At 73.2% G+C, this 915,542-nt stretch carries 769 protein-coding genes, 8 tRNA genes, 1 other RNA gene, 7 pseudogenes, 2 riboswitches and 1 other annotated feature (2 of these 788 running past the window's edge); of the genes and pseudogenes, 351 read left to right on the plus strand and 434 right to left on the minus strand.

All coding sequences use genetic code 11. The features are described 5' to 3' along the window. The 3 genes in view from DWV08_RS10385 to DWV08_RS10395 are tightly spaced (each overlapping or abutting the next) and all read right to left on the minus strand, a layout consistent with a single transcriptional unit that may run on beyond the window. Positions 1–349, minus strand: the 5' end (the start) of a protein-coding gene (locus DWV08_RS10385; protein ID WP_115413712.1) for a Na+/H+ antiporter subunit D. Its footprint begins 1,232 nt before the window's first position; 349 of the gene's 1,581 nt are visible here — the first part of the coding sequence; its start codon is at positions 347–349; its stop codon lies beyond the left edge, outside the window. Further along, entirely contained in the window at positions 346–888 is a 543-nt protein-coding gene (locus DWV08_RS10390) for a Na(+)/H(+) antiporter subunit C (RefSeq protein ID WP_115413713.1), read from the minus strand. The genes DWV08_RS10385 and DWV08_RS10390 overlap by 4 nt, the downstream gene beginning before the upstream one ends. Beyond that, positions 878–3,802: a Na+/H+ antiporter subunit A gene (locus tag DWV08_RS10395; RefSeq protein WP_115414989.1), complete on the minus strand. Its 2,925-nt coding sequence runs from the start codon at positions 3,800–3,802 to the stop codon at positions 878–880. Before DWV08_RS10395 ends, DWV08_RS10390 begins: the two co-directional genes overlap by 11 nt. Positions 3,803–4,033: 231 nt before the next feature. On the opposite strand from DWV08_RS10395, the gene DWV08_RS10400 reads away from it, so the two are divergent. Continuing rightward, entirely contained in the window at positions 4,034–5,383 is a 1,350-nt protein-coding gene (locus tag DWV08_RS10400; RefSeq protein WP_115413714.1) for an MFS transporter, read from the plus strand. A gap of 105 nt (positions 5,384–5,488) precedes the next feature. Here DWV08_RS10400 and DWV08_RS10405 read toward each other — a convergent pair whose 3' ends face one another. Next, positions 5,489–6,319 (minus strand): hypothetical protein, encoded by an 831-nt coding sequence (locus tag DWV08_RS10405; RefSeq protein WP_115413715.1) that lies wholly within the window; start codon positions 6,317–6,319, stop codon positions 5,489–5,491. Beyond that, a complete protein-coding gene (dcd, locus tag DWV08_RS10410; protein WP_162801548.1) occupies positions 6,316–6,909 on the minus strand; it encodes a dCTP deaminase in 594 nt (197 codons plus the stop codon). The genes DWV08_RS10405 and dcd overlap by 4 nt, the downstream gene beginning before the upstream one ends. 192 nt (positions 6,910–7,101) lie before the next feature. On the opposite strand from dcd, the gene DWV08_RS10415 reads away from it, so the two are divergent. Both DWV08_RS10415 and DWV08_RS10420 read left to right on the plus strand, forming a co-directional pair. Then, a tRNA-Gly gene (locus DWV08_RS10415) sits at positions 7,102–7,172 on the plus strand. A 110-nt stretch (positions 7,173–7,282) separates the two neighbouring features. Beyond that, a complete protein-coding gene (locus DWV08_RS10420; protein WP_115413717.1) occupies positions 7,283–7,897 on the plus strand; it encodes a TetR/AcrR family transcriptional regulator in 615 nt (204 codons plus the stop codon). A gap of 99 nt (positions 7,898–7,996) precedes the next feature. On the opposite strand, the gene DWV08_RS10425 is transcribed toward DWV08_RS10420, so the two are convergent. The 7 genes from DWV08_RS10425 to DWV08_RS10455 all read right to left on the minus strand — a co-directional run bounded on the left by DWV08_RS10425 (position 7,997) and on the right by DWV08_RS10455 (position 18,440). Then, complete coding sequence (locus tag DWV08_RS10425; RefSeq protein WP_115413718.1) at positions 7,997–10,489, minus strand: sodium/proton-translocating pyrophosphatase; 2,493 nt, start codon at positions 10,487–10,489, stop codon at positions 7,997–7,999. Positions 10,490–10,597: 108 nt separating this feature from the next. After that, a complete protein-coding gene (locus tag DWV08_RS10430) occupies positions 10,598–12,613 on the minus strand; it encodes a thioredoxin-like domain-containing protein (protein ID WP_115413719.1) in 2,016 nt (671 codons plus the stop codon). 91 nt (positions 12,614–12,704) lie between these two features. Next, positions 12,705–13,418 (minus strand): HAD family hydrolase, encoded by a 714-nt coding sequence (locus tag DWV08_RS10435; RefSeq protein ID WP_115413720.1) that lies wholly within the window; start codon positions 13,416–13,418, stop codon positions 12,705–12,707. Then, the gene (locus DWV08_RS10440; protein WP_115413721.1) at positions 13,415–14,119 is read right to left on the minus strand and encodes an HAD family hydrolase; all 705 of its coding nucleotides are present in this window, start codon (positions 14,117–14,119) and stop codon (positions 13,415–13,417) included. Before DWV08_RS10440 ends, DWV08_RS10435 begins: the two co-directional genes overlap by 4 nt. Positions 14,120–14,240: 121 nt before the next feature. Then, positions 14,241–15,530, minus strand: a complete 1,290-nt coding sequence (locus tag DWV08_RS10445; protein ID WP_115413722.1) for an O-acetylhomoserine aminocarboxypropyltransferase/cysteine synthase family protein — start codon at positions 15,528–15,530, stop codon at positions 14,241–14,243. A 113-nt stretch (positions 15,531–15,643) separates the two neighbouring features. Further along, positions 15,644–17,353, minus strand: coding sequence for an ABC-F family ATP-binding cassette domain-containing protein (locus DWV08_RS10450; protein WP_115413723.1), 1,710 nt, complete (start codon positions 17,351–17,353; stop codon positions 15,644–15,646). A 112-nt stretch (positions 17,354–17,465) separates the two neighbouring features. After that, entirely contained in the window at positions 17,466–18,440 is a 975-nt protein-coding gene (locus DWV08_RS10455) for an N-acetylmuramic acid 6-phosphate etherase (protein ID WP_115413724.1), read from the minus strand. Between the two features lie 222 nt (positions 18,441–18,662). On the opposite strand from DWV08_RS10455, the gene DWV08_RS10460 reads away from it, so the two are divergent. Together DWV08_RS10460 and DWV08_RS10465 are read left to right on the plus strand one after the other, a co-directional pair. Next, complete coding sequence (locus tag DWV08_RS10460) at positions 18,663–19,709, plus strand: N-acetylglucosamine kinase (RefSeq protein ID WP_115413725.1); 1,047 nt, start codon at positions 18,663–18,665, stop codon at positions 19,707–19,709. A gap of 88 nt (positions 19,710–19,797) precedes the next feature. Further along, positions 19,798–21,225 carry a flavin-containing monooxygenase gene (locus DWV08_RS10465; protein WP_115413726.1) on the plus strand — a complete coding sequence of 476 codons (1,428 nt, stop codon included), beginning with the start codon at positions 19,798–19,800 and terminating at the stop codon, positions 21,223–21,225. An 88-nt stretch (positions 21,226–21,313) separates the two neighbouring features. Here DWV08_RS10465 and DWV08_RS10470 read toward each other — a convergent pair whose 3' ends face one another. The 13 genes from DWV08_RS10470 to DWV08_RS10530 all read right to left on the minus strand — a co-directional run bounded on the left by DWV08_RS10470 (position 21,314) and on the right by DWV08_RS10530 (position 36,613). After that, positions 21,314–23,107: a cytochrome c oxidase assembly protein gene (locus DWV08_RS10470; protein ID WP_115413727.1), complete on the minus strand. Its 1,794-nt coding sequence runs from the start codon at positions 23,105–23,107 to the stop codon at positions 21,314–21,316. Next, a complete protein-coding gene (locus tag DWV08_RS10475) occupies positions 23,104–23,514 on the minus strand; it encodes a fluoride efflux transporter FluC (protein WP_115413728.1) in 411 nt (136 codons plus the stop codon). Before DWV08_RS10475 ends, DWV08_RS10470 begins: the two co-directional genes overlap by 4 nt. Beyond that, complete coding sequence (locus DWV08_RS10480) at positions 23,511–24,086, minus strand: fluoride efflux transporter FluC (RefSeq protein WP_241237216.1); 576 nt, start codon at positions 24,084–24,086, stop codon at positions 23,511–23,513. Before DWV08_RS10480 ends, DWV08_RS10475 begins: the two co-directional genes overlap by 4 nt. A 68-nt stretch (positions 24,087–24,154) precedes the next feature. Next, positions 24,155–25,666: a dihydrolipoamide acetyltransferase family protein gene (locus DWV08_RS10485; protein WP_115413729.1), complete on the minus strand. Its 1,512-nt coding sequence runs from the start codon at positions 25,664–25,666 to the stop codon at positions 24,155–24,157. A gap of 34 nt (positions 25,667–25,700) precedes the next feature. Further along, entirely contained in the window at positions 25,701–26,687 is a 987-nt protein-coding gene (locus DWV08_RS10490; RefSeq protein ID WP_115413730.1) for an alpha-ketoacid dehydrogenase subunit beta, read from the minus strand. Then, positions 26,684–27,799 carry a thiamine pyrophosphate-dependent enzyme gene (locus tag DWV08_RS10495; RefSeq protein WP_115413731.1) on the minus strand — a complete coding sequence of 372 codons (1,116 nt, stop codon included), beginning with the start codon at positions 27,797–27,799 and terminating at the stop codon, positions 26,684–26,686. Before DWV08_RS10495 ends, DWV08_RS10490 begins: the two co-directional genes overlap by 4 nt. 103 nt (positions 27,800–27,902) lie before the next feature. Beyond that, on the minus strand, positions 27,903–29,105 hold the full coding sequence (locus DWV08_RS10500; RefSeq protein ID WP_115413732.1) for an anhydro-N-acetylmuramic acid kinase: 1,203 nt from the start codon (positions 29,103–29,105) through the stop codon (positions 27,903–27,905). Next, positions 29,105–30,565 (minus strand): glycoside hydrolase family 3 N-terminal domain-containing protein, encoded by a 1,461-nt coding sequence (locus tag DWV08_RS10505; RefSeq protein ID WP_115413733.1) that lies wholly within the window; start codon positions 30,563–30,565, stop codon positions 29,105–29,107. The genes DWV08_RS10500 and DWV08_RS10505 overlap by 1 nt, the downstream gene beginning before the upstream one ends. Positions 30,566–30,568: 3 nt before the next feature. Further along, positions 30,569–31,396 (minus strand): carbohydrate ABC transporter permease, encoded by an 828-nt coding sequence (locus tag DWV08_RS10510; protein ID WP_115413734.1) that lies wholly within the window; start codon positions 31,394–31,396, stop codon positions 30,569–30,571. Continuing rightward, a complete protein-coding gene (locus DWV08_RS10515) occupies positions 31,393–32,364 on the minus strand; it encodes a carbohydrate ABC transporter permease (RefSeq protein ID WP_115413735.1) in 972 nt (323 codons plus the stop codon). Before DWV08_RS10515 ends, DWV08_RS10510 begins: the two co-directional genes overlap by 4 nt. Continuing rightward, positions 32,361–33,656, minus strand: a complete 1,296-nt coding sequence (locus DWV08_RS10520) for a sugar ABC transporter substrate-binding protein (protein ID WP_115413736.1) — start codon at positions 33,654–33,656, stop codon at positions 32,361–32,363. The genes DWV08_RS10515 and DWV08_RS10520 overlap by 4 nt, the downstream gene beginning before the upstream one ends. A gap of 300 nt (positions 33,657–33,956) precedes the next feature. Next, entirely contained in the window at positions 33,957–35,222 is a 1,266-nt protein-coding gene (locus tag DWV08_RS10525) for a Gfo/Idh/MocA family protein (protein WP_115413737.1), read from the minus strand. Positions 35,223–35,284: 62 nt separating this feature from the next. After that, the gene (locus tag DWV08_RS10530) at positions 35,285–36,613 is read right to left on the minus strand and encodes an MFS transporter (protein WP_115413738.1); all 1,329 of its coding nucleotides are present in this window, start codon (positions 36,611–36,613) and stop codon (positions 35,285–35,287) included. Between the two features lie 212 nt (positions 36,614–36,825). On the opposite strand from DWV08_RS10530, the gene DWV08_RS10535 reads away from it, so the two are divergent. After that, positions 36,826–37,344 carry an RDD family protein gene (locus tag DWV08_RS10535; protein WP_115413739.1) on the plus strand — a complete coding sequence of 173 codons (519 nt, stop codon included), beginning with the start codon at positions 36,826–36,828 and terminating at the stop codon, positions 37,342–37,344. A 60-nt stretch (positions 37,345–37,404) separates the two neighbouring features. Here DWV08_RS10535 and DWV08_RS10540 read toward each other — a convergent pair whose 3' ends face one another. Further along, positions 37,405–38,514 (minus strand): histidinol-phosphate transaminase, encoded by a 1,110-nt coding sequence (locus DWV08_RS10540; RefSeq protein WP_115413740.1) that lies wholly within the window; start codon positions 38,512–38,514, stop codon positions 37,405–37,407. 157 nt (positions 38,515–38,671) lie between these two features. Between DWV08_RS10540 and DWV08_RS10545 the strand changes: the two genes are divergently transcribed. Continuing rightward, positions 38,672–39,070 carry a phage holin family protein gene (locus DWV08_RS10545; protein WP_115413741.1) on the plus strand — a complete coding sequence of 133 codons (399 nt, stop codon included), beginning with the start codon at positions 38,672–38,674 and terminating at the stop codon, positions 39,068–39,070. A gap of 154 nt (positions 39,071–39,224) precedes the next feature. Then, entirely contained in the window at positions 39,225–40,640 is a 1,416-nt protein-coding gene (purB, locus tag DWV08_RS10550) for an adenylosuccinate lyase (RefSeq protein WP_115413742.1), read from the plus strand. Between the two features lie 97 nt (positions 40,641–40,737). On the opposite strand, the gene DWV08_RS10555 is transcribed toward purB, so the two are convergent. Then, a complete protein-coding gene (locus DWV08_RS10555) occupies positions 40,738–41,490 on the minus strand; it encodes an SDR family oxidoreductase (protein ID WP_115413743.1) in 753 nt (250 codons plus the stop codon). A 50-nt stretch (positions 41,491–41,540) separates the two neighbouring features. On the opposite strand from DWV08_RS10555, the gene DWV08_RS10560 reads away from it, so the two are divergent. Then, complete coding sequence (locus DWV08_RS10560) at positions 41,541–42,302, plus strand: CPBP family intramembrane glutamic endopeptidase (RefSeq protein WP_115413744.1); 762 nt, start codon at positions 41,541–41,543, stop codon at positions 42,300–42,302. A gap of 61 nt (positions 42,303–42,363) precedes the next feature. Here DWV08_RS10560 and DWV08_RS10565 read toward each other — a convergent pair whose 3' ends face one another. The 10 genes from DWV08_RS10565 to mshD form a co-directional block, all read right to left on the minus strand. Beyond that, positions 42,364–42,690 carry a rhodanese-like domain-containing protein gene (locus DWV08_RS10565; protein ID WP_115413745.1) on the minus strand — a complete coding sequence of 109 codons (327 nt, stop codon included), beginning with the start codon at positions 42,688–42,690 and terminating at the stop codon, positions 42,364–42,366. Positions 42,691–42,755: 65 nt separating this feature from the next. Then, the gene (locus DWV08_RS10570) at positions 42,756–44,117 is read right to left on the minus strand and encodes an FtsX-like permease family protein (protein ID WP_115413746.1); all 1,362 of its coding nucleotides are present in this window, start codon (positions 44,115–44,117) and stop codon (positions 42,756–42,758) included. Further along, a complete protein-coding gene (locus tag DWV08_RS10575) occupies positions 44,114–44,929 on the minus strand; it encodes an ABC transporter ATP-binding protein (protein WP_115413747.1) in 816 nt (271 codons plus the stop codon). The genes DWV08_RS10570 and DWV08_RS10575 overlap by 4 nt, the downstream gene beginning before the upstream one ends. A 191-nt stretch (positions 44,930–45,120) precedes the next feature. Beyond that, positions 45,121–45,906, minus strand: coding sequence for a phosphate ABC transporter ATP-binding protein PstB (gene pstB / locus DWV08_RS10580; protein ID WP_115413748.1), 786 nt, complete (start codon positions 45,904–45,906; stop codon positions 45,121–45,123). 28 nt (positions 45,907–45,934) lie between these two features. Further along, positions 45,935–47,101, minus strand: a complete 1,167-nt coding sequence (gene pstA / locus DWV08_RS10585; protein WP_115413749.1) for a phosphate ABC transporter permease PstA — start codon at positions 47,099–47,101, stop codon at positions 45,935–45,937. Between the two features lie 9 nt (positions 47,102–47,110). Continuing rightward, a complete protein-coding gene (pstC, locus tag DWV08_RS10590) occupies positions 47,111–48,073 on the minus strand; it encodes a phosphate ABC transporter permease subunit PstC (RefSeq protein WP_115413750.1) in 963 nt (320 codons plus the stop codon). Positions 48,074–48,185: 112 nt separating this feature from the next. Continuing rightward, entirely contained in the window at positions 48,186–49,322 is a 1,137-nt protein-coding gene (pstS, locus tag DWV08_RS10595) for a phosphate ABC transporter substrate-binding protein PstS (RefSeq protein ID WP_115413751.1), read from the minus strand. A gap of 254 nt (positions 49,323–49,576) precedes the next feature. Continuing rightward, entirely contained in the window at positions 49,577–50,137 is a 561-nt protein-coding gene (locus tag DWV08_RS10600) for a DUF4190 domain-containing protein (RefSeq protein WP_115413752.1), read from the minus strand. Positions 50,138–50,234: 97 nt separating this feature from the next. After that, on the minus strand, positions 50,235–51,179 hold the full coding sequence (locus DWV08_RS10605; protein ID WP_115413753.1) for an NUDIX hydrolase: 945 nt from the start codon (positions 51,177–51,179) through the stop codon (positions 50,235–50,237). Between the two features lie 3 nt (positions 51,180–51,182). Next, positions 51,183–52,076, minus strand: a complete 894-nt coding sequence (gene mshD, locus DWV08_RS10610) for a mycothiol synthase (protein ID WP_115413754.1) — start codon at positions 52,074–52,076, stop codon at positions 51,183–51,185. A 180-nt stretch (positions 52,077–52,256) separates the two neighbouring features. On the opposite strand from mshD, the gene DWV08_RS10615 reads away from it, so the two are divergent. From DWV08_RS10615 to DWV08_RS10645, 6 genes are all read left to right on the plus strand, one after another. Then, positions 52,257–53,003 carry a hypothetical protein gene (locus DWV08_RS10615; protein ID WP_115413755.1) on the plus strand — a complete coding sequence of 249 codons (747 nt, stop codon included), beginning with the start codon at positions 52,257–52,259 and terminating at the stop codon, positions 53,001–53,003. Between the two features lie 224 nt (positions 53,004–53,227). Continuing rightward, complete coding sequence (locus DWV08_RS10625) at positions 53,228–53,857, plus strand: heme-binding beta-barrel domain-containing protein (RefSeq protein ID WP_115413757.1); 630 nt, start codon at positions 53,228–53,230, stop codon at positions 53,855–53,857. Then, a complete protein-coding gene (ygfZ, locus tag DWV08_RS10630) occupies positions 53,850–54,968 on the plus strand; it encodes a CAF17-like 4Fe-4S cluster assembly/insertion protein YgfZ (RefSeq protein ID WP_115413758.1) in 1,119 nt (372 codons plus the stop codon). The genes DWV08_RS10625 and ygfZ overlap by 8 nt, the downstream gene beginning before the upstream one ends. Positions 54,969–55,071: 103 nt before the next feature. Beyond that, positions 55,072–55,506 (plus strand): hypothetical protein, encoded by a 435-nt coding sequence (locus tag DWV08_RS10635; RefSeq protein WP_115413759.1) that lies wholly within the window; start codon positions 55,072–55,074, stop codon positions 55,504–55,506. Positions 55,507–55,552: 46 nt separating this feature from the next. Further along, complete coding sequence (locus DWV08_RS10640; RefSeq protein ID WP_115413760.1) at positions 55,553–56,866, plus strand: FUSC family protein; 1,314 nt, start codon at positions 55,553–55,555, stop codon at positions 56,864–56,866. 69 nt (positions 56,867–56,935) lie between these two features. Then, entirely contained in the window at positions 56,936–57,253 is a 318-nt protein-coding gene (locus DWV08_RS10645) for a DUF2516 family protein (protein WP_115413761.1), read from the plus strand. A 144-nt stretch (positions 57,254–57,397) separates the two neighbouring features. On the opposite strand, the gene fbaA is transcribed toward DWV08_RS10645, so the two are convergent. The 4 genes from fbaA to DWV08_RS10665 form a co-directional block, all read right to left on the minus strand. Beyond that, positions 57,398–58,423, minus strand: coding sequence for a class II fructose-bisphosphate aldolase (gene fbaA / locus DWV08_RS10650; protein ID WP_115413762.1), 1,026 nt, complete (start codon positions 58,421–58,423; stop codon positions 57,398–57,400). Positions 58,424–58,634: 211 nt separating this feature from the next. Continuing rightward, on the minus strand, positions 58,635–59,336 hold the full coding sequence (locus DWV08_RS10655) for a TrmH family RNA methyltransferase (RefSeq protein WP_115413763.1): 702 nt from the start codon (positions 59,334–59,336) through the stop codon (positions 58,635–58,637). Positions 59,337–59,651: 315 nt separating this feature from the next. Next, positions 59,652–60,251: an orotate phosphoribosyltransferase gene (locus DWV08_RS10660; protein ID WP_115413764.1), complete on the minus strand. Its 600-nt coding sequence runs from the start codon at positions 60,249–60,251 to the stop codon at positions 59,652–59,654. Positions 60,252–60,338: 87 nt separating this feature from the next. After that, a complete protein-coding gene (locus DWV08_RS10665) occupies positions 60,339–61,187 on the minus strand; it encodes an SDR family NAD(P)-dependent oxidoreductase (protein WP_115413765.1) in 849 nt (282 codons plus the stop codon). A 137-nt stretch (positions 61,188–61,324) separates the two neighbouring features. Here DWV08_RS10665 and DWV08_RS10670 point away from each other — a divergent pair, with 137 nt between their 5' ends. Continuing rightward, complete coding sequence (locus DWV08_RS10670; RefSeq protein ID WP_115413766.1) at positions 61,325–62,125, plus strand: exodeoxyribonuclease III; 801 nt, start codon at positions 61,325–61,327, stop codon at positions 62,123–62,125. A gap of 429 nt (positions 62,126–62,554) precedes the next feature. On the opposite strand, the gene DWV08_RS10675 is transcribed toward DWV08_RS10670, so the two are convergent. Next, on the minus strand, positions 62,555–68,797 hold the full coding sequence (locus tag DWV08_RS10675) for an Ig-like domain-containing protein (protein WP_241237217.1): 6,243 nt from the start codon (positions 68,795–68,797) through the stop codon (positions 62,555–62,557). A 285-nt stretch (positions 68,798–69,082) separates the two neighbouring features. Between DWV08_RS10675 and DWV08_RS10680 the strand changes: the two genes are divergently transcribed. From DWV08_RS10680 to DWV08_RS10705, 6 genes are all read left to right on the plus strand, one after another. Continuing rightward, entirely contained in the window at positions 69,083–70,270 is a 1,188-nt protein-coding gene (locus DWV08_RS10680; protein WP_115413767.1) for a CpaE-like family protein, read from the plus strand. Continuing rightward, positions 70,267–71,550, plus strand: coding sequence for a TadA family conjugal transfer-associated ATPase (locus DWV08_RS10685; RefSeq protein WP_115413768.1), 1,284 nt, complete (start codon positions 70,267–70,269; stop codon positions 71,548–71,550). The genes DWV08_RS10680 and DWV08_RS10685 overlap by 4 nt, the downstream gene beginning before the upstream one ends. Then, positions 71,547–72,641: a type II secretion system F family protein gene (locus tag DWV08_RS10690; RefSeq protein ID WP_115413769.1), complete on the plus strand. Its 1,095-nt coding sequence runs from the start codon at positions 71,547–71,549 to the stop codon at positions 72,639–72,641. Before DWV08_RS10685 ends, DWV08_RS10690 begins: the two co-directional genes overlap by 4 nt. A gap of 153 nt (positions 72,642–72,794) precedes the next feature. After that, complete coding sequence (locus tag DWV08_RS10695; protein ID WP_115413770.1) at positions 72,795–72,995, plus strand: DUF4244 domain-containing protein; 201 nt, start codon at positions 72,795–72,797, stop codon at positions 72,993–72,995. Then, on the plus strand, positions 72,995–73,399 hold the full coding sequence (locus DWV08_RS10700; protein WP_115413771.1) for a TadE family type IV pilus minor pilin: 405 nt from the start codon (positions 72,995–72,997) through the stop codon (positions 73,397–73,399). The genes DWV08_RS10695 and DWV08_RS10700 overlap by 1 nt, the downstream gene beginning before the upstream one ends. Further along, positions 73,396–73,728, plus strand: a complete 333-nt coding sequence (locus DWV08_RS10705; RefSeq protein WP_115413772.1) for an Rv3654c family TadE-like protein — start codon at positions 73,396–73,398, stop codon at positions 73,726–73,728. The genes DWV08_RS10700 and DWV08_RS10705 overlap by 4 nt, the downstream gene beginning before the upstream one ends. Before the next feature lie 9 nt (positions 73,729–73,737). Here DWV08_RS10705 and DWV08_RS10710 read toward each other — a convergent pair whose 3' ends face one another. After that, positions 73,738–76,218: a DEAD/DEAH box helicase gene (locus DWV08_RS10710; RefSeq protein WP_115413773.1), complete on the minus strand. Its 2,481-nt coding sequence runs from the start codon at positions 76,216–76,218 to the stop codon at positions 73,738–73,740. 93 nt (positions 76,219–76,311) lie between these two features. Here DWV08_RS10710 and DWV08_RS10715 point away from each other — a divergent pair, with 93 nt between their 5' ends. From DWV08_RS10715 to DWV08_RS10755, 9 genes are all read left to right on the plus strand, one after another. Further along, complete coding sequence (locus DWV08_RS10715) at positions 76,312–77,868, plus strand: DUF7059 domain-containing protein (RefSeq protein ID WP_115413774.1); 1,557 nt, start codon at positions 76,312–76,314, stop codon at positions 77,866–77,868. Then, the gene (locus tag DWV08_RS10720; RefSeq protein ID WP_115413775.1) at positions 77,865–78,860 is read left to right on the plus strand and encodes a phosphatase PAP2 family protein; all 996 of its coding nucleotides are present in this window, start codon (positions 77,865–77,867) and stop codon (positions 78,858–78,860) included. The genes DWV08_RS10715 and DWV08_RS10720 overlap by 4 nt, the downstream gene beginning before the upstream one ends. A gap of 103 nt (positions 78,861–78,963) precedes the next feature. Then, positions 78,964–81,693: a type I DNA topoisomerase gene (gene topA, locus DWV08_RS10725; RefSeq protein ID WP_115413776.1), complete on the plus strand. Its 2,730-nt coding sequence runs from the start codon at positions 78,964–78,966 to the stop codon at positions 81,691–81,693. A gap of 202 nt (positions 81,694–81,895) precedes the next feature. Then, on the plus strand, positions 81,896–83,230 hold the full coding sequence (locus DWV08_RS10730) for an ABC transporter substrate-binding protein (protein ID WP_115413777.1): 1,335 nt from the start codon (positions 81,896–81,898) through the stop codon (positions 83,228–83,230). Beyond that, complete coding sequence (locus DWV08_RS10735) at positions 83,227–84,387, plus strand: carbohydrate ABC transporter permease (protein ID WP_241237218.1); 1,161 nt, start codon at positions 83,227–83,229, stop codon at positions 84,385–84,387. The genes DWV08_RS10730 and DWV08_RS10735 overlap by 4 nt, the downstream gene beginning before the upstream one ends. Beyond that, positions 84,384–85,238 carry a carbohydrate ABC transporter permease gene (locus DWV08_RS10740; RefSeq protein WP_115413778.1) on the plus strand — a complete coding sequence of 285 codons (855 nt, stop codon included), beginning with the start codon at positions 84,384–84,386 and terminating at the stop codon, positions 85,236–85,238. The genes DWV08_RS10735 and DWV08_RS10740 overlap by 4 nt, the downstream gene beginning before the upstream one ends. 117 nt (positions 85,239–85,355) lie before the next feature. After that, a complete protein-coding gene (locus DWV08_RS10745) occupies positions 85,356–86,426 on the plus strand; it encodes a Gfo/Idh/MocA family protein (protein ID WP_115413779.1) in 1,071 nt (356 codons plus the stop codon). Further along, positions 86,423–87,151 carry a dTMP kinase gene (tmk, locus tag DWV08_RS10750; RefSeq protein WP_115413780.1) on the plus strand — a complete coding sequence of 243 codons (729 nt, stop codon included), beginning with the start codon at positions 86,423–86,425 and terminating at the stop codon, positions 87,149–87,151. Before DWV08_RS10745 ends, tmk begins: the two co-directional genes overlap by 4 nt. Beyond that, complete coding sequence (locus tag DWV08_RS10755) at positions 87,148–88,326, plus strand: DNA polymerase III subunit delta' (protein ID WP_115413781.1); 1,179 nt, start codon at positions 87,148–87,150, stop codon at positions 88,324–88,326. Before tmk ends, DWV08_RS10755 begins: the two co-directional genes overlap by 4 nt. A gap of 129 nt (positions 88,327–88,455) precedes the next feature. Here the strand turns inward: DWV08_RS10755 and DWV08_RS10760 are convergent, their stop codons facing one another. The 4 genes from DWV08_RS10760 to DWV08_RS10775 all read right to left on the minus strand — a co-directional run bounded on the left by DWV08_RS10760 (position 88,456) and on the right by DWV08_RS10775 (position 91,508). Further along, entirely contained in the window at positions 88,456–89,484 is a 1,029-nt protein-coding gene (locus DWV08_RS10760; RefSeq protein WP_115413782.1) for a DUF3027 domain-containing protein, read from the minus strand. A 4-nt stretch (positions 89,485–89,488) separates the two neighbouring features. After that, positions 89,489–89,875: a cold-shock protein gene (locus tag DWV08_RS10765; protein WP_115413783.1), complete on the minus strand. Its 387-nt coding sequence runs from the start codon at positions 89,873–89,875 to the stop codon at positions 89,489–89,491. A gap of 233 nt (positions 89,876–90,108) precedes the next feature. Next, the gene (locus DWV08_RS10770) at positions 90,109–90,813 is read right to left on the minus strand and encodes an NUDIX hydrolase (RefSeq protein ID WP_115413784.1); all 705 of its coding nucleotides are present in this window, start codon (positions 90,811–90,813) and stop codon (positions 90,109–90,111) included. Then, positions 90,810–91,508: an endonuclease III domain-containing protein gene (locus DWV08_RS10775; RefSeq protein ID WP_115414993.1), complete on the minus strand. Its 699-nt coding sequence runs from the start codon at positions 91,506–91,508 to the stop codon at positions 90,810–90,812. The genes DWV08_RS10770 and DWV08_RS10775 overlap by 4 nt, the downstream gene beginning before the upstream one ends. 157 nt (positions 91,509–91,665) lie before the next feature. Here DWV08_RS10775 and DWV08_RS10780 point away from each other — a divergent pair, with 157 nt between their 5' ends. Continuing rightward, positions 91,666–92,343 carry a Crp/Fnr family transcriptional regulator gene (locus DWV08_RS10780; RefSeq protein WP_115413785.1) on the plus strand — a complete coding sequence of 226 codons (678 nt, stop codon included), beginning with the start codon at positions 91,666–91,668 and terminating at the stop codon, positions 92,341–92,343. A gap of 171 nt (positions 92,344–92,514) precedes the next feature. Here the strand turns inward: DWV08_RS10780 and DWV08_RS10785 are convergent, their stop codons facing one another. From DWV08_RS10785 to DWV08_RS10805, 5 genes are all read right to left on the minus strand, one after another. Further along, positions 92,515–93,336: an MBL fold metallo-hydrolase gene (locus DWV08_RS10785; RefSeq protein WP_115413786.1), complete on the minus strand. Its 822-nt coding sequence runs from the start codon at positions 93,334–93,336 to the stop codon at positions 92,515–92,517. A 7-nt stretch (positions 93,337–93,343) separates the two neighbouring features. Next, positions 93,344–93,847, minus strand: coding sequence for a RidA family protein (locus DWV08_RS10790; protein WP_115413787.1), 504 nt, complete (start codon positions 93,845–93,847; stop codon positions 93,344–93,346). Between the two features lie 4 nt (positions 93,848–93,851). Beyond that, positions 93,852–94,016: a Sp36 family protein gene (gene sp36 / locus DWV08_RS10795; protein ID WP_115413788.1), complete on the minus strand. Its 165-nt coding sequence runs from the start codon at positions 94,014–94,016 to the stop codon at positions 93,852–93,854. Positions 94,017–94,084: 68 nt separating this feature from the next. Further along, positions 94,085–94,387, minus strand: coding sequence for a WhiB family transcriptional regulator (locus DWV08_RS10800; RefSeq protein WP_115414994.1), 303 nt, complete (start codon positions 94,385–94,387; stop codon positions 94,085–94,087). Positions 94,388–94,558: 171 nt separating this feature from the next. After that, positions 94,559–95,854, minus strand: coding sequence for a helix-turn-helix domain-containing protein (locus DWV08_RS10805; RefSeq protein ID WP_127097470.1), 1,296 nt, complete (start codon positions 95,852–95,854; stop codon positions 94,559–94,561). 410 nt (positions 95,855–96,264) lie between these two features. On the opposite strand from DWV08_RS10805, the gene fepB reads away from it, so the two are divergent. From fepB to DWV08_RS10865, 12 genes are all read left to right on the plus strand, one after another. Beyond that, a complete protein-coding gene (gene fepB / locus DWV08_RS10810) occupies positions 96,265–97,257 on the plus strand; it encodes a Fe2+-enterobactin ABC transporter substrate-binding protein (protein ID WP_115413790.1) in 993 nt (330 codons plus the stop codon). Positions 97,258–97,309: 52 nt separating this feature from the next. Continuing rightward, on the plus strand, positions 97,310–98,383 hold the full coding sequence (locus DWV08_RS10815; RefSeq protein ID WP_115413791.1) for a FecCD family ABC transporter permease: 1,074 nt from the start codon (positions 97,310–97,312) through the stop codon (positions 98,381–98,383). A gap of 38 nt (positions 98,384–98,421) precedes the next feature. Beyond that, a complete protein-coding gene (locus tag DWV08_RS10820; protein ID WP_115413792.1) occupies positions 98,422–99,459 on the plus strand; it encodes a FecCD family ABC transporter permease in 1,038 nt (345 codons plus the stop codon). Next, positions 99,459–100,268 (plus strand): ABC transporter ATP-binding protein, encoded by an 810-nt coding sequence (locus DWV08_RS10825; protein WP_115413794.1) that lies wholly within the window; start codon positions 99,459–99,461, stop codon positions 100,266–100,268. Before DWV08_RS10820 ends, DWV08_RS10825 begins: the two co-directional genes overlap by 1 nt. Then, on the plus strand, positions 100,265–101,389 hold the full coding sequence (locus tag DWV08_RS10830) for an LLM class flavin-dependent oxidoreductase (protein ID WP_115413796.1): 1,125 nt from the start codon (positions 100,265–100,267) through the stop codon (positions 101,387–101,389). Before DWV08_RS10825 ends, DWV08_RS10830 begins: the two co-directional genes overlap by 4 nt. Next, the gene (locus DWV08_RS10835) at positions 101,386–102,267 is read left to right on the plus strand and encodes a siderophore-interacting protein (protein WP_115413797.1); all 882 of its coding nucleotides are present in this window, start codon (positions 101,386–101,388) and stop codon (positions 102,265–102,267) included. The genes DWV08_RS10830 and DWV08_RS10835 overlap by 4 nt, the downstream gene beginning before the upstream one ends. A gap of 232 nt (positions 102,268–102,499) precedes the next feature. Beyond that, positions 102,500–104,899, plus strand: coding sequence for a penicillin-binding protein (locus DWV08_RS10840; RefSeq protein ID WP_162801549.1), 2,400 nt, complete (start codon positions 102,500–102,502; stop codon positions 104,897–104,899). Position 104,900: 1 nt separating this feature from the next. Beyond that, positions 104,901–105,833 carry a metallophosphoesterase gene (locus DWV08_RS10845; RefSeq protein WP_115413800.1) on the plus strand — a complete coding sequence of 311 codons (933 nt, stop codon included), beginning with the start codon at positions 104,901–104,903 and terminating at the stop codon, positions 105,831–105,833. A gap of 56 nt (positions 105,834–105,889) precedes the next feature. Next, positions 105,890–105,963 (plus strand) — tRNA-Pro (locus tag DWV08_RS10850). A 544-nt stretch (positions 105,964–106,507) separates the two neighbouring features. Continuing rightward, on the plus strand, positions 106,508–107,863 hold the full coding sequence (locus DWV08_RS10855) for a C40 family peptidase (RefSeq protein ID WP_115413802.1): 1,356 nt from the start codon (positions 106,508–106,510) through the stop codon (positions 107,861–107,863). 241 nt (positions 107,864–108,104) lie between these two features. After that, on the plus strand, positions 108,105–109,514 hold the full coding sequence (locus tag DWV08_RS10860) for a beta-N-acetylhexosaminidase (RefSeq protein WP_115413804.1): 1,410 nt from the start codon (positions 108,105–108,107) through the stop codon (positions 109,512–109,514). A gap of 1 nt (position 109,515) precedes the next feature. Then, positions 109,516–110,121 carry a LytR C-terminal domain-containing protein gene (locus DWV08_RS10865; protein WP_115413805.1) on the plus strand — a complete coding sequence of 202 codons (606 nt, stop codon included), beginning with the start codon at positions 109,516–109,518 and terminating at the stop codon, positions 110,119–110,121. Positions 110,122–110,209: 88 nt separating this feature from the next. On the opposite strand, the gene DWV08_RS10870 is transcribed toward DWV08_RS10865, so the two are convergent. Further along, on the minus strand, positions 110,210–112,171 hold the full coding sequence (locus DWV08_RS10870; RefSeq protein ID WP_115413807.1) for an Ig-like domain-containing protein: 1,962 nt from the start codon (positions 112,169–112,171) through the stop codon (positions 110,210–110,212). A 78-nt stretch (positions 112,172–112,249) separates the two neighbouring features. Between DWV08_RS10870 and DWV08_RS10875 the strand changes: the two genes are divergently transcribed. Further along, complete coding sequence (locus DWV08_RS10875) at positions 112,250–113,785, plus strand: maltokinase N-terminal cap-like domain-containing protein (RefSeq protein ID WP_162801550.1); 1,536 nt, start codon at positions 112,250–112,252, stop codon at positions 113,783–113,785. Here the strand turns inward: DWV08_RS10875 and DWV08_RS10880 are convergent. The 7 genes from DWV08_RS10880 to DWV08_RS10910 form a co-directional block, all read right to left on the minus strand. Then, positions 113,748–114,260, minus strand: coding sequence for a hypothetical protein (locus tag DWV08_RS10880; protein WP_115413808.1), 513 nt, complete (start codon positions 114,258–114,260; stop codon positions 113,748–113,750). The genes DWV08_RS10875 and DWV08_RS10880 overlap by 38 nt on opposite strands. 275 nt (positions 114,261–114,535) lie before the next feature. Beyond that, positions 114,536–117,925 carry an ATP-binding protein gene (locus DWV08_RS10885; protein WP_115413809.1) on the minus strand — a complete coding sequence of 1,130 codons (3,390 nt, stop codon included), beginning with the start codon at positions 117,923–117,925 and terminating at the stop codon, positions 114,536–114,538. A 34-nt stretch (positions 117,926–117,959) separates the two neighbouring features. Next, positions 117,960–119,852 carry an SIP domain-containing protein gene (locus DWV08_RS10890; RefSeq protein WP_115413810.1) on the minus strand — a complete coding sequence of 631 codons (1,893 nt, stop codon included), beginning with the start codon at positions 119,850–119,852 and terminating at the stop codon, positions 117,960–117,962. A 4-nt stretch (positions 119,853–119,856) separates the two neighbouring features. Next, on the minus strand, positions 119,857–120,882 hold the full coding sequence (locus DWV08_RS10895; protein WP_338142892.1) for a FecCD family ABC transporter permease: 1,026 nt from the start codon (positions 120,880–120,882) through the stop codon (positions 119,857–119,859). After that, entirely contained in the window at positions 120,879–121,874 is a 996-nt protein-coding gene (locus DWV08_RS10900) for a FecCD family ABC transporter permease (RefSeq protein ID WP_115413811.1), read from the minus strand. The genes DWV08_RS10895 and DWV08_RS10900 overlap by 4 nt, the downstream gene beginning before the upstream one ends. Positions 121,875–121,883: 9 nt before the next feature. After that, complete coding sequence (locus DWV08_RS10905; protein ID WP_115413813.1) at positions 121,884–122,930, minus strand: ABC transporter substrate-binding protein; 1,047 nt, start codon at positions 122,928–122,930, stop codon at positions 121,884–121,886. Between the two features lie 230 nt (positions 122,931–123,160). Further along, positions 123,161–123,853 carry a DUF4194 domain-containing protein gene (locus tag DWV08_RS10910; protein ID WP_115413814.1) on the minus strand — a complete coding sequence of 231 codons (693 nt, stop codon included), beginning with the start codon at positions 123,851–123,853 and terminating at the stop codon, positions 123,161–123,163. A gap of 164 nt (positions 123,854–124,017) precedes the next feature. On the opposite strand from DWV08_RS10910, the gene DWV08_RS10915 reads away from it, so the two are divergent. Next, positions 124,018–124,941 carry a hypothetical protein gene (locus tag DWV08_RS10915; protein ID WP_115413815.1) on the plus strand — a complete coding sequence of 308 codons (924 nt, stop codon included), beginning with the start codon at positions 124,018–124,020 and terminating at the stop codon, positions 124,939–124,941. Between the two features lie 98 nt (positions 124,942–125,039). Beyond that, positions 125,040–125,411 (plus strand): MGMT family protein, encoded by a 372-nt coding sequence (locus DWV08_RS10920; RefSeq protein ID WP_115413816.1) that lies wholly within the window; start codon positions 125,040–125,042, stop codon positions 125,409–125,411. 19 nt (positions 125,412–125,430) lie between these two features. Here the strand turns inward: DWV08_RS10920 and DWV08_RS10925 are convergent, their stop codons facing one another. After that, positions 125,431–126,996, minus strand: coding sequence for a DUF3375 domain-containing protein (locus tag DWV08_RS10925; RefSeq protein WP_115413817.1), 1,566 nt, complete (start codon positions 126,994–126,996; stop codon positions 125,431–125,433). A gap of 254 nt (positions 126,997–127,250) precedes the next feature. Here DWV08_RS10925 and DWV08_RS10930 point away from each other — a divergent pair, with 254 nt between their 5' ends. From DWV08_RS10930 to DWV08_RS10945, 4 genes are all read left to right on the plus strand, one after another. Then, the gene (locus tag DWV08_RS10930) at positions 127,251–128,531 is read left to right on the plus strand and encodes an ABC transporter substrate-binding protein (RefSeq protein WP_115413819.1); all 1,281 of its coding nucleotides are present in this window, start codon (positions 127,251–127,253) and stop codon (positions 128,529–128,531) included. Positions 128,532–128,679: 148 nt separating this feature from the next. Then, complete coding sequence (locus DWV08_RS10935; RefSeq protein ID WP_420897506.1) at positions 128,680–129,543, plus strand: carbohydrate ABC transporter permease; 864 nt, start codon at positions 128,680–128,682, stop codon at positions 129,541–129,543. After that, positions 129,540–130,433 carry a carbohydrate ABC transporter permease gene (locus tag DWV08_RS10940; RefSeq protein WP_115413821.1) on the plus strand — a complete coding sequence of 298 codons (894 nt, stop codon included), beginning with the start codon at positions 129,540–129,542 and terminating at the stop codon, positions 130,431–130,433. The genes DWV08_RS10935 and DWV08_RS10940 overlap by 4 nt, the downstream gene beginning before the upstream one ends. Positions 130,434–130,559: 126 nt before the next feature. After that, a complete protein-coding gene (locus DWV08_RS10945; RefSeq protein ID WP_115413822.1) occupies positions 130,560–133,568 on the plus strand; it encodes a glycoside hydrolase family 2 TIM barrel-domain containing protein in 3,009 nt (1,002 codons plus the stop codon). A gap of 66 nt (positions 133,569–133,634) precedes the next feature. Here the strand turns inward: DWV08_RS10945 and DWV08_RS10950 are convergent, their stop codons facing one another. Together DWV08_RS10950 and tgt are read right to left on the minus strand one after the other, a co-directional pair. Then, positions 133,635–135,188 (minus strand): outer membrane protein assembly factor BamB family protein, encoded by a 1,554-nt coding sequence (locus tag DWV08_RS10950; protein ID WP_115413824.1) that lies wholly within the window; start codon positions 135,186–135,188, stop codon positions 133,635–133,637. Between the two features lie 19 nt (positions 135,189–135,207). After that, entirely contained in the window at positions 135,208–136,488 is a 1,281-nt protein-coding gene (gene tgt / locus DWV08_RS10955) for a tRNA guanosine(34) transglycosylase Tgt (RefSeq protein WP_115414997.1), read from the minus strand. A 242-nt stretch (positions 136,489–136,730) separates the two neighbouring features. Here tgt and DWV08_RS10960 point away from each other — a divergent pair, with 242 nt between their 5' ends. Next, a complete protein-coding gene (locus tag DWV08_RS10960) occupies positions 136,731–138,776 on the plus strand; it encodes a DUF6541 family protein (protein WP_115413825.1) in 2,046 nt (681 codons plus the stop codon). Positions 138,777–138,795: 19 nt separating this feature from the next. Here DWV08_RS10960 and DWV08_RS10965 read toward each other — a convergent pair whose 3' ends face one another. The 5 genes from DWV08_RS10965 to DWV08_RS10985 form a co-directional block, all read right to left on the minus strand. Continuing rightward, positions 138,796–139,935: a glycosyltransferase family 2 protein gene (locus DWV08_RS10965; protein ID WP_115413826.1), complete on the minus strand. Its 1,140-nt coding sequence runs from the start codon at positions 139,933–139,935 to the stop codon at positions 138,796–138,798. Positions 139,936–140,176: 241 nt separating this feature from the next. Beyond that, on the minus strand, positions 140,177–141,982 hold the full coding sequence (locus tag DWV08_RS10970; RefSeq protein ID WP_127097471.1) for a DUF2029 domain-containing protein: 1,806 nt from the start codon (positions 141,980–141,982) through the stop codon (positions 140,177–140,179). A 97-nt stretch (positions 141,983–142,079) separates the two neighbouring features. Continuing rightward, positions 142,080–143,327, minus strand: a complete 1,248-nt coding sequence (locus DWV08_RS10975; RefSeq protein ID WP_115413828.1) for a polysaccharide pyruvyl transferase family protein — start codon at positions 143,325–143,327, stop codon at positions 142,080–142,082. Further along, complete coding sequence (locus tag DWV08_RS10980) at positions 143,324–144,328, minus strand: lysylphosphatidylglycerol synthase domain-containing protein (RefSeq protein WP_115413829.1); 1,005 nt, start codon at positions 144,326–144,328, stop codon at positions 143,324–143,326. Before DWV08_RS10980 ends, DWV08_RS10975 begins: the two co-directional genes overlap by 4 nt. Before the next feature lies 1 nt (position 144,329). After that, on the minus strand, positions 144,330–145,406 hold the full coding sequence (locus DWV08_RS10985) for a nitroreductase family protein (protein ID WP_115413830.1): 1,077 nt from the start codon (positions 145,404–145,406) through the stop codon (positions 144,330–144,332). Between the two features lie 201 nt (positions 145,407–145,607). Between DWV08_RS10985 and DWV08_RS10990 the strand changes: the two genes are divergently transcribed. From DWV08_RS10990 to DWV08_RS11010, 5 genes are all read left to right on the plus strand, one after another. Beyond that, positions 145,608–147,473, plus strand: coding sequence for a DUF2029 domain-containing protein (locus DWV08_RS10990; RefSeq protein ID WP_115413832.1), 1,866 nt, complete (start codon positions 145,608–145,610; stop codon positions 147,471–147,473). Positions 147,474–147,550: 77 nt separating this feature from the next. After that, the gene (locus tag DWV08_RS10995) at positions 147,551–149,449 is read left to right on the plus strand and encodes a hypothetical protein (RefSeq protein WP_115413833.1); all 1,899 of its coding nucleotides are present in this window, start codon (positions 147,551–147,553) and stop codon (positions 149,447–149,449) included. Between the two features lie 61 nt (positions 149,450–149,510). Further along, the gene (locus DWV08_RS11000) at positions 149,511–150,827 is read left to right on the plus strand and encodes a UDP-glucose dehydrogenase family protein (RefSeq protein WP_115413834.1); all 1,317 of its coding nucleotides are present in this window, start codon (positions 149,511–149,513) and stop codon (positions 150,825–150,827) included. A 12-nt stretch (positions 150,828–150,839) separates the two neighbouring features. Next, positions 150,840–153,272, plus strand: coding sequence for an acyltransferase family protein (locus tag DWV08_RS11005; RefSeq protein ID WP_115413836.1), 2,433 nt, complete (start codon positions 150,840–150,842; stop codon positions 153,270–153,272). A 43-nt stretch (positions 153,273–153,315) separates the two neighbouring features. After that, positions 153,316–154,632: a M18 family aminopeptidase gene (locus DWV08_RS11010; protein WP_162801551.1), complete on the plus strand. Its 1,317-nt coding sequence runs from the start codon at positions 153,316–153,318 to the stop codon at positions 154,630–154,632. Positions 154,633–154,698: 66 nt separating this feature from the next. Here DWV08_RS11010 and DWV08_RS11015 read toward each other — a convergent pair whose 3' ends face one another. Further along, positions 154,699–155,052 (minus strand): hypothetical protein, encoded by a 354-nt coding sequence (locus tag DWV08_RS11015; protein ID WP_241237219.1) that lies wholly within the window; start codon positions 155,050–155,052, stop codon positions 154,699–154,701. An 80-nt stretch (positions 155,053–155,132) separates the two neighbouring features. Here DWV08_RS11015 and DWV08_RS11020 point away from each other — a divergent pair, with 80 nt between their 5' ends. After that, on the plus strand, positions 155,133–155,585 hold the full coding sequence (locus DWV08_RS11020) for a hypothetical protein (RefSeq protein ID WP_115413838.1): 453 nt from the start codon (positions 155,133–155,135) through the stop codon (positions 155,583–155,585). 142 nt (positions 155,586–155,727) lie between these two features. Here DWV08_RS11020 and DWV08_RS11025 read toward each other — a convergent pair whose 3' ends face one another. After that, a complete protein-coding gene (locus DWV08_RS11025) occupies positions 155,728–157,284 on the minus strand; it encodes a glutamyl-tRNA reductase (protein ID WP_115413839.1) in 1,557 nt (518 codons plus the stop codon). A 276-nt stretch (positions 157,285–157,560) separates the two neighbouring features. On the opposite strand from DWV08_RS11025, the gene hemE reads away from it, so the two are divergent. The 8 genes from hemE (at position 157,561) to hemL (ending at position 166,564) form a co-directional block, all read left to right on the plus strand. Continuing rightward, complete coding sequence (gene hemE, locus DWV08_RS11030; protein WP_115413840.1) at positions 157,561–158,601, plus strand: uroporphyrinogen decarboxylase; 1,041 nt, start codon at positions 157,561–157,563, stop codon at positions 158,599–158,601. Then, positions 158,598–160,112: a protoporphyrinogen/coproporphyrinogen oxidase gene (locus DWV08_RS11035; RefSeq protein ID WP_115413841.1), complete on the plus strand. Its 1,515-nt coding sequence runs from the start codon at positions 158,598–158,600 to the stop codon at positions 160,110–160,112. Before hemE ends, DWV08_RS11035 begins: the two co-directional genes overlap by 4 nt. Beyond that, complete coding sequence (gene hemQ / locus DWV08_RS11040) at positions 160,109–160,849, plus strand: hydrogen peroxide-dependent heme synthase (RefSeq protein ID WP_115413842.1); 741 nt, start codon at positions 160,109–160,111, stop codon at positions 160,847–160,849. The genes DWV08_RS11035 and hemQ overlap by 4 nt, the downstream gene beginning before the upstream one ends. Positions 160,850–160,952: 103 nt before the next feature. Further along, positions 160,953–162,242, plus strand: coding sequence for a ferrochelatase (locus DWV08_RS11045; protein ID WP_115413843.1), 1,290 nt, complete (start codon positions 160,953–160,955; stop codon positions 162,240–162,242). Then, positions 162,239–163,216 (plus strand): hydroxymethylbilane synthase, encoded by a 978-nt coding sequence (gene hemC / locus DWV08_RS11050; RefSeq protein ID WP_115413844.1) that lies wholly within the window; start codon positions 162,239–162,241, stop codon positions 163,214–163,216. Before DWV08_RS11045 ends, hemC begins: the two co-directional genes overlap by 4 nt. After that, positions 163,213–163,974 (plus strand): uroporphyrinogen-III synthase, encoded by a 762-nt coding sequence (locus DWV08_RS11055; RefSeq protein WP_115413845.1) that lies wholly within the window; start codon positions 163,213–163,215, stop codon positions 163,972–163,974. The genes hemC and DWV08_RS11055 overlap by 4 nt, the downstream gene beginning before the upstream one ends. Before the next feature lie 129 nt (positions 163,975–164,103). Further along, a complete protein-coding gene (hemB, locus tag DWV08_RS11060; protein WP_115413846.1) occupies positions 164,104–165,126 on the plus strand; it encodes a porphobilinogen synthase in 1,023 nt (340 codons plus the stop codon). A gap of 118 nt (positions 165,127–165,244) precedes the next feature. Continuing rightward, positions 165,245–166,564, plus strand: coding sequence for a glutamate-1-semialdehyde 2,1-aminomutase (gene hemL, locus DWV08_RS11065; protein WP_115413847.1), 1,320 nt, complete (start codon positions 165,245–165,247; stop codon positions 166,562–166,564). Here the strand turns inward: hemL and DWV08_RS16780 are convergent. Both DWV08_RS16780 and DWV08_RS11070 read right to left on the minus strand, forming a co-directional pair. Further along, positions 166,447–167,082, minus strand: a complete 636-nt coding sequence (locus DWV08_RS16780; protein ID WP_127097472.1) for a hypothetical protein — start codon at positions 167,080–167,082, stop codon at positions 166,447–166,449. The two genes, hemL and DWV08_RS16780, sit on opposite strands and share 118 nt — an antisense overlap. Before the next feature lie 52 nt (positions 167,083–167,134). Next, positions 167,135–168,742: an HNH endonuclease signature motif containing protein gene (locus tag DWV08_RS11070; protein WP_162801552.1), complete on the minus strand. Its 1,608-nt coding sequence runs from the start codon at positions 168,740–168,742 to the stop codon at positions 167,135–167,137. Positions 168,743–169,098: 356 nt separating this feature from the next. On the opposite strand from DWV08_RS11070, the gene DWV08_RS11075 reads away from it, so the two are divergent. Both DWV08_RS11075 and DWV08_RS11080 read left to right on the plus strand, forming a co-directional pair. Beyond that, positions 169,099–169,172: transfer RNA gene (locus DWV08_RS11075), tRNA-Met, on the plus strand. A gap of 117 nt (positions 169,173–169,289) precedes the next feature. Next, positions 169,290–169,967 carry a pentapeptide repeat-containing protein gene (locus DWV08_RS11080; RefSeq protein WP_241237221.1) on the plus strand — a complete coding sequence of 226 codons (678 nt, stop codon included), beginning with the start codon at positions 169,290–169,292 and terminating at the stop codon, positions 169,965–169,967. A 123-nt stretch (positions 169,968–170,090) separates the two neighbouring features. On the opposite strand, the gene DWV08_RS11085 is transcribed toward DWV08_RS11080, so the two are convergent. From DWV08_RS11085 to DWV08_RS11115, 7 genes are read right to left on the minus strand one after another with little or no spacing between them, the layout of a single operon-like run. Continuing rightward, entirely contained in the window at positions 170,091–170,597 is a 507-nt protein-coding gene (locus tag DWV08_RS11085; protein WP_115413848.1) for a CoA-binding protein, read from the minus strand. Further along, positions 170,594–171,994: an O-acetylhomoserine aminocarboxypropyltransferase/cysteine synthase family protein gene (locus DWV08_RS11090; protein ID WP_241237222.1), complete on the minus strand. Its 1,401-nt coding sequence runs from the start codon at positions 171,992–171,994 to the stop codon at positions 170,594–170,596. Before DWV08_RS11090 ends, DWV08_RS11085 begins: the two co-directional genes overlap by 4 nt. Before the next feature lie 23 nt (positions 171,995–172,017). Next, positions 172,018–173,256 (minus strand): dimethylsulfone monooxygenase SfnG, encoded by a 1,239-nt coding sequence (gene sfnG / locus DWV08_RS11095; RefSeq protein WP_115413849.1) that lies wholly within the window; start codon positions 173,254–173,256, stop codon positions 172,018–172,020. Beyond that, complete coding sequence (acs, locus tag DWV08_RS11100) at positions 173,253–175,421, minus strand: acetate--CoA ligase (protein WP_115413850.1); 2,169 nt, start codon at positions 175,419–175,421, stop codon at positions 173,253–173,255. The genes sfnG and acs overlap by 4 nt, the downstream gene beginning before the upstream one ends. Next, on the minus strand, positions 175,418–176,284 hold the full coding sequence (locus DWV08_RS11105) for an ABC transporter permease (RefSeq protein ID WP_206516707.1): 867 nt from the start codon (positions 176,282–176,284) through the stop codon (positions 175,418–175,420). The genes acs and DWV08_RS11105 overlap by 4 nt, the downstream gene beginning before the upstream one ends. Further along, positions 176,281–177,324, minus strand: coding sequence for an aliphatic sulfonate ABC transporter substrate-binding protein (locus tag DWV08_RS11110; RefSeq protein ID WP_115413851.1), 1,044 nt, complete (start codon positions 177,322–177,324; stop codon positions 176,281–176,283). Before DWV08_RS11110 ends, DWV08_RS11105 begins: the two co-directional genes overlap by 4 nt. Continuing rightward, positions 177,321–178,202: an ABC transporter ATP-binding protein gene (locus DWV08_RS11115; RefSeq protein ID WP_115413852.1), complete on the minus strand. Its 882-nt coding sequence runs from the start codon at positions 178,200–178,202 to the stop codon at positions 177,321–177,323. The genes DWV08_RS11110 and DWV08_RS11115 overlap by 4 nt, the downstream gene beginning before the upstream one ends. A 396-nt stretch (positions 178,203–178,598) precedes the next feature. Here DWV08_RS11115 and DWV08_RS11120 point away from each other — a divergent pair, with 396 nt between their 5' ends. From DWV08_RS11120 to DWV08_RS11135, 4 genes are all read left to right on the plus strand, one after another. Continuing rightward, positions 178,599–179,048 carry a hypothetical protein gene (locus DWV08_RS11120; protein ID WP_115413853.1) on the plus strand — a complete coding sequence of 150 codons (450 nt, stop codon included), beginning with the start codon at positions 178,599–178,601 and terminating at the stop codon, positions 179,046–179,048. Positions 179,049–179,134: 86 nt separating this feature from the next. Further along, positions 179,135–179,857, plus strand: a complete 723-nt coding sequence (locus tag DWV08_RS11125; RefSeq protein WP_115413854.1) for a WD40 repeat domain-containing protein — start codon at positions 179,135–179,137, stop codon at positions 179,855–179,857. 39 nt (positions 179,858–179,896) lie between these two features. Further along, a complete protein-coding gene (locus DWV08_RS11130; protein ID WP_115413855.1) occupies positions 179,897–180,298 on the plus strand; it encodes a WD40 repeat domain-containing protein in 402 nt (133 codons plus the stop codon). Between the two features lie 50 nt (positions 180,299–180,348). Beyond that, positions 180,349–180,849 carry a hypothetical protein gene (locus DWV08_RS11135; RefSeq protein ID WP_115413856.1) on the plus strand — a complete coding sequence of 167 codons (501 nt, stop codon included), beginning with the start codon at positions 180,349–180,351 and terminating at the stop codon, positions 180,847–180,849. Positions 180,850–180,880: 31 nt separating this feature from the next. Here the strand turns inward: DWV08_RS11135 and DWV08_RS16935 are convergent, their stop codons facing one another. The 4 genes from DWV08_RS16935 to DWV08_RS11155 are packed head-to-tail and all read right to left on the minus strand — an operon-like array spanning position 180,881 to position 184,047. Beyond that, a complete protein-coding gene (locus DWV08_RS16935) occupies positions 180,881–181,114 on the minus strand; it encodes a hypothetical protein (protein WP_206516708.1) in 234 nt (77 codons plus the stop codon). Positions 181,115–181,156: 42 nt separating this feature from the next. Further along, positions 181,157–181,765: a GNAT family N-acetyltransferase gene (locus tag DWV08_RS11145; RefSeq protein WP_115413857.1), complete on the minus strand. Its 609-nt coding sequence runs from the start codon at positions 181,763–181,765 to the stop codon at positions 181,157–181,159. Next, complete coding sequence (locus tag DWV08_RS11150; protein WP_115413858.1) at positions 181,758–182,888, minus strand: glycosyltransferase family 4 protein; 1,131 nt, start codon at positions 182,886–182,888, stop codon at positions 181,758–181,760. The genes DWV08_RS11145 and DWV08_RS11150 overlap by 8 nt, the downstream gene beginning before the upstream one ends. A 10-nt stretch (positions 182,889–182,898) precedes the next feature. After that, entirely contained in the window at positions 182,899–184,047 is a 1,149-nt protein-coding gene (locus DWV08_RS11155) for an NAD-dependent epimerase/dehydratase family protein (protein WP_115413859.1), read from the minus strand. Positions 184,048–184,193: 146 nt separating this feature from the next. On the opposite strand from DWV08_RS11155, the gene folP reads away from it, so the two are divergent. Then, the gene (gene folP, locus DWV08_RS11160) at positions 184,194–185,171 is read left to right on the plus strand and encodes a dihydropteroate synthase (protein ID WP_115413860.1); all 978 of its coding nucleotides are present in this window, start codon (positions 184,194–184,196) and stop codon (positions 185,169–185,171) included. 98 nt (positions 185,172–185,269) lie between these two features. On the opposite strand, the gene DWV08_RS11165 is transcribed toward folP, so the two are convergent. After that, positions 185,270–186,076 carry a serine hydrolase domain-containing protein gene (locus DWV08_RS11165; RefSeq protein WP_115413861.1) on the minus strand — a complete coding sequence of 269 codons (807 nt, stop codon included), beginning with the start codon at positions 186,074–186,076 and terminating at the stop codon, positions 185,270–185,272. Continuing rightward, positions 186,073–186,891: a serine hydrolase domain-containing protein gene (locus DWV08_RS11170; RefSeq protein ID WP_115413862.1), complete on the minus strand. Its 819-nt coding sequence runs from the start codon at positions 186,889–186,891 to the stop codon at positions 186,073–186,075. The genes DWV08_RS11165 and DWV08_RS11170 overlap by 4 nt, the downstream gene beginning before the upstream one ends. A 193-nt stretch (positions 186,892–187,084) precedes the next feature. Here DWV08_RS11170 and DWV08_RS11175 point away from each other — a divergent pair, with 193 nt between their 5' ends. From DWV08_RS11175 to DWV08_RS11210, 8 genes are read left to right on the plus strand one after another with little or no spacing between them, the layout of a single operon-like run. Further along, positions 187,085–187,798 (plus strand): FHA domain-containing protein, encoded by a 714-nt coding sequence (locus tag DWV08_RS11175; protein ID WP_115413863.1) that lies wholly within the window; start codon positions 187,085–187,087, stop codon positions 187,796–187,798. 7 nt (positions 187,799–187,805) lie between these two features. After that, positions 187,806–188,333 carry an FHA domain-containing protein FhaB/FipA gene (locus DWV08_RS11180; protein WP_115413864.1) on the plus strand — a complete coding sequence of 176 codons (528 nt, stop codon included), beginning with the start codon at positions 187,806–187,808 and terminating at the stop codon, positions 188,331–188,333. Further along, on the plus strand, positions 188,330–189,637 hold the full coding sequence (locus DWV08_RS11185) for a PP2C family protein-serine/threonine phosphatase (RefSeq protein WP_115413865.1): 1,308 nt from the start codon (positions 188,330–188,332) through the stop codon (positions 189,635–189,637). The genes DWV08_RS11180 and DWV08_RS11185 overlap by 4 nt, the downstream gene beginning before the upstream one ends. Continuing rightward, positions 189,637–191,022 (plus strand): FtsW/RodA/SpoVE family cell cycle protein, encoded by a 1,386-nt coding sequence (locus DWV08_RS11190; protein ID WP_115413866.1) that lies wholly within the window; start codon positions 189,637–189,639, stop codon positions 191,020–191,022. The genes DWV08_RS11185 and DWV08_RS11190 overlap by 1 nt, the downstream gene beginning before the upstream one ends. Continuing rightward, entirely contained in the window at positions 191,019–192,464 is a 1,446-nt protein-coding gene (locus DWV08_RS11195; RefSeq protein WP_115413867.1) for a peptidoglycan D,D-transpeptidase FtsI family protein, read from the plus strand. The genes DWV08_RS11190 and DWV08_RS11195 overlap by 4 nt, the downstream gene beginning before the upstream one ends. Then, positions 192,461–194,038 carry a serine/threonine-protein kinase gene (locus DWV08_RS11200; RefSeq protein WP_164740362.1) on the plus strand — a complete coding sequence of 526 codons (1,578 nt, stop codon included), beginning with the start codon at positions 192,461–192,463 and terminating at the stop codon, positions 194,036–194,038. Before DWV08_RS11195 ends, DWV08_RS11200 begins: the two co-directional genes overlap by 4 nt. Positions 194,039–194,051: 13 nt before the next feature. Next, the gene (gene pknB / locus DWV08_RS11205; RefSeq protein ID WP_115413868.1) at positions 194,052–196,190 is read left to right on the plus strand and encodes a Stk1 family PASTA domain-containing Ser/Thr kinase; all 2,139 of its coding nucleotides are present in this window, start codon (positions 194,052–194,054) and stop codon (positions 196,188–196,190) included. Next, positions 196,183–196,854, plus strand: coding sequence for an anthranilate synthase component II (locus tag DWV08_RS11210; RefSeq protein WP_115413869.1), 672 nt, complete (start codon positions 196,183–196,185; stop codon positions 196,852–196,854). Before pknB ends, DWV08_RS11210 begins: the two co-directional genes overlap by 8 nt. A gap of 113 nt (positions 196,855–196,967) precedes the next feature. Here DWV08_RS11210 and DWV08_RS11215 read toward each other — a convergent pair whose 3' ends face one another. From DWV08_RS11215 to DWV08_RS11225, 3 genes are read right to left on the minus strand one after another with little or no spacing between them, the layout of a single operon-like run. Continuing rightward, positions 196,968–197,162 carry a hypothetical protein gene (locus DWV08_RS11215; protein WP_115413870.1) on the minus strand — a complete coding sequence of 65 codons (195 nt, stop codon included), beginning with the start codon at positions 197,160–197,162 and terminating at the stop codon, positions 196,968–196,970. Beyond that, positions 197,162–197,989 carry a class E sortase gene (locus DWV08_RS11220; protein ID WP_115413871.1) on the minus strand — a complete coding sequence of 276 codons (828 nt, stop codon included), beginning with the start codon at positions 197,987–197,989 and terminating at the stop codon, positions 197,162–197,164. The genes DWV08_RS11215 and DWV08_RS11220 overlap by 1 nt, the downstream gene beginning before the upstream one ends. Then, positions 197,986–198,705 carry a DUF881 domain-containing protein gene (locus DWV08_RS11225; RefSeq protein ID WP_115413872.1) on the minus strand — a complete coding sequence of 240 codons (720 nt, stop codon included), beginning with the start codon at positions 198,703–198,705 and terminating at the stop codon, positions 197,986–197,988. Before DWV08_RS11225 ends, DWV08_RS11220 begins: the two co-directional genes overlap by 4 nt. Positions 198,706–198,819: 114 nt before the next feature. Here DWV08_RS11225 and DWV08_RS16785 point away from each other — a divergent pair, with 114 nt between their 5' ends. The 3 genes from DWV08_RS16785 (at position 198,820) to DWV08_RS11240 (ending at position 200,649) form a co-directional block, all read left to right on the plus strand. Then, positions 198,820–199,398: a cell division protein CrgA gene (locus DWV08_RS16785; protein WP_162801554.1), complete on the plus strand. Its 579-nt coding sequence runs from the start codon at positions 198,820–198,822 to the stop codon at positions 199,396–199,398. Positions 199,399–199,567: 169 nt separating this feature from the next. Next, positions 199,568–200,467 (plus strand): LppM family (lipo)protein, encoded by a 900-nt coding sequence (locus DWV08_RS11235; RefSeq protein WP_115413873.1) that lies wholly within the window; start codon positions 199,568–199,570, stop codon positions 200,465–200,467. A gap of 109 nt (positions 200,468–200,576) precedes the next feature. Further along, positions 200,577–200,649: transfer RNA gene (locus tag DWV08_RS11240), tRNA-Arg, on the plus strand. 149 nt (positions 200,650–200,798) lie between these two features. Here the strand turns inward: DWV08_RS11240 and DWV08_RS11245 are convergent. Continuing rightward, the gene (locus tag DWV08_RS11245) at positions 200,799–201,146 is read right to left on the minus strand and encodes an ArsR/SmtB family transcription factor (RefSeq protein ID WP_115413874.1); all 348 of its coding nucleotides are present in this window, start codon (positions 201,144–201,146) and stop codon (positions 200,799–200,801) included. Between the two features lie 56 nt (positions 201,147–201,202). Here DWV08_RS11245 and DWV08_RS11250 point away from each other — a divergent pair, with 56 nt between their 5' ends. Then, positions 201,203–202,279 (plus strand): cation diffusion facilitator family transporter, encoded by a 1,077-nt coding sequence (locus tag DWV08_RS11250; protein WP_115413875.1) that lies wholly within the window; start codon positions 201,203–201,205, stop codon positions 202,277–202,279. Between the two features lie 45 nt (positions 202,280–202,324). Here the strand turns inward: DWV08_RS11250 and DWV08_RS11255 are convergent, their stop codons facing one another. The 6 genes from DWV08_RS11255 to DWV08_RS11280 all read right to left on the minus strand — a co-directional run bounded on the left by DWV08_RS11255 (position 202,325) and on the right by DWV08_RS11280 (position 208,619). Beyond that, complete coding sequence (locus DWV08_RS11255; protein WP_241237223.1) at positions 202,325–203,584, minus strand: Gfo/Idh/MocA family protein; 1,260 nt, start codon at positions 203,582–203,584, stop codon at positions 202,325–202,327. After that, positions 203,574–204,338: a ThuA domain-containing protein gene (locus DWV08_RS11260; protein WP_115413876.1), complete on the minus strand. Its 765-nt coding sequence runs from the start codon at positions 204,336–204,338 to the stop codon at positions 203,574–203,576. The genes DWV08_RS11255 and DWV08_RS11260 overlap by 11 nt, the downstream gene beginning before the upstream one ends. Before the next feature lie 206 nt (positions 204,339–204,544). Next, positions 204,545–205,177 carry a histidine phosphatase family protein gene (locus DWV08_RS11265; RefSeq protein ID WP_115413877.1) on the minus strand — a complete coding sequence of 211 codons (633 nt, stop codon included), beginning with the start codon at positions 205,175–205,177 and terminating at the stop codon, positions 204,545–204,547. A 13-nt stretch (positions 205,178–205,190) separates the two neighbouring features. After that, positions 205,191–206,897, minus strand: a complete 1,707-nt coding sequence (locus DWV08_RS11270) for an FAD-binding oxidoreductase (RefSeq protein ID WP_115413878.1) — start codon at positions 206,895–206,897, stop codon at positions 205,191–205,193. Next, positions 206,894–207,838: a lysophospholipid acyltransferase family protein gene (locus DWV08_RS11275; RefSeq protein ID WP_115413879.1), complete on the minus strand. Its 945-nt coding sequence runs from the start codon at positions 207,836–207,838 to the stop codon at positions 206,894–206,896. Before DWV08_RS11275 ends, DWV08_RS11270 begins: the two co-directional genes overlap by 4 nt. A 4-nt stretch (positions 207,839–207,842) precedes the next feature. Further along, positions 207,843–208,619 (minus strand): SDR family NAD(P)-dependent oxidoreductase, encoded by a 777-nt coding sequence (locus tag DWV08_RS11280; protein WP_115413880.1) that lies wholly within the window; start codon positions 208,617–208,619, stop codon positions 207,843–207,845. A 131-nt stretch (positions 208,620–208,750) separates the two neighbouring features. Here DWV08_RS11280 and DWV08_RS11285 point away from each other — a divergent pair, with 131 nt between their 5' ends. The 8 genes from DWV08_RS11285 (at position 208,751) to DWV08_RS11320 (ending at position 219,897) form a co-directional block, all read left to right on the plus strand. Beyond that, positions 208,751–211,048: an HAD-IB family hydrolase gene (locus tag DWV08_RS11285; RefSeq protein ID WP_115413881.1), complete on the plus strand. Its 2,298-nt coding sequence runs from the start codon at positions 208,751–208,753 to the stop codon at positions 211,046–211,048. A gap of 133 nt (positions 211,049–211,181) precedes the next feature. Next, positions 211,182–211,862, plus strand: coding sequence for a hypothetical protein (locus DWV08_RS11290; protein WP_115413882.1), 681 nt, complete (start codon positions 211,182–211,184; stop codon positions 211,860–211,862). Positions 211,863–212,002: 140 nt separating this feature from the next. Then, complete coding sequence (locus DWV08_RS11295) at positions 212,003–213,826, plus strand: ABC transporter ATP-binding protein/permease (protein WP_115413883.1); 1,824 nt, start codon at positions 212,003–212,005, stop codon at positions 213,824–213,826. Beyond that, positions 213,823–215,730, plus strand: coding sequence for an ABC transporter ATP-binding protein (locus DWV08_RS11300; protein ID WP_115413884.1), 1,908 nt, complete (start codon positions 213,823–213,825; stop codon positions 215,728–215,730). Before DWV08_RS11295 ends, DWV08_RS11300 begins: the two co-directional genes overlap by 4 nt. Further along, positions 215,727–216,866: a FecCD family ABC transporter permease gene (locus DWV08_RS11305; RefSeq protein WP_115413885.1), complete on the plus strand. Its 1,140-nt coding sequence runs from the start codon at positions 215,727–215,729 to the stop codon at positions 216,864–216,866. Before DWV08_RS11300 ends, DWV08_RS11305 begins: the two co-directional genes overlap by 4 nt. Then, a complete protein-coding gene (locus DWV08_RS11310) occupies positions 216,863–217,771 on the plus strand; it encodes an ABC transporter ATP-binding protein (protein ID WP_115413886.1) in 909 nt (302 codons plus the stop codon). Before DWV08_RS11305 ends, DWV08_RS11310 begins: the two co-directional genes overlap by 4 nt. Further along, the gene (locus tag DWV08_RS11315; RefSeq protein WP_115413887.1) at positions 217,768–218,811 is read left to right on the plus strand and encodes an ABC transporter substrate-binding protein; all 1,044 of its coding nucleotides are present in this window, start codon (positions 217,768–217,770) and stop codon (positions 218,809–218,811) included. Before DWV08_RS11310 ends, DWV08_RS11315 begins: the two co-directional genes overlap by 4 nt. Before the next feature lie 45 nt (positions 218,812–218,856). Then, positions 218,857–219,897 (plus strand): CobW family GTP-binding protein, encoded by a 1,041-nt coding sequence (locus tag DWV08_RS11320; RefSeq protein ID WP_115413888.1) that lies wholly within the window; start codon positions 218,857–218,859, stop codon positions 219,895–219,897. A 9-nt stretch (positions 219,898–219,906) separates the two neighbouring features. Here the strand turns inward: DWV08_RS11320 and DWV08_RS11325 are convergent, their stop codons facing one another. From DWV08_RS11325 to DWV08_RS11345, 5 genes are all read right to left on the minus strand, one after another. Next, entirely contained in the window at positions 219,907–220,794 is an 888-nt protein-coding gene (locus DWV08_RS11325) for an amino acid ABC transporter ATP-binding protein (RefSeq protein ID WP_277601763.1), read from the minus strand. Beyond that, entirely contained in the window at positions 220,794–221,774 is a 981-nt protein-coding gene (locus DWV08_RS11330; protein WP_115413889.1) for an amino acid ABC transporter permease, read from the minus strand. Before DWV08_RS11330 ends, DWV08_RS11325 begins: the two co-directional genes overlap by 1 nt. Beyond that, positions 221,771–222,703 (minus strand): ABC transporter substrate-binding protein, encoded by a 933-nt coding sequence (locus tag DWV08_RS11335; protein WP_115413890.1) that lies wholly within the window; start codon positions 222,701–222,703, stop codon positions 221,771–221,773. The genes DWV08_RS11330 and DWV08_RS11335 overlap by 4 nt, the downstream gene beginning before the upstream one ends. A gap of 75 nt (positions 222,704–222,778) precedes the next feature. Further along, complete coding sequence (locus DWV08_RS11340) at positions 222,779–224,836, minus strand: ABC transporter ATP-binding protein (RefSeq protein ID WP_115413891.1); 2,058 nt, start codon at positions 224,834–224,836, stop codon at positions 222,779–222,781. Then, positions 224,836–226,572 carry an ABC transporter ATP-binding protein gene (locus DWV08_RS11345; protein ID WP_115413892.1) on the minus strand — a complete coding sequence of 579 codons (1,737 nt, stop codon included), beginning with the start codon at positions 226,570–226,572 and terminating at the stop codon, positions 224,836–224,838. Before DWV08_RS11345 ends, DWV08_RS11340 begins: the two co-directional genes overlap by 1 nt. A 174-nt stretch (positions 226,573–226,746) precedes the next feature. Between DWV08_RS11345 and DWV08_RS11350 the strand changes: the two genes are divergently transcribed. Further along, positions 226,747–227,397 carry a DUF6318 family protein gene (locus DWV08_RS11350; protein WP_164740363.1) on the plus strand — a complete coding sequence of 217 codons (651 nt, stop codon included), beginning with the start codon at positions 226,747–226,749 and terminating at the stop codon, positions 227,395–227,397. 56 nt (positions 227,398–227,453) lie between these two features. Here DWV08_RS11350 and DWV08_RS16940 read toward each other — a convergent pair whose 3' ends face one another. From DWV08_RS16940 to DWV08_RS11390, 8 genes are all read right to left on the minus strand, one after another. Next, positions 227,454–228,149, minus strand: coding sequence for a hypothetical protein (locus DWV08_RS16940; RefSeq protein WP_115413894.1), 696 nt, complete (start codon positions 228,147–228,149; stop codon positions 227,454–227,456). After that, positions 228,146–229,018, minus strand: a complete 873-nt coding sequence (locus tag DWV08_RS11360; RefSeq protein ID WP_115413895.1) for a hypothetical protein — start codon at positions 229,016–229,018, stop codon at positions 228,146–228,148. The genes DWV08_RS16940 and DWV08_RS11360 overlap by 4 nt, the downstream gene beginning before the upstream one ends. A gap of 31 nt (positions 229,019–229,049) precedes the next feature. Then, positions 229,050–229,985 carry a WXG100 family type VII secretion target gene (locus DWV08_RS16795; protein ID WP_162801555.1) on the minus strand — a complete coding sequence of 312 codons (936 nt, stop codon included), beginning with the start codon at positions 229,983–229,985 and terminating at the stop codon, positions 229,050–229,052. A 106-nt stretch (positions 229,986–230,091) separates the two neighbouring features. Next, positions 230,092–230,958 (minus strand): class I SAM-dependent methyltransferase, encoded by an 867-nt coding sequence (locus tag DWV08_RS11370; protein ID WP_115413896.1) that lies wholly within the window; start codon positions 230,956–230,958, stop codon positions 230,092–230,094. A gap of 13 nt (positions 230,959–230,971) precedes the next feature. Beyond that, entirely contained in the window at positions 230,972–232,849 is a 1,878-nt protein-coding gene (locus DWV08_RS11375) for an ABC transporter ATP-binding protein (RefSeq protein ID WP_115413897.1), read from the minus strand. Beyond that, positions 232,846–235,062 (minus strand): ABC transporter ATP-binding protein, encoded by a 2,217-nt coding sequence (locus DWV08_RS11380; protein ID WP_115413898.1) that lies wholly within the window; start codon positions 235,060–235,062, stop codon positions 232,846–232,848. The genes DWV08_RS11375 and DWV08_RS11380 overlap by 4 nt, the downstream gene beginning before the upstream one ends. Further along, positions 235,059–235,571 carry a DUF456 domain-containing protein gene (locus tag DWV08_RS11385; protein WP_115413899.1) on the minus strand — a complete coding sequence of 171 codons (513 nt, stop codon included), beginning with the start codon at positions 235,569–235,571 and terminating at the stop codon, positions 235,059–235,061. The genes DWV08_RS11380 and DWV08_RS11385 overlap by 4 nt, the downstream gene beginning before the upstream one ends. Before the next feature lie 108 nt (positions 235,572–235,679). Next, positions 235,680–236,660: a beta-ketoacyl-ACP synthase III gene (locus tag DWV08_RS11390; RefSeq protein WP_115413900.1), complete on the minus strand. Its 981-nt coding sequence runs from the start codon at positions 236,658–236,660 to the stop codon at positions 235,680–235,682. 69 nt (positions 236,661–236,729) lie between these two features. Between DWV08_RS11390 and DWV08_RS11395 the strand changes: the two genes are divergently transcribed. Further along, positions 236,730–237,341, plus strand: coding sequence for a VanZ family protein (locus DWV08_RS11395; protein ID WP_115413901.1), 612 nt, complete (start codon positions 236,730–236,732; stop codon positions 237,339–237,341). 10 nt (positions 237,342–237,351) lie between these two features. Here the strand turns inward: DWV08_RS11395 and DWV08_RS11400 are convergent, their stop codons facing one another. Further along, positions 237,352–238,356 carry an SDR family NAD(P)-dependent oxidoreductase gene (locus DWV08_RS11400; RefSeq protein ID WP_115413902.1) on the minus strand — a complete coding sequence of 335 codons (1,005 nt, stop codon included), beginning with the start codon at positions 238,354–238,356 and terminating at the stop codon, positions 237,352–237,354. 117 nt (positions 238,357–238,473) lie between these two features. On the opposite strand from DWV08_RS11400, the gene DWV08_RS11405 reads away from it, so the two are divergent. Further along, a complete protein-coding gene (locus tag DWV08_RS11405; protein ID WP_162801556.1) occupies positions 238,474–239,067 on the plus strand; it encodes a TetR/AcrR family transcriptional regulator in 594 nt (197 codons plus the stop codon). 42 nt (positions 239,068–239,109) lie between these two features. On the opposite strand, the gene DWV08_RS17300 is transcribed toward DWV08_RS11405, so the two are convergent. The 3 genes from DWV08_RS17300 to DWV08_RS11420 all read right to left on the minus strand — a co-directional run bounded on the left by DWV08_RS17300 (position 239,110) and on the right by DWV08_RS11420 (position 245,197). Continuing rightward, a complete protein-coding gene (locus tag DWV08_RS17300; protein WP_115413904.1) occupies positions 239,110–242,184 on the minus strand; it encodes an AAA family ATPase in 3,075 nt (1,024 codons plus the stop codon). Further along, positions 242,181–243,359 carry an exonuclease SbcCD subunit D gene (locus DWV08_RS11415; protein ID WP_115413905.1) on the minus strand — a complete coding sequence of 393 codons (1,179 nt, stop codon included), beginning with the start codon at positions 243,357–243,359 and terminating at the stop codon, positions 242,181–242,183. The genes DWV08_RS17300 and DWV08_RS11415 overlap by 4 nt, the downstream gene beginning before the upstream one ends. 125 nt (positions 243,360–243,484) lie before the next feature. Beyond that, positions 243,485–245,197 (minus strand): HNH endonuclease signature motif containing protein, encoded by a 1,713-nt coding sequence (locus DWV08_RS11420; RefSeq protein ID WP_115413906.1) that lies wholly within the window; start codon positions 245,195–245,197, stop codon positions 243,485–243,487. 335 nt (positions 245,198–245,532) lie between these two features. Next, positions 245,533–245,625: riboswitch (TPP riboswitch) on the plus strand. Here DWV08_RS11420 and DWV08_RS11425 point away from each other — a divergent pair. From DWV08_RS11425 to DWV08_RS11440, 4 genes are all read left to right on the plus strand, one after another. Next, a complete protein-coding gene (locus DWV08_RS11425; protein ID WP_115413907.1) occupies positions 245,616–247,412 on the plus strand; it encodes a bifunctional hydroxymethylpyrimidine kinase/phosphomethylpyrimidine kinase in 1,797 nt (598 codons plus the stop codon). (Overlaps the previous riboswitch by 10 nt.) Next, positions 247,409–248,857 (plus strand): MFS transporter, encoded by a 1,449-nt coding sequence (locus tag DWV08_RS11430; RefSeq protein ID WP_115413908.1) that lies wholly within the window; start codon positions 247,409–247,411, stop codon positions 248,855–248,857. Before DWV08_RS11425 ends, DWV08_RS11430 begins: the two co-directional genes overlap by 4 nt. Next, on the plus strand, positions 248,854–249,666 hold the full coding sequence (gene thiM, locus DWV08_RS11435; RefSeq protein ID WP_115413909.1) for a hydroxyethylthiazole kinase: 813 nt from the start codon (positions 248,854–248,856) through the stop codon (positions 249,664–249,666). Before DWV08_RS11430 ends, thiM begins: the two co-directional genes overlap by 4 nt. Then, positions 249,663–250,322, plus strand: a complete 660-nt coding sequence (locus tag DWV08_RS11440; RefSeq protein WP_115413910.1) for a thiamine phosphate synthase — start codon at positions 249,663–249,665, stop codon at positions 250,320–250,322. The genes thiM and DWV08_RS11440 overlap by 4 nt, the downstream gene beginning before the upstream one ends. Positions 250,323–250,334: 12 nt before the next feature. Here DWV08_RS11440 and DWV08_RS11445 read toward each other — a convergent pair whose 3' ends face one another. From DWV08_RS11445 to DWV08_RS11475, 7 genes are all read right to left on the minus strand, one after another. Then, the gene (locus DWV08_RS11445) at positions 250,335–251,093 is read right to left on the minus strand and encodes an alpha/beta hydrolase (RefSeq protein WP_115413911.1); all 759 of its coding nucleotides are present in this window, start codon (positions 251,091–251,093) and stop codon (positions 250,335–250,337) included. A 262-nt stretch (positions 251,094–251,355) separates the two neighbouring features. After that, positions 251,356–252,171: an HpcH/HpaI aldolase family protein gene (locus DWV08_RS11450; RefSeq protein WP_115413912.1), complete on the minus strand. Its 816-nt coding sequence runs from the start codon at positions 252,169–252,171 to the stop codon at positions 251,356–251,358. After that, complete coding sequence (gene hpaH, locus DWV08_RS11455) at positions 252,156–252,944, minus strand: 2-oxo-hept-4-ene-1,7-dioate hydratase (protein ID WP_115413913.1); 789 nt, start codon at positions 252,942–252,944, stop codon at positions 252,156–252,158. The genes DWV08_RS11450 and hpaH overlap by 16 nt, the downstream gene beginning before the upstream one ends. A gap of 14 nt (positions 252,945–252,958) precedes the next feature. Further along, positions 252,959–254,116 carry a 3,4-dihydroxyphenylacetate 2,3-dioxygenase gene (gene hpaD, locus DWV08_RS11460; RefSeq protein WP_115413914.1) on the minus strand — a complete coding sequence of 386 codons (1,158 nt, stop codon included), beginning with the start codon at positions 254,114–254,116 and terminating at the stop codon, positions 252,959–252,961. A gap of 43 nt (positions 254,117–254,159) precedes the next feature. Next, a complete protein-coding gene (gene hpaE / locus DWV08_RS11465) occupies positions 254,160–255,668 on the minus strand; it encodes a 5-carboxymethyl-2-hydroxymuconate semialdehyde dehydrogenase (RefSeq protein ID WP_115413915.1) in 1,509 nt (502 codons plus the stop codon). A 163-nt stretch (positions 255,669–255,831) separates the two neighbouring features. Then, entirely contained in the window at positions 255,832–256,575 is a 744-nt protein-coding gene (locus tag DWV08_RS11470) for a GntR family transcriptional regulator (RefSeq protein ID WP_115413916.1), read from the minus strand. Further along, positions 256,557–258,134, minus strand: a complete 1,578-nt coding sequence (locus DWV08_RS11475) for a fumarylacetoacetate hydrolase family protein (RefSeq protein ID WP_115413917.1) — start codon at positions 258,132–258,134, stop codon at positions 256,557–256,559. The genes DWV08_RS11470 and DWV08_RS11475 overlap by 19 nt, the downstream gene beginning before the upstream one ends. Before the next feature lie 192 nt (positions 258,135–258,326). On the opposite strand from DWV08_RS11475, the gene DWV08_RS11480 reads away from it, so the two are divergent. The 5 genes from DWV08_RS11480 to DWV08_RS11500 all read left to right on the plus strand — a co-directional run bounded on the left by DWV08_RS11480 (position 258,327) and on the right by DWV08_RS11500 (position 265,510). Beyond that, positions 258,327–260,267, plus strand: a complete 1,941-nt coding sequence (locus DWV08_RS11480) for an FAD-binding monooxygenase (RefSeq protein ID WP_115413918.1) — start codon at positions 258,327–258,329, stop codon at positions 260,265–260,267. A gap of 51 nt (positions 260,268–260,318) precedes the next feature. After that, on the plus strand, positions 260,319–261,782 hold the full coding sequence (locus DWV08_RS11485; protein WP_115413919.1) for an NAD-dependent succinate-semialdehyde dehydrogenase: 1,464 nt from the start codon (positions 260,319–260,321) through the stop codon (positions 261,780–261,782). 461 nt (positions 261,783–262,243) lie between these two features. Next, positions 262,244–263,833, plus strand: a complete 1,590-nt coding sequence (locus DWV08_RS11490; RefSeq protein WP_115413920.1) for an FAD-dependent oxidoreductase — start codon at positions 262,244–262,246, stop codon at positions 263,831–263,833. A gap of 128 nt (positions 263,834–263,961) precedes the next feature. Then, the gene (locus DWV08_RS11495) at positions 263,962–264,654 is read left to right on the plus strand and encodes a hypothetical protein (protein WP_115413921.1); all 693 of its coding nucleotides are present in this window, start codon (positions 263,962–263,964) and stop codon (positions 264,652–264,654) included. Positions 264,655–264,751: 97 nt separating this feature from the next. After that, positions 264,752–265,510: a class I SAM-dependent methyltransferase gene (locus DWV08_RS11500; protein WP_115413922.1), complete on the plus strand. Its 759-nt coding sequence runs from the start codon at positions 264,752–264,754 to the stop codon at positions 265,508–265,510. Between the two features lie 39 nt (positions 265,511–265,549). On the opposite strand, the gene DWV08_RS11505 is transcribed toward DWV08_RS11500, so the two are convergent. The 5 genes from DWV08_RS11505 to DWV08_RS11525 form a co-directional block, all read right to left on the minus strand. Further along, on the minus strand, positions 265,550–266,215 hold the full coding sequence (locus tag DWV08_RS11505) for an SRPBCC domain-containing protein (protein WP_115413923.1): 666 nt from the start codon (positions 266,213–266,215) through the stop codon (positions 265,550–265,552). A 1-nt stretch (position 266,216) separates the two neighbouring features. Next, positions 266,217–266,720 (minus strand): ArsR/SmtB family transcription factor, encoded by a 504-nt coding sequence (locus DWV08_RS11510; RefSeq protein WP_115413924.1) that lies wholly within the window; start codon positions 266,718–266,720, stop codon positions 266,217–266,219. Between the two features lie 336 nt (positions 266,721–267,056). After that, positions 267,057–268,490, minus strand: coding sequence for an APC family permease (locus DWV08_RS11515; RefSeq protein ID WP_115413925.1), 1,434 nt, complete (start codon positions 268,488–268,490; stop codon positions 267,057–267,059). A 79-nt stretch (positions 268,491–268,569) separates the two neighbouring features. Then, complete coding sequence (locus tag DWV08_RS11520) at positions 268,570–271,275, minus strand: ExeM/NucH family extracellular endonuclease (RefSeq protein WP_115413926.1); 2,706 nt, start codon at positions 271,273–271,275, stop codon at positions 268,570–268,572. A gap of 116 nt (positions 271,276–271,391) precedes the next feature. After that, complete coding sequence (locus DWV08_RS11525) at positions 271,392–273,845, minus strand: bifunctional metallophosphatase/5'-nucleotidase (RefSeq protein WP_115413927.1); 2,454 nt, start codon at positions 273,843–273,845, stop codon at positions 271,392–271,394. A gap of 528 nt (positions 273,846–274,373) precedes the next feature. Here DWV08_RS11525 and DWV08_RS11530 point away from each other — a divergent pair. Next, entirely contained in the window at positions 274,374–275,786 is a 1,413-nt protein-coding gene (locus DWV08_RS11530) for an NAD(P)/FAD-dependent oxidoreductase (protein ID WP_162801659.1), read from the plus strand. 17 nt (positions 275,787–275,803) lie between these two features. Here DWV08_RS11530 and DWV08_RS11535 read toward each other — a convergent pair whose 3' ends face one another. The 3 genes from DWV08_RS11535 to DWV08_RS11545 are packed head-to-tail and all read right to left on the minus strand — an operon-like array spanning position 275,804 to position 280,856. Then, on the minus strand, positions 275,804–278,410 hold the full coding sequence (locus DWV08_RS11535; RefSeq protein WP_115413929.1) for a transglutaminase-like domain-containing protein: 2,607 nt from the start codon (positions 278,408–278,410) through the stop codon (positions 275,804–275,806). Continuing rightward, the gene (locus DWV08_RS11540; protein ID WP_115413930.1) at positions 278,407–279,765 is read right to left on the minus strand and encodes a DUF58 domain-containing protein; all 1,359 of its coding nucleotides are present in this window, start codon (positions 279,763–279,765) and stop codon (positions 278,407–278,409) included. The genes DWV08_RS11535 and DWV08_RS11540 overlap by 4 nt, the downstream gene beginning before the upstream one ends. After that, a complete protein-coding gene (locus DWV08_RS11545; RefSeq protein WP_115413931.1) occupies positions 279,762–280,856 on the minus strand; it encodes an AAA family ATPase in 1,095 nt (364 codons plus the stop codon). Before DWV08_RS11545 ends, DWV08_RS11540 begins: the two co-directional genes overlap by 4 nt. 136 nt (positions 280,857–280,992) lie before the next feature. Here DWV08_RS11545 and DWV08_RS16945 point away from each other — a divergent pair, with 136 nt between their 5' ends. Further along, on the plus strand, positions 280,993–282,240 hold the full coding sequence (locus tag DWV08_RS16945; protein ID WP_206516709.1) for a hypothetical protein: 1,248 nt from the start codon (positions 280,993–280,995) through the stop codon (positions 282,238–282,240). A gap of 97 nt (positions 282,241–282,337) precedes the next feature. On the opposite strand, the gene DWV08_RS11555 is transcribed toward DWV08_RS16945, so the two are convergent. The 5 genes from DWV08_RS11555 to DWV08_RS11575 all read right to left on the minus strand — a co-directional run bounded on the left by DWV08_RS11555 (position 282,338) and on the right by DWV08_RS11575 (position 289,024). After that, entirely contained in the window at positions 282,338–283,579 is a 1,242-nt protein-coding gene (locus DWV08_RS11555; protein ID WP_162801660.1) for an MFS transporter, read from the minus strand. Positions 283,580–283,856: 277 nt separating this feature from the next. Next, complete coding sequence (locus DWV08_RS11560) at positions 283,857–284,804, minus strand: L-lactate dehydrogenase (protein WP_115413933.1); 948 nt, start codon at positions 284,802–284,804, stop codon at positions 283,857–283,859. Between the two features lie 293 nt (positions 284,805–285,097). After that, positions 285,098–286,096 (minus strand): formylglycine-generating enzyme family protein, encoded by a 999-nt coding sequence (locus tag DWV08_RS11565; protein ID WP_206516710.1) that lies wholly within the window; start codon positions 286,094–286,096, stop codon positions 285,098–285,100. A 370-nt stretch (positions 286,097–286,466) separates the two neighbouring features. After that, entirely contained in the window at positions 286,467–288,266 is a 1,800-nt protein-coding gene (locus DWV08_RS11570) for a sulfatase (protein WP_115413934.1), read from the minus strand. Positions 288,267–288,412: 146 nt separating this feature from the next. Beyond that, positions 288,413–289,024: a PadR family transcriptional regulator gene (locus DWV08_RS11575; protein WP_115413935.1), complete on the minus strand. Its 612-nt coding sequence runs from the start codon at positions 289,022–289,024 to the stop codon at positions 288,413–288,415. A 223-nt stretch (positions 289,025–289,247) separates the two neighbouring features. Between DWV08_RS11575 and DWV08_RS11580 the strand changes: the two genes are divergently transcribed. After that, the gene (locus tag DWV08_RS11580; protein ID WP_241237225.1) at positions 289,248–290,606 is read left to right on the plus strand and encodes an MFS transporter; all 1,359 of its coding nucleotides are present in this window, start codon (positions 289,248–289,250) and stop codon (positions 290,604–290,606) included. A gap of 177 nt (positions 290,607–290,783) precedes the next feature. On the opposite strand, the gene DWV08_RS11585 is transcribed toward DWV08_RS11580, so the two are convergent. Continuing rightward, complete coding sequence (locus DWV08_RS11585; RefSeq protein ID WP_115413936.1) at positions 290,784–291,440, minus strand: TetR/AcrR family transcriptional regulator; 657 nt, start codon at positions 291,438–291,440, stop codon at positions 290,784–290,786. A gap of 169 nt (positions 291,441–291,609) precedes the next feature. On the opposite strand from DWV08_RS11585, the gene DWV08_RS11590 reads away from it, so the two are divergent. The 5 genes from DWV08_RS11590 (at position 291,610) to DWV08_RS11610 (ending at position 298,721) form a co-directional block, all read left to right on the plus strand. Next, positions 291,610–292,434, plus strand: a complete 825-nt coding sequence (locus tag DWV08_RS11590) for a sugar phosphate isomerase/epimerase family protein (protein ID WP_115413937.1) — start codon at positions 291,610–291,612, stop codon at positions 292,432–292,434. Beyond that, complete coding sequence (locus DWV08_RS11595) at positions 292,431–293,573, plus strand: Gfo/Idh/MocA family protein (protein WP_115413938.1); 1,143 nt, start codon at positions 292,431–292,433, stop codon at positions 293,571–293,573. Before DWV08_RS11590 ends, DWV08_RS11595 begins: the two co-directional genes overlap by 4 nt. A gap of 254 nt (positions 293,574–293,827) precedes the next feature. Then, complete coding sequence (locus tag DWV08_RS11600) at positions 293,828–294,967, plus strand: patatin-like phospholipase family protein (protein WP_115413939.1); 1,140 nt, start codon at positions 293,828–293,830, stop codon at positions 294,965–294,967. Next, positions 294,964–296,658: a sensor histidine kinase gene (locus tag DWV08_RS17305; RefSeq protein ID WP_115415008.1), complete on the plus strand. Its 1,695-nt coding sequence runs from the start codon at positions 294,964–294,966 to the stop codon at positions 296,656–296,658. Before DWV08_RS11600 ends, DWV08_RS17305 begins: the two co-directional genes overlap by 4 nt. Positions 296,659–296,831: 173 nt before the next feature. Beyond that, positions 296,832–298,721: an XrtP-associated glycosyltransferase gene (locus DWV08_RS11610; RefSeq protein WP_115413940.1), complete on the plus strand. Its 1,890-nt coding sequence runs from the start codon at positions 296,832–296,834 to the stop codon at positions 298,719–298,721. Here the strand turns inward: DWV08_RS11610 and DWV08_RS11615 are convergent. After that, positions 298,702–299,079, minus strand: coding sequence for a response regulator transcription factor (locus tag DWV08_RS11615; protein ID WP_115413941.1), 378 nt, complete (start codon positions 299,077–299,079; stop codon positions 298,702–298,704). The two genes, DWV08_RS11610 and DWV08_RS11615, sit on opposite strands and share 20 nt — an antisense overlap. A gap of 249 nt (positions 299,080–299,328) precedes the next feature. Here DWV08_RS11615 and DWV08_RS11620 point away from each other — a divergent pair, with 249 nt between their 5' ends. Next, positions 299,329–299,781 carry a hypothetical protein gene (locus DWV08_RS11620; RefSeq protein ID WP_115413942.1) on the plus strand — a complete coding sequence of 151 codons (453 nt, stop codon included), beginning with the start codon at positions 299,329–299,331 and terminating at the stop codon, positions 299,779–299,781. A gap of 71 nt (positions 299,782–299,852) precedes the next feature. Here DWV08_RS11620 and DWV08_RS11625 read toward each other — a convergent pair whose 3' ends face one another. Next, on the minus strand, positions 299,853–300,911 hold the full coding sequence (locus DWV08_RS11625; RefSeq protein ID WP_115413943.1) for a hypothetical protein: 1,059 nt from the start codon (positions 300,909–300,911) through the stop codon (positions 299,853–299,855). 114 nt (positions 300,912–301,025) lie between these two features. On the opposite strand from DWV08_RS11625, the gene DWV08_RS11630 reads away from it, so the two are divergent. The 4 genes from DWV08_RS11630 to DWV08_RS11645 all read left to right on the plus strand — a co-directional run bounded on the left by DWV08_RS11630 (position 301,026) and on the right by DWV08_RS11645 (position 307,380). After that, on the plus strand, positions 301,026–302,498 hold the full coding sequence (locus tag DWV08_RS11630; protein WP_115413944.1) for a glycosyltransferase: 1,473 nt from the start codon (positions 301,026–301,028) through the stop codon (positions 302,496–302,498). Continuing rightward, positions 302,495–304,198, plus strand: a complete 1,704-nt coding sequence (locus DWV08_RS11635; protein WP_115413945.1) for a heparinase II/III domain-containing protein — start codon at positions 302,495–302,497, stop codon at positions 304,196–304,198. The genes DWV08_RS11630 and DWV08_RS11635 overlap by 4 nt, the downstream gene beginning before the upstream one ends. Before the next feature lie 216 nt (positions 304,199–304,414). After that, entirely contained in the window at positions 304,415–305,668 is a 1,254-nt protein-coding gene (gene wecC, locus DWV08_RS11640; protein ID WP_115413946.1) for a UDP-N-acetyl-D-mannosamine dehydrogenase, read from the plus strand. A 17-nt stretch (positions 305,669–305,685) separates the two neighbouring features. Continuing rightward, positions 305,686–307,380 (plus strand): hypothetical protein, encoded by a 1,695-nt coding sequence (locus DWV08_RS11645; protein ID WP_115413947.1) that lies wholly within the window; start codon positions 305,686–305,688, stop codon positions 307,378–307,380. A gap of 66 nt (positions 307,381–307,446) precedes the next feature. On the opposite strand, the gene DWV08_RS11650 is transcribed toward DWV08_RS11645, so the two are convergent. The 14 genes from DWV08_RS11650 to DWV08_RS11715 all read right to left on the minus strand — a co-directional run bounded on the left by DWV08_RS11650 (position 307,447) and on the right by DWV08_RS11715 (position 323,501). Further along, positions 307,447–308,439, minus strand: a complete 993-nt coding sequence (locus tag DWV08_RS11650) for a polysaccharide pyruvyl transferase family protein (protein WP_115413948.1) — start codon at positions 308,437–308,439, stop codon at positions 307,447–307,449. Between the two features lie 27 nt (positions 308,440–308,466). Beyond that, on the minus strand, positions 308,467–311,568 hold the full coding sequence (locus tag DWV08_RS11655; RefSeq protein ID WP_115413949.1) for a glycosyltransferase: 3,102 nt from the start codon (positions 311,566–311,568) through the stop codon (positions 308,467–308,469). A gap of 38 nt (positions 311,569–311,606) precedes the next feature. Beyond that, positions 311,607–312,011, minus strand: a complete 405-nt coding sequence (locus DWV08_RS11660; protein ID WP_127097473.1) for a hypothetical protein — start codon at positions 312,009–312,011, stop codon at positions 311,607–311,609. A 28-nt stretch (positions 312,012–312,039) separates the two neighbouring features. Beyond that, positions 312,040–313,203, minus strand: coding sequence for a non-hydrolyzing UDP-N-acetylglucosamine 2-epimerase (wecB, locus tag DWV08_RS11665; RefSeq protein ID WP_115413951.1), 1,164 nt, complete (start codon positions 313,201–313,203; stop codon positions 312,040–312,042). Between the two features lie 31 nt (positions 313,204–313,234). Beyond that, positions 313,235–314,266 (minus strand): ABC transporter ATP-binding protein, encoded by a 1,032-nt coding sequence (locus DWV08_RS11670; RefSeq protein WP_115413952.1) that lies wholly within the window; start codon positions 314,264–314,266, stop codon positions 313,235–313,237. Then, positions 314,247–315,113 (minus strand): ABC transporter permease, encoded by an 867-nt coding sequence (locus tag DWV08_RS11675; protein ID WP_162801557.1) that lies wholly within the window; start codon positions 315,111–315,113, stop codon positions 314,247–314,249. The genes DWV08_RS11670 and DWV08_RS11675 overlap by 20 nt, the downstream gene beginning before the upstream one ends. Positions 315,114–315,132: 19 nt before the next feature. After that, a complete protein-coding gene (locus tag DWV08_RS11680) occupies positions 315,133–316,935 on the minus strand; it encodes a glycosyltransferase (protein WP_162801558.1) in 1,803 nt (600 codons plus the stop codon). A 187-nt stretch (positions 316,936–317,122) separates the two neighbouring features. Beyond that, entirely contained in the window at positions 317,123–317,914 is a 792-nt protein-coding gene (locus tag DWV08_RS11685; RefSeq protein ID WP_241237226.1) for an ABC transporter ATP-binding protein, read from the minus strand. After that, positions 317,911–318,999 carry a taurine ABC transporter substrate-binding protein gene (locus DWV08_RS11690; protein ID WP_115413954.1) on the minus strand — a complete coding sequence of 363 codons (1,089 nt, stop codon included), beginning with the start codon at positions 318,997–318,999 and terminating at the stop codon, positions 317,911–317,913. The genes DWV08_RS11685 and DWV08_RS11690 overlap by 4 nt, the downstream gene beginning before the upstream one ends. A gap of 5 nt (positions 319,000–319,004) precedes the next feature. Further along, entirely contained in the window at positions 319,005–319,790 is a 786-nt protein-coding gene (locus tag DWV08_RS11695) for an ABC transporter permease (RefSeq protein WP_115413955.1), read from the minus strand. Positions 319,791–320,195: 405 nt separating this feature from the next. Continuing rightward, positions 320,196–320,492, minus strand: a complete 297-nt coding sequence (locus tag DWV08_RS11700) for a hypothetical protein (protein WP_162801559.1) — start codon at positions 320,490–320,492, stop codon at positions 320,196–320,198. A gap of 284 nt (positions 320,493–320,776) precedes the next feature. After that, on the minus strand, positions 320,777–321,055 hold the full coding sequence (locus tag DWV08_RS11705; RefSeq protein WP_115413956.1) for an NAD(+)--rifampin ADP-ribosyltransferase: 279 nt from the start codon (positions 321,053–321,055) through the stop codon (positions 320,777–320,779). A gap of 31 nt (positions 321,056–321,086) precedes the next feature. Continuing rightward, entirely contained in the window at positions 321,087–321,932 is an 846-nt protein-coding gene (locus DWV08_RS11710) for a polysaccharide lyase family protein (protein WP_115413957.1), read from the minus strand. An 18-nt stretch (positions 321,933–321,950) separates the two neighbouring features. After that, positions 321,951–323,501 (minus strand): alkaline phosphatase D family protein, encoded by a 1,551-nt coding sequence (locus DWV08_RS11715; RefSeq protein ID WP_115413958.1) that lies wholly within the window; start codon positions 323,499–323,501, stop codon positions 321,951–321,953. A 263-nt stretch (positions 323,502–323,764) separates the two neighbouring features. Here DWV08_RS11715 and DWV08_RS11720 point away from each other — a divergent pair, with 263 nt between their 5' ends. Then, positions 323,765–324,484, plus strand: coding sequence for a GAP family protein (locus tag DWV08_RS11720; RefSeq protein WP_115413959.1), 720 nt, complete (start codon positions 323,765–323,767; stop codon positions 324,482–324,484). 72 nt (positions 324,485–324,556) lie between these two features. Here DWV08_RS11720 and DWV08_RS11725 read toward each other — a convergent pair whose 3' ends face one another. After that, positions 324,557–324,814 (minus strand): metal-sensitive transcriptional regulator, encoded by a 258-nt coding sequence (locus tag DWV08_RS11725; protein WP_115413960.1) that lies wholly within the window; start codon positions 324,812–324,814, stop codon positions 324,557–324,559. A 246-nt stretch (positions 324,815–325,060) separates the two neighbouring features. On the opposite strand from DWV08_RS11725, the gene DWV08_RS11730 reads away from it, so the two are divergent. From DWV08_RS11730 to DWV08_RS16900, 3 genes are read left to right on the plus strand one after another with little or no spacing between them, the layout of a single operon-like run. After that, entirely contained in the window at positions 325,061–326,503 is a 1,443-nt protein-coding gene (locus DWV08_RS11730) for an MBL fold metallo-hydrolase (RefSeq protein ID WP_115413961.1), read from the plus strand. After that, a complete protein-coding gene (locus DWV08_RS11735) occupies positions 326,500–327,090 on the plus strand; it encodes a rhodanese-like domain-containing protein (RefSeq protein ID WP_115413962.1) in 591 nt (196 codons plus the stop codon). Before DWV08_RS11730 ends, DWV08_RS11735 begins: the two co-directional genes overlap by 4 nt. 49 nt (positions 327,091–327,139) lie before the next feature. Next, positions 327,140–327,304: a hypothetical protein gene (locus tag DWV08_RS16900; RefSeq protein WP_164740364.1), complete on the plus strand. Its 165-nt coding sequence runs from the start codon at positions 327,140–327,142 to the stop codon at positions 327,302–327,304. A gap of 128 nt (positions 327,305–327,432) precedes the next feature. Here the strand turns inward: DWV08_RS16900 and DWV08_RS11740 are convergent, their stop codons facing one another. The 7 genes from DWV08_RS11740 to DWV08_RS11770 form a co-directional block, all read right to left on the minus strand. After that, entirely contained in the window at positions 327,433–333,198 is a 5,766-nt protein-coding gene (locus DWV08_RS11740; RefSeq protein WP_162801560.1) for an SdrD B-like domain-containing protein, read from the minus strand. 265 nt (positions 333,199–333,463) lie between these two features. Continuing rightward, a complete protein-coding gene (locus tag DWV08_RS11745) occupies positions 333,464–335,869 on the minus strand; it encodes a helix-turn-helix transcriptional regulator (protein ID WP_127097475.1) in 2,406 nt (801 codons plus the stop codon). Between the two features lie 300 nt (positions 335,870–336,169). Then, positions 336,170–337,447 (minus strand): GHMP family kinase ATP-binding protein, encoded by a 1,278-nt coding sequence (locus DWV08_RS11750; protein WP_162801561.1) that lies wholly within the window; start codon positions 337,445–337,447, stop codon positions 336,170–336,172. Beyond that, positions 337,444–338,238: a sugar phosphate nucleotidyltransferase gene (locus DWV08_RS11755; RefSeq protein ID WP_241237227.1), complete on the minus strand. Its 795-nt coding sequence runs from the start codon at positions 338,236–338,238 to the stop codon at positions 337,444–337,446. The genes DWV08_RS11750 and DWV08_RS11755 overlap by 4 nt, the downstream gene beginning before the upstream one ends. After that, positions 338,235–339,653, minus strand: a complete 1,419-nt coding sequence (locus DWV08_RS11760) for a phosphoglucomutase/phosphomannomutase family protein (RefSeq protein ID WP_115413966.1) — start codon at positions 339,651–339,653, stop codon at positions 338,235–338,237. Before DWV08_RS11760 ends, DWV08_RS11755 begins: the two co-directional genes overlap by 4 nt. 237 nt (positions 339,654–339,890) lie before the next feature. Further along, the gene (locus DWV08_RS11765; RefSeq protein WP_115413967.1) at positions 339,891–341,174 is read right to left on the minus strand and encodes an ROK family transcriptional regulator; all 1,284 of its coding nucleotides are present in this window, start codon (positions 341,172–341,174) and stop codon (positions 339,891–339,893) included. Positions 341,175–341,214: 40 nt separating this feature from the next. Next, a complete protein-coding gene (locus DWV08_RS11770; protein ID WP_115413968.1) occupies positions 341,215–342,588 on the minus strand; it encodes a glycosyltransferase family 4 protein in 1,374 nt (457 codons plus the stop codon). Between the two features lie 380 nt (positions 342,589–342,968). Between DWV08_RS11770 and DWV08_RS11780 the strand changes: the two genes are divergently transcribed. The 3 genes from DWV08_RS11780 to DWV08_RS11790 all read left to right on the plus strand — a co-directional run bounded on the left by DWV08_RS11780 (position 342,969) and on the right by DWV08_RS11790 (position 344,929). Continuing rightward, positions 342,969–343,697, plus strand: a complete 729-nt coding sequence (locus tag DWV08_RS11780) for a CoA transferase subunit A (RefSeq protein ID WP_115413970.1) — start codon at positions 342,969–342,971, stop codon at positions 343,695–343,697. 1 nt (position 343,698) lies between these two features. Beyond that, complete coding sequence (locus DWV08_RS11785) at positions 343,699–344,340, plus strand: CoA transferase subunit B (protein ID WP_115413971.1); 642 nt, start codon at positions 343,699–343,701, stop codon at positions 344,338–344,340. 70 nt (positions 344,341–344,410) lie between these two features. Next, on the plus strand, positions 344,411–344,929 hold the full coding sequence (locus DWV08_RS11790; protein WP_115413972.1) for a gamma carbonic anhydrase family protein: 519 nt from the start codon (positions 344,411–344,413) through the stop codon (positions 344,927–344,929). Between the two features lie 85 nt (positions 344,930–345,014). Here DWV08_RS11790 and DWV08_RS11795 read toward each other — a convergent pair whose 3' ends face one another. After that, positions 345,015–347,294 carry a sigma-70 family RNA polymerase sigma factor gene (locus DWV08_RS11795; RefSeq protein WP_115413973.1) on the minus strand — a complete coding sequence of 760 codons (2,280 nt, stop codon included), beginning with the start codon at positions 347,292–347,294 and terminating at the stop codon, positions 345,015–345,017. Positions 347,295–347,552: 258 nt separating this feature from the next. Between DWV08_RS11795 and DWV08_RS11800 the strand changes: the two genes are divergently transcribed. Then, a complete protein-coding gene (locus DWV08_RS11800; protein ID WP_115413974.1) occupies positions 347,553–348,068 on the plus strand; it encodes a hypothetical protein in 516 nt (171 codons plus the stop codon). Positions 348,069–348,114: 46 nt separating this feature from the next. After that, positions 348,115–349,422, plus strand: a complete 1,308-nt coding sequence (locus DWV08_RS11805; RefSeq protein WP_115413975.1) for an adenosine deaminase family protein — start codon at positions 348,115–348,117, stop codon at positions 349,420–349,422. A gap of 120 nt (positions 349,423–349,542) precedes the next feature. Here DWV08_RS11805 and DWV08_RS11810 read toward each other — a convergent pair whose 3' ends face one another. From DWV08_RS11810 to DWV08_RS11825, 4 genes are all read right to left on the minus strand, one after another. Then, on the minus strand, positions 349,543–350,010 hold the full coding sequence (locus DWV08_RS11810) for a hypothetical protein (protein WP_162801562.1): 468 nt from the start codon (positions 350,008–350,010) through the stop codon (positions 349,543–349,545). A 191-nt stretch (positions 350,011–350,201) separates the two neighbouring features. After that, complete coding sequence (locus tag DWV08_RS11815; RefSeq protein ID WP_115413976.1) at positions 350,202–351,041, minus strand: TetR/AcrR family transcriptional regulator; 840 nt, start codon at positions 351,039–351,041, stop codon at positions 350,202–350,204. A 19-nt stretch (positions 351,042–351,060) separates the two neighbouring features. Next, positions 351,061–352,131, minus strand: coding sequence for an aspartate-semialdehyde dehydrogenase (locus tag DWV08_RS11820; RefSeq protein ID WP_162801661.1), 1,071 nt, complete (start codon positions 352,129–352,131; stop codon positions 351,061–351,063). A gap of 86 nt (positions 352,132–352,217) precedes the next feature. Further along, positions 352,218–353,585 (minus strand): aspartate kinase, encoded by a 1,368-nt coding sequence (locus DWV08_RS11825; RefSeq protein WP_115413978.1) that lies wholly within the window; start codon positions 353,583–353,585, stop codon positions 352,218–352,220. A 919-nt stretch (positions 353,586–354,504) separates the two neighbouring features. On the opposite strand from DWV08_RS11825, the gene DWV08_RS11830 reads away from it, so the two are divergent. Continuing rightward, positions 354,505–355,668, plus strand: coding sequence for an endonuclease domain-containing protein (locus DWV08_RS11830; protein WP_115413979.1), 1,164 nt, complete (start codon positions 354,505–354,507; stop codon positions 355,666–355,668). 343 nt (positions 355,669–356,011) lie between these two features. Here DWV08_RS11830 and DWV08_RS11835 read toward each other — a convergent pair whose 3' ends face one another. Next, complete coding sequence (locus DWV08_RS11835) at positions 356,012–357,550, minus strand: mannitol dehydrogenase family protein (protein ID WP_115413980.1); 1,539 nt, start codon at positions 357,548–357,550, stop codon at positions 356,012–356,014. 190 nt (positions 357,551–357,740) lie between these two features. Continuing rightward, positions 357,741–358,721, minus strand: coding sequence for a sugar-binding transcriptional regulator (locus DWV08_RS11840; RefSeq protein WP_115413981.1), 981 nt, complete (start codon positions 358,719–358,721; stop codon positions 357,741–357,743). A gap of 299 nt (positions 358,722–359,020) precedes the next feature. Here DWV08_RS11840 and DWV08_RS11845 point away from each other — a divergent pair, with 299 nt between their 5' ends. The 3 genes from DWV08_RS11845 to DWV08_RS11855 are packed head-to-tail and all read left to right on the plus strand — an operon-like array spanning position 359,021 to position 362,267. Further along, positions 359,021–360,391 carry an ABC transporter substrate-binding protein gene (locus tag DWV08_RS11845; protein ID WP_115413982.1) on the plus strand — a complete coding sequence of 457 codons (1,371 nt, stop codon included), beginning with the start codon at positions 359,021–359,023 and terminating at the stop codon, positions 360,389–360,391. 3 nt (positions 360,392–360,394) lie between these two features. Next, on the plus strand, positions 360,395–361,333 hold the full coding sequence (locus tag DWV08_RS11850) for a carbohydrate ABC transporter permease (RefSeq protein ID WP_115413983.1): 939 nt from the start codon (positions 360,395–360,397) through the stop codon (positions 361,331–361,333). Between the two features lie 49 nt (positions 361,334–361,382). Continuing rightward, positions 361,383–362,267 carry a carbohydrate ABC transporter permease gene (locus DWV08_RS11855; RefSeq protein WP_206516711.1) on the plus strand — a complete coding sequence of 295 codons (885 nt, stop codon included), beginning with the start codon at positions 361,383–361,385 and terminating at the stop codon, positions 362,265–362,267. A gap of 74 nt (positions 362,268–362,341) precedes the next feature. Here DWV08_RS11855 and DWV08_RS11860 read toward each other — a convergent pair whose 3' ends face one another. Beyond that, on the minus strand, positions 362,342–364,480 hold the full coding sequence (locus DWV08_RS11860) for an NAD(+) synthase (protein ID WP_115413984.1): 2,139 nt from the start codon (positions 364,478–364,480) through the stop codon (positions 362,342–362,344). Positions 364,481–364,651: 171 nt separating this feature from the next. Between DWV08_RS11860 and DWV08_RS11865 the strand changes: the two genes are divergently transcribed. The 5 genes from DWV08_RS11865 to DWV08_RS11885 all read left to right on the plus strand — a co-directional run bounded on the left by DWV08_RS11865 (position 364,652) and on the right by DWV08_RS11885 (position 370,268). Then, the gene (locus DWV08_RS11865) at positions 364,652–365,515 is read left to right on the plus strand and encodes a carbohydrate ABC transporter permease (RefSeq protein WP_115413985.1); all 864 of its coding nucleotides are present in this window, start codon (positions 364,652–364,654) and stop codon (positions 365,513–365,515) included. A gap of 14 nt (positions 365,516–365,529) precedes the next feature. Continuing rightward, positions 365,530–366,429: a carbohydrate ABC transporter permease gene (locus DWV08_RS11870; RefSeq protein WP_115413986.1), complete on the plus strand. Its 900-nt coding sequence runs from the start codon at positions 365,530–365,532 to the stop codon at positions 366,427–366,429. 125 nt (positions 366,430–366,554) lie between these two features. Beyond that, positions 366,555–367,916, plus strand: coding sequence for an extracellular solute-binding protein (locus DWV08_RS11875; RefSeq protein ID WP_115413987.1), 1,362 nt, complete (start codon positions 366,555–366,557; stop codon positions 367,914–367,916). Positions 367,917–368,157: 241 nt separating this feature from the next. After that, positions 368,158–369,141: an ABC transporter ATP-binding protein gene (locus DWV08_RS11880; protein ID WP_115413988.1), complete on the plus strand. Its 984-nt coding sequence runs from the start codon at positions 368,158–368,160 to the stop codon at positions 369,139–369,141. Further along, the gene (locus DWV08_RS11885; RefSeq protein WP_115413989.1) at positions 369,141–370,268 is read left to right on the plus strand and encodes an ABC transporter permease; all 1,128 of its coding nucleotides are present in this window, start codon (positions 369,141–369,143) and stop codon (positions 370,266–370,268) included. Before DWV08_RS11880 ends, DWV08_RS11885 begins: the two co-directional genes overlap by 1 nt. 43 nt (positions 370,269–370,311) lie before the next feature. Here the strand turns inward: DWV08_RS11885 and DWV08_RS11890 are convergent, their stop codons facing one another. Further along, entirely contained in the window at positions 370,312–372,024 is a 1,713-nt protein-coding gene (locus DWV08_RS11890) for a hypothetical protein (protein ID WP_115413990.1), read from the minus strand. 16 nt (positions 372,025–372,040) lie between these two features. After that, positions 372,041–372,634 (minus strand): recombination mediator RecR, encoded by a 594-nt coding sequence (gene recR, locus DWV08_RS11895; RefSeq protein WP_115413991.1) that lies wholly within the window; start codon positions 372,632–372,634, stop codon positions 372,041–372,043. Between the two features lie 196 nt (positions 372,635–372,830). Here recR and DWV08_RS11900 point away from each other — a divergent pair, with 196 nt between their 5' ends. After that, complete coding sequence (locus tag DWV08_RS11900) at positions 372,831–374,252, plus strand: glycoside hydrolase family 125 protein (RefSeq protein WP_115413992.1); 1,422 nt, start codon at positions 372,831–372,833, stop codon at positions 374,250–374,252. A 103-nt stretch (positions 374,253–374,355) separates the two neighbouring features. Then, a complete protein-coding gene (locus DWV08_RS11905) occupies positions 374,356–374,886 on the plus strand; it encodes a GyrI-like domain-containing protein (RefSeq protein WP_115413993.1) in 531 nt (176 codons plus the stop codon). A gap of 48 nt (positions 374,887–374,934) precedes the next feature. On the opposite strand, the gene DWV08_RS11910 is transcribed toward DWV08_RS11905, so the two are convergent. Then, positions 374,935–378,192 (minus strand): DNA polymerase III subunit gamma and tau, encoded by a 3,258-nt coding sequence (locus DWV08_RS11910; RefSeq protein ID WP_115413994.1) that lies wholly within the window; start codon positions 378,190–378,192, stop codon positions 374,935–374,937. Positions 378,193–378,323: 131 nt separating this feature from the next. Between DWV08_RS11910 and DWV08_RS11915 the strand changes: the two genes are divergently transcribed. Next, positions 378,324–379,757 carry a hypothetical protein gene (locus DWV08_RS11915; protein WP_115413995.1) on the plus strand — a complete coding sequence of 478 codons (1,434 nt, stop codon included), beginning with the start codon at positions 378,324–378,326 and terminating at the stop codon, positions 379,755–379,757. 120 nt (positions 379,758–379,877) lie between these two features. Here DWV08_RS11915 and DWV08_RS16805 read toward each other — a convergent pair whose 3' ends face one another. Beyond that, positions 379,878–381,053 (minus strand): hypothetical protein, encoded by a 1,176-nt coding sequence (locus DWV08_RS16805; RefSeq protein WP_127097476.1) that lies wholly within the window; start codon positions 381,051–381,053, stop codon positions 379,878–379,880. A 223-nt stretch (positions 381,054–381,276) separates the two neighbouring features. On the opposite strand from DWV08_RS16805, the gene DWV08_RS11935 reads away from it, so the two are divergent. Both DWV08_RS11935 and DWV08_RS11940 read left to right on the plus strand, forming a co-directional pair. After that, entirely contained in the window at positions 381,277–382,770 is a 1,494-nt protein-coding gene (locus DWV08_RS11935) for a dicarboxylate/amino acid:cation symporter (protein ID WP_115413998.1), read from the plus strand. A gap of 308 nt (positions 382,771–383,078) precedes the next feature. Then, the gene (locus tag DWV08_RS11940) at positions 383,079–384,419 is read left to right on the plus strand and encodes an MFS transporter (protein ID WP_115413999.1); all 1,341 of its coding nucleotides are present in this window, start codon (positions 383,079–383,081) and stop codon (positions 384,417–384,419) included. Between the two features lie 77 nt (positions 384,420–384,496). Here DWV08_RS11940 and DWV08_RS11945 read toward each other — a convergent pair whose 3' ends face one another. Both DWV08_RS11945 and ffs read right to left on the minus strand, forming a co-directional pair. Next, positions 384,497–385,870, minus strand: a complete 1,374-nt coding sequence (locus tag DWV08_RS11945; protein ID WP_115414000.1) for a TIGR01777 family oxidoreductase — start codon at positions 385,868–385,870, stop codon at positions 384,497–384,499. Positions 385,871–386,104: 234 nt separating this feature from the next. Next, an RNA gene (gene ffs / locus DWV08_RS11950) (signal recognition particle sRNA small type) lies at positions 386,105–386,201 on the minus strand. A gap of 251 nt (positions 386,202–386,452) precedes the next feature. Between ffs and DWV08_RS11955 the strand changes: the two genes are divergently transcribed. Next, positions 386,453–388,030 (plus strand): alanine/glycine:cation symporter family protein, encoded by a 1,578-nt coding sequence (locus DWV08_RS11955; RefSeq protein ID WP_115414001.1) that lies wholly within the window; start codon positions 386,453–386,455, stop codon positions 388,028–388,030. 171 nt (positions 388,031–388,201) lie between these two features. Here the strand turns inward: DWV08_RS11955 and DWV08_RS11960 are convergent, their stop codons facing one another. Beyond that, positions 388,202–389,206 carry an aldo/keto reductase family protein gene (locus DWV08_RS11960; protein WP_115414002.1) on the minus strand — a complete coding sequence of 335 codons (1,005 nt, stop codon included), beginning with the start codon at positions 389,204–389,206 and terminating at the stop codon, positions 388,202–388,204. A gap of 290 nt (positions 389,207–389,496) precedes the next feature. Between DWV08_RS11960 and DWV08_RS11965 the strand changes: the two genes are divergently transcribed. After that, a complete protein-coding gene (locus DWV08_RS11965; protein ID WP_115414003.1) occupies positions 389,497–389,880 on the plus strand; it encodes a DUF779 domain-containing protein in 384 nt (127 codons plus the stop codon). A gap of 4 nt (positions 389,881–389,884) precedes the next feature. On the opposite strand, the gene DWV08_RS11970 is transcribed toward DWV08_RS11965, so the two are convergent. Together DWV08_RS11970 and DWV08_RS11975 are read right to left on the minus strand one after the other, a co-directional pair. Then, positions 389,885–390,562 (minus strand): hypothetical protein, encoded by a 678-nt coding sequence (locus DWV08_RS11970; protein WP_115414004.1) that lies wholly within the window; start codon positions 390,560–390,562, stop codon positions 389,885–389,887. A 464-nt stretch (positions 390,563–391,026) separates the two neighbouring features. Further along, positions 391,027–391,704, minus strand: coding sequence for a MerR family transcriptional regulator (locus tag DWV08_RS11975; protein ID WP_115414005.1), 678 nt, complete (start codon positions 391,702–391,704; stop codon positions 391,027–391,029). Positions 391,705–391,865: 161 nt separating this feature from the next. Between DWV08_RS11975 and DWV08_RS11980 the strand changes: the two genes are divergently transcribed. Then, on the plus strand, positions 391,866–392,366 hold the full coding sequence (locus DWV08_RS11980) for a DUF4188 domain-containing protein (RefSeq protein WP_115414006.1): 501 nt from the start codon (positions 391,866–391,868) through the stop codon (positions 392,364–392,366). 70 nt (positions 392,367–392,436) lie between these two features. Here the strand turns inward: DWV08_RS11980 and DWV08_RS11985 are convergent, their stop codons facing one another. The 5 genes from DWV08_RS11985 to DWV08_RS12005 all read right to left on the minus strand — a co-directional run bounded on the left by DWV08_RS11985 (position 392,437) and on the right by DWV08_RS12005 (position 399,824). After that, positions 392,437–393,600: an FAD-dependent oxidoreductase gene (locus tag DWV08_RS11985; RefSeq protein WP_115414007.1), complete on the minus strand. Its 1,164-nt coding sequence runs from the start codon at positions 393,598–393,600 to the stop codon at positions 392,437–392,439. Between the two features lie 42 nt (positions 393,601–393,642). After that, positions 393,643–395,712, minus strand: coding sequence for an ABC transporter ATP-binding protein (locus DWV08_RS11990; RefSeq protein WP_115414008.1), 2,070 nt, complete (start codon positions 395,710–395,712; stop codon positions 393,643–393,645). Continuing rightward, positions 395,709–397,472, minus strand: a complete 1,764-nt coding sequence (locus DWV08_RS11995) for an ABC transporter ATP-binding protein (protein ID WP_115414009.1) — start codon at positions 397,470–397,472, stop codon at positions 395,709–395,711. Before DWV08_RS11995 ends, DWV08_RS11990 begins: the two co-directional genes overlap by 4 nt. Before the next feature lie 278 nt (positions 397,473–397,750). Next, positions 397,751–398,461 (minus strand): potassium channel family protein, encoded by a 711-nt coding sequence (locus DWV08_RS12000; protein ID WP_206516712.1) that lies wholly within the window; start codon positions 398,459–398,461, stop codon positions 397,751–397,753. After that, positions 398,454–399,824, minus strand: a complete 1,371-nt coding sequence (locus DWV08_RS12005; protein ID WP_115414011.1) for a TrkH family potassium uptake protein — start codon at positions 399,822–399,824, stop codon at positions 398,454–398,456. Before DWV08_RS12005 ends, DWV08_RS12000 begins: the two co-directional genes overlap by 8 nt. A 103-nt stretch (positions 399,825–399,927) precedes the next feature. On the opposite strand from DWV08_RS12005, the gene DWV08_RS12010 reads away from it, so the two are divergent. Continuing rightward, entirely contained in the window at positions 399,928–400,746 is an 819-nt protein-coding gene (locus DWV08_RS12010; protein WP_115414012.1) for a Rossmann-fold NAD(P)-binding domain-containing protein, read from the plus strand. Here DWV08_RS12010 and DWV08_RS12015 read toward each other — a convergent pair. Together DWV08_RS12015 and DWV08_RS12020 are read right to left on the minus strand one after the other, a co-directional pair. Continuing rightward, positions 400,736–401,434: an LrgB family protein gene (locus tag DWV08_RS12015; protein ID WP_115414013.1), complete on the minus strand. Its 699-nt coding sequence runs from the start codon at positions 401,432–401,434 to the stop codon at positions 400,736–400,738. The genes DWV08_RS12010 and DWV08_RS12015 overlap by 11 nt on opposite strands. Then, positions 401,431–401,937: a CidA/LrgA family protein gene (locus DWV08_RS12020; RefSeq protein WP_115414014.1), complete on the minus strand. Its 507-nt coding sequence runs from the start codon at positions 401,935–401,937 to the stop codon at positions 401,431–401,433. Before DWV08_RS12020 ends, DWV08_RS12015 begins: the two co-directional genes overlap by 4 nt. A 268-nt stretch (positions 401,938–402,205) precedes the next feature. On the opposite strand from DWV08_RS12020, the gene DWV08_RS12025 reads away from it, so the two are divergent. Further along, a complete protein-coding gene (locus DWV08_RS12025; protein ID WP_115414015.1) occupies positions 402,206–402,709 on the plus strand; it encodes a GNAT family N-acetyltransferase in 504 nt (167 codons plus the stop codon). Between the two features lie 80 nt (positions 402,710–402,789). On the opposite strand, the gene DWV08_RS12030 is transcribed toward DWV08_RS12025, so the two are convergent. The 3 genes from DWV08_RS12030 to DWV08_RS12040 form a co-directional block, all read right to left on the minus strand. Beyond that, the gene (locus DWV08_RS12030; protein ID WP_115414016.1) at positions 402,790–403,353 is read right to left on the minus strand and encodes a pyridoxine/pyridoxamine 5'-phosphate oxidase; all 564 of its coding nucleotides are present in this window, start codon (positions 403,351–403,353) and stop codon (positions 402,790–402,792) included. Between the two features lie 182 nt (positions 403,354–403,535). Beyond that, positions 403,536–405,122 carry an AbgT family transporter gene (locus DWV08_RS12035; protein ID WP_115414017.1) on the minus strand — a complete coding sequence of 529 codons (1,587 nt, stop codon included), beginning with the start codon at positions 405,120–405,122 and terminating at the stop codon, positions 403,536–403,538. 65 nt (positions 405,123–405,187) lie between these two features. Further along, positions 405,188–406,558: a M20 family metallopeptidase gene (locus DWV08_RS12040; protein ID WP_115414018.1), complete on the minus strand. Its 1,371-nt coding sequence runs from the start codon at positions 406,556–406,558 to the stop codon at positions 405,188–405,190. Positions 406,559–406,880: 322 nt separating this feature from the next. Here DWV08_RS12040 and DWV08_RS12045 point away from each other — a divergent pair, with 322 nt between their 5' ends. Together DWV08_RS12045 and DWV08_RS12050 are read left to right on the plus strand one after the other, a co-directional pair. Beyond that, positions 406,881–408,521 (plus strand): sodium-dependent transporter, encoded by a 1,641-nt coding sequence (locus DWV08_RS12045; RefSeq protein WP_115414019.1) that lies wholly within the window; start codon positions 406,881–406,883, stop codon positions 408,519–408,521. 87 nt (positions 408,522–408,608) lie between these two features. Then, positions 408,609–408,719, plus strand: coding sequence for a methionine/alanine import family NSS transporter small subunit (locus DWV08_RS12050; protein WP_115414020.1), 111 nt, complete (start codon positions 408,609–408,611; stop codon positions 408,717–408,719). Positions 408,720–408,764: 45 nt separating this feature from the next. Here DWV08_RS12050 and DWV08_RS12055 read toward each other — a convergent pair whose 3' ends face one another. Then, positions 408,765–409,121 (minus strand): ArsR/SmtB family transcription factor, encoded by a 357-nt coding sequence (locus tag DWV08_RS12055; RefSeq protein ID WP_115414021.1) that lies wholly within the window; start codon positions 409,119–409,121, stop codon positions 408,765–408,767. Positions 409,122–409,202: 81 nt separating this feature from the next. Between DWV08_RS12055 and arsB the strand changes: the two genes are divergently transcribed. From arsB to DWV08_RS12070, 3 genes and pseudogenes are all read left to right on the plus strand, one after another. Further along, on the plus strand, positions 409,203–410,354 hold the full coding sequence (gene arsB / locus DWV08_RS12060; RefSeq protein ID WP_115414022.1) for an ACR3 family arsenite efflux transporter: 1,152 nt from the start codon (positions 409,203–409,205) through the stop codon (positions 410,352–410,354). A gap of 93 nt (positions 410,355–410,447) precedes the next feature. After that, a pseudogene (locus DWV08_RS17125) lies at positions 410,448–410,828 on the plus strand (arsenate-mycothiol transferase ArsC); the annotation flags it as partial. Positions 410,829–411,026: 198 nt separating this feature from the next. Beyond that, positions 411,027–411,416 (plus strand): arsenate reductase ArsC, encoded by a 390-nt coding sequence (locus DWV08_RS12070; RefSeq protein WP_115415014.1) that lies wholly within the window; start codon positions 411,027–411,029, stop codon positions 411,414–411,416. 96 nt (positions 411,417–411,512) lie between these two features. Here the strand turns inward: DWV08_RS12070 and DWV08_RS12075 are convergent, their stop codons facing one another. The 4 genes from DWV08_RS12075 to DWV08_RS12090 form a co-directional block, all read right to left on the minus strand. After that, on the minus strand, positions 411,513–412,337 hold the full coding sequence (locus tag DWV08_RS12075) for an energy-coupling factor transporter transmembrane component T family protein (RefSeq protein ID WP_115414023.1): 825 nt from the start codon (positions 412,335–412,337) through the stop codon (positions 411,513–411,515). After that, positions 412,337–414,304 (minus strand): ABC transporter ATP-binding protein, encoded by a 1,968-nt coding sequence (locus DWV08_RS12080; protein ID WP_115414024.1) that lies wholly within the window; start codon positions 414,302–414,304, stop codon positions 412,337–412,339. The genes DWV08_RS12075 and DWV08_RS12080 overlap by 1 nt, the downstream gene beginning before the upstream one ends. Positions 414,305–414,337: 33 nt before the next feature. Next, positions 414,338–415,273, minus strand: coding sequence for a DUF8171 family membrane protein (locus tag DWV08_RS12085; protein WP_115414025.1), 936 nt, complete (start codon positions 415,271–415,273; stop codon positions 414,338–414,340). Positions 415,274–415,400: 127 nt separating this feature from the next. Then, positions 415,401–417,185, minus strand: coding sequence for an HAD family hydrolase (locus DWV08_RS12090; RefSeq protein ID WP_115414026.1), 1,785 nt, complete (start codon positions 417,183–417,185; stop codon positions 415,401–415,403). Between the two features lie 184 nt (positions 417,186–417,369). Here DWV08_RS12090 and DWV08_RS12095 point away from each other — a divergent pair, with 184 nt between their 5' ends. From DWV08_RS12095 to DWV08_RS12110, 4 genes are all read left to right on the plus strand, one after another. Beyond that, the gene (locus tag DWV08_RS12095) at positions 417,370–418,398 is read left to right on the plus strand and encodes a LacI family DNA-binding transcriptional regulator (RefSeq protein ID WP_115414027.1); all 1,029 of its coding nucleotides are present in this window, start codon (positions 417,370–417,372) and stop codon (positions 418,396–418,398) included. A 67-nt stretch (positions 418,399–418,465) separates the two neighbouring features. After that, positions 418,466–418,550: transfer RNA gene (locus tag DWV08_RS12100), tRNA-Ser, on the plus strand. A 384-nt stretch (positions 418,551–418,934) separates the two neighbouring features. Then, positions 418,935–420,260: a hypothetical protein gene (locus DWV08_RS12105; protein WP_241237228.1), complete on the plus strand. Its 1,326-nt coding sequence runs from the start codon at positions 418,935–418,937 to the stop codon at positions 420,258–420,260. After that, a complete protein-coding gene (locus DWV08_RS12110) occupies positions 420,257–421,333 on the plus strand; it encodes a hypothetical protein (protein ID WP_164740365.1) in 1,077 nt (358 codons plus the stop codon). The genes DWV08_RS12105 and DWV08_RS12110 overlap by 4 nt, the downstream gene beginning before the upstream one ends. Before the next feature lie 205 nt (positions 421,334–421,538). Here the strand turns inward: DWV08_RS12110 and DWV08_RS12115 are convergent, their stop codons facing one another. Continuing rightward, positions 421,539–423,608, minus strand: a complete 2,070-nt coding sequence (locus DWV08_RS12115) for a S9 family peptidase (protein ID WP_115414029.1) — start codon at positions 423,606–423,608, stop codon at positions 421,539–421,541. 312 nt (positions 423,609–423,920) lie between these two features. On the opposite strand from DWV08_RS12115, the gene DWV08_RS12120 reads away from it, so the two are divergent. Together DWV08_RS12120 and DWV08_RS12125 are read left to right on the plus strand one after the other, a co-directional pair. After that, the gene (locus tag DWV08_RS12120) at positions 423,921–425,084 is read left to right on the plus strand and encodes an LLM class flavin-dependent oxidoreductase (protein WP_115414030.1); all 1,164 of its coding nucleotides are present in this window, start codon (positions 423,921–423,923) and stop codon (positions 425,082–425,084) included. Continuing rightward, positions 425,081–425,869, plus strand: a complete 789-nt coding sequence (locus tag DWV08_RS12125) for a CE1759 family FMN reductase (protein ID WP_115414031.1) — start codon at positions 425,081–425,083, stop codon at positions 425,867–425,869. Before DWV08_RS12120 ends, DWV08_RS12125 begins: the two co-directional genes overlap by 4 nt. A 96-nt stretch (positions 425,870–425,965) precedes the next feature. On the opposite strand, the gene DWV08_RS12130 is transcribed toward DWV08_RS12125, so the two are convergent. Continuing rightward, positions 425,966–426,586 (minus strand): hypothetical protein, encoded by a 621-nt coding sequence (locus DWV08_RS12130; RefSeq protein ID WP_115414032.1) that lies wholly within the window; start codon positions 426,584–426,586, stop codon positions 425,966–425,968. A gap of 120 nt (positions 426,587–426,706) precedes the next feature. Continuing rightward, a complete protein-coding gene (locus DWV08_RS12135) occupies positions 426,707–428,179 on the minus strand; it encodes a sulfatase-like hydrolase/transferase (RefSeq protein ID WP_115414033.1) in 1,473 nt (490 codons plus the stop codon). Positions 428,180–428,546: 367 nt separating this feature from the next. On the opposite strand from DWV08_RS12135, the gene DWV08_RS12140 reads away from it, so the two are divergent. The 3 genes from DWV08_RS12140 to DWV08_RS12150 all read left to right on the plus strand — a co-directional run bounded on the left by DWV08_RS12140 (position 428,547) and on the right by DWV08_RS12150 (position 431,772). Further along, positions 428,547–429,332 (plus strand): sugar phosphate isomerase/epimerase family protein, encoded by a 786-nt coding sequence (locus DWV08_RS12140; protein WP_115414034.1) that lies wholly within the window; start codon positions 428,547–428,549, stop codon positions 429,330–429,332. Further along, positions 429,329–430,318: a hydroxyacid dehydrogenase gene (locus tag DWV08_RS12145; RefSeq protein ID WP_115414035.1), complete on the plus strand. Its 990-nt coding sequence runs from the start codon at positions 429,329–429,331 to the stop codon at positions 430,316–430,318. The genes DWV08_RS12140 and DWV08_RS12145 overlap by 4 nt, the downstream gene beginning before the upstream one ends. A 230-nt stretch (positions 430,319–430,548) precedes the next feature. After that, positions 430,549–431,772: a LacI family DNA-binding transcriptional regulator gene (locus tag DWV08_RS12150; RefSeq protein ID WP_115414036.1), complete on the plus strand. Its 1,224-nt coding sequence runs from the start codon at positions 430,549–430,551 to the stop codon at positions 431,770–431,772. Between the two features lie 117 nt (positions 431,773–431,889). Here the strand turns inward: DWV08_RS12150 and DWV08_RS17310 are convergent, their stop codons facing one another. The 5 genes from DWV08_RS17310 to DWV08_RS12175 are packed head-to-tail and all read right to left on the minus strand — an operon-like array spanning position 431,890 to position 440,051. Further along, positions 431,890–433,650: an acyltransferase gene (locus DWV08_RS17310; protein WP_115414037.1), complete on the minus strand. Its 1,761-nt coding sequence runs from the start codon at positions 433,648–433,650 to the stop codon at positions 431,890–431,892. Next, the gene (locus DWV08_RS12160) at positions 433,647–435,917 is read right to left on the minus strand and encodes an ABC transporter ATP-binding protein (RefSeq protein WP_115414038.1); all 2,271 of its coding nucleotides are present in this window, start codon (positions 435,915–435,917) and stop codon (positions 433,647–433,649) included. Before DWV08_RS12160 ends, DWV08_RS17310 begins: the two co-directional genes overlap by 4 nt. Beyond that, complete coding sequence (locus DWV08_RS12165) at positions 435,880–437,049, minus strand: ABC transporter permease (RefSeq protein ID WP_115414039.1); 1,170 nt, start codon at positions 437,047–437,049, stop codon at positions 435,880–435,882. The genes DWV08_RS12160 and DWV08_RS12165 overlap by 38 nt, the downstream gene beginning before the upstream one ends. A 15-nt stretch (positions 437,050–437,064) precedes the next feature. Beyond that, positions 437,065–438,057, minus strand: coding sequence for an ABC transporter permease (locus DWV08_RS12170; RefSeq protein WP_115414040.1), 993 nt, complete (start codon positions 438,055–438,057; stop codon positions 437,065–437,067). Beyond that, positions 438,057–440,051 carry an ABC transporter substrate-binding protein gene (locus DWV08_RS12175; protein WP_162801563.1) on the minus strand — a complete coding sequence of 665 codons (1,995 nt, stop codon included), beginning with the start codon at positions 440,049–440,051 and terminating at the stop codon, positions 438,057–438,059. Before DWV08_RS12175 ends, DWV08_RS12170 begins: the two co-directional genes overlap by 1 nt. Before the next feature lie 458 nt (positions 440,052–440,509). Here DWV08_RS12175 and DWV08_RS12180 point away from each other — a divergent pair, with 458 nt between their 5' ends. Next, complete coding sequence (locus DWV08_RS12180; RefSeq protein WP_162801564.1) at positions 440,510–441,679, plus strand: substrate-binding domain-containing protein; 1,170 nt, start codon at positions 440,510–440,512, stop codon at positions 441,677–441,679. Between the two features lie 12 nt (positions 441,680–441,691). On the opposite strand, the gene DWV08_RS12185 is transcribed toward DWV08_RS12180, so the two are convergent. From DWV08_RS12185 to DWV08_RS12200, 4 genes are read right to left on the minus strand one after another with little or no spacing between them, the layout of a single operon-like run. Continuing rightward, positions 441,692–443,731 carry a heparinase II/III family protein gene (locus DWV08_RS12185; RefSeq protein WP_115414043.1) on the minus strand — a complete coding sequence of 680 codons (2,040 nt, stop codon included), beginning with the start codon at positions 443,729–443,731 and terminating at the stop codon, positions 441,692–441,694. Positions 443,732–443,762: 31 nt separating this feature from the next. Beyond that, on the minus strand, positions 443,763–444,629 hold the full coding sequence (locus DWV08_RS12190; RefSeq protein WP_115414044.1) for a sugar phosphate isomerase/epimerase family protein: 867 nt from the start codon (positions 444,627–444,629) through the stop codon (positions 443,763–443,765). Then, a complete protein-coding gene (locus DWV08_RS12195) occupies positions 444,626–445,987 on the minus strand; it encodes a DUF993 family protein (protein WP_115414045.1) in 1,362 nt (453 codons plus the stop codon). Before DWV08_RS12195 ends, DWV08_RS12190 begins: the two co-directional genes overlap by 4 nt. A 5-nt stretch (positions 445,988–445,992) precedes the next feature. After that, complete coding sequence (locus DWV08_RS12200; RefSeq protein ID WP_115414046.1) at positions 445,993–447,168, minus strand: Gfo/Idh/MocA family protein; 1,176 nt, start codon at positions 447,166–447,168, stop codon at positions 445,993–445,995. Between the two features lie 430 nt (positions 447,169–447,598). On the opposite strand from DWV08_RS12200, the gene DWV08_RS12205 reads away from it, so the two are divergent. The 3 genes from DWV08_RS12205 to DWV08_RS17140 all read left to right on the plus strand — a co-directional run bounded on the left by DWV08_RS12205 (position 447,599) and on the right by DWV08_RS17140 (position 452,224). Beyond that, positions 447,599–450,055, plus strand: coding sequence for a glycosyl hydrolase family 95 catalytic domain-containing protein (locus DWV08_RS12205; RefSeq protein ID WP_162801565.1), 2,457 nt, complete (start codon positions 447,599–447,601; stop codon positions 450,053–450,055). Between the two features lie 73 nt (positions 450,056–450,128). Further along, on the plus strand, positions 450,129–451,643 hold the full coding sequence (locus tag DWV08_RS12210) for a hypothetical protein (RefSeq protein WP_162801566.1): 1,515 nt from the start codon (positions 450,129–450,131) through the stop codon (positions 451,641–451,643). A 113-nt stretch (positions 451,644–451,756) separates the two neighbouring features. Then, on the plus strand, positions 451,757–452,224 hold the full coding sequence (locus DWV08_RS17140) for a glutaredoxin family protein (RefSeq protein ID WP_115414048.1): 468 nt from the start codon (positions 451,757–451,759) through the stop codon (positions 452,222–452,224). 153 nt (positions 452,225–452,377) lie between these two features. Here the strand turns inward: DWV08_RS17140 and DWV08_RS12220 are convergent, their stop codons facing one another. Next, positions 452,378–453,241 (minus strand): phytanoyl-CoA dioxygenase family protein, encoded by an 864-nt coding sequence (locus tag DWV08_RS12220; protein ID WP_115414049.1) that lies wholly within the window; start codon positions 453,239–453,241, stop codon positions 452,378–452,380. Between the two features lie 73 nt (positions 453,242–453,314). On the opposite strand from DWV08_RS12220, the gene DWV08_RS12225 reads away from it, so the two are divergent. Further along, on the plus strand, positions 453,315–454,154 hold the full coding sequence (locus DWV08_RS12225; protein ID WP_162801567.1) for a helix-turn-helix domain-containing protein: 840 nt from the start codon (positions 453,315–453,317) through the stop codon (positions 454,152–454,154). Beyond that, a complete protein-coding gene (locus DWV08_RS12230; RefSeq protein ID WP_115414051.1) occupies positions 454,151–454,681 on the plus strand; it encodes an AAA family ATPase in 531 nt (176 codons plus the stop codon). Before DWV08_RS12225 ends, DWV08_RS12230 begins: the two co-directional genes overlap by 4 nt. 83 nt (positions 454,682–454,764) lie before the next feature. On the opposite strand, the gene DWV08_RS12235 is transcribed toward DWV08_RS12230, so the two are convergent. From DWV08_RS12235 to arfA, 8 genes are all read right to left on the minus strand, one after another. Beyond that, complete coding sequence (locus DWV08_RS12235) at positions 454,765–455,289, minus strand: hypothetical protein (RefSeq protein WP_115414052.1); 525 nt, start codon at positions 455,287–455,289, stop codon at positions 454,765–454,767. A gap of 216 nt (positions 455,290–455,505) precedes the next feature. Continuing rightward, positions 455,506–457,191 (minus strand): ribonuclease J, encoded by a 1,686-nt coding sequence (locus tag DWV08_RS12240; RefSeq protein WP_115414053.1) that lies wholly within the window; start codon positions 457,189–457,191, stop codon positions 455,506–455,508. A 280-nt stretch (positions 457,192–457,471) separates the two neighbouring features. Continuing rightward, complete coding sequence (locus DWV08_RS12245) at positions 457,472–458,002, minus strand: SRPBCC family protein (RefSeq protein ID WP_115414054.1); 531 nt, start codon at positions 458,000–458,002, stop codon at positions 457,472–457,474. Next, the gene (locus DWV08_RS12250) at positions 457,999–458,373 is read right to left on the minus strand and encodes an ArsR/SmtB family transcription factor (protein WP_115414055.1); all 375 of its coding nucleotides are present in this window, start codon (positions 458,371–458,373) and stop codon (positions 457,999–458,001) included. Before DWV08_RS12250 ends, DWV08_RS12245 begins: the two co-directional genes overlap by 4 nt. 165 nt (positions 458,374–458,538) lie before the next feature. Further along, complete coding sequence (locus DWV08_RS12255; protein WP_115414056.1) at positions 458,539–459,471, minus strand: dienelactone hydrolase family protein; 933 nt, start codon at positions 459,469–459,471, stop codon at positions 458,539–458,541. 55 nt (positions 459,472–459,526) lie between these two features. Next, complete coding sequence (locus DWV08_RS12260) at positions 459,527–460,375, minus strand: sugar phosphate isomerase/epimerase family protein (RefSeq protein ID WP_115414057.1); 849 nt, start codon at positions 460,373–460,375, stop codon at positions 459,527–459,529. Positions 460,376–460,464: 89 nt separating this feature from the next. Then, positions 460,465–462,105: an alpha-N-arabinofuranosidase gene (locus DWV08_RS12265; protein ID WP_115414058.1), complete on the minus strand. Its 1,641-nt coding sequence runs from the start codon at positions 462,103–462,105 to the stop codon at positions 460,465–460,467. Positions 462,106–462,185: 80 nt separating this feature from the next. Further along, positions 462,186–463,706, minus strand: a complete 1,521-nt coding sequence (gene arfA, locus DWV08_RS12270; RefSeq protein ID WP_115414059.1) for an arabinosylfuranosidase ArfA — start codon at positions 463,704–463,706, stop codon at positions 462,186–462,188. Between the two features lie 298 nt (positions 463,707–464,004). Here arfA and DWV08_RS12275 point away from each other — a divergent pair, with 298 nt between their 5' ends. The 3 genes from DWV08_RS12275 to DWV08_RS12285 all read left to right on the plus strand — a co-directional run bounded on the left by DWV08_RS12275 (position 464,005) and on the right by DWV08_RS12285 (position 466,525). Further along, a complete protein-coding gene (locus tag DWV08_RS12275) occupies positions 464,005–465,144 on the plus strand; it encodes a LacI family DNA-binding transcriptional regulator (RefSeq protein WP_241237229.1) in 1,140 nt (379 codons plus the stop codon). Continuing rightward, positions 465,141–465,944: a thymidylate synthase gene (locus tag DWV08_RS12280; RefSeq protein ID WP_115414060.1), complete on the plus strand. Its 804-nt coding sequence runs from the start codon at positions 465,141–465,143 to the stop codon at positions 465,942–465,944. Before DWV08_RS12275 ends, DWV08_RS12280 begins: the two co-directional genes overlap by 4 nt. 86 nt (positions 465,945–466,030) lie before the next feature. Then, positions 466,031–466,525 (plus strand): dihydrofolate reductase, encoded by a 495-nt coding sequence (locus DWV08_RS12285; protein ID WP_115414061.1) that lies wholly within the window; start codon positions 466,031–466,033, stop codon positions 466,523–466,525. A gap of 54 nt (positions 466,526–466,579) precedes the next feature. On the opposite strand, the gene DWV08_RS16810 is transcribed toward DWV08_RS12285, so the two are convergent. The 5 genes from DWV08_RS16810 to DWV08_RS12310 all read right to left on the minus strand — a co-directional run bounded on the left by DWV08_RS16810 (position 466,580) and on the right by DWV08_RS12310 (position 471,553). Then, positions 466,580–466,720, minus strand: a complete 141-nt coding sequence (locus DWV08_RS16810) for a hypothetical protein (RefSeq protein WP_162801568.1) — start codon at positions 466,718–466,720, stop codon at positions 466,580–466,582. 71 nt (positions 466,721–466,791) lie between these two features. After that, positions 466,792–468,090, minus strand: a complete 1,299-nt coding sequence (locus DWV08_RS12295; protein ID WP_115414063.1) for an FAD-dependent monooxygenase family protein — start codon at positions 468,088–468,090, stop codon at positions 466,792–466,794. A gap of 121 nt (positions 468,091–468,211) precedes the next feature. Next, on the minus strand, positions 468,212–469,120 hold the full coding sequence (locus DWV08_RS12300; RefSeq protein ID WP_115414064.1) for a carbohydrate ABC transporter permease: 909 nt from the start codon (positions 469,118–469,120) through the stop codon (positions 468,212–468,214). Then, positions 469,117–470,067 carry a carbohydrate ABC transporter permease gene (locus DWV08_RS12305; protein WP_115414065.1) on the minus strand — a complete coding sequence of 317 codons (951 nt, stop codon included), beginning with the start codon at positions 470,065–470,067 and terminating at the stop codon, positions 469,117–469,119. Before DWV08_RS12305 ends, DWV08_RS12300 begins: the two co-directional genes overlap by 4 nt. A 121-nt stretch (positions 470,068–470,188) precedes the next feature. Continuing rightward, positions 470,189–471,553: an extracellular solute-binding protein gene (locus tag DWV08_RS12310; protein ID WP_115414066.1), complete on the minus strand. Its 1,365-nt coding sequence runs from the start codon at positions 471,551–471,553 to the stop codon at positions 470,189–470,191. A 383-nt stretch (positions 471,554–471,936) separates the two neighbouring features. On the opposite strand from DWV08_RS12310, the gene DWV08_RS12315 reads away from it, so the two are divergent. From DWV08_RS12315 to DWV08_RS12340, 6 genes are all read left to right on the plus strand, one after another. Then, complete coding sequence (locus DWV08_RS12315) at positions 471,937–472,959, plus strand: LacI family DNA-binding transcriptional regulator (RefSeq protein WP_115414067.1); 1,023 nt, start codon at positions 471,937–471,939, stop codon at positions 472,957–472,959. Positions 472,960–473,089: 130 nt separating this feature from the next. After that, the gene (locus DWV08_RS12320) at positions 473,090–474,763 is read left to right on the plus strand and encodes a xylulokinase (RefSeq protein ID WP_115414068.1); all 1,674 of its coding nucleotides are present in this window, start codon (positions 473,090–473,092) and stop codon (positions 474,761–474,763) included. 148 nt (positions 474,764–474,911) lie between these two features. Then, positions 474,912–475,631, plus strand: coding sequence for an L-ribulose-5-phosphate 4-epimerase (locus DWV08_RS12325; RefSeq protein ID WP_115414069.1), 720 nt, complete (start codon positions 474,912–474,914; stop codon positions 475,629–475,631). A gap of 87 nt (positions 475,632–475,718) precedes the next feature. Then, entirely contained in the window at positions 475,719–477,227 is a 1,509-nt protein-coding gene (araA, locus tag DWV08_RS12330) for an L-arabinose isomerase (RefSeq protein ID WP_115414070.1), read from the plus strand. Between the two features lies 1 nt (position 477,228). Then, positions 477,229–478,494 carry a D-arabinono-1,4-lactone oxidase gene (locus DWV08_RS12335; protein ID WP_115414071.1) on the plus strand — a complete coding sequence of 422 codons (1,266 nt, stop codon included), beginning with the start codon at positions 477,229–477,231 and terminating at the stop codon, positions 478,492–478,494. A 4-nt stretch (positions 478,495–478,498) separates the two neighbouring features. Then, entirely contained in the window at positions 478,499–479,866 is a 1,368-nt protein-coding gene (locus tag DWV08_RS12340) for a glycoside hydrolase family 27 protein (protein WP_115414072.1), read from the plus strand. Positions 479,867–480,205: 339 nt separating this feature from the next. Here DWV08_RS12340 and DWV08_RS12350 read toward each other — a convergent pair whose 3' ends face one another. Beyond that, a complete protein-coding gene (locus tag DWV08_RS12350; RefSeq protein ID WP_115414074.1) occupies positions 480,206–482,512 on the minus strand; it encodes a glycoside hydrolase in 2,307 nt (768 codons plus the stop codon). A 250-nt stretch (positions 482,513–482,762) separates the two neighbouring features. On the opposite strand from DWV08_RS12350, the gene DWV08_RS12355 reads away from it, so the two are divergent. Next, on the plus strand, positions 482,763–484,697 hold the full coding sequence (locus DWV08_RS12355) for a glycoside hydrolase family 43 protein (protein ID WP_241237264.1): 1,935 nt from the start codon (positions 482,763–482,765) through the stop codon (positions 484,695–484,697). A 24-nt stretch (positions 484,698–484,721) separates the two neighbouring features. Here DWV08_RS12355 and DWV08_RS12360 read toward each other — a convergent pair whose 3' ends face one another. The 5 genes from DWV08_RS12360 to DWV08_RS12380 all read right to left on the minus strand — a co-directional run bounded on the left by DWV08_RS12360 (position 484,722) and on the right by DWV08_RS12380 (position 492,054). Further along, complete coding sequence (locus DWV08_RS12360; RefSeq protein WP_115414076.1) at positions 484,722–486,020, minus strand: ROK family protein; 1,299 nt, start codon at positions 486,018–486,020, stop codon at positions 484,722–484,724. 77 nt (positions 486,021–486,097) lie between these two features. Then, positions 486,098–488,812 carry a beta-galactosidase gene (locus DWV08_RS12365; RefSeq protein ID WP_115414077.1) on the minus strand — a complete coding sequence of 905 codons (2,715 nt, stop codon included), beginning with the start codon at positions 488,810–488,812 and terminating at the stop codon, positions 486,098–486,100. Further along, positions 488,812–489,738, minus strand: a complete 927-nt coding sequence (locus DWV08_RS12370) for a carbohydrate ABC transporter permease (protein WP_115414078.1) — start codon at positions 489,736–489,738, stop codon at positions 488,812–488,814. The genes DWV08_RS12365 and DWV08_RS12370 overlap by 1 nt, the downstream gene beginning before the upstream one ends. Further along, positions 489,735–490,703, minus strand: a complete 969-nt coding sequence (locus tag DWV08_RS12375; protein WP_115414079.1) for a carbohydrate ABC transporter permease — start codon at positions 490,701–490,703, stop codon at positions 489,735–489,737. Before DWV08_RS12375 ends, DWV08_RS12370 begins: the two co-directional genes overlap by 4 nt. Before the next feature lie 7 nt (positions 490,704–490,710). After that, positions 490,711–492,054 (minus strand): ABC transporter substrate-binding protein, encoded by a 1,344-nt coding sequence (locus tag DWV08_RS12380; protein WP_244923642.1) that lies wholly within the window; start codon positions 492,052–492,054, stop codon positions 490,711–490,713. Between the two features lie 541 nt (positions 492,055–492,595). Here DWV08_RS12380 and DWV08_RS12385 point away from each other — a divergent pair. From DWV08_RS12385 to DWV08_RS12400, 4 genes are read left to right on the plus strand one after another with little or no spacing between them, the layout of a single operon-like run. After that, the gene (locus tag DWV08_RS12385) at positions 492,596–493,891 is read left to right on the plus strand and encodes an extracellular solute-binding protein (RefSeq protein ID WP_162801570.1); all 1,296 of its coding nucleotides are present in this window, start codon (positions 492,596–492,598) and stop codon (positions 493,889–493,891) included. 4 nt (positions 493,892–493,895) lie between these two features. Next, positions 493,896–494,837, plus strand: a complete 942-nt coding sequence (locus tag DWV08_RS12390) for a carbohydrate ABC transporter permease (RefSeq protein ID WP_115414081.1) — start codon at positions 493,896–493,898, stop codon at positions 494,835–494,837. Then, positions 494,827–495,795, plus strand: coding sequence for a carbohydrate ABC transporter permease (locus DWV08_RS12395; protein WP_115415018.1), 969 nt, complete (start codon positions 494,827–494,829; stop codon positions 495,793–495,795). Before DWV08_RS12390 ends, DWV08_RS12395 begins: the two co-directional genes overlap by 11 nt. Beyond that, positions 495,792–496,538: a hypothetical protein gene (locus DWV08_RS12400; protein ID WP_115414082.1), complete on the plus strand. Its 747-nt coding sequence runs from the start codon at positions 495,792–495,794 to the stop codon at positions 496,536–496,538. The genes DWV08_RS12395 and DWV08_RS12400 overlap by 4 nt, the downstream gene beginning before the upstream one ends. Here DWV08_RS12400 and DWV08_RS12405 read toward each other — a convergent pair. The 4 genes from DWV08_RS12405 to DWV08_RS12420 form a co-directional block, all read right to left on the minus strand. Beyond that, entirely contained in the window at positions 496,502–497,356 is an 855-nt protein-coding gene (locus DWV08_RS12405; RefSeq protein ID WP_115415019.1) for a DUF1206 domain-containing protein, read from the minus strand. The two genes, DWV08_RS12400 and DWV08_RS12405, sit on opposite strands and share 37 nt — an antisense overlap. Before the next feature lie 144 nt (positions 497,357–497,500). Beyond that, positions 497,501–499,696, minus strand: coding sequence for a sugar phosphate isomerase/epimerase family protein (locus tag DWV08_RS12410; protein ID WP_115414083.1), 2,196 nt, complete (start codon positions 499,694–499,696; stop codon positions 497,501–497,503). A gap of 5 nt (positions 499,697–499,701) precedes the next feature. Continuing rightward, positions 499,702–500,706: an alpha/beta hydrolase gene (locus tag DWV08_RS12415; RefSeq protein WP_115415020.1), complete on the minus strand. Its 1,005-nt coding sequence runs from the start codon at positions 500,704–500,706 to the stop codon at positions 499,702–499,704. 209 nt (positions 500,707–500,915) lie between these two features. Further along, positions 500,916–501,272, minus strand: a complete 357-nt coding sequence (locus DWV08_RS12420; protein WP_115414084.1) for an L-rhamnose mutarotase — start codon at positions 501,270–501,272, stop codon at positions 500,916–500,918. A 186-nt stretch (positions 501,273–501,458) separates the two neighbouring features. Here DWV08_RS12420 and rhaI point away from each other — a divergent pair, with 186 nt between their 5' ends. From rhaI to DWV08_RS12440, 4 genes are all read left to right on the plus strand, one after another. Next, positions 501,459–502,637 carry an L-rhamnose isomerase gene (gene rhaI, locus DWV08_RS12425; RefSeq protein ID WP_115414085.1) on the plus strand — a complete coding sequence of 393 codons (1,179 nt, stop codon included), beginning with the start codon at positions 501,459–501,461 and terminating at the stop codon, positions 502,635–502,637. Between the two features lie 2 nt (positions 502,638–502,639). Continuing rightward, the gene (locus DWV08_RS12430) at positions 502,640–504,718 is read left to right on the plus strand and encodes a bifunctional aldolase/short-chain dehydrogenase (RefSeq protein ID WP_115414086.1); all 2,079 of its coding nucleotides are present in this window, start codon (positions 502,640–502,642) and stop codon (positions 504,716–504,718) included. Next, complete coding sequence (locus DWV08_RS12435; protein WP_115414087.1) at positions 504,715–506,337, plus strand: rhamnulokinase; 1,623 nt, start codon at positions 504,715–504,717, stop codon at positions 506,335–506,337. Before DWV08_RS12430 ends, DWV08_RS12435 begins: the two co-directional genes overlap by 4 nt. Before the next feature lie 160 nt (positions 506,338–506,497). Then, on the plus strand, positions 506,498–507,724 hold the full coding sequence (locus tag DWV08_RS12440; protein WP_244923643.1) for an ATP-binding protein: 1,227 nt from the start codon (positions 506,498–506,500) through the stop codon (positions 507,722–507,724). Positions 507,725–507,742: 18 nt separating this feature from the next. Here the strand turns inward: DWV08_RS12440 and DWV08_RS12445 are convergent, their stop codons facing one another. Beyond that, positions 507,743–509,056: an ABC transporter substrate-binding protein gene (locus DWV08_RS12445; protein ID WP_115414089.1), complete on the minus strand. Its 1,314-nt coding sequence runs from the start codon at positions 509,054–509,056 to the stop codon at positions 507,743–507,745. Positions 509,057–509,253: 197 nt separating this feature from the next. On the opposite strand from DWV08_RS12445, the gene DWV08_RS12450 reads away from it, so the two are divergent. Next, a complete protein-coding gene (locus tag DWV08_RS12450) occupies positions 509,254–511,545 on the plus strand; it encodes a family 78 glycoside hydrolase catalytic domain (RefSeq protein ID WP_115414090.1) in 2,292 nt (763 codons plus the stop codon). A 42-nt stretch (positions 511,546–511,587) separates the two neighbouring features. Here the strand turns inward: DWV08_RS12450 and DWV08_RS12455 are convergent, their stop codons facing one another. The 7 genes from DWV08_RS12455 to DWV08_RS12485 form a co-directional block, all read right to left on the minus strand. Next, entirely contained in the window at positions 511,588–512,598 is a 1,011-nt protein-coding gene (locus DWV08_RS12455; protein ID WP_115414091.1) for a LacI family DNA-binding transcriptional regulator, read from the minus strand. A 167-nt stretch (positions 512,599–512,765) separates the two neighbouring features. Beyond that, positions 512,766–514,577, minus strand: a complete 1,812-nt coding sequence (locus DWV08_RS12460; RefSeq protein WP_115414092.1) for an ABC transporter substrate-binding protein — start codon at positions 514,575–514,577, stop codon at positions 512,766–512,768. After that, on the minus strand, positions 514,574–514,837 hold the full coding sequence (locus DWV08_RS12465) for a hypothetical protein (RefSeq protein WP_115414093.1): 264 nt from the start codon (positions 514,835–514,837) through the stop codon (positions 514,574–514,576). The genes DWV08_RS12460 and DWV08_RS12465 overlap by 4 nt, the downstream gene beginning before the upstream one ends. Further along, positions 514,834–515,949, minus strand: coding sequence for an ABC transporter ATP-binding protein (locus DWV08_RS12470; protein ID WP_206516713.1), 1,116 nt, complete (start codon positions 515,947–515,949; stop codon positions 514,834–514,836). Before DWV08_RS12470 ends, DWV08_RS12465 begins: the two co-directional genes overlap by 4 nt. Continuing rightward, positions 515,942–517,066, minus strand: a complete 1,125-nt coding sequence (locus DWV08_RS12475) for an ABC transporter ATP-binding protein (RefSeq protein ID WP_115414094.1) — start codon at positions 517,064–517,066, stop codon at positions 515,942–515,944. The genes DWV08_RS12470 and DWV08_RS12475 overlap by 8 nt, the downstream gene beginning before the upstream one ends. After that, entirely contained in the window at positions 517,066–517,986 is a 921-nt protein-coding gene (locus DWV08_RS12480) for an ABC transporter permease (protein ID WP_115414095.1), read from the minus strand. The genes DWV08_RS12475 and DWV08_RS12480 overlap by 1 nt, the downstream gene beginning before the upstream one ends. Continuing rightward, a complete protein-coding gene (locus DWV08_RS12485; protein ID WP_115414096.1) occupies positions 517,983–519,140 on the minus strand; it encodes an ABC transporter permease in 1,158 nt (385 codons plus the stop codon). The genes DWV08_RS12480 and DWV08_RS12485 overlap by 4 nt, the downstream gene beginning before the upstream one ends. A 278-nt stretch (positions 519,141–519,418) precedes the next feature. Here DWV08_RS12485 and DWV08_RS12490 point away from each other — a divergent pair, with 278 nt between their 5' ends. Next, entirely contained in the window at positions 519,419–520,729 is a 1,311-nt protein-coding gene (locus tag DWV08_RS12490; protein ID WP_115414097.1) for an ABC transporter substrate-binding protein, read from the plus strand. A 9-nt stretch (positions 520,730–520,738) separates the two neighbouring features. On the opposite strand, the gene DWV08_RS12495 is transcribed toward DWV08_RS12490, so the two are convergent. The 6 genes from DWV08_RS12495 to DWV08_RS12520 form a co-directional block, all read right to left on the minus strand. After that, positions 520,739–523,534 (minus strand): glycosyl hydrolase, encoded by a 2,796-nt coding sequence (locus tag DWV08_RS12495; protein WP_162801571.1) that lies wholly within the window; start codon positions 523,532–523,534, stop codon positions 520,739–520,741. Between the two features lie 80 nt (positions 523,535–523,614). Then, positions 523,615–524,865 carry a Gfo/Idh/MocA family protein gene (locus DWV08_RS12500; RefSeq protein ID WP_115414098.1) on the minus strand — a complete coding sequence of 417 codons (1,251 nt, stop codon included), beginning with the start codon at positions 524,863–524,865 and terminating at the stop codon, positions 523,615–523,617. Next, a complete protein-coding gene (locus DWV08_RS12505; protein ID WP_115414099.1) occupies positions 524,862–526,223 on the minus strand; it encodes a Gfo/Idh/MocA family protein in 1,362 nt (453 codons plus the stop codon). The genes DWV08_RS12500 and DWV08_RS12505 overlap by 4 nt, the downstream gene beginning before the upstream one ends. Before the next feature lie 79 nt (positions 526,224–526,302). Beyond that, on the minus strand, positions 526,303–527,220 hold the full coding sequence (locus DWV08_RS12510; protein ID WP_115414100.1) for a carbohydrate ABC transporter permease: 918 nt from the start codon (positions 527,218–527,220) through the stop codon (positions 526,303–526,305). Next, positions 527,213–528,151, minus strand: coding sequence for a carbohydrate ABC transporter permease (locus DWV08_RS12515; protein WP_115414101.1), 939 nt, complete (start codon positions 528,149–528,151; stop codon positions 527,213–527,215). Before DWV08_RS12515 ends, DWV08_RS12510 begins: the two co-directional genes overlap by 8 nt. Positions 528,152–528,236: 85 nt before the next feature. After that, positions 528,237–529,547, minus strand: a complete 1,311-nt coding sequence (locus DWV08_RS12520; RefSeq protein ID WP_115414102.1) for an ABC transporter substrate-binding protein — start codon at positions 529,545–529,547, stop codon at positions 528,237–528,239. 603 nt (positions 529,548–530,150) lie between these two features. Between DWV08_RS12520 and DWV08_RS12525 the strand changes: the two genes are divergently transcribed. The 5 genes from DWV08_RS12525 to DWV08_RS12545 all read left to right on the plus strand — a co-directional run bounded on the left by DWV08_RS12525 (position 530,151) and on the right by DWV08_RS12545 (position 536,954). After that, entirely contained in the window at positions 530,151–531,461 is a 1,311-nt protein-coding gene (locus DWV08_RS12525) for an ABC transporter substrate-binding protein (protein ID WP_241237230.1), read from the plus strand. Positions 531,462–531,615: 154 nt separating this feature from the next. Next, positions 531,616–532,977, plus strand: coding sequence for an ABC transporter substrate-binding protein (locus tag DWV08_RS12530; RefSeq protein ID WP_115414104.1), 1,362 nt, complete (start codon positions 531,616–531,618; stop codon positions 532,975–532,977). Then, complete coding sequence (locus DWV08_RS12535) at positions 532,974–535,070, plus strand: hypothetical protein (RefSeq protein ID WP_115414105.1); 2,097 nt, start codon at positions 532,974–532,976, stop codon at positions 535,068–535,070. The genes DWV08_RS12530 and DWV08_RS12535 overlap by 4 nt, the downstream gene beginning before the upstream one ends. Positions 535,071–535,188: 118 nt before the next feature. Further along, the gene (locus tag DWV08_RS12540; protein WP_115414106.1) at positions 535,189–535,923 is read left to right on the plus strand and encodes a DedA family protein; all 735 of its coding nucleotides are present in this window, start codon (positions 535,189–535,191) and stop codon (positions 535,921–535,923) included. Then, positions 535,920–536,954 carry an NAD-dependent protein deacetylase gene (locus DWV08_RS12545; RefSeq protein ID WP_115414107.1) on the plus strand — a complete coding sequence of 345 codons (1,035 nt, stop codon included), beginning with the start codon at positions 535,920–535,922 and terminating at the stop codon, positions 536,952–536,954. The genes DWV08_RS12540 and DWV08_RS12545 overlap by 4 nt, the downstream gene beginning before the upstream one ends. Here the strand turns inward: DWV08_RS12545 and DWV08_RS12550 are convergent. Genes DWV08_RS12550 through DWV08_RS12575 form a run of 6 tightly spaced genes read right to left on the minus strand, consistent with a single transcriptional unit; the run spans position 536,939 to position 544,622 of the window. Next, positions 536,939–537,856 carry a hypothetical protein gene (locus tag DWV08_RS12550; RefSeq protein ID WP_115414108.1) on the minus strand — a complete coding sequence of 306 codons (918 nt, stop codon included), beginning with the start codon at positions 537,854–537,856 and terminating at the stop codon, positions 536,939–536,941. The two genes, DWV08_RS12545 and DWV08_RS12550, sit on opposite strands and share 16 nt — an antisense overlap. 32 nt (positions 537,857–537,888) lie before the next feature. Next, positions 537,889–539,208, minus strand: a complete 1,320-nt coding sequence (locus tag DWV08_RS12555; RefSeq protein ID WP_115414109.1) for an acyl-CoA dehydrogenase family protein — start codon at positions 539,206–539,208, stop codon at positions 537,889–537,891. Further along, positions 539,205–541,007: a dipeptide ABC transporter ATP-binding protein gene (locus tag DWV08_RS12560; protein ID WP_115414110.1), complete on the minus strand. Its 1,803-nt coding sequence runs from the start codon at positions 541,005–541,007 to the stop codon at positions 539,205–539,207. Before DWV08_RS12560 ends, DWV08_RS12555 begins: the two co-directional genes overlap by 4 nt. Next, entirely contained in the window at positions 541,004–541,900 is an 897-nt protein-coding gene (locus tag DWV08_RS12565) for an ABC transporter permease (RefSeq protein ID WP_115414111.1), read from the minus strand. The genes DWV08_RS12560 and DWV08_RS12565 overlap by 4 nt, the downstream gene beginning before the upstream one ends. Further along, complete coding sequence (locus DWV08_RS12570; RefSeq protein WP_241237231.1) at positions 541,897–542,964, minus strand: ABC transporter permease; 1,068 nt, start codon at positions 542,962–542,964, stop codon at positions 541,897–541,899. The genes DWV08_RS12565 and DWV08_RS12570 overlap by 4 nt, the downstream gene beginning before the upstream one ends. Further along, positions 542,961–544,622: an ABC transporter substrate-binding protein gene (locus tag DWV08_RS12575; RefSeq protein WP_241237232.1), complete on the minus strand. Its 1,662-nt coding sequence runs from the start codon at positions 544,620–544,622 to the stop codon at positions 542,961–542,963. Before DWV08_RS12575 ends, DWV08_RS12570 begins: the two co-directional genes overlap by 4 nt. Positions 544,623–544,908: 286 nt before the next feature. Between DWV08_RS12575 and DWV08_RS12580 the strand changes: the two genes are divergently transcribed. The 5 genes from DWV08_RS12580 to DWV08_RS12600 all read left to right on the plus strand — a co-directional run bounded on the left by DWV08_RS12580 (position 544,909) and on the right by DWV08_RS12600 (position 551,708). Beyond that, entirely contained in the window at positions 544,909–546,339 is a 1,431-nt protein-coding gene (locus DWV08_RS12580; protein ID WP_115414113.1) for an NtaA/DmoA family FMN-dependent monooxygenase, read from the plus strand. 242 nt (positions 546,340–546,581) lie between these two features. Continuing rightward, on the plus strand, positions 546,582–547,358 hold the full coding sequence (locus DWV08_RS12585; RefSeq protein WP_115414114.1) for a LamB/YcsF family protein: 777 nt from the start codon (positions 546,582–546,584) through the stop codon (positions 547,356–547,358). Beyond that, on the plus strand, positions 547,355–549,673 hold the full coding sequence (locus DWV08_RS12590) for a 5-oxoprolinase subunit B/C family protein (RefSeq protein WP_241237233.1): 2,319 nt from the start codon (positions 547,355–547,357) through the stop codon (positions 549,671–549,673). The genes DWV08_RS12585 and DWV08_RS12590 overlap by 4 nt, the downstream gene beginning before the upstream one ends. Positions 549,674–549,685: 12 nt before the next feature. Further along, positions 549,686–550,177 (plus strand): NUDIX domain-containing protein, encoded by a 492-nt coding sequence (locus DWV08_RS12595; RefSeq protein WP_115414116.1) that lies wholly within the window; start codon positions 549,686–549,688, stop codon positions 550,175–550,177. A 118-nt stretch (positions 550,178–550,295) separates the two neighbouring features. Further along, positions 550,296–551,708 carry an MFS transporter gene (locus DWV08_RS12600; RefSeq protein ID WP_115414117.1) on the plus strand — a complete coding sequence of 471 codons (1,413 nt, stop codon included), beginning with the start codon at positions 550,296–550,298 and terminating at the stop codon, positions 551,706–551,708. 95 nt (positions 551,709–551,803) lie between these two features. Here DWV08_RS12600 and DWV08_RS12605 read toward each other — a convergent pair whose 3' ends face one another. The 10 genes from DWV08_RS12605 to DWV08_RS17150 all read right to left on the minus strand — a co-directional run bounded on the left by DWV08_RS12605 (position 551,804) and on the right by DWV08_RS17150 (position 563,157). Then, a complete protein-coding gene (locus DWV08_RS12605) occupies positions 551,804–552,271 on the minus strand; it encodes a ribose-5-phosphate isomerase (RefSeq protein ID WP_115414118.1) in 468 nt (155 codons plus the stop codon). Positions 552,272–552,387: 116 nt separating this feature from the next. Then, the gene (locus DWV08_RS12610; protein ID WP_115414119.1) at positions 552,388–554,121 is read right to left on the minus strand and encodes a dihydroxyacetone kinase family protein; all 1,734 of its coding nucleotides are present in this window, start codon (positions 554,119–554,121) and stop codon (positions 552,388–552,390) included. A 118-nt stretch (positions 554,122–554,239) separates the two neighbouring features. Continuing rightward, positions 554,240–555,586 (minus strand): RbtT/DalT/CsbX family MFS transporter, encoded by a 1,347-nt coding sequence (locus DWV08_RS12615; protein WP_115414120.1) that lies wholly within the window; start codon positions 555,584–555,586, stop codon positions 554,240–554,242. Between the two features lie 193 nt (positions 555,587–555,779). Then, positions 555,780–556,772, minus strand: a complete 993-nt coding sequence (locus DWV08_RS12620) for a D-ribose ABC transporter substrate-binding protein (RefSeq protein ID WP_115414121.1) — start codon at positions 556,770–556,772, stop codon at positions 555,780–555,782. Between the two features lie 153 nt (positions 556,773–556,925). After that, positions 556,926–558,170 (minus strand): ABC transporter permease, encoded by a 1,245-nt coding sequence (locus tag DWV08_RS12625; protein WP_115414122.1) that lies wholly within the window; start codon positions 558,168–558,170, stop codon positions 556,926–556,928. A gap of 24 nt (positions 558,171–558,194) precedes the next feature. Next, positions 558,195–559,715, minus strand: a complete 1,521-nt coding sequence (locus tag DWV08_RS12630) for a sugar ABC transporter ATP-binding protein (RefSeq protein WP_115414123.1) — start codon at positions 559,713–559,715, stop codon at positions 558,195–558,197. Beyond that, a complete protein-coding gene (locus tag DWV08_RS12635; RefSeq protein ID WP_115414124.1) occupies positions 559,712–560,419 on the minus strand; it encodes a DUF2291 family protein in 708 nt (235 codons plus the stop codon). The genes DWV08_RS12630 and DWV08_RS12635 overlap by 4 nt, the downstream gene beginning before the upstream one ends. A 542-nt stretch (positions 560,420–560,961) precedes the next feature. Continuing rightward, positions 560,962–562,050, minus strand: a complete 1,089-nt coding sequence (locus DWV08_RS12640; protein WP_115414125.1) for a zinc-binding dehydrogenase — start codon at positions 562,048–562,050, stop codon at positions 560,962–560,964. A 171-nt stretch (positions 562,051–562,221) separates the two neighbouring features. After that, positions 562,222–562,821, minus strand: a complete 600-nt coding sequence (locus DWV08_RS17145) for a sugar-binding domain-containing protein (RefSeq protein WP_244923644.1) — start codon at positions 562,819–562,821, stop codon at positions 562,222–562,224. Between the two features lie 9 nt (positions 562,822–562,830). Next, positions 562,831–563,157: a sugar-binding transcriptional regulator gene (locus tag DWV08_RS17150; RefSeq protein WP_244923645.1), complete on the minus strand. Its 327-nt coding sequence runs from the start codon at positions 563,155–563,157 to the stop codon at positions 562,831–562,833. A gap of 159 nt (positions 563,158–563,316) precedes the next feature. On the opposite strand from DWV08_RS17150, the gene DWV08_RS12650 reads away from it, so the two are divergent. Continuing rightward, positions 563,317–564,813 carry an FGGY-family carbohydrate kinase gene (locus tag DWV08_RS12650; protein ID WP_241237234.1) on the plus strand — a complete coding sequence of 499 codons (1,497 nt, stop codon included), beginning with the start codon at positions 563,317–563,319 and terminating at the stop codon, positions 564,811–564,813. Positions 564,814–565,041: 228 nt separating this feature from the next. After that, on the plus strand, positions 565,042–565,932 hold the full coding sequence (locus DWV08_RS12655) for an SMP-30/gluconolactonase/LRE family protein (protein ID WP_115414126.1): 891 nt from the start codon (positions 565,042–565,044) through the stop codon (positions 565,930–565,932). Positions 565,933–566,073: 141 nt separating this feature from the next. On the opposite strand, the gene putP is transcribed toward DWV08_RS12655, so the two are convergent. The 4 genes from putP to DWV08_RS12675 all read right to left on the minus strand — a co-directional run bounded on the left by putP (position 566,074) and on the right by DWV08_RS12675 (position 572,455). Continuing rightward, complete coding sequence (putP, locus tag DWV08_RS12660) at positions 566,074–567,642, minus strand: sodium/proline symporter PutP (protein WP_115414127.1); 1,569 nt, start codon at positions 567,640–567,642, stop codon at positions 566,074–566,076. A gap of 493 nt (positions 567,643–568,135) precedes the next feature. Then, positions 568,136–569,680 carry a glycerol kinase GlpK gene (glpK, locus tag DWV08_RS12665; protein WP_115414128.1) on the minus strand — a complete coding sequence of 515 codons (1,545 nt, stop codon included), beginning with the start codon at positions 569,678–569,680 and terminating at the stop codon, positions 568,136–568,138. Between the two features lie 162 nt (positions 569,681–569,842). After that, on the minus strand, positions 569,843–570,562 hold the full coding sequence (locus tag DWV08_RS12670) for an MIP/aquaporin family protein (protein ID WP_115414129.1): 720 nt from the start codon (positions 570,560–570,562) through the stop codon (positions 569,843–569,845). 150 nt (positions 570,563–570,712) lie between these two features. Next, complete coding sequence (locus tag DWV08_RS12675) at positions 570,713–572,455, minus strand: glycerol-3-phosphate dehydrogenase/oxidase (protein ID WP_115414130.1); 1,743 nt, start codon at positions 572,453–572,455, stop codon at positions 570,713–570,715. A 155-nt stretch (positions 572,456–572,610) separates the two neighbouring features. Between DWV08_RS12675 and DWV08_RS12680 the strand changes: the two genes are divergently transcribed. Next, a complete protein-coding gene (locus tag DWV08_RS12680) occupies positions 572,611–573,570 on the plus strand; it encodes a sugar-binding transcriptional regulator (RefSeq protein WP_115415025.1) in 960 nt (319 codons plus the stop codon). A gap of 197 nt (positions 573,571–573,767) precedes the next feature. Here the strand turns inward: DWV08_RS12680 and DWV08_RS12685 are convergent, their stop codons facing one another. The 10 genes from DWV08_RS12685 to DWV08_RS12730 form a co-directional block, all read right to left on the minus strand. Further along, entirely contained in the window at positions 573,768–574,850 is a 1,083-nt protein-coding gene (locus DWV08_RS12685; protein WP_127097480.1) for a hypothetical protein, read from the minus strand. Positions 574,851–575,087: 237 nt separating this feature from the next. After that, positions 575,088–575,960: a formate dehydrogenase accessory sulfurtransferase FdhD gene (gene fdhD / locus DWV08_RS12690; RefSeq protein ID WP_115414132.1), complete on the minus strand. Its 873-nt coding sequence runs from the start codon at positions 575,958–575,960 to the stop codon at positions 575,088–575,090. A 44-nt stretch (positions 575,961–576,004) separates the two neighbouring features. Continuing rightward, positions 576,005–576,403: an ArsR/SmtB family transcription factor gene (locus tag DWV08_RS12695; protein ID WP_241237235.1), complete on the minus strand. Its 399-nt coding sequence runs from the start codon at positions 576,401–576,403 to the stop codon at positions 576,005–576,007. Then, positions 576,400–576,870 carry an SRPBCC domain-containing protein gene (locus DWV08_RS12700; protein ID WP_115414133.1) on the minus strand — a complete coding sequence of 157 codons (471 nt, stop codon included), beginning with the start codon at positions 576,868–576,870 and terminating at the stop codon, positions 576,400–576,402. Before DWV08_RS12700 ends, DWV08_RS12695 begins: the two co-directional genes overlap by 4 nt. Before the next feature lie 165 nt (positions 576,871–577,035). Next, positions 577,036–577,569: an SRPBCC family protein gene (locus DWV08_RS12705; protein WP_115414134.1), complete on the minus strand. Its 534-nt coding sequence runs from the start codon at positions 577,567–577,569 to the stop codon at positions 577,036–577,038. A gap of 166 nt (positions 577,570–577,735) precedes the next feature. Then, complete coding sequence (locus DWV08_RS12710; protein ID WP_115414135.1) at positions 577,736–578,221, minus strand: SRPBCC family protein; 486 nt, start codon at positions 578,219–578,221, stop codon at positions 577,736–577,738. Positions 578,222–578,363: 142 nt separating this feature from the next. Beyond that, a complete protein-coding gene (locus DWV08_RS12715) occupies positions 578,364–578,963 on the minus strand; it encodes a sarcosine oxidase subunit gamma (protein WP_420897507.1) in 600 nt (199 codons plus the stop codon). A 70-nt stretch (positions 578,964–579,033) separates the two neighbouring features. After that, positions 579,034–581,970, minus strand: a complete 2,937-nt coding sequence (locus tag DWV08_RS12720; RefSeq protein ID WP_115414137.1) for an FAD-dependent oxidoreductase — start codon at positions 581,968–581,970, stop codon at positions 579,034–579,036. Beyond that, entirely contained in the window at positions 581,963–582,379 is a 417-nt protein-coding gene (locus tag DWV08_RS12725; protein WP_115414138.1) for a sarcosine oxidase subunit delta, read from the minus strand. The genes DWV08_RS12720 and DWV08_RS12725 overlap by 8 nt, the downstream gene beginning before the upstream one ends. Positions 582,380–582,417: 38 nt before the next feature. Beyond that, positions 582,418–583,635, minus strand: coding sequence for a sarcosine oxidase subunit beta family protein (locus DWV08_RS12730; RefSeq protein ID WP_115414139.1), 1,218 nt, complete (start codon positions 583,633–583,635; stop codon positions 582,418–582,420). Positions 583,636–583,825: 190 nt separating this feature from the next. On the opposite strand from DWV08_RS12730, the gene DWV08_RS12735 reads away from it, so the two are divergent. Beyond that, positions 583,826–584,479: a GntR family transcriptional regulator gene (locus DWV08_RS12735; protein ID WP_115414140.1), complete on the plus strand. Its 654-nt coding sequence runs from the start codon at positions 583,826–583,828 to the stop codon at positions 584,477–584,479. A gap of 27 nt (positions 584,480–584,506) precedes the next feature. Here the strand turns inward: DWV08_RS12735 and DWV08_RS12740 are convergent, their stop codons facing one another. From DWV08_RS12740 to DWV08_RS12790, 11 genes are all read right to left on the minus strand, one after another. Then, entirely contained in the window at positions 584,507–585,346 is an 840-nt protein-coding gene (locus DWV08_RS12740; protein WP_115414141.1) for an SDR family oxidoreductase, read from the minus strand. Further along, positions 585,346–586,293, minus strand: coding sequence for an ABC transporter substrate-binding protein (locus tag DWV08_RS12745; protein WP_115414142.1), 948 nt, complete (start codon positions 586,291–586,293; stop codon positions 585,346–585,348). The genes DWV08_RS12740 and DWV08_RS12745 overlap by 1 nt, the downstream gene beginning before the upstream one ends. A 187-nt stretch (positions 586,294–586,480) precedes the next feature. Next, complete coding sequence (locus tag DWV08_RS12750) at positions 586,481–587,164, minus strand: ABC transporter permease (RefSeq protein ID WP_115414143.1); 684 nt, start codon at positions 587,162–587,164, stop codon at positions 586,481–586,483. Then, entirely contained in the window at positions 587,161–587,811 is a 651-nt protein-coding gene (locus DWV08_RS12755; RefSeq protein ID WP_115414144.1) for an ABC transporter permease, read from the minus strand. The genes DWV08_RS12750 and DWV08_RS12755 overlap by 4 nt, the downstream gene beginning before the upstream one ends. Then, complete coding sequence (locus DWV08_RS12760) at positions 587,808–588,641, minus strand: ABC transporter ATP-binding protein (protein ID WP_115414145.1); 834 nt, start codon at positions 588,639–588,641, stop codon at positions 587,808–587,810. The genes DWV08_RS12755 and DWV08_RS12760 overlap by 4 nt, the downstream gene beginning before the upstream one ends. A 148-nt stretch (positions 588,642–588,789) precedes the next feature. Beyond that, a complete protein-coding gene (locus tag DWV08_RS12765) occupies positions 588,790–589,617 on the minus strand; it encodes a class II glutamine amidotransferase (RefSeq protein WP_115414146.1) in 828 nt (275 codons plus the stop codon). 31 nt (positions 589,618–589,648) lie between these two features. Beyond that, the gene (locus DWV08_RS12770; protein WP_115414147.1) at positions 589,649–590,479 is read right to left on the minus strand and encodes an amino acid ABC transporter permease; all 831 of its coding nucleotides are present in this window, start codon (positions 590,477–590,479) and stop codon (positions 589,649–589,651) included. A gap of 49 nt (positions 590,480–590,528) precedes the next feature. Then, positions 590,529–591,227 carry an amino acid ABC transporter permease gene (locus DWV08_RS12775; RefSeq protein WP_115414148.1) on the minus strand — a complete coding sequence of 233 codons (699 nt, stop codon included), beginning with the start codon at positions 591,225–591,227 and terminating at the stop codon, positions 590,529–590,531. Positions 591,228–591,302: 75 nt separating this feature from the next. Beyond that, on the minus strand, positions 591,303–592,283 hold the full coding sequence (locus DWV08_RS12780; RefSeq protein ID WP_115414149.1) for a glutamate ABC transporter substrate-binding protein: 981 nt from the start codon (positions 592,281–592,283) through the stop codon (positions 591,303–591,305). A 142-nt stretch (positions 592,284–592,425) separates the two neighbouring features. Then, positions 592,426–593,184, minus strand: coding sequence for an amino acid ABC transporter ATP-binding protein (locus tag DWV08_RS12785; protein WP_115414150.1), 759 nt, complete (start codon positions 593,182–593,184; stop codon positions 592,426–592,428). Positions 593,185–593,481: 297 nt separating this feature from the next. After that, positions 593,482–594,282 carry a hydroxymethylpyrimidine/phosphomethylpyrimidine kinase gene (locus tag DWV08_RS12790; RefSeq protein WP_115414151.1) on the minus strand — a complete coding sequence of 267 codons (801 nt, stop codon included), beginning with the start codon at positions 594,280–594,282 and terminating at the stop codon, positions 593,482–593,484. A gap of 232 nt (positions 594,283–594,514) precedes the next feature. Here DWV08_RS12790 and DWV08_RS12795 point away from each other — a divergent pair, with 232 nt between their 5' ends. Further along, positions 594,515–595,036 (plus strand): GtrA family protein, encoded by a 522-nt coding sequence (locus DWV08_RS12795; RefSeq protein WP_241237236.1) that lies wholly within the window; start codon positions 594,515–594,517, stop codon positions 595,034–595,036. Between the two features lie 65 nt (positions 595,037–595,101). Here the strand turns inward: DWV08_RS12795 and DWV08_RS12800 are convergent, their stop codons facing one another. Then, a complete protein-coding gene (locus tag DWV08_RS12800; RefSeq protein WP_115414153.1) occupies positions 595,102–595,626 on the minus strand; it encodes an O-acetyl-ADP-ribose deacetylase in 525 nt (174 codons plus the stop codon). 202 nt (positions 595,627–595,828) lie between these two features. Between DWV08_RS12800 and DWV08_RS12805 the strand changes: the two genes are divergently transcribed. After that, a complete protein-coding gene (locus DWV08_RS12805) occupies positions 595,829–597,109 on the plus strand; it encodes an aminotransferase class I/II-fold pyridoxal phosphate-dependent enzyme (RefSeq protein WP_115414154.1) in 1,281 nt (426 codons plus the stop codon). A 97-nt stretch (positions 597,110–597,206) separates the two neighbouring features. Here DWV08_RS12805 and DWV08_RS12810 read toward each other — a convergent pair whose 3' ends face one another. From DWV08_RS12810 to DWV08_RS12820, 3 genes are all read right to left on the minus strand, one after another. Continuing rightward, positions 597,207–598,379 (minus strand): hypothetical protein, encoded by a 1,173-nt coding sequence (locus DWV08_RS12810; protein WP_162801572.1) that lies wholly within the window; start codon positions 598,377–598,379, stop codon positions 597,207–597,209. A gap of 134 nt (positions 598,380–598,513) precedes the next feature. Beyond that, positions 598,514–600,721, minus strand: coding sequence for a 3-hydroxyacyl-CoA dehydrogenase NAD-binding domain-containing protein (locus tag DWV08_RS12815; RefSeq protein WP_115414155.1), 2,208 nt, complete (start codon positions 600,719–600,721; stop codon positions 598,514–598,516). A 153-nt stretch (positions 600,722–600,874) separates the two neighbouring features. Continuing rightward, positions 600,875–601,927: a hypothetical protein gene (locus DWV08_RS12820; RefSeq protein WP_115414156.1), complete on the minus strand. Its 1,053-nt coding sequence runs from the start codon at positions 601,925–601,927 to the stop codon at positions 600,875–600,877. A gap of 81 nt (positions 601,928–602,008) precedes the next feature. Between DWV08_RS12820 and DWV08_RS12825 the strand changes: the two genes are divergently transcribed. Together DWV08_RS12825 and DWV08_RS12830 are read left to right on the plus strand one after the other, a co-directional pair. Beyond that, complete coding sequence (locus tag DWV08_RS12825) at positions 602,009–602,410, plus strand: ArsR/SmtB family transcription factor (RefSeq protein WP_115414157.1); 402 nt, start codon at positions 602,009–602,011, stop codon at positions 602,408–602,410. Positions 602,411–602,442: 32 nt separating this feature from the next. Further along, positions 602,443–602,925: an SRPBCC family protein gene (locus DWV08_RS12830; protein ID WP_115414158.1), complete on the plus strand. Its 483-nt coding sequence runs from the start codon at positions 602,443–602,445 to the stop codon at positions 602,923–602,925. Between the two features lie 25 nt (positions 602,926–602,950). Here DWV08_RS12830 and DWV08_RS16815 read toward each other — a convergent pair whose 3' ends face one another. After that, positions 602,951–603,100: a hypothetical protein gene (locus tag DWV08_RS16815; RefSeq protein ID WP_162801573.1), complete on the minus strand. Its 150-nt coding sequence runs from the start codon at positions 603,098–603,100 to the stop codon at positions 602,951–602,953. A gap of 81 nt (positions 603,101–603,181) precedes the next feature. After that, a complete protein-coding gene (locus DWV08_RS12835; RefSeq protein WP_115414159.1) occupies positions 603,182–603,697 on the minus strand; it encodes a MarR family winged helix-turn-helix transcriptional regulator in 516 nt (171 codons plus the stop codon). A gap of 126 nt (positions 603,698–603,823) precedes the next feature. Between DWV08_RS12835 and DWV08_RS12840 the strand changes: the two genes are divergently transcribed. Further along, positions 603,824–604,789 (plus strand): aldo/keto reductase, encoded by a 966-nt coding sequence (locus DWV08_RS12840; protein WP_115414160.1) that lies wholly within the window; start codon positions 603,824–603,826, stop codon positions 604,787–604,789. Between the two features lie 96 nt (positions 604,790–604,885). Here the strand turns inward: DWV08_RS12840 and DWV08_RS12845 are convergent, their stop codons facing one another. Beyond that, positions 604,886–605,464, minus strand: a complete 579-nt coding sequence (locus tag DWV08_RS12845; RefSeq protein ID WP_115414161.1) for an NADPH-dependent F420 reductase — start codon at positions 605,462–605,464, stop codon at positions 604,886–604,888. Between the two features lie 220 nt (positions 605,465–605,684). Here DWV08_RS12845 and DWV08_RS12850 point away from each other — a divergent pair, with 220 nt between their 5' ends. Further along, positions 605,685–606,470, plus strand: coding sequence for a GNAT family N-acetyltransferase (locus DWV08_RS12850; RefSeq protein ID WP_115414162.1), 786 nt, complete (start codon positions 605,685–605,687; stop codon positions 606,468–606,470). A gap of 25 nt (positions 606,471–606,495) precedes the next feature. Here DWV08_RS12850 and DWV08_RS12855 read toward each other — a convergent pair whose 3' ends face one another. After that, positions 606,496–606,876: a hypothetical protein gene (locus DWV08_RS12855; RefSeq protein ID WP_162801574.1), complete on the minus strand. Its 381-nt coding sequence runs from the start codon at positions 606,874–606,876 to the stop codon at positions 606,496–606,498. A 169-nt stretch (positions 606,877–607,045) separates the two neighbouring features. Here DWV08_RS12855 and DWV08_RS12860 point away from each other — a divergent pair, with 169 nt between their 5' ends. The 6 genes and pseudogenes from DWV08_RS12860 to DWV08_RS12885 all read left to right on the plus strand — a co-directional run bounded on the left by DWV08_RS12860 (position 607,046) and on the right by DWV08_RS12885 (position 610,848). Beyond that, positions 607,046–608,161, plus strand: coding sequence for a PLP-dependent cysteine synthase family protein (locus tag DWV08_RS12860; protein WP_115414164.1), 1,116 nt, complete (start codon positions 607,046–607,048; stop codon positions 608,159–608,161). A 153-nt stretch (positions 608,162–608,314) separates the two neighbouring features. After that, entirely contained in the window at positions 608,315–608,707 is a 393-nt protein-coding gene (locus DWV08_RS12865) for an SIP domain-containing protein (RefSeq protein WP_115414165.1), read from the plus strand. Positions 608,708–608,731: 24 nt separating this feature from the next. Next, positions 608,732–608,977: pseudogene (locus DWV08_RS12870) on the plus strand (antibiotic biosynthesis monooxygenase family protein); the annotation flags it as partial. Between the two features lie 104 nt (positions 608,978–609,081). Beyond that, positions 609,082–609,831, plus strand: a complete 750-nt coding sequence (locus tag DWV08_RS12875) for a CDP-alcohol phosphatidyltransferase family protein (protein ID WP_115414166.1) — start codon at positions 609,082–609,084, stop codon at positions 609,829–609,831. A gap of 68 nt (positions 609,832–609,899) precedes the next feature. After that, complete coding sequence (locus DWV08_RS12880) at positions 609,900–610,244, plus strand: hypothetical protein (RefSeq protein ID WP_115414167.1); 345 nt, start codon at positions 609,900–609,902, stop codon at positions 610,242–610,244. Between the two features lie 136 nt (positions 610,245–610,380). Then, positions 610,381–610,848 carry an SRPBCC family protein gene (locus DWV08_RS12885; protein WP_115414168.1) on the plus strand — a complete coding sequence of 156 codons (468 nt, stop codon included), beginning with the start codon at positions 610,381–610,383 and terminating at the stop codon, positions 610,846–610,848. Between the two features lie 58 nt (positions 610,849–610,906). Here the strand turns inward: DWV08_RS12885 and DWV08_RS12890 are convergent, their stop codons facing one another. From DWV08_RS12890 to DWV08_RS12910, 5 genes are all read right to left on the minus strand, one after another. Beyond that, positions 610,907–612,268, minus strand: coding sequence for an acyl-CoA dehydrogenase family protein (locus tag DWV08_RS12890; protein ID WP_115414169.1), 1,362 nt, complete (start codon positions 612,266–612,268; stop codon positions 610,907–610,909). Next, entirely contained in the window at positions 612,268–613,485 is a 1,218-nt protein-coding gene (locus tag DWV08_RS12895) for an acetyl-CoA C-acetyltransferase (protein WP_115414170.1), read from the minus strand. The genes DWV08_RS12890 and DWV08_RS12895 overlap by 1 nt, the downstream gene beginning before the upstream one ends. A 192-nt stretch (positions 613,486–613,677) precedes the next feature. After that, positions 613,678–618,138 carry a lamin tail domain-containing protein gene (locus DWV08_RS12900; RefSeq protein WP_277601766.1) on the minus strand — a complete coding sequence of 1,487 codons (4,461 nt, stop codon included), beginning with the start codon at positions 618,136–618,138 and terminating at the stop codon, positions 613,678–613,680. Positions 618,139–618,279: 141 nt separating this feature from the next. After that, positions 618,280–619,182 (minus strand): PRD domain-containing protein, encoded by a 903-nt coding sequence (locus DWV08_RS12905; RefSeq protein WP_115414171.1) that lies wholly within the window; start codon positions 619,180–619,182, stop codon positions 618,280–618,282. A 117-nt stretch (positions 619,183–619,299) separates the two neighbouring features. Next, on the minus strand, positions 619,300–621,546 hold the full coding sequence (locus tag DWV08_RS12910; RefSeq protein ID WP_115414172.1) for a glucose PTS transporter subunit IIA: 2,247 nt from the start codon (positions 621,544–621,546) through the stop codon (positions 619,300–619,302). Between the two features lie 291 nt (positions 621,547–621,837). On the opposite strand from DWV08_RS12910, the gene DWV08_RS12915 reads away from it, so the two are divergent. The 5 genes from DWV08_RS12915 to DWV08_RS12935 all read left to right on the plus strand — a co-directional run bounded on the left by DWV08_RS12915 (position 621,838) and on the right by DWV08_RS12935 (position 625,026). Then, positions 621,838–622,371 (plus strand): GNAT family N-acetyltransferase, encoded by a 534-nt coding sequence (locus tag DWV08_RS12915; RefSeq protein ID WP_115414173.1) that lies wholly within the window; start codon positions 621,838–621,840, stop codon positions 622,369–622,371. 161 nt (positions 622,372–622,532) lie between these two features. Then, the gene (locus DWV08_RS12920) at positions 622,533–622,730 is read left to right on the plus strand and encodes a hypothetical protein (protein WP_115414174.1); all 198 of its coding nucleotides are present in this window, start codon (positions 622,533–622,535) and stop codon (positions 622,728–622,730) included. A 74-nt stretch (positions 622,731–622,804) separates the two neighbouring features. Continuing rightward, entirely contained in the window at positions 622,805–623,488 is a 684-nt protein-coding gene (gene pdxH, locus DWV08_RS12925) for a pyridoxamine 5'-phosphate oxidase (RefSeq protein ID WP_115414175.1), read from the plus strand. A 100-nt stretch (positions 623,489–623,588) separates the two neighbouring features. After that, positions 623,589–624,362, plus strand: a complete 774-nt coding sequence (locus tag DWV08_RS12930) for a DsbA family protein (RefSeq protein WP_115414176.1) — start codon at positions 623,589–623,591, stop codon at positions 624,360–624,362. Positions 624,363–624,603: 241 nt separating this feature from the next. Next, the gene (locus tag DWV08_RS12935; RefSeq protein WP_115414177.1) at positions 624,604–625,026 is read left to right on the plus strand and encodes an SRPBCC domain-containing protein; all 423 of its coding nucleotides are present in this window, start codon (positions 624,604–624,606) and stop codon (positions 625,024–625,026) included. A gap of 88 nt (positions 625,027–625,114) precedes the next feature. Here DWV08_RS12935 and DWV08_RS12940 read toward each other — a convergent pair whose 3' ends face one another. Both DWV08_RS12940 and DWV08_RS12945 read right to left on the minus strand, forming a co-directional pair. Further along, entirely contained in the window at positions 625,115–625,999 is an 885-nt protein-coding gene (locus DWV08_RS12940; RefSeq protein WP_115414178.1) for a GH25 family lysozyme, read from the minus strand. Positions 626,000–626,129: 130 nt separating this feature from the next. Then, a complete protein-coding gene (locus DWV08_RS12945) occupies positions 626,130–626,867 on the minus strand; it encodes a glutamine amidotransferase (RefSeq protein WP_115414179.1) in 738 nt (245 codons plus the stop codon). Between the two features lie 100 nt (positions 626,868–626,967). On the opposite strand from DWV08_RS12945, the gene DWV08_RS12950 reads away from it, so the two are divergent. After that, positions 626,968–628,005 (plus strand): aminoglycoside phosphotransferase family protein, encoded by a 1,038-nt coding sequence (locus DWV08_RS12950; RefSeq protein ID WP_115414180.1) that lies wholly within the window; start codon positions 626,968–626,970, stop codon positions 628,003–628,005. A gap of 124 nt (positions 628,006–628,129) precedes the next feature. Here the strand turns inward: DWV08_RS12950 and DWV08_RS12955 are convergent. Continuing rightward, positions 628,130–629,461: pseudogene (locus DWV08_RS12955) on the minus strand (HNH endonuclease); the annotation flags it as partial. Positions 629,462–629,623: 162 nt separating this feature from the next. Between DWV08_RS12955 and DWV08_RS12960 the strand changes: the two are divergent. Then, positions 629,624–630,160, plus strand: coding sequence for a glutathione peroxidase (locus tag DWV08_RS12960; protein WP_115414181.1), 537 nt, complete (start codon positions 629,624–629,626; stop codon positions 630,158–630,160). A 68-nt stretch (positions 630,161–630,228) separates the two neighbouring features. Here DWV08_RS12960 and DWV08_RS12965 read toward each other — a convergent pair whose 3' ends face one another. From DWV08_RS12965 to DWV08_RS13035, 15 genes are all read right to left on the minus strand, one after another. Further along, positions 630,229–632,073 carry a serine hydrolase domain-containing protein gene (locus DWV08_RS12965; protein WP_115414182.1) on the minus strand — a complete coding sequence of 615 codons (1,845 nt, stop codon included), beginning with the start codon at positions 632,071–632,073 and terminating at the stop codon, positions 630,229–630,231. Between the two features lie 84 nt (positions 632,074–632,157). Further along, complete coding sequence (locus tag DWV08_RS12970; RefSeq protein ID WP_115414183.1) at positions 632,158–632,649, minus strand: hypothetical protein; 492 nt, start codon at positions 632,647–632,649, stop codon at positions 632,158–632,160. Between the two features lie 227 nt (positions 632,650–632,876). Beyond that, positions 632,877–634,976, minus strand: a complete 2,100-nt coding sequence (locus DWV08_RS12975; RefSeq protein ID WP_115414184.1) for a prolyl oligopeptidase family serine peptidase — start codon at positions 634,974–634,976, stop codon at positions 632,877–632,879. 116 nt (positions 634,977–635,092) lie between these two features. Continuing rightward, complete coding sequence (locus DWV08_RS12980) at positions 635,093–635,440, minus strand: GntR family transcriptional regulator (RefSeq protein ID WP_115414185.1); 348 nt, start codon at positions 635,438–635,440, stop codon at positions 635,093–635,095. Further along, the gene (locus DWV08_RS16820) at positions 635,437–636,357 is read right to left on the minus strand and encodes a hypothetical protein (RefSeq protein WP_162801575.1); all 921 of its coding nucleotides are present in this window, start codon (positions 636,355–636,357) and stop codon (positions 635,437–635,439) included. The genes DWV08_RS12980 and DWV08_RS16820 overlap by 4 nt, the downstream gene beginning before the upstream one ends. A gap of 101 nt (positions 636,358–636,458) precedes the next feature. Beyond that, a complete protein-coding gene (locus DWV08_RS12990; RefSeq protein WP_115414186.1) occupies positions 636,459–636,854 on the minus strand; it encodes a cation:proton antiporter in 396 nt (131 codons plus the stop codon). After that, on the minus strand, positions 636,851–637,111 hold the full coding sequence (locus DWV08_RS12995; protein ID WP_115414187.1) for a monovalent cation/H+ antiporter complex subunit F: 261 nt from the start codon (positions 637,109–637,111) through the stop codon (positions 636,851–636,853). Before DWV08_RS12995 ends, DWV08_RS12990 begins: the two co-directional genes overlap by 4 nt. Beyond that, positions 637,108–637,644: a Na+/H+ antiporter subunit E gene (locus DWV08_RS13000; RefSeq protein WP_115414188.1), complete on the minus strand. Its 537-nt coding sequence runs from the start codon at positions 637,642–637,644 to the stop codon at positions 637,108–637,110. The genes DWV08_RS12995 and DWV08_RS13000 overlap by 4 nt, the downstream gene beginning before the upstream one ends. Beyond that, positions 637,644–639,182: a proton-conducting transporter transmembrane domain-containing protein gene (locus DWV08_RS13005; RefSeq protein ID WP_115414189.1), complete on the minus strand. Its 1,539-nt coding sequence runs from the start codon at positions 639,180–639,182 to the stop codon at positions 637,644–637,646. Before DWV08_RS13005 ends, DWV08_RS13000 begins: the two co-directional genes overlap by 1 nt. Further along, positions 639,182–639,511: a sodium:proton antiporter gene (locus DWV08_RS13010; RefSeq protein WP_087486044.1), complete on the minus strand. Its 330-nt coding sequence runs from the start codon at positions 639,509–639,511 to the stop codon at positions 639,182–639,184. Before DWV08_RS13010 ends, DWV08_RS13005 begins: the two co-directional genes overlap by 1 nt. Continuing rightward, a complete protein-coding gene (locus DWV08_RS13015) occupies positions 639,508–642,570 on the minus strand; it encodes a DUF4040 family protein (RefSeq protein ID WP_115414190.1) in 3,063 nt (1,020 codons plus the stop codon). The genes DWV08_RS13010 and DWV08_RS13015 overlap by 4 nt, the downstream gene beginning before the upstream one ends. Before the next feature lie 414 nt (positions 642,571–642,984). Then, a complete protein-coding gene (locus tag DWV08_RS13020; protein WP_115414191.1) occupies positions 642,985–645,039 on the minus strand; it encodes a PhoX family protein in 2,055 nt (684 codons plus the stop codon). Between the two features lie 293 nt (positions 645,040–645,332). Continuing rightward, complete coding sequence (locus DWV08_RS13025) at positions 645,333–645,746, minus strand: universal stress protein (protein WP_115414192.1); 414 nt, start codon at positions 645,744–645,746, stop codon at positions 645,333–645,335. 34 nt (positions 645,747–645,780) lie between these two features. Next, positions 645,781–647,283 (minus strand): APC family permease, encoded by a 1,503-nt coding sequence (locus DWV08_RS13030; RefSeq protein ID WP_115414193.1) that lies wholly within the window; start codon positions 647,281–647,283, stop codon positions 645,781–645,783. A 98-nt stretch (positions 647,284–647,381) separates the two neighbouring features. Continuing rightward, positions 647,382–648,986 carry an LssY C-terminal domain-containing protein gene (locus tag DWV08_RS13035; protein WP_115414194.1) on the minus strand — a complete coding sequence of 535 codons (1,605 nt, stop codon included), beginning with the start codon at positions 648,984–648,986 and terminating at the stop codon, positions 647,382–647,384. Between the two features lie 208 nt (positions 648,987–649,194). Here DWV08_RS13035 and DWV08_RS13040 point away from each other — a divergent pair, with 208 nt between their 5' ends. After that, entirely contained in the window at positions 649,195–650,037 is an 843-nt protein-coding gene (locus tag DWV08_RS13040; protein ID WP_115414195.1) for an aldo/keto reductase, read from the plus strand. A gap of 31 nt (positions 650,038–650,068) precedes the next feature. Here the strand turns inward: DWV08_RS13040 and DWV08_RS13045 are convergent, their stop codons facing one another. The 4 genes from DWV08_RS13045 to DWV08_RS13060 form a co-directional block, all read right to left on the minus strand. Continuing rightward, entirely contained in the window at positions 650,069–650,833 is a 765-nt protein-coding gene (locus DWV08_RS13045) for an iron ABC transporter ATP-binding protein (RefSeq protein ID WP_115414196.1), read from the minus strand. Then, on the minus strand, positions 650,830–651,918 hold the full coding sequence (locus tag DWV08_RS13050) for an iron chelate uptake ABC transporter family permease subunit (protein ID WP_115414197.1): 1,089 nt from the start codon (positions 651,916–651,918) through the stop codon (positions 650,830–650,832). The genes DWV08_RS13045 and DWV08_RS13050 overlap by 4 nt, the downstream gene beginning before the upstream one ends. Then, on the minus strand, positions 651,911–652,909 hold the full coding sequence (locus tag DWV08_RS13055; RefSeq protein ID WP_115414198.1) for an ABC transporter permease: 999 nt from the start codon (positions 652,907–652,909) through the stop codon (positions 651,911–651,913). Before DWV08_RS13055 ends, DWV08_RS13050 begins: the two co-directional genes overlap by 8 nt. A gap of 107 nt (positions 652,910–653,016) precedes the next feature. Continuing rightward, positions 653,017–654,018 carry a siderophore ABC transporter substrate-binding protein gene (locus DWV08_RS13060; protein ID WP_115414199.1) on the minus strand — a complete coding sequence of 334 codons (1,002 nt, stop codon included), beginning with the start codon at positions 654,016–654,018 and terminating at the stop codon, positions 653,017–653,019. Positions 654,019–654,287: 269 nt separating this feature from the next. Between DWV08_RS13060 and DWV08_RS13065 the strand changes: the two genes are divergently transcribed. Both DWV08_RS13065 and DWV08_RS13070 read left to right on the plus strand, forming a co-directional pair. Continuing rightward, a complete protein-coding gene (locus DWV08_RS13065) occupies positions 654,288–654,638 on the plus strand; it encodes a YciI family protein (protein WP_115414200.1) in 351 nt (116 codons plus the stop codon). 3 nt (positions 654,639–654,641) lie between these two features. Next, positions 654,642–655,922, plus strand: coding sequence for an RNA polymerase sigma factor (locus DWV08_RS13070; protein WP_115414201.1), 1,281 nt, complete (start codon positions 654,642–654,644; stop codon positions 655,920–655,922). A 111-nt stretch (positions 655,923–656,033) separates the two neighbouring features. Here the strand turns inward: DWV08_RS13070 and DWV08_RS13075 are convergent, their stop codons facing one another. From DWV08_RS13075 to DWV08_RS13085, 3 genes are all read right to left on the minus strand, one after another. Continuing rightward, complete coding sequence (locus DWV08_RS13075) at positions 656,034–656,450, minus strand: DoxX family membrane protein (protein WP_115414202.1); 417 nt, start codon at positions 656,448–656,450, stop codon at positions 656,034–656,036. Between the two features lie 44 nt (positions 656,451–656,494). Then, positions 656,495–657,343 carry a methyltransferase domain-containing protein gene (locus DWV08_RS13080; protein WP_115414203.1) on the minus strand — a complete coding sequence of 283 codons (849 nt, stop codon included), beginning with the start codon at positions 657,341–657,343 and terminating at the stop codon, positions 656,495–656,497. Between the two features lie 67 nt (positions 657,344–657,410). Then, positions 657,411–658,556 carry an FUSC family protein gene (locus DWV08_RS13085; protein ID WP_241237238.1) on the minus strand — a complete coding sequence of 382 codons (1,146 nt, stop codon included), beginning with the start codon at positions 658,554–658,556 and terminating at the stop codon, positions 657,411–657,413. A gap of 141 nt (positions 658,557–658,697) precedes the next feature. On the opposite strand from DWV08_RS13085, the gene DWV08_RS13090 reads away from it, so the two are divergent. From DWV08_RS13090 to DWV08_RS13105, 4 genes are read left to right on the plus strand one after another with little or no spacing between them, the layout of a single operon-like run. Then, on the plus strand, positions 658,698–660,185 hold the full coding sequence (locus tag DWV08_RS13090; RefSeq protein WP_115414204.1) for a purine-cytosine permease family protein: 1,488 nt from the start codon (positions 658,698–658,700) through the stop codon (positions 660,183–660,185). A gap of 31 nt (positions 660,186–660,216) precedes the next feature. Next, positions 660,217–660,798, plus strand: a complete 582-nt coding sequence (locus tag DWV08_RS13095; protein ID WP_115414205.1) for a cysteine hydrolase family protein — start codon at positions 660,217–660,219, stop codon at positions 660,796–660,798. Then, positions 660,795–661,031 carry a hypothetical protein gene (locus DWV08_RS13100; protein WP_127097481.1) on the plus strand — a complete coding sequence of 79 codons (237 nt, stop codon included), beginning with the start codon at positions 660,795–660,797 and terminating at the stop codon, positions 661,029–661,031. The genes DWV08_RS13095 and DWV08_RS13100 overlap by 4 nt, the downstream gene beginning before the upstream one ends. A gap of 59 nt (positions 661,032–661,090) precedes the next feature. Then, complete coding sequence (locus DWV08_RS13105; RefSeq protein WP_115414207.1) at positions 661,091–661,888, plus strand: SDR family oxidoreductase; 798 nt, start codon at positions 661,091–661,093, stop codon at positions 661,886–661,888. 18 nt (positions 661,889–661,906) lie between these two features. Here the strand turns inward: DWV08_RS13105 and DWV08_RS13110 are convergent, their stop codons facing one another. The 7 genes from DWV08_RS13110 to DWV08_RS13140 form a co-directional block, all read right to left on the minus strand. Beyond that, positions 661,907–662,893 (minus strand): TerC family protein, encoded by a 987-nt coding sequence (locus DWV08_RS13110; protein WP_115414208.1) that lies wholly within the window; start codon positions 662,891–662,893, stop codon positions 661,907–661,909. 129 nt (positions 662,894–663,022) lie between these two features. Continuing rightward, positions 663,023–664,285, minus strand: a complete 1,263-nt coding sequence (locus tag DWV08_RS13115) for a M4 family metallopeptidase (protein WP_115414209.1) — start codon at positions 664,283–664,285, stop codon at positions 663,023–663,025. Between the two features lie 56 nt (positions 664,286–664,341). Then, the gene (hutH, locus tag DWV08_RS13120) at positions 664,342–665,898 is read right to left on the minus strand and encodes a histidine ammonia-lyase (protein WP_115414210.1); all 1,557 of its coding nucleotides are present in this window, start codon (positions 665,896–665,898) and stop codon (positions 664,342–664,344) included. Positions 665,899–666,017: 119 nt separating this feature from the next. Further along, positions 666,018–667,394, minus strand: a complete 1,377-nt coding sequence (locus DWV08_RS13125) for a YjiH family protein (RefSeq protein WP_115414211.1) — start codon at positions 667,392–667,394, stop codon at positions 666,018–666,020. A gap of 36 nt (positions 667,395–667,430) precedes the next feature. Further along, complete coding sequence (gene hutI / locus DWV08_RS13130) at positions 667,431–668,738, minus strand: imidazolonepropionase (protein WP_115414212.1); 1,308 nt, start codon at positions 668,736–668,738, stop codon at positions 667,431–667,433. A gap of 146 nt (positions 668,739–668,884) precedes the next feature. Further along, positions 668,885–669,925, minus strand: a complete 1,041-nt coding sequence (locus DWV08_RS13135; protein ID WP_115414213.1) for a C2 family cysteine protease — start codon at positions 669,923–669,925, stop codon at positions 668,885–668,887. Continuing rightward, entirely contained in the window at positions 669,922–670,227 is a 306-nt protein-coding gene (locus DWV08_RS13140; RefSeq protein WP_115414214.1) for a hypothetical protein, read from the minus strand. Before DWV08_RS13140 ends, DWV08_RS13135 begins: the two co-directional genes overlap by 4 nt. A gap of 158 nt (positions 670,228–670,385) precedes the next feature. Here DWV08_RS13140 and DWV08_RS13145 point away from each other — a divergent pair, with 158 nt between their 5' ends. Continuing rightward, positions 670,386–670,922 carry a hypothetical protein gene (locus tag DWV08_RS13145; RefSeq protein ID WP_115414215.1) on the plus strand — a complete coding sequence of 179 codons (537 nt, stop codon included), beginning with the start codon at positions 670,386–670,388 and terminating at the stop codon, positions 670,920–670,922. A gap of 106 nt (positions 670,923–671,028) precedes the next feature. On the opposite strand, the gene hutU is transcribed toward DWV08_RS13145, so the two are convergent. The 3 genes from hutU to DWV08_RS13160 all read right to left on the minus strand — a co-directional run bounded on the left by hutU (position 671,029) and on the right by DWV08_RS13160 (position 674,645). Further along, complete coding sequence (gene hutU, locus DWV08_RS13150) at positions 671,029–672,711, minus strand: urocanate hydratase (RefSeq protein ID WP_115414216.1); 1,683 nt, start codon at positions 672,709–672,711, stop codon at positions 671,029–671,031. 230 nt (positions 672,712–672,941) lie between these two features. Beyond that, the gene (locus DWV08_RS13155; protein WP_115415028.1) at positions 672,942–673,727 is read right to left on the minus strand and encodes an IclR family transcriptional regulator; all 786 of its coding nucleotides are present in this window, start codon (positions 673,725–673,727) and stop codon (positions 672,942–672,944) included. Positions 673,728–673,772: 45 nt separating this feature from the next. Further along, positions 673,773–674,645 (minus strand): formate/nitrite transporter family protein, encoded by an 873-nt coding sequence (locus DWV08_RS13160; RefSeq protein ID WP_420897503.1) that lies wholly within the window; start codon positions 674,643–674,645, stop codon positions 673,773–673,775. A 108-nt stretch (positions 674,646–674,753) separates the two neighbouring features. Here DWV08_RS13160 and hutG point away from each other — a divergent pair, with 108 nt between their 5' ends. Then, complete coding sequence (hutG, locus tag DWV08_RS13165; protein WP_115414217.1) at positions 674,754–675,752, plus strand: formimidoylglutamase; 999 nt, start codon at positions 674,754–674,756, stop codon at positions 675,750–675,752. 47 nt (positions 675,753–675,799) lie between these two features. Here hutG and DWV08_RS13170 read toward each other — a convergent pair whose 3' ends face one another. The 3 genes from DWV08_RS13170 to DWV08_RS13180 form a co-directional block, all read right to left on the minus strand. After that, entirely contained in the window at positions 675,800–676,228 is a 429-nt protein-coding gene (locus tag DWV08_RS13170) for a GNAT family N-acetyltransferase (protein WP_115414218.1), read from the minus strand. Beyond that, complete coding sequence (locus tag DWV08_RS13175; RefSeq protein ID WP_115414219.1) at positions 676,225–676,824, minus strand: DinB family protein; 600 nt, start codon at positions 676,822–676,824, stop codon at positions 676,225–676,227. The genes DWV08_RS13170 and DWV08_RS13175 overlap by 4 nt, the downstream gene beginning before the upstream one ends. A 70-nt stretch (positions 676,825–676,894) precedes the next feature. Beyond that, positions 676,895–677,815, minus strand: a complete 921-nt coding sequence (locus DWV08_RS13180) for a sulfite exporter TauE/SafE family protein (protein WP_115414220.1) — start codon at positions 677,813–677,815, stop codon at positions 676,895–676,897. A gap of 151 nt (positions 677,816–677,966) precedes the next feature. Between DWV08_RS13180 and DWV08_RS13185 the strand changes: the two genes are divergently transcribed. Continuing rightward, positions 677,967–679,115 carry a phosphotransferase family protein gene (locus tag DWV08_RS13185; RefSeq protein ID WP_115414221.1) on the plus strand — a complete coding sequence of 383 codons (1,149 nt, stop codon included), beginning with the start codon at positions 677,967–677,969 and terminating at the stop codon, positions 679,113–679,115. A 55-nt stretch (positions 679,116–679,170) separates the two neighbouring features. Then, positions 679,171–680,004: a fructosamine kinase family protein gene (locus DWV08_RS13190; RefSeq protein WP_338142896.1), complete on the plus strand. Its 834-nt coding sequence runs from the start codon at positions 679,171–679,173 to the stop codon at positions 680,002–680,004. Between the two features lie 103 nt (positions 680,005–680,107). Here the strand turns inward: DWV08_RS13190 and DWV08_RS13195 are convergent, their stop codons facing one another. The 7 genes from DWV08_RS13195 to DWV08_RS13225 all read right to left on the minus strand — a co-directional run bounded on the left by DWV08_RS13195 (position 680,108) and on the right by DWV08_RS13225 (position 688,639). Then, positions 680,108–681,541, minus strand: coding sequence for a hypothetical protein (locus DWV08_RS13195; RefSeq protein ID WP_241237239.1), 1,434 nt, complete (start codon positions 681,539–681,541; stop codon positions 680,108–680,110). Between the two features lie 230 nt (positions 681,542–681,771). Further along, the gene (gdhA, locus tag DWV08_RS13200; RefSeq protein WP_115414224.1) at positions 681,772–683,112 is read right to left on the minus strand and encodes an NADP-specific glutamate dehydrogenase; all 1,341 of its coding nucleotides are present in this window, start codon (positions 683,110–683,112) and stop codon (positions 681,772–681,774) included. A gap of 201 nt (positions 683,113–683,313) precedes the next feature. Beyond that, on the minus strand, positions 683,314–684,054 hold the full coding sequence (locus DWV08_RS13205) for a glycerophosphodiester phosphodiesterase (protein ID WP_115414225.1): 741 nt from the start codon (positions 684,052–684,054) through the stop codon (positions 683,314–683,316). Between the two features lie 172 nt (positions 684,055–684,226). Beyond that, positions 684,227–684,982 carry a glycerophosphodiester phosphodiesterase gene (locus tag DWV08_RS13210; protein ID WP_115414226.1) on the minus strand — a complete coding sequence of 252 codons (756 nt, stop codon included), beginning with the start codon at positions 684,980–684,982 and terminating at the stop codon, positions 684,227–684,229. Between the two features lie 153 nt (positions 684,983–685,135). Next, complete coding sequence (locus tag DWV08_RS13215; protein WP_115414227.1) at positions 685,136–686,530, minus strand: ABC transporter substrate-binding protein; 1,395 nt, start codon at positions 686,528–686,530, stop codon at positions 685,136–685,138. A gap of 181 nt (positions 686,531–686,711) precedes the next feature. Continuing rightward, positions 686,712–687,617: a carbohydrate ABC transporter permease gene (locus DWV08_RS13220; protein WP_241237240.1), complete on the minus strand. Its 906-nt coding sequence runs from the start codon at positions 687,615–687,617 to the stop codon at positions 686,712–686,714. Beyond that, a complete protein-coding gene (locus DWV08_RS13225) occupies positions 687,614–688,639 on the minus strand; it encodes a carbohydrate ABC transporter permease (protein WP_115414228.1) in 1,026 nt (341 codons plus the stop codon). Before DWV08_RS13225 ends, DWV08_RS13220 begins: the two co-directional genes overlap by 4 nt. A gap of 526 nt (positions 688,640–689,165) precedes the next feature. Between DWV08_RS13225 and DWV08_RS13230 the strand changes: the two genes are divergently transcribed. Both DWV08_RS13230 and DWV08_RS13235 read left to right on the plus strand, forming a co-directional pair. After that, on the plus strand, positions 689,166–690,239 hold the full coding sequence (locus DWV08_RS13230) for a LacI family DNA-binding transcriptional regulator (protein ID WP_115414229.1): 1,074 nt from the start codon (positions 689,166–689,168) through the stop codon (positions 690,237–690,239). Positions 690,240–690,375: 136 nt separating this feature from the next. Beyond that, complete coding sequence (locus DWV08_RS13235) at positions 690,376–690,897, plus strand: ferritin (protein ID WP_115414230.1); 522 nt, start codon at positions 690,376–690,378, stop codon at positions 690,895–690,897. Positions 690,898–691,028: 131 nt separating this feature from the next. Here the strand turns inward: DWV08_RS13235 and DWV08_RS13240 are convergent, their stop codons facing one another. Next, complete coding sequence (locus tag DWV08_RS13240) at positions 691,029–691,958, minus strand: endonuclease domain-containing protein (RefSeq protein ID WP_162801576.1); 930 nt, start codon at positions 691,956–691,958, stop codon at positions 691,029–691,031. A 329-nt stretch (positions 691,959–692,287) separates the two neighbouring features. Here DWV08_RS13240 and DWV08_RS13245 point away from each other — a divergent pair, with 329 nt between their 5' ends. The 5 genes from DWV08_RS13245 to DWV08_RS13265 all read left to right on the plus strand — a co-directional run bounded on the left by DWV08_RS13245 (position 692,288) and on the right by DWV08_RS13265 (position 700,326). Continuing rightward, on the plus strand, positions 692,288–693,358 hold the full coding sequence (locus DWV08_RS13245) for an LLM class flavin-dependent oxidoreductase (protein WP_115415031.1): 1,071 nt from the start codon (positions 692,288–692,290) through the stop codon (positions 693,356–693,358). A gap of 249 nt (positions 693,359–693,607) precedes the next feature. Further along, positions 693,608–694,525, plus strand: a complete 918-nt coding sequence (locus DWV08_RS13250; RefSeq protein WP_115414232.1) for an exodeoxyribonuclease III — start codon at positions 693,608–693,610, stop codon at positions 694,523–694,525. A gap of 128 nt (positions 694,526–694,653) precedes the next feature. Further along, on the plus strand, positions 694,654–695,652 hold the full coding sequence (locus DWV08_RS13255) for a hypothetical protein (RefSeq protein ID WP_241237241.1): 999 nt from the start codon (positions 694,654–694,656) through the stop codon (positions 695,650–695,652). A gap of 302 nt (positions 695,653–695,954) precedes the next feature. After that, positions 695,955–696,638, plus strand: a complete 684-nt coding sequence (locus DWV08_RS13260; RefSeq protein ID WP_127097483.1) for a hypothetical protein — start codon at positions 695,955–695,957, stop codon at positions 696,636–696,638. Between the two features lie 148 nt (positions 696,639–696,786). Next, complete coding sequence (locus DWV08_RS13265; protein WP_115414235.1) at positions 696,787–700,326, plus strand: S41 family peptidase; 3,540 nt, start codon at positions 696,787–696,789, stop codon at positions 700,324–700,326. 138 nt (positions 700,327–700,464) lie between these two features. Here DWV08_RS13265 and DWV08_RS13270 read toward each other — a convergent pair whose 3' ends face one another. Then, a complete protein-coding gene (locus tag DWV08_RS13270; RefSeq protein WP_115414236.1) occupies positions 700,465–700,785 on the minus strand; it encodes a hypothetical protein in 321 nt (106 codons plus the stop codon). An 89-nt stretch (positions 700,786–700,874) separates the two neighbouring features. Between DWV08_RS13270 and DWV08_RS13275 the strand changes: the two genes are divergently transcribed. Next, entirely contained in the window at positions 700,875–701,864 is a 990-nt protein-coding gene (locus DWV08_RS13275) for a LysR family transcriptional regulator (RefSeq protein WP_115414237.1), read from the plus strand. 88 nt (positions 701,865–701,952) lie between these two features. Here the strand turns inward: DWV08_RS13275 and DWV08_RS13280 are convergent, their stop codons facing one another. Then, positions 701,953–702,243: a DUF1905 domain-containing protein gene (locus tag DWV08_RS13280; protein ID WP_115415032.1), complete on the minus strand. Its 291-nt coding sequence runs from the start codon at positions 702,241–702,243 to the stop codon at positions 701,953–701,955. Positions 702,244–702,300: 57 nt separating this feature from the next. Further along, positions 702,301–703,446 carry a glycerol dehydrogenase gene (locus DWV08_RS13285; RefSeq protein ID WP_115414238.1) on the minus strand — a complete coding sequence of 382 codons (1,146 nt, stop codon included), beginning with the start codon at positions 703,444–703,446 and terminating at the stop codon, positions 702,301–702,303. A gap of 384 nt (positions 703,447–703,830) precedes the next feature. Between DWV08_RS13285 and DWV08_RS13290 the strand changes: the two genes are divergently transcribed. Then, entirely contained in the window at positions 703,831–704,808 is a 978-nt protein-coding gene (locus DWV08_RS13290) for a universal stress protein (RefSeq protein ID WP_241237242.1), read from the plus strand. Here DWV08_RS13290 and DWV08_RS13295 read toward each other — a convergent pair. The 4 genes from DWV08_RS13295 to DWV08_RS13310 all read right to left on the minus strand — a co-directional run bounded on the left by DWV08_RS13295 (position 704,787) and on the right by DWV08_RS13310 (position 708,635). Then, positions 704,787–705,728 (minus strand): TolB-like translocation protein, encoded by a 942-nt coding sequence (locus DWV08_RS13295; RefSeq protein WP_115414240.1) that lies wholly within the window; start codon positions 705,726–705,728, stop codon positions 704,787–704,789. The genes DWV08_RS13290 and DWV08_RS13295 overlap by 22 nt on opposite strands. Further along, positions 705,725–706,204: a heme-degrading domain-containing protein gene (locus tag DWV08_RS13300; RefSeq protein ID WP_115414241.1), complete on the minus strand. Its 480-nt coding sequence runs from the start codon at positions 706,202–706,204 to the stop codon at positions 705,725–705,727. Before DWV08_RS13300 ends, DWV08_RS13295 begins: the two co-directional genes overlap by 4 nt. Further along, a complete protein-coding gene (locus DWV08_RS13305) occupies positions 706,201–707,313 on the minus strand; it encodes a Gfo/Idh/MocA family protein (RefSeq protein WP_115414242.1) in 1,113 nt (370 codons plus the stop codon). The genes DWV08_RS13300 and DWV08_RS13305 overlap by 4 nt, the downstream gene beginning before the upstream one ends. A gap of 164 nt (positions 707,314–707,477) precedes the next feature. Next, on the minus strand, positions 707,478–708,635 hold the full coding sequence (locus DWV08_RS13310; RefSeq protein WP_206516714.1) for a LacI family DNA-binding transcriptional regulator: 1,158 nt from the start codon (positions 708,633–708,635) through the stop codon (positions 707,478–707,480). Positions 708,636–708,712: 77 nt separating this feature from the next. On the opposite strand from DWV08_RS13310, the gene DWV08_RS13315 reads away from it, so the two are divergent. The 6 genes from DWV08_RS13315 (at position 708,713) to DWV08_RS13345 (ending at position 715,749) form a co-directional block, all read left to right on the plus strand. Further along, entirely contained in the window at positions 708,713–709,387 is a 675-nt protein-coding gene (locus tag DWV08_RS13315; protein WP_115414243.1) for a hypothetical protein, read from the plus strand. 441 nt (positions 709,388–709,828) lie between these two features. Beyond that, positions 709,829–710,515, plus strand: a complete 687-nt coding sequence (locus tag DWV08_RS13320; RefSeq protein ID WP_115414244.1) for a copper chaperone PCu(A)C — start codon at positions 709,829–709,831, stop codon at positions 710,513–710,515. After that, on the plus strand, positions 710,512–711,765 hold the full coding sequence (locus DWV08_RS13325; protein ID WP_115414245.1) for a Dyp-type peroxidase: 1,254 nt from the start codon (positions 710,512–710,514) through the stop codon (positions 711,763–711,765). Before DWV08_RS13320 ends, DWV08_RS13325 begins: the two co-directional genes overlap by 4 nt. 272 nt (positions 711,766–712,037) lie before the next feature. Next, positions 712,038–713,528 (plus strand): gluconokinase, encoded by a 1,491-nt coding sequence (locus DWV08_RS13330; RefSeq protein ID WP_115414246.1) that lies wholly within the window; start codon positions 712,038–712,040, stop codon positions 713,526–713,528. A gap of 198 nt (positions 713,529–713,726) precedes the next feature. Further along, entirely contained in the window at positions 713,727–714,656 is a 930-nt protein-coding gene (locus tag DWV08_RS13340) for a methyltransferase family protein (RefSeq protein WP_244923647.1), read from the plus strand. Positions 714,657–714,840: 184 nt separating this feature from the next. Next, positions 714,841–715,749, plus strand: coding sequence for a DUF559 domain-containing protein (locus DWV08_RS13345; protein WP_241237244.1), 909 nt, complete (start codon positions 714,841–714,843; stop codon positions 715,747–715,749). A gap of 237 nt (positions 715,750–715,986) precedes the next feature. Here DWV08_RS13345 and DWV08_RS13350 read toward each other — a convergent pair whose 3' ends face one another. From DWV08_RS13350 to DWV08_RS13405, 12 genes are all read right to left on the minus strand, one after another. Beyond that, entirely contained in the window at positions 715,987–717,258 is a 1,272-nt protein-coding gene (locus DWV08_RS13350) for a mannitol dehydrogenase family protein (protein ID WP_115414248.1), read from the minus strand. 14 nt (positions 717,259–717,272) lie between these two features. Next, positions 717,273–718,700, minus strand: coding sequence for a glucuronate isomerase (uxaC, locus tag DWV08_RS13355; protein ID WP_115414249.1), 1,428 nt, complete (start codon positions 718,698–718,700; stop codon positions 717,273–717,275). A 243-nt stretch (positions 718,701–718,943) separates the two neighbouring features. Then, positions 718,944–719,948 (minus strand): LacI family DNA-binding transcriptional regulator, encoded by a 1,005-nt coding sequence (locus DWV08_RS13360; protein ID WP_115414250.1) that lies wholly within the window; start codon positions 719,946–719,948, stop codon positions 718,944–718,946. Positions 719,949–720,154: 206 nt separating this feature from the next. Continuing rightward, positions 720,155–721,486 (minus strand): hypothetical protein, encoded by a 1,332-nt coding sequence (locus tag DWV08_RS13365; RefSeq protein WP_115414251.1) that lies wholly within the window; start codon positions 721,484–721,486, stop codon positions 720,155–720,157. Further along, positions 721,483–722,415 (minus strand): cytochrome c biogenesis protein CcdA, encoded by a 933-nt coding sequence (locus tag DWV08_RS13370; protein WP_115414252.1) that lies wholly within the window; start codon positions 722,413–722,415, stop codon positions 721,483–721,485. The genes DWV08_RS13365 and DWV08_RS13370 overlap by 4 nt, the downstream gene beginning before the upstream one ends. Before the next feature lies 1 nt (position 722,416). Continuing rightward, positions 722,417–723,235, minus strand: coding sequence for a DsbA family protein (locus tag DWV08_RS13375; protein WP_115414253.1), 819 nt, complete (start codon positions 723,233–723,235; stop codon positions 722,417–722,419). 35 nt (positions 723,236–723,270) lie between these two features. Then, positions 723,271–723,591, minus strand: a complete 321-nt coding sequence (locus DWV08_RS13380; protein WP_115414254.1) for a DMT family transporter — start codon at positions 723,589–723,591, stop codon at positions 723,271–723,273. Next, positions 723,588–723,998 (minus strand): DMT family transporter, encoded by a 411-nt coding sequence (locus tag DWV08_RS13385; RefSeq protein WP_115414255.1) that lies wholly within the window; start codon positions 723,996–723,998, stop codon positions 723,588–723,590. Before DWV08_RS13385 ends, DWV08_RS13380 begins: the two co-directional genes overlap by 4 nt. Next, on the minus strand, positions 723,995–724,603 hold the full coding sequence (locus DWV08_RS13390) for a TetR/AcrR family transcriptional regulator (RefSeq protein WP_115414256.1): 609 nt from the start codon (positions 724,601–724,603) through the stop codon (positions 723,995–723,997). Before DWV08_RS13390 ends, DWV08_RS13385 begins: the two co-directional genes overlap by 4 nt. Positions 724,604–724,706: 103 nt before the next feature. Beyond that, complete coding sequence (gene larB, locus DWV08_RS13395) at positions 724,707–725,468, minus strand: nickel pincer cofactor biosynthesis protein LarB (RefSeq protein WP_115414257.1); 762 nt, start codon at positions 725,466–725,468, stop codon at positions 724,707–724,709. After that, on the minus strand, positions 725,461–726,417 hold the full coding sequence (gene larE / locus DWV08_RS13400; protein WP_115414258.1) for an ATP-dependent sacrificial sulfur transferase LarE: 957 nt from the start codon (positions 726,415–726,417) through the stop codon (positions 725,461–725,463). The genes larB and larE overlap by 8 nt, the downstream gene beginning before the upstream one ends. Next, positions 726,414–727,766, minus strand: a complete 1,353-nt coding sequence (locus DWV08_RS13405) for a lactate racemase domain-containing protein (RefSeq protein WP_115414259.1) — start codon at positions 727,764–727,766, stop codon at positions 726,414–726,416. Before DWV08_RS13405 ends, larE begins: the two co-directional genes overlap by 4 nt. A 130-nt stretch (positions 727,767–727,896) precedes the next feature. Between DWV08_RS13405 and DWV08_RS13410 the strand changes: the two genes are divergently transcribed. Continuing rightward, entirely contained in the window at positions 727,897–728,376 is a 480-nt protein-coding gene (locus DWV08_RS13410) for a GNAT family N-acetyltransferase (RefSeq protein WP_115414260.1), read from the plus strand. A 5-nt stretch (positions 728,377–728,381) separates the two neighbouring features. Here the strand turns inward: DWV08_RS13410 and DWV08_RS13415 are convergent, their stop codons facing one another. Together DWV08_RS13415 and DWV08_RS13420 are read right to left on the minus strand one after the other, a co-directional pair. After that, a complete protein-coding gene (locus tag DWV08_RS13415; RefSeq protein WP_115414261.1) occupies positions 728,382–728,834 on the minus strand; it encodes a VOC family protein in 453 nt (150 codons plus the stop codon). A gap of 52 nt (positions 728,835–728,886) precedes the next feature. Continuing rightward, positions 728,887–729,660, minus strand: coding sequence for an SDR family NAD(P)-dependent oxidoreductase (locus tag DWV08_RS13420; RefSeq protein ID WP_115414262.1), 774 nt, complete (start codon positions 729,658–729,660; stop codon positions 728,887–728,889). Here DWV08_RS13420 and DWV08_RS13425 point away from each other — a divergent pair. Then, a complete protein-coding gene (locus tag DWV08_RS13425; RefSeq protein WP_206516715.1) occupies positions 729,628–729,981 on the plus strand; it encodes a VOC family protein in 354 nt (117 codons plus the stop codon). The genes DWV08_RS13420 and DWV08_RS13425 overlap by 33 nt on opposite strands. A gap of 51 nt (positions 729,982–730,032) precedes the next feature. After that, positions 730,033–730,632, plus strand: a pseudogene (locus DWV08_RS13430) (metal-dependent transcriptional regulator); the annotation flags it as partial. Here DWV08_RS13430 and DWV08_RS17160 read toward each other — a convergent pair. Genes DWV08_RS17160 through DWV08_RS13445 form a run of 3 tightly spaced genes read right to left on the minus strand, consistent with a single transcriptional unit; the run spans position 730,563 to position 733,197 of the window. Continuing rightward, the gene (locus tag DWV08_RS17160) at positions 730,563–731,579 is read right to left on the minus strand and encodes a metal ABC transporter permease (protein ID WP_115414264.1); all 1,017 of its coding nucleotides are present in this window, start codon (positions 731,577–731,579) and stop codon (positions 730,563–730,565) included. The pseudogene DWV08_RS13430 and the gene DWV08_RS17160 overlap by 70 nt on opposite strands. Then, a complete protein-coding gene (locus DWV08_RS13440; RefSeq protein ID WP_115414265.1) occupies positions 731,576–732,313 on the minus strand; it encodes a metal ABC transporter ATP-binding protein in 738 nt (245 codons plus the stop codon). The genes DWV08_RS17160 and DWV08_RS13440 overlap by 4 nt, the downstream gene beginning before the upstream one ends. Then, positions 732,310–733,197, minus strand: coding sequence for a metal ABC transporter substrate-binding protein (locus DWV08_RS13445; RefSeq protein ID WP_162801577.1), 888 nt, complete (start codon positions 733,195–733,197; stop codon positions 732,310–732,312). Before DWV08_RS13445 ends, DWV08_RS13440 begins: the two co-directional genes overlap by 4 nt. 192 nt (positions 733,198–733,389) lie before the next feature. Between DWV08_RS13445 and DWV08_RS13450 the strand changes: the two genes are divergently transcribed. From DWV08_RS13450 to DWV08_RS13460, 3 genes are all read left to right on the plus strand, one after another. Continuing rightward, the gene (locus DWV08_RS13450; RefSeq protein WP_115414267.1) at positions 733,390–734,139 is read left to right on the plus strand and encodes a phosphotransferase enzyme family protein; all 750 of its coding nucleotides are present in this window, start codon (positions 733,390–733,392) and stop codon (positions 734,137–734,139) included. Positions 734,140–734,405: 266 nt separating this feature from the next. Then, complete coding sequence (locus tag DWV08_RS13455; protein WP_115414268.1) at positions 734,406–734,981, plus strand: dihydrofolate reductase family protein; 576 nt, start codon at positions 734,406–734,408, stop codon at positions 734,979–734,981. An 83-nt stretch (positions 734,982–735,064) separates the two neighbouring features. Further along, positions 735,065–735,487 carry a hypothetical protein gene (locus tag DWV08_RS13460; RefSeq protein WP_115414269.1) on the plus strand — a complete coding sequence of 141 codons (423 nt, stop codon included), beginning with the start codon at positions 735,065–735,067 and terminating at the stop codon, positions 735,485–735,487. Positions 735,488–735,575: 88 nt separating this feature from the next. Here DWV08_RS13460 and DWV08_RS13465 read toward each other — a convergent pair whose 3' ends face one another. From DWV08_RS13465 to DWV08_RS13485, 5 genes are all read right to left on the minus strand, one after another. Further along, positions 735,576–736,109 (minus strand): P-loop nucleotide/nucleoside kinase family protein, encoded by a 534-nt coding sequence (locus DWV08_RS13465; RefSeq protein WP_115414270.1) that lies wholly within the window; start codon positions 736,107–736,109, stop codon positions 735,576–735,578. Positions 736,110–736,171: 62 nt separating this feature from the next. Then, positions 736,172–736,897 carry a class I SAM-dependent methyltransferase gene (locus DWV08_RS13470; RefSeq protein ID WP_115414271.1) on the minus strand — a complete coding sequence of 242 codons (726 nt, stop codon included), beginning with the start codon at positions 736,895–736,897 and terminating at the stop codon, positions 736,172–736,174. A 43-nt stretch (positions 736,898–736,940) separates the two neighbouring features. After that, a complete protein-coding gene (locus DWV08_RS13475; RefSeq protein ID WP_162801578.1) occupies positions 736,941–738,878 on the minus strand; it encodes an FtsX-like permease family protein in 1,938 nt (645 codons plus the stop codon). Between the two features lies 1 nt (position 738,879). Continuing rightward, positions 738,880–739,596: an ABC transporter ATP-binding protein gene (locus DWV08_RS13480; protein ID WP_115414273.1), complete on the minus strand. Its 717-nt coding sequence runs from the start codon at positions 739,594–739,596 to the stop codon at positions 738,880–738,882. After that, positions 739,593–740,135, minus strand: a complete 543-nt coding sequence (locus DWV08_RS13485) for a PadR family transcriptional regulator (RefSeq protein WP_115414274.1) — start codon at positions 740,133–740,135, stop codon at positions 739,593–739,595. The genes DWV08_RS13480 and DWV08_RS13485 overlap by 4 nt, the downstream gene beginning before the upstream one ends. Before the next feature lie 124 nt (positions 740,136–740,259). Here DWV08_RS13485 and DWV08_RS13490 point away from each other — a divergent pair, with 124 nt between their 5' ends. Both DWV08_RS13490 and DWV08_RS13495 read left to right on the plus strand, forming a co-directional pair. Next, positions 740,260–740,934: a GntR family transcriptional regulator gene (locus DWV08_RS13490; RefSeq protein WP_115414275.1), complete on the plus strand. Its 675-nt coding sequence runs from the start codon at positions 740,260–740,262 to the stop codon at positions 740,932–740,934. After that, positions 740,931–742,208, plus strand: coding sequence for an MFS transporter (locus DWV08_RS13495; RefSeq protein ID WP_115414276.1), 1,278 nt, complete (start codon positions 740,931–740,933; stop codon positions 742,206–742,208). The genes DWV08_RS13490 and DWV08_RS13495 overlap by 4 nt, the downstream gene beginning before the upstream one ends. A gap of 10 nt (positions 742,209–742,218) precedes the next feature. Here DWV08_RS13495 and DWV08_RS13500 read toward each other — a convergent pair whose 3' ends face one another. After that, the gene (locus DWV08_RS13500) at positions 742,219–742,794 is read right to left on the minus strand and encodes a GNAT family N-acetyltransferase (RefSeq protein ID WP_241237245.1); all 576 of its coding nucleotides are present in this window, start codon (positions 742,792–742,794) and stop codon (positions 742,219–742,221) included. 91 nt (positions 742,795–742,885) lie between these two features. Between DWV08_RS13500 and DWV08_RS13505 the strand changes: the two genes are divergently transcribed. The 4 genes from DWV08_RS13505 (at position 742,886) to DWV08_RS13520 (ending at position 747,385) form a co-directional block, all read left to right on the plus strand. Beyond that, the gene (locus DWV08_RS13505) at positions 742,886–743,848 is read left to right on the plus strand and encodes a phosphotransferase (RefSeq protein WP_115414278.1); all 963 of its coding nucleotides are present in this window, start codon (positions 742,886–742,888) and stop codon (positions 743,846–743,848) included. Positions 743,849–743,900: 52 nt separating this feature from the next. Beyond that, positions 743,901–744,305 carry a MerR family transcriptional regulator gene (locus DWV08_RS13510; RefSeq protein WP_115414279.1) on the plus strand — a complete coding sequence of 135 codons (405 nt, stop codon included), beginning with the start codon at positions 743,901–743,903 and terminating at the stop codon, positions 744,303–744,305. 135 nt (positions 744,306–744,440) lie between these two features. Next, the gene (locus DWV08_RS13515; protein ID WP_115414280.1) at positions 744,441–745,991 is read left to right on the plus strand and encodes a SulP family inorganic anion transporter; all 1,551 of its coding nucleotides are present in this window, start codon (positions 744,441–744,443) and stop codon (positions 745,989–745,991) included. Between the two features lie 2 nt (positions 745,992–745,993). Next, positions 745,994–747,385, plus strand: a complete 1,392-nt coding sequence (locus DWV08_RS13520; RefSeq protein WP_115414281.1) for an amino acid permease — start codon at positions 745,994–745,996, stop codon at positions 747,383–747,385. Positions 747,386–747,477: 92 nt separating this feature from the next. Here the strand turns inward: DWV08_RS13520 and DWV08_RS13525 are convergent, their stop codons facing one another. Then, on the minus strand, positions 747,478–748,569 hold the full coding sequence (locus DWV08_RS13525) for an LCP family protein (protein WP_241237246.1): 1,092 nt from the start codon (positions 748,567–748,569) through the stop codon (positions 747,478–747,480). Between the two features lie 229 nt (positions 748,570–748,798). Next, positions 748,799–749,695, minus strand: coding sequence for a LysR family transcriptional regulator (locus DWV08_RS13530; RefSeq protein ID WP_162801579.1), 897 nt, complete (start codon positions 749,693–749,695; stop codon positions 748,799–748,801). Between the two features lie 304 nt (positions 749,696–749,999). On the opposite strand from DWV08_RS13530, the gene DWV08_RS13535 reads away from it, so the two are divergent. From DWV08_RS13535 to DWV08_RS13575, 10 genes are all read left to right on the plus strand, one after another. Then, on the plus strand, positions 750,000–750,509 hold the full coding sequence (locus DWV08_RS13535) for an Asp23/Gls24 family envelope stress response protein (RefSeq protein ID WP_115414283.1): 510 nt from the start codon (positions 750,000–750,002) through the stop codon (positions 750,507–750,509). 64 nt (positions 750,510–750,573) lie between these two features. Continuing rightward, entirely contained in the window at positions 750,574–750,750 is a 177-nt protein-coding gene (locus DWV08_RS16905) for a hypothetical protein (protein ID WP_164740367.1), read from the plus strand. 1 nt (position 750,751) lies between these two features. Continuing rightward, positions 750,752–751,168 (plus strand): Asp23/Gls24 family envelope stress response protein, encoded by a 417-nt coding sequence (locus tag DWV08_RS13540; protein WP_115414284.1) that lies wholly within the window; start codon positions 750,752–750,754, stop codon positions 751,166–751,168. After that, complete coding sequence (locus DWV08_RS13545) at positions 751,165–751,719, plus strand: DUF6286 domain-containing protein (RefSeq protein ID WP_115414285.1); 555 nt, start codon at positions 751,165–751,167, stop codon at positions 751,717–751,719. The genes DWV08_RS13540 and DWV08_RS13545 overlap by 4 nt, the downstream gene beginning before the upstream one ends. 3 nt (positions 751,720–751,722) lie before the next feature. Continuing rightward, the gene (locus tag DWV08_RS13550; protein WP_206516716.1) at positions 751,723–752,385 is read left to right on the plus strand and encodes a hypothetical protein; all 663 of its coding nucleotides are present in this window, start codon (positions 751,723–751,725) and stop codon (positions 752,383–752,385) included. Further along, the gene (locus tag DWV08_RS13555) at positions 752,382–752,975 is read left to right on the plus strand and encodes an RNA polymerase sigma factor (protein ID WP_115414286.1); all 594 of its coding nucleotides are present in this window, start codon (positions 752,382–752,384) and stop codon (positions 752,973–752,975) included. Before DWV08_RS13550 ends, DWV08_RS13555 begins: the two co-directional genes overlap by 4 nt. Then, positions 752,972–753,490, plus strand: coding sequence for an Asp23/Gls24 family envelope stress response protein (locus DWV08_RS13560; protein ID WP_206516717.1), 519 nt, complete (start codon positions 752,972–752,974; stop codon positions 753,488–753,490). Before DWV08_RS13555 ends, DWV08_RS13560 begins: the two co-directional genes overlap by 4 nt. After that, entirely contained in the window at positions 753,480–753,827 is a 348-nt protein-coding gene (locus DWV08_RS13565; RefSeq protein WP_115414288.1) for a hypothetical protein, read from the plus strand. The genes DWV08_RS13560 and DWV08_RS13565 overlap by 11 nt, the downstream gene beginning before the upstream one ends. A gap of 76 nt (positions 753,828–753,903) precedes the next feature. Further along, entirely contained in the window at positions 753,904–755,073 is a 1,170-nt protein-coding gene (locus tag DWV08_RS13570) for an acetyl-CoA C-acetyltransferase (protein ID WP_115414289.1), read from the plus strand. An 8-nt stretch (positions 755,074–755,081) separates the two neighbouring features. Beyond that, entirely contained in the window at positions 755,082–755,987 is a 906-nt protein-coding gene (locus DWV08_RS13575) for a phosphotransferase (RefSeq protein WP_115414290.1), read from the plus strand. On the opposite strand, the gene DWV08_RS13580 is transcribed toward DWV08_RS13575, so the two are convergent. Then, a complete protein-coding gene (locus tag DWV08_RS13580; protein ID WP_115414291.1) occupies positions 755,945–756,478 on the minus strand; it encodes a GNAT family N-acetyltransferase in 534 nt (177 codons plus the stop codon). The two genes, DWV08_RS13575 and DWV08_RS13580, sit on opposite strands and share 43 nt — an antisense overlap. A 174-nt stretch (positions 756,479–756,652) precedes the next feature. On the opposite strand from DWV08_RS13580, the gene DWV08_RS13585 reads away from it, so the two are divergent. Next, the gene (locus tag DWV08_RS13585) at positions 756,653–757,225 is read left to right on the plus strand and encodes a CueP family metal-binding protein (protein WP_115414292.1); all 573 of its coding nucleotides are present in this window, start codon (positions 756,653–756,655) and stop codon (positions 757,223–757,225) included. A 13-nt stretch (positions 757,226–757,238) separates the two neighbouring features. Here the strand turns inward: DWV08_RS13585 and DWV08_RS13590 are convergent, their stop codons facing one another. Beyond that, the gene (locus tag DWV08_RS13590; protein WP_115414293.1) at positions 757,239–759,389 is read right to left on the minus strand and encodes a heavy metal translocating P-type ATPase; all 2,151 of its coding nucleotides are present in this window, start codon (positions 759,387–759,389) and stop codon (positions 757,239–757,241) included. 108 nt (positions 759,390–759,497) lie between these two features. On the opposite strand from DWV08_RS13590, the gene DWV08_RS13595 reads away from it, so the two are divergent. Together DWV08_RS13595 and DWV08_RS13600 are read left to right on the plus strand one after the other, a co-directional pair. Further along, positions 759,498–759,926, plus strand: a complete 429-nt coding sequence (locus tag DWV08_RS13595) for an ArsR/SmtB family transcription factor (RefSeq protein WP_115414294.1) — start codon at positions 759,498–759,500, stop codon at positions 759,924–759,926. Next, positions 759,923–760,861, plus strand: a complete 939-nt coding sequence (locus tag DWV08_RS13600) for a cation diffusion facilitator family transporter (RefSeq protein WP_115414295.1) — start codon at positions 759,923–759,925, stop codon at positions 760,859–760,861. The genes DWV08_RS13595 and DWV08_RS13600 overlap by 4 nt, the downstream gene beginning before the upstream one ends. A gap of 29 nt (positions 760,862–760,890) precedes the next feature. Here the strand turns inward: DWV08_RS13600 and DWV08_RS13605 are convergent, their stop codons facing one another. Both DWV08_RS13605 and DWV08_RS13610 read right to left on the minus strand, forming a co-directional pair. Then, positions 760,891–761,715, minus strand: a complete 825-nt coding sequence (locus DWV08_RS13605; RefSeq protein WP_115414296.1) for a sugar phosphate isomerase/epimerase family protein — start codon at positions 761,713–761,715, stop codon at positions 760,891–760,893. A 53-nt stretch (positions 761,716–761,768) separates the two neighbouring features. Next, positions 761,769–762,503: a DeoR/GlpR family DNA-binding transcription regulator gene (locus tag DWV08_RS13610; protein ID WP_206516718.1), complete on the minus strand. Its 735-nt coding sequence runs from the start codon at positions 762,501–762,503 to the stop codon at positions 761,769–761,771. 93 nt (positions 762,504–762,596) lie between these two features. On the opposite strand from DWV08_RS13610, the gene DWV08_RS13615 reads away from it, so the two are divergent. The 5 genes from DWV08_RS13615 to DWV08_RS13640 all read left to right on the plus strand — a co-directional run bounded on the left by DWV08_RS13615 (position 762,597) and on the right by DWV08_RS13640 (position 768,315). Next, positions 762,597–763,844 carry an MFS transporter gene (locus tag DWV08_RS13615; RefSeq protein ID WP_115414298.1) on the plus strand — a complete coding sequence of 416 codons (1,248 nt, stop codon included), beginning with the start codon at positions 762,597–762,599 and terminating at the stop codon, positions 763,842–763,844. 57 nt (positions 763,845–763,901) lie between these two features. Then, positions 763,902–764,918, plus strand: coding sequence for a hypothetical protein (locus DWV08_RS13620; protein ID WP_127097485.1), 1,017 nt, complete (start codon positions 763,902–763,904; stop codon positions 764,916–764,918). Positions 764,919–765,220: 302 nt separating this feature from the next. Beyond that, positions 765,221–765,751, plus strand: coding sequence for a GNAT family N-acetyltransferase (locus DWV08_RS13625; RefSeq protein WP_241237248.1), 531 nt, complete (start codon positions 765,221–765,223; stop codon positions 765,749–765,751). 106 nt (positions 765,752–765,857) lie between these two features. Further along, a complete protein-coding gene (locus DWV08_RS17370) occupies positions 765,858–767,234 on the plus strand; it encodes an isocitrate lyase/phosphoenolpyruvate mutase family protein (protein ID WP_338142894.1) in 1,377 nt (458 codons plus the stop codon). 118 nt (positions 767,235–767,352) lie between these two features. Continuing rightward, positions 767,353–768,315: an aldo/keto reductase gene (locus DWV08_RS13640; protein ID WP_115414300.1), complete on the plus strand. Its 963-nt coding sequence runs from the start codon at positions 767,353–767,355 to the stop codon at positions 768,313–768,315. A gap of 7 nt (positions 768,316–768,322) precedes the next feature. Here DWV08_RS13640 and DWV08_RS13645 read toward each other — a convergent pair whose 3' ends face one another. Beyond that, a complete protein-coding gene (locus tag DWV08_RS13645; RefSeq protein WP_115415038.1) occupies positions 768,323–768,733 on the minus strand; it encodes a VOC family protein in 411 nt (136 codons plus the stop codon). Between the two features lie 185 nt (positions 768,734–768,918). Beyond that, positions 768,919–769,779, minus strand: coding sequence for an NAD(P)H-binding protein (locus tag DWV08_RS13650; protein ID WP_115414301.1), 861 nt, complete (start codon positions 769,777–769,779; stop codon positions 768,919–768,921). 146 nt (positions 769,780–769,925) lie between these two features. On the opposite strand from DWV08_RS13650, the gene DWV08_RS13655 reads away from it, so the two are divergent. After that, positions 769,926–770,516 (plus strand): TetR/AcrR family transcriptional regulator, encoded by a 591-nt coding sequence (locus DWV08_RS13655; RefSeq protein WP_115414302.1) that lies wholly within the window; start codon positions 769,926–769,928, stop codon positions 770,514–770,516. Between the two features lie 12 nt (positions 770,517–770,528). On the opposite strand, the gene DWV08_RS13660 is transcribed toward DWV08_RS13655, so the two are convergent. Further along, the gene (locus DWV08_RS13660; RefSeq protein WP_115414303.1) at positions 770,529–771,200 is read right to left on the minus strand and encodes a TetR/AcrR family transcriptional regulator; all 672 of its coding nucleotides are present in this window, start codon (positions 771,198–771,200) and stop codon (positions 770,529–770,531) included. Positions 771,201–771,285: 85 nt separating this feature from the next. Here DWV08_RS13660 and DWV08_RS13665 point away from each other — a divergent pair, with 85 nt between their 5' ends. Then, entirely contained in the window at positions 771,286–772,695 is a 1,410-nt protein-coding gene (locus DWV08_RS13665; protein WP_115414304.1) for an MFS transporter, read from the plus strand. Here DWV08_RS13665 and DWV08_RS17315 read toward each other — a convergent pair. After that, complete coding sequence (locus DWV08_RS17315; RefSeq protein WP_277601767.1) at positions 772,692–774,098, minus strand: amidohydrolase family protein; 1,407 nt, start codon at positions 774,096–774,098, stop codon at positions 772,692–772,694. The two genes, DWV08_RS13665 and DWV08_RS17315, sit on opposite strands and share 4 nt — an antisense overlap. Here DWV08_RS17315 and DWV08_RS13675 point away from each other — a divergent pair. After that, positions 774,006–774,518 carry a GNAT family N-acetyltransferase gene (locus DWV08_RS13675; protein ID WP_206516721.1) on the plus strand — a complete coding sequence of 171 codons (513 nt, stop codon included), beginning with the start codon at positions 774,006–774,008 and terminating at the stop codon, positions 774,516–774,518. The genes DWV08_RS17315 and DWV08_RS13675 overlap by 93 nt on opposite strands. Continuing rightward, entirely contained in the window at positions 774,515–775,201 is a 687-nt protein-coding gene (locus DWV08_RS13680) for an aminoglycoside phosphotransferase family protein (RefSeq protein WP_115414305.1), read from the plus strand. The genes DWV08_RS13675 and DWV08_RS13680 overlap by 4 nt, the downstream gene beginning before the upstream one ends. 223 nt (positions 775,202–775,424) lie before the next feature. Here the strand turns inward: DWV08_RS13680 and DWV08_RS13685 are convergent, their stop codons facing one another. Then, positions 775,425–776,654, minus strand: a complete 1,230-nt coding sequence (locus DWV08_RS13685) for an MFS transporter (RefSeq protein ID WP_115414306.1) — start codon at positions 776,652–776,654, stop codon at positions 775,425–775,427. Between the two features lie 156 nt (positions 776,655–776,810). Here DWV08_RS13685 and DWV08_RS13690 point away from each other — a divergent pair, with 156 nt between their 5' ends. From DWV08_RS13690 to DWV08_RS13710, 5 genes are all read left to right on the plus strand, one after another. Further along, positions 776,811–777,233: a VOC family protein gene (locus DWV08_RS13690; RefSeq protein ID WP_115414307.1), complete on the plus strand. Its 423-nt coding sequence runs from the start codon at positions 776,811–776,813 to the stop codon at positions 777,231–777,233. Positions 777,234–777,324: 91 nt separating this feature from the next. After that, positions 777,325–778,266, plus strand: coding sequence for a ribokinase (locus tag DWV08_RS13695; protein WP_115414308.1), 942 nt, complete (start codon positions 777,325–777,327; stop codon positions 778,264–778,266). A gap of 176 nt (positions 778,267–778,442) precedes the next feature. Further along, a complete protein-coding gene (locus DWV08_RS13700; protein WP_115414309.1) occupies positions 778,443–779,105 on the plus strand; it encodes a carbonic anhydrase in 663 nt (220 codons plus the stop codon). 51 nt (positions 779,106–779,156) lie between these two features. Beyond that, the gene (locus DWV08_RS13705; RefSeq protein ID WP_115414310.1) at positions 779,157–779,492 is read left to right on the plus strand and encodes an ArsR/SmtB family transcription factor; all 336 of its coding nucleotides are present in this window, start codon (positions 779,157–779,159) and stop codon (positions 779,490–779,492) included. Further along, entirely contained in the window at positions 779,489–780,166 is a 678-nt protein-coding gene (locus DWV08_RS13710) for a cation efflux transmembrane domain-containing protein (RefSeq protein WP_115414311.1), read from the plus strand. The genes DWV08_RS13705 and DWV08_RS13710 overlap by 4 nt, the downstream gene beginning before the upstream one ends. Before the next feature lie 66 nt (positions 780,167–780,232). Here the strand turns inward: DWV08_RS13710 and pabB are convergent, their stop codons facing one another. Continuing rightward, on the minus strand, positions 780,233–781,990 hold the full coding sequence (gene pabB / locus DWV08_RS13715; protein ID WP_115414312.1) for an aminodeoxychorismate synthase component I: 1,758 nt from the start codon (positions 781,988–781,990) through the stop codon (positions 780,233–780,235). A gap of 29 nt (positions 781,991–782,019) precedes the next feature. Between pabB and larC the strand changes: the two genes are divergently transcribed. Further along, the gene (gene larC / locus DWV08_RS13720) at positions 782,020–783,585 is read left to right on the plus strand and encodes a nickel pincer cofactor biosynthesis protein LarC (RefSeq protein ID WP_115414313.1); all 1,566 of its coding nucleotides are present in this window, start codon (positions 782,020–782,022) and stop codon (positions 783,583–783,585) included. Between the two features lie 88 nt (positions 783,586–783,673). Here larC and DWV08_RS13725 read toward each other — a convergent pair whose 3' ends face one another. After that, positions 783,674–784,315, minus strand: a complete 642-nt coding sequence (locus DWV08_RS13725; RefSeq protein WP_127097486.1) for a helix-turn-helix domain-containing protein — start codon at positions 784,313–784,315, stop codon at positions 783,674–783,676. A 166-nt stretch (positions 784,316–784,481) separates the two neighbouring features. On the opposite strand from DWV08_RS13725, the gene DWV08_RS13730 reads away from it, so the two are divergent. Both DWV08_RS13730 and DWV08_RS13735 read left to right on the plus strand, forming a co-directional pair. Then, complete coding sequence (locus DWV08_RS13730; protein ID WP_115414315.1) at positions 784,482–784,865, plus strand: cupin domain-containing protein; 384 nt, start codon at positions 784,482–784,484, stop codon at positions 784,863–784,865. A gap of 65 nt (positions 784,866–784,930) precedes the next feature. Then, complete coding sequence (locus DWV08_RS13735) at positions 784,931–786,121, plus strand: amidohydrolase (protein WP_115414316.1); 1,191 nt, start codon at positions 784,931–784,933, stop codon at positions 786,119–786,121. 19 nt (positions 786,122–786,140) lie between these two features. On the opposite strand, the gene ppsA is transcribed toward DWV08_RS13735, so the two are convergent. From ppsA to DWV08_RS13760, 5 genes are all read right to left on the minus strand, one after another. Next, positions 786,141–788,507, minus strand: coding sequence for a phosphoenolpyruvate synthase (gene ppsA, locus DWV08_RS13740; RefSeq protein ID WP_115414317.1), 2,367 nt, complete (start codon positions 788,505–788,507; stop codon positions 786,141–786,143). A gap of 25 nt (positions 788,508–788,532) precedes the next feature. Next, positions 788,533–789,459: a pyruvate, water dikinase regulatory protein gene (locus DWV08_RS13745; RefSeq protein WP_115414318.1), complete on the minus strand. Its 927-nt coding sequence runs from the start codon at positions 789,457–789,459 to the stop codon at positions 788,533–788,535. A gap of 264 nt (positions 789,460–789,723) precedes the next feature. After that, positions 789,724–790,764 carry a hemolysin family protein gene (locus tag DWV08_RS13750; protein ID WP_115414319.1) on the minus strand — a complete coding sequence of 347 codons (1,041 nt, stop codon included), beginning with the start codon at positions 790,762–790,764 and terminating at the stop codon, positions 789,724–789,726. Further along, complete coding sequence (locus DWV08_RS13755) at positions 790,761–792,137, minus strand: hemolysin family protein (RefSeq protein WP_115414320.1); 1,377 nt, start codon at positions 792,135–792,137, stop codon at positions 790,761–790,763. The genes DWV08_RS13750 and DWV08_RS13755 overlap by 4 nt, the downstream gene beginning before the upstream one ends. Positions 792,138–792,319: 182 nt before the next feature. Next, positions 792,320–792,994, minus strand: coding sequence for an alpha/beta hydrolase (locus DWV08_RS13760; protein WP_115414321.1), 675 nt, complete (start codon positions 792,992–792,994; stop codon positions 792,320–792,322). A 389-nt stretch (positions 792,995–793,383) separates the two neighbouring features. Between DWV08_RS13760 and DWV08_RS13765 the strand changes: the two genes are divergently transcribed. After that, entirely contained in the window at positions 793,384–795,024 is a 1,641-nt protein-coding gene (locus DWV08_RS13765; RefSeq protein ID WP_115414322.1) for a glycoside hydrolase domain-containing protein, read from the plus strand. A gap of 124 nt (positions 795,025–795,148) precedes the next feature. Here DWV08_RS13765 and DWV08_RS13770 read toward each other — a convergent pair whose 3' ends face one another. From DWV08_RS13770 to DWV08_RS13785, 4 genes are all read right to left on the minus strand, one after another. Further along, complete coding sequence (locus DWV08_RS13770) at positions 795,149–796,432, minus strand: mechanosensitive ion channel (protein WP_115414323.1); 1,284 nt, start codon at positions 796,430–796,432, stop codon at positions 795,149–795,151. Between the two features lie 120 nt (positions 796,433–796,552). After that, a complete protein-coding gene (locus tag DWV08_RS13775) occupies positions 796,553–796,828 on the minus strand; it encodes a hypothetical protein (protein ID WP_115414324.1) in 276 nt (91 codons plus the stop codon). Continuing rightward, entirely contained in the window at positions 796,825–797,403 is a 579-nt protein-coding gene (locus DWV08_RS13780) for a type 1 glutamine amidotransferase domain-containing protein (RefSeq protein ID WP_115414325.1), read from the minus strand. Before DWV08_RS13780 ends, DWV08_RS13775 begins: the two co-directional genes overlap by 4 nt. A gap of 79 nt (positions 797,404–797,482) precedes the next feature. Next, positions 797,483–798,901, minus strand: a complete 1,419-nt coding sequence (locus DWV08_RS13785; protein ID WP_115414326.1) for a protein adenylyltransferase SelO family protein — start codon at positions 798,899–798,901, stop codon at positions 797,483–797,485. Between the two features lie 183 nt (positions 798,902–799,084). Here DWV08_RS13785 and DWV08_RS13790 point away from each other — a divergent pair, with 183 nt between their 5' ends. The 8 genes from DWV08_RS13790 (at position 799,085) to DWV08_RS13825 (ending at position 809,381) form a co-directional block, all read left to right on the plus strand. Then, the gene (locus DWV08_RS13790) at positions 799,085–801,406 is read left to right on the plus strand and encodes an arylsulfatase (protein ID WP_115414327.1); all 2,322 of its coding nucleotides are present in this window, start codon (positions 799,085–799,087) and stop codon (positions 801,404–801,406) included. Positions 801,407–801,551: 145 nt separating this feature from the next. After that, a complete protein-coding gene (locus DWV08_RS13795; protein WP_206516722.1) occupies positions 801,552–802,550 on the plus strand; it encodes a DUF389 domain-containing protein in 999 nt (332 codons plus the stop codon). Positions 802,551–802,682: 132 nt separating this feature from the next. Beyond that, positions 802,683–803,834 carry an ROK family transcriptional regulator gene (locus tag DWV08_RS13800; RefSeq protein WP_241237249.1) on the plus strand — a complete coding sequence of 384 codons (1,152 nt, stop codon included), beginning with the start codon at positions 802,683–802,685 and terminating at the stop codon, positions 803,832–803,834. After that, positions 803,831–804,712, plus strand: a complete 882-nt coding sequence (locus DWV08_RS13805; protein WP_115414329.1) for a sugar phosphate isomerase/epimerase family protein — start codon at positions 803,831–803,833, stop codon at positions 804,710–804,712. Before DWV08_RS13800 ends, DWV08_RS13805 begins: the two co-directional genes overlap by 4 nt. A gap of 52 nt (positions 804,713–804,764) precedes the next feature. Continuing rightward, positions 804,765–805,826 (plus strand): Gfo/Idh/MocA family protein, encoded by a 1,062-nt coding sequence (locus tag DWV08_RS13810; protein WP_115414330.1) that lies wholly within the window; start codon positions 804,765–804,767, stop codon positions 805,824–805,826. A gap of 158 nt (positions 805,827–805,984) precedes the next feature. Then, entirely contained in the window at positions 805,985–807,211 is a 1,227-nt protein-coding gene (gene fdhA / locus DWV08_RS13815; protein WP_115414331.1) for a formaldehyde dehydrogenase, glutathione-independent, read from the plus strand. Positions 807,212–807,327: 116 nt separating this feature from the next. Next, a complete protein-coding gene (locus tag DWV08_RS13820) occupies positions 807,328–807,876 on the plus strand; it encodes an NYN domain-containing protein (RefSeq protein WP_115414332.1) in 549 nt (182 codons plus the stop codon). A gap of 122 nt (positions 807,877–807,998) precedes the next feature. Next, entirely contained in the window at positions 807,999–809,381 is a 1,383-nt protein-coding gene (locus DWV08_RS13825; protein ID WP_115414333.1) for an NAD-dependent succinate-semialdehyde dehydrogenase, read from the plus strand. Positions 809,382–809,488: 107 nt separating this feature from the next. On the opposite strand, the gene DWV08_RS13830 is transcribed toward DWV08_RS13825, so the two are convergent. The 9 genes from DWV08_RS13830 to DWV08_RS13870 form a co-directional block, all read right to left on the minus strand. Further along, positions 809,489–809,572 (minus strand) — tRNA-Leu (locus DWV08_RS13830). 120 nt (positions 809,573–809,692) lie between these two features. Next, on the minus strand, positions 809,693–811,123 hold the full coding sequence (locus tag DWV08_RS13835; protein WP_115414334.1) for an amino acid permease: 1,431 nt from the start codon (positions 811,121–811,123) through the stop codon (positions 809,693–809,695). Between the two features lie 29 nt (positions 811,124–811,152). Beyond that, the gene (locus DWV08_RS13840) at positions 811,153–811,440 is read right to left on the minus strand and encodes a hypothetical protein (RefSeq protein WP_115414335.1); all 288 of its coding nucleotides are present in this window, start codon (positions 811,438–811,440) and stop codon (positions 811,153–811,155) included. A 136-nt stretch (positions 811,441–811,576) separates the two neighbouring features. After that, positions 811,577–812,047 carry a 50S ribosomal protein L9 gene (rplI, locus tag DWV08_RS13845; RefSeq protein ID WP_115414336.1) on the minus strand — a complete coding sequence of 157 codons (471 nt, stop codon included), beginning with the start codon at positions 812,045–812,047 and terminating at the stop codon, positions 811,577–811,579. Between the two features lie 17 nt (positions 812,048–812,064). After that, positions 812,065–812,301: a 30S ribosomal protein S18 gene (gene rpsR, locus DWV08_RS13850; protein WP_010533203.1), complete on the minus strand. Its 237-nt coding sequence runs from the start codon at positions 812,299–812,301 to the stop codon at positions 812,065–812,067. Positions 812,302–812,385: 84 nt separating this feature from the next. Beyond that, positions 812,386–812,925, minus strand: coding sequence for a single-stranded DNA-binding protein (locus tag DWV08_RS13855; protein WP_115414337.1), 540 nt, complete (start codon positions 812,923–812,925; stop codon positions 812,386–812,388). Positions 812,926–812,982: 57 nt separating this feature from the next. Then, on the minus strand, positions 812,983–813,273 hold the full coding sequence (gene rpsF / locus DWV08_RS13860; RefSeq protein ID WP_115414338.1) for a 30S ribosomal protein S6: 291 nt from the start codon (positions 813,271–813,273) through the stop codon (positions 812,983–812,985). A 207-nt stretch (positions 813,274–813,480) separates the two neighbouring features. Continuing rightward, positions 813,481–816,108, minus strand: coding sequence for a transglycosylase domain-containing protein (locus DWV08_RS13865; protein ID WP_115414339.1), 2,628 nt, complete (start codon positions 816,106–816,108; stop codon positions 813,481–813,483). A gap of 214 nt (positions 816,109–816,322) precedes the next feature. Then, a complete protein-coding gene (locus DWV08_RS13870) occupies positions 816,323–817,786 on the minus strand; it encodes a CCA tRNA nucleotidyltransferase (protein WP_420897504.1) in 1,464 nt (487 codons plus the stop codon). Between the two features lie 99 nt (positions 817,787–817,885). Here DWV08_RS13870 and DWV08_RS16825 point away from each other — a divergent pair, with 99 nt between their 5' ends. The 6 genes from DWV08_RS16825 (at position 817,886) to DWV08_RS13895 (ending at position 826,878) form a co-directional block, all read left to right on the plus strand. Then, entirely contained in the window at positions 817,886–820,195 is a 2,310-nt protein-coding gene (locus tag DWV08_RS16825; protein ID WP_162801580.1) for a DUF6049 family protein, read from the plus strand. Then, positions 820,192–821,931 carry a murein biosynthesis integral membrane protein MurJ gene (gene murJ / locus DWV08_RS13875; protein WP_115414340.1) on the plus strand — a complete coding sequence of 580 codons (1,740 nt, stop codon included), beginning with the start codon at positions 820,192–820,194 and terminating at the stop codon, positions 821,929–821,931. The genes DWV08_RS16825 and murJ overlap by 4 nt, the downstream gene beginning before the upstream one ends. Before the next feature lie 55 nt (positions 821,932–821,986). Beyond that, a complete protein-coding gene (locus DWV08_RS13880; protein ID WP_115414341.1) occupies positions 821,987–824,500 on the plus strand; it encodes a protein kinase family protein in 2,514 nt (837 codons plus the stop codon). Continuing rightward, positions 824,497–825,063, plus strand: a complete 567-nt coding sequence (locus DWV08_RS13885) for a hypothetical protein (protein WP_115414342.1) — start codon at positions 824,497–824,499, stop codon at positions 825,061–825,063. The genes DWV08_RS13880 and DWV08_RS13885 overlap by 4 nt, the downstream gene beginning before the upstream one ends. 91 nt (positions 825,064–825,154) lie before the next feature. Next, positions 825,155–826,228 (plus strand): thioredoxin-disulfide reductase, encoded by a 1,074-nt coding sequence (gene trxB / locus DWV08_RS13890; RefSeq protein ID WP_115414343.1) that lies wholly within the window; start codon positions 825,155–825,157, stop codon positions 826,226–826,228. Then, a complete protein-coding gene (locus DWV08_RS13895; protein ID WP_115414344.1) occupies positions 826,225–826,878 on the plus strand; it encodes a hypothetical protein in 654 nt (217 codons plus the stop codon). Before trxB ends, DWV08_RS13895 begins: the two co-directional genes overlap by 4 nt. Positions 826,879–829,913: 3,035 nt before the next feature. Here the strand turns inward: DWV08_RS13895 and DWV08_RS17165 are convergent. After that, positions 829,914–831,167 carry a ParB/RepB/Spo0J family partition protein gene (locus DWV08_RS17165; protein ID WP_241237250.1) on the minus strand — a complete coding sequence of 418 codons (1,254 nt, stop codon included), beginning with the start codon at positions 831,165–831,167 and terminating at the stop codon, positions 829,914–829,916. Here DWV08_RS17165 and DWV08_RS17170 point away from each other — a divergent pair. Continuing rightward, complete coding sequence (locus DWV08_RS17170) at positions 831,148–832,131, plus strand: hypothetical protein (protein ID WP_241237251.1); 984 nt, start codon at positions 831,148–831,150, stop codon at positions 832,129–832,131. The genes DWV08_RS17165 and DWV08_RS17170 overlap by 20 nt on opposite strands. Here the strand turns inward: DWV08_RS17170 and DWV08_RS13905 are convergent. The 7 genes from DWV08_RS13905 to rpmH all read right to left on the minus strand — a co-directional run bounded on the left by DWV08_RS13905 (position 832,120) and on the right by rpmH (position 836,502). After that, complete coding sequence (locus DWV08_RS13905; protein WP_115415041.1) at positions 832,120–833,001, minus strand: ParA family protein; 882 nt, start codon at positions 832,999–833,001, stop codon at positions 832,120–832,122. The genes DWV08_RS17170 and DWV08_RS13905 overlap by 12 nt on opposite strands. Positions 833,002–833,035: 34 nt before the next feature. Further along, on the minus strand, positions 833,036–833,701 hold the full coding sequence (gene rsmG / locus DWV08_RS13910; protein ID WP_115414346.1) for a 16S rRNA (guanine(527)-N(7))-methyltransferase RsmG: 666 nt from the start codon (positions 833,699–833,701) through the stop codon (positions 833,036–833,038). An 8-nt stretch (positions 833,702–833,709) separates the two neighbouring features. Continuing rightward, positions 833,710–834,396 carry a Jag family protein gene (locus DWV08_RS13915; RefSeq protein ID WP_115414347.1) on the minus strand — a complete coding sequence of 229 codons (687 nt, stop codon included), beginning with the start codon at positions 834,394–834,396 and terminating at the stop codon, positions 833,710–833,712. Positions 834,397–834,466: 70 nt separating this feature from the next. After that, a complete protein-coding gene (yidC, locus tag DWV08_RS13920) occupies positions 834,467–835,573 on the minus strand; it encodes a membrane protein insertase YidC (RefSeq protein ID WP_115414348.1) in 1,107 nt (368 codons plus the stop codon). An 85-nt stretch (positions 835,574–835,658) separates the two neighbouring features. Then, a complete protein-coding gene (gene yidD, locus DWV08_RS13925; protein WP_115414349.1) occupies positions 835,659–835,958 on the minus strand; it encodes a membrane protein insertion efficiency factor YidD in 300 nt (99 codons plus the stop codon). Then, on the minus strand, positions 835,955–836,320 hold the full coding sequence (rnpA, locus tag DWV08_RS13930; protein ID WP_115414350.1) for a ribonuclease P protein component: 366 nt from the start codon (positions 836,318–836,320) through the stop codon (positions 835,955–835,957). Before rnpA ends, yidD begins: the two co-directional genes overlap by 4 nt. 44 nt (positions 836,321–836,364) lie before the next feature. After that, the gene (rpmH, locus tag DWV08_RS13935) at positions 836,365–836,502 is read right to left on the minus strand and encodes a 50S ribosomal protein L34 (protein ID WP_102235578.1); all 138 of its coding nucleotides are present in this window, start codon (positions 836,500–836,502) and stop codon (positions 836,365–836,367) included. Positions 836,503–836,953: 451 nt separating this feature from the next. On the opposite strand from rpmH, the gene dnaA reads away from it, so the two are divergent. The 11 genes from dnaA (at position 836,954) to DWV08_RS13990 (ending at position 852,378) form a co-directional block, all read left to right on the plus strand. Further along, positions 836,954–838,651 (plus strand): chromosomal replication initiator protein DnaA, encoded by a 1,698-nt coding sequence (gene dnaA, locus DWV08_RS13940; RefSeq protein WP_115414351.1) that lies wholly within the window; start codon positions 836,954–836,956, stop codon positions 838,649–838,651. A 558-nt stretch (positions 838,652–839,209) separates the two neighbouring features. Further along, entirely contained in the window at positions 839,210–840,334 is a 1,125-nt protein-coding gene (gene dnaN, locus DWV08_RS13945; protein WP_115414352.1) for a DNA polymerase III subunit beta, read from the plus strand. 19 nt (positions 840,335–840,353) lie between these two features. Beyond that, positions 840,354–841,610 carry a DNA replication/repair protein RecF gene (gene recF, locus DWV08_RS13950; protein WP_115414353.1) on the plus strand — a complete coding sequence of 419 codons (1,257 nt, stop codon included), beginning with the start codon at positions 840,354–840,356 and terminating at the stop codon, positions 841,608–841,610. Then, positions 841,607–842,467 (plus strand): DciA family protein, encoded by an 861-nt coding sequence (locus DWV08_RS13955; protein WP_115414354.1) that lies wholly within the window; start codon positions 841,607–841,609, stop codon positions 842,465–842,467. The genes recF and DWV08_RS13955 overlap by 4 nt, the downstream gene beginning before the upstream one ends. Positions 842,468–842,566: 99 nt before the next feature. Then, positions 842,567–842,696, plus strand: a riboswitch (FMN riboswitch). A 126-nt stretch (positions 842,697–842,822) separates the two neighbouring features. Continuing rightward, complete coding sequence (gene ribD / locus DWV08_RS13960; protein WP_115414355.1) at positions 842,823–843,872, plus strand: bifunctional diaminohydroxyphosphoribosylaminopyrimidine deaminase/5-amino-6-(5-phosphoribosylamino)uracil reductase RibD; 1,050 nt, start codon at positions 842,823–842,825, stop codon at positions 843,870–843,872. Between the two features lie 15 nt (positions 843,873–843,887). Further along, positions 843,888–844,502 (plus strand): riboflavin synthase, encoded by a 615-nt coding sequence (locus DWV08_RS13965; protein WP_115414356.1) that lies wholly within the window; start codon positions 843,888–843,890, stop codon positions 844,500–844,502. Next, positions 844,499–845,800, plus strand: coding sequence for a 3,4-dihydroxy-2-butanone-4-phosphate synthase (ribB, locus tag DWV08_RS13970; RefSeq protein ID WP_115414357.1), 1,302 nt, complete (start codon positions 844,499–844,501; stop codon positions 845,798–845,800). The genes DWV08_RS13965 and ribB overlap by 4 nt, the downstream gene beginning before the upstream one ends. After that, on the plus strand, positions 845,797–846,297 hold the full coding sequence (gene ribH, locus DWV08_RS13975) for a 6,7-dimethyl-8-ribityllumazine synthase (RefSeq protein WP_115414358.1): 501 nt from the start codon (positions 845,797–845,799) through the stop codon (positions 846,295–846,297). Before ribB ends, ribH begins: the two co-directional genes overlap by 4 nt. Positions 846,298–846,713: 416 nt before the next feature. Continuing rightward, entirely contained in the window at positions 846,714–848,843 is a 2,130-nt protein-coding gene (gene gyrB, locus DWV08_RS13980; protein ID WP_115414359.1) for a DNA topoisomerase (ATP-hydrolyzing) subunit B, read from the plus strand. Positions 848,844–848,931: 88 nt separating this feature from the next. Continuing rightward, positions 848,932–851,784 carry a DNA gyrase subunit A gene (gyrA, locus tag DWV08_RS13985; RefSeq protein WP_115414360.1) on the plus strand — a complete coding sequence of 951 codons (2,853 nt, stop codon included), beginning with the start codon at positions 848,932–848,934 and terminating at the stop codon, positions 851,782–851,784. Positions 851,785–851,787: 3 nt separating this feature from the next. Then, positions 851,788–852,378 (plus strand): DUF3566 domain-containing protein, encoded by a 591-nt coding sequence (locus DWV08_RS13990; protein ID WP_115414361.1) that lies wholly within the window; start codon positions 851,788–851,790, stop codon positions 852,376–852,378. Between the two features lie 174 nt (positions 852,379–852,552). Here DWV08_RS13990 and DWV08_RS13995 read toward each other — a convergent pair whose 3' ends face one another. Next, complete coding sequence (locus DWV08_RS13995; RefSeq protein WP_115414362.1) at positions 852,553–853,032, minus strand: aminoacyl-tRNA deacylase; 480 nt, start codon at positions 853,030–853,032, stop codon at positions 852,553–852,555. Between the two features lie 100 nt (positions 853,033–853,132). On the opposite strand from DWV08_RS13995, the gene DWV08_RS14000 reads away from it, so the two are divergent. After that, entirely contained in the window at positions 853,133–853,954 is an 822-nt protein-coding gene (locus DWV08_RS14000; RefSeq protein WP_241237252.1) for a hypothetical protein, read from the plus strand. Positions 853,955–854,048: 94 nt separating this feature from the next. Beyond that, positions 854,049–855,440 carry a cryptochrome/photolyase family protein gene (locus DWV08_RS14005; RefSeq protein ID WP_115414363.1) on the plus strand — a complete coding sequence of 464 codons (1,392 nt, stop codon included), beginning with the start codon at positions 854,049–854,051 and terminating at the stop codon, positions 855,438–855,440. Between the two features lie 12 nt (positions 855,441–855,452). Here the strand turns inward: DWV08_RS14005 and DWV08_RS14010 are convergent, their stop codons facing one another. From DWV08_RS14010 to DWV08_RS14025, 4 genes are all read right to left on the minus strand, one after another. Continuing rightward, positions 855,453–857,102, minus strand: coding sequence for a molybdopterin-dependent oxidoreductase (locus DWV08_RS14010; protein WP_115414364.1), 1,650 nt, complete (start codon positions 857,100–857,102; stop codon positions 855,453–855,455). Further along, positions 857,102–858,079: an anti-sigma factor domain-containing protein gene (locus DWV08_RS14015; protein ID WP_115414365.1), complete on the minus strand. Its 978-nt coding sequence runs from the start codon at positions 858,077–858,079 to the stop codon at positions 857,102–857,104. The genes DWV08_RS14010 and DWV08_RS14015 overlap by 1 nt, the downstream gene beginning before the upstream one ends. After that, positions 858,076–858,765: an ECF RNA polymerase sigma factor SigK gene (gene sigK / locus DWV08_RS14020; RefSeq protein ID WP_115414366.1), complete on the minus strand. Its 690-nt coding sequence runs from the start codon at positions 858,763–858,765 to the stop codon at positions 858,076–858,078. Before sigK ends, DWV08_RS14015 begins: the two co-directional genes overlap by 4 nt. Positions 858,766–858,857: 92 nt before the next feature. Continuing rightward, positions 858,858–859,574 carry a fasciclin domain-containing protein gene (locus DWV08_RS14025; protein ID WP_115414367.1) on the minus strand — a complete coding sequence of 239 codons (717 nt, stop codon included), beginning with the start codon at positions 859,572–859,574 and terminating at the stop codon, positions 858,858–858,860. 235 nt (positions 859,575–859,809) lie between these two features. Between DWV08_RS14025 and DWV08_RS14030 the strand changes: the two genes are divergently transcribed. The 5 genes from DWV08_RS14030 (at position 859,810) to DWV08_RS14055 (ending at position 862,039) form a co-directional block, all read left to right on the plus strand. Beyond that, positions 859,810–859,883: transfer RNA gene (locus DWV08_RS14030), tRNA-Ile, on the plus strand. Positions 859,884–859,904: 21 nt separating this feature from the next. Next, positions 859,905–860,075, plus strand: coding sequence for a DLW-39 family protein (locus DWV08_RS16910; RefSeq protein WP_115414368.1), 171 nt, complete (start codon positions 859,905–859,907; stop codon positions 860,073–860,075). 11 nt (positions 860,076–860,086) lie between these two features. After that, positions 860,087–860,159, plus strand: a tRNA-Ala gene (locus tag DWV08_RS14040). A gap of 599 nt (positions 860,160–860,758) precedes the next feature. Continuing rightward, entirely contained in the window at positions 860,759–861,103 is a 345-nt protein-coding gene (locus DWV08_RS14050; protein ID WP_115414369.1) for a hypothetical protein, read from the plus strand. Between the two features lie 60 nt (positions 861,104–861,163). Beyond that, a complete protein-coding gene (locus tag DWV08_RS14055) occupies positions 861,164–862,039 on the plus strand; it encodes a hypothetical protein (protein WP_115414370.1) in 876 nt (291 codons plus the stop codon). 92 nt (positions 862,040–862,131) lie between these two features. On the opposite strand, the gene DWV08_RS14060 is transcribed toward DWV08_RS14055, so the two are convergent. From DWV08_RS14060 to DWV08_RS14065, 3 genes are all read right to left on the minus strand, one after another. After that, positions 862,132–863,378 (minus strand): IS3 family transposase gene (locus DWV08_RS14060; protein ID WP_244923648.1). Its coding sequence is split into 2 segments (ribosomal slippage): positions 862,132–863,093 and positions 863,093–863,378, totalling 1,248 coding nucleotides; the frame shifts between segments, so codons are not numbered across the junction. After that, positions 862,972–863,100 (minus strand) — a sequence feature (AL1L pseudoknot). It overlaps the preceding gene by 129 nt. Positions 863,379–863,427: 49 nt before the next feature. Then, on the minus strand, positions 863,428–863,559 hold the full coding sequence (locus tag DWV08_RS17320; protein WP_277601793.1) for a hypothetical protein: 132 nt from the start codon (positions 863,557–863,559) through the stop codon (positions 863,428–863,430). Between the two features lie 58 nt (positions 863,560–863,617). Beyond that, positions 863,618–864,199: a TetR/AcrR family transcriptional regulator gene (locus tag DWV08_RS14065; RefSeq protein WP_115414371.1), complete on the minus strand. Its 582-nt coding sequence runs from the start codon at positions 864,197–864,199 to the stop codon at positions 863,618–863,620. Positions 864,200–864,268: 69 nt separating this feature from the next. On the opposite strand from DWV08_RS14065, the gene DWV08_RS14070 reads away from it, so the two are divergent. Then, a complete protein-coding gene (locus DWV08_RS14070; protein WP_115414372.1) occupies positions 864,269–865,264 on the plus strand; it encodes an NAD(P)-dependent alcohol dehydrogenase in 996 nt (331 codons plus the stop codon). Between the two features lie 107 nt (positions 865,265–865,371). Here DWV08_RS14070 and DWV08_RS14075 read toward each other — a convergent pair whose 3' ends face one another. Beyond that, a complete protein-coding gene (locus tag DWV08_RS14075; RefSeq protein ID WP_115414373.1) occupies positions 865,372–865,791 on the minus strand; it encodes a VOC family protein in 420 nt (139 codons plus the stop codon). 99 nt (positions 865,792–865,890) lie between these two features. On the opposite strand from DWV08_RS14075, the gene DWV08_RS14080 reads away from it, so the two are divergent. The 6 genes from DWV08_RS14080 (at position 865,891) to DWV08_RS14105 (ending at position 872,307) form a co-directional block, all read left to right on the plus strand. After that, positions 865,891–867,056 (plus strand): IS3 family transposase gene (locus tag DWV08_RS14080; protein WP_115414374.1). Its coding sequence is split into 2 segments (ribosomal slippage): positions 865,891–866,175 and positions 866,178–867,056, totalling 1,164 coding nucleotides; the frame shifts between segments, so codons are not numbered across the junction. A gap of 36 nt (positions 867,057–867,092) precedes the next feature. Then, complete coding sequence (locus DWV08_RS14085; RefSeq protein ID WP_127097513.1) at positions 867,093–867,272, plus strand: hypothetical protein; 180 nt, start codon at positions 867,093–867,095, stop codon at positions 867,270–867,272. Between the two features lie 258 nt (positions 867,273–867,530). Next, positions 867,531–868,439 carry a MurR/RpiR family transcriptional regulator gene (locus DWV08_RS14090; RefSeq protein ID WP_162801581.1) on the plus strand — a complete coding sequence of 303 codons (909 nt, stop codon included), beginning with the start codon at positions 867,531–867,533 and terminating at the stop codon, positions 868,437–868,439. A gap of 198 nt (positions 868,440–868,637) precedes the next feature. Then, complete coding sequence (nagE, locus tag DWV08_RS14095; protein ID WP_115414377.1) at positions 868,638–870,578, plus strand: N-acetylglucosamine-specific PTS transporter subunit IIBC; 1,941 nt, start codon at positions 868,638–868,640, stop codon at positions 870,576–870,578. 159 nt (positions 870,579–870,737) lie between these two features. Continuing rightward, positions 870,738–871,517, plus strand: a complete 780-nt coding sequence (locus tag DWV08_RS14100; protein WP_115414378.1) for a CHRD domain-containing protein — start codon at positions 870,738–870,740, stop codon at positions 871,515–871,517. Between the two features lies 1 nt (position 871,518). Then, complete coding sequence (locus tag DWV08_RS14105; RefSeq protein ID WP_115414379.1) at positions 871,519–872,307, plus strand: class F sortase; 789 nt, start codon at positions 871,519–871,521, stop codon at positions 872,305–872,307. A 10-nt stretch (positions 872,308–872,317) separates the two neighbouring features. On the opposite strand, the gene DWV08_RS14110 is transcribed toward DWV08_RS14105, so the two are convergent. Next, complete coding sequence (locus DWV08_RS14110; RefSeq protein ID WP_115415042.1) at positions 872,318–872,746, minus strand: Lrp/AsnC family transcriptional regulator; 429 nt, start codon at positions 872,744–872,746, stop codon at positions 872,318–872,320. Positions 872,747–872,906: 160 nt separating this feature from the next. On the opposite strand from DWV08_RS14110, the gene DWV08_RS14115 reads away from it, so the two are divergent. Further along, positions 872,907–873,536 carry a LysE family translocator gene (locus tag DWV08_RS14115; RefSeq protein ID WP_115414380.1) on the plus strand — a complete coding sequence of 210 codons (630 nt, stop codon included), beginning with the start codon at positions 872,907–872,909 and terminating at the stop codon, positions 873,534–873,536. A 46-nt stretch (positions 873,537–873,582) separates the two neighbouring features. Here the strand turns inward: DWV08_RS14115 and DWV08_RS14120 are convergent, their stop codons facing one another. Next, positions 873,583–875,220 carry a helix-turn-helix domain-containing protein gene (locus tag DWV08_RS14120; protein WP_241237452.1) on the minus strand — a complete coding sequence of 546 codons (1,638 nt, stop codon included), beginning with the start codon at positions 875,218–875,220 and terminating at the stop codon, positions 873,583–873,585. A 217-nt stretch (positions 875,221–875,437) separates the two neighbouring features. Between DWV08_RS14120 and aceA the strand changes: the two genes are divergently transcribed. The 3 genes from aceA (at position 875,438) to DWV08_RS14135 (ending at position 880,163) form a co-directional block, all read left to right on the plus strand. Further along, complete coding sequence (gene aceA, locus DWV08_RS14125) at positions 875,438–876,775, plus strand: isocitrate lyase (RefSeq protein WP_206516773.1); 1,338 nt, start codon at positions 875,438–875,440, stop codon at positions 876,773–876,775. An 87-nt stretch (positions 876,776–876,862) separates the two neighbouring features. Then, positions 876,863–878,563, plus strand: a complete 1,701-nt coding sequence (aceB, locus tag DWV08_RS14130; protein WP_115414381.1) for a malate synthase A — start codon at positions 876,863–876,865, stop codon at positions 878,561–878,563. Positions 878,564–878,669: 106 nt separating this feature from the next. Next, entirely contained in the window at positions 878,670–880,163 is a 1,494-nt protein-coding gene (locus DWV08_RS14135; protein ID WP_115414382.1) for an Hsp70 family protein, read from the plus strand. 43 nt (positions 880,164–880,206) lie between these two features. Here DWV08_RS14135 and DWV08_RS14140 read toward each other — a convergent pair whose 3' ends face one another. From DWV08_RS14140 to fdxA, 3 genes are all read right to left on the minus strand, one after another. Then, entirely contained in the window at positions 880,207–880,629 is a 423-nt protein-coding gene (locus tag DWV08_RS14140; RefSeq protein WP_241237453.1) for a MerR family transcriptional regulator, read from the minus strand. A 98-nt stretch (positions 880,630–880,727) separates the two neighbouring features. Beyond that, positions 880,728–882,509 (minus strand): HNH endonuclease signature motif containing protein, encoded by a 1,782-nt coding sequence (locus DWV08_RS14145; protein WP_115414383.1) that lies wholly within the window; start codon positions 882,507–882,509, stop codon positions 880,728–880,730. A gap of 481 nt (positions 882,510–882,990) precedes the next feature. Then, a complete protein-coding gene (gene fdxA / locus DWV08_RS14150; protein ID WP_115414384.1) occupies positions 882,991–883,320 on the minus strand; it encodes a ferredoxin in 330 nt (109 codons plus the stop codon). A gap of 134 nt (positions 883,321–883,454) precedes the next feature. Here fdxA and soxR point away from each other — a divergent pair. The 4 genes and pseudogenes from soxR to DWV08_RS14170 form a co-directional block, all read left to right on the plus strand. Further along, positions 883,455–883,871 (plus strand): annotated as a pseudogene (gene soxR, locus DWV08_RS14155) (redox-sensitive transcriptional activator SoxR); the annotation flags it as partial. 235 nt (positions 883,872–884,106) lie between these two features. Next, entirely contained in the window at positions 884,107–884,736 is a 630-nt protein-coding gene (locus tag DWV08_RS14160; protein ID WP_115414385.1) for a superoxide dismutase, read from the plus strand. A gap of 133 nt (positions 884,737–884,869) precedes the next feature. Next, positions 884,870–885,271 (plus strand): ArsR/SmtB family transcription factor, encoded by a 402-nt coding sequence (locus DWV08_RS14165; protein WP_115414386.1) that lies wholly within the window; start codon positions 884,870–884,872, stop codon positions 885,269–885,271. Then, positions 885,268–886,152, plus strand: a complete 885-nt coding sequence (locus DWV08_RS14170) for an SRPBCC family protein (protein WP_115414387.1) — start codon at positions 885,268–885,270, stop codon at positions 886,150–886,152. The genes DWV08_RS14165 and DWV08_RS14170 overlap by 4 nt, the downstream gene beginning before the upstream one ends. A gap of 36 nt (positions 886,153–886,188) precedes the next feature. On the opposite strand, the gene DWV08_RS14175 is transcribed toward DWV08_RS14170, so the two are convergent. Beyond that, on the minus strand, positions 886,189–886,932 hold the full coding sequence (locus DWV08_RS14175; RefSeq protein ID WP_115414388.1) for an ABC transporter ATP-binding protein: 744 nt from the start codon (positions 886,930–886,932) through the stop codon (positions 886,189–886,191). A gap of 5 nt (positions 886,933–886,937) precedes the next feature. Next, on the minus strand, positions 886,938–888,071 hold the full coding sequence (locus DWV08_RS14180; protein ID WP_115414389.1) for an ABC transporter permease: 1,134 nt from the start codon (positions 888,069–888,071) through the stop codon (positions 886,938–886,940). Positions 888,072–888,201: 130 nt separating this feature from the next. Here DWV08_RS14180 and DWV08_RS14185 point away from each other — a divergent pair, with 130 nt between their 5' ends. After that, the gene (locus tag DWV08_RS14185; protein WP_241237324.1) at positions 888,202–889,518 is read left to right on the plus strand and encodes a sensor histidine kinase; all 1,317 of its coding nucleotides are present in this window, start codon (positions 888,202–888,204) and stop codon (positions 889,516–889,518) included. Next, on the plus strand, positions 889,515–890,156 hold the full coding sequence (locus tag DWV08_RS14190; RefSeq protein WP_115414391.1) for a response regulator: 642 nt from the start codon (positions 889,515–889,517) through the stop codon (positions 890,154–890,156). The genes DWV08_RS14185 and DWV08_RS14190 overlap by 4 nt, the downstream gene beginning before the upstream one ends. Positions 890,157–890,272: 116 nt before the next feature. Here the strand turns inward: DWV08_RS14190 and DWV08_RS14195 are convergent, their stop codons facing one another. Then, complete coding sequence (locus DWV08_RS14195; RefSeq protein WP_115414392.1) at positions 890,273–890,821, minus strand: AMIN-like domain-containing (lipo)protein; 549 nt, start codon at positions 890,819–890,821, stop codon at positions 890,273–890,275. 251 nt (positions 890,822–891,072) lie between these two features. Between DWV08_RS14195 and DWV08_RS14200 the strand changes: the two genes are divergently transcribed. The 3 genes from DWV08_RS14200 (at position 891,073) to DWV08_RS14210 (ending at position 892,329) form a co-directional block, all read left to right on the plus strand. Further along, a complete protein-coding gene (locus DWV08_RS14200) occupies positions 891,073–891,567 on the plus strand; it encodes a flavodoxin domain-containing protein (protein ID WP_115414393.1) in 495 nt (164 codons plus the stop codon). 79 nt (positions 891,568–891,646) lie between these two features. Further along, positions 891,647–891,925, plus strand: coding sequence for a type II toxin-antitoxin system Phd/YefM family antitoxin (locus DWV08_RS14205; protein WP_115414394.1), 279 nt, complete (start codon positions 891,647–891,649; stop codon positions 891,923–891,925). 2 nt (positions 891,926–891,927) lie between these two features. Beyond that, positions 891,928–892,329 carry a type II toxin-antitoxin system VapC family toxin gene (locus tag DWV08_RS14210; RefSeq protein ID WP_115414395.1) on the plus strand — a complete coding sequence of 134 codons (402 nt, stop codon included), beginning with the start codon at positions 891,928–891,930 and terminating at the stop codon, positions 892,327–892,329. 31 nt (positions 892,330–892,360) lie between these two features. Here DWV08_RS14210 and pdxT read toward each other — a convergent pair whose 3' ends face one another. Then, positions 892,361–892,957: a pyridoxal 5'-phosphate synthase glutaminase subunit PdxT gene (gene pdxT, locus DWV08_RS14215; protein WP_115415046.1), complete on the minus strand. Its 597-nt coding sequence runs from the start codon at positions 892,955–892,957 to the stop codon at positions 892,361–892,363. 113 nt (positions 892,958–893,070) lie between these two features. Further along, positions 893,071–893,979: a pyridoxal 5'-phosphate synthase lyase subunit PdxS gene (gene pdxS / locus DWV08_RS14220; RefSeq protein ID WP_115414396.1), complete on the minus strand. Its 909-nt coding sequence runs from the start codon at positions 893,977–893,979 to the stop codon at positions 893,071–893,073. A gap of 204 nt (positions 893,980–894,183) precedes the next feature. On the opposite strand from pdxS, the gene DWV08_RS14225 reads away from it, so the two are divergent. The 7 genes and pseudogenes from DWV08_RS14225 to DWV08_RS16830 all read left to right on the plus strand — a co-directional run bounded on the left by DWV08_RS14225 (position 894,184) and on the right by DWV08_RS16830 (position 902,721). Then, entirely contained in the window at positions 894,184–895,584 is a 1,401-nt protein-coding gene (locus tag DWV08_RS14225; protein ID WP_115414397.1) for an aminotransferase class I/II-fold pyridoxal phosphate-dependent enzyme, read from the plus strand. Between the two features lie 323 nt (positions 895,585–895,907). Continuing rightward, positions 895,908–897,596, plus strand: coding sequence for an ABC transporter substrate-binding protein (locus DWV08_RS14230; protein ID WP_162801582.1), 1,689 nt, complete (start codon positions 895,908–895,910; stop codon positions 897,594–897,596). Positions 897,597–897,661: 65 nt separating this feature from the next. Further along, positions 897,662–898,648 carry an ABC transporter permease gene (locus tag DWV08_RS14235; RefSeq protein ID WP_115414399.1) on the plus strand — a complete coding sequence of 329 codons (987 nt, stop codon included), beginning with the start codon at positions 897,662–897,664 and terminating at the stop codon, positions 898,646–898,648. A gap of 1 nt (position 898,649) precedes the next feature. Beyond that, positions 898,650–899,600, plus strand: coding sequence for an ABC transporter permease (locus DWV08_RS14240; protein WP_115414400.1), 951 nt, complete (start codon positions 898,650–898,652; stop codon positions 899,598–899,600). A 1-nt stretch (position 899,601) separates the two neighbouring features. Beyond that, entirely contained in the window at positions 899,602–901,635 is a 2,034-nt protein-coding gene (locus DWV08_RS14245) for an ABC transporter ATP-binding protein (RefSeq protein ID WP_115414401.1), read from the plus strand. A 110-nt stretch (positions 901,636–901,745) separates the two neighbouring features. Beyond that, a pseudogene (locus tag DWV08_RS14250) lies at positions 901,746–902,257 on the plus strand (integrase core domain-containing protein). Between the two features lie 188 nt (positions 902,258–902,445). Continuing rightward, positions 902,446–902,721 (plus strand): hypothetical protein, encoded by a 276-nt coding sequence (locus DWV08_RS16830; protein WP_127097497.1) that lies wholly within the window; start codon positions 902,446–902,448, stop codon positions 902,719–902,721. Between the two features lie 133 nt (positions 902,722–902,854). Here the strand turns inward: DWV08_RS16830 and DWV08_RS14255 are convergent. Continuing rightward, positions 902,855–903,155, minus strand: a pseudogene (locus DWV08_RS14255) (transposase); the annotation flags it as partial. 982 nt (positions 903,156–904,137) lie between these two features. On the opposite strand from DWV08_RS14255, the gene DWV08_RS14260 reads away from it, so the two are divergent. After that, a complete protein-coding gene (locus DWV08_RS14260; RefSeq protein WP_115414402.1) occupies positions 904,138–904,431 on the plus strand; it encodes a hypothetical protein in 294 nt (97 codons plus the stop codon). A gap of 420 nt (positions 904,432–904,851) precedes the next feature. Here DWV08_RS14260 and DWV08_RS14265 read toward each other — a convergent pair whose 3' ends face one another. After that, positions 904,852–907,248 carry a beta-galactosidase gene (locus tag DWV08_RS14265; protein WP_162801583.1) on the minus strand — a complete coding sequence of 799 codons (2,397 nt, stop codon included), beginning with the start codon at positions 907,246–907,248 and terminating at the stop codon, positions 904,852–904,854. A gap of 205 nt (positions 907,249–907,453) precedes the next feature. Here DWV08_RS14265 and DWV08_RS14270 point away from each other — a divergent pair, with 205 nt between their 5' ends. Together DWV08_RS14270 and DWV08_RS14275 are read left to right on the plus strand one after the other, a co-directional pair. Beyond that, the gene (locus tag DWV08_RS14270) at positions 907,454–908,527 is read left to right on the plus strand and encodes a LacI family DNA-binding transcriptional regulator (protein WP_115414404.1); all 1,074 of its coding nucleotides are present in this window, start codon (positions 907,454–907,456) and stop codon (positions 908,525–908,527) included. Then, positions 908,524–912,015: a cellobiose phosphorylase gene (locus DWV08_RS14275; protein ID WP_115414405.1), complete on the plus strand. Its 3,492-nt coding sequence runs from the start codon at positions 908,524–908,526 to the stop codon at positions 912,013–912,015. The genes DWV08_RS14270 and DWV08_RS14275 overlap by 4 nt, the downstream gene beginning before the upstream one ends. A 157-nt stretch (positions 912,016–912,172) precedes the next feature. Here the strand turns inward: DWV08_RS14275 and DWV08_RS14280 are convergent, their stop codons facing one another. From DWV08_RS14280 to DWV08_RS14300, 5 genes are all read right to left on the minus strand, one after another. Beyond that, the gene (locus DWV08_RS14280; protein WP_164740391.1) at positions 912,173–912,589 is read right to left on the minus strand and encodes a hypothetical protein; all 417 of its coding nucleotides are present in this window, start codon (positions 912,587–912,589) and stop codon (positions 912,173–912,175) included. Between the two features lie 99 nt (positions 912,590–912,688). Continuing rightward, entirely contained in the window at positions 912,689–913,267 is a 579-nt protein-coding gene (locus DWV08_RS14285; protein WP_115414406.1) for a sugar O-acetyltransferase, read from the minus strand. A 164-nt stretch (positions 913,268–913,431) separates the two neighbouring features. Beyond that, positions 913,432–914,703: a TRAP transporter large permease gene (locus tag DWV08_RS14290; RefSeq protein WP_115414407.1), complete on the minus strand. Its 1,272-nt coding sequence runs from the start codon at positions 914,701–914,703 to the stop codon at positions 913,432–913,434. Next, on the minus strand, positions 914,696–915,382 hold the full coding sequence (locus DWV08_RS14295; RefSeq protein ID WP_115414408.1) for a TRAP transporter small permease: 687 nt from the start codon (positions 915,380–915,382) through the stop codon (positions 914,696–914,698). Before DWV08_RS14295 ends, DWV08_RS14290 begins: the two co-directional genes overlap by 8 nt. Next, positions 915,379–915,542, minus strand: the final stretch of a protein-coding gene (locus DWV08_RS14300; protein WP_115414409.1) for a TRAP transporter substrate-binding protein. The gene runs 886 nt beyond the window's last position; the window shows 164 of its 1,050 coding nt (coding positions 887–1,050); the start codon falls outside the window, past its right edge; the stop codon is at positions 915,379–915,381. Before DWV08_RS14300 ends, DWV08_RS14295 begins: the two co-directional genes overlap by 4 nt.

Below are 915,542 nucleotides of genomic sequence, written 5' to 3' on the forward strand. Positions count from 1 at the left end.
GGTGGTAGATCGCCACCGGGGTGCGCTCCACGTTCTCGCTCACGGTCTGCGCGCTCGAGTACACCAGCACCGCGAGGGTGACGAAGCTGGAGACCAGCAGCATCAGCGCGGTGAGCCGGTCCGCCACCAGCACGATCCCCAGCTGCGGGGTCCAGTTCCCGATCTGCAGGGCCAGCACCCCGTTCTGGATCACGTGGTAGCCCAGCACCAGGGAGACGGTGAAGATCGCGACCAGGGTGAGGATCGCGACCCAGAGCTGGATCCGGGTGTAGTGGCGCAGCAGCAGGGTGAACGCGGCGCCCGCCAGGGGCAGCATCACCGGCAGCGCCAGCAGCAGCTCGATGCTCATGCCTCCCCCTCGTCGGCCTCGGTGGCGTCCTGCGGGACGTCCTCCGCACTGGTCAGGTCGGCGCTCAGCGGGTCCTCCTCCTCGGCGGGGACCATCCCCTGGGACTGGGCGAGGGCGCCGCGGCGCGACTCCTCGGAGAGCGCCTGCGACCAGGGCAGCGCTTCGGCGTCCTCGGTGCGGCGGCGACGCCGGCGCAGCACGCGGCGGTCCTCGACGTCGTCCGGGACCTCGTCGTGGCCGAACAGCTGCCAGGCGCGGTAGGACAGCGCCATGCCGAAGGCGGTGATGCCCAGCGAGATCACGATCGCGGTGAGCACCATCGCGAAGGGCAGCGGATCGGTCATCTCCTCGGGGTCCCCGCTGCCCTCGAACGGCGGCAGGCCGGGGGTGCCCGCGGCGATGATGAACAGCAGGTTCACCCCGTTGCCCAGCAGCACGAAGCCCAGCACGATGCGGGAGAGGGTGCGTTCGAGCACGAGGTAGACGCCGCACGCGACGAGCACGCCGGCGGTGAGCAGCAGGGCGAGGCTAACGGGCATCGGACTCCGCCTCCTGCTGCTGATCGATCTGGGCGCCCAGCGAGCGCAGGAAGTCAAGCATCACGCCCACCACCACCAGGTACACGCCCACGTCGAAGATGAGGGCGCTGGGGAGGTGCAGCTCCCCCAGCAGCGGCACGTGCACCACCGGGGTGGCGGTGGCGAACACGGTGCCGCCCACCAGCAGCGGCAGCACCCCGGCGAGCACGGCGATCGCCATGCCGCCGCCGAGGATCAGCCCGGCCTGCACCGGGGCCGCCTCGCTGAGCTCGTACCGGCCGCCAGCCAGGTAGCGCAGCGCCAGGGCGAGGCCCGCCACGAGACCGCCGGCGAAGCCGCCGCCGGGCAGGTTGTGCCCGGCCATGAGGAGGTAGACCGAGAACATCATCATCATCGGGAAGGCGATGCGGGTGATCACCTCCAGCAGCACCATCCGCCGCTCCGGGGCGAGCGTGAGCCCCGCCGAGAGCCAGGTGCGCCAGCGGTTGCCGCCGGCGACGTCGTCCGGGCGGGCGTCGAAGTCCAGCGCGTTCTGCGGCAGCGCCGGGTCCACCCGCCGCCGCCAGATGGAGGTGGTGGACTGCAGGTCCCGCACCCGGGCGATCGGCCGCTCCCGCCGGGTGACGAAGATCAGCGAGGCCACGCCGGTGGCGACCACCAGCAGCACCGAGATCTCCCCCATCGTGTCCCACACGCGGGCGTCGACCAGGGTCACGTTGACCACGTTGTGCCCGCCGCCCACGGTGTAGGCGGTCTCGATGAGGCCGGGCCCCAGGGCGCCGCGGTTGCGGGCGTCGGCCGCGTAGAGCGTGCCGCCGCACAGCACCACCGCGGTGCCGATCGCGATCGCCCACCGCCCCCAGGCGCCGATCCGCAGCGGCCGGCGCGAGAAGTGGATCGGCAGCCGCCGCAGCACCAGCACCAGCACCACCGTCATCGCGGTCTCCACCAGCGCCTGCGTGATCGCGACGTCCGGCGAACCGGCCACCAGGAACAGCAGCGCCACGCAGTAGCCGGTCACGGTGATCAGGAAGACGGCGCGCAGGCGCCGACGGGAACGGGCGGCGCCCACGGCGGCGAGCGCCGCCACCGGCAGCAGCACCAGCTCCAGCGGGTGCTGGAACAGCACCAGGTTGTCCGGCGGGGTGGAGTGGGTGAGCGCCACCGGGGTCACCAGGGCGATCAGCACCACCAGCATCGTGCCCAGGGTGTAGGGCAGGGAGCCTCGCTGGAACAGCGTGGTCACCACGATCGAGGCCGCATCGGTGAGGCGCAGCATCCGGCGGAAGCCGCGCTCGGCGTCGAGCGCCTCCAGCACGGGCCCGTCGGCCCAGCACTGCGGCGACAGCCGCTTCTGGAGCGCGGCGACGGGCCGGGCGCCCACGCACAGCACGGCGCCCAGGGCGAGGGTCAGCGCGGAGGCCAGCAGCGGCACCCCGAGGTGCGGGACCACGGCGAGATGCACCGTCTGCTCGCCCTCGGGCAGCACCGCGGCGGCGGCGCGCAGCACCTCCTCGAGCGGCCCGGCGGCCGCGGCGAGCCCGAGCGAGAACAGGGCGAGCAGCGCGGCCGGCAGCCAGAACAGCACCGGGATCCGGGGGGTGCGCACGCGCGGGGCACCGGGCGCGGCGCCGAACGCGCCGCGCACGAACCGCCACGAGTACGCGACGGTGAGCACGGACCCGGCGACCAGCGCGGCCAGCAGCAGCCGCTGCCAGCCGCCGGCGATCCACAGGGCGGTGTAGAGCGACTCCTTGGCCACGAATCCGTACAGCGGCGGCACCGCCGCCATCGACGCCGCCGAGAGCACGCCCACGGCGGCGACCACCGGGGCCGCACGGCCCACTCCCGAGAGCATCCGCAGGTCACGGGTGCCGAACTTCTTGTCGATGATGCCCACCACCATGAACAGCGGCGCCTTGAACACGGCGTGGGCGAGGAGCATCGCGAGCCCGGCGAGCACCGCGTCGTGCGTGGCGGGGGCGGCCACCGCGGCGAGGAAGCCCAGCTGGGAGACGGTGCCGTAGGCCAGCAGCAGCTTGATGTCCGTCTGCCGCAGCGCCCGCCAGCCGCCCACCAGCATCGTCGCCGCCCCCACCGCGGCCAGCACCATGGAGACGAGCTCGAGGTGCGTGAGCGCCGGCGCCAGGCGCAGGATCAGGTACACGCCCGCCTTCACCATCGCGGCCGCGTGCAGGTAGGCGGAGACGGGGGTGGGGGCCGCCATCGCCCCCGGCAGCCAGAAGTGGGTGGGCACCAGCGCGGACTTGCTGGTGGCGCCCACCAGGATCAGCAGCACCGCGGTGATGAGGTACGGCCCGGCGTCCTGCCACATCGGATCCGTCACGATCGCCGACAGCCGCAGCGAGCGGGCGGGCGCGGCGACCATCAGCAGGCCCACCAGCATCGCCAGGCCGCCGGCGGTGGTGGAGAGCAGGGCGTTCAGCGCGGCACGGCGCGAGGCCTGCTTGTCCTGGTAGTGCCCCACCAGGAGGTAGGAGAAGACGGTGGTGAGCTCCCAGAAGGTGTAGAGCATCATCACGTCGTCGGCGAGCACCAGGCCCACCATGGCGCCGGCGAAGGCGGTGAGCACCCCGGCGAAGCGGCCCAGCCCGGGCTCGGTGTCCTTGAAGTACTGCGCGCAGTACACCAGCACCACCGCGCCGATCCCGGTCGCGATGAGGGTGAGCACCCAGCTGAGGGTGTCCAGGCGGAAGGCCAGGTCGATGCCGAGGGCCGGGATCCAGGGCACCGACTGCTCCCGGGGCGACTCGGTGAGCGAGCCGGGGTCCAGGCCGGCGAGCCAGAGCGCGGAGCCGGCCGGCACGGCGGCGAGCAGGTAGAAGGCGCTGCGGCCGATCCAACGCACCAGGAGAGGGGCCACGAGCGCCGCCGCCAGATGGGCGAGCAGCATCGTGAACACGAGGTCTCCCTCCTGGCGGGGGTTCTGGGGGCCTCGGCCATCTTACGGGAGCCGGTCACGCCGGCCTGTGCCGGCGCTGGAGGCGCGCTGGGCCCGTCCTGGGCACCCGGCGCCCGCCCGGGGCCGCCGCACCCGCCCCCGGGGCCGCACAGCGCCCGCCCGGGGCCGCGGAGGGCGCGGGACGCCGCTCCACGTCCCTGCCGCGCTCCGTAGAGTGTGCGCATGGCCAGCCTCCAGGAGCCGGGGACCCGTGCGTCCACCCCGCGTCCGCGCCCGCCCGTCGTGCCCTTCGCGCTCTGGGACGGGGGGATGTCCGCCTTCAGCTCCGTGATCCTCACCTTCGTGTTCGCGACCTACGTGGCCAGCGCCGTCGCCGCCGAGGGGGCGGTGGGCGAGGACGCGATCAAGGCGGCGCAGGATCACGGCTCGCAGGTGCTCACCACCTGGCAGTCGCTCGGTGCGGTGGCGATCGCGCTGCTCGCCCCGCTGCTGGGCAATCTCGCCGACCACGGCGGCGCCCGGAACCTGCTGCTGCGGATCACCACGCTCGCGACCGTGGGGATCGTGGCGCTGATGCCGCTGGTGGCGCTCGATGCCGACTACCTGACCCTGGGGGCGGTGCTGATCGCCCTGGCGGTGGTGACCAGCGAGCTCGCCGGGGTGTTCGTCAACTCGGTGCTGCCGGAGATCTCCACCCCGGAGAACCGCGGGCGCGTCTCGGGCACCGCCTGGGCGGTGGGCTACTGGGGCTCGATCGTGTGCCTCGGGATGGTGCTGGTGCTGTTCGTGATGCCGGGCACCGGGCTGTTGGGGATCACCGGCGAGGGCGGCGGGAACTATCGCGCGATCCCCCTGTTCGTGGCGCTGTGGATCCTGGTGGGCACGATGCCGCTGATGCTGCGGGCGCCGCGGCACGCCGCGACCGCGCCCGGGCAGCGGTGGACCCCGTGGCAGGGCTACGCGAGCATCGGCCGGCGCGTGGTGCGCGCCTTCCGCGAGGAGCCCGTGATGCTGCAGTACCTGGTGGCCTCCGCGATCTACCGCGACGGGCTGGGCGCGGTGTTCTCCATCGCCGGGGTGCTGGCCGCGAACGCGTACGGCTTCTCCACCGTGGAGATCATCGTGTTCGGGATCGCCGCGAACCTGGTGGCGGGGGTGGGGGTGTTCCTCGGCGGGAAGGTCGACGACCGGGTGGGCCCGCGCCCGGTGATCATCGCCGGCTGCACGGGGATCATCGTGCTGGGGCTGGTGGTGCTGGCCCTGGGCTCCGCGGCGGTGTTCTGGGTGGCGGGGCTCGCGATCTGCCTGTTCGTCGGCCCCGTGCAGTCCGCGTCGCGGAACCTGCTGACCCGGCTGTCGCAGCCGGGCCGCGAGACGGAGAACTTCGGCCTCTACGCCACCACCGGGCGGGCGCTGGGCTTCCTGGGCACGGCGGCGTTCGCCGCGACCGTCGCGCTGTTCGACGACACCCGCACCGGGATCCTGGGGATCGTGCTGGTGATGGCGGTGGGCCTGGTCGCGTTCCTGCCGATCCGGCTCGGCGCCGCGGGCCGCGCCCCGGTCGCTGACTGAGCAGCGACCCGGCGGGCTCCCGCGCACGCCGACGGGCCGGGAGCGGACGCGAGGGGCCGCGGCGCGGCGCTCCGGGGCGGGGGCCGGGAGCGCCCCGGCGCGGGGTCAGGCGAGATCGGCGGGATCCACCAGGAATCCCTCCCGGTCCACCACGTAGCCGCCGACGCTCTCCACGAGCAGCCCGGCGAGCCGCCCGATGCGCTGGTACGCCTGCTGCCAGCGGGCGGCGAGCGCGGGCTCGGGCAGCTCGGTCGCCTCGGACTCCGGATCGGCCGGCAGGTGCACCAGCTCGTAGTCCACCGCGCTGGCCAGCCAGCCCACCGCCCCCAGCGCGACCGGACGCGCGCTGCGACCCACCCGCAGCGAGATCTCGTCCCCGTCGGGCAGCGGGATGGTGACGCTGTACCCGGCGCGCGGCGCCTCCTCGGGCACCTGGTCGAGCTCCGCCTCGGGCTCGAGCGGGGCGAGCAGCTCCGCGAGAGACTCCGGCGCCAGGGCGTGGGGGCTGGTGACCACCAGGTCCCGTTCGTGGAAGGGGTGGGGCTCCAGGCGCTGCCCGCCGTCGGTGACCACCGCGCCGTGGAGCCGCCGCCCCAGCGACCAGGCGAGGTCGAGGGCCCGCCGCTCCACCCCGAAGGGCACCCCGTCCGGGAAGGCCCGGCCGTAGCCGTGGCTGTCGTCCATCCCCTCGGGCTGCGGGTCCTCCCGCTCCCGGGGCGTCTCGAGCGTCCAGCGCCCGGCGCCGCGCGGAGACCGGTCCGGCACCAGGCGCACCTCGTGCTCGAGGTGGAGCACACCGTCGGCGTCCTCGGTGGCCTCCGGCCGCACGTTGCGCACCATCGCGAGCACGTCCGCGGGGTCGGTGCGGCGGGGCAGCTGCAACCGGTGGCCGGTGCGGGCGGGCGGGACGGCCGACGGGGAGACCGGGGTGGTCACTTCTCCTCCTCCACGGGGATGCGGGTGCGATGGAAGTTCTGGGCGGAGCGGGACGGGGTGGGGCCGCGCTGTCCGAGGTAGCGGTTGAGGTTTCCGGCGCTGCCGTACGGGTTCTCGGCGGCGCTGGAGAGCCGGAAGAAGCACAGCTGGCCGATCTTCATGCCGGGCCACAGCGCCACCGGCAGGGTGGCCATGTTGGACAGCTCCAGGGTGATGTGGCCGCGGAACCCGGGATCGATGAACCCGGCGGTGGAATGGGTGAGCAGGCCCAGCCGCCCCAGCGAGCTCTTGCCCTCGAGCCGGGCGGCGACGTCCTCGGGGAGGGTGATCTGCTCGTAGGTGGAGGCGAGCACGAACTCGCCCGGGTGCAGCATGTACGGCTCGTCCGGCCCCACCGCGACCTCGCGGGTGAGGTCGGGCTGTTCGACCGAGGGGTCGATCATGGCGTGCTTGTGGTTGTCGAAGAGGCGGAAGAACCTGTCGATGCGCACGTCCACGGAGGCGGGCTGGATCATCGCCTCGTCGAAGGGCTCCAGCCGGACACGCCCGGACTCGATCTCGGCACGGATGTCATGATCGCTCAGCAGCACGGCGCCCAGACTAGTCGGACGGCGACCCCCGCGGCACGCCGTCGCCGACACGCGGGCGCCCGGCGCCGCGCGAGGCACGCCACAGCGCCCGCGCCGGCCCCGGTTCGCACTGCACCGCCGCGACGGGGTATGCTGTTCCGCGTTGCCCCGGCAGCGACGATCACCTGGTCGTCCCCTGGCGGAGCATCGCACGCGGGTGTAGTTCAATGGTAGAACTTCAGCTTCCCAAGCTGACAGCGCGGGTTCGATTCCCGTCACCCGCTCCCCCGGACGCCGGCCCCTGCAGGGGCCGGCGTTCCTCGTTCCGGGGCCGCCGCGCGCGGCGGGCGGGGCCAGGGTGCTGACGGATCCGCGCGAAGTGCAACAATGCGGCATGCCCAAGATCATCGGAGGATCCCTCGAGGAGCACCGGGAGCGCACGCGGGAGAAGATCTTCGCCGCGCTCGCCGAGCTGCTGGAGTCCCAGGAGTTCGAGTCGGTGACGTTCTCGCGGATCGCCGCGGCGGCCGGCGTGGGGCGCACCGCGATGTACAACCACTTCCCCGATCGCGAGACCCTCCTGGTCGAGTACGCGATCCACGAGACCACCGACTACATCGCGCAGCTGCGCGCCGGGGTGAGCAGCTCCGCCACGCCGCGCGAGGCCGTGATCGCCTATGTGCGCACCCAGCTGGAGCTGAACGTCTCCTTCCACGTGCCGCAGCCCTCCGGCACCGTCTCCCTCTCCCCCGAGACCGCGGCGCGGATGCGCGAGCACGTGGTGCTCATCGAGGACGTGCTGCGCACGATCGTGGCCGACGGGGTGGCCGCCGGGGACTTCGCCGACGATCTCGACGTGGACTCGACGGTGCGGATCATCAACGGGCTGCTGGTCGGCTCCTCCGCGAAGCGCTACCCGCAGCCCGCCCTCGAGGCCTTCGTGCTGCGCGGGCTGGGCGCCGAGGCCTCCACCACCGACGCCGCGCACCCCGCCGACCTCGCCCGCTGAGCCGAGGCCCTCCTCCCACGGAGCGGCCGCCGACGCGCCGCCTCGTGCCGCACCGCGCCTGCGCTGGATTGCTCCCGCCCGGCACTGCGGCCGCGGCGGTCACCCCTTCCCGGAGGCGCGGCTCCCGCGCTTCGTGCCCTTGCCGCGCTTCGCGCCCTTCGCGGTGGGCACGGTCACGGTGGTGACCTGGTCGGAGTCCTCGGCGTCCCAGTCCATCGCCTCCAGCGGATCGGTCTGCTCCTCCGCGACGGACCGCGCGAACAGCGGCCGGGAGATCCCCTCCTCGCCGTCCTCGAGGTCCACCTCGGGGGCGGTCGCGGTGATCAGCCAGGAGGTGAGCGCGATCGCGAGCGCCACCAGGGCGATGCCCCAGCGCAGGAAGGCGCTGGTGCCGTCGGTGGTCATCCCCACCACGGCGCTCACCGACAGTGCGGTGAGCAGGCTGGTGAGCAGGAGAAGCGGCAGCGCGACCGCGCCGATCGCGGAGCGGAGCACCCCGGTGAGCACGGCGCCGCCGAGCGCCCCGGAGTGCCCCCAGGAGCCGCGGCCGCCGTAGCGGCCGGAGCCGATCACCGCCGCGGCGCCCTCGAGGGTCGCACCGGCGCCGAGCATCCACACGCCCAGGGCGGCGGCGGTGAGCACCGCCCCCACGAGCATCCCGGGCAGCGCCGCCGGGCCCAGGCCGAAGCCGGCCACCAGCGGCATCAGCACGGCCACCACCACGGGCGTCACCGCCGCGCGGCGCACCAGCTCCGGCAGGTCCGTCATCTCCACCCGGTCGCGGCCCTCGAGCATCGAGGCGCGGGTCTCCACCACGGCGCTCGCGCCGAGGCGACGCGAGCCGTCCAGCAGCGAGGCGCTCACCATCAGCACGGTGGCCACCCCCAGTCCCAGCCCGCCCAGCAGGGTGAGCGAGGTGGGCCCTGCGGCGTGCAGGGCGCGGTCCTCCCACACGGTGGCGGCACGGGGCGCGAGCTGCAGCGCGCTGGTGACCGGGCCCAGGGCGCCCAGCGCCGTGAGCACCGCGGCCAGCAGCATCGCGGCGCGCGGCCCGGTGGCCGCACCGGCAGCCGCGGTGCGCAGCACCGGATCGGTGTCCGCGCGATCGGTGAGCGAGGTGGCCAGCAGGGACCCGGCGTGGGCCGCCACCACGATGAGGGCGCCGAGCGCGGCGTGGACCAGCAGCGCCAGGGCCAGTCCCGCCACTCCCGCGGAGAGCACCGAGATCACCATCGTCACCAGCACTGCCAGCGCCAGGGCGCCGGCCGCGGTGAGCGCCGTGGAGCCCAGGCCCGCGGTGAGTCCCAGCGCGCCGCCGGTGCGGCTGGTGCGCGCGGCGCGCAGCACCGAGCCGCCCATCCGGTGCCCGGCGCCGGAGAGCAGCAGCACCGCGGCGAGCGCCGTGAGCACTCCCAGCCCCAGCGCCACGGCGACCACCACGTTCGGGGTGATCGAGTACAGGGTGAGGGTGTCGAGGAAGGTGGTGGCGTACTGGGACTCGTCGGTCTGGGAGACCCACTGGCCCATGTCGGCCAGCGCCTCCTCGATCTGCGGCTCGAGCTGTTCACGGGGCGTGGCGGTGCCGCCGGTGATCGCCGGGTCGGTGAAGTTCTCCAGGCCCACGTCCTCGAAGCGGAGGTCCTTGTAGAGCGAGGGGATCCACAGCGCCGAGGCGGCGACCGCCCCGGCCCCGCCCAGCACCGAGGGGATCAGGCCGCCCAGCCGCAGCGCACCGCGCTCGTGGCCGGCCCGCCCGGTGTGCGGCATGATCGCCGCCACGGCGGCGGCGAGCAGCGCCACCCCCAGTCCCAGCAGCACCGCGATCAGGCCCTCCGCGGCGAGCACCGGCACGCCCAGCAGCACGCCGAGGCCCGCGAGCGCGGTGGTGAGCGCCACCAGGTCCGCGCTCAGGGCGCCGCCGCGGGAGACCATGCGGGCGGTGCGCCGGAGCGGACCGCCGAGGTTCTCCGGATCGTCCAGCTCGAGCTCGTGCTCGTCGGCGCCCACCAGCACCGCCGCGGCGGAGGCCGCGGCCTCCGCGGGGGCGGCGCTCACGCGGATCGCGAGGGCGGAGAGCGCCGCGCCCGCGGCGAGGGCCAGCAGGGCGGGGCCGGCGGCGGTCTGGAGGAACCACAGCACGATCACGATGGGCAGCAGCGCGAGCGCGAGCGCCCCGGTGACGGTGAGCGCACCGAGCCGCGGGATCATCGCCGCACGGCGCTCGGGCGCCACGGCCCCGGCGGCGAGCTGCACGGCCATCCCGCGCCATGCGGCGAGGGGGCCGAGCGCGACGCCGGCGAGCAGCAGCCCCGCGCGCAGCATCCGGTCATCGGTGCTGCCGGGGGCGAGGTAGGCGAGCACCGCGAGGGGCAGCCCTACCCACAGCATGAGGGAGCCGGCCGAGAGCAGCTGGCCGCCCAGCCGGCGGCCCAGCGCCTCGTCGACCGCGGCGTCGGTCCCCTCGTCCGCCGCGCGCCGCAGCCGGACGGGAACGATCGCGCCCGCCGCGAGCGCGACGAGGGCGAGGGCGCCCAGGGCGAGCAGGGTCCAGGCGAGATCGTCGCCGAGGGGGAATTGCGTGATCAGATCCACGGGAGAGCTTCCGTCGACGGGGCTCGGCGCACCGAGCGGGTGGACACACCGGAGCGGGGCTCCGGCGGCCGAGGATAGCCCAGGCGGATGGTCGCCCCGTTCAGGGGCTCACGCGAGGAGGGAGAGGTCCAGTTCGGTGGGGCCGCCCTCGACCACGCGGATCGGCACGCCCCAGTCCTGCTGGTGCATGTGGCAGGCGGGGAACTCGACGGTCGGATCCGCGTCGCAGGAGGCGGCGCGGGCGCTGACGTGCAGCACGCCCTCGGTGTACGCCGGATCGAGCTCCAGGGTGCGCTCCAGCTCCGTGCTCACCCCACCGCCCGCGGCGAGCAGGGCGCTGGGGGTGGTCGAGACGGTCACCTGGGTGGAGGGGCCCAGCGAGTCGTCGAGCTTGTGCCCGGGCGGCGGCGTGAACAGCACCCGCACGGTGAGCGGGCCGGGGCCCACCTCCGTGACGGGGCGCTCGGAGCGCTGCGCGCCCTTGTCGATCATGCGCTCGGCCGCCTTCGCGACCGGCACCCAGGTGATGCGGTGCCCGCCGGACTCGACCACGATCAGCTGGCCCACGCCGTCGATCGGGGCGCCGACGAGCGCGTCGGAGGGCTCCTTGAGGTCGGTGGCGACGGTGACCACGTGCGCCTCCGGCGTCGGGGGCTCCGGGGCCGCTCCCCCGCCGCCAGGGTGGTCCGCCACCTGCACCACGCCGGGAAGCGCGGCGATGGAGCCGGTGGGGGTGCGGTCCTCGCCGGGCGCGGCCTCCTCGACGATGCGGATCGCGCCGTTGTAGGTGTCGCTCACGGCGATGCGGCCGTCCGGCAGCGCGGTGACCGCCAGCGGATGCTGCAGCCGGGCGGCGCCGGCGGGGCCGTCCACATGGCCGAAGTCGAACAGGCCCTGCCCCACCAGGGTGCTCACCTGCATGGTGCGCGGGTCCAGCACGCGCACGGCGGAGGTCTCGGAGTCCGCGATCACGATCCGCCCGTCGGGCAGCTCGTCCAGGCCGGAGGGCTGCGCGAACCAGGAGGTGACGGCCGGGCCGTCCACCAGGCCCTCCTGGGAGGTGCCGGCGAGCACCATCAGCGCGCCGGTGACCGGGTCGAAGGTCCACAGCTGGTGCACCCCGGCCATCGCGATCACGGCACGGTTCAGCGCGTGCGACCAGGTGAGGTCCCACGGGGTGGACAGCGCGAAGCCGAGCGCGTCGCCCTCCCCGCGCGGCAGCGGGTCGCCCTGCATCCACTGGGCGCCGCTGCCGGCGACGGTGCGCACCTCGGTGGCGGTGCGGGAGCGCAGCAGGCGGTCCTGGCCCACCTTCACGCCGCGCAGACGGTGGCCCACGGTGTCCGCGACCAGCAGGTCGTAGCCCACCTCGTGCGCGATCTCCTCGGGCAGGGCCAGCACGCCGTTGGGCTCGGAGAACTGGGCGACGGTCTCGTCGCCGTCGGCGTGGCCGCGGCGGCCGGTGCCGATGGTGGCGTCCACCGTGACGCCGTCGTTCTGGAAGACCACCAGGCGGTGCTGGCCGGCGTCGGAGACCACGAGCCTGCCGTCCGGCAGCACGCTGAGCTTCGAGGGGAAGCGGAGGGTCTGCGCGGTGCGCTCGGAGAGCACGGTGGGGGCGGGGCCCCGGCGCAGCGAGCCGTCCGCCTCCCCCTCGGCGACGAGCTGGGCGACCAGCTGGTCGAGATTCGCGGCATGCCCCTCGCCGGAGAGGTTCCCCGCGATGCGGCCGTGGGTGTCCAGCACCATCAGGGTGGGCCAGGCGCGCGCCCCGTACTCGCTCCAGGTCTCCAGCTCCGGATCGTCGATGACCGGGTGGGCGACCTCGTAGCGCTCGATGTTCGCCGCCAGCGCGTCGGGGTCCTTCTCGAACTCGAACTTCGGGGAGTGCACCCCGATGACCACCAGCTCCTGGGCCCACTTCTCCTCCAACGGCCGCAGCTCGTCGAGCACGTGCAGGCAGTTCACGCAGCAGAAGGTCCAGAAGTCCAGCAGCACGATCTTGCCGCGCAGCGTCTCCAGGTCGAGGTCCGCGCCGCCGGTGTTCAGCCAGCCGCGGCCCTTCAGGGCGGAGCCGTGGGCGCGGGCTGTCAGGGGCGTGGACGGATCCGGCGTAGAGCTCATGGGGTCCAGTGAACACCGGATCGCCGCCGCGGGGCCAACTTCTCGCCGTGCGCGGACATCCGATGCGGCGCGCGCCACGCCGCGGGCGGGATCACCAGGTGGCGATCCAGGCGGCGAGGTCCGGGTCGGTGAGGGAGGTCAGGGCGAGATCCGCGGGCGGGACGGGGTGACCCGGCGCCGGCACCGCGAGCAGGCGCAGCCCGGCGTCCCGGGCCGCCCGCGCCCCGGTGCGGGAGTCCTCCAGGGCGAGCACCTGGGAGGGCTCGGCGCCCAGCTCCTGCGCCGCCTCGAGGTACATGTCCGGGGCGGGCTTGGGGCGCGCCACCGTGTCCGACGCCTTCAGCGCCGTGAAGTACTCGCGCAGCCCACCCAGGGAGAGCTTGCTCTCCAGCGACTCCAGCCAGGCGTTCGAGGCGCAGCCCAGCGGCACCTTCGCGCCGGCGAGCGCGAGGATCTGCGCGGCCCCGGGCAGGGTGCGGATGCCGGCGGAGAGCCCGCGCTCGAACTCGCGGTGCAGCGCGGCGAGCACCTCGTCCTCGTCGCGGCCGCTGCGGCGGGCGATCAGCTCGCCGGCCACCTCGATGGTGGAGCCGTGCAGCACCTCGGCGTCGCCGTCCTGCAGCACGGCGCCGACCTCCACCACCACGCGGTCCTCCGTCTGCTGCCACACCGATTCGGTGTCCAGCAGCAGTCCGTCGCAGTCGAAGACCACCGCCTGCGGGGTCCAGTCGCCGAAGGCCGCGGCGAAGCGGGCGGGGATCCCCTCGCGACGGGGGGCGTCCGGGTGCGGGGCGTCGGCGCTCATCGCCGCACCTCCCAGCCGGCGATCCACTCGGCGAGCACCGGGTCCGCGAGCGAGCCGAGGCGGCGCGGCGCCCGCGGCTCCTGGCCGGGCAGGGAGGGCACCGCGATCAGCTGCAGGCCCGCCGCGCGGGCGGCGTCAGCGCCGGTCTCCGAGTCCTCGAAGCCGAGGCACTCGGCGGGCTCCGCGCCGAGCACGCGGGCGGCGGCGAGGTACATGTCCGGGGCGGGCTTGGGGGCGGCGACGTCCTCGATCGCGATCGACGCGTCCACCACGTCGGCGATCCCGAGGCCGGCCAGCTTGACGTCCAGCATCTCCCGCGGGGAGTTGGAGGCGACGGCGACCGGGCGCACCGCCGCGATCGCGCGCAGGGTCTCGAGAGCGCCCGGCAGCGGCACGAGTCGCTCCCCGATGTGCTCGCGGTGCGCGTCCAGCAGCTCCTGGCCCACGCGGTGCGGGTCCTTGCCCACCGCCTCGGCGAGGGTCACGATCACCACCTCCGCGGCGCGGCCGGTGATCTCCCGGCGGGTGGTCGGGGAGAGCGAGGTGCCGTGGCGGGCGAGGTAGTCGTCCTGCAGCGCGATCCACTGCCCCTCGGTGTCCACCAGCAGCCCGTCGCAGTCGAAGACCACCGCGGCGGGCGTCCAGCGCGGGGGCCAGTGGTCCAGCGGGGAGGCGAGCACGGCGGCGGGGTCGGAGGTCATGCCCTCCAGCGTATCGGCCCCGACTGCATGACCGCTGGCCCGCCCCGCGGCGTGCGGCGACCGGGCCCGCCACGCCCCGAGGACGTCCCTCGCGGCGCGGCGGTCGGGGCCTGCCCGGGCCTCATGCGGAGGCGGCAACCAGACCCTGCTCGATGTCGGCGAGGATGTCGTCGATGTGCTCGAGGCCCACGCTGAGACGCACGAAACCCGGCTCGACGCCCGCGGCACGCTGCTCCTCGGCCGAGAGCTGCGAGTGGGTGGTGGAGGCAGGATGGATCACCAGGGAGCGGACGTCCCCGATGTTCGCGACGTGGCTGTGCAGCGTGAGCGCGTCCACGAACCGCTTGCCGGCCTCGAGCCCGCCCGGCAGCACGAAGCCGAGCACGCTGCCGGCGCCGCGCGGGAGGTACTTCTGCGCCGTCTCCCGGTACGGGGAGCTGGGCAGGGACGCCCAGGTCACGGTGCCCACGCGGTCGTCGGCCTCGAGGAACTCCGCGACGGAGCGGGCGTTGTCGAGGTGGCGCTCCATGCGCAACGGCAGGGTCTCCAGGCCCTGCCCGATGAGGAAGGCGTTGAACGGGGAGACCGCCGGGCCCAGGTCGCGCAGCAGGTTGGTGCGGGCGCGGGTGGCGAAGGCGGCGGGCAGGCCCGCGAAGACGAGCCCGTTGTAGGACTCGTCCGGCTCGGTGAACTGCGGGTACTTCGCGGGGTGGGCGGCGAAGTCGAAGCTGTCGCCGTCCACGATCACCCCGGCGATCGAGGTGCCGTGGCCGCCGAGGAACTTGGTGGCCGAGTGGACCACCACGTCCGCGCCGTGCTCGAGGGGGCGCAGCAGGAACGGGGTGGCGACGGTGTTGTCGACGATCAGCGGGACGCCCGCCTCATGGGCGACGTCCGCCACGGCCCGCAGGTCGGGGATGTCCTGCTTGGGGTTCGGGATCGACTCGACGAAGAACGCGCGGGTGGTCTCGTCGGCCGCGGCGCGCCAGGAGGCGGGGTCGGTGGGATCGGCCACCCACTGCGGGGTGATCCCCAGCCGGGACAGGGTGTGCTTGAAGAGGTTGTACGAGCCGCCGTAGAGGCTCGGGGACACCACCACGGAGTCGCCCGCCCCGGCGAGGTTCAGGATCGACAGCGTGATCGCGCTCTGCCCGGAGGCGAGCAGCAGACCGGCCGCCCCGCCCTCGAGCGCGGCGATGCGATCCTCCACCGCGGCCTGGGTGGGATTGGTGATGCGGGTGTAGATCGGGGCGGCCTCGGCGAGCGCGAAGCGATCCGCCGCCGACTCCGCGGAGGGGAACACGAAGCTGGTGGTCTGGTGGATCGGCAGGGCCCGCGATCCGGCGTCGGAATCGGGCGCCTGGCCGGCGTGGATGGCAAGGGTCTCGAACTGCTGGGGCTGCGCGGTCATCGTGGGCTCCTCCTGGGACGGGTGACACGCCCCAGCATTCCCGGGCCGCGCCGGGGCACGAAGGTTCGTGAACGCGTATGACGCGACGGCCCGCCGCCCGCGGCGGGCACGGCTCAGCCGAGCTCCAGCACCTCGCCGTCCCAGCGGCGGCGCAGCCAGCGGTCGTGGGAGGCGAGCAGCACGGTCCCGTCCCACTCCTGCAGCGCCGCCTCCAGGCGGGTGGCGGTGACCAGGGCGAGGTGGTTGGTGGGCTCGTCGAGCACGAGCAGCTCGGGCGGGTCCAGCAGCACGGCGGCGAGCATGACGCGGCGCAGCTGCCCGCGGGACAGCGCGGTGAGCTCGCGGCCCAGGTCGCGGGGGTGGACCAGGCCGAACAGCTCGGGCACGGCGTCGTCGGACGGAGCGAGCCCGGCCGCCGCGCGCAGGTGCGCGCCGACGCTGCGGCCCGGCACCGCGGTGTCGTCCTGGCCCAGGTGGCCGATGCGCAGGCCGCGGGGCCGGTCCACGGTGCCGGAGGTGGGGGCCAGGCGCCCGGCGATCACGTCCAGGAGGGTCGACTTGCCGGTGCCGTTGGCGCCGGTGATCAGCAGGCGCTCCCCGGCGGAGAGGCGGAAGGAGGTGGGGGCGAGGCGCCCCGCCACGGCGACCTCGCTGACGGCCAGCTGGACGCCCTGCTCCCTGCGCCCGGCGGCGGGGAGGTGGGTGAGATGCAGCTCGGCGGGCGGCTTGCGCACCTGCTCGCGCTCGAGCCTGTCCAGCCGCTCCCGGGCCTCGCGCAGCCGGCGGGAGACCACGGCGGCGTTGCGGTCGGCGTAGAACTTCTTCGCCGCACGGGCCTCGGTGCGCGGGGCGGCGCCCGGATGGCCGACGGTCGCGGCGTCCTTCACGGCGCGGCGCAGCGCCGCGAGCTCCTCCTGCTCGGCGCGGAACCGGTGCTCCCAGCGGTCGCGGGCCTCGAAGCGGGCCAGCAGATGGTCGCTGAACCCGCCGGTGAAGACGGTCGCGCCGCCGGGCTCCGCACCGGCCGGGGACTCGGCGGGGTCGAGGTCGATCTGGGCGGCGGTGGCGTCGTCGAGGAAGGCGCGGTCATGGCTGGCGATCAGGACCGGCCCGGGATGGGCGGCGACCGCCGCGGCGAGGAAGGCGGCGCCGGCGTCGTCGAGGTGGTTGGTGGGTTCGTCGAGGAGCCAGGTGGTGGGGCGGGCGATGAGGAGATGGGCGAGGGCGAGCCGCTCCCGCTGCCCGCCGCTGAGCAGTCCCAGCGCGGTGGCGGGGTCGACCGCGGCCAGGCCCAGCCCGGCGAGGACCTCCTCGGCGCGCCACTCGGCGTTCCACACGTCGGCGAGCGTGGCCTCGGCCAGCAGGGCGTCGTAACGCTGCGCCGCCTGCGCGGGCGGCGCGGCACCCGCCTCGGCCAGCGCCTCCCCCGCCGCCTCCAGAGCGCGCTCGAGGCGGCGGGAGCGCTCGAGCGCGTCCGCGACCACCTCGGTGAGCGATGCCTCCGCACCGAAGCGCAGCTCTTGGTGGAGCACGCCCACGGGCCCGGGCGCGGCACAGCCGCCCGCCTCGGGGGCGAGCTCCCCGGCGAGCACCCGCAGCAGCGTGGACTTGCCGCTGCCGTTCTCGCCCAGCAGCCCGGTGGGCCGGCCGGCGGGGACGACGAGGCTCACGTCGGTGAGCACACGGCGGTCCGGATAGGAGAAGGAGAGGCCGTCGGCCCGCAGGTGCAGGGACGGCTCCCCGGAGGCGCCGCCCGGCGACGGGACGGGGGCGGGGTGCGCGGGCACGGGGGCGTGCCGGGACGCGGTGGGGTGCGCGGGCATGGATCAGCTCCTCGACGCGGAGGGGGCGGGGACGCGGAGGCTGATCAGCGGAGCATGCGGCCACGGTAGGCGCCGCCGGGCGCGGGGTCCAGGGAATATCCCCGCCGGCCGCTCACTCCCCGGTGCGCAGCGCCTCCACGGCGGAGCGGATCCCGGCCGGATCGCCGAGCCGCCGCGCATCGCGGGGGAAGCGCTCGAGGGCCTGCGCCGCGGCGTCGACCTCCGCGCCGGCCAGCAGCGCCACCAGGGCGGTGCGCACACTGCCGCCGGCGGCCTGGAGCACCTCGGCGGCCTGCTGCGGGGCGGCGCCGCTGGCCTGCACCAGCATCCGCACCGTGCGGGCCACGAGCTTCGCGTTGGTGGGCCGCACGTCGATCATGAGGTTCCCGAAGGTGGTGCCCAGGCGCACCATCGTCGCGGTGGAGAGCGCGTTCAGGGTGAGCTTCTGGGCGGTGCCGGCCTTCATGCGGGTGGACCCGGTGACCACCTCGGGGCCCACGTCCAGCAGGATCGCGTGATCGGCGAGCGCGGCCAGCGGCGCCTGCGGGTTCGCGGAGATCAGGGCGGTGGGCAGGCCCGCCTCCCGCGCCGCCTCCAGCGCCCCGCCCACGAAGGGGGTACGGCCGCTGGCGGCCAGGCCGATCACCACGTCCCCGGCGCGACAGTGCTCCGCCACCACGGCGGCGCCCTGCTCGGGGGAGTCCTCGGCGCCCTCCACCGCGGTGAGGAAGGCGCCGGGACCGCCCGCGAGGTGCGCGGCGACCATCGACTCGTCGGCGTCGAAGGTGGGGGCGAGCTCCACGGCGTCCAGCACCGCCAGGCGCCCGGAGGTGCCGGCGCCCAGGTAGTGCACGGTCCCGCCCGCCGAGATCGCGCGCACGCACTCCTCCACCAGCGCGGCGATCTGCGCGGCCCGGGCCTGGACGGCGGCGGCGACCGTGGCGTCCTCGCCGAGGATCACGTCGACCATGCCGCGGGCGTCGAGGGTGTCCAGCTCGGCGCTGGCGGCGTTGCGCTCCTCCGTGGGGGAGGCGAGATCGACGAGCACGACATCGAGGGTCGTCTCGTCCCGCGGGGTGGTGCTCACGTCGGGCTCCTGAGGGGTCGGGGGCGGGCCGGGCACGGCCGCCGAGGAGGCGCCGGCCGCGGCGCCGGGTGGGGTCGGGGCACGCACGGCGCGCCCTGCGGGACCAGGGTACCGATGCGGCGGCGGCGCACCGCCGGAACGCGTCGGCGCGACTCCGCGACCCGCGCCCCTGCCCGCCGGCGCCGCCTACGATGAGGCCCCCGAGCGAGAACGAGGAGCGACATGGACGAGGACGTCCCCGGCAGCCCCGCCCCGGCACCCCCCGACTCCCCCGGCGCCGCGACGCCGTGGCTGCTCGCGGGGGACGTCGGCGGCACCAGCTCCCGGCTGGTCCTCGCCGCGCCCGACGGGACCGTGCGGGCCGAGGTGACCGGTCCCGGCGCGAACCTGCGCTCCTCCGGCACCGACGCCCTCGACCACGTCCGGGACGCCGCCCGCACGCTGCTGGCCCGCGGCGAAGCGCTGTGCAGCGCCCGCGCCCCGGTGGCCGCGGCCGTGCTGGGGGTCTCCGGCGCGGGGCCGGCCCGCGCGGCCGAGGTGCGCGCCGCGGTGACCGAGCGCCTGGGCGCCCTCGGCATCGATCCCGCGCGGGTGCGTGTCACCGACGATCTGCTCACCGCCTTCCTCTCCGGCGGGGTGGGGGACGACGGCCTGCTGCTGCTCGCCGGCACCGGCGCCGTGGGCGTGCGCTTCGAGGGCCGGGAGGCCGTGGCCCGGCGCGACGGCATGGGCTGGCTGCTGGGGGACGTCGGCTCCGCGGTGTGGCTGGGACGCCGCACCCTCGAGGCGGTCGCCGCGGACCTCGACGGGCGCGGCCCCCGCACCGGGCTCACCGAGGCGCTCGGCGCCGTGCTCGAGCTGGACCTGCGCGACGGGGCCCGCCCGCCCTCGACCACGGGAGACCCCCGGCAGGACCTGATCCGTGCGCTCGACGACCTGCTCCCCGCCGGGGCGCCCGCCGCGCTGGGCCGCTTCGCCCCGCTGCCGGGCACCCTCCCGGAAGACGAGGTGGCCGGCGCGATCCTCGCCGCTGTCGTCGCGCACGTGCGCGACGGCGTGCGGGCGCTGGATCCGCGGGCGACGCTGCCGGTGGTGCTGGCCGGCTCCGTGCACACCGCCCCCGGGCCGCTGCGCACCGGGATCGAGGCGGCGCTGCGGGAGGAGGGGCGCCTGGTGCGGTCCGCCGTCACCGGCCTGCCCGGCGCGCTGCTGCTGGCGAGCGAGCTCGCCGCCCGCCGGGCGGCGGAACCGGACGGGCGCGACCACTAGGATGGCGGGCGACCCCACCGCCGAGCCGGGTGCCCGCCGCACGCACCGGGCGCCGCGCGCCGCACGACCCGGAAGAAGGCTCCCCTCGATGCCCGCTCCCCACGACACGATCCCCACCCGCGAGAAGGTGCTGATCATCGGGGCCGGCCCCGCCGGCCTCGCCGCCGCCGCGGCCCTGACGGCGCTCGAGGTCCCCTTCGACATGGTGGACCGCGCCCCGCACGTGGGCGGGATCTGGGACCCGGAGCGCGCCGACTCCCCGGTGTGGCCCACGCTGGAGATGATCTCCTCGCGCGAGTTCACGCAGTACGAGGACCTGCTCCAGCCGGTCTCCTTCCCCGAGTACCTCTCCCCCGCGCAGATGGGGAAGTATCTGCGCGCCTACGCCGCCCGGCACGATCTCACCGAGCACTTCCGGCCCCGCACCGCGGTGCGGACGGCGCGCCCCTTCGACGAGGGGGTGTGGGAGGTGGAGCTCTCCACCGGCGAGGTGGGGATCTACCGCGCCGTGATCTCCGCGCACGGCATCTCCCAGCGACCCCACCGCCCGGCCTGGGCCTCGGAGGTCCCCTCCTCGGTGCGCGTGATCCACTCCTCCGAGTGGACCGGGGCCGACGGCCTCGAGGGGCAGCGCGTGCTGGTGGTGGGCTCCGGGCAGTCCGCCGCGGACATCTCCGTGGACGCCGCACGGCGCGCCCTGGAGGTGCGCTGGTCGATGCGCACGGGCCACTGGGTGGTGCCGCGCCGGATCGCCGGGATGCCCGGCGACGTCGCCGCCTCCCGCGAGCCCTCCCTGCTGGGCGGCCTGAACGCGCGGATCGCCGAGGCCGTGGTGCGCCGCACCGTGGGCGACCCGGTCGAGGCCGGCCTGCCCGCCCCCGCCGCGCCGCTGCTCGAGGACGCCGTGATCGTCTCCGACGACGTGCTGGACCGGGTGCGGGAGGGCCGGATCACCCCGGCCGGTGAGGTGACCGGCGTCGACGCGGACGGCCGCATCACCCACCGCGCCACGGGCGCGCACGCCGGCCACCAGGGCTTCTCCCCCGATCTGATCGTGCTGGCCACCGGGTACGAGACCGGCGCCGACCACCTCCCGGCCGGCGTGGTGCCCCGCACGGCCGGCGGCGAGCTCGACCTCTTCCTGGGCGCCTTCGCCCGCGGCCGCGACGACCTGGTGATCCTGGGCCAGCAGCGGGTCTCCGGCGGCGTGCTGCCGATCCTCGTGGAGCAGGCGGACATCGCCGCGTACATGCTGGCCGCCTCCCGCGAGGGCTCCTCCCCCGCGCTGGAGCGGTTCCGCCGGCTGCGCGCCGGCGCCGAGACGGCGATCCCCGCGGCGCCCGCTCCCGCGCCCTCCGGCGTGCGCGGACGGGTGGAGGGCCTGCTCGGCGCGCAGAAGGTCACCGCACGCCGCGCCGCGGCCACCTCCCGCGACGGCGAGGAGCAGCTGGTACCGCAGGTGGACCGGGACACGCTGCTGGCGCGGCTGCGCTCGGTGCGGGAGCTGTTCGCCTGAGGCACCGCCCCGCCCCGGAGGACCGCCCGCCCGAGGGAGCCCCTCCGGCGGGCGGATGCCCCTCCGGGGCGGGGCCGGCGCCGGCGCGTCAGTCGTGCCGGGACGCCCGCCGCCGTGCCCGCAGGCCCGTGAGCGCCACCACCGCGGCGGTCACCGCCACCACCAGCAGCACGGCGGCGCCCGCGCGCTGCTGATCGGCGAGCGCGTCCGCCCACCAGGTGCGCCCGGTGGCCCCGAACCAGCTCGCGGCGAGCAGCCGCTCGGTGCGCAGCAGCACGGCGCCCGCGACGAGGCCCAGCAGAATCGGCGCGCCCGGCACCAGCGCCTGCTGCCACCGGGGCGCGGTCCCGGGGACGGCGCGGACCGCCAGCGCGGTGAGCACTCCCCCGGCCAGCGCCGCCACCTGCAGCAGCAGGTGCATGGCGTGGCCGTCGAGGGCGAGGCGCAGGAACGGGCTCGCGTAGGCGACCACCAGTGCCACCGGCCCCACCAGGGCCGCCACGGCGGCGCGCCACCAGCGGCCCGCCAGCAGGGCGTCCAGCCACCGGGGTGCCGTGGCGGCGAGGCCCAGCAGCACGCCGGCCGGCACCATCAGCAGCAGATGCTGGAGCACGTGGGCGGAGACCAGCACCTTGCCGTACACGTTCAGCGGCCCGCTGGTGAGCAGCACCAGCGCGGCGGCACCGCCGAGCAGGGCCAGGCTGCGGCCGCGCGGCCGATGCGGCGCCCGGGGCCGCCACCACGCCAGCACCAGCGCGCAGGCGAGCGCCATGCCGAAGGGGGCCGGCCGCCACGCCGTCAGCACGGACACCGCCCCCGGCGCGTCCGGCAGCGGGTAGCCGGTGAGCACCCCGGCCACCCCGGCCGGGGGCGTGCCCGCATCGGCGGGCGGCGGGGAGGAGCTCATCGCGGCCGCGAGCGCGACCGCGAGCCCCATCAGGGCGAGCTCGAGGACGGCGAGGCGCCGGTAGGCGCCGCGGGCGTGCACGCCCGCGGCGTCGGCCCCGAACCCGGCGGCGAGCTGCCGGCGCTGCAGCGCGCCGAGGCCGCCCAGGAGCAGCAGCAGCACGGCCTTCGCGAGGCCCACCTGCACGTAGGCGCTGGTGAGGAGGTCCCCGGGACCGTTCATGCGCACGGCCAGCGCCCACACCCCGCTCAGCGCGAGCGCCACCCAGCACAGCAGCGCCAGGTGCGAGTAGCCGCGCACCACCTGCGCGTGGTCCCGGCCCCGGTCCGGGAGCGTCTGGAGCACGGCGAGGCCGCCCAGCCAGATGCCTACGGCCACCAGGTGCACCAGCATCGTGGAGGTGCCCACCTCGTGGGTCTCGTCCCCGGCGGCGTGGCCGGTCATCGCGGCGGCGAAGGTGGTGAGGGCGGCCCCCACCAGCACGGCGCGCGCGATGCCCACCGAGGTGCCCAGCACGGCGACCGTGGTGGTGGCGGCGGCGACCACCAGCGCGAACAGCAGCCAGGCGCCCAGATCGGTGGCCAGGTACACGCTGAGATCGGAGCCGAAGCGCGGCGAGGAGACCGGCTGCCCGGTCGCGACCGCGTAGGAGAAGGCCAGCGCCACGCCGCGGGCGAGGGTGGTGATCCCGGCCGCGATCCCCACCACCAGCAGCACGCGGGCGCGGTCCTCGGGATCGCGCAGCAGCCAGCCGGCCACCACCGCGCCGCCGAAGGTGACGGCGCCGGCGAGATCCGCGAGGGTGGCGGCCACGGGCGCGCCGTACCGGGCCACCGGGCCCGCGTCCAGCAGCACGGCGTTCTCCCCGCCGGCCACGTGCGCGGCCAGCACCGCCACCGCCGCGAGCACGGCCACGGCACCCAGCAGCGCCAGGAGCACCGCCGGGCGAGGGCGGGCCCCGGTCACCGCGGTCACGAGGCGATCACCAGGCCGAGCCACAGCACGGCCATGCCGCCGCCGATGCTCAGCAGCAGGTACGCCAGCGCCAGGGAGAAGGAGCGGCGGCGCACCAGGGAGACGATGTCGAAGGCGGCGCTGGACAGGGTGGACAGGCCGCCGCAGAAGCCCACGGAGAGCATCAGGTACCCGTACTCGCCGGCCCCGCCGGCGGAGCCGATCCGCGCCACGATCACCCCCAGCAGGAAGCAGGCGAGGAAGTTCGCGACCACGGTGGCGCCGGGGCGCACCAGCTCGGACACCGGGGGCCTCCAGGAGGCGCCCGCACGCTCGGCGAGCTGCGTGATCCCCCAGCGGGTCGCGGCGCCGAGGCCGCCGCCGATCCCCACCAGGAGCGCGGCCAGGAGGTAGGCGCCCGCGCTCATGCCGTCCCCTCCTCGGTCCCCGTGCTCGCCGGGGAGCGGCGCTCGGCGAGGCGGCGCCCGCCCACCAGGCCCACCACCAGGGCGCCCAGACCGGCCACCACGGTGACCACGGCGTAGGTGAGCGCGAGCACCGGGAAGTCCGCGCCGATGATCGCGGAGCCCTCCAGCACCACGGAGGAGAAGGTGGTGAACCCGCCGCACACGCCCACGCCCAGCAGCGGCGCCATCCACGGCCTGCCGGCCCGCACCTCGAGCGCGCCGTAGAGCGCTCCCAGGCCCAGGCTGCCCAGCACGTTCGCCCAGAGGGTGGCCCACGGCATCTCCACCAGGGTGGGGGTGGTGACGGTGGGGACCAGCACCGCGAGCGAGAAGCGCAGCACGGTGCCGATCATGCCGCCCAGCGCCACCAGCAGCGCCGTCTTCCACGCCGGCAGCCCGGGCTGCACGGCGCCGGAGCCGAGCACGTCCGAGTCGGTGACGTCCTCGAAGCGCAGGGCCTCCATCTCGACGGTGTGCATGCGCGGGTCGTCGCGGCGCCGGGGGTCCGGGGCGGGCGGGGGGCTCGAGGTCACCTCCCCAGCCTAGCGAGGAGCCCCGGGAGCGGGCCGTTCAGGGGCGCCGCCGGGGCGAAGCCCACATCTCAGCCCCAGACCAGACCCAGCGAGGGCTGCTCGAGCACGGCGCTGACGTCCCGCAGCAGCTCCGCGCCCAGCGCCCCGTCGATCAGGCGGTGGTCGAAGCTCAGCGAGAGCGTCGCGACCTGGCGCGGCACCACCTGGCCGTCCACCACCCACGGCTTCTCCTTGATCGCGCCCACGCCGAGGATCGCGGACTCCCCCGGGTTGAGGATCGGGGTGCCGGAGTCGATGTCGAACACGCCGTAGTTGGTGATCGTGATGGTGCCGTCGCGGGTGTCGCGCAGGGAGGTGCGGCCGGCCCGTGCGGTGCGGGCGAGGTCGCCGATGCCCTCGGCGAGCTCGCGCAGGGTCATCAGGTGGGCGTCCTTCAGGTTCGGCACGATGAGGCCGCGCGGGGTCGCGGCCGCGATGCCCAGGTTCACGTAGTGCTTGTAGACGATCTCCTGGGCGGCCTCGTCCCAGGAGGCGTTGACCTCGGGGTTGCGGCGGATCGCCACCAGCAGCGCCTTCGCGATCACGGCGAGGGGGCTGATCTTGACGTCCGCCCATTCCCGGGAGGTGCGCAGCTGGGCGATGATCTCCACCGCCGCGGTCATGTCGATCTCGTTGAACACGGTGACGTGCGGGGCGGTGAAGGCGGAGGCCACCATCGCCTCCGCCGTGCGGCGGCGCACGGAGCGGATCGGCACCCGGGTGGTGCGCTCGTCGCTGGTGACGCCGGAGAAGGCCTGGTCGCGGGTGGTCTTCATGGCGCCGCCCAGGCCCTCGGGCGCCTGCGGGGACTCCTCGGGGAAGTAGGCGGCGTCCGTGTCGCCGCCGATGGCGCGCTGCTGGGCGGCGAGCACGTCCTCGCGGGTGACGGTCCCCTCCGGCCCGGTGGCGAGCACCTCGTGCAGCGCGATCCCGAGATCGCGGGCGAGCTTGCGCACCGGCGGCTTGGCGAGGATCCGGTCGATGGGGACCTGCTGGGCGGCGTCGGCCTGCGCGGGCTCCGCGCGGCGACGACGGCGCCGCTGCGCGCTGGGGCGCTCCCCGTAGCCGACGAGGTTCGCGGGGCCCCGGGTCGTCTCCGCCGCGGCGGCGGGCGCAGGCTCCTGGGGCGCGGGCTCCTGGCCCGCGGCGGCCTCGGCGGCCACGGGCACCTGGTCGGCGAGCTCCTGCGCCGAGGGGTCCGGCGCGCCGTCGCTCGCGCCGGCGGCCGACGGGGCCGGGGCCGACGGGGCGGGGGCAGGCCCCCCGGCGGTGTCCACCTGCACCAGCGGCGTGCCGACGGGGACCTCGTCCCCCACGGCCACGAGGATCGCCACCACGGTGCCGGCGACGTGGCTGGGCAGCTCCACGGCGCTCTTGGCGGTCTCCACCTCCACCACCGGGGCGTTGATCTCGATCCGGTCGCCCACGGCGACCTTGATCTCCAGGATCTCGGCCTCGGTGAGGCCCTCGCCGGGATCGGTGAGGTCGATGGTGACGAGGGAGGGCGCCGGGGACCCGGCGGTGCCTGCTGCGGCGTTCATGGTGGTGATCCTTTCACGCGCGGTGCGCGGTCCGTCAGTGCTCGAGCAGGCGGTCCACGCCGTCGAGCACCCGGTCGAGGTCGGGCAGGTAGGCGTGCTCCATGCGCGCCGGCGGGTACGGGAGGTGGTAGCCGCCCACGCGGAGCACGGGCGCCTCGAGGTGGTAGAAGCACTCCTCGGAGATCCGGGCGGCGATCTCGCCGCCCAGGCCGCCGAGCACGGGCGCCTCGTGGACGATCAGCAGGCGGCCGGTGCGGCGCACGGAGTCCGCGATGGTGGGGACGTCCACCGGGGACAGCGAGCGGGCGTCGATCACCTCGAGGTCGAGGCCGTCGGCCTCCGCGGCCTGCGCGCTCTCCAGCGCGAGCGGCATCGACGGGCCCCAGGCCAGCAGCGTCGCATCGGTGCCGGGCCGCACCACCTGCGCCTGCCAGGGCGAGAGCGCGGGGCGACGGTCCGGGTCGACGTCGCCCTTGACCCAGTAGCGGCGCTTGGGCTCGAGCATGATCACCGGGTCCTCGGATTCGATGGCCTGGCGGGTCATCCAGTACGCGTCCTGCGCGGTGGCGGGGGCGAGGATGCGCAGCCCGGCGGTGTGCGCGAACAGCGCCTCGGGGCTCTCGGAGTGGTGCTCGACGGCGCCGATCCCGCCGCCGTGCGGGATCCGGATCACCATCGGCAGGTTCACCGCGCCGGAGGTGCGGTTGTGCATCTTCGCCACCTGGGTGGTGATCTGGTTGTAGGCGGGGAATACGAAGCCGTCGAACTGGATCTCCACCACGGGACGGTAGCCGCGCACGGCCAGGCCCACGGCGGTGCCCACGATCCCGGCCTCGGCCAGGGGGGTGTCCACCACCCGCTGGGCGCCGAACTCGGCCAGCAGGCCGTCGGTGACGCGGAAGACCCCGCCCAGGGTGGCGATGTCCTCGCCCATCAGCAGCACGCGGTCGTCGGCCGCCATCGCGTCGCGCAGGCCGGCGGTGATGGCCTTGGCGATCGGGAGGGTCGAAGAGGTGCTCATCGGGTCGTCTCCTCGGTGTCCTCGTCCTCGAACTGCGCGACGTACTCGAGGTACTGCGCCCGCTCGGCGTCGACGATCGGATGGGGCTCGGCGTAGGGGTGGTCGAACATGCGCACCGGGTCCGGGTCCTCCATGCCGTGGATGTGGTGATGGAGCTGCATGGCGAGGTCGTGGGCCTCCTCGTCGCAGCGGGAGGTGAACTGCTCGTCGATCTCGCCGAGCTGCTCGAGGTGGCGGCGCAGGCGCAGGATCGGATCCTTCGCGGCCCACTCCTCCTCCTCCGCGGCGGGGCGGTAGCGGGAGGCGTCGTCGCTGGTGGTGTGGGCGGCCATGCGGTAGGTCATCGCCTCGACGAACACGGGGCCGTTCCCGCCCCGGGCGGAGTCCAGGGCGGTGCGCACCGCGCCGAGCACGGCGAGCACGTCGTTGCCGTCCACCCGCACCGAGGGGATGCCCCAGCCGCGGGAGCGCTGGGCGAGTGGCACCCGGGACTGCACCTGCGTGGGCACGGAGATCGCCCACTGGTTGTTCTGGGTGTAGAACACCACCGGCGCCTGGAAGGAGGCGGCGAAGGTGAAGGACTCCGCCACCTCGCCCTCGGAGGAGGCGCCGTCGCCGAACAGCGCCAGCACGGCGGTGTCCGTCTCGGCGTCGCCGGTGCCCACCACCCCGTCGCGCTGCAGGCCCATCGCATAGCCCACGGCGTGCGGGGCCTGGGAGCCCAGCACGATCATGTACGGGTGGGTGCGCAGGGCGTTGGGGTCCCAGCCGCCGTGGCTGATGCCGCGGAACAGCTCCAGCAGCCGCCAGGGCTCGATACCGCGCGCCCAGGCCACGCCGTGCTCGCGGTAGGTGGGGACGAGGTAGTCCTGAGTCCTGGACGCGTGGCCGGCGCCGATCTGCGCGGCCTCCTGCCCCAGGGCGCTCGCCCACAGGCCCAGCTGGCCCTGGCGCTGCAGGCTGGTGGCCTCGAGGTCCGCCGCGCGGATCATCACCATGTCGCGGTAGTAGCCGCGCAGGCGCTCGGGCGCGGCGAGGCCGCTCTCCTCGAGCACGGCGTCCAGCTGCTCGTGCGGGGTGCGGGTGCCGTGGGGCGCGAGGAGCTGGACCATCGGCTCCTCGGCCGCGACATCAGGGATCGTGGACCGGAAGATGCTCACCCGGGTAGCGTAACTTACGGGACCGTAGGGTCAAGGAGATGGTCCGCGAGACGGGTCACGACGCGGGGTGCAGCACGAGGCGCGTCACCGGGGTGCCGTCGGCGGCGGTGCGCGGCAGATCGCGCAGGGCATGGGGCGGGGTCAGCGCGCCCAGCACCACCGGACGGCGGGCCCCGGTGTGGGCGGTGCCGTCGGCGAGGGCGAGGGTGCCGGGCAGGCCGTGCGCACCCAGGTGGCCCAGCAGTGCCATGAGCAGCGCCTCCTTGCCGTCGGCGGGGATGCCCAGCTCGTCGGCGTCCCGCAGCGGCAGCGGGGCGAGGTGGGCGGCCAGCCGCTCCCTCAGCAGCGGGTTGCGGATCCCGCCGCCGGAGGCGACCACCCGGGTCGCGCCCAGGGAGGCGATGCCCTCGGCGATGGTCACGGCGGTGAGCTCCACCAGGGTGGCCAGCAGGTCCGGCAGGGCGAGGGCGGCCAGCGCCCGCTCCCCCAGCATCCGCCGCACGTACTCGGCGTCGAAGTGCTCACGGCCGGTGGAGCGCGGCAGGGGCCGGGCGTAGAAGGGTTCGGCCAGCAGGGCCTCGAGCGCCGCGGCGTCCACGGTGCCGGTGCGGGCCAGGGCCGCATCGTGATCGGCGCTCCGCCCGGTGGCCGCGTGCACGGCGGCGTCCAGCAGGGCGTTGCCGGGGCCGAGGTCCCCGGCCAGCAGCGGCGCCGCACCCACTCGGGTGACGTTGGAGATCCCGCCGATGTTCAGCACCGCGGTGACCTCGCCCGCGTCCCCTCCCAGCAGCAGCTGATCGAGGATCGGGACCAGCGGGGCGCCCTGGCCGCCGGCGGCGACGTCGGCCGCGCGCAGGTCGGACAGCACCGGGACACCGGCGGCCGCGGCGATCCGGGACGCGTCGCCGATCTGCAGCGTGCCGGCGACGGTGCCGTCCGCGCGGACGTCGTGGTGGAGGGTCTGCCCGTGGGCCGCGATCAGATCCGCGCCGCCGTGGCGGGCCAGCACCCGGGCGGCGGCGGCCCCGAAGGCCTCCCCCACCTGGGCATGCAGCCGGTTCCAGGTGGCGACGTCCGCCGGGGCGGGCGGCAGCACCGCGCGCAGCGCCCGACGGGTGGCCTCCGGCCACGGCTCCTCGCCCACGTGGAGCAGGCGGGCGCGCAGGGTGGAGGGCTCCGAGGGGTCGCGGTCGAGGTCGGCGAGCACCACGTCGATCCCGTCCAGGCTGGTGCCGGACATCATGCCCAGCACGCGCATCAGCGCCCACCGTCCACGAGCAGGGCGGCGACGGCGCGCATCAGGGGGCGGCCGCCGCCGTGGGCCAGCACCAGGCGGCGGTGGTCCGGGGCGGCGTCCGGCACGCCGGTGTGGACCACGATCGTCTCGGGCCGACGGGCCAGCAGCTCGGCCAGGTGCCGCCCCTCCTCGGGGTCGCTGCGGGGCAGGCGGGTCACGGCGACCAGCTGGGCATGCCGGGCGGCCTGATCAGGGGGCGCGAGCTCCTCGGCCTCGAGGCCGTGCTCGCGCAGCGCGTCCGCGAGCTGCTGGCGACGGGCGCCGGAGGCGTGCTGGGCACGGCGGCGCAGATCCACCACCGCCGTGGCCACCGGGTCGAGGTGGGCGTGGCGGGCGCGCACGGCGCGGGCCGCCGCCTCGGCGCCCAGCTCCTCGAGGCGCCGCATCGCCGCCTCCACGGTGGGCGCCGGCACGAAGCGGCGCCGGGTGCGCAGGCTGCGCAGCGTCTCCCGGGTGTGCGCGGCCCGGGCCCGCAGCATCTCGCGGTCCAGACGCCCCGACGCCACGGCACCGGCCAGCGCATCGTGGGCCTCGCGGAGCATCTGCTCGTCGTCGCGGCGCAGCGAGGTGCCCAGGCACAGCAGGTCGGCGCCGGATTCGACGGCTCTCACCGCGGCCTCGGCGTACCCCGGATCCGCGGCGACCGCGGCCATGTCCAGCGCATCGGTGATCACCAGGCCGTGGAAGGTGCCGGCCACGGCGCGGTCCAGCAGCGGCCGGGACCAGGGCGAGATCGAGGCGGGCCCCTCGCCGAGCGCGGGCACCAGCACGTGCGCGGTCATCACCGAGTCCAGCCAGGGGGCGATCCGCCAGGGGGCGAGGTGCTCGCGCTCGAACTCCCTCGCCGGGAGGTCGATGCGGGGCAGCGCGGTGTGGGAGTCGGCGGCGGTGGCGCCGTGGCCGGGGAAGTGCTTGGCGCAGGTGCCCAGCCCCGCCTCGGTGAGCCCGGTGGCGAAGGCCCGCGCATGCGCGGCCACCCGATCGGGATCGTCACTGTAGGCACGGGTGCCGATCACGGGATTGGCCGGGTCGGTGGAGACGTCCAGCACGGGGGCGAGATCGAGGTCCAGGTCGCAGGCGGCCAGCAGGTCCCCCAGGGCGCGGCCGGCCGCGCGGGTCAGCTCGACGTCGTCGATCTCCCCCAGCGCCCAGGCCGTGGGCAGGGAGGAGCCGGTCGCCGCCTGGAGACGGGTCACGTCCCCGCCCTCCTCGTCGATCGCGACCGCGCAGTCCTCCGCGCGGGCGTGGATCGCGCGGGCGAGCCGGGCGGTGGTCGCCGCGTCCGGGGTGTTGTGACCGAAGAGGATCACCGAGGCCAGTCCGGCCTCAAGGGCCTCCCCCGTCCAGTCGGGCAGCTCGGTGCCGGTGAACGGTGCCATCAGCAGTCCGAGCACGTCCCGATCCCAGGTGCGGCGCTCCATCGCTCAGCCCTTCACCGCTCCGGCGGTCACGCCCTTGGCGAGATTCCTCTGGACCAGCACGAAGAAGATCACCACGGGAAGGGTGATGATCGTCGAGGCGGCCATCACCGCCCCCCAGTCCGCCGTGTTCTGGGTGAAGAAGGTCCGCAGGCCCACGCCCACAGTGTACTTCGCGCTGTCCTGCATGAACGTCAGGGCGAAGATGAACTCGTTCCACGCGGTGATGAACGAGAACACCGAGGTCGCCACCAGTCCGGGGGCGACCAGCGGCAGCAGCACCGAGCGGAACATCCGGAACCAGGTCGCCCCGTCGATGTACGCCGCCTCTTCGAGCTCGCGCGGGACCGCGGCCACGAAACCGCGGAGGTTCCAGATCGCGAAGGCGAGGGAGAAGCCGACGTACACGATGATCAGTCCCAGCAGGGAGTTGAGCATGTTCAGGGTCCGGGCCTGGAGGAACAGCGGGATGACCAGCGCCTCCAGCGGCACCATCTGCACCATCAGCACCATGATGAGCACCTGGGTGCGCAGGCGGAAGCGGAAGCGGGCCACGGCCACGGCCGCCAGCAGCGCGATCACGCCCGAGAGCAGCACGGTGCCGAGCGCGACGATCACCGAGACGCGCACGTAGCGCAGGAAGCCCGCATCGACCAGGACGTAGCGGAAGTGCTCGAGGGTGAACCCGCTGGGCAGCAGGCTCGCGCCCCGGGAGAGCGGGCTGGTGTCCACCGCGGTCGAGAGCATCCAGTAGAAGGGGAACAGGCTCAGCGAGAGCAGCACGATCGTGCCGATCACCCGTCCCGCCGTGGACGCCGGGGTCCGTCGATTCACAGCTCCTCCTCCTTCATGAGTACGCGGATGTAGATCACCGAGATCACCAGCAGCAGGACGGTCAGCAGCACCGCGATGGTCGAGCCCATCCCGTACTCGCCCTGGGCGAACGACTGGGTGTAGGACCACACGCCGAGGTTCATCACCTCGCGCGTGGAGCCGTCGCCGCCCGGCATCAGGTAGATCTGCACGAACACCTTGAAGTCCCAGATCGTCGAGAGGATCACGCAGACGGCGATGATCGGGCGCAGGGTCGGCACCGTGACGTTCCAGAAGCGTCCCCAGGCGTTGGCCCCGTCGATCGCCGCGGCCTCGTAGTGCTCCTGGGGGACGGTCATCAGTCCCGCGAGCATGGTGACGGCGATGAAGGGGAAGCCGTGGTAGACCACGTTGAGGGTGGCGATGCCGTAGAAGGTCCAGCGGTTGGTGAACCAGTTGTAGCTTCCCGCCTCCATCAGGCCCAGACCGTCCAGGGTCGAGCTCACCAGCCCGGACTGCGGATCGAACAGCCACACGAAGATGTACGTCCCGGTGAGGGCGGGCACCGCCCAGGCGACCATGATGGCGGTGGTGCAGATCGAGCGCCACAGGGTGCCGAGCGAGTTCAGGAACAGCGCGACGGAGGTACCCACGATCATCGTCAGCACCACGCACACGGCGGCGAAGCCGACAGTGTTCGGCAGCACGGTCGTCCACAGGAACGGGTCGCTGAGCACCTGGACGTAGTTGTCCAGGCCCACGTAGTTGCTCTCGCCTCGCAGGAGGTTGCGCAGCTGGTAGTCCTGCAGGGACAGGTTCAGCACCCGCAGCATGGGCCACAGCAGCAGCACCCCGAGCACGATCAGGCCGGGGGCGAGCAGCAGCCAGGGCGCGGCGCCGCGACGTGCGCGACGCCCCAGCGGGACGGTGCGGCGGGTCAGGCCCGTCGCACCGTCCTGCCGGCGGTCTTCGATCAGGGTCTGGCTCATCCGGAGAAGAAGCCGTCCATCTCGGCGGCCGCGGTGTCCGCCGCCTCCTGCACCGGGGTGCCGCCGAGGATGTCCCCCAGGAGGGTGTTGATCGTCTTGGCACCCTCGATCTTGCCCCAGGCCGGAGTGACCGGCACGGACCGGCCGCCCTCGACCATCTGGGTGGCGAAGACCTCGGTGAGCTCGTCGCCGCCGGCGACCACCGCGTCCATCGCCTCCGTGGTGCCGGGGAAGTAGTTGGTCTCCTCCGCCCAGCGGGTGGCGAAGTCGCCGGTGGTGATCAGCTTGATCAGCTCGAAGGCGAGCTCCGGCTCCTGCGTCTCGGTGAAGCGGCACACGAGCGAGCCGCCCAGGAAGGAGGGCGCGACGGCGCCGTCCTTCGCGGGGATGGTGAACGCCACGAGCTTCTCCCCCAGCTCGGGATTGTCCTGACGGATGGTCGCGGGCGTCCAGGAGCCGGAGATGAACATCGGCACCTTCTCCTGGAGGAAGGCGGCCAGGGCGTCCACCTCCATCCAGGTCGCGGCGGCGGCCGTGGAGGAGTTGTGCTTCAGGGCCAGATCCGCGTACCAGGACAGCCCCTCGACGGCCTCGGGGGAGTTGATGGTCGCCTTCCAGGCGCCGTCCTGCTCCTCGGCGATCATGCCGCCGCTGCCCCAGACGAAGGAGACCGCGGGGAAGATGCTCGCCCCCAGCACGGGGAAGGAGATCCAGTCCGGGTTGTGGTCCTCGAGGGTGGTGATCATCGTCAGCAGCTCGTCCCAGTTCTGGGGCTGCGTGTTCACCCCGGCCTCCTCGAGCATCTCCCGGTTGGCGAGGATCGAGCGGACGCCGGCGTACCAGGGCATCCCGTACATCGAGCCGTCGAGGGTGCCGGCCTCCACCAGCCCGTCCACGAGCCCGTCGACCAGGCCGGCCGCCTCGATGTCCGCGGTGAGGTCGTCGATGCCGCCCGCATCCGCGAACTCCGGGACCCAGGTGGTGCCCACCTCGGCGACGTCCGGACCGGTGCCTCCCGCCATGGCGGTGACGAACTTGTCGTGCGCGCCGTCCCAGGGCTGCACCTGGACGTCGAGGGTGGCGCCCGTGGCCTCGGTGAACGCTGCCTTGAGCTCCTCGATGTAGGCGTCGGCGCTGGCGTTGGTGCCCTCCATCAGCCAGAAGGTGAGGGTCTTGCCCTTGCCGTCCACCGCGCCGCCGCCGGAGCCTTCGGAGTCACCCCCGCAGGCGGCGAGGGCGAGGGCGGCCGATCCGGCGGCGCCGGCGGCCAGGGCGTGTCGTCGGGTGATCATGAGTGACTCCTTCGTCGGGCCCCGCACGAGCGCCCGACCGGCGGCCGGGCATGCGGGTGTGGCTCAGTTCTGCATCGAACGGCGGCGATCCTGTCGCGCCGGAGGCCGGCAGCAGCGCTGGCATCGGCCTCCCACGGATATTACACAACCTCATTGCAAAATAGAACTCGGCCCCCGCGCACACCTCGACGAACGGCCCGTGCGGAGCCGGCGCACCCCGCACAGAGACCGGCGGGCCCGGAGCGCGTTCGCTCCGGACCCGCCGGGGATGTCCCGCCGCCCGAGGGCGGCGGCGTCGACTCACTGGTCGCCGAGCAGCGCCTCGAGGTCGATCGGCTCCTGGTCCGCGTCCAGATCGACGACCGGCAGCGGGCTCTCGCCCAGGTCGCGGATCTCCAGGCGCTCGCCGCCCCGCGTCATGGACTCGTGCGCGATCACGCCGGGGAGGGTGTAGCGGGCGGCCTGCCAGGCGTTGACCACGGGCTGGTGGCCGTCGGCGACGGCACGGGCGAAGTCGTCCACCAGGAAGTGGTGCGCCCCCTCGTGCCCGTTGGGCAGGCCCTGGAACTCGCGGGGCAGGCGCGCCTGGTGGTGGACGGCGGCGGCGCCCGCCACGAAGGCGTCGCGCAGGGCGGGCGAGACGTCCGCCAGGCGCGGGTCGTCCAGGCTCATGGTGGAGCCCGTGGCGATCAGCTCCGTCACGTCCAGCACCCGCGACTTGTCGTGCCAGTAGGTGGTGGCGACGGTTTCCTCGAAGCTCGACTCCTCGCCGAAGAAGCGGAAGCGGGACTCGCGCTTGTGGCTCGGGTAGCCCACGCGGCGCAGCTCGTTGGTGCGCACGGCGCCGCCGTTGTCCATCCCGAACAGGGCGAAGGCGTTGGAGACGTCGTTGCCGAACATCGAGACCTCGGTGTCGAACACGCCGTCGCCGCGGGTGTCCGGCCGGCCGAGGGCGGAGACGGAGGTGGCGTGCCGCTCGCCGAGCACGCCGAACACCCCGCCCAGGGAGTGGGTGGGGTACAGCAGCGGCGGGTAGGACGCGGTGGCCTTCCACTGCTCGCCGCCGGAGTACCTGTAGGCGTCGTAGAAGCCGAGGTCCATGTCGTGCACGTAGTCGCCCTCGGCGTAGAACACCTCGCCGAAGGCGCCGGTGCGGTGGATCCGGCGGGCCAGCACCACGGCGGCGTTGTACTGGCTGGTCTCGCCCATCATGTAGACCAGGCCCGTGCGCCGCACCTCCTCGGTGATCGCGCGGATCTCCTCCTCCTCGATGGCCATCGGCACCGCCGAGTACACGTGCTTGCCGGCGCGCAGCGCGGCCAGGGCGTGCTCGCCGTGGGTCCAGCGCTGGGTGAAGATCGCGACGGCGTCGACGTCCGAGGCGAGCAGCTCCTCGAGGGTGGCGAAGCGGCCGGCGAAGTGCACGCCGCGCGCCTCGACGGCGTCGATCCGCTCGGGGACGGCGTCACAGGCGTAGAGCGCCTCGATCTCGGGGTGAGCGGCGAAGAGCTCCGCGAAGTGGGAGCCGAACTGTCCGATCCCGACGATCCCCAGGGTGAACGACATATTTCCTCCTCGAAATTAAGTGGTGGGGAAACGCTACCCAGATCGCGGCGGCGCGGCAAGCCTCAGAGCCGGCGCCAGCGCCCCGAGCGCCACACGTCCCGCCACGGCGGCACCCCGCGGCCCTGCGCGGCCATCCGCCGCCGCAGCCGGCGGCGGGAGAGCAGCATGCCCGCCACGCCGAGGCCCAGCAGCGGGAGCTGGACCGCGAAGGCCACCCGGAAGGCGTGGAGGTCGTAGGCGCCGTCCGGCCGCAGCAGGTCCAGCACCAGGCCGATCAGCAGGATCGAGAGCAGTCCGCCGATGAACCCGCCCATGATCACCACGCCGGTCGCGGTGCCCAGCCGGTGCCGGGCCAGGTCCGTGCGGGGGAAGTCGAAGCCCACGCTGCTGGCGGGCCCGCCGATCGAGAAGCCCGCCACCAGCAGCACCAGCAGCCAGATGGGCGCCGGCCCGGGCCACAGCACCAGGGCCAGCAGGGGCACGCCGATGCAGGCCACGATCAGCAGCACCAGGGTGGAGCGCCGCAGCGGATGGCGCTCGGTGAGCGCACCGATCAGCGGCCCTCCCACCACGGCCACCACCACCAGCACGGTCATCACCGCCGAGGCCGCGGGCCGGCTCAGCCCCTCCCCCGCGGTGAGGTACGGGTAGCCCCACATCATGGAGAAGGCGATGCCGGTGAAGCCGGCCGTGAAGTGGGTGAAGAACCCCAGCTGGGTGGAGGGATGGCGGACGATCCGGGCGAGCACCAGCGGGATCCTGGCGAGATCCTGCCGCACTCGCGGGCGCGGCATCCCCGGCGGGGTCGCGCGCACCACCAGCAGCGCGAGCAGCGCCGCGAGCGCGCTGACGGAGGCGGCCCCGCCGAAGGCGGGCGTCCAGCCCAGCACCGTCAGCGCCGCCACGAAGGGCACCGCGGAGGCGATCTGCCCCACCTGGCCCAGGATCCCGGTGAGCTGGGTGAGGATCGGCACCCGCGCCGCCGGGAACCAGGCGGGGACCAGCCGGATCGCGCTGGAGAAGGTGAGGGCGTCCCCGGCCCCCAGCACGATCCGCGCGATCATCGCCACGCCCACGGTCTCCGTCTGGGACATGAGCACCTGGCCCAGCGCCATGAGCACGGCGCCGGCGGTGAGGGTCGCGCGGGAGCCGAAGCGGTCCAGCAGCACGCCGGCGGGGATCTGGCAGAGCGCGTAGACGGCCAGCTGCAGCACCACGAAGGTGGAGACGATCGTGGCGGAGGCGCCGAACCGCTCGGTGGCCTCGAGCCCGGCCACGCCCATCGTGGTGCGCTGCAGCACCGCGATCGCGTACGCCGTCACGGCCGCGACCCACACCCCGTACGCGCGGGGGCCTCCGAGGGCGGGGGCGGGCGCGGCGGGGGTGCTCATGGAGGTCCTTCGGGGAGGTCGGGGCGGGGGCAGTCGGGCCGAACGCTGCGGGCGCCCTCCTGCTCCGGCAGGGACCCGACCGGCTCCGAGGGTAGCCGCCCGGGCCGCTGCCCGGCGCGGATGTCCGGCGGTTGCCGCGGGGCGCGGTGCGACCGGCGGGTAACGGCGGATGTTCGGTGGTGGGCGGTGGGCGCGGATGCTTGGCTGGGGCCATGGATCCTCTGGCGTCGCGGCGCGTGCGCGCCCACCTCACGGACTGCGTCGGCTACCTGGGCCTCGCCGCGGCGACGGCGCCCGTCGGGGTGCTGCTGGTGAGCACCACCTCTCTCGGGGAGAGCCGACTGTTCGCGCAGCTGGTCAGCGCGGTGCCGCCGGTGGCCGCGACCCTGCTGGCGGCGCGGGCCGAGTCCGGGCCGCACCGGGCCACCTGGGGCAAGCGCCGGCAGGGCCTCGAGGTGGCGGGCGCCGGCGGGGCGGCGCTGCCGTTCTCCCGAGCGCTGGGACGGAACACGGTGAAGATCCTGGTGCCCTGGCAGCTGGGGCACCTCACCGCGATCGGCGCCGTCGGGGGCGGCTTCGAGGAGGGCGATGCGCTCACCTACGGCTCCGCCGTCGCCGTCTACGCGGCGCTCGGGGTGGTCGCCGCGACCGTGCTGCGCCGCCCCGGGCGCGGGGTCCACGACCGGCTCGTCGGCGGCCGCGTGCTCCTCGCCGCCGCGCCCCGCGGCTGAGGCGCGCGCCCGGGATCTGTCCGAGGCCCGAGTCCGTGCCCGGGCCCGGGCCCGGAGCGTTCAGCGGGAGCGCCAGGCGGCGGCGATCTCGATCAGCAGGTCGTTGGCCTCCTGGCCGGCGATCGTGGCGCGCACCCCCTCGGTGCCGTAGGCGCGCATCACCAGGCCGCGGGCGTCGGCGAACTCGGCGAAGGCCGGGGTGTCCTCCCCCAACGGGAAGTACACGAAGTTGCCGTGGCTCGCGGGCAGCTCCCAGCCCTGCGCGGCGAGCGCCTGCTGCACGCGGGACCGCTCCGTGCGCACCCACTCGGCGCGGCGCTCGAGCTCCTCGGCGACCGTGGGCTCCAGGCAGGCCAGCGCGGCGGCCTGGGCGGGGCGGCTGGCGGAGAAGGGGATCGCCACCTGGCCCAGCGCGGCGGCGAGCCGCGGATGCGCGACCGCGTAGCCGAGCCGGAGCCCTGCCAGGCCCTGCAGCTTGGAGAAGGTGCGCAGCTGCACCACGTTGGCGTGGCGGCGGAAGATCCCGGCCGTGCCCAGCACGGTGGCGGGGTCGTGGAACTCGCGGTACGCCTCGTCGATCGCGACCACCACGTGCTCCGGGACCTGCGCGAGGAACGCCTCGACCTGGGCGGTGCTCAGCGAGGGCCCGGTGGGGTTGTTCGGGGTGCACAGCAGCACCAGGCGGGTGCGCTCGGTGATCGCCGCCGCCATCGCGTCGAGATCGTGCTCGGCGTCCGCCGTGAGCGGGACCTGCACGGAGGTGCCGCCCTGAGCGCCCACCAGCAGCGGGTACGCCTCGAAGGAGCGCCAGGCGTAGACCACCTCGTCCCCCTCGCCCACCAGGGCCCGCACCAGATCGGCGGTGACCGAGACCGAGCCGTTGGACAGCGCGATCTGGGCCGGCTCCACGCCGTGGCTCTCCCCCAGCGCCTCGCGCAGCGCGATCCCGGCGGCATCGGGGTAGAGGTGCATCTCGTCGAGCGTCGCGATCACGGCCTCGCGGACCGCCGGGACGGGCGGGAAGGAGGACTCGTTGGAGGAGACCTTCAGGCGGCGGATGCCGTCATCGGCCGGCGGCTTCCCGGGCACGTAGACCGGCAGGTCCTCGAGGGCGGGGCGCAGGCGGATGGTCTCGACGGGGGCGTCGGGGCGGGGGGACGTCTCAGACATGTCGCCAGGATAGGCGGCGCCGGGCAGGCGGCGGCGGCCTTGCGGTGAACGCACCCGCCGCGACCGGCGCACGGCGCCGCTCCGCTCCGCCCACGGCCCGCGCGATCCGGGGGCTCTCCCCCGTGCGTCGAGCGGGCACGGGCAGGACAATGGCGCCATGAGATTCCTCGGCCACATCATCGTCACCGGCCTCGCGCTGTGGGTCACGGCGCTGATCCTGCCCGGCATGCACCTGGGCGAGAACAGCGCGAGCGTGCTCACGCAGGTGCTCACCATCGGCGCGATCGCGCTGATCCTCGCGCTGATCGACACGATCGTGAAACCGATCCTGGAGCTGCTCGCCCTGCCCATCACCTGCCTCACCCTGGGGCTGTTCCAGCTGGTCATCAACACGCTGATGCTGCTGCTGGCCGGCTGGGTGTCCGGCCTGCTGGGGCTCACGCTCACGTTCGACAGCTTCTGGTGGGCGCTCGGCGCCGGCATCATCATCGGCATCCTCTCCGCGATCGTGGAGGCCGTGACCGGGCTCGGCGAACGCGGCCGCGAGCGCGCCTGAGCGGCGACCGACGCGGCGTGGTCGGGCCCCTCCGGATCCTCCACGGCCTGCGACAGGCCCGGCGCGCCCGTGCGGGGGCCGCCTCCCTCGGCCCCCGCGACCGCCCGTCGGCCCCGCTCGCCCCCGCGCGCGCGGGTCTGGGAGAATGCTCCCCATGGCTCACTCCTTCGCGGACATCACCCCGCAGATCGCCCTGACCCCGCTCGACGGCCGCTACCGCGCGCAGACCGCACCGCTGGTGGACCACCTCTCCGAGGCGGCGCTGAACCGCTCCCGCCTGGTGGTGGAGACCGAGTGGATGATCCACCTGCTGGATCAGCAGGTCATCCCCGGACTGCGCACCCTCACCGACGAGGAGCGGGCGCTGCTGCGCGCGATCCCGGAGGACTTCGGCGCCGACGGCATCGCCGAGCACGCCGAGATCGAGCGGGAGACCGTCCACGACGTCAAGGCGATCGAGTACTACATCAAGCGCCGCCTCGCCGGCACCACCCTCGAGCCGCTCGCCGAGGTGGTGCACATCTACTGCACCAGCGAGGACGTCAACAACCTCTCCTACGCGCTGATGGTCAAGGGTGCGGTGGAGCAGGTGTGGCTGCCCGCACTGCAGGGCGTCATCGCCGATCTCACCGCCCTGGCCCGCGAGGCCGCGGAGGTGCCGATGCTCTCGCGCACCCACGGCCAGCCCGCCACCCCCACCACGCTGGGCAAGGAGATCGCGGTGTTCGCGCACCGACTGCGCCGTCAGGAGCGACGGATCGCCGCGGACGAGTACCTGGGCAAGATCAACGGCGCGACCGGCACCTACGCCGCGCACGCCGTCTCCGTCCCGGGCGCGGACTGGCAGCAGGTCTCCCGCTCCTTCGTGGAGCACCTGGGCCTGACCTGGAACCCGCTGACCACGCAGATCGAGTCCCACGACTGGCAGGCCGAGGTCTACGCGGACATCGCCCGCGCCGGGAGGATCCTGCACAACCTCGCCACCGACGTGTGGACCTACATCTCGCTGGGCTACTTCCGCCAGCGCCTCTCCGCGCAGGGCGGCACCGGCTCCTCGACGATGCCGCACAAGGTCAACCCGATCCGCTTCGAGAACGCGGAGGCGAACCTCGAGATCTCCGGCGCGCTGCTGGACTCGCTCGCCTCGACCCTGGTCACCTCGCGCCTGCAGCGCGACCTCACCGACTCCACCACCCAACGCAACATCGGCCCCGCGATCGGGCACTCGCTGCTCGCGATCGCGAACCTCCGCAAGGGCCTGGCGGGCCTGGACGTGGACGCCGAGGCGATGGCCGCGGACCTCGAGGGGAACTGGGAGGTGCTCGGCGAGGCGGTGCAGTCCGTGATGCGCACCCTGGGCGTGCAGGGCCACGAGGGCCTGGACAACCCCTACGAGCGGCTGAAGGACCTCACCCGCGGCCACCGCGTGGACGGGGCGGGGATGCGGGAGTTCATCACCTCGCTGGGCCTGCCGGAGGCGGAGCAGGAGCGGCTGCTCGCGCTGAGCCCCGCCACCTACGTGGGCGAGGCCGCGCGCCTGGTGGCGCACCTGGAGGACGAGCGGGCCTGAGCCCGCCTCCCGTCGGCCGCCGCACGGGGGCCGACGGGGCCTCCCCCGGCCCGGGGCCGACCACGCCGCGGCCCGCTCGGCGGGGCGGCCGACGGGCTCAGCCGATCGCGCGCGGCCGGATCTCGAGGCTGGAGATCACGGCCTCGGCCGGGGCGTGCAGCGCGTAGGCGATCGCCGCGGCGACGCTGGCGGGGCGCAGGTACTTCTCGGCCTCGTACTGGCCCTGCTCCGCGGCGCGCAGCTCGTGCTGCATGTCGGTGTCCACCCGTCCCGGGTGCACCGAGCTGACCCGCACCCCGTGCCCGGCCTCCTCCTGGCGCAGGGCGTCGGTCCAGGCGCGCAGCGCGAACTTCGAGGCGGAGTACGCGCCCCGCTCCCCCGTGGAGGTGTAGCCGGAGCCCGAGTTCACCGCCACCACGGTGCCGCGCGCGGTGCGCAGCGCGGGAAGCAGCAGCCGTGTCAGCTCGGAGACCGCCGTGACGTTCACGGCGAAGTTCCGCTCCCAGTCCGCCACAGAGAGCTCCTCGACGCCGCCGTTCACGAGGATCCCGGCGGCGTGCACCAGCCCGGCCAGCCCGTGCGGGAGCTCGAGGCCCTCGACCGCGGCGGCGAGCGCCTCGTGGTCGGTAAGATCGGCGACGACGGGGCGGGCCGACGGCAGCGCCGCGGCGAGGGCGTCCAGCGCGGCCTCGTCCCGCCCGGCCAGCAGCAGGTGGTGGTCCTCGGCGAGCAGCTCGGCGGTGGCGCGGCCGATGCCGCGGTTCGCGCCGGTGACGAGCACGGCGGGGCGGGAGGCGGCGGAGGACGGTGCGGCGGTGGAGGTCGCGGTCTCGGCGGAGGGGGAGGTCATGGCCTCGAGTCTGCCAGAGTCCCGCCGGGCGCCGGTGAGAGCATGGGCCGATGGAGACCATGACCCCGAGCCGGCGCTGGCTGCGCGCCGAGGTGCTGATCGTGCTCGCGCTCTCGCTGGGGCGCAGCGCCGTCTACTCGCTGCTCGCGCTGGCGCAGGCGCTCGCGGCCGGTCCGCTCTCGGGGCAGACCACGGCGCTGAACTCCTCCCTGCGGGAGAACCCCTGGCTGGACCTGCTCCACCAGCTGCTCTCGATCGCCTTCACCCTGGCGCCGGTGGCCCTGGTGCTGCTCCTGCTGGCCCTCACCGCCGGGTCGCTGCGCCAGGCGCTGGCGGATCTGGGACTGGACCTCGCCCGGCCCGGCCGGGACCTGCTGCACGGCGTGCTGCTGGCGGCCGGGATCGGGCTGCCGGGCCTGGCGGTGTACTACCTGGGCCGGGTTCTGGGGATGACGGTGGAGGTGGTCCCCGCGGCGCTGGACACCCACTGGTGGACGGTGCCCGTGCTGGTGCTGCACGCGCTGAAGAACGCGGTGCTCGAGGAGGTGATCGTGGTGGGGTACCTCTACCAGCGGCTCGAGCGCCTGGGCTGGTCGCCGCGGCGGATCCTGCTCGCCTCGGCGCTGCTGCGCGGCGCGTACCACACCTATCAGGGGGTGGGGCCGGGGCTCGCGAACCTCGTGATGGGGCTGGTGTTCGGCGAGTGGTACCGCCGCACCCGGCGCACGATGCCGCTGGTCATCGCGCACACCCTGCTGGACGTGGTGGCGTTCGTGGGCTACGCGCTGCTGCGGGACGTGCTCGGGCTGTGAGCGGCGCGCGGGCCGGGCGCGACGCGCACGCCGTGAACGGTCCGCGGAGGCTGAGCGGGCCTCAGAGGATGAACGCCTCGCCGTCCCCGTCGGCCTCGATCGGCAGCCCGGACTCGAACCACTGATCCATCCCGCCGCCCACGTTGATGGCCTCGAAGCCGTTGGCGTTCAGCCACTGGGAGACCTGGAAGGAGCGGCCCCCGGTGCGGCAGACGATGTACAGCGCGGCATCGTCCTCCGGGAGCTGCTCGAGGTTCTCGAGCAGGGAGCTGGCGGGCAGGTGCTGCGCCGCGGGGGCATGGCCCGCGTCCCACTCGCTCTGCTCGCGCACGTCGATGAGATGGGCGCCCTCGGGCACCTCCTGCGGGGAGACGGTCTCGACATCCATGCCGCCAGCGTACCGGCCGTCCCGTCGCGCAGCACTCCCGCTCCCCCGCCGCGCGGCGCCCCGGCTCATGCGCCGCGCAGCGCATAGCGGCGCACCAACGGGGAGCCGACGAGCACCGCCGCGATCACCAGCAGGTAGGCACCGAGCACGCTGGCGAGGTACTGGACGGCGACCTGCGGGTCGTCCGGGGCGCCGCCGAGCACGGCCACCACCACCAGCAGGGCGGTGAACGTGGCGAGCACGGAGCTGAGCAGCACGGGCAGCACGATCTCGACGATCCGTGCCCGGTGCAGCTGGCCCACCTGCGCACCGGCGACGTGCTGGGCGCGCAGCAGCGGCGCCTGGTCGATGACGCGGGCGGTCTGGGTCACGCCCGTGCTCACCGCGGCGAGCACGGCGGCGATCCCGAGGGTGAGCAGCCCGCCGGTGGACAGGGCGGTGGCCATCATGAGGTCCTCCTCGCCGCGGAACCCGTCTCCGCGGGTGAGCAGGGCGAGGACCGTGAGGAAGCCCGCGATCACGAGCGCGAAGGTGATCCCGGAGACGGCACGCCACCCGGCCTTCGGAGCAGCGGCGAGCCGCCTGGCCCCGACCAGCAGCGAGGGCACGGGCGCCACGCGCGCGGCGAGCAGGGCGAGGGCCCACACCAGGTACGGGCCGACGAGGTTCACGGCGGCGACGACCGCGCCGATGAAGAGGATCATCACGGCGATGAACACCATCCCGTCGGCGATCGGCCCCAGCAGCACCGAGCCGAGCTGCGCGACGAGGAGGAAGGCGACGACCAGCACCGCCCAGCTCACCACGCGCATCACGGACATCCGCACGGTGCGGGAGCTGCGGGCGACGCCCAGCGGGCTGAGGACCACGCCGAGGAGCGAGACGGCCGCGGAGCCCGCGGCGAGCAGCACCATCCCGAGGACCAGCAGCGGGTAGGCCCACCAGGGCATGAGCAGGTCCGCGGTGGTGAACGGGGTGATCCCGAAGTCCAGCGCGGTCAGCGGCGGGGTCACCAACAGGTGCAGCACCACGCCGAGGAGACCGCCGAGGAGGGCCTGCGCGGCGACGTCGAGCACTGCGACGGCGCCGACCTGCCCGGCGGTGCCGCCCACCAGACGGATCGTGGCGAGGTCCTGCTCGCGCCGGGCCAGCGAGAGCCTCGCCGCGGAGCCGCCGAGGCCGACGGCGCTCGGGATCAGCAGCACGGAGGCGACCATCGCGCACGAGACCAGGAACGGGATCAGCGAGGCCTCGCCGGTGGCCACGGACCCGCTCCCGTCGGGGAGGCGGCCGACGAAGGCGGCGGCACCGCCGATGACGGTGCCGGTGATCGCGGTCGCGGCGGCGAAGGCGAGGACGGGCAGCACGTCGGCGAGGGCGCCGCGGCGGCGCAGCAGCAGCGGGGCGGAGGCGAGCAGGGCGTTCATCGGGCGGCCCCGCTCGCCCGGGTCGCGGCCTGCGGGGTGCCGGGATGCTGCGCCTCGGGGCGCACGTACTCACGGGCGATGAGACCGTCGCGCATCGCGACGGTGCGCCGGCAGACGGCGGCGACCTTCGCATCGTGCGTGACCATCACCAGGCTCGCCCCGGTCTCCAGGCACGAGTCCACGAGGGTGCTCAGCACGGCCTGGCCGGTCTCCTGGTCCAGGGCGCCGGTGGGCTCGTCGGCGAAGACGACCGAGGGCCGTCCGGCGAGGGCGCGGGCGACGGCGACGCGCTGCGCCTGCCCGCCGGAGAGCTGGCCGGGGCGACGCTCGTGCATGCCCGCCAGACCCAGCCGGTCCAGCCGGCTGCGCGCCTCGGAGGTCGCGGCGCGGCGCGAGGTGCCGCCGAGCATCCGCGGCAGGATGACGTTCTCCAGCGCCGTGAGCTCCGGCAGCAGCTGGCCGTCCTGGAAGACGAAGCCGAAGTCGCTGCGGCGCAGCAGGGTGCGGCGCTTCTCGCCGAGGGCGGCGAGGTCGCGGCCGTCCAGGTGCACGGTCCCGGAGGTCGGTGCGAGGATCCCGGCGAGCACGTGCAGCAAGGTGGTCTTCCCGCAGCCGGAGGGACCCATCACGGCGAGCGAGTCACCGCGATGCAGATCGAGGTCGACGCCGTCGAGCGCGCGCGTCGCGGTCTCGGAGGTGCCGTAGGTGCGGGTGAGGGCGCGAGCGCTGAGCAGCGGGGGTCTCGGCGCGGGGTGCGCGGCGGGTCGGGGGTGCGGTGCGGCGGATGCTGCGGCGGCGGGTGCGAATGTCATGCCCCCACGATCCGTCGCCCTCCGTGGGCGGCGCGTCCCCCTCGGGAGCGGTCCTGCTTCGGCGCCGTCCGCCCTGGGGTGGACGTGCCCGTCGGCCCCCGTCCCCCTCCCGGACGACGCGGCGCCGGGCCCGGGAGCAGGTCCCGGGCCCGGCGCAGCGTGGGCCGGCGGCGGCGGTGCGCCCGCGACGCTCAGCCGAAGCGGCCGGAGATGTAGTCCTCGGTCTGCTTGTTGGAGGGGTTGGTGAAGATCGTGTCGGTGTCGTCGATCTCGATGAGGTGGCCGGGCTTGCCGGTGCCGGCGATGTTGAAGAAGCCGGTGCGATCCGAGACGCGGGAGGCCTGCTGCATGTTGTGCGTGACGATCACGATCGTGTACTCCTCCTTCAGCTCGTGGATGAGGTCCTCGATCGCGAGGGTGGAGATCGGGTCCAGCGCGGAGCACGGCTCGTCCATGAGGACCACCTCGGGCTTCACCGCGATGGTGCGGGCGATGCACAGGCGCTGCTGCTGCCCGCCGGAGAGACCCATGCCGGGCTTGTCCAGGCGGTCCTTGACCTCGTTCCACAGGTTCGCGCCCCTGAGCGCGCTCTCCACCAGCTCGTCCGCACTGGACTTCGAGATGCGGCGGTTGTTGAGCTTCACGCCGGCGAGCACGTTGTCTCGGATCGACATGGTGGGGAACGGGTTCGCCTTCTGGAACACCATGCCCACGCGGCGACGCACGTTGACCGGATCGACCTTCGGGTCGTAGATGTCCTCGCCGTCGATCTCCACCTTGCCCGTCGCGTACGCGCCGGGGATCACCTCGTGCATCCGGTTCAGGGTGCGCAGGAAGGTGGACTTGCCGCAGCCGGAGGGGCCGATCAGCGCGGTCACGGAGCGGGGCCGGATCTGGACGTCGACGCCCTCCACGGCGAGGAAGTCGCCGTAGTAGATGTTGAGGCCTTCGACGGTGATGGGCTGGGGCGCTGCCATCAGGAGTCCTTTCGCGAGGGGATCCGGCTCAGCGGCTGAGCTTCGGGGAGAAGTAGTGGCTGACCATGCGGGCGACGATGTTCAGGATCATCACGATGACGATCAGGGTGAAGGCGGCGGCCCAGGCGCGATCGATGTTCGTGGAGATCGAGCAGGCGTACACCTCCTGGTTGATCGGATTGGTGACCGTCTCCGACATGCAGTTCGCGTTGCCGTTGCGGTACTGCTGGTTGATGAACGTGGGCAGCGTGGCCATGCGGCCGTCGAACATGCTCCAGTTCACCGAGGTGACCATGCCGACCGTGAGCAGCAGCGGCGCGGTCTCGCCGATCACGCGCGCGATCGCGAGGGTGACGCCGGTGGTGAGGCCCGCGATCGCGGTGCGCAGCACCACCTTGACGATGGTGAGCCACTTGGGCACGCCGAGCGCGTACGCGGCCTCGCGCAGGTCCATCGGGACCAGGCGCAGCATCTCCTCGCTGTTGCGCACCACGGTGGGGATCATCAGCAGGCTCAGCGCGACCGCGCCCATGATGCCCATGCGCACGCTCTGATCGGGCATGAACGCGATGAACAGGGCGAGACCGAACAGGCCGGCGACGATCGAGGGGATGCCGGTCATGACGTCCACCAGGAAGGTGACGCCGCGGCCCAGGGTGCGCTTCCAGCCGGTGTGCGCGTACTCCACCAGGAAGATCGCGGTGAACAGGCCCACCGGGACCGAGATCAGCGAGGCCCACAGGGTGATCAGCAGGGTGCCCACGATCGCGTGGAACACGCCGCCGGCGTCCGCGCCGCCGATGATACCGGACATGTCGTTGGTCCAGAACGCGAACGGCGTGGGCTTGGCGGCGAACACGCGCACCATGCCGCGCGCCACCACCGACCACAGCAGCGACAGCAGCGGGAACATCGAGATCGCGAACGCGCCGATGACCAGCAGGGTCATGAGCCGATCGGTGGCCCAGCGCGGGCCCTCGCGCAGCAGCGAGTAGCCCCAGCCGAACAGCAGATGGAGGACGAAGCCCAGCAGGATGGCGCTCGGGATGGTGAGCGCGCCGGCGATGGACAGCACGGCGACGGCGACCAGCAGGCCGGCGAGGCCGGTGAAGACCAGGTGGTACCAGGGCAGGCGGCGCTCGCTGCGGGGGCGCTGCACCGAGGAGCGAGTCTGCTCGGGGGTGGTGGTGCTCATGGGGACCTCTCAGCTCTTGGGGCCGCTGCGGGCGACGATCCACCGGGCGATGGCGTTGATGATGAACGTGAGCACGAACAGCACCAGGCCGGTGAAGATGAGCAGGGACATGTCGACGCCGGAGGCCTCGGCCTGCCGGGAGGCGATGCTGGCGGCGATCGAGTTGTGCCGGCCCACCTCGAGGATGTGCAGGGAGAAGGTCGCGCCGGGCGCGAGGATCATCAGCACGGCCATGGTCTCGCCGAGCGCGCGGCCCAGGCCCAGCATCGACGCGGCGACCACGCCGCCGCGGCCGAAGGGCAGCACCACGGTGCGGATGGTCTCCCAGCGGGTGGCGCCCAGGGCGAGCGCCGCCTCCTCCTGCAGGCGCGGGGTCTGCAGGAACACCTCGCGGGAGACCGCCGTGATGATCGGCAGGACCATCACGGCGAGCACCACGGAGGCGGAGGCCAGGTTGCGCATCGGGGCGGTGGGGTCGCCGGCGAACAGCGGGATCCAGCCGAAGTAGGTGTTGAGGAAGACGTACAGCGGCTCGAGCTTGGGCACCAGCCACACCCCGCCCCACAGGCCGTAGACGACCGACGGCACCGCGGCCAGCAGGTCGATCATGTAGCCCAGCCCGGCGGCCATGCGGCGCGGGGCGTAGTGCGAGATGAACAGGGCGATGCCCACCGCGACCGGGATCGCGATGAGCAGCGCGATCGCGGCGGCCAGCACGGTGCCGTAGACGAGCGGCAGCGCGTACTCGACCAGGGAGAACTCGGCGGTGCCGGTGAACTCCTGGCTCGCCACGACGGCCGGCATCGACTCGGTGGTGAGGAAGATCGCCACAGCCGCGAGGGTAACGAAGATGAGGAGCCCGGAGCCGACGCTCAGGGCGGAGAACAGCGAGTCGCCGAATCGGCGGCCGCTCGACGACAGGCCGGCGGGCCGGGTCTGCGCCGCGTCCGTGTCGGCGTCAGTGGAGCTCATGGGGACCTTCCTCAGTGTTCACGGGTGCCGCAGGGGGTGGGGGCCGGGGGCCGCGACGGCGGCGTCGCCGGGCCGTCGGGGCCCGGCGACACCGCGCCGTGAGGGAATGGGATCAGCCGACGGTGATGCCGTCGATCGCGGCCTGCGCCTCGGTGCGCAGCTCCTCCGAGATCGGGGCGGAGCCCGCGGCCTCGGCGGCCGTGTTCTGGCCCTCCTCGGAGACGATGTAGGACGCGTACGCCTTGACCGCCTCGCCCTCGGCGGAGTCGGCGTAGGAGCCGCACAGCGCGAGGTAGGAGATCAGGACGATCGGGTAGACGCCCTCCTCGGTGGTGGTGCGGTCGAGCTCCACGACGATGTCGTTCTCCTCGCGGCCCTCCTCGCGCGGGGAGACGTCCACGGCCTTGGCGGCGGCCTCGGCGCTGTACTCGACGAACTCCTCGCCCACCTGGATGGAGGCGGTGCCGAGGTTGCCGGCCTGGGAGGCGTCGGCGTAGCCGATGGTGCCGTTGCCGCCCTCGACCGTGGAGATCAGGCCGGAGGTGCCGTCACCGGACTGGCCGCCGTCGATGGGCCAGGTCTCGATGGGGCCGTGGGTCCAGGCATCGGGAGCGGTCTCGGAGAGGTACTCGGTGAAGTTCTCGGTGGTGCCCGAGTCGTCCGAGCGGTGCACCGGGACGATGTCCAGATCGGGGAGGTCGACGTCCGGGTTGTGCTCGGCGATCGCCTCGTCGTTCCAGGTGGTGATGTCGCCGGCGAAGATGCCGCCGATGACCTCGGGGGTGAGGTTCAGCGAGTCGATGCCCTCGAGGTTGAACACCACGGCGATCGGGGAGATGTAGATCGGCAGGTCGAAGGCCTGGGTGTCGTTGCACTGCTCGGCGGAGGCGGCGAGCTCCTCCTCGTCCAGAGCGGCGTCGGTGCCGGCGAACTTCACCTGGCCGGAGAGGAACTGCTCACGGCCGGTGCCGGAGCCGGTGGGGTCGTAGGTGACCGTGAGGTCGCCGCCCTCGGCCTGCACGAGGCCCATGAAGGACTCGGTCCACGCGGTCTGGGCGTTCTGCGCGGAGGAGGCGCCGGAGCCGGCAAGGTTGCCGGAGAGCTCGGCGTAGCCGCCGGCGCTCATGCCGCCGCCGTCGGAGGAGCCGGAGCCGGTGGTGGTCTCGGAGCCGCCGCAGGCGGTGAGCGCGAGGCCGCCGACGAGTCCGAGCGCGGCGAGCGAGACGAGCTTGTTCTTGCGAACGTTCACTGCGTGTCCTTTCGGGGCCCTGGGCCCGGAAGCTGTGCTGCTGGGGAACTGACAGCGGGGACGCTAAGGAGGGCAGGTGACTGCGCACCCGCTCGGGCGTGAACAGCAGGTGAACTCCCCGCTCGCAGGGATGAACACGCAGGTGGGAGTGTGGATACGATCAGGTCACAGCGCGCTCCGGGTCACGCCCGAGTGGTCTGGGACACCGTGGCGGGGCCACAGGGGTGGTGCCGGGCGGGCGGCGACGGACGAGGTCACGCACCCGCGGCGGTGGCGATCGCCGCGATGATGATCACCGCCACGTAGGCGAGGATGAACAGCAGCGGGATCAGCCCGATCAGCGAGGTCACCAGCCCGGCGATCGCCAGCCCCCGGCCGGAGCGGGCCGTGGCCGCCTCCGGCCCGGTCTCCTTCATCCCCTTGGCCGAGAACCAGATCCCGAACGGCGCGGTGAGGCCGGCGCACATGGTCAGGGCCAGCACTCCCAGCACGAGACCGGCGGTGGCCGCGCCGGAGCTCGGGGGCACCGGCGCGAAGCCGCCGTACTGCGGACCGCCGGACGGCGGTGCACCGTACGGGGCGCTCCCGGCCTGGGCGGGCGCGGCGTACGGGCTCGGTGCGGTGCCGTGGCCCGAGGCGCCGCTCTGCGGCGCGCCGAACACGGGGCCGAACCCGTCGGCCTCCTGCGGGCGGGCGGCGTACGGATCCGCCGAGGCGGAGGAGCCCTGCTCCACCGCGTACGGGTCCTGCCCGTCGGCCCACCGCCCGGGCCCGTCCCGATGCTCCTGGAATCCTCCGCCGTATCCGCTGCTCATGCGTGCTGTCCCCTGTTCGTGCTCGTGTCGTCCCTCGGGCGCGGAGCCGTGCGCCCCGTCGCCTGCTGGCCTCTCCCCGCTCTCGGCGGGATGCTCCTCATCCGATGTTCGGCAGGTGCCGCTCCACCGCGACCACGGTGCCTCCGGCCGTGGTGTGCAGCAGCAGCGCCTCGCCCGCGGCGAGGAACGGATCCTCCCGCGGCAGCTCGAGCGCCGCCCCCTGCCGCGCGGCGTCCTTCACGGCGGCGATCACCGTGGGCAGCACCGGGCGGTGGGTGCACACCACCGTGGGCCGCGCCTCGGTGAGCACGCGCGCGATCACCGCGGCGGTCTTCGCAGGCTGCTCGGCGTGCCCGGCCTCGGTGAGCTCCTCCTTGGTGCGCACCTTGAGCCCCTCGCTGCGCGCGAGCGGCTCGACGGTGGCGCGGCACCGCTCCCACGGGCTGCTCAGCACGCTCGCCGGGTCGAAGGCGTCCAGCAGCGGCGGCAGCGCCCGCGCCTGCTTCTTCCCCTTGCCGTTCAGCGGGCGGGAGGCCTCGCCCTTGCGCCACTTGGCACGGGACAGCGCGGCGCCGTGGCGCTGGATGATGATCGGCACCGTCGCCAGCTCCCCCGCCTCCCGGAAGCGGCGCAGCGCGGCCAGCGGCACCTGGTCGGACTGCCGGGTCACGATCCGCTCGGCCTCCTCCAGCGGCACCCAGCGCACCTCGTCCACCTCGCCGTGGTCCTGGGGCCCGGGGGCGATCGTCGCCCGCACCGTCGCCGTCCAGTACTGCACGATCTTGGTGCGGCCGTCCGGGAGCAGGTACACCGAGGCCGGCAGCGGGCGCTGCAGCCGCACCCGGCAGCCGGTCTCCTCGGCCACCTCGCGCACCGCGGCGGCGGGGAACGTCTCGCCCTTGTCGAGCTTGCCCTTGGGGATCGACCAGTCGTCGTAGCGCGGGCGATGGATCAGCAGCACCTGCAGCTGCTCGCCCTTCTCGCGCCAGGTGAGGGCGCCGGCGGCGAGGACGGGCGGCGGCTTCCCGGGGGCGACGCGCACCGCTCAGCCCCGTCCCGCCGCGCGCATCTGCACGTCACGGCCCACGATCTCGAAGCCCCAGGTCTCGTACAGGCGCAGCGCCGCGGTGTTGTCCGATTCCACGTACAGCTCCGCGCCGGGCGCCCCGTCCTCGCGCAGGCGCGTGAGCGCGGTGGCCAGCAGCACGCCGGCCACGCCGTGCCCCTGCACCGACGGGTCGGTGCCCACCACGTACACCTCCGCCGCGGCGGACGTGTCCCCCGGGTGCTCGCGCTTGAGCCAGACGAAGCCCACCAGCTCCTCGTCCCGCAGCGCGACGTGCATGTCCGCCGGGTCGAACCAGGGCTGGGCGAGGCGCTGGTCGAGATCCGCGCGGGTGAGCGTGCCCTGCTCGGGGTGGGAGGCGAAGGCGCGCGCGTTCACCTCGACCCAGCGCGCGGCGTCACGTGCCGCGTCGAAGGTGTCCAGGCGCAGACCGGGAAGGTCCGAGGCGGGCACCGCCGGGAGCGCCGGCCCGGTACCGAGGGAGCGGTGCAGCGTGAGCAGGCGGCGGGTCTCCTCGAGCCCCGCGCTCGCGAGGAAGGCGAGGGAGCCCTCGAGCGCGCCGTGCGCCCACACGCCCGCATCGGGGCGCAGGGCGAGCACCTCGCGCAGCAGCGCGGTGCCGTGCCCTCGGCGGCGATGGTCGGGGTGGACCATGCCTTGCACGGTCCCGTCGGCGAGCACGCTCGCATAGCCGATCAGGTCCTGCTCCTCGGCGCCCGGCGCCCAGCGCAGCAGATGCCGGTCCGTCCCGCCCTCGAGGGCGAGCACGGCCGCCTCGTCCAGCGGGGAGACGCCGTCGTGCGCGGTCGCGGCGTCGAGCAGTGCGCGCACCGCGGCGCGGTGCGCGCCGGTCGGCGCGGCAGTGGAGTTCATGGGGTCCTTCCGGGGCTCTGGGGGCGCGATCCGTCCCGCCCGCCGCGGCGTCTGGACGGGCCGGTCGTGGGGAACGAGTATGCCGCCACCAGCGGGCACTCGTAGACTGCCACTGTAGCGCCCGGCGACCACGCCCCGTCGGCGCGGCCCGTCACCGGATTCGACAGCGAGGGAGGCCCAGTGACCGTCCCCGAGCGCGCCCCTCTCGGAGCAGCCCTCGCACTGCTGCTGGCCGTGGTCTCGCTCACCGGGACGCTCGCCCCCGTGCTCACCGCCGTCGTGGTGGGCGTGCTCGGGATCCTGATCGGCATCGCCTGGCCCAGCCTGCTGGAACTGCCCGCCGCGGGCGGCACCCGCGCCGTGGTGGCGGGCACCGGCGTGCTCGGGGCGATGGTCGCGGTGCTGGTGCCGGAACGGCTCACCCCGGTCGCTGCGGTGGTGATGGTGTGCGCGCTGGGGGTGTTCGCCTCGTTCGTGCAGCAGATGCTGCGCAGGGAGCGGCGCGAGCTCACCGAGTCCCTCACCGGCACCGTGGCGGGCGTGTTCGTCTCCGGGATCGCCGCGAGCTGGGTGATCGCACAGACCGCCGCGGCCGCGCAGAGCAGCGGAGCGCTCCCGGCCTCGATCGCGACGGGCCTGGCCGCGACCCTCCTGCTGGGCTCCACCCCGCTGCCCGCCCGGGCGCGGTTCGTCGTCTCCGTGCTCGGCGGCGCCGCCGTCACCGCGGTGCTCGCGGTGCTGCTGCTGGGCTGGTGGTGGCTGCCCGCGGCGACCGTCGGCCTGGTCACCGCGGTGGGTGCGAGCTGCGCCCACCTGCTCACCGGCTCCTCGCTGGTCTCGCGGGAGCCGCTCCCCTCGCTCGCGGTGGCGGCGGTGCCGGTGGCGACCGTCGGGGTGGTCGCGCACCTCGCCGTGCTGCTGTTCTGAGCGTCCCCGCCGCCGTCCCGAGGGCCCCTGCCGGGCCGGGTGAGGGCGCCCACGCCGGGCTCGACACCGCCCCTGCCCGTGCCGCCGGGACGATAGACTCGCGGCCATGACCGCCATGTCCCTGTTCTTCATCGCCCTCGTGATCCTGGTGGGCGTGGGCACGCTCGCCTTCGCCGTCCTGGTGCTGTCCCGCCTGTTCGACCGCTGAGCGTCCTGCGGCACCGATGCCCATCACGCTCGACACCTCCCTCCCGGAGTCGCTGTACCCCCTCGCCTGGCTGATCGGCAGCTGGGAGGGCAGCGGCGCCCTCAGCGGCGCCGGCGACGCCCCGGACGCCCGCCTCGAGCAGCAGCTGGTCTGCACCGCCCGCGAGGACGGCGCGCTCGACTGGCGGTCCACGATCCACCGCATCGACGCCCCCGCGCCGCTGCCGCCCACCAGCGCCTTCGCCCGGGACGTCGAGTCCCCGCCCGCGCCGTCGGGCACCGGCGAGCGCACCCTGCTGCACCGCGAGGACGGCGTGTGGACCGTGGGCGAGCTGCTGCCGGGCCAGGACCGCGCCGCCGCCGAGGCCGCCCGTCCCGGCGCCCCGGAGGGCTTCCTCTCCCACCGGCTCACCGCACAGCTCACCCGTCGCGGCGAGCAGGCCGAGCACTGGGCCGGCGAGGTGCGCGGCCCCCGCATCCAGCTCGCCCTGGCCGACGGCGCCGGCGAGGTGGTCGCCACCCGCATGCTGGGCTACATCAGCGGCCGGCTGATGTGGCTGTGGGAGCGCCGCGGCCCCGTCGCGGACGGCGCCCCCGGCGAGACCGCCCTGTCCCCCTACCTCTCTCTGGAGCTGCATCGTGTCTGATCCCGTCCGCACCGTCCGACCCCTCCGGCACGAGGGCGCGGTGCCGGGAGAGGGGCCCGACGCCGCGGTCCCCGCGCACTACGGCGCCCCGCTGCGCGAGCAGCGGCACCTGCTGGACGGCACCGCCGTGGTGGACCTGGGGCACCTGGAACTGCTGGAGGTGCGCGGCGCCGACGCCCGCAGCTGGATGACCACGGTGAGCACCCAGGTGCTGACCGGCACCCCCGTGGGCACCTCCTCCTCGCTCGCGGTGCTCTCCCCGCGGGGTCGGGTCGAGCATCTCGCCTCCGCCGTGGTGCTCGACGAGGACGCCCTGCTGCTGATCACCGATCCCGGCGCCCGGGCCGGGCTGCGCGGCTACCTGGAGATGATGCGCTTCGCGGCACGGGTGGAGCTCACCGATCGCGATGACCTGCGGGTGCTCGGGGGCCTCTCCCCCGCTGCCGCGGCGCTGCCGGACCTGGACCTGCCCACCCCCGTCGCCGTGTGGGACGAGCCCTGGCCGGAGGTCGCGCCGGGCGGTGTCGCCTACGGCCCCGCTCCCGAGGATCCCGTGCGCCCGGTGCTCACCGTGCTTGAGGCGGCGCCGCTGGCGCAGCGGCCCTGGCGGGCCGCGCACCTGGCCGGGATGAGCTCCTGGGAGGCGCTGCGGATCGCGAACCATCGCGCCCGCTTCGTGTGCGAGGTGGACGAGCGCAGCATCCCCCACGAGCTCGACCTGCTGCGCACCGCGGTGCACACCGAGAAGGGCTGCTACCGCGGGCAGGAGACGGTCGCGAAGGTGCTCAACCTGGGCCAGCCGCCGCGGCGCCTGGTGATGCTGCACCTGGACGGCTCGCAGGACATGCCGGTCCCCGCGGGGGGCGAGGTGCGCCTGGACGGGCCCGACGGCAAGGTGATCGGCGCCGTCACCTCCGCCGCGCTGCACGCGGACCTGGGCCCGATCGCCCTGGCCGTGGTGCGCCGCGCGGTGCCGCTGGACGCGGCGCTGTCGGTGCAGGTCCCCGTGGGCGAGGGCGAGGACGCGGGATCGCTGTGGATCGACGCCGCGCAGGAGCCGATCGTGCTGCCGCGCGAGCACGGGGAGCGCCCCGCCACCGCCAAGCTCTGACCCTCCCGGGCCCTGCCGCTCCACGCCCCGCACACAGCACCTGCACGCCGCCGCCGGGCCGTACGCCTCGTGCCGGCCCCGCGGAGCTGGAAGAATGGCGGCCATGACAGCGCAGGGCGAGCAGCAGGAGTGGATCCGGCACCGCCGGGAGGCGGTCGAGGCCAAGGAGAGGGCGCTGCGTGCGGCGCGCGAGGCCGAGCACGAGCAGGCCACCGCGATGATCCGGGAGGCGGTCGCGCGCTTCGAGGAGGCGGGGATCGCGCCCGTGCCGCTGCGGGCGCGCCCGTACCGGGGCGGCGGCACGCTGCGCACCTCCCTGATGGGCTGGTACCTCAAGCATGATCGCTCTCTCGCCGTGGACCGCGAGGCCCGCTTCTACGTGATGCGCGCCGAGGGCGGGCTGTTCGCCCGGATGCGCGGCGTCACCCCGGCGCCGGGGCATGCTCCGCTGATCGTGGGGCGCGGTGCGCGCGACGGGGACACCTTCCGGCTCGAGGAGCTGCTGGAGAGGCGGCTCCAGGACCCGGTGACGGCATGAGCGCCGCCGCGCCGCAGCGCGCCGCCCGGCCCGAGGGGGCACGGCCGTGAGCGGGGCGGGTCCGCGCCGGGCCCCGTCCACCGCGACCTCCGCCATCCCGCTCGTGGACAGGGCGCGCGGCGCGATCGGCGAGTGGTTCACCGAGGGTCTCTCCCGCGGCCGCGGGGATGCGCTCACGGTGGGGCGCGCCGCCCTCGCCGCCGCCCTGGCCTATCTGGTGAGCGGGCTCCTGTGGAACCACGAGTACCCGTTCTTCTCCTCCATCGTCGCGTTCATCATCATCGGCTTCGGCATCGAGAAGAAGATGCGCAAGATCGTGGAGATGTCCTGCGGGGTGATGCTCGGGGTGCTGCTGGGGGAGCTCGCCCGCGGCCTGCTGGGCGCCGGGACCTGGCAGATCCTGGTGATCGTGTTCTGTGCGGGGATGCTCGCGCGGCTGATCGACTCCAGCAACCTGTTCGGCTTCCAGGTGGCGATCCAGTCGCTGCTGGTGATGATCATGCCCGTCACCCCCACGATGACCCCGGGAGGGCGGGCGCTGGACGCGATCACCGGTGTGAGCGTCGCGATCGTGGTGCATCTGCTGCTCTCCGGCGATCCCCGCCGACTGCAGTCGCGGGCCGCCGCCTCGTTCTACCGCGAGCTCGAGGGCACGCTGGTGAACCTCGCCCTCGCCGCCCGCAGCGGGGACCGCGCGGTGGCGCAGGCGGCGCTGAAGAAGCTCCGCGACGTCTCCCAGAAGTACACCGACGAGTGGAAGCTCGCCAACGACGTCGCGAACGAGATCGCCACCTTCGCCCCCTCCGGGCTGCGGCACGCGGACGACGTGTCCCGCCTGCAGCACCTGCTGGTGGGCTCCGACCGGGCGATGCGCAACGCGCGCGTGATCGCCCGGCAGGAGACGGACTTCCTCGAGGCGGTGCGCGGGGACGCCCACTCCGCCCTGGCCGATGCGCTGCTCGCGGCGCGCGATGCCGTGCAGGAGCTCGCCACCGCCGTCTCGCACGAGGACGTGGACTTCACCGCGGCGCGCCGGCAGCTGCGACTGTTCAGCTCCTACCTCACGCCGGAGATGCTGCTGCGCAACGACGAGGGGAAGCGGCCCGGCCGCGCCGGACACTTCGAGGGCGTCACCCTCACCATCCAGCTGCGCTCCCTCGCGATCGACTTGCTGCAGGCCACCGGGCTCAGCGCCTCCGAGGCGAAGCGGTTCCTGCCCAGCCTGGTGGTGGCGGCCGACGGCGACGCGATCGGGCCCCGCCCGATGACGGTGGAGATGCGCACGCTGGAGCCGCAGGCCACCACCGAGGCGCTCGAGCTGCTGATCACCGACCGCTCGGATCCCGACCGCCGGCGGTGAGAGGGCGCGCCGGGGCGCCGGCGCGCGCCGCTGGGGGATCCGTCCAGGCGCGGCCCGTATCCTGTGCGGATGATCGCCCTCATCCAGATGTGGATCTTCCTCGTCCTCGCCGTGGCCCTGCTGGCCGTGGAGGTCTGGGCCCTGATCAACGCCCTGCGCTTCCGTGCCGACGCCTACACCGCCGCCGACAAGCGCTCGAAGGTGTTCTGGGGCGTGCTCACCGGGGTCGCGGTGCTGCTGGGTTTCCTGTCCCTCCCCTACCCGCTGGGCCGCGGGAGCAACATGCTGTTCATGCTCGCGGGCGTGATCATCGCCGGCATCTTCCTGGCGGACGTGCTGCCCGCGCTGAAGCGCGTGATGGGCCGCGCCGCCGGCAACCGCTGGTGACCTCCCGCTGACCGCCGTCGCGCGGACCCCGCGCGACCCTCGCGCGCCCGACGAACGGCCCCGACGACGACGGAACCCCGGAGCCGAGGCTCCGGGGTTCCGTCACGTGCGGGCGCTGCTCAGCGGCAGCTCACAGCCCGTCGCTCAGGCGTGGGTACCGGCCGAGCGGAGGTTCTGGCAGGCCTCGACGACGCGGGCGGCCATGCCGGCCTCGGCCTTCTTGCCCCAGGCGCGGGGGTCGTAGGCCTTCTTGTTGCCGACCTCGCCGTCGACCTTCAGCACGCCGTCGTAGTTCTCGAACATGTGCGAGACCACGGGGCGGGTGAAGGCGTACTGGGTGTCGGTGTCGATGTTCATCTTGATGGTGCCGTAGTCCAGCGCCTCGGAGATCTCCTGCTCGGTGGAGCCGGAGCCGCCGTGCATGACCAGGTCGAAGGGGCGCTCCTTGCCGTACTTCTCGCCGACGACCTTCTGGATGTCGTCGAGGACCTTCGGGCGCAGCTTCACGTTGCCCGGCTTGTACACGCCGTGCACGTTGCCGAAGGTGAGGGCGGTGAGGTAGCGGCCGCGCTCGCCCAGGCCGAGCTTGGCGGCCGTCTTCAGGCCGTCCTCGGGGGTGGAGAAGAGCTTGTCGTTGGAGACGTTCGCCTCGACGCCGTCCTCCTCGCCGCCCACGACGCCGACCTCGATCTCGAGGATCTTCTTGGCCGCGACGGACTTCTCGAGCAGACGCTCGGCGATCTCGAGGTTCTCGTCGACCGGCACGGCCGAGCCGTCCCACATGTGGGACTGGAACAGCGGGTCCAGGCCCTTCTTCACGCGGTTCTCGAGATCCCACTCGATCAGGGGCTCCACCCAGGTGGGCAGGACCTCCTTGGCGCAGTGGTCGGTGTGCAGCGCGACGTTGATGGGGTAGTTCTTGGCCACCGCGTGCACGAACTCGGCCAGCGCCAGCGAACCGGCGACGCGGTCCTTGACGGTGGAGCCGGAGAGGTACTCGGCACCGCCGAAGGACACCTGGATGATGCCGTCGGAGTTGGCCTCGGTGAAGCCCTGCAGCGCGGCGATCGCCGTCTGGGAGCTGGAGACGTTGACGGCGGGGTAGGCGAACTTGCCGGCCTTGGCCCGATCGATCATCTCTGAGTACTGATCCGGGGTGACGACTGCCATGGGGCATTCTCCTTCGCTGACGCAGTGGGCGACGGCCCGCGGTGCACCGCACCGCACGGGGCCGTCCGATCGTGCCCATTGTTCCACAGCGCCCCGCCCCGGCCGCGGCCGACGGTCCCTCGTGGACAGCGCCCCGCGCTGCCCTGCGCCGGGCCGGTCGGCGCCGGCGCCGCCGACCGGCTCGGCGACGGCGCGCCGCGGTGGAGCCCGGTCAGCGCAGGGGCCCGGTGGGGATCTCGGCGTGCTGCAGCACCCAGGCGTGCATCGCGATCGCCGCCGCCGCGGCCACGTTGAGCGAGCGGGTGGAGCCGAACTGGGTGATGCCCACGACGAGGTCCGCGGCGGCGAGGATCTCGGGGCTCACGCCGGGGCCCTCCTGCCCCACCACCAGCAGGGCGTCGTGCGGGAGTCGCACGTGCTCGAGGGGCTGGGCGCCCGGCACGAGGTCGATCGCGACGAGCGGGCGTCCCTCCTCGCGAGCCCAGGCGATGAGGTGGGCGGCGTCGGGGTGGTGGATCTCGTGCTGGTAGCGGTCGGTGACCATCGCGCCGCGGCGGTTCCAGCGGCGCCTGCCCACGATGTGGAAGGCGCCGACGGCGAAGGCGTTCGCGGTGCGCACCACGGAGCCGATGTTGGCGTCGTGCTCGAGGTTCTCGATCGCGACGTGCAGCGGGTGGCGGTGGCGGTCGAGCTCGGCCACGATCGCCTCGCGGCGCCAGTAGCGGAAGCGGTCCTCGACGTTGCGGCGGTCGCCGTGCGCGAGCAGCTCGGGGTCGAGATGCTCGCCCTCGGGCCACGGCGCCGGATGGGGGCCCACGCCCACCTCGCGGCGCGGGGCGCGCTCCTCGGCTCCGCCGTCCGGGGCGTCGCGGGTCCGGGGCGTGCCCGCCGGGGCCCGATCAGCGGCGTTCATGCGAGGCTCCTGAGGCGGTCGGGGCAGATGGAGAGGGCGGCCGGGCACCGGGTCCTCAGCGCCGCCCCATGCTACGCGGCGCCGCACCGGCGGGTGAGCGTCCAGTCACCTCCACGTCCCCGCAGGACGTATCGTTCTCCCTGTTCACAGCGCAGTCGGGGGCTGCTCTGTGCGCATGACGCCCACCCCTGGAGCGGGGCTCCGCTCCGATCCGCGCAGCGGCGGGCCTGGTTCCTCACCGGTTGCCGGCAGGGCACCGTCGGCTCCTGCGGCACCGTCGCCGTCCCGGAGGTGGGAGGGGAGGTCGACGGGCCGTCAGATCTCCAGCTCGGAGATGTCGTACGCGGCGAGGTAGCGGTGCCCGGCGGCCTCGACCGCGGCGCGGGAGGCGTCGGAGCGGTGCACGATCACCGCGACCGCAGCGATCTCCGCCCCGCCCTCGGTGAGCGCCTCGCAGGCGGTGAGCACGCTGCCGCCGGTGGTGGAGGTGTCCTCGACGGCGACCACGCGCCGCCCGGTCACGTCCGGACCCTCGATGCGTCGCTGCAGGCCGTGGGCCTTGTTCGCCTTGCGCACCACGAAGGCGTCCAGCGGGGCGGCGGCGGGGTCGGCCGCGGAGGCGTGCAGGATCGAGGTGGCCACCGGGTCCGCGCCGAGCGTCAGCCCGCCCACGGCCTCCACGCCGGGCACCAGGCCCTCGCGGCGCAGCAGGTCCAGCATCACCCGGCCCACCAGCGGGGCGGCCTCGTGGTGGAGGGTGATGCGGCGCAGATCGACGTAGTGATCGGCCTCGGCGCCGGAGGAGAGCACCACGTGCCCGCGCACCACGGCGAGGTCTCGGATCAAGACGCGAAGGCGCTCGCGGGCGTCCTCGATCGGCAGGTCACGGGCGGGGGCGGGAGAGGTGCCGGGCATGCGGTCAGGGTACTTCACGCCCGCCCGACGCTCGGCACCCGCTGCTCACCCGTCGGGGCGGGGCCGCCGCCCGTCGGGGCGGGGAGCTCAGCTCCCGTCCTCCCGCTGCCAGGGGGCGTGGAGGGTGCGGCGGGAGGCACGGCGCAGGGAGCGCTGCACGGACCTGGCCTGCAGGCGCCGGTACCAGTCCGGCGAGGTGAGGGCGCGCACCAGGGGGCGCGGCGCGATGCGGGAGAACTCCCCCGCGGTGCGGTACTTCACCGAGGGGATCGAGAGCACGGCCCCCTTGGCGGTGTCCTTCAGCGCCTGCTCGACCACGTACGGGGCCTTCAGCCAGGTGATGCGGGGCATCCCCTCCATGGACATGGAGGCGCGCTCGTGGAACTCCGTCTGCACGAAGCCGGGCAGCAGCGCGGTGGCGGTCACCCCGGTGCCCTGCAGCTCCATCGCCAGCGACTCGGTGAACACGGTGACCCAGCTCTTCGAGGCGGCGTAGGGGCCGGCGGTGGTGTACCCGGCCAGGGAGCTGACGTTGAGGATCGCGCCGCGGCGGCGCTGCACCATGGTGCGGGCGGCGGCGTGGGAGAGCACCAGCACGGCGCGCATCAGGGTGTCCATCTGCGCCTCGTGGTCCTCCACGCCGATCTCGAGGAAGCCGCCGCGCAGCCCGTAGCCGGCGTTGTTGACCAGCAGGTCGATGCGGTCCACCGGGTCGGTGAGCCGCAGCGCGACCTTCTCGAGCTGGGCGCGGTCGGCGAGATCGGCCGGGAGCACTTCGACCTGCACCCGGTGCACGTCCCGGATCTGCTCGGCGACGGCGCGCAGGCGGTCCTCGTCGCGGGAGACCAGCACCAGGTCGTGGCAGGTCCCGGCCAGCTGCCAGGCGAATTCGAGGCCCAGCCCAGAGGTCGATCCGGTGACGAGTGCGCGCGCCATCGTCCGAGTGTACGACGGCGCCGACGGCCCGGCGCGCAGGGGCGCCACCTGCGCGGGAGCCGGCCCGCAGACGGCACCGCGGCGAGGCCCCGCGGGGGCGGCACCGCGGCGGGCGGCGTCCCCGTAGGATCGGCCCCATGCGCATCGCGACCTGGAACATCAACTCGCTCCGCGCCCGGATGGATCGGGTGCTCGCCTTCCTGGAGCGGCACGACGTGGACGTGCTGGCCCTGCAGGAGATCAAGGCCAAGCCCCCGCAGCTGGACCTCGCGGCGCTGGAGCAGGCCGGCTACGAGGTGGCCGCCCACGGCCTGAACCAGTGGAACGGGGTGGCGCTGCTCTCCCGCGTGGGTCTGGCCGACGTGCGCACGGAGCTGCCGGGCGTGCCCACCTGGCCCCAGGACGAGACCGGCGTGGTCGAGGCACGGGCGCTGAGCGGCGTGGTGGGCGACGGCCTGCGGATCTGGTCGCTGTACGTCCCCAACGGCCGCGAGCTCGAGCACCCGCACTACGGGTACAAGCTGCGCTGGCTGGAGGCGCTGCGGGCGGAGGGGGCCCGGGAGCTGGCCGAGTCCGCGCAGTCCCGCACGGCGTTCGTGGGCGACTTCAACGTCGCCCCGTTCGACGAGGACGTGTGGGACATGGAGTTCTTCGCGGACAAGACCCACGTCACCCCGCCGGAGAGGGCCGCCTTCCAGGCCGTGGTCGAGGCGGGCTACGCCGACGTGGTGCGCCCGGACCATCCGGGACCCGGCGTGTACACCTACTGGGACTACCAGAAGCTCCGCTTCCCGAAGAAGGAGGGGATGCGGATCGATTTCGTGCTCGGCTCCCCCGCTGTGCAGTCCGCGGTGACCGGCTCGTTCATCGACCGCGAGGAGCGCAAGGGCAAGGGCGCCTCGGACCATGCGCCCGTGGTGGTGGATCTGGAGTTCTGAGGCTCGGGGCCCGGGGCCGCGGCGCCGGGCCCGGCAGGCGCCGGGCCGCGCCGTGGGGGCCTGGGTGCCGCACCGGGGGCCTGGGTGCCGCGCCGGCACCCGTCGGCGGCACCTGTCGACGGCGCGCACGGCGTCGATCGCAGATTGTCGCGCACAGAATGGAGCGGCGCTGCGATCTCTCGCCGCGCCGCTCCCGACGATCCCTCTGCATCGGGATCAGGCGTACACGTGGTGTGGCTGCGGTGGCGCTGTCAACGCCTCACAGCCGGTCCGTTGCGTGGACCAGTCGTACGTGGGTTCCGATGCCGGTATTCGTCGTTGTGCAGATCACACTACGCCCGCCCCGGGCTGTGCGCAAGCACGGGCGCGGCCCCGCCGCGGCGCGCGCTGCGCACCGGGCGGGGCCGCCCTGTCCCGTGCCCGGTACGGTCAGCCCGCGTGGATCTGGACGTGGTTCGACTCCGCAGACTTCCCATCCCGCTGGACCCAGATCCAGACGTCTTCGTAGGGGTGCCCCCAGTAGGGCTTGCGCTTGGGGCTCGCCAGCGTCCACTGCCCCTGGGAGTTCGTGGTGAGCGTGCCCTTCACGGGGGTGGACCCGTCGCTGGTGGGGTACCAGCAGTCGCCGCCGGTCGCCGAGGATTTCACGCAGTAGGAGTAGGTGGTGTTCGGCGCGAGGTCGGTGACCGTGAAGTTGATGTAGTAGCAGTAGCCGCTGGTGCACCCGTCCTCCCCCGCGGCGTTGCCGTACCCGTAGGCGTTGGTGATCCGGGGGGTGGGCGTCGGGATGTACGTCTCCGCGGTGGCCGTCCGCTTCACGGCGCCGGAGATCATCGTCGCGGTGGTGCCGTCGGCGTTGGTGGGCCTGGTGACCACGCGTGCCTCGATCGAGACCGCCTTCTCCGAGCTCCGGTTGATCGTCTTGGAGTACGAGGTGCCCGAGTCCTGCCAGGCGCCGCCGTCGATCTTGACCTGCAGGGTCTTGCCCCCGGCCCCTCCATCGCCGCCGCCAGCCGCGGCCTTGTAGGTGACCGGGCACTTGTTCGCCGCCGTGCACTTGCCCGTGGAGATCGAGATGCTCGTGGGCTTGGCCGGGCGCGTGTACGGGCGCACGACGTTGGACTCGCCCGAGCGCTCGCTCACGCCGCCGTCGTCCGCGAACCCGTTGCGGGCCTCCACGGTGAAGCGATAGCTCGTCCCGTTGCTGAGGTTCGTGAACGTGTGCTTCCGGGCGGAGGCGTCCACGGTGACCGGTGAGGGGCCGCCGTAGATCACGTACTTCGTGATGGTGGTGCCGTTCCCGTCGGCCCCGTCCCAGTGCACCGTGGCACGGCCGTTCGGGCCGTCCCCCGTGCCCTCGCTGGGCATGGTGGCCCGCACGCCCGTGGGCGCCGACGGCTTCGCCCACGGGGTGACCTTGTTGGAGGCGCCCGAAGCCTGTTCGCCGGTGCCCACCGAGTTCACCCCCTTGTAGGTGAAGGAGTAGGCGGTGTCCTGATCAAGGTCCCGGAACCTCGTCGAGGTCTTGCCGGCGTCCACCGTCTGCGAGGTGCCGTTCGAGGCCGTGACCACGTACTCGGTGATCGGCTCGCCGTTCGCCTCGGCGGTGGTCATCGTCGGCCAGCTCACCTCGATGCCGCCGCCGAGCGGATCGTTCACCCTCTGCGCGGTGGGCGTCCCGGAGGGCGCGGTGGGCTTGCCCGCGGGGTGCTCGGGGGCCGACCACGCCGACCAGTCCGAGGGCCTGTCCGCGAGGTTCGCCGCCTGCACCCGGAAGCGGTAGTCCCGCCCGTTCTGCAGCCCCTCGAACACGGTCTGGGTGGTGCCGGCGTCCACCTCCCGGGAGCTGATCTCCTGGGTGGCGGTGTCCTGGATCTGGATCGTGTACGTCTGGATCGCGGAGCCGCGGTTCTCCGGCGCCGACCACGCCACCGTGAGCTGCTCGTCGCCGCGCTCGGGCTGCGGCGCCGCCGGGCGCTCGGGGCGCACGTCGGGCCGCGCCACCGCCGAGGCGGCCGACGGGTCCGAGTCGCCCACGTCGTTGGTCGCGACCACCTCGAAGGTGTACTCGGTGTCGTTGGTGAGCCCCGTGATGGTGCACGAGGTGGAGGAGCACTCCTGGGTGGTGGCCGGGCCGCTCGCGGTGCTCACGGTGTAGCCGGTGATCGGGGCGCCGTTGTCCGCCCCCGCCACGAAGTTCAGCTCCACGAAGCCGTCGCCCACCTCGCCGATGCGCGGCGCCGAGGGCGGCTCCGGATAGCCGCGCACCGTGACCCGGATCTGCCCGGAGACCTCCCGGTCCGGATCCTCGGTGTCGTCCAGCACCCGGTACTGCGCGGTGAGCACGCCGTGGAAGTCCTCCGCCGGCGTGATCCGCACCTGGTCGCCGTCGATCGAGATATCGCCCTTCCCGGCGGTCACGGAGACGTCGGTGAGGGTGCGGTCCCCGGCCGGGAACGGGTTCGAGTCGTTGGCGAGCACGTCGACGTCCTGGGTCTCGCCCGCGTCGATCGCGGCCTCGTCCAGCAGGGCGGAGATGCGCGGGCGCTGCGAGCTGCCCACGGTGGCCTCCACCGTCGCCGAGACCTCCTCGTTCGTGCCGTCGGTGACGGTCACGGGGATCTGCAGCACGGTGCCCTTGGGCACCTTGGGGCCGGAGGAGACCGTGAGCCGGCTGCCGTCAAGGCCCACGTCCATGCCGTCGATGGGGCTGACGTCGCCGAGCGCGTAGGTGAGCTCGTCGCCCTCCGGGTCCTCCGCACCGGCGGCGAGGTCCACGCCGGTGGAGGGGCCGCCCTGCTCCACCTCGAGCGCGGCGCCCTGGAAGGTGGGAGGCAGATTCTCCTCCTCCACGGCGGTGACCTCGATCGGGATCGCGAGGGTGGCGGTGGCGGCGGAGGAGTCGCCCACCTCGCCGTCGGTCACCTCCACGCTCAGCGTGTCCTTGCCGGAGAAGCCCTCCTCCGGTCGGTAGCGCAGGGTGCTGGCGTCCTGGACGATCTCGCTGCCGTCGTCGTGCGAGGCGTCCACCAGGTCCGGATCCGTGATCTGCGCGGCCTGCGCGCCGGGGCGCACGCGCACGTTGTCCGGATCGGCGAGGTCCACGCTCACCTCGTCCCCGGACTGCACCTCGAGCGGCGGGCCCACCCACACGGGCGCCTGCTTCGCGGTGCCCGGCACCCAGACGTATCCGGCGGAGACCAGATCGTCCGGGTCGGTGATCGTGTAGCGGATCCGCTGCTGCTCCTCCTGGGGCACGATCCGCAGCGTGCCGTCCTCGCCCACCAGCTCGGCGCCCTCGTAGGTGCCGTCGAGGGCGACCTCGAGGTCGCGGGTGCTGCCGTCGGGGTCCGAGTCGTTGGCGAGCACGTCCACGTCCACGTACTCGACCTCGGGGTCCAGCGCGTCGGCGGCGTCGACGAAGTCGTCGCGCGCGATCGGCGAGCGCAGCGGCGCGTTCTCGGCCACCTTGATCGTCGCGGTCGCGGAGCTCTTGAGCTGGTCGTCGGAGGCGGCGTAAAGCACCGTGTGCGTGCCGGGCTCGGCGGGGGTGCGCACCGTGAGGTAGCCGTCCTCCTCCTCGGGCGCGATCTCCTCGATCTCGGTCATCGGCTCGACGTCGTCGCGCACGATCCCCAGCGGGTCCCCTTCGGGATCCGTGTCGTTCTCCAGCACGGGGATCTGCACCTCGCGGTCCGGACGCACCTCGACGGTGTCGTCCACCGCGTACGGCGCCTGGTTCGCCTCGCTCGGCGCGGAGACGCCCACCAGCACCTCCGCGGTGCCGATCGCGCCGTGCCGGTCCATCACCTGGTAGCGGAAGCGGTCCGTGCCGCGGGAGTCGTCGAAGGGCGTGTACTCGATCCACTCGCCGTTGGCCTGGGTGATCTCCCCGAGGGTGGGGGCGGGGCTCGCGATCCCGGTGAGCATCACGGAGTCGCCGTCGGGGTCGATGCCGGTGGTGGGCACCGGGATGCGCACCGGCGTGCCCGCCACGGTGCGCGCGGTGAGGTTCTCCGGCTTCGGCGCGGAGTTCTCCGCGTCCCGCGGCACGATCGTGAGGTAGGCGAGCGCGGAGCCGGTGCGGCCCGTCTCGTCCACCACCTCGTACTGCACCACGGCCTCGCCGGAGGCGTCGTCGTCGGCGCGGAAGCGGAGTCGGTCCTCGGCGGGCTCGGCGTGGCCCTTGTCGTCCGCGCGCGAGGTGTCCACCAGCTCCCCCAGGTGCAGCGCGGAGCCCGTCGGGGAGACGTCGTTGGCGATCACCGGGACGTTGACCATGTCCCCGGCGCGCACCACCGCACGGTCCGGCACCGCCTCCGGGTTCGCGAACTGCGTGTCGGTGCTCGCCACCATCACCCGCACCGTCCCGGTGCTGGAGCCGCTCGAGTTCGAGACCTCGTAGCGCAGCGCCACCGGCTCGTCGTCCACGGTCGCGCCCGGCTCCGCCTCCACCCGGATCAGGTGGTGGTTCACCACGGTGGCCTTCAGCCCGCTGCCCGCGGGCACCTCGACCGAGCCCACCACCAGCACCCCGCCGGTGGGGTCCACATCGTTCTCCAGCGGGTCGATGAGGGTGTCCGAGCCGGTGGTGACGGTACCCATGTCGTCCACCGCCACCGGTGCGAGGTCCTCCTCGTCCGGCTCCACGACGTCCACGCGCACCAGGCCCAGGGAGGCGGTGCTCGCCCCGGCGCCCGCGACCGTGTACTCGAAGTAGTAGGTGCCCGGCTCCGCGCCGGTGACGTCCACGGTGCCCGCCTCGAGCGCCGGGTCGATCTCGAGGCCCTCGGCCTCGCCCACGCTGAGCAGCTCCAGGCTGCCGCCGTTGGGGTTGAGATCGTTGGCCAGCGGCTTGAGGGTGGTGCTGCGCCCGGCGACCACGCTGATGTGATCGGCGGTGGTGATCGGGGCGAGGTCGCTCTCGGTGACCGACTCGATCTCCACGATCCCCTGCCCGGTGGCGCCGTTCTCGTCGCGGAAGGTGAGCTCCACCTGCTTGGTGCCTGGGGCGAGGCCGGCGTCGTTGAAGGTGACCATGCCGTCGGGACGGAAGGTGACCAGGTCCTCCGGGGGGACGGTGGCGTTGGCGAGATAGAACGCATCGCCGTCGGGGTCCTGCCAGTAGGGCAGGATGTTGAAGCTGACCTCCTCGCCGGACTTCACCTGCACCTTGGTGATCGCGTCCTCAGCGGGCTCGGGCGGCGAGTTCTCGCCCTCGGCCCGCACCTCGAGCGTCACGGTGGCGGTGTCGCTGCCGCCCCGGCCATCGTCGGCCCGGTACGTGAACGCGGAGCTGCCGCCGGCGTCCTCGTCCACCTCGATCTGGAGCTGGGTGCCGCCGCGGATGGGGGTGACCCGGCCGATGCCCGGCTGCTCGCCCTCGAGGGAGGTGGTGAGCACGTCGCCGTCCGGATCGGTGTCGTTGCGGACCACCGGGAGCACCACGCTCGCGCCCGGGCGCACCCCGAAGGTGTCGTCGTTCGCCGTGGGCGGCCGGTTCTCCTCGTCCCGCTCCGCGGCCACATTGGTGATCGTGGTGGTGAGGGTCTCCTCCTCCTCGTCCTCGGACTGCTCGGTCTGGAGGTCCTGGGAGATCACCCAGTCGTCCACGACCTGCATGTTGTCCATGATCTCCCAGGAGAGGCCGAACTTCTGGTCGTTGAGCACCACCAGGTCCTGGTTGACGCGCAGGCGCAGGTCCGCGGCGCTCTGCGCGTCCGGGATCGCCTCGGCGATCGGATCGTGCCCCTCGCAGGCGCGCACGTACATCCGCGAGCCCGCCCAGGCGCCGTAGGCGCAGCCACCCACCTGCGCCGGCCGCACCACCTCGGTGCCGGTGCCGCCGGCCGGCACCTGTCGCGGGTCGCCGCCGCCGAAGGGCACCGTGAACAGGGAGTCCAGGGTCGAGACCACGAAGGTCTCCGCCGCGGGCCCGGACTGCTGCAGCTGCGCCCCCTCGAGGCTCGACACGCCCTGATCGGCCAGGGAGATGTCCGTCATGGAGGTGCCGGCACGCAGCAACGCGTTCTCGCGGTCCAGGATCACCGGCTCCTCGCCCACGGCGGCGAGCTGCACCATCTCGCGCTTCTGGGAGACGCCGGGCACGTCGATCGGGTCCCCGGCGACGGTCTCCTGCGTGTTCGCGGAGCGCTCGAAGGTGAGCAGCGAGTCCCCGTCCAGCACGAACACGGTCCCGTCCTCGGAGACGGCCACTGGGCGCGGGGAGCTGGCGGCCTCCAGCACGGGCTCCACGTCCGCGGGCACGAAGGCGGCCGCCTCGTCCGGGGAGACGATCCACACCCGCCCGTCGCCGGCGGCGATCGCGATCCGATCCCCGCCGAGGGCGACCTCGGAGCCGACGGGCAGCTCCACCAGGCCGTTGCGCGTGGCGGAGGCGGTGTTGATCGGGGTCATGCCGCGCGGGCCGGTCTCGATCACGGTGTAGCCGGACTGCACCACGTCGAGGTCCTGCCCGGTGGAGGAGACGCGCGCGTCGAGCTCCCCGGCGTCCACGTTCAGCCGTCCCAGCAGGCCCCTCTGCTGGTTCGAGACCCACACGCCGCCGTTGGACACCTCGACGTCCGAGGAGGACAGCCCCGGGTAGCGCAGCGCGAACCCGGTGAGCACCAGAGCGGCCACGGCGATCACCGCCGTCGACACGGCGGTCACGCGCCTCCCCCGGCCGCGCCTCGATCCAACGGCGTCAGACGTCACCTGGTCCTCCAGCACCTCATGAGTGGTCCGCGCACGACCCGCCGACCGATCGCCGACCTCCGGTGAAGGAGCCCCCGCGGCGTCGGGCGCATCGCGCGCACAGCGTCGCCCAGGGTACCCGGCCGCCCGGCGGGGCACCACGGGGATGTGGCGCGTCCACCTCTCCTCCCCAACGCCGGGTCGTCCACCGCGGCGGGCCCCGTCCTGTCCCCGCGCTCCGCCCGCCGCCACGATGACTGCATGAACAGCACCCTCTCCCCTGCACCCACCGCCGCGGCCCCGGTGCCCGGGCTCGCCGGCGCGACCGTCCCCACCGATCCCGGGGCCGACGGGCCCTCGCTGCCGCGGCGCCGCCGGGCGCGCTTCCCCGGCGCGAGCGTCGAGGAGCCCACGGCGTCCGCTCGCCCGGCGATGCGCTGGGCGGGGGCCGACGGGACGCTGGCGGAGCTGGTGCGCGATCACGCCACCGCGGCCGGTCTGGAGCTGGTGGGCCGCGGCGACGGGCCGCGGGCGGCGGACGGGGCGGACGCCGCGGTCTGCACCCTCATCGACCCCACCGCCCTGGCCGAGGCGGCGGCCCGGGTCGGGGCGGGCGCCCTCGCCGGGCCCGGACCGCTGCTCGTGGTCACCACCGGGCAGGAGACCCCGCCGCGGGTGTGGAAGGAGGCTCTCGCCGCCGGCGCCGAGGCGGTGCTCTCCCTGCCGGAGGAGTCGGAGGACCTCCTCTCCCGCCTCGCCGAGCACGCCCGCCCGCGCACGGCCTCGCTGCTGCTCGGAGTGGTCGGCGGGTGCGGCGGGGCTGGGGCCTCGAGCTTCGCGGCGCGCCTGGCCGCGGCCGCACGACGGCACGGGCCGGTCACGCTGGTGGACGCCGACCCGCTCGGAGGCGGCGCGGACCTGCTGGTGGAGGCACCGCCGCGGGAAGGGCTGCGCTGGCAGGACGTGCAGGAGCTGGGCCCCGACGACGGGGACGCGCTGCGCGAGGGCCTGCCGGTGGTGGACGAGGTGCGGATGCTGGTGGCCGGGGACGGCCCCGGCCCGGGCCCCGACGCCCTCCGCCCGGTGCTCTCCGCGCTCGCCCCGCTGGGCGGCACGGTGGTGGTGGATCTGGGCCCCGAGGCCGTGCCCGCCGCCGCCGAGCACCTCCACCGCCTGCTCGCCGTGGTGCCCGCCACCGACCACGCCGTGCGCGCCGCCGCCCGGAGGCTGCGGTCCTGGCGGCTCCCCCACGGCCTCGCCCAAGTGGTGGTGCGGCGCGGCGGCCCGCTGGCACCTGTCGAGGTGTGCGAGGATCTCGCCCTGCCACTCGCGGCCGCGTTCCGCGACAGTCCGCGCGGCACGGTGCCGTTGCTGGACGTGCGGCGTCGCGGCGCGGACCGTGCCGCCCGGGCTCTGCTGGCCCGGCTGCCCGAGGAGGTGCGCCCGTGAGGGCGGCGACCGGCACCTCGGAGGAGCTGTCGGGGCTGCTCGAGCTGGTGCGGGAGGACCTGGCGCGCAGCCCCGGCGCGGTGGACGTGCCGCGCGTGGCCCGGGTGCTGCGGCGGCAGGGCCGGGTGCTCGGCGCGGCCGCGACGCTCGAACTCACCGCGCGGGTGCGCGATCACGTCGACGGGCTGGGGCCGCTGCAGTCGCTGGTCGCGCCGGATGTCACCGACCTGCTGGTCAACGATGACGGCACCGTGTGGGCGGAGGGCGCCGACGGGCTGCGGCGCACGGCCCTGCATCTGCGCCCCGCCCAGGCGCGGGACCTCGCGGTGCGCCTGGCGACCGCGGGCGGGCGCCGCCTGGACGACGCGATGCCGTGGGCGGACGCCCACCTGCCCTCCGGGATCCGGGTCCACGCCGTGCTCCCGCCCCTCTCCCCCGGCGGCACGATCCTGTCCCTGCGCCTGCCCTCCGCCCGCCGTCTCGACCTGCACGCCCTCGAGGAGCTCGGCGCCCTCACCGACACCGCCCGGCGCACCCTGCAGGCGATCGTCGCCGCGCGCCTGCCGTTCCTCGTCACCGGCGGCACCGGCACCGGGAAGTCCACGCTGCTCGCGGCCATGCTCGCCCAGGCGCCGCCCGGGGAGCGGATCGTGGTGGTCGAGGACGTGCTCGAGCTGGACGTGGACCACCCGCACGTGGTCCACCTGCAGGCCCGGCACGCGAACAGCGAGGGCGCCGGCGCCGTGGACCTCACCGCCCTGGTGCGGCAGAGCCTGCGGATGCGGCCGGACCGGATCGTGCTCGGCGAGTGTCGGGGCGGGGAGATCCGCGAGCTGCTGCAGGCGCTGAACACCGGCCACGAGGGCGGCTGCGGCACCGTGCACGCGAACACCGCCGCCGACGTCCCCGCCCGTCTCGAGGCCCTCGGCGCGCTCGGCGGCCTGGACCGGACGGCCCTCGCCTCCCAGGTCGCGAGCGCGCTCGAGGTGGTGGTGCACCTGGGGCGCCGCGGCGGCCACCGCGCCCTGGAGGAGATCGCCGTGCTGCACCGCGGGGAGGACGGCCTGCTCACCGCGCGCACCGCGCTGCGCACGGTCGCGGGGCGCCTGGTGGACGGGCCGGGCGCCGCCGCACTCGCGCGGCGGCTGGACGCCGGCCTCCCCCAGGGCCGCACCGCACCCCGCACACCCGCCGCGGGGACGGCCGGCGCGGACGGGCCGAGCGACGGCAGGGACCGCCTGCGCGAGGCCGTGCCCGCACATCGCCGGGAGCGCTCATGAGCGCCGTGGCCGCCGTGGTGGCGCTGGTGCTGCTGTGGGTGGTGGTCCCGCCGCCGGTCGCCGCGGCCGCCTCCGCCCCGGCGCGGCGTCGCCGACGGGGCCGGGCGGGGCCGCTCGAGACGGCGCACATGGTGGAGCAGCTGGCCACGGTGATCGGGGCCGGGTCCGGGCTGCGACAGGCCTGGGCGGCGCTGGCCCGGGCGCTGCCCGAGGGCGAGCTGCAGGAGATGGCGCGGGGCGCCGCCGCAGGCGCGGATCCGCGACGCGCCGCGCCGGAGCGCCTGCGAGGCAGCGAGCTGGTCGCCTCGCTCGGCACCGCCCTGGCCGTGTGCGAACGCACCGGCGCCCCCACCGCGGGGATCCTCCAGCAGCTGGCCGAGGCGCTGCGCGCCCTGCACGACGCCGCCCAGGCCCGGCGCAGCGCCTTCGCCGGGCCCCGCTCCACCGCCCGGATCCTGCTCGCGCTGCCCGTGGCCGGGCTCGGGCTGGGGATCGTGCTCGGAGGCGATCCGCTGCACCTGCTGCTCACCTCTCCCGCCGGGAACCTGCTCGGCGCGGCCGGGATCGCGCTCACCGCGCTGGGCTGGTGGTGGATGCGCCGGCTCCTCACCCGGGCGGATCCGCCGCGCCGCCATCGCGTGGACCCGTCCGTGCAGCTGGAGCTGATCGCCGGAGCGCTCGAGTCCGGCCTGCCGCTGCCCCGGGCCGTCGCCGCGGTCGCGGAGGCGCTCCCACCCGGGGAGGAGGCCGCGGCGCTGCAGCGTGTCGCCGCAGCCCTCGGGGCCGGGGTGCCCGCCGCCCTCGCCGGCGGTGCCCTGCCGGAGGAGCTCTCCGCCCTGGCGCGCTCCGCCGTGCTCGCCGAGGGCACCGGCGCGGATCTCGCCGGGGTGCTGCGCGCCGCCGCCCGGGACGCCCGCCGGGGCCGCGCCCGCGATGCCGAGGTGCTCGCGGCCCAGCTGGCCGTGCGGCTGGTGCTGCCCACCGGTCTCGCGCTGCTGCCCGCCTTCGTCGCCCTCGGGATCGTCCCCACCGTGATGTCCCTGCTCGGCGGCACCGTCGGCCTCTCCGTCCCCACGGGAGCAGGCCCCTGATCCCCGGGCACGACCCGGCGCCCCGTCCGTCCGGACGGGGCAGGGCGGCTCCGACCGCCCACCGCGACGGCGCACGCCGTCACGGCCCTCGCGGCTGCGGCCGCACCGGGCGGGACCACCGCCCACGAGAAGAGAAGGACGAAGGAGGACCCCATGTCCCACACGAAGGAACGGCTGCGTCGCGGCCTCGAGCGCGTGCTGCGCGAGGAGGACGGCGCCTCGACCGCCGAGTACGCCATCACCGTACTCGCCGCCTGCGGATTCGCGGCGGTGCTGGTGGCACTGCTCGCCTCGGACCAGGTGCGGGGGATGCTGCTGGGCATCATCACCTCGGCGCTGTCGATGGGCTCGTGATGAGGCGGCACCCCCGGCCGTCCCGGCGGTCCCCGCTGCGGGACGACCGGGGGTCCGCCACGGCGGAGACCGCGATCGTGCTGCCCGTGGTGGTGGTGATGGTGGCCATCCTGCTGCTGGCCGGCACCGGTCTGAGCGTGCAGCTGCGCCTGGAGAGCGCCGCCCGCGGGGCGGTGCGGGAGCTGGCGCGCGGCGAGGACGAGGCGGCCGCGCGGGCCGTGGCGCGGCGCACGGCGGGCGAGGAGGTGCAGGTGGAGATCTCGGCCGACGGCGCCTGGGTGCGCGTGCGCACGCGGCGCACCCTGCACGCACCGGACGGACCGCTCGCGGGCGCGCACTGGACCCTCGTCGCGGACGCGGAGGCGCGGCGCGAGCCGCAGCTGCTCGAGGGCGGTGGGCCATGAGCACCGGGGCCGCCGCCGTGATGGCCTGGACGGGTTCTGCCACCGCCGTGGTCGCAGGCCTCTCGCTGCTGGGCACGGGGCTGCTCGCCCAGTCCCGGGCGGCGACCGCCGCGGACCTCGCCTCCCTCGCCGCGGCCGATGCCGCGGCTCTCGCCCATCCGGCACCGTGCGACCGCGCCGCGGAGACCGCCCGTCGCAACGATGCCCGGCTGACGGCCTGCACGCTGCAGGGCCGGGACGTGCTGGTGGAGGTGGAGGTGGCAGCCTCCCCGCTGCCCGCGGCCACGGCCCGCTCCCGTGCTGGGCCCGGCCCCGCCGAGCTGCCGTGACCGCGCCGCTCAGGGGCGCAGCAGCTCCAGCAGGCGCGTCGCCTCGGGCTTCGACAGCGGCTCGTTGCCGTTGCCGCACTTCGGGGAGACCACGCAGGCGGGGCAGCCCGCCTCGCACGGACATTCGTCGATCATGTCGGCGGTGGCGCGCACCCAGGCGGCGGCGTCGTCGGCGCCCCGTTCGGCGAAGCCCGCCCCGCCCGGCGCCCCGTCGTAGACGAAGATCGTCGGCTCCTCGGTGTCCTCGTGGTGCGCGGCGGAGAGCCCGCCGATGTCCCAGCGGTCGCAGGTGGCCAGCAGCGGCAGCATCGAGATCGCCGCGTGCTCGGCGGCGTGCAGCGCCCCGGGCAGCTCCTCGCCGGGGATCCCGGCGGCGTCGGCGCGCTCGCGCGGGATCACCCACCACACCGCCTTGGTGGTGAGGGTGCGGGGCGGGAGGTCCAGCGGGTGCTGCGCGAGCACGGCCTGGGTGAACACGTCCCGCACCTGGTAGCCGGTGACCTGGTCGGTGACGTCCACCGTGCCGAAGCACAGCCGCACGCCGTCCTGCCACGGCACCTCGCGCTCCACCTGCCGGATCCGCAGCGTGGAGGCGGACTGCGGGTGGGTGGTGTGCAGCGGGTCCTCCCGCCGCACGAAGGCGACCGCCTGCTCCACGTCGAGGTGGTTCACCACGAAGTTCGTGCCCTGGTGGAGGTACACGGCGCCGTCGTGCACCTGGGTGTGGGCGCTGGCGGCGTCGACCGTGCCCAGCAGCGACCCGGTGGCCTGCTCCACGATCCGCACCGGTTCGCCGCCGCTGCCGCGCAGGTCGGTGAGCTCGTGCGCGGAGTCGCTCAACGTCCAGTACCAGCCGGTCGCGCGGGCGCGCAGCACCCCGCGGGCGGCGAGGGTGGTGAGCAGGTCGCGGGCGGTGGGGCCGAAGATCCCCTCCTCCCCGTCGCGGATCGCGAGCTCGGAGGCGGCGGCGCACAGGTGCGGGGTCATCACGTAGGGGTTCGCCGGGTCGAACACCGCGGCCTCCACCTCGGCGCCGAACACCGTCTCGGGATGGTGGACCACGTAGGTGTCCAGCGGGTCCTCCCGCGCCACGAACAGGGCGAGCGCGCCCCCGCCCGCGTCCTGGCGGCGCCCGGCCCGGCCGAACTGCTGCCACAGCGACGCCCGCGTGCCCGGCCATCCCGCGACCACCACGGCGTCCAGGCCGGCGATGTCGATGCCGAGCTCGAGGGCGTTGGTGGAGGCCAGCGCCCGCAGCTCCCCGGAGCGCAGCGCGTCCTCGAGGTGCCGTCGCTCCCGGGCCAGGTAGCCGCCGCGGTAGGCGGCGATCCGCGCCGCGCTCTCGGCGAGGCGCGGCGAGGCGGTCTGCTCCGCCTTCTGCTCCAGCAGGCGACGGGCCCCGCCGGAGACCAGCTCGGCGCCGCGCCGGGAGCGCGCGAACACGAGGGTCTGCACGTCCCGCTCCACGAGATCGGCCAGCAGCGCCCCGGCCTCGCTGGTGGCGGAGCGGCGCAGCGGGTCCTCGGACCGCCGGGCGCCGCCCCCGTCCCCGGGCGCGTGGCCGTCGTCGGCCCCCTCGGCCCCGTCGGCCCCGTCGGCCCCGTCGGCCCCGTCGGCCCCGTCGGCCCCGTGCCAGCGTGCCGGGTCCCCGCGACCGTCCACGGGGGTGCGGGTGCCCGGCTCCCACAGCCCGATGGTCAGCCCGGCCCTCGGCGAGCCGTCCTCCGTCACCGGGGTGACGTCCCGGCCGATCAGCCGCGAGGCGGAGAGCTCGGGATTCGCGGTGGTCGCCGAGGCCAGCACGAAGGTGGGCTCGGCGCGGTAGTGCGCCGCGATCCGGCGCAGGCGGCGCAGCACCATCGCCACGTGGCTGCCGAACACGCCCCGGTAGCTGTGGCACTCGTCGATCACCACGTAGCGCAGCGCGCGCAGGAAGTGCGCCCACTGCTCGTGCCCCGGCAGGATCCCGAAATGCAGCATGTCCGGGTTGGTGAGCACCACGGTGCCGTGGCGGCGCACCCAGCGGCGCTGCTCGGTGGGGGTGTCGCCGTCGTACACCGCCACCCGTGCATCGCGGATCCCGGCGCCGTCCGCCATCGCGGTGATGTTCGTGAGCTGGTCCGCCGCGAGCGCCTTGGTGGGCGAGAAGTACAGCGCGGTGGCCCGCGGCGCCTCGGGATCGTGCTCGCGCGCCCCGATCGCGGTGAGCACCGGCAGCAGGTAGGCGAGGGACTTGCCGGAGGCGGTCGCGGTGGCGAGCACCACGTCCTGCCCGGCGTGGGCGAGGGACGCCGCCTGCTCCTGGTGGATCCACGGGGCGGTGATGCCGCGCGCGGCCAGGTGCTGGACCAGGCGCGGATCGGTCCACTCCGGGAACGCGCCGGTGCGCCCCGCACGGGCGGGCCTGCGCTCCACGTGGGTGAGGCAGGTGCGGCGGGTCAGCGGCGCGGAGAGCTCGGCCAGGAGATCGGCCGCGCGCCCCTCGTGCATCCGCTCCCCCTCCTCGCCCCGCCCACAGGGCCTGCGCATCTCCTCCACCGCGTCCGCGAGTCCGGGCCGGTCTGCTGGGGCACAATCGTAGCCATGCCCAGCCACCGGCCCGTCGAGCCCCCGCGGGTCCTGCCTCAGGAAATCGCCGCCCTGCGCGCGGACCTCGAGGCAGGCTCCTACACCGCCGAGACCGTCGAGCAGCTGCTCGGACCGGTCGCGGCCGCCGCCCTGCAGCGCGAGAACGCCGCCCCCGCCCTGCGGGTGCTGGCCGAGCGGCCCGAGCCCGCCGCGGCGCTGCTGCGCCTGTTCACGCTCGGGGCCGCGCTGCCGCGCACCCGCGTGGACGCCGTGCTGCCCACCCTCGGCGCGGCGGGCGCGCAGCAGCTGGGACTGGTGGGCCCGGCCGACGGGCCCGACGGGCCGCTGCGCGCCCTGGTGGACCTCGCCCCGTACTCCGCGCAGGACGACGCCGGGCAGATCCGCTGGTGGATCGCCTCGGACCTCTCCGAGCTCGCCACCGGCCGGCCGCTGGGCCCCGAGCACGTGCTCGGGGTGGGCGGCGCCTCCCTCACGCTGGCCCGGATCACGCCGCGCCGGCCCGTGGGGACGGTGCTGGACCTGGGCTGCGGCGGCGGCATCCAGGCGCTGCACGCCGCCCGACACGCCGAGCACGTGGTCGCCACCGATCTCTCCGCGCGCGCCCTCGCCTTCGCCGCCTTCAACACCGCCCTGAACGGGGTGGAGGTCGAGCTGCGGCAGGGCTCGCTGCTGGAGCCCGTCGCCGGCGAGCGCTTCGACCTCATCGTCTCCAACCCGCCGTTCGTGATCACCCCGCGCGAGGGGGCGGAGGAGGCCACCACCTGGACCTACCGCGACGGCGGCCGCGCCGGCGACGCGCTGCTCGCCGAGCTGCTTCAGGGGCTCGGGCCGCACCTCTCCCCCGGCGGCGTGGTGGCGATGCTCGGGAACTGGGAGATCCCCGAGGGCGCGGACTGGGACGCGCATCCCCGCCGCTGGCTGCAGGAGGCCACCGCGCAGGGGATCGACGCCTGGGTGCTGCAGCGGGAGCAGGAGGATCCGGCGCAGTACGCCGAGACCTGGATCCGCGACGGCGGCGTCACCGACCGGGACCCCCGCTGGGAGGCGCTGATGGGCGCCTGGCTGGCGGACTTCGCCGGCCGCGACGTGGCCCGGATCGGCTTCGGCTACCTGCTGCTGCGCCGTCCCGACGGGGATGCCCCGCGCGCCGGCGTGCTGCGCGCCGAGCAGGTGCCCGGCACCGGCAGCGGCACCCTCGCCGAGCACCTCGCCGCCACGCTGCAGGCCCTGGATCAGCTCGCGGGGCTCGACGACGACGCCCTCGCCGCGGCCCGTCCGGTGCGGGCCGACGACGTGGTGGAGCGCCGCCACCTCACGCCCGGGCAGTGGGACCCGATGCTCATCGAGCTGGTGCAGGGCGCCGGCTTCGCGCGCGCCGTGCCCGCGGACCAGCTGCTGGCCGCGACCGTCGGCGCGCTGGACGGCACCCTCACCCTGGGCCAGGTCCTCGGCGCGGTGTGCGCGCTCACCGACGCGGACCCTGCGGAGGCGCGCGACCGGGTGCTGCCCGCGGTGCGGGAGCTGATCGTCACCGGGATGGTGACGCTGTGACCGCCGCCGGCGGCCCGCGACCGGGCGGCGCGGCACAGCCGGGCGGCGCGGCAGGACCGGGCGGCCTGACGCGGCCGCTGCTGTCCCTGCTGGCCGCGGCGGCCTGCACCGCGGCGCTGGTGGGCCTGGCCCGCGCGGCCGTGGGCACGGCCAGCGGGCAGCGGCTGGACCAGCTGATCCTCTCCGGTGCGGGGGCGCACCAGGGGCCCGTCTCCCGGTACGCCGAGCTGGCGGTGGAGACGGTGAGCGTCCCGGTGGTGGCGGTGCTGCTGGGCCTCGCGGTGCTGCTGGTGCTGCTGCGCCGCCGGGCGGACCTCCTCCTCCCGCTCGGCGTGCTGGTGCTGGGCGCGAACCTCACCACCCAGGTGATCAAGCATCTGCTGGTCACGCGGGAGGCACTCGCGCCGAACATCGACATCACCCCCAACTCCTTCCCCTCCGGCCACACCACCCTCGCCGCGACCGCGATGATCGCGCTGGTGCTGGCGGGCGGGCGGGCCCGAGTGATGCTCGCGCCGCTGGGCGCGCTGTGGACCCTCGCCGCGGGCATCGGCACGCTGGTGGTGGGCTGGCACCGGCCCAGCGACGTGGTCGGCGCGATCGTCGTCGCCGCGGCGTGGACGTTCCTGGTGCTCGGCGCCGACGGGCTGCGCGAGCGGTCCCGACGCGCCCGGGCCGCCGCGCGCCCCGGCCACGGACGACGCCGCCGGAGTGCGGAGCCGTCGGCCCCGACGACGTCGCGGGCACACAGGGCCGAGCTGGTGTGCGCGGCGCTTCTGGGACTGGGCGGTGCGGCCGGGCTCGCCTACGGCGCGCTGAGCCTGGCCTCCCTGGGCCTGCCGCTGGACCTGCGGGACACGGCCCAGCAGCTGGACGCGTTCATCGCGACCTCCGCCCTGATCGCGGGCGGCACCGGGAGCTGGCTGGCCCTGACCCTGCTGCTGCGCACGCCCACCTCCCGGCGGCCCCGCACGGCGGAGCGTGTACCGTGAGCAGTCGCCGAGCGCCTCACGGTGCCCGGCTCAACCCGGACCACGGCACACGGCCACGGCGGACGGGCCGCGCGAGACCGCGGCGAGGAAGGATGGAAGCAGCGTGAGTGGCGGACGTCATCTGGTGATCGTCGAGTCCCCGGCGAAGGCGCGGACCATCGGCCGGTATCTCGGCGATGAGTACGACGTCAAGGCGTCGGTGGGCCACATCCGCGACATCCCCGTCCCGCGCGATCTCCCCGCCGAGATGAAGAAGGGCCCCTACGGCCGGTTCGGCGTGGACGTGGAGGGCGGCTTCGACCCGTACTACATCGTCAGCCCCGACAAGAAGAAGACCGTCGCGGAGCTGAAGAAGGCGCTCAAGGAGGCGGACACCCTCTACCTCGCCACCGATGAGGACCGCGAGGGCGAGGCGATCGCCTGGCACCTGCTGGAGACCCTCAAGCCCAAGAAGTCCCTGCCGGTCAAGCGCATGGTGTTCCACGAGATCACCAAGGACGCGATCCGCGCCGCGCTGGACAACACCCGCGACATCGACGACAGCCTGGTCGACGCGCAGGAGACCCGCCGCATCCTGGACCGCCTGGTGGGCTTCGAGCTCTCCCCCGTGCTGTGGCGCAAGATCAAGCCGTCCCTCTCCGCCGGGCGGGTGCAGTCCGTCGCCACCCGGTTGGTGGTGGAGCGCGAGCGCGAGCGCATGGCCTTCGTGCCGGCCGACTACTGGGACATCACCGGCACCTTCGCCGCCGAGGACGAGGCCACCGCGTTCACCGCGAAGATCGCGACCGTGGACGGCGCCCGCGTCGCCACCGGCAGCGACTTCGCCGACGACGGCACCCTCAAGCCCCGCGCGAAGAGCGCCGCCGTGCTCACCGAGGAGTCCGCGCAGACCCTCGTGCAGGTGCTCGAGGGCGCCCCGGCCACCGTGGCCTCGCTCGAGTCGAAGCCGTACACCCGCCGGCCCGCCGCCCCGTTCACCACCTCCTCGCTGCAGCAGGAGGCCTCGCGCAAGCTGCGCCTGGGCGCCCGCCAGGCCATGCGCGTGGCGCAGTCGCTGTACGAGAACGGCTACATCACCTACATGCGCACCGACTCGGTGACCCTCTCCGGCGAGGCGATCCGGGCCTCGCGGGCCCAGGCCGCGGAGCTGTACGGCTCCCAGTTCGTGCCCGAGAAGCCGCGCTACTACCAGAACAAGTCGCAGGCCGCGCAGGAGGCGCACGAGGCGATCCGCCCCGCCGGCGATCACTTCCGCACCCCGGCCGAGGTGGCCGGGCAGCTCTCCGGGGACGAGTTCCGCCTCTACGAGCTGATCTGGAAGCGCACCATCGCCTCCCAGATGGCCGACGCGAAGGGCACCACCTCCACGGTGGAGCTGCGGCTCGAGGCCGAGGGCCGCACCGCGACCTTCCGCGCCGCCGGCACCGTGATCACCTTCCGCGGCTTCCTCGCCGCCTACGAGGAGGGCCGCGACGCCTCCCGCTACGGGGAGGACGCCGAGAAGGGCGGCGACAAGCGCCTGCCGCAGATGGAGGAGGGCCAGCAGCTCGCCACCCGGGAGCTGGCCCCCGACGGCCACACCACCACCCCGCCGCCGCGCTACACCGAGGCCTCGCTGGTGCGGGCGCTCGAGGACCGCGGCATCGGCCGCCCCTCCACCTACGCCTCCACCGTCGCGACCGTGCAGGATCGCGGCTACGTGCTGCGCCGCGGCACCGCGCTCGTGCCCAGCTGGACCGCGTTCGCGGTGGTGCGCCTGCTCGAGGAGCACTTCGGGCCGTTCATCGACTACGACTTCACCGCCCAGATGGAACAGCAGCTGGACCGCATGGCGCAGGGCGAGCTCGCCCGCGCCGACTACCTGCGCGCCTTCTACCTCTCCGACGGCACGGACGGCCCCATCGGCCTCAAGCCCATGGTGGACGACCTCGGCGAGATCGACGCCCGTGCCATCAACTCCATCGCGATCGGCGAGGACATCACCCTGCGGGTGGGCCGCTACGGCGCCTACCTGGAGCAGCCCGTGAGGGACGCCGACGGCGCCCTGGTGGAGGGCGCGGACCCGCGCCGCGCGAACGTCTCCGACGAGGTCGCGCCCGACGAGCTGACCGTCGCCACGGCGAAGGAGATGCTCGAGCGCGCAAAGGACGACGGCCGGGTGCTGGGCACCGACCCGGAGTCCGGGCACGAGATCATCGCCAAGGACGGCCGCTTCGGCCCGTACGTCACCGAGGTGCTGCCCGAGGACCCGGAGGACAAGACCCCGAAGTCGAAGCGGCCCAAGCCCCGCACCGGCTCGCTGATGAAGTCCATGGACCTCTCCACGGTGACCCTCGAGGACGCGCTGAAGCTGCTGAGCCTGCCGCGCGTGGTGGGCACCACCGAGGACGGCGTGGAGATCACCGCCCAGAACGGCCGCTACGGGCCGTACATGAAGAAGGGCACCGACTCCCGCTCCCTGGAGACCGAGGAGCAGATCTTCACCATCACGATGGAGGAGGCGGAGAAGATCTACGCCCAGCCCAAGACGCGGGGCCGGGCCGCCGCCAAGCCGCCGCTGAAGGAACTGGGCACCGATCCCACCAGCGAGAAGCCGATCGTGATCAAAGACGGCCGCTTCGGCCCGTACATCACCGACGGCACCACCAACGTCTCGCTGCGCGCCACCGAGAAGGTGGAGGAGATCACCGAGCAGGTCGCGATCGAGAAGCTCGCCGAGAAGCGCGCCAAGGCCCCGGCGAAGAAGAAGGCGCCCGCCAAGAAGGCGCCGGCCAAGAAGGCCCCCGCGAAGAAGGCGACGACCTCGCGGGCGAAGAGCTCGCCGGCGACGTAGGCGCCGCCCGGGGATCCACGGCCCGACCGGGCCACGGCGCTCGTGCGCGATCACGGAGCGATCGGCCCGGAAGCGGCCACGAACGCGCATCGCAGGTCACGGCGCGGCATCACCCGCGCTGCGACCCGCCCTGCTCCGTCACGACCGGTGAGATCGGCCTACAGTGGCCTCAGCAGCACTGCTGACTCACAAAGGAGTGACGATGAACAGACCTCTCCGTCGACGGACGGTCCTCTCGGGCGCGGCGGCCACCGCCGCGCTGGGGATGACCGGCTGCCTCCAGAATCCCGACCCCGGCGGAAGCGGCGGCACGACCGTCGAACGCTACTCCGAGGGGGACACCCCTGGCACCGGCACGGTCACCGTCCTCGGCGCCTTCGGCGGCCAGGAGCAGGAGGCCTTCCTCGCCTCGCTGGAGGACTTCCAGAGCGAGACCGGCATCAGCGTCCAGTACACGCCGGATTCCGATTTCACCACCACGGTGCAGCAGCGGGTGGGTGCCGGCGATGCCCCGGACATCGCCCTGTTCCCGCAGCCCGGCGGCCTGTTCAACCTCGCGGATCACATCGTCCCCATCGACGTGTACCTCGACTACGACGCCCTCGCCGGCACCCTGATCCCGGGCTTCCTGGACTCGGCGCGCCTGGGCGGGCGGGTCTACGGCGCCCCCATGCGCATGGCCTGCAAGTCGCTGATCTGGTACCCGAGAAAGGCGTACGAGGAGGGCGGATACTCAGCGGAGCCCGCCACCATGCAGGAGCTCTACGGGATCGCCGACGAGATCGCGGGCGACGGCATCACCCCGTGGTCCGACGCCTGGGGCGCGGAGCAGGCCACCGGCTGGGTGGGCACCGACTGGATCGAGGAGTTCATGCTCCGGGTCCACGGCCCCGAGATCTACGACGACTGGATCTACCACCGCATCCCGTTCAACTCCCCCGAGGTGGTCGAGGTGTTCGACATCGTGGGGGATCTGCTCAAGAGCGATGACGTGCTGGGCGGGGTGGACACCATCCTCTCTACCCCGTTCTCCGAGGCGCCGCTGCCGCTGTTCGAGGACCCGGCGCGTGCGATGTTCGTGCGCCAGGGGAACTTCGTCACCGGCTTCTTCCCCGAGGACGTGCAGGAGAACCTCGACGAGGAGGTGGGAGTGTTCGCCATGCCCACCTGGGAGGGCGGCTTCGACGGCCAGCCGATCCTGGGCGGCGGAGACCTCGCGGCCCTGTTCACGCTGAACGACGACACCGTGAAGCTGATGCAGTTCCTCTCCTCCCCCGAGTTCGGCGGCCCCTGGGCGGGGGCCGGCGGCTGGCTGAGCCCGCACAAGACCTTCGACGACTCCCAGTACGCGGACGAGACCACCCGCACGATCGCCCGGATCGCCGCCGAGGCACAGGTGTTCCGCTACGACGGCTCCGACGTCATGCCCGCCGCCGTGGGCGGCGGCTCCTTCTGGAGCGGCATGGTGCAGTGGCTGCGCGGCGACAAGGACTCGCAGACGGTGTGCGACGAGATCGAGGCCGGGTGGCCGGCGTGACCAGCACAGCAGCTCCCTCCTCGGGCACCGCTGCGGGGACCGTCGCGCCGCGGCAGCGGGCCGGGTCCCCGGCCCGCCCGGTGCGGCTGCTGAGCGGGGCCGTGGGGATGGTGGTGACGGCCTGGCTCACCGGCAATGCGTTCCTGGCCTTCGCCTACTTCCCCCACTGGTTCCTGAACTCGGCGATCCTCATCGGCCTCCTGGGTCTGGTGGTCGGCATCGGCGGCTCGATCCTGTTCTTCTACTTCCTGAACCTGTGCATCGAGGGCCTGCCCTCCCGCTTCTCCGAGGGCGTGATCCCCTACGCCTTCCTGCTGCCGGGCTTCGCGCTCATCGCGCTGCTGCTGCTCTACCCGGCGGTGCAGACGGTGGTGTACTCCTTCGCGAACGCGGACTCCACCGCCTGGGTGGGGTTGGACAACTACCGGGCGATCTTCGCCGATCCCGGGTTCTGGTCCGCCCTGCTGAACAACCTGCTGTGGATCCTCATCGTGCCGCTCGTGACGGTGAGCTTCGGCCTGCTGGTCGCGGTGCTCGCGGACAAGCTCTCCCCGGCCGGGGAGAAGGCCACGAAGTCGCTGGTGTTCCTGCCGATGGCGATCAGCTTCGTGGGCGCGGCGACGATCTGGGGCCTGGTGTACGCCTATAGCGCCCCGGGCAGCGCACAGACCGGTCTGCTCAACGCCGTCATCACCTCCCTCGGCGGCGAGCCGGTGAACTGGTACCTGCTGGACACCGCCCGGCTGAACTCGCTCTTCCTGATGGTCATCCTGATCTGGCTGCAGACAGGGTTCGCCATGGTGCTGCTCAGCTCGGCCATCAAGGGCGTCCCGGAGGACACCATCGAGGCCGGGCGCATGGACGGGGCGAGCGAGGCCCGCATCTTCTGGCGGATCATCTTCCCGCAGGTGCGGCCCACGCTGCTGGCGGTCTTCATCACCGTGCTGATCCTGGTGCTGAAGGTCTTCGACGTCATCTACGTGACGACCAACGGCGCGTACAGCACCGACGTGATCGCGAACCTGTTCTTCCGCAAGCTGTTCGTGGAGAGCCAGGCCGGGCAGGCCTCCGCCGTCGTGGTGGTGCTGCTGGTGCTGGTGCTCCCGATCCTCTGGTACCAGGTCCGGAGTTTCCGGCAGCAGGAGGCGAACCGATGAACGGCACGATGTCCGACGGCCGCAAGCGGTCCCCGCTGGCGATGCTCACGATGCCGCTGCTGGCCCTGCTGTGGACGATCCCCACCATCGGCCTGCTGGTCACCAGCTTCCGCGACCGCGTCTCCGCGGCCTCGAGCGGCTGGTGGTCGGCCTTCACCCAGGGCGGCTGGACGCTCGAGAACTACTCGCGCGTGTTCACCGAGACCGACATGGGCACCTCTCTGGTGAGCTCGATCGTGGTGGCGCTGCCCGCCACGGTGCTCCCGATCATGTTCGCGGCCTTCGCGGCCTATGCGTTCACGTTCCTGAGCTTCCGCGGCAAGGACATCCTGTTCATCGCCATCGTGGCCCTCATGGTGGTGCCGATCCAGGTGGCCTTCCAGCCGATGCTGGACCTGCTGGGCCCGCGCGGGCTGGGGATCAACGGCGAGTTCGTGGCCGTGTGGCTGCTGCACACGGGCTTCGGCATGCCGCTGGCCGTGTACACGCTGCGCAACTACATGGCGACCCTGCCGGGATCCGTCGTGGAGAGCGCGAAGATCGACGGCGCCTCGCACTTCCAGACCTTCTGGCGGCTGGTGGCCCCGATGTCCTCGCCGGCGATCGCGGCGTTCGCCACCCTGCAGTTCCTGTGGGTGTGGAACGATCTGCTCATCGCCAAGCTGTTCATCGGCGGCGGCGAGAACAAGACCATCATCGTGGATCTGCAGCAGCAGCTCGGCACGCAGGGCCAGGGCGCGGAGCTCCTCACTGCGGGCGCGTTCGTCTCGATGGTGGTGCCGATGATCGTGTTCTTCTCCCTGCAGCGCTTCCTGGTGCGCGGCATGACGGCGGGCTCCGTGAAGGGGTAGCCCGGTCCAGGGCAGCGCCCCGGTGGGGCGTTCCGTCCGATTGCGCCCTCGGCGTACCACCCTCCACAGCGTCCCCGACACCGCCGCGGTGTCGGGGACGCTCGGTAGATTGGACCCATGAGCGAGATCGACGAGACCCGCCGCGGAGGGACCGCGCTGTCCCTGCCCGCGTGCACCGTCCCCGACCCCTCGACCGCACCGGGGCTGCGTTGGGGCGTGATCTCCCCCGGTCACATCGCGGACCAGTTCACCGCCACCGCGCACCGCGCCACCGCCTCCCGCGTGGTCTCGGTGGTGTCCCGTTCGTCGCAGCGGGCCGAGGAGTTCGCCTCCCGCCACGGCATCACGCACTGGGGCGACTCCGTGGAGGAGATGCTCTCGCGCGGCGGCCTCGACGCCGTGTACATCGCCTCCCCGCACGCCCAGCACCGAGACCTGGCCCGCCCGGTGCTCGAGGCCGGGGTCCCGGTGCTGGTGGAGAAGGCGTTCACCCTCAACCTCGGACAGTCGCGCGAGCTGCTGGACCTCGCCCGGGCGCGCGGCGTGTTCGCGATGGAGGCGATGTGGGCGCGCTTCCTGCCGCAGTACGACGTGCTGCGGCAGGTCCTCGCCGGGGGCCTGCTGGGCGAGATCATCGAGGTCGCGGCCGATCACGGGCAGTCGTTCCCGCCGGATCCCGCGCACCGCATGTACGCGCCGGAGCTGGGCGGCGGCGCACTGCTGGACCTCGGCGTGTATCCCGTCTCCTTCGCGCAGATGGTGCTGGGCGATCTGGACGATCTCGCCGTGCGCGGGGACCTCACCGGGACGGGTGTCGATGCGTACGTGGCGCTGCTGGCCCGTGGGGCGCGCGGCGGCCGGGCCCGGCTGTCCTCCACGCTCAGCGCCCGCACCCCCACCGAGGCGGTTGTGAGCGGCACCCTGGGCTCCGCGCGCCTGGAGGGTGCCTTCTTCGCCCCGGGCACGCTGACGGTGTCCCTCCTCGACGGCCGCTCGGCGCAGTTCGCGCACCCGGGCGCTCCCGGGGACGGCATGGCCTACGAGATCGCCGAGGCAGCCCGGCGGATCACCGCCGGTCAGCTCGAGTCCCCGCTGATGAGCTGGGAGGACACCCTCAGCGTGATGCGCACGATGGACGCGATGCGCGCCGAGCTCGGCGTGGTCTACCCCGGGGAGGAGCGGGCATGAGCCTCCTGGAGTCCGTGCGCGGCCTGCGTGTCCCCACCCCGCACCCGCCCCGCCGCGGCGTGTTCATCTCCTTCGAGGGCGGGGACGGTGCCGGGAAGTCCACCCAGATGGCGATGCTGCGGGACCATCTGGTCACCGACCGGTCGGTCGCCGAGGATCTGATCCTCAGCACCCGCGAGCCGGGCGGCACCCCGCTCGGCACCAGCATCCGAGAGCTGCTGCTGCACGGCGAGGACGTGGATCCGCGGGCGGAGGCGCTGCTGTACGCCGCCGATCGCGCCCATCACGTCGCCACCGTGGTGAAGCCGCACCTGGCCCGGGGCGGTCTGGTGCTCGGGGATCGCTACCTCGACTCCTCGGTCGCCTATCAGGGGGCCGGCCGCGAGCTGGAGGGCGAGGAGATCGCCTCGCTGTCGCTGTGGGCGGTGCACGGCCTGCTCCCCCACCGCACGATCCTGCTGGACGTGCCGATCCAGACCCTCGACGAGCGCCGCGCGGAGGACCGCGACCGCCTCGAGCGGGCGGGGGACGAGTTCCACGCGGCCGTGCGGGAGGAGTTCCTGGACCTCGCCCGGGCGGAGCCGGAGCGCTTCGCGGTGATCGATGGGACCCTCCCCCGCGAGGAGGTGCACCGCCAGGTGCTCGCGGCCGTGGGCGAGGTGCTGAGCCTGTTCGACCCCACCTTCGAGCCGGCCCCGCCCCGCCGCCACCGGGACGAGCAGTGACCGCGCCGGGCACCGCTCCCGCCGCGGAGGTCGCCGAGGGGGTGTGGGCCGACGTCGCGGGGCAGGAGGCCGCGGTCGCGCAGTTCCGCCGCGCTGCCGCCCCGGGCGGCTCCCTCGCCCAGGCGTGGCTGATCACCGGCCCGCCCGGCTCAGGCCGCTCCACCGCGGCGCGCGCCTTCGCCGCCACCCTCCAGTGCGAGCAGGGCACGGGCTGCGGGCAGTGCCGGGCCTGCCGCACCACGCTGGCGGGCACCCACCCCGATGTCACCGTGGTCGCGACGGACAAGCTCTCGATCGCGAAGGAGGAGGTGCGGGCGCTGGTGATGACGGCGCAGCGCGCCCCCGCCACCGGCGCCCGACGGGTGCTGATCATCGAGGACGCGGATCGCATGAGCGCCGGCACGTTCAACGTGCTGCTGAAGTCCATCGAGGAGCCTCCCCCGGCGACGGTGTGGATGCTGTGCGCACCCTCGGCCGAGGATCTCGCGCCGACCATCAGGTCCCGCTGCCGCACCGTGTCGCTGTCGGTGCCGTCCGCGGAGGTGGTCGCCGAGCTGCTGCGCCGCCGCGACGGGGTGGACCCGGATCTCGCCGTGCGCGCCTCCCGGGCCGCGCAGGGCCACATCGGCCTCGCGCTGCGCTACGCCACCCAGGAGGGGGCGCTCGCGGCGCGGGAGGAGTCCGCGCGCTCGCTGCTGGCGCTGCGCGGCACGGGCGAGGCGGTGCTCGCGGCCCAGGCGATGGTGGATCGCGCCACCGCCGAGGCGAAGGAGCATGCGGACGTCGTCGCCGCGGAGGAGAAGGAGCGCTTCCTGCGCTCGGCCGGGATCGAGGACGGCAAGGTGCCGCCGTCGCTGCGCTCCCAGGTGCGGCAGCTCGAGGAGGACGCCAAGCGGCGCCAGACCCGCCTGGTGCGCGATGTGCTGGACCGCTACCTGCTCGACGTGCACTCGGTGCTGCGCGACGTGCTCAGCCGCCAGCTGGGCACCGGCTCGCAGCTGGTGAACGTGGAGGTGGCCGAGGAGATCGACCGGGCCGCCGCGCAGGGCTCCGGCACCCTCACGCTGGGCCTGCTGGAGGCGGTGGGGCAGGCGCGCGAGCGGATCGGCGGGAACGTGCCCCCGCTGCTCGCGATCGAGGCCCTGCTCGCCCGCGTGGCGGTCACCCTCCGCTGAGCGGCGCCCGGCCCGCCCCGGGGATCTGGGCACCCTGCCCGCCGCACGCTGTGCCGCGGGGTGCCCGAACTTCTGTGCGCTCCTGTTCCAGACCTGGAACAGGAGCGCACATCACCGGGCGATCATCGCTCAGGAACCGGCAGGGGCGTCGTCGTCCTCGGGCGAATCGGCCTCGGGCACCTCGGCGGTCGCGGCCTCCGCAGCGGTCACGGGCTGCTCGGTCTCCGCAGCGGCCTCGGGTGCCGGGACCGAGCTCTCCTCCGCGGGCTGCTCGGCGGCGGGGGTCTCCACGGCGGGCTGCTCCCCAGCGGGCTCCTCCGCGGCCTCGGCCGCCGGCGCCTCGGGCTCGGGGGTCGCGGGGGCGACCTTCTCGACCTCCACGTCCAGCTCGTCGACGATCACGCCGGTGCTGCGTGGGATCTCGCGGTCCTCGTCCTGCGGGCCGGTCTCCGAGTGCGCGCCGCAGCCGTAGTTCAGGTGCACCACGCGCCCGTCGGCCGGGGACCATTCGTTGGTGCACACCCCGAACTCGCCGCGCAGCGAGCCGGAGAGCTTCGCGAGGAAGCCGCAGCTGGTGCAGTTCGCCGCGACGGTGCCGCGGCGTCCGCGGCCGGAGGTCTGGCGCGGGCCGAACTCGCCCTCGAGCCAGCGCTCCGCGGCCTCGCTGCGTCCCTCCGGGGAGAGCACCCGGGCACGGCCCAGGCCCAGCTCCCACAGCGCGACGCGGTCGGCGTCCTCGTCGCCCGTGGCCTCGTAGCCCTGCTCGAGCCGTTCGTCCTGCTCCCGGTAGGGCAGAAGGTCGTCGGCGCCCACGTCCGAGGGCTTCAGCCGCTCCGACCAGGGCTCCCACTGCGGGGCGAGGATCGCGTCGTCCCCCGGCAGCAGGGCGGTCTCGGCGACGGTCGCGGTCTTGGCCCGCGAGGCGCGCGCCACCACCACCACCCAGGACCAGCCCCGGTAGCCGGGCATGGTGCACTCGAAGACGTGGCTGACCAGCCGCTCCCCGCTCACCTCGACCCGCAGGTGCTCACCCACCTGCCCGGGCTCGGTGACCTCGAGCAGCGCCTCGCGGGCGAGCTCGACGGCGTCGGCCGCGATCGTGTCCAGCTTGGGCCGGGCGGTGCGGGGGCGGCGGGGGGCGGTGGTCGAAGACGTCATGGAGTCAGGCCTCGAAGTTGTCGGCGACGGCACGGAGGACGGTGGCGATCTTCTGGGAGTGCCCGCGATCGGGGTAGCGGCCCTGGCGCAGGCCGTTGGAGGCGTCGTCGAGCAGGCGGATCAGGTCCTCGACCATGCCCGCCATCTCGTCGGGCTTCTGGCGCCGGGCACGGCTCACCGAGGGTGCCGCCTCGAGCATCTGCAGGGAGAGCACCTGGGGGCCGCGGCGGCCGTCCACCATGTCGAACTCCACGCGTGCCCCCGGGCGCAGGGTGGTGACCCCGTCGGGCAGGTTCGTGGCGTGCACGTAGACGCTCTGGCCGTCCTCCTCATCGAGGATGAAGCCGAAGCCCTTCTCGGCGTCGTAGAACTTCACCTTGCCGCGTGGCACCTGGATCCCATTCCTTGTCTGCTTCTCATCGGTCCGCGAGTAGTGGTCGCGGGGCGCCGTGGGAGCATCCGTGCCGGTCGCTCCGCGCTCACCCCGTGGGGCTGCCGGAGACCGTCCGGCAGCACTCGAGTCTATCGTGCGCGCCCGGCTGCAGGGCGAGCGGATTCCCCGGTCGTGACCACGGACACCGCGGCGGCCGCGGCACGGGGCGGCGACCCCTGCCGCGCACCGGGTCAGCGTCGGCGCTCGGCCGGGATCTCGCGCACCGGCGCGGTGGGCGCCACCGGGTCCAGGCCCAGGCCGGTGAGCACCTTCTCCAGGATCATCGCGGTGAACCCCCACACCAGGGCGTCCTGCGGGAGGTCGTACACGGGCCCCACGTCGACGCCGCGCAGCAGACCGCGCTGCTGGTGCGCCGGATCGGTGAGGGAGCCGGGCCCGTGCAGCGGGGCGAGCACCACCCTCTCCACCTCGATCGGGTCCTGCACGCCCAGCGGCGGCATCTGCGGGGACCAGCTCAGCACCGGGGTGACCAGCTGCCGCCGCCACGGCATGGGGATCGGCGCGAAGGCGCCCAGCACCTCGACGTCCCGCGGGTCCAGGCCCGTCTCCTCCTGCGCCTCCCGCAGCGCGGTGTGCACGTCGTCGCGGTCGCTCGCGTCCTGCTTGCCGCCGGGCAGGGAGAACTGGCCGGGCTGGGAGCGCAGGGCGTGACCGCGCTCCTCCAGCACCAGCGCGGCGCGGTCCAGCGCGGTGCCCGCCACGTGGATCAGCACGGCGCTGCGCCGCGGCGGCCCCTCCCCCGGGGCGCGCCGGGGGTCGCGCGGATCGGGCTCGCGGCGCAGCAGCACGTCGCCGCGGCGCGCCCGCGCGGCGAGCGGGGCGAGGAAGCGCGCCCCCTCGGGCAGCGGCCGGTGGGGACCGGGGTCGGCGCTCACCGTGCGTCCACCCCCTCCCGCGGGCACAGATCCGCCAGCACGCAGCCCTCGCAGCGGGGCGCCCGGGCGGTGCACACCCGCCGACCGTGGAGGATCAGGCGCAGCCCCAGCACGGTGAGATCCTCCGCGGCGGCACCGGTGCAGTCGGCCTCCACCCGCGCCACCACGTCCTCCTCCACGGCGCGCGGCGCGGTCGCGGCGCTCCAGCCGAGGCGCCGGGCGAGACGACCCACGTGGGTGTCGACGGCCAGCAGCGAGCGCCCGAACCAGGCTCCGCGCACCACGTGGGCGGTCTTGCGCCCCACGCCGGGCAGGGCCTCGAGCGCGTCCTGGTCGTCAGGGACCACGCCGCCGTGCTGCGCCAGCAGTCCCTGCGCGAGCGCCCTCAGCCGACGCGCCCGGGTGGGACCCATCCCCAGCGGCCGCACCACCTCCGCGACCGCGGCCTCCTCGGCGGCGGCGAGCGCGGCGGGATAGGGCCAGCGGGAGAACAGCTCGGGCGTGATCAGATTGACCCGCACGTCGGTGGTCTGGGCGGAGAGCACGGTCGCGACCAGGAGCTCGAAGGCGTCACGGTGATCGAGCTCGGTGCGCGCGTCGGCGTAGTGCTCGGCCAGCCGTGCGGCGACCTCGCCCGCCGGCGCCGGGCCCTCCGGGACGATCCCGGCACCGGCCCGGGAGGATCGCTCCGACATCTCCACACCTCCTCCTCCGCCGCGTCACGGGACCGCAGGCCCTCGGCACGGTAGTGTTTGACCATCATGTGACAGGTGCCACCGCTCTTCGTGGCGCCCGCCACAGGAGTAGCACAGCACGGTCCCGAGGTTCGGGGCCCCACACCCAGGAGGTTCCGTGGACGAGAACATCGTACGGTCATCACCGCTGTTCGCTGCGCTCGACGAGGACGGCAAGCAGGCCGTGCTGGCGTCGATGAAGCAGGAGGACTACCACCGCAGCGCCATCGTCTTCCGCGAGGGGGATCCCGGCGACAGGCTGTTCATCATCGGCTCGGGCAAGGTGAAGGTGGGCCACGCCTCGGGCGACGGCCGCGAGAACCTGCTCGCGGTGCTCGGCCCCGGCGAGACCCTGGGTGAGCTCTCGCTGTTCGATCCGGCGCCGCGCAACGCGACCGCCACCGTGGTCGCCGAGACCACTCTCTACTCCCTCTCGCAGCAGGACCTGTACCGGGTCCTCGCGCAGCGTCCCGAGGTGGGGCGCCACCTGCTCGCCTCGCTCGCCCGCCGCCTGCGCAAGACCAACGAGTCCCTCGCGGACCTGGTGTTCGCCGACGTGCCCGGCCGTGTGGCCAAGAACGTGCTCGACCTGGCCCAGCGCTTCGGTCGGCAGACGGACGACGGCGTGATGGTGGCCCACGGCCTCACCCAGGAGGAGCTCGCCCAGCTGGTGGGCGCCTCCCGCGAGACCGTGAACAAGGCCCTGGCGGACTTCGCCTCCCGCGGCTGGATTCGGCTGGAGGCCCGCGCGGTCCTCATCGCCGACGTGGAGCGTCTGCGCCGCCGCGCCCGCTGAGCACTGCGCCCGGCAGACGCCCGCCCGACGCACCGGAGCCCCGGCTCTCCGTCCACGGACGGGGGCCGGGGCTCTGTCGTCCCGCGGGATGATCGCGGCCGCGTCCGGCGGCACCGCGGAGTGGGGCCCGGTCGGGACCGGCGGGCGGCGGCGGACGCGACGCGGCGGCGCTCAGCCCTCGGCCGCGAGGTGGTCGAGCGCCGCGCGCAGGTTCCAGCGCGCGGGCTCCTCGAGCTCCGGGGACAGCTCGGTGCCGTAGACGGCGCGGAGCAGGCGATCCATCGTGAGCACGCCGGCGCGACGCGCGCGACGCACCTCCTCGATCCGTTCGCGGCGGTGGGCGATGCTCTGCTCGAGCGCGGCGAGCACGGCGGTGGGGGTGTCGAAGGGCTCGCCGTGGCCGGGATGCAGCGAGCCGATGCGGCCGTCGAGCGTCATCGCGCGCAGGATCGCCAGCGACTGCAGGTAGTCGGAGAGGGAGCCGTTGTGATGCGGCATGATCACCGTGGAGGAGCCGCCCAGCAGGGTGTCCCCGGCGAGCAGCCGCCCGCCGTCCACCAGCACGGCCACGGAGTCGGAGGTGTGGCCGGGCAGGTGGACGATGTGCCCCACGGTGCCGTGCGCACCCTCGAGGGTGGCCGGCAGCGGGCGGGAGCCGGGCACCGCCTCCTGGTCCGCGGCCCACAGCGGCACCTCGAGGCCGCTGCGCGCGGAGAGCTGCCGGGCGAGGGTGGCGGCACCGGCGGTGTGGTCGAGGTGGCGGTGCGTGACGAGCACGCCCTGGGGGTGGGCGTCGGGCCCGCAGCGCAGCAGCAGCTCGGCGAGGTGCTCCGGGTCCCGGGGGCCGGGGTCCACCACCCACACCCGGTCCCCGTCGCGCAGCACGTAGCTGTTGGTGCCGCTGAGCGTCATCGGCCCGGGGTTGTGGGCCCGCACCGCGATCAGCTCGACCGGGGGCGCCTCGGGGTCCCGCTGCGGGGCGTGCTCGTCCACCGCGGGCTCAGGCGGAGTGCGGGGCGGCGGGGCCGTCGAGCTCCACCAGCAGGTCCAGCTCCACCGGGGCGTCGAGGGGCAGCACCGCCACGCCCACGGCGGCGCGCGCATGGGTGCCCGCCTCGCCGAAGACCTCCCCGAGCAGGGTGCTGGCGCCGTTGATCACGGCCGGCTGGGCGGTGAAGGCGGGATCCGAGGCGACGTATCCGGTGAGCTTGACGACGCGGACGATCCGGTCGAGATCCCCCACCAGCGCCTCGATCGCCGCGAGGGCGTTGAGGCAGCAGGTCGCGGCGAGCTCGGCGGCCTGCTCCTGGGTGACCTCGGCACCCACCTTGCCGGTGCGCGGCAGGGCGCCGTCCACGAAGGGCAGCTGGCCGGAGGTGTGCACGTGCACACCGGTGGCCACCGCGGGCACGTAGGCGGCGACCGGTGCGGCCACGGTGGGCAGGGTGAGGCCGAGCGCGTCGAGACGAGCGCGCACGCGGGTGCTCCCAGGGGCGGCGGTCATCGGCTCAGGCCTCGCCGACGGGGCGCTTGAGGTAGGCGACCAGGTTCTCCGGGTTCGGGCCCGGCACCACCTGGACCAGCTCCCAGCCCTCCTCGCCGTAGTTGTCGAGGATCTGCTTGGTGGCGTGGATCAGCAGAGGCACGGTGAGGTATTCCCAGCGAGTCGTCATGGCAGGAGCCTACCGGTGCGCCGTGCGGGATGCGCGGTCGCCGGCACGGCCGGTCGCGCGCGCGGCGCTCAGCTGCCGACGGCCTGCTTCTCGGCGCGGCGCAGCGCGCTCCACCAGTCGCTGACATCGGGATGCTGGCGCAGCAGCCGACGGCGCTCCCGCTCGGTCATTCCGCCCCACACCCCGAAGTCGACGCGGTTGTCCAGTGCGTCGGCCAGACACTCGGTGCGCACCGGGCACGCCCCGCAGGCGACCTTCACGGCGTGCTGCTCGGCACCCTGCACGAAGAATCCGTCCGGCTCCATGGTCACGCAGGCACCGCGCGTCGCCCAGCTGGAGTCCGTGGTGGTGGGAGAAGTCCCGATGGTCATGTACATCCCCTTCCGAATCCCGGATCGACGTTGATCCGTTGACGCACACACTGTAAGGAGACTTCTGCCACAGTGCAAAGCGAGGCATCGGGGCACGAAAGCTGCCTTCAGACCGGTGTCACCTCCCCACCGGTTGCGGGACCGCTCGGCACCTCTTCGCACTGCGCCGCCTCAGGGCGGCACAGCGCTGGTCTCGACGGCGCGGAAGGCGGTCGGCGGCCGGCCGTGGACGCGCGTGAACGCACGGCTGAAGCCAGCGGCGTCCGCGTAGCCGAGTCCGCGAGCCACCTGCGAGGGCCGGGCGCCGTCGCGCAGCATCCTCCGCGCCCAGGCCATGCGGAGGCGTGTGCGCCACACCGGCAGGGGGCTGCCGGTGAGCACCTCGACGGCTCGGCGCAGTGCGGCAGGATCGATCTCGACCTCAGCGGCGAGGACGTCGACAGGGCGATGATCCCGGGGGTTGCGGGCGAGGCGCCGAAGGAGTGCATAGGTCGCATCGACCACAGCGGCGGGCACCTCGGCGAACTCTGCCAGCCCCAGCGCCCGCTGTAGCGCCCGGCGCGGATCATCGATGCCGGACGGCTCCACCCCGGCATACGTCCACGCGGACAGTCGGATCAACGCCTCGCGTGCCTCGGGCCCGAGGCGCGCGATCGCGCCTCCGGCCATGTCGATTCCCCCCGGAAGCCACCCGACGGGCAGCACCGACGATTCCGCGCCCGCACGCAGCGAGACGTCCCGACCCGCAGGAAGGCATGCGAGCTCGTCCGCCGCCACCGCCATCTCGCGGCCATCGACCGCGAGGGTCGCGGACCCGCCGACCACCCAGAGGACCACGTGGTACGGAGAGCACTGAAGATCGATGGTCGCAGCGCGGCGGCCGGGAGGCTTGCCCATGCCACCCTCCGGCAGGGCTCCGGTTGCCGCGGGAGTCGGCCACGCGTGAGCATCCGTCCGCGAGGCCGGCGGCCGCGGCGCAACCGGGGCACCAGACCGTGCGGCGTCACGGCCGAGCAGATGCCCGGGGGCGATCCCCCACTCGCGCCGAAACGCGCGAGCGAACGCCTGCGGACTGCTGTACACCGTCCTCGCAGCCCCCGCGGCGACGCTGCCCTCACGCACGATGCGCTCGGCTGCCCGCGAGAGCTCGTGACGCGCCCTCCATCGCTGGGGCGTCCATCCGGTCTCCGCCCGGAATCCGCGGGCGAGCATGCTCTCGCCGACACCGTGCATCGTGCAGACATCCTGCACTGGGCGCGAGGGGTCGGCCAGCAGCGTCTCGGCGATCCGTCGCAGGGCCTCCGAACGCGGCATGGAGGGCGGGTGGATCCGCGGGCCGCCCTGCCGGATCAGAGCGAGGATGGCGGCGGCGCGGACACCACCGCCGCTCAGCACGCCGAGACTGCGGGTGAAGGCCGCGAGCATCGCGTCGGACAGGGGCGGGGGCACGTGCGCGGTGAACGGCATCGAGGGGCCCGCCGCCCGGTCGGCGTCCCGCACCCTGATCGGGAGCACACAGGCCCCCCTCGCACCGCGCACCGAGGCGCCCTGGCCTCCTGGGATCCACAGTGCGTCACCCGCTCCGAGCTCCCGACGCCGCGAGCCGACGGTCGCCTCTGCGGTCCCTCCGGCAACCCAGAGCACCACCGGCGCCCCTGCGCGGAGACGGGTGTGCGTCGGCACCACGGGCAGTACCTGGTGGTCGAACTCGGGGAGCGATGACAACGATCAGCCGATCTGGGTGCACGGAATCAGGTTAGGCGATCCTAGCCTTACCTGATGAGCCCCCGGGCTCGGCGCCGACGATGCCGCAGACCACCCCGAGATCACTGACGACCGCTCGCCGGCCCTGCACCGGCGGGACGAAGGAAGGCCTCATGACCACCCATACACCGGTGCGCCGACGTACCCTCGCCGCGATCGGACTCGCCCTGACCGCCGCGTTCGCCTCCACGAGCTGCTCCGCCCCGGCGGGCGAGGCCACGGCTCCGGAGGACTCGACGACTGCGACCGGTCAGTGGCCCCGGACCGTCGAGAACGCCGACGGCACGAGCACCGAGATCCCGCGCCAGCCCCGTCGCATCGTCGCCACCTCGGTCTCGGTGACAGGCACGCTACTGGCGATGAACGCACCGGTCGTGGCGAGCGGCTCGCAGGTCGGCGGCGTCTGGTTCGACCAGTGGGCCGACATCGCTGAGGAGCGGGGCCTCACCAACCTGTGGAGCGTCGGCGAGTTCGACCTCGAAGCGGTCATGGCGAGCGACCCGGACCTGATCATCGTCGTCACGAGCGGTCGGGGCGCCCTCACCGATCAGGTCACGGACCTGCAGTCGGTCGCCCCCACGGTGGTCATCGACTACGGCGCGCAGACCTGGCAGGAGCTGGCACTCGAGCTGGGGCGCGCCACCGGGCTCGAGACCGAGGCGCAGCGGACGATCGACGAGTTCGACGCGCTGGTGACCGACGTGGCAGGAGCGATCTCCGTGCCGGAGGGCACCGCCAACATCATCTCGTTCAACGGACCCGGGCAGGACAACCCGATCGCCCGGGGCGGCGGCTCCCACGCCGACCTCCTGGAGTCCCTCGGCTTCACCCTCGAGGACCCCGACCCCTCCTGGCACACCCAGGCGCAGGAGCGTGCCGACTTCGTGTGGGCGACCTACGAGAACCTGCTGGAGCTGACCAGCGAGACGACGTTCATCCTCTCCGCCGATGACGAGACGGCGCAGGGCTTCGCGGAGGACCCGGTGCTGGCCAACGTCCCCGCGGTCGCCGCCGGCCAGGTGTACGGGTTGGGCCGCAACTCGTTCCGCATGGATCCCTACAGCTCGACCGAGGTCGTCGAGCACGTGCGAGCGCTGTTCTCCTGACCACGGCCGGCCGCCCGCTCCTCACGGAGCGGGCGGTCGCCGCGGGACCACCATGGCTGTCATCGTTCCGACCCCTCTCCGCCCCGCCGTCGACTCCGACGGCGTCACGCCGCGGACCCCGCTCACCGGCCGCCGCCGCTTCGCCATCGTGCTCGCCGTCACGGGCACGATCGTCACCGCGCTGGTGGTGCTGAGCTCGCTGGTGGGGGTCCGCATGCTCGCGCCCGACGACCTCTGGCGGGCACTGACGGCCTTCGACGCCCGCGACGACGCGCATCTGCTACTGGTGAACCGGCGCCTGCCGCGCGCCGCGCTCGCCGTGCTGGTGGGCGCCGCGCTCGGCGCGGCCGGCGTCGTCATGCAGTCGCTCACGCGCAATCCGATCGCCGAGCCCGGCCTCCTCGGCGTGAACGCGGGGGCTGCCGTCGCCGTCGCCGTGGCCGTCGCGCTGGCCGGGATCGTCACTCCCTTCGCATATTTCGGGGCAGCCCTCCTCGGGGCCGCCGCGGCCGGTGCGCTCGTCATCCTGCTCGGCGGCGTCCGGCGGGGTTCCGATCCGGTGCGCCTCGTCCTGGCCGGCGCGGCCCTCTCGGTGGTGCTCGGCGCCCTCGCCCAGATCGTCATCATCAACGGAGACGAGCAGATCTTCGACCGGTATCGCGCCTGGGCCGTGGGCTCGCTGGCGGGCCGCGATCTCGACGTCCTGCCGCCGGCGGCCGTCCTCCTCTCCCTCGGCCTCGTGCTCGCCTCGCTGCTGTGCCGTGCGCTCGACGCGACCGCGCTAGGGCCCGAGGCCTCCCGCGCCCTCGGGGCGCGTCCCGCCCTCGTCTGGCCGACGGCCGGGCTCGCCGTGGTGCTCCTGGCCGGCGGGGCGACCGCGAGTGCCGGACCGATCGCGTTCGTCGGCCTCACCGCCCCGCACGTCGCCCGCCTGCTCGTCGGCTCCGCGCACCACCGCATGCTGCCCGTGGCGATGGCGCTCGGCGCAACGCTCGTGCTCGTCGCGGACACCCTGGGCCGCGTCGTCGCACCTCCCGGGGAGGTCGGCGTCGGCATCATGGTCGCCCTCCTCGGCGGCCCCTTCTTCGTCGCCCTCGTGCGCCGTCGACGGGTGGCACCGCTGTGAGGGGCACGCTGGCGACCCGACCGCCGGACGGACGACGCGTGCTGCGCATCGGCGCGGTGTCCGTTCTCGTGCGACCCCGCACCGTGGTCATCACGATCGTGCTCATCGCACTCGCCCTGATCTCCGCGGCGGCCGCGATGACCGTCGGGAGTCTGCCGGTGCCGCTCGGGACCGTCCCGGGGGCCCTCCTCGGGGGTGCTGAGGATCCGACCGCCGTGCGTGCTGTGCGCGGGGTGCGCCTGCCGCGCGTGCTCAGCGCGCTGGGCGCGGGCGCCGCCCTCGGCGTCTCGGGTGCGCTGTTCCAGTCTCTCGCCCGCAACGCGCTCGGCTCGCCCGACGTCATCGGGTTCACCACCGGTGCGGCCACCGGTGCCCTGGTGCAGATCGTGCTCTTCGGCGGCCAGCCGACCCAGGTCGCGCTCGGCACCATCGCGGGCGGCACCGTCACCGCGGCGCTGGTGCTCCTGCTCGCCCGCAGCGGCGGGGGCATGTCCGGTCGTCAGATGATCCTCGTCGGCATCGGCATCGGCGCCATCGCCTCGGCCCTCAACGGCCTGCTGCTGGTCCGCGGGACGATCGACACCTCGGCCCAGGCGAACCTGTGGCTCTCGGGATCGCTCGACGCCCGTCGGTGGAGCCATGCCGCTCCCGTGCTGGTCGGCACGGCGCTCGTGCTCCCGCTCGCACTCGCGCTCTCGCGCCGAGCGAGCCTGATGGAGCTCGGCGACGACGTCGCCGAGCAGCTCGGCGTGCGGGTCGAGCGCACGCGACTGCTCCTGGTGGCGTGCGCCGTCGCACTCGCCGCGCTGGCGACCGCCGCCGTCGGGCCGATCGCGTTCATCGCGCTGGCCGCGCCGCAGCTGGTGCGGCGCCTGCTCCGTTCCGCCGCCCCGCCGTTGGTCGGCGGCGCGTCGATGGGTGCCGTGCTGCTGATGCTCGCCGATCTCGCGACCCAGCTGCTGCCGGTGACGTTCTCGGTCCCCGTCGGCCGCATGACGGGCGTCATCGGCGGGCTGTACCTGGTGTGGCTGTTGTTGCCGAGCCGTGGCTCGGCGGAAGGAAAGGGGTGGCAGTGATGCCCGATTCGCTCATGGCCAGGAGTCTCACGTTGCGCTACGACCAGCGCACGATCGTGGACGGCCTCGACCTGATGCTCCCCGAGGGGCGTATCACCGTCGTGCTGGGCGCGAATGCCTGCGGGAAGTCGACGCTGCTGCGCGGGCTGGCGCGGCTGCTCACCCCCGCCGCCGGTCGCGTGCTGCTCGGAGGCAGGGACGTGCGCGACATCGGCCCCAAGGCGCTCGCTCGCCGGATCGGCTTCCTGCCGCAGGCCGCGACCGCGCCCGGAGGGGTCACCGTCGCCGAGCTGGTCGCGCGGGGCCGATACCCCCATCAGCGGCTGCTGCAGCAGTGGTCGAAGGCGGATGCCGAGGCGGTGGCCGCCGCGATGCGGGCGACAGGTGTGGAAGTGCTGCGCGACCGCGTGCTCGATGAGCTCTCCGGCGGGCAGCGCCAGCGCGCCTGGATCGCCATGCTGCTGGCCCAGCAGACCCCGGTGATGCTGCTCGACGAGCCCACGACGTACCTCGACATCGCGCACCAGCTCGAGGTCCTCGAACTGTGCCGACGACTGAACCGCGAGGAGGCACGCACCGTGGTCCTCGTCCTCCATGACCTCGACCAGGCGTGCCGGTACGCGGATCACCTGGTCGTGATGCGCGAAGGACGGGTCCTCGCCAGCGGCGCTCCCGCCGAGATCATGACGACGGAGCTGGTCGCCGAGGCATTCGGCGTGGACGCACTGGTCCAACCGCATCCTGTGACGGGCACGCCGATGATCGTGCCGATCGCGCCCGTGACCGCCCCCGCGGAGGTGGATGCATGACGCTTCTGACAGGGTTCTCGAGCGCTCCCACCTGGATGCGGGGACCGGCGTGGCGACGGAGCGACTCACGCGTCGAGGAGCTCTTCTCGGGCGCGCCGATCCTCGAGGCGATCCAGCTGGCCGAGCATGCCGGGTTCGATGTCGCGTTCCGGCCGGACGCCCTGACGCTGCCGCTGGCGAGCGTCGGCGGCGACCCTGCTCAGCTCGGCCTCGATCCGATCGTGCAGACTGCCCGGCTCGCCCTCGCCACGGAGCGGATCACGCTCGTCCCGACAGTCTCCGCGACGTTCACCGAGCCGTACCCCCTCGCCCGGCAGCTGGTCTCGCTCGAGCACCTCGCGCCGGGGCGCATAGGCTGGAACGTCGTGACCTCCCGCTCCGGGGACGAACAGTTCTCGGTCTCCCGCCTGCCCGATTCCGCGTCACGGTGGCGGCGTGCCGAAGAGCTCGTCGACGCGGTGGAATCCCTTCGCGCCGGATTCCCTGCCTCGGCGATGGTCTGCGACCGCGACAGCGGCCGACTCGTCGCTCTCGACCGGGTCCGGCCCAGCGATCACGTCGGTGCGAACTTCCGGGTCGCCGGACCTCTTCCTCTGCCCGTCCCGACTGCGGGAGCGACGGCGGCCCCACACCGCCTGCCGCTGTTCGTCGCCGGCGGGGGTGCGCCAACGATCTCCTTCGCGGGGCGGCGTGCGGAGGCGATGTTCGCCGCCGCCGTCTCCGCCGAGACCGGCACCGCGCTGCGCAGCGCGCTCCATCGGGAGGCCGCCGCAGCGGCCCGTCCGGAACCTCCCCGGCTGCTGCCCGGTCTGAGCCTGCTGCTCGCCGACACACGAGCCCAGGCCGCGGAGATCGCGCACACGCTCGCGATCGGCGCCCCCGGACGCCCGCCGGGCGGACCTCACTGGTCCGTGATCGGAACGGCCGAAGACGCGGCGCGCGCGATCTCCGCTCGCGCGGCAGAGGGCACGATCGACGGCTTCATCGCCTTCCCGATCGGCTCCTGGCGCTCGGCAGAGCTCGTGTGCACCGCATTGATGCCCCTGCTTCGCGACCTCGGACTCCTCCCCGACCTCCCGGATCCCGCCCCCTTCCGCTCACGACAGGAGCCCCACCCATGACCCCGACGACCTCATCTGCGGACCGGAGCGAGCGCTCCGGGACGACGCGGATCGAACTCCTGCCCGTCCTCGGCCGACGTCTGCTCCACGTGGTGCGCGTGGAGACGATCACCCCGGCGTACCGCCGCATCGTGTTCACCGCAGCGAACCTCGGCACCGAGTTCCCGTTCCGGGACTTCGCCCCCACCGACCACGTGAAGCTGTTCTTCCCCGACCCGCGCACCGGAGAGCTCGTCCTTCCCGTCGTCACCGATCGCGGCTGGGAGTACCCCGACGGCTCCGGTGCGCCGATCTTCCGGGACTACACCGTCCGAGCCGTCGATCCGCTCCGCAGCGAGCTGATGATCGACTTCGTCCTGCACGATCACGGAACGGCCGGCAGGTGGGCCAGCAGGGCCCGCCCCGGCGACGTGCTGGGCCAGTTGGGCCCGCGAGGCCATGTGCTCCACCCGCTCGACTACCCGCGCTACGTCGTTGCTGGCGATGAGACGGCGCTCCCCGCTGTCGCCCGGTTCATCGAGGAAGCCCCTGCGGGATCGCACATGACCGCAGTGATCGAAGTGGCCGACGCCGCAGAAGAGCAGCCCCTCGACGCCGCGGACGGCCTCGACCTGGACCTGCGCTGGGTGCACCGCGACACCGCGCCGATCTCGCCAGCACACTCCTCGGCGCTGGAGACTGCCCTCCGCACTGTCGACATCTCCCCCGACGAGTACATCTTCGTGTTCGTCGCCGGGGAGGCGACCGCGCTGACGCCGATCCGCAGGTATCTCCGTCGCGAGCTCGGCCTCCCGAAGGAACAGGTCGACGTCGACGGGTACTGGAAGCGCGGAGTCTCGAACCTCGACCATCACAGCGAGGACTCCACCGGCGGCTGAACCGCCTGTCGACCATCGTGGACCACCCGCGCCTGCGCTCCCTGCCCCACGCGGTCACTGCGGCGCGCCCGGCGCTGCTCCGCGTCGGGGTGGACACGCCGTCGTTCCGAGGACTCGGCCGACGCCGCGTCCGCTCCCGACGGGTCACGGAGCGATCGCGAACCGGTGAAGATTCCGCGCCCTCGGCGATCCTGTGATGGTCCGTGATCGGGACTGGACGTACTGTGGGAGCATGGCCCGCACCACGTCCGCGCCCAGTTCCGGTCGCTCCCTGCCCGTCGCCCTGCTGCAGACCGTCTACCTGCTGCTGGGGATGCTCGCCGTCTCCGCGCTCGCCGGCGTGCTGCTGGCCGCGTTCTTCCTGCCGGTGGTCTCGGCGGGCTCCGCCGTGGCCGAGGACGGCGTGGAGCTGTTCGACTCCTACCCCAGCGAGCTGGAGGTGGAGCCGCTGAACGAGGCGAGCCGCATCGAGGCCGCGGACGGCTCCCTGCTGGCCACCTTCTACACCGAGAACCGCATCATGGTGCCGCTGGAGGAGATCTCCCCGCACATGCAGAATGCGGTGATCGCGGTCGAGGACCGCCGCTTCTACGAGCACGGCGGCGTGGATCCCAAGGGCATGCTGCGCGCCTTCGCCTCCAACGCCGCGGGGGGAGCCACCCAGGGCGGCTCCACCCTCACCCAGCAGTACGTGAAGAACGCCCTGCTGATGGACGCGGTGCAGCGCGGCGACCAGGAGGCCCAGGCCGAGGCGACGGAGCAGACCTACGGCCGCAAGCTCCGCGAGGCGAAGCTCGCCCTCTCGCTGGAGAAGCGGTGGAGCAAGGACGAGATCCTCAACGCCTACCTCAACGTGGCGCAGTTCGGCCCCTCGCAGTACGGGGTCGAGACCGGTGCCCGGCACTACTTCTCCAAGAGCGCGGTGGATCTCAATCCCGGCGAGGCCGCGCTGCTGGCCGGCATCACCAACGGCCCGAACCAGTACGACCCGGTGGCGCACCCCGAGGCGGGCCAGAAGCGGCGCAACGAGGTGCTCGCGGACATGCGCGGCCAGGGCTTCATCTCCGATGAGGAGTACCAGGAGTACACCGAGCAGCCGGTCGAGGACATGCTGACGATCCAGAACGTGCGGGCCGGCTGCGCCGACGCCGGCGCCAGCGGGTTCTTCTGCGACTACGTGACCCGCACGCTGCTGAACGACCCGGCCTTCGCCCCCACCTATGAGGAGCGGCGCAAGCTGCTCTACGGCGGCGGGCTCACGATCCGCACCACCCTCGACCCGGAGACCCAGGCCGCGGCCGTGGACATCCTGCAGCGGAAGGTCCCCGGGGACTCGCAGAGCGGGTTCGGGCACTCGATCGTCACCGTCGAGCCCGGCACCGGCAAGATCGTCACGATGGCGGAGAACCGTTCGTTCAACCCCCACGCCGAGGTGAGCCCCGGCGAGACCGCGATCAACTACAACGTGTCGCAGGCGCTCGGCGGCAGCTCCGGCTTCCCCGTGGGCTCCACGTTCAAGGTGTTCGTGCTGCAGGAGTGGCTGGAGAGCGGGAAGTCGATCTACGACAGGGTGAGCACGGAGCGCACCCCGATCTCCCAGGCCCCGGCCTCGTGCCTGTCCCGCGGCAGCTGGCGCTCCGCGGAGGCGTGGAACCCGGACAACGCGGTCTCGGTGCGGATCGCGCCGATGGAGACGGTGCTGAACTCCACCAAGTTCTCGATCAACACCAGCTACACGGACATGGCGCGCCAGCTCGACCTGTGCGACATCGCCTCCACGGCCCGCAACATCGGCGTGGTGCCGGCGACCTACAACCCGTACGACTCCTCCACCTGGGACATGCCGATCGAGGACATGTACGGCACGGAGCTGGCGCCGGCCGTGCTGGTGCTCGGCGAGCTGCGGATCTCGGCGCTGGACATGGCCGCCGCGTACGCCACCTACGCCGCGGGCGGCACCTACTGCTCGCCCCAGGCGATCACCGAGGTGGTGGACCGGAACGGGGACCCGATGGAGATCTCCGGGGCGGACTGCCACCAGGCGGTCGAGAAGGAGGTCGCCGACGACATCGCCTGGACGCTCCAGCAGGACCTCGAGGACCCGAGGGCGACCGGCAAGGGGCGGATCATCGAGGGCCACCCCGCCGGCGGCAAGACCGGCACCTCGGGCTCCCAGTTCCACACCTGGTACGTCGGGTTCACCCGCCAGATGTCCACGGCGGTGTGGTTCGGGCATCCGCAGGCCAACGTCCGCCCCGGCGGCTTCTCGGTGGACGGCCAGATGCTCCGCCGCGGCAGCGTGTGGGGCAACACCGTCTCGCTGCCCACCTGGCAGGAGTACATGAACCGCGTCCACCAGGGCCTGCCCAGCGAGGCGTTCCCCGCCGCCCCCGAGGTGCCGGCCTCCGTCTCCTCCGAGGTGGTGCAGCCCGGCGTGGTGCCGGACGTCTCGGGCATGGTGCTCAGTCAGGCGCAGGACGCGGTGAGCTCCGCCGGCTACCAGGTGGAGGTGCGCCGGGAGACCAGCACCGACGTGGGCCAGTGGTACGTGATCGGCACCGACCCGGCGCCCGGCACGCGCCTGCCCGAGGGCGAGACCGTGGTCATCCGCCAGTCCACCGGGGGCAGCTGAGGTGCGGCCCGCCCTCGCCGCCGCCGGCACCCTGGGCGCCCTGGGGCTGGGCGCCGCCGCGGCCGCCCACGTCTGGTCGCGTCACGTGGAGATCCACCGCTACACGCTGCGGGAGGTGGAGCTGAGGATCCTGCCGCCGGGATCGCGCGCGATCCGGGTGCTGCACCTCAGCGACGTCCACCTCCTGCCGGACCAGTCCCGCAAGCTCGCCTTCCTCGAGCACCTCACCCATCTGCGCCCGCACCTCGTGATCGACACCGGCGACAACATCGCCTCCGCCGCCGCGGTCCCCGTGCTCGCCGAGGCGATCGAGCCGCTGCTGCGGCGCCCGGGGGCGTTCGTGATGGGCTCGAACGACATGTTCGCGCCGATGCCGAAGAACCCCGCACGCTATCTGCTGCCCGATCCGCGGCCGGAGGGCATGACCGAGCCGAAGGAGCCCACGCTCCCCGTGCACGAGCTCGCCCGGCGCCTCTCCGCGCACGGCTGGAAGGACCTCACCAACGCCCGGGCGCGCATCGACCTGGGCGGCCTCGAGGTGCAGCTGGTGGGGGTGGACGATCCGCACCTGGAGCTCGACGAGATGCCGCCGCCGCAGGCCGCCCCGGCCCCGGCGCACGGCGCCGTGCTGCGCCTGGGCGTGGCGCACGCGCCGTACCGCCGGGTGCTGGACTCGTTCGTGGCCGATGGTGCCGATCTGCTCCTCGCCGGGCACACCCACGGCGGCCAGCTGCGCCTGCCGGGCGTGGGCGCCCTCGTGACCAACTGCGACCTCCCCCGCTCGCAGGCCCGAGGCCTGTCCACCTGGCAGGGCGTGCCCCTGCACGTGAGCGCCGGGATGGGGGCGAGCCCGTACTCGAACTACCGCCTGTTCACCCCTCCGGAGGCGACCTTGCTCACGTTGCGGGCTCCGAGGCCTCCCCGAGGGGAGTGAGCCGCCGCGGGCCTGCTAGAGTTTCTGCTCGGTGACCCGCTCCGGCGAGGCATCACCGGGGTGTGGCGCAGCTTGGTAGCGCGTGCCGTTCGGGACGGCAAGGTCGCAGGTTCAAATCCTGTCACCCCGACTCTCGAGAAGGGCCGTGGATCGCGAGGCGATCCGCGGCCCTTCCGCCATGCACGGCCCTGCGGCCCCGGCCCCCTCTCCCTGCCCCCGACGCCGCCCCCGGGGCCCGACACCTCCGCGCGGCCCGCGGCGCGTCCGGTCGACCGCCGGCCCGCGGCACGTCGGACCGACCGCCGGGGCACGGCCCGCAGCATGCCGGATCGACCGCCGGAGCGCGGCCCGCACCGCCCTGAATGACACCGGAGTAATTATCACAGCGGAATTCGAATGCCGCGGAGAACGCGGCCGGAAAACGCGAAAAAGCGCAAAATCTTGGCAAAGACGTCGGTGAGCGCGGGCAAACTCCCCTGTGGGCCCCACCCGCGGTGCACATACAGTGGCGGGCGGTGCTGCCCCAGCTCAGGCCGCACTCACCGGGCTGCCGCCTCCCCGTCACCGGCCCGGTCGCTTCCTCCGCTTCCCTGGGTGACGGGCGCAGGTCCCGCGCGCGCGACATCCGTGCCGTCCCGGGCCCGGCGAGGCGACGGAGAAAGTGAACGCCACCGATGTTCCGCACCGCTCCACGAGGCACGCACCGGGCACCCGGCCGTGCCGTCATCGACTACCGGGGGCTCACCGCCCCGGTGGGCCGGGGGGTGGGGGGCGCCGCCGTCATCGGCGCCGTCTCCGCCACCGCCGCGCTCACCGGCGCCGCCTCCGCGACCGCCCAGGCGCCCGCCGCCTCGGCGTTCGGGACCGTGCACGGGGCCGCCCCGAGCGCGGCCCCGGCGACCCAGGCCCAGTACACCGCGACCAAGCTCCGCCTCGGCGCACGCGGCGCCGCGGTCACGCACCTCCAGCAGCGCCTGAACGCCCACGGCGCCTCGCTGGCGGTCGACGGGGTCTTCGGCTCCTCCACCCTGCGGGCCGTGCGCGCGCAGCAGTCCGCCGCCGGCATCGGCGTGGACGGCGTGGTGGGTCCGCGCACCTGGAGCGCGCTCACGGGAGCGGCCTCCGCCCCCGCGGCTCCCTCCACGTCCACGAATCCCAAGCTCCGGCGCGGTGATCGCGGTGCGGCCGTGACCACCCTGCAGAAGCAGCTCAACGACTCCGGCGCCTCGATCGCCGTCGACGGCGTGTTCGGCTCCGGCACTGCCGGCGCGGTCCGCGCCCTGCAGTCCGCCGCCGGGATCGGCGTGGACGGCGTGGTCGGCCCCAAGACGTGGAGGGCCCTCGCCGGGGACGCCCGCATCGGCGGGAGCTCCGGTTCGTCGGCCCCGTCGACCTCGGGCCCCTCCACCACCGCGCTCCTGCGGCAGGGGGATCGCGGCAGCGCCGTGAGGTCCTTGCAGTCCGCGCTCAACGACTCCGGCGCCTCGATCGCCGTCGACGGCGTGTTCGGCCGCGGCACCGCCAGCGCGGTCCGCGCCCTGCAGTCCGCCGCCGGGATCGGCGTGGACGGCGTGGTGGGCTCCCGCACCTGGAACGCGCTGAACAGCGACGTGCGCATCGGCGACACCGGCGGCTCCCGCGGGAGCACCGGGGGCTCCACCAGCAGCGGCACCTCCGTGGACGGGAACGCGATCATCGCCGCGGCCCGCACGCAGATCGGTGCGCGCTACTCGTGGGGCGGGGAGTCCCCCTCCACCGGGTACGACTGCTCCGGCCTGGTGCACTACGCGTACAACCAGTCCGGCCACTCCCTCCCGCGCAAGACGGCCAAGGGCTACGTCTTCGGCGGGCGGATCATCTCCCAGTCCGAGGCGAAGCCCGGCGATCTCGTGGCCTTCACCGGCAACGACTACGGCCACATGGGCATCTACATCGGCAACGGGAAGATCATCGACGCCTCCGGCTCGCGCCAGCAGGTCGTCGAGCGCTCCATCTGGAACGCACCGCACGTGTTCGTCACCTACCGCTGACCCGTCACCGGGTCCGGCACCGACGGACGTCAGACCACGGCGGCCTGCTCGACGCGACAGCGTCACCGGGAAGGAGCAGGGCGACGTGAGGGAGCCCGGTCGGCCTCGCCGACCGGGCTCCCGTGCGTCCGCGGGGCGCTCCGGTGCCCCCGCGGGGTGCTTCCGCGCCTGCGCACGGCGGCGGGGCCCGTCGTGGCAGACTGGACGGGCACCGGTCGACGTCGTCCCTCCAGGAGAAGCAATGTCCGATCCTCTCGCCCTCGTCCCGCTGCCCCGCTCCGTCGTGTGGTCGGAGGGCGCCTGGGAGACGAGCGACCCCTGGGACGGTCTCTCCGTGGGCCTCAACGAGGATCTGCCCCCCACCGAGTACGCCCTGTCGATCTCCCCCACCGGCGCCGCGCTCACGGCCGGCAGCGAGGCCGCCCTGGCGGACGGCCGCAACACCTTCGCCCAGATCGTCACCGGGACCGACGGGTCGATCCCGTGCGTGACCATCTCCGACAGCCCCCGCTACGCGTGGCGCGGCATGCACGTGGACGTGGCGCGTCACTTCGTGCCCCTCGACCAGCTCGAGCTGCTGGTGGACGCGATGGCCCTGCACCGGCTGAACGTCCTGCACCTGCACCTCACCGACGACCAGGGCTGGCGCCTGGAGATCAAGGGCTACCCGCGGCTCACCGAGGTGGGCGCCTGGCGGGAGCAGACCCTCGTGGGCCACATGAGCGAGGACGAGCAGTCCTGGACCTTCGACGGCACCCCCCACGGCGGCTCCTACACCCAGGAGGAGATGGCCGGTCTCGTGGAGTACGCCCGCCGTCGCGGCGTGATGATCGTGCCGGAGATCGACCTGCCCGGCCACATGCAGGCAGCGATCGCCGCCTACCCCTCGCTGGGCAACTTCCCCGAGCAGCAGCTGGGCGTGCGCGAGGTGTGGGGCATCTCCGACCACGTCCTCGGCGTGACAGACGAGGTCTTCGACTTCCTGCGGGACGTGCTCACGCAGGTGGCGGATCTCTTCCCCGCCCCCTACGTGCACATCGGCGGGGACGAGTGCCCGCGCGCGGAGTGGGAGCGCTCCTCGGTGGCGCGCGCCCGCATGAACGAGTGGGGCCTCACCCGGGTCTCCGAGATCCAGGGACGGTTCACGCAGTTCGCCGCCGACGTCCTGGCGGAGAAGGGCAAGCAGGTGATCGCCTGGGACGAGGTCCTCGAGAGCCACGTGCCCGACGACATCGTGGTGATGAACTGGCGCCACGGCAACGGGCTGAAGGAGTCCGCCTCCCGCGGCTTCCGCACCGTCATCGCCAACAACGAGCACACCTACTTCGACCACTACCAGGCCGATCCCTCCCAGGAGCCGCTCGCGATCGGCGGGCACACCACCGTCGAGGACGTGTACACCGCCACGTTCTCCCCGAAGAAGCTCGGCACGGACGAGGAGCGGCTGCTGATCGGCCTCCAGGGGCAGCTCTGGACCGAGTACATGCCCACCCCCGAGCATCTGCAGTACATGGCCTTCCCGCGCATGTGCGCGCTGGCCGAGCGCGCCTGGGGATCCCCCGCGCAGAGCTGGGAGGAGTTCGAGGAGCGTCTGCGCGCGCACCTGCCGCGCCTGGACGCCTTCGGCATCCGCTACCGACCGCTGGACTGAGATGCCCACCTCCCACCACGACGCGCACCCGTACGGACGCTCGGCGGACGACGTCCGTCGCCGCGACCGTCGGCTGCGGCGCACGCGTCGACTCCGCGCCACGCAGCTGGCGATCTTCTCGCTGCTCGCGGTGGCGCTGATCGCCGTGGGCGTGTATGCCGTGGGAGAGCTGCGCCAGCCCGCGGCCGATCCCGGGCAGATCGCGCCCAAGACCTTCGGCGCCGCCCCGGTGGAGATGACCTGCCCCGCGCCGGACTCCCTCCCCCTCCCCCCGGAGGAGGTCACCGTGACGGTGCTCAACGGCACCACCCGCAGCGGCCTGGCCGGCCAGGTCACCGAGCAGCTCGCCGAGCGCGGGTACGGGACGGGCGATCCCGGCAACACCCGCCGGGACTCCGGTGCGGTGACGATCGTGCACGGGCCCGACGGCTACCTGGCCGCCCGGTCCCTGGCCGCCCAGTTCGAGGACCCGCAGCTGCGGTTCGAGGAGGACGTCGAGGGCAGCGCGGTGCAGCTGCTGCTCGGCGAGGGCTTCACCGGCCCGCGGGACGCCGAGGCCGCCGCCGAGACCCTGGAGGAGCCGGTCGCGCTGCCCGAGGGCTGCTGACCGCGGGGCCCGGGGCTATCCCGCCCGCGCCCGGCCGCCGCACGCCGCCGCCGCGCCACCACGACCCCGCCGCCGGGGCACCTGCCGGTCAGTCCTCCCAGGTGCGCCGATCGGTCTCCATCCGCAGCCCGATCCACAGCGAGATGCTGCCGCCGAACAGGAGCAGCAGCACCACGGTCGCGAACAGAACGGAGGTGCCCGGCGCCGAGGGCATCAGGCCCACCAGCAGGCTGTTGATGCCGCTCACCTCGGGGCCGGCCCCCTCGGCGGCGGTGACGTCCGGGTCCACATCGATCGTCAGGGAGGCGTGCACGGGCACGCCCTCGCTGTCGCTCACCTCGTAGGTGATCGAGGTGGTGCGGCCGGTGAAGCCCTCCTCCGGCTGGAACGTCACCGCCCCGTTCTCGCCCACGGTGTACTCGCCCTCGCCGGGGATCAGCAGGCGGGTGCCGCGGCCGTCCTCGAGCTCGGAGAGGTTCGTCGCCGAGAGCGAGCCGATCCTCACGCTCTCGGGCACCAGGGGCTGTGCGCCGCTGCCGGCGGTGTCGTTGCTCAGCGGATCCACGGTCACCGGCCGGCCCGGGGCGGTGCGGCCCTCGTCGTCGCGGGGGGTGGCGATGACGGAGGAGACGATCACCTGCAGGGTCGAGTCGACGGGGTTGTCGGCGTAGATGCCGCGTGCGGTCACCCCCACGGGGGTCGCGGCGCCGCGGAGGTCGTCCTCGGGTGTCATCACCACGGTGCTGGTGGCGAGGTCGATCCGCCAGGTGCCCTCGCCGGGCACCTCCAGGACGGTGCCGTCCTCGGAGAGGTCCGCGCCGTCGGGGGCGGCCTCGGGGTCGAAGCGCAGCGAGTCGGTGCTGACGTCGCGGATCCCCGCGCTCATGTCGATGCTGATCTCGCCGCCCGGCGCTCCGGCCTGCACCCGCGAGTGCAGCACCGGATAGGCGGTGCTGAGCAGAGCGGTCGCCGCGGTCCCGCCCTCGCCGTCGCCGCCGGTGATGCCCATCGGCGCGGTCTCGCGCACCTGGTCGTCCTCCGGGGTGAAGCGCACCGTGGCGGCCGAGCGGTCCAGCACCCAGGTGCCCTGCCCGTGGACCACCACCCGGGTGCCGTCGGTGGAGGCGTCGTAGGAGCTCGCGTCCCCCTGCGGCTGCAGGCGCAGGGTGGTGGGGTCCACGTACTGCTGGCCCTCCCCCACCACGAACAGGATGTCCTCGCCGTAGGGGGCGGACCAGTCGAGGTCCGAGATGATGGGGACGGTGAGCGTGACCCTGCCGGCGCTGATCACCGCCTCCTCCCCGTCCTCGACGACGTAGCGGACGGAGTCGAGCTGGCGGCCCAGCCCGGGGCCGGAGGGGCTGTGGGTGAGCGTGCCGCCGCCCTCGAGCTGCCACACGCCCTGGTCCGGGACCACGGCGCGGGTCCCGGCGGCATCGATCGTGGAGCCCGGGGGCAGGCCCGCGAGCTGCAGGCGCAAGGAACCGCCCTCCGGCACCACCGCGTCGAGGTCGAGGGTGGTGGGCTCCCCGGCGGAGCCGTGCGCGGTCGTCTCGTCCAGCGTGAGCATCCGGGGGGTGAGCACCACCGGCAGCGAGCGGCTGTCGTGGAACCCGCCCACGCTCAGCGCGATCGGCGTGACCGTCTCCTGGGCGCCGTACTCGGGGGTGAACACCAGATCCTCGCCCAGCAGGGACCAGGTGCCCTCCCCCGAGACGGCGAGGCTGCGGGAGTCCTCGCCCGGCTGCATCCGGGAGGCCACGGCGTCCTCGAGATCCTGCGGGACGGCGAGCCGGGCGGAGGCGAGGTCCACCTCGCCCTCGAGGTCGTCCTCGATCAGCGCGCGCAGCGGGATCCGGGTGACCGCCCCGGGCACCATCTCCAGGGTCTCGGTCTGGGACGGGAAGGCGAAGGGGCCGTCCTCCCCGAGCGCCGCCGCCGGCAGCGCCGTGGACAGGGCGAGCAGCGCCGCCGCGCACAGCGCCGCGACGCGCGCGATCGGCGTCCCGGCGCGCGCGCGAGGGAGGCGACGCGGCGACGGCTCGAGCACGCGGCCAGGGTAGCAATCCCCCCGGCGAGTTCCCGGCGAGCGCCTGTGCGGGAGGCGGCGCGACCGTACTCTGAGCAGATGGACGCCACCTCGGGGCCCGGGCCCCGCCCCCGCGACGACGCCCCGGCCGACGACGGCCGCGCCCGGCACGTCTCCGCCCCGCACGCGGACGCCCTCGACCTCTCGCTGCTGCCGGGGCCGGGCGAGGTGCTGGACGCGCTCACGGGCGCCCTCGCCCTCTGGCTGCCCGCGCAGCGCTGGTACGCGCACAAGGGTGCCGGGACGCCGCAGGTGGCGATCGCCGGCTGGGCGCCGCTGCGCCTGGCCGCCGCGCAGCTCACGCTCGAGGTGGTGCTCGCCGTGCGTCTCCCGGACGGCACCGAGACGCTCTACCAGGTGCCGCTCGCGCTGCGCCGCGCGGAGGCGGAGCGGAGCGCGGCCGAAATCGCCGACGAGGCCGAGCCGATCGGCGTGGTGGATGCACCGGGCGGGCCGCTGTGCGCCGTGGACGCGCTGCGCACGACGGAGGGCCGTGCGGCGCTGCTGGCCCCGCTGCTCGCCGGGGAGGGCGCGGCCGGCCCCGGCCTGGGACTGTCCTCGTACCTCCTGGCCGCCGCTCCCCCGTCGGCGCCCGCTCCCCCGTCGGCACCCGCGGGGATCCCGCGCACCCGCCTGCTGGACGGCGAGCAGTCCAACACCTCGATGATCCTCGAGGTCGAGGGCGGTGCCCCGCTGATCGTGAAGCTGTTCCGGGTGCTCCAGGACGGGGAGAACCCGGACGTCGTGCTGCAGGGCGCCCTCACCGCGGCCGGCAGCACGCGCGTGCCCGCGATGGTGGGCGCCGCTCGGCTGGCGGTGGCGGGGATCCGCACCCACGCGCTGTGCGCCCAGGAGTTCCTGCCGGGCGTCGAGGACGCCTGGCGGGTCTCGCTGCGGGAGGCCACGGCGGGCGAGGATCCCGCCGCGGCGATGGAGGCGCTGGGGGCGACGGTGGCCGAGGTGCACCGCGACCTCGCCGCCGCGCTCGGCACCGTCGCCGCCGGCTCGGAGGAGGTGGCCCACCGGGTGGCGGCGATGCGCACGCGCCTGGCGGAGACGGCCGCCCTGGTCCCGCAGGTCGCGGCGCAGCGCGACGCGCTCGAGGACCTGCTGGCGGCGGCGGGCGACGTGCCGTGGCCGGCGCTGCAGCGCATGCACGGCGACCTCCATCTCGGGCAGGTGCTGGCCTCGCCGCAACGGGGCTGGGTGCTGCTGGACTTCGAGGGGGAGCCGCTGCGCCCGCTGGCCGAGCGCTCCCTGCCCGACTGCCCGCTGCGGGACCTGGCCGGTCTGCTGCGCAGCCTCGACTACGTCGCGGGCGCGGTGCGCCTGCAGCACGGCGCCGACGCCGAGGCCTGGGCGGCCCGGGCCCGGGCCGCGCTGCACGCCGGGTACACCGCGGCGGCCGGCGGGGGCGGGAGGGAGCAGGAGGTGCTGCTCGCGGCCTTCGAGGCCGACAAGGCCGTCTACGAGGCGCTGTACGAGGCGCGGAACCGCCCGGACTGGCTGCCGATCCCGCTGGCCGCGCTCGCGAGGATCACCGCACCAGGCGCGGCGGCGGGGTCCGGGGGCTGAGCACCGCTGCGGGGCTGGTGCTCGGCACCGGGGCGAGGGAGCCGGGCAGGAACGGTGCGCTCACCATGCGCACGGCGACGCGCACCCCGAGGACCAGCTCCAGCAGGTCACCCTCCTCGCCGGCCCAGCTCACCACGGTCATCCCCCGCCCGGCGTTCTCCGCGCGGGGGTGCAGCCCGTGGGCGCTCGCGGCACGGTGCACGGCATCGATCACGCCCGCGGCCTCGGCGGGATCCGGGAGGCCGCGGCCCACCAGGAGCGCGCTGACGTGGCAGAGGGTCTGCAGGCCCTGCCAGGAATCGCCCGAGGAGCGGTCCCGTGCGGGCCGGTGGTCCTGGAACTCGCCCAGGCCGGGGTGCCGGGCGCGCAGCTCCTCGAGCACCGCGGTGAGCACCTGCCGCACGCGGTGATGGGTCTCGTCCTGCCCCGGCACGGAGTCGGCGGCGGAGGAGGGGTCGGACGGGAGAGCTGACATCGCTGTTCACCTTCCACCGTCGTGCCGCCCGGAGGGCCGTCCCGCATTCCACCGCCCGGCCAGAACGGTCGGTGCCCAGCGTATCGACCGCCGGGGGCGCGGCCGATGGGGAGAACTCCCCATGGGCCCGGGGAAGAGTACACGCGGCCCGGTCCCGGCGGCACGTCGGGGAGAACGGGACCACACCCGCGCCCGCGCCGCGCCCGTCGGGGCGGGCCCGGCGTCCCCGCGCCCGGCGGCGTCGCGCCCGGCCTCCCCGCGATTCGGCGCGCGGCTCACTCCTCGGTGCGCACGAACTCCACCGGGGAGACCGACGAGTAGCGGTCCTGCCGGATCGAGACGACGCCGACGCCGCCGATGAACGGGGCGAGGGCCTGCGGGTTCTTGCCGGGGTTGGCGAGCACCACCTGGAAGCCGAAGTGGCGGAAGGACTCCATGGCGGCGGTGATGAACTTGCCCGCGCCCTTGGAGAAGGCCTCGTCGATGATGATCGGGGCGTAGCGGGGCACCTCCTGGCCGGTGCCGGCCAGCTGGTAGCGCAGCGCGGCGGCGAGGCAGAACGTGGCCAGGCGCTCGTTCTGACCGCCGGAGAGCGGGCCGCCGGACTCATGGGCGTGCACCACGGTACCCTCGGCGTCGACCTCCTCGGCGTGGAAGTGCACGTGCCGGCGCACGTCGAGGATCACCCGGGAGACCTGGTCGTCGCGGGTGCGGGCCGCGCCGATCATGTCCATCAGGTGCCGCAGCGAGAGGAAGCGCTCCTCGGCCAGCTCCCGGTCGCGGGAGATGTCGTTCAGGGCGGTGTCCGCCACGGCCTCCTCGAGCGCCCGCTTGAAGTCGTCCAGCGCGGTGAGGTGCACCGGCCGCATCGACAGCTGCAGGAAGCGGCCGGAGTGGAACTCCACCTGGGCCAGCAGCGAGTTGATCCGCTGGAGGCGCTTGCGGATCTCCGCCGGCTCCCGGGCGATCGCGGTGGCGAGCGCCTGCACGTCCCCGAGGGTGTTGCCGGTGAAGAACTCGAAGAAGCGGTCCTCCACCTCCGGCAGCTTCTCCTCCTCGATGCGGGCCAGGATCGCGAGGTAGTCCTCCACCCCCTCGAGGGTGGGGGCGGTGTCCCCGGCCTGCGCGGGCCAGCGGCGGGAGAACTCCCGCATCGCGGTGCGCATGTCCTCCTCGGCGCGCGAGGTGCGGCGGGTGAGGTCCATCAGCTCGGCGTCCAGCGTGGCCGAGGCATCCTTGGTGACCTGGTCGATGGTGGACAGCACCAGGGTGGGGGCGATCGCGGCGAAGCGCGCGGCGAGCTCCTCCTCCACCTCCGGGTCCAGGGTGGACTCCGCGATCCGCTCGCGTGCCTCGGCCAGCCGCTCCTCGGCCCGCTCGGCCTGCTCCCCGAGCCGTCCGGCGCTGCGCACCACCTCGAGCAGCTCCTCGTCGCTCTCGGCGATCGACGTCTCGACCTCCTCGATCTGCCGGGCGAGCTCGGCGAGCGCGGCGGAGCCGTCCTCCGCGGCGCGCACCATGTCGCGCAGGTTCGCCACCCGGCGCGCCACGGAGGCGGCGTCGATGTCGTCCCACTCCACGGCGCTGATCATCTGCAGGGCGTAGAGCCGCTCCCGCCGGCGCTCCCGCTCGGTCTCCACGTCCTTGCGGCGGGCCTGCGCCTCGAACAGCGCCTGCTCGGCGCGGGTGCGCTCCGCCTCGAACACGGCGCGCTTGGCGCGGTTGTCGAAGCCCAGCACCCACTGGGAGCGGTCGTTGATCTGCCGATCGGCGTTCTTCTCGTGCCGGGTGGCGGAGTGCTTGATCTGGCCGGAGCGCAGCACGGCCCGGTTCAACCGGGTGAACTCCTCGAGGCTCTCCGCGCAGGTGTAGTCCATCCGGGCGGCGATCTCGTGGGACAGCCACACGTGGAACTCGCCGTCCTTGACGTCGAGCTTGGCCGCGAGCGAGCGGTCGTCGACGTTCTTCGCGGGGCGGCGCAGATCGGTGTTGACGCGGTTGTAGGAGATGCGGCGGCGCAGCTTCGTGCGGTCGATCACCTGCGCCACCTGGCGGTAGATGCGATCCGGAACCAGGATCGAGCGGGCCAGGCCCCGCAGCGCCTGCTCCGCGGCGGCGGTCCACTCCTCCTCCCCGGTGCGCACCTGCAGCAGCTCGGCCGCGAAGGGCAGCTCCGTGGGGGCGATGCCCACCTCGGCAGCGATGTGGTCGCGCAGGGCGACGTCCTCGGAGTGCAGGTTCGAGGCGCGGGTGGTGAGGGAGGCGAGCTCCTCGCGCGTGCGGGCGAGCTCCGCCCCGAGCTCGCGCACCCTCGCCTCCGCCTCCCAGCGGTCGGTGTCGGCGCCCTTCTCCTCCGCCTCCAGCTGCTCCCGCAGCGAGGCGACCTCGCGCTGCAGGGCGAGGAACATGTCCTCCCCCGCCGGGGTGCGCAGATCGACGGTGGCCAGCTGGGCGGCGAACTCGGTGCCGCGCTCCCGGCGCCGCTCCCGCTCCACCTCGAGGCCCGCGATCTGCTGCTTCCAGTCGTCGATCTCCCCGCCGCCGGCGCGGCGGCGCTGCTCCTTGAGCTGGGCGAGGTCGGCGCGCGCCTCGGAGACGTCCTGGCCGAGCCGGCGCTGCTGGGCCGCCATCCGGTCGCGCTCGAGCTGGATGCGCTCGGACTCGTCCCCCAGCAGCCGCACCAGGTGCTGGGCGGCGAACACGTCGATGTCGGCCCGGCGGTCCACCAGCGCGCCGCCGCGCTCGCGCATCGCGGCCCAGTCCTCGTGGCTGCCGCGCAGGCCGCGCAGCAGCTCGCGCTGCTCGCGCGCGGTGACCAGCGCCTCGTACACCTCGGAGAGGTTCTGGAAGTTCGCCAGCGCCTGATCGGCGAGGTCGAAGGTGCGGGGCGCGTCGAGCATGTAGTCGCGCAGCAGGGCGTTGACGTCGCCGAGCTCCTTCGCGGACTGGATCTTGTGCAGCAGCCCCAGCGCCTTCTCGTCCGGGATGCCCAGCAGCTGGCAGAACGCGGCGCGGTACTCGCGGAACTGGCGGAAGGTCTGGGTGCCCGGGTGCGCGGCCTCGAGCGCCTTGCCCTCGATCTGGCTGGAGACGAACTGGCGCAGATCGGTGACGTCCAGCGGGGTGCGGGCGATCACGTACAGGCTCTTGACGTCCGAATCGGCGGAGTGCCCGGCGTGCAGCAGCAGCAGGCGGGAGAGCTGCACGGTGCCGCCCTGGCCGTCGCTGTAGCGCAGGGTGAGCACCGACAGGGTGGTCTTCTCCCGCAGCACCTCCTGGCTGAACTCGCCGGTGGCCTGGTCGTAGTGCATCGCCCAGGCTCCGCGCACGTAGCTGGCCACCGTGCGGCGGTACTTCGAGCGCTGCGGGCCCGCATCGGAGGCGGCGGCGTTGAACTGCAGTGTGCGCGGCGGGGTGAGCAGCGCGCTGATCGCGTCCAGCAGCGTGGACTTGCCGGTGCCCGGGCCGCCGGTGAGGAAGAAGCCCTTGGAGGAGATCGCCAGGTCGTGGGTGCCGTGGAAGGTGCCCCAGTTGGAGATCTGCACGGCCACGAGCCGCCACTGCCCGGGGTGCGGGTGATCGGGGTCGGTCACCGTCGGGGCGACGTCGGCGGCCAGGCCGGGCAGGGCCGGCCCGTCCTGGGAGGTGTCGGTCGTGGTGGTCACCCGAGAGAGGGTACTAAGGAGCGGGCCGGCGCGCTCAGTGCTCGGGCCGTCCCGCGCGCCAGTACCCCATGAAGGAGACCTGCTTGCGGTCGATCCCGAGCTCGCTGACCAGGTGCCGGCGCAGCGTCTTGATCACCCCCGCCTCCCCCGCGAGCCAGGCGTAGAAGGCGCCGCGGCCGGTGGTGGTCTCCCACAGGATGGCCTCGTCCACGTCCACGTCTTCGAGCTCCCGGCGCAGCGCGGCGGGCGGGCACTCCACCGCGGCGTCCCGGAAGGCCTGGGCGTTCTCGCCCATCACCCGCCGCACCTCGGCGTCGAGCAGCTCCCCGTGCGCGCGGCCCTCCCGCGGCAGCCAGGTGACCTGCACCCCGGAGCGGGTGAGCAGCGTCTGCTCGTCCTCGGCGTGGGGCACCTCCAGCAGGGCGTGGCCGCTCACGGAATCCGGCAGCGCCTCGAGGATCGAGCCCACCGCGGGCACGGCGGTCTCGTCCCCCACCAGCAGCACGGTGCGGGCGGTGCCGGGACGGAACTCGATGCCCCCGTACTCGGGGCCCACGAGGTGCCGGTTCGGGCCCAGCAGCGTGACGGCGTCGCCCACCTGCGCGTCCCGGGCCCAGCGCGCGGCCACGCCCTGCCCGGGCACCTCCACCGGGTCCAGGTGCAGCACCATGTCGAGGTCGATCTCCGGATGGTCGGAGACGTTCCCGGGGTGCCCGGCGGCGCGCTGCTCGCGCACGGTGTAGGTGCGCATCCAGCCGCGGTCGGAGGGGTCGATCTGCAGCCAGGTCCGGTACCAGTCGGCCTGGGTGACGGGGTCGAGCATCCCGCCGGGTCGCACCGGCGCGAAGTGGTCGGCGCTGCGGTGCGGGCCGGGGATGATCAGCTTCACCCGCAGGTCCAGCGGGTGGGAGCCGGTGCCGAAGTGCGCGAGGTCGGGCCCGGCCAGGGTGAACCGCACCAGGGACGGGCCCAGGGGGCGCCGGGCGACCACGGCGAGGTCGAAGGCGAGCATGCTGGAGTGCTCCAGGGCGGGCACGGCCTCGGCCGCCTCGGCGGCAGCGGTCTGGGCGGTGGTGGTCTGGGCGGTGGTGGTCCGGGCGGTGGTGGCGGACACGGGGTCCTCCTGTCGATGGGGGGTGGCGGTGCGGTCCCGGCCCAGCGGCAGCACCATCGGCGTGCCGGTGACCGGATCGGGGGCGATGCGGGCGTCGAGGGCGAACACCTCGTGGGCCATCTGCTCGGTGATGACCTCGTGCGGGGTGCCTTGGGAGTGGATCTCCCCGCCGCGCACGGCCACCAGGTGGTCGGCGTAGCGGGCGGCGAGGTGGAGGTCGTGCAGCACGATGCCCACGGTGGTGCCGCGGGTGAGGTTGAGGTCGCGCACCACGTCGAGCACCTCCAGCTGGTGGGTGACGTCGAGGTAGGTGGTGGGCTCGTCCAGCAGCAGCACCTCCGTCTGCTGGGCGAGCGCCATCGCGATCCACACCCGTTGGCGCTGACCGCCGGAGAGCTCCTCCAGCAGCCGGTCCTGCAGGTCGTCGGTGCGGGTGGCGGCGAGCGCCTCGGCCACGGCCCGCTCGTCCTCGGCGCTCCACTGCGGGAACAGGCCCTGGTGCGGGAAGCGTCCGCGGGTGACGAGCTCGCGCACGGTGACGCCGTCGGGGGCGACGGGGCTCTGCGGCAGCAGGCCCAGCCGACGGGCGAGCTCCTTGCCGCGCAGGGAGTGCAGGTCTTGCCCGTCCAGCAGCACGCTGCCGCTGCGGGGCGCGAGCAGGCGGGACATGCCGCGCAGCAGGGTGGACTTCCCGCTGCCGTTGGCGCCCACGATGATCGTGATCCGCCCTTCGGGCAGGGTGAGGGTCAGGTCGCGCACGATCTCCCGGCGGTCGTACGCCAGGTGCAGGTGCTGGGCCTGGATCAATGCCATCGGTTCACCTTCCGGAGCCGGAGGTCGAGGAGCGGGTGAGCATCCACAGCAGGAACGGGGCGCCCAGCGCCCCGGTGACCACGCCGGCGGGCAGCTCGGTGGTGGGCAGCATGTTCTGGCCCACGATGTCCGCCAGCAGCACGATCACGGCACCCACCACGGCGGCCAGCGGGAAGCTGGGCCGGCCCGCGAGCAGGCGCGCGATCGGCCCGGCGAGGAAGGCCACGAAGGCGAGCGGGCCGGTCACCGCGACGGTGAGGGCGCTGAGGGTCACCGCCACCAGGATCAGCGCCACCCGGGTGCGGGGCACGGGAAGGCCCAGCCCGGTGGCGGTGTCGTCCCCCAGCTGGAGGATCCGCAGCCGCACCACCAGCAGCGCGAGGGCGGGCACCAGCCCGGCGAGGGCGATCGCGAGCACCGCGGCCCGTTCCCAGGTGGAGGTGGACAGCGAGCCGATCATCCAGTGCATCGCGTCCCCGGCGGACTGCAGCGACAGCCGGGTGAGCAGGTAGGAGATCAGCGCGCTCAGCGCCGCGGCGAGGCCGATGCCCACCAGCACGAAGCGGTTGTCCACGGCGCCGGCGGCGCCGGGCCGGCCCGCCCCGGAGACCAGCAGCAGCAGCGCGGCGGTGCCGAGCCCGCCCAGCAGCGCGCACCAGAACACGGCGCGGCCGTCGGCCGGGAGGAAGGTCATCGCCAGCACCGCCCCGGCGGAGGCGCCGAGCGTCACGCCGATCACGTCGGGGCTGGCCAGCGGATTGCGCAGCAGGGTCTGGAAGGTGGTGCCGGAGAGGCCGAAGGCGATGCCGGCCAGCACGGCGACCACCGCGACGGGCAGGCGGTGGTCCCACACGATGAAGGAGATGCCGGGGATCTGCTCCCCGCCGAGCACGCGCAGGGCGAGCACGGGGTCCACCATCGGGGTGCCCACCAGCACCCGCACCGCCACCATGGCCAGCAGGAGCGCACCGGCCCCCGCCGCGAGCAGGGCGGCTCGGCGACGGCGGGCGCGGCGCACGGCGGGGCTCACAGTCCCACCTGCCGGCGGGTGCGGATCAGCACGATGAACACGGGCACGCCGATCAGCGCGGTCATCACGCCCACCTGCACCTCGGCGGGCGGCGCGATCACCCGGCCCACGGTGTCGGCGAGCAGGATCAGCACCGGGCCGCCCAGCAGGCACAGCGGCACGATGCGGCGGTAGTCGCCGCCCACCAGCAGACGTGCGGCATGCGGGACCACCAGGCCCAGGAAGCCGATCGGGCCGGCGAGCGCGACGGCCGCGCCGCACAGCAGGATGATCGCCACGCCCAGGAGCATGCGCGCGCGGCCCACGTGCACGCCGAGCCCCACGGCGGCGTCGTCGCCGAGGGCGAGGGCGTTGAGCATCCCGGCGGACAGCACGATCACCAGCGCCCCCACGGCCATGAGCACGCCCACCTGAGCGATCTCGGCGAGCCCGCGGGCGCCGAGGGTGCCCACCTGCCAGAAGCGCAGCCGGTCCAGGGAGGCGTCGTCCACCATCACCAGGGCGTGCACCACGGAGCCGAGGCCCGCGGTGAGGGCGGCGCCGGCGAGGGCGAGCTTGACGGGGGTGGCGCCCTCCCGGCCCAGGGAGGCGACCGCGTACACGGCGATCGTGCCGAGCGCCGCACCGGCCAGGGCGAGCACCATGAACCAGGCCACCTCGGAGACGTCGGCGACGTACACCCCGATCACCACGGCGGTGGTGGCCCCGGCGTTGATCCCGAGGATCCCGGGATCGGCCAGCGGGTTGCGGGTCATGCCCTGCATCGCGGCGCCCGCGACGGCGAGCGCCGCGCCCACGGCGATCCCGGCGAGGGTGCGCAGCAGGCGGGAGCGGACCACCACGTGGTCCGCCAGGCTCGCGTCGGGCGCGCGCAGCGCCTCCCACACCATGCCGGGCGGGACGGTGCGCGCCCCCACCATCAGCGACAGGGTGCACGCGACCGCCAGGGCCAGCACGGCCCCGGCGATCACGAGCGGGAGGGAGCGGCGCACCGGCTGCGCTCAGCCGCGCACGGTCTGGGCGGTCTCGACCACGGTGGGCACGAAGTTCTCCAGCGCCCAGGGGAGGCTGAGCGCGCTGGCCGCGGAGATCGAGAGGGTGAGGTGGTCGTCGTCGGTGAGGACCACGCCGCCAGCGGCGACCGCGGGGATCTGGGCGAACAGCGGGTTGTCCCGGAAGTCCTCCACGGTGGTGCCGGCCTCGGCCCAGGTGTAGAAGAGATCCGAGTCCAGCTCGTCGGCCCGCTCGGCGGACCACTCGATGTAGAAGCTGTCCTCGCCCTCGGTGTTCTCGGTGACGACCTCCGCCTGGGTCATGCCCAGCGCGGTGAAGAACCGCGGGCGGGTGTCGCCGCCCGCGTACAGGGAGATGGAGTCGTCGGCGAGGCCCAGGGTACCGGCGATGAAGGTGGCGCCCGCGACGGCGGGGTTCTCCTCCCCCACGGCCGCGAGGTCGGCGGTGATCTGCTCGGCGAGCGCGGTCGCCTCCGCGGAGCGGCCGGTGGCGGTGCCGATCGCGGTCAGGGCGTCCTCCCAGGAGGTGGTGTAGTTCGCCGCGATCGGGCCGATGGTGGGGGCGATCCGGCTGAGCTGGTCGTACTCCTCCTGGGTCACGCCGGAGTAGGCGGCGATGATGAGGTCCGGGGTGAGCGCGGCCATCTCGTCGTAGTTCAGGCCGTCGGACTCGTCGTACTGGGTGGGGGCGTTCTCGCCGCCCCAGCCGGCGCCGAGCTCCTCGAGCTTCGCATCGATCCAGTCGGTGGAGGCATTGTCGTTGCCGCCCCAGGTCACCGCGGGCATGCCCACGGGCACCAGGTCGAGGGCGAGCACGGTGTCCGCATTGACCCAGGAGACGGTGACGATGCGCATCGGTTCGGCCTCGACCACGGTCTCGCCGTATAGGTGGGGGACGGTGGCGGGGAACGCACCCTCGGGGGCGTCTCCCCCGGTCTGCCCGGTCCCGGTCTCGTCGGCGCCGCCGGAGCAGGAGGCGAGGGCGGGGGCGGCGAGCAGGGACAGGGCGACGAGCGCACGACGGGAGAGCTGCACGGCGGTTCCTTCGGGGTCGGTGCCGCCGGGACTCGGCGGTTAGGCGAGCCTGACCTTATTCCGTAACGCCGATGGTGCGCAATTCCCTGTGGGGTGCGGGGTGGCCGAGGCGCCCCCGACAGGCACGGGCGGGCCGCCGAATGCGAGCGAGATCACGCGCCGGTGCCGCGGGGCATTCCGGGACGGGGCGGGACACGCCCGGGCCGACCGGCGGGTCGGTCGACGTCCTGTCAGGAGCGGGCGGGCGCCGGCTCCGCCGGGTCCTCGTCCGCGTCCTCCGCGGATTCCTCCGGGTCCTCGAGCCCGGTCACGCCCGCCTCGCGGTACAGCGCGATGAACTCGCGCGCGGTGTCCGGCCCGATCATCAGGCGCAGCACCGGGGAGACTTCGTAGTCGTCGCCCTGCTCGTCCAGCAGCCCGGCGCGCTGCACCTTCGCGATCGAGGCGCGCACCTCCTTGGCGAAGCCGGCCTCGTCGGTGGAGGTGGTACGGCGGTAGGCCGCCAGCGCCTGCTGCAGCTCGGCCTCGGAGACCACCGTGCGCTGCCCGCGCGAGGACTGGGTGAGGAGCATCTGGCGCAGGATCAGCATCAGCACCGAGTCCAGGCGGTTCATGCCCGTCAGGCGGCGCAGCAGCTTGGGGGCGTCGGGATCCTCCTCGCTCTGGCGCACGAAGGCGACCTGGGCGTCGTCGTCGACGATCAGCTCCAGGAAGAGATCGGCCAGCCGCGCCTCGATCGCGGCGCGGTCGCGCAGCAGCTGCGCGTAGCGGGCCCCGTCGCGCCGACCGTCGAGGAAGGGCCCCTGCAGCAGGTGCACCAGCACCCGCCGGGACTCGTCGACCAGGGCCGTGCCGGGCGCGGACGGCGGCTGCTGCGCGTCGGCGGTCTCGTCGGCGTCGGGGCGGGGCGCGGTGGTGCTCACGGGGCCCTACCCTACCGGCGCGCACCGGCGCGCACCGAAGGGGCGGATCGGGCGCGCTGCGACGAGCGTGCTTCCCCCACCCCCTGGTTTCTGGTGGAATCACGGTGCATGCAGGAAGCCCTTCGCACGCCCTGTGCGGAGGAGTCGACCGCGAGGAGCAGACCATGGAACTGTCCACCCCCGTCCTCATCGGGATCGTGCTGCTGGCCCTGATCGTGGTGATCGTCGTGATCGTGCTCGGGGTGAAGTCCTCGCAGCGGCGGCGGGCACGGCAGGAGGAGGAGAACCGTCGCCGCGCGGCCGCGATGCGCGAGGAGGCGCAGAAGCAGGAGGAGGCGGTGCGCGAGCGCGAGCTCTCCGCCCGTGAGACGGAGCTCGAGGCCGAGCGCGCCCGCCTCGAGGCCGAGCGGAAGGTGCAGGAGGCCGAGCAGCGCCGCACCGAGGCGGAGAAGCAGCGCACCGAGGTGGAGCAGGATCTCAGCGCCGTCGAGGCGCGGCGCGCGGAGGCCGATCGGCTCGATCCCGACGGCGGCGGCGCGGACCGCGCCGCGCATCGCACCGAGCACACGGACGGCCACCGCCCCGAGCACGCCGCACCCGAGGCCGAGCAGCGCACTCCCGAGGTCGAGCACGAGAGGGCCGACGCCGAGCGCGCCGCCGACCGCGAGGGACATGGCCGCCGCGCCGCGCGGCCCGCGCCGGAGGAGCCGCTCGCCGGTGGCGCCCCGCCCGCGGCGGGCGCCGGTGCCGCTGCAGGCGCTGGTGCCGACGCAGGCGCGGCATCGGAGCCGGCGCCGGAGCAGGAGTGGGCGTCGGGCCAGGAGCCGGCCGCCGCCCCGGAGGCGCACGCCGCGCAGACCCCGCCGGCCGAGGAGCAGTTCGGGGCGCCGACCACACGGGAGGGCCTGCAGACCCCGCCCGCGGAGCAGCAGTTCGGCCGCTCCGCGGCGGAGGACCTGCACGACCAGCACGGCTCGCTGGAGGATCCCGGCCCGGACGGCGAGACCTGGCGCCACCCGGAGCAGGAGCACGGGCACCACGGCGACACCCCCCGCGGTGACGCCGAGGACGGCACCCACCGCGGCTGACCCCACCGCCGACGCAGGACGGCCCGGGGAACTCGTCGGCACGAGGCCGACGACCCCGGGCCGTCCCCGTGCGTGGCGCGCGTGCCAGACTGACCGCCATGGTCACCGGTCCCGCCCGCACCCGCATGGACGACCTCACCGTGGAGCGGGTGCTGCGCGTGGTCGAGGCGATCCCGCCGGGCCGGGTCGCGGCCTACGGCGAGGTGGGATCGCTCGTGGGCGTGGGGCCGCGCCTGGTGGGGCGGATCCTGCGCACCTGGGGCGCGGGGGTGCCGTGGTGGCGGGTCACGAACGCCTCCGGCGACCATCCGCTGCTGGCCCGGGCCCTGCCGCACTGGGAGGCGGAGGGGATCGCCGTGAAGCCGAATGGCCGCGGCTGCCGGATGGGCGAGTTCGGCGCGGACCTCGAGGTGCTGCGCGAGCGCGCCCGCCCCGCCCTGGCGGAGCTGGAGCAGACGGAGGGCCCCTGACCGGCACGGGCCGCCGGGGTCACTCGACCGGCACGTCCTCGAGGAAGTAGTAGGCGGGCACCCGCGCGGCGTAGTCGTTGCCGTCCAGCTCGCGCCAGGTGACGATCTCAGTGGAGCCCTCGCGCGGCTGCGCATGGCTCGTGGCCAGGAACATCAGGCCGATCACGCTGGCCAGCCCCTGCTCCGCGGGGCGCGCCCGCAGCACGTCGCCGATGGAGGCCTGGCCACCGGCCCCGCGCACCTCGTTGACGTGCGCGGTGAGGCCCACGGTGTCGATGTCGTTGGTGCGCACCAGGTCCTGCAGCACCTCCACGCTGAGCGAGGTGGCGTCATGCACCTCCGCCTCGGCGGGGGCTCCCGGGTCCGTGGGGTCCTTCAGCCGGTGCTGGGAGACGGAGCCGAGCTGCACCCGCGAGAGATCGAGGTCCAGCCCGAACGGCGCCCGGGTGGACACCTCGTCCTTCTGCGCGAGGGCGACGCCCTGCGCCTCCTGCAGCGCCTCCAGCAGCACCCGGTGCTGGCGGAAGTCCTGGGAGCGCACGAACCGGGCCAGCGAGCGGTACAGCTCCGTCTTGACGTCCAGCACCTCCTGCGCCGGCTCGTACAGGTCGCTGAACACGTTGGCGAGCCGCTCGCGCTCGTCCCGACCCAGCGAGCGGGCGAAGTCCCGCTCCAGCAGCCGGTCCACCAGGTCCTGGGTGGTGCGGGTCTGCGCCGGGTCGTTGAGCATCCGGAAGAAGGCGGTGAAGGTGCGGCCCACGCTGGACTGGCCCAGCAGGTCGTCGCCGGCCAGCAGCTGCTCGAGGATCTCGCCGCGGGAGCCCTCCGGGGAGAGGATCTGCTCGCGCAGGTGCAGGTCCACGGCGCGGAGGTCCTCGCGGTACTGCAGGAAGTCGCCGGAGAGCTCCGCGGCCACCTGCAGGATGTCCCGCAGGCGGTCTGCGGAGGCCTCGGGGCTGGGGAGCATCAGCTCGCCCTCGGAGAGCTCGCGGATCTCCGCCTCGATCCGCTCGCGGCGGCGCTGGAGGTCCGCCAGGCGCACGTCCCGATCGGTCTCCGTCTCCTGCGCGAGCCGCTCGAACTGCTGCACCACCAGGGTGAGGCGGGACTCGGTGGTGGTGGGACGGTGCTCCTCGAGGGAGGCGATGAACTGGATCGCGTCGATCGTGGCCGGGGACGGCTCGAACGTGGTCTCGGTGTGCTGGGGGTCGTCGCGCCGGGTGAGGTAGCCCTCGCGCACCCAGCCGTCCACGTACTCGGCGGCGCTGCGGCCGCCGCGCGCCTCCCCCTCGGCCCCGTCGGCCGCCTCCGCGCCGTCGGCGGCGGCATCCGCGCCCGTGCCCTCGGCCGTGTCGTCGTGCAGCAGCGCCACGTGGGCGCCCACCCGGGCGATGAGCTCGCTGCGGGGCAGGCGGCGATCCCCCGCGGGGAACGTGGCCTGCAGGATCGCGAGCACGGCGGGGGCCTTGGTGGCGGCGAGCAGGCGCCAGGTGCTGGCCCGCCGCAGCTGCTCGTAGATCTCCTTGCGCGCGGCCACGGCGTCGCTGCGGCGGTCGGTCCACCGGTTCGGCTCGGTCGTGGTCACGGTGAGCGAGTCTAGCCCCCGCCGCGCGGGCGCGAGGCTCCCGGCCGGGACGCGCCCCGGGATGCCGGCACCGTCGGGAGCGGGCCGCGCCGCACCGCGCCGCGTCCGCGACCCTGCATCGTTGTCGAGATGTGTCTGCCCCGCCCCGCCACGAGGCCGGACCCTGCGATAACGTCGTCGTGACAGGGAGCCACGAGCCCCGGCGACGACGCCCGGGCACCACCCCTCTTCGTCAACGTTCGAAGGAGAACATCATGCGACGCAGGAACTTCCTCCTCCTCTCCGGCGGCGGCCTCGCGGCGGCCGGTCTCGCGGCCTGCGGCGGCTCCGGCGGCGGGGGCGGCGAGGGCGGCGGCTCCGAGGTGGAGGTCTTCACCTGGTGGGCCCAGGGATCGGAGAAGGCCGGCCTCGACGCGCTGGTCGCCCAGTTCGAGAAGGACTACCCGGATCTCACCTTCGTCAACGGCTCCGTCGCCGGCGGCGCCGGCAGCGCCGCGAAGGACATGCTGCAGTCCCGCCTGCAGGCCGGGGACCCGCCGGACACCTTCCAGGCGCACGCCGGCCTGGAGCTCGCCGACTACGTGGACGCCGGCCAGCTGGAGGACGTCTCGGACCTCTACGAGGAGTACGGGCTCACCGAGGCGTTCCCCTCGGACCTGGTGGAGCTGCTCACGCTCGACGACATGATCTACTCCGTCCCCTCCAACATCCACCGCTCCAACGTGGTGTGGACGAACACGGCCGTCCTCGAGGCCGCGGGCATCGACCCCACCGCCGTCCCGGCGGACGTCGAGGCCTTCATCGCGGACGTGGAGAAGGCCGCCGCCTCCGGCGTGGCGGGCCTGTCGATCGGCACCACCTGGACCCAGGTGAACCTGCTCGAGGCCGTGCTGATGGCGGATCTGGGCAGCGAGGCCTACAACGGCCTGTGGACGGGCGGGACCGACTGGTCCGGCGGCGAGGTGACCACGGCGCTGGAGCACTTCGAGGCGCTGATCGCCCTGACCAACACCGACCGCGACGGGCTGGACTGGACCGACGCCACCCAGATGCAGATCGACGGCAGCGCCGCCTACAGCGTGATGGGCGACTGGGCGGTGGCCTCCTTCCAGCAGGCGGAGATGACCGACGGCGAGGACTACGGCTACTTCCCGCTCAGCGGCGGCGAGCCGATCTTCGGCTTCCTCGCCGACTCCTTCACCCTGCCGGTGGGGGCCCCGAACCCCGACGGCGCGAAGGCCTGGCTGGACACGATCAGCTCCCAGGAGGGGCAGGTGGCGTTCTCCCTCGCCAAGGGCTCGATCCCGGCGCGCACCGACGTGGACACCGCCGAGTTCCCCGCCTACCAGCAGACGGCGATCGAGTCCTACGCCCAGGACGCGATCTCGCCCTCGCTCGCCCACGGCGCGGCCACCCCGGTGGCCTGGCTGAACGACATCTCGGACGCGACGAGCAAGTTCACCACCGGCGCGAGCGACGTCTCCGGGTACCAGGAGGAGCTGGCCACCATCGCCGAGTCCCACGCCTCGGCCTGACTCGCCGGACCCGCCTCACCCGCCTGATGCGACGGGAGCGCCCCGGGGCCCGTGCCCGGGGGTCGCTCCCGTCCCCGAGTCCCGGCCCGGCCGGGAGCGAGGAGACCTCGTGAGAGTCGCCGTGCGGCGCTACGGTGCGCCCCTGCTGATGATCCTGCCCTCGATCCTGCTGATCGGGATCTTCGTGTACGGCCTGCTGGGGGTGAACTTCTGGACGTCGATGACGGACAACCACTCCGCGGCCCAGGCCTCGGGCCGGGAGCCGGTCGCCTTCGTGGGCCTGACCAACTACCTCGACCTGCTGCTCACCGAGGACTTCCGGCACTCGCTGGCGAACCTGGTGCTGTTCACGGCCGCGTTCCTGGTGGGCGCGATGGCGATCGGCTTCGTGTGGGCGTGGCTGCTGGAGCGCCCGCTGCCCGGGGGCCGCCTGTTCCAGACGGTGTACCTGTTCCCGATGGCCGTCAGCTTCGTCGCCTCCGGCGTGGTGTGGCGGTGGCTGCTGAACTCGAACCAGGGCGAGAACGCCAGCGGCCTGAACCGGCTGTTCCAGATGGTGGGGCTGGACTTCCTGCAGAACCCCTGGTGGAACAACATCACCTTCGGCATCCTCGCGATCGCGCTCCCGGCGATCTGGCAGCTCTCGGGCTATGTGATGGCGCTGTTCCTGGCCGGGTTCCGCGGCGTGCCCGACGAGCTGCGGGAGGCGGCCCGCATGGACGGCGCCTCCGAGTGGCAGGTGTACCGCATGGTGATCTTCCCGCAGCTCACCCCGGTGCTGATGAGCGCGATCGTGATCATCGCCCACATGTCGCTGAAGAGCTTCGACCTGATCATGTCGATCTCCTCCGCCTCGGCGTACCAGACCAAGGTGCCGGCGGTGGACATGTTCCTGTTCAAGTCCGGGTTCGACTACGCGAACTCGGCGGCGGTGGGGGCCTTCCTCCTGATCATCATCGCGTTCCTGATCGTCCCGTACCTCGTCCAGCAGCATCGGAGCCGCACGCGATGAGCACCTCGACCGTCTCCGCCTCCGCCGCCCCGCTCCCCTCCCCGGCCGAGCCGTCGCCGCACCGGCGCGGCGGGGTCCCCTGGACGCTCGTGCTGCGCCTGGCCGCGATCCTCGCCGGCGTGGTGGTCGTGCTGATCCCCGTGTACGTGCTGCTGGTGACCAGCCTCAAGGGCCCCGGGGATGCGAGCGCGGCCCGCGCCTGGGCCCTGCCGCGGGAGTGGTCCTTCGAGAACTGGGCGCAGGCCTGGCAGGCCCTGTCGCCGTCGATCTGGCGCAGCGTGCAGATGGTGGTGCCGGCCACGGTGATCTCCGCCGTGCTGGGCTGCATGAACGGCTTCGTGCTCTCGCGGTGGCGCTTCCCTGGGGCGGACATCGTGTTCACGCTGATCCTGTTCGGGATGTTCCTGCCGTACCAGGCGGTGATGATCCCGCTGATGCAGATGCTGCTGGGCGCCGGCGTGCCCAACGGCATCCCCTCGCTGATCCTGCTGCACGTGGTGTTCGGCATCCCGATCACCACGCTGATCTTCCGCAACTACTTCGAGTCCGTGCCGCACGAGCTCATCGAGTCCGCGACGATGGACGGCGCGGGCATGCTGCGCACCTTCTGGTCCATCGCGCTGCCCCTGGCGATCCCGGGCTTCGTGGTGGTGCTGATCTGGCAGTTCACCAATGCCTGGAACGACTTCCTGTTCGCCGTGTTCTTCTCCTCCCCGGCGAACGGGCCGGTGACCCTGGCGCTGAACAACCTCGCCAACGGCGCGCTGCTGGCGAACTACGGGGTGTCGATGGCGGGGGCGCTGCTGGCCTCCCTGCCCACGCTGCTCGTGTACATCCTGCTCAGCAAGTACTTCCTCTCCGGCCTGATGCAGGGGTCGGTCAAGGGCTGAGCAGGCCGCCCGCAGCGAACGGCAGGATTCCACCGCGGGCCGGCCCGCTTCTGGGTACACTCCTTCGTGAACGTTCACGACCTTGTCTCGTGACCGCGCGATCCCGACCTCAGGAGAGCCTCGCCGATGAGCACCCCCGCACCCCAGGACGCCGCTGTGCCGCCCGCCGACCCCGCCGACCGCTGGTGGGAGGAGCTGCCCGCAGGAAGGAACCGCCTGCGCGGCCGCGCCCACCTGCACTCCGACGCCCCCGCACTGAGCCTCGACGGCACCTGGGAGTTCCGCTGCGGCACCCGCGCAGACGGCTCCGACCTGGGCGCACCCGGCGAGATCGAGGTGCCGGGGCTGTGGCAGCTGCAGGGCCACGGCGCCCCGCAGTACACCAACGTCGTCTACCCGATCCCGATGGACGTCCCCCACGTGCCGGACGAGAACCCCACCGGCCACTACTCCCGCGCGCTGGCCGTCCCCGCCGACTGGGCCGGGCAGCTCGCGGGCGGCGCCCGGGCGCTGCTGCGCTTCCAGGGCGTGGACTCCGCGGCGAAGGTCTGGATCGACGGGTCCGAGATCGGCGTGACCTCCGGCTCCCGCCTCACCCAGGAGTTCGACGTCACCGATGCGCTGAGCGCGCCGGGCGAGCACCGCCTGGACGTGCGCGTGGTGCAGTGGTCGGTGAACACCTACCTCGAGGACCAGGACATGTGGTGGGCCTCGGGGATCTTCCGCAGCGTGGACCTGCTGCTGCGCCCCGACGGCGGGATCCACGACCTGGTCACCGATGCGGACTTCGACCCGGCCACCGGGCGCGGCACCCTCACCGCGACCGCCTACGGGGCCGACGGCGGGATCCTCCCGGCGACCGTGCGGATCGACGAGCTCGGCCTCGAGGCCGCGGCCGACGGCACCGAGATCGCGGCCGGCGAGGTATCCCCGTGGAGCGCGGAGTCGCCGCGGCTGTACCGGGCGACCGTCTCCACCGGGACGGAGACGGTGTCGCTGAGGATCGGCTTCCGCCGGGTCGAGGTGGACGGGGAGATCTTCCGCGTCAACGGCGAGCGGATCGTGTTCCGCGGCGTGAACCGGCACGAGGCGGATCCCGTCGTGGGCCGCACCCAGCACCTGGAGAACCAGGACCGCGACGTGGCGCTGATGAAGCAGCACAATCTCAACGCCGTGCGCACCTCCCACTACCCGCCCCACCAGCGCTTCCTCGACCTGTGCGACGAGGCGGGGCTGTACGTGATCTGCGAGGGCGACTTCGAGACCCACGGCTTCCACGTCGACTCCACCTGGGGCGAGGACGCCACCGGCGCCCCCGTGCGGCCCGCGGTCGACGACCGTTTCCGGGAGACGCTCTGCGAGCGGACCGAGCGCTTCGTGCTCCGGGACCGCCACCACGCCTCGATCGTCATGTGGTCGATCGGGAACGAGGCCTCCACCGGCCCGGTCACCGAGGCGATGATCGACACGGTCCGCGCCGCCGACCCCACCCGGCCGGTGATCTACGAGCAGGACTACCGCGCCGAGCACGTGGACGTGTTCTCGCTGATGTACCCCACTCACGACGAGACCGAGCAGATCGGCCGGCGCGCCCTCACCGCGGAGTACCGGGAGAAGCTGGTGGGGATGCTGCACCACCTGGGGGTGGACCCGGGCGAGGCGGGCTTCGGCTCCGACGAGGCGCCGATGCCGGCGCTGTCCAAGCCGTTCCTGTGGATCGAGTACGCCCACGCGATGGGCAACGGCGCCGGGGCGCTGAAGGAGTACATGGACCTGGTGCACCGGTACCCGGCCCTGCACGGCGGCTTCATCTGGGAGTGGATCGACCACGGCCTGGCCACCACCGACGCCGAGGGCCGCGAGATCTACGGCTACGGCGGCGACTTCGGCGAGCGCCTGCACGACGGGAACTTCGTCGCCGACGGACTGGTGCTGCCCGACCGCACCCCGTCCCCGGCGCTGCTGGACGCCAAGCACCACTACTCCCCCGTGGGTCTCGAGGTCGGTGCGCGCACGGCGACCCTCACCAACCGCTACGCCTTCGCGGACCTCTCGCACCTGCGCGCCGAGGTCTCGACCGATCTGCAGCAGAGCTGGCAGGAGCTGGACCTGCCCGCGCTCTCCCCCGGCGCCGCCGCGGAGGTGGCGCTGCCGGAAGGCGAGCACGCGAGCGTGACGGTGCGCCTGGTGACGCGCGCGGCGGAGGGGCCGGTGCCGGCCGGCCACGAGATCGTCGCCGCCTCGCACGTCGACCCCGCGCGGCTGGCCGCGACCGTCGCGCCGCGGGCCTCGGCGGCGATCGCCCCGGAGCGCGCGGCCGACGGCTCCTGGCAGGTGGGCCCCGCCCGTCTGGACTCCCTGGGGCGCCTGCACGGCCTGGGCGCGCTCGAGGTCGAGCACGCGGGCGTGGACCTGTACCGCGCGCCGGTGGACAACGAGCGGGCCCGCACCCGCTACCCGCTGGAGGCGCGCTGGAAGCGGATCGGGCTGGACGGGCCGCGACGCAGGCTGCTGGACACGGCCGTGGAGGACGACACCCTGGTGGTCCGCTCCCGGATCGGGTTGGACGGCAACGCCCTCGGTGCGGACGTCACCGAGCGGTGGCGCGCCGACGCGGACGGCGTCGAGCTCACGGTGACCGTCGCCCCGGTCGAGTTCTGGCCGGAGGACCTGCCGCTGCCGCGCATCGGCTGGACCTTCGCGCTGCCCTCGGCCCCGGACCGCGTGGAGTACGAGGGCTTCGGACCGCACGAGGCCTACCCGGACACCGGCGGCGGCACCACCTTCGCGCGGCGCACCGCCACGGTGCGCGAGCTGCAGGTGCCCTACGTGTTCCCGCAGGAGAACGGGAACCGGGCCGGGGTGGTGCGGGCGGCGCTGCGCGGTGCGGGCGGCGGCCTCGAGCTGCGCTGCGCCGACGGGCTCGGGTTCGCGGCGCGCCCCTGGTCCACCGCCGAGCTGGACGCCCGCGCCCACGACGGGGCGCTGCGGCCCGACGGCCGCACCTGGGTGACCCTCTCGTCGGCGCTGCACGGCGTGGGCTCGGCCGCGTGCGGGCCGCTGCCCCTGCCCCAGCACGTGCTCTCCGCCCGGGAGGAGACCTTCCGCCTCCGCCTCGCGCAGCTGGAGGGCTGATACCCGGCGGCCGCGGGGCCCTGCGACGGCGGGGCCCCGCGGCGGCCGGCCACCCCGGCAGTGCCCTCACCCGCCGAGCAGCACGGTCCGCTCCCCCACGGTGACCAGGGCCCTGCCGCCGCCCACGGGGTGCACCGCCTCGATCCGCTGGGCGGTGCGCCGCTCGAGGGCGACCTCTCCGGTCGCGGCGTCGAGGATGCGCAGCCGCCGACCCTCGCGCGGGTCCAGGGGCCGCTCGCGCGCGACCGGGTCCACCGCCACGGCGGTGCCGGCGGCGAGACCGCCCCGCACGGCGGCGTCGGGAGCGCTCAGCGGGAGGGTCCAGGTGTGGGTGCCGTCGGCGGTGTCGTAGGCGAGCAGCTGCCCGCTGGCGTTGGTCACCACCATCTGCGCCCCGTCGATGCCGAGCCGGGCGGTGAACTCCGCGGCCTGGGCGACGCCCTCGCCGCCGGGCACGGTCCACTCCGCCCCGTCGGCGGAGGCGACGATCTCGCCGGTCACGTCGGTGCCGGCCTCGGTGCCGGAGGCGAGCACCCGCCCCTGGTCCAGGCGCACCGTCCACTCCCCGGCCGGGGAGGGCGCGGACTCCCACAGCACGGCGCCGTCCCGCAGCGCGGTGGCGGTGAGGGCGCCGTCCTCGGCGGAGCAGACGGTGAGCACCACCGTCCCCTCCTCCAGCGGGTCCCGGCCGGTGACCGGGGACTCGGTGGCGGCGATGCGGCACTCCTGCGCGGGCCCGGCGAGGATCCTGCCCACGGGGAAGCCGGTGGCGGCATCGAGCTGCACCCACCCCTCGGCGGGGTCGAAGCGCAGCGGCACGGCGGGCAGCACGCCCGCCTCCCGGGCGGCGTCGAGCAGGCCCGGCGGCTCGGCGGGGCGGGCAGGCACGGCCACGCCCGCCGGATCGACGCCCCGGGTCTCGGCGCTGCCCGAGGCCACCCACAGCGGCTGCTCCGGGTCGGTGAGGTCGTAGCCGGCGATCTCGCAGAACCCCTCCTGGCAGCGGCGCAGCACCAGCAGGTCGCCGTCCAGCGCCAGCGGGCTCCCCTCGAACCGCGTCGACGGCAGGCCGCCGTCGGGAGTGGAGAGCGACCGGTCCAGCGCCAGCACCTCGGTGCTCGCGCCGGTGGCGCGCACCAGGCGGGTGCCGTCGGCGGAGAGGGCCAGCACGTCGTGCGCCGAGGCCTCCACCTCCCGCACCCCGGCCGTGTCCAGCAGCTGGGCGCTGCCGTCCGCGCGGCGCACCAGCACGGGGGCGCCCTCGACGGGCAGGGAGTGGACCACGTCCCCCTCACCGAGGGCGTCGATGCGCACGGCGTCCTCCGGCGCGAGGGCGGGCAGGCGGGTGGCGAGCACCGCCGGGACGGTGAGGGCGAGCGCCAGCACGAGGGCGCCGGCCCCGGCCAGCAGCCGCCCGGTGCGGCGGCGCACCCGCCCGCGCAGCAGCGCCGCCACGGCCGCACCCAGCCCGGCACCGGCCAGGAGCCCCGCCGCCAGGCGCAGCACGCCCAGCAGCAGGTGCCCGCCCAGCAGGGCGCAGATCCCCGCCAGCGCCAGCAGCGTCACCGCGGCGCCGAGAAGCACCGTGCGCTCCCCGCCCACGGCCTCCTGCCCCGTCACGACCGGATCACCGCCTCGCTCACCGCGGGGCGCCGTAGTAGGCGCCGGTGGTCTCCTCCCGCAGCGCCTCGAACTCGCCGGCCCCCAGCGAGGCCCGGATCCGATCCACCAGGCGCACCACGAAGCGCTCGTTGTGGATCGTGCACAGGGTGGAGGAGAGCATCTCCTTGGCGCGGAAGAGGTGGTGGATGTACGCGGCGGTGTAGTGGGTGCAGGTGTAGCAGTCGCAGGTCTCGTCGATGGGCGCGAACTGACGGCGGTACCTCGAGCCGGTGAGGTTCACGCGGCCGGTGCGGGTGTAGACGGCGCTGTTGCGCGCCACCCGCGACGGGGAGACGCAGTCGAAGGTGTCCGCGCCCGCTGCGATCGCGACGAACAGGTCATCCACCTCGCTGATGCCCAGCAGGTGGCGGGGTCGCTGCTCGGGCAGCTCGTCGGTCACCCAGCCCACGATCGTGCCCAGGTTCTCCTTCTCCAGCGCCCCGCCGATGCCGAAGCCGTCGAAGCCCCAGCCCGCCACCTCCATCGCGCCGAGATCGCGGGCGGCCTGGCGCCGCAGGTCCTCGTACTGCGCGCCCTGGATCACGCCCCACAGCTGCTGGTAGGGGCGGTGGGTGCGCTCCGCGGTGAGGCGGGCGTGCTCGGCCAGGCAGCGCAGCGCCCACAGACGGGTGCGCTCCAGCGCCTGCTCCTGGTAGCCGCGGGAGTTCATCAGCGTGGTGAGCTCGTCGAAGGCGAACATGATGTCCGCGCCCAGGCCGTGCTGGATCTGCATCGAGATCTCGGGGGTGAAGCGGTGCACGTCCCCGTTGATGAAGGAGCGGAAGGTGACGCCGTCGTCGTCCACATGGGCGAGGCGCTCCTTGCCCTCGGCGACCGCGTCGTCCTCGCCGGTGGCGGTGCGGGCCTTCTCCCCGCCGGAGAACTCGCTGGAGAGCACCTTGCGGAACCCGGCGCCCAGGCTCATCACCTGGAAGCCGCCGGAGTCGGTGTAGGTGGGGCCGGGCCAGTTCATGAAGGCGCCCAGCCCGCCGGCCTCGTCCACCAGCTCGTGGCCGGGCTGGAGGTAGAGATGGTAGGCGTTGGCCAGCAGCGCCTGCGCGCCCAGCTGCGACATCGACTCCGGCAGCACCGCCTTGACGGTGGCCTTGGTCCCCACCGGCACGAAGGCGGGGGTGGCGATCTCGCCGTGCGGGGTGGTGATCACGCCGGCGCGAGCCTTCTCCCCGTGGCGGGCGGTGACCGCGAAGCCGGTGCCGGCGCGGCGCGGATACGCGGTGGGGGCGGGCACCGCCGGGATGGGCGGGACGGCGGGCGAGGAGGCGGCGGGATCGGCGGAGCTCACCGGGACATGGTCCCATGCGCCGGCGGCCCCGGGACGCGTCGCCGCGGGGGCTCGCGCTCCTGCAGCCACCGTGACGTGCCGGTGCGTAGCATCGGAGCGAGCCCCGCCCCGGGCGCTCGCCCCCACCCCGCGACCGAGCGCCGTCCGGCCTCCCTCGCGCCCCCTCAGCCCGACCACTCTAGGAGGCCAGAGCCGGCATGCTGACCGCGCTCCACACGCTCGCCGCCCTCGGCGCGGCAGGCCTCGTGCTGTCGGTGCCCGGAATCCCGCTCGTGCTGGCGCTGCGTCTGCGGCCGCTGACAGCGCTCGTCGCGGTGGTTCCTGCCTCCCTCCTGGTGATCACACTCGCGGCGGAGGCCGGACACCTGCTGTCCGTGCCGTGGACGCCCCTGTCCCCGCTGCTGCTCGCGCCGGTGCTCGGGGCCGCCCTGTGGCCGCTGCGGCGTCGACTCGGTGCGGGCCCGGAGCCCGAGGCCGTCGGCCCCGACGCCGCCCACGCCGCCGAGCACGCCGCCGCCGTGCGCTCCTTCGCGACCCCGCTCGATGCGCTGGCCGCCTCGGCCCGCGGCCGGGCCGCCGCGATCCTCACCGGAGCGGTGATCGGAGGGGGCGCGATCCTGGTGCAGGCCCTGACCGTCATGGGGTCCGTGCGTGCGGTGAGCCAGACCTACGACAACGTCTTCCACCTCAACGCCGTGCGGCACATCCTCCGCCTCGGCGACGCCTCCGCGTGGACCGTGGGCGGGATGACCGCCCTGCCGGGCGTGGAGCGCTTCTACCCCGCGCTGTGGCACCAGGCGGTCAGCCTCGTCGTGCAGCTCTCGGGGCAGGAGATCCCCCTGGCCAGCAATGTCGTGATGCTGCTGCTGGCCGGGGTGGTGTGGCCGCTGGGGCTGATGGCGCTGCTGCGCACCTGCACCACGGCGGGCCCGCTGGGGTGGATGGCCGCGGGCGCCCTGGCCGGTGTCACCGGGACCTTCCCCCTGACCATGATGTCCTTCGGGATCCTGCTGCCGTACTTCCTGAGCATGGCGCTGATGCCGATGGTGATGATCGTGCTCGTCCATCTGGGCGGCCCGGCGCCCGACTCGCCGCAGCGGCTGCGGCCCGCGCAGGTGGCGGTGCTGCTGCCCGTGGCGTGCGGTGCGGCGGCCCTCGCGCATCCCCAGGCGGTGTTCGGCGGCCTCGTGCTCGGAGTGCCGCTGCTGGTGTGGGCCTGCCTCGTGCGCGCCCGCGAACGGCTCGGCCGGGGCCCCGGCACGGGCCGACGGCTGTGGCCGCTGCTGACGGTCACCGCGGGGGTGCTCGCTCTCGCGGTGCCGGCCTGGCTGCTGCTGCGCCCCACGCCCGGCGCCTCGTTCTGGACGCCCACCGCCTCGGTGCGCGAGGCGGTGGGGCAGACGCTGTCGTTGGCGGGCAATGCGAGCCCCACCTGGGTGCCTCTGGGCCTGGTGATGCTGGTGTGCGCCGCGGCGGTGCTGCGGGGCTCCGGCTCCCGCTGGCCCCTGGTGCCCTGCGCCGCCGTGATGGCGATGTCGGTCCTCGCCCGCAGCGTGCCGGAGGGGCCGATGCGCTATCTCCTCACCGGGAACTGGTACAGCGACACGCATCGGATCGTGGCGCTGCTGGCGGTGGCCGCGATCCCCGTGCTCGCCCTGGGTCTCGAGGTGCTGCTGCGTCGCGCCGCCCGGTCGCTGCCCGTGCTCGGGGGCTCGGCCTCCCCCGTGGTCGCGATCGCCGTGGTGCTCGCGCTGCTGGTGGCGAGCCTGCTCTCCCCCAGCGCCCGGACGAGCACGTCCTTCGCCGCCGCCCAGTGGCAGTCGGACAGGCTGCTCTCGGCCGACGAGCGGGAGCTGCTCGAGCGCCTGCCCGCGGTGGTGCCGGAGGACGCGGTGATCGCGACCAACGCGCTCAACGGCAGCTCGCTGGCCTACGCGCTCTCGGACCGCGAGGTGCTCAACGTCTACATGTCCTTCCAGGCGGAGCCGGAGGTGCACCTGCTCAATCACGCCCTCGACGAGGCCCGCACCGATCCCGAGGTGTGCGAGGCGGCCCAGGAGCTCGGGGTCGAGTACGCGCTCGACTTCGGCGCACGCGAGGTGGGCCCGGGATCAGCGACCTACCTGGGCCTGAACGAGATCTCGCAGACGGGAGCCGCGGAGGTGGTGCTGCAGGTGGGCGAGGCGAAGCTGCTCCGCATGCTGCCCTGCCGCACCACGGCGACACGGGCCGGAACGGCCTGAGGGGCCAGGAGGAGGGCCGTCAGCCCTGCGGACCCCCCGCGCCCTCGCGGCGCGCCGCCGCGGCCCACTGATCCACCGTCGCGTCATCGGCGAGCACCGGCTGGGCCTCTCGCGGGGCGTACTCGCGGGATTCCTGCGCACCGTCGTCGTCCCAGCCGGTGGCGATGGGGCCCGCCGGGGCGGGGATCGACTCCCCGGTGCCGACCAGGGGATTGTTCGGCGTGCCGTACTGGACGAGCTTGATCCGCTCCAGCGCCTCCTCCATCAGCACCCGGTTGGTGCGCTGGAGGTCCGCGATGATCATCAGCACGAAGGTCATGAACGAGCAGGTGAGCAGCACCAGGCCGAAGATCAGCGACTGGATGTGGCCGCCGCCCTCCCCCATCAGCGCGAACACCAGGAAGCGCACGAAGGGGATCAGGCCGATCACGCCGGTCACGCCCGCCAGCCACATCAGCACCGTGTGGGGCTTGAACATCAGGTACGCGCGCACGATCGCGGAGCCGGACTTGCCCATGTGCTGGAAGATGTTGTTGAACAGCCGCGACTCGCGGGTCTTGGGGTTGGTGTCGATCGCGACCGAAGCGATCCGCAGGCGCTTGTTGCCGGCCTGGATGATCGTCTCCATGCAGTAGGAGAACTGCGTGATGACGTTCAGGCGCATCAGCGAGGCCTTGGAGTAGGCGCGGAAGCCGGAGGCGGCGTCCGGCAGCTCGGTCTCCGCGGCGATGTTCACCACCTGCGAGCCCACCTGCTGCATCACCTTCTTGAAGGGCGAGAAGTGGGCGATCTTCTTGGTCTGGCGGTCCGCGATGGCGATGTCCGCCTCGCCCGCGACCACCGGGGCGACCAGATCGGCGATGCGCTCCTGCTTGTACTGGTTGTCGCCGTCGGTGTTCACGACGATGTCCGCGCCGTGGGCGAGGGCGTAGTCCACGCCGTCGCGGAAGGAGCGGGCCAGGCCCATGTTGCGGGCGTGGCGCACGAAGTGGGTGACGCCGTGCTCCTTGGCCACCTCGACGGTGCGGTCGGTGGAGCCGTCGTCGATGATCAGCACCTCGACGGAGTCGACGCCGGGCAGCTCCTTGGGGATCGTGTCGAGCACCATCGGGAGCGTCTGCTCCTCGTTGAGGCACGGGATCTGGACGAAGACCTTCATGGGGATATCACCTTGTCGTCGACGTGCCCGGACCCGGCCGGTCTGCAGCCGCCGACGCCCCGGCGCTGCGCGGAACCGGCCCAGTCTATCCAGCGCCCCCTCGCCCGCCCCGTAGCCGGCGTCACAGGCATGTCGTGAGACCGGCCACCGCTCGGAGGGGCGGGTCGGGGTGCGGGGCCGAAGCGCGGGGACCGGGATGCCGGCGATCGGGGACCGACGGGCCGTTGGGCGCTCCCGCGCGTCAGGGCACCGCCACGGGCTCGGCGACCGGGTCCAGCAGGCCCTCGGCGGCGAGCTCGTCCTGGAGCGGTCCCGGCATGACCCAGGCGTGATAGCCGTCGCTGTGCACGTCGGAGAGCATGCGGGCCCCGGCGGCGCTGCCCTCGGGCCAGATGTCGCAGCCCAGGGTGATCTGGGCGTCGGAGGCGTTGCGGTCCGCGGTCACTCCCATCGTGGTGGGATGGATCCAGTAGGCCAGGACGTTCTGCACCACCGCGTCGTTGCTGCTCCCGGGTGTGCAGGAGCGGTCGAACTCGACGGTGAGGGCGTCGCCGTGCGCGGCCTGGAGGCGGTTGATCTCGTCGGCGAGCGCCGGACGACCGCCCTCCAGCTGCTGGAAGTGGTCGGTGGCGCGGGTGGCGGCAAGCGTGCCCGCCGCCGTGACCACCAGCAGCGCTGCGGCGAGCACGGCGGCGCCGCGGCGCCCGATCCGGCCGATCGCCGTCAGCACGGCGAGCAGCGCCAGCGGCGGGAGGCTCGCCAGCAGCCAGAAGCGGTTGTCGTTGGTGAGGCTCGGCACCAGCCCCCAGGGCCAGGTCTCCGAGGTGGCCTCGGGCAGCGTCCAGAACCACGGCATCACCCCGGGGATGTGCGCGGGAGTGACGTACCCCCAGGTGGGGGCGTCGGGCGCGAGCCACAGCACGGTCACTCCCACCAGCGCCGCCGTGAGGGCGAGCGCGACGCCCACCACCCGGCGTCCCGCGCCGCGCAGCACCGCCGCCGCACCCAGCGCCACCAGCAGCGCGGTGACGGGGTCGAGGTAGCGGCCGTACAGCCAGGCGTCCAGCCGGCGCCAGGAGGCGAGGTACAGCTCCCCCTCGCTCGCCCACCTCCCCACCGAGAGCACCGCCACGCCCAGCAGCATCGCGGCCAGCAGGCAGGCGGGGCCGATCGCGCGCTCCCGCCGCAGCTCGCGCCATACCAGCACCACCAGCACCACCAGGCCCACGGCCACCAGGCCCAGGCTGCCGGCCGTCTGCTGCCAGGCCTGCCCCACGAGGGCGCGCACGAGCAGCGAGGGGCGGGACTCCCGCAAGGTCTCGAGCACCTTCTCGCCCTGGCTGAAGCCGCCGCCCAGGTACTGGTTCAGCAGCCCGCCGGACCAGAACGCGAGGGTGCCCAGCGGCACCGCGACGGCGAGACCGACGAGCGCCGCCCGCCAGGAGCGCAGGGCGAGCAGCAGCAGCCAGAGCACGCAGGCGATCAGGAGCACCACGGCCCGGGCGTGCGTCGTGGTCAGCACCACCGCCGCGATCGCGAACACCGCCGCGCGCGGCGCGGTGGGCCGCTCCCAGAGGCGGAGGGCGGCGAGCATCGTGCAGGCCAGTGCCAGGAAGAGCATCTTCTCGCTGGTCACGTAGCCGCTCTGCACGGCGCGGGCGGGCATCATCATCACCAGGGAGGCGACGACGGTCGCCTGCGGGGCCGCGAGGCCCAGGCGGGTCACGGCCCGGGTCAGCGGCCAGATCGTGGCGAGCGACGCGACCACGCCGAGCGCGATCGCGAGCCGGTAGGCGACGGCGGGGCTCTCGGTGACCCACCAGATCGGCGCCATCACCACGCTCCAGGCCGGGAAGTACCCGGCCCCGCGCGGCGGGGTGGGCATCTCGCCGCCGGAGAGGAACTTGGAGTACTGCAGCAGCACCACTTCGTCGAAGGGGAACGAGGGAGTCCTCGCTCCCCACGCGATCACGGTGTGGAGCACGAGCGCGAGCAGCACGCTCGCCGCCGCACCCCATTGCCACCCGGCCCCGGGTGCGCGCAACATGTCGGAGGCCCGAGCGCGCAGGCCGCCGGCCCCGTGCGCCGCCGGCTCCCGCGGCACGGGCGGGACGGCGGCCGCCTGCGCGCCCACGGGCCCCTCGTCAGCGGCCGCGGGCCGCAGCGCGCTCCGTCACCAGCTCGGCGATGAGATCGGCCTGCGCGAGCGAGCGGCGCTTCACCTCGGGCAGGTGCTGATCGAGCTTCCCCTGCACCTCGTCACGGCGTGCGGAGAGATCCTCGAACCGGCTCCAGAGGTGCTCGGGGGTGAGCTGGTCGTGGCCGAAGGCCCACTCCTCGAGCGCGAACATCTCCAGCACCTCGCGGTACTTGTGGCTCCACCCGATCACCAGGGTGGGCACCGCCATCGCCAGCGAGGAGACCATGGCGTGGAAGCGGCTGGCCACGAACAGGTCGCAGCGGCCGATGAGGTGGCGCAGCTGCTGGGAGCTCAGCTCGCGGTCCACGAACAGCACGTCCTCGCCGGGCACCAGCAGATCGTTGATCCGGGTGCACAGCGGCAGGTCGTTATTGTGGGTCTTCTCGGTGCCGGTGCGCACGGAGTGCGGCACCAGCAGCACCTTCTTCCCGTCCCGGCGCAGGCGCTCGATGAACGCGATCATCTGCCCCACGTAGTCGTCGCCGCGCCCCTCCACCTTCTTCTGCAGCACCACGGAGGGGCACACGCCCACCACCTCGCCGTCGGCGAAGAAGTCGAGGTCGACGCCGGCCTCGCGCAGGCCCTGCTCCTCGGTGCCGTCCATCTCCAGGGAGAAGGCGTAGTCGGCGCCGGCGACGAGGTTCGTCAGGCCCAGGCCCTCGGCGAACTCGTGGGTGATGCGGCCGCGTGTCACGAGGGTCTGCGCCTTGGGCAGGAAGACCTTCGAGACGATCCGGTTGATGGGGTTCTTGAACGGGCCCACCGCCTGGGCGCACTTGAACACCGGGGTGTGCAGGTTCAGCGCCGGGAGGATCGAGGCGACGTTGTAGAGCAGGAACTTCTCGCGGCCGTCGGTGAAGGTGATGCCGCCCTGGTCCAGCAGCGCGTCGCTCTGGGCCAGCGCACGGATCGCCCGATGGCGGCGCAGCAGGGGCCGCAGCGGGGGCAGCAGGCGGTGGGCGAGGGCGAGCGAGTTGATGGTCACGCCGAGGGTCTTGGGATCGGCGGCCACCACCTCGAGGTTCGGGTACGGGTTCTGCGCCCGGTCCTCCTCGGGGTACATGCTCAGCAGGGTGAACTCCACCTCCCCGAGGCGCTCGCCGAGGGTCTGCACGGCGCTCTCGAGCATGGCGGCGGCGCCCTTGTTGCCGGACAGCGCGGAACCGATGACGGTGATGCGGGGGGTGCTCATGGGCGTGTCTCCTGAGGGATGGTGCGGCGGATGACGAGGTAGACGGCGGCCACGACGGCATCGCCGATGGTGGCCAGCAGGCGGGCGAGGAGGCTGATCACGATCGCCTCCGGGGCGGGGACGTACTGGCTGAGCACCAGCACGATGACGGCCTCGCGCACCCCGAGCCCGCTGGGCACGAGGATCGCGAGGATGCCCACGGCGCCGGCGAGCGCGTAGGCGGCGGCGAAGGGCAGCCAGTGGCCGGGGGTGATGTCGCTGACCGTGGCGGCGATCAGCACGAAGCCGATGCCGTTGAGGATCCGCGGCAGCACGAACTCGAGCGCGGAGAACGCGGCGCGACCGCTGGACAGGAAGTACTCCGGCGGCACGGAGCGCTTGAGGATCCGGCGCAGCGGGAGATTCAGGATCCGGCGGAACGTGGGGGCGTGCAGCACCATCGCGGCGGGGATCAGCACAAGCAGCGGGGCCACCATGAGGGTCGCGTTCTCGCCGAGGATCCCGGGACCGAGGCTCACCAGCAGGATCACCAGCGCCGGGACGATCGAGGCGATCTGCAGGAACACGTTCTCGTAGACGAAGCTGATCAGCACCAGGGTGCGGCTGATGCCCTTCTTGCCCGCCCACAGCACCTTGTTCGTCACCGAGCCCACCTGCCCGGGGATGTACTTCAGCACCCAGGACAGGCACTGCACCGCGACCGCCTCGCGGGCGCTGACGCGGGCGTCCGGGTCGAGCCAGCGCACGATCCGGCCCCAGGCGGAGCCGGTGACGGCGACCGCGAGCGCGAAGAAGACGATCGCGAGCAGCCACCAGGGGCTGAAGCGCAGGTGCTCGGCGCGCAGCTCGGCCCAGTTGGCGGCGAGGGAGCGGGCGAAGAGGACGCCGACGAGGCCGACGACCAGGACCGTGGCGATCCAGCGCAGCGCGCGCCGCCCTGCGGGGCGCCTGCGCGCCGGGGGCGCCGGGTCGTCGTCGGCCGTGGTGGGGAGGTGCGTCATCTCAGTCGTTGTACCGCCGGAAGGTGTCCAGGGACTTCTTCGCGGAGTACGGCACCAGGCCCTCGTCGTGCGCGTACCCGAAGGCGATCAGCATCACCACGCGGTCGCTGGTGTCCAGGGAGAGGCGGCGCTGCATCTTCGCCTCGAGCGGCTCGAAGTCCGGCCAGTTGATCACCGAGGAGCTCAGGCCCAGGGTCTCGAGGGCGAGGATGAACTGCATCGCGGCGAGGGAGCTGTCCACGTAGATGGCGTGGCGGTCGCGCGGGCTGAAGTAGGACTCGAGCTTGCCCACCACCACGGCGACGGCGGGCACGTTGTCGGAGTAGCCGGCGGAGCCGAAGGGGATCGCGGCAACCTCGTGGGCCAGCGCCGGATCGTCGAAGATCCGGAACTCGTAGGGGATGCGGTTGCAGGCGGTGGGCGCCTGGCGGGCCACTCGCAGCGCCTTGTCGATCAGCTCCCGCTCCACGGGCTTCTGCTCGAACCAGCGCACGCTGCGTCGCTGCTGGGCGAGCAGCTGCAGCGAGTCGTAGGAGATGTCGCTCACCAGCTCCTTGGGGTGGGGGATCTTGCCGGTGTTCTCGGCGCCGTGCTCGACCGCCTCGAAGCGGGCACGGGCCGCCTCCACCGTGCGGTCGGTGCGGGCGCTCACGCGGAAGTACTCGGTGAGCACGTCATGCGCCCACTCCATCTCCGACTGGTCCATGCTGCCGGGCGCCTGCCGCCACTGCCGGGCCGCGGTCTCGTAGAACTCGATGGTCTCGGTGATGTAGTCGCGGGCGAACACGTCGCGACGGGGCCGCATGATGAGCCCCTTCTCGAGCCGGTGCACGTTGCGGCGCAGCTCCACGTGGGTGGTGCGGGAGGTGCTCTTGTTGCGGTAGTAGTTCCGGCGCCCGCGCAGCACAGCGGACTGCTCGCGATTGAAGGCGAGCGGATTCACCGCGAAGAAGAGATGGGTGAGGAGCCGGTTGGAGCCGAAGGACTCCAGGAATCCACGGTTCACCACCTCGTAGGTGCGGCGGATCCAGGTGATCGCCAGCAGGTCCTTGGCGATCTTCTTCAGCCGGTCGAGCACAGGGCCTCCCAGGAGTGATGGTCAGAGGGATGCGCCCTCCCCCGCGGAGCACGGAGCGGCGCCCCGGGCGGGAGCTCCGGGTGCCTCCACCCGGCGCCGCGCACCGGGGCCGAGTGTACCCGCGCCCCGGTCAGGCCCCGGAGGGCGTGCGGATAGACTGCCGCGAGTCCGCCGCCCCTGTCGCCCCCTGGAGGGAGTGCCGTGTCCGAGGCCATTCCCGGAGCCGCCCCTCCTCGCGGTCTGCTCCCCTCGCGCGAGAGCTCGCGCACCGGCACCGGCACCCACCGTCGCGCCGACGGGACCACCGTCGCCGTGCTGCGCTCCTGGTGGTGGTGGGTGGCCGCGGCGATCGCGGTGGGCGCCTGCATCTACCTCCACTGGGAGATCAGCCGCTCGGCGATCGCGCCCCGCACGCCGTGGGACGAGATCCATCCGCTGGAGACCGCCCGGTATCTCGCCGGCGCGCACGAGGTGATGCCCCTCTCCGGCAGCGGCTACTACCCGGGCTGGGCGCTGATGCTCGCCCCGCTGTGGTGGTTCACCGACGACCCTGAGCGGCTCTACCAGCTCGCGGTGCTGATCGGGAACGTCCTGGCGGTCGCCACGATCGCCCCGCTGACCCTGCTCGCACGCCGCATGGGCCTTCCCGTCGCGCCCGCGCTCACCGTCTCCGCGCTCGCCCTCTGCCTCCCCGGCAGGACGGTGCTCGCGGACTACGCCCTCAGCGAGCAGGCGATCCTCTTCGTGCTGGCCTGGACGGTGCTGGCGATGCATGCGCTGTGGCGGCGCCCCACGGTGCTGCGCACGGTGGTGTTCGTGCTCTGCGTGTCCGCCTGCTACCTCATGCACTCCCGCGAGCTGGCCCTGGTCGCCACCGCCGCGGTGTGGCTGGCGCTGATGGCGGTGCGCCACTGGCGGGTGGCGGCGGTGGGGCTGCCGCTGCTGGCCGTGACGAGCCTTGCCGTGCGGCGGTTCTCCGCGCATGTGCTCGACGCCACCCTCCTGGGCGGCAGCGGCGGCAAGGAGGACCTGCTGGGCCAGGTCTTCGAGAACGGCTCCGCGGGACTCTTCACCAGGGTTCTGCTGAACCAGAGCTGGGCGCAGGCGGTGGGGACCGCGGGGCTGGCCGCGATCGGCGCCGTGGTGGTGACGGTGTGGGCGGTGCACGAGCTGCGGCGGTGGCGGATCGGACCCGGCGTGTTCCTGCTGGGCACCTGCCTCTCCGCGCTGCTGCTGAGCGCCGTGTGGTGGACCCGGCCGGACTTCCTCTGGGCCGGGGACGGCTACGTGCGCCTGGACGTGTGGGTCTACACCCGGTACGTGGACCACGTCGCGACCCTCCTGGTGCTGGTGGCGCTCGTCGCGCTCGTGCGCGGTCTGCGGCGCGGCCCGCTGCTCGCGGCGCTCGGGCTCTTCGCCGCGGTGGCGCTGCCGGTAGTGCTGTGGGTCGCGAAGGACGTCCCCCTGTGGGGCGCGCTCGACGGCCCCGGCAACTCCTCGGCGCTGCTGAGCTGGGTCTCGATGTTCCCCGCGGAACCGTTCCCGCTCCCCCAGCAGCCCACCATCGGCAACGAGAACAGGTTCTGGGTGTGGGCCTCGCTGTTCGGGGCGGCGGCGCTGGCGGCCGCCCCGCTGCTGCGCCGTGCCCCGCGGGTGCTGGTCTCCCTGCTCCTCGCCACCGCCGTGACCCTCTCGCTGCAGGCGGATCCCTCGCAGCGGCGGGACGCCCCGGTGGCGATCGAGCAGGCCGTCGAGCGGGTCGAGGCCGTCACCGGCGAGCAGGCGGAGGTGGACATGGACTACTCCTGCAGCGGTCCGGGCCTGACCCGTTACCAGGTGATGAACTGGCTCGGCTTCTGGCTGTCCCCGCGGGACGTGGACCTCGCCGATCCGCCGCAGGGCACCCCCTTCGACTCCGAGTACGTGGTCTCCTGCGCGGACTGGCCCGAGGCGGCGGAGCTCGGGGCACTGCGGGTGAGCGACAGCGGGTACTACGGCTATGCCCTGTGGGTGCTGCCCGGGGAGGAGCAGGCCGCGCTCGAGGAGGCGGGGCTGCTGGACCGTTGAGACCACCCGGCGGCCCCTGCGCACCGCAGGGCCCTCTCCCCACCCCGTCCCCCTCCGATCGTCGCAGGAGCTCCTGAGTGACCACCCCCGAGTCCGCCCCCGCGCACGCGGGCGCCCGGCGCAGCCCGGCCCCCGTGCCCCGCGTCCCCGGCACCGCCCGCCACCGCCGCGACGAGTCGGAGGCGCGCACGGTCCCGCCCGTGGCCGGCACGGCCCGCGCGGACGCCCTGTGGTGGCTGATCGCCGTCGCCGCCGTGCTGGCGTGCACCTGGCTGTACTGGGACATCGCCCAGACGGCGCTCGCCCCGCGCACCCCCTGGGACGAGGGGCACCCGATGCAGACGGCGCGCTGGATCGCGGGCGAGCGCGGGCTCACTCCGGTCTCCGGCTCCGGCTACTACCCGGGCTGGGCGGTGATGATCGCCCCGGTGTGGTGGTTCACCGACGACGCGTACGCCGCGTACACGGCCGCCGTGTGGATCGGGAACCTGCTGGCGCTGGCCACGATCGCGCCGCTGGCCGCGATCGCGCGCCGCTTCGGGGTGTCCTGGCCGCAGGGGATCGCGATCTCCGCGGTGGTGATGATGTTCCCGGGCCGCTCCCTGCTGGCGGACTACGCGCTCAGCGAGCAGCCGCTGATGCTGTTCTACGCGCTCACCGCCCTGGCCGTGCACCGTCTGTGGGAGAAGCCCAGCTGGGGCCGGGCCGCCGTGCTGCTGGCCGCGGCGACCGGCGCGTTCTTCATCCACTCGCGCGCATTGGCGCTGCTGGGGACGGTCGCGATCTGGTTCCTGTGCTTCTGCCTGCGCAACTGGCGGATCGGCCTGGCCGGCGCCGTGGGGGCGGTGGCCGTCTGGCAGGTGGTGGGCCCGCTCGCCGAGGCGCTCGCGGAGACGGTGCTGCTGCGCGGCTACGGCAAGGAGGACGTGCTGCTCAGGGGGCTCGAGAGCGCCTCGCTGGACCTGTTCGCCAAGGTGGTGCTGAACCAGGGCTGGGTGCAGGCCCTGGGATACCTGGGTCTCACCGTGGTGGGCGTGCTGATCGTCGCCCTGTCCACGATGGAGGAGCTGCGCCGCCTGCGGCCGGGGATCCACACCTTCTACCTCGGCCTGGCGCTCTCGGCGTTCCTCATGAGCACCATCTGGTGGACCCGGGGCTACCTGCTGCTGCCGCCCGACGGGGGCCGCCGCTTCGACGCCTGGGTGTACTCCCGCTACCTGGACAACATCGGCGCGATCCTCTCGGTGATCGCGCTGGCGTACCTCCTGCGCCAGGCCTCGGCACGCCTGGTGGGCCTCAGCGCCCTGCTGTTCGTCCCCTGGGCCGCGCTGGTGGTGTTCTGGGTGGCGCCGAGCGTGCCGGTGTGGGGCTCCACGAACGGCCCGGCGAACGCCTCCTCGGTGCTCGCCTGGGCAGGACTGTTCCCGGAGGAGCCCTTCACCGCGCCGCTGGTGCCGAGCCTGGCGAACCAGAACAGCTTCTGGCTGTGGGCCACGCTCGCCGTCCTGGTCTCCCTGGGCGTGCTGGCGCTGACGGTGCGCCGCCCACGGGCGATGGTGGTGCTGGTGGGGGTCGCGGCGCTGGCCACGTCCCTGGTGGCGGATCCGGACCAGACCCGCTACCCGCCGCGGAACATGATCGCGGCGGTGGAGTCCGTGGAGCAGGCCACCGGGCAGGAGCGGATGGCGCTGGACTTCGACTACGGCTGCCCGCCGGAGCACGGCCCGAACCGCGCCGTGGCGCTGAACTCGATCGCGGTGTGGATGTCGCCCCGGAACCCCCATGTGGTGGAGACGCAGAGGGACGAGCAGTTCACCGCGGATCTGGTGATGTCCTGCGAGCACTGGGAGCGGGCCGAGGAGCTGGGGGCGCGCGCCGTGGTGGGCCGCCCCAGCTACGGCTACCGCATCTGGGTGCTGCCCGGCGCGGTGCAGGACGAGCTGGCGCAGCAGGGACTGCTCGAAGGCGCGGAGTGATCCTGGCCGTCACCCGTCCCTGACCGGCCACGGTGCGGTGCGCGGCTTGTATCCTCCCCTCATGAGAATCAGCACCATCGGTTGTGGGTACCTGGGCGCGGTCTACGCCGCGTCGATGGCGTCGATCGGGCACGAGGTCCTGGGCCTGGACGTCGATCAGAAGAAGGTCGACGACCTCAACCGGGGCATCGCCCCGTTCCACGAGCCCGGCTTCGAGAAGGTGCTCCAGGACGCCCTCGAGGCCGGTCGCCTCCGCTTCTCCACCGACTACTCCCACGCCGCCGACTACACCGCCCATGTGATCTGCGTGGGCACCCCGCAGCTGATCGACGCCGCCGGCGCCGACCTCACCTACGTGCACGCCGCGGTCGATGCCCTGATCCCCCATCTCGCCGAGGACGCCGTGGTGCTGGGGCGCTCCACCGTGCCGGTGGGCACCGCCGCCTCGCTGCGGGAGCGCCTGCGCGCCGCCGGCCGGGAGAACGCGCTGGCCTGGAACCCGGAGTTCCTGCGCGAGGGCTTCGCCGTGGAGGACACCCTGCGCCCGGACCGCATCGTCTACGGCCTGCCCGAGGACCCCGCCGAGTCCGCCCGTGCCCGCGCGGTGCTCGACGAGATGTACGGCACGATGCTGGAGAACGGCACCCCGCTGGTGGCGGGCAACTACGCCACCGCGGAGCTGGTGAAGGTCTCCGCGAACTCCTTCCTGGCCACGAAGATCTCCTTCATCAACGCCGTGGCCGAGGTGTGCGAGGCCACCGGCGCGGACGTCTCCGTCATCGCAGAGGCGATCGGGCTGGACGACCGCATCGGCCCGAAGTTCCTGCGCGCCGGGATCGGGTTCGGCGGCGGCTGCCTGCCCAAGGACATCCGCGCCTTCATGGCGCGCGCCGGCGAGCTGGGCGTCACCGAGGCGCTGGGCTTCCTGCGCGAGGTGGACCACGTCAACAACCGCCGTCGCGACCACGTAGTGAACATGGCCCGCCAGGCCCTGGGCGGCGCCTTCACCGGCAAGCGGGTCGCGGTGCTCGGCGCGGCCTTCAAGCCGGACTCCGACGACACCCGCCAGTCCCCCGCCCTGTACATCGCCTCGAAGATCTCCGGCCGCGGTGCCGACGTGGTGGTCACCGACCCGGCCGCGAACGCCCGCGTGCACGCCGAGCGGCCCAACCTGGCCGTCGCGGAGGACGCCTACGCGGCGGCCGCCGGGGCGGACATCGTGCTGCTGCTCACCGAGTGGACGCAGTTCAAGGAGCTGGACCCGGTGCGGCTGCGGGAGGTGGTGGGCACGCCCACCATGATCGACGGCCGCAACGTCCTGGATCCCGCCGCCTGGCGGGAGGCCGGCTGGACCTACCGGTCCATGGGCCGCCCCTGATCCCTCACCCGGGTGCGCGACTCCGAGAGGCGACCGGCACCGGCCGATGAGCTCTCCGACTGGATCCAGGAACCGTCGGGCGAGCCCGTCGGCCGGTCCTCGCGCGCCCGCACCCGCCTCGAGGACTGGCTGACCGCACCGGAGACCGCGCGCAGCACCACGCTGGACGACTGGCTGCAGGGGCCGGTCGAGGAGCACGCCGAGCAGGAGGCGGAGGACGCCTGGTCCACGGGCGAGTCCGTCTCCGGCGCCACCACCGCCGGCGGCTACGGGCAGGAGCCGCGCCCCACCGGCGGCCGTCGGCGCGGCGAGGAGCGGCGCGGGGCCGACGGGGCCGAGGCGCCGCATGCCGCCGCCCGGGCGGGCGCCCGCCGCCAGCGGCCGGCGTTCCGCGCGGAGCTGCACGGCCTGCGCGCGGTCGCGCTGGGCCTGGTGGCGGTGTACCACATCTGGCTGGGGCGGGTCTCCGGCGGGGTGGACGTCTTCCTGTTCCTCTCCGCCTTCTTCCTCACCGGCACGTTCGTGCGGCGCCTGGAGAGCGGCAGGCCGCTGGGGGTCCCCCGCTACTGGCTGCACACCTTCAAGCGCCTGCTCCCGCCCGCGGCGGCGACGATCCTGCTGGTGCTGGGGGCCTCGGCGGTGCTGCTGCCGCCCTCCCAGTGGGTGTCGGTGATGCAGCAGGCGGTGGCCTCGGCGGTGTACCTGCAGAACCTGCTGCTGGCCGTCATGCAGGTGGACTACCAGAACCAGGACGCCGGGGCCGCCTCCCCCCTGCAGCACTTCTGGTCGCTCAGCGTGCAGGGCCAGGCCTTCGTGGTGTGGCCGCTGCTGTTCCTGCTGATGCGGCGTCGGGCGCGGGCCGGGAAGCCGGTGCGCCTGCCGCTGATCGCACTGGTGGCCGTGATCGGCGCCGCCTCGCTGGCCTGGTCGGTGCTCTCCACCCAGACCCAGCAGCAGATCGCTTACTTCGACACCGCCGCGCGGATGTGGGAGTTCGCCGCGGGCTCGCTGCTGGCGCTGACTCTGCCGCTGCTGGACCGGCTCAGCGGGGCCCACCGCCCGGAGGATCCGCTGCGGCCCCGCTTCGGCGCGCTGCGGGCCCTGGTGGGCTGGGCGGGGATCGTCGCACTGCTCGCCGTGGGCGTGCTGGTGGACGTCTCGGCGCTGTTCCCGGGCTGGATCGCGCTGTGGCCGCTGGCCGCGGCGGGCGCGGTGGTGGTGGCCGGGCACTCCGGCCGGCGCTGGGGCGCGGACGCCCTGCTCTCCACCCGGCCCGCCGCGTTCGTGGGCGACATCTCCTACGCCCTCTACCTGGTGCACTGGCCGCTGCTGGTGCTGTGGCTGCACCACAGCGAGCAGGAGCGCGCCGGACTGCTGGACGGCCTGGCCGTGCTCACCGCCTCGGTGCTGCTGGCGTGGGCGCTGACCCGCCTGGTGGACGCCCCGATCCGCCGCTCGGCCTGGCTGGAGGCACGGCCCTGGCGCGCTCTCACGGCGGTGGCGGTGAGCGTCGCCCTGGTGGCAGGTGCCGCCGGGGCCTGGTCGCTGACGCTCACCCGGGAGAGCACCCCGGACCCGACGCCCACGGCCTCCCCGGCACTGCCCACCGACGAGGTGCCCTCCGAGACGCCGTCGGAGATCCTGCCGCACGGCTGGGAGCTGCGCAGCCAGTGGCCGTTCCTGCCGGAGGACTGCTCGGGCCGCTGGGAGCCGGCCACGGACTTCGACAACGTGCCCTGCGACCAGCTGCTGCCGGCCGGGGCGGAGCCGGCCGGCCTGGTGGTGATCCTGGGCAGCTCGCACGCCCGCCAGTACGTGCCGGCGCTGCTGCCGTGGGCGGAGGAGCACGACCTGCAGATCGTCAACCTCCACATGAACGGCTGCAACTTCGTGCCCGGCATGGAGCGCGGCTCCTACTGCGACGGCTACGACGAGTACGCGCTGGACTACATCGACACCGTGCAGCCGGACGTGGTGCTCACGATCTCCACCCGCACCGCCGCCGACTCGGCGGAGGAGGAGATGCTGGCGGGCCAGGCCACCGCGGTGGAGGTCCTCACCGCTCGCGGCATCGACGTGCTCAGCGTGCGCGACAACCCGCGCTGGGAGGACAACGCCTACCAGTGCGCGGAGGCGGTGATCACCGCCGACGGCACCCCCGCCGAGGCGGACGAGGCCTGCGGCGCGGACGTCTCCGAGAAGCTCGCGCCCGAGAACCCGGCCGGCGAGCTGGTCGCCGCCGACGGCGGCGGCAGCCTCACCGTGCTGGACTTCAGCGACCTGATCTGCCCCGACGGCCGGTGCGCGCCGGTGCTGGGCGACACCTACGTGTACCTCGACGAGGACCACCTCACGAAGCGGTTCGTGCAGCAGACCATCACCCCGGCGATGACCGAGGCGCTCGACGGCCCCGACGGGCCGCGCAGCATCCGCGACCTCGGCTGAGGCCGCCTCGCGGCCGCGGCGCGGATGATTCAATGACGGGGTGATGTCGTTCTCCGCCGCCGCCCCGTCCCCTCGTGCCCGCTCCACCGCCCTCGACCTCGGGGCCTTCGTCACGGCCTCGCCCTCCAGCTTCCACGCCGCCCGCGAGGCGGCCCGTCGTCTCGAGGAGGCCGGCTTCACCGCCCTGCGCGAGACGGACCGCTGGGAGGCGGCCGACGTCGCCGGCGACCGCTACGTGCTGCGCGACGGCTCGCTGATCGCGTGGTCCGCCCCCGAGGGCGCGAGCACCTCCACCCCGTTCCGCATCGTCGGCTCGCACACCGACTCCCCCGCCCTGAAGCTCAAGCCGAACCCGGAGCTCGGCGCCGAGCAGCTCACCCAGGTGGGGGTCGAGATCTACGGCGGCCCGCTGCTGAACTCGTGGCTGGACCGGGAGCTGCGGATGGCCGGGCGGCTCGCGCTCGCCGACGGCTCCACCGTGCTGGTGGAGACGCCCGGCCTGCTGCGCGTCCCGCAGCTCGCCGTGCACCTGGACCGCGGGGTGACCAAGGACGGCCTCACCCTGGACCCGCAGCGGCACATGCAGCCGCTGCTGGGCTTCGCGGGCCATGACGTGCTGGAGATCCTCGCCGAGCGCGCGGGCGTGCGCCGCGCGGAGATCGTGGGCATGGACGTGGTGACCGCCGACTCCCAGGCGCCGGCGCTGTTCGGCGCCCACGAGGAGTTCCTCGCCTCGGGCCGGCTGGACAACCTCTCCTCGGTGCATGCCGAGGTGGAGGCGCTGGCGACCGTCGCACGGGGGGACCGGCCGGAGACGGCCGCCGGGCCTGCTCCGATCGCGCTGATGGTGGCCAACGACCACGAGGAGGTGGGCTCGGCGACCCGCTCCGGCGCGGGCGGGCCGTTCCTCGAGGACGTGCTGGTGCGGGTGCATGCGGCGCTCGGCGGCGACGAGGCGACCCGCCGGCAGGTGATGGCCTCCTCGATGGTGCTCTCCGCGGATGCCGGCCATGCCGCACACCCGAACTACCCCGAGCGCCACGACCCCGTGACCCGCCCCCGCCTGGGCGAGGGCCCGATGCTGAAGATCAACGCCCAGCAGCGCTACGCGACCGATGCGGTGGGCATCGCCGCCTTCGTCGCGGCCTGCGAGAGCGCCGGGGTGCCGCACCAGCACTTCGTGTCCCACAACGCGATGCCCTGCGGTTCCACGATCGGGCCGATCACCGCCACCCGGCTGGGCATGACCACGATCGACGTGGGCCTCACGCTGCTGTCGATGCACTCGGCGCGGGAGATGTGCGCGACCGCGGATCCGCTGCTGCTGCAGCAGGCCTGCGCCGCCTTCCTGCGCGGCTGAGCGCCCTGCGCGGGCGAGCGCCGCGCGCCGCTCGGCATCGGCGGCCCGTCGAGCAGGTCGCTGTCGTCAGCGCCCGCCGGCCGCGGGGTCGTCGGCGTCGGCGCGCTCGGCTCCCGTGCCGTCGGCCGGCGCGTCCCCGGTGCCGTCGGCTGCCTGCGCGCGGAACCCGATCTCCCGCACCGCCTCCACCGCCGCGCGGGCCCGCGCGACGGCGGGGTGGTCGGGGCCGTGCTCGCGCCGGGCGTCCCTGAGCAGCTCCTCCACCTGGTAGTAGGCATCGTCGAGGTGGCCCGCCTCCGCGGTGGCCTCGGCGAGCTCGCAGCGCAGTGCGATCGCCTCGGGGCTCAGCGACTCCCCGTGCTCGAGCAGGGCGAGCAGGCTGCGGGTGGCGTCGTGGACTCGCTGCTGCGGGGTGCTCATCAGGGCCCTCCTTCACGGGTGCGGTGGCCTCGATCCTACGGTGCCGCGCCCTGCCCCCACCGCAGTACTCTGAGCGGGACATGGAGATCAATCCCTTCGAGGCGCGGCTGCGCATGCTGCAGCAGTGGGACGGCGTGCGCATGCAGCGCGAGGCCGCGCCGGATGCCGAGACCGCCGGCTGCCCGGGCTGCCCCTACTTCTGGACCTGCCCGGTGCCGCACCGCGGCGAGGAGGTGCGCGCCCCGGAGGAGATCGAGCCCGAGGACGTGGCCGGGGAGCTCGGCCCGCGGCGCGCCTTCACCCCGCGGGACGAGACCGACATCGGCTGGACGGACGTGTGGGTGGACGAGCACGGCCTGCCGCTGACCCCCGAGGAGCGGGACCTCGTGGCGCAGGACGAGGCCGGTCCCGCGCCTGACCCCGAACCCGCGCCTGAGCCCGACTCCGAGCCCGCCGCGCCGCTCTCGCCACCCTCACCGCACTCCCCCGCGCCGCGGCGCGGATGGCGGGGCCTGCTGCGGCGCCGTCGCTGAGGGTCCCCGCCGACGGGGTGTGCTGCGGGGGCGCGCCGCAGCGAGGGCGCACGGGGCGGCCCGGGCGCACGGGGCGGACCGGGCACGCGCCGCAGCGCGGGCACGCAGAGCGGCGCGGAAGGGGGCGCCGGGACGCGGGCGCTCAGCGCTCGGGCAGGGCGTCGCCGCGGTCCCCGCCCACCGGGCAGCCGCCGCCGCGCAGCGCCACCCGGGCGATGTCCGAGGCGGTGAGGCGGCCCTCGGCCCCGGGGCCTCCGCCGGCCCTCCCGGCGGCTGCCGCGGCCCCTGCCCCCGCGGCGGCGCCCGCGGCGCGCGAGGCCCCGGCCCCCACCAGCTCCTGCGCACGCGGCGGCACGGTGCGGTCCACCCGCATCCAGCCGGCGGGCACCGGCTCCGTCTCGACCCCTGCGGAGCCCTCCGCGCCGGCCGTGCCCGCCGCACCCGCGGCGTACTCCTGGTCGGCGGAGATGTCGATCCCGAAGATGGTGTGGAAGGCCTCCACGTAGGCGTCGGCGTAGCCGGTCTCGGCGAGGTGCCGGGCGCGCTCGGCGGGCTGGTGCATCACCTTGGCGAGGATGCGGCGCACGGAGCGCTCGAGCTGATCGGCGGTCTCGCCGGAGACGTCGCGGCGCAGCCGGTCGATCTCGCCGTCCGCCGCGTCGAACACCTCGCGGCGCAGGGCGGCCATCGCCGGGTCGATCCGGCGCACCTCCTGCTGCAGGCGGAACGCCTCGACGTTCTCGGCGACGATGCCGCGGGCAGTGGCCAGCGCCGGATCCGCCGGGGCGTCGGCCCCCAGGCGGAGGTCCTCCAGGCCCACCACGGTGACGCCCTTGAGGTGACGCACCAGGGGGTGGAGGTCGGAGTGGAGGGCGAGGTCCAGCACCACGGTGCGCCCGGCGCCCAGGAACTGCTCGGGGAACAGGGAGGTGCCGCGCCCGGAGCAGGCCAGCACCAGATCGGCGCCCGCCAGGGCGCCCTCGAGCGCGGCGGGCTCCACGGTGGCGATGCCGTGGCGCTGCGCGAAGCCGGCCGCCCGGCCCGACGGCGAGAACACCTGCACGTCCTGCACGCCGCGGCGCACCAGCTCGGCGAGGCCCAGGCGGGCGTAGGCGCCGGTGCCCACGATGAGCACGCGGCGGCCCGCGAAGCCGCCCAGCTCCACCTCCGCCCGGTCGATCGCGACGGTCGCGCCGCTGCGCCCGGCGGCGCCGACGGGGGCCTGGGTGGCGACGGACTTCGCGCAGCGGAAGCCGTGCTGGAAGAGGTCGTGGAGCATCGAGGTGGTGCGCCCGTCGCGGCGCGCCGCCTCGTAGGCCTGCCGCACCTGCCCGGCGATCTCCGCCTCGCCCAGCACCAGCGAGCGCAGCCCGGAGGTGACCTCGTAGAGGTGCTGCGGGACCGGGGCGTCCATCGCGGCGTCGAAGCAGAGGGAGACCACCTCGCGGTCCAGCCCGCTGGTGCGCGCCACCGCGTCCACCACGAGGTCCACACCCTCGTGGAAGCGGTCGGTGTCGAGGTACACCTCGAGGCGGTTGCAGGTGCTCACCACCACCTCGCCCGCGACGACGGGGGCGGTGCCGGCGCGCTCGGCCTGGAGCTCCGCGATCGCCGCCGGGAGGGAGTCCGCGCCCCGGGTGAGGGCATCGAGCACCTCGAGGTCGAGGTGCTCATGGGAGGCGCGGAGTGCGGCGAGCATGAACGCCAGTCTAGGCCTGCCCGCATCGGGCCCGTCGAGCCCAGGAGGCACTCCTCAGGAACATGTGCACAATGGAGTGTCATGACACGGAACCCCAGCTCAGAGCCCACTTTTGACGACACGTCGTCAGATACGTCGCGACAGCCGTCAGAATCCGGGAACGCCGCAGGCCCCGGGCTCGTCGGCGCTGCTCCCACCCCCTCCTCCGGGGCGCCGGGGACCGCCGCGGCGCTGCCCTCCGAGCACCCCGCCCGGCGGCCCGCCGCCGAGGGCGGCGTGGCCGACGCCTCACTGCTGCAGGAGCTCCGCGGCGTGAGGACCGCCACCCCGAGCGTGTGGTTCATGCGACAGGCCGGCCGCTCCCTGCCGGAGTACCGGGAGCTGCGCGAGGGCACCACGATGCTCGACGCCTGCGTGCGCCCGGACATGGCCGCGGAGATCACCGTCCAGCCGGTGCGCCGCCACCGGGTGGACGCCGGCATCTTCTTCTCCGACATCGTGGTGCCCGCCCGGCAGGCCGGGCTCGCGGTGGAGATCCGCCCGGGGGTGGGCCCGGTGTTCGAGCACCCGATCCGCACCGCGGCGGACGTGGACGCCCTGCCGGCGCTGGGCGACGACTACGAGGCGGCGCTGGAGCCGATCCGGGAGGCGGTCCGCCTCACCGTCGCGGAGCTCGGCACCACGCCGCTGATCGGTTTCGCGGGGGCGCCGTTCACCGTGGCGAGCTACATGGTGGAGGGCGGCCCCAGCCGCGACCACCTGCGCACCCGCGCGCTGATGCGCTCCCAGCCGGAGGTGTGGGCGCGCCTGGCGGCGTGGGTCTCCGAGCTCTCAGGCCGTTTCCTGCGCGCCCAGGTGCTGGAAGGCGCCTCCGCCGTGCAGCTGTTCGACTCGTGGGTGGGGGCGCTGGGCGCCGAGCAGTACCTCGCGCACGTCCAGCCCCACTCCGCGGCGGCTCTCGCCCACGTGGCGGATCTTCCCGTGCCGCGCATCCACTTCGGGGTGGGCGCCGCCCATCTGCTCACCGAGATGCTCGACGCCGGCGCCACCGTGATGGGCGTGGACCACCGCCTGCGCCTGGACCGGGCGCTGGAGATCCTCCCCGCAGGTACGCCGGTGCAGGGCAACATCGACCCGGCCGTGCTGTTCACCTCCGAGCAGGCGCGCTTCGCGGAGGCGCGCGACGTGCTCGCGGCGGGGGCCGGCGCGAGCGGACACGTGGTCAACCTCGGGCACGGGGTGCCGCCGGAGACGGACCCCCAGGTCCTCACCGACCTGGTGAGCTTCCTCCACGAGCAGGAGACCGGGCGGGCATGACCGAGCGCGTCCTCGTCGTCGGCGGCGGCCTGGCCGGGCTGCTCGCCGCCCGTCGGCACCAGCGCGCCGGCCACGCCGTGCTGCTGCTGGAGGCGGCGGGCACCGTGGGCGGCGCGATCGCCGCGGCGTCGCTCACCGGCGGGGAGGGCACCGCGCCCGGCGGCGCGACCGCGGCGGGTCCCGGGGAGGGCCCCGCGGAGGGCGCCCGGGCGGGGGCGCTCGCCCTCAACGCCGGGGCCGAGGCGTACTCCACGGCCTCCGGCGCGGTGGACGCGCTGGTGGAGGAGCTGGGCCTCGCCGAGCGGGTGGTCTCGCCGCGCGAGGGACTGGGCAGCCGCCTGGTCTCCGACGGGGGCGTGCACCGCGCCCCCATCGGGGCGGTGCTGGGGATCCCCGGCCGTCCGCTCGCGGCCGACGTCCGCGCCGTGCTGGGCACCGCGGGGGCGCTGCGCGCCCAGCTGGAGCGGTTCCTGCCCGCGGGCGTCGGCGCCCGCGAGGGCGCGACCGTGGCCGAGCTGGTGGGGCGCCGCTCCGGCCGGGCGGTGCTGGAGCGGCTGGTCGCCCCGATCGTCGGCGGCGTGCACTCCGCGGATCCGACGGTGCTCGAGTTCGCCGCCGCCTCCCCCGCCCTGCACCGCGGGCTCGCGGCCCACGGCTCGCTCACCGCGGCGGTGCGCCGGCAGCTCGCGGGCTCCCCGGCCCGTCCCGGCCCCCCGGCGACCCGCGGCGCCGGCAGCGCCGGCACCCGCGTCCACTCCCTCACCCCCACCATGGCGGTGCTGCCCGAGACGCTGCGGGCGCAGCTCCTGGCCGGCGGCGGGATCGTGCGCACCGGCGTGGAGGTGACCGGCACCGCCCGCGAGGACGGGCGCTGGCAGGTGCGCACCGCCCGGGGCGAGACCCTCGCCGCGGAGCACCTCGTGCTCGCCTGCCCCCCGGACACGGCCCGCACCCTGCTGGAGGGGTCCGCCCCGGAGATCGCCGCCGCGATCCCGGACGCGCCGTCGGCCGCGATCCGGCTGGTCGCGCTGGTGCTGGACGCCCCGGCGCTGGACTCCTTCCCCGCCGGGACCGGCGCGCTGATCGCCCCCGGCACCGCCGGGATCACGGCGAAGGCCCTCACCCACGCGAGCGCCAAGTGGGAGCACGTGCAGCAGGCGCTGCGCACGGCGCTGCCCGAGGCGCGCAGCCCCCACCTGGTGCGGCTGTCCTACGGCCGCCCGGGCGAGGCGCTGCCGGACCGTGCCGGGATCGTCGACCTCGCCCTGGCGGACGCCTCCCGCGTGCTGGGCGCCCCGCTCGGCCGGGACCAGCTGCGGGACGCGGCCGTGATCGACTGGGAGCGCGCGATGCGCCAGCCCCGCCCCGGCCACCGCGCCGCCCTCGACGCCCTCACCCGCCTGCTCGCCGAGCAGGAGACCCTCGACCTCGTCGGCTCCTGGCGAGCCGGCACCGGCATCGACGCGATCGTCCGCGCCGACCGCTCCTCGACGGAAGGAACCGCCTCATGACCGACACCGCCCCCGCCTCCCCCGCCGCCGAGTCGGCGGAGGAGATCGCGAAGACCACCCGGTACACCAGCTACACGGTGTTCCGCCGCCTCTCCGGGCTCACGGAGGACGGCCAGCTCACCACCGCGCAGATCCAGGAGGCCCTCGGCGAGGTCACCGCGCTGATCGAGTCCGGGGCTGAGGGGGGAGTGGAGATCCTCGGCTTCTACGACGTCTCCGGCTTCCGCGCCGAGGACGATCTGATGCTGTGGCTCGCCGCGGACGAGCCCGAGGCGCTGCAGCGCGCCCTGCGCGAGTTCGAGCGCTCCCTGCCGGGCACCTGGCTGCACCGCGAGTGGGCCGCGATGGGCGTGCACCGCCTGGCCGAGTTCGCCAAGGGCCACGTGCCCTCGTTCATGGTGCCGGGCTTCGAGCGCAAGCAGTGGATCACCGTCTACCCCTTCGTGCGCAGCTACGAGTGGTACCTGCTGCCGGACGAGGAGCGCAACCGCATGCTGCGCGAGCACGGCCTGCTGGGCCGCGACTACCCGCAGTGCAACGCCAACACCGTCGCCGCCTTCGCCCTGGGCGACTACGAGTGGCTGCTCTCCTTCGAGGCGGACGATCTCCACGACCTCGTGGACATGATGCGCCACCTGCGCTACTCCGACGCCCGCCTGCACGTGCGCGACGAGCTGCCCTTCCACACCGGTCGCCGGCTCGAGACCCTCGAGGACGTCGCCGAGCTGCTCGCCTGACACGCCCGCTCCCCCGGCGCCTGCTCGCCGCGCCGCCCCGCTGCTCCACCTACCTGCTCCTGCACCGACCTCCCACCGTGGACACCTCTTCCAAGGACACCCGATGACCGACGCCACCGTCACCGATCCCGCCCCGACCGCGCCCCGACCTCGCCAGGTCGCCCCGGACTCCCCCACCCACACCCGGCGCGGTGAGCCGAAGCCCTTCGACGCGATCCTGTTCTCCTCCTTCGGCGGCCCCGACGGCCAGGAGGACGTGATCCCGTTCCTGCGCAACGTCACCCGCGGCCGCGGCATCCCCGACGAGCGGCTCGAGGAGGTGGCCGGGCACTACCGGGCGCTCGGCGGGCGCAGCCCCATCACCGCCCAGAATGAGGCGATGATCGCGGCGCTCGAGGCGGAGCTCGCCGGGCGCGGCATCGACCTGCCCGTCTACTTCGGCAACCGCAACTGGGCGCCCTACAACGCCGAGGCGGTGCGGGCCCTGCACGCCGACGGGCACCGCCACGCCCTGGGCCTGGTCACCAGTGCGTACTCCTCCTACTCCTCCTGCCGCCAGTACCGCGAGGACTTCGGGATGGTGCTGGAGGAGACGGGGCTGGCCGGCGAGGTGAGCATCGACAAGGTGCGCGTCTACTTCAACCACCCGGGCTTCCTCGAGCCGGTGGTGGACGGCGTGGCCCGGGCGCTGGCGAGCCTCGCCGCGGAGGGCCACGACACCGAGCGGGTGCGGGTGCTGTTCTCCACCCACTCGGTGCCCACCGCGATGGCGGAGGCCTCCGGCCCGGAGGAGACCCGGGTGGAGGGCTCCGGCGGCTGGTACGTGGAGCAGCACCTGGCGGCCTGCCGCTGGGTGATGGAGCAGCTGCACGACGACTCCCCGGAGCTGCCCGAGTGGCAGCTGGTGTACCAGTCCCGCTCCGGCGCCCCGCACATCCCGTGGCTGGAGCCGGACGTCAACGACGTGATCGAGGCACTCGCCGAGGAGGAGACGGCGGACGCCGTGGTGGTGGTGCCGATCGGCTTCGTCACCGACCACGTCGAGGTGGTGTGGGACCTGGACACCGAGGCGAAGGAGACCGCCGAGGAGAAGGGCCTGGCCTTCCGCCGCGTGGCCACCTCCGGGGAGGATCCCCGCTTCATCGCGGCGCTCGCGGACCTGATCCAGGAGCGGCTGGACGCGGAGTTCCCGCGCCGCGTGGTGACCGATTTCGGCGGCACGCCCGATGTGTGCGGCGTGAACTGCTGCGTGGGCCGGATGTGCCGCCCCACCACCAGCGCCCTGGACTCCGCGGCCGACGTGGAGCGGGCCCGCGCCGAGGCCGCCGAGCGGTCGGGCGCCGACGAGCGGTCCGGCTCCGGAGCACGGGCCGCGGAGGGAGCGGCCTCGTGAGCGCCGCGACGCTGCGGATCGGCACCCGCGCCTCGGACCTGGCGCTGACCCAGTCCGGCCACGTCGGGGCCGCACTGGTGGCCGGCACCGGGCACGAGGTGGAGCTGGTGCACGTGAGCACCCACGGGGACCGCGACCGCACCAGCCCGCTGGCGCAGATCGGCGGCACCGGCGTGTTCGTCACCGCCGTGCGCCAGGCGCTGCTGGACGGCACGGTCGACGTCGTCGTCCATTCCTGCAAGGACCTGCCCACCGCGGCGCTGGCGGAGATCACGCTGGCCTGCTACCCGCCGCGGGAGGACCCGCGGGACGCGCTGTGCGCCCGGGACGGCCTCACCCTCGCGGAGCTGCCGGCCGGCTCCCGGGTGGGCACGGGCTCGCCGCGCCGCGCCGCCCAGCTGCTGCGGGCCCGTCCCGACCTCGACGTGGTGGGGGTGCGCGGGAACGTCGAGACCCGCCTGGCCCGCGCCCAGGGCGAGAACGCGGACCTCGACGCCGTGGTGCTGGCCGCCTCCGGGCTGCACCGGGTGGGCCGGGAGGCGGCGATCACCGAGCTGCTGGCCACGGACGTGATGCTGCCGGCGCCCGCGCAGGGCGCTCTCGCGGTCGAGGCGACCACCGACGCCCTCACCGCCGGCCCCTGGTTCGCCGACCGGCTCACGCAGGTGGACGATCCCGCCACCCGCGCCGCGGTCGCCGCGGAGCGGGCACTGCTGCGCACCCTGGAGGCGGGCTGCTCCGCCCCGGTCGCGGCCTACGCCGAGCTCGAGGAGGAGGGTGTGCTGCGCCTGCGCGCCCTGGCGATCCGGCCCGACGGCAGCCACGCGGTCGAGGGCGAGGCCCGGGTGGCGCTGGACCTCGCCGCCGAGCCGCTCTCGGGCGACGGGTCGGTGCCCGCCGCGCTGGGCGCCGAGCTCGCCGCCGATCTGCTGGAGCGCGGCGCCGGGGAGATCCTGGCCGAGGCGCGGGCGTGAACGAGGGCCGGGCCGACTCCGCGCAGCACGGCGCCGCACCGCGTCCGGTGCTGGTCACACGACCGGCCGGACGCGGCGAGGAGCTGTGCACCCGGCTGCGGGAGGCGGGCATCGAGGCGGTGCAGCATCCGCTGATCCGCCTGGTGCCCGCCAGCGAGGAGGAGCTCGCCGCGGCCCGCGGCCACCTGCTCTCGGGGGCCTGCACCCATCTGGTGGTCACCTCCCGCACCGCGGCCGAGGCGCTGGGCCCGCTGGAGGTGCCCGAGGGCGTCGAGGTGGTGGCCGTCGGCGGCGGCACCGCGGAGTCGCTGCGGGAGCTGGGGATCACGCCCGGCCTGGTGGCGGGGGGCTCCGGCGCGGCCCTGGTCGAGGCGATGCCGCCGGCGCCGGAGGGGGCCTCGGTGCTGTTCCCCACCTCGTCGGCCGCCGCGCGCACCGTGCCCGACGGTCTGCGCGCGAAGGGGTACCGGGTGCGGGAGGTGGCCGTCTACCGGCCCGTGCCCGTCGAGCCGCCGCCCGCGGTCGCCGTGGGCATGGTCACCGGCGCCTACGGGGCGCTGGTGCTCACCTCGTCGATGATCGCCGGTCGCGCCGCGGCCCACGGCGTCCACGAGTCCACGCCGATCATCACCCTCGGCGCGCCCACCTCCGCGGCGGTGCGGGCGGCGGGACTGACGGTGGCGCGCGAGGCCGCCGAGCCCACCACCGACGCCCTGGTGCGGGCCGTGGCGGAGGTGCTCGACGCGCCGCCGCCCTGACCCGCCCGCGCCGCCGGCCCCCGACGTGTCGGTCCCCGCCCTGCCCGTCCCCCTCGTGTCCGTCCCCGCCCCCGCGACACCCGACCTGACCGTGCCCGTCCCCGTCCTGCCCGTCCCGAAGGAGCCCCGATGACCCTGCCGTCCTTCCCCGGTCCCGTGGACCGCCCCCGCCGCCTGCGCCGCAGCGCCGCGATGCGCTCCCTGGTGCGCGAGCACACGCTCCGCCCCGCCGATCTGGTGCTGCCGATGTTCGTGCGCGAGGGCGCGCGCGAGAACCGCCCCGTGAGCTCGATGCCCGGGGTGGAGCAGCACACGATGGACTCCCTGGTCCGCGCCGCGACCGAGGCGACCGAGCGCGGCGTGGGCGGCGTGATGCTGTTCGGCGTGCCCGAGCACAAGGACGCCACCGGTTCCGGCGCCACCGACGAGGACGGCATCCTCAACCGCGCCCTCGCCCGCCTGCGCGCCGAGCTCGGGGACGCGACCGTGATCATGGCGGACCTGTGCCTGGACGAGTTCACCGACCACGGCCACTGCGGCGTGCTCGACGACGCCGGCCACGTGGACAACGACGCGACCCTGCAGCGCTACCGCGAGATGGCCCTCGCCCAGGCCGAGGCCGGCGCGCACCTGCTGGGCCCCTCCGGCATGATGGACGGCCAGATCGCCGCGATCCGCGACGCGCTGGATGCCGCGGACCGCACCGACGTGGCGCTGTACGCCTACACCGCGAAGTACGCCTCCGCCTTCTACGGCCCGTTCCGCGAGGCGGTGGACTCCTCCCTCAGCGGCGACCGCCGCGGCTACCAGCAGGACCCGGCCAACGGCCGCGAGGCCCTGCGGGAGCTGGAGCTGGACGTCGCCGAGGGCGCGGACCTCGTGATGGTCAAGCCCGGCCTGCCCTACCTCGACGTGCTCAAGGACGTCGCCGCCGCCTCGCCCGTGCCGGTGGGCGCCTACCAGGTCTCCGGGGAGTACGCGATGATCGAGGCGGCGAGCGCGAACGGCTGGGTGGACCGCGACCGCACGATCCTCGAGTCGCTGCTCGCGTTCCGCCGCGCCGGCGCCTCGACCGTGCTCACCTACTACGCGAGCGAGGTCGCGGGCTGGTTCCGCGACGGCCTGCCCCCGCACCTGCGCGAGTTCGCCTGAGCCGCGGCGAGTGCGCGGGCCGCCCGTCGGCCGCGCACCGCCCGTCGGCCCGTCCCGACCCCGGCCGCCCGTCGGCCCGTCCCCTCACCACCGCCACCGCCACCGCAGAGGAGCCAGCATGACCCCCTCGACCACCGCCTCCGCCGACCTCTTCGCCCGCGCCCAGCAGGTGATCCCCTCGGGCGTGAACTCGCCCGTGCGCGCCTTCGGCTCCGTGGGCGGCACGCCCCCGTTCCTCACCTCCGCGACGGGCGCGCTGCTCACCGACGCCGACGGGACCGAGTACGTGGACCTGGTCGGCTCCTGGGGGCCGATGATCCTCGGGCACGCGCACGAGGGCGTCGTCGAGGCGGTGCGCGAGGCGGCCGGGCACGGCCTCTCCTTCGGCGCGCCGCAGGAGGGGGAGGTCGCTCTCGCGGAGGAGGTCGTCTCCCGCATCGCCCCCGTCGAGCAGCTGCGTCTGGTCAACTCCGGCACCGAGGCGACGATGAGCGCGCTGCGCGTGGCCCGCGCCGCCACCGGCCGCGACGTGATCGTGAAGTTCGCCGGCTGCTACCACGGGCACGTCGACGCACTGCTGGCCGAGGCCGGCAGCGGAGTGGCGACCTTCGCGATGCCGGGCTCGGCCGGCGTCACCGCCGCGACCGCGAAGGACACCGTGGTGCTGCCCTACGGCGACCGCGAGGCGGTGCGGGCCCTGTTCGCCGAGCGGGGGCAGGAGATCGCCGCGATCATCACCGAGGCCGCGCCCGCGAACATGGGCGTGGTGACGCCGCTCGAGGAGGACGGGATCGGCTTCAACCGATTCCTGTCCGAGACCGCGCGCGCCGCCGGCGCACTGCTGATCAGCGATGAGGTACTCACCGGCTTCCGCGCGGCGCGCGAGGGCCACTACGGCATCGACGGCGCGGACCGCAGCTGGGCCCCGGACCTGATGACCTTCGGCAAGGTGATCGGCGGCGGTCTTCCCGTCGGCGCCTTCGGCGGTCGCAAGGACCTGATGGGGCTGCTCGCCCCGGCCGGCCCCGTCTACCAGGCGGGGACCCTCTCGGGGAACCCGCTCGCGACGGCGGCGGGGCTCGCGACGCTGAACGGCCTGGACGAGGCCGCCTACGACACGCTCTCGAGCGCCTCCCGGACCCTGCAGCAGCTGGTGGCCGATGCGCTCACCACCGCCGGGGTCCCGCATGTCATCCAGACCGCGGGCACCCTGTTCTCGGTGTTCTTCCGCAGCGAGCCGGTGCGCGGCTACGAGGAGGCGAAGGCGCAGGACACCGAGTCGTTCACCCGCTTCTTCCACGCGATGCTCGAGGGCGGGATCTACCTGCCGCCGTCTGCCTTCGAGGCCTGGTTCGTCTCGACCGCGCACACCCCGGAGGTGCTGGACCGGATCGCGGCCGTGCTGCCGGGAGCGGCGAAGGCGGCCGCGGGGGCGTGAACCGCTGAGCGGTGAGCGGCTGAGGCGGTCCCTGTCTGTACGGCCTGGAGGATCACCAGCGCGGCCAGCGCCAGCACAGCCAGCAGGCTGACGGTGTGGAGGATGAGCGCCCATGGCGCATGATCCGCTCCGCCGACGCCGAAGGTGTCCGCGAGGGTCATGCCCGCGGGGAACGATGCCAGCAGGTAGATGGGCGAACCGCCGGTGAGCAGGCCCAGCATGATCATGGAGAGGGCGGTGCGCGAGAGGCGTCCGCGTGCACCGGCGAGGCCTGCGGCCGCCGCGATCACGGGGCCGGGCAGCAGCAGGGCGATCATCAGGCCCCAGCCCATCGTGTCGGCGGTCCGCCCGACGGCGGCGTGGATCTCGCGGAGCTCGGCGCCGGGGACGGTGGCGAGCGGGTTCAGCACCTGGATCTGGACGGCGGCGAAGACGGCATAGCTCAGCACTGACAGAGTGCCGAGGGCGCCGAGCAGTCGGGTGCGCAGGCGGGCGTGCTGCGGGGAGGACGGGGACATGCTCGGAACAGTAGCCCCGCCGCACCGCCGGTTCATGAGAGTTCTGTGGAGGTCAGGCGGGGGTCTCGGGGGAACCCGCGGACGGTGAGCGCTGCCGTTCTCCTCGTGCGCGTCGTCGGCGACGCAGGCGACGCCGCTTCCACTCCTCGCGCCGCGGCGAGGTCTCATCGCGGCGGGGCGATGCTGTCGACGGGCGGGGCGGCTCGGGGGCGGTGAGGGCTCGCGGGCGGGTGATGCGACGGCTGCCGGCATGGCTCGTCCACTCCACCAGGTGGCCGTCGGTGGCGGGGTTCCCGACGCGCCGCACGCTGCGGGTCTGCTGTTCCTTGTCGTTGCAGTGCGCGCACAGGCCCTGACCGTTGTCCAGGCACGTCGGACCGCCCGCGGAATGCGGGTGGATGTGGTCCGTCTGCCGGATCGGTGCATCGCAGTGGGGACCGCGACAGGTTTGGTCGCGCCAGAGGATGAATCTCGCGAGGGCAGCGGGGAAGGCTCGGGCCCGGGATTCCACCCCGACCAGCTCGCCCGCGAGCGGATGGCTGTACATGCGCCGCAGCGTGGCGCGGAGCGCTGGACCGTCGGGCCCCATCGCGTCCTCGGCGCCATCGGCGAGCAGTGCTCTGAACACTCCGCGCAGCTCTTCGCGCACGCCCTCGGCGGGCACGGTCCCGTATCCCTCGATCCGGGCGAGGTCCCCGTTGCGGGGGTCGAAGAGCGCGCGGTCGGTGATGATGACGCCGATGTCGAGGGTGAGGGGCTCCATGCCGTCTTCGCGACCGATCAGGGTGTCCGCGAAGGAGTCGGCCTGGATCGCCTGGTGGCCGCGATGGTCCCCGGCGGCGCGGAGCCGCTCCGCCTCGTGCGACAGGCGCTTGCGGATCAGCGCCGCGTCGAGCGCGCTCACGTGGGCGGAGACGGTGGCCATCCCGTGCTGGCCGCGGCGCACGGTGACGTGGCGTTCCCGCCGGGCCTGCTGGTGGCGGCGCGCCTGACCGTCCGGATCGGCAGCGGCGATCACGGCGGCGGTGGTGTCATCCCAGGTCTGGGCTCCGGCCCCGTCGAGCGACGGTAGACGGCCCGCGAGCTCTCGATCCGCCTCGCGCCGCTGCGCCGGAGAGAGCGGGGCGAAGGAGCGGGCGGTCGCGTGGGCGACGGTGCTGGTGACCTTCGCGGAGGCCAGTGCCGTGAGCATCTCCGGCATGTCAGTGACGAGCCTCCGCTGGGAGGCGAGGGAGTGAGCCGCCGACGCGGGCGACTTCCGGATCAGCATCGAGACCTCGCGCACCGCCTCGTTCGCGGCCGAGCGGAGGAGCGTGCGGGTGGGAGGGACCTCGCCCTCCTCGTGGGCGGCGCAGGCACGGGCCTCGGCCTGCTTCTTCAGGGTGAGGGACTCCGCGAAGGCGGTCACCGCCCGCGCCTCGAGAGCATCCATCGCGCTGCGCAGCTCGTGGATCACCCCCATCACCTCTCGGTACCGGCCTGCGAAGGCGGCATCGGCGGTGAACAGCTGATGAGGGCGCAGCGCAAGCTCCCGCAGCGCGAAGGCGCCGTCCCCCACCATCTCGGCGAGCGCCTGCGGCCCCCGGGAGCGCACGGCATCGGCCAGCGCCCGGTGGGGATCACCGGATGCGGGATCGAGAGCCTGGGCGTTGACGAACATATGACCATGATTCACCACTCCACTGACAGAGGAAACCCCCTCGGAAGAATGTGGAAAACTTCGACTGGGGAGGAACGGCCATCCGACATCGGGCAGAGCTCCAAGACATCCCGGCTGATCAGAGCACCTCCCCTCGACACATCGGCGAAACCTGTGCACCTTTTCCACAATTCGCGCAGATTTGCCCGCACGGCTCGCCCGAGAATGTGGATGACCACCCTCTGTGGAGGAACGGTCCGCACATCCCCATGACCCCCGACGTCCCTCCACGACGCACTGCGTCGGCCGATGACAGGACGCTCGACAGCACCTGCCGCGCTCCCCCACGCTGGTGGGAGCCGGCCCCGCCGGCCCAGCGCTCCGTAGCTCAGCCCGGAAGAGCAGCTCCCTCATATGGAGTCGGTCGCAGGTTCGAGTCCTGCCGGAGCGTCCGCATCCCGCCCGACGGCGCCCAGCCCCACCGGCCCCGCCGGCCGCCGGAGCGTCAGCCGCACCCCGTACGCTCGCACCAGCCCGTCGCCGCCGCGGCCGGTCCCGTCCACACCCCGTGAGGTGCACCATCGCTCGACGTTCCTCCACCACCCGCGAGCCCGTGCTCCAGGCGCTCGTCCTGCCCGCGCTCGAGCCGGCCGACGGCGAGCAGCTCGCCGCCCACGGCCATCATGACGGGCTCCGGCTCGAGGGCGACGATCTCAGCGGCCGTGATCTCTCGGGCACGAGCCTCAGCGAGTGCGAGCTGGTGGGCGTCACCGCCCACACCACGGTGCTGCGTCACGCCCGGCTGATCGAGACTCGCCTCGAACGGCTCAGCGCCCCCGTGCTCGACGCCCGAGGCTCCGCCTGGCGGGACGTCGAGCTCAGCGGCTCACGAGTGGGGGCGCTGGACGTCGACGACGCCGAGATCCGCTCCACCCGGATCACCGGCAGCAAGTTCGACTGGATCAACCTGCGCACGAGCACCCTCGAGGACGTGCTCTTCGAGGACTGCACGATCGAGGAGCTGGACCTCACGAACGCGACCGCCGCGCGTGTCGCGTTCCGACGCTGCCGGGTGGGCAGCCTCGCCCTCGCCCATGCCCGGCTCGAGGACGTGGACCTGCGCGGTCTGGAGATCGGCGCGATCGGCAACCTCGAGGGGCTGGCGGGCGCGACCCTCGACGCGCAGCAGGTCACGCTGCTCGCGCCGGCCTTCGCGAGCCATCTGGGGATCCGCGTCGAGGGCTGAGCCTCCGCGCGCTGCGGAACTCAGGGCCTGCAGCAGTGCACGCGCCGACAGCAGAACGCCGGCAGACAGCAGAACGCGGGCCGAGGTGATCCCCGACCCGCGTCTGATGCCGCGATCCTACGTTCAGCGGCCGCTGAGACGCTGCTTCCGCGAGCTGATCTCGCCCGTGTTGAACCCGGCCAGGTGCAGGCCGCCGTGGAAGCGGGCGTGCTCGATCTTCACGCAGCGGTCCATCACCACGTCGAGCCCGCCCGCCTCGGCGATCGCCGCGGCCTCCTCGTTCCAAGAGCCCAGCTGCAGCCAGAGCGTCTTCGCGCCCACTTCGACCGCCTCCCGGGCCACGCCGGGCAGGTCGGAGTCCTTGCGGAACACGTCCACCACGTCGGGCACGACGGGGAGGTCCGCGAGCGAGTCGTACGCCGGGTGGCCGAGGATCGTCTCGGCGCGCGGGTTGACGAAGTACACCTCGTACGGGGAGCTGGACAGCAAGTAGGTGCCCACGAAGTAGCTGGCCCGGGCGGGATTGGCCGAGGCGCCGACGATCGCGATGCTCCGGGCGCGGCGCAGGATCGCGAGCCGCTCGGGGGCCGACGGCGCCTTCCAGGTGCGCTGGGTGGTCTGCTCGGTCATCGCTGCACTCCCGTCGCCGCCGTGATCGCCTGGTCGAGGTCCCACAGGATGTCCGCGACGTCCTCGAGACCCACCGAGATGCGGATGAGGTCGGGCCGGACGCCGCCCGCGACGAGCTGCTCCGGCGTGAGCTGCCGGTGCGTGGTCGAGGCCGGGTGCAGCACGAGCGTGCGCGCGTCCCCGATGTTCGCCAGGTGCGAGGCGAGCTGCAGGCTCTCGATCACCCGCTCCCCCGCGGTCCGCGCAGCGGCCGCCTCCTCCTCGGCGCTCGCGAACTCGCCCGTCGGCCGCACGCCGAAGGCGAAGACCGAGCCGGGGCCGAGCGGCAGGTAGCGCGCGGCACGCTCATGGTGCGGGTGGGATTCCAGGCCCGCCCAGGTCACGAAGGCGACCCGCGGATCCACGTCGAGCCACTCGGCGACGGCGCGGGCGCCGGCGAGGTGCGCGTCGATCCGCTGCGGGAGCGTCTCCACGCCCTGCAGCAGCTGGAACGCGGACTGCGCCGAGAGGGACGGGCCGATGTCGCGCAGCTGCTCGGAGCGCAGCTTGGTGAGGAAGCCGTACTCGCCGAAGTTGTCCCACCACCTGATGCCGCCGTAGGACTCGACCGGCTCGGTCATGGTGGGGAACTTCCCGCCTCCCCAGTCGAAGCGGCCGGACTCGACCACCACGCCGCCGAGCGTGGTGCCGTGGCCGCCGAGGAACTTGGTGGCGGAGTGGATGACGATGTCCGCCCCGTGCTCGATGGGTCGCACCAGGTAGGGGGTGGCGAGGGTCGCGTCCACCACCAGCGGCACGCCGTGCTCGTGGGCGAGGTCGGCGAGCGCGGCGAGGTCCGCGATCTCCCCGGAGGGGTTGCCGATCACCTCGACGTACAGCGCCTTCGTCTCCGGCCGGAACGCGGCGCGGTAGTCCTCCGCCTCGGAGGAGGCGACGAAGGTGGTCTCCACCCCGAAGCGGCGCAGGGTGACGTCCAGCTGGGTGACGGTGCCGCCGTACAGCTGGGCGGAGGCGACGATGTGGTCGCCCGCCCCGGCGAGCGCCGCGAAGGTGATGAACTCGGCGCTCATCCCGGAGGCGGTCGCGACCGCACCGATCCCGCCCTCGAGGGAGGCGATGCGCTCCTCGAACGCGGCGACGGTGGGGTTGCCGATGCGGGAGTAGATGTTGCCGTACTTCTGCAGCGCGAACAGGTTCCCGGCGTCGTCCGCGTCGTCGAACACGAACGAGGTGCTCTGGTAGATCGGGACGGCGCGGGCGCCGTGCTGGGCATCCGGGGTGCCGCCCGCGTGCAGGGCACGGGTGCGGAAGCCGAATCCTCCGGCGGGGGACGACGGCGCCGGGGCCGACGCCGCGGGGGCGGCCGACGCTGCGGCGTCCTGGGGGGTCGAGGTCACGGGGTCCTCCTGGAGGTGCGGGGTCATGCGGACACCGCCGCCTTCGCGGGATGGTCGCCCGGGAGCGTCTCGAAGGCCGCGCGCTCGGCCTCCTCGGCGCTCACGCCCGGGACCACGGGGAGCAGGTCGGTGTTCAGCTCGGTGCCGCGGGCGCGGGCGAGGTCCTTCTCCTTCTCGCGCACGATCGGCAGCACGTCGCGGCCGAAGGCGGCGACCTCCTCGGTGAAGTGGAGGTAGCAGGTGAGCAGCAGGTTCACGCCCACCTTCTTGTACTCGATGATGCGGTCCGCGATCTCCTCGGGGGTGCCGATGAGGCGGGTCTTGAAGCCGTCGTTGTACTGCACGAGGTCCTCGAAGGAGGAGTCGGCCCACATGCCCTTGCCGTCCTTGGTGGAGGCGCCGGCCTCCTGCACTGAGGCCCGGAATCCCTCCACGGCGGGGCGGTGCGCCTTGGCGACGATCTCGCGCAGGGTCTCCTCCGCCTCGGCGCGGCTCTCGCGGGCGATGACGAAGCCGTTCAGCCCGAACTTCGGCGAGCGGCCGGCCTGCGCGGCGGAGGCGAGCACGCCGGCGACGTTCTCCTCGTAGCCCTCGAGGGTGCGGCCGTTGGAGAAGTACCAGTCGGCCACGCGGCCCGCGGTGGCCTGGGCGGCGGTGGAGTTGCCGCCGAAGAAGATCTCCGGGTGGGGGCGGCCGGGCACGTCGACGGGCTTGGGGCTGAGGGTGAACTCGTCGATCGCGTAGTACTGGCCGTCCTGGGAGTAGCCCTCCTCGGTGAGCAGGCCGCGCAGGGCGCGGATGAACTCCTCGGTGCGCACGTAGCGCTCGTCGTGCTCGAGCCAGGGCAGGCCGAACTTCACGAACTCGTCCTTCAGCCAGCCGGAGACGATGTTCACCGCGGCACGGCCGCCGGAGAGGTGGTCGGCGGTGATCAGCCACTTGGCGAGCACGCCGGGGTGCCACATGCCGGGGTGGAAGGCGGCGATCACGCGCAGCCGCTCGGTGGCGCCCAGCAGGGCGAGGGAGAAGGCGGAGGCCTCGTGCTGCTTGTCCGCGCCGTAGCTGGCGGCGTAGCGGGTCTGGGTGAGCGCGTACTCGAAGCCGGAGTTCTCGGCGATCTGGGCCAGGCGCGAGTTGTAGGGCAGCTGCCAGTCGGTGCGCTGCTCGATGGTGGAGACCACGAGGCCGCCGGAGACGTTGGGCACCCAGTAGGCGAACTTCAGCGGCGTCTCGATGGTCGAGGCGGGGACGGTGGTGGTCATGGGAACTCCTTCATCGGCTCGGCCGACGGTCGGTGCGGGCGGTGGGAAGTGTGTCGGTCCTCGGGGGCGACGGTCGGGTCGTCCGCGGGGAGGGACGCGAGCGAGTCCGCGACCGCGGCCACGGCCTCGGGGTTCTGCAGGGAGGTGATGTCCCCGAGAGGGTCCGGGGTGCGGCCGGCGCGGCGGGCGCGCTCGGCGTGCACCAGCTGCGCCAGCAGGCGGCGCATGATCTTGCCCGAGCGGGTGCGGGGCAAGTCCGGGACCGTCACGACGAAGCGGGGCTTCGCGATCGGACCGATCTCGGCCGCGACACGGGCGCGCAGCGCGGGCACGTCGAGCGCGGGCACGTCGGCGCCGCCGGCGGCGATCACGAACACGGCCACGGCCTGCCCGGTGAGCGCGTCGTCCACGCCCGCGGCGCCGGCCTCCCGCACCGACGGGTCCGCGACCAGCGCTGATTCGATCTCGATGGTGGAGAGGCGGTGCCCGGAGACGTTCACGACGTCGTCGAGGCGACCCAGGATCCAGAAGCAGCCGTCGGCGTCCACCGTGGCGGAGTCCCCGGCCACGTAGTAGCCGCCGTGCGCGCCGTGCCCGGCGTAGTCGCGCCAGTACGAGTCGCGGTAGCGCTCCGGATCGCCCCACACGGTGCGGGCCATGCCGGGCCAGGGGCGCCGCGCCACCAGGGTGCCGGCCACGCCGGGCGGCTGCTCGGCGCCGTGCGCGTCCACCACGGACAGGTCGATGCCGGGCAGCGGCACGGTCGCGGAGCCGGGCTTGAGGGTGGTGGCGCCGGGCAGCGGCGCGAGCATCGCCGCGCCGGTCTCGGACTGCCACCAGGTGTCCACCACCGGCAGCTCGTCGCGGCCGAAGGTGCGGCGGAACCACACCCAGGCCTCGGGGTTGATCGCCTCGCCCACGGTGCCCAGCAGGCGCAGGGTGGACAGGTCGTGCCCCTCCGGCAGCGCGTCCCCGAACCAGCTCATGAAGGTGCGGATCAGGGTGGGAGCGGTGTAGTAGACGGTGACGCCGTAGCGCTCGATGATCTCCAGGTGCCGTTCGCGGGAGGGCTCGCCCGGGGTGCCCTCGTAGATCACCTGGGTGAGGCCGTTGCTGAGCGGGCCGTAGATCTCGTAGGTGTGGGCGGTGACCCAGGCGAGGTCGGCGGTGCACCAGTGGACGTCCTCGGGCCGGGCGTCGAAGTGGGCCCAGTGCGCCCAGGAGGTGTGGGCGAGGTAGCCGCCGGAGGTGTGGACGAGGCCCTTCGGCTTGCCGGTGGTGCCGGAGGTGTAGATGATGAACAGCGGGTGCTCGGCGTCGAACGGGACGGGCCGGTGCACCGCGCTCGCGCGGTCCACGCTCTCGTGCCACCACACGTCCCGGCCCTCGGTCCAGGCCACGTCCTGGCCGGTGCGGCGCACCACGAGGACGTGCTCGAGGGCGGGGAGGTCGCGGGCGGCCTCGTCCGCGGCGGATTTCACCTCCACGGCCTGGCCGCGGCGGAACTGGCCGTCGGAGGTGACCAGGAGCTTCGCGCCGGTGTCCTGCAGGCGGAAGCGCACCGCCTCCGCGCTGAACCCGCCGAACACCAGGGAGTGCACGGCGCCGATCCGGGCGCAGGCCAGCGCGATGACGACGGTCTCCACGAGCACGGGCAGGTACACCACCACGCGGTCGCCGGGGCCGATGCCGAGCTCGGTGAGCGCGTTCGCGGCGCGGGAGACGCGCTCCTGCAGGTCCCGGTAGGTGACGGAGACGCGGTCCCCGGGCTCGCCCTCGAAGTGCACCGCCACCTTCTGGCCGTTCCCGGCGCGCACGTGCCGGTCCACGCAGTTCTCGGCGACGTTCAGGCGGCCGCCGTCGAACCAACGGGCGGCGGGGACGGACAGCTCCCCGGTGGCGGGGTCCGGCGTGGGCGGGGTCCAGTCGAGCACGGTGTGCCAGGGCTCCGCCCAGTCCAGACGCCGCGCGGCGGACTCCCAGAAGCCGAGCGGATCGGCCGAGGCCTCCGCGTACAGCCCCGCCTCCGCGTTCCAGGCGCCTGCGGGCGCGGGGGCGGGCGGGTAGCTGCGGGTCTCCACCAGGCGCGACTCGGCGGCGGCCGACGGCGCGGAGGTGGACGGCGCAGCGGCGGACGGTGCAGTGGTGCGGGTGGTGGTGCTCATGTCCAGGTCCTCAGGAGCTTCTTCTCGGCCAGGCCCAGCAGGGCGTTGGTGAGGCTGCCCAGCACGGCGAGCAGCACGATGGCGAGCAGGATCCGGTCCACGCGGCCCGTCTGCTGGGAGTCGTTGAGCAGGAAGCCCAGGCCCATCGAGGAGGCGATCAGCTCAGCCGCGACGAGGAACAGCCACGCCTGGGCGAGCGCGAGGCGCAGCCCGGAGACCACCGAGGGCACCACGGCGGGCAGCTGCACGGTGCGGAACAGGGACCAGCCGCGCAGGCCGAAGCAGCGCCCGGCCTCCACCAGGTGCGGGTCGATGTGTCGCAGCGCGGCGGCGACGGTGGTGAACACGGGGAAGAACGCACCGATCGCCACCAGGGTGATCTTCGATTCCTCGCCGATCTGCAGCCACAGGATCAGCAGCGGCACCCAGGCCAGGGAGGGCACGGCCCGCAGCGCGGCGAGGGTGGGGCTGAGCACGGCGTCCCCGGCGCGGGACAGGCCCACCACGGCGGCGACGGCCAGGCCCACCACGGAGCCCGCGGCGAAGCCCAGCAGCACGCGCTGCACCGAGATCGCGATGTGCAGCCACAGCTCGCCGCGCTCGATCAGCTGCCTCCCCGCCTCCAGCACCGCGAGCGGGCCGGGAAGCCGGTAGGCGGGCACCAGCCCGGTGGCGGTGCTCACCTGCCAGGCCGCGAGGATCAGCACCGGCAACAGCGCCCCGGCGGCGACCCGCACCGCGGTGCGGTCCCACACCGCGCGGGCCGGGGCGGCAGGGGCCGTCCCGTCGGCGGCGCGCGCGGTCCCGGCCCCGTCGGCCGTCGCCTCGGGGTCCGCGGCGCGGGCGCTCGCGGGAGCGCTCACTGCGACGCCACCGCGGCGGTCGCGAAGTCGGCGTGGAGGATCTCCGCGCGGGCCTTCTCGACGGCCTCGGCCCCGCCGGCGACGTCCCCGGAGTCGGAGAGCATCGGGGAGATCGCCTCGAGCACGGCGAGCTGGTCCTCCCCGGGCACGCCGGAGACGTCGAGGTTGGAGCGCTCGGTGATCACGGTGGTGGCGACCTCGAGGTCGATGCCGGCGGCGTCGGCCAGCAGCTGCGCGGTCTCCTCGAGGTTCTCGAGCGCCCAGGTGCGAGCGGTCTCGTACGCGTCCACGACCACCTGGACCACGTCCGCGTGGTCCTCGAGGAAGGCCTCGGTGGTGTTGAGGAAGCCGTAGGTGTTGAAGTCGACGTTGCGGTACACCAGCTGCGCGCCGGACTCCACCTCGGCGGCGGCCATGATCGGGTCCAGGCCCGCCCAAGCCTCCACGCTGCCGCCCTCCAGGGCGGAGCGGCCGTCGGCGTGCTGCAGGGGCTGCAGCTCCACGTCGTCGATGCTGAGCCCCGCCTCGCCGAGGGCCTGGACCAGGAAGAAGTACGGGTCGGTGCCGGGCGTGGCGGCGACGGAGCGGCCGGCGAGGTCGCCGGGGCCGGTGATGTCGCTGTCCGCCGGGACCACCAGCGCGGACCACTCGGGCTGGGAGTAGATGTCGATGACCTTGAGCGGGGTGTCGTTGGCGCGGGCCAGCAGCGCGGCGGAGCCGGCGGTGGAGGCGATGTCCGCGGAGCCGGAGCGGAGGAACTCGTTGGCCTTGTTGGAGCCGGCCGACTGCACCCACTCCACGGTGACGCTCTCGCCCAGGGCGTCCTCGATGAGGCGCTGGTCGCGCACCACCAGGCTGAGCGGGTTGTAGGTGGCCCAGTCGACGGTGAGGGAGTCGGTGCTCCACTCGCCGGCGCCCTCGGCGGAGCCCGCGGCGATGTTCTCCGAGCCCTCGCCGGGCACGCAGGCGGCCAGGGCCGTCCCGGCGAGCGCGGAGAGTCCGAGGGCGGTGGCGGTGCGGCGGCTGAGGAGGTGGGTCATGAGGAGATCTCCGAGGGGGTGGGGGCGGTGTGATGGGTGTGGACGCCGAGGCCCTCGAGCAGCTCGGCGCGCAGGGCTGCCAGCTCGCGATCCGCGCGGTCGCGGGGGCGGGTGCCGGGCACGTCCAGGTCGCGGGCGATCGAGCCCGAGACGGAGTCCTCGCGCAGGGAGCGCAGCAGCAGCACCCGGTCGGCGAGGTAGAGCGCCTCCTCGACGTCGTGGGTGACGACGAGGACGGTGGTGGGCTCGGCGGCGTGGATCTCCAGCAGCAGGTCCTGCATCCGCAGCCGGGTGAGCGCGTCGAGCGCCCCGAAGGGCTCGTCCAGCAGCAGCACCTCGGGGCTGCGGGCCAGGGCCCGGGCCAGGGAGGCGCGCTGGGCCATGCCGCCGGAGACCTCGCGAGGGCGAAGCGCGGCGGCGTGCTCGAGACCCACCAGCTGCAGCAGGTGCCGCACCCGGTCCCGGCCCTCGGCGCGGCCGGTGCCGCGGGGCAGGCCCAGGGCGACGTTCTTCTCGAGCGTGCGCCAGGGCAGCAGGCGCGGCTCCTGGAAGGCGACGGCGGTGCGCGGATCGGTGCCGCGCAGCGGGGAGTCGCCGAGGCGGATCTCGCCGGCGCTGGGCCGGTCCAGGCCCGCGACGAGGCGCAGCAGCGTGGACTTGCCGCAGCCCGAGGGGCCCACCACGGCGGCGATCTCCCCGGCGCCCAGGTCGAGGTCCAGGTCGCGCAGCACCTCGTGACGGCCCTGGGGGCCGTCGAAGCCGCGCGCGACGGCCTCGAGGCGCACGCCGTCGGGCGCGGTGCGCCGGGCGGGTGCGGCCGCGGACGTCGTGCGCGGCGCGCCCGTGCGGGTGTCGGGCTCGGTGGCGGTGCTGGTCATGGCCCCGACTATGACGGCGTGGGACGGGAGCACGCCAGAACGGCGTCATAAGCCGTCATAGTCGGGGGCCGAAGACGGCCGACGGGGCACGGTGGTGCGACCTGCGCAACAGGCTCGGTGGAATTGCTACCCTCACGAGCCTGACGAGGTCGTCGCGCACGGGGTTCGCGGCACGCGGGGGACGAGGACAGGGGATTCGGGTGGCGTTCCAGGGAATGGACCCTGATGAGGTGCGCGCGGTCGCGGAGCGGATGCGCTCGGCGCGCCACCTCCGAACCCGAGGGCGGGACCGGGCACGCCGCCGCCGCCGGGGACGGCACGGCCTCCGTGCGCATGCTCGACGGAGACGCGGGGGACGTGCCGCTGGATCCCGAGGTGCGGGCCGCCTGGGAGTAGATGACCCCGGAGCAGAAGAAGGCGGTGCTCCAGGAGATGGTCGACCAGGAGTTCGAGCGCTACGGCATGGACCCCGTGGACATCAGCTTCTTCTACGAGGAGCCGGACGAGAACGGCATGATCACCTACGGCAGCTGGAGCGACGGGGACGGTGAGCTGAGGATGAACGAGTACTTGCTCTACTCCCCCGATCTGGCGCTCACCACGGTGCACGAGGTGCGGCACGCCGCACAGCACGAGTTCGTCGAGCAGACCGAGGGCGGCATGTGGGACTGGCTGCCCTGGGTGGACGGGCCGGAGGCGGACTACGAGCGCATCGAGGAGGGGCACGGCATCACCCGGGAGGAGGTCGAGGCCTGGCGCGAGAACAACGAGCCCGGCAACTACATCTCCCCCGAGGACGACTACGAGGGGTACCGCGACCAACCGGTCGAGGTCGATGCACGGTAGCGGGAGGACGAGCTCGCGGGTGACCTGACCCCGGAGGACCTCCAGCAGTACCAGCAGGACGCGGGCGTCCCGGTCAGCGAGGAGCCATGAGCCGGCGGCGCTTCCTGGGGCTCGCGGGCGTCGGCTCCGCGTTCGCGCTGCTCGGCGCCTGCGACGGGACCGAGGAGGGGACGGGGATGGACCCGGAGGCGACACCTGCGGCCGGCGCGTGCCAGGAGGGCGCGGTGGCCGCGCGCACGGATCCCGACGGGAGCGACGGCGGCGGAGCCTCCCGCACCGGTGTCGACCCCTCCGTCGTGGCGCCCGGGGCGCTGGCGGTCTCGCCCGACGGGGTGGCGCTCGCCGCGGCCGCCGGTCTGGGCGCGACACGCTCGGGCTCCGGCTCGACCGCCGTCGGCACGACGCTCTGGAGCACGGCGGACGGGAGTGTGAGCGCACGCTTCGACAACGCGCGCACCGGCGCGCTGGCCTGGCATCCCGGTGGCTCGCTGCTCGCTGTCGGGGGCTCGGAGCAGATCGAGCTGACCACCCCCGAGGGAGAGGTGCGCTGGACCCTCGCCGGACACGGCGAACCGCTCCCGGACAGCGGGCGGCGCCGCATCCAGGACCTCGCCTTCTCCGCGGACGGCGAGCTCCTCGCCTCCCTCGGGGCCGACAGGACGGTGCGGCTGTGGCGCGGGATCAGCGAGGCGGGCTGCACCCCCGGCGAGGTCCTCGACACCACGGCGCTGCGGCCCCTGTCGATCGCGCTCTCCCCCGACGGATCGACCCTGGCGGTGTGCGGCACCGCGGGAGCTCCTCAGCTGTGAGACATCGAGGCGGCCTCGCCGGCCTCCGAGGTGGACGGGGTGGAGTTCGCCCCGCGCGTCGTGGCGTATGCGCCCGACGGCTCGCTGCTGATCGGCAGCGGCGTCCCCGAGACCAGCACCACGAGCTCCCCCGAGCGGGCGCGCCTCGTCGTCCTGGGGACCGACGGCCGGCTCGAGCACGGCCCGGACCCGGAGGGTCTGGACGTCAGCAGCATCGCGATCGACCCCGTGACGGGGAGTATCGCCGCGGTCGGGGCGAACGACGACCGGGTGCTGCTCTGGGACCGTTCCGCGGACGGGCAGGAGGACCTCCCCCGAGCCCCCGGGCCGCTGGGCCGCCTGGCCTGGGCCCCGGACGGGTCGAGGCTTCTGGGCGTCTCCCCCTCCCATGGTGTGCTCGCCCACGACGGCACCGACTGGACCGCCTTCGACCTGCCCTGACCCACCCCGCCCAGGACGCACTGGGACTCACCCGACCGAGAAGAGGCACCGTGGACTTCCCCGACGCCGTGGAGGCTTTCCTCCTGGACCCGACCCCCGCGACCCGGCACCCCCTGCACGCCGCCATCCTGAGCGACCGGACCTTCGACCCCCGCGTCGCGTTGCGCGAACTGCTCGGGGAGGCTCCGCCCCCGCAGGTCGTGCTCGACTCGATCGGTGCCCGCATGCCTGGGCTCTTCCTCTCCCCGCAGGCGCACGGGCTGCTCGCCCGCGCCCATGAGGCGCTCGGCGAGGAGTCCGATGCCGAGCGCGAGCGCAAGCTCAGTCTCCTCGCGCTGCGCGAGATCGCGGACTCGGGCGCCGGCACCGAGGACTCCCCACTCGAGGTGCTCCGCCTCGAGGACGAGTACGACCACCTCCAGGCCGGTCACCGCCGCTCCACCGCGCAGAGGCTCCACCGCACCGACGAAGGGGCGTTCGACGTGCACACCCTCGAGGACGGCACCGAGCTCTGGTACCGCCTGCTGTGGAGGGTCCCCGAGGCTGGCTGAACACCCTGCGCGCTCCGTCGGCCCTCGAGCGTCAGCCCAGCTCCCCCTCGAGGATGCTGAGCACGTCCGCCTCGCGGAAGCCCAGCGCCCGGTTCAGGGCGAGCATCGGTGCGTTGTCGAGCGCCGTGTACGTCTGGATCCAGCGGGCCCGGGCGGCCTCGCGCCCGGCGTTGCAGCCGTCGCGCAGCAGGGCGTTCCAGGCGAGCAGCGCCTCGTGGTCGGCGGGGTCGACGGGGGTGATCTCCGCAGCGGTCATGCTCGTCATCAGATCATGTCCTCCCCGGTGCGGCCAGGGAATTCCCAGGTCTCAGCCGCCCAGCCGCACGAGCCGCGCATCCAGCATCGCCCGGATCCCCGGCCACTCGAGGGGGAGGATCGAGTACACGACGGTGTGGCGCACCGAGCCGTCGGGCAGGATGCGATGGGCGCGCAGGATCCCGTCCTGCTGCGCGCCGAGGGCCTCGACGGCGCGGCGCGAGGCGAGGTTCAGGTGGTGGACCCGGAACTCGACGCGCAGCAGGTCGAGGGTGTCGAAGGCATGGCCGAGCAGCAGGCGCTTCATCGCCGTGTTCACGCCGGTGCGGTGCACGGAGCCGGCCAGATAGGTGTTCCCGATCTCGAGGCCCCGGTCGTCGAGCGCGAGGTTCATGAAGGTGCTCAGCCCCACCACGCGCTCGTCCGCCTCGCGCACGACGGCCCAGGCGAGGCGGGTGCCGGCGTCGACGTCCTCGCGGAGCCCGGCGACGGCGCCCTCGACCTCCTCCGGGGCGGGCACGTGCGGGGCGAAGGGCAGGCGGTGGATCTCCCCGTCGGCCACGACCGCGCGCAGGCCCGGCACGTGCGCCTCGGTGAGCGGCTCGAGGCGGATCCCGTGCCCGGCGAGGGTCACCGGCTCCAGACGGGCCGGGTCAGCCACGACCGCTCCCGTGCTCCTCGATCGCCATCTCGTAATAGCGCAGCAGGTCGTCGGAGGCGTTCTCCCAGGAGAACTGCTCCGCCTCGGCACGGGCGGCCTCGCGGATGCGGCCGCGCAGGTCCCCGTCGCCGAGGCGGGTGAGCGCGGCGTCCAGGCTCGCCTCGTCCCCGGAATCGAACAGCAGCCCGTTCACCCCGTCGGTGACCTGCTCCATCGTCGGCCCGGACCGCGCCGCGACCACCGGCAGGCCGGAGGCCATGCCCTCGAGGATCACGAGGCCCAGGGTCTCGGTGACCGAGGGGAACACGAAACCGTCCGCGCTGGCGAAGGCGCTGGCGAGCTCCTCCCCCTCCATGAAGCCGGGGAACAGGGTGTGGGTGCCGGCGAAGAGCTCCTCGAGCTCGCCACGGAACGGGCCGTCGCCCACGATCGCGAGCGCCACGTCGTCACGGCGCTCCATCATCGGCCGGAGGCGGTGGATCTCCTTCTCCGCCGCGAGCCGGCCCACGAACACCAGCAGCTTCTTGCCCGGATGCCCCTGGGTGAGGCGCTCGCGCATCGCCTCGCTCGCGAAGCGGGGGTGGAAGGTCTGCGTGTCCACGCCGCGGCGCACCACGTGCAGGTTGTGCAGGCCCTGCGCGACGAGCTCGGCCTTCATCGACTCCGAGGTGGCGATGTTGACGTCGGCCAGGGCGTGATTGCGCTTGATCTGCCACCACACCGCGGGCTTCCCCCACCGGTAGGCCCGGTACAGGTCCAGGTAGCGAGGGATGTGCGTGTGATAGCTCGCCACCAGCGGGATCCGCTGGCGGTGCGCGGCGAAGGCGCCGGAGGAGGCGAGCAGGATCGGCTGGGCGGCGTGGACCACGTCCGGGTGGAAGCCGCGGATGATGCCGTCCACGGTGGGGCTGGGGAGGGTGAAGCGCCGATGCTTGTAGAACGGCAGCGTCACCGGGCGGATGCCCACCACCCGGGCCCCGTGATGCTCGGTCACGCCGAGCTCGGGGGCGATCACCATCACCTCGTGACCGAGGTCCGTGAACCGCTCGACGGCGTGGCGCAGCCGGGTCACCACGCCGTCGACGGAGGGCAGGAAGGTCTCCGTGACGATCGCGATCTTCACGGAACGGGGCTCACTTCCAGGTGACGGTGGGCATGACCAGCTCGCGCTTGACGCGATCGGTGTTGTTCATCGCCACCTTGAGCACCTCGGTGAGGTGCTCGTCGGTGAGCAGGTGGGGCTCCAGGCCCAGGTCGAGCAGGTTGGTGTTGACGGCATTGTAGTAGTGGTCGTACTTCTCCACGCGCGGGTTCTCGACGGTGGACAGCGCCACCTCCGTGCCGAGGTCCGCGGCCACCTTCTGCACCTTCTCGGCGAGCTCCTTGACGGAGAACTGCTCGGTGAACTGGTTGTACACCCGGAACTCGCCGCGCTCGGCGGGGTTCAGGCAGGCGATCTCGATGCAGCGCACCGTGTCCTGGATGTCGAGGTAGCCGCGGGTCTGGGAGCCGTTGCCGTAGACGGTGAGGTCGTGGCCGATGGCGGCCTGGATGAGGAAGCGGTTCAGGGCCGTGCCGAACACCGCGTCGTAGTCGAAGCGGTTGACCAGGCGGGGGTCCAGGCGGGTCTCGTCGGTCTCGAGGCCGTACACCACGCCCTGGTTGAGGTCCGTGGCGCGGGTGCCCCACACGCGGCAGGCGAACATGATGTTGTCGCTGTCGTGCACCTTGGTGAGGTGGTAGAAGGAGCCCGGGGCCTTCGGGAACGGGAGGCGGTCCTTGCGGCCCTTGTGCTCGATCTCGATCCAGCCCTCCTCGATGTCGATGTTCGGCTGGCCGTACTCGCCCATGGTGCCGAGCTTGACGAGGTGGCAGTCCGGGGCGAAGTCCTTGATCGCCCACAGCACGTTGAGGGTGCCCTCGACGTTGTTGCGGTGGTTCTCGATCGCGTGCTCGCGGTCGATCATCGAGTAGGGGGCGGAGCGGTGCTCGGCGAAGTGCACGAAGGACTCCGGCTGGATCTCCTGGAAGATCGCGGAGACGTCGTCGTAGTCGGTGAGGTCCGCGATCCGCACGGCGATGTCCTTGCCGGAGACCTCCTTCCACACGGCGACGCGCTCCTCCAGCGGGAGGATCGGGGTGACCGAGTTGGAGCCGAGCTCCACGTCGATCTCGCGGCGCACCAGGTTGTCCACGATCGTGACGTCGTGGCCCTTCTGCGAGAGGTAGAGGGCAGTGGGCCAGCCGCAGAATCCATCTCCACCGGCGACGACGATCTTCATGGGGTGTGTCCTCCAAGGGTCCTGGTGCCGGCGGGGCGGGGGCGCCGCTGCCGGATTGTGCATGTCGTGCTCCGCCCATAACGTAATGCAGGCCGGGTGCCGGTCAAAGACGGGGAACACCCGCGTGAACTGCGGAGGGACGGACGATGAACGACACACAGGACGAGGGCCCGGCGGGTCGTCCGCTCACGATGGGATCCACTGTATCCCGCGCCCCCGAGGCGGTGCTGGACGCCCTCTCACCTGCCCACTCCGCTGCCCGCTCCCCCGCCCCGCGGCCCCTGCCGGACACCTCCCGCCGCGTGCTCGTGATGGCGATCGTGAACCGCACCCGGGACTCCTTCTTCGACGAGGGACGCACCTGGGCGCTCGAGGCCGCGGTAGCCGCCGGGCTGGACGCCGCGGCGCAGGGCGCGGACCTCGTGGACGTGGGCGGGGTCAAGTTCGCCCCCGGGGACCCGCTGCCCGCCCAGGAGGAGGGCGAGCGGGTGGTCCCGGTGGTCGAGCAGCTGCGCGCCCGGCTCCCCGCCCATGTGCTGATCTCGGTGGACACCTTCCACGCCGCCGTGGCCCGGGAGGCGATCGCGGCGGGCGCGGACCTCGTCAACGACACCACCGGGCTCTCGGACCCGGAGATGGCGCCGACGGTCGCCGCGCGCGGGGCCTCGCTGGTGCTCACCCACTCGGCCGCCGCGCCGCGCCGCCCCCTGCCCCGCCCCCGGTACGACGACGTGGTGGGCGAGGTGCGGGAGTTCCTCGCCGCGCGCCTCGAGCGCGCCCTGGAGGCCGGGATCCCCCGGGAGCGGATCGTGCTGGACCCGGGCCCGGACCTCAACAAGTCCACCGTGCAGACCCTCGAGCTGCTGCGCGGCTGGGAGGAGTTCACCGGCTTCGACCTCCCCCTGCTGGCGGCGCTGTCCCGCAAGGACGTGGTGGGCGAGTCGCTGGGGCTGCCCAAGGAGGAGCGGCTGGAGGGGTCCCTCGCCGCGGCCGCCTGGACGATCCGGCTCGGGGCGCGGATCCTGCGCGTGCACGACGTGGAGCCGACGGTGCGGATGGTGCGGATGCTCGAGGTGATCGCCGGCTGGCGCGCACCGGCCGGGCCGCTGGTCCACAACGCCTGAGCCAGGGGCCGACGGGCCCGTCGGCCGAGGCGCCGACTCCCGCGGAGCACCGCCGTGCCCACCTGCGCACGTCGGCGCTCCGTCGCGTGCGTCGGCGCTCAGCCGTGCTCGGCCAGCACCGCGTCGGCGAGGCGCGGCATCACCTCGCGGTGGGTGTCGCAGAAGTCCAGCGAGGTGCCCACCACCAGGGCGAGATCGGCCACCGGGTCCACCCAGAAGGCGGTGCCGCGCATCCCGAAGTGCCCCACGGTGGCCGGGCTGTTGCCGATGCCCGTCCAGTGCGGGGACTTCTCGCCGCGCACCTCGAGTCCCAGGCCGAAGGGATTCGGGCTCTGCTTCCCGAAGCCGGGCATGATCCCCTCGAGCGCGGGCAGCTGGGGCCGCGTCAGCTCGGCGTGCCAGCGCGGCGCGAGCAGGGTGGGGCGCAGCAGCTCGGCCGCGAACAGGGCGAGGTCGTCGAGCGGGCCGTGGGCGCCCACGGAGGCCGAGCCCTCCCACACCAGGTCGCGCATGCCCAGCGGGTCGGCGATCCGCTCCTGGACGATGTCCCCGAGGTCCCGGCCCAGCGCCCGTTCGAGGTGCCGCCCCGCCTCGTCGATGCCGTAGTTGGAGTAGTGACGGCGCCGCCCGGGGGGCTGCAGCGTGCTCGCGGACTCGTAGAAGAACCCGGAGGCGTGACAGAGCAGGTGGCGCAGCGTGGAGCCGGGCGGCCCGGCCTCGTCCTCGAGGGTCACCGCGCCGTCCTGCAGGGCGAGGGCGGCGGCGACGCCGGTGAGCGCCTTGGTGACCGAACGCCAGGGGCGGATCCGTCGCACGTCCCCGCGGCGCGCCCGCTCCCCCTCGGGGCCCAGCACGATCGCCGCGGCCTCGACGCCGAACGCGTCGAGCAGGTCGAGCGCGCTCATCCGCGCGCGGCCCCCTCCCCGAAGCGGTCGAGCACCGCGTCGGTGAGCCCGGGCCAGATCCGCACGTGCTCGGGCCCGAACGGGATCGCGCCGAGGAAGGCGCAGGCGAGCCCCGCCTCGGGATCCGCCCAGAGGAACGAGCCGGACTGGCCGAAGTGCCCGACGGTGCGCGGGGAGGAGTGCGCGCCCGTCCAGTGCGGGTCCTTGTGCCCGCGGATCTCCACCCCGAGCCCCCAGTCGTTGGGCGACTGGCGGCCGTAGCCGGGGAGGATCCCGGCCAGGCCCGGGAACTGCACGGTGCGCATCTCCTCGTGGAGGGCGGCCGAGAGCAGGGTGGGGGCGAGCAGCTCGCGGCCCACGGCGAGCAGGTCCCGGATCGTGCCGCGGTACCCGGCGGCCGGGGAGCCGTCCACCTCGAGGTCCACGAGGTCCAGCCCCTGCACCACCGTCTGCTCCATCCACTGGGGGAAGTCGTAGCCGGTGGCCTCCGCGACGTGGGCGGCGAGCACCTCGAAGCCGGTGTTCGAGTAGACGCGGCGGGCGCCCACGGCGCTGACCGTCTCCTCGCCCTCGAAGGGGTAGCCGGCGGTGTGGGCGAGCAGGTGGCGCACGGTGGCCCCCTCGGGGCCGGCCGGCTCGTCGAGGTCCACCAGCCCGCGCTCCACCGCGATCAGCACGGCGAGCGCGGTGAGGGGCTTGGAGACGCTGGCGAGGTCGAACAGCCGCTCCGGCTCGCCCTGCACGTGCACCGCGGCGCGGGCATCGGTGACGCCGAGCGCATGGGCGGCGTCGAGGTCGATCGGGATCTCGGGCATGCTCGCGGTCTCCACGCCCTCACTATGGCACGCCCCGCGCCGACCTCTTCACCTCTCCTGCACGAATCCCACGCCACCTCCGCGCCGGGGGATCACGGCCTCGACCTGCTCACGCGCTACGATCGCAGGGCGAGCTCCGCGCCCCCGGTGCGGTGCGCGCGCCAGTCAGCCACTGCGAGAGCGAAGGACCATCGTGGGGATCTTGGATCGGATCGAGCGCGGCCTCGACCGCGGCGTGACGAGCGTCTTCTCGCCCGGTCGCGGGCAGCTGAAGCCGCTCGACCTGGCGCAGGGGCTCAAGCGCGAGTGCGACGACCAGATCCAGGTGCTGGACCGCACCCGCACCCTCGCCCCGAACGTCTACTCGATCTACCTGCACTCCCAGGACTACGACCGTTTCGTCTCCTGGCAGGACACCCTGCTCGACGAGCTGCAGCGCGTGCTGATGGAGCACGCGGAGAAGCAGCGCTACATGTTCGTGGGCGCCGTCTCCGTCTCGCTGGAGCGGGACGACGAGGTGCGCGCCGGGCGCTTCGAGACCGAGTCCCGCACCGAGCGGGGCAGCGTCGCTCCCGCCACCGGCGCCGCGCAGGCCGGCCCCGGCGGCAGCCCGATCGTGGAGATCGACGGCCAGCAGTACCTGCTCACGGGCCCGGTCACGGTGATCGGCCGCGGCGGCGACGCCGACATCATCCTCGAGGACACCGGCGTGTCCCGCCATCACCTCGAGCTGCGCGCCGAGCCGGACGGCTCCCTGGTCGCCACCGACCTCGGCTCCACCAACGGCACCTTCGTGGACGGGGAGCGGATCCGCACCCCCGTGGCACTCCAGGACCGCTCGCTGCTGAAGATCGGCCGCACCCGTCTGACCGTGCTGCTCCCCGCGGCCGGCCCGGTCAGCTGGTGAGCGCCTCATGAGCGAGCTGACACTGGTCGCCCTGCGCCTGGGCTTCGTGCTGGCGCTGTGGATCTTCGTGGTCGTGGTGGTGCTGGTGCTGCGCAACGACCTGTTCGGCACCACGGTGGTGACCCGTTCCAGCCGCGACCCGCGGCGCGAGCAGCGCCCCGCCTCCGGGCCGATCGGCGGGGCCGCCGCGGCGGCCGGCGCCGAGCCGGGCCAGCTGCGCACCTCCCCCGAGGTGACCCAGGCCGCGATGGTGGTGACGGCGGGTCCGCTGCGCGGCACCTCGCTCACGCTGGGCTCCACCCCGATCCTCATCGGCCGCGCCCCCGAGTGCACGCTGGTGCTGGACGACGACTACGCCTCCAACCGCCACGCCCGCGTGTTCCAGCGCGAGGGCGAGTGGATGGTGGAGGATCTGGGCTCGACCAACGGCACGCTGGTCTCCGACCGACGGATCGAGGGTGCCGTGCCGTTCCGGCCCGGCGCCCGGGTGCGGATCGGTCGCACGGAGATCGAACTGAGACGAGGTCCGCGATGAGCATCGCCCTGCGCTACGCCGCCCGCTCCGACGTCGGGCTCGTGCGGTCCAACAACCAGGACTCCGGCTACGCCGGCAGCCACCTGCTGGTGGTGGCCGACGGGATGGGCGGGCACGCCGGCGGCGACGTCGCCTCCTCGGTGGCGATCGGCCGCCTGGCCCAGCTCGACTCGGAGACCCCCGCCTCGGACATCGTCGCCACCCTCGAGGAGACGGTGCTGCAGGCGAACCAGGAGATCCTGCGCCGCGCCCGGGACGAGCCGCAGCTGCGCGGGCTGGGCACCACCATCACCGCGCTGCTGCGCTCGGAGGGCAAGTTCGCCCTCGCGCACATCGGCGACTCCCGCGCCTATCTGCTGCGCGGCGGCGAGACCACCCAGATCACCAAGGACCACACCTTCGTGCAGCGCCTGCTGGACGAGGGCCGGCTCACCGAGGACGAGGCCGAGCGCCACCCGCAGCGCTCGGTGCTGATGCGCGTGCTGGGCGACGTGGACGCCGATCCCGAGCTGGACCTCTCGCTGCGCCCCGCCCACGCCGGGGACCGCTGGCTGCTGTGCTCGGACGGCCTCTCCGGACTGGTCTCCCTGGACACCATCGACGCGACGCTGCTCGAGTTCACCGATCCCGGCGAGTGCGCCGACGCGCTGGTTCAGCTCGCCCTCAAGGGCGGCGGCCCCGACAACATCACCTGCATCGTCGCGGACGTGGTGGACCTCGAGGCGCTGCCCCGGGGCGAGGAGGCGCCCAGCACCACCCCGCAGATCGTCGGCTCGGCGGCGCGCAACCGCAACGCGCCCACCAGCGCCTCCGGCCCCGCCGCGAAGGCGGCCGCGCTCACCCGCGAGGACCCGGACATCCCCTACGAGGACGAGGACTTCTCCGAGGAGGAGCCGCCGCGCCGCAGCCCCTGGCCGGCCCTGGTGGCGGTGACGCTGCTGATCGCCGTGCTGGGCGGCGTGCTGTGGGCGGGCTGGTCCTGGTCGCAGCGGCAGTACTTCGTGGGCACCGACGGCACCAGCGTGGTGCTGTACCGGGGCCTGTCCCAAGACCTCGGGCCGTTGCCGATGTCGGAGCCCGTGGAGGTCACGGACATCGCCCTGGAGGACCTGCCCGAGGTGACCCGCCGCCAGGTGGAGAGCACCATCTCCGCCTCGGACCGCGACGCCGCCGAGGCGATCATCGACCGGCTCGAGCAGGTCGCGCAGTCGAACCTGCCGCCTCCGGCGGTCTCCCCCGCACCCTCCGACGGCGGTGGGGCCTCCGATGCCGGCGGGGCCTCCGACGACGGCGGGACGACGTAGTGGCGACGATCGTCTCCTATACCGCGAGCCCGCGCCGCCTCACCCAGGCGCTGCTGCTGCTGCTCGCGGTCGCGATCGGCGTGGGCGCCTACGCCCTGGTGGGGCTGGGCCGGCACCACGAGCTGCCCGAGAACCTGCTGGTGTACGTGATCGGCGCGGCCGCGCTCGCGCTGGTGCTGCAGAGCGTGGTGATGTGGCGGGCCCCGTACGCGGACCCGGTGATCCTGCCGCTGGTGACGCTGCTGAACCTGCTGGGCATCGCCATGATCGAGTCCGTGCACTCCGCGAACGAGATCTACGGGATCCGCACCTCGGCGAGCGCGGACCGGCAGATGCTGTGGGCGATCCTGGGCGTGCTGCTGTGCGCCGCGCTGCTGGTGGTGCTGCGCGATCACCGCCGACTGCGCCGCTACACCTGGATCAGCGCGGTGGTGGGCGCGGTGCTGCTGCTGATGCCTCTGCTGCCCCTGATCGGCTCGTCCCGCAACGGCTCGCGGATCTGGATCTCCGTGGCCGGGTACAGCTTCCAGCCCGCGGAGCTGGCGAAGATCGCGTTCGCGATCTTCTTCGCCGGCTACCTCGTCTCCCGCCGCGACACCCTCGCCCTGGCCGGGCCCAAGGTGCTGGGCATCCACCTGCCGCGCTGGTCGGACTTCGGGCCGATCCTGGTGGCGTGGGGCTTCGCGATGGCGGTGCTGGTGTTCCAGACGGACCTGGGCACCTCGCTGATGTTCTTCGGCCTGTTCGTGGTGATGCTGTACGTGGCCACCGACCGGCTGAGCTGGCTGGTGATCGGGGCGGTGATGTTCCTGCCGCCCGCGGTCTTCGCCGCCACCCAGATGGGGCACGTGCGCACCCGCATCACCTGCTGGCTGGATCCGCTCTCGAGCGCGAACTACGGCTCCTGCGAGCAGATCAGCCAGGGCTTGTTCGGCCTCGCCAACGGCGGGATCACCGGGGCGGGCCTGGGCGAGGGGCGCCCGGACGTGGTCCCCCACGCCGAATCGGACTTCATCTTCGCCTCCTTCGCGGAGGAGCTCGGGATGGTGGGCGCCTTCGCCCTGCTGCTGCTCTACCTGCTGCTGGTGCAGCGGGCGATGCGCGCCGCGGTGGGGATCTCCGACGGCTTCGGCACGCTGCTGGCCGGCGGGCTGGGCTTCGTGCTGGCGCTGCAGGTGTTCGTGGTGGTGGGCGGGGTGACCCGGGTGATCCCGCTGACGGGCCTCACCCTCCCCTTCCTCGCCGCGGGCGGCAGCTCGCTGGTGTGCAACTGGCTGATCGCCGGGATCCTGGTGCGTCTCTCCGACGCCGCCCGCCGTCCCGCGGCTCGGCAGGTCGCCGGCGCCGGCGCGGCGCCGCGTCCCGCCCAGGAGGTGCCCGCATGAACCGGCCGCTGCGCCACGTGTGGCTGGTGGTGAGCGTGCTGTTCGTGCTGCTGTTCACCTCCACCACCTACTTCCAGGTGATCGCCCAGGGGCGGCTGAACGCCCACGGGCAGAACGACCGCACGCTGTACAACGAGTACGGGCGCCACCGCGGCCCGATCGTGGTGGACGGCCACGCGATCGCGGTCTCGCAGTCCTCGGACGACACCTACGGCTACCTGCGCACCTACGATCCGGGCGCGATGTACGCCCCGGTGACGGGCTACTACTCGGTGGTCTACGGCTTCACGGGCCTGGAGCGGTCGCTGAACGACACCCTCTCCGGCGAGGCCGACGCGCTGTTCTACCACCGCATCTCGGACATCCTCTCCGGCCGGCAGGGGCGCGGGGCCACCGTGGAGCTGACCCTCGACGCCGCCGCCCAGGAGGCCGCCTGGGACGCCCTGGACGGTCGCCGCGGCAGCGTGGTCGCGCTGGATCCGGAGACGGGCGCGGTGCTGGCGATGGTCTCCTCCCCCAGCTACGACCCCAATCAGCTCGCCTCGCACGACAGCGCCGCGGTGAACGAGGCGTGGACCGCGCTGCAGGAGGACCCGGACCGCCCGCTGACGAACCGGGCCATCGGCGGTGACCTGTACCCGCCGGGCTCCTCGTTCAAGCTGGTGGTGGCCGCGGCCGCGCTCGAGACCGGAGAGTACACGGCGGAGTCGGAGATCCCGGGGCCGGGCACCTGGCAGCTGCCGAACTCGAGCGCGGTGATGAATAACCACGCCGCCGGCGGCACCGAGCCGTGCGGGCCCGAGGACACCTCCACGCTGGCCGACGCGCTGCGCCAGTCCTGCAACACCTCCTTCGCGATGCTCGGTGTGGACCTCGGCCAGGAGCAGCTGCGCGAGACGGCGGAGGAGTTCGGCTTCGGGCAGTCCCTGGAGATCCCGATGTCGGTGACCCCGTCCACGCTCGGCGAGGACCTGGACGACGCCCAGCTCGCCACCACGTCGATCGGTCAGTACGAGACCCGGGTGACGCCGCTGCAGATGGCGATGGTGGCCGGGGCGTTCGCGAACGACGGCGTGGTGATGCAGCCGCAGCTGGTGCAGGCCGTGCGCACCAGCGACCTCACCGCCGTCTCCGAGCTCACGCCGCAGGAGCTGGGACAGCCGGTGACCGCCGCGAACGCCGCCCAGATGCGGCAGATGATGGTGGGCGTGGTCGAGGACGGCACCGGCACCGCGGCGGCGATCGACGGCGTCGAGGTGGGCGGCAAGACGGGCACCGCCCAGTGGGGCGAGGACCGCACACCGCACTCCTGGTACGTGGGGTACGGACAGCTGGAGGACCGGAAGATCGCGCTGGCGGTCGTGGTCGAGGAGGGCGGATACGGGTCGCGGACCGCGGCGCCGATCGCCCAGGACGTGATGGAGGCGGTGATCCTGCCATGAGGACCGAAGCCGGGCTCGTGCTCGAAGGACGCTACGAACTGACCTCGCTCATCGCCACGGGCGGGATGGGCCAGGTGTGGAAGGGGCGCGACCAGGAGCTGGATCGCGAGGTCGCGATCAAGGTGCTGCGCGAGGAGTACGCGGGGGACGAGGGCTTCCTCAAGCGCTTCCGCGCCGAGGCCCGCCACACCGCCGCGCTCTCGCACGAGGGCATCGCGGCGCTGTACGACTACGGCGAGCTCGACGGCCGCGCGTACATCGTGATGGAGCTGTGCCCGGGCCGGCCGCTCTCCGAGATCATCGAGGAGAACCCCGGCGGGCTGCCCGAGAAGCGGGTGGTCTCGCTGCTCATCGAGCTGGCGCGGGCGCTGGACGCCGCCCACTCCAAGGGCGTGGTGCACCGCGACGTGAAGCCGGAGAACGTGCTGGTGGACGAGGCGGACGACTGGTCGATGAAGATCACGGACTTCGGCATCGCGCGCAGCAAGGACCAGGCCCGGCTCACCAAGACGGGCCTGGTGATGGGCACCGCCCAGTACCTCGCCCCCGAGCAGGCGATGGGCAAGCAGGCCACCTCGCTCTCCGACATCTACGCGCTGGGGATCGTGGGCTACGAGATGCTCGCCGGCCGGCGCCCGTTCACGGGCGCCAGCCAGGTGGAGATCGCGATGGCGCAGGTGAAGCAGCAGCCGCCGGAGCTGCCCGCGGCGATCGGCGAGGACCTGCGACGCCTGGTGATGATGATGCTGGCGAAGGCCCCGGCGAACCGTCCCCGCTCCGCGGCGGCGGTCTCGCGGATCCTCGAGGCGATCCAGCGCGGGGTGGAGCCGCGCTTCACCACCGGCGCGATTCCGGTGACGAAGGTGGAGGACCACGACTGGACCGGGGAGAACCGGGTGCGGGGCGAGGGCGGCGCGGACCGTCGTCCGGGCGCCTCGCCCACCGGCACCCGCACCGCGGCGATGCCGCTGCCGATGTCGGGCCGGGGTCGCGGCATCCGGCACCGCTCCGGCGCCTCGGGGCCCTCGGCGCTCTCGGCCTCCTCGGCGAGCTCCGCCCCGCGACGCAGCGCCCGCTCGGCACGCTCGGCGGGTTCCGGCACCTCCGGCGCGTCGGCGTCGTCGACGGGCTCGGCCCGGTCGGCGCCGTCGGCCCGCTCCGCCCAGTCCGCCCGCTCGGCGCCGTCGGCGGCCTCGGCCTCCTCGCCCGCCGTGGCGCCGGGCGCCGGACGGCCGGGCTCCCGCACCCCGGGGGCGGCGACCGGCTCGCCCGCGGCGGCCGACGGGACGGGGCGCGCGCCCGGCGTCGCCGCCTTCGACGGGGTGGACACGCCCACCTCGGCGCGCACGGTCCGCGGCACCTCTACGGGCCGACGGCTGGGCGGGCTGTCCCTGCCGGGCCTGGTGCTGCTGCTGCTCGTGGCGGTGGCGATCCTGGCCGCGGTCGCGGGCGGGATGGGGCTGCTGCCGCTGGGCGCGGCCGGGGGCGATGGGGCGCAGATCTCACCGCTGACCGCAGGTGTCGCGCTGTCAGCAACTACGATGGACGGATCGGTCGGGGCGACCACGGCATGAGGACGGGTGTTCAGTGAGCGAAGAGACGGTGGTCCTGGGCGGACGCTACCGGCTGGGGAAGATCCTCGGCACCGGCGGCATGGCCGAGGTGTTCCTGGCCGAGGACACCCGCCTGCACCGCACGGTCGCCGTGAAGGTGCTCCGTGCCGATCTCGCCCGGGACGCGAACTTCCAGGAGCGGTTCCGCCGTGAGGCGCACAGCGCCGCCTCGTTGAACCATCCCTCCATCGTCGCGGTGTACGACACCGGCGAGGAGCAGCAGAGCACCGTCACCGGGGCCGAGATCACGATCCCCTTCATCGTGATGGAGTACGTGCAGGGCCGCACCCTGCGCGAGCTGATCGATCCCGAGCACCCGATGGACGCCCACCAGGCCGGGGAGATCATGGCGGCGCTGCTGAGCGCCCTGGAGTACTCGCACCGGGCGGGCATCGTGCACCGGGACATCAAGCCCGGCAACATCATGATCGACGAGTCCGGCACGGTGAAGGTGATGGACTTCGGCATCGCCCGCGCGATCGCGGACGCGACCAGCGCGATGACCGCCACCCAGGCCGTGATGGGCACCGCCCAGTACCTCTCCCCCGAGCAGGCGCGCGGGCAGCTCGTCGACGCCCGCTCGGACATCTACTCCGCCGCCTGCGTGATGTACGAGATGCTCACGGGCCGCCCGCCGTTCACCGGCGACACCCCCGTCTCGATCGCGTACCAGCACGTGCGCGAGGAGCCGCACCCGCCCTCGGCGTACAACCCCGCGATCGTGCCGGCGATGGACGCCGTGATCCTCACGGGCCTGACCAAGGACCGCGAGGCCCGCTACCCGAGCGCCGTCGCCTTCTCCCGGGACATCGCCGCGGTGGTGTCCGGGCGGGCGCCGGCGCTGGTGAGCGCCGCCGCCTCCGGCGGCGAGGACCCGGAGGCGACGACGGTGCTGGGCCCGGTGGGCGCGGCCACGGAGGCGCTGCCGCTGGGCGCCGGGGCCGCGGCGGGCATGGCCGCCCAGAACTGGTCCGGCAGCTCCGCGACCACCCCCACCACCGGTCCGCTGGCCCTGCACACCGCCGAGGAGGTCGAACCGGCCGAGGAGGAGCGCCGCCGGCCCTGGTGGCTGATCATCCTGGTGATCATCGCGGTGCTGGCCCTGGTGGGCGCGGCGCTGGCGGTGCTGCGCCCCTGGGACCAGGAGCCGGAGACGGTCACGGTCCCGGCCGTGGTCGGGGAGACGGAGGAGGACGCGGGCACGATACTGCGCGAGCAGGGGCTGGACCCGCAGTTCACGCAGGTGGAGTCCGCGGAGGTCGAGGCGGGCCTGGTGATCTCCACCGATCCCGGCGAGGGCGAGGAGGTCTCCCCCGGCGCCACCGTCGCGGTGAGCGTCTCCAGCGGCCCCGAGGCCACGGAGGTCCCGGACGTGGTGGACATGTCCCGCGAGGACGCGGAGCAGGCACTGGAGGATGCCGGCCTGGTCGCCGAGTACGTGGACAGCGAGGACACCAAGCAGAAGGAGCGCGGCGTGGTGGTGCGCTCCCAGCCCGCCGCCGGCAGCTCCGCGCAGCGCGGGGACACGGTGCAGATCTGGGACGCGACCGGCAGCTACACCGTCCCGGACGTCACCCTCACGGACGTGGACAGCGCCACCGCGACGCTCGAGGACATCGGCTTCACGGTCGACACCAGCGAGCGCGCGGACGGCGACCACGAGGAGGGCACGGTGCTCGAGCAGACCCCGCCCAGCGGCTCCTCGGAGTCGATCGGCGCCACCATCCGCCTGGTGGTCGCCGCGCCGCAGGGCCCGGTCGCGGTCCCGAACGTCACCGGGCAGACCCTCGCCGACGCCCGCACGGCGCTCTCGGACGCGGGCTTCGGCCACGAGTCCACCGAGGAGCACTCGGACTCCGTCGAGGAGGGCCGCGTGATCCGCACCGAGCCGGGGGCGAACGAGGAGGTGGAGCGCGGCTCCACGATCACCATCGTGGTCTCCTCGGGGCCGGAGCCCACCCCGGACCCGACCCCCACCGAGGAGCCCTCGGAGAGTCCCACGGAGGAGCCCTCGGAGACGCCCAGCGAGACCGAGTCCGACTCCCCGGGCAACAGCGGCAACGGCAACGGCAACGGCAATGCCGGGACGGGACAGGGGACCGGCAATGGCTGAGACGACGAGCGGGTCGCGCCGCGCCGCCCGGATCCTGGTGATCGACAACTACGACAGCTTCGTGTTCACCATCGTGGGCTACCTCCAGCAGATGGGCGCGGAGACCGTGGTGGTCCGCAACGACGAGGTGCCCGAGACGGCGCAGGGCGCCGTGGACCTCGCCGGCTTCGACGGGGTGCTGGTCTCCCCCGGCCCCGGCAACCCCACCACCGCCGGGCGCTCGCTCGAGGTGATCGGCGCGTGCGCGGAGGGCGAGGTGCCGATGCTCGGGGTGTGCCTGGGCCACCAGGCCCTCGGCCAGCACTTCGGCGCGACGGTGGATCACGCCCCGCAGCTGATGCACGGGCGCACCAGCGCGCTCACCCATGAGGGGCGCAGCGTGTTCGCCGGCGCCCCCTCCCCCATGACCGCCACCCGCTACCACTCGCTCACGGTGGTGCCGGAGACGATCCCGGCGCAGCTCGAGGTCACGGCCCGCACCGCCGACGGCATGGTGATGGGCCTGGCGCATCGCACGCTGCCGCTGCACGGGGTGCAGTTCCATCCCGAGTCGGTGCTCACCGAGAACGGCCACCTGATGCTGGCCCGCTTCCTGGAGCTGTGCGACGGCCGCGACGCCGCCGAGCGCTCCGCGGGGCTGAAGCCCCTGATGACCGCCGGCTGAACCGCGTCGCGTCGTCGCTCACGCAGAGGCCGCCAGGTGCGACGGTCGGACCGTGCGCTTCCCGTCGATCAGGTCGTCGCCGCGCGTCGGTCGGGCGCCTCGCCGTCCGTCGGTCAGGACCCCGTCGCGCCGCTGTGCCCGGGTGCCGCGGCGGCGCCCACCAGCCCGTCGTTGAAGGGCATGTACGGCGCGATCGCCGGGAACACCCAGGCGAACAGCGCCACCACGACGGCGGCGAGCAGCAGCACCGTGAGCAGGATCCGCATCCACAGCGGGCCGGGCAGGTGCCGGAACAGCCAGCCGTACATCACTGCACCTCCGGGGTGATCGATACAGGGGCCGCGCGGAGCGCGCCGTCGTCGGCCGTCGGGCCCGCCGCCTGGCCGCCGTCGGAGCCCTGCGCCGCGGTGGCGAGCGCCTCGGGGATCCCGTCGGCGCGGTCGGTCCAGTACGCGAACTCGGCGTGGACGATGTAGCGCTCGCGGGCGGAGTACATCGGGTGGCAGGCGGTGAGGGTCAGCATCCGCTCGGTGGGCGGCACGTCCGGGGCGCCCGGCGTCGGGGCGATCACCTCGACGTCCTGCGGCTGCACGATCAGCGACTCGGTCACCTCGTACACGTAGAAGGCGTCGGCGGTCTCCACCACGATCGGGTCCCCCGGCTCGAGCCGGGCGATGTCCTCGAACACCCGCCCGTAGGTGTTGCGGTGCCCGGCCACGGCCATGTTCCCGATCTCGCCGGGCAGGGCGGTCTCGGGATAGTGCCCGGCGCCCTTGACGTTGAGCACGTCCTCCATGCCCACGCCCTCGGCCAGCGGGAACTCGACGCGGTCGAAGGCGGGCACGTGCATGGTGGCCCACACCAGGGTGTCCTGCGGGGTCTCGGGCACCGGTGGCTCGCCCTCCTGGGCGGGCGCGATGCGTTCGTCGTCGACCGCGCCCCACTCCTGCTCGAGGCCGTCGATGATGCCCGTCTGCTCGCGGCCGGCGACCACGTCGGTCCACCACAGCTGCCACACCAGGAACAGGGCGAGCAGGGCGCCGAGGGTGAGCAGCAGCTCGCCGAGGATCCCCACCAGCGCGCCCGCACGACTCCCGCGGGGCGCCGCGCCGCCGGCGCGATGGGTGGGGCTCATCGGGCCACCGTCGCGTCCACGGTGAGGGAGCCCTCGAAGGCGGGCAGGGTGGTGGTCTCGAGCGTCTCGACCTTCTCGCCCAGGCCCACGTGGTCCACCCATTCGCGGTACACCTGCACCCCGGGCGCGTCGTCGAGGGCGGCGAGCATGTCGTCCACGGGGCCGATCACCGTGACCACGAAGGGCGGGGAGTACACCCGGCCCTCGAGCAGCAGGGTGTTGCCGGCGCAGCGGAAGGCGCTGCCGTTGATCACCCGCTGGTCCTGCAGCATCATCGCCTCCGCGCCGCCGAGCCAGAGCGCGTTGATGTACGCCTCGAGGTCCTGCTGGTGAACCACGAGGTCGTTGGGCTCGGCGCCGGGCACGCTGGAGGGGGCGTCGGTGAGGGTGATCCGCAGGGCGGGGCCGGTCACCTCGCTGAGTCCCACGGCGTCGGAGACCTGCGCGGTGCGCTCCGCGGAGGGGGCGTCGGCCTGGCCGCTGCGCAGCTCCTCCACCTCGGCGCGCATGGTCGCGTTCTCCTCGGTGAGCCGTTCGATGGTGCGGCCGCGCTCCTCGAGCACACCCACCACGTCGCTGCTCTCGTCGCGGAGGGAGCCGCCGCCGGAGATGCGGGCCGTGGTGGCGAACAGGACGCCGCACAGCACCATCACCAGCGCCACCCCGGCCCGGGTGCGCCAGCGCGGGGCGGGACCCTCGACGCCGTCTGCAGCCATGGAGCTCCTCACTTCGCGCGCTCGGTCGACGACCATTACCCTAAGTCACGGTCCGCGCCTGCGGACCCGCGCGGCGCGCCCGCGCGGTCGCCCGCCCCGAGGGAGCACCGTCACATGGCCAGGAGCAGGAAGAAGTCGTCCAGCACGGCGGCGTCGCGCGCGAAGGCCGCCGCCTCGGAGGACACGACGCCCCGCGCCGCCGACGAGGCCGCCCCCGAGGATCCCTCCGCGGACGAGACCCCCGCGGACGCCGTCGAGGACGACGCCGCCGAGGGCGGGAAGGACTCATCCGACGCGAAGGCCGCGACCGCCTCCCGCGCGAAGGATCCCGTGCGCCGCAAGGGCGGGGCCGGCAAGAGCGCGGCCGGGAAGTCCGGCGCCGGGAAAACCGCGGCGAAGACCGCCGGCGGCGAGGTCACCGAGAAGGCGAAGGACTCCACCCGCTCCACCTCGGTGAAGAAGGCGGCGGCGGAGGAGGGCCGGCGCACCACCGGACGGCGCGTCGCCGCCGCCCCGCAGAACCCGGCCTGGCTGGCACCCACCGCCGTGGTGTGCCTCGTCCTGGGGCTGCTGTACCTGGTCACCTACTACATCTCCGCCGGCCAGCTGCCGCTGCCGATCGGGGACTGGAACCTCGCCGCGGGCTTCGGCGTGCTGCTGGTGGGCGGCGGCATGCTGATGTTCTGGAAGTAGTCCCTGCCCTGCCTCGTGCGCGCCGTCCGCCTCCGTGCGGGCGGCGCGTTCTGCGCTGGTCGACGGGGAGTTCTCCCCACTGCGCGGCGCACCCCGCGCCGGTAGTCTGAGCGGGTGGCGGGCATCGCTGACCGCCCACCGCTCTCCGAGACCACCCGATGGGGGACCCATGACCAGCATCTCGACGCGGCGCAGACTCCTCGCCGCTCTCCTCCTGCCCTTCGTCATGGTGCTCGCCGGGTGCGGGAAGCTCCATGCCGACTTCGACATCCAGGACGTCGACAGGATCGACGCCACCTTCGACGTCGCGATCGACGAGGAGTTCGCCGCCGGCAGCTGGAGCAGCGCCGACGAGTTCTGCCAGGACGCCGAGGGCGAGACCCTGGTGGACGACGCCGATGCGCCCACCGTCGAGCCCTATGAGGAGGACGGCCGGTTCGGCTGCGTGATCACCGGCGTGATCACCAGCGACGACTACGACTCCGAGTTCAGCCTCACCGAGGAGGACGGCGAGTACCACCTGGTGATGAGCGGCGACCCGTCGATCGATACCTCGGAGATCGAGGGCTACGGCCTCGAGATCGACTTCCGCATGACCTTCACCTTCCCCGGCGAGATCCTCGAGGCTCCCGGCGGGCAGATCGACGGCAGCTCCGTCACCTACACCGAGATGGACGTCCTCGCCCAGGGCATCGACATCCGCGCCGAGGCGGGCGGGAGCTTCCCGTGGGTGATCGTGCTGGTGGTGGTGCTGGTGCTGGGCTTCCTGCTGCTGCTCGTGCTCGCCGCGGCGATCTTCCTGGTGGTCCGCTCGCGCAGGAAGAAGAACGCCGCGGGCACCGCCGCCCCGGCGGCCTACGGCGCGGCGGCCGCGATGCCTGGCACCGCACAGCCCGCACCGGGCGGCTCCCAGGGCAGCCCGCAGGGGCAGCCGTGGGGCCAGGCCTCCCCGCCGCCGGCCGCACCGCCGCAGGGCGAGCAGCCCTGGAGCCGGCCCCCGCAGGACGGTCAGCAGTGGGGGCAGCAGCCCGATCCGGGCCAGCAGCCGCCCCAGCCCCCGCAGCGGTGAGCGCGCGCCGGCGAGCCGGTCCAGGAGCCGTGTGAGCAGGGTCATGGCTCCTGGATTGGCCCCGGCGGGGGATGGCCGCTAGAGTTGTCTGAGTCAGCGCGGCTGACGAGCGCCCGTAGCTTAACGGATAGAGCATCTGACTACGGATCAGAAGGTTGGGGGTTCGAATCCCTCCGGGCGCGCTTCACGAGAAGGCCCCCACCAGCGGAAACACTCCGCGGTGGGGGTCTTTCGCTGTGCGACGGCGATGCCCCGCCGCCTGTGTCTGCGCGCCTTGGCCGGCATCGCGGTCTGCGTCGGCGCGCACTCGCGCCCGCCGCCGCTCGGACCCTCAGTAGCTGTGCGGATCGTCCCCGCGTGCGGCGCCGGTGACGTGCTCGGCGTGGGAGAGCGCCTCCGCGAGCAGGCGGCGCACGTGGGGGTCCGTGGCCCGGTAGTAGGCGAAGGTGCCCTCCCTGCGGCTCTCCACCAGGCCGGCGAGCCGCAGCTTCGCGAGGTGCTGACTCACCGCGGCCGGGGCGGCCCCGACCGCCTCCGCCAGCGCGTTCACGCTGGCCTCCTGCGCGAACAGGGCCCAGAGGATCTTCACGCGGGTGGCGTCGGCGAGCATCCGGAACGTGCTCGAGGCGATCTGCGCGTGCTCGTCGTCCGGCACCGCGTGCACGGGGGTGGGATGCATGAACTCATGCTACGCAGATCTTGCTCTCTGCATGATTGCGCAGATACATTCACAATGTGCACCACTCCCCCGGCCACACGCCCTCCGCTCCCGCGCACCACCACCACGACCACGACCACGACCACGACCACGGTCATTCGCACGACCAGGACCACCCGCACGGCCACGGCCACCCTCACGACCACGGCACCGGCCCCTGGGCGCGCCTGCGCCACACCCTCACCCCTCACAGCCACGACCACGGCGAGGCGATCCGCACCGCCGAGGAGTCGAGCGCGCTCGGGCTGCGCGCCGCCTGGGTGAGCCTCGCCGGGATGGGCGCCACCGCGCTGCTGCAGATCGTGATCGTGGCGCTCAGCGGCTCCGTGGCGCTGCTGGCAGACACGCTCCACAACCTCGGCCACCTCGCCACCACGATCCCGCTGATCATCGCGTTCCGACTGGGCCGGCGCTCCCCCACCCGCACCTACAGCCACGGCTTCCGCCGCGCGGAGGACCTCGTGGGGCTGCTCATCGGGGCGGTGATCGCGCTCTCCGCGGCGCTGATCGTGTGGGAGTCCGTGCGGGCGCTCACCACGGCGCGGGACATGACCCATCTGGGCTGGGTGCTGGCGGCCGCGCTGGTCGGCGCGGCCGGCAACGAGATCGTGGCCCGCTACCGGATCCGGGCGGGCCGACGGATCGGCTCGGCCGCGCTGATCGCGGAAGGTCAGCACGCCCGCACCGACGCGCTCACCTCGCTGGCCGTGGTGCTCGGCGTGCTCGGGGCCTGGGTGGGCCTTCCCTGGATCGATCCGGTCATCGGCCTGGTGATCGCCGCCGTGGTGGTGATGGTGCTGGTCGCCTCGATGCGCACCGTGATCCGCCGGCTGATGGACGGCGTCGAGCCGGGCACCCTGGACACCGTGGAATCCGTGGCCGCGGGCACCGACGGGGTGCTCGGCGTGCACGAGGCACGGGCCCGGTGGAGCGGCCACCGGCTCGAGGCCGAGCTCGCGGTCGCCCTCGACCCCGCGCTGCCCCTCGCCGACGCCGCCGCGATCCTCGCCGCCGTGGAGCGACGCCTGCACGAGGCGCTCCCGCACCTGGACCGCGCCGGCGTGCGCCCGACGACGGCGCCGGCCGCCCGCTGACCGCGGACCGACCGGACCGCCGCCCCCGCGCCCCTCGTCGGCCGCTCAGCGGGAGGCGATCGCCTCGCGCACCGAGCTCCAGCCCTGCAGGATCGCGCGGGCGTCGGGATCCGCCTCGGCGGCGATCGCCTCCGCCCGGGCCTCCTCGAGCAGGGCGTCCACCTCCACCCTCTCCCCGCGATCCACGGAGGCCACCGCGGCCTCCACCATCGCGAAGGAGAGGATGTTCTCGTGCACCTCGCACATCGGCCGCCGGCCCGCGCGCAGGGAGGTGACGAACTCGATGAGGGAGGCGTCGATCTGATCGGGCTCCGGGGTCTCCAGAGCCTGCGCGAGCGCCGCGTTCAGCGAGGCCGTCTCCTCCTCGTCCTCCGTGCCCAGCACCGGGGCGCCGGTGCCGTCCCAGGTGGCGGAGCCGTGCTGGGCACCGATCCGCCACTCGCTGTTCCAGTAGGTGGGCAGGCCGCGCGCGTTCCAGGTGCCCTGGTAGACGAACAGCGAGTCGTCGGACATCTCGAAGGTCGCCGTCACCGAGGCGTCGTGCGCATAGACGCTCCAGTCCGGCCGGGTGCCGCGGGCGGTGACCGCCACCGGATCCGCGTCGAGGACGTAGCGGGCGGTGTCGAAGGCGTGGATGCCCATGTCGCGCAGCAGCGGGTGGCGCTGGCTGCGGCGGTAGCCCTCCATCTCCGTGAACAGGGAGAAGAAGGCACTGGTCATCACGGAGGGACCGTGCGCGGCGACGAAGCGGCGCAGCTCCCGCACCTGCGGGAAGAAGCGCCGCGACTGGGAGACCATGAACGGCACGCCGGTGAGCTCCGCGTGCGCCATCAGGCTCAGCGCCTCGGAGAGCGTCTCGGTGACCGGCTTCTCGCCGAGCACCGGGATCCCGGCGTGCAGGGCCTTCACCGTCACCGGGTGGTGCGCCACCGGCACCGTGGGGTTGATCAGCAGATCCGCGCCCACCTCGAGGGCGAGGTCCACGCCGTCGGCGCCGGTCGCGACCGCGGCGGGATCGGCCACCCCGGACTGCGCGATCGCCTCTGCGGGCATGCCCTCGGCGAGGTCGGCGATGCCCACCAGCTCCGTCATCGCGCTGGCGGCGACCACGCGGGCCCACCAGCGACCCATCCCGCCGGCACCCACCACGACCGCCCGCAGCGGCTCCCGACCCTCCGCGGCCGCGAGCGCCGCGTTCGGATCGGCGATCACCGACTCGGCGGCGCCGCGAGCCTGCGGTGCGGCGCCCCGCTCCTCCGACGACGCGCTCGCCCCGGCGCCGGCCTGCGCGAGGTCAGAGGACACGCTCTGCCTCGTCGCCGCGGAACCAGTCCCGCGGCGCGTTGGCGATCTTCACGGGAGCGCTGGGGCGGTCCTCGGGACGCGCCCACACCACCGCGTTCGCGAGCACGCGCTGGATCTCGGCCTGGTGGTAGACGGGGTACTCCTGGTCACCGGGGCTGAAGTAGAAGATCTTCCCCTTGCCGCGGCGGAAGGCGGCGCCGGAGCGGAACACCTCGCCGCCGGCGAAGGAGGAGACGAACACCAGCTCGTCCGGGGCGGGGATGTCGAACATCTCCCCGTACATCTCCTGCTGCGGGATGACGATCGGGTGCGGGACGCCGCGGGCGATCGGGTGGGAGCCGTTGACGGTCCACACCCGCTCCTCCTCGCCCTCGTTGCGCCACAGCAGGTTGCAGGTGGTGCCCATCAGGGCCCGGAACGGCTTGGAGTAGTGCGCGGAGTGCAGCGGGATCAGCCCCATCCCCTCCTGCACGCGCCGCACCACGCGCTCGGAGACCGCGTCGGGAACATCCCCGTGCGCCATGTGTCCCCACCAGGTCAGCACGTCCGTCTGCGCGAGCGCCTCCTCGGAGAGGGTCTCCTCGATGTCGTCCAGCAGCGCGATGCGCACCTCGGCGTCCACGCCGTCCGCCGCGAGCGTGGCCCGCAGGCCCTCCGCGATCACCGTGTGCATGCCCTCGGGGTAGATCTCCTGGACCGTCGCGTCGACCTTCTCGTGCCGGTTCTCGCCGAAGACGGCGATGCGCAGTGTCATGGTGTCCTTCGTCCTGTCGCTGGGGGTCGCGGGGCCGTCCCGTCCCGGAACGGTCGCACCATCGTAGGTCGCGGCCGGCGCCACAACCGTGACCGGGCTGTGATCTGCTTCTCACCGGATCGGGGCTATGGTCGGTCGCAGGCTCCCTCAATGGCGAGGGAGCCTCTTCCTCGCCGCCCCCTACGGGCACCCGGTGCGCTCTCCCGTCAGGCGCTCCCGCCGGTCGCGGCCCCGTCGGCCCCGCTCCCTCGACCGGGCCCGAGCTCTCGCAGCTCCGCATTGCCCAGGTGCGGCACCTCGCGGTGCTCGTGCGGGTCCCGCCCGGCGCCCAGGGCCAGCGCGATCTGCAGCACGTCCCCGTGCGCCACCAGCACCACCGCCGCGCCCGCGGCGCGCTCGTCGGCCGTGCGCAGCACCGCGAACACCCGCCGGGCCACCTCGTCCACGCTCTCCACCTCGTCGCCCGGCAGCTCCCGGGCGCGATCGGCCGCCCACACCGTCTCGTAGGCGTCGGCGGGGCCGCCGTCGTGCGCCCCGAAGCCGCGCTCGCGCAGGCGCACGTCCACCGTGGGCGCCGCGGCGCCGAGGCCGCGGGCGAACTCCTCGGCCGTCTCCCGGGCACGGGCGAAGTCGCTGGTGAGCACCACGGTCTGCGGCCCCAGACCGCGTGCGAGACCCTCGCGCGCCGCCTGCTGGGCCTGGGCGCGGCCGCGCGCGGTGAGGCCCACCTCGGTGAGCGCTCGCGGCCCGGGCAGGGACACGATCAGGCCCTGCACGTTCGCGGTGGACTCCCCGTGGCGGAGCACCAGCACGGGCGGGACCGGGCCGTGCGCAATCATCGCGGGCCGCCGCTCAGGGCGCGACGACCTTGCCGGGGTTGAGGTTGCGGCCCGGGTCGTTGTCGGCCAGCAGGCCCTTCACCATGCGCTCGCCCACCTCGCCGATGTCCTCGGTGATCCATGCCTGGTGCTCGGTGCCCACGGCGTGGTGGTGCGAGACGGTGGAGCCGAGGTCCACGAAGGTCTGCTGCACCGCGCTCTTGGCCGCGTAGTACTGCTCCAGCGCCTTCTCCTCGGAGGTGTACGGGACGGCGAAGGTGAAGTAGAGGCAGGCGCCGGCGTGGTAGCTGTGCGACATGTGGCAGAACATGAAGCCGGACAGGCCCTGCTCCTCCAGCGCCGCGTAGTACGCGTCGTACACCCGCGCGTGGACCTCGTTGATGTTCGACCAGGTCGCGCCCGTGTCGCACACGTCCCCGAACACCTGGTAGTTCATGAGGAAGTCGCGCAGATAGGGGGTGTCGAACTTCTTCTGGTCGTAGATCGCGCCGGGGCCCGCGCCCAGCGTGATGCCGCCGGCGTTCTTCACGATCTTCTTCACGAGCGACTTCTGCTGCTCGACGGACTCCTTCGACCCCTCGAAGCACACGTAGGAGATCGACATCTCGTTCGTGGTGTCCCAGCCCTTCGAGCGCAGGTAGGCGAACAGCCCGTCCTGCACCTTCGCGGCCACCCGCCCCTTGGTGGAGGTGGGCTCCTTGACCATGGCGAGGCTGAACTCGGTCTCGGGCCCGTCGGAGAGGCGGGTGAAGGTGGGAGAGACGTCGGTGGAGCGGGCGATCGCGTGCATGCCGCGGATGCCGTGCTCCCAGTCCGGGTACATGTAGGCGATCACCTGACGCACCGGGGCGATGCGGTGCACCTGCACGGTGGCCTCGGTGATGATGCCCAGCCGCCCTTCGCTGCCCAGGATCATCTCGTGCACGCTGGGGCCCGAGTCGCGGCCCGGGATCGGCTTGGTGACCGCGACGCCGTCGGGGTGGACCATGCGCATCCCGCGCACGATGTCCTCGATGTCGCCGTACTTGTCCGACTGCATGCCGGAGGAGCGGGTGGCGGCCCAGCCGCCGAGCGTCGAGTAGGTGAAGGAATCGGGGAAGTGGCCCACGGTCCAGCCCAGGGCGTTCAGCTGCTCCTCGAGGTCGGGGCCGTACACCCCGGCCTCCACCCGGGCCAGGCCCGCGGTGTCGTCGATCTCGAGCACCTCGCGCATCCGCCCGATGTTCATGGTGACGACGGGGCGCTGCTCGGCAGGATCCGGGGTGACCGAGCCGGAGATGCAGGAGCCGCCGCCGTAGGGGATCAGCACCAGGTCCTGCTCGAGCACCAGGCGCAGCACCGCGGCGACCTCGTCCTCGTTCGCGGGGTACACCACCGCGTCGACGAGGCGCTCGAAGCGGCCGGTGCGCACGCGGAACAGATCCGGCAGGGAGCGGCCGAAGGAGTGGACGAGGCGGTACTCGTCGTCCTCGGCCAGGTTCTCCTCGCCCACGATCTCCGCCAGCGCGGCGCGGGCGGCTGCGGGCAGGCGCGAGGCGGGCACCTCGACGTCGGCGAGGTCCGGCTCCACGGGCTGCTTCGAGTCGAGATCCACGCCCACCTTGTTCCGCGCCAGCGGGGCGAAGGCGGGCTTGTTGTCGTAGCGGAAGGAGACGTCGTCCAGCCCCCAGCCCCACCACTTGTGCCGCTTGACCTCGCGTGCGCTCGGGCGGTCGCTCATGCGGTCTCCTCCTCGCCCCCGGCGGCATCGCCCAGGACCTCGTGGTAGTGCTCGTCGTACAGGATCGCGACCCTGTCCTGGATGCGCGTCGAGAAATCGACGGCGGACTCGTCCTCGTGGGCGATCATCGGATCGCCGAAGACGACGCGGACGGGTGGGCGCCCCGGCACCGGCCAGGAGCGCCCCTTGGGCATCGCCTCGTAGCCCCCGATGATCGCCGCGGGCACGACGGGCACGCCCACGCCGATCGCGAGCGCGGCCGCGCCGGGCTTGAAGCCGGCCATCGAGCCCGTCTGCTGCCTGCCGCCCTCGGGGAACACCAGGATCGGCACCCCGGAGCGCAGCAGGCGGCGCGAGGTGCCGGAATGCTTGCGGGAGCCGCCGCGGTCGATGGGGAAGGCGTTCATCATCAGGCGCACGAAGATCCGGCGGTGCCAGTGGTCGAACCAGTAGTCCGCGGCGACGCCGGTGCTGAGGAACCGTGCCTGGGTCCACGGCAGGCTCATCGCCAGCAGCGGGGCGTCGACATGGCTGGTGTGGTTGGCGACCAGCACGAAAGGTCCGCGGACGCTCCTCACCCGGCGGTGCACCTGCACCTGGGGCGTCACGGCGGAGTTCACCACGGCGCGGAAGACGATCCGCTGGAGCACGAAGCGCAACGCGGCCCGCCCGCCGGAGCGGTACTTGGCCAGCTCCCCCGTCGGCTTCTCCCAACCCTCCCCGCGCGAGCGGGCCGAGAGCGAGTCGAACAGCTTCCGGGACCGGCCGCGCAGGTCGTCGGCGGCCTTCGCGGTGGCGTCCGCGGCGCGGGTCGAGGCCTCCGACAGCCGGGCCGCGGCCTCGGCCCGACGGGAGGACTCCTGCGCCTCGGGCTCCTGCGCGTCGAGCCGGCGCTCGGGCGGCTGCGCCGCCGGCGGCTCCTGGGGGTCCTGCGAGGTCACGCGATCACTTCTCCCGGTTGCGTCGATGGCTCAGCAGCGCGCTCAACCGGGCGACCAGGCCGCGCGGCGTGGTGCGCAGCACCGCCGCGATCAGCTTCCAGCGCTTGGAGGGCACAGAGACCGGCTTCCCCCGTGCCACGTCGCGCATGCAGTCCGCCACCAGGCGGTCCGCGTCCAGCCACAGCGGGCCCGGGATGGAGGAGCCCTTGATCCCCGCGCGGGTGTGGAACTCGGTGCGCACCCAGCCCGGCATCAGGGCGGTGACCTGCACGCCCGTGCCGGCCAGCTGCACGCCCAGGGATTCGGAGTAGTTGCCCACCCAGGCCTTGATCGCGGAGTAGTTGTTCTGCGTGACCAGGGCGGAGACCGAGCCGACGTTGATGATCCAGCCGTGGCCGCGCTCTCGCATGCCGCGGCCCGCGGCCCCGCCCAGCTTCAGGACGGCGCGGATCATCACCTCGAAGCCGAGGTCGTGCTGGGAGAGGTCCGGGTCCAGGAGGCTCGCGCGCACGGAGAAGCCGGCGTTGTTCACGAGCACGTCCACCGGATCCACCGCCGCCTCGAGGCGGTCGGCGACCCGCTGCTGCGCGGTGCGGTCGGAGAGGTCCGCGGCGAGGGTCTCGACCTCGACGCCGAACTCCTCCCGCAGCTGTGCGGCGGCGTCCGCGAGGCGGTCGGCGTCCCGCGCGACCAGCACGAGTGCGGTGCCGCGGCCGGCGAACGCTCTGGCGAAGGCGGCCCCGATTCCTGCAGTGCCGCCGGTGATCAGGGCCCTATGCATGGCGGCTACGATACACTAGCGCCGCCCTGACCAGCGCGGAGAAGCCCCCTGGTGGCAGGCATGCAGAGCACCGACGACGCACCCCGGCGCCGCACCGGGCGCCCCCGCCGCACCCGTCCACAGAGGATCCCATGACGCACAGCACCTCCCCCGCCGCCCAGCCCCAGCCCGGCGGTTCGACAGGCGGAGGCCGCCGGATCCTGCTCACCGGGGTCACCGGGTTCCTGGGCCAGGCCGTGCTGCGCTCCCTGCTGGAGACCACCGAGGACGTGCACGTCACCGCGGTGGTGCGCCCCAAGGGCTCGGTCACCGGCCGCAAGCGCCTCGAGCAGCTGCTGCGCAAGCCGGTGTTCGCCTCCTGGGCGGAGCTGCTGGAGAAGGACGGCGCGCTCGGCGGCGCCGCCGACGGCAAGGCCCGCCTGAAGGAGATCTTCGACGCCCGGGTGGGCGTGCTCGAGGGCGACCTCACCGACATGCCCGAGATCACCGAGCCGCTGGACACGGTGATCCACTCCGCCTCCTCCGTCTCCTTCGACCCGCCGATCGACGAGGCCTTCCGCACCAACGTAGGCGGCGCCCGGAACCTCTACGAGGCGCTGCTCGCCTCCGGGCAGGACCCGCACGTCATCCACGTCTCCACCGCCTACGTGGGCGGGATCTCCAAGGGCCTGCGCCAGGAGGGCTCCCTCCAGGCCGACGTCGACTGGCGCGCCGAGTACGCCGCCGCCCTCGCCGCCCGCGAGCGGGTGGAGGCCGAGTCCCGCAAGCCGGAGACGCTGCGCTCCCAGATCCGCGCCGCGAAGCTGCGGGTGGGGCGGATGGGCCCCAAGACCGTCGCCGCCGCCTCGGAGGAGGCCCGGCGCGACTGGGTGACCGAGCGCCTGGTGGACTTCGGCCGCACCCGCGCCCAGTCCGTGGGCTGGACCGACATCTACACCTTCACCAAGGCGATGGCGGAGCAGGTGGCCGAGGAGATGTGGGCCGGGAACGGCCACCGCGTCTCCTTCGTGCGGCCCTCCATCATCGAATCCGCGATGCAGAAGCCCTACCCGGGCTGGATCGACGGCTACAAGGTCGCCGACCCGCTGATCATGGCGTACGGCCGCGGCGTGCTGCCCGAGTTCCCGGGCCTGGCCGACTCCATCCTCGACGTGATCCCGGTGGACCACGTGGTCAACGTGATCGTGGCGCTGGCCACGCAGGACGTCACCCGCCGCGGCGACGACGCCTACTACCAGGTGGTCTCCGGCGCCTCCAACCCGCTGCCCTTCCACGAGATGGTCACCGCCGTGCGCGAGTACTTCCTCGAGCACCCGCTGGAGGACGACAAGGGCCGTCCGATCCCGGTGCCCGAGTGGTCCTTCCCCGCCGTGGAGATGGTGGAGCAGCGCTTCCGCGCCAAGGAGCTCTCCGCTCGGCTGGGCTCCGCCGCGGTCGCCTACCTCCCCGCCACCAAGCGCACCCGCGAGTGGACGTCAGAGCTGCACAGGGCCAGCTCGGGACTGACGATGCTGCGCAAGTACATCGAGCTGTACCGCCACTACACGAAGACCGAGATGGTCTTCGACGACGCGAACACCCGCGCGCTGCGCGCCGAGCTGCCCGCGGAGTTCCTGGCCACCCACGACTTCGACATCACCGGCATCGTGTGGAAGGACTACTTCCAGACCCAGCACCTGCCGGCCGTCACCGAGCTCACCAAGGCGTACTCCCGCGCGAAGTCCGCGCAGAAGCGCCGCGCCGCCCGCCCGGCACCGGAGCTGAAGCCCTCCGAGGACGCGCTGGCCGTGTTCGACCTCGACGGCACCGTGCTGGCCACGAACATCGTCCAGCAGTACTTCGCGGTGGTGCGGGCCACGAAGCCGCGCCGCACCTGGCCGGCGGAGTTCGGCGGCCTGCTCGCGGCGGTGCCCGGCTACCTGCGCGCCGACCAGCGCGACCGCTCCGAGCTGATCCGCCTGGTCAACCGCCGTTACAAGGGCTACCGCAGCCAGGATCTGCGCACGCTGATGCAGGGCGAGGCCGGCCGGCGCATCCGCGCCTCCATCCGCCCCGAGGCGCTGGAGACCATCGAGCGCCACCGCGCCGCCGGGCATCGCACCGTGCTGGTCTCCGGCGCGCTGGACGTGCTGGTGGAGCCGCTGGCCGACCTGTTCGACGAGGTCATCGCCACCCACATGGACGAGAACGCCGAGGGCGTGATGACCGGCTACCTCGCCACGCCCCCGCTGGTGGACGAGGCCCGGGCGAACTGGCTGCGCAAGTACGCCGCGCTGCACGGCGCGGACCTCGCCGCCTCCTACGGCTACGGCGACTCCCACGCGGACGCCGCCTGGCTGGACCTGGTGGGCACCCCCACCGCCATCTCGCCCGACCTGGGGCTGTACTCCGTGGCGAAGAAGAAGCGCTGGCAGATCCTGGAGTGGTGAGCCTCCCGGGGCGGCGCGCCGCGCCACCCCGCCACCGGGCGTCCTGTGACGTGCGACATGGGGAGTGCTCCCCATCGCGTGCCCTCTGACCTGCACATAGTCTCAGAGCACCGATTCACAGGAGGAGGACGCAATGTCCCGAACGATCATCGCCCGAGGCGCCGCCCTGGCCGCCGTCACCGTGCTCGCCCTGACCGCCTGCGGCGGCGCCGACGAGGCACCCGCCGAGGAGTCCCAGGAGGCCGGGGTCGCCGAGGCGGCCGAGGGGGCCGCGGAGGAGGAGCCCGCCGACGACAGCAGCGCGTCGGACGCCGAGGACACCGAGGCGGAGGAGGGCGAGGCGGAGCCCGAGGCCGCCGCCGCCGACGAGGGCGCGGTCGTCGAGATCGGGACCGAGTTCACCGACGAGGAGACCGGGGACGTGGTCACCGTCGTCTCCGCCGTGCGGAACATGCCCACCGAGTACTACCTCGCCTCCGACAACCCCGATGGCGAGATGATCTACCTCGAGATCGCCGTGACGCCGGGCGACACGTTCGGCGGCGTCGTGAGCCAGCAGGACTTCTTCCTCGACGACGGCGGCGAGGAGGTCAACTACGCCTCCAGCGCGGACGAGGAGGTCACCGCGGCTGGCTACACCTACTTCGAGGGTGCCCCGCGCCGCGACGGCGAGGCCACCGGCTACATCCCGATCTACGTCGAGCAGAGCGGCGACACCCTCACGGGCGCCTACGTGCGGCCCGAGGCGAAGATCCTCGGCGAGGACGAGACGATCCCGGAGTTCCGCGGGGAGTTCGAGATCCCCGCAGCCTGAGCGCTCCGGGAGCTCCTCGCCCGGCCGGCACCGCGACGTCGGCGCCGACCGAGCGAGGAGCTCCCGACAGCGGCGCATGCCGCACCCCTCCGGCGCCCCCGAACCCTTGTTGAGAATGAGTATCATGTACAGTATGTCGGGTGCGCCTCTCCCCTCCCTCACGTCTGCAGGCCCTGCTCCCCGCCCTGCTGGATCCCCGCATCGCCCCGCACGCCCGCGCCGCCGGGGGCGGTCTGGCCGCGGTGGCGGGGGTGACGCTCGGCGCCGGTGCCGCCTCCGCCGGGGCGGCCCTGGCGCTGGCCTCGGCGACCACCCGGATCCTGGTGCAGGATCCGCGCGGCCCCTGGGCCGTGCTGGCGGCGGCGGTGGGACTGCTCGCGCTGCGGGCGGCGCTCCTGTGGCTGCGTGATCTGCTGGCCCTGCGCACCGGCAGCCGCGTCACCCGCCGGCTGCGGGAGCGGCTTTTGGACCACGTGATCGCGCTGGGGCCGGGCCACCACTGGCAGGGCGGCGCCGCCCGCGCCCACCTCGCGGTGGTGGACGGCTGCGAGCACCTGCGCGGGTACATCGGCTCCTATCTCCCGCAGGCGATCGCAGCGGTCGCGGTGCCCGCCGTGCTGCTGAGCGTGATCGCACTCCAGGACGGGCTGGTCGCCCTGGTCATCCTGGTGATGCTGCTGGGCATCCCGGTGGGGCAGCGCCTGACCCGCCGCCTGCTGGGCCGCCGCGCCGCCGCCCACTGGGAGCAGTACGAGGAGTACGGCGCGCGGGTCGCGGATTCGATCGCGGGGCTGGCGACCCTCGCGGGGCTCGGCACCTCGGACCGACGTGCGCGGACCCTGGCCCTCGAGGCGGACCGGCTGCGCGAGGAGACCACCCGCACCATGAACGTCTCGCTGTCCACCTCGGTGGTCACCGGTGCCGCGATGCTGCTGGGCACTGCCGGGGCGACGGTGCTGGCCGCCTGGCACGCGACGCGCGGAGAGCTCGCCCCGGGCGCGGTGGTGCTGGTGCTCTTCCTCGCCGCCGAGTGCTTCCGCCCGCTGCAGGAGCTGCAGAACTACTGGCACGAGGGCTTCTATGGTCTCGCCGCCGCCGGCCGGATCAACCAGGTGCTCGAGATCCGGCCCCCGGTGCAGGACAGCCTCGACGCCCGCTCGCTGCGCCGCACCGGCCCGCCCGCACTGCACCTGCGGGAGGTCTCCTTCCGCTATCCGGGCGCCGAGCGCGAGGCCCTGCGCGCGGTGAGCGCCACGATCCCCGCCGGCCGCACCACCGCCCTGGTGGGCGCCTCCGGCGCCGGCAAGACCACCCTCACCGCCCTGCTGCTGCGGGACGTGGACCCCACCGCCGGCACCGTGCAGCTCGAGGACGAGGGCGGCGCACACGACCTGCGCACCCTGCCGCTGGCCCAGCTGCGGCAGCGCTCGTCCCGGGTGAGCCAGGACGTGGTGCTGCTGGACGGCACCCTGCGGGAGAACCTCGACCAGGCCCTGCCGTCGAACGGCGGCGCGGAGGACATCGAGCGCGCGCTGGCCGCCGCCCGGGTCGACGAGTTCCTCGACCAGCTGCCCCACGGCGCCGACTCCCCCGTCGGGGAGGGCGGCGGCCTCCTCTCCGGCGGGCAGCGCCAGCGGGTGGCGCTCGCCCGGGCGCTGCTGCAGGACACCCCGCTGCTCGTGCTCGACGAGGCCACCAGCGCCCTGGACGGCGAGAACGAGCAGCTGATCACCGAGGCGCTGCGCACGCACCGCGACGCCCGCACCGTGGTGGTGATCGCCCACCGGCTCTCCACCGTCGCCGAGGCGGACCACGTGATCGTGCTGGAGGACGGGGAGGTCGCCGAGGAGGGCCCGCCCGCCGCGCTCGAGCGGGCCGGCGGCCCCTGGGCCCGGATGCTCGAGGCCCAGCGCGGGGCCCTCTCCCCCGCCCCCAGCCCGACCCTCGCGGGAGGTGCACGATGACCGCGACCGTGCCTCCGCCGCCCGTCGGCACCCGGCTGGACTCCCTGGCCTCGCTGCGCCACGTGCTCACGGGATGGCGGGCCTGGTACGCGCTGACCCTGGGCTGGAACGTGGTGGTGCATCTCAGCGCCGCCCTCGGCGCCGGGGCCGCGGCCTACACCGTCGCCGCCGCCGTGCGCGGCGCCGCCCCGGGCGATCTGCTGCTGCCGGCGTTGCTGGTGCTCGTGGCGACGCTGCTGCGCGCGGTGGGGCTCTGGCAGGAGTCCTACACCAGCCACGACCTCTCCTTCCGGGTGATGGCGCGCGTGCGGCACTGGATCCTCGGGGCCCTGTCCCGGGTCGCCCCGGCCGGGCTCACCGGCCGCCGGCGCGGCGACCTCGCCGGCATCGCCCTGCACGACTCCGAGGCGCTGGAGATCTTCCTCGCCCACACCTCGCTCTACCGGATCGGACGCTTCCTGGCGACGCCGCTGATCCTCGTGGGCCTGGCGCTGATCGACCTGCCCTCGGCGCTGGTGTGCGTGCCCTTCCTGCTGGCGCTGCTGGCGATCCCGGCGCTCACCCGCCGCGCCGCCCTGCGCGAGGGCGAGCGCACGCGGAGGGTGCTGACCGCCATGGCGGCCGACACCCAGGAGAACGTGGGCGCGGTGAGGGAGATCGTCGCCTTCGGCCTGGTCGCCGAGCGGAAGGCGCGGCTCGAGCGCCTCCAGGACGAGCTGCTGGTCTCGCGCACCCGGACCGTCACCCGCACCGGGGTGGAATCCGCGGCGGCCGGGATCGCGGCGGCGCTGCTCGCGGTCGCGGTGACCGCCGTGGGGGTGGTGCAGGTCGAGGCCGGGCGGCTGGAGCTGGTGTGGCTGCCGGTGGCGGTGGCGGTCGCCGCCGCGAGCCCGTCGGCGATCCAGCAGTGGATCTCCACCAGCCGGCACACCGGCCACACCGCCGCGGCCGCCCGCCGCATCGAGCAGGTGCTCGAGGCCCCGGACCCGCTCCCCCTCACGCCCGCGCCCGACGGGGCCCGGCCTGCCTCGGCACCGGGGCCCGAGGCCGACAGCCCCACGCCCCGCGCCCCCGTGACCGACGGCCCCGCACCCGACAGCACCGCGCCGTCCGGCCCCGCGCCGGCCGACCTGGTGCTCGAGGAGGTCAGCTTCCGCTGGCCCGGCGCGCCCGCCCCCGCGGTGGACCGCGTCTCCCTGCGGATCGACGCGGGCGAGACGGTGGCCCTGGCCGGGCGCAGCGGCGCCGGGAAGTCGACGCTCGCCCAGCTGCTGGCCCGCTGGTACGACCCGGAGGCCGGGCGCCTCACCCTCGGCGGCCGCGACCTGCGCACCCTCCCCCTGGCGACGCTGCGCAGACGGGTGCGGCTGATCCCCCAGGATCCGCACCTGTTCGCCGAGACCGTGCGGGAGAACCTGCTGCTGGCCGCGACGGACGAGGCCCACGAGCGCAGCCTCGACGACGCGTCGCTGTGGGCCGCGCTCGAGGCCGTCGGCGCCCGCGACCTGGTGGAGCGCCTGCCGCAGGGCCTGGACACGGTGCTCGCCGATCACGGCCGCAGCCTCTCCGGCGGCGAGCGCCAGCGCCTCGCCCTCGCCCGGGCCGCCCTCCACCCCGGGGACGTGCTGGTGCTGGACGAGTCCGTCAGCCAGCTCGACACCGGCTCCGCCGCCGCCGTCCAGGACGCGTTCGCCCACGCCGGCCGCACCACCGTGGTGATCGCCCACCGCCTGGTGACCCTGCTGCGCGCCCCGCGGATCCTCGTGCTCGAGCACGGCCGGGTGGTGGGCGACGGCACGCACGACGCACTGCTCGAGACCTGCCCCGCCTACCGCGCACTGGTGGAGCCGCAGCTCCGGCACGCACGGGCGGGCGCGGGCGCTGCGGAAGGGAGCGGGGGATGAGCATCGCGCACGACGCCCGCCCCTCGGCCCCGGGCCCCACGCCGCGCACCCCCGGCCGGCCCGGCACGCCCCGCAGCGCACGGCAGCGGCGCCGACGCCGCACGGGACTGCTCGGCCTGCTGCTCGTGGCGGCGCTGTGCTTGCTGGTGGTGCTCTCCGGCGCGATCGGCGCCGTGGAGGTGAGCGCGGGGCAGTCGGCCCGGATCGTCGCCGGCCACCTGCTGCCGGGGATGCCGTGGATGCACGACGGTTCGCTGACGGCGCTGCAGGACCAGGCGGTGTGGCAGTTCCGCCTCCCGCGGGCGCTGCTGGCCGGCCTGTCCGGTGCCGGGCTCGCCCTGGCCGGAGCGCTGATGCAGGTCACCGTGCGCAATCCGCTCGCCGAGCCCTACATCCTGGGGGTCTCCTCGGGGGCGGGCGTCGGCGCCGTGCTGGTGATCGTTCTCGGCTCCGCCGCCCTGGGAGGCCTCTCGCTGCACGTCGCCGCCTTCGTCGGCGCGCTGCTGGCCTGCCTCGCCGTGGTGGTGCTGGCGCGCCGGGACGGGGTCCTCTCCCCCACCCGGATGATCCTCGCCGGCGTGGCGCTGGGGTCCCTGCTCAGCGCGGTCACCAGCTATCTCACCCTCACCAGCGAGGCGCAGAACGTGGTGGGCGTGATGTTCTTCCTGCTCGGCAGCGTCTCCGCGGCCACCATGGGGCAGCTGGTCGCCCCGGCGGCCGCGCTCGCGATCGCCTGCCTCGCCGCCGCGCTGCTGGCGCGGCCGCTGAACGCCCTGATGACCGGGGATGACTCCGCCGCCGCCCTGGGCGTGGACGCGCAGCGCATGCGCGGGGTGCTGCTCGTGCTCTCCTCGCTGCTGACGGGCACGGTGGTCGCGGTCGCGGGCGGGATCGGCTTCGTGGGGCTGGTGGTCCCCCACGTCGCGCGGATGCTCGTGGGCGCCGACCACCGCCGGATGCTCCCGGTGACCGTGCTCGGCGGAGCGGTGTTCCTGATGGCGGCGGATCTGCTGGCGCGCACGGTCGCCCGGCCCACCGAGGTGCCGCTGGGGATCCTCACGGCCGTCGTCGGTGCGCCGTTCTTCCTGTGGCTGATGCGCCGCGGCGGCGCCGAGCGCGCGGGGTACGGCCGATGAGGATCGAGATCGAGGACGTCACCGTCGCGCTCGGCGGGCACGAGGTGGTGCGCGGGGTCTCGCTCGAGGTCCCCACCGGGACGGTGCTGGGGCTCGTGGGCCCCAACGGGTCGGGCAAGTCCTCCCTGCTGCGCACCCTGTACCGGGCCGTCGTGCCGCGCGAGGGAGCGGTGCGCGTGGGCGGCCGGGACGTGCGCGCGATGCGCGGCCGCGAGAGCGCCCGGACCCTTGCCGTCATGCTCCAGGACGCCCCCGCGGAGTTCGACCTCAGCGTCGAGGAGACGGTGATGCTGGGCCGCGGCCCCCACCATCCGACCTTCGGCCGGGACACGGCCGAGGATCTCGAGGTGGTCGCCGCGGCGATGGCGCGCACCGGGATCGCCGACCTCGCCGACCGCATGATCGCCACCCTCTCCGGCGGTCAGCGGCAGCGCGTGATGCTGGCCCGCGCCCTGGCCCAGCAGGCGCCCGTGCTGGTGCTCGACGAGCCCAGCAACCACCTCGACATCAGCCACCAGCACGAGCTGATGAGCACGGTGCGCGACCTCGGCGGCACCACGCTCGCGGCGCTGCACGACCTGACCCTCGCCGCCCAGTACTGCGACCGCGTGGCGGTGCTGGAACAGGGACGCCTCGTCGCCGTCGGCCCGCCCGCCGAGGTGCTCACGCCCGCGCTGATCCGACGCACCTTCCACGTCCACGCGCGCGTCCTCACCGGCTCTCCCCATCCCGTCTTCGCCTTCCGGCGCGCCGGCGCGGAGGACCCGTCCGCCGCCGAGGCGACCCCGACCCCGACCCCGACCGACACGACCACGCCGACCGCTCCGATGTCCCTGCCCACCCCGACCACTCCGACCGCCCCCACCGCCCCGAGCACCGAGAGAGAAAGCAGCCCGCACCGATGACCCCTCGCCCCCACCACCTCCTCCTCCACCCCCGGCCCGAGGTCCGCTCCCACTCCCGCTCCCGTGCGGCGGCGCTCGCACTCACCGCCCTGCTGCTGGCCGGATGCGGCAGCGGGGTCACCACGCAGGACGCGACCCCCGACCCCGCCGCCGCGCTCACGCTCGAGAACTGCGGGCGCGAGGTCGTCGTCGACGCGGCGCCGACGGCGATCGTCGGCATGCACCCCGCACAGACCGAGCTGCTGCTGCGCCTGGGGCTCGCCGACCGGATGGCGGGGCAGGCGCAGGCCGCGGCGCAGGCCCTTCCCGAGGACGTCGCCCCGCTCGCCGCGGACGTCCCGGTGCTCGGCGAGGTGGCCCCGCCCAGCCGCGAGGAGCTGCTAGCCGTGGAGCCGGACTTCGTCTACGCACCCACCACCTACGAGTTCTCCGCCGAGCAGGGCTTCGCCTCGCTCGACCAGCTCGAGCAGAGCGGCGCCGCGGTGTACGTCGCGACCGGCGGCTGCGCCGACCGGCGGATGACCGGCGAGGTCACGGACCTGTTCGAGGATCTGACCGCTCTCGGGGAGGCCTTCGACGTCCAGGACGAGGCGGAGCAGCTGATCGCGGAGGGCCGGGCGGACCTCGAGGCCGTCGAGGAGGCCACCGCCGAGGTCGCCCCGCTGCGCGTGGCCCAGGTGTACTACGAGGGCGGCACCCTGCAGGCGATCGGGGCGGGCATCGAGCACGACATCCTGCTGCGCGCGGGCGCGGATCCCGTCCACTCCCCCGAGCAGGAGGCGTTCTCCGACTTCTTCGCCGCACCCCTCACCCCCGAGGCGCTCGCCGCCGAGGCGCCGGACGCGATCGTGTTCGCCGCCTACGACGAGGAGCACGAGGCCGCGACCCGTGAATACCTCACCACCACCTTCCCCGACATGCCCGCGGTCGCGGAGGACCGCCTGATCGCGGTCTCCACCGCGGACATGTTCCCCGGCACGCTCGGCAACATCTCCGCCGTCGAGCAGATCGCCGCCGCGCTCTACCCCGAGCAGTTCTGAGCTGCGCGGGACCGGACCGCCGAGACCACGAAGGGGCAGTCGCCCATGACGCCGCCGCGCGTTCCCGTCATCGCCCTGACCGGATTCCTGGGGGCGGGCAAGACCACCGTGCTGAACTCGATCCTGCGCGCGCCCGGCGCCCGGTTCGGCGTCGCGGTCAACGACTTCGGGGCGATCAACGTCGACGCCGCGCTCATCACGGGCCAGATCGACGAGGCGGCCTCGATCGCGGGAGGCTGCCTGTGCTGCATGCCCGAAAGCGATGAGCTCGACAGGGCGCTCGAGACGCTCTCCGATCCCCGCCTGCGCCTGGACGCGATCCTCGTGGAGGCCAGCGGCGTCGCGGAACCGCTCGCGGTGTCGCGGCTGGTGCGCTTCTCCGCGGCGGAGCGCACTCGGCCGGGCGGCGTGATCGAGATGGTCGACGCCCTCTCCTACTTCGACACGGTGGATCGAGCCGGGCCCGGAGGGCACCGTGGGGAGCCGCCGGCGCGCTTCGCCGCCGCCTCCCTCGTGGTGCTCACCAAGACGGCGCTGCTGGCCGACGGCGAGCGCGAGCGCGTCATCGCGGAGATCACGGCCCGCATCCGCCTCCGCAGCGAGGAGGTCCCGATCCTCGAGGCGCCGCACGGGAGGATCGATCCCGAGCTGGTGGCCGACATCGCCCAGGCCGAGGATCCCCCGGACCAGCTCCCGCTCGCGGCCGTCACCCGGCAGGCCCGCGCCGAGGCCGACCCGCACCAGCACGTCCACGCCGACGCCGTCACCGTGCGCGCCCCCGGGCCGGTGGACGCCGGCGCCGTGCTCGACCTGTTCGAGTCGCCGCCGCCCGGGGTGTACCGCCTCAAGGGCACGATCACGGTGAGCACCCCGCGCGGGGCGCGGCACTACGTGATGCACCTGGTGGGCCGGCACGTCCACGTGGCCTCCCGGCCGGCCGGGGGCGAGGACGGCCTGGTCGCGATCGGCATGGATCTGGATGCCGCGCAGGTGCGGGCACGGCTCGCCGCCGCGCTGCAGGAGGCGAGCGCCTCACCTGCGGCCGGGCTGCGCCGCCTGATCCGGCTCCGCCGGCTCAGCGAGTGAGCGAACCGCTCACAGCACCGAGGCGAGGAACCCCTTCAGCCGCTCGGACTCCGGGCTGTCGATGACCTGCTCGGGGGCGCCCTGCTCGACGATCATGCCCTCGTCCATGAACACCACCTGGTCGGCGACCTCGCGGGCGAAGCCCATCTCGTGGGTCACCACCACCATGGTCATGCCGTCGGCCGCGAGGTCCTTGAGCACCGCGAGCACCTCGGAGACCAGCTCCGGGTCCAGGGCGCTGGTGGGCTCGTCGAAGAGCATCAGCTCGGGGTCCATCGCGAGCGCCCGGGCGATCGCGACGCGCTGCTGCTGCCCGCCGGAGAGCTCGGAGGGGTAGTGGTCGGCGCGGTCGCCGAGGCCCACCCGCTCCAGCAGCTCCCGGGCCTTCTTCTCCGCCGCGGCCTTGGGCAGGCCGCGCACCTGCACGGGCGCTTCCATCACGTTGCCCAGCGCCGTGAGGTGCGGGAAGAGGTGGAAGCGCTGGAACACCATCCCGATGCGGGAGCGCTGGGCGGCGATCCGGGCGGGGCGGAGCTTCTGCCAGCGGCCGTCCGGCAGCGGGTCGGGCTCGTACCCCTGCACCTCGCCGTCGATGAGCACCCGCCCGGCGGTGGGCTCCTCGAGCTGGTTCAGGCAGCGCAGCAGCGTGGACTTGCCGGAGCCGGAGGGGCCCACCAGCACGGCCACCTCGCCGGCGCGCACGGTGAGGTCGCAGCCCTTCAGCACGTGCAGGTCCCCGAAGGACTTGTGGAGGCTCTCCGCCTGGATCACCACGCGGGGCGCGGGAGCAGCGGGCGCAGCGGGAGCGGGAGCAGCGTCGCTGCCGGCCGCGCCGGGGCCGGCGGGGGCCGCGTCCGGAGTCCGGGGGGTCTGGGGGTTCTGCGGGTCCTGGGTCATCACAGCTCCACCTCCGGGAGCGGGTTCTTCGGAGTGGTGCCGGCGCTGTTCACGGCGGCCTGGCGGGAGCGCCCGCCGCGTCCGCCCCGGGCAGGGGTGCGGGCGTCGAAGCCGCGGCCGAAGTAGCGCTCGAGGTAGTGCTGGCCCACCATCAGCACCGAGGTGATCGCGAGGTACCACAGCGCCGCGACGATCAGCAGCGGGATCGGGGTGAACAGCTTGTTCGCGATGCCGTTGGTGGCGAAGGTGAGGTCGAGCGTGAAGGGCACCGCGAGCACTAGCGAGGTGGTCTTCAGCATGCCGATGGTCTCGTTCCCCAACGGCGGCACGATCACCCGCATCGCCTGCGGCACGATGATGCGCCGCAGGATGGTGCCGTTGCTCATGCCCAGCGCCTTGGAGGCCTCCGTCTGCCCCTGGTCCACGGAGTTCAGGCCGGAGCGGATGATCTCGGCGAGGTAGGCCCCCTCGTTCAGGCCCAGCCCGATCACGGCGGCCCAGAACGCGGTGAGCAGGTCGCGGGTGGAGAAGCTCAGCAGCTCCGGCCCGAACGGCACGCCCACCACGATCTTGGGCACGATCACGGTGAACAGGCCCCAGAACACCAGCTGGGTGTACACCGGGATGCCGCGGAACACGAAGATGTACGCCCAGCTCACGCCGCGCAGCACGGGGTTGTCGCTGCGGCGCATCACGGCGGCGGTGAGGGCCACGACGGTGCCGAGCACCATCGACGCCACCGTGAGCAGCAGCGTCCAGCCCACGCCCTGGACCACCTTGACGTCCAGCAGGTAGGTGGCGACGGTGCCCCATTCGAGCACCGGGTTGCGCACCAGGAACACGGCGAGGGCGATCACCAGCAGGCCCACGACGACGGCGGAGATCCAGGTGCCGGGGCGCGGGGCCGCCTTGGCGCGGATCGGGGCGAAGGACTCCCCGGCGGGCGGGCCGGACGGGGTGGTGGTCTGGGTGGTGCTCACGGCTGGGGGTTCACTTCCGCGGTCGGGATCATGCCGGCGTCGTTGCCCCATGCAGCGAGGATCCGCTCCATGTGGCCGGTGTCGATGAGGTGCTGCAGGGCGGCGCGGAGCGCCTCGGCCAGCTCGGGCTGGTCCTTGGCGACCACGATGCCGTTTAGCGCCGACTCCTCGATCTCGCCGATCGCCTCGAGGGTCCCGCGGGAGCGGGCGATGGCGTAGGCGGTGACCGGGGAGTCGGCCATGAGGATGTCGCCCTTGCCGCCGGCCACGTTGGTGGCGGCGTCGGAGTTGGAGGTGTAGGCGAGCAGGTCGTAGGCCCGCTCCCCCGCGTCGCGGCACTCCTGGGAGCGCTCGAGGGACAGCTCCTCCTGGTAGGTGCCCACCTGGAGCGCGACCCGCTTGCCGCAGAGCTCGTCCGGGTGGATGTCGTAGGGGTTCCCGGCCTTGACGGCGTAGGAGATCCCGGCCGTGAAGTAGGAGACCATGCTGACGGCCTCGAGCCGTTCGGCGTTGATGGTGAAGCTCGAGATGCCCACGTCGTAGGTGGAGCCGACGGCGGGGATGATCTGCGCGAACACCGCCGCCTCGGTGCGGGTGGACAGCCCCAGCACGGCGCCGACGGCGGCGAGGATGTCGATGTCGTAGCCCACGGCCTGCCCGTTCGAGCCGACGAACTCGCCCGGCGCGTAGTTCAGCGCCGCGCCGTTGACCAGCTCGCCCCGCTCCCGGATCGACTCCGGCACCAGGGCGGCGATCTCCGGGACCTCCTCGATGCCGGAGAGGTCCACCTCCGGCACCGTGTTCGACTCGGCGTCCAGGCGCTCGGAGGCGCGGGTGCAGGAGGCCAGCGCGGGCGTCAGCGCGGCGACGGCCAGGGCGAGCGGGGCGCCGCGCAGCAGGGTGCGGCGGCGAGGGCGGTGCGAAGTCACCGATGAATAGTATTCATGGCACTGCATGAACACAACTCGCTGAGGTGTGCTTCACCCGCCCCGAACGGCGCTGCCTCACCCCAGCGCCATCGGCCCGGTGGTGGCGGCCGGCTCGCCCTCGCCGGCACCCGTGAGCTCCTCCGCCGCGTCGAGATCCACCGCGGCGCCCTCGAACTGGGAGCGGTACAGCCGCGCGTAGGCGCCGCCCAGGGCGATGAGCTCCTCATGGCTGCCCTGCTCCACGATGTCCCCGGCCTCCATCACCAGGATCAGGTCCGCGTCGCGGATGGTGGAGAGGCGGTGGGCGATGACGAAGCTGGTGCGGCCGGCCCGCAGGCGGTTCATCGCCCGCTGCACCAGCACCTCGGTGCGGGTGTCCACGCTGGAGGTGGCCTCGTCGAGGATCAGCAGGCTGGGCCGGGCCAGGAAGGCGCGCGCGATCGTGACCAGCTGCTTCTCACCGGCGGAGAGGGTCGATTCGTCGTCGTCCACCACGGTGTCGTAGCCGTCCGGGAGCTGCCGGGCGAAGTCGTCCACGTGGGTGGCGCGGGCCGCCTCGATCACCTCCTCGTCGGTCGCGTCCAGGCGCCCGTAGCGGATGTTCTCCCGCAGGGTGCCCTTGAACAGCCAGGTGTCCTGCAGCACCATGCCGGTGCGTTCGCGCAGCTGGGCGCGGGTGAGGTCGCGGATGTCCACGCCGTCGATGGTGATCCGGCCGCCGTCGATCTCGTAGAACCGCATCACGAGGTTGACCAGGGTGGTCTTGCCGGCCCCCGTCGGCCCCACGATCGCGACCGTGTGGCCCGGATCCGCCACCAGGGACAGATCGCGGATCAGCTCGCGGTCGGGGCTGTAGGAGAAGCGAACGTGGGAGAACTCCACCCGCCCCTCGCGCAGCCCCTCGGCGGCGGTGACCTCGGTGGTCTCCGGCTCCTGCTCCTCGGCGTCCAGCAGCTCGAACACCCGCTCGGCGCTGGCCACGCCGGACTGCAGCATGGTGGCCATCGAGGCGAGCTGGGACAGCGGCTGCGTGAACTGGCGCGAGTACTGGATGAACGCCTGCACCTCGCCCAGGGTGAGCTGGCCGGAGACGATCCGCAGCCCGCCCACGATCGCCACGGCCACGTAGCTGAGGTTGCCCACGAACATCATCAGCGGCATGATCAGGGAGGAGACGAACTGCGCGCCGAAGGAGGCGCGGAACAGCCGGTCGTTGCGCTCCTCGAAGCGGGCCGCGACCTCGTCGCGCCGGCCGAAGACGGTCACCAGGGAGTGGCCGGTGTAGTCCTCCTCCACCTCGGCGTTCACCACGCCGGTGGCGTCCCACTGCTGGGCGAACAGCTTCTGCGACCGCGCGCCCACCACCCCGGTGACCACCAGCGCCACCGGGATCACGGCCAGGGCGATCAGGCTCAGCTGCCAGGAGATCGTGAGCATCATCGCCAGCACCCCGATCACCGTCAGCGCCGCGTTGACCAGGCCGGTCACGGTGTTCATGAGGGTGTTCTGGAGGTTGTCGATGTCGTTGGTGACGCGGGAGAGGATCTCGCCGCGCTTCATCCGGTCGAAGTACGCCAGCGGCAGCCGGTGCAGCTTCTCCTCCACCTCGCGGCGCAGGCGGGACACCACCCGGTAGATGATCCGGTTCAGCGCCACGCCCTGCAGCCACATCAGCAGCGCCGCCACCACGAACAGGCCCACGGCCAGGGCGAGGGTCTGGTGGAGGGCGGTGAAGTCGATGCCCTGGCCGGGGGTGAGGGTCATGCCCGAGAGCATGTCCGCGAACCGGTCCTCGCCCTGGGCGCGCAGCCCCGCGATGACATCCGCCGGGTCGGAGCCCGCGGGCATGTCGCGCGAGATCAGGCCGGTGAAGATGAGGTCGGTGGCGTGGCCCAGGATCTTGGGGCCCACCACGTTCAGCGCCACGGAGACGGCGCCCACCGCGATCGCGATCACGAGGTACTTCCGCTCCGGGCCCATCTCGCGCACCAGGCGCTTGGTGGAGGGCCAGAAGTTCTTGGCGCTCTGGCCGGGGCGCAGGCCCCGCTGGGCGTCCTTCTCGGAGGCGATCTCGGCGGCGGTGCCCGCCTCGTCGCCGGCGGCGGGCGCGGTGCGCTCCTTCTCGGCGGTCATCAGGCCACCTCCTCCTCGACGCCCTGCGAGCGGACGATCTCCTGATAGGTCTGCGAGCTCTCCAGCAGCTCGGCGTGGGTGCCCTGGTCCACGATCCGGCCGTTGTCCAGCACCAGGATCAGATCCGCCCCGGTGATGGTGGAGACTCGCTGGGCGACGATCAGGGTGAGGGCGTCCCGGGTCTCGGGCTCCAGGGCGGCGCGCAGGCGCGCGTCGGTGGTGAGGTCGAGCGCGCTGAAGGAGTCGTCGAACAGGTACAGCGACGGCCTCGCCGCCAGCGCCCGGGCGATGCACAGCCGCTGCCGCTGCCCGCCGGAGACGTTGGTGCCGCCCTGCGCGATCGCGGAGTCGAGCTCCTCGGGCATCGCGGCGACGAAGTCGCGGCCCTGCGCGATGGTCAGGGCGTGCCACAGCTCCTGGTCGGAGGCGGACGGGCTGCCGAAGCGCAGGTTGGAGGCGACGGTGCCGGAGAACAGGTAGGGGCGCTGCGGGACCAGGCCCACGGTGTCCCACAGCACGCGGGCGTCGAGGTCGCGCACGTCGTGGCCGTTCAGCAGCACTCTCCCGCTGGTGGTGTCCATCAGGCGCGGTACCAGGTTGAGCAGGGTGGTCTTGCCGGCGCCGGTGCCGCCGATGATGGCGACGGTCTGGCCGGCGCGGGCGGTGAAGGAGATGTTCTCGAGCACGGGCCGCTCCGCGCCGGGGTAGGTGAAGGAGACGTCCTCGAGGGTGAGCTCGAGCGGCCCCTCGATCTCGCGGATCCCGTCGAGGCGCTGCACCACGGAGGTCTCGGTGGCGAGCACCTCGCTGATGCGCTCGGCGGAGACCATGGCGCGCGGGATCATCATGGTCATGAAGGTGGCCATCATGACGGCGATGAGGATCTGCATCAGGTAGGCGATGAAGGCGGTGATCGAGCCGACCTCCATCTGCCCGGCGTCGATGCGGGGCGCGGCCACCAGCAGCACCAGCACGCTGGAGACGTTGAGGATGAACATGATGATCGGGTTGATGAGGATCATCAGCAGCCCGATGCGGCGGTTCAGGTCGGTGATGCGGTCGTTGACCGCGCCGTAGCGCTCCCGCTCGCGGTCCTCCCGCACGAAGGCGCGCAGCACGCGGATGCCCGTGATCTGTTCGCGCAGCACGCCGTTGATCTCGTCGATCAGGCCCTGCATCTGCTTGAACAGCGGGGCGGCGCGCACGATCAGGGTGCCCACGGCCAGCAGCATCACCGGCACCATCACCGCGATCAGCCAGGCCATCCCCGGCTCCACCCGCAGCGCCAGGATCACCCCGCCGATGCCGGTCACCGGCGCCTGCACCAGCATGTTCAGGCTGAAGAAGACCAGCATCTGCACCTGCTGGACGTCGTTGGTGGAGCGCGTGATCAGCGAGGGGGTGCCGAACTCGGCCAGCTCCCGCGGGGAGAAGGAGTTCACGCGGGCGAACACCCGCGAGCGCAGGTCCTTCCCGGCGCGCATCGCGGAACGGGCGGCGAAGAAGTTCGCGGCCACCAGGGCGAGGATGTTGCCCAGGGAGATCAGCAGCATCAGCTGCCCGAGCTCCCAGATCACGTCGACATCGGCCCTCGCGACGCCGTCGTCGATGATGTCGGCGTTGAGGGTGGGGAGGTAGAGGGCGGCCAGCACGCCGACGATCTGGAAGAGCACCACCAGGAGCACCCAGATCCAGTACGGCGCGAGGCCCTTGAGCACCAGGCGCAGCAGGGTCACACGATTCCTTCCGAGAGGCCGCGCGGTGCGGGCGCACGAGAGGGTCGCGGGCGCGCGGGCGGCCTGGGAAGCATAGGCTTTCCGACACACGTTCGGCATCCGACGTTCGGCGGATCCGCGCAGGGCGGAACCGGGAGCACCGGGCGTGCAGGGCGGTCGTCTACCGTGGAGCGGGTGAACCGTCCTGTGCAGAGACTCGTCGTCGTCGCGCTCGCCCTGGTGCTGCTGGTCCCCGTCGGAGCGATCGGGGTCAGCCAGCTGCTGGGCTCGGGCGGCACGCAGCAACCCGCCGAGACCGCCGAGAACCCCGACGATCGGCCGACGGTGGACCCCGCCGAGCAGCCGCCGCGCCCGGAGCTGCCCCGGCCCGAGGAGCCCGCGGCGATGACCGAGCAGAGCGCGGAGGGCGCCCAGGCCACCCTCACCTACCTGCTGGAGTCCTACGACTACATGATGAGCAGCGGCGACACCTCGGTGTGGGAGGACTCGGTGGACCCGAACTGCCAGGCGTGCGTGGGCTTCCTGCAGAACACGGAGGTGCTCGCCGCACAGGGTGGCTACCTGGTGGGCGGCGCGTTCGAGGTGACCGGCACCAGCTTCTCCGGCACCGGGGAGCCGCCCGCCACGGGCACCGCGGTCGCGGACTTCACCCAGGAGGAGTCGATCCTGGTGGACGATCCGTCCCTGCAGGCGGTCCCGCTGGAGGCGGAGTCCGGGCAGATGATCGCGACCCTCGCCTGGGACGGCGAGCGCTGGCGCGCCACCGACCTGAGCATCGTGCCGGCCGGGGCCGGGGCCTCCGATGCGGGCGGCGCCGGCGGCTGAGCACGGGGACGCGGCCCGCCCCTGCGTCCAGCCCGTCCCTCAGCGCATGCCGTCCTTCAGCGCAGCCCGGGCAGGTGGGCGGAGGCATCCGCGGGACGGCCGGTGAGGGCGCGCTCGGGGGCGGCGGCGGTGGCCCGGGCCAGCTCCACCGCGCCGGCGGCGCCGGCGGCACGGGCGATCAGGGCGGTGACCTGCGCGGGCGGCGTGGCCCCGGTGCCGGCGAACCACACCCAGCGTCCGTCGATCGAGCGGGGCGGCGGATCCTGCAGCGGTGCCAGCAGGGCACGATGACGACGGGCCTCCTTCGGGGACGGACCCACGAAGTGCACGCCTTGCCGGGTCCAGGCGGAGCGGCGCACCGTGGACTGGGGGTAGCCGCCGGTGCCGGTCTCCGCCGCGTAGCGGCGCGCCCCGGTGACGGGCACCAGGCTGCCGGGCACGATCTGCTCGTACCGGATCACGGAGGGGCGGAGCCCGGGGGCGAAGGAGCCGAGCACCAGACCACGCTCACACACGATCAGCCGTTCCCCGCTGATGTACACCAGCACCAGCGCGCACAGCACCGCGAACACCGCCGTCGGGGCGAGCATGAGCACCGGGCTCTCGGCGGGGTTCAGCAGGGTCAGGCCGCTGAACAGCAGCCACACGGCCACGACGCCGACGACCACGAACGGTCCCGGCCGGTCGGCGTGGACGGCGAGGACCTCTCCGACCTCGTCGCGGTGGCGGCGGGCGGCGGAGCGGGCGGTCACCGGGCGGCGCCCGCGCCGGGACGGGTGCCCGCGACGAGTTCCTCGATCAGGCCCTCGAGGGTCGCTGCGGAGACTGCCCCGACGCGCTGGATCGCGGCCTCCCCCTCCCCGTCGGTCTCCATCAGCTCGAGCGCGTCGGGAGTGGAGAACAGGGTGAAGGCGGTGGGCCCGGCGGTGTCCTCACGGTCCAGCACCAGCACGGTGGTCACGGCGCGGGCATCGGCGAGGCGCTGCGCGACGGCGCTGGTGGCGAATGACGCGGCGGGCACCTCCTCGACCTCGCCCTCGACCTCGCCCGCGCCGGCGACCGGGTCCACGAAGGCGCGCAGCTGCTCGGGCAGGGTCCCGCCCTCGAGCAGGAAGAAGAGGTGGAAGCCGGTCGCGTCGAAGGCTTCCCAGAGCACGCGCACGCCGCCGTCGACGTGGAAGAGGTAGAAGTAGCCGTAGGCGGTGCCGCGCTCCGTCTGCCGTTCGGCGATGAGCACGGCGTCCGCGGTGCGGCGCAGCACCATGGTGCCCTGCAGCGCCGGGACGGCGACAATGCGCGCCTGCTCCTGGCTGCCGTCCTCGTAGCGGCGGGGATCCAGCACGGCGGCGGAGCTGACGATGCCGCGCGAGATCATCGAGCGCATCGCGGCGGCGGCCACCAGGGCGCGGGAGTCCTCGTCCTCGGCAGAGCCGCTGACCCAGGGGGTGGGGGTGAGGGGCTCCTGCTCGATGCCGTCGAGCGCCATGAGTTCCTCGTCGGTGAGGGTCACGACCTCGGTGACGGGCTGCTCGAGCGGCTGGGTGAGCAGCGCGGTCGCGATCTCGACGTCCTCGGCGGAGAAGCGGGGTGCACCCGACGGAGCGGACTGCGGCGAAGTCATGGCTGAAGGCTACCGTTGCCGGGCGCGCGACTCAGAACAGGCCGCCCACGAAGTCGCCGACGGCGTCGACCGCGCCGCCGACGACGTCGCCCGCGTCGGAGACGAAGTCGCTCACGTGCCCGCCCACGTCACCGGCGAACTCCGTGATGGAGTCCCAGTTGTCGTAAATGGCGTTGCCCGCGGCCCACAGCCCCGCGCCCACGCCCGCGACGGCGACCACGCCCAGGCCGACGGGCCCCAGCGCGGCCCCTGCGCCGAGGGCGACCGCGAGACCGCCGGCACCGCCCACCACGCTGAGGCCGCCGGCGATCCTGTCGCCCACGCCGCGCCAGCCGTCGTGCGGGGGGTCGATCATGTCGGAGATGCCGCCGGCGATCCCGAGCACGCCGCCGGCGCCGCCGAGGAAGCGGCCCACGCCGCCGAGCTTGCCGAGGAAGCCGGCCGCGTCCTCGACCATTCCGCCGCGGAGGAAGGTCTGGGCGGACAGCGCCGCGGCGCCGGGGGTGTCCATCGCGGCGCGCAGCGCCATCAGGTTGCGGCTCTGCGTGGCCATCTTCCACAGCGCCCCGCCCGCACCGATGGAGGACGCGATGGTGCTGCCCACGGCGGTCAGCGGATTGGACAGCAGGTCCCCGAGGGCGTCCGAGAAGGAACGGTCGCCTCCGCTGCCGCGGGAGGCTCCGCCGGCGGCGCCGCCGTCGACGGAGCTGGCCTCGTCCTGCTCCTCGGCGTGCGTGGCGAGCTCGGCGCGTCGCCGCGCGAGGTCGCCGCCGACCTGGTCGAACAGGGACGAGAGGCGGCCGGAGACGTCGTGGCGGAAGGCGTCGGCGTCCGGCCCGGTCCATTCCACCGAGCCCACCTGGGCGGCCAGCGAGGTGCGCAGCTCCTGCAGCCGCCCGGATCCCGCCTGCACCCGCTGCGCGTAATCGCGCAGCGCGGCGGTGTCCGCTCCGAAGAAGCCGCTCATCCCTGCCCCGTTCCCGTCGATCCTGCCCCGGAGGTCCGTCCCCTGCCCCGTCGGCCCTGCGTACGAGCTTCAGGGTAGCCAGCGACGGTGCGCGGCACGATGGGGACTACTCCCCATCGGTCCGCGCCCCCGCGACGGCGCGGTAGAGGAACAGGTCCGTGCGGTACGGGACACCCACCACGGCGCCGCGGGCGTGGCCGAGGTGGTCGTGGAGGTACCAGTCGAGGTTCGCGAGCACCTTCTGCCGGCGGTCCTCGGGGGCGGTGATCACGTAGCTGCGGGTGCGGGCCAGGTCGATGACGTCCTGCGTGGGCATCGGGTCCTGCCACTGGTGCACGCTGCGGGCGGCGAGCTCGAGCCCGGGGCCGACGGTGGGGGCGAAGTCCTCGCGGTGGATGTCGCCGGCGTGCATGATCCGGGAGAGCCGGTGCACCCACGGGATGGTCACGTCCAGCATGTTCCACACCAGGGCGAGCACTCCCCCGGGCGCGAGCAGGCGCACCGCCTCGGCGGAGGCCGCCTGCGCGTCGAACCAGTGCCAGGCCTGCGCGACGGTGACCAGCTCGGCCGACGCCGCCGGCAGCCCGGTCGCCTCGGCGGGCGCGACGCGGGTGGCGAGCGTGCCGGTGCCGTCGGCGACCTCGCCCCCGCCGCGGGCCACCTCGAGCATCGCCGCGCTGGTATCCACCGCGGTGACCTCGAGGCCCCGCTCCACGAGCGACCGGGAGAGCTTCCCGGTCCCGGCGCCGAGGTCGATCGCGCGACGCGGCGGGGCGGCGAACGGGGCGAGCATCGCCTCCAGCACCGTCTCCGGGTAGCCGGGCCGCAGCCGGTCGTAGTCCGCGCCCTGGGCGGCGAAGGCCCCGGCGAGCGCGGCCTTCCGTTCCGCGCTGCCGAAGCGCGGCTCGTCCCGCCCGGAGACCGGCGGGATCGGCGGGTGCCGCGGATCCGGCGCGGCCGGGGTGCCGGTCACGGGCGCACGCCCCTCACCGCTGCGCCCGGTGCGCGACCCAGGAGCGGTGCAGGCCCGCGTAGATCCCGTCCTCGAGATCCACGAGCTCGGCGTGGGTGCCGTGCTCCACGAGCGCGCCGTGGTCCAGCACCAGGATGCCGTCCGCCCGCTCCGCGGTGGAGAGGCGGTGGGCGATGGTGATCGTGGTGCGGCCGCGGGCGAGCCCGTCGATCGCCTGCTGCAGGCGCACATCGGCGGCGGGGTCCACGGCGCTGGTCGCCTCGTCCAGCACGATCACGTCCGGATCGGCGAGGTAGGCGCGGGCCAGGGCCACCAGCTGCCGCTCCCCCGCGCTGAGGGACTCGCCGCGTTGGCCCACGGGCGTGTCCAGCCCTTCGGGCAGCTCGCGGGCCCAGGCCCCCAGGCCCAGCTCGTCCAGCGCCCGGTGCATCTCCTCGTCGCTCGCGCCGGGGCGGCCGTAGCGCAGGTTCTCCGCCACGGTGGTGTCGAAGAGGAAGCCCTCCTGCGGCACCATGATCACGCGCGAGCGCAGCGAGGAGTAGGGCACCAGCGGCAGCGGCACCCCGCCCAGGCGGATCTCGCCGGAGGCGGGATCCATCATGCGGGTGAGCAGCTTGGCGAGGGTGGTCTTGCCGCTGCCGGTCTCCCCCACGATCGCGATGCGGGAGCGGGCGGGGAGCGTCACGTCCAGGCCGTGCAGCACCTCGGGCCCGGTGGGATAGCGGTAGTGCAGCGCGTCGATCTCGATGTCCAGCGGCCCCTCGGGCAGGGCCCGCGCGCCGGGCACGGGTGCGCCGCGCTCCCCGGTGTGCGGGTCGATCGCCCCGCCGGGATCGGCGACGTCGGCCGGGGTGTCGAGCACGCCGAGCACGCGCCGCCAGCCGGCCACCGCGTTCTGGGCCTGCATCAGCATCTCGATGCCCATCCGCACCGGCTGGCTGAACAGCGAGACCAGGAACACGAAGGCGATCACGCCGCCGGCGGTGAGGTCGCCGCCGGGCAGGTCGAGGCCAAGCGCCCCGGTGCCCAGCAGGATCCCCACCACGACCACCACGGCGGTGGCGAGGCCGTCGGCCGTCTCCGAGAGGAAGAAGGAGGCGGACTGCGGCCGCAGCACGGAGAACTGCGCGTCGCGCACCTCGCGCACGCGGGCCGCCTGGGTGCTGCGGGTGCGCTCCTCGATGCCGTAGGCGCGCACGGTGGCCGAGCCCACCAGCGCCTCGGAGACGCCGCCCAGCATGCGCCCCACCTGGGTGCGCACGTGCTGGAAGCGGGCGCGGACCCGCCGCTGGAGGGTGCCCATCAGCAGCAGGATCGGCAGGTAGCACAGCCACACCACCAGCGCGAGCGGCCAGGAGTAGAACACCATCACGGCGGTGGCGAGCAGCAGCTGCATGCTCATCACCACCAGCATGATCCCGCCGAAGCTCATGAACTGGCTGACGGTGTCGACGTCGCTGGTCACACGGGAGACCAGCGCGCCGCGCTGCTCGGTGCCCTGGGTGAGCAGGGAGAGGTCGTGGATGTGGCGGAAGGCGCGCGTGCGCAGCGTGGCCAGGGACGTCTCCGCCAGGCGGAACAGGCGCCGGTTCATGACGATGTTGCACACCGCGGTGACCAGCAGCACCCCGGCGGCGAGACCGGCGGCGCCGGCCACGAAGGCGATGTCCGGCACCTCGGGCTCGATGATGCCGCGGTCCAGGATGGCCTGCACCGCGATCGGCACCACCACCTTGCCGGCGGTCGCGATCACGGCGAGCAGGAGCGTGATCCACAGCCCGCGCAGGGCGTGCGGTGTGAGCGCCAGGCCGCGGCGGATGGTGTGCAGCGCGGACTCGTCAGTGCGCGCCTCGACGCCCAGGCGGGAGGAGTCGCGGGCAGGGGCGGTCATCGCTCCTCCTCCTCGCTGCAGTCGTCGGGGTCGTCCTCGTGGCGGTAGCGGCCGGCGCCGTGGCGTTCGCGGGCGTCGGCCACGGTGCGCTCCCGCTGCGCGGTGACGGCGGCCGACGGGTCGGGGCCGTCGGCGGGCGGGGGCGCGCTCGCCTCGAGCAGGCTGTGGCTGATCGCGGCCTCGTCGTAGGCGTCCACCAGGGCGCGGTACCCGGCGCTGCGCTCCCGCAGCAGCTCGTGCTCGCCGGCGTCGGCCACCCGGCCGTGGTCGAGGAAGACCACCTGGTCGGCCAGGGAGATGGTGGACTTGCGGTAGGCGATCAGCAGCAGCGTCGAGTCGGTCATCTCGCGGCGGATGCCGTCGAGCACGGCCAGCTCCACGCTGGGATCGCAGGCGCTGGTGGCGTCGTCGAGCACCAGCAGGCGGGGCCGACGGGCCAGCGCCCGTGCGAGCGCGATCCGCTGGCGCTGCCCGCCGGAGAGCGAGCCGCCGCGCTCCCCGAGCTCGGTGTCGAGGCCCTCGGGCAGGGCGTCCACGAACTCCTCGGCCTGGGCCACGCGCAGCGCCCAGCGCACGGTGGCCTCGTCGATGTCCTCGCCGAGGGTGACGTTCCAGCGCACCGTCTCGTCGAACACGAAGGCCTGCTGCAGCACCAGGGCGACGTCCGCGGTGAGGGCGTCGGCGGTGAGGGAGCGCAGGTCCGCGCCGTCCAGGCGCACCGCCCCGGCGGTGGGGTGGACCAGTCCCGCGGCGAGCAGGGCGAGGGTGGACTTGCCGGATCCGGTCGCCCCCACCACGGCGAGCACGCGGGTGCCGGCCCCCGGATCGGCGCGCAGGCTCACCTCGTGCAGGGCGGTGGCGGTGCGGGCGGGACCTGCGGCGTCCTGGCCGCTGCCCAGGATCACCGCGGCCGGGTCGTCGTGGTACTCGAAGGTGACGCGGTCCAGCTCGAGCACGCCGGGCCCGTAGGGCAGCGGAGCGGGCCCGTAGTCGCGCCGCTCGTCGACGTCGAGGATCTGCTGCACGCGGCCGCCGCCCACGACGGTGCGGGAGAGATCCCCCAGCACCCAGCCGAAGGAGCGGATCGGCAGGGACATCAGCGTGAACAGGTAGGCCACCTCGACGAGCTGGCCGGTGGTGAGGTGGCCGTCCCCGATCCGCCAGGCGCCGAGCACGGCCACGGCAAGGATGCCGAGGTTGGGCAGGGCGTCGATCAGCGGGTCGAACCAGCCGCGCACGTACCCGAAGCGGATCCCGGCCTCGCGGAGGTCCTCGGCGGAGCGGGTGAAGCGCCGCTCCTCCACGTCCTCGCGGCCCAGGGACTTGATCACGTTCGCGCCGTCGAAGGATTCGTGGGCGATCTCGGCGACCTCCGCGCGCAGCTGCTGGGAGCGCATCGCGATCGGGGTGGCGAAGCGCTGCAGCAGCACGTTCAGCACAATCAGCAGAAGGATCAGCGCCAGCATGACCAGCAGGATCACGGGGTCGATGCGGGCCACCACCACGGTGGCGTAGATCAGCATCGCGATGGTGGACAGCGCGAAGGGGAACGGCGCCATCGCGAAGAACGTCGCCTCGACGTCGGAGTAGACGGAGCTCAGCAGGGTGCCGGTGGACTGGCGGCGGTGCCACAGCAGCGGCACCTTCGCGTACACGGCCACGAGCCGTTCGCGGTACAGGCCGAACAGCTCGAACTGGGCGGCGGCGGCGAACACGCGCCGCGCCATCACGGCCACGGCGCGGGCCACGGCGATGCCGAGGATCGCCGCGCCGCCGCCCACGATCAGGCCCAGTTCGAGGGAGCCGCCCTGGAAGGAGGGCACCACGACCTCCTCGGTGACGCGGCCCACGATCGCGGAGGTCGCGATCTGCAGCAGCGCGAAGGCGGTGGCGCCGAGGACGGCGAGCGCGAACCAGCCGCGCTGCTCCCACGAGCCCTTCAGCAGGCGGGCGAGGCCGGGCAGGAGCACGGCCGGGTGCTGCGAGGTGCCGAGCGGCGCGGGGCGAGCGGCCGACGGGGCCGTGCCGGGGCGGTCGGCGTCGGCGCGCGCGGCGCCGGACCGGTCGGTGCCGGACCGGTCGGTGCCGGACGGGTCGGTGCCGGACGGGTCGGTGCCGGACGGGTCGGTGCCGGACGGGTCGGTGCCGGACGGGTCGGTGCCGGGTCGGGCGGTGCTCTCGGGGTCCTGGTCGCGGGTGCGGGTGCCGGTCATGCGGTCACGAAGTGGACGACGACGGCGATCGCGAAGGTGAAGGTGGCCAGAATCGCCAGGGAGAACTCGATGAGGATCCCGGTGCCCAGCGCCTTCAGCGCCACCCCGGTGGTGGACAGGCCCTGCTTCCAGTCCTTCAGCCGCAGCGACTCGGCGACGTACAGGCCCACCAGGAAGCCGATCGGCAGTCCCAGGAAGGGGATCACGAAGAAGCCCACGATCGCGGCGGCGATCGCGACGTAGACGGGCCACATCGGCACCTCGGCGGCGTGGAGCCGCCTGCCGGTGAGGACGTAGCTGGTGGCCATCCCCGCCGCGCCCAGCACGAGCACGATCCCGAAGGCGACCCACGCCGGCCAGCCGCCCACCACGATCGCCCAGACCAGGGTGGCGACGACGATGGTGATGGTGCCGGGCAGCACGGGCACGATGATGCCGGCGAGGCCCACCGCGTAGGCGAGGCCGGCGAGGACCGTGACGATGATCTGGACGGTCAGGCTGTCGACCACGGTGGTCCTCCAAGATGGCTGGCGGGGGCGTCGGGGGCGCGCGACGGTGAGCGTTCACGGCGGGGCCGCGTCCATCCTATCGGCGCGTGCCGCGCGGGTGCTGCGGGATCAGGGCAGGCGCACCACCTGGCCGGCCCAGGAGAAGCCGCCGCCGAAGCCCACCAGCAGCGCGGTCGCGCCGGCGGGGATGCGCCCTGCCTCGCGCAGCCGGGAGATCGCCAGCGGGATCGTCGCGGCGGAGGTGTTGCCGGAGGTGATGATGTCGTCGGCGACGATCGCGTCCTCGCGCAGGCCCAGCGCGGCGGCGAGCGGCTCGATCATGCGCAGGTTCGCCTGGTGGGGCACGAACACGTCGATGTCCTCCATGGTCAGGCCCGCCGCGTCGACGATGCGCTGGGAGATCACCGGCGCCTCCCGTAGCGCCCAGCCCAGCACCTGGCGGCCCTGCTGGGCGAAGGCGGGCTGCTCGCCGTTGATGGTGACGGCGTCCGCGAGCTCGGGGACGGTGCCCCACACCACCGGCGCGATGCCGGGCTCGTCGGCGGCGCGCAGCACCATCGCGCCCGCCCCGTCGGCCGTGAGGATGCAGGTGGTGCGGTCGGTGTAGTCGGTGACGGCGGAGAGCTTCTCCGCCCCGATCACGAGGGTGGTGGTGGAGGCGCCGGAGCGGATCGACATGTCCGCGACGGCGAGGGCGTGCTCGAAGCCGGAGCAGGCCGCGCCCACGTCGAAGGCGGCCGGCGCCGGGATCCCGAGCTGCTGGGCGACGCGGCCCGCCGCGCTCGGGGAGCGCTCCTGGTTGGTGCAGGTCGCGACGATGACCTGGGTGACCTCGGAGGCGTCCACGCCCGCGTCGGCCAGGGCGTGGTGGCCGGCGATCGCGGCGAGGTCGCCCACGTCCACGCCGTCGGCGGCGATGCGCCGCTCCTCGATGCCGGTGCGCTGGCGGATCCACTCGTCGCTGGTCTCGACGAGCTGCTCGAGGTCGGCGTTGGTCATCACGCGCTCGGGGCGATGGTGGCCGGTGCCGAGGATCCTCGAGCCGGCGGCGGGGGCAGCGGCGGCGAAGGGGCGGGGGCTCGTGGTCATGGCGATCTCCTGGGGCACGTGCGGGAACCTCTCGATGGTAGTTCGGGCGCGCTGTGTACCGTTCGCGCTGTGAGCGAGCTGATGCGTCTGGCCCTGGTGGGCATCGCGGGCGGGCTCGGCGTCTTCGCCCTGCTCCTGCTGCCCGCGATGTGGCTGCAGCGCCGCCGTTTCGGTGCGGTGCGCCCGCCGCGCCTGGTGGGCGTCGCCGCGATCTGCGTGTACACGATGACGCTGGCGGGGCTGACCATCGCGCCCGCCTACGACATCGCGCTGACCTGTCGCTCCCGCACCGGGGGCGTGGCGAGGCTGGACCCCTTCCACTCCGCCGCGGAGCTGCTGGCGCTGCAGCGCGGCGGGGCGGCGTGGTGGGAGCTCGCCACCAGCTTCCCGGCGCTGCAGGTGGCGATGAACATGGCGCTGTTCGTGCCGTTGGGGCTGATCCTGCGCGGCGTGTTCCGGCTGGACGCCACCACCTCCGTGGCGATGGCGATGCTGCTCGCGGCCCTGATCGAGGTCACCCAGTACACCGGCGCGTTCGGCCTCTACCCGTGCGGGGTGCGGATCGCGGACATCGAGGACCTGGTGGCCAACACGCTCGGCGCGTGGGCGGGCGCGCTGTGCGCCCCGCTGCTCAGCCGGCTCGGGGTGCCGCTGTTCGCGCGGGAGCCCGAGCCGGGCTGAGCGCGCCGCCTCACTGCGCGGACCAGCCGCCGTCGGAGGCGAGGACCTGCCCGTTGATGTTCTCGGCGTCGTCGGAGAGCAGCCAAGTGATCGACGAGGCGAGGGTCTGCGCCGTGGTGACCGGCGGGATCTGGGCGAAGAACGGCGCCAGGCGCTGCTGGGCGAACTCGGAGCGGAAGCCGCCCTCGATCCCGGTGGCCGTGGGGCCGGGCGCCACGGCATTGGTGCGGATCCCGTGCGGGCCGTAGAGCACGGCGCCGGAGCGGGTCAGGCCCACCACGGCGTGCTTGCTGGCGGTGTAGGCGGTGCCGGCGGCGCTGCCGCGCAGCGAGGCCTCGGAGGCGGTGTGCACGATCGAGCCGCGGCGGGCCTCGAGCATCCTCGGCAGCACCGCCCGGGTGAGGGCGAAGGTGCCGGTGACGTTGATCGAGAACACCCGCTCCCACAGCTGGTCGTCGGTCTCGTGCAGCGGGGTCATCCCGTCCATGATCCCGGCGATGTTGGCGAGGCCGTCGACCCGCTCCCCCGCCGCCTCGACGATGCGGGCGATGTCCTCCTCGCGCGTGATGTCCGCCGTCACGGGCACGGTCTCCCCGGCGCCGGGACGGAGGGCCGCGAGCCCCTCCTCGGAGAGGTCGACGGCGATCACGCGCCCACCCTCGGCGAGGAGCCTCTCGGCGGTGGCGCGGCCGATCCCGGAGGCGGCGCCGGTGACGATCACGGTGCGGCCGGCGAAGCGGGCCGAGGCCGGGGCCGCCTCCTGCTCGGCGGGCAGCTCGCCGCCGTTGACGGCGCGGACCATCTCCTCGACCATCGCGTCGGTGAGACGGCCCTGGCTCATCTCGGCCAGGGTGCGCAGAGGCAGCCGACGGATCCGGTCGAGCACGTCCGGCCCCTGGTCCATGCCCTCGAGCAGGCGGCCGATCACGGCGGAGCCCTCGGGATGGGAGAGCCAGCGGTCGATGGTGTCCCCGGCGGTGAGCGGGGCGTCATGGGTGGTGGGCTGGTCGGTCATGGGTCCTCCTCGACGGGGCACGGGCCGCGGGCAGCGACCCTCACCCCATTATGGGACTGGAGTCTCGTAATTGCCTGGGTGGCGGCCGATCATCGTCGGGGATGGCAGGCTCGGTCCATGACCGCTGACTCCCCCGCCTCCGCCCGGCCCGGACGCCCCGTGGACATGGCCCGTCGGCGCGCGGTGCTCGAGGCCGTCGGGGCGCTGCTGCGCGAGCACGACTACGACGACGTCACGATCGAGCAGATCGCGACCCGTGCCGGGGTGAGCCGGCAGCTGCTGTACCGGGCATGGGGATCGAAGGCCGAGGTGGTCGCCGACGCGGTGCTGCGCGGCGCCCTCGTGCTGGGCCCGCTTCCGGTGCCTCGCTCCGGGGATCTGCGCCGTGACCTGGAGGACTGGCTGCTGGCCACCGCGGAGTCGATCACGGGCCGCTCGGTCCGCTCCGTCGCGCGCGCCCTGGCGGCCGCCTCCGCCGGCGGCCCGGATCGTCGTGCCCTGTTCGACGAGGTGCTCACCCGCCCCACCGCGGCGGTGGTCATCGCACGGCTCGAGCACGCGCGGGACGCGGGCGAGCCGGTGCCGGAAGCACCGTTCGACGTGGTCGCGGAGCTGCTGCTCGGCCATCTCACGCTGGGGACCCTGGGCAGCGCCTCGCTGGCGCCGGAGCGGCTGCGGGCCGTGCTGGCGGCGGTGCTGGGCCCGCGGTGACCGGGCGCCGGTCACCTCAGGCCGCGACCGGGCCCGCCCCGCTCAGGCGGTGATCGTGAGGGTGGAGCGGGAGTCCGCGCCGCGGCGCACGTGGATCTGCTCGGCGATCTGGGCCTTCATGTCGCCCACGTGGCTGACGATCCCGATGGTGCGCCCCGCCTCGGCGAGCCGGCCGATCTCCCGCACCACGGTCTCCAGCGTCTCGGGGTCCAGGGAGCCGAAGCCCTCGTCGATGAACAGGGTCTCCATCTGCACTCCCCCGGCCTCGCCCATGACGATGTCCGCCAGGCCCAGCGCGAGCGCGAGGGAGACGAAGAAGGTCTCCCCGCCGGAGAGGGTCTCGGGCACGCGCACCTGATCGGTGCGCCGGTCGAGCACCAGCAGGTCCAGGCCCGTCTTCCGCGCGCCGCGGGCGCCGGTGTCGCGCAGCAGCTCGAGGTCGGAGCCGGAGAACAGGGCCAGGCGGGTGTTGGCGGCCTCGATCACGGCGTCCAGGCGCCACATGAGCACGTAGGTGGACAGCTGCACGCGGTCCCCGTCGGCGGAGCGGCCGGTGGCGAGGTCCGCCACGCGCACCACCACGCCGGCGTCCTCGCTCACGCTGCGGGCCTCGGCGGAGGCCTGTGCGAGCGCGTCCCGGGCGGCGTGCGCCCGGTCGGCGGTCCCGCGGCGCCGTGCGGCGAGGCCGGCGGCCTCGCGGGCGGCGGCCCGGGCGGCCTCGAGATGTTCGGTCGCGGCGGTCTGCGCGGAGTCCGCCTGCGCACGGGCCTCGTCGCTCGCGACGGTCTCGGCGATGCCGTACTCGGCGAGGCCGTCGGCGAGACGGGTCTCGTCCACCGCCCGCTGCTGCACGGCGGCGAGGAGCCCGCGGCGCTCCTCGGCGGGCAGCACCGCGGCGCGGGCCGCCTCGGCCGTGGCGAGGCCGCTGGTGGCGAGGGCGCTCTCGGCCTCGGCGGCGAGCTCCGTCTCGCGCTGCGCGGCGTCGGTGCGGGTGCGCAGCGCCTCCCGCAGGGCGGTCGCGGCGCGGGCCCGGGCGGTGTGGGCGCGGCGGCGGGCGGCGATCGAGTCGTCCTCGCCGCGGGCCTCCTCCAGCCGGGTGCGGTCGGCGGCCAGGGCGCGGTCCGACTCCTCGATGCCGGTCCTCTCGCGGGCGACGGCGAGGGCGAGCTCCTCCTTCGCGCGGGTGGCCTTCTCGGTCCCGGTGTCGAAGGCGGTCAGCTGCGTCTCGCGCTCCTCGGCGCGGGTGGCGGCCGCGGTCGCGGCGGTGACGGCCTCGGTGGCCGCGCCGACGGCGGCGCGGGCGGTCTCGACGGTGTGCTCCCCGGCCTGAGCCCGCAGGTGCTCGAGCTTCTCACGGGCGACGGCGTGGTCGCTCGCGGTGCGGGCCTGCTGCTGCTCGGCGGCCTGCCGGGCGGTCTCGGCGGCCTCGACCTGCTCGGGGCCGACGGCGTCCTCGGCCGGGCCGGCCGGGTCGGGGTGCTCGAGGGAGCCGCACACGGGGCAGGCCGCGTCCTCCTCGAGGTCGGCGGCGAGCTCGGCGGCGATCCCCGCGAAGCGTCGCCGGCGCAGGGCGGTCTCCTCCTCGGCGAGGTCGCGGGCCCGGCGCAGGGCGGTCTCCGCGGCCTCGTGGGCGGCGGCGACGGCCTTCTCCTGGGTGGCGGCCGCGGTCGCGGCCCGCTGGGCGTCCTCGGCGGCGGCGAGCGCGGCCTTCGCCTCGCCGAGTCCGGCGGCAGCGGTGCGGGCCTCGTCGCGCTCGGCGAGGAGGGCGGTGCGCTGCGCCGGGCGGGACTCGAGCTGCTCGGTCGCGGCCTCGAGCTCCTGCTCCCGGGCGGCGAGGGCGTCGCGGCGGCCGGCGAGGGCGCGCTCCCGCTCGGGCAGCGCGGTCTCGAGGTCGACGAGGTCCTTGAGGGAGCCGGCCTCGCCGGTGGAGTGCTCGGCCTCGGCGGCGAGGGCGTCGTGCGGATCCTCCGCCTCGGTGAGGAGGTCCACGAGGTCGGGGTGCTCGGGGCGGGTGCGCGCGGCGAGGGCGGTGAGCGCCTCGCTCGCCTCGGTCACCGCGGTGGCGGCGCGCTCGCGCCGGCGCAGCAGCTCGGCGACGGGGCGCGCGGTCTCGTCGCGCTCCAGCGCGGTACGTGCCCGGTCGATACGGGGCTTCTCGGTCTCCAGGGCGGCGGCGAGGCGGTCGAGCTCGCGGCGGCGGTCGAGGCGGGCGCGGGCGGTGCGGGCGGCCTCGGCGGTGGTGCGGGCGGTCTGCTCGGCCTGCTGCGCGGCGGCGGAGGCGGTCTCGGCCTCGACGGCGTGGGCGGTGACGGCGGCGAGCTGCTCGTCGGCCCCGGCGGCGAGCGGGTCCAGGCGCAGCGCGGCGGCGTGCTCGGCGAGGGCGGTGCCGCCCCGCTCGTCCTCGAGCGCGACGGCCTCGGTGAAGCGCGCCAGCGCCGTCGCGAGGCTCTGCTGGGCGGTATCGACCTGCCGCTTGGCCTGCTTGCGCATCTCCTCGAGCTGCCTCTCGACGGCGGCGTAGGTCTCCGTGCCGAACACGCGCTGCAGCACCTGCTGGCGCTCCCCGGTGCCGGCGCGGAGGAAGCGCGCGAACTCGTTCTGGGGCAGCAGGACTGTCTGGGTGAACTGCTCGCGGGTGAGGCCCACGGCGCGCTGCACCTCGCGGCCCACCTCGTCGAGGCGGGAGGCGATCACCTCGCTGCCCTCGGCGGCGCCGGCGACGTCCGCGATCGCGGCGGGCAGCCCCTGCGGGGACCCGATCCGCCACATCAGGGCCTTGGCCTGCTCCTTGGTGGTGCCGGTGCCGCGCAGCTTGGGGCGCTGGAACTCGGGCTGGCGCCGCACGCGGTGCAGTCCGGAGGAGGTCTCGAACACGAGGTCGACCACGCTGGGCTGGGTGGGCGCGGCGAACTGGGAGCGGATCCGATCGGCGCTGGTGGCGGAGCCTGCGACGTGGCCGTACAGGGCGTAGACGATCGCGTCGAGGATCGTGGACTTCCCGGACCCGGTGGGGCCCTCGAGCAGGAACGTGCCGGAGGCGCCGAGGGCGGCGAAGTCGATCTCGACCGTGCCGGCGAAGGGCCCGATCCCCGTCATGCGCAGGTGGTGGAGCTTCACGAGGCCTCCTGCCGACGGCGCACGGCAGTGTAGGCGCGCTCGAGCACGTCGTGCTCCGCCTCGGTGGGGTCGCCGCCGGTGACGTGGGCGAGGAACTCGTCCATCACCTCCAGCGGGTCCTGCTCGCGGCGCACCACGGGGGTGCCCTCCCTCGCCTCCCGCCCCTCGGGCGCGTACTCGGTGAGCAGCAGGTACGGGAAGGCCTCGCGCAGCTGCTCCTGCAGGTGGGCGGGGCGCGCGGGGTCGGTGACGACGGCCTTCAGCCAGTCGCCGCCGTGCTCGTCGCGGCGGGCGAGGATCTCGGCGAGGGTGCCGCGCAGCTGGGTGAGTCGGCGCGGGACGGGGGTGGCGAGGCGCCGCACCTCGACCTGGGCCCGCTCCCCGTCGGCGCCGGGCGCTCCCAGGTCGATGAGGAGCACGGACTTGCGGTGGTTCCGCTCGGAGAAGGAGAAGGCCAGCGGCGAGCCGGAGTACCAGGCGGGGGCACCGACGGCGGCGGTGAGGTCTTGACAGCCGTGGAGGTGCCCGAGGGCGAGGTAGTCGATGCCGCGCAGCACCCCGGCGGGCACGGAGTCGACGCCGCCGACGGAGAGGTCGCGTTCGGAGTCGCTGGCCTCGCCGCCGGTGACGAAGGTGTGGGCGAGCACCACGGTGCGGGCGCCGGGGTGGGCGGCGGCGCGCTCCCGCACGCGGTCGAGGGCGGCACGGGTGACGGCCTCGTGGCTGCGGGCCAGCGGCTCCTCGCCCTCGCCGGCCAGTTCGGTGCGGGCACGGTCCGGCTCGAGGTAGGGCAGGCCGAAGAACAGCACCTCGCCGTGCTCGTCGTGCACGGAGACGGGGTGCTCAATGCCGGGCACGTCGGTGAGGAGGTGCACGCCCGCCCGCATGAGGCCGCGGCCGAAGCCGAGCCGCTCCGGGGAGTCGTGGTTCCCGGAGGTGAGCACCACGGTGGCACCGGTGGCCGCGAGCCGCGCCAGGGCGTCATCCAGCAGCGTCACGCTGGTCACGGCCGGCACCGCGCGGTCGTAGACGTCACCGGGGATCACCACCACGTCCACCTGCTCCGCGGTGACGAGCTCCACCAGCCAGTCGAGGAAGGCGGCCTGGTGCGCGTGGAGGTCCACCTTGTGCAGGGTGCGCCCCAGGTGCCAGTCCGAGGTGTGCAGGATCTTCATGGCCCCGAGCCTACGAGCGCGGGCCGACATCCGAGGCCGCCGTGCACAGTGCGCAGGCGGCGGGCGGGTTCGGACGGGTCCGATCCGGCGAGGACGGCATCGGCGAAGCGGCCACCGGGCCCCGGTCAGAAGGGCGGTGGATCCTCCCCGTCCGGGCCGCGGGGCGGAGGCGCGACGCCGTGCGGCTCGACCCCGGGGTCCTCGCGGCCGGTCGGCGCCGGGTCGAGAGTGGGAGCCGAGCGGCCGGAGCCGACGGGAGCCGGATCGACGGGAGCCGGATCGACGGGAGCCGGATCGACGGGAGCCCGATCGACGGGAGCGGGCTCGAAGGGGGCGGATCCGGCCCGGGTGCCGCGCAGGAAGCTGGTCCAAGCGGCGGTGAGGACGTCCACCATGTGCAGGCTCGCGGTGTCGAGGTCATCGATCGCGGTGACGGCATCCCCGCTGTCGCCGATCCGCCACCGGGTGCGACCCGGTTCGCGTGCCGGGGTGGGGATCCGAGTGGGGTCCAGCAGGCCGGCCGTCTTGTCGAGGTGGTGCTGCCAGCACAGCAGGTGCAGGTTCTCGATCTCGGTGAGCCCGCCCTCGCCGGGGGTGCCGCGGCGGCACTCCTCGATGTGGTCGCACTCGGAGGCCCAGGAGCTGGGCCGGGCGCAACCGGGCACGGCGCACTGGGCGTGGCGCAGTCGGAGGTGCTCGAGCATCGCGGGTGTGGGCGTGTACCGCTCCGCCGGGAGCGGCAGGAAGGCGCCGCTGGAAGCGTCGGTGAGCACGCGGTACCAGTCGTCGGCGGTGCCGGCGAGCGAGCGGGCCAGGGTGGCGGGTAGCGGCGTGGCCCCGTCGAGCATAGCGGGCTCGTCGGAGGCGCCGAGCAGGGTGAGCGCGGGGACGGTGACGTTCAGCCGGAACCGCTCGGCGGGGACGGAGACGCCGTCCAGGTCCAGTTCGGCACCGTCCATCAGCTGGTAGCGCAGGCGGGACAGCGGCAGCGCGCGGCCGGTCTCCCGCGCGATGCCGTCGGGATCGTGGGGGATCTCGGTGCCGTCGCGCAGGGCGGCGCGCTGCTCGGCCTGGATGGCGCGGGCGGAATCGTCGAGCCGCTTCCACCGGGCGAGGACATCCGGGATCGGGCCGGTGATGCTGAGGGTGCCGGTGCCTGGTTCCGGCCCGGGCAGCAGCTGGACGGAGCGTTCCAGCGCGACCACGGGATCCGGTGTTCTCTCACGATCGCGCAGATGGTCGACCAGCGCCCGCAGAAGGGTGAAGAATCGCTCCGGGGAGATGTCCATCGACCAGGTGGAGAGGATCATGTCGAGATCGCGGCGAGAACTGTCGGAGAGGTTCCGCGAGGCTTTCATGAGGCGTTGGAACCACGGCCCAGGCATGATCCCCTCCTCGAGGCGAGCAATGGCACGAGGGAAGAGGTGCACGGCCTGGTAGGCGTCTCGCAGACGCCACGAAGCGGCACTGCGCGTCACCCGGAGTGCGAGCGCCGCCCGGAGGGTGTCCACCTCGTCCATCTCGGCGACCTCCTCGTACTCGCCCTCGTGCGCGTGGAGCTCGGCGAGGGCGCGGTACTCCTCGGCGAGGTGGCGCCCGGCGGCCCACTGCGCATCCCAGACACGTTGCACAGCGGTGCTGAGCTGGGGGTCCTCCTCGCTCCTGCCGCGGCACAGAAGGGCGTCCCGCGTGAGCTCCCGCTGTGCGCGGACGTGGCGCAGTCGCTCGGGGAGCGCGGCGAGCAGCGCCGCCTCGTCGGGGCGCTCGTCGGGACTCTCGCCGGCCCACTTGCTGGGCTCCTCATCGAACTTCTCGCCGTCATCGCGTTCCAGATCCATCCCTTCCACCCCCTTTTGCCGCTCGTCCCGTGCAGTGCGGATCGCCCCTGCGGTGCTTCTCCTATCTGCCTCTCATCGTATTGGCGACCACCGACAGACAAAAGACTCTCCCTCCGATTGTGGATACCTGGCGAGCGCCTCGCGTGGCATTGTGGAAAACCAGTTCGGCATATCCCCAGAACACACGCGCCGCGCCACACAGGAACCGCTTCTCCTCCCCATCGCCAGATATCCACAATTCTCGGTGCGGTCGCCGTGTGCGAGATCGCGGGCCGCGGGCCGGCTCCCGCCGACGGACGCCTCACCGGGCACCCCGCCGCCGTGACCTACACTCGGCGGCGGACACGGGGTGCGCCGAGCGCGCTGAGATCACACCCGTGGAACCTGATCTAGTTCGTACTAGCGAAGGGATGTCCGCATGAGTTCGGATCCTTGCACCCAGTTCCCGCCTGCCCCCGCCCCGTCGGCCGCCGGCCCCGCGCCCCGAGGCGCCGCCTCCCTCCCCCGCGTGCTCTCCATCGCGGGCACGGATCCCACCGGCGGCGCCGGCACCGCGGCGGACCTGAAGTCGATCGTCGCGGCCGGCGGCTACGCGATGAGCGTGGTGACCTCGGTGGTCGCGCAGAACACCCACGGGGTGCGCGCGATCCACGTCCCGCCGCGGCAGACTCTCGCCGCGCAGCTCGAGGCGGTCTCCGACGATGTGCAGCTGGAGGCGGTGAAGACCGGCATGCTCGGCACCGTCGAGGTGATCGAGACGGTCTCCGCCTGGGTGCAGGCGCACCCGCCACAGGTGCTGGTGGTGGACCCGGTGATGGTGGCCAGCAGCGGCGACCGCCTGCTGGAGCCGGAGGCGGAGCAGGCGATGCTCCGCTTCTGCGAGCTCGCCACGGTGGTCACCCCGAACATCGACGAGCTCGGCGTGCTCACCGGCTCCCCGCGGGCGCGCACCGAGGCCGAGGCGTTCGCGCAGGCCCGGCGCTGGGCCGCCCGCACCCAGGTGGCCGTGGTGGTGAAGACCGGCCACCTCGAGGCCGAGGAGGTCGCCAACACCTGGATCGCCCCGGACGGCACGGAGCACCGGGTGCGCTCGCGACGCGTGGAGACCACCAGCACCCACGGCACCGGCTGCTCGCTCTCCTCCGCGCTGGCCACCCGGCTGGGCGCCGGCCACTCCCTCGCCGCGGCGCTGACCTGGGCGACCGGCTGGCTGCACGAGGCCGTGGAGCACGGGGCGGCGCTGCAGGTGGGCAGCGGGCACGGCCCGGTCGACCACGGGCATCAGGGGCGGCGGCTCGCGGCGGCGGGCTCGGCCGCGCCCTGGCTCACGGACGATGCGGTGCCGCAGCGCTGGGAGCACCCGGCACAGCTCGCGGCGGCCGACGGGGACGCCGTGCGCGGCACCGTCGTGCCCGCGGTGGTACCGCCTGCCGGGCCGTGGACGGAGGCGCTGTGGGCGGCGGGCTCGCCGCTCGCGGCCGAGATCTCCCGCTCCGGGTTCGTGCGCGCGCTGATCGACGGCAGCCTCCCCGAGCAGCAGTTCTCCTTCTACCTCGCGCAGGACGCCCACTACCTGCTGCGTTACTCCCGTGCGCTGGCGGCGCTCGGCGAGTCCTCGACCGACGCCGACGCCCGCGCGTTCTGGGCCGCGTCCGCGCAGGAGTGCCTCACCGTGGAGATGGCGCTGCACCATGACTGGCTGGCCAGCCGGCCGCACGCGGCGCAAGTGCCGGTGGGCCCGGTGACCAGCGCCTACACCGACTTCCTGCTGGCCCGGGCGCTGGGCTCCCCCACCGTGGTGGGGGCGGCCGCGGCGCTGCCGTGCTTCTGGCTGTACGCCCAGGTGGGCGCGGATCTCGACGAGGTCGCGCCCACGCATCCCTACGCCGCCTGGCTGGAGACGTACCGCGATCCCGGCTTTGTGGAGGGGGTGGCGGGGGCGCTGGCCGTGGTCGAGGCGGAGCTCGCCGCCGCCGATCCCGCCGAGCGCGCCGAGGCCGCCCGCGACTTCCTGCTGGCCTGCCGGCACGAGCTGGAGTTCTTCGAGCAGGCCCGACGGGTCGAGGTCGGGACGGCCGACGGGGCGGGCGCCGGCGGGGCGGGCGCCGACGGGGCGGGCGCCGACGGGGCAGGCGCCGGCGCCGATGCGGCCGACGGGCCGTCTGCCGACGAGCCCGCGACGACCGCCGCGCCGACGGTCGGTGCCGCCCGATGAGCGCCGCACGGACCTCCGCCACCCCCGCCGCCTCCGGCACGCCCGGCACGCCTGCCCCCTCCGCCGCGCCCACCGGCACCGCCGCGCTGCCGCCGGAGGGCCGGGCCGCGCTGCGCGCCGGGGTGGTGGGCAACCTGGTCGACAACATCCACGTGTTCCTGCCGGTCACGGCGCTGGCACCGGCGATGCTGGTGCTCGCCGGGCCGGGCGCGGCGGCATCCACCGGCGCGCTGATCATCATCGCGATGCTGATGGGTCGGCCCGTCGGCGGCGTGGTGTTCGGCCGCATCTCGGACCGGCTGGGCCGCACCCGCACCACCCGGATCGCGATCGGCGGCACCGCCCTGTGCGCGGCCGCGATCGCGGCGGTGCCCTCGCACGAGGTGCTGGGCGCGGGCACGGTCGCGCTGATCCTGCTGCTGCGCTTCCTGGGCGGGATCTTCGTGGCCGGCGAGTACTCGGCCGCGATCCCGCTGGCGATGGAGTGGTCCGCGCCGCGCCGACGCGGGCTGATGAGCGGGCTGATCCTGTCGATGGCGCCGTGGGCGCAGGCGCTGGTCGCCTTCTCCGTGGCGGTGCTGCTGGCGGTGCTGGGGCCCGAGCAGTATGCGCTGTGGGGCTGGCGGGCGCTGTTCGCGGCCGGGGCGCTGCTCTCGCTGGGCATGCTCGTGTACTACCGGCGCCAGGTCACCGATGCGCCGCTGTTCCACCGCCGCGCCGGGGCCGACGGGGACCCTGCGGCAGCCGACGGCGACGCCACAGCACCTGCCCCCGCACCCGCACCCGCACCCGCACCCGCACCAAACCTGCGCAGCCTGCTCACCGGCGCCTGGTCGCGGGCGTTCTGGCAGGTCTTCGTGATGATGACCGGCCTGTGGCTGCTCACCTACTCCACCGTGCTGCTGCTCCCGGAGCGTCTGGCCGCCGATTCGGCACTGCCCGCCCTCGCGGTGCCGGTGGTGATGGGCATCGCCTCGGTGGCGCAGGCGCTGGTGATGGCCCTGGCCGGGCACCTCTCCACGCTCACCGGGCGGCGGCGCCTGTTCCTGCTGTGGGGCGCGGCCGCGGCGGTGCTGGGCCCGGTGCTGTGGTGGAGCGCAGTCGCGGCGCCCACCGTGGCGGTCGCCGCGGCCTGCGCCGCGCTGCTGCAGGTGGTGACCGTCTCCGCCTACGGGCCGGTCTCCGCCTACCTCTCGGAGCGCTTCCCCACCGCGCTGCGCTCCACGGGCTACGGCGCGGGATACAGCCTCTCCCTGGTGCTGCCGGCGCTGTACCCGTTCTACGTGCCGGTGCTCGAACCGCTGCTGGGCCGGCACGGCACCGTGCTGACGATGGTGGTGCTCGGCGGCGTGCTGGTGATGGTGGGCGCGGCGGCCGGTCCGCGGCTGCGCCCCCGCGAGCTGGACGCCGATCTCGACGCGGTCGCGGAGGGCCACACCCGATGACCCCCACCACCCCGCAGGACCGCCCCTCGCCCGATCCGGACCTCGCCGAGGTGGCACCGGTGCTGGCGGCGGTGCGCGCGCAGGCGCCGCTGGTGCACTGCCTCACCGCGACGGTGTCGATGGCGCTGGTGGCGGACGGTCTGCTGGCCGCGGGCGCCCGCCCGATGATGACCGAGACCGCGGCGGAGGCGCCGGTGCTGACCACCGTGGCGGACGCCCTCTCGATCAACCTCGGCACCCTCAGCACCGACGGGATGGACGGCATCCCCGCCACGGTCGAGGTGGCCGTGCGCGAGGGCCGGCCCTGGGTGCTGGACCCCACCGCGGTGGGGATCGCGCCCGTGCGCACCCCGCTGGCCCGGTCCCTGCTGACGCAGCGTCCGACGGTGGTGCGCGGCAACGCCTCCGAGCTGCTGGTGCTGGCCGGCTCCGGGGCCGGGGGGCGCGGCGCCGACGCGACCGACCCGGCCGAGGCCGCCGCGGACGCGGCCCGTGCCGTGGCCGCGCGCACCGGCGGGGCGGTCGCCGTCTCCGGGGCGGTGGACGTGGTGTGCGATGCGCGGCGCAGCCGACGGGTGGACCGCGGTGCGGCGCTGCTGACGCGCGTGACCGGCACGGGCTGCCTGCTGGGGGCGCTCACCGCGGCGTGCACCGCCGTGTGCGAGGACCCCGTCGAGGCGGCGCTCGCGGCCACGGTGTGGCTGGACGTGGCCGGGGAGCTCGCCGCCGGGCGCGCGGCCGGGCCGGGCAGCTTCCGCATGCACCTGCTGGACGCGCTCGACGAGGTGGGACGAGAGGTGGAGCGATGACCGCACGACGAGACGACCTGGATCTGCGCTGCTACCTGGTCACCTCCGGCACCTCGCGCCGCACGGTCGAGGTCGCCGCGGCCGCCGCCGCGGCCGGCGCGGGGGTGGTGCAGGTGCGGGCGAAGGACGCCTCCACCGCCGCGCTGCTGGAGCTGGTGCTCGCCGTCGCCGACGCGGTGGAGCGGGCGCGGCCCGCCACCACAGTCCTGGTGGACGACCGGGCCGACGTCGCCGCCGCGGCCCGGGCCCGCGGCGCGGCCGTGCACGGCGTCCACCTCGGCCAGGACGACCTGCCCGTCGCCGACGCCCGCGCCCTGCTGGGCGAGGACGCGCTGATCGGCCTCACCACCGGCACCGCGGAGCTGGTGCGCGCGGCCGCGCCGCTGACGCCCCTGCTCGACTACCTGGGCGCCGGGCCGTTCCGCCTCACCCCCACCAAGGACTCCGGCCGGCCGCCGCTGGGCGCGGAGGGGTACCGGGAGCTGACCGCCGCGACCACGCTGCCGATCGTCGCGATCGGGGACGTCACCCCGGCGGACGTCCCGGGCCTCGCCGCCGCGGGCGTGGCCGGGGTCGCGCTGGTGCGCGCGGTGATGGACGCCGCGGATCCCGCCGGCGTGGTGCGGGAGGTGCTGGACGGGGTCGGCGAGCGCTGACGCCCTCCCAGGTCAGGGCCGCAGGTACGGATCCGCCCAAGCGCTGATGATGCGGGCGGCGCGATCGGCCTGCCCCTCGGCGGTGAGGAAGTGATCGGCGCCCTCGAGGGCGATGAAGCTGCGCGGGTGCAGGGCGGCGCGGAAGATCTCGGCGGCGTCGTCCACGTCCACCGTGCTGTCGGTGGGCGAGTGCATCACCAGCAGCGGTCGGCCCATCGTGCGCACCCGGGCGATCAGCTCGGCGCCGCGCACGTCCTCCACGAAGTCCCGCTTCAGCGTGAGCTCCCGGCCGCCGATCGGCCACGAGGCGGTGCCGTCCTCCAGCACGCGGTCCACCACGGAGTCGTAGTGGCGCTCGATGTTCGCCGGCTCCGACGGGGCGCCGATCGTCACCACCGCGGTGACGCTCGGGATCCGCCGGGCGGCGACGATCGCGGCCGCGCCGCCCCAGGAGTGGCCGATGAGCAGCTGCGGCGGGGTGCCGCGCTCGGCGAGGGCCTCCGCGGCGCGCACGGTGTCCTCCACCTTCACGGTGAAGGAGCCGTCGCCCCATTCGCCGTCCGAGTCGCCGAGGCCCAGGCAGTCGAAGCGCAGCATGCCGATGCCCTCCGCGGCGAGTCCGCGGGCGATCCGGAACGTGGCCGGGGAGTCCTTGCCCAGGGTGAAGCCGTGCACGATCAGGCCCCATCCGCGGGTGGGGCCCTCGGTGGTCTCGAGCACGCCCGCGAGCTCGGGCCCGCGGGAGCTGGCGAATCGCACGGCGTCGGTCATGGCGGGCACCTCGTCATCGTCCGTCGGCGTCGTCGTCCTTCGGCCGGCGGGACGCCGCCGGGCGGGGACCCCTGCACGCTAGCACCGCCCGATGCGCGGGGCGTCGGGCGCCGGGTGCCGCGGGCCGGGTGTCCGGTGCCGCGGGCCGGGTGTCCGGGGCCGCGGGCCGCGGACTCAACTGCCTGCTGACGAACCACCGACCGGCGATTCGTGGTTCGTCAGCCGGCTGTTGTGCGGCCGGCGGCTCCGGCAGCGGCGCGAGTCAGTAGGAGGCGCGCCCGGACTCGTCGGCCGCGGTCGTCCACTCGGCGGCGAGGCGCTCGCTGCCGCGGGCGAGCAGCGCGACGTCGGCCCCCACCAGCAGGAAGTCCACGCCGTCGGCGACGTAGCCGCGGGCCACGGCGGGGTCGAAGGCGTTGACGCCCACGGGCACCCCGGCCGCCCGGGCGGCCGCGATCGCGCGGCGCACCGCCGCGACCACGTCGGGGTGCGACTGCCGGCCCAGCAGCCCCATGGAGGCGGCGAGGTCGGAGGGGCCCACGAAGATCCCGTCGAGCCCGTCCACCGCGAGGATCTCCTCGATGTTCTCCACCGCCTCGGCGGTCTCGATCTGCACCACCAGGGACACGTGCGAGGCGGCGTCGGCGAGGTAGCCCTCCACCCGGTTCCAGCGGGCGGAGCGGGCCAGGGCCGAGCCCACGCCGCGGCGGCCGCGGGGCGGGTAGTGCACGGCCTCGACCATCTGCTGCGCCTGCGCGGCGGTGGAGACCATCGGCACCAGCAGGTTCTGGGCGCCGAGGTCCAGCACCTGCTTGATGGTGACGGTGTCCCCGACGGGGACGCGCACCATCGGGGTGATCGGGTAGGCCGCGATCGCCTGCAGCTGGGCGAGCACGGACTCGAGGCTCACCGGCGAGTGCTCCATGTCGATCAGCAGCCAGTCCAGCCCGGAGCCGGCCGCGATCTCCGCGACCAGGGGGCTGCCGGTGCACAGCCACATCCCGGCCAGCGGGCGTCGGGACTCCCCCGCGGCGGCGTCGAGCTGCGCGCGGAAGGTGGGTGTCAGACGAAACGGCATGTGATGGTCCCCAGGTCTCCGTAGTCGGCCAGCACGGTGTCTCCCCGCTCGATCCACACCGGGCGGGTGAAGGAGCCGGCGAGGATGATCTCCCCGGCCTCGAGGCGCTCGCCGTGCTGGGCGAGCTTGTTCGCCAGCCACGCCACGCCCCGGGCGGGATGGCCCAGCACCCCGGCCGCGACGCCCGTCTCCTCGATGGTCTCGTTGCGGTGCAGCAGCGCCGCGACCCAGCGCAGGTCCACGTCCTCGGGCCGCACCGGGCTGCCGCCCAGCACCATCGCGCCGTAGGCGGCGTTGTCCGCGATGGTGTCCACGATGGTGCGGCCCTCGAGCTCCACGTGCGCATCCAGCACCTCGAGCGCGGGCACCACGTACTCGGTGGCGCGCAGCACGTCCAGCAGCGTGCAGTCCGGGCCCTCCAGCGGCTCCTTCAGCACGAACGCGAGCTCCACCTCGATCCGCACGTTCGTGAAGCGGTCGAACTCCAGCACCGCGCCGGAGTCCACCACGGTGTCCGCGAACATCACGCCGTAGTCCGGTTCGGTGATCCCGGTGGCGGCCTGCATCGCCTTCGAGGTGAGGCCGATCTTGCGACCCGCCAGGCGCCGACCGCGGGCCAGCTCGCGATTCCGCCAGCGGCCCTGGATCGCATAGGAGTCCTCCACCGTCACCTCGGGGTGACGGGCCGTGATCCGCGGGATCAGGGTGCGGGTGCGGCCGGCCTCGGCGAGCTCGTCGGCGAGCGCGTCGAGGGTCTGCTCGTCCAGTGCCATCGTGGTCCCCCTCCTCAGAGCTGGTGGCCCAGCTTGTACTCGCCCTGCTTCCACTCGGGCATCTGCTCCTCCTCGCCCTTGCGGGTGTAGGAGAAGCCGTCCGCGCCGATGGTCTGCGCCATCTCCGAGTCGTCGGTGCGGGCAATCAGCGGCCGCGGGTTCCCGTCGAGGTCCAGCACGGTGGAGGCGTCGGTGTACCAGGAGGGGACCACCGGGGTGCCCCACCAGTCGCGGCGCTGGTTGTCGTGCACGTCCCAGGTGACCACCGGGTTGTCCGGGTCGCCGGTCCAGTAGTCCTGGGTGTAGATCTCCACCCGGTGCCCGTCGGGGTCGCGGAGGTAGAGGTAGAAGGCGTTGGAGACGCCGTGGCGGCCGGGGCCGCGCTCGATGTGGTCGCTCATCCGCAGCGCGCCGAGCTTGTCGCAGATCGCGAGGATGTTGTGCTTCTCGTGGGTGGCGAAGGCGACGTGGTGCATGCGGGGCCCGTCGCCGCCGGTCATGGCGGTGTCGTGCACGGTGGGCTTGCGGCGCATCCAGGCGGCGTAGGTGGAGCCTGCCTGGTCCTGGATGTCCTCGGTGACGCGGAAGCCGAGGTCCTCCATGTGCCGCACCGCCCGCGGCACGTCCGGGGTGACCTGGTTGAAGTGGTCCAGGCGCACCAGTGTGCCCGGGATCTGCAGGTGGTAGTGCCAGGCGAGGCGCTCCACGTGCTCCACCTCGTAGAAGAACTCCAGCGGGAAGCCCAGCGGGTCCTGCACCCGCACCGTGTCCCCGAGGCCGCGCACGAAGCCCTCGGCGCGGCGCTCCACGCGGCAGCCCAGCTCCTCGTAGAACGCGACGGCGACGTCGAGCTCCTCAGGTGAGCGCACCCGGTAGGAGAAGGCGGCGACGGCCGCGATCTCGCCCTGGCGCAGCACCAGGTTGTGGTGGATGAACTCCTCGAAGCTGCGCAGGTAGACGGTGTTCTCGTCCTCCTCGGTGACCACCAGGCCCAGCACGTCCACGTAGAAGTTCCGGGAGGCGGCGAGGTCGGTGACCACCAGCTCCATCGAGGCGCAGCGCAGGATGTCCGGCGGCGGGGAGGAGGGGGTGGGGATGGGGTGCGCGGCGGCGATCGGGGATCCGGCGGTGACGACCGGCTCGGGGGCGTCGGGGGTGAGCGGGGTGGTCATGATGGCGTCCTTGCCTCTCGGGGTGGTCGGTGGGGGCGGGGCGTCAGGCCTTGCCGAAGACGGGGTTGTGCACCTCGCCGAGGTTGATGTGCACGGCCTGCTGCTCGGTGTAGAAGTCGATGGAGCGGTAGCCGCCCTCGTGGCCGAGGCCCGAGGCCTTCACCCCGCCGAAGGGGGTGCGCAGGTCGCGCACGTTGTTCGAGTTCAGCCACACCATCCCGGCCTCGACGTTCTGCGCGACGTTGTGTGCGCGCTTGAGGTCGTTGGTCCAGATGTAGGCGGCCAGCCCGTACTTGGTGTTGTTCGCCAGCTCCAGCGCCTCCTCCTCGGTGTCGAAGGGGGTGATCGCCACCACCGGCCCGAAGATCTCCTCCTGGAAGATGCGGGCGTCCGGGGAGACGTCGGCGAACACCGTGGGGCGCACGAAGTTGCCCTCGGGGAACTGCTCGGGGCGTGCGCCGCCGGCGGTCAGGCGCGCCTCCTGCTTCCCGATCTCGACGTAGCTCATCACCTTCTCGTAGTGCTCGGGGTGCACGATCGCGCCCACCTCGGTGGCGGGGTCCTCGGGCAGGCCCACGAACACGCGGTCGGCCTGGGCGGAGTAGCGCTCCACGAACTCGTCGTAGATCTCGCGCTGCACGAGGATGCGGGAGCCGGCGGTGCAGCGCTCGCCGTTGAGGGAGAACACCCCGAAGATCGTCGCGTCGATCGCGGCGTCCAGATCCGCGTCGGCGAACACCACGGCCGGCGACTTCCCGCCCAGCTCCATGGACAGTCCCTTCAGCCAGGGTGCGGCGTTGGCGAAGATCAGCTGCCCGGTGCGGGACTCGCCTGTGAAGGAGATCAGCGGGACGTCCGGGTGCTTGACCAGCGAGTCGCCGGCGAAGCCCTCCTCGCCGTAGCCGTGCACGATGTTGACCACGCCGGCCGGCACCCCGGCCTCCTCGAAGATGCCCGGCCACAGCGAGGCGCTCAGCGGCGTGAACTCCGCGGGCTTGAGCACCACGGTGTTGCCGGTCGCGATCGCGGGCGCGAGCTTCCACGACTCCAGCATGAACGGCGTGTTCCAGGGCGTGATCAGGCCCGCCACGCCGATCGGCGTGCGGTGGACGTAGTTGGCCTGACGGCCGGGGACCTGGAAGGCGTCGTCGTGCTGGGCGACGATCAGATCGGCGAAGAAGCGGAAGTTCTCCGCGGCGCGGCGGGCCTGGCCCAGCGCCTGCGTGATCGGCAGCCCGGTGTCGAAGCACTCCAGCTCGGCCAGCTCCTGGCCGCGGGACTCGACCACGTCGGCGACGCGGTGCAGGATCCGGGAGCGCTCGCGCGGCAGCATCGTCGGCCACGGACCGCTGGTGAAGGCCTCCTTCGCCGCGGCGACGGCGGCGTCGACGTCGGCCTTCTTGCCGGAGGCGGCCCGGAGGTAGGGCTGGTTGGAGACGGGGTCGAGCACCTCGAAGGTGTCGCCGTCGAGGGAGCCGACGTGCGCGCCGCCGATGTAGTGCTGGATCCGGTCGGGAAGGGTCGCGGGCCGGGTGGCGGTGGGGGTGACCATGATGCTCCTTGCGCGGTGTGCGGGTGGATGGGCCGACGAGGCGGCCGGATGGGTAGGGCCGACGGGGCGGCCTGGCGGGTGGGGCCGACGGGCTGGGCCGGCGCGGGGTGCGGGTGGTGGGCCGACGGGGGCGGCCGGGCGTCGGTGCCCGGACCGGGCGGACTCAGGAGCCCGGCTCCCCCAGGTCGAGGTAGGCGGACAGGGTGCGGCCGCGGTGCATGCGGCAGGCGGTCTCGACCTCCTCCGGCGAGGCGCCGGCATCGAGGAGGTCGAGGATGTGCTCGTGCTCCCGCACGGATTCCGGGGCGCGGCCGGGCACGAAGGCGAAGGTGGAGTCCCTCAGGTGCCCCAGCCGCGTCCACTCCGCCTCGGTGAGGTCCACCAGGCGCTGGTTGGGGCAGGCGCGGTAGAGGATCGCGTGGAACCGCTCGTTCATCGCGGTGAAGATGTGGGCGTCGAAGTCCTCCAGGCTGCGGCGCATCACCTCGTTGAGGTCCCGGGCGCGGCGCAGATCCTCTGCGGTGAGGTGGGCGGCGCCGCGGCTGATCGCCGCGGATTCCAGCACGGCCAAGGCGTCCATCGCCTCCTCGTAGCCGGTGCGGTCGATCATGCCCACGCGGGCGCCGATGTTCCGCTCGAACACCACCAGGCCCTCGGCCTCGAGGCGGCGCACCGCCTCCCGCACCGGGACCACGCTCATCCCCAGCTCCTTGCCGATGCTGGAGAGCACCAGGCGGTAGCCCGGCGTGAACTCGCGGCGCAGGATCCGCTCGCGCAGCCACTCGTAGGCGCGCTGCGACTTGCTCACCGTCACGGGCTCCTCGAGGGGCTCCGCGGCGGGCTTCTCCGTGGGCTCCGCGGCGGGGTTCTCGGCGGAGCCGTCGGTGCTCACTGTGCGCGTCGCCATGTCGCGTACCGCTCCTTCCACTGCGCGTTCATCGGGAACAGGCCCTCGATCGCCTCGCCCTCGGCGATGCGGGCGGCGATCCACTCGTCCCGCGCCTCGTTCTCGAGGGTCGCCTCGAGCACCTCCTCCAGTAGCGCCGGCGGGATCACCACCAGGCCGTCGGAGTCGCCCACGATCACGTCCCCGGGCAGCACGGTCGCACCGCCGCAGGCGATCGCGACGTCCGAGTCCCAGGGCACGTGGCGCCGGCCCAGCACCGAGGGGTGCGGCCCGGCGGAGAACGCGGTGAGGCCGATCTCGGCGACGGCGTCGTAGTCGCGGATCGCGCCGTCGGTGACCACGCCGGCCGCGCCGCGGGTGCGGGCGCGCAGGGCGAGGATGTCGCCCAGGGTGCCGGCGGTGGCGTCGCCGCGCGCCTCGATGACGATCACCTCGCCCTCGCCGACGGTATCGAACACCTGCTTCTGCCGGTTGAAGCCGCCGCCGTGGGTCGCGAAGAGGTCCTCGCGGGCGGGGACGAAGCGCAGCGTGCGGGCGGTGCCGACGAGCTTGCGGTCCGGGTGCATCGGCAGCAGCCCGTCGATCACGCAGTGGTGCTGGCCGCGTGCCCGCAGGGCGGCGCTGAGACCGGCGACGGGGGCGCGCTCGAGCCGCTCGCGCTGCGCGGCGGTGAGGGTGAAGCCGGCGCCGTCGGCCGGGCCGGCGGCCGGAGTCGCGGCGGCCCCGTCGGCCGGATCCGCGGCGGCGGCAGAGGCGCCGTCGGCCAGGGTCTCGAGCGGCGGGAGGCCGGCGGCCTCGCGGGATCCCCAGGCCTCCTCCCGCTGGGCGTCGTCCACGGCGGGCAGGGAGCCGAGCGCCGGGTCGAAGGGCACCTGGCCCTGCGCGATCGTGGTGCGCAGGCGGCCGGTGCTGGGGGCGCCGGCGGCCTGCGGGGCGTCCACCTCGACCTCGACCACCGCGCCGGGGCCCACCACGGAGGAGCCCGCGGGGGTGCCGGTGAGGATCACGTCGCCGCGCTCCAGGGTGAGGTGCTGGGAGAGGTCCGCGATGAGCTGCGCGAAGGGGAACAGCAGGGTGTCGGTGGTGTCCTCCTGCGCGAGCTCGCCGTCCACCCAGGTGCGCACGCGCAGGGCGGCGGGATCCACCGCGCGGGCGTCGAGCAGGGCCGGGCCCAGCGGGGTGAAGCCGTCGGCGCCTTTGTTGCGCAGGTTCGAGCCCTTGTCGTTGCGGCGCAGGTCGTAGACGCCCAGATCGTTCGCGGCCGTCACCGAGCCCACGTGGTCCCAGGCCTCGGCGAGGCTCACGTGCCGGGCCTCGGTGCCGATGATCAGGGCGATCTCGCCCTCGAAGGCGAGCAGCTCGGTGCCGGCCGGGCGCTGCGCGGTGCCGCCGCTCGCGGCGACGGAGCTGACGGGCTTGAGGAAGTAGGAGGGGGCCTCGGGGCGGCGGCCGCGCTGCGCGGCGCGGGAGGCGTAGGCCAGGTGCACCGCGATGATCTTCCCGGGGGGCACCGGCAGGGCGGCGCACCGCGTCGCGGCGGGGTCCAGGGGGTGGCTCATCGTTCTCCTCGAGGCGTCGTTGCTCTTGCGGAATATCTGAAAGCGTATACGATGCATCACAGTGCGGCAAGAGCCACCGGGTCATCGCAGATCCCGCCGGGCTGCCAGAGTCGGCAGCGCCTCTGCGACCCGTCCCGTCCCCGTCGCCCTGCCGCACACCAGACCCCCGCTCCTCGCCAGAAGGGCAGAACGATGCAGTTCCACCACCACGGCTATCTCTCCACGGAGCCGCGCGTCGCCGCGGCCGCCGGCACCGGCATCGACCGGCCCGACGACCTCCCGGACACCATGGACGTGCTGATCATCGGCTCCGGTCCCGCCGGCGCCATCGCCGCCGCGCAGCTGTCCCAGTACCCCGAGGTGAGCACGCGCCTGGTCGAGCGCCGCCCGGGGCGGCTGGAGCTGGGCCAGGCCGACGGGATCCAGGCCCGCTCGGTGGAGACCTTCCAGGCCTTCGGCTTCGCCGAGCGGATCATCGCCGAGGCGTACCGGATCACCGAGATGAACTTCTGGGGCCCGGATCCGGAGAACCCGCAGCACATCGCGCGCACCTCCCGCACCGACGACGACCCTCGCGGCGTGAGCGAGTTCCCGCACCTGATCGTCAACCAGGCCCGGGTGCTGGACTACTACCTCGAGGCCGCCGCCCGCGGCCCGGCGCGGATCACCCCGGACTACGGCTGGGAGTTCACCGGCGAGCTCACGGTCACCGAGGACGAGCCGTTCCCGGTGGCGGTCACGCTGCGCCGCACCGCCGGGCCCGAGGAGGGTGCGGAGCGGACGGTGCGGGCGAAGCACGTCTACGGCTGCGACGGCGCCCACTCGCGCGTGCGCCGCGCGATCGGCTGCACCATGGCCGGGGACAAGGCCCTGCACGCCTGGGGCGTGATGGACGTCCTCTACGACACCGACTTCCCCGACATCCGCACCAAGTGCGCGATCCAGTCCCACGACGGCGGCAGCATCCTGCTGATCCCGCGGGAGGGCGGCTACCTGGTGCGGATGTACGTGGATCTCGGCACCGTCGCCGCGGACGACGGCGGCGCCGTGCGCGACACCCCGCTGGAGATCGTGATCGCGCAGGCCAACCAGATCCTCCACCCGTACACGCTGGAGGTGCGTGACGTGGCCTGGCACAGCATCTACGAGGTGGGCCACCGGGTCACGGACCGCTTCGACGACGTGCCGGAGGGCGAGCGCGGCACCCGGGTGCCGCGCGTGTTCATCGCCGGGGACGCCTGCCACACCCACTCCGCCAAGGCGGGGCAGGGCATGAACGTCTCGATGCAGGACGGCTTCAACCTCGCCTGGAAGCTGGGGCAGGTGCTCTCCGGCCGCAGCCCCGCCGCGCTGCTGGACACCTACTCCGCCGAACGGCAGGTGGTGGCGCAGAACCTCATCGACTTCGACCGCGAGTGGTCCTCCCTGATGGCGAAGCGGCCCGAGGAGCTCGGCTCGCCGGACGAGGTGGCCGAGTTCTACGTGCGCACCAGCGAGTTCCCCGCCGGGTTCATGACCGAGTACACCGACTCGATGATCACCCGCGAGGCCACCGGGCAGGAGCTCGCCACCGGCTTCCCGATCGGCAAGCGGTTCAAGTCCGACCGCGTGGTCCGCGTGAGCGACGCCAACCCGCTCCACCTGGGCCACCACGCCCGGGCCGACGGGCGCTGGCGGCTCTACGCCTTCGCCGACGCCGCCGCGCCGTCGGCCGCCGACTCCGCGCTGCGCCGCTGGGCCGGCTGGCTGCTCGAGGCGCCCGACTCCCCCGTGCGCGTGCACACGCCGGCCGGGGCCGACCTCGACACCCTCTTCGACATCAAGGCGATCTACCAGCAGGGACACCACGAGTTCGCCATCACCGACGCCCCGGAGATCTTCCGCTCCCGCAGCGGGCCGTTCGCGCTGGCCGACTACGAGCGGGTGTTCGCCACCGACCGCCGCGACCCGGAGCTGTTCGACACCGTGGACATCTTCGACACCCGCGGCATCTCCCGGGACGGCGCCGTGGTGCTGGTGCGGCCGGACCAGTACGTGGCCGGGGTCTTCTCCTTGACGGACACCGAGGGACTGGCAGAGTTCTTCCGAGGGCACCTGCTGCCGGCCGACCACCCCGCCGCCGACGCCGGCTGAGCGCCGCCGGCACCACCCCGACCACCCCCACTTCGCGAGGAGACCCTCCCCATGATCGACGAGACCACACTGCTGGACCGCGTCCCGACCGAGCTGTTCATCGGCGGGACCTGGCGCGCGGCCGAGGGCGGCGAGACCCTCGAGGTGCGCGATCCCGCCACCGGCGAGGTGCTGCGCACCATCGCCTCCGCCTCCGGCGCCGATGCGCAGGCCGCGATGGACGCCACCGCGGAGGCGTTCCCCGCCTGGTCCCGCACCCCGGCGCGCGAGCGGGGCGAGCTGCTGCGACGGGCCTTCGACCTGCTCACCGAGCGGGCCGAGGAGTTCGCGCTGCTGATGACGCTGGAGATGGGCAAGCCGCTGGCGGAGTCCCGCGGGGAGGTCACCTACGGCGGCGAGTTCCTGCGCTGGTTCAGCGAGGAGGCGGTGCGGGTGCAGGGCCGCTACGGCGCCAATCCCGAGGGCACCGGCCGCACGATCGTCTCCCAGCACCCGGTGGGTCCGTGCTTCCTCGTCACGCCGTGGAACTTCCCGTTGGCGATGGCGACCCGCAAGATCGCCCCCGCGCTCGCGGCCGGCTGCACCGTGGTGATCAAGCCGGCGCAGCTCACGCCGCTGACCACCCTGCACTTCGTGAAGCTGCTGGAGGAGGCCGGCCTGCCCGCGGGCGTGGTCAACGTGGTCACCTCCCGCTCCTCCCGGGCCGTCTCCGAGCCGATCCTCGCCGATCCGCGGCTGCGCAAGCTCTCCTTCACAGGTTCCACCGGCGTGGGGCAGAAGCTGCTGGCCCAGGCCGCGCCGGGAGTGCTGCGCACCTCGATGGAGCTGGGCGGCAACGCCCCGTTCGTGGTGTTCGAGGACGCCGATCTCGAGGCCGCCGTGGACGGTGCGATGCTCGCGAAGTTCCGCAACATCGGCCAGGCCTGCACTGCCGCGAACCGCTTCCTGGTGCACCGCTCGGTGGCCGAGGAGTTCGCGCGCCGCGTCACCGAGAAGGTGCAGGCGCTCGGCATGGGCCGCGGCACCGAGGACGGGGTGAGCATCGGCCCGCTGATCGACGAGGACGCCGTCGAGAAGGCCGGATCGCTGGTGGCGGACGCTCTCGACCACGGCGCCTCCCTGGCCGTGGGCGGCTCCGCGGTGGAGGGGAAGGGCACCTTCTTCGAGGCGACCGTGCTGACCGACGTGCGCGAGGGCAGCGCCCTGCTGCGCGAGGAGATCTTCGGGCCCGTTCTGGCGATCGTCCCCTTCGACACCGAGGAGGAGGCGGTGCGCCTGGCCAACAGCACCGAGTACGGCCTGGTCTCCTACGTGTACACCCAGGACCTGGCACGGGGCCAGCGCATGATCGAGCTGCTGGAGACGGGGATGATGGGCCTGAACATGGGCGTGGTCTCCAACGCCGCGGCACCCTTCGGCGGCTGGAAGATGTCCGGCCTGGGCCGCGAGGGCGGCGCTGAGGGCATCCACGAGTACCTGCAGACCAAGTACACGCTCACCCCCAACCCGTTCTGAGCGATGCGGCCGTCGCCGCCCCGGCCGGGGGGGGGACGGTCGGGCAGGCGAGCCGCCGTCGTGTACTGCGCGGCGGGGCCCGCGCGCGCAGCGGGTCCGGCTGACGCGGCGGGTCCCGTCGGCGCGACGCTTCCAGCCGACGCGGCGAGTCGGGCCGACGCGGCGAGCAGAAGCGTTCGCCGCCCTTGCACGCATGGCATGAAAACGTCCATCGGCGTCGCCCGGGCCAGTGGTGGACGAAACCATGCCATCCGTGCAAGGACGCGCACACCCACCCCGCTGCCGCAGCAGCCGCTGCCGCCACCGCCTCGCCGTCGCCGTCGCCGTCGCCGTCGCCGTCGCAGCATCCGCTGCCGCGATCGCCGCAGCAGCCGCTGTCGCTGCCGGCCACGGCACCGACGCCACGACCGGCACTGCCTGCACGGGTGACGCCTGCGCCGCGGCGGCGTAGCGTCGGGGCCATGACACAGACGCCCGCCCTCCCGTCCGAGATCACCGCCGACGTCGTCGTGCTGGGCGGCGGCCCCGTCGGCGAGAACGTCGCCCAGTACGCCACCGAGGGCACCGACCTCACCGCCGTGATCGTCGAGGCCGAGCTGCTGGGCGGGGAGTGCTCCTACTACGCCTGCATCCCGTCGAAGGCGCTGCTGCGACCGCTCGCGGTGGCGGACGCCGCCGCGCATCTGCCCGGCCTCACCACCCCGGGCCTGGAGCGCGAGGCCCTGCTCGCCCGGCGCGACGACTGGGTCTCCCACTACGACGACTCCGGGCAGGTCCAGTGGGCCGAGGGCGCCGGTCTGCAGGTGGTGCGCGGGGTCGGCCGGCTCGTCGGCGAGCGAGAGGTGCTGGTCGAGCCTGTCGGCCCCACTGCCGCGACCCGCACGGCGCTCGCCCCGCTCCGCGTCCACGCGCGCCGCGCCGTGGTGATCGCGACCGGTTCCCAGGCCGTGATCCCGCCGCCGCTGCAGGAGCTCGAGCCGTGGACCTCGCGGGACGTGACCGGGGTGCGGGACGTGCCGGACGAGCTGGTGATCGTCGGCGGCGGCGTGGTCGCCGTGGAGGCCGCGACCTGGATGGCCGCCCTCGGCGCGACGGTCACGATGCTGGTGCGCGGCGACGCGCTGCTGGCGGGCATGGAGCCGTTCGCCGGCGAGCACGTGCGGGAGGCGCTGCGCGCCGCGGGCGTCACCGTCGCGCTGGGCACCTCCGTGCTCTCCGGCGAGCGCGAGGACGCCCGCGCCACCGGCCTGGGCAGGATCCACGGCGGCCGGGTGAGGCTGCAGGTCGAGGACGCGGACGGGCGCCGCGCGATCAGCGCCGACGAGATCCTCGCCGCGACCGGCCGCCGGCCCGCGCTGCAGGACGTGGGGCTCGAGACCGTCGGGCTCAGCGCCGAGGACATCACCGCCGCCGGTCGTGCGGCAGGCTCCGAGGGATCGGCGGACCGGCACGCCGGCACGCGCCCGACCGACGACCGGGCGGCTGGCGACCGAGCGACGGGTGATCGAGCGGCCGATGACCCGGCGACCGGCGCCCCGCTCCCCCGCTGGCTGCACGCGGTGGGCGATGCCAGCGGGGAGGCGCCGCTGACGCACTGGGGCAAGTACCGCGCCCGCGTGATCGGACAGGCGATCCGCGCCGGCGCCACCGGCGAGCAGCGCGAGCCGGTGCCCGGGTCCGTGCCGGTGCCGCAGGTGGTGTTCACCGATCCGCAGGTCGCGTCCGTCGGCCGCACCGAGGCGGAGGCCCGCGAGGCCGGGCTCGACGTGGTCACCGCGCAGGTCCCCTACGGCGGCGCGGCCGGCACCGCGCTGCTGCGGGACGACGTGGCCGGCACCGCCCAGCTGGTGGTGGATCAGGCGGCGGGAACACTGGTGGGTGCCACGTTCGTGGGTCCCGACGCCTCCGAGCTGCTCCATGCCGCGACCATCGCGATCGTGGGGCAGGTGCCGGTGCACGTGCTGCGCCACGCCGTGCCCAGCTTCCCCGCCGCGTCCGAGCTGTGGCTGCGCCTGCTCGAGGAGCTGCCGGCGGCGCTGCGGCGCGGGTGAGCGAACGCCCGCAGCGCCCTCCTCCCTCCGGAGGAGGATGACATCTCGCACTGGTCAGCACGGCCGGTCATCCGGTGGGATGGAGGCGTGCCGCGCCCCCGCGGCCCGTCGACGATCCCGGAGGATGCATGATCAGGCGACTGCAGCGCTCGCGCCGGCTCCGCCGTGCCAAGCCCGGCGACGGCAGCGCGCTGACCGCGCTGCACTGGTGGCAGCTCCTCACCCGCACCCAGTTCTTCCTCGACCCCGACGAGGCGAGCGGCCGCAGCGCGCGCTACGCGGTGGACGTCCACCATCTCGCCGCCGAGCTCGAGGGCGGGAAGCTCGCCGAGGGTTCCCGGCATGCGCCGGTGGCGCTCTATCGCGACGGGCATCAGGTGCAGATCGCCACCCCGCCGGTCGCCTTCGCGGTGCCCGACGGGGAGATCGAGGTGGCCCGGAACATGTACGGCCTCACGCGCATGCACCACGTGCCCGCGTCGGGCAGGGCGGAGGCGCTGCGCGCGCATCCGCGCTCGCTCGAGGGGCGCCGTGCTCGCTTCGGCCGTCGCCATCCCCGCGCCGGGGCCGCGATCGGCGCGGTCGCGGTGGCGGTGCTGCTGGCGTGCCTCGTGCTGACGGTGCCGCAGGTGATCGAGCTCGTCACCAGCATCGGGCCGGTCGCCGAGCGGCTGGGGACCTTCACCTCCCCCGTCCGGCCGCCGTACTGGGTGAACATCTCGCTGCTGGTCGCCGGTGCGCTCGCCGCAACCGAGCGAGCGCTGACCCTGCGCAACCACTGGCTGATCGACGCGGACACCACGTGGACCTCCTTCACCTGAGCCCGTCGGGCGCCGCCGCGCGCGAGACTCACGCGGTGCCCGCACGGGCTCCGGAATTCGCTCGTCGCGGTGCGCACGGTCGGCATACGCTCACGCCGTGACCGCCTCCCCGCACTCCCGCCCGGACGACCCCGCCCCCGATGCGCTGTTCGCCGAGCCGCGCCTGGCGGCCTGCTACGACACGTTCGACGGCGAGCGGGACGATCTCGACCACTACCAGCAGATCCTCGCCGAGCTCGGCGCGCGGACGGTGATCGACGTGGGCTGCGGCACCGGCTCCCTCGCCACCCGCCTCGCCGCCGACGGGCTGCGGGTCACGGGGGTGGACCCCGCGCTCGCATCGCTCGAGGTGGCGCAGGGCAAGCCCTGTGCCGGGGAGGTGCGCTGGATCCACGGCACCGCGCAGGACCTCCCGCGCCTCGGGGCCGACGCCGCGGTGATGACCGGGAACGTCGCGCAGGTGTTCCTCACCGATCAGGCCTGGGCCGAGACCCTGCAGGCGATCCGCGCGGCACTCCGCGACGGCGGGGCGCTGGTCTTCGAGAGCCGGAGGCCGCAGCGACGGGCCTGGGAGGACTGGCAGGCCGAGACCGGCGAGAGCGTGCACGACGTGCCCGGCATCGGCCGCGTCCTCTCGCGACCGAGGGCCTTCGAGGTGGCGTTGCCGCTGGTCACCTTCAGCGACGAGTTCCGTTTCGAGGACGGCACGGTCCTGACCTCCACGTCCACCCTGCGGTGGCGGGACGAGACCGAGCTGCGCGACACCCTCGCGGACGCCGGGTTCGCGATCGAGGAGATCCGCGAGGCCCCGGACCGGCCCGGACGGGAGCTCGTGGTGCTCGCCCGGGCCGTCTGACCCGCGAGGCGGCACGGGCCGGACACGTCGGGGCCGCGCTCAGCCCTCCTGGCCGGTGCCCGTGTAGAAGCCATAGGTGGCGTCGGCGCGCTGCTGGGCCACGTCGGCATCCTCGCCAGAGGCGGCGTGCGCCACGGCCCAGCCGTCGGCCGCACCGCGGTAGAACGAGCGGCCCTCGTCGGTGCCCGCCCAGGCCTCCGTCTCGCCCGGGGTGAGGGAGCCCTCGACGCCGCCGAGGTGCAGCGAGAGGCCCAGCAGACCGCCATCCCAGCCCACGCCGGTGGCGCCGGGGCCGAAGGTCTCCCACATCTCGGCGGGGACGTCCGCGGTGCGGGAGGTGTGCTCGAGCTCGAGGCCGGTGGACTCCTCGCCCTCGGCCCGCAGGCGCACGGTCAGCCACGACACCGCGCCCATCATCTCCCAGGTCACGGTGAACTCGGCGGCGCCGCCGGCCGGGGGCTCGCACACCAGCACCTCGCCGCCGGCGTTGCCCTCGAGCTGGTACCGGCCGCCGAGGGAGAGGTCGCCGCTGACCGGCAGGAACCAGCGCTGGATGCGCTCGGCCGTGGTGACCGCGTCCCACACGTCCGCGAGCGCGGCCGGGTAGGTCTGCTCGAGGGACTGGACGTGCGCGAGCTCGCCGTCGCGCTCGTCGAGCCGGTAGGTGCGGGTGACGGACTGCAGCTGAGCGGGGACGTCGACCATGTCAGGACTCCTTCGAGGTGGCGCCGCCGGACGGTGTGCCCGGGGACGGTGGGGTGGTGGGTGTTGCGGCCCCGGGCGGGGTGCCCGGAGACGGCGGGGTGGCGGGTGTTGCGGCCCCGGGCAGGGCGCCCGGGGACGGCGGGGTGGCGGGTGGGGCGGCCGACGCGGCGCCGGTGAGGCGGCGCTGCCGCTTCCCGCGGGCGAGCTCCGTGCCGAGCGCGTCCAGCCGGGGCAGCCAGAAGCGCTCGAAGGGGGTGAGCCACTCCTGGGCGGAGCGGGGCCCGCGGGCATCGACCGCGTACAGGCGGCGCCGACCGTCGGCGCGCACCGTGGCGAAGCCGTTCTCGCGCAGCACGCGCAGGTGCTGGGACACCGCCGGCTGACTGATGCCGAACTCGGCCTGCACGCTCTCGCCGATCTCGCCCGCGCCGAGCTCCCCGTCGTCGGCGAGGAGCTCGAGGATCCGCCGACGCACGGGATCGCCGAGGACATCGAGCGCGTGCATGCCCACATCCTCCCGCCACCCGGTCATATAAGTCAAGGCTTATGCATGGCGAATCCGGGCGACGGGGCGGGCGTGGGCGTGAGCGCGGGTGTGGGCCATGCGGGCGTGGGCGGGCGCGGGCGGCGTGGGCCGTGCGGGCTTGCGGGCGTGGGCGGGCACGGGCGCGGGCGCGGGCGCGGGCGTGGGCGTGAGCGCGGGCGTGAGCGCAGTTTTGTCAGAGTCCGATCGATGCCGGGCCTCGGATCGATCGGACTCTGACAAAACTGCCCCGCCGAGGTCCGGGGCTCGGGCACGGCGCGCGACGCCCGGCGCCCGGGCCCGCGGCGGGCGCGGGGCTCAGGCGGTGCGACGGGCGACGAGCACGAGGCCGCGGTAGGCGAAGCCCACGGCCAGCAGCACCAGGCCGGCCACGATGGTGCGCCCGGGCAGGGCGGCGACCAGCAGCACGCAGCCGATCACCCCCAGCACCTGCATCGCCTTCGGGAACAGCCGCCACTGCCCCACCTGCGTGAACGCGGCGAGGTTCGCGATCGCGTAGTAGAGCAGCACCCCGAAGGCGGAGGCGGCGACGGCGACCAGCGCGTCCGAGGCCAGCAGCACCAGCAGCACCACGGCGACGCCCGCCGCGGCCTCGGCGCGCTGCGGCACCGAGAAGCGGGGGCTCACGTGCGCGAGCACGGGCGGCAGGTCCCGCTCGCGGGCCATCGCCAGCACGGTGCGGGAGATCCCGGCGATCAGCGCCAGCAGCGCACCGCCGGCGGCCGCGACCGCGCCCACGGTGATCACCGCGCGCCAGAGCCCGCCCGCGCCCACGCTCTCCAGCGCGGTGAGGAAGGGCGCGGGCCCCCAGCCGTCCTCCCCCGGGGCCGGGCCCACGAGCACCAGCACCACGGACAGCACCAGGTAGAGCCCGGCCACGGCGGCCAGCGCCAGCAGGATCGCGCGGGGAATGGTGCGCCGCGGCTCGACCACCTCCTCCCCCAGCGTGGCCACGCGGGCGTACCCGGCGAAGGCGAAGAACATCAGCGCCGCCGCCTGGGCGACGGCGAGGGCGATGCCCACGATCCCCCCGGTCCCGGCGCCGAGCACGGCGGCCAGCCCGCCGTCCCACAGCCCTGCGGACGCACCGGCCAGCGGGCCGGGGATCGCGAGCGCCCCCTCCCCCGCCCCGGCCGCGCCGGAGCCGTCGACGGCACCGGGCCCGCCGGTCCCGTCGGACCCGCCTGTCCCGTCGGCGCCGCCGTTCGTCGGCGCCCCGGAGGCGAGCCCCACCAGCAGACGCCCGCCGGTGAGCACCAGGGCCGTCACGGCGATCGTCACCAGCACTCGGGCGAGCGCCGCGGTGCGGGTGATGCCCACCAGGTTCACGCCCGTCAGCACCACCACCACGAGCGCGGCGACCAGGCGCTGCGCCGGCTCGGGCACCAAGTACGCGGCGATCACCAGGGCCATCGCGGCGCAGGAGGCGATCTTGCCGATCACGAAGCACCAGCCGGCGAGGAATCCCCACCACGGCCCCAGCTGCTCGCGGCCGAAGTGGTAGGTGCCACCGGAGGAGGGGTGCTGGGCGGCGAGCTGGGCGGTGGCGGTGGCGTTGCACAGCGCCACCCCGGCCGCGATCAGCACGGCCAGCGGGGCGAGGGCACCGGCGAGGTCGTGCGCGGCGCCCAGGGAGAGGAAGGCGCCGGCGCCGATCATCGCGGCGAGGCCGATCACGACGGCGTCGCGCAGGCCGAGGCGTCGGGCGAGCGCGCCGGGAGTGGCGGACATGAAGGCTCCGTTCTGGGCGGCGGCGAGGGACGCCGACGGCGGTGCCGTCGGCGTCCCCCATCATGCGGGTCGGGAGGCGTCAGCCGTTGTGGCCGCGCCCCTTCCCGCCGGCGCCGTGGCCGATGCCGCTGTTGCTGCCGCCGGGGGTGCCGTTGTTCTTGCCGGGACCGCGGTTGTCGTTCTCGCGCGGCCCGTCGCCCGGGGTGTGGCCGCCCTCGCCGCCGTCATCGCCGCCGCCGGTGATGCCGCTCTCGAGGCCCACGATGATCGGATCGTGGTCCGAGGAGGCGAAGGGACCGGACTCGTAGAGGTCGGTGGCGTTGTTCTGGTAGCGGGAGTACTGGGCCATCACCGGCTCGGGGCCGTTGATCTGCCAGTCCGTCGCACCGGAGACGCGCTCGGCGGCCGAGGGGCTCGCCAGCACGTGGTCGAGGGAGCCGACCATGCCGCCGTAGCTGTAGGACCAGCCCTCCGGATCGTGGGTCTCGGCGAGGTTCACGAAGCCCTGCTCGTAGAAGAGCTGCAGCGGCTCCTCCTGGGTGTAGGCGTTGAAGTCGCCGCCGTGGAACACGTCCTCCACGCCCAGCTCCGCCGCGGTGGTCTCGCCCCAGGCCAGCAGCGCCTCGGCCTGCTGCAGGCGGGAGGTGCGGGCGTTGCCCTGCACCGGATCGGCCTCGAGGCCGGAATCCTCGGCGTCCTGGGAGCCCTTGGACTTGAAGTGGTTGATGGTGAAGAAGAACGGCTCGCCCTCGACCTGCTCCTCGCCGCTGCCCTCCACCGGCACGAACTGCTGACCGATCGGTTCGCGGGCGTTCTCGAACGCCTCGTCCCCGGCGAGGATCTGCGCCTCGCCCACGGGCGCCACCTCGGCGGGCTGGTAGATGATCGCGTTGGTGATGGCGTCCTGCCCGCCCTCGAGGCCGAGGGCCTGGTAGGCCGGGTCGGTGGGGACGTAGGCCCAGGTGCCCTCGCCGTCCTTCTCGTTCAGCGCGGCGACCAGGGTGGCGGTGGCCTCGTCGGGGTCGCCGTCGATGCGGGCCGAGTTCTCGATCTCGGTCAGGCCCACCACGTCCGCGCCGGTGCCGGAGATCGCGTCGACGATCTTGGACTCCTGGCGCTCGAGGTCGTCCTCGCCCCAGGCGCCGCGCAGGTCGCAGCCGCCCCTCACGTTCGTGGGCTCGCCGTGCATGTTCGTGTACGGCTCGCAGCCGGGGGTGTCCTCACCGAGGGTGGTGAAGTAGTTCAGCACGTTGAAGGTGGAGAGCGTCAGGTCCCCGCCCACCTCGTCGGGCGCGTCCTGGCGGGTGTTCTCGAAGTCCACGCCGTCGGTGCTCGCGGAGCTCCACGGGGTGGTGGTGTTCAGGCGCCACTGGTCGAAGGAGTAGGCGACCACCACCGGCTCGGTGAACGTGGTCTGCGCGCCCACCCGCACCGGCTCCTCGGTGGTGAGCCAGCTCATCGGCTCCTCGGGGCTGCTGGAGAAGTTGGTGGTGCGACCGTCGTCCAGCAGCACCTTGTACTGGTCACGGGAGTCGAAGTAGGCGCTGGCCTCCTCGCCGGGGCGCATGATGTCCCCGGCCTGCTGCAGCGGCTCGTCGCCGATGGCGAGGGTGACCTCGCCGTAGCGGGCGGTGTTGTACACGTCGGTGACGGTGAAGTCGCCCTCGCCCGGCAGGTACAGCATGTGCTCGAGGCTCTCGCGCTGCGCCTCCTCGGTGGGGAAGACGCCCTCGAGGGTCGCGGGCTCCACGGTGCCCAGCGGCTGCTCGAGCAGCTCGAGGCCGCCGCTGCGCACGCTGATCTGGGTGGAGTCGTAGTACTCGGAGACCTCGCCGGTCACACGCACGGAGTCGCCGAGGGCCACCTCGGAGGCGGTGTCCGGGGAGTAGACGAACACGGCGGTGGAGCCCTCGTGGGTGGAGAAGTCCAGCGCACCGCCGGTGCCGGCGGTCTGGATGACGTAGCCGTTCAGGCCGCCGGTGGCGTACACCGCGGTGACAACGCCCTCGGTGATGACGTCCTGGCCCGCCAGGGGGCTGGTGGCGCCGGTGCCCTGGATCTGGGCGATGGAGACCTCGGTCGCCTCGGCCGGGGGCTCGCCGTCGCCGCCGTCGTCCCCGCCGTCGCCGGGCTCGGCGCCGGAGAGGGTGGGGGTGGGGTGCCCGGCCTCGAAGTCGGTGGAGTTCTCGCCGGTCGCGGCGATGCGGGAGACGGAGGTGGCGTTGGTGGTGGCAGGTGCGGGCGCATCGCCGGAGAAGGTCTCGGCCCCGCCCCAGCCCACCAGGTCCACCACGGCCGGGTCCTCGGCGCAGGTGGTGCCGTGGCAGGCGAGGTTGCCCTGCGCGTCGGAGAGGGCGAACACGCCGCCGGAGCCGGAGGCGTTGATGCCGCCGGTGAGGTCCGCTGCGGGCAGGGGCTCGCCGTTGCCGTTGCCGGAGGCGAGCTGGATGAGGAAGGTGCCGCCGGCGGGGACGGTGCCGGTGAGGTCCACGGTGTTATTGAAGGTGCCGGTCTTGGAGGCGTACTGCAGGCTCCAGCCGTCGATGGAGAGGTCGGCGTCGGAGGTGTTGACCAGCTCCACGAAGTCGCTCTGGTAGCTGGCGCCGGAGTTGCCGCCGCCGCCGTAGACCTCGTTGATCTGCAGTTCGCCGGGGGTCACGGCGGCGGCCTGGGCGGTGGGCAGCAGGGCGGGCGCGAGGCTCAGGCCGAGAGCGAGCGCGGCGGCGGCGCCGCCCACGCGGGCGAGGCGGCCGCGCAGCGCGGCGCCGTGGGTGGGGGTGCTCATGGGTCGTCTCCTGGGGTCAGGGGCGGGGTCGGGAGGGCGGCGGCCGACGGGGCTGGTCGGGCGTGAGGGAGGGGCCGGACCCGGCGGGGTCCGGCCCCTCCCTCAGCGGGGTGGGGTCATCGCCGCGAGAGGCGCTGGCGCAGTCCCAGCGCGCCTGCTCCGGCGAGGGCGAGGGCGCCGATCGCGGCGGCCATCGCGCCGGCGCTCACACCCGTGCGGGGGAGGTCGGTGCGGGAGTCGTCCGCGGTGGTGTCGGTGGTGGTGTCGTCCACGACCGGGGTGACGATGGTGTCGTCGTCCTCGTCGGTGCCGCCCTGGGTGTCCTCACCCTGGTCGTCACCGCCCTGGTCGCCGCCGCCCTGGGTGTCCTCACCCTGGTCGTCGCCGCCCTGGTCGTCGCCGCCCTGGTCGTCGCCGCCCTGGTCGTCGCCGCCCTGGTCGTCGTCATCGTCCTGGCCGTCGTCGCTGCCGCAGCTCTCGGGGGCGCCGCCGGCGGTCCAGGTGAAGGAGGGGATGTCCACCACGATCTCGGTCCCGGTCTCGGGGATCGCGGTGATGGTCAGCGGCACCACGGTGCCCTCGGGCACGCACAGCCAGTCGGTGAGGGTGACGTCCGCGAAGAGGCGGCCCTCGTCCTCGACCAGCGCGTAGGGCGCCTCGAAGGTGCCGTGCTCGCCGGCGTCCACCACCACGGTCTCGATCTCGGGGGCGCCGAGGCTCTGCGACTCGACGTTGCCGATGCGCAGCACCGGGTCGGTGTCCACGCCCGCCTCGCTGTCGTACTCGCCGCCCTCGAGGATCTGCAGCTCCAGCTGGCGCTGCGCGTAGCTCGGGGTGAGGCCGTCGCTGTTCGCCTCGAGGTACTGGAGGAAGGCGTCGCGGTCCAGCACGCCCGAGTCGCGCACGTTCTGCGCCTGGGCGAGGGCGTGCATGTTGTCGCCGCCCTCGAACAGGAAGCTCGCGGTGACGATCGTGTAGGTGGCGTCGGGGTCGATCAGCTCGCCGCCGATGCGCACCTCGACGATGCGGTCGTCGCGCTCGCGGGTGGAGTCGAAGACGTACTCGACGTTGTGCGAGACGCTGAAGGCGAGGAAGGCCTCGTCGCCGGAGTCGACGGCGCCGCCGTCGGCCGTGCGCTGCCACTGCTCCTCGAGCATCTGGATGAACTGGGCGCCGGTGACCTCGCCGGAGTTCAGGGTGTTGCCGAAGGGCACCATCGAGTTGGCCTCGGCGTAGGTGACCACGCCGTCGCCCTCCCCGGTGGCGGATTCGTCGTACCAGAGCTCGGCGCGAATGCCGCCGGGGTTCATGAAGCCGATGACCTCGTTCTCGCCGGCCAGGCCGGCGTCCTCGAGGTACCACTTCATGGAGTCGGCGAGCATGTCGCCGGCGGCGGAGTGGCGGGAGCGGTTGTCGCCCTTGGTGGTGGACTGGTTGTCCACGGGAGCGTCCGCGGTGCGCACGCCGTCCACGAAGGAGGCCTTGGAGTCGTCCCACGAGGTGGTGATGTCCTCGGTGACCGCGCCGACGGGCTGGGCGCCGACGACGGCGGCCTCGTCGATCGCGTCCTGCGCGATCTGGGTGACGTCCGTGACGGTCCCGTTCTGGATCGCGCAGCCCTCGCCCTCGGGCAGGGCGGTGTCCACCAGGGCGGGGGCCTCGGACACGTCCCAGTCGCCGTCCTCGTCGGCCACCAGGGTGACGGTGCCGAGGTACTCGGCGCTGGCGCCGGTCTGGATGATCGGGCGCACCTCGCCGTCCTGGCCGGGCACCGGGGCGGTGTAGTTGTAGGTGCGGTGCGAGTCGCCGTTGAAGATCGCGTCCACCTCGGGGGAGGTGCCGGTGACGATCTCGTCGAAGATCGGGTCGGTGTTCGCGGGGGCGACGCCCGGCTCCGCGCTCGCGCTCGCGCCCTCGTGGTAGGAGGCGACGAGCACGTCGTACTCCTCGCCGGAGGCGTTCAGCGCGTCGATCGCGTCGTTGACGCCCTGGACCGGGTTGCGGAACTCGAGGCCCTCGATCGCGGCGGGGCTCACCTTGCCCACGGTCTTGGTGGTCACCGCGCCGACGATCGCCACGCGCACGCCGTCGCGCTCGATGACCTCGTAGGGGTCGTGCGCGAGGGTTTCGGTGCCCTCGAGGTACACGTTCGCGGCGAGGTAGGGGAAGTCCGTGCCCGGGTCGATGCGGCCGGTGAGGTCGTCCTGGCCCTGGTCGTACTCGTGGTTGCCGATCGCGGAGGCGTCCACGCCCATCGCGTTGAGCACGTCGATCGTGGGCTCGTCGTTCTGCACGGCGGATTCGAAGGCGGAGCCGCCCACGTTGTCGCCGGCGGAGAACAGGAACGAGGCGGGCTCCTGGGCGCGCACGGTCTCGACGGCGCAGACGAGGCCCGCGGCCCCGCCGATCGCGCCGTGGAAGTCGTTGAAGGTCATCAGCGTGACCTCGTCGCCGGGCTCGGCCGCGACGGCGGAGCCGACGGGCACCAGCGCCGAGGCCGCCATTAGGGCGGCGGCGCCGAGGCCCACGGAGGTCCCGCGCGCGAGGCGGCGGACGGGCAGGACGGGCATGGAGGTCTCCTGGGAGCGTGGTGGGGACGGGATGGGCGAGGAGTGCAGCCCCCATCTCACCGCATGTGGTGCGAGACACGCCGCGGGTTCCCCCTCGCAGCCAGGAGCTGTCATCGAAAGTTCACCATCGGTGGTGACCCACGTCTCAGGATTGACGCAGGTTCGGCGAGCGCTTTACCTCGGCTTGACCCGGCCGGTCGTGTCGGCGGGGCGGCCGGACGGCGGGTCCGGCGTCGGCGCGTCGCGACCGCCGCCGCGCTGTGACGCGCGACCCCGAGCGCCCCGCGGGCTCCACCCGCAGGCCCGGGTGTGGGTAGCATCGGCGGGGACTTCGGACGGTCCGCTCCTCGCGCCCCGTCTCCGGCTCCGGACTCGCCCTCGTGAGCCCGTGTCCTCCGGGTCGCCGCCCGGCACCGACCGCAGCCCGCCGACTGTCCCGCACACCCCGCCGACGCCGGCTCTGCACCGAGACCCCCGCCTCGGCGTCCAGGGCCGACCACCGTCACCCAAGGAGGCCGTCCCATGGTCATGCCGCTGCCGTTCCTCTCCCGCCGCCCCACCGTCCCCGCGAAGGACGGCGCGAGCTGGCCCCACGTGGTGATCCTGGGCGGCGGCTTCGCCGGGGCGCACGCCGTGGCCGCGCTGCGCGACGCCCGGGTGCGGGTGACCCTCATCGACCGCAACGTGTACAAGACGTTCCAGCCGCTGCTGTACCAGGTGGCCACGGCCGGCCTGAACCCGGGGGACGTCACCATGTTCCTGCGCGGCCTGTCCCTGAAGGTGCCGAACATGCGCTACCGCCAGGGCGAGGTGGAGGGCGTGGACCCGGCGCGGAAGGTGGTCCGGCTGAACGAGGGCCAGAAGGGCCAGCAGGAGATCGGCTACGACTACCTGATCGTCGCCAACGGTGCGACCACCACCTACTTCGGCACCCCGGGCGCGGAGGAGCACGCGATGCCGATGTACACGCGCAGCCAGGCGCTCGCGATCCGGGACAGGATCTTCTCCGAGCTGGAGCGCTCCAGCCGCGAGGCGGGGCACAGCCACGACAAGCTCCACGTGTGCATCGTGGGCGGCGGGCCCACCGGCGTGGAGATCGCCGGGGCGCTGGCGGACTTCCGCATGCAGGAGCTGGACATCCTCTACCCGGAGATGGATCCGGGCACGCTGCAGGTGACGGTGCTGCAGCGCGGCGACGAGCTGCTCAAGGAGTTCTCCACCAAGTACCGCCAGTACGCGGCGGACGAGCTGCGCGACCGCGGCGTGGTGCTGGAGCTGGGCCGCGGCGTGAAGGAGGTGGGCTACGACCACGTGGTGCTCGACGACGGCTCGGTGCTGGAATCGGACATCACGATCTGGGCGGCGGGCGTGGCGATCCCCTCCTCGGTGGCCGAGTGGGGGCTGCCGCAGGACAAGCGCGGCCGCCTCTCCGTGGACGACTACCTGCAGGTCAAGGGCTTCCCGGGGGTGTACGCGGCCGGGGACATCGCCGGCCAGGACGAGCCACTCCCCCAGCTCGCGCAGCCCGCGATCCAGACCGGCGAGGCCGCGGCGCGGAACATCGCCGCGGAGGTGGCCGGCACGGCGCGCAAGCCCTTCCGCTACACCAACCTGGGCACGATGGCCACGATCGGGCGGCACGCCGCGATCGCGGAGATCCCGGTGCTGGGCGGGCTCTCCGGCTCGGTGGGCTGGGCCGCCTGGCTGGGCGTGCACATCATGAAGATGATCGGCCACCGCAATCAGCGCGCCGTCGCGATGAACCTGGTGTCCCTGTACGGCGGCACCCGCGCCACCCACCAGCCGAACCCGGTGGTGGGCGAGGTGGACTCGCTGCGCGCGGCGCGCGTGTTCGAGCAGCAGGCCCCGCGGCGCCTCTTCGGCCGCGGCGCCCGGGCGACCGCGCCCGGCAGCGCGGGCTCCCGCAGCACCGACGCCTGAGCGGCCCGGCCTGCGGCTCAGCGGGCGGCGCGGAGCAGGGCGATCAGCAGGTCGGTGTCGTGGCGCAGCGGATGCTCTGTGCCGCCCTGGGTGACGCCGACGCCCTGCGAGATGCCGCCGCCCTGCGGTGACGGGCCGGGCTCCTCCGGCAGCGGGGCGGCGTAGCGGGCCACGGTGTACGCCTCGGCGAGGCGCGCGGCCGCGGCGCGGTGCGCGGGCGTGACCTCGCGGTCCCCGGCCGCGATCTGCTCCAGCAGGTCCTCGAGGGCGCGGCCGGGCGGCATCGCGGCGTCCAGGGCGAGGTGCGCGGGCGGACGGCCCCAGGCACCCGTGGCGCCCAGCAGACGGATCGCCGTGGCACGCACGGCGAGCTCCCGGTCCAGCTCCGCCCAGGCCAGCTCCCCTGCCCGCCGGTCGCGATGCGCGGCGGCGAGCGCGCGGAGAGCGGCGGCGTCGGCCGCGCCCTGCCCGTCACCGCCGGTCGCACCGGGCCCGTCGGCCGCCCCCGGGCCGCCTGCCGCACCCGGGCCGCCGGCCGCGGCGCCCCCGTCGGCCGCGTCGCTGCCCGCGGGGATCCGCAGCGCCGCCCAGCGCACGTCGCGGGCGCGCCGGCGGTGGCGGCGCAGCAGCAGCACGGTCACGGCGGCGAGACCGGCCAGCAGCGCGCCGACGGCCGCTAGGCCGATCACTCCCCCGCCCCAGCGTCGCACCGTCTCCTCGGACGGCCCGGAGCCGCCGGCGTCGGAGCTCTGCGCGGAGGTCTCCTCGGAGCTCTCCTCCTCGGTGGTGGTCTCCTCGTCGGTGGACTCCTCCTGGGTGGGCTGGTCCTCCTGCTCCGGGGCCTGCACGGCGGTGGGCGCGTCCTCGCTCACGCCCTCGGAGCCGGTGAGCCCGGGCTCGCGCACCCCGTTCGCGGCGGCGGCCGGCGTGGGCTCGAAGCGCACCCAGCCGTGCTCGGGACCGAACCACACCTCGGGCCAGGCGTGCGCGTTCTTGCCGGTCACGCTCCATTCGTCGCCGTCGGCCCGGGTGCCCGGCGTGAAGCCGATGGCCACTCGTGCCGGGTAGCCCTGGGAGGTCATCATCAGTGCGAACGCGGCCGCGAACTGCTCGCAGTAGCCGATGCGATCGGCGAGGAAGGACTCCAGCGGGTCCTCGCCGGCCGGGGTGGTGACCGTGAGCGAGTACGCGTAGGAGGTGCGGAAGTGCTGCTGGAAGGCCAGGGCGGTGTCGAAGGCGGTCTCGGCGCCGGCGTCCTCCGCGACCTGGTCGGCAAGCTCGGCGGCGATCGCGGGCACCTCGTCCGGGGAGGTGTAGCCGGCCTCCACCGGCTGGTCGAACACGGCGGGGTCCACCGCGCGCAGCTCCTCGGCGGTGGAGGTGCGCCGCTCCGACTCGACGGTGTAGCGCTGGCCGGCCAGCCCGCCGCGCACCCAGTCCAGCGCGACCTCGCCGTTGGTGGGCTGCAGGGTCATGGCGCGGTTCAGGGCGGCGTCCGCGCCCTGCACGGAGCGGATCGTGTCCGGCACCGGCAGGCGGTCCCCGGCCAGGCTGCTGATCTCCAGCTGGGTGCGCACGAAGTCATCGCTGCCGCCGGTCACCGCCTCGCCGTCGTCCCGGGCGTCGCTGAAGGACTCCACCCCCGCCAGCGGCTCCTCGCCATCGGCCTGCGCGGAGAAGGTCTCGCCGTCGAAGCTGTTCAGGGTGCGCAGGCGCAGGTAGGAGGGCTCCTCGGCGGTGGAGGTGTAGGTGAGCACCTCGGTGTCCTGCTGCTCCAGCAGGGAGCGGCGCACGGAGATGTCGTCGTCGATCATCACGGCGCCCAGCGCCTGCGCGTCCGGATCCTGCCAGCGTTCCAGCAGGTCGATGTTCAGCGCGATCCTGGCCGGGGCCAGCTGCGGCAGCAGCGGTGCCAGCGGCGCGGTGAGCGCCGCGATCAGCACCACGGCGAGCGCCGCGGCGGAGAGGGTGCGGCCGGGCGCGTGCACCGGGCCCGCCTGCGGCCGGCGGTCCCCGCGCAGATACCGCGGATCGCCGTGGACGGTGCGGGTGGCGAACACCATTCCCGCGGCGAGCACCGGCCCGGCCACCTGCCACCAGGTGCCGCCGGAGGGCTGCTGCAGGGCGGGGATCAGCAGCGCGCCCAGCAGCAGGAGCGCGGTGGGGGTGTGCCAGCCCAGGTCCAGGTACATCAGGTCCAGCAGCAGGGCGGCCAGCGCGATCAGCGCCACCACCAGCACCGTGCCGTGCGGCCCCAGCGCCAGCGGCGGCACCCCGGAGGCCAGCTCGTTCACGCCCTCGGTGAGGATCTCCACCTGCCCGGTCACCATCCCGGCCGGGCCGCCGTCCAGCAGGCCCAGGGCGGCCTCCACCGCCAGCACCACCACCACGATCAGCCCCGCCTGCGCCAGCGGCACCAGGATCTGCGGGCGCAGCACGCGGCGCAGCACCACCCCGCCCAGGGTCACGGGCGCGGCGGCCAGCAGCGGCAGCGCCAGCCAGGAGGGGCCCTCCAGCAGCTGGGAGACGGGCGCGGCGGCGCACAGCAGCGCGGCCAGCAACAGCAGGGCGCGGCCCAGCAGGTGCGGGCCCTCGAGGGAAGGGCGTCCCAGCAGCGGACTCATCGGGGTGCGCTCTCCTCCCGGGCGGTGTCCAGCAGGTCGTCGAGGGTGTCCGCGCCGGTGCCGCGCACCAGCGTCCAGGCGCCCAGGGCGGAGCGGGTGGGGGTGTGCCGCTCGCGCACGGCGCGCAGCTCGCGGGCATGGCGCTCGTGGGCGTGGCCGAAGTCGTCCCCGTCCCCGGGGCCGATGCGGCGCGCGGGGACCGCGCGGAGCGGCTCGGCCTCCTCCTCGAGCGTGGGGCGCAGCGCGATCGCGGTGCGGTGCACCGACCGGCCCGCGAAGCGGTCCAGCTCGAGCCCGGAGAACGGCTCGCCGGCGTCCGGCCCCAGCGCGATCGCGAGGGCGGTGTCCCCGGCGGCGTGGTCGTGCCCGATGCCGCCGGAGGCGTCGTCGTCGAAGTCCACCTCCGCCAGCGCGAGCAGGGAGGTGCGCTGGGCGAGGGCGTCGGCCTCGCGCCCCACCGGGCTGGTGTCCTCGAGGCCGCGGCGGTGCCCGGTGCGGGTGATCTCGTCGCCGGAGGCGTCCAGCACCCGCACCGACCATCCGCTGCGGCCCAGCGCCTCGAGCAGCGTCGCGGCGTGGGAGACGAGGGTGTCCTCGAGCGCGGCGGTGAGGTGCGGCCGCTGGGAGGTGTCCAGCACGATCACGGCGCTCAGCCCGGCGGCGGGCTCGTCCTCCCTGGTCATGAGGCGGCCGGTGCGGGCGCTGGCCCGCCAGTGGATGCGGCGGATGTCGTCCCCGCTGGCGTAGGGACGGGCCAGGGGCCCCACCTCCCCCGCGCCCGGGGCCGGCGCGGCCTGCCGGTCGCCCGCGCCGGAGATGCCGAGGGTGCGGGCGGCGGCCGGGCCGATCTCGCCGAGCACCGGCAGGCCGGTGACGCGCAGACCGTCCACGACAGTGCGCTGCAGGTGGAACAGGCCCAGCAGGTCGCGGACGATCACGGTGCAGGGGCCGAGGTGGTGGGTGCCGCGCCGGCCCACGTGCAGCACGTGCGGCATCCGGGGTGCGAGCGGCAGATCGCCCTGCCCGCCCAGCGCCTCGGGCAGGTGCTCGCGCACGATCCCCCGCCCCAGCGGCAGCCTGGTGATCCAGGCGGACCCGTCGAGCGCGAGCTGCACGCGGGCGGTGCCGCCCACCGGGGCGGCGTCGTCCTGGAGCCGCCTGCGCACCCGCAGCCCCACGCCGCTCACGGCGATGCCCACCGCCCCGAGCACCAGCATCAGCGCGAGCGCGGCGGCGATCTGCCGGGCCGGGACCACCCGGGTGAGATCGCCCAGCACCCACATCGCCAGGCACACCACGAGCACCACCGCGCCGCGCCCCGTGGGGCGCAGCACCGTACCCGGGCGGGGGCTCACGCCTGTGCCGTGGTGCGCAGCACCTGGTCGACGATCTCCTGCGCAGTGGCGCCGCGGGAGAGGGCCTGCGGAGTGAGGTGCATGCGGTGGCGCCACACCGGCATGATCACGGCGGCGACGTCCTCCGGGGAGGCGAAGGGCCGCCCGGCCAGGGCGGCGTTCGCCTTCGCGGCCCGCACCAGGTGCACGGCCGCGCGCGGCGAGGCGCCGAGGGTGACCTGCGGGTGGTCGCGGGTGGCGGCGGCCAGGCGCACCACGTAGTCCAGCAGCACGGGCGAGGCGTACACGCTGCGCACCGCGTGGATGTGCGCGGCGACCCGCTCCGGGCTGGTGCGGCGCACCACGGCGTCGATCACGTCGTGGTCGCCCTCGGGCACCGGCCCGGTCTGCGCGGCGAGCATCCGCGCCTCCGCCTGCGCCATCGGGTAGCCCATCGAGGTCTGGGCGAGGAAGCGGTCCCGCTGCGCCTCGGGCAGGCGGTAGGTGCCCTCCATCTCCACCGGGTTCGCGGTGGCGACCACCATGAACGGCTCGGCGAGCGCGTAGGTGGTGCCGTCCACGCTCACCTGCCGCTCCTCCATCGCCTCGAGCAGCGCGGACTGCGTCTTCGGGGAGGCGCGGTTGATCTCGTCGGCCAGCAGGATCTGGGTGAACACCGCGCCGGGACGGAACTCGAACTCGGTGCTGGCCTGGTTGAACACGCTCGCGCCCGTGACGTCCCCGGGCAGCAGGTCCGGGGTGAACTGGATGCGGTGGCGCTGCGCGCCGAGGGAGGCGGCGAGGGACTTGGCGAGCATCGTCTTGCCCACTCCGGGGATGTCCTCGATGAGCAGGTGCCCGCCGGCCAGCAGCACCAGCACGGCGATGCGGGCCACCTCGTCCTTCCCCTCCACCACGGTGGCGATCTCGGCGATCACCGCCTCGGCCTCGGCGGCGATCTCGCGGGCCTGCGCCTGGGTGAGACCGTGCGGAGCATCGGGCTCCGGGGCGCGATCGGGGGTGCCGGGCGCGGCGCGGGTGCCGGCGCCGGGGCCGGCGCCGGGGCCGGCGCCGGGCGTGGAGGTCTCGACGCTGAGATCGTCCTGGGCCATGTCGAGCTCCTTCGAGACCGCCGCGTGGACGGTTGTTCATGAACACTTTGCGCACCGATGAACCGAGTGGGACACGGGCGGCGGTGAAGCCTCCTACAGTATGACTGGTCGGATCTGTCGTGCAGGGGGAGTTGTGATGTTCAAGGGCCGAGGCCCGGTCGCCGTGCGCCCCGAGGCGGTGCGCCCCGGCACTGCGCATCCCCGCACCGTGCGCCCCGGCGCGGCGCGCCTGGGCGCGGGGCTCCTCCTCGCGGCCGCCTGCGCCGCCGCCCCCGCCGCCGCGCAGGCCGCACCGCTGCCCGCCGACGGCGCGCTCCCGGCCGACGGCACCGTGCTCGCCGGCGAGTGCCAGGACGGCGCGGCCCGCTCCGCCACCGCCCCGACGGTGGAGGCGGGCGGCACCGTGACCGTCACCGGCGAGTGCTTCGGCGGGAACCGGCCCGTCACCGTCTCGATCTTCATCACCGGCGACCAGACCACCATCGACTCCGCACAGGTGCAGACGGACAGCTTCGGCACCGTCACGGCCAGCTTCGACGTCACCACGCCCGGTGACTACTCGATCGTGATCTCCTCCGACGAGGGCCAGGCGACCGGAGCGTTCGAGGTGACCGGGGAGCAGCCGGAGCCGGACCCCGAGCCGGAGCCGACCCCCACGCCGGAGCCGGAGCCCACGCCGGAGCCCGAGCCGACGCCGGATCCCGAGCCCACGCCGGAACCGTCCCCGGAGCCGGACCCGACCCCCACCCCGGAGCCGACGCCCACCCCGGACCCGGAGCCGACCCCGGAGCCCGAGCCGAGCCCCTCGCCGGAGCCGAGCCCGTCCCCGTCGCCCGAGCCGTCCCCCGAGCCCGAGCCGAGCGCTCCGGCCGAGCCCACGGACCCCGGCGACGCAGACGAGGACGCACCGACTCCCGGCGACGACGAGGGCACCACGGGCGAGGACGCGGACGACGCCCAGGACGAGCAGCCGTCCTCGACGCCCACCACGTCGTTCCCGGGCTCGGACGAGCAGGAGCCGCCCCCGTCGGCCGGCAGCCCCACCGCCCAGCAGCCAGGCACCCTCGCCCCGGCGGATCCGGGCCCGGCCACCAACGACTTCCCGCCCGCGAGCAACGGTGCCGCCCCGCAGGACGCCGCCGCGCTCACGGCGCGGCTCGCCGCGCTGCTCTCCCACGGCGTGAGCGGCGCCGAGGCGGGCCCCGGCGGCTCGGGCGAGGGCTCGGACGACGGCTTCGGCGCGGGATCCGACGACGGCGCGCGCGATGCCTCCGAGCTCGCGGAGACCGGCGCCGAGACCGCCGCACCGGCCGCCCTGGCCGCCCTCGCGCTCGGCGGCGGCACCGGGATGCTCTGGTACCAGCGCCGGCGCCACGGGCGCTGAGCCGCTCCGCCGGGACCGCGGGCGGCACCGGTGCTGCGGGCGAGGATGGTCGGTGCGCTGAGCCGCTCCGCCGACGTCTCGGGGCCCGCCGGGCCGGTCAGGCCGCGGCGCCGCGCCGGTTCTGCAGCGCGATCAGCACGCCGATCAGCAGCGCACCCGCCATCAGCGCTCCCCCGCCCACGGCCACCGCGCCGCTCACGCCCAGCAGCGCCCCGAGCCCGCCGATCGTGAGCCCGTTGCCGGTGCGCATGCCGGAGCCGATCATCGAGTAGACGCCCACCACGCGCCCGCGCTGGTCGTCCGGGGCGCGCAGCTGCACCAGGGCCTGCCCGATCGCGGTCGCGGCGAGGTTCGCGACCCCGCCCACCACCAGCGCCAGCAGCGCCACCGCGTACAGCTGCGTGGTGGCGACGATCAGCGTGGTGAGCCCGAACAGCACCGCCGCGATCACGGCGCCGCGCACGTCCACCCGCAGGATCCCGGTGGCCTCGAGCAGGATCCCGCCCACCACTCCCCCGACCCCGTTGGCGAACAGCAGCGCACCATAGCCGAGGCCACCCTCCTCGCCCGCGCCCAGCACGTCCGCGAAGTTCGGCATCGCCACCTGCAGCGAGGCACCCACGCACACCGCGATCAGACCGGCCAGCGCGATCATCCCCACCAGCACCCTGTCGCCGCCGACGGTGCGCAGCACGCGCGGGGTGTCCAGGAGCGAGACCCGCTCGCGGTGCACGTGGCCGCTGCGCACGTGCCCGGTGAACGGCGTGCGCACCATCAGCAGGGTCATGGGCAGGTAGAACACGATGTTGGCGAAGATCCCCCACGTCGGCCCGAGCAGGAGCAGCAGCACCGACCCGACCACGGGGCCCGCGAGGATCCCGAGGGACTTGACGGTGGCGTTCAGACGCACCGCGCTGGGCAGCTCGGGCGGGGTCGCGACGTCGTGCAGCATCAGCTGCTCGGCCGGGCCCCACAGCGCCCCGGCCATCCCGTGCAGCACCAGCAGCACGCAGGCGCTCCACATCTCCAGCGTGCCGGTGAGGAACAGCAGCCCCCAGCTCAGGGACACGGCGGCGAACAGCAGCTGGGCGACCTGGATGATGCGCCGGCAGTCGTACTTCTCGGCCAGCCCGCCGAACAGCACGGAGAACAGCAGGAACGGCAGCCAGTGGCTGATCACCTGGAACCCCACCAGCCACGGCGAGGCGAACACCTCCCACAGCACCCAGTAGGTGATCACGTGCTCGATGTTGTCGCCCATCATCGAGAGCCCGGCGGTGAGCAGGTAGGGGCGGGAGTGCCTGTCACGGAGGGGGCCGAAGCGCCTGGGGGCCTGCAGGTTCGTGGGACTCGACCTTCCTTCGCGCGGAGAGGCCCACGCTACCCGGGGCGCGCGGCGGCGGTCCGGTGCGGCTCGAGGGGAGAGACCGGGGGCGGTGCGTGGAGGGGCCCGGCCGTTCAGGAGAGGCGGGGCTGTTCGTGGGGTGGGGCGTCGACGCCGCGGGCGGTGCCGGGATAGCGCCTAAGGTGGTCTCACCGACCGCGCCATCCAATGTTACGGCTTATCCTTGGACGCTCCGCGGGGCAGCTGGAGGCCGCGGACCGCGGCCCGCGCCTCACCCCCGCAGCCCGGCCGCCACCTCGTGGAGGGACGCCGCGGAGCGGTGCAGCAGCTCCTGTTCGTGCGCGGAGAACGGGGCCTGCGCGATGGGATGGGCGCCGGCGCGATCCACCACGCACGGCACCGACAGCGCCACCCCGTCGAGCCCGTGGATCCCCGAGAGCACCGGCGCGACGGGCAGGATCGCGGCCTCGTCGCTGAGGATCGCCTCGACGATCCGTGAGCTGGACAGGCCGATCGCGTAGTTGGTGGCGCCCTTGCCCTGGATGACGGTGTAGGCGGCGTCGCGCACGTCGACAGCGATCTGCTCCAGGGTCGCTTCGTCGAACACCCGCTCCCCCTCCACGGTCCAGTCCAGGATCGGGACGGTGCCGATGCGGGCGCCGGACCACAGCGGGAACTCCGTGTCCCCGTGCTCGCCCACGATCATCGCGTGCACGCTCGAGGCGGAGACCCCGGCGCGGCGGGCGATCTCCCACCGCAGGCGCGAGGAGTCCAGCGTGGTGCCGGAGGCGAACAGCCGCTCCGCCGGCAGGCCGCTCGCCTCGTGGGCCAGCATCGTCAGCACGTCGCAGGGGTTCGAGACGATCACGTAGATCGCCTCCGGGGACACCTCCAGCAGCTGCTCCATCAGCGAGCCCATGATGCGGGCGTTGGTGGCGGCGAGCTCGATCCGGGTCTGGCCGGGCTTCTGCTTGGCACCGGCGGTGATCACCACGACGTCCGAGTTCGCGGTGACGGCGATGTCGCTGCCGCCGGTGATCTCCGTGGCGCCCACGAACTTCGCGCCGTGGGCGAGGTCCAGCACCTCCGCGCGGGTCTTCTCCTCGGCGATGTCGTAGAGGGCGATGTGGCGGGCGGCCCCGCGGATCATCGCCGCGTACGCGACGCTCGATCCCACGGCACCTGCTCCGACGACGGTCAGCTTGCTCGGTCTGCTCATAGGGAGAACCTACGGTGCGACGGGGCGGGGCGAAAGGGGGCGGAGGTCCTGGGGACGGGGAGCGGGCGTGCGAGGGGTGTGGGGGCCGACGGGGTGAAGGGTGGGTCGTGTGCTGGACGGGCCGATGGTGATCGGAGGTGCATATATGGACACCTCGTGTCGCCATAGGCCCGTCGCGGCCACGCTTCCCGGAGCCCCGGTGCTCTGTCGCGGCTGGGTGCGTGGACCGCCCCGGGGCGGTGGCCCGGCCCGGTGCGGTGCCCCGGAGGTCTCCGGCACTGCCGGAGGCACGGTCAGGCCTGCGACTCCACGCGCAGCGCCACGGTGCGGAAGCCGCCGTTGCCCATCGAGGAGTCGGGCGTGTTCTGGGAGCGCGCGGAGTTGCGGTAGCGATTGCAGTAGGAGAGGTGGCACAGGTAGCTGCCGCCGCGCATCACCCGGGACTGCCCGCTCTCGGGGCCTGCGGGGTCGGTGACCAGCGTGCGCTTCTCGGCGGTGGTGCCGCGGCGGTAGGTGGAGGGGTGGAACCAGTCCTCGCACCACTCCCACACGTTGCCCACCATCTGCCACAGGCCGTAGCCGTTGGGGGCGAAGCTGCGCACGGGCGCGGTGGTGAGGAAGCCGTCCTCGCAGGTGTTGTGGCGCGGGAACTCGCCCTGGAAGATGTTCGCGCGCCAGCCGCCCTCATCCACCTCCTGATCACCCCACGGGTACTTCGCCCCGTCGATCCCGCCGCGGGCGGCGTACTCCCACTCGGCCTCCGTGGGCAGGCGGCGCCCGGCCCACTCGCAGTAGGCGACGGCGTCGTTCCAGCTCACGTGCACCACGGGATGGTCGCCGCGCCCGTCGAGATCCGAGTCGCGGCCGCCCGGATGGCGCCAGTCCGCGCCCTTCACCCCGGCCCACCAGGGGGTGCCGCTCGCGGGGCCCATCACGTCCGCCTCCGGCGCGGCGAGCGCGAGGTGGAACACGGCGGAGAACCCGAAGCTCTCCGCCTCGGTGACGTACCCGGTCTCCTCCACGAAGCGGGCGAACGCATCATTGGTGACGGTGGTCGCGTCGATCTCGAAGGCGCTGATCGCCACCTCGTGCCGGGGTGTCTCGCCGTCCGCGCGATTCTTGTCCCCGGAGGAGTCGCCCATGGTGAAGGTGCCGGCGGGGATCTGGATCTGCGCGATGTCGTGGCGGCCGGTCGCGACGGGCACGGCGGTGCCCGGCGACGGGGCGCCGGGGGTGGGCAGCAGCTGCTCCCGGCTCGGGGTCCCGCAGCCGCATCCGCATCCGTCGCTCATCGAGGTCCCTCTCCTATCGTCCGTGCGGCTCCGCTGTGCCGCCTGCCGCGCCCCGCTTCACCGGCGCAGGGCTCTGCCTGCACCGCGTGAGACGTCGTGGCCGCCGATGCCCATCCTCTCGCGTCGCTCGCCGTCGGGGCGACTCCGCGACGCGGCCTGCCACGGCACTGGCCGGCCGGGCGACTCACCGGCGCAGCCTGCCACGGGCCGGCAGAGCGTCGGCTGGACGTTCCGCACGGGCTCATAGCGACACGACGTGCCTATATAGCCACCTCGTGTCGCCAGAGGCCCGCCGGCCCCGCGGCCGGTCCGCCGTCCTCGGCGCCCGCGGCCCTTGCCGCCGCTGCCCCGACGACGACGCCCGGCCGCGTCAGCCGGCGAGCGCCGCGCCCACCTTCCGCAGCTGCTCCACGGTGATCGCGCCGTGGGTGGCGAGGTCGTAGAGGCTCATCGACGTCGGCAGGGAGACACCCTCGGTGTGCACCACGGAGGGCACCTCCGCCTCCAGCACGGCGCGGCCGCGGGTGGTGCCGGCCAGCTCCAGCAACGGACCGGTCAGCAGCTCCGCGGCAGGCAGCTCAGCGGCCGGCGGCATCGGCACGGCCATCGCCTCCGCCCGCTCGGCGTGCTCGCCGGCGAGCAGGTGCTCGGTACCCACCTCGCCCTCGACGGGCAGGCCCAGCCGCAGGAACTGGCTGGCCGGGGCGTCGGCCTCGCGCATCGCCTCGACCAGCAGACGCGCCATGCGCAGCTCGGCGGCGTCGTCCACCAGGGGGTCGAGCTGGGACGGGTCGTGCTCGAGATCGAACAGCACGGTGCCGTGCTGCCAGGAGTTCATCCATCCGCCCTGGGCCTCGACGCGCAGGGTGCGCAGGCCCTTGGTGAAGGTGAACGGCTCGGCCGGGGTCCAGTCCGCGAGCTCCGCGGGACTGAAGCGGGAGCGCATATGGGTGGGCATGAGCGTGAACTCCTCCAGGGGCCCGTTGCCGGGCGAGACCGCGGAGCGCATGTACACGTAGCGGCCGTCGGTGACGTTCACGTGCCCGCCGTGGATGCCGAAGAGGGCGGCCCGTTCCCCGGCCGGGTCCCCGCCCGCCGGCTCCTGACCTGCCGGGCCCGGCAGCGCCGTGCCCGCCCCGTCGGCCGGCAGCGCGAGGTCGCGACCCTGCATGTCGGGCGTCGGCTCGAGGCCGAAGTAGCGCAGCAGGGTGGGGGCGAGGTCGATGGTCCGGGCGAGGTCGCCGCGGCGAGCGTCCGTCTGGCCGCAGCGCGGGTCCCACAGGAACATCGGCAGGTGCACCAGCTCGTTGAACCAGGGCTGGACGGACTTCGCCCACCAGCCGTGCTCGCCCAGCAGGAAGCCGTGGTCGGTGTTGACGATCAGCATGGTGTCGTCCCACAGACCGTGCTCGTCCATCGCGTCGAGCACCCGCCCCAGCGAGCGGTCGCACATGCTCACCAGCGCGGCGTACTCGCGGCGGGCGTGCTCCACCTGCGCCTCGGGTTCGGTGACCTTCTGGTAGCCGGGCCAGTCGAACTGCGGGCCGTCGTACTCGTGGGGGTAGAGGTCCTTGTACGCCTGATGGGTGAAGAACGGCTCGTGCGGATCGAACAGCTCGATCTGCACCATCCAGTCCTCCGCCGCCGCGTTGGTCTCGATGAAGTGGAGGCCGGCGTCGACAGTGCGGGTCTGGGAGTGCTCGGCCTCGGTGGGCATGTAGCGGCGGTTCACACGATCCTGGCTCACCATGCGCTGCCTGAGAGGGGCGTCCGCCGGCACCTCGGAGACCACGCCCTTCCACGGATCGCCCTCCTGGCCGCGGAAGAACTCCCAGGTGGAGTAGCGGGTGTGGTAGGTGGCGCCGCCGTCCTCCCAGTAGTGGGGGTGGTCCGAGGCGAGGTGCGTGTGGATACCGTTGTCCTTGAGGATCTGCGGCATCGAGTCGTCGAAGGGCTCCAGCGGCCCCCAGGAGCGGTGCAGGAAGTTGTAGCGCCCCGTGTGCAGCTCCCGACGCGCGGGCATGCACGGCATCGACCCGGCGTAGAAGTTGTCGAAGGTGGCGGCGCGCTCGGCGAGCCGGGCGAAGTTCGGCGCCTCGACGATGGTGTCGCGGTACTGCTCGAGCATGTGGCGGTTGAGGCTGTCGAACATCAGGATGATGGCTTTCATCCGGCTCTCCTTGAGGCGGGTCGGCGGGGGCCGACGGCTGGGGCTGAGGGCTGGCGGTGGGGCGCGGGCCGGGCGGGCAAGGATGCACGCCAACGGTGAGGCGGCCGACGGGCCAGGTGGATCGGCGCAGGCCGACGGGGACTCGGTCAGGCGTCCACGGGCGGCGCGGCGAAGCCGACGGCGGGCTCCCGGGGCGTGGTCTGCGGGGTGTCCAGCAGCTCGCGGCGCAGCGCCGCGACACGGTCGAGGTGGGCATCCATCGCCGCGGCGCCGGCGCGATGCGACCACTCCCCGACGAGTGCGGCGAGCTCGTCGTCATAGGGCAGCACCGGGGTCAGCTCGTGGCTGCGGTCCCGGTCGCGGTAGCGCGCGATCTCGGCGGCGCGAACCTCGAGCTCGACGTCCAGCAGATGCAGCGCCTCCTGGCGGGACATGAACCCGGCGAAGGAGAGGCGGGCCTGCAGCTCGGGATCGACGTGACGGGAGGGCGGGCTGTACGCGCCGGTGAGCCAGTCGAGGAACACGGTCGCCCCCTCCTCGGTGAGCGCGTACCGCTTGGCATCGGTCGCCCCCGGGCGCGGCTCCAGCTCGTGCACGGCCCAGCCGTGGCGCTCCATGCTCGCCAGCGAGCGGTACACCTGGCTCATCTGGGTGTTCGAGCGCAGGAAGCGGCCGTGGGTGTCCATGTACTTCTTCAGGTCGTAGCCGGTGCGCGGGTGCATCGCCAGCACGCCCAGCAGCAGGTGCTCGAGCTTCATCGCAGGTCTCCTCGGTGAGTGAACCCTCGAACCATGACACATGTGGCATGGGACCGCAAGCCGCCAGGGCGCCGCGGACCGCCCTTGACCGAGCATTCGCATTGTGTCATCGTTCTCGCCAATCGGCATGACTCAAGTGTCATGGACCCGGTGGGCACAGCAGCCCACCTGCCAGGCACCGGCCGATCCCGTTTCCCCCTGACGACGTCGACAGGAGCCTGTCATGGCCCAGCCCGCCCCCGTCTCACCGCCGCCCCCGGCACCGGCCCTCACGAACGAGCGGACGATCCCCCACCGCTGGCGCAACCTCGCCACCCTCACCGGTTCCACCGCCGTGGACAGCACCGAGGGCAGCGTCACCTCCACGCTCTTCCCCACGATCGCCGCCTCACTGGGCCTGAACAGCAGTCACCTGGGCACCATGACCGCCCTGGGCAAGCTCGCCTCCGCCCCTGCCGGCCCGCTGTGGACCTGGCTCGCGGGCGTCACCTCCCGCAAGACGGTGCTCGTGGTGACCTCGCTGCTGGGCGGCGCCTTCGGCATCGCCTCCGGCTTCAGCCAGGACTTCGCGTCACTGCTGGTGCTGAACGTCCTGATGGCAGCCTCGCTGGTGGGCGGCTCCCCCGTGGGCAACGCCCTGATCCTGGATTCGTTCTCGGACCGGGATCGCGCCCGCGCCGTCTCCTATTTCTACGGGGCCGTCAACGGGATCATGTCGCTGGTGGGCCCGCTGCTGGGCCTGTTCACCCGCACCGAGGAGGGGTGGCGCACCGGCCTGATGGTCACCGGCGCGATCGCGGTCGCGGCCGGCCTCGCGCAGTGGCTGCTGATCAAGGATCCGGGAGTGGGCGCCTCCGAGCGGGAGTTCGCCGATCTCGCCGCGAACAGGCGCCCCGCGGAGAAGGCCTCGCCCGCCACGATCCTGTCGCTGTTCCGGGTGCGCTCCTACTCGATCATGATGCTCTCACGCCTGCTCTCCGGTCACCTGCTGATCTCGGTGTTCGGCGTGACCTTCCTGGTGCAGGAGCGCGATTTCTCCAATGTCACCGCCGCGATCGTGCTGGCACCCTTCGGCATCGGCTACATCGTGGGCACGCTGGGCGGAGGCGTCCTGGTGGGCTGGCTGGACCGGGTGATGCCCGATCGCGGCCGGGTCTGGTACATCCAGGCGGCGCAGCTGCTCTTCGCCGGTGCCGCGCTGATCGCCTCCCAGTTCGACCTGGGCGGCATCGGGCTCTATGCCGTGCTGTGGGCGTTGATGGGCGCGGCCCAGGGCCTGAACCCGCCGGTGAACCGCCCGATCGTCGCCTCGGTGATCCCTCCCCGCCGCCGAGGCCAGGCCATGGCCGTGTTCATCACCGTGTTCGAGACGATCGGCTGGGCCGTGTTCTCCCTGGGCGCCGGGCACTTCGCCACCACGCACAGCATCCAGGCCGTGTTCCTGTGGGTGCTGGTGGTGCTGATGGTGGTCAACGCCCTGGTGCTGGGCCTGCTGCACGTCACCTACCCCCAGGACGTCGCCGCGGCACGCGCCGAGCGCGAGCGGGAGCGGGACGAGGCACTGGGCGACCCTGCCGCCTGAGCCCGCGCACGGCAGCTGCGGCCCGGTAACACCGGACACGGCACTGCTCGTGGCCTGCACGGGCCGATGGTGACACGACGTGGCGATATCGCCACGTGATCTCGCCATCGGCCCGCCGACGCCCGACGGCCCGCCAGCTCCGCCGCCCCGGCAGCCCCACTGACCCTGCGTCCCGCCCTACGGCGCCAGCAGCACCGAGAACAGCTCGAGGGTCTCCTGCAGCTGGATCGACGGCTCCAGCAGCCACTGAATCTGGAGGCCGTCGGAGGCGGCGACGATCAGGGCGGCGGTCTGCTCGGGGTCCACGTCGGTGCGCACCCGGCCGGCGGCCTGGTCCTCGCGCAGGCGGCGAGCGAGGTCCGCGCGCACGTGCTCGAAGCGGGCGGTGAAGAACTGCTTCGCCGGGCCCTTCTCGGATTCCAGCGAGGTGGCCACCAGCGTGGAGTACAGCTGCACCAGCCCGGGCACCTCGAGGTTGGCCAGCGCCGCGTTGGCCATCACCTCCACCGCGATCTCCTGGGCCGGGTCGGGCAGACCGATCTCGGCGCGGTCCAGGTCGCGGCGGTGCTCGGCGTGCTCGTACACGGCCACCAGCAGCTCCTCGCGGGAGGAGAAGTAGTGCAGCAGCGCGCCGTGGGAGACCCCGATGGCCTGGGCGATGCGGCGCAGGGAGGTGCCGTCGGCGCCGCGGTCGCGGAACACCTCGATGGCGCGGTCCAGGATCTCGCGCCGGCGGGCGATGCCCTTGGAGTAGGAGCCGGCGCGGCCGATGCTCGCAGGGGCGGCCGACGGGGCGTTCTCGGCGGCGTCGGGCCGCGGTTCAGCGGGGGTCATGCGGCCACAGTACCCACCGGTCGGCCCGGAATCGCGGAGAAACCTCCACCTGGTGGATTCCGGTGCTACGCTGTCGCCACGCACCGCCTCGGCGCCCGGCGCACCCGCGCACCAGCACCTCCGCGATGCGCCCAGACCTCAGACAACGACGTACGAAAGCAGGTTCGACGTGGCTCTGCCCCTCGCCTCCGTCCAGCTGTACACGCTGGCCTCGGAGTTCTCCGCCGATATGAACGGCTCCCTCGACAAGCTCGCGCAGATCGGCCTGAAGAACGTCGAGGCGTTCGACTTCGTGCGCCGCCCGAAGGAGATCCGTGCGGCGCTGGACGCCTCCGGCCTCGCCTCCCCCACCGGCCACGCCCCGCTGCTCTCCGACGAGCTGTGGACGCCGGACGGCTCCATCCCCACCCCCGCCAACGAGGTGGTGTTCGAGGCCGCGGCCGAGATCGGGATGAAGACCGTGATCGACCCGATGGTCCCCACCGAGCGCTGGCTCACCGAGGACGGCGTCAAGGACATCGCCGACCGCCTCAACGCCGCCTCCGAGAAGGCCAAGGAGTTCGGCCTGAAGGTCGGCTACCACAACCACGCCCAGGAGTTCCTCGCGGAGTTCGACGGCAAGACCGCCTACCAGCGCTTCCTCTCCCTCGTGGATCCCGCGGTGGAGATCGAGCTGGACCTGTACTGGGCGCTCGTGGGCGGCCAGGACGTGGTGGGCCTGGTGAAGGAGCTGGGCGACCGCCTGGTGGCCATCCACGTCAAGGACGGCATCAAGCCGCCCACCAACCCCTTCGCGCCGGACGCCCCGAAGTTCAACTCCTCGAGCCTGGACCAGCGTCACGCCGGCCAGGGCGAGGTGCCCACCGTCGAGGCGATGAACGCCGCGACGAACGTCAAGTACGCCGTCATCGAGTACGACAACGCCCCCGGCGCCGTGTTCGAGGACATCGAGAACAGCTACCGCTTCCTGATCGACGGAGGACTCGCAGCATGACCACTCCCGCTCCCTTCTCCGGCCCCGTGGGGGTCGGCTTCATCGGCACCGGAGTCATCTCCGACCAGTACCTCACCAACCTCACCACCTTCCCGGATCTCGAGGTGCTGATCCTCGGCGACCTCAACACCGAGGTCGCCGCGGCCCAGGCCGAGAAGTACGGCATCCCCGCCTCCGGCACCGCCCAGGACGTCCTGGACCACCCGGGCGTGCAGGTCGTGGTGAACCTGACCATCCCGGCCGTGCACGCGGAGATCTCCGCCGCCGCGGTCGCCGCGGGCAAGCACGTGTGGACCGAGAAGCCGCTGGGCCTGGACCGCGAGTCCACCTCCGCGCTGCTGACGCAGGCCGACGAGGCCGGGCTGCGCATCGGCTGCGCCCCCGACACCGTGCTCGGTGCCGGCGTGCAGACCGCCAAGCGTGCGATCCTCGACGGCCTCATCGGCCGCCCGCTGTTCGCGCAGACCTCCATGCAGTGGCAGGGCCCGGAGGTGTTCCACCCGAACCCCGCCTTCCTGTTCGCCAAGGGCGCCGGCCCGCTGCTGGACATCGGCCCGTACTACTTCACCACCCTGGTGAGCCTGTTCGGCACCGTGGAGAAGGTCGCGGCGATGGGCCTGAAGGCGCAGGAGGAGCGCGAGATCCTGGTGGGCCCGAAGAAGGGCGAGAAGTTCCCCGTGGAGCCGCCGTCGACCATCTCCGTGCTCACCCAGTTCGAGGGCGGCCAGACGGGCACCTCGCTGGTCAGCTTCGACTCGCCGCTGGCGCGCCAGGGCATCGTGGAGATCCACGGCACCGAGGGCTCGCTGGTGGTGCCGGATCCGAACATGTTCGAGGGCCGGGTCGCGTACGTGCGCCCCTTCGCCTCCTTCGGCGAGGCGCCGCCCGAGCAGGAGTGGGTGGAGGTGCCGGCCGCCGGCCCGGCGAACGGCCGCGGCCTGGGCCTGCTGGACATGGTGCGCGCGATCCAGGAGGGCCGCCCGCACGTGGCCAGCGGCGAGGTGGGCTACCACGTCCTGGACATCATGCTCAGCGCCGAGGAGTCCGCCGCGAGCGGCGAGTTCGTCACCGTGGACTCCTCCGTGGCCGAGGTGCCAGCGGTGCCCGCGGACTTCGACCCGCTGGCCCGCACGCTCTGAGTCGCCACGCCTGGCGGCGCTGACCCGCCGCCCCGGGCGCCCCGGAAGCCCCAGGCGCCCCGGCCGCTCCGGGCGCCCCGGCCGCTCCGGACGCCCCAGCCAGTTCTGTCACCCAGCGATCGATGCGCGAGCCCGCATCGATCGCTGGGTGACATTTCTGTGCCAGGCGCCTGCCGGGGACGGTCGAGGGCCAGCCGGGGCCGGGCCGCGGCAGGGCACCCGGCCCCGTGGGTGCCCTCGCCTACCCTGGCGGCATGACGGCACCGCGCAGCCCCGCTCCCGGCCCCTCGACACCCTCGGCCGACGGCGTCGCCCAGCGGGTGGACCTGGTGCTCGAGGGCGGCGGGGTCAAGGGCATCGCGCTGGCCGGGGCGCTGGAGGTGCTCGAGGAGCGCGGCTACCGGGTGCACCGGGTGGCGGGCTCCTCCGCCGGCGCGATCGCGGGGGCGCTGGTGACCGCCGGGATCCCCGCGCGGCAGATCGTGCAGATCCTGCGGGAGACGGACTACCGGCGCTTCGAGGACGGCCCCTGGTGGACCCGCCCCCTGGCCGGCAAGGCGCTGGCGGTGCTGCTGCACAACGGCGTGCACCGCGGCACCTACCTGCGGCAGTGGCTGGCGGAGCAGCTCCGTGCGCACGGGGCGGAGGGCGCCACCGGCACCTTCGCGGATCTGCGCTGCCAGGATCCGGCCACGGGGACCGTGCCCGCGGGCGCGCACGGGTACCGCCTGGTGGTGACCGCCAGCGATCTCACCGCGGGCCGGCTGCGCTACCTGCCGCTGGACGCCGCCGCGCTGGGCACCTCCCCGGAGGCGCTGCCCGTCGTGGACGCGGTGCGGGCCTCCACCTCGATCCCGCTGTTCTTCCGCCCGGTGCGGTGGCGGGGTGCAGGCGGCCGGTCGACGGTGCTGGTGGACGGCGGGCTGCTCTCGAACTTCCCCGTCTCCGTGTTCGACCGGCCAGGCGGGGAGGTGCCGCGATGGCCCACCTTCGGGATCAAGCTCTCCGCCAAGCCGGAGGCCGATTTCGGGGTGCGCAACCGGATCCGCGGCCCGCTGAGCTTCGGCAAGGCGGTGCTGGACACCGTCACCGGGTTCTACGACAGGATGCACATCGACGCCTCCCATGCGGTGGCGCGCACGATCTTCATCGACACCGCCGCGGTGCGGCCCACCCAGTTCGACCTCACCGCCGAGGAGGGGGAGCTGCTGTACCGCAAGGGCCGCAAGGCCGCGCTGGCGTTCCTCGACGGCGACCACGAGCAGCAGCCGTGGGACTTCGCGGCGTACACGGCACGGTTCCGGGGTGGGGCGGGGCCGACCCCGCCGTCGGGCTCCACGCGCCCGGAGCCCGCCTCCGGGGCGTCGCCCGCTCCCGGGGCGGGGCAGCGATGACCGCCTTCGCGCCGTGGGCCGTCCACGCCCGCAGCATCGTCTCCCCCACCGGCGGCACCGCCACCAAGCAGCTGTACTTCGCGAGCTTCCTGCTGGGCTTCACGGTGCTGATCTCCCTCTCCCACGGCGGCCTCGTGCTCACCGGCCCGTACCTCGCGGCGCTGGGGGTGCTGGCGGTGGCGACGGTGCTGGCGCTGACGGTCCGCTGGGAGAGCCTCCCCCTGGGCTGGGGCGCACTGGTGCCCGTGCTCGACATGGTCTCGGTGGGGCTGGTGCGGGACCTGATGCGGGAGAGCTCCACGGCGACGTCGCTGCTGGTGCTGATCCCCGCGCTGTGGATGGCGGCCCGGCTGCGGCTGTGGGGCGTGGCGATCTCGGTGGTGGCCGTGACGGCGCTGATCACGGCGCCCTCCCTGGTCCGCGCCTCGCACATCGACTCGCTGACCATCGCTCATGCTCTGCTGCTCCCCTTCACCGTGCTGCAGATCGGCCTGCTGACCGTGGGCGCGCTCGCGCTGCTGGACGGGCAGAACCGCCGGCTCGCGGAGGCGCTGACGGAGAAGCAGGCGCTGCTGGAGGGGGCGGCGTCCTCCCAGCGGCTGCTGCAGAACATCATCGACAGCGTCGACGTGGGCATCGTCGTGGTGGACGAGGAGGGAGACGATCTGCTGATGAATCGGGCACAGCGACGGATCCACGCTCTCGCCACCCCGGCGCACATCGACGATCCGGACGAGTCCCAGCTGCTGCTGCGCCACCCCGGCACCACCACGCCGATCCCGGCCGCCCAGCGGCCCGTGCGGCGCGCCGTGCTGCAGGAGAGCTTCGACAACTATCTGGTAGAGGTGGGGCCGCTCGGGGAGGGCATCAGCTTCTCCAGCTCGGGGCGTCAGATCCTGGACGGTCATGGCCATCGCGCCGGTGCCGTGGTGGTGTTCTCGGACGTCACCTCGTACCTGGAGACCGTCCGCTCGCAGGAGCGATTCGTCGCCGCGGTCTCCCATGAGCTGCGTACCCCGCTCACCTCCGTGATCGGGTACCTCGAGCTGGCGCGGGAGGACGAGACGCTCGATGAGCAGACCTCCGGATTCCTCGACGTCGCCCACCGAAATGCGGACCAGCTGCTGCTGATCGTGCAGGATCTCCTGGCCGATCAGGTCTCCCGCGCCGGCACCGAGGAGCTGACGCTGCGGCCGCGCCGGCTCTCCGAGATCGCGCGGCGGGCGGTGGAGTCGGCGGCGCCGCAGGCGCGGGAGGCGGGCATCGTGCTCGAGGCCGATCTCGAGGACACCCCGGAACTGCCGCTGGACGAGAAGCGGGTTCAGCAGGCGCTGGGGAATCTGCTGAGCAATGCCCTGAAGTACACCCCGCAGGGCGGCAGGGTGCATGTGCGCACCAGCGTGCGGGGCAACCAGCTGGAGCTCAGCGTGGTGGACACCGGGATCGGGATGTCGATGCAGGAGCAGGCGAAGCTGTTCACCGAGTACTACCGCACCCGTGCGGCACGGGACAGCGCCATCGCCGGGCATGGGATCGGGCTGGCGCTGACGCGGCGGATCGTGGTGGCGCACGGCGGGCAGATCTCGGTGCGGTCGCGTCCCGGGCGGGGCTCCACGTTCACGCTCCGATTCGCGCTGGACGGCGCCGAGACCGTCGAGACCGCGGCGGGGAGGCCGTCGCAGGCCGGGTGAGCACGGCGGCCCGGGCGCGGGCAGACGGGTGGGTGGGCGCGGCGGCCGGGTGAACGCCGCGACCAGCGCCGACTGTGTCGCACGGCGCACCGGCCGTCTTCTGTGCACCGCCCCCGGACGCGGGTTTCGGCGCTACGATCACGGCGTCGGCACCGGGGGAAGCGAGAACGTCGATGAGAACTGCACTGACGGCCGTGCTGGCCGTGCTCTACGCGCTGCTCGCGGTGGTGGTCTTCGGCCTCACGGGGGTGTTCGGCGAGTTCGGGGAGCAGCTGTGGCGCGATGTCGCGGTGCTGCTGCTCACCGTGGTGGCCGCCTGCGCCCTCACCTATGTGTCGCTGCTGCTGATGACCTTCTGGCAGGAGGTGCGCTCCCCGCACGGCTCCGCCGGCGATCCCGAGGCGCTGCAGTGGCATGTGCTGGTCCCCTGCCGTGACGAGGAGAGCGTGATCGCGGAGACCGTCTCCGCCGCCCGCACCTCGTTCCCGTCCCTGCACGTGTGGGTGATCGACGACGCGAGCGAGGACGCCACCGCCCAGGTGGTGCGCGACCTGATGGTCTTCGACGACAGGGTGCACCTGATCTCGCGGGTGGCGCCGGAGGCCCGCACCGGCAAGGGCGACGCCCTCAACGCCGCCTACCGGATCGTCTCCGCGCACGTGGGCGGCGACGAGGAGGAGCGCCACCGCACCGTGATCGGGGTGCTGGATGCCGATGGGTTCCTCTCCGACAACGCGCTGGCGATGCTGGCGGGCCCGGAGTCCTTCGGAGAGGCGTCGACGGGCGCGGTGCAGCTCGAGGTGTGGATGAAGAACCGCGGGGACCGCAGGCCCCGGCCGGCCGACGGGCGGCTGCGCAATGCGATCGGCCGCGTGCTGGTGCGGATGCAGGATCTCGAGTTCCGCACCACGAACTCGGCGATGCAGGTGCTGCGGGTGCGCACCGGCACGGTGGGCATGGGCGGCAACGGCCAGTTCACGCGGCTGTCCGTGCTGGACGCCCTCACGGCCGAGCACGGCAAGCCCTGGGGGAAGAAGCTGTGCGAGGACTACGAGCTGGGGCTGAACATCCTCGCGCAGGGCATGCGCACCCACTACGTGCGCCAGGCGCACGTGTCCCAGGAGGCGCTGCCGTTCACGCGGCGCCTGATCACCCAGCGCACCCGCTGGGCGCAGGGCAACATGGAGTGCGCCTCCGCGCTGCCGGGGCTGCGTCGCGGCGGGCACCTGCGCCCCTCGGGCCTGGCGGAGATCCACTACTTCATGCTGCAGCCGCTGGTGATGATGCTGAACCTGGTGCTGATCCCGCTGCTGCTGGTGCTGGGGGTGGCCGAGGACCCGGCCGGGTTCTGGCGGGCCTCGACGCTGCTCACGCTGGTGCTGGCCGGGCTGTTCTTCCTGGTGCTGCCCTATGCGGTGTGGGGGCTGGTGTACCGGAGGGTGACCGGCGGGGAGGTCTCCTGGCCGCTGGCGGTGGGGCTGGGGCTGTGCAACCTGGTGTACGTCTACCTCACCTACGTCTACTACGTGCGGGCCACGTGGCGGGCGGTGACGGGCCGCACCGGCTGGGCGAAGACGCGCCGCAACGCCGACGGGCGCGCGCCGGTGGCCGTGCAGCTCTCCGCGGCGCTCGAGGCGCTGCCGCTGATGCGGCTGGAGGCGCTGGAGGAGCTGGCGGCGGAGCTGGAGGGACGCTCGGATCTGGGGATCGACTTCGTGGCGGGCTGGGCGGTCATGTGGCCCACCCGCACCGCACGCCTGGAGCGGGCGATCGCCGCCGAGGATCCCCTCGCGATCCGGGACGCGATCGGGAGCGTGCGGGTCTCCTCGGCGATGGTGGGCGCGGACCGGCTGGAGCGGGCCGCCACCGACCTCGAGCAGGCGCTGGAGCGCGGCGAGATGGAGGCGTGCCGGGCTCAGCTGCCGGTGGTCGACGCGATCGGGCGGGAGACGGTGGACCTGCTGCGGCGGGAGGTGTCGGTGCGGCGGGAGCTGCTGCACAGCCCGCCCCGCGCCGAGGCGGCTCCCACCGCGGCCCGGATGGTCACCGTTCCGCGGAGCTGACCGGCCGGGCGACGATCTCTCCCAGCCGCTCGCGCAGCTGGCGGGGCCGGAACGGCTTGGTGAGGTACGCGTCGGCCCCGGCCTCGAGCCCCTGGCGGGCGTCGGCCTCCTGGGAGCGGGCGCTGAGCATCACGATGTGCCCGTCGATGCGGGGCCGGGCGCGGCGCACCACCTCGAAGCCCTCGATGTCCGGCAGGCCCACGTCCACCAGCAGCAGGTCCGGCGAGTCCGGCGCCAGGGCGTCGAGCCCCTCGCCGCCGGTGGCCGCCGCGGTTACGGTGTAACCGGCCTGCCCGAGCACCACCTCGAGCAGTCGGCGGATGTCGTCGTCGTCCTCGATCACGAGCGCAGTGCCCATCCAGTCCCCCTCAGAACGGTGTGCGTGAACCGGAGGAAGGATATCTCTCGGACATGTGCTCACGCTGGGGGCGGGGTGGCGTGGGCGGGCGGCCGACGGGGCCCGTTGCGCGGCCCACTGCGCGGCGGGCCGAGGTCGCCGCGGGGCGCACGGTGCCGCAGCGGCACGAGGCATACCGACATCATGCGACGGCCCGGGTGGATATGCTCGCCGCAGACACGGCACGAACAGTCCGAAACGAGGTCGACGATGGCTCCGAAAGCACTGCCCACCCTCGGGCCGAGGGGCAAGGGCGCGCTGTCCACCGCCAAGTGGGCGCTCCCGCTCCTGATCGCCGGCGCCCGGTGGCTCTCGGAGAATCCGGAGCTCCTCGAGAAGGTGAAGCTGCAGATCTCTCGCCTGCTCTCCGCGCGCACGTCCACGATCGACGGCATGCTCGAGACGATCACCGTGCTCCGGGAGAGTGTGGACTACCTCGCGGGCTCCGCCGACGACGAGGCCGAGGCTCGACAGGCACGGGACTGGGCGGAGCAGCTCGACCACTGCGAACAGGCCGCGAAGCTGCTCACGGCCCCGGGCGCTCCGTCGAAGGAGCGCAAGGCGCTGAAGAAGCGGATCGATGCGCTGCGTACAGAGATCATGGCCTCGTTCATCGCTGAGCAGGGCGAGGACGCCACTGCGGAGCGTTCCGCGACGACGTGACTGCGACAGTGTCGCGCAGGTGATCCTGCAGATGTCCCGGCGCCACGCGCAGCAGCGCCGGTGGGGCCCTGCTACAACCCCACCACCACCAGCGAGGAGTTCGACCGGTGCACCACCAGCGGCGCCGGCCCGTCGTTGAACACGCGTGCCGTGACGCGCACGGTCGGCCCGCACCGCTGGGCTGGCACCTCCTCCGCGACGTCGAGCGAGAGCAGGCGGTGGTGACGGTAGATGTCGATGCTGTCAGGCTGGGTGGTCTCGGTGCCGAGCGTTTCGCAGACCTCTCCGTCGGCGTCGAGCACGTCGGTGCGCAGCTCCACTTGCACGGTGCTGCCGGATTCGTCCAGGGAACGTTCGGTGCACCAGGCGCGACCGTCCTCGCGCGATCCGTTGACACCGGTGCAGGTTGTGAGGTGCAGGGAGGCCAGGCCGCGCACCGTGCGATCGCCCGGCGCGAGCGGCAGTTGTGCGGTGAGCACCACTGCCCCGTCATCCTCAGCGGCAAGCGTGCGTGGGAGCTGCTCCTCGTCCGCGGCGACAGCCTCGCCGTCCACGGACTCCGCGCGCCAGGTAGCGTCGATCGCGAAGGTGGTGCCGTTCGACGCGACGTCGCCATACGGCGCGGAGACCTTGATGCTGCAGTCGATCGCACCGCCCTCAGGGACCGTCACGAGACCCTGGTTGGCATAGCCAGTGGTCTCGCCGGTGAGCATGTTCTGTGTGCCGCCCACGGAGATCCCTGGACCGCCCGCCTGTGGCGAGCAGCTCAGCGTGACGCCCAGGTACATCGAGCGGCCTCCGCTGCCCTCGGGCTTCATGCTCTGCAGGTCCATCGTGACCAGGTAGATCTCTCCGGGCTGGCCCCAGAACGAGCCGGTCGCGAAGCGAGCTTCTTCGGGGACGGTGAGCGTCACGTCATCGATGCGGGAGTACGGAGCTTGGGCCTCGGGGAGTGGAGCTGTCGCGGCAGGCGTGGCAGTCGAGGTTCCAGACCCATCGACGTGCTCGCCCGTCCAGCTGCCGCGCACCACCGCCACCACGCTCAGCACGGCGAAGGCGAGAATCAGGGCCGATCCGACGATCAGCCAGAAGCGACGGCGAGGAGCCGTTCGGGTGTCGAGGTCGCTCATCGCCGCCCTTCGCAGGTTCCGGTGTGGTGGTCTCGGCAACTCTGCCCGCACCACCGTATATCGCCGCAGGCCCTCTAGACTTGCCGCGTCATCGCCCATCCCTGGAGGTCCCTCGTGCCCGATCCGCTGTCTTCCCGCCTCGACGCTGCGCGGAAGGGGCTGTGGCATCTGCGGCACGGTGGCATCGGGGAGTTCCGTCTTTGGTGGAGTCGACAGGAATCGCGCCGCGCGAAGCCCTCGCTGCTGGCGAACACGCCCACGAACTCGGGAACGGCGAAGCCCACCGTAGTGCGCAACTCTGATCTGGCACGGGACGGGTTCCCCCTGCCTGCGCTACGCAAGGAACCCGAGTATGCACCACGCCCCGATCACGTGCTCTACCTGCTGCACAACGCACTCCCCCACCACTCCGGTGGCTACGCGACGCGCACCCACGGCCTGCTCACCGAACTGGGCCGCTCCGGCTGGGACGTGGACGGGGTGACCCGGCTCGGCTATCCCTATGACATGCCGAAGATGGCCGACGTCCCGGACCTTCCTGCCCGGGAACTCGTGGGCGAGGTGGACTACCACCACCTGCTCACCGGGCGGCAGATCGAGAAGAAGAACCCGATGTTCGGCTACGTAGCCCGGTACGTCGACGCCCTGCTGCCGCTCGCCCACGAGGAGCGGCCCGCGATCCTGCACGGCGCCTCGAACCACTGGAACGGGCTCGCCGCGGTGAAGGCCGGGCGAATCCTCGGCATCCCTTCGGTGTACGAGGTCCGAGGACTGTGGGAGGTGACCCGTGGCTCCCGCGACCCCGAATGGGGGCGCAGTGACCAATACCGGTACATCGCCCGGATGGAAGCAGATGCAGCCCGCGGTGCGACGAAGGTCATCGCCATCACCCAGGCCTTGAAAGACGAGCTGATCTCTCGCGGCGTGGACGAGTCCAAGATCGTGCTGGTCCCCAACGGCGTGGACACCGAGCGTTTCACCCCGCTCCCCCGTGACGAGGAGCTCGCGGAACAGCTCGGCGTGCAGGGCAAGACCGTGATCGGGTACGTGGGCACCGTCGTGGACTACGAGGGCCTGGACCTGCTGATCGAGGCCGCCGCGACCCTTCGCGGTCGCCGCGAGGACTTCCACGTCCTGATCATCGGGGACGGCGCGAAGCTCGAGGACCTCCAGCAGATCGCCGCGGAGCAGCAGCTCGAGGACGTCGTCACCTTCACCGGGCGGGTCCCCCACGAGGAGGTGGAGCGGTACTACTCGCTCATCGACGTCACCCCGTTCCCGCGCCTCCCCCTGCCCGTGTGCGAGATGGTCTCCCCGCTCAAGCCCTTCGAGGCGATGGCGATGGGCAAGGCCGTGATCGCCTCCGACGTCGCCGCGCTCGCCGAGATCGTCACGCCGAGGATGAACGGCCTGCTGCACACCAAGGGCAGCGCCGAATCGCTGACCGAGCAGATCGAGTCGCTGCTCGACGACCCCGAGCTGGCCACGTGCCTCGGGTCCCAGGCCCGGGAGTGGGTGGTCGCTGAGCGCGACTGGCGCCAGCTCGCCCAGACCGTGGCGGGCATGTACGCGGAGATCGTGGCGTGAGCCTCGACCTGAAGGCCGCGCTCCGCCAGACAGTCGCCACGTCCTATCTGCAGAAGGACGTCGACAGGCTTCTCGCCGGACGTCTGAAGATGGCGCCACACCCCGAGTGGGAACTCCCCGAGGAGCCAACGTGGCGCGAGGACCCGTTCTCAGACCGCAACTGGTGCTTCCAGTTCCACATGCTCCGCTGGCTCGAGCCACTGCGCCGCGCCGCCGCCAAGGGGGATGACGCGGCCTTTGACATGTGGCTGCGATGGCTCACCGACTGGGTGGAGGCGAATCCACCGGAAGCGCCGCGGAGTTCGTGGGCCTGGACGGACATGTCAGATGGAATCCGTGCCCAACATCTCTGCCAGGCCGCGCCGATGATGGCAGTGCGACGCCCGGACCTCATGCCCTGGCTCGAGCACACTATTCGAGTCCATGCCGAGCACCTCGCCGACCCCCACAAGATGGGCAATGCCAATCACGCGCTGCACCAACAAGAGTCGCTGTTCGTCTGCGGGCGCGTGTTGGGTGAAAAGCAACTCTGGCAGCTCGCCGAAGCAAGGATGTGCACCCTGCTCCACGAGCAATACGACGCCCAGGGCGTGAACGCCGAGGGCGCCACCGCATATCACTACAATAATTTCCTGTGGTGGGAACGGGCCCTCGAACGCTTCGACATCGAAGGCCTCCCCCGCCCTGACGGCGCGGACCGTCACCTGCATGCGCCGGTGGAGATCGCCCACGCCACGAGGCCTGATGGGACGTTGGTGCCGATCGGAGATACGGACACGGTGGATCCCAGAGCGATCACCCACCCCGCCATCGACTACGTGACCTCGAACGGGGCTCGCGGCACCGCACCGTCCGAGACGACAGCGGTCTATGACGCGGGCCTCGTTCTCGCGCGCAGCGGCTGGGGATCGGCGGAGCGGCCCTACATGGACCAGACCTATTACTCCGTGCGGTTCGGCCCATCGCGACGAGTGCACGGCCACCCGGATGGAGGCTCGCTCACCTACTCCGCGCAGCGCACGAACTGGGTCGTGGACCTGGGGAAGTTCCAGTACGGTGCCACCACAGCACGCAACCACGTCGCCTCACGCGCCGCGCACACGCTCGTGTCCCTCGACGGAAAAGCGCCACGAAAGGACTCGACGGTCTCACTTGTACGTTCGGCGTTCGAGCCCACACATCACGACGTCGAACTGGCGGACGACAGCTTCCGAGGGATCTTGCTCGGCCGACGCGTTATCTACTCCACGACTGGGGAGTACTTGATCGTGCTCGACAGCGTCGACTCCGCGCGCAAGGTCACCGCCTTTCAGCGCTGGCAGCTCGGACCAGAGATTACGTCGTCACTCAACGGGTCGACCGCGGAGTTGGGCTCCGAGAATGGCGTGGCATCACTGCAGTCTCTGGGACCAGACGCGGAGGTCACGACGGTCCGGGGCCGGGAAGACCCTTTCGACGGGTGGGTCTCGAGGGCCTGGAAGTCTACCGAGCCAGCGACGGCGATCATGTTCTCGCGAACGGGGACGTCGTTCCGCTTCCTCACTGTCCTCGGCGCGGCGGCCCGGAATCGCCCTGTGGCGACGCTCGTCGGGGAAAGCGCGTCCGCACTGGAGCTCACAGTCGACCTGGAGTCAGGGCGGGAGCGTGTCCGTTTGACCCCCGACCAAGTGTCGATCTACGCCGACCCGCTGCTGCCGTGACCTCGGGCGCACCTTGCATTCGCGGCCCGCCGGGAGAGCCGGTGCACGCAAGGCGAATAGACGCCAGCGCGAAGCCTCCCTCCTCGTCACTGTGACCAGAACTTCATTCAGCTGGGACTTCCGGAGTTGGAACGACGGCCCCGGAGTCGCGCCCAGCCGATACGGTAACGAAGGTTGGCCGCTCGGCCCCCCTGCCCCCGCCTAGGAGTTCCCCACATGAGCCCGAACGTCCCGCTCGACACGGTGGCCGTGATCGGCCTCGGCTACATCGGCCTTCCCACGGCGGCTGTGCTCGCCCAGGCCGGCAGAACGGTGATCGGCGTGGACATCAAACAGTCCACCGTCGAGGCGATCAACGCTGGCACCGTGCCGTTCGTCGAGGAGGGGCTCGAGACCGTCGTCGCCGGCGCCGTCGCGCAGGGAAAGCTCTCCGCCCAAACCGAGACCCCGGAGGCCGACGTCTACATCGTCTCCGTACCGACCCCCTTTAAGGGCGACCACGACGCAGACCTCTCGTACATCGAGGCTGCGGCGAAGGGCATCGCCCCGAAGCTCACGGGTGGCGAGTTGGTGGTGCTGGAATCCACTGCCCCTCCAGGCGCGACCGAACGCATGGCAGATGTGATCCTGGAGGCTCGGCCCGAGTTCACCAAGGAGGCGAACCTCCCGAACTCGCTGTACTTCTCGCACGCTCCTGAGCGCGTGCTGCCAGGCCGGATCATGATCGAGATGGTCGACAACGACCGCATCATCGGCGGGCTCACACCCGAGGCATCCCAGCTGAACCGCGACCTCTACGCGAGCTTCTGCAAGGGCGAGCTTCTGCTCACCAACGCCCGCACCGCCGAGATGGCCAAACTTACCGAGAACGCGTTCCGCGACGTGAACATCGCGTTCGCCAACGAGCTCTCGCTCATCGCGGACCGCCAGGGCATCGACGTGTGGGAGCTCATCGAGCTCGCCAACCACCACCCGCGAGTGAACATCCTCCAGCCAGGGCCCGGCGTGGGCGGCCACTGCATCGCAGTGGACCCCTGGTTCATCGTCTCCGCGGATCGCGAGCAGTCGCACCTGATCCGCACCGCCCGCGAGGTCAACGACGCCAAGCCCGAGGCCGTGCTCCAGAAAGTGCTGGCGAAGGCCGACAAGCTCAAGAACCCGGTCGTCGCCGCGCTCGGCATCGCGTTCAAGGCCGACATCGACGATCTCCGCGAGTCGCCGTCCAAAGACATCGCTGTAGCGCTATCGGACCGCCTCGAGCACGGCACCGTGCTCGTGACCGAGCCGAACATCGACGCGCTCCCCGGGGAGTTCGCGGACAAGGACAATGTGGAGCTCACCGACCTCGAAGACGCCATCCAGCGGGCAGACATCGTACTGCTACTGGTGGACCACGCTCCTTTCAAGGACGTCGACCGCGAGGCGCTGCGGGAGAAGGTCGTCATCGATACCAAGGGCCTGTGGCGCTGAACGGCTGATGCCCCGTCATGGCCAACTACCTCTACGTCGTCGCTGATCGTCGAGACATCGACAAACTCGTTCCGCTGTTCCGCGCCGAGGAGTCGTCCCGGGTCGATATAACTTCGACCTGGAGCGCCCTATACGTCTCGGCCGGAGGCCGGATGTCGGCCGATGGTGGGGCATTCAAGGGGTGGGCGGTCGACTACCCGTCCCGCAGGGTCATCTTCCCGAGCGCCGACCCGACCGAGTGGCCGACCGCCCCCGATCACGCCGAAGGCAGCTTCTTCCGCGCGGAGCGCTCCGGGGAGGGAGTCCGCGTGTGCGCCGACGAGTTCGCCGTGAGCCCCCTGCTGCACACTTCCGCACGCGGCCTGTTCGCGGCCTCCGACTCGCTGTTCGTGCTCACGATAGTGCGGAGGGCCCTCGGCCATCCGACCGACCCTCATCCGGCGGCGCTCGAGAGCCGACGCTGGACGAACTCCATGGGCCAACAGCAGTTCGGCCCGGGTACGGTCGTCGCGGGAATCGACTATGCGTTCCCCGGCACAGTGGTCACACGGGATCTGCGCACCGGGCGGACGACGATCGAGCACGCACGACTCCCACAGACTCTCCTCGATGGCATCGGGTCCCACGAGGAGGCCGTGACCGAATCAGCGCGGCGGATGGTGCAGCTGTTCCGCGCGCTCGCGACAGCCGGCGTGACGATCAACGCCGCGATCTCCGGAGGGATGGATTCCCGGGTGGTCCTGGCGGCTGCCCTGACCGCCGACATCGGCGAACGCCTCGCCATCGGCTGTCAGGACAACGGCTCGCCCGACCTGGAGATCGCGACCCGACTCGCCGACCGTTTCCGCTTCCCGCTAAACAGGGGCCAGCGCGCGTTACAGGGACGGCTCCAGAACAACGATCAGCTCGCCTATTGGGCCGTCAACAGCATGGGCTTCTACGATGCCCTCTACGCCCCGCGGAAGCTGCGCCGTGTCGAACATCCCGTATTCCAGGTCGGAGGTCACGGTGCCGAGGCGGCGAAGGGCAACTACGGATGGCGGCCGATCTCGGCGATTGGCATGCCGGAGTCCGCGAAAGAGGAGGCGACCCGCGCGCTGTCGCTGGTGGGTGTGGACGCCACCGGACCCGAGGCCTCGGAATGGCACTTCCTGATGTTCCGCAATGCGATCCACAGCAGCCGCGGTGCCGGGAACAGCGAGTACGCGGCACGCCCTGCGGTCCAGAAGCCAGCGATCGGCCTGAGCCGTTCTCCCCTGTGCGACTTCGTGCGCCCCCTCGGCACTGCACCGAACGTCGTCCAGGACGTCCTGATAGCGCTGAGCCCCGACCTGGCCATGGCGGACTTCGACAAGCCGAGGAAGAATCTGCGCTTCGCACACGTGAGCGCACGGAGCATAAGAAACGGCGGGCCGCTGGCGCCCCAGTCGATCCCGGATCTCTCCGTCGCGGGCTCCCCGGAACCGAATCCGGGCCTCACTCGCTCCTTCCTCGATCTCGCCCGCGACGTCGGCCTCTCCGGCCCCACGAACGGGAAGACGCTCACCCGCGTCCTCCAGGAGCGCCCGCTCGGCAGCGCCAGGATGCTGCTCGATGATGAGCTGCGTGCTTGGCTCACTGAACTCGACCCGGATGGCGCCACCACGGTTGGAGCCTCGACGCACGCCGGCGTGGCAGCCGGCAAGGCCCTCATGGACCTCCTCTTCCTGTGAGCGCATCGCTGCGCGGCCCGGGGCCCACCCCTCGGGTGCGCCCCGGGCCGCGCACAGCGATCGCCCTCACTCGCCAATCGACTCCTCCAACTTCTCCCTGAGCAGCGCGTACCCATCCCGCGAACTGCGGTGGAGCTGCGCCCGCACCTTCTGATGGATACGCGCCGGGTGCTTGTGGATGCGGTCCTTCAGCCCCTCGTTTGTGTAGCTGACCAGCATCTCGGGGCGCTCAATCATTCGAAGGAAGTTCCGGTTCTTCGGAGTGACGGACATCGCGATCGCCGGGACTCCGTACATGGTGGCGACCACGAGTCCGTGGAACTTGATGGTCGCGAGGAGCTCCACCTTGGATATCTCCTGGCAGAGCTCTTCGAGGGACTCGGAATGTACAACTTCGTCATCGGGCCCCGACAGCTCCTTGGCCAGCGCCAAGTCCCCCTCTCCGAGGGCACCCGTAGCCAGTGCGATATGACGGATCCTATATCCCATACCTCGCGCCGTCTCGATCGCTTCGTGAAGATGGCCGAGATCCTGACTGCGCGAGCGATGCTCGCGCATTACGACTCCGAGCACTCCCTTCTCGGTCCGCTTCGCCTCCGGTCGCGCCATCGCGCAGACAGGATCCGGGTACCAGGTCAGCTTCTCCCCCGGGTTGAGGTTCTTCTTGATCCAGTTGTAGCTCTCCTCGTCACGGGCCACGACGAGCTTGCAGTTCTCGTGGGCGAAGAACTGTCGGTAGTGGTCCAGCACCCTCTCCCTCACGAACGGCTGATTGGGAACACCCAGGCCGTACACGTAGGTGGGCTTGCGCAGAAAGTCGGTCTGCCAGTAGAGATCGCTGACCCTGAGCGGGTTGAGGAGGTCGCCGCCGCCGATCAGCACAGCATCAGCCTCATCGGTGATCTCAGAGACCGGCCGCGAGAAGTACGGCGCCTCGAGGAGGTCGTTGGCGACGAAAAGGTCGTACTTCTTGCCCAGCTCCTGGCGGTGGACGGTGAGGAAAAGCTCGTCCCCAAAATTGCCCCACCCGAAATACCCTACGAGCGCAATCTTCTTCATCAGTGATTCCCTTCTTTTCTGTGATCGTCAGACAGTGGCGTCGGCGCCATAGAGTTCGGCGATCTGCCGCAGCAGACCCCGGGCCTCGTCCTGCCCCTCGACGGGCATGGACTCGAGCTTCGGCAGGTACCAGTTGGTAAAGAAGTTCTGGAAATGATGGTCCCGGTAGGACTCGAGAAGTCCGTACTTCGTGAGCACCTCGACCTGAGCTTTCTCCATGATGAGCTTCTTGCGGAAGTAGTCGGCGTCGACGGTGTTGGTCACCGACCCGTCCCGCTCGGCGTAATAGATCAGATGCGCCGCCGCGGTGAAGGCCCCCCGCTGCGCTGCAAGCATCAGCTCCCAACCGAACAGCGTGTCCTGACCTGCTGCCCGCTCGACGAATCGAAGGCTCCCGTCGTCGAAGAGACGCTTCTCCATCACCGCGCACTGGGTGGAGACGACAGGAAACTTACCGCGTTTGAAATAGTGCTCCCGCAGATTCGGTCGGATCGTCAGCCGCTCCTGGGTGTGCCGGCCCGTCGTGCCCGTCGATTGGGTGACCTTGGCCTGGTAGCCCGAGACAAAGCCCACCTCGGGGTCGACGGCCTGAGCCTCGTCGAGGAGCTCTAGGAGCACGTCGTACCCGCCGTCGGAGATCTCATTGTCGGGGTCGAGGAACGTCAGCCGCGGGGCGCGGGCCATCTCGATGCCCTTGTTCCTCGGGCGGGATGCGCTGCCGCTGCCACCGGTCTCGAAGCAGTGCGCGCGAATACGCGGGTCCTGTGCGGCGAGGTCGCGACACGTCTGCGCGGTCGTCCCGTCAGTTGAGCCGTCGTCCACCAGCAGGATCTCGAACTCGGCGGCGCGTGCATTCCGCTCGATGCTGGGCAGACACTTGGTCAGCAGGAACGTACCGGCGTTGTAGATCGGAACGATGATCGAGAGCACCGGCGTCTCGACTCCGCTCGGGACACGGTCCGCCGCACCAGGCGACAGCCGCGGCCCCGCTTCGAAGGGAGGCAGCGAGTAGCCCTGTGCACCGGCGGGGATCTCGCCGCGAAGCACGTCGCGGACGCCGTCGCCGCCGACCCGGCGCACGGAGTGCAGCGTGACTCCGGGCTCGGCGTGCTGCACGAACTCGTGCGCAGGCCCGTCGATCCGTTCCTCCCGGAGGGTGGAGGACTGGGTGACGAAGTCGGAGTTCGTGTACTTGAACGCGTTGATCCTGTCCATCACATAGTTCTCGCCGTAGCTGTGCTCTGTGTCGACACGACCGATGTAGCGGATCTCGCGGGAGAGGAGCTCCTCGGCATCGGCGTCGTCTCCGACGAGCTCGACCTCCGGGTAAGACTGGGCGGCGACCTCCCGTCGCAGCTGCTCGTCCACCCGGTTCGCCACCAGAGCGACCCGGGGAGTGCCTCGCGGTACGCCGGGATCCACTCCGGCGGCGTCAAGCATTCTCAGGGCGATGTCCTGCGCGGTGCGCGAGGTGAGGACGCTGCGCACCTGGGCCTCGTTGGTGCGGTGTTCGCTGAGCGGGATCTCCGCAGTGAAGTAGGACTCGAGGTTCTCGTGGTCGGCGATGATGCGGATCTCGGGGAACCGGTTGAACACGGACCTCGCATAATTGGAGAGCAGTCCACGACCCTGCGCCTGGAGCTCGTAGATGCGCATGGCGCACATCGTGGGGCTCGACTTGATGGAGTTGAAGTTCAGGCTCCACCGGAACAGCTTGTGCACCCGTTGGAGCACGTCGTGCGGCATGGGTTCAAGGGAGAGTTCTCCGTACGGCTCCGGGAAGGCGTAGTCCTCGTTGCCGAAGTTCCTGTCCACCAGGGTGAGGTTCTCGCCAGTCGACAGGATCGAGTCGAACATGACATGCATGTCATCGACCCTCTCCTGATACCGCTTGGGGTAGGACCCGGCGAAGAATGCCTTGTTCACCGTGTGGCGATGGCTGCCGATGGGGTTGTTGAGCTGAGGGTTCGCCCCGTACTCGCCGTAGTGGACGCTGTCATGCCCGAGCTCGCGGCGGTACGCCTCGAGGCAGTCGGTGTCGGAGGTGAAGACATGATCGAACTTCCGTGCGATGGGGAGGAAGTAGTCGAAGTTGCTCGGGTCCTCGATCGACTGGAATAGCGTAGGCCGCCCGTTCTCGCGAGCGAACGCCAACAGCTTATCCAGAGCCTCCCGAGGCCCTTCCCTGAACTTGACGCCTCTCCACTCCTCATGGTGGAGCCCCCTCCAACAGGTCACGTAGATGAGTAGATCGAATCCCTCGGCGATGACCTGGTCTACCGCCCAGGGCCGCACATACGTGACCTCGGAGAAGGCGTCCTTGTAGAAGTTCAGCATGTACTCGTCGGTCACGACGGCCGCGTGGAGGGGAAGCTTGGTGGAGAAGTACTCCGAGCCGTTGCTCTGCGGCAAGGTTGAGGCGAGCTCGACGAGGAGCTCCCGGGTGAGACGGCGCGCCTCGAGCGACCCGCCGCCACCCGACCTCCGCGGCTCGCTCGCGGCGACCAGGTGGTCCTGCACCTGGTGCAGCACCGCTCCCGCACGCTGGCCCGCCGCGACGACGTCCTCCAGGCTCCTGGCGAAGTTCTCGAGATCCTGCTCGGCCTGCTGCTGGTGCTCGGTGTCGGCGACCCCGAAATCCACGACCTTCACGCCAGTTCGGGCCCCCGCGGGGCGCTCCACGGCATCGAGGTCGAGCCCGCCCAGCTCGAGGGGGGAGGTTCCGCGCACCCGCACGGTGACGAGAACCCTGTCGACGCCCGCGGGAGGGAGGTACAGCGCTCGATGCCGCGCGTCGATCGTCGTGACCCCCGTCCTGGTGCCGGAGGCGTCGTACTCGAGGAGATGGACCTCGGCCCGCACCTCCTCGTTCGCCAGCGTGTCCAGATGGATCGCATAGGCCGACCCCTGGTCGATGCCGATCCCGTGCTCGTCGTCGATGTGGCGGAAGCTCCGCTCATCACCGGCGAGCACGAGGTAGACGGACTTCGTGGTCGAGGAGGTGACCACGGTCAGTCCGGAGCGGCTGAGCGTGACGTCGACCGAATCGGCGCGGGTCACGTTCCACGCGTTCTCGACCGGGAGGCCGGTCCGGAAGCCGACCAGGGGGAATTCTCGCAGGGAGGTCATCGTGGTGCTCTTTCGGTTCTCGTCGCGGTGGGTGGTCGTCAGCGCTGGAAGCGCCGGGCGGATTCCAGCGCCAGGACGCGGTCGTGCAGGAGCGCCAGCTGCGGATAGGTCGCATCCCGGCCGGCCTCCTGCACGCCGGATCGCCCCTCGTGCTCGAGCTCGGCCAGCAGATCCTCGAGGTCCTGCAGCTCCTGCCGAGTCTGCTCCTCGCGCTCGCGACCGGCGGTCTCCAGAGCACGGACCCTGGCCTGCAGCGCCCACCGGTGGCGGCTCTCCGCGCGGATCCGCGACCGGACTCGCAGAGCGGCCGCTGCCCCTGCGGCCAACAGGAGGAGGGTCGCGGCACCGGTCAGCTCGCCCTCGACCGCCGCGATCAGGGACACGACAAAGGCGGCCGTAGCGAGCACGCCAGCCGCAAGGGAGTACACACGATTCCGTGACATGTCAGAAGCCTCTCTGGATCCGTGGTTCTCAGGCTCCGAAGTCCGCCGGGCGGGAACCGCCCATGAACTTCCAGCGGATCGCACCCACGGTCCGCCCCGCCGCGGCGCCGTCCCCGTAGGGGTTTACCGCATTCGCCATCCCCGCGTACGCCTCCTCGGAGTCCAGCAGCAGCGAGACCTCGTCGATCAGCCTCTGCGAATGGGTGCCGATCAGCTTCACCGTGCCGGCGACCACGGCTTCCGGACGTTCGGTATTCTCTCGCATGACGAGCACCGGCTTGCCGAGGCTCGGCGCCTCCTCCTGCACCCCGCCGGAGTCCGTGAGGACGATGTCGGCGAGACTGAGGATGCGGGTGAAGGCGGCGTACGGGAGCGGCTCGGTGAGCACCACGTTCTCGAGACCTTCGACGGCAGGTCGGATCGCGGCGCGGACCTCGGGGTTCCTGTGGATCGGGAACACCACCGTGAGGTCCGGGTACTTCCGCGCGATCTCGGCGACGCCGGCGCCGATGTCCTCCATAGCCGATCCGAGGTTCTCGCGACGGTGCGCCGTCACCAGCAGCACCCGTCCGGCGGTCCCTGCGGTCTTCCCCGCCTGCAGCGCCTCCAGCCTCTCGTCCTCGAAGTGCACCTCGAGATTCTCGGTGGCATACATCAGGGTGTCGATCACCGAGTTCCCCGTGACGACGATGTCAGTCTCGCTGACGGCCTCCCGGGTGAGGTTCGCCTTCGACGTCGAGGTGGGCGCGAGATGGAGTGCTGCGATCTGGCTGGTCAGCTTACGGTTCGCCTCCTCCGGGAAAGGGGAGTTGATGTCGCCGGACCTCAACCCCGCTTCCAGGTGGAGGACGGGGACCTGCCGGTTGAAGGCCGAGACCGCCGCCCCCATGACGGTGGAGGTGTCACCCTGGACGATCACGGCATCGGGCTCCTCGGCGCGGAGCACCTCGTCGACGCCCGAGATCACCTTGGCGACGATCCCGTTCAGGGACTGGCCGTTGCTCATGATGTTCAGATCATGGTCAGGGGTGATCCCGAACATCGTGTTCACCTGGTCGAGCATCTCGCGGTGCTGGCCCGTAACGACCGTGACGCTCTCAAGGTCGTCGGCGCTCTCGATCGCCTTGATGATAGGGGCGACCTTAATCGCCTCAGGTCGGGTGCCGTAGATGGTCATGATGCGCAGTCCCATAGGGGTCCTCTCGTCGGAAGCGTATGTGAGGTCAGTCGTCAAGTCGTCTGGTGCCGGGGAAGCGTTGCGCTTCCATCCGTCGGGTGAAGATCGAGGCGAACGGATCGGGCTCGAGCTCGGGCGTGCGGTCCGAGGGGGTGGGCTCCTCATCCTGGGGAAGAGTCAGCGCGGCAGAGGCGCGCTGCGGCTCCCCTGCGAGTACCGCCTCGCGGAGGATCTCCATCGCCTCCACCTCCCTGTCTCGCGCCATTCGATAGGTGAAGGAGCGATAAGTCGAACACACCTGCGTGGTGTCGCCGTCCATCACGACCCGCCCCTTCTCCATCCAGATCACCCTTGAGCACACGGTCTCGATCGCACGGGGGGCGTGGTTGACCATGAAGACTGTGCCAGCGTTCTCTAGGAGTTCATCCATCTTTGCCTTCGAGCGCTTCGAGAATGTGGCATCACCGGTGGAGAGCGCCTCGTCGACCATCAGGATCTTCGGTTGCGCCATCACGGAGATCGCGAACTTGAGCCGGGACGCCATCCCGGACGAGTACGTGCGCATCGGCAGGTCCACGGCGTCGCCGAGAGCGGATAGTTCGGCTGCCCCAGGGAGCAGTTCCTCCGCCTGAGCCGGCGTCATGCCGAGCGCTAGGAATCCGAGCTTGATATTCTCGGCGCCGGTGAGGTCGCTCATCAGCGCAGCGCTCACTCCCAGCAGCTGCGGCCGGGAACTGGTGAAAATCGACCCGGACGTGGGCGGCTCCACTCCAGCCAGCATGCGCAGGAGCGTCGATTTCCCGGAGCCATTGCGACCGATGATCCCTACGAACTCTCCTTCACGCACGGTGAGGTCGATACCACGCACCGCGGAGACCGAGACCATCGACTTGCGCGGAGAGATCCTCCCCCACAGGCCCTTGCGCGGAGAGCGATCGGTGCGGGGCGCCTTGTATCGCATCCTCACGCGATGCGCCACGACCGTGAGCGGCGATGTCGCAGGCGGAACCCACAGGGTGCTTTGCGGCTCTTGATCTTCCGTCTCGACGGCGTCGATGTCAGGCGAGCTCTCGGCCATAGCTCTCCTCCGCTCTCCAGAAGAAGAGGAACCCGAAAACCACGGTCCCGACGGCCCAGCTGATCGCAATCGTCCACGATCGCAGATCCGGCACCTGGCCGTCCAGCAGCACGCTCCGCATCATGTCGATGATCTGATACAGCGGGTTGAGCTCGAGGATCGCGACGGCGGTGGAGTCATCGACGAATCGAGTGATGGGGAACATGACACCGGATCCGTACATGAGGAACCGACTCACGAGCCCCAACAGATTCGCCATGTCAGGGATGTGAAACCCGATGCGCGCAGTGAAAAGCATGATCCCCAGGTTAAGCACCGTCTGGATCATGAAGATAGGTACGAGTAACGGCCAGGTGAACTGCGGGGGAGCGTGCGGTGGGAGCACGATGATCACGAGGCACATCATCGCGAGCGTGAACACTGCGGTCATCGTCGACTGGACCACTGCCGCGATCGGTATCGAGGCGCGGGGAAACGTGAACGCCTTGATCATCGACCGGTTCGCGTGGAGGAGGGTTGCGCCAGAACTGATCGACGTCGCGGTCGAACGGTACAGAAGGATACCGATCACGAGGAACGCGGGGAAGTTCTCTATACCACGCCCGGCCTGGAGGATCAGGCCAAAGATCACGAAGTAGACGCTGGCGTCGACGAGCGGGCGCAGGAGGAGCCACACGTTTCCCAGACGCATGCGGCTGTGCTGCGTCGAGGCGCGGTGCCGTGCGTCGTACCAGATGAAGAACCGACGATCCCACAGCTGGCGGATGTACTCCGTCAGCTCCGGGCGCACCCCGATCCTGGTGAGCGCGCTCGGGTCGAGCCCCTTCGCCTCGAGCGCACGCTTCACCTCGGAGGTGCTCCTCACCTCACTCGTCACTGGTCGTCTCCTCATTGTCTCCGCGTATCACTGCCCTGTACGCGCTCTCGTACCGCCGCATCAGCGCGGGCCAGGTGCGCTCTGCCGCGACCGTCCGGCCCTCGAGGGAAAGTGCCCGGCGACGACTCTCGTCCTCGAGCACGGCGAGGATCGCGGCGGCGAGCGACTCGTGGTCGTCCGGTGCGGCGAGCACTCCGGCGAGGTGGCCGTGGGCATCCTGGACGGACTCCCTGAGCGCCGGCAGATCGCTCACCACGACCGGCCGACCGAGCGCGAGCGCCTCGACCGGCTTCTGCGGCGTGACCGTGCGCGAGACCTCCAGATCCTTGCGAGGCACGATGACCACGTCCAGGGCCTGCACCCAGGTGCGGCCCCGCGAGGCCGGGACCCGACCTGGCATGTGCAGACGGTCCTCGATCCCCAGCTCCTCGGCCAGGGCGCGCAGGCCCGGTGCCGAGACCCCGTCGCCCACGAGCACGACCACCAGGCGGTCGCGCACCTCGGTCGCGACGTCACCGTCGGCGAGCAGAGCGGCCACCGCGCGGAGCAGCACGTCGAACCCCTCGTAGTCCACGAGAGCGCTGACGGCGCCCACGGCCAGTGCGTCGGCCGGGAGTGACGGATGCAATCGTGCGCGCGCCTCCTGAGGCGTCCGCTGCTCGGTCAGCAAGCGTGTATCGACCCCGTTGGGAACCAGAGTGATGCGGTCCCGGGAGACGCCGCGCTCCACGAGCACCTCCGCCATCGTGCGACTGAGAGTCACCACTGCATCAGCCTCTCGGGCCAGCGACGCTTCCGCATCGATGGTTCGGCGTACCTTCTCCGAACGGGCCGCGACGGCGCGAGAGGCCTCACTGCGGTGCGACGCGATCCAGGTCTTCTCCATCAGGCCGCGGACCTCGAGAATCCACGGGATCCCGGTGGCGGCGCTGACGGCCTGTGCGACGAGCGCATTGCGGTAGTCGGTCGTCGCGTGGAGGACGTGTGGGCGGAATTCGGCGACGATCCGCAGCGCCTCATCGACCTGCTGGGCCAATCGGTCTTCTGCCGTGGCACCGAGGGGGCTCGGAAGGGTTCGGCGGTACCGGATCTCGTCGATCACGTCCTCGTCGTCGCACAGCGGCTTCCCCACCATGACGGGGTACCCGGTGCGCGTGAGCGCCACGGACTCGATGCCGCAGGCGTCGAGGGCGGTGAGGACGTTGTGGGTGCGCAGTGCGTAACCGGACTGGGTGTGCGGAAGGGAGTTCGTGATCAGATGGAGCACACGCAGCCGTTCGCGCTCCGGTGACGGCGCACTGTGCGCCGCGCCCGACGCAGGAGGACGCAGGCGGTGGCCGTCCTCGAGGAGTTCCAGCTCGCTGCGGAGGCGCCTCGCCTGTGCCGTGCTTCCACGACCCTCTGACTCGAGCGCTTCCACGGCACCGGACAGGTCGCCCCGCGCCCACAGCGCGCGAGCGCGCGTGCCGGCCGGGGTGCTTGCGTCGAGCAGATCAGGACGATCCAGCAGGACGGCGACCTCGGCCGCGGTCCGCGACGTTTCCTTGCGGGCGGCCACGACGTGGCCGAGCGCCGTGGACTCGTGCCCTGCCATGAAGGCTCCCAGCGCTGCTACCCCGTCGCCTCGCGGGAAACGCGCGGCGGCAGTGCGAATGGCCCGGCCGATGAAGCGGCGAGCCCCCATCGGCAGCCTTCGGCTGACCTGGATCGCGAGGAGGGCAGGGTCGTCCAACAGGTGCTGCCCCACAGCATGCGACAGCAGGCGCATGTTCCGGCGGAGGTGTCGTGTCAAGGGCACGATCCTCCGTTCCAGGGTCGACTCTCTGCACTCACGGGCCCCACGGAGCATACCCATCGTTCACTGCGTCACTGGGGTGGCGCGACGCCGAGCCGAGAGTTTGACCACTCCACGAGCGGCATGTCGGCCCCGCATCGAGGTGCCGCACGTTCACCGCAGATAGGGGCCGATCGGGTGGCGTTCAGTGCTCGATCGCCCCCGCCACCTGTTCCCGCAGCGCGATGAATTCCGGCAGCTTCCGCATCTCCTCGCCGAGCTGCTTGCCCGCCTGCGCCGAGAGTGTCACCTCCTGATCCAGCACCACGCGCCCGGGCCGTGCGCTCATGACCAGCACCCGGTCTCCGAGGAACACGGCCTCGTCCACGTCGTGGGTGATGAAGAAGACGGTCCGTTGCTGGGCGCGCTGGATGGTGAGCAGATCTGCCTGCAGGCGGGCGCGGGTGATCGCGTCCAGCGCGCCGAACGGCTCGTCCATGAGGATCACGTCGGTCTCGTTGGCGAGCACGCGCGCGATCTGCGCACGCTGCTGCATGCCACCGGAGAGCTCGTACGGCTTCGCGTCGCCGAAGTCGCCGAGGCCCACCAGATCGAGGTACTCCTGGGCCTTCGTCGAGCGTTCCTTCTTCCCCACCTTGCGCATCCGCATGCCGAGCGCCACGTTCTCGCGCACGGAGAACCAGGGGAACAGGTTCGGCTGCTGGAACACCACGCCGCGTTCGGCGCCCGGGCTCGTGATCTCGCCGCCCCGGTAGTGGGCGCTGCCGCCGGTGGGGCGGAGGAAGCCGGCGATGATCTTCAGCAGGGTCGTCTTGCCGCATCCCGACGGGCCGACCACGCACACGAACTGTCCCTGGGGGATGCTGAGATCGGTCTCGGCCAGGGCATGGACCACGTCGCCGGTGTCGGTGACGAAGCGCTGCGAGACGCCGTCGAGGTGCACCACGGCGGAGGTGTCGGGGGCGGTCTCGGTCACTTCGCGACCTCCTCGATCGCGTCGCCGTACGGCATCTGCTCGTACACGTCCCCGTCGGCCAGCGCGTCGATCCCGTCCTGGGACTCGAGGAACTCCGCGGTGCTGGTCAGCGCGTCCGCGAGCCCGTCGCCGCCGAAGTACTCCTCACCGGCCTGCTCCTCAAGGGTGGGGTAGAGGTAGCCGTCGAGCAGGTCCTGCGCGTCCTCCTTCTCCACGCCGAGCTGCACGGAGATGGAGGTCGCGGCGAGCTCGGGCTCCTCGTTCAGGATCCTGGTGCCCTCGGCCTGCACGAGGGTCCACATGCGCATGAAGTCCGGGTTCCCGCTGATGAAGTCCTCGGTGCCGGCCACGAGATCGAAGGTGGGGGCGCCGAGGCCGGCGCTGTCCTCGCTGGAGAGGATGGTGTGCCCCTCCTCGCCCAGCAACTCGCTCAGCGTGGGCTCCCAGATCCAGGCCGCGTCGATCTCGTCGCGCTGCCAGGCTGCGAGGATGGCGTCCGGGGCGAGGTTGATGACGCGCACGTCGCCGCTCAGCCCCTCTTCCCCGAGCGCGGTGAGGAGGGAGTAGTGCGCCGTGGAGCCGAAGGGGACGCCGATGGTCTTCCCGGACATGTCGTCCAGCGACTCGATGGCGGGATCCTTGACGACGAGGGACTCGGCCTCGCCGATCACGTCGCTGATCCAGATCACCTTGATCTCCTTGGACAGCGGCGGGGACGCCGCCTTCACGGCGGGGCTGGAGCCCACCTGGGAGATGTCCAGCGAATCGGAGCCGAAGGCCTGGATCACGTCGCCGCCGGAGTTCATCTTGAGCCAGGAGATCTGCGCCTCCGGCATGCACGCCTCCAGGAGCTGGAGATCCTTCACCACGAGGTCGCCGTTGGGGATCGCCTGCCAGGCGATCCGGGCCGAGGTGGTGATCGAAGGGTCCGGCTCCACCGGGCATGTGGTCTCGCCGGCGAAGTTGTCGGGGTGACTGGTGCGGCCGGACTGCACGCAGCCGCTGAGCGCGAGCACCACGCCGAGCGTGGCGGCGGCCATGCGCAGGGCTGTGCCGGGGCGGCGCGTCGAGGTCGAGGTGTTCACGGCGATCAGACCTTTCCGTGCCAGGGCACCAGGCGGTCGCCCACCCACCGGATCGCGCCGTCGAGCGCGAGGGCGACCAGACCGATCACGATGATGCAGGCGATGGTGAGTGCGGTGTTCAGCTGGGTGCCGGAGATGTATGCGAGCCCTCCGATGCCGGGGATGCCGTTGTTCAGCTCCGCGGCCACGACGGTGGTCCAGGCGAAGCCCACGGCGAGCCGCACACCGGAGAAGATCGAGGCCGTGGCGGCGGGGAGCACCACGAACCGTGCCATTTGCGAGGAGCTGGCGCCCATGCTCCGTGCGGCGGAGAGGTAGTCCTCGCGCACGCCGCGAACGCCGTCGATCGTGGCGATCACGATGGGTGGGAAAGCGGCGAGGAAGAGCAGGAGGAACTTCGAGGTGTCCCCGATCCCCACCCACACGATGATCAGGCCGATGTAGCCCAGCGGCGGCAGCGCGCGCAGGAAGTTCAGGATGGGGGCGAAGGCCGTGTTCGCCAGCTCCCACATGCTCATCACCGCTCCGAGGGCGACGCCGAGCACGGCAGCGAGGGCCACGCCCACCCCGATGCGCTGCAGCGAGGCGATCAGGTGCTCCCACAGATAGTAGTTCTGCACGCCGCATACGGTGCGCCCGGTGCTCTCGTCCACCACCAGGCACCGGTTCGCATCGAGGAACGCTCCGAACACGGACTGGGGGCTCGGCAGGTAGAGCGGATCGATGAGCTCGATCGCGGTGATCAGCCACCAGACTGCAAGGATCCCGAGCAGAACGCCGCCTTGCAGCATCCGATTGCGTCGGATTCGCCGCGACCGGCCGCTGCGTGCGGCCTTCGCCACCCGCGCCGACGTCTCGCTCTCGGTAGTCGGCGCCGGGGATCGAGGAGGGGAGCTGGTGGCATCGGTCGATCTCGCGCCGTCATCCATGAGCCGCGTCAGCTCCCTCTCGTCTCGCCGGTTCGCTCGGAGGACGTTACCCCGGGTGGCGAACGGGCGCACACTTCGCCCACGAAGTCGACGACTCGGCCTCACCAGCCCTCAGACGAGAATCTCCCCCGCCGGCCGCTTCTCCCCGAGCCCTGCCAACATCGAGCGCACGCTCTGGTCACTGCGGCGTGGCCGGTCCTCGAGCGGCCCCGCCGTCTCCACCGCGTCCACGCAGGGCATGCCCTGCCCGCAGGCCGGCCGGACGCCTCAGCGCCGCGACGGCGGGACAGCGGCGGTCCCGAGCTCCGCGAGCATCTGCGCGAGCGCCTCCTCGGGGAACGGGCCCACGGTGATCTCGTCCCCGTCCGTGGTGCAGGTGATCCACACGCCCTGCGCGTCCCTCGTGAGGGTGAGGGCGTCGCCCTCGGGATCAGTGCGCTCTACGGCCTCGACCGACGGCCCGGGTTCCGGTATCACGAAGAGGCCGACGCTGCGGGGCGCGCCGGCACTCGCCTCGGCGCCCCATACGGCACCGCGGCGCTCCGCCCCCTGTGCTCGACTCATCAGCCTCTCCTTCCACCTCCCGCAGTGCGACGGGCGCACGCACGGCCGCCGCCGCATCGCCGTCCGCCGGGGCCGCGACGTGCACAGCGCAAGGGATCGTGCCCACTCTGGGGGTGCTGCGGCGGCTTTTCTCCACCACTGACCGGACTCCGCGCGTGTCGGCCACCCGAGCAGGCCGCGACCTACCCACCCGGGTAGTTCACGCCCCACCCGGATCGGCGGCCGCTCTCCGTGGTGATCATCGTGCCGAGCGCGGAGGTAGACCGCGGGGCCGGCCCCGCCGCTCAGTCGATGATCTCCCCCGTCCCCGCCTGCCGTTTCTCCTCGAGCCCGGCCCGCATCGCGCGCACGCTCTGGTCGCTGTGGCGGGGCCAGTCCTCGAGCTCGCGCACCACGCGCACCGGGTCGAGGCTGCGGTAGGAGCGGGTGGGGTTGCCGGGGAAGCGCTGGTCGGTGACGTTCGGATCGTCCTCGAGCGGCCCCGTCGGCTCCACCACGCACACGCGGGGCTCACCCTCCCCGCGGGCCAGCTGGGCGCCCCAGAGGCGGCGTGATCCGGTTATGCAGCGCCCTGCGCACCAGCGCGGCCGCCGCTCACGCCCGGGCGAACAGCCCCACCGCGTCCCAGGCCGCCCAGCCGCCCTCGGCCAGCTCGAACTCGATCACGTTCTCGCCCTCCTGCAGCAGCGCGGCCGGCACCGCGGGCTCGAAGAAGGCGCGGCGCAGGGTGGAGCCGGGCACGGTGGCATCCCCCTCGCGGGAGCCCCGGGTGGCGCCCTGCGGCAGCGTCAGATCCGTGGCGTGCTCTCCGTTGGCGCGCACCCGCAGGATCCCTCCCAGGCGCGTGGTGTCCACCAGCCACACGGCCAGGTCATGATCCTCGGTCGGGGCGCTCTCGAGGGGGAATGTCCAGCGGGCGCGGTAGGCGGCGCGGCCGGCCCAGGCGTCACCCGGCCCCGGCAGCAGGTACGGCCAGGCCGTCTCCGGGGAGTCCACGCCCTCGCGGTACTCGATCAGCGCCTCCGGGTGCTCCTCGGGGATGCGGGCGTAGGAGCTCGGGGCGAAGCGGTGCTCGAGGGTGCGGCCGTCGAACGCGCCGATGACGGCCACGGGCGTGCCCGTGGCGGTCACCGACGCCTGGGAGGCGGCGGTGACGGGCCGGCTCGCCGCGCCGCGCCGGCCCGCATCGGAGACGGCCACCACGGTGTACGTCCAGGTCTCCCCGGCCGGGTCGAGGCCGTGGTGCACCAGGCGGGGGTACACCGTCTTCGCCAGCAGCGAGGACTCCTCGGGGGCCGAGGGCGCCTCCTGGCCCGGCACCGCGTACACGCGGTAGTGGTCGATCAGCGGATCGAAGCCGAGGGAGTCCCAGGTGAGGGTGATCGTGGCGAGGCCGGGCTCGGTGCGCAGGCCGGTGACGGTTCGGGGGCGGGGGCTCATGGGTTCCTCCGTGCCCGCTCAGGCGGGGATCAGGCGGGGCTCGCCCGCGGGGGTGGTGAAACGGGCGGTGAGCTGCTTCTCGGCGGTGTCGTCTGCCTCGATCCAGTCCACCACGTAGAAGCTGGAGACCATCTCCTGCGGCGTGAGGCGCAGGTGCACGTACCCGCGCCGGCCGTCGTAGAGCTTCACGTAGTCGTGCTGGAGCCAGTCCTCGGTGTAGCCGTCGGTGCGCGCACCGTCCCCGTCGGAGGCGATCGAGGTGCACACCAGCTCCACCCCCAGCGCCCCCGCCGCCGGATCCTCGGGGTCGGCGGGGATCTCGGCGGCCACGTGCCGGTGGATGTCCCCGGTGAGCATCACCGGGTTGCGGGCCTCGTCCATCGCCGCGAGCAGGCGGCGGCGAGCGGCCGGATAGCCGTCCCACATGTCCACCCGGTCCTCGGTGATCGGCACCAGCACCACGCCGTTGGCCAGCACATTCCACTGCGCCTCGGAGCTGCGCAGCCGCTCCGCCACCCAGTCCTCCTGGGCGGCGCCCAGGATGGTGCGGTCCTCGCGCTGCTGCTCGGCGGCATCGGCCGGGGCCGGGTCGCGGAACTGGCGCGAGTCCAGCAGCGAGAAGCGGGCCAGGGAGCCCACGTCGAAGCCCGTGGTGATGTCGCTGTCCGGACCCTCGGGCAGGGCGGCGAGATCCAGCGGCATGTTCTCGTAGAACGCGCGATAGGCGACGGCGATGCGGTGGACGAAGTCCTCCGCATCGATCCCCGTGCTCGAGACGTGGGCGGCGTAGTTGTTCTGCACCTCGTGGTCGTCCCACACCGCCACCGCCGCCGCCCGGGCGTGCACGGCCTGCAGATGCGGATCCGCCTTGAACAGCGCGTACCGCAACCGGTACTGCTCGAGCGTCTCCGTCTCCACGCGATGCACCTCGCCCACCGAGGCGCCCTCGCGGCGCAGGTTCGCCTCGGTGATGCCGTACTCGTAGATGTAGTCCCCGGCGAACACCACGAGGTCCAGATCCTCCTCCGCGGCGAGATGCCGGTGGGCGGTGAAGTGGCCGTGGTACCAGGCCTGGCAGGACACCAGCGCCGCGGAGAACGACTCCGCCTCCGCGCCGGGGGCGGGGAGCGTGCGGAATCGGCCGACGGGACTGTGCGCCCGACTGGACCGGAAGCGGTAGAAGTGCTCGGTGGCGGGCTCGAGCCCCTCCACCCGCGGATGCACCGCGTGGGCGAGCTCCGGCTGGGCGAGCGCCCGGCCGTGGGCCACCACGGCGGTGAACTCCTCGTCGGTCGCGACCTCCCAGTGCACCATCACGGGCCGGGAGGGCATGCCGCCGTGGCCGTCCTCGGCCAGCGGTTCGGGGGCCAGGCGCGTCCACAGCACCGCCCCGTCCGGGCGCGGCGCCCCGCTGGCCACGCCGAGGGAGAACAGCCCCTCCTGGTGCGGCAGCGGCGCCGCCTGCGCGGCGCGGGCATCGATCCCGAGGGCCAGCGCGGCGGCGGAGGCGCCGCTGAGCTGGAGGAGTCGGCGACGGCTGACCAGTGCGGGACTGTCTGGGGACGGCATGGGACCTCCGGATCGGGGTGCAGGAGCGTGCCACCGTGCCCGGCCAGGATGGCGCGCACGTGAACCGGCGGTCACATCAGCCGCACGGCGCGGCGACGATCGATGCGCAATCGCCCATGTCGCCCGCCACCCGCACCCCGTGACCCGCCCCGTCGGCCTCTGCTCAGCGCGCCGCTCCCCCGCCCCGCCCATCGGGACATCCCCCACACCGCCGGGCGGCTCGCCCCCTCACCGCTCCCGCCTGCACCTTCTACCCTGCTGGTATGACGTCCACCGGTCTCCTCGCCTTCACCGGGCTCGCGGTGGTGACCATGGACGTGCTGGGCGGCGTGCTCGCGATCGGCATGCTGCTGCGCGGTGGCAGGCTGCGGCACCTGCTCGCCTTCGCCGGCGGCTACGCGCTGGTGGTGACGGCGGCGACGCTGCTGCTACATCCGCTGCTGGCCTGGCTGGGGCGGCACCTGGGCCCGGTGCTGGAGTCGAAGAACACCCTGGGCGTCGTGGAGATCGTGGTGGGGGCGGCGCTGGTGGGCTTCAGCGTGCACCAGTTCCGCGCCGCGGCCCGGCCCCCGCGCCCCCACGGCCGGCTCGAGGAGCGGGCCACGCCGAAGCGCCTGGCGACCGCGCCGCTCGCCCTGGCCGGGATCGCCTTCGCGGGCACGGCGCTGGCCGATCCGGCGTTCCCGCTCGCGGTGGGCATGGCCGCCCAGGAGCAACACCTGCCGCTGCGGATCGCGCTGCTGGTGGGCTGGAATGTGATATACCAGCTGCCGCTGGTGTCCGTGCTGGTCGCCGCCGCGTTCGGGAAGCACGAGCAGCTGGCGATCCGGGTGATGGAGGTGATCGGCCCGCACCGTCGGCGGCTGCAGACGGCGCTCGCCGTCGCCCTCGCCCTCGGCGGCCTCGCCGTGCTCGGGGACGGCGCCGTCGCCCTTGCCAGCGGGCACGTGCCCTGGCTGCGCCAGCTGATCCTGCTGCGGTGAGGTGCCGCGGGCGTCAGGCGCCGCCGCGCCGACGGAACATCGGCCCCGCCGCCGGGCCCGCCGCCCCGCCGCTCACGCGAGCGTGAGGAACAGCTTTTCCAGCTCCTTGCGGTCCAGATCCTTCTCCGGGCTGGTCATGCACTGCTCCATGCCGCTGGCGATGATCGCGAAGCCGGCGCGGTCCAGCGCCTTGGACACGGCGGAGAGCTGGGTGACCACGTCCTTGCAGTCCCGGCCCTCCTCGAGCATGCGGGTCACGGCGCTCAGCTGGCCCTGGGCGCGCTTGAGGCGGTTGATCACCGGGGTCATGTCGGCGGGATCGAGTTCCACGGAGTCCTCCTGAGGATGGTCGGCAACACCCCGAGTGTATACCCCCGGGGGTGTGTTGCGTACCCCCGGGGGTATGTGCGATGCTCGGTCTCGTACACCCCGAGTGCCGCCGGTCCCCGGCGTCCCGCACCCGGCGGCCCCGTGCGGAGCCGCGCCGTTCACCTCGGCGCCATGCGGATCCCGCGCGGGTTCAGCCCGGGTCTGTGACGATATGACCACGGCACCGCAGCTCCCCAAGGAGGAACCATGCTTCTCGAACGGATCTACGACGAGGACCTGTCCCAGGCCGGATACTTCCTCGGCTGTCAGGCGCAGAAGACGGCGCTGGTGGTCGACCCGCGGCGCGACATCCAGGTCTACCTCGACCTCGCCGCCCATCACGGCATGACGATCACCGCCGTGGTCGAGACCCACATCCACGCCGACTTCCTCTCCGGCACCCGCGAGCTCGCCGCCGCCACCGGCGCCACGGCGTACGTCTCCGGCGAGGGCGGCGAGGACTGGCAGTACGGCTTCGAGGCGGAGCGCCTGCACGACGGCCAGTCGATCCAGCTGGGCAACATCACCGTCACCGCCCGCCACACCCCGGGCCACACCCCCGAGCACCTCAGCTACCTCGTCACCGACGGCGCCTTCGCGGACGAGCCCGGCTACTTCCTCACCGGCGACTTCGTCTTCTCCGGGGACCTGGGCCGCCCGGACCTCCTCGACGAGGCCGTGGGCATGCAGGACACCCGCTTCGCCGGCGCGAAGCAGCTGTTCGCCTCCCTGAAGAGCGCCTTCCTCACCCTCCCCGATCACGTGCAGGTGTTCCCCGGCCACGGCGCCGGCTCCGCCTGCGGCAAGGCGCTGGGCGCGCTGCCCTCCACCACGGTGGGCTACGAGCGGAAGTTCGCCTGGTGGGGCCCGTTCCTGGAGAACGACGACGAGCAGGGCTTCATCGACGAGCTGCTGGACGGCCAGCCCGACGCCCACGCCTACTTCGCCCGCATGAAGCGGCAGAACACCGACGGCCCCGCCCTGCTGGGCGAGCGTCCCGCCCCGCGCGAGGTCTCCACCCAGGAGCTCTCCGCCGCCCTCGCCGACGGCTCCCTCGCCCTGGTGGACACCCGGCCCGTGGCGGAGGTGCACGCCGGCACCGTGCCCGGTGCGCTGTCCATCCCGTCCCTCGGCAAGGCCGCCACCCACATCGGCTGGGCCTTCGACCCCGAGGCCGACGACGCCCAGCTGGTGGTGCTCGCGCCCGACGCCTCGACCGCCGCCGCCTACGGCGACCACTTCGTGCGGGTGGGCGTGGACGCGCTCACCGGCTACACCCCCACCCTGGACGGGCTGGACCTGACCGCCCCTGCCACCGTCGCCCCGGCGGACCTCGCCGCGCTGCGCGAGGAGGAGCCGACCGCGCACCTGCTGGACGTGCGCACCCGCAACGAGCACGCCGCCGGAACGGTGGACGACGCCGACCAGCTCTCCGCCGGCAAGGTGCTGTTCCACCCCGGCGACCTGCCCGCGAAGGACGCCGGCCGCCTGATCACCTTCTGCCAGTCCGGGCTGCGCAACTCCGTGGCCGCGGCCGCGCTGCGCCGCGCCGGCTACGACGTGGTGGAGCTGGAGGGCAGCTACAACGACTGGTCCCAGTGGGCCGCCGCCCAGCACGACCTGCAGACCACCGGAGAGGACGCCCGATGACCGCCACCCCCACCACCCGCACCGTCACCCCTGCCGAGCTCGCCCACCGCCTCAGCGCGGACCCCGAGCTGATGGTGATCGACGTGCGCACCCCGGGCGAGTTCGAGACGGTGCACATCCCCGGCTCGTACAACGTGCCGCTGGACCTGCTCACCGCCCACACCGACACCCTCGCCGGGCGCATGGGCGAGCACGTGGTGCTGGTGTGCCGCTCCGGCGCCCGCGCCGGGAAGGCCTGCGAGGCGCTGCAGCAGTCCGGCCTGGAGGGCATCGACGTGCTCGACGGCGGCATCGCCGCCTACCAGGACGCCGTGGGCGGCGTGAACCGCAGCGGCGGGCGCTGGGCGATGGACCGCCAGGTGCGGATGACCGCCGGCACCCTGGTGCTCGCGGGCACTGTGGCCGGGCAGCTGATCCACCCCCGGCTGGGACTGTTCGCCGGCGCGATCGGCGCCGGGCTCACCTACTCGGCGCTCAGCGACACCTGCGCCATGGCCGCGCTGCTCGCCAAGATGCCGTGGAACCGCGTCTCCGCCGAGCCCACCGTGGAGACCGCGCTCGTGCCCGACGCCGTCGCGGCGCGCTGAGGCCACCTCTTTCCTGCACCCCTCTCACCACACACTCAAGGAGCACGCCATGTGCCGAGCCACCACCTGCAACACCTGCGGCAAGACCACCTGGGCCGGTTGCGGCCAGCACGTCGACCAGGTCATGAAGGACGTCCGCCCCGCCGATCGCTGCCCCGGCCACGCCGAGGTAGCCCCGGAGAAGGGCTTCTTCGCCCGCCTGCTGGGGCGCTGAGCCCGCGCCGTCCCTCGGCGCCGCGCTCTCCCGCCCGCCGGCCTCGATCAGGCCGGGCGCAGACGAAGAACTGAGGCTCCGGATCCCGCAGTACGCGGGATCCGGAGCCTCAGTCGTGGAGCGGCAGGTCAGTCCTTCTGGCCCGCGTGACGGTGCCGGAGGAGAGCTGCGCCGGCGATGACCAGCATCAGTGCGACTCCCAGCAGGCCAGCCACCTCGACACCGGTGCGTGCGAGGCTGGCGGGGCTGTCGGTCCCGGCGGGTTCCTCACCGGACTCAGGGGCCGGGGTCGGCTCCCCCGGCTCGGCCGGCTTCGTCGGCTCGACCGGTTCCGTCGGCTCGGTCGGCTCGACCGGATCCGTCGGCTCCGTGGGCTCCGTCGGCTCGGTCGGCTCGACCGGATCCGTCGGCTCCGTGGGCTCCGTCGGCTCGGTCGGCTCGACCGGATCCGTCGGCTCCTCGGGCTCGGTCGGCTCCTCGGGCTCGGTCGGCTGCTCGTCGAGGACGAAGCCGAAGTCCAGCGTCGGATCACGATCGCCGTCCTCTGTCAGACCCTCCGAGGAGGCGGACCAGGTCGAGGAATCGTTCTCACGATCACCCTCCGTCTCGATCGTCGGCACGTACGGAGACAGCTGCTCCGCCGAGGGCTCACGATCGATCGTCACCGTGTAGGACTGCCCCTCCTCCAGCACCGGGAGGTCCTCGAAGGTGTAGAAGCCGTTCTCATCGGTGGTCACCGGTCCCACGGGGGATCCGTGGACATCGATGACGGGCTCGCCGTCGGGACCGGTCAGCCCGAGCACCACGCCGGGGATCCCCGGCTCGCCCTCGGTCTGGAGGCCGTCGTTGTTCTCGTCGACCCACACGTAGTCGCCCACGGAGACACGACCCGACTCCTCGGGCTCGGTCGGCTGCTCGTCGAGGACGAAGCCGAAGTCCAGCGTCGGATCACGATCGCCATCCTCCGTCAGACCCTCCGAGGAAGCGGACCAGGTCGAGGAATCGCCCTCGCGATCACCCTCACCCTCCAGCGTCGGCACGTACGGCGCCAGCGGCTCCGCCGAGGCCTCACGATCGATCGTCACCGTGTAGGACTGCCCCTCCTCCAGAACCGGAAGATTCTCGAAGGTGTAGGCACCGTTCTCGTCCGTGGTGGTCGGCCCGACCGGCTCACCGTTCACATCCGTGACGGGCTCGCCATCCGGACCGGTCAGCTCGAGCACCACACCGGCGATCCCCGGCTCACCCTCGTCCTGACGGCCGTCGTTGTCCTCGTCGACCCACACGTAGTCGCCCACGGAGACACGACCCGGCTCGGGCTCCGGAAGGAGCACCACACCGGCATCCCACGTCGGATCGATGCCCTGCGTGGCGGAGAACTCCTGGTCGGTGTACTCCGTGGTCAGGTTCGCGTTGTCACCGTCCAGGGTGAACACGGCGGTCAGACCGGTGGACGGATCCGCATCCGAATCGACCGCGTCGTCCTCGCCCGCATCCTGCGCGGTGAACTCGTACAGCGCGGCCTGCTCCTCGGTGAGGGTGAAGCCCACCTGGTAGTCACCCGCCGGCAGCTCATCGAACAGGTAGCGGCCGTTCTCGTCGGTGGTGGTCGAGTCGAGCTCGTTGCCCTCACCATCGAACAGCGTCACCATCACACCGGGCAGCACCTCGGCATCGCCCTGTACACCGTCGTTGTCCGCATCGACCCACACGTAGTCACCCACGGCATAGGTCTTGGTGACGAACCCGAAGTCCAGCGTCGGATCACGATCGCCATCCTCCGTCAGACCCTCCGAGGAAGCGGACCAGGTCGAGGAATCGCCCTCGCGATCACCCTCACCCTCCAGCGTCGGCACGTACGGCGCCAGCGGCTCCGCCGAGGCCTCACGATCGATCGTCACCGTGTAGGACTGCCCCTCCTCCAGAACCGGAAGATTCTCGAAGGTGTAGGCACCGTTCTCGTCCGTGGTGGTCGGCCCGACCGGCTCACCGTTCACATCCGTGACGGGCTCGCCATCCGGACCGGTCAGCTCGAGCACCACACCGGCGATCCCCGGCTCACCCTCGTCCTGACGGCCGTCGTTGTCCTCGTCGACCCACACGTAGTCGCCCACGGAGACACGACCCGGCTCGGGCTCCGGAAGGAGCACCACACCGGCATCCCACGTCGGATCGATGCCCTGCGTGGCGGAGAACTCCTGGTCGGTGTACTCCGTGGTCAGGTTCGCGTTGTCACCGTCCAGGGTGAACACGGCGGTCAGACCGGTGGACGGATCCGCATCCGAATCGACCGCGTCGTCCTCGCCCGCATCCTGCGCGGTGAACTCGTACAGCGCGGCCTGCTCCTCGGTGAGGGTGAAGCCCACCTGGTAGTCACCCGCCGGCAGCTCATCGAACAGGTAGCGGCCGTTCTCGTCGGTGGTGGTCGAGTCGAGCTCGTTGCCCTCACCATCGAACAGCGTCACCATCACACCGGGCAGCACCTCGGCATCGCCCTGTACACCGTCGTTGTCCGCATCGACCCACACGTAGTCACCCACGGCATAGGTCTTGGTGACGAACCCGAAGTCCAGCGTCGGATCACGATCGCCATCCTCCGTCAGACCCTCCGAGGAAGCGGACCAGGTCGAGGAATCGCCCTCGCGATCACCCTCACCCTCCAGCGTCGGCACGTACGGCGCCAGCGGCTCCGCCGAGGCCTCACGATCGATCGTCACCGTGTAGGACTGCCCCTCCTCCAGAACCGGAAGATTCTCGAAGGTGTAGGCACCGTTCTCGTCCGTGGTGGTCGGCCCGACCGGCTCACCGTTCACATCCGTGACGGGCTCGCCATCCGGACCGGTCAGCTCGAGCACCACACCGGCGATCCCCGGCTCACCCTCGTCCTGACGGCCGTCGTTGTCCTCGTCGACCCACACGTAGTCGCCCACGGAGACACGACCCGGCGCGGGAGGCGTGGTCTCGCCGGGGGTGTTGTAGAAGGTGACGGCCTGGGAGGTGCCGTCCTCCGCCACGGTGACCGAGACGGTGCTCGCGGTCCACTCGTAACCTTGCGGGGCGGTGACCTCGCGCACGGTGTAGGTGCCGGCCTCGCTCACCTTGAGGTTCTTCACCTCGCCGCTCTCGTCGAGCACGCGCAGCGCGCCGTCCTGCACGAAGGCCCCGTCGATCACCACGTCACCGGCGGCATCGAGCACCTGGAACACCGAGTCGGGATCGTCGATCACGGCCTCGGGGTCCGTCGCGTCGACCTTGTTGATCGCCAGCGGGAAGCCGTCGGTCGGGGTGATGACGGCGGAGGTCGAGCCGATAACGTTCGCGATCGCGACGTCCACCTCGAAGTCGACGATCTCGACCAGCACGTTCACGGAAGGCGCGCCCTGGGAGGCGTCGAGCACGGTGCCGGGCTGCTGCTCGAGCACCACGGTGCCCTGGGGCGCCTCGTCGGTCGGCTCCTGGTAGACCGCCTGCACGTTGCCGCGCAGCGCCTGCACCTCGGTGGAGGGGTTCTCCGGCGCGTCCACCGCGTCGTCGGCGACGAAGCCGCGGAACTCCACGCCGGCCGGCAGCACGTCCAGCACGGGGATGATCGGCACGCCGGTGTAGTCGCCGTGCGGGATCAGGGCGATGTTGTAGACGTACAGGTCCTGGACCAGTTCGCCGTCCTCGCCAATCTCGGCGCGCAGGTTGTTGGTCCACTGCCCGTTCGGGGTGTCGCGCACCGTCTTGCGCACCTCCGCCTCGTCACCGAAGGAGGTGGCGTCGCGGGTGGTCTCGGCCCAGTACAGGGCCTCCTGGTCCGCGCCGAACAGGGTGGCGCGGTTCTCGACGTCGATGGTCTGCTTGCCCACCAACGGCACCGTGGTCAGCGTGATGTCCAGGGTGAGCCGGTTGTCCGCGCCGTACTGGTCCACCAGGGCGATACCGGCCTCGGACAGGGTGATCACCAGATCGCCCTCGTCGTCCAGCGCGAGCTCGAAGTGCTCGCCGTCCATCGGCACCCACCAGGCGTACTGCCCCACCAGGTTCTCGCGGATCCCCGCCAGATCCTCCTCGGTGACCTCGTAGACGGTCGGGTCGAGGTGGTCGACGATGCTGCTGGTGCGCATGTCGATCCCGCGGTCCGCGCCCACGGTGAAGGTGTAGGTGATCTCCGCGGGCTCACCGCGATCCACCTCCACCGGGGCCGCCCCGGTGGTCTTGTCGAAGGCGTTCGGGTCCTCGAAGCCGCCCTCGCTGTCGTTCGGCTCGCGCAGGGTCACCCCGCGATCCGCGGTGATGGTGGTCCCTCCGGTGTAGGCCTCGGCGCGGTTGCTCAGCCAGTACGAGGTCTCCGCGGGGTTGTTCTGGTTCGCCCACAGACCCTCGACGGTCTCGATCTGAGCCTTCGCCTGCACGCTCGTGGACAGCTCGGGGTCCTGGCCCACGTTGAGGTACAGCTCCTTGCCGGAGACGAAGTACGTGCCCGGCTCCTGCTGCGCCAGCAGATCGGCGCGCTCCTGCCAGCTCAGGTCCTCGCCGTCCCCGGGCAGCTCCTCGAGCCGCTGCAGGGTGAGCCCCTCCGCGGTGAGGAAGTCCGCCTCCTCCGCCAGCCAGGAGATCTGGGCGGGGAGCCGGTCGCGCAGCACCACGTCCTGGGTGAGGGTGCGCTTGCTGTTGCTGCCGTCGAACTCGGACAAAGAGATGTCCAGGCTGTAGGTGATCGGCTGCGCCGGGGTCAGGGTGCCGTCCTCGGCGGTGGCGATCTGGGTGTCGGTCCAGTCGGCCTGCTTGGCGAGCGTCGCGCCGTGGTCCGGCCCGGTCATCCCGCTGATCTGGCCGGAGAGCCACACGGTGGAGGAGGACTCGTCCCCGTCCGGGCCGAAGGCCGCCGTGTTCACCAGGCCGATGGAGAAGCTCTCGCGCTCCTGCGCGACCGCGGTCTCGTAGGCCTCCTGGAGGAGCGCCTCGACCGTGGCGCGCGCGGTCTCGTCGGCGATGGTCGCCGCGTAGCGCAGCACCGTCTTCGACGGGCCGGGCAGGTCCATCGTGGTGGTGAAGGAGCGGTCCTCGATGCTCGGGGTCACCGCCAGGCCCGTCTCGGTGGTCCGGTTCAGGCCGGACTCGTCCCAGGTGGTGCGCTCGGCGGTGAAGGAGTCCTCCACGTAGGAGAACCCCTCGGGCAGCTGATCGGTGATCGTGTAGCCGCTGTGCGGGGCGTCCACGTCCACCTGCAGCCAGTAGTCGACGGGCACCCCGATGATGCCGTCGTCCAGCACCACCTGGCCGCTCTCGGCATCGACGCTCACGTACCCGTTCAGCCCGCCGGCGGCATGGCCCTTGCCGGTCCACGGGGTGACGTTCTCGAACTCGTCACCGGGGGTGCGCACGATGATCTGCCGGCTGCTGGTCTCGCCGTCGATGCTCCAGGAGATCTCCTGCAGCGCGCTGTGCTCGACCTCGTCGACCGTGAGGTCGAAGCCGATCACGCCCTGGTTCACGCCGGCCGGCCACGGATCGGCGAAGGTCAGGCGCACCAGGTGGGGGTTGTCCGCGTCCCTCTCGAGGGAGGTGATGGCCTCGTTGCCGGCGGGGACGGACGGCAGCGTGAGGTTCTCGCTCAGCTCGAGCTCGACGGTCGAGCCGGGCTCGACCGCCTCGCTGTACTGGAGGCGGAGGGTGTAGACGTCGCCCACGTCGGCGACCTCGACGCCCTGGTACTCCTCGCCGCTGGCGGTCACGGTGACGGAGATCCCGGCGGGGAGGGCATGTGCCACCGCGCCGAGGCCGAGCATCGTGCCCAGGGCCAGGGTCATCGTGAGGACGGCGGCGAGACCGCGGCGCAGGGACAGGCGGTCCCTCGCGGTGGCGAGGCCGCCGGGGGCGGGCCCTCCTCCAGGACGTGGGGATGTCATGGTTCTCCCATCGGTGAGTGCAGCGAGCAGCAGGTCGGGACGGCGACCGCGGACTGCCCGGCCGTCCGGCCGGACAGCAGGGTCCGCCCAGTACTGTGCAGGTCACAGCACCGCACCTCCGGTCAGGGGCGAGAAGACTGCACCGTCGGCCCGCCCGTTCCGCAGCCCACCCACCCGGGTGGGTAGGCGTTCTGCGGCGCCCCGCGCCGCCCCGCCGTGGGCCAGGTCACCGCGGCTCGGGTCGGCGCGGGACGCCCGCCGTGCGCTACACGCCCAGCGTGTCCGCTCGCTGCAGGAGCTTCTCCCGGCTGGTCGCCTCCAGCTTGCGCATCAGGTTCGCGCGATGGAACTTCACCGTGTTGACGGAGATGAACAGCGCCTGCGCCATCTCCCGGTTCGTCGCGCCCTCGCGAAGATGCCCCAGCACCTCCCGCTCCCGCTCGGAGAGGTCGATGGGGGTGGCCTGGACGTCGCCGGCGAACCTCAGCGCCTTCTCCAGCCGAAGCCGGCTGCCCCCCGGCACCTCCTCGGCCAGGGCGCACAGCCCCCGCACCTCCTGCGCGCTCGCGTTGGCGAGCGTGTACAGGCCGATCGCACGGTGCGGGGTGAGCCCCACCGCCTTCGACAGCGCCAGGCGAGCGGCCTCCGGCCGCTCCGCGCGCAGCGCGTACAGCGCCTCCATCAGGTGGACCGTGAACTCCGTGCGCGGGTAGAAGGTGCGCCCGCCCTCCGGCGTCGCGGGGAGGTACCCCGGGCTGGGCAGGGGGCGCCCCACCTTGTGGCCGAGGTAGTCCGTGATCCGCCGCATCTGGCTCAGGGACTGCTGGGCGAACTCGCCCGGCTCGGAGAGGGTGCCGCGCTCGAAGGCGCTAACGAACTCCTCCAGCTCGCCCGAGGACTTCCGGTACACGGCCATGTGCGCCCGCATGAGCGCCAGCAGCGGCCATGCCTCCGGGTCCGCGAGCCGACGGGAGGCGGCCAGCAGGTGCGCATCTGCCGCCTCGAAGTCACCGTCGTCGAAGTCGCCCCACATCAGCGTCATAGCCGCCACGGCGATGTCCCCGTCCCGCCACAGGAACCGCAGACCGGTGAGCAGCGGCGCCGGGTCGTAGGGATCCTCGAGACCGCGCGCCCGATGATCGTGCAGCACCAGCAGGCGCGCGAAGGCGAGCCGCTCGCCGCGGGGGTCCAGTCCCACCGGATCGCCCTCGAGGAGCTGGATCGCGAGGCGGGCGATCTCCGCCGCGGGGATCGCATTGCCGCTGCGGAACGTGGTCTCGGCGAGCAGCAGCAGCTCGGAGACCTGCCGGCCGCCGACGGCATCGAGCGCCTCGGAGCCCACCAGGTCACCGGCCAGGGTCCTGGCCCGGGCAAACAGGTCGATCAGCCGCTCACGCTCCCCGGCGTACAGCGCGAACGTGATGGCGTGGACGAGGCCGCCCAGGCGCGCCCAGGGATCCGCGGTCTCCGCGGCGTCGGCCGCCAGCCTGCCCGCACGATGCGCCGCCCGTGCGGAGACCGGGGAGAGCCTGCGGTGCGGGCTGAGCCGCAGGCGCGCACTGAGCAGGGCGGGGCGCTCGGTCAGCGCGAGCGGGCTGAGTCGCTCCAGCGCCTCCCACATCGGCGCGCTCGCATTGGGCAGCAGATCCCAGATGCTCTCCCGCAGCAGCTCCTCCGCCCCGTCCAGGTCGCCGGTGCTCACCAGGCTGCTCATCAGCAGCTCCTCGTCCCCGCAGTCGCGCGCCGCGAGGCGGATCCGCTCCACGGCCTCGGCCGTCCCCTCCGCGGAGTGGGGCATCGACCGCCGGATCACCAGGCGGATGTGCTCGTCCCAGCGGAACACCCGTTCGTGCAGGCGGGGATGCCACACCATCCGGCCCAGCCCCAGCTCGAGCATTCGGCTCATGTACCGGGAGGCGAAGTCCTGGCGGGCCAGCGCCGTCGCCTCGGCGAGGGTGAAGCGCGGCAGGAGCACCGTCGCGGCGAGGAAGTCGGCGAACTCCGTGCCCCAGCGCCCCAGCGGCTCCTCGGCGAGGAACGCCGAGATGGCGCGGTCCCGGGTCACCAGGCCGCGGGAGGTCTCCACGGGCAGGGTCGCGAGGCTCGAGAGGATCATTCCGGGGTGCCCGAGGGTGGCGCCGTACAGCTCCGTGAGCGCCTCCTCGGTGAGGGCGACGCCCTGCTCCTCGACAAGGTGCCTGGCCTCCTCCCGCGACAGCCACAGCTCCCGGTCGCCGAGGGTCCAGTAATAGACCTCGCGCCGCTGGGCGCTGCGCATGAACTCCGAGAGGTCGTTGCCGGCGATGATCAGGCGCACCCCCACGCCCAGCAGGTCGAGCAACAGGCCGAAGACCGACTCGTCCAGCACCTCCGCGGCGTGGATCGCCAGCGTCACCGGGCGCCGCAGCCGGCGCAGCTCCCCCAGCGCCGCCGCCTCGACCAGGCCGTCCTCCTCCGGGAGATCCGCCAGCGGCCGATCCAGCCGGTGCCGCAGCGCCTCCCAGAGCATCCGGGCCAGGGCCAGCTCGTCCCGGGGAAGGCGGCGGGCGCTGAACCGCAGTCGGATCTCGCCGTAGCGGCTGCCGCCGCGGTCCTCCCACTGGCGCAGCACGGTGCGCTTCCCGCTGCCGTAGATCGCCTCCATGAACAGAAGCGGCGCGGAGGTATCCAACGCATCCAGCACCCGCTGATGACGCAACCCATCTCCCCTCGTCACGCACCCCACGCGCACGAGGGCGGCTCCCCGGGGGACCGGGTGCTGCGCACGGATGCTCTTCTCGTGCTGACAAGTTCAGCACATGCGCTCCGCAGGGCGGAACCGCTCACCGTGTCCGATATGTGCGATATCTCCCGGCAAACGCTTGTGTCCAGGGGGTGGGCGTCAGCCGGGGCGCGGCGGGGACAGCAGCCCGTCGACCGTGCTGCCACCACGCCCACGGTGCGGCACGAGCACGCCCCGGGACCGCCCCCCTCACCCCGCCTCGACCCGCCGCCCCGGCGCGCCGGGCGCCGTGACCAGTGCGGTCGCGGCCTCGGGGGCACCGCCCACGCGGCGGTAGCGCTCCATCCAGTCCGCGGCGAAGGCGTCGGCGTCGGCCTCCGGGACCAGGGCCCACACGCTGCCGCCGAACCCGGCACCGAAGGCGGAGGCGGCCCGGGCCCCGAGCAGGCGCGCCTGCTCGACCAGAGCGGTCGTCTGCGGCACCTGGTTGCGCAGGTTCGTCTCGGCCAGGCGCTGGGAGACGGCGACCGCCGCGGCGAAGGCGTCGAGGTCCCCCTCGCGCAGCGCCGCATGCGCGCGCGGCACCAGCACCGCGGATTCGACGAGGAACTGGTCCAGCCGGTCGCGCTCCGCGCCGGGCTCGGCCAGCTGCCGCAGCGGCGCGAGCCGCTCGTCGGCCGTGAGCGTCACGGGCGGCGCGGCCGGGTCCGTCACCAGCGGGCCGTCCAGGCACTCCCCCACCAGGGAGCGCAGGGCGGCCTGCACGGTGGCGTCGTCCCGGCCGCGGGCCCGGTTCCAGCGCGCCACCAGCTCGCCCAGCAGGGCGGGCCCGCGGTTGTAGGCGCCCTGGGCGGCGCCGGTCTTCTCCGCCAGCACCCCGCTCACGCCCACCACCAGGCGCCATCGGGCCGGCAGCGAGACCTCGTCGAGGATCCGCATCGGATCGAACTCGGCGTAGGAGATCATGCCGTCGCGGCCGGCGAGCATGCCGGTGTGGTCCAACGATCCGCCGCTGGTGCCCACGCCGGGCCGTCCCGCGAGGGTCCCGAAGCTCTTCCCGTTCTCGATCGAGGCGGCGTAGCCGGCCAGCGCCACCCTGTCCGGGATCTGCGAGGTCCACGCCGCGCTCTGCGGCAGGCCGTTGAGGTCCGCGAGCGCCAGAGCGGTGCCGGTGAGCAGCGCGGAGGAGCTGGACATCCCCGAGGCCGGCGGGAGATCCGACGTGATCGCCACCCGGGCCGCGCGCAGCGGGCCGAAGTTCTCCGTGAGCCGGGCCAGCACGGTGTGCACGTACCGGCCCCAGTGCCCGGCCGGCAGCTCCGGGGCGCGGGAGGCGTCCAGGTGCAGCAGGCCCGGGTAGGCGTCGGTGGTGGCCTCGAGGGTGCCGGGCGGACCGGGGATCTCCTCGGCGTGCACGCTCACCCCGCGGTCCACCGCGCACACCAGCACGCGGCCGCCGCCGTAGTCGGTGTGCTTGCCGAGGATCTCGATCCGTCCGGGCATCCGCCAGCGGGCGGCGCCGGTCACAGCACCACCTCGACCTCGGCGAGGCGGCGCTGCACGCCCTCGACGTCGTCCCGCCGGGAGAGGTCCAGCACGCCGCCGGCGAAGGGCAGCACCGCCACCTCGTCCAGCTCCCGCACGGCGTCCACGATCTCGAGCTCGCCGCGCGGGGAGGGCTCGATCCGCTCGCAGGCCGCGAAGATCTCCGGGGTGAAGGCGAAGGCGTTCATCGAGACCAGGGCGTCGGGGCCGGCCGCGTCCAGCACGGCGGCGTCCGGCTTCTCCACGATCCGCTCCAGCAGGCCGTCCCGGTGCTCGATCAGGGCGAAGGCCGCGATCCGCTCCGCGGCGATGTTGGAGTGCTCCACCAGCGCCGCCCGCTCGAAGCCCAGCAGGGCGCTGCGCTCGGCCTGCCGCAGGCGGGCGATGCCCTCGCGGGGGTAGAGGTTGTCCCCGTTGACCATCACGAACGACTCCTCCCCCACCACCTCGCGGGCGGAGGCGACCGCATCGGCGGTGCCGCGCGGCTCGGCCTGCACGGCGAGCTCCACGCGCAGCCGCGAGGGGGCGAGCGCGGCGAGGTGCTGGGAGAACTCCTCGTGCTGGGGCGCCACCACCAGCACGGCGCGGCGGATGCCGGCATCGGCGAGGGCGCTGAGGGAGTAGTCGATCAGGCGGTGCTCCCCGATCGGCATCAGGGCCTTGTGGCCGGAGGCGGCGGCGGCGGACTGCGCGGCGGTGAGCCCCGCGCCGCCTTCGGTGCGCATCCGGGAGCCCAGGCCGCGGGCGAGGACGACGGCGGTCTCGATCATCATGCCTCCAGGGTGAAGTGCTCGGCGACGGCGCGGGAGAGCTGCTGCGCCTCCTGGGCGGTGGGCGCCTCGGAGAACACGCGGATCACGGGCTCGGTGCCGGAGAAGCGCACGGTGAGCCAGGAGCCGTCGGTGAAGTACACCTTGCCGCCGTCGATCCAGGAGATGCGTTCGATCTCGCGGTCGAAGGCGGGCAGCTCGTGCTCCTCGAAGATCCGCCGCTGCAGCTCCTCGCGCCGCTGCGGGGTGTACCCGTAGGCGGCCTCCTCCATCACCAGCGCGCCGTAGCGCTGCTCGATCTCGGCGTAGATCGCGGAGAGGGGCTTGCCGGCCCGCGCCACCATCTCCACCAGCAGCCCGGCCGCCTGGATGCCGTCCTTGCCGGGGATGTGCCCGCGCACGGTGAGGCCGCCGGAGGACTCTCCGCCGATCACCGCGTCGGTCTCGGCCATCGTCGCGCTGATCCACTTGAAGCCCACGGGCACCTCGTAGCACTCCTCGCCGTGCGCCTGGGCCACCCGGTCCAGCAGGTGGGTGGTGGACATGTTGCGCACCACCGGGCCGCGCCAGCCCTTGCCGGTGAGCAGGTACTCGTACAGCAGCACCAGCACCTGGTTGGGGCTGAGGTAGGCGCCGGTGTCATCGATGATGCCCAGGCGGTCCGCGTCGCCGTCGGTGGCGATGCCCAAATCCGCGCCGCGCTCCAGCACGGCCTGGCGCAGCGGGGTCATGCTGCCCTCGGCCGGGGAGGGCATGCGCCCGCCGAACAGCGGATCGTGCCGGGCGTTGATCACCTCCACGTCGCAGCGGGCGCTCACCAGCACCGTCTGCAGGGAGGTCTGGGCCACGCCGAACATCGGGTCCAGCACGATCGTCAGGTGCGCGTGGCGGATCGCCTCGAGGTCGAGCTGGTCGATGATCGCATCGAGGTACCAGTTGATCGAGGTCTGCTCGGTGACCAGGGGGCTCTCGCGCACCTCGTGCGGGGCGAGGGAGCGGACGTCCTCCGCGGCGAGGGTGGCGGTGTGCGCGGCGAGCTCGTCGGTGACTGCAAGCTCCGCGTCCCGCCCGCCCTCGGTGAATATCTTCAGCCCGTTGTACAGCGCGGGGTTGTGGCTGGCGGTGACGGCGATGCCGTAGGCGGCGCCCGTCTGCCCCACCGTCCACATGCACATCGGGGTGGGCACGGGCCGGGTGATCACCCGCACCGGCACCCCGTTGCCGGCGAGCACCTCGATCGCCCACCAGGCGGCGACGTCGGAGAGGAAGCGGCGGTCGTAGCTGATCACCAGGCCCCGCTCGACCACGCCCTCGGCGTGCATGCGGTCCGCGAGGGCCTGCGCCAGCAGGCGCACGTTCTCGCGGGTGAACTCGTCGCCGATGACGGCTCTCCAGCCACCGGTGCCGAACCTGATCATGCTCGCTCCTGCCTCCTCGCGGGTGCGGCGCGGCGGGCCGACGCGACTGCGCGGCACGGGCTCGCCCCCAATACGTTCACGTTGAGAACAAACTAAGGTCGGGCGAGCGCGGGTGTCAAGGGGGGCGGGGCCCGGAGGGAGCAGGGCGCCGGCCGGCACGACGCGGGAGCGTGGGGCGCGCGAGGGAGCAGGGCGCCGGCCGACGGGGCGGGGCGGGCGGGGGCGAGAGCGCGGACGTCAGGCGCTGAGCACCGGGGCGCGCAGCGGGTCCTCGAGCACGCGCTCCAGGGCCACGGCGGCGCCGCCCGCGGCCGCGGCGTCCAGGCCCAGCGCGGAGGCGCTCACCTCCACCCGGCCGCCGTCGGCCAGCAGCCGGGCATCCAGGGCCTCCTGCACCGGCCGCAGCAGCAGATCGGCGAAGGCGCCGAAGTAGCCGCCCAGCACGATGGCCTGCGGGTTCAGCACGTCCACCAGCACTCCCGCGCCGCGCACCAGATCCGCCGGCAGGGCTGCGAAGCGCTCCTCCAGCCGGGCGTCCCCCGCCTCCAGCAGCTCCCGCAGGCGCCGCAGACGCTGCGTCATCGGCAGCTGCCCGGAGCGGGCGGGATCGTGCTCGTCGAGCACGGCGAGCACGCTGTCGAAGCCCACCAGAGTCTCCCAGCAGCCGCGGCGCCCGCAGCGGCACGCCGGCCCGGCCGGGTCCAGCTCGATGTGCCCCACCTCGCCGGAGAACCCGGACCAGCCGCGGATCAGGCGGCCCTCCGCGATGATCCCGGCGCCCACGCCCAGGTCGCCGGTGAGGTAGACGAGGTCGGTGATGCATTGCCGGGCCAGCCGGGGCGCCTCGGCGAGGGCGGAGAGCTTCGCATCGTTCTCGAGCTCCAGCGGCGGATGCTCCGCACCCAGGCGCCGGCTCAACTCCGCGGCCAGCGGCACCTCCGCCCAGCCCAGGTTCGAGGCGACGCGCACGCTGCCGGTGGCGTAGTCCACCGGACCGGGCGGGGCCACGGTGAGGCCCGCGACCCACAGGCCCTGCGCCTCCGCCTCGGCGAGCGCCTCGCGCAGCTGCTGCGCGGCGAGGTCCAGCACCGGGCCCAGCGGGAAGGAGCGGCCGGCGGGGGTGTCCTGCACGGGCGTGGGCACGGTGGAACGGAATCGTGCCACGCCTGCAAGGTCGCGCACCCCCACCGCCAGGTAGTCCACGTTGAGCTCCAGCCCGATCCCCGCCACGTGCCGCGGATCGATCCGCACCTCGGTGCCGGGCCGGCCCACGGTGCCGCGCCGCTCCACCTGCCCCTCCTGCACCAGGCCGCGTTCGGCGAGATCGCCCACCAGGGAGGTCACCGAGGCCTTCGAGAGCCCGGTCTCCTGGGCGAGGGTGGCGCGGGAGCGGCCGCCGTGGCGATGCAGGTGGCGCAGCAGCACGCTGAGGTTGGCCGAGCGCATCGCCGCATGGCCCACCGGTGCGGCGCCCCTGCGCCCGCTCCCGGCGGCGGTCGAGGCGCTGCCCTGCATGCTCATCCGCCCATCGTAGGGCCGACGGCCCGCCGGGGCGCGCGGGTCAGTCCGGAACCACCCGGGCGAGGATCTCCAGGTAGCGGCGGGTCAGCTCGTCGTCGTCGGCGTGTGCGGCGGCCCAGTCGCGCCCGCCCGGTCGCACGGCGGTGCGGGAGGGCTCCGCGGCGAGCTCCCGCCACAGCGCGGTCAGCGCCTCGAGATCCTCCGGCGGGAGCACGTCCCCGGCGCCGGCCTCGCGGACCACGTCGGCCGCCTCCCCGGCGAGCAGGGCGGTGACGTGCCGGCCGGTGGCGAGCACCTCGTAGAGCTTCGAGGGGACGGTCCAGGTGAACGGCACCCAGGAGCGCAGCGAGACGATCACGGTATCGGCCCAGGCGTACTGGGAGGTGACCTCGCGGTGCGGGATCCGCGGCAACACCTCCACGGGGGCGCCCAGCTCCTCGGCCAGCGCCGCCAGCTCCGTCGCCTCCACGCCGTGGCCCACCATCCGCACCTGCAGCGCCACGCCCTCGGCGGCGAGCAACGCTGCGGCCCGTACCACCGTCTCCAGCCCCTGGGAGCGGCCCATGTTCCCCAGGTACAGGCAGCGCAGCTCGCGCTGAGCGGCGTCCGGGTGGTCGTGCTGAGGCACCACGGAGCGCAGGTCGGTGCCGTTGCGCACCACCCACACCGGGTCCACGCCGCGCTCGCGCAGCACCTCGGCGAACCGTCCGGTGGTGGTGACCACGGCGCGGGCGTCCGTCTGCCAGTGGGTGACGTGGCGGTGCACGGAGCGCTTCACGTGCGCGACCATCGGCGCGAGCAATCGGCGGCGCAGTCCCGGGGCGGGCTCGTCGGGCGTCGCCTCCCCGGTCGCCGCTCCGGTCGCCGCTCCGACGGTGCGTGCCGCGGCCGCGGGGGTCGCCTCCCCGGCGGGGGGCGCCGCGGCGGCCTCCTCCTGCGGGCCGAGGCCGTCGATGCGGCTGACCAGGTCCGGCCAGGCGTCCCGCATCTCCACCACCAGCGGCACGTCCCACAGCGCCGACAGCGCCCGGCCGGCGAGCAGGGTGGGGATCGCGGGGGCGGTGGCGATGATGACGTCGGGCCGGTGCTCGGGGCGGCGGAAGCGGCACCGCAGGCGCTGCAGGGAGTCCAGCGCGGCCACCAGGTGGTCCGCGGTGCGGGTGCCGATGTCGCCTAGATGGGGCAGGTAGGCGGTGCGCAGCACGGTCTCGCCGTGCAGACCCCGCTCCACGGCGCCGATCGGGTGGCGGCGGCGCTGGCGACGATCCGGGCGGCCGGCCGGGTAGTGCGGGACGGGCGCGGCCACGGTGACGCGGTGACCGGCGGCGACGAAGCCGGAGACCAGCGCCGACCAGCGCCGCTGCGGGGCGCCGAACTCCGGCGCGTAGTAGTGGGTGAGCAGCAGGATCCTCATCCCGGCATCGACCCCCAGCGGCCGACGGCACGGAGCGCCCAGCGGCCGACGGCACGGGGCGCGCGGGGCGTCTCGCCGCTCATCGGCCGGATCCGTGCTCAGTCACGGTGATCGAGTGTATCGACAAGTGCCCACATCGTCGGGCGCGTCCGTCGGCGGGATCGTCGAGGCGGGCGGCCCGCCCGGCTGCGGCGCCCCGCTCCGCCCCGTCGGCGCCCCGTCGCCCGCCGGCCGCACCCCGTCCGCCCCGTCGGGCGGCATCGGGCCGTTCCGCGCCATGCACCGCGCCCGACGGCCTACGCTGGATGTCGACTCATCCTCGCCCGGACCGGCACCGTCGCCGCCCGCGGGGGACGCTCCACTCGACAGGAAGGACAGCGATGTCCACACTCTCGGACCGCACCGCGGCCCGGCTCACCGAGACCCTGCGCGACGGCATGACCCTCGCCGTGGGCGGGTTCGGGCTGTGCGGGATCCCCACGGACCTCATCGCGATCGTGCGCGACAGCGGGGTGAAGGATCTGACCATCGCTTCGAACAACCTGGGCGTGGACGGCAGGGGCCTCGGGATCCTGCTGGAGAACGGCCAGATCACCAAGGTGCTCTCCAGCTACGTGGGGGAGAACAAGTACTTCATGCAGCAGTACATCGACGGCGAGCTGGACGTGGAGTTCGTGCCCCAGGGCACCCTCGCGGAGCGGATGCGCGCCGGCGGCTCCGGCATCCCCGCCTTCTACACCCCCACCGGCTACGGCACCCCGATCGCCGAGGGCAAGCCCACCGCGGAGTTCGACGGCCGCCGCTGCGTGCTGGAGCGGGCGATCGTGGCGGACGTCGCCCTGGTCCACGCCCACACCGCGGACACCCAGCACAACCTCCGCTACCGCCTCACCGCGCGGAACTTCAACCCGCTGGCCGCGATGTGCGGCCGGGTCACGTTCGCGGAGGCGGAGCACATCGTGGAGCCCGGCGGGATCGGCCCCGACGACATCCACACCCCCGGCGTGTTCGTGCACCACCTGATGCAGGCCACCGCCGAGAAGCACATCGAACAGCGCACCGTGCGCCCCCGCCCGGGCGCCGAGGCCGCGACGCAGGAGGTGGCCTGAGATGGCCTGGACCCGTGACGAGATGGCCGCGATCGCCGCGGCGGAGCTGCACGACGGCGCCTACGTGAACCTGGGCATCGGCATGCCCACCCTGGTGGCGAACAACCTCCCCGAGGGCGTGGAGGTGACCCTGCAGTCCGAGAACGGGATCACCGGGATGGGGCCGTGGCCGGTGGATGGCGAGGAGGATCCGGACCTCATCAACGCCGGCAAGCAGACCATCACCCTGCGGCCCGGCGCGGCGATCTTCGACTCCGCCACCAGCTTCGGCATGATCCGCGGCGGGAAGATGGCCACCGCGATCCTGGGCGCCATGCAGGTCACCGCCGCCGGCGACCTCGCCAACTGGCAGATCCCCGGCAAGCTCGTCAAGGGCATGGGCGGGGCGATGGACCTGGTGGCCGGGGCGCGGCGCGTGATCGTGATGATGCAGCACGCCGCCAAGGACGGCACGGCGAAGATCGTCCACGAGTGCTCGCTGCCGCTGACCGGCGTGGGCGTGGTGGACAGGATCATCACCGAGCTGGCCGTCTTCGACATCACCGACGACGGGCTCGTGCTCACCCAGCTCGCCCCCGGCGTCACCGAGGACGAGGTCCGCGAGCTCACCGAGCCGGACTTCACCGTGCGCCTGGCCGCCTGAGCACGGCCTCCGCACGCCCCCGCCCCGCCCCGACCCGCCCGGTAGTGACCACACCCGAGGAGCACGCCCTGTGACCACGATCGACTTCGAGGGCGAGGCGCCCCGCCTCGCGGAGACCGCCTGGGTGGCGCCGAGCGCCACCGTGCTGGGGAAGGTCTCCCTCGCGGACGGCGCGAGCGTGTTCTACGGCGCGGTGCTGCGCGGGGACGTGGACTCCATCAGCATCGGCGAGCGCAGCAACGTCCAGGACGGCTGCGTGGCGCACACCGATCCCGGCCACCCGGTGGTGGTGGGCGCCGGGGTGTCGGTGGGGCACCGGGCGGTGCTGCACGGCTGCACCGTGGAGGACGATGCGCTGATCGGGATGGGGGCGGTGGTGCTCAACGGCGCCGTGGTGGGCGCGGGCAGCCTGGTCGCGGCCGGCGCGGTAGTCACCGAGGGGATGCAGATCCCGCCCGGCTCCCTGGTGGCGGGGGTGCCGGCGAAGGTGCGCAAGGAGCTCGACGAGGACGCGCGCGAGGCGCTGCGCCGCAACGCCCGCACCTACGTGGACCTCGCCGCCCGGCACCGCGCCGCGACGGCCTGCTGACGGCTGCCCTGCGCGCCGCCGAAGGGCCGACGACACCCGGGCGGGTCGCTGAGCTGCTGACGACTCGCGGGCGCGCCGCCGGGCCTCACTCGACGGTGACGTGCACCGTGCGCAGCGCGCCCAGCCGCCCCGTCCCCGCCTCGCGGTAGGCGAGCGCGAAGGTGTGCTCGCCGGGGGCGAGCACGATGCGGTGGCGAGCGGACTTGCCCGAGGGCGGCGGGCTGAGCTGCGTCTCCTCGCCGTCCACGAACAGCGAGTACTCCTCGCCCTCGGGCAGCGCGATCTCGAGGAACACCCGTGCCTGCGGGTCCTTGCCCAGGGAGATGTTCACCGGGATCGTGGCGCCGTCGGCGGGATCCTCCAGCACCGGGGCGACGAACACGTACTCGGGCGTGGGCGCGCTGGGCTCCGAGGCGATGCCGTCCACCACCTCCACGGCGGTGTACTGCGTGACGGCGTCGACCGGGCCGGGCGCCGGCACGGCGCTCCAGGTGCCGTCCTCGCCGACGACGGCGACCGCCGCCTCCTGCCCGTCCTGGTCCAGGAGGCGCACCACCGCGCCGGGAGTCCCTTCGCCGCCCAGGGTGACGGGCAGGGCGTAGGTGCCGGCCTCGGGCGCGGTGAGTGCAGGAGCGACCGGCTCCGGGTCCACGGGCTCCTCCGGGTCGGTGGGCTCCTCGGGCTCGGTGGGCTCGGTGGGCTCCGTCGGCTCCGTCGGCTCCGCCGGCTCCGTCGGCTCGGTGGGCTCCACCGGCTCCGCCGGCTCCGCCGGCTCCGTCGGCTCGGTGGGCTCCACCGGCTCCGCCGGCTCCGCCGGCTCCACGGGCTCCTCGGGTTCGGTGGGTTCCACCGGCTCCGTCGGCTCCACCGGGTCGACCGGCGCGACCGGCTCCTCCGGCAGCTCCACGTGGGGCGGCAGCAGCACCGGCGGGACCGTGGGCCCGAGCACCTGCTCCTCCGCCGGGCCCTCCTCCCCCTCCGGCGCCGCGTCCCGCTCCGCGCTGTCGTCCGGCTGCGCCACCACGGCGGGCACCGAGTTCCCGCGCCCCGTGGCCACCACGACCGGCGCCGGCGGCTCCGCCTGCTCCTCCGTGACCGTCGCGAGCGACACCGGTGACAGGCCGGCCTCCTGGGTCTGCGCGGCCGACGGGGCGCTGGGCGGCACAGCGGCCGGGCTCGGGGTCGCCGCCGGCGTCGCAGCGGTCGTCGGTGACGACCCGGCACTCGCCCCGTTAGAGTCCGCGGCCGGGTCCTGCGCTTCCGCCGTGGCGGAGGCGCCGAGCGCACGATCCTCCGTGCCGCCGCCGGGCAGCTGCGTCACCAGCACCGCACCCACCACCAGCGCCGCCGCGGCAGAGCCGACCGCCACCGCGGCACTGCCGGAGGCCCCGGCGAACATCATGCGCAGACCGCCGCGTCCCAGCGCTCCGCCCACGCCCGCACCGACGCCTCCCGTCGGCCCCGCCGCGCCCGTCGCCGCGGCAGAGCTCGCCGCCGCGCCGTGCGCGCCGGCCGCTCCCAGGGTGAACGAGAGCCCCAGAGGCGCTCCCGGCGCAGCGAACACGGCCTGCATCGACACCAGCAGCACCGGCGAGCCCAGCACCAGCGGCAGCAGCAGTCCGCGCAGGCGGGTGGAGACCGGCGCGAGCTCGGCGAGCACGGCGGCGCAGCGGTCGCACTCCTCGAGGTGCGCCTCCACCTTCGCCGCGCGCGCCGCGGTGAGCTGGCCGCGCTCGTACGCTCCGAGCGACTCGATCGTGCGCCGGCACCGCTCGTCGGAGCCGGCGGCGTCGATGTGCGCCTGCAACCAGGCGGTGCGCAGCCCCTCACGGGCCCGGCGGGAGAGCTGTGCGACGGCGCCGGGGCTCTGCTGCAGGCGCGGCGCGACCGTGCGGGGCGCGAGGCCCTCCACCTCGGTGAGCCACAGGATCTGCTGCCACGCCTCGGGCAGGGAGGTGAAGGCACGCCGCACCAGATCGCGGTCCAGCCGCTCGTCCACCCCGTCGGAGCGGGCAGTCCCTGCACCGCCGGCCTCCTCGACGTCCTCCACGGCGATCTCGCGAGCACGCCGACCGCGGTCGACCGCCTCGTTGCGCACGGTGCGCACCAGGTAGCCGGCGAAGCCCCGCTGCGGCCCCTCGCCCTGCCGCAGCGCCTTGAGCACCTTGAGGAACGCCTCCTGGACCACGTCCTGCGGGTCCTCCAACGCGCTGAACCGGCGGGCGTGCACCAGCGCCGTGTCCCGATGCCGCCGGTACAGCACCGAGTAGCCGGCCAGGTCCCCGCCCCGCACCGCGGCGAGGAGCTCCTCGTCGCTGCGGTCCTCGCGGCTCGAGGGCACGACGGCAGAACGGTTCGTCGACATCTGTCGGCCCCCTCTGCTTCACTCCCCCATGGGCGCGGCCACCCCGTGCTCAGCCCCGCACCGGAGCCGTCCTTCGCAGGGTACGCGGGTTCCGCACGGCACAGGGGGACACGGGTCCCGCGCTTGTGTGTCCCCGGTCACCGAGTTTTACGACTTTCGTCCATGTTCAGGGTTTCCGCGTCATAGAACGGCCCGCCGTGCGTGGAACAGGGTGGAGGACGCCGCCGCGGCGCACCCCCGCGGCCCACGAGGAGAGCCATGAACGACATCGAGATGACGGACGTCGACGGTGACGCGCTGACCCTGATCAGCCGGGACCACCGCACGTGGATCACGTGCACCAGCGGCACCGACGAGGTGACCGTGGGACCCTTCCCGTCGCGTCTGCTGCGCACCGCGCTGCTGCGCCCCGCAGGCGACGGCGGCAGCGCCTCCACCACTCTGATCTCTCACCCCTCCCCCACCCCCGCCACCGAGGCACTCGCCGGGCAGGCGACCGAGGCGCAGGGGCGGGCCGACGCCACCGGTGCGCCCGACGTCGAGGCCGACGCCCCGGCCTCCCCCGGCGAGCGTGCCTGGGCGGAGTTCCAGCGCCTGGCCGAGACGGCGCCGCTGCGCGAGGCCGTGGCCGGTGCGGCCGACGCCGCCCTCGCCGCCCCCGCCCTTCGCGAGGCGCGGGACCTGGCCGAGGAGCTGCGCACCGCCGCCATCGACCCCTCCGACCCCGACGCCCTGGCCGCCCTGCTGCTCTCCCTCGGCTACCGCAGGGACTGAGGGCCGGGCACCCCGCCGCACCTCCCTCGGCCCGTATCCTGGCGCGATGGAACTCTCCGCTGTCCTCCTGGGCGCCCTGCCGAAGGTCGCCCTGCACGACCACCTCGACGGCGGACTGCGCGCCGCGACCGTGCTCGAGCTGAGCCGCGCGCTGGGCCTCGCGGTGCCCGGGCTCGACGACGCCACGGCGGCGAGCGACGCCGCATCGCCCACCGACCCCACCACCCAGACCCCTGCCGAGGCCGCCGAGGAGCTGGGGGGCGCCGGCGAGGAGAGGCCCGCGCAGGAACCCGTCGGCGCTCCCGACACGGAGCCGGGCGCGACCCCCGAGGAGGTGCAGGCGGTCGCGGACTGGTTCCAGACCGCCGCCGACTCCGGCTCCCTGCCCGCCTACCTCTCCACCTTCGAGCACACGGTCGCGCTGATGCAGACGGCGCCCCACCTGCGCCGCATCGCGCGGGAGTTCGTGGAGGACATGGTGGCCGACGGCGTGGTCTACGCCGAGACCCGCTGGGCCCCGCACCAGCACACCGACGGCGGTCTCACCCTCGACGAGGCCGTGCAGGCGGTGCAGGACGGGCTCGACGAGGGCGTGGCCGCCGCGGAGGCGGCCGGAGCACGGATCATGGTGGGGCAGCTGCTGTGCTACCTGCGCCATCTCGACCCCAGCGACGACCTGGTGGAGATCGCCCGGGCGCGCCGGGACGCCGGGGTGGTGGGGCTCGACCTCGCCGGCCCCGAGGCCGGCTTCCCCGCCTCCCGCTTCCGTGACCAGTTCACGCGGGCCCGCGAGGCCGGGCTGCGGGTGACGATCCACGCCGGGGAGGCCGACGCCCCCTCCTCCATCGCCGACGCCCTGGACTGCGGCGCCGAGCGGATCGGGCACGGGGTGCGCCTGCTCGAGGACATCGAGGGGTGGCAGGCCGCGACCTCCGACGCCCCCGCGGCGCAGCACGACGGGGAGGGGACCGGCGCCGCCCACACCCCCGCCCGCCTGGGCCCGGTGGCGCAGCGCGTGCTCGCGGAGGGCATCTGCCTCGAGGTGTGCCCCAGCTCGAACCTGCAGACCGGCGTCGCCGAGGCGGTCGCGGACCACCCGGTGGGACCGCTGCACCGGCTCGGCGCCACCGTGGCCCTCAGCAGCGACAACCGCCTGATGAGCCGCACCCGCACCTCGCGGGAGATGCTGCTGTGCGCGCAGGCGTTCGGCTGGACACTCGCGGACCTCGAGCAGGTGGTGCTCGCCGGGCTGGAGGCCGGGTTCGCGCCCGCCGCGCAGCGCCAGGCCCTGCGCGACGAGGTGGTGCTCCCCGCGTTCCGGGCGCTGCAGGGATCGAGCGCCGAGTCCCGGTAGGCACCCGCCGTGTTCTCGCCGCTGGTGCTCGCGCACTGGCGCCTGCACCCCGCCCCGTCGGTCGCCCCGGGCGACGTGGTGGTCGCGAAGGAGTGAGCCGCAGGCCGCTCGGCCGTGCGCTCAGCGCTGCGGGCCGGAATCCTCCGGGGCCGGTGCGTCCAGGCCGGGTGCGTCCAGGCCAGGCGCGTCCAGGCCGAGCGCGTCGGCGGCCCGTGCGAGGTCGTCCGGGGTGGCGTGCAGGGTGAGCGGCGGGCGCGCCCCGGCCTTGGCCGTCGCGGCGTCCACCACCAGGGTGAGGGGCTCCTCCGCGCCGCGCGCCTCGACCACCTCGGGAGGCTCCGCGAGCGCGGCCGCCGGGATCAGCACGCTGCGAGCGCTGAGCTGGCGCGGCATCACGGTGAGCGCGGCGAGGTCGCCGCGGGCGTCCAGCGGGTAGATGTCCCGCACCCGGCCCACCGTCTTCCCGTCGCTGCCGTGCACCGTCCGGCCCGCCAGAGCCTGCAGGCGGACCAGGCGCGCCGCACGCGACGGCGCCTCCGCGGCCCCGTCGGCCGAGGCGGCGGCATCGGGTCCCGTGCCGGCGCTCATCTCTCGCCTCCGCAGATCCTCACGCCGGGAAGTCTACCGAGCGCCCTGCCTCGGCCGGCGATGCAGCCAGCCCGTCGGCCGGGCAGCCCGCTCGTCGGCCGGGCGTCGATCCCGCCGACCGGGCGTCGCCGGCGCCGGGCCGCAGCACCGCGCACCGCGAGGACCCGTCGGCCGGGGCGTCGGCGCCGGTGTCAGGCGGCGATCAGGCGGCGCATCAGCTCGCGCACGTCCTCGATGGGGTCCGCGTCCGCCGTCTTCTGCAGCTCGCGCACCGTGTGCTCGCGCACCGTGAGGCTCATCAGCAGGGAGAACAGCAGCCGGGCGAAGAACTTCGGATCCGCGTCCTCCACCAGGTCGCCGTGCTCCTTCAGTCCCGTCAGCGCCTTCTCCAGCACGTGCTCGTGCACCAGGCGCAGCCGGGCGATGCGGAACCGGCCGGGGTGATCGGGGTTCACCACCTCCGCGGAGAGGGTGGACAGCAGCGCCATCGAGTGCTGGCGCGGATCCCACGGGCCCGCGAGCGCCGCGAGCAGCGACTGCGGCGAGGTCTGCAACGCGGAGACCGAGTCCAGCAGGCCCTGCGCATGCGCCTCGAGCCGATCGATCACGGCGCTGAGCAGGGCATCCTTCGAGCTGAAGTGGTGCAGCATCCCCGGGTGCGAGATCCCCACCCGGCGGGAGATGTCGCGCAGGCTCGCGCCGTGGTAGCCGCGCTCGGCGAACAGCGAGGAGGCCGCGTCGAGGATCTCCTCCCGGCGGGAGGAGACCGCCGGACGCTCCACCGTGGCAGGGTCCTGCACGTCATCGGCCACCCCGGCGGGCGAGGCCGGGGCGACCGTGCGCAGATCGTCCCCGACCTCCAGCTCCGCCGCGGAGATCGAATCCAGCGTGCGCAGCACCTGGGCCAGCGGATCCGCGCCCGAGGCGGCACCGGCCGAGGCCTCCTCGCCCGCTCGATCGGAGAACAGCGCCGACAGCGGCGCCGGCCCGGTCCCGTTCCCGGGCAGGCCGTTGGTGGCAGCGAACGTCATCGGCGGTTCTCCTTCACAGTCAGTGCTCCGCGATCAGCTCCGCGATCTGGATCGCGTTCAGGGCAGCACCCTTGCGCAGATTATCCGCCACGACGAACAGCACCAGCCCCTTGCCCTCCGGCACCGAGGCGTCCTTGCGGATCCGGCCCACGAATGTTCCGTCGCGTCCGGCGGCCTCGAGCGGGTTGGGCACGTCCACCACCTCGACGCCCGGCGCGGCCTCGAGCAGCTCGCGGGCGCGCTCCGGGGTGATCGGCCGGTCGAACTCCGCGTGGATCGCCAGCGCGTGCCCGCTCATCACCGGCACCCGCACGCAGGTGCCCGCCACCGGCAGGTCCGGCAGGCCCAGGATCTTCCGCGACTCGTGGCGGAGCTTCTGCTCCTCGTCGGTCTCGCCGGAGCCGTCGTCCACCAGGTTCCCCGCCAGCGCCACCACGTTGAACGCGATCGGCTTGGCGTACACCCCCGGCGCACCCAGCTCCACAGAGGAGCCGTCGAGGGCGAGCTTCTCCACGTCCTCGGCGCCCTTGCGCACCTGACCAGCCAGTTCCTCCACCCCGGCCACGCCGGAGCCGGAGACGGCCTGGTAGGTGGCGACCTTCAGCCGCGCCAGCCCCGCCTCGTCGTGGAGGGCCTTCAGCGACGGCATCGCCGCCATCGTGGTGCAGTTCGGGTTCGCGATGATCCCGCGCGGCGGATTCGCCAGCGCCTCCGGGTTCACCTCGGAGACCACCAGCGGCACCTCGCCGTCGCGGCGCCATGCGGAGGAGTTGTCCACCACGGTGGCGCCGGCCTCGGCGAAGCGGGGCGCGAGCGCCTTCGAGGTGGAGCCGCCGGCGGAGAAGATCGCGATGTCCACGCGCTTGCCCTCGGAGGCGATGTCCGCCGTCTCGGCGTCCTCCACGGTGAGCGGCAGGCCCGCGTACTGCACGGTGGAGCCGGCGCTGCGCGCCGAGGCGAACACGCGGATCGCGGAGTGCCTGACCGCTCGGTCGGCGAGCAGGGCGAGCATCACACGGCCCACCTGGCCGGTCGCGCCCACCACGCCGATCACGGGGCCGTCGGCCGCGTAGCCGGGGGTGCGGGACATGTCCACCGCCACGGCGGGGAAGGCCCGCGCGGCGACGCCGTCGGCGGCGGGGACCGCCTGGTCCTGGGTCTGCTGCTGGGTGGTGCTCATCGTCCGGTCCCTCCGTAGACCACGGCCTCGGTCTGCTCGGCGTCGAGGCCGAACGCCGTGTGGATCGCCTGCACCGCATCGCCCAGACGCGACTGCTCGGTGACCACCGAGATGCGGATCTCCGAGGTGGAGATCATGTCGATGTTGATGCCCGCCTCGCCGAGCGCGCGGAACAGCGTCGCCGAGACGCCCGGGTGCGAACGCATCCCGGCGCCGACGATGCTCACCTTGCCGATCTGGTCGTTGTAGCGCACCTCGGTGTAGCCGATCTGCGCGTGCGCGTCCTCGATCGCCTTCAGCGCCGCCGGGGCGTCCGCCTCCGGGAGGGTCAGGGAGATCGCCACCGTGTCGTCCACGGTGGAGGAGTTCTGCACGATCATGTCGATGTTCGCGCCGGTCGAGGCGACCACGTCGAACAGCAGCGCGGCGCGTCCCGGCAGGTCCGGCACCTCGACCACGGTGATCTTGCCTTCGCTGCTGTCGTGCGCGACGCCCGAGATGAGCGGCGCCTCGAGACCGGGGGCGGCGATGTCGTGCATGGGGAGCTCCTTGGTGGGGTCGGCGGCGTCGCGTCGCACGACGTCCGCGGTGCGGAGGGTGACGTCGGGGTCGATGGGGATCTCGCGCTCGAAGTCGTCGGAGACGATCGTGCCCAGCCGGCCCGAGTACGAGGAGCGCACGTGCAGCGGCACGTCGTAGCGGCGCGCGTACTCAACGCTGCGCGCCATGAGGATCTTCGAACCGTTCGCGGCCATCTCCAGCATCTCCTCGCTGGAGATCAGCGGCACCCGGCGCGCGGCCGGCGCGATCCGCGGATCGGCGGTGAACACGCCGTCCACGTCGGAGTAGATCTCGCAGACGTCCGCCTTCAGCGCCGCGGCGAGCGCGACAGCGGTGGTGTCCGAGCCGCCGCGGCCCAGGGTGGTGATGTCCTTGGTGGCCTCCGAAACGCCCTGGAAGCCGGCGACGATCGCCACCGACCCCTCCTCCAGCGCCTCCTCGATCCGGCCCGGGGTGACGCGCAGGATGTGCGCCTTGCCGTGCACCTCGTCCGTGATCAGGCCGGCCTGCGAGCCGGTGTAGGCGCGGGCCTGGACGCCGGCGTCGTTCAGCGCCATCGACAGCACCGCCATCGAGATCCGCTCGCCGGCGGTGACCAGCATGTCCAGCTCACGGGCCGGAGGGTCGTCGCTCACCTGCTCGGCGAGATCGATCAGATCATCGGTGGTGTCCCCCATCGCGGAGACGACCACGACCACCTTGTGGCCGGCCTTCTCGTACAGGGAGATGCGCTTGGCGACGCGCTTGATGGAGTCGGCGTCAGCGACGGAGGATCCTCCGAATTTCTGGACGACCAGGCTCATGGGGCGTTTTCCTTTGACTGTCGAGGACGGTGCGGGATCGTGCAGTTCGTGCTGGGTGGTGCGAGGTGGTGCATGCCGGGCCGGCGGGTGGGCCGGCGCCGTCGGGCGGTCAGGCGGTCAGGCGGTCAGGCGGTCAGGCGGTCGAGTCGAGCGGTTCGGGCGCGGCCTGCGGATGCGGGCCCCTCGTGTCGGGCCTGCTCGTGCTGGCCCGTCGGGCGAGGCCTGCGGGTGCCAGCCCCTCTAACGGGGCCTGCGGGTGCAGGTCCCTCGGCGGGGCCTGCTCGTGCGGGCCGGCGCCGTCGACGCGACGCGTGCCGGACCGCCGGGAGCCGCCGACGCCGACACGTCGGAACCCGCGCGACGGCGGCAGCCGTGGGGGCCTGCCGGACCAGCCGTCATGCGTCCTCGCGCCGCACACGCCGAGCCCCGGAAGTACCCGGCACCGGCACGGCGACACGAGGACGAGTCTACGAAATGCCTGGTCCCAGCCCCAGAAACCTCGGCATTCGAGACAGGGCCCCTGGTCAGCGCGGTTCTGCGGCGTGACCAGCACAACATCCCCCCGGGCGCGCCGCACTCTCCCGGCGGCGGCGCGAGGCGTACCCTCCGGCCGCCGATCCCGGGCGGCGCGCACGCGGCGGCGCTGGCGCGGCAACGGCGCGGCGGCGGCGCAGCGCCAGCGCCAGCGCCAGCGCAGTTCTGGCAGAGAACGATCGATGTGGGCGCCGGGATCGACCGTTCTCTGACAGAACCGGGGACGACATCGGTGGGCACGGGGTCGACGCCGCCCCGGCGCAGGCCAGGACGAGCACGCAGAACAGGACGAGCGCATCGGGACCGATCCTCCACAGTGCGCCGCCGTCCACAGCCTGCGCCGGCCCGTCGCGCCTCTGCACCCTCGCGTCTAGCGTCGATCCGCATGCGCGCCACCTCACTCCCGCCCGGCACGCTGCTGCACCGGGAGCAGTGGCTCGACCTCGGCGTCTCCACCGCCCGCCTCCATGGCCCGGAGCTGTTCGCCCTGTTCCGCGGCTTCTCCACCCCGACAGCCGCACCTGCCACGGTGAACACCATGTGCGAGGTCCTGCAGCGGGACGTGATCCCGGGTGCTGTGATCAGTCACGGGACGGCGGCAGCCCTCATGGGCATTCCCCTCCCGTGGTGGCTCGACCAGAATCTCGGACGCCTGGCCGGCGGCGCGCACATGCATCAGGGCAGGCGGATCATCCCGAGCACGCTCTCGACCATGGACGAGACGCAGACCTCCGCACGCGCCTCCGCGACCGAGGGGCGGTCGCCCGTGCAGATCCCCGCGGACAGCACCCAGTCGGAGGGGCCCCCGGTTCCGCGACATCCTCTCCGCACACCGCCCCTCCTCCACTGCCGCGTGGAGCCCGGCCTCCATACGAGCGCCGGCCCCTACGTGTCCGTGCACCGCACACCCCCGCGCCCCAGCTGGACTCACTCCGGGATCGAGCTGTCGCACCCGCATGTGGTGCTGCTCGAGCTGGCGACGTATCTCCCTCATGACGACCTCGTGGTCGCCGTGGACTCCCTCATCTCCCGTGACCCGCCCCTGCGCACCGTGACCCTCGAAGGGATCTGGTGCACGGTCAAGCACTGCACCGCCTCGTGGGGCGCTCCCGCGCTGCGGAAGGCGCTCGAGGACGCTCGGCCGAACTCCGGCTCCCCGGGCGAGACCCGGACCCGACTCCTCCTGCAGCGGGCCGGGTTCCCCGAGCCCGTGCTCAACCATCCTGTGCACATCGAGGGCACCGGTCGGCGGCGGTATCTCGACCTCGCCTACCCCGATCTGAGGATCGGGGTGGAGTACGACGGCGACTACCATCGCCGCACCACCGTGCAGCGGCGGCAGGACCAGGCACGAAAGGACACTCTCGAGTCCCAGGGATGGACTCTGCGGTTCCTCAACGCGGAGGACATCGCGCAGCCTCAGCGATTCCTCACCGCCCTGCAGCGCACCTTCCTCCGAGCGGGCGCCGCGGCACCGCCGACGAGCAACTGGTCAGGCCGGGCAGCCCGAGCGCTCGCACGCCCGATACGCGCCCCGACTTCTCGGTGACGCGGCAACAGGCCGACCCGGCCCCTCGCTGACGCGCCGTCACACCGTCTCCGCATCACGCCGACTCGGCGGGCAGCACCTCACCTCGCCACGCCCCGGACGCACCTGCCCCTGCCTTTCGCAGTTTTGTCAGGCAACGATCGATGATGCGGCCAGCATCGATCGTTGCCTGACAAAACTCGGCGACGGGCGACGGGCGACGGGCGACGGGCGGTGGGCGACGGGCGGTGGGACGGGGCGGGGTAGTGGCGTGCGGCCGGGACCGGCGGGCGGGGCACGCCGACGGCGGGCCCGGGCGGGGCCTGGCGGGCGGGGCCGGCCGACGCGGCCGGGGCCGGAGGCGTCAGCCCAGGTCGGCGGTGAGTTCGGTGAGCAGGGCGCGGGCGCCGGCGGTGCGCAGCACCTCGAGGGCGTGGAGGTAGGGGGCGGTGAACGCCTCGTGCTCCACCAGGTCGCCGAACAGCTCCTCGTCACGGAGGAAGGCGAGCAGGTCCTCGTCGTGCTTCGCGGCGGCGGCCATCACCCGGTCGTGGAGGCGATCCACCACCGGCCACTCCTCGCCGTTCTCGCCGGTGCCCTCGGCGTAGCGGGCCCAGGAGGCGACGATCGCGGCGGAGGCGCTCACGTCGCGGCCGGCGGCGAGGTTCTCGCGGATCACGGGCACCAGCCAGGTGGGGATGCGATCGGAGGACTCGGCGGCGAGGCGGGCCAGGGTGTCCTTCACCTCCCGATTCGCGAACCGGGCCATCAGCTCGTCCTTGTAGGCGGTGAGGTCGATGCCCGGCACCTCGGGCACGGCGGGCGTGCCCTCCCCGTCCATGTACAGGGTGCGGGTGAACGGGGCGAGGTGCTCGTCCACGGCGGCCTCGTCGGCGTAGGTCTGGCCCAGCAGCAGGCCGAAGTAGGCGATGGCCTGGTGGGAGCAGTTCAGCAGGCGCAGCTTCATCAGCTCGTACGGCTCCACGTCCTCGACCATCTGCACGCCCACCTCCCCCCAGGCGGGGCGACCGGCGGGGAAGGAGTCCTCGAGCACCCACTGCACGAAGTCCTCGCTCACCACGGGCCAGGCGTCCTCGATGGCGTAGTCCTCGGCGATCATCGCGATGTCCTCCGGCGCGGTGACCGGGGTGATGCGGTCCACCATGCAGTTGGGGAAGGCGACCTCCGCCTCGATCCAGTCGCCGACGGGCGCGTCCCCGTGCAGGCCGTTCTCGTCGCGGCGGCGGGCGTAGGCAAGGATCATGCGCTTCGCGAGATCACCGTTGCCGCGCACGTTGTCGCAGGACATGACGGTGAACGGGGCGGTGCCGGCCTCGCGGCGGCGGCGCAGCGCCTCCACCACGTAGCCGAACATGGTGCGGGGGCCGGCGGCGGAGAAGTCCGCCTCGAGATCGGCGGCGACGGCCTCGGTGCCGAACTGGAACTCGCCGGTGGAGGGGTTGTAGTTGTAGCCGCCCTCGGTGACGGTGAGGGAGACGATCCGCACGGCCGGGTCGGTCATCTGGGCGAGCACGGCCTCGGGATCGTCGGGCGCGAAGAGGTAGCGGGCGATGGAGCCGATCACGCGCGGGTCGCGGGTGCCGTCCGGCGCCTTGGTGACCAGGGTGTACAGCCCGTCCTGCGCGGTGAGGGCGTCCCGCATGCGGGAATCGCCGGGCAGCAGGCCCACCCCGCACAGCGCCCAGTCGAGATCCTTCCCGCCGTTCATGAGGCGGTCCAGGTACATCGCCTGGTGAGCGCGATGGAAGCCGCCCACCCCGAAGTGGACGATGCCGATGCGGCGCTGATCCAGCGGCTGCCGCGGGGTGGCGACCTCGCCCCGAGCGGCGATCTCGGGCAGGGCGGAAGCGGTCAGGGCGGTGCGGGGCGTCGGCGCGGTCATGGCTCATCCTTCGACGGCGAGTGAGGGTGACAGAGACGATACACACTTCGGCGTCAGATGAGCAGGGGGTCTCGCTCATCTGTTCGGCGCGGTGCGTCGGGGCCGACGGGCGGCCGCGCCCACCCGGGACGCCCCGCCGCGTCGGCGCCCACCCGGGCCGCCCCGCCGCGCCGACCGGCACCCACCCGCGTCAGCTCAGCAGCGCGGCGACCTGGTCGGCGAGCTCGGGCCCCAGCACGATGTCGTCCACCAGACCGGAGCGCGCCGCGGCCAGCACGGCCTCGGGGTGCCCGGCCGCGGGGGCGGCAGCGATCACGCGGGCGCGGCGCAGCTGGTCCGGGCGCACCCCGATCACGCGGTCCTCCATCGCCGAGTGCCACACGGCGCCCTCCGCGTTCAGCAGGATCCCGCAGATCTCCGCGACCACCCCGGCCTCGCGGGCCCGCTGCTGCTCGTCGGGCCGCAGGCGGGCCCAGAGGGTCGAGGTCCCGGCCGCCCAGGCACCGATGGAGACCGTGGCGGTGTCGAGCTCGTCGGCCGCATCGAGCGCCGTGCGCACCTCCTCCATCGCCCGCAGCGAGGCCGCGACCTGTGGCGAGTCGACGATCAGCGGGGTGGGCAGCGCCCACACCTGACCGCCGGCGCGGGCGCCCAGCTCGTGAACCAGCGCGGAGGACTGCGCGGTGGAGTGCCCGGCGGTGCTCACCGGGCCCACCAGCTGGATGATGTCGGCCGTGGGGAGGGTCTCCAGCGCGTCCGGCAGGTGCACGAGGGTGCGCGACCAGGCCACGCCGAGGCGGCCGCCCTCGCGCAGGTGGGTGCGCAGCAGGCGGGCCATCTGGCGGGCGATCGCCACGCGGGGCGTCTCCCCCGGGCGCGGCGGGGCGACGGTGACCGAGGAGATGCCGAGCTGCTGGGCGAGCGGGGCGAGGTCGCGGCCGCCGGCGGTGGGATCCACGATCTCGATCCGCACGATCCCCTCGGCGCGGGCCTCCTCGAGCAGGCGCGCCACCTGGAAGCGGGAGAGGCCGTGACGGCGTGAGAGCTCCACCTTGGAGGCGCCGTCGAGGTAGTGCTCGCCGGCGAGGGCGACCTTGAGGGCCACCTCGTCCTGCCCGTCGGCGCCCGCCGTCGGCGCCGCCTGACGCGGCGGTGACTGCTCGCTGCCCATCGAGGCTCCCTCCCGCGGCGCGCGGCCGCCCGTCGTCCCGTGCCCACCCGCCGACGGACCCTCCGCACACTGCACTCGGATCTCATCTGCGGGCCGGCGGTTGCTCAACTGAGGATATATGACTACGCTCACTCACAGATGAGAGCCGAACACTCTCACATGAGCACGACCTGTCTCAGCGCGGCTCCGGCCGCCGCACCCTCCCCACCGCGACGACGCGCCCTGCGCGCGCCCGCCGCACCCGCCATGACCGCCGCGTCGGCCCGTCCGTCGCCGAGATGTTCACAGGAGAACAGCGCATGGGAACCCCTCGACCACACCCGCCCCACCCCCGACGCCGCACCGTGCTCGGCGCCGGCCTGGCCGCGGGCCTCGGCGCCGCGGGCCTCGCCGGCTGCGGCGCCGGCGGCTCCCGCGAGACCCTCGTGGTCGCGATCGTCTCGAACCCGCAGATGCAGGACGCGATCTCGCTGGTCGGCCACTTCACCGAGGCGCACCCGGAGATCGACGTGCGCTTCGTGTCCCTGCCGGAGAACGAGGCGCGCGCCAAGATCACCGCCTCGGTCGCCTCCGGCGGCGGCGAGTTCGACGTCGTGATGATCTCCAACTACGAGACCCCGCTGTGGGCGGCCAACGGCTGGCTCACCGACCTCGAGCCCTACATCGCCGAGACCCCCGGTTACCAGCGAGACGACTTCCTGCCCACGATCCGCGACGCCCTCAGCGTGGACGGGGCGATGCACTCGGTGCCGTTCTACGGCGAGAGCTCGTTCCTGGTGTACCGGCGGGACCTCTTCGAACAGGCCGGGCTCACGATGCCCGAGCGTCCCACCTGGGACGAGATCCGCGGCTTCGCCGAGACCCTGCACGACCCCGCAGCCGGCCTGACCGGCATCGCGCTGCGCGGCCTGGCCGGCTGGGGCGAGAACCTCGCCCCGATGAACACGGTGATCAACACCTTCGGCGGGCAGTGGTTCGACGAGGACTGGACGCCGCGCCTGGACTCCGACGCCGTGCGCGAGGCGGTGAGCATGTACGTGGACACCGTGCGCACCTGGGGCCAGCCCGGCGCCGCGACCTCCGGCTTCGGCGACTGCCTCACCCAGGTCGCGCAGGGCACGGCGGCCATGTGGTATGACGCCAGCTCCATGGTCTCCGGCATCGAGGACCCCCGCTCCTCCACCGTAATGGGCGACACCGCCTACGCCCTCGCCCCCACCATGGAGACCGAGTACTCCGGGTGGCTGTATTCCTGGGCGCTGGCGATCCCCGAGACCTCCCCGCGCAAGCAGGCGGCCTGGGACTTCATCGCCTGGATGACCCATCCGGACTACTTCCAGCTGGTGGGCAGCGAGGTGAGCTGGGAGGCGCTGCCCCCGGGCTCGCGCCGCTCCACCTACGAGATCCCCGAGTACGCGGAGATCGCCGAGAACTACGCCGAGCCGACGCTGACCTCCATGGACCACGCCACCCAGGAGGAGACCATGGCGCAGCCCGTCCCCTACCCCGGGCTGCAGTTCGTGGGCATCCCCGAGTTCCAGGACCTCGGCACCCGCGTGGGCCAGCAGTTCTCCGCCGCGATCGCCGGCCAGCAGAGCGTCGACGACGCGCTCGCCCAGGCGCAGCGCTTCGCCGAATCCGTCGCCCGCACCTACGGCTGGGAGGGCTGAGCCATGGCCGCCACCGCTGACACCGCCACCGACACGAGCACCACCCCCGACCCCCACCCGATCTCCCGGGCGGAGGGCTGGCGCCGCCGGCTCCCCCTGATGCCCGCGTTCCTGTTCGTGGTGATCTGCACGCAGATCCCGTTCCTGCTCACCATCTGGTACTCGCTGCGGTCCCGGAACCTGCTGCGCCCCGAGGGCGAGCAGTTCGTGGGGCTGCGCAACTACCTCGACCTCGCGATCGACTCCACCTTCCGCACCGCGGCGCTGAACTCGATCCTGCTCACCCTGGGCTGCGTGCTGGTCTCGCTGGTGCTGGGCCTGGGCCTGGCGCTGCTGCTGGACCGCGAGTTCGTGGGCCGCGGCGTCATCCGCACCCTGCTGATCACGCCGTTCCTCATCATGCCGGTGGCCGGGGCGATGCTGTGGTCGATCTCCATGTTCGACCCCACCTACGGCCTGGTGAACTGGCTGATCGGCACCGTGGGGATCTCCCCGGTGGACTGGACCAGCCAGTACCCGATGCTCTCGATCATCGTGGCGCTGGTGTGGCAGTGGACGCCGTTCATGATGCTGCTGCTCCTGGCCGGGCTGCAGTCCCAGACAGGGGACGTGCTCGAGGCCGCCAGCATGGACGGCGCCGGCCCCTGGACCACCTTCGTGCACATCACCCTGCCCCACCTGCGGTTCTACCTGGAGCTGGCGGTACTGCTGGGCGCGATCTACGTGGTCAACACCTTCGACCAGATCTACCTGATGACGGCCGGCGGGCCCGGCACCGCCAGCGCCAACCTGCCGTTCTACATCTACCAGCGCGCCTTCCTGGGCTTCGACATCGGGCAGTCCGCCGCGATGGGCGTGGTCACCGTGATCGCCACCATCGTGATCGCGACCTTCGCGCTGCGCCTGATCTTCACCAGCATCAACGCCAAGGAGCAGTCATGAGCACACTCCGTCGACGAACCGCCCGCACCGTTCGGGAGGAGATCTCCTCATGAGCACAGCCGCCGTCGCCGCTCCCGCCCGCATGCCCGCGAGCGCCCCGCCCCGGCCCCGTCGACCGAAGGGCCAGGCCACCGGGCGCCTGCTCACCGTTCTCGCCTGGGCCGCCGGCCTGCTGTTCTTCGCCCCCGTGGCGTGGATGGTGCTGACCAGCTTCAAGCAGGAGTCGCAGGCCGCTTCCAGCCCGCCCACCTTCTTCTTCACCCCCACCCTCGAGCAGTACACCTCGATCATCGGCTCCTCCGGGGCGGGCTCCTACCTGCTGAACTCGGTGATCGCGACCGTCGCCTCCACGGCGCTGGTGCTGGTGCTGGCGGTGCCCGCCGCGTACGCGGTGAGCATCCGGCCCGTCAAGCGCACCCAGGACGTGCTGTTCTTCTTCATCTCCACGAAGATGCTGCCGATCGTCGCGGTGATCATGCCGATCTACGTGATCGCCGGGCAGATCCGGATGCTCGACAACATCCTCACCCTCATCGTGCTGTACACCGCGATGAACCTGCCGATCGCGGTGTGGATGATGCGCTCGTTCTTCCTGGAGGTGCCCGGGGAGGTGCTCGAGGCCGCCTCGATCGACGGCGCCTCGCTGCTGCGCACGATGCGCACGGTGCTGCTGCCGATGGTGGCGCCCGGCGTCGCGGCCACGGCGCTGATCTGCGTGATCTTCGCCTGGAACGAGTTCTTCTTCGCCCTGAACCTCACCGCCGCGAACGCCGCCACGGTGCCGATCTTCCTGATGTCGACCATGACCTCGGAGGGGCTGTTCCTGGCGAGGCTCTCCGCCGCCTCGGTGCTCGCCTCCCTGCCCGTGGTGATCGCCGGCTGGGTGGCGCAGAAGCAGCTGGTGCGCGGCCTGTCGATGGGCGCGGTGAAGTAGGAGGGGCCGACGGGGCGGGGCCGACGTGCGGACATGCTGTGTCCTGTCGGTCCCGCTCCTCGCAGACAGTCCGGTCAGCTCCCCGGCACGTCCCGTGCGATCTCGGCGAGCCACGCGGCCGACGCCGCGTCCGAGGGCATCCGCCAGTCCCCGCGCGGGGACAGCGACCCGCCGGCCAGCACCTTCGGGGCGTTCGGCAGGGCGGAGCGCTTGAACTGGTTGGCGAAGAAGCGCCGCGTGAACACGGTCAGCCAGTGCTTGATCTCCGCCCGGTCGTAGGCGCGCTTGTCCTCGTCGGCATACCCGGCCGGCCACAGTCCGGCCTCCCTGTCCCCCCAGGCCTGGTGGGCGAGGTAGGCGATCCTGCCGGGGCCGGCGCCGCGGCGCAGCACGTGGTACAGCGTGAAGTCGTGCAGCGCGTAGGGGCCGATGGAGTCCTCGGTGGACTGCGCCTTCTGCCCGGGCGCGGTGGGGATCAGCTCGGGCGAGATCTCGGTGTCCAGCACGGCCTGGAGGATCTGCCCCGTCGGCCCGTCGAACAGCTCCTCCGCGATCACCCAGCGGATCAGGTGCTGGATGAGGGTCTTGGGCACGCCGGCGTTCACGCCGTAGTGGGACATGTGGTCGCCCACCCCGTAGGTGCACCAGCCCAGCGCCAGCTCGGAGAGGTCGCCGGTGCCCACCACGATGCCGCCGTGATGGTTCGCGAGGCGGAACAGGTAGTCGTAGCGCATCCCGGCCTGGACGTTCTCGAAGGTGACGTCGTACACCGGCTCGCCGTCGCCGAAGGGGTGGCCCATGTCCTTCAGCATCTGGCTGGAGGCGGGGCGGATGTCGATCGTCTCGAAGCTCGCGCCGATCGCCTCGACCAGCAGCTGGGCGTTGGAGCGAGTGTGCTCCGTGGTGGCGTAGCCCGGCATCGTGTAGGCGAGGATCTCGGAACGGTCGCGGCCCAGCAGGTCCATCGCCCGCGCGCACACGATCAGGGCGTGCGTGGAGTCCAGCCCGCCGGAGACGCCGATCACGGGACGGGCGCCCCCGGGCTTGTCGCCCCCGATCTGCGTGAGGCGCCGCACCAGGCCCGCCACCTGGATGTTGTACGCCTCGTAGCAGTCCTGGGCCAGGCGCGCCGGATCGTCGGGCACGAAGGGGAAGCGGTCGAGGTGGCGGCGCAGGGGGCCGGTTGCGGGCCGGGCCGACGAGGCGGGCCGGGCCGACGGGGCGAACAGCGCCGTGGTGCTCGAGGTGTGGAACTTCTCCAGCGACGCGGCGTGGGTGCGGCGGTTGTCGTCGACCGTGTTCTGGCGGCGGCGCTCGGCGACGAGCCGGTCCAGGTCCACGTCCACGATGGTGGAGCGCACGCCGGTGGGGAAGCGCTCCGACTCCCCCAGCAGGTCCCCGCACTCGTACACGAAGGTCTGCCCGTCCCAGGCCAGGTCGGTGGTGGACTCCCCCTCGCCGGCGGCGGCGTAGAGGTAGGCGGCCTGTGTGCGGGCGGAGGCGGAGCGGGCCATGAGCTTGCGGTCCTCGGCACGGCCGATGGTGATCGGGGAGCCGGAGAGGTTCGCGATCACGGTGGCGCCGGCGAGCGCGGCCTCGGCCGAGGGCGGGATCGGCACCCACATGTCCTCGCAGATCTCCACGTACAGCGACAGGCCCGGTACGTCCTCCACGGTGATGAGGCCGTGCGGGGTGAGCTCCGCGTCCAGGGCGCCGAGGCGCACGGGGACCCCGTCGGCGTCGTCGCCGGGCGCGAACCAGCGCCGCTCGTAGAACTCGCGGTAGGTGGGGAGGTTCTGCTTGGGGGTGATGCCGAGGATCCGGCCGCGGTGGATCACCACGGCGCAGTTGAAGATCCGGGAGCGGTCCGTCGCGCGCAGCGGGGCGCCGAGCACGATGATCGGCATCAGCTCCTCGCTCGCGGCGAGCATGGTGAGCACCGCCTGCTCGGCCGCGTCCAGCAGCGGCTCCTGCATCACCAGGTCGTCCAGCGAGTAGCCGGTCAGGGAGAGCTCGGGGAAGACCGCCACGCCCACCTGCTGGTCGTGCAGGTCGCGCAGCACCTCGAGGTGACGCTGCGCGTTCGTGGCCGGGTCCGCGAGCGCGACCGGCAGCGTCACCGCGGCCACCCGCACGAAGCCGTGGTCGTAGATCGAGGCGTGGGGGTGCCCGGCGGGGGCCTCGATGCCGGCGGGCGTGGTCGCAGTGCTCATGAGTCGAGAGTAGTAGAGGCGGAGGCCGCCACAGCCACCGCTCCAGCCCGATCCCACGGCCCACCACCGGCACTGCCGGGGCACCCGCTGGGCCGCCCCACCGGCCCGGGCCCCGCTGCGATAGCGTGCCCTGGTGGATCTTCAGCGCGGCACGGACCGGGGGCGGGCACGATGAGCTCCCGCCGCCCCCTGCTCGGCTGGCTGCTGATCGCCCCCAGCCTGATCGGCGTCATCTGCTTCCTGATCCTGCCGGTGGTGCTGGCCTTCGCCGTCTCGCTGTTCCGCTGGGATCTGCTGGGCACGCGGGAGTTCCTGGGGGCGGGCAACTACGCCTCGCTGCTCAGCGACGGCGCGCTGGCGAACTCCTTGCTGGTCACGGCCCTGTTCACGCTGATCTCGGTGCCGGTCTCGCTCGGTATCGGGCTGGTGCTGGCCACGCAGCTGGTGCGGGCCCTGCCGGGCTCGGCGGTGGTGCGGGTGATCGTGGTGATCCCCTGGGTGTGCGCGCCGCTGGCGCTGGGCGTGGTGTGGAAGTGGATCTTCCAGCCGTCGGTGGGGGCGCTGAACCAGATCCTCGGGGTGCGGATCGAGTGGCTCACCGATCCGTCGCTGGCCCTGCCGGCGGTGGCGTTCGTGGCGATCTGGCAGAACGTCGGCTACATCTCGCTGTTCTTCCAGGCCGGGCTCACCCGCATCCCCGGCTCGATCTACGAGGCTGCGCGGCTGGACGGCGCCGGCCCCGCCCAGCAGCTGTGGCACATGACCATCCCGCTGCTGCGCCCCACCACGTTCTTCCTCGCAGTCACCCAGGTGGTGGCGAGCTTCCAGGTGTTCGACATGGTGTTCGCGCTCACCGGCGGCGGCCCGCAGCATCGCACCGAGGTGATCGCCTCGCTGATCTACCAGGAGGCCTTCGTCGCCAGCCGGCTGGGCCGCGCCAGCGCGGTCGCGGTGATCCTGTTCCTGCTCCTGGTGGTGATCACGCTGGTCCAGCAGCGCTGGTTCTCCCGCCGCATCACCTACGACATGAGCTGACAGGAGGAGGGACGATGACCGCACCGACGCCCGCGCCGTCCGCACCCGCGCGCCGCCGGCCCCTGACCGGGTCGCTGCTGGCGCGCCGCGTGCTCGGCCACGCCGCCACCTACCTGGTGCTGCTGTGCGCCGCCGCGCTCACGCTGGGGCCGTTCCTGGTCTCGGTGATGACGGCGCTGACCTCCACGCGCCAGTTCGCCCAGCAGGGCCCGCTCTCGCTCCCCGCCCCGCCGGTGCTGGACGGCTTCATCGCCCTGTTCACCCCCACCACCACCTCGGACGGCTTCCTCACCCCGGTGGTGGTGACGGTGCAGATGGTGGCGGTGATCCTGGCGGGGCAGATGGTGTTCTCGGTGCTGGCCGCCTACGCCTTCGCCCAGCTGCGCTTCCCCGGCCGCGACCTGCTGTTCTGGGTGTACGTGGCGACGTTGATGGTGCCGCAGGTGGTGGTCGTGGTGCCGCTGTACCTGATGCTCTCCGAGGTGGGGCTGCGCAACACCTTCTGGGCGCTGGTGCTGCCGTTCGTGCTCGGCTCCCCGTACGCGATCTTCCTGCTGCGCGAGAACTTCCGCGGCATCCCCACCGAGCTGATGGACGCGATGCGGATCGACGGCGCGGGCACGCTGCGCCTGCTGTGGCACCTGGTGGTGCCGCTGAACCGGCCGATCATCGTCACCCTGGTGCTGATCACCGTGGTGACGCACTGGAACAACTTCATGTGGCCGATGGTGATCACCTCGGGCCCGCAGTGGCAGGTGATCACGGTGGCGACCTCCGCGCTGCAGTCCCAGTACAACAACAACTGGACCCTGGTGATGGCGGGGACCACGCTGGCGATGCTGCCGCTGGCGCTGCTGATGATCGTGTTCCAGAAGCAGATCACCCGGTCCGTCGGCGACGCGTCCCTGCGCTGACACCGCGCGGCCGACGGGGCCTCGCCCCGCCCCCGCACCCCGTCGACACCGTCGTTCATCCTCCGCCCGCCGGGCCCGCCGCGGGACCATACTGGAGGGATCCCCTCGCACCGGAAGGACCCGCCATGCTGAACCGTCGCACCCTCCTCTCCTCCGTCGCCGCCGCCGGCCTGCTCGGCGGTGCGGCCGCCTGCTCCCCCTCGGGCGGCGGTGACGGCGGCAGCGGCAGCGGCGGCTCCGATGCCGGGGGCAGCACCGGCGGCGACCAGGGCACCCTCACCTTCCGCTTGTGGGACCAGAACGCCGTGGCCGCGTACGAGGAGTCCTTCCAGGCGTTCACCGCCCAGAGCGGCTGGAACGTGACCATCGACCTGGTGCCGTGGGGCGACTACTGGACGCAGCTGCCGCTGGACATCGCCAGCGGCGACGCGGCGGACGTGTACTGGATGAACTCCGCCAACTACGTCCAGCTCAAGGACTCGGACGCACTGCTGGACATCAATGAGGTGATCCCGGACGGCGCCTCCCAGTGGGAGCAGTCCGTGGTGGAGCTCTACACCCGCGACGGCGGGCTGTGGGGCGTGCCCCAGATCTGGGACTCGATCGCCCTGTTCTACAACAAGTCCCTGCTCGAGGAGGCGGGCGTGGATCCGCAGGATCTCGCCTTCGACCCCGCCGCCGAGAGCGACTCGCTGCGCGAGGCCGGCGCGGCGCTCACCGTGGACGGTGCGGGGCTGCACCCGGGCGAGGACGGCTTCGACGCCGATTCCCGCGAGCAGTTCGGGTTCAACTCCCAGGCGGACAGGCAGGCGATCATCGGGCCGATGCTGGCCGCGAACGGCGCGCAGTGGCAGGAGGACGATCAGTACGTCTTCGCCTCCCCCGAGGGGATCGAGGCGTTCGACTACATGGCCGGGCTCGTCAACGACGCGCAGATCGCCCCCTCCGCGGCGGACACCAACGAGAACGGCGACTTCACCCGCGACCTGTTCACGCAGGGCAAGCTGGGCCTGTTCCAGTCCGGGCCGTACAACCTGCTGGCGGTCTCCGACGGCGTGGCGGACTCGTTCGAGTGGGGTCTGGCCGCGCCGGTCTCCGGACCGGAGGGGCCGAAGTCGCTGGTGCACGGCGTGGTCGCGGTGGGCAACGCCCAGGCCGCCGAGGACCGCCAGGAGGGCATCGCCGCGCTGCTGACCTGGCTGGGCGGCGAGGAGGGCCAGCGGCCGCTGGCCTCGCAGGGCGTCGCCTTCCCCGCGCACGTGGACGCGCAGGACGCCTTCCTTTCCTTCTGGGAGGACAAGGGCGTGGACGTGAGCGTGTTCGTGGACGCGGCGAAGAACGCCGCCGAGGCGGACACCGGCGCCCGTGCGAACGCCGGGCTCACCGCCGTGATGCCGCTCTTCCAGGAGGTCTTCATCGGTCGCCTCCCCGCCGAGGAGGGCATCCCGCAGGCGCAGGAGGAGGGCAACGCCGCCATGGCGGAGTGAGCGCCCGCCTCCACCACTCCCCCACGACTCCTCCCCGCATCCCGCGCCGCACCGCTGTCCACGGCGGCGCGGGCCGTGCCAGTCTGGGCCCATGACGCACACCACACCGCCCGACGGGGGTCCGGGCCGGTCACCGTACGCGCCCCCTCCCTCTCCGAACACGGCGCAGTCGCCGGCCTGGGACACGACGTCGGCGGCTGGTCCCGGCGCGGGAACGACGGCGGGTCCCGGCGCGGTCCCGATGCCGGGAACCGGCTCCGCCGCGGCACCCGACCCCGGCCCCGGCGTCGTCGCCGAGCACGTCAGCCGGTCCTTCGGCACGGTGCAGGCGGTGCACGACCTCTCCTTCACCGCCCCGCGCGGCGCGGTGACGGCGCTGGTGGGCCCCAACGGCTGCGGCAAGTCCACGCTGATGCTGATGCTCGCCTCGCTGCTGGCGCCGGACGACGGGCGGGTGCTGATCGACGGCATCGATCCCGCCGCCGACTCCTCGGCGGTGCGGGAGCGGGTGGGCTGGATGCCGGACCAGTTCGGGGCCTGGGACTCGCTGCGGGTCGCGGAGGTGCTGGAGGTGATGGGGCGGGCCTACTTCCGGCCCGCCGCGCCGCTGCGCACCCGGGTGGCCGAGCTGCTGGAGACGATGGACCTGGTGCCCCTCGCCCAGCAGCCCGCGCACGTGCTCTCCCGCGGGCAGAAGCAGCGTCTGGGCCTGGCCCGGGCGCTGATCCACGAGCCGCAGGTGCTGATCCTCGACGAACCGGCCTCCGGCCTGGACCCGGCGTCCCGGCGGCGTCTGCTGCGGGTGGTGCGCAGGTACGCCGCGGACGGGGCGACGGTGCTGGTCTCCAGCCACATCCTCACCGAGCTCGAGGAGATGGCCGATCACGTGGTGTTCATGGACGCCGGGCGGGTGGTGGACTCCGCCGGCGTCCGCGAGCTCGCCGCCCGGCCGCGGCCGTGGCGGATCTCCTCGCTGCACGAGCAGGCGCTGCGCGAGGCGCTCGCCGCGCTCGGGGTGCGGCACGAGGAGGTGCGCGGCGCGGAGCGCACCGCCTCCGGGCATGCCGAGGCGATCGTGCACCTGCCGGACGAGGTCACGGCCTCGCGCCTGCTGGCCGATCTCACCGCCGCCCATGCCCGGGTGATCGCCTTCGGCCCGGCGACGGGGCGGCTCGAGGCCGCCTATCTCGCCTCGGACGCCGCCCATCGTGAAGGAGCGCTGTGATGAGCTCGCCGACCACCGCACCCCCGACGCACGACCCCGTCGGCCGCCGCCGGCCGCTGAACGGCGCCCTCGCCCTCCGCCCGCGCGGGCTGTGGCTGGTCACCTCGCTCGAGCTGCGCCAGCGGCTCCGCTCGGCGCGCTGGTACGTGGCGCTCGGGGTGTGGACGCTCGCGCTGCTGTTCATCGGCGCGCTGGGGCTGGCGCCCACGCTGTACTCCTCGCAGTGGGACCAGCTCGAACCGGTCGCCGCGGTGGTGTTCAGCCTGCAGATCATCCTGGTGCTGTTCGCGATGCTGCTGGTGGTGCCGGCGCTCTCGGCCGGGTCGATCAACGGCGACCGCACCGCGGGGACGCTGGCCACGCTGCAGGCCAGCCTGCTGAGCCCGGCGGAGATCGTGCTCGGCAAGCTGCTGGCCGGCTTCCTCACCGGCCTCGCGTTCCTGGTGCTGGCGCTGCCGTCGGTGGTGCCGATCGCGGTGCTGGGCGGGGTGGGCCCGCTCTACTTCCTGCGGGTGGTGCTGGTGATCGTGCTGCTCACGCTGTGCGTCACCGCGGTGGGCCTGGGCCTCTCCGCCCTCACGCAGCGGCAGCTGGGCTCGGTGGTGCTCGCCTACGTGCTCGTGTTCGGGCTCACGGCGGTGCTGCCGGTGACCTGGGGCGTCTCCGCGGTGTTCCTGCAGCAGGAGCGGGAGGTGGTCTCGTACCACGCCACCTACAGCACGGACGGCGCCCCGGAGACCTGCGAGCAGCACATGGGCACGCAGAGGGTGCCGCGGGTGGACCTCACCCTGCCGCTGATGTGGGGCAACCCGGTGGTGCTGCTGGCGGAGGCCGCGCCCGCGCTGCCCCAGGACTACTGGCGCGATGACGGCGAGAACCCGGACGCGCTGCGGATGATCAAGGCGGGGATGCGCAGCGCCGCGGCGATCGCCCATCCCGCGACCTCCAACTACTGCGAGCCCGGGCTCGCGGGGTACCCGCAGCAGCTGGGCGATCCGCCGAACCGTCCGATCTGGCCGATGGGGCTGGCGCTGTGGCTGCTCGGCGGGACCGGGGCGACGGCGGTCGCGCTGCAGCGGCTGCGGATCCCCGTGCGACGCCTCGGGAAGGGCACCCGCATCGCCTGAGGGGTGACCGGGCGCGGCCGACAGACCCGTCGGCGCCGGGGCGCTACGGCTCGCGCAGACCGGTGACGGAGCCGGGGATCTCGTGCCCGGAGCCCTGCCCGGCCCCGTCGGGCGCGGCCGCGTCCCGCCCTCCGCCGGTGAAGGGGGAGCCCTCCCCGCCGAAGTCGGGCAGCAGGCCGCGGGCGAGGTCCGCCTCCCGGACGGCGGTGTCGGACGCCCCGGGGGCGTTCTCGTCCACCCACAGACGCTCCCCGGAGGCGTCGAGGCCGGCGAGCGCCGGGCCGTGCTCACCTCCGGCCGCCAGCAGCCGGGCGCGCTGCGCGGCGCGCACGGCGGGGTCGCGGCCCCGGTCGGTGCGGGTGCCGATGTCCGGCGCGATCAGGGCGTAGGGCACCTCGCGTCGCATGTAGTCGCCGGCGGGGCCGTAGAGCACGTCCCGCAGCCCGGTGCGCATGGCGGAGGCGGCGGCCGCGCCCACCAGCGGGGCGAGCACCAGTATGCCGAGCACGAGCCACACCCACGCCAGCGGCGTCCCCACCTGCAGCAGCGGCACCAGCACCGCCAGCAGCACGCATCCCAGCAGCACCCACACGGCGCTGAGCCAGCCGGTCAGGCCCACCACCCGCGCCTCCCACGGGTTCACGCGGGCGCGGTGGCTCCACTCGCGGTAAGTGCGCTGGTCGAGCACCTCGCCGCGCTGCGAGGCGGCCAGGCGCACCGCGAGGGCAGGGGTCAGCGCGAGGGCGAGCAGCACGCAGCCCGCCACCGGGGCGGCCAGCAGCAGCTGCCCGGCGTGAAGCGGGGACTCCACCCCGGTGAGCTCGTTCATGCCGAAGCGGGTGATGACGGTGACCAGGTCGGCGATCCCGAACACCAGCCAGCCCAGCCCCGCCAGCGCCGGCACCACCCAGCGGAGGCTCGCCCGGGCCAGCAGGGCGAGCGCGGTGGCGGCGCCGCGCGGGCTCAGCGCCCCGCCCTCCGCGGCGGTGCCGGGGTTCGGCGGGAGGTGGCGGCGGTCCTGGGCGAGCACCTGCTTCGCGGCGGCGCGGCGCTGGTCCGGGTCGGTGCCGATCCGGGCGGTGGTGTGCAGCGTCTGCGCGTCGGTGAGGCCCAGCAGCGGTGCGGCCGGGACGGTGCGGCGCACCAGCAGCCAGGCCCCCTGCAGGACCAGCAGCGCCAGGCACCAGGAGGACAGCGGCCCGGGGCCCAGGCCGGACCAGGGCTGCGAGAGCGGCAGCAGCACGCTCAGCGGCGTCACCAGCACCACCACCGCCGGCAGGGCCATCAGCGTCGCGGTGGACACCGTCGAGACCGCGCGCTGGAACCCCTCCTCGCTGAGGTGGCGGCGGGGCCGCAGCCGGATCAGCAGGGCGGGGGCGAGCAGCCCCAGCGCCAGGCTCACCACCGTCGCGCCGAGCGGGAGCAGTGCGAAGGCGGCGCCCAGCCCGCCCGAGGTGAAGCCCAGCCCCAGCATCGCCGCCCGCAGGAGCGAGGGCTCGGCGAGGGAGGCCAGCAGGGACAGGAACCAGAACGTGGGCGAGGCGCCGGTGACGTACAGGAGCAGCAGCACGTACCACAGGCCCAGCAGCACCAGGCCCGGCGCCCAGGAGCGGCGCAGCAGCCGCCTGCGCAGCGCGGCGGTGGACTCGGCGAGGATCTCCTCCGGCGGGACCAGGTTCGCGGGCTCCTCGGCGAGGCGCGGCGGGGGCGGCAGGTCCGTCAGCGGCGGCAGCGCGCGGCTGTGCGGGGAGGTCATCGGCGGTCCCGCCCGGTCACACGGAGCGCCGGCCCAGGAAGGCGCGCCCCAGGGTCATCTCGTCGGCGTAGTCGAGGTCGCCGCCCACCGGCAGGCCGGAGGCGAGGCGCGTGACGGTGAGCTCCATCGAGCCCAGCAGGCGGGTGAGGTAGGCGGCGGTGGCCTCGCCCTCGATGTTCGGATCCAGCGCCAGGATCACCTCCTGCGTCTCCCCGGAGCCGAGCCGGCTCATCAGCTGGGTGATGCGCAGATCGTTCGGGCCCACCCCGCCGATCGGGTCGATCGCGCCGCCGAGAACGTGGTAGCGACCCTTGAACTCGCGGATCTTCTCGATCGCGACGATGTCCTTGGACTCCTCGACCACGCAGATCACCTCGTCGGTGCGGCGGGTGTCGGTGCAGATGCGGCACTTCTCCTCGGCGGAGACGTTCCCGCAGATCTCGCAAAAGCGCACCGTGTCCTTGACCTGGATGAGCACCTCGGCGAGACGACGCACGGACTCCTCCTCGGCGTCCAGCAGATGGAATGCGATCCGCTGCGCCGATTTGGGGCCGATGCCCGGCAGCCTGCCGAGCTCGTCGATGAGGTCCTGGACGATGCCTTCGTACACGCTCCCACTGTATGTGTCCGGGCTGACCGGCACCGCGTCGGCGCGCTCCGCTGTGAGCGATGCGGCCGACGGCGCCCGGCGCCGGGGCGGCCGACGGCCCGCGGTCGCCTCCACCCCGGGCCCCCATGCCCCGCTACAGTGACGCGGACCTGCCGCCGCCGTCCGGCGCGGCCGACCCGCCTCGACGAGGAGACCCGTGGCCTCCCTGCCTCCCGCCCTGCTCGACACCGTGCACGACCGTGTGCTCACCGGCCTCGACGACCTGCTCGGCACCGACCGGGCGCTCGGAGAGGAGATCGCCTCCCGGGTGGTCGCCTACCTGCGCAACACCGCCGAGACCACGGTGAGCGTGGAGGAGGACGGCACCACCTTCGTGATCACCGGGGACATCCCGGCGATGTGGCTGCGGGACTCCGCCGCCCAGCTCACGCCGCTGCTGCGCCTGGTGGCCGGCGGGATCGGCGCCGAGGAGGACCGCGCCGTGCTGGTCTCGCTGCTGGCGGGGCTGCTGCGCCGCCAGTGGACGTACCTCGAGATCGACCCCTACGCCAACGCGTTCAACCGCCTGCCGGACTCCTCCCACTGGGACGAGGACGTCACCGAGTTCGACAACCCCTGGGCGTGGGAGCGGAAGTTCGAGCTGGACTCCCTCTCCTACGGCCCGGACCTCGCCTGGCGGCTGTGGCGCGCCACCGGGGACACCTCCTGGGCGGATGAGCGCTTCCTGCCCGCGGCCCGCGCGATCCTCGCCACCGTCGCGGCCGAGCAGGACCACGAGCAGCGCTCCGCCTACCGCTTCCAGCGCGCCGGCGTGCCCGCCCAGGACACCCTGGCCCGGGAGGGCCGCGGCGCGCTGACCGCGCCGAACGGCCTGGTGTGGGCGGGATTCCGCCCCTCCGACGATGCCTGCGAGCTGGGGTACAACATCCCCGGCAACCACTTCCTCGCCCTCGCCCTGGAGCGGCTCGGGCAGCTGCTCGAGGAGGTCGCCCAGGCCCCGGAGGAGGCGGCCGAGGCGCGGCAGCGGGCCGGCGAGATCCGTGCCGCCCTCGCGGAGCACGGCACGATCGAGGGGCCGCAGGGCGAGCGGGTCTGGGCGTACGAGATCGACGGCCGCGGCGCGCACCGGTTCCTCGACGACGCGAACGTGCCGAGCCTGCTGGCGCTGCCCTACCTGGGCTGCATGGACGAGTCGAACCCCACCTACCTCGCCACCCGTGCCGCGGTGCTCTCGCGCGCGAACCCGTACTACTACGCGGGCCTGTTCCTGGAGGGCGTGGGCTCCCCGCACACCCCGAAGGACCACGTGTGGCCGATCGCGAAGGCCGTCGAGGGGCTCACCACGGCGGACAGGGCGGAGAAGCTCCGCCTGCTGCAGCAGATGATCCGCACCGACGGCGGCACCGGGATGATGCACGAGGGCGTGCACGTGGACGACCCGACGATCTTCACCCGGGAGTGGTTCTCCTGGTCGAACTCGATGTTCTGCGAGCTCGCGCTGGACCTCGCGGGCGTGGACCGCGACGCGCCGTCCGAGGCCCGCGGGGACGCCGACGGAACCGGAGCAGGGGCCGACGCGGCCGGGGAGAGCGAGGCCGACGGGGACCTGCGCGCCTGAGCGCCCGCATCTCCTGGCGGGCGGCGCGCTCGCGGGGTAGGTTCGGGGCGGGTCGTCGATGTGTCCCGCGGCCCGTCCCCGCTCACGGACAGGACCTGCACCGATGTCGACGATGCCCCCGCCCTACGACACCGCCGAGCCGCTCTCCGGATGTCGGGTGACCGAGGCCCCGGAGGTCCTCACCGCGGTGGTCTCCCAGCAGGACTACCCGATGCATGCGATGCCCGCGCTGATGGACGGCACTTTCTCGCACCTGGCCGCGGCGCTCGCGGAGGTGGGCGTGCACCCGATCGGCCCGGCCTTCGCCCTCCACCATCGGGCGCCGGTCTCCACCGCCGATCTCGAGGTGGGCTTCCCCGTGGACGCCCCGCTCACGCAGACCCTCACATTGCCCAGCGGCTACGAGGTGACGGGGTCGCGGATCCCGGCGGGGCGCGTGGGCTGGACCTCCCACCTCGGCGGGTACGGCGGCCTGGCGGAGGCATGGGGCGCGTTCACCGCCGCGCTCGGGGAGGCCGGGGAGCAGATGGCGCACCCGTTCTGGGAGTTCTACGTGACCGCGCCGACGCCGGAGACGGACCCGGCCACCCTGCGCACGGACCTGTTCAGCCTGCTCGAGCCGCGCGAGGGCTGAACGAGCTGCGCGAGAGCTGAGGCCGCGTCGGCGCTCGCGGGGCGCGCGTCAGCGCACCGCGTTCTCGTCGATGATCTCGAGGACCTTCCCGCCCAGGAGCTTCTCGACCACCTCGCGGCCGTTGCGGGTGGAGACCACCGCGTCCTCGTCGTCCCGCGTGGCGCCGCCGGTGGGGTCCACCTCGACCTCCGGAGACGCGGAGGCGGCACCGCGCCCGGCACGGGCGCGCTGGGACGCGGAGAGCGAGGCCTGCGCCGCCTCCCGCGCCAGTGCGGCCCCGCTGCGGGGCGCGGACGGGGCGGGGGCCGCGGCAGGCGCCTGGGGGGAGGCCTGCCCGGTGGGGGCGGGGGCGCGGTCCGGGCCCGGGGCGGCGGCGCCGGAGCTCCAGCTCGTGCTCGGCGCGACGGCGGGGGCCGCGGAGGTCTCCCACGCCGCGGACGGTGCGGCTCCCGACGCGGCCGCATCGGGCGCGTCCTCGGCCGCGGGGCTGCTCGGTGCGGGGCGGGAGCGGATCACGCGGCCCTCGGCGAGGGCGCGCCGGAGCGCCGCCTGGCCGAAGGTGCGCGGCTCCTCCGGCGGGAGCGAGTCCCGGCCCTCGTCCTCGACCTCCGGCACCTCGCCGCCAGGGGCCTGCGACGCCGAGTGCGGCTGGGGGCGCGGCTCCGGCTGTCCCTGCGGCTGCGGCTCCGGCCTGCCGGGTTGCTGCCCCTGGGCCTGCGGCTGCCCCTGGGCCTGCGGCTGCCCCTGGGGTTGGGGCTGGGCCTGCGGCTGCTCCTGTGGCGCGGGCGCCCATCCTCCGCCGGGCGCGGAGGGCGGCGGAGCGGAGTAGTCCTCGTCGCGGGGGTCCGGCGGGTAGGGGTCGTCGGGCTCGGGAGCGAAGTCCTCCACCCTGTCCGGCACCGCGGCGGAGGGCCCGGACTGCGCGGCCCGGGCGGCGGCGCGCAGGGCGCGCTCCGAGGCACGCTGACCGGCCGAGACGGGCTCCGGCGCCGCCGCATCGGCCGGGGCGGGCGGCGCCAAGGCGGCGCCGGCGGCAGACGCACCCGCGGCGGACGAGGCGGGGGCGGCCGCGGACCATGCCGTCGGCGCGGGGGCGGACGGCGCAGCGGCGGCCGGCGCCGCAGCGGTCGGTGCGCCGTCCCGCGGAGTCATCGCTCCCGCCGCCGCGCCCCAGGGCGCGTTCCCGCCCCCGGACGGGGCACCCGCCGGCGCTCCGGACCCGCGCGGCGCCGGGCCGTCGCCAGCGCCACCGGTGTGGCGGGGCGGAGCACCGCCGGACCCACCGGTGGGAGCGTCACCCGGGCCACCGGACGGACCGCCGCCGGGCCCACCGATGGGGGCTCCTCCCGCGCCGCTGGGCCCGCCGGAGGGAGCACCGCCCGGTCCGCCGGCGTGGCCGCCTCCGCCGCCGGGGCCGGGGTCCTCCCCCACCACGGCCTCGACCGTGATCTCGGTGTGCATGATGCGCCGCACGGCGTCGGCGAGGTTCTCCGCGGCGGTGCCGCGGTGGAAGGCGCTGACCAGTCCGTCGGTGCGGAAGCCGAGCACCAGGGTGCTGCCGCGGGTGGCGTGCACGTGGCCGTTCTGCGAGATCAGCGCCCAGCTGGGCCGGCGGATCTGCTGCAGCTCGTCGAGGATCGCGGACCAGTGGCCGCGCACGGCGTCGGCGTCGAGGCCGCCCGCCGGATCGGGCTGCGCAGGCGGCGCGGACTCCTGCGGCGCCCCCGGACCGGCCTGCGCCTGCGGCGCGGCCTCGGGCGGTGCCTGCGGCGCCGGGACCGACGGGGCGGCCTCCTGCGACGGGGCCGATGACGCGGACTCCTGCGCCGGGCCGGACGGCGCGGCGCTCCCCCACGGTGCCGATTCGCGCGTCTGCTGCGCCGGAGGGGCCGCGGCCTCGGCCGCCGCCTGGCGCGGCGCCTCGGGAGCGGCCGGGGCGGGCTTGCTCGGCGCCGGGGCACCCTGTGCGGGGGCGGCGCCGCCGGGAGCGCGGCCGCCGCGGGCCTGCCGGGCGGCCTCCACCTTCTCCTGCGCGATGCGTCGCGCCTCCTCCCGGCCTCCGGACGGCGCCTGCGCGGCGCCCGGCGCGGTCTCGGCGCGCCCGCCCCGCCCCGTCTGCGCACCGGGGCTCTCCGCGCCGGCGGAGCCGCCGCCGGGCGCCGCGCCGCCCGGGGCGCCCGCCTCCCCGGCGGCGAGCGCGGCCCGCTCGTGGCGCAGCACCAGGCGGGCGGCGAGCAGCTCGAGGTGCAGGCGCGGCGAGGTGGCGCCGCTCATCGTCGAGAGGGTCTCGTGGACCAGGTCCCCGCACTGGGAGAGGTCGGCGGGGGCGAGCATCGCGGCCTGGCCGCGCATGCTCTCGAGCTCGTCGGCCGGGACCTGGGGCAGCAGGTCAGCGCCCTTGTCCGGCACGGCGGCGAGGACGATCAGGTCACGCAGCCGCTCCAGGAGGTCCTCGACGAAGCGGCGCGGCTCGTGCCCGGTGGCCAGGACATGCTCCACCGCCGCATACAGCGCGGCCGCGTCCCGCTGTGCGATCGCGGTGATCGCGCTGTCCAGCAGGGACGTGTCGGTGAAGCCCAGCAGCGCGATCGCGGTGGGGAAGTCGAGGCCGTCCTCCCCGGCGCCGGCCATCAGCTGGTCCAGCACCGACATGGAGTCGCGGGCGGAGCCGCCGCCGGCCCGCACCACCAGCGGCATCACGCCCTCGCCCACCTGCACGCCCTCCGCGTCGCAGACCTCGTCGAGGTACGGGCCCAGCACCTGCGGCGGGATCAGCCGGAAGGGGTAGTGGTGGGTGCGGGAGCGGATGGTGCCGATCACCTTGTCCGGCTCGGTGGTGGCGAAGACGAACTTCACGTGCTCCGGCGGCTCCTCCACCAGCTTCAGCAGGGCGTTGAAGCCCGCGGAGGTGACCATGTGGGCCTCGTCGATGATGAAAACCTTGTAGCGGTCCCGCACCGGGGCGAAGGAGGCGCGCTCGCGCAGCTCGCGGGCATCGTCCACACCGCCATGGCTGGCGGCGTCGATCTCGACCACGTCGAGGCTGCCGGAGCCGCCGCGGGCCAGGTCGCGGCAGGAGTCGCAGGTGCCGCAGGGGGTGTCGGTGGGACCCTCGGCGCAGTTCAGGCAACGGGCGAGGATGCGGGCCGAGGTGGTCTTGCCGCAGCCGCGCGGGCCCGAGAAGAGGTACGCGTGCCCCACCCGGCCGGCGCGCAGGGCACGCCGCAGCGGCGTGGTGACGTGGTCCTGGCCGATCACCTCGGCGAAGGACTCAGGGCGGTAACGACGGTACAGAGCGGTGGCCACCCCGACAGGCTAGTCGAGGCCGCCCACGCTCCTCACCCGTCGGGGGACGGGCGAGCGGTGGGGAGGGAGGGCCCGGGCAACGATCGCGCAGTGGCGGCATCTGGCAACGTCTGCCATGCCATGCTGTGCGCATGCCCTCCACCGCGCACCGTGCTCGTCGGCCGCTCGGCGTCGTGCTGATCGGCCCGGCACTGATGGTCCTCGTGCCGCTGGGCACCTTCGCAGTGGGGGTCTCCACCTCCTCCCGGAGCGCCGCCCCCTTCGTCGCTATCGCGGTGCTGCATCTGCTGATGCTCACGGCCGCGGCCTGGCTCACGGTGCGGGCGCTGCGTGAGACGGAGAGGTGGCGCCCCGTCGATCTGGCCGGGCCGATGAGTCTCGCGATCGGTGCTGGCGCTTCTCTGTTCCTGACCTCCGCGCTCGCCCGAGCGATTGGCATTCAGGGCACTGCGGTGCCTCGCCTGCGAAACGGCATCCCGGAGCCGGCGGACTTTCCCTTCGTGGCCGCCGTCGGACTCGCGTGCGCGGTGCTCCTGGGCGCGGCTCTGTCCGCTGTCGTTCCACCGATGCGCGAAGTCCTGGTCCTCCTGCGGAGGTGCCTGGCCCGCTGGAGGTCCGGGCAGGAGGCCGCGGCATCCGAGGGTGACGCGCGTAGCGCGGCAGGCACCGAGGCACGGAGCCCGGACCACGATTCCGATCTCGCGCCGGCACCCGTGCGCTATGCGACCTCCGAGAGAGACGGCATACTCGCGCGGCTCCTCTCCCCTCTCACACGGGTGCTGATAGTCCTGGCTGGGCTCACGTCCCTGGGCTGCCTGGTGGTGTTCTCGCTGACCGCGCAGGATCCGCGCACCGCCGAGCTGCTCACCATCGGTGTCACGCTCCTCCCCGCACTGCCGATGGTGTGGGCGGTGCTGGAGTCGCTGTGGCGACTGGACGAGAGCCTCGGGACGATCATGGCGGCGCTGTGGCGCACGATGACCGGTCCCTTCGTGATCGCCCCGCTCCTCGTGGCCCCGATGTTGCTCGTGGGTGCGCTGCCGCCGGTGCGTCAGGGATTCTCCGCGCAGCACATGGCCACTATCGGTGATGGGGGCCTGGTCGCCGCCGACGCCTCCGTGTTCAGCTTTCTGGGCGCCGGCGCTGCGATCGCGCTGGCCGCCGGCGTGGGGGGCGGTCTGGCGGTGAGCGTGGCCGTGGTGATCCCCGTCGTCGCGCTCCTGCGTCCGCTGCAGATGGTGGCCGAGAACGAGATGAGCATGGACATCGTCCATCGCCGACGCAACGTCGCCGCGGTGCGGGCGATGGCCGCGACGATCGTGATGATCTTCGTGTTCTCGACCCTGATGGCCCTGTATCAGAACGGCCAGGCGCCGGGCTGGGCGGCCCTGCTGTCGCTTCTCGTGCTGGCAGGGCTGGTCGTCGCGGTGTTCTTCCTGCAGAGGGTGGATCACGAGGCGCGAGCGCGCTCCGGGACCTCGGCACGGGTGGGGAATCCCGCCGACCCACGACCCCCGCGCCTCCGTCCAGGAGGAGACGACGACGGGCCCAGTGACCACCGCTGAGCGCACGCAGGCCGGGGAGTTCGCCTGGCTGCTCGGGCGCGGTGCCCCGCAGGACGCGGACCGGCGCGGCATCTACGGTCCGGGCAGCGGCTGGGCCACCCTCGCCGACCCGGAGGGCACTCAGTTCTGCGTGCTGCTCTCCCCGGCCGAGCGGGCCGAGTTCCTCGCCGCGCACGGGGACGCCTCCGCGGCCTCGCCCTCCTCGCCGGATCCGTCCGCCGCCACCGGCTGAACCGCCTCCTCGGGCACGGCGGCGCCGCCGGCCTCCTCCTGCGCATCGGCGGCCCCGCGGGACTGCGCCCCCTCCGTCCGCGCGCCCTCCGTCCGCACGCCCGCGGGGCGTTCGGCCCGGGCACTCGCGGGCCGTTCGGCGCGGGCACTCGCGGCGAGCTCCCGACGGCGATGGGCGATCCCCGAGTAGGTCGCCGCGAACACGGCCACCACCACGAGCACCGGCACCAGCACGTCGATCACCCAACCCGGCACGTCGACGGGCAGGGTGATCTCCGGCAGCAGGCCGAGCAGCCACCGGACCGCGTCCCTGAGCGGTGACAGCAGCGTGTCGATCACCTCGCGCACCGGCCGCGTCACCTCGGCGATCCACTCCCGCGCCGGTGCGGTGGCCCGCGAGATCTCCTCGACGACAGGCCGGATCCGCGCCTCGATCCACGCCTCCACCGGGTCCAGCAGTCCGCTGAACAGGGCTCCGAACCCCAGCAGCGGGATCAGGAACTTCGCCCCCTTCGCCGCCGCGGCCAGCAGCGCGAAGCGGACGGGATGCGCCGCGCGGGTCGCATCGCGCACGGCCGACGGCGAGCCCTCCGACGGGACCAGGTGCGTGGTGCGGAAGCCGTGGCGGATCTCCACCTCCCCGGCGCCGCCGAATCCGGTGGTGCGGATCGTGATCCTCTCGGAGTCGACGTGCTCGGCGTCCGGCCGGGGGCGGCGCACCGTGCAGTCCGCGCCGGTGAAGTGCTCGGCCACCCGGAAGCGCAGGTCGTCCTCGCCGGGCGCGGGCGCCCCCGTCGGCCCCGGCGCCCCGTTTTGCCCGTCGTCCCCCGGCGCCTCGCGCTCTCGTGCCTCGAGCGCCTTCTGCTCGGCCTTCGGAGCGTGCTCCACCCCGTCGACGACCACCGTGAAGGAGGTGTCGAGGAGGCGATGGCGCACCCGGACCAGGTAGTCGTGATCCCCCGCGACGCCGTGGTACTCGACGTCCGCCGCGAACCGGCCGGGCTCACGCACGCCGAAGGCGTCGGGGTCCGGCTCCCCATCCCGCTCCTCGACGCTCTCCTGCATGCCTCCATCGTGCCCGGACGGCGAGCGGTGCACATCCTCCGGACGGACGGCGTCGCCCGGCGGCCGGGCCCCGGGGACGACCGACTCTCGTCGGGGACGGACCGAAGGTGCACGCCACCCCAAAGCTCGTCCCCGCACCCCGCCCCGCCCTCAAAGTTCACCTAATGTGACCCCATAGCGCTCTAGTTGAAAGCGGGACGAGAGGCGCGTAACGTCTCGCATCGTGAGCACTTCGACATCCCCCACCTCCTCCGAGACCCGTCGGCCCAGCCCGCTGACGGCGATCTTCCGCATCCCCTTCGGGTGGCAGGTCCTCATCGGCCTCGCCCTCGGCGTGATCCTCGGCCTCGTCGCCGCCCAGATGGGCCCGGTCTCCCCCACCGACGCGAACCCCGACGGCGACAACTGGCTGACCACCACCCTCAGCACGATCGGCGGCATCTTCGTGACGCTGCTGAAGGCGCTGGTGCCGCCGCTGATCTTCCTCGCGATCGTCACCTCGATCGCGAACCTGCGCAACGTCACCAACGCCGCGCGCCTGGCCTGGAAGACCCTGCTCTGGTTCGGCATCACCGCCCTCATCGCGGTCTCCATCGGCATCGCGCTGGGCGCCCTCACGAGCCCCGGCGAGAACTCCGGCGTGAGCGCGGACGCCGCCGAGGCCTCCTCCACCCAGGGCGGCTGGCTCGACTTCCTCACGGGCCTCGTCCCCTCGAACTTCCTGGGCATCACCGGCAGCGCGAGCGATGACGGCTCCGTCTCCCTGAGCTTCAACGCCCTGCAGATCCTCGTCATCTCCATCGCCGTGGGCATCGCGGTGCTGAAGGTGGGCGAGAAGGCCGAGCCGTTCCTGCGCTTCACCGGCTCCGCCCTGGAGATCGTGCAGAAGCTGCTGTGGTGGGTGATCCGCCTGGCCCCGATCGGCACCGTCGGCCTGCTCGGCAACGCCGTCGCCTCCTACGGCTGGGAGGCCATCGGCCAGCTCGGCGTGTTCGTGGCCGACGTCTACATCGGCATGCTGATCGTGCTGCTGGTGGTCTACCCCGTGCTGCTGCGCGCCAACGGCCTCTCCATCGCCTCGTTCTTCCGCGGCGTCTGGCCGGCGACCTCGCTGGGCTTCGTCTCCCGCTCCTCGCTGGGCACCATGCCGATGACCCAGACGGTCACCGAGCGGATGGGCGTGCCGCGCCACTACGCCTCCTTCTCGGTGCCGCTGGGCGCGACCACCAAGATGGATGGCTGCGCCGCGATCTACCCCGCGCTCGCCGCGATCTTCGTCGCGAACTTCTACGGGGTGCCGCTGGGCGTCACCGACTACCTGCTGATCGTGCTGGTCTCCGTGCTCGGCTCCGCCGCGACCGCCGGCATGACCGGGGCCACCGTGATGCTCACCCTGACCCTGTCCACCCTGGGCCTCCCGCTCGAGGGCGTGGGCCTGCTGCTCGCGATCGACCCGATCCTGGACATGGGCCGCACCGCCCTGAACGTCACCGGCCAGTCGCTGGTGCCCGTGATCGTCGCCAAGCGCGAGAAGATCCTGGACAAGGCCGCCTACGACGCGGTGCGCCGCACCTCCTTCCAGGTCATCCAGGCCGAGGAGCGCGCGGAGGCCGACGCGGCCGCCGTGCAGGACGCCGCCGCGGCGACCGACGACGCAGCGCCCGCGACCGACGGCGACTCCGCCGGAGGGCGCGAGAAGGCCGGCGCCCCCGCCTGACCCCCGCACGCCGCACGCCGACGAGGCCCGCCCCCTGCCCGGGGGCGGGCCTCGTCCGCCTCCACCGGCGCGGGGCCGCGCCGCGCGGAAGCCGGTGCGACGACGGGCATCGGCCGCCACCCGGCGTTCCCCGTCGTGGCCCCGCTGTGAGGTCACCGGCCCCTCAGCGCCGAGCCCTTGGCGACGCCCGGGCCGACCGCTACCGTGGGAGCGTCCTCTCGACCCGGCGCCGGGTCGACCCCGCAGTGCATCTACCTCGGGTCCCCCAGGGGGATCGTCCAAGGCGGCACCACCCGTCCGGAGGATCCATGACCTCATCGCATCCGAGCCCGCACCGCCCCGCCGCGCACCAGCCGCCGAGCACCCCGTCGACCGAGGCGCCGGCCCCCAGCCTGCGCGCCGCCGCCGGGACCGGGTACTTCCCCATCGCCTTCATCGCCCGGTTCCCCTTCGCGATGATGGTGGTGGGCACGCTCACCCTGGTGGTCTCGGCCCGCGAGTCGATCGCCCTGGGCGGCCTGAACTCCGCCGTGCTGGGGCTCGGCTCCGCGCTGGTGGGCCCGCTGCTCGGCGCCGCGGCCGACAGGATCGGCCAGCGCCCCGTGATCCTGGCCTCCGGGATCCTGAACTCGCTGGCCCTGCTGGCGCTGGCCTGGGTGGCGTTCAGCCCGCTGCCCGACCTCGCCGTGCTCGCCGTCGGGTTCGTGATCGGCGCGACCTCGCCGCAGATCGGCCCGTTCTCCCGCAGCCGCCTGGTGCACCTGATCCTCACGCGCCTGCCCGCCCCGCGGCGCGCCCACAGCCTCAACGCGACCATGGGCTACGAATCCGCGGCCGACGAGACCGCCTTCGTGTTCGGCCCGGTGGTGGTGGGGCTGCTGGCCACGACGATGACGCCGGCCGCGCCGATGATCGGTGCGGCCGTCCTCACCCTCGTGTTCGTCACCGCCTTCGCCCTGCATCCCACCGCCCGCGCCTCCGCCCCGACCTCCGAGGAGCCCGTGCGGCAGGCTCCCGCGCGGGAGCTGCGCAGCCTGCGGGTGCTGGTGGTGGTGGCCGGCGCGCTCGGCGTGGGGCTCTTCTTCGGCACCGTGCTCACCTCGCTCACCTCCTTCCTCGCCGACACCGGCCACGGCGACTCCGCCGGTCTGGTGTACGGGGTGATGGGGGTGGGGTCCACGATCCTGGCGCTGTCGATCGGGCTGTTCCCGCAGCGGTTCACGCTCGCGGCGCGGTGGCTGGTGTTCTCCTCGCTGATGCTCGCGGCGATGATCGGCTTCGGGTTCGCGGGCGGGCTCACCGGCGTCGTCTGGGCGATGGCGATCGCGGGCATCGGGATCGGGCCCACGATCGTGACGCTCTACAGCCTCGCCGCGGAGCGCTCCCCGCAGGGCCGCTCCGCCACCGTGATGACCATGCTGGGCTCGGCGACGATCGTCGGCCAGTCCGCGGCCTCGGCCCTCACCGGCGCGGTCGCCGAGCGTGCCGGCTCGCAGGTGGCGATGTGGCTGCCCGTCGGCGCCGCCGCCCTGGTGCTGCTGGCGGCGGTGGTCAACGCCCTGGGCCGACAGCGCGCCCTGCGCCGCGCCGCGCAGGACGTGGAGCGCGACGCGCGCCGGCTCCGGGAACTGCCCACCGAGCACCTCTGAGCGCGCCTGCGAGCGCGGCCGGGACGCGGGCCCGGACCCTCACCGCCACAGCGCAGGCGTGGGGCGGGCGCGGACCCTCACCGCCACAGCAGGTGCTGCAGCGCCGGGGTGAGCTCGGCATGGGCGGGCGCGAATCCGCTCGCCTCGAGACGGGCGGAGGAGACGCGCTGGTCGGTGCGGATCAGCTCGTCGGCGGCGGCGCCGCCCAGCACGGCCCGCGGCCCGAACGGCGGCACCGGCAGCAGGGCGGGCCGGTGCAGCACCGCGCCGAGGGCGCGGGCGAACTCGAGCGCGGTCACCGGCCGCGGGGCGACGGCGTTGACCGGACCGTCGAGGTCGGCGGTGAGCGCGGCGTGGGCGAACACGCGCACCACGTCGTCCAGGGAGATCCAGGAGAGCATCGCCTCCGCGTCGGTGAGACGCCCGCCCATCCCGGCCAGGAACAGCGGCAGCTGCGGCAGCAGGGAGCCGCCCCCATCGCTGAGCGCCAGTCCGGTGCGCACGTGCGCCACCCGCACCCCGGCGCCGCGCGCGGCACGGGTGGAGCCCTCCCAGTCCCGCACCAGGTCCGCGAGGAAGCCCTCGCCGCCGGGATCCTCCTCGGTGAGCAGCTCACCGGGGCGCCGCGGGCCGTACAGCCCGATCGCGGAGGCCTGCACCAGCGCCGTGGGGCCGTCGCGCATCCCCGCGAGGGTGCGGGAGAGCAGCGAGGTGCCGTTCACGCGGGAGTCGCGGATCTCGCGCCGCGCGGAGCGGGTCCAGCGGGTGCCGATCGAGCGACCGGCGAGGTTGACCACCACGTCCACGCCCTCGAGGTCGGCGGGATCCAGCTCGCCGCTGCGCGGGTCCCAGGAGATCTCCCCCTCGCCCACGCTGCTCTCCCTCACCATCCGCCGCACGGTGTGCCCGCCCGTCTCCAGCAGCGCGGCGAGCTGGGTGCCGATCAGCCCGGAGGAGCCGGTGATCGCGACGGTGCGACGCGGGAGGTGGGCGAACGCGTCATGGAAGGCGAGATCGTCGTGCAGCTGCCGGCTGCGGAAGGCCAGCAGGCGGCGCATCCGCGAGGCCGCGGCCGGCTCCAGCCGCTCCAGGCGGCGCGGCATCTCGATCTCGATGCGGTCGTGCACCAGCGTGCCGGAGCCGTCGGCCTCCAGCAGGTGCTCGTGCTGCCAGGTGCGCCACGGGCCGCGCACCTGCTGGTCCACGAAGCGCCCGGCCTGCGGGTCGTGCTCGGCGTGACGGAGGATCCAGTGCGGGCGCAGCAGATCCGGGAGCGCGGGCGGCCCCACCCGGGTGCCGACGAGGCGGCCGGCGCGCATCCCGCCCTCGCCCGGGGCGTCCATCGAGGCCAGCCCCGGCGGGGTGAGGCGCACCAGGGCACCGGGACGGCCGTACCAGGCCTGCACCTCGGGCTGCGGGTGCCCCACCCGGTGCGTGGTCTCGATCCTCATCGTGGCTCCTGCCCTCGGGTGCTGTGCACGGCCACGCTACGCACCCGGCGAGCGGGAGGGAAGTGCCGGGCGGTCAGGGACGCGAGCGTTCTCCCGGGCGCCGCGGCGCCCCGCCGGCGAGCGTCGGCACCTCGTCGGTGCTGGCGCCGGATCGAGGTGCGGCGATCCCTCGGTCGGACCCTGCGGGCGCCCGCACCCCAGGCGTCCGCGCTCCAGGCGTCCGCCGTCCGGGCATGAGACGACCCCTCGTGCACCTGCCAGAGCTCACCTGCCCTTGCTGCCGTCAGGCCCTGGGGGAGTTCAGCAAGATGACACCGCACGAGGGGTCACCACGAGTGTAACGGGTCTGCGCGGCGGAGCCTGCACGGGGCAGGGGCGAGACAGCCCACATGCGGCGCCGACGGTCGACGCGACGAGCGTCCCCTCTGCGAGCCGCTAGGTCACGAGAACGCAACACGCTCCAGAACAGTCCGAACAGTGAGACGTCGTCGGGTAAGTTCTCCCCACACCCTCGGTGACCCACGTCACCGGACTGCGACGCCGCTGTCGCCGTCGCGTCCCCATTCCCCTCAGGAGGCATTCATGACCTTCGCCGACATGATCGACGCCGTCAACGGCGTCGTCTGGGCGCTCCCGCTGGTCGGGCTGTGCCTGCTCGCCGGCCTCTACTTCTCGATCCGCACGAAGTTCGTCCAGGTCTCCGGCCTGCCGGACATGGTCAAGCAGCTGTTCGGCGGCGAGAAGTCCACCGACGGCACGTCGTCGTTCCAGTCGCTGATGATGTCGCTCGCCAACCGCGTGGGCATGGGCAACATCGGCGGTGTCGCCACCGCCATCGCCTTCGGCGGCCCCGGCGCCGTGTTCTGGATGTGGACGGTCGCCTTCCTCGGTGCCGCCACCTCCTTCATCGAGTCCACCCTCGGCCAGATCTACAAGGAGAAGGATCCGGACACCGGCGAGTACCGCGGCGGCCCGGCCTACTACTTCGAGAAGGCCTACAGCCACAAGGCCAAGGCCCTCTCCCTCGTGTACGGCATCCTGTTCGCCGCCGTCACCGTGATGGCGATGAGCTTCTTCCTCCCCGGCGTGCAGGCCAACGGCATGGCCTCCGCGATCAACCTCGCCTGGGGCTTCCCCACCTGGGGCGTCGCGATCCTGCTGGTGATCGCGCTGGCCTTCATCGTGATCGGCGGCGTGAAGCGCATCGCCGCCTTCGCCGCGTTCGTGGTGCCGCCGATGGCGATCCTGTACATCATCGCGGCGCTGGCCGTGTTCTTCGTGAACTTCGACCAGATCCCCCACGTGTTCGGCCAGATCTTCTCCAGCGCCTTCGGCGCCAACGCGGTGTACGGCGCGATCATCGGCCTCGCCATCAAGTGGGGCGTGCAGCGCGGCATCTACTCCAACGAGGCCGGCCAGGGCACCGGCCCCCACCACGCCGCCGCCGCCGAGGTGTCCCACCCGGCCAAGCAGGGCCTCGTGCAGGCGTTCTCGGTGTACATCGACACCCTGTTCGTGTGCACCGCCACCGCGTTCATCATCATCTCGACGGACATGTACTCGGTGTTCGAGAACGAGACGTTCCCCGGCCCGACCCTCTACACCGGCACCATCGGCACCGACGTGGAGCCCGGCCCCGGCTTCGTGCAGAACGGCTTCGACACCCTCGCCCCCGGCATCGGCCTGGGCTCCAGCTTCGTGGCGATCGCGCTGACGTTCTTCGCCTTCACCACGATCGTGGCCTACTACTACATGGCCGAGGTGAACCTCTCCTACCTCACCCGCAAGATCAAGAACGGCGTGGTGCGCCGCGGCCTGCTGCGCCTGCTGCAGGGCCTGCTGCTGGTCTCGGTGGCGTACGGCGCGATCAACACCGCGGGCTCCGCCTGGGGCCTGGGCGACATCGGCGTGGGCTCGATGGCCTGGCTGAACATCGTCGGCATCCTCCTGCTCCAGGTCCCCGCGCTGAAGGCACTGAAGGACTACCGGGCGCAGAAGAAGGCCGGCAAGGATCCGCAGTTCGATCCGCGACCCCTCGGGATCGCGAACGCCGAGTTCTGGGAGCTGCGGGCCGACGGGAAGGTCCGCCAGGGCCAGACCGGCGAGGAGCTCGCCGCCGAGACCGGCGAGAACCCGATCACTCCCCCGCCGCGCTCCTGACAGTCCGCGTCGCGACAGCGACAGCAGGGCCACAGCAGGACCACAGCGGAATGCCCCGCCCCCGAGATCCTCGGGGGCGGGGCATTCCGCTGTGCACGGCGGGCCGTCAGGCCAGGCCGTGTGGCCGGACTCCCGAGCCAGGCGGTCGGGCCGGGCCTCGTGGCCGGACCCTCAGGCCAGGCGGTGCGCCGGGGACTGGGTCTTCGTCGGGTCGGTCTCGGGCAGATCGCCGAGCACCTCGTCGATGCGGGCCTTCACGTCGGCGTCGAGGGTGACCCCGGCGGCCTTGACGTTCTCGGTGACCTGCTCGGGGCGGGAGGCGCCGATGATCGCGCCGGCCACGTTGTCGTTGCTGAGCACCCAGGCGACGGCCAGCTGCGCCGGGGTGAGGCCCAGCTCCTCGGCGATCGGGAGCAGGCCCTGCACGGCGGTGAGCACCTCGTCGTTCAGGAAGCGCTTGATCATGTCCGCGCCGCCCTTCTCGTCCCGGGCGCGGGAGCCCTCGGGCGCCTCGGCCCCGGGCGTGTACTTGCCGGTGAGGATGCCCTGGGCGACCGGGGACCACACTATCTGGGAGATTCCCAGCTCGCGGGAGGTGGGCACCACGCGCTCCTCGATCACGCGCCAGAGCATCGAGTACTGGGGCTGGTTGGAGATCAGCTGGATGCCGAGCTCGCGGGCGAGCTGATGCCCGGCGCGCAGCTGGTCCGCGTTCCACTCGGAGACGCCGATGTACAGGGCCTTGCCGGAGTGGACCACGTCGGCGAACGCCTGCATGGTCTCCTCGAGCGGGGTGGCGTCGTCGTAGCGGTGCGCCTGGTAGAGGTCCACGTAGTCCGTCTGCAGGCGGCGCAGCGAGGCGTCGATCGACTCGCGGATGTGCTTGCGGGACAGGCCGGTGTCGTTGTGCCCCTTGGGGCCGGTGGGGAAGTACACCTTGGTGAGGATCTCGAGCGATTCGCGACGCTCGCCCTTCAGCGCCTCGCCGAGCACCACCTCGGCGGCGGTGTTGGCGTAGGTGTCGGCGGTGTCGAAGGTGGAGATGCCGGAGTCGAGGGCGGCACGCACGCAGGCGCGGGCGCGGTCGTCCTCGACCTGGGAGGCGTGGGTGAGCCAGTTGCCGTAGATGATCTCGCTGATCTTGAGGCCGGAGCGGCCGAGGTGGCGATGTTCCATGCTCTCCACCCGATGCCTGGCGCGCGAGGACTATCCTGGTGGCCCATGTCACACATCCGTCGCCGCGGCCCGGCGGGACCGTCGCCGCCGGGAGCGCACGGGAGGAGACGATCATGACCGACACCTCCACCGCCCCTGCCCCTCGGCCCGGGCGATCCGCCACGCCCGCCCCGCAGCCAGGGCAGCCGCCGGCGGCGCAGCCCGGGCAGCCATCTGCACCGGCACCGCAGCCCGGCCAGCCGCCCGCGCCGCCGCTCCCGGAGCCCACCAGTGCGGACGACGTCCTGGAGATGGAGCCGACCGTCGAGGGCGAGGACTTCTCCCGCGTCGCCTTCACCCGGGCGGCCCTGACGCAGATCCAGCGGCTGATCGACCGCAACGGCCCGCTGATGTTCCACCAGTCCGGCGGCTGCTGCGACGGCTCCTCCCCCATGTGCTTCCCTGCGGGCGACTTCCTCACGGGCGATGCCGACGTGCGCATGGGACACGTCGAGGTGCCGCTGCCCGACGGCTCCACCAGCCCGCTCGACTTCTGGATGAGTCGCGAGCAGTTCGCCTACTGGCGCCACACGCACCTGACCATCGACCTGGTCGACGGCCGCGGCGGCGGCTTCAGCCTCGAATCGCCCGACGGGAAGAGGTTCCTCACCCGCTCGCGCATGCTGGAGGACTGAGCGCTCACGCCGCCGCTTCCGGCGCCTGCCCCACTGCCGCGGGGTTCGACAGGGCCAGGTCCACGTCGCCGTAGAGGAGCTCCAGCGGGTCCCGCCCGGCGTATCGCCCGCGCTGCCGGTGGAGGAACCGCATCGAGTGCATCGTCTCGCACAGGCCCCGCACCCGGCTCTCGGGAGGGAGGCGCAGCGTGCGCAGATCCCTCGAGACCCACCGTGCGGGTCGCATCTGCTGCAGCGCGGGGCCGACGTCCTCCTGCTCGAGCCGCCACAGCAGCGCGAGCATCTCGGTGTCGGTGAGGTCCGGGGCGATCTCCCACAGGGTGCCGAAGGCGTGGGAGACGGGCAGCCCCTCGAGCTCGACGCTGCCGCGCGACCACCCCTGATGCATCACGGTGTGCGCCGCCGCGCGGCGCCGTCGGCCGTTGACGAACCGCAGATGGATCTGCCGTCCCCGTCGCCACCGCATGCGCGACGGCAGCGGGAAGCCCCACAGGATCGCCGCGGTGTCATGGCTGATCACCGCGGTGGGCCACTGCTCGGCGAGCGCCACCCGGCAGATCTCCCGCAGCGTGGCGGGGTGCGCGGTGGGCGTGTGCCATCCCGGCAGCACGGCCGTGAACTCGTCGGAGGCCAGCCGTCGCGGATGGACGCCCTGCGCGATCAGGGCGGAGCGGTGCAACACGGAGCCCGGCGGCGGCGAGAACTGCGGCGGTCGTGATGCGGACCGCGGCGATCGCGATGGAGGCGGTGGAGACATGGCGGCGACGCTACGCGGCACCGAGGGGCTCTGAGTCGCCCGGGCCGCCGGCGGTGGACACCACGCCCCCACTCCCCCTCCCCAGCACTCTGCACAGGCGCGTTCTCCCAGGTGAGGGCTTCCTGCGGGCGCCCTCTCCCCCACACTCTACGCAGGCGCGTTCTCCCAGGTGAGGGCTTCCTGCGGGCGCCCTTGCACGCGTGGCACCTTTTCGTCCACACCCCGGCACGGTGCGCTTCGCGACGACGCACGTCGACCCTCACCTCCGCATGGAACGTTTTCCGACCATCCGTGCAAGTCTCTCGCACCCCTACCTGACCTGCGGTGATGGAAGCCGCCCACAACGCCTCCTGCCGCGCACGCCGCCATCGCCGACCGCGGACGCGCCCTCACGCCCCCTCGGCCGGGCGCTGCCCGGCCCGACCCATGGACACCTCGCGCTGCGCCATCAGCCGCAGTGCGGAGAGCACGGGCTCGACCATCACGGTGCCCACGACCACGCGACGCACCGCCTCGGCCGCCCCAACAGGGACCGCCTCCACATCGACCTCGGCCACCTCCTCCATCGCCCGGGCATAGCGGTGCAGGTCCGCCTCGTCGAGCGCGACCCCAGCCTGCTCGCAGGCCTCCCACGCACGGTCGAGCCGGCCCACCAGGAGGTCCTCGGGGAAGGTGCGCCAGCCGTGCCCCTCGGCCCACTCGCGGGCGCGGGACCCCTCCCCGTCGGCGCACTCCTGGTCGGCGCGCCCCCCGTCCGCGCGCTCCTGGTCTCGTTCGAGGTCTCGTGAGTGCCCACCCAGCAGGGCGTCCTGGGCCGTGGCGAGGACGTCGAGACGCGCTGGCTCCGGCGCGTCGATCACCGCGACGACGCGCTGCACCGCCGCGATGCCCAGCCCGCCCACATCGGTGAGCGCCCGCACCAGCAGGGCCCGCTCGACGTGGGAGTCGTCGTACTCGGCGGCGGTGCGCGAGGTGCGACGGCCCGACGGCATGAGGCCCTCGCGCAGGTAGTACTTCAGGGTCCCGACGGGCAGGCCGGTCCGCGCGGAGAGCTTCGAGATCTTCATGCCGCCCGCTCCCGTTCCCGTTCCAGGTCCCGACCCCGGCCCTGTTCCGATCGTCCATCGGCGACCGCACGGTCGCCTGCCCGAGCACGATAGCCCTTGACCTCCGCACCTCCGCGCCCCACTATTAGAAAGTACCACTTTCCAGTTGAGTCGAGGATCCCATGCACCGCGCCGCCTACCTCACCCACGCCCCCGTCGACGAGCTCGTGGTGTTCCACATCGGCATGACCGTGCACCAGCCCTGGCGGCCCGATCTGTGGATGCCGGTCGCGGCCGCGATGCCGCGGATGCTCCGTGAGCTGTACCGCTCCAAGGCCGCCCACGCGCGCGGCCAGGCCGACGACCTGGGCTTCCTCAGCGCGCACACGCTCATGGGCGGCACCGGGCCCTGGGTGGTGCAGTACTGGAAGAGCACCGCGCACCTCTACACGTACGCCCGGATGACCTCCGGCGAGCACCTGCCCGCCTGGCGGGCGTTCAACGTCGCGGCCCGGAAGCACCCCGGCGCCGTGGGCATCTGGCACGAGACCTACGCCGTCCCTGCCGAGAACATCGAGACGATCTACGGCAACGGCGCGGAGCTGGGGCTGGCCAAGGCCGTCGGCTCGCAGCCGCTCACCGCCCGCGGCCGCACCGCACGGGAGCGCCTCGGCACGCGCTGAGGCGCTCCTCAGGGTGCTCGGCACGCACTGAGGTCCGCTCAGGGGCGCTCGACACCCGCTGGGGCGCCGCTCAGGGGGCGACGAGGCTCCGCGTGGCCAGTCGGCTCACGCCGGGCAGCGCGATCGCACGGCGGAGGATCTGCTGCACCGCCAGCTGGGCACGGCTGGAGGGGGTGAAGAACGACGCGCTGCGCCGGCCGGAGCGCTGCACCTTCTCCGCCGTCGGCCGGAAACGGCGCTCGTACTCGGCCAGGCCCGCCTCGACGTGCGGTCCCGTGGCGCGCAGGCTGCGGGCCAGCGCCTCCGCCCCGGCGAAGGCCATGGAGGTGCCCTGGCCCGCCAGCAGGGACGGGGCGTGGGCGGCGTCCCCGGCCAGCACCACCCGGCCGCGGCTCCAGCGCGGCGCGATCGCCTGCGCGACGAGATCGTCGTAGAAGCTCTCCGGGGCCAGGGCGAGCGCGCGGTCCACCTGGGGATGCAGCCCGGCGAAGTCCCGCTGCAGGCGCTGGCGGTCCGGCACCGGGCGCTGAGTGTCCGCGGGGTCCACGCGCTCGGCGAACATCGCCCCGACGCGTCCGTCTCCGGCCGCATACGCCCAGCCCACCCGGCCGACGGTATCGGTCATGAGCATCCGCTCCCCGAGCTCCGCGGCCAGCTCCGGGTCCTGGTAGAGGTAGCTCGCCACCCGGTAGCCCATCGGCACGATCCCTCCGTGCCCGGGCGAGACCCGCTCCCGCACGAGCGAGCGCACGCCGTCGCAGGCCACGACGAGGTCGGACTCGACCCGCGTCCCGTCGGCGAGCTCGACCAGAGCGCGGCGCGGGCCGCCCGCGCCCTCGAGCCCGGCATCGCGCACGGCGACCGCACGGGCGCCGTAGCGCAGGTCCACGGAGCCCGGCAGCACGGACAGGAGGCCGAGCTCCACCTCGGGGCGCAGGATGGAGAAGTAGCGTCCGCCCGCGGCGGCGACGAGGGGGCCGACGTCGATCCGCCCGGACTCCGCCCCGTCGGGCGTCCCGTAGCGCACTCCCTCGAAGACATGCCCGCGCGAGCGCAGCTCCTCGATCACCCCCATCCGCTCGGCGGCGAGGAAGCCGGGACCGAAGAAGTCGATCATGTACCCGCCGCCGCGCGGGCCCGGGGAGGCCTCGAGCACGGTGACGTCGTGATCGGGGGCGAGTTCGTGGGCGAGAGCGAGACCGGCGATGCCGCCGCCGATGATGGTGACCTCCATGTCCTCGACGCTACGCCCGCACCGCGCGGCGGGCCACCCCGTTCACGGGGCGGGGTCCTCGGCGACGGCGGCGATCTCCCCGGTCACGACCGCGATCTCGCCGGTGACGCTCAGCGAGCCCGCCAGCACCGCCTCGTCCTCGTCGGGATCCACCCCTGCCGCGAACTGGGACCAGTACAGCCGGTGGTAGGCGCCGCCCGCCTCGAGCAGCTGCTCGTGCGAGCCCTGCTCGACGATGTCGCCGTGCTCCATCACGAGGATGACGTCGGCGTCGCGGATGGTGGAGAGCCGGTGCGCGATCACGAAGGAGGTGCGGTCGCTGCGCAGCGCCGCCATCGCCTCCTGCACCAGCACCTCGGTGCGGGTGTCCACGGAGGAGGTGGCCTCGTCGAGGATCAGCAGCGCCGGGTCCGCGAGGAAGGCGCGGGCGATCGTGATCAGCTGCCGCTCACCGGTGGAGACGTTCGCGCCCTCGTCCTCGATGACGGTGTCGTAGCCGTCGGGGAGGGTGTGCACGAAGCGGTCCACGAAGGTCGCGGTCGCGGCGGCGACCACCTCCTCGTCGGTCGCGTCCAGCCGGCCGTAGCGGATGTTCTCCCGGATCGTGCCGCCGAACAGCACCGCGTCCTGCAGCACCATGCCCACGCGCGAGCGGACCGCGCCGCGGTCCAGCGCGCGGATGTCCACGCCGTCGAGCCGGATCTGCCCGGCGTCGATCTCGTAGAACCGCATGATCAGGTTGACCAGGGTGGTCTTTCCGGCACCGGTGGGGCCGACGATCGCGATGGTCTGACCGGGCTCCGCGATCAGCGACAGGTCGCGGATCAGGGGCTTCTCGGGGGTGTAGGAGAAGGCGACGTGGTCGAACTCGATCCGGCCGCGGGTGGGGCCGGTCAGCTCCCGACGCGCGATGCGCTCCCCATGCCCGGCCCCGTCGAGTGCGGCACCGGCGGTGATCTCGCCGTCGGCCTGCTGCTCCTCGGCGTCCAGCAGCTCGAAGATCCGCTCGGCCGAGGCGACGCCGGAGATGAGCATGTTCGCCATCCCCGCCACCTCCCCGAGCGGCGCGTTGAACTCACGGGAGTACTGGATGAACGCGGTGACCTGGCCCAGCGTCATCTGCCCGGCCGCGATCCGCAGACCGCCCACGACGGCGATGCCGACGTAGCCGAGGTAGGTCACCCACTGCATGATCGGCATGATCATGCCGGAGTAGAACTGGGCCTTGAACGAGGCCTCCCACAGCTCCTCGTTGCGCTCGTCGAACTGCTCGCGCATCGCGTCCTGGCGGTCGAAGACCGTCACCAGGTCGTGGCCGGTGAAGGATTCCTCGACGTGGCCGTTGAGCCGCCCCGTGTGCCGCCACTGGGCGGTGAACAGCTTCTGGGACCTCGCGCCGATGATGCCGATGACCACGCCGGAGACGGGCAGTGCCACCAGCGCGATCAGTGCCAGCTGCCAGGACAGCCAGAACATCATGATCGTGATGCCCACGATGGTCAGCACCGCGTAGACCAGCGAGGCGAAGGCCTGCTGCAGCGCGGTCTGGACGTTGTCGACGTCGTTGGTGGTGCGGGAGAGCAGGTCGCCGCGCTGGCGGGTGTCGAAGTAGCTCAGCGGCAGGCGGTTGACCTTCGCCTCGATCCGCTCGCGCAGGGCGTAGACGATGGTCATCACGACGTCGTTCAGCAGGCGGCCCTGCAGCCAGTCGAACAGGGAGGCGACCACGTACATCCCCAGCACGATCAGCAGCAGGCGACCCAGTGCGGCGAAGTCCACGCCGTCGCCGAGGAAGCCGTCGAAGATGACGTCCATGGCGTCGCCGAGGATCGTGGGCGCCCACACGGTGAGCACGGTCGAGACGATGCCGAAGGCGAGCACCACCGCCAGTCCGAGCTCGTGACCGCGGAAGGTGCCCGCGAGCCGGAGGGCGGAGGGCCAGAACGCCTTCGCCTTCCGCGGCGCGGCCTCGCCCCACTCGTTGCTCATGGAGTCCTGCATCTCGAGGATCTCGGTCTCGGTGAGCTCCGCGGTGGCGTCGTCGGACCGCGCGGAGGAGGCCGTTCGCCGGGCTCCGGCGGCGTCCGTGCGGGAGGTCTTCCTGGCGCTCATGCCCTCTCCTCCACGGTGATCTGGGAGTCGACGATCTCCCGGTAGGTCTCGGAGCTCGCCAGCAGCTCCTGGTGGGTGCCGTGGCCGACGATCCGGCCCTCCTCGAGCACCAGGATCTGATCCGCGGAGGTGATGGTGGAGATCCGCTGGGCGACGATGATCGTGGTGGCGCCGCGGGTGCGGCGGGCCAGGCCCTCGCTCACCTCCGCGTCGGTGGTGACGTCCAGCGCGGAGAAGGAGTCGTCGAAGACGTACACGCGCGGCGCGGCGACCAGGGTGCGGGCGATGCACAGCCGCTGACGCTGGCCGCCGGAGACGGTCGTGCCGCCCTGGGACACGGTGGAGTCCAGGCCCGTCGCGAGGGTCTCGCCCTCGCCGGTGGTGCGCTCGCGCACGAAGCCGTCGCCCCGGGCGACCTCGAGCGCCTCCCACAGCCGCGTCTCGTCGGCCGAGGGGTCGCCGAAGCGGAGGTTGTGCGCGATGGTGCCGGAGAAGAGGTAGGGCTTCTGCGGCACCAGGCCGACGGTCGCCGCGATGTCCGCGCGGGCCAGGTCCGTGACCGGCACGCCGTCCAGCAGCACCTGGCCGCTCGTCGCGTCGTGCAGGCGCGGGATCAGGCTGACCAGGGTGGTCTTGCCGGAGCCGGTCGCGCCGATGATCGCGGTGGTGCGGCCGGCCTCCGCGGTGAAGGAGAGGCCGTCGAGCACCGGGGCCTCCGCGCCCGGGTAGGCGAAGGTGACGTCGCGGAACTCGACCGACGCGCCGCCGTCGGCCGCCGGCAGCGGGACCGGCTGTGCGGGCTCGTGGAGGGTCGGGGCGGTCTCGAGCACCTCGCCGATGCGGCGGGCGGAGATGACCGCGCGCGGGAGCATCATGACCATGAAGGTGCCCATCATGACGGCCATCAGGATCTGCAGCAGGTACTGCATGAAGGCGGTCAGGGCGCCCACCTGGACCAGTCCGTCGTCCACGCGGTGGCCGCCGAACCAGAGCACGGCGGCGGTGGCGAGGTGCAGGACGATGGTGATGGCGGGCCCCATCAGCACGAACAGGCGCCCGATCCGCACCGAGGTGTCGGTGAGGGTGGCGTTGGCGTCCCGGAACCGGGCGGTCTCGTGCTCCTCCCGGACGAAGGCGCGCACCACCCGGATGCCCATGATCTGCTCGCGCATCACGCCGTTGATCGCATCGATGTTGTCCTGCATCCGCTGGAACAGCGGCATCAGCCGCGCCACCAGGAATCCGACGATCACCAGCAGCACGGGCACGGACACCCACACCAGCCAGGACAGCCCCGGATCCTCCTGCACCGCCATGATGATCCCGCCGATGGACATGATCGGCACCATGACCATGAAGTTCAGCGTCATCAGCACCAGCATCTGCACCTGCTGGACGTCGTTGGTGCCGCGGGTGATGAGGGTGGGGGCGCCGTAGCGGCCCATCTCCTCGGTGGAGAAGCGGTCCACGCGCGTGTAGACGGAGCGGCGGATGTCGCGCCCCACCCCCATCGCGACCCGCGCACCGCACCACACCGCGGCGATCGCGGTGATGACCTGCACCATCGCCACGACCAGCATGAGCCCGCCCACGCGCCAGATGTAGTCGGTGTCGCCCGTGGCGACGCCGTTGTCGATGATGTCGGCGTTGAGGCTGGGCAGGTAGAGGGTCGCGAGCACGGTCGCGAGCTGGAGGACGGCCACGGCGACCACGTGCGGCAGGTAGGGCCGCAGATGGCGCCGGACGAGGGTCCAGAGCATGGGTTCTCCCGGGACGGACTGGAGCGGCCCGGCCGACGGGGACCGGCGGCCGGGGGTCTGGTCGGAGCGTAGGGCGGCCCCAGGGCAGAACTTGTCCTCGAACAGACCCGCGAGCGACGCTCTGCGGGCGCGGCCGGACGCGTCCGAAGGCCATGGTGGCGCGGGGACCCGCCGCGGCGCACCCGACTTTCGGTCACCGTCGGCGGGATCCCCGGCCCGTCGAGGGGAGAGGAGAGGGCGGCGGGGGTCCCGGAGGTGCCCGGGGAGCCCGCCCCGTCTCAGGACGCGGAGCGGCTGAAACGCTCCGCCTGCCGCACCGGCCCGGTGACCAGGAGGACATCGCCCTCCCGCAGCACCGTGTCCTGGGTGGCGGGCTGCCAGGCACCGCTGCGGTGCTTCACGGAGGTGACGGTGACCCCGTAGCGGCGACGGATCCCGCTGTCCCCGAGCCGGGTTCCCGCGAGCTCGGGGCTCAGCGCCGTCTTGACCATCGCGAAGTCCGCGTCGATCTCGATGAAGTCCTGCATCGTGCCCCTCACGAGGTGGGCGACACGTCGGCCCATGTCCTTCTCCGGGGAGACCACCCGGGAGACGCCGAGCTGCTCGAGGATCAGCCCGTGCGCGTCGCTGACGGCCTTCGCCCAGATCGTCGGGACCGCGAAGCGCCGCAGCAGCGAGGCGACCAGGATGCTGGACTCGATGTCGCTGCCGATCGCGATCACCACCCGCCCGAACTCGGGGACGGCCAGCTGTCGCAGCACCTGCTCGTCGGTCGCGTCGGCGCGGACGACGTGGGTGAGCCGCCCGTCGAGGGACTGGACCACGTCCTCGCGGGCGTCGATCCCGAGCACCTCGACGCCGTCGTCCATCAGCTCGAGGGCGAGGGACTGGCCGAAGCGGCCCAGGCCGATCACCGCCACCGCCTCGTCGGCCGGTGCGGCGTGGCGGCGACGGAACAGTCCGTGCCGGAGGAATCTGCGCTCAGCCAATGATCGGCCTTTCCTTGGGGAGGTCGTACAGGACGGTGCGTCGTCGCAGGGCGAGCCCGGTGGCGACCGTGATCGGGCCCAGGCGGCCGATGGCCATCAGCGCCACCAGGATCAGCTGTGCGGAGGCGGGCAGCGCGGCCGTGATCCCGGTGGACAGTCCCACCGTGGCGAAGGCCGAGATCACCTCGAACAGCGTCGCGTCGAGCGAGAAGCCGGCCAGCAGCATCAGCGCGATGGTGGACGCCACGATCAGCCCCACCGACATCACGATGACGGTGATCGCCTGGCGGTGCACGGCCCGGGAGAGCCGCTTGCCGAAGACGGTCACGGCGCCGGCTCCCCGCAGCTCGCCCAGCATCAGGAAGAACAGCACGGCGACGGTGGTGACCTTGATGCCGCCGGCGGTCCCCGCGGGCCCGCCGCCGATCACCATCAGCATGTCGATGATCACCCAGGTCGCGGGATCCATCGCCCCGGTGTCCACGGTGTTGAAGCCCGCGGTGCGGGTCTGGGCGCTCATCGCGAAGCCGTTGAGGATCCGCGCCGGGACGGGCATGGGGCCGAGGGTGCCGGGATTGTTCCACTCCAGCGCCGTGATGCACAGAGTGCCGAGCACCAGCAGGAGCGGGGTCGCGGCGACCACGATGCGGGTGTTCATCGACCACAGGCGCACCACCCGCAGGTGCTTCCGCAGCTCCATCAGCACTGGGAACCCGAGCCCTCCCAGAACGGTCGCGCCGCTCGTGGTCAGCAGCACCACCGGGTCGTCCCAGAAGGACATGAGGCTGTCGCTGAACAGCGCGAAGCCGGCGTTGTTGAAGGAGGAGACGGCGTGGAAGACCCCCAGCCAGAGCGCACGACCCCACGTCTCCTGGTGGGCGAGCGCGAACCGGAGCGTGAGCACCACCGCCGCGATCGCCTCGATCATCAGGGAGATCCGGAGCACGCCGAGCACCACCGAGCGCAGGTCCTGGAGCCCCACGGCCTTCGTCTCCACGGCCGCGGTGAGCTTGGAGCGCAGGGAGAGCCGACGGACCACGGCGATGCCCACCACGGAGGCGAAGGTCATCACCCCCAGCCCGCCCAGCTGGATCAGCGCCAGGATCACGGCCTGCCCGAAGGCGGACCAGAACACCGGGGTGTCCACCACGATCAGGCCCGTCACGCTGAGCGAGGAGACCGCCGTGAACAGCGCCTCCACCACCGTCGGCCCCCGCTCGCCCGCGGACGCCTCCGGGAGCAGCAGCAGGAGGGTTCCGAGCACGGCGCTGCCGGCGAATGCGAGGAAGACCGTCCGGGCGGGACGGGGGCGCCGGTCGACGGCGCGCGGAGGGAGCAGGCCCTGAGGTGGCACGCGCGGCATCGTACGCCTGGCCGGGGGTGCGCGCACCGGTGTGCGCGCCGCCGGGTGGATCCGCAGGGCGCCGAGCGGGGACACTGGGGCCCTCACGACGGGGAGGAAGGCCATGACGACGAGGACTCTGCTGGTGGGATGCGGGCGCGTGGGCCTGCGGGTGGGCGAGCTGCTGCGGGCCGACGGCGGGGCGCCCCCGGCTGAGGTGCTCGGGCTGCGCCGCGACCCGTCCTCCCTGCCCGAGGGATTCGTGCCGATCGCGGCGGACCTCAGCGCGCCCCTGCCCTCCCCGCTGCCCGCCGTCGACGCGATGGTGATCACGCTGGCTCCGTCGGTCGCCGCGAGCTATCGGGAGCCCCTCGCGCACCTCGCGGCCGCGCTGCCCGGCATCCCCTCGTGCACCGTGTTCGTCTCCTCCACCCGGGTGCTCGAGGGGTACGACGCCTCGCGCCCGCTCACCGAGGCGGATCCCGCGCGGCCCCGCTCCGACCGCGCCCGGGTGCTGCTGGAGGGCGAGGAGCGGGCGCGCGAGCTGTTCGGGGCGGTGGTGCTGCGCCCCGCCGGGATCTACGGCCCGGGCCGTGACCGTCTGCTCAGGACGGTGCTCGAGGGACGGCCCGTGGAGCACGAGCGTCACACCAACCGGATCCACGAGGCCGATCTCGCCCGGGCGATCGTCGCCCTGCTGTCGATGCCCGACCCGCCCGCGCTGCTGCATGCCTCCGACGGCGCGCCGGCCCGGCTCGGGGAGATCGTCGCGCATCTCGCCGCTCGGCTCGACGTGCCGGTGCCGCCCCGTGCCGCGCCGGACCCCGCCGCGGGCACGGTGCTCGACGCCACGGCCCTGCACCGCCTGCTGGGGACGCTGGAGGTGCCCGATTTCCGGGCGGGCTACGACGCGATGCTCCGGGAGCGTCCGCTCAGCCGGTGACCAGGTGCGCGACCACCGGCAGCGTCACCGTCATCACCAGGGCGTTCAGCACCATCGCCGCGCTCGACCAGCCGCCGGCGACCGTGGACTCCCCCAGCACGCGGGAGGTGCCGATCCCGTGCGAGGTGAGGCCGATCGCGAAGCCGCGCGCCCGCTCGTCCCGCACCCGGGCGAGGGTGAGCAGCGCGGGCCCGATCACGGCGCCGAGGGTGCCGGAGACGAGCGTGAGCACCACCGCGAGCGGCACCGAGGCCTGCAGCGTCTCCGCGATCGTGAGGCCGACGGGCGAGGTGACCGAGCGGGGCAGGGCGGCGCGCAGCGTCGCCTCGTCGGCCCCGAGGGCGACCATCGCGCCGACGGTCACGCCGATGCTCACCACCCCACCGGCCGCCAGCGCCGCGATCACGGCCGGGGCCGTGGCGAGCAGCGCCTTCCCGTTGCGCAGCAGCGGCAGGGCGAGGGCGACCGTCGCGGGGCCCAGCAGCAGCGTGAGCAGCGTGACCTGCTCGAGGTAGAGGGCGTAGGGCATCCCGGTGAGCTGCAGGACCGCCGCGATCACCACCACCGAGACCAGCACCGGGGAGAGCAGACCCGGCCGGCCCAGCCGGTGGTACAGCCCGTAGGACGCCAGGTACACGCTCAGGGTGAGCGCGAGGCCGAACGCCGGCAGCTCGTACAGCACGCTCATGCGGGCGCCCCCTCGCCCGCCGGGCCCCGCCGGTCGCCCGGCGCGCCACCATCCGGAGGCCCTGCCCCGTCGGCCGGGCCCGACCCGCGTGCCGGGCCCGTCCCGCGTGCCGGGCCCGCCGTGCCCCGCCGATCCTGCCTGCGCAGCAGCGCCTGCAGCAGCGTCCCGGAGACCAGCAGGGCGAGCACGAAGGAACCGCCCACGGCGAGCGCGAGCGGCAGCGCGTTCTCGGCGAGGGTGCGCAGCTCGAGCACGATCCCCACTCCGGGCGGGACGAACAGCAGCTGCAGGTGCGCCAGCAGCGGGGTCGCCGCGGGCTCGGCCGCCCGCACCACGGCGCGGGTGGGCCGCAGCACCCCGAGCAGCACGATCAGCAGCAGCCCCAGCACCACCCCGGGCACCGGCAGTCCCAGCAGCTCCGAGAGAGCGAGCCCGACCATCTGGGCGAGCAGGAGGATCACGAGCCCGAGCAGCACCGGGGGCAGGAGCGCGGCACGGGACATGCTCACATGGTGCCACCGGAACGATCGGCGCCGGGGTGCGGTCCGGGCCTGCGGCCGGTCGTGCGGCCGGTCGTGCGGCCGGTCGTGCGGCCGGGCCGCCTCGGCGAACTGCCGGATTCCGAACCAGATCGGCGCCCGAGATGGTTCCGAATCCGGCAGTTGAGGGCAGCGCCCCTGGGACCAGGTGACCTGTGGGCCGCGCCGTGCGCGGGCGGGCCGGCTGGGGCGCGCCGTGCACGGGTGGGCCCGCGCTCGCCATACTGGCCCCATGCCCCTGGAGTTCCCGCTGCGCAGCGCGCGCCTCGACCTGCGCCCCGTCGAGGAGGCGGACCTGGACGCCCTGCTGCAGGTCTACGGGGATCCCGAGGTGATGCGGCACGTCGGCGAGGGCCGCCCCGTGGACCGAGCCGGGGCGGCGGCGATGATCGCCGCCTACCGCGCCCATCAGCACGAGCACGGGTACGCGTTCTGGGCCGTGATCGAGCGCGGCACCGGGGAGCTGATCGGCGATGCGGGCCTCGAGCGGACCGAGCACGGCGTCGAGCTCGGGTACACCCTGGCACGCTCCCGCTGGGGTCGGGGCCTGGCGACCGAGGCGGGGCGGCTGTGCGTCGAGGCGGCCGACGGCCCGCTCTCCCTGCCGCACCTGGTCGCCCTCGCCGACCTCGCGAATCCGGCGTCGGCGCGCGTCCTCGCGCACCTCGGCTTCGTCGCCGACGACGTGGTCGAGGCCTACGGACGCCCGCACCGGCACTTCACCCGGGCGCGCTGAGACGGGGGCAGCAGTCGCCGGCCGGCCCGTGTCCGTCAGGACGCGGGGCCCGTCGAGGCGCGGACGGTGTGCCGGGACGTTCAGCCCGCCGGGGTGGTGACCCGTCCGCGGTCCCAGGTGCCGTCCGCCGCGCGCCGGTACCCGAGGCGCACGTGCCGGCGATCCATTCGCGACTGCGTGAACTCGTACCAGGAGGGCTGCAGGGCGTAGACCTGCCAGTCCGGGTTCGGGGACCCGTCGAAGGTGGGGCGGGTGGCCCAGTCCGCCTGAGAGGTCTCCTCGTCCAGGGCGACGACCGCGCCGCCCACCTGCACCTGTCGCCCGCTCTCGCGCCAGAAGAACGTCATCGACGCGCGGGGATCGGCGGCGAGCTGCTGCCCCTTGCGGGAGCTGCGGTGGGTGGAGACGTGCAGCCCGCGCTCGTCGAGGTCCTTGAGGATGAGGGTGCGGCCGACGGGCCCACCGTCCTCCCCCAGGGTCTGGAAGGTCATGGCGTGCGGCTGGCGGGCACCGGCCGCGATCGCCTCCTCGAGCCAGGCCAGCAGCAGCGCGGCCGGATCCTGCGGCGCGGTGTCCGGGTCGAGATCAGGCATGTCCTCGGGGAACGACGGCAGGGCGCGGAGACGGGAGGCGAGATCGCTCATGCCCCCATCCTGACGCGTCCCGGGCCCCGCCGTCGACACGGGGGTGCCGGCGACAGGGCGGCCCGGGGAGTGCCCGCAGGCGGTCGGAGAGGCTTCGGAGAATTGCCGAGTTTCGAGCCAGATCGGCGCCCGAGATGGCTCAGAATCCAACACTTCCGGGCAGCCCGGGGAGTGCCCGGGGCTCAGCCCAGGAAGATCCCGTTGCCCGGGCCCAGCGGCAGGTCCGCGAAGAAGAACACGGCCAGGATCAGCGTCCACACCAGCCAGAACGGCACCACGAAGGGCAGCATGCGGGCCATCAGGGTGCCGAAGCCGGCGCCCGGCTCGTACTTCCGCACCATGCCCAGCAGCACGATCATGTACGGGTTCATCGGGGTGATCACCTGGGTGGCGGAGTCGCCCACGCGGAAGGCGGCCTGCGTGAAGGCGGGCTCGTAGCCGATCAGCGCGAACATCGGCACGAACACGGCGCCCATGATCGCCCACATGCCGGAGCCGGAGATGATGAACAGGTTCAGGCAGCTGGCCAGCAGGATGAATCCGAGCACGGCCGCGAAGCCGTCGAGCCCCGAGGCCTCGAGCGCGGAGGCGCCGGTGACGGCGATCCAGGTGCCGATGCCGGACCAGTTGAACAGGGCGATGAAGTTGCCCAGGATGAAGGCGAGCACCACGAAGGGCAGCATCTCCTTGATCGCGTCGGACATCATGCGCACCGCGTCGCGGGAGCTGCGGATCGTGCCCACCACGGCGCCGTAGGCGATGCCCACCACGGCGAAGTACGCCACCACGATGAACACGATCGAGCTCAGCAGCGGCGAGCGGGGCAGGAAGCCGCCCTCCTCGTTGCGCCAGGGCGATTCGGGCATCAGGAACGCCACCAGGAACACGGCGGTGAGCAGCACGGCACCGAGCACGGCGACCAGCAGGCCCTTGTTCTCCGCGGGGGTGAGCTCGGCGCGCATCTGCTCGGCGTCGTCCGCCGTCGCCTCGTCCTCGCCCTCGGCGGCGATCTCGTCACGGCTCACGCCCATGCGCACCATGCGCGGCTCGACCAGCCTGTCGATGATGAAGCCGGCCACGAAGCCCAGGATCAGCGAGGCCACGATGTTGAAGAACCAGTTCGAGACCGGGTTCACGGCGGTGAACTCGTAGCCGGGCAGCGCCCCCATCACCGAGGTGGTGATGCCGGCGAACAGGGCGTCGAGCGAGGTGGGGAAGATGTTCGTGGAGTACCCGGCGCCGGCGGCCGCGAAGCCGCCCAGCAGGCCGGCCATGGGGTGACGGCCGGCGGCCTTGAACACCAGCGCCGCCAACGGCGGCACCACCACGAAGGCGCTGTCGGCCATGATCGAGGAGATCACGCCCACGAAGCCCACCACGTAGGGCAGCGCCCACGCCGGCGAGGAGCCGAACAGCTTGCGGATCGCGGCGCCCAGCAGGCCGGAGTGCTGGGCGATGCCGATCGCGAGCAGGATCGGCATCACCGTGACCAGGGGCGGGAAGCCGATGTAGTTCGCACCGAGGTTGGTGGTGAGCCAGGTGAGGCCCTCCCCGGTGAACAGGCCCTTGATGACGGTGGGCTCCTCCGCACCGGGCACGGAGACGGTGATGCCCGCCCAGGCCATGCCCGTGGAGACCACGCCGGTGAGGGCGAACAGGATGAGGAACAGCATGAACGGCTCGGGCAGCTTGTTGCCCGCCCGTTCCACCCAGTTCAGGGCGCGGTCCGTGAGGCCGGTCGGGGCCGGCGCGGTCTCTGCCGAGGGCATGGGGACTCCAGAGGGGGTCTCGTCGACGACGGTGTCGCCGTGGGGACGGGGATCGGGGGGAGGGATCAGTCGAAGAAGCCGGGCACGTCGATCGCGCCGCCGGCGGCCTCGAACTCCGCGGTGACGGCGGCGGCGAGCGCCGGGTCGTGGAGGGTGTCGAGCACGGTCGCGGCGAGGCCGTAGGCCCCGTCGGCCGCGGCGGCGCGGGCGTCCTCGGAGACGGCCCAGGTCGCGAACTCGCGCGTGTGCAGCGCGACCTCGGAGGGCGCGATGCGGATCACCGGGTGGATGCCGGGCAGGCGGTAGCTGACGTTGCCGAAGTCGGTGGAGGCGGCGAGGGAGGGCGAGACCACGCCGTGGGGCAGCGGGTCGCGACCGCGGCGCCGCTGCGCCTGCACCCAGCGCCCGGTGAGCGCCTCGTTGGTGCGCACCGGCAGGGACGGCGGGTGCTCGTCCCAGCGCACGGTGACGCCCACGCCGGCCATCAGCGCGGCGCCGCGGGCGGCGTCCTCCACCCGCTCCGAGAGGTCCCGCAGGGTCTCGGGCCGCTGGGAGCGCACGTAGAGGTCCAGCCGCGCGTGGTCGGGGATCACGCTGGCGCGCTCGCCGCCCTCGCGGATCACCGCGTGGATCCTGTCCGTGGGCGGGGTCTGCTGGCGCATCAGCCCGATGCCCTGGTAGAGCAGGCTCGCCGCGTCCAGGGCGTTGCGGCCCATGTAGGGCTGGGCGGAGGCGTGGGCGGTGTGGCCGTGGTACTCCACGGTGAGGGTGCGGCGCCCCAGCCAGGTCTGGTCGGCGAGGTCGTAGCCGTAGGGGTGCGCCATCACCGCGAGGTCCAGGCCCTCGAACGCGCCCTCGCGGGCCATGTACTCCTTGCCGGTGTGGCCCTCCTCGGCGGGGGTGCCCAGGAGCACCACCCGTCCGGGCACGGCCGACGGATCCTCCGCGGCGAGCGCGGCCAGGGACAGGAACGCGCCCAGCCCCATCACGGCGATGACGTTGTGGCCGCAGCCGTGCCCCACCCCGGGCAGGGCGTCGTACTCGGCGAGGATCGCGCAGGTGGGCGCGTCGGCCCGGTGGCCGCCCGCCCCGCGGATCTCGGCACGGATCGCGGTGTCGAGGCCGTGCACCCCGAGCGTCGCCTCGATGCCGTGCGCGGCCAGCACGTCCACGATGGCGCGCGCGGAGCGATGCTCCTCGAAGGCCACCTCGGGGTGCGCGGCGAGGTCGAGCATCAGCTCCACCATCTCTCCCGCATCGGCGGCGACCGCCTGCTCGAGCCGGTCGTGGAGGGCGGCCGCGGCACCGGTGAAGTCCGAGCCGGGATGGGCGGCGGTGCGCATCGCCGCCTCCCGCTCCTCGTCGAGCTGGCGCAGGTAGGCGGTAGACACCTCGGAATGCTCGGCGCCGTCGCGCGCCATCGAGTGCTGGGGCATGCACGACACGGTAGGGCACCGCCTCCCGGCATCACGACGACGTTGCCGAGGTTTTCCCGAGGCATGACGCAGTGCACGCGACGCCGCCCGCGACCTGCACCGTCCCCCGCCTCCGCCAGCACTCCTCCACCCCTGCCGCCGCCTCCGCGAGACCACATGGCGCTACGCCGCCCCACGTCAGGGGCAGGGGCGATACGATGCCCCCCACCACGCCGCGGCGACTCCCAAGCTCCGTCGCCGCCCGCAGCTGGCGCCCCGTCCCCCGGGTCGCCGTCGGCCCTTCCCCGCGCCGCCCCTGCGGCGCTGTCCCCCGGAGGCTCCCATGAGCGCACCATCCCCCTCCCCCACCACCTCCGCCCCGAGAGCGGATCGCGGCGCCTTCGCGGGGCGCACCGCGTTCATCTTCGCGGCCATCGGCTCCGCCGTGGGCCTGGGCAACATCTGGCGCTTCCCCGCGGTCGCCTACGAGAACGGCGGCGGCGCGTTCATCCTGCCGTACCTGGTGGCGCTGCTGACCGCCGGCATCCCGCTGCTGTTCCTGGACTACGCGATCGGGCACCGCTGGCGCGGCTCCGCGCCCGCCGCCTGGCGCCGCTTCCGCCGCTGGACCGAGTTCATCGGCTGGTGGCAGGTGCTGATCTGCGTGATCATCGCGATCTACTACGCCCTCATCCTCGCCTGGGCCACGAACTACACGATCTTCTCCTTCACCAAGAGCTGGGGCGAGGATCCGGGCGCCTTCTTCGGCGAGTACACCCAGGCGATCGGCGGGGCGGATGCCACCCTCACCATGGACATCGTGCCCACGGTGATGCTGTCGATGGTGCTGGTGTGGCTCGCGGTGGTGGTGGTGATGGCCCTCGGCGTGCACAAGGGCATCGCCCGCAGCGCCGTGGTGTTCATCCCGCTGCTGATCCTCATGTTCGTGATCCTGGTGATCACCGCGCTCACGCTGCCCGGCGCGACCGTGGGCCTGGACGCGTTCTTCCGGCCCAACTGGGAGGCGCTGACGCATCCGGGGGTGTGGGTCGCCGCGTACGGGCAGATCTTCTTCTCCCTCTCGGTGGCGTTCGGCATCATGCTCACCTACTCCTCCTACCTGAAGAAGAAGACGGACCTCACCGGCTCCGGCCTGGTGGTGGGCTTCGCGAACTCGAGCTTCGAGATCCTGTGCGGCATCGGCGTGTTCTCGGCGCTGGGCTTCATGGCGCAGGCGCAGGGCGTCGCGGTGGACGAGGTGGTCGCCGCCGGTGTGGGGCTGGCCTTCATCGCCTTCCCCGCGATCATCAACGAGGCCCCGGCCGGCGCGCTGATCGGCGTGCTGTTCTTCGGCTCGCTGGTGCTGGCGGGCTTCACCTCGCTGGTCTCGATCGTCGAGGTGATCATCGCGGCATTCCAGGACAAGTTCGGCCTCTCGCGCCTGCCGGCGACGCTCGGCGTGTGCCTGCCGCTGGCGATCGTCTCGGTGGTGCTGTTCTCCACCACCTCCGGGCTGCCGCTGCTGGACGTGCTGGACAAGTGGGTCAACGAGTACGGCATCGTCGCCGCCGCGCTGGTCTCCTGCATCGTGGTGGTCTACCTGGTGCGCGGCATGCCCACCCTGCGCGATCACCTCAACTTCCGCGGCACCTTCCCGGTGGGCCGGATCTGGCTGCTCTCGGTCGCGGTGGTCGCCCCGGTGGTGCTCGGCGTCTCGCTGATCCTCAGCACCTACGAGCGCTTCACCGCGGGGGCCACCTATGAGGGCTACCCCGGCTGGTTCGTGCTGGTGTTCGGCTGGCTGATGGCGATCGCGCTGGTGGTCGTCGGCGTGGTGCTGTCGCTGTTGCCGTGGCCCGCCACCTCGAACCTCCACAAGAACGATTCCGACGGGGACGAGATCGCCCCCGAGGTGGTCAGCGGCCAGGGCCTGACCCCGGACCCGTCGGCCACCACCCCGCACGCGCTGCGCTCCTCACGGTGAGCACGGGCCGGGGGCGAGGCTCGCCGCCCGCCCCCGGCCCGTGCTCCCCGCGTCCGCTCGACCCCGTTCCTCTCCTCAGGAGTGATCATGTCCGTCTCCGCGATCATCATGATGTGCGTCGCCATCGCGACCGTCTGGGGCGGCCTCGTCGCCGCCATCGTCAACGCCGTCCGTCACCCCGAGCCCGACGACGACTGAGCCTCTGGCGCCGCGAGCAGGCCGCACCCCGAGGCCTCCCGGTGCTCAGCCGAGGTCCAGAACGCGGCGGATCTCCGCGAAGGCCTCCGCGATCACGGTGAAGCGGGCGTAGCGGCCCTGCTGCTCGCGGGTGAGCAGCCCGGACTCCACCAGCTTCTTCAGGTGGTGGCTCACGGTGGGCTGGCCGATGCCGAGCGCCTCGGCGAGGTCCGAGGCGCCCACGGAGGTGCAGCCCTGCGCGGCCACGTGGGAGAGCACCTGCAGGCGCATCGGATCGGCGAGCGCCTTGAGCATGGCGGCGAGCCGCTGGGCATCGCGCGGACCGATCGGCCCCTCCCCCAGGGCGCAGCAGGCCGGCTCGACGCCGCCCAGCGGCCGGATCGTGGAGGGAGGCGTGGTCATAGCCACCCACGATACATTGACACTCATCGATAGACACCCCTACGATGCATATCGACACTCATCGATATGAAGGGATGTGGCATGCCCGCCCCCTCCGCGCCGGCCGACGCCCCGGCCCCCGCCGCCCCGCGCTCCCCCGCCGTCATGCAGGACATGTCGTTCCTGGACCGCTGGCTGCCGGCCTGGATCCTCGCCGCGATGGCCGCAGGGCTGCTGCTGGGCCGCTTCGTGCCCTCCCTCGGCGAGGCCCTCGGCGCGCTGGAGATCGGCGGGATGTCCGTCCCGATCGCGCTGGGCCTGCTGGTGATGATGTACCCGGTGCTGGCCAAGGTGCGCCATGACGAGACGGCCCGGATCACCGGCGACCGCCGCCTGCTGGTCACCTCCCTGGTGCTGAACTGGCTGGTGGGCCCGGCGCTGATGTTCGCGCTGGCCTGGGCGCTGCTGCCGGACCTGCCCGAGTTCCGCACCGGTCTGATCATCGTGGGCCTGGCCCGCTGCATCGCGATGGTGCTGATCTGGAACGATCTCGCCTGCGGCGACCGGGAGGCGGCGGCGGTGCTGGTGGCGCTGAACTCGGTGTTCCAGGTGCTCGCCTTCGGCGCGCTGGGCTGGTTCTACCTGCAGGTGCTGCCGGGCTGGCTGGGCCTGCCCACCACGGCGGCGGAGTTCTCCGTGGGCGCGATCGTGCTCAGCGTGCTGGTGTTCCTGGGAATCCCGCTGCTGGCCGGGTTCCTCACCCGCGTGCTCGGCGAGCGCGCGAGGGGCCGCGCCTGGTACGAGGAGCGCTTCCTGCCGCGGATCGGCCCGTGGGCGCTGTACGGGCTGCTGTTCACGATCGTGCTGCTGTTCGCCCTGCAGGGGGACGCGATCCTCTCCGCACCCGGCCAGGTGGCCCGGATGGCGCTGCCGCTGCTGGCCTACTTCGTGCTCATGTTCGCGATCGGCCTGCTGGTCTCGCGCGGGGCGGGCCTGGACTACGCCCGCTCCACCACGGTGGCGTTCACCGCCTCCGGCAACAACTTCGAGCTCGCGATCGCGGTGGCGATCGGCACCTTCGGCGTCACCTCCGGGCAGGCCCTCGCCGGCACCGTGGGCCCCCTCATCGAGGTGCCGGTGCTGGTGGCGCTGGTGTACGTGGCCCGCTGGGCCGGTCCGCGCCTGTTCCCCGGGGATCCGAGCCTGCCCGCCCCCGCCGCCCCGGTCCCGGCCGGCGCACCGCGGAGCCGCTGACCGGCGGAGCCTCCCCGCACTCACCGGCACCCGACCAGCCCCGACCTCCACCGCCGCCCGCCCGTCGGCCGCCCCGCCCCCGAGAGGACCCTCATGACCGCCTCCCCCGCCCGCCCCTCCGTGCTGTTCGTCTGCGTGAAGAACGGCGGCAAGTCCCAGATGGCCGCGGCCCTGATGGCGCATCGCGCCGGTGACGCCGTGGAGGTGCACTCCGCCGGCACCCGTCCCGGCAGCGCGATCAATGCGCTGTCCGCGCAGGTGATCGCCGAGGTGGGGGCGGACATGTCCGCCGGCACCCCCACCGCGATCGACCCGGCGCTGCTGGCGCGGGTGGATCGCGTGGTGGTGCTGGGCTCCGAGGCCGTGGTGGAGCCGGTGCCGGGGATGCGCGGCGCCGTGGAGACCTGGGAGACCGACGAGCCCTCCGCCCGCGGCATCGAGGGCGAGGAGCGGATGCGCCTGGTGCGCGACGACATCGACCGCCGGGTCGCCGTCCTGCACGCCGAGCTCACCGGCGCCGCCGCCCCGACATCTGCCGAGGCCGCCGACGCCCACGGCCTCGCACCGGCCACGGCCTCTCCCGCCGCGCCGTCCCCCGCGCCCGCCGCCCCGGCCACCGCGCCCGCAGTCCCGGCCGCGCCCACGGCCGACGAGGAGGACCGCCCCTCCGTACTGTTCGTGTGCGTGCACAACGCGGGCCGCTCCCAGATGGCGGCCGGGTACCTCGAGCACCTCTCCCGCGGCCGGATCGAGGTGCGCTCGGCCGGCTCCGCCCCCGGTCCCGCCGTCAACCCCGCCGCGGTCGAGGCGATGGCCGAGGAGGGCATCGACATCAGCGCCCAGCGCCCCACGGTCCTCACCGCGGACGCGGTGATCGCCTCCGACGTGGTGATCACGATGGGCTGCGGGGACGCCTGCCCCTTCTACCCCGGCAAGCGGTACGAGGACTGGGTGCTCGAGGACCCGGCCGGGAAGGGCGTCGAGGCGGTGCGCCCCATCCGCGACCAGATCCGTGCCCGCATCGAGACGCTCCTCGAGGAGCTGCTGCCCGCCGGCGCGTGACGTCGGCGGTGCTCGGGGCCGGGGCCGGACGCCGGCACTCGGGCACGGGCACGGGCACGAGCACGGGCACGGGCACGGGCACGGGCACGAGCGGACTCATCCGAGCCCGGGGATCCTCCCGCCGAGGGCGAAGGCGAGCACCACGATCGCGGCCGTGGCGGCCAGCACCGCCGCGTCCAGGGCGGAGACGCGCAGGTAGGCGAGCCGCAGCGTGCGCCCGGCGGGGTTCGAGGCGCCGTAGGTGAAGCCGCGGGTCTCCAGCGCCTCCACGGTGGTGCGCACGTTCTTGGCGGTGTTGAGCATGATCGGGTAGAACGCGGTGACGGCGAGGACGCTCCACTGCCACACCACCCGCCAGCCCAGCAGGCCTCGCCGCTGCACGGGCGCGTGGCGCAGGCGCTGCCCCTCGAACACGGTCACGTACTCGTCCACCAGGATCGGCAGCATCCGGTAGCCGTAGCTGACGCCGAAGGCGAGCAGCTCCGGGGCCCGGAACCACAGCAGCGCGTCGGAGAGCTTCTCCGGGTCCAGCGAGACGAACGCCGCCATCGAGGCCATCGAGACGGCCCCCAGCTTGAGGTTGAGCTCGGCGAGCGCGAGCAGGGTGTCGAGGTTCCCGCCGAACAGGAGCGCGGCGACGAACAGGCCCACCACGTTCCCGAGCAGGCCGATGAGGAACAGGCCCAGCACCAGCGGCCCCACCCGCGCCAGCGCCACCGCCGCCACCCCGATGGCGAACAGGAGCAGCAGCACGCCGGTGTCGTGGGTGAGCCAGGGCGCGATCGCCATCACCAGGTACCAGGCCAGCACGATCCGCGGGTCCATGCGGGCGAAGAGTCCGCCGCGCGTGGAGTAGGCGGTGCGCAGCAGCTCCAGCCGGATCCAGTCCACGCTGAGCACGTCATGGGTCCTGCGCGCCATCAACGCACCTCCTGCGGGTCGAGAGCGGGTGCCGACGGGGCGAGGTGCGCGGGGGCGTCGGTCGGAGCGGTGGCGGGCGCAGAGGGGGCGGACCGGCCGGGAACGGCGGGGGCGGAGGGGGCGGGCCGCCCGCCAGCGGCGGGCAGATGCGCCCGCAGCTCGGCGGCGGTGAGCGGCAGCGGGTACAGGCCCAGCTCGAGCGCGATCCGGGCGGCCTGCGGGGGGATCAGCCGGGTGCGGGCGGTGAGCTCGGGGCGGGAGAACAGCTCGCGCGGGGTGACGTCGGCGAGCACCTGGCCCTGGTCCAGCACCAGCACGCGGCTGGCCCAGGTGGCCACCAGCTCCATGTCGTGCGTGGCCACGACGGCGCAGCGCACGGTGTCCGCGAGGGCGGCGAGCATGGCGGTGACGTCGTCGCGGGAGCGGATGTCCAGGCTGGAGGTCGGCTCGTCCAGCAGCAGCAGACTGGGCCGCATCGCCAGGCCGATGCCCAGTGTGGCGCGGCGCTGCTGCCCGCCGGAGAGCGAGCGGCCGTCCCTGTCGGCGAGGGCGGCCAGTCCCACCTCCTGGATGATCCCCTCTACGATCTCCTCGGCGTCCGGCACCTTCCGGCCGCGGGGGAACAGGGCGATGTCCTCGCGCACGGTGTCCTTGAGGAACATCTGCTGCGGGTGCTGGTAGAGGTAGGAGACGTGGTCCGCCATCCGCGCGGCGGAGCGGGAGCGGGTGTCGATGCCGTCCACCGTGACCGTCCCGGCGCGGGGCACGATCAGGCCGGTGAGCAGCTTCATCAGGGTGGTCTTGCCGGCGCCGTTGGTGCCCACCAGGGCCACCCTCTCCCCGGCCCGGAGGTCGAGGTCGAGGTCGTCGAGCACGGTGGAGAGCCCGCCGGCGACGGAGCGGTAGCCGTGGCGCACCCCGCGCAGCGAGGCGACGACGGGGGCGGGGTCGGTGCCCTCGCATGCCGGCCGGGACGCGCCCGTCGGCCCCGGCTCGTCCGTCGGCCCGGGCTCGCCTGCCGGGCGCGGATGCTCCGTCGCCCGCACGGCGACGACCGGGCGCAGCGCCTCGGCGGCGGAGGCGACGTCCAGCGCCACGGGTCGGGCGCCGGCGGCGGCGCTGAGGGCGACCGCGTCCGGGGCGGGGACGCCGTGGGCGGCGAGATCGGCGTGGCGGTCCATCGCCTCCTGGACGGGCAGGTGCCACACGGGGGCGCCGTCGGCCATCAGCACCACGGAGCGGGCGAACTCGGCGATAAACTCGGCGTGGTGCTCGATGGTCACCACGGTGATGCCCTCGCGCCGGTTGAGGTCGCGCAGGCGCTGGTAGATCTCGCGGGCGCGGGCCGGGTCGAGCTCGGCGACGGGCTCGTCGACCACGATCACCTCGGGGCGCAGGGCGAGCGCCGCGGCCAGGGCCACCAGGTGCGCCTGCCCGCCGGAGAGCTGCCACACGAAGTGGTCGCGCAGGTGGGCGATGCCCAGCTGCGCGAGCGCCTCGTCGGTGCGCTCCCGGTAGTCGGCGTGGCCGAAGTTCAGCGGGCCGAAGGCGACCTCGTCGCGCACGGTGGGCCGCACCAGCTGGTTCTGGAAGTCCTGGTAGACGTAGCCCACGCGGCTGGACAGCTCCGCGACGCTCGAGTCCCAGGTGTCGACCCCGCCCACGTGCACGGAGCCGGCGAAGTCGCCGTTCCAGTAGTGCGGGACCAGGCCGTTGAAGGTCTTGCACAGGGTGGTCTTGGCGGAGCCGTTGCCCCCGACCACCGCCACGAAGTCCCCGCGCGCGATCGTGAGATCGACGTTGCGCAGGGTGTCGCGCTCGGTGCCCGGGTAGCGGAAGGACAGGTCCTTCACCACGATCGCGGGCTCGCGGTGCGCCGTGGGCGCCGCGGCCGGGGCGGTCGCGGGTCGCGCGGGCGCGCCGGCGGCATGGCCCGAGGGCGCGGTGGTCGGGGGAACGGTGTGCATCAGGGTCTCCTGGCAGGCAGTGGGACGGGCGGGTCAGGAGCGGTCCGCGGTCTCCTTCGACCTCTGTGAGAGGCGGAACAGCACGATCGCCCCGGCCAGCACCACCGCGATCGCGAGCACGGAGACGAGGAGGAACCCGTCGCCGAAGCGGTCGAGGTAGTCCGGCTCGAAGGCCCCGGCGGAGACGTCGAAGGCCTCCAGGAAGGCGAAGCCGAAGCTCGCCACCGACAACAGCAGCGCGAAGCCCACGAAGACGCCGCTGGCCGGCGCCTGGCCGGGGATCGGCTCCCCCGGCACGCGGGGGCGCATGCCCATCAGCGGCTCGATCTTGCCGTGCAGGGCGGGGATCAGCCACAGCGCCGGGATCGCGCCCAGCAGGATGCCGCTCATCAGCACGTCCACGCCCAGGCCGATGATCTCCAGCGCCAGCATCGACTCGGGCAGGCCCTCCACGAACTCGGCGTCCTCCACGCCGATCCACACCTTGGACAGGTCCACGATCGCGGAGAGGACCTTGTCCACCAGCACCAGCGTGATCGCGCCCAGCACGATCTGCACGCGGGAGCGGGGGTTGCGCAGCAGGGAGCCGGCGATGAACACGGCGAGGAACATCTGCAGGAAGCCCTCCACCTCGGCGAGGCCGGAGAAGTCGCCCATCAGCAGATCGGTGAACACGATCTCGCCCAGCGGGGCGCCGAGCGCGGCCCAGAACGGGGAGAACAGCGCCGCGATGGTGAGCGGCACGAACACCATGTAGGAGACGGAGACGTCGACGGGGCCGAGGGAGAGATCGGGGATGATCTCGAGGATGATGTTCGACAGCCCGAACAGGGACATCGACAGCACGAAGATCATCAGCTTCTGCGAGGTGGACAGCTGCGCGCTGCGCACGCCGTCGACGACGCCGCGCAGGGTGCCGCGACGCTGATCGGTGGTGGGAGCGGGGCTCTCGGGGGTCTGGGTGGACATGGTGGGGCTCCTCAGGGGTGACAGGGCGGGTCGGCTCGGAGGGACGGGGGCGGTCGTCGGCGGGCGGGGGTGCGGGCAGGACGGGTCGGAGGCCGCGGGCGGGCGGTCGGGGCGGGGCCCCGACGGGTCAGGGGGTGGGCAGCAGCGCCGCGAGCACGTCGATGACCTGCTCGGGGGAATCGAGCACGTGGTCCGCATCGCCGGCGGAGCGCGCGGTCTCGAGCTCCGCATCGGAGTCCTTGCCGCCGCGCAGCAGGCACACGGTGCCGAGGCCTGCCGCGCGGCCGCCGTGGCCGTCGTTCAGCGCCTTGTCGCCCACGTAGACGACGTCGGCGCGGTCGGCCTCGAGGCCGGCGAGCGCGGCCTCGAAGATCTCGCCGCCGGGCTTGCGCACCCCGATCTCGTCGGAGTAGGCGGAGGGGCCGATGAGGTGGGCGACGCCGTAGCGGGCGAGGATCTCCCGCACGCCGCGGCCGGAGATCGTGTTCGAGACGATGCCGATCACGATGTCGTGCTCGTGGCACCAGCGGATCAGCTCGAGCGCGCCGGGCCGCGGAGCAGGAAGGTTCTTGTGGCGGTGCAGGGCGAGGGAGAGCTGGGTCGCCTCCAGCCGCAGCACGGGGCGCAGCGCCGCCGGCAGGTCATCGCCCACCAGCTCGCCCCACAGCACGGCCGCGTCGATCTCGCGGTGCTCCCGGCCGGCGGCGTCCCGCTCCCGCTTGCGGGCGCGGTGGCGGTCCCAGCCGGCGGCGACGGCCGCCTCGGCGGCGGCCTGGTCGACGGGGACCCCGACACGCTCCGACAGCGCCACGATCATCGCCCCCACCTCGACGAACCGCTGCGGGTTCGGGGTGGAGCGGGTGATGACCCCGCCGTGGTCCAGCAGCAGGGCGGGCCGACGGGCGGCGGCGGGCGGGGCGACGTCGGCACCCCCGCGCGGCGCCGCCTCGTCGGGGGCCGACGGGCCGGGGGCCCCGGTGGTCGCCGGGCCGGGGACCGTGGCGGTCGCCGCTCCCGGGGCCGACGCGTCGGCGGTGGTCCCGGCCGGGTGCTCGGGGGCGGCGTCGAGCGCCTCGCGCAGCGGGGCGAGCAGACCTTCGGGGCTCTCGAGCACCAGGTCGGGCGCCTCCAGCACGCGGAAGGGCGGGCTGTCGGTGCGGCGGTCGCGGGTGATCACCACGGCGCCTGCACCGGCGCGGCGCCCGGCCACCACGTCGCGGTCGAGGGTGTCGCCCACGTACCAGCACTCCGCCGCCGGCACGCCGAGCGCCTCGGCGGCCAGGTGGATCATGCCCGGATGCGGTTTGCGGATCCCCACCTCGTCGGAGTAGATCTGCACGCCGAAGGCACCGGCCAGGCCCAGGTCCTCGAGGATCCGGCGGTGGGCGCGCCCGGAGTGGGCGTTGGAGACGATGCCCAGCCGGATCCCGCGCGTGGTGGCCTCGGTGAGCAGCTCGGCGACGCCGGGGCGCAAGTGGTGATCGGCCACCAGCGGCGCCATCGCGGCGAGCAGCTCCTGCGCCTCGAGGCCCAGGCCGCGGCGCACGGCCTCCGGCAGGTCCGCCAGCAGGAAGTCCTCCACGATCTCGCGCGGGGCGAGCTCGCGCGGGGCGAGGCGGCGGCTGGCCGCGTTCTTCCACATCGACAGCGCCGCCCGCCCGGCGCGCAGCGACTCCTCCACCGCCTCGGGCGCGAGGCTCGCGCCCTGGGCCCGGGCGCGGTCCACCACGATCTCGGCGAGCTCGCGAGCCCAGCCGAGGCGGGCCGCGGTGGTGATGACCACCCCGCCGAAGTCGAGCAGCAGGGCGCGCGGGGCGGGGAGCCGGCGGGCGTCGCCCGTGAGGGCGGGGGCCGGCACGAGGTGCGGACGGGCGGCAGGGCCCGGCTGCGGGCTGCGAGGCGCAGTGGTCACGTCTCTCCGATCAGGAAGCGGTGCGGGGCGAGGTCTGGTTCCCACCTCGCACCGACCACGCTAAGCAGAGCCTCCGCAGGCCCCGTGAACAGGGGGTGAACCCCTCGGCACACCTTGGCCGCATCCACTGAAACTCTTCAGATCCGCAGGTGAGGTGCCCGGTTCCGTGCGGTAGACCGGGGGCATGGCAGAGCACGGGAGGGCGCGGGCACCGCGTCCCACGCTGGCGCACGTGGCCCGCGCGGCCGGGGTCTCCTCGGCCGCGGCGTCGATGGCGCTCAACGATCGCGAGGGCATCTCGCGCAGCACCCGGGACCGGGTGCTCGCCGAGGCGCGCCGGCTCGGCTACCGGCGTCGCAGCCGCGGCACCGGGCTGCTCGGGGTGCTCCCCACCGACCTCGGGAACCCGTACCACACGGACGTGATCTCCGGGATCGAGCAGGCGGCGGAGGGGCTCGGGCTGGGCGTGGTGATCGCCCACGGCCGGCGGGACGGCGCCCACCTGGAGCGGCAGCTGCAGCGCCTGCTGGACCTGGGCGTGGACGGGATCGTCGCGGTGACCACCTGGCTGCGCCCCGCCGTGCTGGAGGCGGCCGCGCACCTGGTGCCGGTGGTGGTGATCGGGCGGATGCAGGACGTGGTCCCCGGCACCGACACGGTGCGCAACCACGATCACGACGGCGCCGCGCTCGCGGTGCGCCACCTGGTGGAGCACGGGCACCGCCGCCTCGCGCACGTCACCCTCTCCGGCCGGCCCGGCCCCGCGCTGCGCCGCGCGGGCTTCCTCGCCGAGGCGGCGCGGCTCGGGCTGCGCGACGGCGCCCAGGTGATCGGCCCCGACGAGGCCTCCGCGACCGAGGGCATCGAGATGCTGCTGCGGGCCGTGCGGCGCGGCGATCCCGCGGCCCCCACGGCCGTGTTCGCCGCGAACGACATCGCCGCGGTGACCGTGCTGCACCGCGCCGCGGACCTCGGCGTCGCGGTGCCGGAGCGGCTGAGCGTGATCGGCTACGACTCCTCCGCCGTGGCGCTCACGGTGCGGCCGCACCTGACCAGCGTGAACCAGCCGCGGCAGGAGATGGGCCGCCTCGCGGCACGGATGCTCGGCGAGCGCTTCGCCGGCCGCGCCCACGACGCGGTGAGCACCGTGGAGCCCGTGCTCACCCTCCGCGACTCCACCGGCCCCGGGCCGGCGCGGCGGGCGCGAGTGTGACCTGTGCCCGGTGAGTTCGCACGCGCCCGGGGCGTCGGGTACGCTGATGCCTGCTCTTACGAGCGCTGGAGGATTCGCCTAGCGGCCTATGGCGCACGCCTGGAACGCGTGTTGGGTTCACGCCCTCGGGGGTTCAAATCCCCCATCCTCCGCCGACGGAACGGCCCCTGGCCTGCGAGACCATTCGCAGACCGGGGGCCGTTCGGCATTCCCGGCCCGACCGGTCCGCACCGCCTGCCGACCCCGCACGGCCCGATGACCCCGCACGGCCGACGGCTTCGTGGCGGTCGGCGACCTCGTATCGGCCGGGGACCTCGAGGCGACCGGGGACCTATCCCGCGGTCGCCGGAAACTCGTGACCGCATCGGGACCTCGCGGCGACGCACCGCATCGGTGCACGTCAGCGCAGCCCGCACCCGTCCCGGGACCGGTCTGCGCCCGTGCGCGACGCCTCCTGTCGCGAGGTTCCGCCCCGGCGGCGCGGCGCGCACGGATATCCTTCCCGGAGCACCGGTGTGACGACCAAGGGGGAGCCGATGTCCAGCTCAGGATGGGGCGGAGCCGGAGGCCAGGGAGAGCCGTGGCAGCGACCGGACGCCGCACCCCCGCCCCCGCACGGCCAGGCGCAGGGCCCCTACCCGGGCGCGCCCGGCCAGCGGCCTCCTGCTCCGCACGGCCAGGGCCCCTCCGGGCCGGGCAGCCCTCAGGGCCCCGTCGGCCCGCAGGGATACGGCGCCCCGCAGGGACCGGGCGGGTTCGGCCCCGGCGCACCCCAGGGCCCGGGCGGTCCGCAGGGCCCCGCCGGCCCGCAGGGACCGGGCGGCTACGGCCCGCAGGGCCCGGGCGGCGGCCCCACGCCTCCGCGCAAGCGCCCCTGGGTGCTGCTCGGCGTGGCCTTCACCTGTGTGTTCGCGCTGCTCCTCGTGGTGGGCGGCGGGGTGGCGTTCCTCGTGCTCCGGCCCGATGACGAGCCCCCGGTCGCCACCGACACCCCCTCGGAGACAGCCACCACCACCTCTCCCTCCGAGGAGACCACCCCGAGCGAGGAGGAGGAGTCCACCACGCCCGAGAGGTCCGAGGAGTCGGCCTTCGAGGTGGTGGTCCCCTACGATCCGCCCACCGGCACGCCCGACGAGCTGTGGGACGTGCTGGCGGACAACCCGCTCACGGAGGGTTCGCTGCCCACCCCGGCCAGCTGCGAGCTGCCCGAGACGCCGCCGAACCCCTCGGCCGAGGAGCTGCAGGCGGTGCTCGACGCCTCGGCGACCTGCCTGAACCAGGTGTGGGCGACCGCCAGCTCGGATCGCGGCCTGCCCTGGGTGAGCCCGCAGATCGTCGTCTACGAGCACCCGGACGTCCCGGCGGAGGCCGTCTGCGACTCCGGCTTCTCCGCGGACAGCCCCCGCGTGTGCAACCTCGACTCCACCATCTACTGGCCCGTGGGCTACGGGACCGCCACCGAGTTCGAGGACCCGGCGAACATCCCCGGCACCTATCTGTGGGACCTCTCGCTGCAGTACACCAACACCGCCTCCTGGAACAGCTCGCTCACCGTGTACTACGTGACCATGCAGGACCAGCTCGAGAGCTCGGACCCGGACCGCTACGAGGAGGCCTGGCGCCGCTTCGTGCTGCAGCGCGAATGTCTCGGCTCCGCGGTCTCGATGCAGGTGCCCGGCAGTGCCGAGCCCACCGACGCCGTGCGCGAGGCCCTCACCGATCCCGCCGGCTGGGAGCCCGGCGAGCCGCCGAACGACATCGAGCCCGAGAACCGGGCGCTGTGGATCGAGCGCGGCTTCGAGTCCGGCGGCGATCTCTCCGTGTGCAACACGTGGACGGCCGACGCCGAGCAGGTCTCGTGACCTCTCCCTCCAGCGCGGAGGGAGCGACGGGAGCGGCGCCGTCGGCAGGGACTCCCCCGTCGGACCCCTCGGCCCCCGGGGCCCCGCCCGCCGTCCCGCCGGGGACCGGCGCGCCCGACGCGCCCCGTCGGCGCCGCCTGCTGCTGCCCGCCCTCGCCTTCGGCTGCGCGATGCTCCTGCTGCTGGGGCTCGGCGGCGGGGTGACCGCGCTGTGGCTCACCGCGCCGGACAGCGGCACCGCCACCGACCAGACCACCACCTCCACCGCCGACGAGCCCACCGAGGACGCCGGCACCTGGCATCCGCTGGAGCCGGGTCACTCCCCCGCCGGCTCCGCCGAGCAGCTGGACCAGGTGCTGGCCGAGAACCCGCTGCTGGGGGCGCAGCTGGCCGAGCCCGAGGAGTGCGCCCTGCCCGCCACCGAGGGCGGTGCCGTGCCCGCCGAGGAGCTCACCGGCTACCTGCGGGCCGGGGCCGACTGCCTGGCCGGCGCCTGGACAGACGCCCTCGCCCCCGAGGGCATCGACTTCGACCCGCCCGAGATCGTCGTGTTCACCACGGAGGACCTCCCCGAGGAGGCGGGCTGCGATCCCGGGCGCTTCTCCGACTTCGCGCCCGTGGTGTGCCACGGCGACAACACGCTGTACTGGCCCGCGCCGTGGGACCCCGGCTTCTCCCACACCAGCGCCGAGGAGACGCCGCAGCTGTACATGTGGCACCTCTCGTACACGTACACCGCGTTCGCGCTCTCCGCCGCCTCGCTCGACGGCTACTACGGCGCGCTCCAGCTGGCGCTGGCGCAGCAGCCCGACCGCGCCGACGAGGTGCAGCGGCGCTGGGCCCTGCAGCTGTCCTGCCTCTCCTCCGCGGCGACCTTCCGGATGCCCGACGGGGTGCGGCCCGACGGGCGGGTGGCCGACTTCGTGACCTCGCCGGAGGCGCAGGCCGCGCCGGCCACGCCCGGCGAGCCCTCCCCCGCCGCCCGCGCGCAGTGGGTGCGCGCGGGCCGGGACAGCGGCGGGGAGCTGGACGCCTGCGGCACCTGGACCGCGCCCGCCGACGCCGTCACCTGAGCGGCGCGGCGCCGGGCGCCGCGGCGAGTGCCGGACGCGGACCGAGCGGGCGCCGCGGCCGGCGCCGAGCGGGCGAGCCCCGAGCGGGCGCGAGTTATGTCAGTCAACGATCGATCCCGGCCGGCACATCGACCGTTCTCTGACATTTCTGCCCTGCGCGGCGGAGGCGGCCGGCGCACCCGGCCCGCGCACCGCGGCGGGCACCTCAGCCGAGCGTGGCCGGCCGCTCCCACGCCTCGCCGCGCACGTGCGTATCGAGGAAGCCGAGGAAGGTCTCGTACCAGACCTGCGCGTTGCCGCGGCCCTGGATCCAGTGGCCCTCGTCGGGGAAGTACAGGTAGCGGTGGCGGGTGCGGCCGTGCGCGTCCCGCGGCGTGGCCGAGAACTCGTGCAGGTCGTACCAGAGGGCGTGGCCCTGCGCGATCGGCACCCGGTAGTCCTTGTCGCCGTGGATCACCAGCATCGGCACCACGATCTCGCCCACGTACTCCTTGGGGTTGTACTGCGGGTTCTGGCCGCGCATGGGCCGCTCCCAGCCGGCGTTGTCGGTGGTGTGGCCCATCGTCTCGGTGTCCCACAGCGAGGCGTGGGTGACGATGCAGCGGAAGCGGTCTCCGGTGTGCCCGGCCACCCAGTTGGCCATGTAGCCGCCGTAGGAGCCGCCGGCGAAGGCGGTGCGCTCGGCGTCCACGTCCTGGCGGGCGATCGTGGCGTCGGTGAGCGCCATGATGTCGGTGTACGGCGCGCCGCCGAGCTCGTGCTGGCCGCGGTCGATCATGGCCTGGCCGTAGCCGGTGGAGATCGCCGGGTCCGGCAGCAGCACCGCGTAGCCCGCGGCGACGAACGGCCCCGGGTTCCAGCGGTAGGTCCAGGCGTTCCACGAGCCCCAGGGGCCGCCGTGGGCGAAGACGACCAGCGGGTGCGGGCCCTCCCCCTCGGGCAGGCGCAGCCAGGCGCGCAGGGCGGTGCCGTCCTCGGCGGTGGCGGTGACCTCGGTGAGGGTGCCGGGCAGGTCCACGGGATCGGCCGGGTTCGGCAGCTGTGCGATCTCGCCGGTGGCGGGGTCGATCCGCACCGGGTGCGGGGCCACGGCGATGCCGGAGGCGGAGGCGATGATCGCCCCGCCCGCGACCGAGGCGCCGGAGAAGGCGAGGTCCCGGCCGGGGCCGCCGGCGAGGCGGCGCGGGGCCGGAGCGGCGACGTCACCGATCCACACGCTGCCGCGCCCGGTGTCGTCGCTGGTGGCGACCAGGGTGGTCTCGTCCAGCCACACCGGGTCCGCCCAGTGGTCGAACTCCGGCCAGAGCGGGGTGGACTCGCCGGAGGCGAGGTCGAGCAGCTCCACCGCGGCGCTCATGGTCGCCGTCTCGGTCCAGGTGCGGTGGCGGCCGATCACGGCGCGGTCCCCGGCGGGGCTGAACGCGCCGGGGCCGTACTCGACCTCGGCGCCGCCCTCGCGCAGCAGCCGCGGGCCCTGGCCGCCCACCAGGTCCAGCAGGTACAGGTGGGAGACGGCGAGCAGGTCGTCGCGGGAATCGGACATCGCCACCAGGGCGCGCTCGCCGGCGCGGTCCACGCTCCACCCCACCAGACGCCCGGGAGGCATCGGCAGGTGGCGGAAGTGGAGCACCTGGGTGAGGGCGTCCTCGTCGGCCGCGGCGTCGGTCGAGCCGTCCGCGGCCGTGGCGTCCTCGACGCGGGCGGGGGCCGGGGTGCGCTCGGCGGCGGCGAGATCCTCCGGCAGGGCGGCGATGGCGAGCACGGGGCGGGTGGGGCCCAGGTCGTGGTCCCAGTACCGGGTGGGGAAGCCGCTGTGCAGGGCGGCGGTGACCTTGTCCTTCGTCCGGGTCGCGGTGAGCTCGGCGTGCTCGGTCTCGTCGGCCGCCTGGGAGTGCACCTCCAGCTCCGCGATCAGGTGGCGCCCGGCGACGGTGAGGCCGCCGAAGCCGCCGGGGCGGGCGGCGAGCTCGCGGGCCTCGCCGCGCACGGGCAGCGCCCACAGCTGGGCGTCCTCGGCCTCCTCGCCGTCCTCGCCCACGCGCTTGGCGGTGAAGTAGGTGGTGCCGTCCTCGGCGGCGGCGACCGCGCCCACGGAGGCGCTGCCACGGGTGAGCGGGAGCAGCGCCTCGCCGTCGATCTCCACCAGGGCGCTGCGGTAGGCGGTGCCCTTCGCATCCGGCCGCGAGACCTTCGCGAGGATCCTGCCGCCCTCGGTGGTCTCCAGTCCGGCCAATCGGGTCGCGTCCAGCAGGGTCTCGATGCTCTCTCGTGTCATGGGACACCATCCTGCCACCGGGAGGATGCCGCACGGTGCCGCTTCGCGCAGAACGCCGGGGCGACCGGGGTCACCCCGCGCGGGCCGCCCCTTGCCTCCTCCCCCCACGGTAGTTTAAAGTTGTAGCATTCCTTCGGGAGAGTCGGAGGCTCGACCCGAGTCGGCACGTCGGCCCGGACATCGCGACGGCCGCCCGTCGCGACGGCCGCCCGTCGCGGCGGTGCCGGTCGGCACGTCGGCCCCGCCGCCGCGCCGGCCCCTGCCGTCCTCCACCCGCCCGCAGGCCCGACGCACCACCCAGGAGCCGCCGCCATGCAGTTCGGAATCTTCACCATCGCCGACATCACCCCGGACCCCACCACCGGGAGGATCCCCACCGAGAACGAGCGCCTGCAGAGCATGATCGCGCAGGGGAAGCTCGCCGAGCAGGTGGGGCTGGACGTGTTCGCGATCGGCGAGCACCACAACCCGCCCTTCGTCACCTCCTCCCCCACCACCACGCTGGCCTACCTGGGCGCGCAGACGGAGCGGATCATCCTCTCCACCGCCACCACGCTGATCACCACCAACGATCCGGTGAAGATCGCGGAGGACTACGCGATGCTGCAGCACCTCACCGGCGGGCGCGTGGACCTGGTGATGGGCCGCGGCAACACCGGCCCCGTCTACCCCTGGTTCGGGCAGGACATCCGCAAGGGCATCGAGCTCGCGATCGAGAACTACGACCTGCTGCGCCGGCTGTGGAGCGAGGACGTGGTGGACTGGCAGGGGCAGTTCCGCACTCCGCTGCAGCAGTTCACCGCCACCCCGCGCCCGCTGGACGGCGTGGCGCCCTTCGTGTGGCACGGCTCGATCCGCTCCCCGCAGATCGCCGAGCAGGCCGCGTACTACGGCGACGGCTTCTTGCACAACAACATCTTCTGGCCCATGAGCCACACCAAGCAGATGGTGCAGCTGTACCGCGAGCGGTACGAGCACTACGGCCACGGGAAGGCTCACCAGGCCTACGTGGGCCTGGGCGGTCAGGCGTTCCTGCGCAAGAACAGCCAGGATGCCTGGAACGAGTTCCGGCCCTACTTCGACCACGCCCCGGTCTACGGCGGCGGCCCCTCCATGGAGGACTTCACCGCACAGACCCCGCTCACCGTCGGCTCCCCCGAGCAGGTCATCGAGCGGTACCTGGCCATGGCCGACCACGTGGGCGACTACCAGCGCCAGATGTTCCTCATGGACCATGCGGGCCTGCCGCAGAAGACGGTGCTGGAGCAGATCGAGCTGCTGGGCACCGAGGTGGTGCCCGTGCTGCGCCGCGAGCTCGAGGCCCGCACGCCCGCCGACGTCCCCAAGGCGCCCACCCACGCCGCCCGGGTCGCCGCCGCCGAGGCGGAGCGCGGTGCCTTCGACGACGCCTACCGCTTCGAGACCGGCGACAACTGGACCGGCCTGCGGGCCGAGGACGCGCAGGAGGCGAAGTGACCACCCCGACGACGCCCACCTTCCGGATCCTGGCCCTCTCCGCCGGGCTCTCCACCCCCAGCTCCACCCGCATGCTCGCCGACCAGCTCACCCGCGAGGCCGCCGCGGCGCTCAGGGCGGGAGGGGCCGAGGTCGAGGTCACCACGATCGAGCTGCGCGAGCACGCGCACGACCTCACCGACGCACTGCTCACCCGCTTCCCCAGCGAGCGGCTGGCGATGGTGAGCGAGCAGCTGCGCGCCGCCGACGCCGTGATCGCGGTGACGCCGATCTTCAACGTCGGCCCGTCGGGGCTGTTCAAGCTGTTCGTGGACGCCCTCGACATCGAGCTGTGGCGGGGGAAGCCGGTGCTGCTCGGCGCGACCGCCGGCAGCGCCCGCCATTCGCTCGCGATCGACTACGCGCTGCGTCCGCTGCTGGGCTACCTGAAGGCGGAGCTGGTGCCGACGGCGGTGTTCGCGGCCTCGACCGACTTCGGCGCGGACACCGACGGGCAGGCGGACGAGCTGCCGCTCGCGGCCCGGGTGCGCCGGGCGGCGCGCGAGCTCGCGGTGATGCTGCGCGCCGGCTCCACCGCACAGGGGCCGACGGTCCACGGCGCCGCGGAGCGCGACGCGGCAGAGCACGCCGCGGCGGGAGGCGACGCGGCGGGGAGCGCGACGGCCGGACACACGGCGTCCGCCGGCACGGCGGAGGGACGCGCGGCGGCGCCCGCCTCCGCCCGCACGCTCGATGCGGAGTTCTCGGACTTCGTGCCGATGGGGCAGCTGCTCGGCCGCGACTGAGGCTCCGCGTCAGGGGTGCTGGGCCACGACGCAGAGCGCCCGGCGCTCCCCGAGGAGAGCACCGGGCGCTCGATGTCGTCGCCGGTCACCGGAGGCTCAGCGCGCGGAGCCCGGGGACTGCGGCGAGTCCGCGCTCTGCGCGGAGACCGGGGACACCGGCGAGGGCGCGGACTGCGCCGACGGGGCGGACGCCGCGCTCTGGGCCGGCGGGGCGGAGGGCGCGGAGGGCGCCGAGGCGGCGGTCTGCGCCGAGGGCGCGGACTGGGCGGACACCGGGCTGGGTGCGGAGACCGCGGTGACGGCCGACGGCGCGCTCTGGGCGGACGGCGCGGACTGCGCCGAGACCGCGGTGACGGCGCTGGGTGCCGAGACCGCGGTGACGGCCGACTGGGCGGAGACGGCGGTCGGCGCGGACACGGCGGTCGGCGCACTGGCTGCGGTCGGTGCCGTGGCGGCGGTGAGATCGCCGCGCACGTCGGCCGAACCGGCCGAGGTCATCGTCTCCACCGGCGGCACCTGCGCCGGGGAGACGCCCTCGGTGGCCGCCCCCTGCGCCGAGGCGCTGTCGTCGGCGCGGTTCCCGGCCTCGTCGGCCACCACGCCCGGGCGGTCGGCGGAGGCGGACGAGCCACCGCTCACCAGCGCGTAGGCGACGCCGGGCATCAGCACTGCCGCACTGGTGCCCGCCGCGACGGTCCAGATCGTCCTCTTCCTCATGGGGTGTTCCTCTCTCCGGGCGCTGCCGCGCCGTGTGTGCCAGTGAGCCAAGAACACCGCAGCGGCATGAGACCTCCGCCAGATGCGGATGAGAGGACTTTCATGTGGGCGGCACGTCGTTCACGTCAGCGGCGCGCCCTGGCCCAGGCCGTCCACCTCCGCCCTCCAGCCGCTCAGGGCGGGGTCCTCCCGTCGGGCGAACCAGGCCTCGAGCTGCGCGCGCAGCGCCTCCCGCGTGCCGTGGTGCCGGGGCTCGTCGGCGAGGTTCCGCTCCTCGCCCGGATCCTCGGCCAAGTCGTAGAGCTCGGTGGGGCCCTCGCGGCGCAGCACCAGCTTGAACCGCTCCGTGCGCAGCATGCGCAGCGCCCCGTACTCGTCGTGGATCACGATCGGCGCGGCCGCCTCCTCGTCGCTCTCGGTGCCCAGCAGGCGCGGCGCGAGGGAGCGCCCGGCGCGCAGCGGGTCCGGGCGGGGCGTGGCCCCGGTGAGCTCGGCGAGCGTGTCGTAGAGGTCCACGGCGGAGGCGGGACGGCTCTCCACGGCGCCCGCGGCGATCCGACCCGGCCAGCGCGCGATGAACGGGACCCGGATCGAGGGCTCCCACACGTTCAGCGGCCGGGTGCCGTTGCCCTTCCCCCAGTACCCGTGGTGCCCGCAGGCGAAGCCGTTGTCCGAGGTGAACAGCACGATCGTGTTCTCCAGCTCGCCGCGGACCTCGAGCGCGGCGAGCAGGGCGGCGATGCTGCGATCCACGCCGGTGACCGCCGCGCAGTACCCGGCCAGCGCTCCGTGCCGGTCCGACGCCGCCCGGGGCATCCCCTCGGACCTGAACCACGGATGCGCCGACGGGCGCGGCACGGAGGGGAAGTCGGTCTCGTCGTAGAGGGCCAGCAGCTCCTCGGGATGGTTGCCGTCGAGCCAGGGATCGTGCGGCGCGGTCCAGTTGACCTGCAGGAAGAAGGGCGCCTGATCCCCGCTCTCGTCCCACCTGCGCAGGGCGTCCAGGCTCTGGCGGGTGATCGCCTCGGTGAGGTGCTCCGGCTCGTGCGCGGGGGTGGCGGGCACCGCGGGCCGGCCGGTCTGCGCGTCATGCGCCCAGATCGGCGCGCCGTAGTAGGGGCCGCCGCCGAGCTGGTGCGCCCACCAGTACTCGAACCCCGGCGCGGGGGTGTGCGAGGAGCCGATGTGCCACTTGCCCACCATCCCGCAGCGGTAGCCGGCGCGGGAGAACATCGCGCCCAGGGAGTCGGCCCCGTCGGCGCGTTCGAGGAAGTCCGGCGAGTACGGCGGCCGCGGCGATTCGGCGCGGGCCAGCGCCTCCGGGCTCAGCCAGTCGTGCACGCCGTGCGCGGAGGGCATGCGGCCGGTCGCGATGCTCGCCCGCGCCGGGGAGCACACCGGCGAGGCGCAGAAGAAGCGGTCGAGGGTAGTGCCCTCGCGCTGCAGCCGGTCCAGGGCGGGGGTGTGCAGCTCGGGCATCTGCGAGCCGAGCGCCCACGCCCCCTGATCGTCGGTGACCAGCAGGAGCACGTTGGGGCGGGGGTCGTCGTCCGTCGTCGCGGAGGCGTTCTCGTTCGCCGTCGTCGTCCTCATCGGGCCCTCCTGTGGTCGTCGTCGCCCCGCCGCACAACCTAGCCGGAACAGTCGCCGGGGAGCACGTGGTCGCGTCCTTGCACGCATGGCATCGTTTCGTCCACCGGGGCGGGGCCGGGGGCCGGGTGTCGAATGCCGGGGCCGGGTGCCGTATGCCGGGTCTGGGTGTCGAATGCCAGGGCCAGATGCCAGGGCCGGATGCCGGGGCCGGGGGTCGGGACGCAGCGGTGCCCGGTCGCGGGCGCTCCCGCGGCCACGCACGGGTCGCGCGGGCGCCCCCGCGGCTCCGCACGGGTCGCACCGTCCAGTAGGCTTGGGGAAACGCTTCCCGTCGGCCGATGTCGCCCCGACCCCAGGAGAACCGCCCATGCTCCGACCAGGCCTGTGCTCGGTCACCTTCCGCGATCTGGACGTCGCCGCCGTCGTGGACCATGCCGCCGCCGCGGGACTTGAGTGCATCGAGTGGGCCGGGGACGTGCACGTCCCGCCGGGCGATGCCGACGCCGCCGCCCGTGCACGGGCGCTCACCGAGCAGGCCGGCCTCGCGGTCGCCTCCTACGGCTCCTACCTGCGCTTCGACGGCGTCGACGAGGACGCGGACCGTGCCGAGGGCGCGGCCGTGCTCGCCGCCGCCCGGGCTCTCGGCGCCCCGCGGATCCGGGTGTGGGCGGGCCGCACCGGCTCCGCCGACGCCACCGCGCCCGAGCGCGCCCGGATCGCCCACCGCATCCGACGCTTCGCCGAGGAGGCCGCCGCGCACGGCATCGACGTGGGCCTCGAGTTCCACGGCGGCACGCTCACCGACGAGATCGGCTCGACCCTGCACCTGCTGGAGGAGATCGGCCGCGAGAACGTGCTCTCCTACTGGCAGCCGCACCAGGGCATGGAGGACGCCGAGGCGCTGGAGACGCTGCGCCGGGTGCTGCCCCGCGCCTCCACGATCCACGTGTTCTCGTGGTGGCCGCGCGCCGAGCGGCATCCGCTGGCCGAGCGCACCGCCCTGTGGGAGCGGGCGTTCGCCCTGCTCGCCGGCGAGGGCTCGGAGCGCGACGCCCTGCTGGAGTTCGTGCCGGGCGACGACCCGGCCCTGCTGCGGCGCGAAGCCGACACCCTGCGCGCCCTGATCGCCGCCGGCGAGGAGGCCGCCCGATGAGGGCGCTGCTGGCGATGCCGGCCGGACTGCCCTGCCGCATGTTCGACGCCGACCAGCTCGCCCGGCTGCACACGCTCACCGGGCTCGACCCCGAGCACACCGTGCCCGCTCTCGCCGCCGCACCGGACCAGGAGCTCGCGGAGGTGGAGGTGCTGATCACGGGCTGGGGATCGAGTCCCGTCGACGCCGCCGCCCTGGCCCGGATGCCGCGCCTGCGCGCGATAGTGCACACCGCCGGCACCGTGCGCTTCGTGGTCACCGACGCGGTGTGGGAGCGCGGGGACGTGCTGGTCACCTCCGCGACGGAGGCGAACGCGGTTCCGGTCGCGGAGTTCACCCTGGCCCAGATCCTGCTCGCCGGGAAGCGGTCCCTCGCCCAGGAGCACCGCTACCGCCGCACCCGCCGCCATCGGGCGGCGCTGCCCGAGGCGGGCCTGGGCAACCACGGCGGCGTCGTCGGCCTCATCGGCGCCTCACGGATCGGCGCGCTGGTCGCCGAGCTGCTGCGCCCCTTCGACCTCGAGGTGCTGATCACCGACCCGTTCGCGAGTGCGGAGCGGGTCGCGGCGCTCGGCGCCACGAAGGTGGAGCCCCGGGAGCTGTACGCCCGCAGCGACGTGGTGAGCCTGCACGCCCCGGACGTCCCCTCCACGCAGGGCATGGTGAGCCGCGAGCTGCTCGCCCTGATGCAGGACGGCGCCACCTTCGTCAACACCGCGCGCCCGGCCCTGGTGGACGTGGACGCGCTGCGGGACGAGGTGGTCTCCGGGCGCCTGGCCGCCGTGCTCGACGTGCACGACGACCTCGCCGAGAACGACCCGCTGTGGGACGCGCCGCTGGCCAGCATCACCCCGCACATCGCCGGCTCCCAGGGCAACGAGCTGCACCGGATGGGTGCGGCCGCGCTCGAGGAGGTGCACCGCCTGGTGCACGGCGAGCCGCCGCGCTACCCGGTGGACGGCAGCGCCCGGGACGTCTCCGCCTGAGGTCCGGGATCCCGCCGCGCACGTCGCCTGCGTCTCCCGCGCACCGGGCGCGCGTCCGCACCGCGACGGCCGCGCACGTCGCCTTCGCGCGAGCGCGCACCTCGCCTCCTGCGGAGCGTGCGCGATGTCTCCGCCCGAACCCGGCACCCCGGGGCGGCGGCGTCGTTATGCTGGCACGCACGGGACAGCGTTTCCCGGCCAGCCCGGCCGCCCCGGACGAAGGAGAGCAGATGCCCGCAGTGCGCCTCAGCGACGTCGCCAAGGACGCCGGGGTCTCCCTGGCCACCGCCTCCCGCGTGCTCAACGGTTCCTCCCGCGTGCCCGGCAAGGCCGTGGCCGAGAAGGTGCAGCTCTCCGCGGCAAAGCTCGGCTACGTCCCCAACGCACAGGCCCAGGCCCTCGCCCGTTCCCGCTCCGGCCTGATCGGCCTGGTGGTGCACGACATCGCCGATCCCTACTTCGCGACCATCGCGCGCGAGGTGCAGCAGCAGGTGTTCGCCTCGCAGTCCCAGGTGCTGCTCACGCAGACCGACCGCGAGCTCGAGACCGAGGTGCGCGCGCTGCGCTCGCTCATCGCCCAGCAGGTCGACGCGCTGGTGCTGGTGGGCACGCACCGCTACGGCAACGACTCCGACGCCGCGATCAGCACGCTGCTGGAGGGCTTCGAGCGCAACGGCGGCACCGTGGTGGGGCTCGGCCAGTCCCTGGGTGTGGGCCGCACCGTGGTGACCGACAACGCCGCGGCCGCGCACGAGCTCGCCACCTCATTGATCGTCGAGGGACACCGCCGCTTCGCCGTGGTGGAGGGCATCGCCGGCATCCCCTCGGCCGGGGACCGCACCGGCGGGTTCGTGGCCGCGCTCACCGAAGCGGGGATCGAGCCCGAGTTCAGCATCTCGGCGAGCCTCACCCGCGACGGCGGCCACGCGCTCGCCGCCCGCGTCGCCGAGCACCTCGCCGCGGGGGCCGGAACGGACGCCGGCTCCGGAGCGGGTGCCGGCTCCGACGCCGGCGCGGGCACGGCAGACCAGCCGCTGTGCCTGTTCGCGCCGGCCGACGTCATGGCGCTCGGCGCCCTCGGCGAGCTGCGCCGTCGCGGCCTGGACGTTCCCGGCCAGGTGGCCGTGGCCGGGTTCGGCGGGGTCCCCGGCGCGGAGGACGCGAACCCGACGCTCACCACGGTGGCGCTGCCCCTGGCGGACATGGCCCGCCAGGCCGTGGAGTGGGTGCTGGGCAGTGCCGCCGCCCGCACCGGCGGGGCCGCGGCGCCGGCGGTCGACGGGGCACGCGGAGCCGTCGGGACCGCAGATGGTGCCGCGACCGGGGCCGCGGCGCAGTCGACCGACGGGACATCGTCCGACGGGTCCGGCGCGGGCTCGGACGCCGCGACGGAGGTCCACGTGCGCGGCGACGTGCGCCTGCGCGAGTCCACCGCACTCACCGCCCGCACCTGACGGCAGGGGCGCGACCGGCGCCCGGCACCCGGCACCGAGAACGACGTTCGGACCAGGATCACCCCGAGTCACTGGTCCGACCGTCGATCTCGGCGCAGGGCGGAGCGCCCGCGCGGCTCACCTCGGGGCCGGTCGATGCACCCCACGAGGCTCGTAGCCGAGGGATCCGGCGACCCCGAGCAGGTCCGCCAGGTACCAGCCGATCGCGAGCCACATCTCGGTGCCCTGCAGGCCCGGCATCGCCGGGCCCACGCCGTCGCTGCGCTGCGCGAAGCCGAACCCGCACCCCGGCGCCCATGCCCGTTCCAGGGCGAGAGCCTGGCCGCGTGCCCACTCCCGCACCTCGTCGGCGCGATGGGAGGTCTGCTGGCCGGCCAGCCACAACGGGTGCGCGATGTCCAGGACGTCGCAGGCGGTGGCACGGCCTGGACCGAACCGCCGCTGATCCTGGGCATGGGCGAGGACGGTGTCGATCGCGCGTTCCGGGTGCGGGACGGGCAGGCCCCACTGCGCGAAGGTGCCGCGCGTGAGCCGGTACCAGCCGTTGACGGGCTGCCGCAGCCCGTCGGCCGCCTGCGGCGCACCCCAGGTGCCCGAGCGCCGGTCGACGTGCAGATGCAGCCAGCCCAGCAGCGCCTCGGCGGCGCCGTGGAGCCCGAACCACTCCCGGTTCCAGGTCAATGCCGTGCCGACCACGTCCACCCAGTCGCCGGCGCCCCAGGCCCTGGAATCCCAGGGCTGCGCGGCGACCGCCTCGAGCATCGCCTCCGCGTCGAGCTCGTCGATGATCCGCACCGGGTGCGGGAAGCGCGCCCCGAGCAGGTCCAGGGCGTACCCCGCGCTCAGCACGTGGTAGCGCATGGGCCCTCCGCCCAGCTCCCGCGCGTCGACGGCCACATCGGCGGCGCCCCGCTCCGGGATCAGCCCCGTGAGCGGATCCTGCCGCGAGGTGAGGTCCTCGACGATCTCCTCGCGGGTGAGGCCCGGGACGGTGCCGTCCCCGACCAGGTCCGCGATCTCGACCGCGTCGCACAGCGCGCGCACCGTGGCGGGCGCCCCCGGGGTGTCGACGAAGGCCTGCTCCGCCTCGTCCCAGCAGCGTGCGAGGAGTGCGCCGCTGTCCTGCCGGGCACGCTCCGCGAGGCGCCGCAGCGCCTCCCCGGCCGCGTCCCCCGCCGTCGGTGCGGCGTCTCCGCGACGGTCGCGGATCCTGCGCGCCGGGTTCCCGACCATCACCGACCAGGGCGGGACGTCCTTGGTCACGACCGCGCCGGCGCCGATCACGCTGTGCGCGCCGATGGTGACCCCGTCCACGACCGCCACGTGCGAGCCGATGTACACATCGTCCTCGATCGTGATCCCGCGGCTGGTCAGCGGCTGCTTCCGCACCGGCAGCTCGGGGGCGAAGGTGTGGTCGAAGCCCAGCACGGAGCTGTGCGCGCCGATCCGCACGCCCTCGCCGATCCGCACGGTGCCCCGCACCACGGAGTAGGCGTTGAGCGAGCTGTGCTCGCCGATCTCGACATCGCCGGTGACGTAGGTGAAGGCGGCCAGATAGGAGCCCGCACCCAGCACCAGACGGTCCGGGTAGCAGGCCGCCCACTCCGAGACCACGCAGCGCTCGCCCAGCCGGGCACCGGCCTCGACGAGTCCGCGCTGCCGCTCCCGCTGGCGGTCCTGCTCCTGCGGGCCCGCCTCCGCCCAGAACGTCCAGGTGTTGAAGTCCGCTTCGGCGTCGACCAGTCCCGGGGACGGCGCAGGCGGGGCGGGCGCGGACGACGCCTCTCCCACCGCGGCCCCGTGCGCGGGCGTGCCGGCCCCCGGGGCGGCCTCGCGCGCGGGCCCTCCGGCCCCCACCGTCGCCTCGCCCGCGCTCATCGCGACTCCTGAACGCCCACGAGCTCGAGCTCGTCGCTGTAGTGGCAGGCCACGCGGTGTGTGCCGTTCCGGACCGGGAGCAGCACGGGCACCTCGTCGCGGCAGCGCTCCTCCTTCACGTACGGGCATCGCGTGCTGAACGGGCAGCCGGCCGGCGGGTTCGCCGGATCCGGCAGCTCGTCCCGGATCGCGAAGCCGTGGTGCGAGCCGCGCAGGGCCGGATCCGGCAGCGGGACCGCGTGCAGCAGCGCCTCGGTGTACGGATGCTGGGGCGTGTCGTAGAGGTCGCGGGTCTCGGCGCGCTCGGCGATCTTCCCCAGGTACATCACGGCCACACGATCGGAGATGTGCTCGACCACCGACAGGTCGTGGCTGATGAACAGGTAGGTCAGGTCGAACTCCTGCTGCAGCTCGTCGAGCAGGTTCAGGATCTGCGCCCGCACGGACACGTCGAGGGCGGAGACCGCCTCGTCCGCGATGACCAGGCGCGGTTCCGTGATGAGCGCGCGGGCGATGTTGATGCGCTGGCGCTCACCGCCCGAGAAGGCGTGCGGGTACCGCTTGAGGTACTCGGGCCGCAGCCCCACCGTCTTCAGCATCTCGGCGACCCGGTCCCGCAGCTCGGTGCCCTTGGCGATCTTGTGATTGCGCAGCGGCTCTCCCACCAGCTGCTCCAGGTTCATCCGCGGGTTCAGGGAGGAGAAGGGGTCCTGGAAGATGACGCGCACGTCGCGGCGGTACTGCGCGAGCTCAGGCCCGGAGATGCCGGCCATGTCGACGGTGCGGCCGTCCCGCCCGGTGTACTCGATCGTGCCCGAGGTGGGATCGAGGATCCGGGCGAGCGTGCGTCCCAGCGTCGACTTCCCGCAGCCGGACTCGCCCACGAGGCCGAGGGTCTCCCCCGGCCGCACGTCGAAGCTGACCCCGTCCACGGCGTGCACCACGCCGTGGGAGCGGGAGAACGGTCCCTTCTTCAGGGGGAAGTGCTTGGTGAGGTCACGCACCCGCATGAGCGGTGCACCGGCCTCCGCCGCGTGCGCGCCGTCCTCGGCAGGCGCCGCGTCCCGCTCCCGGACCTCGGCCCGGGGCGTCGTGCGGTCGTCGCCCGCCGCTGCGGGCTCCTCCCCGGGGGTCGGTGCCGAGGACGCCCCGAGCACGGTGCCGTCCACCGCGGCGCCGGGATGGACGCCGTCCCCCTGCTCGTCGTAGAGATGGCAGTTGGCGAGGTGGTGGTCGTCGAACAGCGCCGTGGGCGGCAGCTGCACGTCGCACACCCCGGGGACCGCGAAGTCGCAGCGGTTGTGGAACGGGCACCCCGTGGGTCGGTTCTGCGGGTGCGGGATCATCCCGCGGATCGCGGTGAGCGGCCGACGCACCCCGTCGGTCTTCCCGCCGGTGGGGATCGACTGCAGCAGTGCGCGGGTGTAGGGGTGCTTGGGGTCGTTGAAGATCTGCTCGACGGTGCCACGCTCGGCGACGCGTCCCAGGTACATCACCACCACCTCGTCCGCGATCTCGGCGACCACGCCCATGTCGTGCGTGATGAACAGCATCGACATCCCGCTGGCCTGCTGGAGGTCGCCCAGCAGGTCCAGGATCCGCGCCTGGGTGGTCACGTCCAGGGCCGTGGTCGGCTCGTCGGCGATCAGCAGCTTCGGATCGCACGAGAGCGCGATCGCGATCATCACGCGCTGGCACATGCCGCCCGAGAGCTGGAACGGGTAGGCGTCGATCCGCTGCTCGGGGCGGGGGATACCCACCACGCGCAGCATGTCGATGGCACGCTCCCGGGCCTCGGCCTTCGACAGCCCGCGATGGATGCGCAGGGCCTCGGAGAGCTGCGCGCCGATGGTGTACATCGGGGACAGGGACGCCAGCGGCTCCTGGAAGATCATGCCGATCTCCCCGCCCCGCAGGGAGGTGAGGCGGGGATCCTTCGGGGACAGCCCGGTGACGTCGACGACCTCGTCGGAGTCCGCGTCCGGGCGCCACTCGATGGTGCCGTCGACGATCCGGCCGGGGCGCTCGACGAGCTGCAGGATCGAGCGGGCGGTCATCGACTTCCCGCAGCCGGACTCGCCGACCACGCACACGGTCTTGCCGCGCGGGATCTCGAGATCCACGCCGTCGACGGCCTTGACCAGGCCCTCCGCGGTCTCGAAGTGCGTCTTCAGGCCCCGGATCCGCAGCAGCGGATCCCTCGCGGCGACCCTGTCGTCGCGGGCGGCGTCAGTTCTTGTAGGGATCGGCGGCATCGCGAAGTCCATCTCCGAAGAAGTTGAGGGCGAGGACCGCGGCGATCACGGCGAGGCCGGGAATCATGATCCACGGCGCGTCGGTGATCACGCGGACGTTCTGGGCTTCCTGCAGCAGCACGCCCCAGCTCACGACGGGGGCCTGCAGGCCGAGGCCGAGCCAGGACAGCGAGGTCTCGGCGAGGATCATGGCGGGGATCGACAGCGAGAGCCCCGCGATGATGTGGCTGGTGAACTGCGGGAGCATGTGGTGGACGACCAGGCGGCCATGCCCTGCGCCGTCCACCCGGGCGGCGGTGATGTACTCCTCCTCGCGCACCGACATGAACTTGCCGCGCACCTCACGGGCGAGGCCGGTCCATCCGATGAGCGAGAGGATCAGGATGATCGCGAAGTACCGCTCGAGCGGGTTCCAGGTCGCGGGCACCGCCGCGGCCAGCGCCATCCACAGCGGGATCGCCGGCAGGGACATGAGGAACTCGATGATGCGCTGGATGATCGTGTCGGTGATCCCGCCGAGCAGACCGGACAGGCCGCCCAGGATCACCGCGATCACGAGCGAGATCGCGACGCCGACGAGGCCGATGGTCATCGACACCGTGGTGCCGTGGATCATCCTCGAGAGGATGTCGTAGCCGTTCTTGTCCGCGCCGAGCAGGTACACGGGCTCGCCGTCGGGGTCCACGGGGCCGAGCAGGTGGCGGTCCCAGGTGATGACCCCGAGCATCCGGTACTCGGAGCCGCGGACGAACAGTCCCAGCTCGGTCTTCTGCGTGGTGTCCGTGGTCCACGTCAGCGCGAGCGTCGAGGGATCCATCTCCGCCGACTGCGGATGGACGTAGAGGCCGAGCTCGCCGTCGTCGAGCACGTGCAGCCGCTGGGGCGGGGCGTAGGTGTGCTCCGGGCTGTAGTGGCTGCTCGCGTAGGGGGCGAGGAAGCCGGCGAACAGCACCACCAGGTAGAACCCGAGCGTCACGATCGCGCCCGCCATGGCGAGCTTGTGCCGGCGGAAGGACCACCAGGTGAGCTTCCACTGGGAGGCGACGGCGACCTCGGCGTCCGTCGCCCCGCGTCCGGGCTCCTCCGGTCCGGCGGCGTCCGCTCCGGCCTCGGGCAGCCGTTGTGTCTGGGTGGCTTCGGTCATGTCGAGAGCCCTTTCTCAGCGTGCACCGAGGCGGACCCGGGGGTCCAGCCATCCGAGCAGGAGGTCGGAGATGAGCGTGCCGATCACGGTCAGCGTCGCGCTGATCAGCACGATCGATCCCGCCAGGTACATGTCCTGCGAGCGCAGGGCGTCCAGCAGGAGCGGGCCCATCGTGGGGAGGTTCAGCACCTGCGAGACGATCGCGTCCGCACTGATGAGGCCTGCGAGCACCCAGCCGATCGTGGAGAAGAAGGGGTTCATCGCCACGCGCAGCGGATACTTCACGGTCAGCTTCGCCTCGGAGACCCCGCGGGCACGTGCCGCGGTGACGTAGGGCTTGCGGATCTCGTCGAGCAGGTTCGCGCGCAGGATCCTGATCATGCCCGCGGTGCCGGCGGTGCCCCACACCACCAGGGGTATCCAGATGTGGCCCAGCAGGTCGAGCACCTTGCCGAGGTTCCATGCGGCGTCGCGGTACTCCGGGGAGAACAGACCGCCGGCACCGGTGCCGAAGTACGTCATCCCGAAGTACATGAGCACCAGCGCGATGAGGAAGTTCGGGGTGGCCAGGCCGATGAAGCCGATCAGCGTGAAGGCGTAGTCGCCCACGCTGTACTGACGCAGCGCGGAGTAGATCCCGATCGGGAAGGAGACCGCCCAGATGAACAGCATCGTGCAGATCGACAGCATGATCGTCAGCGGCAGCCTGTCCGCGAGCAGCTCGGTGACGGGCATCTTCCAGGAGAAGGACTCCCCGAAGTCGAGGTGGAGGAGGATGTTGGAGATCCACTTCCAGTACTGCACGATCATGGGGTCGTTGACCCCGTACCGCTCCTGGAGCGCCGCGATGCGGCTGGAGTCGATCTGATCGCCCTGCGCGGCGTACTGCGCGACGAGGGTGGAGACGTAGTCCCCCGGCGGCAGCTGGATGATCACGAACGAGGCGATCGAGATCGCGAACAGCGTCGGGATCATGATCAGGATCCGCCGGGCGAGGTAGCGCCCCATCAGGCGCCCTCGGCGAGGAACCAGGTCTCCGGATTCGCGTGACCCGGCGTCATGTAGACCCAGGTGTCCGGGACCCCCTCGATGATGTTGCGGACCCGGTTCTTCACGACCCAGTACGGGTTCGGGGACGAGCTGAGCCCGATGCCCCAGAACTCCTCCTTGGCGATGTCGAGGACCTGCTGGAAGATCGCCGTGCGCTCCTCCTCGTCCGGGGTCTCGGCGTGCTGCCACATCAGCTCGATCTGCTCGAGCGCCGCGGGGACCGGCTCCTCGCCGCCCTCGCCGCGGGAGTTGTAGTAGGCGGCCCACGGGGTCGCCCAGACGGACTCGTCGGAGAAGGGCATGTACCAGCGCGGGTCGATGTCCTCGACGGCGAGGCCGCCGTCCCCGCCCCACATCCCGGCGTCGATCTCGTTGGCGCCGGCGGTCTTGCGGTCGTAGAACAGGGTGCGGTCCAGGGAGTTGACGCTCATGCGGATGCCCACCTCGCCCCACATGGTCGAGATCATCGAGGCGGCCGGCGGCCACTCGGGGAAGATCGCGTTGGGGGTGTCCAGGGTGATGGTCAGGGTGTCGCCGTCGGGCATGGTGCGGAACCCGTCGGAGTCCCGCTCGGTGAGGCCGGCCGCGTCGAGGTGCTCGTTGGCGAGGTCGACGTCGAACTCCGTGTACTGCTTCGCGAACTCCTCGTCGTAGAAGCGGGAGTCCGCGTGCGGCGCCCACTGCCAGGGCTCGCCCTGGCGCTGCCAGACCGCCGTGATGATCTCCTCGCGGTTGATGGCGTGCGAGAGGCCGATCCGGAAGTCCTTGTTGCGGTACAGCTCCGCCTTCGCCTGGTCCTTGTGGGCGAGGTTCAGCGCGATGCACATGGAGTTCATCGACGTGGCCGTCGTGTCCACCAGACGGATGCCGCCGCTCTCGGCCGCATCGGCGAACACGGGCTTGTTGGACGAGCTGTTGGCGTGGCGGAACATGATGTCCAGCTCGCCGTCGGTGGTCTTCAGCGTGATCACCTCGGGATCGGCGACGACCTCGAAGGACAGCGTGTCCACGTAGGGAAGCTGCCGCCCCTGCGCATCCGTCTTCCAGAAGTACGGGTTGCGCTCGAGCACCACCGACCCGGTCTCGCCGAGGGGGGTGGTGCAGACCCAGCCGAACAGCGTGGGCAGCTCGACGTTCTTCCACACGCCCTCGATGGCGATCTGGTCGTTCCACAGGTCCGTCCAGACCTCCATCCCCGCCTCCTCGACCTTCGCGTCGAGATCGTCGTTGTAGGCGGGCAGGAAGTCCTGGCAGTAGTGCTTGGGGAAGTAGGGCGGCCAGTCCATGTTGCGGTCGAGGCCGGGCATGAACAGGCCCGTGGGGGACGCGAAGGTGAGGGTGACGGTGACGTCGTCGACCTTCTCGGCGATGGCCTTCTCCCCGCCGATGCTCAGCCACCCGGGAGGCGACGGGTGCAGCTCCTCGTCGCCGTAGACGTCCTCGATGGCGAAGACGACGTCGTCCGCCGTGAAGGGCTCGCCGTCGGACCACTTCATCCCCGACCTCAGCGAGATCGTGTACACCATGCCGTCCTCGTCCGCCTGCTCCACCGCCGAGAAGACGTTCGGGACCGTGGACTCGAGCATCGCGTCCCGCCGCAGGCCGGGCTCGTAGCCGATGAGGCGCAGGATCGAGGTGCGATCGCCGGGGCCGATGGTCACGGAGCGCATCGTGCCTCCGTAGCTGCCGATCTCCGCCGCATCGACGACCAGCGGGTCCGAGGGGATGCGCTCCTCGAGCGGGGGCAGCTCGCCGGCGTCGACGCGCTCGGTGAGCATCGGGGACTCCATGACGTCGAGGTCCGCGTCGGTGCCCGATCCCGCGCCGCCGCCGGCATCCGGCTCGGTGGAGAAGAAGGTGCACCCGGTGGCGGTCGCCGCGGCCAGGGCCGCGCCACCGCCGAGCACGCTGCGTCGGCCAAGGGTTCTGCGGGGGGACAGCTGAGTCATCATTGCCTCGCTCATCTAGTTGCAACGTTGCAGGTGTAGCGCTTTCCAAGATACCGGCGAAGTGCCCGGCAGAAAAGCTCTGGTTACGGAATCGTGATGCGCACAGATCAGCGTCGACATCACGACAAGAGGTGGGAAGAACGCTCTCACCTCGGCGTGCAGTGCACTTCGGGGATTCCCGCGGCCCCGGCGAATACATGCCAGGACTGCGCCTCATGCCACTGCGGCGAATTGTCGGAGCGGGGCACATTCGTGCATTCCGCCCGTCAGCCGACCACCGCACGCGGCGGCCGGGGTCGGATGGCTCACCACCCTCGAAAGACAGAGACCATCAGACACGCACACGATCGCTCTGTCAAGAGTGCGGGAAAGATCGTTCAGGATCGATCACGATCATCCTTGTCCGTTATGCTGTGGCGGGCGCCACTCGGTCGCCCCGTTCCCAGGAGGAGGATCGCGACGTGAGCAGCACGCTCCCTTCGAGTCGACGCCGACGAGTGCTCGAGCACATCCTCCACGCCGGAGAGGCACAGGTCAGCGCCCTCGCCGGCGAGCTGGGAGTCTCCCCGATCACGATCCGCCGCGACATCACGGCCCTCGCCGATGACGGGCTGGTCGAACGTGTCCACGGCGGGGCCCGGCGGCTCGACAGCGCCTCCACGGGCGCCCGGACGGCCTCGGCGTCCGGCCCTGCCGCGCGCGCCCCCGCGCCGGTGGGCGCGGCGGGCGTCGACACCTCCGCCGCCTCGCCCGGACCGCGCCCCCGCATCGCGATGGTCGTCCCCTCCCTGAGGTACTACTGGCCCGCGATCCTCAGCGGCGCCTCGGAGGCCGCCCGCGCACTGGGCGTGGAGCTCCTGGTCCAGGCCTCCACCACCGGAGCCTCCGCCAATCTCGCCGTGGTGGACGGACTCGCCCAGGACCCGCAGCTCGACGCGCTGATCATGGCGCCCGAGATGCGCGGGGGCGCCGACACCACCCAGCTCCTCGCGCGGTTGAGCGCGCTCCAGATCCCCGTGGTCATCACCGAGCGGGAGATCAGCGGGCACGGGCCCGCGCCCCACGCCTTCGACACCGTGCGCTCGGACCATTCCCGCGGCACCGCGAGCGCGGTGCGCCACCTCGTCGAGCTGGGCCACACGCACCTCGCGCTGGCGACGGATCCGTTCAGCCCGACGCGCCCGTACGTGGAGGACGGCTTCGAGCGCGCCGTGGAGGAGTTCTCCCTGGACCCCGCGCTCGTGCACCGCTCCATCCTGGACACCCACGGCGCGGATCCCTTCGCGGAGATCGACGTGCTGCTCGAGCGATGCGCCGACCACGGCACCACGGCGATCATCATCCACTCGGACGTCGCCGCCACCCTGTTCCTGCAGCATGCGCTGCGCCGCGGCCGGTCGATCCCGGAGGACCTCTCGGTCGTCGCCTACGACGACGAGCTCTCCGAGGTGACGAGGCCGGCGCTCACCGCCGTCGGCCCGGCGAAGCGGGAGCTCGGCGCCCGGGCCGTCGCCCTCGCGCTGCAGCGCCTGCGCCACCCCGAGGCCCCGGTCGAGCACGTCGAGCTCCTCCCGGCGCTCCGGGTGCGCGAGACCAGCGCCGCGCCGCGCACCGACGCCGCGCACCTCTGAGCGGCGGCGCCCTCAGCGCACCGCACGCAGGATGACGTCGAGCTCGACGCGCCCGGAGTCCTCGCCGACGGGCGCCAGCACCAGGCGGTGCACCGTCTCGCCCCAGGAGCGCTCCAGCAGCGGGTCCTCGACCGCCCTGCGCTCCAGCGTCCCGGCACCGTGCCGCGCATCCCAGGTCAGCTCCGCCACGGCTCCGGAGAGGGCGCGCAGCCGCAGCCGGCCCGGCCGGTGCTCGAGCACCTCGCCGGCGAGCACATGGTGCGCGCGGACCAGTCCGTGCCCGGGCATCAGCTGCCAGCGATCCTCGAGGCGGATCTCGGCGGGATCCGCCGCCCCGGCCCCGTCCGGGGCGCCGGACGGCTGCGAGGTCCCACGATGGAGCCGGACCGCCCGACGATGGCTGCGCACCCCTGCCTCCGCCGGGTAGGCGGCGGCGAGCTCGAGCGTGAGGGAGGGGCGGCCCGCCGGGTCACCCGGCGCCGGCTCCGAGGCGCGGGTCGGGGCGGGCTCCGGCGCCTGGCCAGGGGCCTCGACCAGCCGGGCCCGGTACTGCGCGCCGACCCCCTGCCCGTGCCCGCCCACGGTGGGCAGCGTGTGCCAGGCGGTGGTCATGGTCCAGATCTCGTAGCGCCGCTCGGTGAAGGTCTGCGCGGTGTAGGTGGGCTGGCCGAGGTCGATCAGCACCGGCGCGCTGTCCAGCGCGACCAGGCAGGAGCCGACGTCGAGGTGGTTGTGCGCCTCCTCGTTGTGGCCGCCCTTCGCCGCCAGGGTGAGCCCGGAGGGATCGCCCGCCCGCTCCCTGGCCACCATCAGCTGCACCTCGGGCAGCCAGGTCAGCGCCGGGAACGGCGGTCTGGACGAGGAGCCGTCGGCCGCCGTCCATTCCGCGTCGCCGAGCGCGGTGAGGACCCGGCCCAGGCCGAGATCCGGCAGCACCGGCGGCGCCGGAGCGCCGCCGCGGCGGGAGAGGGCCTGGGCGAGGACGTCCTCGGCGCCGAGCCGCCGACCCCAGCGGTGCAGGACGTCCCAGGGCTGCTCGGCGGCCGGGCGGGCCGGACCGTCGGCGACGTTGACGAACCATCCCCGGCCCAGATCCATCCGCTGCGGGAAGCGCAGCAGCTCCCCGATCACGTCGAGACCCGCCGGAACCTTGGCGTCCAGGGCGCCCCCGGCGGCGACGAGCAGCAGATCCACCGCCTCCAGAAGGCGGCACGCCCCGTTCCAGAAGTAGGAGAACCCCTCGTCGATCCCGCCGTCGGCGGGGAAGGAGGCCAGGTAGCGGTCCAGCTGGGCGAGGGACAGTGCGAGGATCGCGTCGCGACGGGACCTCTCCTCCTCCGCGTCCAGCAGGAACAGCGCCCCGGCGATCAGGTGCTGGTGGATCCAGCCGGTCCAGTTGTGGGCGGTCCCGTGGAGCCAGTGCCAGTCGCGGCGGGCGAGGTACGGGTCGAACACCCGTCGCCGCGCCTCGGCGCGCATCCGATGCCGGAGCCCGGGGGCACGCGCGTCGAGCTCCTCGGCCAGGGCGAGATCCGCCCAGGCGAGCACCTGCAGGGTCTGCGCGGCACCGAGGTCGACCACCGGGGAGTCGGGGTCGGGGACCACCCAGCCGTGCCGCGCGTGCGCCTCCTCGTGGGCCACCCAACACCAGCTGGACAGCTCGCACAGCAGCATCAGCCCGTCGGCCGCGCGATCGATCCAGCGCTGCTCGCCCGAGGCGAGCGCGGCGAGCACCGCCTCGCCGGTCATGATGCCCAACCGGCGCACGTCGTCCTCGTGGTCGGTGCGCACCCCCTCGCGCCAGAACCGGGCGTACTGGCTGAGCAGCGGGAACGGCAGCGGCTCGGGCGCGGCGGAGAGGGCAGGGGCGAGCATCGCCGCGCGCAGCGGCTCGGCCGGCCGGCGCGGCAGCGGGATCCGGCCGCGGGCGCCGTCCAGCGCCCGCGAGAGGGTCTCGGGCAGGCGCGCTCGCTCGACGGCCTCGGGGCCGACGCCGCCGGGATCCTCGGGATCGACCTCGAGGCCCCAGGCGCTGCGCAGCATCGACGTCATGGTCGCGGACTCCTCACGCAGGGCTCCTCGCTCAGGCGTGCGGGAGCACCAGCTGCTCGAAGCGCTCGGCGATGATCCGCGCGGCCTCGTCGGCCGGGGTGGCCCACACGTCCTCGTTGAAGATCTCCACCTCGATGTCGCCGGTGTAGCCGGCCGCGGCGATCATGCGGGTGATGGAGGGGAAGTCGATGTAGCCGTCGCCCATGTACCCGCGGGAGTGCAGCGGCTCCGCCGCCAGCGGCAGGTTCCAGTCGCACACCTGGTAGCTGAACAGGCGCTCGGTGGCGGCGGCCCGCTGGATCGCGCGCTCCAGGGTCGGGTCCCACCACACATGGTAGGTGTCCACCACCACGCCCGCGGCAGGGCTGCCGGAGGCCTCGGCGATGTCGAGCGCCTGATCGATGGTGGAGACCACGGCGCGATCGGCCGTGAACATCGGGTGCAGCGGTTCGATCGAGAGGGTCACGCCGCGCTCGGCCGCGTAGGGCGCGAGCTCGGCGACCGCCTCGGTGACGCGGGCCCGCGCGCCGACGAGGTCCTTGTCCGTGCGGTCCACGCCGCCGACGACGAGCACCAGGGTGGGCGCGCCCAGCGCCGCGGTCTCGTCGATCGCGCGGCGGTTGTCCTCCAGCGCCGCGGCGCGGTCGGCCTCGCCGGCGGCGGTGAGGAAGCCGCCGCGGCACAGGGTGCTCACCCGCAGACCGGCGTCGTCCACGCGACGGCGCAGCGCCTCCAGGCCCACCTCGGCGACGTCCTGGCGCCACAGCCCCACGGCGTCGATCCCGCGGGCGGCGGTGGTCTCGAGGAACTCCTGCACGGGGGTGGTGCGGAAGGTCCAGCGGTTCAGCGACAGCCGGGGCGTGCCGGTGCCGAGCTGCGGCGAGGGCGGGGTGTTCATGCCGTGACCCCCTCGCGCTGCACGGCCCCGTCGGCCGTGCGGGAGCCGTCGGCCGCCGCCGCGACCCCCGCGGCCCCGTCGGCCGTGCGGGTCCCGTCGGCCGCCGCGTCCACCGGGTACCCGGCCAGGCGCAGCATCGCGTGCCAGCGCTCGACCGCCAGCGCCGGGTCCTCCAGATTGCCGGTGGCGGCGGCCAGCTCGATGGTCCGCGAGAGGTGCGGGAGGCTGCGCGCGGAGTGCATGCCGCCCACCATCGAGAAGGCCTGCTGGTGGCCGTTGAGCCAGGCCAGGAAGGCCACGCCGGTCTTGTAGTGGTAGGTGGGGGCGGAGAAGACGTGGCGGCCCAGCTGCTCGGAGGCGTCCAGGATCCGGCGCGCCTCCTCGGGATCGCCCGCGTCCAGCGCCTGCACGGCGGCGGAGGCGGCCGGCGCCGTGGCGGCGAACGCGCCCAGCAGGGCGTCGGAGTACTCCCCGGGCACCTGCGCGGCGCCGGGCTCGGCGGTGCCGGTGCCGTCGCCCACGATGAGGTGGGAGAAGTGGAAGTCGTCCCCGGTGAGCATGCGCACGCCCTCGGGGAGCCGCTCGCGCACGGCGATCTCGGCGGCGTCGTCCAGCAGGCTCATCTTCACCCCGCGGATCTTCGCGGGATCGGCCTCGATGATCCGCAGCAGCGTCTCGGAGGCGACCGCGGTATCGGTGCTGCCGAAGTAGCCCTCGAGCTGGGGGTCGAACACGGTGCCCAGCCAGTGCAGCACCACCGGGGCGGTGGCCTCGGCGAGCACCCGCCGGTACACCTCCTCGTACTCGGCGGCGGTGGTGGCGGTGGCCGCGAGGTGGCGGCTGGCCATGAGCACGGCCCCGGCACCGCTGGCCTCGGTGTGGCGCAGCTGCTCGAGGTACGCCTCGACGATCTCGTCGAGGCTCAGGCTGCGACCGGCGTGCTGGTCGGTGTTCACGCCCGCCACCACCAGGTCGCTCACCTGCGCGTCCGGCGGGAACACGGCGGCGATCGCGGGATCGGCGAGCGCCTCGCGGGCGGCGTCCGCGGTGCGGGTGATGAGCTCGCGGGTGGCGGCGGGGTCCAGGCCCATGTTGCGCTGGGCGGTGTCCATCGCGTCGGCCACCCCGAGCCCGCGGGACCACATGGTGCGGCGGAAGGCGAGAGTGGCGTCCCAGTCGATCTGCGCGGGGGCGCCGGGGGTGTTGTCCCCGTGCACCTGCGGCACCACGTGCACGGCCGCGTACACCACGCGGGAGCGCAGCGGCGCGGTGGGCGGGGCGAAGGCGGGGGCGGCGCCGAGGGCGATCGTGCGCAGCGTGCCGTCCGCGTCCAGCAGGGTCAGCGGGAGCTCGCGCATGGCCCTCACACCTCCGTCAGCGGGTCGAGGGCGATGCGTCGGCCCTCGGCGGAGCTGGTCAGGCCCGCCTCGGCCAGGCGCACGCCGCGCGCGCCGGAGAGGAAGTCGAAGGGGTAGGCCGGCCCGCCCGTCTTCGAGCCCTCGTAGTGCCGCAGGAAGTCCTCCCACTGCACCTTGAAGCCGTTGTCGAAGCCGTCGGGGCCGGCGTTGTCCGGCACCTCGATCCAGTCGTCGTAATAGTTGTGCGGGTCCTTCACGTCCGGGTTCCACACGGGCTTGGGGGTGGCCTCGCGCGGCTGGATGTGCGCGCCGTGCAGGCCCACCACGGCGGAGCCCTTGGTGCCGTCCACCTGGAACTCGACCAGCTCGTCGCGGTGCACGCGCACGTCCCAGCTGGAGTTCATCTGCACCACGGCGCCGCCCTCGAGGCGGAACACGCCGTAGGCGGCGTCGTCGGCGGTGGCTGTGTACTCCTGGCCCTTCTCGTCCCAGCGCTTCCCGATGTGGGTGGCGGTCTGGGCGTAGACGTCCTCGATGCGGCCGAACAGCTCCTCGATGACGTAGTTCCAGTGCGGGAACATGTCCGCCACGATGCCGCCGCCGTCCTCGGCGCGGTAGTTCCAGGAGGGCCGCTGGGCGCTCTGCCAGTCCCCCTCGTACACCCAGTACCCGAACTCGCCGCGCACGGAGAGGATCTCGCCGAAGAAGCCGGAGTCGATCAGGCGGCGCAGCTTGAGCAGGCCGGGGAGGTAGAGCTTGTCGTGCACCACCCCGTTGACCACGCCCGCCTGCTTCGCCAGGCGCGCCAGCTCCAGGGCGTCCTCGAAGGTCTCGGCGGTGGGCTTCTCGGTGTAGATGGCCTTGCCGGCGGCGATGGCCTTCTTGAGGTTCGCCACGCGCAGGTTCGTGACCAGGGCGTCGAAGTAGACCTCGTAGTCCGGGTTCGCGAGCGCCTCGTCGACGTCGGTGGTCCATCTCGTCAGGCCGTGCTTCTCGGCGACGCCGCGCAGCTTCTCCTCGTTGCGGCCCACCAGCAGCAGGTCCGGCAGCAGACGGTCGCCGTCGGCGAGCTCCACCCCGCCCTGCTCCTGGATCGCCAGCAGCGAGCGCACCAGGTGCTGCCGGTATCCCATGCGCCCGGTGGCGCCGTTGACGATGATCCCGATCCTGCGTGTGGCCATGTGGCTGCTCTCCTTCGTGGGCGGGCGCCGCGGGGTGGGCGCCGGACGATGCCGGTTCTGGGGCGGTGGGCCCGGTCTCGCAGCACTGCAGGACGGTAACCGCTTTCCGCTGACGGCAGTCAATCATATCGATGCGCACTCGGCAAGCGCTTGTCCGGGGCGGCGTGAGCGAGGCCGCATCGCCGCGGGCCCCCTGGACCACACGCGGAGGGCCCGGCGGCCCGCGGGGTGGGCTCCCGCGGGCCGCTCGCGACCCGTGAGCGCACCACCGAGGGGCCGCAGAACCGGTCGCGACAACACGGGGCAAGAAGTGGCCCCGCTCACATCCGCTCCCGTAGACCGTCACCGGCGACCTCCCCCGGGGAGGATGCGGTCGACGGCGACCCCACGGGCCGACCGTGCGCCCTGGCCCTCCGACGAAAGGCTCCCCGTGGCCCTCTCCCCCGTTCTCCGCCGCCGCGGCCCCGCCGAGCGCTGGCTCGAGGCGCTCCCCCTGGGCAACGGGCGCCTCGGCGCGATGGTCTGGGGCGATCCCGAGCGCCCCCGCTTCTCTCTGAACGAGTCCACGCTGTGGTCCGGCGCGCCGGGCGTGGACGCCCCGCACCGCACGCCGCGGCGCGAGGCCGGCGCCGCCCTGGCCCGCTCCCGCGCCCTGTTCGAGGAGGGCGCGATCGAGGAGGCACAGGCCGAGATCGAGCGCCTGGGCGCCTCCTGGTCCCAGGCCTACCTGCCGGTGGGCGACCTCACGGTGCACCTGGAGGAGGCGGCCGACGGCGCGGCGGACGGGGCAGGCACGACCGCCGGCGCGGCCGACGGGGCAGGCAGGACCGACGGCGCGGCGGACGGCGCAGCCACGCGTCTCGGCGCGGCGGGCGAGGCGCCCGCGGCCGGCGCCGGGCCCTGGGAGCGTCTGCTCGACCTGGCGCACGCCGAGCACCTGGTGCACCCCGCGGCGACCGACGACACCGCCGCCGACGACCCCTCCGCCTCCCATCTCACCCTCGCCTCCGCGGCCGACGACGTGCTGGTCCACTCGATGCCCTGCCCGGACGGCGCCCGCGTCGTGCTCGGCGTCGAGTCGCCGCTGCACGAGGAGCGCCGCGAGGTGCACGAGGACGGTCTTACCGTGGTGGTGCGTGCCCCGTCGGACCTCCCCGCCGGGCAGTTCCGCGACACCGAGGAGATCGCCTGGCGCCCCGAGGGGGCGAGCCGCGCCGCGGTGGTGGTGCGCACCCGCGTCGAGTCGGGCCGCCTGCTGCTGGTGTGCGCGATCGCGACCACCTGGCAGGGCCTCGGCGAGGCGCCGGACCGCGACGTCGACGAGGTGCTGGCCGCCGCGACCGCGCAGGCGGAGACCGCGCTCGAGCGCGGGGAGCAGGAGCTGCGCCGACGCCACCGCGCCCACCCCCTGCCCGGCACGGGCGAGGTGGCACTGGAGCTGACGGGCTCGCCGGAGGCGGAGCTGCTGGCCACGTGCTTCGCCTACGGCCGCTACCTGCTGGCCTCCGCCTCCCGGCCAGGCCTGCCGCCGGCCACGCTGCAGGGGCTGTGGAACGCGCAGCTGGAGGCGCCGTGGTCCTCGAACTACACGGTGAACATCAACCTGGAGATGAACCACTGGGGCGCGGGGGTCGCGCACGTCCCCCACGCCGTGGAGGCGCTGGAGCGCTACGTGGCGATGCTGCGGGAGGCGGGCCGGGACACCGCGCGGCGGCTGTACGGGGCCGACGGCTGGACCGTGCACCACAACACCGACCCGTGGGGGTACACCGACCCCGTCCGCGGGGAGCCCTCGTGGTCCACCTGGCCGATGGGCGGGCTCTGGCTCGAGCAGCTCCTGGGCGAGCTGTCCGCCACCGACGGACGCGCCCCGGAGGAGATCGCCCGCGCGCGCTTCGCCGCGCTGCGGGAGGCGGTGGCCTTCGGCCTGGACCTGCTGCACGAGAGCGCCGACGGCCACCTGGTCACCTTCCCCTCCACCTCTCCGGAGAACCTCTGGCGCAGCCCCTCCGGCGCGGCGGTGTCCGTCAGCGAGGGGGTGGGGATGGACCGCTGGCTGCTGCGGGAGACCGCGCAGCGCCTGGTCGAGGCCGCCGCCCGGCTGGGCCGCACCGACGACTCCGTGGTGCAGCGCGCCGCCTCCGCCCTGGACCTGGTGCCGGAGCCGCGGATCGGCGCCGACTCCCGCGTGCTGGAGTGGCACGCCGACGCCCTCGAGGAGGTGGAGCCGCACCACCGACACGTCTCCCACCTGGGATTCCTCTACCCCGGCGGGGTGCCCGCGACGGCGGCGCAGGAGGAGGCCGCGCTCCGCTCGCTGGAGGCCCGCGGGGACGAGGCCACCGGCTGGTCGCTGGTGTGGAAGGCGTGCCTGTGGGCGCGGCTGCGCCGCGGCGACCGGGTGCAGGCGCTGCTCGAGCTGTTCCTGCGCCCCGCCGAGGCCGCGGACGGCACCGCCCGCAGCGGCCTGTACCCGAACCTCTTCTCCGCCCATCCCCCGTTCCAGATCGACGGCAACCTGGGGATCGTCGCCGCGCTCGCGGAGTGCCTGGTGCAGAGCCACCGCGGGGAGATCGAGCTGCTGCCGGCGCTGCCGCCGATGATGGCCGACGGCGCCGTGCGCGGGCTGCGGGCGCGCCCCGGTGTCGCGGTGGACATGACCTGGCGCGCCGGCGCCCTCGACCATCTGACCCTGCGGGCGCTGGGCCCGGGCGCGCACGGCACGCACCGGGTGCGCTGCGGGGAGTGGACCACCGAGGTCACACTGACCGGATCGGATTCGGTGGAGGTCGAGTGCCGCGCCGCGGCGGCAGGGCCGACGGACGCCGGTGACACCGACTCCGCTCCGGCGGACGTCGGCCTACAGCCCACCGCTCCGATTCTCTGACACGATGACTCCGCCGCGCGGCCCGGGCCCGGGCGACGCGTCGCAGCGGGACGGCAGGGAAGGGGAACGAGCAGTGAACGACCGAGGACTCGCACGCGGGACGCGGCCCATCGCCCGCAGGACCTTCTCCGGCGCCGCAGCGCTGACCCTGATCGGCGCGCTCGGCGCGTGTACGGGCGAGGGCCGCGCCGACGTGGTGCTCGTCGGTCGGACACCGACCTCCACGGTGCTGCCGGACGACGATATCGTCGCGACCGCCCTGGCGCTGAGCACGACCCTGTTCGACGCTGCCGACGTCGCCCTGGTGGCCGCCGAGGAGGACGCCGTCGGCGCGCTCGCGCCACTCGGTGCCGAGACGGGTCTCCCGCTGCTGGTCGGTGCCGGGACGGAGGTTGCCGAGGAGCTCTCCCGCCTGGGCGCCCGCACCGTGGTCACCATCGAAGGGGCGGACCTCTCGGCGCTCGGCGGCGAGATCGAGGTACTGGCGATCGACCCGGCATCGCGGGACCTCGACCTCCCCCAGGTCGGGTATGAGCACCACCCGCTCCCTATCCTGCTGTGCCTGGACCCGTCGGCCGACTCCCCCGGCCGAGAGCTCGCCGCCGCCGTCGTCACCGGCGCCGGGGGCGAGGTGACAGATATGCCCGGCGGCGACGCCGGACGCAGCCACACGACGATCGCCGCGATCCGCAAGACCGCGGGCGAGGACCCGTCGGTCGGCGTGCTCGCGCTCGGGGAGAGCTTCGGCCAGCCCGAGGACTGGGCACCCGCGCTCAAACGGGTCCTGGCCGCGCCCGAGCTGCCCGGCGGCGGGACCACCGCCTTCCCTGGCCGCCGCATGATCGCCGCCTACGGCTCCCCGGGGACGCCCTCCCTCGGCGTGCTCGGCGAGCAGGACCTGCCCGCGACGATCACGCGCGTGCAGGAGCTCGCCGCCGAGTACGAGGGCCTCGGTGAGGAGCCGGTGGTGCCGGCGCTCGAGGTGATCGCCACGGTCGCCGACTCGGATCCGGGGCCCGACGGGGACTACTCCCGCGACCTGCCGGCCTCGGCGCTGCGCGAGTGGGTGGACGCCGCCGGCGACGCCGGGGCGTACGTGGTCCTGGACCTGCAGCCTGGCACCACGGACTTCCTCACCCAGGCGCGGCTGTTCGAGGACCTGCTCACCGCGCCGCACGTGGGCCTCGCCCTGGACGCCGAATGGCGGCTCGCGCCTGGGAAGAAGCACCTGGCGCAGATCGGCTCGGTCACCGCCGCGGAGATCAACGAGGTCTCCACCTGGCTGGCGGACCTCACCGAGGAGCACTCGCTGCCGCAGAAGGTGCTGATCCTGCACCAGTTCGCCGGCTCCATGATCCGCGACCGCCAGGACGTGGACACCTCGCGCCCCGAACTCGCGATCACCCTGCATGCCGACGGACACGGCACGCCCGAGGACAAGCTCGGCACCTACCAGGCGCTGCAGCAGGGACTGCCGGACGGGATCGCGATGGCATGGAAGAACTTCTACGACGAGGACTCGCCGATGCTCACTCCCGAGGAGACCTTCGCCATCGAGCCCCGGCCCTGGTTCGTCTCCTACCAGTGAACCCGGGAGGCACGGGGGCGGCGAGTCGTTCAGGCGCGCCAAGCGTGCGAATCGGTCGGGCCCGGCGCTCGGAGCGTTCCCGTCGGCGCTCCTCCCGCGCGTAGGCTGGCGTCATGTCTCCTCCGCAGCGGTGGCCCCTCCTGCTGATCGCCGCGGGCGTGCTGGCGATGGCCGTGACCATCGGGGTCGATGATCTGCGCGGCGGCCTCGTCGCCGGGGCGCTCGGCCTGCTCGCCGTGGGTGCGCTCGCCCTGTGGTGGGGTCGCCGCGGGCGCCACACGCCGTGGCCCCGCGCCGAGGCCCTGCGCGCCGAGGGCCAGGCGGTGGTGCTGTGGAAGCCGGGGTGCATGTACTGCGAGATGCTCCTGCTCCAGCTGCGCGACGATCCCCGGGTGACCTGGGTGAACGTGTGGCGGGACGAGGCCGCGAATGCGCAGGTGCGGGCCGTGAACGGCGGGGACGAGCTCACGCCCACGGTGCTGATCGGCGACGAGGTGCTGCGCAACCCGAGCGCGGCGACGCTGCGGGAGCACCTGGCCGCGGCGGGGACGGCGGGCGGGAACGGCGGCGCGGACGACTGACCGCCACGGCGCGCGGCCGACGGCGCCGATCCCGGCGCCCGCGCCAGAAGTGTCGGATTCTGAGCCACATCGGCCCGGTTCTTGGCTCAGAATCCGACACTCCGCGCCGTCGACCACTCCGCGCCGTCGACCACGCCGCCCCGTCGGCCGCTGTCAGTGGTTGATCGCCACCCAGCCCTCGCCGCACTGGCCGCCGTACTCGGACTCCTCGATCCGCACCTCGTCGCCGTGCGCGTCGAGCAGCGGCTGGTAGGAGGCGGCCACCTCGCGGCTGCCCTCGGGAATGTAGTGCAGGATCAGCGAGCGCCGGTAGCGGTCGGTGCTGGTGTTGGGCTGCGAGCCGTGCACCAGGCTGCCGTGGAAGATCAGCATGTCGCCGGCGCGCATGTCCGTCTGCACCACGCGCAGGTGCTCCGGGATGGCCACGGTGATGGTGGTGAAGGACTCGGCCGGGTCCGCCTCCTCCGGGCACTCGATCTCGTAGCGGTGCGTGCCGGGCACCACGCCCAGCGCCCCGTTCTCCCCGTCGCAGTCGTCCACCGCGATCCAGGCGGCGATGCAGGTCTCGGGGTGGGTCTGCAGGAAGTAGTTGTCCTGGTGCATGGCCTGGCCGCGGGCGCCGGCGGGCTTGAAGTAGAACATCGACTGCGCCGCCCAGACGGGGCCGACGGCCTCGGCCACGCGCCCCATCACGCGCTGCTCGAGCAGCCAGCGGCGGGCCATCCGCCCGGGCTCGTGGTCCCCGCGGTGCGGCTGGATCATGCGCGGGTACGCGCGCAGCGGGTCGCCCTCGGGGATCTCGTGGAAGGCGCCGCCGGTGCCGTCGGTCTCGATGTGGGAGGTGAAGGCCTCGCGCAGCTCCGCCACCTCCTCGTCGCGGAGCACGCCGCGCAGGTGCACGGCGCCGCCCTGCGCGTAGGCGGCGGCGAGGGTGGCGGGGTCGACGTCGGCGTCGAGGATCGCGAGGTCGAGGGCTTCGGCGCCCTCGGTGGCGGGGGTGGTGTTCGTGAGTGTCATGCTGTCAGTCTGGCCACCTGCACAGTGCAGGACCAGGCGGACGAAGGGCGCACACATGGACGATCCTGCTGCCATGAGACAGGTGGCGGCCACCGAGGTGCCGCCGCCGGGCACCGAGCGGGTGCTGCTCGGCGAGCTCGAGCAGGATGCCGAGTACCGGGTGCGCCGCTCTCACGGCACCACCGACTGGCTGCTGCTGCACACCGTGGCCGGGGCCGGCATCGTGCACGGGGCCGACGGCACCGCGGTGCGCACGCACCCGGGCCGGGCCGTGCTGCTGCGGCCGGACACCCTGCACGACTACGGCACCGATCCCGCGGCCGGCCGCTGGCGCCTGCTGTACTGCCACGTCCACCCGCCGGCGCCCTGGCTCGCCCTGATGGACTGGCCGCAGGCGGCGCCGGGCCTCGGGGTGATCGACCTCGGCACCGAGCTGGACCTGCGGGTGCGCCAGGCCCTGCGCACCGGCGGCCGCGCCGCACGCCTGGGCGTGGGCCGGCCGGAGCTGTTCGCGCTCAACGGCGTGGAGGCGGCGCTGCTCTGGTACGACACCCGCGCCCCGCACCGGCGCCTGCTGGACGAGCGGGTGCTCGCGGTGCTCGAGCACATCGACGCCCATCTCGCCGAGGAGCTCGACGTCGAGGCGCTCGCCCGCCTCGCCCACCTCTCCCCCTCCCGGCTCTCCCACCTGTTCACCGCCCAGGTGGGCACCTCTCCGGCCCGGTACGTCGAGGCGCAGCGCCTGGAGCTGGCGGCACGTCTGCTGGAGATGACCCAGGACCCGGTGGCGGAGATCGGCCGACGAGTGGGCTTCCGCGATCCGCTGCACTTCTCCCGCCGGTTCCGCGCGCGGCGCGGGGCCAGCCCGTCGGCCCACCGCGCACGGCATCGGGGCGGGACAATGACGGGATGAGACGCTCTCGCGTGCACGTCCTGGGAGCCAGCGGCTCCGGCACCACCACGCTCGCGCGGGCCCTCGCCGACCGCTGGTCGGTCCCTCATGCGGATGCCGACGACTACTTCTGGCGGCCGACGACGCCGCCGTTCACCCACAAGCGCGAGGTCGCCGAGCGGGTGGCCCTGATGCGGCAGCTGTTCGTGCCGCGCGAGGCCTGGGTGCTCTCCGGCTCGATGCTGGGCTGGGGCGACGAGATCGTGGCGCAGTGCCAGGCGGTGGTGTTCCTGACGCTCGATCCGGGCGAGCGCATGCGCCGGCTCGAGAGGCGCGAGGACCTCCGCGCCGAGGACCGCCCGGCCGACCCGGAGGCCCGCGCGCGGTTCCTAGACTGGGCGCGCAGCTACGACGACCCGGGCTTCACCGGCCGCAGCCGCTCCCATCACGAGGCCTGGCTGCGCCGGCTGGAGGTGCCGGTGCTGCGCCTGGACAGCGCCCACCCGGTGCCCGCACTGCTCGACAGCGTGCTGCGCTGGGAGCCGTGAGAGCCGGGGGCGCGAGAGCCGGGTGCCGTGCGGGGCGGGCGTCGTGCGGGGAGGGCGTCGTGCGGGAGGTGCACACTCCCCGCTCACCCCGTGGGCGGCACCTCGAGCACGAGCTCGCTCTCGGGCGGCCAGCAGTACTCGTCGTCGCAGCGGAAGCCGCGCAGCCAGGGCACGCCGTCCACCACGCGCAGGTAGAAGCCCTTCGGGTAGTCGTGATCCTCGACGAGGGGCGAGGAGAGCACATGGAGGGCGCCGCTGGGCACCTTCCCGGCGGAGAGCACGCTGTCCGGAGCGTCCTCCTGTGTGGTGAGGGCCAGGCGCAGGTACGGGCCCGTCGACGGCGGGCAGGGACGCAGACCGCAGCGCCCCGCCGCCTCGAGCAGCTGCGGCAGGGTGCCTCCCTGCGGGAGCCCCAGCGCCGCGACGGTGCGGCGCGCGAGAGTGACGGCCACCGGCTCACGGCCGTCCACGCGGGGGTCTGCGAGGAGGGTGCGCGCATGCGCGTTCAGCGCCACGCCGGCTGCCGCGAGCTCGGCCTGCAGGGGATCATGGGCCAGCCCGCCCACGGCGAGGGTCATCGTGGACGGTGGCGGGGCCGGTGCGGTCATCACCCCATCATCCCCCGCGGGAGGGCGAGATGCCCGGGCACCCCAAGGGTCGGATCGGCGCACCGACGCGGGCCCCGCACAGCATAGTCCCGGCACGACACAGCCCCGGCACTGCGCCGCCCCGGCACTGCGCATCCCCCGCACGGAAATGCCGGATTCTGAGCCACTCTCGGGGCGAAAGTGGCTCAGAATCCGGCAGTTCTGCGGCGCCGGGACTCAGGCGTCGACCACCACGGCCATTACGGCGGGCTCGCGGCGGTAGGTGCGGCGCAGGTAGCTGCTCACCGTGTCGACGATGATCTCCTCGATGTCGGCGATGTCCTCGATCTTGTCGGTCTTCGCGCGTGCGAGGGCCTTCTCGACCTGGGACTGGGCGCCCTCGAAGGTGCGCTTGTCGTGCACGAAGCCCTTGGTGAGGAACTCGACGGGCTCGACCGGCTTGTAGGTCTTGGGGTCGATGAGCGCGACCACCGTGACCACACCGCCGCCGGAGAGCATCCGGCGCTCGGCGAGGGTGTCCTCGGTGGCGGCACCGATGGTCTGGCCGTCCACGTAGACCAGGCCCGCCTCGACCTTGCCGGAGATCTTCGCCTGACCGGCGATCAGATCCACCGTCACGCCGTCCTGGGCGACCACGATGTTCTTCTCCGGCACACCGGTGCGGCGGGCGAGCTCGGCGTTGGCGTGCAGGTGCTTGGACTCGCCGTGCACCGGCATCACGTTCTTCGGGCGCACGATGTTGTAGCAGTACACGAGCTCGCCGGCGCTCGCGTGGCCGGAGACGTGCACCTTCGCGTTGCCCTTGTGGACGATGTTCGCGCCCAGATCGGTGAGCTTGTTGATGATGCCGTAGATGGCGTTCTCGTTGCCGGGGATCAGCGAGGAGGCCATCAGCACGGTGTCGCCCTCGCCCACCTGGATCTGGTGGTCACCGTTGGCCATGCGGGCCAGCGCCGCCATCGGCTCGCCCTGGGAGCCGGTGCAGATCAGGGTGACCTTGTGGTCAGGCATCGACTGGATCTTGCGGAAGTCGACCACGAGGCCCTTGGGGATGTCGAGGTACTCGAGATCGCTGGCGATCTTCATGTTGCGCACCATCGAGCGGCCCACGAAGGCGACCTTCCGCCCCGCGGCGTGGGCGGCATCGAGCACCTGCTGGATGCGATGCACGTGACTGGCGAAGCTGGAGACGATCACCCGACGCGGCGAGGTCATGAACACCTGGTCGATCGCGGGGTTGAGATCCCGCTCCGACATCGTGAAGCCGGGCACCTCGGCGTTGGTGGAGTCGGTGAGGAACAGGTCCACGCCCTGCTCGCCGAGGCGGGCGAAGGCACGCAGGTCGGTGATGCGGCCGTCCAGCGGGAACTGGTCCATCTTGAAGTCGCCCGTGTGCAGCACCGTGCCGGCCTTGGTGCGGATCGCGACGGCGAGGCTGTCCGGGATGGAGTGGTTCACGGCCACGAACTCGAGGTCGAACACGCCCGCGCGGTGCTTCTGATCCGCTTCGACCTGGATGGTCTTCGGGGTGATGCGGTGCTCCTTGAGCTTCGCGGTGATGAACGCGAGCGTCAGCTCGGAGCCGATCAGCGGGATGTCCGCCCGCTCCTTGAGCAGGTAGGGGACGCCGCCGATGTGGTCCTCATGGCCGTGGGTGAGGACGATGCACTCGATGTCGTCGAGGCGGTCGCGGATCGAGGTGAAGTCCGGCAGGATCACGTCGATGCCGGGCTGGTGCTCCTCGGGGAACAGCACGCCGCAGTCCACGATCATGAGCTTGCCGGCGTGCTCGAACACGGTCATGTTGCGGCCCACCTCGCCCAGGCCGCCGAGCGGCGTGATGCGCATGCCGTTCTTGGGCAGGCGGGGCGGGGCGGTGAGCTTCTGGCGGGGTGAGGGCATGAGTGAGTCTCTCTGGTCGAAGGGTCAGGGCAGAGGTCTGGAGGTGCGACGCGCGCGGAGCCGGAGCCCGCGGCAGCGGTCACACCCTCCCAACGTACGCCAGGTGAGCCTCAGAACCGCATCGGTGCCGAATAGACCACGTTCCCGTGGCGGGTCGCGGGGTGTCGAGGCGGCCGACGGGCGCGGGGCCGCCGACCGGCGCAGCGCGACCGACGGGAACGGGGCGGCTGACGGGCGCGAACCCGTCGGCCGCGGTGTTCGTCGGCCGCGCCGCGAGGGCTCAGCCCTCACGCACCTCGACGTCGCCGCCCTCGAGCAGGGCGTCGAGCTTCTCGTAGCCCTCGTTCACCCCTACCTCCATGCCGCTCTCGAGCATCCCGGCGCGCGCCTCGAAGGAGTCCAGCAGGGACTGGCTGTGCATGCGGGTCCAGCCGTCGCCGAGGTCCTCGAAGGTCATCGTGTCCAGTGAGACGCCATCGGGCCAGCCGTCGAAGGTGAAGGTCTGGACGAGGCGGTCCTCGCGCACCTCGTGGAAGCTGCCGTGGAAGGAGTACTCCTCCTTCGTGGCGCGGTCGATGTTGGTGAAGGCCCAGGAGCCGCCGGTGCGGGCGTCCCAGCGGTCGATGCGGGTGTCGAGACTCTTGGGGCCGACCCAGCGGGCGTAGATCTCGGGGTCGGTGTGGGCGCGGACGAGCTGGGCGGCGCTGGCCCGGAAGTCGCGCGTGATGCGGATCAGCGGCAGGTCGGGATCCGCCTCGATGACGGCGGTGGTCAGGCGATCTGCGGTGGCCGGGCGGTCGGCGGCGGTCATGGTGGTCCCTCCGGGGAGTCGGTGCTGCGTGGGGTGCTGCTCGGGACGGGGTCCTCGAGCTGCTGGAGCACCTCGTCGAGGCGGGAGTAGCGGGCCTCGGCGGCGGCGCGGTGGCGGTCGATCCAGTCGGTCAGCTCCCCCAACACCTCGGCATCGAGGTGGACGGGGCGCCGCTGTGCGTCGCGCCGGCGGGTGACCAGGCCGGCGGACTCGAGGACCGTGAGGTGCTTGCTCACGGCCTGCAGTGACATGTCGTACGGGGCGGCGAGCTCGCCGACGGTGGCGTCACCGAGGGTCAGGCGCGAGAGGAGGTCCCGCCGCGTGGGGTCGGCGAGGGCGGCGAAGGCCCTCGAGAGGCTGTCGGCGTCCATCGCCCTCCTTCTCAACCTTTCGGTTGACAACAGGGACACTACTCCTGCACGCGCGCGTCGTCAACCTTGTGGTTGAGCACTTGTGTCCTGCGAGGTCAGGGCGCCGCAGGCGGGACTGGCGTGCGAGGACGGGATGCCCTGCGGGGCTGCCGCGACAGCCCGGGGTCAGCCCGCCAGCCGCTCGCGCAGCGCCTCCAGCGAGCGCTCCGCCCGGAACTCGTGCCCGCCCTCGTGCAGCACCAGCTCCGGAGGGACGGCGCCCTGCGCCTCCCACACCGGCCCCAGCCGCGCGAAGGCCTCACGGGTGGCGGCGATCGGGAAGATGTGGTCGCGCTCCCCTGCCTCGATCACCAGCGGGCGCGGGGCGATGAGCGCGGCGATGTCCGCCATCTCGAGCCCCGGCAGCAGGCCGGGGACGATGTTGCACGGGCAGTGCCGGATCGCGGCGATGCTCGCCTCGAAGCTGCAGAAGTAGCTCGCCACCAGCGCCGCGCCGACCGAGGTGTCGACCGCGGCGAGCATCAGGGCGACCGCGCCGCCGCCCGAGCCGCCGACCACCGCCACCCGGGCAGGGTCCACCCCGTCCACGCCGCGCAGCGCGGTGACGGCCGCGCGGGCATCGGCCACCCGTCGCCCCAGCACCGGGGTGCCGTGCAGCAGGTGGCCGGCGGCATCGATCCCGCAGGAGTTCTCCGCCTCCTCGTAGGGTGCGGCGCCCTCCGGGCGCGGAACACGGCGACGTCCGAAGCTGACCATCTCCGGGCACAGCACCGTGATCCCGGCCCGCACCAGCTTGTGGGCGAGGCCGTCGTGGAAGCCGTCGGCCGGGTCCGTGCGCACCAGGTCGTCGATGCCCCGGCCGTGCCCCGCCACCAGCACCACGCCCGCGCCGGTGGCGGCCGACGGGTCGGGGCGCAGCAGGAATGCCGGGATCGGCGCCCCGTCGGGGCCGAGCAGCGCCACCTCCTCGGGCACCCCCGACGCCCCCGCCGCCGGCGGCGCGAGCGGCGCGGCGAGCGCGCCCGCAGCGGGGTCACCGAAGCGGTCCGGGCCCAGCAGTGTGTGCAGGCGGTGACGGAGGGCGTCAGGGGTGGCCATGGGGTGGGTCTCCTCGTCGGCGGGCGGTGGTGGCGGTCGATCCCCCACCGGCCCGTTACCCCACCGCCACAGCCCGCTCCAGCCGGGCCGCGATGTCGGTGAGGACCTCGTCGACGGGCCGTTCGGCGAGCTCGGCCAGGAAGGGCTCCACCTTGACGGGGCCGGTGTACCCGGCGGCGCGCACGGCGCCCAGGAAGCCGGGGAGGTCGATCACGCCGGTGTCGTAGGGCAGGCGACGGTCCAGGTCCATCTGCTCGTCGCGCTCGCGATCGGCGCGGGCGTCGTTGATGTCCACGGAGATGATGTCCGCGTCGGTGAGGCCGGCGAGGTCCTCGGCGGTCTCCCCCGCGGTATACCAGTGGTAGCTGTCGAGGATGAGGCCCAGGTTGCTCGCGCCCGTCTCCGCGATCAGCTCGCGCATCTCGCGCAGGGAGTGCACGAAGGGGAACCGCTCGGTGGACCAGAGGGTCTTCGGGCCGATGTACTCCAGGCCCAGGCGCAGGCCGTGATCGGCGAGGATCTCGGCGACCAGGGACAGCCTGCCCAGGTGCAGGCGCCAGTTCTGGCGGTGGTCGAGCTGCTCGTGCATCGGCCGGATCCAGGTGCCCAGGCGGGTCACGCCCGCGCTGCGCAGCAGGGTGAGCGCCTCGGGCAGGGCCATCAGCTGCTCGCGGAACTCCGCGGCGGGGGCGTCGAGGGCGATGGGGAGTCCTCCCATCCCCCACTCCAGGCCGCGCTCGTGCACCGCGGCGGCGTGCTCGGCGACGGCGTCGGCGCCGCCCAGGGCGCGCAACGCCTCGAGGTCGGGATCGACCCCGCCGAACCCGTGACGGGCGGCGAGGTCGATCGCGGTGGCGTGGTCCAGGGTGAGGCCGAGCGCTCCGGCCGAGAGGTTCGAGAACATCCCCCGAGCCTATGCGGAAAACGCCCTCCCGCGGTGAGCCGGGTCACGACGTCCACGCCTCGGGACGTCGCGGCCCGGCCCCTGCCGCCTCACTCCCCCAGCTGCAGGCGCACCGTCGCGAAGGAGTGCGGCGGCAGGGTGATCTCGAGCCCGCGCTCGTGCTCCCGCACGTCCGTCAGCGGCGCGGGCGCGACGGCGTCCGGCTGCTCGGGGGTGTTGTGCGCGGCGGTGCTCGCCCCGGTGAGCACGGTCGCCTCGTGGCCGGTCACCTCGCGGCCGCGCAGGTCCAGCACCAGAGTGCGGGGCGCGGAGGCGTCGAGGTTGGACAGCGACACCAGCGCGGCATCCTCCTCCTCGCGCAGGGACGCGGAGGCGGAGACCCGCGGCAGCGGGCGGCCGTCCACCTCGGTGACCTCCTCCGGCAGCAGCACGTGGGCGGCGAGCGCCCGGGCGTCCTGGTGCGCGGCGTTCATCGCGAACACGTGGTAGGTGGGAGTGAGCACCAGCGCACCGGACTCCGGATCGGTGAGGATCATCGCCTGCAGCACGTTGACGGTCTGGGCGATGTTGGCCATCAGCAGGCGGTCCGCGTGACGGTGGAAGCCGTCGAAGTGGATGCCCGCCACGAGCGCGTCCCGCACGGTGTTCTGCTGGTAGAGGAAGCCGGGGTTCGTGCCGGGCTCCACGTTCCACCAGGTGCCCCACTCGTCGAACACCAGGCCCACCTTCTTGTGCGGGTCGTAGTGGTCCATGACGGTGGCGTGCCGGGCCACCAGCTCCTCGGCGCGGGCGGCGCGGGAGAGGGTCAGGTACCACTCCTCGTCGCTGAAGTCGGTGGCGTCGCCCTTGTCCTCCCAGGGCCCGGTCATCGTGTAGTAGTGCAGCGAGATCGCCTGGTAGGGGCCGGCGGCGCCGTCGCGGCGCTCGAGGTTCGTCGCGGCGCGCATGAGCGCCTCGGTCCAGGCGTAGTCGTCCACGTTCGCGCCGGCGGCGATGCGGGTGACGCGATTGCCGCCGTGGTCCCGCACGTAGGTGGCGTACTGGCGGGCCAGGGCCGCGTAGTCCTCGGCGCGCATGTTCCCGCCGCAGCCCCAGGCCTCGTTCCCGATGCCGAAGAAGGGCACCGTCCAGGGCTCGTCGCGGCCGTTCTCGCGCCGCAGGGAGGCCATCGGGGAGTCGTCGGCGCGGGTGAGGTACTCGATCCAGTCGCTCATCTCGGCCACGGTGCCGGAGCCCACGTTGCCGTTGACGTACGCCTCGGTGCCCAGCAGCTCCACCAGGTCCATGAACTCGTGGGTGCCGAAGGAGTTGTCCTCGACGATGTCTCCCCAGTGTGAGTTGACCATCCGGGGGCGGTCCTCGCGCGGGCCGATCCCGTCGCGCCAGTGGTAGTCGTCGGCGAAGCAGCCGCCGGGCCAGCGAAGGTTCGGGATGTGCAGGGCGCGCAGCGCCTCGACCACGTCGTCGCGGATCCCGCGGGTGTTCGGGATCTCGGAGTCCTCGCCCACGTAGAAGCCGCCGTAGATGCAGCGGCCCAGGTGCTCGGCGAAGTGGCCGTAGAGGTGGCGGGAGATCGTGGCGCCGGGCAGGTCGAGGTCGATGACCACGCGGGCGGGGCCGTCGGTGCGGGCGGCCGACGGGCCGGTGGAGCCGGAGGCGCGGGAGCCGGGCGTGGTCGCGGTGAGCGCGGAGGTGAGGTCGGCGGCGAGGGTGGGGACGGAGTCGGTCATGGGTGCTCCTGGAGCGAAGGTGCGGACGCGGGTGCGAGCGGGGGCCGACGGGCCGGCAGGTCCGTCGGCCCCCGAGGGGATCAGGCCGAGCGGCGGGCGAGGCGCACGAGCGACCACGAGATCGCCGGCAGCGCACCGACCAGACGGCCGCCCTCGAGGCGCACCGAGTCGTTGGCCTGCGGCGCGACGGTGTCCGGGGCGTCCTGGGTGTTGGCCGCGTAGGGGTCCTCGTGGTAGAGGGTCAGCGCCTCGACGAGGTCCAGGTCGCCGAAGGCGGAGAGGTCCGCGTCCAGGGCGAGCTCCGCCTCGGCGCCGCGGTTGACCACGAACACGGCGAGCTCGCCGGTCTCCTCGTCCCAGGTGGCGACGGCATCGGCCGCGGAGCTGGTGCCGAAGCGGGCGTTCTCGAAGGTCGGTGCCGCGAGCCGCACGTCGAGCACCTCGCCCTTCGCATGCTGCGAGGTGAGCGCGAAGGGGTGGAAGGTGGACTGCTTCCAGGCCTCGCCGCCGGGCTCGGTCATGATCGGCGCGATCACGTTGACCAGCTGGGCGAGGGAGGCCGAGGCGACGCGGTCGCTGTGGCGCAGCAGCGAGATCAGCAGGTTGCCGAACACCACCGCGTCCTGGGCGCTGTAGACGTCCTCGAGCAGCACCGGCGCGACGGGCCAGTCATCGCCGCTCGGCGGGCGGGACTCGGCCCGGTGCTGGTACCAGATGTTCCACTCGTCGAAGCTGATCATGATGCGCTTGTCCCGCTTGAGCTTGGCGCGCACGTGATCGGCGGTGGCGACGACCGAGTCGATGAAGTGGTCCATGTCGTCCGCGGAGGCGAGGAAGGAGGCCTGGTCGCCGTCCTTCTCGGAGTAGTAGGCGTGGGCGGAGATCATGTCCACGTGGTCGTAGGCCTCGGTGAGCACCGTGTTCTCCCAGGCCCCGAAGGTCTCCATCTGCGAGCTGGAGGAGCCGCAGGCGATGAGCTCGAGCTCCGGATCCTCCTGGCGCATCGCACGCGCGGCCTCGGTGGCGAGACGGGCGTACTCCTCGGCGGTCTTGTGGCCCGTCTGCCAGGGGCCGTCCATCTCGTTGCCCAGGCACCACATGCGGATGCCGTGGGGCTCGGGGCTGCCGTTCGCGGCGCGCTCGTCCGACAGGGCGATGCCGGCGGGGGCGTTCGCGTACTGCAGCACGTCCAGCGCCTCCTCCACGCCGCGGGTGCCGAGGTTCACCGCGTACATCGGCTCCACCTCGGCCTTCTTCGCCCAGGCCATGAACTCGTCCAGCCCCACCGTGTTCGGTTCGGTGGAGTGCCAGGCGAGGTCGTGACGGGCGGGGCGCTGCTCCACCGGGCCCACGCCGTCCTCCCAGCGGTAACCGGAGACGAAGTTGCCGCCCGGGTAGCGCACGGAGCTCACGCCGAGCTCGCGGGTGAGCGCGAGGACATCGGTGCGGAAGCCGTCCTCGTCGGCCGCCGGGTGGTCCGGCTCGAAGATGCCGGTGTAGACGCAGCGGCCGAGGTGCTCGACGAAAGCGCCGAAAGTACGGCGGCGCACGGGGGCGACGCGGAAGGCGGGGTTCAGAGTGAGGGTGACCTGCGATGACATCGGTGTCTGCATCCTTCGGAAGGGAGGGGGCACCGGTGCGTGCGCAGCGATGCGCCGCCCGGATCTACAACGTTGCAACACAGCCTTCCACAGGTGACGTACCGCGTCAACGCCGTTCTGCGGTCCGCCGGGCTTCCGGTCCACCGGTCCACCGGTCCACCGGGCTGCCGGGCTGCCGGTCCGCCGCCGGCCGCCCACGTCCCGTCCCGTCGGTGAACACCACCGACCGTCGCCTCCGCCGCCCCGCACTCGGTCGGCCCGGCCCCTTCCTCGCCCTCGCGGTGCGAGAATCGACCCCATGCCCCCTCGTTCCTCCTCCGGCCAGCGACGGCCGCCCGCGCTCCGCGATGTCGCCGAGCTCGCGGGCGTCTCGATCAAGACGGTCTCCAACGTCGTCAACGACTACCCCCACGTGCGCGAGTCCACGCGCGAGAAGGTGCGCGAGGCGATCCTGCAGGTGGGCTACCGCCCGCAGGTCGCGGCCCAGCAGCTGCGCACCGGCGCCAGCGGGATGATCACCCTGGCGGTGCCGTCGCTGGACTTCTCGTACTTCTCGAACCTCGCCCAGGCGTTCATCGACGAGGCGCAGGAGCGCGGGAAGACGATCCTGCTCCACTCCACCTCCGGCGGCCGGGAGGCGGAGCGGACCGTGCTCGAGGGGTTCAAGCGGGTGCTCGGCGACGGGGTGATCTTCAATCCGCTGATGCTCGAGGAGGAGCTGTTCGCGCGGATGGAGCGCACCAGCCAGCCCACGGTGTTCATCGGCGAGCACCTGCCGGAGAACCTCCCCCAGGGCAGCGACTACGTGCGGATCGACAACGTCGCCGCCGCCTTCGACGCCACCTCGCACCTGATCGCCCAGGGCCGTCGGCGCCTGGCGTTCATCGGCGCGATCGACACCGCCCAGGGCAAGCAGCCCCACTCCTCCGGCACCATGCGGCGCGACGGCTTCCTCGCGGCGCTGGCCGCGCACGGGCTCGACGACGAGCCGGCGCGCATCCAGGTGGTCGAGGACTGGCGGCGGGAGGACGGCTTCGACGGGGCGCGCGCCCTGCTGGAGCGCCATGAGGACGTGGACGGGATCGTGTGCGGCAACGACGATCTCGCCACCGGCGCGCTGGCGATGCTCCGCCGGCTGGGGCGGCGCGTCCCGGAGGACGTCGCGGTGATCGGCTACGACGACACCCCCGACAGCGCGTTCTCGATCCCCGCACTGTCCACCATCGCGCCCGACAAGCACACCCTGGCCGCCACCGCCCTGGACCTGCTCACCGAGCGGATCCAGGGCTACGACGGCCCGCCGCGCACGATCGACACCCCGTACGCGCTCGTCGTGCGGGAGTCGACGGTGCCGGGCGCGGGCCTCGACGCCGGCGCGCCACCCGCGACCGCTCCGTCCTCCCTTTCCGCCCCCGACCTCGAGGAGCTCCCCCGGTGACCATCCCCACCCCCTACGAGGACCTGCTGCGCGAGGTCATGGAGACGGGGCGCCCCAAGGGCGACCGCACCGGCACCGGCACTCGCAGCCTGTTCGGCGCGCAGCTGCGCTACGACCTCTCGCAGGGGTTCCCGCTGATCACCACCAAGCGGGTGCACACCCGCTCGATCATCGTGGAGCTGCTGTGGTTCCTCCGGGGCGACACCAACGTCGGCTATCTCCACGACCACGACGTCACCATCTGGGACGAGTGGGCGGACGAGAACGGCGATCTGGGCCCCGTCTACGGCGCGCAGTGGCGCTCCTGGCCCACCCCCGACGGCGGCGTGATCGACCAGATCACCGACGTGGTCGAGGAGATCCGCACGAACCCGGAGTCGCGCCGGCTGATCGTCTCGGCCTGGAACCCGGCGGACATCCCCCGGATGGCGCTGGCCCCCTGCCACGCGCTGTTCCAGTTCGAGGTGCACGACGGGAAGCTCTCCTGCCAGCTGTACCAGCGCAGCGCGGACCTGTTCCTGGGGGTCCCGTTCAACATCGCCAGCTATGCACTGCTCACCCACATGCTCGCCCAGCAGACGGATCTCGCGGTGGGCGACTTCGTGTGGACCGGCGGGGACTGCCACATCTACGACAACCACGTCGAGCAGGTCACCCGCCAGCTGGCCCGCGCGCCGTACCCCTACCCGGAGCTGCGCCTGCACCGCCGGCCGGACTCGATCCTCGAGTACGCGCCCGAGGACGTCGAGATCGTCGGCTACCAGCACCACCCCGGCATCAAGGCTCCGGTGGCGGTGTGAGCGCGGCCGACGGAGTCGGCGCGACAGCCGTCGGGCGGGCGCCCGTCAGGCCGGCGGCCGACGGGACGCGAGCGCCGCGGATCGGCATGATCTGGGCGCAGGCGCGCGGCGGGGTGATCGGCGCCGGCGGCACGATGCCCTGGCACCTGCCGGAGGACCTGAAGCACTTCAAGCGCACGACCTCCGGCTCCCCCGTCGTGATGGGGCGGCGCACCTGGGAGTCCTTCCCGCCGCGGTTCCGCCCCCTGCCGGGGCGCACGAACATCGTCATCACCCGCGACGACTCCCTCGAGATGCCGGGCGCAGTGCGCGCACGCTCGCTGCCGGAGGCGCTCGAGCTCGCCGCGACCGAAGCGGGCCCGTCAGGGACCACCTGGGTGATCGGCGGCGGCTCGATCTACGCCGACGCGGTCGAGGTCGCCGAGCTGCTGGTCGTCACCGAGATCGACCTCGAGGTCGACGGGGACACCCTCGCCCCCGCGATCCCCGCGGAGTTCGCGGTCACCGCAGCCGATCCCGCGCAGGGATGGCACGAGGCCGCGAACGGCCTGCGCTACCGGATCCTCACCTTCTCGCGCTGAGGCGCCTTCCTCCGGACACGTCGACGTCCCGGGCACCACGTCATATCCAGCCCGTCATGCCGACGACGAGGAGTGGCGCGCCGCGAGATCCGCGGCGAGCTCGCCGATCCGCCTGCGGGCGGCGGGGGCGAGCACCTCGATGTGGTCGCCGCACCGGAGGAGCTGTCGCACCGCGTCGAGGTCGGGACTGACCACGACGCTCGTGCGCATTCCGCCCCCGGCCGTGGCGATCTCGCGGAGGCGGGTGCCGAGGATCCGGACGGCACTTACCTGTGGGTCTCCCCCGTCGACTGACCGGCGCCGACGAGCGAGCCGGTCGCCGGCAGCTCCTCGACCACCGCGCCGTCCACCAGCATCTCGGCGTCGGGGATCTGCGCGTCGCGGGAGGTGGTGATCTCCCAGGCGCGGTCCAGCAGCGCGCCGAGCAGGCGGGGGAAGCGGGCGGCGAGGCCGTCGGCCCCGTCGTCCGTGAGCATGTCCCGCAGCGCGACCGCGCCGACCGCGGCCATGGTCATGCCCTGCCCGTACAGCGGGGTGAACATCACGGCGGAGTCGCCGATATGGAGGAGGCCCTCGGGCCCGTCGGTCGTCTCCTCCCACAGCTGGCGGTGGGCACCCGCGGCCTTGGCGGCGGACGACTGCCCCACCGGCTCCGCGCCCTCGAGGGCGCTGTCCAGGGCGTCGGCGAGCTCCCGTTCGGGCTGCAGCGCGACCAGGTCCAGGAGGCCGGCGAGGTCGACGGGCGGCTGGTGGCGGGAGGTGCCGGCGACGGCGAGGACGTGCTCCCCGTCCCCGCAGGGCTCGAGGTCGATCGTCAAGGGACGGCGGCTGCTCGCCGGGGCGGAGAGCGACTCGGTGCCCTCGGGCAGCGCGCCCTCGCGCAGGCGCAGGCGCTGGCAGGTGTAGGCGACGTGGACGCGGGTGCCGAGGGTGCGCGGGCGGGTGCCGCCGAGGCCCTCGACCCAGGTGGCGGCGCGGCTGCTGCGCCCGGCTGCGTCGACCACGAGATCGCCGTGCAGCTCGCCGGCGTCCGTGCCGCGAAGCTGCACGCCGGTCACAGTGCGCTTGTCATCGCTGGTCAGGAGCCCGCCGACGGCGCCCTGGACCGCTTCGACGCCGGGCAGGGCGAGCACTCGGCGGCGCACCACGCCCTCGAGGACGGGGCGGGTGATCCACAAAGTGCCGGGCTCGTCGACGCCCGGGGCATCGTGCTCGTCGGCCCCGAGCGGGCCGTCGGCCGCGGCGGGGGCACCTTCGTTCGGGGTCGTCTCGTCGAGCACGGGGTCCGCCTCGCGGGCGGCGCGCGGGACGGCGCCGGCGGCGAGGAAGTCCTCGCGCAGGCCCGGCAGGAGCTCCTCCATCCGCGCCTCGCCGAGGGCGAGCAGTCGGTGGACGGTCCCGCCCTGGGGCACGCCGCGGCGCGGGGCGAAGGCATCGGGCCCGTCGACGGGCAGCGGGTCGCGGTCGACGACCGTGACGCGGGCGCTGTGCGGGGCGAGGGCCGCGGCGGCGAGCAGGCCGGCCATGCTCCCGCCCATCACGATCGAGTGCTCGAGAGTCGTCATAGGCTGCCTCCTGCGGGACGGAGCCGCCGCCCGTCGGCGGCCGTCCCTCCATCCCAGGCCAGGTGTGTGCGGGGAGGCAAACCCATGTGACCTACGCGGCCTCCCCGCTGAACACCTCCTCTCAGGTCCCGGCGATGCCGGTGGTGGCGATGCCCTTGATGATCTGGCGCTGGAAGAACATGAACACCACGATCAGCGGCAGCGCGGCGAGCACGGCCTGGGCCATGTTCTGCGCGTACTGGATGCCGTAGGCGCTGATCACCGTCTGCAGGCCCGTGGGCAGCGTCATGAGGTTCGCGTCGTTGACGACGATGAAGGGCCACAGGAAGTTGTTCCACGCCCCGATGAACACGAAGATCGCCACCGCGCCGAGGATCGGGCGGGACAGCGGCAGCACGATCGACCAGAAGATCCGCAGCCGGCTCGCGCCGTCCATGAGGGCGGCCTCCTCGAGCGCGAAGGGGATCTGGTCGAAGAACTTCTTCAGGATGAACACCATCGGGGCCGCGACCACCTGCGGCAGGATGATCCCCCAGTAGGTGTCCACGAGGTTCAGCGAGAGCATCAGGTGGAACAGCGGCACGATGAGGATCTGGCCGGGGATCATGATCGAGGCGACGATCAGGGTGATCAGCATCTGGCGGCCCGCGAACCGCAGCCGGGACAGCGCGTAGCCGGCCAGTGCCGAGATGGTCACCGTGATGAGGGTGACCGCGGCGGAGGTGAGCAGGCTGTTCCACGCCCAGCGCGGCACCAGCCCCTCGGAGAGGACGTTGATGTAGGCCTGCAGGGTGAAGCCGCTCTCGGGGACGATCGTCACCGGCATCGCCGCGGCCTCGGCCTCGTTCTTGAACGAGGTCAGCGCCGCCCAGAGCACGGGCGTGAGCCAGGAGGCCGCCAGCAGCGCGAGGATCACGAAGGCGACCACGCGGGCGGGGGCAGGGCCGCGCCGCCGCGGCACGGAGAGGCTGAGCGCGGGGGCGTTCACGGTGGGCGCTGTCTTGCTCAGGGTGGGGGTCGCGGCGCTCATGCCTTCACGCTCCGTCGGGAGGAGATCACCATGTAGGCGATCGAGACGATGATGATCAGGAAGAAGAAGATGTACGAGATCGCCGAGGCGTAGCCCAGGCGGTAGCCGGTGAAGCCGACCTCGTAGATGTACAGCAGCACCGGGCGAGTGGTGCCGCCGGGTCCGCCGGCGGTCATCTGGTAGATCTGGTCGAAGACCTTCAGCGAGGCCAGCAGTTGCAGCACGAGCACCAGCACCGTGGTGGGCGCGAGCTGCGGCAGCGTGATGGAGAGGAACTTCCGCCAGCCGCCGGCGCCGTCGAGGGAGGCGGCCTCGTAGAGCTGGTCGGGGATGTTCTGCAGCGCCGCGAGGTAGAGCAGGAAGTTGAAGCCGATGGTCCACCACACGGTGGTGATCACCACGGCGATCATCGCCGTGTTCGGGTCCTGCAGCCAGGCGGGCCCGGCGATCCCGAACCAGCCCAGGAAGGTGTTGATCAGCCCCAGCTGCGGGTTGTACATCCAGTTCCAGAACTGGGAGACCACCGTGGAGGCCAGCAGGAACGGCATGAAGAAGCTCAGGCGCCAGAACCACTGCCCGGGAAGCCCCAGGTTCACCAGCACCGCGAGCAGCATCGCGATGGCCACCAGCGGGATGGTGGACAGCAGCGTGAACCATGCGGTGTTGCCGAGCGAGCTCCACACCTGCGGGTCCCCGAGTGCTTCGCGCCAGTTGGCCAGGCCCACGAACTGGGTGTTCGTGCCGGCGAGGCTGGTGCCGGTGAAGCTCATCCAGAGCCCGTAGACGGTGGGCCAGATGAGGAACAGGCCGAACGCGGCCAGGAACGGCGTGCAGTAGAGCCAGCCGCGGAGGTTCTCGGCGCGGCGCCGACGCACGCGTCCGGCGGAGAGGGTGTCGGCCTTCTCGGTCACCCCGGGCGGGGCGACGAGGCCGTCGGCGGTGGTCATCGGCTGTCTCCTTCGACGAGCGGACGGGCGGGCACTGCGGTGGGGTGCGGGAGGGCGGCGGGTCGGGAGGTCTCGACCTCGGGGCCCGATGGGGCGGGACGGTGGCGCGAATCCATGGCGATCACATCGGCGGGGTCTTGAGCAGCAGGGCGTTGATCCGCTCCACGAACGCGTTCCACCCCTCGAGGGGGTCGACGCGGCGCGCCCAGACGTTCTGCATGTCGTTGCCGAAGTAGGTGTGGAAGTCACTGCCGGAGCCGCTGAACCAGGCCGGCGGATCGTAGATGAGATGGTCCACGGCGTCGGCGTAGTGCGACTGCGGGACCAGCTCGCCGTAGGCCGGGTCCTCGAGCACCGGGGAGTAGGCCGGGATGTGGCCCGCCGCCGCCCACTGGATCGAGTTCTGCAGCAGGTACGCCACCGCGGCGTGCACGCCCCGCCGCCGCTCGGGATCGGGGCTGCTCTGATGGGGCAGCACGAAGGAGTGGGAGTCGGCGTAGGCGACAGGCTCCCCGAAGACGCCGGGGATCATGGTCATGTCGAACGGGACGCCCTGGTTGCGGTAGTTGCCGGACTCCCACACACCGCCGTAGAACGCCCCGGAGCCGCCGGTGGCGAACTCGGAGATGGCGGTGCCGCCGTCGTGGCCGGGGTTCCCGACCTCCCCGTCGATGAGGGAGAGGATCCACTCCGCCGCCTCCACGACCAGCTCCTCCTGGTAGACCATCTTCTCCCCCACGGGCAGCTCGATGGTGCCGCCGAGCTGGGCGTAGTAGGTGGAGAACATGCGCCACTGGTTGGAGCCGTCGCCGAGGTAGCCGAAGGAGAGCCCGTAGCCGCTGGGCGCGTTCGCGCCGAGCTCGAGGGCGAGCGCGCGGAAGTCCTCCGGGGTGTCGGTGGGCATCAGCAGCCCGTCGCTGCCGAGCACTCCCGCCGCCTCGGCGATCTCGGTGTTGTAGTAGAGGACGAAGGGATGGGAGTCCAGGGCGATCGCGGTGAGCGCGCCATCGACCACCATCTTGTCCCAGATCAGCTCCGGGAAGTCCTCCTGGTGGACCCCGAACTCGGCGAACAGGTCGAGGTCCCACTCGTCGAGCAGTCCGCCGGGCGCGTACCCGGGCACGCGGGCCGCGTGCATGACGGCGAGATCGGGCGCGCGGCCGCCGGCCGAGGCCATGGCGAGCTTGGTGTAGTACGGCGCGCCCCAGGCGAGGACGGTCTGCTGCACGGAGGCCGCCCCTTCCGTCGCCATGTAGCCGTCGAGCATCTCCCCCATCGTCACGCCGTCCGGCCCGGACAGCAGGTGCCAGAAGGCGAGTTCGTCGACGGGGCGCGCGGCGGCGCCGGCGCAGCCGGACAGCGCCGCGAGCGAGCCGGCGGCGCCGAGCGCGCCGGCGCCCTGCAGGAGGGAGCGGCGGTTCAGCGAGCCGCCGGGGGAGGACGCCCCGGGACGGTGCTGTCCGGAGCCTCGGGTTTCGAAGATCATGCGCTCCACCTCTTCGTGGGGGCTCTCCGACGGGACGGCGAGCCTGGGAACCTCGTGTTCGCCGCTGAATTTACATCGTTGCAATGTGGTCGTCAACACCTCACCCAGAAGGCTCCGGGCGCGCTCATGCCGACGAGTGCGCGCCCCGCACCGCCGCTCCCGCCGCGCCACCGCACGCCGCCACCTGTCGCCACATGTCGCCGCCCCACCGCGCCGCCGCGCCGCCGCGCACCTGCCACGCGGGCCGACGCCACAGGCGCGGCGCGCCGGAATGCTAACGTTCACAGACGCGGATCGCCCTGGACCGCCGCTCGCGGAGCACTCCTCACCGACAGCCGGACACCTCGGCCGACGGATCCCGCCCAGACCCCCAGGAGGCGCCCATGTCCCCCACCGCGCGCCGCCCCTCGATGGGCGATGTCGCCGCCCGTGCCGGCGTCTCGTACCAGACGGTCTCGCGGGTGCTCAACGAGCCGGAGATCGTGCGGCCGGACACCCGTTACCGCGTGCTCGAGGCGATCTCCACGCTGGGCTACACCCGCAATCGGGCGGCGCGGGCGCTGAAGACGGCGCGCTCCTCCCTGCTGGGCGTGCTCACGGACGATCTGTCGCTGTTCGGCCCGGTGGAGACCACCACCGCGATCGAGTCCGCCGCCCGGGAGGCGGGCTATTCGGTGGTGCTCACCTCGCTGCCGCACGGGCGGCACGGCACCGCGCAGGTGGGGGCCGAGCTGCTGGGGGCGGACGTCGAGGGGATCCTGGTGATCGCCGCGCACGAGGGCATGACCCCGGCGGTCTCCGCCGTCGCGCGCTCCACCCCGGTGGTGGCGGTCTCCGCCCAGCCCCTGGGGCAGGCCGGCGTGGAGGTGGTGGGCATCGACCAGGGGCGCGGCGCGCGCGAGGTGGTCGAGCACCTGCAGCGCACGGGCGCCCGCTCGATCGTGCACCTGGCGGGGCCGACGGACTGGTTCGACGCCCGGGCGCGCCGGGACGGCTTCACCGCCGCACTCGAGGCCCTCTCGCTCGACGGGGAGGTGACGACCCCGGGAGAGTGGACCCCGCGCTCGGGCTACGAGCGCACCACGGCCCTGCTCCGCTCCGGCCTGCCGGACGCGCTGTTCGCCGCGAACGACATGATCGCGATCGGGGCGCTGCACGCCCTGCACGAGCACGGGCTGCGGGTGCCGGAGGACGTCTCCGTGGTGGGCTTCGACAACACCCTCGGCGCCGAGTTCCTGATCCCCTCGCTCACCACGGTGGCGCAGCCCTTCGCCGAGGTGGGGCGGGCGGCGCTGCGCCACATGGTCTCCCTGCTGGACGGGACCGCACCCGGCGAGGACGCCCCCGAGCCCCTGCCGCCGCGCCTGGTGGTGCGCCGCTCCACCCCGCCCGAACGCACGCACTGACCCCGGGCCCGCCGCGACCGGAGCCGTGCGACCGGGCTCTTGCCCCGACCGTGGACACCCCCTCCACACCGCTGGCAGCACCAGAATGTGAACGTTGACATCGACGCCTCGCGAGTGGTTCAGTGGTGACATGACGCACGACGACGTGACCCCCGCGGGCCGCCCCGAGCCCGCCGCCCTGCTCGCCGCGGGCCGCGCCCACCTGGGCCTGGAGCTCGGCTCCACCCGCATCAAGGCCGCCCTGGTGGACGATGCGGGCGCCGTGCTGGCTTCCGGCTCCCACGCCTGGGAGAACCAGCTGATCGACGACAGCTGGACGTACTCCCTCGCGGACGTGCGCACCGGCATCCAGGACTGCTACGCGGACCTGGCACGCGAGGTGCGCACGCGCCACGGCGTGGAGCTGACGCAGCTGGCGAGCCTGGGCATCTCCGCGATGATGCACGGCTACCTGCCCTTCGCGGCCGACGGCACCCCGCTGGCCGAGTTCCGCACCTGGCGCAACACGTACACCACCGAGGCCGCCGCGGAGCTCAGCGAGGCGCTCGGCGTGAACATCCCGCTGCGCTGGAGCATCGCCCATCTGCTGCACGCCCTGCGCCGCGGCGAGGAGCACGTGCGGGAGATCGCCCAGCTCACCACGCTGGCGGGGTACGTGCACCGCGAGCTCACCGGGCGCTCCGTGCTGGGCGTGGGCGATGCCAGCGGCATGTTCCCGATCGCCGCCTCCGGCGACCGCTTCGACGCCGACCTGCTGGAGCGCTTCGCCGCCCTCGACGGGGTGGCGGAGATGCCCTGGTCGCTGCCGGAGGTGCTGCCCGAGGTGCTGCTCGCCGGGCAGGACGCCGGCACGCTCACCGCCGAGGGCGCCGCCCTGCTGGACCCCACCGGTGCGCTGCGCCCCGGCGCGATCGCCGCCCCGCCGGAGGGGGATGCCGGCACCGGCATGGTCGCCACCCACGCGATCGCCCCCCGCACCGGCAACGTCTCCGCGGGCACCAGCGCCTTCGCGATGGTGGTGCTGGAAGGTCCGCTCTCCGGCCCGCGCGAGGAAATCGACATGGTCACCACTCCCGCCGGGGATCCGGTGGCGATGATCCACACCAACAACTGCACCGGCGAGCTGGACGCCTGGGTGGGGGTGTTCGGCCGCTTCGCGGAGCTGCTGGGTCGCCCGCTCGGCGCCGAGGAGCTGTACGGCCTGCTGCTCGGCGCGGGGGCCGAGGGCGAGGCGGACGCCGGCGGCGTGCTGAGCTATAACTACCTCTCCGGCGAGCACCAGACCGCCGTGCCGTCGGGCCGGCCGCTGCTGGTGCGCGAGCAGGGCGCCCGCCTCACCCTCGAGAACCTGTTCCGCGCCCAGCTGCACGGCGCCTTCGGCGCGCTCGCGGTGGGGATCGAGGCGCTGCTGCACGACGAGGGCGTGCAGCTGGACGTGATGTACGCCCACGGCGGGATCTTCCGCACCGCGGGCGTGGCCCAGCAGGTGCTGGCCGACGCCCTCGGCACCCCGGTCGCCGTCGGCGAGTCCGCCGGCGAGGGCGGGGCCTGGGGGATGGCGCTGCTGGCCGCCTTCGCCGCGCACCGCGCCGGCACCGCACACCCCGCGGCCGACGGGCACGCCGCGCCGCGGCAGGACCACGCCGCCGCGCTCGGGCGGTTCCTCGCCGAGCAGGTGTTCGCCGCCGAGGCGCTGCACACCCTCGCCCCGCAGGAGGCCGGCGCCGCCGGTCATGCCCGCTGGCTGGCCGCCTACCGCGCCGCCCTCCCGGTGGAGCGCCTGGCCGGCGAGCTGCTCGAGTGACCGCCCCCGTCGGCCGGCCCGCCGCCGGCCCCGTGCCCGTCGGCCCCGCGCCGGCCTGCCGGACCACCGCCCGCGCGGCGCCCGCCCGGCCCGTCGTCCCCGCCTCTCCCGCCGCACGCCGGCGGCCCGCCCCCAGCCAGGAGCTGCCATGACCCTCGTCCTCGACGATCTGCCCGCCGCCGCCCAGGAGGCGGTGGCCGCGACCCGTGAGCGCGTCGCCGCGCTGCATGCCGAGCTGCCCCGCAACCAGCTGGTGGTGTGGACCGCCGGCAACGTCTCCGAGCGCGTGCCCGCCACCGACCCGTCGGTGCCCGGCCTGATGGTGATCAAGCCCTCCGGCGTCTCCTACGACGAGCTCTCCGCGCAGAACATGGTGGTCTGCACGCTGGACGGCGCGAAGATCGTCGACGGCACCCCGGATGCCCTCACCCCCTCCTCGGACACCGCCGCGCACGCCTACGTGTACGCGCACATGGAGGAGGTGGGCGGGGTGGTGCACACCCACTCCACCTACGCCACGGCCTGGGCCGCGCGCGGCGAGGAGATCCCCTGCGTGCTCACGATGATGGGCGACGAGTTCGGCGGCCCGGTGCCGATCGGGCCGTTCGCGGTGATCGGCGACGACTCCATCGGCCGCGGCATCGTGGAGACCCTCCGCGGCCACCGCAGCCCCGCGGTGCTGATGCAGAACCACGGCCCGTTCACAATCGGGAAGGACGCCCGCGCCGCGGTGAAGGCCGCGGTGATGGTCGAGGAGGTGGCGCGCACGGTGCACGTCTCCCGCCAGCTCGGCGAGCCGCTGCCCATCGCCCAGCCCCTCATCGACTCCCTGTACGACCGCTACCAGAACGTGTACGGCCAGCGCTGAGGTCGGTCGCACCGACCCGCCGCAGCCACCGCCCCGCCGCCGACCCGTCGGCCCCGCTCCACCCCGCTCAGAGACGAGGACTCCCCCATGCACACCCCCTTCGCCACCCGCGAGATCTGGTTCCTCACCGGCAGCCAGGGCCTGTACGGCCCCGAGACGCTCGACCAGGTCGCCGCGCAGTCCCGCACGATCGCCGAGACCCTCGACGCCGCCTCCGACATCCCCGTGAAGATCGTCTGGAAGCCGGTGCTCACCGACCGTGACGCGATCCGCGAGACGGCCCTGGCCGCGAACGCGGATCCGGCCTGCGTGGGCGTGATCGCGTGGATGCACACCTTCTCGCCGGCGAAGATGTGGATCCAGGGCCTGGACGCGCTGTCCACCCCGCTGCTGCACCTGCACACGCAGGCGAACGTGGAGCTGCCCTGGTCCACCATCGACATGGACTTCATGAACCTCAACCAGGCCGCGCACGGCGACCGCGAGTTCGGGTACATCGCCACCCGCCTGGGCGTGGACCGCAAGACCGTGGTGGGCCACGCCGGCGCCCCGGACGTGCAGGCGCGGATCGGCCGCTGGGCGCGGGCCGCCACCGGCTGGGCGGAGATGCACTCGCTGAAGCTGGCCCGCTTCGGCGACAACATGCGCAATGTCGCCGTCACCGAGGGGGACAAGACCGAGGCCGAGCTGCGGCTCGGCGTCTCGGTGAACACCTGGGGCGTGAACGACCTGGTCGCCGTGGTGGACGCGGTCGAGGACAGCGCGATCGACGCCCTGGTGGCGGAGTACGAGGAGCTCTACGAGGTGGTGCCCGAGCTGCGCCGCGGCGGCGAGCGCCACGAGTCGCTGCGCTACGGCGCCCGGCAGGAGCTGGGCCTGCGCCGCTTCCTGGAGGACGGCGGTGTCAGCGCCTTCACCACGAACTTCGAGGACCTCGGCGGGCTGCGCCAGCTGCCGGGCCTGGCGGTGCAGCGCCTGATGGCCGACGGCTACGGCTTCGGCGCCGAGGGCGACTGGAAGACGGCGATCCTGGTGCGCGTGGCCGCGGTGATGGGCCACGGCCTGCCCGGCGGCGCCTCCCTCATGGAGGACTACACCTACGAGCTCACGCCCGGCCGCGAGAAGATCCTCGGCGCGCACATGCTCGAGGTCTCCCCCTCGCTGACCAGCGCGAAGCCCTCGCTGGAGATCCACCCGCTGGGCATCGGGGACCGTGAGGACCCGGTGCGCCTGACGTTCACGGCCGACCCCGGCCCCGCCGTCGTCGTCGCCCTCTCCGACATGCGCGAGCGCTTCCGGCTGGTCGCGAACCAGGTGACCGTGGTGGAGCCCGACGAGGAGCTGCCGAACCTGCCGGTGGCCTGCGCGGTGTGGGAGCCGGCCCCGGACTTCGCCACCTCCGCCGAGTGCTGGCTGACCGCCGGCGCCGCCCACCACACCGTGATGACCAGCGCCGTGGACCTGGAGACCTGGGAGGATCTCGCCACGATCGCCGACATCGAGCTCGCCCTCATCGACGAGACCACCACCGTGCGCACCTTCGCCCAGGACCTGCGCACCAACCAGGTCTACCACCGCCTCGCCCAGGGGTTCTGAGATGCCGCTCGAGGCACCCGGGAGCAGCTGGTCCGGGACCGTGGACTACGGTCCCGGCCCGCTGCACGCCCCCACCGGCGTGGACGAGCTGCGCGCCCTGGTGGCCCGCAGCCCCCGGCTCCGGGCGCTCGGCACCCGGCACTCGTTCTCCCAGATCGCCGCGAGCGATGCACCGCTGGTGACGCTCGCGCAGATGCCGGCCGAGATCGACGTCGACACCGCGACGCGCACCGTGCGGGTGGGAGCCGGGGTGCGGTACGGCGAGCTGGCCGTGGCCGCGCACGCGCGCGGCCTGGCGCTGTCGGCCATGGGCTCGCTCCCCCACATCTCGGTGGGCGGGGCGAGCGCCACCGGCACCCACGGCTCCGGGGACCGCGCACGCTGCCTCGCCTCCGCGGTGCGGGCGATCGACCTGGTCACGGCCGACGGGGACCTGCTGCACCTCTCCCGCGCGCAGGATCCGGAGATCTTCGACGGCGCCGTGCTGGCGCTGGGCGCGCTGGGCGTGGTCACCCACCTCACCCTCGACCTGGTGCCCGCCGCCCCCATGCGCCAGAGCGTGCACCTGGACTTCCCCGCCGAGCGCACCACCACCGCCGATCTGCTCGCGATGCTCGGCGCCGGGACGAGCGTGAGCCTGTTCCACCACTGGGACGGCCGCATCGCGCAGGCCTGGGTGAAGCAGGACGTGCAGAGCGAGGCCGAGCTGCCGGCGCAGTGGCTGGGCGCTCACCGCGCCGAACGGCCGGTGCACCCCCTGCCGGGGATGCCCGCGGATTTCTGCACCGACCAGAGCGGTGCGCCGGGCCCCGCCCATGAGCGCCTGCCGCACTTCCGGCTCGAGTTCACCCCGTCCAGCGGCGAGGAGATCCAGTCGGAGTACTTCGTGCCCCGGGAGCAGATCGGCGAGGCGCTCGCCGCGGTGATGCCGCTCGGCGAGAAGATCCGGCCGCTGCTGCACGCCTCCGAGGTGCGCACCGTCGCCGCGGACGAGCTGTGGCTCTCCCCCGCCCACCGCCGCGACAGCGCCTGCGTGCACTTCACCTGGAAGCGCAGGGCCGCCGAGGTCGCGGCGCTGCTGCCCGAGATCGAGGAGCGACTCGCCCCGTTCTCGCCCCGCCCGCACTGGGGGAAGGTGTTCACCCTCGCCCCGGAGCAGGTGCGCGCCCAGTACCCGCGCCTGGAGGACTTCCGCGCCCTGCGGGACCGGCTGGACCCCGGGCGCACCTTCGCCAACGCCTACGTGGACCGACTGCTCGGAGCCTGAGCCCATGACCCGCCTCCCGTCCGATCCCCTCGCCGCCGACGCCGCCCTGCCCGGTGACGCCCCGCCCGTGAACGACACCCGCCCGCCCATGGGCTGGAACTCCTGGGACAGCTACGGCACCACCGTCACCGAGGCGGAGGTGCTCGCCAATGCGCGCTTCCTCGCCGAGCACCTGGCACCGCTGGGCTGGGACACCGTGGTGATCGACATCGACTGGTCGGATCCCTCGGCCCGCTCCCACGGGTACAACGACGACGCCCCGCTGACGATGGACGAGCACGGCCGCCTGCAGCCGGACCCGGTGCGCTTCCCCAGCAGCGCGGGCGGGGCCGGCTTCGCGCCGCTGGCCGCGCAGCTCCATGCCCTGGGGCTGCGGCTGGGGATCCACGTGATGCGCGGGATCCCGCGCCGGGCGGTCGCGGCGAACAGCCCGCTGCACGGCAGCTCCCTGCGCGCGGCGGACATCGCCGATCCCACCAATGCCTGCGAGTGGAACCCGCACATGGTGGGCATCGACCACACCGTGCCGGGCGCGAGCGCGTACTACGAGTCCGTGCTGGCGCTGTACGCGGGGTGGGGCGTGGACTTCCTCAAGGTGGACGACATGCTGTGGCCCTACCAGGCCGCGGAGATCGAGGCCTTCGCCGCGGCGATCGAGGGGTGCGGGCGGCCGATGCAGCTGAGCCTCTCGCCCGGCCGGGACCTGTCCCTGACCCGGCTGCCGCACCTGCGCGAGCACGCCACCATGTGGCGGATCTGCGACGACCTGTGGGACCGGTGGGAGGACGTCGAGGCGAACTTCGCCCGCTTCGCCCGCTGGGCCCCGCACGCCGGGCCGGAGGGCTGGCCCGACGGGGACATGCTGCCGCTGGGACGGATCGGCATCCGGGCCGAGCGGGGCGAGCCGCGGGATTCGCTGCTGACCGCCGACGAGCAAGTCACGCTCATGACGCTGTGGGCCATCGCCCGCTCCCCGCTGATGGTGGGCGGGGACCTGCCCAGTTCGGATCCCGCCACGATCGCGCTTCTGGGCAACGCCGACGTGCTCGCCGTGCACCGCGACGGCCACGGCGCCCGCGAGGTGTTCCGCGAGGACCCGCTGATCCTGTGGACGGCCGAGGGGTCCGACGGCGAGCACTACGTCGCCGCGTTCAACGTGGGCGAGGACGTGCTGGAGGTGGCGCTGGACAGCCAGGACGCGGGCCTGCCCGCGCGGGGACTCGCCGAGGTGCGCGAGCTGTGGAGCGGTGAGCTGCTCCGCCCGCGCGAGGTCACCGTGCAGTCCGATGCCGCCCGAGGCGTCGCCCCCGGCTCCTCCGCGCTGGACGTGCGGATCCCGCCGCACGGCGCGGTGCTGCTGCGCGTGTCCTGACCGGAGCCGTGCCCGCACGAGGGTGTCGCGCGGGCACAGCGGCAGTCAGGCGAAGCAGCCGTCAGGCGCGCCGGGACCGGCAGATCATCAGCGCTCCGCCGCTCGCCTCGTGCGGCCCGAATGCCAGAGATTCCAGAGGCGGCGGCGCGGGGGAGGCGAGCACCGGGGGTGTGCGTCTGCATGGGTGGGGCGGTGGTCTCCGGCGGGGACTGACCGATGACGCGCTGAAGATCGTCGCCGAGAAGAACACCGACGTCACCGTGAATCCCGAGTACAGCGAGCGGACCGGCTGCACGACCGCAACCCCTCAGGCCCCGGCCGCGCCCCTCCCGGTCACCGTCAGCCCCACCGTCCGGTGAACGTGGTGACCGATCGAGGAGCGAGGCGGGCCGGGCCGGAGGCCATGCCGTCGCCGCCCCTCTCCAGGCGCACCGTCTCCCCTCGCGCGAGGGAGTCGGACTCAGTCGTCCGGAACGGTGTGAGCTGAAGGCTCTTGGCCTCGAGCGGCACGGCGAGCTCGACGTCTCGAGGCTCCTCGGACTCGTTGATCGCCACGACGACCAGGCTCTTCGTCTCCTCGTCGAGGAATGCACAGGCGTGGACCTCGACCCGGGTGGCCGGCTCCCATGCCAGTGCCTCGGCCTGCGTCATCCCCTCGGGGACCAGCAGGTCGAGGATGTTCGGATCCTCGTGACCATCGGAGCCGCCGCCGAAGTTCCACTCGCCGCCCTCGCGATGGACTTCCCGCACCCGCAGCGAGTCGGATTCCATGTTCCCCTCGGAGCCGGTCACCACGACCTGGAGAGCCCATCCCGGCACCATGTCCCCGAGGAAGCTCTTGGGGACTCGGACGGTGACGGTGTCACCGGCGACCGTCTGCGCGGAGGTCCCCGCGACGAACAGCGCCTCCTGCATCGTCGCGGAGACCTTCTGCGCGACGTCGGACTCGATCGCGTCGGTCCGTCCGGAGGCGAGGATCGCGCGGTCCCAGGCGAAGCCGTCGGCGACCAGTGCTCGCCTGCCGGGCAGCAGCTCGGTGAAGCCGCCCTCGGCACGGGTGTCGAGGTAGATGTCGATGTTCTGCAGGTCGTAGCCGACGGGTGAGCCGTTCCAGGGATCCTGCAGGTCCGCGCCGAGCCGAATGACGAAGTCGACGTCGTCGCCCGCGTCGGTCGCCTCGACCGAGAGCAGGTCGCAGCTTCCGGGCACGAAGACCGGGTTCGACGGATAGGTGTAGTTCCCCGGGCCCGCATCGTCGCCGGCGGCATCCTCGATCCGGAAGATCTGGTCCCCGGGTTCGGTCCCGGTGGCGATGTCCGGGACCACGAACGGGATCCGCGCCGTCTGGCCCTCCTGGTGCTCCTCCGTCTCGAGCACGGCGTCGATGCGTCGAGCGCCGGGCCGCAGGAAGCGGCTGTAGTTTCCGAGCGCCCACAGGCGTCGCGTCTCCTCGACGGTCTCGGCGTCCCCGGGCTCGATGTAGTCGGTGTACAGGAGGCCGTCGTGGTAGTCGTAGCGGCTCACGGCGATCCAGTACTGCCAGGTCGACACTCCTGCGAGAGTGAGGTCGGCGTGGACCGTCCTCGCGAGGGTCAGCGCGGAGTCCATGCTCGAGTCACGGCCGTTGACCATCTCGCACCATTCGGTCATTCCGAACGGGACATCGGGCCAGGCCTTCATCGCCTCACCGGCGAGTGCTCGCTGCTCATCCGTGGACCAGTAGGAGTGGGTCGCGAACTCGCCGATGTCCTCACGGATCATGGGGTCGTCCAGCAGGAGCGAAGCGTAGGACTCGCCGGAGTACAGCGACGTGTATTCGCCGGCTTCCGGGGCGGAGACGACCGTGTCCAGCCCGCTGTCCGCGAAGGCGGCGATGGTGGCAGCGGTCAGCTCGCGCACCTGCTCGGGCTCGTAGTGGCAGCCCTCCTGTCCGGGGCCGTCCCAGGACCACTGCGGCTCGTTGATCGGGCTGATCATCCGGAAGTCGATCCGCTCTTCGTCCCGGAAGTGCCGAACCACATCGATCAGGTAGTCGATGAAGGCGTCATGGTTCTCCGGCGCGAGGTTGGAAGTCCCCGTGTCGCCGTAGGTGCGGCCGTTGACGGTGAGGTGGCGGGGCGGGGAGTTCACGAAGGCGATGAAGTCCTCGACTCCTCGCCGCTTCGCGGCCTGCAGGAACCATCGCGCTCCGCTGTCGCGGTCCCAGTCGTAGTCGCCGTCGCCGAGGGCGAAGCTCTCGGCGGTGCGCCAGGGATCGGTGATGGTGTGGTCGATGCCGCCGCCGATGTTGTAGCGGTACTGGGACAGCCCGATGCCCTGCGTGCGGGAGAACAGGAGCTGCGCGACGGCATTGCGAGCGGAAGGGGTCCACTCGCCGAGCTTCTGGGACCACCATGCGCCGGAGGCTCCGAAGCCGTCCAGCCGCTGGTGGAGCGTCGCCGGGTCGAGACGCAGCCGGTGGTGCGGTGCACCGACGTCTGGTTTCTCGGCCGGCGCGGCGCTCGCGCTCGAGGCGCCGACCGCGGTGCCGCCGGCGACCGCTCCCGCCGCCATGGCGGAGCTCAGGACGGCGCGGCGGGAGATGCCTCGCGCAGGGTGCGGACGCTCACCGGGAACGTTCTGGGCGGGGGTGAAGGGCACGGGCATGAAGACCTCGTCTCATCAGGGTGTCGTCGTCGACGCCTTTCTTCGCCCCTTAGCGTAAGCACAGAAACATCGGGGAATCCAGGGATTCCCGCGAATCGGGAAACCCCTTCCCCTCCGCGGTCGAGTCCGCTACGGTCGGCGCAGCACCCTTCTTTCGAGGGGTATGGAAAGGGTGGCTGCAGACCACCCGTCGTCAGGGCGAGTGCCCTGCCGATCCCCGCACGACTCGACGAGGAGTCCTCCCGTGCCCATGAATCCCCACTTCGCTCCCCGCCGCAGGAGCATCCTCACCGCAGCCCTGGCTGCACCGCCGCTCGCGATGCTGGCCTCGGCTCCTGCTCGTGCCGACGGTTCATCCCCGCGCACCGCGTTCACGCCGGGCCAGCCGTGGCTCGACACGAACGGCCAGGTCATCCAGGCCCACGGTGGCCAGGTCGTCATCGCCGAGGACGACCTCGGCACCACCTACTACTGGTACGGCGAGGACCGGAGCAACGGCTACGGCTCCTCCCCCGGCGTCCATGTCTACTCCTCCCGCAACCTCTACGACTGGACGGACGAGGGGCTCGCGCTCCGAGCGCTGACCGCCCCGGAGCAGCTCGAGGAGGACCCGTACTTCGTCAACCTCTACTCGGAGTACACGGACGAGCAGAAGGCGGCGGTCATCCGCGATCTGGTGACGACTCCCGCCCCCGACTCGTCGGTGCCCGCAGCGATCCTCGAGCGCCCCAAGGTGCTCCACAACGCCGCCCAGGGCACCTGGGTGATGTGGGTCCACGCCGACGGGCCGTCCGAGACCTCCAACGCCCAGTACGCGAAGGCCAATGCCGGTGTCGCGGTCTCGGACTCTCCCACCGGACCGTTCCGTTGGATCGACAGCTACCGGCTGCACCACGCCCCGGAGGGAGAGCCGAACTGGCAGCCGGACAACCCCGGGATGGCCCGGGACATGAACCTCTTCCTCGACGACGACGGCACCGCCTACATCATCTACTCGAGCGAGGAGAACTACTCCTTGTTCATCTCCCTGCTCGACCCGTCGTTCACCGCGCTGGCCACGCCGCCCGAGAGCGCCGTGAAGGGCGTCGACTTCATCCGCCCGTACATCGGGGCACACCGCGAGGCGCCGGCGCTGTTCAAGAGAGCAGGCACCTACTTCCTCATCACCTCGGGTGCGACGGGCTGGGACCCGAACCCGGCGCAGTATGCGACAGCCACGGAGATCCTCGGCGAGTGGACCGATCACGGGAATCCGGTGAGCGGCGACGGAGCGGCGACCACCCACGGTTCCCAGAGCACCTGCGTGATCCCCGTCGATCCGGACCGTGGCACCTACGTGTACATGGGCGATCGGTGGACGCCGTCAGATCTCGCCAACGCGCCGTACGTGTGGCTGCCGCTGCGCTTCGGGGAGGGGACGAGCATGTCCCTGATCTGGGAGGATTCCTGGCGCTGGGAGGATCAGCCTGCACAGCCCGCCTACACCGTCGAGGTCGATCTTCCGGCCGCCGTCGGGCTCGGCGAGGGGCAGAAGCTCCCCCGCAACGGCACCCTGCGTCTCGCCGACGGGACGGTGTCGAAGCGGAAGATCAGCTGGGAGGGCGCGCTCGATCGTCCCGGGATGGTTCCGATCCTCGGCACGCTCGCCGGTCCCGAAGCGCTCACGGTGCGCCGCGAGGTGCTCGTCGTCCCGCAGCACATGGTCTATCTGGTCAATGCCGGAGGCGTGGAGACGAGCGACTACCTCGCCCTGCGAAAGCATGCGCAGGGCCCGGATCCGAAGAACTCCGTCGCCGATCAGCCCTATGGCGCGGATCCCTCGACGGGTGCGGTCTGGGGCCATGTGGGGCGCTCGCTGCCTGCAGGCTCCGACACCGATTCCCTCGACCGCTCGCTGCGGTACGCGACGAACCACGACGACCTCGTCTATCGCTTCGCGAACCTCCCGCAGGGCACCTACACGGTCCACGTCGGCTACTACGACCCGTGGCCGTGGGCGAACCGCGCCGCACAGGTGAGCGTCAACGGAGAGCTCGTCGAGGAGCAGCGGCTCTTCACCGGCACCGCTGAGGCCGCCGCCTACACAGGTATCGCCTCGGGCACCGCGGGCGAGATCGTCCTGACTCTCCATCCGACGAGGTCCCCTGACATCCAGGTCAGCTGGATCGTGGTGGTCAAGGACTGACACCGGGCGGAGCAGGCGGCGGGCTCAGCGGCGTCGTGCCGCGAGCCCGCCGTGCGGCACGGCCCAGCCTGGCGCCGACCCTCCGCCCGAGGCGGGAGGTGCCGGGGTGAGCGCGCTCGACGGGCTGGGCAGGCCCACACGCTCGAGGAACGCCTCGAGGGCGAGCACCGCCATGCCGAGGCTGACACCTTCGCCGTCCGCCTCGGTGAACTCGATGCTGAGAGTGCTCGACGGGCCCGGGAGGCACTCCTGGGCGATGCGCTCCCGCACCCTGTCGTGCAGCTCGGCGCCGGCGTAGCGGGTGATCCAGCCGAGCACGGAGACGTGCTCGGGGTTGAGCAGGTTCACCAGGTTCCCGATCCCGGCGGCCAGGTAGTCACCGGTGCGCAGCAGGGCGCGCTGAGCGGCGGCGTCCCCGGCGACCTCCGCCCGCATCAGCCGCTCGATGAAGTCCCGGTGATGGGGCACCTCGAGCAGTTCGTGCTCCGGCGCGATCTCGGCGAGGGTGGCGCGGATGCCCTCGACGCCCACGTACGCCTCGACGCATCCGCTGCGCCCGCAGCTGCAGGTGCGTCCGTTCCAGATCAGCGTGGTGTGCCCCCACTCCCCGGCGGAGTTGCCCCGCCCGCGCAGCAGCTGACCGTCCACGATGATCCCGGCGCCCACGCCCGTGCCGAGGTTGACCGAGACGAACTGCCGGAAGCGACGCCCTGCGCCGAACCAGAGCTCCCCGGTGGCCAGGGCCATCAAGGGGTTGTCGACCCGGACCGGCACGGGCACCGCCTCTTCGAGCGCCGCGCACAGCGGCACCTCGTGCCAGTCCCAGTTCGGCGCGAACACGTCGACTCCGCGCACCGGGTCCACCTGACCGGGCAGGGAGATCCCAGCCCCGAGGACATCGCCCTCGAGCTCCGGGTGCCGATGAAGCAGCGTCTCCACGCAGCCCCGGATGTGCTCGGCGACCGTCTCGATGGTCTGCGCGCCGGGGGCGAGCTCCATCCGCTCCTGGTCGAGGCGTGCGAGGGAGACATCGAAGAGGTCAACCCGCACGTACGTCTCGGCGACGTCCACGGCGAGAAGCGCACCGCGGCCGGGGTTCGCCTGGAACAGCGTGGTGGGGCGGCCGCCCTGCGAGGAGACCTGACCGGCCTCTCGCAGCACGCCCTCCTCCACCAGCTCGCCCACCAGGGTGGTCACCGTGGCGGGACTCAGGGCGGTCTCCGCGCTGATCTGGGCACGGGTCACGGTGTGCTGGGCGAAGACGGTGCGGAGCACCATGAAGCGGCTCTCGTTGCGGATGTCCTTCGACGACTTCGCCGCCACCGATGCCTCCTGTCCTCACCGCCCTGCGCAGAGCTCACCGCCCCGAAGGGGCCCGTCCGTGTCGCGCCCTCGCCGCGTCACCGGGGCGTCGGCGCGATCCTCACCCCGTCGAAGATACCGCCTCGCGCCTCCAGCGCCTCGACCAGCAGCAGGACCTCGGGCTCCTCGGGCGCCCGCCATCCGGCGGGGATCCACGAGCGGTGCGGGCTCCCGCCCGCTGTCACCGGACGGCCCAGGACGTGGCGGGAGACGCGCCGGCCCCCGGCGATCACCGTGACCTGGACGTCGTCGCCGTCGACCTCCAGCAGCATGCCGCCGGCGGCTCCGGTCGACTCCTCCGACCCCTCGCGCATCCGGAGCAGGACCGGTGCGTCCGCGGCGATGTGCAGGCCGGCCGACGACGCGGCGCTCGTGCTCGACCCGATGTGTCGCAGCGGGCGCCATCCGTCGCCGCCCGCCTCCACCGCGCGGCGGGTGAGGAGTGCGGCGAGTCCCGCCTCGGTGAGCGTGCGGAGCGCCGTGCGTCGCGGCCTGCGGGCGCTCAGCACCTCGACCCGCTCGAGCAGACCTCCGGGCACGTGCGGGGCACGGACGCGCACCTCGATGTCGCCGCCGTGCGTCCCGTCCGGTGCGAGCACCAGCACGGGCGCCTCGGGCATCACCCTCTGCTCCTCGCCGCCGTCGAGCGCGACGTGCACGGGATGGGTGAGCCCCACCAGCCGGAGCACCGCGACCTCGCCGTCGGTGCCACGGGACAGCGTGCGCACGTAGGTGGTCTGCACCCCCGGATTCGTGCTGGACCAGCCGCCGAGGCCGCGCAGCGGCGGCTGGTCGAGCTCGCCCAGGGCACGACGGTCGGGGAGCCGGCGCACCTCCCAGAGGTCGGTCGCGTCCTGGGCCGAGAGCACTTCGAGCACCCGGCCCACGCCGCGTCCGGCCCCGAGGGCGAGGGCGGGACGTCGCGCGTCGTCGAAGTTCGCCCGCCCCCAGATCTCCGCCGTGGCCCGCAGGCGGTGCGCACGGCCGGGGGTGAGGGGGAAGGACAGCGGGGCGCCGTGAGTGACCTGCACGCCCTGGTCGACCCCGTCCACGCCCACCCGCACGAGGTCGGCGGCGCCCAGCAGCAGCACCTCCGACGCCTCCGCGGAGAGCTCGAACTCGGCGGTGAGGCGCCCGTCGGGCAGCCCTCGCGCCTCGGCGCCGAGCGAGGTCGTGCCGCCCGTCTCCTGCGGCGCGGCAGCGGCCTCGTCGAGCACGCCCCCGAGCGGCAGCAGCTCCATGTCGGCGCGGCGCAGCACCGGCTCCGGATCCGCGCGACCGGCGGGACGGGGGCGCAGCACGATCGTCACCGGTGTGCCCGGTGCGATGGAACGCGCAGTGCCCGGGCCGTCGAGCCGGAGGCGTTCGGTGGCGCCGCCGTCCACGGGAAGCACCACCTCGATCCGGGACGACTCCCGCCCTTCGAAGGTGAGCAGCAGCCCCTCCTCCCGATCCGGCACGGCGGGCTCCACGGCGACCAGCTCGGCCGTCGCCACGGCGAGGGTCCCTTCGACGCCCCAGGGCGCGAGGGGCACGTCGAGCGACCAGAACGGACAGCCGCCGGGCTCGAGCACGGCGGCGACGCCGTCGGTGGAGCCGTCGGCCCCGGCGAGCGCCGCGGAGCGGAGCCGTACCGGGCGCTGCAGACCGTCGAGCTCGGCGGGGCCCACGAGGTGGCCGCCGCCGGCGAGGGCGAGGGCCCCTCCGGACTCCACCCCCTCGAGCGCGGCGGCGTCCAGCGGTTCCGGGGCGGCGGTCGCGAGTCGCTCCCCCCAGGCCGAGAGGGTCGCGGCGAGCGCGATCGCCTCGTCGTACTCCGGCCGGCGCCGACCGTCCGGGCTGAGGTATCCCCCGAAGTCGTAGTCGTGGGTCATGAGGTTCCCGGGATCGCCCCAGTTCCCGGCCGAGGGCAGGACCAGATGATCGAAGCCCGAGGTCTGCAGGTAGGGGGCGACCAGCCGGGCTCCGGCGAGAATCTCCCGCCGCAGGGTGCGGTGCAGCCGGTTCGTCTCGGTCACCATCAGCGGCAGTCCCGAGGCCTCGAGCGCTCCGTGGTAGTGCCTGGCCTCGGCGTCGAAGGTGGGCGAGGAGTCGTCCGGGTACAGGTTCACCGTGGGGATCAGGCCGTCGGCCCCGCCGGTCGCGCCGGCGAGGTCTCCCTGCCCTGCGCAGCCGATGAGCGGCACCACGATCCCGAGCTCTCGGGCACGCTCGGCGAGATGCGCCATGTATGCGTCCGGGTCCGGGCAGTCGTAGAAGTCCAGCTCGTTCTCGAGCTGCACCAGGGCGACCGCGCCGCCCCGATCGGTCTGCGCCGCGGCCAGGATCGGCATCACCGCGCCGTACCAGCGGTCCACGGCCGCGAGATAGTCCGGGTCGGAGGTGCGCAGCGCGGCGGGAGCGCCCGCTGCCTCCCCATGCAGCCACCAGGGCAGTCCGCCGCCGTCGGTCTCGGAGCAGATGTACGGTCCCGGCCGCGCCATCACGAGCAGATCCCGCCGGCGGGCGAGGTCCAGGAAGTGGCGCAGGTCGCGCTCCGGGGAGTCGAAGTCGATCCGCCCCGGCTCCTCCTCGTGGAAGCCCCAGTGCACGTAGAGGTCCACCATCCGGTAGCCCGACTCCTGCACCAGCCGCAGGCGGTGGTCCCACTGGGTCCGCGGGATCCGGAACGGGAAGACGGAGGAGCACAGCAGCACGGAGGGGGTGCCGTCGAGGGCGAGCCGGCCGGGCGAGAGGTCGAGGGAGTTCGCCATCACTTCGCCCCCGCGCTGCCGGCCGACAGGTTCATCTCGTACATGTACTTCTGGCCGAAGTAGTAGATGATGATCATCGGCAGGGACAGGAAGATCGAGCCGACCATGATGAGATTCCATGGAGGGGTCTGCAGCTCCTGGCTGGTGGAGGTCAGGTACTGCACACCGAGCGCGAGCGGCATCTTGTCCTCCGAGTTGATGTAGATCAGCGGCCCCATGAAGTCACCCCACATCGCCGTGAGGGTGAAGATCGCGATCGCGATGAGGATCGGCATCATCAGCGGCAGGATCAGCCGGGAGTAGATCCCGAAGTGCCCCAGGCCGTCGATCTGCGCCGCCTCGTCCATCTCGAACGGGATGCGGGTGACGAACTGCCGCACCAGGAAGATGTTGAACGCGTTGGAGAAGAACTGCGGGACGATCAGCGGGAGGAACGTGTCCACCCACCCCAGCTCGCTGAAGATCCAGAACTGCGGGATCATCGTGATCTGCGCGGGGATCATCATCGTCGCGATGACCACGAAGAACAGGACCTTCTTCCCGGGAGCGCGGAGCCTCGCGAAGGCGTATCCCACGATCGAGCTGGACAGGACCTGCCCCACCGCGGAGGTCACCGAGATGATCACGGAGTTCACCAGGAAGGAGCCCACGGGCAGGCTGGTCTGGAAGATCCGCGCGAAGTTCGCGAACTCCCACTCCCGCGGGAGCACGAACAGCTGGCCGCTCGAGACCGAGGCGTCCGAGGAGAGCGCGATCGAGATGACGAACACGAGCGGGACCATGAAGATGGTCGAGAGGATCAGCAGCAGGCCGTAGGTGAACGGGCCGCTGCGGAACGCGCTGAGAGTGCGCGGGCGCCGAGGACGTCGCGCGTCGCGCGTCGCGGCGGTGGGGGCGGGTGCCGGTGCGGCAGTGGTGAGGCTCATGAGCGCACCTCCGATTCGTAGAACACCCAGCGGCCGGAGGTCGCGAAGGCGAGGGCGGTGAAGGCCATGATCACGACGAAGAGGATCCACGCGATCGCCGAGCCGTACCCCATGTGGTAGAAGCGGAACGCTTCATCGAAGAGCATCGGCACCGCCATCTGGCTGGCGTTGTCCGGCCCCCCGCCGGTGAGGATGAAGACCTGTGCGAACACCTGGAACGAGCCGATGATGCCCATGATCAGGTTGAAGAAGATGACCGGGGTGAGCTGCGGGAAGGTGACCGACCAGAACTGGCGCATCCCGCCGGCCCCGTCGATCTCCGCGGCCTCGTACATCTCCTTGGGGATGCCGTTCATGCCGGCGAGCAGCAGGATCGTGCCGCCTCCCGCCTGCCACAGCGACATCAGGATGAGCGCCGGCTTGACCCAGTTCTCGTCCATCAGCCAGTTCGGGCCCTCGATGCCGACCATCGCGAGCGCCTGGTTCAGCGGCCCGGCCTCGGGGGCGAAGACCATCTGGAAGATCAGCGCGACGGCCACGATCGGGATGAGGTGGGGCAGGTACACGAGGGTGCGGAACACCTTGCGGAACCGGACCTTCTTGTTGAGGAGGTTCGCGATGAACAGTGAGACCACCATGCCGAGGGGCACGGAGATCAGCGAGTAGTACGCGGTGTTCCCCATGACGCGCAGGAAGATCGGGTCATCGGTGAGCAGGGTGATGTAGTTGTCGAGCCCCACCCATACCGGCGCGGTGAAGGAGTCCCACCGGGTGAAGGAGAGGTAGATCGAGAACAGCATCGGGCCCAGCAGGAACCCCACGAAGCCGATGATCCAGGGCGAGATGAACAGGTAGAAGGTGAGCGCTTCCTTGCGGCGATGCGGTGCCGTCTGCGCACGGGGGCGCCCGGACCGCTGCGGCGCGGCGTCCGCATCGGCCCGGAGGCCGGTGTCCGTAGAGGTCATCACGGGGTCACTCCGCGGAGCGGATGACCCGCTCGAGACGGCCCTGGAGATCGTCCGCGGTGGACTGCGCGTCCGACTCCCCGAGCCAGAAGGACGCCATGGCGTCGGTGATCGCCTTCTGCATCTCGTTCCACTCGGGGATGAACGTGGGCGTGAAGATCATCTCGGCGGAGTCGGGGAACGCCTGCAGGTTGATGTCCGCGTCGAGCCACTCCGGGTCGAGGAAGTCGTCGCTCGCCTGCAGCTCGAGGTTCGCGGGGACGTCCTGCCCCTTGTCCGCGATCGGCTTCTGCCCCTCGGCGGAGGTGAGGAACTGGATGATCTCGAACGAGCCCTTGGGGTTCTTCGCGGCCGTCGGGATCACCAGGGCGGAGCCGAACGCGCTCACAGCCTGCTCCGCACCGTGGAAGAACGGCGCGATGTCCCAGTTCAGGCCCTCGATGCCGGCGTTGCCTCCCACGGCCCAGAAGCCGGTGGAGTTCATCGCGACCAGGCCCTGCTGGAAGGCCCCGTCCGCCCCCATGTCCGGCCCCATGTTCGAGTAGTCCACCGCGGTGGGGGCGACCTTGTCGGTGAAGTAGAGGTCGTAGGCGAACTGGAGCGCCTCCACGGCCTCGGGAGAGTTCACCTTCGGCGCGCCCGTCTCCGGGTCGAGCACATGGCCGCCGTTCTGCGCCACCAGGGAGAACCACTGGGGCCACCAGCCCACGCCGCCGTATCCGAACTGCCCCTTCGACGGATCGGTGAGCTCCTTGGCGGCTTCGCGGAAGGTGTCCCAGTCCCACTCCGCCGTGGGGTACTCGATGCCGGCCTCGTCGAAGAGGTCCCTGTTGTAGTACATCACCATCGCGCCGGAGCGATCCGGGACCCCGTACGTGGCGCCGTCCCAGGTGTAGTTGGCGCCGACGGGGCCGAAGGTCGCCTGCAGATCGAGCCCTGCCTCGTCGAGGAGGTCATCGATCGGCACCAGCTGGCTCTTGGACGCGTAGACATTGACGTTCTCGGCGACCTGCATGATGTCGGGCCCGGTCTTCGACGAGATCATCGTCTGGACCTTCTGCTCGTAGTTCTCCGAGGGGATCAGCTGCAGGGTGATGTCGTACTCGGGGAACTTCTCCTTGGCCAGGTCGATGCGCGCCTGGTACGCCTCCTTGTCCGCCTCACCGCCCCACACGGTCATCACGAAGGAGGTGTGGCTCTCATCGGATTCCGGGACCCCGCCGGAGCTCGAGCTGCCGCCGCACGCAGCGAGCCCCAGCGCGGCACCGGCGGCCCCCATGCCCGCCAGCACGCCGCGGCGCGAGACGCCGGGGCGATGGGATCGATCGAAGGAGAAGGAGGCGCTCATCATCGTGCCTTTCGTCGGGCCACGATCTCTGCCCGTCGACAGTGCGACGAGGGGGAGCTCCACTGCTCACCTGTCGTGACAGCCCTTACGTTAACCCTTGCAATAAGAGGTGTCGAGAGTCTCGCATCACGAAACGGTCACGCCGCAGCGCCGGCGAGGACGCGAACCGACACCTGCCCGGAATCGCCGACTGCGCCTTTGTGACCGCTGATGAACATTCCATTCACATAACAGCAGGACCCGCTTTGCATCGATGTACATGGCGAGTGCAACGTTGCGCAGGCCCGTGGCCTGGGGGTATGCGACCCTCTCGTCTCGCGGGCCCCTCGGAAAGCGCTCTCGGCAACCCGTGGCAACTACTCATCTTCCGCAGGTTCAGGCCTCAGATTCATCTCCGAACAGGACGAGATCTGTGACACACGGATCATCGAAGATCCGCCGCTCGCCCTGTTCTCGGGCACCGGTGGCCGAGGACGGCCTCCGGACTCCCCCGCACCCGCCCGACGCTCGCCCCCTACCGCCCTACCCTCGAAGGGAAGCAGAGATGCTCTCACGACGTTCCTTGCTCACCGCAGCCGGCGCCTCCGGCATCGGACTCACTGCGGCCGCATGCGGCTCCTCCGACGGCGGTGGCACCGCCGACGGCCCGGTGGACATGGGAGCCGAGGTCTCAGCGCTCTCGGGCGAGATCTCGGTCCTCACCCCTGACTTCACCGGCGACGCCCGGGCCGGGCTCGACGACATGATCGACCAGTTCATGGAGAACAACCCCGACGTCTCGGTCACCGTCGACCAGGTGGCCTGGGACAAGCTCAACGAGAAGCTCTCGACGTCGATCGCGGGCGGCGTCGTCGCCGACGTCATCATGGCGGGCGTGGGGTGGACGCCCCCGTTCGCCGAGAAGGGCATCTTCGCCCAGCTCCCCACCGACTACGTCGAAGGCATCGGTCTGGACGAGGCCATCCTGACCTCCTCCACCTTCGACGGTTCGTACTACTCGCTGCCGATCGCGATGGACCTGCGGTTCGTGGTCTACAACAAGGAGATGTTCGAGGCCAAGGGGATCACCGAACCTCCCGCCACTCTCGAGGAGCTCGCCCAGATCGCGAACGATCTGACGGGGGACGGCGTGGTCGGCCTGGATCTGCTGACCACCAACATCCGCCAAGCGTGGATCCACCTTCTGTACGCCTTCGGCGGCACCCTGTTCAGCGAGGACGGCATGACGCCCACCATGCACGAGGAGCCGGGGGCGAAGGCGACCCAGTGGATCCTGGACCTGATCGACAGCGGCGGAGTGGACTACAACATGCAGGCCGCCGAGGGACAGCCCACGCCGTTCATGCGGGGCGAGGCCGCGATGCAGCTCCTGAGCACGGCGGCGTGGAACGACTGGTCCACGATGATGCCGGAGCTCACCGAGGACGGCGCGGTGGGGATGTTCCTCCTGCCGGGAGGCGACGGCAACGACCCCGTGATGTTCCAGGGCGGCACCACCGTCTCCGTCGGCCAGCGCTCCCAGAACCAGGACGCAGCAGCTGCGCTGGTGCAGCACTTCATGGATCCGGCCATGCTCGCCCAGGGCAACGCCGCGCTCGGCAAGGTCCCGCCGACGGCGGACATCCCCGAGACCCCCGAGATCTCGGAGAACCTGCTCACCAGCTTCGCCCTCGAGCACCTCGACAAGGCCGGCGCCGCCGAGGGCGGCTCCGCCGCATGGATGGAGATCCGCGGCAACCTGCAGCCGATCATCGAGGCATGCCTCACCGGGCAGGCGGACGTCGAGACCACCCTGAGCGAGATGAAGACCCTCTCCGACGACGCGATCTCGAGGATCTGAGCCGATGACAGCGTCCACGACGAGTCCGAGCGCGCCGGTCGCCGCGCCGACGGCCCCCCACCGTCGGCGCAGCGGCCCGCGGGCCGCCGAGGCGCGCTGGGGGCTGATCCTCGCCGCGCCGGCCGCGCTGCACACCCTGATCTGGATCGGCATCCCGATCGTCGTCGCCTTCCTGCTCAGCCTGACGGCGTACGACGTGGTGACCCGACCGGAGTTCAACGGCGGCGCGAACTACGTGCGGATCTTCCAGGACTCGATCTTCTGGAAGGCCGTGCTCAACAACGTCATCATCGCCGGTGTCGGGATCCCGATCTCGATGTTCCTGGCGCTGGTGTTCGCGGTGATCCTCAACCGGGCGCTCCCGGGTCGCGGAGTCTTCCGCGTGATGGTGTTCCTGCCGCACATCACGGCGACCGTGGCCGTGGCGATGATCTGGCTGTGGATCTACTCGCCGTCCTCGAGCGGGCTGATGAACACCGTCCTCGGCGTGATCGGGATCGGGCCGCTCCCGTTCCTCACCAGCCCGACCCTCGCGCTGCCGGCTGTCATCCTGGTGACGATCTGGCAGGGCATCGGCCTGAAGATGCTGATCTACCTGGCGGCGCTGCAGGGGGTGAACGAGGAGCTGTACGAGGCCTCGGACATCGATGGGGCGAACTTCGTGCAGAAGTTCTTCCACATCACCGTCCCGATGCTGCGGCCGGCCACGTTCTTCATCCTCGTCACCGCGCTCATCGCGAACTTCCAGACGTTCGATCTGATCTACATCCTCACCGAGGGCGGCCCGGCCAACGCCACCAACGTGGTGACGTACCGGATCTATCAGACGGCGTTCCAGGAGTTCCGCTTCGGGCTGGCCAGCGCGCAGTCGATCATCCTGCTGCTGATGCTGATCGTGCTCACGTTCTTCTCCCGCCGGATCGTCGGAGGCACCGATGGTGACTGATTCCCCGACCCTCTCCCCCGCCGCGGACCCCACCCGGGTGGACGTCTCCGCTCCCGGCCGCCATCCGGACAGGTCGGTGCGCCAGACCAGCCTCCGGCGGCAGAAGCGGGTGGGCAATGCGCTGATGCTCGCCTTCCTGGTGATCGCGGCGCTGATCATGGCCACCCCGTTCCTGTGGATGGCGCTGTCGGCGATGCGCGATCCCTCGGAGATGGCGAAGGTGCCGATGCCGCTGATCCCGCAGGACTGGCGGCTGGAGAACTTCGCCGAGACGCTCGAGCGCGCCCCCTTCGGGATCTACGCCCGCAACAGCTTCATCCTCGCCTCGGCGGCCGCGATCCTGAACGTCGTGTTCGCCTCGGCGTGCGGGTACTCGCTCGCGAAGCTGCGGTTCGCGGCCTCGAAGTTCGTCTTCGCCTGGACGGTGGCGTGCATCATGATCCCGTTCTACGCGACGGTGATCCCGGTGTTCCTGATGGTGCGCCACATGCCGCTGTTCGGGGGCAACTCGATCCTCGGCCAGGGCGGGATCGGCTGGATCGACTCGTGGTGGGCGCTGATCGTGCCCGGTGCCGTCTCCCCCTTCATGGTGTTCCTCTTCCGTCAGTTCTACGTGGGCACGCCGACGGAGCTGATCGAGGCGGCGCGACTGGACGGCGTGAGCGAGTTCGGGATCTACTCCCGGATCATCACTCCGCTGATCAAGCCGGGCCTGCTCACGGTGGCGCTGCTCAGCTTCGAGGCCGGATGGAACAACTTCCTGTGGCCGCTGCTGGTCACCACCTCGGAGAACCTGCGCGTGATCCAGGTGGGCATCGCGTCCTTCCGCCAGGAGGCCACCACCGACTGGCACCTGCTGATGGCCGGCACCACCATGGCCGCGGTCCCGATGATCGTGCTGTTCCTGGTGTTCCAGCGCTACTTCGTGCAGGGCTTCGCCGCCTCGGGGATCAAGTGACCTCCGCAGACGGACGACGGCAGGACCGCCCGGCGCAGGCCACCCCTGCGCCGGGCGCTCCGGCGTCGCCCACCGCCACACGGGAGACGGCGCCGGAGGGGCTCGACCGCGCCGAGCGCGGGATCGGCCGACGGGACCCGCTCGAGGCACGCGGCCTGGTGCGCCTGCTCGTCAAGCCCGCCGCCTTCCTCGGGGCGAACTGGGCGGCCCTGCTGGGCGTGCTCACCGTGGTGGGCATCGTCCCGGCGCTCGCCGGCGCCACCCGGGTCACCTCGGACCTCGAGCAGTACGAGGACTCGGCGTTCACCACCACGCTGCGGCATGCACGCCGCACCCTGGTGCGCGATGCACCGGCCTCCCTGCTGCTGCTCCTGGTGGCCGGCGGCATCGCGGGGAACGCCCTGGTGCTCCCGCGTCTCGACGCCTCGCTGCGCGTGTTCGCGGTCGGTGTGCTGCTGCCGCTGCTCTGGGCGCTGATCGCGATGCTCAGCGCCTACGTGGTCGCCGCCTCCCGGGATGAGCACGGGGAGCGGGCGGCGATCCTGCTCGAGGCGCTGCGCCTGGTCCGTGCCCGCCCCGTGGCCGCGCTCGCCGCCCCGCCGCTGATCGCACTGCTGTCCCCGCTGTGGCTGCTGGCGCCGCTGACGATCGCGATCGGCCTCAGCGTGCCGCCGTGGGTGGTCGGGCGTCTGTGGAGCTCCGCCCCTCACATCGGTGCGTACCGCGCCCGCAGCACCGAGTAGATCCCGAACAGGATGAGACCGGCGGCCACCACGGCGAGGACGATCCCTCCGGCGGGCAGCTCCGCCATGGTCTTCAGGGCGCCGTCGAGGCCGGTGGCCTTCTCCGGGTCCGCGCCGAGTGCGGCCCAGCCGAACATCATGCCCACGCCCAGCAGGGCGATGCCCTTGGCGATGTATCCGGCCACGCCGGTGACCACCACGGTGCGGGCCACGGTGCGGCCGGGCGGCACCCGCAGCTGGTCCTCGAAGCCGCGGCTCGCGCCCCGGTACACGTGGAACAGGCCGATGCTGATCACCACCAGGCCCAGCGCGATGATCGCGGCCCGCCCCGCCGCATTGCCCATCAGGCCGGCGGTGAGCTGCGAGGTCTGCTCGCCGGAGTCGCTGCCGCCGCCGGCGGCGAAGCGCAGCACGGTCCCGGCGAGGGCGCCGTACACCACCGCCTTGCCGAGGGTGCGCGCCACGTGCTTCAGCCGGTCGCGGCCCTGCTCCTTCCAGCGGGCCCCGATCCAGGCCTCCGCGAGGTGCCACAGGGTGAGCGCCACCATCGCGATGCCGCCGATCCACAGCAGCACCTCGCCGCCCGGCGCCGCGGCGACGGCGCGCAGGGCGCCGCTCTGATCGGCCTCCTGCGAGGAGCCGCCGGTCGCGATCCTCAGCGCGATCGCGCCGATCAGGACATGCACCAGGCCGCTCATCACGAAGCCGCCGCGGGCCACGGCCTCGAAGACGGGGTGCTCGGCGACGTCCTCGACGGCGGTGTCGGCGGCGTCGGCCGCTGCACGGGCGCCCTCCTGGGGGCGGGGCACGGTGTTCATGGAGGCACTGTAGGCGGCCGCGGCCCCCGCGAGAACGGCGGCGGCGGAACCGACCACCGGGTCGGGAGCCGCGGGCCGCGCCGGACGGCCGGAGCCGTGGGCCGCGCGGGACCGCCGGAGGCGGAGGCCGCGGGGCCGGCCTCGTCAGCGCGGGGTCACGCGCACCCGCACCTCGGCGTCGTAGCGCTGCGAGGAGCGCATGCCGCCCCGGTACCAGGCGAGGACCGCCCGGTGCGGGTCGCCGGGCACCGCGATCGGGCGGAAGTTGTCCGCCGCGGAGCCCTCGGTGACGGGGCTCCACCGCCAGGTGGCGCCGTCGTCGTCGGTCGCGCCGTGGAAGATCTCGTGGTGGGCGAGCGCGCCGCCGTCGCGCGGATCCACCGGGGTGGAGAGCCACAGCGCGTCGGGATCGTCGGGATCCACCGTGGCCAGGCCCGTGTAGTCCTCCTCGTGCGGCATCAGCTGGGGGCCGGCGACGGCGAGCTCGCGCACCTGCCAGGCCGACTCGCCCGGGCGCAGCACGCCGCGCAGGAAGCGGTGGTCGATGGGGTCGGTCTCGTGGCGGCTGGTGGCGGTGCCGAGGGTGTCGTCGGCCCGGGCGGTCATGAGCGCCACCAGGGTGCCGTCGGGGAAGCGGCGCAGGTCCGTGGTCCAGGCGTGGGTGAGCACCGCGCCGTCCCGGGTGGAGCCGTTCTCCAGCACGCAGGTGAGGTCCTCGGCGCGCGGGGTGGGGTCGGTGAGGCCGCGGCCCAGCGCCCCCACGGCGGTGCCGTCGGCGCGATGGAGCCGGTCGCCCGCGAGGTAGCCGTGCCAGATGGAGGTGCCGTAGTCGCGCGGGTGGTGCTCGGTGATGATCAGGTCGATGCGGTCCTCGGTGCCGAAGCGGGTGCCGGAGGCGTAGCGGGCGTAGCCGTTGACGTAGCCGACCTTCTCGCGGGTGAGGAGGCGGCCGCCGAACTCCCAGGTCTCGCCGTCGTCGTGGGAGACGAGGTAGCAGGGGTCGTCGTTGATCGCGCGCACGAAGCAGTGCAGCACCCCGTCCAGGGCGTGGAGGTTCTGATAGGTGACGCCGCGGCGCCCGCCCAGGCGCTCGGCCTCCTCCGCGCTGCCGAACAGCGCGGTCCAGTCGAAGGAGCGCTCCGGGCCCCAGCTCCCGGCGGGGTCGGCGCTGTCGCTGAGCCGCCACCGCGTGAGGTCGTCGCTCTTGTGACGGCTGTAGACGGCGAGCCAGCGCCCGTCCGTCCGGCGCCACAGCGCGGGGTTGTCGTGGTCGTCGGATTCCAGGCCCGGATGCAGCGTGAGCGTGGAGGCGGCGCCCTCCTCCCCCAGCCGGTCGAGGTCCACCACGTGCAGGTCCACGTCGCCACCGCGACGCTCGCCGTCGGCGCCGCCCACGGAGGCGACCGCGCCGAGCAGGAGGGTGCCGGTCGCGGCGTCGACCAGGGCGCGCTCGTCCTGGAACCAGCACCAGCCGCCGTTGGCGGTGACGGCCGCCTCGCGGGGCCCGTCGGCGCTCGAGCCGGCGGGGAGCGCGGCCGACGGGGCGGTGGGGGCCGAGGCCGGTGCGGCCGACGGGTCCGCGGCGCGCACGGCGGCCAGCGCGTCGGCCGCCTCGGCGGCGAGGTCCTGCCACTCGCACTCGATCGAGACGGCGCCCTGGTAGCCGCCCTCGCGCAGCGCGGTGAGGAACGCGGCCAACGGCCAGTCGCCCTGGCCGGGCGGGCGGCGGTCGGTGTCGGCGAGGTGGGCGTGGGCGATGCGGCCCGCGTGCCGGCGCACCACCTCGAGGTCCTCGTGCTCGCGCATGAGGTGGAAGAGGTCCGCGACCACGCGCATGTCGCCGAGGTCGTGCTCGTCGAGGAAGGCGATGGCGCCGGCGAGGGTGGTGATCTGGTCGGTCTCGCCGCGGTGCAGCGGCTCCAGGATCGCCTCCAGGCCCTGCTCCGCGGCGAGGTCGCGGGCGAGCCGCACGCTGCGGGCGAGCTGCGCACGGGCCGCGGCCGGTTCCACGCCGTCCGGGGTGCGGCGGGCGGCGCCGCTGCCCAGCACGATCCTCGCCCCGGGCCGGGCGCGCCGGGCGGCGGCCGTCATCACCAGGCGCAGATGCCGGGCGAGGCGGTCCTGATCGGCGGCGGGGTCGGCGAGGCCGAGATCCGCCGGGGCGATCACGGCGAAGGAGGGCGCGGGCTGCCAGGCGTCGGTGTGCGGCGCCTCCTGCCAGGTGCCGTGCTCGTCCTGGACCAGCAGGTTGCGCAGCACCGTCGGCTCGACGTAGTCGGCGCCGGCGGCGTAGGCCGCGGCGGTGTGGGCGCGGTCGGTGAGGATTCCGTGTTCGGGCATGGTGCTCAGAGCTCCTGGAGGATCGCGGCCATGCGGTCGCGGGATGCGGCGGCCTGGGGCAGGCCCACCTTGTTCAGGTGGCCGTGGGTGACGCCGCGGCGCACCACGTGCTCCACCTCCACACCGGCCGCGGCGAGCTGCTCGGCGTAGCCGCGGGCGCTGGCGCGCAGGTCGTCGTACTCGTCGGACTCCACGTAGGTGCGCGGCAGCAGCGCCAGCTGCTCCGGGCCGGCCAGGCCCGGGAAGTCGTGGGCGGTGGCGCGCTCCAGCGGGGCGCCGAGGTAGTTCTCGTTCATCTGTCGCATCTTCGCCGGGGAGAAGGCCAGGTGCTCGGGCAGGCCGGCGAGCGCCTCCGCCTCCTCCGCGGTGGGCTCGGGGTTCAGCGGGTGGGTCACCGGGTACATGAGCAGGGAGGCGGCGGGGGCGCGGCCCTGCTCGGCCAGGCGCAGCGCCGCGGCGGCGGCGAGGTTGCCGCCGGCGCTCGCACCGCCCAGGGCCAGGCGCTGCGGGTCGATGCCCAGCTCCGTCGCGGAGGCGCGGGTCCACTCCACCGCGGCGATCACGTCGTCGCAGGGGATCGGGGCGCGCACGTTCAGGGTCTCCGAGGTGCCGGGCAGGCGCCGGGCAGGGCTGCCGCCGGCGGGCTCGTCGCACAGCCGGTAGTCCACCGAGACCACCACCGCGTCCGCCCGGCCGGCGATCCCGCGGGCGGTGTGATCGCCCTCGGGCATGTCGAGGTCGCCGTGCTGGAAGGAGCCGCCGTGGCAGAACACGAGCACGGGGCGCGGCCCCCCTGGCTCGGCGGTGGGGGTGTAGACGCGCACCGGGACCGGGCCGTGCGGGCCGGGCGCCTCACGGTCCTCGATGCGCAGATCCCAGATCTCCTGCCGGCCGTAGGGCGCATTCCAGGCGAGCTCCGCCTCCGCGGTGAGCGGTCCGTGCTCGAGGGCGCGGGTCAGGGTGCGCAGCCGCTGCTCCATCGCGGCGGGGGCGGTGGCGGTGCGGGACATGCGGGCTCCGATCTGGGGGTGGGAGGCGGGCCGGGTGCGGAGGATCCCGCGCGTGCGCGTCATCGTCGCGGCCGGTCGCTGCGGTACAGACTAGGCAGGGACGACACCGTGGTCAAGCGCTTTCCGGCATGGTCTCGGACGGTGAGCGAAGGGTCGGCCCGACGCAGCGCACCGGTCCTGCCTGCGAGCGCCGGGGACACCGCCGCCGGTCAGGCGAGGTGGAAGTACTGCGGCAGCACCTGCTTCTCCCCGCCGCCGGGCGCGAAGTACTCGCTCATCGCCGCCTCCCAGCGCGGGCTGATCGCGGCCCGGGAGATCGCCTCCTGCGCGGCGTCGACGTCGTCGGCCTCGAAGTAGCCCACCACCATGCCGTCCTCGGCGCGCAGGAACAGCGAGTAGTTGCGCCATCCCGCCTCCGTCAGCGCCTCGCGCATCTCGGCCCACACCTCCTGGTGGGCGGCCACGTAGTCCACCAGCCTCTCCGGGCGCACGTGCAGCAGGAAGCAGCAGCGGTGCGGGCTGCGGGCGGGGCTGGCGGCGAGCAGGGCGTCGAGCTCGGTGGCCATCGGGGCTCCTCCGGCGGGGTGGTGGGGGTCTGGGCGGGGCCGATCCGTGCTTGTTCAGACCTTCAGTCGAATGATAGATTCAAGGTTGAGTCGTTTCAAGCATGGTATCGGGCAGATCCGCGTCACCGATGCAGTGCACACCAACCCGTCACCGAAGACGGGCAGTTCGTCCCGAAGGAGCCACCCATGCCCACCCCCACCGTCCTGCCCGCCGAGGTCGCCCGCGATCTCGAGGAGTTCTCGATCGAGGTGCCCAGCTGGGCCTACGGCAACTCCGGCACGCGCTTCAAGGTGTTCTCCACCCCCGGCACCCCGCGGGACCCCTTCGAGAAGATCGCCGACGCCGCGCAGACCCACGCGTACACGGGCCTGGCCCCGCGGGTCTCGCTGCACCATCCCTGGGACCGGGTGGAGGACGTCGCGGCGCTGCGCGCGCACGCGGACGAGCTGGGTGTGAGCCTGGGGATGATCAACTCCAACACCTTCCAGGACGACGAGTACAAGTTCGGCTCGCTCACCCACTCCGAGCCGGCGATCCGTCGGCGCGCGATCGCCCACCACCTCGAGTGCCTGGACGTGATGCGCGAGGCCGGCTCGCACGAGCTGAAGATCTGGCTGGCGGATGGCACCAACTACGCCGGGCAGGATTCGATCCGCGCCCGGCAGGATCATCTGGCCGCGTCGCTGCAGGAGATCTACGCGGGGCTGCGCGAGGGCGAGCGCCTGGTGCTGGAGTACAAGTTCTTCGAGCCGGCGTTCTACCACACGGACGTGCCGGACTGGGGCACCAGCCTGCTGCACTGCCTGGCCCTCGGCGAGCAGGCCCAGGTGGTGCTGGACACCGGCCACCACGCGCCGGGCACGAACATCGAGTTCATCGTGGCGCAGCTGCTGCGGCAGCAGCGCCTGGGCGCGTTCGATTTCAACTCCCGCAACTACGCCGACGACGACCTGATAGTGGGCGCCGCGGATCCGTTCCAGCTGTTCCGGATCCTGTTCGAGATCGTGCAGCAGGACGCGCACCGCCCCGCCTCCGGCGTGAACTTCATGCTCGACGAGTGCCACAACCTGGAGTCGAAGATCCAGGGGCAGATCCGCTCGGTGCTGAACGTGCAGGAGACCCTCGCCAAGGCGCTGCTGGTGGACCGCGAGGCCCTCGCGGACGCGCAGTCGCGGCACGACGTGCTCGAGGCGCACGGGATCCTCATGGACGCGTTCTGGACGGACGTGCGCCCGGCGCTCGCGGCGTTCCGCGAAGAGCGGGGCCTGCCGGCCGATCCGTTCGCCGCCTTCCGGGCGAGCGGCTACGAGGAGAAGATCGCCGCCGAGCGCGTCGGCGGGAACCAGATGGGATGGGGAGCCTGAGCATGACCAGCACGCACACCACCGCCGCCGGCGCAGCCGGCTCGTCGGCCGCCCGGACCGTCGCGGCGCTGCTCGCCCGCTCGAACGCGCTGGGCGCGGATCCGCGCAACACCAACTACGCCGGCGGCAACACCTCCGCCACCGGTTCCGCCATCGATCCGGTCACCGGCGAGGAGACCGAGCTGCTGTGGGTGAAGGGCTCCGGTGGGGACCTCGGCACCCTGCAGGAGACGGGCCTGGCCGTGCTGCGCCTGGACCGGGTGCGCGCCCTGCAGGAGGTCTACCCCGGGGTGGAGCGCGAGGACGAGATGGTTGCCGCCTTCGACCACTGCCTGTTCGGCACGGGCGGGGCCGCGCCCAGCATCGACACCGCCATGCACGCCCTGGTGGACGCCGCGCACGTGGACCATCTGCACCCCGATGCCGGGATCGCGCTCGCCACCGCGGCCGACGGCGAGCGGCTCACCCGCGAGTGCTTCGGGGAGTCCGTGGTGTGGGTGCCGTGGCGCCGGCCCGGCTTCCAGCTGGGCCTGGACATCGCCGCGGTGCAGCGGGAGAACCCCGGCGCGATCGGCTGCATCTTGGGCGGGCACGGCATCACCGCCTGGGGCGCGACCTCCGAGGAGGCCCAGGCGAACTCGCTGCGGATCATCGCCGAGGCCACCGCGTTCATCGAGCGCACCGGCGCCCCGGAGCCCTTCGGCGCGCACGACCCCGCGCGGGCGGCGCTGCCGGAGGCGGAGCGGCGCGCGAAGGCGTCGGCGCTGTTCCCGGTGATCCGGGGCCTGGCCTCCACCGACGCCCCGATGGTCGGGCACTGGACGGACACCGAGACCGTGCACGAGTTCCTCGCCGCGGAGAAGCTCTGGACGCTGGCCGATCAGGGCACCTCCTGCCCGGACCACTTCCTGCGCACCAAGGTGAAGCCGCTGGTGCTGGACCTGCCGGCCCAGGCGGGCATCGAGGAGTCGATCGCCCGGCTGACGGAGCTGCACGAGGCCTACCGCGAGGACTACTCCGCCTACTACGCCCGCCACGCGGAGGCCGACTCCCCCGCGATGCGCGGCGCGGACCCGGCGATCGTACTGGTGCCGGGGGTGGGCATGTTCTCCTTCGGCGCCGACACGCAGACCGCCCGGGTGGCCGGGGAGTTCTACGTCAACGCCATCAACGTGATGCGCGGCGCGGAGGCGATCTCCACCTACTCCCCCATCGAGGAGTCGGAGAAGTTCCGCATCGAGTACTGGGCGCTGGAGGAGGCCAAGCTGCAGCGCCGCCCGAAGCCCAAGCCTCTCGCCACCCGCGTGGCGCTGGTGACCGGCGGCGGCTCCGGTATCGGGAAGGCCACCGCCGAGCGCCTGGTGGCCGAGGGCGCCTGCGTGGTGATCGCGGATCTGAACCTCGAGAACGCGCTGGCCGTGGCCGAGGAGCTGGGCGGGCCCGATCACGCGGTCGCACTGCGTGCGGACGTCTCCGACGAGGACGCCGTGGTCGCGGCGGTCGCCGAGGCGGTGCTGGCCTTCGGCGGCCTGGACCTGATCGTGAACAACGCCGGGCTGTCGCTGTCCAAGCCGCTGCTGGAGACGAGCGCGAAGGACTGGGACCTGCAGCACGACGTGATGGCGCGCGGCAGCTTCCTCGTCTCCCGCGAGACGGCACGGGTGATGATCGCGCAGGGCATGGGCGGGGACATCATCTACATCTCCTCGAAGAACTCCGTGTTCGCCGGCCCCAACAACATCGCCTACTCGGCCACCAAGGCGGATCAGGCCCACCAGGTGCGGCTGCTGGCGGCGGAGCTCGGCGAGCACCAGATCCGCGTCAACGGCATCAACCCCGACGGGGTGGTGCGCGGCTCCGGCATCTTCGCCGGCGGCTGGGGCGCCTCGCGGGCGAAGGTGTATGGCGTGGAGGAGGAGAAGCTCGGCGAGTTCTACGCCCAGCGCACCTTGCTCAAGCGCGAGGTGCTGCCCGCGAACGTGGCGAACGCCGTGTACGCGCTCACCGCCGGGGACCTCTCCCACACCACCGGCCTGCACCTCCCGGTGGACGCCGGGGTCGCGGCCGCGTTCCTTCGATGAGCGGCGCGGCACGCGGCCAGGAGGCCGGCGCGCGAGCGGCCGACACACCGTTCGCGACGGCGGCCGACGGGGCCGACGGACCGCTCGCGGTGGCGGCGATCGACCTCGGCGCGACCTCGGGCCGCGTGATGCTCGGCGTGGTGGACCACGGCCGGATCGAGCTGGTGCCCGCGCACCGCTTCGAGAACCACCTGGTGGAGCGGGACGGGCATCTGTGCTGGGACCTCGACGCCTTGTGGGCGCAGATCCGGCGGGGCCTCGCCGAGGCGCGCGATCTCGCGCTGGTGCGGGGCCTGCCGGGCCTGGCGTCGATCGGGGTGGACTCCTGGGCGGTGGACTATGCGCTGGTGGGGCCCGACGCCCTCGACGCAGGCGGCGCTGCCGTGCCCGGCAGCGGGGAGCGGCAGGGCGAGGTGATCGCCTACCGCGACTCCCGCACCGACGGGGTCGCCGGGGAGCTCGCCCGTCGTGTCCCCCGCGCGGAGCAGTTCGCCCGCACCGGCATCGCACAGCAGCCCTTCAACACCCTCTACCAGCTCGCGGCGGAGCACCGCCTGGCCGCCCTGCCCGCCGGCAGCACGCTGCTGATGCTCCCGGACATGATCGGGTACCTGCTCACGGGGCGGCGGCGCACCGAGCGCACCAACGCCTCGACCACGGGGATGCTCGCGGCCGACGGCAGCGGCTGGGATCCCGCGCTGCGCGAGGCCGTGGGCGTGGACCCCGCCCTCCTCGCCCCGCTGATCGCCCCCGGCGAGCAGCTGGGCACGGTGCGTCCGGCGCTCGGGGCGGAGCTCGGGATCGGCGAGGTGCCGGTGATCGCGGTGGGCTCGCACGACACCGCCTCCGCCGTGCTCGCGGTGCCTGCCGAGGGTCCGGGGCCGGTCGCCTACATCTCCTCCGGGACGTGGTCGCTGATCGGCCTGGAGGTGGAGGCTCCTGTGCTCACCGAGGAGGCCCGCGAGGCGGGGCTGACCAATGAGCACGGGGTGGACGGCACGGTGCGCCTGCTGAAGAACGTGGCTGGGATGTGGCTGGTGAGCGAGTCGATCCGGCAGTGGGAGGAGGAGGGCGCGCAGGTGGACCTCGCGGAGCTGCTGGCCGCGGCCGCGGCCGTGCCCGGGGATCGCTTCCGCTTCGATCCCACCGCTCCCGCCTTCCTCGCGCCCGGGACGATGGCGGACAGGGTCACCGCCGCGGCCCGCCCGCTCACCGAGGAGCACCACGCCCCCTCCACCCCGGCCGAGCTGGTGCGCTGCATTCTCGAGTCCCTCGCGGAGACGTACCGCGACGAGCTGCGCGCCGCGTGCGCCCTGGCCGGGGTGCCGCAGCCGACGCGGCTGCACGTGGTGGGCGGCGGCAGCCGCAACGCCCTGCTCAACCAGCTCACGGCCGACGCCCTCGGGATCGACGTGGTGGCCGGCCCCATGGAGGCGACGGCGCTGGGCAACGTGGCGCTGCAGTCCCGTGCCCTCGGCGCCTTCACCGGCGGCCGCGCGGAGATCCGGGCGCTGGTGCGGGCGAGCTCGGAGCTGGAGAAGTTCCGCCCCTCCCCTCGGCAGGATGCCCCGTGGGAGGGTGCACGCACACCCGGGGACGCCGTGGCAGGTCGCTCGTAGTCGCCTGCCCGGACACCCAGCAGCTGTGCGGCAGGACGCCCAACAAACGCTTGGCAGGACGCCCAACAGACGCTTGGCAGGACGCCCAACAGGGGATAGCCTCCTGGCAGGAGGTCTTATGGCACTCACGCAGATCGATGGCGGATACCTCCGGCGCTATGTGGACGACGAGCTCGACGAGCTCCTCCCCCACCTTCGCGCCATCGCCCTGGACGGCCCACGCGGCGTCGGGAAGACTGAGACAGCCGGACGCCGCGCCGACGACGTTTTCGCTCTCGACGACCCCGAGGTGCGGCGGCTGGTGGAGGCGGATCCCGACGGAGCCCTCGCACGAGGCGCAACCGTCCTCCTTGACGAATGGCAGCACCTCCCCCAGCTCTGGGACCACGTGCGCCGAGCCGTCGATGCGAGAACCGAGCATCGCTATCTCCTCGCGGGCAGCGCATCTCCAGCTCCCGGCACAGAGACGCACACCGGTGCTGGCCGGATCCTGTCGTTGCGCATGCGCCCGATGAGCCTTGCGGAACGCCCGGGGACAACCCCGACGGTGCTGATCCGGCACCTTTTCGAGGGCGGCGCCGCCATCGAGGGGGAGTCGAACGTCCGCCTCGCCGACTACGCGCGGGAGATCTGCGCCTCGGGCTTCCCCGAGGTGCGTGCGCTCGCGGCCCGCGCCCGTCGGCCCACCCTCGAGAGCTACATCGCCCGGATCATCGACCGGGATGTCCCCGAGAGCGGCACGACGGTCCGACGGCCAGCGGCGATGCGGGCATGGATGACCGCGTACGCCGCCGCATCCTCGACCACGAGGGACTACGTGAAGCTCCTCGACGCCGCGACGCCGGGCGACGCGGACAAGCCGTCCAAGAACACCTCCCGTACGTACCGAGAGACCCTGACTCGTCTATGGGTCCTGGATCCGGTGCCGGCCTGGATGCCGGGGAACGCACCGCTGACTCGCCTCACGCAGGCGCCGAAGCACCAGCTCGCAGATCCTGCCATCGCGGCCTCCCTGCTCAACACCGCCGAAGAGGCCCTTCTCTCCGGAGCTCGTGGCAGGACGGAGCTGTTCGGCAGACTGTTCGAATCCCTGGCCACGCTCACGGTGCGTGCCGCCGGCGCGGCGTGCGAGGCACGGACCCACCACCTTCGCACCCGCGGCGGGGACCACGAAGTCGATCTGCTCCTCGAACGCCACGACGGCGCCGTGGTGGCCTTCGAGGTGAAGCTGGCTCGCACCGTCGATGACGCCGACGCCCGCCACCTGCACTGGCTGGGCGATCAGATCGGCGACCGGTTACGGGACAAGGTGGTCCTCACCACCGGCTCGATGGCCTACCGGCGCCGGGACGGGGTCGCCGTCGTCCCGCTCGCACTTCTTGGGTGAACCGACCATCCCGCCAGGTCACGCCAGGGCGCCGGTCGCCTCCTCGACGGCGGCCTGCGCGGCCTCGTCCGGGGTGCTGCGGCCGAAGAGGACGTCCTCGGCGTGGCGGGAGATGGCGTCGTCCGCCGCGCTGCCGCCGGGCGGGGTGATGGGCGGCGGGTCCCCGAGCTCCTCGGCGATCGCCTCGATGAAGTCCACCGCCTTGCGGTCCGAGTCGGTGAGGTCCTCGGCGATGGCGGCGCGCACCTCGAGGTTCGCGGGCACGCCGCGTTCCACCTGCAGGATCGTCCCGGCGTCGGGGCTGTTGACCATCCAGTCCACGAAAGCGGCGGAGGCCTCCAGGTTCGCCGTGGTCTCGGCGACGGCGAAGTACATCGAGGCCTTGTACCAGAGCTTCGCGTCCGCGGCGGAGCCGGTCATCGACGGCATGCGCAGCACCGTCGCGGTGCCGTCGAGGGCGGCATCGAGGGTGACCACCTGGTTCGACCACTGGGCCTGCAACGCGCACTTCCCGACGGCGAACAGGCTCTGGTCGACGGACTGCCCCGTCTCCTCCACGGCGATCGACGCCTCCGGCGCGGCGCCGCTGTCCTGCAGGCGCAGGGTGAGGTCCCACCACTGGGCGAGCTGCTCGGCGGTGTAGCCGATGCCGCCGTCAGCGGAGAAGCGCTCGCCGCCCAGCTGCCGGAGGAACACCGTCAGCGGCGGGCCGCCGGCGGCGCCGAGCTGCTGGCAGCCGTAGGTGCCCTCGGGCGTGCCCTCGGAGATCCGGGTGGCGATGTCGACGAGGTCGTCCCAGGTCCAGGTGGTGTCGTCGGGCATCTCGACACCGGCCTCCTCGAACAGGGCCGGGTTCGCCAGCAGCACGGGGGCGTTGATGCCCGCGTTCATCGCGTACAGGCCGCCGTCCACCTTGCCCGCCTCGAGGGCGGAGGGGTCGAAGCCGTCGGTGGCGATGGCGGTGGCGCCGAGGTCGGCGAGGATGCCGCGGCTGGAGTACTCGGCGAGGTAGCTCTCATCCATCTGGATGACGTCCGGCGCGTCGCCGCCGGCGACCTGGGTGGCGAGCTTGTCCCAATAGCCGCTCCAGTCCCCCGGCTCCGGGCTGATCGACACCTCGGGCGCCACCTCCTGGTACGCGTCCAGCGCCTGCTGGGTGAGCTCGTCGCGGGTGGCGTTGCCCCACCAGCCGAAGCGCAACATGGTGCCGTCCCCCTCCGCCGCGCGGTCCCCGCCGGAGGCGTTGGGGCCGCAGGCCGCCAGGGCCAGCAGCGTGAGGGAGGAGCCGAGGACGGTGCGTCGGCTCGCGTGCAGCGGGGGGTGTGCGGTCATGGCGATCTCCTTCGATCGTGCGGACGGCCCGCGTGGTGAGCGACAGAGTAGACCCGGGATTGAAACGTGTAAACCCGCCGCGGGGGCACCCCCTGCAGGCCAGCCGCCCTGGCGTGGCGCGCCGACTCCTGGGAGACTGGCTTCGCACTGAGACGTTTCACCCCGCCGCCGATGTCGTGAACCGAGGACTCTCCCCCATGCACCCCGCCCCCGTGCCGGATCGCCCCGCTCCTGCTCTCCCCGAGGCTCTCGCCACGGCCGATGCGCTCGCCGCGACGCAGGAGGGCGGGCGCGCCACCCTCCTCACCCGCACCGTCGCGCTCGCGCGCCCTGCCTCGCAGGTGACCCGCGCCGAGCTGCTCGCCACCGCCCACGGCGTCTACGAGGCACGCGTCAACGGCCTCCCGGCCGACGACTCCGTGCTCAACCCCGGATGGACCGTCTACGAGTCCCGCCTGCAGGTGCAGCGGGTCGACGTCACCGCGCAGGTGCGGGCCGGCGATGACCATGTACGCCTGTCCGCGCTGGTGGGGCGGGGCTGGTGGAACGGCGACTTCGGGTTCGGCGAGGCCGACGCGAACTACGGGGAGGACAACGCGTTCCTGGCCTCCCTCGAGATCACCTTCGAGGACGGCTCCACCCAGCAGATCGTCACCGACGAGTCCTGGACGGCGATCTCCTCCCCGATCACCGCGGCGACGATCTACCACGGCCAGCACGAGGACCGCCGGCTGGAGCCCGGCCCGCCGCGACCGGTGCAGGTGACCGAGATCGATCGCTCCACGCTCATCGCGCAGACCTCGCCGCTGATCACCCGCCACGAGGCGCTGCATCCCACGACGATCTGGACGTCCCCGTCCGGGAAGACCCTGCTGGACTTCGGGCAGAACCTCGTGGGCTGGCTGCGATTCACGGTCACGGGGCCCGAGGGCACCACGATCACCGTGCGCCACGCCGAGGTGCTCGAGCACGAGGAGCTCGGCACCCGCCCGCTGCGCACCGCGCAGGCCACCGACTCGCTCACCCTCGCCGGCGACCCGCAGGGCGAGACCTTCGAGCCCACCTTCACGTTCCACGGCTTCCGGTACGCGGAGGTCACCGGCTGGCCGGGCGAGCTGACCGCCGAGGACGTCGAGGCCGTCGTGGTCCACTCCGCGATCGAGCGCACTGGCTGGTTCGAGAGCTCCCACGCCGGAGTGAACCAGCTGATCAGCAACTCGATCTGGTCCCAGCGCGGCAACTTCCTCGCCGTGCCCACCGACTGCCCGCAGCGCGATGAGCGCCTGGGCTGGACCGGTGACATCGCCGCCTACGCCGCCACGGCCGCCTTCCAGTTCGACGTGGACGATTTCCTCCACAACTGGCTGCTGGATGTGAGGGCCGAGGTCGAGCTGCCGCCGCTGAGCTTCGTGCCCTTCGTCGTCCCGGACATCCTCAAGCTGCGCCGGAACGGCTCCGACCCCTTCGCCGACGGGGAGGAGCCGACGGAGATCCCCACCGCCATCTGGGGCGATGCCGCGGTGTGGGTCGCCGAGGCGCTGTGGCACGCCTACGGCGACCTGGGCCGGCTGCGCCAGCACTATCCCGGGATGGTGCTGCACCTGGAATCCGTGGAGCGGGCCCTGTCCCCGAACGGTCTGTGGGAGGAGGGCTTCCAGTTCGGCGACTGGCTCGATCCGGACGCCCCGCCGGAGGCCGCGGCCGATGCGAAGGCGGACAAGGCCGTGGTCGCGACCGCGTGCCTGATCCGCTCGGCCCGCTTCGCGGCGGAGACCGCGCGCCTGCTCGGCGAGACCGAGGGCGCGGAGCGCTGGCAGACCCTCGCCGACCGCACGCTCGCCGCCTTCACGGCGGAGTACGTGGGCGAGGACGGGATCATCCGCTCGGACTGCGCGACCGTCTACGCGCTCGCGATCGCCTTCGATCTCCTCGAGCCCGCGATCCACGAGAAGGCCGCGGCACGCCTCGCCGAGGTGGTGCGCGAGGCCGGCTACAGGGTCACCACCGGCTTCGCCGGCACCCCGTTCGTCACCTGGGCCCTGTCCGAGACGGGGCACGTGGAGGACGCGTACCGCCTGCTGCTCGAGGAGGGCTGCCCGTCCTGGCTCTACCCCGTCTCGATGGGGGCCACCACGATCTGGGAGCGCTGGGACTCGATGCTGCCCGACGGCTCGATCAATCCCGGCGAGATGACGAGCTTCAACCACTACGCCCTCGGCGCCGTCGCGGACTGGGTCTACCAGGTGGTGCTCGGGATCCGTGCCGCGGAGCCCGGCTACCGCCGGATCCGGATCCAGCCCACCCCGGGCCCCGGCATCGACTGGGCGAAGGGCGCCTACGACTCGGCAACCGGCCGCATCGAGGTGTCGTGGGAGGTCACCGAGCAGGGCTTCACCCTCGAGGTGGACGTCCCCGACGCCGTGGAGACCGAGGTGGTGCTGCCGGACGGCACCCGCCACCTGGTCACGGGCGGGCACCACACCTTCTGAGGGGTCGAGGGAGCCTGCCGGGCACGGGGCGCCCGCTCCCCCTCACCCCGTCGTCGACTCGCGCTCCACCAGGGTCGGCGTGAAGCTCACGTGCCGCGGCGCGGCGTCGGGCCGGGCGATCTCCTCCTCGAGCAGCGCCAGGGCGGTGCGGCCCATGAGATCGGCGGGCTGGGAGACGGAGGTCAGCGGCACCACGGTGGAGCGGGCGAAGGCGATGTCGTCGTAGCCCACCAGCGCGATCTCCTCCGGCACGGCGATCTGGTGCCGGAAGGCGAACGCCTGCAGGACTCCCACGGCGAGCAGGTCGTTCACGCAGAACACGGCATCGGGTCGCTCCGCCGCCGAGCGCTCCACCAGCGCCTCTCCCGCCGTGCGCCCGGCGAGGACGGTGAGATCCTCCGCCGCGATCACCTCGAGGTCCACCCCGGCGGCATCGGCGGCCCGGCGGGCGCCGCGCAGGCGGGCGGCGACCTGGCGCAGGTCCTGCCGGGCGGCCACCGCGCCGATTCGTCGACGGCCCTGCGCCACGAGGTGCTGCACGGCGATCTCGCCGCCGGCGATGTCGTCCACGCTCACGGAGGAGCCGTGCGCCTCCGGGTCGCTCTCCACCAGCACCACCGGGGTGCCGCGGCCGCGGATCGCCTCGACCAGGTCGGTGCTGCCGCCGGTGGAGGCGAGCAGGATCCCGCGCACCCGCTGCTCCTCGAACAGGGAGAGGTACATCCGCTCGCGCCGCTCCCGATTGCCGCTGCTGCCGGCGATCACCATCAGCTGGGAGTCCTCGGCGGCGGCCTCGATCCCGCCCACCAGCTGGGCGTAGAACGGGTTCCCGGAGTCGAGCACGATGGCGCCCACGGTGCTGGAGCGGCCCAGCTTCAGCTGGCGCGCGGCGTCGTTGCGCACGTAGCCGAGCTCGGTGATCGCGGCCTCGACCCGTTCACGGCGGTCCGGCGAGACGATCTCGGGCCGGTTGAGCACGTTCGAGACCGTGCCCACCGCGACGCCCGCGCGGCGCGCGACGTCCTTCATGCTCACCAGGCGGCCTCCGGCCACGGCTCACGTCCTTCTCGCAGAGGGCGGCGCCCCGGGGCCAGGCTCCCCGGGGACTCGGTCCCGTGACTGTATCGCGCGCGGGCGCGTCGGCCCTGCCGCGCGGCCTCCCCGCCCGAGCGGGAACCGCGCGGGGCCGCGGCGCACCGGCCGCGGCCCCGCACCTCACCTCACCCCTCGACGGGCGTGATCTCCCCGCGGTACATCTTCAGGATCACGAAGTTGTCCGCGTACGGGGCGTTCTCCAGGATCGGGTCGTCCTCCGCCGGGAAGCCCTGCACGCGCACCCCCTCGAGCGCGGGGTTGTTCCCGTAGCGCTCGAAGAGCGGGATGATCGGCAGCAGCTCGTTGAACGCGAGCGCCACGGTGGAGACGTTCTGCTTCTGCTCCTCCTGGTCCAGACCCTCGCCGGACTGCGTCACCAGCGCCTCGAGGTCCACCGTGCCGGCGGAGGTCTCCACGTCCTGCAGCGGGAACCCGTACCCCTTGCCGCCCTGGTTCTTCGCGATCGGGATGTTGTGCACGAACAGGTCCGTCACGAAGGAGAAGTGCGGGTGGGGATGCGCGGAGGACCCCCACGCCTGGATCGCCATCTCGAAGTCGCCCTTGTCGATGTCGATCGGGGCCTGCTTGTCGTCGAGGCCGCGGGCGGTGACCGAGATGCCGAAGGCGGTGAGCTGCTCGGCGACGTTCTTGCCGGCGGCGGACCAGTCGGCGTAGGTCTGCGGGAACTGGATCTCGTACGAGGCGTCCTCGCCCTCCGGGGTCTTCCAGGTGTCCCCGGACTTGGTCCAGCCCGCCTCCTCGAGCAGCGAGGTCGCCTTCTCCTCGTCCTGCGCGTAGGGGTCGATCTTGCCCTTGACCTCCTCGGTGAGCCACTGGTCCACGAAGTTGTCGGAGAAGCCCACCATGTTCTCCACGGCCACCCCGGACTCCGCCAGGGAGACCTGCCCCACGGTGGCACGGTCGATCAGGTAGGCGAAGGCCTTGCGGGTGCGGACGTCGGCGAACTCCGGGTAGCGGTCCTGGTTGAGGTACAGCGCCGGCCCCGAGTACACCGGCGGGCGCAGGATCGTGTACCCGGCCGCCTCGAACGGATCCTCGGACGCGGGCGCGAAGCCGTGGGTCGCGTAGTCGACGTCCCCGGACTGCACCAGCGAGGTGATCTCGGTGGTCTCGCCGTTGTAGATCACCACCTGGTCGAAGGTCACCGCGTCCGCGCCGAAGCCGGACTCGTTGCGCACCAGGGTGAGCTGGGTGTTGGTGATGGTGTCGTAGTCGAAGTCGTAGGGGCCGGAGACCACCAGGCTCTCCGGCGCGAAGCTCTGGAACTCGGTGCCCAGCGCCTCTCCGTCGCCCTCGTCCATCGTGCCGCCGGCGTCGACGATCGCCTTGGCGCGGTCCGCCCACTCGCCGTACTGGGCGGTGGAGAGGATGTTGCTCTTGAGCACGTAGCGCTCGAGCACCGCCGGCGGGTCCTCGAAGCTGATCACCACGGTGGTGTCGTCGGGGGCCTCGAGCCCGGTGATGAAGCCCCACGAGGGGGCGCGCTGGATGAACTGCACGTAGAACGTGGTGAGGTAGTCCTGGGAGGTCAGCGGCGAGCCGTCGCTCCAGGTCAGCCCCTCCTTGAGGGTGACGGTGAGGGTGCCGCCCTCGGCATCGAGCTCGTGCGAGTCGGCGATCAGGTACTCCCACTGCTCCTCCGCCCACAGCCACAGGGCCGAGGGCGGCAGCAGCAGGTCGCGGTAGGGGCCGTCGCCGAGGATCACGGTGGGCACGCCCGCATAGGGCTGCGCGGCGTAGTTGAAGTGGCCCTCGGGGGCGGGCTGGTACGGCCAGGCGCCGTGGAACGCGCCTCCGCTCCCTCCCGCGCCTCCGCCCTCGGGCTCGGCGGGGGCGCAGGCGGCCAGGCCGGCGCCGGCGGCGGTGGTGAGGCCGACGGCCTTGAGGACGTCGCGTCGACTCCAGGTGGTGCTCATGGGTTCTCCTTCGGTGTGACGACCGGGTCGTCGTGTGAGGTCGGGGTCGCGTCGTCGCGATCCCGTCGGGGGGCGAGGGGTCGGGAGGCGAGGAGTCGGACGGCCACGGAGCCGACGACGATGCCCGCACCGAGGAGGAGCGCGAGCAGGCTCACGATCCGTTCGCCGCTGCCGGCGTCGGTGAGGGGGACCATGAGGGCCGCACCGACCCCCACGAAGCAGCCGAGCGAGAGCAGCGCCCGGGTGGCGGTGTCGATCATGGCGCGCCGCCGTCCGCCTGCGCGGCCGATCGTGCCCCGTCCGGGGCGCCCGACGGGTCGGTGACCACCGTGCAGGCGACCTCCTGGGCGTCGGCGCCCGGGGCCGTGCGCAGCACGGGGATGATCTCGCGGCAGCGGTCCTCGGCCAGCGGGCACCGCGGATGGAAGGTGCAGCCGGAGGGCAGCGCGGAGAGGCTGGGGATGTCGGCGCTGAGCAGGCCGCCGCCGGCCTTCTTCTGCCGCGACAGCTCGGGATCGGGTTCGGGCACGGCCTCCAGCAGCGCCTTCGTGTACGGGTGCTGGGGGTTGTTGATCACCTGCGGCGTGGGGCCGGCCTCGACGATCCTGCCCAGGTACATCACCGCGGTGCGCCCCTCCCACGCGAAGTACTTCGCCAGCGCGAGGTCGTGGGTGATGTAGATGAAGCCGACCCCCTCCTCCTTCCGCAGCTTCGTGAGCATGTTCAGCAGGCTCACCCGGATGGAGACGTCCAGCATCGAGGTGGACTCGTCGGCGATCAGCAGGCGGGGCGAGAGGGTGAGGCCGCGCGCCACGGAGACGCGCTGGCGCTGCCCCCCGGAGAGCTGGTGGGGGAACTTCTCGCGGTAGCTCTCCGGCGGGGAGAGGTCCACGGTGGAGAGCAGCTCGTCGACCTTCTGCTGCATCTCCGCCCCGCTGCGGGCCAGGCCGTGCCGGCGCAGCGGGATCGAGAGGGTGGAGCGCACCGAGCGGATCGGGTTGAGGGAGGCGTAGGGGTCCTGGTGGATGTACTGGACGGCCCGGCGGTACGCGCGCCGCTCGGCCCGGGTCATCTCGGCCAGGTCCCTGCCCTGGTACCGCACGCTGCCGGAGGTGGGGGCGGCCAGACCGGCGGCGAGCCGCGCGGTGGTGGTCTTGCCGCTGCCGGACTCCCCCACCAGGCACAGCACCTCGCCGGCGCCCACGCTGAGGGACACGTCGGAGACGGCGGGGAGGTCCTTCCCCTTGACGTGGAACACCTGCGAGGCGCCGTCGAGCTCGATCAGCGGGGCGGCGGGGGCGGAGTCCTGCGGGGCGCCCTGCGCCGACGCCGCGGCGGCGGGCGGGGCGGGGGTCGGGGAGGTCTCAGGCACGAGCGATCACCTTCCGTTCGTGGTGGACCTGCTCGTGGTGGAGGCAGGCGGCGGCATGGGTCATGTCCCCGGGGCGGGAGGTGAGCGTGATCAGCTCGGGCTCCTCCGCGCGGCAGGCGTCGGTGGCCAGCTCGCACCGCGGGGCGAAGGCGCAGCCGGGAGGGAGGGTGGCCAGCGAGGGCGGGGCGCCGGGGATCGAGGCCAGCTCGGGGAGGTCGCCCCGCACCGGCGGCACGGCGTTGATGAGCTTGGAGGTGTAGGGGTGCTTGGGGGCGGAGAAGATGTCCTGGGTGGTGCCGGTCTCGATGACCTTGCCGGCGTACATCGTCACCACCCGGTCGGCGAGCTCGGCGGCGAGCGCCAGATCGTGCGAGATGAAGATCATCGCGAAGCGGAACTCCTCGCGCAGCTCCGCGAGCAGGTCGATGACGGTGCGCTGGGTGAGGATGTCCAGCGCGGTGGTGGGCTCGTCGAGCACCAGCAGCCGCGGGCGCAGCAGCAGCCCCGTGGCGATCAGGGCGCGCTGCTTCATCCCGCCGGAGAGCTCGTGCGGGTAGCTGCCCAGCACCCGGCGGGGCTCGAGCCGCACCGAACGCAGGGCCTCGCCCGAGCGCTCGAGGATCTCGCGCCGCCCGATCCGGCCGGGGGCGTGGTCCCGGAGGGTGTCGGCCATCTGCTGGCCGATGGTGAGGACGGGGTTGAAGGCGTTCTGCGCGCCCTGGAACACCATCGCCGCCTCGGACCACCGCCACCGACGCAGCTGCCCGGCGCTCATGGTGGTGACGTCCCGCCGCCGGCCGTCCTCGCCGGTGAACGTGATCGAGCCGCCGGTGATCTCGCCGAGGGTGGGCAGCAGGCGCAGCAGCGCGAGGCCCAGGGTGGTCTTGCCGCAGCCGGACTCGCCCACCAGGGCGAGGGAGGTCTCGGGATAGAGGTCGAAGCTCACCCCGCGCAGCGCCCGCACCCGGGTGTCCTTCCCGGTGCGGTAGGCGACCTGGAGGTCCTTCGCGGAGAGCACCGGGTGCTCGGAGGGCGGGGTCGCGGGGCCCGGCGCGGCGGCGTCGGCCGCACCGGCGAGCGGGGTGGAGGGCGTGGGAGGAGGCGTGGTCGCGGGCATCAGCGGTCCCTCAGTCGGGGGTTGAGGATCTCTTCGAGGGTGCGGGTGAGGAGGATCAGTCCCAGCTGGAGCAGCACGATCATGGTGACCGGGGCGATGATGTAGGGCATCGCGTCCGGGTTGAACATCGCGCCCTTGGTCCACGCGTCGTTGATCATGATCCCCCAGTTGTTGCCCCGCTGCGGCGCCAGGCCCAGCAGGTACAGGCCCACCATCGCGTAGATCGCGTTGGTGACGGCGATGATGAAGTTGATGAGGATGTAGCTGGCCATGTTGGGGACGATCTCCCCGAACACGATCCGCACCCATCCCACGTCCAGCAGCTGCGCCGCCTCGACGAACTCGCGCTCCTTGAGGGAGAGCACCTGGGCGCGGATGGAGCGCATCAGCACCGGCCAGCTCAGCGTGCCGATGATGACGGCGAGCAGGGTGGGCGAGTCGAGCTTGTAGAAGGCGCCCACCACGGCCAGCAGCACGATCTGCGGGATCGTCATGACCACGTCGGTGAGCTGGAGCATCAGCGCATCGAAGCGCCCGCCGAAGTAGCCGGCCAGGGATCCGATCGCGACCGCGATGACGGTGGTGATGGCCGCGGCGAGGAACCCGACCATGAGCACGGTGCGCCCGCCGGTGACCAGGAGGTGGAGGGTGTCCTTGCCGCCTCCTTCGAGTCCCAGCCAGTGCGCGGAGCTGGGGGCCTCCCAGGCCCGGGCAGGATCGCCCGGCACGCTCGTGCCCATGATCAGCGGGCCGATCAGGGAGACGGCGAGGATCGCGAGCACCAGGAGCAGGCCGATGAATCCGGCGGTGCTGCGGGTGAGCTCGCTGAGCAGGCGCCGCAGCGGGCTCACGCCGGCGGAGGCCGACGGGGCGGGCAGTCCCGCCTCCGGATCGGTGACCGGGGGTGATGTGGTGGTCATGCCGCTCCTCCTTCGCCCAGGCGGATCCGCGGGTCGAGGGCCGCGTTGACGAGATCGGCGGCGAGGTTGGCGAGCACCACGGTGATGGTGACCACCAGCAGCACGCCCTGGATCGTGGGGTAGTCGCGGGAGTTGATCGACTCGAACAGCAGCAGACCCACACCCTCGTAGGAGAAGGTCTGCTCCACGAAGATGGCGCCGCCCACGATGAACCCGGCCTGGGTGGCGATCTGGGCGATCAGCGGCAGCAGGGCGTTGCGGCCCACGTAGTTGCCCTGGATGCGGGCGTCCTTGAGGCCGCGGGCCCGGGCCACGGTCACGTAGTCCTCCCCCAGCACCTGCGTGGTGGAGGCCTTCATGATCAGGGCCCAGGTGCCCACGGTGGTGAGGATGTAGGTGAGCATCGGCAACGTGGCGTGGTAGCCGATGTCGGAGAGGAAGCGGAAGGACAGCTCCGGCTCCACCCCGGGGGAGACGTTCCCGCGCATCCGGGTGTAGTCGATGACGCCCAGCTGCACCGCCCCGACCACCACGATGAGGATCGCGAGCAGGTAGTTCGGGATGGCGTGGAGGCCGCTGCCGATGATGGAGACGGCGTGGTCGATGACGCCGCCGCGGCGATAGGCCATGATCATGCCCAGCAGCAGGCCCACGGTGATGGAGATCAGCAGGGCCAGGCCCACGCTGTACAGGGTCCAGGGCAGGTACTGGGCGATCTTCTCGGTGACGGTCACGCCGGGGGTGGCGATCGAGGTGCCCATGTCCCCGCGCAGCAGTCCCAGCAGGTAGTCGAGGTACTGCCGCCAGATCGGGGTGGAGGGGTCGAACCGGAAGTAGTTCTGCGCCTCGGCGGCGGCCTGCTCGTAGCTCTTCCCGTACAGCGCGATCTGCTGGTTGATGTACACGTCCACCGGGTTGCCGGGCAGCAGGCGCACCATGAGGAACACACCGGTGGCCACCACCCAGATCACGAACACCGAGCGCAGGAGCCGGCGCAGCAGGAAGGAATGGTAGATCCTGTGCCTGAGGGAGGCCCGGGGGCGCCGGCCCTGCGGCGCGGTGCGCTCGTGGTCGCCGTGGACGCCGGGCGCGTCGCGCGTCGCGGAGCGCTCCGGGCCGCCGGGGCTCCCGGGCACCGAGATGTCCGTGCTCATGCTCCTCCTCGTGGTCACCGGTGGATGGTGGGAACTGTAAGCCCGCTCACAGCCCCGCGGGGGCGGTTTTCAGGTCACGATTTGAGCAACTTCGCTCGACTGAACCGTTATCTGCTCAGATTCACGCGTCGCCGACCGGTGGGCACCGCCCCGGGTCCACACCGCGGAAAGCGCTTGAGCGACACCGTTCCCCACCGCGAGACTCGACCTCCTGGGACTGTCCTGCGCCACCCGGCCGCACCCTTCACCGTCGAACGCAGTCCCGAGGAGAGCCCGCCATGCTCAGCCGTCGTCGCACCCTCGCCCTGCTCGCCGCCGCGGGCACCGGCTCCGTCCTCGCCGCCTGCGGCCCCAACGCACCCTCGTCCTCCTCCGCCGAGGGCTCCGCGCTGCGGGTCTACTGGTGGGGGGCGGAGCTCCGCGCCGGGCTCACCCAGGAGGTGCTGGACATGTTCACGCAGGACCACCCTGATCTCGCCATCGCCCCGGAGTACTCGGAGTGGTCGAGCTACTGGGACAAGCTCGCCACGCAGACCGCCGGCGGCACCGCGCCGGACGTCATCCAGATGGACGAGGCCTACATCGACTCCTACGGCAGCAACGGGTCGCTGCTGGACCTCGAGTCCGTCCCCGACGTGCTGGACCTCTCGGCGATGGACGAGGCGATCCTCGAGACGGGCCGTCTCTCGGACGGGACCCTCGTGGGCGCGCCGAACGGCTTCAACCTGTACGCGACGGGCATGAACCCGGCCGTGCTGGAGAGGGCCGGGATCGAGCTGCCGGACGACACCACGTGGACCTGGGACGACTTCCTCGCCCTGTGCCAGGAGCTCACCGAATGGGGCCGGAGCTCCGGCGAGAACGTCTTCGGGACCAGCGGCTTCGGTCGCGGTTCGGGCGATCTCGCCGCCTGGGGGCGCCAGAGCGGGGACCAGCAGCTGTTCCCCCGCGAGGGCGAAGAGATGGTCACCAAGGACACCATCGTCTCGCTGCTGGAGTTCAGCCTGCGCCTCGGCGACGAGGGTGCCGCACCGGATGCGGACACCCAGATCGAGAACGCCGGGGCGAGCCTCGAGCAGGGGATGTTCGCCACCGCCTCCTGCGCCTTCCAGCAGGTCCCGAGCTCGCAGATCCTCACCTTCCAGGACTCGACGGGGGATCCGCTGCAGCTGCTGCGCATGCCCGCGCGGGAGAGCGGGAACGCCGCGATGGTGAACAAGGCCTCGATGTACTGGTCGATCGGCGCGAACACCGCCGATTCCCAGAACGCCGCGCGCCTCACCTCGTTCATGCTCACCGACAGCGCCGCCGCCGAGGTGCTGAAGATCGAGCGGGGCATTCCCGCCTTCCCCGCGGTGCAAGAGGCCGTGCGGCCCCTCCTCACCGAGAACGAGCTGGTCTCGCTCGACTTCGCGCAGACGATGCAGGAGGAGGTGGTGACGCCGCCCGTGGTCACCCCGGCCAGCGGCGTCGGCTTCGGCGACGAGTACACCCGCATCGCGGAGGCGGTGCTCTTCGGCCAGACCGCCCCGTCCGACGCGGCCGACGAGATCCTCGAGATCCTCACCTCGATGCAGCCCGGATCCTGAGGCCCTCCCTCAGCGCCGTCGGTGCAGCACGGGCACGGCGCCCAGACCGGTGGCGACCCCGTCGAGCATCGTCTCCAGCTCCTGCATCTGGAACCGCTCGCCGTAGGTGCGGTGCGCGGCGGCGACCATCTGCGCCGCGGCCTCGGCGTTCTCGGCAGCGGCGGCGGCCGCGGCGGTGGTGCCGTGGATCCGCAGGGTGAGGCGTGAGCGCCCGGCGGGGAGGAGACCGGTGAGGTCGAGCCGGTAGGGCGGGCGCCACAGCACCCCCACCTCGGTCCCGTCCACCGAGACCACCGCGATCTCGCGCACGGGCGGCGCGAGCAGGGCCCGGTAGCCGCTGCCGCCGCCGGTGTGCGGCAGCACGGTGCCGTCGCCGAGGTCCAGCACCAGCGGGCCCTGCGCGGTGCGCTCGTCGAGCTCGAGCACGGTCTCCAGGAGCAGCGGGGCGGTCTCCGCGGCCTCCTCGCCGTGTCGCAGGTGCGGGAGCGTGACCGGGTGGGAGGGCGCGCCGGGACGGGTGAGGCTCCAGGGGCCCTCGAGCCGCAGCGGCCCGTCGTGCGGGTGGGCCGCAGCGTCTGCAGGCGCCGAGGCGTCCGCAGGCGCCGAAGCGTCCGAGGTGCCCGGAACGTCGGAGGCGATCGGTGCCGGCTCCGGGGTCGCGACCGGCGGGCCGACGACGGCTGCGGGCCCTGCCGGTCCGGTCGCGAGCAGCAGCAGCGCCTGATAGGGGTGCAGCTCCAGCGCACCGCCGGCGGGATCGAGGGTGAGGCTCTCACCGGGTGAGACTCCGCCCGGGTCCAGCAGCGTCAGCGCGGCGCGCGGCTCCCGCACCGAGACGTGGAGGGTGCGGTGCGTCGGCCCGGTGTTGACCAGCAGGTACAGGTCCCCGTCGGCGAGGCGTCGGCGCACCGTGCCCACCACGCCGCCGTCGCCGACGAGCACCAGCGGGGGCGGCAGGATCCCGCGCAGCGCCTCGGCGAGCGGAGAGTTCCCGCCGCCGTCCGCGCCGCGACCGCCGTGCCCGGCGCCGGCCTCCGCGCCCGCTACGTCCCCCGCAGCCCCGGACGTCGCGGCCCCGGCCATCGACAGCGTGGCGTGATCGACCAGGTGCTCGTCGGCGTAGCCGTCGGCCGGCATCTCGACGGGGAGCCCGGCGGGGTAGGCCGGGGAGTCCACGCTCAGCACGGTGCCGCCGGCCTCCCGCACCCGGTCCAGCCACGCGGCGGTCGCCGCGGGGAGGCGGTGCACGCGCGGCAGCACCACGACCGGGTGGGCGGCGGGGTCGAGGCCGGGGAGGATCTCGTCGTCGATGAGGTCGAGGTCGTAGCCGGCGCGGCGGAGCGCCGCCGGGAGCTGCTCGCCGATGCGGGCGCGGCAGGCGGCCCACAGGTCGTGGCCGGCGCCGCGGGCGGCGCGCACGTCCGCATAGGGCAGGTAGAGGGCGATGTCCGCGCCCGGGGCGCCGAGCCGCAGCGCGGCGCACAGCCGGGTGAGGTGGGCGGTGAGCTCTCCCATCGCGGGCCACCAGGCGTTGCGGTCGTCCAGCGCCCCGGCCGCGTAGAAGGTCCAGCCCAGGCCCGGCGCCTCCGGCGGGGAGTACGGCCAGCCGTGCCCCACGAAGTGGGTGATCCCCAGCAGCAGGTGCTCGTGCGCCTCGCCCAGCAGGTCCAGCGGCGCGGCGCGGAAGGAGGGCGAGTGCACCCACGTCCACACCTCGCTGGAGACCACCTCGCGGCGGTCGTGGTGCGCGGCCGACGAGGCCCAGCGGGACTGCGTGAGCGCCGTCCAGCCCGCGCCCTCGCCCTCGATGAGGTGGGCGCCGCGCTGGGCGGCGAGGGTGATCGGCGGCTGCCCGTAGCCCTGCAGGCGGAAGCGCACCCCGTGCTCCTCGGTCCAGGTGCGGCAGGTGGCCACGAACCCCTCCTCGACCAGCTCGGAGAGGGTGCGGCCGTAGTCCTCGCGCACCTGCGCCGCGCCCGGGGCGTCCACCTCCAGCAGGTGCAGCACCTCCCGCAGGTCGTAGCCGCGCCGGGCGAGGAACCGGGCGGGCAGCGCGGCGGTCCAGCCGCAGTCGTACACCTCGAGGCTGTCGCTGAACACGGAGCCGAGCAGCGCGGCGGGCACCGCACCGAGGAGCGCGCCGCCCACCACGTCGAGGTGGTGACGCACCGCGGCGGCGCTGAGATGATCCACCACGGGGCCCTCCGCCCCCGCGGCCGCCCGCTTGACCTGCTGCCCGGTCACCTCGGACCAGGCGATCAGCACCGTGCGCGGGCCGCGTCCGGCCGGGATCTCGAGGCGTCCGTCCGTCACCGCGAGCCGGGTCCAGCCCGACGGCGGCAGCCCCTCCCCCACATGCACCGACACCAGCTCGTCCCCCGGCCAGGATGGCGCGAGCTCCCAGCTCAGCGGCTGCGGGCCGAGATCGCGCCGCTCCCAGCGCAGGCGCCGCGCGGCGTACTCGGCCCCGATGTGGGCGCCGCCGTAGGACCAGCCGCTGCCCAGGGTCACGTCCAGCCGCAGGCCCAGCTCGCGGGCCCGCTCGGCCGCGTGGCGCACATGGGCGAGCACCTCGTCGGAGAGGTAGTCCGGGGCGCCGGGACGCAGGGGGTGCACGAGGGCGATCTCCGCGCCGCCCAGCCCCGCCGCGGCCATCGCCCGCAGCTCCCGGGCGATCTCGTCCCTGTCCATGTCCGGCCCGAACCACCACCAGCGCATCATCGGCCGCGCCCCCGGAGCGGGCGCGGCCAGGGCGTCGCGCACGTCCTCGGCGGTGTGCGGGGGCAAGGTGGTGTGCTCGGGCATCGCGGCCCTCCGGGGGGCGTGGGTGGGTCAGGCGGGCAGGGCGCCGGGGCGTGCAGGAGGGCGGGGCCCCGGTCGCCCGGTCAGGCGGGCGGGGTCCAGCGGTGCACGGCGTCCGGGCGGGCCCAGGGCACCCCGAGCTCGCTGAACGGCTGCCCGGTCGCGAGCGCGGTGCGCAGGGTCTGTTCGATCCCGTCCACCACCGGATGGGCGGCCTCCCCCTCCCCCGCCCAGGTCACGCCGGCCTCGATCGGCAGCGGATCGGGGACGGACTGGGTCGCCTCGAGCACGGCGCTGAACACGCCGGTGGAGGCGAGCGGGGAGCGCAGCGGCACGGAGCGGTCGCGCACGTGGGCCAGGAGGTTCTCCATCAGGTCCTCGCGCTCGTGGGCGAGCTCCTGCGCGGTGCCGTCGGCCGCGGTGCGCACCGAGCGGTCCTCCGTGTAGTACAGGCGGTGGCCGCCGCCGCTGCCGCGGATCTCGATCCAGGGGCTGGTCTGCTCGGCGGCGACGGTGGTCAGCGCGCACACCACCGCCGGCGCCTCCCCTGCCGGGTCGATGCGCAGGAAGGCGGTGTCGTCGGCCTCGATGTCGTGGGCGTGCCGCAGCTCGACGGTGACCGCGGCGATGTCCGCCACGTCGTCGATCCCGGCGATCGCGAGGCCGGCGTGCACGGAGTGGGCGAGGGGGTTGGTGGCCACGCCGTCGGCCACCCGCCGGCCGTCCAGGCGGCGCTTCCCGGCCCAGGCGGAGCGGGCGTAGTAGGCGCGGTCGCGCAGCCACGCCCCGTACACGTGCACCGCCTCGATCCGCCCGAGCGCGCCGGTGGCGACCTCCTCGCGCAGCACGTCCACGCCGGCGCCGCCGCGGGCCTGGAAGCCCACCTGCACGGAACGTCCGGCGGCCTCGGCGGCCTCGAGCAGGCGCCAGTGGTCCTCGAGAGAGGGCACCGGCGGCTTCTCCAGGTACACGTCGAGCCCGGCGGCGAGCGCCTCGGTGGCGAGCTCCAGGTGGGTGCCGATGGGGGTGGCGATGGCGACCACCTCGGGGCGGTCGGCCTCCGGGGTCGCCTCGAGCAGCGCCGCGAGGCTGCGGTGGTGGATGCCGGCCAGCTCCGGGGGCGGCTCGGCCACGTCCACCACCCCCACCAAGCGGGCGATTCCCCGCGCGGCGAGGCGCGAGAGGGTGCGCAGGTGCACGGCGCCGAAGCCGCGGGTGCCGAGCAGCGCGACCCGCACCGGCGCGACGCCGCTGGCGACGGCGTCGGGCCCGGTGGCGGCGCCGCGCCCGGTGGCGGCGTCGAGCCGGGCGGTGGCGTCGGCCGACGGGCTCATCGGGCCGCCTCGACCAGGCCGTCCTCGCGGGTGAGGTCCAGGCCCAGGAACTCGGCGACGTCCACCGGCGCCGAGGTGGCCAGCGACTCGTTGCCGCAGATGCCCACGGAGATGGCGCGCAGGCCGTCGCGGTGGTCGGAGGGGCGGCCCAGCTCGTCCTCGACGGGGCCCACGAACACGTCGCGCAGCAGCAGCGCGTCGCCACCGCCGTGCCCGCCCACGCCCTCGGGGATCTCCACCTCGCGGGCGGGGGCGAAGTGGGTCTGCACCACAAGGCGTTCCCCGCGCTCGCGCACCCCGGCATCCGCGGTGGTGACGGCGACGGCGCTGGGGTCCACGTGGGTGGCGGAGCTCGCGTCGTCCTCGCCGCGGGCGATCACCTCGGCGCGCTCCACCACCTCGAGCTCGGCCCGGCCCTTCGTGCCGTTGACCGCCACCCGGTAGCCCTCCCAGGGGCTGTGGGCGTTGAGCGCATAGGTGAGCACCGCGCCGCGGGAGTAGTCCACCAGGGCGGTGAGGTTGTCCTCCGCGGTGATGCCGGCGTCGAACACGGAGCGGTCGCGCTGGTAGCCGTCGTGCTGCTCGGCCTGGAGGTACAGCGCCTCGAGCCGCTCGTCGCTGCGCAGGTCCAGCTCGAAGGGGTCGTGAGGGCCGTCGTGCGTGCCGCGCGGGGGCAGCGCCGCCTGGCCGCGCGCGGCGGCGGCGTCGGCCCCGTAGAAGCGCAGCCCGCCCCGGGCGTACACCTGCACGGGGGTGTCCGCGATCCACCAGTTCACCAGGTCGAAGTGGTGGGCGGCCTTGTGGATGAACAGGCCGCCGCTGTTGGTCTTGTCGCGGTGCCAGCGGCGGAAGTAGTCCGCGCCGTGCTGGGTGTCCAGCACCCACTCGAAGGTCACCGAGACCACGTCCCCGATCTCGCCGGAGGCGATGACCTGCTTCAGCGCCGTGTTGCGGGGGCTGTAGCGGTAGTTGAAGGTCACCACCACGCTGCGGCCGGTGCGGTCGATCGCCTCCTGGATCGCGCGTGCCGACGGGGCGTCGATGGTCAGCGGCTTCTCCACCACCACGTCCGCGCCCGCGTCGAGGGAGCGCACCACGTGCTCGGCGTGCAGGCGGTCCAGGCTGGTGACGATCACGCGGTCCACCCGCTCCTCGCGGATGATCTCCTCGAGCTCGTCGGGCCCGCCCAGGCGCACGTCCGCGAAGGCCGGGACCCGGTCCCGGTGGAACTCGCGACGGGCGGGGTTGATGTCCAGCAGCGCCACCAGCTCGGCGACGTCGGCGTGGGGGCCGGCGATCGCATCGAGGTACATCTGGGCGCGGTGGCCGGAGCCGATCAGGGCGTAGCGGGTGGTCATGTCTCTCCTGGGTGCCGAACGGGCGGAGTGCGGGCGGGAACGGGCGGGGCGGGCGCCGTGGGGGCGCCCGCCCGGGGAACTACTTGATGCCGGTGGTGGCGAAGCCCTTCACCAGGAACCGCTGCCCGAAGAGGAACACCAGGAACAGCGGGACCAGCGAGAGCACCGACATCGCGAACATCGCGCCCCAGTCGGAGGCGCCCTGCGTGTCGAGGTAGGAGCGCAGCGCCAGCGGGACGGTGAAGTTGTCCGGGGTGGTGAGGTAGATCAGCGAGCCGAAGAAGTCGTTCCACGTCCACATGAAGGTGAAGATCGTGGTGGTGGCCAGCGCCGGCATCATCAGCGGCAGGATCACCTGGAAGAAGATGCGGAAGTGGCCGCAGCCGTCGATGCGCGCCGCCTCGTCCAGCTCCTTCGGGATGCCACGGATGAACTGCACCATGAGGAAGATGAAGAACGCATCGGTGGCCAGGAACTTCGGCAGGATCAGGGGGAGCATCGTGTTCACCCAGCCGGTCTGGGAGAAGATGATGTACTGCGGCACGATCACCACGTGGATCGGCAGCATCAGCGTCATCAGCATGATGGCGAAGGCGATGTTCCGCCCCCAGAACTTCAGCCGCGCGAAGGCGTAGGCGGTGAGCGTGCAGGCGAACAGGTTGCCGATCACGCAGCCGATCACCAGCAGCGTCGAGTTCATGAGGTAGTGCGAGAACTCGAAGGACTGCGCGCTCCAGCCCCGCACGTAGTTGTCGATGTCGAAGCTCAGCGGGAACAGCGACGGATTGCGGAAGATCTCGTCGTTGGGACGCAGCGAGGAGACCACCATCCACAGCAGCGGATAGATCATCGCCAGGCTCGCCACGATCATGAACACGTGCTTCAGGCCGCGGCGCAGCAGGTGCCGGGAATGGCGACGCACGGGGACGTCCTCGGCGGAGGTGGTGGTCGCGGGGGTGCCGGAGCGTTCCGGCGCGGTCACGGAGAGATCAGTCATCGTAATGCACCCAGAACTTGGAGACGAAGAAGTTGATCGCGGTGAAGATCGCGACGATGACCAGCAGCAGCCAGGCCATCGCGGAGGCGTAGCCCATGTCGAACTGGCCGAAGCCCTTCTGGTACAGGTACAGCGTGTAGAACATCGTCGAATCCGACGGGCCGCCGGTGCCGCCCGAGACCACGAACGCCTGCGTGAAGGTCTGGAAGGCGTTGATGACCTGCAGCACCAGGTTGAAGAAGATGATCGGGGTGAGCAGCGGGATGGTGATCCGGAAGAACTGCGAGACCTTCGAGGCGCCGTCCACGCTGGCGGCCTCGTAGTACATCTGCGGGATCTGCCGCAGCCCGGCGAGGAAGATGATCATCGGCGAACCGAAGGTCCACACGTGCAGCAGGATGATGGTCCACAGCGCCGTGTCCGGGTTGGAGACCCAGCCCGGCATGCCGGTGAAGCCCAGCGCCCCGAGGAACTGGTTCACCAGGCCGTTGGCGCCGAACATCTGCCGCCACAGGATCGAGATCGCGACCGAGCCGCCCAGCAGCGAGGGCAGGTAGAACACCGAGCGGTAGAACGACAGGCCCTTCATGCCCTGATTCAGCAGCACCGCCAGCAGCAGGGCCGCGATCAGCTGCAGCGGGGTGCCCACCAGCACGTAGGTGAAGGTGACGATGAGGGAGTTGTGCAGGCGGGTGTCGCCCCACATGCGCTGGAAGTTCTCCAGCCCCACCCATTCGGGGGCCGCGAGCATGCTGTAGTCGGTGAAGGACAGGTACAGCGAGGCCAGCATCGGCAGGATCGTGATGCCCAGCAGGCCCAGCAGCCACGGGGCCATGAACACCAGGCCCGCCCGGTTGTCGGGGTGCTTCTCGCGGGGGCCGCGGTTCCTGCCGCGCGACAGGATCTGGCTGAGTTCTCCGACAGCGCTCATCCGTCGTCTCCTTTCTGTGGGGCCCGCCCGGGACGGGGCCGACGGGGGCGATGCCCCGTCGGCCCCGTCGGGCCGGCGGCGGGGGTCAGCTCAGCGCCGCGCCGAGCTCGTCGAGCAGGCGCTGACCGGCCTCTTCCGGAGTGACGTTGCCGAAGAGCATGTCCTCGCCGGCGCGGGTGAGGATCGACTCGAACTCGCCGCCTCCCTGCGGGGTGATCTCCGGCGCGGGCCCGAGCTCGGACTCGATGGCGTTGAGGAAGTCGACGGCCTTGGTGTTGGCCTCGTCGAGATCCGGCACGATCGCCTCGCGCACGGAGAGGTTGCCGGGCACACCCCGCTCCACGGAGAGGATCTTGCCGGCCTCCGGGGAGTTGACCAGGAAGTCGACGAACGCGACCGCGGCCTCGGGATTCGCGGAGTTGGCGGAGACCGCCCAGTACATCGAGGCCTTGTACCACAGCTGCGCGTCGGAGGCGGAGCCCGTCATCGACGGCGGGCGCAGCACCGTGACGCCCTCGGGCACCAGCCCGTCGTGGGCGACGACCTGGTTGGACCAGGCCACCGTCATCGCGACCTTGCCGGTCGCGAACAGCGACTGGTCCATCGACTGCGAGGCGTCCTCCACGGAGGTGCTGGCGTCGGGGCCGGCGCCGCTCTCCTGGATGCGCTTGCCCCACTCGAACCACTCGGTGGCGGTGGCGGCGTCGAAGCCGGCCGCGCCGTCCTTGTACTGGTCCTGGCCGGCCTGGCGCACGTACACCTGGAACAGGCCCTGGACGGTGCTCATCTGCGTCATGCCGTAGGTGCCGTCCGGGGTGCTCTCGGAGATCTGCACCGCGGTGTCGATGAGATCGTCCCAGGTCCAGGTGGTGTCATCGGGGATGTCGACCCCGGCCTCGTCGAACACCTCCGGGTTGATGAGGAAGCAGAACGAGTTCAGGCCGGCGTTGATCGCGGCGAGCCCCACCTCGGGCAGCTCGCCCACCTCCACGGAGCCCTCGGCGAACTCGGAGGTGTCCAGCCCGGCGCCGGCGAGGTCCAGCAGCGCGCCGCGCTGGCCGTACTCGGCGAGGTACTTCTCGTCCATCTGCACGATGTCGGGGAAGTCGCCGCCGGCGGTCTGGGTGGCGAGCTTGTCCCAGTAGCCGCTCCACTCCCCCGGCTCGAGGGAGATGGTGACGTCCGGGGCGACGTCGCCGTAGGCGGCGACCACGTTCTCGGTGTTCTCGTTGCGGGTGGGGTTGCCCCACCAGGCCAGGCGCAGGCTGCCGGAGTCGGCGGAGCCCTCCTCACCGCCGGAGGAGGAGCCTCCGGAGGCGTTGGGGCCGCAGGCCGCGAGGCCGGCGAGACCGGGGACGGCGAGGCCGAGGGCGAGCGCGGAGCGTCGGGTGTACATCGGATCTCCTTTGATCATGGCGGGGGCTCGGGCCCCGGGTGGGGCCGACGGGTGGAGCGGGGGCGGACCGGGCGGTGGGCCCGGGATGGTGCAGGGCGATGCGGCGGTACGGGTGATGCGGCGCCTCGCCTCCCGGCGGGGCGGGCACGTGAGCGCCGGCCGCGCACCGCCCGGACGACCGGCCGGGGCCGGCGGTGCGCCGCCCCGGGATCTCCGGGAGCAGCACCAGCGGTGTGCAAGTTTTCAGGTCCGCCGTGCACCTCTCCCGTCGTCGGGGGCGGAGCTCGTGCGGTGGTCACCACAGGAAAGCGCTTGTCACCGGGTTTGTCAACTGCCGTGCATCACGCTCGGATCACGGTTCCAGGCCGCCAGGAAACGTTTCAGCTGAGAACGTTTGCAGACGCGCTGGTCAGCCCGAACATGGCGGCGGTCGCGATGGGCGGGCCGCGCGCACCGGCGCGACGGATTCTCCGGGGAGCACCCCTTGCGGCCGCGATGACCCCTCTGATTTAGTATGCCTCGACAACTTACTCTGAAACGACTCAGTCCGTCTCCTCCCGCGCGCCGGACAGGAGCCGTGCCGGCACCTCCCCGGAAGGATCGATGATGATCACCCGCCGCAGCACCCTCGCCCTGCTCGCCGCCGCCGGAGCGGTGCCCGCCCTCGCCTCCTGCGGCCCCAACGCCTCGAGCGGGGGCGAGGAGGGCGAATCCCCCGTGCGCCTGTACTGGTGGGGCGGTGACCTGCGCGCCGGGATGACCCACGACGCGCTGGACCTGTTCGCCGCCGCCCACGGGGACATCGAGGTCTCCCCCGAGTACAGCGAGTGGACCGGCTACTGGGACAAGCTCGCCACCCAGTTCGCCGGCGGCGACTCGCCGGACGTGATGCAGATGGACGAGTCCTACATCGACTCCTACGGCGCCCGCTCCTCGCTGCTGGACCTCGAGACCGTCTCCGACGTGCTCGACCTCGGCGCGATGGACGATGCGGTGCTGGATACCGGCCGTCTCGACGACGGCACGCTGGTGGGCGCGCCGCTGGGCATCGGGATCTTCGCGGTGGGCGTGAACCCCGTGCTGCTGGAGCAGGCGGGCGTCGCGATGCCGGAGGACACCACGTGGACCTGGGACGACTTCGCCGAGATCGCCACGCAGATCAGCGACTGGGCCGCGGAGGCGGGGGAGGACGTGGTGGGCTTCGACTTCTTCGGCACCGGCACCGCTGAGCTCGGCGCCTGGGCGCGCCAGAGCGGCGAGCAGCTCTTCCCGCGGGCCGACGAGACGCTGATCAGCGCGGCGACCATCACCTCCTTCCTGGAGTACTCGCGCGCGCTGGTCGACTCCGGCGCGGTCCCGGCGCCGTCGGAGCAGATCGAGGACGCCGCCGCCGGCGTGGAGCAGGGGCGCTTCGGCACCAACCGCTCCGCGTTCCACCTGCAGTTCCACACCCAGGTGCAGACCTTCCAGAAGTCCTCGGGCTCCCCGATGCAGCTGCTGCGCCTGCCCGCGCTGACCAGCGGCGACCACCAGATGGTGAACAAGGCGTCGATGTACTGGTCGATCTCCGCCCAGTCCTCGCAGCCGGAGGCGGCCGCGACCCTGGTGGACTTCCTGCTGCGGGACCCGGAGGCCGCCGCGATCCTGAAGATCGAGCGCGGCGTCACCGCGTTCCCCGAGCTGCAGGACGCGATCGAGCCGGAGCTCGACGAGGACGAGAAGGTCTCCCTCGACTTCGCCCGCGACATGCAGGCGGAGGTGGTGCGACCGCCGCTGGTCACCCCGGCCTCCGGCGTCGCCTTCGGGGACGAGTTCGGCCGCCTCGCCGAGGAGTCGCTGTTCGGCAGCCGCCCGCCCGCCGAGGTCGCCGACGAGATCCTCGAGGTGCTCACCTCCATGCAGCCCGAGCGCTGAGCACGGGCCGACGCACTCGGCCCCCGTTCACCCCCGCGCTCCACGCTCCGGAGCCGCCCGGATCGTGCCCCGGAGTCGCTCCACCTCACCCCGCCGGCCCCGCCCGCCCGCGCGTCACCGCGGCGGGTCCCACCCCACCGTCGAAGGAGACGTCATGACCCGCCGCCCGCTCCCCCGCCCCCAGCCCCTGGACCCCCGCTCCTCTCCCCCGTGCGACCGCCCGGGCCCCACCCGCCGCACCGCGCTGCTCGGCCTCCCGCTGGGCGTGCTCGGCGCGGGCGCCCTCGCCTCCTGCGGCCCCAACGCCTCGAGCGGGGGAGAGGACGGGGACGACGCCTCGCTGCGCTTCACCTGGTGGGGCAACACGGATCGCGCCGCGACCACGCAGCAGGTGATCGACCTGTTCGTGGCCGAGCACCCCGAGATCGCCGTCTCCGTCGAGCCGGGGAACATCGCCGGGTACTTCGACAAGCTCGCCACCTCGGTGGTGGCCGGGGACGAGCCGGACGTCATCACGATGGGCGGCGCCTACCCCGCCGAGTACGCCGCCCGGGACGTGCTGCTGGATCTGGGCTCCGTCTCCGCGCAGCTCGACCTCTCCGGCATGGACGAGGTGGCCCGCAGCAACGGCCAGGTGGACGGCACGCAGGTGGCGGTGACCACGGGCATCAACGCGCCCGGCATGATCGTGAACCGGGCGGTGCTGGAGGCGGCCGGGGTGGAGATGCCGGATCCGGAGAGCTGGACCTGGGAGGACTTCGCCGAGGCCGCCCGCGCGGTGAGCGAGAGCAGCGAGGAGGGGGTGTACGGCTCCGGCACCGTGTTCACCCACGACTCCCTGGACCTGTGGGCACGCCAGGGCGGCCAGATCCTCTACACCGAGGACGGCGAGATCGGGGTGGACGTCGAGACGGTCGCCTCGTTCTTCGCCTTCTCGAAGGAGCTGGTGGACTCCGGCGCGTCCCCCGGGGCGGAGGAGCTCGTGGAGCTCACGGACGTGGGGCCGGAGCAGACCCTCATCGGGCGCGGGGCCGCCGCGTTCATGCTCACCTGGTCCAGCTCGCTGACCCCGCTCGCCGACGCCTCCGGGGAGGAGCTCGAGATCGTCAAGGTGCCCGGGGAGTCGCGGGAGACCGGGGTGTGGCTGCAGTCCTCCCAGCTGTACACGATCTCGGCCCGCACCGCCGCCCCCGAGGCCGCGGCGACGTTCGTGGACTTCCTGGTCAACTCGCCGGAGGCAGGGAAGCTGATCCTCACCGACCGCGGGGTGCCCGCCGTGGAGGCGGTGCGGCAGGCGATCCTGCCCGAGCTCACCGACTCGGCCCGGCGCGAGGTGGAGTACATCTCCGCGCTCGGCGCGATGGAGCTCAAGCCCACCTGGATCGGTCCGGCCGGGTCCACCGCGGTCGCGGAGATCACGCCCCGCCACCAGAGCACGGTGCTGTTCGGGGACGCGACCGCCCAGGAGGCGGCGCAGGCCTGGCACGACGAGGCCGTCGCCGCGGTCGCGTCGTGACCCCCGCCGCGATCGACCGCCGCGCGGTGGTCTCCCGGCACGATCCGCACCTCGACGGCACCTCCGAGGCGGTGCTCTCGGTGGGCAACGGCAGCTTCGCCGCGGGCGTGGACCGCACCGGCACGCAGACCCTGTGCGGGCCCGGCCATCCGGAGACCCGCCTGAACACGATGGCCGAGTGGGGCTGGCACTCGATGCCGGAGGGCCCGCCGGCGCCGTGGGAGTCGGTGCTGCACCCGTACGCGACCTCGCGCGGCCGGGCGCTGTTCGTGGATCTGCCGGAGGGGACGGAGGCGCCGGGACCGGGCCCGGCCTGGTTCCGGGAGAACCCGCACAAGGTGTCGCTGCTGCGCTTCTTCCTGGTCGACGCGCGGACGGGCCGCGCGCCGGCGGCGGCGGACCTCGCCGGCGCCACCCAGCATCTCGCGCTGTACGACGGGCTGATCCGCTCCCGGTTCCGGTACCGGGGGCGGGAGTGCACGGTGGTCACGGCCGCGGATCCGGAGCATGCGGCGCTCGCGCTGCGGATGGACGCCCCGGGACTCGCCCTCGCCCTCGCCTTCCCCTACGGCACCACCGACTGGGAGCGCGCGGCGGACTGGGAACGGCCGGGCGCGCACGAGACCGTGCTCGCGGGGGACCGGATCCGTCGGCGCCTGGACGATCTCGCCTACGACGTGCAGGTGCACGGGGGCGGACTGCGCCGCACCGGCGCGCACGAGGTGCAGGTGCTGCCGCCGGGGGACGCCGCCGAGGCCCCGCTCGACCTGGTGCTCGCGCTGCTCCCCCGGGAGGTGCCGCCGCTGTCCCTGCCCGCCGCCTCCTCGCTCCCCACCGCGTCGCCGAGCACCACCACGTCCCCGGGCACCGCTGACGCGCCGCCGCCCTCGGACCCGGCGGCCCTGCGGGACCGTGCGGCCGCCTTCTGGTCCGCGCACTGGGAGGGCACCGGTGTGCTCGACCTCGGCGCGGCCGACGACCCGCGCGCCGCGGAGCTGGAGCGCCGGGTGGTGCTCTCGCGCCACCTGCAGCGCGTGCACGCCGCCGGGGTGCTCCCGCCGGCGGAGACCGGGCTGCTGGCGAACTCGTGGCGGGGCAGGTTCCACCTCGAGATGCACTGGTGGCATGCGGCGCACTTCGCCCTCTGGGGCGATGCGCCGTCCCTGCGCCGCAGCCTGGACTTCTACGCCGCCGCCCTGCCCACGGCGCGGGCCACCGCGGCCCGGCAGCACTGCCGCGGTGCGCGCTGGCCCAAGCAGACCGGCCCGGACCTGCACGAGTCCCCCAGCGACATCGGCCCGTTCCTGCTGTGGCAGCAGCCGCACCCGCTCCACCTCGCCGAGCTGCTGCGCCGCGCCGATCCGGCCGCCGGGCGCGACCCGATGCTGCAGGAGATCGTCGAGGAGACGGCGCTGTGCCTGGTGGACCTGCTGGACGAGGACGGGGACCGGCTGGGCCTCGGGGCCCCGCTGGTGGGCGCCCAGGAGCGCCACGTCCAGGACCGGGCGGTGCTGCGCGACCCCTCCTTCGAGCTGGCCTACACCGCCTGGGCGCTGCGGATCGCGGACGGGTGGCGGCACCGGCGGGGCGCGGCCGGGGCCGGGGAGCTCACCGCGATCGCGCGCCGGATCCATGCGCCGCTCACCGCGCAGGGCCGGCTGTCCACCTTCCGGGCGGGTCCCGCGATGGATCGCTCCGATCATCCCTCGCACCTGCTCGCCTACGGGATGGTGCCGCCCACCGGCACGATCCCCGCCCGCGCCGCCCAGCACGCGCTCGAGGACGCGCTGCAGGACTGGGACTGGGACTCCACCTGGGGCTGGGACTACCCGGCGCTGGCGATGACCGCCGCGCGCCTGCAGCGGCCCGAGACCGCGGTGGACGCGCTGCTGCTGCCCACCGTGAAGAACCGGGCCGACGAGGCCGGGCACGTCCCGCAGCGCCCGGGCCTGCCCGCCTACCTGCCCGCCAACGGCGGCACCCTGATCGCGGCCGCGCTGATGGCGGCGGGCTGGGACGGCGGGCCCGACTCCCCCGGCCTGCCGCCGCAGTGGGGTGCCCGCCACGAAGGGATCCTGCCGCTGCCGGGCTGAGCGCGCCGCCCGCCGCGCACGCCGCCGACACGGCCCGTTCACGCCCCCGCCATGCACGGGCGCTATCGTCGGGCCGATCTCGAGGGGACGCGACCTCGGGGGGACGGGAGGGCACGGAGTGGACGTCACCGCGCTCGCCCTGGCCCTGATGGAGCTGCTGGGCGGTCCCGGCACCGCGCTGGTGATCGCGGCGGAGGCGGTGTTCCCGCCGGTCCCCGGGGAGGTGCTGCTGCCCTTCGCCGGGGTGAGCGCCGCGGCGACCGGGCAGTCGGTGCTGGTGCCGCTGGCCTGGACCACGGCCGGGTCCGTGCTGGGCGGTCTGGCGGTGTACGGGGTGGGGCGCGCCCTGGGCCTGCGCCGCACGCGCGCTCTGGTGCGGCGCCTGCCGCTGCTGGAGGAGCGGGACGTGGACGCGGCGATGCGGTTCTTCGCCCGCTGGGGCTTCCCGGCCGTGGCCCTGGCCCGCTTCGTGCCGATGGTGCGCACCTTCATCTCGATCCCGGCCGGCATCGAACGGATGCCGGTGTGGCTGTTCGCGCTGGCCACCGGGCTGGGCTCCGGGATCTGGAATGCGGTGTTCGTGGTGGCCGGCTACCTGTTCGGGCAGGCGGGCGGGGAGCTGCTGGAGGGGTTCGTGCGGAGCTACTCCGCGATCGTGGCCGTGATCGGGGTGCTCGCCCTGGTGGGCTTCTCCCTCCAGCGGCTCCGCACCCGCCGCGACCGCCCTGACGCGGCCCCCTCGGCCTCGGACGCGCAGCCGCCGCAGGAGCGGCAGGAACCGCAGGAACCGCCTCCGCCGCGGGAGCCGACTCCGGGGCGGGAGCCGGGCGCACCCTCTACGCTCGAGGAATGAGCCGCGCCGAGGACCACCCGTCGCCCGTCGGGCCCGCGGCGGACGTCGGCCGCTGGTTCTCCACCGCCACCCGGCGCCCGCCGGACGCGCCCGGGCCCACCCGCGGCGGCCCGCGCCTGCCCGCCTGGGGGCCGATGGCGGGGGCGCAGTACGGGCTGCGCAGCGACGACGCCCACATCGACGCAGCGCTCGCGCAACTGCGCGGCCGCCCCGTCGCGGTGCTCACCGGGGCGGGGATGTCCACCGGCTCGGGCCTGCCGGACTACCGCGGCCGCGACGCGGTGCCCCGCTCCCCCATGACCTACCAGGAGTTCCTGGGGCACGATCTGGCCCGGCGCCGCTACTGGGCCCGTTCCACCGTGGGCTGGGAGCAGTTCCGCAGCGCCCGGCCCGGGACCGCGCACCGCCTGCTCGCGGCGCTGCACCCTGCCGCGTTCGAGGTCACCGCGGTGATCACCCAGAACGTGGACGGCCTGCACGCGGAGGCCGGCTCGGAGCCGGTGATCGACCTGCACGGGAGGCTGGACCGGGTGCGCTGCCAGCAGTGCGACGCCCTCTCCTCCCGCGCCGCCCTGCACCAGCGGATGCTCTCGATGAACCCCGCGCTCGCCGCGCGCCTGCCCGAGCTCGCCGCCGACGCCGCCCAGGCGCCCGACGGCGACGCCGAGGTGGACCGCACCAGCTCCTTCCGCTACCCGCCGTGCGCGCTGTGCGGCGGGATCCTCAAGCCCGACGTGGTGTTCTTCGGCGAGTCCGCGCGGCGCGAGGTGGTCGCCGCCGCCTTCACCGCCCTCGCGCGGGCCGAGGCGCTGCTGGTGCTGGGCTCCTCGCTCACCGTGCAGTCCGGGCTGCGGTTCGTGCGCGCCGCCCGCCGGGAGGGCAAGCCCGTGGTGATCCTCAACGACGGCCCCACGCGCGCCGATCCCGAGGCGACGGTGCGGGTGCACGGCCGGCTCGAGGACGTGCTCGCGCAGTGGGCACCGGCCGCGGCGCCTGCCCGGGCCCGGCCCCGGGCTCAGGCGCCGGGCTGAGGAGGGGCGCCGCCACCCACCAGCACGGTCGCCAGTGCGCGCAGCGAGGCGCCGTCCACGGCGCGGATCTCGAGGGGCGGGTCCGCGGCGGCCGGGTCGAGCGCCTCCATCGTGAGCACCCCGTCGGCCGTCGCGTAGGCGCTGAGCTGCTGGACGGAGCCGTCGCCCGTGCGCACCAGGGTGAGCACGGTGAGGGCGCGGGTCTGCGCGAGCCGGGCGGCGAACGGATGCTCCGGCAACGCCGAGCTGCGCACCCGCACGGGATCGCCCTCCGCCCCCGCGACCTCGGCGGGGTCCAGGAACGCGGCGAGGCGCGCGGCGGCCGACGCCGGGGTGAGCACGGTGAAACGGTGCAGGCCGTCGGCGGTGACCTCCTCCTCGAGCACCCCGCCCGGGTGGGTGAAGCAGTGCAGGCGGTGCACCTGCGGGCCGTCGCCCGTCTGGACGGTGCGCTCGGCGGTGGTGAACGACTCCGCGGTGCGGCGCAGCACCAGGCAGCCGGAGATCTCCGGCACCGCCCGCCAGCGCGGCCCCTCGCCGCCGGGCCCGGTGCGGGCGAGCACCTGGCCGGCGGCGAGCATGCCGCGCAGCGCGACGGCCGCGGCGAGGCGCTGCCGGTCGGGGTCCTGGTCGAGGTGCCGCTCCGCCCAGGGCCGGGCGACGAACTGCCGCCGCGCGTAGCCGTCGAGCGCGCTGATCTGCTCATCGCTCAGCACCACGACCGGGGCGGCCTCCTCGGGCCCGTCCCCGCCGCGCACGCGGTCCAGCAGCGCGCGGGCGGCGGCGACGTCCTCCGGGGTGTAGTGCAGCGGCTGTCCGGGGTCGGTGCCGCTGATCCCGGCGGGCAGGTCGGGACAGTCCGCCCGCGGGTCGGGGGCGGGGGCCGGGCTCGACGCGCTCATCCTCCGACGGTACCCGGGCGGCGGCGCCCACCTCAGCCCTTCGCCGGCGTCTCCCCGGTGGACCAGAAGTACAGCAGCCCGGTCCCGTTCAGCAGCCGATCGCCGATCGCGCGCTCCTGGTAGATGACGGGGTTGTGGGAGGCGAGGGTGCGGGCGTTGCGCCAGTGACGGTCCAGCGCCCGGGAGGTGGAGGTGGCCGAGGCGCCGCCCACCTCGAACAGCTCGGTGGTCACCGCGAGCACGTCCGGCACGGAGGTGAGCTGGGCCTGGATGGTGCGCAGCTCCGCCGCGTCGATCAGCGCCTCCCGCTCCTCCCCGGTGGCGGAGCGGGCCGTCTCCAGGGCGCGGGCGGCGGCGAGCACCGCGTCCTCCGCGGCGGCGACCCGGGCCGAGAGCCGGCCGATCACCTGCTGGACCAGCGGATCCTGCGCGGCGGTGGCGCCGGAGCCCTGGGAGTAGACGCGGGTGCGGGAGCGGACGAAGCCCACCGCGTCGCGCAGCGCCGCCCGGCCCGCCCCCACCAGGGAGGAGAGCAGCACCAGCTGCAGGAAGGAGGTCTGGGTGGTGGGGACGCCGTCCCCGCCCCGGGGCCGCACCCGCACCTGCGCGGCCGGCACGTGCACGCCCTCGAAGAGGGAGGAGCCACTGCCGGTGAGGATCTGGCCGAAGCCGTCCCAGTCGTCGCGCAGGGTCACGCCGGGGGCGTCCGCCGCGACGGTGACGCGGGCACGGCCGCCGTCCTCGGTGCGGGCGGAGACGTCGATCCAGTCCGCGAACAGGGACCCGGTGGAGTAGTGCTTCTCCCCGTCCAGCCGGTACCCGTCGCCGTCGGCGACCACGGTGGTGGCGAGGTCGCCCACGGTCGCGGTGCTGCGCTCGTGGCTGGCGTTGCCGATCACGTCCCCGCGCGCGATCGCCTCCAGGCGGTGCACGTCGGTCTCGTCCAGCGCGCCGCCCAGCAGCTCCTCGACGTGGGAGAAGTGGGCGCGCAGCAGCTGGGGCAGGTTCGAGTCCGCCTCCCCGAGATCGATGAGCAGGCGGAAGAACGTCTCGATCCCGGCCCCGTGGCCGCCGTGGGCGGCCGGGACCGTGACGGCGGTGAAACCGGCCTCGGCGAGCGCCCGCACCTCGGCGTGGGGCAGGCGGCGCTCGCGGTCCCGGGCCGGGGCGCCCGCGGCGATCTCGGCCAGCAGCGGGGCGAAGCGCTCCCGCAGCGCGGCGTGGTCGCCCTGCGCCGCCGGGGTGGCGGCGGCGCGGCGGGCGGCCTCCGCGAGGCGTGCGGCGCCGTCGTCGACGGCCCCGCCCTCGGGCGCCGCGGCGGGGCGGGTGGTGGTCTCGGCGGTGGCGGTCATGCGATCTCCTCGAGCTCGGGGTGGGGAAGGGCGGCGACGAGCTGCCGGGTGTAGGGGTGGCGGGGCGTGTGCAGCACCTCGTCGGCGGTGCCGGATTCCACGACGCGGCCGTGCTGCATCACCAGCACCCGGTCGCTGACGTGGTGGATCACGCCCAGATCGTGCGAGATGAACAGGTGGGCGGTGCCGAGGGCCTGCTGCAGGTCCGCCAGCAGGTCCAGCACCTGTGCCTGCACGGAGACGTCCAGGGCGGAGACGGGCTCGTCCAGCACCAGCACCTCCGGGTCGGTGGCCAGCGCCCGCGCGATCGCGACCCGCTGGCGCTGGCCGCCGGAGAGGGTGAGGGGGTGCCGGTGCGCGAGGGCGGGATCCAGGCCGACGGCGCGCAGCAGCGCGGCGATGCGGGCGGTGCGGTCGCCGCCCGAGCCATCCCGCGCGGGCCCGGTCCCCCTCTCCCGCCTGACCGACGGGAGCGCGTCGGCGAGGGTGCGGCCCACCGTCCAGCGCGGGTCGAAGGAGGAGAGCGGATCCTGCTGCACCACGGCGATGCGGCGACGGCGCGGCCGCCGGCGTCGCTCCGGGATGCCCGTCCACGGCTCCCCGTCGAGGGTGACGTGCCCGGCAGTGGGCTCGGTGAGGGCCAGCGCCATCGCCGCGGCGGTGGACTTCCCGGAGCCGGACTCGCCGACGATCCCGAGGGTCTCCCCCGCGCACAGCTGGAAGGAGACGTCCTCGACGACGCGGCGCAGTCGACCGTCGGGGCCGCGGTAGCTCTTGGAGAGCCCCTCGGCGACCAGCACCGGCCGGGACGTCGCGGGCCCGGGCCCGTCGGCCTGCTCCCGCCCGACGGGCCGGCGAGCGGCGTCGGCCCCCGTGCCGCCCTCAGGCCGCGCGAGCTCGTCGGCCCCCGTGGTCCCGTCGGCCCGTGCCCTCTCGGCGCGCGGGGACAGGCTGATGGGTGCGGGCGGGAGGTCCGAGAGCCGCCTCCCGCGGGAGCCGGCCGAGGGGATCGCGGCCAGGAGGCGCCGGGTGTACGGATCCTGCGGCGCGGCGAGCACCTGCGAGGTGGGGCCCTCCTCGACCACGCGGCCGTGGTGCATCACCAGCACGTGGTCCGCGAGGCGCTCCACCACGGAGAGGTCGTGGCTGATGAGGATCAGGGCGCGGCCGGCGGCGAGGTTCTGCTGCAGCAGCTCCAGGATCTGGGCCTGCACCGTGACATCTAGCGCGGTGGTGGGTTCGTCGGCGATGAGCACCTGCGGGTCCAGGGCGAGGGCGGCGGCGATCAGGGCGCGCTGGCGCAGCCCGCCCGAGAGCTCGCTGGGCAGCTGCCGGGCGCGCAGCGCCGGCTCGGGCACGCTCACCGAGGCCAGCAGCTCCTGCACCCGCTGGGGCCGTTCGGCGCGCGGCACCCCGTGCACCCGCAGCGGTTCGGCGATCTCGGTGCCCACCCGCCGCAGCGGGTCCAGGGAGACCAGCGCGTCCTGGAGCACGTAGCCGAGGCGGCGACCGCGCACCTCGCGCAGCGCCTGCTCCGAGGCGGTGAGCACGTCCACGCCCACGTCGAGCGTCGTCGCGGAGACCTGGGCCCCCGGGCCGTTCAGGCCCAGCAGGGCGCGGGCCGTCACGGACTTGCCCGAGCCGGATTCGCCCACGATCCCCACGCACTGCCCGGGGCGCAGGGTGAAGGAGACGTCGTGGACCACCTCGTGGCCGTCGAAGGCGATGGCGAGGTCCTGGACGGCGACCAGGGGCGGGGCCGCGTGTCGGGCAGTGGCGCGGGCGGCGGTGGGGGTCATCGCAGGGCTCCTGCATCGGTGGCGCGCTGGAGGTGCCGCCCGAGGACGGTCAGCGACAGGGTGAACAGCACGATCGTCAGGCCGGGGAAGAGGTCCATCCACCAGGCCTGCTGGATGTAGGTGCGGCCGGCGTTGAGCATCGCGCCCCACTCGGCGGTGGGCGGCTGCACGCCCATGCCCAGGAAGCCCAGCGCCGCCGCCCACACGATCGCCTGGCCGATCCCGAGGGTGACCAGCACCGTCAGCGGTCGGAAGGCGTTCGGCAGGATGGTGCGCAGCAGGATCCGCACCGGCGGGTGGCCCAGCGCGCGGGCCGCCTCGACGTAGGCGCTGCCGCGCACCACCAGCACCTGGCCGCGCACCATGCGGGCGTAGCCGGGCATGGTGGCCAGGCCCACCGCCACCATCTGGGTGACGGCGCTGTTGCCGTACACGGCGATGAGGATGAGGGCCAGCAGGATGCCGGGGAAGGCGTAGAGCACCTCGATCACGCGGGTCACGGCGCCATCGGCGATCCGGCCGCCGAGCCCGCCCAGCAGCCCCAGCACCAGGGCGCCGGCCAGGCCGATCGCGGTGGCGCCAATCCCGATCACCAGCGACTGGCGGGCGCCGTGGACCACGCGGCTGTACACGTCGCGGCCCGACTGGTCGGTGCCGAACACGTGCTCGGCGCTGGGCGGGGCGAAGCTCTCCGAGAGGCTGATCTCCAGCGGGTCGTGCGGGGCGAGCAGGTCCGGCACCAGCGCGGCGAGCAGCACCACGGCCACCACGGCGCCGGCGGCGACCAGGCCCGGCCGGATCCTCGCCGGGCGGCGGCGTCGGGCGCGGCCCGGCGCGGGAGCGGTCTCCTGCGCGGCGGCGGGAGCGGGAGCGGGCGGGGCGAGAGTGGTCATGAGGCACGTCCGATCGCGTGGCGGAGACGGGGATCGACCAGCACGGAGGCGAGGTCGGAGAGGATGTTCGCCACCACGTAGACCACGGCGACCACGAAGGTCACCCCGATCACGAGCGGCAGGTCCTGCGCGGTGACGGCGGCGACCAGCACCTGGCCGATGCCCTGGCGGGAGAAGATCACCTCGACCACCACCGCGCCGGAGATCAGGGAGCCCAGCCCCCAGCCGGACAGCGCGATGCCGGGCAGGGCCGCGTGGCGCAGCACCTGGCGCCGCCGCACCTGGCCGGGCCGCGCGCCGCGGGAGAGGGCGGAGAGCACGAACGGCTGGCGCAGGGCGGCGTCGAACTCGTCCCGTGTGACCTGGGCGAGGAACCCGCCCAGCGGGATCCCCAGGGTGAGGGCGGGCAGCACCAGCCCGGCCGGGCCGTCGTCCACCACGGGCAGCCACTGCAGCACCACGGCGAACACCACCAGCAGCACCACGCCCAGCCAGAAGTGGGGCAGCGCCGCGCACACCACCTCGACCGCGGCGCCGAGCCGGCCCCAGCGGCCCGGGCGCCCCGCGGTGGCGAGGGTGAGCACGATCGCGAACGCCCAGGCGATCAGCAGCGCCGCGCCGGTGAGCTGCAGGGTGGGGGTGATCTGCTCGGCGACGATCGAGACCACGGACTGCTTCATCGTGTAGGACTCGCCGAGGTCCAGCACCAGCAGACCGGCGAGGAAATGCCCGTACTGGACCAGCACCGGCTGGTCGAAGCCGTACTGCGCCCGCACCGCCTCGAGGGTCTCCTCCGGCGGGTTCGCGGAGGCGCCGCCGAGGATCGTCAGCGCCGGGTCCCCCGGCACCAGGTGCTGCAGGAAGAACACGATCGTCGCCACCGCCCACAGCAGCAGCGCGGAGGAGGCGAGCGTGGTGAGGACCCGGCGGGCCAGCACTCGTGCGCGGCCGGCGCGCGCGGGTCCCGGGCCTGCGGGGCCGCCCGGCCGGGCGGCGTCGGCCGGGCCCGGCGTCTCGCTGCGGGGGCCGACGGGCGCGGCCTCGGGGTGCGTGGTGGTGGTCATCGCGGGTCTCCATCCCGGAGCAGGTGGGCGTCGTGGAGGACCGGCTCGCCCTCGCTGGGCTCGATCCAGATGTCCGCGACCAGGTCGGAGCGGATCGCGAGCCGGGTCTGGATCGGGTAGAGCGGGATGTGCCAGGCCTGGTCGGTGAGCAGCTCTTGGGCGCGGGAGTACAGCTCCTGCTGGCGCTCCGGATCGGTGGTGGCGGCGGCCTCGAGCAGGGTCTGGTCCAGCTCCTCGTCGTAGGCGTAGGAGACGTTCTGGCCGTTGTCGATCTCGTAGGTCTCCTGCGAGAACTTGATGTACATGACCCCGGCGGTGGGGCTGTTCCAGTACCCGGCGCGGATGTCGAAGGCGGTGGGGTCGCGGCGGATCGCGGTGAGGGAGGCGGCGTCGGTGGGGATCAGCTGCACGTCCACCCCCACCCGGCGCTCCATCGCCTGGAAGTTCTGGAGGATGGTGAGATCCGCGGGCGGCGTCTCCCCGGGATCGGAGGCGTAGGGCAGGCGCAGGGTGAGCCGCTGCCCGTCGCGGGTGCGGACCCCGTCCTCGTCCCGGCCCGTCCACCCGGCCTCGTCCAGCAGGGCGTTCGCGCGCGCCTCGTCGTAGGGGTAGGGCTGGTGGTAGGCCTCGTCGTAGAACGGGGTGCCGGTGGAGATCGCGTTGCCCTCGTAGGGGAACACCCCGGCATAGGCGCTGGTGACGATCCCGGGCGCGTCCGCGGCGTGCACCAGGGCGCGGCGCACCCGGCGGTCCCCGAGCGCCGTGTTCGTGGTGTTGAGGTCCAGGGCGAAGGGCACGCAGGAGTGCACGAAGTCCTGCGTCCGGACCCGGTCGTCGGCCTGCGCGGTGGGCACCTGCTCGGGCGGCAGGTTGAAGATCGCGTGCACCGCCCCGGAACGCAGCGCCCCGTAGCGGGCGGTGTTGTCCTTCAGGAAGCGCCAGGTGAGCTTCTCGACGTAGGCGGGGCCCTGGTGCCTCGCGTCGGCGGGGGCGGAGGTGTAGTCCTCGTTGCGCACCATCACCACCTCCTGGTTGCGCCGCCACTCGACCACCTTGAAGGGGCCGGTGCCCACGGGCGCCTCGCAGTTCGCGGTGAGGCCGCGACCCATCGCCTTCGGGGACTCGATGCCGAAGAACGCCTGGGCGAGCACGGTCAGCAGCGGCGAGTAGGGGCGCTTCAGCGTCACCCGCACCACGTGCTCGGAGAGCGACTCGGAGGAGACGAAGTACGGCGAGAGGTACAGCAGCGCGGTGGAGGACTGGGTGGCCGGATCCATGATCTGGTCGAAGTTCGCCACCACCGCGTCGGCGTCCAGCACCTCCCCGTCGTGGAAGCGCACGCGCTGCTTCAAGGTGAAGTCGTAGACGAGGCCGTCCTCGGAGATCTCCCACGACTCCGCCAGCCAGGGCACCACGCTGCCGTCGGGCCGCATCGACACCAGCGAGTCGAGGTACTGGCGGGCGATGTACGTCTGGGGCATGTCCCCGCTGTTGTGGGGGTCCAGGCAGGTGGGCTCGCGGTCGGTGGCGAAGATCAGCTCACCGCCCTCGCGGGTGCCGGCGGGCAGCTCCGCGGCCGGGGCCGCGCCGCCGCAGGCGCTGAGCACGGAGCCGGCTCCCGCGGCGGCGAGGCCGGTCATGAGGGTTCGTCGGCGCACGGGAACTCCTTCGGCCGGTGGTGTCGAGGGGTCCGCCCGGGCGTCGAGGAACGCCGCGGAGGCGGTGCTCGGGGACTCCCGAACACAGGCGACACTAAGGACGGCCACAACCTCCGCCTAGCACCGTGACGGAGCGCGAACGGCGATGACGGGGCTGTGTCCGCGGATGTCCCCCGGTATCGGAGGCCGGTCACGGGGCGTCATCGGGGGTCACGGGAGGTGCACGGCGGGGCGGGGCCGCGTGAGGCTGTCCGCACCACCGCCCCCTGCCGATCGGAGCCCCCTCATGGCCCCCAAGCCGCTGATCCTGAACCTCTTCGAGATGAACTGCGTGGGCCACATCACGCACGGACTGTGGCGCCTGCCGGACAACCACCGCCACCGCTACACGGACCTCGACTACTGGACGGAGCTGGCGCGGATCGCCGAGGACGGCGGGTTCACGGCGATCTTCCTCGCCGACGTGGTGGGGGCGTACGACGTGTACGGCGGCTCCGCGGAGACGGCGCTGCGTGAGGGGCTGCAGATCCCCAACAACGACCCGATGCTGGTGGTCCCGGCGATGGCGGCGGTGACCGAGGACCTCGGCTTCGGCATCACCTTCTCCACCAGCTACGAGCCGCCGTTCTCCTTCGCGAGGCGGATGTCCACCCTGGACCACCTCACCAAGGGCCGGGTGGGCTGGAACATCGTCACCTCCTACCTGCCGAACGCCGCGCGGAACTTCGGCCTGGCCGAGGAGATCGAGCACGACCACCGCTACGAGATCGCCGACGAGTACCTCGAGGTGCTGTACAAGCTGTGGGAGGGCTCCTGGGACGAGGGCGCCGTGGTGCGGGACGCGGAGGGGAACGTGTACACCGACCCCGCGAAGGTGCACCGCATCGACCACGTGGGGGAGAACTTCTCGGTGGCGGGGCCGCACCTGTCCGAGCCGTCCCCGCAGCGCACGCCCACCCTGATCCTCGCCACCGCCTCCCCGGCGGGAGCGCTGCGCGCAGGCCGGCACGCGGAGATGGTGTTCACCCACGGCCCGCTGCTGGAGCGCACCGTCCCGGCGGTGCGCGCCGCCGCGGAGGAGGCGGGCCGCGACCCGCTCGACCCGAAGTTCGTGGTGCAGGCGGCGGTGATCACCGCCCCCACCCAGGAGGAGGTGGACGCGAAGCTCGCGCAGTACCGCGAGCACCGCTCCACCGAGGGGATGCTGGTGCACCAGTCGGTGCCGCTCCGCGCCCTCGACCACCCGCGCGAGCGCACCATCGCCGAGGCGCTCGAGATCGAGGGGCTCCCGGCGGACACCCCCGTGGGCCGCAAGGGGGCGCACGAGACGATCGGCGACCTGCTCGACGCGGTGGACGAGGCCTGGCAGGACAGGTTCTTCGTGGCGGGGACGCCCGAGGTGGTGGCCGACGCGATCGAGCACTGGCTGGACGTGGACGGCATCGACGGCATCAACCTGCGCCAGTACCACTCCTTCGACACGGTGCGGGACTTCGCGGAGCTGGTCTCCCCGATCCTGCGCGAGCGGGGACGCCTGCCGCAGCGCGGCGCGAGTGCTGGAGCTGGAGCTGGGGCTGGGGCTGGGGCTGGGGCTGGGGCTGGGGCTGGGGCTGGGGCTGGGGCGACGCTGCGCTCGCGCCTGACCGGTACCGACCGTCTCCCGGCGGAGCACCCCGCGGCCGCCCAGCGCGGCGCCTTCGTCGGCCACGGGGTCTGAGCACGGGGGCCGCGCCGAGAGGGCGTTCCGCGCCGTTGCACGCGTGGCGTGGAAACGTCCAGCCCGGCCGGCCCGGCCCGCACAGGAGCGGGGTTCCGCGGCCTTGCACGCGTGGCACCGAAACGTCCACGCCGACCGCCCCGCCGTGCCGGAGCGGCATGCTGCGCCCGTGCACGCGTGGCATCGAAACGTCCAGGGCGCACAATGGGACCGACCGATCTCGGACGAAGGAGCCGTTCCGCATGCCCTCGCACGCCTCTCCCGCGCTGTCCCTCGACCTCAACGCCGATCTGGGAGAGGGCTGGGGCGACTGGTCGATGGGGGACGACGCCGCCATGCTCGACGTGGTGACCACCGCGAACGTCGCCTGCGGCGGGCACGCCGGGGACGGCGGGACGATGCGTGCCGCGTGCCGCGCCGCCGCCGCGCGCGGGGTCGCGATCACCGCCCACGTCGCCTACCCGGACCTGCAGGGCTTCGGACGGCGCTTCGTGGACATCGCCCCGTCGGACCTCACCGACCAGGTGGTGGTGCAGGCCGGTGCACTGCAGGCGATGGCCCGCGCCGAGGGCACCGCGGTGCGGGGCGTGAAGCCGCACGGCGCCCTGTACAACACACTGGCCCACCACGAGGCGCAGGCCGGGGCGGTGGTGCGGGCGCTGACGGAGCTCGGGGACCTGCCGCTGGTGGCCGCGCCCGGTGCCGTGGCCGTCGGCGTCGCGGAGGAGGCGGGGCTCGAGGTGGTGCTGGAGGGGTTCGCCGATCGCGCCTACCTGCCGGACGGCACCCTCACCCCGCGCCGCGTGCCGGGGGCGGTGCTCACGGAGGCGTCGGCCGTGACGGCGCAGGCGCTCGCGATCGCGACGGAGCAGCGGGTGCGCACGGCCGACGGGGAGTGGATCCCGCTGCCGGTGCGCTCGCTGTGCCTCCACGGCGACACCCCGGGGGCGGTGTCCCTGGCGCGCACGGTCCGCGCCGCGCTCGAGGACGCCGGTGTGCGCCTCCAGGCGGTGCTGTGAGCACAGGGCGTGGCTCCGGGCGGGACACGGCTGGCCACCCGGCCTCGCAGCCTGATTCCGCCGCGCGCCCCGCACGCACGCCGGGCGACGCGTCCTCGCGGTCGGTCGCCACGGCCTCCGGGGTGCTGGCCGCGCCGCGGTCGGTGCACCGCGCCGGGGAGACCGCCCTGCTCGCGGAGTACCCGGACACCCCCTCCGTGCTCGCCGCCGCCGCCGCGGTGCGTGCCCTCGCCCCGCCGCACCTGCTCGAGGCGGTGCCGGCCGAGCGCACGCTGCTGCTGGTGGCCGTCGCCGCCCGGGACCTCCCCGAGCTCGCCGCGCTGCTGCAGCACCTGCCCGCCGCGAGCGCCGACGCCGACGCGGCCGCCGAGGTGACCGTGGGGATCGTGTACGACGGGGAGGACCTCGCCGACGCCGCGTTGCTGCTGGGCATGAGCACGGAGGCGCTGATCGCCGCGCACAGCGGCACCGGCTGGGTCGCGGCCTTCGGCGGCTTCGCGCCCGGCTTCGCCTACCTGCTGCCGGAAGCCCCCTCGCACGGCGCCGCTCGCGATGGAGGCGGCGCTGCCGGTGGGGGCGCCTCTGCCGGCGGAGACACCACTGCTGGCGGAGGCACCACTGCTGGCGGGGGCCGCGCACCCGGTGGAGGCGGCGCGCCCTCCCCCGCGACCGCGCCCGCCGACGGGGTCGCGTCCTCGCCCGTCGGCCCGCCGTGGGACGTGCCGCGCCGGGCCGAGCCGCGCACCGCCGTGCCCGCCGGCGCCGTGGGCCTGGCCGCCCGCTACTGCGGCATCTACCCCCGCGAATCCCCCGGCGGCTGGCAGCTGATCGGCCGCAGCGACGCCGTGCTGTTCGACCCGGACCGGGAGCCGCCCGCGCTGCTCACGCCGGGCACACGGGTGCGCTTCGCGCCGGAGCGGCCGACGGCGCGGGCCGGGTGCACGACGGCGGCCACGGCGCGGGCCGGGGGCACGACGGGGGCCGGAGCAACGGCAGCGCCCGCCGAGGCGTCCGGGCCCTCGGCCGGGACGGCACCGCCGCCTGCCGGGGCGGCCCGGCCCACGGCCGGGACGCCGGTGCTCGAGGTGGTCTCCCCCGGTCCGCTGGCCCTGCTCGAGGACGCCGGCCGGCCGGGCCGGGCCGCGAGCGGCGTCACCGCCTCCGGGGCGTTCGACCGCGGCGCGATGCTGCGGGCGAACCTGGCCGTGGGCAATCCCGCCCGCGCCGCGGTGCTCGAGGTCGCCCTGGGACCGGTGACGCTCCAGACCCTCGCCCCCACGGTAGTCGCGCTCGCCGGTGCCCGCGCTCCGCTGCGGGTGCAGCGCGCCGCGGCCGAGACCGCCCCGACCGAGTCCGCCGCCGACGCCTCGGCGGACGCCCCTGTGCTGACGTTCGACCCCGCGACGTCGGCAGAGCGTCCGATCGCGCTGGATCCCGGGGACCGGCTCACCGTAGGCCCGGCGACGGACGGGCTGCGCCTGGTGCTCGCGGTGCGCGGCGGGCTGCGGGGCGCCGCGGCGGACGGGCGCGAGCCCGTGCTCGGCTCGTGGTCACGGGACACCCTCTCCGGGCTGGGCCCGGCGCCGCTGCGCGCCGGGGACGTGCTGTGCGCCGGCCCGCAGAACGGCCTCGACGCGGTCACGACGGCGCTGCCCCCGGTGGTGCCGGCGCCCCGCACACCCCGTCATCGCGCCGTGCCGGAGCGCGAGCAGGACATCGCGGTGCAACTCCCCCACGGCACGGGCCAGGTGGCTGGTCCGGAGGTGGTCGCGGCCGCCGTCGCCGTCGCCGCTCTCACCACGGACGGGGACGCCGCCGCCCCCGATGACGGTCCAGGCGATGCCGCCCCCACGGACAGCGCATCCGGCGTGGACAGCGCATCCGGTGCGGACGGCGCATCGATCGTGGACGACGCACCGCGCACCGACGGCACCGCGCGCACGGCCCCGTCGGCCGCCGCGCCGGAGCCGCGGGAGATCGCGGTGCACGTGGGCCCGCGCGACGGCGTGCTGGGCGAGGCCGCCCTCGCGGCGCTGCTGGGCACCGAGTGGCGGGTGCGACCGGACTCGGACCGGGTGGGGGTGCGGCTCGACGGCGCGGCGCTGCCGGTCCCGGAGGGCTCCGGGACGCTGCCCAGCGAGCCGATGGTGCCCGGCGCGATCCAGGTGCCGCCCTCCGGCCTGCCGGTGGTGTTCGGTCCCGACCATCCCACCACCGGCGGCTATCCGGTGATCGCCGTGGTCACGCGGGCGGGCCTGGACCTGCTCGCGCAGTCGACCGCCGGGACGGCCCTGCGGTTCGTACGGGCGCAGTGACACGATGGCGGCATGCCGCGACTGCTGCCCGAGCCCGCCTACTTCGCGACCCTGCCCAAGGTGATCACCTCCGGCGCCGTGATCCTGCGCGACGAGCACGATCACCTCGTGATCGAGAAGCCGAACTACCGCGACCACTGGCTGCTGCCCGGCGGCGGGGTGGATGCCGGTGAGGACCCGCGCCGCTGCGCGCAGCGGGAGGTGCACGAGGAGCTCGGTCTGGACATCGAGGTGGGTCGCCTGCTGGGCGTGGACTGGCTGCCCGCCAGCGCCGAGCGCAGCGCCCCGATGGGGGCGCACTTCCTGTTCGACGGCGGCGTGCTCCCCCGCGCCGAGCTCGAGGCGCGCGTGGTCCCCCAGGCGGCCGAGCTCGACGACTGGGCGCTGATCCCCGAATCGCAGGCGCACCTGCTCTCCCCCTGGGGTGCGGCGCGCGTGCAGCGAGCGCTCGCCGTGCTGCGCGGCGAGGCCGAGGCGGACCTCATCCCACACGCGCTGCGCTGACCTGCGGCGCGCCCGTCGGGGGATCACGTGCTCACACGCCCGCGGGTGGTCCGCTCCGCACGTCCCGCGCCCGGTGCGGGATGATGTGCCCGTCCCCTCCCCGTCGACGGAGAAGAGCATGACCCCCTCGACCCCCACCGCCCCATCGGCCCCCGCCGCCGGGTCCCTCACCCGGTCGCAGCGCCTGGACCGACTCCCCTTCACCCGCCGGCACGGCAGGCTCCTGGGCGCCTCCGGCATCGGCTGGGCGCTCGACGCGATGGACGTGGGCCTGATCAGCTTCGTCATCGCCGCGCTGTCCGTGCACTGGGAGCTGTCCAAGGCGGACGGCTCCCTCATCGCCTCCGCCGGGTTCGCCGGCATGGCGATCGGCGCGAGCGTGGGCGGGCTGCTGGCCGACCGCCTGGGCCGACGCTTCGTCTTCGCCCTCACCCTGCTGGTGTACGGCCTGGCCACGGGGGCGTCCGCGCTCGCGATGGGCGTGGGCGCGCTGATCGTGCTGCGCTTCGTGGTGGGGCTGGGGCTCGGCGCCGAGCTGCCCGTCGCCTCCACCCTGATGAGCGAGTTCGCGCCGGCCCGGATCCGCGGCCGCGTGATCGTGTGGCTGGAGGCGTTCTGGGCGCTGGGCTGGATCCTCGCCGCCGTGATCGGCACCTTCGTGGCCGCCTCGGGGCCGACGGGGTGGCGCTGGGCGCTCGCGGTGGGCCTGGTGCCCGCCGTCTACTCGCTGGTCATCCGCCTGGGCATGCCCGAATCGGTGCGCTTCCTGGAGAAACAGGGACGGCACGAGGAGGCCGAGCGCGTGGTGCGCGGCTTCGAGGACGCCGCCGGGGTCGCCTCGCCCACGCACGCGAGCGCACCGGCCGACGGGACCGAGGACGACTCCGGCCGGGTCGCGGCCGACGAGGTGGGCGCGATCCCCGCCGCCGATCAGGTCGCCGCGAGCGGCGGCATCTGGTCGCGCCCGCTGCGCGCCCGCACCGCCGGGCTCTGGGCGGTGTGGTTCTGCATCAACCTCTCCTACTACGGCGCGTTCATCTGGATCCCCACGCTGCTGGTGGACCGCGGGTTCGACCTCACCCGCTCCTTCACGTTCACGCTGATCATCACGCTCGCCCAGATCCCCGGCTACGCCGTGGCGGCCTGGCTCATCGAGGTGCTGGGCCGGCGCTGGACCCTCACCGTGTTCCTCGCCGGCTCGGCCCTGGCCGCCACCGCCTACGGCCTCGCCGACTCCGAGGCCACGATCATCGCCGCCGGCTGCGCGCTGAGCTTCTTCAACCTGGGCGCCTGGGGCGCGCTGTACGCGATCGGTCCGGAGCTGTACCCCACCCGGGTGCGCGGCACCGGCACCGGTGCCGCGGCCGCGTTTGGGCGCATCGCCTCGATGCTCGCCCCGTTCCTGGTGCCGGTGCTGCTGGTCGCGGGCGGGCAGTGGCTCGTGTTCACCGTCTTCGGCCTCGCCTTCGCCCTCGCCGCCGCCGCGGCCTTCACCCTGCCCGAGCAGCGGGGGAAGGCGCTGGCGGAGTAGGGCCGGGGCGGCGCCGCGGGCCCGGCGGGATCGGGGCTGCCGGACGGGATCGGGGCGGGCCGGTGCCGCGGGGCGGCACCGGTGGCCGCGTCAGATCACTTCTCGAGCGAGCCGTCGTAGGCGCAGATCGCGTCGACCTTCGCGGCGGAGCTGGAGGCGGGATCGAACTCGAGGTCCAGCCACACCTTCACCAGCTCCTTCGCGAGCTCCAGCCCGATCACGCGCTCGCCCATGCACAGCACCTGCGCGTTGTTCGACAGCACCGAACGCTGCACCGAGTACAGATCGTGCGCGGTGACGGCGCGGATCCCGGAGACCTTGTTCGCCGCGATCGCGACGCCGAGGCCCGTGCCGCAGATCAGCAACGCCCGGTCCGCCTCGCCGGCGGCGATCTTCTCCGCCGCCTCGACCGCGACGTTCGGGTAGTAGGTGCCGTCCTCGCGGCCGGTCACGCCCACGTCGAGGACCTGATCCACGCGGGGATCGGCCTCGAGCAGCTCTGTCAGCGCGCTCTTGTGGCCGTACCCGGCGTTGTCGGATCCGGTGATGATTCGCCAGCCCATGTGACTCTCCTTCGTGATGGTCGAGGTCGGCTCCCGTGAGGAGCCTTCCACCTGTTCAACGCCTCGGGTCGCCGACGACTTCCTGTCCGGGCCCGGCCGACCGATCGCTCAGCCGCTCAGCCGGCCAGCTTCTCGCCGAGCAGGGTGACGATCTTCGAGAACGAGATCGCGCCGGGGTCCGGGGTGCCCACGGACTTGTCGCCGTGGTTGCGGGCCCGGCCCATGGTGGCGGCGATGTCGGCGGTGGCCTCGGCGGCCTCGACGGCGCGGGCGGCGGCGGTGGCCACCACGGTCGCGGCCGTCTCGGCGGGCCCGTCGGCGTCCGCTCCCCCGGCCTGGCTGAGCGCGATCGCCTCGCGGAAGGGCACCGCGGCGTCCACCATCGTCTTGTCGCCGGGCGTCGCCCCGCCCAGGCGCTCGATCGCCTCGACCGCCTGCACCAGGCCGGTGAGCAGCTGGTCACCGGTCGCCGCGGCGTCGTCGGAGAAGGCGCTGCCCAGGCTGGTCAGGGCCGCGCCCCAGAGCGCGCCGGAGGTGCCACCGGCCTCGGCGGACCAGGCCGCGCCGGCCTGCACCAGCACCGTGCGGGCGCCGCCGTCGGCCGCGACCACGCGCTCGGCGGCGGCGCGGGCGGCCGTCGCCCCCAGCACCATGCCCTGGCCGTGGTCTCCGTCCCCGGCCACCTGGTCCATGCGACCCAGCTCCGGCTCCAGATCGCGCAGCAGCTCCTCGACTGCGCCCAGGTGGGCGAGGATCCGCTGCGCGGAGGCGCGGGAGTCCTCGGAGGCCTCCGGGATCGGGTCCTCGCCGGGGGTGTACACCCCGTCCCGCTCCTCGCCGAGGTCGCCGCCCACGGTGCCGCCGCGGCGGAAGGCGGGGGCATCCGCCGGGGCGAGCCACAGCTGCTCCAGCTCCTCATCGAGCCGCATCACGGTGAGGGAGAGGCCGGCCATGTCGAGGCTGGTCACGTGCTCGCCCACCTCGGGGCGCACCACCGTCAGGCCCGCCTCGGCCAGGAGCTCGGCGCAGTGCTTCCACACCACGAACATCTCCTCGTACTTCACGGTGCCCAGGCCGTTCAGCACCACGGCCGCGCGCTCGGAATCGAGCTCCGGGGTCTCCGCGAGCACGCCGTCCACCAGCACCTTCGCGAGCTCCTTCGCGCTCGGCATGGGCTGCTCGTCGATGCCGGGCTCGCCGTGGATGCCCAGGCCGATCGCCATCCGCCCCTCGGGGACGTGGAACAGGGCGTCCTCGGCGCCGGGCAGGGTGCAGCCGTCGAAGGCCACGCCGAGCGAGCGGGTGGCGTCGTTCGCCTTCCAGGTGAGGCGCTCGGCCTCGGCGAGGTCGGCACCGGCCTGGATCGCGGCGCCGGCGATCTTGAACACCGGCAGGTCGCCGGCGATCCCGCGGCGGTCGCGGTGCTCGCCCTTCGCGCCGGAGGCGACGTCATCGCTGACGGCGACGATGCGCACGTCGATCCCCTCGGCGCGCAGCTTCTCCGCGGCGACGCCGAAGTGGAGCACGTCCCCGGCGTAGTGGCCGAAGCCGAGGATCACGCCGCCGCCGTTCTCGGCGTTCTTCGCCACCGAGTACACCTGGTCGGAGGACGGCGAGGAAAAGATGTTCCCGCACGGGGCGCCGTGCGCGAAGCCGGGGCCCACCCAGCCGGCGAAGGCCGGGTAGTGGCCGGAGCCGCCGCCGACGACGAGCGCGGGCTGCCCGGCCGGGGTGCGTCGGGCGCGCACCACGCCGCCGTGCACGCGCAGCAGCCCCTCGGGGTGCGCGGCCACGAGCCCCTCCACGGCGTCATGGGGGAAGGTCTTCGGATCGTCGAACAGATAGGTCACGGCACTCTCTTCTCGTCTGCGAGCGGGATCGGCACCGGGGGTGCCGGGCGGCGGGGCCGCCGTGGGTCGACGGCTCCGAGCCTGCCACGACAGCGGCGGGCCCGTCACCGGGGAGCGGTCAGGCGTCCACGTGGATGTCCTTCTTCCCCACGCGGGGCTGCTCGACCGTCAGCGCGAAGGTCATGAGGAACGCGAGCCCGTACAGGGCCACGAACGCCCACACCACGCCCACGTCCCCGCCCCAGGGACGCACCACGGCGACCACGGCGGAGCCCAGGAACGTCGCGCCGCCCGCGGCGGTGGTGTACATCGCCATCGCGGCACCCTTGTGGGCGGGGGCGAGCGCGGGCATGATCGCGCCGAGCGGCACGAACCCTGCCAGCAGGATGCCGAACACGGTGCCGGCGACCACCGCGACCACGAAGCCCCAGTCGGAGCCGGCCGGCACCCAGTGCGGCACGTACCACCACAGCAGCAGGCCGAGCGCGGAGCCGACGATGCCGAACCAGCGCACCGTGGTGGTCCAGCCGATGCGGTCGCCGAGGGCGCCGAAGGCGGCGTTGAACAGGATGTTCCCGGCGAAGATCACCGAGGTCATCAGCAGCCAGCGGGACTGGCCCCAGCCCAGGGTCTCGGCGATCACGGTGGGCAGGATGATGAACATGCCGAACTGCGGGGCGGTGTTGATCAGGCGGGTCAGGAAGCCCATCATCACGCGCCGGTTGGTCAGCGCCAGGCGCACGCCCGAGAGGATCACCTGGGAGGAGGACTCGCCCGCCGGGGCGAGGCGGCGGTCGCCGTGCTCCTCCCGCACGCCCAGGCGGGCGATGAGGAAGCCGGCGATCACGATCGCGGTGGAGGCCACCATCGCCCAGCGCTCGCCGAAGAACCCGCCGCCGAAGGCGGGGATCAGGCCGATCGCGACCAGCGAGCCGAGGGTGGGCATGCCGCCGGTGAACATCACGTAGAACCAGCCCACGGCCGCGCCGTTGCGCTCCTTGGGCACCACGGCGTTGACCCACACCAGGAACGAGAAGGCGAACAGCGGGAAGCCGAAGCCGCGCATCAGGTAGGCGCCGAAGATGAGGGCGATCGAGCCGGTGGCGAGCGCGGCGACGAACGCGGCCTGGAACACCACCCACACCACCACGCCCAGCAGCATCACGCGGCGCGGACCCCACAGGTCCGAGAGGGCGCCGGCGAGGTAGGAGCCCACCAGCGCCGCCAGCGAGTAGACGGTGATGACGGTGGCGGCGAGGTTGATCATCGCGTCGCCGCCGCCGAACACGTTCGCGATGTGCGGGGAGACGACGTTGGTCTCCACGCCGTTGCCGGTCATGAACACCAGCACGCCGAGGAACCCCCAGCGCAGGGGGTGCGGGATGCCGAGCCGGTCCAGGCGGGACTCCTGGGCGGTCCCGGCGGCGGGGATCTCGTCGGCGCGTGCCGTGGAGACAGGGGCCATGAGGACACTCCTTCGTGCGTGCTGGTCGCTGCGGGCCGGGCCCGGGGCGGTGGCGGCGGGGCGCGCGCCGCCCGTCGGCCGACGGGTCGACCCTAGACCGCGCGAGAACATTCGTCAAGCACAAATGTTCTGCGGGTTCCCGCCGACGATCGGCGCGGGCGGGGCCCGGAGCTCCCCCGCCCGCGCCCGCCCCTCACTCGGTGTAGGTGAAGGGCGCCGTCATCTTGTCGACGTTCTCCTCGGTGATCAGCAGGCAGTCCAGCGCCTGCTTCTCCTGCTCCGGCTCGGTGCCGTTGCGCAGGAAGTCGTCCGCCATCTCGATCACGAGCTCCGCGAACTGCGCCACCGGCTGCAGCACCGTGTAGGCGAGCTCGCCGTTGCGGATCGCCTCCACGGCGTCCGGCGAGCCGTCGAAGCCGCCCACGACGATGTCCTCGAGCACCCCGGCCTCCTTGAAGGCGGCGATCGCGCCGAGCGCCATCTCGTCGTTGCCGGAGATCAGGCCCTGCATGTCCGGATGGGCCTGCAGCAGGGACTGCGCCTTGTCGTGCCCCTTGGTGCGGTCCCAGTCCGCCACCTCCTCGCCGAGCTTCTCGAGGTCCGGGTACTGGCTGATGGTGGTGGTGTAGCCGTTGGAGCGGGTCTGGGCGTTGTTGTCCGAGGGCAGCCCGAACAGCTCCACGTAGGTGCCCTTCTCCTCCATCCGCGACACCCACTCCTGGGCACCGAGCGCGGCGCCCTGGGCGTTGTTGGAGACCAGCTGCGCCTTCGCGACGCCGGATTCGTTGATCTCCGCGTTGATGAGGAAGACGGGGATGTCCGCCTGGATCGCCTTTTTGATCGTGCCGATGGAGCCGTCGGCGTTGGCGGGATCCATGATCAGCGCGACCGACTGGTTCGAGATCGCGGTGTCCACCAGGGTGTTCTCGGTGTTGGTGTCGCCCTTGTGGGCGCCCACGGTGGTGGTGTAGCCGAGCTCCTCTGCCTTGGCGGCGGCGACGTCGCCCTCCGTCTTCCAGTACGGGTTGGAGGGGTCGTTGACGATGATCGTGATGAGGCCGCCGTCCACGCCGCCGCCCTCACCTCCGGCATCGCTGGCCCCGCCGTCGGAGGTTCCGCCGCACGCGGCGAGACCGGCGGCCGCGGCGCCGAGGCCGAGGGCGGAGAGGAAGTGCCTGCGTTCCATGGGTGTTCCTTTCATCGGGATGCTCTCCGGGGAGCGCATCGTGCTGGGCCGGAGGGTCCGGCAGCGGGATCGGGGGGGTGGGTGCGGTCAGTGCATCGGGTGCGGTCAGCGGGGTCGGTCCCGGGGTTCGGGGCCGACGGACGGGTGCGCCGGTCAGGAGCGCTCCTCGGGGGACGGCGAGCCGTCGGCGGCCGACGGCGACGTCGCCGGGCCCTGTCCCGTCGACGCGCCCTGTCCCGTCGGCGCGGCGTCCCCGTCGGACCCCGCCGCCGGGGCCTTCCCGGCGTTCGCGCGGGCCCGTCGGCGCGGGCCGCCGTACTGCAGGGAGTTGAGCATCACGGCCACCACGATCACGGCGCCGATGAACACGGTCTGCCAGTAGGCGGAGACGCCCACCAGCACCAGGCCGTCGGAGAGGAAGCCGATCACGAAGGCGCCCAGCAGGGTGCCGCGCACGGTGCCGCGACCGCCGGCGAGCGCCGCGCCGCCGATCACCACGCCCGCGATGGCGGTGAGCTCGTAGGTGTTGCCCGCGGTGGGGCTGGCGCTGGTGAGGGTGGAGGCGAGGATGACGCCCGCGATCGCGGAGCAGAGGCCGGAGACCACGTACACCCACACGGTCACGCGCCGCACCGGCACGCCGGAGAGCTCGGCCGCGCGGGCGTTGCCGCCGGTGGCGTAGAGCCAGCGCCCGAAGGTGGTGCGCGCCAGCACCAGGGCCAGCACCAGCGCCACCGCGGCCATGATCAGCACGCCGGCGGGGATGCCGAGGATGCGCTGGAAGCCAAGCCATTCGAAGCCGGTGTTGCCCAGGCCCTCGGTGCCGGAGAGGTCGTTGATGGTGCGTCCGTTGGTCATCAGCAGCGCCGCGCCGCGCACCACGTAGAGCATGCCCAGGGTGGCCACGAACGGCGCCACGTTGAACCGCGCCACCAGCACGCCGTTGAGCGCCCCGATGAGGCCGCCGAGCCCGACGGACAGCAGCACCGCCACGGGCACGCTCGGGTAGAGCGTCACGCCGAAGATGTCCAGCGGGACGCCGCGCAGCAGGAAGCCGGCGATCACGGCGGAGAAGCCGAGGGTGGAGCCCACCGAGAGGTCGATCCCGCCGGTGAGCACCACCAGCAGCATCCCCATCGACAGCAGCGCGAAGATCGCGACGTGCGAGGTCATGATCAGCAGGTTGTCCACGGTGAGGAAGTTCGGGGACAGCAGGGAGAACACCACGATGATCAGGGCGAGGGCGAGGAAGGCGCGGCCCTCGATGAGCAGCGTGGACAGGTCGAGCCGCCTCCGGCCGGCGCCGGAGCCCCCGGAGCCGGGCCCTTCTGCGCCGGGTCCGCGGGGGCCCGTGGCGGCGGTGGTGGTCGTGGCGGTGTCTGCGGTGGTGGAAGCCATGGGAGTTCCGTTCGTGGGAGCGGGTCAGGAGGTGAGGACTTCGCCGGAGGCGGCCATGACGTCGGCCCGCGCGGCGTCCGGGCCGAACTCGGCGGAGACGCGGCCGCGGCGCAGCACCACGATCCGGTGCGCGATGCTGAAGCACTCGTCGATCTCGGAGGTGGTGAACAGGACGGCCAGCCCCTGGCGGGCGTGCTCGGCGAGCAGGCCGAACACCTCGGCCTTCGCCCCGATGTCGATGCCGCGGCTGGGCTCGTCCAGGAGCATCACGGCCGGGTCGGTGGCCATCACCTTGCCGATGACGACCTTCTGCTGGTTGCCGCCGGAGAGCGAGCCGATGGGCGCCTCGGGGCCCGGGGCCTTGACGGTGACGTCCTGGATCAGGGAGGTGGCCAGGGCCTTCTCCCGGGGGCGGGAGAGCAGCCCGCGGCGCAGGAACCGGCGGATGCTGGCCAGGGTGAGGTTCTGGCCCACGGACATGGTCTGCACCAGGCCGTCGCGCTGGCGGTCCTCGGGGACCAGGCCCACGCCGCGGGCGATGCGTTCGCGGATCGACTCGGGGCCCAGCTCCTCGCCGTCCAGGAGGATGCGGCCGGAGGCGACGTCGCCGCGGCCGGCCACGGCCTCCAGCAGCTCGGTGCGCCCGGCGCCCATCAGGCCGTACAGGCACACGATCTCGCCGGCCCGCACCTGCAGCGAGAGCCCGTCGACGACGGCGCGCTCGGGGGTGTCGGGGTCGCGCACCACGAGGTCCTGCACCTCGAGCACCGGGGCGCCGAACTCGTGGCCCTCGGGCGGGGAGCCCAGGTCGAAGTTCTCCCCCACCATGTGGCGCACGATCCAGGCCAGGTCGATCTCGTCGCGGTCCCCGCGCGCGGTCATGGTGCCGTCGCGCAGCACCACGGCGTGGTCGGTGACCCGCAGCGCCTCCTCGAGGTGGTGGGAGATGTACACCAGGGAGACGCCGCGGGCGGTGAGCTCGTCGATGATCCCGAACAGCACCTCCACCTCGCGGGCGGCCAGGGCGGAGGTGGGCTCGTCCATGATGAGGATGCGGGCGTCGATGGAGAGCGCCCGGGCGATCTCGACGATCTGCTGCTGGCCCACCCGCAGGTCGCCGACGGGGGTGGAGGGGTCCACGTCCAGCCGCATCTCCTGCAGCAGGGCGCGGGTCTGCCGGGCCTCCTCGGCGTAGTCCACGGCGCCGGCGCGGGTGATCTCGCGGCCCAGGAAGATGTTGTCGCGCACCGAGAGGTTCGGTGCGAGGCTCAGCTCCTGGTGGATGATCGCGATGCCGTGGTCGCGGGCGTCGTTGGTGGTCGCAAAGGAGACGTCCTCCCCGTCCAGCACGATCCGCCCGGAGGTGGGCTGCTCCACGCCGGAGAGGATCTTCATCAGCGTGGACTTCCCGGCGCCGTTCTCGCCGAACAGGGTGGTGACGGTGCCGCGGCGGATGTCGAAGTTGACGCCCTTGAGCGCGCGGGTGCCGCCGTAGGTCTTCACGATGTCCCGCGCCTGCAGGATCACGCTCTCGTCGGTGTTCATGAGACCTCCAGGGCCGAGGGCGTGATGAGCCAGCCCTCGGGGTTGACGAGGGTGAACGCCCCGGTGACGGTGACCGTCTGCCCCTCCAGGCCCTCGACGTCCACCGGGTCCAGCACCTGCGCCTTCATCTCCTCGTTGAGGGCGGCGCCGGCGTCCTGGAACTCGATCTGATTGGTGAACTGGCTGAAGTCGTACTCGCCGGTGGCGTCGCGCAGCTCGGTGCCGTTGATGGCGGGGCCGGTCTGCATCCGCACGGTGACGCCCTCCGGCATCCCGTCCACGGCGATCTCCACGATGCCGCCCTCGCCCTCCTCCACGGTGCCGGTGAACGTGGTGGAGAAGACGGGCTGACCGGCGGCGACCACCGCGTGCTCCTCGACGGCGGCGTCCTGATCGGCGGCGAGCGTCTCGGCGAGCTCGGGGGCGGGCACCGCGCGCTCGGCGATGCCCTTCTGCACGGCCGGGAACTGCTCGGCGCCGAAGGTGGCCTTGTCGAAGGCGCCGGGCCCCCCGGCCAGCTCGGCCTCCTGGCCCTGCGGCACCACCTTCGTGCCGAGCACCACCACGAGCAGGGCGAGCACGGTGAGGCCGATCGCGACCCAGCGCCCGATCGGGCGGGGGCGGTTCACGGCCCGGCGCGGGGAGGGGGCGGCGGGCGGTGCGGCGGAGGACTCGGGCGGTGCGGCGGCGGAGGCGGTGCTCATGGGGAACCTTCCTGTCGGGGCCCGCTGCGCGGATCACCTCGGGGGCGAGGCCGACGCCAGCGGCTGCGGGCAGTGCGGGAACGGGGTGCTGCGGAGGGCGGGAGTCCGAGGGGCGGGGGCGGGTGAGAGGCGAGGGCGGGCGAGGGACGATCGATGCGGCACACACGACGGCCGACGGCGACCGACGGTGGACGGCGGCGAGCGGCGGCGCCCGGCGGCGACCGGCGGCGACCGGCGGCTCTGCGCCGCGTGGTACGAAACGCGACCACCCGCGCAAGGCCCTTGCGCCCCTCCCCGACCAGCACTGATATCGAGGAAACTGAGAGGCCGACGGGCCTGCCGAGGAGGCGGTCGCCGACCACGCGGCGCCCGGGGACGCGAACCTCTCGCAGGTGACTCGCCCGCTACGGCGCGGGCGGTCGGCGCGAGGACGGCCGAGCCGGGGAACGGAGGGTCGCGACGATGCGCCACCCGCTCCCCCCGGGGCCGGAGGGTCCGGGGCACGGTGCGCGCTCAGCGCGCGCCGCGCCCCGCGGTGCGGCTCAGAGGCCGGGGACGATCGAGACCTTCACCGAGGCCCCCGCGGAGTCGGCGACCTGGTCCAGCGCCTTCTGCACGTCGCCGAGCCCGTACTGGTGGGTGCAGATCTCCTCCATCGGCAGCACCCCGGACTCGATGATCTTGATCGCGGCGGGCCAGCAGTTCGGCCCCAGGTGCGCGCCCAGGACGTCCAGCTCCTTGTCGTCGGAGATGATCGACCAGTCCACCGAGACGTCGTCCTTGAACACCGAGTACTCCACGAAGGTGCCGAGCTTGCGCAGTAGGTTCAGGCCCTGGGCGACGGCGCTGGGATGGCCGGTGCACTCGATGTACACGTCGGCCCCGTAGCCGCCGGTCAGTCCGCGGATCTCCTCGTAGATGTCGACCTTCGAGGGGTTCAGGGTGAGATCCGCCCCGCACTTCTTCGCCAGAGCGAGCTTGTCGTCGTCGAAGTCGAGCGCGATCACCATCTTGGGCGACTTGTGTGCCGCGCCGATCACCGCGCCCAGGCCGATCGGGCCGCAGCCCGCCACCACGACCACGTCGTCGAAGCCGAGGTTCGCGCGCTCCACGGCGTGCAGCGAGCAGGACAGCGGCTCCGAGAACGCCGCGTGGTGCGGGGGGAGGTCCTTGGAGACCTTGTGGGCCCGCGCGAGCGAGGGGACGATCATGTACTCGGCCATCGCGCCGTGGTAGCTCTTGAAGCCGAACATCGCGTGCGGCGCGCACATCCAGTACCAGCCGCGCTGGCAGTACATGCAGTCGCCGCAGGGGACGATCTGCTCGCACGCGATCCGGTCCCCCACCTCCACGCCGTGGTGGGCGAGGGCCTCGGGCGAGCCGGAGACCACCTCGCCCACGAGCTCGTGGCCCGGGGTGATGCCGGGCTGCACCCAGCGGTCGCGGTTCTCGTCGCCCCAGAACTTGGCGGCGCCGTGGTAGCACTTCAGGTCGCTCGCGCACACGCCCACGGCCTCCACCCGGAGCAGGAGCTCATCCGCCCCCGGCACGGGCACGGGGATCTCCTCCAGCCGGTAGTCCTTCGGCGCATGCATCACGACCGCCTTCATGGTCTCCGCGCTCTGCGTCATCACACCCATCTCCTTCGCTGCGTTGCGGCCGCTTCACGGCATCGACCCGGGCACCGGGCCCGAGCGGACTTCTCTGTCTGGCCGTGAGCGTAGCCACATCGGGAACATACGTCAAGCACATATGTTCCGCCCCGGAACACGAGGAGACCCACGGCCCCCGGAGGGCGTCTCTCAGGAGTCGGCGAGCAGGGCCTCGGCCGTGGGCACGTCGGTGATCAGCGAGGTGAACATGCCGGTGCGGGCGCCGGCGCGGATGGAACCCGCCTTGGCGCGGCCCACCGCCAGCGCGATCGAGGTGGGGATGGCGCGCAGCTGCTCCACCGACGGCCGCACCAGGCGCTCCGCGCCCGGGTGGGTGATCATCCGCCCCTCGGCGTCGAAGAAGTGCAGGCAGACGTCCCCGATCGCACGGCGCAGATCAGGATCCTCCCGAGGCAGCACCGACGTGATCGCCTCGCGCTCCTCGAACGGCGCCCCCACCCCGGTGACCAGCACGCGCGCCCGATCCCACAGCTCGGTGATCGCGAGGAAGCTCGGATCGGCCTGCAGCGACTCCCAGAGGCTGGGGCTGGGCAGCGCCGGGGCGAAGATGAAGCGGGGCAGCGCCCCGGTGCGGTCGGCGAAGGCGCGGGCCGTCTCGTTGGTCTGGAAGCTGGGATCGAACTCCTGCTGCCCGCCCACCGTGGGCGCGACCACCACGCCGGGGAGGTCCGGCAGCCCGGGCACCTGGCTCACCGCATGGGTGGTGGTGCCGGAGGAGATCAGCAGCACCTCGCCCCGTCACAGGCCCAGGCCCGCGAGCTCCTCGCCCAGCAGCTCCCCCAGCCCGCGGTAGCCCCGCTGCACCTGATCGCCCGGGGCGATGCGCACCGCCTCGAGCCCCAGCAGCTCCCGCACCTGCGCGGCCAGCTCGCCGAGGTCCACACTGGGCACGTCCAGCACCTCGAAGCGCACCATCCCGATGCGACGCGCCTCCGCGAGGAGCTTGCTCACCGAGGGGCGCGAGACGCCCAGCAGCGAGGCCACCTCGGCCTGGCGCATGTCGTCGAGGTAGTACGCGGTGGCGGCGCGGTGCAGCTGCTGCATGTCCATCGACGTCTCCAGCATGCCGCTCCTCCTGGCTCTCGACCCCACTGTGCAGAACAATAGTTCCGAGCCGGCGGCCGCGGGGCAAACGCGGAGCGCACGCCCGCCTCGCGGACGCGCGCGGGAGACGGGGCGATGGCAGGATGGACTGCGGCGAGATCCGCATCGGCACAGGAGGCGATGGGCACGATGGCACCAGCGGCGAAGGCCGTGCTCGGCGTCGACGTCGGCACCTCCAGCTCGAAGGGGGTGCTGGTCGACCTCGACGGCACGATCCTGCGCACCGCCGTGCGCGAGCACGCCGTGGAGCGCCCCGCCCCCGGGCACGTCGAGATGGACGCCGCGATCTGGTGGGCCGAGTTCCTCTCCCTGGCCCGCGAGCTCACCGCCCCCGGGGACGTGGCCGTCACCGCCGTGGGCGTCTCCGGGATGGGGCCCTGCGCCCTGCTCACGGACGAGCACGGCGCCCCGGTGCGCCCCGCGATCCTCTACGGGGTGGACACCCGCGCCGAGGAGGAGATCCGCCGGATCACGCACGTGCTGGGCAAGGAGGAGATCCTCGCCCACTGCGGCGCGCTGCTGTCCTCGCAGTCCGCGGCGCCGAAGATCGCCTGGGTGGCCCGCCACGAGCCCGAGGCGTACGCGCGGGCGCGCCGCGTGTTCATGCCCGCCTCCTACCTGGCCTTCCGCCTCACCGGCGCGTACGTGATGGACCACATCAGCGCCAGCCAGTCCCCGCCGCTGTACTGCCTGCGCCGGCAGGAGTGGCACGAGGACTGGTCCGCGCACGTGGCCCCGGGGATCGAGCTGCCCGCGCTGCGCTGGCCGGGCGAGGCCGCGGGCACCGTGACCGAGGAGGTCGCCGCCCAGGTGCCCGGCCTGCCGGCGGGGATCCCGGTGATCAGCGGCTCGATCGACGCCTGGGCGGAGGCCGCCAGCGTGGGCGCCTCCGCGCCCGGGGACCTGATGCTGATGTACGGCACCACCACGTTCCTGGTCGCGACCCTCTCCGAGCCCGTGGCCAGCCGCACCGTCTGGCCCACCTCCGGGATCGTGCCCGGCACCTACTCCCTGGCCGGGGGCATGGCCTCCTCCGGCGCCATCACCGGCTGGCTGCGGGACCTCACCGGGGAGACCGACTTCGACGCGCTGGTCTCCGAGGCGGCGCAGAGCCCGCCCGGCGCGAACGGCCTGCTGATGCTCCCCTACTTCGCCGGCGAGCGCTCCCCCGTCGCGGACCCGTCGGCCCGCGGCGTGGTGGCCGGCCTGACCCTCTCCCACACCCGCGGCGACCTGTACCGGGCGGCGCTCGAGGCCGCCGCCTACGGCGTGCGCCACCACCTGGAGACCTTCGCGGAGGCCGGGTTGCGCATCGAGCGCACCCTCGCCGTGGGCGGCGGCGCCGGCCGTGATCTGTGGCCGCAGATCGTCTCCGACGTCACCGGGCTCACCCAGCAGATCCCCGCCAGCACCGTGGGCGCGTCGTTCGGCGGGGCGCGCCTGGCGGCCGAGCTCGCGCACGGGCTGGACACCGCGCACTGGAACCCGAGCGACCACCAGGTGGTGCCCGATCCGGCGCACCGCGACCGCTACGACGAGCTGTACCGCCTCTACCGCGAGCTGTACCCCGCCACCCGCGACATCACCCACGCCCTCGCCGAGCTGCAGCGCGGCTGACGAGCAGGGCGCCGGGCGCGCACCGGTCCGCGCCGGGCAGGCCGCCGACCCCGCCGGGCGCGCACCGGCCCCCACGGGGACGACCGCCGGCCGTCGGCCCCGCCGAGCGCCCGACGATCCGCACCGAGCCGACCGTCGGCCCCACCGCCCCGCCGGCCCACGCAGCGCGTACGGTGGCCCCAGCGACGACGCGCTCGTCGGCCGCATCCCACCGTCCCAGGAGGTCCCATGCACGCCGAACGTCTCACCGAGTCGCTCTGCCACCACGGCGAGGGGCCGTACTGGTCCGAGGCCTGGGGCGGGCTGCGCTGGATGGACCTGCTCGCCGGGGACATGCTGCACCTGGGCGCCGAGGCGCTCAGCGGTCCCGGGCTCGCCACCGAGCGCCCCGACGGCCTGGTGCGGCGCCTGCCCACGCCGGGCTCCGTGGTGGCCTGCGCGCGCCCTGCCTCCAGCGGCGGCGCCGTGCTCGCGCTCGAGAAGGGCTTCGCCCTCGAGGACCCGGACGGCTCGATCACCGCGCTGCCGCCGCTGTGGGAGGAGGACGTGCGCATGAACGAGGGGGCGGTCGCGCCCGACGGGTCGTTCCTGTGCGGCACGATGGCCTACGACCAGCGCCCGGGCGGCTCGGCGATGTGGCGCCTCCACCCCGACGGCACCACCGAGAGGATGCTCGACGGCCTCACGATCTCCAACGGCCTCGCCTTCAGCGCCGACGGCACGCGCGCCTTCCACATCGACACCCCCACGCGGCGGGTGGACCTCTACGACTGGTCCGACGAGCACGGCCTGGTGGAGCGTCGCCCGTTCGCGGATCTCGGCGAGGAGGAGGGCTTCCCCGACGGGCTGTGCCTGGACGCCGAGGGGAACGCGTGGGTGGCGATGTTCGGCGGCGCCCAGGTGCTGGGGCTCGACGCCGGCGGCGCGGTCGCGGAGAGGATCGACGTGGACGCGCGGCAGGTGACGGCCTGCACCTTCGGCGGTGCGGACCGCTCCACGCTGCTGATCACCACCAGCCGCGAGAACCTCCCCGAGGGCGAGGACCCGGCCGCCGGCTCGCTGTTCGCCGCGCGTCCCGGGATGCGCGGCCCGGCCGACGAGGTGCTGTTCGGCGCCTGAGCGCACGACGGACGGCGGCCCGGCCGGGCAGGAGCGCGATGCTCCGCCCGCCGGGCCGTCGGACTGTGCCTGCCGGACCGTCGGCGTCGGGAGGTGCCGGCCGGCCGAGCCGCTCGGGGCGCGACCGGCCGGGCCGTCCGCTCAGGCCGTGGTGCCGGACTGCGAGGTCTCCCGGTGCACCGGGATCTCGCCGGTCTCGAGGGTCTCGAGCATGTCGTCGAACTCCTCCATGGTGGTCGCCGCCGGGCGCGGCGTGATGAGGCTGACGCCCACCGCGAGCACGAGGCAGATCAGGAAGCCGGGCACGATCTCGTAGAGGTGGTCCCCGCCGAACAGGCCCCAGGTGACGTCGAGCGGCTGATCCTCCGCGCCCCAGGACTGGCCCCACAGGAACGCCACGGCGGCACCGGCCACCATGCCCGCCGCGGCACCGGCCGCGGTGAGGCGCCGCCAGAACAGCGACAGCAGCACGATCGGGCCGAACGCGGCGCCGAAGCCGGCCCAGGCGAAGCCCACCAGGTTCAGCACGGAGGCCCCCGGGTCCAGGGCGATGACCACCGCGATCACCGAGACGGCGAGCACGCCGATCCGCCCGGCCCACAGCGCCCCGGTGGGGCTGAGCTTCACGCCGAACCCGCCCACGAGGTCCTCCACCAGCGCGGAGCTGGAGACGATCAGCTGCGAGGAGATCGTGGACATGATCGCGGCGAGCACCGCGGCCAGGAGGATGCCCGCGATCAGCGGGTGGAACAGCTGCTGGGAGAGGTCCAGGAACACGGTCTCGCCGCTCTTGGTGTCGGTGAGGACGGCATCCTGGTTCTGCTGGAAGTAGGCCAGGCCGGCCAGTGCCGTGAAGACGGCGCCGATCACGCACAGCACCATCCAGCTCATGCCCACGGTGAAGCCGTACTTGGCGTCACGGGAGGAGCGCAGCGCCATGAAGCGCACGATGATGTGGGGCTGGCCGAAGTAGCCCAGGCCCCAGGCGAGGGAGGAGATCACGCCCACCACGGTGGCGCCCGCGGTCATCGAGCCGAAGTCCGCGTTGACCTCGCGCACGGAGGCGAACATCTCCGCCGGTCCGCCCACCACGGTCATCGCCACCAGCGGCACGGCGATCAGGGAGACCAGCATGATCAGGCCCTGCACCACGTCGGTGTAGGTGGCGCCCAGGAACCCGCCGAAGAGGGTGTAGAGGATCGTGACGCCGCCGACGATCAGCATGCCGGTGAGGTACGAGCCGCCGAAGGTGGACTGGAAGAACAGACCGCCGGCCACCATGCCGGAGGAGACGTAGAAGGTGAAGAACAGCAGGATGATCACGCCGGCGGCGATGCGCAGGATGTGCGTGCGATCGTGCAGACGATTGCCGAAGAAGCTCGGCACGGTGATCGAGTTGTCGGCGATCTGCGTGTACTGACGCAGCCTCGGGGCCACGAAGTACCAGTTCAGGCCGGCGCCGATGGTGAGGCCCACGGCGATCCACGCCGAGACCAGGCCGCCCATGTACAGGGCGCCGGGAAGGCCCATCAGCAGCCAGCCGGACATGTCCGACGCTCCGGCGGAGAGGGCTGCGGTGAACGGGTGCAGCTGCCGCCCGCCGAGCATGTAGTCCTCACCGTCGGAGGTCTTCCGGAAGGCGTACAGGCCGATGCCGACCATGACGCCGAAATATATGACCAGTGCGATGATCTTGAATGCGAGATCCATGAGGAGGCTCCGATCTCAGGGGACGAAGGGGCGGGGGACAGGGATTCCCGCGCACTGCCCACCGCGACTCGTACTCGCGGGACACAGCACGCGACCATCCTGACGTCGGGCATCGGCGACCGATCGAGTCACCGACGGGACGCACAGGGCGTCCGGGCACCAGGACGGGCTTGACAGTACGCCGATGAGCGGCCATGTACAGCTGTCGTTGCGCGACAGTGATGTTCTCGTGAACATCCGCACGCCCCAGGTGGCGTGGGTCACGGCGTCGGAGGGGTGCCCACTGCGCTCGCCCACCGTGCCCGCCCGCTGCACTCGCCCACTGCACTCACCCGCTGTGCCGAGAACGACGAACGGACCAGGATCCGGCAGGGATCCTGGTCCGAGCGTCGATCTGGACGCGATCAGCCGTGCTCGACTGCTGATCTCCTCCCGCGGGCGCTGTACGGGCGGCTCGTCCCTCGCCGACCGCTCCACGCCCGCAGTTCGTCGATCAGCCGTACAGCGCCTCGGTGTCGTCGTCGACCCAGTCCAGGGTGCGCTCGACGGCCTTGCGCCACAGGCGCATGTACCGGTCGCGGGTCTCCTCGTCCATCTGGGGCTCCCAGCGCTTGTCCTCGGCCCAGTTGTCGATGACGTCCTGCTCGCCGTCCCAGTAGCCCACCGCGATGCCGGCCGCGTAGGCGGCGCCGAGCGCGGTGGTCTCGATGACCTTCGGGCGCACCACGGGCACGCCGAGGATGTCGGCTTGGAACTGCATCAGGGTCTCGTTCATGACCATGCCGCCGTCGACCTTGAGCTCGGTGAGCTCCACGCCCTCGGAGGCCGCATCGGCGACCGCGGCGTCCAGCACCTCGCGGGACTGGAAGGCCGTGGCCTCGAGGACCGCGCGCGCCACGTGGTTCTTGTTGTGGAAGCGGGTCATGCCCACCATCACGCCGCGGGCGTCGGAGCGCCAGTGCGGGGCGAACAGGCCGGAGAACGCCGGCACCACGAACAGGCCGCCGTTGTCGTCCACCTGCTTCGCGAGGTCCTCGATCTCCGGGGCGCTCTTGATGAGGCCCAGGTTGTCGCGGATCCACTGCACCAGCGAGCCGGTCACCGCGACCGAGCCCTCGAGGGCGTAGATCGCCTTGTTGTCGCCGATCTTGTAGGCGACGGTGGTGAGCAGCCCGTTCTGGCTGTGCACCAGGTCCTCACCGGTGTTCACCAGCATGAAGTTGCCGGTGCCGTAGGTGTTCTTGCCCATGCCGATCTCGAAGCAGGCCTGGCCGAAGGTCGCCGCCTGCTGGTCGCCGAGGATGCCGGCGATCGGGGTGTCGATGAGCAGGTCGTTCTTGCGGCCGTGGCCGTACACCTCGGAGGAGGACTTGATCTCCGGGAGCATGGAGACCGGGATGCCCATGTCCTTCGCGATGTCCTCGTTCCAGTCGAGGGTGTCGATGTTCATCAGCATCGTGCGGGAGGCGTTGGTGACGTCGGTGACGTGGATGCCGCCGCTGGTGCCGCCGGTCAGGTTCCACACCAGCCACGAGTCGGTGTTGCCGAAGAGCAGGTCGCCGGCCTCCGCCTTCTCGCGCGCACCCTCGACGTTGTCGAGGATCCACTTGATCTTGGGACCGGAGAAGTAGGTGGCCAGCGGCAGCCCCACGCGCTCCTTGTACTTGTCCGCGCCCGCGTCCCCGGCGAGCTCGTCGCAGATCTTCTGGGTGCGGGTGTCCTGCCAGACGATGGCGTTGTACACCGGCTCGCCCGTGTTCTTGTCCCACACCACCGCGGTCTCGCGCTGGTTCGTGATGCCCACGGCGGCGAGCTGGTGGCGGTTGATGTCCGCACCGGTGAGGGCCTCGCCCACCACGGAGCGGGTGTTGCGCCAGATCTCCTGCGGATCGTGCTCGACCCACCCGGACTTCGGGAAGATCTGCTCGTGCTCCTTCTGGCCGGTGGAGACGATCTGCCCGGCGTGATCGAAGACGATCGCGCGGGTGGAGGTGGTGCCCTGGTCGATCGAGAGGATGTAGTTCTTCTGGTCGGTCATCGGAACTCCTTCGTGGTGATGAGCGGATGGTCAGGGGTGGTGCACGGGGCCCGGGCGCACTGCCCGGCGGGTCGCCGCAGCGGCGCCCGGGCCCCACGCCGGGAAGTCCGGCGGGGCGCCGTGACCGCACCCTCCGCGGAGGATCCGGTCACGGCGAGCGGCTCAGAAGGCCGCGGCGGCCAGGCCGGCCAGGATCGCGCCGATCAGCGGGCCCACGATCGGCACCCACGAGTATCCCCAGTCGCTGGATCCCTTGTGCGGGATCGGCAGGATCGCGTGGGCAAGACGCGGCCCGAGGTCACGGGCGGGGTTGATGGCGTACCCCGTGGGGCCGCCCAGGGAGGCGCCGATGCCCACGACCAGCAGCGCGACCGCGAGCGGGCCGAGCTGGTGCGGGGTGTTGCCGAACATGATGATGATGAACACGAGCACGAAGGTGCCGATGATCTCCGTGACCACGTTCCAGCCGTAGGAGCGGATCTCGGGGCCGGTGGAGAAGGTGCCGAGGATCGTGCCGGCGTCCGTCTCCTGGTCGTAGTGGTTCTTGTAGGCGAGCCAGGCCACGACGGCGCCGAGGAAGGCACCGATCAGCTGCGCCAGGAAGTAGGCGATGGTGTTGCCGAACGTCACCGGGATCCCGGGGGCGAACTCCGCGGCGCCGTTGGCGATCAGGCCCACGGTGACGGCGGGGTTGATGTGGGCGCCGGTCTTGTACGCCGTCCACACACCGGCGAAGACCGCGAGGCCCCAGCCGAAGTTGATCAGCAGCCAGCCGCCGCCGTTGCCCTTGGTCTTGCCCAGGATCACGTTGGCGACGACGCCGCCGCCGAGCAGGGTGAGCATCGCCGTACCGGCGATCTCGTACAGGAAGATGGTTGCCATGGGGCCTCCTCGTCGAGCGATCCCGCATCGGTGCGGGATCGTTGGCATCCAGGGGGTCGTGCGGGGGTCCGCACTCATTCCGCACGCGGGTGCGCGCAGAGGGGAAAGGGGGCCCGCCCCGCCAGGTCGCCGGGGCGGGCGGTGCAGGGGTCAGGACGTCGGCGGCACCTCCGGGGCAGTGCTGATGCGGGCCGCGGCCTCGGCGTCCGACGAGGTGGACTCGCCGGCCAGCCGTGCCTCGATGTGGGCCCGGTAGGTCTCGACCTCGCGCCGCACGGCCTGCTCGTCCCAGCCGAGCTCGGGGGCGATCAGCGCGGCGATCTCGTCGGCCGCGGCGACCCCGCGGTCGCGGGTCTCGTAGTCCAGGCGGGTGCGGCGCTCGAGCACGTCGGCGAGGTGCCGGGCGCCCTCGGCGCGCACCGCGTAGAGCACCTCGGCGCGCAGGTAGCGCGGGGCGTGCTCGAGCGGGGTGCCCAGCGTCGGGTCCTCGTCGATCAGGGCGAGCACGTCGCTCAGCAGCGCGCCGTAGCGGAACAGCAGCCGGTCGGTGCGGATCTCGTCGAACCCGTACCGTCGGCCGATCTCCTGGCTGTCCCGCACCAGGGTCTCGTACCCCTGGGCGCCGATCACGGGCACGGTGCGGGTGAGGCTGGGACGGCCGGGCTGGGAGTCCTTGATCGCGAAGTCCACGACGTCCTCGGCCATCACCCGGTAGGTGGTGTACTTGCCGCCGGCGATCGCGGTGAGGCCCGGCTCGACCTCCATCACGGTGTGCTCGCGGGAGACCTTGGTGGAGCCCTTGTCGGCGCCCTTGCTCACGGGCTGCAGCAGGGGGCGCAGCCCGGAGTACACGCCGATCACGTCCTCGCGGGCGAGGTCGTCCTTTAGCACGGCGTTGGCGTGCTCGAGGACGTAGTCGATGTCCTCGCCGGTGGCGCCGACGTCGCGCGGGTCCTGGGTCCAGGGGGTGTCGGTGGTGCCGATCACCCAGTACTCGTCCCACGGGATGATGAACAGCACCGACTTCTCGGTCTGGGTGATGATGCCGGTGTCCGGCACGGCGGGGATGCGGTCGCGGGCCACGGTGATGTGGATGCCCTTGGAGGCGAGGACCTCGAGGCCGGCGTCGGCCCCGGCGAGCTCCTGCTGCTCCTGGGTCCACACGCCGCCGGCGAGGATGGTCTCGCGGGCGTGGACGTCGAACTCCTCGCCGGTCTCCTCGTCGCGCACGCGGGCGCCGACCACCTGCTCGCCCTCGTGGAGGTACTCGATCACGGTGGTGTAGTTCGCGGCGGCGGCGTCGAGCTGCGCGGCGGAGCGCACCAGCATCATCACGAAACGGGCGTCGTCCATCTGGGCGTCGTAGTACTCGAGCGCGCCCACGGCCTTGTCCCCGTCCAGTCCCGGGAACACCTCGAGCATCTTCTCGTGCAGGAGGTGGCGGTGGAAGGGCACGGCACGCTTGCGGCCGATCGACTGCATCGCGTCGTAGAGAGCCACGCCGGAGCCGATGAAGGCGCGATCCACCACCTTCTTGAAGAAGGGGAACACGAACTTCACGGGCCGCACCAGGTGGGGGGCGGTGTGCTCGAGCAGGAGGTCCCGCTCGCGCAGCGCCTCGGCCACGAGCTTGAAGTCGAGCATCTGCAGGTAGCGCAGGCCGCCGTGCATGAGCTTGGAGGAGCGGGAGGAGGTGCCGGATGCCCAGTCGTGGGTCTCCACGAGGCCCACGGAGAGGCCGCGGGTGGCGGCGTCGAACGCGGCGCCGGCGCCGTTCACGCCGCCGCCCACCACGAGAACGTCGAGCGGGGAATCGGCCGTCGCGGCGCGCAGGCGGCCCAGATGCTCCGCACGCCCCGCGGGGGTGAGCGCGGATCGCTGCTGATCGGACACTGGCTGCTCCTTCGCATCGACGCCTGCTGGTCCCGACCTGACCCGCGGAGAGGCGGCGCATGCGGCGCGACGCCCTGCCGGGGTGATCGGCGCCATCCTCGAACGGCGTGCACTGGATCGCAAGCCGGGTGCACGAACGTGCAAGACTAGTGTCCGTGAGCCACGATTCCCGCCTCCAGGACCTCTACTCCGTTGCACGGATGTACTACGAGGAGGGGCAGACGATGGAGGCGATCGCCGGGAAGCTCGCCGTCTCCCGCTCCACCGTCTCGCGCATGCTGCGCGATGCACGGGACGCCGAGCTGGTGCGGATCTCGCTGCGCCCGCCGGAGGCGCAGCGGATCGAGGAGCTGGGACGCCGCATCGCCCGCCAGTACGGGGTGCAGGCGCACGTGGTGCCCGCCTCCCCCGGCGACGACCAGCGCGCCCGCCTCCGCACCGTCGCCGAGACCAGCGGCGAGCTGCTGGACGAGATGCTCGAGCCCGGCTCCACGCTCGGCATCGCCTGGGGCACCACGATCGCGGAGCTGCTCAGCACGATCCGCTCCCGCCCGGTGCCCGGCCTGCGGATCGTGCAGCTCAACGGCGCGATCAACGTCGAGGGCTCGGGCCTGGCCTACATCTCGGCAGTGCTGGCAAGGGCCGCCACGCGCTGGGACGCCACGGTGCACCAGTTCCCGGTGCCCGCGTTCTTCGACTTCCCCGGCACCCGCGAGGCGATGTGGCGGGAGCGCTCGGTGCAGCGGGTGCTGGCCGTGCAGCGCGAGGCCACGGTCGCCGTGTTCAGCGTGGGCGCGTTCGATGCGGAGGTGCCCAGCCACGTCTACACCCACAACTACCTCACCGGCGCGGATCTGCGCTCGCTGAGGGCCGACGGGGCGGTGGGGGACGTGTGCACCGTGTTCCTGCGCGCCGACGGCACTTACCGCGACATCGCGATGAACCAGCGCGGCTCGGGCACGCCGCCGGACCGCCTGCTGCGGATCCCCCGCCGGCTCCTGGTGGCCTCCGGCTCCCGCAAGGCGCTGCCGCTGCGGGCGGCGTTGAGGGCGGGCCTCGCCACCGACCTGGTGCTCGACGAGATCACGGCCTCGAGCCTGCTCGCCCTGCGGTGAGCGGGGCGGGGGCGGGCGGTGGGCGGTGGGCGGTGGGCGGTGGGCGGTGGGCAGCGGTATTGCCTCTCAGTTCTGGTGCATTTCTGAGCCACTTCTGGCACCGACGTGGCTCAGAATCACGCACTTCTCGCAGGGTGGCCCGCTCCCCCGGCGTGACGGGGACGACGACGGAAGCGGGGGCGGCAGCAGTGGAGCCGTCACCGGTGTCGTCGGGCAATGCGCGTCGAGAGCTCGCGCCGCCCTATGTCGACAACCGTGCTGCGCACTCGAGCGTCGTCCGGTACGCGCAGTCCCCGCTGCGCCATCGTGCGTCGGAGTCGGAGCAGAATGCGCGTCGGCCAGAACAGGTCCTTCCCGTTCGCCCGGCTGAGAGTCCAGCCGCGGGACGCGAGCTCGTCCCGCCGCCGCTCGTCGTCCCGCCACTGCCCCTTGGTGAGGCGGTGTCCGTCGCCGTCGAATTCCAGGCCGAGGCCGATCTCGGCCCAGGCAAGGTCAATCTCCTTGGTCCCGCCCGTGACCGGGTCCGGCACCGGATGGTTGAGCGTCGGCTCCGGGAAACCGGCCTCCGCGAGAAGCAGGCGGAAGATCGTCTCGCCCGGAGAGCGCACCCTCGTGCGGGCGAGGCGGAGCGCGGCGAGGGCACGCGGCGTCCCCCGGCGCCCTCTGCCCTCGGCGATCTCGTCCACGAGCGAGTCCAGGGTCGCCTCCGTGCACTGCGTTTCCGGGCCGACCACCCCGTCGGCCGCGGCGACCAGGTCCCAGAGCGGGATCTGTGACGCGAGCTCCCGCAACACCTCCGACGGCGAGGAGACGACCAGCCTCCCGACCGACGCCGTCGGCCCGGCCCGCAGACGATGGACGACGGCTCCCCGCCCGAGACCCGAGCTCCCTCCTCTGTCGACACGAGCATGCAGGAGCGGGAGCTTCGCTCCGTCACGCAAGGTCATCCCCGGAGCGACGGAGGGGATCTGCTCGACGCCCGCCGGACCGACGACGACGCCGGCGCGAAGCATGTCGACGCCGCTGTCGAGGACGAGCGGGATCGGGATGCCCCAGAGAACCGCTGCCGTGGAGTGACTCAGCACCGCGCCCGGGAGCACGCGGTTCTGCAGCACGGACCCCATCGCGTTGAAGGTCGCGGGGTGATCGGTCGGGGTGTGATAACCGGGGAACACCGTCCTGAAACTCTGCGACGCCAGGTCGCGCGTGTGGAATCCCAGCTCGTGCCATCTGCTTCGATGCAGCAGGGCACCGCCGTACCGGTCGAGGGACTTGCGCATGCGGCTGACCGTAGGCATCCGGGCCGGCTCCGGCTCGGCCCTGTGCCCCGCGGTGGACGACGCGGCAGTGTGGAGGAGACGTGCCCGGCAGCCAGCCCAGCCCAGCCCAGCCCAGCCCAGCCCAGCCCAGGCGATCGGGTCAGATTCCGAGCCACTTCCGGGCGGGAAGTGGCTCAGAAAGACGCAATTCTCCGCGACTTGCCTGTCGCGGGAGCTGAGGCGACACGCCCCGCCCCGTCACCCTTCGGCGGCGTCCAGGTCCAGCCGCTGCTCGCCGCTGTAGACGTTCATGCGGCCGTCGCCGTCCTCGCCCGCGCGGGCGAAGCCCAGGAGGGTCTGGCCGAACGCCTCGGCGGTCTCGACGGCGAGGGAGCTGGCGGCAGAGACGCAGGCCAGCAGCGGGATCCCGGCCATGCAGGCCTTCTGGACGATCTCGAAGCTGGCCCGGGAGGAGACCAGCAGGACGCAGTCCCGCAGCGGCAGCCGGTCTGCCATCAGGGCCCAGCCGATCACCTTGTCCACGGCGTTGTGGCGGCCCACGTCCTCCCGCACCACCAGCAGGTTCCCCTCGAGGTCCACCAGCGCGGCGGCGTGCACCCCGCCGGTGCGGGCGAAGACGGCCTGCTGCGCGGAGAGCGCACGCGCGGCGGAGAGGAGCACCCGGGGGTCGAGGCGCCACTCCGTCTGCAGGGCGTAGCGGCTCTTCCGCCGCACCGCGTCGATGCTCTCGGCCCCGCACACCCCGCAGGCCGAGCTGGTGGTGAAGGCTCGGGCGACGTGGGGAAGCAGCTGCGGCCGGGCGGTGGTGACGTCCATGACGTTGTAGGTGTTCTGCGGGACGCCGCTGCCGGGGTCCACCACGGCGCCGTCGCAGTAGCGGGCCTCGGAGACGTCCTCGCGGTGCGCGATTAGCCCCTCGCCGTGGAGGAAGCCGTGGATCAGCTCGACGTCGTGCCCCGGCGTGCGCATGGTGAGGGAGAGCTGCTGTCCGTTCAGCCGGATGTCCAGCGGCTCCTCGACGGCGACGTGGTCGCCCTTGCGCCCGGCGTACAGCCGCCCGTCGCGCACCCGGACGGTGCGGATCCGTGTGCTGTCGGTGACCCTGCCCATCCCTCCAGGATAGTGCGCTCACCTGCGGCGCGGCGGGGTGACGTTCAGTCTCCGGCGCCGCTGCTCCCGTCGGCCGCGCACTGTCGCCGCTCGGCCTCCTCGGCGATGCCGGTCAGGCGGCGATCCCAACCGCGGGCGACGAGTCCGAGCAGGTCGGAGATCTCCCGGATCCGCGAGGCCTCGACCACGTGGACCCGTCGGCGCGCCTGCGTGCTCGCGGAGACGATCCCCGCGGCCTCGAGCAGGCGCAGCTGCTTGGCGACGGCCTGGCGGCTGAGGTCGAGGTCCGCGGCGACGGCGCCGGCGTCGTCGGGCCGCTCGGCCAGGCGCACGAGGATCCGCCGACGGGTGGGGTCGCCGAGCGCACCGAAGATGCGGTCCGCGTCCTCGCCGAGCAGCTGCGCGGATCCGTTGCCGGATGACGCCGAGGCCCCGGGGATCACTGCCGCTCCGCCTGCGTCTTCGCGACGCCGAGCTCCTCGAGCCAGCCCGAGTCGTTCGACTCGAAGCGGGCGCGGCGCTCGGCGGCATCGGCGCTGATCCCGGCGAATCCGGTCTCCCGGACGGTGAGGCGCACACCGTCGTCGTCGGGCTCGATCCCGAACTCGACGGTGGTGGCCGGATGCTCCTCGAGGGAGCCGGAGGCCCCGGCGAGCCAGCGGAACACCGCCCGACGCCGCGGATCGAGCTCCACCACGCCGACCTGGAACTCGCCGAGGACGGGGTCGATCACGGTCGCGGTCGCGCCGTCGCGGCGGATCTCGTGCGCGCGGTACTCGCCGTCGTTGATGAACCAGCCCGGTTCGCTGATCACCTCGAACACGGTCTCGGCGCTCGCGTGGACGTGGATGCTGCGGACGATCTCGTCGGGGACGTCGTCGGTGGTCAGGGGTGTCGTCTCGGTGCTCATCGGCTCCTCCTCGGGATCCCCGGGCCGACACCGCGGGGCCGGCCCGTGCGGCCGCTCCGTGCGGCCGACGGCGCCAGCCTGGCACGCCGAGACCCGTAGTGCAACCCCACGGTTGCACTACGGTGGGGTGCGCTCAGTCCTCGCCGCGCTCCGGCGCCGCCGCGCTCAGGCCTCGCCGCGCTCCGTCGCCGCCGCCTGCTCCGCGGGCGTGGTGTGACGGGGTTCCTCGGCGAGCTGCTTGGCGAGCTCGAGCTGCTGCTTCCAGCCGTGGAGGTTCTCCTCGTAGTTGCGCCGCCGCACCGACTCGTCGAGACCGAGCTTGGCGAAGCCGCGCTCCTTCACGGTGAGGCGCACCAGGTTCCGCGCCGCGGTGCCGGCGGGGTCGATGAGGAACTCGACGGTGTTGTGGGGGGCGTCGGAGATGTCGCCGAGGCCGCCGCCGAGCCAGCGGAAGAAGATCCGGTGCGGCGGCTCGTGCGCCTCGATCGCGAGCTGGAAGGAGCCGTGCACCGGATCATCCACCTGGGTGACCGGGCCGTAGCGGGTGACGGTGTGCTCCCGGTACTCGCCGTCGTTGAGGAACCAGCCCGGTTCGCGCACGATCGCGAACACGCGCTCCGCGCTGGCACCGATCAGGACGCTGCGCACGATCTCGTCGGGCACCGCGCCGGTGGAGGGGGAAGAGGGCTCGTCGGCCATGACTGCGCTCCTGGGGTCTGCCGGCGACCTCGTCGTCGCCGAGGGACGGGCTGGCAGGATACGCCCCGCAGGGCGGCTCCGGGCGGTCGGGCGGCGCCCCGGGCCCGCGTCGCGGGCCGGCCCGGCGGGGACGGGCCGGGCGCGACGCGTCCCGGGTGCCCGGGCCTCAGTCCTTCGTGACCGCCGCGGCGAGCAGGTTCAGCGACTCCTCGAGATCCTCCTGCGGGATCGCGGGGAAGTGCACCTGCTTCAGCAGCTCCGGGTCGGTGACGTCGGACCAGCTGTAGGTGAGGGACACCTCGGTGGCGTCCGAGCCCTGGGGCGTCAGCTCGTACAGCCACTCCCAGCCCAGCGGGCCGGCGGGGGCGGCGCCGTTCTCCTCGGGCGCGGGCTTCCAGCCCACCATCTTGTTCTCGTCGTAGGCGGTGACGAAGTTGTGGGTGCGGTAGTCGCCGCCCATGAACTCGGCGTGCATGTTCATCACGAACTTCTCGCCGGCGGCGGTGATGCGCTCGGTGTCGTCGGCGTTGCGCACCATCCCGGAGCCGTCGAACTCGTGGTGACGGGCCGGGAGGGTCAGCACGGCGAAGACGTCCTTCGGGGCCACGTCGACGGTGCGGGTCACGGTGAGGTGCTTCTGCTCTGTGCTCATCCCTCCACCCTGCCTCGCCGGTGCCGGGCTGTCCACGTCACGGCGACCGCCCGGTCGGCCCCGCCCCACCGACGGCCCGCCTGCACACGCCGCGCCCGCCGACGGCCCACCGGCCGGCGCCGCGCCGGCCGGCGACCCGCGGTCAGGCGAACTGCGCCGGGCGCACCGAGCGGGCCGCGGACTCCTCCTCCGGGCAGGCGGAGCCGTACTCGGTCATGCCGTCGGCCAGCCAGCGCACCACGTGCTCGGCGAAGGAGGCGCGGGGCAGCACCCGCCAGGTCTCCTCGCCGCTGCGCATCAGCAGCACGGGGACGGTGCTCAGCAGCGTCGCCTCCGCCCTGCCCACGCCGAACACCCGGGGGCGGAGGTCCAGCGCCACGCTCTTGTCCAGCACCGCCCGTGCGCCGGGCCCCTTGAGCACCAGCACGGTGCGATTGGCGGAGAGGTCCACCGCCTGCCCGGGGAGGCCCTCGAGCGCGTCCTGGCAGGGGGTCGCGTCGCCGGGGCGCTGGCGGCGGGAGACGTCCACGGCGAGGAACTCGTCGGGCGCGAGCCGCAGCACGTGCAGGCCGTCGGGATCCCCGGTGACCTCGCCGTGGACGCCCGGCAGCGGCACGCCGAGCACGGTCTCGAGCGCGCGGGCGCTCGCGCTGCCGGGCGCGGCCCGCAGGCCGATCTGCACGGCGAACTCGTGCTCGTGCAGGGTCACGGCGCGGGGGCCGTCGGCCGCGGCGGCGGCCATGAGGTCGGTGAGATGGCGGGCGGGGGCCGCGCGCAGCGGCTCCAGGACGTCCAGTGCGGGGAGGGCGGATTCAGCCGTCACGGCGGGCTCCTTCGGGGTCGACGAGCACGGGAGAGGTGATGGTGAGGTCGATGATCCGGTCGCCCTGCGGGGAGCGGACGGTCTCGCCGAGGCGGCCCAGGCCGCCGTCGATCAGGGCGAGCGCGAAGGGCTGGTCGAGCTCGGCGGAGAGGTAGGAGGAGGAGACCCAGCCGATCATCGGCACCGGTCCCTCCTCCGGGGTGATCGGGGTGGTCGCCTCGACGATCTGGGCGCCCTCCTCGAGCCGCGTGCGGCCGTCCACGCTGAGCAGTCCCACCAGCTGCCGGCGGTCCTCGCGGCGGGTGTCCGGACGATCCAGGGACCGCTTGCCCACGAAGTCCTTCTTCTTCGCGCCGACCACCCAGGACATGTTCGCGTCGTGCGGGGTGATCGTGCCGTCGGTGTCCTGGCCCACGATGATCAGGCCCTTCTCGGCGCGCAGCACGTGCATGGTCTCGGTGCCGTACACGGTGATCCCGAACTCCGCGCCCGCGGCGTGCACCGCCTCCCACGCCGCACGGCCGTAGAAGGCCTCGACGTTGATCTCGAAGGCGAGCTCGCCGGAGAAGGAGATCCGCGGGATCCGGGCCGGGATGCCGCTGGCGAGCACGGTGTCGCGCACCTCCATGAAGCCGAACGCCTCCTGGGAGACGTCGAGGTGCGGCGCCACCTTCGCGATGACGTCGCGGGAGCGGGGGCCGGCGACGGTGATGGTGGTCCACTGCTCGGTCACCGAGGTCATGAACACGTCCAGCTCGGGCCACTCCGTCTGGTGCCACTCCTCGAGGTGGTCGAGCACCGCGGCGGCGCCCGAGGAGGTGGTGGTCATGAAGAAGTGGTCCTCGGCCAGGCGCAGCGTGACGCCGTCGTCCATGATCATCCCGTCGGGCCCGCACATCACGCCGTAGCGGCCCTTGCCCACGGGCACCTTGAGGAAGCCGTTGGTGTAGATGCGGTTGAGGAACTGTGCGGCGTCGGCGCCGCGGATCTCGATCTTGCCCAGGGTGGTGCCGTCCATCATGCCGACGGAGCCGCGCACGGCGGCGCACTCGCGCAGCACGGCCGCGTCCATGTCCTCGCCGTCCCGGGGGAAGTAGCGGGGGCGCTTCCACTGGCCCACGTCCTCCCACACGGCACCGTTCTCCAGGTGCCACTGGTGCACGGAGGTGATCCGGGCGGGATCGAACAGCTGCCCGCGCCGCCTGCCGGCCAGCGCCGCGAAGGAGACCGGCGCATACGGCGCCCGGTAGGTGGTGGTGCCGATGCCGCCCAGGTCCTCCTCCCCCAGCAGCACGCTCATCACGCCGATCGCGGCGACGCCGGAGGTCTTGCCCTGATCGGCGCCGGTGCTGATGGAGGTGTACCGCTTGACGTGCTCGACCGCGCGCATGCCCGCGCCGAGCGCCCGCAGCACGTCGCGCACGGACTGGTCGCGCTGGAGGTCGACGATGTGTTCGGTCCACCGCTCGGGATCCTCGCTCGCGCGGCCGACGGGGCCCGAGTCCGGGCTCGGCACCAGCCACAGCGGCCGTGCCGGCGCCGCGGGGGCCGACGGGTCGGCGTGCGGGATCCGGGCGGTGACGGGGTGCCCGGCGGCGGTCGCGGCGGCGGCCCCGGCCTGCGCGCCCTCGGCGAGCGCGGCGGCGAGATCCGCGGTGCCGCGCACGGCCCCGGCCAGGTGCTGGTCCTCGACCGACGGCACGGCGACGAAGGAGGTCAGCGCCTCGTCGTACTGGATCCGGCCCTGCCGCTGGGAGTGCAGGTGCACCAGCGGCGAGAGCCCGCCGGAGACGGCGAGGAGGTCCGCGGGAACGGTCTCGACCTCGCCCGCGATCTCGCCGTCGGCGTCCAGCGGCGCGATGTGTACGGCGGAGAGACGGCCGCGCTCCCCCTCCCCCTCGGTGTCCACCACGGCCCAGCCGAAGCGGGCGTCGACGCCGGTCGCCTCGCGCACCGCCGCCGCCCGGGCGGAGGGCTCGGGACGTGAGTCGAGCACGACGGGCAGGCGCACGCCCGCGTCGTGGAGGTCGGCCACGAGCTCCCAGGCGGAGTCGTTCGTGGTGAGCACCGCGACGTCCTCGCCAGCGGCGACGCCGTAGCGGTTCAGGTAGGTCTGCACGGCGGCGGCGAGCATCACGCCAGGGCGGTCGTTGTGGGCGAACACCACGGGGCGGTCCATGGCGCCGGGGGCGAGGACCACCTGCGCGGCGCGGAGGTGCCAGACCCGCTGGCGGGAGACGCCGGGCCGCTCCTCGTGGCCCAGGTGGTCGGTGCGCTTCTGCAGGCCCACCAGGTAGTTCGCGTCGTAGCTGCCCACCACGGTGGTGCGCTCGAGCACCGCGACGTCCTCGGTGCGGCGCAGCCCGGCGACGGTGCCGTCGGCCCAGTCCATGGCGTCCTGGCCGTCGATGCTCAGGCCGCGGGAGGAGAGCAGCGAGCCGCCGGCGAGCGGCTGCTCGTCCAGCAGCATCACCCGGGCGCCGGAGCGGGCGGCCTCGCGGGCGGCGGCGAGCCCGGCGGGGCCGGCGCCGACGACGAGCACGTCGGTATGGACGTGCATGTGGTCGTAGCAGGCGCGGTCCTCGCGCGGGTCGAGGGTGCCGAGCCCGCTGAGCAGGCTCGCCTCGAGCCCGTCGACGGCCTCGACGGCGGTGGCGGGGAGCATCGACTCGTCGGTGCCGTGCTCGCGCCGGTCGTGCACGGTGAGCAGGGCGTTCGGCTCCTCGAGGCCGGCGGCCGCGAGGCCGCGGGGCCGGCGCAGGTAGATCGACGGCGCCACCACGAGACGGCCCGCGGCGAGCAGGGCGCTGGCGACGGTGTCCCCGGCGACGGCGGGCAGCGTCTCGCCGTCCACCGTCATGGTCAGCGGCCGGGCGGGGTCGATGCCGTGGGCGGGGCCGCGGCGGGGGGTCTGGGTCTCAGGCATGGTGGTCCTCGTTCCCGGGGAGTGCGTCGGCGGCGGAGTCGTCGGCGAGGGAGCCGTCCGTGCGGCCCTCGGTGGTGGCCGCGGCGGCGAAGAGGTCCGGATCGGCGGCGTCGGCCGGGAGCGGGGGCTCCTCCGGCGGTGCGGGGCGCGGCGCGCCCATCGGGTAGGTGCGCTCGAAGCGATAGGTGCGGGTGTCGCGCAGGGCGTTGAACCACTTGCGGCAGCCGGCGGCGTGCTGCCAGCGCTCGGCGAGGACGCCCTTGGTGTTGGCGCGGTAGAAGAGGTAGTGGGCCCATTCGCGGTCGCTCAGCGAGGCGGGGTCCTCGGGGTAGGGCACGTGGGCCTCCCCGCCGTAGTGGAACTCGACCTCGTTGCGGGGGCCGCAGTGGGGGCAGTCGATGAGGAGCATGGGTGGCCTCCTGGGGCGTGGCGGGGCGGGGAGCGCGATCAGTGGGCGACGCCGGCGGCGCCGTGCTCGTCGATGAGGTGGCCGGTCTCGAAGCGCTCGAGGCCGAAGGGCCGGTTGATCTCGTGCGGAGTGTCGGTGGCGACGGTGTGGGCGAGGGCGAGGCCCGCCCCCGGCGTGGCCTTGAAGCCGCCGGTGCCCCAGCCGCAGTTCACGTAGAGCTGGTCCACCTCGGTCCTCGAGATGATCGGGGAGGCGTCCGCGGTGACGTCCACGATCCCGCCCCAGGTGCGCAGCACGTGCGCGCGGGCGAAGATCGGGAACAGCTCCACGGCGGCGGCGAGCTGGTCCTCGATGACGTGGAAGGCGCCGCGCTGCCCATAGCCGTTGTACTGGTCCACGCCGGCTCCCATCACCAGCTCGCCCTTGTGCGCCTGGGAGACGTACACGTGCACGTGGTTGCTCATCACGACGGCGGGATGGACGGGCTCGAACAGCTCGCTCACCAGCGCCTGCAACGGCCGGGACTGGACGGGCAGGCGCACCCCGGCGCTCTCGGAGACCTCGGTGGAGTGGCCGGCCGCGGCGAGGGCCACCTTCCCGGCGCGGATCCGGCCGCGGGTGGTCTCCACCCCGACGGCGCGACCGTTCTCCACGATCACCTCGGTCACCTCGCAGTTCTGGATGATGTGCACGCCCAGCTGATCCGCCTTGCGCGCCAACGCCCAGGCCACGTGATCGTGCTTGGCGATGCCGGCCCGAGGCTGGTAGGTGGCGCCGTGCACGGGGTACCGGATGTCCTGGGAGATGTTGAGGATCGGCACCACCTCCTTGACCTGCTGCGGGTCCAGCCACTCGGCGTCCACGCCGTTGAGGCGGTTGGCGTTGACGCGGCGCACGGAGCCGCGCACGTCCCCGAGGGTGTGGTCGAGGTTGAGCACGCCGCGCTGGCTGAACAGGAAGTCGTACTCGAGCTCCTCGGGCAGCTGCTCCCACAGCTTCAGCGAGGCCTCGTAGATCGCCGCGGACTCGTCCCAGAGGTAGTTCGAGCGGATGATCGTGGTGTTGCGGGCCATGTTCCCGCCGGCCAGCCAGCCCCGCTCGAGCACGGCGACGTTCGTGATGCCGTACCGGGAGGCGAGGTAGTAGGCGGCGGCGAGGCCGTGCCCGCCGCCGCCCACGATCACCACGTCGTAGCCGGCGGCCGGCTCGGGCGAGTGCCACAGGAAGTCCGGGTGCTCGGGGAGGAGGTCGGCCATGGGGGTCCCTTCGGCGTGGGGCCGGGTGCTCCCTACGGGAGCCGGCGCGGAGGACGGCGTGTCGACCAGTCGACGATGACTGATATATCACTCATCACTCACAGTAGGGTGGGCCTCGGAGGGTGTCAACCAGCCTCCGCGATCCCGCCTCGTCGGGCGTCGCCCGTCCGCCACCCGCCCAGGAGGAGCCATGACCGCCGCTGCCGCCGGCTCGCTCGCCGAGCAGGCCTATCTGGCCCTGCGCGACCACCTGATCATGCTCGAGATCGCGCCCGGCGAGCCGCTCCAGGAGGGCCGTATCGCCGAGGAGCTCGGCGTGGGGCGCACGCCCGTGCGGGAGGCGATCAAGCGCCTCGAGCTCGACCACCTCGTGGTCACCTATCCGCGCCGCGGCACCTTCGCCACCGCGGTGGACATCACCGCGCTCGCAGCGATCACCCAGGTGCGCGCCGCCCTCGAGCCGGTGGCGGTGCGGGCGGCCAGCGCCAACCGGGACCCGTCGGCGCGCGCGGCCCTCGAGGAGGCCGCCCGCTCCCTCGCCGCGCTCGAGGGGACGCCCGACGGGCCCGCGCCGCGCCAGGCGCTGCAGGTGGACGTCGACGTGCACCGCGCGATCTACCGCAGCTGCGGGAACATCTACCTGGCCGAGACGCTGCTGCGCCTGGACAACCTCTCCACCCGCATCTGGTGCGTGGCGATGCACCGCCTGCCCGGCCTCACGGCGCACGTCACCGAGCTGCGGGAGATGCTCGAGGCCACGCTCGCAGGGGACGCGGACCGCGCCGCCGCCCTGATCTCCCAGCACGTCGCCGAGTTCGAGTCCTCGATCCGCGCCGTGCTCTGAGCGCCGCGGGCCCCGTCTGACCGCCGCTCACAGCGGGGCGGCGACCGTCTCCTCGAGCGTGCGCGGGGCACGGCCCAGCACCTCGGCCACGCCGTCGCCCACCACGTCCAGCTCGCCGTCGCGGATCGCGGTGTAGGTGCTGATCCACGCCTCGACCTGCCACTCCGGGGCGCCGTAGGGGGCGCGGGAGGCGCGGGCCTCCGCCATCGTCTCGTCGACGTACTCGTACTCCTCGCCGCGGGCGCGGGTCATGAGCAGCGCGGCCTCGGCGAGGCTCACGGCGACGGGGCCGGTGAGATCGAGGACCCGCCCGGCGTACGGCGCCGGGTCCCGCAGGATCCGTGCGGCGACCTCGGCCACGTCGCGGCGGGCCACGAAGGCGCAGCGACCGGTGCCGCCCGGGCCGCGGATCACCCGGTCATCCCCGGCGAAGTCCAGCAGCACGTCGGCGTAGAAGCTGTCGCGCAGCGCCGTCCAGGCCGGCCCGGCGTCGCGCAGCATCTCCTCGGTCGCCGCGTGATCGCGGGCGAGGGTGAAGGCCGCGTCCACGGAGGCGCCGAGGAACGACGTGTACACCACGTGCCCCACCTCCGCCGCCGCCAGGGCCGCGATCGCGGTGCGGTGCTGGTCGAGACGGTCCGCGGCCTCCCCGGCGGAGACCAGCAGCACGGCATCGGCCCCCGTGAAGGCCTCGCGGCAGGCCTCCGCGTCGTCGAAGGAGGCCAGGGCCGTCTCCGCACCCTCGAGGCGGGGAAGGCGTGCCGCGCTGCGGCCCACGAGGCGCAGCGTGATCCCGGGGATGCCGTGGAGCAGCCGGGCCACCTCCCCGCCGATCCTCCCGCTCGCCCCGGTGACCGCGATCCGCATCAGACCAGGCCCTTCTCCGTGAGCCAGGCGGAGGCGATGTCCGCGCTGCTGGACTGGTCCACCACGCTCTGACGGTTCAGCTCCACCAGATCGTCGGCGCTGAGCTGGGCGATGACCCCGTCGATCAGGGAGGCGGCCGCCTCGTCGATCCGCTCCGAGACCACCGGCACCACGTTCTGGGGCAGGATCATCGACTCGGGATCCTCGAGCACCACCAGGTCGTTCTCGGCGATGGTGGGATCGGCGGTGTAGATGTCGGCCAGCTGCACGTCCCCGTCCAGCAGCGCCTGCACCGTGAGCGGGCCGCCGGAGTCCTCCACGGGGACCACGGTGACGTCCACGCCGTAGATCTCCTTCGCGCCGTCCGGGCCGTAGGGGCGCACCTCGAACTCGCTGTTCGCGGCGATGGTGAGATCCTCGTCCACCCCGGCGAGGTCGCCGATCGTGGTGAGGGAGTGGGTGGAGGCGAACTCGGAGGTGGTGGTGTACGAGTCCTGATCGGAGGCCTCGGCGAAGGAGAGCACGCGCAGCCCGTCCGGCAGCGCCTCCGAGAGCGCGCTGCTGATCTCCTCGGGGCTCGCGGAGGCGGCCTCGGAGTCATAGTGCTGAAGCAGGTTCCCGAGGTACTCGGGCAGCAGGTCCAGCCCGCCGGACTCGAGCTCCGGCATGTACACCTCGCGCTGTCCGATCTGGAACTGACGGTCCACGGTGCGACCATCCGCCTCCAGCACCTGGGCGAACAGCTCGGCGATGATCTCGTTGGAGTAGTAGGCCTGGGAGCCGATGGCGAGGGTGCCGCCGCCGGCCCCGCCGCCGTCGGAGCCGCCGGAGCCGCTGCCGTCACCCTCCTCGAAGGGGTCGGAGCTGCCGCAGGCGGCGGCGGTGAGGGCGAGCGAGCCGGCGCCGACGGCGCCGAGCAGGTGGCGGCGGGTGGAGTGGATGCTCATGAGGGATCTCCTGGGATGCGAGTGGGACGGACGGACAGGGGGCCGACGGGATCGCGCGCGGGGCGCGCCCGGGCGGGCGGGGCCGGCACGAGTGGGGCCGTCGCGGGCAGGGCCGACACGCGCGGGGCCGGCCCGGGCGGGGCCGGCACGAGCAGGGCCGTCGCGGGCGTGGCCGTCGCGGGCGGGCTCATGCCGCGATCACCCCGCGCGGGGCGGTGAGGCGCTGGATCAGCAGCAGCGCGAGGTCGAGCACGAGGGCGAGCGCGATCACCAGCAGCGAGCCGGCGATCATCTGCGGGTAGTCCTGCGAGCCGAGGCCCTGGAAGATGTACCGGCCCAGACCGCCGTTGCCCACGTAGGCGGCGAGCATCGCGGTGGAGACCACCTGCACGGTCGCGCCGCGGAACCCGCCCACCAGCAGCGGCATGCCCAGCGGGATCTCCACTCGGGTGAGGATCTGCCACTCGGTCATGCCCTGGGCGCGGGCGGCGTCGACGGTGGCCGGATCCGCGGCCTCCACCGCGGAGTACGCCCCGGCCAGCAGCGACGGCACCGCCAGGATCACGAAGGAGAGCAGCGGGGCGGTGAGCCCGATGCCGATGAGCAGCGCGAACAGCGTGACCAGGCCCAGGGTGGGCAGGGCGCGGGCCATCCCGGCGGCCGCCACGGCCAGGCTCTTGAAGCGCCCGGTGTGGCCCACGTAGAGGCCGAGCGGGATCGCGATCAGCGCGGCCACGGCCACGCCCAGCACCGTGTAGCCGAGGTGCTCGGCGGTGCGGGCGGGGATCCCCGCCGCCCCGGTCCAGCGGGACGGGTCCGCCAGCCACTGCAGGGCCAGCGCGAAGGGGCTCTGGGCGCCGGACTCGTTCATGCCCGCCTCCCCTCGGGGCCGCGGGTCCAGGGCATCAGCACCCGGCCCAGCAGCACCAGCAACAGGTCGATGAGGAGGGCGAGCGCGGCGGTGACCACCACGCCGGCGGCCACCTCGGCCACGATCCCGCGCCGCACCCCGTCCACGAACAGCATCCCCAGGCTGGGCACGCCCAGCACGCCGCCCACGGTGACCAGGGAGATCGTGCTCACGGCCACCACCCGCACCCCGCCCAGCAGCACGGGGCCGGCCAGCGGCAGCTCCACCGCGAGGAAGCGGGCGGCGGGGGCGTAGCCCTGCGCGGTGGCGGAGCCCAGCACGTCGCGGCTCACCGAGCGGAAGCCGTCCGCCGCGGTGGGGACCATCAGGGCGAGCCCGTAGAGGGTGAGGGCGATGATGATGTTCGCGGGGCTGCGCACCCCGGTGCCCACCAGGCCGGGAAGCAGCACGAACAGCGGCAGCGAGGGGATTGCGTACATCAGCCCCGAGGTGGTGGTCACGCCGGTGCGCAGCCAGCCGCGGGTGGTGGCGAGCTTGGCCAGCGGGAGCGAGAGCACGAAGGCGAGCAGGATCGGAGGCAGCGCCTGCACCAGGTGCGCGCCGGTGTACCCGGCGATCACGTCCAGGTTGGCGAGGACCCAGCTCACGGCCGGTCCGCCTCGGGCGCGGCCGCGAGCACCCCGGCGGCGCGCCCGTCGGCGTCCACCACCACGTCGCGGCCGTCCACCTGCTCGACGTGCAGGGTGCGGGCGCCGCGGTCCGCGCCCACGAAGCTCGCCACGAAGTCGTCGGCCGGGGCGGCGAGGATCTCCTGCGGGGTGCCCACCTGCGCGATCCGACCGCCGGGGCGGAGGATCACCACGCGGTCGCCGATGCGGAACGCCTCGTCGATGTCGTGGGTGACGAACACGATCGTCTTGCGCAGCTCGTGCTGCAGGCGCTGCAGCTCGCCCTGCAGCTCGGCGCGCACGATCGGGTCCACCGCCCCGAAGGGCTCGTCCATCAGCAGGATGTTGGGATCGGCGGCGAGGCCGCGGGCCACGCCCACCCGCTGCTGCTGCCCGCCCGAGAGCTGGGAGGGGTAGCGCGCGGCGAGCTCCGCGTCCAGGCCCACCGTCTCCATCAGCGTTCGGGCGCGCTCGCGCGCCTCGCCCTTCGCGGTGCCGCGCAGCACGGGCACGGTGGTGATGTTGTCCAGCACGGTGCGGTGCGGGAGCAGCCCCGAGGCCTGCATGACGTAGCCGATCGAGCGGCGCAGCCGCACCGGATCCATGCCGGCCACGTCCTCGCCGTCGATCGTGACCCGCCCGGAGGTGGGGTCCACCATGCGGTTGATCATCCGCATCAGGGTGGTCTTGCCGGAGCCGGAGGTGCCCACCAGCGCCACCGCCTCGTGCGAGGCGATCTCGAGGGTGAAGTCCTCCACGGCCAGGGTGCCGCCAAAGTACTCCTTGCGGACGTTCTCGAAACCGATCACGGGGCCTCCCCGGGCAGTGGGTCCGACGAGCTGTCACTGCCGGAGCCTCCACCCTACAGAGAACGACCGACGGGGCGAGGGCGGCCGGCCACGCGGCGCCCGGTCACGGCACCGATGCAGCGCGGGCGGGAGTCGGTGCGCGGCGCGCTCAGCGCTGCGACAGGGCCGGTGCCGGATGCCGCTCCACCCGCAGGGTGCCCTGGTGCACGGTGAGCGCCGCCCCCTGCGCGAGGGTCTCGAACCCCGGCTGCGGGTAGCCCGTCGAGGAGACCAGCACACGATCGTGATCCGCACGCCACCGCAGGTCGTACACCTCGACCGGCTGGTCGGCCGGGGCCTGGGCGGGATCGTGCTGCGCGTAGGCCACGAGGGTGCCCGGCGTGGTGAGCAGGCAGTTCAGCGACTCCGGCGGGCGGCCGAACAGCTCCTGGGTGAGCGCGGTCAGCTCGGCGGCGGCGTGCTGGATCGCCGCCGCCCAGTCCGGGCGCCCCTCACGGGCCGGCAGCTCGCGGGACCAGGCGGTGATCAGGGAGAAGAACAGCTCGGAGTCGGTGGTGCCGGCCGGGGTGCGACCGCCGCGGGCGAGGAGCCGCTCCCGCAACACGGCGGAGAGGTCGAACTGGCCGTTGTGGCTGAAGGTGACGCCCTGTTCCACGAAGGGGTGGGTGTTCGCGAGCTCGAGCGCGAGGCCCACGCTGGCGCGGCGCAGATGCACCGCCACCACCTCGCCGCGCGCCTCCGCGACCGCCCGGCCGTAGGCGCCCGAGGCACGCGCGGTGTCCGTGCCGCGCCGCACCAGCGGGAGGTCCGGGGCGGGCTGGTCGTCCCCGTCGGCCCCCGTGCCCGGCGGGTACGAGGCCACGCCCCAGCCGTCCTTGTGCCGTTCCGAGAGGGCTGTGAACAGGGGAAGCTCCGCGGGGACGGTCTCGGTGAGCGGCAGCGCACCGCGGGAGACGACGCCGAGCAGACGGCACATGTGGAGTGACCTTCCGAGGAGGGGTGAGCGCTCAGCTCGCGGCCGCGCGGGCCTTCATGCGGGCGTCGAGCGCGAGCGCGATGCGGGTGAGCACCAGGTTGATGACGATGTAGATCGCGGAGACCACGAGGTAGGTCTGCACCAGGTAGCGGGTGATGGAGACCAGGGTCTTGCCCTGGAACTGCAGCTCGTTGAAGCTCACCACGTAGCCGAGGGTGGAGTCCTTCAGCAGGCTCACCAGGGCCAGGATCAGGCTGGGCAGCACCAGGCGCACCGCCTGCGGCAGCACCACGTGCACCAGCGCGTCCCGCCGGCCCAGACCGATCGCGGCCGCCGCCTCGTGCTGCCCCTTGTCCACCGCGTTGATCCCGGCGCGGAACACCTCCGCGGTGGAGGCGCTGGAGACCAGGATCATCGGGATCACGAGCATCCAGAAGCGCGGGAAGGTCACCCCGAAAGCCGGCAGGGCCAGCAGGAACGCGTACACCACCAGCAGCATCGGGATGCCGCGGAAGAACTCGATCCAGGTCACCGCCACCGCCTTCAGCAGGGTGAACCGCGACAGGCGGGCCAGCGCGAGCAGCAGCCCGAAGGGGAAGGCCACCACGGCGGCGAGCGCCGTGACCTTCAGCGTCCCCCACAGGCCCTGACCGAGGAAGGCGATGTAGTCCGCGCGCAGGTACACCACCCACTTGCCGGGATCCAGCTGCCCGTTGGCGTGGAACTGCCACAGCGCGCCCGCCAGCACCGCGAGGATCGCCGCCACCGAGAGGATCGACAGCAGCAGGATGCGGCGCCGCCCCTTGGGGCCCGGCGCGTCGAAGAGGACCTGGGTGGCGGTGGCGGAAGAAGTGGTGCTCATGCGCGCATCTCCTCCCGCTCGTTCCTCGCAGTTCGTCGACCCGCGGGGCTCATGCCTGGGCTCCTGCCGCGACGTCGAGCGCGGCGCGGGTGTCGCCGCGGCGGGGCCGGCCCGGCGCCACCGCCCGCTCGATCACGCCGCCCAGCGCCGCTCCGCCCAGGGACAGCACCAGGTAGACGGCGCCGGCGATGAGGAACATCAGCACCGCCTGCGCATAGCGGATGTTCAGCGTCTGCGTCACCCAGGTGACCTCCTGCACGGCGATCGCGGAGCACAGGGCCGAGCCGATCACCGTCCCGATGAACACGTTCACCAGCGGCTGCACCATCGAGCGGAACGCCTGCGGCAGCACCACGAAGCGGAGCGTGCCGAAGAACCCCAGCCCGATCGAGCGCGCCGCCTCCGCGTGCCCCAGCGGCACCGTGTTGATGCCCGAGCGCACGTTCTCGCACACGAACGCCGCCGAGGAGAGCGTGAGCCCCAGCACCCCGCACCAGAAGTACGGCAGCAGCAGGCCCACGTCCGGCAGGCCGAAGGCGATGAGGATCAGCAGGCTCAGCAGCGGGATGTTGCGGAAGATCTCGACGTACACCGTGGCCGCGCCGCGCAGGGGCGGGATCGGGCTCACCCGCGCCACGGCCAGCACCGTGCCGAGGATCAGCGCGAAGGTGTAGCCGAGCAGCGTGAGCGCGATCGTGGTGCCCACGCCCTGCAGCAGCAGGGGGATGTTCTCGCGGATGGCGTCCATCGGGTGCCTCTCGGTGCGATCGGGGGACGGCGGCCGACGGGGTGCGCGGCGGGGCGCGCCCCGTCGGCCGACCCGTCAGACGGGCAGCTCGCCGGGGATGGGCGGCTCGGGGGCGTCCCCGTCGACGACCTGGCCGATGCTCGCCGCCCACAGCGTCTCCCAGGAGCCGGAGTCGATGATCTCCTGCAGGAAGGTGTTGACGAAGTCGAGGGCGCCCTCGGCGTCCTTGGCCAGGCCCACGCCGTAGGGGTCGTCCACGAAGGGCTCGCCCACCACGACCACCTCGGGATCCGCGGCGGAGTTGCCCAGCAGCACGCCCTGGTCGAGCACGTAGGCGTCGGCCCGGCCCTGCTTGAGCGCGGCGACGCAGGACTCGTTGTCGGGGAGGGTCTGGACGTCGCCGGGATCGGTGACGTTGTCCTCGATGGCCTGGATGCCGGTGGAGTTGGCCTGGGTGACGAGATTCAGGCCGGTGAGGTCCTCGGGGCCGGCGATGTCGCCCGCGTCCTCGGCGCGCACCTGGATCGCGGTGCCGGAGAGGTAGTACGGGCCGGCGAAGTCGATCACCTCGAGCCGCTCGGGGGTGATCGAGTAGGTCGCGATGACGCAGTCCACGGTGCCGTTCTGCACCATGGTCTCGCGGGTCTCGACGGTGGTGTCGATGTACTCCACCTTCTCCTCGCCGCCCTCGCCCAGGATGTACTTGGCCAGCAGCTGGGTGATGCCGGCGTCGAAGCCGGTGGGCTGCCCGCCGCTGGTGGAGGCGAGGGAGAACACCTGGTTGGCGACGGTGCCGCCGCGGATCAGCTGGTCCTTGTCCTTGATCGCCTGGGCCCAGGGGCTCGCGGCGATCGCGTCCTCCGCGGCGACGGGACCGGCGGCGAGGGCCTCGGCCAGGGGCGAGTCCTGCGCGTCGCCGTCCCCGGAGTCGCCGGAGTCACCGAGGTCGGGGCCGTCGCCCGTCTCGGAGGAGCAGGCGGCGAGGCCGACGAGCGGCAGGGCGGCCGCGGCGGCGACCACGGCGCGGCGGCCGGGGCGGAAGCTGGTGGGGGTCATGGGTCTCTCCGTTGTCTCGTGCCGCTCCGGGTGGGAGCGGAGGGTCGGGGCGGTCGATCCGCGCCGGGTGCGCGGGTCGGGTCGGGGGCGGCGGGGACGGGCTGCCGCGGGACGGGTCGGCGGGGTCGGTCAGCGGGGTCGGTCAGTGGGCGAGGATCTTGCTGAGGAAGGCCTTGGCCCGGTCGCTGCGCGGGGCGGTGAAGAACTCCTCCGGCTCGCCCTGCTCCACGATCTCGCCCTGGTCCATGTAGACCACGCGGTCGCACACGTGCCGGGCGAAGCCCATCTCGTGGGTGACCACGAGCATCGTCATGCCCTGCTCGGCGAGCTCGGTCATGACGTCGAGCACCTCGTTGATCACCTCGGGGTCGAGCGCGGAGGTGGGCTCGTCGAACAGCAGCGCCTTGGGCTTCATGGCCAGAGCGCGGGCGATCGCGACGCGCTGCTGCTGGCCGCCGGAGAGCGCCGTGGGCAGGGAGTTCGCCTTGTCCGCGAGACCCACCCGCTCCAGCAGCTCGCGGGCCTGCTGCTCCGCCTCGGCCTTCGGCACGCCCCGCACCCGGCGCGGGCCGAGGGTGACGTTGTCGATCGCCTTGAGGTGGGGGAACAGGTTGAAGCTCTGGAACACCATGCCCACGTCGGCGCGGAGGCGGGTGAGCTCCCTGCCCTCCTCGGGCAGGCGCTCCCCGTCGATCGTGATCTCGCCGGAGGTGATCGTCTCCAGGCGGTTCAGGCAGCGGCACAGGGTGGACTTCCCGGAGCCGGAGGCGCCGATCAGCGCCACCACCTCACCGCGGTGGATGTCCAGGTCGATGTTCTTCAGCGCCTGGAAGTCGCCGAAGAACTTGTCGACGCCCCGGGCGGAGATGAGGGCCTCCCCGATGGCCTTGTGCTCGTCCATGCCCCTGAGAATGCGCCGCGGATCGACGCCTGTCCACATCCCGGCACCGCCGCCCACATGTCGGAACGCATTCGTGACCGTGCGTCATAGTCCGCCACAGGGCATGCGCCGGAGCGCGCCGGCCGCTCTCTCCCGGGACCACACGGAACCTCCCGTCCCCCTGCCGAACGGTCGTGTGCGGCTCTGGTCCCGCTCGGGAACAGAGCCGCACACGACCGTCGCGTCACCGACGGTATGGGGTGCGGACTCGGTGCGTCCGACCGCCCCCCGGGGCCCGTCGCGCCCCGGCGCCCGGGCTCAGGCCTGGTAGGCGCCCTGGTAGACGGCGTCGAAGGGCGTCGCGCCGGGCTGGCGGTTCTCGATCGCGCTGGTGACCACGGCCTTGGCGGTGCGGGCGGCCTCGAGCGGGGTGGCGCCCTTGGCGAGCTCCGCGGTGATGGCGGCGGCGACGGTGCACCCGGCGCCGGAGACGCGGTGCTCCCCGATCTTGGGGCTGCGCAGCTCGACGGTCTGCTCGCCGTCGTGGAGCACGTCCACGGCGTCCTCGCCCTCGAGCACCACCCCGCCCTTGGCCAGCACGATCACGTCGTAGGTGTCGTGGATGCGGCGCGCCGCCTCGGCGAGGTCCTCCACGCTCTCGATGGCGTCCATGCCGGAGAGGGTGAGCGCCTCGAAGTGGTTGGGGGTGACGAAGGTGGCCAGCGGCAGGATCTTCTCCTTGAGCGCGTTGTCGGTGTCCAGCGCCGCGCCGGGCTCCTGCCCCTTGCAGATCAGCACCGGGTCCAGCACCACGTTCGTGAACGAGCGCTCGGCGAGCGAGGCCGCGACGGTGTCGATGGTGGTGGGGGTGCCGAGCATGCCGATCTTCACCGTGTCGATCCGGTGCACGGCGGTGGTCGCCTCGATCTGGTCGGCGATCACCTGCGGGTCCACGGGCACGAAGCGGTGCGCCCAGTCGTTCTGCGGGTCGAAGGAGACGATGCAGGTCAGGGCGGCGGTGCCGAAGGTGCCGAGCTGGTGGAACGTCTTGAGGTCGGTCTGCGCCCCGGCTCCTCCGGTGGTCTCGGAGCCGGCGATGGTGAGGGCGACGTGCGTCATGGGGGCCTTCCTTGGTGGTGTCCGTGCCGGGCCGCGCGGTCCCGGCCTCGTCGGTGCGGGCCGACGGGGCCGCCGCGGCGGCGGTGACCGGGCGCTCCCAGGGCCGGGACCTCGCAGGTCCGTCGGCCCGTCGCCTCGGCCGGGCCGCGCGCTCCCAGGCCCCGGTGCGCGGTGCATCGGTCCGTCGCAGCGGCCGGGGGCCGATCCTATCGGCTCGGGTACAGTGCCGTGCGTGCTGACGCCGAACTCGACGACGCAGGACGGCCCGGCCGCCTCCCCCGGGTCGCGCCCGACCCTGCGCGACCGCACCGCCGGCCTGCTCGCGGAACATCTGCGGCCGACGACGACGTTCCTGCTGGTGGGCGGCGTGGTGTTCCTGCTGGATGCCGCGATGTACAACCTGCTGGTGTTCTGGTCGCCGGGCGAGGGCTGGGGCACCGGGCTGATGCACACCACCCCGCTGCTGGCGAAGCTGCTCACCATCGCCGCGGCCTCGTGCCTCACCTACCTGGGCAACAGGTTCCTCACCTTCGGGGACCGACCGCGGCCGCACACCGCCCGCTCGATCGTCATGTTCCTGCTGGTGAACCTCATCGCGGCCGGGCTGCAGCTCTCGTGCCTAGGCTTCTCGCGGTACGTGCTGGGGCTGGACTCGGTGCTGGCGGACAACATCTCCGGCACCCTGATCGGGCAGGTGGTCTCGACCTCGTTCCGGTACGTCACCTACGGGCGGTTCGTGTTCCCGAAGCGCTGAGCCGCGCGGGCCGCGCGGGCCAGGGTGTCCCGTCGACCCGGGCCCGCGCGCCCACCCGTCGGCGTCTACGCCGTCCCCGCCCAGCGGCGGAACGCCTGCTCGGCCTCCGCGCCGAAGGGCACGAACACCACCTCGTCGATCGCCCCGGCGAGCTCCGCCTCGCACGCCCGGACGGTCTGCACCGCGATCCGGGCGGCATCGTCCATCGGCCAGCCGTACACCCCGGCCGAGATCGCGGGGAAGGCCACGCTGCGGGCCCCCACCCGTGCCGCCTCGCGCAGGCTCTCGCGGTAGCAGGAGGCGAGGGTCGCCGAGCGGTCCTCGCGTGCGGAGTGCACCGGTCCCACCGTGTGGATCACCCAGCGGGCGGGGAGGCGGCCGGCGGTGGTGGCGACGGCCTGCCCGGCGGGGAGCCCGTCCGGCAGCTCCCCCGCGCGCAGCGCCCGGCAGGCGGCGAGGATCTCCGGCCCGCCGGCTCGGTGGATCGCGCCGTCCACGCCGCCCCCGCCCAGCAGGCCCGAGTTGGCGGCGTTCACGACGGCGTCGGCGCGCTCCCGGGTGATGTCCCCTGGTCGAACGATGATCTCCATGCCTGCTCCTGCGTCCGCTCCGCGCGGCGCCGCGCCGCGCTCCGTCCACGGTAGCCCTCCCCGACTGGCCGCACGCTCCCCCGCACGGCCCGCGCAGCGCTCCCCTGGGCCGCCCGGCCCCGGCGCTCCCCTGTACCGCCCGCGCCGCGCCCTGCTGGGCCGCCCGGCCCCGGGCCCGGTGCTCTCTGTCAGACTCGGGGCCATGACGATCTCCGGCCCCTGGACCCGCGCCACCGCCGCCGCCGGCCTGATGAGGAACGGCCAGGCCCTGCCCACCGTGTTCGCCCGGATGTCGGCGCTCGCGCTCCAGCACGGGGCGCTGAACCTCGGGCAGGGCTTCCCGGACGACGCCCCGCCCGCCGCCGTGGCCGAGGCCGCGATCGAGGCGATCCGGCAGGGCCGCAACCAGTACCCGCCCGGGGCCGGGGAGGCCGTGCTGCGGGAGGCGATCGCCGCGCACCAGTCCCACTGGTACGGCCTGGACTGGGACCCGGCCACCGAGGTGCTGGTGAGCACGGGCGCCACCGAGGCGCTGGCGGCGAGCATCCTGGCCCTGGTGGAGCCGGGCGACGAGGTGATCACGCTCGAGCCGTTCTACGACCAGTACGCGGCGATCATCGCCCTGGCCGGGGGCGTGCACCGCACCGTCCCGCTGGTGCCCCGCTCCCCCGGCGGGCCCGACACCGCCGCAGGGACCGGCACCGCCGCAGGGACCGCCGCCGGCCGGTCCGACGGGGACCTCGAGCTCGTGGTGGACGAGCAGGCGCTGCGCGCGGCCTTCTCCGAGCGCACCCGCGTGGTGCTGGTGAACACCCCGCACAACCCCACGGGGCTGATGCTGTCCGAGGCCACGCTGCGGGCGGTGGTCGAGGAGGCGCAGCGCCATGACGCCCTGATCGTCACCGACGAGGTGTACGAGCACCTCGCCTTCGCCGGGGAGCACCGCCCGATCGCGGCGCTCCCCGGCGCCCGGGACCGCACGATCTCGATCTCCTCGGCAGGCAAGACCTTCTCCGTGACCGGCTGGAAGATCGGCTGGATCACGGCGCGGCAGGAGCTGCTCACGGCGCTCACCGGGGTGAAGCAGTGGCTCACCTATTCCTCCGGCGCCCCGTTCCAGCCGGCGGTCGCGGCGGGGCTGGCGCTGCCGGATACCGCGTTCGCGGAGCTGGCCGCGGATCTTCGGGCTCGGCGGGACCTGCTCACGGACGGCCTGCGCGAGATCGGGTTCCGCGTGAGCGTGCCGGAGGCGGGGTACTTCACGGTCGCCGATGCCGGCCCACTCGGGGAGCCCGACGCGGACGCCCTCGCCGAGCGCCTGCCGCAGGAGGCGGGCGTGGTGGCGATCCCGCTGACGGCCTTCTACCGCGGCGGCGAGGCCGGAGAGGCGAACGGCTTCCTGCGCATGGCGTTCTGCAAGGACCGCGCCACCCTCGAGCAGGCGCTCGAGAAGCTCGACGCCTGGGCGGCGCCGCGGCGCTGACACGACGGCCCGCTGCACCGACGAGGAGGCCCCGACCCGCGTGCGCGGGTCGGGGCCTCCTCCGTGCGGCCGCGGCTCCTCCGAGCCGCCGGCGGGATCAGCCGACGGCGACCCAGACGGGCTCGCTGCTGAAGTTGAACAGCACGTCCACCTGGAGCATGCCCACCTCGACGCGGTCCTTCGGCACGATGATGCCCACGTCGTACTCGACGCTGCCGCCGTCGTGCAGGGTCCCGGCGTCCCAGGCGCTGTTCGGGGTGACGGCGCCCTCGTCGCTGTAAGTGTTGCCCTCGGCCACGTACTCGACCGTCAGGGCGAGGAACGGCTCCGCGGTCCCGTCGCCGTGGTAGGTGAGCTCCACGGGGACGAGGATGTAGGTCTCGTCGTCCTCGGGCTCGGTGTTGAACTCGTTGGTGTCCATGACCGCACCGGTGGCGTCCCAGTTCACCTCGCCGATGGTGACATCGAGGGTGCCGCCCTCGCCGTCCTCCAGGGTGAAGGTCTCCCCGACCGCGTAGGGGGCGTCCTGCGTGCCGGCGCCCTCGCCGCCCGAGCCCTCCGACTCCTCCTCGGTGGGCTCCTCGGACTCCTCCGTGGCCTCCTCGGTGGTGGCCTCGTCGGTGGGCTCCTCGGACTCCTCCGTGGTCTCCTCGGCGGTGGTCTCCTCCTGGGAGGTGGTGGCCCCGCCGCCGGAGGTGGGCTCGTCGCCGCCGCGGGTGAGCAGGAAGATGCCGCCGCCCACGATCACCAGCAGCAGCGCGAGCACCGCGCAGCCGGCGCAGATGAGGATCGGGACCTTCTTGGACTTCTTCGGCTCGCCGCCCTGCGGGACGACGCCCGGAGTGCCGGCAGCGCCGAAGGCCGGGGCGAACCCGGGCTGGTCCTGGCCATAGCCGCCGGCGTTCGGGGACGGCTGGCCGTAGCCCGGCTGCTGCCCGTACGCGCCCGCGTTCGGGGAGGCCTGCCCGTAGCCGGGCTGCTCGGCGCTGGGCTGGCCGAATCCCTGCTGGTCATAGCCCTGCTGACCGAAGCCCTGCTGGTCGTATCCCTGCTGGCCGAACGCCTGCTGGTCATGGCCGGGCTGCTCCTGCCCGCCGCCCGGCTGGCCGTAGTCGGACTGCTGGCCGTAGCCCTGCGGGTCCGCGGACTGCTGGCCGTAGCCCTGCGGGTCAGCGGACTGCTGGCCGTAGCCCTGCGGGTCCGCGGACTGCTGGCCGTACGGGTCGTCGGACGGGTTCTGGCCCCATCCGTTCTGCGGTGGCTGCGACATGATCTTCTCCGGCGCACGGGACGGCGCCGTCCCCTCTCTCCTGGCCGGACCTGCTTCGACGAGCCTCCGGGGCCCGTGGGCCCATCGTACGGGCCTCCCAGGTGCCGTCCAGCCTGTCCCGGATCGCTATCCGGTCACGAACCGTCCCGCCCGGTGAACATCTCCCCGTGGAAGGTGCGGCCGGTCGCGCGCTGCGAGGCGCCGGAGGCGTCGAGGTAGGGGGTGATGCCGCCGCGGTGGCGGGGGAACCCGGCGCCGAGGATCAGCGCGAGGTCCACCTGCTCCGGCCGCTCCACCACGCCGGTCTCGAGCATCAGTGCGATCTCCTCGGCGAGGCCGTCCTGCACCGTCTCCAGCAGCGCGTCGCCCACGGGTGCCGCGCCGCCGTCGGCCGCGTCGGCGCCGAAGGTCTCGCCCACCGTGGGCGAGACCGGCGGGTGCACCGCGGTCTTCGTGCGCTCGGTGAAGTGCGCCTTCTTCTGCGCCATCGCGGTGAGTCCGGGCGAGGCGTGGAAGCGGTCGCCGAGCTCGCCGGTGAGCACCTGGCCCACGTGGTCGGCCACGGCCAGGCCCACCAGGTCCAGCAGCGCGAAGGGCCGCATCGGCATGCCCATCGGGTCCAGGGAGGCGTCCACCTCGGCGGGGTCCGCGCCCGCGTCCACGGAGGCGAGCACGGCGCCGAGCACCCGGAACAGCAGCCGATTGACGATGAAGCCGGGGGCGTCGGCGCTGCGCACGGCGAACTTGCGCAGGCGGCGCACCACCTCGAGGCCGGTGGCGAGGGTCTGCTCGTCCGTGGCCTCGGTGTGGATCACCTCCACCAGCGGCATCTTCGCGACGGGGTTGAAGAAGTGCAGTCCCACCACCCGCTCGGGGTGGGCGAGATCCTCGGCCATCCGCGCCACGGAGAGGGAGGACGTGTTGGTGACCAGCAGGGCGTCCTCGGCGAGCACGCCCTCCAGCTCCGCGAACACGGACTTCTTGATCGCGAGCACCTCGGGCACCGCCTCGAGCACGAGGTCGCAGCCGGCCAGCTCCTGCAGATCGGTGGTGGCGGAGAGGTTCGCGGCCACCGCCTGTGCGCTCGCCTCGTCGAGCGCGCCGCGGGCGGCGGCCTGCGCGACCACGTCCCGGGCGGCGGCGAGGCCCTTGGCGGCGATGTCCTCGTCGAGGTCGCGCATCACGACGGGCACCTGCAGGCCCAGCGCGAGCTGGGCCGCGATCTGCGAGGCCATGAGCCCGGCGCCCGCCACGCCCACGCGGCGGATCTCGCGGGTGCCCTCCACCGGGGCGCGGCCGGGCTTGCCGCGGCGCAGCAGCTCGGCGGAGTACATGGAGGCGGCGGCGCTGTCGCCGCGCACCAGCTCGGCGAGCGCCTCGGCCTCGCGGGCGAGGGCGTCGGCGAGGGTGGAGCCGGGCAGCGCCTGCAGCAGCGCGAGCGCGCGGCCGACGGCGGGGGCGCCCTGCGCCTCGAGCCGTGCGGCCCAGGCGCGGCGGGTCTCCACGCCGTGGGGGGCGTCGAGGGCGTCCAGCAGGGCCTCGGCCTCGGGGGTGTCGGCAGCGGGGAGCGGCGCCTCGCGCCCCACCCAGGCGCCGGGCGCGCCGGCGGGCGCCTCGGCGGCGGTGGCGGCGAGGGCCGGGTCCACCACGTCGGCGTCGTCCTCGTCGAGGTCGGCGTGGGCGGCGACCAGCGCGGCGAACTGGTCCAGCGCGGCGTCGAGGTCCTCGGCGAGCTCGTCCACCAGACCGGTCTCGAGCGCCTGCTCGGCGGTGAGCTGACGGTCCCGGGCCGGGTCCTCGAGGATCATCCGCACCGCGGCCTCGGGGCCGACGACCGACTGCAGCAGCGTGGTGCCGCCCCAGCCGGGCAGGATCCCCAGCGAGGTCTCGGGCATGCCCAGCCCGCGCACGCCGGGGGCGGCGGTGCGCACATCGGCCATGAGCGCCACCTCGAGGCCGCCGCCGAGCGCGACGCCGTTCAGATGGGCGAGCAGCGGGACCGGGCTGGTGCGCACCCGCACCTGCAGGGCGTGGGCGGCGCGGGTCATCTCCTCCACGTTCTCCACCGCGGTGGGATCGGCGAACATCGACAGGTCCGCGCCGGCGAGGAAGGCGCGCCCGGTGCCGGTGAGCGCGATCGCGCCGAGCTCCCCGGCCTCGGCGCGGTCCAGGGCGGCGCCGATCGCGCCGGTGACGTTCGCGAGGGAGCGGGGGCCCAGGGTGGCGGGGCGGCGCTCCTCCCCCTCCGGCGGGGCGAAGGTCAGCACGGCCACGGTGCCGAGCCCGGGGTGCTCGCGGTCCTCGGTGAGGACTCGGGTGACGTGCTCGGTGTAGCTGCTCATCAGGGACCTTTCGCGATCTCGTCGTCGAGGGCTGTCGGCGTCCGCGCAGTTGTCTGATACCGCGGGTTTCAAATAGATCATGCCTCAGATCCGGGCCGGGTGTCCACCGCGGCCGCGCCGCCCTCGCCCGGCCCGCCGACCGGTCACGGCCGGTCAGCGGGGAGCGACGTACAGCACCTCGCCGGCATAGGTCTCCACGCCCAGCAGGAGAGTCCCCGCCTCCGCCTCCGGGACCAGGAAGGCGCTGCGGAAGCGCGCGGTCTCGCCGTCCGCGAGCGGGCTCACGGTCGCCATCGGGTCGGGCACGAGCCCCTCGGCGACGTCCGGGAAGTAGGTCAGGTGCGACTCCGCGGAGAGCCACAGCTCCTCCGCGGGGGCCAGCCGCCCGGGCCCCTCGTAGCGCACCTCGTAGGTGACCAGCACCAGCTCGTAGCCGTCCTGGACCACGTCCTCGCCCGCGGCGGCGGGGAGGGTGGCCTCCGGGTCCACCTCCAGCGCGCGCACGCCTAGCGTGCCGCCGGTCCACACCTCCCAGTTCAGGGTGTGCTCCTGGACGGAGGCGGGGCGGTCGTAGCCGCCGATGCCGTCCTCCACCACGCGGCCGGTGGAGTCGGTGACCGTGCCGGGCTCCTGCCCGGGCGTGGCCGTGGGCGAGGGGACGGCCGGGGAGCGCCCGCCCGAGGTGGTGGGGGCGGCGCTGGGTGCGGCGACGGGCGCGTCGGGATCGCCCGCGGCGGCCCAGCGGACGGCGCCCGCGATCAGGGCCACGCAGGCCACCAGGGCGACCGCCTGCACGGCGACGATCGCGACGATCGCCCACGGCGTGAGCGTGCCGCGCCGTCGCGCCCGCGCTTCGCGACCCGCAGGGGCGTCGACGACGGGGTCGTAGGTGAAGGTGGGGGCGCCGAAGGGGCCGACGCCGGGCTCCCGCGGGGGCGTGAACCCCAACGACCGGGCCAGGGACTCCGCGCCGGCGTCGTCGGCGGAGACGGTTCCGGGTGCGGCGGCGGGGTCGGGAGCGGGGTCGGCGGGCGCCCGCTCGTCGGCGGCGGGGCGCGGCGCGGTGTCGGGGCGCGGCGGGGCGGCGGGGTGGCCGACGGGACCGCCCTCGCGGCGGTGATCGGGCAACGGGGAGGGCTCCGGTGCGGCCGACGGGAGGTGGTCCTCCCAGTCGTAGCCCTCGGGAGCGTCCCGTCCCTGCGTCATGCCTCGAGCATACGGCCACCGCGGGGAACCGCCCCGCCCGCACCCCTTGCACACACAACCACTCGGTTGTAGGTTTGCGGCATGCAGAGGATCGACGAGGACCGGGCCGACGCCTGGTTCCAGGCGCTCTCGGACCGCACCCGGCGGGACATCCTGCGCCGGGTGCTGGTCGAGGAGCAGTCGGTCTCGTCCCTGGCCCGGAACTACTCGATGAGCCTCACGGCCGTGCAGAAGCACGTCGCGGTGCTCGAGCGCTCCGGGCTGCTCACCCGGCGTCGGCGCGGCAGGGAGACCCTCGCCCGCGGCGCCGCCGGCACCCTCCGCACCGCCTCGGAGCTGCTCACCGCGATGGAGCGCGGTCGCCGCGAGCACATCGCCCGCATCGACGAGCTGCTCGAGGCCGAGCACGACGCCGCGCCGGAGACCCCGCGCGGCACCGAGCCCGAGGCAGAGCGCGGCACCGGCCCGCTCCCCTCCCCCTGACCGTCGCACCGCACCGCACCGAAGGAGCCACCATGCCCGTCACCGACATCAGCCACGACCTGGACAGCCTCACCCTCACGATCACCGCCCGCTTCGCCGCCCCGGTGGAGCGGATCTGGCAGATCTACGCCGATCCGCGCCAGCTGGAGAGGGTGTGGGGGCCGAAGGAGTACCCGGCCACCGTGGTGGACCACAGCCTCACCCCGGGCGGCCTGGTCACCTACTACATGACCGGCCCGGAGGGCGATCGCCACCACGGCTACTGGAAGGTGCTCGCGGTGGACGAGCCGCACTCGTTCACCTACGAGGACGGCTTCGCCCACGAGGACTTCACCCCGAACACGGACCTGCCGATCTCCACCTGCGTGGCCACCCTCACCGCGGACGGCGACGGCACGCTCGCCCGGTACGTGACCACCTACGCGGACCGCGAGGGCCTGCAGACGGTGCTCGAGATGGGCGTCGAGGAGGGCACCCGCTCCGCCATGAGCCAGATCGACGAGCTCATCGCCTGAGCGCTCCTCCCGGCCCGGCCGCGCGTCAGCCGAGCCAGCCGGTGACCACCACGTACGCACCGATCGACAGCGCCGCGACCACGCCGAGCAGCACGAGCGCGACCGCCGTGGGCGAGGGCCTGCGGGGTCCGCGGGGCGCGGGGGTCTGCGGGGGCTGGTCCTGGGATCTCGGCACCGGGCCGTGCTCCTTCCGGGGCGTCGGGGCCCGTCCTGTGCCGGGGCGCCCGACGGCGCGCCCGGGGCGGGCACGCCCACGCTAGCCGACGCCGCCGGGCCCTGCCTCCGGCCCCGCGCCGCCCGCGCGGCCGCGCAGGGGATCCACGAAGGTCGCGACCACGGAGGCGGCGTCCCCGAGCGCGCGGAGCTGCGCAGGCTCGAGGGCGTCGACCACAAGGCGTCGCACCGCCCGGACGTGCCCGGGCGCGGCGCGCTGCACCGTCTCCCAGCCCGCCTCCGTGAGCCGGCCGAGCGTGAACCGCCCGTCGGCCGGATCCGGCAGCCGCTCCACCCATCCGGAGCCCTCCAGCCGGGCGATCACCCGGGAGAGGTGGGAGAGCGTCATGTTCGCGGAGCGGGCGAGGTCGCTCAGCCGCACCGCACGGCCCGGCGCCTCGGAGATCTGCGAGAGCGCGCTGTACTCGGCGAGGCTCAGCCCGGCCTCCGCACGCAGCTGGGCATCCAGGCGCGCCGGCAGCCAGGTCATCACGGCCCACAGCGCCCGCCAGGCGCGCTCCTCCTCCGCGGTGAGCCAGGGCGTCGGCGTCGTCGTCATCTCGCCAGCGTAGCGATCACTTGACACGGAAACCACGCCTCCCTAGCGTCGACGATGACTTTCCGCGGAAACCCGCGCCGTCCCGGCGCCGTCGGCCCGCCCACCGCACTCACCACGAGGAGCACGATGACCACCTCCACCACCGCCCCGCGCACCCGACTCCCCCGCACCGACCTCGAGATCCTCCCGCTGAACCTGGGCGGGAACACCTTCGGGTGGACCTCCGACCGCGAGACCTCCTTCGCGGTGCTCGACGCGTTCCTCGCCGCCGGCGGCACCTTCATCGACACCGCCGACGTCTACGCCGCCTGGGCCGAGGGCAGCGAGGGCGGCGACTCGGAGACGGTGCTGGGCGAGTGGCTCACGGCCCGCGGGAACCGGGACCACGTGGTGCTGGCCACGAAGGTGGGCGCGAAGCCCTCGCACCAGGGCCTGGCCGCCGACACCGTCGACGCCGCGCTCGACGAGTCCCTGGCGCGCCTGCGCACCGACCACGTGGACCTGTACTACTTCCACTACGACGACGAGGACGTCGCGATCGCCGAGCAGGTGCGGATCGCGGACGGCCTGGTGCGCTCCGGGCGCGTGCGCCACATCGGGCTGTCGAACTACTCGGTGGAGCGGATGCGGGAGTGGTTCGAGGTCGCCACCCGCGAGGGCCTCACCGTGCCGGTGGCGATCCAGCCGCACTACAACCTGCTGGCCCGGGCCGGGTTCGAGCAGGGGTACGCGGCGATCGCGCGCGAGTACGAGGTCGCCGTGCTGCCCTACTTCGCCCTGGCCTCCGGGCTGCTGACGGGCAAGTACCGCACCGCGGCGGACCTCGAGGGCCGGGCCCGCAAGGGCATGGTGCAGGACCTCCTCACCGAGGACGCGCTGACCGTCATCGACGCGCTGGTCGAGATCGCGGACAGCCGCGGCACGGCGCCGGCGACGATCGCGCTCGCCTGGCTGCTGGCGAAGGGCGTGACCGCGCCGATCGCCTCGGCCAGCACGCCGGAGCAGTTGCCCGCCCTGCTGGAGGCCACCGCCCTCGAGCTGACGGCCGACGAGGCCGCCGCGCTGGACCGCGCCTCCGCCCCCTTCGCCTGATCCGTCACCGCGCGCACCGGGGCCCGGCATCCGCGTGACGGATGCCGGGCCCCGGTCTCTGCTGTGCGCCGCGGACGGCGCGGGAGGACGGTGCGGTCAGCGCACCAGGCCGAAGCCGCCGGTCCAGGCGACCTTCTCGCCGACGGCGAGGGTGAGCTGCAGGAAGCCGATGGCCTCGAGCTCACGGGCGCGGGAGAGCGCGCCGGCGTCGACGCCTTGCAGGCCGCCCTTGACGACGAGGTCGACGAGGGCGCTCTTGGCGGCGTCGTCGTCACCGGCCACCAGCACGGTGGTGGTGAGCTCGCCGACGGTGCCGGAGGCCAGGGTGGCGGCGAAGGTGGTGTTGAACGCCTTGAGCACGGAGGAGTTCGGCAGCGCCTTCTGGATCTCGGCGGCGGCCGAGGAGGCGGCGGGGACGACCAGCTCGTCGAAGGTCTCGAAGTTCAGCGGGTTGGTGATGTCCACGACGGTCTTGCCGGCGAGCTGCTCGCCGCGGGTGGAGATGATCTCCGCGACGGCCGGGTAGGGCACCGCGAGGACGACGATCTCGCCCTCGATCGGGGCGGAGGCGATCTCGCCGTGGGAGACGTAGGAGACGTTCGCGCCCGCGGTGGCGAACACGCCGCCGATGCTGTTGGCCATGGCGCCGGTTCCGATGATGGTCACTGCAGTCATGAGATGCCCTTCCCTGGAGGACCCTGGCACCGTCGGTGCCGACGGGGTCCGCGGATGGTCGATGAGACCATCATGGGCCCTTTTAGTTGAGATTTCAAGCATTACGGGGGAGAGGTGTCACGCATCACCTCGGTGCGATGAACTGCCCCGTGCGCCGCACGACCTGCAGGAGTAGCGTGTCGGCGCTCGCCGTCGGCCGCTCTTCGACCCCAGGATCCGCATGCCCCTCTCCGACCCGCCCCGCGCCACGCCCTCCGACCCCTCCCCCGACGGGACCGCCCCCGCGGCCGCCCCTCCCGGGCAGCAGGTGCCCGGGCCGCACGGTCCTGCGGGGCACGTGCTGGACGCTCCCGCCTGGTCCGCCCTGAGCGGCGCCCACCGGCACCTGGCCATCGGCAACGAGCTGGTGCTGCGCTACCCGGAGGACGTCTCCCCCTTCGTGGGCGTGCGCGACTGGGACCACCCCGAGGTGTGGGAGGCGCTGATGGACGTGTTCGGGCACGACGCGACGGTCTCCGTCTCCCACGCGGAGCCGGAGCTGCCGGCGGGGTGGCGCACCGAGTTCTCGCTCCCGGGCGTGCAGCTGGTGCAGACCGACGCCCTCGCACCGCGCCCCGACGAGGAGGCCGTGGAGCTCGGCGCGGCGAACAGCGCCGAGATGCAGGCGCTCGTGGCCCGCACCAAGCCGGGCCCCTTCCTCCCCCGCACCCATGAGATGGGCCGCTACGTGGGCATCCGGCGGGACGGCGCGCTGATCGCGATGGCCGGAGAGCGCCTGCACCCGGACGGCTGGACGGAGATCAGCGCGGTCGCGGTGGACGAGGCGCACCGCCGCCAGGGCCTCGCCTCGCGGCTGGTGCTGGACGTCGCCTTCCACATCCAGCAGCGGGGCGACCGGGCGCTGCTGCACGCCGCCGCGGCGAACACCAGCGCGATCGCGGGCTACGAAAAGCTCGGCTTCGCGCTGCGGCGCCGGCTCACCTTCGGGGCCGTGCGCACTCCCTGACGGGGCGCGACGGGGCGCGACCGGCTCAGAGCCCCAGCGCCTCGGGGGTGCAGGTCTCCGCATCCACCAGCGCACCGCGCAGCGCGAGCCGTCCCTGCGCGTCGAGCACCAGCTCGGCGCCGTGCGCATCCTGGCTGCGCACGCTGTACAGGGCCCCGGAACGCTCCGGGGCGCCGAGGTCCCCGAAGCCGTGCTCGGCGAGCACGGGGTCCAGCCTCTCGGCGAGCGCGTCCCAGCCCTCGCCCCCGGAGACGCCCTCGAGCGCCTGATCCGCGTTCCACACCCCCGGGGAGTAGCGGCACGCGCCGTCCTCCTCCTGCACGGTCCGCTGGTTCTCCTGCAGGGCCCACTCCGGCCCGGCGAGCTCGGCGAGCACGACCTCGGCCGCCGCGTCGTAGTGGGGCACGGCGCTCTCGGCGGGCAGCGGCTCCGCACTCCCGCCGCACCCCGCGAACAGCAGCAGACCTGCTCCCAGCGCGACGCCCCGCGCCGTGCGTGCCGGTCGATGGTGCTCGTCATGCTCTCCGCTCCCCCGTCGGCGCGCCGACCCGCCGCCCACCGGCTACGGTCGGACCATGATGCACAGTGCGACCTGGCCCGAGCCCCTGGCAGACGTGGACCGCAGCGACGACGCGTTGCGCGCGTGGGTCGCCGAGCGGATCCACCGGCTGGACGCCGACGACCGCCGCAGCGCCGACACCCATCTGGTGCGCCTGGACCTGCCCGAGAGCTGGGACATCCAGCTGTACCTCAAGGACGAGTCCACCCATGCCTCCGGCAGCCTGAAACATCGCCTGGCCCGCTCGCTGTTCCTGTTCGCGCTGGTGAACGGGCAGCTGGGCCCCGGGATGCCGGTGATCGAGGCGTCCTCGGGCTCCACGGCGGTGAGCGAGGCGCACGTGGCGCGGATGCTGGACATCCCCTTCGTGGCCGTGATCCCGCGCGGCACCAGCGCCCGCAAGATCGCGCTGATCGAGGCCGCCGGCGGGCACTGCCACGTGGTGGACGGTGCGGCGAGCATGAGCCGGGAGGCGCAGCGCCTGGCCGACGAGCGCGGCGGGCTGTTCCTGGACCAGTTCACCCACGCCGAGCGGGCCACGGACTGGCGGGGCAACAACTCGATCGCCGTCAGCGCACTGTCCCAGCTGGAGCTGGAGCCCCATCCGGTGCCGCGCTGGATCGTGGTGGGCGCGGGGACCGGCGGGACCAGCGCCACCTTCGGGCGCCTGCTGCGCTACCGCCGCCTGTCCACGGCGCTGTGCGTCGCGGATGTGGAGAACTCCGCCTTCTTCGCCGGCTGGGTGGACGGCGACCCGGGCGTCACCACCGCCCACGGCTCCCGCATCGAGGGCATCGGCCGCCCGCAGGTGGAGCCGAGCTTCGTGCCGGGCGTGGTGGACCGGATGATCTCCGTGCCGGATGCGGCCTCGGTGGCCGGCGCCCGCTACCTCTCCGACCGGCTGGGGCGCCGCGTGGGCGCCTCCACCGGCACGAACCTGGTCGCCGCCGCCCAGCTGATCACCCGGATGCGGGAGCGCGGCGAGACCGGCTCGGTGCTCACCCTGCTGTGCGATCCCGGGGACCGCTACACCGACACCTACTTCGACGACGCCTGGGTCGCCGCCCAGGGCTGGGACCTCGCGCCCTGGCGGGAGGCGCTGGAGAGGATGCTGCCGCTGGGGCGGCGCTGAGCGGCGGGTGCCGTCCGGGCGCGGGCCGCAGCCACCCCGGAACCATCGGGCAGCACCCCGATCCACCACTTAGGCAAGCCTTGCCTAATCCGCACGGGGCGTCCTAGTGTGGCCGTCCGGCATCCCGCCGGCCGTCCACCACCGAGGAGCACCGTGCCACCGATCACCCCGCGTCACCTCCTGATCGGCGATGAGCAGGATCTCCCGCTGCTGCACGCGCTGCTGCGCACCCTCCCGGCGGACACCGAGGGCGAGCTCGTCCTCGAGCTGCCGGACGAGCGCCGCCCCCTGCTCCCCACCCCACCGGGAGTGACCACGCGCCACCTCGTGCTCGGGCGCGGGCGTCGGCGCGGCGATCGGGCGTGCGCGGCGCTCGAGGCCTGGGTCGAGGAGTGGCTGCTGGACGATCACCTCTCGGCCGAGGCGCATGCCGTCTTCGTCGGCCTTCCCCACAACCCGAAGGTCGCCGTGCTCTGCGAGCGCCTCGCGGCCCAGCACCCGACGCTGCACATGCACCGCCCCGGCCGCACCCACTCGGTGCGCTGAGCGCGCTGCAGCGCCCGGCGCCCCGGACAGGAGGCCGAGCTCGAGACGCGCTTCGCGGCGCGGAAGCACTCCGTCGACGGGGCACCGGGTTTCGAGGGATTCGACCTGCTGCGCCCGGTGGCGGGCGAGGATCGTTGCTTCGTCCTCACCCGCTGGGCGGACGAGGAGAGCTTCCGGGCCTGGGTGGATCAGCGGGAGGCCCGGGACCCGTCCACCACGGTCTCCCGCGCCGAGGGCATGCTCGAGTTCGAGGTCGTCCCTCTCGACTGATCTGCGGTCGCCCCGCCCGAGGGCATCTCTCGCCGCGCCGACGGGCGGTGCTCGGCGCATCGGCCCGAGCGCACCGTGGGGGACGCCCCGCTAGGCTCACCGTCATGGCCGCGACATCGCCCGTCCCGGCCCCGCCCGGGCGGCTGCGCCGGGTGGGGACCGTCCTCGCACTGCTCGCGGGCGCGCAGCTGCTCGCCGGTGCGCTCGTGGTGCTGCTCGCCGCGCCCGCCTCGGCCCTCCTCGGCATCGGGGCTCTTCTCGCGTCGCTCGCGCCCTGGGTGGTGGCCGCCGCGACGCTGGGTGCGCGCAGGCCGGGGCCGGTCACCGCCGCCGACGGCCTGACCCTGCTGCGGCATCTCGGCACGGCGGCGATCGCCGCGTCGGCGGTGCTGACCCTCGGCGGGGAGCTCTCCGCCCGCTCCTGGCCCCTCGCCCTGCTGTGCGGTGCGGCCCTCGCCTCCGACGCCGTCGACGGGCCCGTCGCCCGACGCACGGGCACCGCCGGACCCGTCGGCGCCCGGATCGACATGGAGGCCGACGCCGCCCTGGTGCTGGTGCTGTCCGTGCTCGCGGCGACCGTGGTGGCGCCGTGGGCGCTGGCGATCGGGCTGATGCGCTACGTATACGTGGGGGCGTCCTTCCTCCGGCCGGCCCTGCGCCGGCCGCTCGCGTTCAGCCAGTTCCGGAGGCTGGTGGGCGGGTTCCAGGGGGTGGCGCTGCTGAGCGCGCTGCTCCCCGTGGTCCCCGCGTCGGCGGCGGCCGCGGTGGTCGCCACGGCCCTCGTCCTGCTCGTGATCTCCTTCGGGCGGGACGTACTCGGTCAGGAACGCGCGCAGCGGGCCGGAGTAGTCTGAAGATCGCGGCGGAGCCACCTGCCGCGGGCCCGGCGCCGCCCCTGCGGCGCCATGACGGGAGACCTCGCATGACGCTGAAGAACCCTCCGGCCGGCTACCCCGTGATGAGCGGGATCATCCTCACGACCCTGATCACCGCGATCGTCCACCTCTCCTTCGGCATCCCCCTGTTCGTTCTCAACGGCGTGGGATACCTGGGCCTGCTGGTGCTGCTGTACGCGCCGCTGGCAACGCTGGAGCGGTTCCGGCCCGTGGTCCGCTACGTCCTGATCGGGTACACGGTCCTCACGATCGTCCTGTACTTCGTCATGGCTCCGCTGATGGCCGTGGGCCTGCTGACGAAGGCGGTCGAGGCGGTGCTCGTGGCCCTGCTGGTCGTCGAAGCGAGTCAAGCACGCCGCACGACCCCTTGAACACGACTAACCACCGGGCGCGGTCCCCACGGTCCGGCGCCGCAGTGGACGGCGCGCAGGATTCGGGCGGATCGCCGGCTCCGCCGAGTGCCGCGCAGTCCACCCGCCCCCGCGCCCCCGCCGTATGCTTCCGCGCATGAGCACCCAGGAGATGCGCCTGACCCAGCACGTCGACGCCCCGATCGAGACCGTCTGGGCCGTCCTCACCGACATCGAGCACGCCACGGAGACCCTCTCGGGGATCATCGAGGTGGAGCCTCTCACCCCCGGTCCCTACTCCGTGGGCTTCCGGTGGCGCGAGGCCCGGAAGATGTTCGGCATGACCGCGAGCGAGGAGATGGAGGTGACGGAGCTCGAGGCCCCGCACCGCACCGAGGTCACGGCCGTGCAGGGCGATGTCACCTACCGCACCGTGTTCACCCTCGCCGCGAAGCCGACCGGCGGCACCGAGCTGGTGATGCTGTTCGGCGCCTCCCAGCCGCCGCAGCGCGGCCTGAAGAAGCTGCTGGGCGCGGCGACCAGCCGCCTGGGCGCCTCCGCGACCCGGCGCATGATGGAGCAGGACCTCCAGGACATCGCCGCCGCGGCGGCGGCCCGCGCCTGAGCCGGCGGGCTGCCGACGGGCAGGGCCGGGTGAGCCGCTGACCCGTCGGCCACCGGCCTCACGCGAACGCGCTCACCCCCGTGATCGCGCGGCCCACGATCAGCGACTGCATGGTGTCGGTGCCCTCGTAGGTGTGCAGCGCCTCGAGGTCGCTGCGGTGGCGCACCACCCGGTTCTCCAGCAGGATCCCGGAGCCGCCCAGCAGGTCACGAGCGTTCGAGGCGATCTCGCGGGCGGCGCGGGTGTTGTGCACCTTGGCGAGCGAGGCCTGCTCCGGCCGGATCGTTCCGGCCGCCTCCAGCTCGGCGAGACGCACGCAGTGCAGCTGCATCGAGGTGAGGGTCTGCAGCATGTCCGCCAGGCGCACCTGCACGTGCTGGGCCTTCGCCAGCGGCCGCCCGAACTGGATGCGCGTGGTGGCGTGCTCGAGCGCCGCCTCGTAGCAGGCGGTCGCATGCCCGAGCGCGCCCCAGGCCACGCCGGCGCGAGTCGCGAACAGCACGCGCGAGGTGTCCTTGAAGGAGCGGGCGCCGGGCAGGCGCGCCTCGCCCGGGATCCGCACGTCGGTCAGGGTGATGTGGGCCTGGTGGATGGCGCGCAGCGCCACCTTGCCGCGGATCACCTCGGCCTCGTAGCCGGGCAGGGACTGGTCCACGAGGAAGCCGCTCACCTGGCCGTGCAGCTGCTCGTCGGAGGGGTCGTCGACCCGCGCCCACACCACCGAGAGGTGGCAGCCCGCACCGTTGCCGATCCAGCGCTTCTCGCCGGTGAGCACCCAGTCCTCGCCGTCGCGGCGGGCCACGGTCTCCAGCGAGACGGAGTCGGAGCCGTGATCCGGCTCGGTGAGGGCGAAGGCGGCGTGCTCGGTGCCGCGGGCGAGGGAGTCGCCCCAGCGCTCCTTCTGCGCCTCCGAGCCCAGCAGCATGATCGAGCGCAGCGCGAGCCCGCCCTGCACGCCCACCATGGTGCCCACGGAGCCGTCGATGCGGGAGAGCTCCATGTTCACCAGGCCGGTGGCGAGCGGGGAGAGGGTGCGGTGGCCGGGCACGTCGAGGCCGTCGGTGAGCAGGTCCAGCTCGCCGAGGCGGGCGATGAGGTGGGTCGGGTACTCGCCGCGGTCCCACCAGTCGTTGATCTGCGGGAGCACCTCGGCGGCCAGGGAGCGGGCGTCCGCCCACGCGGCGAGGTCCTCCCCCGCGACGTCCTGGAACACGGCGTAGTGGTCCGCGGCGGCGGGCAGCAGGGCGGCGGGCGTGGCGGCGCTCGCCTCCGGGGCGGTCACGACGGCGCGCTCGGTGACCACGCTCTCGCGGCGGTCCTCGAGCGGCGCGTCGAGGGTGCCGCCGAGCGGGACCTGCGCGCCGGCCGGGGCGGCGGGCTCCCAGGGGCTGGGCTGGGCGGTGGTGTCGGTGCCGGTCATCAGTGCATCCTCTCGATGATCAGGGCCATGCCCTGGCCGCCGCCCACGCACAGGGTCGCCAGGCCGTAGCGGCCCTCGCGCTCCTGCAGGCCGTGCAGCAGGGTGGTGGTCATGCGGGCGCCGGTGGAGCCCCAGGGGTGGCCGAGGGCGATGGCCCCGCCGTGCACGTTGAGCTTCTCGTGGTCGATGCCCAGATCCTCCGCGGCGGGCAGCACCTGGGCGGCGAAGGCCTCGTTGAACTCGACCAGGTCGATGTCCTCCATGGTGAGGCCGGCGAGCGCGAGCGCCTTCCGGGTCGCCTCCACCGGGCCCAGGCCCATGATCTCGGGGCTGAGGCCGGAGACGCCGGTGGCGACCACGCGGGCCAGCGGCGTGATGCCCAGCTCCTGCGCATAGCCCGCCTCCATCACCACCAGTGCGGCGGCGCCGTCGTTCAGGGGGCAGCAATTGCCGGCGGTGACGGTGCCGTCGGGGCGGAACACCGGGTCGAGAGCGCTGACGGCCTCGAGGGTCACGCCTGCGCGCGGGGAGTCGTCGGCGTCCACCACGGTGCCGTCCGGCAGGGTCACCGGGGTGATGTCGCGGGCGAAGAAGCCGGAGGCGATCGCGGCCTCGGCCCGGTTCTGGGAGCGCACGCCGTACTCGTCCTGCGCGGCGCGGGTGACGCCGCGCAGCTCGGCGACGTTCTCGGCCGTCTGGCCCATCGCGACGTAGGCGTCGGGCAGCTCGCCGTCTTCACGGGGATCGTGCCAGGGGGCGGGGATCTCTCGGGTGGCGCGCTTCTCGGTGCGCTCCCAGGCCTCGCGGAACAGCGGGTCGCGGGCGTCCTCGTCCATGAGCCTGCCGCTGCTGGAGGAGATCGACTCGACGCCCGCGGAGATCACGGCGCGGGCCTCGCCGGAGGCGATCGCGTGGAAGGCGGAGCGGGTGGTCTCGATCGAGGAGGCGCAGAAGCGGGTCACGGTGGCGCCGGGCACGGTGTCCAGGCCCAGGCGCACCGCGACGGTGCGGGCGAGGTTCCCGCCCTGCTGCCCCTCGGGGATCGCGCATCCCAGCTGCAGGTCGTCGATCGCGGTGGGGTCCAGCTGCGGGACGTCGTCCAGCGCGGCGCGGATCATCTGGCCCACCAGGTCGTCCGGGCGGACGTCCTTCAGCGACCCCTTGCGGGCGCGGCCGATCGGTGAGCGGTGGGCGGCGACGATGACGGCCTCTGGCACGGGGTTCTCCTTCGACGGCGGTGTCTGCGGGCGGGTGAGCGGCCGGCCCGGCGCGCGGGCGGCGCGGGGACGCCCGCGCGCCGGGGCCGACGGGACGCGCCCGTCGGCCCCGGCGCGCTCACACGTTAGTGATACTACGGGTTGCAGGTACCGCGTGGGAAGTCGAGGAGGTGCCGTGCAGGGCGGGACCGGTCAGTCAGCCGTGCGGCCCCGTCCGCCGGAGGCCCCGGCGTGCTCGGGCCTGCCTGCGCCGTCGGGCCTGCCCGCATGGTCGGGCTTCCCGGCGCCGTCGGGCTTCCCGGCGTGGTCCGGCTTCCCGGCGCCGTCGGGCTTCCCGGCGCCGCCCGCGCACTCCGGGCCGCCGCCGGTGAGCGTCAGCTCCCGCACCTCGGTGCGGGCCGCCCCGCCGTGCTCGTCGGTGACCAGCGCGTACCAGGAGTGCGTGCCGGCCCCGAGATGGGAGACGTCCGCGGTGACGGTGGTCCCCGGCTGTGCGTCCTCGACCAGCGCGAGCTCCTCCTCGCCGAGCACGTCGGCAGTGAACTCGTGCGTGGTCAGCTCCTTCTCGTGCACGGTGATGCCCAGCTGCTCGTAGGAGACGGTGAAGTCCTGATCCTCGGGCGTGAGGGTCGCATCATCGCTCGAGTACTGCTCCAGCGAGGGCGAGTAGGTGCGCACCAGCATCTGCTCCCCCTCGTTGTCGAAGTGGAGCAGGCGCAGGAAGCCCTGCCCGCCCTCCGGCAGCCCCTGGTAGTCGAACAGCATCTGGGTCACGTCCCTGTCCGGGGTGCCGTCGCCGTCGTCGTCGAAGGAGTCCACCCGCGTGTGGGCGTCGTGGTAGTGGCCGCTCATCACCATCGACACGTTCGGGTTGGTGGCCACCACCTCGTCCTGGATCCGCTGCGGCACCGGGCCCAGCCCGCCGGTGGTGAGCATGTACTCGTGCAGGTTCAGGATCGCGGTGCGCTCCGGGTACTGCGCGAGGACCTCGTTCATCCAGTCGATCTCCTCGTCGCCGGGGCCCCAGCCCTGGGAGACCACCAGGAAGTCGATGCCGCCGGCGGTGAACAGCGTGTAGCTGCCGCGGTTGTCCTCGTAGAACCCGCCGTACCAGGGCTGATCCTCGTAGCGGTGCTGGCCGAAGTGCTCGCGGTACTGGGAGTAGTCGTTCGCCATGCTGCCCACGTCATGGTTCCCGGCGAGCACGTTGTAGGGCAGGCCGGCCTCGTCCAGCATCGCGTAGGCGGGATCGGCGTTCGCCCACTGCGAGGGCTGGTCGTAGTCGTCCACGATGTCGCCGGTGTGGAAGAGGTACTGGAGGTTCAGCTCCTCCCGCTGGTCCAGCAGGAACTCGTGGATGTTCAGCTGGTGGTCGTAGAACTCCTCGTTGTAGTACTGGGTGTCCGACTCCCAGGCCAGGGTGACGTCATAGGCGGAGCGGTCAGTCGCCTCCGGGTGGTGGGGCTCCACCTCGGAGTCGCGGGCGGAGAGGTCCTCCCCGGCCCAGCCCACGGAGTGCTGCACCACGGCGCGCACCTGCCCGTCGCTCGCGTGTCCGGCCGCGGGCACCACCTCGTCGAACGCCACCGCACCGTCCTCGCCGGCGAAGGCGTGGGCCACCTCCACCAGCTCGCCGGTGGCGGCCTCCTCCACCAGCAGGCGCACACGGGCGTTCGGATCGGCGGCACCCTCCCAGGCCAGGCGCACCTCGGTGCCCTCGGCCGCGCCGTCGGGCACGTCGACGGCGAACTCGTGGAACGGCAGCGCGTCCTCGGAGCCGGTGCTGCCACCGGCGGCGAGCGGCTCGCCGCGGCGCTCGGTCGCGTCGGCGTCCCGTACCTCGCCCGCCGTCGCGTGCACGGTGCCCTCGCCCAGGGAGGCGCTGCTGCCGGCCCGGAAGGACACGTCCAGCAGGTCCCCGGTGGGATCATCCACGTCCACGGCGAGGCTCTGGTCCCGGCACACGGGGGCGGTGGCGCCGTCGGCCGTCGCCGCGGCGGCCGAGGGGTTCTCCTCGGGGGTCTCGAAGGAGAAGGTCTCGCTGCGCTCGTTGCCCAGCACGTCGGTCGCGACCACCTCGAGCACGTGCTCGCCCGGCGCGAGGCTCAGCGAGGAGACGTCCCGCGGGAGCTCCACCTCCTCGCCGTCCAGAGTGGCGCGCACCGCGTCCACGCCGCTGCCGGCGTCCTCGACGGAGGCGTCCAGGGTGAACTCGCCCTGGTAGGTGGCGCCGTCGTCCAGCTCGCTGGTGATCACCGGCGCGGTGTTGTCCACGAGCACCGTGCGCTCCACGCTGTGCCCGGCGCCGTCGACGCTTGCCAGCACGTGCTCGCCGTCGGCCACCGCGGTGGTGTCCCAGGAGACGGCGAGGGCGGTGAAGGCGTCCTCGGGGAGCGCGAACTCGGCGTCGAGCAGATCGTGCTTCCCGGCCGAGTCGCCCATCGCGAGGATCTCCGCGGGGTCCTCGTGACCGGCGGGCCGCAGGGTGCGGCCGTCCGGCAGCACCAGGCGCAGGTTGCGGATCGAGAAGTCGTCGTTGTTCTCGTCCTCGTCGATCCCGGGGTAGGCCTTGGTGCCCGCGGCGACGGTGACCACCAGCGGAGCGTCCTGCGAGACGTGCTGGAGCGGCACCTCGGCGTCCACGGTGACCCAGTCCGCGTAGAAGCCCTCGTCGAAGATCTCGATCACCTCGTCGCCCACCAGGATCCCGTTGCGGAAGTAGACGTCGGTCTGGCTGGCCTCCATCGCGAACACGGGGGCGGATTCCAGCGCGGGCACGGCGTCGGTGCGCTCCTCCCCGTCGATGCTCAGCACGGCCGAGGGCGGATGCTGGTCCCCGGCGATGGAGACGGCGGTGGTGCCCGCGACGTAGGCGCCGTCGGCCAGGTTCATCCGCAGCGGGGACTGGTCCACGCCGGCCAGCGGCACTCGGGTGGTCTCGGTGCGGGTCTCGTGCGTGCCGTCGGAGGCGACCAGGTAGTACTCGAACCAGCGCTTGCCGGTGAGGTCCGCGGCCGGGATCGCGTGGTCGAAGCGGTCGCCCTCGGTGCGGGGCAGGGTGTGGGCGACGAAGTCCTCGTCGGCGCTGGAGCGCAGGTGGAGGGTGACGGTGCGGGCCTGCACGTCATCGGTGACCTCGTGGCTGATCACGGCGTCGCCGGCCGGGTCGAGCTCGTCGGCGGTGAGGTCGGTGACCTGCGGCTGCTGCGCGTCGGCTGGGAGGGCCACCAGCTGCGCGGGGACCTGGGAGGGTTCCACGGCACCCGGCGTGGCGGGGGCGGTGCCGGTGAGGGTGCCGCGGGAGAAGTCGGAGCTCTCCCCCTCGGTGCTGCCCCCGGTGCGGTACTGGATGCCCTGGTCCGGAGCGGTGTCGTCCACCCCGGAGACGTTGTAGAACACGCGGTGCACGCTGTCGCCGGTGCGGGTGGTGAGCTCGAGGCCGCGGCCGCTGCCGTTGGCCATGCCGGCCACGAACGTCTCCACCACGGTGAGCGAGGCGGGGTCCACGCCGAAGTTCTCCGCGAAGTCCGCGACGGCGAGGTCGTCGTTCGCGCCGTTCTTCACCCAGATCACCACGGTGCCGCCGGGCTCGATCACGGCGTCGTCCGGGACCAGCGGCCAGTCCGCCGCGTTGGTGATGGTCTCGCCGTCGCTGGTGTACAGGTAGCGCAGGGCGTAGTCCGCGAGGGAGACGGGCCTGTCGGTGGTGTTGTACAGCTCGATGAACTCGAACCCGTCGGCGCCGCCGACGTTGCTGGTGTCCGGGGTGACCTCGGTGATCTGGAGGTGGCCCACCAGCGCCTCCGCCGGCGGGGCGGGCGGCGGGTCCGCGGGCTCCTCCGGCTGCTCGGGCTCCTCCGGCTCCGCCGGGGTGAGCTGGACGGGGTCGACCACGCCCGGGGTCGCGGCGGCGGGGCCGGCGAGCAGGGCGGCGGAGAGCTGGTCCGCGCTCGCGGGGAGCTGGAAGTGCGCGCTCTGCCCGGCGGCGACCGCGCCGGAGGGGTAGAAGCTGCGGGAGACCTCCCCGCCGGCGGCGTCCAGCACGCGCACGCCCCGGTTGCCGCCGTTGGCCATGCCGGGCTGACCGGTGGCCCGCACCACCGCGGCGCTCTCACCCGCGCCCCAGTGCGCCAGGAAGTCCTCGACGGAGTAGGCGAAGGAATCGATGCTGCTGGTCTGGTAGCTGAGCCACACCACGAGCGAGGCGCCGGGGGCGAGCTCGGTGGGCTCCTCGAGGGTGACCGGCACGTCCCCGGAGGTGTCCGCGGAGTCGTCGTAGATGTAGGAGACGCGGTGGCCCTCGGTGCCGCCCACCACCACGGGCGCCTCGGAGGTGTTCGTGACCTCGAAGAACTCGAACTCGTCGTGGCCCACGGTGTCCGGTGCGATCTCGGTGACTAGCAGCGGTGTCGCGGCGGCGACCTCCGGGGCGGCCGGCACCGGCGCGGCGGGCACCGCGTCGGCGGGCAGGGGGGCGGCGTGCGCCGCGGGGGCGCCGAGCCCGGCGAGCACCTCACCGCCCTGCACGGGCAGCATCACGGGCGCGAGGGCGAAGGCCGCGCCGGCGAGGGCGGCGACGGCGGCACGGCCGGTGCGCGTAGATCCTGGGCAGACGGGCAGGGCGCGGGGGCGCACGGGGACGGCAGCAGGCATGGGGAGGTCCGATCCGGGGAGGAGGCGGGGGCGGAGGACCAGTAGTACGCACCCCGGACGAACATGCGGTGACCGGGAGGTGACGACCCCGGATCGGTCGCATAACGCTTCACAGCGGCGGTGCCGGGCCGCCGCCCGACATCAGGCCGGGGCGGTCCCCGCCTGCGGGGCGTCGGGCGCCTGCCCCGCCGCCCGCGCCCGCGGGGCCTCCGCCTCCATCGTCATCCGCGCCACGTGCAGGGCCAGGTAGGCGATCTCGTCGGCGGAGAGCGCCTCGCCCATGCGCAGCCGCACGATCACCGCGAGCTGCTCGGCGGTGCGGGCGGCCTCGGGGTAGCTCTCGCGGATGGTGCGGCTGATGAGGGACTGCTCGCCGTCGAGCTGCCGGTGCTGCTGGATGCGCACGAACATGTAGCGCACGTGGGTGATGAAGCGGGCGGCGGCCATCGAGTGCCGGTCCGCGGCGATCCCGAACCGTTCGGCCACCACGGCCAGCATCTGCTGGATCACCCCGGTCATGGTGTACGTGAAGGAGAGGTCACCGGTGGAGAACCCGGCGTTGACCAGGTGCAGCGCGAGCGCGGTCGCCTCGTGCGCGGGCAGCGCCGGATCCACCTGGGCGTTGACGGCGTGCAGCAGCCGCTCGGCGCGGTCGTACTCCTCGGGGTAGAGGGTGCGCACCTCCACCTCGAGCGGGTACTCGATCTCGAGCCCGCGGCGCAGCCGGTCCAGGGCGCCGGAGACGTGATCGGCCACGGCGATGGCGAGGGTGGGGCGGGAGGACTCGCGCTGTTCGATCCCGGTCTCGCGCAGGCCGATCACCACGGCGCGCAGGATCTCCTGGTCGATCATCGCGAAGGCCTCGGCGAGGTGGTCGGGGTCGCGCCCGTCGGCCGGGACGAACACCTGCACGATCCTCTCGGGATCCACCTCCTGGCCGGGGTGGGCGCGGAAGCCGATGCCGCGACCGGTGAGGATCACGCCCTCGCCGTTCTCGTCGCGGGAGAGCACCACGTTGTTGTTGAGGGCCCTCAGCACCTTCATCGGCCCTGCTCCTCCTTCCGGCCCTCGTCGTCGGGGGCCCTCGCATCTCGTCCCGCCGCAGTGGCGGGGCGGTGCGCGCACCCTCCCCAGGGAGGGTACGCGCACCGCGCCGGCAGCTCAGCGCCGGGCGACCACCACGGCGTCCCCCGCGGCCACCTCACCGGGCGCGGCCGGCTCCACGGCGGCGAAGGTGGCGGTGTTCGGCACGGTGAGCAGCGTGATCGGGTCGTAGCCCGCCTCGCGGATCGCCTCGAGATCCACCACCGCCAGCAGGTCGCCGGCGCTCACCCGCTGCCCCTGCTGGACCTGCACGTCGAAGCCGTGACCGTCCATCTTCACGGTGTCGATCCCCACGTGGACCAGCACCTCGGCGCCGCCGTCGGCCAGCAGGCCGAAGGCGTGACCGGTGCCCGCCACCGTGGCGAGCACGCCGTCGGCAGGGGCCACGATCCGGCCGTCCGCCGGGACGATGCCCACACCCTCGCCGAGGGCGCGGGAGGAGAACACCGGATCGGGGACGTCCGCGAGGGCGACCAGGCGCCCCGCGACCGGGGCGAGCACGGTCACCGCGCCGGCGGCCGACGGGGTCGCACCCGACGGGTCGGCACCCGACGGGGTCGCGCCGTCGGCCCCCGACGCATCGGCGCCCTGCGCGGTGCCGGCGGCCTGCGCGGTGCCAGCGGCCTGCGCGGTGGGGGCGCCCTGAGGGGTGCCGGCGGCGGCCACGGCGGCGGCACCCGCCCCGGCACCTGCGCCGACGCCCGCGAGCTCCCGCTCGGCGACCGGCGTCGAGGCGTCGTCGGCGGCGGTCGCGGCGGACCCGTCGGCCGTGGCGGCGTCGACCGAGGCGGCCTGCGCGGACTCGGCGGCGTCCCGGGCGGCGTTCGCCTCGGCCCGCTGCTCGGCGGTGCGGTAGTCGGAGACGTACACCAGCACCATCGCCACCACGAAGGCGGCCGCGATCGCGATCACGTAGGTGAGCATCGGGTCGAACACGGGGATGGTGAGCAGGGAGGTGAAGGCGAACACGGAGGTGTTCACGCCGCCCAGCAGGCCCACGATCAGGCCGCCCACGAGGCAGCCCACCAGCATGCGCGGGTAGATGCGTTTGAAGCGCAGGTGGATGCCGTACAGCGACGGCTCGGAGATGCCGCCGAACAGGCCCGCGGCGAGCGCGCCGGTGGCGGTCTGGCGCATCTCGGTCTCGCGGTGGCGGATCGAGAGCAGCAGCACGCCGGCGGTGGCGCCGAAGCAGGCGAAGTTCCACGCACCCATCGGGCCCTGGATGAAGTCGTAGCCGAGGGCGTTGATGTTCTGCAGCATCAGCGCGTTCAGCGGCCAGTGCAGGCCCAGCGGCACCAGGAACGGGTACAGCAGCGGGATGAGGATCGCGAACACCAGCGGCGCGTTGCCGTTCAGCCAGGCCAGGCCCGAGCCGAGGCCGTTGCCGGCCCAGATGCCCAGCGGGCCGATGAGGAAGGCGGTCACCGGGATCGTCACCAGCATGGAGACGAAGGGGACGAACACCAGCTGCACGTTGGCGGGGAACACCTTCTGCAGGCCCTTGTAGACCAGCGCCAGCAGCGCCACCATCAGCAGCGGCACGAACACCTGGCCGCCGTAGTCGTTGAGCTGCATGGGCAGTCCGAACACGGTCGCCACGCACTGCTCGGTGCCGAGCAGCTCGTTGGTGGTGCAGGTGACGCCGGGGACGTCCCCGCCGATCATGCCCAGGTAGTCCGGGGTCATCACCGCGGCCATCACGGCCGCCCCCACCCAGCCGTCGATCTGGAGCTTCTTCGCGGCGTTGAACGCCACCATGATCGGCAGGAAGTACAGCACCGAGCGCCACATCGCATCCACGAACACCCAGGTGGCGGACTTGTCCGCGGCGCGGAAGTCCACCACGCCCAGGGCGTCCAGCACGGAGGCGATCGCGATGATCAGGGAGGCGCCCAGCAGCACGCCCATCAGGGGGCGGAAGGAGTCCGAGAGGTACTCGAAGAACGCGTCCAGCCACGCGAAGCGGCCCCGGCTGCGGGCACGGATCGCGGCCTTGACCTCGGCGTCCGTCTGCGGGCGGGGCGTGCCGCCGGCCGCCATCGACGGCAGCGCCATGATCTGGGAGTACACCCCGGCCACGGCCCCGCCGATCACCACCTGGAAGCGGTCGCCGGACTGCGGCACGGTGCCCATCACCTCGCTGCGGGCGTCCAGGCGCTCGCGGTCCACCTGCGCACCTTCGTGCAGCTGGAACCGCAGCCGGGTGGCGCAGTGGGTGAGGCTCTCGATGTTCTCGGGGCCGCCGACGCCGCGGACGATGTCCTCGGCGAGCGATGCGGTCCCAGGGGAGGAGGTGTCCATGAGGCGTCCTCGCCTTCTTCCTGGGTCGTGGGGCCTGCGCGGGCGGGCCCCGGGGTGCAGCGGGCAACAAAAAAGACCCGGGCCCCGCCGGGTGCGCGTCAGCGCACGGCACGGGTCCCAGGTCTTGCTCCTCCGCCGCGGGGCGGGGGATGACAATCCGGTGATCGCGGACTCGGAAGTCCGCGACGAACCATAGCAGGTGCGCGCCGCCGTGCGGAGGCCCGGGGTCCCGCCGCCCGCCGCCGGCCCGGCGCTGCCCTGGCGCCGCTCCGGCGCTGGCAGACTCCCCTCATGACCGAACAGCTCCCCCACTCCCCCGCCGCCGGCGCGTTCACGCTCGATGCCCCCACCCTCGCGGACGTCCCCGCGCTCGCCCGGGTGCACGTGCACGGCTGGGAGGTGGCCTACGGCCACGCCCTGGCCGGCGAGGAGTGGTTCGGCGCGCCCGCGATCGCCCGGCGCGAGGCGGACTGGACCCGCTGGCTCACCCCGGGCATCCCGGAGGCCGACGAGGGCACGTTCCGGATCGGCCGGGATCGGCACGGCGCCCCGGTGGGCCTGGCCGCGTCCTGGCCGCCCCGCGACCGGGAGCCGGTGCGCGAGCGGGAGCTGTCGATCCTCTACGTGGCGCAGGCCTGGCACGGCAGCGGCCTGGCGCGCGCCCTGGTGGAGTCGCTGCTGGGCGGATCCCCCGCCAGCCTGTGGGTGGCCGAGGACAATCCGCGCGCCCGCCGCTTCTACGCGAAGCTCGGCTTCGTCGAGGACGGTGCCCGGCACACGGATCCGCGCTGGCCGGAGCTGCCGGACCTCCGCATGGTGCGCTGACCGCGCAGATCCTCGCGCGCCCACACGCGCCCATCGGCCCTCGCCCTCCCGCTCTCCACCCGGGGACGGAGGCCGCGCAGCGCGAAGATCCCCCCACGGTCCTCTCTGTGCGCCCGCCCGGACGGACGCCTCGGCCCGGGGCCCGGCGCGAGGGTGGAGCCATGAAGAACGCGACCATCGCCACCAGCCGCACCCGTGCCACCGACGAGCAGCTCATCGACTACCGTCCCCTCCCCGCCGAGTGGGGTGATCTGACCGCGCTCCGCGCCGTGCGCGCCGAGCGGGCGCGCGGCGCGGCCCCCCGCCCGGAGAGCTCCCGGCACCGCCCGCGGGGCCGCTGGAGCGCCGGGCGCCGCTGAGGGGCCCGGCCTGCGCACCGGGCCGCACCCGGCACCGCCCTCGGGCCCGCGCGCGAGGATCTAGGATCACGGCCATGAGCGACCGTCCCGGCCCGCGCGCCCTCGCCGCGGAGCGCACCGACTACCTCGCCGCCTCCCTGCCGGACGACGCCCCGGAGGATCCGCTGGCGCTGTTCGCCACCTGGTTGGAGGAGGCGTTCGCGCGCCGCGAGGAGCGGGGCGACCTGTACGACCCGTCGGCCGCGGTGCTCTCCACGGTCGCGCTCGCGGAGGACGGCACCCCCTCCCCGCGCTCGCGCACGGTGCTGCTGAAGGGCCATGACGCCGACGGCTTCGTGCTCTACACGAACCTGGACTCCGACAAGGCCCGCGAGCTGCGGGCCGCCGCGCGGGCGTCCCTGCTGCTGCCCTGGTACGCCCTGCAGCGTCAGGTGCGGATCGAGGGGGCGGTGCGGCCGGTGCCGGCGGAGGAGTCCGACGAGTACTGGGCGCAGCGGCCCCGCGGCTCGCAGCTTGGTGCGTGGGCCTCGCACCAGTCCCGCGAGATCGCCTCCCGCGAGGCGCTCGAGGCGCAGTACGCCGCGGCGGAGACCCGCTTCGCGGGCGTCGACGTGCCACGGCCCTCGTTCTGGGGAGGCCTGCGGCTGCGGCCCGAGCGGCTCGAGTTCTGGCAGGGCCGCGCCCATCGCGTGCACGACCGGATCGCCTACACGCGCACCGCCGACGGCACCTGGGAGCGGCACCGGCTGCAGCCCTGAGCCGCACGCCTCGCGCCCGGGGCCCGGCGCCGTCCCTCCGCGCGGCGGCCGGGCGCAACGGCCCGGCGCAGCGGGCGCCGCGGTGAGTAGGGTCGAGGTCATGACCGCACCCCAGGGCCCCTCACGCTCCCGCACCCCGCTGCTCATCGCCCTCGTCGCCGCCCTCGCCTGCGCGGGGCTCGTGCTGGTGCTCGTGCTCGCGGGCGTCGCCGGCGGGGTGATGTTCTGGCGCGGCGACCCCTCCGCCGACGACCCGACCAGCGCCGAGGGCTCCGAGGGCAGCGACGGGGACGATCCCGCGGCGGGGCAGGACGGCGCCGGCCTGGTCGCCCCGCCCGGCGCGGCCGAGGACCAGACCTATCTCGAGCTCTCCACCAGCGACGACGGCCCGGTGGTGGACGTGTACCTCGACTTCCTCTGCCCGCACTGCGCCACCTTCCACGACGCCCAGGCGGAGGACCTCACCCGGCTCGCGCAGGAGGAGGAGATCACGCTGCGGATGCATCCGCGGCCGATGCTCGATGCGAGCTCGACCCCGCCCGGCTACTCGGGGCGCGCCGCGAATGCGGCGGTCTGCGCGTACGCGGAGGATCCGACGCAGTGGGCGGCGGCGGAGGCGGCGCTGTTCGCCCACCAGCCCGGCGAGGAGGGCCTCGACGACGACGAGCTGGGCACGGTGATCGAGGAGGCAACTGGTCTGGACGTGTCCGGCTGCATCGCCGAGCAGACGTATCTGGGATGGGTCGAGGACGTGGTGGAGCCCGAGGCGCTCGCCACGGGGCAGGGCACCCCGGCGGTGTTCATCGACGGCGAGCAGTTCACCGGGGATCCCGCCGCGCCCGGCTCCCTGGCCGAGCAGCTCGAGGCGGCCTGAGCGCGGGCGGCCTCGAGCGCGGCATGGATCGCCGCACTCCCGGCACCCCGGCCCTGCCACGCCGGCGCGGTGGGGAAGGCGGCGCCTGTCGCCCGAGGGGCGGTGCACCGCCCGGGGCGCACCGCCGTTCCCGCCCGTCGCGGGCCCTCCCGGTGACCTCCCGGCGACGCGGCGGGGAACACCTGACGTCGGCTCGTGGTCCCCTCTGGGCGGGCCGCGGCCCCGGCTCTACGGTGGCGGCATGCGCACCGAGAGCAGGCACTCCCCCGTGGGCCTCACCCATGACGCCGGGTGGGAGCTCGGCGCGCACCGCACCCTCGAGGCGCCGCCGGAGGAGGTGTGGCGGATGCTGCTCTCGGAATGGCTCCCGCAGTGGCTCGAGGTGGACACCGTGCCCCAGATGGTGGGCGCGCCGCTGCGCCACGGCGACCGGGTGCGCGGCCGCGTGATCGGCTGCCACATGGGCCGACGGGTGCGGGTGCGCTGGACCCCCTCGCGCCTCGACCACGAGACCGTGTTCCAGGTGACGCTGCAGCCCGAGCCCGAGGGCGGGAGCGGCACCGTGCTCGCGGTGCACCAGGAGCGGCTGCTGGGCCCCGCGGAGCGGCAGGCGCTGCTGGAGCACTGGGAGACCGCGCTGGACCGGGTGGCCGCGACCGTCTGAGCCCCGCCTCGCGCCCGCACTGCCGCGGTGGGCATGCACTGCCGCGGCGGGCCGACACTTCCGGGGCGGGCCTGCACCGCCGCGGCGCTCAGGCGTCCTCGAGCGGGTGGGCGAGCGCGCCCTCGCCCTCGCCGATCTCGGCGCGCTGCCGCAGCAGCTCGATGCGCGCCACGTCGATGTCCACGCCGCCGTCGATGCCGGACACCTCGCCGTCGAAGCGCAGCTGCCACACCGTCCAGTCCTCCGCGGCCGGGCGCTCCCCCGCGGAGAACAGCCAGTCCGGGCGGGGGTCCGCGACGGGGAGGCCGTAGTGCCGGCGCCACTCGGAGGAGGAGTAGATCACCAGGCGGCGACCCCACGCCTCCTCCACCACGGCGGTGAACGCGTCGATCTCGGCCTGCGCCGCGGCGGCCTCGGGCTTCTGCTCGCAGGCGCCGTCGAACTCGAGGTCGAGCGCGGGCGGCAGCGCGGAATCCTCCGGCGGGGCGACGGCGAGGAAGTCCTCCGCCTGCTCGACGCCGGAGGAGCACAGGGTGAAGTAGTGGTAGGCGCCGGGGGTGATCCCCGCGGCGCGGGCGCCGTCCCAGTTGCGCCGGAAGTGGGTGTCGGTGAAGCCGGCGCCCTCGGTGGCCTTGAGGTAGGCGAAGGCGACCCCGTCGGCGGCCACCAGCGACCAGTCGATGTCGCCCTGATGGCTGGAGACGTCCACGCCCATCACCTCGTCGGCCGCGAGCTCCACCCCCTCGGGGAGGTTGCCCCTCACGGCGGCGCCCTCCTCGGCGGCGGGGACGGCCATCGCGGCGTCGTCGGCCGTGAAGGGCGTGCGCTCGGCGAGCGCGGCCTCGCCCGACCCGCCGCGCAGCGCACCGATCACCGAGGCGGCGCAGCCGCCGATCGCCAGCAGCAGCACGAGCGCGAGCGCACCCGCGACGATCTGTCGTCGCCGGACCTGTTCCGGTGTGAAGCGGGGCACGCTGGGACGGTACAGGAGCGCACGCCGTCGACGACGGACGACGTGCCGTGCGCCGCGGGATCTCGCGCCCCGCAGCAGGCGCGCCGTCGGCCGGTCCGCCGGCGCCGGCTCGTCCCGCCGGGCCCCCGGGTCAGCGGGCGAAGAGCGTGGCGAAGGCGCGAAGCAGCCGCGGCGCGTCGTCGGCGTCCCGGCCGCGCAGTGCGTCGAACACGTCCTCCATCTCGTTCGGGGAGAAGTAGCCGTGGTCGCGGTAGGCGCGGGCCCTCTCGATGATCGAGGGGACGTCCAGCTCCGGGTGGAACTGGGTGGCGTACTGGCGGGTGCCCACCCGGAACATCTGCACCGGGCAGGTGCGGCCGGAGGCCAGGGCGGTGGCGTGCGGGGGCAGGGTGTGGACGGCTTCCTTGTGCCCCACCAGGCCGGTGAAGGTGTGCGGCAGCTCGGCCTCGCGGATCAGGGGATCCTCGCGCCCGGCCTCGGTGAGCGAGACGTCCACGGCGCCGAGCGGCTCGCCATGGGTGCGGTCGATCAGCGCGCCCTGATGGGTGCCGAGGGTGCCGATGCCGTAGCAGGCGCCGAGGAACGGGATGTCCTCGGCGATCACGCGGTCCAGCACGCGGGAGATCTCCGCCTCGGCCCGCACCTGGGCCTCGGACTTGCTCGGGGCCGGGTCCGAGACGGTGAACGGGCTGCCGCACAGGATGATCCCGGAGATGTCCTCGCCGCCGAGGTCGGGGAACGGGTCGCGGTCCAGGCGTGCCCAGAGCAGCTGGTGCTCCTCGAGACCGGTGAAGTCGAGCACGGCGGCGCGCTCGGTGAGGGCGACGTCGTCCTCGGGGCGGGTGGCGATCTGCACGAACGGTCTCACGCGGGCATCGTAGTCCCCGCGACGGCGTGCTCCCGCCGCGTACTCTGCGAGGGCGTCGTCTCCCTGCGGGGGGCCGTGGATCCGAGGAAGGAGTCCCCGCATGAGTCCCCAGCCGGTCGGTCGTGCCGAGCCCGCGCCGGTGGGCGGCCACCCGTTGCCCGAGCGCCTGCGCGCCTCGCAGGACCCGGGGGTGCACGCGTGGCGGGAGGGGCTCCCGGAGATCGTGGAGGAGCTGCGGGAGCGGTGGCGGCTCCGCCTCGAGGCTCCGTTCGAGCCCGGCGGGTCGAGCGCCTGGGTGGCGCCGGTGCGCGAGGCCTCCGGTGCCGAGCGGGTGCTGAAGGTGGCCTGGGCGCACGAGGAGTCCCGCGACGAGGCGGCCGGGCTCCTGGCCTGGCAGGGGCGGGGCGCGGTGCGCGTGCATCGCAGTGCGCAGCACGGGGAGACCTCGGCGCTGCTGATCGACCGGGCGCGGCCGGGGACGCCGCTGCGGGAGCTGCTCACCTGGCCCGCACGGGACGAGGTGGTCGCGGCGGTGGCGCGGCGCCTGTGGCGGCCCCCGCAGGAGCTGGTGGACGGCGAGGCCGCCGCCGCGTTCCGCCCGCTGGCGCAGATGTGCGCGTGGTGGGCCGATGAGGCGCAGCAGCGGGCCGACGCCGGGCTCTCGCCGCTGCCCGCCGATCTGGTCGCGCACGGCCTGGAGCTGTTCCGCGAGCTGCCGGCCCTCTGGGACGGCGAGCCCGTGCTGCTGGCGACGGATCTGCACCCGGAGAACGTGCTGCTCGTCGAAGGCCCCGACGGGGCGAGCGGCGGCGACGACGCCGGGAGACACGGCGGGGCGTCGGTCCCGCACGCCGCGACGGTCGCGGCGGGGCGCTCCTGGGTGCTCATCGACCCGAAGCCGTACGTCGGCGATCCTCACTACGACGTGCTCCAGCACATGCTCAACGATCCGGAGCGTCTGCGGGATCATCCGGGTCGCTTCGCCGAGCGGATGGCGGCTCTGGCGGGTCTGGATCCGCATCGGGTGCGTCGGTGGCTGCTGGCCCGCTGTGTGCAGGAGGCGCGGTTCCCGGGGGCCGGGGGTCTGGAGGCGGCGGCGCCGGCGGCTCTGGCTCTGGCGGCCGACGGGGTGGAGTGACCCGCCCGATCAGCGGGGTGGGGGTGGTGGTGCGGCTGGTGCCGGAGTGGCCTGTCCAGCGCACTCGGTGACCGGGCGCGTGCGGGTCCCGCACCCGCTGCACCGATCGGGTGCTGGTCTCCTTGGTGTTGCAGTGCGCGCAGAGCCCCTCACCGTTGTCGAGGCTGGTGGCGCCGCCCTGGGCGACGGGCACGATGTGGTCGCCGTGCCGCACCGCGGCGTTGCAGAACGGACCGCGGCAGGTGGTGTCCCGCCAGGTCAGGAAGCGTCTCATGGCCGGCGGGAAGGTGCGGGCGGTGGAGTCCATCGCCACCAGCTCACCGGTGGTGGGGTGCGTGTAGAGGCGGCGGAGCGTGGCGCGCACGGCGTCGCCGTCCTCGCCGAAGGGGTCGTCCTCAGGGCGTCGCGGGGCCGTGGTCGCGGCGCGCAGCTGCTCCCGCACGGCCTCGGCGGGCACGGCGCCGTAGCCCTCGAGGTGGGCGACATCCCCCGCGTCCGGGCAGAAAAGGGCACGGTCGGTGATGAGCACGCCCACGTCGAGGACGACCGGCTCCGCGGCGCCGTCCCCGCGCCCCAGGAGGAGCTCGGTGAAGGCGTCGGCCATGACGGCGCCGTGCCCGTCCCTGCCTCCGGCGGCGCGTCGACGCTCGGCCTCCAGGGAGAGCCGTTTGTGGATCCGGCGGGCGTCGATCGCGGTGATCTTCGCGCTGAGCGTGGCCATCCCGTGCCGGCCCGGGGTCAGGGTCACGTGGCGCTGAGCGCGGGCGCGTCGGTGCCGGAGCGCCTCGCCCTCGGGGTCGAGCTCTCCGGCGATCGTCGCGACCGCGTCCTTCCAGCGGCGGGCCCCGGCGCCGTCGAAGTCGGCCAGCCGCTCTCCCAGCACGCCGTCCACCGCGCGGGCGAGGTCCGGGTCGAGCACCGCGGCGGCGTCGGCCACGGCGTAGACGGCATCGCTGGCGACCTGCCCGGTGCGCAGGGCGTCCATCATGCGCGGGAGCGTGTCGACCAGGCGCTGCGCGGAGGCGAGGGTGCGCCCGGCCCTGTGGGGCGAGCACCGGGTGAGCAGGGTGAGATCCTTCGCGGTGGCACGGTCGGCGAGCTCGTCGGTAGCGGTGCGGGAGGGCTCCGCGCCACCCTCGTGCGCCGCGTCGTCCCGCGCGGCGGCGTACCGCTCCCGGCGCGTCACGTCCCGCAGCGCGATCACCGCGCGTGCCTCGAGAGCTTCCATCGCGCCCGCGCACCGCTGCAGGGCGCCGAGCAGGTGGGTGAACTCGGCCCGCTCGCCGCCGTCGACGTCGAACGCCGTGCCCGGATCCCCGGCGACCTCCTGCACGAGAAACGCGAGATCACCGAGCGCCTCGGCGAGCGCCCGCGGCCCGCCCTCGCGCAGCGCGGCCAGGAACGCCTGGGGCGACGGCTCGTCCCCAGGGCTCACGGTGCGCGGCTGACTGCTCATGCACCCATCGTTCCCGCCGGTGAGGTGCAGGAGAAGGGCGACGGTACCACTGTGGACGGGGCCGGGATGGGGAGGGGAGGTCGAGGGGCGGCGACGGCGGTATCGGGTCAGCAGCCGGCGCGCAGTCACCCCCTGCCCAGGCCCGCGCACCACAATGGCCCCATGACCACTCTCGCCGACCTCACCGCCACCGCCCTCTCCGGCCGGGACCAGGACCTCTCCGAGCACCTGGGATCCGTCGTGCTGGTGGTGAACACCGCCAGCAAGTGCGGGCTCACCCCGCAGTACGCCGGCCTGCAGGCGCTCCACGAGCGCTTCTCGGCGCAAGGGCTGACCGTGCTCGGCTTCCCCTGCGACCAGTTCATGCACCAGGAGCCCGGCACGGAGGCCGAGATCTCCGAGTTCTGCCAGGTCAACTACGGAGTCACCTTCCCGATGTTCGCGAAGATCGAGGTGAACGGCGAGGGCGCGCATCCGCTGTACCAGTGGCTGACCGGTCCCCATGCCGGCGCCGCCGCGGCCTCGCGCTCCGGCGCCGACACCACGAGCGCCGACGGGATCCCCGCCGGCGACATCGAGTGGAACTTCGCGAAGTTCCTGCTGGGCCGCGACGGCACGGTGCTGCGCCGCTACGCGCCGCAGGTGGAGCCGGCCGACCTCGCCGAGGACATCGCGCAGGCGCTCAGCGCCACCGCCTGACGGGCCCCGGCGTCACCGCCTGACAGTGCGCCGCGCCGGGCCCGACTGAGCGCAAGCCGCCGGCGCGCTCACCGACCGAGCGTCCACCCGTCGGCCACCACCTGGGCCCTGTCGCCCGCACGGTCCGTGTCCAGCAGGGTGCGGTGCCCGTCGAGCACCCGCAGCCGTGACACCCAGGCGCCGAGACCGCGCACGGCGCCGTCGGTGCTCAGCCGCAGCCGCACCTGCACCTCCCCGGTCAGCGGCGCGCCGCCGTCCGAGAGCGGGAAGCGGCCGTCCCACACGGCGCGCCGGCCCCAGCCGGTGATCTGCCCGTCCGGCACCTCCACCGGCTCCTCGTGCCGCGCCTGCAGGGTGCCCGGCAGGGGCAGCCAGGTCTCGCCCTCGTCGGCGGAGGCCTCGAGAACCAGCACGTCGTACGCCGTCTCGAGGTGCGCGAACAGGTCCGTGCGCAGCTCCGCGCCGCCGTCGCCCACGTCGAGGGCGAGGGTGAGGGTCGCGGTCGTCCCGTCCTCCTCGCCCGCATGCCAGCCGTCGCGGACCTCCCGGGGGACGATCCCGAGGGCGCGGGCCACGCAGGTGGAGACCTCGCGGCGGGTCACCGAGGTGGTGGACCACGCGCGGGTGGGGTGGACCGAGTTGGTCAGCAGCACCACGATCGTGTCGGTGAGCGGGTCGATCACCAGCGAGGTGCCGGTGAAACCGGTGTGCGCGCCGCTGTACGGGCTGGTGAGCCCGGCGTGGTAGTACCAGGCCTCGAGCTCGGGGCCGAGCCCGCGGCGCGCGCCCGGCACTCCGGTGATCTCCGCGATCCGGTCGGTGAACATCTGCTCGACGGTCTCCGCCTCGAGGATGCGGGCGTTCCCGTAGCGGCCGCCGCCCAGGAACATTTGCCCGAACACGGCCAGGTCGCGGGCAGTGGAGAACACGCCGGCGTGCCCCGCCACCCCGCCGAGCGAGTACGCGTTCTCGTCGTGCACGTGGCCGTGCACGAGATAGCCGTAGTAGTCGATGTACTCGGTCGCCGCGATGCGGGGCTTCCACGACGCGGGCGGGTTGTAGGTGGTGTCCTCCATGCCCAGCGGCGCGACGATGTGCTCGTGGACGTACTCGTCCAGCCCCTGCCCGGAGAGCTTCTCGACGATCAGCCCCAGGGTGATCAGCCCCAGGTCCGAGTACACGTACTCGGTGCCGGGGGCGGCGTTCGGCGCGACCGTGAGCACGGCATCGAGCCGCGAGGGGACGTCGGGGTGGGCCGAGTACAGGTTGATGAACGCGGGCAGCCCGCCCACGTGGGTGAGCAGGTGCTGCACGGTCACCTCGCCCTTGCCGTTCTCCGCGAAGCGCGGCAGGTGGTCGGCGACCTTGTCGTCCAGGCCCAGCAGCCCCTTCTCGACGTGCTGCATCACGGCGGTGGCGGTGAAGATCTTCGAGATCGAGGCGAGGTCGTAGACGGTGTCGGTGCGGGAGGGGATCCGCTGCTCCTCGGGCAGCTGCGTGGTGGCGTCCTGCCAGCGCAGCGCGTACCCGTCGGCGTGCTCGTAGGCGATCCCGGCCTGCGAGGCGACCAGCACGGAGGCGCCGGAGAAGCGGGGCGGATCGTGCTCCAGCCCGTCGCGCACGATGTCGGGGATCCGTGCGAGCTCGTCGGCGTCGAGGCCGACGGCGCCCGGCCGCTGCTCCCGCAGGGTGCGGCCGGAGCCGCGGCGGGCCCAGGGACCGGCGTGGGGGCCGCCGCGCCGCCAGTCCGGGGCGGCACCGGCGGCCTCTCCGGTCGCGGCGTCGGCGGCGCCGTCGGGGGTGCCGTCCTCGCCCGGGGAGGGCTCCCCGGCGGCGTGGGCGAGGGCGGGGAAGCCCGCGGCGGCGAGCGCGGTCGCGGCGAGGCCGGTGCGGCGGGTGATCAGGGGGTCCATGAGGCTCCTTCTCTCCGGCGCGCGGCGATGCGCACCGCCCGCCACGCTAGCCACCCCGCCGCGCCGTGGGCAAGGAAGCGCTGGTCAGCGCGGCGGGGCGTGCCCCGGCACGGCCGCGCGCGCCTGCCGCGTCTCGCGGATCCCGAGGATCAGCACCACCACTCCGGCCACCATCATCACCAGCCGCGCGATCTGGACCACCGAGTCGAGCACGGACAGCACCGTGGCGAACGCGCCGACGCCGTCGGGCAGCCCCGAGGGGTCGCCGGTGACGGAGAACGACACCACCAGGCCCAGCACGGACGCGGCCAGCACCAACGCCGCGCCGACGCGCAGCCTCCCCTCCCCCTTGACCACCACGACGATCGCGAGCACGAACGCGGCGAGGGACAGGCCGATGGTCAGCAGCGCGACCGCGACGATCACCAGCGTGAGCACCAGGTAGGCGGCGATCATGCCCTCGCCCGTCGGGTCCACCTCCAGGGAGCCCAGCGCGAACAGGGCCCCGAGCGCGCTGACCACGGAGAACAGCACCGCCGCCAGCGTGACCACCACCAGGGCGACGGCGGGTCGCACCGGGAGGTCGTACGGGCTCTTCGGACGCCGCGGCCCGGGTGCGCCGCCGGCCGGGGGCGGGCCCGGCGGGGGCTGGGGTGCACCGGGCGGGGGCGGGTAGGTGCCCGACGGGGGCTGGTGGCCGCCCCACGAGGGCTGATGACCGCCCGACGGGGGCTGCGCGCCCGACGAGGGCTGATGGCCGTTCGACGGGGGCGGGGGCGCGCCGTAGGGCGACTGCGCGTGATTCATGCCCGGCCCCCGTCCCGTCGCAGCTCCAGCACCGGCACGCAGGCCGGACTGAAGCCGAGCACCTGCCCGTAGAAGGACAGCGACGCCTCGATCGCGCGGATGATCGTCTCAGCCTTGCGGAAGCCGTGCTGCTCGCCCTCGAACAGGAGGTAGGCGTGCGGGATGCCCTTGGCGGCGAGCGCGTCGCGGAACAGCTCGGACTGGCTGGGCGGCACGATCCTGTCCTCGTCGCCCTGCAGCAGCAGCACCGGCACCTCGAGCTCGTCCACGTGGCTGAGCGGCGCCCGCTCCACGTAGAGGTCCCGCCTCTCCGGATACGGGCCGACGAGCCCGTCGATGTATCGCGACTCGAAGTCGTGGGTGTCCAGGCGAAACGCCTCCAGTTCGGCCACGCCGAAGCTGGAGACGCCGGCGGCGAAGGCGTCGGTGCGGGTGAGGCAGGCCAGGGTGGTCCAGCCGCCGGCGCTGCCGCCCTCGATCGCGAGCCGGTCCCCGTCGGCGATCCCCTCGGCGACCAGGTGCTCCATCACCGCGACCGTGTCCTGCACGTCCACGACGCCCCACTGCCCTCGCAGACGGTTGCGGTAGGCGCGGCCGTAGCCGCTGGAGCCGCCGTAGTTCACCACCACCACGCCCAGGCCGCGGGAGGTGTAGTAGGCGACCGGCAGGGAGAGCACCGGCGCCACGTGCGCGGTGGGCCCGCCGTGCACCTGCGCGATGAACGGCGGCAGCTCGCCCTCGCGGCCCGCGAAGCCCTCCTGGCGGGGTCGATGCACGATCGCGTGGACCACGCCGCCGTCCGGCAGCGGCACCTCGATGCTCTCCCCCTCGGGCAGGAGGCCCGGATCGGGGGCGTCGTCCCGGGAGGAGCGCAGCACCGTCAGCGGGGACAGGACGGGACCGTCGAGGTCGAGCCGGGCGAGGTGGAGCGCCGAGAACTGCGTGGGCGAGGCACCGGCGAGCACCAGCAGGCCGTCCTCGCGCAGCGTCGCGGCGCCGATCTGCGTGAGCGGGCAGTCCAGCGCCGTGAGCTCGCCCGTGCTGATCCGCAGCACGGACAGGGAGGTCGCGGCGCGTCCGTGCTGCACCAGGGCACGGTCCGGATCGAGCACCTGGTACCAGGTGCTGCCCAGCGTCCACAGCGGGCCGGCGAACTCCTCGTCCCGCTCTAGCACCTGCCGGGAGCCGTCGGCCCGCGACCACACCCACGGGTTCCACCAGCCGGAGCTGTCCGCGAGGAACATCAGGCGCTCCTCGTCGAGCCACTCGGGCTGCAGCACGGAGACGTCGGCGCCGCCGGCGAGGATCTCGCCCTCCCCGGCGCTGCCGTGCATCAGCGGGGCGAGGTGCAGCTCGGTGCCGTCCCACGGCATCTGCGGATGCTCCCAGCTGATCCAGGCGAGCTGCGTGCCGTCCGGGCTCACCCGCGGATGCGCGACGAAGCGGGAGGAGGGGGTGACGCGGCGCAGCGCGGAGGGATCCTCTGCCGCGGAGCCGTCCAGCGGCACCTGGCAGATGTAGCGCTCTATGTGCGGGGCGCCGTCCGCGTCGGTGCGCGGGCCGTCCTCGCCGCCGGTGTGGTCCTCGCACACCCACCACACCTCCACGGTGCCGTCGGGCGCCGTGACCACGGTGGGCTCCGCCCAGCGCAGCGAGGGGCCGTGCGCGGACCCCACCTCGGGGCCGACAGGGGTGAGCGGGCGGGGCTGCTCCCCCTCGCGCATCGCATGCACGCGCTGGTCGGCGAAGTTCACGAACACCACCAGCGGAGCGAGCTCCTCGTGCGCCTCGGCGCCGGGCTCCGGCCGTGCGCCGGGGACCACCGTCCAGCTCGCCCCGCCGTACTCGTGCACCCGCGAGCGGGCGTTGAACGGGGCGGGCAGCACGGTGACCGTCTCCGCCGGCGGCTCCTCCCCGAGGCCGACGGGACCCGCGGTGCGCACAATCGCCTGGCGACCGCCCTCGGTGGCGATCCCCTCCGTCCACCACACCTCCTCGCCCACCGGGAGCGGGGCGCCCAGACGGGTGCCGCCGGTGGCGAGCTGCTTCGCGGTGAGGGACGAGGGCCAGGAGCCGTACGGGAGTGTGGTGACCATGAGGCCAGCGTAGGCAGTGGGCGGGGTGGGCGGGTCGGGAACGGGCGGTGGTGTGGACGGGTGGTGGTGTGGACGGGACGTCGGTTCCGCGTCCACACGGCCGCGCCCCTGCATCGTCACCACGAACTGCGCAGCACCCGCAGCGCGTCCTCGAGCGAGAGGCCCTCGTCGCGCGCGGTGCTCGCCAGATGCCGCGCCGCCTGCGCGACGGTCGAGGAGACCGGGGCCGCCTCGTCGCTGACCCGGGTGCCCGAGCCGACCCGGGTCACGAGGAGTCCGTCGGCCTCCAGCGAGCGGTAGGCCTTCGCCACGGTGCCGGGGGCGACGGCGAGGTCGGCGGCGAGCTGACGGACCGAGGGCAGGCGCTCGCCCCGGCCCAGCCGACCCGTGGTGATCAGGCCGCTGATCTGATCGTGGATCTGTCGGGCGGGGCTCCCGCCCTCCGGGGTCACGCTGAGGATCACGACGGGACCGCACTGCGACGCGGGCGGGAGAGGGACGGCGCGGGCACGGCGGTCAGGGCCGTGAACGCCCACAGCGCGCAGCCTACGCACGCGGCCACCGCCGAGAGCACGTCGAGTGTGCCCGAGAGGGCGGCGAACGGCGTGCTGATCGAGAACCACCCTCGGTCACCGCCGGAGAAGGTGCCGGAGAGTCGCGAGGTGTTCGCCAGGGATCCCACGATCGTTCCCAGATGCAGCAGCAGCCCTCCGAGCGCGATCCGCGCGACGTTCGCGCTGCGCAGCCGGCGGTTCGCCGCGTCGGCAGGCTCCGCCTCGGCCAGCGGCGGGCGCGCGATCCCGGACAGGGCCCACCAGGTGGCCGCGCCCAGCGGCACCAGCAGCACCAGCGGGAGGGCGGAGCGATGCCATCCGTAGATGCCCGTGCCGAGCGTGCCCGAGCCGACGTCCACCACGTAGCGGGTGTACTCGCCGTTCTCGTCCGGCCGGGAGGCCATGCCCGCGGCGAGCGTGGGCACGAGCACGAGCACGAGGGCGATGACGAGAGCGGCGAGCCAGCGGGCGTCGAGGAAGGTGCGCCAGGTCCGCGGCGCGAGGGATGCCCCCGTGGACGGCGCGCGGTGCGGGCGGACGGCGCCCAGCGCGACCAGGGCCACCAGCCCGAGCACCAGCGGCAGCGCGTAGCGGGCCCCGAAGACGGCCGACCAGAGCTCGCGGGGCGCCTCGACCCACAGCGGCATCGCCCCGAGCACGGAGTACGCCGCCAGGAGCACCACGGCCCCTCCGGCCACCGCCGCCGTCACGGCACGGCCCGCCTCCAGCGCAGGGAGCCCGCGACGGCGCACCGTCCACGCGAGCGCGCCGAGCACGATCCCGGCCAGGGGCTTCCAGAGCAGCATCCCCAGCAGCGTCCAGGCCATGACGAACCTCCACGGTGTACCAGTGAGTTGACACACACCGTATCAGTCGCGTGGTACACCTGGGTGCATCGCCCAGGCCGTTGCCCCCGCAGCCTGCTCGCTCAGCGCTCCTCGCTGTGCGGCTCCTGCTCCCCCTCGCCCGGCGCCCGGGCGAGGTCCTGCGGGGCGGTGCGCGGGTCCACGGGCGAGCCGGAGAGGTAGGCCGCGCGCGCCAGCACGTTCGAGGCGATGGAGGAGACGATGATCAGCGCCAGCACGGTGAGCAGCGTCTTCACCAGCACGAAGGGGTCCAGCCCGGCGGTGCGGGTGTGCTGCAGGAAGGCGCCGATCACGATCATCGGCAGGCCCAGGCCGGTGGCCGGGGAGAGCACATTGATGCGGCTGAAGGAATCGCGGGCGTGGAACATCGACAGCGCGGCGGTGAGCATCCAGAACGCGCCGCCGATCAGCAGCACGCCGATCAGCGCGGTGAGGGCGAGGTCGAGCACGGGGTTCATCGGCGCCCCTTCGTGAGGATGCGGGCCAGGGCCACGGTGGCGAGGATCCCCAGCACGGACGCGATCAGCGCGGCGTCCACCGCCGCGGCGGAGGAGTTCACCAGGCCGATCAGCACCAGCACCCCGATGCCGGAGAAGAACACCAGATCGCCCACCACGGCGCGGCTTGCCGGATCCGGGGCGGTGGCCACCCGGAACAGGCCCACCAGGATCGCGGCGCCCAGCAGCGCCACGGCGGTCCACAGGATGATGGTCATCGCTCGTCCTCCTCCTGCTCGCGGGGCTGCTCGTGCGAGGTCCCTCCCGGCACGGAGCGCCCACCGGCTCCGGAGCGCCCGCCGGGACCCGTGCGATGGCCCGCGGCGCGGATCCGACGCACGGCGCGCCCGTCCGCGAAGCGCTCGTCGGCCGCACTGCGCGACCGGCGCGGGAGCAGCGCCGCCTCGGCCCCGCCCTTCCCGCGGGAGGCGCGCAGCAGGCGCTGCTCCATCTCGCGCAGGTCCTCGACCACCTGCTCGCGCGACTCGGCGAACAGCACGTGCACGAACAGGCTCGGACCCTCCTCGAGGGTGCCGTGGGCAGTGCCCACCACCAGCGTGCCGGGGGTGATCGTGATCGAGGAGGCCATCGCGATGATCTCCAGGTCCGTGGTGGCCCGCAGCGGGTACTCCACGATCGCGGGCGAGCTGCGGGTGCGGGGGCTGTACACCCCGGCGGCCACCGCGAAGGAGCCCTTCACGATCTCGCCGATCATCCACAGCACGTAGGTGAACGTGTACCAGGCGCGCATCAGCCGATCACCGCCTCGACGTAGGCGTCGACATCCAGCAGGTCCGTGGCGGCCACGTCGATGCTGGGCAGCACGGCGCCGATCCCCGCGAACAGCGCCAGCGACAGCGCGATCATGGCCGCGCCCGGGGCCAGCAGCCGCCGCGGCACCCGCACCTCGTCGGGCAGCGGCTGCTCCTCGCCGCGGCCCGTGGTCGGATCGTCCGGCCGGTAGGTGGTCATGTCCTCACCCCAGGCCAGGCGGCGCCACACCCGCTGCAGGCCCAGCAGCGAGCCCACGGAGGCGACCACCACCGCGCACAGAGCCGCCCAGCCCAGCACGGCGTCCCCGGCGGTGATCTGCTGGGAGGAGGCCTGCAGCAGGCCCACCTTGCCCCACAGGCCGGAGGTGGGCGGCAGGCCCACCAGGCTGAACATGCCCAGCGCCATCACCGCCATCACCCACGGCTCGCGCCGGGCCAGGCCGCTGAGGCGGTCCAGGCGGCCCGAGCCGTAGGTGTGCTCGAGCGCGCCGGTGGTGAGCAGCAGGGAGGACATCGTGATCACGTGGTGGACCAGGTAGAGGATGCCCGCGGTCACCGAGAGCTGGGTGAGCAGCACCAGGCCCAGCAGGATGTGGCCCACGCCGGTGACCATCTGATGGCCCATCGCGGTGCGCACCCGGGTGGCCGCGGCGGTGGAGAACGCGCCCACCAGGATCGTGGCCAGCACCAGCACCGCGAACACGGTGAGGAACGGGAGCTCGTCGTCGAAGGCGACCGCGACGATGCGGTAGATCGCGTACAGCGCCACCTTGGTGTGCAGGGCGGAGAACAGCGCCATGATCCCGGCCGACGTCGCGGGGTAGGCGCGCGGCAGCCAGGAGTGCACCGGCACCATGCCGCCCTTGACGGCCAGGGCCAGCAGCACCACGACCAGGGCCGCGGCGGTGACCGGGTTCTCGCCGCCGGCACCGGCCAGCGCGGCGAGGTTCACGGTGCCGGCGGTGCCGTACACGAACCCCACGCCGATCAGCAGCACCGTCGAGGTGAGCAGGTTGACCAGCACGAACAGTCGGCCGATGCCGAGGCGACGCCAGGTGCCCGTCAGCGCGATCAGCGCGTAGGAGGGCATCAGCATCACCTCCACCCACACGAACAGGTTGAAGAGGTCGCCGGTGAGCAGCGCGCCGTTCACGCCGGCGCTCAGCAGCAGGAGCAGCGGCGGCACGAAGCGGTACCGCGACTCGCCGGTGAGGATGAGGAACACGGTGGCGGCAAGCGTGGACAGCGCCGTCACCAGCAGCATCACGGCGCTGAGGGTGTCGGAGACGAAGGGGATCGCCAGCACGTCGGCGAAGCCGCCGACGGCGTGGGAGAGCACCGGCACGGTGCGGTGGAAGGCCAGCAGCCACAGCGCGCCGAGCGCCACCAGCAGCGGGGCGCCCAGCATCACCGCGACCTCCACGGGGCGGCGGCGCACCACCACCAGCGCGGCGGCGCCCAGCAGGGGCACCACCACGAACAGCGGCAGCAGGGCGGGGTTCACGGCGGGGATCATCAGTCGTGGGTCTCCCCGGTGTCGGGATGGGCGGTCATGTCGTCGTCCCGGCCGATCACCGCGAGGGTGAGCATGAAGATCGTGACCGCCATCGTGATCACGATCGCGGTGAGCACGAACGCCTGGGGCAGCGGATCGGCCATCTCGGCGCGGGAGGAGAGGTCGGTGAGCGGCTCGGCCCGCCAGCCGGGCACGCCGGTGGCCAGCAGGGCGAAGTTCGCGGCGTGGCTGAGCAGGGTCATCCCGAACACGGCGCGCACCATGCTGCGCTGCAGCAGCAGGTACACACCGCCGGTGACGAGCACGGCCACGGTCAGGGCGAGGATCATCGGCGTCCGGCCTCCCTCGGCTTCGTTCCGGCGGTCAGGTGCGCGGTGCCCACCCCGACTCGTCGGCGGCGCGCGGGCTCGCCGCGGGTGGTGTCCAGCGGGCCGGGCAGCTCGCCCTCCACCGCCTCGTCGGTGCGCTCACGGGTGCCCTCGCCGGACTTCTCGCCCGTGGTGGCGCCGGCGCCCAGCAGGTTCACGGCCACCATCACCAGGCCCAGCACCGCCAGGTACACGCCCAGGTCGAAGATCATCGAGGTGGAGACGTGCTGGCCCAGCAGGTAGCCGTGCAGCGGCTCGAGGAAGCCCTCGTGGAGGAAGCCCAGCACGCCGGAGCCGAGCGCCACCAGCACGCCGCCGCCGATCAGCAGCAGCGGCAGGCGCGGCGGGCCGATCTGGCGATCCCGCGAGGTGGACAGGTACAGCAGCGCCACGATCGCGGAGCCCACCAGGGCGGCGATGAAGCCGCCGCCGGGGGCGTTGTGGCCGCGCAGGAACAGCATCAGCGACAGCAGCGCGAGGATCGGGCCCACCACGCGCACCATCAGCTGCAGCGCGGCGGCGTTGCCCCAGGCCGAGGAGATGGCCCGGTGCGCGGAGGTGCCCTCCTCGCGCAGGTGCGGGGCGTCGACCTGCTCGTCGGCGCGGGCGGGGTCGATGAACATGTGGCGCACGCTGGAGAGCACGGCCACGATCGCCACGCCCGCCATGCCCAGCACGGAGAGCTCGCCGAGCGTGTCCAGCGCACGGAACTCCACCAGGATCACGTTGACGATGTTGTGGCCGCCGGTGATCTCCTCGGCATTGTCGATGTAGTACTCGGCGACCTCGCTGCGACCGCGCCGGCCCATGAACGCGAACACGCCAGCGCCGGCGGCCAGGCCCACCGGGACCGCGATCAGCAGCGCGCCCAGTCGGCGGGAGCGGCGCGGGGAGCCGTCGCGCTGCGGGGCCTCGAAGCGCTGCGGCAGCCGCTGCAGCACCAGCATGATCACGATGATCGTCAGCGACTCCACCAGCAGCTGGGTGAGGGCGACGTCCGGGGCGCCCAGCGCCAGGATCTGCACGGTGGCGAGGATGCCCACCGCGGAGAGCGCCACCGCCGCGCCCAGCCGGTCCCGTCGCGTGGCCACCACGATCACGGCGGCGGTGACCAGCACCAGCAGGATCACGTCGATGGTGCGGTTCATGCCCTGCTGCAGCGGCGCGAGGTCCCCCCACAGCACGGCGAGGGAGCCCAGCACCACCGCGGCGAAGGCCAGCAGGATCGCGCCCAGGTGGCGCATCGGATCGTCAGAGGCGATGGGGCGCACCAGCACCGCCGCGACGCGCTCGGCGAGGCGGTCCACCGCCGTGAGCACGCGGGCGCCATCCACGGGGAAGGGCCGCGCCTCCAGGGCAGGCAGCACCCGCTTCCGCGCCAGCGCGATCAGGGTGCCCAGCGCGATCACGGCGGCGGTGAGACCCAGCTCCGGGGTGATCCCGTGCCAGAAGGCCAGATGGGGGTGGAAATCGCCGCCCAGGGCCGCGTCCATCGCGCGCCCGACGGGGGTGTCCAGCACCCCCACCACCAGCGCGAGCGGCAGGCCCACCAGGATCGGCAGCGCGGCCGGGCCCAGGAACAGCAGGCCGGGGGCGTGGGCGTCCTCGGCGCGCACCAGCGCGCCGGTGGCGTCGTGCGCGCCGGGGGCCGACGGCGCCCGCTCCCCGTCCACGCGGGCCAGGAGCTCCTCGTCACGACCGTCCACGAAGGCGCCCAGCACGATCTTCGCGCAGTAGGCGAAGGTGAGCACGCTGGCGCCGGCGATGCCGAGCGCCACCGCCCAGGGCGCCCAGGCAGGGCCGCCGGTCTCGAGCGCGCCGGTGAGCAGCGATTCCTTGGAGACGAAGCCGAGCATCGGCGGCAGGCCCGCCATGGACATGCAGCCCAGCACGGTCACCGCGAAGGAGCCGGGCATCGTGCGCCACAGCGCCGGCATGCGCCGCAGCTCGCGGGTGTGCACGGCGTGGTCCACCACGCCCACCATCATGAACAGCCCGGACTTGAACAGGGCGTGCGCGATGGTGTGCAGCACCGCCGCCAGGATCGCGTACTCGGTGCCCACGCCGATGAGGGAGACGATGAGGCCCAGCTGGCTCACCGTCGAGTAGGCCATCAGCTTCTTGAGATCACCCTGCTGCAGGGCCAGGAAGCCGCCCACGAAGGCGGTGATGATCCCCGCCACGATCAGCAGCACGTTCCAGGCGGGGACGTCGTGGAAGGCGGGGCTGAAGCGCAGCAGCAGGAAGATGCCGGCCTTCACCACGGCGGCGGCGTGCAGGTAGGCGGAGACCGGTGTGATCGCGGCCATCGCATCCGGCAGCCACACGTGGAACGGGAACTGGGCGGACTTCGTGCAGGCGGCGACGGCGACCAGGAGGGCGACCAGCGTGGTGAACGCCGGGTCCTGCTGCCAGACCTCATCGGCCAGCACCTCGCTGAGGGAGGTGGTGCCCAGGCGCAGCACCATCAGCGTGACGGCGCTGAGCAGGGCCAGGCCGCCCAGGAAGGTGATCAGCAGGGTGCGCATCGAGGCGGCCTGCCCGGCCGCGCCGGAGCGGGCGATCAGCAGGAACGACGCGATCGAGGTGAGCTCCCAGGCGATGAACAGCAGCACCAGGTCGTCGGCGAGCACCAGGGTCACCATCGACAGGGTGAACAGCGCCATCACCAGGGAGAAGCTGAGATTGCGGCCCACCGGGAGGTACCGCGCCGAGTAGGCGAGCACCACCGCGCCGATCACCAGCGCGATCATCGAGAAGACGATGCCGATCCCGTCGGCCCGCAGCGCGAACTCCACACCCCACTGCGGCGCCCACGGGACGGCGAAGGTGGTGGCCGGGTCACCGGCCCCGCCCGCCATCACGGCGGCGGTGGCGGGCAGCAGCGCCGCGGCGGCGGCCAGGTAGAGGGCGGCGAGGACCCAGCAGGCCGCGCGGCCCATCAGCCGGTCCAGCACCGGGGTGACGGCGACGGTCGCGACGAGGAGCAGCAGGGTCCACAGCACTGACACCGTCAGCACCCCGGGCGTGCGTGGGCGGCGGCGTCACGGCGGGTCATGGCGGGGAGTCTAGCGAAGCCGACTGCGGGCTCCAACGCGCCGCGAGCGCTCCGGACGGTCGGGCGCCTCGCGCGCGCGTGCGAGAGAAACTCGTCTCCGCCCCGGGCGGGGGCCGCGGAGGGGCCCGGGATCCGGTGAGCAGGTTCACAGCCGGGCCGCGGGAGCAGGGCGGCCGACGGGCCGGGCGCGGGCACGCCGGCCGACGCCCCCGAGCGCGGGCAGCAGGACGGCCCCGCGCGGCGCGAGGGTTCTCGCGGCGCGCGGGGCCGTTCGGGCGCGGTGCGGGGCCGACGTCGCTGCGACGCCGGCCCCGCACCGGCGGAGCACCGGATCGGTGGCAGATCAGTGCGAGATCAGTGCGAGATCAGCACGGCGTCAGCCGCGCTGGGGCAGCACCTGGACCACGGTGGGCTTGGGGCCCTGGCCGTCGTAGTCCGGGAAGTAGGACAGCTGCGCGCCCCACTCGCCGTCCTCGCCCGGGTGCTGCACCGAGACGAAGGCCGTGCGGTCCTCGTCGCGGATGATCGGACCGCAGGTCTCGCCGTCGCGGGGCACGGACAGGAACTGCTCGACCCGGCCGCGGGCCTCGCCGCCGAGAGTGACCCGGAACAGGCCGTCGTTGTAGCCGATGCCGGAGGGCGCGCCGTCGGTGGAGATCCACAGATTGCCCACTGAGTCGAAGGCCAGGTTGTCCGGGCAGGAGATCGGGGAGACCTGCTCCACCGGGAAGCCGGAGAAGTAGGTCTGATCGCCCTGGGCCGGGTCGCCGGCCACCAGCAGCAGGTTCCACGCGAAGGCGGTGGAGGTCTGGTCGCCCTGCTCGTCGATCTCCACGATGTGGCCGTCGCGGTTCTCGGTGCGGGGGTTGACCTCGTCCGCCGCGGCGTAGTCGCCGACGCCGCGGTTGGAGTTGTTGGTGCAGGCCACGTACACGCGACGGGAGTGCAGCGACGGCTCCACGTCCTCGCAGCGGTCCATCTTGGTGGGGCCCACGGCGTCTGCCGCGAGGCGGGTGTGCACCAGCACCTCCTCGAGGGTGAAGCCGGGCACCGCGGACTCGCCGTCCAGCACCAGCGGCAGCCACTCGCCGGAGCCGTCGAAGGCGCCGTCCTCGGGCAGCTCGCCGGAGCCGTCGATCTCGGAGGCCGGGGAGTTGCCGGTGAACTTCGCGACGAACAGGTCGCCGTTCTCCAGCAGGGTCATGTTGTGCGCCCTGTCGCCCTCCACGTAGGTGTCGCGGGAGACGAACTTGTACAGGTAGTCGAAGCGCTCGTCATCGCCGGAGTACGCGACGACCTTGCCGTTCTCGGCGACGATCACGTTGGCGCCCTCGTGCTTGAAGCGGCCCAGCGAGGTGTGCTTGCGCGGGGTGGAGGTGGGATCGAAGGGATCCACCTCGACGATGTAGCCGAAGCGGTTGATCTCGTTCTCGTAGCCCTCGGTGGTGGCGTCGAAGCGCTCGTGCTTCGACTCCCAGCCGCGGGCGGTGGCGCGATCGGCGAAGCCGTAGCGCTGCTCGGCCTCCGAGGTGGCCGCGGAGCGGAAGTAGCCGTGGAAGTTCTCCTCGCCGGAGAGCAGGGTGCCCCACGGGGTGAGGCCGCCGGCGCAGTTGCCGAGGGTGCCCAGCACGGTGCGGCCCTCGGGGTCGTCCACCGTCTTCAGCAGGTCGCTGCCGGCGGCGGGGCCGGTGAGCTGGAACTCGTCGTCGAGGTGGATGCGGCGGTTCAGCGCGGCGCCGCGCACGTAGGAGTAGGGGAAGTTCTTGTTCTTCCGCTCCAGCTCCACCACGGTGAGGCCGTGGGCGGCCATGCCGATCTCGATCGCGTCGTCCGCGTCGGTCTCGGGCGGGAACATGATGTTCTCGTTGGTGTACTCGTGGTTCACGAACATCACGGCCCGCTTGCCGTTCGTGCCCGGAATCTCCTGGATCTCGGTGTAGTCGTTGTTGTAACCGAACTGGAGGCGCTGCGCCTCGGCGCTCTGGGCGTTCCAGTCGAAGTCCGGGGCGTCGTCGAACAGCGGATCGCCCCAGCGGATGATCGGGTGCCAGTCGAAGCCCTCGGCGACGGTGAAGTCGTCGGCGGTGTACTCCACGGGCGCGATGGCCTCGAAGCGCAGCTTGGAGCCGTTCGGGGCCAGCGCGCCGGACTTCCCGCCGTTCCCGTTCCCATTGCCGTTGCCCTTGCCGTTGCCGGGCGCGGCGAGGGCGCCCTGGGTACCGCCCAGCGCGATCGCGAGCGCACCGGTGCCGCCGCCCAGCACCGCGCGGCGCGAGAGCGCGGAGGAGGCGATGTCGCGGAAGGTGGGGTTGTCGCTGTGGTTGCAGGGGCCGAAGGCGCACTGGCTGGCGCACTTCAGGGCGCAGGTCACCGCCGAGCGCTTGCCGCGCGCGGCGTCCTTCATGAGCAGGGGCAGGTCGATCAGAGCCATGGGAGGCACATCCTTCTCCGTCGTCGGTTCCCCGTGCGTGGGAGCGCGCAGGGCCGAGATGACGGTGCGTCAGAGAAGTGAGGAGCGGCCTTCCGGGTGGGCAACGAGAGATGAACTCTGCGCGACCCGAGGATGTCGGCGCAGGTCAGGGACCTGCGAGCGGAACGCTCGGTCAGGAGTGCGCTGCCCGGGCGCGAGTGCCGGCGGTCGCGGCCGGCCGACGGGCGGGCACGGTCCGGCCGACGGGCGGGCACGGCGCCGGCGCAGGCCGAGGCGCAGGCGCGTCCGCGGGGTCAGTCGCGCGCGGGCGGCACGAAGTCGCGCGGCTTCACCAGCACCACCGGCACCGGGGACTCGATCGCGACCCGCTGCGAGGTGGAGCCCAGCAGGATCTTCCCGATCGGGGTGCGGCGGCGGATCCCCAGCACCACCAGCTCCACGTCCCCCTCGTCGACGGCGTCGAGGATGTCGTCGGCCGGATCCGCCCGGGAGGGGACCGTGCGCAGCTCGTGCGGGAGCCCCGTCTCCTCCAGTCGCTCGGCGAGGGGCCGGGGATCGGTGACGCCGCGGGCCTTGCGCGGATCGAGGCCCTTCTCGGAGGCGAGCACCAGCAGCGAGTCCCCGCGCCGGGTCGCCTCCGCGACGGCGTACTCGAGGGCGGCCTCACTGGTGGCGCTGGGCACGTAGGCCAGCAGGACGGTGGGCATGGGAGCTCCTTCGGGGTCGACGGGACGGGGCGGCTCAGCGGCGGCCGATGTCGTCGGGGCGGTGGAAGCGGGTGCGGCGTGCCCGGATCGCGCCGTTGTACAGCCACGTCACCACGTACAGCGCCAGGCCCACCACCAGCAGACCGCCGGCGATCACGTAGTTCTGCAGCGGCTGCGCGATCGGGGAGACCAGGGCGAAGGAGGTGAGCGCGCCGATGATCGGCAGCACCGTGGGGGTGCGGAAGTGCCGCACGTCCACCCGGTCCCGCCGCAGCACCAGCACCGAGATGTTCACCAGGCCGAACACCGTCAGCAGCAGCAGCGCCGTGGTGCCGCCCAGCGCCGCGATGGTCTCGTCGGCGAGCACGTAGCGCACCGACAGCACCAGGGCGAACGCCAGCACCGTGGAGAAGAGGATGCCCGCGTACGGGGTGCGCCGGCCGCGCAGCACACCCTTGAGGAACCCCGGCAGCACGCCCTGCTTGGCCATGCCGTACAGCAGGCGGGAGGCCATCATCATGTTGATCAGCACCGTGTTCGCCACCGCGAAGATCGAGATGAACGCGAAGATCGTGTCGATCGGGAGGGCGGGGGCGCCCACCCGCACCACCTCCAGCAGCGGCGTGGTGGACTCGGTGAGCTGCCCGATCGGCACCACCGCGACGGCGAGGATCGAGATCAGCACGTACACCACGCCCGTGATCGACAGGCCCGTGATCAGCGCGCGGGGGAAGTTCCGCACCGGGTCCACCGTCTCCTCGGCCATGTTCACCGAGTCCTCGAAGCCCACCATGGAGAAGAAGGCCAGGGCGGTCGCGCCGATCACGGCCATGAACACGCTCTTGTCGTCCTGGGTCTCGAACAGCACCACCCGGGAGAGGTCCGCCTGGCCGCGCCCCAGCGCGTAGAAGCCCACCACGATCACCAGCGCCAGGCCCGTCATCTCGATGCAGGTGAGCACCACGTTGGCCGTCACCGACTCGGTGACGCCGCGCAGGTTCACCAGCGCCACCAGCGCGAGGAAGGCCAGCGCGATGCCGGTGGCGACCGGCCCGGCCGCCGCCCCCAGAGGCTCCTCCAGCGCGAAGGCCTTCAGCACGTTCTCGGAGAGGAAGATCGCGCTGGTGGAGGCCGAGGTGATGCCGGAGGAGAGCACCGCGAAGGTGACCATGAAGGTGACGAAGTGGATCCCGAACGCCTTGTGGACGTACAGCGCCGCGCCCGCGGCCTGCGGGTACTTCGTGACCATCTCGACGTAGGAGAGCGCCGAGACCATCGCCACGGCGAAGGCGACGATGATCGGCAGCCAGCCGGCGCCGCCCACCTCCCCGGCCACCCGGCCGGTGAGGGAGTACACGCCGGTGCCCAGGATGTCGCCGACGATGAACAGCAGCAGCAGCTTCGGCGTGATCGCCTGCTTCAGCGTCGGCTGCTCCGAGTCCGCGCCGCCCGGCGCGGCGGGGTCGGCGGCACCGGGCGCGGCACCGGCCGCGGCGACGCCGTCGGTCGTGCGGTCGGGGTCGTGGGGCTCGCTCATGGAGGACCTCCCGAGGGGATCAGGACGCCGACGGCACGTGCCGGGGCGCCATCGTCCGGGCCGCCCGGTGCGAGGGATCGCACCGGGGTGGCGGCACTCTACTCCCCCGTCGGCCGCTCCCCCGCCGGCCGCGCCTCAGCGGGCGGCTCGGTCGCCGGCGTCGCGTCCTCGTCGGTCTCCTGGCTGCCGGAGTCCAGGCGGAGGGTCTGCACCCACTGCCGGGAGGCGTCGGAGCTGATCGCCATCACGCCCAGCGCCGAGGCGCCCGCCCCCACCAGCAGCGAGTGCGCGACGTCGCCGGTGGCCGAGGTCGCCACCGCCAGCCGTGCGAAGGCGTCCACGGTGAACAGCGCCATCAGCGCGATCCGGAACCAGCGGATGCGGCGCAGCACCCCCGCCTGCAGCACCACCAGCGCTCCCGCGAACACCGTGGCCAGCACCAGCTCCTCCGGCGCGGGGACCACCAGGGCGATGTCCGGGTAGAGGTCCGCCAGGTCCATCCCGCCGAACTGCGCCACCCACTGCGCCGTCACCAGCACCGCCTGCACGAGCACCAGCAGTCCGGTGAACACCACCGTGGGCGGCGGCAGATGGTGGTCCGCGGCGCGGGCGATCACCTGGTGGAAGTCGTCCACCGTCTCCTGCCACTGCGAGGAGAGCTCGTCGGCGATCTCGGCGGGCGCCGCCGAGCCCGTGCGCCGCGCCGTGGCGATCGCCCGCTGGGTCGCGGCCCGGGTGCGCGACCGCATCACCGAGGTGCCGGTGGGGCGGTGCCGCGCGAGCATCATCGCGGTCGCGCCGTCGGAGCGCGCCGCCGCACCCGCCACGTCGATCACCGGCAGGTCCCCGTCGGTGCGGATGCGATCCCCCTGGCCGTTGCGGTGGTGGTACGAGGTGGAGAAGTCCTCGATCACCTCCACCTCGACGGCGGGATCGGCGTACCGCACCGTGTCCACCACGAAGTCGCGCTCCACGTCGATGTTCTCGTCGATCCGGTGCGTGATCTGCAGGGTGAAGAAGGAGAAGCCCACGGCGCGGTCGTAGGTGCCCGCCGCCAGCCAGTCCGTCCGGTACCCGCCCGGGAGCACGAAATCCGGCGGCATCCGCCAGAACCGCACGTGATGGCGCTTCGTGGTGGTGCCGCCCACCTCCTGCTGGTACGTGAAGTCGTGGCGCCTGCCCTGCAGGTACAGGTCCGAGACAGGCGCCGCCGGGTAGGAGCGGCGCAGCAGGGTGGAGCGCACCATCGACCACGCCGACCCCAGCGTGCGCTCCTCCGCGAGCACCCAGCCGGCCCGCCGCATCGCCACGTGCAGGTCCCGCTCCGAGCCGTCCACGGCCAGGTTGATCGGGTCCGAGAGCACGCCCTCCGCGGTGCGGGTGCGGCCGAAGAAGTAGTCCGGCAGGTAGATCCACGTCATCAGCTGATGCAGGCGCGGCAGGGTGATGTACGTGAGCAGCACCCAGAACCCCAGCAGGTACAGCAGCCGCACCGGGGTGAGCGAGAACCCCTCCACCAGGTACAGCAGCGCGATCCAGATCGACACCACCACGCCCGCGGCGATGAACAGGGTGTCCAGCAGGGCGTAGAGCTCGAAGCGGGGCCCCTCCGCCGAGTGCCCGCGCGCGTGGTCGTACCGGGGCGGCTGGGTGGGCAGCGGCCGCTGCAGCGGGATCAGCCGCGAGGAGCGGGCCGGGGTCATCCGCTCCAGGCCGTTCTCGGCGAGGTCATGCGCACATCGTAGAGGGCCGCGCCGGGAGGCCCCTGGCCGGTCCGGACGCGGGCCGACGGGCCGGTCCGGGCGCAGGAGGGCGGACTGCCGGGCGCGGGCCGACGGGGCGCACGGGCGCGATCCGGGCACGTCGGCGCCCCCGCGTAGGCTGGCGGGGACCCCCACAGAAGGAGAGACCGTGCCCGCACAGCACCCCGTCGTCCCCGCGCTCCCGTTCGCCGACGGCCGCACCATCCCCCAGCTCGGCTACGGCGTGTTCAAGGTGGAGCCGGACATCGCCGCGGACGTCACCTCGCAGGCCCTCGCGGCCGGCTACCGCCACCTGGACACCGCCCGGATCTACCGCAACGAGGAGGGCGTGGGCCGCGCGATCGCCGAGTCCGGCATCCCGCGCGAGGAGCTGTTCGTGACCACCAAGCTGTGGGACGACGCCCACGCCTTCGACGACGCGATCGCGGCCTGCGAGGCCTCGCTCGAGCGGCTGGGCCTGGAGTACGTGGACCTGTACCTCATCCACTGGGCGGCGCCCTCGCAGGGGCAGTACGTCGAGGCGTGGAAGGCGCTGATCGCGCTGCAGGAGCGCGGCCTGGTGCGCTCCATCGGCGTCTCCAACTTCCCCGCCGCGCAGCTCACCGAGATCATCGAGGCCACCGGCGTGACCCCCGTGATCCACCAGATCGAGCTGCACCCCTACTTCCCGCAGCGCGAGCTGCGGGCCTTGCACGCCGAGCACGGCATCCTCACCGAGTCCTGGGGCCCGCTGGGGCAGGGCAAGTCCGATCTGCTGGAGAACGGGACCGTCACGGAGATCGCCGCGGCGCACGAGGCCTCCCCGGCGCAGGTGGTGCTGGCCTGGCACCTCGCCCACGGCATCGTCACCATCCCGAAGTCCGTCACGCCCTCGCGGATCGTGGAGAACCTCGCCGCGGTGGAGCTGACGCTGACCGCCGAGGAGGTCGCCGCGCTCGACGCACTGGGACGCGAGGACGGCCGCGGCGGGACGGACCCGGCCACCAAGTGAGGCGCCCGGCCGACGGGCCCGCCCGCGCGTCTCAGTAGTAGACCGCGAGCGGGCCCGTCGGCCCCTGGATGACCTGCACCGGGGTGTCGAACACCCGGGTGAGCACCTCGCCGTCCATGATCTGCCCGACGGGGCCGGCCTCCACCACGCCGCCGTCCTTCATCGCGACGATGTGATCGGCGTAGTGGGCGGCGAAGTTGATGTCGTGCAGCACCACCACGATGGTGCGCCCGAGCTCGCGGGCCGCGTCCCGCAGCCGCCCCATCATCTGCACGCTGTGGCGCATGTCGAGGTTGTTCAGCGGCTCGTCCAGCAGCACGTACTCGGTGTCCTGGGCGAGCACCATCGCCACGTAGGCGCGCTGACGCTGCCCGCCGGAGAGCTGGTCGAGGTAGCGGTCCTCCAGCTCCTCGAGGTTCAGGAAGTCGATCGCCTCGGAGATCTTCTGCTCGTCGAGCCGGGTGAGGCGGCCCTTGGAGTAGGGGAAGCGGCCGAACCCCACCAGCTGCCGCACCGTGAGGCGGGTGATGAAGTGGTTCTCCTGCCGCAGCACCGAGAGGATCTTCGCCAGATCCTTCGAGGAGGTGGAGGAGACGTCGTAGCCGGCCACCTCGATCGCGCCCTCGTCGATGCCCAGCAGGCGCCCCACCATGGTGAGCAGGGTGGACTTCCCGGCCCCGTTGGGTCCCACCAGGGCGGTGACGCCGCCGGCCGGGATCTGCACGCTCACCGGGCCGATCTGCACGGTCTCGGTGGCCGAGGTGTAGCGCTTCTGCACCGCGTCGATGGAGATCACAGGCGACCCTTCCGCATGATGACGACGAGGAACACGGTCCCGCCGACGAGCTCGATGATGATGGAGACGACGCCCTGCGCGTAGAACACGTGGTTCATCACGAAGTAGGCGCCGGAGAGGACCACGAAGCCGGCCAGCGCCCCGATGGGCAGCAGGCGGCGGTGGTCGTGCGTGCCGGCCAGCTGGAACGTGAGCGTCGCGACCAGGAAGCCGAAGAAGGTCATCGGCCCCACCAGGGCGGTGGAGACCGCCATCAGGATCGAGACCAGCACCAGCATGTAGATCGTCTGGCGGCCGTGGTCCACGCCCACGTTGAGGCACACGTCGCGCCCCAGCGCGATGACGTTCAGACGGTGCGCGTTCGCCCAGATCAGGCCCGTGGCGACCAGCACCAGCGGGATCGCGAAGGGCAGGTACTCGGCGCTGGCGTTGGTGACCGAGCCGAACAGGCGCGCGGTGAGCACGTCGAACTCGCTGGGGGTGAGCAGGCGCTGCATGAACGTGGCCACCGCCCCCATGCCGCCGCCGATGATGATCCCCACCAGCAGCATCACCTGGATGTTCGCGTACTTCCCGCGCAGCAGCCAGCCGTACAGCAGCACCGACAGGCCCACCATCGCCGCCACCTGGCCCAGGAACTGGGCGGTGCCCTGCAGGGCCACCACCCCGGCCACGCCCAGCACGTACACCGCGCCGGTCTGGATCACGGTGTACAGCGACTCGAAGCCCATGATCGACGGGGTGATGATGCGGTTGCCGGTCACCGTCATGAAGGTGAGCGTGGCGACGGACTGGCACACGGCCACCACCGCCATCACCACCAGCGAGGTGACGCGCAGCTCGGCGATCAGCCAGAAGCCGCGGGTGCCGACGGGCATCGGGTTGCCCACGGCGAGCAGGCCCAGGGCGAAGCCGGCCGCGGCCAGCACCAGCGCCGCCAGCACGAGCCGGTAGCGGCGGCGGGAGCGGGCGTCGGGGAAGGCGCCGGAGCTGCTGCGGGGGCGGCGCGGGGCGCCGAGCACCTCGAGCTCCTTGGCGAGGTCCGAGGGGGCGGTGCTGACCGGGGCGGTGACGCGCTCAGCCATGTCGGCGCTGCCTCATCAGCAGGGCGATGAACACCGCCGCGCCCACGATCCCCAAGATCAGGGAGACCGGGATCTCGAAGGGCATGATCAGGGTGCGGCCCAGCAGGTCGCACACGGTGACGATCGCGATGCCCAGCAGGCACACCCAGGGCAGGTTCGAGCGCAGGTCGTCGCCGCGCATCATCGAGACCACGTTCGGCACGATCAGCCCCAGGAACGGCAGGTTCCCCACCACCACCGTGACCACGCCGGTGGCGATCGCGACCAGGGCGGTGCCCAGCAGCAGCACCCGCTGGTAGTTCACGCCCACGTTGGTGGCGATGTCCTCGCCCAGCCCGATCACCGTGAGCCGGTCCGCCACCACGAACACCGCGATGCCCACCGCCAGCACGATCCACAGCACCTCGTAGCTGCCGCGCATCACGGAGGTGAAGGAGCCCGCGAACCACACCCCCAGGCTCTGCAGGGCGTCGAAGCGCAGCGCCACGAAGGTGGAGACGGAGCCCACCACGGCGCCCAGCATGATCCCGATGATCGGCACGATCAGCGAGCTGCGCAGCGTCACCTTCCGCAGGAACAGGAAGAACACCAGCGTGCCCACGAAGGAGAACACGATCGCGACGCTCATCCGCGTGAGCAGGCCCGCACCCGGGAACAGCACCATCACCAGGATCAGCCCCAGGCCCGCCCACTCGGTGGTGCCCGTGGTGGTGGGCTCCACGAAGCGGTTCTGGGTCATCAGCTGCATGATCAGGCCGGACATCGCCATGGCGGCGCCGGCCAGCACCAGGGCCACGGTGCGGGGGATGCGGGTGATCGCGAACATCCGGGCGCCGTCCTCGGCGCCGAACACGTCGTACACGCCGGTGAACAGGGAGGCGACCAGCAGCAGGGCCACCACCGCGATGCCGATCACGAGCTTGCCGTCGACCAGGCGCTCGCGCCGGCGGCGCACCGGCGGCGCGTCCTCGGCGAGGGAGGGGCGGGACATCATCTCTCCTGAGGGGATCGTCCGACGGGTCGCCGCCAGGCACGCCGCACGGCGGGCAGGACCCCGAGGGTCCCGCCCGCCGTGCGGTGCTCAGCGGCGTCCGTGGCTCAGGCCGTCGCCTCGAGCGCGTCGGCGAGCGCGCTGAAGAACTCGGTGTAGGTCTGGATCGACTCGTTGGTGTACGTGTCGGCGGGCATGTAGACGATATGACCCTCGGCCACCGCGGTGACCCCGGCGAGCGCCTCGGAGGAGTCGAGGATCTCGTTGGCGGGGGTGAACTCCGGGTCGTCGGCGGAGATCGCGGCGTCGCGGTCCATCACCAGGATCCAGTCCGGGTTCGAGTCCGCGATCGCCTCGACGGAGATGTCGTCGCCCTGGTGGTCGTCGCTCGCGCCCTCCACCTCGAGCGCGGGGGCGAAGCCGAGGGCGTCGAAGGTCCAGCCCAGGGTGCGGCCCATGCCCGGGGCGATGTAGCCGATCTCGCCGCCGGAGGTGGTCACGGCCATGACGGTGGAGGTGCCGTCGTACGCGGCGCGCACGCGCTCCATCGCGGCGTCGAGGTCCGCGCCCAGCTGGGCGGCCTCCTCCTCCTTGGCGAACACCTGGCCGAGCACCTCCACCTGGCGCTTGAGCTCGTCGGCGAAGGGCTCGCCGTCGCGGGGGTCGAGCTCGAGGATGGCGGCCTCCGGCGCGTACTTCGCGAAGTCGTCGTGGTAGTCGGCGAAGCGCTGGCCGTTGACGATCAGGGTGGGCTCGGCGGCGACCACGGCCTCGAGATCGGGCTCGGTGTGCAGGCCCAGGTCGATGATCGACTCGTCGTCCTTGTACGGGTTGGTGGTGGGCATCAGCGCGCGGGCGGCGGCGGTGAGGGTGATGCCCCAGTCCGCGAGGGTCTCGAAGGTGCGGTTGTCGGTCGCGACCACGGAGGCGGGCGGGGTGGTGACGGTCTGGGTGCCGTTGTTGTCCTCGACCTCGACGGTGCCGGCGGCGTCCGCCTCGGTCCCGGCCGCGGCGTCGCTCACGGAATCGGTGCCGCAGGCGGTGAGGGCCAGGCCGAGCGCGCCGGCCGCGGAGAGGGCGCCGAAGTGGCGACGGGAGAAGGAGGTCATGGAGGGGACTTTCTCTGGGGGCGGCGCCGGGCGCCGCTGCCGGGGCGCCTCGTCGTGGTCGCTACTGAGGCTAGCCTCACCTCGTGCCTTTTCGCCACTCCAGAGTTGCATTATTGCCTGGATCACAGAGGCGTCGGCGGCGGCGCCCGCGCGCCCGGGGCGCGCCGCTCCCACCGATTCCGCCGCCGCTGTCGATCTGCGCCGCCCTCGTTCGTCATAGTGGTGTCCGGGCCGTCCGGCTCGGTGCACGCACCACCGAAGGAGCGACCATGAAGTACGTCCTGCTGCTGATGGGGAATCTGGCCGACGACCGCTGCGGGGAGACCGAGGAGGGGCCCGGCGTCGAGGAGTTCCTCGCCTTCGACGCGGAGCTCGAGGAGGCCGGCGTGCTCGCCGGCGGCTTCGCGCTCACCGACCCGGAGGAGGGCACGAGCGTGACGAGGGCGAGCCGCGAGGCGGAGCCGGTGGTCACCGCCGGCCCCTACGCGGAGAGCCGCGAGTTCGTGGGCGGCACGATCGTGATCGACGTGCCGAGCCTCGACGACGCCCTCGCCTGGGCGGCGAAGTGCCCCGGCGCGATCGGGGGCCGGGTGGAGATCCGGCCGATGCTGGAGCTCTGACCCGTGGAGCCGACGGCGCACGAGGGGCGGCCGACGGGCGACGTGCTCGCCCGGGTGCACCGGGAGGAGCACTCCCGCCTGCTCGCCACCCTCGTGCGCCGCGTGGGCGACCTCGACCTCGCCGAGGAGGCGGCGCAGGAGGCGATGGAGACGGCGCTGCGCACCTGGCCCGAGCGGGGCGTGCCGCGCAGCCCGCTGGCCTGGCTCACCACGGTGGCCACCCGGGCCGCCCTGGACCGGGTGCGGCGGGACGCCGTCCATGCGCGGCGCCTCGCCGCGCTGCACGTGCAGGAGGGTGCCGCCGTCGCCCCGCCCGCCGACGAGGCCGCGCTGCGCGGCGAGGACCTGCCCGACGAACGGCTCGCGATGCTGATGGGCTGCTGCCACCCGGCGATCGCCCCGGCGGACAGGATCGCGCTCATGCTGCGCTTCGTGGGCGCGCTGAGCACCGCCGAGGTGGCGCAGGCGCTGCTGGTGCCGGTGCCCACGCTGCAGGCGCGGATCACCCGGGCGAAGCGGCGGATCCGCGGTGCGGGGATCCCGCTCACCGTGCCGGACTCGCCCCAGGAGCGGGCACGCCGGCTGCCGCTAGTGCTCACCGCGATCTCCCTGGTGTTCACCGAGGGCTACGCCGCCAGCAGCGGCGACGCCCCGATCCGGCAGGAGCTCACCGCGGAGGCGATCCGGCTGGGCCGCATCCTGCACCGCCTGCAGCCCGAGGCCGCGGAGGTGCAGGGGCTGCTCGCGCTGATGCTCCTCACCGAGGCCCGCGCCCCCGCCCGGCAGGACGCCGAGGGCACGCCCATCCCGCTGGAGGAGCAGGATCGCTCCGTCTGGGACCGCGACGCACTCTCGGAGGGGCTCGCCCTCGTCCAGGTGGCGGCGGGCCGGGAGGACGCCGGCCGGTTCACGATCCAGGCCGCGATCGCCGCGGTGCACGCCGAGGCCGCGACCTTCGAGGCCACCGACTGGGAGCAGATCCTGGCGCTGTACTCGCTGCTGCTGAGCCGGGGCGAGGACCCGGTGGTGCGGATGAACCGGGCGATCGCCCTGGGGCGCGCCCGCAGCCCGCGGGAGGGCCTGGACGCGCTGCGGGAGCTGGAGGGCGAGCCCGGCCTCGCCCACCACCATCCCTTCCACGCCGCGCTGGCGATGTTCCACGAGGAGACGGGCCGGCCCGAGCGGGCCGTCGCCGCCTGGCAGCGGGCGCTCGAGCTCGCCGACAACGCCGCGGAGCAGCGTTTCCTCACCGCGCGGCTGGCACGACTGGAGGGTGCTGGCTGAGGGCCACCGGGACACCGCGCGGCGGCCCGGCGCAGGAGGGGTCGTGCGGGCCGGCGGAGGTCAGGGTGCCGGCGCGGGCTGGCAGGGGCTCCGGGGCCGACGGCGCCGCCGTCAGTCGGCCGCGGGCTTCTTCCCGCCGGAGAGCAGCAGCGCCGCGGCGATCGCCAGCAGCCAGGTGTCCTTCGCGATCGCGGTGCCGTCCTGGGTGGGGCGCACGCCGTCTGCCTCGGTCATCCCGGGGGTGCGCAGGTACATCGACACCATCGAGCCGGAGAAGACGGCCAGGCCCAGCCCGGCGACGCGGGTGGGGACGAAGGGGAGCAGCAGGGAGGCGCCCACGGCGATCTCGCCGTAGCTGAGGAACTTCGCGAACTGCTCGGGGGTGAGCTTCCCCAGCGGCGGGACGCCCTGGGCGGCCATGCCCTGCAGGCCCGCGGCGGCCTCGGCGGGCAGGCCCAGCTTGCCCAGGCCGGAGTTGAGGATGAAGGCGCCGGGGACGGCGCGGAGGATGGCGGTGCTGAGGGACATGGGGAGCCTCCGAGGATCGAATTGATTGCGTTTTCAACCATAAGTCATCGCGGGGGCGCTGTCGAGGCCCGCGCGAGGATCTCCCCGTGCAGCAGGGCGAACCAGCCGTCCGGCTCCTCCGCCCAGCGGCGGAAGGCGTCGGCCAGCTCCTGCCGCTCCTCGGCCTCCGCCCAGCCCTCCCGCGCGAGCTGGGCGGCGAAGGGCCCGCTCTCGAGGCGGCCCGCGCAGGTCTCCGCCCAGGCGCGGCGCGCCTCCGGGGTGGCGTGCAGCCAGGTGGAGGCCCCCGGGGTGACGTCCTCGAAGCCCGCCTCCTGCGCCCAGGACAGCAGGCGCCGGCCGGCATCCGGGGTGCCGCCGTTGGCGCGGGTCGCGCGCAGGTACAGCTCCCGCCATCGGTCGATGCCGGGGCTCTCGGGGTACCAGCGGAACCCTTCGTAGTCGCTGTCCCGCACCGCCACGATCCCGCCCGGGCGGGTCAGACGGTGCATCTCGACGAGCGCCTCCACGGGCCCGGGCACGTGCTGCAGCACCTGGTGGGCATGGACCACGTCGAAGGAGCCGGCCTCCAGCCCGGTGTCCCGGGCGTCGCCCACCCGCACCTCCGCCGCGTGCAGCCCCTGCCGCGCCAGCTCGGCGCAGGTGAGCGCGGCCGCCTCCTCGGAGACCTCCAGCGCGGTGACGTTCTCGGGGCCGACGATCCGGGCGAGATCCGCGGTGATGGTGCCCGCGCCGCTGCCCACGTCCAGCAGGCGCTGCCCGGGGCGCAAGTGCGGCAGCAGGTGCGCGGCCGAGTTCTCGGCGGTGCGGGTGCGGTGGCTGTCCAGCACGGCCGCACCGTAGCCGTGGGTGTAGGCGGGGACGGAGGGCTCGGCGAGGGGCTCGGCGGCAGGCATGCGGCGAGGCTACGAGCCTGCTGCGCGGCGGTCGAGGAGGGTCCGACAGCCGGGCGGGACAGGGCGTTCAGGAGGCGCCGGGGCGACCGGACTCTGCACCCGTCGGCTCCGCCGAGCCGCCGGTGTCCGGCGCCGCGCGCCGCGCCGCCCACCGGATCCGCAGCGCCCCGGCCAGCACCACGGCGATGCCGGCGACCGCGCCGATCGCGGTCTCGAGCACCCGCGCCTCGAGCAGCGGGCCCACGGGCTGGGGATGGGCGAGCTGCACCATGAGCAGCGCCAGCGGGGTGATGAACAGCAGCGCGAAGGCGTAGTTGCGCAGCACGTACATCTCGGCGAGGAACTGCAGCACCACCACCCACACCACCAGCTGCCACGGCTCGCTGGGGAAGGACAGCAGGAAGGCCGTGGTGACCACACCGAGGGCGGTGCCCACCACGCGGTGCAGACCGCGCTCCACCTTCAGGGTGCGACCCGGCGCCGAGAGCAGCGCGATCGCGGCGATCTGCGCCCAGTACGGGAACGGCAGGCCGGAGGCGAGACCCAGCACCCCGGCGAGACCGGAGGCGAGCGCGAAGGCACCGAACTCGGCGGCGAGCTGGCCGCGGGTCCAGGTCTCCGCGGCGGCGCGGACGTCGGCCCCCGGATGGCGCTCCCCCGCCCAGTGGCCGAGCAGTCCGAGACCCACGCAGAGGCTCGCGCTGCCCGCCGCCACCGCGAACGCCACCCAGACCGGGGCGGCGGGCGGCGCGGAGGCGACGGCCGCGACCGCGAACAGCGGGAACACCGCCCCGCCGGGCTTCAGGCCGCGCGCGAGCACGAAGGCCGCGGCGAGACCCGCGACCACCGAACCGACCAGCAGCGTCATCCACGACTCCACCGGCGCGCTCAGCGACTCGCCGAGCCGGGCGAGCGCCGCCCCGGCGGTGACGCACAGCGTGAGCATCGCCCCCGCCGTGACCTGGCGGCGGAAGCGCAGTCGAGTGGGCTCGTACCGGGAGTAGATGCCGGTGAACGCACCGAAGCCCGCGAACATCGCCCACTCGAGGCGACCGGTGAGCAGCAGCGCCAGCAGCGGGAGCGCGAGGCCCAGCGCGATGCGGAGGGCGGGGATGTGGTCCACCCGGCTGGGGCCGAGGCTCAGCAGGCGCCGGCCGGAGTCCTGCAGGCGCTGCCGGGGAGTGGGGGCGGGGCGGGATCCGGGCTGGGGCACACCGCCACACTATTCCCGTTCCGGCGCGGCCCCTCCGCCCACCGCCGGCCTCCCCGGCGCGCGGCGCGCGACCGTGGGAGACTTCACCCCAGAGCCGTCCCTCCCGCCCGGCCGCGCCGGGCCCACCTCCCCGGAGCAGCCATGACCTCGCCCGAGAGCACCGCCGCCGCGCCCGTGGGCGGCGCCGGCATCATCGAGACCGCCGGCATCGAGATCATCGCCGAGTCGGAGCGCACCGCCCGTCCGCGGGATCTGTTCTGGCCCTGGTTCGCCGCGAACGTCTCCGTGTTCGGCATGAGCTACGGCTCCTGGGTGCTGGGCTTCGGCATCTCCTTCTGGCAGGCCGCGGTGGTCTCCACGCTCGGGATCGTGGTCTCGTTCCTGCTGTGCGGGCTGATCGCGATCGCCGGCAAGCGCGGCTCCGCCCCCACGATGGTGCTCTCCCGCGCCGCGTTCGGCGTGCACGGCCAGAAGGTGCCGGGGATCGTCTCCTGGCTCACCTCGATCGGCTGGGAGACGTTCCTGGCGATCATGGCGGTGCTGGCCACCGCCACCGTGATCACCCAGCTGGGCGGGGACGGGCAGAGCACCGCGCTGCGGGTGATCGCCACCGTGATCGTGGCGGCGCTGATCGTCACCGCCTCGGTGCTGGGCTATCACACGATCATGAAGCTCCAGTCGGTGCTCACCTGGATTACGGGCGCGGTGACGATCCTGTACGTGGCACTCACGCTGGACCACATCGACCTCGCCGCCGTGATGGCGCAGCCCGGCGGCAGCCCCGGCCAGGTGATCGGCGCGCTGGTGATGGTGATGACGGGCTTCGGTCTGGGCTGGATCAACATCGCCGCGGACTGGTCGCGGTACCAGTCCCGCACCGCCTCCGACGGCGCGATCGTCGCCTGGAACACGCTCGGCGGCTCCCTCGCCCCGGTGCTGCTGGTGCTGTTCGGCACCCTGCTGGCCGGCTCTGACCCGGCGCTGTTCGACGCCGTCGCGGCCGATCCGATCGGGGCGCTGGCGGCGCTGCTGCCGGTGTGGGTGCTGGTGCCGTTCCTGCTCGCGGCCGTGCTCGCGCTGGTCTCCGGCGCGGTGCTGGGCATCTACTCCTCGGGGCTGACGCTGCTGAGCCTCGGCATCGACATCCCCCGCCCCGCGGCCGCCGCGATCGACGGGCTGATCCTCACCGCCGGCACCATCTGGGTGGTCTTCTTCGCCACCGACTTCCTGGGCCCCTTCCAGAGCTTCCTCCTCACCCTGGGCGTGCCGCTCGCCTCCTGGGCGGGGATCCTCATCGCCGACATCCTCACCCGCCGCGCGGACTACGACGAGCAGGCGCTGTTCGACGCCCGCGGCCGCTACGGCGCCTGGGACCTCACCTCCATCGCGACGATGGCGGTCGCCTCCGTGATCGGCTGGGGGCTGGTGATCAACCAGTTCGCCGAGGCCGCCCCGTGGAACAACTGGCAGGGCTACCTGCTGTTCCTGGTGGGCGGCCGCGAGGGCGACTGGGCCTACGCCAACCTGGGCGTGTTCGTGGCGCTGGTGCTCTCCTTCGCGGTGTGCCTGGTGGCGCGGCGCGGCCGGATCCGGGCACAGGAGGAGGGGGCCGCGGCGCGCGGCGTGTGACCCGAGCTCGCGCGCGCCGTACAGTGCCCGCATGAGCACCGCCGCCCCCGCCCCGTGGCTCCTGGTCGTCGATGCGCAGCGGATCTTCGCCGATCCCGCCTCCGACTGGGCCTCCCCCGCCTTCCCCGCCGCGATGGAACGGATCGCCCACCTCGCCGAGCACCTGGGCCGTGAGCGCACCGTGCTCACGCGCTGGCTGCCCACGGCGGACAGGGACACCGCCTGGGGCGAGTACTTCCGCGCCTGGCCCTTCGCGGACGTCCCCGCCACCGACCCGCTCTACGCGCTGGTCCCGCAGGCACGCGATCTCTCCGCCCGCCCCGCCGTGGACGAGCCCACCTTCGGCAAGTGGGGCCCGCAGCTGGCGGGGACCGTGGGGCGCGCCCCGGAGCTGCTGGTCACCGGGGTCTCCACGGACTGCTGCGTGCTCACCACCGTGCTGGCCGCGGCGGACGCCGGCGCGCACGTCACCGTGGTCACCGACGCCTGCGCGGCCTCGACCGAGGAGAACGGCGCGGCGGCCCTGCACACCATGAGCCTGTTCGCGCCGCAGGTGCGGTTGCGGACCACCGCGCAGGTGCTCGAGCGCCTGCGCCAGTCGAAGGAGGGATGACGATGGCGGGCGATCAGCCGGTCTGGGCCGTCGCCGGGGAGAAGACGGTCACCTGCGGGCACTGCGGCCAGGGATGGTTCTGGCACCGCCGGGCGGTGATGAGCAGCAGCACCGCCTCGATGTTCGGGGTGGACGCGTTCAGCCCGGAGGCCGCGCTGCTGTCCTGCACCGCCTGCGGGCGGATCGAGCTCTTCGAGCCGCGGGCGCTGACCCTCCGGCACCCGGAGGGCTGAGCGGCCCGTCGGCCGAAAACCGCTGGCCGTGGTCGCAGGCGGGCCCTACCGTCGAGGCCATGCACACCGCCACCACCCGGCCCACCGCCGCCCCGCTGCCCCGCACCGCCCTGCTCACCGGCGTGGGACGCCGCCGCGGGATCGGTGCCGCGATCGCCCGCGGCCTCGCCGCGGACGGCTACGACCTCGCGCTGAGCTACCACGCCCCCTACGACCGGCGTGTGCTGGGCGAGGACGCCGACGTGGAGCTGCTCGCCGAGGAGCTGCGCGCGCAGGGCCGACGTGTGGTGCTGCTGCCGGGCGATCTGGCCGATCCCGCCGTCCCGGGCGAGGTGGTGGGCGCGGCCCGGGAGGCGCTCGGCACCCTCGGCGCGCTCGTGACCTGCCACTGCGAGTCCGTGGACTCCTCGATCCTGGACACCACGGTGGAGAGCTTCGACCGCCACTACGCGGTCAACGTGCGCGCCACCTGGCTGCTGCTGCGGGCCTTCGCGGAGCAGGTCGAGGAGGGCACCGACACCCCCGGCGGGTCGATGATCGCGCTGACCAGCGATCACACCGTGCACAACCTGCCCTACGGCGCCACCAAGGGGGCGCTGGACAGGGTGGTGCTGGCCGGCACCCACGAGCTCGCCGGCCGCGGGATCCGCACCAACGTGCTCAACCCCGGCCCGATCGACACCGGCTGGATGGACGAGACGGTGCGGGCCGCCTGCGCGGCGCAGATGCCGGGCGGGCAGCTGGCCGGCCCGGACACCGTCGCGGACCTGGTGCGCTTCCTGCTCTCGGAGCGGGGCGCGTGGATCCGCGGCCAGCTGCTGAACTCCAACGGCGGGTTCGCGACCCCGGCGGTGTGAGCGCGAGGGCCGCCGCGGTCACGGGGCGACGCGCTCGCGCCGGTTCTTCCGGCCCGCCGCGATCACCGAGGCGATCACCGAGGCTCCCATCGCGACCACGATGAAGCTCAGCGACAGCCAGATCGGCACCTCGGGGATGCGCTGCAGCACGGAGAAGCCGGGCACGAAGCCGAGCGGCGCCTCGTGGATCGCGTGGATCAGCAGCTTCACACCGATGAAGCCCAGCACCGCCGCGATGCCGTAGTGCAGGTATGCCAGGCGGTCCAGCATCCCGCCCAGGAGGAAGTACAGCTGGCGCAGACCCATCAGCGCGAAGATGTTCGCGGTGAACACCAGGAACGGGTTGCGGGTCACGCCGAAGATGGCGGGGATCGAGTCCAGCGCGAACATCACGTCGGTGATGCCCAGGGTGAGGAACACCAGCAGCAGCGGGGTGAACACCGTCCGGCCGTCCACCACGGTGCGCAGCCTGTTCTCGTCGTAGTGCTCGGAGACGGGGATGACCCGGCGCACCAGGCGCATGATCCAGGAGTCGGCGCCGTCGTCCTCGTCCTCGAAGGCCTGCTTCCACGCCGTCCACAGCAGGAACAGCCCGAACAGGTAGAAGATCGCCGTGAAGTGCTCGATGATCACGGCGCCGGCGAGGATGAACAGGCCGCGCGCGATGAGCGCGATGATGATGCCCACCATCAGCGCTTCCTGCTGGTACTTCCGCGGCACCCCGAACTTCGTCATGATCAGGATGAACACGAAGAGGTTGTCGATGCTCAGCGAGTACTCCAGCAGCCAGCCGGTGACGAACTCGCTGGCCGGCTCCCGGCCGCCCACGAACAGCAGCACCACCGCGAACACCAGCGCCAGGCCCACGTAGAAGCCGATCCACGCCGCGCACTCCTTCATGGAGGGCAGGTGGGGGCGCTTGATCACGAGCAGGAGATCGGCGAGCAGGATCGCGCAGAGCACGATCAGCGCGGTGATCTCGAAGCCGAGGTGCAGTTCTCCCATGAGACGTCCTTCAGCGAGGGGGCGGAGCGGGGCGGGGCCGCCCCGCGCCGCGGGCGCGGGAGGAGGCGGCGCTTCTCAGGTTAACCCTCGGCCCGGCGACCGGCCCTCGGCGCCGCCGTGAGCTCACGCTCATCGGCGCCCGGGACGGACCCCGACCTCCTGCCAGGCGTCCTCGACCGCGCGGTACGCCGAGGAGCCCTGGCCATGGCGGTCCGCGGCGACGGCGAGGGTGGCGGCGGCGAAGGTCGCGAAGTCGGCGTCCTTGGGCAGCCCGGAGCCCGTCAGCGCCTCGTACCACAGCGGCCCCGCCCCCTCCCACGACGTGCCGCCGATCCCGGTCGCCGCCAGGAAGAACGCCCGGTTGGGGATGCCGGAGTTGATGTGCACGCCGCCGTTGTCGTTCTCCTCGTCGTGCGGGAGATCGGCGTAGTGCTCCATGGAGGCGGGCTGGGGATCGGTGCCCAGCACGGGGTCGTCGTAGGCGGTGCCGGGCGCTTTCATCGAGCGCAGCGCCACGCCCTGGACCCGCTCGGTGAACAGGCCCTCGCCGATCAGCCAGTCCGCCTCCTCGGCGCTCTGGCCCAGCAGGCGCTGCTTCACCATCGCACCGGCGCAGTCCGCGATCGACTCGTGCAGCGCCCCGGGCTGGGCCACGTAGATCAGTCCCGCCGTGTACTGCACGACCCCGTGGGTGAGCTCGTGGCCGATCACGTCCACGGCGTTCGTGAAGGAGCGGAAGTGCACCCCGTCGCCGTCGCCGAAGATCATCTGCTCCCCGTCCCAGAAGGCGTTGAGGAAGTCCTGGCCGTAGTGGACCGTGGCGATCAGCCCCATGCCCCGGTCGTCGAGGGAGTCGCGGGAGAAGGCCTGGTGATAGAGCTCCCAGGTGGCCCCGAGGCCGTCGTAGGCCTCGTCGGCGGAGTCGTCCCCCGTCGGCGCCCCGCCCTCCCCGCGCACCAGAGCGCCGGGCAGGGCGGTGCCGCCGCCGGCGTCGTGGATGCTGCGCCGCGGGCCGAGGCCCCGGGCGGCGGCGGTCACGGCGTCGTGCGGCACGGCCGACGGCGGCGCACCCTCCCCCGTCATGGGCCGCGGGCCGCGCAGGCGCTGCTGGAGATGGGGCGGGACCAGTCCGGCGGCCGTGCTCGGCGGGCCGACGCGACCGGTGCGCACCGCGCGCACCTCGCGGCTGCGGGCGACCAGCCGGCCGATCTCGAGCGTGCGCGCGGCCGCCGCGGCGCCGCCGGCCCGGTCGACTCCCTCGCCGCCGTCGCGCGCGTCGATCCCGTCGGGCCCCTCGCCCGCCGAGGCCGTCTCCGCCCGGGCGATCTGCCGCAGCAGATGGGGAGGAACGATGCCGCAGGCGGTGTGAGGCGCGTCTCTTCCGGTGTGCATGGCCCCACTATGGACCCGGGGCCGGACGCACGGAAGGGCGCCCGGCCCGGCGGGCCTCATCGCAGCGCGCCGGTGACCTCCTCCACCGCGGCCAGCACGGAGCCGTCGGCGAGGCGCGCCTCGGCCTCGGCGATGTCCGGGGCGAGGAAGCGGTCCGGGCCCGGCCCCTCCACGGTGCGGCGCAGCACGGCGATCGCGGCGGCGCAGGCGGCCGACGGGGCCAGCGGCGCGCGCAGGTCGATCGCGCGAGCGGCGGTGAGCAGCTCGATCGCGAGCACCCGGCGGAGGTTCTCCACGCTGGTGCGGAGCTTGCGGGCGGCGTGCCAGCCCATCGAGACGTGGTCCTCCTGCATCGCCGAGGACGGGATCGAGTCCACGCTCGCCGGGGCCGCCAGGCGCTTCATCTCCGAGACCAGGCCGGCCTGCGTGTACTGGGCGATCATGAAGCCCGAGTCCACGCCCGGATCGTCGGCGAGGAACGGGGGCAGGCCGTGGGAGCGGGCCTTGTCGAGCATCCGGTCGGTGCGTCGCTCCGCGATCGAGGCGAGGTCCGCGGAGACGACGGCGAGGAAGTCCAGCACGTAGGCGACCGGCGCGCCGTGGAAGTTGCCGTTGGAGGTGACGGTGCCGTCCTCGAGCACCACGGGGTTGTCGATCGCGGAGGCGAGCTCCCGCGCGGCGACGGTGCGGGCGTGCTCGATCGTGTCACGCACGCCGCCCGCCACCTGCGGGGCGCAGCGCAGCGAGTACGCGTCCTGCACGCGGGAGCCCTCGGCGGCCACGTCGGCGATGATCGGGGACTCGGCGAGCAGGGCGAGGATGTTCGCGGCGGAGGCCTCCTGGCCGGGGTGCGGGCGCAGCGGAGCGTGCAGCTCCGGGCGGAACACGGTGTCGCGCCCCCGCAGGCCCTGCACGGACATCGCGGTGTTGAGATCGGCGGTGCGCACCAGCTCCTCGAGGTCCGCCAGCGCCATCAGCAGCATGCCCAGCATGCCGTCGGTGCCGTTGATGAGGGCCAGGCCCTCCTTCTCCTCCAGCAGCACCGGCTCGATGCCCGCCTCGGCCAGCAGCTCCGGGACGGGCCGCTCCACCCCGTCGCGGTCGCGGGCGCGCCCCTCCCCCATCAGCACGATCGCGCAGTGGGACAGCGGGGCGAGATCCCCCGAGCAGCCCAGCGAGCCGTACTCGTGCACGATCGGGGTGATGTGGGCGTTGAGCAGGGCGAGCATCGTCTCGACCACCACCGGGCGCACCCCGGTGCGGCCGGAGGCGAGGGTGCGGGCGCGCAGCAGCATCAGGGCGCGCACCACCTCGGTCTCCACCTCGGGGCCGGCACCCGCGGCGTGGGAGCGGATGAGGGAGCGCTGCAGGGCGTGGCGCATCGACGGCGGGATCGACGTGTCGGCGAGCGCGCCGAAGCCGGTGGAGACCCCGTAGACGGGGGTGTCCCCGGCGGCCAGGGCGTCGATGTGGGCGCGCACGGCGGCGACCTGCGCGCGGGCCGCGGGGTCGAGCTCCACGCGGGCGCCGCGACGGGCCACGGCGAGCACCTCGGCCGGGGTGAGGCCGGAGGTGGAGAGGGAGACGGCGGCGGGGGCGGCGGTGCTGGTCATGGGGTCCTTTCGGGGAGTGCGAGGGGTGGGGGCCGACGGGCGGTCCGGGGGCGGTCAGGCCGCCGGCGGGCGGGCCGGGGGCGGCGAGGCCGCCGACGGGCGGGCCGTCCGCGAGCGGATCACAGGAGCAGGTGGGCGAGCGGGGCGGCGATCAGGATGGTGAGCACCACGCGCAGGAACCACACCACCACCAGGTGCCCCACGTTCACGGGGATGCGGGTGGCGAGGATGGAGGGCACCAGGGCGGAGAAGAACACGATCTGGGACACGGCGGTGACGCCCACGGTGAAGCGCAGCACCTCCGACTCGTGGCCGGCCACCACCGTGGCGGGCAGGAACATCTCCGCGATGCCCACGGCGAAGGCCTTGCCGGCGAGCACCGGGTCGGGCAGCTGCACGAGGAACGCGAAGGGCACGAACAGCCATCCCAGGAGGTCGAACACGGGGGTGTAGGTGGCCAGCAGCAGGCCCGCGAGGCCCACGGACAGGATCGAGGGCACGATCGCGGCGCTCATCAGCACGCCGTCCTTGAAGGTCCCCCAGGTGCCGCGCAGCAGCCCGGGCGCATTGGCGAGCGCCCGCATCGCCTCCTCCCACGCCAGGGCGAGGCGGTTGCCGCGGGGCGTGGGCTCGGGGGTGTGGGTGACGTTCCCGAAGGTCTCCGCCGGCACCCGGCTGAGCGGGGGGATCCGCACCGTGATCGCGGTGACCGCGAAGGTCACCACCAGGGTGAGGACGAAGTACAGCGTCCAGTGCGCCATCAGGTCCAGGGTGCTGGCCACGATCACCATGAAGGTGGCGGAGACGGTGGAGAAGCCGGTGGCGATGATCGCCGCCTCCTTCCCCGTGTACCGGCCCTCGCGGTACACCCGGTCGGTGATCAGCAGCGCGAGCGAGTAGGAGCCCACGAAGGAGGCGACCGCGTCCACCGCGGCGCGGCCGGGCACCTTCCACACCGGTCGCATGATGGGCCGCACCAGCACGCCGATGAACTCCATCAGGCCGTAGTTGATCAGCAGGGCGAGGAACACGGCGCCGATGGGCACGATCAGGCCCACCGGGATCCCGAGCTTCTCCCACAGGAAGGGGCCGATGTCCGGGTTCGCGAGCGGGCCGGGGTAGTAGCCGGCCGCGGCGCACACCGCCACCGCGAGGCCCACGACGTTCAGCAGCGAGAAGACGGTGCGCAGCGCACCGCGGCGCCAGCTGCCGGTGACGAAGGGGCGCACCGTGCCCAGCAGCACCAGCGCCACCACCACCCACGGCACGGCGGGGCCCAGCAGCCAGCGCACCAGGGTGAGGGCGTGGTCCACGAGGATCGTGGACCTCCCGCCGATCTCGACCGAGACGAAGAACATCGCCAGGCCGATCGCGCTGTACACGAAGAAGCGCCAGCGGTGGCCGGGCATCGGCCGCAGGGCGATGCCCGAGGTGTTGCGGCGGGCGGCGGTGCCGCCCAGGCCGGGGTCGTGCGCGGCATCGGACGTCGTCATCATCGAGAGCGTCCTTTCGTCTCGGAGGAGGGGGACGGGCTACGGGGTGGGGGTGGGAGGGACGGGGGCGAGGGGCTGCTCCTGGCCGTGCCGCCACACCCGGTGGGTCATCGGCATGCCGGGGCGGTAGGCGAGGTGGATCGCGGCGGGGGCGTCGAGCACGTGCAGGTCCGCGCGGGCGCCCACGCCCAGGTGGCCCACGTCGCCGCGGCGCAGCGCGAGGGCGCCGCCGCGGGTGGCGGCGCGCACGGCCTCGCCGAGCGAGAGGTGCATCTGCAGCACCGCGGTGGTGACGCAGAAGCTCATCGCGCTGGTGTAGCTGGTGCCGGGGTTGCAGTTCGAGGCGATGGCGACCGCGGCCCCGGCGTCCAGCAGCTCCCGCGCCGGCGCCAGCGGGGCCCGGGTGGAGAGGTCGCAGGCGGGCAGCACGGTCGCGACCGTCGGCCCGGCGTCGACGGCGAGCAGGCCGGGACGGTCCCCGGGGGCGGTGGGCCGGGCGGCGGTGGCGGCGAGCGCCTCGACGTCCTCGGCGGCGAGGTGGTTGACGTGGTCCACGCTCGCCGCACCGAGCGCGGCGGCGAGGGCGACGCCGCCGGAGCGGCCCAGCTGATGGCCGTGCACCCGCAGGCCCAGCCCGGCCGCGGCGCCGGCGCGCAGCACCTGCGCGGACTGCTCGGGGTCGAAGGCGCCGTCCTCGCAGAACACGTCGATCCACCGCACGTGCTCGGCGACCGCCGCGAGCATCTCCCCCGCCACCAGGTCCACGTACTGCGCGGCGCCGGGGCGGCCGTCCTCGCCGTCGAACTCCCGCGGCACCAGGTGGGCGCCGAGGAAGGTGGCCTCGTCGAGAGCGCCCTCGGCGATCAGCGCGTCCAGCAGCTGCGCGGCGCGCAGCTCGTCGGCCACGGTGAGGCCGTAGCCCGTCTTCGTCTCCAGGCAGGTGGTGCCGCCCGCGACGGCCTCCGCGATCCGGTCGCGCACCAGGTCGCGCAGGCGCGCGTCGGCGGCGGCACGGGTGGCGTCGGTGGTGACGGCGATGCCGCCGGCGCTGTAGGAGCGCCCGGCCATGCGCGCCTCGAACTCGGCGGCGCGATCCCCGTCGAACACGAGGTGCGAGTGGGAGTCCACCCAGCCGGGCAGCACCGCCCGACCGCCGAGGTCCTCCCGGGCGTCGGCCGCGGGGGCGTCGGCGGCGGGGCCGGTCCAGGCGATGCGCCCCTCCTCGATCACCACCGCGGCGTACCGCAGCACCTGCGCGTCGGCGACGTCGCCCGGGCGGGCGGGATCGTCCAGGGCCGGGTCGAGGGTCCACAGCTCGGAGATGCCGGTGAGAACGGTGCTGGTCATGGCCCGAGGCTACGGGCGGCGACGGCGCCCGTCACAGACCCGCCGCCCGGCTATTGTCCGGGATACCGGACGTGCGGGGGTCGACGGGTCACGCGGCGGCGGCGTGCGCCGGCACGCCCGGACGGCAGCAGTCCTCGAGCCCGCCGTCAGAGCCACCCGATGCCGTCGCCGATACCGATGCCCTCGAACATCCCCGGCTCGTCGGTCCGACCCACGGTGGTGCGTCCGAAGCTCTCCCGGTACCCGTCGTACGTCATGGTCACGGTCTTCGGCGCGTTGGGGTCGCCCGGACCCCACGGATTGGTGACGGTCACGGTGCCCGCCTCCGTGTCCACCGAGGTCACGGTGTAGGCGTGGTTGCCGACGATCTGGTCGTGCGCGGGATCGTCGATCCCGCCGGTGTCGGTGTTGACCAGGCGCCCCCGATCAAGCTGCTCGGCGAGCTCGCCGAGCTCGAGCGAGTCGTAGGCATCGGCGCCCTTCCCGGTGAGCGTCTCCATCGCGTCTTCGGGGAAACCGCCGTTGATGTCCACACCCCTCTCCTCGAGATGCATCGCATAGGCGCGCTCGTACAGGCTGTACAGGGACTGGTCGCCCTCGGCGTCACGGACTCCGCCCTCCTGGACGGACTCGACCTGATACACGATCGGGTCGCCGTTCTCGTCGTACATGGTGACCTCGTAGACCCCGGGCTCGACCTCGTCGACGTGGTCGCGCAGGAAGTCCGGGTCACGCTGCGCGAGGGCCTGCAACGAGGACAGCAGGTAGCAGTCACCGATGCCGCCCTGGGCCGAGGTGTCGGGGTCGATCGACTCGTCGTCCTCGGGGATCTCCTCGTCCGCTGGTTCGGTGCCTTCGGCATCACCGGGATCCTTCACGGCCCCGACCTCGTCACCTCCCGGCCCGATCACCCCTCCGCCGCCCTCGGCAGAGGATGCCTCGTCCTGCTCGTCGGCGTGGCCGAGCAGCTCGTCACCGCGACGGTCGATGTCCTCGAGAAGGGTCGACGCGTCACGGAATCGGGACTCCGCCGCGCTGCGGAACTGCTCAGCGTCGGGGCCCACCCATCCGACGGAGCGAACGACTGCCCCCAGCTCCGCGAACAGGCTCCGCAACGCGCCCGTCTGCGCGCGCAGCGCATGTGCATGGGCGCGAAGGTGGTCGGTGTCGGCCCCGAGCGGGATCATCGCGCACCCTCGCCGTCATCAGGCAGCACCGTGACCAGAACTCTCCCGCGGCCGGTCGGGGCGGGCCCGTCCTGGCGCCGTGACGGCGGCGGCACCTCATCGAGCCGGAGGCTCACGCCGTAGTCCGTCGCCGCCGTCCCACCGAGCTCGATCCGCACCAGCTGGGACTCGTCGCCACTGCGCACGATCACCTTGGCATAGGAGGCCCCGGGCTCGCCGGAGAACCCCTTGATCGCCAGGCGAAGATCCCGCCACGGCGTCACCGCTCCCAGCACGATCGCCACCTGCTCCTCGGTCTCCATGACGCATTTCCTCCCGTTCGCCCCACGTCGTTCCCCCGAGTCTGACGCACCGGCGACATGCGGTCGATGGGCAGAACTCCCCTGTGGATCGTGCATCAGCGGTGAGACCCTCTGGAACACTGACGGTGTCGAACCCCTTCGTGGACCCAGGAGCATCGATGACCACCTCGACTCAGCGCCCCGCCACCACCGCGTCACGGGTGTCACCGGCCAAGCCCTCAGAACTCCGCCCACGGCCGCGCGCGGGCAGGGGCCTCGGCGCGGCCGCGGCCGTGCTGCTCCTGGCCGGCTGCGGGCTGATCGGGGGCACTCCGGGCGGTGGCGACCCCGAGGGCGAGCTGCTGCCGGAGGGCACCACCGAGGTGCAGCTCGCCGTGGGCGAGAGCGCGCAGGTCTCCCTGGGGCTCGGCAGCCAGGGGGTGGGGGACGACTGGGGCGTGGTCTCCATGACAGACGACGCCGTCGCCGAGGCCGAGGTGGTCATGGACGAGGAGGTGATCGGCACCGACGAGGGCGGGGACGCCCCCGGGGCATCGATGCCGTACGCCGTGGAGCTGACGGGCGTCGAGGCCGGCACCACCACGGTGCGGGTGCTGTACTGCACCCGCTCCGAGATCGCCGAGGACTGCGACCAGAGCTCGGGCACCCTCGAGCCGCCGGTCGACCCGGTCGAGATCACCGTCGTCGTGGAGTGAAGCGGGGTGCTCCGCGGTCTCCGCGGCGCACCCCGCTCCTCCTCCTCGTGGGACCCGCCGTCTGCGGGATCTGTCGCCCCGGCCTCCGACGGCGGTCCTGCAGGGCTCAGTCCCGACGCACCGGGGTCATCGGCACCCGCACGCCGCGCTCGTGGGCGACCTGGTCGGCCCGCGAGTAGCCGGCGTCCACGTGGCGGATCACGCCCATCGCGGGGTCGTTGGTGAGCAGGCGCTCGAGCTTCTGGCGGGCGAGCTCTGTGCCGTCGGCCAGGCCCACCTGGCCGGCGTGGATCGAGCGGCCGATGCCCACGCCGCCGCCGTGGTGGATCGAGACCCAGCTGGCGCCGGAGCTGGTGGAGGTCAGGGCGTTCAGCAGCGGCCAGTCCGCGATCGCGTCCGAGCCGTCGAGCATCGACTCCGTCTCCCGGTAGGGGGAGGCGACGGAGCCGGAGTCGAGGTGGTCGCGGCCGATCACGATCGGGGCCTTCACCTTCCCCTCGCGCACCAGGTCGTTGAAGAGCATCCCGGCCTTGTGCCGCTCGCCGTAGCCCAGCCAGCAGATGCGGGCGGGCAGGCCCTCGAACTCCACGAACTCGTCGGCCGCGTCCAGCCAGCGGTGCAGGTGCTCGTTCTCGGGGAACAGCTCCTTCAGCGCGGCGTCGGTGACCTTGATGTCCTCGGGGTCGCCGGAGAGCGCCACCCAGCGGAACGGCCCCAGGCCCTCGCAGAACAGCGGCCGGATGTAGGCCGGGACGAAGCCCGGGAACTCGAAGGCGCGCTGGTAGCCGGCGTGGCGGGCCTCGTCGCGGATCGAGTTGCCGTAGTCGAACACCTCGGCGCCGGCGTCCTGGAACTCCACCATCGCCTGGACCTGGCGGGCCATCGCCTCGCGGGACTTCTTGGTGAAGCCCTCGGCATCGGCCTCGGCCTCGCGCTGCCAGTCCTCGACGGTCACCTCGGAGGGCAGGTAGCTCAGCGGGTCGTGGGCGGAGGTCTGGTCGGTGACCACGTCGATGTGCAGGTCGCCGGCGCGGTGGCGCTCCAGCAGGGCGGGGAAGACGTCCGCCGCGTTGCCCACGATCCCGATCGAGAGGCCCCGCTTCTCCGCCGTGGCGGCGTTGGCGCGGGCGATGGCGTCCTCGAGGTCGTCGGCGATCTCACCCAGGTAGCGCTTGGCGACGCGGCGCTCCAGCCGGGTGCGGTCCACGTCCACGATGAGGCACACGCCGTCGTTGAGGGTCACGGCCAGCGGCTGCGCGCCGCCCATGCCGCCGCAGCCGCCGGTGAGGGTGATGGTGCCGGCCAGCGTGCCGCCGAACCGCTTCTGCGCCACGGCGGCGAAGGTCTCGAAGGTGCCCTGGAGGATGCCCTGGGTGGCGATGTAGATCCATGAGCCGGCCGTCATCTGGCCGTACATCATCAGCCCCTCCGCCTCGAGCCTGCGGAACTCGGGCCAGGTGGCCCAGTCGCCCACCAGGTTGGAGTTCGCCAGAAGCACGCGCGGGGCCCACTCGTGGGTGCGCAGCACGCCCACCGGCTTGCCGGACTGGACCAGCAGGGTCTCGTCGTCCTCGAGGTCCTTGAGGGTCTCGACGATCGCGTCGAACGCCTCCCAGGAGCGGGCGGCGCGGCCGGTGCCGCCGTAGACCACGAGGTCGTCGGGGCGCTCGGCGACCTCGGGGTCGAGGTTGTTCATGAGCATGCGCAGCGGGGCCTCGGTCTGCCAGGACTTGGCGGTGAGGTCGGTGCCGCGGGGGGCGCGGACGGGGCGGGCTCCGGGGAGGGTCATCACTGGCTCCTGGTCGCGGTGAACGAGCTGAGGAGGCCAGCACACCACCGGGAGCAGCCCCTGGTCGAGGGCCCGCCCGACGTTGCTGTCCGGGATACCGGGCAGGGGTGCGCCCGTGCGGCACGGCGATCGCCACGGCGGAGAGACCCGCCCGTCGGCCCCGTGCTCAGCGGAGAGACCCGCCCGTCGGCCCCGTGCTCAGCGGAGAGACCCGCCCGTCGGCCCTGTGCTCAGCGCGGCGGGCCCGCCGGCCGGCCCTGCAGGCGGCGGCCGATCTCCTCGGCGGCGCGCCGCACCGCCTCCTCGCACTGCGCCCGACGGGCCTCGTCGGTCGCGGCCTCCACGAAGGTCACGGCCACCGCGGCCGCCGGCCACCCGGCATGGTCCTGCACCACGGCGGCCACCGAGGCGAGCTCCTCGGTGACCTCCCCCGACTCCCGGGCCACGCCGTCCCGCCGCACCTGCACCAGCAGCTCCCGCAGCTCCTTCGGGCCCGACGGGCCGCGCACGTCGGTACGGGCGGTGAAGTGCGCCGCCTGCCCGTACAGAGCCCTGATCTGGGCGGCGGGCAGCGCGGCGAGGATCGCGCGGCCGCTGGCGGTGAGGTGCGCGGGGATGCGCACGCCCACGTCGGTGACCAGGCCCGGCCGGTTCCGGGCCCGCTCCTCGATCACGTAGAGCACGTCCCGGCCGTGCAGCACCGCGAGATGCCCGGACTCCCCCACCTCGTCCACCATCGCCTCCACCACCCGCCGGCCCAGCCGGGCCAGCGGCTCCTGCTGCAGGTAGGCGCCGGAGAGCTCGTGCGCCGCGGGCCCCAGTCCGTACAGCCGCTCCTGCTCCAGGTGCAGCACATAGCCGTGCGCCACCAGCGTGGCCAGCAGGTCGTAGGTGCGCGAGCGCGGCAGGTTCAGCTCCTCGGCGAGCCGCGCGGCCGGCACCGGGGAGCGGCGGGCGGCAAGCGCGGTGAGCAGGCGCAGCGTCGCCTCCGCGGCGGGGACCTTCGGGGTGTCCATGCCCTGCAGGATGCCAGGTCGGCGCGGGGCCGGCATCGGGGAAGCTCAGCGGCGCGCGTCCTCCTCGGCAGGGGACGCCGCCTTCGCGTCGCGCTCGGCGCGCACAAGCTCCCAGGTGCGCACCAGGCGCGGGGCGGTGAGGATCACCAGCCCGCCGAGCATGTTCAGCGGGATCACCCAGCTGCACCACACCAGCCAGTCGAGGTAGGTGATGTCCGCGCCCGCATGCATGGAGCCGAAGATGATCGCCGAGGTCATGGCGCCGTGATGCATGGCCAGGCCCACCACCAGGAAGCCGGAGATCAGCGAGTTGGCCAGGGTGGCGATGCCTTCCGAGGAGCCCTGGTTCATCCGGGTGATCAGGGTGATCGTGAACCCGGCGAGCAGCGCGAGCGCCCCGGTCTCGAGCGTCAGCCCGTCGCGCATGTACCCGGTGGCGGACTCGGTGAGCACGTCCTCGAAGCGCGGGAAGGCGGCGACCACCAGCCAGGTGAACGCCCAGCCCCCGGCGAGGTTGGTGAGCAGCGTGGTCCCCCACAGCCGCAGCAGCTGCCACCAGGTGCCGTGGCGGGCCACCACCGCGTTGATCGGCACCAGGAAGTCCTCGGTGAACAGCTCCGAGTGGGCCAGCCGCAGCGCGTACAGGCCGATCCCGAAGGCGAGGCCGCCCAGCAGCTTCGACCCGGTCGCATCCAGCACGGCGAGCATCGCGAGCAGCCCGATGCCCACGTCGATCCCGCCGAACAGGCCCGTGACCACCAGCGCCCGCCAGGTGCGGTTCAGGCGGTTCGCGCCCTCGGTCACCGTGTTGTGGAATTCCTCGACCAGGGCGTCCTCGACGGGCTCGTCGCTGTGGCCGAGCCGTCGGCGCTCCTCGACCTCCGCCTGCTTCGTGCGGTCCATCCTCTGGTCCGTCATCGACTGCCCCCTTCCTGGGACGCTGCGGCGCCCGGTCCGGTCGGCCGGGCTCCGCAGGGTGTCATCATGGCACCGCACGGAGCGAGCGCGAGGACGCGAGGAGACCTGATGACCGCACAGCCCGAGGACGCTGCCCCCCTCTGGACCGGACGCCACGACGGCGACGGGCCCGAGCACGCCCGCTGGCACCAGGCGGTACAGGTGGTGGGCGACGGGGCCGCGCCGGATCCCGCCGCCGACCACGTGGCCCTGCTCGGCTTCCGCTCCGAGGAGGGGGTGCGGCGCAATCGCGGCCGGGTGGGTGCGGCCGACGGGCCGGCGGCTCTGCGCCGGGCGCTGGCCCCGATGGCGCTGCACGGCCCGCTCGCCCACGGCGCGGTGGGCCTGCACGACCTCGGCGACGCCGTCACCGTGGGCGAGGACCTCGAGGCGGGGCAGGACGCGGCCGCCGCGCTCACCGCCCAGGGCCTGGATCGCGCCGGGGCCCGCCTCACGGTGGTGCTGGGCGGCGGCCACGAGACGGCGTGGTCCTCCTACCTGGGCCTGATGGGCTCGGGCATCGGCCCGCGCGCCGGGCAGCGCTGGGGCGTGCTGAACCTCGACGCCCACTTCGACCTGCGCAGCGAGCCCCGCCCCACCTCCGGCACGCCCTTCGCGCAGATGGCCGCGGCCGAGGAGCGGGCGGGACGCGCGCTGCGGTACGCCGTGCTGGGGATCGCCGAGGCCTCGAACACCGGGACGCTGTTCCAGCGCGCCCGTGAGCTGGGCGTGACCTGGTGGACCGATGAGCAGTGCCTCGCGGCCGGGGCCGAGGGGATCACGCGCTTCGTCGAGGAGTTCGCCGCGGAGCTGGACGTCCTCTACCTGACGATCGATCTGGACGTGCTGCCGGCCGCGGTCGCGCCGGGCGTCTCCGCCCCCGCCGCCCACGGGGTGCCGCTGCCGCTGATCGCGGCGGCGGTGCGCGCCGCGGCGAGCTCCGGCAGGCTCGCCCTGCTGGACGTGGTGGAGCTGAACCCGCGCCTCGACGTCGATTCCCGCACCGCCCGCACCGCCGCACGGCTCATCGACGACGCGGTGCGCACCGTCGCCGGCGCCTCCGCCTGACCTCCCGCGCAGCGGGCGGGCCTCCGGCGCCGCGGCCGGGTCTCCGCTCAGTGCAGGCGCACGAAGGCGCGCAGTCCCGGGTCGTGGTCGTGGGCCTCGACGAACCCTAGCGCCTCGTAGAACGCCCGCTGACCGGGCTCCGCATCGGTGAGCAGCACCTGCTGGCGCACGGCCTCGTAGGGAGCGAACACCTCCTCGACGAGACGCCGACCGATGCCCTGCCCCTGCGCGCCGGGATGCACGAGCACGTCCTGCAGGTAGGCGATGACGGCGCCGTCGCCCACCACCCGGGCGAGGCCGAGCAGCTGCCCGTCCCGTCGGGCGGTGACCACGCGGCCGCTGCCTCGCAGGGCGCGTTCGAGCGTCTCCGGCTCCCGGGTGTAGGCGCCCCAGCCCACGGCGTCGTAGAGAGCGAGAGCCTCGTCGAGCGCCGGTACCTCGGCGCGGAGCTCGAGACCTCCTCCGGCCCCGCTCACTCGCCCGTGCTCCCGTCGATCGCCTCGCGCAGCAGGTCGAGGTGGCCCACGTGCCGGGCGTACTCCTCGATGAGGTGGGTGAGGATCCAGCGCAGGTTCAGCGGCTCGCCGGCGCGGCCGCCGCGCACGGGGCCGTCCAGGTCCGTCCAGCCCGCCTGCGCTGCGCGCGCCGCGGCGACCCGCTCGCGGTAGGCGGCGAGGTCCGCGGCGGCGGTGGCGGGCGTGCCGTCGAGCAGGTCCCCGTCGGGGTTCTCCGGCGTGCAGTACGGGTCCGGCTGCTCCTCCCCGAGCAGCACCTCGCGCAGCCAGTACTCCTCGACGACTCCGAGGTGGCGCACGATCCCCAGCGGGCTCAGGGCCGACGGCGGCGCGGAGCGCCGGCACAGCTGCTCGGGACCGAGGCCCTCGACCTTCTGCAGCACGGTGGCGCGGTGGAACTCGAGCCAGGCATCGAGGGACGCGCGCTCACCGGCGAGGAACGGCGGGGCGAGGCGTGCCGCGGGGGCGGGGCCGGGAGCGTCCGCAGAGGCGGGGTCGGGGGCGTCCTGGGACGCGGGGCGGGCGGGGTCCGCGGGGGCGGGAGACGCAGTATCCATGGCCCGGACTGTTCCACAGGCCGCCGACATCCGACGCCACCTTTTCCCCGCGCTCGGGGAGCTCCTCGCGTCAGAGCAGCAGCGTCTCCACCAGGGTCACCACGGCCACGCCGGCCAGGAGCGCGGCGAACAGCAACGTGAGCGTGGAGGGGCGCGCCTTCGTGGACAGCGGCCCGCCGATCACGCCGCCCAGCGCGGAGCCGGCCGCGAAGATCAGCGTGGTGGTCCAGTCCACGTACACCTCGGTGCCCACCCGGGCGAGCAGGCTGGTGATGGTCGCGATGATCATCACCAGCAGGCTGGTGCCGGAGGCGCTGCGCATCGCCAGCCCCAGCGCGATCACCAGCATCGGCACCACGATGAACCCGCCACCCACGCCGAAGAAGCCGGTGAGCAGGCCCGTGAGGGAGGCCGCCGCGATCACACGGCCCAGGCGCGGGGACGGGGCCGCCGACGGGGCCAGCGGCAGCTCGGCCTCGCCGTGATGGTGGTGCAGCCCGTCGGCCGTCTCCACCATGTCGGGGCCGGGCTGGTCCAGCACCGGGTCGTCGTGCACCTCCACCGGCGGCGGGTCCGCCGCCTCGGTGGTGCCGTGGGCGGCGACCTCGAGCGCCTCGTCGCGCCGGGCGCCGACGCCGCGCCGCAGCATCACCACGGCCACGGCCGCGAGCATCACGCCGAACAGGGTGAGCAGCACGTCTGCCGGGACCAGGGCGGACAGCCGCGAGCCGAGCACCGCGCCCACCACGGACACGCCCGCGAACACCAGCCCGGCCCGCCACTGCACGTTCCGCTTGCGGGCATGGTGGGGCAGGCTCGCCAGCGCGGTGATCAGCACGATCACGAGGCTCGAGGCGGTCGCGTCGTGCGGGTCCATGCCCAGCAGGAACACCAGCACGGGCACCGCGAGGATGCCGCCGCCCGCGCCGAGCGCCCCCACCACGATCCCCACACCGATGCCGACGGCGATCGCGAGCAGGACGAGTTCCATCGGGCGGTCTCCTCCACGGGGACGGGGGCGGGCGTCGCGCCATCGTATCCACGGCCCCGGTGCCGGATCGCCTGTCTGTCTCGCAGGTCACCGCCTCGCTCCGGGGGCACGGCGCCGATAGGATCGAGGGCATCCTCGGAGAGGAGCGGTCATGGCCACGGACCCGCCCCCGGGCGCCCTCACGCCCCTGGACCCCGCCTCGCCCGCGATGGGCGAGCGTCTGGTGGAGGTGTGGGGACGCGGCGCGCTGGTGCTGCCGCTCGCGGAGGACTCCACCCCGCTGCCGCTGCCCGGCCTCCACCCTCGGACCTTGCCGCCCTCGCTCTCCGGCCGCGCCCGCGCCTCCCTCGCGGGGGTGGGCGAGCGCTTCGCCGCCTGGCGGGTGAGCCCGCAGGAGAACGCCTCGGTGATCGTGCGGATCGCGCACGTGGCGCCCGAGGAGCTGCACCAGGACCTGCGCCACGAGATCGCGGCGCTGACCCTGCTGCCGGCGGAGATCGGGCCCGCCCCGATCGCGGTGCACGCCGACGCCGCCGCCAGCCCCCTGGGCCACCCCTGCGTGGTCACCACGGACGTGCGCGGGGTCGCCGCGGTGCCGGAGACGTGGACGGGCGCGCACCTGCACGCCCACGCCCGACTCCTCGCCCGCCTCCACGCGGTGCCGGCGCCGGGGCGCGGCCCCGTCAGCCTCGGCGAGGATCCGTGGGCGGCGGTGCCCGCCGGTGCTCCGCAGCTGCTGCCCGAGGTGGAGGCGGAGGTGCGCTCCTGGCGGGAGCGGCATGGTGCGCTCCTGGCCGAGCACGGCCTCGAGCCGTTCCTCGAGCGGGCGCTCGAGGAGGTCGCCGGCATCGAGGCGCAGATCGCCGCGCTCGACGCCTTCGCGCTGTGCCACGGCGACCTGTGCACCACCAACATCCTGTGGGACGGCATGGACCCGGCCACGGGCACGCCCCGCGTGCAGTACATCGACTTCGAGTGGGCGCAAGGCGACGATCCCGCCCGCGACCTCGCGATCCTCGGCGGCAGCGTGCACGGCGGCCCCTGGTACGTGCCGCTGGACGAACCGCAGGTGGCCGCGTTCGTGGACGCCTACCTGGCCGCCCGCGCAGAACTCGGCGAGGTGCCCGCCGCCGTCGCGGACCGCACCGCCCTGCGGGAGCGGATGCGGGCCTGGACCGCGTACGAGCGCACCGCGATGCTGGTCCACGTCGCCTCCCGCGCCACGACCCGCGCCTCCCACCGGCGGGTGCTGCCGGTGCTGCGCGCCACCCTCGCCGCGGAACTCGGCCTGCCGGACTGAGCCGCGGGCGGCGGCTCCCGCGAGCCCGCGCTGTCCTCCGGGACACATCCCTCACCTGCACGGTGGCGCGATCGTGCGCGGGTCTGCCTACGGTGGGCCCATGAGCGACTTCGTGAAGACAGCATCGAACGCCCCCAAGGGGTACCTCGCCGCCGAGGCGGCCGGTCTGCGCTGGCTCGCCGAGCCCGGCGCCGCGGCGGTGGTCGAGGTGCTCGAGGAGGGCAAGGAGGAGCTGCGCCTGGCACGCCTCGAGTCGACGACCCCCACCCCCGAGGCCGCCCGCGCCTTCGGCGCCGCGCTGGCGCGCCTGCACGACGCCGGCGCGCCCGGCTTCGGCTGGTCCCCGGCCGACCCCGCCTTCTTCGGCCCCGCCGAGGACCCGTTCCCCGTCTCCACCGCGGTGGAGGCCGAGTTCGCGACCTACTGGGCGGAGGAGCGGCTGCGCCCCCTCGCCGACAAGGTCACCCGCACCCTCGGCGCCGAGGGGCACGACACCGTGGACGAGGCGATCGACCTCATCGCCGACGGCGCCTTCGACGGCGTGAGCGGCCAGGGCGCCGAGGAGCCCGCCCGGGTGCACGGCGACCTGTGGTCCGGGAACCTGGTGTGGACGGCGGAGGGCGCGACCCTCATCGACCCGGCCGCCCACGGCGGCCACCGCCTCGAGGACCTCGCCATGCTCTCCCTCTTCGACGCCCCGCACCTCGAGGAGATCTTCGAGGGCTACACCGAGGAGCACCCGCTGCCCGGCGACTGGGAGCAGGACCTGCCCGCCCACCTGCTGTTCGGCCTGCTCGCGCACGTGCACCTGTTCGGCGAGGCGTACGTGGACCAGACCATCGGCACCGCCGAGGCGATCATCGCGCGGGCGGAGGAGCTGGGGTTCTGACCCGGCCCCCACAGCGCGCACGAGAGAGGGCCGGTCCTCGCGGCGGAGCCGCGACGGCCGGTCCTCTCTGCTGCCGCACCCACCCCGGGTCAGCGGCGACGACTCAGTGGTCGTGGTCCTCGTGGTCGCCGCCGTCGTCGGAGGCGCCGTGGTCATGGGCCTCCTCCTCGGCGTGGTCGTGCTCCTCCTCGGAGCCCTCCTCGCCCTCGTGCTCGTCGTGGTCATGCCCCTCGGAGACGACCTCGTACTCGCCGGAGGCGGTGCCGGTGGTCACCTGGATCTCATGGGGCACCACGGGCAGCTCCAGCTCGCGGTACACCTCGCCGCTGGCCACGTCCACCATCGCGAGGGTCTGCGCCGCCGGGTCCACCACGAAGGCGGTGCCGTCGGCGACGGCCAGCATCGGGCCGGCCTCCTGCCACTCGTCCGGCTCGGTCCACTCGCCGGTCACCGGCACCTCGTGGAGAATCTCGCCGGTCTCGGGATCGAGGATGTTCAGCTCGCCGTCATAGGTGAGCACCAGCGCCTCGCCGTTCGGCCCGCGGTCCAGGGAGCGGAACCAGTACGGGGAGCCCAGGTCCACGATCTGCTGGGTCGCGTCGCGGGTGTCGATCAGGGCGATCTCGGTGGGGCGCTCGATGCCGCCTTCGGGATCGGCCTCGACCTTGTGGTCCGCGAGCACGATCGGGGAGTCCTCGGTGCCCTTCTGGTTGCCGGAGCGCTGGTAGTCGCCCTCGATCGCGACCTTGTGGAACTCGCCGTCGCGGTAGATCACCGAGCCGTTCTCGCAGCCCAGCGAGATCACGTCGCCGCTCTCGGTGGGCTGTGCGGCGGCCTCGCCGTGCACGCCGGGGCAGTCGTCGGTCTGGGCGGTGACGTTCCCGTCGGCATCCAGCACCTGCACGGTGCTGCGGGCGTCCTCGGTGCCCTGGGTGGTGAGCAGGCCGCCGTCGGAGAGCGGCACGGCCACGCCGTGGTGGGCGTCGTCGGTGGCGGTCTCCTCGAGCACGTCGAGCTCGCCGTCGGCCAGGGCCGACGGGTCGATGATCGTGATCGCGCCGGTGCCGTCGGCGAAGAGCGCGGTGCGGCCGTCGTGGGGGACCACGTGGCCGGGGTGCGGCGCCTCGACGGAGAGGTCGGTGAGCGCCGGGTCCTGGACGTAGTAGTGGAAGTGGTCGCCGTGCCCCTGGGCGAGCAGGCCGGTGTCGTACATGGTGATCGCGTCGGAGGCGCTGACCGCGACGTGGCGGCCGTCGCCGGCGGGGTTCAGGCGCACGTAGCCCTCGAGCGCGGTGTCGTCCAGCACGGCGCCGTCCTCGGAATCGAGCGTGACCACGCCACCCTCGTACGCCAGCACGATGCGGGGGGTGAGGGCGCCCACCTCGGTGCGGTCGGAGGCGGTGGTCTCGGCGGCATCGGGGGTCGCGCCGCCCGCATCGGAGGCGCCGGTGCCGGTCCCGGAGCCGCAGGCGGCCAGAGCCAGCACGCCCGCGCCGAGAAGCGCCACGGCGCGCCGCTTCATGACAATGTTTCTCATCAGATGCATGCCAGGAAACTATCAGCGAATGAGAATCTTTCCCAACCGAGGAGGCGTGTCCTGGCTCACAGCGGCGGGTGCCCGTGGAGCGCGGTCGAGGAGCCGACGGGAAGAGCTCGGTGCGGACCGGACGAGGACGGGCCGAGGGCGATGCCGCCGCGGAGCACCGCAGTCGACACCACCCTCGGCCCGTCGAGGCCCGGCACCGCCGTGCGGTGCGCCGGCTCGGCTCAGATCACGCCGAAGGCGATCATTGCGTCGGCCACCTTGCGGAAGCCGGCCACGTTCGCACCCACCACGTAGTCGCCCGGCCGGCCCACCTCGTCGGCGGTCTCCAGGCAGGTGGAGTGGATGTTCTTCATGATCTGGGTGAGGCGCTCCTCGGTGTACTCGAAGCTCCACGCATCGCGGCTCGCGTTCTGCTGCATCTCCAGCGCGGAGGTCGCCACGCCGCCGGCGTTCGCGGCCTTGCCGGGCCCGAAGGCGATCCCCGCCTCGCGGAACACGGTCACGGCCTCGGGCGTGCAGGGCATGTTCGCCCCCTCGGAGACCGCCAGGAGGCCGTTCTTCACCAGGGTGCGGGCGGCGTCGGCGTCGAGCTCGTTCTGGGTGGCGCTGGGCAGGGCGATGTCCACCGGGACATCCCACACGCTGCCGCCCTCGACGAAGCGGGCGCCCTCGCGGCGCTCGGCGTACTCGTGGATGCGGCCGCGCTCCACCTCTTTGATCTGCTGCAGCAGCGCGAGGTCGATGCCCTGCTCGTCCACCACGCAGCCGGAGGAGTCGGAGGCCGTGACGGCCACGCCGCCCAGCTGGTGCACCTTCTCGATCGCGTACAGCGCCACGTTGCCGGAGCCGGAGACCGCGACTCGTCGGCCCTCCACGGAGGAGCCGCGCGCCTTCAGCATCTCGTCGGCGAAGATCGCCGCGCCGTAGCCGGTGGCCTCCTTGCGCACCAGGGAGCCGCCCCAGTCCAGGCCCTTGCCGGTGAGCACGCCGGCCTCGTAGCGGTTGGTGAGGCGCTTGTACTGGCCGAAGAGGTAGCCGATCTCACGGGCGCCCACGCCGATGTCCCCGGCGGGGACGTCCGTGTACTCGCCGATGTGGCGGTGCAGCTCGGTCATGAACGACTGGCAGAAGCGCATCACCTCGCCGTCGCTGCGGCCGTGCGGGTCGAAGTCGGAGCCGCCCTTGCCGCCGCCGATGGGCAGGCCGGTGAGGGAGTTCTTGAAGATCTGCTCGAAGCCGAGGAACTTCACGATGCCCAGGTTCACGCTGGGGTGGAAGCGCAGACCACCCTTGTACGGGCCCAGCGCGGAGTTGTACTCGACGCGGAAACCGCGATTGACCTGCACCACGCCGTGGTCGTCCACCCACGGCACCCGGAAGATGATCTGGCGCTCCGGCTCGCACAGGCGGGTGAGGATGCCGTGGTCCTGGTACTCCGGGTGGCGATCCTGGATGACCTCCAGCGACTCGAACACCTCGCGCACGGCCTGGTGGAACACGGGCTCCCCGGGGTTGCGCTGGAGAACCTGGTCGTAGGTGGCCTGGAGAGTCGAGTCGAGCATCGCAGTCCTTTCAGGGGCCCGGGGGTCCCCGATGTTCGGGGTCTCCGCGGGAGCGGAGGTCACGGCGCGGCCCAGGCTACGCGTCGACCACCCCGCGGGGCAGGGGCTGTTCGGTGAGTGAACATGCAGCCTCCTGTCGCAGTGATGCACAGGGGTGATGTCACGGCCCGGCGCATTTCCCGCGGGCGACGGGCGACGCCCTCAGCCCGCGCGCACGTCCAGCTCGCGCTGGATCCACGCCGGGTCGTCGGTGGTCAGGGAGTCCGCCCCGCAGGCGAGGGCCACCTCGAGCTGGGCGGAGCTGTTCACCGTCCAGGGGTTCAGCGTGAGGCCCGCCTCGTGCACCGCCTCGGCCGCCCGCAGGCTGAGCCCGTCGATCGACGGGCCGATCCCGGCGGCGCCGAGCCGCGTCGCGGTGGCGATGGCCTGCTCGTCGATCCGCTCCACCAGGTAGGAGACGGACACGTGCGCGCTGCGACGGATCTCCTCCAGCGCGCCGGCGTGGAAGGAGATCACGGTGGAGCCCGCGGCGGGCGAGGCCGGGTCCAGCTCCCGCAGCCGCTGGGCCACGGCGGCCGCGGCGGCGGCCGCCTTGACCTCGATGAACACCGGCACCGTGGTCATCGCCAGCAGCTCCTCGAGGGAGGGGACCCTCTCCCCCTCCGGCAGCAGCACTCGATCGAGCTCGGCGCGGGTCAGCTCGCCGATCGCGCCGCTGCGCAGCGGGGACTCCGCCGCGGCCGTGCGGTCCACGGTCTCGTCGTGCATCACCACCACGTGCCCGTCGGCGCTGAGGTGCACGTCGCACTCGAGCAGCTGCGCACCGTCCTCGATCGCGCGGCGGAAGGCGGCCAGGGTGTTCTCCGGCGCGTGGGCGGAGGCGCCGCGGTGGCCGACGATCGCGGGACGCTGGGGGGCGGTGGTGCCGGACTGCGCGGTCATGCTGCTCCTGCTCTCTGGGGGTGCACGAGGTGCGGACGGGTCGATGCTGTCATGGGCGGACGTACGGGAGTGCGGGCACGGCTGAACCGGCAGGGAGCGGGGGTGCCGACCCGCGCCCCGACGGCGGCGGCGGGGAGGCCGACGCTCCACGGCATGGTGGTGGACACGCGTCTCAGACGGCTGGGCGCCGCGAAATCAGCGCGGACGCCCAGGCGGGGTCGTCCACGGTGAGAGTGTCGCAGCCCAGCTCGAGGGCCCGTTCGAGCTCCTCCTCGGTGCGGGCGGTCCACAGGTTCAACCTCGCACCGAGCTCGGCGGCCCGTTCGACGTCGGCCTGACGGGCGTCGGCGATCCGCACCCCCACGTGCGCCACCCCGAGATCGCGGCAGGACTGCCACCACTCGGGCGAGGTGGCGGTGGTGGTGCGCATCAGCGGGATCTGCGGTGCGAGCTCGCGGGTGCGGTGCAGGGGCGCCTCGTGGAAGGAGAGGACGACGGCAGGGGCGGCCGGCTCCTTCCAGGCCGACGGCGGGAAGTGCTCCTGGAGGATCCGCACCACCCTGTCCGTCGCCTCGGGTGCCTTGATCTCCACCAGCAGCGGAACCCGGGTCCCGTCATCGCGCACCGCCGCCTCGAGCACCTGGGAGAGCGTGGGGACGTGCTCCCCCCCGCCCACCAGCGCCCGGTCCAGCTGGTTGCGGGTGAGCTCGGCGACCGTGCCCGTGCGCACCGGGGAGTCCGGCTGCGCGGTGCGGTCCAGGGTCGCGTCGTGGATGATCACGTCCCGCCCGTCGGCGCTGAGGTGGACGTCGCACTCGAGCCACTGCGAGCCGTCGGCGACACCGCGGCGGAAGGACGGGACGGTGTTCTCGGGCGCGACGGCCGCGGCGCCGCGATGCCCGACGATCTCGGGCTGCTGGGGGGTCATGTCGGGGGCCTCCTCGAAAGGTTCAGGGTCAGGGCCCGCCGGCTCGGAGCGCGGCGGGGGGGCCGACGGCCCCGGGCGGGAGTGCGCCCGGGGCCGCGACGGCTCGGCGGCGGGCCCGGACCGCGGGCCGGCGACGCCGGCAGTGCCGAAGGATCAGTTCCAGCCCTCGAAGGCGACGGCCTCGTAGTCCTCGCGGTTGTCGTCCAGCGTCTCCTGGAGGGTGGCCGCGAGGGCGTCCAGGACCTGCTTCGGGTCCGCGCCGTCGCCGAAGACCTGGCCCATCGCGGCGCCGATCTCGGTGACCGAGCCCTGATCCCAGTTGGGGTAGTCCGCGGTGCGGGCGTTCTCCAGCTGGCTCAGCGCGACGCCGTAGTTCGGGTTCGCGGCGACCTGGTCCTTGACCTCCTGGGACTCCTGGGCGGCCTGGACCACCGGCACGTAGCCGGTGCCGATGTGCCAGGCGGCGGACTTCTCCGGCTGCGCCAGGAAGCGGAACAGCTCGGCGCAGGCGTCCTGGCGGTCCTGGGAGTCGGTGCGCACGAGCGACAGACCCGAGCCACCGGTCGGCACCTGCTTCTGCTCGCCCTCCTTGGAGAGCATGTACGCGGTCCCGATCTCGAAGAGCCCCTCGGTGGCCGCGGTCTGGCCGGTGAGCGAGGCGGTCGAGCCCCGCCAGCCGGCGGCGAGCCCGGAGGCGAAGTCGGTGCCCGAGGCCTGGGCGAGGTAGCCGTAGCCGTCGTCGTGGATGAACTTCCGCATCCACTCCAGCCATTCGACGCCCTTGTCGTCGTTGATCGTGACCTGGAAGTCCTGGGTGGCGTTCGCGCCGCCGAAGCCCCAGATGTCGGCCTGGCCGTGCCAGGCGTCGGGGCCGAAGGCGATCGCGGACAGCGGGCGGCCCTCGACCTCGATCTTGGCGAGCTCGGGGGCGAACGCGGCGAGGTCCTCCCAGGTCTCGGGGCCCTCCTCGGGCAGACCGGCCTCGATGTAGCGGGTCTTGTTGTAGTAGAACAGCGGCGTCGAGCGGGCGAAGGGGACCACGTAGGTCTCCCCGGCGGCCTTGCCCTCGGCGACGTAGTTCTGGATGTAGACGTCCAGGTTCCACTCCTCGTCGAAGTAGCCGTCCAGCGGGGCCAGGGCACCGGACTGGTGGAACTGGAGCCACTGCAGCTCGGGGAAGCAGACGATGTCCGGCACGGTGCGGGCCTGGAGGGACGCGGTGAACTTCTGGTTGAGGTCCGCGTAGGAGCCCACCGATTCGGCGACCGCGACGATCTCGTCCTGGGATTCGTTGAACTCCGCGAACTGCGTCGCGAGGACCTCGAAGTTGGTGCCGGTGAAGGGCGCCCAGAACAGGATCGGGGTGCGGCCCTCGTACTCGGAGGGCACGGTGAGATCGGCCTGGGAGAAGCCCTCGCGGAGGTTGCTCTCGGCGCCGTCGGCGCTGCCGTTGGGGGCGCCGCAGGCGGCGAGGCCGGCCGCGCCGGCACCGAGGCCCAGAGCCGCCAGCAGGTTGCGGCGGGAGACGGGGAGGGGGCTGCGGGACATGTGAATCGCTCCTTGGGAGGGTTCCGGTGGGATCGAGGGGGTCTGACGGGGACGTCCTGGAGGACGGGGTGCGGGCCGCACGCGGCGTGGCGCGCCGACGCCCGCCCGGGCAGGGCCCGGGGCTGGTGGGGGTCCGGCCGACGGCGCAGGACGGACCGGAGGGCGGCCGGGGCCGCCGCACTCACTTCATGGCGCCGGCGGCGAGGCCGCCGATGATGCGCTTCTGGGCGAGGAAGAAGAGGATCAGCATCGGCAGGGAGACGAACACGGCGCCGGCCATGATCACGCCCCAGTTGCTGTACCCCTCCTGGCTGCGCAGGAAGAGCAGGCCGATGGGCAGGGTGCGCATGTCCGCGGTGCTGGTGACGATCAGCGGCCACACGTACTCGTTCCACTTGCCGACCATGACGATCAGCGTGGCGGTGAGGATCATCGGGCTGGACAGCGGCACCACGATGGTGAGCATGCGGCGCAGGTGGCCCGCCCCGTCGATCTCCGCGGCCTGCAGGATGTCCTTGTCGATGGTGCGCATGGACTGGAACAGCAGGAACATCGCGAAGGCGCTGGCGATGCCCGGCAGGATGATGCCCTGATAGGAGTTGAGCCAGCCCAGGTTCGCCACGGTGATGTAGTTGACGATCAGGGTGACGTGACCGGGCAGCATCAGCGAGCCGACGATCAGCACGAAGACGGCCTTCTTGAACGGGAAGTCCACGAACACGAAGGCGTAGGCGCACAGGATCGCGAGGGAGATCTCGAGGACGGTGCCCACCCCGGTGGTGATGATCGAGTTGAGGAAGAACCGGTCGAAGGGGGCACTGCCCCAGGCCTCCACGAAGTTGCCCAGGGTGAGCTCCCGGGGGATCCACTGCAGCGGCCAGGTGTAGATGTCCTGGTGCGGCTTCATGGCGGAGGAGAACAGCCAGTACAGCGGGATGAGGAACACCGCGATCGTCGCGAGCACGCCGGCGATCATCAGGCCGGTCGCCCAGTGCGGGCGGCGCGGGCCGCGATCGCGGCCCCGGTTGGGCGGCGCGGCGGCGGAGGGGTTCTCGAGCGTGTCCGGATCGAGGGTCTGCGCGCTCATGAGTCGTAGTTCACCTTCTTGTCGCCGTAGCGGACCTGGACGTACGTGATGATCAGCAGCACGACGAGCAGCACGGTGGCGGCAGCCGACGCGGTGCCGATGTCGAACTTCTGGAAGGCCTCCTCGTAGACCATCCAGCTCAACGTGCTCGAGGACACCCCGGGGCCGCCGCTGGTCATGATCGAGATGATGTCGAAGGCCTGGGCGGCGGAGATGATCCCGGTGATCGAGAGGAAGAACGTGATCGGGCTCAGCAGCGGCAGGGTGAGGTGGCGGAACAGCTTCCAGCCGTGCGCGCCGTCGAGGGCCGCGGCCTCGTACAGGTCCTTGGGCAGGTCGAGGATCGCGGTGTAGCAGATGACCGTGACGAACCCGAGCCGCTGCCAGGTGTAGGCGATCGTGATCGCCCACAGGGACCAGTCCGAGGTGGTGGTCCACGCCGGCGAGGCCGCACCGAACAGGGAGAACACCCAGCGGGAGAGGCCGTAGTTCGGGTCGAACATGAACAGCCACAGGATGCCGACGGCGGCTCCGGGCAGCATGTGCGGGGCGAAGGCCATGGTCTGGGCGAAGCCGGTCAGCGGCACCTTCGTGGCCAGCAGGCTCCCCAGCAGCAGGCCGAGGACGAGGGAGCCCACCACGCTCACGCCGGTGAAGATCAGCGTGTTGACGATGACCTGCCCGAAGCCCGCGTCGGTGAACAGGTCGGTGTAGTTCGCCAGCCCCACCCACTCGGGGCTCGGGGCCACGAAGTCCCAGTCGAAGAAGCTGAGCCCGATGTTGTACAGCGCGGGGTAGTACGAGAAGACGATGATCGCGATGAGGTTCGGGGCGATCAGGGCGCCGAAGAGCAGGGCGTCGCGGCGGGCGCGGCGGCGGCGCTGCGGCGAGCGCCGGCGCCTCTCGCTCCGGCCCTGCCGCATCGGGGCGTCGCCCCCGGAGGGGCCGACGGGCTCCTCGGGCGGCACGGGCCCGGACGGGACCGCGGGCTCCGTGCGAGGGCTGCGGACGGTGATCGACATGGGAGCGCTCCCAGATTCCTGGTCGGACGATGGCCCGGAGGTCATCGAGGGTGTCGGTGGCGTCCCGGGGCAGGCCGCGGGTCGCAGGGCACTTCAGAGCTGCCCGCGGCGGTGGCGGGGCGGGACGAGTCGGGACGGCCAGCCACCCCGGCGTCGTCGACAGGCACACCGTAGAGAGCCGCATGCACTCCCGCCAAGAGCGCACCCGTGCAGGTGAACCCGGCATGAACGTCGCCTGTCGCTGCTGGTGGGAGCGCTCCCACGCCGGGTCTCCGGCGATCCGTCGCACCGTCTCGCGCACCGGACGGGGCGGTGTCCACCGAACGTTCACCGCCGGGTCAGCAAGAGTTCGCCGACGGCCACTCCTGGTCACCGGTCCGAGAACTCGGACTTCACCGGACGGCCATTCGTCATCCCTGGTGAGCGCCGACTGCTGGGCTATCCTGCACCGAACCACCGCCCCGGGAACTGCGCCGGCCCCGCCCTGCGGGAGCGCAGCGCACCGGACCGGGAGGAAGGACGTGCCATGCCCCGACCACCGACGATGGAGGATGTCGCACGAGCCGCCGGCGTCTCCCGCTCCACCGTCTCGCGGGTGTTCCAGAACGGCGGGGAGCGCGTCTCCGCGGATGCGACGGTCCGGATCCACGAGGCCGCCAAGCGCCTGGGATACGTGCACAACCTCGTGGCCAGCGGTCTGGCGTTGCGGCGGGGCCGGCAGCTCGGCCTGCTGATCCGCGATGCCACCAATCCCGCCTACGGCCACCTCCACGCCGAGATGAACCGGGCGGTGCAAGGCGTCGACCGCCAGCTCATCTCGGTGACCGCCTCGCGCCACGACTACGGCACCGCCGAGGTGGAGGGGCTGAACCGGCTGATCGGGCAGCGAGTGGCGGGGGTGTTCGTGGGCACCGGGGTGACGGCCGCGGAGGATCTCGTGGAGACGGTCACCGCGACGCCGATGATGATCGTCGGCCGCCCCAACGACCACCCGCAGATCGAGTCCGTCAGCTACGACGAGCGCACCCACGGCCGGCTGATGGCCGACGCGATCGCCGCGGCGGGACACCGCCGGATCGCGGTGCTCACCGCCCCTCTGCTCTACTCCCGGGTGTTCGACCTGCGGATGCGCAGTCTCGCCGAGCGCTGCGGGGAACTGGGCCTCACCACGATCCCGGTGGATCTGCTGCCCGTGGAGCACGGCGTGGCGCGCGCTTTGGACGTGGCCCGCGAGGAGGCGCTGAGCTGCATCGTCTGTCCGGTGGACTTCGTCGCCCTGGACCTGCTGCGCGCCGCCGTCGCCCGCGGGGTGCGGATCCCCGAGGACGTCAGCACCGTGGGCTTCGACGGGCTGGGGGACGGCCTCGACCTGCTGGGCCTGGCGACGGTCCGGCTCCCGGTGGCCGAGGTCGCCCGCGAGGCCGTCACCAGGATGGAGGCGCTCCTGGTGGCGACCCAGGAGGATGCCGAGGGTCCGCCTCCACCCGGCGGCGACCAGGGCGGTGTCGACGCGACGGCGCGGGCCCGTCACCTGGTCATCCCCGGCCGGTTCCTGCCCGGCCGGACGCTGTCGAGCGCCCCCGAGCACCTGCGCACCTGAGCGCCCGCCGCCGCGGACGCCGAGGTCACGACCGTGCCCCCACCCGCTCGGGCAAGGCTCGCCGGGCATCGTCGTTCCAGGTCAGGACAACCTTCCCAGGGGTGACAAGCGCATCGGCGAGGGCTACGGTCGGAGCATGAAGATGAGCACCGACCTTGAGAAGAAGTTCCAGGAGCAGATCACCCTGGAGTTCGCCGCCTCGATCACCTACCGCCAGCTGGCCATCGAGGCCGACGAACAGGACCTCCCGGGCATCGCCGCGTGGCTCCGCCACCAGGCCGACGAGGAGATCGTGCACGCCAACAAGTTCATCCAGCACGTCTCGGACCGCGGCAACCACGCCGCGATCGGCACCATCACCGAGCCCGGCGTGAAGCCCGGCCTCTCGGTGCTGGAGATCTTCGAGGCCGCCCTCGCGCACGAGGAGAAGGTCTCCGAGGCGATCCGCGAGCTGTACCGCAGCGCGGACAAGGAGGGCGACTACGACTCCCGCCCGCTGCTGAACTGGTTCGTGGACGAGCAGATCGAGGAGGAGGCCACGGCCTCGGAGATCATCGGCCGCCTGAAGCTGATCGGCGACGACGGCTCCGGCCTGCTCCGCCTCGACGCCGAGCTCGGCGAGCGCCCGGCCGGCTCCACCGAGGCCGACGGGGAGTGACCCCGCCCCAGGCCTGATCGCCGCGACACGGCCAGGGTCGGCCCGGACAAGGCGGCCTGACCACCGAAGGGATGTCAGCGGCTCGAGACGTGCTATATGCAGGTCGCGGGCCGCTGACGTCCTTTTCATGGTCACCGCGACCGCAGGGCACCGGCCTCATCACGCGGGTCCCGCAGCAGGCCGTCGCCATCGAGCCGGGCCGACCGCTGCGACCGCGCGATCCGATGGTCGCCCCTGCGCAGCATCACCAGGAGGTCCGGCAGCACCTCCTCCCACGAGACCATGACGTCCTCGTAGGTCAGCCGCACCACGGTGTATCCCCGGCGCCGGGCCACGCGGTCCCGCCGTCGATCCTTCGCGTACGCCTCCGGGTCCGAGTGGTGGGTGGCGCTGTCGCACTCGATGATCAGCCCCTCCCCCACCACGAGGTCGACGCGGCCCACACCCGGGATCTCCACCTGCACCCGCACGGAGACACCGCGCCGCTGGAGCGCGCGGCGCACGAGGGTCTCCGTTCCGGATTCCGCGGCCCGGACCAGCGGGAAGAGTCGGCGCCGTCGCCTTGCCGACAGCGACCTCGTCACCTCGTTCGCCTCATCACTGCTGATCAGGCGCCGGTTCAGCCCCGATTCGAGCACCACCGCCGCATGATCTGCGCCCAGGCAGTGCATGGCGTGCTCGAGCGCCGTGAGCTTCGGGAGCACGGGGTGCTCGTCGGGCCAGGTGCGCAGCGCGGAGGTGTGCAGGACGACCCCGCTCCCGCGGCAGGCGGCGGACTCCCCAGCAGACGGTCCCACGCGCCGCCGCGCCTCATGGGCCCCGCTCTGCCGGGGGATCCAGAACCCGTAGAGCTCGAGGGCGTCCACACAGGTAAGGCGATGCCCCCGGCGCAAAGCCGCTCGGACGTGCGGCGGCGTCTGCACCGTGCCGTAGAACCCTCCGCCCAGCCGCTCCACCACGCCACGCTCCACCAGCGTCTCGATCTCGCGCCGACGGTGACCGGCCCTCGCCAGCTGGCGCCTGGTGCGGACGTGGACCTCGGGAGCGCGGGAGGGGATCATCGCCCCACCCTGCCGCCGACGCAGGGCGGTGCGGGGCCGGACATCGGGAGATGTGGACAAGCGGGCGATGAGGAGGATCGGCGGTGTGGACGCGGGGGCGCGCAGGCGGAACCACAAGGGGACGAGGGGATGCAAGGGTGAGGGAGCGCCTCGCCGTGGGCCTGTCCACCGACGGGACGTATACGGCAACAGGCCGGCATTTAGCAGGTCTCGGGCCGCTGACGTCCCTTTCATGGACAGAGCCGCGAGCCCGAGAGGAAGAGGCATGCCCCTCACCACATCCCATCCCTCCTCTACTCCCACTTTCAACTACTTGATAGGGTGTGATCATGCGTGCCTTCGGATTCCTCAGCTTCGGCCACTACGGCGGCAACCCCGCCCAGGGCGGGCTCACCGCCCGTCAGATGCTCCACGACGCGATCGACATCTCCGTCGGCGCGGACGAGCTGGGCGTGAACGGCGCCTACTTCCGCGTCCACCACTACGCGCGGCAGTCCGCCGCGCCGATGCCGCTGCTCTCCGCGGTCGCGGCGCGCACGCAGCGGATCGAGGTGGGCACGGGCGTGATCGACATGCGCTACGAGAACCCCTTGTACCTCGCGGAGGAGGCGGCGGCCCTCGACCACATCGCCGACGGCCGGGTGGCGCTGGGCATCTCCCGCGGCGCCCCCGAGGCCGCGGACCGCGGCTGGGAGTCCTTCGGCTACACCGGCTCCACGGACCCGCGCGGCGCGGACATCGCCGCGGCGAAGTTCGAGACGTTCCTGCAGGCCATCCAGGGGCACCCGATGACCCGCGCGGCCGCCCAGCCGTACATGTCGGACGCCGCCCCGCACGCCCCGCTCGCGATCGAGCCGCAGTCCGAGGAGCTCATCCGCCACATCTGGTGGGGCTCCGGCTCGCGCGCCACCGCGGCGCGCACCGGTACCCAGGGCCTGAACATGATGAGCTCCACGCTGCTCACCGAGGCGAACGGCGCGAGCTTCGGGGATCTGCAGGCGGAGCAGATCGACGTGTTCCGGGAGGCGTTCCGCGAGGCCGGGCACACGCACATCCCCCGCGTCTCCGTCTCCCGCAGCGTGTTCCCGATCCTCAGCGACCGCGACCGTGTGCTGTTCGGCGCGGGCCGGGGCGGCGACGGCGACCAGATCGGCATCATCGACGGGACCCGCTCCACCTTCGGCCGCACCTACACCGGAGAGCCCGACCAGCTGATCGAGCAGCTGCAGGCCGACGCCGCGGTGCAGTCCGCGGACACGCTGCTGCTCACCATCCCGAGCCAGGCCGGGGTCGAGCTGAACCTCCAGATCCTCGAGAACTTCGCGACGCACGTCGCCCCGGCGCTGGGCTGGAAGCCCAACACCGAGGGGCCCGTCGTCGGCGACCCCGCCACCGCCTGACCGAGCACCGCCCCTTCGTCACGGACGGGCCGATGGTGATGCGAGGTGCATATATGTGCACCTCGCATCACCATCGGCCCTCGCGCGACATCGGCGCTCCTCCGGAAGAGCGGGGAAGGGAGGGCCCGTCGACGCTGGGAATGTGGCAGGGCAGGGGGCGCCGGGACCGGGCCGGACGGGAGGCGGGGGGCAGGCCGGGCGGGCGCCGAGAGGCCGCGGGGGTGAGCCCGCACTCGGTAGCCTGCGGGGATGCTCCGCATCGCCACCGCCAACGTCAACGGGATCCGGGCCGCGCACCGCAGGGGCCTCGGCGACTGGCTCGCGACGCGCGGCTGCGACGTGATCGCGCTGCAGGAGGTGCGGGCGCAGGCCGCGAAGCTGCCGGAGCGCGCCTTCGGCGACTTCCACGTGGCGCTGGAGACGGGCACCCTGCCCGGCCGGAACGGGGTGGCCGTGCTGACCCGTCGGCCGCCGGCGGCGGTGCGCACGTGGAGCGGTGCGGCGCTGCTGGGTGCGCCGGGCGCGCCCCTGGCCCCGGTCCCCGCCGCGGAGCGCGTCCCGCTCGCCCGGGGCCTGGCGCGCTTCGCCGCCGAGGGCCGCTACCTCGAGGTGGACCTCGACGACGGCCCGCTCACGATCGCCTCCCTCTACCTCCCCAAGGGCGGCCTGCCCGCGCACCTGCAGCGGCCGGAGCGGATGCGGGAGGCGCCCGACGGCGGGGCGCGCTACGCGCGCAAGATGGGCTTCATGGCGGCGTTCGCCCGCCAGCTCGCCCGCACCCGTCGGGCGGCCGCGGCCGACGGCCGGGAGTTCCTGCTGATGGGGGATCTCAACATCGCCCACACCCGGCAGGACCTCGCCGCGTGGCGCCGCAACCAGCAGCACGACGGGTTCCTGCCCGAGGAGCGGGAGTGGCTCGGCCGGCAGCTCACGCCGCGCACCCTGGTGGACGTGGTGCGCCGCCTGCACCCCGAGGCCGACGGGCCGTACACCTGGTGGTCCTGGCTGGGACAGTCCTTCGCGAAGGACGCGGGCTGGCGGCTCGACTACCACCTGGCCACGCCCCGCCTCGCGCGTGCCGCGATGACCACCGCGGTGGACCGCGACCACGAGGGCGTGCGGCTCTCCGACCACGCCCCCGTGGTGGTCGACTACGACCTCCCCTGACGCCCGCACCACGGCCTGCTCACGACTGCATCACGTCCCCGCTCCCGGCTTCCACCGGGCCGCGGCGGCACCGTAGAGTGGGCTCGTCCGAGCGCCGGTGGGGGCGCTCGCCCAGCCAGGAGGTCCTGATGCCCGCGCCGCCGCACGCCGCCGCCCCGGCGGCACCGGCACCCGCGGCACCGTCGGCTCCCCCGGCACCCGCCCCCGCGGCACCGGCTGCCCCCTCGGGCACCGGCCTGGGCAGCGCCGCGGCGCGCGCCCTGTTCACCCCCCGCGCGGGGGTGCGGGACCTGGCCCTGTGGGGCTCCTCCTCGATGTCCTCCACGCGCGGGGACGAGTCCACGCCGCTGCCGATCCGCATCCACCAGCACCTGGTGCTCGCCACCTCGCCGGGCACCGTGCACCCGCACGGCGTGGGCGCCACCTGGTCGCAGCACGCGGTGCTGATGCGCGGTCTGGACACGCCCGTGGCCACGCCGCAGGGCGCGCCCGACCCTGCCACCGGCGCGGTCGCGGTGGCCCTGGACTCCGGCCTCCCGCCGCGCGGGCCGATCGAGTTCCCGGCCCGGATCGGCGAGGTGCCCGGCACGCTGGGCAAGGCCGAGGGCGCGTGGCTGTTCACCCCGGAGGATCCCGCCGCGACGGTGCGCGAGGGCACGCTGGTCTCCGCGCTCGCGGAGCGGGTGGCGGAGGCGCGCCAGGTGCTCTGGATGGGCAAGAACAACATCACCCAGGTGGACCAGGTGCTCGAGGACACCCATCGCATGTGGGAGGCCACGGCGACCCCCGAGGAGGACACCCTGGTGCTGGGCCAGTGGGCCACCTCGAACGATCCGGTCGGCTCCGCCACCGGCGACGCCCTCGCCCAGGTCAACGCGACCCAGGCGGAGCGCTACGGGGCGCACTTCGTGGATCTGCAGTCCCTGTTCACCAGCGAGGCGGGGCTGGGCTGCGCCCCGCTGGCACCGCTGCGCCTGTTCGAGCAGGGCTCCACGCAGGACGCGATCGCGCAGGGCGTGGCGCCGCCGCTGCTGGTGGCGCGGGACTCGATCCACCTCAACGGCTGGGGGAACCTGGCCGTGGGCTGGGCGCTCATCCGACGGATGCGGGTGCTCGGATGGCTGTGAGACGACCGCCCGCCCCGCACCTGCGCACCGGCCGGCCGGGCGCCATGCCGTCCACTCCGTCGGTCCCGGACCTGGCGCCGGGCGCCGGGCCGTCCACCCCGTCGGCCCCGGCGCCGGTCGCCGAGCCCGCCGCCCCGCGGACCGCTGAGCCGGTCCCACCGCAGGCACCCGCCGCCCCCGCGCCGGCGCCTCTGCTCCCGCCGGCCACGGACACCGCACACGCGCCCGACCCGACCCCGATCCCGGCCGGGCCGCCCGCGCCGGCTGCCTCGCGCCCCTCGCACGCCCTCACGCGGCGCACCGTGCTGGCGGGCTCGGCGGCGCTGGCGGCGGTGGGGCTGCCGGTCACCGCCCTGGTGGTCGCCGATCCCGACGCCGCCCCGGTGGCCGATGCCGTGCGCGGCGCGGACACCGCCGACACCGCGCACTCCGCGACCGCCCCGGACGACGCCCTCGAGGCGCTGCGCTGGGCGGATGCCATCGGCGTGCTGCCCGCGCGCGAGGACGGCTCCTTCGCGGCGCAGGCCACGCTGACCCGCGGCGACCTCGCCCTGGCACTGCACCGCTTCGTGGGCGCGCCGGCCGTGCCCGCGGACGCCGTGCCCACCATGCTCGCCGACCTCGACGAGGACCCGGAGCGCCGCGACGCGCTGCTGTGGCTGTTCGGGCACGGGGCGCTGTGGGGCGACGACGCGCTGTGCGTGCACCCGCAGGAGCCGGCGAGCCGGGAGGGCGCCGCGGAGATCCTCACCGCGATGCTGCGCCCGAGCCTGCGGGCGGCGGGGATCGCCCCGGACCAGGTGGACGCCGAGCTGGACGTCCCGGAGGGTGCGGCGGACTCCGCGGCGGCCTGGATCGTGCGGGCCGGGCTGGTGCCCTCGGCGCTCTCCGACCTCCCGGGCGAGGCGACCGTGACCCGGGGCGAGCTCGCCCAGCTGCTGCGCCGCGCCGACCAGGTGCTCTCCGACGCCGTCGACCCCGCCTGAGCGGCCCGCCCTCCCGGACCGACACGGCAGCCCGCCCGACCCGACGCGGCCGCCCGCCCGCCCGCACAGCACTCCGCCCGCACAGCCCCGCCCCGACGGCGCGGATTTCCGCTTCGCGTCGTGGGGGCGCGCGCATAGGGTGGGAGCCATGTCGACGACGCCCGCTCATGCCGCCTATCTCCGTCACCCCGATGTCCGCGGGGACCTGCTCGCCTTCACCGCCGCGAACGACGTCTGGCTCGCCCCGCGCACGGGCGGCCGCGCCTGGCGGCTGACCGACGAGGGCGCGCCCGTCGGCTACCCCCGCTTCTCCCCCGACGGCCGGCACGTCGCCTACACCTCCCGCACCTCCGGCGGCCCCGAGGTGTGGGTGATCGACGTGGAGGGGGACACCGCACCCCGTCGCCTCACCTTCTGGGGCCGTCCCACCACGAAGGTGGTGGGCTGGCTCGACGACGGCCGCGTCATCGCGACCACCAGCTACGGCGCCCCGCTCGCGCGCGACGCGCAGCTGTGGGCGGTGGACCTCTCCGGCGGCGCCGAGCTGCTGCCCCTCGGGCGCAGCGGCGAGGTGGCGATCCACCCCTCCGGCACCACCGTGGTGGCCACCCCGTGGCGCCGCGACCAGGCCTCCTGGAAGCACTACCAGGGCGGCACCGCGGTGAAGCTGTGGATCTCCCATGAGGACCTCCCCCTGGACGCCCCCGCCGCACAGCACGCGGCCCGGCGGTGGGAGCCGCTGCTGGAGGAGGTGCTCGCCTCCACCCTGCGGATCGCCTGGCACGGGGACCGGCTGCTGTTCGCCTCGGACACCCCCGGCCCGGGTGCGGCGCTCACCGATCGAGCCAGCGCGAACCTGTGGTCGGTCGCGATGGACGGCTCCGACCTGCGCCGACACACCTCGCTGACCTCTGCGGACGGATACCTGCGCGAGCCCGCGACCGACGGCGAGACCATCGTGTTCAGCTCCCGCGGGCGCCTGTTCACGATGGACTCGCCGGAGGCGGCGCCGCGCGAGGTGGAGATCCGGATCGCCGGCGTCGGCGCGGCCCGCCTGCCGCGGCCCGCCTCCCCGAGCGAGAATCTCCTGGCCATGCGCCCGCTGCACGATGCGCGGGCGAGCGTGGTGGAGTGGCGCGGCAGCGCCCATGCCCTCACCCATCGCGGCGGCCCCTCCCGCCTGCTGGCCGGCAGGTGCGGGCTGCGCCTGCGCGAGGTGCGCCCGCTGGGCCGCTCCCCCTATGCGCTGTTCGTCTCCGACGCGGAGGCGCAGCGCGACCGCGAGGAAGGCGGGGTGGGCTCCGACGTGCTGGCCCTGGCCCGCCTCGACGGCGGCGGGGAGGAGATCCGCCTGGACCTGGGCGAGGTGGGGCGGATCCTGCACGCGATCCCCTCCCCCGACGGCTCGAAGGTCGCGATCTCCAGCCACGACAACGTGGTGCGCCTGGTGACGCTGCGCGGCGTCGAGGACCCGGCCGGGACCTCGCCGCACGCGGCGCCGCAGACCGCCGCGGCCTCCGTGTGGGAGCAGGACGCGGAGCACGCCGTCCCCGCCCCGCACCTGGACCACGTGCGCGAGATCGGCCGCTCCGGCGGCGGCGAGGTGCGGGACCTGGCCTGGTCCCCGGACGGCCGCTGGCTGGTGTGGGCGGAGCCGAACTCCTGGCAGCTCAGCCGCCTGATGGTCTCCGACACCGAGGATCACGAGCCCACCGGCCGGGCGCTCACCTCCGGGAAGTTCCAGGACTCCGCCCCGGCGTTCAGCGCCGACGGGAAGCACCTGGCGCTGCTGAGCCTGCGCACCTTCGAGACCGTGTACGACGACATGGTGTTCGACCTGGGCTTCGTCAACGCCGAGCGGCCGTTCCTGCTGCCGCTGGAGCGCACCACCGCCGATCCCTTCGGCCCGCACCCGGACGGCTGGGGCGGCGCCGGGGAGGAGAAGGGCTCCGGCGACGGCGGCTCCGGCAAGGAGTCGGCGAGCAGCGCCGACGGCGCCGCGCAGCCTGCGGCCGGCGGCGCGACCGGCGGGGCGAGCGCGGCGGGCGCGGACGCACAGCCGCCGGCGAGCTCGCACAGCGCCGCCGGGGCGGAGGACGCCGCCCGCGCCCCCGAGACCCGCATCGATCTCGAGGAGGTGGAGTCGCGCCTGGTGCCCTTCCCGGTGGTCTCCGGCTCCTACTCGCACCTCACCGCCGTGGACGGCGGCTTCGTGTGGCTGCGCCACCCGCAGGAGGGCGTGCTGGGCAGCGCCCGCGCCGGGGTGGAGGGCGAGGCGCCGACGCCGACGCTGGAGCACTGGTCCCTTGCGGACCGCAAGCTCACCGTGCTGGCCGAGGGCGTCACCGATCTCGCCGTCTCCGGGGACGGCAAGGCGCTGGTGCTGAAGCAGGGCACCTCGTGGGTGCAGGTGCCCGCCACCCGCAAGGCGGAGGACGAGGACCCTTCCCGCATCGTCATCGACACCTCGCGGCTGCGCCTCACCGTGGATCCGGTGGCGGAGCGCCGCGGGATGCTGTGGGACAACTACCGGATCATGGCCCAGCAGTACTGGCGGGCGGACATGGACGGCATGGACTGGCACGCCATGACCTCCTGGTACGACCCGGCGATCGAGCGCGTGGTCACCGAGGACGACTTCCAGGACCTGATGTGGGAGGTGCAGGGCGAGCTGGGCACCTCGCACGCCTACGTGCAGGGCCCGGTGTACACGGCCGATCCGCCGATGCTGCCCGCCCACCTCGGCGCGGACTTCACCGTGCGGGACGGCCGCTGGGAGATCGCCCGGATCCTGCCCGGGGACTCCTCCGATCCCGATGCCCGCTCGCCGCTGCTGGCCCCCGGCGTGGGGGCGCGCGTGGGTGACGTGGTGCTGCGCGTGGACGGCCGTCCCGTGCCGCCCGAGGGCGTGGAGGCGGCGCTGCTGGGCGCGGCGGGCAAGGCCACCGAGCTGGTGCTGCTGCGCGACGGCGCCGAGCACCGGGTGGCGGTGACCCCGCTGGCCGATGACGCCGCCCTGCGCTACCAGGCGTGGGTCGCCTCGCGCCGGGAGCACGTCGCGGAGCTCTCCGGCGGCCGGCTCGGCTACCTGCACATCCCGGACATGGTCTCCTCCGGCTGGGCGCAGATGCACCGCGACCTGCGCGAGGCCACCACCAAGGAGGGCCTGGTGGTGGACGTGCGCTACAACAGCGGCGGCCACACCTCGCAGCTGGTCACGGACAGGCTGGCCCGCCGGGTGCTCTCCTGGGACTACCCGCGCCACGAGCGCCCCGGCACCTACCCCGCCTTCGCCCCGCGCGGCGCGGTGGTGCTGGTGACGAACCAGGAGGCCGGCTCCGACGGCGACATCGTGAACGCCGTCTCGCGGGCGCTGGAGATCGGGCCGATCATCGGCACCCGCACCTGGGGCGGCGTGATCGGGATCGACGGCCGCTACGACCTGGTGGACGGCACGGGCGTGACCCAGCCGAAGTACGCCAGCTGGTTCGAGGGCGAGGACTGGGCGATCGAGAACTACGGCGTGGAGCCGGACATCGAGGTGCCGCTGCCGCCGAACGCCTGGGTGGCCGGGGAGGATCCGCAGCTCGCCCGCGGCGTCACCGAGGCGCTCGCGCTGCTGGAGCAGACGCCCGCCGCAGTCGCGCCGCCGCTGCCGGCGCCGCGCTTCGGCCGACGGGACGGCTGAGCCTCCCCCGTCGTCGCGCCGCCCGCCGCCCGCCGGTCGCCCCGCCCGTCGCTGCGCCCCTCGGCCCGCCGGTCACTGCGCCCCTCGGCCCGCCGGTCACGCCACCGCACGCCCGCGGTGGCGCGACCGGCGGGCCGTTCACCGCAGCATGTGGGCGGCGATGTCGGGGAAGCGCACGGCGAGGTCCTGACGCGGCTCCCGCCCCGGCCCCGCGACGTCGACGCCGGTCTTCGGCGCGGTGCGGGCGACGGGGTGGGTCCCGTCGGGGCGCAGCTCACGGGTGATGTACGAGTTCCCGAGCACGATCCGCTCGGCGAGAGAGAGGTCCTGCTCCGCGGCGCGCCGCTGCGCGCGCGGCGTGGCGAGGCGGACGGCGAGCAGACGGGTCAGCGCCCCGAGGGTGACGGCGGCGACGGCGATGAGGACGATGAGGGCCAGGCCCAGGAGTGCTGCGGTCATGTCTCGATCCTTCGCCCCACCACCGTTCAGCACAAGCAACGATATGCACCGCTCTGTTCAGTGTGGCTGATGGGTCGTAGGCTCAGGCCATGCTCGATCCGCTGAAGCTGCGCGTGCTCCGCTCCGTCGTCGAGACGGGCAGCATCCGTGCGAGCGCCGAGGCGCTCGGCTACACCCCGTCAGCCGTGAGCCAGCACCTCACCAGCCTGCGCCGGGAGACGGGGCTCGACCTCGTGGAGCGCTCGGGCCGCGGGATCGTGGTGACCGCGCACGGACGGCTGCTGGCCGAGCGGGCCGGCCCGGCGCTCGACGCCCTCGCCGCCCTGGACCGCACGGTCGCGGACCTCCGCGCCGGCCGCACCGGCTCCCTGCGCCTGGGCTACGCGACCTCGATCGCCTCCACCTGGATCCCCGAGCTGGCCCGGGACGTGCGCCGGCGCTTCCCGGACCTGGATCTCGAGCTGGTGCTGCGCAGCTGCTCCATCGACGACCTGATCGAGGACGACATCGACGTGGCCGTGGGCGAGACCAGCCCCTCCCCGGCGGTCGCGGAGTGGCTGGCCCAGGAATTCCTCGAGGAGGGCTACGTGGCGATCGTGGGGCGCGACCATCCGCTCGCCGGGCGGGAGAGCGTGCAGCTCGTGGACCTCGCCGAGGAGGACTGGGCGACCGACGACCCGCCCGGGTCCCCCTGGTTCGCGCGCATCGTCTCCGCCTGCCGCGCCGCAGGATTCACGCCGTGCGTGCAGATCAACCCGCAGGACTTCTCCACCGTGCTGGGATTCGTCGCCACCGGGGACCACGTCACCGTGCAGCCCTCCCTCATCGCGCAGGACCTCCGCACCGACCTGGTCGCAGTCCCGATCCGCTCCCCCGCACTGCGCCGTCGCCTGAGCGTGCAGGTGCGCCGCTCCCTGCGCGGCCACCCGGCCGCCCGCTACGTCGTCGCGCGCCTGCACGAGATGGCGGAGGAGCGGGCGCGGAAGATCGACGGCGTCTCCCACCTGAACCCGCCGCCCGCCCCGCCGAAGGAGACGGCGAGCGGGACCGAGGCCCGGCCCCTGCCTGCCGCGCTCTGACAGGATCGATCCCGGGCAGGGCAGGCACCCTCGCCCCGTCCAGGACGCCTGACCACCGGCCCGACCGCCCTGTCGCCCGCCGGCGCGCTCAGCGCTCCTCGATGTGGAGGGAGATCTGCACCTCGTCCCCCACTCCCACGCCCTCGGCGCGCTGCACCGCGACCTTCACCGGCACGAGGTAGCCGCCCTCGCGCGGGAACAGCGAGGTGGTGAAGTCCGTGCCGCCCAGGCGCACGGCGGCGGGGATGCAGCCCCAGCCGTAGGTCGCGGCGCGGGCGATCGCGGCGATCGCGTCGGCCTCCTCGTCGGGCACCCGCGCGAACACGTAGGGCGCCGGGCCGCGCCATTCCACGGTGGTCGCGGTGAAGGTCAGATCCATGCACCGAGGGTAGGCCGCGGCGGGCACGGTCGCCATCGCGCCCCGAGGGCGGGGCGCTCAGTGGCCGCCGCCGGTGTACCGCTCGGGCTCGGGCAGGCCGTGCTCGCGGCGGACCCGGCGCGAGAGTCCCTCGAGCGCGGTAAGGGCGGCGAGGACGTCCTCGGCGGTGACGGGGAAGGGCATGGCGTGGATCGTCTCCCCCTCCACGGTGGCGGCCTCGGCGATGGCGCGCAGCTCCGCGGTGTCCTCGGGGGCGAGCCCGATCTCGGTGAGGGTGTTGGGCAGCCCCACGCGCGTGGTGAACACGACGAAGTCCTCGATCTCCGCCGTGGGCGCGCCCTCGAGGACGAGCTGGGCGAGCGAGCCGATGTTCACCTTCTGGCCGTGGGTGAGGCCGTGGGTCTGCGGGGCGGCGGTGAGACCGTTGTGGATCGCGTGCGCGGCGGCCAGCCCCCCGGACTCGAAGCCCAGCCCGGACAGCAGCGTGTTCGCCTCCACCACCGCCTCCAGGGCGGGCGTCACCACGCGCGCGGAGACCGCGTCGAGCGCGGGCAGCGCGTTCTCCCACAGGATGTCCCAGCTCAGCTCGGCGAGCGCCGTGCCGGCGAGGGTGGGGCGGCCGCCGGCCATCGCCGAGGCGGTGCCGCGCCGGGTGGCGCGCGCCTCGAGCCAGGTGGCCAGGGCGTCGCCGATCCCGGCGGCGAGGAACCGCACCGGCGCCTCGGCCACCACCTGGGTGTCGATGAGCACCAGATCCGGGTTGCGGGGGAAGAAGCGGTACTCCACGAACTCGCCCTCGGCCGTGTAGATCACCGCGAGCGCGGAGGTGGGGGCGTCGGAGGAGGCGGCGGTGGGCACGCTCGCCCAGCGGATCCCGGCCAGGTGGCCGGAGGCCTTGGCGGCGTCGATGGTGGAGCCGCCGCCCAGGCCCACGATCACGTCGTGGCCGTCCGCGGAGATCACCTCCACCAGGGCGTCCACGGCCTCCGGGGTGGCGAAGCGCTCGAAGCCCACCCGCACCACGGGCAGCTGCGCCGCCTCCAGCGCCTCGGTGACCTGGGCGGAGAACAGCCCCCAGACGGTGTCGTCCGCGACGATCAGCGGGCGGTCGCCGAGGGCGGCGAGATGGGTGCCGAGCGCGCCCAGCGCGCCCTTCCCCTGGACGTAGCGGCTGGGGCTGGCGAGAACGGTGAGCTCGGACATGGCGTGGCGCTCCTTCGGGCCGACGGTCGGGCCCGCGACCGCGGGCCCGAGAGGGAGTCTTCCCCGTGGCCGGGGACGGGACAACGGCGCTTCTCGTCGGCCGAGAAGCCCGCCCGCGGGAGCGCACGGATCCGGACGTTCGGCCCTCCCGCGACCCCGTCCCCGGCCTACGATGGAGCCCTCGACGGCGCCCTCCCCGGGGGCGGCGACGTCGGTCCTGGTGAGCCCCCGGTGCAGGAGGTCGAGATGCCCCCCGACGGCCCCACCACCCCGCCCACGGCGCCCGGGAGTCCCGCAGTTCCCGGGAATCCCGCAGTGCCCGAGAGTCCCGCAGTGCCCGAGAGTCCCGCAAGACATGAGCACCCCGCCACCGAGGCCCCCGCGGTGCCCGCGAGTCCCGCCGCGCGCCCGCTGGGCGTGCTCGTCGGCTTCGACGGCTCCGACCAGTCACGCCGCGCGCTGCTGTACGCGGCGCGCGCCGCACGGCGCCTGGGCAGCGCCCTCACGGTGGTGACCGCCTACACCGTGCCCACCCTCGCCTACGCGGACGCCGCCCTGGTCCCCACCGTCCCCGCGGAGGTGGCGCGCCTGGCCGCCGCGCAGTCCGTGCTCGAGGAGGCCCGTGAGCTGCTGCGCGGCTACCCCGGCGAGGTGGACCTGCGCACGGCGCACGGCGACGCCGCCGGGGTGCTGGTGGGCCTCTCCGAGCGGGCGCAGCTCGCGGTGGTGGGCGCGCGCGGTCGCGGCGGGTTCTTCGGACTGCTGCTCGGCTCGGTCTCCTCCGCGCTGCCGGCGCACGCCCACTGCCCCACCGTGGTGGTGCCGCGCCAGTACGAGATCGGGACCGACCAGGGCGCGGCCCGCTTCGCCCCGGTCGACGAGGACACCCCGGTGGTGGCCGGGATCGACCGCTCCGCGAGCAGCGCCTCCACCGCCCGCCATGCGGCGGTCGCGGCCCGCACCCGCGGCGCTCCGCTGCACCTGCTGATGGTGATGCCGCTGGCGGAGGACTGGGGCGGCGCGTCGATGTCCTGGCTGCCGGATCCGGATCTGCTCGAGCGCCACCGCCGGGAGCTCGCCGACCAGCTCGCGCAGGACGCCGAGGCGCTGCGCGCCGAGCACCCGGACCTCACCATCACCTCCGAGACGGTGCTCGCCGAACCGGTGACCACCCTCATCGAGCGCACCGCGGGCGCTCAGTTGACGGTGCTGGGCACCCGCGGGCACGGTCGCGTGGCGAGCACCCTGCTGGGCTCGGTGTCCCAGGCGGTGCTGCAGCGGGCCCAGGGGCCCGTGATGGTGGTGCCGGTGCCGGCCCGGGAGATGGGGGCCGACGCGGCTCAGTCCTCCGCCAGCGGATAGTCCACGTAGGCGACGGCGGAGCCGTCCGGGGCCCAGCCGGGCACGTTGAGCGTGCCCTGCCCGCCGTGCAGGCGCACGATCGTGGTCGGGGCGTCCCAGGCGTCGGTCGCGACCAGGCGCAGCTCCACCTCGCGGTCCGCGGGGTGACCCTCGGTGCCGGGCGGGAAGCTGAGGTACACCGCGACCTCGCCGTCCGGGGCGACGTGCGGGAACCAGTTCACGCGCTCGTCGGCGGTGAGCTGCTCGAGCCCGCTGCCGTCCGGGCGCACCCGCGCGAGCTGCGCATGGCCGGCGGTCTCGCTGAACTGCTCGGTGTTGAACACGATCCACCGCCCGTCGGGCGTGTACTCGCAGCCGTCGGCCGGCCCGGGGTGGGTGGTCACCGCGAACGGCTCCCCGCCCTCCCGGGGCAGGGTGCGGATCGTGGCGCTGGCCCACCAGTCCTCCCCCTGGGGTGCGAGGTGGACGTAGGCGAGGGTGGCGCCGTCGGGGCTCACGCCGTGCAGGAAGTGGAGGCCGCCGTCCTCCGGGGTGAGGCGGCGCGGCGTGCCCGCGGTCGCGGGTCCCGTCAGCGGCACCTCCCAGATGTGGAAGTCGTTCGCGGAGGCGAGGATCGCGGCGCCGTCGGGGGCGAGCACGTGGTCGTTGTTCACCGGCGGGAGGCCGGGGACGTCCAGCGCCGCCGGCGGCGCCGTGCCGTCGGCCGGGAGGAACCACAGCAGGCCGTCCGCGTTGACGAGCAGGCGGCCGTCGGCCGTCCAGTTCGGTGCCTCGTAGAGCCGCTCGGCGCTCTCGTGCACGGTGCGCACGGCGCCGGTGGCGCGGTCCCAGATCCGGATCCGGCAGCGCTGCCCCGGCCGCAGCACCCGCCCCGGAGGGGTGGCGCTCTCGGCGGAGGCGCTCTCGCCGGCGGCGCTCATCGCGACCCCGCGGCGTCGAGGTGGGCGCGCAACGCGGCCACCACCAGGTCGTGGTCTTCCTGGGAGGAGAGCCCCGAGGCGGTGAAGGCGGCGACCACCCCGGCCCCGGCCACCCGGATCGGCACGGAGCCGCCGGTGACGGCGTAGGACTCGTCCAGCCAGCCCATCGCGCGCGGCTCCACGCCGGCGCCGGTCAGGCGCGCGTCGACGAGCGCGCTGGAGGCCTCCATGCGCAGCACCACGTTCGCCTTCCGCTCGGCCCAGGAGGCCTGGTCGGGGGCCGCGCCGGGGAGCACGGCGCGGAAGAGCACGAGCTGGGGCCGGCGGATGTCGAGCACCACGCCGTGGCCGGCGGCCCGCGCGATGTCGACGGCGGCGGCGCCCAGCTCCCAGGCGTCCTCGGGGGTGAAGCGGGGCAGGACCAGCTCGCGCTCCTGCTGCTCGAGCAGGGCGATCTGCGACGCGGCGGCGCTCATCGTGACGCTCCGGCGGTGGCGGCGCGCTCCCCGCGGGCGGGAGGGGCCGAGGCGAGGTCCTGCGGGGGTGCGAGCACCCCGGCGGCGAGCACCTGCGTGCGCGCCGTCTCGAGCATCTCCATCACGGCGATCGTCTCCTCGTGGGTGTGCTCCGGCGACTCCACGCGCCCTTCGCCAGCGTACCGGGCCAGCGCGGTCGCCTCGTAGGACAGCGCCGCGAAGCCGCGCAGCATCGTCGGGTCCTGCCAGCGCACGCTCGGGGCGCCATGGGCGGCGCTCTCGACCGTGAACGAGGTGGGGTTGTAGAAGGGGCCGTCCAGGTGCACGAACGCCTCGGTGCCGGCGATGGTGGCGGTGGTGGGGGTGCGCTCGAGCAGCGAGGTGTACAGCGTGGACACGGCACCGTCGGCGTGGGTGGAGACCACGGCGGCGTTGGCGTCCACGCCGGTCGCGGTGACGGTGCCGCGCACCTCCAGCGCGGTGGGGGCGCCGAGCACCATCTGGAGGAACTGCGCGGGGTACACGCCGAGGTCGAGCAGGGCGCCGCCGCCCAGCTCCGGGTCGTACATGCGGTGCTCGGCGGGGCGGATGATCCGCTGGCCGTGGTCCGCGGAGGCGCTGCGCACGTCGCCGAGCTCGCCGCTGTCCAGCAGGGAGCGCAGCACGGAGGTCTGCGGCAGGTAGCGGGTCCACATCGCCTCCATCACCAGCACTCCGGCGGCGCGGGCGGCGGCGGAGAGCTCGCGGGCCTCCGCGGCGCTGACGGTGATCGGCTTCTCGATCAGCACGTGCTTGCCCAGCGCGATCGCGGCCAGGCCGATCGCGGCGTGCTCGCTGTGCGGGGTGGCGATGTAGACGACGTCCACCTCGGGGTCCGCCAGCAGCGCCTCGACCTCGCCGTGAGCACGGTCGATCCCGTGGGCGTCGGCGAAGGCGCGGGCGCGGCCCAGATCGCGGGAGCCGACGGCGACCACGCGCTGGGCGCTGTGGGCGTGCACGGCGCGGACGAACTCGCCGGCGATCCAGCCGGGGCCGACGACGCCCCAGCGCAGTGACGGCTCGCCGTCGTGGGGGTGGTGGATGCGGGCGGCGGGCAGGGTGGTGAGCATCGAGGACCTCCGAGGGTCGGACATCGGGGTGCGGCGGCGCTGCGACAGGCCCCTGCTCCGCAGGGGCCCATCACACGGCTTGGCACGAGATAAGCGCGTCGTCGGCGACGCTAGCACGAGCCAAGAGCTGCGTGAAGGGCCCGCACGGAGCGGAGATGGCCGGATCAGCGCCCGGCGGCCCGCGGGCCCGTGCTGTCACGCACCACGAGCCGCGCCGAGGTCGCCACGATCCGCGGGACGTGCACCCCCGCACCTCCCCCGCTCCCGGGTGCGGGCTCCGCGCAGACCGCCTCGCCGCCGAGACCTCGGGCCGTCCCGTCCGCACGCACCGCTGGGGGCGAGGCCTCGGACGCGCCCGCCTCGGCCAGGCGCGCCAGCAGGATCTCCACGGTCGCCTCGACCATCTCCTCCGCATCCTGGTGCACGGTGGTGAGGCGGTGGTAGGAGAGCGCGGCGAGATGGTTGTCGTCAAAGCCCACCACGGAGATCTCCTCCGGGACGCGCACCCCGGCCCCGGAGAGCACGGCGAGCGCCCCGGCCGCGGCGTGGTCGCTGCCGCACACCAGCGCGGTGGGGCGCTGCGGGCGGGCGAGCACCGTGCGGGCGGCCTCCGCCCCCGCCTCCTCGTCGAACCCCGACGCGACCACGTCCACGTGGGCGGCGAGGCCCGCCGCGCCCATCGCGTCCCGGTAGGCGGCCGCGCGGTCCGGGCCCACCCTCCCGCCGAGCCCGCCCAGGTAGGCGATGTCGCGGTGGCCGAGCCGGTGCAGGTGCTCGACCGCCCGCCGCAGCCCCGCCGTCTCGTCCACGTGCACGGTGTCGAGGCCGGAGCCGTCGGCCCACTCGCCCAGCAGCACCACCGGCACCAGGCGCCGGGCGGCCTCGAGCACCTCGATGCCCGGTTCGGGGTTGAACACGGCCAGCGCCTCGACGCGCTGCTCCATGAGCTCCCCCACGGCGGTCTCCGTGCTGCGCCCCGGACCGATGGGAGCCGTGGCGAGGCGGTAGCCTCTCGCCGCCACCCGGGCGAAGAGCCGCTCCACTACGTCCGCCTGGAAGCTGTTGTGCAGCGAGAACACGATCCCGAGGGTGCGGGTGCTGCCCTGCCGCAGCAGCCGGGCGGAGGCGTTGGGGCGGTAGCCGAGCTCGGCCGCGGCGGCGAGCACCCGCTCCCGGGAGCGGGCGGAGGGGCCCTCCGCGCCGCGGAGCACCAGCGAGACCAGCTGCCGGGAGACGCCCACGTGCTCGGCGATGTCCTTCATCGTGGGCAGGGCGCGCGCGTTCGCCCCGGTCTCCGCCTCCGCACCGTCCGCTGGTTCCATGCGGCGCATTCTGCCAGGCCGCGCCTCGGCCCGGCGGGCTCGGGCGGGAGGGCGCGCGGACGGGGCACAATGGGTGCATGACCTCGAGCCGCTCCCCGCTGCGCCTGCTGCGCGGCGGCACGGCGGCGTCCCTCGCCACCGCCGTGGCCCTGGGAGGCCACCTGGTGGGCGGCGGGGCGATGCCCTCCTGGCTGGGGGTCGCGATTCCGTGGTGGCTCGCCGTGACGCTGTGCACGGTGCTGGCCGGGACCCGGTTCTCGATGCCGCGCATGGCGCTGGCGGTGGTGAGCAGTCAGGCGCTGTTCCACGGGCTGTTCACCGCCGGCACCCCGGGGGATCCGACGATCACGCTGGTGGCGCCGCCGGGCTCGCACCTCGGACACGGCGCGCAGTCCTCCGCCGGCGCCCACGCCGCGCAGGCGGGGCACGGGGCCGACGGGGTCGCCGCGATGGCCGGGCACGCGCTGCACGGCGGCACCCACGATCTGCGGATGCTCGCCTGGCACCTGGTCGCGGCGCTGGTCACCACGGTGCTGCTGCAGCGCGGGGAGAACCTGCTGCTGCGGTGCGCCTCCCTGGTCACGGCGGTGTGGAACATGCTCCGCACCCCGCCGGGCATGCTCGAGCCGCCCCGGCCGGTCTCCCGGCCCCGCCCCGAGCCGGTGCCGTGCCGCACGGCCCTGCGACACGTGCGCCGCGCCGCGCTGGCCCCGCTGCGGCGGCGGGGTCCGCCGCTGGTCCTGGCCGCCTGAGCCGCCCGACGCCCTGTCGTCGCGCCCGCTCGGCCCGGCCTCCTCGATGACCCACCCCGCGCGGCGCCGCCGTGCGGGACCCTCCTGCGCCCGCCGCTGACGGCGCTCTGCCGTCGGCCGGGGCCGAGCCGTCCGCACCCTCGGGCGGGACCGACCTGCCCGCGCCGTCGGGCGGGACCGACGTTCCCGCGCCTCGGGCGGGGTCGACCTGCCTGCGCCCGTGGGTGGTGGCGATCGGGCGCACGTGCCGTGCGCCCGGTTCCTGCCGCCCATCGCGCCCGCACCGTCGGCCGCCGCACGGTGCGTGCCCGTCGGCACCCGACCGCCCGTCGGCCCCGGCCGGCCGCTGGGCTCGCCGGCGACCGGCCGGCCCGTGCCCCGTCGGCTCCCGGCCGCGCCGTGCCCCGTCGGCCCCGTGGCGCTACCTCGAAAGGACCACCCATGTCTGACCGCTTCACCCTGCCCGCGCCCATCTCCCCGCGCTCCGCCCGCATCCCGCGCCGCGCCGCCCTCGCCGCCCTGCTCCTCCCCCTCGCCGCCTGCACCACCGGCGGCGACGAGACCGCTTCGGGCACGGCCGGGGCCGGCGCCTCCGACGGCGGCGGCACGGGCGCCGAGGAGCTCACCCTCGTCGACCCCTGGGTGAAGGCCGCCGAGGAGGGCATGACCGCCGCCTTCGGCACCCTCGTCAACCGCACCGGCCGGGATCTGCAGCTGATCGGCGCGAGCAGCCCGTCGGCCGGGATGGTCGAGCTGCACGAGACCGCCTCCGACGGCTCCGGCGGCATGAGCATGCAGGAGAAGGAGGGCGGGTTCCCCGTCCCCGACGGCGGCGAGCTCCTGCTCGAGCCCGGCGGGAACCACCTGATGCTCATGGATCTCGCCGCCCCGCTGCAGCCCGGCGACAAGGTGGAGCTGACCCTGACCTGCGAGGACGGCACCGCGCTGACCGTCGCCGCGACGGTGAAGGACTTCGCCGGCGCCCAGGAGCACTACGAGCCCGAGGGCTCGTCCGGCTCCGGTGCCTCCGACGCCGGCGGCGAGGATCATGCCGCGCACGGCGGACACGGCACCGACGGCGACGCCGACGCCAGCGCTGGCGCCGGCGTCGAGGACGGTGCCGAGTGACCGCCCCGCAGGAGCACCCCCTCCCCGACCGTCCCGGCCGGCGCCACCTGCTGCGCGCAGGCACCCTCGGCGTCGGCGCGCTCGGGATCGGCGCCGCGGGAGCCGGCCTGGACCGCGCCCTCCGCGACCCTGCCCGGACCGAGGCGGGGTCCAGCAGGCCCGATCCTGCGCCGTACGGCGGGACGGCGGTGCCCTTCCACGGCGCGCACCAGGCCGGTGTGGAGACACCGGCCCCGGCCGCCGCGACGCTGCTGGCCCTGGACCTCCGCGAGAACGTGGACCGGGACGGGGTGCTGCGGATGCTGCGCCTGCTCACGGACGACGCCGCCCGCCTCACCCAGGGCGAGCCGGCGCTCGCGGACACCGAGCCGGAGCTCGCCGCCGAGCCGGCCTCCCTCACCGTCACCGCCGGCTTCGGCCCGGGGCTGATGGCGCGGGCGGACCGGCCGGCACCGGAGTGGCTCGCCCCGCTGCCCGCCTTCGGCATCGACCAGCTCGAGGAGCAGTGGTGCGACGGGGACCTGCTGCTGCAGATCGCCGCCGACGATCCGCTCACCGTCTCCCACGCCGCACGGATGCTGCTCAAGGACTCCCGCGCCTTCGCCACGATCCGGTGGAGCCAGACGGGATTCCGCCGCTCCCCCGGCGTGGTGCGACCGGGAAGCACCCTGCGGAACCTCTTCGGCCAGCTCGACGGGACCGCGAACCCCGCCCCCGGCAGCGAGCACTTCTCGACCGTGGTGTGGCGCGACGAGGGCCCCTTCGCGGGCGGCACCTCGATGGTGGTGCGCCGGATCCGCATGGATCTGGACGGCTGGGACGAGGCCGACCGCGGCGCCCGCGAGGCCGCCACCGGCACCCGGCTGGACAGCGGGGCGCCGCTGAGCGGCGGGGACGAGACCACCCCGGCCGACTTCGAGAAGGTCTCCGCGAACGGCTTCCCTGTGATCGGGGAGTTCTCGCACATGCGCCGGGCCCGTGGGGTCGACGACGGCGAGCACCAGGAGATCTACCGCCGGCCGTACAACTACGAGCACGCCCCCTCGCCCGGCTCGGGGCAGCTCTCCGAGGCGGGCCAGGTGTTCATCTCCTTCCAGGCGGATCCGGTGGCGCAGTTCCTGCCGATCCAGCGCCGCCTGGACGAGCTGGACCTGCTGAACCAGTGGACGACCCCGATCGGCTCGGCCGTGTTCGCGATCCCGCCGGGGTGCGCCGAGGGCGAGTTCCTGGGGCAGTCGGTGCTGGAGTAGCCGAGGGGCGGGTCGGTCGGCGGACCGGGTTGGTCGGCGGGGCCGGCGGGGAAAGGGAGGTGAGCGGCTCGAGGCCTGCTGCATGCAGGGCTCGAGCCGCTCACCTCCCGTCGGCGGACAGCAGGGCGGCGGGGCACGTCTCCGGCGGCGGGTGGCAACCCGTGGCGAAGCCGATGACCTCGCGCAGGTGGCTCGTATGCTGGCCGGACCGCCTGTGCCGCCGCACCGCCGCCCCCGCCCGCGCAGGCCCCGACGACCGCAGGAGATCATCGATGCCCCGCTTCAACATCCCGGCCGAGGACGCTCAGGGGCCCCTGGTGATCGGGATCGACATCGGCTCCGGCGGCACGCGCGCCGCCGTCTACGACGTCACCGGCCGCGAGGTCGGCAAGCTCCAGCACAAGGAGGCGCACTCCTTCACGGTCGACGACGACGGCACCAGCACCATCGACGCCGATCAGATCGTCGCGGAGATCCGCGCCTCGCTCGCGGCCGTGCTCGGCCACGGCGAGCTGCCCGGCCAGGTGCGCGCGATCGGCTTCGACACCTTCGCGTCCTCCCTCATCGCCGTCGACGCGGCTGGCAACGCCCTGACACCGTGCATCACCTACGCGGACACCCGCTGCCACGCCCAGGTGGGCGAGCTCGCCTCCCGCCTCGACGTCGACGACCTGCACGAGCGCACCGGCGCCCGCCTCCACTCCTCCTTCACCGCGCCGCGCCTGCTGTGGCTGCGCACGGAGCATCCGGAGGTCTTCGGCCGCACCGAGCGGTTCATGGCGCTCGGCGAGTACGTCGCCCTCAAGCTGCTGGGCACGCCCGCGCTCGGCACCGCCTCCGCCGCCTGGTCCGGCATGATCGACCGCCGCACCGGGGTGTACGTGCCCGAGCTGCTCGAGGCCGTGGGCGTGGACGAGTCGAGGATGGGCCCCGCGATCGACCCCGACGACGCCCTGCCCGTCGGCGGCACCCCGCTCGCCGCCGAGTTCCCGCAGCTGACCGACGCCGTGTGGCTGCCCGTGATCGGCGACGGCCTCGCCGCGAACCTCGGCATCGGCGCTCTCGGCACCGGCACCTGGGGCATCTCCACCGCCACCTCTGGCGCGATCCGCCAGCTCCTGGACACCGACATCCCCACCCTCCCCTCCGGGCTGTGGGCGTACCGGGTGGACCAGCGCCGCACCCTCGTGGGCTCCGCGATGAGCGACTGCGGGCGCGTGCTGGACTGGTGCCGCACCGAGCTCGCGATGCCCTTCGAGATCGGCGAGACGGACACCGAGACCCTGTTCTCCGGCCCGCCCTCCCCGGGCACGCCGCTGGTGGTCCCGTTCTTCTCCGGGGAGCGCGGCACCAAGTGGCGCGGCTCCTCCCGGGCCCTGTTCGCGAACGTGGGCGCGTCCACGACCTGGAAGGACATGCTGCGCGGCGCGATGGAGGGCGTGGCCCTGTCGTTCCTGCGCATCGCCGACCAGATGAAGGAGGCCGGCGGCGAGCCCGAGCGGATCGTGCTCTCCGGCGGCATGACCGGCGCGGTCCCCGGCTGGCTGCACCTGCTCTCCGACGCCCTCGCGATGCCGATCGACTACGTCGCCGTGTCCCGCTCCACCATGCGCGGCGCGGCCGTGATGGCCCTCGAGCAGGCCGCGCCGGGCATCCCCGTCGCCGAGGCGCCCGTGCTCACCCGGGTCGAGCCCGTGCTCGGGAACCAGGACTACTACCGCGAGCGCCTCGCCCGCTTCGAGGCCCTCGCCGACCTGGCCTGACCGGCCGGGGCCGGGGGCGGGGGCCGGGCCGGGGGCCGGGCCCAGCCCGGCCAGCCCTGCCCGGCTTGGCCCGGCCCAGCTTGGCCCGGCCCAGCTTGGCCCGGCCCAGGCGGCCTTGAGGGTTTTGCCCGCTGTGCTTCCGAAACGGGAAGCACAGCGGGCAAAACCCCCGGCGGAAGGCCGGGGTAGCGTGCTCTCGTGCGCTCCCCGAGACCTCCGATCGACGTGCCGCGTGCAGTCGGCCGCCTCTACTTCGCCGTGCAGGGACTCGCCGGGGCGCTGTGGTGGATCCTGGTCCCGACCGTGCCCGCGGTGCGGCACGCCACCCTGGACGGCCTCGACCCGTTGTGGACCGCCGTGCTCGACCTGCCGCTGTTCGTGCTCGCCTCCGCCCTCGCAGCAGTGGGACGGCGCTGGGCCGTGGCCGTGGTGACGCCGTGGACTCTCCTGGTCACCCTCGGCATGGTCGGATACGCGACCGTGACCGGGCAGGCGGGAGCGGGCGCCCTTGCGATGATCGGCGCCTCCGCCGGTTCTCTGGGCGCGGCGATGCTGCTGCGCTGGGGCCGGATCCCCGTGGAGCGCGCGATGGTGGGGCCGGTGGCGTTTCGTCCCGCCCGGCGCACGGAGGGCAGTGCCCCGCTGCGTGCGACGCTCGCTCAGATGCTCGCCTTCTGGGCACTGTTCCTGCTGGTCATCCCAGCACCCATCGCGTGTGCGGAGAGGCGATGGGGGCTCTCGCTCGCCCTGCCGACGACGGTCGCGGGAGGCCTGAGCATCGCGGGAATCGTCCTGATCGTCGCCGCGAGCACCCTCGGCGTGTGGTCCGCCGTGACGATGGCGCAGCTCGGGCGGGGCACGCCGCTGCCCGGCGCGATGGCCCACCACCTGGTGATCGCCGGCCCGTACCGCTGGATCCGGAACCCGATGGCGGTCGCGGGCATCGCGCAGGGCGCGGGCATGGGCCTGCTCCTCGGCTCCTGGCTGGTGCTCCTCTATGCGGTGGCCGGCGGGGTGCTGTGGCACGTGCTCGTGCGTCCCGCGGAGGAGCGGGACCTCGCCGAACGGTTCGGGCAGGAGTACGTCCGCTACCGTGCCCGCGTCCGCTGCTGGCTTCCGCGGGGCTGACGACCCCGGCCCCGTGGGAGGTTCTGCCCGCCGTGCTTCCATTCGTGGAAGTGCAGCGGGCAGAACCCTGGGCGGGAGGCTGGGCCGCCCTTCGCCGGCCCCCGGATCCCCTCCCCAGGGCATGACCATCCACAGCGGGGACCTGCGCGGGGAGCCGACGAGAAGGCGTGCCTACCGTCGACGCATGACACCGCGATGGTCGCCTCCTGCCGGCAGCCTGCTCGCCCGCGCCGAGCTGCGGGAGAAGGGCGTGCATCCGCGCCGGCTCGCCTCGGCGGAGTTCCTCGAACCGGTCCCCGGGTACTGCACCCCCGCCGAGGCGCCTGCCCCCGTCCACCGCATCGCCGCCGTCCTCCAGCAGGACCTCTGCCCGGAGGCGCTGATCAGCCACGTCACCGCAGCCGAGATCCTGGGCCTGCCACTTCCCCGCGGGCTCCGTCATGCCGTGCACTCCGCGGTGCACGTGACGATCCCACCCGGCGCTCGCCAGCGCCTGGGCCCCCGCGTGCGGGTCCATCGCCGGCGCACCACGGCGACGATCCGCCCCCGGGGCCTCCTCATGCCCTGCCCCCTCGACCTGCTCTGCGGCCTGGCCGGGATGCTGGGCCCGCTCGCACTCATCCAGGTCTGCGATGCCCTCGTGAGCGACTCCGCCAAGCCGCCGATCATCCCCCTGACCAGGCTGCGCACCCAGGTCGCCGCCGCCTCCTCCCTCACGGGCATCACGAAGGTGCGGGTCGCCGTGGCCGCGAGCCGGGAGCGCGTCGAGTCGCCCAAGGAGACCGAGCTGCGACTCCTGCTGCTCCGCCACGGATTCGCCGAGCCCGAGATCAACCTCCCCCTCCGTCTCTCCGACGGGGGCGGCGGAACGCGCGGCTTCCGGCTCGACCTCGCCTATCCCCTCCTGCGCATCGCCATCGAGTACGACGGGGACGCGCACCGCACGGACCGGTCCCAGTGGACGAAGGACCGGCGCAAGGACGACATGCTCCACGAGGCCGGCTGGCGCGTGGTGCGGGTGGCCCAGCCCGATCTCGACACGCCGAAGGACCTCCTCACCCGCCTCACCGCCCTCGGCGCACCCCGCACCTGACCCGCGCCGTTACCCTCCCCTCCCCCGCAGATCGGTTTTGCCCGCCCTACTTCCGTTCTTGGAAGCAGGGCGGGCAAAACTGTGAGGGTCAGGCCGGGGCCAGGGCCAGCCTGCCGGGAAGGGCCGGACCCGGTCTGCCAGGCCGGAGCAGTCCCCAGCCCCAGTCCGGAACGGTTTTGCCCGCTGGGCTTCCGTTTCTGGAAGCACAGCGGGCAAAACGTGAGAGTGAGGCCGGGGTCAGGGCCGCGGGAGGCGGTGCTCCTCGGCGATGACGGCGTCGATCAGCGGGTCGATGGACGGGACGTCGAGCAGGGCGAGCAGGGAGCTGACCCGCTCGGTGGTGTCCTCGAGAGAGGCGGCGGCCGCGATGGCCTCGGACCTCGGGTCCTGCACCTCGTGCCCGGCCCGCACGCGGTCGGTGACCCACGCGGTCCAGGCGGCGACGGCCGCGACCTCGCCGGGAGCCTTGTCCGGGCCGCCGAGCTCGGCGATCACGGGCAGGGCGCGCACGGGCAGCTTCACGGAGCCGTCGGCGGCGATGCGGATCAGGTTGTCGGCCAGGCGGGGGTTGCGGAACCGCTCCTCGAGGGCCGAGGTGTAGGCGTCGAGCTCGTCGGCCGGCAGCGGCAGGGTCTCCCGGGCCTCGGCCCACAGCTGCTCCACCAGCGCCCGCACCTCGCGGTGGCCGATCGCCTCGTCCACGCGCTGCACGCCCGCGACCTGGCCGGCGTAGGCCATGAGGGTGTGGGCGCCGTTGAGCAGGCGCAGCTTGCGGCGCTCGTGCACCTCGATGTCGTCGGTGAACTGCACCCCGGCCTTCTCCCACTCGGGGCGGCGGCCGCGGAAGCGGTCCTCGATGACCCACTCGGTGAAGGGCTCGGTGACCACCGGGACGGTGTCGGCGAAGCCGGTCTGTTCGCGCACGGTGTCGGCGGCGCCGTCGTCGGCCGAGGGGGTGATCCGGTCGACCATCGAGGAGATGACGTCCACGTGGCCCTCGAACCAGGCGGCGGTCTCCTCGTCGAGCTCGGCGCGCACGGCCTCGCCCAGCACCTCGCCGTTGCCGGTGAGGTTGTCGCAGGAGACCAGCGCGATCGGCTCCTCCACCCCGGCCTCGCGGCGGGCCTTGAGGCCCAGGGCGATGCGGGCGGGGGCGGAGGTCGCGGGGTCGGAGCCGGCGGCGTATCCCTTCTCCGTGATGGTCAGGGTGACCACGGTGGTGAAGGGGTCGGCGAGCAGGGCGACCAGGGCGTCGACGTCGGAGGCCGGGTGGACCTCGTCGATCACGTCCAGGACGGAGACCTCGTCGGCCTCGGGGCCGCGCACGATCAGGCCGTACTTGCCGCCCTGGGCGTTCAGGGCGTCGGCCATCGCGGCGGAGCGGCCGGTGAAGGCGACCACGGACCAGCCGCCGGCCACGGCGGTGGCCTGCAGGGTGTGGGCGCGGGCGAAGTTGCCGATGCCGAGGTGGACCAGGCGGCCGACGTCGGAGGCGGAGGGGGCGTTCATCGGAGCATGTCCTCTCACGCGGTCTCGCCGAGGCGGAAGACCTCGCGAGGCTGCTGGGTGGGCAGGGTGGCGACGAGCTCCTGGGCGTCCTCGAGACGCATGCGGTGCTCGGCGACCAGCCCGGCCAGGTGGATCGCGTCGATGCGGCGGGACATGTCGTGGCGGGCGGGGATGGAGCAGAAGGCGCGGGTGTCGTCAATGAAACCGCTGGTGCGCGTGTAGCCGAGGGTCTCGGAGACGGCGCGGCGGAAGCGGAGGATCGCGTCGGGCGAGTCGATGAACCACCACGGCGCACCCGCGTACACGGAGGGGTACACGCCGGCGAGCGGTGCGATCTCTCGGGAGAACACGGTCTCGTCGATCGTGAACAGCACGGTGCGGAAGCCCTCGGCGTGACCCACGTCGTTGAGCATCGGGCGCAGGTGGTGGACGTAGTCGACGGCGACGGGGATGTCGAAGCCGACGTCCGCGCCGAACGTCGAGAACATGGCATCGGAATGGTTGCGGGCCACGGCCGGGTGGATGGTCATGACCAGCCCGTCCTCGGCCGCGAGCCGTGCCTGGTCGGCCAGCAGGTGGCGGCGCAGCGCCACGGCCTCGTCGGCGCCGATGGTGCCCTCGCGGGCGGCGGTGTAGAAGCGGCGCGCCTCCTCGATCGCGAGCCGCGCGGTGCCGGGGTCGATGTGGGCGTGGTCGGAGGAGACCGCGCCGTGGTCGCGGAAGTACAGGCGGCGCACGCGCATCGCCTCGAGGTGGCCGTCGTAGGTGCCGGTGTCCACACCGGCGGCCTCGCCGAGCGCGTCGGCGAGCTCGCGGAAGTCGGCGCGGGCGGGCTCGAGGTACTTGTCCGGGCGGAAGGTCGGGATGACCTGCCCGGTGAAGGACTCGTCGGCGGCGAGGGCGTCGTGGGGGGCGAGGTCGTCGACCGGGTCGTCGGTGGTCGCCATGACTTCGATGCCGAACTGGTCGAAGAGGGCGCGGGGGCGGAACTCGGGCTGGGCGAGCTTCTGCGCGATCTCGTCGTACATCGCATCGGCGGTGCGAGGGTTCAGCACGGTCTCCAGGCCGAACACCTCGGAGAACTCGTGCTCCATCCAGTAGCGCGAGGGGGTGCCGGCGTAGGCGTGCCAGTGCTCGGCCAGCAGGTGCCAGGCCTTGCGGGAGGCGGTCTCGTCGAGCGGGCCCTGGTTCACGCCGAGGTCGGCGAGGTCCACGCCGCGGGCGTGCATGAGGCGGTTCACGTAGTGGTCGGGCGTGATGAACAGCGAGGTCGGGTCGCGGAACGGCTCGTCATCGAGCAGGAGGCGCGGGTCGACGTGCCCGTGCGGGGAGACGATCGGCTGATCCTTCTCCAGCTCGTAGAGGCTGCGGGCGATGTCGCGGACGGCCGGGTCCGCGGGGAGGAGGCGGTCGGGGTGCGGAACGAAGGCGTCGTTGCTCATGGGCACATGCTCGCAAGCCCGTGCCGCCCGCGCCCGACGTTGTCATCGGTTGCCGGTGCGGCCCCGCGACCAGCAGACCCACGGCGACCGGAGGTCAGCGACCCGGGCCACCGCGCCCGGGGCTCAGCGGCCCCGATCGCAGCGGCCCTGATCGCGGCGGCCGAGTTCGCGGGCGCCCAGGGGCCAGCGGCCCGGGTCGCGGGCGCCCGGGGCTCAGCGGCCCGGGTCGCGGGCGCCCGGGGCTCAGCGGCCCGGGTCGCGGGGGCCGGTGGTGCCGCGCGGCACCAGCCGCACCGGGAGGGAGCCCTCCACGGGGGTGCGGTGCGCGGAGGGGTTCTCGATGCGGCGCACCAGGCGCTCGATCGCGGCCCGGCCCTGGGCCCGCTTGGGGCTGACCACGGTGGTGAGCCCGCCGCCGACGAGCCGGGAGAGCTGGATGTCGTCGTGCCCCATCACCGACAGCTCCCCGGGCACCTTGATCCCGGCGCGCAGCGCGGAGATCAGGAACCCGAAGGCGACCAGGTCGTTGTAGCAGATCACGGCGTGCGGGAGGGAGTCGCGCAGCTCCTCGAAGGCCTGCTCGCCGCCGGCGGTGGTGGGGGCGAAGGGGCCGTGGCGCTGCACCTGCATGCCGTGCTGACGGGCGGCCACGCGGGCGGCGCGCCAGCGCTCCCCGTCGGACCACGAGTTCACGGGCCCGGCCACGTAGGTGACGGTGCGGATCCCGTTCTCGGCGAGGTGGGTCATCGCCTGGCCCATGCCGTGCTCGAAATCCGGGGTGACGGAGTCGAGGCCGGCCACGCGCCGGTTCAGCACCACCACGGGGATGCGCTTGGTGAGGTGGTTGAGGGTGGCGTCGGAGAGGCGGGAGCCGGAGAGCACGATCCCGTCCACCACGTTGACGGCGCTCTCCAGGCTGGAGCGCTCGCGGATCTCGTCCTCCACAGTGTCCAGCAGGAGCAGCAGGAAGTCCTGCTCGTGGGCGGCCTCCTGCATGCCGGAGACCAGCTCGGCGAAGTAGGGATTGGTGAGGTCCGGGACCTCGATCCCCAGGCGGTGATGGCGCTCCTCGCGCTCCTGGGCGGCGGGGGCGGCGGTGCGGTAGTCGAGCCGCTTGGCGGCTTCCATCACGGTGGCGTGGGTGGCGGCGCTGACCCGGCCGGGGCGGGAGAAGGCGCGGGAGACGGTGGACGGCGCCACCCCGGCCTCCTTGGCGACGTCGTAGATCGTCACGCGCTTGTCCGCCACTCGGCCGGCTCCGTCCTCGCCTGTGCGGCGCTGCCTGTGCGCGGGCCGCCCGCGCCCGGCCCGGCGCCGGAGGGGGTCGTCATGCCCGCTGTTCTCGCGCGATCCTACCCCCGCCCGGAGGCAACCCGCGGCAACCGCCCGACGGGTGGGCGTGGTCGGCGGGCCGGCCGCGCAGGCCGACGGGTCGGGCGTGGCCGCCGGGCGGCTCAGTCCCGCAGGCCGTAGGCCTCGTCGAGAGTGGTGGTGACCAGGTAGCGCGTCTCCTCCACGTACACCGAGGTCGCCGCCTCCGCGGAGAACAGCTCCGGGACCGCGAGCGGGCCCTCGAGATCGACATCGTAGGGGTTCACCATCTGGCCGCGGGCGGTGTCCAGCACCACGAGGGTGCCTTCCTGGGGCCGCTGGGCGTAGGCGAGGCGCTCCCCGGCGCTGAGCAGCACCAGCGCTTCGGGGTCGCGGTGGCGCCAGATCTCGGCGCCCTCGGCGTCGAGGCCGCGCACGGTGCGGCCGGCGGCGACCACGGTGGTGCCGAGCGCCGGATCGTGCACGGTGGCGGTGACGTGCTCGGCGAGCAGCCGCCCGCGCAGCAGGTCCACGAGGAGCCCCTCCCCGGCCCCGTCCACCAGCACGGCGTGGTGGGTGAGGGTGTCGATCGCGCCTCTCACCTGCACCGACTCCCGGTCGATGCCGTCCGGGAGCGGCAGGCGCCAGAGCTCCTCGGCCCCGGCCGTGCGAGCCACCAGGTCACCGCCGTCGGTGTGCAGCGCGGTGCCGAGGTGCTCGGCGAGCAGGCGGCCGCCGTCGAGGGCGTCCTCGGCGAGGAGGGTCTCGCCGGTGCCGGCGTCGAGCACGGCGCGGTCCCCGCCGTCGGGCCCGGGCAGGAGCAGGCCGGGGCCGACGGGCGCTCCGGGCACGACCACGGGACCCCACAGCACCTCGCCGGTGCGCAGGCGCACTCCAGTGAGGGTCGCCTCCCCGGCGGCGGTGCGGCCGGGCAGCACCGCGACCGCGCGGGCGCCGGAGTCCCGGGAGAGCACGGCGTCCTGGCCGGAGGGCGCCTGCGCGGTCCACAGGGCGGTGCCGTCCTGGTCCACGGCGGTGAGGCGCCGCGCCCCGCCCGCGCCGGTCGCGTCGTCCGCGCCGTCGACGTCGTCCGCGCTGGCCGTGTCGCCCCCGTCGTCCGCGCCGCCCAGGAAGATCCCGTCGAGCTGGGCGGGCCGGGCGGTCCATCCCGGCTCCACCACGATCATCACCAGCATCTCGAGCGGGAGGCGCAGCGTGTCGGGGTCGACCGCGGGGGCCTGCTCGCCGAGCGGCGTCGGCGTCGGCTCGATCGCGGGGCCGCCGGCGGCCGACGGGGCGGCCGGGCTCGCGCTCGGGTCGGCCGACGGGCCGGTGCCCGGCGCGTCCCGTGCGCCGACGCACCCGGCCAGGCCGAGGGCGCCGAGGCCCAGCGCCCCGGCGGGCAGCAGGCGCAGCAGGTCCCGGCGGGCCGGGCGCACGGGGCGGGGCGGACGGCCCCGGCGGGCGGCGGTCATCGCTCGCCCTCCCGGCGCTCGTCCTCCCGGCGCGCGTCCTCCGTGTGCGCGTCTTCCGTGTGCGCGTCTTCCCGGCCCGCGACCTCCCGGCCCGCATCGGCGCCGGGGCGGCGCTGGTCCGCCCGCCAACACAGGCCCAGCGCGACCAGACCGGCCGCGACCAGCAGCGCGATCTGCACTCCGGGACCGTTCAGCGCGCCCAGGCCCTCCTGCCAGCGGGCGAGCACCCGGGTGGGCACCGGGGAGGGCAGGCTCACCAGCCCGTTCGTGGCCCAGAACAGCACGCCGAGGCCCATGATCAGCACCCCGGTGGCGGCGGTGGTGGTGTGCAGGGTGCGGCCGGCGAGGGTGAACGGGCGGCCGCGCAGCAGGCGCAGCGAGCGCGGGCCCAGGCGATCCCAGGCGAGGGCGAGCAGCAGCAGCGGCACGACCATCCCGGCGCCGTAGGCGGCCAGCAGCACGGCGCCGCGCAGGATGCCGCCCTGCCCGGCGGCGAGGGTGAGCACGGCGCCCAGGATCGGGCCGGCGCAGAATCCGGCCACCCCGCCCACGGCGCCCAGCAGCAGGGTGCGTGCCAGGCCGCGTCCACGGGCGGAGGCCTGGCGGAGCGCCTCCGCGCCGGGCAGGATCCGGGCCGGGTCGGCGCCGAGGCCGAGGGCCTGCAGCGCACCGAGCAGGACGAGCACCGCGGAGGTGACGGCGATCAGGGCGCTGCGGTGCCCGGCGAGCAGACCGCCCAGCGCGCCCGCGCCCACCCCGAGCGGGACCAGGGTGAGCACCAGGCCCAGGTAGAACACGGCGGCGTGCAGCAGCAGGCCGGCCCAGCGGGTGACGGCGGAGGCGAGGTAGCCGGGCAGCAGCAGGGCACCGCAGGGGCTGAGCAGCGCGAGGGTCTCGCCCAGGAACGCCGGCAGCAGGCTGATCTCCATCTCAGCCCTCCCCGTTGCCCGCCGCGGCGAGCGCCTCGTCGAACCGGGCCAGGAACGCGTCGGTGGGCTGGGCGCCCACGATCGGCGTGCCGTCGAGCACGAACGAGGGGGTGGTGACCACGCCCAGCTCGCGGCCGGTCGTGGCGTGCTCGGCGATGGTGCGGGCGGTCTCCTCGGCGCGGAGGTCCGCGGTGAACTGCTCCACGTCCAGGCCCAGCTCGTCCGCGAGCGCGATCAGGGCCTCCTCGTCGAGCTCCGCGCCGGAGCGGATCTCGCCGCCCTCGAAGAGTGCGTTCTGGTAGTCCGCGTGCCGGTCCTGCCGGGCGGCTGCCAGCGCGGCGCGGGCGGCGCGCTCGGAGTCCTCGCCGTAGACGTTCACGTCCCGCCACTCGATGCGGAGCCGGCCCGCCTCCACCTCCTCGCGCAGCGCGGGCAGGGTGTCGGCCGTCCAGCGGGCGCAGTAGGGGCACTGGTAGTCGGTGAACACCACCAGCACCACGGGGGCGTCGACCGGGCCCTCGGCGAGCAGGTCACCCGGGTCGCGGGTCTCCGCGGCGCTGAGATCCGGCACCGCCACCCGGGAGGGGTGCGGGAGATCCTCGAGCGCGACGGGCTCCTGCGCCCCGAGGGTGTCGGTCGCGGCGCCGGGAGCGCCCTCGGGGGCGCCGGCGGGGCGCGTCCAGAGCACGACGGCGATGAGCAGGGCGGTGACGGCGAGGATCGCGGCCGGGACCCGCAGGCGCCGACGGGCGGGGGCGGTCGACCGCGACGACGCCGGGGGCGTCGGCGGGGTCGCCGGAGCGGGCGGGGCCGGGTCCATGTCTCCTCCGTCCGGGCGTCGGGGCGGTGTCCTGCTCAGTGTGCGCCGCCGAGCTCGACGAGGAGCACGCCGACAGCGATCAGGCCCATCCCGGCCAGCATCACCGGCGTGAGCGCCTCGCGGAACAGCAGGCGGGACAGCAGCGCGGTGGCGACGATACCCACCGCGGCCCAGATCCCGTAGGCCACCCCGAGCGGCATCCCCGCCGCGAGGGCGGCGGAGAGCAGGGCGAAGGCCAGCAGGTACCCCACCGCGACCGGGAGATACCAGCGGCGCCGGCCCGTGGCCGCGACGCGGAGGGACAGGGTCCCGGCCACCTCGGCGAGGATCGCGCCGCTCAGCAGCATCCAGCTCATCGCGCCTCCTCAGCAGCAGCGGTGGACGACGGCGAGGCGGCGAGCCAACTCTCCCGGGCCTGTGGGACGGGGTGGTCGCCGCGCCGCGCTCGCTGGGCGCCGAGCTCCACCACCACCACGCCGGCGGCGATGAGCACGAAGCCGGCGATCTTCAGCGTGGTCATCGCCTCCCCGAACAGCGCCGCGGAGGCGACGGCGGTGAGCACCACCCCGCTGGCGCCCCAGAGGCCGTAGGCGACGCCCAGGCCCATGCCGCGGCGCAGCACCTGGGCGAGCAGCACGAAGGAGAGCACGTACCCCGCCGCCACCACGACGTACAGCGCCGGGTCGTCGAGCGCGCCGCGCAGCGCGAGGGTGGCCGTGACCTCGGAGAGGATCGCGGCGGCGAGCAGCAGCCAGGTGGTCATCGACGATCCCCCTCCAGCAGCGCCCCGGCGAACTCCCGGAGCTGCGCGGCCTCCTGCGCGACGTCGCCGAGCAGGCCGGCGGCGCGGTCGAACCAGAGCCCGTCGGCCATCAGCCGCACGGCCAGCAGTCGGGCCCGCTCCCCGGGGTCGAGGCCGACGGGGACGTGCAGCCAGGCCTCCACCTGCCGCATCCAGCTCTCGGTGAGCGCGACCCGCAGGTGCGGGTCGGCGACGAACACGAGGTCCGCCGCGGAGAGCTCGGCGGTGCAGGCCCAGTCGAGGTAGGCGAGGTGGCGGGCCGCAGCGGGCGCCTGGGCGAAGACGTCCGTCGACTCCCCGTACCGGGCGGTGACCAGCGTGAGCATCTCGCGCTCGTACCGTGCGGCGACCCGGTCGAGGATCGCTCCCAGCAGCTCCTCCTTGGTGGGGAAGTGGTACATCAGGCCGGGCTTGGTCACCCCTGCGGCGCGGGCGGCGGAGTCGAGGGTGAGCGTGCCGTCCTCGCCGAGGTGCGCCTCGGCGGCGTCGAGCATCGCCTCGCGGGCCGACGGGCGGTGCGCGGGGCGCGCGGGCGGAGTGGACGCCGAGCAGCGCGCGGATGCCATGAGACCTCCGAATCCGTGAGGAACGGTGGTTACTTTACCTGCCGGATGGCCAAGTTACACAAGGGGGAGCTGCCGCCGGGGTGAGGCGGCTCTCCCCGCCCGCCTACTCCCCGGATTCAGGGGCCCAGCGGGCGATCTGGGCGGCGAGGTGGCCGGCACCGTAGCCGTTGTCGATGTTGACCACGCCGATGCCGGGGGCGCAGGCGGAGAGCATCGTCGTGAGCGCGGCCTGACCGCCCGCAGCGACGCCGTAGCCCACGGAGGTGGGCAACGCGACCACGGGGGCGGAGATCTGCCCGGCGATCACGGTGGGCAGCGCCCCGTCCATCCCGGCGGCGACCACCACGCAGGCCGCCTCGCGCAGGGCGGGCAGGCGGGACTGGAGGCGGTGCAGGCCGGCGATGCCGATGTCGGCGAACAGGCGGGTGGGCCGTCCCAGGTAGTGAGCGGTGAGCTGCGCCTCGCGGGCCACGGGCAGGTCGCTGGTGCCGGCGCAGGCCACGATCACGAGGCCGCCGCTGGGTGCGGGCGGCGCCGCGGGCCAGGCCAGGAAGCGGGCCGACGGGTCGTGGTGGGCGTCCGGCAGGGCGGCGAGCACGGCCTCGGCGCGGGCGGCGTCGGCGCGGGTGAACAGCACCGGGCCGAGATCCTCGCGACCCGCCTCGTGCAGGCGCGCGTACTCGGCGGCGATCGCCGCGACCTGCTCGACGCTCTTGGCGTCGCAGAGCACGGCCTCGGGGGCGCCGCGGCGAGAGGCGCGGTCGAGATCGAGGTCGAGGAAGCCCTCGATGCGGCCCGTGGCACGGGTCGCGTCGGCGCCGTCGGCCGCGCCGGGCCCATCGGCCGTGCCCGCACCCTCAGCCACGGCCGCCCTTGCCCACGATCTGCAGGGAGAACAGGCCCGAGCGGATGCCGTCGAGGTCGAGGGTGACGTGCTGGAAGCCGGTCTCCTTGCCGGCGGCGACGAGGGCCTCGCGGATCGCGGGCTCCATCGCGCGGGGCAGCTCCTCGGTGGGCAGCTCGATGCGGCCCACGGCGCCGTGGTGGCGCACCCGGCAGTCGCTGAAGCCCTGCTCGTAGACGGCGTCCTCGAGGTCGTCGATCTGGCGCAGCTTCTCCGGGGTGACCTCCTGCCCGAAGGGGATGCGGGAGGCGAGACAGGGGGCGGCCGGCTTGTCCGCGACCGGCAGGGACAGCTGCCGGGCCACCTCGCGCACCTGCGACTTCGTCATGCCCGCGACGGACAGCGGTCGCAGCACGCGGTGCCGGGTGGCGGCGCCCGCCCCGGGGCGGTCGTGGCGGGTGGCGTCGTCGGCGTTCTCCCCGTAGGCGACGGCGTCGAGCTGCTGCTCGCGCGCGACGTCCTCGCCGATGCGGGTGAACAGCTCGTCCTTGCAGTGGAAGCACCGCGCGCCGTCGTTCTTCTGGTAGTCCGGGTTCTCGCCCTCGTGGGTGGGGACCTCGATCACCTCGGCGCCGATCACGCGCGCGACCTGGTGGGCGAGCCGCCGCTCGCGCCGGGCGAGGGACGGGGAGACCCCCAGCAGCGCGACGACGTTCTCGGCCCCGAGCGCGCGCACGGCGAGCGCGAGCAGGGTCGCGGAGTCGACGCCGCCGGAGTAGGCGACGCCCAGCCGGCGCGTGCCGGCGAGCTCGGCGGAGACCGCGTCGGCGAGAGTGAGCGCCTCGCCGGCCAGCGCGTCCGGGGTCATCGCCTCGGCCTCGAAGCCGGGATGGCCGGGCGCGAACAGCGAGGTGGGGGCCTGCGGGGCGGTGCCGAGGGTGAGCGGGACGGGCTGGCGGAGGCTGGTCACTGGGCCTGCTCCGCGGCGCCGTCGCGCTCGGAGGCGAGGCGGAAGAGCACCTCGCCGGCGTGGTCGATCACCAGGGTGTCCGGGTCGTCGCGCAGCGCCTCGATGTCGAGGGAGGCCGGATCCATGTACAGCACGTTGTGCGCCTCGGTCTCCTCCTTCGAGAGGGAGGTGGCGAAGTAGCGGTTCACGCGCTGGTGCTCCTCCCCCGTCTCCGGGTCGTAGGTGCCCAGGCCCGTGACGTGCGTGGAGTGGGCGAGCTCGCCCCAGGGGTGGTCCTTGAACCGGTCCCACTGTTTCGTGAAGTACTCGATGTTGTGATAGCCGATGTCGCGGATGCCGGGGTGCATCGCGGCGACCTCGGTGATGTGCGGGGCGTAGATGATCACGTCGCCGCCGTCGGCGCAGACGGGCTCGGACTTGTAGAAGCCCTTCGCGCCGGTCCACATGTCCTCGTACATCTCCGGCACCAGCGCGACGATCCGCTTGTAGGGCTTCTCGACGTAGGTGATGTGGGTCTGGGCGGAGATCTTCGCGCACGCGGCCCAGGCGGCCTGCGGGTCGCCGAACGCGATCGCGCCGAGATCCTGGCCGCCCTCGGCGACGTCCATGGTGAACGCGAGCTTCTCGGAGGGGATGAGCTCGCTCGCGGCGTCGATCAGCTGTCGCACGGGGGTGATGCCGAGGGTGCCGATGATGCGGCTGGCCGTGATGAGCGCGCCCACCCAGTGGGAGATGTCGATGACGTCATGCACCGAGCAGCCGGGGAAGAAGTACTTGTTGCCGCCGGAGAAGCCGACGACCTCGTGCGGGAAGACGGGGCCGACGATCAGGTTGACGTCCGAGTCGACGCACAGCCGGTTGATCTGCACGGTCATCGGGACGTCGGTGAGCAGCCCGCCGGTGAGCTCGGCGATCTGCTCGGCGGGGATGACGCCGAGATCCGCGATCTGGGAGGGGTCGTCCCAGGCGTGGTTCAGCACCGTCCACTCCGGGTAGGTGGCCGTCGCGCCGCGCTCGGTGGCGCCGAGCAGCTGGTCGATCGCCTCCTCGCTCATCGCGGCGTGGGTGCCCAGCGCGATGAGCACGGTGACGGAGGAGGCGCGGCCGGCGAGCGCATCGTGGATCGCGGGCAGCACCTTAGGCAGGGGGACGGAGCGGGTGCCGTCGGGGATGATCAGGCAGACGCTCTTGCCGTCGAGGTCGGTGCCGGCGAGCTGCTCGGCGACGAAGCCGGTGATCTGCTCGTCGGTGAGGGTGCCGCTCGGCCCGCCGAGAAGGGCGGCCCGTTCCGCGAGTCCCTCGGGGATCGGGTGGACCGTGGGCAGCTGCGTCGCCGTCGTCTCGCTCATGGAGCCATGATGCGCGCTCTGACCGGGGGCGACAAGGAGGGCCAGGCTGTTGCCACAAGGCGGGGCCGAAGGGGCGCGGTGGGCGAATACTCTCTCGACCGCTCCGCCGGACTGCGTCTACTTTGCCTGCATGACTGCTCCCCCTTCCGCCACCGCTCCCACGATCCTCTCGGCGCGGGGCGAGGACTTCGCCCTCCTCGCCAGGCTGCTGCAGCTCTACCTCCACGACTTCTCCGAGCACACGGGCTGGGACGTCGACGAGCACGGCCTCTTCCACTACGCCTGGCTCGACGCCTACCGCCACGAGGCCGGCCGTCACGCCTACGTGTTCCGCGTCGGAGGTCCGACTGCGGGTTTCGCCCTGGTGCGGGAGGCGGAACGGATCCACATGGCCGAGTTCTTCGTGCTGCGGAAGTATCGGCGCGCCGGCGTGGGCCTCGCCGCCGCACGGCTCCTGCTCGAGGCGCACGTCGGCCCCTGGTCGATCACGCAGCTGGCCACCAATCCCGAGGCCACCTCGTTCTGGCGCCGCGCCATCCCCGTGCCGTTCGAGGAGACGGTGCAGGCCGACGGGACGGTCGAGCAGCGGTTCACGATCGACCGGCACTGACCATGTCACCCCAGGTCGGAGAGCGTGTCCGGGATATAGATCGTGCCGTCCGCGGAGACCGGGAAGGTCGGGGCAAAGGCCGTCTCCCACAGATGCCCGTCGGGGTCGGCGAAGTAGCCGGAGTAACCGCCCCAGTCGGCGCGCGCGGCAGGCGTGATCAGGCGGGCCCCTGCGGCGACGGCCACCTCCAACGCATCATCGACCTCCGCTTCGGTGGCGAAGTTCAGCGCCAGCGTGATGCCGCGGTACTGCGTCGGCGGGGAGGCGGGGAGGCCGACGTCGGCCGCGAGCTCGTCGTGGCCGAACAGGCCGATCCAGGTCCCCGCGGTGCGGAACCAGGCGATTCCCGCCGAGACGTCGCCGCGCTGCTGCCATCCGAGGGCGCGGTAGAAGGCGATGCTGCGCGCGAGGTCTGCGACGCCGAGGGTGACGATCGAGAAGTTCGGTGCGATGCCCATGCGTCCAGCATGGCAGCACGGTCGCGGAGGACAGCGGCCGACCGCGCCGGGATCAGAAGGCGCGGCGGATGCTCAGGCCCCCGTCGACCGGGAGCACGTGCCCGGTGATCCAGGAGGCGTCCGGCGAGCACAGGAACGCGATGGCCGCCGCGATGTCGGAGGGCTCGCCCACACGTCGCAGCGGATACTCCCCCGCCAGATGATCCGGCCCGCCCTGGGCCTCCCAGGCGCGGGTGCGGACGGTGCCCGGGGCAACCGCATTGATCCGGACGCCGCGCGGCCCGTACTCGTGCGCCAGATTCCGGATCAGCGGCACGAGGCCGGCCTTGGCCGAGGAGTACGGCTCGCTCCCGAGCGTGAGCGCGCCGTTCACGGAGCTCACGATGACGGCCGACGGAGTCCGGGTGCTGGTCGTCAGTGCAGGCAGCACCCGGCGCAGCATGCGCACCGGACCCAGGAGGTTCAGCTCGAGCATCGCCCGCCAGGTCTCGTCCTCCGTCTCCGCGAAGTCGCCGTGGTCGGTGTCCCCGCCCGCGACGTGCACCAGCGCATCGAGGGTGATGCCCTGTTCCGACAGCGCGCTGACGGCCGTGTCAACCGCATCGGCGTCCAGGACGTCGATCCCCAGGGCGAGGTGGCCCTCGCCGGGCAGGTCGCGGACGGCCCGCTCCGCCCCCTCGAGGTCCAGGTCGGCGACCAGCACCCTTCCGCGCTCTGCCGCCAGACGCTGCGCGCTCGCCAGGCCGATGCCGACGGAGCCGCCGACGACGAGGGTCGTGGTGCCCCGGAACCGGTGCTGTGCGTCCTGCGCCGCCGCTGGGTCCATGGCCGAAGACTACGGCCCGGGATCAGCGGCCCGGTCGACCTCGCCCTGGCGGGAGGAGACATCCTGGCCGCGGATCTCGCCGTCGGCGGCATCGCCACCCCCGACGGCGAGGGCGAGATCGGCGGGCTGAACCCTGGTGCCGCTCCGTCGGCCGAGGGACCCCTCGTACTGCTGTTCTCGGAGGACCTGGACGCGACGTTCACCGCTGTGAAGGACGCCGGTGGCACCGTCGTCGCAGGTCCTTACGGGTTCCCCGGCGGCCGACGCTTAGAGTTCACCGACCCCAGCGGGAACCGACTCGGGGTGTTCGCCGATTCCTGAGGCGTCTCGGGGCGCGCACCCCGCGGTGCGCTGTTGACTACCGTGTCCCCCATGTCCGTCTCCGAGCTGTCGACCAGCGCCCAGAACTACCTCAAGGCCGTCTGGAGCCTCGGCGAGTGGTCCGAGGTGCCGGTGACGGTCTCGGCGATCGCGGAGCGGGTGGGGGTGCGGCTCTCTAGCGTGTCCGACGCGATGCGGAAGCTCGGCGAGCAGGGACTGGTCGAGCACACCCGCTACGGCGCGATCGCGCTGACCGCGCAGGGGCGCGAGCACGCGCTGGCGATGGTGCGTCGGCACCGCCTGATCGAGACGTTCCTCGTGCGGGACCTCGGCTACGGCTGGGAGGAGGTCCATGACGAGGCGGAGCAGCTCGAGCACGCGGTCTCCGACCTGCTCGTCGAGCGGCTCGACGCGCATCTGGGCCGGCCCTCGCGCGATCCGCACGGCGATCCGATCCCCGCGGCCGACGGGTCCGTCGACCAGCCCGACGCGCAGCTGCTCGCCGTCCTACCGGCGGGGACGCGGGCCCGCGTGGAGCGGATCTCCGACGCCGACCCTCGGCTGCTCTCCTTCTGCGCCGCTCAGGGCATCGTGATCGGGGCGGAGCTCGAGATCCGCGAGGGCCCGGAATTCTCCGATGCGCTCGAGGTGTCGCTGGCCGGCTCGAGCACCGCGGTGCCGCTGGGCCGTTCGGCGACCGAGGCGATCTGGGCGTCGGCCACCCCCTCCCCCGAGGGCTGAGCCGGTTCGTCGCCTCGTCGCGTCCTGTGCCGGGCCAGCAATCCGTAGCGGGGTGCGAGCACATGGACGAGGGCGTAGAGGCTGCCCTGGACGAGCACGATCAGCCCGCCGGAGGCGGCGTCGAGCCAGTAGCTGAGCAGGATCCCGAGCGTGGAGGCGGCGACAGAGAGCGTCGGCGCGATCAGCAGCATGCGGCCGAAGCGGTCGGTGAGCAGGCGCGCCGTCGCCCCGGGGATGATCAGCATCGCGACCACCAGGATCACCCCCACCACCTGCAGCGCGACCACCGCCGTGACGGCCAGCAGCCCCAGCAGCAGGGCGCCGAGACGGCGCGGCGACAGGCCGATCGCGCGGGCATGCGTGGGGTCGAAGGCGTAGAGGGTGAGGTCGCGGCGCCGCAGCAGGAGGAGGACGAGCACGAGCGCGGCGAGCACCGCGATCTGCGCGAGATCGCCCCGGGAGACGCCGAGCACGCTGCCGAAGAGGATGTGGCCGAGGTCGGTGTGGCTCGGGGTCACAGAGAGCAGCACCAGGCCGAGGGCGAACAGGGTCGTGAACACGATCCCGATCGCTGCGTCCTCCGCGACTCGTCGCGACTCGCGGACCGCGCCGATCAGCACCACGGCGAGGAGGCCGAAGACGATCGCGCCGAGCGCGAAGGGCAGGCCGAGGGCGTAGGAGAGGACCACGCCAGGCAGCACGGCGTGGGAGACCGCGTCACCCATCAGCGACCAACCGATGAGCACGAGCCAGCAGGACAGCAGGGCGCAGACCACCGCGGCGAGGGATGTGGCCGCGAGTGCGCGCAGCATGAAGTCGTACTGCAGCGGCTCGGTGAGCAGGTCGAGCGGGTTCATCGGGCGACCTCCTGGCGGGCCAGCGGGTCCAGGCCGAAGGCGCGGGCGAGCATCGCGGGCTCGAGCGCCTCGGCGACAGGGCCGTGGTAGAGGAGCCGACGCCGCAGCAGCACGGCGGAACGGGCGAGATCGGGCAGCGCGTGGAGGTCGTGGGTGGAGACCAGCACGGTGCAGCCGTCGGCCGCGAGCTCGCGGAGGACGGCCACGAGCAGGGCCTCGCTGCGCTTGTCGACGCCTGCGAAGGGTTCGTCGAGCAGGAGGGTGCGGGCGCCCTGGGCGAGGCCACGGGCCACGAAGGCGCGGCGCCTCTGCCCGCCGGAGAGCTGCCCGATGGGCCGGCGGGCGAGGTCCTCGAGCTCGACCCGTGCGAGCGCCTCGGCGACCGCGCGGCGGTCCGCGGCACGGGGCCGACGGGTCAGGCCCTGGTGACCGTAGCGCCCCATCATCACCACGTCCGCGACGCTGAGGGGGAAGGAGGCGTCGATCGCCTCGCCCTGGGGGACGTAGCCGATCGCGCCGCGGCGACGGGCCCGGGCGGGCTCCTCGTCGTCCACTTCGATCCGGCCGGATGCAACCGGGACGGTGCCCATGATCGCGCCGAACAGGGTGGACTTCCCGGCGCCGTTCATGCCGACCAGGCCCGTTACCTCCCCGGCGGCGATGTGCACGCTCAGGCCGTCCAGGGCGGTGACCTCGCCGTACCGGACCGTGAGGTCCTCGACGCGGATGCTCATGCCGCCGCCTCCGTCCCGGTCAGGCCCTCGACGATCACGTCGGCGTCGTGGCGGAGGAGGTCGAGATAGGTGGGGACGGGGCCGCCCTCCTGCGAGAGCGAGTCGACGTAGAGGGTGCCGCCGAAGCGTGCGCCGGTCGCCTCGACGACCTGCTGCATGGGGGCGTCGGAGACGGTCGACTCGCAGAACACCGCCGGTACGTCCTGGTCGCGGACGGTCTCGATGACCGCGGCGATCTGCTGCGGGGTGGCCTGCTGCTCGGCGTTGACGGGCCAGATGTAGTGCTCCTCGAGGCCCACGTCGCGGGCGAGATAGGAGAAGGCGCCCTCGCAGGTCACGAGTGCCCGCTCGTTCTCGGGGAGGGCGCCGACGGTCTGAACGAGCTCGTCGTGGATCTGCTGGAGCTGCCGGGAGTAGGCCTCGCCGTTGCTCGCGAAGTCCTCCGCGTGCTCGGGATCGAGCTGGCTGAAGGCCGTGACCATGTTGTCGACGTATACCTGCGCGGCCTCGGGGCTCATCCAGGCGTGGGGATTCGGGGTGCCCGGAGTCCCGGCGATGTCGAGCGCCTCGATGCCGTCGGAGACCACCGCGTGTGGGACGTCCGCGGTCTCGACGAACTGGCCGAACCAGGCCTCGAGGTGAAGGCCGTTGTCGAGGATCAGATCCGCCTCGGAGGCCCTGGCCACGTCACCGGGAGTGGGCTCGTAGCCGTGGATCTCCGCGCCGGGCTTGGTGATCGACTCGACGCGGAGGTGCTCTCCGGCGACATTCTGGGCGATGTCCTGCAGGACGGTGAAGGTGGTCAGCACGACGAGCCTGTCCCCCTCCCCTGAGTCTCCCGCCCTCCCGCACCCGCTCAGCAGCATCACCAGCGCCGCGGCCATCGCTGAAGCCCTCGTCGCCAGTCGTCCTCCACACCTCACGCGCACACCTCTTCGCCTCATCCATCGAACTATGTTCGCCTTGTCTAACTTGGTAGGTGGCACTGTCTCATACCGGCGTCCGGGAGTCACGCGGCCCGTCGGCCGGCCAGGAAATCCGACGACACCCCGCCACCGCGCGGGGAGGATGGAGGCATGGACGAGGTCGAGGTGATCGTCGCGCACAGCGAGCGGGCGACGCTGCGAGTCGGCGAGGTGTTCGTGAAGGTCGACGGGCATCTCACGCGCCACGCGGCAGAGGTCCGGGCGATGGACCTCGCCTCGATCCCGACGCCCGAAGTGCTGTGGCACGAACCGCCCGCGCTCGCCCGCGCGGCAGTGCCCGGCACCGCGCTCGGCGTGCTCGGTGCCCCGTCGGAGGCGTCACCTGCGTCATGGTCCGCGGCCGGGCGGGTGATCCGCCGGCTCCACGAGGCGCCACTCCCGCCCATGCCCGGGCGACCGCTCGCGGGCGTCGAGGCGGAGCTCGAGCGGGAGAGCGAGTGGCTGCTAGCGCACTCCCCTCTTCCCGCCGAGGTCGTGCAACGCAACCGGGAGATCGCCCGCGGGGCGCTGCGGCCGTGGCGTCCCGCCTTCATCCACGGTGACCTGCAGATCACCCACGTCTTCGTCGAGGACGACGAGGTCACCGGCATCATCGACTGGTCCGAGGGCGCGCCGGGGGACGCGATGTTCGACCTCGCGATCCTCACCCTCGGCCAAGAGGAGCGGCTGGAGGACCTGCTCGCGGGCTACGGCACGGACGTGGACCGGGAGGCGATCCGCGCCTGGTGGTCGCTGCGGTGCCTCACCGCAGCGCGCTGGCTGTTCGAGCACGGCTTCGACCCCGACGCCCCGGGCTGCGAGTACGCCGTGCTGCGGGCGCGGATGCGTGAGGAGGCGTGACGGCGACGGCCGCGTTCTGTTCCGGCGTCGCCATCGGCAGGGAGCAGCCCCTCACTCGATCACTGAGGCGCTCACTCGATGGAGTGAGACAGCTACTCGATCGGGTGTAGTCCCGGGCTCGACGACTCCCCAGGCGCGGCACCCCGTAACGACCGGTAGTGCTTCCGGGTGCGCCCTCGCCCACGGCTGACTACTCTGCACACGACGGCCCCGGCGCATCGGCGCCCGGACGGGGACACCCGGGCCGCCCCACCCCAGGAGAACTCATGGCTCGAGAACTGATCTGGACCGGCTTCATGACGCTCGACGGCGTCGTCGACTCCCCCGGCGGGGTGGAGGAGGGGCATCCCCAGGGAGGCTGGGTGCTCAGCACGCCCTTCGACGAGGAGGCCTTCTCCCTCAAGGGCGAGGAGCTCGCCGAGACCTCCGCGCTGATGTTCGGCCGACGCAGCTACGAGGCCTTCGCGCCCGTGTGGAACGGCTCCGCGGACCACGCCGCGTACCAGGACCTCCCGAAGATCGTCGTCTCCTCCTCGCTGGATGAGGCGGATCTGCACGAGGGCTGGGGCGAGACCCGGATCCTCCGCACCACCGAGGCGGTCGCCGCGGAGAAGGCCGGCGAGGGCGGCGCGATCTTCGTCCACGGCAGCGCCGAGCTCGGCCGCCGGCTCGGGGAGGCGGGCCTCATCGACCGCTACCACCTGCTGCTGTTCCCGGTGACGCTGGGGACAGGCAAGAGGGTCCTGCCCACCTCGGCGCACGAGAGGCAGGACCTTCGCCTGCGCGACTCCGCCGCCTACGCCAACGGCGTGGTGAAGCTGGTCTACGACGTGGTGCGCTGAGTTCACCCACCCGCAGAGACCCCATGCCCACGTCCTCAGCGCGCTCCAGGTTCAGGTCCTGTGGGTCCTGTCTGGGCGCCGCAGTGATCGCGCTGCTGCTCCTCCTCGCACTACCGATCTCCGTGCCGCTGGTCAACGATGCCGCCGCACGGGACATCGAGAAGGAATTGCTCGCGCTTCCCGTCCCGAAAGGTGCAGAGGTCGTCGAGTCCACGTCCCAGGCCGGGAAGATCGTGGGCAACGGGAACGGAATGCAGTACATCGGCGCTCTGCTGGTGCGCAGCGACCGGGGGATCGGCGCGGTCAGCGGGCACTACGCGACCGTCTCCGAGGACATCGCCCTCGGCGTCGCGGTCGTGGCCAGCGCGGGGATCGAGAGGCAGGGCTTTCACGGGGCCGACGGCTTCCTGTCACGACCGAGGTCGGGAGACGACCTCTACGTGGCCTACGCCTTCGGGGAGGGGCCTGGGGCGTTCTTCGAGAGCCTGGACCTGCGCGGTCGCTGAACCGCGCCGGTGCGTCGACGTGGCCGCTCTCTGGCCCCCCCGCCGGTCCCTGGGCTCCATCGTTCCCACCAGGATCGTCGGCGGTGCATCAACCGATCGCTCGCGGCCAGCGGTCGGCTCGCCACGCATCCCAGTCCGCGAAGCCCTCTGGCGGCGCCGGGATCGGTTCGCTGCCGTCGACCTCCGCCGGGGTGGGGCGCTGGAAGACGCTCGCCCAGGAGACGAGCTCCGCCTCGGAGATCGGCCAGGTGGTGTGCGGATCCTCGGCGAGGCGCCGATCCAGGCGGCGTCTCTGCTCGCCGGGGTCGAGGTCGCAGAAGAGCATCTCGACCTCGGCGCCGCGATCCACGGCAGCCTGTCGGAGGCTGGAGCGCTCGTCCTTGCCCCAGAGTCCGAAGTCGAGGACAACGCTCACTCCGAGCTCGAGGGCGCGCAGCGCGATCCCCACGAGCCGCCCCTCGATGACGTCCGAGGCCTGCTCGGGGTTCTCGCTGCCGTAGAGCGCCTTCATCCACTCGTCCTTGGTGAGCCGCAGCGCGCCGTGCTCGGCCTCGAGACGGCGGGCGGCGGTGGTCTTGCCCGTGCCGGGCAGGCCCACGGTGAGGAACAAGGTCGGGGCCATCTCTCAGTCCTTCTCATTCAGACGCCGTGCGGCGACTACGTAGGCGGCCCGCACGGGGAAGCTCAGATGGCCGTCGGCGTCCGCGAGGTCGCCTGTCCGCGCGGCGAAGGCCTCCCGGATCCGGTCACGGACTCGCGGCGTCTGAGCGCGGACGACCGCCCCGGGGTGGCGATCCCCGCGTCGATCCCTGCCCACAGGTCCTCGGGGCGGATCCGCCAGTCCCAATGCAGTTCACAGGCTCTCAGAACCTCGAGCCGGGACTCGCGGGCGAGTCCGGCGAGCCCGTCGGGGCTGCGCGTGAAGTCCTCGCCGGCCGGGAGTCGCTCCGGCGGTGGGAGCACGGCGCCCGCCTCCTCGAACAGCTCGCCGAGCAGTGCGCTCCAGCTCGCGCCGCCCGCAGGCCAGATGGTCATCGCGAGGCGGCCGTCGGGCCGCAGGACGCGGCGCAGCTCGGCGAGCGCCGCGCGGGGGCGGCCGACGTGGTTGATCACGAAGTTCGCCGTCATCGCGCTCGCGCTCGAACCTGCAAGAGGGAGGTCGGGCAGGGCCGCGCGGAGCACGGTCCTACGCAGGCGCCTCCGCGCGGCCTCGACCATGGACTCGTCGGCGTCCAGCGCCGTCACGGTGCGGCCAGACTGCTCGGCCTGCAGAGCGAGTCGTCCGGTGCCGCAGCCGACATCGAGCAGCTGCCCGTCCGGCAGATCGGCGAGCAGCCGGGCGGCGGTGCCGTCGCAGAGGGTCGCGAAGGAGCGGTCGTAGGCCTCGGCTGTGGCGGTCCAGTCCCTCATGGCTCCAGTGAACCGTATGTCGGCCGACGGGATGATCGGCCCCTCAGGGTCTGCGCAGCATCTCCGGCCGCAGCCTCGCACCGAGGCCCAACGAGCTGACCGCGACGATCACGCCCGCCCCGATCGCGGCGCCGAGCACGGGGACCACCTGGTACCCCTGCGCGAGACGGACGGCGGTCTCGGCATCCGCGCCGCGGTTCCCGAGGGTCACGTATCCGTCGGCGATCAGGCTGCCCACCGCCACGGCGAGCAGCACGCCGAGCAGGAGCGGCAGGGCGATCTCGAGCGCCTGCGCGCGGCGGAGCGTGCTCACCGGCGTTCCCAGCAGGCGCAGGTGCGCGAGCTCGGTGCGGCGTTCGAGCATCCGGTCTGTGAGGGAGAGGAGGAATCCTCCGAGCCCCAGGGCGAGCACCACGAGGGTGAGCAGGCGGGTCATCGCGATCACGTGCTCCCAGCGCTCGAACTCGGCGGCGTCGTAGCCTGCGTGGGCCGTGAACCCTGCAGCCCGGAGCTCTCCGACGAGGTCGTCGCGCGGGTCGGCGACCACGGTCGCGCGCACGGAGTCGAGGGCTCCGACCTCCGCCTCGGTGAGCAGGCCGCGGGGGACGTACAGGCGCCCGGCCAGGTCCGGGTTCTGCCAGGGGCCGGCGAGCGGCCCGATGGTCGCCGTGGTCTCGTCGACGTGCACCGTCGCGATGTGCGGCCCGATCTCGCCGCTGTCGTCGAACGTGCCGCGCAGCTCGGCCTCTCCCTCCTGGGGGACGCTCATGTCGGGGATCGGTGGGTAGAGGATCCACTGCGGCACGTCGTCCCGGCAGCCCTCCAGGCTGGGCTGGATGATCAGCAGCTCGGCGCAGGTGGAGACGACCACGCTCGTGCCCTCCTCCGGGAACGGCTCGGGGCCGGGGAGGCCGGGAGCCAGCGCCTCCTGGACGACGGCGATCTCCCGGATCCCCTCGACCTCCGCGAGCTCGCTGCGGAGCGACGCGGCCGTGGTCCCGGCGGGGACAGCGAAGCTCTCCGCCCGCGCCTCGACCTCCCGGGCATGCTCGACGGCACGGTACTGAGGAAGCTGCTCGACGACGGCGATGAGACCCTGCGCGGCGGTCGCGACGACGAGGCCGATCATGAGCGCGCCGATGATGCGGGTCTGCACGGCGGGCTGCGCCTGCAGACGGCGCGCCGCGATCGTGGCCGACGGCGGCTCCCGCCGCACGAGCGTCCAGGACAGCGCGCGGACCAGCAGCGGGGTCAGCAGCACGGTGCCGAGCGCGGCGAGAGCGGCACCGCCCAGGAACGCGGGGATCACCGCTCCGTTGCCGAGCTGCTCCTGGCGTGCCACGAGCAGCAGCGCGATCCCGGCGAGCAGAGGCAGCACGCGGAGCGGGGACGGCGAGGCGTCGACGCCGGTCCGGGCTCGAACACGGTGGGCGCGGGCACGCAGGAGTCCGGGACCGAGCGCGCCGAGCTCGATCATCATCGGCACGGCGAGTCCCGCCGCGAGCAGGAACGCCGACCCCGCCTGCGAGACCCCATCGGCTCCCGGCAGGCGGGAGAGCGCCGGCCCCAGCACCGCCGCGAGGAGCATGCCCGCCGCCCATCCGCCCAGCGCCCAAGGGGCGGTCTCGCCGAGACCGACGAGGGCGAGGGAGCGTCGGCTCATCCCGAGCAGGCGCAGCCGTTCGAGCCGGCGCGCCCGCAGCGCCGCCGACATCCGACCGGCCGCGAAGGCGGTGACCAGGACGGGCAGCACCACCGCCAGCAGGACGCCGCCGGTCAGTGCCCGGGAGTAGACCAGGGACTCCCCGCCGAGCATGACGGACGCGTCGGAGGTGTCAGCCGTCGCGAGGACCAGGCGGCCGAGCGCGAGGACGGCGAGGGTGCCCGCCGCGGCGACGAGCGCCATGATCGCCGAGCGGAGGCGCCCGTGACCGGTGGCCCGGGTGGCGAGCTGCCAGCCGAGCTGGAGTGCTGTGCCCATTTCAGCCCGCCACCCGTCCATCGCGCATCGTGACGAGCCGGTCGAGATGTGCGGCGACGCGGTGGTCGTGGGTGACCACGACGACCGTCTGCCCGAGCTCCCGGACGGTCTCGGTGAACGCCTCCATGACGGCGTCCGCGGCGGCGGTGTCGAGGGAGCCGGTGGGCTCGTCGGCCAGGACGAGCGGCGGGCGTGGTGCGAGGGCGCGGGCGACGGCGGCACGCTGGGCCTGGCCGCCGGAGACCTCGCCCGCGCGCCGATGGGCGACATCGGCGATCCCGAGCCGTTCGGCCACCTCGTGCGCGAGGGTCCCACTCTCGGCCCGGCTCCGACCCTGCAGACGCAGGGGCAGGGCGATGTTCTCGTGGAGGGTGAGCTCCTCGATGAGGTCACCGAACTGGAAGACCATGCCGATGCGCTCCAGACGGAGGCGTTCGCGGCGGCGCTCGGTGAGCGCGGCGAGGTCCTCGCCGAGCACCTCCACGGTGCCGGCGTCGGCCCGGAGCACCCCGGCGAGGATGTGGAGCAGCGTGGACTTGCCGCAGCCGGAGGGGCCCATGATCGCCGCACGCTCCCCGGGTGTGAGGGTGAGATCGACGCCGCGCAGCGCCGGTTCCGCGCCATAGGCGAAGGCGACCTCGTGCAGCGCGGCGACGGGGCCGGACCCGCTCTCCCGCGGAGCGCCGGTCGGGGCGGTCGCGCTGTGTGCGGCGCTCATGCCGTGCCTCCCGCTCCGCGGGTGAGTCGTTCCCGCATCGCGGCGAGTCGCTCGCCGGCGTCGAGGATCCAGCGCAGGTCGGCATCGAGGTGGGCGAGCTCGTAGTCGAGGGCGAGCATCAGTGCGGGGTCCGCGTCGCGCCGGCGCGCGGTGAGGGAGCGCATGCGCTCCATGTGGCTGGTGCGCTGCCGATCGAGGACGTCGTGGGCGTCGCGGCCGGAGAGCAGCGCGACCGAGACGCGCGCGAAGAGGGTGGAGCTGGAGAACGCGCCGGCCTCCTGGGGGGTGAACAGCCAGTCGTCGAGGACGTGCACGCCGTCGGCAGTGATGCGGTAGAGCTTCCGCTCGGGCCCGCTGCCGGACTCGACGGTGGTCTGCTCAGCCCAGCCCTGCCGCTCGAAGCGGGAGAGGCTCGCGTAGACCTGGCCGAAGGCGAGGGGCTTGCCCGGGGAGAGCAGCGTGTCGTAGTCGTGCTTGAGGGTGTAGCCGTGCGCCGGAGCCCGGTCGAGGAGGCCCAGCAGGGCGTGCGAGGTGCTCATGGACCACACTATAAACATTGTGTATACGCACCGTGAGTGGTGCGACGCGATCCGCCCCGCCGCCCGTGACCGACAGGCGGGCGGCTAGCTTGCATCCATTGATGCATGCATTACTCTGTGGCGCATGCCCGCTCCCACCCTCCCCTGGCTCGATTCCCTCGAGAACCGCCCGATCGCCACGCAGATCGCCGCCGCGACCGCGCACCGCATCACCACCGGCACGATCGAGCCGGGCGAGCTGCTGCGCGAGGTGGAGGTCGCCGCCCGGCACGGTGCGAGCCGCACCCCCGCCCGCGAGGCGATGCTGCAGCTGGAGACCTGGGGCCTGGTGCGCCTGATCCCGAAGAAGGGCGCGCTGGTCACCACGCCCACGGCGCGCGAGCGCGAGGAGCTGCTCTCGGTGCGCGCGATGCTCGAGGGGCACGCGGTGGCCCGGATCGTGCCCGACGAGTCCCGGCGCGAGGGGCTGCTCCAGGCTCTCGCCCCGGTGCTCGAGGCGCAGCGGACCACCGTGGAGCGGCCGGAGGAGTTCGCCGTCCACGACTACGCCTTCCACCTCACCCTCGCCTCCCACGAGGGGAACCGGGTGGTCGAGGAGGTGCTGCGCTCCCTGGGCCCGCGCCTGTTCCGCCTCACCCATCTCGCGGTGCTCTCCCCCGCCGCGCACCTTCCCGACCTGCACCGCGAGCACGTCGAGCTCACCGACACCGTGCGCCACGGGGATGTGACCGGGTTCCGCGCGATGATCGAGGAGCACCTGCGCACCGGTCACGACGCCTACCAGGTGGTGGCCGAGTGAGCCGCGCACGGGTCCCCGCCTGGCTGGCCGTCGCCCCCACCGGCTTCGTCCTCGCCTGGGGCGGGAACCACTTCACGCCGCTGCTGCACGTGTACGAGACCGTGGGCGGATACGCCCCGTGGCAGGCGAACCTGCTGCTGGGGATGTACGTGGTGGGCCTGATCCCGGGGATGCTGCTGGCCGCGGGACTCTCGGACCGTCACGGCCGCCGACCGGTCGCGATCGCGGGCCTGTTCGCCGCCGCGCTCGGCAGCATCCTGCTGGCGGCGAGCATGACGAGCTTCGTGCTGCTGTGCACCGGGCGCGTGCTCGCCGGGATCGGGGTGGGCGTGGGCATGTCGGTGGGCTCGAGCTGGATCAAGGAGCTCTCCTCCCCGCCGCACGATCACCGCGCGAGCGCGGCCGTCGGCGCGCGCCGCTCCTCGATGACCCTCACCCTGGGCTTCGCGCTCGGTGCGGGCGTGACCGGCTCGCTCGCCCAGTGGGCGCCGCTGCCCGGGCAGCTGCCCTTCCTCGCCCACCTCGCCCTGTGCCTGCTCGCCGCGCTCGCCCTGCTGGGCGCCCCGGAGAGCCTGCCGCGGGAGCTGCGGGCCCGGGGCTCGCTGCGGGAGGACCTGCGGGTCCCGGCCGCCGGGCACCCCACCTTCGTGCGCCTGGTGCTGCCGGCGGCGCCGTGGGTGTTCGCCGCGGCCGGGGTCGCCTACGCGATCCTGCCCACCACCGTCGAGGCGCAGATCGGGGACGCCGCGACGATCTACGCGACCGGGCTGACCGTGCTCACCCTGGGCATCGGCGCCCTCGCACAGGGCACGGTGGGCCTCCTGGACCGCCTCACCCGCGGCCGCGCTCTCGTGGTGGGCATGGCCGGGATGAGCGCCGGCATGATCCTCGCCGCCGTCGCCGCCGAGCTGCGCCACCCCGTGATGGTGGTGGCCGTGGCCGCGCTGCTGGGCGCCTCCTACGGGGTGTGCGTGGTGGCGGGCCTGGTGATCGCGCAGTCGCTCGCCACACCGCGGGATCTCGCCGGGATCACCGGGGTCTACTACTCGCTGGCCTACACCGGGTTCCTGCTGCCCACGGTGCTCGCGGCGCTCACGCCCGTCCTCCCCTACACCGGGGGCCTCGTGATCGTCGCGGCGGTGTGCGTGCTGTGCCTGACGGCCGTGACCTGGGGGCTGCGCCGCCCGCTCCCCCGACCGTCGGAGGGCATCCGCACGGATGACGTCGAGGAGGAGGCACTCGAGCCCGAGGTGGCGGCGATCGGCGCGTCCTGACGCCCCGCCCTCACCGCATGGTCGCGGCGAGCTCCGCCTCGCTCAGCACCCGGTCCGCGAGGACCAGGCGCACGGCCGACGGGTCGGGGTTGCCGGCGTCGGGACCGCGGTGGCGCAGCGCCAGTCCGACCTTCTCGGCGACCGCGGCGGAGCCGGGGTTGTTCTCGAGCAGGTAGGCGACTACCGGCAGCTCGGGACGACGCTCCCGGGCGGCGTCGACCGCGGCGGCAGCCAGCTCGGTCGCGAGCCCGCGGCCCTGCGCCTCGGGGGCGAAGCGGTAGCCGAGGTTCCAGAACGCGCCCTGCCGCACCGCGCAGCCGCCGTGCCCCACCACCGTGCCGTCCTCCCGTGCCACCCAGGCGCCGAGCCCGTGCTCGTGCCAGTCGGCGAGCCAGCCCGCCAGAGCCTCCCGCGTGGTGGCGAGGTCGGCGAAGCGGCCGCTGGGCAGGTGGGTCCAGGTGCGGGCGTCGGAGTAGATCCGGTGGAGATCCTCCAGGTCGGCGTCGCCGGGAGGGTCGAGCTGCAGCCGGGCGGTGGTGATCATGGGGTCCTCCTCCGGGCCGTCGACGGTGAGCGGAACGGCCACTGCGTGGACGGTAGCCTCTCGCCACGACGGACGAGACCGCACCGAGTCACCGCCCGCCCTCGAGCCCCGGATCCGATGAAGGGACCCTGACATGGCCGTTTCAGCCTCTTCCTCACTGCCGCCCGGGCTGTCCCTGCTGTGGGAGAGCGCCGACGAGCGGGCGGCGCTGCGCGACCGCTTCGGCTTCGCGGATGCCGGTGAGGCGACCGACTGGCTCGTCGCCACGCTCCACGAGCACTGGGGCCTCACGGTCCGCTCCTGCCGTCGCCTCACCATCAGCGACCACAATGCGATCGCGTGGGTAAGCACCGACCGCGGTGAGCTGGTGGCGAAGTGGTCCCGCGAGGAGCGCCTGTTCCCTCGCCTCGAGGCGACCACCGGGCTGATCACGACGCTCGAGGAGCAGGGGATCCCGGTCGCCTCCCCGCTCCCCTCACAGGACGGCGCCGTGCGCGTGGTCGCGGATGGGCCCATCGGGCCGCTTTCCGTCGCGGTGCTCCCCGAGATCGCGGGGACCTGGCTGGACGTGGCGGACCTCGACGCGGTGCGCACCGTCGGCGCCTGCCTCGCGCGGATGCACGAGGCCCTCCGCGAGCTCGACCTCCCCACGCTCGAGGGACGGCCGCCGCGCCCGGCGCGCGAGCGGATGCAGACCTGGCTCGAGGGACGCGACCACGGCCGCGCCCCGTCGGCCTCGGCCCGACTCGCCGCGCTGGTCGCGGACCTTCCGGACCTCGCGGATGCCCCGCAGCTCGTCCACGGGGACGTACGCGCCGCGAACCTGCTGATGCAGGGCGGGGAGGTCGCCGCGGTGCTGGACCTCGACGAGGTGCGCACCGATCACCGGGTCGCGGAGCTCGCGCAGACGAGCGTGCTGCTGGGGACCCTGTTTCGCGACTGGCGGCCGACGCCCGCCCCTGCGCGACGGGCGCTGCGCGAGGGCTACGAGCGGATCCGCCCGCTCGGCGACGCGGAACGCGCCTGGCTCGAGGCTCTGACCCTGTGGATCGCGCTCGCCACGTTCCCCGACGCCGAGCACCCCGCCCCCGCATGAGCCCGCTCTCCCCCGCGCGCCCGTCGGCCCCGCGGTGGGGCACACTGGCGCCATGGAGGAGACGAGCGGGGGGCGCCCGCTGCTGCACATCGGCGCGGTCGCGGAGCGCACGGAGCTCAGCCTGCGCACCCTGCGGCACTACGACGAGATCGGGCTGGTGCATCCCTCCGAGCGCAGCGAGGGCGGGTTCCGCCTGTACTCCGAGCAGGACGTCGAGCGGATCCTGCTGATCCGGCGCATGAAGCCGCTGGACTTCTCGCTGGAGCAGATGCGGGAGCTGCTGGACATCACCCATGACGTCGCCAAGCCGGATCCGCCGCCGGAGGCGCGCGAGAAGCTGCGCGAGCTGGAGGCGATCGCGCTCGAGCGACGCACCGCCCTGGAGCGGAAGGTCGCGATGGCCGACGAGTTCCTCGACCGCCTGCGCGCACTGTCCTCCGCCCGCCCGACGGACTGAGCCGCGTGCGATCCGGGTCACGGCCCGTATCGCCCCCGCCGAACCTCACGTAACGTGAGGGTTGCACCGCGGTCCTCACGGAGACGTTCCGTGCCTCCGGGCCGCCCTCCCCACCCCACACGTCAGGATCCCCCCGTGACCTCCTCCCCCACGGCGCCCGCTGACAGCGCGCCCCAGCACTCGCAGTCCCGGCCCGCCACGGTCCGCGCCGCCCTGAGCGATCCCCGACAGCTGAGGACCGAGATCCTCGGCGGCCTGGTGGTCGCCCTCGCCCTGATCCCCGAGGCGATCTCCTTCTCGATCCTCGCCGGCGTCCCGCCCCAGGTGGGCCTGTTCGCCTCGTTCACGATGGCGGTCACGATCGCCGTGGTGGGCGGCCGGCCCGCCATGATCTCCGCCGCCACCGGCGCGGTGGCCCTGGTGGTCGCGCCGGTGGTGGTCGAGCACGGGCTCGACTATCTCCTCGCCACCGTGATCCTCGCCGGCGTGCTGCAGGTCGTGCTCGCCGTGCTGGGCGTGGCGAAGCTGATGCGCTTCATCCCCCGCTCGGTGATGACCGGGTTCGTCAACGCCCTGGCGATCCTCATCTTCACCGCCCAGCTGCCGCACCTGTTCGGCGAGGACATCCCCTGGATCGTCTACCCGCTGGTGGCGGCGGGCCTGGCGATCATGGTGCTGATGCCCCGGTTCACCACCGTGGTCCCGGCGCCGCTGATCGCGATCATCGTCCTCACGATCGCGGTGGTCGCGTCCGGCTGGACCATGCCGAACGTCTCCGACCAGGGCGAGCTGCCCGAGTCGCTGCCCGCGCTGCTGATCCCGGAGGTCCCGCTCACCGTCGAGACGCTGCGGATCATCGCGCCGTACGCGCTGGCGATGGCGGTGGTGGGGATCATGGAGTCCCTGATGACGGCCAAGCTGGTCGACGACATCACCGACACCCACTCGAACAAGACCCGCGAGACCTGGGGCCAGGGCGTCGCGAACCTCGTCACCGGCTTCTTCGGCGGCATGGGCGGCTGCGCCATGATCGGCCAGACCATGATCAACGTGAAGCAGTCCGGGTCCCGCACCCGGCTCTCCACCTTCCTGGCCGGGGTGTTCCTGCTGATCCTGGTGGTGGTGCTGGGGGACATCGTGGGGCTGATCCCGATGGCCGCCCTGGTCGCGGTGATGATCATGGTCTCGGTGGGCACCTTCGACTGGCACAGCATCCGCCCCTCCACGCTGCGCCTGATGCCGTGGTCGGAGACGGCGGTCATGCTGGTCACGGTGATCGCCACGGTGATCACCCACAACCTCGCCATCGGCGTGGTGCTCGGCGTGCTCGCCGCGATGGTGCTGTTCGCCCGGCGGGTGGCCCACCTGGTGCGGATCGACGCGGTGTGGGAGTCCGACGTGGACGACGACGGCGCGATCGACATCCGCCGCTACGCCGTCACCGGCGAGCTGTTCTGGGCCTCCAGCAACGACCTCGTCTACCAGTTCGACTACGCCGGCGACCCGGCCGTGGTGATCATCGACCTCACCGCCGCGGACGTCTGGGACGCCTCCACCGTGGCGAGCCTCGACGCCGTGCAGTCCAAGTACGCCGAGCGCGGCAAGGAGGCCCGGATCATCGGGCTGGACGGCGCCAGCCTCGAGCGGCTCGAGAAGCTCTCGGGCAATCTCGGCGCGGGGCACTGACGGTGAGCACCACCGCCACGCAGCCCGCCGACGCCCCCGCCCCGGCCCGTCGGCGGCCCGGGCTCACCTCCCGCCACCTCCACTTCATCGCGCTCGGCTCCGCGATCGGGACGGGCCTGTTCTACGGCTCGGCCGGCGCGATCCAGGCCGCGGGCCCCTCGGTGCTGCTGGTGTACCTGCTGGGCGGCGCGGTCGTGTACTTCATGCTGCGGGCGCTGGGCGAGATGGCGGTGCGGATGCCGATCCCCGGCTCTTTCGCCGAGTACACGCGCCGCTTCCTGGGCCCCTGGGCCGGGTACCTCACGGGCTGGATGTTCGCCTTCGAGATGCTGATCGTGTGCCTGGCGGACCTCACCGCGATCGCGATCTACATGCGCTTCTGGTTCCCGGACACCGCCCAGTGGCTCTGGGTGGCGCTCACGCTGCTGATCGTGGGCGCGGCGAACCTGGCCAGCGTGCGCTGGTTCGGCGAGCTCGAGTTCGCCTTCACGATCGTGAAGGTGGGGGCGGTGATCGCGATGATCGCGGGCGGCGCGGCGATCCTCGCGTTCGGCCTGGGCGATCCCTCGACGCCGACGGGCCTGGAGAACCTCACGGCCGACGGGGGCTTCCTCCCGCACGGCCCCGGTGGGATGATCAGCGCGTTCATCCTGGTGCTGTTCGCCTTCGGCGGCACCGAGATCATCGGCGTGGCCGGCACCGAGGCGGAGGACCCCGCCCGGGCCGTCCCCAAGGCCGTGAACACGGTGCCGGTGCGGATCCTGCTGTTCTACGTCCTCGCGATCGGGGTGATCCTGCTGATCACGCCGTGGCCGCAGATCACCGGGGAGCAGTCCCCGTTCGTGCAGATCTTCGACACGCTCGGCGTGAACTGGGCGGCGGCGCTGCTCAACGTCGTGGTGATCACCGCGGCGCTCTCCGCGATCAACGCGGACCTCTTCGGCGCCGGCCGCGTCGTCGCCGGGATGGCGCGGCAGCGTCTGGCCCCCGCGGCCCTGTCCCGCACGGTGCGCGGGGTGCCGGTGGTGACCACCCTGGCGATGCTCGGCGTGCTGGTCGTCGGCGTGGTGCTGAACTGGGCGCTGCCGGAGAGGGTGTTCACGATCGTCGCCTCGCTCGCCACCTTCGCCACCGTGTTCGTGTGGCTGATGATCCTGCTCGCCCAGGTCGCCTCCCGGCGCGGCATGAGCCGCGCCGAGCGGGACGCGCTGCAGTTCCCGGTGCCTCTGTGGCCCTACGGCCAGGTGTTCGCGATCGTGTTCATCCTGTTCACCTTCGGGATCATGGTGTGGATCAGCGAGTACCACCTGGCGCTGCTGACGGGCGTGGCCTTCGTGGCGCTCATGAGCATGATCTATGTGGTCACCGGTCGGCGGCCCCTCCCACAGGGCTGACCCGCCGGGCCCGGGGACATCTCCTGTCCGCGCAGAGCGGTTCGCTGGCGACAGACCGGCTGGCGGCCCCGACAGAGACCTGACCCCAGGGTTCAGCCGTCGCAGAGCGAGGCGTCAGCCGTGCGGGTGGTCGCGCCGTCCACCGAGGGGGAGTGCGAGCTGGTCGCGGTCGGCGTCTCGGCGCGCGGCGTGATGTTGCCCGCGGCATCGGACCCGGTGAGCTCGCCCTGCTCCTCGTCGTCATGACCCGCCTCGTCGGCCGGGACAGCCGGCTCGTCGGCCGCGAGAGCCTCGAACACCAGGCCGGTCGACGCCGAGGGCACGACGCGATTGCGGTCCGTGGGCGCCGGCTCCCAGGGCATCGTGAGGAAGGTGATGTGTTCGGGGTCCACCCGGTTGACCCGCTTGCCGAGCCCGGCGAGGTCCGAGGCCCGGCTCAGCCCAGGATCCACCGTCAGTGAGGATGTGGTCGCGTCGAGAAAGTCGTAGAGCCGGTCGGGGCGGGCGAGAATCCGCAAACTGCTCACCTCCTGCACCACCGCGGACATCACCTTCTGCTGGTGGCCCAGACGCGCGATGTCGCTGCCGTCGCCGATTGCATGGCGGGTGCGGGCCAGGGCCAGGGCGTCCTTCCCGTGGACGATCTGCTCCCCCGCGGGGAGGTCGAGATCGGCGCGCGAGTCCTGGAGCTCATCGGGCAGGCAGATGTGCAGCCCGCCTAGCGCGTCGACCATCTCGATGAACCCCTCGAAGTCCAGCTCCACGAAGTGATCGACGTGCACGCCGGTCAGCTCCTCCACGGCGGCGACTGAGCAGGCCGGGCCGAAGTTCAGGGCGGAGTTGAGCATGCCGCGTCCGCCGGCGAAGCCGCCGCTGCCGGTGTCGGCGCAGGCGGGTAGGTCCATGAGGGTGTCGCGCGGCAGCTGCAGCGCGTCAATCCGGTCGTCGTCGGCGGAGAGGTGCGCGAGCACCATCGCGTCGCTGCGCCGGGAGCCGTCGCCCGGCCCGAAGTCGTCCCCCGCCAGATCGCGGCTGTCCGAGCCGAGCAGCAGGATGTTGAGCGCACCGTCGCTCTCGTGCGAGGCCGATTCCTCCCCTGGCCGCAGCGGCGCGGTGGCGATGTTCTTCTCAAGATGGCCCACGGTCCCCGCCAGTCCGAGGGTCACTGCGACCACGACGGCCATGGCCAGCGCCGCGAGAGCAGCAAGGACCCTCCCGCGCCGGTACTGCAGCCTCGGCCGCTCCCGGCGGTGCGACCTCGGGGCGGATCGGCGCAGCGGTCGGCGTCCTCTCGGGGCGTGCTCCACGGTCGCTGACACCTCCTTCTGCTCGTCGTGCATGGTCAGCCGACCAGGTGATCATGGGCGGGCCCGGAACTCCAATAGCTTCGGCGGGAGGATCCATGCAGTGTCCCTATGCGTCTCCTCCCGGGCCAGGCCAGGTGCCCGCTCCCTGCTCGACGAGCGCGAGGAACTCGTGCAGCGCCGGGTTCGGGAGCTCGTCGGGACGGTGGATGATGCCGAGGGAGCGGTGCACCGGAGGATCCAGGGCGACCGCGACCCCGCCGAAGGCGGTCGCGGTGCGGGCGAGCGCAGTGGGCACGACGGTGAGGCCGTCGGCCGCGAGTGCCAGGGGGACCAGGCTGTCACGCTGGGTGGTGGTGATCCTGTGCGCGGGGAGGGCGCCGAGACCGCGTATTGCGGTGTCGGCGAGCTGACGGATCGAGGTCCCCCGCGGGAGGGTGATCAGGGCCCTCGAGGTGACGTCCCGAGGGGTCAGCGGGCCTCCTGCACCGCCGGGGCGCGCCCCAGCGGGGAGTACGGCCGCAAACTCCTGGGCGGGCAGCGGGATCGCGGCGAGATCGCCCGGCACCCGGTCGGCCACGCCGATGGCGGCGTCGGCCCGCCCTACCCGGACCGCTTCGACCAGCTCCTGCGCATCGTCGACCGTGGAGACCTCGATCCGCACCCCGGGGTGCGCCCGGTGGAAGCGCCCGAGGTGGTCGGGTAGCTCGGTCGCGACGAGTGAGGGCAGCCCGGTCACGCGCAGCGAGCCCGCGGTGAGCATCCGGGCCGCGCCCGCCATCGCCTCGATGGAGCTCAGCTCCGCCAGGGCGCGGCGTCCGGCGGTGACGACCCCGCGCCCTGCATCGGTGAGCTCCATCCGCCGGCCGACGGGGACGAACATCCGGGTGTCGAGCACCTTCTCGAGGGCGTGGATGCGGCGGGAGAGCGAGGGCTGGGAGATCCGCAGGACGTCCGCGGCGGCGGTGAAGGACCCGTGGTCGATCACCGCGATCAGCGCCTCCACCTGTCCGAGGCTCGGGCCTCCCCGCGGCGTCGCAGGAACGTCCCCCTTGCCGGGGGCTGCGTGGGGGCGCGTCGGCGCCATCTCGGCCCCTTCCTTCCGTCCCGGCCGTGCGCCCGGATCGCTGCGCAGAGGATATCGAGGCGCCACCGATCGCAGCGGGCGCGGCGAGGTGCGCCCAGACGACACTCTTATAGATGTGACGCCTATCACTCTCGGCGGCCGTGAGGATCTGCCCGGTCGCGACGTCTTCCCTATGTCAGCATTCGCAGGCCCGTACGCACGGGCCGTCAGGAAGGAGACTCCCATGTCCGAGGCATCGATCCCCCAGACCGGCAAGCAGAAGCAGCGCGAGGCCGAGCTGGCCGCGCAGCAGGAGAACGGCGAGCAGCAGGACACCGTCCCGCGCGGCCCGCTGCAGACCGACCGCGGTGTGACCACCCTGGACGAGACCGTCGTCGCGAAGATCGCCGGCATGGCGGCCCGCGAGGTCCCCGGCGTGCACGACATGGGCAACGCCGTGCGCCGCGCCTTCTCCGCCGTCACCGACCGCTTCCCCAACGGCCAGACCAGCGTCACCGGCGGCATCGCGGTGGAGAAGGGCGACACCCAGGCCGCCATCGACGTGACCGTGGTCGTCGAGTACGGCGCCTCGATCGTCGAGGTCGGCAACGCGATCCGCCGCAACGTCATCGACCAGGTCGAGGGCACGACCGGCCTCGAGGTCATCGAGGTCAACGTCAACGTGGTCGACGTCCACCTGCCCGGCCAGGACGACGAGCCGGCCGCCGAGCAACGCAGCACCGACCTGAAGTGATCCGCCGGGTGCGGGGACGGGCCGAGCGCCCGCCCCGCACCCGCCCCACGCTCGAGGAGCACGCATGAAGACATCACAGTTCGCCCTGCTCATCGGTCTGATGCTCGGTGCCGTCCTGGCCTTCGGCAGCGTCGGCCAGTTCTCCCTCGTCCTGCTGCTGTCGGCGATCGGCCTCGCCGTCGGCATGACGATCGAGGGACGCATCGAGGTGCGAGGACTGACCGATCGCTGGAGGCGGTGACATGTCCACCGCCATCGCCCTCGACCCCGCCGCCGTCGAGAGCCCGTCACCGACCGTGACGCCCGCCGAGGATCGCGGCGTGACCAGCATCCCCGCACAGGTCGTCGCCCGGGTCGCCGAGCAGGTCGCCTCCGAGGCGGCGCTCGTCGGCTCCGGCGCGGGCGGGGTCCTCGGCGTCGGCGCGCGCCGTGACTTCGACTCCCGCCCCTCGGCCCGGTGCGAGCTCTACGGCCGCACCGCCGTGCTGAGCCTCGACGTCGGCGTGGAGTTCCCGACGCCGCTCGCCCCCGCCTTGACCGCCCTGCGCGACCTGGTCCGCGAGCGGGTCCAGCACCTGACCGGTCTCGAGGTGGGGCGTCTGGACGTCTCGATCTCCTGGCTCCGCCCCACCAGCACCGGGAGGAGGACCCTGCGATGAGCAGCGCCCCGCCTCGCCTGGTCCGCCGTCCCGCGCGCAGCGTCCCCGCAGCGCTGCTCGGCGTCCTGCTGCTGACCGGGGGCCTCGTCGGCGTCTGGCTGCTGGGCAGCCTGCTGCTGGACGGCTCCTGGCCCGCCTCCGCCCAGGGCGCGCTCGCCGACATCGGCGCGCGTCGCCTGGACTCCACGCCCGTGCTCATCGCGGCCGGAGTCCTCGCGGCGCTCGGCCTCGTCCTGCTGCTCGCGGCAGCGATCCCCGGCCGCCCCTCGCGACGCCTCGTGCTGGGCGGCGAGGTGCCCGGCGCGAGCGCCGTCCCGCACCGCGACCTCGGCCGACGCATCACCCGACGGGTGGAGACCGTGGACGGGGTGCACAGCGCCCGCGCCACCCTCCGCGGGCGGCGACTGGACGTGCTGGCCCGCACCGTCGTCGACGACTCCGAGGCCGTGCTGCGCGGAGCCCGCGCGGCCGCCGAGCAGGCCGTCGACGAGCTCCGCCCCGAGACCCCGCTCCGCACCCGTGTCCGGGTCCAGCGGATCAGGAAGGACTGACCCATGCGCTCCGTCTCCGGTCCCCGCAACCGGCTCGTCCTCGTGGCGGCCGCCGTGCTCGCCCTGCTGGCCGCCGCCTGGACGGCCTCGGCCGCTCTCGGCCTCGCCGAGCGTTGGCCGCGCGCCGAGGCGGTCCTCCCCCACGGGGACTCGACGCCCGCCTCGCTCGCCGCCGCGCATCAGCAGTGGCTGCTCCCCGTCGCCGCGGCGGCGAGCGTCCTGGTGGTGCTGCTCGGGCTCTGGCTGCTCCTGGCCCAGGTCCCCTCCCGGGTCCGCACGCCGACGCTGCGTCTGCGCGACGCGGACGGCGGCCTCCTGGGGTCCCTCGAGCCGGCTGTGCTCGAGCGCGCCCTCACCGAGCACGTCGAGCAGGTCGCCGGGGTCGTGGACGCGACCGTCCAGCTCAGCGGCGCGGTCTCTGCTCCGGCGGTGCAGGCCTCGGTGACGATCGCCGAGGACGCGGAGACGGCCTGGGCCGTCGAGGCGGTCCGGGGCCTGCTCGCGGACGACATCCGCACCGTCCTCGGCGCCGAGGCGCGGACCGTGGACCTGCTGGTCCACCTGCGCTCCGCCTCAGCGCCCTCGCGCGCCGTGCTCGGCGGGCATGCCGAGTCGTCGGCCGCCCCGTCGGCCTCCCCCGCGGGTCGGGCGACGCATCCCGCATGAGCCCCGATCCCGGACAGGAGGAGCGCGCGCTGGTCCTGCGCGCGCAGGACGGCGAGACGGCCGCGTTCGAGCGGCTGGTCGACCGCCACCAGGGACGCCTGTTCAGGATCGCGTTCATGGTGGTCGGCGACCGCCAGGAGGCCGAGGACCTGGTCCAGGAGACCCTGGTGCTGGCCTGGCGCCGGCTGCACCTCCTCGAGGAGCCGGCCGCCTTCCGCGGATGGGTCGCTCAGATCTGCTCCCGCTCCGCGACCGACGTGGTGCGGCGGCGTGCCCGTCGGGCCACCGCTCCCGCCGCCGCGGAGGACCTCGAGCCCGCGCTCGAGAGCTCCCCGGACACCGGGCGGACCAGCCCCGGCGCAGCGGCCGACCCAGCGCGCAGCGCCCTGGTCAACGCCCAGATGAGCGCCCTGGCCCGGGTGCTGTCGACGCTCGACCCCGCGCTGCGCCTGTGCTGGGTGCTGAGGGAGGTCGACGGCATGTCGTATCGCGAGATCTGCGCCGCCGTCGACGCCTCGGAGCCCACGGTCCGAGGCCGGATCGCCCGTGCCCGCGCCCGCATCGTCGACGAGATGGAGGAATGGAGGTGACCGAGATGCCGCACCACGACGCCGCCCGCGAGGACCCCGCCGCGACCCGACGGTACCTGGACCTGATCCGCTCGGTGCACGAGGAGTGGGACCGCCTTGAGGAGGCCGGGGACACCTCGGTCCAGCTCTCCGGCTCCGCCCTCGCCACGATCAAGGAATCGGTGCGCGCCGACGCCCGCCACGGCGCGCACGTGCACATGCCGCCGACCCCGGCCGGCCCGTTCACCGTGTCCGAGCTGACCCTGCGCACGCTGGTGCGCCGCGAGATCGACGCGATCCCCGGCGCCCGGGCTCTGCGCACCGCCTTCGAGCACGACGAGGACTCCGCTGCGGAGCGCCGCACCCTCGGCCTGCCCACCCGGGCGCGCTGCCGCGTCTCCGCACACCTGGGGACCCCGGACCTGCCCGGCCTCGCCGAGCGGATCCGCGAGGCGGTGCGCAGCGCCGCCGAGACCGAGCTGGGGCTGACCGGCCTCACCGTCGACGTCCACATCGAGGACCTCCATGAACACTGAGCCCGTGCCCACCGGCCCTGCGCCCTGCTCCCGTCTCGACGTCGCCGACCTCGTCGGCGCAGTCACGGCCGTGCCGGGAGTGAGCGGGCTCGAGCCCGGCATCGCGACGACACTGCGCACCCTCGATGCGCGATTGCGCCGCAGCGGCGCCTCCTCCGCACGCTACGGGCTGGTCGTCGACCGCGTCAGCGGCGAGGTGACCGTCGAGATCGGCGTGGCGGGGCCGCTGCCCGTGCGCCGCATCGTCGAGGACGTCCAGCGCACCGTCCAGAGGGCGGCCATCGGGTCCGCCGTCCCGCGAGTTCTCGTGCGGGTGCAGTCGCTCTCGATGCCATGAGACCGCATTCCGAGGCCGCCTCGGCGCGTCCGGCACAATGGCGGCAGACACCGTCGTCGCCTCCGGGAGGGCCCCTATGTCCGAGATCGTCATCGTCGCCGCGGCACGCACCGCGCAGGGCCGGCTCCAGGGGGCGCTGTCCTCCTTCTCCGCCCCGCAGCTGGGAGCGTTCGCGATCCAGGGCGTGCTCGCGCGGGGCGGGATCGACGCCGCCGCGGTGGACGCCGTGATCATGGGCCAGGTGCTGCCGGCCGGCTCCGGCCAGAATCCGGCGCGCCAGGCCGCGCTCGGCGCCGGGATCGGCTGGGCCACCCCCGCGCACAGCGTGAACAAGGTGTGCCTCTCGGGCCTGACCGCCGTGATCGACGCGTCGCGCATGATCGCCTCCGGGGACGCGGAGGTGGTGGTCGCCGGCGGCATGGAGTCGATGTCCCAGGCGCCGCACCTGCTGATGGGCTCCCGCGGGGGCTGGAAGTACGGGGCGGTGGAGGCGCTGGACCACATGGCGCACGACGGCCTCACCGATGCCCACGACAGCGTGAGCATGGGCGAGTCCACCGAGCGGCACAATCCCCGCTTCGAGGTCACCCGCGAGGATCAGGACCGGGTCGCCGCCCTGTCCCATCAGCGCGCCGCCGCGGCGGGCCTGCTCGCCGAGGAGATCGTGCCGGTCTCCGTGCCGCAGCGGCGCGGTGAGCCGCTCGAGGTCACGGCCGACGAGGGCATCCGCCCCGACACCACCGAGGAGTCCCTGGGCCGCCTGCGCCCCGCCTTCGCCGAGGGCGGCACGATCACCGCCGGGAACTCCTCGCAGATCTCCGACGGCGCGGCCGCGCTGGTGCTCACCACCTCCGCCCGCGCCGACGCGGAGGGCTGGCCGGTGATGGCCCGCCTGGGGGCGAACGGGCAGACCGCCGGGCCGGACAGCTCCCTGCAGGCCCAGCCCGCCGACGCGATCGCCCGCGCCCTGCAGAAGCAGGGCATCACCGCCGCGGAGCTCGACCTCGTCGAGATCAACGAGGCCTTCGGCGCCGTCGTCGCGCACTCGCAGCGGGCGCTGGGCGTTCCCGAGGAGATCGTCAACGTGCACGGCGGCGGGATCGCGCTCGGCCACCCGATCGGCGCCTCCGGCGCCCGGCTCGTGGTGCACGTGGCGCACGAGCTGGCCCGCCGAGGCAGCGGCACCGCCGCGGTGGGGCTGTGCGGCGGGGGCGGCCAGGGCGAGGCGCTCGTGCTGCGGCGGTGACCGGGCCGATGCACCCCGACCAGCTCGTGCTCACCGAGCAGGTCGCGACCCGGCTGATCACCGACCTGCTGCCCGGCACGGACCCGGCGACCGTGCGGCTTCTGGAGACCTCGGCGACGACGAGCACCGTGGTGCGGATCGGGGAGGATCTCGCGGCGCGCTTCCCGCTCGAGCCCGCGGACCCGGACATCGCCCGGGCGGCCCTCGCGGCCGAGCACGAGGCGATGGGCGAGTTCGCGGCCGTCAGCCCGCTGCCGGCCCCGGAGCCGGTCGCGCTCGGGGAGCCCTCGGCCGCGTTCCCGATGCCCTGGTCAGTGCAGACCTGGGTCCCGGGCGAGGTCGCGGACCCCGTCGTCCTCGAGGGCTCCGACGCCGCGGCCGACGACCTCGCCGCCCTGCTCCTCGCGCTGCGCGCCGTCCCGACCGGGGGCCGGCGCTTCCGGGGTCCCGGCCGCGGCGGCGACCTCACCGCCCACGAGGACTGGGTGCGCGAGTGCCTCGAACGTTCCCGCGGCCTGCTGCCCGCCGACCAGCTCGCCGCCAGCTGGGAGCGGTGGCGCACCCTCGAGCGGCGGGATCCGGACGTGATGAGCCACCGCGACCTGATCCCCGCGAACCTGCTCACCGCGGGCGGGCGGCTCGTCGGCGTGCTCGATGCCGGCGGGTACTCCCCCGCCGATCCGGCGCTGGATCTCGTCGGCGCCTGGCACCTGCTGGACGCGGAGCGGCGCGACCGACTGCGGCAGAGCCTGGGCTGCCCAGACCTCGAGTGGGAGCGCGGGGCGGCCTGGGCGTTCGTGCAGTCCATCGGGCTCGTCTGGTACTACGAGGACTCGAACCCGACGATGGCTCAGCTCGGCCGCTCGACCTGTCAGCGGCTGCTGGAGGAGCCGCCGCCCGCGGGCGGGGCCTGATCGAGCACCAGCTGGAGGAAGGCGAGGTCGAGCCAGCGACCGAACTTCGTGCCCACCTGCGGCAGGACGCCCACGCGGGTGAAGCCGAACCGCTCGTGCAGGCGCACGGACCCCTCGTTGCTCGCGTCGATCCCGGCGACCATCACGTGGATCCCCTGTGCGCGGGCGCGCTCGAGCAGGGCGGTGAGCAGTGCCGAGCCGGTGCCGCGGCCGCGCAGTCCCTCGCGCACGTAGAGGGAGTGCTCGACGGTGTGGCGGTAGCCGTCGTGCGGCCGCCAGGGGCCGTAGGTCGCGTACCCGAGCACGGTGCCGTCGTCCTCGAGGGCGACCAGCACCGGGAAGCCGCTCCCCTGCCGCTCGGCGAGCCAGGCGGCGCGATCGGCGGCGTCGACGAGGCGCTCGTTCCAGATCGCGGTGGTGTGCTCGACGGCGTGGTTGTAGATCGCGGCGATGCCGCCGGCGTGCTGCGCGGTCGCGTCGAGGATCTGCATCAGGGGCCTCCCGGGGCGTGGGGAACGCGCAGAGACTACGCCGCCGCACGGGCTCCCGGACGGGGTGCCCGCGCTCCGCGGCCGGAGGGTCCGCCCCGGGACTCCTGTCCCGGGCCCTGCATACCCCGCTGGGGTACGGTCGGGGCGGCCCCGCCGTCGTCCCGAAGGATCCTCATGCCCTCCGCCCTTCCGCGCCGCGCCCTGCTCGCCGCGCTCGCCGCGACCCCGCTGGTCCTCGCCGGCTGCTCCGCGTCCCCCTCGGCCGCGGAGGAGTTGCTGGCCGCTCACGGCCAGCCCGCCGGCTCGGCCCGCGAGGTGATCGACGCGCTCGAGGCGCTGCCGCTCGCGAAGCGGCCCCCGGAGCTCCTCGCCTCCGTGGGCACCGACGTGCTCACCCTCTCCGACGCCTCCGGGCGCGAGGCGAGCCTCGAGCTGCCCGCGGAGGAGCTGTACGTCTCGGTCGCGCCCTTCGTGACCGGCACCCACGAGTGCTTCTTCCACAGCCTCACCACGTGTCGGGGCGAGCTGGCGGAGGAGGAGCTCGACGTGCGGGTCGAGGACGCCTCCGGCGCCGTGCTGATCGACGAGACCCGCACCACCGCCCCGAACGGGTTCCTGGGCCTGTGGCTGCCGCGGGACGAGGAGCTCACGCTCCGCCTGGCCGGTGCGGCGGGCGAGGCGACCACGACCCTGCGCACCGACGCCGAGGCCCCCACCTGCCTCACCACGATGCAGCTGGGGGCCTGAGCGCACCGAGGGCTCAGCGCCGGTCGCCGCTTGCCTCCGGCCGCAGGTCCAGACGGCGCAGCAGCTGCGCGTTCAGCGCCACCACCACGGTGGAGGCGCTCATCAGCAGCGCCCCCACGCTCATCGGCATCACGAACCCGATCGGGGCGAGCACGCCCGCCGCGAGCGGGACGGAGAGCAGGTTGTAGCCGGCCGCCCACCCCAGGTTCTGCCGCATCTTGCGGTACGCGGCGTGGGAGAGGTCGATCACCGAGAGCACGGAGCGGGGGTCCGAGGAAGCGAGCACCACTCCGGCGGAGCCGATCGCGACGTCGGTGCCGGCGCCGATCGCGAGGCCCACGTCGGCCTGGGCGAGGGCGGGGGCGTCGTTGACGCCGTCACCCACCATCGCGACCCGTCGGCCCTCCTGCTGCAGATCGGCCACCCGGGCGGACTTGTCCTCGGGACGGACCTGCGCGAAGACCCGGTCGATGCCGAGCTCGGCGGCGACGTGGTCGGCGACGTTCTGCGCGTCGCCGGTGATCATGACGACCTGGAGGTCGCGCGCGTGCATCGCGTCGATCGCCTCGCGGGACTCCTCGCGCACGGCGTCGGCCAGCTTCAGCACGCCGACGGCCTCGCCGTCGCGCAGCACGTGCAGCACGATCGCGCCCTCGTCGCGCCAGGTCGCGGCCTGCTCGAGCTCGCCCGCCCCGGTCTCCTCGAGCAGGCGGGGCCCGCCCACGCGGATCTCGCGGCCGTCCACCCGGGCGCTGACGCCGAGCGCCGGGGAGGAGGAGACCTCGGAGGCGCCGGGCACGTCCGCGCCGTCGGCCTCCGCGCGCCGACGGATCGCGCCAGCCAGAGGGTGCTCGCTCTCGGACTCCGCGGCAGCGGCGAGGCCCAGCAGCTCCTGCTCCTCGAGCCCGGCGCCCGGGGCGACCTCGAGCTGCGAGAGCTCCGGCTCGCCGCGGGTGAGGGTGCCGGTCTTGTCCAGCAGTACGGTGTCCACGGTGCGCATGCCCTCGAGCGCGAGCCGGTCGGTGACCAGCACCCCGGCCCGGGCGGCGCGCTCGGTCGCGATCGAGACGACCAGCGGGATCGCCAGCCCCAGTGCGTGGGGGCAGGCGATGACCAGCACGGTCACGGTGCGGACCACGGCCTGGTCGGGCATGCCCAGCAGCGTCCAGACCAGCGCGGTGAGCACCGCGGCGCCGAGCGCGAACCAGAACAGCCAGGCGGCGGCGCGGTCGGCGATCCGCTGAGCGCGGGAGGAGGAGCTCTGGGCGTCCGAGACCAGGCGCTGGATACCGGCGAGCGCGGTCTCCTCCCCCGTGGCGGTGACCTCGACGCGCAGGCTCGAATCGGTCGCGACGGTGCCGGCGACCACGCGGTCATCCGCGCTGCGGGTCACGGGGCGGGACTCGCCGGTGATCATCGACTCGTCGACGTCCGCGCTGCCCTCCACGATGGTGCCGTCGGCGGGGACGGAGGCACCGGGGCGCACCAGCACGAGGTCCCCGGCGCGCAGGTCCGCGGGGGCGACGGTGACCAGCTGGTCCCCCTCGATCCGCTCGGCCTCATCGGGCAGCAGCGCGGCCAGCGAGTCCAGCGCGGAGGAGGTCTGCGCGAGTGAACGCATCTCGATCCAGTGCCCCAGCAGCATGATCACGATCAGCAGCGCGAGCTCCCACCAGAACTCGAGCTCGCGGTCGAGCAGTCCCAGCCGGGAGCCCCAGGAGGCGAGGAACGCGACGGTGATGCCGAGGCTGATCAGCAGCATCATCCCCGGGGCGCGGGAGCGGATCTCGGAGAGCCCGCCGGTGAGGAACGGCCGCCCGCCCCAGACGTACATGAGAGTGCCGAGCACCGGGGCGACCCAGGCGAGGCCGGGCACGTCCGGGATCGTGTAACCGATCAGGTGCGCGAACATCGGGGAGAGGCCGACGACGGGCACGGCGAGCACCAGCATGATCCAGAACAGCCGGCGGAACTGGGCGACGTGATCCCCGTGGCCGCCGTGGCCGCCGTGGCCGCCGTGGCCGCCGTGGCCGCCGTGGCCGCTGTGGCCGCTGTGGCCATGCTCGTGGTGTTCGTCCTGGGCTTGGCGCTCGTACCGGCCGTGGTGTTCGTCCTGGCCGTGATGATCCCGGTGGTCGACGTGGCCGTCATGATGGGTGCTCATGCCCCGACCGTATACCCCTAGGGGGTATAAGGGAAGGGGTGTGCGCCGCGCGTCTCCACCGCCACCCCGCCCCTCCCCTTCATCGCCAGACGGCGATATGATCGTCACATGGCGATGCAGATGGATTCCGCTCCCCCGCTCTTCGAGGTGGACGAGTCGCAGGCCGCGCTCTTCCACGCCCTCGCCGAGCCCACCCGGCTCGCGCTCCTGCAGCACCTCTCCACCGGGGAGCACCGGGTGCGGGACCTCGTGGACCACCTGCACCTGGCCCAGTCCACCGTGAGCAAGCACCTCGCCTGCCTGCGCGACTGCGGCCTGATCAGCATGCGCAGCGAGGGCCGCGCCTCGTGGTTCTCGCTCACCGACCCGGGGCGCCTGCACTCCCTGCTCGCCCTCGCGAGCGCGATGCTCTCCGGCGCGGGCGCGGCGCCGACGGTCCACGAGCTCCTGCACGATCCGCGCGTCGGCGGCGGCCCCGCCGGCACGGACCGCACGCCCGACGGGGGCGGCGCGCTCGACGAGGACGGCCCGCGATGACCGCCTCGCACACCCACGGTCACGGCCACAGCCACGCCTCCCCGAGCACGGCCCGCACGCGCCTCGCGATCGCGTTCGGCCTCACCGCCCTGATCGTGCTCGCCCAGGCCGTGGGCAGCGTGCTCACCGGCAGCCTCGCCCTGCTCACCGACACTGCGCACGCCCTCGTGGACGCCTCCGGCCTGCTCGTCGCGCTGATCGCCGCGACGGTGCTGCTGCGCCCCGCGAGCCCCACCCGCACCTGGGGCTTCGCCCGCATCGAGGTGCTCGCGGCACTGGCCCAGGCGACGCTGCTGATCGTCGTCGGCACCTACACGGCGATCGAGGGCGTGCGGCGGCTCGCCGCGCCGCCGGAGATCGCCTCGACGGAGCTGCTGGTCTTCGGCGCGGTGGGCCTCGCAGTCAACCTCGTGGCGATCCTCGTGCTCGCCGGCGGCAAGGACGCGAGCCTGAACATGAAGGCCGCCTTCCTCGAGGTCGCCAACGACGCGCTGGGTTCGGTGGGTGTGATCGTCGCGGCGCTCGTCATCCGCTTCACCGGCTTCCAGCAGGCAGATGCGCTCGCGGGACTGTTCATCGCGGCGCTGATCGTGCCGCGCGCGGTGCGGATCCTGCGCGACACCCTGCGGATCCTCATGGAGTACACGCCCGAGGGCGTGGACCTCGACGAGGTGCGCGAGCACCTGCTCGCCCTCGAGCACGTCCAGGACGTGCACGACCTGCACGCCTCGAACGTCGGCAGCAGCCTGCCGATCCTCTCCGCGCACGTGGTGGTGGCCGAGGAGTGCTTCGGCTCCGCGCACGCGATGGAGATCCTCGAGGAGGTCCACGAGTGCGTGCGCACCCACTTCCCCGTCGCCTTCGAGCACGCCACCATCCAGATGGAGAGCCCCGCCGTGCAGGCCCGCGAGGCGGCGCGGACCCTGCACACCTGAGCGCGGCGACGGACCTCGACGAGGCGCGCTCAGGCGAGGACGCGGCGGACGACCCCCTGCATCTGTGCGAGGCGCCCCCACTCGTCGTCGTCGCTGCCCGCGTAGACGAGGGAGAGCCGGCCGGCGTACCCGGCCTCGGCGAGCGCCCTCAGGGACTGCTCGAGGTCCTCCTCGTCGAGCACGCCGGGGGCGGACTCCCGCGCCTTGACCTGGGAGCACTCGGCCTGGCCGGCGACCGCCGCGATCTGGCGGTACCTGTCCTCCCCGTCCCAGTTGCCGGTGTCGATGAGCAGCCCCACCTCGCCCTCGAGCAGGTCCAGCAGGCGCGTGGTCGCGACCTCGTCCACGAGCAGGCCGCGCCAGTTCTCGGTGAGCACGCGCAGGGCCGGGTGCGCGGCGGCGAGCTCCCGCAGCCGCCCGGCGCTCAGGGCCAGGGTGTCCGCGCTCGGGGGCTGGTCCCCGGCGGGCACCCGCACCCGCGGGGCGCCGAGCTGCTCGGCGACGTCGAGCCAGGTGGCCAGCCAGCGCTGCTGCTCGCGGCCGTGCTCGGGGTGGACCACGTCCCCGTCGTCCACCAGCAGCACCTCGAGGTCGACGCTCGCCGTCTCGAAGGCCGCGCGCAGCTCGGCGAGATAGGAGGCCTCCGTGGTGGGGAGGTAGAAGTGGCACAGCTGGGCGCTCGTGAACCCGTGGGAGGCGAGCTGCGCGGGCAGCTCGAGCAGGCCCAGGCCCCCTCCGTCGGTGTTCTCCGCGAGCGCTCCCGAGGGCGCCGAGCCGGGGGCGACGTAGCGGCCCATCGTGCGGAACAGCGACCAGGTGTGCAGGGCCTGCGTGGGATCGAGGGCGAGGGTCATGGGATCTCCAGTGCTCGGGGAGGCGGGGGCGGAATGGTTCCGCGGAGACAGGGTCAGGCCGTCACCACCTGGACGCCCGCGTCCCGGAACGGCTCCAGGAGGGGTGGCGGGACATCGGCGGTGGTCACGAGGTGGGTGAGGTCCTCGAACGCTCCGAAGCGGAAGCTCGAGGAGCGGGAGAGCTTGTCGGCCGTGACGAGCAGGACGCGCCGGGTGGAGCTCTCGATCGCTGCGGCCTTGAGGGTGGCGTCCTCCGGGAGGTCCGCGAGCAGTCCGCGCCGCGGGGAGACCGAGCAGGAACCGAGCAGCAGGACGTCCGCGGAGACGGCGCGCAGGTAGTCCGTCGCCTGCGCGCTCATCATCGCCAGGGTGTCGGTCATGACCGGGCCGCCGGGGATCGTCACGCGGGCCCCCGGGGCCGACCCCAGCGCCATCGCGCTGTGCAAGGAGAGGCAGACGGCGGTGATCGGTCGCCCGACCAGCTCGGTCGCGGCCGCATGGCAGGTGGTGCCGTTGTCGATGATCACCGTGTCGGCATCCTCGACCAGGGCGCTCGCGGCACGGGCCAGTGCTGTCTTCCGCTCCATGTCGTCGGTCAGCCGCAGCGCGTAAGGGAGCTCCTCGTCGGAGCGCACGGCGCGCTCCGCTCCGCCGGGGATCCGCCGGAGGGCACCATGGGCCTCCAGCGCGGTGAGATCGCGACGGATGGTGACGGCCGAGGCGCCCGTCAGCTCGGCGAGCTGCTCGACGGTGAGCCTCCCGGATCTCCGCAAGGATTCGATGATCAACTTCGCCCTCAATGATCGCTGCACATGATCATCCAATCACATACCGTGAGCCTCCGTCCGCTCTGCCGTCTCCCCCTCCGAGGTCCGATCGTCATGCCCCCTGCTGCGCCCCCGCCCCTCCGCCGCGCCCGGGCGGCCGTCTTCGCAACGTTCTTCGCGTGCGGACTGGCCATGGGGATCTGGCTCGTGAGCATCCCCGCGGTGCAGGCGAGCACCGGGATCTCCCATGCCGTGCTCGGAGGGCTGATCCTCCTGCTCGGACTGGGCGGTGTTCTGGGCATGCAGGCCTCCGGTGCGCTCTCGCAGCGGGTCGGCTCCCGCCCGGTGACCGTCGTCTTCCTGGTCCTCCTGGGGCTGGCCATCGTCCTCCCGCTCCAGGCCGGCGGTGCGGCGACGCTGGGCGCGGCGCTGGTCGTCTTCGGGCTCATGAACGGGGCGGTCGACGTCGCCATGAACGACCAGGCCGTGCTCGTGGAGCGCGAGTACGGACGCCCCATCATGTCGGCCTTCCACGCCCTGTGGTCGGTGGGCGGCGCCGTCGGCGCGCTGCTGGGAGCCGGGGCGCAGCGTCTGCAGCTGCCCCTCTCGCTCGCCGCGGCCGTCGGGACGCTCGTCGCCGTGGTCAGCGCCGTGGCCGTGGCGCGCCACCTCATCGGGCGGCACCCTGCCGAGGCCGCTCCGCAGGCGGGGGCCGACGGGCGGACTCCCGCGGAGGCCGCACCCGCCCCGCGCCTGTCCGGGGCGATGCGTCGTCGGGTGTTCGGCTTCGCCGCGCTCGCGTTCCTGCTGATGCTCTCGGAGGGCGTCGCCAACGACTGGGCGGCCCTCCACGCCGTCGAGCACCTGGGGCTGCAGGCCTCGACCGCCGGCCTGAGCTACGCCGTCTTCGCGGTGTCGATGACGCTGGGCCGGCTGACAGTGGACCGCGTGGCCGGCCGATTCGGCCCGGCGTTCGTGGTGCGCTACGGCTCGGCGCTCGCCGCCACGGGACTGGTGCTGGTGATGCTCTCCCCGGTCTTCGTGCTCACCGCCGCAGGGTGGTGCCTGTTCGGGCTCGGCCTGGCCGGAGTGGTGCCGCAGCTGTTCACCGCCGCGGGAGCGGTCAGCCCCGCCCGACAGAGCATCATCATGTCCCGGGTGGTCGGCGCCGGCTACGTGGGCCAGCTGGCCGGCCCCGCGATCGTCGGCGCCGCGGCGGGCGTGGTGGGTCTGAACCTGGCGCTCCTGCTCCCGTTCCTCTTCTGCCTGCTCGGTATCGCGATCGCCCGCATCGTCACGCCGGACCGGAGCTCCGAGGACGATGCGGGGCAGGATGTCGGGAGCGCGTCGAGGGAGCGCTGACCCCGTCCCGGAGGGCGTGTGAAGGCGCGGCGAGCGCCCTCGTGGGAGGCTGAGTCCGTGTCCGCTCCTGCCGCTCGTCTCCTCACCCGCCCCGCCACCTCGGCCGATGCCGAGGGCCCGGCCTTCTCGGATCTGCTGCCGGATCGCTGGCGCGACGGTGACAACCGCCGCTCCGTGGTCGCGACCGACGCCGATGGGGCCGTGCTCGGGCACTGCCGCGGGATCGACAACGTCTTCCATCCGCGCTCCCGCACCCTGGTGCTCGAGGCGCGCGAGGGAGCGCCCTGGGCGGAGGTCGCCGACGCGCTGGTCACCGCCCAGATCGCCGTGTCCACGCTGCCGCTGCACGTGAAGCCCTCCGCGCACGATGCGGAGCTCGCGGCGCTGTGCGCGCGGCACGGCGGCGTGCTCGTGCAGCTCATGCCGCCCTGGCGCTACGTGGTCGATCAAGCGCTGCGCTCCTGGGCACGGGAGCACCGCACCACGCACGACGGACTGACCGCAGCGGGGCTGGATGAGGTCGCCGTCGGCCTCGACGCTGACGAGAGCGCGCTCCGGGAGCAGATGCTGGATCTCTACGTCGAGCACTACACCGCCCAGCACGCAGCCTGGTCCCCCGCCGCGGCCGCCGAGCGGCTGCGCGCCGAGAACGCCGCGGACTTCGTCCCCGGCGGCGAGGGCTCCTTCGACCCGGGGCGGACCCGGCTCCTGCTCCGCGACGGGCGGATCGTCGCCCAGGCCCTGGCCTGGCCGGCGGAGCCCGACGGCGGCACCGAGATCACCGTGCAGTCGCGCCCCCACGAGGGGCCGACCGCGCGGAAGGACATGGAGGCCTGCCTCGCGACGGTCGTCGAGTGCAGCACCGACGGCGACGTGCTGCTGATCGACTCCCACGCCACCGAGGAGCTCGAGTCCGCGATGATGCGCGAGGTGCCCGGCCCTCCCCCGCACCCGGAGGACACCTGGACCGCGATCGTCGCGATCCCCGTCCCGGACGGGCCCGCGCCCCGGCCGCTGCCCGCGCAGCGGATCCCGGAGGGCGCCGCGCCCCTGGTCGAGCGGCTGCGGGGCTGAGCACGCGGTCGTGCAGGGCCTGGGCGACGAGACCTGGAGGGTGCGGGAGATGTGCGCGAAGGTCACTGCCCGCCATGAGCTGGGGGCGGCCGCCCCGGGGGAGCGCCCGACTCGCCCAGGCGGACGTGGTGCCTCGGGTGCGGGTCGCGCTCCTGCGTGCTCTTCGCGCCCGAGCGATGAGGACCGGGCGGACTCCCTGCCGGACGGGGAGCGGCGGGGCGTCGCCTGGCTGGACCAGGTGCCCGCGCTCGTGGCTCGGCGCCCCCTCCCGCTCCGCACAACCGATCCTCTGCGACGATGCCGTGCGCCTGCGGCCCTGGGTCGAGGCGGATGCCCCATCCGTCGTCACCGCCTATCAGGAGCCCGGGATCCAGCGCTGGCACGCCCGCTCCATGACGACCGGCGAGGCGAAGGAGTGGATCACCGCCGCTCATTCATCCTGGACGGCGGAGGCGGCATCGAGCTGGGCCGTCGATCTCGACGGCGTGCTCGCGGGGCGGATGACGCTGAAGCTCGACCCCGGCGAGGGGACCGCGGTGGCGGCATACTGGACACGGGACCGAGTCAGCGGCCGCGGAGTGGCATCCCGCGCTCTGCGCCTGGCCACACGGTGGGCCTTCTCCATCGGCGTGCACCGCGTCGAACTCGAACACTCGACGCTCAACCCCGCCTCGTGCCGCGTGGCCGACAAGGCCGGCTTCTCCCTGGAGGGCACCCGTCGGGAGAGCGCCCCGCACGCCGACGGCCGCCACGACATGCACCTGCACCTGCACCTGCACCTGCACCTGCACCTGCACGCGAGGATCGACACGATGGGCACCCACGACACCTGAGGTTGCCGAAGGTACCCCGCCCGTTCTTCTCGACGTGTGATCGAGCGAGCGCTCCCGGGGCTCTCGGGGTGCCCTGGGTCCGCCGACCCAGCTCTAAGCTGACGCGATGGATGCCGCGCAGATTCTCGATCTGGTCACGTCCCGACGACGCACCACCACCGGCCCCCTGGTCGTCGGGATATCCGGATTCTGCGGAGCCGGGAAGTCCACTCTCGCACGCCACCTGGTCGAGGCGCTGCCCGGTGCCGTACGGATGCGCGGTGATGACTTCCTGGATCCCACCCGTTCGCACCGGCGCTCCACGGACTGGGACGGAGTCGATCGCGATCGACTCGTCGCCGAGGTCCTGGACCCGTTCCGTCACGGGCGGACCGGCACCTTCCGACGGTTCAACTGGGCGACGCGGTCGCTGGGCGACCCCGAACCCCTCCCACGCACCGACCTCCTCATCATCGATCTGATCGGCCTGTTCCACCCGGAGGCGCTCCCGAGCATCGACCTCACCGTCTGGTGCGACGTCGAACTCGACGTCGCCGCGCACCGGGGCATCGAGCGCGACCGACGGCTGGGGCGTGACCACGAAGGGCTGTGGCATGACATCTGGATCCCCAACGATCGTGACTTCGCCGCACGCTTCGTCCCTCGCGAGCGGGCCGACGTGCTGTACGAGCCGTCGCTGCCCCTTGACCCACTGCACCGCGTGGAGTGTCCTGACCCCATGACATCGTTGAGCGCACGCGCCGAGACCCTCCTCGCCCTCCACCACCGCGCCACCCCGGTGGTGCTCCCCACCGTGTGGGACGCCTGGTCCGCCCGCGCCGCCGTCGAGAGCGGCTTCGAGGCGCTGACGATCGGCAGTCACCCGCTCGCCGACTCCCTCGGCTCCGGCGACGGCGAGCAGATGAGCCTCGACGAGGCCCTCGCCGGCATCGCCCGCATCACCGCGGCCGTGGACGTCCCCGTCTCGGCCGACATGGAGTCCGGCTACGACACCGCCCCGGCCGAGCTGGTCGAGCGGGTGCTGGAGGCGGGTGCCGTCGGCGTCAACATCGAGGACACGGTGCATTCCCAGGGCCGGCTGCGCGGCGCGCAGGAGCACGCCGACTACATCGCCGGGCTCCGAGCGGCGGCCGACGGGGCCGGTGTGCACCTGGTGATCAACGGCCGCACCGACGTGTTCAAGACCGAGCAGCAGATCCCGGACCGGCTCGCCGAGGCGATCACCCGCCTGAACCTGCTCGAGGCGGCCGGGGCGGACTCCCTGTACCCGGTGGGCGTGCCGGACACTGCGACGCTCGAGGCGCTGCTGGCCGCGGTGAGCACCCCGATGAACGTCACCGCCCATCCCGTCGAGGGCGCGATCCCCGACGGCCTGGACCTCGCACGGCTCGCCGAGCTCGGCGTGCGCCGCGTCAGCTTCGGGCCGCTGCTCCAGGCCGCACTGGGCAACCACCTCGCCGAGGTCACGAACGCCTGGCGCTGACCGGCTCCTCACGGACCGGGCGGCACTGGCCCGCGAGCATGCCCCGGGAATAGGGTTTCCCTCGGCGGACCCCGCTCGCGAGGTCGCGACGCCGCCCACCCTCGAGGAGTGATCAGCGATGCAGTACGCACAGCTCGGACGCACCGGAGCGACCGTCTCCCGGCTCGTCCTCGGCACCATGAACTTCGGCCCGCACACCTCGGAGGAGGACTCCTTCGCGATCATGGATCGCGCCCTCGAGCAGGGCGTGACCTTCGTCGACACCGCCAACGTGTACGGCGGGAAGGACCACAGGGGCCGCACCGAGGAGATCGTGGGGCGCTGGCTGGCGCGCACGGGGAAGCGCGACGAGATCGTGCTGGCCACCAAGGTGTTCGGCGAGATGGGGCCCGGGAAGAACGATCGCGGGCTCTCCGCCCTGAACATCCGCCGCGCGGTCGATGCGTCCCTGCGCCGCCTGCAGACGGACCACATCGACCTCTACCAGATGCACCACGTGGACCGCTCCGCACCCTGGGAGGAGATCTGGCAGGCGATGGACCTGCTGGTCGCGCAGGGGAAGATCAGCTACGTCGGCTCCTCGAACTTCGCTGGCTGGCACATCGCCCAGGCGAACGAGACCGCCTCCCGCCGCGGCTCGCTGCGGCTCGTCTCCGAGCAGTCGCTGTACAACCTCCTCTCCCGCTCGATCGAGCTCGAGGTGCTGCCGGCGGCCGAGCACTACGGGCTCGGCGTGATCCCCTGGTCCCCGCTGTCCGGCGGGAAGCTCGGCGGGCGGCGGGAGGACGGCGTGCGCCGCCGCGCCGCCGACCGCCGCCACGACCCCGCCGATCTCACCGAGCAGCTGGAGCGGTGGGAGACGTTCTGCGAGGAGCGCGACCTCACCCCCGGGCAGGCGGCGCTCGCCTGGCTGCTGCACCGCCCGGGCGTGCTGGGGCCGATCATTGGCCCGCGCACCATGGAGCAGCTGGACTCCGCGATCGAGGCGGTCGACATCGTGCTCTCCGAGGAGGACCTCGCCGCGCTCGACGAGATCTTCCCCGGCCCGGGCGGCCCGGCCCCGGAGGCGTACGCCTGGTGACGACCCCTCACCCCACCAGCAGGCAGAAGGGGTGGCCCTCGGGGTCGGCGAGGACGCAGAGCGGCTCGTCGGGCACCTGGGTGCGGTCCATGAGCACCCGGGCGCCGAGCGCCTCGGCGCGCTCGCGCTGCAGCTCCAGCTCGGCGGCGTCCGGAACCCGGAAGTCCATGTGCAGCTGCATCGGCACCTCCTCGCTGGGCCAGGTCGAGGGGCGCAGGTCGGCTTTTCCCTGGATCGCGAGGACGCGCTGGTCGCGGGAGTCCAGGAGCACGAGCCAGTCCTCGTCGTCGGGCGCGGGCGGGGCGGGAGGCTCGTCCCCGGGCCGGTAGTGCAGCCCCAGCAGCTCGCGGTAGAACTCGGCGAGGGCGCGCGGGTCACGGGCGTCGATCGCGGTGTGGAGCAGCTCGGGGTGGGTCATCACGGCCTCCTGGTCGGTGCCGTCACGGTAGACCTCCTGCGTCGGGGCCGCCAGAGTCACATGATCGGGGCACGAGCGTCTCGACGACCTTGCGTCGTCCCCATGAGGACCAGGCCGAGAGGGGCAGGGCGCGTGCGACAGCAAGCACGTCCGCTCGGGCGGGACCCGACCAGGGGACGACCTACTCACCCACGCTGAGCGCTCTGGTCCGCAAGTTGCTCGGCAATGCTGCGCGGCTCTCTGCCGAGCAGTCGCGAGAGCGACGGATCGGGGTGCGAGAAGTGACCGCTGCGCGTCGCCTGGAACATCGAGAGGGTGAAGCGGGCGACCTGCTCGGGGACTCCGTTCGCGATCTCGCCGGCAATCCATCCGTTGTCGTCGACGGCGACGCGTTCGACGGGGCGCCCGGACAGGTCGGACGCCGCGGCGGCGAAGTCGGCGAGGGTGATCGGCGTCGTCAGGGTCAGGTCCACCGGGCCATCGGGCTGCGCATCGCTGGTGAGGATCGCAGCTGCAGCTTCCGCGGCGTCCCGACGATCGACCCAGGAGAACGGCCCGTCGGCGGGTTTGGCGATCACCCCCGTCTCCCGCCATGGCCCGAGCAGCTGATCGAGGTCACCGTAGAAGCCGTTGCGCAGAGCGGTCCACGCAGCGCCGGATGCCGCGAGGTGCTGCTCCGTGGCGGCATGGATCGCCAGCGGCGGATAGGGAGTGTCGACACCGGCACCGTGCGAGCTCGTGTAGAGGATCCTCTTCGTCCCGACATCGATCCCTGCATCGATCGCGGCACGGTGCTGCGCGACGACATCGGCGCTGAGGTCGCTCGAGGAGACGAGCAGCACCTGCTCTGCGTCCGCGAAGGAATCACGGAGGGCGTCGGGATCGTCGTAGCTCCCCTGCCGCACACGGACTCCCCGATCCGCCAGATGCTGGGCGCGGCGAGGGTCTCGCACACTGACTCCGATGTCGCTCGGGGAGACACGCTGGAGAAGCTGTTCGACAGTGGCTCCGTTGAGCACACCTGTCGCTCCGGTCACGATGATCACGATGATGCCCTTTCGTCGAGGTGGCGACAGCGAGTGCCGGCGGACCATAACTTGACCATGCGAGTCACTTTTCTGTCAGCTAGCCTCGTGCAGGATCTTGACCCCCTTGGTCAACTTATCGTGCCCCCGTGAAAGGTGCTGCTGAGATGCCCGCTTCGTCGAACCTCCGCGCGGACGCACGTCGGAACGTCGAGCTGATCCGCGCCGCTGCGGTGGAGGTGTTCCGCGAGCGCGGCCTCTCGGCGCCGCTCGAGGATGTCGCGTCCGCCGCCCGCGTGAGCAAGGCCACCATCTTCAATCGTTTCGGCGGCAGGCTCGGCCTGATCGACTCGGTCATCGACGCGGTCGTGGCGGCCGAGCTGCTCAGCACCATCGACGACGCCCGATCGATCGGGGGCATCGGCATGCGAGTCCGCGCTTACGTCCGAGCACTTCGAGACCTGCAGTACTCGCTGCCCGCGGTCAACGATGTCCTGCTGCAGGAGTTCCCGGAGTCGGAACCGCTCATGGCGCTCTGCCGCGCGGGGGACGCCTTCCATGCCGAGCTCGTCACGGAAGGCCACGCCGCCGGCATCCTGGCCCCCGGAATGACGGCCGGTGACTTCCAGGCACTGGCGATGGACAACGCGACCGCCCTGAAGCACGGCCGTTTCCGACCCTCGCGCGAGGAGTACGACCGCAGGACGGGCTTCGTCCTCGGCGGGATCTGCAGGTCGCCGAACTCCGACGCGCAGTGACGGCCTCGCCGCTCAGGGACGACGATGCGTGATGCCCTCCAGAAGGGTGTCGAGCGCCCAGCGGTGGCGCTCCTCGGGAGTTCCCTGCGTGAACGTCGCCGTGCCGAACGCAGCGAGCGTCGAATGCCGCTCGGGGTCCGCCGAAGCGAGAGCCGCGGCGAGCTCACCGATCTCCTGGCCAGTGCCTGAGGAGCGCGCAGCCCACTCCGCTGCCGTGATGCTCGCGTGCTGGAGCAGGAGGTCGATGCCCCATGCCGCGGACTTCTCGTCGAGGCCGGCGGTGCGGAGCAGTCGCAGGAGCACGTCGATGAGGCTGAGGTAGTGAGGGCCTTCGGGCCACACGAACATCGCAGAACGGGCGAGGTTCCCGTGCACGGTGAGGAGGCCGATGTAGTCCGCGATCAGTCGATGGAGACGCTCGCGCCAGGGCTCGTCGCCGTCCCACGTGAGGTCGAGGTCTGCAAGCAGTCCGTCGACGAGGAGGGCGTGCAGCACAGTCACGTTCTTCACGTAGACGTAGAGCGATGCGGGCCCCGTGTCGAGCTCGTCGGCGACGCGCCGAATCGTCAACTTCTCCGCGCCATCGCGTTCGAGAACCCGCAGCGCCGCCTCGACGATCGCCTCCCGTGAGAGCGCTGGCTTCGCAGGGCGCTCCCGCCTGCTGGTGGGTGCACGAGTCGCCATGCCTCCGACTCTACCAAACGACGATCTTGATCGTTACGAACGTGTTCGTTACGATCGCGTTCGTTCTCATTCGACAGGAGGCCCTATGTCCACGCATACCGAAGCACCACCACTGTCCGCACGAGCCGTCTGGATCACCCTGGTCGTCGTCGTCCTCGCCGATGCGATGGACCTGATGGACGCCACGATCGCCAACGTCGCCGCCCCCTCGATCGTGAGAGAGCTCGGCGTGAACGAGAACGTGATCCCGTGGCTCGGCGCGTCCTACGCGCTCGCACTGGGCTCACTGCTCGTCCTGGGCGGGCGCATCGGCGACAGGTTCGGTCAGCGCCACACATTTCTCGTGGGGATGATCGGCTTCATCATCGCCTCCGCACTCGCGGGGTTCGCACCCTCTGCCGGCGTTCTGATCGCCGCTCGAGTCGTGCAGGGAGCATTCGGCGCTCTGCTCATCCCGCAGGGCATGGCGATCATGGCGGCCACGTTCCCGAAGCCCATGCTGCAGAAGGCATTCGCGGTGTTCGCGCCGATGCTCGGGGTCTTCGCGGTCGCCGGACCGGTCCTCGGCGGCATCATCATCGACGCGGACCTGTTCGGGTTGGGGTGGCGACCGATCTTCCTCCTCAACATCGTCCTCGGCGGGGTCGCCCTGGTCCTCGCCCTCAGATACCTGCCGACGGTTCCCGCGCACCGATCGACCCGTATCGATCTGCTCGGCAGCGTGCTGCTCGCCCTCGCCTTGTTCGGGCTGATGTTCGGGCTCGTGACCGGATCCTCCGACGGATGGAACGGGCTCACGATCGGCAGTGCGGTGGTCGGGGTGGCGCTCCTGGCGCTCTTCGGGTGGCGGCAGGCTCGCGCCGACGAGCCGCTCCTCCCGCGCAGCCTGCTCGTCAACCGGGGCTTCACCTCCGGCCTCGTCGTGGGTCTGTGCGTCTTCGCGAGCTTCAGCGGTCTGATGTATGTCATCAGCCTCTTCTTCCAGCTCGGCCTCGGCTACACCCCGACGGAAGCCTCACTGAACCTGATCCCGCTCACCATCGGCATCATGATCGGCTCAGGCATCGCGAATGCCCTGATCCTGACGCTCGGTCGGCGGCTCGTACTCATCGGTATGCTCACCACCATCCTCGGGACGGGCGCGCTGCTCCTCGTCGTCCTCGGCTCCGGGGTTCAGGTGCCCTGGTGGCAGAACCTCATCGCCACCAGCATCATCGGGATCGCCGCAGGAATCAGCTTCAACTCCGTCTTCAACACCGCCCTCGGCAATCTGAAGCCCGAGGAAGCCGGCTCGGCCAGCGGCTCCCTCAGCGCGATCCAGCAGGTCGCGAACGGCATCGGCTCGGCACTCGTCACCACCATCTTCATCGGCACTCTCGCGGGCGGAGCCGTCACCGCGATGACGACCACGCTCGTCGTCATCCTCGCCGTCGCCGTACTGTGCCTCCTCGCCGTGCCGCTCCTCCCGCGCCGGGCGGTGGCCATGGAGGGCTAGCGTTCCCGCCGGACGATGTCGTACGAGGGTCCGGTCGATACCGCGAGTGCCGGCCATTCGCGGCGAAGGATCGGCCTTCTGGCTCCGTACCCGATCGCGCTTGATCGTCGAGTGGAAGACCTGTGGCCGCACAACTGCGCGGAACGCTCCCGACCGTCGCAGTGCCAATGTCCGGCCGGCGCATCGCCGTCGCCCTCCTCCGGGCCGACATCCACCGCACGGCTCGCATCGGGCGGTCCGGGCGCGTCATGACGTCTCCCGGTCAGCCGCGCTCGACGATCCGCCCGCCCTTGGGGATGGTCGTGAACGCCTCTTCGGGCCGGGCGATCAGCGACAGGTCGGCGAGCGGGTCGCCGTCGGCGAGGATCAGGTCCGCGATGGCGCCCTGCCGCGTGGCGAGCCGCGCGTCGAAGACGCGTGTCGGTCCCGAACGCGACCTTGACACCGTGGGAGGGGGCGAGCTCGTCGGCGCGGTCCGTGCCGGCGACCATGGCCAGCTGCTTGTCCCTGTTCGGACCGGTCATCGGCACGGCGTCCTCGTCGTCCAGGAACGGCTGCAGGCACCACCACACGTCGTGCTCGGCGAGCAGCTCGGCGGTCGCCCGGTCGATCAGCTGGCCGTGCTCGATGCAGCGCACCCCCGCCTCGACGGCCATCCGGATCGCCCGCGGGGTGTACGCGTTGACCGTGACGTAGGTGCCCCAGTTCTCCGCGGCCGAGACCGCCGCCTGCATCTCGGCGACCGCGTACTGGGAGACGTCCCGCGGATCATAGTGGGACGCGACCCCTCCTCCGGCCATGAGCTTCAGCTGCGACGCTCCCTGCCGGAGCACCTCCCGGGAGGCGCGCAGCACCTCGGCCTCGGCGTCGGCGATCGTCGCGACACCGAGCAGCTCGATGTGACTGAGGTGGCCCGCCGCGCCGCGGGGGACCTCGTGCGGCAGCCGGAAGTCGCCATGCCCGCCGCGGTGGGAGTGATCGCAGTGATGGCGGTATGCCAGTGGGCATCGATCAGACCGGGGATCAGCGTCTTCCCGGTCCCGTCGAGCACCGTCTCGGTGGCGGGCGCCGATGACGGCGCACCACCCGACGGGAGGATCGAGCGGATCGTGCCCTTTGCGATCTCGACGTCGTACGGCCCGGACGCTGGATCCTCGGGGGTGTCCTCCTGCTCGCCGCCGGGGCGGGATGGGCGATCTGGGAGGTGGGCCTCGGCGCGCTGTTCGGGGACTGAGCCGGGCGAGCGGCACCCGCCGAGGCTGCGCCAGAATCCGCTCGCCCTGCTCGAGCAGATGCCCGAGGATGCACTCATGCCTCTCCCCGTCGTGCACCTCCGCCCCTGCCGCGCCGACGACCTCCAGCTCCTCGAGGCATGGGCGCCGACGGGGAACTCCCGCACCCATGCCGCACGCTTCGCGCGACAGCAGGCCGGGACCAGCACCTACTACCTCGCCCACGCGCCGGGGCTCGCGGACGGGTTCGTGGGCTCGGCAGAGATCCGCTGGGACGGGAACGCGAACCCCGAGGTGCCGCGCTGTCCGGAGGTGAACGGGCTGCAGGTGTGGCCGCAGGAGCTGCAGTCCCGCGGCATCGGCAGCGCGATGCTGGCTCTGCTCGAGCAGGAGGCGCGTGCCCGCGGCCACGCCGAGCTGGGCCTGGGTGTGGATTCCGACGGACCGCTGCCGCTCTACCTGCGGCTCGGCTACGTGGACACCGGCGTTCAGTACCTCGACCGCTACACGTGGATCGACGAGGACCATCACGAGCACCACGTCGCCGAGCCGTGCCGCTGGCTGACCAATGACCTCGAGGCCCGGCGATGATCACCGTCCCCGCCTCGTTCCGCGAGATGCCGCGCTGGTGGCACGACGCGGACGGCCGCACCTGGCTTGACCGCCTGCCCGCTCTGGCCGCGGCGCACGCCGCACGCTGGATCCTCACTCTCGATGGCCCGCCGCGTCACGGCTCGAACGCTCTGGTGGTGCCGGCGCGTCAGAGAGCACAGGCGGCGGTGCTCCGCCTCGCCCCGCCTGGCGATGACCTCAGCACCGAGGCCGCGGCGCTCCGCCACTGGGCCGGGCACGGCGTGGTCGAGCTGCTGGAGGTCGACGCGGACTCGGGCGCGATGCTGCTGGCGCGCCTCGATGCCGAGCGGTCCCTCCATGCGCTGCCGCCGCTCGAGGCGGCCGCGGTGCTCGGCCGGATCGCCCGCGACCTCGCGATCCCCGCGCCGCGCGATGCCCGTTCCACCCGCGACATCGCCGCCGAGGAGGCGGACGGCTTCGCCTCGCGTTGGTCCGCGCTCGGCGAGCCCGTGCCGCCCCGTCTGCTCGAGGCGGCGACCGCAGCGGCGCAGCGCCTCGCCGCTCGCGACCCGGGCGATCTCTCCGTCGACGGGGATCTGCACCACGGCCAGGTCCTCGCCGGCGGCCGACGGGACTGGACCGTCGTGGACCCGGTCCTGCTGCGCGGCGATCGGGAGTACGACCTCGGCCGGGTGCCGTAGACCCGCCTGAACGAGCTGCCCGCCGACGCCGACGTCCTCGCCGCGCTGGACGCCTTCGCCGCCGCCTGCGAGGTCCCGACCGACCGCGCCCGTGACTGGGTGCTGGTGCGGTCGATGTCCTACCTGCTGTGGGGCCTCGAGCAGGGCCTCACGATCGATCCGCCCCGGTGCCGTCGGCTGCTGGAGCTGCTGGGCTGAACGGCAGCGCCTCAGCGCGCCCCCGTCAGCAGGTCTCGGCCGCGCCCACCTCCGCCGGCTGCTCCTGGACCGTCGGCCGGCGCGTCCCGGTGGCGGGGCTGAGCGCGGCCGCGAGCAGCGCGACCGCGAGCGGCACCACCAGGGCGCCGCGCAGCCCGATCTCCTCGCCGAGGAACCCGAGCGTCGGCGGGCCCACGAGGAAGGCGAGATAGCCGATCACCGAGGCGAGGGCGACGCGCGCGGCGGGGTTCGGGCCGGAGTCCCCGGCGGCGGAGAGCGCGAGCGGGAAGCCGAGGGAGGCGCCGAGCCCCCACAGCACGACCGCGGCGACGGCCACGACCTGGCTGTCGACGTAGGCGATGAGCGCGAGGCCGGTCGCGGCGAACAGGGCGCTGACCAGGAGCACGCGGGAGCGGCCCACGCGCTCCACGATCGGCCCGCCGGCGAAGCGACCCACGGTCATCGAGGTCGCGAACAGCGTGAACACGAGCGAGCCCATCGTCGCGCCGAAGCCGTGCCCGTCGACCATGATCAGCGGCAGCCAGTCGTTGGCGGTGCCCTCCGCGAGCGCCATCGCGAGCACGACCCCGCCGATGCACACGAGCCGCGCGTCCTTCCAGAGCGCCGGTCGGGGCGTCGCGGCCTGGGCGGTGCGCTCCGCGGCGGCGACCTTCCCGGTCCCCGCGGGGATCCCTCCCATCGCCCAGGCCAGCAGCGCCGCACCGACGGCTGCGGTGACCACGAGATGGGGCACCACAGGGAAGCCGGCGGCGTTGGCGAGGATGCCGAGACCCGCACCGATCACGGTGCCGAGGCTGAAGCAGCCGTGCAGGGCCGGGAGGAAGGAGCGCCCGCCGAGCCTCTCGACGTCGGCCCCCTCGACGTTCATGGCGACCTCGCCGCTCCCCATCCCGGCGCCGAACAGGGCCAGGCCGATGGCGGTCACGAGCGGCTGCCCCGTCGAGGCGCCGAGCGCGATGGTGGGCAGCGCGACGACTACGAGCGCCGAGCCGGCGAGCACGACGGGCCGGGTGCCGAGCCGGATGACGAGAGGCCCGGAGGAGAGGATCCCCGCCATCGACCCGACCGAGAGGCCGAACAGCACCAGCCCCATCTGCGCGGTGGAGGCCTCCAGCAGATCCCTCACCGCAGGGGTGCGGGTGACCCAGGCGGACATGCTCAGGCCCGGCAGCAGGAACAGGGCGTAGAGCGCGACGCGGCGTCTGCGCAGGGAGATCGCGGGCGAGGAGGTCACGTGGACGAGCGTACGCAGTGAGCGGCCGGTCGCCCACCATTGCCCGTACCGGCGCCGGAACCCCTCGGCCCCCTGGTGGACCGTCGGCCCCGCGGCCTACGCTCTCCCCGAGCGCCCGGCACCGCGCCGGCGCCGACGCCGAGGAGGTCGTCCGCCATGCCCGCAGCCCTGCACCCCTACCTCAACTTCGACGGCAACGCCCGGGAGGCGTTCGAGTTCTACGGCGAGGCCCTCGGGGCCACGCCCCAGTTCTCCACCTTCGGCGAGTTCCAGGCCGTGCCCGCCGACCACCCCGCGGCGGACAAGATCATGCACGGCTCCCTCGAGGTCACCGACCTGATCCGCCTGTACGTCTCGGACGTCATGGAGGGCATGGCCCCCTACGTCCCCGGCACCAACGTCACCCTCTCCCTGATGGGCGACGACGAGGCGGTGCTGCGCAGCGCCTACGAGAAGCTCTCCGTGGGCGGGGAGATCGCGATGCCGCTCGAGAAGCAGATGTGGGGCGACGTCTACGGCTCCTTCACCGACCGCTTCGGCATCGTGTGGCAGGTGAACATCTCCGGCGGCGAGGGCTGAGACGTCTGCGACGACCTCCGCGCCCGGCTCGAGGTGCGGCCCACGGCGCGGACCTGCGTGGACCACGCCGCCTGACCGTAGGCTTCGCCGTATGAACGCCTCGACCCCACCCCCGGCCGACGGCTCGATCGTCGTCGTCGGCTCCGTGAACGTCGACCTGCTCGCGCAGGTGCGGCGCCATCCCGCACCCGGGGAGACCCTGCACGGCACGGGCGGGCAGATGCTGCCCGGCGGGAAGGGCGCGAACCAGGCCGTCGCGGCCGCGCGGCTCGGCGCGCGCGTCACGATGGTGGGCGCCGTCGGGACCGATGCGCAGGCCGAGGTGGCGCTGTCCGCGCTGCGCGAGGCCGGGGTGGACCTCACCCGTCTCGCCGAGGTCGAGGGGCCGACGGGCCTCGCGATCGTCACGGTCGCGGAAGACGGCGAGAACTCCATCGTCGTCATCGCGGGCGCGAACGACGCGATGGACGCCGAGCGGGTGCGCGCGGCGCGCGAGGCGATCGCCGCGGCGCGCATCGTGGTGTGCCAGGGCGAGATCCCGCGGGACGGCATCGAGGCGCTGCCCGCCCTGGTCACAGGCCGTTTCCTCCACAATCCCGCCCCGGTCATGGAACTGGACCCCGCGGTGCTGCGTGCGTCGGACCCGCTGGTCGTGAACCAGCACGAGGCCGGGCTCGTCCTCGCCCAGCTCGCCCCGGACCTCTCCGCGCCGACGGACCCGGGCGCGATGGTCCGCGCCCTGCAGACGCAGGGGATCGCCTCCGTGGTCCTCACCCTCGGCGCGGACGGCGCCCGGGTCGCCGACGCGGACGGCATTCAACCCATCCCGCCCGCCCCCGTCGACGCGGTCGACACCACCGGCGCAGGCGACGCCTTCATCGGCGCGCTCGCCCTGGGCCTCGCGCGCGGCGACGACCTCGCCACGGCGGCCCGACTCGCCTCGCGCGTCGGCGCGTTCGCGGCGACCGGGGAAGGCGCCCAGCCGAGCTATCCCTCCGCGGACGACACCCTCCCTGCGCTCCAGGAGACGTGAACCACCCGCGCTCGGATCACGAATGTACAGGTCAGCACAGCCCTCGCCGGACTGTCGCGGACGTCGCCTCCTCGCACCGGACCCAGGAGTATCCTGCGGCGGGGCGTGACCCCACGAGGCCGCGTCCCCGCGCCGAGCGGTCCCGCTCGGCGGTCCCCGCACGATTGGATCCCCTCATGAGCAACCCCCGCGTCACCCCCCAGCAGGCCTGGGACGCCCTCGCCGAGGGGAACGAGCGATTCATGGCGGGGACGCTGAACCACCCCCAGCAGAGCGCGGCCCGGCGCAGCGAGCTGAGCACCTTCCAGGCGCCGAACGCGGCGTTCCTGGGCTGCTCCGATTCGCGCGTCGCGGCGGAGATCCTCTTCGACTGCGGCCTGGGGGACCTCTTCGTGGTGCGCAACATCGGCCAGATCGCCAACGAGAACACGGTCGCGACGATGGAGTTCGCGGTCTCGGCGCTGGGCGTGTCCGTGATCGTGGTGCTCGCCCACGGCTCCTGCGGTGCGGTGAAGGCCGCGATCGACCAGACCACCGCCGATCCGAGCCCCGTCACGCCGGCGATCCGCAAGGAGCTGGAGGAGATCCGCCCCGCCGTGCAGCAGGAGTGGTTCGCGACCCAGCAGGTCAGCCCGTACGTCGACACGGACCTCATCGAGGCCGACGCCGTGGGCCGCCGCCACCTCGCCGAGACCGTCAACGCGCTCATGCGCCAGTCCACCGTCATCTCCGACGCGGTCGCCGCGGGCGAGCTCGGGATCGTCGGTTGCCAGTACCAGCTCGAGGAGGGGCGCGTCGCCCCGATCTCCTGGGTGGGGAAGCTCGACGTCACGCGCTGAGCGGGCGCACCCCACCGCCAGACAGTACATCGCTCGCTGTACTATCGGGGCATGCACGAGACCGTCACCCTGAGCCATACCGCGTCGCTGGCCCGGCTGGGCCATGCGCTCTCCGATGCGACGCGGGCGCGCGCCCTGCTCGCACTGCGGGAGGCCCCCGGGCTCCCCTCGGATCTTGCCGACGCCCTCGGCGTCTCCCGGCAGACGATGTCGAACCATCTCGCCTGCCTGCGCGGCTGCGGGCTGGTCGAGGGAGTGCGGGAGGGGCGGCACACCTGGTACCGGCTCGCCGACCCGCAGGTGGCCGATGCCCTCTCGGGCCTCGTGGAGCTCGCGCTCGTGGTCGACCCCGACTGCTGCACCGGCGCGGAGTGCCGCTGCGCATGAGCACGTCCCACACCGCCCTCACGCCTGCCCGTCGGCACATCCTGCAGCGCCGGATCCGCTGGGTGGTCGCCGCGACCATCACCTACAACGTCATCGAAGCGGTGATCGCGCTGGCCGCAGGGCGTGCAGCGTCTTCCTCCGCGCTGATCGGCTTCGGTCTGGACTCGATCGTGGAGGTGCTCTCCGCCGCGGCGGTGGCCTGGCAGTTCGCCGGGCCCGACCCGCAGCGGCGCGAGCGGATCGCCCTGCCGGTGATCGCGGTGGCCTTCTTCGCCCTCGCCCTCGTCGTCACGGTCGATGCGCTGCGCTCCCTTCTCGGCACCGGCGCGGCGGAGCATTCTTCCGTGGGCATCGCCCTGGCGGCCGTGAGCGTGGTGCTGATGCCCGCCTTCTCGCTGTTCGAGCGGCGCACCGGCCGCGAGCTCGGCTCCGCGAGCGCGGTCGCCGACTCGAAGCAGACGCTGATCTGCGCGTACCTCTCCGCCGCGGTGCTGATGGGGCTGGTGGCCAACAGCCTGCTGGGCTGGTCCTGGGCAGATCCGGTCGCTGCCCTGATCATCGCCGTCTTCGCGGTGCGCGAGGGAGTGGAGGCCTGGCGCGGGGAGGCGTGCGCGCAGCCGGTCTCCGCGCTCGTGCAGGAAGGCAGCGGGAAGGAGGGCGGTGGGTGCTGCTGAGCAGGCGTACCCGCCCGTATGCCGCGGCCTACCGGCAGCGGTCCCTGCTCCGGACCGCGGCCTGATCTAGTCCGCCGCGAGCACGGCCCGTCGCCACCCGCGGGCGGAGCTGAGCAGCGCGATCTCCTCGGCCCGGTGCAGGTCCGCCACGGTGAGCTCTCGCTCCACGAGCGTCCCGTCCTCGCGCGCGAGTCGTCGCCCCACCCCGTCCAGGCAGCCGTCGGCCAGCGGCGGCGTGCACCAGGTGCCGTCCAGGCGCAGAGCCAGGGACGCGATGGTGGTCTCCACCAGCCGCCCGTGGACGCCGCGGAGGATCACGTCGTCGGCCTGCGGGTGGCGGGCGCGCGCCGCGTCGAAGTGGTCGCGCACGGTGGTCTTGTGCGCGCTGAGCTCGGTGGGGATGTCGGTGAGCTGGTCGTCGACGGCGAGGAGCACCGGCTCCGGCGCGGCGGTGAGCGGGCGCGGCTCCGCGGCGCAGCTGCCGTCCCGGCGCAGTCGCAGCCGCACGAGCTGGGCACCGTCCAGGGAGGCGAGATCTGCCAGCGCCGCGGTGAGCGACTCCTCGTCCACCACGATCCGGAAGTGCGCGGCCGAGGCCCGCAGCCGGCGCAGGTGGTGCTCGAGGTGCCGGGCGTGCCCCTCATGCACGGCGATCGTCTCCAGCAGCGCGAAGGGCTCGCGCTCCCCCACCGGCAGCACGGCGGCCTTCGCGAGGAGCTCGTCGTACTCACCGTCGGCCGTGGACCCCCAGGTGATGCCGCCTCCGGCACCGTAGACGGCGGTGCCGTCGGCCCGATCCAGCACCACGGTGCGGATCGCGACGGAGAAGCGCGCCCGGGGCCTGTCACCGGGGGCCACCACACCGATCGCGCCGCAGTACACGCCGCGCGGGGAGTCCTCGAGGCGGGTGATCAGCTCCATCGTGGACAGCTTCGGGGCGCCGGTGATGGACCCGCACGGGAACATCGCCGCGAGCACATCCACCAGCCCGGTGCCGGGCCGGGTGCGGGCGCGCAGGCGCGAGACCAGCTGGAGCACGGTCGGGTACTCCTCCACACCGAGCAGCTCGGTGACCTGGACGCTGCCTGGCTCGCTGATGCGGGCGAGGTCGTTGCGCAGCAGGTCCACGATCATGACGTTCTCGGCGCGGTCCTTCTCCCCGCCCACCAGCGCCTCCCGGGCGGCGCGGTCGCGGGCGGGGTCGCCGGTGCGCACGGCGGTGCCCTTCATGGGGGCGGTGGTGACCTCTTCGCCGTCCCAGGTCAGGAAGGTCTCGGGGCTCGCGCTGACGATCACGGCGTCGCCCAGGTCGAGGTAGGCGTGGTGGGCGCCGCGCTGGCGGCGGGCGAGGTCCCCGTACAGCCCGTACGGATCGCCGGTGAGCTGCGAGCGCAGGCGGGTGGTGAGGTTCGTCTGGTAAGTGTTCCCCTCGGCGATCGCGGCGCGGACGGCGGCGATGCGGTCGGCGTGCTCGGCGCGGGCCCAGTCGGGGAGCCAGGGCTCGAGCGCGTAGCCGCCGGCGGGGGTGAGCGGGGCGGGATGCGGGTCGGGGCCCTCGGCGATCCCTGCCCACGCCAGCGGCACGCTCCCGTCGCCGGGGTGCGTCTGCGCCTGCGGGTCGAGCCCGGCGGCGGCCTCGTAGGCGAGCATCACCACCGCCCAGGAGCCCGCGGCGACGGCCTGCTCGATCTCGGCAAGCGCGGGGCGCACCTCCTCGGGCCGCTCGGCGCGGATCTCGCGCGTGAAGCGCTCGAACTGCAGCACCTCACCGGTGACGAGGTCGTCGAGCCGGGCGCGTGGCACCGCGAGGGAACTGGAGGTCACCGCAGCATGATGCCCGATACGCTCCGGTCATGGATGTCATCGCCGCTCGCACCGCCCACATCGACGCGACCGCGGGGATCGCCGGGGACATGCTGCTGGCGGCCCTGATCGATGCCGGGGCGGATCTCGCCGGCGTGCAGGCCGTGCTCGACGCGCTGGTGCCGGGCTCCGTGCGCTTCGTGCGCGAGGACGTGGACCGCGGCGGGCAGCGGGCGGTGAAGGTCGACGTGGAGGTGCTGGTGGAGGACCCGCCGCACCGCACCTGGGCCTCGATCCGGGCGATGCTCGAGCAGGCGCGGGGCCGGGGCGACGTCCCCGGGTGCACGCTCGACCTGGCGCTGGCGGTGTTCGGCCGTCTCGCCGACGCGGAGGGCGCGACCCACGGGGTCCCGGCCGACGAGGTCCACTTCCACGAGGTGGGGGCGTTGGACTCGCTGGCCGACGTGATCGGGGCGTGCGAGGCATGGCGGCAGCTCGGGATCGAGGCCGCGACCGGCAGCGTGCTCGCCGTCGGCTCCGGCCGGATCCGCGCCGCGCACGGCGACATCCCCGTGCCGGTCCCGGCGGTGACGCGGCTCGCGCTCGGCTGGCCGACGGTCGCCGGGGAGATCCTGCCGCCGCGCGGGCACGGGCACCCGCACAGCCACGGGGACGAGCACGGCCACAGCCACGGGCACGGGCACGGGCACGGGCACGGGCACGGGCACGGGCACGGCGACTCTCATCGCCACGACCACTCCCACGACCACCGACACCTCCATGACCCGTCCCCCGTCCCGGACTCGGACGCGACCCTGCCCGCGCACGCCCAGGGGGGTCCGCACGAGCACGGGGGTCGGCGGGTTCCCGCCGGGGTCGCGCCCGGGATCGGCGAGCTCGCCACCCCCACGGGCGTCGCGCTGCTGCGCGGTCTCGCCGCGACGGCCGGCCCGCAGCCGATGATGACCGTCGAGGCGCTCGGCGTGGGCGCCGGCACCAAGGACACCCCGGGCCGGCCGAACGTGGTCCGGGTCCTCGTCGGCCGCCCGTACGCGGCCACGCCGCCCGCCGACGCCGCGGGCACCACCACGACGGAGTCCGCGCCCAGCGCCCTCGCAGCGAACGAGCTGCCGGCGAACAACCACCCGGCCGACGCGCACGCGACCCCCACCGCCGCCCTCCAGCTCGAGGCGAACGTGGACGACCTCGACCCGCGTCTGTGGCCGCGCGTGCTCGAGGAGCTGCTCGAGGCGGGGGCGCTGGATGCCTGGCTCGTGCCGATCTCGATGAAGCACGGCCGCCCCGCCGTCACCGTCCACGCCCTGGTCCGCGAGGGCTCCGAGGACGCGATCTCCGCGCTGCTCATGGACCGCACCGGCACCCTGGGTGTGCGCCGGTACCGGGTGGAGCGGGTGATCCGCACCCGCGAGTTCGCCGAGGTCGAGGTGCGCGGTCAGCGCATCGCCGTGAAGATCGCTCGCGATGCCGACGGGGCGGTGGTGCGCCGAGAGCCCGAGTTCCGCGACGTCGCCGCCGCGGCCCGCGCCCTCGACATCGGCGAGCGCACCATGCTCGACCTCGCCAAGGAGGCCGCCGCGGGGCTCGCGAAGGGCTGACGCAGGTCCGCGTCACCCCACACGAGCAGTCACCTGAACCGCATCGCAGTGCGGTCATGGATCGTGAGCCGAGCGATCGGTTCGGGACTCATTCAGCACGCTCCAGAACTCTGGCGAGGAGTCTCTGGGCTTCGGTGCGGCTCCGCGAGCTCGGGTCATCGTGCAGGTCGGCGATCACGTGCAAGGTGCGCACAACCGGCGGCGGATCCTGCACTCGCAGCACCACGTTGGCCTCCCCCTCGTCGGCAGGGATGAGCAGGTGGAAGAGCTCGAGCTCGTCTCTCACCGCCGGAGAGACGTAGGCGTCCACGACGTCTCCGTAGACCTCGGCCGATGGGTGGGAGATTCCGGTCAACGCGAGATCGCTCCGCGATCTGAGTTCCGCGACATCCTCCGGCGAGGCTCGGAACCGCTCGATGCGGAGATCCGGCCGCTCCGCATAACGCCCCACCTGTGCGATGCCGTGCTCACGGATGATGCGCAGGCGTTCCTTCGCACGACGGCGCTGGTCGGGGTCAAGGTCCTGGCGCTCGCCGTCGACGTATCTGGCGAGGAGGTCGAAGGACTTCGCACTGAGCCTTCGGCCCGCACTGCGTCGTGCCCGCCCGGGTTCCGCGTCGATCACCCAGCGGCCGCCCACTTTTCGAGCGCGGAGTGCGCCGGACGCGGCACGGTGCCGTACAGCTCGGGGCGAGATCCCCGAGAGCCTCGCGAACTCCTCGACCGACAACGTGGCAGAATACTACCGTTACCGGAAGTATTCCGCCATACTTGAGGCCGCAATGATCCGCAATGACGCGTGTCCTCCCAGCAGTTCCCGCCATTCGTCAGCGGATCCGCGACCCCGGGGGCGATACTGGGAAGGGACCGACGCCGCTCCCGAGGAGGAGGACCCCATGCCTGCCCTGCCTGATGCGATCACCCAGGCCATGAACCAGGCCCGCACCGCCGAGAACGGCCGCCACGCCGAGATCGTGGTGAGCGACGGCCCGCTGCGGCAGACGATCATCGCGCTGAGCCGCGGCGTGCGCCTGCCCGAGCACAACTCCCCGCCCGCCGCGTCGATCCAGGTGGTGCGCGGGAGCCTGCGCGTGACGGGGCAGGAGGTGGCGGAGCTGCGCGCCGGGGACCTCGAGGCCCTCACCCACTTCCGGCACGCGGTGGAGGCGCTCGAGGACTGCGCCTTCGTGCTCACCACCGTCACCTCCCAGCCTAGCGGCGGCAGCCACGCCACCCGCACCGGGGAGATGCCGATCATGGAGGACGAGGACCGGGCCTGAGCCCGGCCGTCCGCACGGGCGGCGTCCTGACCGGCAGCGGTGCGGGGCCGCGATAGCGTGCCGCCATGACCGCACTGCTGCTGACCTCGCTGCGCCCCTGGGGCGGCGCCCCCGCCGACCTGCTCATCGAGGACGGGGTCATCACCGCCCTCGGCACCGACCTGCCCGCGCCGGACGGCGCGCGGAGAGTCGACGCGCGCGGCCTGCTCGCCCTGCCGGGCCTGCTCAACACCCACGCCCACGTGGACAAGTCCTGGTGGGGCAAGCCCTGGGTGTCCTACGGCGGGGAGGCGACCACGCAGGGCCGCATCGCGCACGAGCGCGCCGAGCGCGGGGCGCTGGGGATCCCCAGCGAGGACTCGACCGTGCGGGTGATGGAGGAGTTCCTCCGCCACGGCACCACCGCGACGCGCACCCACGTCGACGTGGACCTCGGCGTGGGCCTGGACGGCATCGCCTCGGTGCGTGCGGCGGCGGAGCGGCTCGGCGGTGCGCTCGAGGTGCGGATCGTCGCGTTCCCGCAGGACGGGGTGCTGCGCCGGCCCGGCGTGCTGGACCTGCTGGATCGCGCCGCGGCGGAGGGGGCCGACGCGATCGGCGGCCTGGACCCGGCCGGCATCGACCGCGACCCCGTGGGCCAGCTCGACGCGCTCGTGGACATCGCCGAGCGGCGCGGGGCGGAGCTGGACATCCACCTGCACGACGGCGGCTCCCTGGGCGTCTTCCAGCTCGAGCTGCTCATCGAGCGGACCGTGCGCGCCGGCCTGCAGGGCCGGGTGAACGTCTCCCACGGCTTCGCTCTCCACGACGTCACAGGATCCCAGGCCGAGGAGCTGCTCGCCGCGCTCGGGGAGGCCGGGATCTCGTGGACCTCCGTCGCCCCGCTGAACCGCGGCCGGGTGCCGTGGCGAGCGATGCGCGCGCACGGCGTGGGCCTCGGCCTCGGCACCGACGGGATCCGCGACCTGTGGTCCCCCTACGGCGACGGCGACATGCTGCGGATCGCGCTGAACTTCGCGCAGATTCAGGGACTGCGCCATGACGAGGAGATCGCTTCCGCACTGCACCTGATCACCCGCGACTCCGCCCGTTTCGTGGGCCGTGACCAGCACAATCTCGCGCCCGGCTCGCGCGGTGACGTGGTGCTCGTGGACGCGGAGAACCTGCCCGATGCGCTGCTGCGGGCCCCGCGCCGCGAACTCGTCGTCGCCGGCGGCCGGATCGTCGCCGAGGCCGGGGAGCTCGTCGGCCGCTGAGCCGCGGCCGACGAGGCTCTCAGCTCTTCTGCGCGAGTCGCAGCCAGGTGTCCACGACGGTGTCCGGGTTCAGGGACATCGAGGCGATGCCCTGCGCGAGCAGCCACTCGGCGAGATCAGGGTGGTCGCTGGGGCCCTGCCCACAGATCCCCACGTACTTGCCCGCCGCGCGGCACGCCTCGATCGCGCGGGAGAGCATGAACGTCACCGCCGGGTCCCGCTCGTCGAAGGCATCGGCCACCAGGGCCGAGTCCCGGTCCAGGCCCAGAGTCAGCTGGGTCATGTCGTTCGAGCCGATGGAGAAGCCGTCGAAGTGCTCGAGGAACAGCTCCGGGGTAGCGGCGTTGGAGGGGATCTCGCACATCATGATCACCTCGAGCCCGTTCTCGCCGCGCACCAGACCGTGCTCGGCGAGCAGCTCGATCACGCCCTTGCCCTCCGCGGGGGTGCGCACGAAGGGGATCATGAGCTTCACATTGCTCAGCCCCATCTCCTCCCGCACGTACCGCAGCGCCTCGCACTCCATCGCGAAGCACTCGGCGAAGTCCTCCGAGAGGTACCGCGAGGCACCGCGGTAGCCGATCATCGGGTTCTCCTCGTGCGGCTCGAACAGCGACCCGGCCAGCAGGTTCGCGTACTCGTTGGACTTGAAGTCGCTCATCCGCACGATCACCGGCTCGGGCGCGAAGGCCGCGGCGATGGTCGCCACGCCCTCGGCGACCCGGCGCACGAAGAACTCGCGCGGGGAGTCGTAGGCGGCGATCCGCTCCTGCACCTGCGCGGCGGTCTGCGCATCCAGCCGCTCCGGCTCGAGCAGCGCCCGGGGATGGATCCCGATCTGACGGTTCACGATGAACTCGAGGCGGGCCAGGCCCACCCCCGCGTGCGGCAGGCGGGAGAAGGAGAACGCCTGCTCCGGGTTGCCCACGTTCATCATGATCTTCACCGGCAGCGACGGCATCGAATCGACCTCTGAGGAGGAGACGGTGAAGTCCAGCAGCCCCTCGTACACGAGGCCGGTGTCCCCCTCGGCGGCGGAGACGGTGACCTCCTCCCCGTCCCGCAGCGTCTCGGTGGCGTCCCCGGTGCCCACCACGGCCGGGATCCCCAGCTCGCGGGCGATGATCGCGGCGTGGCAGGTGCGGCCGCCGCGGTTGGTGACGATCGCGCTCGCGCGCTTCATGATCGGCTCCCAGTCCGGGTCGGTCATGTCCGCCACCAGCACCTCGCCGGGCTGGAACCGGTGCATGTCCGCGATGTCCTCGAGCACCCGCACCGGGCCCGCACCGATCCGCGCGCCGATCGCACGGCCCTCGGCCCGCACCGGCCCGCGCTCGGCCAGCAGGTACTTCTCCACCGTGTTCCCCGCGCGGGACTGCACCGTCTCCGGGCGGGCCTGGAGGATGTACAGCCCGCCGTCGGCGCCGTCCAGCCCCCACTCGATGTCCATCGGCCGCCCGTAGTGCTCCTCGATGATCAGCGCCTGCGCCGCCAGATCCGTGACCTGCTGATCGGTGAGGGACAGCCGCGCCCGCTCCGCCGGGTCGACGGGCACGAACTCGGTGGTGCGGCCCACGGCGCGATCCTCGGTGTAGACCATCTTGGTGGCCTTCTCCCCCACCGCGCGCTTGAGGATGGCGGGGCGCCCCTCGCGCAGGCCCGGCTTGTACACGTAGAACTCGTCCGGGTTCACCGCACCCTGCACCACGCCCTCCCCGAGCCCGTACGCGGAGGTGATGAACACGGCCCGGTCGAAGCCGGACTCGGTGTCCACCGTGAACATCACCCCGGAGGAGACCAGATCCGAGCGCACCATCTTCTGCACGCCCGCGCTGAGCGCCACCGCGGCGTGCTCGAAGTCGTGGTGGACCCGGTAGGCGATCGCCCGGTCGTTGTACAGCGAGGCGAACACCTCCCGGATCGCGGTGAGCACCGCCTCGATGCCGCGCACGTTGAGGAAGGTCTCCTGCTGGCCGGCGAAGGAGGCGTCGGGCAGATCCTCCGCGGTGGCGGAGGAGCGCACCGCGAAGGAGGCCTCGGCGCCGGAGCCCGCGGCGAGCTCCTCGTAGGCGGCGCGGATGTCCGACTCCAGGTGCTCCGGGAACGGCTGTGCGATCACCAGCTCGCGGATCTCCCTGCCCGCCTCGGCGAGCGCGACCGTGTCCTCGGTGTCCAGGCCCTGCAGCCGGGCGTCGATGCGTTCGGCCAGGCCGGTCGCGCCGAGGAACTCCCGGTACGCGTCCGCGGTGGTGGCGAAGCCGTCCGGCACCTGCACCCCCAGCCGGGTCAGGTTCGAGACCATCTCGCCGAGGGAGGCGTTCTTGCCTCCCACCTGCTCGAGATCCGTCATGCCGAGCTCGGAGAACGGGCGGATGCTCTGGGTCATGGCGTGCTCCTTCAACGTGGGGTGCTCATCGCGGGGTGGTCCCGCGACGCTCGAGGGATTGCAGGATCAGGGTGGACATCTCCTCGACGGACTTGCTCGAGGAGTCGACGAAGGGGATGCCGTGCACGTCGTAGACGCGCCGGGCACGGGACAGCTCCCAGCGGGTCTGCTCCAGGGAGGCGTAGCGGGAGCCGGAGCGGCGCTCCCCGCGCACGGCGGAGAGCCGCTGCGGCGAGGTGAGCAGCCCGAAGCAGCGATCCGCCACGCCGGCGATCGAGCCGGGCAGCACCTCCCCGGCGAGGTCCTCGTCCACCAGCGGATAGTTCGCCACGAAGATGCCGTGCATCAGCGCGAGGTACATGCTGGTGGGGGTCTTGCCGCAGCGGGACGGGGCGATGAGGATGACGTCCGCCTTCTCGATCGCGCGCACGGACTGGCCGTCGTCGTGCTCGATCGCGAACTCCACCGCCTGCATGCGGCGGTTGTAGCGGCGGGAGTCGCCCACGCCGTGCAGCCGCGCGGGGGCGTGGTCGCCGGTCACGCCCAGGCGGGCCTCGAGCTGCGCGAGGTGGCTGCTCACGAAGTCGATCACCGGGGCGCGGGTGCCCAGCAGCACCTCCCGCACCGCCTCGTCCACGACGGTGAGGAACACCAGAGGGGCCACCTCGCCGTCCATCGCCGCATCGAGATCCGCCCGCACCCCCCGGGCCTCCTCGACGGTGCGCACGAAGGGGATCAGCCGCCGCTCGAAGGGCACCGAGGGGAACTGCAGCAGCAGGGCGTTGCCCATGGTCTCGGCGCTGATGCCGGTGGAGTCGGAGATGAAGAAGACGGGCACCGCGTCCGCCGCGGTGAGCGGACCGTCGCCGCTGCGGGGAGCCTTCGCCGCCACGCGCCCGTCGCCGCCCGAGGCGGCCGGCAGCGGCGGCGGGATCGGCAGCGATGCGTTCATTCAGCGCCCCTTGCGATGGGCCCGGCAGCGAGGCCGGGGACACGTCGATGTGCTGGGCTCACCGTAACCGGAGGCGAGGGCGGCGCGGAGCATCACCGCCGAAGGTGTCCGGCCTCACCCCGGCGCTGCACGAGGGCGGCGAGGTGGGCGTTCACCCGTGCGCGAATGCGCAGGGACCACGCTGGCGGGCGCCGCCTATCGGCAGCGCCCGCCAGCGGGCTTCCTCGACGGAGCTGATGCCTCCGTCGTGACGGACGGCGCGCCTCAGGCGGCCACGCGCGAGTCGTCGCGGATCTGTCCCACGAGCTCCTCGAGCATGTCCTCCAGGGTGACGATGCCGATCACGGCGCCGGAGGGATCCACCGCGGCACCCAGGTGCGCGCCGGAATCCTGCATCTCCGCCAGCGCGTCGCGCAGCGGCTGGTCGCCCCCGATGCGGGGCAGCGTGCGGATGCGCGCGGCCGGGATCGGCCGGTCACGGTGCTCCTGCACCGAATCCAGCAGGTCCTTGATGTGCACGTAGCCGGTGAGGGACCCGTCCGCGGCGCGCACCGGGAACCGGGAGTAGCCCTCCACCGCGGCGGCCTCGGCCTGCGCGGCGGTGGCGCCCTCGGGCAGGGTGGAGACCGCGTCCAGCGGGATCACCAGGTTGGCGACGCTGCGGGCCTCGAAGCGGAGCGCCCCCAGCAGGAGCGCCTCGTCGTTGTCCTCCAGCAGCCCGCCCTCGCGGGACTCGCTCACCATCGCCGCCACCTCGTTGCGGGTGAAGGCGCTGGTCACCTCGTCCTTCGGCTCGATGCCCATCATGCGCAGCACCAGGTTGCCGATGGAGTTGAGCAGCCACAGCACGGGCCGGACCACGGTCACCACGCCCATCAGCATCGGGGCGAGGATCAGCGCCATCCGCTCCGGGCCGGCGAGCGCGATGTTCTTGGGCACCATCTCGCCGAAGACGACGTGGAGGTAGGTGACCAGGGACAGCGCGATCACGAAGCTGATCGGGTGGGTGAGGGCGGCGGGCACGCCGATCGCCTCGAAAGGCCCCTCCAGCAGGTGCGCGATCGCCGGCTCGCTGATCGCGCCGAGCGCCAGGGAGCACACAGTGATGCCCATCTGCGCGCCGGCCATCATCAGCGAGACCTGCTCCATCGCGGAGATCGTGACCTTCGCGGCCCAGTTCCCCTGGAGCGCCTTCGGCTCGATCACCGAGCGCCGCGCGGAGATCAGGGAGAACTCCGCGCCCACGAAGAACGCGTTGAGCAGCAGCAGGATCAGGGTGGCCAGCAGGCCCACATAGTCGCTCATCGCTGCTCCTCCTCGTCCTCGCCCTGCGCGTCTTCGTCACCGGGGGCGGGCTCCACCTTCACGTGCACGGTCTCGATCCGCATGCCGTCGATCTCGGTGACTTCGATCCGCAGCCGTGCCGGCTGCTCGCCGGGGGCCGGATCGGTGTCCACGACGATTTCGTCGCCCACCTCCGCCAGGCGCCCCAGCTCCATCGTGACCAGGCCGCCCAGCGTGTCGTAGTCCTCGTGCTCGGGGACGGTGACGCCGAGCCGCTCGGCGGCCTCGTCGGGGCGCATGCGCGCATCGAGGTCCCAGGAGCCGTCGGGCTCGGGGGTGTCGTCCATCTCCTCGTCGTGCTCGTCGCGCACCTCGCCCACGATCTCCTCGACGAGGTCCTCCAGAGTGATGAGCCCGGCGTGGTCGCCGAACTCGTCCACCACCACGGCCATCTGCAGACCGCCGGCGCGGAGGGTGTCCATCAGGTCGTCGAGCGGGACGGTGTCCGGCACGAAGGTGGCGGTGCCCATCACCGCATCGACCCGGGTGGTGGGACGCTCGGCGAAGGGGATCGCGAGGCCGTGGCGGATGTGGGCCACGCCCGCGATCTCGTTCTCGTCGTCCAGCACCGGGAAGCGCGAGTGGCCGGTCTCCCGGGCCAGCTCGAGCAGATCCGCGACGGACTGGTCGACCTCGAGGGAGTCCATGCGGCCGCGCGGCACCATCGCGTCATGGGCGCGACGATCGCCGAAGGCGAGGGTGCGCTGCACCAGCGAGGCGGTCTCCTCGGCGAGCGCACCCTCATCCGCCGAGCGCTTGACCAGCACGGCGAGCTCGTCGGCGCTGCGGGCGGAGCCGAGCTCCTCCTGCGGCTCCACGCCGAGGGCGCGCACCACCGCGTTGGCGTTGCCGTTGAACAGACGGATCGGCAGGCCGAACGCCTTCGTGAACAGGCGCTGGAAGCCCACCACCAGCTTGGCGGTGCGCAGCGGCTGCGCGATCGCCATGTTCTTGGGGACCAGCTCGCCGAAGATCATCGTGGTGCCGGTGGCGAGCACCAGCGCCAGCGCGACGGAGGCGGAGCGGGCCGCGACCTCGCTGAGCCCGGCGTCCACCAGCGGCGGCCCGACGAGCGCGGCGATCGCGGGCTCGGCGAGGAAGCCGATGCCCAGGTTCGTCACGGTGATCCCGAGCTGCGCCCCGGAGAGCTGCGTGGAGAGCGTCTTCATCCCCTGCAGCACGCCGCCGGCGCGCTTGTCACCGGACTCCGCGGCGGCTTCGACGTCGTTGCGGTTGACGGTGATGAGGGAGAACTCGGCGGCGACGAATCCGCCGCAGGCGGCGACGAGCAGGAGCCCGATCGCGAGCGAGACGAGGGGACCGATCAGGTCCATGGACGGATCCCCCCGTGGATGGTGAGTGAGTGCAGGCCCGAAGGCCTGGGACTGTCACTGGGGGCGTCGCTGGCGGCGCTCATGATCTCCTGGTGCTCCTCATGGCCTCACCGACCGTCGGCGAGGACTGAGGGGATCCTACAGCGCACATCCTGGACACGGGAGCGGATGTGCACGACGGCTCAGGGAGCAGTCCGCTCCTCGGCCCGGCGCCGCAGGAACGCCGCCACGGCCCGCAGCTCCACCTCGTCCACCGCGTGTCCGAGCGCGGGGCGGCGCTCCTCCTCGAGGCGGGTGTGGGCGGTGAGGAAGTCCCGCACCTGCTGCTCCCTCTCCTCGTCGTAGTGCGGGTCGAGGCCGCCGTGGCCCCACAGCACCGGGGGGCGCCGTGCGGCGAGCGCCGGGTCGCCGGGCAGCGGTGCGGGGAACGGCCAGCCGGAGAGGTTCACCGCGAAGTCCAGCAGCGCCTCATCCCGGCGCAGCAGGTGCAGGGCCAGCAGCCCGCCCTGGGAGAAGCCGATCGCGCCGGCCACCTCGGCGCCGTCGGCGCGCTGCTGCGCGATCCACTCCGCGACGGCGCCGGCGGCGGGGTCGAGCATCTCGGGCCGGGCCGGGTCCGTGGGCATCGCGAACCAGGCGTAGCCCTGCACGTAGCGGAAGATGCCGCGCAGGGAGACGTACTCGAACTCCGGCGGCAGGAAGGCGGCGAGCCCGGCGAGGTCGCGCTCGTCGCTGCCCAGGCCGTGCAGGAGCAGCACCAGCGGGCGGCCCTCCCCGGTGCCCGGGCGCACCACGGCGTGCTCGTCGATGCGCTCGGAGATCAGCTCCACGGGACCGTACTGCGGGGTGCTCGTCATCCCGGCAGGCTATCGCTCCCGGCGGTGCCGCGGGCAGGGCTGCGCTCCGGGCAGGACAGTGCTGCGGGCAGGGGAAGACCCCCAGGTCGCGCGGTGCGCTGGTCGGAAGGACGAGGTCCGACCCCTGGGGGTCCCGGCAGCTCGGTGGTATTCGCTGCGCGTCCGTCGATCTGATGGCCCGCGGTGCGGGTCAGGTCGATGGTCGCCTCAGCGGCGAGCCACCTCACGAGTCCAAAAAGAAATCACTTCTCGGATCACCTCCTTCCCTGTGTGCCTCCACCGTAGGACCGCCCGCCGCGGAGGGCAACGGATTATTCGCGCCGCCCGTGCCGGGACCGCCCGTGACAGGATGGCGACGGCCATCACCCCGTGCTCGACGAGGAGTTCCCGTGCAGTCCGTGCTCACCGATCCCCTGGAGAAGGTCCTCGGCGAGGAGACGCCTCGCGCGGCCGAGGTGATCGACGGCGTCCACGCCTCCGGGTTCCTCGACGAGCCGCTCGCGCTGCAGCTCGCCCTCCGGTACGACGACGGCGAACCGTCCGGCGAGACCCGGGTGCAGCTCAGCGGCTCCGCCGCCCCCTTCGCGCAGGTGCACGCGGTGCGCCGCGTGCCTGTCTCCCATCCCGCCCCGGAGGATCCCGACCCGCACTACCTGGTCACCGCGCCCGGCGAGTACCCGGACCTGCTCGAGCCGCTCGCCGAGGAGACGGTGCTGCTGCGGCCCGGCCGCTGGGAGGCGCTGTGGATCGACGTCCGCGCCACCGCGGAGGCCGAGGCCGGCGACCACGACCTCACGATCACCCTCACCGGTGCCGGCGGGCACGTGCGCGCCCGGCAGACGGCCCGGGTGCGGATCCACCCGCACCGCCTGCCGCCGCTGACGCTCACCAACACCCACTGGTTCCACGCCGACAGCCTCTCCACCCACTACGACGTCGAGGTGTTCTCCGACCGGCACTGGGAGCTCGTCGAGGCGTTCCTCGCCTCCGCCCGGGAGATGGACGTGACCAGCGTCCTCACCCCCGCCTGGACCCCGCCGCTGGACACCGCCGAGGGGCGCACCCGCCCGTTCGTGCAGCTCATCGGGATCCGGGAGCACGAGGGCGAGTACTCCTTCGACCTCACGCGCCTGGACCGCTGGCTCGAGATCTGCCGACGCCTGGGCTTCACCGGGATCGAGATCGCGCACCTGTTCACCCAGTGGGGCGCACGCAGCACCCCGGCGATCCTGGTGGAGACGGAGAGTGGGACCGAGCACCGCTTCGGCTGGCACGTCCCCGCGACCTCGCCCGAGTACCGCCGCCTGCTCGAGGCGATGATCCCCGCGCTGCGCGCGCATCTGGACGCGCACTGGGACGGCCAGGTGCTGTGGCACATCTCCGACGAGCCGCACGAGGACCATCTCGCCTCCTACAGCGCCGCGAAGGCCCAGGTGGCAGACTTGCTCGACGGTGCGCAGGTGGTCGACGCGCTGAGCTCGCTGCGCTTCGCCGAGCAGGGCGTGGTGGAGACCCCGATCGTCGCCACCGACCACGTGGCCGAGTTCCTCGCCGCGGGCCGACGCCCCTGGGTGTACTACTGCGTGTCCCAGAACCGGGACGTGGCCAACCGCTTCATCGCCCTGCCCTCGGTGCGCAACCGGGTGCTGGGCCGGCAGCTGTTCGCCTTCGAGGCGCCCGGCTTCCTGCACTGGGGCTACAACTTCTGGTGGGCGCAGTTCGCGCTGCACCCGATCGACCCCTTCGAGGACACCTGCGCGGGCGGGCCCTTCTTCGGCGGGGACGCCTTCGCCGTGTACCCCGGCCCCGACGGCACGCCCTGGCCCTCCCTGCGCCACCGGGTGTTCGCGCACGGCATGGCCGACCACCGCGCCCTGACCTGGCTCGCCGAGCTCGCAGGCCGGGAGGCCGCGCTCTCCCTCATCGACGAGGGCGGCACCCTCACCTACTCGACCTTCTCCTACGACGACGCCGCGCACCTGCGCTCCCGCCGCGCCGTCGACGCGCGGATCCTCGACGCCCTGGCCTGACCGACACGACGATCCCCCGACCCCGCCCGGGACGGGGCGGCATCGGGGGATCGCTCAGTGCCAGTCGATCAGCCCTGTATCTTCTCGGCTGATCTCCTGCCGCTCGTACCTCGCAGCACGTCGATCAGCCCTGGGACTCCGGGCGCGGGGGCACGGGGGCACCGCCGTCGGCCGACGGGGCGGGTCCACTCTTCGAGGAGGACTCGAACTTCGCCAGCTGACGGGCGGCGGCATCCCGGCCGCCCAGGCCGAAGGCGAGCACCGCGGCCGCGGCGGCGCCGATCACGAGGGCGCCGAAGGCCATCTCGATGATGGAATCGGCCACGCCCATCGACTGCAGGCCCATGGCCGTGAACAGGATGATGATCGCCCAGCGCACCACCGTGGAGGCGGTGCCGGAGAGGATCTTGCCCACGATCGAGGCCAGCAGGAAGCCGGCCGCGATGATCACGCCGCCGAACAGCACGTTGCCGCCGAGGGCGAGGATCTCGCTGAGGATCGCGGTGATCTGCGCGAAGCCCAGCACCTGGGCGCCCATCACCGCGAAGAACAGCACCACGGCGATCTCCACCACGCGCAGCACCGTGGGCGTCACGGAGGAGCCCTGCGGGAGGATGTCCTGCTTCGTGAGCCAGGAGTCGATGCCAGAGCTCTCCAGCAGCGGCTTGATCAGGCCAGAGACGAAGCGGGCGATCAGCACGCCGATCCCCACCAGCACCACGGCGGCGACGATGTTCGGGATCGCGGTGAACACCGCGGTGAGCATCGAGGAGGCCGGCTCGGAGATCGAGGCGATGCCCAGGATCTGCAGCGCGGCGATCGAGACCACGATCATGATCAGCGCGAAGACCACCTGGGAGAGGATCTCCGGCACCTTCGAGGGGGCCGACGAGCCACCGCCTGCGGAGGCCTCCTGCGCGGGGGCGTCCCCGCCGGCCGACGGGGCCGTGGTGACGCCGCCGGTGGCCTTGTCCAGGCCGGACTGCGCCGTGCCCAGGAGCTTGCCGAAGTCCACCGTGTTCAGGAAGGTCTGGATCATGGCGCGCACGATCTTCGCGATCGTCAGGCCGATCACGAACACGAACACCGCGCCGATGATGTTAGGGAGGTACCCGAGCGCCTGCTCGAGCATCACCACCACCGGCGAGAGCACCTGGGAGAGCTGGAAGATGCCCAGCACGATGATCAGGCCCAGGAGCCACACGATCATCGAGGCGATGCTGCCGATCGAGGTGCCGAGGCCCCTGCCGTCCACACCGGGACGCTGCAGGGCGGGGATCTTGGCGGTGAGCCGGGCGACCGCACCTTTGACGACGGCGGCGAGGATCGCGGTGATCACCAGGATGACGACGGCGGAGAGGACCTTCAGTCCCAACTCCGCCCAGTTGACGCTCGAGAGGAAGTCCATGAGGCCCTCCGTGGGTCGGGGAAAGGTGGGCAGAGCCTGCACAGGCTCTGATACCGAGCATTCACTATGATGTTCGTCACGTCCAGGGTCGCAGGTCAGCGCCTTCTCGAGCTCTCCGGCTCAGAGCATCGGCTCGGCGCTCCCCGGATCCTCGCGGAGGATCTCCTCCACCTCGCGGTCCTCGTCGTCGGCCTCCATCGCGTCCCCGTCGCGGTTGCCCTGCTCGGCCGCCGCGGCATCGTCGCCGCCGCGCTCGAGGTCCGCGTCGACGCCGACGCCGTCGGCGGCGCGGGGGATCTCGCCCTCCGCCTCGACGCGGTCCGCCTCGAGGGCGTCGTCGATGCTGGGCGGGTCCTCCGGCAGTGCGGGGTCGCGGGGGTCGATGCTCTCGGTCATGATGCTCCTCCTGGGGCGGGAGATGTCAGGGCCTCGATGATCGCGCCGGTGAAGGCGTCGAGGTCGTCCGGGGTGCGGGAGGTGAGGAGACGGTAGCCGGCGTGGTCGTCGACCACCACCTCCCGGTCGAGCCACTCGGCGCCGGCGTTGACCATGTCGGTGCGGATGCCGGGGACCGAGGTCAGCACGCTCCCCTCCGCCAGACCCGTCTCCACGAGCAGCCACGGCGCGTGGCAGATCGCCGCGACGGGCCGACCCGCCGCGGCGACGGCGCGGACGAGCCGCTGAGCGGTCTCGTCGGTCCGCAGGGTGTCCGCGTTCAGCGTGCCGCCGGGCAGCACCAGGGCGTCGACGCCCGCGGGATCGACGGTGTCGAGCGTGGTGTCCACCGGGACGTCGGCGCCGCGCTCGCGGTCGCGCTCCAGGGTGAGGACCGTCCCCTCCTCGGGGGCGGCCACGATCACCTCCGCGCCCGCCTCGCGCAGCGCGTCGAGCGGGTGGCGGATCTCGTCGGTCTCGGTGCCGAAGTTGCTGGTCAGGATCAGGATCGTGCGGCCTTCAAGGGCATTCGCCATCACGGGCCTCCTCACGTCGGGTCGTCCGTGCGGCGACCGTACCACCGCGGCGCGGGGCGCTCCCGACCGAGTGGACGCCTCAGGTGCCGCAGAAGGTCAGGAACTGCTCGCCGCCCTCCCCGGGCCCTTCGAGGTGCGCGAGGCCGTCCCGGCGGCGCAGCGGCTCGCGCACCGCGCCCAGCAGCTCGTGCACGGGCCCCAGGTCGCCCAGGTGGGCGGCGCGCAGCGCCCCGTCGAGGGCGACGTTGCGCGGCACGTACAGCGGGGCGGTCGGCCCCGCCCCGTCGGCCGTCGGCGAACGCATCCTCTCCCAGCGGCGCACCCAGTCCTCGTGCCCGGGCGGCAGCTCGTCGGCGCGCCCCTCCGAGAGGGCCCGGAGGGAGAGGGTGTGATCCGCCCCCGCGGCCTCGAGGAGGGTGAACAGCTCCTGGCCGAGGGCGAGCACCTCGCCCTGCTCCCCCTCGACCCCCAGCACCCGCGCGAGCTCGCCCGCGTAGGCCTGCGCGAACCAGCCCTCGTACTGCTCGAGCACGGCCGTGGCCTGCTCCACCGCGGCATCCGGCGAGCCGGCGTCCACCACCGGCAGCAGCGCCTCGGCATAGCGGGAGAGGTTCCACAGGGCGATGCCGGGCTGGCGGCCGTAGGCGTAGCGGCCGGCGTGGTCGATGGAGCTGAACACGGCGTCCTGGCGGTGCACGTCGAGCACGGCGCAGGGGCCGTAGTCGATGCCCTCGCCCGAGAGCGCCATGTTGTCGGTGTTCATCACGCCGTGCACGAAGCCGAGCACCATCCACTGCGCCACGAGCTGGGCCTGAGCGCGGGAGACCGCCTCCAGCAGCTCGAGCGCGGAACCGGCCGACGGGTGGTGGCGCACGATCGAGTGCTCGAGCAGCGCCCGGGAGACCCCGGGGTCATGGTGCCAGGCCGCGTACTCGGCGGTGCCCACCCGCAGGTGGCTCGCGGCCACCCGCACCAGCAGCGCCCCCGGCTCCGGCGTGACGCCCTGGCGCGGGGCGATCTGCTCCCCGGTGGTGAGCACGGCGAGCGCGCGGGTGGTGGGGACGCCGCAGGCGTGCAGCCACTCCCCGATCACGGCCTCGCGCAGCATCGGGCCCAGCGGCGCCTTCCCGTCGCCGCCGCGGGCGAAGGGGGTGCGGCCGGCCCCCTTGAGGTGCAGGTCGCGGCGCCGGCCGTGGGTGTCGACGAGATCGCCCAGCAGCACGGCGCGGCCGTCGCCGAGCTGCGGGTTCGCGCTGCCGAACTGGTGGCCGGCGTACGCCTGGGCGGTGGTGCCCTCGATCTGGCCCGTCAGCAGGGCGATCCCATCGGCGGTGCGCAGCCGGGCCGGGTCGTACCCGAGCTCCACGGCGAGCTCCTCGTTCAGCCAGGCGATCTCGGGCCGCGGTGGCGCCTCGGCGCGCCAGGGCACCGACAGCTCGGGCACGGCCTCGGCGTAGCTCTGGTGGAGTGCGGGGGCGGACGGGGCGGCGCTGTCCATCACCGCAGTCTCCCACGCCCCGCGGACGATGCTCGAGCCTCGCACGTCGTCGCCCCGGGCGAGGCATCGGGCCGCGGGGCGTGGAGAGCGGTGCCGTCGGGGCCGCCGCGCCGTCCGGTCGCGACCCCGCGGACACAGCGCTCGCCATTGTGCTCCAGATCATAATGCCGATATAACGTCCTCATGAGCACCGATCGAACTCCTGCCTGGCCGGACCGCACGAACCTCCCGATTCCGCCGCTCCTCCGGCAGGGACGAGTGGAGCGCACCGTGCGCGACTCCGATCCGCCCCAGTGGCCCCAGGAGGTCGCCGCCCCGGCCGGCGCCCCGAACGTCCTGCTGGTGATGACCGACGACGTCGGCTTCGGCGCGACCGAGCCGTTCGGCGGCCCGATACCCACCCCCACCTACTCGCGGCTCGCGGAGCAGGGCCTGAAGTACAACCGCTTCCACACCACGGCGCTGTGCTCCCCCACCCGCGCGGCGCTGATCACCGGCCGCAACCACCATGTCGCCTCGACCGGCATCATCATGGAGTTCTCCACGCCGTTCGCCGGCTACCACTCGATCGTCTCCCGGTCCTGCGGCACGATCGGCGAGATCCTCACCCGCAACGGCTACGGCACCGGCTGGTTCGGCAAGAACCACAACGTCCCCGACTGGCTGACCACCCCGGCGGGCCCCTTCGACCTGTGGCCCTCCGGCCTGGGATTCGAGTACTTCTACGGCTTCCTCGGCGCGGACGCCCACCAGTTCCGCCCCGCCGTCCACGAGGGCACCCAGCCGGTCGAGCCCTATCTCGACGACGAGGACTACCACCTCGACGCCGATCTCGCGGACAGGGCGATCACCTGGATCCGGCGGCAGAAGGCCGTGAACCCGGACAAGCCGTTCTTCGCCTACTACACCCCGGGCACCGCCCACGTGCCCCATCACGCCCCGGCCGAGTGGCGGGAGAAGTTCCGGGGACAGTTCGACCACGGCTGGGACGAGCAGCGCCGACGGACCTTCGAGCGCCAGAAGGAGCTCGGCATCATCCCCGAGGACTCGGTGCTGAACCCGACCCCGGACCACTACCGCCGATGGGACGACCTCTCCGAGGACATGCAGCGCGTGTGCGCCCGTCAGATGGAGTGCTACGCGGCGGCGCTGTCCCACGCCGATCATCAGGTGGGCCGGGTGGTCGACGCCGTCGAGCAGCTCGGCGAGCTCGAGAACACGCTGATCATCTATATCCAGGGCGACAACGGCTCCAGCGCCGAGGACCCCACCGGCCACGGCTTCACGAGCGAGATCGGCGTGCTCGCGAACGACGTCGTGGACACCGAGGAGTACATGATCGAGAACATCGACGAGTTCGGCGGGATGTGGCTGCAGAACCACTTCTCCCACGGGTGGGCGCACGCCATGAACTCCCCCTACCAGTGGGACAAGAAGATCGCCTCCCACCTGGGCGGGTCGCGCACCTCCGCGGTCGTCTCGTGGCCCGCGCGGATCCACGACACGGGCGGGCTGCGCAGCCAGTTCACCCACGTCACCGACATCGTGCCGACGATCCTGGAGGCCGCCGGGATCCCGATGCCGGACACCATCGACGGGATCGAGCAGGTGCCGCTGAACGGCACCAGCATGATGCCCTTCTTCGACGCCCCGGACGCCCCCGAGTCCCACACCACCCAGTACTTCGAGGTGATCGCGAACCAGGGCATCTACCACGAGGGATGGATGGCCAACACGGCTCCCAAGCGGCTCCCCTGGGTGGGCACCGGCGAGTCCACGGCGGATCCCTTCGACGAGTACGAATGGGAGCTCTACGACCTCACCACCGATTTCACCCAGTCCAGGGACGTCGCCGCCGAGCACCCGGAGAAGCTCGAGGAGATGCGGCAGCTGTTCCTCGCCGAGGCGCGCGCCAACCAGGTGCTGCCCCTGGACGACCGCTACATCGAGCGCCTCGCCCCCGAGAACCGCCCGCCCCACAACGTCGGACGCACCCACTACGTCTACTACCCCGGCGTCTCGCGGATCACCGAGGCGATGGCGCCGCAGATGAAGAACACCTCCTACCGCATCACCGCGGACCTCACGGTCCCCGAGGGCGGCGCGGAGGGCATGCTGATGTGCCAGGGAGGCTGGTTCGGCGGGAACGCGCTGTACCTCCTGGACGGGCGGCCCACGTTCGCCTACGCGCGCTCCCACTACCCCGAGCACAAGTACGTCGTCCGGGCGGAGGAGCCGCTGGCACCCGGCCGCCACCGTCTGGTGCTGGACTTCGCATGGGATGGCGGCGCACCCGGCGCCGGCGGCACCGCGACCCTCTCCGTCGACGACCGGGAGATCGCCTCGGGGCGCATCGACGAGACCATTCCGGTGCGCGTCTCCGCCGACGAGACCTTCGACGTCGGCGAGGACACCGGCACCCCCGTGGTCCGCGAGTACGACGTGCCGTTCCGCTTCACCGGCGCGCTCAGCGAGCTCGTCGTGGACGTCCTGCCCGCCTCCTGAGCATCGGGGAGACCCTCAGGCCCACAGCCAGCGGAAGCAGGTCTCCGATGAGGGGCGCGAGCATGATCGGAGCCTGGTCGTCGGATGTGAGCGGTGTCATAGACTCCACCTGAGCGGATCGTCCGCCCGCACGGACGGAGGCACCATGGCCCGCACCCGCGTTCCCGATCTCGCCCGGGCGGCCGCCATGCGCGACGCCGTGCTCTTCGAGGGACCCGATCGGGGTCGCCGCCTCAGCCGCTTCTGGATCCTGCTCGTGCTGTCCTCGGTGATCGCCGCGGCAGGCGTGATCGGCGACTCCACCGCGACCGTCATCGGCGCCATGATCGTCGCCCCGATGATGCTGCCGATCCAGGGCGCGATGATCTCCACCGTGCTCGGCGACCGCACCCAGCTGATCCGCTGCGCGGCCCTGGTGCTCACCGCCGCCCTCACGGTCGTCGCCATCGGCTACCTGCTCGCCCTCACGGTCGCCGTCGACATCGTCGCGGCCACGAACTCCCAGGTCAGCGGCCGTGTCCATCCGCGACTCATCGATCTGGTCGCAGCTCTCGGCACGGGCGTGGTGGGGTCGATCGCCCTGATCCGGCGGGACATCTCCGACACGCTTCCGGGAGTCGCGATCGCGATCTCGCTGGTCCCCCCGCTGAGCGTCGTCGGGATCACCCTCGAGGCGCACGCCTACGGCGAGGCGCTCGGCGCCCTGCTGCTCTTCATCACCAACGTGGCGGCGATCCTCGCCACCGGCATCGCGCTCATGACCGCCTGCGGATTCCACCGGATCGCCTCGGAGTCCCGGGGCCCGGAGGGCGGCGGGGTGAGTCAGCGGCGCGCGGCGCTCGTCGTCGCCGGGATGCTGCTCCTGGTCGGCATCCCGCTCAGCGCGAGCACCGTGGACACCAGCGCCCGCGCGCTGCGCGAGAGCACCGTGAACGACATCGCGTCCGAGTGGCTGGAGGGGACCGAGTGGCAGGTGCTGGAGGTGTCCTCGGATCTCGACGCGACCACCCTCCGCGTCTCGGGCCCCGAGCCGGCTCCGGACACGGGGACGCTGCGGAACGCCCTCCAGCAGGCCGGGGTCGACATCCGCGGCATCGAGGTCGAGCTGGTGCCGTCGAACACCGTGCTCCTGGAGTCGCCGTGAGGCGGGTGAGGACACGCGGAGGGCCTGTGCCCGCTTGACGACGGGGCTCCGGACGAGCAAGCTGGACACAGGCATTCTTCAACCCCCTTGCGTATTAGTCTGGGGCCGACGCCGCAGGAGGAGTCGATGGCCATGGCACGACCCCACCCCTCGGCGGTGCGGCTCGCGAACGCACGGGACTGCGTCCTCGTGCTGCGGGACGCCGACGGCCCGCTCACCCTGGCCGAGATCGCCGGAGCGACCGGACTGTCCCGACCCACGGTCGAGGCGGTGCTGGAGGACCTCCGCGCCGCCGGCAGCGTGTCCCCCGCCCCGGCCGTCCCCTCGGGCGGCGCCGGCCGGCCGGCGCGCCGCGTCGGCTTCGACGCCTCCGCGGCGAGCGTCGCCGCGCTCGACATCGGCACCCGCACGGTGCGCTGCCTGGTCTCCGACGCGGCCGGACTCCCGATCGGCCGCTCCACGGTGCCCCTGACGGGGCCCGACGTGCTCGACACCCTGGTCCGAGCGGTCACCGAGGCCGGGGCCGCCCCGGGTGCCGTGGGAGTCTCCGTCCCCGGGATCCTGGCGTCGGAGGGGCACGTCGCCCGCAGTCTGGCGGTGCCCGCCCTGGACGGCCTCGATCTCGCCCCCGCGCTCGCCGAGCGCCTGGGCTGCCCCGTCGCGATCGACAACGACATCAAGCTGGCGGCCCTGGCGGAGCATCACCTCGGACCGGCCGCGGACAGCATCGTGCTGCTGCAGCTGGGGCACCGGATCTCCCTGGCCGTGATCGTGGGCGGCACGATCCTGCAGGGCGCGCACCGGCTGGCGGGCGAGCTGGGCAGCCAGCGCGGGATGCGCTGGACCGCCAGCTCGGAGCGCGGCCGGCTCACCTGGTCCACCGGTGAGGACGCCCGCGCGCTGCTCGAGCGGGCGGCCGACGGGGACCGGGCCGCGCGGCGCGAGATCGAGGAGTTCTGCGCCGAGATCGCACCGCGGCTGGCCACGGTGCTCCTCACCGTCGACCCCGAGCGCCTGGTGGTGGGCGGCGGCCTCTCCCGCGCCGGCGAGACCATGCTGGGCCCGCTGCGCGAGGCCGTCGGTCGCCTGCTCATGACCGAGCACGCGCCGGAGGTGGTGCCCGCCCGCCTCACGGTCGACGGCGCGCTGGTGGGGGCGCTGGGCCTGGGCTTCGCCCACGGCTCCGCGCGGATCCACGGCGTGCCGGACGTCCCCGCCCCCTGGCGCCGCCTGGGCGCCGCCCTGCTCACACCCCACCCCGCACCGAACGAAGGAACACCATGACCGCCGACATCATCTTCGGCTTCAGCTCGTACAGCTTCCACTCCAAGCTCGCGAGCGGCGAGATGACCCTCCCGCAGGTCATCGACTGGGTCGCACGGAGCGAGGGCGAGCACCTCGAGCTCGCCTCCGTCGGCGACGACCCCGACTCCCCGATCCCGAACATCCACTCCCCCGACGAGTACGTCGACGAGATCCGCGAGCACGCCGCCGCGGCCGGGGTGCCGCTGACCAGCCTCGCCATCGGCGCGGACCTCTCCACCGGCGACCGCGCCCAGATCGACCGCGTCACGGCCCACGTGGACCTCGCCGAGCGGCTCGGCATCACCCGGATGCGCCACGACGTCGTCCCCCACGCGGGCGTCGAGGGCGATGACACGCCCCGGTTCGAGCAGGTGCTGCCGCACATCGTCGCCGGAGCCAAGGAGATCGCCCGGTACGCCGCCACGAAGGGCATCACCACGAGCCTCGAGAACCACGGCTTCTTCGTGCAGTCCGCGGACCGCGTGCGGCGCATCCTCCACGCCGTCGACGAGCCGAACTTCCGCACCACGCTGGACGTGGGCAACTTCGTGTGCGTCGACGAGACGCCCGAGGTGTCCGTCGCCCAGAACCTGCCCTACGCGATGGTCGTGCACTTCAAGGACTTCTACATCCGACCGGCCGACGCCGCGCCGGGCGAGGGCTGGTTCCGCAGCCGCGGCGGGAAGCACCTGCGCGGCGCCGTGGTCGGCAACGGCGACATCGACCTGCCGGCCGTGGCGCGCGCGATCCGCGACTCCGACTTCCGCGGCTACGCCGCGATCGAGTTCGAGGGCTGGGAGGACTGCCTGCTCGGCTGCGAGCGCGGCATCGCCTACGCCCGCAGCCTCTTCGCCTGATCCCTGCCCGACCGAACCCCCGAACACCTCACCATAGAGAGAAGGCCCCTTCATGACCACGTTCCGAGTCGGCGTCATTGGCGCCGGGAGCATCGCCCAGTCCCATCTCACCGCGTACGCGGAGAACGCCGACGTCGAGCTGATCGCCGTGGCCGACATGAACCTCGAGCGCGCCCAGCAGGTCGCCGACCAGCACGGCGCACGGCGCGCCTACGCCGACCCCCACGAGCTGCTCGCCGATCCCGAGATCGACGGCGTCTCCATCTGCACCTGGAACGACTCCCACGCCGCCTGGGCGATCGCCGCGGTGCAGGCGGGCAAGCACGTGCTGGTGGAGAAGCCGATCGCACGCACCCTCGCCGAGGCCGAGGAGCTGCAGCGGGTGGTGGAGGGCAGCGACCGGGTGGTGCAGGTGGGCTTCGTGCGCCGCCACTCCCCGAACTGCCAGGTGCTGAAGTCCTTCGTGGACGCCGGCGAGCTGGGCGAGATCTACTACGCCAAGGCCTCCTGCCTGCGCCGCGTGGGCAACCCCGGCGGCTGGTTCGCAGACAAGGAGATCTCCGGCGGCGGGCCGCTGCTGGACATCGGCATCCACGTGCTGGACCTGTGCTGGTACCTGATGGGCTCGCCGAAGGTGGTCTCCGTCAGCGGCAACACCTACGACAAGCTCGGCAGCCGCGGCAACGTCACCACCATGCCTCGCTACAAGGCGGCGGACTACGACCCCTCCAGGAACTCGGTCGAGGACCTCGCCAACGCCGTGATCCGCTTCGAGAACGGCGCCTCGCTGCTGCTGGACTGCTCGTACTCGCTGCACGCCACCAAGGACTCGATCGACGTCTCCGTGTTCGGCGAGAAGGGCGGCGCGGAGCTCGAGCCGGCGCTGCGCATCGCCACCGAGATGCACGATTCGGTGGTGAACATCGACCCGCAGATCGCCTCGCGCACCTTCGAGTTCGGGGTGGGCTTCGCGCACGAGATCCAGAACTTCGTCGATGCCGCCCAGGGGCGCGCCGAGTCGGTGGCGCCGGCCTGGCACGGGGTGGAGATCGTGCGGATCCTGGAGGCAATCTACGAGTCCGCGGCACGCGGCGAGGAGGTGCTCCTGGGGTGAATCCCCAGCGCACGGACGTGCCGCCCCCTCCTCCGCAGCAGAACGTTTCATGCCCTGTTGACCTGCGCACACTTCAGCCCCAGACTGTGGGCTGAGCGGCTCGTCCACGACGGCGACGGAGCCTCGTGGGCCGCTGACGGAGCAAGGAGGCTCACTCGATGTCACACAACCGCGCGGTCGCGTACAAGGGTCCCGGGGAGGTCGAGGTCATCGACATCGACTACCCCACCTACGAGCTGAAGGACGGGCCCGGGGTCAACCCCGCGAACGTGGGCCGGCAGCTGCCGCACGCCGCGATCCTCAAGGTCGTCACCACGAACATCTGCGGCTCGGACCAGCACATGGTGCGCGGCCGCACCACCGCGCCGACGGATCTGGTGCTGGGGCACGAGATCACGGGCGAGGTGATCGACACCGGCCCCGGGGTCGAGTTCATCAAGAAGGGCGACCTGGTCTCCGTGCCCTTCAACATCTCCTGCGGCCGCTGCGAGATGTGCAAGACGCGTCGCACCGAGATCTGCCTGAACGTGAACCCGGATCGTCCCGGCAGCGCCTACGGCTATGTCGACATGGGCGGCTGGGTGGGCGGCCAGGCCGAGTACGTGCTGGTGCCGTACGCGGACTGGAACCTGCTGAAGTTCCCGGACAGGGACCAGGCGATGGAGAAGATCCTCGACCTCACCATGCTCTCGGACATCTTCCCCACCGGCTTCCACGGCGCGGTCTCCGCGGGGGTGGGCCCGGGCTCGTCGGTGTACATCGCCGGCGCCGGACCGGTGGGCACGGCCGCGGCCGTGGGCGCGCAGCTGCTCGGCGCCTCGGTGGTGATCATGGCGGACATGAACGCCGACCGTCTCGCCAACGCCGCGACGTTCGGCTGCGAGACCATCGACGTCTCGCAGGAGGACCCGCGCCAGGGCATCGCCAGGATCCTGGGCCGCGAGGAGGTGGACTGCGGCGTGGACGCCGTGGGCTTCGAGGCCCGCGGCCACGGCAAGGACGCGAAGGAGGCCCCGGCGACGGTGCTGAACACTCTGATGGACGTGACCCGCGCCGGCGGCGCCCTCGGCATCCCGGGGCTGTACGTGACCGGTGATCCGGGCGGTGTGGACGAGGCCGCGCAGGAGGGCTCGCTCTCGCTGCGGCTGGGCCTGGGCTGGGCGAAGGCGCTCTCCTTCACCACCGGCCAGTGCCCGGTGATGAAGTACCACCGCCAGCTGATGGAGGCGATCCTGCACGACAAGGTCCAGATCGCCGATGCCGTGAACGCCGCGGCGATCTCGCTGAACGACGCCCCGGCCGGGTACGCGAAGTTCGATTCCGGCGTGGCCACCAAGTACGTCATCGATCCCCACGGGGTGACGGGCAAGGTGCAGCCGGTCTGAGCCGTCGCAGGGCCGGTCCGGTGGCGACACCGGGCCGGCCCGTCGTCTGCCCGGCGGTGCGTCACCCAGTCAGCGTCCGAGGTGCCCGATCCTCCCCGAGCGCGTAAGGTCGAGCCATGACGGAACGCACCACGTACCTCCTGGTGGACGGGGAGAACATCGACGCCACCCTCGGCGTCTCGGTGCTCGGCCGGCGCCCGCACCCCGAGGAGCGGCCCCGCTGGAACAAGCTCCTCCACTACGCGGAGACGACGTGGGCGCAGCCCGCGAAGGGTCTCTTCTTCCTCGCGGTCGAGGACAGCCTGCCCTCGAGCTTCGTCCAGGCGCTGATCGCGATGGGGTACAAGCCCGTCCCGCTGCGCGGCGCGGGCAAGGTGGTGGACATCGCGATCCAGCGCACCGCCGAGGCGCTCCAGACCCGCCCGGCGGACGTCATGCTGGTCAGCCACGACAGGGACTTCGTCCCGCAGATGGCGTCGCTCGCTGCCACGGTGGGCCGGCGCACCGCCCTCATCGGCTTCCGCGAGTTCATGGCGACGGATCTCCAGGAGATCCCGGGGATCGAGTTCCACGATCTGGAGTACGACGTCGCGGCGTTCACCAGCCGCCTCCCGCGCGTGCGGATCATCGACATCGACGAGTTCGACCCGCTCGAGTTCCTCTGAGCGGACGCGGGGGCCTCGGGGCGCGTGCGAGGCCGCGGAGCGGGTGCGAGGCCGCGGATCCTCCGGCGACCGACCGGTCCCGCTCCTTTACAGCACCCCCGGATCGGGTCGAGCGTGGGCGCATGGCTACGTTCACCACGACCAACCCGACCACGGGACGCACCGAGCAGGAGTACTCCGCTCTGGAGGACGCCGACGTCGACCAGGTCCTCGCCCGGACGGCCGGCGCCTTCGCCGACTGGAGCGCGACACCACCGGACCGGCGCGCGGCGATCCTGTCGAGGGTCGCCGACGCCTACGACGCCCGCAGCGAGGAGCTCGGCCGCCTGATCGCGACCGAGATGGGCAAGCCCCTGGAGCAGTCAATCGGGGAGGCCCGGCTGGCCGGGGCGATCTACCGGTGGTACGCCGAGCACGGCCCCGAGCTGCTGCAGCCCGAGACCCTCGATCCGCAGGGCGCCGAGGAGTCACTCGTCCAGACCGCGCCGATCGGCCCCCTCGTCGGCGTCATGCCCTGGAACTACCCCTACTACCAGGTCGCACGCTTCGTCGCCCCCAACCTGATGGCGGGCAACACGATCCTCCTGAAGCACGCGGGGATCTGCGCCGCCTCGGCCGAGCTGATGGAGCGGATCCTCCACGAGGCCGGTGTCCCCACCGACGCCTACCTCGACGTGCGCGCCTCCCACGAGCAGGTCGCCCGGATGATCGCGGATCCTCGCGTGCGGGGCGTCTCCCTCACAGGGAGCGAGAAGGCCGGTGCGTCCGTCGCCGAGACCGCCGCCCAGCACCTCAAGAAGTCGGTGCTCGAGCTCGGCGGCTCCGACCCCCTGATCGTGCTCGAGGACGGCGACATCGACGAGGTCGCCCGCACGGCGGCGACGGCGAGGCTCTCCAACGCGGGGCAGGCCTGCAACTCCCCCAAGCGCCTCATCGTGCCGAACGCCCAGCTGGACGCCTTCGTCAGCGCCGTCGTGGAGGTCTTCCGCCAGGCGCGGCTCGGCGACCCGCTGGACGAGCACACGGACGTGGGCCCTCTGTCCTCCGTCGCGGCGCGCGATGCCGTGGAGGCGCAGGTGGCACGCGCCGCGGAGCAGGGAGCCACCGTGCACATCGGCGGTGCCGCCACCGGCGACCAGGGCGCCTTCCTCGAGCCGGCCGTGCTCACCGGCGTCACCGAGGAGATGGACGCCTACCGGGAGGAGATCTTCGGCCCGGTGGCCGTGATCCACGGCGTGGACTCCGTCGACGAGGCGGTGGAGCTGGCCAACGACGTGCCGTTCGGCCTGAGCGGGTCCGTCTGGGGCAACGACCTCGAGCGCGCCCAGGAGGTTGCGGACCGACTGGAGGTGGGCATGGCCTACGTCAACGAGCACGGCACGACGCTGCCGGGCCTCCCGTTCGGCGGGGTGAAGCGCTCCGGCTTCGGCCGCGAGCTGGGCCGCTGGGGCATGGGGGAGTTCGTCAACGTCCGTCTCCGTCGCACGGCGCAGCCCGTCGGCTGAACCGGTTCCCGCGGTCGCCGGACGGCGACCCTCGCTCGGCCGCCGGCCGCGCCGCGCGGACGGCGAAAAACCCCGGCTCACCTGGGTGAGCCGGGGTTTCCCTGCGGTGCGCAAGGGGGGACTTGAACCCCCACGCTGTTGCCAGCACACGGACCTGAACCGTGCGCGTCTACCAATTCCGCCACTTGCGCGTATCTTCGACACCGGGTCACTGTGGCGCCGAGGCCGAAGGTTCCACCAGGTTACCCCGGCATCAGCATCATCCCAAACGCATCGCCGCCACAGTAACGAAGACCACTCCGCCGCGCCGCTCAGCGCATCGACTCGGCCTCCTCGAAGGCCTCGTCGATGACCGCCGGATCGGTCCGGCCGCGCAGCACGGTGAAGAACAGGGCGGTCGCCAGCACCACGGCGGGCACCCCCACCAGCGCCGCGATCTGCATGCTGGTGCTCACGGCCACGGTGGCGAACACGGCGGCCAGGCCCGCCAGGCCCACCAGCGCGCTCAGCCGCCCGCCGGGCATGCGGAAGGTGCCGCCGGCCATGCCCCGACGCCGGAACGCGAGGTAGGTGACCAGGATCAGCGCCCACACCATGAGCACCGAGAACACCACCAGGCTCATCATGTAGCCGAACACGCCGCCCACCCCGCTGAAGGCGAGCACCGCGGCGCCGATCAGGCCGGCGGAGCTCGCGATGATGCCCACGATCGGCACCTTCCGGGCGGTGGTGTGCGCGGCGAGGCGCGGGGCGAGGCCGTCCGAGGCCAGGGAGTGCAGGATGCGGCTGCCGGCGTAGAGGTTCGCGTTCGCGGCGGACAGCGCGGCGATCAGCACCAGCATGTTGGTCACGTGCGCGGCGCCGGGGATGCCCACCCGGTCGAACACCATCACGAACGGCGAGGTGGTCACGTCCTCGCCGGCGCCGGCGGCCTGCCGCCACGGCACCAGGCACAGCACGATCCCGATCGCGGAGACGTAGAAGAAGGCCAGACGCACGATGGTGGTGCGGGCCGCGGTGCGGATCGAGCGGGCCGGATCCTTCGCCTCCGCCGCGGTGATGGACAGCAGCTCGATGCCGCCGAACGAGAACATCACCACCGACAGCGCCAGCCACACCGCGGCCCAGCCGTTCGGGGCGAAGCCCCCGTCGGCCGTGAGCTCCGCGAAGCCCGCCGCGGGCTGCGAGGGCAGTCCCACCGTCACCAGCACGGCGCCCACCAGGATGAACACGAACACCGCGATCACCTTGATCGAGGAGAGGAAGAACTCGATCACCCCGAAGGAGCCCACGCTGGCCAGGTTGATCGCGATGATCACGGCCGCGAACAGCAGGATCCCGGCCCAGATCGGGATCGCGGGCACCCAGTACGCGAGGTAGGCCGCGCAGGCCACCAGCTCCGCGCCGGTCACGCACACGGTGACGATCCAGTACAGCCAGCGCGTGAGGTAGCCCCAGAACGGGGAGAGGTAGCGGGCGGCGAGGGTGCCGAAGCCGCCGCGCACGGGGTGACGGGAGGCCATCTCCCCCATCGCCAGCGCGATGGTGGCCGCGATCAGGGAGCCGATCGCGAAGGAGACGATCACTGCGGGGCCGGCGATGCCGATCGCCTCGCCGGAGCCGAGGAACAGGCCGGTGCCGAGCGCGGAGCCCATGGCGATCATCGCCATCTGGCCATGCCCGAGAGAGCGCGCGAGGTGCCCGTCGGTGCGCTGGTCGGTGTCGGTGGTCGAAGTGCTCATCCGCACGAGCGTAACGGCCGCGGCACGGTTCAGGAGCCGCTTGCGCGATGTCGATCGATCCTGTCCTTGGCCTCCGTGAGCCCGGCGCCGGTGTGCTCGCGGTACGCCTTGATCGCGGCGATCACCTCGCCCTGCTCCAGCAGCCGTCGGCACTCCTCCGGCAAGCTCGCCGAGCCCGCCTGCGCGCGCAGCCGCACCAGCTCCGCCTCCCCCACCCCGGCGCGCGCGGCGAGCTGGTCCACGAGGGCCTCGAGCTCCTGGGTGCGCGCCTGGAGTCGCTGGATCATGGCCTGCTGCTGCCTGCTGCGTCCGAACATGGGGCCACCGTAGCGCCCCCTCGAGGTGCTCGCCGAGCTCGAGGCGTGAGGGACCGGACGCAGGAACGCCCCGCACCGTGACGGTGCGGGGCGTTCCTGAAGGGATCGCGCGGTGCGTCGATCCGGCGCTGCGAGGTCAGGCCTTGACGGCGCCCTTGGCGGCGACGACCTGGATGACCAGGTTGGCGAAGATGTCCTCGTGAAGACGGACGGTCGCCTTGTGCTCGCCGAGCGAGCGGATCGGGGCCGCGAACTCGACGGTGCGGCGGTCGATGTCCTTGTCGAACGTCGCCTTGGCGGCCACGGCGACCTCCTTGGAGGCGACCGCGCCGAAGAGGCGGCCGTTCTGGCCGGCGCGCTCGGCGATGACGAGGGGCTTCGACTCGAGGGTCGCCTTCAGCGCCTGCGCCTCCTCGATGCTGGCGATCGCGCGCTTGCCGCGGGCCGCACGGATCTGGTCGAGCTGACGCTGACCGCCCTTGGTCCACGGGGTGGCGAGACCGCGGGGCATGAGGAAGTTGCGGGCGTAGCCGTCCTTGACGTCGACGACGTCGCCGGCGGCACCGAGTCCGTTGACCTCGTGGGTGAGGATGAGCTTGGTGGTCATGGTGTTCCCTTCCTCGCTCAGCGACCGGAGGTCGAGTACGGCAGCAGGGCGATCTCGCGGGCGTTCTTCACGGCCTTCGCGATCTTGCGCTGCTCCTGGACGGAGACGCCGGTGACCCGACGGGCGCGGATCTTTCCGCGGTCGGAGATGAACTTGCGCAGCAGCGCGGCGTCCTTGTAGTCGACGGTCTCGAGACCGGCGGCCTTCAGCGGGTTCTGCTTCTTCTTCGGCTTGCGAAGAACAGGCTTGGCCATCGTGGTGCTCCTTCTTTCTGAGGGGAGCCCGGGCATGCACCCGGGATGGAATGGATCAGTGGTGTGGTGCGATCGCCGCGGCGATCAGAAGGGAGGGTCGTCGTACCCGCCCTGGTTGCCGCCCCCGGCCCACGGATCGGCCGCGGGAGCGCCCTGGGGCGCACCGTTGTAGCCGCCGCCCTGGGGGCCGTAGCCGCCCTGGCCGCCACCCTGCGGGGCACCGCCGCCGAAGCCGCCACGGCCTCCGCCGCCGCCTCCGCGCTGCACCTTGGTGGGCTTGGCGGTGGCGTAGCGCAGCGAGGGGCCGATCTCGTCGACGTCGAGCTCGATGCTGGTGCGGTTCTGGCCCTCGCGGTCCGTGAAGGAGCGCTGCTTGAGACGGCCCTGCGCGACCACGCGGGCGCCCTTCTCCAGCGACTCCGCCACGTTCTCGGCGGCGTCGCGCCAGATGGAGCAGCGCAGGAACAGCGCCTCGCCGTCCTTCCACTCGTTCGACTGACGGTCGAAGGTGCGGGGGGTCGACGCGATGGTGAACGACGCGACCGCGATGCCGGACTGCGTGAAACGCAGCTCCGGGTCCGCGGTGAGGTTGCCGATCACCGTGATGACGGTGTCATTCGCCATGGGTGCTCCTCTGCTCCGGTGAGGGGTGGGGTGGTGCGGGGGGTCAGCGACGGGAGATCACTCGGCGTCGAGACGCATGATCTTCGTGCGCAGGACGGACTCGTTGAGCCCGAGCTGACGGTCCAGCTCCTGCGCGGTGGAGGACTTCGCGGTGAAGGTCAGGACGATGTAGATGCCCTCGGTCTTCTTGTCGATCTCGTAGGCGAACTTCCGCTTGCCCCAGACGTCGACGTTGTCGATGGTGCCGCCCTCGGTCGGGATGACCTGGACGAGCTTCTCGAAGGTTCCGGTGACGGTCCGCTCATCGACGGACGGGTCGAGGATCACGACCATTTCGTACTTGCGCATGTTCTGGTACCCACCTCCTGTGGTCTTTCGCGGCCACGGTCTCTCCGTGGCAGGAGGGTTCATGCCATCCGCTCGGCCATCGGCGATGCCCGGCACGGACCGGCCCAGCCTACCCGGGGCCCCCGGCCACGGCCAGGGGGAGGTGCGGGGTGCGCGGCGCATCACAGCGGCACGGACGCCCCGCCGCGCCGGCGCCGCGGACCGCTGCTACGCGGTGCCGTCCTCGGAGTCTCCCCCGCCGCCGCGGCCGTTGCCCTGACCGCGTCCGGCGGCGCCCTGACCGTTGCCCTGCTCCTCGCTGGTGGGCTCCTCGGTGGGCTGGGTGTTGTCGTCGTCGGCCGGCTCGGAGGTGACCTCCTCGCTGGGTTCCTCGGAGGGTTCCTCGGAAGGCTCCTCCGACGGCTCCTCGCTCGGCTCCTCGGAAGGCTCCTCCGACGGCTCTTCGGAAGGCTCCTCGGAAGGCTCCTCGGAGGGCTCCTCCGTGGGCTCCGGCGCCTGCGTGGTGGGATCCGGCGCGGGCGGCGGGGTGTAGCTGCGCTCGCGGTTCTCGTTGTCCAGGGTCACCTCCTGCGGGAAGTAGCGGAACTCCTCGCCCTCCAGGGAGGTGGACATGATGTCGCCCCAGATGTCGGTGGGGTAGGAGCCCCCGGTCATCGAGGTCACCCCGCCGAAGGGGGTGAGCGACTGCTCGGAGCCGTCCTCCCCGGGCTGGAACATGCCCACCGCGGTGACCAGCTGCGGGGTGAAGCCCACGAACCACGCGGAGCGGAACCGCTCCGAGGTGCCGGTCTTGCCGGCGACGGGCCGCCCGCCCATCACGTTCTGCAGGCTGCGGGCCGAGCCCTCCGTGGGCGGGCCCTGGAGCGCGACGGTCGCGTTGGTGGCGACGTCCTGGTCCAGCACCTGGGACTCCTCGCCCTCGTGCTCGTAGCGGGTGGAGCCGTCGGGCCGGGTCACGGACTCGACGATGTAGGCGTCGTGGTGCACGCCGCCCGCGGCGATGGTCCCGTAGACCTCCGCCATCTCGGTGACGGTGGGCGAGGCGGAGCCGAGCACGTTCGAGGCGTCCGCGGTGAGGCCGGGGGTGTCCTCGGGCAGGCCCAGGGCGACCGCCGTGTCCATCGTGTCCTGCGGGCCGATCTCGATGTTCGCCTCCGCGTACGCGGTGTTGACCGAGCTGGTGGTCGCCTTCGCGAGGGTCACCCGGCCGTAGGAGACGTCGTTGTAGTTGTTGACCTCCCAGCCGCCGGGGAACGACTTCGGGGAGTTGCCGTCCCAGCGGGAGTCCAGCGGGTAGCCGTCCTCGAGGGCCGCGATCAGGGTGAAGGTCTTGAAGATCGAGCCGGCCTGCATCCGCGCCTGGGTGGCGTTGTTCTGGGACTGGGTGACGTAGTCCGGACCGCCGTACATGCCGCGGATCGCCCCGGTGGAGGGGTCCAGCGTCACGGTGCCCACGCGGTTGCTCTCCGGGCGGTCCTCCGGCAGGTTCTCGATCGCCTGCTCGGTGTTCTCCTGGATCGACGGGGAGATCGTGGAGACGATCGTGAGACCGCCGGTGTTGATCTCCTCCTCGGTGAAGCCCTGCGCGATGAGCTCCTTGCGCACCTCGGAGAGCAGGTAGCCCTCCGGGCCGCCCAGGGAGTTCTCCGTGCTGGGCTCGATGGTCTCGGGGAACTCGAGCGTATCGGCCTCGGCCGGGGTCATCTGCTCCTCGGCGACCTGCCGGGTGATCACGCGGTCCCAGCGGCTGGTCGCGACCTCGAGGTCGTTCGCCGGATCGTAAGTGGAGGGGCTCGGGATCACGGCGACCAGCAGCGCGGCCTCCGCCTCGTCGAGCTCCGAGGCGTCCTTGCCGAAGTACGCCTGCGAGGCCTCCTGCACGCCGTAGGCGCCGCGGCCGAAGTAGATGGTGTTGAGGTACCGGGAGAGGATCTCGTCCTTGCTGAGCTCCTGATCGATCTTCAGGGCCATGATCGCCTCGCGGGCCTTGCCCACGTAGGAGGTCTCGGTGCCCGTGTAGTACCGCTCCACGTACTGCATGGTGATCGTGGAGCCGCCCTGGCGGGAACCGCCCACCACGTTGTTGATCAGTGCGCGCACGATGCCGCGGGGGGACACGCCGCGGTTCTCGTAGAAGCTGGAGTCCTCGCTGGCCACGACGGCCTGCTTGACGGTGTCGGGGATCTCGTCCGCCGGCACCTCGGTGCGGTTCACCTCGCTGAAGCGGCCCATCTCGGTCTCGCCGTCGGCGTAGTAGACGCGGCTGGTCTGGGCGAGGGCGAAGTCCGAGGGCTCGGGCACGTCGGTGGTGCTGTAGAGCCACATGGTCAGGCCCAGGCCGGCCAGCACCATCAGCGCCATCGCGCCCACCACCAGGCGCAGCGAGGGGATCCAGCGCCAGGGGCTCTTCGCCCCGGCGCGCGGGTAGTTCACGAAGTTCGTGGCCGCCGCCTTCTTCCCGCGACCGCGCCGCGCTCCCGCCGCCCCCGCGGCGGCCGCGGCCACCCCGGCGTGGCGCGCCTTCACAGAGGTGCGGGAGGAGGGACGCTTCGCGGCGCCCGCCGTCGACGCACCCCGGGAGGCGTTCTTGGGCGTGCTGCGGGAGGTGCCCTTCGGGGAACCGGCGGCGGCGCCCTTCGCGCCGGGCACGGCGGAGCGCGTCCCGCTGTGCGACGCGCCGCCCGAGCGCGCGGTGCGGCTGCTGCCCTTGGAAGCCGGGGCGGCGCCGGAGGCGCGACGCACCCCGGCGGCGCGTCGCGGACCGCCGTTCGTCGACGGCTTCGCTCGGCGCGATCGATCCGACGAGCCGCGGGACGAGCCTCGTGAATCGCTCATGGCTGCTCCTGGTCCTTCGGGGACACGGACGGGGACGGGCGCCGCGGAACCGGAAGGCCGTGCTGCGCCCAGCCACTCAGTATGAGCACGTGGGCCGCCCCGACGGAACGACCTGGCGGCGAAGCACACAGGGTGTGCACGGGTGATGCGGCGCCGCTCACATCCTCGCAGGCCTCCTGCACGGCGGCCCGCACAGGTCCTTCACCTCCGTCGCTCAGGACTCCTGGCGCGCCGCCCACCAGGTGCGCAGCTCCTGCTCGGCCCGCTCCTCGCCGAGGGGGCCGTGCTCCATCCGCAGAGCCAGCAGGTGCTGGTACGCCTCGCCCACGGCCCGACCGGGCGGCAGGTCGAGGATCTCCATGATCCGGTTGCCGTCCAGGTCGGGGCGGATCCGATCGATCTCCTCCTGCGCGGCGAGCTCGTCGATCCGCGCCTCGAGCTCGTCGTAGGCGCGGGCGAGGGTGCGGGCCTTGCGCCGGTTGCGGGTGGTGACGTCCGCGCGGGTGAGCCGGTGGAGGTGCTGGAGCAGGTCACCGGCATCGGTGACGTAGCGGCGCACGGCGGAGTCCGTCCAGGGCGAGTCGACGTAGCCGTGGAAGCGCAGGTGCAGCTCCACCAAGCGCGCCACCTTCTTGGTGGTGTCCTTGTCGAAGGTGAGCGCCTTCATCCGCTTCGCGGTCATCTTCGCGCCCACCGTCTCGTGGAAGCGGAAGGTGACCGCCCCGCCCTCCTCGAAGCGCCGCGTGGCCGGCTTGCCCACGTCGTGCATCAGCGCGGCCAGGCGCAGCACCAGGTCCGGACCCTCGCAGGGGCCGCCGGAGCCGGCCGGGCTCTCCAGGTCGATGGCCTGGTCGAGCACGGTGAGGGTGTGCTCGTAGACGTCCTTGTGGTGGTGGTGCTCGTCGATCTCCAGCTGCAGCGCCGGCAGCTCGGGCAGCACGTGGGCGGCCAGCCCCAGCTCGGTGAGCAGCTCCAGCCCGCCGCGCGGGTGCGCGCCCAGCATCAGCTTCACCAGCTCCTCGCGCACCCGTTCCGCGGAGACGATGGTGATCCGCTCGGCGAGCTCCTCGATCGCATCGGCCGTGGCGTCCTCGATCCGGAACCCGAGCTGGGCCACGAAGCGCACCGCGCGCATCATCCGCAGCGGATCGTCGGTGAAGGACTGCCGCGGCGTCACGGGCGTGCGCAGCAGGGTGCGGGCGAGGTCCGCGAGCCCGTCGAAGGGGTCCACCAGCTCCAGCGAGGGCAGGCGCACCGCCATCGCGTTGACGGTGAAGTCGCGCCGGGAGAGATCACCCTCGAGGGTGTCCCCGTACTCGACCTGCGGCTTGCGGCTGTGCGGATCGTAGGACTCGGTGCGGTAGGTGGTGATCTCCACCTTCACCCCGTGGCGCACCCCGCCCAGGGTCCCGAAGTCGCGCCCCATGTCCCAGATCGCGCCGCCGGCGGTCCAGTCGCGCAGGATCTGCTCGGTCTGCTCCGGGCGGGCGGAGGTGGTGAAGTCCAGATCCGCGCTGGAGCGACCCAGCACCGCGTCCCGCACCGGCCCGCCCACCAGGGCCAGCTCGTGCCCGGCGGCCTCGAACAGTCTCCCCAGCTCGTGGATCTCCGCCGGCAGCGCCGCGAACATGGAGGCGGCGCGGCGGCGGGCGGTGGTCTCGTCGACGGGATCGGTCACGGGAGGTCCTGTCCTGGATCGGGGGTGGGGCGCGGGCGCGATGTAGAGGTCTGGTGCACCTGCGGGCCTCCAACGGTAGCGGCCGCTTACAGTGTCCCCATGCCGTCGTCCCCGCTGTCCGTGCGCCCGGTGCTCGCGGCGCTGCTGGCGGCACTCCTGGTGGCGTCATCGGTGCTGGTGAGCGTTCCGTCGTCCCTGATGGGCGCCGCCCATGCGGCACCCCCTCCGGCCTCGGAGGACTCGCCGATCAGCACCGATCTCGTCTCGTTGACCCCCACCTCCCTCGCGCCCGGCGGGGTGCTCGAGGCGCAGGTGGACGTGACCAACACCTCCGAGCGGCCGCTCTCGGAGCTCGCCCTCGAGCTGCGCACCCGCACCGCCCGGGTCACCGACCGCGAGGCTCTCGAGACCTGGCAGACCGATGCCACGCTCGACTCCACGGGCACGCCGCTCGCGCTCTCCGGGGCCGAGGCGCGGCTCGAGCCCGGCGAGACGGCGCGTCTCACGGTGCGGATCGACGCCGACGAGCTGGGCTACGCGGAGGCCTCCTACTACTGGGGCACCCGCCGGATCGCGCTCACCGTCACGGCGGAGGACGAGGCGCTGTCCACGCTGCGCACCTTCGTGGTGTGGCGCCCGGCCGACGCCGACGCCGCGATCACCCAGTCGGTGCTGCTGCCCGTCGCCGCGGAGGACGCCTCCGCGATGGTGACCGATCCGGAGGGCTACGCCGAGTCGGCGGAGTCCGGGCGCCTCGCCTCCGTGAGCACCCTGGCGCAGCGGGAGGACGTGGACTGGTGGCTGGACCCGGCGCTGCTGGACCCGCCGATGATGCCGGTGGACGGCGACGCACCGGCCGACGACGGGCAGGTGGTGCGCCGGTACGCGGCCGAGCCCACCGCGGCGGCGCTCGCCACCACGCTCGAGGAGTTTGTGGGCGCGCGGACGGTGCTGGCGATGCCGTACGCACAGTCCGACCTGGTGAGCCTGGGAGCCGCCGACGCCGACGCCCTCGCCCGCGCGGTGCAGGAGCACGGCGACGCGGCCTGGTCCTCGGCGGGGATCGTGCCGGTCGCCTCCGCCCTGCCCCTCGAGGGCAGCGCCGCCTCCGCCTCCGCTCTCGAGGCGGCGGCCGCGGCCGGAGGCACCGCGGCGGTGCTGCCCTCCAGCTCCCTGCGGGAGGATCCGCGCTCGAGCATCACCCCGAGCTCGGTGGGGGTGCACCGCACCGACAGGCGCTCGCTGGCCCTGCTCGCCCCCGACCCGGTGCTCTCCGACGAGTTCTCGCTCCTCGCCGAGGGCTCGGACGCGGAGCAGACCCGCCAGCGTCTGCTCGCGGAGACCGCCACCATCGCCTCGGAGTACACCACCGCGCCGCGGCACCTGCTGATCACCCCGTCGGCCGAGGCGGTGCTGGACCCGGAGGCCGCTGCGGCGACCCTCGACGCCTTCGAGGAGGCGCCCTGGATCGAGACGGGCCGCACCTCCTCGCTGCTGCAGGCGGCGGCCGGCGAGGACTGGACCACCGACCCCGCCGACGACAGCGGTGCGCTGTACGCGCTCGGCGAGATCGAGGACGGCGAGATCCACCCCAGCGCCCCCGACGAGGACGGCCGCTGGAATCACCTGGAGAGCGCCGACCAGGCGGAGCTGTTGGATCCCGAGGCGCTCACCGCCCTCGGCGAGGCCTACGAGCAGGTGGACGTGATGGGCGCGGCGATGGAGGACGACGCCCCGCTGGAGGCGCCGCGCCTGGAGATCCTCGCCGGCACCTCGCAGCGCTGGCGCGGCGACCCCGAGCTGCCGCTGGCCCGCGCCCAGGAGGCCTCCGCCCTGGTCACGGCGTTGCAGGACCGCATCCAGGTGGTGCCGGCCTCCGGGTACAACGTCATCTCCGACCAGGTGAGCGTGCCCATCACCCTCAGCAACGATCTCGACACCCCGATCACCGTGCGGGTGGAGGTCACCTCCGACAAGCCCCTGGTGCAGGTGGGCGAGCCGGCGGTGGTGGAGGTGCCCGCGCGCGGGCAGGTCGACGCCGCCGTGGACGTCGAGGCGATCGCCAACGGCGAGGTGGTGCTCACCACGGTGGTCACCACCGAGGACGGCCGCGCTCTCAACGCTCCGGTGGACGTGCCGCTGACCGTCAACCCGTCGTGGGAGAACTGGACCACGCTGGTGCTGGTGATCGCGATGGGCCTGCTGGTGGTGGTGGGCGTGGCCCGGGCCCGACGGACCGGCTCCGCCGCGCGCGCCCCCGCCGTGCGGGGTCCCGAGGAGCCGGAGGAGCCGGCCCCCGCCGGGCCCTCCCGGGAGGAGCCCGGCGCCGAGCGGGAGGTGTGGCCGGGCGGCAGCGGCCCCGCCGCCTCCGGCGCCCCTCCAGATCCGACCGAGAAGAACAGAGAATGAGCACCACCCGACGGGTCCACCACATCCCCCGCCACCGCCGTCACGGCGCCCCCGCCAGCAGCTCCACCCTGCTGCGGGCGAGCGTGGTGATGGCGGCGGGGTCGATGGTCTCGCGCCTGCTCGGCTTCGTGCGCACCTTCCTGTTCGGCGCGATCCTGGGCGGGTCGATGTCCGCCGCGGCGAACGCCTTCAGCGCCGCGAACACCCTGCCCAACACGATCTGGCTGCTGGTGGGCGGCGGCACGCTGAACGCGATCCTGGTGCCCGCCATCGTCCGCGCCGTGAAACGGCCGGACCGCGGCAGCGACTACATCTCGCGCCTGATGACCCTGGTCGCCGCGGTGTCCCTGGGCGTGACCGCGGTGTGCCTGGTCGCGGTGCCGCTGCTGCTCACGCTCACCAGCGGCGTGCTTCCGCCTGCCACGTACGCGCTGGCGGTCCAGCTGGGCTACTGGATGATGCCGCAGATCTTCTTCTCCGCCCTGTACGTGATGTGCGGGCAGCTGCTGAACGCACACGACTCCTTCGGCCCGTACCAGTGGGCGCCGGTCGTGAACAACCTCGTGGGCATCCTCGGCGCCGCCCTGTTCCTGGGGCTGTGGGGCACCGTGGGGGACCCGTCGCAGTGGACGATGTCGATGATCCTCGCGATGGCGGCGATCAACGTGGGCGGCTCCGCCGCGCAGGTGCTGTTCCTGTTCTGGTACGTCAAGGGGCTGGATCTGCGGCTGCGACCGACGTGGGGGCTGCGCGGTCTGGGGCTGGGCAAGCTCAGCCGGATCGGTCTGTGGTCGCTGGCGATGCTGGGGCTGGGCCAGCTGGGCATCTGGGCGTCCCGCTGGGCCACGAACGGGGCGGTGCGGATGACGGAGCAGCACCAGGGCTCCCCGGAGATCGCCGCCCGCTACCCGGCGCTGCTCACCATGGAGTGGGCCTACCTGGCCTTCATGATCCCGCAGGGCATCATCGCGGTCACCCTGGTCACGGCCGCGTTCCCCTCGATCTCGCGCAGCGCGGCGGAGGCCGACCACGCCGGGGCGCTGGCCCGCTACAGCGAGACGAACCGTCTGCTCGCGGTGCCGATGATGCTGTGCACGGCGGTGTTCGTCGCGCTGGCGGGGCCGATCATGTGGGTGATCGGCGGCGGCACCGGCGAGATCGGGGCGCGCGCCAACGGCACGGTGCTGGTCGCGTACATGCTGGGACTGGTGCCGTTCGCCTCGCTGTACCTGATCAAGCGCGTGTTCTACGCCTACGAGGACGCCCGCACCCCGTTCCTCGCCCAGATCCCGATCGCCGCGATCACGGTGCTGTCGGTGCCGGTGATCCTCACCGCCGTGGACCCCCGGTACGCGGCGATGGCGGCGGCGGGCGCGACCAGTCTCGGCAACCTCGCCGCCTGGCTGCTGGGGATGTGGCAGCTGCGCCGGCTCGCCGCCCGCCACCGCACCGCACCGCCCAGTGCGCGGGAAGGGCTGGGGCTGTTCGCGATGCTGGGCGGTGCCGCGGTGCTGGCCTGGGCCGTGGGCGCCGGTCTGGTGCACCTGGCCGGGGACCTGATGTGGAGCCACCGCGCCGTGGCGGTGCTGCTGGGAGGCCTGGTGGGGGTGGTGATGACCGCGGTGTTCGTGGCGGTGGCATACCTGCTCGGCGTGCCGGAGGTGCGGCGCCTGGTGGCGACGGCACGGCGTCGGCTGGGCCCGATCTCCCGTCGACTGCGCAGGGTGACCTCGTAGCATGGCGGACGCACGGGACGGGCACACCGCCGCCGGACGAGGAGAAGGACGGTCCGTGAACACGAACCCCCAGTCGGACGCACTGCGCTCGAGGTGGACCCTGCAGGGGAGGATCCCGCTGTCGGGTGTCGCCGAGGGCGCGGTGTGGCGTCGTGCCCGCACCGTCGCGACCGGCGAGGACGTGGTGCTGTTCATCGTGGAGGGAGAGGCCGCGCTGGAGGCGGCCGACGCGGTGCGCCGCGCCTACCTGGTCGAGGATCCGCACCTGCTGCCCGTGCGCGACATCGTGGTGCTCGACGATCCGCGGGAGGACGGCGGCGCACCGCAGGCGAACGCGAGCGGCGAGGCCGGGGGCGGGCCGATCACCGTGGTGGAGTACCCGCTGCCGTCGGCGCCGCCGCTGGCCGCGCTGCTGGCAGAGGGGGCGCTGCACCCCGAGACCGCGCGCGCGGTCGTGGGCGAGGCCGCCAGCGGGCTGGAGACCGCGCGCCGCCGCGGGGTGCGCCATCAGCTGCTCGACTCCAATCGCGTGTTCGTGGACACCCGCAGCGGGGCCGTCACCGTGCTGGGCGTGGGGGTGGAGGCCGCCGCGCATCCGGGCCTGGACCGCTCCCGCGAGGTGGCCTCCTTCCAGGACACCGCCGCCCTGGTGGCGCTGCTGTACCGGGCGCTGACGGGCCGCAGCCCGCGGCCGGGGGCGGACGGCACCGTGCCGCGGCCCTCCGCGGTGGTGGACACCCCGGTCCCGGAGGACCTCGACCTGCTGTGCGACCTGGTGCTGAACGACTCGGCCGAGGTGGTGCCGGAGACGACGCGCGGCCTGATCGAGGCGCTCGAGCCGTGGCAGTCGATCCCGGTGACGCTCGAGGCGTACTCGCGGGCCGGGCAGGAGGCCGCCCCGGTGGAGGAGGCGCCGACGCCCACGCCGACGGAACGGGACAGCGGGGACCCCGAGACGGCCCCCGCGACGCCGGCTCCCGCGACGGCGTCGCCCCCTGCGGAGGAGTCAGATCCCGCGGCGGCGTCGACCGCTCCGGCGGAGTGGGCTCCCGCGGCGGCGTCGCTCCCTGCGGCGACGTCAGCTCCTGCGGCGGCCCCGGGCGGGGTCCAGGCGCCGACCGCGCACACCACGGCGTCGGAACCCTCCGCCGCCGAGTCCGCCCCCTCGCAGCCTGCAGCCACGCAGCCCACCTCGTCGGAGCAGGGCGCCGATCCGGAGGCGGACGCCGCACGGCGACGCACCGCCGAGGAGGCGCGTGGGCTGGTGGACGACCTGCACCTCACCGAGAAACGCAGCACCGCCGCGTTCCCCGGTCACCTCGACATCACCGGACCGCCCCCGCCGGCCGCCCCCGCCCCGCCCGTCCCGGAGGAGCAGACGCCGAGCGCGGCGCCGCCGGCCGCACCCCCCGCGGAGTCGGGGTATCCGGCGCGCACCTCGGGCACGCACTGGCCGCTCGCCCCCACCCAGCCGGCCTCCGCCTCGGCCCCGCAGACCGGAGCGGCGGCCGCCGCGGTCGCGGCCCCCACCCCGGACGTCGCCGCCCCCACGCCGAATGCCGCGGAGGAGCCCGCGTCTCCGGCCGCCGACACCTCGGCGCCCGCCTCCCGCACCGGCTCCGACACCAGCTCCAGCTCCAGCTCCAGCTCCAGCTCCAGCTCCAGCTCCAGCTCCAGCGAGCCTCCTACGGCGCCCGCCGCTCCGGTCGAGGCCACCGCCCCGCTGGACCCTGTCCGCACCGACGGGCCGATCGTCGTGCACGGGCGGTCCCGCTCGGTGCTCGAGGATCCCCCGGACGAGGAGACCGTCCCCGCCTCCCGCAGCTCCCTGCTGCGGGACGTGGTGGGTGTCGCGGTGGACCATGACGCGGCGGAGACCTTCGCCCTGGGCCCGCAGGACCGCGAGAAGCGCTCCCTGCAGTCGCAGTGGATCATCATCGGCGGCGCCATCATCGTGATGATCGCGCTGGTGGTGGCGCTGACCTCGATCACCTCCGACGTGCGCGAGATGCTCGAGGACCCGCTGGCCACCTCTCAGGCGCCCGAGACCACCGCTCCGGCCGAGGAGGAGGAGACGAGCTCGGCCCCGGTGGAGCCGACCCCCACGGAGTCGGAGGAGCCCGATCTCCCCGCGCCCGAGATCGCGAACGTGGAGCTGTTCGAGGACGGCGGCGGGGACCCGGACCACACCGACCAGCAGGACCGCCTCACGGACGGCGACCCCTCCACGTACTGGTCGACCCAGCACTACGGCAGCCCGGACTTCGGCGGCCTCCACGGCGGGCTCGGCATCCGCCTGCAGTTCGCCGAGCCCTCCACCTTGAACGCGGTCACGCTCACCACCGCCCTGAACAACGGCGGCACCGTGGAGCTCCGTGCCCTGAACGACGACGGCTCCCTCGGGGACGTGCTCACCAGCGGCGAGTTCGTGGGCGACGGCGAGGTGCGCCTGGAGACCCCCGAACCGCTGGAGGCCGAGCAGGTGGCGCTGTGGATCACCGAGCTGCCGCCGGACAGCCGGGAGTCGGGCCGGTTCCGCGCCCGGATCGCGGAGATCGAGGTCGAATGAGTCCCGCCCCGCCGGGACGGCCCACCCGGCAGGCCCGCACGGAGCGCCGACCGCGCTTCGGCACCATGCTGGGCATCCCGGTGCCGTTGGTGCTGCTCGCGCTCGTGGCCGCCGCGCTGCTGGGGGTGCAGCTCGCGGGCGCCCTGGAGCAGACCACGGCCGGGCGCACCCGCTCCGTGACCACCTCCACGGACACGGTGCCCGGCGCTGGGAAGAATTCCGCTGGCGATCCCGTTCTCACGGAGGCGACCCTCGGCACCGAGGTGCAGCGTCTGGTCGACACCGGCACGATCCAGCCGATGACGAGCTTCGACGCGGCCCAGTGCCTGCGCGAGCAGGGGGTGAGCGATTCGATCCTGATCCTGGAGGAGGTGGCATGGGGCGGCGACGGGACGGCCGGCTGGTTGCTGGTGCACGGCCCGATGGACCGCGAGACGCTGCGCGCCAACGGCGGCATCGTCTCCGCCACCGTGGTGCTGCCCAGCTGCGGCACCGGCGACGAGGACCGCACGCCCGCCGAGGATCTGCTGTGGTCCGGCGACGTGATGATCGGCGCGCTCTGACTCCGCCGCTGCCCACCGCGGCACACCTGCTCCATACTTGACGGCGGTCCTCCCGCCGACCGCCCACCCTCCCACCGGAAGGACATCCACCATGTCTCAGCCCATCCAGGCCCTCAACATCCTCGGCGGCCCCACTCCGAGCGCACAGCCCGTGCCCGCCGCCGCACCGCAGGACGAGACCGTCCACGAGGTGATCATCGTGGGCTCGGGCCCCGCCGGCTACACCGCCGCGATCTACACCGCCCGGGCGGAGATGAAGCCGATCGTGATCGCCGGTGCCCTCGACGCCGGCGGCGCCCTGATGACCACCACGGACGTGGAGAACTTCCCCGGCTTCCCTGAGGGAATCCAGGGACCCGAGCTCATGACCAGCCTGCAGGAGCAGGCCGAGCGCTTCGGCGCCGAGGTGATCTACGAGGACGCCACCGAGCTGGAGCTCGAGGGAGAGGTCAAGACGGTCACGCTCGACGACGGCACCGTCTACCGCGCGAAGTCCCTGATCCTCACCACGGGATCCGCCTACCGCAAGCTGGGCATCGACGGCGAGTCGCAGCTCTCCGGCAAGGGCGTGAGCTGGTGCGCCACCTGCGACGGCTTCTTCTTCAAGGACCAGGACATCGTGGTGGTGGGCGGCGGCGACAGCGCCGTGGAGGAGGCCACCTTCCTCACCCGGTTCGGGAAGTCCGTGACCCTGGTGCACCGTCGTGACGAGCTGCGCGCCTCGAAGATCATGGCGCGGCGCGCCGAGGCCGATCCCAAGCTCGACTTCGCGTGGAACAGCGAGGTGGTGAGCATCAACGGCGCAGAGAAGGTGGAGTCCGTGACCCTGCGCGACACCGTGACGGGGCAGGAGCGGGTGATGCCCACCTCGGCCGTGTTCGAGGCGATCGGTCACCTTCCGCGCACGGATCTGGTGCGTGGCAAGCTCGAGCTCGACGACGAGGGCTACATCGTGTGCCAGGGACGCTCCACCTACACCTCGGTGCCCGGCGTGTTCGCGGCGGGAGACGTGGTGGACCACACCTACCGGCAGGCCATCACGGCCGCCGGCACCGGCTGCCAGGCCGCGCTGGACGCCGAGCGCTGGCTCGCCGACCAGGCCGCCGCCGACGTTGACGCCGACGCCGACGCCGACGAGGAGCAGGTCGCCGGCGTCGCCGGATGACGACCGACACTCCGCCGGCGGCGGACATGGAGGGCTCCGAGGGCAGGGTGGCCCCGGAGCCCTCTGCCATGCCGCCCGGCGACAGGCCGCGGACCGTGGTGGTGCTCGTGAGCGCCTCATGGGCCGGGCCGTCCCGGCCGGCGCCCACGGTGCTGCGCGAGCTCTCACGGCGCTGGGGCGGCGAGCCGGCCGCCCTGCTCATCGAGGATCCCGCGGACGCGCTCCTGGAGACCTGGCAGGTGGAACATCTCCCCACGTGGCTCGCGTTCCGGCGGGTGCAAGAGGGGCAGACTCCCTCGGCAGCAGGTGACCGTATCGAGGCCGCGGACCGTACCGAGGCCAGGGACCGCACGGAGGCCAAGGACCGCACGGGATCCGGGGACCAGAGGGGCGACGGCCCCGCCCAGGCCCCGGACGACGCGGCCCCGGGATCGCCCGAGGGTGCCGACACGCCCGCCGCGGCTGTCGAGGAGCCCCATGCCGGAACGTCCACGCGGAGTGGGGTCCCGCTCGTGCTCACAGGGCTGGAGGGCACCACGCCCACCGGGGAGCGGCTCTCCCTGCCCGGCCGCTGGCAGATGGTCCGGCGGCGCAGCGGGGCACTGCCCAAGCACGTGGTCGAGGCGGAGTTCGGTCCCGCCTCCACCTGAGAAAAGCGGACGGGTGAGGGGCTGTCAAGTCCTCTGCTACCCGATGTCCTGACGTGCGGGGACAGCGTTGTACACAGAATCGTCCACATCGCCGTCCACACGATGGGGGGCGTGTATCCACAGAGTTATCCACAAGCGAGTGTGGACACCATGGCTGCCGAGTGGGACACCCCATGACCCCGGAAATGCCTCTGACCTGCGTGTTTGCAGTGTCTGGGTGCCGCCGAGGTGGTCGATCGGGTGCACCGCTCCGCTCACTCCGCCGAATTGTCCACAACGCTGTCCACCACGGCAGCTCCGGTATGCACACGGACTGGGGACAACGTCAGACCGACTCCACCACGCTCTGATGTTGCGCGTGAAACCTCCTCTCCCGGCGCTGGCTCACGAGGCCGCGCTGTCGCGGGGCCGTGCAGCAGCGGGCAGAGCCGTACGTCGTCCCGTCGCGTTGAGTTTCGCGTGAAACTCACGCCCGTCGACGGAGCGACGGGTCCGCATGCAGTGTCGCCCGGCGGCGCCATGTGCGTCGCAGGGGAACAGCACAGGACCCACGCGTTGTCGCGACGACGAGTTTCACGTGAGCTGGTCTTGTCGATGAAAGCGCCATCGGACGACGCTGATGGCACAGAGTGCACCGGGCCGCAGGCGTGGAGACGTACGGCGAGACGTGGCGTGTGGGCCGCACAGAGTCGAGGGAGCTTGACGGCACAACGTGGACGGCGCACGTGCAGCCTGACTCCGTGCTGTGCGTCGAGGCGAATCGCCCGAGTTTCCCGTGAAACGCCGGGCAGCGGAGGGGTGCGGCGTGCCGCTCTTCCACCCGAGCTCCACTGCTCGCGCCCGGAGGAGTGAGTGATTCAGTTTCGCGTGAAACCTCGAGCGACGCGGACAACGTCGATTCTCGATAGGCTCGTCTAGTGCACGTGAGAGGTGGGCGTTCCACGTGGAACGCTTCGTGGGGTCTGCGTCGTGGGCACATCCGCCAGGCCGGGTGCCAGCGCGCTCTTCGCGCGCTCTCCCGGGGACGCGTCGTGCTGGCGGCTCACTCAGTGAGCGCGTGCCATACCTCTTCCGGATGATGAGGGGCAGAGTTTCCTGTGAAACCACTATGAGAGGCCGTCGCGGCAGCGCTCGTCGCAGACGCGGCGGCGCGGGGACGGCTACGAGATCCTGCGGTGGCACGTTTCCCGTGAAACGCATCCAGCTATTTCCCGCGCACCGATAGCAGCCCCGGGCCCACCTAGAGTGAACGACCCTCTCCCCGCCTCTCACGTCGGCGCCCCGGGGAGATGTCACGTGCTGCGCACTCACCGCCGTTTCCCGTGAAACTCCAGCGCTCCAGTACGGGACCTTCGGCATCACACCATTCCCGCCCAGTGCCATCGCATGAGCACGGACGGACGCCGTCTTCGCCTGAGCCGGCACTGCGCTAGCGAAGACAGACGTGGCGACCTCCGCCGCCCGAACGAACACAGGCAGCTTCACGCGCAACTGTGCGAGCGCATGAGGGGAGCCGCACGCGCAGCGCGAGCCTCAGCGCTCGGCACACTGCATGAACAGCGCGCAACATCCTGAGTCCATGGTCCATCCTCCCGCCATCGCTCATCTCCTTCGACGCGACGGGATTTGTGCACGCCCCACGCCACTCCGCACCGATTCCTCCCAATCCTCAGCGCCATGCGGCGATGACGATCGGGCCAACGCGCTCTGCGGCATGTTTCACGTGAATCTCCCAGCCCGCCCCTCCTCACGGGAGTCCCGGTGAACAAGGGCGGCACGATAACACGACTGCTGTTCCACGTGGAACGCCCGCAGCCCCGGCGCGTCACGCTGTGGCCAACCGACAGCGCCCGGGGAGGGGGCAGCGCGCGCAGCGCCCCTCCACACGTCAGGGCCACGGATTCCGAGGCGGGGGCGGGACTGCACGTCGGACCAGATGCGGAGTCGCTAGCGTCACGCCGACTTCGGCCCGTGAGAAGACGGCCAGTGGCTGTTCCACGGGAAACCACCGCCCGTGCACTGCCAGGACTATGCACCGTCCACCGGCTGCTCGTCACAACCGTACGCTCGACACGCTCCCTGTCTCCCATGTCTCTGTGATGACACTCCGTGGCGGTCATCATGCGTGACCAATGCGCGCCTTCATCACGCAGCATTCGTGGTTTCACGCGAAACGCCATGCTTCAGTGCGGGTATGCGGCATCTCGCGGAGTCAGCGGAGTGCCCAGACGAGAGTTCGCACCAACTGAGACACACCAGGACTCAAAGTTCCACGGGAAACGTCACTCCGGGGACATCCACGTCGTGCTGCCCATCGTCCCGAGAGATCCGACGGGGGGCGCCGCGTGCCCGCCATCGACCACAGAGCGTCGCACCGTCCGACGCCGAGCGTCCCCGGCCTGCCCTGCAGGGGCATGAGTCGCCGCGCACACCGGTCTCCGCAGGGACTCGCTCGACGCCGGCGCGCCGCTTTCTGCCCGATGTTCCCCGTGAAACTCCAAGAGATCCGGCCGCGCGGCGCGCCGTGTGCGACCAATCCTCGCACCACGGACCAGACGCTCATCACCACCGACGCCGGGGACCGCCCCCGAGTGCTCCAGCGCGCAGGCGCGAGGAGAACGTCGAGTGCGCTGCCCATCCATCATGGGGGGGCGCCGCCACCGCACGGCCAGGGCGATCGCGGAGGGCGGCGGGTGCCCCTCGTCGCCGAATCCGTCCGCGTCGACGCGTTGTCCACATCGTCGTGCACATCGGTGGACAACTCGTGTCGCGGGGGCTGACCTGCCTGGACAGTCGGTGACGGGGGCTGTGAGCAGCCCTGCGTACTCCCTGTCCTGTCTGTTATGACATTTGAGACGTTCTTGTCATTTCCATAATGGAGGGGGCGTTCCCTGCCCGTCCCTCGCTCCTGCACCGCACTCCGCCGTGGTGGCGCCGTCGGCGCCGCATGCCCTGCATCTCGCGCCGTGTCCTGCATACAGAAGAGGGGACCCGCCGACTCGGCGGGTCCCCTCCACGGCGTGGTGCCGTCGCGATCAGCTCTCCACTGTTCCCTCCGCGGGCAGATCGATGTCGAGGCCGATGTTCTCCACCAGTCGCTCGAGGTCCTCCAGGTTCGTGAACTCGAGGGTGATGCGCCCCTTGCGCTTGCCCACATCGATGCGCACCGGCGCCTCGAGGCGGTTTGAGAGGCGGCTGGTCAGGTCGACCACGTGCGGGTCGTAGGTGCTCCGACGCACGGTCCTGGTACCCGTCTGCTGCTGACCACCACGAGCCACCAGCCGCTCCACCGCGCGCACGGACAGACCCTCCTGCACGATCCGCTGGGCGAGCTCCTCCATAAGGGTGGGATCGTCCAGCGAGAGCAGAGCGCGGGCGTGTCCCGCACTGATGGCGCCGCTGGCCAGCCGGCGCTGCACGAGCGCCGGCAGGCGCAGGAGACGCAGGGTGTTCGTGATCTGAGGGCGGGAACGGCCGATCCTGTCCCCGAGCTCGTCCTGCGTGCAGCCGAAGTCGTCCAGCAGCTGCTGGTACGCGTTGGCCTCCTCCAGCGGGTTCAACTGGGTGCGGTGCAGGTTCTCCAGCAGGGCGTCGCGCAGGAGATCGTCGTCGCTGGTCTCCCGGATGATCGCGGGGATCGACTGCAGGCCGGCCCGGCGTGCCGCGCGCCAGCGACGCTCGCCCATGACGAGCTCGAAGGACTCCCCGTCCGGCGTGACCGGGATGGGACGCACCACCACGGGCTGGAGGACACCGACCTCGCGCAGCGAGTAGGCGAGCTCGTCGAGCTCGTCCTCGTCGAACATGGTGCGGGGATTGCGCGGGTTCTCGCGCACCTCGTGGATCGGGATCTCGGCGAACTCCGCGCCGGGCACCGCGAGCAGCGCATTCGGCTCCCCGCCGTGCTGCTCCTCGGCGGTCCGGGGCTCCGTGGTCGCCGGCGAGGACGGCGTCGCCTGCTCCGAGGGCTGGGACTGCTGGCTTGTTCCGGGCTGTGCCGCCGGCTGCTCGGCGGCCGCCGACTCCTCGCCCGTCGACGAGGCATCGCCTGCCGGCTCCTCGTCGGTCGCCGGCGCCTCCTGAGACGTCGCGGCGGACTCCGACGTCGGGGCGGCCTCGGCACCGGGCGCGTCCTCCGTCGTCGACTCGGTCGGCGCGGCTCCGGCCTCCTCCCCGGCAGCGGACTCCGCCGCTGCAGAGGATGCCGACGGGGCCTGCGAGGGGGCGTCGGCCGGGGCCTGCGTGCTCTCGGGCTGGGCCGGCGTGGGGGTGACGGTCTCGACGTCCACCACGGGGCTCTCCTCCACCGCCGGAGCAGTGGACGCGACCTTCGTGCTGGACGTGGAGGTCGCGGAGGTCTTCCGAGTGCTCGAGGACCCGGTGCTCGAAGTCCCGGTGCGCGTCGACCCCGTGCGCGTCGACGCCGAGCTCTTCACCCCAGAGCTCTTCGACCCGGAGCTCTTCGACCCCGAGCGCTTCGCCCCAGAGCTCTTCGCCCCGGAATTCGTCGAGGTCGGCGTCGTCGCGTCGGAGCTCGCCGACCCTGCGCTCGTGGAACCGGAGCTCGACGACCCGGCCGCCTTCGCGGTCGCGCTCTTCGACCTCGTGCCCGTGGAGCCGGCGCTCTTGCCCGCCGTGCTCTTCCCGGAAGTGCTCTTCCCGGTGGCGGCCTTCCCGGAGGTGCTCATGCCCGCGGTGTCCGCGGACGTCGTGCCCTTCGAGCCGGCGTTCTTCGACGAGCTGCGGGAGGTGGAGGAGCGGCCCGTCCGGCTCGAGGTGCCTGCGGACGAACTCGACGAGGAGCCGCTGGTGGTCTCCTGCGCGGTCTCCGCCGCGACGTCGGGCGTGCCCGACCGCGTGGTCGCCCCGGTGCGGCGGCTCGAGGCCGCCGCGGTGCGGCCGCGGCGCTCGGCCGCGGCGCGGGCCATGCCCACGGCGAGGTCCCGGTTCCCGTTGCGCTCACGCCGCGCGGACTCCTCGGAGACGGACTCCCCGGAGAAGAACATGTCCACCGGCCGCGTCGCGGAGGGTCCGCGGTCCGTCTCGGAGTCGGGGCGCGTGCGCGTGCGAAGCTCCTGCTCCGGAGCGGGGGTCGCGCCGGCGCCCGGGATCAGGGCACCGAGTCCTCGCCCGAGTCCTCGCTTCTGCGTCATGGCCGTCGTCCTTCCGAGAAATGTCGTCGCCGTCGTGAACTCCGCTCCTGCGGCGCGCGGCGTCGCGCCGTGGAGCGGTGGTGCGTGGTCAGGGAGCTGATCGGGTGTTCAGCTCGTAGGCGGCCGCACGGTACGCGAGGGCGCCGCTGGAGCCGGGATCGTAGGTGAGCACGGTCTGTCCGTAGCTCGGCGCCTCCGAGATCCTCACCGAGCGGGGGATCGTGGTCTCGAGCGTCTGCTCGGGGAAGTGGTCGCGCACGTCCTGGGCCACCTGCGCGGCCAGCCGGGTGCGGGCGTCGTACATCGTCAGCATGATCGTGGAGACCACGAGATCCGGGTTCAGGTGCTGGCGGACCAGCTCGATGTTGTTCAGCAGCAGGGTGAGCCCCTCCAGCGCGTAGTACTCCGCCTGGATCGGGATCAGCACCTCACGGGCCGCCACCAGCGCGTTGACCGTGAGCAGGCCCAGCGAGGGCGGGCAGTCGATGAGCACGTAGTCCACCGGGTCCAGTCCCTGCGCCTGGCGCTCCTCGAGGTGGTCTCGGATCGCATTGCGCAGCCGGTTCTCGCGGGCCACCAGCGAGACCAGCTCGATCTCGGCGCCGGAGAGGTTGATCGTCGCCGGCGCGCAGGAGAGCCCCGGCATCTCGGGGACGTCCTGGACCACCTCGGACAGCGGCGCGGACTCCACCAGCACCTCGTACATGCTCGGCACCTCGGCGTGGTGCTCGATGCTCAGCGCCGTGGAGGTGTTCCCCTGCGGATCCGCGTCGATCACCAGGACGTTCAGCCCGCCCATGGAGAGCGCGGCGGCGACGTTGACGGTGGTGGAGGTCTTGCCCACCCCGCCCTTCTGGTTGGCGACGGTGATGATCCGGGTCTGTGCCGGCCGGGTGAACTCGAGCCCCTCGAGCTGGCGGCGACGGGCATGATCCCGGGTGAGCTCGCGCATCAGCGGAGTGTCTTCCATCGCGCCGTTCCCCCGGGAGGACTCCTCGCGCTGTTCAGCCACGTGCGTCTCCCTTCCTGGTCGCCGTCGCACGGCGACGCACTTGGACCACTGTAGTGGGAACCTCGACCTCGCCCACCCCGTACCGGGTGATGGTCGGGTCCACGCCCCCGAGCTTCCTGAGCACCTTCTGGGCCGCGTCGACCTCGTCCGCCGCGGAGGAGCCCTTCATCGCCAGCAGCGCCCCGCCCTCGGCCACCAGCGGGAGGGTCCAGCGGGAGAGCTTGTCCAGCGCGGCGACCGCGCGGGCGGTGACCGCGTCGAAGGTGCGCACCCCGTGCAGCTCCTCCGCCCGGGCGCGCACCACCTCGAGGCCCAGGTCCAGCGCGGCATCCACCTCCTCGAGCCAGGTGGTGCGGCGCTGCATCGTCTCCACCAGCGTCACCTCCAGGTCGGGGCGGGCGATCGCGATCACCACGCCGGGCAGGCCGGCGCCGGAGCCGACGTCCGCGAGAGTGCGGACCGACGGGTCGATCGCCTCGGTCATCAGCGCGCAGTTCAGCAGATGGCGCTCCCAGAGACGGTCCACCTCCCGCGGCCCGATCAGCCCGCGCTCGGTGCCCTGCTCGGCGAGCAGCGCGACGAAGCGCTCGGCGAGCTCCAGTCGCTCGCCGAACAGGCGCTGGGCCGTGGGGCGGAGGGCATCGGGCAGCGGCGGCACGGCGGGCCTCAGGATGCCGGGTAGATGACGACGTGACGGCTCTTGCCGTCGCCGTCGGACTCGGAGCGCAGCCCCTCGCGCTTGGCGACGTCGTGGACCACCTTGCGCTCGAAGGGGTTCATGGCGCGCAGCGGCACGGCGGCGCCGGACTCCTTGGCCTCGGCGATCGCGGTGGCCGCGAGCTGCTCGAGATCCCCTTTGTGCTCGGCGCGGAACCCGCCGATGTCGAGCATCAGGCGCGAGCGGTGCCCGGTGCGGGTCTGCACGGCCAGCCGCGCCAGCTCCTGCAGGGCGTCCAGCAGCTCGCCCTTGGGCCGGTTCAGGCGGGCCAGCTGATCCGCGCCGCGGATCTCCACGGAGGCGCGGTCGCCGTCCACGTCGATGTCGATGTCGCCGTCCAGATCGGCGATGTCCAGCAGCTCCTCGAGGTAGTCGGCGGCGATGTCGCCCTCCTCCTCGAGGCGGCGCAGGCGCTCCTCGGCGCTCTCCGCGTCCTGCTCCTCGGCGTCGTCGGCGTCGACGGCCTCTCCCGCGCCGCTCACGGCGCCCGCGGCCGGTGCGGCCTCGTGGTCCGGTGCGGGGGACGACGTCGACTCGGCGGACGAGGCGGTCTCGGCCTGCGCCTCGTCCGCCTCCGGGACCTGCTGCGCGGCGTCGGTGCCGGCCTCGGACAGATCGGGGGTGGTCTCGTTCATTCGGGTCCTCCGGGGAATCCTGGGATGAGGGGGTGCGCCTCGGGAGCGACCGTGCTCCCGAGGGGCGAGGTCACTTCTTCCGCTTCTTCTTCGCGTTCTTGTGCAGCGCGTTGGAGCCCTTCGGCGGCGTGGGGGTCTCGCCGGCGGCCGCCTGCGCCTGTCGGCGCTCCTCGGCGGCCTTGGCGCGGGCCTCGCGGGCGCGCTCGAGCTTCTCCTCGTCGGTGAGCTTCCTGCCGCCCTTGTTCTTCGCCGAGGGCTGGATGCGGATGTTCCGCTCCGGCTCGGGATCGGGCTCGGCCACCTTCTTCGGCGGCGTGAACTCCAGCGGCTCCAGGCCCTTGCGCTCGCGCTTGGCGTTGATGCGGTCGTGGCGCTCCTTCTCCGCGTCGGAGCCGGGGGTGGGGGTGGCGCGGATGACGATGTACTGCTGGCCGAAGGTCCAGATGTTGGTGGTGAGCCAGTAGATCAGCACACCGATGGGCATGCCCGGCCCCGTGATCACGTAGATGAACGGGAGCATGTACAGCATCATCTTCTGGGTGCTGGCCATGGGGCCCTCGAGGGCCGCCTTGGGCATGTTCTTCATGGTCAGCTCCTTCTGGGTGAAGAAGGTGACCGCGCACATCGCGAGGATGATGACACCGGAGACGATCCGGGTGGTGAGCCCGCCGTCGCCGGCGTTGAGGAAGCTGTCGGCGATGGTGACGCCGCCGAAGAGGGTGGAGTCCGAGGCGCTCCGGGCCAGCTCGGTGGTGAGCGGGCCGAAGGGCTCGCCGGCGGCGGCATCGGGCAGCTTGTTGAACAGCACCCGGAACAGGCCGAAGAAGATCGGCATCTGCAGCAGGATCGGCAGGCACGAGGAGAACGGGCTGGCGCCGGCCTCCTTGTACAGGGCCATGGTCTCCTCCGCCATCTTCTGGCGGGACTCCTGGTCCGTCTTGCCCTTGTACTTCTTCTGGACGGCCTGCAGCTCGGGCGAGACCATCTGCATCGCGCGGGAGGCACGGATCTGGCGCACGAACAGCGGGATGATCAGCGTGCGGACCACCACGGTGAGGCCCACGATCGAGAGCACCCAGGTGAGGCCAGAGTCCGGCTCCATGAACACGGACAGCAGCGCATGGAACTTCACCATGAGCCATGCGACGGCCCACTCGATCGGATACAGGGGGTTCATCGGCCTGGTCTTCCTGCCGCACGGATGCGCATGTCGCTCATGCGAGGTGTCGGCTGTGGTCGGGAGTCTCGGACAAGAGTAGGCCCTAGCGGGCCGGGCGCCGCAGTCGGCGTGGATTCCTCCACATGCCGGGAGCCGGCACCGGATCGGGCCCCCCGTGCGTGAACGGGTTGCAGCGCAGGATCCGCCAGGCGGTGAGCAGCGTCCCCTTCACCGCACCGTGCACCCGCAGGGCGTCCATGCCGTACTGGGAGCACACCGGGTCATAGCGGCAGGCGGGCGGCGTGTAGGGGGAGATCCCCTGCTGATAGCCCCGCACCGGGAGCATCAGGAGCCGGCGCGGCACCCGGGCGAGCGCCGCGAGCACCCCGGGCGCCGACCTCACGCGTCCTCCCGGCGGCGGGAGAGCTTGCGCTCGGCGGCGGCGAGGGCGGCGTCGACGTCGGCCCGCAGCGCCGCGAACGGCTGCTCGTCGATCCCCGGCAGCGCCCGCAGCACGATCGCGGAGCCCGGGGGGAACGTGCCCAGGTGGGGGCGGACGATCTCCCGCAGGCGACGGGTGACGCGGTTGCGCACCACGGCGTTGCCGATCTTCTTGGACACGACGAATCCCACGCGGGGTGCGTCCCCGCCCTGGCTCAGCAGGGAGAGGTGCACGACCACGTGGGATCGGGCGCTGCGCACGCCACCGCGGGTGACGGCGCGGAACTCGTCACCGGTGTGGAGCCGGTGCCGGGCCCATCTCACGGTGCGAGGAGAACCACGTCGCGCCTCCTGGAGGACGAGGGTCCTCAGGCGGAGAGCTCGGAGCGGCCCTTGGCGCGGCGGGCGTTCAGGATGGCGCGGCCGGCGCGGGTGCGCATGCGGGCGCGGAAGCCGTGCTTCTTGGCGCGGCGGCGGTTGTTCGGCTGGAACGTGCGCTTGCTCATGGTTCTCCTCGATCGTGGGCACGGACGTGCCCCTCGCGGTGGTCTGTGGTCTGCTGCACGAACGAGATGTCCGGGCGCACCCGCCGGGGCGGGGCGGCTGCCGAGGTCCGATCCGATGCCGGAGGGGAACCGCAGTGGATCCGGGAACCGTATCGGGACGGCGCGCAGCGCTGACTGCACGATTTTAGGCGCGGGGGTGCACCGGGTCAACGAGACCGGGCGCCAGGAGCGCGGTTGTGGCCGGATTCTCATTCCGGGCGGCGTGTCCCTGCGGGGCCGCGCCCGGCCGCGCGTGCAAGGCGGCCGACGGTCCCCGACAGGAGCGCGAGGCGCGAGATCCGACGAGGGAGAGCTGGGACTCAGCACCCGTTGTCCACACGTTCCATCCACAATACAGGGGATACTGTGGAAAACTGTCCCGACCGTCCCCGCCCCGCAGAGGAAACCCCTGATGAACGAGTCGAACGTCGACGAGATCTGGGAGCGCACGCTCCGGACCCTGCGCCGTGACGACGCCGTCTCCCAGCGGGTCATCGCCCTGCTCACGCTCTCCCGCCTGATGGCGGTGGTGGCGGACACCGCCCTGGTCGCAGCACCGTCGGCCTCGGCGAAGGAGCTGTTCGAGCATCGCGTGGCCGGGTCGCTCAAGGCCGCGCTGAGCGAGGCCACCGGGCGGGACATCCGCTTCGCGGTGACGGTCGACGAGTCCCTGCTGCTCGAGGAGGACGAGCCGGAGACCCCCGCCGCACCGCCTCTGACCTCCTCCTCCACCGCCGACAGTGCACACTCTGTGGACAACGCTGTGGACAACCTCTCCCAGGATGTCCACAGCGCGCCGTTCCGTCGGAACGAGGGCTCGGTGCTGCCCCCGCACACTGCGGCGGGACGCCCGGCGCTGCCCTCGAGCGGCTCGGCGGGCTCGGCGGCCGACGCCGGCGCGCAGCCCGACCCGTCCCTGCAGGGCCGCGGTCGTTCCGCCGACGACCCCAGCGCCTACGCGGGGCTGTCCACGTTCACCGGCGCCTCCGCCCCCTCTCCCGGACCGGTGCCTCGCCGCCGCCCTGCCCCGCCCGCCGGCGAGGGGACGATCGTCGAGGACTCCCGGCTGAACAGCAAGTACACCTTCGACACCTTCGTGATCGGCTCCTCGAACCGGTTCGCGCAGGCGGCGGCGTCGGCCGTCTCGGAGACCCCGGCGAAGGCGTACAACCCGCTGTTCATCTACGGCGGGTCGGGCCTGGGCAAGACCCATCTGCTGCACGCGGTGGGCCACTACGCCCAGAGCCTCTACCCCGACGTGGTGGTGCGGTACGTCAACTCCGAGGAGTTCACCAACGAGTTCATCAACTCGGTGCAGTCCGGCCAGTTCGGCAAGGCGCAGGAGTTCCAGCGCCGCTACCGCGACATCGACATCCTGCTCATCGACGACATCCAGTTCCTGCAGCGGGCGCCGGAGACGATGGAGGCGTTCTTCCACACCTTCAACACGCTCTACAACTCGGACAAGCAGATCGTGATCACCTCGGACCTGCCGCCGAAGGAGCTGGGCGGCTTCGAGGACCGCATGCGCTCCCGGTTCGAGATGGGCCTGATGACGGACGTGCAGCCGCCGGACCTGGAGACCCGCATCGCGATCCTGCGCAAGAAGGTGGCGCAGGAGAACACCGGCGAGGTCCCGCACGACGTGCTGGAGTACATCGCCAGCCACATCGCCACCAACATCCGCGAGCTCGAGGGGGCGCTGATCCGCGTCCAGGCGCTGCACTCGCTGTCGCGGCAGCCCATGGACGTGACCCTCGCCGAGTCCGTGCTGAAGGATCTGCTCTCGCACGACGACGGCGCCCAGATCACGGCCTCGACGATCATCGCGCAGACGGCCACGTACTTCGGACTGTCGGTGGAGGAGATCGTGGGCACCGGTCGCAGCCGGCGCCTGGTCTCGGCGCGGCAGATCGGCATGTACCTGTGCCGCGAGCTCACGGACATGCCGCTGATCAGGATCGGCGAGGAGTTCGGCGGCCGCGACCACACCACCGTGATGCACGCGAACAAGAAGATCAGCGAGCTGATGAAGGAGCGTCGCGCGATCTTCAACCAGGTCACGGAGCTCACAGCACGGATCAAGAGCTCGAGCTCGTCCCGTCAGTGACCCCCGGGCGCGGTGCGTCGCGGTGTCCCAGCCGCAATGTGACCGTCCGGGAATGACAGTCCTGGTCAGCGCACTGTTCTCCCCAATTGTGGACAACTCTGTGGACAGTGTGGAGCGAGAGCCGTCTGCGCAGGAGCCGATGTGGACGGCTGAATGACAGGAATCGTCGTCGCAGCGCCGGTCGTGCACACTCCGCCCACGAGCGGTGAACGCTCCTCCCCGAACGTTCCACGGGCCGAGTGCACCGTACGACCTGCACGGATGGTGTTCATCCACGAGATCCACAGTCGTGATGATGAGGACTGTCCTGTAGTTCTCGTCGTGGGTGTGGACGGGCCGGGGTGCCGGGGAGCGATCGTCGAGGATGTCATTCACCGGCCGGGGAGCGGAGGAATCTTCGACGACGAGGAGCGGTCAGCTGGGCGGGAATGTCAAGGATCGCGGTCGGTGTGTCGGCGGTAGGTGCCGGGACCCGATACGCTGTGCACCGTCCGACCGCGTCGTGAGGCGCGGCCGCACCCTGATTCGTGACTCGACCACTGCGAAGGAGTGGCAACGGTGAAGTTCCACCTCGATCGCGGCGTCCTCGGCGACGCCGTCTCCTGGGCCACCCGCACCCTCCCTGTCCGCCCGGCGATGCCGATCCTGCAGGGAGTGCGGATCGTCGCCGACGCCGGTGGCGAGCTGCAGCTGTCCACCTTCGACTACGAGGTCAGCGCTCAGATCCGACTCGAGGCGGAGATTGAGCAGCCCGGCGAGGTGCTCGTGCAGGGCCGGATGCTCTCCGACATCGTCAAGGCGCTGCCGAACAAGGACGTCTCGATCGCGCTGGAGGGCACCAAGCTGCAGGTGCGCTGCGGCAGCGCCCGCTTCGCCCTGGCCACCCTGCCGGTGGAGGAGTACCCGCAGCTGCCCACGATGCCGCCGGTCGCCGGCGCCGTCCCGGCGGACGTGTTCTCCGAGGCGATCTCGCAGGTCACCGTCGCCGCCTCCAAGGACGACACCCTCCCGCTGCTGACCGGCGTGAAGGTCGAGATCAGCGGCGAGACCATGACGCTGATGGCCACCGACCGCTACCGCCTGGCGCTGCGAGAGCTCACCTGGAACCCCACCACCCCGGGCACCGAGCTGACCGCGCTGGTGCGCGGCCGCACCCTGCAGGAGGTCGCGCGGTCGCTCTCCACCGGCGGCGGTGTGGAGATCGCGCTGTCCGAGGACGACTCGGCGACCCTGATCGGCTTCGAGGCCGGCGGCCGCCGCACCACCTCCACCCTGGTGGACGGCGAGTACCCCCCGGTGCGTCGTCTGTTCCCGGACAGCTCCGCGATCACCGCCGTGGTCGCCACGGGCAGCCTGATCGACGCCGTCAAGCGCGTCTCGCTGGTCGCCGAGCGGAACACCCCGGTGCGGCTCTCCTTCACCGAGGGGCAGGTCGCGCTCGAGGCCGGCGCCGGCGACGACGCCCAGGCCAGCGAGGTGCTCGAGGCGCAGCTCGAGGGCGAGGACCTCGTGGTGGGCTTCAACTCCGGATTCCTGCTGGACGGTCTCGGCGCCCTGGGCACCGAGTTCGCACGGCTCACCTTCACCGACTCGATCAAGCCCTCGGTGATGACCGGCCAGGACTCCCTCGAGGGCACGCCGGACACCTCGTACCGGTACCTGATCATGCCGATGCGGATCTGAGGGAGGGCGAGCCCTCCCCGTGCAGCTGACCGCTCTCGATCTCACCGACTTCCGCTCCTACTCCCGGCTGTCCCTGCCCCTCACCCCGGGCATCACCGTGCTGGTGGGCCAGAACGGGCAGGGCAAGACCAATGTCATCGAGGCGCTGTGGTACCTCGCGACCCTCTCCAGCCACCGGGTCCCCCACGATGGCGCGCTGGTGCACCGCGGCGAGAGCACCGCGATCATCCGGGCGAGCTTCGTGCGCGCCGGGCGCCCGCTGCAGGTGGATCTCGAGATCACACCGGGGAAGTCCAATCGCGCCCGGCTGCAGGGCCAGAACGTCTCCCGCCTCCGCGACCTGCTCGGCGAGGTGCGCGCGGTGCTGTTCGCCCCCGAGGACCTGGGCCTGGTCAAGGCCGATCCCGAGGGCCGACGCCGCTTCCTGGACGAGCTGCTGTTCGAGATCGCGCCGCGCTTCGCCTCCGTGCGCGCCGACTACGACCGGGTGCTCAAGCAGCGCGGCAACCTCCTCAAGCAGATGCGCTCGATGCGGCGCGGCGGCAGCGGCCGCAGCGTCGGCGGCCTGGACCCGGCCGATTCCGCCGCCTCCACGCTCGAGGTGTGGGACCAGCAGCTGGCACGCCACGGCGCCGAGCTGCTGCGCGCCCGGCTGCACCTGGTCAATCGACTCCGCCCCCACCTGGGCTACTCCTACCTGCGGGTCTCCACCGATGAAGGGGCCGAACAGGCGCTGAGCCTTCCCCCGGACCAGCGCGGCGAGGTGGACTCCCCGGCCGACATCCGCTACCGCTCCGCCGTGCTCGAGGAGCTCGGCGCCGCTCCCGGCACCCTGCCGGGCACCCGGGAGATCCACGACGTGATGGCCGCGATGCTGGCGGCCGGTCACGACGAGGAGATCGATCGCGGCACCACCCTGGTGGGCCCGCACCGCGATGACATGGAGATCCGCCTCCACGACTTCCCCGCCAAGGGGTACGCCAGCCACGGCGAGTCGTGGTCCCTGGCCCTGGCGCTGCGTCTGGCCTCCTATGATCTGCTGCGCCTCGAGGAGGGCGATCTGGGCGACGGCGAGCCGATCCTCATCCTCGACGACGTGTTCAGCGAGCTCGACACGCGCCGCCGCGAGCGGCTGGGCCGGATCGTCACCGACGCCTCGCAGGTGCTGATCACCACGGCCAACGACTCCGACATCCCCGAGTCCCTCGACGGCGAGATCCACGTGGTGGACGTGACCCTCGGTGCCGCGGTGCCGCGCGGGAGCGGGCGGCCATGACCGGGCACGGGGGTGCGCGCCGCGGCGGGGGCCCGGACCGTCCACGGCTCGCCAATCCCTACGGGCTGTCCACCTGGGCCGGGTCGGACCCGTCGGCGCCGGGCGGTGCACCGCCTGCTGACCCCGGCCCTGCGACCCCGGCGGAGCGCGCCTCCACGGGGGACCGGCCGGCGCGGCCGGGCCGGCCGGTCCGTGACGTGCGCCGGGGCGCCGCGGACCGCGCCGAGCCTCCGGGCCTCGACGCCCCTGCGCGCGGACCGTCGGGCGCCGGCCCCTCGGATCCCGCGCGCTCCGGCGAGGAGCCGGAGATCCTGTTCGATCCGCCGGAGCTGCCGGCCCCGCCGGATCCCTTCGAGCTCGCGCGCCGCACCGTGAACCGCTCGCGCGCCGCCGCTCGCGACCGCGGGCTCTTCCCGATCTCCGCGAAGACGCAGGCCAGGGACGTGCGCGACCGGTCCGGCCGGGCGCCCGGCTACTCCGGCTCGCGGCCCGACCCGCGGGACCCGCAGGGCATCGAGAGCGTGCTGAAGAAGGTGCTGGGGAACCTGGGCTGGAACGCCGGGATGAGCACCGGGCGGGTGCTGGACGAGTGGGACGACATCGTGGGCGAGCGCCTGGCCGTGCACTGCCGTCCCGTCTCCTTCGAGGACGGCGTGCTGGTGGTCAGCGCCTCCTCCTCCGCCTGGGCCTCTCAGCTGCGGATGCTCACCCCGCAGCTGATCACCACCATCGAGGAGCGGGTGGGGGCGCATGTGATCTCCGAGCTCAAGGTCACCGGCCCGGCCGCCGCCGAGCGCAGCTGGAAGAAGGGCCGCCGCACCGTGACCTGGCGCGGCCCCCGCGACACCTATGGCTGAGGCACGAGCGGCAGGAGCTCGGCGAGGAGTGCCGCTGTTCACGCGGCGTCATCGCGCGGCGCCATCCTGCTACCGTAGAACCCGACGAGCTGATGCAGCTCGCGTGCACTGGGGTCGGTGAAATTCCGAGCCGGCGGTGACAGTCCGCGACCCGATGGCCTCTGGCCCTCGGCTGACCAGGTGGAACTCCTGGACCGACGGTGAGAGTCCGGATGGGAAGCGCACGCGAACGACGTCCTCGGGCACGCCGGCACCGCGCACCCCCTGCGCGCGTCGGGGACCCGTCGGCGACGCCGTTCCCGCACACCCTTCCTCTCCTCCACCGCCGCGAGCCGCGGAGTGGAGGAGACAGAGCATGCTGCAGGACGTCGAGCACCGGGCGCTGGCCCGCGCCCTCGAGATCGCGGCCGATCCGGCCGTGCCGCTGGGCCCGAATCCCCGTGTGGGCTGCGTGCTGCTGGACCCGCACGGCACGGTCCTGGCCGAGGGGCACCACCGCGGCGCCGGCACCGCACACGCCGAGGCCGACGCGCTGACCGCGGCCCGCGCCGCCTCCGCCCCGCTCGCCGGCGCCACCGCCGTGGTCACCCTGGAGCCCTGCGCGCACACGGGCCGCACCGGCCCCTGCGCGGACGCCCTGATCGAGGCCGGCGTCGGCCGTGTGGTGATCGCCCGCACCGACCCCAACCCGGTCGCCGCCGGCGGTATCGCGCGCCTGCGCGCCGCGGGGCTCGACGTGGAGCTCGCGATCCCGGAGGATCTCGCGGCGGCCGCCGCGGCCCTGAACCGCGGCTGGGAGCACGGCCTGGCGCACGAGCGCCCCCTGGTCACGGCCAAGATCGCGCTGAGCCTCGACGGCCGCGCGGCCGCCGCCGACGGCACCAGCCAGTGGCTCACCGGCGCCGCCGCCCGCGAGGAGGTGCACCTGCTGCGCACCACCTGCGATGCCGTGCTGGTGGGCACCGGCACCGCCCGGGCGGACCACCCCACGCTCACCGCGCGCCGTCCCGACGGCACCCTCCACCCCCGCCAGCCGCTGCGGGCCGTGATGGGCACCTCGGAGGCGCCCCCGCTGCCAGCGATCGACGGCGCCGGGGAGGTGCTGCCTCTACGCACCCGCGACCCCTCGGTCGCGCTCGCCACCCTGTTCACGCGCGGCGTGCGCCATGTGCTGCTGGAGGGAGGCCCCACCCTCGCGGCCGCGTTCCTGCGCGCGGGCTGCGTGGACGAGCTGATCGTCCATCTCGCCCCCACCCTGCTGGGCGGCGGGCGTCCCGCCGTGGCGGATCTGGGGATCACCACCCTCGCCGACCGGCTCGACCTCGATCTCGTGGACATCGCGCCGATGCCCACCCCGTCCTGCCCCACGGACCTCCGCCTCACCCTCCGTCCCCGCACCGCCTGACCAGGAAGGACCACCATGTTCACCGGAATCGTCGAAGAGCTCGGCACCGTCGAGTCCCTCACCCCCGGCGCCGACCCCGCCCGCCTGAGGATCCGCTCCCCGCGCGTGCTCGAGGGCATCGCGCTGGGTGACTCGATCGCCGTGAGCGGCTGCTGCCTCACGGTCACCGCCGTGGAGGGCGAGGTGTGGAGCGCGGACGTCATCGCCACCACCCTCGCCGCCACCTCCCTGGGGGACCTCGCCCCCGGGGACCGCGTCAACCTCGAGCGCTGCGTGCGCGCCGACGGACGCCTGGACGGGCACATCGTGCAGGGCCACGTCGACGGCGTCGGTCAGGTGCGCGGCCGCGAGGAGAGCGCCGGCACCACCCTGCTGCGCCTGGCGCTGCCCGAGGGTCTGGCCCGCTACGTGGTGGACAAGGGCTCCCTCGCCGTGGACGGCGTGAGCCTCACCGTGGCCGCGATCGACGGTGACGAGGTGACCATCGGCCTCATCCCGGAGACCCTCGAGCGCACCACCCTGGGGCGTCGCGCCGTGGGGGACCGCGTGAACCTCGAGGTGGACGTGCTGGCCAAGTACGTCGAGAAGCTCGCCGGGGGCCTGCTGCCCGGAACGGGGGCCGCGCGATGAGCACCCCCGCGAACGCGCCGGGCGGCGCCGGTCCCGCGGCCCCGACCGCCGGGCTGCGCCTGGACCCCGTCGAGGACGCGCTCGCGGCGATCGCCGCCGGCCGCCCCGTGGTGGTGGTCGACGACGAGGACCGCGAGAACGAGGGCGACCTGATCCTCGCCGCCTCCGCGGCGACCGAGGAGCTGATCGGCTTCGCGGTGCGCCACTCGAGCGGTCTGCTGTGCGCGCCGATGAGCGCGGCGCGGGCCGACGCCCTCGAGCTGCCGCTGATGGTGCGGCAGAACGCCGACCCCCTGCGCACCGCCTACACCGTGAGCGTGGACGCGGCCGTAGGCGGGACCACCGGCATCAGCGCCGCCGACCGCGCCCGCACCCTGCGCGTGCTCGCCGGGGAGGACACCGTGCCCGCGGACCTGGTGCGCCCCGGCCACGTGCTCCCGCTGCGGGCGAAGCCCGGCGGGGTTCTCGAGCGGCGCGGCCATACCGAGGCCGCCGTGGACCTCACCCGCCTGGCCGGCCTGCCGGCGGTGGGGATGATCGTCGAGCTCGTGCACGACGCCGGGGACATGATGCGCGGCCCCGCCCTGCGGGAGTTCGCCGACCGCCACGGCCTGCCGATGATCTCCATCGAGGCCCTGGCCGTGCACCGTCGGCGCCACGACCCGCCCGCGCTGGCGTTCACCGCGCCGGTGCCGCTGCCCACCGAGCACGGCACCTTCCAGGCCCTGGCCGTGCGCGAGGGCACCGCCGAGCACCTGGTGCTGGTGCGCGGGGACGTCACCACCGCCGAGCCGGTGCTCACCCGGGTCCACTCCGAGTGCGTGACCGGGGACGTGTTCGGCTCGCGGCGCTGCGACTGCGGCCCGCAGCTGCAGGAGTCCCTGGCCCGCATCGACGCGGCCGGGCGCGGGGTGTTGATCCTGCTGCGCGGCCACGAGGGCCGCGGCATCGGCCTGGTCGAGAAGCTGCGCGCCTACGCCCTGCAGGACGCCGGCCGCGACACCGTCGAGGCGAACCTCGACCTGGGCCTGCCGGTGGACGCCCGCTCCTTCGCCGCGGTGCCGGGGATCCTCGCGCACCTGAGCGTGGGTGCGGTGGACCTGCTCACCCACAACCCGGAGAAGGCGCACGCCCTGGTGGGCGGCGGCGTCGAGGTGGCCGCGACCTCCCCGCTCACCCCCCACCCCACCCCGGAGAACCTCGGCTACCTCACCACCAAGCGGGACCGGCTGGGCCACCGCCTCGTCGGCCTCCCGCACACCCCCGCACCCACCCCCACGAACGGAGACCCCTCATGAGCGGCCACGGAAGCCCCACCGCCCCGATCCCGCACCAGCCCGGCACGCGCCTCGCGATCGTCGCCGCCTCCTGGCACGAGCAGGTGATGGACGGCCTGCTCGCCGGCGCCCTGCGCGCGGCGGCGGAGGCCGGCATCGACGAGCCCACCGTGGTGCGGGCCCCCGGCTCCTTCGAGCTGCCGGTGCTCGCCGACGCCCTCGCCCGCGATCACGACGCGGTCGTGGCGCTCGGCGTGGTGATCCGCGGCGGCACCCCGCACTTCGAGTACGTGTGCGCGGCGGCGACCGACGGCCTCGCCCGGGTGGCGCTCGACCACGGCACACCGCTCGGTTTCGGCCTCCTCACCTGCGACGACGAGCAGCAGGCGCTGGATCGGTCCGGGCTTCCCGGCTCCCGGGAGGACAAGGGCCACGAGGCCGCCGCCGCGGCGCTGACCACGGCGCACGTGCTCTCCGGGCTCTCCGCGCCGGGATCCGCGGGCACCTCCGGGCGCTGAACCGCGCACAGGGGCTCCCGGGCGACTCCCAGGCGCCCCTGTGCCGCCCGATCCCCCCGCCCGGGGTACGGGGCCTCATCCCACGCTCCGCGGGGCCGGTCTCGCACCGGTTCCGGGCCGTTGGGGCGGGTTCCCGCGTCGGGTTCTCCACAGCGCGGGCGGGGCGAATAGGTTCACACGCCGTTCTCCGGTAGAATTGCGGAGGTTCGGCCGACGTCCACCGACGTCCTCGTGGACTCCTGCCGTCGGCATGCTCGCCGCGGCCTGCCAGGTGCCGCACGCGCGCGTACGCGCGCGCGACGGGGACCCGGGCGGGGCGCGCGATGCGGCGCCGGCGTCGTGGCCCGCGTGATCCTGCCGAACCACCCCCGCCGCCTTCCGACCGGGGGACCCTGGACTGCGAGGAGCCACATCAGGTGAGCGACAGCGACCGCCCCATGCCCGCACAGGACGTGCCCGGAGGCATCCCGGATCCGTCCTCAGGAGCGGCCGACGCCGTCCCGCCCGCAGCCGCCACCACCGCCGGTGAGCGCGCCGCCCAGGCGCCCACCCACTACGACGCCTCGGACATCACCGTCCTCGAGGGCCTCGAGGCGGTGCGCAAGCGCCCCGGCATGTACATCGGCTCCACCGGGGAGCGCGGCCTGCACCACATGGTCCAGGAGATCGTCGACAACTCCGTGGACGAGGCGATGGCCGGCCACGGCGACACCATCGAGGTGACCCTGCTGGCCGACGGCGGCGTGCGCTGCGTGGACCACGCCCGCGGCATCCCCGTCGCGATGCACCCCACCGAGAACAAGCCCGCCGTGGAGCTGGTGCTCACCGTGCTGCACGCCGGCGGCAAGTTCGGCGGCGGCGGCTACGCCGTCTCCGGTGGCCTGCACGGCGTGGGCTCCTCCGTGGTCAACGCCCTCTCCATCCGGATGGAGGTGGAGATCCGCCGCGACGGCCACGTGTGGCGTCAGGCCTACTCCCGCGGCGTGCCCGAGGCCCCGCTGGAGAAGGGGGAGGAGACCTCCGAGACCGGCACCACCATCACCTTCTGGGCCGACGGCGAGATCTTCGACACCACCGACTACGACTTCGAGACGCTGCGCAAGCGGTTCCAGCAGATGGCCTTCCTCAACAAGGGCCTGCGCATCTCGCTCACCGACGAGCGCGCCGAGGAGACCGACGAGGCCGAGGCGGATCTGGTGGACGTGGAGCGCGCCGAGGAGGAGGGCGACGCCGCCTCCGGCCCCCGCACCGTCAGCTACCTGTACGAGCGCGGCCTGCAGGACTTCGTCGAGTTCATCAACACCGCCAAGCGGGCCGAGGTGATCCACCCCGAGATCATCTCCTTCGAGTCCGAGGACACCGACGCCCAGATCTCCGTCGAGGTCGCGATGCAGTGGACCGGCGCCTACTCCGAGTCCGTGCACACCTACGCCAACACCATCAACACCCACGAGGGCGGCACTCACGAGGAGGGCTTCCGCTCCTCGCTCACCTCGATCGTGAACCGGTACGGCCGCGCCCAGGGGCTGCTGAAGGAGAAGGACGCCAACCTCACCGGCGAGGACATCCGCGAGGGCCTCACCGCGGTGATCTCGGTGAAGCTCGGCGAGCCGCAGTTCGAGGGGCAGACCAAGACCAAGCTCGGCAACACCATCGCCCGCACCTTCATGGTCAAGGTGATGACGGACCAGCTCACCGACTGGTTCGGCTCCCACCCCGCCGAGGCGAAGTCCATCGTGATGAAGGGCCAGGCGGCGGCCGCCGCCCGTGAGGCCGCCCGCAAGGCCCGCGACGCGACCCGCCGGAAGTCCCCGCTGGAGACGGGCGGCATGCCGGGCAAGCTGCGCGACTGCTCCTCCCGCAATCCCGCCGAGTCCGAGATCTTCATCGTGGAGGGCGACTCGGCCGGCGGCTCCGCCGTCTCCGGCCGCGACCCCCGCACCCAGGCGATCCTGCCCATCCGCGGCAAGATCCTCAACGTCGAGAAGGCACGACTGGACCGCGCCCTGGACAACCAGGAAGTGCGCTCCCTGATCACCGCCTTCGGCACCGGCATCGGCGAGGACTTCGACGCCACCAAGCTGCGCTACCACAAGATCGTGCTGATGGCCGATGCGGACGTGGACGGCCAGCACATCGTCACCCTGCTGCTCACGCTGCTGTTCCGCTACATGCGGCCGCTGATCGAGCTGGGCCACGTGTTCATCGCGATGCCGCCGCTGTACCGCCTGAAGTGGTCCAACGCGCCGCACGAGTACGTGTTCAGCGACGAGGAGCGCACCGAGCGCCTCGAGGCCGGCCGCGCCGCCGGGCGCCGCATCCCCAAGGACAACGGCATCCAGCGCTACAAGGGCCTGGGCGAGATGGACTGGAAGGAGCTGCAGTCCACCACCATGGACCCGGCCAGCCGCACCCTGAAGCAGGTCACGGTCGACGAGGCCGCGGACGCGGACACCATCTTCTCCGTGCTGATGGGCGACGACGTCGAGTCGCGCCGCCGCTTCATCCAGGAGAACGCCAAGGACGTCCGCTTCCTCGACATCTGACGTCGGCCCCCGGGCGCGGCGCCGGCCCGCTGCGCGCCCCCGGGGACCCCCTCGATCCATCGGCCCCACCGGAAAGGCCTCCACTCCCATGAGCGACACCCCGCAGGACCCCACCACCCCCGACGAGACCCCGCAGTCCGGGACCCCGCAGTCCGAGCAGGCCCCCACCCCCGCCGAGGCGGGCGGTCGCGGCGCCCAGGAGACGCCGGAGGGTGCGAGCGAGATCTCCGCCGAGGAGGCGGCCTCCCGCACCGTCACCCTGGTGGATCCGCTCGACGAGGGCGAGGTGGACCGCATCACGCAGATCGACCTCAACCACGAGATGCAGCGCTCCTACCTCGACTACGCGATGAGCGTGATCGTCTCCCGCGCGCTGCCGGACGTGCGCGACGGCCTCAAGCCCGTGCACCGCCGCATCGTCTACGCGATGTTCGACGGCGGCTACCGCCCCGACCGCTCCTTCTCGAAGTGCGCGAAGGTGGTGGGCGAGGTGATGGGCAACTACCACCCCCACGGCGACTCCGCGATCTACGACGCGATGGTGCGCCTGGTGCAGCCGTGGTCGATGCGCTACCCGCTGATCCTGGGCCAGGGCAACTTCGGCTCCGCCGGGGACGACGGCGCCGCCGCCCCCCGGTACACCGAGTGCAAGATGGCGCCGCTGGCCATGGAGCTGGTGCGCGACATCGAGCAGGACACCGTGGACATGCAGGGCAACTACGACAACACGGTGGACGAGCCCACCGTGCTGCCCGCCCGCTTCCCGAACCTGCTGGTCAACGGCTCGGCCGGCATCGCCGTGGGCATGGCCACCAACATCCCGCCGCACAACCTGCGCGAGGTGGCGGACGCCGTGCAGTGGCTGCTGAGGAACCACGAGGCCACCAAGCCGGAGCTGCTCGAGGCCTGCATGGAGCGGATCAAGGGCCCGGACTTCCCCTCCGGCGCCACCATCGTGGGCACCTCCGGGATCGAGGACGCCTACCGCACCGGCCGCGGCTCCATCACCCAGCGCGCCGTGGTCTCCACCGAGGAGATCAACGGGCGCATGGCGCTGGTGGTCACCGAGCTGCCCTACCAGGTCAACCCGGACACCCTGGCGCGCAAGATCGCCGAGATGGTCAAGCTGGGCAAGATCCAGGGCATCGCCGACATCACCGACGAGACCTCCGGCCGCACCGGTCAGCGCCTGGTGATCACCCTCAAGCGCGACGCCGTGGCGAAGGTGGTGCTGAACAACCTCTACAAGCACACCCAGCTGCAGGAGAACTTCTCCGCGAACATGCTGGCCCTGGCCGGCGGGGTGCCGCGCACCCTCTCGATCGACTCCTTCGTGCGCGAGTGGACCAAGCACCAGATCGACGTGATCGTGCGGCGCACCACCTACCGACTGCGCAAGGCGGAGGAGCAGATCCACATCTTCCGCGGCTACCTCAAGGCGCTGGACGCGCTCGACGAGGTGATCGCGCTGATCCGCCGCTCGCCGGACGTCGACGAGGCCCGCACCGGGCTGATGGACCTGCTGGCGATCGACGAGATCCAGGCCAATGCGATCCTCGCGATGCAGCTGCGCCGCCTGGCCGCCCTGGAGCGCCAGAAGATCATCGAGGAGCACGACCGCCTGCAGGCCCTCATCGAGGAGTACACCGCGATCCTCGCCGATCCGCAGAAGCAGCGCGACATCGTCTCCGAGGAGCTCGCGGAGATCGTGGACCGCTACGGCGACGACCGCCGCACCCGGATCCTGCCGCACGCCGGCGACATGGCGATGGAGGACCTCATCCCCGAGGAGGACGTGGTCGTCACCATCACCCGCGGCGGCTACGTCAAGCGCACCCGGGAGGACCAGTACCGCGCCCAGAAGCGCGGCGGCAAGGGGGTGCGCGGCGCCTCGCTGCGCGAGGACGACGTGGTGGAGCACTTCTTCACCACCACCACCCACCGCTGGCTGCTGTTCTTCACCAACCAGGGCCGGGTCTACCGCGCCAAGGGCTACGAGCTGCCCGAGGCCCCGCGGGACGCGAAGGGCCAGCACGTGGCCAACCTGATGGCGTTCCAGCCCGAGGAGCACATCGCCTCCGTGCTCGCGATCGACTCCTACGAGGACGCCGAGCACCTGGTGCTCGCCACCGAGTCCGGCCTGGTGAAGAAGACCGCGATGACGGCCTTCGACTCCAGCCGCACCGGCGGCATCATCGCGATCAACCTGCGCGACGTGGACGGGCCGGAGGGCCCGCAGCCGGACCGCGTGATCGCCGCCCGCGCCGTGAACAGCGAGGACGAGATCCTGCTGGTCTCCCGCAACGGCCAGTCGGTGCGGATGCCGGCCGACGACGCCACGCTGCGGCCCACCGGCCGCGCCACCAGCGGCGTCACCGGCATGAAGTTCCGCCACGACGACCGCCTTCTGGCGATGGACGTGGTGCGCCCGGACTCCTTCGTGGTCACGGTGACCGACGGCGGCTTCGCCAAGCGCACCAGCGTGGACGAGTACCGCCTGCAGGGCCGTGGCGGCCTGGGGATCCGGGTGGCGAAGCTGCCCGATGACCGCGGCCACCTGGCGGGCGCCGCCGTGGTGGAGGAGTCCGACGAGCTGCTGGTGGTGATGGAGCGCGGCCGCGTGGTCCGCTCGAAGGTCGCCGAGGTGCCGGCCAAGGGCCGCACCACCATGGGCGTCACCTTCGCCAAGCCGGACAAGGGCGACCGCATCCTGCTGGTCACCACCGGCCCGGAGTCCGAGGTGGACGAGACCGAGGCCGAGGCGCCCGAGATCGTCGACGCGGAGCCGAGCGCGGGCGCCGCAGAGGGTGCTGCGGGCGAGGATGCTGTGGAGATCTCCGTCCACTCCGGCTCCGCGGACGCGGACGGCGAGGGCGATGTTCTAGGCTCGGAGCAGTCCGATGCGTCGTCGACCGGCGACGCCGATACCCACGAGGAGTGATCCGTGAGCACCAGTGACTCCAGGACCACCACCGGGAGCGCCGACCCGGCCGAGTCCACGTCCACGCTCCCGGCCTTCGACGGCACCTCCAGCCCGTCGACCTCGTCGGCGGAGCCCGCCCCCACCACGGGCGAGACGTCGATGGGCGCGGGCAGGGGCTCCGCGTCCCGCGGCGCCAGCCGCAGCCCGAAGAAGACCCCGCCCCTCGCCGCCGCGGCGGAGACCGAGCGGCGCGGCCCCCGCCGGGTGCGCCTCACCCTGGCCCGGCTGGACCCGTTCTCGGTGATGAAGCTGTCCTTCCTGGCGGCGATCGCGATCGGCATCGCCACCGTGGTGGCCGTGATCCTGCTGTGGAACCTGGTCGAGGCGATCGGGCTGTGGAGCCAGATCGACCAGCTGGGCAGGGACCTCAACGGCGGCGACCCGCTGCCCTTCATGGAGTTCTTCAGCTTCTCGAAGATGACCAGCTACGGCACCATCGTCGCCGTGGTGAACGTCGTGATCATCACGGCACTCGGCACCCTGCTGGCCTTCCTGTACAACCTGGTGGCCGCCCTGCTGGGCGGGCTGAAGATGACCTTCACCGACGAGTGAGCCGCCGGGTGGGACGGTCCCGCACCGCCCGCCCCGCGCGATCCCGACGCCGCCGTGCCTGCTGAGGCGCGGCGGCGTCGTCGTTCCCCCGGCGCGTCCGCGCAGCCCTCGCGTCGGCCTCGTGCCCGCCCATGCCCGCCCGTCCCGTCCCGCGGCGTCGCGGTCCCTGCGCGGTCAGGAGGCCTGGAGCTCGGTGATCTCGGCGATCTGCGCGCCCAGGTGGGCGAGGGCCTGCTCGGCGGGCACGGTCGCGGCGACGCCGTGCGCGCCGGCGCCCAACGAGATCCGGCGCGCCGGATCCCCGGTGAGGGAGGCGTCGGCGATCACGGGCCAGGCGGTGGTGGCGCCGAAGGGCGTGATCGTGCCGCGCTCGTAGCCGGTGACCTCGCGGGCGACCTCCTTGTCCGGCATGGACAGCCGGTTCACGCCCAGCAGCGCCCGCAGCCGGGGCCAGGAGATCTCGCGGTCCCCCGGCACCAGCACGAACAGGAAGTCTCCCTCCCCGCGCCGCACCACGAGAGTCTTGACGATGTCGCGGGGCTCGACGCCGCGGGCCGCGGCCGCCTCGGCGAGGGAGCCCACGCGGCCGTGCCGGGTGATCTCGTAGGGCAGGCCGGAGGAGTCCAGCGCCTCGCGGGCGCGCAGTTCGCTCATGGGTCCACGATACGGAGCCCGGCGGAGGGCGCGGGCCGTGAGGCGTCTCGCAGGCGGCCGGGGTCTGCGGGCGCAGCCCGGCTGTCGGTACGGTCGAGAGATGGTCTCCTCCTCCCTCGCCCGACCCCTCCCGGACCTCCGCCCGCTGCCGCCGGTGCAGGAGCAGCACTTCGCCCCCGCGGACTATCCGTGGGTGGGGGCGGCGGTGCGCTCCGCGCTGCTGCTCGAGGACGGGATCGCGGATCTCGACCCCGTCGGCGGTGTGGGAGCGCCCGCCGAGAGGCTGCCGGAGCCGGTGGTGGACATCGACCTCGTCGAGCAGGCCCTCGCCGCCGAGGGCGTCGCACCGCTGGCCGAGCGCACGCTGGTGCTCGCCGTCGGCTCCAACCAGACCCCGCAGGCCATCGCTCGCAAGTACCGGCGGGCCGGTGGCACGGTGCCGGCGGCCACGCCCTTCGTGCGCTGCACCGTGCACGATCTCGCCGTGGGGCACGTGGCCCACATCGCCGCACCGGGGTACGTGCCGGCGGCGCCGTACCGTGCCCCGGGCCAGCGCATGGAGCTGGTCGCCACCTGGTTCGACGACGAGCAGCTCGCGGTGATCGACGCGACCGAGCCGAACTACGACAGGATCCGCCTGGCCGCCGCGCAGCACCCGCTCACGCTCGCCACGGGCCAGGAGCCCGCGCAGGCGCACGTCTACGCCTCCCGCTGGGGCGTGCTGGCCCGCGACGGGGTGCCGATCCCGCTGCGCCACCGCCAGCAGGAGCTGTTCGACGAGCTCTCCGCGCTCACCGGCGACGAGCGCTTCGTGGGCGAGGCCGGTGAGCTGTGCGCCCGCATGGCGGCGGAGCCCGGGGCGCTGCGCGAGCGGGTGAGCGCGCGCGGCCTGGTCGCGCCCGACGGCCTCGCCCGGCCGTGAACCGCACGCCCTTCCCGCCCCCATCCCGATGATTAGCTAGGCTATGCATATCCGGGGTGCTCGCCCCGGACCGCGGACGAGGGGAGACGCAGCGATGACCGCCATCTGGTGGGTGCGGGACGACCTCCGGCTCCATGACAACCCCGCCCTCGCGGCGGCGGCCGCCGCCGGGGACGTGATCGCCGTGCACGTGGACGAGCGGATCGACGGGGTCCGTGCCGCGGGCGGCGCCTCCCGCTGGTGGCTGCACCACTCGCTGCGGCGCCTGGGCGACTCCCTGCGGGAGCACGGCGTCCCGCTGGTGCTGGCGGACGGCGATCCCGAGCAGGTGATCCCGCAGCTGGTCCGGGAGACCGGCGCCGAGCAGGTGCAGTGGAACCGGCGCTACCACCGGCCCCGTCGTGATCTCGACGCGCGGCTGAAGAGTGCGCTGCGTGCGCAGGGCGTGCGTGCCGAGAGCAGCGACGGCTTCCTGCTGCACGAGCCGTGGACGATCGCGACGCAGAAGGGCGAGCCCTACCGCGTCTACTCCGCCTTCGCCCGCGCCTGCCGCGATGCCGCCCCGCCCCGCCCGGACGACGCCGCCGCGCCGAACCTGTCGGGACCCGCCGACGAGGTGCACGCCGCCGGCCACGCGATGGCGCAGTGGCGGCGCGCGGAGCACCTCGAGGAGATCCTGGACCGCCGCGGCTGGGTGCCGACGGCCCCGGACTGGGCGGAGGGGCTGCGGGAGACCTGGACGCCGGGGGAGGCCGGGGCGTGGGACCGGCTGGACGCGCTCGAGGACGTGCTCGACGACTACGCGCGCCACCGCGACCGGCCCGCGCTGCAGGGCACCTCACGCCTCTCCCCGCACCTGCGCTTCGGCGAGATCTCCCCGCACCAGGTGTGGCGGCGCAGCCGGGAGCTGGGCCCGGGGGAGGGGCCGGAGACGTTCCGCGACGAGCTGCTGTGGCGGGAGTTCGCCTGGCACCGGCTGTTCCACCTGCCCGAGCTCGCCACGCGCAACGTCCGCTCGCAGTTCGACGCCTTCGACTGGCGCGAGGACGAGGACGACCTCCGGGCCTGGCAGCGCGGGCGCACCGGGATCGACCTGGTCGACGCCGGGATGCGGCAGCTGTGGCGCACCGGCTGGATGCACAACCGGGTGCGCCTGGTGGTGGGCTCCTTCCTCACCAAGAACCTGCGCCTGCACTGGCGGCACGGCGAGGAGTGGTTCTGGGACACGCTGGTGGACGCCGACGAGGCCGCGAACCCCTTCAACTGGCAGTGGGTGGCAGGCACCGGGGACGATGCGGCGCCGTACTTCCGCGTGTTCAACCCCGAACGGCAGCAGGAGCGGTTCGACCCCGAGGGCGAGTACGTGCGCTCCTGGCTGCCCGAGGTCGGCACCGGCGACAGGCCCGCCCCGCTGGTGGACCTGCGCGCCTCCCGGCGGGACGCCCTCGCCGCCCATCAGCGGCTCTCGGGGCAGGCCGACGAGTGACCCGGGTGGGCCTCACACCACGGTGAACCGCACCGTGTGCCAGCCGCTGGCGCCGTCGGGCGCGGGCGCGGCCCGCTGGGAGGTCTGCAGCGTGCCCTCGCCGTCCGTGGCCCGCACCGTCACCGAGTGGTCGCCGGGCTCGGCGTCCCCCCAGCGCAGCGACCACTGCACCCAGGTGTCGGCGGTGACCTCGGCGCCCAGCTGCGCCTCGCGCCACTGCCCGTCGTCGATCCGCACCTCCACCGCGGAGACGCCGCGCTGCTGCGCCCAGGCGGTGCCGCCCAGCATCACGGCGCCGTCCGCGTCCGCCTCCAGCTCCGCGAAGGAGCGGGGCACGTCCACCCGCGAGGCGGTCTTGATCGGGCCGCGCTCCGACCAGCCGCGGGTGGACCAGTAGGCGACGTCGTCCTCGAAACGGGTGACCTTCAGCTCCGTCAGCCACTTGGTGGCCGAGACGTAGCCGTACAGCCCCGGCACCACCATCCGCACCGGGTAGCCGTGCTCCGCCGGCAGCGGCTCGCCGTTCATGCCCACGGCGATCAGGGAGTCCCTGTCGTCGGTGAGCGCCTCCAGCGGGGTGGAGGCGGTGAACCCGTCGATCGAGCGGGAGAGCACCATGTCGGCGCCGTCCTGCACCCCGGCGCGCTCCAGCAGGGTGCGCACCGGCACCCCCAGCCAGGTCGCGTTGCCGGCGAGGTCCCCGCCCACCGCATTGGAGACGCAGGTGAGCGTCACGTGCGCCTCCACCATCGGCTCCTCCAGCAGCGCGGCGAGGTCGATCTCGAGCTCCTGGTCCACCAGACCGTGGATCCGCAGGCTCCAGGCAGCAGGGTCCACGCGCGGCACCGCGAGGGCGGTGTCGATCCGGTAGAAGTCCTGGTTCGGGGTGAGGTAGCGGGGCATGCCCTCGAGCTCCACCTGCGCCTCGGCAGGGATCGGCGGGGCGGAGGTGCGGGGCGCGGGCAGCACGTACCGGGCGGCGCGGGCGGCGACCTCCCGGCTCGCGGTGATGCCGCGGCCCACCGCGGCGCCCACCACGGCGAGCACCCCCACGGCGCCCACGCCCAGCAGCGCCCGCCGACGGGTCCAGCGCGCCCGGGCCTCGTCGGCCGAGCCGGTCGTGCCTGCCCCGTCGGCCGCACCTGCCCCGTCGGCCGTGCCGGTCCCCTCGGCGGCCCCGACCCCGTCGGCCCCCGGGGCGCCCTCGGTCCCGGAGGCCGCCGGGCCGTGCACGGTGCGCAGGAGCAGCAGCAGGGCCGGGACCGCCACGAGCGTGCCGAACAGGGTGGGGAGGACGTCCAGCGCGGTGTTCTGGGCGCGGGTCAGCACCAGCGCCATCGCCAGCGCCCCCAGCCCCGCCAGCAGCACGGCGGCGAGAGCGCGCCGCGCCGCCCCGAGCCGGCCGATCAGCGCCGTGAGCACCAGGTACACCGCCCCCATGGAGGCGAACAGCACCAGCTTGTCCCAGGTGCCGAACAGCCGGATCACGAGATCCTTGACGCCCGGCGGGACGATGTCCACGAAGGCGCCGCCCACCGCGACGAACGGCGCGGAGGAGGAGCTGAAGGCGAGCGAGGCCAGCTCCGCGACGGCCACCAGCACCAGGCCGGCCACCACCCCGGCGACGGCGGACCATCGAGCGGCCCCGCGCGGCGCGGTCATCACAGCACCCCGCTCGCGATCGGCTTCATCGTGGGCTGCTCGGAGCCGCCGGCGGGCTCGATGGTGAGGCCGATCTCGACCCCGTCGGGCAGCGCGCCGTCGTGCATCATCGACTCCTGCGGATCCTCGAGCATCCCGGCGCTGACGATGTCCTCGCCGTCGATCATCCACAGCTGGTACGTCTCGCTGGCGGGGAGCGCGGGCAGCCCGGCGGACTGCACGATCATCGCCTGCTCCTGGCGCGAGTACATCAGCTGCAGCTCGCCGCCCTCGGCGGAGGGGAGGATCATGTGCGCGGCGTCGTCCGCGGCCATGATCTCCGAGAGCATCGCGCGCTCCTGCTCCGCGCCCTCCTGCGCGGAGGCGATCGCCTCGAGGGAGGCGCGGGCCTCCTGCTCGGCGAGGCGCTCGCTGTTCCACATGCTCACCCCCACCACGGTGCTCACCAGCAGCGCCGCGGCCGCGGCGGCGGTCCACCGGCTGCGCCGCACGCTGGCGCGGTAGCGGTCCAGCGGGACCACCTCCGCGGGCGGGCGGGCGTCGGCCGACGAGCGCGCGTCGGGCGCGATGCCCGGCGTGGAGCCCGGTGTGGAGTCCGGCGCGCCTGCCGTGGGGATGTCGGGTGTGGAGCCGGGCGCGGCTGCCGTCGGGACACCGGGGGAGGTGCCGGCCGCGGCGCCAGCCCCGGCCTCCGGGGTCGAAGCGTCCGCGGTCGCAGCGTCTTCGTCCGCCTCCTCGGCGAGCGGGGAGAGCTGCCGGGTGGTGGCGATGCGGGCCATCACCGCGGCCTTCAGCTCCGGGCGCGGGGCCAGCGGGGTGAGGCTGCCGGCGAGCTCGCCGGCGGTCTCCTCGAAGGAGAGCGCCTCGGCGGCGGAGTCAGGATCCTCGGCCAGGTGGCGGCGCATCCGCTCGCGCTCCTCGCCGTCCAGGGCGTTCAGCGCCCAGGCGCCGGTCATCGTGTGCTTCTGCTCGTTCACGAGGTCACCCCCAGCCTGTCCCGCAGCACGATCATGCCGTCCCGGATCCGAGTCTTCGCCGTGCCCACGGGGATGTCCAGGAGGGCGGCGACCTCCCGATGGCTGTAGCCGCCGAAGTAGGCGAGGCGGATCGCCTCCGACTGCGCGGAGGTGAGCTCGCCCAGCGCCGTGCGCACGCGCCTGCTCTCCACCCTCATGATCCCCTCCTCCTGCACGTCCACCACCTGCTGCTCCAGCTGCAGCAGGCCTTCCTCGGAATCGCGGCGCCGGGCCGCCTCGCTCGAACGCACCGTGTCCACCGCGCGGCGATGGGCGATGGTGCACAGCCATCCCTGGGCGCTGCCGCGATGGGCGTCGAACCGGGTGGCCTGCCGCCAGATCTCCACGAACACCTCCTGCATCACCTCCTCGCTCATCGCCACGTCCCGCACCACCCGGCGGATCAGGGCGAACAGCATCGGGGCGACCTCGTCGTACAGACGGGAGAAGGCGTCCTCGTCGCCGAGGGCGATGCGGTGCAGCAGAGCGGCCGAGGACGGCGGCGCCGCCTCCCCGCCCGGCAGCGCGTGCAGACCGATCTCGCCGCCGGGCGGCGCGGCCTGCCCGGGATCGCCGCCGGGTGGCGGGCCCAGGGCGGCCTCACCGGGCCGCGTGGGCGGCTCGGCGGGGGAGTGCTCGGGAGGCATACGGCGTCACTCCTTCCAGTGGGACCTGTCGGGCCGGGGCGGACGGTGCGCCCGCCCCGGCCCGACCGGGACGCCTATGCAGTGTGCGCCGCTCAGCCCTGCTCCGCCATGCTCGGCGGCATCAGAACGGTATCGATCATGTACACGGTGGCGTTCTGCGTGGTGACACCGCCGCAGATCACGGCCGCACCGTCGACCATGAGGTCGTCGCCCTCACCGGTGACCTCGAGATCCTCGCCCTGCACCGTGGTGTGGGTGCCGGCGACCTCGTCCGGCGAGAGCTGCCCGGGCACCACGTGGTACGTGAGCACGCCGCTGAGCGCATCGGCATCCTCGGCGAGGGCCGTGAGGTCCTCCTCGGGGATCGCGCCGAAGGCGTCGTCCACCGGTGCGAACACGGTGAACTCGTCCCCGTCGAGGGTGTCGGCCAGGTCCACCTCCGGGTTCAGCTCGCCGGAGACGGCGGAGGTGAGAGTGGTGAGCATCGGGTTGTTCGAGGCGGCGACGCTGACCGGATCCTGCGCCATGCCCTCCACCGAGCCGGCACCGTCCGGCACCGTCTCGGCGTAGTCCGCGCAGCCGGCGCCCACGAGGTTCGCCGCCGGATCCATCGAGTCCATGTCGTCCGAGTCGTCCATGCCGCCCATGTCGCTGGGACCGTCCATCGACTCCTCGGCGGTCTGCCCGCCGCCGTCGGACATCGGCTCCTCGTCCATCGAGCCGGAGTCCATCCCGCCGGAGCACGCGCTCATCAGCGCGACGGTGGCGGCCAGAGCCCCCAGCCGGGGAAGCATCCTGTGAGTTCTCATGACGATCTCCTTCGTGAGGCTGCGGTCGCTCCGGCGGGTCCGGGGCGGGACGTCCCGGGAGGGGCGTCGCATCAGGGGTTCGGAGCGGAGCGCCGGATGGATGGGAACGATGTCTGCCGGGAGACGATGTGACCTCGCGAACAACCCCCGGGACCGGTTGGACTCGGCACCCCGGATCGGGGTAGCGTTGCTCGTCGGTGGCCGTCACCGGAGCGTTCCGGAGGCCGTCGCGCACGGGCCTATAGCTCAGTCGGTTAGAGCGCTGTCCTGATAAGACAGAGGTCGCTGGTTCAAGTCCAGCTAGGCCCACGTCGAGGATCGGAGGAACTCATGAAGAAGTTCATCACGACCGCCGTCGTGCTCGGCACGGCCGTGGCGGGGATCCTCACCTGGCGGAAGGTCGAATCCGACCGCATCCGCAACGATCTGTGGACCGAGGCGGAGCGCGTCTCCACCGAGCAGGACGAGGTCGCCGAGGCACAGCCCGCGCACCGCGCCTGACATCCGCACCCGGGGACTTAGCTCAGTTGGTAGAGCGGTAGCTTTGCAAGCTTCAGGTCAGGGGTTCGACCCCCCTAGTCTCCACGAAACACCAGGTAAGAGGCCGTTTCCCGCGAGGGAGGCGGCCTCTTCCGCGTCCGGGTCAAGCGATCGACGATCGGCTGGGGCGGTAGCGAATCGGTCGTTCTCGGTAGTAATCCGTGTTGGGTCAGGTGCGCCCTGTGCGTCCTCGCGACCAGCAGAATCACGCAGAGCGAGACCCCTGCTCCCGACCGCGTGCGCCCGGTGCGCCCCGGAATCCAGTCTGCTGAAGTAGTCGGCGTCAGTCATTCATCACGGATACCCGCGACGGCCGTCAGTACGTCGGCAAGGCCGACGGTGCGGAGAGCATCCGGCAGCGCTGGAACGCCTACGCGGCCAACGGCCACGGCGGTAACGTCGAGCTGCGCAACGTCGACGCGAGCGGCTTCCGCTACTCGGTTCTGAGGATCTTCGACCCGGCAACGCCGACGAGCGTCATCGACGCGGCCGAGAGCCACTTCAAGCTCGCCCTCGACACGCGCAGGCACGGGCTTCACCGCAACTGATCACGAGTGGACGGCTCTCGGGTCCGGCGACAGCTTCGTGCTGAGTGGTGTCCGCAGGCGAGTGCCGTGTCCGTGCTGCGTCATATCGTGTGTTCCATGGTGATCGAGCCCGAAGAGCAGACCCCGTGCCAGTGCGATCAGGACTGCGCGTGCGGGAACACTGCGGATCTCATCCACGGCGGGGTCGCGATCTGTGGGTGCTGCCTCGCCGACTGCCCCGATGTGCACGTCCTCGAGGGCAGGACCTGGCGGAGCGGCTACACGGTTCGGCTCGTGCCGTGGCGCGGCGGCTACGAGCTCCACGTCGATGGGGTGGGCGTGACGCAGTGTGTCGAACGAGTGGAGGCCGAGGACACGGTCCGGGACTTCCTCGAGTCCCTCGAGCGCGATGACGCCCGCACGGCGAGCGTGACGGTGTGGGGTACGCCGGAACAGCGGTAGGAGATCGGTCGCCGGGGCCGGCCCGCTATCGGCGTCAGTGGCCGGGTGCATGATCTTCCTATGAGGACGAATCAAAACGGGGAGCTGAGGATCGGTTTCGTCGATGTCGGCTATGCCCGGGGGCACACGGGCAAGGTGCCGATCGAGTGCTGGGCTCCCAATCGCCTCGGCGAGCTCTCCGTCGTCACAGATCAGGCATTCGCCCGATGCGAAGTAGTCGATGCGTGGGAGGGCGAGATCTCCCCGCGGGAGGACCCATCCGGCCTGGACGTCCTGCTGGAGACATGGGCGCTCAACTACGACCTCGTCGTGTCCTGGAACGGGCTGTTCGGGGACTATCTCCCGCTTGCTCGCCTCAGCGATAAGGTGGCGGGCATCCTGCCGAAGAGCGTGGACCTCCTCGAGCAGCTCGCGCTCGACGTCGCCGACATGTTCCCCGAGAAGCGGTGGAAGACGGCGGGGCTGTCGCTCGGAAAGGTCTACGTCTCGTTCGGCGACGAGTTCGACCTCGGCGAGAAGTACCGCGGAGACTCCGCCCTCGACGACTGCATGCGGATCTTCAGCATCTACCGCAGGCTCCTGTCGGGCACGCCGCTGCGGTACGACTACGTCGCCTACGGTGGGGCGAAGAAGATCGTCGAGCATCATGCAGTCATCGCGCCGTCGGAGCGCACTCTGGCAGCGATGCGAGGTGGCCCGGCGGCGCGCAACGATGTGCGCTGCGATCTGGACTGGTCCGGCATCGCGCTTCCGGACAGCGTCGTCGAGCTGCTCGACGGGGTGGATGAGACCGCGCGCAAGCCGGTGCTCCGCTTCGCGCTGCAGCTGCTGGCTCCGTCCGTGAACGAGCGCGTCCGCGCCCGGCTCCGCGACGGCGAGTCGCTGGGAACCAAGGACATGGAACGGCTTGAGACGGCCCTGGAGCGAACGCCATGAGCGGCGGACCGGAGCAAGCGAGCGGATGTGCGTCCGGGGTCAGCCCTGATCCGGAGAACGCTTTGGTCCGCTTGTGTATCGCCCCGGGTTTGTTAGAGGCTCGCAAGTGCCGCGTCGGCGGTCGCCGGCACGGTCTGGTGGCGATGGTAGTTCTCCTCGAGCTCGACGGGCGGGATCATGCCGATCTCGCCGTGCAGGCGGCGGTGATTGAACCAGTCGATGTACTCCGCGGTCGCGATCTCGAGCTCGTCGATGTTCTTCCAGGGCCCGTGGTTGCGGACCAGCTCCGCCTTGAAGAGCGAGTTGAAGGCCTCGGCCAGGGCGTTGTCATAGGAGTCGCCGGTCGAGCCGACGGAGGCGACCGCTCCGGCTTCCGCGAGGCGCTGGGTGTAGCGGACGGCGACGTACTGGACGCCCTTGTCGCTGTGGTGCGTGAGCCCGGAGACGTCGTGGCCTGCGTACTCACGGGTCCAGATCCCCATCTCCAGCGCGTCCAGGGCGAGGTCGGTCCGCAGGGACTGCGACAGCTGCCAGCCGACCACGCGGCGGGAGAACACATCGATGACGAACGCGGCATACACCCAGCCCGCGAACGTGCGGCAATACGTGATGTCCGCGACCCATAACTGGTTCGGGGCCGTCGCGGTGAAGTCGCGTTCGACCAGGTCAGCGCGAGTGTCTGGGCCGTCGCCGGGGCGTGTGGTCCGTGGGCCCTTCTCTCGGCTGATGCCGCGCAGCCCGTCGGCTCTCATCAGTCGTTCCACGGTGCAGCGCGCGACCGCGATGCCTTCTCGGCGCAGCTGAGCGTGGAGCTTCTTCGCGCCGTAGACCCCGAAGTTCTTCGCGTGCACGCGCCGGATCTGGACCAGCAGTTCCTTGTCCCGGATCGCTCGCTTCGAGGGCGGGCGGGTCTTGAACGCGTAGTAGGTGCTCGGCGCGATCTGGGTGCCCGCTGCGGTGAGCGTGCGGCAGATCGGCCAGGCGCCGAACTCGTGCTTGTGCTGGTCGATGAACGTCACGATCATCGCGGTGGGCGGTCGAGCTCCGCTGCGAAAAAAGCCGAGGCCGACTTCAGAATCGCGTTCGCCCGGCGCAGCTCGCGCACTTCCTTCTCCAGCTCAGCGAGCCGCTCGGCGTCGCTGGTCGTGGTCCCGAGTCGGCGGCCCTCGTCAATCTCGGCCTGCACGACCCAGTTCCTCAACGTTTCGGCCTTGATCCCGAGCTGCTCGCCCACACGGCGGAACGTTCCCGACCTCGTCGCTGGATCCCGTCGCGCGTCCACGGCCATCCTCGTGGCCCTCTCCCGAAGTTCATCGGGGTACTTCCTCGGTGCTGCCATGCTCCTCATCCTCCCGTGGGATCAGAGCCTCCACCAGACCCGGGGCGATTCACTGGAAGCCGAGGAACGCAATGCCGGCCGAGCAGAGGGTGGGCACCGTGGCGATTACATCGGACGGACAGATGCCGAAAAGGAGTTCGGCGCAACGATCGACCAACCTGCAGGCGTTGAACACCGGCACGAGTCCTACGGCCTGATCGTCAGGAGCCGGGAAGGTACGGCTCGCCGCGCAGCACGCCCTAGAGGCGTCGGCACCCTCGCTCGAACAGCTCCACCGCACGCAGTGCCTGGGCACGTGCGTCGTTCGGGGTCGCTCGCGAGACGGCGCGGATGGTCGTGAGAATGATCCGGATGTCGCCGAGGTCGAGGTCAGCGCGCACGGAGCGTTCGCGCCGGGCTCGCGCGATCAACGATTCCAGCTGAGCGAGAGCCGACGTTTGGAACTCCGCGAGTTCGTCGGTGACGTCCAGTTTCTCGATCAACGGAGTCATGATCCCGGGCTGCTCTGCTTCGATCGAGGCGAACTCGCGGATGGTGCGGAAGATTGCTGCGCCGGCGCCATCAGCATCGACGGCATGGTCCAGTAGGCTGCCGCAACGGTCTATCTCGCTCTCGTAGACCGCTGCGAGCAATCCGGCGCGGTTCGGGAAGTGCCGGTACAGGGTCGCCGGTGACAGATCTGCGCGGTCGGCGATGGTCGACAGCGGCGCGTCGACGCCCTGCTCGTGAATCACGTCCCGCGCGGCCGAGACCAGCTGTGCGCGATTACGTGCTCGATCAGCTCGGCCCGGCGTGCTTCCTGTTCCAATCTGAGGCACCATCGGTTGCTCCTGCTCTCACTTCACCCAGAAACGTAGGGTGACTCTCATTTCATGCGTAGCGTTAGGAGCATGTCAAGCGATGTGAGTGCTTCAGGGTCTGATTCGACGATGCGGGCAGTGGTCTTCGACCGGTACGGCGGCCCAGAGGTTCTCCGCGTGGCCGAGGTGCCCATCGCGCGTACTGGGCCGGGCGAGGTGTTGATCCGCGTGGAGGCATCCAGCGTCAACGGCGGCGAGACCGCCGGGCGACGAGGGGACTTGAAGCTCATCACTGGGCGGCGGTTTCCCAAGCGCATCGGCATCGACTTCGTCGGCACGGTCGTCCAGACGGATGCCGATGCCGCATACGCCCCGGTCGGTACGCGCGTGTGGGGAACCGTCGATGAGCGCGGCGAGCAGGGATCCCTCGCCGAGTACATCGCCGTAGATCCGAGTCGGTTCAGCATCGCGCCCGCCGGGCTCACTCCGGTCGAGGCGGCGACTTTGCTCGCCGGCGGCACGACCGCGCTGACCGCGATGCGCGACATCGCCCGCCTGCGTGCGGGCGAGAGGCTGCTCGTCCGTGGCGCTTCCGGCGGCGTGGGCAGCGTCGCCGTGCAGGTCGGTGCACATCTTGGCGCTGAGGTCACCGGGCTCGCCCATCCAGACGCCTTCGAGTTCGTCCGAGCACAAAAGGCCAACCATGTTCTGGACTACGTGACTCCGCCCTCGCAGCTTGGCGAGTTCGACGTCATCTTCGATACGCGCGGGACATCGCTGAGCGCGTATCGGCGACTGCTCACCCCGCGTGGTCGGATGGTGACGATCGCGTTCAACCTGAGGCGACCGGTTCGCAGCCTCGCCGGCCTCCAGCTCTCGCGTCTGCGCCGCGTCCGCCCTGTGCGACTATTCCTCGGCCGCCCGCGCCGGCCCGTGTTCGAAGAGCTCGCTCACCTTGCCGAGCGCCGCGTCATCGCACCAGTGGTCCACAGCGTGCACACCATGGAGGACGTCGTCTCAGCCCACGCCCAGATGGAGCACGAGCGAGTCCTCGGCAAAGTCGCCGTGGACGTCGCTCACAACTGAGCCCCGCACAGCAGTGCCGCTTCGCTCCGAGAGGACGGCGAACTGCATTGAAACCGGGCGATCGCCCTCGTGGTCGGAGGGCGCTCTCGGCCATTGGTGCCCATCCGTCAGGATCCGGTGCTGGTGCTCCGTCCGGCGAAGCGGGCCCGGACTTCCTCCGAGGTGGGGGAGAAGAGGTTGCCGAGGTTCCCGTCCGGGTCGCGCAGCAGCGCGGAGCGGTTTCCCCAGGGCATGTCGGTGGGTGCTTGCACCCAGGAGTCGACCTGGCCCTGAAGGCGCTTGTGCTCGGCGTCAACGTCGTCGACACGCAGCTCGATGATCGCGGTGCGGTTCGCGCAGGCTTCAGCAGCGCCTTCGCCGAACAGCGGCACGGTGCTGGAGTGCCCGATCGCGAGAGTCGCCAAGGGGGTCACCAGCTCGGCGAAGACGGGCGCGGGGCGCTGGGCACCGATGCCCGTCACGAGCTCGTACAAGCCGACCATGTCGTCGAAGTCGTCGGTGATGATGCGGACGGAGGCGAGTTCCATGAGTGTTCCCTTCACTACTGCAGCGTTTTTGGGACTGCCGCATGGATAGGTGCCATCTGATCTGGCTTGCCCGCTGGGCGGCCTGGAAGGATGTGCACCATGCGCGCTCCCTATCCCCAGGAGTTCCGCGATGACGTCGTGCGTGTGGCCCGGTCCCGTGAGGACGGCGTCACCATCGCGCAGATCGCGAAGGACTTCGGCGTCCACGAGATGACGCTGCACAAATGGATCCGCCAGGCTGACATCGACGACGGCAACCGCCCCGGCAAGACTCGGGAGGACTCGACCGAGCTGCGCGACCTCCGCCGCCGGAACCGGCTGCTGGAGCAGGAGAACGAGGTCCTCCGCCGCGCCGCGGCTTACCTCTCCCAGGCGAACCTGCCGGGAAAAGGTTCTACCCGCTCGTGAGCGAGCTTGCCGCTGACGGGATCTCCGTCGCGGTGTCCTTGCGGGTCCTGAAGCTCTCCCGCCAGCCCTACTACCGCTGGCGGAAACAGCAGGTCACCCAGGCCGAGATCGTCGAGGCCTACCGCGCCAACGCCCTGCTGGACGCCCACCGTGACGACCCCGAGTACGGGTACCGGCTCCTGGTCGACGAGGCCGCGGAGGCTGGCGAGGTGATGTGTGAGCGCACGGCGTGGAAGATCTGCCGCGACAACCAGTGGTGGTCCGCCTTCGGCAAGAAGCGCGGCAAGAACGGGAAGCGTCCCGGACCACCGGTCCACGACGACCTGGTCACGCGGGACTTCTCCGCCGATGACGTCAACGAACTGTGGCTGACCGATATTACGGAGCACTGGACCGATGAGGGCAAGCTCTATCTCTGCGCCATCAAGGACGTGTTCTCCGGCCGCATCGTCGGCTACTCCATCAGCGACCGGATGAAGGCCCGCCTCGCAGTGAACGCCCTAGACAACGCGGTATCGCGCCGTCGCGATGCTGCCGGATGCATCGTGCACTCGGACCGCGGGTCCCAGTTCCGGTCACGCAAATTCGTGCATGCCCTGAACCGTCATCACCTCATCGGATCGATGGGGAAAGTCGGCGCTGCCGGGGACAACGCCGCGATGGAGTCCTTCTTCGCATTGCTCCAGAAGAACGTCCTCGATCGCAAGCGGTGGCGGCCCCGAGAGGAACTGCGCATCGCGATGACCACTTGGATCGAGCGGACCCATCACCGGCGTCGCCGACAGGCCCGCCTGGGCCGATTGACGCCCATCGAATACGAGACCATCATGAACCCCGCCGTGGACCTCGCGGCCTGACACCCCAACTGTCACCTGATCGTGCGGCAGTCCCGCGTGATCGACGGAACCGATGAGGGAGGCATCACGTCGACGGTCTCGTGGAAGGGCGGCGGCGACTACGAGATGGTCCACGTGTCGCCGCGGTTCGGCTCGCAGACGCCTCGGCACCGCGCCCCGGCGCTGAAGAAGAAGCTCGGCCTTTCACAGGCCGCGGACGTGCGGGACGCGGTGTGACTGTTTCGGTGCAGCTCACCCTCGGTGCGCCTCAGATGCGCCCTGAGGATCGACCGAATATGATCTGACCAGGCATAATTCGTTCGTGCAATCTGCTTTGCAAGCTTCAGGTCAGGGGTTCGACCCCCCTAGTCTCCACCAGGCATGACAGAGAGCCCCTCTCCTCCGGGAGAGGGGCTCTCTGCTGTCGTGCTGCGGGGCCGCGCACACCGGCGCCGCCGAGCCGAGCCGGCCCGCGCCAGCCGGTACCCTGACCGAATGCTCCCGACCTCCGACGTGCTCGCCCTGCTGCGTGCCAGGCGGAGCTCCCTGCCTCCCGTGCTCCTCCGCGTGGCGCACTTCGTGCTGGAGCACCCCTCCGCGGTCGTGGACATGTCCACCGCGCAGCTCGCGAGCGCCGCAGGGGCCTCGGAAGCCGCCGTGTCCCGGCTGTGCGAGCGGATCGGACTGTCCGGGTATCCCGCGCTGAAGTCCGGCCTGGCCGTCTCGCTGGCCCGCGCGGAGGCGCGGCCGACGGCCAACGTCGCCGCGATCGACGAGGGCACGGACGCCCGGACCGTCATCGACGTCGTCGCACGATCGCACGAGGACGCGATCCAGCTGACCGCCGAGGGCCTGGATCCCGAGGAGGTCGACGCCGTCAGCGAGATGCTGCGCCGCACGCGCACCGCGATCGTCTACGCGCTGGCGTCCTCGTCCCCCGTGGCCGAGGATCTCGCCAGGAAGCTGGTGATGGCGGGGGTGACCGCCACCGCGACCTCCGATCGCCATCTGGCGGCCGCGCTGATCGCGCGCTACGAGGGGCGCTGCGGGCTCATCGTCATCAGCACCACGGGCTACACCCAGGACTCGGTGTCGCTCGCCGAGGCCGCGAGGCTGCATGACACGCCTGTGGTCGCGGTGACCTCGGACCCGGAGTCCCGGTTGGTGCGGGCCGCCACCCATGTGCTGCGCACCTCCGCGTACGAGGAGGGCCTGCGCTCGGGAGGCACCTCGGACCGCATCGCCCAGCTGCTCGTGGTCGACGTCCTCGTCACCGTGCTGCGGAGTGCAGACCACCATGCGGAGATCGCGAGCATGCACCGGATGGACGAGGCGGTGGGTCCGTGGAAGCTGCCGCGGCGGGGCCCCTCGGGCGCGCCGGAGGCACGCTCCGGCGGGGACTGAGGACGGCGAGTGAGGATCCGGACACATCCGACGCCGACGATGAAGGATTCCTTCAGTAGGATCCCATCTGGATGATATGTTCCGTCGCGATCTGCGGGACCACTCCCTGTCCCGAGTCCGACACCGACCGTCGACCCCGAGCCTCCTCCGCGCTGTGCCGCCGCCGCCGGAGGACGCTCGCCGACATGAGAGGTCCCGATGAAGTTCTTCCAGCGACTGGGCAGGTCGCTCATGCTGCCCGTGGCAGTGCTGCCCGTGGCCGCCATCCTCAGCGGCCTCGGCTACTGGATCCTGACCGCGACGGGCGACGAGAACAACCTGGCCGGCGTCTTCCTCAAGCTCGCCGGGGGCGCGCTGCTGGACAACCTGCCGCTGCTGTTCGCGATCGGCGTGTCCGTGGGCATGGCGACCAAACCGGACGGCACCTCGGCGCTGGCGGGCCTGGTCTCGTGGCTGATGGTGACCACCATGCTGTCCCCGGCGAACGTGGCCCTGTTCCAGGGGATCGAGGAGTCGCAGGTGAACCCGGCGTTCTCCAACCTCGAGAACGTGTTCGTGGGCATGCTCTGCGGTCTCGTCGGCGCGTGGTCGTACGACCACTTCAAGGAGGTGAAGCTGCCCGATGCGCTGTCCTTCTTCTCCGGGCGCCGCTCCGTCGCCATCGTCACCGCCGGGATCTCCCTCGGCCTGGCACTGGTGCTCTTCTTCGTGTGGCCCCTGGTGTACTCGGGTCTGGTCGGCTTCGGCGAGTTCATCCTCACCCTCGGTCCTGTCGGCGTGGGCATCTACGGCTTCCTCAACCGCCTCCTGATCCCGCTGGGCCTGCACCACGCGCTCAACTCGGTGTTCTGGTTCGACGTCGCCGGGATCAACGACCTGGGCAACTTCCTGGACGCCCAGGGGACGTACGGCGTCACCGGGCAGTACATGACCGGCTTCTTCCCGATCATGATGATGGGCCTGCCCGGTGCGGCCCTGGCGATGTACGTGACCGCGAGGACCGCGCGGCGCAAGGTGGCCGCCGGCGTGCTGCTCTCCAGCGCGATCGCGTCCTTCTTCGTCGGGGTGACCGAACCGCTGGAGTTCTCCTTCATGTTCCTGGCGCCGGGCCTGTACGTGGTCCATGCCCTGTTCACGGGCATCTCGATGGCCGTCAGCGCGATGCTGCCGGTGAGGATGGGCTTCGGGTTCTCCGGCGGCTTCATCGATCTCGTGCTCGGCTGGGTGAACCCGATGGCGCAGAATCCGTGGGCGATCCCGCTGATGGGCGCGTTCTGGTTCGTGGTCTACTTTTTCGTCTTCCGCGCCATCATCCTGCGCTTCGACCTGAAGACCCCCGGTCGTGAGTCCGAGGAGGACCTCGCCGAGGACGGGCAGGCCGACACCGCCGCGGGCGGCGACAAGTACGCGGTCACCGCGACGTCCTTCCTGGCCGCCCTGGGCGGCGCGGGGAACATCGTGGACCTCGAGAACTGCGCCACCCGACTGCGGATGGAGCTCGTGGACGTCTCCGTGGTCGACGAGGCCGCGCTGAAGCGCGCCGGCGCCGCCGGCACGATGAAGCCGGGCGGCCGGTCTTTCCAGGTCATCTACGGCACCAGCGTCCAGTTCGTCAAGGATGCGATGGAGCGGATCATGACGGGCCAGGCCGAGCCCGTCACGGCCTCCTCGGAGGACGCCGCGCCGGCCGGGGAGCCCGGCGCCGCCGGCGCCGTGACCGCGGTGCGGGCGAGCACGCTGGTCCGTCTCCGCCAGCCCCTCCAGGGCACCGTGGTCCCGCTGTCCGAGGTCCCCGATGCGACCTTCGCGGAGGGCGTCATGGGCCCGGGCGTGGCCATCGAGCCCACCTCGGGCGAGGTCGTGGCCCCGGCCGCCGGGACCGTCACGCACGTCTTCCCGACCGGGCACGCGGTGGCTCTGACGCTCGAGGACGACACGGAGGTGCTCATCCACGTGGGCCTGGACACCGTGAAGATGCGAGGCGAGGGCTTCACCACGCTGGTGACGACCGGCGAGCGGGTCAGCGCCGGCACCCCGCTGCTGCGGGCGGACCTCTCCGCGATCCGTGTCGCCGGGCACCCGCTGGTGACCCCGGTGATCGTGATGAACGACAAGGACGCGCGCATCGAGCTGGTCTGATCCCCTACCGGGGAGAGGAGCGGGGGACGGGCACGCCCGTCCCCCGCTCCGATCTCTCCGGGAAAAAGTCCAATCCGGGTCCCGATGTGCTCCGAACCCTTCCTGGAACGCCGCCCCCGACGGCCGCATGGTCGTCCGGTGTTCGACGAAGGAGACATCATGCGCACGACGACGAAGCGACTGGTCCCCCTCTTCGCAGCCACGGCGATGGTCGGCATGCTCGGCGCGTCCGGCGTCGCGATGGCCGATGATCACGGCGGCGGCGAGGGCGCGACCACGCTCGAGGCCCACCTCACCGAGCTGAACGACTCCGGCGCCTCGGGCACCGCGTGGATCACGCTCGAGGGCAACGAGGTCACCGTGAAGCTGGACAGTTCCGGCATGCTCGCGGACGCCCCCCACGCCCAGCACATCCACATCGGCGGTGCGAACGAGTGCCCCGATCCGTCGATGGAGGGCACCGGGGTGGACGGTGCGATCCGCACCACCGACGCCGCCGACTCCTACGGCGCCGTGAAGGTCTCGCTGACCAATGACGGCGACACCAGCCCGGACAGCGCCCTGGCCGTGGACCGCTTCCCGGTGGGCGATGCGAGCTATGAGCGCACCCTTGAGGTGGACGACGAGACGGCCGAGAGCCTGCGCAACGGTGACGGCTCCGTGGTGCTGCACGGCGTGGACCACAACGGCAACGGCACCTACGACGGCGACCAGGAGTCCGACCTGGATCCGTCGCTGCCCTCCGAGGCGACCGATCCGGCCGCCTGCGGCGCGCTCGAGGTGGCCCAGATGGAGGCATGGCCCGAGGGCGGTGCCGAGACCGGTGACGGCTCCACCGCTGGCATCGAGCAGTCCGGCGCGATGCTCGCCGGTGCCGGCCTGCTGACCGCCGCCGGTGCGGGCGCGTTCGCGCTGCGTCGCCGCACGGCCCGGAAGTGACATGACCCCTCAGGGAACCCCCCGACGGAACGGCGGTCGCCGCACGGCGGCCGCCGTTCTGGCGGCCCTCGCCGTGGTGGGCGCGGCCCTGCTGGTGTTCGCCCTGACCCACCAGGTGGGGGCGCCGCCGGAGCCCCCGCTGCGCACGGCCGGAGCACCGTCGGACGGTGCCGGTGCGCAGTCGTCGGACGACGGCGGGGAGCCGACGGAGCCGGTAGGTGCCGACCCGACGGAGCCGGCCGACGCCGAGCCGTCGGCCGTCCCCCGCACCGACGCGGCGGAGCCCTCGGAGCAGCCGTCCTCCGCGGCACCGGAGGCGAGCGTCGCCGAGGCGCTCCCCGCCTCCACCCCCACCGCGGTGCGCATCGACGCGATCGGTGTCGAGGAGCAGGTCTTCCCCATCGGTCTCGGCGAGAACGGCGAGCTGCTCGCCCCGCGCGGCGACCAGGCGGACCTGGCGGCCTGGTTCGACGGATCGCCCACCCCGGGCGAGAGCGGCCCCTCGGTGATCGAGGGGCATGTGACCTGGGGCGGAGACCCCTCCGTCTTCTTCGAGCTGGGCGCCCTGGAGGCGGGGGACCGGATCGAGGTGGACCGCGAGGACGGGACCGTCGCGACCTTCGAGGTGTACGACGCCGTCCGCTATCCCAAGGACGAGTTCCCCACGGTCGCGGTCTACGGCCGCACCGACGGCCCCGAGCTGCGGCTGATCACCTGCGCCGGTGACCTCGACGAGGACGGCCACCACCTCGACAACACCGTGGTGTTCGCCCGGCTCGTGGAGGGGTGAGGAGCTCCCCTCAGGCGGTGCGCAGCGAGCTGAACAGCAGGCTCGTCTGCGTGGCGCGCACCCCGGGCATCGCCCGGATCCGCTCCAGCACCAGATCGAACTCGGCGAGATTGCGGCAGCGCAGCTGGAGCACCAGGTCCCAGGTGCCGGTGGTGGAGTGGAGCTGCTCCATCTCCGGATACCCGCGGATCTCGCGCACCACCTCGTGGTTCAGGCGGGTCTCCGTGGCCACCAGGGTCACGCCGCGCACCGCGTCCTGATCCTGATCGCTGCTCACCCGGATCGTGAACCCCTCGATCACCCCGGTGTCCACCAGCCGGTCCATGCGGGAGGTGACGGTGGAGCGGTTCACGCCCAGCTCCCGCGCGAGCACCGCCACGGGGGTGCGGCTGTCGGTGCGCAGCAGCGCGATGAGTCGGTGGTCCAGATCGTCGAGCACGCACATAGCCTAGCGGCACCACACAGAGTGCGGGACATCCCCGCGATCTGCCCGCAAGTAGGCGATTGCGGCGCCGCATCGCCGCCCTCTACTCTCACTCCTGGCCCAGGTCAGGGCCTGTTTCGGGACGATGTCCCACACGTGAACAAGGTGGTGAGAAGTGCTCGACGTGTCCGTCCTGCCCGCATTCCTGCTGGCCGTCATGGTCATCCTCGTGACCCCCGGCCCCGACATGGCCTTCATGATCGCGACCGGCATCAACCAAGGGCGGGGCGCGGCGGTGCGCGGGGCGTTCGGCGTCACCACCGCGATGGGCATCTGGGTCCTGATCGCCGCCACCGGCCTGGGCGTGGCGCTGGCGCAGGTGCCCGCCGCGCTGGATGCGATCCGCCTGGTGGGCGCCGCCTACCTCGGCTTCCTCGCCGTGACCACCTGGCGCCGGGCGGGCGCGGCCGTGGCCGAGGCCGCGGTGGTGCCCAACGTGTTCCGCCGCGGGTTCGTCGTCAACATCACCAACCCCAAGGTGGCGCTGTTCTTCGTGGCGTTCCTGCCCCAGTTCCTGGGCACCGCGGGCGCCTCCGGGCAGAGTCCCTTCGCGCAGATCCTCATGCTGGGCCTGCTGCTGCAGCTGGCCGGGCTCGCCACCGATCTCGCGATCGGCAGCGCCGCGGGCGTGTTCCGCGACGCCGTGCTGAGCCGCCGCCGGGTGCGCCTGGCGCTGGACGCCGCCGCCGGCACCGTCTACGGCGGCCTCGCCGTGCTGCTGGTCGCCGACGTCGCCCGCGGGTAGCAGCGGGCCGGGGGGCACGGGCAGCGCCGGGTCGGGGCCGGGAGGCTCAGCGCCCGTCGGCCGCAGTGCCGGCCGCCGCAGTGCCGCGCGCCGCAGTGCCCGCCGCTGGCCCGTCGGCCGGCGGGGCGTGCCGCTCCAGGAACTCCAGCATCGCCACCCGGTCCACCCCGGTGAAGGTGCCGGTGGGCATCGCGGCGAGCAGGGAGGCGTGCAGCCGCGCCACCGGCCACACCGACCCCTCCCAGCGCCGCTCCACCTCCGGATCCGGCGCCCGGCAGCAGGACGGGTCCGGACAGGTGGAGCCGTGGCGCACGGAGGTCTCCCGGCCCCGGAACCACTTCGTGTGCGCGAAGTCGGTGCCCACCGAGATCGAGAACTCCCCGCCGGAGCCGGACTCGATGCGGGAGGTGCACCAGTAGGTGCCGCCCGGCTTGTCGGTGTACTGGCTGTACTGGCGCATCCGGTCCTCGGTGCGGAACACCCGCCGGGCGCTCCACCACCGGCACACCAGCTGCCCCTCCACCGCCCCCAGCGCATCGGTGGGGAAGCGCACCCGGTCGTTCTGGTACGCCTTCACGATCGTGCCCGAGGAGTGCACCTTGAGGAAGTGCACCGGGATGTCCAGGTGATGGGTGGCGAGGTTCGTGAAGCGGTGCGCGGCCAGCTCGTAGGTCACCGCGAACTCGTCCCGCAGGTCCTCCACCGACAGCTCCCGCTGCGCCTTCGCGCCCCGCAGGAAGGCGCTCGCACCCTCCTCGGGCACCAGCATCGCCGCGGCCAGGTAGTTCACCTCCACCCGCTGGCGCAGCAGCTCGCCGTAGTCGGCCGGCTCGGCCATGCCCAACGCGTGCGCGGCCAGGGCCTGCAGCACGGTGGTGCGCGGATCCGCGGTGCCGCGCCCCAGCGGCAGATAGATCCGCATCGACGCCGCATCGGTGAGCGAGCGCGCCGAGTGGGGCAGGTCCGGCACCGAGTGCAGGGTGAAGCCCAGCGCCTCGGCCAGCAGCGACACCTTGCGGTGCGAGAGCGGGCCGCCACGGTGGTCGATGCGGGCCAGCAGCTCCCGGGCCGTCTGCTCCAGGGCGGGGTAGTAGTTGCCCGCCTCGGACTGCTCCTGGCGCAGCTGCCCGTTCACCCGCCGCGCCTCCTCGGGCGTGGCCGCCCGCTCCTCGTGCAGGCGCCGCAGCTCCTCGTGGAGGGCCAGGATCGTCTCGATCGCGGCGTCGGAGAGGGTCTTGCGCACCGGCAGGTCCGGCAGCCCCAGCCCCTGGTAGAGCGCCCCGGCCTGCGCCTTCTCCAGCGCGATCTCGAGCGCGGCCCGGCGTGAGGGCGGGGCCGGGTCCAGCAGGTCCTCCACCCCCACCTCGAGCGCGCGGGCGATGCGTCGCAGCTCCCCGAGACGCAGCTCCCGCTTGCCGTTCTCGATCACCGAGAGCTGCGAGGGGGCACGGTCCAGGGCGGCGGCGAGCTCGGCCAGGGACAGGCCCCGCTCGGTGCGTCGGGCGCGGATCCGCCGGCCGAGCAGCAGCGGGTCCACGTCGTCGTCGGGGGAGCCGACGGGGCCGGCGGCGTCGGGGCGCAGGGTGCCGGCGGGACGAGCGGGCCCGTCGGCCCGGCCGACGGCGTCGGGACGCGCGGGGCCGGCGGGGTGTCTGCGGGGGCCGGGAGGGGGCTGCGCGGTCATGCGGGACAGCGTGACACAGAACACTTCTGCAGAACAGAAATATCGCGAAAGTTCTTCGCGATCGGGGGTTCTGGCGGGGTGGCGGGATGGTCAGAGTGTGACCACTCGACGAAGTTCGTCGATCGCGGGACTCGCCCCCGGCGCTGTTCCCGCCCGCCCAGCCCTACCCGCCCCTACCCGCCCCGTACTGCCCCCTACCTGCCCCGAGGAGCCGACGATGACCCCCTCCGATCCCTCCATCCCGCGCCGCTCTCCCCGCCCCGGCGACCCGAGCATGACCGCCGAGGAGCTCGCCCGCGACTGGGAGATCGACCCCCGCTGGCGGGGCGTGCGCCGCGACCACACCGCTGCCGACGTCCTCTCCCTCGCCGGGCCCGTGCGCGAGGAGCACACCCTCGCCCGCCGCGGCGCCGAGCGGCTCTGGGAGATGGTCCAGGAGAACACCGCCGACCCCGCCACCTGGATCTCCGCGCTCGGCGCCCTCACCGGCAACCAGGCCGTGCAGCAGGTGCGGGCCGGGCTGAAGGCCGTCTACCTCTCCGGCTGGCAGGTCGCGGCCGATGCCAACCTCTCCGGCCAGACCTACCCCGATCAGTCCCTCTACCCCGCCAACTCCGTCCCCGCCGTGGTGCGCCGCCTCAACAACGCGCTCCTGCGCGCCGGGCAGATCGAGTTCGCCGAGACCGGCACCACCAGCCGGGACTGGCAGGCACCGATCGTCGCCGATGCGGAGGCCGGGTTCGGCGGGCCGCTGAACGCCTACGAGCTCATGCACCAGATGATCGAGGCGGGCGCCGCCGGCGTGCACTGGGAGGACCAGCTCGCCAGCGAGAAGAAGTGCGGCCACCTGGGCGGGAAGGTGCTGGTGCCCACCTCGCAGCACGTGCGCACCCTGAACGCCGCCCGGCTCGCCGCGGACGTCGCCGGCACCCCCACCGTGCTCATCGCCCGCACGGACGCGCTCGCGGCGACGCTGCTCACCAGCGACGTCGACGAGCGCGACCGGCCCTTCCTCACCGGCGACCGCACCGCCGAGGGCTTCTACGAGGTCACCCCCGGGATCGAGCCGGTCATCGCGCGAGGCCTGGCCTACGCGGAGTACGCGGACCTGCTGTGGGTGGAGTCCTCCACCCCGGATCTCGCGCTGGCCCGCCGCTTCGCCGAGGCGATCCACGCCCGCTTCCCCGAGCAGAAGCTCGCCTACAACTGCTCGCCGAGCTTCAACTGGAAGCGGCACCTGGACGATGCGCAGATCGCGCGCTTCCAGAGAGAGCTCGCCGCGATGGGCTACGCCTTCCAGTTCATCACCCTGGCAGGCTTCCACTCCCTCAACCACGCCATGTTCGAGCTGGCCAGCGGGTACCGGGAGCGACAGATGAGCGCCTTCGTGGAGTTGCAGGAGGCGGAGTTCGCCTCCGCCGCGCACGGCTTCACCGCCCACCGCCACCAGGCGGAGGTGGGCACGGGCTACTTCGACCGCGTCGCCACCGCCCTGAACCCCACCTCCTCCACCCTCGCGCTCGCCGGCTCCACGGAGACGGCGCAGTTCCACTGAGCACGCCGCCGGCCGGACCCGTGCCGTCGGGCGCACTCGCCCCGTCGGCCCGACCCCCACCCCTTCTCTCGCACCCAGGAGCACGCCATGACCCTCATCGACTACCGCCGCCCCCTGTCCGAGCAGCGCCGCCCCGGCGCGTCGCCCACCGCCTCGGGCCCGTCCGCGACGTCGAGCGTCGCCGTGCCCGACCGGCGCGGGCGGATCGAGGTCACTGCACCGCTGGGCGACCGCTTCGAGGAGATCCTCACGCCGGCGGCGCTGGACTTCCTCGCCCTCCTGCACGACCGCTTCGCCGCCCGCCGCTCCGCGCTGCTCACCGCCCGGGCGATGCGCCGCGAGGCGATCTCCGGCGGGGCGATGCTCGACTTCCTGCCCACCACCCGCGCGATCCGGCAGGATCCCACCTGGCGCGTCGCCGGCGCCGGCCCGGGCCTGGAGGACCGCCGGGTGGAGATCACCGGCCCCACGGACCGCAAGATGACGATCAACGCCCTGAACTCCGGGGCGAAGGTGTGGCTCGCCGACCATGAGGACGCCCTGAGCCCCACCTGGCACGCCGTCATCGACGGGCAGCTGAACCTCCACGACGCGATCCGTCGACAGGTCGACTTCACCGGGGAGAACGGCAAGGAGTACCGCCTGGCCGAGGAGACCGCGACGATCGTGTTCCGGCCCCGCGGCTGGCATCTGCCCGAGCAGCATCTGCGCTGGGTGCGGGCCGACGGTCGCTCCGCCCGCACCTCCGCCGCGCTGGTGGACGCGGGGCTGTACCTGTTCCACAACGCGCGCGAGCTGATCGCGCGTGGCGCCGGACCCTACCTGTACCTGCCCAAGCTCGAGTCCCACCTCGAGGCGCGGCTGTGGGACGAGGTGTTCACCCTCGCCGAACGGCAGCTGGGGATCGACCACGGCACCATCCGCGCCACCGTGCTCATCGAGACCCTCCCGGCCGCCTTCGAGATGGAGGAGATCCTCTACGAGCTGCGCGACCACTGTGCGGGCCTGAACGCGGGGCGCTGGGACTACCTCTTCTCGATCATCAAGACGTTCCGCGACCGGGGCCGCCGCCGGGTGCTGCCGGACCGCTCGCAGCTGACGATGACGGTGCCGTTCATGCGGGCGTACACCGAGCTGCTGGTGGCCACCTGCCATCGTCGCGGCGCCCACGCGATCGGCGGGATGAGCGCCTTCGTCCCCGACCGCGGCGATCCCGAGGTGACGCGGCAGGCGATGCTCCTGGTCGCCGAGGACAAGCAGCGCGAGGCGACCGACGGCTTCGACGGCACCTGGGTGGCGCACCCGGACCTGGTGCCCGCCGCGCAGGCCGAGTTCGATGCGGTGCTCGGCGAGCGGCCCCACCAGGTGGGGCGACTGCGCGAGGACGTGCACGTCACCGCCGCGGACCTGCTGGACCTCGAGATCGACGGCGGCACCCTCACCGCCCAGGGGATCCGGCAGAACATCCGCGTCTCCCTGCGCTACCTCGACGCGTGGCTGCGCGGCCGCGGCGCGGTCGCGATCGACCACCTCATGGAGGACGCCGCGACGGTGGAGATCTCCCGCTCGCAGCTGTGGCAGTGGATCACCCAGGGCATGCTCACCGAGGAGGGCATGCCGGTCACGCGGGAGCGGGTGGAGTACTTCATCGACCGGGCCGTGCTCGAGCTCGACACCGAGCAGGGCGGCCGCATCCCGGAGGCGGCCGAACTGCTGAAGGAGGCGGTGCTGGGGGAGGAGTTCCCGGAGTTCCTCACCACGGGAGCGTACGAGCGCCACCTGCAGTGAGGTGCTGCCGACGGGCGGGCCGGGCAGGTGCCCGGGTGCGGGGCGGTGCCCGGGGGTGGGGCGGACGCCGTCGACCCCCGGGCACCGGCCCGGCTATGTTCAGGCCATGCGCATCGGCATCGACATGGGCACTACCCGCACCATCGCGGCGGGCGCGGACCGCGGCAACTATCCCGTGCTCCGCTTCGCGGACCTCGACGGTGACCAGCACGACCACTTCCCTTCCGTGATCGCCGACGTGGACGGCGAGCTGGTGCACGGCTTCGCCGCCGAGCGCGCCGCCCGCGCCGGCGCCCCGCACCTGCGCTCCTTCAAACGCCTGCTGGGGGCACCGGGCACCCATCCGGGCACCACGGTGGAGCTCGGCGGGCAGGAGCACCTGCTGCTGGACCTGGTGACCGCCTACCTGGTGGCGGTGCGGGAGGCGCTGCCGGTCCCGGCCGGCCAGGTGGCCGTCTCGGTGCCGGCCCACGCCCACTCCGCGCAGCGCATCATGACGCTGGAGGCGTTCCGCCGGGCCGGCATCGACGTGATCGCGATGCTCAACGAACCCTCCGCCGCCGGCTTCGAGTACACCCACCACCAGTCCCGCAGCCTCACCTCCCGCCGCACCCGCATCGCGGTCTACGACCTGGGCGGGGGCACCTTCGACAGCTCCCTGGTCGAGGCCGACGGCACCGGGCACGTGGTGCTGGGCAGCCACGGGGACAGCCGCCTGGGCGGCGACGACCTCGACGAGGTGCTGCTCGAGCTGGTGCTGGAGCGTGTGGGCGAGCTCTCGGGACTCACGGCCGACACCCTCGGGCCAGCGGGGCTGGCGGCCCTGCGCGAGGAGTGCCGGGCGGCGAAGGAGCGCCTGCTGCCGCAGACGCGGCGGATGATGATCGACCTCGGCCAGGAGCACGAGCCGGTGATCCTGCCGGTGGAGGAGTTCTACGCGGCCGCGACCCCGCTCGTCGAGCGGACGCTGGAGGTGATGGCCCCTCTGGTGGGGGAGCTGGAGGCGGAGTCCGGCATCGCCGGGATCTACCTGGTGGGCGGCGGGTCCGGCCTGCCGCTGGTGGGGCGCCGGCTGCGGGAGCGCTTCGGTCGGCGCGTGCACCGGTCCCCGTACCCGGCGGCCTCCACCGCGATCGGTCTCGCGATCGCCGCGGACCCCGACGCCGATGTCACTCTCGCGGACCGGCTCTCCCGCGGCATCAGCGTGTTCCGCGAGGCGCAGGCGGGCGAGGGGATCACGATCGACCAGGTGCTCACCCCGGACGAGCCCCTGCCTGCCACGGGTGTCACCACCGTGACCCGCACCTACACCGCGGCGCACACAGTGGGTTGGTTCCGCTTCGTGGAGCACGCGCACCGGGATCCGGACGGCGAGCTGCGCGGCGACGTGGTGCCGTGCGCGGACGTGCTCTTCCCCTTCGACCCGGCGCTGCGGGAGCTGGACCCGGCCGCGCTCGCCCGGGCGGAGGTGACGCGCCGCGAGGGCGGACCGCGGATCGAGGAACGCTACAGCCTGCACCCCTCGGGGGCCGTGACCGTGCAGATCACGGACCTGGACAGCGGGTTCAGCCGCGAGTACGGACTCGCCCGGCGGGGCTGAGCGGGGGCGACGTCCGGTCCAGAGGCCGGGCCGGCGGGCGGGCTCAGCGCGCGGCGGCGTGCTCCTCGAGCACCTCGTCGAGGATCTCGGCCGTGTCCTGCAGCCGGGCGATGCGTGCGGCGAGCTCTCGGCGATGGGCGCGCAGTGCGTCGAGCCCGGTCTCCTGGGCCGGATCCCGGCCCAGCAGCAGCGGCAGCAGCGGGGAGATCTCGGCGCTGGAGAGCCCCACGGCCAACAGGCGCTGCACCAGCAGCACCCGGTCCATGGCCTCGGCGTCGTAACGGCGGTGGCCGGCGGCAGTACGGGCCGCGGCGAGCAGGCCCTGCTGCTCGTAGTAGCGCAGCGACCGGGCGCTCGCGCCGGTGCGGGCGGAGAGCTCGCCGATGCCGAGGCGCGGTGCGACCGCGGGGGTGGCGCTCGCGGGCATCACGTCCACAGGGGTCACACGGGTGTCACAGACGGTCATGCGGCCACCGTACGATCCAGCGCGTCGCGAAGCGTGCAGGTCAGGGGTGTGTCGGTGAGGGTGACATCGGTGTGAGGTCTCATGTGGCGACCGCGGCCTCATCGTCTCGGTCCCGGGGGCCCGTTCGAGGAGCTGGGGAGGAAGTGGAGATCGACGCCGCGGCCGCGCGGGCCGAGAAGCGGGGCGCGGGTGGGGAGATCGGTGAGGCGCAGCCGCAGAGCGTCGAAGGCGTGGTGGATCGTCGGGGCCTCTGCCGGGACGGCGGCCGGGGCGCCCGGTGGGTCCAGGGCAGGCGCCGAGGGGCCGGGGCGCGCACTGCTGGCGGTGCCGGGGTGCGTGACCGAGGGGGTGTCGGAGTCGCCGTCGCGGCGGGGGCCGGGGTCCGGGTGAGGGCTGGTGCCGGGACCGGTGTCTGACCGCGATGCGTGGTCCCGCGCCCCGCGGCGGTAGGTCCCGAGAGGGTCGAGGTTCACGCCGCGCCGGTGGGCCCTCTGGCCGAACCGGGTGGTCCAGTCGACGGTGCGTCGCACCCCCTGCTCGTCTCGCACCACGCGCACGCTCTCCCCGGAGCTCTCCTTCTGGTTGTCCCCTCCGCAGAGTCCGTTCCCGTTCTCGAGGCTGGTGGGACCGCCCCGTGACCAGGGCACGATGTGGTCCATCTGGCGGATCGGGGCATCGCAGTACGGGGCCCGGCAGGTCTGATGGGCGAGGGTGAGGAAGCGCCTCAAGGAGTCCGGGAACGACCGGGAGCGGGCCTCCACCGCCACGAGCTGGCCGTCCTCGGGGTCGGTGTAGAGGCGCCGGAGGGTCAACGATGTGTCGGTGTCCTGCTCCCCGCGCTGCGCCGCGCGCAGCATCTCCTCGCGCACGTGGTCGTAGGGCACCGGTCCGAAGCCCTCGATCGTCGCGGCGTCAGCATGGGCGGGGGCGAGCAGCGACCGGTCGGTGATCACGATTCCCACGTCCAGCGTGGTCGGATCGATGCCGTCGCCCCGACCCACCAGCGCGTCGGCGAAGAGATCGGCCATGATCTGCTGGTGACCGCGCCGGTCGCCGCTCGCCCGTGCGGCCTCGGCCGCGACGGAGAGTCCTTTCCGGATCCGGGCCGCGTCGATCCCGGGGATCGTCGCCCGCACGGTCGCCATGCCGTGATCGGTGCGGGTGATCGTCACGTGCCGGTCGTGCAGCGCTCGACGGTGGCGCTCCGCAGCCCCTTCGGGATCCAGCGCGTGCAGGATCCTCGCGACGTGATCGGCGATCTCCCCGGTGCCGCAGTCCGTCAGTGCATCCAGCTGGGCGCTGAGCACCTCGTCCACCTGCTCCCGGATCTCCGGGGTGACCGGCGCCATCGCCGTCCCCACCCGGTGCACGGAGCGGGGGTGCAGCGATCCCTCCGCCAGTGCGGTGAGCATCCCGGGCATGTTCTGCACCAGCCGGCGGCAGGTCGCGAGGCTCCGGCCGGCCACCGCGCGCGACTCCTTCAGCGCCCGCGACGCCTCGGAGCGGGCCACCTGCGCCGCCTGCCGGGGACTCTCCTCGCGCTGCAGGCAGTCTGCCTTCACCGCCGCTTCCAGGTGCACGAGGGCCCGGGCGCGCACCGCGTCGAGCGCCGCCTCGAGGCCCGTGATCCCCGCGAGGAGTGCCGTGGTGCCCTCCACGGAGAGGTGCTCCAGCGAGGCGGAGCCCTGCACGCCGAGCTCGACGAGGACGGACCGCACCGCGGCGAGATCCACGTCGCCGACGGCGAGCTCCGCCCCCTCTGCACGGACCGGCACGCCCGCGGGGAAGCCCGTCGGGGCGTCCTCGTGCGCGGGGTGCTCGGCGGGGCGGCCGCCGTCGGCCTCCTCGCTGTCCTCGCTGCGCTGTGGATCCTGTGCCATGCCGCCACTATCGCAGTTCTGTTCGAACCGGGAACTGCTCGTGTGGATGATCCACCGTGTTGTGCACAGAATGTGGATGAACGATGCGTGGGGAGGAGCAGTCGCGGGTCAGGCAGACTCCCGAGGAGACTCGCGGAACACCACCTCAGGTGTGGGAGAAGGGGTGCTCAGATTCCTGAGCGCGGCCCGTCGCGCCCCGGCGAGAAATGATGGCCATGCCCTTCCCGAGTGTCTCGCGGACGGCGCAGGTGACGGACTCAATCGAAACAGAAGCGTCCGCGAGGGGAAGTAGCTGCGAGTCTGTTCGATTCAGGACATGGCGCAGCCCGGCGCGGTGCACCGCCACGCTGCGCCGCACGCCGCACGCCGCACGCCGCTGGCCGCAGGGCGCCCCGCGCGTCGCAGGGCTCTGCGCGGTGCAGTGCTCAGCATGCCGCGCTGCACCGCCCCGGATCACGCGTCGGCGTGGGGGATGGCGCCCTCACTCCAGCGGGTTGGGCTGGATCGGCAGCGCCTCGATGATCGCGTGGTCCTTGTCGATCACGCCCATTTTGGCCGCGCCGCCGGGCGCGCCGATCTCGTCGAAGAACTCGACGTTGGCCTTGTAGTACTCGGCCCACTGGTCCGGGGTGTCGTCCTCGTAGAAGATCGCCTCGACGGGGCACACGGGCTCGCAGGCGCCGCAGTCCACGCACTCGTCGGGCTGGATGTAGAGCATCCGGTTGCCCTCGTAGATGCAGTCCACGGGGCACTCGTCGACGCAGGCGCGATCCTTCACGTCCACGCAGGGCAGGGCGATCACATAGGTCATCGGGCGCGGTCCTCCCGGGCAGTCACGGTCACGAGTCCTTCTCGTGATCCTCGAGGGAACGTAGTATCTCAAGTGCACTTGAGGTCAAGGACGGGAGGGGCGGGGTGAACGCGGCGCATGATCCTGAAGATCTGATGACCATCGGCGAGATGGGCGCGCGCACGGGGGTGGCCGCGAGCGCGCTGCGCTACTACGAGGAGCTGGGGCTGATCGCCTCGGTGCGCACCGTGGGGAACCAGCGCCGGTACGCCCGGCACATGCTGCGGCGGGTCTCGCTGGTCTCGGTCGCCAAGCGGCTCGGGATCCCGCTGTCAGACGTGCGCACGGCGTTCGGGGACGTGCCCATGGACCGTACTCCCTCTCATGCCGAGTGGCAGCGGGCCTCGCGGCGCTGGCGCCGCACCCTCGAGGAGCGCCGTCGGGCGATCGAGCGTCTCGAGCACGAGCTCACGGGCTGCATCGGCTGCGGCTGCCTGTCCCTCAAGGCCTGCGCGCTGCTCAACCCGGACGATGCGCTGGCCGCCACCGGCTCCGGTCCGCGGCGCCTGGAGGACGTGCACGAGGACGACCTCGACGAGGAGTCCGACGGCGCGGTGCCGGCGGCGCCTGGGGAGCCGGACGCGGCGGCGCCAGGGGAGCCCGGCGCGGCGGCGCCTAGGGCGCCCGACGGCGCAACGCCCGATGGCGATGTGTGACGGACCGGCTTGCCCTCAAGTGCCCTTGAAGTTCTAGGGTCGAGCTATCTCCCGTCGGGCACACCGGCGGGCTCCCACGAAAGGACGGACCATGGCGGAGTACACGCTTCCCGATCTCGACTACGACTACGGTGCGCTGGCGCCCTCGATCTCGGGCAAGATCATGGAGCTGCATCACTCCAAGCATCACGCCACCTACGTCAAGGGCGCGAACACGGCGCTGGAGAAGCTGGCGGCGGCGCGCGAGGCCGGGGACTTCGGCACGATCAACCAGTTCTCGAAGGATCTGGCGTTCAACCTGGGTGGTCACACGAACCACTCGATCTTCTGGAAGAACCTCTCGCCGGAGGGTGGGGACAAGCCCACCGGTGAGCTGGCCGCGGCGATCGATGAGTTCTTCGGCTCGTTCGACTCCTTCCGTGCGCACTTCACGGCGGCGGCGCTGGGGATCCAGGGCTCGGGCTGGGCGGTGCTGGCCTATGAGCCGATCGGGGGGAACCTGGTGATCGAGCAGTTCTACGATCAGCAGAACGGTGTGCCGGTGGCGACGATCCCGCTGTTCCAGCTGGACATGTGGGAGCACGCCTTCTACCTCGACTACCAGAACGTGAAGGCGGATTACGTCACGGCGATCTGGGACATCGTGAACTGGGCCGACGTGCAGGCACGCTTCGAGGCTGCGCGCTCGAGCGCGTCCGGTCTGGTGGTTCCGCAGGCCTGATCCCGCGGGCCTGAGCCTGTTCTCGACGGCCGGTCCCTCCGTGGTGAGGGGCCGGCCGTTCGTCTGCGCGCGGCCGGCGCGCCTGCCCACAGTTTCCTTGACCGGCATATGTCGCGAGCGGTATACATGCGGCATGTCCTCCGTCGAGCACGACGCCGGCCCCGCCCCCGACGTCCAGGCCACCGCCACGCACACCGTGCTCTCCCTGCCGCTGCGCCGGGAGATCCTCGACGTGCTGCGGGAGGGGCCGGCGCCCGTCGGCGCCCTCGTGGAGCGCACCGGCGCGCCGCAGGCCGCGGTGTCCAAGCAGCTGCGGGTGCTGCGGGAGAACGGCTTCGTCGAGGTGCGCGCCGAGGGGAGGCAGCGCTGGTACGCGCTGTGCCCCGAGCCCTTCGCGCAGCTCGCCGACTGGCTGGCGCCCTACCGGTGGCTGTGGGAGGACCGGCTCGACCGACTGGGCGAGCAACTGGACCGCATGAACAAGCTGGACCGCATCGAGGAGCAGGACCGCATGCAGGACGAGGAGACGCCATGACCAGCACCGACCCTCAGCTTCACGACGTGGACGGCGGCACCGACATCGTGGTGCGCCGCCGCTACCCCCACCCGATCGAGCGCGTCTGGCGGGCTGTCACCGAGACGGAGCATCTCGCCGCCTGGTTCCCCGGCGCCCCCGAGTTCGACCTGCGCGTGGGCGGGACCGTGCGCTTCGCCGAGTTCGCGGGCGACCCGGCCGAGTTCGGGGAGGTGCTCGCGCTGGAGCCGCCCCGCCTGCTGCGCTTCACCTGGGACACCGATGTGGTGACCCTCGAGTTCGCACCCGCCGGCGAGGGCACCGAGCTCGTACTCACCAACCGCCTCGCCGACCGCCCTGCCGCGGCCAGCGTCGCGACCGGCTGGGAGGCCTGCCTGGGCCTGCTCACCGCCGTCGTCGCGGGGGAGCCGCCGGAGGATCCCGGGCCCCGGTTCGCCCGCCACGAGGAGCTCGCCGCGCGTTTCGGCCTTTCCCGGCCGGTGCTCGAGGAGACGACCGACGGGTGGTCGGCGCGGTTCGAGCGGCAGCTGGTGTGCTCCCCGGAGGCCGCCTGGGAGCTGTTCCTCGGCGGTGCCGCGGAGCCCGAGGTCACCCACGAGGTGCCCGCCGCGGGCCAGGAGCTGCGTGCCCCGCGGGCGCCCGAGGTGGTGCTGGGCATCGTCACAGAGGTCGAGGCCGGGCGTCTGCTGGCCGTCGACACCGGTGCCGGGGAGCCCGGTGACCACGTGCGCTTCGAGCTCGTCGAGGGCACCGGCCACGGCGCACGGATGGTGCTCACCGTGCGCGGCACCGACCCGGCGGAGAGGGATGCGGCCCTCGCGCAGTGGGGCGGTGGCGCCGTGGAGGCGATCGCCGCGGCCGCGCTCGCGCACGTCTCCTGACGGCCCCGCCCGGGGCGCATCCGACGGGCCCGGGCCTCACGCCGCCGAGGGCTCCACGCGGCCGTCGCGCAGGGAGATCACGCGGTCCGCGTCCTCGGCGAACTCGCGGTCGTGGGTGACCATCACGGTGGCGACCCGCAGCTCCCGGGTGATCCCGCTCAGCAGATCCACCACCTCGCGGGAGCGCTCGTGGTCCAGGGCGCTGGTGGGCTCGTCCACCAGCAGCACGGACGGCTCGGTGACCAGGGCGCGGGCGATGTTGACGCGCTGTCGCTGGCCGCCGGAGAGCTCGTGCGGGCGGCGGTCGGCGTACTGCGCCATCCCCACCCGCTCCAGCAGCTCCTCGGCACGGCGCCGCTCGGCGCGCAGACGTCGGCCGCGTAGCCCTGCGAGGTGTCCGCGCACCAGCAGCTGATCCCGCACGGTGAGGGCGGGCAGCAGGTTCGGCTGCTGGAAGACCACGCTGATCCGGTCGCGGCGCATCGCGGTGCGGCGCGCCTCGTCCAGGCCCGTCAGCTCGGTGCCGTCGATCCTCACGGTGCCGGAGCTCGGCACCACCAGCCCGGCCGCGACGCTCAGCAGCGTCGACTTGCCGGAGCCGGAGGGTCCCAGGATCACGGCGAACTCGCCGCGGGCCACCTCCAGGCTCGCCTGGTGGAGCACGGTGTTCAGGCGTTCGCTGCCGTTGGGGTGCCGTCCGTCGGGGTAGGTGACGGTGACGTCCCGTGCGGAGAGCGCGGGGGCGGTCGTCGTGGTGTCGGGTGCGGTGGCGGTGGTCATGGTGATCAGTTCCCTCCGAGGGCGAGCAGCGGATCGACGCGGGTCACGCGCCGGGTGGCGAGGACGGAGCCCAGCAGGCCGATGGCCAGCACGCCCGCGACGGGCAGCAGCACGGTCACGGCCGAGGACTCGAACGGGGCGACGGTGCTGAGCGCGGCCCCGCCGCCGGCGCCCACCAGACCGCCCGCGGCGGTCCCGACGGCGAGCAGGATCGCGGCCTGCCCCACGGTGTCCCGCAGCACGTAGCGGGCCGAGGCGCCCAGCGCCCGCAGCACCGCGATGTCGCGGGTGCGCTGGATCGTCCACACCGACAGGAAGGCGATCGTGACCAGCGCGGAGATGCCGTACAGGAACCCCTGGATGAGGGTCAGGGAGCCGTTCTCCGAGGAGTAGGAGGGCAGTGCGGAGAGCGACTCGGCAACGCTCACGGCGCGCGTGCCGGACTCGGCCGCGGCCGCCGCGATCTCGTCCTCGGCCGACCCGCCTGCCGCACTGCCTGCCGCACCGCCCGCCGCACTGCCTGCTGCGCCTCCCGCCGCCTCCTCGCGCACCAGCAGCGCGGAGCCGGCGGTGTCCTCCGCCTGATGGGCGAGCGCGCAGAAGGTGTCCACGTGCACGTAGCCGACGGGGGAGTGCGAGTACCACTGGGTCTCCACGATGCCGGCGACGGTGAGGTCCTGGCCGTTCACGGAGACCGTGTCCCCGGCGGCCACGTCCAGGGCCTCGGCGATGTCCGCGGGCAGCAGCGCCTCGCCCTCGGCAGGGGCGTCGGGGAGCTCGGCGGCGACCTGGCCGTCCGGGGCGATGCCGAACAGGGCCAGCGAGGTCACGGCGTCCCCGGCCTCGATCCGCATCTGGCCCACCGACAGCGGCTCGGTGGAGAGGCCATCCGCGTCGGCCCACACCCGGGCCTGGTCGGTCGAGACCTGCGAATCGGCCCAGGAGACCTCGTCCCCCAGGGTGGGGGTGAACGCCACGGCGTCGGCCGGGAGCGCCTCGATCGCGGAGATGTTCTGGTGGGCGAGGCCGCGGGTGAGGCCGGTGAGCAGCACCAGCAGCAGCGTGAGCAGGGCGATCACGCCGATCATCAGCGTGAAGCGCCCCTTGGCGTGGAGGATGTCTCTGAGTGCGACGAACATGGCTCCATTCCCTCGTGGATCGCCCCGTGCACATCGGCCCCCGCGGGCACCGTCGCACGCCGGAGGGACGAGCCGGCACCGGTCCTTTCGGACGATGCCCCGCCCGCCGCCGCCGCTCTACAGTGGCGAGGTGAGCCCCGTCCCCGCCGCCCTCGCCGACCGCGCCCGCCCCGCCGGTCCCGACGGCGCCGGCGCGCACGGGGGCCGGGACTCGGACGGGCGCGACGCCACCGCCCCCGCCACCCTCGCCACCGTGCTGCGCGGGGCGATGCACCTGGCCTTCGCGGTGCTGCTGAGCCTCGGCGCGCTCCGCGCCGTCACCGTCGAGCAGGTGCCGCCGGTGCTCGCCCTGGGCCTGGCCGGCCTGGTCGCCGCTGTGTACGGGATCGGCGCCGCGCTGGCCCACCGCCGACGGGACCCGGCGCAGGTCGCCGCCGCCGATCTGCTGCTGCCCTCCCGCGGCTGGGTGGTGGTGCTGCTGGCCGCCTGGGTGGGCGCGACCCTCGTGGCTTCCGCCTTCGTGTGGCTCGCCTTCCCGCTGTTCTTCCTGGTCCTGTTCTCCCTGGGCCGCCTCGCCGGGCCGCTCGCCCTGCTGGCCGTCGCCGCCTGGGCCGTGCTCGCCCCGCTGGCCGTGGGCGCCCAGAGCGAGCTCGGCGTGGGCGAGGTGCTGGGGCCGCTGGTGGGCGCCGTGTTCTCCCTGGTCGCGCACACGGTGTGGCGTCGGCTGCTGGAGGAGGCGGAGCGCAACCGCCGCCTGGTGGAGCGTCTGCGCGCCGCCCAGGCCGAGCTCGCCGCCGCCGAGCGGCGCAAGGGCGTGGCCGAGGAGCGCCAGCGACTCGCCCAGGACCTCCACGACACCCTCGCCCAGGGGCTGAACTCGATCGTGCTGATCAGCCGCGCGGCCCGCGCCGCGCATCCCGCCGCGGCCGAGGAGTTCACACGCATCGAGGAGGCCGCCCGCGCGAACCTCGCCGATGCGCGCGGCCTGGTGCGCGACCTCGCCGCGCGCGCCCCGCACGGCGACCTGGAGCAGGTGCTCGGCGAGGTGCTCGAGCGCACGCGCCGGCTGGAGAGCGGCACCCGCTTCGCGCTGCGCACCGACGGCGACGCCCACCCCCTCCCGCCCGCCGCCGTCGAGACGATGCAGCGCGCCGCCCAGTCGCTGCTCGCCAACGTGGTGCGCCACGCCGACGCCGAGCGGTGCGTGCTCACCCTCGCCTGGTGGCCGGAGCGGGTGAGCCTCGACGTGGTGGACGACGGGCGCGGCGTCGACCCCGCCGCCGTGCACCGCGACGACCGCGGCGGGGACGGGCTGGCGCTGCTGCGCTCCCGGATCGCCCGCGCCGGCGGGACCGTGACGATCGACTCCGCGCCCGGGGAGGGCACCACCGTGGGTGTCTCGCTGCCCACTCCCGTCGGCCCCGGCACCCCTGAGGAGGGCGCATGAGCATCCGCGTGATGATGGTGGACGACCACCCGGTGGTGCGCGCCGGTCTGCGCGCGCTGCTGGAGGCCGACGAGCGGGTCGAGGTGGTCGCCGAGGTGGACTCCGGCGAGGCCGCCCTCGCGCGCCTGGACGAGCTCGCCGCCACGCCCGACGGCGCCCCGGACCTGGTGCTGATGGACCTGAACCTCGGCGTGGGCCCGGACGGGATCGAGACCACGCGGCGGCTGCGCGCCGCGCACCCCGCCGTGCAGGTGCTCGCCGTGACCACCTTCGACGACGAGGCGGACATCGTGGGTGCCCTCGAGGCGGGCGCCACCGGGTACGTGCTCAAGGACTCGCCCACCGAGGCGCTGCTGGCCGCGGTGCAGGAGGCCGCCGCCGGGCGCAGCGTGCTCTCCCCGGAGGTGCAGCAGCGCCTGATCGCCCGCATGACCAGCCCCGGCACCGCGCTCTCCGCGCGGGAGGCGGAGATTCTCGAGGCCCTCGCCACCGGCGCCACCAACCGCGAGGTCGCCAAGGCGCTGTTCATCTCCGAGTCCACGGTGAAGACCCATCTGGTGCACCTGTACGACAAGCTCGGGGTGGACAGCCGCACCGCCGCCCTGCGGGTGGCGCGGGAGCGGCGACTGATCCGCTGAGCGGCGGGCTGAGCGGCGGGGCGGGCCGAGCGGCGGGGCGGGCAGAGCGGAGGGCCGACGGCCCGGGTGGGCGGCCGGCCCTCGGAAGGGGTGGGGACGGGCGTCGGCGCCCGCGCTCACCAGCGATGGGCGACGTCGACCACCAGGCGGGACCCGTTCCCGGGACCGTCCAGCACGAACACGCGCATCGGGAGCCGGGCGCGCACGCCCAGCCCGATCGTGGTCTCTCCCTCGAAACTGCCGGCGAAGGCGACCTGACGGAAGGTGCGGTAGCCCGTCACGTCCACCGCGTGGGAGCGGTCGGCGGGGGCGTAGGTGGCCCGGCCCATGTCGTCGTATGCCGGGGCGTTGACGACGATGCGCAGGTCCGCGGCGCCGTCCAGTCGGACGACGGTGCCGGAGCCCGGCTGGGTCACCTGGTTCACGTACGCCACCGAGTACCCGGTGACGTCGTGGTCGAGATCGATGACGAGCCGGTCGTAGCAGCTGTGGCGACCGGTGCGGAGATCATCGACGTGGGCCGAGGACATCCCGGCCGAGGCGCGGGGGAGGGACCCCCAGTAGATGCCGCAGTACGGTGCGGCGAGGGCCGTGGACGGCGCGAGCAGGCCCAGTCCGAGGAACAGGGCACAGCTGGCGAGGACGGCGAGGACTCTCTTTCTCATGGCTTCCTCCTGGGGCGACGGCCCAGACCCTCACGGCCTCGGCCGATCACCAGCAGTGTGCGCCTGCGTTCAGGGAACGTCCAGTGACCGGCCGGTCATGACCACCGGATCGTGACCTTCGCCTGACCTGCGGCGATGGGGGGGATGCCGGAGGTGCGGCGGCGCGTAGGGGAGAGCGCGGCATCGCCGGGCGGGGGAAGGTGCGGACCTCGGTCCCGGCGGCGCGGGCCGGGCGCTGTCAGGATGAGCCCATGACCGTGCTCGTCGCCTACGCGACCCATTCCGGAGCCACCCGCACCCTCGCCGAGACCCTCGCCGCCGCGCTGCGGGCCGAGGGGCTCGAGGCGGATCTCGTCGACCTCGAGGAGCACCCCGACCCCGACGGCCACGATGCCGTGGTGCTGGGCTCCGGGGTGCGGGTGGAGTCGGTGGAGAAGTCCGCGGCGCACTGGGCGCGCCGCCATGCCGAGACGCTCGCGGGCCGGCCCTTCGCCTTCTTCTCCTGCTCCGGTTCCGCCGCCGACCCCGCCAAGCGGGAGACGCAGAAGGCCACCGACACCTTCCTCGCGGATCTCCCCGTCACCCCCGTCGCGGTGCGGAACTTCCCCGGCTGGGTGCTGATGGACAGGATCCCGCTGCACGAGCGGGTGCTGCTGAAGTCCATGCGCACCCCCACCGGCGACTTCCGCGACCTGCCCGCCGTCGAGGCCTGGGGCCGCGAGATCGCGCCGCTGCTGCGGGGCTGAGCGGACCGGCGGCGCCCGGACCGGCGATGTCCGAGGCGATGTTCGAGGTGATGTCTGACATGGGTAGTACGCTCGCTCCATGACCACCGTCAGCAAGCGGGAGCTGAACCAGCAGACGGCCGCCGTCCTCGCGCGCGTCACGGACTCGGAGGACGTGCTCGTCACCGAGCGGGGCGTGCCGCGCTGGAGGGTGGCCAGCGCGCGCCTGTCCGAGACTGCGCTCTCGCGGCTCGAGCGGGCGGGTCGCTATGCACCGCCGAGCACGACGCCCGCGCCCTGGCCGGCGCCGTCGGCGGAGCCGACGTACACCTTGGAAGCCGTCGACGCCCTCCTGGATGAGACGCGGGGAGAGCACTGAGCGTGCCCGGATCGCTGATCTACCTCGACTCCTCGGTGGCGCTGCGCACCCTCCTCGACGTCCCCGAGCGGGAGCGGCTGCGCGCCTGGATCGACCGGACCCCGCACGTGCTCTCCTCGCGCCTGCTGCGCACCGAGGTGATCCGGGTGCTCCGGCGGGAAGGCCGCTCCCCGGCCGAGGCCGCTCCGCTGCTGGACCGGGTGGGCCTGCTCGAGATCGGGCAGGAGACCTTCACCGTGGCCGAGTCGATCGAGCGGCACGTGAGGACGCTCGGCGCCCTGCACCTGGCCTCGGCGCTCCTGATCGGCGAGCCCGTCACGGTGGCCACGCACGACACCGCCATGGCCGAGGTGGCCCGTCATCTCGGGCTGGCGGTGATCGATCCGGTGGTCGGCGACACCTGACGGCCTCCCGGGGGCCATGCCGCCCGTCCGCTCACCGCTCCTGCGCGAGCTGCAGGAACAGCGCGTGGAAGCGGGTCTCCCCGGTGGACTCGGGATGGAAGGCGAGGCCCAGCACCCGTCCCTGCCGTGCCGCGACCGCCCGGCCGTCCGGCAGCGCGGCGAGCAGCTCCGCGGACGGGCCGAGCTCCTCGATCAGGGGGGCACGGATGAACGCGGCCCGGACCGGCGGCCCCTGCAGCGCGGGCACCACCAGGTCCGTCTCGAAGGACTCCGCCTGGCGGCCGAAGGCGTTGCGGCGCACGGTGACGTCCAGCCCGCCGAGGGTCTGCTGGCCGGGCACGCCGTCCTGCAGCCGCTCGGCCAGCAGGATCAGGCCCGCGCAGGTGCCCAGCACGGGCATCCCGCCCGCGATCGCCTCCCGCAGCGGCTCCCGCAGCCCGGCCAGGTGAGCGAGACGGTCGATCACGGTGGACTCCCCGCCGGGGATCACCAGCGCGTCCACCGCGGCGAGCTCGTCGGGCCGGCGCACCGTGGTCACCTCGGCGCCCAGCTGCGCGAGCAGGCGGTCGTGCTCGCGCACGTCCCCCTGCAGGGCGAGGATCCCCACCCGCACCCCGCGGCCCGGCAGAGCGGCGTCGGGGGTCGAGGTGGGCGCCGCCCGGGGGGAGGCGGGGGCCGGCCGGGCCTCGTCGGCAGCGGCGACGGGGCCGACGCCCGGGGCCGGGCTCGTGCCGGCGCTGGTCACCAGCCGCGCTCGGCGAGGCGGTGCGGGGCGGGGAGGTCGGCCACGTTGAGGCCCACCATCGCCTCGCCCAGGCCGCGGGAGGCCTCGGCGATGACGGCCGGGTCGTCGTGGAAGGCGGTGGCCTTCACGATCGCCGCCGCGCGCGCGGCCGGGTCGCCGCTCTTGAAGATCCCGGAGCCGACGAACACCCCGTCGGCGCCCAGCTGCATCATGAACGCGGCGTCCGCGGGGGTGGCGACCCCGCCCGCGGTGAACAGCACCACCGGCAGCGAGCCGGTCTCGGCCACCTCCTTGACCAGCGCGAACGGAGCCTGGAGCTCCTTCGAGGCGACGTACAGCTCGTCCTCGCACTTGGCCGCGAGCTCGCGGATCTGCCCGGTGATGGTGCGGATGTGCTTGGTGGCCTCGGAGACGTCCCCGGTGCCGGCCTCGCCCTTGGAGCGGATCATCGCGGCGCCCTCGGTGATCCGGCGCAGCGCCTCGCCCAGGTTCGTCGCCCCGCACACGAAGGGCACCGTGAAGCGGTGCTTGTCGATGTGGTGCACGTAGTCCGCGGGGGAGAGCACCTCGGACTCGTCCACGTAGTCCACGCCCAGCTCCTGCAGCACCTGGGCCTCGACCTGGTGGCCGATGCGGGCCTTCGCCATCACCGGGATGGAGACGGCCTCGATGATCCCGTCGATCATGTCCGGATCGCTCATGCGGGACACCCCGCCCTGGGCGCGGATGTCCGCCGGGACCCGCTCGAGGGCCATCACGGCCACGGCGCCGGCGTCCTCGGCGATCTTCGCCTGCTCCGGGGTGACGACGTCCATGATCACGCCGCCCTTGAGCATCTCGGCGAGGCCGCGCTTGACGGTGCCGGTGCCGGTGGACGGGGCGGAGGTGGTGTCGGTGCTGGTCACAGGGGTGCTCCCTCATCATCGCGCGGCGCGGGCCGGCGGCCTCCGACGCCGCGACCCTCCCTGCACCACTTTGGCCTATGCCAAAACGGTAGCACGGGGTGGCAGCGCGGGGTGTCGGCGAGGCGCGTCCCTGCGGCCGGGGCCGGGCCGGGCGCCGCGCCGCCCACCCCTACACTCGAGCAGGTGGGGACCTCTTCGGCAGCGATGATCTCCGGCGCCACCGCCGCCGAGATCTCCGACAGCGTGCGCGCCCTCATCGACCGCGGCGAGCTGGTGCCGGGAGACGCGCTGCCGCCCGTGCGCGCCCTCGCCGAGCAGCTGGGCGTCAACCGCAACACCGCGGTGGCCGCCTACCGCCGGCTCGCCCGCGACGGCGCCGTGATCGGGCAGGGCCGGGCAGGGACCCGCGTGGCCGGTGCCGCGCCGACGCCCCAGGAGGGCTTCGCGCCGGCCGCCGCGCTCGCCGAACTCGCCGAGCTCGCCGAACAGCCGGAGGGCGTGCCCGTCGGCGACCTGCGCGATCTGGGCACCGGCAACCCCTCCCCGGCGCTGATCCCCGACCTCGCCCCGGCGCTCGCCGGCGCCGTCGGCCGCCCCGTGCTGTACGGCGAGCCGGTGATCGATCCGGACTTCGCGCGCTGGGCCCGCGCGTGGATGGCGCCCGACGTCCCGGGCGGGGCCGACGGGCCCTCGCTCACCCTCACCAGCGGTGCGGTCGACGCGATCGAGCGCCTGCTCGCCCAGGCGCTGACCCGCGACGACGCGGTCGCGCTGGAGGATCCCTGCTTCCTGGCCAGCATCCAGACGGTGCGCCACGCCGGCTACCGCGCGATCCCGGTGCCGGTGGACGCCGCGGGCATGACCCCGCACGGGCTGCGGGCCGCGCTGGAGGACGGCGCCCGCGCGGTGGTGCTCACCCCCCGCGCCCAGAACCCCACCGGCGCCTCCCTCGGCGCCCGGCGGGCGCAGGAGCTGGGCGAGGTGCTCGCCAATCACCCCTACGTGCTGGTCATCCAGGACGACTACTACTCCTTCCTCTCCCGCTCCCCGTTCCGCTCGGTGGTGGGGCCGGGGCACCGGCGGTGGGCGCTGGTGCGCTCGGTCTCGAAGTTCCTGGGCCCGGATCTGTGCCTCGCGGTCACGGCCACCGACCCGGAGACCGCCCGCCGCCTCGCGCTGCGGCTCAGCCCCGGCACCACCTGGGTGAGCCACCTGCTGCAGCGCCTCGCCCACGGCGTGCTGCGCGAAGACGGCGCACGGGAGCTGATCGAGCGCGCCGGGGCCCACTACGCCGCCCGCGGCGCCGCCTTCGCCGAGGCGATGGCGCGGCACGGCCTGCCCCTGGTGCCGGGCGACGGGATGAGCCTGTGGGTGCCGGTGCCGCGCCCTGCCCGGCAGGTCGCCACCGCCCTCGCCCGGCGCGGCTGGCTGGTGCGCACCGGGGACGAGTTCCGCCTGGCCGCCGACGGGCCTGCCGGGCCCGGCGTGGGTCGATCGGGCGGGCCCGGCGTGGAGCCCTCGCATCATCTGCGGCTCACCGTCCACGAGCTCACCGACGCGCAGATGGACGCCCTGGCCGCGGATCTCGCCGCCGCCTGCCGCTGAGGCGGGGCAGGCGCCGCGGCCGAGCCGGGGTCGGGCAGAGGCTGGACCGGCACCGGCACCGGCACCGGCACCGGCACCGGCACCGGCACCGGCATCGGCATCGGAGCCAGGACGGCCCGGCTCGTCGGCCGCTCGCACACCGCCCTCTTCGCTTCCAGCCCGTCCCGCACCGTGATGTAAGCGTTGACATTGTGAGTGTAAGCGCTAACATCATGCTCACCGGAGCGCCGACGTCGGCGCCCTCCCCTCCCCGGACCACCCCGCCCCGGGACCCCTCCGGTCGTCGCCCAGAGTCGGGCCGGCCGCAGACCAAGGAGCACTCGATGAAGAGAAGGACCCTCCTCGCCACCGGCCCGCTCGCGGCCGCGCTCGTGGCCGGCACCGCCGCCTGCTCGGGCCAGATCAGCACCAGCTCGGGTGGCGGCGGCGCGGCCTCGGGCGACGGCACCACCATCCCGCAGCTCACCTTCCCGGCCGAGGTCGCCGAGAACGTCGCCGGCATCACGAACTTCAACCCGTTCTCCCCGAACGTCACCTCGCGCAACTACTTCTACGAGCCGCTGATGATCCGCAGCTCGATGAACTGCGAGGTGGTGCCGTGGATCGCCACCGAGTACACCTGGCGCGACGAGACCACCCTGGTGTTCACCATCCGCGAGGGCGTGACCTGGGCGGACGGCGAGCCCCTCACCCCGGAGGACGTCGCCTTCACGCTGAACCTGCGCAAGGAGTTCCCCGCGGCGGACGACATCGGCCTGTGGAACGACGTGTTCGGCGCCCCCGCCGAGTCCGTCGAGGTGGACGGCCAGGACGTGGTCATCTCCTTCTCCGGCCTCGCCGCCGCCAAGTTCGACTCGCTGATCACCGCGAAGGTGCTGCCGCAGCACGTGTGGCAGGACGTCGGCGACCCCACCCAGTACGTCGAGGAGGAGCCCGTGGGCTCCGGCCCCTTCGCCCTCGGCTCCTACAACGGCCGCCGCCTCCAGCTCACCCGCCGCGAGGACTACTGGCAGGCGGAGAAGGTGGCCGTCCAGGAGCTGATCCTCGAGGGCAACTACGACGCCACCAACGCCGCGCTCAAGCTCGCCGCCGGCGATCTCGACGCCTACTGGGGCGAGATCCCCAACCCCGAGCAGGCCTTCGCCGCCAAGGATCCGGCGCTGAACCACTACTGGTACGCCCCGGCCGGCTCCACCGTGCTCACCTACAACCTCGCCCAGGCACCCTTCGACGACGTGGCGCTGCGCGAGGCGATCTCCCAGGGCCTGGACAAGGACGAGATCAGCGCCAAGGCCACCTACTCCGTGATGGCCCCCGCCTCGCAGACCGGCCTCAAGCTGCCCTACGCGGAGAACCTGCTGCCGGAGGCCTACGCCGGGCAGGACACCGTGCTGCCCTTCGACACCGCGAAGGCCGAGGAGCTGCTGGACGCGGCCGGCTACGAGAAGGGCTCCGACGGCTTCCGCACCCTGCCCGACGGCACCGCCTTCGCCCCGAAGTTCCTGGTGCAGGCCGGGTGGATCGACTATCAGGCCGCGGCCGACGTGGTCGTGCGGAACCTGCAGTCGATGGGCATCAACGCCTCCGTGCAGACCTCCCCGCCGGAGGCCGTGGACCAGGCGAAGAAGGACGGCGACTTCGACATGCTGCTGGAGTACCTCCACGGCGGCTGCGAGGTGGCCCGCAACCTGGGCTCCAAGCTCTCCTCCGACCAGATCCCCACCGAGGACACGGTCCGCGCGAACGTGGGCCGCTGGGAGGACCCCGCCACCGACGAGATCGTCGCCGAGCTCTCCGGGGAGACCGACCCGGAGGCCCAGAAGGCGCTCACCGGCGAGCTGGTGGAGATCATGATGACCCAGTACCCGGTGACCTGCCTGTTCTACGCCCCCGCCCGGATGATCTACCGCACCGACAAGGCCGAGGGCTGGCCCTCCGAGGAGGAGCCCTACGGGACCAACTCGGAGATGCTCATGATCATCACCCGCCTGGTGCCGCCGAGCGCCTCCTGAGACCCGCGGCCGGGGCGTGAGCGCACCGCCCCGGCCGTGCCCTCCCGAGTGGAACGGAGCGCACCGTGACGTACTTCCTGCGCCGGATCGGCTACTTCCTGCTGACCCTGTGGGCCGCGATCACCCTGAACTTCCTCATCCCGCGGCTGCAGCCCGGCGACCCCGCGGAGCTGATGATCCGCCAGATCTCCGGCCGCGACACCGAGATCGACCCCGCCCGCATCGAGGCCATGCGGATCATGCTGGGCCAGCCCGAGGGGAACCTCTTCCAGCAGTACCTCGCCTACCTGGGGCAGCTGGCCCGTGGCGACTTCGGCTACTCCTACACGTACTTCCCCGCCACCGTCACCGACGTGATCGGTCGGGCGCTGCTGTGGACCCTGGTGCTGGTGGGCGTGACGCTGATGCTCTCCTTCGTGATCGGCACGGCGCTGGGCGCGTTCGCCGCCTGGTGGCGCAACTCCCCGTTCGACTCCGTGGTGACGCTGGGCTCCACCTTCGTGGGTACCCTGCAGTCCTTCTGGGTGGCGCTGCTGCTGCTGTTCGTCTTCGGCTACGTGCTGGGCTGGTTCCCCACCGCCGGCGGCTACGAGGCGTCGATGCCGGGGCTGAACCTGGAGTTCCTCGCCGACGCGGTGCGCCACTCGGTGCTGCCCGCGACCGTGCTGATGCTGCTGGGGCCGGTGGGCTGGGTGCTCGGCATGCGCAACACGATGATCCTCAACCTGGGCGAGGACTACATCCGCCTGGCCCGCGCCAAGGGCGTGCCGGACAAGCAGATCGCGCTGCGCTACGCCGCGCGCAACGCCCTGCTGCCCTCGGTGACCGGGCTCGCGATGGCGCTGGGCGGCATCCTGGGCGGCCAGATCCTCATCGAGACCACCTTCGACTACCCGGGGCTGGGCCGGCTCATGCAGCAGGCCGCCTCCGGCAAGGACTACCCCCTGCTGCAGGCGCTGCTGCTGTTCACGATCGTGGGCACCCTGGTCGCGAACCTCATCGCGGACATGCTCTACGGCGTGCTCGACCCCCGCGCACGGAAGGCGGCCTGAGATGGACGAGAAGAGCACCCCCGCCCCCGCGAGCGGGGTCGACGACCCGGCCCTGCAGCACGACCTCGCGCTCGCCGAGGCGGAGCAGACCGCGCGTAGCGAACGGGGACCGGGCTGGTTCCGGATCATCTGGGCCTCGAAGAAGGCCCGCGCCGGGATCGCGCTGCTGGGCCTGTACGTGCTGCTGGCGCTGCTGGCGCCCGTGATCGCCCCCTACCGCGGGGACGACACCACCTTCGCGCCGGTGCTGCTGCCCAGCGCCGAGCACCTCATGGGCACCACCACCCAGGGCGCGGACATCTTCAGCCAGCTGATCTGGGGCACCCGCGTCTCGCTGATCGTGGGCCTGTTCGGCGGGCTCTTCGCCACCGTGGTGGGCCTGATCATCGGTCTCACCTCCGGCTACTTCGAGGGCACCTGGATCGACGACGTCCTCTCCCTGATCACCAACGTCGCCCTGGTGGTGCCCACGCTGCCGCTGATCATCACCCTGATGGCGTACTCCGAGGTGCGCTCGGTGTGGTTCACGATCCTCATCATCGGGATCATCTCCTGGGCCGGGGCCGCCCGCTCCAAGCGCGCCCTGATGATCACGCTGCGGAACCGCGACTTCGTCACCGCCGCGAAGTTCGCCGGGGACCGCACCCCCACGATCATCGCCCGCGAGATCCTGCCCCAGATGACCTCGCTGACGGCGGCCGGCTTCTTCGGCGCCGCGACCGGCGCGATCGGCGCCGAGGCGGGGCTGAGCTTCCTGGGGCTGGGCAACACCGAGTCCGTCTCCTGGGGAACGATGCTCTACCAGGCCCAGTTGCAGGGCGCGCTCGCGCAGGGCCTGTGGGTGTGGCTGCTGGTGCCGGGCCTGGCGCTGTCCGGCCTGATCATGGCGCTCACGCTGATCAACTTCGGCATCGATCTCATCTCCAACCCGCACCTGCGAGAGGACGGCTGACATGTCCCGCCACGCCTCCCCGTCCCGGCCCGGCGGCGACGCCCCGGCCGACGGGAACCCGGCCCCCGGGGCCGAGCCCCGCCCGACCGCCGGCGCCGAGCGCCCCCCGATCCTCGAGGTCGAGGACCTCACCGTCCGCTACGCCCCCAAGCTGCACCCGGCGCTGGACGCGGTGGACCACGTCTCCTTCGCGATCCAGCCCGGCGAGTTCGTGGGCCTGATCGGCGAATCCGGCTCCGGCAAGTCCACGCTGGGCACCGCGATCCTCCGCCTCACCGAGCGGCCCGGCGCCATCACCGGCGGCAGCATCCGCTTCGACGGCATGGACATCACCACGATGAGCCAGGAGCAGCTGCGGCCCTACCGGTGGCGGGACTTCTCCACCGTGTTCCAGAGCTCGATGAACGCCCTGAACCCGGTGGTGCGGGTGGAGGACCAGTTCCGCGACGCGATCGAGCTGCACTCCTCCCGCCGCGGCGCCGCCGTGGTGGAGCGGATCGAGGAGCTGTTCGACCTCGTGCTCATCGACCACCGCTTCATCCGCGCCTACCCGCACGAGCTCTCCGGCGGGATGAAGCAGCGCGTGAACCTGGCCCTGGCGCTGGCGAACGATCCGAAGTTCGTGCTGCTGGACGAGCCCACCACGGGACTGGACGTGGTGGTGCAGCGCTCCATCCTCGAAGGGGTGCGCCGGCTCCAGGCGGAGCAGGGCTTCGCGGTGCTGTTCATCAGCCATGACATCGGCACCGTCATGGATCTCTCGGACAGGATCCTGGTGATGTACGCGGGCCGGATCGTCGAGGAGCACGACACCGACGACCTGCTGCGCGAGCCGCTGCACCCCTACACCAAGGGCCTGCTGGGCTCCTACGGCGACCCCCGTCAGGAGACCGTGCGGATCACCTATGTGCCGGGCCGGCCGCCGGACCTCTCCCAGCCGCTGAGTGGCTGTCCCTTCGCGCCGCGCTGCCCGGAGAAGATCGACCGCTGCCTCACCGACGCCCCGCCGCTGGTCCCGATGCCGACCCCGCGCACCGAGGACGCGGTGACCGCCCTGCGGCTGGACTCCCAGGGCACCTGGCGACCGCCCCGCGCCGCCTGCCACGTGGCGCTGCTGCAGCGCACCGCGCCGGAGACCGCGGGGCTGCCCGCCCGCACGGTCCGCTTCGCCGGCCCCGCCTTCGAGAAGTCGGTGGGGGAGACGAAGGAGGCGTTCACCGGGGACGTGGTGCTCGACGTGGACCACGTGAGCAAGGTGTTCCACTCCCGGCAGGGGTTCCACCGCAGCGAGACCCTCGCCGTGGACGACGTGAGCTTCCGCCTGCGCCGCGGCATGGTCACCGCCCTGGTGGGGCAGTCCGGCTCCGGCAAGTCCACCCTGGCCCGCATGATCACGGGCGTGGACCGACCCACCGCCGGCACGATCACCTTCCACAGCCGGGACGGGGATCTGGACGTCGGCTCCCTCGGCACCTCCGCGCTGCGCGGCTACCGCTCGCTGGTGCAGATGGTGTTCCAGGACCCGTACTCCTCGCTGAACCCCAACAAGACCCTCGAGTACATCCTCTCCCGCCCCCTGAAGAACCACCGGTCGATGGGGCGGGCGGAGGTGGGCGCAGCGATCGACGAGCTGCTCGAGCGGGTCGCGCTCACCCCGGCGCGCCGGTACCGCAGCCGGCACGGCTTCGAGCTCTCCGGCGGGCAGCGCCAGCGGGTGGTGATCGCCCGGGCGCTGGCCGCCGAGCCGGAGCTGATCATCGCCGACGAGCCGATCTCGAGCCTGGACGTGTCGATCCGTGCCGAGGTGCTCGAGCTGCTGCAGCGCCTGGTCGCGGACTCGGACGTGGGCATCCTCTACATCACCCACGACCTGCTCTCCGCGCGCATGCTCGCGGACGACGTCATCGTGCTGAACCAGGGCCGGGTCGCGGAGCACGGCACGGCGATCGACGTGATCCGCGACCCGCAGGACGAGTACACGCGGCGCCTGCTGGATGCGATCCCGAACCCGTTCGCGGACATCTACAAGGGCTAGGTGTCGTTAGTCATGACGCGGTGGTCACGGCACGGGGATGGAGGGACGTGGCCTCTGACCGGCACGATGGGCGGTGTCTAGACATCCGTCGCCGGGGAGGAACTCGTTTCATGGCCCACCGCGGTTCGCCGCCGACGCCGGCCGGAAGACTCCGCCTGGTCCGACGTGTCGAAGATGAGGGCCGACCCATTGCCCACGTCGCTGCCGAATCCGGCGTCGCCCGATCGACTCTGACGACGTCGGTCCGCCGCATCGCCCTCGAGCCCGGGGAGATCATCGCTCGCTTCCCGGGCCACATGCTCCACCTGGATGTGAAGAAGGTCGGCCAGAGTCCCGACGGTGGGGGCCGGCGCCTCCACGGCCAAGGCGGCAAACGGGCGCGCCATCAGCGGACTCGGCCCTGCACTCCCCGGCACAACAGAGAAGTCGAGCGCTACCAGCGGATCCTCGCCGAGGAATGCTCTACGCCCACGCCGTCTACTCCCAGGACGACCGGCGCGAAGCGACCAGCGTCTGGGTCGACCACTGCACACATCATCGGCCGCGCACCGCCTGCGCTGATCAGCCCCCGGCCACCGGAATCCACGAACGTATCGACAACGTCATGACCTCATACTCCTAGCGACAGCTCTACTCCGCGCTCTCGATCACGACAGTCCGGCCCTGCCTGGTGGCAGCGATTATGCTTGTGCTATGAAGCTTCTGAGGCCCGGACTGACCATAGGGCTCGCTCTCCTCGCGCTTATCCTCATGTCATTCCCGACTTGGCCGATGGAATATGGGCTTCATTCGTCCATAAGAGTTAGATGGATGAGCATGTTCACCATTACCTACTTCGAGCTGGAACCTCTCGTCACCTTCTCTGCTGCCGTGCTTGCGACAGTGCTGGTCACTCTTGGTTTGCCAAGACTGCCCTCAACACACATTCCATCGGTGCTCTTCTTTGTGGCTTCAATGTCCGTACTGGTCGGAATGATTACCGGAACAGGCTGGGCCCTTCTTCCTGCAGTAGTATTGATTCTGCTGCTTGCGTGTGGAGTACTAGCTCGCAAGAGCCGCCCTGAGGGGCGGACTCACCAGGGATGATCTGGATGTTGCGGGTCATTGCCGGCTCTTCACGCCTGAGTCGGACTTCTCTGGGAGATGAACGCTGATTCTGTCGATGTTCCTACTGGTCAGGGACGTGCCGGGGGTTGTGGACGACACACTAACGGGCTCTTCAGAGTTGAGTGTGGGGTGAGGCGTTGAGTCCACCAGCGATGAGGAACATTCGGAGGCGGTAGTGCTCGAAGTTGCGGAACCCTCTGGTGGCGAGGCGGCCGACCTCGATGATCCCGTTGACGGCCTCGGGGGCCGCCGTTGCTCGCACCGCCTGTATCGAAGTATGCCAAGAACTCGGTCTTCCAGCGGCGCAGCGTTTTCCCGAGGCTCGCGATCTCGGGGATCGGGCAGGATGGCAGGCTCTCGATGAGTCGTTCGGTGAGTCGGCGTCCCTGCGCGGGCGTGGTCAAGTGCAACACCTCGCCGAAGCGAATTGGGTTCCGTTCCGAGTCTCCTTGCTGAGACTCGGAACGGAACCCAAGGCGCTTCTCTCAGTGATGCACTGCCTACCTCGTGTCGACGCAAGAGTGGCGCCTTCCGGAGATTCTGCCGCCACGATCCGAGGGTGTCCTGCGTGCGACAGACGTCCAAGTTGAAGCGGAAGCAATGATCGCTGGAACTAGAATGAGAACTGCATAAAAAATGAATCCCCTCCACCACAGTCGATCGAAAAGCCTGTCCGATGTCGCTGTCACGAACCCAAGTACTGCTACAAGGATAGCCGCTATGGCAACCAGGGAAGATATTCTCGGGCTCTTAGTCAATAGGTACAGCACTAAAAACGTCAGGACTACTGTGGCAGCGGCAATTCCAGATAGCAGTAGGGGGTACCCGTAATACACAAAAGCCATGGGAGTCCCCGTGGTTAACCAGCTGTACATGAAACCGGCTATGCATGCTGCGAGCAGAACGCTTAGTGTGTAGCGTCTAAAAACTTGCCTCATATCTGGCTAAGCGCGTACTCGTCCAAGTCGCAGGCGTCCTGCACTAAGAAGACAGATCTTGCCGCTAGAGAGCGAATCGTCATGCTTGTCCTTTATGTCGATCTTTAGGGGTTTCGAGGCTTTCCAGCAGGAAACCAGGCCGTCTGCACGCTCTTGACGGTTCTGGAAGGTTCAGTGACCTAAGCGCGATCGTAAGGACTAGGTCCTCGGCCTCGGCTCCCGACCTCCGCCGGGAGGATGGACTGCGGTCGCCCCGTGTGCGACTGCGACGACGGGCTGCGTCGTCGGTTAAGTGGCTCTTCGCATCTGGGGGTGTAGGTGCGGTTCACGGGGTGGGCGCGTCGGTGCCGGGATAGATGTCGAGGTCTCCCGACGCCGCCGCCGCGCCGTCAGCCCCTACACCCTCATCTGTGAAGAGCCCCTTTGACACCGCCGCTTCTCAGCCCCCGAAATCGACATGCAGGTCGTTGACAGCCCGTTCCAAAACTCCAACAGTTGGGACCCCTTCATCGCCTTCAGCGGCCCCGCCACGAAGACCGAGGCATGGGCGAAAGAAAACTCTTCGGATGGCATCGATGCTCGCGCTGACAGAGACAACCTTCCGATAGTGGTAGCGCGGCTGGGCGAGGGCGTGCAGCGGAAAGGCGATCGAGTAGCCAGCGGCGCGCACGAGCCCATCGACTTCGTGGTGGTCATCGGCCAGGAGGATGAACCAACGGTTCACGTCGCAATGCAGGGCCCGGAACGCTGAACAGACATATCGATCCACGCCCGGAGCTTCAGGCTCTCCATCACTAAAGCGCCCTGGGTTCCGTTCCGAGCCTCAGCAAGGCGAATCGGAACATGCCCAAAGAATTCAGTCCAGAGCTGCGTCACCTTGCCGTGCGCATGGTCTACGACCGCCACGCTCGCGAAGGCGGCCCCGCGCAGCACCGATCCGTGCCGTCGCGCCACAGCTCGGCGTCGGTGAGGAGACCCTGCGGATCTGGTGCAATCGTTACGGCCCCACCGAACCGGGAAGAGCTCGATTGACGCCCATCGAATACGAGACCCTCTTGAACCCGGTCGCCCTCGCGGCCTGATACCCCAACTGCCACCTGATCGTGCGGCAGCCCCAACCCTGGATGATTCACTCACGCCTCCACGCCAGCGTCGACAACGTCATGGCCCACTACACCAGGGCCCCCAGATGCACGCGCACCGGCCCGTCGGCGGTGACCAGCACGTGCCCGTCCTCGTGGGCGACCCGAGCGCCCGGTCCGTCGGCGGTGACCTGCCGCGGGGTCTCCAGCACGATCCGCGCGGCGGGGCCGGCCGGGACGTCGAAGGTCAGGTGGTCGGGGCCGATCCCCGCCAGCTCGGCGTTCGCCGCGAGCACCCGGGCGGGGCCGACGTCGAGCCCGCGCGCCAGCAGGTAGCCGGTGTGCGGGGCGGGCTCCAGCGCGATCTCCTCGCCGTCCAGCACGATCTGCACCTGCGGCCGGTAGCCGGTGACGTTCAGGACGTGCAGGATCCGCCCGCCGTCCTCGTCCCGGGTGGTGGTGGCGAACACGCCCGGCACGCTGCTGTGCAGGGCGAGGCCGCGCCCCGCCCCGAGCGTCTCGAGCAGGTGCCCGAGCAGGCCCGGCCGGGAGGGCAGGCCGGCCGCCAGCAGCACCGCCCGGCCCGCCCCGACGCGCACGTCGATCCCGCAGGTCTCGCCGTCCACCGTGGTGAGCACCGGGCGTGCGTCGCCGGAGGCGGTCAGCTCCTGGAACCACGGCACCCGCGTCTCGCCGAGCAGGCTCGGATCCGACCTCCACGAGACGGAGGGGTGGAAGCGGCCGGAGTCGTGGCGCACCGGTGCCGCCTGCGCGCCGAGCGCGTCGGCGAGGATCCGGCAGTCGGCGCCCTCGAGGTCCCGTTCGGGCAGCACGCCCAGCAGCAGCAGGCTCCCGCCGGCCTCGAGGTGCGCCACCAGATGGCGCTGCACGGCGGCGTCGAGGTGGCGGGAGGTCGCCACCATCAGCACGCGCCGCCCGGAGCCGTCCGGCCGCGGGCGCATCGTGCGCAGGTCCACCGCGTCGAAGCGGTGTCCGCGCAGCAGGGCGCTGCGGGCCAGGGCCAGGCGCTGCCCGGCGCCGCGATGGGCGCGCAGGTCGCCCACGATCTCGGCCATCACCGCGCTGCCCGGGTGCGCGTGCTCGGTGGCGTAGGAGTCCAGCACCAGGCCGAGCGCGAGGTCGTCGAGCTCCTCGACGGCGCGGGCGAGGTGCCGCTCGTGCAGGGCCAGGCGCCCGATCGCCGCGCCCAGCGGCGCGTAGGTGGGCGACTCCTGCCCCTCGGGACCGATCGGGGCGGCGAAGCCGTGGCGCTCGCCGGTGATCGCGATGCGGTCGTTGCCGTCGCCCACCGGCTCCTCGAGGGGTGGGTTGTGGCCGCCGGCGAAGAGGTAGTAGTTCAGCAGCCGGTTCCCCTGCGCGACGAACAGGCGGGACTTGAGATCCGCGGTCGAGGGCTCGGCCAGGCGCTCCAGGCCGTCGCCGTAGTCGCCGGTGCCGGCCTCGAACTCGAGCGAGGTGAGCGGCTGGTCGTCGTCGTGCACGGCCTGCTGCAGGGCGTTGAGGACGTACAGGTCCGTGGTGGTGTCCAGGGTCATCTCGCCCACGTAGTGGTCCGAGCCGGAGAGCATCCCGTCGATCCCGGAGTAGGACTGCTCCAGCTGGCTGATCCCGATCGGGAAGGTCTCGCAGGAGCCGCCGCCGGTGCCGTGGATGTTGATCAGGAACGGCACCCCGGTCACGCCCCGCGCCTCGGCGGCGGCGCGCAGGTGCGCGACGTAGCGGGCGGCGCGGTCGCGGGCGAAGCGGGCCAGGTCCACCCGCAGCGGTGCCGCCCAGGCCTCCTCGGGGCTGCGCACGGCCCGCGCCCAGGCGTCGTCGTCGGCCGTGAGCGCGGGATAGGTGCGCGCGGCGTCCGTGCGGTGGGCGGGCAGCCAGGCACGCAGCTGGGTGAGGGCGGCGTCGGTGAGCACGGGGGTGTTCGAGACCCACGAGAGCATGCCGATCTCGTTGTCCAGCTGCACGGCGAGCACCGGTCCGCCGCGGGTGACCAGCCGCTCGGCGAGCACTGGCATCACCGCGTCGTACCAGCGGTCCGTCTCCGCGAGGAACGCCGGAGCCAGCAGGTCCACGTCCGGGGTGGGCGCGGGCGCGCCGTCCCAGCCGCGCGGCACGATCTCCGGGTGCTCGCGGTACAGCCGGTAGGGCAGGCCCTCGTTCTTCAGCTCCGCCATCTGGAAGGGGCCGGGGCGGGCCAGGAACCACAGCCCGGCCTCGCGGCACAGGTCGATGAAGGCGCCCAGGTCGCGCTCGTCCCGGGTGGCGCCGGTGAGGTCCACGGTGCCGTCCGGCAGCTCGTGCCACAGCCAGGGGATGTAGCTGGCCACGGTGTTCGCGCCGGCGGCGCGCAGCTGCGCGATCCGCGCGGCCCACTGGGCGCGGGGCACGCGGAAGTAGTGGATCTCCCCGGCCAGCACCAGGCGCGGTGCGCCGTCGAGGAGGATCCGGCGGCGGTCGATCGTGATCATGGAGGGTTCCCGTCCGTGGCTGGTCGGCGGGGCGCTGCGCCCGCACCGTGGTGGGTGGTGACGTGGACTCCGGCGGCTCCCTCGTCTACCGTGACACCATGCAAGCGCTTCCATCGGGGTTTCGCAAGCACCCCGCCGCAGAGGAGGACACGATGGCCGTGACACCGGTTCCCGTCGCAGCATCCTCCCCAGGAAGGTGACCAGCATGTCCCGTGCCCCCGAGAACGGCGCCCCCGAGCGGGCCGCCACCATCTACGCCGTCGCCCAGGAGGCGGGCGTCTCCACCGCCACCGTGTCCCGCGCCCTCGGCGGCAGCGACAAGGTGGCGCCCCGCACCCGCGAGGCAGTGTTCGCCGCCGCCCGCGCGCTGAACTACGTGCCCGAGGGCGCCGCCCGCGCCCTCGCCGGGCGCCGCTCCCACGCGCTCGGCCTGGTGCTGCCGCACATCGACGGCCCCTACTACGCGGCCGTGCTGGTGGGCTTCGAGATGGCCGCGAGCCAGCTGGGCCTGTCCGTGGTGCTCGACCTCGCCGGCCCGGACACCGAGCCGGAGCGGGAGATCCGCCGCCTGGCCGGCACCGTGGACGGCGTCGCCTTCATGGCCCGCAGCGCCGTGGAGGACTCGCTGATCGCGGAGATCGGCGCCCGCCGCCCCGTGGTCACCGCCGCCCGCGCCCGCGTGCCCGGCCGCGACGCCTTCTACACCGAGAACACCGTCACCGCCGCCCGCCTCACCGCGCACCTGGTGGAGTCCGGGCGCACCCGCTGCGCCTTCGTGGGCCGCCCCGAGCCGGATTCCGACATGGGCGCCCGCCACGAGGGGTTCCTCAGCGCCCTCGCGGACGCGGGCCTCAAGCCCGTGGCCACCTTCGCCGCGGACCCCGTCGAGGAGGCGGGCGCCCAGGTGGCGCGCGAGCTGCTCGCCGAGGGCACCGCCGTGGACGCGCTGGTGTGCGGCAACGACCAGCTCGCCCTCGCCGTGATGCACGAGCTGCAGGACGCCGGCGTGGACGTTCCCGGACAGATCGCGATCGTGGGCTGGGACGACGTCCACGCCGCCCGCTACGTGCGCCCCGGCCTCACCACCGTCGCCCAGCCCGTCGAGGAGCTCGGCGCGCTCGCCGCCCATCGCCTCGCCGCGCTCGTGGACGGCGCCGATCCCGATCCCGAGCCCGTGGTGCTGGGGTCCACCATCGTCCACCGCGGAAGCTGCGGCTGCCCGCACCCCGGCCACGGCGAGGGGCTCGACCCCCGCCCACACCCACAGGAGCAACCATGACCAGCACCTCCACCGCCGTGCGCACCCTGCCGGTGACCCTCGAGCGCACCGAGGCCGGGGACGCCGCCCGCCTCGAGGCGGGCGGTCTCAGCCTGCTGCAGTACCCGGCCACGGCCGCCGGCTCCGGCCCCGCGGGCGTGCACCTGCGCCTGCGCGCCCCCGGCGAGAGCGCCTGGCGCGCCGCACCGCTCACCGGCCCCGCCACCGGCGGTCCCGCCACCTCCGGCGCCGTCGCGGCCGACGGCACCGTCACCACCGTCCACACCCTGCCCGGGCGCGCCGGCGCCCGGCTGCGCGCCCGCACCCGCCTGGCCGTCACCGCCGACGGCAGCGGCTGGGCCTGGACCGTGCACCTGCGCCACGACGGCGACGAGCCCGTGGAGGCGGACCTCCTGCACACCCTGGACGCGGCCCTCGCCCCGCTCGAGGCGGTGCGCCGCAACGAGCAGTACGTCGCCCAGTACCTCGACCTCACGCCCGTGACCCTCCCGGAGGGCTCCCTCGCCCTCGCGGTGCGCCAGAACATGCCCGCCGGCGAGGTGCCCTGGGCCGTGATCGGCGCCGACGCCCCGGTCGCGCAGTGGGGCACCGACGCCCTGCAGCTGCTGGACCGGGAGCACGGCGCCGGTCTGGACCCGCGCCGTGACCTGCCCTCCGAGCGCCTCCAGCACGAGCACACCCTCGCCGCCCTCCGCACCGCCGCCGTCACCCTCGCCCCGGGCGAGGAGTGGAGCACCGCCTTCTGGGGCGCCGTGGTGGCCGATCACCCGGAGGCCACCTCCGCCTCCGACGCCGCCCTGATCACCACCCTGCGGGCACAGCTCGAGGTGCCCACCGCGCCGGCGCAGGACGCCGCGCGCCCCGCCGCCGGCGACGGCGGCCAGAGCTCCGCCGGCGGCGTCGAGCAGGCCGCCGCGGGCGCCGGCCAGACCGCCGCGGGCAGCGCCGAGACCCCCGTCGTCGGCTGTCTGCCGGCGCTCGCCCCCGAGCTGCCCGTGCGCGCCCCGCGCCGCGCCGAGCTCGAGCGCCTGGCGGGCGGCCGGCTGCACCTGGAGGAGCACGCCGGCACCGACCGCTCCGCGCCGCGCGCCGCCCCGCACACTGGGGCCGCCGCCCGCGCCGATGCCGCCGACGCTCCCGCGCTGCTCTCCGCCTTCGGGCCCGACGCGCACGTGGTCAGCGCCGCCAAGGAGCGCGAGGTGCTGCGCCCCCACGGCCACATCCAGCAGGTCACCGCCACCGCCGCCGCGGATCTCACCGCCGTGGCCTCCACCGTGTGGATGCGCGGCGTGTTCTGCTCCCAGTTCACCGTGGGCCACGCCTCCAGCGACGAGCTCACCAGCGTGCGCCGCTCCTACCTGGGGCTGGAACGCCGCAGCGGGGTGCGCCTGCTGCACCGTGCCGTGGGCGGCGAGTGGCACCTGCTGGGCGTCCCCTCCGCCTGGGCCACCACCGCCTCCTCCAGCACCTGGCTGTACGCCACCGACGACGGCACCTCGCTCACCGTGCGCTCCGAGGTGCGCCTGCCCGGCACGGTGCACCTCGGGATCGAGGCGGAGCACGGGGCCGACGACGGCGAGCTGCTGCTCGTCATCGACAGCACGGACGCCCTGGACGTGCAGGTCACGGTCGACGGTGCCGTGGTGCCGGTGGAGGACGACGCCGCCCTCTTCGCCGACGCCCGCCCCCACGGCAGCGGCCTGCGCACCGCCGCCCTCGGGGTCGCCGGCGACGTCGAGGTGCACCTCGCCCCGTCGGCCGCCGGAGACACCCCCGCCCCGCAGGCCGCCGGCGGGATCGGCGCCGCCCCGTCGGCCGCGCGCGAGGCCGCCCCCGACCCGACGGCGTACGCGCCGCGCCTGCCCGCCCTGACCGGCGGCGACACCGAGGAGGCGCAGCAGGTGGGCGAGATGCTCGCCTGGCTCGCGCAGAACGCCGCGGTGCACTTCCGCACCCCGCGCGGCCTCGAGCAGTACAGCGGCGGCGCCTGGGGCACCCGCGACGTGTGCCAGGGGCCCGTGGGCCTGCTGCTCGCCACCGACGAGCCCGCCGTGCTGCGCTCCACCCTGCTCGCCGTGTTCGCCGCGCAGCAGGAGGACGGCACCTGGCCGCAGTGGTTCGAGTACCTGCCCGGCCGCGCCGGCCCCGGCCTGCGCGACAGCCACGGCGACGTCGTGTACTGGCCGCTGCGCGCCCTCGGCGAGTACCTCGAGGTCACCGGCGACGCCTCGCTCCTCGACGAGCCCGCACCGTGGGTGGGGGAGCAGGAGATCGGTGCGCCCACCAGCGTGCTCGACCACGCCGCGCGGGCGCTCGAGCACATCGCCGCCCAGCGCACCGAGGATCCGCGCCTGCCGGCGTACGGCCACGGCGACTGGAACGACTCCCTGCAGCCGGCCCGCCCGGAGCTGGCCCGGCACCTGTGCTCCACCTGGACCACCGAGCTGGAGATCACCGCGCTGCGCACCCTCGCCCAGGCGCTCGAGGAGCACGCCGGCGGAGCCGGGGCGGAGGCCGCCGAGGGGGCGGGATCGCCGGCGGCGGCGCTCGCCATGCGCTGCCGCGCGCTCGCCGACGGGGCCGCGGCCGCCTTCGCCGAGACCCTGCTGGTGGACGGCGAGCTCGCCGGCTACGCGCTGCTCGAGGGCGGCACCGTCGAGCATCTGGTCCACCCCACTGACACCCGCACCGGGCTGCGCCACGGCTCCCTGCAGATGATCCACGCCCTCGCCGACGAGCTGCTCACCCCGGAGCAGGCCCGCCACCACCTGGCGCTGATCGGCGAGCACCTCGACGGCCCCACCGGGATCTACCTCTTCGACCGGCCCGTCGAGTACCACGGCGGGGTGATGGAGGTGTTCCAGCGGGCGGAGACCGCCACCTTCTGGGGCCGCGAGATCGGGCTCATGTACATGCACGCCCATCTGCGGTACATCGAGGCGCTCACCCGCCTGGGCGAGGCCGAGCGCGCCTGGGCGGAGCTGCTGACGGCGGTGCCGATCGGCCTCGAGCAGCGGGTGCGCGGCGCCCGACGCCGCCAGGCCAACGTCTACTACTCCAGCTCCGACGCCGTGTTCCCCGACCGGTACACCGCCGCGGAGAACGGGGACGCGCTGTTCGAGGACACCACCGGCTTCGAGGGCGGGTGGCGGGTGTACTCCTCTGGCCCCGGGCTGATGCTGCGCCTGGTGGTCGAGGACGTGCTCGGCGTGCGGGCCCGCGCCGGCCGCCTCGAGATCGACCCGGTGCTGCCCGCCGCGCTGGACGGCACCACCGCGCAGATCCCCTTCGACGGCGGCCACCTCACCGTGCACCTCGCCGTGGGCGAGACCGGCTGCGGGGTGCGGTCCCTGCGCGTGGACGGCGAGGACGTGGACCTCGCCGGGGCCGCGGTGCGGGGGCTCTCGCGTCGCTACCGCGAGGCGGGCGTGGCGCTGGAGCGCGCGCGGGTCGCCGCCGGATCGGTGCTCGAGGTGGTCACCGGCTGAACCCGGGCGGGCGTGGGCGGAGGGGGTGGCGCCGGAGCGCCGGACCCGGCCGGCCCGGGGCGGTGGTGCCCGGCCGACGAGAACTGCCGGATTCTGAGCCATTCGCGGAGGCGATATGGCTCAGAATCCGACAACTCTGGCGCGTCACCCAGGTGCTCTAAGAACTCGCGCTCGGGCCCCGTAGCGGCCAGTCCACCTCGTGCGTGAATGGGACGGCGACGACCTGCACCGGGTCCTCATAGACGATCCGTCCAGGACGTTCTGTCCGGAGCTCAACCCAGGGAACTTCGTACCTGTCGAGCAGCCTGGTGTAGCGACGGGCCATCAGTACGAGGTTGAAGGCGTCGCCCTTAAACCAGGAACGTGCGCCTGGGTTGACCGTCGCGTTGTAGCAGTCGGCAACGACGGTGCTCGGATCGGTGTAGGAACGGTTGCCGTGAGCGTTCTGGCGTCGCACCCACTCCGCATCTTCGTCAGCGAGTAGGCCCGCGTCGCGGAAGCCATTGGTCATCGCAAAGATGCCGGGGTAGGCGCCCCGCCCGTTTGGAACCGCACTCTGAAATCGCAGGAACATCACGCCAGACTAGACAGCCATCAGGGGGCTGATACGGGATCGAACGCGACTGTGCCACAAAGGGACAGTTCTGGCCGCCGCCGACGTGCCGCGACCCGTTCAGAGCGCCCGGACCACCCGCGCGGGGCTGCCCACGGCCACCACGTTCGCGGGGACGTCCCGGGTGACCACGGCAGCGGCGCCGATCACCGAGTTGTCCCCGATGGTCACCCCGGGCAGCACGGTGACGCCGCCGCCCAGCCAGACGTTGTTGCCGATCGTGATGGGTGCGGCGCGCTCCCAGCCGTCCCGGCGCGGCTCCGGCGCCGTGGGGTGGATCGGGGTGAGCAGCTGGACGTTCGGGCCGATCTGGCAGTCCTCGCCGACGGTGATCGGGGCGACGTCCGCCGCGGTGAGGTGGTAGTTCACGAAGGCGCGCGCGCCGATCGTCACGTTGCTGCCGTAGTCCACGGACAGTGGGGGTCTCACCCTCGTCCCCTCGCCCAGGCCGCCCAGCAGCTCGGCGAGCAGCGCCCCCGCTTCCGGTGACTCCTCCAGCCAGGCCCGGTGGTAGCGATCGGCGAGCCGCGCGGCCCGGCGCTGCAGTGCCCCGAGCTCCTCGTCGGAGCAGTACCAGTCGCCCGCGACCAGGCGTTCGTGCTGGCTGCGAGGGTCCTCGGGGTCGGCGGGGATGCTCATGGTCCCGAGCGTAGCCGGGCGCGGCGTGCCCCTCGGGCCCGCACTCGAGCACCCGCCCCGCAGGGCGCCACGACCAGTTCTGGCAGGATTCGATCGATGCCGGCGGCGACATCGATCGAATCCTGCCAGAACTGTTCGCCGGGGCGACCGGCGGGGCGCCGGGCTCAGGTGATGAACAGCAGCCCGGGCAGGTACGCCACCGCGGCCACCACCAGCAGCCCCAGCCCGTAGAAGGGCAGCAGGGAGCGGGCGGTCTCGAGGATCGGCACCTTGCCGATGGAGGCGGAGATGAACAGCGTGGTCCCCACCGGCGGGGTGTACAGACCCATCGCGAGGGTCACCACCATGAGGATGCCGAAGTGGATCACGTCCATCCCGATCGCGGTCGCCACCGGGAGCATCACCGGGGTGAGCAGCAGGATCGCAGGGGAGATGTCCAGGAACATGCCCACGATCAGCAGGATCAGGATCATCGCGAGCACCACCAGCCAGTCCGCCTGCAGCGTCGTGGTGAGGGACTCGGCCAGCGCCTGCGGCGCCTCCTGGATGGTGAGCAGCCAGGCCAGCGCGGAGGAGAACATGATCAGCAGCAGCACCACGGCGCTCGCCGCGGCGGAGTCCACCAGGGCCTTCCGCAGCTGCGCCAGGCTCAGGTCCCGGTACAGCAGCACCCGCACCGCGAGGGCGTAGAGCACCGCTAGCACCGACACCTCGGTCACCGTGGCGATGCCGGTGAACAGCACCACCCGGATCAGCACGATCGGGATGAGGATCGCGGGGGTGGCGAACAGCAGGTCCACCAGCAGGCGCTTCACGGTGAACCGCGCCCGCACCCGCGGGAAGCCGGCCTTCCACGCCACCAGCCAGCAGCACAGCAGCAGCAGCGCCGCGGCCAGCAGGCCCGGGCCGATCCCGGCGGTGAACACCGCCGCGACCGAGGCGCCGGAGGCGGAGGCGAACAGGATCATCGGGATCGAGGGCGGGAGGATCACGCCCAGCGAGGAGGCGGAGGCGTTGACCGCGGTGGCGTAGCCGCCGCTGTAGCCCAGGCGGCGGGTCCAGGGGATCACCACCTTGCCGATGCCGGTGGCGTCGGCGACGGCGGAGCCGGAGATCCCGGCGAAGACGGCGTTGGTGAGCACGCTGGTCATCCCCACACCGCCGCGCAGGCGGCCCACCACGCGGGTGGCCAGGCCGATCACCTGGGCGCCCAGCTTCCCGCTGAACAGCAGGTCCGCGGTGAGGATGAAGAAGGGGATGGCGAGGATCGAGTAGTCGCCCACGGGGCTGAAGGACTGCTGGGCGAGGGCCTCCATGGGCAGGGAGCCCACCGCGAACAGGCCCACGATCGCGCCGGCGATGATCGCGAAGGCGACCGGGATGCCCAGCAGCAGCAGGACGATGAACACGGCGACGGCGAGGAGTGCTTCAAGCATCGGGGTTCTCCTTCGGGGAGTCCTGCGCCGACGGGGCGTCGTCGGTCGCACGGTGCGACGGGGCGGTGCCGGGCGCGACGGCGGCGTCGGCCGGGGTGGGCGCCCCGTGGCGGGCGTAGTGGAGGGTGCGGACGCCGGCCTGCACCGTCATCACCGCGACCATCACGAGGAAGGCCCCGAAGCTGCCCAGCTGCGGCCAGCCCATGATCGGGGTGGACTGCGCGGCCATCGGCGGGATCAGGTACACCGCGAGGTAGGTGAGGTAGCCCAGCAGCACGGTGGAGAACGCCCAGATGGCGGTCTGCGCGCGCTGGTGGGCCCGGCCGGTGAGGCGCGAGACCAGCAGGTCCACGGCGATGTGGCCGCGGTGGGACTGGGCGACGATGGCGCCGCCCGCGATCAGCCAGGGGAACAGGTAGGTGGGGCCCTCCGCCGCGATCGGCAGGGAGGAGTTCAGCACGTACCGCATCACCACGGCGAGGGTCACCAGCACCACGATCAGTGCGGTGGTGACGATCGCGAGCGCGCCGCCCAGCCGCCCCAGCACCGCGTTGACGGGCTCCTCGGGGCGGGTGTCCTCGGCATGGCCCTCGGAGGTGTCGAGGGCGGCGAGGTCCTCCTCGGTGATGACGGGGTGGCGGTCCGCGGCAGGGTCGGCGGCGGGGGAGGTGGGGCTCATGAGGCACTCTCCTGGTGCTCGGCGCGGAGCGACTCCGCGGCGGCGGTGAGCTGGTCGAAGAACTCGGGGTGCTGCTGCTGCCAGCGCTCGTGCACCGGCAGCGTCGCCTCCCGGAACAGGGCGCGATCGGGGTGGGTGACCTGGAGGATCTCCTCGAACT

It is taken from the genome of Brachybacterium saurashtrense, assembly GCF_003355475.1.
GTDB lineage: Bacteria > Actinomycetota > Actinomycetes > Actinomycetales > Dermabacteraceae > Brachybacterium > Brachybacterium saurashtrense.

Bases quoted from the DNA above. Each gene is read 5' to 3' on its own strand.
- DWV08_RS10390 (WP_115413713.1), bottom strand. From the start codon at position 888: ATGCCCGTTAGCCTCGCCCTGCTGCTCACCGCCGGCGTGCTCGTCGCG.
- DWV08_RS10395 (WP_115414989.1), bottom strand. From the start codon at position 3,802: ATGCTGCTCGCCCATCTGGCGGCGGCGCTCGTGGCCCCTCTCCTGGTG.
- DWV08_RS10400 (WP_115413714.1), top strand. From the start codon at position 4,034: ATGGCCAGCCTCCAGGAGCCGGGGACCCGTGCGTCCACCCCGCGTCCG.
- DWV08_RS10420 (WP_115413717.1), top strand. From the start codon at position 7,283: ATGCCCAAGATCATCGGAGGATCCCTCGAGGAGCACCGGGAGCGCACG.
- DWV08_RS10430 (WP_115413719.1), bottom strand. From the start codon at position 12,613: ATGAGCTCTACGCCGGATCCGTCCACGCCCCTGACAGCCCGCGCCCAC.
- DWV08_RS10435 (WP_115413720.1), bottom strand. From the start codon at position 13,418: ATGAGCGCCGACGCCCCGCACCCGGACGCCCCCCGTCGCGAGGGGATC.
- DWV08_RS10440 (WP_115413721.1), bottom strand. From the start codon at position 14,119: ATGACCTCCGACCCCGCCGCCGTGCTCGCCTCCCCGCTGGACCACTGG.
- DWV08_RS10445 (WP_115413722.1), bottom strand. From the start codon at position 15,530: ATGACCGCGCAGCCCCAGCAGTTCGAGACCCTTGCCATCCACGCCGGC.
- DWV08_RS10450 (WP_115413723.1), bottom strand. From the start codon at position 17,353: ATGCCCGCGCACCCCACCGCGTCCCGGCACGCCCCCGTGCCCGCGCAC.
- DWV08_RS10460 (WP_115413725.1), top strand. From the start codon at position 18,663: ATGGACGAGGACGTCCCCGGCAGCCCCGCCCCGGCACCCCCCGACTCC.
- DWV08_RS10465 (WP_115413726.1), top strand. From the start codon at position 19,798: ATGCCCGCTCCCCACGACACGATCCCCACCCGCGAGAAGGTGCTGATC.
- DWV08_RS10475 (WP_115413728.1), bottom strand. From the start codon at position 23,514: ATGAGCGCGGGCGCCTACCTCCTGGCCGCGCTCCTGGTGGGGATCGGC.
- DWV08_RS10485 (WP_115413729.1), bottom strand. From the start codon at position 25,666: ATGAACGCCGCAGCAGGCACCGCCGGGTCCCCGGCGCCCTCCCTCGTC.
- DWV08_RS10490 (WP_115413730.1), bottom strand. From the start codon at position 26,687: ATGAGCACCTCTTCGACCCTCCCGATCGCCAAGGCCATCACCGCCGGC.
- DWV08_RS10495 (WP_115413731.1), bottom strand. From the start codon at position 27,799: ATGGTCCAGCTCCTCGCGCCCCACGGCACCCGCACCCCGCACGAGCAG.
- DWV08_RS10500 (WP_115413732.1), bottom strand. From the start codon at position 29,105: ATGCGCGTGCTGGGCATGATGTCCGGCACCAGCCTGGACGGGATCGAC.
- DWV08_RS10505 (WP_115413733.1), bottom strand. From the start codon at position 30,565: ATGGAGCGCCGCACCTGGGATCGGGACGTGCTCGGACTGCTGATGGCA.
- DWV08_RS10515 (WP_115413735.1), bottom strand. From the start codon at position 32,364: ATGAGCCAGACCCTGATCGAAGACCGCCGGCAGGACGGTGCGACGGGC.
- DWV08_RS10520 (WP_115413736.1), bottom strand. From the start codon at position 33,656: ATGATCACCCGACGACACGCCCTGGCCGCCGGCGCCGCCGGATCGGCC.
- DWV08_RS10525 (WP_115413737.1), bottom strand. From the start codon at position 35,222: ATGTCGTTCACCCTGGGGATCGTCGGGATCGGACAGTTCGGCTCCCAC.
- DWV08_RS10530 (WP_115413738.1), bottom strand. From the start codon at position 36,613: ATGAGCACCCCCGCCGCGCCCGCCCCCGCCCTCGGAGGCCCCCGCGCG.
- DWV08_RS10535 (WP_115413739.1), top strand. From the start codon at position 36,826: ATGGATCCTCTGGCGTCGCGGCGCGTGCGCGCCCACCTCACGGACTGC.
- DWV08_RS10540 (WP_115413740.1), bottom strand. From the start codon at position 38,514: ATGTCTGAGACGTCCCCCCGCCCCGACGCCCCCGTCGAGACCATCCGC.
- DWV08_RS10545 (WP_115413741.1), top strand. From the start codon at position 38,672: ATGAGATTCCTCGGCCACATCATCGTCACCGGCCTCGCGCTGTGGGTC.
- purB (WP_115413742.1), top strand. From the start codon at position 39,225: ATGGCTCACTCCTTCGCGGACATCACCCCGCAGATCGCCCTGACCCCG.
- DWV08_RS10555 (WP_115413743.1), bottom strand. From the start codon at position 41,490: ATGACCTCCCCCTCCGCCGAGACCGCGACCTCCACCGCCGCACCGTCC.
- DWV08_RS10560 (WP_115413744.1), top strand. From the start codon at position 41,541: ATGGAGACCATGACCCCGAGCCGGCGCTGGCTGCGCGCCGAGGTGCTG.
- DWV08_RS10565 (WP_115413745.1), bottom strand. From the start codon at position 42,690: ATGGATGTCGAGACCGTCTCCCCGCAGGAGGTGCCCGAGGGCGCCCAT.
- DWV08_RS10570 (WP_115413746.1), bottom strand. From the start codon at position 44,117: ATGAACGCCCTGCTCGCCTCCGCCCCGCTGCTGCTGCGCCGCCGCGGC.
- DWV08_RS10575 (WP_115413747.1), bottom strand. From the start codon at position 44,929: ATGACATTCGCACCCGCCGCCGCAGCATCCGCCGCACCGCACCCCCGA.
- pstB (WP_115413748.1), bottom strand. From the start codon at position 45,906: ATGGCAGCGCCCCAGCCCATCACCGTCGAAGGCCTCAACATCTACTAC.
- pstA (WP_115413749.1), bottom strand. From the start codon at position 47,101: ATGAGCACCACCACCCCCGAGCAGACTCGCTCCTCGGTGCAGCGCCCC.
- pstC (WP_115413750.1), bottom strand. From the start codon at position 48,073: ATGAGCTCCACTGACGCCGACACGGACGCGGCGCAGACCCGGCCCGCC.
- DWV08_RS10600 (WP_115413752.1), bottom strand. From the start codon at position 50,137: ATGAGCAGCGGATACGGCGGAGGATTCCAGGAGCATCGGGACGGGCCC.
- mshD (WP_115413754.1), bottom strand. From the start codon at position 52,076: ATGAACTCCACTGCCGCGCCGACCGGCGCGCACCGCGCCGCGGTGCGC.
- DWV08_RS10625 (WP_115413757.1), top strand. From the start codon at position 53,228: ATGCCCATCACGCTCGACACCTCCCTCCCGGAGTCGCTGTACCCCCTC.
- DWV08_RS10635 (WP_115413759.1), top strand. From the start codon at position 55,072: ATGACAGCGCAGGGCGAGCAGCAGGAGTGGATCCGGCACCGCCGGGAG.
- DWV08_RS10645 (WP_115413761.1), top strand. From the start codon at position 56,936: ATGATCGCCCTCATCCAGATGTGGATCTTCCTCGTCCTCGCCGTGGCC.
- fbaA (WP_115413762.1), bottom strand. From the start codon at position 58,423: ATGGCAGTCGTCACCCCGGATCAGTACTCAGAGATGATCGATCGGGCC.
- DWV08_RS10655 (WP_115413763.1), bottom strand. From the start codon at position 59,336: ATGAACGCCGCTGATCGGGCCCCGGCGGGCACGCCCCGGACCCGCGAC.
- DWV08_RS10660 (WP_115413764.1), bottom strand. From the start codon at position 60,251: ATGCCCGGCACCTCTCCCGCCCCCGCCCGTGACCTGCCGATCGAGGAC.
- DWV08_RS10665 (WP_115413765.1), bottom strand. From the start codon at position 61,187: ATGGCGCGCGCACTCGTCACCGGATCGACCTCTGGGCTGGGCCTCGAA.
- DWV08_RS10670 (WP_115413766.1), top strand. From the start codon at position 61,325: ATGCGCATCGCGACCTGGAACATCAACTCGCTCCGCGCCCGGATGGAT.
- DWV08_RS10680 (WP_115413767.1), top strand. From the start codon at position 69,083: ATGAACAGCACCCTCTCCCCTGCACCCACCGCCGCGGCCCCGGTGCCC.
- DWV08_RS10690 (WP_115413769.1), top strand. From the start codon at position 71,547: ATGAGCGCCGTGGCCGCCGTGGTGGCGCTGGTGCTGCTGTGGGTGGTG.
- DWV08_RS10695 (WP_115413770.1), top strand. From the start codon at position 72,795: ATGTCCCACACGAAGGAACGGCTGCGTCGCGGCCTCGAGCGCGTGCTG.
- DWV08_RS10700 (WP_115413771.1), top strand. From the start codon at position 72,995: ATGAGGCGGCACCCCCGGCCGTCCCGGCGGTCCCCGCTGCGGGACGAC.
- DWV08_RS10705 (WP_115413772.1), top strand. From the start codon at position 73,396: ATGAGCACCGGGGCCGCCGCCGTGATGGCCTGGACGGGTTCTGCCACC.
- DWV08_RS10710 (WP_115413773.1), bottom strand. From the start codon at position 76,218: ATGCACGAGGGGCGCGCGGCCGATCTCCTGGCCGAGCTCTCCGCGCCG.
- DWV08_RS10715 (WP_115413774.1), top strand. From the start codon at position 76,312: ATGCCCAGCCACCGGCCCGTCGAGCCCCCGCGGGTCCTGCCTCAGGAA.
- DWV08_RS10730 (WP_115413777.1), top strand. From the start codon at position 81,896: ATGAACAGACCTCTCCGTCGACGGACGGTCCTCTCGGGCGCGGCGGCC.
- DWV08_RS10740 (WP_115413778.1), top strand. From the start codon at position 84,384: ATGAACGGCACGATGTCCGACGGCCGCAAGCGGTCCCCGCTGGCGATG.
- DWV08_RS10745 (WP_115413779.1), top strand. From the start codon at position 85,356: ATGAGCGAGATCGACGAGACCCGCCGCGGAGGGACCGCGCTGTCCCTG.
- tmk (WP_115413780.1), top strand. From the start codon at position 86,423: ATGAGCCTCCTGGAGTCCGTGCGCGGCCTGCGTGTCCCCACCCCGCAC.
- DWV08_RS10760 (WP_115413782.1), bottom strand. From the start codon at position 89,484: ATGACGTCTTCGACCACCGCCCCCCGCCGCCCCCGCACCGCCCGGCCC.
- DWV08_RS10775 (WP_115414993.1), bottom strand. From the start codon at position 91,508: ATGTCGGAGCGATCCTCCCGGGCCGGTGCCGGGATCGTCCCGGAGGGC.
- DWV08_RS10790 (WP_115413787.1), bottom strand. From the start codon at position 93,847: ATGACCGCCGCCCCTGGGAGCACCCGCGTGCGCGCTCGTCTCGACGCG.
- sp36 (WP_115413788.1), bottom strand. From the start codon at position 94,016: ATGACGACTCGCTGGGAATACCTCACCGTGCCTCTGCTGATCCACGCC.
- DWV08_RS10800 (WP_115414994.1), bottom strand. From the start codon at position 94,387: ATGACCATCGGGACTTCTCCCACCACCACGGACTCCAGCTGGGCGACG.
- DWV08_RS10805 (WP_127097470.1), bottom strand. From the start codon at position 95,854: ATGCCGTTCACCGCGCACGTGCCCCCGCCCCTGTCCGACGCGATGCTC.
- fepB (WP_115413790.1), top strand. From the start codon at position 96,265: ATGACCACCCATACACCGGTGCGCCGACGTACCCTCGCCGCGATCGGA.
- DWV08_RS10815 (WP_115413791.1), top strand. From the start codon at position 97,310: ATGGCTGTCATCGTTCCGACCCCTCTCCGCCCCGCCGTCGACTCCGAC.
- DWV08_RS10825 (WP_115413794.1), top strand. From the start codon at position 99,459: ATGCCCGATTCGCTCATGGCCAGGAGTCTCACGTTGCGCTACGACCAG.
- DWV08_RS10830 (WP_115413796.1), top strand. From the start codon at position 100,265: ATGACGCTTCTGACAGGGTTCTCGAGCGCTCCCACCTGGATGCGGGGA.
- DWV08_RS10835 (WP_115413797.1), top strand. From the start codon at position 101,386: ATGACCCCGACGACCTCATCTGCGGACCGGAGCGAGCGCTCCGGGACG.
- DWV08_RS10840 (WP_162801549.1), top strand. From the start codon at position 102,500: ATGGCCCGCACCACGTCCGCGCCCAGTTCCGGTCGCTCCCTGCCCGTC.
- DWV08_RS10855 (WP_115413802.1), top strand. From the start codon at position 106,508: ATGTTCCGCACCGCTCCACGAGGCACGCACCGGGCACCCGGCCGTGCC.
- DWV08_RS10860 (WP_115413804.1), top strand. From the start codon at position 108,105: ATGTCCGATCCTCTCGCCCTCGTCCCGCTGCCCCGCTCCGTCGTGTGG.
- DWV08_RS10865 (WP_115413805.1), top strand. From the start codon at position 109,516: ATGCCCACCTCCCACCACGACGCGCACCCGTACGGACGCTCGGCGGAC.
- DWV08_RS10875 (WP_162801550.1), top strand. From the start codon at position 112,250: ATGGACGCCACCTCGGGGCCCGGGCCCCGCCCCCGCGACGACGCCCCG.
- DWV08_RS10880 (WP_115413808.1), bottom strand. From the start codon at position 114,260: ATGTCAGCTCTCCCGTCCGACCCCTCCTCCGCCGCCGACTCCGTGCCG.
- DWV08_RS10890 (WP_115413810.1), bottom strand. From the start codon at position 119,852: ATGGCATTGATCCAGGCCCAGCACCTGCACCTGGCGTACGACCGCCGG.
- DWV08_RS10915 (WP_115413815.1), top strand. From the start codon at position 124,018: ATGGAACTGTCCACCCCCGTCCTCATCGGGATCGTGCTGCTGGCCCTG.
- DWV08_RS10920 (WP_115413816.1), top strand. From the start codon at position 125,040: ATGGTCACCGGTCCCGCCCGCACCCGCATGGACGACCTCACCGTGGAG.
- DWV08_RS10930 (WP_115413819.1), top strand. From the start codon at position 127,251: ATGCGACGCAGGAACTTCCTCCTCCTCTCCGGCGGCGGCCTCGCGGCG.
- DWV08_RS10935 (WP_420897506.1), top strand. From the start codon at position 128,680: ATGATCCTGCCCTCGATCCTGCTGATCGGGATCTTCGTGTACGGCCTG.
- DWV08_RS10940 (WP_115413821.1), top strand. From the start codon at position 129,540: ATGAGCACCTCGACCGTCTCCGCCTCCGCCGCCCCGCTCCCCTCCCCG.
- DWV08_RS10945 (WP_115413822.1), top strand. From the start codon at position 130,560: ATGAGCACCCCCGCACCCCAGGACGCCGCTGTGCCGCCCGCCGACCCC.
- DWV08_RS10960 (WP_115413825.1), top strand. From the start codon at position 136,731: ATGCTGACCGCGCTCCACACGCTCGCCGCCCTCGGCGCGGCAGGCCTC.
- DWV08_RS10965 (WP_115413826.1), bottom strand. From the start codon at position 139,935: ATGAAGGTCTTCGTCCAGATCCCGTGCCTCAACGAGGAGCAGACGCTC.
- DWV08_RS10970 (WP_127097471.1), bottom strand. From the start codon at position 141,982: ATGTTGCGCGCACCCGGGGCCGGGTGGCAATGGGGTGCGGCGGCGAGC.
- DWV08_RS10975 (WP_115413828.1), bottom strand. From the start codon at position 143,327: ATGAGCACCCCCCGCATCACCGTCATCGGTTCCGCGCTGTCCGGCAAC.
- DWV08_RS10980 (WP_115413829.1), bottom strand. From the start codon at position 144,328: ATGACGCACCTCCCCACCACGGCCGACGACGACCCGGCGCCCCCGGCG.
- DWV08_RS11000 (WP_115413834.1), top strand. From the start codon at position 149,511: ATGAGAATCAGCACCATCGGTTGTGGGTACCTGGGCGCGGTCTACGCC.
- DWV08_RS11010 (WP_162801551.1), top strand. From the start codon at position 153,316: ATGTCGTTCTCCGCCGCCGCCCCGTCCCCTCGTGCCCGCTCCACCGCC.
- DWV08_RS11015 (WP_241237219.1), bottom strand. From the start codon at position 155,052: ATGAGCACCCCGCAGCAGCGAGTCCACGACGCCACCCGCAGCCTGCTC.
- DWV08_RS11020 (WP_115413838.1), top strand. From the start codon at position 155,133: ATGGAGATCAATCCCTTCGAGGCGCGGCTGCGCATGCTGCAGCAGTGG.
- DWV08_RS11025 (WP_115413839.1), bottom strand. From the start codon at position 157,284: ATGCTCGCCGCACTCCGCGCCTCCCATGAGCACCTCGACCTCGAGGTG.
- DWV08_RS11035 (WP_115413841.1), top strand. From the start codon at position 158,598: ATGACCGAGCGCGTCCTCGTCGTCGGCGGCGGCCTGGCCGGGCTGCTC.
- hemQ (WP_115413842.1), top strand. From the start codon at position 160,109: ATGACCGACACCGCCCCCGCCTCCCCCGCCGCCGAGTCGGCGGAGGAG.
- DWV08_RS11045 (WP_115413843.1), top strand. From the start codon at position 160,953: ATGACCGACGCCACCGTCACCGATCCCGCCCCGACCGCGCCCCGACCT.
- hemB (WP_115413846.1), top strand. From the start codon at position 164,104: ATGACCCTGCCGTCCTTCCCCGGTCCCGTGGACCGCCCCCGCCGCCTG.
- hemL (WP_115413847.1), top strand. From the start codon at position 165,245: ATGACCCCCTCGACCACCGCCTCCGCCGACCTCTTCGCCCGCGCCCAG.
- DWV08_RS16780 (WP_127097472.1), bottom strand. From the start codon at position 167,082: ATGTCCCCGTCCTCCCCGCAGCACGCCCGCCTGCGCACCCGACTGCTC.
- DWV08_RS11070 (WP_162801552.1), bottom strand. From the start codon at position 168,742: ATGTTCGTCAACGCCCAGGCTCTCGATCCCGCATCCGGTGATCCCCAC.
- DWV08_RS11085 (WP_115413848.1), bottom strand. From the start codon at position 170,597: ATGACCGAGCAGACCACCCAGCGCACCTGGAAGGCGCCGTCGGCCCCC.
- sfnG (WP_115413849.1), bottom strand. From the start codon at position 173,256: ATGACCACCACCGTCCCCGCCTCGACCATCGAGACGCCGCTGAAGTTC.
- acs (WP_115413850.1), bottom strand. From the start codon at position 175,421: ATGAGCACCACCACCCGCACCACTGCACCGTCCGCCGCTGCGCCGTCC.
- DWV08_RS11110 (WP_115413851.1), bottom strand. From the start codon at position 177,324: ATGACCCACCTCCTCAGCCGCCGCACCGCCACCGCCCTCGGACTCTCC.
- DWV08_RS11115 (WP_115413852.1), bottom strand. From the start codon at position 178,202: ATGACCAGCACCGCCACCGAGCCCGACACCCGCACGGGCGCGCCGCGC.
- DWV08_RS11120 (WP_115413853.1), top strand. From the start codon at position 178,599: ATGACCCCGGAGCAGAAGAAGGCGGTGCTCCAGGAGATGGTCGACCAG.
- DWV08_RS11125 (WP_115413854.1), top strand. From the start codon at position 179,135: ATGAGCCGGCGGCGCTTCCTGGGGCTCGCGGGCGTCGGCTCCGCGTTC.
- DWV08_RS16935 (WP_206516708.1), bottom strand. From the start codon at position 181,114: ATGACGAGCATGACCGCTGCGGAGATCACCCCCGTCGACCCCGCCGAC.
- DWV08_RS11155 (WP_115413859.1), bottom strand. From the start codon at position 184,047: ATGAAGATCGTCGTCGCCGGTGGAGATGGATTCTGCGGCTGGCCCACT.
- folP (WP_115413860.1), top strand. From the start codon at position 184,194: ATGAACGACACACAGGACGAGGGCCCGGCGGGTCGTCCGCTCACGATG.
- DWV08_RS11165 (WP_115413861.1), bottom strand. From the start codon at position 186,076: ATGAGCGCGCTCGACCTGCTCGACGCGTTCGGCGTCGAGGCCGCGGCG.
- DWV08_RS11170 (WP_115413862.1), bottom strand. From the start codon at position 186,891: ATGCCCGAGATCCCGATCGACCTCGACGCCGCCCATGCGCTCGGCGTC.
- DWV08_RS11180 (WP_115413864.1), top strand. From the start codon at position 187,806: ATGAGCGAGCTGACACTGGTCGCCCTGCGCCTGGGCTTCGTGCTGGCG.
- DWV08_RS11185 (WP_115413865.1), top strand. From the start codon at position 188,330: ATGAGCATCGCCCTGCGCTACGCCGCCCGCTCCGACGTCGGGCTCGTG.
- DWV08_RS11195 (WP_115413867.1), top strand. From the start codon at position 191,019: ATGAACCGGCCGCTGCGCCACGTGTGGCTGGTGGTGAGCGTGCTGTTC.
- DWV08_RS11200 (WP_164740362.1), top strand. From the start codon at position 192,461: ATGAGGACCGAAGCCGGGCTCGTGCTCGAAGGACGCTACGAACTGACC.
- DWV08_RS11210 (WP_115413869.1), top strand. From the start codon at position 196,183: ATGGCTGAGACGACGAGCGGGTCGCGCCGCGCCGCCCGGATCCTGGTG.
- DWV08_RS11215 (WP_115413870.1), bottom strand. From the start codon at position 197,162: ATGTACGGCTGGCTGTTCCGGCACCTGCCCGGCCCGCTGTGGATGCGG.
- DWV08_RS11220 (WP_115413871.1), bottom strand. From the start codon at position 197,989: ATGAGCCCCACCCATCGCGCCGGCGGCGCGGCGCCCCGCGGGAGTCGT.
- DWV08_RS11225 (WP_115413872.1), bottom strand. From the start codon at position 198,705: ATGGCTGCAGACGGCGTCGAGGGTCCCGCCCCGCGCTGGCGCACCCGG.
- DWV08_RS16785 (WP_162801554.1), top strand. From the start codon at position 198,820: ATGGCCAGGAGCAGGAAGAAGTCGTCCAGCACGGCGGCGTCGCGCGCG.
- DWV08_RS11235 (WP_115413873.1), top strand. From the start codon at position 199,568: ATGACCAGCATCTCGACGCGGCGCAGACTCCTCGCCGCTCTCCTCCTG.
- DWV08_RS11245 (WP_115413874.1), bottom strand. From the start codon at position 201,146: ATGCATCCCACCCCCGTGCACGCGGTGCCGGACGACGAGCACGCGCAG.
- DWV08_RS11260 (WP_115413876.1), bottom strand. From the start codon at position 204,338: ATGACACTGCGCATCGCCGTCTTCGGCGAGAACCGGCACGAGAAGGTC.
- DWV08_RS11265 (WP_115413877.1), bottom strand. From the start codon at position 205,177: ATGATTGCGCACGGCCCGGTCCCGCCCGTGCTGGTGCTCCGCCACGGG.
- DWV08_RS11270 (WP_115413878.1), bottom strand. From the start codon at position 206,897: ATGAGCGACCGCCCGAGCGCACGCGAGGTCAAGCGGCACAAGTGGTGG.
- DWV08_RS11280 (WP_115413880.1), bottom strand. From the start codon at position 208,619: ATGCATAGGGCCCTGATCACCGGCGGCACTGCAGGAATCGGGGCCGCC.
- DWV08_RS11285 (WP_115413881.1), top strand. From the start codon at position 208,751: ATGACGCACAGCACCTCCCCCGCCGCCCAGCCCCAGCCCGGCGGTTCG.
- DWV08_RS11290 (WP_115413882.1), top strand. From the start codon at position 211,182: ATGTCCCGAACGATCATCGCCCGAGGCGCCGCCCTGGCCGCCGTCACC.
- DWV08_RS11300 (WP_115413884.1), top strand. From the start codon at position 213,823: ATGACCGCGACCGTGCCTCCGCCGCCCGTCGGCACCCGGCTGGACTCC.
- DWV08_RS11305 (WP_115413885.1), top strand. From the start codon at position 215,727: ATGAGCATCGCGCACGACGCCCGCCCCTCGGCCCCGGGCCCCACGCCG.
- DWV08_RS11310 (WP_115413886.1), top strand. From the start codon at position 216,863: ATGAGGATCGAGATCGAGGACGTCACCGTCGCGCTCGGCGGGCACGAG.
- DWV08_RS11315 (WP_115413887.1), top strand. From the start codon at position 217,768: ATGACCCCTCGCCCCCACCACCTCCTCCTCCACCCCCGGCCCGAGGTC.
- DWV08_RS11320 (WP_115413888.1), top strand. From the start codon at position 218,857: ATGACGCCGCCGCGCGTTCCCGTCATCGCCCTGACCGGATTCCTGGGG.
- DWV08_RS11325 (WP_277601763.1), bottom strand. From the start codon at position 220,794: ATGACCCAGGACCCGCAGAACCCCCAGACCCCCCGGACTCCGGACGCG.
- DWV08_RS11340 (WP_115413891.1), bottom strand. From the start codon at position 224,836: ATGACCGCCGAGAAGGAGCGCACCGCGCCCGCCGCCGGCGACGAGGCG.
- DWV08_RS11360 (WP_115413895.1), bottom strand. From the start codon at position 229,018: ATGACTTCGCCGCAGTCCGCTCCGTCGGGTGCACCCCGCTTCTCCGCC.
- DWV08_RS16795 (WP_162801555.1), bottom strand. From the start codon at position 229,985: ATGAGCGGCTTCTTCGGAGCGGACACCGCCGCGCTGCGCGATTACGCG.
- DWV08_RS11375 (WP_115413897.1), bottom strand. From the start codon at position 232,849: ATGACCGCCCCTGCCCGCGACTCCTCCCGCCTGGGCGTCGAGGCGCGC.
- DWV08_RS11380 (WP_115413898.1), bottom strand. From the start codon at position 235,062: ATGACCGGCACCCGCACCCGCGACCAGGACCCCGAGAGCACCGCCCGA.
- DWV08_RS11390 (WP_115413900.1), bottom strand. From the start codon at position 236,660: ATGACCACGAGCCCCCGCCCCTTCGCCGCCGCTGCCCCCGCCGCCGGC.
- DWV08_RS11400 (WP_115413902.1), bottom strand. From the start codon at position 238,356: ATGACCGACCAGCCCACCACCCATGACGCCCCGCTCACCGCCGGGGAC.
- DWV08_RS11405 (WP_162801556.1), top strand. From the start codon at position 238,474: ATGACCGCTGACTCCCCCGCCTCCGCCCGGCCCGGACGCCCCGTGGAC.
- DWV08_RS11415 (WP_115413905.1), bottom strand. From the start codon at position 243,359: ATGAAGATCCTGCACACCTCGGACTGGCACCTGGGGCGCACCCTGCAC.
- DWV08_RS11420 (WP_115413906.1), bottom strand. From the start codon at position 245,197: ATGGATCTGGAACGCGATGACGGCGAGAAGTTCGATGAGGAGCCCAGC.
- DWV08_RS11425 (WP_115413907.1), top strand. From the start codon at position 245,616: ATGAGTTCGGATCCTTGCACCCAGTTCCCGCCTGCCCCCGCCCCGTCG.
- DWV08_RS11430 (WP_115413908.1), top strand. From the start codon at position 247,409: ATGAGCGCCGCACGGACCTCCGCCACCCCCGCCGCCTCCGGCACGCCC.
- thiM (WP_115413909.1), top strand. From the start codon at position 248,854: ATGACCCCCACCACCCCGCAGGACCGCCCCTCGCCCGATCCGGACCTC.
- DWV08_RS11440 (WP_115413910.1), top strand. From the start codon at position 249,663: ATGACCGCACGACGAGACGACCTGGATCTGCGCTGCTACCTGGTCACC.
- DWV08_RS11445 (WP_115413911.1), bottom strand. From the start codon at position 251,093: ATGACCGACGCCGTGCGATTCGCCAGCTCCCGCGGGCCCGAGCTCGCG.
- DWV08_RS11450 (WP_115413912.1), bottom strand. From the start codon at position 252,171: ATGCCGTTTCGTCTGACACCCACCTTCCGCGCGCAGCTCGACGCCGCC.
- hpaH (WP_115413913.1), bottom strand. From the start codon at position 252,944: ATGGCACTGGACGAGCAGACCCTCGACGCGCTCGCCGACGAGCTCGCC.
- hpaD (WP_115413914.1), bottom strand. From the start codon at position 254,116: ATGACCACCCCGCTCACCCCCGACGCCCCCGAGCCGGTCGTCACCGCC.
- hpaE (WP_115413915.1), bottom strand. From the start codon at position 255,668: ATGGTCACCCCCACCGCCACCCGGCCCGCGACCCTTCCCGACCGGATC.
- DWV08_RS11470 (WP_115413916.1), bottom strand. From the start codon at position 256,575: ATGGCGACGCGCACAGTGAGCACCGACGGCTCCGCCGAGAACCCCGCC.
- DWV08_RS11475 (WP_115413917.1), bottom strand. From the start codon at position 258,134: ATGAGCCACCCCCTGGACCCCGCCGCGACGCGGTGCGCCGCCCTGCCG.
- DWV08_RS11480 (WP_115413918.1), top strand. From the start codon at position 258,327: ATGCAGTTCCACCACCACGGCTATCTCTCCACGGAGCCGCGCGTCGCC.
- DWV08_RS11485 (WP_115413919.1), top strand. From the start codon at position 260,319: ATGATCGACGAGACCACACTGCTGGACCGCGTCCCGACCGAGCTGTTC.
- DWV08_RS11490 (WP_115413920.1), top strand. From the start codon at position 262,244: ATGACACAGACGCCCGCCCTCCCGTCCGAGATCACCGCCGACGTCGTC.
- DWV08_RS11495 (WP_115413921.1), top strand. From the start codon at position 263,962: ATGATCAGGCGACTGCAGCGCTCGCGCCGGCTCCGCCGTGCCAAGCCC.
- DWV08_RS11505 (WP_115413923.1), bottom strand. From the start codon at position 266,215: ATGGTCGACGTCCCCGCTCAGCTGCAGTCCGTCACCCGCACCTACCGG.
- DWV08_RS11510 (WP_115413924.1), bottom strand. From the start codon at position 266,720: ATGCACGCGCTCGATGTCCTCGGCGATCCCGTGCGTCGGCGGATCCTC.
- DWV08_RS11515 (WP_115413925.1), bottom strand. From the start codon at position 268,490: ATGTCCGCCACTCCCGGCGCGCTCGCCCGACGCCTCGGCCTGCGCGAC.
- DWV08_RS11520 (WP_115413926.1), bottom strand. From the start codon at position 271,275: ATGAGCACCCCCACCCACGGCGCCGCGCTGCGCGGCCGCCTCGCCCGC.
- DWV08_RS11525 (WP_115413927.1), bottom strand. From the start codon at position 273,845: ATGCCCGTCCTGCCCGTCCGCCGCCTCGCGCGCGGGACCTCCGTGGGC.
- DWV08_RS11530 (WP_162801659.1), top strand. From the start codon at position 274,374: ATGCCGCTGCCGTTCCTCTCCCGCCGCCCCACCGTCCCCGCGAAGGAC.
- DWV08_RS11535 (WP_115413929.1), bottom strand. From the start codon at position 278,410: ATGAGTCCGCTGCTGGGACGCCCTTCCCTCGAGGGCCCGCACCTGCTG.
- DWV08_RS11545 (WP_115413931.1), bottom strand. From the start codon at position 280,856: ATGGCCCAGGACGATCTCAGCGTCGAGACCTCCACGCCCGGCGCCGGC.
- DWV08_RS16945 (WP_206516709.1), top strand. From the start codon at position 280,993: ATGTTCAAGGGCCGAGGCCCGGTCGCCGTGCGCCCCGAGGCGGTGCGC.
- DWV08_RS11560 (WP_115413933.1), bottom strand. From the start codon at position 284,804: ATGAGCAGACCGAGCAAGCTGACCGTCGTCGGAGCAGGTGCCGTGGGA.
- DWV08_RS11565 (WP_206516710.1), bottom strand. From the start codon at position 286,096: ATGAGCGACGGATGCGGATGCGGCTGCGGGACCCCGAGCCGGGAGCAG.
- DWV08_RS11570 (WP_115413934.1), bottom strand. From the start codon at position 288,266: ATGAAAGCCATCATCCTGATGTTCGACAGCCTCAACCGCCACATGCTC.
- DWV08_RS11575 (WP_115413935.1), bottom strand. From the start codon at position 289,024: ATGAAGCTCGAGCACCTGCTGCTGGGCGTGCTGGCGATGCACCCGCGC.
- DWV08_RS11580 (WP_241237225.1), top strand. From the start codon at position 289,248: ATGGCCCAGCCCGCCCCCGTCTCACCGCCGCCCCCGGCACCGGCCCTC.
- DWV08_RS11585 (WP_115413936.1), bottom strand. From the start codon at position 291,440: ATGACCCCCGCTGAACCGCGGCCCGACGCCGCCGAGAACGCCCCGTCG.
- DWV08_RS11595 (WP_115413938.1), top strand. From the start codon at position 292,431: ATGACCACTCCCGCTCCCTTCTCCGGCCCCGTGGGGGTCGGCTTCATC.
- DWV08_RS11600 (WP_115413939.1), top strand. From the start codon at position 293,828: ATGACGGCACCGCGCAGCCCCGCTCCCGGCCCCTCGACACCCTCGGCC.
- DWV08_RS17305 (WP_115415008.1), top strand. From the start codon at position 294,964: ATGACCGCCTTCGCGCCGTGGGCCGTCCACGCCCGCAGCATCGTCTCC.
- DWV08_RS11610 (WP_115413940.1), top strand. From the start codon at position 296,832: ATGAGAACTGCACTGACGGCCGTGCTGGCCGTGCTCTACGCGCTGCTC.
- DWV08_RS11615 (WP_115413941.1), bottom strand. From the start codon at position 299,079: ATGGGCACTGCGCTCGTGATCGAGGACGACGACGACATCCGCCGACTG.
- DWV08_RS11620 (WP_115413942.1), top strand. From the start codon at position 299,329: ATGGCTCCGAAAGCACTGCCCACCCTCGGGCCGAGGGGCAAGGGCGCG.
- DWV08_RS11625 (WP_115413943.1), bottom strand. From the start codon at position 300,911: ATGAGCGACCTCGACACCCGAACGGCTCCTCGCCGTCGCTTCTGGCTG.
- wecC (WP_115413946.1), top strand. From the start codon at position 304,415: ATGAGCCCGAACGTCCCGCTCGACACGGTGGCCGTGATCGGCCTCGGC.
- DWV08_RS11645 (WP_115413947.1), top strand. From the start codon at position 305,686: ATGGCCAACTACCTCTACGTCGTCGCTGATCGTCGAGACATCGACAAA.
- DWV08_RS11650 (WP_115413948.1), bottom strand. From the start codon at position 308,439: ATGAAGAAGATTGCGCTCGTAGGGTATTTCGGGTGGGGCAATTTTGGG.
- DWV08_RS11655 (WP_115413949.1), bottom strand. From the start codon at position 311,568: ATGACCTCCCTGCGAGAATTCCCCCTGGTCGGCTTCCGGACCGGCCTC.
- DWV08_RS11660 (WP_127097473.1), bottom strand. From the start codon at position 312,011: ATGTCACGGAATCGTGTGTACTCCCTTGCGGCTGGCGTGCTCGCTACG.
- wecB (WP_115413951.1), bottom strand. From the start codon at position 313,203: ATGGGACTGCGCATCATGACCATCTACGGCACCCGACCTGAGGCGATT.
- DWV08_RS11670 (WP_115413952.1), bottom strand. From the start codon at position 314,266: ATGGCCGAGAGCTCGCCTGACATCGACGCCGTCGAGACGGAAGATCAA.
- DWV08_RS11695 (WP_115413955.1), bottom strand. From the start codon at position 319,790: ATGCTGCAAGGCGGCGTTCTGCTCGGGATCCTTGCAGTCTGGTGGCTG.
- DWV08_RS11700 (WP_162801559.1), bottom strand. From the start codon at position 320,492: ATGAGTCGAGCACAGGGGGCGGAGCGCCGCGGTGCCGTATGGGGCGCC.
- DWV08_RS11710 (WP_115413957.1), bottom strand. From the start codon at position 321,932: ATGAGCCCCCGCCCCCGAACCGTCACCGGCCTGCGCACCGAGCCCGGC.
- DWV08_RS11715 (WP_115413958.1), bottom strand. From the start codon at position 323,501: ATGCCGTCCCCAGACAGTCCCGCACTGGTCAGCCGTCGCCGACTCCTC.
- DWV08_RS11720 (WP_115413959.1), top strand. From the start codon at position 323,765: ATGACGTCCACCGGTCTCCTCGCCTTCACCGGGCTCGCGGTGGTGACC.
- DWV08_RS11730 (WP_115413961.1), top strand. From the start codon at position 325,061: ATGCTTCTCGAACGGATCTACGACGAGGACCTGTCCCAGGCCGGATAC.
- DWV08_RS11735 (WP_115413962.1), top strand. From the start codon at position 326,500: ATGACCGCCACCCCCACCACCCGCACCGTCACCCCTGCCGAGCTCGCC.
- DWV08_RS16900 (WP_164740364.1), top strand. From the start codon at position 327,140: ATGTGCCGAGCCACCACCTGCAACACCTGCGGCAAGACCACCTGGGCC.
- DWV08_RS11740 (WP_162801560.1), bottom strand. From the start codon at position 333,198: ATGACATCCCCACGTCCTGGAGGAGGGCCCGCCCCCGGCGGCCTCGCC.
- DWV08_RS11755 (WP_241237227.1), bottom strand. From the start codon at position 338,238: ATGATGATCGAGACCGCCGTCGTCCTCGCCCGCGGCCTGGGCTCCCGG.
- DWV08_RS11760 (WP_115413966.1), bottom strand. From the start codon at position 339,653: ATGATCAGGTTCGGCACCGGTGGCTGGAGAGCCGTCATCGGCGACGAG.
- DWV08_RS11765 (WP_115413967.1), bottom strand. From the start codon at position 341,174: ATGAGCATGCAGGGCAGCGCCTCGACCGCCGCCGGGAGCGGGCGCAGG.
- DWV08_RS11770 (WP_115413968.1), bottom strand. From the start codon at position 342,588: ATGAGGATCCTGCTGCTCACCCACTACTACGCGCCGGAGTTCGGCGCC.
- DWV08_RS11780 (WP_115413970.1), top strand. From the start codon at position 342,969: ATGTCCACACTCTCGGACCGCACCGCGGCCCGGCTCACCGAGACCCTG.
- DWV08_RS11785 (WP_115413971.1), top strand. From the start codon at position 343,699: ATGGCCTGGACCCGTGACGAGATGGCCGCGATCGCCGCGGCGGAGCTG.
- DWV08_RS11795 (WP_115413973.1), bottom strand. From the start codon at position 347,294: ATGTCGACGAACCGTTCTGCCGTCGTGCCCTCGAGCCGCGAGGACCGC.
- DWV08_RS11800 (WP_115413974.1), top strand. From the start codon at position 347,553: ATGAACGACATCGAGATGACGGACGTCGACGGTGACGCGCTGACCCTG.
- DWV08_RS11805 (WP_115413975.1), top strand. From the start codon at position 348,115: ATGGAACTCTCCGCTGTCCTCCTGGGCGCCCTGCCGAAGGTCGCCCTG.
- DWV08_RS11810 (WP_162801562.1), bottom strand. From the start codon at position 350,010: ATGAGCGCCGGCACGGGACCCGATGCCGCCGCCTCGGCCGACGGGGCC.
- DWV08_RS11815 (WP_115413976.1), bottom strand. From the start codon at position 351,041: ATGACGTTCGCTGCCACCAACGGCCTGCCCGGGAACGGGACCGGGCCG.
- DWV08_RS11820 (WP_162801661.1), bottom strand. From the start codon at position 352,131: ATGTCCCGCACCCCCGGCTACGCGGCCGACGGCCCCGTGATCGGCGTG.
- DWV08_RS11825 (WP_115413978.1), bottom strand. From the start codon at position 353,585: ATGAGCCTGGTCGTCCAGAAATTCGGAGGATCCTCCGTCGCTGACGCC.
- DWV08_RS11830 (WP_115413979.1), top strand. From the start codon at position 354,505: ATGCGCGCCACCTCACTCCCGCCCGGCACGCTGCTGCACCGGGAGCAG.
- DWV08_RS11835 (WP_115413980.1), bottom strand. From the start codon at position 357,550: ATGACCGCGCCGACGCCCCGCACCGCCCTGACCGCTTCCGCCCTGCCC.
- DWV08_RS11840 (WP_115413981.1), bottom strand. From the start codon at position 358,721: ATGGGCAGCGAGCAGTCACCGCCGCGTCAGGCGGCGCCGACGGCGGGC.
- DWV08_RS11845 (WP_115413982.1), top strand. From the start codon at position 359,021: ATGGGAACCCCTCGACCACACCCGCCCCACCCCCGACGCCGCACCGTG.
- DWV08_RS11850 (WP_115413983.1), top strand. From the start codon at position 360,395: ATGGCCGCCACCGCTGACACCGCCACCGACACGAGCACCACCCCCGAC.
- DWV08_RS11855 (WP_206516711.1), top strand. From the start codon at position 361,383: ATGAGCACAGCCGCCGTCGCCGCTCCCGCCCGCATGCCCGCGAGCGCC.
- DWV08_RS11860 (WP_115413984.1), bottom strand. From the start codon at position 364,480: ATGAGCACTGCGACCACGCCCGCCGGCATCGAGGCCCCCGCCGGGCAC.
- DWV08_RS11865 (WP_115413985.1), top strand. From the start codon at position 364,652: ATGAGCTCCCGCCGCCCCCTGCTCGGCTGGCTGCTGATCGCCCCCAGC.
- DWV08_RS11870 (WP_115413986.1), top strand. From the start codon at position 365,530: ATGACCGCACCGACGCCCGCGCCGTCCGCACCCGCGCGCCGCCGGCCC.
- DWV08_RS11875 (WP_115413987.1), top strand. From the start codon at position 366,555: ATGCTGAACCGTCGCACCCTCCTCTCCTCCGTCGCCGCCGCCGGCCTG.
- DWV08_RS11880 (WP_115413988.1), top strand. From the start codon at position 368,158: ATGCCGGGAACCGGCTCCGCCGCGGCACCCGACCCCGGCCCCGGCGTC.
- DWV08_RS11885 (WP_115413989.1), top strand. From the start codon at position 369,141: ATGAGCTCGCCGACCACCGCACCCCCGACGCACGACCCCGTCGGCCGC.
- DWV08_RS11890 (WP_115413990.1), bottom strand. From the start codon at position 372,024: ATGACCTCCCCGCACAGCCGCGCGCTGCCGCCGCTGACGGACCTGCCG.
- DWV08_RS11905 (WP_115413993.1), top strand. From the start codon at position 374,356: ATGTCGACGATGCCCCCGCCCTACGACACCGCCGAGCCGCTCTCCGGA.
- DWV08_RS11915 (WP_115413995.1), top strand. From the start codon at position 378,324: ATGCCCTCCACCGCGCACCGTGCTCGTCGGCCGCTCGGCGTCGTGCTG.
- DWV08_RS16805 (WP_127097476.1), bottom strand. From the start codon at position 381,053: ATGCAGGAGAGCGTCGAGGAGCGGGATGGGGAGCCGGACCCCGACGCC.
- DWV08_RS11940 (WP_115413999.1), top strand. From the start codon at position 383,079: ATGACCTCATCGCATCCGAGCCCGCACCGCCCCGCCGCGCACCAGCCG.
- DWV08_RS11945 (WP_115414000.1), bottom strand. From the start codon at position 385,870: ATGAGGATCGAGACCACGCACCGGGTGGGGCACCCGCAGCCCGAGGTG.
- DWV08_RS11955 (WP_115414001.1), top strand. From the start codon at position 386,453: ATGACCTTCGCCGACATGATCGACGCCGTCAACGGCGTCGTCTGGGCG.
- DWV08_RS11960 (WP_115414002.1), bottom strand. From the start codon at position 389,206: ATGGAACATCGCCACCTCGGCCGCTCCGGCCTCAAGATCAGCGAGATC.
- DWV08_RS11965 (WP_115414003.1), top strand. From the start codon at position 389,497: ATGGAGCCGACCGTCGAGGGCGAGGACTTCTCCCGCGTCGCCTTCACC.
- DWV08_RS11975 (WP_115414005.1), bottom strand. From the start codon at position 391,704: ATGAAGATCTCGAAGCTCTCCGCGCGGACCGGCCTGCCCGTCGGGACC.
- DWV08_RS11980 (WP_115414006.1), top strand. From the start codon at position 391,866: ATGCACCGCGCCGCCTACCTCACCCACGCCCCCGTCGACGAGCTCGTG.
- DWV08_RS11985 (WP_115414007.1), bottom strand. From the start codon at position 393,600: ATGGAGGTCACCATCATCGGCGGCGGCATCGCCGGTCTCGCTCTCGCC.
- DWV08_RS11990 (WP_115414008.1), bottom strand. From the start codon at position 395,712: ATGAGCGCCAGGAAGACCTCCCGCACGGACGCCGCCGGAGCCCGGCGA.
- DWV08_RS11995 (WP_115414009.1), bottom strand. From the start codon at position 397,472: ATGCTCTGGACCCTCGTCCGGCGCCATCTGCGGCCCTACCTGCCGCAC.
- DWV08_RS12005 (WP_115414011.1), bottom strand. From the start codon at position 399,824: ATGCCGCGCGTGCCACCTCAGGGCCTGCTCCCTCCGCGCGCCGTCGAC.
- DWV08_RS12010 (WP_115414012.1), top strand. From the start codon at position 399,928: ATGACGACGAGGACTCTGCTGGTGGGATGCGGGCGCGTGGGCCTGCGG.
- DWV08_RS12015 (WP_115414013.1), bottom strand. From the start codon at position 401,434: ATGAGCGTGCTGTACGAGCTGCCGGCGTTCGGCCTCGCGCTCACCCTG.
- DWV08_RS12020 (WP_115414014.1), bottom strand. From the start codon at position 401,937: ATGTCCCGTGCCGCGCTCCTGCCCCCGGTGCTGCTCGGGCTCGTGATC.
- DWV08_RS12025 (WP_115414015.1), top strand. From the start codon at position 402,206: ATGCCCCTGGAGTTCCCGCTGCGCAGCGCGCGCCTCGACCTGCGCCCC.
- DWV08_RS12030 (WP_115414016.1), bottom strand. From the start codon at position 403,353: ATGAGCGATCTCGCCTCCCGTCTCCGCGCCCTGCCGTCGTTCCCCGAG.
- DWV08_RS12035 (WP_115414017.1), bottom strand. From the start codon at position 405,122: ATGCCCTCGGCAGAGACCGCGCCGGCCCCGACCGGCCTCACGGACCGC.
- DWV08_RS12040 (WP_115414018.1), bottom strand. From the start codon at position 406,558: ATGCCCCAGCACTCGATGGCGCGCGACGGCGCCGAGCATTCCGAGGTG.
- DWV08_RS12045 (WP_115414019.1), top strand. From the start codon at position 406,881: ATGAGCGCACCATCCCCCTCCCCCACCACCTCCGCCCCGAGAGCGGAT.
- DWV08_RS12050 (WP_115414020.1), top strand. From the start codon at position 408,609: ATGTCCGTCTCCGCGATCATCATGATGTGCGTCGCCATCGCGACCGTC.
- DWV08_RS12055 (WP_115414021.1), bottom strand. From the start codon at position 409,121: ATGACCACGCCTCCCTCCACGATCCGGCCGCTGGGCGGCGTCGAGCCG.
- arsB (WP_115414022.1), top strand. From the start codon at position 409,203: ATGCCCGCCCCCTCCGCGCCGGCCGACGCCCCGGCCCCCGCCGCCCCG.
- DWV08_RS12075 (WP_115414023.1), bottom strand. From the start codon at position 412,337: ATGGCGCGCAGGACCCATGACGTGCTCAGCGTGGACTGGATCCGGCTG.
- DWV08_RS12080 (WP_115414024.1), bottom strand. From the start codon at position 414,304: ATGCACACCGTTCCCCCGACCACCGCGCCCTCGGGCCATGCCGCCGGC.
- DWV08_RS12085 (WP_115414025.1), bottom strand. From the start codon at position 415,273: ATGTCCACCCAGACCCCCGAGAGCCCCGCTCCCACCACCGATCAGCGT.
- DWV08_RS12095 (WP_115414027.1), top strand. From the start codon at position 417,370: ATGGCAGAGCACGGGAGGGCGCGGGCACCGCGTCCCACGCTGGCGCAC.
- DWV08_RS12105 (WP_241237228.1), top strand. From the start codon at position 418,935: ATGTCCAGCTCAGGATGGGGCGGAGCCGGAGGCCAGGGAGAGCCGTGG.
- DWV08_RS12115 (WP_115414029.1), bottom strand. From the start codon at position 423,608: ATGACACGAGAGAGCATCGAGACCCTGCTGGACGCGACCCGATTGGCC.
- DWV08_RS12120 (WP_115414030.1), top strand. From the start codon at position 423,921: ATGCAGTTCGGAATCTTCACCATCGCCGACATCACCCCGGACCCCACC.
- DWV08_RS12130 (WP_115414032.1), bottom strand. From the start codon at position 426,586: ATGAGGAAGAGGACGATCTGGACCGTCGCGGCGGGCACCAGTGCGGCA.
- DWV08_RS12135 (WP_115414033.1), bottom strand. From the start codon at position 428,179: ATGAGGACGACGACGGCGAACGAGAACGCCTCCGCGACGACGGACGAC.
- DWV08_RS12140 (WP_115414034.1), top strand. From the start codon at position 428,547: ATGCTCCGACCAGGCCTGTGCTCGGTCACCTTCCGCGATCTGGACGTC.
- DWV08_RS12145 (WP_115414035.1), top strand. From the start codon at position 429,329: ATGAGGGCGCTGCTGGCGATGCCGGCCGGACTGCCCTGCCGCATGTTC.
- DWV08_RS12150 (WP_115414036.1), top strand. From the start codon at position 430,549: ATGCCCGCAGTGCGCCTCAGCGACGTCGCCAAGGACGCCGGGGTCTCC.
- DWV08_RS17310 (WP_115414037.1), bottom strand. From the start codon at position 433,650: ATGAGCGCGGGCGAGGCGACGGTGGGGGCCGGAGGGCCCGCGCGCGAG.
- DWV08_RS12160 (WP_115414038.1), bottom strand. From the start codon at position 435,917: ATGGACTTCGCGATGCCGCCGATCCCTACAAGAACTGACGCCGCCCGC.
- DWV08_RS12165 (WP_115414039.1), bottom strand. From the start codon at position 437,049: ATGACCGAAGCCACCCAGACACAACGGCTGCCCGAGGCCGGAGCGGAC.
- DWV08_RS12170 (WP_115414040.1), bottom strand. From the start codon at position 438,057: ATGGGGCGCTACCTCGCCCGGCGGATCCTGATCATGATCCCGACGCTG.
- DWV08_RS12175 (WP_162801563.1), bottom strand. From the start codon at position 440,051: ATGATGACTCAGCTGTCCCCCCGCAGAACCCTTGGCCGACGCAGCGTG.
- DWV08_RS12185 (WP_115414043.1), bottom strand. From the start codon at position 443,731: ATGACGTCGATGCTGCGCAGCGCCTGGGGCCTCGAGGTCGATCCCGAG.
- DWV08_RS12190 (WP_115414044.1), bottom strand. From the start codon at position 444,629: ATGAACACCCCGCCCTCGCCGCAGCTCGGCACCGGCACGCCCCGGCTG.
- DWV08_RS12195 (WP_115414045.1), bottom strand. From the start codon at position 445,987: ATGCGCGAGCTCCCGCTGACCCTGCTGGACGCGGACGGCACGCTGCGC.
- DWV08_RS12200 (WP_115414046.1), bottom strand. From the start codon at position 447,168: ATGGCCACACGCAGGATCGGGATCATCGTCAACGGCGCCACCGGGCGC.
- DWV08_RS17140 (WP_115414048.1), top strand. From the start codon at position 451,757: ATGTCTCCTCCGCAGCGGTGGCCCCTCCTGCTGATCGCCGCGGGCGTG.
- DWV08_RS12220 (WP_115414049.1), bottom strand. From the start codon at position 453,241: ATGACACTCACGAACACCACCCCCGCCACCGAGGGCGCCGAAGCCCTC.
- DWV08_RS12225 (WP_162801567.1), top strand. From the start codon at position 453,315: ATGAGACAGGTGGCGGCCACCGAGGTGCCGCCGCCGGGCACCGAGCGG.
- DWV08_RS12230 (WP_115414051.1), top strand. From the start codon at position 454,151: ATGAGACGCTCTCGCGTGCACGTCCTGGGAGCCAGCGGCTCCGGCACC.
- DWV08_RS12235 (WP_115414052.1), bottom strand. From the start codon at position 455,289: ATGACCGCACCGGCCCCGCCACCGTCCACGATGACCCTCGCCGTGGGC.
- DWV08_RS12240 (WP_115414053.1), bottom strand. From the start codon at position 457,191: ATGCCCTCACCCCGCCAGAAGCTCACCGCCCCGCCCCGCCTGCCCAAG.
- DWV08_RS12245 (WP_115414054.1), bottom strand. From the start codon at position 458,002: ATGACCGCCGCCGACCGCCCGGCCACCGCAGATCGCCTGACCACCGCC.
- DWV08_RS12250 (WP_115414055.1), bottom strand. From the start codon at position 458,373: ATGGACGCCGACAGCCTCTCGAGGGCCTTCGCCGCCCTCGCCGACCCC.
- DWV08_RS12255 (WP_115414056.1), bottom strand. From the start codon at position 459,471: ATGGCCACCCCTGACGCCCTCCGTCACCGCCTGCACACACTGCTGGGC.
- DWV08_RS12260 (WP_115414057.1), bottom strand. From the start codon at position 460,375: ATGTTCTCGAACCTCTCGGCCGGAGCGCTCGGCCTCACCCTGGACCAC.
- DWV08_RS12265 (WP_115414058.1), bottom strand. From the start codon at position 462,105: ATGACCGACTCCGTCCCCACCCTCGCCGCCGACCTCACCTCCGCGCTC.
- arfA (WP_115414059.1), bottom strand. From the start codon at position 463,706: ATGTCATCGCAGGTCACCCTCACTCTGAACCCCGCCTTCCGCGTCGCC.
- DWV08_RS12275 (WP_241237229.1), top strand. From the start codon at position 464,005: ATGCCCCCTCGTTCCTCCTCCGGCCAGCGACGGCCGCCCGCGCTCCGC.
- DWV08_RS12285 (WP_115414061.1), top strand. From the start codon at position 466,031: ATGATCTGGGCGCAGGCGCGCGGCGGGGTGATCGGCGCCGGCGGCACG.
- DWV08_RS12295 (WP_115414063.1), bottom strand. From the start codon at position 468,090: ATGACGACTCTCGAGCACTCGATCGTGATGGGCGGGAGCATGGCCGGC.
- DWV08_RS12300 (WP_115414064.1), bottom strand. From the start codon at position 469,120: ATGAGCGCCGCGACCCCCACCCTGAGCAAGACAGCGCCCACCGTGAAC.
- DWV08_RS12305 (WP_115414065.1), bottom strand. From the start codon at position 470,067: ATGACCACCGCCGACGGCCTCGTCGCCCCGCCCGGGGTGACCGAGAAG.
- DWV08_RS12310 (WP_115414066.1), bottom strand. From the start codon at position 471,553: ATGATCTTCGAAACCCGAGGCTCCGGACAGCACCGTCCCGGGGCGTCC.
- DWV08_RS12315 (WP_115414067.1), top strand. From the start codon at position 471,937: ATGTCCCCCACCGCGCGCCGCCCCTCGATGGGCGATGTCGCCGCCCGT.
- DWV08_RS12320 (WP_115414068.1), top strand. From the start codon at position 473,090: ATGACGCACGACGACGTGACCCCCGCGGGCCGCCCCGAGCCCGCCGCC.
- DWV08_RS12325 (WP_115414069.1), top strand. From the start codon at position 474,912: ATGACCCTCGTCCTCGACGATCTGCCCGCCGCCGCCCAGGAGGCGGTG.
- araA (WP_115414070.1), top strand. From the start codon at position 475,719: ATGCACACCCCCTTCGCCACCCGCGAGATCTGGTTCCTCACCGGCAGC.
- DWV08_RS12335 (WP_115414071.1), top strand. From the start codon at position 477,229: ATGCCGCTCGAGGCACCCGGGAGCAGCTGGTCCGGGACCGTGGACTAC.
- DWV08_RS12340 (WP_115414072.1), top strand. From the start codon at position 478,499: ATGACCCGCCTCCCGTCCGATCCCCTCGCCGCCGACGCCGCCCTGCCC.
- DWV08_RS12350 (WP_115414074.1), bottom strand. From the start codon at position 482,512: ATGCCCGTGCCCTTCACCCCCGCCCAGAACGTTCCCGGTGAGCGTCCG.
- DWV08_RS12355 (WP_241237264.1), top strand. From the start codon at position 482,763: ATGAATCCCCACTTCGCTCCCCGCCGCAGGAGCATCCTCACCGCAGCC.
- DWV08_RS12365 (WP_115414077.1), bottom strand. From the start codon at position 488,812: ATGGCGAACTCCCTCGACCTCTCGCCCGGCCGGCTCGCCCTCGACGGC.
- DWV08_RS12370 (WP_115414078.1), bottom strand. From the start codon at position 489,738: ATGAGCCTCACCACTGCCGCACCGGCACCCGCCCCCACCGCCGCGACG.
- DWV08_RS12375 (WP_115414079.1), bottom strand. From the start codon at position 490,703: ATGACCTCTACGGACACCGGCCTCCGGGCCGATGCGGACGCCGCGCCG.
- DWV08_RS12380 (WP_244923642.1), bottom strand. From the start codon at position 492,054: ATGATGAGCGCCTCCTTCTCCTTCGATCGATCCCATCGCCCCGGCGTC.
- DWV08_RS12385 (WP_162801570.1), top strand. From the start codon at position 492,596: ATGCTCTCACGACGTTCCTTGCTCACCGCAGCCGGCGCCTCCGGCATC.
- DWV08_RS12390 (WP_115414081.1), top strand. From the start codon at position 493,896: ATGACAGCGTCCACGACGAGTCCGAGCGCGCCGGTCGCCGCGCCGACG.
- DWV08_RS12395 (WP_115415018.1), top strand. From the start codon at position 494,827: ATGGTGACTGATTCCCCGACCCTCTCCCCCGCCGCGGACCCCACCCGG.
- DWV08_RS12405 (WP_115415019.1), bottom strand. From the start codon at position 497,356: ATGAACACCGTGCCCCGCCCCCAGGAGGGCGCCCGTGCAGCGGCCGAC.
- DWV08_RS12410 (WP_115414083.1), bottom strand. From the start codon at position 499,696: ATGCCCGAACACGGAATCCTCACCGACCGCGCCCACACCGCCGCGGCC.
- DWV08_RS12415 (WP_115415020.1), bottom strand. From the start codon at position 500,706: ATGTCCCGCACCGCCACCGCCCCCGCCGCGATGGAGCAGCGGCTGCGC.
- DWV08_RS12420 (WP_115414084.1), bottom strand. From the start codon at position 501,272: ATGGCCACCGAGCTCGACGCCCTGCTCGCCGCCAGCCCCGCCCGCAGC.
- rhaI (WP_115414085.1), top strand. From the start codon at position 501,459: ATGCCCACCCCCACCGTCCTGCCCGCCGAGGTCGCCCGCGATCTCGAG.
- DWV08_RS12430 (WP_115414086.1), top strand. From the start codon at position 502,640: ATGACCAGCACGCACACCACCGCCGCCGGCGCAGCCGGCTCGTCGGCC.
- DWV08_RS12435 (WP_115414087.1), top strand. From the start codon at position 504,715: ATGAGCGGCGCGGCACGCGGCCAGGAGGCCGGCGCGCGAGCGGCCGAC.
- DWV08_RS12445 (WP_115414089.1), bottom strand. From the start codon at position 509,056: ATGACCGCACACCCCCCGCTGCACGCGAGCCGACGCACCGTCCTCGGC.
- DWV08_RS12450 (WP_115414090.1), top strand. From the start codon at position 509,254: ATGCACCCCGCCCCCGTGCCGGATCGCCCCGCTCCTGCTCTCCCCGAG.
- DWV08_RS12460 (WP_115414092.1), bottom strand. From the start codon at position 514,577: ATGAGCACCACCTGGAGTCGACGCGACGTCCTCAAGGCCGTCGGCCTC.
- DWV08_RS12465 (WP_115414093.1), bottom strand. From the start codon at position 514,837: ATGATCGACACCGCCACCCGGGCGCTGCTCTCGCTCGGCTGCTTCGTG.
- DWV08_RS12475 (WP_115414094.1), bottom strand. From the start codon at position 517,066: ATGCCCGCGACCACGCCTCCTCCCACGCCCTCCACCCCGCTCGCCGGT.
- DWV08_RS12480 (WP_115414095.1), bottom strand. From the start codon at position 517,986: ATGACCACCACATCACCCCCGGTCACCGATCCGGAGGCGGGACTGCCC.
- DWV08_RS12485 (WP_115414096.1), bottom strand. From the start codon at position 519,140: ATGAGCACGGACATCTCGGTGCCCGGGAGCCCCGGCGGCCCGGAGCGC.
- DWV08_RS12490 (WP_115414097.1), top strand. From the start codon at position 519,419: ATGCTCAGCCGTCGTCGCACCCTCGCCCTGCTCGCCGCCGCGGGCACC.
- DWV08_RS12495 (WP_162801571.1), bottom strand. From the start codon at position 523,534: ATGCCCGAGCACACCACCTTGCCCCCGCACACCGCCGAGGACGTGCGC.
- DWV08_RS12500 (WP_115414098.1), bottom strand. From the start codon at position 524,865: ATGAGCCCGTCGGCCGACGCCACCGCCCGGCTCGACGCCGCCACCGGG.
- DWV08_RS12505 (WP_115414099.1), bottom strand. From the start codon at position 526,223: ATGACCACCCGCTACGCCCTGATCGGCTCCGGCCACCGCGCCCAGATG.
- DWV08_RS12510 (WP_115414100.1), bottom strand. From the start codon at position 527,220: ATGACTGATCTCTCCGTGACCGCGCCGGAACGCTCCGGCACCCCCGCG.
- DWV08_RS12515 (WP_115414101.1), bottom strand. From the start codon at position 528,151: ATGAGCGCTGTCGGAGAACTCAGCCAGATCCTGTCGCGCGGCAGGAAC.
- DWV08_RS12520 (WP_115414102.1), bottom strand. From the start codon at position 529,547: ATGTACACCCGACGCTCCGCGCTCGCCCTCGGCCTCGCCGTCCCCGGT.
- DWV08_RS12525 (WP_241237230.1), top strand. From the start codon at position 530,151: ATGATGATCACCCGCCGCAGCACCCTCGCCCTGCTCGCCGCCGCCGGA.
- DWV08_RS12530 (WP_115414104.1), top strand. From the start codon at position 531,616: ATGACCCGCCGCCCGCTCCCCCGCCCCCAGCCCCTGGACCCCCGCTCC.
- DWV08_RS12545 (WP_115414107.1), top strand. From the start codon at position 535,920: ATGAGCCGCGCCGAGGACCACCCGTCGCCCGTCGGGCCCGCGGCGGAC.
- DWV08_RS12550 (WP_115414108.1), bottom strand. From the start codon at position 537,856: ATGAGCGCGTCGAGCCCGGCCCCCGCCCCCGACCCGCGGGCGGACTGT.
- DWV08_RS12555 (WP_115414109.1), bottom strand. From the start codon at position 539,208: ATGACCGCCACCGCCGAGACCACCACCCGCCCCGCCGCGGCGCCCGAG.
- DWV08_RS12560 (WP_115414110.1), bottom strand. From the start codon at position 541,007: ATGACCCCCACCGCCGCCCGCGCCACTGCCCGACACGCGGCCCCGCCC.
- DWV08_RS12565 (WP_115414111.1), bottom strand. From the start codon at position 541,900: ATGACCACTCTCGCCCCGCCCGCTCCCGCTCCCGCCGCCGCGCAGGAG.
- DWV08_RS12570 (WP_241237231.1), bottom strand. From the start codon at position 542,964: ATGACCACCACCACGCACCCCGAGGCCGCGCCCGTCGGCCCCCGCAGC.
- DWV08_RS12580 (WP_115414113.1), top strand. From the start codon at position 544,909: ATGGCCCCCAAGCCGCTGATCCTGAACCTCTTCGAGATGAACTGCGTG.
- DWV08_RS12585 (WP_115414114.1), top strand. From the start codon at position 546,582: ATGCCCTCGCACGCCTCTCCCGCGCTGTCCCTCGACCTCAACGCCGAT.
- DWV08_RS12595 (WP_115414116.1), top strand. From the start codon at position 549,686: ATGCCGCGACTGCTGCCCGAGCCCGCCTACTTCGCGACCCTGCCCAAG.
- DWV08_RS12600 (WP_115414117.1), top strand. From the start codon at position 550,296: ATGACCCCCTCGACCCCCACCGCCCCATCGGCCCCCGCCGCCGGGTCC.
- DWV08_RS12605 (WP_115414118.1), bottom strand. From the start codon at position 552,271: ATGGGCTGGCGAATCATCACCGGATCCGACAACGCCGGGTACGGCCAC.
- DWV08_RS12615 (WP_115414120.1), bottom strand. From the start codon at position 555,586: ATGGCCCCTGTCTCCACGGCACGCGCCGACGAGATCCCCGCCGCCGGG.
- DWV08_RS12620 (WP_115414121.1), bottom strand. From the start codon at position 556,772: ATGGAACGCAGGCACTTCCTCTCCGCCCTCGGCCTCGGCGCCGCGGCC.
- DWV08_RS12625 (WP_115414122.1), bottom strand. From the start codon at position 558,170: ATGGCTTCCACCACCGCAGACACCGCCACGACCACCACCGCCGCCACG.
- DWV08_RS12630 (WP_115414123.1), bottom strand. From the start codon at position 559,715: ATGAACACCGACGAGAGCGTGATCCTGCAGGCGCGGGACATCGTGAAG.
- DWV08_RS12635 (WP_115414124.1), bottom strand. From the start codon at position 560,419: ATGAGCACCGCCTCCGCCGCCGCACCGCCCGAGTCCTCCGCCGCACCG.
- DWV08_RS12640 (WP_115414125.1), bottom strand. From the start codon at position 562,050: ATGACGCAGAGCGCGGAGACCATGAAGGCGGTCGTGATGCATGCGCCG.
- DWV08_RS17150 (WP_244923645.1), bottom strand. From the start codon at position 563,157: ATGCTGGAGACGTCGATGGACATGCAGCAGCTGCACCGCGCCGCCACC.
- DWV08_RS12650 (WP_241237234.1), top strand. From the start codon at position 563,317: ATGGGCACGATGGCACCAGCGGCGAAGGCCGTGCTCGGCGTCGACGTC.
- DWV08_RS12655 (WP_115414126.1), top strand. From the start codon at position 565,042: ATGCACGCCGAACGTCTCACCGAGTCGCTCTGCCACCACGGCGAGGGG.
- putP (WP_115414127.1), bottom strand. From the start codon at position 567,642: ATGGATCTCGCATTCAAGATCATCGCACTGGTCATATATTTCGGCGTC.
- glpK (WP_115414128.1), bottom strand. From the start codon at position 569,680: ATGACCGACCAGAAGAACTACATCCTCTCGATCGACCAGGGCACCACC.
- DWV08_RS12670 (WP_115414129.1), bottom strand. From the start codon at position 570,562: ATGGCAACCATCTTCCTGTACGAGATCGCCGGTACGGCGATGCTCACC.
- DWV08_RS12685 (WP_127097480.1), bottom strand. From the start codon at position 574,850: ATGCGCAAGTCCCTCGACCGGTACGGCGGTGCCCTGCTGCATCGAAGC.
- fdhD (WP_115414132.1), bottom strand. From the start codon at position 575,960: ATGGGCAGGGTCACCGACAGCACACGGATCCGCACCGTCCGGGTGCGC.
- DWV08_RS12700 (WP_115414133.1), bottom strand. From the start codon at position 576,870: ATGAGCACCGAGACGACACCCCTGACCACCGACGACGTCCCCGACGAG.
- DWV08_RS12705 (WP_115414134.1), bottom strand. From the start codon at position 577,569: ATGGCCGACGAGCCCTCTTCCCCCTCCACCGGCGCGGTGCCCGACGAG.
- DWV08_RS12710 (WP_115414135.1), bottom strand. From the start codon at position 578,221: ATGAGCACAGAGCAGAAGCACCTCACCGTGACCCGCACCGTCGACGTG.
- DWV08_RS12715 (WP_420897507.1), bottom strand. From the start codon at position 578,963: ATGGCCGCCGCCGCGGCCGACGGCCCCCGCGCCGTGACCCTGCACGAG.
- DWV08_RS12720 (WP_115414137.1), bottom strand. From the start codon at position 581,970: ATGCCTGAGACCCAGACCCCCCGCCGCGGCCCCGCCCACGGCATCGAC.
- DWV08_RS12725 (WP_115414138.1), bottom strand. From the start codon at position 582,379: ATGCTCCTCATCGACTGCCCCCACTGCGGCCCCCGCAACGAGGTCGAG.
- DWV08_RS12730 (WP_115414139.1), bottom strand. From the start codon at position 583,635: ATGGCCGACCTCCTCCCCGAGCACCCGGACTTCCTGTGGCACTCGCCC.
- DWV08_RS12735 (WP_115414140.1), top strand. From the start codon at position 583,826: ATGACCGCCGCTGCCGCCGGCTCGCTCGCCGAGCAGGCCTATCTGGCC.
- DWV08_RS12740 (WP_115414141.1), bottom strand. From the start codon at position 585,346: ATGCGGATCGCGGTCACCGGGGCGAGCGGGAGGATCGGCGGGGAGGTG.
- DWV08_RS12745 (WP_115414142.1), bottom strand. From the start codon at position 586,293: ATGAGCATCCACTCCACCCGCCGCCACCTGCTCGGCGCCGTCGGCGCC.
- DWV08_RS12750 (WP_115414143.1), bottom strand. From the start codon at position 587,164: ATGAACGAGTCCGGCGCCCAGAGCCCCTTCGCGCTGGCCCTGCAGTGG.
- DWV08_RS12765 (WP_115414146.1), bottom strand. From the start codon at position 589,617: ATGTGCCGTCTGCTCGGCGTCGTCTCCCGCGGTGCGCTGCCGCTCACC.
- DWV08_RS12770 (WP_115414147.1), bottom strand. From the start codon at position 590,479: ATGAGCACCACTTCTTCCGCCACCGCCACCCAGGTCCTCTTCGACGCG.
- DWV08_RS12775 (WP_115414148.1), bottom strand. From the start codon at position 591,227: ATGGACGCCATCCGCGAGAACATCCCCCTGCTGCTGCAGGGCGTGGGC.
- DWV08_RS12780 (WP_115414149.1), bottom strand. From the start codon at position 592,283: ATGACCCCCACCAGCTTCCGCCCCGGCCGCCGCGCCGTGGTCGCCGCC.
- DWV08_RS12785 (WP_115414150.1), bottom strand. From the start codon at position 593,184: ATGGACGAGCACAAGGCCATCGGGGAGGCCCTCATCTCCGCCCGGGGC.
- DWV08_RS12790 (WP_115414151.1), bottom strand. From the start codon at position 594,282: ATGACGCACGTCGCCCTCACCATCGCCGGCTCCGAGACCACCGGAGGA.
- DWV08_RS12800 (WP_115414153.1), bottom strand. From the start codon at position 595,626: ATGGAGATCATCGTTCGACCAGGGGACATCACCCGGGAGCGCGCCGAC.
- DWV08_RS12805 (WP_115414154.1), top strand. From the start codon at position 595,829: ATGACGATCTCCGGCCCCTGGACCCGCGCCACCGCCGCCGCCGGCCTG.
- DWV08_RS12810 (WP_162801572.1), bottom strand. From the start codon at position 598,379: ATGTCGCAGCCACCGCAGAACGGATGGGGCCAGAACCCGTCCGACGAC.
- DWV08_RS12815 (WP_115414155.1), bottom strand. From the start codon at position 600,721: ATGAGCAGCTACACCGAGCACGTCACCCGAGTCCTCACCGAGGACCGC.
- DWV08_RS12820 (WP_115414156.1), bottom strand. From the start codon at position 601,927: ATGACGCAGGGACGGGACGCTCCCGAGGGCTACGACTGGGAGGACCAC.
- DWV08_RS12825 (WP_115414157.1), top strand. From the start codon at position 602,009: ATGCAGAGGATCGACGAGGACCGGGCCGACGCCTGGTTCCAGGCGCTC.
- DWV08_RS12830 (WP_115414158.1), top strand. From the start codon at position 602,443: ATGCCCGTCACCGACATCAGCCACGACCTGGACAGCCTCACCCTCACG.
- DWV08_RS12835 (WP_115414159.1), bottom strand. From the start codon at position 603,697: ATGACGACGACGCCGACGCCCTGGCTCACCGCGGAGGAGGAGCGCGCC.
- DWV08_RS12840 (WP_115414160.1), top strand. From the start codon at position 603,824: ATGACCACCTCCACCACCGCCCCGCGCACCCGACTCCCCCGCACCGAC.
- DWV08_RS12845 (WP_115414161.1), bottom strand. From the start codon at position 605,464: ATGACTGCAGTGACCATCATCGGAACCGGCGCCATGGCCAACAGCATC.
- DWV08_RS12850 (WP_115414162.1), top strand. From the start codon at position 605,685: ATGCCCCTCTCCGACCCGCCCCGCGCCACGCCCTCCGACCCCTCCCCC.
- DWV08_RS12860 (WP_115414164.1), top strand. From the start codon at position 607,046: ATGATGCACAGTGCGACCTGGCCCGAGCCCCTGGCAGACGTGGACCGC.
- DWV08_RS12875 (WP_115414166.1), top strand. From the start codon at position 609,082: ATGGCCGCGACATCGCCCGTCCCGGCCCCGCCCGGGCGGCTGCGCCGG.
- DWV08_RS12880 (WP_115414167.1), top strand. From the start codon at position 609,900: ATGACGCTGAAGAACCCTCCGGCCGGCTACCCCGTGATGAGCGGGATC.
- DWV08_RS12885 (WP_115414168.1), top strand. From the start codon at position 610,381: ATGAGCACCCAGGAGATGCGCCTGACCCAGCACGTCGACGCCCCGATC.
- DWV08_RS12890 (WP_115414169.1), bottom strand. From the start codon at position 612,268: ATGACCGGCACCGACACCACCGCCCAGCCCAGCCCCTGGGAGCCCGCC.
- DWV08_RS12900 (WP_277601766.1), bottom strand. From the start codon at position 618,138: ATGCCTGCTGCCGTCCCCGTGCGCCCCCGCGCCCTGCCCGTCTGCCCA.
- DWV08_RS12905 (WP_115414171.1), bottom strand. From the start codon at position 619,182: ATGAAGGTGCTGAGGGCCCTCAACAACAACGTGGTGCTCTCCCGCGAC.
- DWV08_RS12910 (WP_115414172.1), bottom strand. From the start codon at position 621,546: ATGGACACCTCCTCCCCTGGGACCGCATCGCTCGCCGAGGACATCGTC.
- DWV08_RS12915 (WP_115414173.1), top strand. From the start codon at position 621,838: ATGACCGAACAGCTCCCCCACTCCCCCGCCGCCGGCGCGTTCACGCTC.
- DWV08_RS12920 (WP_115414174.1), top strand. From the start codon at position 622,533: ATGAAGAACGCGACCATCGCCACCAGCCGCACCCGTGCCACCGACGAG.
- pdxH (WP_115414175.1), top strand. From the start codon at position 622,805: ATGAGCGACCGTCCCGGCCCGCGCGCCCTCGCCGCGGAGCGCACCGAC.
- DWV08_RS12930 (WP_115414176.1), top strand. From the start codon at position 623,589: ATGACCGCACCCCAGGGCCCCTCACGCTCCCGCACCCCGCTGCTCATC.
- DWV08_RS12935 (WP_115414177.1), top strand. From the start codon at position 624,604: ATGCGCACCGAGAGCAGGCACTCCCCCGTGGGCCTCACCCATGACGCC.
- DWV08_RS12950 (WP_115414180.1), top strand. From the start codon at position 626,968: ATGAGTCCCCAGCCGGTCGGTCGTGCCGAGCCCGCGCCGGTGGGCGGC.
- DWV08_RS12960 (WP_115414181.1), top strand. From the start codon at position 629,624: ATGACCACTCTCGCCGACCTCACCGCCACCGCCCTCTCCGGCCGGGAC.
- DWV08_RS12965 (WP_115414182.1), bottom strand. From the start codon at position 632,073: ATGGACCCCCTGATCACCCGCCGCACCGGCCTCGCCGCGACCGCGCTC.
- DWV08_RS12975 (WP_115414184.1), bottom strand. From the start codon at position 634,976: ATGGTCACCACACTCCCGTACGGCTCCTGGCCCTCGTCCCTCACCGCG.
- DWV08_RS16820 (WP_162801575.1), bottom strand. From the start codon at position 636,357: ATGGCCTGGACGCTGCTGGGGATGCTGCTCTGGAAGCCCCTGGCCGGG.
- DWV08_RS12990 (WP_115414186.1), bottom strand. From the start codon at position 636,854: ATGAACCCCGTGCTCGACCTCGCCCTCACCGCGCTGATCGGCGTGCTG.
- DWV08_RS12995 (WP_115414187.1), bottom strand. From the start codon at position 637,111: ATGACCATCATCCTGTGGACCGCCGTGGCGCTGCTGGGCGCCGCGATC.
- DWV08_RS13000 (WP_115414188.1), bottom strand. From the start codon at position 637,644: ATGCGCGCCTGGTACACGTTCACCTACGTGCTGTGGATGATCGGCGAG.
- DWV08_RS13005 (WP_115414189.1), bottom strand. From the start codon at position 639,182: ATGATCCCCGCCGTGAACCCCGCCCTGCTGCCGCTGTTCGTGGTGGTG.
- DWV08_RS13010 (WP_087486044.1), bottom strand. From the start codon at position 639,511: ATGATCCTCGCCCTGACCGTGGCCGTGCTCGTCACCGGCGGTGTGTAC.
- DWV08_RS13020 (WP_115414191.1), bottom strand. From the start codon at position 645,039: ATGGCTCTGATCGACCTGCCCCTGCTCATGAAGGACGCCGCGCGCGGC.
- DWV08_RS13025 (WP_115414192.1), bottom strand. From the start codon at position 645,746: ATGCCCACCGTCCTGCTGGCCTACGTGCCCAGCGCCACCAGTGAGGCC.
- DWV08_RS13030 (WP_115414193.1), bottom strand. From the start codon at position 647,283: ATGAGCGAGCCCCACGACCCCGACCGCACGACCGACGGCGTCGCCGCG.
- DWV08_RS13035 (WP_115414194.1), bottom strand. From the start codon at position 648,986: ATGACCCCGGCCCGCTCCTCGCGGCTGATCCCGCTGCAGCGGCCGCTG.
- DWV08_RS13050 (WP_115414197.1), bottom strand. From the start codon at position 651,918: ATGGCTGAGCGCGTCACCGCCCCGGTCAGCACCGCCCCCTCGGACCTC.
- DWV08_RS13055 (WP_115414198.1), bottom strand. From the start codon at position 652,909: ATGTCCCGCCCCTCCCTCGCCGAGGACGCGCCGCCGGTGCGCCGCCGG.
- DWV08_RS13060 (WP_115414199.1), bottom strand. From the start codon at position 654,018: ATGACCTCCTTCTCCCGTCGCCACTTCGGCGCCCTCTCCGCGGCCGGC.
- DWV08_RS13065 (WP_115414200.1), top strand. From the start codon at position 654,288: ATGAAGTACGTCCTGCTGCTGATGGGGAATCTGGCCGACGACCGCTGC.
- DWV08_RS13075 (WP_115414202.1), bottom strand. From the start codon at position 656,450: ATGTCCCTCAGCACCGCCATCCTCCGCGCCGTCCCCGGCGCCTTCATC.
- DWV08_RS13080 (WP_115414203.1), bottom strand. From the start codon at position 657,343: ATGCCTGCCGCCGAGCCCCTCGCCGAGCCCTCCGTCCCCGCCTACACC.
- DWV08_RS13090 (WP_115414204.1), top strand. From the start codon at position 658,698: ATGACCTCGCCCGAGAGCACCGCCGCCGCGCCCGTGGGCGGCGCCGGC.
- DWV08_RS13095 (WP_115414205.1), top strand. From the start codon at position 660,217: ATGAGCACCGCCGCCCCCGCCCCGTGGCTCCTGGTCGTCGATGCGCAG.
- DWV08_RS13100 (WP_127097481.1), top strand. From the start codon at position 660,795: ATGACGATGGCGGGCGATCAGCCGGTCTGGGCCGTCGCCGGGGAGAAG.
- DWV08_RS13105 (WP_115414207.1), top strand. From the start codon at position 661,091: ATGCACACCGCCACCACCCGGCCCACCGCCGCCCCGCTGCCCCGCACC.
- DWV08_RS13110 (WP_115414208.1), bottom strand. From the start codon at position 662,893: ATGGGAGAACTGCACCTCGGCTTCGAGATCACCGCGCTGATCGTGCTC.
- DWV08_RS13115 (WP_115414209.1), bottom strand. From the start codon at position 664,285: ATGCACACCGGAAGAGACGCGCCTCACACCGCCTGCGGCATCGTTCCT.
- hutH (WP_115414210.1), bottom strand. From the start codon at position 665,898: ATGACCAGCACCGCCGCCCCCGCCGCCGTCTCCCTCTCCACCTCCGGC.
- DWV08_RS13125 (WP_115414211.1), bottom strand. From the start codon at position 667,394: ATGATGACGACGTCCGATGCCGCGCACGACCCCGGCCTGGGCGGCACC.
- hutI (WP_115414212.1), bottom strand. From the start codon at position 668,738: ATGACCAGCACCGTTCTCACCGGCATCTCCGAGCTGTGGACCCTCGAC.
- DWV08_RS13135 (WP_115414213.1), bottom strand. From the start codon at position 669,925: ATGATCCCGCTCGGGGCCGACACCGACCACCTTCGCGCCCATGCACAT.
- DWV08_RS13140 (WP_115414214.1), bottom strand. From the start codon at position 670,227: ATGGAGACCGAGGAGCAGGTGGCGATCGTGCTGGGAGCGGTGACGCCG.
- DWV08_RS13145 (WP_115414215.1), top strand. From the start codon at position 670,386: ATGACCACCTCGACTCAGCGCCCCGCCACCACCGCGTCACGGGTGTCA.
- hutU (WP_115414216.1), bottom strand. From the start codon at position 672,711: ATGACCCTCCCCGGAGCCCGCCCCGTCCGCGCCCCCCGCGGCACCGAC.
- DWV08_RS13155 (WP_115415028.1), bottom strand. From the start codon at position 673,727: ATGGACACCCCGAAGGTCCCCGCCGCGGAGGCGACGCTGCGCCTGCTC.
- DWV08_RS13160 (WP_420897503.1), bottom strand. From the start codon at position 674,645: ATGACGGACCAGAGGATGGACCGCACGAAGCAGGCGGAGGTCGAGGAG.
- hutG (WP_115414217.1), top strand. From the start codon at position 674,754: ATGACCGCACAGCCCGAGGACGCTGCCCCCCTCTGGACCGGACGCCAC.
- DWV08_RS13175 (WP_115414219.1), bottom strand. From the start codon at position 676,824: ATGGATACTGCGTCTCCCGCCCCCGCGGACCCCGCCCGCCCCGCGTCC.
- DWV08_RS13180 (WP_115414220.1), bottom strand. From the start codon at position 677,815: ATGGAACTCGTCCTGCTCGCGATCGCCGTCGGCATCGGTGTGGGGATC.
- DWV08_RS13185 (WP_115414221.1), top strand. From the start codon at position 677,967: ATGGCCACGGACCCGCCCCCGGGCGCCCTCACGCCCCTGGACCCCGCC.
- DWV08_RS13195 (WP_241237239.1), bottom strand. From the start codon at position 681,541: ATGAGAAACATTGTCATGAAGCGGCGCGCCGTGGCGCTTCTCGGCGCG.
- gdhA (WP_115414224.1), bottom strand. From the start codon at position 683,112: ATGCTCGACTCGACTCTCCAGGCCACCTACGACCAGGTTCTCCAGCGC.
- DWV08_RS13205 (WP_115414225.1), bottom strand. From the start codon at position 684,054: ATGACCGCGCAGTCCGGCACCACCGCCCCCCAGCGTCCCGCGATCGTC.
- DWV08_RS13210 (WP_115414226.1), bottom strand. From the start codon at position 684,982: ATGACCCCCCAGCAGCCCGAGATCGTCGGGCATCGCGGCGCCGCGGCC.
- DWV08_RS13215 (WP_115414227.1), bottom strand. From the start codon at position 686,530: ATGTCCCGCAGCCCCCTCCCCGTCTCCCGCCGCAACCTGCTGGCGGCT.
- DWV08_RS13220 (WP_241237240.1), bottom strand. From the start codon at position 687,617: ATGAGCGCGCAGACCCTCGATCCGGACACGCTCGAGAACCCCTCCGCC.
- DWV08_RS13225 (WP_115414228.1), bottom strand. From the start codon at position 688,639: ATGTCGATCACCGTCCGCAGCCCTCGCACGGAGCCCGCGGTCCCGTCC.
- DWV08_RS13230 (WP_115414229.1), top strand. From the start codon at position 689,166: ATGCCCCGACCACCGACGATGGAGGATGTCGCACGAGCCGCCGGCGTC.
- DWV08_RS13235 (WP_115414230.1), top strand. From the start codon at position 690,376: ATGAAGATGAGCACCGACCTTGAGAAGAAGTTCCAGGAGCAGATCACC.
- DWV08_RS13240 (WP_162801576.1), bottom strand. From the start codon at position 691,958: ATGATCCCCTCCCGCGCTCCCGAGGTCCACGTCCGCACCAGGCGCCAG.
- DWV08_RS13245 (WP_115415031.1), top strand. From the start codon at position 692,288: ATGCGTGCCTTCGGATTCCTCAGCTTCGGCCACTACGGCGGCAACCCC.
- DWV08_RS13250 (WP_115414232.1), top strand. From the start codon at position 693,608: ATGCTCCGCATCGCCACCGCCAACGTCAACGGGATCCGGGCCGCGCAC.
- DWV08_RS13255 (WP_241237241.1), top strand. From the start codon at position 694,654: ATGCCCGCGCCGCCGCACGCCGCCGCCCCGGCGGCACCGGCACCCGCG.
- DWV08_RS13265 (WP_115414235.1), top strand. From the start codon at position 696,787: ATGTCGACGACGCCCGCTCATGCCGCCTATCTCCGTCACCCCGATGTC.
- DWV08_RS13270 (WP_115414236.1), bottom strand. From the start codon at position 700,785: ATGACCGCAGCACTCCTGGGCCTGGCCCTCATCGTCCTCATCGCCGTC.
- DWV08_RS13275 (WP_115414237.1), top strand. From the start codon at position 700,875: ATGCTCGATCCGCTGAAGCTGCGCGTGCTCCGCTCCGTCGTCGAGACG.
- DWV08_RS13280 (WP_115415032.1), bottom strand. From the start codon at position 702,243: ATGGATCTGACCTTCACCGCGACCACCGTGGAATGGCGCGGCCCGGCG.
- DWV08_RS13285 (WP_115414238.1), bottom strand. From the start codon at position 703,446: ATGTCCGAGCTCACCGTTCTCGCCAGCCCCAGCCGCTACGTCCAGGGG.
- DWV08_RS13295 (WP_115414240.1), bottom strand. From the start codon at position 705,728: ATGAGCGCCGCCGGCGAGAGCGCCTCCGCCGAGAGCGCCACCCCTCCG.
- DWV08_RS13300 (WP_115414241.1), bottom strand. From the start codon at position 706,204: ATGAGCGCCGCCGCGTCGCAGATCGCCCTGCTCGAGCAGCAGGAGCGC.
- DWV08_RS13305 (WP_115414242.1), bottom strand. From the start codon at position 707,313: ATGCTCACCACCCTGCCCGCCGCCCGCATCCACCACCCCCACGACGGC.
- DWV08_RS13310 (WP_206516714.1), bottom strand. From the start codon at position 708,635: ATGGAACCAGCGGACGGTGCGGAGGCGGAGACCGGGGCGAACGCGCGC.
- DWV08_RS13315 (WP_115414243.1), top strand. From the start codon at position 708,713: ATGACCTCGAGCCGCTCCCCGCTGCGCCTGCTGCGCGGCGGCACGGCG.
- DWV08_RS13320 (WP_115414244.1), top strand. From the start codon at position 709,829: ATGTCTGACCGCTTCACCCTGCCCGCGCCCATCTCCCCGCGCTCCGCC.
- DWV08_RS13330 (WP_115414246.1), top strand. From the start codon at position 712,038: ATGCCCCGCTTCAACATCCCGGCCGAGGACGCTCAGGGGCCCCTGGTG.
- DWV08_RS13345 (WP_241237244.1), top strand. From the start codon at position 714,841: ATGACACCGCGATGGTCGCCTCCTGCCGGCAGCCTGCTCGCCCGCGCC.
- DWV08_RS13350 (WP_115414248.1), bottom strand. From the start codon at position 717,258: ATGAACGCCCCCTCCGCCTCCGACGTCGGCCGCCTGGTCCACCTCGGC.
- uxaC (WP_115414249.1), bottom strand. From the start codon at position 718,700: ATGAGCAACGACGCCTTCGTTCCGCACCCCGACCGCCTCCTCCCCGCG.
- DWV08_RS13365 (WP_115414251.1), bottom strand. From the start codon at position 721,486: ATGACCGCCGCCCGCCGGGGCCGTCCGCCCCGCCCCGTGCGCCCGGCC.
- DWV08_RS13370 (WP_115414252.1), bottom strand. From the start codon at position 722,415: ATGGAGATCAGCCTGCTGCCGGCGTTCCTGGGCGAGACCCTCGCGCTG.
- DWV08_RS13375 (WP_115414253.1), bottom strand. From the start codon at position 723,235: ATGGACCCGGCCCCGCCCGCTCCGGCGACCCCGCCGACGCCCCCGGCG.
- DWV08_RS13380 (WP_115414254.1), bottom strand. From the start codon at position 723,591: ATGAGCTGGATGCTGCTGAGCGGCGCGATCCTCGCCGAGGTGGCCGGG.
- DWV08_RS13385 (WP_115414255.1), bottom strand. From the start codon at position 723,998: ATGACCACCTGGCTGCTGCTCGCCGCCGCGATCCTCTCCGAGGTCACG.
- DWV08_RS13390 (WP_115414256.1), bottom strand. From the start codon at position 724,603: ATGGCATCCGCGCGCTGCTCGGCGTCCACTCCGCCCGCGCGCCCCGCG.
- DWV08_RS13405 (WP_115414259.1), bottom strand. From the start codon at position 727,766: ATGAGCGAGACGACGGCGACGCAGCTGCCCACGGTCCACCCGATCCCC.
- DWV08_RS13410 (WP_115414260.1), top strand. From the start codon at position 727,897: ATGACTGCTCCCCCTTCCGCCACCGCTCCCACGATCCTCTCGGCGCGG.
- DWV08_RS13415 (WP_115414261.1), bottom strand. From the start codon at position 728,834: ATGGGCATCGCACCGAACTTCTCGATCGTCACCCTCGGCGTCGCAGAC.
- DWV08_RS13420 (WP_115414262.1), bottom strand. From the start codon at position 729,660: ATGGACCCAGCGGCGGCGCAGGACGCACAGCACCGGTTCCGGGGCACC.
- DWV08_RS17160 (WP_115414264.1), bottom strand. From the start codon at position 731,579: ATGAACCCGCTCGACCTGCTCACCGAGCCGCTGCAGTACGACTTCATG.
- DWV08_RS13440 (WP_115414265.1), bottom strand. From the start codon at position 732,313: ATGAGCATCCGCGTCGAGGACCTCACGGTCCGGTACGGCGAGGTCACC.
- DWV08_RS13445 (WP_162801577.1), bottom strand. From the start codon at position 733,197: ATGGCCGCGGCGCTGGTGATGCTGCTGAGCGGGTGCGGGAGGGCGGGA.
- DWV08_RS13450 (WP_115414267.1), top strand. From the start codon at position 733,390: ATGGACGAGGTCGAGGTGATCGTCGCGCACAGCGAGCGGGCGACGCTG.
- DWV08_RS13455 (WP_115414268.1), top strand. From the start codon at position 734,406: ATGGCTCGAGAACTGATCTGGACCGGCTTCATGACGCTCGACGGCGTC.
- DWV08_RS13465 (WP_115414270.1), bottom strand. From the start codon at position 736,109: ATGGCCCCGACCTTGTTCCTCACCGTGGGCCTGCCCGGCACGGGCAAG.
- DWV08_RS13470 (WP_115414271.1), bottom strand. From the start codon at position 736,897: ATGAGGGACTGGACCGCCACAGCCGAGGCCTACGACCGCTCCTTCGCG.
- DWV08_RS13475 (WP_162801578.1), bottom strand. From the start codon at position 738,878: ATGGGCACAGCACTCCAGCTCGGCTGGCAGCTCGCCACCCGGGCCACC.
- DWV08_RS13480 (WP_115414273.1), bottom strand. From the start codon at position 739,596: ATGAGCGCCGCACACAGCGCGACCGCCCCGACCGGCGCTCCGCGGGAG.
- DWV08_RS13485 (WP_115414274.1), bottom strand. From the start codon at position 740,135: ATGAGCACCTCGCACGCCCTGCTGGGCCTCCTCGACCGGGCTCCGGCG.
- DWV08_RS13490 (WP_115414275.1), top strand. From the start codon at position 740,260: ATGCCCGCTCCCACCCTCCCCTGGCTCGATTCCCTCGAGAACCGCCCG.
- DWV08_RS13505 (WP_115414278.1), top strand. From the start codon at position 742,886: ATGGCCGTTTCAGCCTCTTCCTCACTGCCGCCCGGGCTGTCCCTGCTG.
- DWV08_RS13510 (WP_115414279.1), top strand. From the start codon at position 743,901: ATGGAGGAGACGAGCGGGGGGCGCCCGCTGCTGCACATCGGCGCGGTC.
- DWV08_RS13525 (WP_241237246.1), bottom strand. From the start codon at position 748,569: ATGGCCGTCGTGGTCGCAGTGACCCTCGGACTGGCGGGGACCGTGGGC.
- DWV08_RS13535 (WP_115414283.1), top strand. From the start codon at position 750,000: ATGTCCGAGGCATCGATCCCCCAGACCGGCAAGCAGAAGCAGCGCGAG.
- DWV08_RS16905 (WP_164740367.1), top strand. From the start codon at position 750,574: ATGAAGACATCACAGTTCGCCCTGCTCATCGGTCTGATGCTCGGTGCC.
- DWV08_RS13540 (WP_115414284.1), top strand. From the start codon at position 750,752: ATGTCCACCGCCATCGCCCTCGACCCCGCCGCCGTCGAGAGCCCGTCA.
- DWV08_RS13545 (WP_115414285.1), top strand. From the start codon at position 751,165: ATGAGCAGCGCCCCGCCTCGCCTGGTCCGCCGTCCCGCGCGCAGCGTC.
- DWV08_RS13550 (WP_206516716.1), top strand. From the start codon at position 751,723: ATGCGCTCCGTCTCCGGTCCCCGCAACCGGCTCGTCCTCGTGGCGGCC.
- DWV08_RS13555 (WP_115414286.1), top strand. From the start codon at position 752,382: ATGAGCCCCGATCCCGGACAGGAGGAGCGCGCGCTGGTCCTGCGCGCG.
- DWV08_RS13565 (WP_115414288.1), top strand. From the start codon at position 753,480: ATGAACACTGAGCCCGTGCCCACCGGCCCTGCGCCCTGCTCCCGTCTC.
- DWV08_RS13570 (WP_115414289.1), top strand. From the start codon at position 753,904: ATGTCCGAGATCGTCATCGTCGCCGCGGCACGCACCGCGCAGGGCCGG.
- DWV08_RS13575 (WP_115414290.1), top strand. From the start codon at position 755,082: ATGCACCCCGACCAGCTCGTGCTCACCGAGCAGGTCGCGACCCGGCTG.
- DWV08_RS13580 (WP_115414291.1), bottom strand. From the start codon at position 756,478: ATGCAGATCCTCGACGCGACCGCGCAGCACGCCGGCGGCATCGCCGCG.
- DWV08_RS13585 (WP_115414292.1), top strand. From the start codon at position 756,653: ATGCCCTCCGCCCTTCCGCGCCGCGCCCTGCTCGCCGCGCTCGCCGCG.
- DWV08_RS13590 (WP_115414293.1), bottom strand. From the start codon at position 759,389: ATGAGCACCCATCATGACGGCCACGTCGACCACCGGGATCATCACGGC.
- DWV08_RS13595 (WP_115414294.1), top strand. From the start codon at position 759,498: ATGGCGATGCAGATGGATTCCGCTCCCCCGCTCTTCGAGGTGGACGAG.
- DWV08_RS13600 (WP_115414295.1), top strand. From the start codon at position 759,923: ATGACCGCCTCGCACACCCACGGTCACGGCCACAGCCACGCCTCCCCG.
- DWV08_RS13605 (WP_115414296.1), bottom strand. From the start codon at position 761,715: ATGACCCTCGCCCTCGATCCCACGCAGGCCCTGCACACCTGGTCGCTG.
- DWV08_RS13615 (WP_115414298.1), top strand. From the start codon at position 762,597: ATGCCCCCTGCTGCGCCCCCGCCCCTCCGCCGCGCCCGGGCGGCCGTC.
- DWV08_RS17370 (WP_338142894.1), top strand. From the start codon at position 765,858: ATGGATGCCGCGCAGATTCTCGATCTGGTCACGTCCCGACGACGCACC.
- DWV08_RS13640 (WP_115414300.1), top strand. From the start codon at position 767,353: ATGCAGTACGCACAGCTCGGACGCACCGGAGCGACCGTCTCCCGGCTC.
- DWV08_RS13645 (WP_115415038.1), bottom strand. From the start codon at position 768,733: ATGACCCACCCCGAGCTGCTCCACACCGCGATCGACGCCCGTGACCCG.
- DWV08_RS13655 (WP_115414302.1), top strand. From the start codon at position 769,926: ATGCCCGCTTCGTCGAACCTCCGCGCGGACGCACGTCGGAACGTCGAG.
- DWV08_RS13660 (WP_115414303.1), bottom strand. From the start codon at position 771,200: ATGGCGACTCGTGCACCCACCAGCAGGCGGGAGCGCCCTGCGAAGCCA.
- DWV08_RS13665 (WP_115414304.1), top strand. From the start codon at position 771,286: ATGTCCACGCATACCGAAGCACCACCACTGTCCGCACGAGCCGTCTGG.
- DWV08_RS13675 (WP_206516721.1), top strand. From the start codon at position 774,006: ATGCCTCTCCCCGTCGTGCACCTCCGCCCCTGCCGCGCCGACGACCTC.
- DWV08_RS17315 (WP_277601767.1), bottom strand. From the start codon at position 774,098: ATGGGTGCGGGAGTTCCCCGTCGGCGCCCATGCCTCGAGGAGCTGGAG.
- DWV08_RS13680 (WP_115414305.1), top strand. From the start codon at position 774,515: ATGATCACCGTCCCCGCCTCGTTCCGCGAGATGCCGCGCTGGTGGCAC.
- DWV08_RS13690 (WP_115414307.1), top strand. From the start codon at position 776,811: ATGCCCGCAGCCCTGCACCCCTACCTCAACTTCGACGGCAACGCCCGG.
- DWV08_RS13695 (WP_115414308.1), top strand. From the start codon at position 777,325: ATGAACGCCTCGACCCCACCCCCGGCCGACGGCTCGATCGTCGTCGTC.
- DWV08_RS13700 (WP_115414309.1), top strand. From the start codon at position 778,443: ATGAGCAACCCCCGCGTCACCCCCCAGCAGGCCTGGGACGCCCTCGCC.
- DWV08_RS13705 (WP_115414310.1), top strand. From the start codon at position 779,157: ATGCACGAGACCGTCACCCTGAGCCATACCGCGTCGCTGGCCCGGCTG.
- DWV08_RS13710 (WP_115414311.1), top strand. From the start codon at position 779,489: ATGAGCACGTCCCACACCGCCCTCACGCCTGCCCGTCGGCACATCCTG.
- larC (WP_115414313.1), top strand. From the start codon at position 782,020: ATGGATGTCATCGCCGCTCGCACCGCCCACATCGACGCGACCGCGGGG.
- DWV08_RS13730 (WP_115414315.1), top strand. From the start codon at position 784,482: ATGCCTGCCCTGCCTGATGCGATCACCCAGGCCATGAACCAGGCCCGC.
- DWV08_RS13735 (WP_115414316.1), top strand. From the start codon at position 784,931: ATGACCGCACTGCTGCTGACCTCGCTGCGCCCCTGGGGCGGCGCCCCC.
- ppsA (WP_115414317.1), bottom strand. From the start codon at position 788,507: ATGACCCAGAGCATCCGCCCGTTCTCCGAGCTCGGCATGACGGATCTC.
- DWV08_RS13745 (WP_115414318.1), bottom strand. From the start codon at position 789,459: ATGAACGCATCGCTGCCGATCCCGCCGCCGCTGCCGGCCGCCTCGGGC.
- DWV08_RS13750 (WP_115414319.1), bottom strand. From the start codon at position 790,764: ATGAGCGACTATGTGGGCCTGCTGGCCACCCTGATCCTGCTGCTGCTC.
- DWV08_RS13755 (WP_115414320.1), bottom strand. From the start codon at position 792,137: ATGGACCTGATCGGTCCCCTCGTCTCGCTCGCGATCGGGCTCCTGCTC.
- DWV08_RS13760 (WP_115414321.1), bottom strand. From the start codon at position 792,994: ATGACGAGCACCCCGCAGTACGGTCCCGTGGAGCTGATCTCCGAGCGC.
- DWV08_RS13770 (WP_115414323.1), bottom strand. From the start codon at position 796,432: ATGGACTTCCTCTCGAGCGTCAACTGGGCGGAGTTGGGACTGAAGGTC.
- DWV08_RS13775 (WP_115414324.1), bottom strand. From the start codon at position 796,828: ATGACCGAGAGCATCGACCCCCGCGACCCCGCACTGCCGGAGGACCCG.
- DWV08_RS13780 (WP_115414325.1), bottom strand. From the start codon at position 797,403: ATGGCGAATGCCCTTGAAGGCCGCACGATCCTGATCCTGACCAGCAAC.
- DWV08_RS13785 (WP_115414326.1), bottom strand. From the start codon at position 798,901: ATGGACAGCGCCGCCCCGTCCGCCCCCGCACTCCACCAGAGCTACGCC.
- DWV08_RS13790 (WP_115414327.1), top strand. From the start codon at position 799,085: ATGAGCACCGATCGAACTCCTGCCTGGCCGGACCGCACGAACCTCCCG.
- DWV08_RS13795 (WP_206516722.1), top strand. From the start codon at position 801,552: ATGGCCCGCACCCGCGTTCCCGATCTCGCCCGGGCGGCCGCCATGCGC.
- DWV08_RS13800 (WP_241237249.1), top strand. From the start codon at position 802,683: ATGGCACGACCCCACCCCTCGGCGGTGCGGCTCGCGAACGCACGGGAC.
- DWV08_RS13805 (WP_115414329.1), top strand. From the start codon at position 803,831: ATGACCGCCGACATCATCTTCGGCTTCAGCTCGTACAGCTTCCACTCC.
- DWV08_RS13810 (WP_115414330.1), top strand. From the start codon at position 804,765: ATGACCACGTTCCGAGTCGGCGTCATTGGCGCCGGGAGCATCGCCCAG.
- fdhA (WP_115414331.1), top strand. From the start codon at position 805,985: ATGTCACACAACCGCGCGGTCGCGTACAAGGGTCCCGGGGAGGTCGAG.
- DWV08_RS13820 (WP_115414332.1), top strand. From the start codon at position 807,328: ATGACGGAACGCACCACGTACCTCCTGGTGGACGGGGAGAACATCGAC.
- DWV08_RS13825 (WP_115414333.1), top strand. From the start codon at position 807,999: ATGGCTACGTTCACCACGACCAACCCGACCACGGGACGCACCGAGCAG.
- DWV08_RS13835 (WP_115414334.1), bottom strand. From the start codon at position 811,123: ATGAGCACTTCGACCACCGACACCGACCAGCGCACCGACGGGCACCTC.
- DWV08_RS13840 (WP_115414335.1), bottom strand. From the start codon at position 811,440: ATGTTCGGACGCAGCAGGCAGCAGCAGGCCATGATCCAGCGACTCCAG.
- rplI (WP_115414336.1), bottom strand. From the start codon at position 812,047: ATGACCACCAAGCTCATCCTCACCCACGAGGTCAACGGACTCGGTGCC.
- rpsR (WP_010533203.1), bottom strand. From the start codon at position 812,301: ATGGCCAAGCCTGTTCTTCGCAAGCCGAAGAAGAAGCAGAACCCGCTG.
- DWV08_RS13855 (WP_115414337.1), bottom strand. From the start codon at position 812,925: ATGGCGAATGACACCGTCATCACGGTGATCGGCAACCTCACCGCGGAC.
- rpsF (WP_115414338.1), bottom strand. From the start codon at position 813,273: ATGCGCAAGTACGAAATGGTCGTGATCCTCGACCCGTCCGTCGATGAG.
- DWV08_RS13865 (WP_115414339.1), bottom strand. From the start codon at position 816,108: ATGAGCGATTCACGAGGCTCGTCCCGCGGCTCGTCGGATCGATCGCGC.
- DWV08_RS16825 (WP_162801580.1), top strand. From the start codon at position 817,886: ATGCCGTCGTCCCCGCTGTCCGTGCGCCCGGTGCTCGCGGCGCTGCTG.
- murJ (WP_115414340.1), top strand. From the start codon at position 820,192: ATGAGCACCACCCGACGGGTCCACCACATCCCCCGCCACCGCCGTCAC.
- DWV08_RS13885 (WP_115414342.1), top strand. From the start codon at position 824,497: ATGAGTCCCGCCCCGCCGGGACGGCCCACCCGGCAGGCCCGCACGGAG.
- trxB (WP_115414343.1), top strand. From the start codon at position 825,155: ATGTCTCAGCCCATCCAGGCCCTCAACATCCTCGGCGGCCCCACTCCG.
- DWV08_RS13895 (WP_115414344.1), top strand. From the start codon at position 826,225: ATGACGACCGACACTCCGCCGGCGGCGGACATGGAGGGCTCCGAGGGC.
- DWV08_RS13905 (WP_115415041.1), bottom strand. From the start codon at position 833,001: ATGGAAGACACTCCGCTGATGCGCGAGCTCACCCGGGATCATGCCCGT.
- DWV08_RS13915 (WP_115414347.1), bottom strand. From the start codon at position 834,396: ATGAACGAGACCACCCCCGATCTGTCCGAGGCCGGCACCGACGCCGCG.
- yidC (WP_115414348.1), bottom strand. From the start codon at position 835,573: ATGAACCCCCTGTATCCGATCGAGTGGGCCGTCGCATGGCTCATGGTG.
- rpmH (WP_102235578.1), bottom strand. From the start codon at position 836,502: ATGAGCAAGCGCACGTTCCAGCCGAACAACCGCCGCCGCGCCAAGAAG.
- dnaA (WP_115414351.1), top strand. From the start codon at position 836,954: ATGAACGAGTCGAACGTCGACGAGATCTGGGAGCGCACGCTCCGGACC.
- DWV08_RS13955 (WP_115414354.1), top strand. From the start codon at position 841,607: ATGACCGGGCACGGGGGTGCGCGCCGCGGCGGGGGCCCGGACCGTCCA.
- ribD (WP_115414355.1), top strand. From the start codon at position 842,823: ATGCTGCAGGACGTCGAGCACCGGGCGCTGGCCCGCGCCCTCGAGATC.
- DWV08_RS13965 (WP_115414356.1), top strand. From the start codon at position 843,888: ATGTTCACCGGAATCGTCGAAGAGCTCGGCACCGTCGAGTCCCTCACC.
- ribB (WP_115414357.1), top strand. From the start codon at position 844,499: ATGAGCACCCCCGCGAACGCGCCGGGCGGCGCCGGTCCCGCGGCCCCG.
- ribH (WP_115414358.1), top strand. From the start codon at position 845,797: ATGAGCGGCCACGGAAGCCCCACCGCCCCGATCCCGCACCAGCCCGGC.
- gyrA (WP_115414360.1), top strand. From the start codon at position 848,932: ATGAGCGACACCCCGCAGGACCCCACCACCCCCGACGAGACCCCGCAG.
- DWV08_RS13995 (WP_115414362.1), bottom strand. From the start codon at position 853,032: ATGAGCGAACTGCGCGCCCGCGAGGCGCTGGACTCCTCCGGCCTGCCC.
- DWV08_RS14000 (WP_241237252.1), top strand. From the start codon at position 853,133: ATGGTCTCCTCCTCCCTCGCCCGACCCCTCCCGGACCTCCGCCCGCTG.
- DWV08_RS14005 (WP_115414363.1), top strand. From the start codon at position 854,049: ATGACCGCCATCTGGTGGGTGCGGGACGACCTCCGGCTCCATGACAAC.
- DWV08_RS14010 (WP_115414364.1), bottom strand. From the start codon at position 857,102: ATGACCGCGCCGCGCGGGGCCGCTCGATGGTCCGCCGTCGCCGGGGTG.
- sigK (WP_115414366.1), bottom strand. From the start codon at position 858,765: ATGCCTCCCGAGCACTCCCCCGCCGAGCCGCCCACGCGGCCCGGTGAG.
- DWV08_RS14025 (WP_115414367.1), bottom strand. From the start codon at position 859,574: ATGAGAACTCACAGGATGCTTCCCCGGCTGGGGGCTCTGGCCGCCACC.
- DWV08_RS16910 (WP_115414368.1), top strand. From the start codon at position 859,905: ATGAAGAAGTTCATCACGACCGCCGTCGTGCTCGGCACGGCCGTGGCG.
- DWV08_RS14050 (WP_115414369.1), top strand. From the start codon at position 860,759: ATGGTGATCGAGCCCGAAGAGCAGACCCCGTGCCAGTGCGATCAGGAC.
- DWV08_RS14055 (WP_115414370.1), top strand. From the start codon at position 861,164: ATGAGGACGAATCAAAACGGGGAGCTGAGGATCGGTTTCGTCGATGTC.
- DWV08_RS14065 (WP_115414371.1), bottom strand. From the start codon at position 864,199: ATGGTGCCTCAGATTGGAACAGGAAGCACGCCGGGCCGAGCTGATCGA.
- DWV08_RS14070 (WP_115414372.1), top strand. From the start codon at position 864,269: ATGTCAAGCGATGTGAGTGCTTCAGGGTCTGATTCGACGATGCGGGCA.
- DWV08_RS14075 (WP_115414373.1), bottom strand. From the start codon at position 865,791: ATGGAACTCGCCTCCGTCCGCATCATCACCGACGACTTCGACGACATG.
- DWV08_RS14090 (WP_162801581.1), top strand. From the start codon at position 867,531: ATGCTCCCGACCTCCGACGTGCTCGCCCTGCTGCGTGCCAGGCGGAGC.
- nagE (WP_115414377.1), top strand. From the start codon at position 868,638: ATGAAGTTCTTCCAGCGACTGGGCAGGTCGCTCATGCTGCCCGTGGCA.
- DWV08_RS14100 (WP_115414378.1), top strand. From the start codon at position 870,738: ATGCGCACGACGACGAAGCGACTGGTCCCCCTCTTCGCAGCCACGGCG.
- DWV08_RS14105 (WP_115414379.1), top strand. From the start codon at position 871,519: ATGACCCCTCAGGGAACCCCCCGACGGAACGGCGGTCGCCGCACGGCG.
- DWV08_RS14120 (WP_241237452.1), bottom strand. From the start codon at position 875,220: ATGACCGCGCAGCCCCCTCCCGGCCCCCGCAGACACCCCGCCGGCCCC.
- aceA (WP_206516773.1), top strand. From the start codon at position 875,438: ATGACCCCCTCCGATCCCTCCATCCCGCGCCGCTCTCCCCGCCCCGGC.
- aceB (WP_115414381.1), top strand. From the start codon at position 876,863: ATGACCCTCATCGACTACCGCCGCCCCCTGTCCGAGCAGCGCCGCCCC.
- DWV08_RS14135 (WP_115414382.1), top strand. From the start codon at position 878,670: ATGCGCATCGGCATCGACATGGGCACTACCCGCACCATCGCGGCGGGC.
- DWV08_RS14140 (WP_241237453.1), bottom strand. From the start codon at position 880,629: ATGACCGTCTGTGACACCCGTGTGACCCCTGTGGACGTGATGCCCGCG.
- DWV08_RS14145 (WP_115414383.1), bottom strand. From the start codon at position 882,509: ATGGCACAGGATCCACAGCGCAGCGAGGACAGCGAGGAGGCCGACGGC.
- fdxA (WP_115414384.1), bottom strand. From the start codon at position 883,320: ATGACCTATGTGATCGCCCTGCCCTGCGTGGACGTGAAGGATCGCGCC.
- DWV08_RS14160 (WP_115414385.1), top strand. From the start codon at position 884,107: ATGGCGGAGTACACGCTTCCCGATCTCGACTACGACTACGGTGCGCTG.
- DWV08_RS14165 (WP_115414386.1), top strand. From the start codon at position 884,870: ATGTCCTCCGTCGAGCACGACGCCGGCCCCGCCCCCGACGTCCAGGCC.
- DWV08_RS14170 (WP_115414387.1), top strand. From the start codon at position 885,268: ATGACCAGCACCGACCCTCAGCTTCACGACGTGGACGGCGGCACCGAC.
- DWV08_RS14175 (WP_115414388.1), bottom strand. From the start codon at position 886,932: ATGACCACCGCCACCGCACCCGACACCACGACGACCGCCCCCGCGCTC.
- DWV08_RS14180 (WP_115414389.1), bottom strand. From the start codon at position 888,071: ATGTTCGTCGCACTCAGAGACATCCTCCACGCCAAGGGGCGCTTCACG.
- DWV08_RS14190 (WP_115414391.1), top strand. From the start codon at position 889,515: ATGAGCATCCGCGTGATGATGGTGGACGACCACCCGGTGGTGCGCGCC.
- DWV08_RS14195 (WP_115414392.1), bottom strand. From the start codon at position 890,821: ATGAGAAAGAGAGTCCTCGCCGTCCTCGCCAGCTGTGCCCTGTTCCTC.
- DWV08_RS14200 (WP_115414393.1), top strand. From the start codon at position 891,073: ATGACCGTGCTCGTCGCCTACGCGACCCATTCCGGAGCCACCCGCACC.
- DWV08_RS14205 (WP_115414394.1), top strand. From the start codon at position 891,647: ATGACCACCGTCAGCAAGCGGGAGCTGAACCAGCAGACGGCCGCCGTC.
- DWV08_RS14225 (WP_115414397.1), top strand. From the start codon at position 894,184: ATGATCTCCGGCGCCACCGCCGCCGAGATCTCCGACAGCGTGCGCGCC.
- DWV08_RS14230 (WP_162801582.1), top strand. From the start codon at position 895,908: ATGAAGAGAAGGACCCTCCTCGCCACCGGCCCGCTCGCGGCCGCGCTC.
- DWV08_RS14240 (WP_115414400.1), top strand. From the start codon at position 898,650: ATGGACGAGAAGAGCACCCCCGCCCCCGCGAGCGGGGTCGACGACCCG.
- DWV08_RS14245 (WP_115414401.1), top strand. From the start codon at position 899,602: ATGTCCCGCCACGCCTCCCCGTCCCGGCCCGGCGGCGACGCCCCGGCC.
- DWV08_RS16830 (WP_127097497.1), top strand. From the start codon at position 902,446: ATGAGCATGTTCACCATTACCTACTTCGAGCTGGAACCTCTCGTCACC.
- DWV08_RS14260 (WP_115414402.1), top strand. From the start codon at position 904,138: ATGCAGGTCGTTGACAGCCCGTTCCAAAACTCCAACAGTTGGGACCCC.
- DWV08_RS14265 (WP_162801583.1), bottom strand. From the start codon at position 907,248: ATGATCACGATCGACCGCCGCCGGATCCTCCTCGACGGCGCACCGCGC.
- DWV08_RS14270 (WP_115414404.1), top strand. From the start codon at position 907,454: ATGTCCCGTGCCCCCGAGAACGGCGCCCCCGAGCGGGCCGCCACCATC.
- DWV08_RS14275 (WP_115414405.1), top strand. From the start codon at position 908,524: ATGACCAGCACCTCCACCGCCGTGCGCACCCTGCCGGTGACCCTCGAG.
- DWV08_RS14280 (WP_164740391.1), bottom strand. From the start codon at position 912,589: ATGTTCCTGCGATTTCAGAGTGCGGTTCCAAACGGGCGGGGCGCCTAC.
- DWV08_RS14285 (WP_115414406.1), bottom strand. From the start codon at position 913,267: ATGAGCATCCCCGCCGACCCCGAGGACCCTCGCAGCCAGCACGAACGC.
- DWV08_RS14290 (WP_115414407.1), bottom strand. From the start codon at position 914,703: ATGCTTGAAGCACTCCTCGCCGTCGCCGTGTTCATCGTCCTGCTGCTG.
- DWV08_RS14295 (WP_115414408.1), bottom strand. From the start codon at position 915,382: ATGAGCCCCACCTCCCCCGCCGCCGACCCTGCCGCGGACCGCCACCCC.